The sequence below is a fragment of the Pseudomonas triticicola genome (assembly GCF_019145375.1).
GTDB classification, from domain to species: Bacteria; Pseudomonadota; Gammaproteobacteria; order Pseudomonadales; family Pseudomonadaceae; genus Aquipseudomonas; species Aquipseudomonas triticicola.
The window spans coordinates 1445197-2367942 of sequence record NZ_JAHSTX010000001.1; the positions used below are offsets into that span (position 1 = coordinate 1445197).

At 60.1% G+C, this 922746-nt stretch carries 796 protein-coding genes, 6 tRNA genes, 16 pseudogenes and 2 riboswitches (2 of these 820 cut by a window edge); of the genes and pseudogenes, 422 read left to right on the plus strand and 396 right to left on the minus strand.

Annotated elements, in window-relative coordinates; genetic code table 11:
* The 4 genes from fdhE to KVG85_RS06535 form a co-directional block, all read left to right on the plus strand.
* Positions 1-213, plus strand: partial view of a formate dehydrogenase accessory protein FdhE gene (gene fdhE, locus KVG85_RS06520; RefSeq protein ID WP_217863327.1) — the final stretch only. The gene continues 714 nt to the left of window position 1, outside the view; only the last 213 of its 927 coding nucleotides appear in the window; its start codon lies beyond the left edge, outside the window; its stop codon occupies positions 211-213.
* Between the two features lie 247 nt (positions 214-460).
* A complete protein-coding gene (gene selA / locus KVG85_RS06525; protein WP_217863328.1) occupies positions 461-1873 on the plus strand; it encodes an L-seryl-tRNA(Sec) selenium transferase in 1413 nt (470 codons plus the stop codon).
* On the plus strand, positions 1870-3777 hold the full coding sequence (gene selB, locus KVG85_RS06530; RefSeq protein ID WP_217864943.1) for a selenocysteine-specific translation elongation factor: 1908 nt from the start codon (positions 1870-1872) through the stop codon (positions 3775-3777). The genes selA and selB overlap by 4 nt, the downstream gene beginning before the upstream one ends.
* A 14-nt stretch (positions 3778-3791) precedes the next feature.
* Positions 3792-3887, plus strand: a tRNA-Sec gene (locus KVG85_RS06535).
* Positions 3888-3987: 100 nt separating this feature from the next.
* Here KVG85_RS06535 and KVG85_RS06540 read toward each other — a convergent pair.
* The 8 genes from KVG85_RS06540 to KVG85_RS06580 all read right to left on the minus strand — a co-directional run bounded on the left by KVG85_RS06540 (position 3988) and on the right by KVG85_RS06580 (position 10878).
* Positions 3988-4278, minus strand: coding sequence for a type II toxin-antitoxin system RelE/ParE family toxin (locus KVG85_RS06540; RefSeq protein WP_073476220.1), 291 nt, complete (start codon positions 4276-4278; stop codon positions 3988-3990).
* Complete coding sequence (locus tag KVG85_RS06545; protein WP_016770738.1) at positions 4271-4516, minus strand: type II toxin-antitoxin system ParD family antitoxin; 246 nt, start codon at positions 4514-4516, stop codon at positions 4271-4273. The genes KVG85_RS06540 and KVG85_RS06545 overlap by 8 nt, the downstream gene beginning before the upstream one ends.
* A gap of 340 nt (positions 4517-4856) precedes the next feature.
* Complete coding sequence (locus KVG85_RS06550; protein WP_042607541.1) at positions 4857-5216, minus strand: DUF6124 family protein; 360 nt, start codon at positions 5214-5216, stop codon at positions 4857-4859.
* Between the two features lie 464 nt (positions 5217-5680).
* The gene (locus tag KVG85_RS06560; protein WP_016774812.1) at positions 5681-6190 is read right to left on the minus strand and encodes a hypothetical protein; all 510 of its coding nucleotides are present in this window, start codon (positions 6188-6190) and stop codon (positions 5681-5683) included.
* A gap of 8 nt (positions 6191-6198) precedes the next feature.
* Positions 6199-6714: a hypothetical protein gene (locus tag KVG85_RS06565; RefSeq protein WP_024013038.1), complete on the minus strand. Its 516-nt coding sequence runs from the start codon at positions 6712-6714 to the stop codon at positions 6199-6201.
* On the minus strand, positions 6711-7418 hold the full coding sequence (locus tag KVG85_RS06570) for a hypothetical protein (protein ID WP_225926639.1): 708 nt from the start codon (positions 7416-7418) through the stop codon (positions 6711-6713). Before KVG85_RS06570 ends, KVG85_RS06565 begins: the two co-directional genes overlap by 4 nt.
* Before the next feature lie 172 nt (positions 7419-7590).
* Positions 7591-8886: an OprD family porin gene (locus KVG85_RS06575; RefSeq protein WP_217863329.1), complete on the minus strand. Its 1296-nt coding sequence runs from the start codon at positions 8884-8886 to the stop codon at positions 7591-7593.
* 288 nt (positions 8887-9174) lie between these two features.
* Positions 9175-10878 carry an amidase gene (locus KVG85_RS06580; protein WP_217863330.1) on the minus strand — a complete coding sequence of 568 codons (1704 nt, stop codon included), beginning with the start codon at positions 10876-10878 and terminating at the stop codon, positions 9175-9177.
* Positions 10879-11187: 309 nt separating this feature from the next.
* On the opposite strand from KVG85_RS06580, the gene KVG85_RS06585 reads away from it, so the two are divergent.
* Positions 11188-12303: an AI-2E family transporter gene (locus KVG85_RS06585; protein WP_110600494.1), complete on the plus strand. Its 1116-nt coding sequence runs from the start codon at positions 11188-11190 to the stop codon at positions 12301-12303.
* Positions 12304-12313: 10 nt separating this feature from the next.
* Positions 12314-13927: a mechanosensitive ion channel family protein gene (locus tag KVG85_RS06590; protein ID WP_071172514.1), complete on the plus strand. Its 1614-nt coding sequence runs from the start codon at positions 12314-12316 to the stop codon at positions 13925-13927.
* Between the two features lie 3 nt (positions 13928-13930).
* On the opposite strand, the gene KVG85_RS06595 is transcribed toward KVG85_RS06590, so the two are convergent.
* The 6 genes from KVG85_RS06595 to KVG85_RS06620 all read right to left on the minus strand — a co-directional run bounded on the left by KVG85_RS06595 (position 13931) and on the right by KVG85_RS06620 (position 23393).
* Complete coding sequence (locus KVG85_RS06595; RefSeq protein ID WP_217863331.1) at positions 13931-15208, minus strand: OmpP1/FadL family transporter; 1278 nt, start codon at positions 15206-15208, stop codon at positions 13931-13933.
* An 86-nt stretch (positions 15209-15294) separates the two neighbouring features.
* The gene (proP, locus tag KVG85_RS06600; protein ID WP_024013032.1) at positions 15295-16797 is read right to left on the minus strand and encodes a glycine betaine/L-proline transporter ProP; all 1503 of its coding nucleotides are present in this window, start codon (positions 16795-16797) and stop codon (positions 15295-15297) included.
* Between the two features lie 378 nt (positions 16798-17175).
* A complete protein-coding gene (locus KVG85_RS06605; protein WP_217863332.1) occupies positions 17176-18474 on the minus strand; it encodes a carbohydrate porin in 1299 nt (432 codons plus the stop codon).
* Positions 18475-18571: 97 nt separating this feature from the next.
* Positions 18572-20977: a glucose/quinate/shikimate family membrane-bound PQQ-dependent dehydrogenase gene (locus KVG85_RS06610; RefSeq protein WP_217863333.1), complete on the minus strand. Its 2406-nt coding sequence runs from the start codon at positions 20975-20977 to the stop codon at positions 18572-18574.
* 555 nt (positions 20978-21532) lie between these two features.
* Positions 21533-22549, minus strand: a complete 1017-nt coding sequence (locus tag KVG85_RS06615) for an NADP-dependent oxidoreductase (RefSeq protein WP_217863334.1) — start codon at positions 22547-22549, stop codon at positions 21533-21535.
* Between the two features lie 55 nt (positions 22550-22604).
* Positions 22605-23393, minus strand: a complete 789-nt coding sequence (locus tag KVG85_RS06620; protein WP_217863335.1) for an SDR family NAD(P)-dependent oxidoreductase — start codon at positions 23391-23393, stop codon at positions 22605-22607.
* Positions 23394-23532: 139 nt separating this feature from the next.
* On the opposite strand from KVG85_RS06620, the gene KVG85_RS06625 reads away from it, so the two are divergent.
* Positions 23533-24135 carry a TetR/AcrR family transcriptional regulator gene (locus KVG85_RS06625; protein ID WP_217863336.1) on the plus strand — a complete coding sequence of 201 codons (603 nt, stop codon included), beginning with the start codon at positions 23533-23535 and terminating at the stop codon, positions 24133-24135.
* Between the two features lie 5 nt (positions 24136-24140).
* Here the strand turns inward: KVG85_RS06625 and KVG85_RS06630 are convergent, their stop codons facing one another.
* Both KVG85_RS06630 and KVG85_RS06635 read right to left on the minus strand, forming a co-directional pair.
* Positions 24141-24542 carry a response regulator transcription factor gene (locus tag KVG85_RS06630; protein ID WP_282387137.1) on the minus strand — a complete coding sequence of 134 codons (402 nt, stop codon included), beginning with the start codon at positions 24540-24542 and terminating at the stop codon, positions 24141-24143.
* Positions 24539-25528 (minus strand): response regulator, encoded by a 990-nt coding sequence (locus tag KVG85_RS06635; RefSeq protein ID WP_217863337.1) that lies wholly within the window; start codon positions 25526-25528, stop codon positions 24539-24541. Before KVG85_RS06635 ends, KVG85_RS06630 begins: the two co-directional genes overlap by 4 nt.
* A 262-nt stretch (positions 25529-25790) precedes the next feature.
* On the opposite strand from KVG85_RS06635, the gene KVG85_RS06640 reads away from it, so the two are divergent.
* A complete protein-coding gene (locus tag KVG85_RS06640; RefSeq protein ID WP_225926640.1) occupies positions 25791-31040 on the plus strand; it encodes a trifunctional serine/threonine-protein kinase/ATP-binding protein/sensor histidine kinase in 5250 nt (1749 codons plus the stop codon).
* 244 nt (positions 31041-31284) lie between these two features.
* On the opposite strand, the gene KVG85_RS06645 is transcribed toward KVG85_RS06640, so the two are convergent.
* The 5 genes from KVG85_RS06645 to KVG85_RS06665 form a co-directional block, all read right to left on the minus strand.
* On the minus strand, positions 31285-31761 hold the full coding sequence (locus KVG85_RS06645) for a helix-turn-helix domain-containing protein (protein WP_016774798.1): 477 nt from the start codon (positions 31759-31761) through the stop codon (positions 31285-31287).
* 88 nt (positions 31762-31849) lie between these two features.
* Positions 31850-32962: an alkene reductase gene (locus KVG85_RS06650; protein ID WP_217863338.1), complete on the minus strand. Its 1113-nt coding sequence runs from the start codon at positions 32960-32962 to the stop codon at positions 31850-31852.
* Positions 32963-33134: 172 nt separating this feature from the next.
* Positions 33135-35369 (minus strand): xanthine dehydrogenase family protein molybdopterin-binding subunit, encoded by a 2235-nt coding sequence (locus tag KVG85_RS06655; RefSeq protein ID WP_217863339.1) that lies wholly within the window; start codon positions 35367-35369, stop codon positions 33135-33137.
* The gene (locus KVG85_RS06660; RefSeq protein ID WP_122659972.1) at positions 35366-35839 is read right to left on the minus strand and encodes a (2Fe-2S)-binding protein; all 474 of its coding nucleotides are present in this window, start codon (positions 35837-35839) and stop codon (positions 35366-35368) included. Before KVG85_RS06660 ends, KVG85_RS06655 begins: the two co-directional genes overlap by 4 nt.
* Entirely contained in the window at positions 35836-37389 is a 1554-nt protein-coding gene (locus KVG85_RS06665; protein ID WP_367615308.1) for a c-type cytochrome, read from the minus strand. Before KVG85_RS06665 ends, KVG85_RS06660 begins: the two co-directional genes overlap by 4 nt.
* A 12-nt stretch (positions 37390-37401) precedes the next feature.
* Between KVG85_RS06665 and KVG85_RS06670 the strand changes: the two genes are divergently transcribed.
* The 3 genes from KVG85_RS06670 (at position 37402) to KVG85_RS06680 (ending at position 41234) form a co-directional block, all read left to right on the plus strand.
* Entirely contained in the window at positions 37402-38601 is a 1200-nt protein-coding gene (locus KVG85_RS06670; protein ID WP_122505585.1) for an MFS transporter, read from the plus strand.
* A 94-nt stretch (positions 38602-38695) separates the two neighbouring features.
* The gene (locus KVG85_RS06675) at positions 38696-39601 is read left to right on the plus strand and encodes a LysR family transcriptional regulator (protein WP_122692536.1); all 906 of its coding nucleotides are present in this window, start codon (positions 38696-38698) and stop codon (positions 39599-39601) included.
* Between the two features lie 130 nt (positions 39602-39731).
* Positions 39732-41234 (plus strand): sensor domain-containing diguanylate cyclase, encoded by a 1503-nt coding sequence (locus KVG85_RS06680; protein ID WP_217863340.1) that lies wholly within the window; start codon positions 39732-39734, stop codon positions 41232-41234.
* A 6-nt stretch (positions 41235-41240) separates the two neighbouring features.
* On the opposite strand, the gene KVG85_RS06685 is transcribed toward KVG85_RS06680, so the two are convergent.
* From KVG85_RS06685 to KVG85_RS06695, 3 genes are all read right to left on the minus strand, one after another.
* Complete coding sequence (locus KVG85_RS06685) at positions 41241-42779, minus strand: cryptochrome/photolyase family protein (protein ID WP_217863341.1); 1539 nt, start codon at positions 42777-42779, stop codon at positions 41241-41243.
* Positions 42780-42974: 195 nt separating this feature from the next.
* Entirely contained in the window at positions 42975-44096 is a 1122-nt protein-coding gene (locus KVG85_RS06690; RefSeq protein ID WP_217863342.1) for an alkene reductase, read from the minus strand.
* A 102-nt stretch (positions 44097-44198) separates the two neighbouring features.
* Positions 44199-44876 (minus strand): type 1 glutamine amidotransferase domain-containing protein, encoded by a 678-nt coding sequence (locus KVG85_RS06695; RefSeq protein WP_073476243.1) that lies wholly within the window; start codon positions 44874-44876, stop codon positions 44199-44201.
* 211 nt (positions 44877-45087) lie between these two features.
* On the opposite strand from KVG85_RS06695, the gene curR reads away from it, so the two are divergent.
* Positions 45088-45672: a TetR family transcriptional repressor CurR gene (gene curR / locus KVG85_RS06700; protein ID WP_217863343.1), complete on the plus strand. Its 585-nt coding sequence runs from the start codon at positions 45088-45090 to the stop codon at positions 45670-45672.
* A gap of 734 nt (positions 45673-46406) precedes the next feature.
* Here curR and KVG85_RS06705 read toward each other — a convergent pair.
* Both KVG85_RS06705 and paoC read right to left on the minus strand, forming a co-directional pair.
* Positions 46407-46724 carry a hypothetical protein gene (locus tag KVG85_RS06705; protein ID WP_217863344.1) on the minus strand — a complete coding sequence of 106 codons (318 nt, stop codon included), beginning with the start codon at positions 46722-46724 and terminating at the stop codon, positions 46407-46409.
* A 25-nt stretch (positions 46725-46749) separates the two neighbouring features.
* Positions 46750-48960: an aldehyde oxidoreductase molybdenum-binding subunit PaoC gene (paoC, locus tag KVG85_RS06710; protein ID WP_217863345.1), complete on the minus strand. Its 2211-nt coding sequence runs from the start codon at positions 48958-48960 to the stop codon at positions 46750-46752.
* 266 nt (positions 48961-49226) lie between these two features.
* Here paoC and KVG85_RS06715 point away from each other — a divergent pair, with 266 nt between their 5' ends.
* Both KVG85_RS06715 and gabP read left to right on the plus strand, forming a co-directional pair.
* Entirely contained in the window at positions 49227-51353 is a 2127-nt protein-coding gene (locus KVG85_RS06715) for a TonB-dependent siderophore receptor (RefSeq protein WP_217863346.1), read from the plus strand.
* A gap of 235 nt (positions 51354-51588) precedes the next feature.
* Positions 51589-52995, plus strand: coding sequence for a GABA permease (gene gabP / locus KVG85_RS06720; RefSeq protein ID WP_217863347.1), 1407 nt, complete (start codon positions 51589-51591; stop codon positions 52993-52995).
* Here gabP and KVG85_RS06725 read toward each other — a convergent pair.
* Together KVG85_RS06725 and KVG85_RS06730 are read right to left on the minus strand one after the other, a co-directional pair.
* On the minus strand, positions 52992-53204 hold the full coding sequence (locus KVG85_RS06725) for a hypothetical protein (protein ID WP_217863348.1): 213 nt from the start codon (positions 53202-53204) through the stop codon (positions 52992-52994). The genes gabP and KVG85_RS06725 overlap by 4 nt on opposite strands.
* Positions 53205-53222: 18 nt before the next feature.
* Positions 53223-55274: a 2Fe-2S iron-sulfur cluster-binding protein gene (locus KVG85_RS06730; protein ID WP_217863349.1), complete on the minus strand. Its 2052-nt coding sequence runs from the start codon at positions 55272-55274 to the stop codon at positions 53223-53225.
* A 285-nt stretch (positions 55275-55559) separates the two neighbouring features.
* Between KVG85_RS06730 and KVG85_RS06735 the strand changes: the two genes are divergently transcribed.
* Together KVG85_RS06735 and KVG85_RS06740 are read left to right on the plus strand one after the other, a co-directional pair.
* Positions 55560-56189, plus strand: a complete 630-nt coding sequence (locus tag KVG85_RS06735; protein ID WP_110600537.1) for a glutathione S-transferase family protein — start codon at positions 55560-55562, stop codon at positions 56187-56189.
* Positions 56190-56342: 153 nt separating this feature from the next.
* Positions 56343-57263, plus strand: coding sequence for a LysR family transcriptional regulator (locus KVG85_RS06740; protein WP_217863350.1), 921 nt, complete (start codon positions 56343-56345; stop codon positions 57261-57263).
* A 27-nt stretch (positions 57264-57290) separates the two neighbouring features.
* On the opposite strand, the gene KVG85_RS06745 is transcribed toward KVG85_RS06740, so the two are convergent.
* Entirely contained in the window at positions 57291-58067 is a 777-nt protein-coding gene (locus KVG85_RS06745) for an alpha/beta fold hydrolase (RefSeq protein WP_024013008.1), read from the minus strand.
* 155 nt (positions 58068-58222) lie between these two features.
* Complete coding sequence (locus KVG85_RS06750) at positions 58223-59128, minus strand: AraC family transcriptional regulator (RefSeq protein ID WP_122507416.1); 906 nt, start codon at positions 59126-59128, stop codon at positions 58223-58225.
* A 125-nt stretch (positions 59129-59253) separates the two neighbouring features.
* Here KVG85_RS06750 and rclC point away from each other — a divergent pair, with 125 nt between their 5' ends.
* Both rclC and KVG85_RS06760 read left to right on the plus strand, forming a co-directional pair.
* Positions 59254-59829, plus strand: coding sequence for a reactive chlorine resistance membrane protein RclC (rclC, locus tag KVG85_RS06755; protein ID WP_122507415.1), 576 nt, complete (start codon positions 59254-59256; stop codon positions 59827-59829).
* Positions 59830-59859: 30 nt separating this feature from the next.
* Positions 59860-60087, plus strand: coding sequence for a DUF2790 domain-containing protein (locus KVG85_RS06760; protein WP_122603320.1), 228 nt, complete (start codon positions 59860-59862; stop codon positions 60085-60087).
* A 1-nt stretch (position 60088) separates the two neighbouring features.
* Here the strand turns inward: KVG85_RS06760 and KVG85_RS06765 are convergent, their stop codons facing one another.
* A complete protein-coding gene (locus KVG85_RS06765) occupies positions 60089-61330 on the minus strand; it encodes an MFS transporter (RefSeq protein WP_217863351.1) in 1242 nt (413 codons plus the stop codon).
* Positions 61331-61448: 118 nt separating this feature from the next.
* Positions 61449-62582, minus strand: a complete 1134-nt coding sequence (locus KVG85_RS06770; RefSeq protein ID WP_217863352.1) for a lactonase family protein — start codon at positions 62580-62582, stop codon at positions 61449-61451.
* Positions 62583-62855: 273 nt separating this feature from the next.
* Between KVG85_RS06770 and KVG85_RS06775 the strand changes: the two genes are divergently transcribed.
* Entirely contained in the window at positions 62856-64148 is a 1293-nt protein-coding gene (locus KVG85_RS06775; protein WP_225926759.1) for an Nramp family divalent metal transporter, read from the plus strand.
* A gap of 42 nt (positions 64149-64190) precedes the next feature.
* Here KVG85_RS06775 and KVG85_RS06780 read toward each other — a convergent pair whose 3' ends face one another.
* From KVG85_RS06780 to folE, 5 genes are all read right to left on the minus strand, one after another.
* Positions 64191-64994: a DUF1206 domain-containing protein gene (locus tag KVG85_RS06780; RefSeq protein ID WP_217863354.1), complete on the minus strand. Its 804-nt coding sequence runs from the start codon at positions 64992-64994 to the stop codon at positions 64191-64193.
* Positions 64995-65119: 125 nt separating this feature from the next.
* Entirely contained in the window at positions 65120-65425 is a 306-nt protein-coding gene (locus KVG85_RS06785) for a DUF6482 family protein (protein ID WP_016774774.1), read from the minus strand.
* Between the two features lie 14 nt (positions 65426-65439).
* Positions 65440-66150 carry an SDR family oxidoreductase gene (locus KVG85_RS06790; protein ID WP_217863355.1) on the minus strand — a complete coding sequence of 237 codons (711 nt, stop codon included), beginning with the start codon at positions 66148-66150 and terminating at the stop codon, positions 65440-65442.
* Positions 66147-66689, minus strand: a complete 543-nt coding sequence (locus KVG85_RS06795) for a DUF3833 domain-containing protein (RefSeq protein ID WP_076562880.1) — start codon at positions 66687-66689, stop codon at positions 66147-66149. The genes KVG85_RS06790 and KVG85_RS06795 overlap by 4 nt, the downstream gene beginning before the upstream one ends.
* Before the next feature lie 45 nt (positions 66690-66734).
* Positions 66735-67292, minus strand: coding sequence for a GTP cyclohydrolase I FolE (folE, locus tag KVG85_RS06800; RefSeq protein WP_016774771.1), 558 nt, complete (start codon positions 67290-67292; stop codon positions 66735-66737).
* 355 nt (positions 67293-67647) lie between these two features.
* Here folE and KVG85_RS06805 point away from each other — a divergent pair, with 355 nt between their 5' ends.
* Positions 67648-67959, plus strand: coding sequence for a hypothetical protein (locus KVG85_RS06805; RefSeq protein WP_130901248.1), 312 nt, complete (start codon positions 67648-67650; stop codon positions 67957-67959).
* A gap of 205 nt (positions 67960-68164) precedes the next feature.
* Here KVG85_RS06805 and KVG85_RS06810 read toward each other — a convergent pair whose 3' ends face one another.
* Entirely contained in the window at positions 68165-69088 is a 924-nt protein-coding gene (locus KVG85_RS06810; protein ID WP_217863356.1) for a LysR family transcriptional regulator, read from the minus strand.
* Positions 69089-69177: 89 nt separating this feature from the next.
* Here KVG85_RS06810 and KVG85_RS06815 point away from each other — a divergent pair, with 89 nt between their 5' ends.
* The 3 genes from KVG85_RS06815 to KVG85_RS06825 all read left to right on the plus strand — a co-directional run bounded on the left by KVG85_RS06815 (position 69178) and on the right by KVG85_RS06825 (position 72022).
* On the plus strand, positions 69178-69996 hold the full coding sequence (locus KVG85_RS06815; RefSeq protein ID WP_217863357.1) for an NAD(P)H-dependent oxidoreductase: 819 nt from the start codon (positions 69178-69180) through the stop codon (positions 69994-69996).
* Complete coding sequence (locus KVG85_RS06820) at positions 69993-70283, plus strand: hypothetical protein (protein ID WP_110600557.1); 291 nt, start codon at positions 69993-69995, stop codon at positions 70281-70283. The genes KVG85_RS06815 and KVG85_RS06820 overlap by 4 nt, the downstream gene beginning before the upstream one ends.
* A 284-nt stretch (positions 70284-70567) precedes the next feature.
* Entirely contained in the window at positions 70568-72022 is a 1455-nt protein-coding gene (locus tag KVG85_RS06825) for a TrkH family potassium uptake protein (protein ID WP_217863358.1), read from the plus strand.
* A gap of 59 nt (positions 72023-72081) precedes the next feature.
* Here the strand turns inward: KVG85_RS06825 and KVG85_RS06830 are convergent, their stop codons facing one another.
* The 7 genes from KVG85_RS06830 to KVG85_RS06860 all read right to left on the minus strand — a co-directional run bounded on the left by KVG85_RS06830 (position 72082) and on the right by KVG85_RS06860 (position 79822).
* Positions 72082-72567 carry a DUF6130 family protein gene (locus tag KVG85_RS06830; protein WP_217863359.1) on the minus strand — a complete coding sequence of 162 codons (486 nt, stop codon included), beginning with the start codon at positions 72565-72567 and terminating at the stop codon, positions 72082-72084.
* Positions 72568-72689: 122 nt separating this feature from the next.
* Positions 72690-75080, minus strand: a complete 2391-nt coding sequence (locus tag KVG85_RS06835) for a TonB-dependent siderophore receptor (RefSeq protein ID WP_217863360.1) — start codon at positions 75078-75080, stop codon at positions 72690-72692.
* A gap of 121 nt (positions 75081-75201) precedes the next feature.
* Positions 75202-76182, minus strand: coding sequence for a FecR domain-containing protein (locus KVG85_RS06840; RefSeq protein ID WP_217863361.1), 981 nt, complete (start codon positions 76180-76182; stop codon positions 75202-75204).
* Positions 76169-76687 carry a sigma-70 family RNA polymerase sigma factor gene (locus tag KVG85_RS06845; RefSeq protein WP_038862146.1) on the minus strand — a complete coding sequence of 173 codons (519 nt, stop codon included), beginning with the start codon at positions 76685-76687 and terminating at the stop codon, positions 76169-76171. The genes KVG85_RS06840 and KVG85_RS06845 overlap by 14 nt, the downstream gene beginning before the upstream one ends.
* A 185-nt stretch (positions 76688-76872) precedes the next feature.
* Positions 76873-77766: a LysR family transcriptional regulator gene (locus tag KVG85_RS06850; protein WP_016774761.1), complete on the minus strand. Its 894-nt coding sequence runs from the start codon at positions 77764-77766 to the stop codon at positions 76873-76875.
* Positions 77767-77861: 95 nt separating this feature from the next.
* Positions 77862-78602 (minus strand): SDR family NAD(P)-dependent oxidoreductase, encoded by a 741-nt coding sequence (locus tag KVG85_RS06855; protein WP_122692570.1) that lies wholly within the window; start codon positions 78600-78602, stop codon positions 77862-77864.
* A gap of 323 nt (positions 78603-78925) precedes the next feature.
* Positions 78926-79822, minus strand: a complete 897-nt coding sequence (locus KVG85_RS06860) for a LysR family transcriptional regulator (RefSeq protein ID WP_016774759.1) — start codon at positions 79820-79822, stop codon at positions 78926-78928.
* Between the two features lie 503 nt (positions 79823-80325).
* Between KVG85_RS06860 and KVG85_RS06865 the strand changes: the two genes are divergently transcribed.
* The 5 genes from KVG85_RS06865 (at position 80326) to KVG85_RS06885 (ending at position 87069) form a co-directional block, all read left to right on the plus strand.
* Positions 80326-80976 carry a hydrolase gene (locus tag KVG85_RS06865; RefSeq protein ID WP_217863362.1) on the plus strand — a complete coding sequence of 217 codons (651 nt, stop codon included), beginning with the start codon at positions 80326-80328 and terminating at the stop codon, positions 80974-80976.
* Between the two features lie 382 nt (positions 80977-81358).
* Complete coding sequence (locus KVG85_RS06870; protein ID WP_217863363.1) at positions 81359-83071, plus strand: sigma-54-dependent Fis family transcriptional regulator; 1713 nt, start codon at positions 81359-81361, stop codon at positions 83069-83071.
* A 298-nt stretch (positions 83072-83369) separates the two neighbouring features.
* The gene (locus KVG85_RS06875; RefSeq protein ID WP_225926641.1) at positions 83370-83948 is read left to right on the plus strand and encodes a nuclear transport factor 2 family protein; all 579 of its coding nucleotides are present in this window, start codon (positions 83370-83372) and stop codon (positions 83946-83948) included.
* A 233-nt stretch (positions 83949-84181) separates the two neighbouring features.
* The gene (locus KVG85_RS06880; RefSeq protein WP_122507374.1) at positions 84182-84874 is read left to right on the plus strand and encodes a hydrolase; all 693 of its coding nucleotides are present in this window, start codon (positions 84182-84184) and stop codon (positions 84872-84874) included.
* 194 nt (positions 84875-85068) lie between these two features.
* The gene (locus KVG85_RS06885) at positions 85069-87069 is read left to right on the plus strand and encodes an amidohydrolase (RefSeq protein ID WP_123442461.1); all 2001 of its coding nucleotides are present in this window, start codon (positions 85069-85071) and stop codon (positions 87067-87069) included.
* A gap of 46 nt (positions 87070-87115) precedes the next feature.
* Here the strand turns inward: KVG85_RS06885 and KVG85_RS25930 are convergent.
* Positions 87116-87256 (minus strand): annotated as a pseudogene (locus KVG85_RS25930) (cysteine hydrolase); the annotation flags it as partial.
* A gap of 45 nt (positions 87257-87301) precedes the next feature.
* Positions 87302-88303 (minus strand): zinc-dependent alcohol dehydrogenase family protein, encoded by a 1002-nt coding sequence (locus KVG85_RS06890; protein ID WP_217863364.1) that lies wholly within the window; start codon positions 88301-88303, stop codon positions 87302-87304.
* 108 nt (positions 88304-88411) lie between these two features.
* On the opposite strand from KVG85_RS06890, the gene KVG85_RS06895 reads away from it, so the two are divergent.
* Positions 88412-89293: a LysR family transcriptional regulator gene (locus KVG85_RS06895; protein ID WP_217863365.1), complete on the plus strand. Its 882-nt coding sequence runs from the start codon at positions 88412-88414 to the stop codon at positions 89291-89293.
* A 154-nt stretch (positions 89294-89447) separates the two neighbouring features.
* Here the strand turns inward: KVG85_RS06895 and KVG85_RS06900 are convergent, their stop codons facing one another.
* From KVG85_RS06900 to KVG85_RS06920, 5 genes are all read right to left on the minus strand, one after another.
* Positions 89448-90878, minus strand: a complete 1431-nt coding sequence (locus KVG85_RS06900; RefSeq protein WP_217863366.1) for an amidohydrolase family protein — start codon at positions 90876-90878, stop codon at positions 89448-89450.
* A 40-nt stretch (positions 90879-90918) separates the two neighbouring features.
* Complete coding sequence (locus KVG85_RS06905) at positions 90919-91722, minus strand: ABC transporter permease (protein WP_217863367.1); 804 nt, start codon at positions 91720-91722, stop codon at positions 90919-90921.
* A gap of 19 nt (positions 91723-91741) precedes the next feature.
* Complete coding sequence (locus KVG85_RS06910) at positions 91742-92584, minus strand: ABC transporter ATP-binding protein (RefSeq protein WP_217863368.1); 843 nt, start codon at positions 92582-92584, stop codon at positions 91742-91744.
* A gap of 60 nt (positions 92585-92644) precedes the next feature.
* On the minus strand, positions 92645-93670 hold the full coding sequence (locus tag KVG85_RS06915) for an aromatic ring-hydroxylating dioxygenase subunit alpha (protein WP_217863369.1): 1026 nt from the start codon (positions 93668-93670) through the stop codon (positions 92645-92647).
* Between the two features lie 75 nt (positions 93671-93745).
* Entirely contained in the window at positions 93746-94768 is a 1023-nt protein-coding gene (locus KVG85_RS06920; RefSeq protein ID WP_217863370.1) for an ABC transporter substrate-binding protein, read from the minus strand.
* A gap of 667 nt (positions 94769-95435) precedes the next feature.
* Here KVG85_RS06920 and KVG85_RS06925 point away from each other — a divergent pair.
* Entirely contained in the window at positions 95436-96257 is an 822-nt protein-coding gene (locus tag KVG85_RS06925; RefSeq protein WP_217863371.1) for an outer membrane protein OmpK, read from the plus strand.
* Positions 96258-96334: 77 nt separating this feature from the next.
* Here KVG85_RS06925 and KVG85_RS06930 read toward each other — a convergent pair whose 3' ends face one another.
* The 9 genes from KVG85_RS06930 to KVG85_RS06970 form a co-directional block, all read right to left on the minus strand.
* The gene (locus tag KVG85_RS06930; RefSeq protein WP_217863372.1) at positions 96335-96964 is read right to left on the minus strand and encodes a cysteine hydrolase family protein; all 630 of its coding nucleotides are present in this window, start codon (positions 96962-96964) and stop codon (positions 96335-96337) included.
* 74 nt (positions 96965-97038) lie between these two features.
* Positions 97039-97695, minus strand: a complete 657-nt coding sequence (locus tag KVG85_RS06935; protein WP_217863373.1) for a DsbA family oxidoreductase — start codon at positions 97693-97695, stop codon at positions 97039-97041.
* Positions 97692-97907, minus strand: coding sequence for a tautomerase family protein (locus tag KVG85_RS06940; protein WP_016774741.1), 216 nt, complete (start codon positions 97905-97907; stop codon positions 97692-97694). The genes KVG85_RS06935 and KVG85_RS06940 overlap by 4 nt, the downstream gene beginning before the upstream one ends.
* 204 nt (positions 97908-98111) lie before the next feature.
* On the minus strand, positions 98112-98579 hold the full coding sequence (locus KVG85_RS06945) for an HvfA family oxazolone/thioamide-modified RiPP metallophore (protein WP_217863374.1): 468 nt from the start codon (positions 98577-98579) through the stop codon (positions 98112-98114).
* 252 nt (positions 98580-98831) lie between these two features.
* Positions 98832-99623, minus strand: a complete 792-nt coding sequence (locus KVG85_RS06950; RefSeq protein WP_217863375.1) for an HvfC family RiPP maturation protein — start codon at positions 99621-99623, stop codon at positions 98832-98834.
* Positions 99616-100497 (minus strand): HvfB family MNIO-type RiPP peptide maturase, encoded by an 882-nt coding sequence (locus KVG85_RS06955; RefSeq protein ID WP_217863376.1) that lies wholly within the window; start codon positions 100495-100497, stop codon positions 99616-99618. Before KVG85_RS06955 ends, KVG85_RS06950 begins: the two co-directional genes overlap by 8 nt.
* 112 nt (positions 100498-100609) lie before the next feature.
* The gene (locus KVG85_RS06960) at positions 100610-101029 is read right to left on the minus strand and encodes an organic hydroperoxide resistance protein (RefSeq protein WP_073476308.1); all 420 of its coding nucleotides are present in this window, start codon (positions 101027-101029) and stop codon (positions 100610-100612) included.
* 61 nt (positions 101030-101090) lie between these two features.
* Positions 101091-101606, minus strand: a complete 516-nt coding sequence (locus tag KVG85_RS06965) for an HvfX family Cu-binding RiPP maturation protein (protein ID WP_217863377.1) — start codon at positions 101604-101606, stop codon at positions 101091-101093.
* 379 nt (positions 101607-101985) lie between these two features.
* Entirely contained in the window at positions 101986-103047 is a 1062-nt protein-coding gene (locus tag KVG85_RS06970; protein WP_217863378.1) for an SDR family oxidoreductase, read from the minus strand.
* Positions 103048-103151: 104 nt separating this feature from the next.
* On the opposite strand from KVG85_RS06970, the gene KVG85_RS06975 reads away from it, so the two are divergent.
* Entirely contained in the window at positions 103152-103796 is a 645-nt protein-coding gene (locus KVG85_RS06975) for a dTMP kinase (RefSeq protein ID WP_217863379.1), read from the plus strand.
* Positions 103797-103938: 142 nt separating this feature from the next.
* On the opposite strand, the pseudogene KVG85_RS06980 reads toward KVG85_RS06975, so the two are convergent.
* From KVG85_RS06980 to KVG85_RS07020, 9 genes and pseudogenes are all read right to left on the minus strand, one after another.
* Positions 103939-104405: pseudogene (locus KVG85_RS06980) on the minus strand (metallophosphoesterase family protein).
* A 79-nt stretch (positions 104406-104484) separates the two neighbouring features.
* Complete coding sequence (locus KVG85_RS06985) at positions 104485-104784, minus strand: MafI family immunity protein (RefSeq protein ID WP_217863380.1); 300 nt, start codon at positions 104782-104784, stop codon at positions 104485-104487.
* 118 nt (positions 104785-104902) lie between these two features.
* The gene (locus KVG85_RS06990; RefSeq protein ID WP_225926643.1) at positions 104903-105364 is read right to left on the minus strand and encodes a hypothetical protein; all 462 of its coding nucleotides are present in this window, start codon (positions 105362-105364) and stop codon (positions 104903-104905) included.
* Between the two features lie 25 nt (positions 105365-105389).
* Positions 105390-105782, minus strand: a pseudogene (locus tag KVG85_RS06995) (DinB/UmuC family translesion DNA polymerase); the annotation flags it as partial.
* 302 nt (positions 105783-106084) lie between these two features.
* Positions 106085-106264: a hypothetical protein gene (locus KVG85_RS07000; RefSeq protein WP_217863382.1), complete on the minus strand. Its 180-nt coding sequence runs from the start codon at positions 106262-106264 to the stop codon at positions 106085-106087.
* A gap of 263 nt (positions 106265-106527) precedes the next feature.
* Positions 106528-108930 (minus strand): TonB-dependent receptor, encoded by a 2403-nt coding sequence (locus KVG85_RS07005; protein ID WP_217863383.1) that lies wholly within the window; start codon positions 108928-108930, stop codon positions 106528-106530.
* A gap of 67 nt (positions 108931-108997) precedes the next feature.
* Positions 108998-109948 (minus strand): FecR domain-containing protein, encoded by a 951-nt coding sequence (locus KVG85_RS07010; RefSeq protein WP_217863384.1) that lies wholly within the window; start codon positions 109946-109948, stop codon positions 108998-109000.
* Positions 109948-110457 carry a sigma-70 family RNA polymerase sigma factor gene (locus KVG85_RS07015; RefSeq protein ID WP_217863385.1) on the minus strand — a complete coding sequence of 170 codons (510 nt, stop codon included), beginning with the start codon at positions 110455-110457 and terminating at the stop codon, positions 109948-109950. The genes KVG85_RS07010 and KVG85_RS07015 overlap by 1 nt, the downstream gene beginning before the upstream one ends.
* 81 nt (positions 110458-110538) lie before the next feature.
* A complete protein-coding gene (locus KVG85_RS07020) occupies positions 110539-111435 on the minus strand; it encodes a helix-turn-helix domain-containing protein (RefSeq protein WP_217863386.1) in 897 nt (298 codons plus the stop codon).
* 162 nt (positions 111436-111597) lie between these two features.
* On the opposite strand from KVG85_RS07020, the gene KVG85_RS07025 reads away from it, so the two are divergent.
* From KVG85_RS07025 to KVG85_RS07045, 5 genes are all read left to right on the plus strand, one after another.
* Positions 111598-112956, plus strand: coding sequence for a glutamine synthetase family protein (locus tag KVG85_RS07025; protein WP_122507351.1), 1359 nt, complete (start codon positions 111598-111600; stop codon positions 112954-112956).
* A 191-nt stretch (positions 112957-113147) separates the two neighbouring features.
* The gene (locus KVG85_RS07030) at positions 113148-114236 is read left to right on the plus strand and encodes a polyamine ABC transporter substrate-binding protein (RefSeq protein ID WP_122692592.1); all 1089 of its coding nucleotides are present in this window, start codon (positions 113148-113150) and stop codon (positions 114234-114236) included.
* Positions 114233-115534 carry an NAD(P)/FAD-dependent oxidoreductase gene (locus KVG85_RS07035; RefSeq protein ID WP_217863387.1) on the plus strand — a complete coding sequence of 434 codons (1302 nt, stop codon included), beginning with the start codon at positions 114233-114235 and terminating at the stop codon, positions 115532-115534. Before KVG85_RS07030 ends, KVG85_RS07035 begins: the two co-directional genes overlap by 4 nt.
* Positions 115535-115659: 125 nt before the next feature.
* Positions 115660-117315: a PqiB family protein gene (locus KVG85_RS07040; protein ID WP_122507348.1), complete on the plus strand. Its 1656-nt coding sequence runs from the start codon at positions 115660-115662 to the stop codon at positions 117313-117315.
* 17 nt (positions 117316-117332) lie between these two features.
* A complete protein-coding gene (locus KVG85_RS07045; RefSeq protein WP_217863388.1) occupies positions 117333-117884 on the plus strand; it encodes a PqiC family protein in 552 nt (183 codons plus the stop codon).
* 5 nt (positions 117885-117889) lie between these two features.
* On the opposite strand, the gene KVG85_RS07050 is transcribed toward KVG85_RS07045, so the two are convergent.
* Positions 117890-118828, minus strand: a complete 939-nt coding sequence (locus tag KVG85_RS07050; protein WP_307845070.1) for a site-specific integrase — start codon at positions 118826-118828, stop codon at positions 117890-117892.
* 243 nt (positions 118829-119071) lie between these two features.
* On the opposite strand from KVG85_RS07050, the gene KVG85_RS07055 reads away from it, so the two are divergent.
* The 6 genes and pseudogenes from KVG85_RS07055 (at position 119072) to KVG85_RS07080 (ending at position 126484) form a co-directional block, all read left to right on the plus strand.
* On the plus strand, positions 119072-120451 hold the full coding sequence (locus tag KVG85_RS07055; protein ID WP_217863389.1) for a UDP-glucose dehydrogenase family protein: 1380 nt from the start codon (positions 119072-119074) through the stop codon (positions 120449-120451).
* Between the two features lie 242 nt (positions 120452-120693).
* Complete coding sequence (locus tag KVG85_RS07060; protein WP_217863390.1) at positions 120694-121872, plus strand: MFS transporter; 1179 nt, start codon at positions 120694-120696, stop codon at positions 121870-121872.
* A gap of 156 nt (positions 121873-122028) precedes the next feature.
* Entirely contained in the window at positions 122029-122715 is a 687-nt protein-coding gene (locus KVG85_RS07065) for an HPP family protein (RefSeq protein ID WP_217863391.1), read from the plus strand.
* A 240-nt stretch (positions 122716-122955) separates the two neighbouring features.
* Positions 122956-124062, plus strand: a complete 1107-nt coding sequence (locus tag KVG85_RS07070) for an enoyl-CoA hydratase/isomerase family protein (RefSeq protein ID WP_217863392.1) — start codon at positions 122956-122958, stop codon at positions 124060-124062.
* A 3-nt stretch (positions 124063-124065) separates the two neighbouring features.
* A complete protein-coding gene (locus tag KVG85_RS07075) occupies positions 124066-125217 on the plus strand; it encodes an acyl-CoA dehydrogenase family protein (protein ID WP_110600603.1) in 1152 nt (383 codons plus the stop codon).
* Between the two features lie 125 nt (positions 125218-125342).
* Positions 125343-126484, plus strand: a pseudogene (locus KVG85_RS07080) (IS3 family transposase).
* 169 nt (positions 126485-126653) lie between these two features.
* Here KVG85_RS07080 and KVG85_RS07085 read toward each other — a convergent pair.
* The 7 genes from KVG85_RS07085 to KVG85_RS07115 form a co-directional block, all read right to left on the minus strand.
* Positions 126654-127529 (minus strand): NAD(P)-dependent oxidoreductase, encoded by an 876-nt coding sequence (locus KVG85_RS07085; RefSeq protein WP_217863393.1) that lies wholly within the window; start codon positions 127527-127529, stop codon positions 126654-126656.
* Positions 127530-127682: 153 nt separating this feature from the next.
* On the minus strand, positions 127683-128456 hold the full coding sequence (locus KVG85_RS07090; protein ID WP_217863394.1) for an enoyl-CoA hydratase: 774 nt from the start codon (positions 128454-128456) through the stop codon (positions 127683-127685).
* A 15-nt stretch (positions 128457-128471) separates the two neighbouring features.
* Complete coding sequence (locus KVG85_RS07095; protein ID WP_016774717.1) at positions 128472-129599, minus strand: acyl-CoA dehydrogenase; 1128 nt, start codon at positions 129597-129599, stop codon at positions 128472-128474.
* Positions 129600-129741: 142 nt separating this feature from the next.
* A complete protein-coding gene (locus KVG85_RS07100) occupies positions 129742-130935 on the minus strand; it encodes an acetyl-CoA C-acyltransferase (protein WP_217863395.1) in 1194 nt (397 codons plus the stop codon).
* A gap of 12 nt (positions 130936-130947) precedes the next feature.
* Entirely contained in the window at positions 130948-131709 is a 762-nt protein-coding gene (locus tag KVG85_RS07105) for an SDR family NAD(P)-dependent oxidoreductase (RefSeq protein WP_217863396.1), read from the minus strand.
* 18 nt (positions 131710-131727) lie between these two features.
* Positions 131728-133392, minus strand: coding sequence for an AMP-binding protein (locus KVG85_RS07110; protein ID WP_217863397.1), 1665 nt, complete (start codon positions 133390-133392; stop codon positions 131728-131730).
* Positions 133393-133576: 184 nt separating this feature from the next.
* Positions 133577-134593, minus strand: coding sequence for an AraC family transcriptional regulator (locus KVG85_RS07115; protein WP_217863398.1), 1017 nt, complete (start codon positions 134591-134593; stop codon positions 133577-133579).
* A gap of 273 nt (positions 134594-134866) precedes the next feature.
* On the opposite strand from KVG85_RS07115, the gene efeU reads away from it, so the two are divergent.
* From efeU to efeO (KVG85_RS07135), 4 genes are read left to right on the plus strand one after another with little or no spacing between them, the layout of a single operon-like run.
* Entirely contained in the window at positions 134867-135706 is an 840-nt protein-coding gene (gene efeU / locus KVG85_RS07120; protein ID WP_217863399.1) for an iron uptake transporter permease EfeU, read from the plus strand.
* A gap of 8 nt (positions 135707-135714) precedes the next feature.
* Positions 135715-136899: an iron uptake system protein EfeO gene (efeO, locus tag KVG85_RS07125; protein WP_217863400.1), complete on the plus strand. Its 1185-nt coding sequence runs from the start codon at positions 135715-135717 to the stop codon at positions 136897-136899.
* 17 nt (positions 136900-136916) lie between these two features.
* Positions 136917-138215, plus strand: a complete 1299-nt coding sequence (gene efeB / locus KVG85_RS07130; RefSeq protein WP_217863401.1) for an iron uptake transporter deferrochelatase/peroxidase subunit — start codon at positions 136917-136919, stop codon at positions 138213-138215.
* A 26-nt stretch (positions 138216-138241) separates the two neighbouring features.
* The gene (gene efeO, locus KVG85_RS07135) at positions 138242-139066 is read left to right on the plus strand and encodes an iron uptake system protein EfeO (RefSeq protein ID WP_217863402.1); all 825 of its coding nucleotides are present in this window, start codon (positions 138242-138244) and stop codon (positions 139064-139066) included.
* A 104-nt stretch (positions 139067-139170) separates the two neighbouring features.
* Here the strand turns inward: efeO (KVG85_RS07135) and pssA are convergent, their stop codons facing one another.
* Complete coding sequence (gene pssA / locus KVG85_RS07140; RefSeq protein WP_217863403.1) at positions 139171-140514, minus strand: CDP-diacylglycerol--serine O-phosphatidyltransferase; 1344 nt, start codon at positions 140512-140514, stop codon at positions 139171-139173.
* 215 nt (positions 140515-140729) lie between these two features.
* Here pssA and KVG85_RS07145 point away from each other — a divergent pair, with 215 nt between their 5' ends.
* The 3 genes from KVG85_RS07145 (at position 140730) to KVG85_RS07155 (ending at position 142838) form a co-directional block, all read left to right on the plus strand.
* A complete protein-coding gene (locus tag KVG85_RS07145) occupies positions 140730-141293 on the plus strand; it encodes a TetR/AcrR family transcriptional regulator (RefSeq protein WP_217863404.1) in 564 nt (187 codons plus the stop codon).
* A 54-nt stretch (positions 141294-141347) separates the two neighbouring features.
* Complete coding sequence (locus tag KVG85_RS07150) at positions 141348-141827, plus strand: nuclear transport factor 2 family protein (protein WP_016774707.1); 480 nt, start codon at positions 141348-141350, stop codon at positions 141825-141827.
* A 231-nt stretch (positions 141828-142058) separates the two neighbouring features.
* On the plus strand, positions 142059-142838 hold the full coding sequence (locus KVG85_RS07155) for a TSUP family transporter (RefSeq protein WP_217863405.1): 780 nt from the start codon (positions 142059-142061) through the stop codon (positions 142836-142838).
* Here the strand turns inward: KVG85_RS07155 and nudC are convergent.
* The 4 genes from nudC to KVG85_RS07175 all read right to left on the minus strand — a co-directional run bounded on the left by nudC (position 142806) and on the right by KVG85_RS07175 (position 146178).
* Complete coding sequence (nudC, locus tag KVG85_RS07160) at positions 142806-143636, minus strand: NAD(+) diphosphatase (RefSeq protein WP_217863406.1); 831 nt, start codon at positions 143634-143636, stop codon at positions 142806-142808. The two genes, KVG85_RS07155 and nudC, sit on opposite strands and share 33 nt — an antisense overlap.
* Positions 143637-143643: 7 nt before the next feature.
* Positions 143644-144456 (minus strand): crotonase/enoyl-CoA hydratase family protein, encoded by an 813-nt coding sequence (locus tag KVG85_RS07165; RefSeq protein ID WP_217863407.1) that lies wholly within the window; start codon positions 144454-144456, stop codon positions 143644-143646.
* Positions 144457-144659: 203 nt separating this feature from the next.
* Positions 144660-145805: a PQQ-dependent sugar dehydrogenase gene (locus KVG85_RS07170; RefSeq protein ID WP_217863408.1), complete on the minus strand. Its 1146-nt coding sequence runs from the start codon at positions 145803-145805 to the stop codon at positions 144660-144662.
* A 52-nt stretch (positions 145806-145857) separates the two neighbouring features.
* Positions 145858-146178, minus strand: coding sequence for a hypothetical protein (locus KVG85_RS07175; protein ID WP_217863409.1), 321 nt, complete (start codon positions 146176-146178; stop codon positions 145858-145860).
* Positions 146179-146367: 189 nt separating this feature from the next.
* Here KVG85_RS07175 and ku point away from each other — a divergent pair, with 189 nt between their 5' ends.
* Positions 146368-147234 carry a non-homologous end joining protein Ku gene (gene ku, locus KVG85_RS07180; RefSeq protein ID WP_217863410.1) on the plus strand — a complete coding sequence of 289 codons (867 nt, stop codon included), beginning with the start codon at positions 146368-146370 and terminating at the stop codon, positions 147232-147234.
* A gap of 157 nt (positions 147235-147391) precedes the next feature.
* Here ku and lpxO read toward each other — a convergent pair whose 3' ends face one another.
* Positions 147392-148291: a lipid A hydroxylase LpxO gene (gene lpxO, locus KVG85_RS07185; RefSeq protein WP_039764006.1), complete on the minus strand. Its 900-nt coding sequence runs from the start codon at positions 148289-148291 to the stop codon at positions 147392-147394.
* Between the two features lie 309 nt (positions 148292-148600).
* On the opposite strand from lpxO, the gene KVG85_RS07190 reads away from it, so the two are divergent.
* Positions 148601-149035, plus strand: a complete 435-nt coding sequence (locus KVG85_RS07190; protein ID WP_217863411.1) for a short chain dehydrogenase — start codon at positions 148601-148603, stop codon at positions 149033-149035.
* 33 nt (positions 149036-149068) lie between these two features.
* Here the strand turns inward: KVG85_RS07190 and KVG85_RS07195 are convergent, their stop codons facing one another.
* The 4 genes from KVG85_RS07195 to KVG85_RS07210 form a co-directional block, all read right to left on the minus strand.
* Positions 149069-150013, minus strand: a complete 945-nt coding sequence (locus KVG85_RS07195) for a methyltransferase (RefSeq protein WP_217863412.1) — start codon at positions 150011-150013, stop codon at positions 149069-149071.
* A gap of 14 nt (positions 150014-150027) precedes the next feature.
* Entirely contained in the window at positions 150028-151395 is a 1368-nt protein-coding gene (locus tag KVG85_RS07200) for an iron-containing redox enzyme family protein (RefSeq protein ID WP_217863413.1), read from the minus strand.
* 110 nt (positions 151396-151505) lie between these two features.
* Positions 151506-152435: a ZIP family metal transporter gene (locus tag KVG85_RS07205; protein WP_217863414.1), complete on the minus strand. Its 930-nt coding sequence runs from the start codon at positions 152433-152435 to the stop codon at positions 151506-151508.
* Between the two features lie 15 nt (positions 152436-152450).
* On the minus strand, positions 152451-153677 hold the full coding sequence (locus tag KVG85_RS07210) for a zinc-dependent alcohol dehydrogenase (RefSeq protein WP_133337831.1): 1227 nt from the start codon (positions 153675-153677) through the stop codon (positions 152451-152453).
* Between the two features lie 375 nt (positions 153678-154052).
* Here KVG85_RS07210 and KVG85_RS07215 point away from each other — a divergent pair, with 375 nt between their 5' ends.
* Together KVG85_RS07215 and KVG85_RS07220 are read left to right on the plus strand one after the other, a co-directional pair.
* Complete coding sequence (locus KVG85_RS07215; protein ID WP_016774693.1) at positions 154053-155639, plus strand: ABC-F family ATPase; 1587 nt, start codon at positions 154053-154055, stop codon at positions 155637-155639.
* A gap of 282 nt (positions 155640-155921) precedes the next feature.
* On the plus strand, positions 155922-157109 hold the full coding sequence (locus tag KVG85_RS07220; RefSeq protein ID WP_217863415.1) for an MFS transporter: 1188 nt from the start codon (positions 155922-155924) through the stop codon (positions 157107-157109).
* Between the two features lie 130 nt (positions 157110-157239).
* On the opposite strand, the gene KVG85_RS07225 is transcribed toward KVG85_RS07220, so the two are convergent.
* Together KVG85_RS07225 and KVG85_RS07230 are read right to left on the minus strand one after the other, a co-directional pair.
* On the minus strand, positions 157240-158277 hold the full coding sequence (locus KVG85_RS07225; RefSeq protein ID WP_217863416.1) for an alpha/beta hydrolase family protein: 1038 nt from the start codon (positions 158275-158277) through the stop codon (positions 157240-157242).
* A 167-nt stretch (positions 158278-158444) separates the two neighbouring features.
* Positions 158445-159056, minus strand: a complete 612-nt coding sequence (locus KVG85_RS07230) for an FMN-dependent NADH-azoreductase (RefSeq protein ID WP_016774691.1) — start codon at positions 159054-159056, stop codon at positions 158445-158447.
* Between the two features lie 126 nt (positions 159057-159182).
* Here KVG85_RS07230 and KVG85_RS07235 point away from each other — a divergent pair, with 126 nt between their 5' ends.
* Positions 159183-160091, plus strand: a complete 909-nt coding sequence (locus KVG85_RS07235) for a LysR substrate-binding domain-containing protein (RefSeq protein ID WP_071172406.1) — start codon at positions 159183-159185, stop codon at positions 160089-160091.
* Positions 160088-160447, plus strand: a complete 360-nt coding sequence (locus KVG85_RS07240) for an MmcQ/YjbR family DNA-binding protein (RefSeq protein WP_217863417.1) — start codon at positions 160088-160090, stop codon at positions 160445-160447. The genes KVG85_RS07235 and KVG85_RS07240 overlap by 4 nt, the downstream gene beginning before the upstream one ends.
* Before the next feature lie 119 nt (positions 160448-160566).
* Here the strand turns inward: KVG85_RS07240 and KVG85_RS07245 are convergent, their stop codons facing one another.
* Both KVG85_RS07245 and KVG85_RS07250 read right to left on the minus strand, forming a co-directional pair.
* The gene (locus KVG85_RS07245) at positions 160567-160995 is read right to left on the minus strand and encodes a DUF1294 domain-containing protein (RefSeq protein ID WP_217863418.1); all 429 of its coding nucleotides are present in this window, start codon (positions 160993-160995) and stop codon (positions 160567-160569) included.
* Positions 160992-161822 (minus strand): undecaprenyl-diphosphate phosphatase, encoded by an 831-nt coding sequence (locus KVG85_RS07250; protein ID WP_217863419.1) that lies wholly within the window; start codon positions 161820-161822, stop codon positions 160992-160994. The genes KVG85_RS07245 and KVG85_RS07250 overlap by 4 nt, the downstream gene beginning before the upstream one ends.
* Before the next feature lie 304 nt (positions 161823-162126).
* Between KVG85_RS07250 and KVG85_RS07255 the strand changes: the two genes are divergently transcribed.
* The 10 genes from KVG85_RS07255 (at position 162127) to KVG85_RS07300 (ending at position 174158) form a co-directional block, all read left to right on the plus strand.
* Entirely contained in the window at positions 162127-163761 is a 1635-nt protein-coding gene (locus KVG85_RS07255; protein WP_217863420.1) for a methyl-accepting chemotaxis protein, read from the plus strand.
* A gap of 1596 nt (positions 163762-165357) precedes the next feature.
* The gene (pnuC, locus tag KVG85_RS07260) at positions 165358-165921 is read left to right on the plus strand and encodes a nicotinamide riboside transporter PnuC (protein ID WP_123442516.1); all 564 of its coding nucleotides are present in this window, start codon (positions 165358-165360) and stop codon (positions 165919-165921) included.
* Positions 165918-166442, plus strand: coding sequence for an AAA family ATPase (locus KVG85_RS07265; RefSeq protein WP_217863421.1), 525 nt, complete (start codon positions 165918-165920; stop codon positions 166440-166442). The genes pnuC and KVG85_RS07265 overlap by 4 nt, the downstream gene beginning before the upstream one ends.
* Before the next feature lie 322 nt (positions 166443-166764).
* On the plus strand, positions 166765-167214 hold the full coding sequence (gene fapA / locus KVG85_RS07270) for a functional amyloid chaperone FapA (protein ID WP_217863422.1): 450 nt from the start codon (positions 166765-166767) through the stop codon (positions 167212-167214).
* Between the two features lies 1 nt (position 167215).
* Entirely contained in the window at positions 167216-167788 is a 573-nt protein-coding gene (fapB, locus tag KVG85_RS07275; protein ID WP_041479691.1) for a fibril amyloid subunit FapB, read from the plus strand.
* 73 nt (positions 167789-167861) lie between these two features.
* A complete protein-coding gene (fapC, locus tag KVG85_RS07280) occupies positions 167862-168845 on the plus strand; it encodes an amyloid-like fimbrin subunit FapC (protein ID WP_133337851.1) in 984 nt (327 codons plus the stop codon).
* Positions 168846-168911: 66 nt separating this feature from the next.
* Positions 168912-169592, plus strand: coding sequence for a fibril amyloid maturation endopeptidase FapD (gene fapD, locus KVG85_RS07285; protein WP_024012915.1), 681 nt, complete (start codon positions 168912-168914; stop codon positions 169590-169592).
* A gap of 43 nt (positions 169593-169635) precedes the next feature.
* Positions 169636-170382, plus strand: a complete 747-nt coding sequence (gene fapE, locus KVG85_RS07290; protein WP_073474520.1) for a fibril amyloid subunit FapE — start codon at positions 169636-169638, stop codon at positions 170380-170382.
* Positions 170383-170427: 45 nt separating this feature from the next.
* The gene (fapF, locus tag KVG85_RS07295; RefSeq protein ID WP_217863423.1) at positions 170428-171741 is read left to right on the plus strand and encodes a fibril amyloid transporter FapF; all 1314 of its coding nucleotides are present in this window, start codon (positions 170428-170430) and stop codon (positions 171739-171741) included.
* A gap of 227 nt (positions 171742-171968) precedes the next feature.
* A complete protein-coding gene (locus tag KVG85_RS07300) occupies positions 171969-174158 on the plus strand; it encodes a flagellar hook assembly protein FlgD (protein WP_217863424.1) in 2190 nt (729 codons plus the stop codon).
* 162 nt (positions 174159-174320) lie between these two features.
* On the opposite strand, the gene KVG85_RS07305 is transcribed toward KVG85_RS07300, so the two are convergent.
* Entirely contained in the window at positions 174321-175646 is a 1326-nt protein-coding gene (locus KVG85_RS07305; RefSeq protein WP_016774678.1) for a sigma-54 dependent transcriptional regulator, read from the minus strand.
* A 523-nt stretch (positions 175647-176169) separates the two neighbouring features.
* Between KVG85_RS07305 and KVG85_RS07310 the strand changes: the two genes are divergently transcribed.
* The 3 genes from KVG85_RS07310 (at position 176170) to nhaB (ending at position 179581) form a co-directional block, all read left to right on the plus strand.
* Positions 176170-176436: a hypothetical protein gene (locus tag KVG85_RS07310; protein ID WP_016774677.1), complete on the plus strand. Its 267-nt coding sequence runs from the start codon at positions 176170-176172 to the stop codon at positions 176434-176436.
* Between the two features lie 264 nt (positions 176437-176700).
* Positions 176701-177990, plus strand: a complete 1290-nt coding sequence (locus tag KVG85_RS07315) for an NHL repeat-containing protein (protein ID WP_217863425.1) — start codon at positions 176701-176703, stop codon at positions 177988-177990.
* Positions 177991-178078: 88 nt separating this feature from the next.
* Positions 178079-179581 (plus strand): sodium/proton antiporter NhaB, encoded by a 1503-nt coding sequence (nhaB, locus tag KVG85_RS07320; protein WP_217863426.1) that lies wholly within the window; start codon positions 178079-178081, stop codon positions 179579-179581.
* A 394-nt stretch (positions 179582-179975) separates the two neighbouring features.
* On the opposite strand, the gene KVG85_RS07325 is transcribed toward nhaB, so the two are convergent.
* Genes KVG85_RS07325 through gnd form a run of 3 tightly spaced genes read right to left on the minus strand, consistent with a single transcriptional unit; the run spans position 179976 to position 183294 of the window.
* Positions 179976-180797, minus strand: a complete 822-nt coding sequence (locus KVG85_RS07325; RefSeq protein ID WP_217863427.1) for an HAD family hydrolase — start codon at positions 180795-180797, stop codon at positions 179976-179978.
* Positions 180794-182317: a glucose-6-phosphate dehydrogenase gene (zwf, locus tag KVG85_RS07330; protein ID WP_217863428.1), complete on the minus strand. Its 1524-nt coding sequence runs from the start codon at positions 182315-182317 to the stop codon at positions 180794-180796. Before zwf ends, KVG85_RS07325 begins: the two co-directional genes overlap by 4 nt.
* On the minus strand, positions 182314-183294 hold the full coding sequence (gene gnd / locus KVG85_RS07335; RefSeq protein WP_064362242.1) for a phosphogluconate dehydrogenase (NAD(+)-dependent, decarboxylating): 981 nt from the start codon (positions 183292-183294) through the stop codon (positions 182314-182316). The genes zwf and gnd overlap by 4 nt, the downstream gene beginning before the upstream one ends.
* Positions 183295-183569: 275 nt before the next feature.
* Between gnd and KVG85_RS07340 the strand changes: the two genes are divergently transcribed.
* From KVG85_RS07340 to KVG85_RS07350, 3 genes are all read left to right on the plus strand, one after another.
* A complete protein-coding gene (locus KVG85_RS07340; protein ID WP_016774671.1) occupies positions 183570-183752 on the plus strand; it encodes a DUF6026 family protein in 183 nt (60 codons plus the stop codon).
* Between the two features lie 209 nt (positions 183753-183961).
* Positions 183962-185704, plus strand: a complete 1743-nt coding sequence (locus KVG85_RS07345; protein WP_217863429.1) for a phosphoethanolamine transferase CptA — start codon at positions 183962-183964, stop codon at positions 185702-185704.
* Positions 185705-185897: 193 nt separating this feature from the next.
* Positions 185898-186107, plus strand: coding sequence for a hypothetical protein (locus tag KVG85_RS07350; protein WP_217863430.1), 210 nt, complete (start codon positions 185898-185900; stop codon positions 186105-186107).
* 286 nt (positions 186108-186393) lie between these two features.
* Here KVG85_RS07350 and KVG85_RS07355 read toward each other — a convergent pair whose 3' ends face one another.
* The 3 genes and pseudogenes from KVG85_RS07355 to zapE all read right to left on the minus strand — a co-directional run bounded on the left by KVG85_RS07355 (position 186394) and on the right by zapE (position 188804).
* The gene (locus KVG85_RS07355) at positions 186394-186891 is read right to left on the minus strand and encodes a GNAT family N-acetyltransferase (protein ID WP_217863431.1); all 498 of its coding nucleotides are present in this window, start codon (positions 186889-186891) and stop codon (positions 186394-186396) included.
* A gap of 197 nt (positions 186892-187088) precedes the next feature.
* Positions 187089-187668 (minus strand): annotated as a pseudogene (locus KVG85_RS07360) (DinB family protein).
* A gap of 17 nt (positions 187669-187685) precedes the next feature.
* A complete protein-coding gene (gene zapE / locus KVG85_RS07365; RefSeq protein WP_217863432.1) occupies positions 187686-188804 on the minus strand; it encodes a cell division protein ZapE in 1119 nt (372 codons plus the stop codon).
* Between the two features lie 262 nt (positions 188805-189066).
* Between zapE and KVG85_RS07370 the strand changes: the two genes are divergently transcribed.
* Positions 189067-190533 carry a nucleobase:cation symporter-2 family protein gene (locus tag KVG85_RS07370; protein WP_110603344.1) on the plus strand — a complete coding sequence of 489 codons (1467 nt, stop codon included), beginning with the start codon at positions 189067-189069 and terminating at the stop codon, positions 190531-190533.
* Between the two features lie 65 nt (positions 190534-190598).
* On the plus strand, positions 190599-191072 hold the full coding sequence (locus KVG85_RS07375; protein WP_024012900.1) for an LEA/WHy family protein: 474 nt from the start codon (positions 190599-190601) through the stop codon (positions 191070-191072).
* Between the two features lie 147 nt (positions 191073-191219).
* On the opposite strand, the gene KVG85_RS07380 is transcribed toward KVG85_RS07375, so the two are convergent.
* Entirely contained in the window at positions 191220-192143 is a 924-nt protein-coding gene (locus KVG85_RS07380; protein ID WP_217863433.1) for a carbon-nitrogen hydrolase family protein, read from the minus strand.
* An 84-nt stretch (positions 192144-192227) separates the two neighbouring features.
* Here KVG85_RS07380 and KVG85_RS07385 point away from each other — a divergent pair, with 84 nt between their 5' ends.
* Positions 192228-193142 (plus strand): LysR family transcriptional regulator, encoded by a 915-nt coding sequence (locus KVG85_RS07385; protein ID WP_217863434.1) that lies wholly within the window; start codon positions 192228-192230, stop codon positions 193140-193142.
* 6 nt (positions 193143-193148) lie between these two features.
* Here KVG85_RS07385 and KVG85_RS07390 read toward each other — a convergent pair whose 3' ends face one another.
* A complete protein-coding gene (locus KVG85_RS07390) occupies positions 193149-193403 on the minus strand; it encodes a hypothetical protein (protein WP_003224595.1) in 255 nt (84 codons plus the stop codon).
* A gap of 154 nt (positions 193404-193557) precedes the next feature.
* Between KVG85_RS07390 and KVG85_RS07395 the strand changes: the two genes are divergently transcribed.
* Positions 193558-193875 carry an ElaB/YgaM/YqjD family protein gene (locus tag KVG85_RS07395; RefSeq protein WP_016774661.1) on the plus strand — a complete coding sequence of 106 codons (318 nt, stop codon included), beginning with the start codon at positions 193558-193560 and terminating at the stop codon, positions 193873-193875.
* Positions 193876-194076: 201 nt separating this feature from the next.
* On the opposite strand, the gene KVG85_RS07400 is transcribed toward KVG85_RS07395, so the two are convergent.
* The gene (locus KVG85_RS07400; protein WP_217863435.1) at positions 194077-195105 is read right to left on the minus strand and encodes an Ldh family oxidoreductase; all 1029 of its coding nucleotides are present in this window, start codon (positions 195103-195105) and stop codon (positions 194077-194079) included.
* A gap of 233 nt (positions 195106-195338) precedes the next feature.
* Between KVG85_RS07400 and KVG85_RS07405 the strand changes: the two genes are divergently transcribed.
* Positions 195339-200189: a dermonecrotic toxin domain-containing protein gene (locus KVG85_RS07405; protein WP_225926644.1), complete on the plus strand. Its 4851-nt coding sequence runs from the start codon at positions 195339-195341 to the stop codon at positions 200187-200189.
* A 70-nt stretch (positions 200190-200259) separates the two neighbouring features.
* Here KVG85_RS07405 and KVG85_RS07410 read toward each other — a convergent pair whose 3' ends face one another.
* Positions 200260-200529, minus strand: a complete 270-nt coding sequence (locus KVG85_RS07410; RefSeq protein ID WP_071172382.1) for a PepSY domain-containing protein — start codon at positions 200527-200529, stop codon at positions 200260-200262.
* Positions 200530-200682: 153 nt separating this feature from the next.
* Here KVG85_RS07410 and KVG85_RS07415 point away from each other — a divergent pair, with 153 nt between their 5' ends.
* A complete protein-coding gene (locus tag KVG85_RS07415; RefSeq protein WP_217863436.1) occupies positions 200683-201684 on the plus strand; it encodes a FecR family protein in 1002 nt (333 codons plus the stop codon).
* A gap of 52 nt (positions 201685-201736) precedes the next feature.
* Here the strand turns inward: KVG85_RS07415 and pvdQ are convergent, their stop codons facing one another.
* Entirely contained in the window at positions 201737-204076 is a 2340-nt protein-coding gene (gene pvdQ / locus KVG85_RS07420; RefSeq protein ID WP_217863437.1) for a bifunctional acylase PvdQ, read from the minus strand.
* 243 nt (positions 204077-204319) lie between these two features.
* Here pvdQ and KVG85_RS07425 point away from each other — a divergent pair, with 243 nt between their 5' ends.
* A complete protein-coding gene (locus tag KVG85_RS07425) occupies positions 204320-204697 on the plus strand; it encodes a fe2+ zn2+ uptake regulation protein (protein ID WP_217863438.1) in 378 nt (125 codons plus the stop codon).
* Positions 204698-204715: 18 nt separating this feature from the next.
* On the opposite strand, the gene KVG85_RS07430 is transcribed toward KVG85_RS07425, so the two are convergent.
* Positions 204716-204904: a hypothetical protein gene (locus KVG85_RS07430; RefSeq protein ID WP_041480969.1), complete on the minus strand. Its 189-nt coding sequence runs from the start codon at positions 204902-204904 to the stop codon at positions 204716-204718.
* Positions 204905-205213: 309 nt separating this feature from the next.
* Between KVG85_RS07430 and KVG85_RS07435 the strand changes: the two genes are divergently transcribed.
* The 5 genes from KVG85_RS07435 to KVG85_RS07455 are packed head-to-tail and all read left to right on the plus strand — an operon-like array spanning position 205214 to position 212263.
* Positions 205214-206461 carry an MFS transporter gene (locus KVG85_RS07435; RefSeq protein ID WP_217863439.1) on the plus strand — a complete coding sequence of 416 codons (1248 nt, stop codon included), beginning with the start codon at positions 205214-205216 and terminating at the stop codon, positions 206459-206461.
* A gap of 9 nt (positions 206462-206470) precedes the next feature.
* The gene (locus KVG85_RS07440) at positions 206471-207601 is read left to right on the plus strand and encodes a LuxE/PaaK family acyltransferase (RefSeq protein WP_217863440.1); all 1131 of its coding nucleotides are present in this window, start codon (positions 206471-206473) and stop codon (positions 207599-207601) included.
* 1 nt (position 207602) lies between these two features.
* Positions 207603-210005, plus strand: a complete 2403-nt coding sequence (locus KVG85_RS07445; RefSeq protein ID WP_217863441.1) for an acyl-CoA reductase — start codon at positions 207603-207605, stop codon at positions 210003-210005.
* A 43-nt stretch (positions 210006-210048) separates the two neighbouring features.
* Positions 210049-211359 (plus strand): phenylacetate--CoA ligase family protein, encoded by a 1311-nt coding sequence (locus tag KVG85_RS07450; RefSeq protein ID WP_217863442.1) that lies wholly within the window; start codon positions 210049-210051, stop codon positions 211357-211359.
* Positions 211328-212263, plus strand: coding sequence for a GNAT family N-acetyltransferase (locus KVG85_RS07455; RefSeq protein WP_217863443.1), 936 nt, complete (start codon positions 211328-211330; stop codon positions 212261-212263). The genes KVG85_RS07450 and KVG85_RS07455 overlap by 32 nt, the downstream gene beginning before the upstream one ends.
* 45 nt (positions 212264-212308) lie before the next feature.
* Here the strand turns inward: KVG85_RS07455 and KVG85_RS07460 are convergent, their stop codons facing one another.
* A complete protein-coding gene (locus KVG85_RS07460) occupies positions 212309-212836 on the minus strand; it encodes a hypothetical protein (RefSeq protein ID WP_024012886.1) in 528 nt (175 codons plus the stop codon).
* Positions 212837-213190: 354 nt separating this feature from the next.
* Here KVG85_RS07460 and KVG85_RS07465 point away from each other — a divergent pair, with 354 nt between their 5' ends.
* The 18 genes from KVG85_RS07465 (at position 213191) to KVG85_RS07550 (ending at position 236360) form a co-directional block, all read left to right on the plus strand.
* The gene (locus KVG85_RS07465) at positions 213191-215182 is read left to right on the plus strand and encodes a methyl-accepting chemotaxis protein (protein WP_217863444.1); all 1992 of its coding nucleotides are present in this window, start codon (positions 213191-213193) and stop codon (positions 215180-215182) included.
* 240 nt (positions 215183-215422) lie between these two features.
* Positions 215423-215869: a DUF411 domain-containing protein gene (locus KVG85_RS07470; protein WP_217863445.1), complete on the plus strand. Its 447-nt coding sequence runs from the start codon at positions 215423-215425 to the stop codon at positions 215867-215869.
* Entirely contained in the window at positions 215869-216303 is a 435-nt protein-coding gene (locus KVG85_RS07475) for a YqaA family protein (RefSeq protein WP_016774648.1), read from the plus strand. Before KVG85_RS07470 ends, KVG85_RS07475 begins: the two co-directional genes overlap by 1 nt.
* An 86-nt stretch (positions 216304-216389) precedes the next feature.
* Positions 216390-217436, plus strand: coding sequence for an alpha/beta fold hydrolase (locus tag KVG85_RS07480; protein WP_217863446.1), 1047 nt, complete (start codon positions 216390-216392; stop codon positions 217434-217436).
* Positions 217437-217448: 12 nt separating this feature from the next.
* Positions 217449-218402 (plus strand): D-2-hydroxyacid dehydrogenase family protein, encoded by a 954-nt coding sequence (locus KVG85_RS07485; protein WP_217863447.1) that lies wholly within the window; start codon positions 217449-217451, stop codon positions 218400-218402.
* Between the two features lie 589 nt (positions 218403-218991).
* Entirely contained in the window at positions 218992-220578 is a 1587-nt protein-coding gene (gene glgA, locus KVG85_RS07490; protein WP_016774645.1) for a glycogen synthase GlgA, read from the plus strand.
* Between the two features lie 17 nt (positions 220579-220595).
* Positions 220596-222398, plus strand: a complete 1803-nt coding sequence (gene treZ / locus KVG85_RS07495; RefSeq protein WP_130929882.1) for a malto-oligosyltrehalose trehalohydrolase — start codon at positions 220596-220598, stop codon at positions 222396-222398.
* On the plus strand, positions 222395-224473 hold the full coding sequence (gene malQ, locus KVG85_RS07500) for a 4-alpha-glucanotransferase (RefSeq protein WP_217863448.1): 2079 nt from the start codon (positions 222395-222397) through the stop codon (positions 224471-224473). Before treZ ends, malQ begins: the two co-directional genes overlap by 4 nt.
* Positions 224470-227244, plus strand: coding sequence for a malto-oligosyltrehalose synthase (locus KVG85_RS07505; RefSeq protein ID WP_217863449.1), 2775 nt, complete (start codon positions 224470-224472; stop codon positions 227242-227244). The genes malQ and KVG85_RS07505 overlap by 4 nt, the downstream gene beginning before the upstream one ends.
* Positions 227245-227265: 21 nt before the next feature.
* The gene (locus tag KVG85_RS07510; RefSeq protein WP_123442544.1) at positions 227266-227604 is read left to right on the plus strand and encodes a DUF2934 domain-containing protein; all 339 of its coding nucleotides are present in this window, start codon (positions 227266-227268) and stop codon (positions 227602-227604) included.
* 239 nt (positions 227605-227843) lie between these two features.
* A complete protein-coding gene (gene glgX, locus KVG85_RS07515; protein WP_041480983.1) occupies positions 227844-230003 on the plus strand; it encodes a glycogen debranching protein GlgX in 2160 nt (719 codons plus the stop codon).
* A gap of 1 nt (position 230004) precedes the next feature.
* A complete protein-coding gene (locus tag KVG85_RS07520) occupies positions 230005-231003 on the plus strand; it encodes an acyl-CoA dehydrogenase family protein (RefSeq protein ID WP_206420325.1) in 999 nt (332 codons plus the stop codon).
* Positions 231000-231758, plus strand: a complete 759-nt coding sequence (locus KVG85_RS07525; RefSeq protein ID WP_130929879.1) for a PIG-L deacetylase family protein — start codon at positions 231000-231002, stop codon at positions 231756-231758. Before KVG85_RS07520 ends, KVG85_RS07525 begins: the two co-directional genes overlap by 4 nt.
* Positions 231755-232354: an SAM-dependent methyltransferase gene (locus KVG85_RS07530; protein ID WP_217863450.1), complete on the plus strand. Its 600-nt coding sequence runs from the start codon at positions 231755-231757 to the stop codon at positions 232352-232354. Before KVG85_RS07525 ends, KVG85_RS07530 begins: the two co-directional genes overlap by 4 nt.
* Positions 232351-233010 (plus strand): glycosyltransferase family 2 protein, encoded by a 660-nt coding sequence (locus KVG85_RS07535; protein WP_217863451.1) that lies wholly within the window; start codon positions 232351-232353, stop codon positions 233008-233010. Before KVG85_RS07530 ends, KVG85_RS07535 begins: the two co-directional genes overlap by 4 nt.
* 178 nt (positions 233011-233188) lie before the next feature.
* Positions 233189-233947: a PIG-L deacetylase family protein gene (locus KVG85_RS07540; RefSeq protein ID WP_016774638.1), complete on the plus strand. Its 759-nt coding sequence runs from the start codon at positions 233189-233191 to the stop codon at positions 233945-233947.
* Positions 233948-234145: 198 nt separating this feature from the next.
* On the plus strand, positions 234146-234928 hold the full coding sequence (locus tag KVG85_RS07545) for an endonuclease/exonuclease/phosphatase family protein (protein ID WP_056786852.1): 783 nt from the start codon (positions 234146-234148) through the stop codon (positions 234926-234928).
* Between the two features lie 379 nt (positions 234929-235307).
* Positions 235308-236360, plus strand: coding sequence for an autotransporter outer membrane beta-barrel domain-containing protein (locus KVG85_RS07550; protein WP_217863452.1), 1053 nt, complete (start codon positions 235308-235310; stop codon positions 236358-236360).
* Positions 236361-236475: 115 nt separating this feature from the next.
* Here the strand turns inward: KVG85_RS07550 and glgB are convergent, their stop codons facing one another.
* The 3 genes from glgB to KVG85_RS07565 form a co-directional block, all read right to left on the minus strand.
* Positions 236476-238707: a 1,4-alpha-glucan branching protein GlgB gene (gene glgB / locus KVG85_RS07555; RefSeq protein ID WP_206420328.1), complete on the minus strand. Its 2232-nt coding sequence runs from the start codon at positions 238705-238707 to the stop codon at positions 236476-236478.
* A 2-nt stretch (positions 238708-238709) separates the two neighbouring features.
* Positions 238710-242051, minus strand: coding sequence for a maltose alpha-D-glucosyltransferase (gene treS, locus KVG85_RS07560; RefSeq protein ID WP_217863453.1), 3342 nt, complete (start codon positions 242049-242051; stop codon positions 238710-238712).
* A gap of 146 nt (positions 242052-242197) precedes the next feature.
* Entirely contained in the window at positions 242198-244195 is a 1998-nt protein-coding gene (locus KVG85_RS07565) for an alpha-1,4-glucan--maltose-1-phosphate maltosyltransferase (protein WP_217863454.1), read from the minus strand.
* A gap of 217 nt (positions 244196-244412) precedes the next feature.
* Here KVG85_RS07565 and KVG85_RS07570 point away from each other — a divergent pair, with 217 nt between their 5' ends.
* Positions 244413-244571, plus strand: coding sequence for a hypothetical protein (locus KVG85_RS07570; RefSeq protein WP_217863455.1), 159 nt, complete (start codon positions 244413-244415; stop codon positions 244569-244571).
* Positions 244572-244721: 150 nt separating this feature from the next.
* On the opposite strand, the gene KVG85_RS07575 is transcribed toward KVG85_RS07570, so the two are convergent.
* Positions 244722-245234 (minus strand): MgtC/SapB family protein, encoded by a 513-nt coding sequence (locus tag KVG85_RS07575; protein ID WP_016774631.1) that lies wholly within the window; start codon positions 245232-245234, stop codon positions 244722-244724.
* Positions 245235-245357: 123 nt separating this feature from the next.
* On the opposite strand from KVG85_RS07575, the gene KVG85_RS07580 reads away from it, so the two are divergent.
* The 3 genes from KVG85_RS07580 to mapR all read left to right on the plus strand — a co-directional run bounded on the left by KVG85_RS07580 (position 245358) and on the right by mapR (position 248772).
* Entirely contained in the window at positions 245358-245606 is a 249-nt protein-coding gene (locus tag KVG85_RS07580) for a DUF3203 family protein (protein WP_016774630.1), read from the plus strand.
* A gap of 195 nt (positions 245607-245801) precedes the next feature.
* The gene (ccoG, locus tag KVG85_RS07585; RefSeq protein ID WP_217863456.1) at positions 245802-247232 is read left to right on the plus strand and encodes a cytochrome c oxidase accessory protein CcoG; all 1431 of its coding nucleotides are present in this window, start codon (positions 245802-245804) and stop codon (positions 247230-247232) included.
* Positions 247233-247362: 130 nt separating this feature from the next.
* Complete coding sequence (gene mapR, locus KVG85_RS07590; protein WP_071172353.1) at positions 247363-248772, plus strand: GntR family transcriptional regulator MpaR; 1410 nt, start codon at positions 247363-247365, stop codon at positions 248770-248772.
* A 131-nt stretch (positions 248773-248903) separates the two neighbouring features.
* Here the strand turns inward: mapR and KVG85_RS07595 are convergent, their stop codons facing one another.
* The 7 genes from KVG85_RS07595 to tpx all read right to left on the minus strand — a co-directional run bounded on the left by KVG85_RS07595 (position 248904) and on the right by tpx (position 261926).
* Entirely contained in the window at positions 248904-249650 is a 747-nt protein-coding gene (locus KVG85_RS07595; protein ID WP_024012870.1) for an SDR family oxidoreductase, read from the minus strand.
* A 138-nt stretch (positions 249651-249788) separates the two neighbouring features.
* Positions 249789-251870 (minus strand): putative bifunctional diguanylate cyclase/phosphodiesterase, encoded by a 2082-nt coding sequence (locus tag KVG85_RS07600; protein ID WP_217863457.1) that lies wholly within the window; start codon positions 251868-251870, stop codon positions 249789-249791.
* Positions 251871-252171: 301 nt separating this feature from the next.
* Positions 252172-253641, minus strand: a complete 1470-nt coding sequence (locus KVG85_RS07605) for an efflux transporter outer membrane subunit (RefSeq protein ID WP_122507276.1) — start codon at positions 253639-253641, stop codon at positions 252172-252174.
* Entirely contained in the window at positions 253638-256745 is a 3108-nt protein-coding gene (locus tag KVG85_RS07610; RefSeq protein WP_041480999.1) for an efflux RND transporter permease subunit, read from the minus strand. The genes KVG85_RS07605 and KVG85_RS07610 overlap by 4 nt, the downstream gene beginning before the upstream one ends.
* Before the next feature lie 112 nt (positions 256746-256857).
* Complete coding sequence (locus KVG85_RS07615) at positions 256858-259950, minus strand: MdtB/MuxB family multidrug efflux RND transporter permease subunit (RefSeq protein ID WP_041481000.1); 3093 nt, start codon at positions 259948-259950, stop codon at positions 256858-256860.
* The gene (locus KVG85_RS07620) at positions 259947-261251 is read right to left on the minus strand and encodes an MdtA/MuxA family multidrug efflux RND transporter periplasmic adaptor subunit (protein ID WP_217863458.1); all 1305 of its coding nucleotides are present in this window, start codon (positions 261249-261251) and stop codon (positions 259947-259949) included. The genes KVG85_RS07615 and KVG85_RS07620 overlap by 4 nt, the downstream gene beginning before the upstream one ends.
* A gap of 174 nt (positions 261252-261425) precedes the next feature.
* A complete protein-coding gene (gene tpx / locus KVG85_RS07625) occupies positions 261426-261926 on the minus strand; it encodes a thiol peroxidase (protein ID WP_071172346.1) in 501 nt (166 codons plus the stop codon).
* 514 nt (positions 261927-262440) lie between these two features.
* On the opposite strand from tpx, the gene KVG85_RS07630 reads away from it, so the two are divergent.
* The 10 genes from KVG85_RS07630 to KVG85_RS07675 all read left to right on the plus strand — a co-directional run bounded on the left by KVG85_RS07630 (position 262441) and on the right by KVG85_RS07675 (position 275250).
* Positions 262441-263391, plus strand: coding sequence for a SphA family protein (locus KVG85_RS07630; protein WP_217864946.1), 951 nt, complete (start codon positions 262441-262443; stop codon positions 263389-263391).
* A 22-nt stretch (positions 263392-263413) separates the two neighbouring features.
* Positions 263414-264394 (plus strand): AAA family ATPase, encoded by a 981-nt coding sequence (locus KVG85_RS07635; protein WP_217863459.1) that lies wholly within the window; start codon positions 263414-263416, stop codon positions 264392-264394.
* Positions 264391-265326, plus strand: coding sequence for a DUF58 domain-containing protein (locus KVG85_RS07640; protein WP_217863460.1), 936 nt, complete (start codon positions 264391-264393; stop codon positions 265324-265326). Before KVG85_RS07635 ends, KVG85_RS07640 begins: the two co-directional genes overlap by 4 nt.
* On the plus strand, positions 265323-265922 hold the full coding sequence (locus tag KVG85_RS07645) for a DUF4381 domain-containing protein (RefSeq protein WP_217863461.1): 600 nt from the start codon (positions 265323-265325) through the stop codon (positions 265920-265922). Before KVG85_RS07640 ends, KVG85_RS07645 begins: the two co-directional genes overlap by 4 nt.
* Positions 265909-266901 (plus strand): vWA domain-containing protein, encoded by a 993-nt coding sequence (locus tag KVG85_RS07650; protein ID WP_217863462.1) that lies wholly within the window; start codon positions 265909-265911, stop codon positions 266899-266901. Before KVG85_RS07645 ends, KVG85_RS07650 begins: the two co-directional genes overlap by 14 nt.
* Before the next feature lies 1 nt (position 266902).
* On the plus strand, positions 266903-268483 hold the full coding sequence (locus tag KVG85_RS07655) for a VWA domain-containing protein (protein ID WP_217863463.1): 1581 nt from the start codon (positions 266903-266905) through the stop codon (positions 268481-268483).
* Complete coding sequence (locus KVG85_RS07660) at positions 268480-269886, plus strand: BatD family protein (RefSeq protein ID WP_217863464.1); 1407 nt, start codon at positions 268480-268482, stop codon at positions 269884-269886. Before KVG85_RS07655 ends, KVG85_RS07660 begins: the two co-directional genes overlap by 4 nt.
* Positions 269883-270905 (plus strand): HAD family hydrolase, encoded by a 1023-nt coding sequence (locus KVG85_RS07665; RefSeq protein ID WP_217863465.1) that lies wholly within the window; start codon positions 269883-269885, stop codon positions 270903-270905. The genes KVG85_RS07660 and KVG85_RS07665 overlap by 4 nt, the downstream gene beginning before the upstream one ends.
* Before the next feature lie 72 nt (positions 270906-270977).
* A complete protein-coding gene (locus KVG85_RS07670) occupies positions 270978-272552 on the plus strand; it encodes an arylsulfatase (protein WP_016774612.1) in 1575 nt (524 codons plus the stop codon).
* 193 nt (positions 272553-272745) lie between these two features.
* Positions 272746-275250: a fused MFS/spermidine synthase gene (locus KVG85_RS07675; RefSeq protein ID WP_217863466.1), complete on the plus strand. Its 2505-nt coding sequence runs from the start codon at positions 272746-272748 to the stop codon at positions 275248-275250.
* 684 nt (positions 275251-275934) lie between these two features.
* On the opposite strand, the gene KVG85_RS07680 is transcribed toward KVG85_RS07675, so the two are convergent.
* Positions 275935-276612, minus strand: coding sequence for a DUF3313 domain-containing protein (locus tag KVG85_RS07680; protein ID WP_217863467.1), 678 nt, complete (start codon positions 276610-276612; stop codon positions 275935-275937).
* A gap of 211 nt (positions 276613-276823) precedes the next feature.
* Here KVG85_RS07680 and KVG85_RS07685 point away from each other — a divergent pair, with 211 nt between their 5' ends.
* A complete protein-coding gene (locus tag KVG85_RS07685) occupies positions 276824-279190 on the plus strand; it encodes a tetratricopeptide repeat protein (RefSeq protein WP_217863468.1) in 2367 nt (788 codons plus the stop codon).
* A gap of 134 nt (positions 279191-279324) precedes the next feature.
* Here KVG85_RS07685 and KVG85_RS07690 read toward each other — a convergent pair whose 3' ends face one another.
* On the minus strand, positions 279325-280299 hold the full coding sequence (locus tag KVG85_RS07690) for a hypothetical protein (RefSeq protein ID WP_217863469.1): 975 nt from the start codon (positions 280297-280299) through the stop codon (positions 279325-279327).
* Positions 280300-280706: 407 nt separating this feature from the next.
* The gene (locus KVG85_RS07695) at positions 280707-281198 is read right to left on the minus strand and encodes a hypothetical protein (RefSeq protein WP_217863470.1); all 492 of its coding nucleotides are present in this window, start codon (positions 281196-281198) and stop codon (positions 280707-280709) included.
* 197 nt (positions 281199-281395) lie between these two features.
* Between KVG85_RS07695 and KVG85_RS07700 the strand changes: the two genes are divergently transcribed.
* Positions 281396-282088, plus strand: coding sequence for an aspartate/glutamate racemase family protein (locus tag KVG85_RS07700; protein WP_217863471.1), 693 nt, complete (start codon positions 281396-281398; stop codon positions 282086-282088).
* Position 282089: 1 nt separating this feature from the next.
* Here KVG85_RS07700 and KVG85_RS07705 read toward each other — a convergent pair whose 3' ends face one another.
* The gene (locus tag KVG85_RS07705; protein WP_217863472.1) at positions 282090-282608 is read right to left on the minus strand and encodes a GNAT family N-acetyltransferase; all 519 of its coding nucleotides are present in this window, start codon (positions 282606-282608) and stop codon (positions 282090-282092) included.
* Positions 282609-283232: 624 nt separating this feature from the next.
* On the opposite strand from KVG85_RS07705, the gene KVG85_RS07710 reads away from it, so the two are divergent.
* From KVG85_RS07710 to KVG85_RS07720, 3 genes are all read left to right on the plus strand, one after another.
* Positions 283233-283592 (plus strand): DUF6124 family protein, encoded by a 360-nt coding sequence (locus tag KVG85_RS07710; RefSeq protein ID WP_217863473.1) that lies wholly within the window; start codon positions 283233-283235, stop codon positions 283590-283592.
* A 391-nt stretch (positions 283593-283983) separates the two neighbouring features.
* Complete coding sequence (locus KVG85_RS07715; protein WP_217863474.1) at positions 283984-286326, plus strand: immunoglobulin-like domain-containing protein; 2343 nt, start codon at positions 283984-283986, stop codon at positions 286324-286326.
* A gap of 409 nt (positions 286327-286735) precedes the next feature.
* Positions 286736-287095: a DUF6124 family protein gene (locus KVG85_RS07720; RefSeq protein WP_217863475.1), complete on the plus strand. Its 360-nt coding sequence runs from the start codon at positions 286736-286738 to the stop codon at positions 287093-287095.
* Positions 287096-287332: 237 nt separating this feature from the next.
* Here the strand turns inward: KVG85_RS07720 and KVG85_RS07725 are convergent, their stop codons facing one another.
* The 10 genes from KVG85_RS07725 to KVG85_RS07770 all read right to left on the minus strand — a co-directional run bounded on the left by KVG85_RS07725 (position 287333) and on the right by KVG85_RS07770 (position 297518).
* Entirely contained in the window at positions 287333-288313 is a 981-nt protein-coding gene (locus KVG85_RS07725; RefSeq protein WP_217863476.1) for a LysR family transcriptional regulator, read from the minus strand.
* A gap of 167 nt (positions 288314-288480) precedes the next feature.
* A complete protein-coding gene (locus tag KVG85_RS07730) occupies positions 288481-289428 on the minus strand; it encodes a peptidylprolyl isomerase (RefSeq protein ID WP_217863477.1) in 948 nt (315 codons plus the stop codon).
* Entirely contained in the window at positions 289425-289895 is a 471-nt protein-coding gene (locus tag KVG85_RS07735) for a YbjN domain-containing protein (RefSeq protein WP_217863478.1), read from the minus strand. Before KVG85_RS07735 ends, KVG85_RS07730 begins: the two co-directional genes overlap by 4 nt.
* 17 nt (positions 289896-289912) lie before the next feature.
* Positions 289913-290542, minus strand: coding sequence for a DNA repair protein (locus KVG85_RS07740; protein ID WP_217863479.1), 630 nt, complete (start codon positions 290540-290542; stop codon positions 289913-289915).
* 17 nt (positions 290543-290559) lie between these two features.
* On the minus strand, positions 290560-292257 hold the full coding sequence (locus KVG85_RS07745) for a putative porin (RefSeq protein WP_217863480.1): 1698 nt from the start codon (positions 292255-292257) through the stop codon (positions 290560-290562).
* 39 nt (positions 292258-292296) lie between these two features.
* On the minus strand, positions 292297-293001 hold the full coding sequence (locus tag KVG85_RS07750; protein WP_024012851.1) for an energy transducer TonB family protein: 705 nt from the start codon (positions 292999-293001) through the stop codon (positions 292297-292299).
* A 3-nt stretch (positions 293002-293004) separates the two neighbouring features.
* Entirely contained in the window at positions 293005-293430 is a 426-nt protein-coding gene (locus KVG85_RS07755) for an ExbD/TolR family protein (protein WP_003201710.1), read from the minus strand.
* A gap of 11 nt (positions 293431-293441) precedes the next feature.
* Positions 293442-295241 carry a DUF2341 domain-containing protein gene (locus tag KVG85_RS07760; protein WP_217863481.1) on the minus strand — a complete coding sequence of 600 codons (1800 nt, stop codon included), beginning with the start codon at positions 295239-295241 and terminating at the stop codon, positions 293442-293444.
* 12 nt (positions 295242-295253) lie between these two features.
* Complete coding sequence (locus tag KVG85_RS07765; RefSeq protein ID WP_122704462.1) at positions 295254-296852, minus strand: ShlB/FhaC/HecB family hemolysin secretion/activation protein; 1599 nt, start codon at positions 296850-296852, stop codon at positions 295254-295256.
* A gap of 54 nt (positions 296853-296906) precedes the next feature.
* Positions 296907-297518, minus strand: a complete 612-nt coding sequence (locus KVG85_RS07770) for a transposase (RefSeq protein ID WP_217863482.1) — start codon at positions 297516-297518, stop codon at positions 296907-296909.
* Between the two features lie 376 nt (positions 297519-297894).
* On the opposite strand from KVG85_RS07770, the gene KVG85_RS07775 reads away from it, so the two are divergent.
* From KVG85_RS07775 to KVG85_RS07790, 4 genes are all read left to right on the plus strand, one after another.
* Complete coding sequence (locus KVG85_RS07775) at positions 297895-299520, plus strand: NADP-dependent glyceraldehyde-3-phosphate dehydrogenase (RefSeq protein WP_217863483.1); 1626 nt, start codon at positions 297895-297897, stop codon at positions 299518-299520.
* 102 nt (positions 299521-299622) lie between these two features.
* Positions 299623-299979 carry a DUF3302 domain-containing protein gene (locus tag KVG85_RS07780; protein ID WP_217863484.1) on the plus strand — a complete coding sequence of 119 codons (357 nt, stop codon included), beginning with the start codon at positions 299623-299625 and terminating at the stop codon, positions 299977-299979.
* Between the two features lie 2 nt (positions 299980-299981).
* Positions 299982-300941: an HlyD family secretion protein gene (locus KVG85_RS07785; RefSeq protein ID WP_123442577.1), complete on the plus strand. Its 960-nt coding sequence runs from the start codon at positions 299982-299984 to the stop codon at positions 300939-300941.
* A 56-nt stretch (positions 300942-300997) separates the two neighbouring features.
* Entirely contained in the window at positions 300998-302038 is a 1041-nt protein-coding gene (locus tag KVG85_RS07790) for an FUSC family protein (RefSeq protein WP_217864947.1), read from the plus strand.
* A gap of 3 nt (positions 302039-302041) precedes the next feature.
* On the opposite strand, the gene KVG85_RS07795 is transcribed toward KVG85_RS07790, so the two are convergent.
* Positions 302042-302935, minus strand: a complete 894-nt coding sequence (locus KVG85_RS07795; protein ID WP_095179890.1) for a DMT family transporter — start codon at positions 302933-302935, stop codon at positions 302042-302044.
* A 148-nt stretch (positions 302936-303083) separates the two neighbouring features.
* Between KVG85_RS07795 and KVG85_RS07800 the strand changes: the two genes are divergently transcribed.
* Entirely contained in the window at positions 303084-303521 is a 438-nt protein-coding gene (locus tag KVG85_RS07800; RefSeq protein ID WP_056785725.1) for an Lrp/AsnC family transcriptional regulator, read from the plus strand.
* Between the two features lie 58 nt (positions 303522-303579).
* Complete coding sequence (locus KVG85_RS07805) at positions 303580-303909, plus strand: YceK/YidQ family lipoprotein (protein ID WP_217863485.1); 330 nt, start codon at positions 303580-303582, stop codon at positions 303907-303909.
* A gap of 65 nt (positions 303910-303974) precedes the next feature.
* Here the strand turns inward: KVG85_RS07805 and KVG85_RS07810 are convergent, their stop codons facing one another.
* The gene (locus KVG85_RS07810) at positions 303975-304646 is read right to left on the minus strand and encodes a Bax inhibitor-1/YccA family protein (RefSeq protein WP_008006561.1); all 672 of its coding nucleotides are present in this window, start codon (positions 304644-304646) and stop codon (positions 303975-303977) included.
* Between the two features lie 123 nt (positions 304647-304769).
* Between KVG85_RS07810 and KVG85_RS07815 the strand changes: the two genes are divergently transcribed.
* Positions 304770-304857, plus strand: a tRNA-Ser gene (locus KVG85_RS07815).
* 138 nt (positions 304858-304995) lie between these two features.
* Here the strand turns inward: KVG85_RS07815 and KVG85_RS07820 are convergent.
* The 6 genes from KVG85_RS07820 to pstS form a co-directional block, all read right to left on the minus strand.
* On the minus strand, positions 304996-305637 hold the full coding sequence (locus tag KVG85_RS07820) for a hypothetical protein (protein ID WP_225926646.1): 642 nt from the start codon (positions 305635-305637) through the stop codon (positions 304996-304998).
* The gene (locus KVG85_RS07825; RefSeq protein WP_130902496.1) at positions 305637-306335 is read right to left on the minus strand and encodes a hypothetical protein; all 699 of its coding nucleotides are present in this window, start codon (positions 306333-306335) and stop codon (positions 305637-305639) included. Before KVG85_RS07825 ends, KVG85_RS07820 begins: the two co-directional genes overlap by 1 nt.
* Positions 306336-306428: 93 nt before the next feature.
* Entirely contained in the window at positions 306429-307190 is a 762-nt protein-coding gene (gene pstB, locus KVG85_RS07830; RefSeq protein WP_016774591.1) for a phosphate ABC transporter ATP-binding protein PstB, read from the minus strand.
* Positions 307191-307265: 75 nt separating this feature from the next.
* Positions 307266-308177, minus strand: a complete 912-nt coding sequence (gene pstA, locus KVG85_RS07835; RefSeq protein WP_217863486.1) for a phosphate ABC transporter permease PstA — start codon at positions 308175-308177, stop codon at positions 307266-307268.
* On the minus strand, positions 308177-309142 hold the full coding sequence (gene pstC, locus KVG85_RS07840; RefSeq protein WP_024012838.1) for a phosphate ABC transporter permease subunit PstC: 966 nt from the start codon (positions 309140-309142) through the stop codon (positions 308177-308179). Before pstC ends, pstA begins: the two co-directional genes overlap by 1 nt.
* Before the next feature lie 74 nt (positions 309143-309216).
* On the minus strand, positions 309217-310248 hold the full coding sequence (pstS, locus tag KVG85_RS07845; protein WP_051600442.1) for a phosphate ABC transporter substrate-binding protein PstS: 1032 nt from the start codon (positions 310246-310248) through the stop codon (positions 309217-309219).
* A 313-nt stretch (positions 310249-310561) separates the two neighbouring features.
* On the opposite strand from pstS, the gene KVG85_RS07850 reads away from it, so the two are divergent.
* Together KVG85_RS07850 and KVG85_RS07855 are read left to right on the plus strand one after the other, a co-directional pair.
* Positions 310562-312001, plus strand: a complete 1440-nt coding sequence (locus tag KVG85_RS07850) for an ATPase domain-containing protein (protein ID WP_217864948.1) — start codon at positions 310562-310564, stop codon at positions 311999-312001.
* A 23-nt stretch (positions 312002-312024) separates the two neighbouring features.
* Positions 312025-312384, plus strand: coding sequence for a response regulator (locus KVG85_RS07855; RefSeq protein ID WP_016774585.1), 360 nt, complete (start codon positions 312025-312027; stop codon positions 312382-312384).
* Here KVG85_RS07855 and KVG85_RS07860 read toward each other — a convergent pair.
* Positions 312379-313335, minus strand: a complete 957-nt coding sequence (locus KVG85_RS07860) for a fimbrial protein (protein ID WP_056785684.1) — start codon at positions 313333-313335, stop codon at positions 312379-312381. The genes KVG85_RS07855 and KVG85_RS07860 overlap by 6 nt on opposite strands.
* Positions 313336-313665: 330 nt before the next feature.
* Here KVG85_RS07860 and KVG85_RS07865 point away from each other — a divergent pair, with 330 nt between their 5' ends.
* Entirely contained in the window at positions 313666-314250 is a 585-nt protein-coding gene (locus tag KVG85_RS07865) for a hypothetical protein (protein WP_056785683.1), read from the plus strand.
* A gap of 38 nt (positions 314251-314288) precedes the next feature.
* On the opposite strand, the gene KVG85_RS07870 is transcribed toward KVG85_RS07865, so the two are convergent.
* From KVG85_RS07870 to KVG85_RS07895, 6 genes are all read right to left on the minus strand, one after another.
* A complete protein-coding gene (locus KVG85_RS07870; protein ID WP_073474635.1) occupies positions 314289-315917 on the minus strand; it encodes a methyl-accepting chemotaxis protein in 1629 nt (542 codons plus the stop codon).
* Between the two features lie 114 nt (positions 315918-316031).
* Positions 316032-316493, minus strand: coding sequence for a hypothetical protein (locus KVG85_RS07875; protein ID WP_217863487.1), 462 nt, complete (start codon positions 316491-316493; stop codon positions 316032-316034).
* Between the two features lie 308 nt (positions 316494-316801).
* Positions 316802-317179: a type 1 fimbrial protein gene (locus KVG85_RS07880; RefSeq protein WP_217863488.1), complete on the minus strand. Its 378-nt coding sequence runs from the start codon at positions 317177-317179 to the stop codon at positions 316802-316804.
* 102 nt (positions 317180-317281) lie between these two features.
* On the minus strand, positions 317282-320914 hold the full coding sequence (locus KVG85_RS07885) for a transporter substrate-binding domain-containing protein (protein WP_217863489.1): 3633 nt from the start codon (positions 320912-320914) through the stop codon (positions 317282-317284).
* A gap of 7 nt (positions 320915-320921) precedes the next feature.
* The gene (locus KVG85_RS07890) at positions 320922-321629 is read right to left on the minus strand and encodes a response regulator transcription factor (RefSeq protein ID WP_217864949.1); all 708 of its coding nucleotides are present in this window, start codon (positions 321627-321629) and stop codon (positions 320922-320924) included.
* A 174-nt stretch (positions 321630-321803) separates the two neighbouring features.
* On the minus strand, positions 321804-323024 hold the full coding sequence (locus tag KVG85_RS07895) for an EAL domain-containing response regulator (protein WP_024012832.1): 1221 nt from the start codon (positions 323022-323024) through the stop codon (positions 321804-321806).
* Between the two features lie 325 nt (positions 323025-323349).
* Between KVG85_RS07895 and KVG85_RS07900 the strand changes: the two genes are divergently transcribed.
* From KVG85_RS07900 to KVG85_RS07910, 3 genes are all read left to right on the plus strand, one after another.
* Positions 323350-323952 carry a fimbrial protein gene (locus KVG85_RS07900; protein ID WP_129998636.1) on the plus strand — a complete coding sequence of 201 codons (603 nt, stop codon included), beginning with the start codon at positions 323350-323352 and terminating at the stop codon, positions 323950-323952.
* A 68-nt stretch (positions 323953-324020) separates the two neighbouring features.
* Positions 324021-324770 carry a fimbrial biogenesis chaperone gene (locus KVG85_RS07905; RefSeq protein WP_130899379.1) on the plus strand — a complete coding sequence of 250 codons (750 nt, stop codon included), beginning with the start codon at positions 324021-324023 and terminating at the stop codon, positions 324768-324770.
* A 197-nt stretch (positions 324771-324967) separates the two neighbouring features.
* Positions 324968-327427: a fimbria/pilus outer membrane usher protein gene (locus tag KVG85_RS07910; RefSeq protein WP_225926648.1), complete on the plus strand. Its 2460-nt coding sequence runs from the start codon at positions 324968-324970 to the stop codon at positions 327425-327427.
* A 140-nt stretch (positions 327428-327567) separates the two neighbouring features.
* Here the strand turns inward: KVG85_RS07910 and KVG85_RS07915 are convergent, their stop codons facing one another.
* Complete coding sequence (locus tag KVG85_RS07915; RefSeq protein WP_217863491.1) at positions 327568-328473, minus strand: LysR family transcriptional regulator; 906 nt, start codon at positions 328471-328473, stop codon at positions 327568-327570.
* A 110-nt stretch (positions 328474-328583) separates the two neighbouring features.
* Between KVG85_RS07915 and KVG85_RS07920 the strand changes: the two genes are divergently transcribed.
* Complete coding sequence (locus KVG85_RS07920; RefSeq protein ID WP_217863492.1) at positions 328584-329510, plus strand: alpha/beta hydrolase; 927 nt, start codon at positions 328584-328586, stop codon at positions 329508-329510.
* A gap of 94 nt (positions 329511-329604) precedes the next feature.
* The gene (locus KVG85_RS07925; RefSeq protein WP_217863493.1) at positions 329605-329814 is read left to right on the plus strand and encodes a hypothetical protein; all 210 of its coding nucleotides are present in this window, start codon (positions 329605-329607) and stop codon (positions 329812-329814) included.
* Between the two features lies 1 nt (position 329815).
* On the opposite strand, the gene KVG85_RS07930 is transcribed toward KVG85_RS07925, so the two are convergent.
* Entirely contained in the window at positions 329816-330790 is a 975-nt protein-coding gene (locus KVG85_RS07930; RefSeq protein ID WP_217863494.1) for an NAD-dependent epimerase, read from the minus strand.
* Between the two features lie 682 nt (positions 330791-331472).
* Between KVG85_RS07930 and rfaH the strand changes: the two genes are divergently transcribed.
* The 14 genes from rfaH to KVG85_RS08000 all read left to right on the plus strand — a co-directional run bounded on the left by rfaH (position 331473) and on the right by KVG85_RS08000 (position 348086).
* Complete coding sequence (gene rfaH, locus KVG85_RS07935; RefSeq protein ID WP_217863495.1) at positions 331473-331991, plus strand: transcription/translation regulatory transformer protein RfaH; 519 nt, start codon at positions 331473-331475, stop codon at positions 331989-331991.
* 51 nt (positions 331992-332042) lie between these two features.
* A complete protein-coding gene (locus KVG85_RS07940) occupies positions 332043-333203 on the plus strand; it encodes an outer membrane beta-barrel protein (RefSeq protein ID WP_217863496.1) in 1161 nt (386 codons plus the stop codon).
* Positions 333204-333215: 12 nt separating this feature from the next.
* On the plus strand, positions 333216-333749 hold the full coding sequence (locus tag KVG85_RS07945) for a polysaccharide biosynthesis/export family protein (RefSeq protein WP_217863497.1): 534 nt from the start codon (positions 333216-333218) through the stop codon (positions 333747-333749).
* A gap of 2 nt (positions 333750-333751) precedes the next feature.
* Positions 333752-336061, plus strand: coding sequence for a GumC family protein (locus KVG85_RS07950; protein ID WP_217863498.1), 2310 nt, complete (start codon positions 333752-333754; stop codon positions 336059-336061).
* Between the two features lie 66 nt (positions 336062-336127).
* Positions 336128-337519, plus strand: coding sequence for an undecaprenyl-phosphate glucose phosphotransferase (locus KVG85_RS07955; protein WP_217863499.1), 1392 nt, complete (start codon positions 336128-336130; stop codon positions 337517-337519).
* Between the two features lie 46 nt (positions 337520-337565).
* The gene (locus tag KVG85_RS07960; protein ID WP_217863500.1) at positions 337566-338924 is read left to right on the plus strand and encodes a UDP-glucose dehydrogenase family protein; all 1359 of its coding nucleotides are present in this window, start codon (positions 337566-337568) and stop codon (positions 338922-338924) included.
* Positions 338921-339628 (plus strand): WecB/TagA/CpsF family glycosyltransferase, encoded by a 708-nt coding sequence (locus KVG85_RS07965; protein ID WP_217863501.1) that lies wholly within the window; start codon positions 338921-338923, stop codon positions 339626-339628. The genes KVG85_RS07960 and KVG85_RS07965 overlap by 4 nt, the downstream gene beginning before the upstream one ends.
* A gap of 11 nt (positions 339629-339639) precedes the next feature.
* The gene (locus KVG85_RS07970; protein ID WP_217863502.1) at positions 339640-340719 is read left to right on the plus strand and encodes a glycosyltransferase; all 1080 of its coding nucleotides are present in this window, start codon (positions 339640-339642) and stop codon (positions 340717-340719) included.
* The gene (locus KVG85_RS07975) at positions 340716-341822 is read left to right on the plus strand and encodes a glycosyltransferase (protein WP_217863503.1); all 1107 of its coding nucleotides are present in this window, start codon (positions 340716-340718) and stop codon (positions 341820-341822) included. Before KVG85_RS07970 ends, KVG85_RS07975 begins: the two co-directional genes overlap by 4 nt.
* A 1-nt stretch (position 341823) precedes the next feature.
* On the plus strand, positions 341824-343131 hold the full coding sequence (locus KVG85_RS07980) for an O-antigen ligase family protein (protein WP_217863504.1): 1308 nt from the start codon (positions 341824-341826) through the stop codon (positions 343129-343131).
* Positions 343125-344054, plus strand: a complete 930-nt coding sequence (locus KVG85_RS07985; protein ID WP_217863505.1) for a glycosyltransferase family 2 protein — start codon at positions 343125-343127, stop codon at positions 344052-344054. The genes KVG85_RS07980 and KVG85_RS07985 overlap by 7 nt, the downstream gene beginning before the upstream one ends.
* Positions 344055-344071: 17 nt before the next feature.
* Positions 344072-345490 (plus strand): oligosaccharide flippase family protein, encoded by a 1419-nt coding sequence (locus KVG85_RS07990; RefSeq protein WP_217863506.1) that lies wholly within the window; start codon positions 344072-344074, stop codon positions 345488-345490.
* 31 nt (positions 345491-345521) lie between these two features.
* Entirely contained in the window at positions 345522-346577 is a 1056-nt protein-coding gene (galE, locus tag KVG85_RS07995) for a UDP-glucose 4-epimerase GalE (protein WP_217863507.1), read from the plus strand.
* A 30-nt stretch (positions 346578-346607) separates the two neighbouring features.
* Positions 346608-348086: a family 16 glycosylhydrolase gene (locus KVG85_RS08000; protein WP_217863508.1), complete on the plus strand. Its 1479-nt coding sequence runs from the start codon at positions 346608-346610 to the stop codon at positions 348084-348086.
* A 185-nt stretch (positions 348087-348271) separates the two neighbouring features.
* On the opposite strand, the gene KVG85_RS08005 is transcribed toward KVG85_RS08000, so the two are convergent.
* Entirely contained in the window at positions 348272-348586 is a 315-nt protein-coding gene (locus KVG85_RS08005; RefSeq protein ID WP_016774554.1) for a hypothetical protein, read from the minus strand.
* Between the two features lie 320 nt (positions 348587-348906).
* Here KVG85_RS08005 and cyoA point away from each other — a divergent pair, with 320 nt between their 5' ends.
* From cyoA to KVG85_RS08045, 8 genes are read left to right on the plus strand one after another with little or no spacing between them, the layout of a single operon-like run.
* Positions 348907-349836, plus strand: a complete 930-nt coding sequence (gene cyoA / locus KVG85_RS08010; protein ID WP_217863509.1) for a ubiquinol oxidase subunit II — start codon at positions 348907-348909, stop codon at positions 349834-349836.
* Positions 349837-349839: 3 nt separating this feature from the next.
* Entirely contained in the window at positions 349840-351813 is a 1974-nt protein-coding gene (cyoB, locus tag KVG85_RS08015) for a cytochrome o ubiquinol oxidase subunit I (protein ID WP_039760284.1), read from the plus strand.
* Positions 351814-351815: 2 nt separating this feature from the next.
* Positions 351816-352430, plus strand: a complete 615-nt coding sequence (locus KVG85_RS08020) for a cytochrome o ubiquinol oxidase subunit III (protein WP_039760281.1) — start codon at positions 351816-351818, stop codon at positions 352428-352430.
* A gap of 1 nt (position 352431) precedes the next feature.
* Positions 352432-352770 (plus strand): cytochrome o ubiquinol oxidase subunit IV, encoded by a 339-nt coding sequence (gene cyoD, locus KVG85_RS08025; RefSeq protein ID WP_016774550.1) that lies wholly within the window; start codon positions 352432-352434, stop codon positions 352768-352770.
* Positions 352728-353753, plus strand: a complete 1026-nt coding sequence (cyoE, locus tag KVG85_RS08030) for a heme o synthase (protein WP_217863510.1) — start codon at positions 352728-352730, stop codon at positions 353751-353753. The genes cyoD and cyoE overlap by 43 nt, the downstream gene beginning before the upstream one ends.
* Positions 353746-354006, plus strand: coding sequence for a metallothionein (locus KVG85_RS08035; RefSeq protein ID WP_166554697.1), 261 nt, complete (start codon positions 353746-353748; stop codon positions 354004-354006). The genes cyoE and KVG85_RS08035 overlap by 8 nt, the downstream gene beginning before the upstream one ends.
* Positions 354003-355187 carry an MFS transporter gene (locus tag KVG85_RS08040; RefSeq protein WP_217863511.1) on the plus strand — a complete coding sequence of 395 codons (1185 nt, stop codon included), beginning with the start codon at positions 354003-354005 and terminating at the stop codon, positions 355185-355187. Before KVG85_RS08035 ends, KVG85_RS08040 begins: the two co-directional genes overlap by 4 nt.
* Before the next feature lie 27 nt (positions 355188-355214).
* On the plus strand, positions 355215-355889 hold the full coding sequence (locus KVG85_RS08045) for a polysaccharide lyase family 7 protein (protein ID WP_217863512.1): 675 nt from the start codon (positions 355215-355217) through the stop codon (positions 355887-355889).
* A 67-nt stretch (positions 355890-355956) separates the two neighbouring features.
* Here the strand turns inward: KVG85_RS08045 and KVG85_RS08050 are convergent, their stop codons facing one another.
* From KVG85_RS08050 to KVG85_RS08080, 7 genes are all read right to left on the minus strand, one after another.
* Entirely contained in the window at positions 355957-357447 is a 1491-nt protein-coding gene (locus KVG85_RS08050; protein ID WP_217863513.1) for an aldehyde dehydrogenase, read from the minus strand.
* A gap of 1 nt (position 357448) precedes the next feature.
* On the minus strand, positions 357449-358351 hold the full coding sequence (locus KVG85_RS08055) for a dihydrodipicolinate synthase family protein (RefSeq protein ID WP_122610468.1): 903 nt from the start codon (positions 358349-358351) through the stop codon (positions 357449-357451).
* A gap of 48 nt (positions 358352-358399) precedes the next feature.
* Positions 358400-359716: an NAD(P)/FAD-dependent oxidoreductase gene (locus KVG85_RS08060; protein WP_122602013.1), complete on the minus strand. Its 1317-nt coding sequence runs from the start codon at positions 359714-359716 to the stop codon at positions 358400-358402.
* A gap of 124 nt (positions 359717-359840) precedes the next feature.
* On the minus strand, positions 359841-360902 hold the full coding sequence (locus tag KVG85_RS08065) for a GlxA family transcriptional regulator (RefSeq protein ID WP_217863514.1): 1062 nt from the start codon (positions 360900-360902) through the stop codon (positions 359841-359843).
* Positions 360903-360989: 87 nt separating this feature from the next.
* Entirely contained in the window at positions 360990-361970 is a 981-nt protein-coding gene (gene proX, locus KVG85_RS08070; RefSeq protein WP_437182196.1) for a glycine betaine/L-proline ABC transporter substrate-binding protein ProX, read from the minus strand.
* A gap of 72 nt (positions 361971-362042) precedes the next feature.
* Positions 362043-362996 carry a glycine betaine/L-proline ABC transporter permease ProW gene (proW, locus tag KVG85_RS08075; RefSeq protein ID WP_122602016.1) on the minus strand — a complete coding sequence of 318 codons (954 nt, stop codon included), beginning with the start codon at positions 362994-362996 and terminating at the stop codon, positions 362043-362045.
* Between the two features lie 51 nt (positions 362997-363047).
* Positions 363048-364082 (minus strand): quaternary amine ABC transporter ATP-binding protein, encoded by a 1035-nt coding sequence (locus KVG85_RS08080; protein ID WP_122602017.1) that lies wholly within the window; start codon positions 364080-364082, stop codon positions 363048-363050.
* 369 nt (positions 364083-364451) lie between these two features.
* On the opposite strand from KVG85_RS08080, the gene KVG85_RS08085 reads away from it, so the two are divergent.
* From KVG85_RS08085 to KVG85_RS08105, 5 genes are all read left to right on the plus strand, one after another.
* Positions 364452-365411, plus strand: a complete 960-nt coding sequence (locus KVG85_RS08085; RefSeq protein WP_217863516.1) for a LysR family transcriptional regulator — start codon at positions 364452-364454, stop codon at positions 365409-365411.
* Positions 365412-365552: 141 nt separating this feature from the next.
* Positions 365553-366899 (plus strand): MmgE/PrpD family protein, encoded by a 1347-nt coding sequence (locus tag KVG85_RS08090; protein WP_217863517.1) that lies wholly within the window; start codon positions 365553-365555, stop codon positions 366897-366899.
* Positions 366900-367054: 155 nt separating this feature from the next.
* Positions 367055-368290 (plus strand): aromatic ring-hydroxylating oxygenase subunit alpha, encoded by a 1236-nt coding sequence (locus KVG85_RS08095; protein WP_217863518.1) that lies wholly within the window; start codon positions 367055-367057, stop codon positions 368288-368290.
* Between the two features lie 15 nt (positions 368291-368305).
* Positions 368306-369457 (plus strand): MFS transporter, encoded by a 1152-nt coding sequence (locus KVG85_RS08100; protein WP_217863519.1) that lies wholly within the window; start codon positions 368306-368308, stop codon positions 369455-369457.
* 252 nt (positions 369458-369709) lie between these two features.
* Positions 369710-371002, plus strand: a complete 1293-nt coding sequence (locus tag KVG85_RS08105; RefSeq protein WP_024012798.1) for an MFS transporter — start codon at positions 369710-369712, stop codon at positions 371000-371002.
* Between the two features lie 7 nt (positions 371003-371009).
* On the opposite strand, the gene KVG85_RS26045 is transcribed toward KVG85_RS08105, so the two are convergent.
* Entirely contained in the window at positions 371010-371138 is a 129-nt protein-coding gene (locus tag KVG85_RS26045) for a hypothetical protein (RefSeq protein ID WP_263471612.1), read from the minus strand.
* Positions 371139-371270: 132 nt separating this feature from the next.
* Positions 371271-371822 (minus strand): cytochrome b, encoded by a 552-nt coding sequence (locus KVG85_RS08110; protein ID WP_217863520.1) that lies wholly within the window; start codon positions 371820-371822, stop codon positions 371271-371273.
* Positions 371823-371997: 175 nt separating this feature from the next.
* Between KVG85_RS08110 and KVG85_RS08115 the strand changes: the two genes are divergently transcribed.
* The 9 genes from KVG85_RS08115 to KVG85_RS08155 all read left to right on the plus strand — a co-directional run bounded on the left by KVG85_RS08115 (position 371998) and on the right by KVG85_RS08155 (position 379061).
* Positions 371998-372675, plus strand: coding sequence for a thermostable hemolysin (locus KVG85_RS08115; protein WP_217863521.1), 678 nt, complete (start codon positions 371998-372000; stop codon positions 372673-372675).
* The gene (locus KVG85_RS08120; RefSeq protein WP_217863522.1) at positions 372665-374143 is read left to right on the plus strand and encodes an AMP-binding protein; all 1479 of its coding nucleotides are present in this window, start codon (positions 372665-372667) and stop codon (positions 374141-374143) included. Before KVG85_RS08115 ends, KVG85_RS08120 begins: the two co-directional genes overlap by 11 nt.
* A complete protein-coding gene (locus KVG85_RS08125; protein ID WP_217863523.1) occupies positions 374143-374817 on the plus strand; it encodes an iron-containing redox enzyme family protein in 675 nt (224 codons plus the stop codon). Before KVG85_RS08120 ends, KVG85_RS08125 begins: the two co-directional genes overlap by 1 nt.
* Positions 374804-375613 (plus strand): SDR family oxidoreductase, encoded by an 810-nt coding sequence (locus tag KVG85_RS08130; RefSeq protein WP_217863524.1) that lies wholly within the window; start codon positions 374804-374806, stop codon positions 375611-375613. The genes KVG85_RS08125 and KVG85_RS08130 overlap by 14 nt, the downstream gene beginning before the upstream one ends.
* Positions 375610-376254 carry a tetratricopeptide repeat protein gene (locus tag KVG85_RS08135; RefSeq protein WP_217863525.1) on the plus strand — a complete coding sequence of 215 codons (645 nt, stop codon included), beginning with the start codon at positions 375610-375612 and terminating at the stop codon, positions 376252-376254. The genes KVG85_RS08130 and KVG85_RS08135 overlap by 4 nt, the downstream gene beginning before the upstream one ends.
* 11 nt (positions 376255-376265) lie before the next feature.
* Positions 376266-376928, plus strand: coding sequence for a response regulator (locus tag KVG85_RS08140; RefSeq protein WP_217863526.1), 663 nt, complete (start codon positions 376266-376268; stop codon positions 376926-376928).
* Positions 376925-378295: an ATP-binding protein gene (locus KVG85_RS08145; protein WP_217863527.1), complete on the plus strand. Its 1371-nt coding sequence runs from the start codon at positions 376925-376927 to the stop codon at positions 378293-378295. Before KVG85_RS08140 ends, KVG85_RS08145 begins: the two co-directional genes overlap by 4 nt.
* Before the next feature lie 8 nt (positions 378296-378303).
* Positions 378304-378528, plus strand: a complete 225-nt coding sequence (locus KVG85_RS08150; RefSeq protein WP_225926649.1) for a hypothetical protein — start codon at positions 378304-378306, stop codon at positions 378526-378528.
* A gap of 299 nt (positions 378529-378827) precedes the next feature.
* A complete protein-coding gene (locus KVG85_RS08155) occupies positions 378828-379061 on the plus strand; it encodes a hypothetical protein (protein WP_217863528.1) in 234 nt (77 codons plus the stop codon).
* Positions 379062-379105: 44 nt separating this feature from the next.
* Here KVG85_RS08155 and KVG85_RS08160 read toward each other — a convergent pair whose 3' ends face one another.
* Positions 379106-380026, minus strand: a complete 921-nt coding sequence (locus tag KVG85_RS08160; RefSeq protein ID WP_217863529.1) for a universal stress protein — start codon at positions 380024-380026, stop codon at positions 379106-379108.
* Positions 380027-380259: 233 nt separating this feature from the next.
* On the opposite strand from KVG85_RS08160, the pseudogene KVG85_RS08165 reads away from it, so the two are divergent.
* Positions 380260-380820: pseudogene (locus tag KVG85_RS08165) on the plus strand (cyclic nucleotide-binding domain-containing protein); the annotation flags it as partial.
* On the opposite strand, the pseudogene KVG85_RS08170 reads toward KVG85_RS08165, so the two are convergent.
* The 4 genes and pseudogenes from KVG85_RS08170 to KVG85_RS08185 all read right to left on the minus strand — a co-directional run.
* A pseudogene (locus KVG85_RS08170) lies at positions 380810-381394 on the minus strand (response regulator); the annotation flags it as partial. The pseudogenes KVG85_RS08165 and KVG85_RS08170 overlap by 11 nt on opposite strands.
* A gap of 918 nt (positions 381395-382312) precedes the next feature.
* The gene (locus KVG85_RS08175; protein ID WP_217863530.1) at positions 382313-383083 is read right to left on the minus strand and encodes a molybdopterin-dependent oxidoreductase; all 771 of its coding nucleotides are present in this window, start codon (positions 383081-383083) and stop codon (positions 382313-382315) included.
* Positions 383080-383700 (minus strand): cytochrome b/b6 domain-containing protein, encoded by a 621-nt coding sequence (locus KVG85_RS08180; RefSeq protein ID WP_217864950.1) that lies wholly within the window; start codon positions 383698-383700, stop codon positions 383080-383082. The genes KVG85_RS08175 and KVG85_RS08180 overlap by 4 nt, the downstream gene beginning before the upstream one ends.
* A gap of 71 nt (positions 383701-383771) precedes the next feature.
* Positions 383772-384380, minus strand: coding sequence for a hypothetical protein (locus KVG85_RS08185; RefSeq protein WP_217863531.1), 609 nt, complete (start codon positions 384378-384380; stop codon positions 383772-383774).
* A gap of 215 nt (positions 384381-384595) precedes the next feature.
* Here KVG85_RS08185 and KVG85_RS08190 point away from each other — a divergent pair, with 215 nt between their 5' ends.
* Positions 384596-385291, plus strand: a complete 696-nt coding sequence (locus KVG85_RS08190; protein WP_039760267.1) for a heavy metal response regulator transcription factor — start codon at positions 384596-384598, stop codon at positions 385289-385291.
* Positions 385264-386652 (plus strand): heavy metal sensor histidine kinase, encoded by a 1389-nt coding sequence (locus KVG85_RS08195; protein WP_039760264.1) that lies wholly within the window; start codon positions 385264-385266, stop codon positions 386650-386652. The genes KVG85_RS08190 and KVG85_RS08195 overlap by 28 nt, the downstream gene beginning before the upstream one ends.
* Here KVG85_RS08195 and KVG85_RS08200 read toward each other — a convergent pair.
* The gene (locus tag KVG85_RS08200) at positions 386624-387130 is read right to left on the minus strand and encodes a nuclear transport factor 2 family protein (RefSeq protein ID WP_042609814.1); all 507 of its coding nucleotides are present in this window, start codon (positions 387128-387130) and stop codon (positions 386624-386626) included. The genes KVG85_RS08195 and KVG85_RS08200 overlap by 29 nt on opposite strands.
* A 79-nt stretch (positions 387131-387209) precedes the next feature.
* Positions 387210-387968, minus strand: a complete 759-nt coding sequence (locus KVG85_RS08205; protein ID WP_130926593.1) for an SDR family oxidoreductase — start codon at positions 387966-387968, stop codon at positions 387210-387212.
* 168 nt (positions 387969-388136) lie between these two features.
* On the opposite strand from KVG85_RS08205, the gene KVG85_RS08210 reads away from it, so the two are divergent.
* A complete protein-coding gene (locus tag KVG85_RS08210; RefSeq protein WP_223631549.1) occupies positions 388137-389648 on the plus strand; it encodes an MFS transporter in 1512 nt (503 codons plus the stop codon).
* 1 nt (position 389649) lies between these two features.
* Here the strand turns inward: KVG85_RS08210 and KVG85_RS08215 are convergent, their stop codons facing one another.
* Positions 389650-390510, minus strand: a complete 861-nt coding sequence (locus KVG85_RS08215) for a LysR family transcriptional regulator (protein WP_122704478.1) — start codon at positions 390508-390510, stop codon at positions 389650-389652.
* A 118-nt stretch (positions 390511-390628) separates the two neighbouring features.
* On the opposite strand from KVG85_RS08215, the gene KVG85_RS08220 reads away from it, so the two are divergent.
* The 4 genes from KVG85_RS08220 to KVG85_RS08235 all read left to right on the plus strand — a co-directional run bounded on the left by KVG85_RS08220 (position 390629) and on the right by KVG85_RS08235 (position 393172).
* Entirely contained in the window at positions 390629-391480 is an 852-nt protein-coding gene (locus KVG85_RS08220) for an NAD(P)-dependent oxidoreductase (protein ID WP_042609811.1), read from the plus strand.
* A gap of 34 nt (positions 391481-391514) precedes the next feature.
* Complete coding sequence (locus tag KVG85_RS08225) at positions 391515-391847, plus strand: chorismate mutase (protein WP_217863532.1); 333 nt, start codon at positions 391515-391517, stop codon at positions 391845-391847.
* A 46-nt stretch (positions 391848-391893) separates the two neighbouring features.
* Positions 391894-392547 (plus strand): hypothetical protein, encoded by a 654-nt coding sequence (locus tag KVG85_RS08230; RefSeq protein WP_110599395.1) that lies wholly within the window; start codon positions 391894-391896, stop codon positions 392545-392547.
* Between the two features lie 232 nt (positions 392548-392779).
* Positions 392780-393172, plus strand: coding sequence for a RidA family protein (locus KVG85_RS08235; protein WP_217863533.1), 393 nt, complete (start codon positions 392780-392782; stop codon positions 393170-393172).
* Between the two features lie 191 nt (positions 393173-393363).
* Here the strand turns inward: KVG85_RS08235 and KVG85_RS08240 are convergent.
* Positions 393364-393965: pseudogene (locus tag KVG85_RS08240) on the minus strand (terminase small subunit).
* Between KVG85_RS08240 and KVG85_RS08245 the strand changes: the two are divergent.
* Positions 393965-394450, plus strand: a pseudogene (locus KVG85_RS08245) (tyrosine-type recombinase/integrase); the annotation flags it as partial. The pseudogenes KVG85_RS08240 and KVG85_RS08245 overlap by 1 nt on opposite strands.
* A gap of 93 nt (positions 394451-394543) precedes the next feature.
* Here the strand turns inward: KVG85_RS08245 and KVG85_RS08250 are convergent.
* A tRNA-Leu gene (locus KVG85_RS08250) sits at positions 394544-394630 on the minus strand.
* 494 nt (positions 394631-395124) lie between these two features.
* On the opposite strand from KVG85_RS08250, the gene KVG85_RS08255 reads away from it, so the two are divergent.
* Entirely contained in the window at positions 395125-395658 is a 534-nt protein-coding gene (locus KVG85_RS08255) for a GAF domain-containing protein (protein ID WP_217864952.1), read from the plus strand.
* A gap of 85 nt (positions 395659-395743) precedes the next feature.
* Here KVG85_RS08255 and KVG85_RS08260 read toward each other — a convergent pair.
* The 6 genes from KVG85_RS08260 to KVG85_RS08285 form a co-directional block, all read right to left on the minus strand.
* Positions 395744-395817: transfer RNA gene (locus tag KVG85_RS08260), tRNA-Cys, on the minus strand.
* Positions 395818-395863: 46 nt separating this feature from the next.
* Positions 395864-395939, minus strand: a tRNA-Gly gene (locus KVG85_RS08265).
* 60 nt (positions 395940-395999) lie between these two features.
* Positions 396000-396560, minus strand: a complete 561-nt coding sequence (pgsA, locus tag KVG85_RS08270) for a CDP-diacylglycerol--glycerol-3-phosphate 3-phosphatidyltransferase (protein WP_217863534.1) — start codon at positions 396558-396560, stop codon at positions 396000-396002.
* A gap of 32 nt (positions 396561-396592) precedes the next feature.
* Positions 396593-398416 carry an excinuclease ABC subunit UvrC gene (uvrC, locus tag KVG85_RS08275; RefSeq protein WP_217863535.1) on the minus strand — a complete coding sequence of 608 codons (1824 nt, stop codon included), beginning with the start codon at positions 398414-398416 and terminating at the stop codon, positions 396593-396595.
* Between the two features lie 2 nt (positions 398417-398418).
* Positions 398419-399060, minus strand: a complete 642-nt coding sequence (gene gacA / locus KVG85_RS08280) for a response regulator transcription factor GacA (protein WP_217863536.1) — start codon at positions 399058-399060, stop codon at positions 398419-398421.
* 127 nt (positions 399061-399187) lie between these two features.
* Complete coding sequence (locus KVG85_RS08285; protein WP_217863537.1) at positions 399188-399631, minus strand: GNAT family N-acetyltransferase; 444 nt, start codon at positions 399629-399631, stop codon at positions 399188-399190.
* Between the two features lie 606 nt (positions 399632-400237).
* Between KVG85_RS08285 and KVG85_RS08290 the strand changes: the two genes are divergently transcribed.
* Positions 400238-401311: a 3-deoxy-7-phosphoheptulonate synthase gene (locus KVG85_RS08290; RefSeq protein WP_217863538.1), complete on the plus strand. Its 1074-nt coding sequence runs from the start codon at positions 400238-400240 to the stop codon at positions 401309-401311.
* A gap of 52 nt (positions 401312-401363) precedes the next feature.
* On the opposite strand, the gene KVG85_RS08295 is transcribed toward KVG85_RS08290, so the two are convergent.
* Positions 401364-402443 carry a hypothetical protein gene (locus tag KVG85_RS08295; protein WP_217863539.1) on the minus strand — a complete coding sequence of 360 codons (1080 nt, stop codon included), beginning with the start codon at positions 402441-402443 and terminating at the stop codon, positions 401364-401366.
* A gap of 334 nt (positions 402444-402777) precedes the next feature.
* On the opposite strand from KVG85_RS08295, the gene KVG85_RS08300 reads away from it, so the two are divergent.
* From KVG85_RS08300 to KVG85_RS08345, 10 genes are all read left to right on the plus strand, one after another.
* Entirely contained in the window at positions 402778-403647 is an 870-nt protein-coding gene (locus KVG85_RS08300; protein ID WP_217864953.1) for a lipase family alpha/beta hydrolase, read from the plus strand.
* A 95-nt stretch (positions 403648-403742) separates the two neighbouring features.
* Positions 403743-404024: a peptidylprolyl isomerase gene (locus KVG85_RS08305; protein ID WP_039758565.1), complete on the plus strand. Its 282-nt coding sequence runs from the start codon at positions 403743-403745 to the stop codon at positions 404022-404024.
* A 130-nt stretch (positions 404025-404154) separates the two neighbouring features.
* Entirely contained in the window at positions 404155-406023 is a 1869-nt protein-coding gene (locus tag KVG85_RS08310; protein WP_217863540.1) for an extracellular solute-binding protein, read from the plus strand.
* Positions 406023-407084: a microcin C ABC transporter permease YejB gene (locus KVG85_RS08315; protein WP_071172270.1), complete on the plus strand. Its 1062-nt coding sequence runs from the start codon at positions 406023-406025 to the stop codon at positions 407082-407084. The genes KVG85_RS08310 and KVG85_RS08315 overlap by 1 nt, the downstream gene beginning before the upstream one ends.
* Complete coding sequence (locus KVG85_RS08320; RefSeq protein WP_217863541.1) at positions 407084-408106, plus strand: ABC transporter permease; 1023 nt, start codon at positions 407084-407086, stop codon at positions 408104-408106. The genes KVG85_RS08315 and KVG85_RS08320 overlap by 1 nt, the downstream gene beginning before the upstream one ends.
* A gap of 9 nt (positions 408107-408115) precedes the next feature.
* A complete protein-coding gene (locus KVG85_RS08325) occupies positions 408116-409690 on the plus strand; it encodes an ABC transporter ATP-binding protein (RefSeq protein WP_076563184.1) in 1575 nt (524 codons plus the stop codon).
* Between the two features lie 131 nt (positions 409691-409821).
* Entirely contained in the window at positions 409822-411237 is a 1416-nt protein-coding gene (locus tag KVG85_RS08330) for a sigma-54 interaction domain-containing protein (protein WP_122692719.1), read from the plus strand.
* 275 nt (positions 411238-411512) lie between these two features.
* Positions 411513-412904, plus strand: a complete 1392-nt coding sequence (locus KVG85_RS08335; protein ID WP_016774505.1) for a GntP family permease — start codon at positions 411513-411515, stop codon at positions 412902-412904.
* 7 nt (positions 412905-412911) lie between these two features.
* Entirely contained in the window at positions 412912-413685 is a 774-nt protein-coding gene (gene hbdH / locus KVG85_RS08340; RefSeq protein ID WP_122692720.1) for a 3-hydroxybutyrate dehydrogenase, read from the plus strand.
* A gap of 58 nt (positions 413686-413743) precedes the next feature.
* Positions 413744-415699: an acetoacetate--CoA ligase gene (locus KVG85_RS08345; RefSeq protein WP_217863542.1), complete on the plus strand. Its 1956-nt coding sequence runs from the start codon at positions 413744-413746 to the stop codon at positions 415697-415699.
* Positions 415700-415747: 48 nt separating this feature from the next.
* Here the strand turns inward: KVG85_RS08345 and KVG85_RS08350 are convergent, their stop codons facing one another.
* Together KVG85_RS08350 and KVG85_RS08355 are read right to left on the minus strand one after the other, a co-directional pair.
* Complete coding sequence (locus tag KVG85_RS08350) at positions 415748-419503, minus strand: hypothetical protein (RefSeq protein ID WP_217863543.1); 3756 nt, start codon at positions 419501-419503, stop codon at positions 415748-415750.
* 134 nt (positions 419504-419637) lie between these two features.
* Positions 419638-420744, minus strand: coding sequence for a PilT/PilU family type 4a pilus ATPase (locus KVG85_RS08355; protein ID WP_217863544.1), 1107 nt, complete (start codon positions 420742-420744; stop codon positions 419638-419640).
* A 109-nt stretch (positions 420745-420853) separates the two neighbouring features.
* Here KVG85_RS08355 and KVG85_RS08360 point away from each other — a divergent pair, with 109 nt between their 5' ends.
* Both KVG85_RS08360 and KVG85_RS08365 read left to right on the plus strand, forming a co-directional pair.
* Positions 420854-423403: a PAS domain-containing hybrid sensor histidine kinase/response regulator gene (locus KVG85_RS08360; RefSeq protein ID WP_217863545.1), complete on the plus strand. Its 2550-nt coding sequence runs from the start codon at positions 420854-420856 to the stop codon at positions 423401-423403.
* Positions 423404-423443: 40 nt separating this feature from the next.
* Positions 423444-423719, plus strand: a complete 276-nt coding sequence (locus tag KVG85_RS08365) for a peptidylprolyl isomerase (protein ID WP_007912322.1) — start codon at positions 423444-423446, stop codon at positions 423717-423719.
* A gap of 116 nt (positions 423720-423835) precedes the next feature.
* Here KVG85_RS08365 and KVG85_RS08370 read toward each other — a convergent pair whose 3' ends face one another.
* The 10 genes from KVG85_RS08370 to KVG85_RS08415 form a co-directional block, all read right to left on the minus strand.
* Positions 423836-424756 carry a sugar kinase gene (locus tag KVG85_RS08370; protein ID WP_217863546.1) on the minus strand — a complete coding sequence of 307 codons (921 nt, stop codon included), beginning with the start codon at positions 424754-424756 and terminating at the stop codon, positions 423836-423838.
* A gap of 131 nt (positions 424757-424887) precedes the next feature.
* Entirely contained in the window at positions 424888-426102 is a 1215-nt protein-coding gene (locus KVG85_RS08375; protein ID WP_217863547.1) for an amino acid deaminase, read from the minus strand.
* A gap of 38 nt (positions 426103-426140) precedes the next feature.
* Entirely contained in the window at positions 426141-426905 is a 765-nt protein-coding gene (locus tag KVG85_RS08380; protein ID WP_016774498.1) for an IclR family transcriptional regulator, read from the minus strand.
* Positions 426906-427130: 225 nt separating this feature from the next.
* Positions 427131-427520 carry a RidA family protein gene (locus tag KVG85_RS08385; RefSeq protein ID WP_217863548.1) on the minus strand — a complete coding sequence of 130 codons (390 nt, stop codon included), beginning with the start codon at positions 427518-427520 and terminating at the stop codon, positions 427131-427133.
* 31 nt (positions 427521-427551) lie between these two features.
* A complete protein-coding gene (locus tag KVG85_RS08390) occupies positions 427552-428343 on the minus strand; it encodes an amino acid ABC transporter ATP-binding protein (protein WP_073474746.1) in 792 nt (263 codons plus the stop codon).
* Positions 428340-429002 (minus strand): amino acid ABC transporter permease, encoded by a 663-nt coding sequence (locus tag KVG85_RS08395; RefSeq protein WP_122507098.1) that lies wholly within the window; start codon positions 429000-429002, stop codon positions 428340-428342. Before KVG85_RS08395 ends, KVG85_RS08390 begins: the two co-directional genes overlap by 4 nt.
* A gap of 9 nt (positions 429003-429011) precedes the next feature.
* A complete protein-coding gene (locus KVG85_RS08400) occupies positions 429012-429674 on the minus strand; it encodes an amino acid ABC transporter permease (RefSeq protein ID WP_024012746.1) in 663 nt (220 codons plus the stop codon).
* A 51-nt stretch (positions 429675-429725) separates the two neighbouring features.
* Positions 429726-430574: a transporter substrate-binding protein gene (locus KVG85_RS08405; RefSeq protein WP_122507097.1), complete on the minus strand. Its 849-nt coding sequence runs from the start codon at positions 430572-430574 to the stop codon at positions 429726-429728.
* Positions 430575-430854: 280 nt separating this feature from the next.
* A complete protein-coding gene (locus KVG85_RS08410) occupies positions 430855-431136 on the minus strand; it encodes a type II toxin-antitoxin system RelE family toxin (RefSeq protein ID WP_217863549.1) in 282 nt (93 codons plus the stop codon).
* On the minus strand, positions 431126-431374 hold the full coding sequence (locus KVG85_RS08415) for a type II toxin-antitoxin system Phd/YefM family antitoxin (RefSeq protein WP_122603194.1): 249 nt from the start codon (positions 431372-431374) through the stop codon (positions 431126-431128). Before KVG85_RS08415 ends, KVG85_RS08410 begins: the two co-directional genes overlap by 11 nt.
* Positions 431375-431622: 248 nt before the next feature.
* Between KVG85_RS08415 and KVG85_RS08420 the strand changes: the two genes are divergently transcribed.
* The gene (locus KVG85_RS08420) at positions 431623-432054 is read left to right on the plus strand and encodes a thioredoxin family protein (protein ID WP_217863550.1); all 432 of its coding nucleotides are present in this window, start codon (positions 431623-431625) and stop codon (positions 432052-432054) included.
* Positions 432055-432168: 114 nt separating this feature from the next.
* Positions 432169-433245 (plus strand): GGDEF domain-containing protein, encoded by a 1077-nt coding sequence (locus tag KVG85_RS08425; protein WP_217863551.1) that lies wholly within the window; start codon positions 432169-432171, stop codon positions 433243-433245.
* A gap of 35 nt (positions 433246-433280) precedes the next feature.
* Here the strand turns inward: KVG85_RS08425 and KVG85_RS08430 are convergent, their stop codons facing one another.
* The 5 genes from KVG85_RS08430 to cobW form a co-directional block, all read right to left on the minus strand.
* Positions 433281-434840: a TerC family protein gene (locus tag KVG85_RS08430; RefSeq protein ID WP_122507093.1), complete on the minus strand. Its 1560-nt coding sequence runs from the start codon at positions 434838-434840 to the stop codon at positions 433281-433283.
* Between the two features lie 357 nt (positions 434841-435197).
* Positions 435198-435890 (minus strand): vWA domain-containing protein, encoded by a 693-nt coding sequence (locus KVG85_RS08435; protein ID WP_225926775.1) that lies wholly within the window; start codon positions 435888-435890, stop codon positions 435198-435200.
* The gene (locus KVG85_RS08440; protein ID WP_122507092.1) at positions 435863-436873 is read right to left on the minus strand and encodes a magnesium chelatase ATPase subunit I; all 1011 of its coding nucleotides are present in this window, start codon (positions 436871-436873) and stop codon (positions 435863-435865) included. Before KVG85_RS08440 ends, KVG85_RS08435 begins: the two co-directional genes overlap by 28 nt.
* Before the next feature lie 224 nt (positions 436874-437097).
* Positions 437098-440946, minus strand: coding sequence for a cobaltochelatase subunit CobN (gene cobN / locus KVG85_RS08445; protein WP_217863553.1), 3849 nt, complete (start codon positions 440944-440946; stop codon positions 437098-437100).
* A gap of 3 nt (positions 440947-440949) precedes the next feature.
* Complete coding sequence (cobW, locus tag KVG85_RS08450; RefSeq protein WP_024012737.1) at positions 440950-442014, minus strand: cobalamin biosynthesis protein CobW; 1065 nt, start codon at positions 442012-442014, stop codon at positions 440950-440952.
* A 99-nt stretch (positions 442015-442113) separates the two neighbouring features.
* Positions 442114-442325, minus strand: a riboswitch (cobalamin riboswitch).
* An 859-nt stretch (positions 442326-443184) separates the two neighbouring features.
* A riboswitch (cobalamin riboswitch) is annotated at positions 443185-443403 on the plus strand.
* Between the two features lie 123 nt (positions 443404-443526).
* Here cobW and KVG85_RS08455 point away from each other — a divergent pair.
* The 4 genes from KVG85_RS08455 (at position 443527) to cobM (ending at position 445672) form a co-directional block, all read left to right on the plus strand.
* The gene (locus KVG85_RS08455; protein ID WP_016774486.1) at positions 443527-443724 is read left to right on the plus strand and encodes a CbtB domain-containing protein; all 198 of its coding nucleotides are present in this window, start codon (positions 443527-443529) and stop codon (positions 443722-443724) included.
* Between the two features lie 11 nt (positions 443725-443735).
* Positions 443736-444437 (plus strand): CbtA family protein, encoded by a 702-nt coding sequence (locus KVG85_RS08460; protein WP_056785224.1) that lies wholly within the window; start codon positions 443736-443738, stop codon positions 444435-444437.
* Positions 444434-444847: a cobalamin biosynthesis protein gene (locus KVG85_RS08465; RefSeq protein WP_122507089.1), complete on the plus strand. Its 414-nt coding sequence runs from the start codon at positions 444434-444436 to the stop codon at positions 444845-444847. The genes KVG85_RS08460 and KVG85_RS08465 overlap by 4 nt, the downstream gene beginning before the upstream one ends.
* A gap of 78 nt (positions 444848-444925) precedes the next feature.
* Positions 444926-445672: a precorrin-4 C(11)-methyltransferase gene (gene cobM / locus KVG85_RS08470; protein WP_217863554.1), complete on the plus strand. Its 747-nt coding sequence runs from the start codon at positions 444926-444928 to the stop codon at positions 445670-445672.
* A gap of 141 nt (positions 445673-445813) precedes the next feature.
* Here cobM and nfuA read toward each other — a convergent pair whose 3' ends face one another.
* Together nfuA and KVG85_RS08480 are read right to left on the minus strand one after the other, a co-directional pair.
* Positions 445814-446398: a Fe-S biogenesis protein NfuA gene (nfuA, locus tag KVG85_RS08475; RefSeq protein WP_003225494.1), complete on the minus strand. Its 585-nt coding sequence runs from the start codon at positions 446396-446398 to the stop codon at positions 445814-445816.
* Positions 446399-446501: 103 nt separating this feature from the next.
* Complete coding sequence (locus KVG85_RS08480) at positions 446502-448796, minus strand: fatty acid cis/trans isomerase (protein ID WP_217863555.1); 2295 nt, start codon at positions 448794-448796, stop codon at positions 446502-446504.
* Positions 448797-448951: 155 nt separating this feature from the next.
* Here KVG85_RS08480 and metH point away from each other — a divergent pair, with 155 nt between their 5' ends.
* Positions 448952-452662: a methionine synthase gene (gene metH, locus KVG85_RS08485; protein ID WP_217863556.1), complete on the plus strand. Its 3711-nt coding sequence runs from the start codon at positions 448952-448954 to the stop codon at positions 452660-452662.
* A 49-nt stretch (positions 452663-452711) separates the two neighbouring features.
* On the opposite strand, the gene KVG85_RS08490 is transcribed toward metH, so the two are convergent.
* Both KVG85_RS08490 and KVG85_RS08495 read right to left on the minus strand, forming a co-directional pair.
* Positions 452712-460073 carry an NEL-type E3 ubiquitin ligase domain-containing protein gene (locus tag KVG85_RS08490; RefSeq protein ID WP_217863557.1) on the minus strand — a complete coding sequence of 2454 codons (7362 nt, stop codon included), beginning with the start codon at positions 460071-460073 and terminating at the stop codon, positions 452712-452714.
* Positions 460074-460206: 133 nt separating this feature from the next.
* Entirely contained in the window at positions 460207-467373 is a 7167-nt protein-coding gene (locus KVG85_RS08495) for an NEL-type E3 ubiquitin ligase domain-containing protein (protein WP_217863558.1), read from the minus strand.
* Positions 467374-467525: 152 nt separating this feature from the next.
* Here KVG85_RS08495 and KVG85_RS08500 point away from each other — a divergent pair, with 152 nt between their 5' ends.
* From KVG85_RS08500 to KVG85_RS08510, 3 genes are all read left to right on the plus strand, one after another.
* Positions 467526-467744: a DUF2970 domain-containing protein gene (locus KVG85_RS08500; RefSeq protein WP_217863559.1), complete on the plus strand. Its 219-nt coding sequence runs from the start codon at positions 467526-467528 to the stop codon at positions 467742-467744.
* A 470-nt stretch (positions 467745-468214) separates the two neighbouring features.
* On the plus strand, positions 468215-469873 hold the full coding sequence (locus KVG85_RS08505) for a nitrite/sulfite reductase (RefSeq protein WP_217863560.1): 1659 nt from the start codon (positions 468215-468217) through the stop codon (positions 469871-469873).
* Complete coding sequence (locus KVG85_RS08510) at positions 469857-470351, plus strand: DUF934 domain-containing protein (protein WP_110599338.1); 495 nt, start codon at positions 469857-469859, stop codon at positions 470349-470351. Before KVG85_RS08505 ends, KVG85_RS08510 begins: the two co-directional genes overlap by 17 nt.
* Before the next feature lie 67 nt (positions 470352-470418).
* Here KVG85_RS08510 and sohB read toward each other — a convergent pair whose 3' ends face one another.
* The gene (sohB, locus tag KVG85_RS08515) at positions 470419-471450 is read right to left on the minus strand and encodes a protease SohB (protein ID WP_016774479.1); all 1032 of its coding nucleotides are present in this window, start codon (positions 471448-471450) and stop codon (positions 470419-470421) included.
* Positions 471451-471654: 204 nt separating this feature from the next.
* Here sohB and KVG85_RS08520 point away from each other — a divergent pair, with 204 nt between their 5' ends.
* Together KVG85_RS08520 and KVG85_RS08525 are read left to right on the plus strand one after the other, a co-directional pair.
* Entirely contained in the window at positions 471655-472365 is a 711-nt protein-coding gene (locus KVG85_RS08520) for a histidine phosphatase family protein (protein ID WP_217863561.1), read from the plus strand.
* Positions 472366-472428: 63 nt separating this feature from the next.
* A complete protein-coding gene (locus KVG85_RS08525; RefSeq protein WP_016774477.1) occupies positions 472429-472746 on the plus strand; it encodes an SCP2 sterol-binding domain-containing protein in 318 nt (105 codons plus the stop codon).
* A 104-nt stretch (positions 472747-472850) separates the two neighbouring features.
* Here the strand turns inward: KVG85_RS08525 and KVG85_RS08530 are convergent, their stop codons facing one another.
* Both KVG85_RS08530 and KVG85_RS08535 read right to left on the minus strand, forming a co-directional pair.
* A complete protein-coding gene (locus KVG85_RS08530; protein WP_016774476.1) occupies positions 472851-473345 on the minus strand; it encodes an RES family NAD+ phosphorylase in 495 nt (164 codons plus the stop codon).
* A complete protein-coding gene (locus tag KVG85_RS08535; protein ID WP_217863562.1) occupies positions 473342-473818 on the minus strand; it encodes an MbcA/ParS/Xre antitoxin family protein in 477 nt (158 codons plus the stop codon). The genes KVG85_RS08530 and KVG85_RS08535 overlap by 4 nt, the downstream gene beginning before the upstream one ends.
* Before the next feature lie 350 nt (positions 473819-474168).
* Between KVG85_RS08535 and KVG85_RS08540 the strand changes: the two genes are divergently transcribed.
* The 3 genes from KVG85_RS08540 to KVG85_RS08550 all read left to right on the plus strand — a co-directional run bounded on the left by KVG85_RS08540 (position 474169) and on the right by KVG85_RS08550 (position 477362).
* Positions 474169-475032 carry a LysR family transcriptional regulator gene (locus tag KVG85_RS08540; RefSeq protein WP_024012724.1) on the plus strand — a complete coding sequence of 288 codons (864 nt, stop codon included), beginning with the start codon at positions 474169-474171 and terminating at the stop codon, positions 475030-475032.
* Between the two features lie 111 nt (positions 475033-475143).
* The gene (locus KVG85_RS08545; protein ID WP_217863563.1) at positions 475144-476289 is read left to right on the plus strand and encodes a sterol desaturase/SRPBCC family protein; all 1146 of its coding nucleotides are present in this window, start codon (positions 475144-475146) and stop codon (positions 476287-476289) included.
* Complete coding sequence (locus KVG85_RS08550; protein WP_217863564.1) at positions 476286-477362, plus strand: SMP-30/gluconolactonase/LRE family protein; 1077 nt, start codon at positions 476286-476288, stop codon at positions 477360-477362. The genes KVG85_RS08545 and KVG85_RS08550 overlap by 4 nt, the downstream gene beginning before the upstream one ends.
* Positions 477363-477470: 108 nt before the next feature.
* On the opposite strand, the gene KVG85_RS08555 is transcribed toward KVG85_RS08550, so the two are convergent.
* Together KVG85_RS08555 and KVG85_RS08560 are read right to left on the minus strand one after the other, a co-directional pair.
* Positions 477471-477635 (minus strand): hypothetical protein, encoded by a 165-nt coding sequence (locus KVG85_RS08555; protein WP_217863565.1) that lies wholly within the window; start codon positions 477633-477635, stop codon positions 477471-477473.
* A gap of 99 nt (positions 477636-477734) precedes the next feature.
* Positions 477735-477989: a DUF465 domain-containing protein gene (locus KVG85_RS08560; RefSeq protein WP_130909934.1), complete on the minus strand. Its 255-nt coding sequence runs from the start codon at positions 477987-477989 to the stop codon at positions 477735-477737.
* 204 nt (positions 477990-478193) lie between these two features.
* Here KVG85_RS08560 and KVG85_RS08565 point away from each other — a divergent pair, with 204 nt between their 5' ends.
* Complete coding sequence (locus KVG85_RS08565; protein WP_016774469.1) at positions 478194-478715, plus strand: DUF4142 domain-containing protein; 522 nt, start codon at positions 478194-478196, stop codon at positions 478713-478715.
* 56 nt (positions 478716-478771) lie between these two features.
* On the opposite strand, the gene KVG85_RS08570 is transcribed toward KVG85_RS08565, so the two are convergent.
* The gene (locus KVG85_RS08570) at positions 478772-479035 is read right to left on the minus strand and encodes a hypothetical protein (protein WP_041478793.1); all 264 of its coding nucleotides are present in this window, start codon (positions 479033-479035) and stop codon (positions 478772-478774) included.
* Between the two features lie 260 nt (positions 479036-479295).
* Here KVG85_RS08570 and KVG85_RS08575 point away from each other — a divergent pair, with 260 nt between their 5' ends.
* The 6 genes from KVG85_RS08575 to KVG85_RS08600 are packed head-to-tail and all read left to right on the plus strand — an operon-like array spanning position 479296 to position 484724.
* Positions 479296-480147, plus strand: coding sequence for an STAS domain-containing protein (locus KVG85_RS08575; RefSeq protein WP_137213425.1), 852 nt, complete (start codon positions 479296-479298; stop codon positions 480145-480147).
* A gap of 2 nt (positions 480148-480149) precedes the next feature.
* The gene (locus KVG85_RS08580; protein ID WP_217863566.1) at positions 480150-480512 is read left to right on the plus strand and encodes an STAS domain-containing protein; all 363 of its coding nucleotides are present in this window, start codon (positions 480150-480152) and stop codon (positions 480510-480512) included.
* Entirely contained in the window at positions 480509-480913 is a 405-nt protein-coding gene (locus KVG85_RS08585; RefSeq protein ID WP_016774465.1) for an anti-sigma regulatory factor, read from the plus strand. The genes KVG85_RS08580 and KVG85_RS08585 overlap by 4 nt, the downstream gene beginning before the upstream one ends.
* Positions 480910-481923, plus strand: coding sequence for an ATP-binding protein (locus KVG85_RS08590; RefSeq protein WP_217863567.1), 1014 nt, complete (start codon positions 480910-480912; stop codon positions 481921-481923). Before KVG85_RS08585 ends, KVG85_RS08590 begins: the two co-directional genes overlap by 4 nt.
* On the plus strand, positions 481916-482791 hold the full coding sequence (locus KVG85_RS08595) for a sensor histidine kinase (RefSeq protein WP_024012718.1): 876 nt from the start codon (positions 481916-481918) through the stop codon (positions 482789-482791). The genes KVG85_RS08590 and KVG85_RS08595 overlap by 8 nt, the downstream gene beginning before the upstream one ends.
* Positions 482781-484724 (plus strand): PAS domain-containing hybrid sensor histidine kinase/response regulator, encoded by a 1944-nt coding sequence (locus KVG85_RS08600; protein ID WP_130926613.1) that lies wholly within the window; start codon positions 482781-482783, stop codon positions 484722-484724. The genes KVG85_RS08595 and KVG85_RS08600 overlap by 11 nt, the downstream gene beginning before the upstream one ends.
* Before the next feature lie 654 nt (positions 484725-485378).
* On the opposite strand, the gene KVG85_RS08605 is transcribed toward KVG85_RS08600, so the two are convergent.
* The 19 genes from KVG85_RS08605 to KVG85_RS08695 all read right to left on the minus strand — a co-directional run bounded on the left by KVG85_RS08605 (position 485379) and on the right by KVG85_RS08695 (position 510263).
* A complete protein-coding gene (locus KVG85_RS08605) occupies positions 485379-488012 on the minus strand; it encodes an excinuclease ABC subunit UvrA (RefSeq protein ID WP_217863568.1) in 2634 nt (877 codons plus the stop codon).
* A 38-nt stretch (positions 488013-488050) separates the two neighbouring features.
* Positions 488051-490162, minus strand: a complete 2112-nt coding sequence (locus KVG85_RS08610; protein WP_217863569.1) for an ATP-binding protein — start codon at positions 490160-490162, stop codon at positions 488051-488053.
* Positions 490163-490297: 135 nt separating this feature from the next.
* Positions 490298-490987, minus strand: coding sequence for a GntR family transcriptional regulator (locus KVG85_RS08615; protein ID WP_217863570.1), 690 nt, complete (start codon positions 490985-490987; stop codon positions 490298-490300).
* A 1188-nt stretch (positions 490988-492175) separates the two neighbouring features.
* The gene (locus tag KVG85_RS08620; protein WP_217863571.1) at positions 492176-495253 is read right to left on the minus strand and encodes an error-prone DNA polymerase; all 3078 of its coding nucleotides are present in this window, start codon (positions 495251-495253) and stop codon (positions 492176-492178) included.
* A complete protein-coding gene (locus KVG85_RS08625; protein ID WP_110645671.1) occupies positions 495250-496665 on the minus strand; it encodes a Y-family DNA polymerase in 1416 nt (471 codons plus the stop codon). Before KVG85_RS08625 ends, KVG85_RS08620 begins: the two co-directional genes overlap by 4 nt.
* 5 nt (positions 496666-496670) lie before the next feature.
* Complete coding sequence (gene imuA / locus KVG85_RS08630) at positions 496671-497288, minus strand: translesion DNA synthesis-associated protein ImuA (RefSeq protein ID WP_024012713.1); 618 nt, start codon at positions 497286-497288, stop codon at positions 496671-496673.
* Entirely contained in the window at positions 497288-497905 is a 618-nt protein-coding gene (lexA, locus tag KVG85_RS08635; protein WP_076563218.1) for a transcriptional repressor LexA, read from the minus strand. The genes imuA and lexA overlap by 1 nt, the downstream gene beginning before the upstream one ends.
* A gap of 194 nt (positions 497906-498099) precedes the next feature.
* Positions 498100-498378: a DUF971 domain-containing protein gene (locus KVG85_RS08640; RefSeq protein WP_217863572.1), complete on the minus strand. Its 279-nt coding sequence runs from the start codon at positions 498376-498378 to the stop codon at positions 498100-498102.
* Positions 498375-499337: a HEAT repeat domain-containing protein gene (locus tag KVG85_RS08645; protein WP_217863573.1), complete on the minus strand. Its 963-nt coding sequence runs from the start codon at positions 499335-499337 to the stop codon at positions 498375-498377. The genes KVG85_RS08640 and KVG85_RS08645 overlap by 4 nt, the downstream gene beginning before the upstream one ends.
* On the minus strand, positions 499334-500182 hold the full coding sequence (locus KVG85_RS08650) for an ABC transporter ATP-binding protein (RefSeq protein WP_217863574.1): 849 nt from the start codon (positions 500180-500182) through the stop codon (positions 499334-499336). Before KVG85_RS08650 ends, KVG85_RS08645 begins: the two co-directional genes overlap by 4 nt.
* Positions 500182-500961 carry an ABC transporter permease gene (locus KVG85_RS08655; protein ID WP_217863575.1) on the minus strand — a complete coding sequence of 260 codons (780 nt, stop codon included), beginning with the start codon at positions 500959-500961 and terminating at the stop codon, positions 500182-500184. Before KVG85_RS08655 ends, KVG85_RS08650 begins: the two co-directional genes overlap by 1 nt.
* A 215-nt stretch (positions 500962-501176) precedes the next feature.
* Complete coding sequence (locus KVG85_RS08660; protein ID WP_217864954.1) at positions 501177-502601, minus strand: ABC transporter substrate-binding protein; 1425 nt, start codon at positions 502599-502601, stop codon at positions 501177-501179.
* Between the two features lie 210 nt (positions 502602-502811).
* Positions 502812-503057 carry a 4Fe-4S dicluster domain-containing protein gene (locus KVG85_RS08665; protein WP_003225615.1) on the minus strand — a complete coding sequence of 82 codons (246 nt, stop codon included), beginning with the start codon at positions 503055-503057 and terminating at the stop codon, positions 502812-502814.
* 27 nt (positions 503058-503084) lie between these two features.
* Positions 503085-504815: a fumarate reductase/succinate dehydrogenase flavoprotein subunit gene (locus KVG85_RS08670; protein ID WP_217863576.1), complete on the minus strand. Its 1731-nt coding sequence runs from the start codon at positions 504813-504815 to the stop codon at positions 503085-503087.
* The gene (locus KVG85_RS08675; protein WP_217863577.1) at positions 504812-505564 is read right to left on the minus strand and encodes a GntR family transcriptional regulator; all 753 of its coding nucleotides are present in this window, start codon (positions 505562-505564) and stop codon (positions 504812-504814) included. Before KVG85_RS08675 ends, KVG85_RS08670 begins: the two co-directional genes overlap by 4 nt.
* A 226-nt stretch (positions 505565-505790) precedes the next feature.
* Positions 505791-506756: a Gfo/Idh/MocA family protein gene (locus KVG85_RS08680; protein WP_217863578.1), complete on the minus strand. Its 966-nt coding sequence runs from the start codon at positions 506754-506756 to the stop codon at positions 505791-505793.
* A 9-nt stretch (positions 506757-506765) separates the two neighbouring features.
* A complete protein-coding gene (locus KVG85_RS08685) occupies positions 506766-507653 on the minus strand; it encodes a Dyp-type peroxidase (protein ID WP_217863579.1) in 888 nt (295 codons plus the stop codon).
* Between the two features lie 74 nt (positions 507654-507727).
* Complete coding sequence (locus KVG85_RS08690; protein WP_217863580.1) at positions 507728-508465, minus strand: DUF72 domain-containing protein; 738 nt, start codon at positions 508463-508465, stop codon at positions 507728-507730.
* A gap of 10 nt (positions 508466-508475) precedes the next feature.
* Positions 508476-510263: a thiamine pyrophosphate-requiring protein gene (locus tag KVG85_RS08695; protein ID WP_217863581.1), complete on the minus strand. Its 1788-nt coding sequence runs from the start codon at positions 510261-510263 to the stop codon at positions 508476-508478.
* Positions 510264-510444: 181 nt separating this feature from the next.
* Between KVG85_RS08695 and KVG85_RS08700 the strand changes: the two genes are divergently transcribed.
* The 4 genes from KVG85_RS08700 (at position 510445) to KVG85_RS08715 (ending at position 515778) form a co-directional block, all read left to right on the plus strand.
* Entirely contained in the window at positions 510445-510948 is a 504-nt protein-coding gene (locus tag KVG85_RS08700; RefSeq protein WP_217863582.1) for a cupin, read from the plus strand.
* 230 nt (positions 510949-511178) lie between these two features.
* Positions 511179-512018: a glutathione-dependent disulfide-bond oxidoreductase gene (gene yghU, locus KVG85_RS08705; protein ID WP_217863583.1), complete on the plus strand. Its 840-nt coding sequence runs from the start codon at positions 511179-511181 to the stop codon at positions 512016-512018.
* Positions 512019-512288: 270 nt separating this feature from the next.
* The gene (locus KVG85_RS08710; protein WP_217863584.1) at positions 512289-514457 is read left to right on the plus strand and encodes a TonB-dependent siderophore receptor; all 2169 of its coding nucleotides are present in this window, start codon (positions 512289-512291) and stop codon (positions 514455-514457) included.
* Between the two features lie 127 nt (positions 514458-514584).
* Positions 514585-515778: a GAF domain-containing sensor histidine kinase gene (locus tag KVG85_RS08715; protein ID WP_225926653.1), complete on the plus strand. Its 1194-nt coding sequence runs from the start codon at positions 514585-514587 to the stop codon at positions 515776-515778.
* 8 nt (positions 515779-515786) lie between these two features.
* Here the strand turns inward: KVG85_RS08715 and KVG85_RS08720 are convergent, their stop codons facing one another.
* Complete coding sequence (locus tag KVG85_RS08720; protein ID WP_130887979.1) at positions 515787-516719, minus strand: helix-turn-helix transcriptional regulator; 933 nt, start codon at positions 516717-516719, stop codon at positions 515787-515789.
* Between the two features lie 541 nt (positions 516720-517260).
* Here KVG85_RS08720 and KVG85_RS08725 point away from each other — a divergent pair.
* The 4 genes from KVG85_RS08725 to KVG85_RS08740 all read left to right on the plus strand — a co-directional run bounded on the left by KVG85_RS08725 (position 517261) and on the right by KVG85_RS08740 (position 521182).
* Complete coding sequence (locus KVG85_RS08725; protein ID WP_056785134.1) at positions 517261-518610, plus strand: MFS transporter; 1350 nt, start codon at positions 517261-517263, stop codon at positions 518608-518610.
* 99 nt (positions 518611-518709) lie between these two features.
* Positions 518710-519402: a fumarylacetoacetate hydrolase family protein gene (locus KVG85_RS08730; protein WP_217863585.1), complete on the plus strand. Its 693-nt coding sequence runs from the start codon at positions 518710-518712 to the stop codon at positions 519400-519402.
* Between the two features lie 33 nt (positions 519403-519435).
* Complete coding sequence (locus tag KVG85_RS08735; RefSeq protein ID WP_217863586.1) at positions 519436-520194, plus strand: SDR family oxidoreductase; 759 nt, start codon at positions 519436-519438, stop codon at positions 520192-520194.
* 31 nt (positions 520195-520225) lie between these two features.
* Positions 520226-521182, plus strand: coding sequence for a 2-hydroxyacid dehydrogenase (locus KVG85_RS08740; protein ID WP_217863587.1), 957 nt, complete (start codon positions 520226-520228; stop codon positions 521180-521182).
* Positions 521183-521982: 800 nt separating this feature from the next.
* Here KVG85_RS08740 and KVG85_RS08745 read toward each other — a convergent pair.
* A complete protein-coding gene (locus KVG85_RS08745; protein WP_217863588.1) occupies positions 521983-522324 on the minus strand; it encodes a YajG family lipoprotein in 342 nt (113 codons plus the stop codon).
* An 86-nt stretch (positions 522325-522410) separates the two neighbouring features.
* Positions 522411-523052: a class II glutamine amidotransferase gene (locus KVG85_RS08750; protein ID WP_051600691.1), complete on the minus strand. Its 642-nt coding sequence runs from the start codon at positions 523050-523052 to the stop codon at positions 522411-522413.
* Positions 523053-523219: 167 nt separating this feature from the next.
* Between KVG85_RS08750 and KVG85_RS08755 the strand changes: the two genes are divergently transcribed.
* The 3 genes from KVG85_RS08755 to KVG85_RS08765 all read left to right on the plus strand — a co-directional run bounded on the left by KVG85_RS08755 (position 523220) and on the right by KVG85_RS08765 (position 525255).
* Positions 523220-523468 carry a hypothetical protein gene (locus KVG85_RS08755; RefSeq protein ID WP_217863589.1) on the plus strand — a complete coding sequence of 83 codons (249 nt, stop codon included), beginning with the start codon at positions 523220-523222 and terminating at the stop codon, positions 523466-523468.
* Between the two features lie 105 nt (positions 523469-523573).
* Positions 523574-524731: a GGDEF domain-containing protein gene (locus tag KVG85_RS08760; protein WP_073474876.1), complete on the plus strand. Its 1158-nt coding sequence runs from the start codon at positions 523574-523576 to the stop codon at positions 524729-524731.
* Between the two features lie 8 nt (positions 524732-524739).
* A complete protein-coding gene (locus KVG85_RS08765; RefSeq protein ID WP_217863590.1) occupies positions 524740-525255 on the plus strand; it encodes a PaaI family thioesterase in 516 nt (171 codons plus the stop codon).
* A 406-nt stretch (positions 525256-525661) separates the two neighbouring features.
* On the opposite strand, the gene KVG85_RS08770 is transcribed toward KVG85_RS08765, so the two are convergent.
* The gene (locus KVG85_RS08770; protein WP_217863591.1) at positions 525662-527866 is read right to left on the minus strand and encodes an OsmC domain/YcaO domain-containing protein; all 2205 of its coding nucleotides are present in this window, start codon (positions 527864-527866) and stop codon (positions 525662-525664) included.
* Positions 527867-528086: 220 nt separating this feature from the next.
* Between KVG85_RS08770 and KVG85_RS08775 the strand changes: the two genes are divergently transcribed.
* A complete protein-coding gene (locus KVG85_RS08775) occupies positions 528087-530696 on the plus strand; it encodes a bifunctional diguanylate cyclase/phosphodiesterase (RefSeq protein WP_217863592.1) in 2610 nt (869 codons plus the stop codon).
* 3 nt (positions 530697-530699) lie between these two features.
* On the opposite strand, the gene cydB is transcribed toward KVG85_RS08775, so the two are convergent.
* The 12 genes from cydB to KVG85_RS08835 form a co-directional block, all read right to left on the minus strand.
* Positions 530700-531701, minus strand: coding sequence for a cytochrome d ubiquinol oxidase subunit II (gene cydB / locus KVG85_RS08780; protein ID WP_217863593.1), 1002 nt, complete (start codon positions 531699-531701; stop codon positions 530700-530702).
* Positions 531702-531713: 12 nt separating this feature from the next.
* Positions 531714-533087: a cytochrome ubiquinol oxidase subunit I gene (locus KVG85_RS08785; RefSeq protein ID WP_217863594.1), complete on the minus strand. Its 1374-nt coding sequence runs from the start codon at positions 533085-533087 to the stop codon at positions 531714-531716.
* Positions 533088-533090: 3 nt separating this feature from the next.
* Positions 533091-533480, minus strand: coding sequence for a VOC family protein (locus KVG85_RS08790; protein ID WP_217863595.1), 390 nt, complete (start codon positions 533478-533480; stop codon positions 533091-533093).
* A 23-nt stretch (positions 533481-533503) separates the two neighbouring features.
* On the minus strand, positions 533504-533719 hold the full coding sequence (locus KVG85_RS08795; protein WP_217863596.1) for a hypothetical protein: 216 nt from the start codon (positions 533717-533719) through the stop codon (positions 533504-533506).
* Positions 533720-533858: 139 nt separating this feature from the next.
* Positions 533859-535382, minus strand: a complete 1524-nt coding sequence (locus tag KVG85_RS08800; RefSeq protein ID WP_217863597.1) for an FAD/NAD(P)-binding protein — start codon at positions 535380-535382, stop codon at positions 533859-533861.
* A 50-nt stretch (positions 535383-535432) separates the two neighbouring features.
* On the minus strand, positions 535433-536620 hold the full coding sequence (locus KVG85_RS08805) for an aminotransferase class I/II-fold pyridoxal phosphate-dependent enzyme (RefSeq protein WP_217863598.1): 1188 nt from the start codon (positions 536618-536620) through the stop codon (positions 535433-535435).
* Between the two features lie 17 nt (positions 536621-536637).
* Positions 536638-537516, minus strand: coding sequence for an acetaldehyde dehydrogenase (acetylating) (locus KVG85_RS08810; RefSeq protein ID WP_217863599.1), 879 nt, complete (start codon positions 537514-537516; stop codon positions 536638-536640).
* Positions 537517-537530: 14 nt separating this feature from the next.
* A complete protein-coding gene (gene dmpG, locus KVG85_RS08815) occupies positions 537531-538538 on the minus strand; it encodes a 4-hydroxy-2-oxovalerate aldolase (protein WP_217863600.1) in 1008 nt (335 codons plus the stop codon).
* A gap of 38 nt (positions 538539-538576) precedes the next feature.
* Positions 538577-539629, minus strand: coding sequence for an AbrB family transcriptional regulator (locus KVG85_RS08820; protein ID WP_217863601.1), 1053 nt, complete (start codon positions 539627-539629; stop codon positions 538577-538579).
* A gap of 86 nt (positions 539630-539715) precedes the next feature.
* Positions 539716-540957 carry an ATP-grasp domain-containing protein gene (locus KVG85_RS08825; protein WP_217863602.1) on the minus strand — a complete coding sequence of 414 codons (1242 nt, stop codon included), beginning with the start codon at positions 540955-540957 and terminating at the stop codon, positions 539716-539718.
* A gap of 111 nt (positions 540958-541068) precedes the next feature.
* Positions 541069-541932, minus strand: a complete 864-nt coding sequence (locus tag KVG85_RS08830; protein ID WP_367615319.1) for a hypothetical protein — start codon at positions 541930-541932, stop codon at positions 541069-541071.
* A 2-nt stretch (positions 541933-541934) separates the two neighbouring features.
* On the minus strand, positions 541935-543158 hold the full coding sequence (locus tag KVG85_RS08835; protein WP_217863604.1) for an MFS transporter: 1224 nt from the start codon (positions 543156-543158) through the stop codon (positions 541935-541937).
* Positions 543159-543253: 95 nt separating this feature from the next.
* Between KVG85_RS08835 and KVG85_RS08840 the strand changes: the two genes are divergently transcribed.
* Positions 543254-544153, plus strand: a complete 900-nt coding sequence (locus tag KVG85_RS08840; protein WP_217863605.1) for a LysR family transcriptional regulator — start codon at positions 543254-543256, stop codon at positions 544151-544153.
* Positions 544154-544196: 43 nt separating this feature from the next.
* On the opposite strand, the gene ppk2 is transcribed toward KVG85_RS08840, so the two are convergent.
* Positions 544197-545012: a polyphosphate kinase 2 gene (ppk2, locus tag KVG85_RS08845; RefSeq protein ID WP_217863606.1), complete on the minus strand. Its 816-nt coding sequence runs from the start codon at positions 545010-545012 to the stop codon at positions 544197-544199.
* A 189-nt stretch (positions 545013-545201) separates the two neighbouring features.
* Between ppk2 and KVG85_RS08850 the strand changes: the two genes are divergently transcribed.
* From KVG85_RS08850 to msrA, 3 genes are all read left to right on the plus strand, one after another.
* On the plus strand, positions 545202-547328 hold the full coding sequence (locus KVG85_RS08850) for a TonB-dependent receptor family protein (RefSeq protein WP_217863607.1): 2127 nt from the start codon (positions 545202-545204) through the stop codon (positions 547326-547328).
* A gap of 236 nt (positions 547329-547564) precedes the next feature.
* Positions 547565-548350 carry an enhanced serine sensitivity protein SseB gene (sseB, locus tag KVG85_RS08855; protein ID WP_225926654.1) on the plus strand — a complete coding sequence of 262 codons (786 nt, stop codon included), beginning with the start codon at positions 547565-547567 and terminating at the stop codon, positions 548348-548350.
* 125 nt (positions 548351-548475) lie between these two features.
* A complete protein-coding gene (gene msrA, locus KVG85_RS08860) occupies positions 548476-548982 on the plus strand; it encodes a peptide-methionine (S)-S-oxide reductase MsrA (protein ID WP_217863608.1) in 507 nt (168 codons plus the stop codon).
* 54 nt (positions 548983-549036) lie between these two features.
* On the opposite strand, the gene KVG85_RS08865 is transcribed toward msrA, so the two are convergent.
* Positions 549037-550260, minus strand: coding sequence for an MFS transporter (locus KVG85_RS08865; RefSeq protein ID WP_217863609.1), 1224 nt, complete (start codon positions 550258-550260; stop codon positions 549037-549039).
* Between the two features lie 98 nt (positions 550261-550358).
* Here KVG85_RS08865 and KVG85_RS08870 point away from each other — a divergent pair, with 98 nt between their 5' ends.
* Both KVG85_RS08870 and KVG85_RS08875 read left to right on the plus strand, forming a co-directional pair.
* Positions 550359-551315 (plus strand): AraC family transcriptional regulator, encoded by a 957-nt coding sequence (locus KVG85_RS08870; protein ID WP_225926655.1) that lies wholly within the window; start codon positions 550359-550361, stop codon positions 551313-551315.
* A gap of 360 nt (positions 551316-551675) precedes the next feature.
* A complete protein-coding gene (locus tag KVG85_RS08875) occupies positions 551676-552434 on the plus strand; it encodes an NYN domain-containing protein (RefSeq protein ID WP_217863610.1) in 759 nt (252 codons plus the stop codon).
* A gap of 23 nt (positions 552435-552457) precedes the next feature.
* On the opposite strand, the gene KVG85_RS08880 is transcribed toward KVG85_RS08875, so the two are convergent.
* From KVG85_RS08880 to KVG85_RS08890, 3 genes are all read right to left on the minus strand, one after another.
* Positions 552458-553090 carry a carboxymuconolactone decarboxylase family protein gene (locus KVG85_RS08880; protein WP_225926656.1) on the minus strand — a complete coding sequence of 211 codons (633 nt, stop codon included), beginning with the start codon at positions 553088-553090 and terminating at the stop codon, positions 552458-552460.
* Between the two features lie 141 nt (positions 553091-553231).
* Positions 553232-553669, minus strand: a complete 438-nt coding sequence (locus tag KVG85_RS08885) for a cyclophilin-like fold protein (RefSeq protein WP_225926657.1) — start codon at positions 553667-553669, stop codon at positions 553232-553234.
* Between the two features lie 24 nt (positions 553670-553693).
* On the minus strand, positions 553694-554722 hold the full coding sequence (locus KVG85_RS08890; RefSeq protein ID WP_217863612.1) for an alpha/beta hydrolase: 1029 nt from the start codon (positions 554720-554722) through the stop codon (positions 553694-553696).
* Positions 554723-554857: 135 nt separating this feature from the next.
* Here KVG85_RS08890 and KVG85_RS08895 point away from each other — a divergent pair, with 135 nt between their 5' ends.
* On the plus strand, positions 554858-555766 hold the full coding sequence (locus KVG85_RS08895; protein ID WP_217863613.1) for a LysR family transcriptional regulator: 909 nt from the start codon (positions 554858-554860) through the stop codon (positions 555764-555766).
* A gap of 604 nt (positions 555767-556370) precedes the next feature.
* Here the strand turns inward: KVG85_RS08895 and KVG85_RS08900 are convergent.
* Genes KVG85_RS08900 through KVG85_RS08910 form a run of 3 tightly spaced genes read right to left on the minus strand, consistent with a single transcriptional unit; the run spans position 556371 to position 557417 of the window.
* Complete coding sequence (locus KVG85_RS08900) at positions 556371-556616, minus strand: hypothetical protein (RefSeq protein ID WP_225926658.1); 246 nt, start codon at positions 556614-556616, stop codon at positions 556371-556373.
* Positions 556613-557143, minus strand: a complete 531-nt coding sequence (locus KVG85_RS08905; RefSeq protein WP_217863614.1) for a hypothetical protein — start codon at positions 557141-557143, stop codon at positions 556613-556615. The genes KVG85_RS08900 and KVG85_RS08905 overlap by 4 nt, the downstream gene beginning before the upstream one ends.
* Positions 557144-557192: 49 nt before the next feature.
* Positions 557193-557417, minus strand: coding sequence for a DUF2188 domain-containing protein (locus KVG85_RS08910; protein WP_016774410.1), 225 nt, complete (start codon positions 557415-557417; stop codon positions 557193-557195).
* A 572-nt stretch (positions 557418-557989) separates the two neighbouring features.
* On the opposite strand from KVG85_RS08910, the gene KVG85_RS08915 reads away from it, so the two are divergent.
* The 4 genes from KVG85_RS08915 to KVG85_RS08930 are packed head-to-tail and all read left to right on the plus strand — an operon-like array spanning position 557990 to position 574548.
* Positions 557990-569716 (plus strand): BapA/Bap/LapF family large adhesin, encoded by an 11727-nt coding sequence (locus KVG85_RS08915; RefSeq protein WP_217863615.1) that lies wholly within the window; start codon positions 557990-557992, stop codon positions 569714-569716.
* A 43-nt stretch (positions 569717-569759) separates the two neighbouring features.
* A complete protein-coding gene (locus KVG85_RS08920; RefSeq protein WP_217863616.1) occupies positions 569760-571196 on the plus strand; it encodes a TolC family outer membrane protein in 1437 nt (478 codons plus the stop codon).
* A complete protein-coding gene (locus KVG85_RS08925) occupies positions 571193-573355 on the plus strand; it encodes a type I secretion system permease/ATPase (RefSeq protein WP_110645708.1) in 2163 nt (720 codons plus the stop codon). Before KVG85_RS08920 ends, KVG85_RS08925 begins: the two co-directional genes overlap by 4 nt.
* A 5-nt stretch (positions 573356-573360) precedes the next feature.
* A complete protein-coding gene (locus KVG85_RS08930) occupies positions 573361-574548 on the plus strand; it encodes an HlyD family type I secretion periplasmic adaptor subunit (protein ID WP_437182197.1) in 1188 nt (395 codons plus the stop codon).
* Here the strand turns inward: KVG85_RS08930 and KVG85_RS08935 are convergent, their stop codons facing one another.
* Complete coding sequence (locus KVG85_RS08935; RefSeq protein WP_024012659.1) at positions 574549-575145, minus strand: trypsin-like peptidase domain-containing protein; 597 nt, start codon at positions 575143-575145, stop codon at positions 574549-574551. It lies immediately after the preceding gene.
* A 238-nt stretch (positions 575146-575383) separates the two neighbouring features.
* Positions 575384-577273 (minus strand): sigma-54-dependent Fis family transcriptional regulator, encoded by a 1890-nt coding sequence (locus KVG85_RS08940; protein WP_217863617.1) that lies wholly within the window; start codon positions 577271-577273, stop codon positions 575384-575386.
* A 246-nt stretch (positions 577274-577519) separates the two neighbouring features.
* On the opposite strand from KVG85_RS08940, the gene KVG85_RS08945 reads away from it, so the two are divergent.
* The 5 genes from KVG85_RS08945 to KVG85_RS08965 all read left to right on the plus strand — a co-directional run bounded on the left by KVG85_RS08945 (position 577520) and on the right by KVG85_RS08965 (position 582799).
* The gene (locus tag KVG85_RS08945) at positions 577520-579343 is read left to right on the plus strand and encodes an NAD(P)/FAD-dependent oxidoreductase (protein ID WP_217863618.1); all 1824 of its coding nucleotides are present in this window, start codon (positions 577520-577522) and stop codon (positions 579341-579343) included.
* A 114-nt stretch (positions 579344-579457) separates the two neighbouring features.
* Positions 579458-580462 carry an NAD(P)-dependent oxidoreductase gene (locus KVG85_RS08950; RefSeq protein ID WP_217863619.1) on the plus strand — a complete coding sequence of 335 codons (1005 nt, stop codon included), beginning with the start codon at positions 579458-579460 and terminating at the stop codon, positions 580460-580462.
* Between the two features lie 86 nt (positions 580463-580548).
* Positions 580549-581115: a GNAT family N-acetyltransferase gene (locus KVG85_RS08955; RefSeq protein ID WP_217863620.1), complete on the plus strand. Its 567-nt coding sequence runs from the start codon at positions 580549-580551 to the stop codon at positions 581113-581115.
* An 84-nt stretch (positions 581116-581199) separates the two neighbouring features.
* On the plus strand, positions 581200-582105 hold the full coding sequence (locus KVG85_RS08960) for a LysR family transcriptional regulator (RefSeq protein ID WP_024012654.1): 906 nt from the start codon (positions 581200-581202) through the stop codon (positions 582103-582105).
* Positions 582106-582241: 136 nt separating this feature from the next.
* A complete protein-coding gene (locus tag KVG85_RS08965; RefSeq protein ID WP_056785061.1) occupies positions 582242-582799 on the plus strand; it encodes a flavin reductase family protein in 558 nt (185 codons plus the stop codon).
* 45 nt (positions 582800-582844) lie between these two features.
* On the opposite strand, the gene KVG85_RS08970 is transcribed toward KVG85_RS08965, so the two are convergent.
* Together KVG85_RS08970 and KVG85_RS08975 are read right to left on the minus strand one after the other, a co-directional pair.
* On the minus strand, positions 582845-583060 hold the full coding sequence (locus tag KVG85_RS08970) for an Atu4866 domain-containing protein (protein WP_050977888.1): 216 nt from the start codon (positions 583058-583060) through the stop codon (positions 582845-582847).
* A gap of 304 nt (positions 583061-583364) precedes the next feature.
* Complete coding sequence (locus tag KVG85_RS08975) at positions 583365-584198, minus strand: oxidoreductase (protein ID WP_217863621.1); 834 nt, start codon at positions 584196-584198, stop codon at positions 583365-583367.
* 295 nt (positions 584199-584493) lie between these two features.
* Here KVG85_RS08975 and KVG85_RS08980 point away from each other — a divergent pair, with 295 nt between their 5' ends.
* The gene (locus KVG85_RS08980) at positions 584494-584925 is read left to right on the plus strand and encodes a DoxX family protein (protein WP_122601593.1); all 432 of its coding nucleotides are present in this window, start codon (positions 584494-584496) and stop codon (positions 584923-584925) included.
* A gap of 60 nt (positions 584926-584985) precedes the next feature.
* Positions 584986-585921, plus strand: a complete 936-nt coding sequence (locus KVG85_RS08985; protein ID WP_122610076.1) for an NADP-dependent oxidoreductase — start codon at positions 584986-584988, stop codon at positions 585919-585921.
* Here KVG85_RS08985 and KVG85_RS08990 read toward each other — a convergent pair.
* The 4 genes from KVG85_RS08990 to KVG85_RS09005 all read right to left on the minus strand — a co-directional run bounded on the left by KVG85_RS08990 (position 585899) and on the right by KVG85_RS09005 (position 592558).
* Positions 585899-588958: an efflux RND transporter permease subunit gene (locus KVG85_RS08990; protein WP_217863622.1), complete on the minus strand. Its 3060-nt coding sequence runs from the start codon at positions 588956-588958 to the stop codon at positions 585899-585901. The two genes, KVG85_RS08985 and KVG85_RS08990, sit on opposite strands and share 23 nt — an antisense overlap.
* A complete protein-coding gene (locus KVG85_RS08995; RefSeq protein WP_217863623.1) occupies positions 588955-590064 on the minus strand; it encodes an efflux RND transporter periplasmic adaptor subunit in 1110 nt (369 codons plus the stop codon). Before KVG85_RS08995 ends, KVG85_RS08990 begins: the two co-directional genes overlap by 4 nt.
* Positions 590065-590474: 410 nt before the next feature.
* Positions 590475-591101, minus strand: coding sequence for a TetR/AcrR family transcriptional regulator (locus KVG85_RS09000; RefSeq protein WP_016774383.1), 627 nt, complete (start codon positions 591099-591101; stop codon positions 590475-590477).
* A gap of 134 nt (positions 591102-591235) precedes the next feature.
* Entirely contained in the window at positions 591236-592558 is a 1323-nt protein-coding gene (locus tag KVG85_RS09005; protein ID WP_225926659.1) for an APC family permease, read from the minus strand.
* Positions 592559-593104: 546 nt separating this feature from the next.
* Between KVG85_RS09005 and KVG85_RS09010 the strand changes: the two genes are divergently transcribed.
* On the plus strand, positions 593105-593467 hold the full coding sequence (locus KVG85_RS09010; RefSeq protein ID WP_136493562.1) for a DUF6124 family protein: 363 nt from the start codon (positions 593105-593107) through the stop codon (positions 593465-593467).
* A gap of 129 nt (positions 593468-593596) precedes the next feature.
* On the opposite strand, the gene KVG85_RS26135 is transcribed toward KVG85_RS09010, so the two are convergent.
* The 4 genes from KVG85_RS26135 to KVG85_RS09030 form a co-directional block, all read right to left on the minus strand.
* The gene (locus tag KVG85_RS26135; RefSeq protein ID WP_367615309.1) at positions 593597-593806 is read right to left on the minus strand and encodes a YHYH domain-containing protein; all 210 of its coding nucleotides are present in this window, start codon (positions 593804-593806) and stop codon (positions 593597-593599) included.
* Positions 593807-593966: 160 nt separating this feature from the next.
* Positions 593967-595103, minus strand: a complete 1137-nt coding sequence (locus tag KVG85_RS09020) for a nickel/cobalt efflux protein RcnA (protein WP_217863624.1) — start codon at positions 595101-595103, stop codon at positions 593967-593969.
* Between the two features lie 7 nt (positions 595104-595110).
* Positions 595111-595410, minus strand: coding sequence for a metal-sensing transcriptional repressor (locus tag KVG85_RS09025; protein WP_122601586.1), 300 nt, complete (start codon positions 595408-595410; stop codon positions 595111-595113).
* Between the two features lie 373 nt (positions 595411-595783).
* Positions 595784-596677, minus strand: coding sequence for an AraC family transcriptional regulator (locus KVG85_RS09030; protein ID WP_217863625.1), 894 nt, complete (start codon positions 596675-596677; stop codon positions 595784-595786).
* A 272-nt stretch (positions 596678-596949) separates the two neighbouring features.
* On the opposite strand from KVG85_RS09030, the gene KVG85_RS09035 reads away from it, so the two are divergent.
* The gene (locus tag KVG85_RS09035; protein WP_217863626.1) at positions 596950-597462 is read left to right on the plus strand and encodes a nuclear transport factor 2 family protein; all 513 of its coding nucleotides are present in this window, start codon (positions 596950-596952) and stop codon (positions 597460-597462) included.
* A gap of 267 nt (positions 597463-597729) precedes the next feature.
* On the opposite strand, the gene KVG85_RS09040 is transcribed toward KVG85_RS09035, so the two are convergent.
* On the minus strand, positions 597730-600279 hold the full coding sequence (locus KVG85_RS09040) for an AAA family ATPase (RefSeq protein WP_217863627.1): 2550 nt from the start codon (positions 600277-600279) through the stop codon (positions 597730-597732).
* A gap of 441 nt (positions 600280-600720) precedes the next feature.
* Here KVG85_RS09040 and KVG85_RS09045 point away from each other — a divergent pair, with 441 nt between their 5' ends.
* Positions 600721-602049 (plus strand): TIR domain-containing protein, encoded by a 1329-nt coding sequence (locus tag KVG85_RS09045; protein ID WP_217863628.1) that lies wholly within the window; start codon positions 600721-600723, stop codon positions 602047-602049.
* A gap of 109 nt (positions 602050-602158) precedes the next feature.
* On the opposite strand, the gene KVG85_RS09050 is transcribed toward KVG85_RS09045, so the two are convergent.
* Positions 602159-603076, minus strand: a complete 918-nt coding sequence (locus KVG85_RS09050) for a LysR family transcriptional regulator (protein ID WP_217863629.1) — start codon at positions 603074-603076, stop codon at positions 602159-602161.
* 146 nt (positions 603077-603222) lie between these two features.
* Between KVG85_RS09050 and KVG85_RS09055 the strand changes: the two genes are divergently transcribed.
* The 3 genes from KVG85_RS09055 (at position 603223) to KVG85_RS09065 (ending at position 606704) form a co-directional block, all read left to right on the plus strand.
* The gene (locus tag KVG85_RS09055; protein ID WP_217863630.1) at positions 603223-604269 is read left to right on the plus strand and encodes an SDR family oxidoreductase; all 1047 of its coding nucleotides are present in this window, start codon (positions 603223-603225) and stop codon (positions 604267-604269) included.
* A gap of 57 nt (positions 604270-604326) precedes the next feature.
* Complete coding sequence (locus KVG85_RS09060) at positions 604327-605637, plus strand: NTP/NDP exchange transporter (protein ID WP_217863631.1); 1311 nt, start codon at positions 604327-604329, stop codon at positions 605635-605637.
* 164 nt (positions 605638-605801) lie between these two features.
* The gene (locus KVG85_RS09065; RefSeq protein WP_024012629.1) at positions 605802-606704 is read left to right on the plus strand and encodes a bestrophin family protein; all 903 of its coding nucleotides are present in this window, start codon (positions 605802-605804) and stop codon (positions 606702-606704) included.
* Between the two features lie 43 nt (positions 606705-606747).
* On the opposite strand, the gene KVG85_RS09070 is transcribed toward KVG85_RS09065, so the two are convergent.
* Positions 606748-607047, minus strand: a complete 300-nt coding sequence (locus KVG85_RS09070; RefSeq protein WP_217863632.1) for a hypothetical protein — start codon at positions 607045-607047, stop codon at positions 606748-606750.
* A gap of 110 nt (positions 607048-607157) precedes the next feature.
* On the opposite strand from KVG85_RS09070, the gene KVG85_RS09075 reads away from it, so the two are divergent.
* Entirely contained in the window at positions 607158-607769 is a 612-nt protein-coding gene (locus KVG85_RS09075; RefSeq protein WP_217863633.1) for an LbetaH domain-containing protein, read from the plus strand.
* A gap of 287 nt (positions 607770-608056) precedes the next feature.
* Complete coding sequence (locus KVG85_RS09080) at positions 608057-609064, plus strand: LysR family transcriptional regulator (protein WP_125926186.1); 1008 nt, start codon at positions 608057-608059, stop codon at positions 609062-609064.
* Here the strand turns inward: KVG85_RS09080 and KVG85_RS09085 are convergent.
* Complete coding sequence (locus KVG85_RS09085) at positions 609061-609522, minus strand: Rid family hydrolase (RefSeq protein ID WP_039759017.1); 462 nt, start codon at positions 609520-609522, stop codon at positions 609061-609063. The genes KVG85_RS09080 and KVG85_RS09085 overlap by 4 nt on opposite strands.
* Before the next feature lie 214 nt (positions 609523-609736).
* Here KVG85_RS09085 and KVG85_RS09090 point away from each other — a divergent pair, with 214 nt between their 5' ends.
* Positions 609737-610129, plus strand: coding sequence for a helix-turn-helix domain-containing protein (locus KVG85_RS09090; RefSeq protein WP_039758866.1), 393 nt, complete (start codon positions 609737-609739; stop codon positions 610127-610129).
* 319 nt (positions 610130-610448) lie between these two features.
* Here KVG85_RS09090 and KVG85_RS09095 read toward each other — a convergent pair whose 3' ends face one another.
* Both KVG85_RS09095 and KVG85_RS09100 read right to left on the minus strand, forming a co-directional pair.
* Positions 610449-610835 carry a cupin domain-containing protein gene (locus KVG85_RS09095; RefSeq protein WP_217863634.1) on the minus strand — a complete coding sequence of 129 codons (387 nt, stop codon included), beginning with the start codon at positions 610833-610835 and terminating at the stop codon, positions 610449-610451.
* A gap of 71 nt (positions 610836-610906) precedes the next feature.
* Positions 610907-611731, minus strand: a complete 825-nt coding sequence (locus KVG85_RS09100; protein WP_217863635.1) for an AraC family transcriptional regulator — start codon at positions 611729-611731, stop codon at positions 610907-610909.
* Between the two features lie 186 nt (positions 611732-611917).
* Between KVG85_RS09100 and KVG85_RS09105 the strand changes: the two genes are divergently transcribed.
* Positions 611918-612901 carry a helix-turn-helix transcriptional regulator gene (locus KVG85_RS09105; protein ID WP_217863636.1) on the plus strand — a complete coding sequence of 328 codons (984 nt, stop codon included), beginning with the start codon at positions 611918-611920 and terminating at the stop codon, positions 612899-612901.
* A gap of 93 nt (positions 612902-612994) precedes the next feature.
* A complete protein-coding gene (locus tag KVG85_RS09110) occupies positions 612995-614122 on the plus strand; it encodes a mechanosensitive ion channel family protein (protein WP_016774365.1) in 1128 nt (375 codons plus the stop codon).
* 36 nt (positions 614123-614158) lie between these two features.
* On the opposite strand, the gene KVG85_RS09115 is transcribed toward KVG85_RS09110, so the two are convergent.
* Positions 614159-616078 carry a tyrosine-protein phosphatase gene (locus tag KVG85_RS09115; RefSeq protein ID WP_217863637.1) on the minus strand — a complete coding sequence of 640 codons (1920 nt, stop codon included), beginning with the start codon at positions 616076-616078 and terminating at the stop codon, positions 614159-614161.
* 338 nt (positions 616079-616416) lie between these two features.
* Between KVG85_RS09115 and KVG85_RS09120 the strand changes: the two genes are divergently transcribed.
* The 4 genes from KVG85_RS09120 to KVG85_RS09135 all read left to right on the plus strand — a co-directional run bounded on the left by KVG85_RS09120 (position 616417) and on the right by KVG85_RS09135 (position 619625).
* The gene (locus KVG85_RS09120; RefSeq protein ID WP_217863638.1) at positions 616417-617955 is read left to right on the plus strand and encodes a methyltransferase regulatory domain-containing protein; all 1539 of its coding nucleotides are present in this window, start codon (positions 616417-616419) and stop codon (positions 617953-617955) included.
* Between the two features lie 280 nt (positions 617956-618235).
* A complete protein-coding gene (locus KVG85_RS09125; RefSeq protein WP_217863639.1) occupies positions 618236-619117 on the plus strand; it encodes a manganese catalase family protein in 882 nt (293 codons plus the stop codon).
* On the plus strand, positions 619110-619472 hold the full coding sequence (locus tag KVG85_RS09130) for a hypothetical protein (protein ID WP_217863640.1): 363 nt from the start codon (positions 619110-619112) through the stop codon (positions 619470-619472). The genes KVG85_RS09125 and KVG85_RS09130 overlap by 8 nt, the downstream gene beginning before the upstream one ends.
* A 12-nt stretch (positions 619473-619484) precedes the next feature.
* Positions 619485-619625 carry a hypothetical protein gene (locus KVG85_RS09135; RefSeq protein ID WP_217863641.1) on the plus strand — a complete coding sequence of 47 codons (141 nt, stop codon included), beginning with the start codon at positions 619485-619487 and terminating at the stop codon, positions 619623-619625.
* Between the two features lie 22 nt (positions 619626-619647).
* On the opposite strand, the gene KVG85_RS09140 is transcribed toward KVG85_RS09135, so the two are convergent.
* Positions 619648-620079 (minus strand): HhH-GDP family DNA glycosylase, encoded by a 432-nt coding sequence (locus KVG85_RS09140; protein ID WP_217863642.1) that lies wholly within the window; start codon positions 620077-620079, stop codon positions 619648-619650.
* Positions 620080-620239: 160 nt separating this feature from the next.
* Here KVG85_RS09140 and KVG85_RS09145 point away from each other — a divergent pair, with 160 nt between their 5' ends.
* The gene (locus tag KVG85_RS09145) at positions 620240-621811 is read left to right on the plus strand and encodes a sensor domain-containing diguanylate cyclase (protein WP_217864961.1); all 1572 of its coding nucleotides are present in this window, start codon (positions 620240-620242) and stop codon (positions 621809-621811) included.
* A 10-nt stretch (positions 621812-621821) separates the two neighbouring features.
* Here KVG85_RS09145 and KVG85_RS09150 read toward each other — a convergent pair whose 3' ends face one another.
* Positions 621822-622916, minus strand: a complete 1095-nt coding sequence (locus KVG85_RS09150) for a GNAT family N-acetyltransferase/peptidase C39 family protein (protein ID WP_217863643.1) — start codon at positions 622914-622916, stop codon at positions 621822-621824.
* A 94-nt stretch (positions 622917-623010) separates the two neighbouring features.
* Here KVG85_RS09150 and KVG85_RS09155 point away from each other — a divergent pair, with 94 nt between their 5' ends.
* Complete coding sequence (locus tag KVG85_RS09155; RefSeq protein WP_217863644.1) at positions 623011-624591, plus strand: RimK family ATP-grasp domain-containing protein; 1581 nt, start codon at positions 623011-623013, stop codon at positions 624589-624591.
* 3 nt (positions 624592-624594) lie between these two features.
* Complete coding sequence (locus tag KVG85_RS09160; protein ID WP_217863645.1) at positions 624595-625506, plus strand: magnesium transporter CorA family protein; 912 nt, start codon at positions 624595-624597, stop codon at positions 625504-625506.
* Positions 625507-625548: 42 nt separating this feature from the next.
* Here the strand turns inward: KVG85_RS09160 and KVG85_RS09165 are convergent, their stop codons facing one another.
* Entirely contained in the window at positions 625549-625785 is a 237-nt protein-coding gene (locus KVG85_RS09165; protein ID WP_185757840.1) for a DUF6555 family protein, read from the minus strand.
* Positions 625786-625948: 163 nt separating this feature from the next.
* Here KVG85_RS09165 and tspO point away from each other — a divergent pair, with 163 nt between their 5' ends.
* The 3 genes from tspO (at position 625949) to KVG85_RS09180 (ending at position 627844) form a co-directional block, all read left to right on the plus strand.
* A complete protein-coding gene (gene tspO, locus KVG85_RS09170) occupies positions 625949-626392 on the plus strand; it encodes a tryptophan-rich sensory protein TspO (protein ID WP_039758892.1) in 444 nt (147 codons plus the stop codon).
* A gap of 71 nt (positions 626393-626463) precedes the next feature.
* Positions 626464-627372, plus strand: a complete 909-nt coding sequence (locus KVG85_RS09175; protein WP_225926781.1) for an alpha/beta hydrolase fold domain-containing protein — start codon at positions 626464-626466, stop codon at positions 627370-627372.
* A 220-nt stretch (positions 627373-627592) separates the two neighbouring features.
* Positions 627593-627844 (plus strand): DUF2790 domain-containing protein, encoded by a 252-nt coding sequence (locus KVG85_RS09180; RefSeq protein ID WP_039758903.1) that lies wholly within the window; start codon positions 627593-627595, stop codon positions 627842-627844.
* Between the two features lie 70 nt (positions 627845-627914).
* Here the strand turns inward: KVG85_RS09180 and KVG85_RS09185 are convergent, their stop codons facing one another.
* Positions 627915-628841: a LysR family transcriptional regulator gene (locus tag KVG85_RS09185; protein WP_122506987.1), complete on the minus strand. Its 927-nt coding sequence runs from the start codon at positions 628839-628841 to the stop codon at positions 627915-627917.
* Positions 628842-629052: 211 nt separating this feature from the next.
* On the opposite strand from KVG85_RS09185, the gene KVG85_RS09190 reads away from it, so the two are divergent.
* The 3 genes from KVG85_RS09190 to KVG85_RS09200 are packed head-to-tail and all read left to right on the plus strand — an operon-like array spanning position 629053 to position 631835.
* Complete coding sequence (locus KVG85_RS09190; protein ID WP_217863647.1) at positions 629053-630489, plus strand: NAD-dependent succinate-semialdehyde dehydrogenase; 1437 nt, start codon at positions 629053-629055, stop codon at positions 630487-630489.
* Positions 630490-630499: 10 nt separating this feature from the next.
* Positions 630500-630832 carry a carboxymuconolactone decarboxylase family protein gene (locus KVG85_RS09195; RefSeq protein ID WP_024012615.1) on the plus strand — a complete coding sequence of 111 codons (333 nt, stop codon included), beginning with the start codon at positions 630500-630502 and terminating at the stop codon, positions 630830-630832.
* Position 630833: 1 nt separating this feature from the next.
* A complete protein-coding gene (locus KVG85_RS09200; RefSeq protein ID WP_217863648.1) occupies positions 630834-631835 on the plus strand; it encodes an NAD(P)H-quinone oxidoreductase in 1002 nt (333 codons plus the stop codon).
* 59 nt (positions 631836-631894) lie between these two features.
* On the opposite strand, the gene KVG85_RS09205 is transcribed toward KVG85_RS09200, so the two are convergent.
* Both KVG85_RS09205 and KVG85_RS09210 read right to left on the minus strand, forming a co-directional pair.
* A complete protein-coding gene (locus KVG85_RS09205; protein WP_371857522.1) occupies positions 631895-632287 on the minus strand; it encodes a carboxymuconolactone decarboxylase family protein in 393 nt (130 codons plus the stop codon).
* Between the two features lie 70 nt (positions 632288-632357).
* Entirely contained in the window at positions 632358-632744 is a 387-nt protein-coding gene (locus KVG85_RS09210; RefSeq protein ID WP_016774345.1) for a MerR family transcriptional regulator, read from the minus strand.
* Between the two features lie 209 nt (positions 632745-632953).
* Here KVG85_RS09210 and KVG85_RS09215 point away from each other — a divergent pair, with 209 nt between their 5' ends.
* From KVG85_RS09215 to KVG85_RS09230, 4 genes are all read left to right on the plus strand, one after another.
* Positions 632954-633286, plus strand: a complete 333-nt coding sequence (locus KVG85_RS09215; protein WP_217863649.1) for a hypothetical protein — start codon at positions 632954-632956, stop codon at positions 633284-633286.
* A gap of 189 nt (positions 633287-633475) precedes the next feature.
* The gene (locus KVG85_RS09220) at positions 633476-634300 is read left to right on the plus strand and encodes an oxidoreductase (RefSeq protein ID WP_217863650.1); all 825 of its coding nucleotides are present in this window, start codon (positions 633476-633478) and stop codon (positions 634298-634300) included.
* Between the two features lie 230 nt (positions 634301-634530).
* Positions 634531-635472 carry an AraC family transcriptional regulator gene (locus KVG85_RS09225; RefSeq protein WP_217863651.1) on the plus strand — a complete coding sequence of 314 codons (942 nt, stop codon included), beginning with the start codon at positions 634531-634533 and terminating at the stop codon, positions 635470-635472.
* A gap of 119 nt (positions 635473-635591) precedes the next feature.
* Complete coding sequence (locus tag KVG85_RS09230) at positions 635592-636005, plus strand: PaaI family thioesterase (RefSeq protein WP_217863652.1); 414 nt, start codon at positions 635592-635594, stop codon at positions 636003-636005.
* An 11-nt stretch (positions 636006-636016) separates the two neighbouring features.
* On the opposite strand, the gene KVG85_RS09235 is transcribed toward KVG85_RS09230, so the two are convergent.
* Positions 636017-636475 carry a winged helix-turn-helix transcriptional regulator gene (locus tag KVG85_RS09235; protein WP_130911018.1) on the minus strand — a complete coding sequence of 153 codons (459 nt, stop codon included), beginning with the start codon at positions 636473-636475 and terminating at the stop codon, positions 636017-636019.
* A gap of 93 nt (positions 636476-636568) precedes the next feature.
* Between KVG85_RS09235 and KVG85_RS09240 the strand changes: the two genes are divergently transcribed.
* Together KVG85_RS09240 and KVG85_RS09245 are read left to right on the plus strand one after the other, a co-directional pair.
* Entirely contained in the window at positions 636569-637519 is a 951-nt protein-coding gene (locus tag KVG85_RS09240; RefSeq protein ID WP_217863653.1) for an aromatic alcohol reductase, read from the plus strand.
* 73 nt (positions 637520-637592) lie between these two features.
* Complete coding sequence (locus KVG85_RS09245; RefSeq protein ID WP_039759025.1) at positions 637593-638108, plus strand: hypothetical protein; 516 nt, start codon at positions 637593-637595, stop codon at positions 638106-638108.
* A gap of 112 nt (positions 638109-638220) precedes the next feature.
* Here KVG85_RS09245 and KVG85_RS09250 read toward each other — a convergent pair whose 3' ends face one another.
* Together KVG85_RS09250 and KVG85_RS09255 are read right to left on the minus strand one after the other, a co-directional pair.
* Entirely contained in the window at positions 638221-638610 is a 390-nt protein-coding gene (locus tag KVG85_RS09250) for a hypothetical protein (protein ID WP_136493598.1), read from the minus strand.
* A 103-nt stretch (positions 638611-638713) separates the two neighbouring features.
* On the minus strand, positions 638714-639607 hold the full coding sequence (locus tag KVG85_RS09255) for a LysR family transcriptional regulator (RefSeq protein WP_217863654.1): 894 nt from the start codon (positions 639605-639607) through the stop codon (positions 638714-638716).
* A 95-nt stretch (positions 639608-639702) separates the two neighbouring features.
* On the opposite strand from KVG85_RS09255, the gene KVG85_RS09260 reads away from it, so the two are divergent.
* Positions 639703-640869: an MFS transporter gene (locus tag KVG85_RS09260; RefSeq protein ID WP_056784905.1), complete on the plus strand. Its 1167-nt coding sequence runs from the start codon at positions 639703-639705 to the stop codon at positions 640867-640869.
* Positions 640870-640882: 13 nt separating this feature from the next.
* Here KVG85_RS09260 and KVG85_RS09265 read toward each other — a convergent pair whose 3' ends face one another.
* Positions 640883-642058, minus strand: coding sequence for a XylR family transcriptional regulator (locus KVG85_RS09265; RefSeq protein ID WP_217863655.1), 1176 nt, complete (start codon positions 642056-642058; stop codon positions 640883-640885).
* Between the two features lie 289 nt (positions 642059-642347).
* Between KVG85_RS09265 and xylA the strand changes: the two genes are divergently transcribed.
* The 6 genes from xylA to KVG85_RS09295 all read left to right on the plus strand — a co-directional run bounded on the left by xylA (position 642348) and on the right by KVG85_RS09295 (position 650238).
* Positions 642348-643664 (plus strand): xylose isomerase, encoded by a 1317-nt coding sequence (gene xylA / locus KVG85_RS09270; protein ID WP_041480538.1) that lies wholly within the window; start codon positions 642348-642350, stop codon positions 643662-643664.
* Between the two features lie 147 nt (positions 643665-643811).
* Positions 643812-644813 (plus strand): D-xylose ABC transporter substrate-binding protein, encoded by a 1002-nt coding sequence (xylF, locus tag KVG85_RS09275; protein WP_217863656.1) that lies wholly within the window; start codon positions 643812-643814, stop codon positions 644811-644813.
* 157 nt (positions 644814-644970) lie between these two features.
* Complete coding sequence (xylG, locus tag KVG85_RS09280; RefSeq protein ID WP_217863657.1) at positions 644971-646527, plus strand: D-xylose ABC transporter ATP-binding protein; 1557 nt, start codon at positions 644971-644973, stop codon at positions 646525-646527.
* The gene (locus KVG85_RS09285) at positions 646528-647664 is read left to right on the plus strand and encodes a sugar ABC transporter permease (RefSeq protein WP_024012594.1); all 1137 of its coding nucleotides are present in this window, start codon (positions 646528-646530) and stop codon (positions 647662-647664) included.
* A 524-nt stretch (positions 647665-648188) separates the two neighbouring features.
* Positions 648189-648863, plus strand: coding sequence for a cysteine hydrolase family protein (locus KVG85_RS09290; RefSeq protein ID WP_217863658.1), 675 nt, complete (start codon positions 648189-648191; stop codon positions 648861-648863).
* A gap of 13 nt (positions 648864-648876) precedes the next feature.
* Positions 648877-650238: a purine-cytosine permease family protein gene (locus KVG85_RS09295; protein ID WP_217863659.1), complete on the plus strand. Its 1362-nt coding sequence runs from the start codon at positions 648877-648879 to the stop codon at positions 650236-650238.
* Between the two features lie 272 nt (positions 650239-650510).
* Here the strand turns inward: KVG85_RS09295 and KVG85_RS09300 are convergent, their stop codons facing one another.
* Entirely contained in the window at positions 650511-650729 is a 219-nt protein-coding gene (locus tag KVG85_RS09300) for a hypothetical protein (RefSeq protein WP_110599145.1), read from the minus strand.
* 292 nt (positions 650730-651021) lie between these two features.
* Between KVG85_RS09300 and dctP the strand changes: the two genes are divergently transcribed.
* The 6 genes from dctP to KVG85_RS09330 all read left to right on the plus strand — a co-directional run bounded on the left by dctP (position 651022) and on the right by KVG85_RS09330 (position 657532).
* Positions 651022-652017, plus strand: a complete 996-nt coding sequence (gene dctP, locus KVG85_RS09305; protein ID WP_110599143.1) for a C4-dicarboxylate TRAP substrate-binding protein DctP — start codon at positions 651022-651024, stop codon at positions 652015-652017.
* 62 nt (positions 652018-652079) lie between these two features.
* Positions 652080-652712: a TRAP transporter small permease gene (locus tag KVG85_RS09310; RefSeq protein WP_217863660.1), complete on the plus strand. Its 633-nt coding sequence runs from the start codon at positions 652080-652082 to the stop codon at positions 652710-652712.
* Complete coding sequence (gene dctM / locus KVG85_RS09315) at positions 652709-653992, plus strand: C4-dicarboxylate TRAP transporter large permease protein DctM (RefSeq protein ID WP_041480541.1); 1284 nt, start codon at positions 652709-652711, stop codon at positions 653990-653992. Before KVG85_RS09310 ends, dctM begins: the two co-directional genes overlap by 4 nt.
* An 83-nt stretch (positions 653993-654075) precedes the next feature.
* The gene (locus KVG85_RS09320; protein WP_122881889.1) at positions 654076-655026 is read left to right on the plus strand and encodes a TAXI family TRAP transporter solute-binding subunit; all 951 of its coding nucleotides are present in this window, start codon (positions 654076-654078) and stop codon (positions 655024-655026) included.
* Positions 655027-655097: 71 nt separating this feature from the next.
* The gene (locus KVG85_RS09325) at positions 655098-657125 is read left to right on the plus strand and encodes a TRAP transporter permease (protein WP_217863661.1); all 2028 of its coding nucleotides are present in this window, start codon (positions 655098-655100) and stop codon (positions 657123-657125) included.
* Positions 657122-657532, plus strand: coding sequence for a DUF1850 domain-containing protein (locus KVG85_RS09330; RefSeq protein WP_160768911.1), 411 nt, complete (start codon positions 657122-657124; stop codon positions 657530-657532). Before KVG85_RS09325 ends, KVG85_RS09330 begins: the two co-directional genes overlap by 4 nt.
* Positions 657533-657579: 47 nt before the next feature.
* Here the strand turns inward: KVG85_RS09330 and dctA are convergent, their stop codons facing one another.
* Both dctA and KVG85_RS09340 read right to left on the minus strand, forming a co-directional pair.
* Positions 657580-658887, minus strand: a complete 1308-nt coding sequence (gene dctA, locus KVG85_RS09335; protein WP_110599133.1) for a C4-dicarboxylate transporter DctA — start codon at positions 658885-658887, stop codon at positions 657580-657582.
* Positions 658888-658989: 102 nt separating this feature from the next.
* Complete coding sequence (locus KVG85_RS09340; RefSeq protein WP_024012582.1) at positions 658990-660159, minus strand: mandelate racemase/muconate lactonizing enzyme family protein; 1170 nt, start codon at positions 660157-660159, stop codon at positions 658990-658992.
* Between the two features lie 98 nt (positions 660160-660257).
* On the opposite strand from KVG85_RS09340, the gene KVG85_RS09345 reads away from it, so the two are divergent.
* Entirely contained in the window at positions 660258-661133 is an 876-nt protein-coding gene (locus KVG85_RS09345) for a LysR family transcriptional regulator (RefSeq protein WP_024012581.1), read from the plus strand.
* 409 nt (positions 661134-661542) lie between these two features.
* Here KVG85_RS09345 and KVG85_RS09350 read toward each other — a convergent pair whose 3' ends face one another.
* A complete protein-coding gene (locus KVG85_RS09350; RefSeq protein ID WP_217863662.1) occupies positions 661543-662511 on the minus strand; it encodes an oxidoreductase in 969 nt (322 codons plus the stop codon).
* A gap of 87 nt (positions 662512-662598) precedes the next feature.
* On the opposite strand from KVG85_RS09350, the gene KVG85_RS26140 reads away from it, so the two are divergent.
* Positions 662599-663519 (plus strand): AraC family transcriptional regulator, encoded by a 921-nt coding sequence (locus KVG85_RS26140; RefSeq protein WP_367615310.1) that lies wholly within the window; start codon positions 662599-662601, stop codon positions 663517-663519.
* A 51-nt stretch (positions 663520-663570) separates the two neighbouring features.
* Positions 663571-664023, plus strand: coding sequence for a thiol-disulfide oxidoreductase DCC family protein (locus KVG85_RS09360; RefSeq protein ID WP_217863663.1), 453 nt, complete (start codon positions 663571-663573; stop codon positions 664021-664023).
* On the opposite strand, the gene KVG85_RS09365 is transcribed toward KVG85_RS09360, so the two are convergent.
* Together KVG85_RS09365 and KVG85_RS09370 are read right to left on the minus strand one after the other, a co-directional pair.
* A complete protein-coding gene (locus tag KVG85_RS09365; RefSeq protein ID WP_197890376.1) occupies positions 664006-664503 on the minus strand; it encodes a DUF2269 family protein in 498 nt (165 codons plus the stop codon). The genes KVG85_RS09360 and KVG85_RS09365 overlap by 18 nt on opposite strands.
* Position 664504: 1 nt before the next feature.
* On the minus strand, positions 664505-665632 hold the full coding sequence (locus KVG85_RS09370) for a saccharopine dehydrogenase family protein (RefSeq protein WP_217863664.1): 1128 nt from the start codon (positions 665630-665632) through the stop codon (positions 664505-664507).
* A 171-nt stretch (positions 665633-665803) separates the two neighbouring features.
* On the opposite strand from KVG85_RS09370, the gene KVG85_RS09375 reads away from it, so the two are divergent.
* Both KVG85_RS09375 and KVG85_RS09380 read left to right on the plus strand, forming a co-directional pair.
* The gene (locus KVG85_RS09375; protein WP_016774306.1) at positions 665804-666019 is read left to right on the plus strand and encodes a PLD nuclease N-terminal domain-containing protein; all 216 of its coding nucleotides are present in this window, start codon (positions 665804-665806) and stop codon (positions 666017-666019) included.
* 255 nt (positions 666020-666274) lie between these two features.
* Positions 666275-666751 carry a PA2171 family ribosome-binding persister protein gene (locus tag KVG85_RS09380; RefSeq protein ID WP_136493610.1) on the plus strand — a complete coding sequence of 159 codons (477 nt, stop codon included), beginning with the start codon at positions 666275-666277 and terminating at the stop codon, positions 666749-666751.
* 371 nt (positions 666752-667122) lie between these two features.
* Here KVG85_RS09380 and KVG85_RS09385 read toward each other — a convergent pair whose 3' ends face one another.
* From KVG85_RS09385 to KVG85_RS09395, 3 genes are all read right to left on the minus strand, one after another.
* The gene (locus tag KVG85_RS09385) at positions 667123-668049 is read right to left on the minus strand and encodes a LysR family transcriptional regulator (protein ID WP_217863665.1); all 927 of its coding nucleotides are present in this window, start codon (positions 668047-668049) and stop codon (positions 667123-667125) included.
* Complete coding sequence (locus KVG85_RS09390; RefSeq protein WP_217863666.1) at positions 668046-669020, minus strand: quinone oxidoreductase family protein; 975 nt, start codon at positions 669018-669020, stop codon at positions 668046-668048. Before KVG85_RS09390 ends, KVG85_RS09385 begins: the two co-directional genes overlap by 4 nt.
* A gap of 152 nt (positions 669021-669172) precedes the next feature.
* Entirely contained in the window at positions 669173-669673 is a 501-nt protein-coding gene (locus KVG85_RS09395; protein WP_217863667.1) for an anti-virulence regulator CigR family protein, read from the minus strand.
* Positions 669674-669800: 127 nt separating this feature from the next.
* On the opposite strand from KVG85_RS09395, the gene KVG85_RS09400 reads away from it, so the two are divergent.
* Positions 669801-669959 carry a DUF2986 domain-containing protein gene (locus KVG85_RS09400; protein ID WP_024012572.1) on the plus strand — a complete coding sequence of 53 codons (159 nt, stop codon included), beginning with the start codon at positions 669801-669803 and terminating at the stop codon, positions 669957-669959.
* A gap of 1 nt (position 669960) precedes the next feature.
* On the opposite strand, the gene KVG85_RS09405 is transcribed toward KVG85_RS09400, so the two are convergent.
* Positions 669961-671172, minus strand: a complete 1212-nt coding sequence (locus KVG85_RS09405; RefSeq protein WP_217863668.1) for an MFS transporter — start codon at positions 671170-671172, stop codon at positions 669961-669963.
* 130 nt (positions 671173-671302) lie between these two features.
* Here KVG85_RS09405 and KVG85_RS09410 point away from each other — a divergent pair, with 130 nt between their 5' ends.
* Together KVG85_RS09410 and KVG85_RS09415 are read left to right on the plus strand one after the other, a co-directional pair.
* Complete coding sequence (locus KVG85_RS09410; protein ID WP_217863669.1) at positions 671303-672196, plus strand: LysR family transcriptional regulator; 894 nt, start codon at positions 671303-671305, stop codon at positions 672194-672196.
* 708 nt (positions 672197-672904) lie between these two features.
* On the plus strand, positions 672905-673939 hold the full coding sequence (locus KVG85_RS09415) for a M28 family peptidase (protein WP_225926660.1): 1035 nt from the start codon (positions 672905-672907) through the stop codon (positions 673937-673939).
* A gap of 54 nt (positions 673940-673993) precedes the next feature.
* Here KVG85_RS09415 and KVG85_RS09420 read toward each other — a convergent pair whose 3' ends face one another.
* From KVG85_RS09420 to KVG85_RS09430, 3 genes are read right to left on the minus strand one after another with little or no spacing between them, the layout of a single operon-like run.
* The gene (locus tag KVG85_RS09420) at positions 673994-674806 is read right to left on the minus strand and encodes a DUF3618 domain-containing protein (protein WP_217863671.1); all 813 of its coding nucleotides are present in this window, start codon (positions 674804-674806) and stop codon (positions 673994-673996) included.
* A complete protein-coding gene (locus KVG85_RS09425; protein WP_024012566.1) occupies positions 674803-675231 on the minus strand; it encodes a phage holin family protein in 429 nt (142 codons plus the stop codon). Before KVG85_RS09425 ends, KVG85_RS09420 begins: the two co-directional genes overlap by 4 nt.
* A complete protein-coding gene (locus KVG85_RS09430; RefSeq protein ID WP_217863672.1) occupies positions 675231-675881 on the minus strand; it encodes a hypothetical protein in 651 nt (216 codons plus the stop codon). Before KVG85_RS09430 ends, KVG85_RS09425 begins: the two co-directional genes overlap by 1 nt.
* A gap of 299 nt (positions 675882-676180) precedes the next feature.
* Between KVG85_RS09430 and KVG85_RS09435 the strand changes: the two genes are divergently transcribed.
* Complete coding sequence (locus KVG85_RS09435) at positions 676181-678037, plus strand: ABC transporter ATP-binding protein (protein ID WP_217863673.1); 1857 nt, start codon at positions 676181-676183, stop codon at positions 678035-678037.
* Positions 678038-678076: 39 nt separating this feature from the next.
* On the opposite strand, the gene KVG85_RS09440 is transcribed toward KVG85_RS09435, so the two are convergent.
* The 9 genes from KVG85_RS09440 to KVG85_RS09480 form a co-directional block, all read right to left on the minus strand.
* Positions 678077-679222 carry a sensor histidine kinase gene (locus KVG85_RS09440; RefSeq protein WP_217863674.1) on the minus strand — a complete coding sequence of 382 codons (1146 nt, stop codon included), beginning with the start codon at positions 679220-679222 and terminating at the stop codon, positions 678077-678079.
* A 169-nt stretch (positions 679223-679391) separates the two neighbouring features.
* Complete coding sequence (locus KVG85_RS09445; RefSeq protein WP_217863675.1) at positions 679392-679826, minus strand: bleomycin resistance protein; 435 nt, start codon at positions 679824-679826, stop codon at positions 679392-679394.
* 42 nt (positions 679827-679868) lie between these two features.
* Complete coding sequence (locus KVG85_RS09450) at positions 679869-680570, minus strand: DUF695 domain-containing protein (RefSeq protein WP_217863676.1); 702 nt, start codon at positions 680568-680570, stop codon at positions 679869-679871.
* A gap of 164 nt (positions 680571-680734) precedes the next feature.
* Positions 680735-681076 carry an antibiotic biosynthesis monooxygenase family protein gene (locus KVG85_RS09455; RefSeq protein ID WP_217863677.1) on the minus strand — a complete coding sequence of 114 codons (342 nt, stop codon included), beginning with the start codon at positions 681074-681076 and terminating at the stop codon, positions 680735-680737.
* 28 nt (positions 681077-681104) lie between these two features.
* A complete protein-coding gene (locus tag KVG85_RS09460; RefSeq protein ID WP_041480565.1) occupies positions 681105-682079 on the minus strand; it encodes a zinc-dependent alcohol dehydrogenase family protein in 975 nt (324 codons plus the stop codon).
* A gap of 63 nt (positions 682080-682142) precedes the next feature.
* A complete protein-coding gene (locus KVG85_RS09465; protein WP_024012559.1) occupies positions 682143-682445 on the minus strand; it encodes an ArsR/SmtB family transcription factor in 303 nt (100 codons plus the stop codon).
* Between the two features lie 107 nt (positions 682446-682552).
* On the minus strand, positions 682553-682951 hold the full coding sequence (locus tag KVG85_RS09470; RefSeq protein ID WP_217863678.1) for a nuclear transport factor 2 family protein: 399 nt from the start codon (positions 682949-682951) through the stop codon (positions 682553-682555).
* A gap of 49 nt (positions 682952-683000) precedes the next feature.
* The gene (locus KVG85_RS09475; RefSeq protein ID WP_217864963.1) at positions 683001-683597 is read right to left on the minus strand and encodes an NADPH-dependent F420 reductase; all 597 of its coding nucleotides are present in this window, start codon (positions 683595-683597) and stop codon (positions 683001-683003) included.
* Positions 683598-683604: 7 nt separating this feature from the next.
* On the minus strand, positions 683605-684357 hold the full coding sequence (locus tag KVG85_RS09480; protein ID WP_217863679.1) for a 3-oxoacyl-ACP reductase family protein: 753 nt from the start codon (positions 684355-684357) through the stop codon (positions 683605-683607).
* Positions 684358-684469: 112 nt separating this feature from the next.
* Here KVG85_RS09480 and KVG85_RS09485 point away from each other — a divergent pair, with 112 nt between their 5' ends.
* Together KVG85_RS09485 and KVG85_RS09490 are read left to right on the plus strand one after the other, a co-directional pair.
* A complete protein-coding gene (locus KVG85_RS09485) occupies positions 684470-685396 on the plus strand; it encodes a LysR family transcriptional regulator (RefSeq protein WP_217863680.1) in 927 nt (308 codons plus the stop codon).
* Between the two features lie 168 nt (positions 685397-685564).
* On the plus strand, positions 685565-686524 hold the full coding sequence (locus KVG85_RS09490; protein WP_217863681.1) for an EamA family transporter: 960 nt from the start codon (positions 685565-685567) through the stop codon (positions 686522-686524).
* Positions 686525-686734: 210 nt separating this feature from the next.
* Here the strand turns inward: KVG85_RS09490 and KVG85_RS26280 are convergent.
* The 3 genes and pseudogenes from KVG85_RS26280 to KVG85_RS09500 all read right to left on the minus strand — a co-directional run.
* A pseudogene (locus tag KVG85_RS26280) lies at positions 686735-686901 on the minus strand (DUF2931 family protein); the annotation flags it as partial.
* A gap of 186 nt (positions 686902-687087) precedes the next feature.
* Positions 687088-687447, minus strand: coding sequence for a DUF6124 family protein (locus KVG85_RS09495; RefSeq protein WP_186569274.1), 360 nt, complete (start codon positions 687445-687447; stop codon positions 687088-687090).
* Between the two features lie 438 nt (positions 687448-687885).
* Positions 687886-688830 carry a GlxA family transcriptional regulator gene (locus KVG85_RS09500; protein ID WP_217863682.1) on the minus strand — a complete coding sequence of 315 codons (945 nt, stop codon included), beginning with the start codon at positions 688828-688830 and terminating at the stop codon, positions 687886-687888.
* A gap of 116 nt (positions 688831-688946) precedes the next feature.
* On the opposite strand from KVG85_RS09500, the gene KVG85_RS09505 reads away from it, so the two are divergent.
* Positions 688947-689711 carry an SDR family oxidoreductase gene (locus KVG85_RS09505; RefSeq protein ID WP_076563347.1) on the plus strand — a complete coding sequence of 255 codons (765 nt, stop codon included), beginning with the start codon at positions 688947-688949 and terminating at the stop codon, positions 689709-689711.
* Positions 689712-689768: 57 nt separating this feature from the next.
* On the opposite strand, the gene KVG85_RS09510 is transcribed toward KVG85_RS09505, so the two are convergent.
* Together KVG85_RS09510 and KVG85_RS09515 are read right to left on the minus strand one after the other, a co-directional pair.
* On the minus strand, positions 689769-695231 hold the full coding sequence (locus KVG85_RS09510; RefSeq protein WP_217863683.1) for a trifunctional serine/threonine-protein kinase/ATP-binding protein/sensor histidine kinase: 5463 nt from the start codon (positions 695229-695231) through the stop codon (positions 689769-689771).
* A gap of 56 nt (positions 695232-695287) precedes the next feature.
* Positions 695288-695959 (minus strand): response regulator transcription factor, encoded by a 672-nt coding sequence (locus KVG85_RS09515; protein ID WP_016774275.1) that lies wholly within the window; start codon positions 695957-695959, stop codon positions 695288-695290.
* 199 nt (positions 695960-696158) lie between these two features.
* Between KVG85_RS09515 and KVG85_RS09520 the strand changes: the two genes are divergently transcribed.
* The 8 genes from KVG85_RS09520 (at position 696159) to KVG85_RS09555 (ending at position 702237) form a co-directional block, all read left to right on the plus strand.
* Positions 696159-697163: a GlxA family transcriptional regulator gene (locus KVG85_RS09520; protein WP_217863684.1), complete on the plus strand. Its 1005-nt coding sequence runs from the start codon at positions 696159-696161 to the stop codon at positions 697161-697163.
* Positions 697164-697259: 96 nt separating this feature from the next.
* Complete coding sequence (locus KVG85_RS09525) at positions 697260-697646, plus strand: response regulator transcription factor (protein WP_217863685.1); 387 nt, start codon at positions 697260-697262, stop codon at positions 697644-697646.
* 553 nt (positions 697647-698199) lie between these two features.
* Positions 698200-698565, plus strand: a complete 366-nt coding sequence (locus tag KVG85_RS09530) for a DUF6124 family protein (protein ID WP_217863686.1) — start codon at positions 698200-698202, stop codon at positions 698563-698565.
* Between the two features lie 115 nt (positions 698566-698680).
* Positions 698681-699040: a DUF6124 family protein gene (locus KVG85_RS09535; RefSeq protein WP_217863687.1), complete on the plus strand. Its 360-nt coding sequence runs from the start codon at positions 698681-698683 to the stop codon at positions 699038-699040.
* 302 nt (positions 699041-699342) lie between these two features.
* Positions 699343-700545: an NAD(P)/FAD-dependent oxidoreductase gene (locus tag KVG85_RS09540; protein ID WP_217863688.1), complete on the plus strand. Its 1203-nt coding sequence runs from the start codon at positions 699343-699345 to the stop codon at positions 700543-700545.
* 41 nt (positions 700546-700586) lie between these two features.
* Positions 700587-701519 carry an MBL fold metallo-hydrolase gene (locus KVG85_RS09545; RefSeq protein ID WP_217863689.1) on the plus strand — a complete coding sequence of 311 codons (933 nt, stop codon included), beginning with the start codon at positions 700587-700589 and terminating at the stop codon, positions 701517-701519.
* Between the two features lie 178 nt (positions 701520-701697).
* Positions 701698-701904, plus strand: a complete 207-nt coding sequence (locus tag KVG85_RS09550; protein WP_071172028.1) for a hypothetical protein — start codon at positions 701698-701700, stop codon at positions 701902-701904.
* 84 nt (positions 701905-701988) lie between these two features.
* Positions 701989-702237: a DUF6555 family protein gene (locus KVG85_RS09555; protein WP_016774267.1), complete on the plus strand. Its 249-nt coding sequence runs from the start codon at positions 701989-701991 to the stop codon at positions 702235-702237.
* Here the strand turns inward: KVG85_RS09555 and KVG85_RS09560 are convergent.
* From KVG85_RS09560 to KVG85_RS09570, 3 genes are all read right to left on the minus strand, one after another.
* The gene (locus tag KVG85_RS09560) at positions 702234-702968 is read right to left on the minus strand and encodes a class I SAM-dependent methyltransferase (protein ID WP_217863690.1); all 735 of its coding nucleotides are present in this window, start codon (positions 702966-702968) and stop codon (positions 702234-702236) included. The genes KVG85_RS09555 and KVG85_RS09560 overlap by 4 nt on opposite strands.
* Positions 702969-703146: 178 nt before the next feature.
* Positions 703147-703656 carry a nucleoside deaminase gene (locus KVG85_RS09565; RefSeq protein ID WP_041480581.1) on the minus strand — a complete coding sequence of 170 codons (510 nt, stop codon included), beginning with the start codon at positions 703654-703656 and terminating at the stop codon, positions 703147-703149.
* Between the two features lie 33 nt (positions 703657-703689).
* Positions 703690-705030 (minus strand): nucleobase:cation symporter-2 family protein, encoded by a 1341-nt coding sequence (locus KVG85_RS09570; RefSeq protein WP_160768886.1) that lies wholly within the window; start codon positions 705028-705030, stop codon positions 703690-703692.
* A 202-nt stretch (positions 705031-705232) separates the two neighbouring features.
* Here KVG85_RS09570 and KVG85_RS09575 point away from each other — a divergent pair, with 202 nt between their 5' ends.
* Positions 705233-706147 (plus strand): LysR family transcriptional regulator, encoded by a 915-nt coding sequence (locus KVG85_RS09575; RefSeq protein ID WP_217863691.1) that lies wholly within the window; start codon positions 705233-705235, stop codon positions 706145-706147.
* Here KVG85_RS09575 and KVG85_RS09580 read toward each other — a convergent pair whose 3' ends face one another.
* A complete protein-coding gene (locus KVG85_RS09580; RefSeq protein WP_217863692.1) occupies positions 706148-706573 on the minus strand; it encodes a VOC family protein in 426 nt (141 codons plus the stop codon).
* 158 nt (positions 706574-706731) lie between these two features.
* A complete protein-coding gene (locus KVG85_RS09585; protein ID WP_130888629.1) occupies positions 706732-707187 on the minus strand; it encodes a winged helix-turn-helix transcriptional regulator in 456 nt (151 codons plus the stop codon).
* Between the two features lie 105 nt (positions 707188-707292).
* Between KVG85_RS09585 and KVG85_RS09590 the strand changes: the two genes are divergently transcribed.
* Complete coding sequence (locus KVG85_RS09590) at positions 707293-708516, plus strand: MFS transporter (protein WP_217863693.1); 1224 nt, start codon at positions 707293-707295, stop codon at positions 708514-708516.
* Positions 708517-708628: 112 nt separating this feature from the next.
* Here KVG85_RS09590 and KVG85_RS09595 read toward each other — a convergent pair whose 3' ends face one another.
* The 6 genes from KVG85_RS09595 to KVG85_RS09620 all read right to left on the minus strand — a co-directional run bounded on the left by KVG85_RS09595 (position 708629) and on the right by KVG85_RS09620 (position 711784).
* Positions 708629-708775 (minus strand): hypothetical protein, encoded by a 147-nt coding sequence (locus KVG85_RS09595; protein WP_016774259.1) that lies wholly within the window; start codon positions 708773-708775, stop codon positions 708629-708631.
* Positions 708772-709941, minus strand: coding sequence for a zinc-dependent alcohol dehydrogenase (locus KVG85_RS09600; RefSeq protein WP_073475215.1), 1170 nt, complete (start codon positions 709939-709941; stop codon positions 708772-708774). Before KVG85_RS09600 ends, KVG85_RS09595 begins: the two co-directional genes overlap by 4 nt.
* Positions 709942-709982: 41 nt before the next feature.
* Positions 709983-710210: a PLD nuclease N-terminal domain-containing protein gene (locus KVG85_RS09605; protein WP_024012535.1), complete on the minus strand. Its 228-nt coding sequence runs from the start codon at positions 710208-710210 to the stop codon at positions 709983-709985.
* 86 nt (positions 710211-710296) lie between these two features.
* Positions 710297-710752 carry a DUF421 domain-containing protein gene (locus tag KVG85_RS09610; RefSeq protein ID WP_217863694.1) on the minus strand — a complete coding sequence of 152 codons (456 nt, stop codon included), beginning with the start codon at positions 710750-710752 and terminating at the stop codon, positions 710297-710299.
* A gap of 7 nt (positions 710753-710759) precedes the next feature.
* On the minus strand, positions 710760-711278 hold the full coding sequence (locus tag KVG85_RS09615) for a hypothetical protein (protein WP_137213261.1): 519 nt from the start codon (positions 711276-711278) through the stop codon (positions 710760-710762).
* Positions 711275-711784 (minus strand): CinA family protein, encoded by a 510-nt coding sequence (locus KVG85_RS09620; RefSeq protein ID WP_217863695.1) that lies wholly within the window; start codon positions 711782-711784, stop codon positions 711275-711277. Before KVG85_RS09620 ends, KVG85_RS09615 begins: the two co-directional genes overlap by 4 nt.
* A 165-nt stretch (positions 711785-711949) precedes the next feature.
* Here KVG85_RS09620 and KVG85_RS09625 point away from each other — a divergent pair, with 165 nt between their 5' ends.
* On the plus strand, positions 711950-714331 hold the full coding sequence (locus tag KVG85_RS09625; protein WP_217863696.1) for a DUF3772 domain-containing protein: 2382 nt from the start codon (positions 711950-711952) through the stop codon (positions 714329-714331).
* A 5-nt stretch (positions 714332-714336) separates the two neighbouring features.
* Here the strand turns inward: KVG85_RS09625 and KVG85_RS09630 are convergent, their stop codons facing one another.
* Positions 714337-715350 carry a LacI family DNA-binding transcriptional regulator gene (locus tag KVG85_RS09630; protein WP_217863697.1) on the minus strand — a complete coding sequence of 338 codons (1014 nt, stop codon included), beginning with the start codon at positions 715348-715350 and terminating at the stop codon, positions 714337-714339.
* Positions 715351-715553: 203 nt separating this feature from the next.
* On the opposite strand from KVG85_RS09630, the gene KVG85_RS09635 reads away from it, so the two are divergent.
* Genes KVG85_RS09635 through KVG85_RS09645 form a run of 3 tightly spaced genes read left to right on the plus strand, consistent with a single transcriptional unit; the run spans position 715554 to position 719070 of the window.
* Positions 715554-716717: a Gfo/Idh/MocA family protein gene (locus KVG85_RS09635; RefSeq protein WP_217863698.1), complete on the plus strand. Its 1164-nt coding sequence runs from the start codon at positions 715554-715556 to the stop codon at positions 716715-716717.
* The gene (locus KVG85_RS09640; RefSeq protein WP_217863699.1) at positions 716707-717789 is read left to right on the plus strand and encodes a sugar phosphate isomerase/epimerase family protein; all 1083 of its coding nucleotides are present in this window, start codon (positions 716707-716709) and stop codon (positions 717787-717789) included. The genes KVG85_RS09635 and KVG85_RS09640 overlap by 11 nt, the downstream gene beginning before the upstream one ends.
* A 42-nt stretch (positions 717790-717831) precedes the next feature.
* Complete coding sequence (locus tag KVG85_RS09645) at positions 717832-719070, plus strand: nucleoside permease (protein ID WP_217863700.1); 1239 nt, start codon at positions 717832-717834, stop codon at positions 719068-719070.
* Between the two features lie 79 nt (positions 719071-719149).
* Here the strand turns inward: KVG85_RS09645 and KVG85_RS09650 are convergent, their stop codons facing one another.
* Positions 719150-719449 (minus strand): hypothetical protein, encoded by a 300-nt coding sequence (locus KVG85_RS09650; protein WP_039763483.1) that lies wholly within the window; start codon positions 719447-719449, stop codon positions 719150-719152.
* A gap of 1029 nt (positions 719450-720478) precedes the next feature.
* Between KVG85_RS09650 and KVG85_RS09655 the strand changes: the two genes are divergently transcribed.
* Positions 720479-721315, plus strand: coding sequence for an AraC family transcriptional regulator (locus tag KVG85_RS09655; RefSeq protein WP_016774246.1), 837 nt, complete (start codon positions 720479-720481; stop codon positions 721313-721315).
* A 54-nt stretch (positions 721316-721369) separates the two neighbouring features.
* Positions 721370-721966: a LysE family translocator gene (locus KVG85_RS09660; RefSeq protein ID WP_217863701.1), complete on the plus strand. Its 597-nt coding sequence runs from the start codon at positions 721370-721372 to the stop codon at positions 721964-721966.
* Here KVG85_RS09660 and KVG85_RS09665 read toward each other — a convergent pair.
* On the minus strand, positions 721963-722733 hold the full coding sequence (locus tag KVG85_RS09665) for an AraC family transcriptional regulator (RefSeq protein WP_217863702.1): 771 nt from the start codon (positions 722731-722733) through the stop codon (positions 721963-721965). The genes KVG85_RS09660 and KVG85_RS09665 overlap by 4 nt on opposite strands.
* Before the next feature lie 221 nt (positions 722734-722954).
* On the opposite strand from KVG85_RS09665, the gene KVG85_RS09670 reads away from it, so the two are divergent.
* The 5 genes from KVG85_RS09670 to KVG85_RS09690 all read left to right on the plus strand — a co-directional run bounded on the left by KVG85_RS09670 (position 722955) and on the right by KVG85_RS09690 (position 729430).
* On the plus strand, positions 722955-724580 hold the full coding sequence (locus tag KVG85_RS09670) for an APC family permease (protein WP_217863703.1): 1626 nt from the start codon (positions 722955-722957) through the stop codon (positions 724578-724580).
* A gap of 22 nt (positions 724581-724602) precedes the next feature.
* Positions 724603-725529, plus strand: coding sequence for a 4-hydroxyproline epimerase (locus tag KVG85_RS09675; RefSeq protein ID WP_217863704.1), 927 nt, complete (start codon positions 724603-724605; stop codon positions 725527-725529).
* Between the two features lie 54 nt (positions 725530-725583).
* Positions 725584-726531, plus strand: coding sequence for a dihydrodipicolinate synthase family protein (locus tag KVG85_RS09680; protein ID WP_217863705.1), 948 nt, complete (start codon positions 725584-725586; stop codon positions 726529-726531).
* Positions 726532-726594: 63 nt separating this feature from the next.
* Complete coding sequence (locus tag KVG85_RS09685; RefSeq protein ID WP_217863706.1) at positions 726595-728187, plus strand: aldehyde dehydrogenase (NADP(+)); 1593 nt, start codon at positions 726595-726597, stop codon at positions 728185-728187.
* A complete protein-coding gene (locus KVG85_RS09690) occupies positions 728177-729430 on the plus strand; it encodes an NAD(P)/FAD-dependent oxidoreductase (protein ID WP_217863707.1) in 1254 nt (417 codons plus the stop codon). Before KVG85_RS09685 ends, KVG85_RS09690 begins: the two co-directional genes overlap by 11 nt.
* Here KVG85_RS09690 and KVG85_RS09695 read toward each other — a convergent pair.
* Positions 729427-729636 carry a hypervirulence associated TUDOR domain-containing protein gene (locus KVG85_RS09695; RefSeq protein WP_051600414.1) on the minus strand — a complete coding sequence of 70 codons (210 nt, stop codon included), beginning with the start codon at positions 729634-729636 and terminating at the stop codon, positions 729427-729429. The two genes, KVG85_RS09690 and KVG85_RS09695, sit on opposite strands and share 4 nt — an antisense overlap.
* 165 nt (positions 729637-729801) lie before the next feature.
* Between KVG85_RS09695 and KVG85_RS09700 the strand changes: the two genes are divergently transcribed.
* The 3 genes from KVG85_RS09700 to KVG85_RS09710 all read left to right on the plus strand — a co-directional run bounded on the left by KVG85_RS09700 (position 729802) and on the right by KVG85_RS09710 (position 732052).
* Positions 729802-730029, plus strand: a complete 228-nt coding sequence (locus KVG85_RS09700; RefSeq protein ID WP_110645810.1) for a hypothetical protein — start codon at positions 729802-729804, stop codon at positions 730027-730029.
* Between the two features lie 145 nt (positions 730030-730174).
* Positions 730175-731224 carry an NAD(P)-dependent alcohol dehydrogenase gene (locus KVG85_RS09705; protein ID WP_217863708.1) on the plus strand — a complete coding sequence of 350 codons (1050 nt, stop codon included), beginning with the start codon at positions 730175-730177 and terminating at the stop codon, positions 731222-731224.
* Between the two features lie 129 nt (positions 731225-731353).
* Entirely contained in the window at positions 731354-732052 is a 699-nt protein-coding gene (locus KVG85_RS09710) for a tRNA (adenine(22)-N(1))-methyltransferase (protein ID WP_302471455.1), read from the plus strand.
* 193 nt (positions 732053-732245) lie between these two features.
* Here KVG85_RS09710 and ycaC (KVG85_RS09715) read toward each other — a convergent pair whose 3' ends face one another.
* Complete coding sequence (gene ycaC, locus KVG85_RS09715; protein ID WP_016774235.1) at positions 732246-732875, minus strand: isochorismate family cysteine hydrolase YcaC; 630 nt, start codon at positions 732873-732875, stop codon at positions 732246-732248.
* 265 nt (positions 732876-733140) lie between these two features.
* On the opposite strand from ycaC (KVG85_RS09715), the gene KVG85_RS09720 reads away from it, so the two are divergent.
* Together KVG85_RS09720 and KVG85_RS09725 are read left to right on the plus strand one after the other, a co-directional pair.
* On the plus strand, positions 733141-733851 hold the full coding sequence (locus KVG85_RS09720; protein WP_041480604.1) for an SDR family NAD(P)-dependent oxidoreductase: 711 nt from the start codon (positions 733141-733143) through the stop codon (positions 733849-733851).
* 94 nt (positions 733852-733945) lie between these two features.
* Positions 733946-734875: a LysR family transcriptional regulator gene (locus KVG85_RS09725; RefSeq protein WP_217863710.1), complete on the plus strand. Its 930-nt coding sequence runs from the start codon at positions 733946-733948 to the stop codon at positions 734873-734875.
* Here KVG85_RS09725 and KVG85_RS09730 read toward each other — a convergent pair whose 3' ends face one another.
* Both KVG85_RS09730 and KVG85_RS09735 read right to left on the minus strand, forming a co-directional pair.
* Entirely contained in the window at positions 734876-735793 is a 918-nt protein-coding gene (locus tag KVG85_RS09730) for an AraC family transcriptional regulator (protein WP_217863711.1), read from the minus strand.
* 174 nt (positions 735794-735967) lie between these two features.
* On the minus strand, positions 735968-736732 hold the full coding sequence (locus KVG85_RS09735) for an SDR family NAD(P)-dependent oxidoreductase (RefSeq protein ID WP_056784713.1): 765 nt from the start codon (positions 736730-736732) through the stop codon (positions 735968-735970).
* Between the two features lie 258 nt (positions 736733-736990).
* Between KVG85_RS09735 and KVG85_RS09740 the strand changes: the two genes are divergently transcribed.
* Together KVG85_RS09740 and KVG85_RS09745 are read left to right on the plus strand one after the other, a co-directional pair.
* On the plus strand, positions 736991-737872 hold the full coding sequence (locus KVG85_RS09740) for a helix-turn-helix domain-containing protein (RefSeq protein WP_217864964.1): 882 nt from the start codon (positions 736991-736993) through the stop codon (positions 737870-737872).
* A gap of 126 nt (positions 737873-737998) precedes the next feature.
* Entirely contained in the window at positions 737999-738736 is a 738-nt protein-coding gene (locus KVG85_RS09745) for an SDR family oxidoreductase (protein WP_024012510.1), read from the plus strand.
* A gap of 684 nt (positions 738737-739420) precedes the next feature.
* On the opposite strand, the gene KVG85_RS09750 is transcribed toward KVG85_RS09745, so the two are convergent.
* Positions 739421-740116: a B3/B4 domain-containing protein gene (locus KVG85_RS09750; RefSeq protein WP_122506924.1), complete on the minus strand. Its 696-nt coding sequence runs from the start codon at positions 740114-740116 to the stop codon at positions 739421-739423.
* Positions 740117-740162: 46 nt separating this feature from the next.
* Between KVG85_RS09750 and KVG85_RS09755 the strand changes: the two genes are divergently transcribed.
* Positions 740163-740789 (plus strand): helix-turn-helix domain-containing protein, encoded by a 627-nt coding sequence (locus KVG85_RS09755; protein ID WP_217863712.1) that lies wholly within the window; start codon positions 740163-740165, stop codon positions 740787-740789.
* Positions 740790-740859: 70 nt separating this feature from the next.
* Here the strand turns inward: KVG85_RS09755 and KVG85_RS09760 are convergent, their stop codons facing one another.
* From KVG85_RS09760 to KVG85_RS09770, 3 genes are all read right to left on the minus strand, one after another.
* A complete protein-coding gene (locus KVG85_RS09760; RefSeq protein WP_016774226.1) occupies positions 740860-741060 on the minus strand; it encodes a hypothetical protein in 201 nt (66 codons plus the stop codon).
* A 144-nt stretch (positions 741061-741204) separates the two neighbouring features.
* On the minus strand, positions 741205-741834 hold the full coding sequence (ycaC, locus tag KVG85_RS09765) for an isochorismate family cysteine hydrolase YcaC (RefSeq protein WP_217863713.1): 630 nt from the start codon (positions 741832-741834) through the stop codon (positions 741205-741207).
* Between the two features lie 129 nt (positions 741835-741963).
* Entirely contained in the window at positions 741964-742890 is a 927-nt protein-coding gene (locus KVG85_RS09770; protein WP_217863714.1) for a Gfo/Idh/MocA family protein, read from the minus strand.
* A gap of 264 nt (positions 742891-743154) precedes the next feature.
* Between KVG85_RS09770 and KVG85_RS09775 the strand changes: the two genes are divergently transcribed.
* Both KVG85_RS09775 and KVG85_RS09780 read left to right on the plus strand, forming a co-directional pair.
* Positions 743155-743760 carry an SCO family protein gene (locus tag KVG85_RS09775; RefSeq protein ID WP_016774221.1) on the plus strand — a complete coding sequence of 202 codons (606 nt, stop codon included), beginning with the start codon at positions 743155-743157 and terminating at the stop codon, positions 743758-743760.
* Positions 743760-744239: a copper chaperone PCu(A)C gene (locus tag KVG85_RS09780; RefSeq protein WP_056784698.1), complete on the plus strand. Its 480-nt coding sequence runs from the start codon at positions 743760-743762 to the stop codon at positions 744237-744239. The genes KVG85_RS09775 and KVG85_RS09780 overlap by 1 nt, the downstream gene beginning before the upstream one ends.
* An 88-nt stretch (positions 744240-744327) precedes the next feature.
* Here KVG85_RS09780 and KVG85_RS09785 read toward each other — a convergent pair whose 3' ends face one another.
* Positions 744328-744819 (minus strand): hypothetical protein, encoded by a 492-nt coding sequence (locus KVG85_RS09785; protein WP_071171860.1) that lies wholly within the window; start codon positions 744817-744819, stop codon positions 744328-744330.
* Positions 744820-745038: 219 nt separating this feature from the next.
* Between KVG85_RS09785 and KVG85_RS09790 the strand changes: the two genes are divergently transcribed.
* Entirely contained in the window at positions 745039-745413 is a 375-nt protein-coding gene (locus tag KVG85_RS09790) for a hypothetical protein (RefSeq protein WP_122750651.1), read from the plus strand.
* On the plus strand, positions 745410-745607 hold the full coding sequence (locus KVG85_RS09795) for a helix-turn-helix transcriptional regulator (RefSeq protein ID WP_101159038.1): 198 nt from the start codon (positions 745410-745412) through the stop codon (positions 745605-745607). Before KVG85_RS09790 ends, KVG85_RS09795 begins: the two co-directional genes overlap by 4 nt.
* 36 nt (positions 745608-745643) lie before the next feature.
* Here KVG85_RS09795 and KVG85_RS09800 read toward each other — a convergent pair whose 3' ends face one another.
* Positions 745644-746660 carry an ABC transporter substrate-binding protein gene (locus tag KVG85_RS09800; RefSeq protein ID WP_217863715.1) on the minus strand — a complete coding sequence of 339 codons (1017 nt, stop codon included), beginning with the start codon at positions 746658-746660 and terminating at the stop codon, positions 745644-745646.
* Positions 746661-746987: 327 nt separating this feature from the next.
* Between KVG85_RS09800 and KVG85_RS09805 the strand changes: the two genes are divergently transcribed.
* Positions 746988-749198, plus strand: coding sequence for an LTA synthase family protein (locus KVG85_RS09805; protein WP_217863716.1), 2211 nt, complete (start codon positions 746988-746990; stop codon positions 749196-749198).
* A 77-nt stretch (positions 749199-749275) separates the two neighbouring features.
* Here KVG85_RS09805 and KVG85_RS09810 read toward each other — a convergent pair whose 3' ends face one another.
* On the minus strand, positions 749276-749707 hold the full coding sequence (locus KVG85_RS09810; RefSeq protein WP_217863717.1) for a hypothetical protein: 432 nt from the start codon (positions 749705-749707) through the stop codon (positions 749276-749278).
* Between the two features lie 257 nt (positions 749708-749964).
* Between KVG85_RS09810 and katG the strand changes: the two genes are divergently transcribed.
* Positions 749965-752241, plus strand: coding sequence for a catalase/peroxidase HPI (gene katG / locus KVG85_RS09815; protein WP_217863718.1), 2277 nt, complete (start codon positions 749965-749967; stop codon positions 752239-752241).
* Between the two features lie 328 nt (positions 752242-752569).
* Here katG and pepN read toward each other — a convergent pair whose 3' ends face one another.
* The 6 genes from pepN to KVG85_RS09845 are packed head-to-tail and all read right to left on the minus strand — an operon-like array spanning position 752570 to position 759087.
* A complete protein-coding gene (gene pepN / locus KVG85_RS09820) occupies positions 752570-755227 on the minus strand; it encodes an aminopeptidase N (RefSeq protein WP_217863719.1) in 2658 nt (885 codons plus the stop codon).
* A gap of 10 nt (positions 755228-755237) precedes the next feature.
* Complete coding sequence (locus tag KVG85_RS09825; protein ID WP_016774216.1) at positions 755238-756068, minus strand: DUF2797 domain-containing protein; 831 nt, start codon at positions 756066-756068, stop codon at positions 755238-755240.
* On the minus strand, positions 756065-756325 hold the full coding sequence (locus tag KVG85_RS09830; RefSeq protein WP_042609561.1) for a YeaC family protein: 261 nt from the start codon (positions 756323-756325) through the stop codon (positions 756065-756067). Before KVG85_RS09830 ends, KVG85_RS09825 begins: the two co-directional genes overlap by 4 nt.
* Before the next feature lie 34 nt (positions 756326-756359).
* Complete coding sequence (locus KVG85_RS09835; protein ID WP_073475289.1) at positions 756360-757229, minus strand: rhomboid family intramembrane serine protease; 870 nt, start codon at positions 757227-757229, stop codon at positions 756360-756362.
* A complete protein-coding gene (locus tag KVG85_RS09840; protein ID WP_016774213.1) occupies positions 757226-758197 on the minus strand; it encodes a metallophosphoesterase in 972 nt (323 codons plus the stop codon). Before KVG85_RS09840 ends, KVG85_RS09835 begins: the two co-directional genes overlap by 4 nt.
* On the minus strand, positions 758197-759087 hold the full coding sequence (locus tag KVG85_RS09845) for an NAD(+) kinase (RefSeq protein WP_016774212.1): 891 nt from the start codon (positions 759085-759087) through the stop codon (positions 758197-758199). The genes KVG85_RS09840 and KVG85_RS09845 overlap by 1 nt, the downstream gene beginning before the upstream one ends.
* Before the next feature lie 114 nt (positions 759088-759201).
* Here KVG85_RS09845 and KVG85_RS09850 point away from each other — a divergent pair, with 114 nt between their 5' ends.
* Positions 759202-760152: a DUF1853 family protein gene (locus tag KVG85_RS09850; protein WP_217863720.1), complete on the plus strand. Its 951-nt coding sequence runs from the start codon at positions 759202-759204 to the stop codon at positions 760150-760152.
* Positions 760153-760267: 115 nt separating this feature from the next.
* Here the strand turns inward: KVG85_RS09850 and KVG85_RS09855 are convergent, their stop codons facing one another.
* A complete protein-coding gene (locus KVG85_RS09855) occupies positions 760268-761551 on the minus strand; it encodes an arsenic transporter (protein ID WP_016774211.1) in 1284 nt (427 codons plus the stop codon).
* Positions 761552-761700: 149 nt separating this feature from the next.
* Positions 761701-762258: an NADPH-dependent FMN reductase gene (locus KVG85_RS09860; RefSeq protein WP_039763234.1), complete on the minus strand. Its 558-nt coding sequence runs from the start codon at positions 762256-762258 to the stop codon at positions 761701-761703.
* Positions 762259-762441: 183 nt separating this feature from the next.
* On the opposite strand from KVG85_RS09860, the gene KVG85_RS09865 reads away from it, so the two are divergent.
* The gene (locus KVG85_RS09865; protein ID WP_016774209.1) at positions 762442-762672 is read left to right on the plus strand and encodes a hypothetical protein; all 231 of its coding nucleotides are present in this window, start codon (positions 762442-762444) and stop codon (positions 762670-762672) included.
* An 85-nt stretch (positions 762673-762757) separates the two neighbouring features.
* Complete coding sequence (locus KVG85_RS09870; protein ID WP_217863721.1) at positions 762758-763651, plus strand: LysR substrate-binding domain-containing protein; 894 nt, start codon at positions 762758-762760, stop codon at positions 763649-763651.
* On the opposite strand, the gene KVG85_RS09875 is transcribed toward KVG85_RS09870, so the two are convergent.
* The 5 genes from KVG85_RS09875 to KVG85_RS09895 form a co-directional block, all read right to left on the minus strand.
* On the minus strand, positions 763617-764231 hold the full coding sequence (locus KVG85_RS09875) for a GNAT family N-acetyltransferase (protein ID WP_217863722.1): 615 nt from the start codon (positions 764229-764231) through the stop codon (positions 763617-763619). The two genes, KVG85_RS09870 and KVG85_RS09875, sit on opposite strands and share 35 nt — an antisense overlap.
* Before the next feature lie 14 nt (positions 764232-764245).
* Positions 764246-764413: a hypothetical protein gene (locus tag KVG85_RS09880; RefSeq protein ID WP_217863723.1), complete on the minus strand. Its 168-nt coding sequence runs from the start codon at positions 764411-764413 to the stop codon at positions 764246-764248.
* Positions 764414-764528: 115 nt separating this feature from the next.
* A complete protein-coding gene (dnaQ, locus tag KVG85_RS09885; protein ID WP_041480624.1) occupies positions 764529-765287 on the minus strand; it encodes a DNA polymerase III subunit epsilon in 759 nt (252 codons plus the stop codon).
* A 203-nt stretch (positions 765288-765490) separates the two neighbouring features.
* Positions 765491-765961, minus strand: a complete 471-nt coding sequence (gene rnhA / locus KVG85_RS09890) for a ribonuclease HI (RefSeq protein WP_007910572.1) — start codon at positions 765959-765961, stop codon at positions 765491-765493.
* 90 nt (positions 765962-766051) lie between these two features.
* Positions 766052-766810: a class I SAM-dependent methyltransferase gene (locus KVG85_RS09895; RefSeq protein ID WP_041480625.1), complete on the minus strand. Its 759-nt coding sequence runs from the start codon at positions 766808-766810 to the stop codon at positions 766052-766054.
* A 66-nt stretch (positions 766811-766876) separates the two neighbouring features.
* Here KVG85_RS09895 and gloB point away from each other — a divergent pair, with 66 nt between their 5' ends.
* The 9 genes from gloB (at position 766877) to KVG85_RS09940 (ending at position 781010) form a co-directional block, all read left to right on the plus strand.
* Positions 766877-767644, plus strand: coding sequence for a hydroxyacylglutathione hydrolase (gene gloB / locus KVG85_RS09900; protein WP_038862030.1), 768 nt, complete (start codon positions 766877-766879; stop codon positions 767642-767644).
* A gap of 99 nt (positions 767645-767743) precedes the next feature.
* Entirely contained in the window at positions 767744-769207 is a 1464-nt protein-coding gene (locus KVG85_RS09905; protein ID WP_041480626.1) for a transglycosylase SLT domain-containing protein, read from the plus strand.
* A 334-nt stretch (positions 769208-769541) separates the two neighbouring features.
* Entirely contained in the window at positions 769542-771374 is a 1833-nt protein-coding gene (locus KVG85_RS09910) for an extracellular solute-binding protein (RefSeq protein ID WP_217863724.1), read from the plus strand.
* A complete protein-coding gene (locus KVG85_RS09915) occupies positions 771371-773212 on the plus strand; it encodes an extracellular solute-binding protein (RefSeq protein ID WP_217863725.1) in 1842 nt (613 codons plus the stop codon). Before KVG85_RS09910 ends, KVG85_RS09915 begins: the two co-directional genes overlap by 4 nt.
* Positions 773213-773216: 4 nt before the next feature.
* Positions 773217-774290: a microcin C ABC transporter permease YejB gene (locus tag KVG85_RS09920; RefSeq protein ID WP_016774154.1), complete on the plus strand. Its 1074-nt coding sequence runs from the start codon at positions 773217-773219 to the stop codon at positions 774288-774290.
* A gap of 1 nt (position 774291) precedes the next feature.
* A complete protein-coding gene (locus KVG85_RS09925) occupies positions 774292-775311 on the plus strand; it encodes an ABC transporter permease (RefSeq protein ID WP_016774153.1) in 1020 nt (339 codons plus the stop codon).
* Position 775312: 1 nt separating this feature from the next.
* Complete coding sequence (locus KVG85_RS09930; RefSeq protein WP_056784662.1) at positions 775313-776923, plus strand: ABC transporter ATP-binding protein; 1611 nt, start codon at positions 775313-775315, stop codon at positions 776921-776923.
* A gap of 19 nt (positions 776924-776942) precedes the next feature.
* Positions 776943-777737, plus strand: coding sequence for an enoyl-ACP reductase FabI (fabI, locus tag KVG85_RS09935; RefSeq protein ID WP_003202751.1), 795 nt, complete (start codon positions 776943-776945; stop codon positions 777735-777737).
* Positions 777738-777887: 150 nt separating this feature from the next.
* A complete protein-coding gene (locus tag KVG85_RS09940) occupies positions 777888-781010 on the plus strand; it encodes a hypothetical protein (protein WP_217863726.1) in 3123 nt (1040 codons plus the stop codon).
* A gap of 238 nt (positions 781011-781248) precedes the next feature.
* Here the strand turns inward: KVG85_RS09940 and KVG85_RS09945 are convergent, their stop codons facing one another.
* Genes KVG85_RS09945 through KVG85_RS09960 form a run of 4 tightly spaced genes read right to left on the minus strand, consistent with a single transcriptional unit; the run spans position 781249 to position 785486 of the window.
* Positions 781249-782211 (minus strand): sensor domain-containing diguanylate cyclase, encoded by a 963-nt coding sequence (locus tag KVG85_RS09945; protein WP_217863727.1) that lies wholly within the window; start codon positions 782209-782211, stop codon positions 781249-781251.
* A 54-nt stretch (positions 782212-782265) separates the two neighbouring features.
* Positions 782266-782844: a hypothetical protein gene (locus tag KVG85_RS09950; protein ID WP_217863728.1), complete on the minus strand. Its 579-nt coding sequence runs from the start codon at positions 782842-782844 to the stop codon at positions 782266-782268.
* A gap of 1 nt (position 782845) precedes the next feature.
* Positions 782846-785008, minus strand: a complete 2163-nt coding sequence (locus KVG85_RS09955) for a xanthine dehydrogenase family protein molybdopterin-binding subunit (RefSeq protein WP_217863729.1) — start codon at positions 785006-785008, stop codon at positions 782846-782848.
* 22 nt (positions 785009-785030) lie between these two features.
* On the minus strand, positions 785031-785486 hold the full coding sequence (locus KVG85_RS09960; protein ID WP_007937751.1) for a (2Fe-2S)-binding protein: 456 nt from the start codon (positions 785484-785486) through the stop codon (positions 785031-785033).
* A gap of 248 nt (positions 785487-785734) precedes the next feature.
* Here KVG85_RS09960 and KVG85_RS09965 point away from each other — a divergent pair, with 248 nt between their 5' ends.
* Positions 785735-786565, plus strand: a complete 831-nt coding sequence (locus KVG85_RS09965; protein ID WP_217863730.1) for an alpha/beta fold hydrolase — start codon at positions 785735-785737, stop codon at positions 786563-786565.
* A gap of 310 nt (positions 786566-786875) precedes the next feature.
* On the opposite strand, the gene KVG85_RS09970 is transcribed toward KVG85_RS09965, so the two are convergent.
* Entirely contained in the window at positions 786876-787268 is a 393-nt protein-coding gene (locus KVG85_RS09970; RefSeq protein ID WP_016774146.1) for a GFA family protein, read from the minus strand.
* A 55-nt stretch (positions 787269-787323) separates the two neighbouring features.
* Between KVG85_RS09970 and KVG85_RS09975 the strand changes: the two are divergent.
* Both KVG85_RS09975 and KVG85_RS09980 read left to right on the plus strand, forming a co-directional pair.
* Positions 787324-787401, plus strand: a pseudogene (locus KVG85_RS09975) (VOC family protein); the annotation flags it as partial.
* A 34-nt stretch (positions 787402-787435) separates the two neighbouring features.
* A complete protein-coding gene (locus KVG85_RS09980) occupies positions 787436-788269 on the plus strand; it encodes an AraC family transcriptional regulator (protein WP_217863731.1) in 834 nt (277 codons plus the stop codon).
* Positions 788270-788409: 140 nt separating this feature from the next.
* Here KVG85_RS09980 and KVG85_RS09985 read toward each other — a convergent pair whose 3' ends face one another.
* From KVG85_RS09985 to KVG85_RS10000, 4 genes are all read right to left on the minus strand, one after another.
* Positions 788410-788997, minus strand: a complete 588-nt coding sequence (locus KVG85_RS09985; protein WP_217863732.1) for a LysE family translocator — start codon at positions 788995-788997, stop codon at positions 788410-788412.
* Between the two features lie 301 nt (positions 788998-789298).
* A complete protein-coding gene (locus tag KVG85_RS09990) occupies positions 789299-791536 on the minus strand; it encodes an ATP-binding protein (RefSeq protein ID WP_217863733.1) in 2238 nt (745 codons plus the stop codon).
* Positions 791533-792138 carry a biliverdin-producing heme oxygenase gene (locus KVG85_RS09995; RefSeq protein ID WP_217863734.1) on the minus strand — a complete coding sequence of 202 codons (606 nt, stop codon included), beginning with the start codon at positions 792136-792138 and terminating at the stop codon, positions 791533-791535. The genes KVG85_RS09990 and KVG85_RS09995 overlap by 4 nt, the downstream gene beginning before the upstream one ends.
* A 194-nt stretch (positions 792139-792332) precedes the next feature.
* A complete protein-coding gene (locus KVG85_RS10000) occupies positions 792333-792608 on the minus strand; it encodes a hypothetical protein (RefSeq protein ID WP_217865014.1) in 276 nt (91 codons plus the stop codon).
* A gap of 161 nt (positions 792609-792769) precedes the next feature.
* Here KVG85_RS10000 and KVG85_RS10005 point away from each other — a divergent pair, with 161 nt between their 5' ends.
* Entirely contained in the window at positions 792770-793888 is a 1119-nt protein-coding gene (locus KVG85_RS10005; protein WP_217863735.1) for a carboxylate-amine ligase, read from the plus strand.
* Here the strand turns inward: KVG85_RS10005 and KVG85_RS10010 are convergent.
* Positions 793870-794301 (minus strand): VOC family protein, encoded by a 432-nt coding sequence (locus tag KVG85_RS10010; RefSeq protein WP_217863736.1) that lies wholly within the window; start codon positions 794299-794301, stop codon positions 793870-793872. The two genes, KVG85_RS10005 and KVG85_RS10010, sit on opposite strands and share 19 nt — an antisense overlap.
* A gap of 109 nt (positions 794302-794410) precedes the next feature.
* Here KVG85_RS10010 and KVG85_RS10015 point away from each other — a divergent pair, with 109 nt between their 5' ends.
* Positions 794411-795493, plus strand: a complete 1083-nt coding sequence (locus tag KVG85_RS10015) for a bifunctional transcriptional activator/DNA repair enzyme AdaA (protein ID WP_217863737.1) — start codon at positions 794411-794413, stop codon at positions 795491-795493.
* A 58-nt stretch (positions 795494-795551) separates the two neighbouring features.
* Positions 795552-796169, plus strand: coding sequence for a DNA-3-methyladenine glycosylase family protein (locus KVG85_RS10020; RefSeq protein WP_217863738.1), 618 nt, complete (start codon positions 795552-795554; stop codon positions 796167-796169).
* A 76-nt stretch (positions 796170-796245) separates the two neighbouring features.
* Here the strand turns inward: KVG85_RS10020 and KVG85_RS10025 are convergent, their stop codons facing one another.
* Positions 796246-797196 (minus strand): LysR family transcriptional regulator, encoded by a 951-nt coding sequence (locus KVG85_RS10025; protein ID WP_130911631.1) that lies wholly within the window; start codon positions 797194-797196, stop codon positions 796246-796248.
* 289 nt (positions 797197-797485) lie between these two features.
* On the opposite strand from KVG85_RS10025, the gene KVG85_RS10030 reads away from it, so the two are divergent.
* The 3 genes from KVG85_RS10030 to KVG85_RS10040 are packed head-to-tail and all read left to right on the plus strand — an operon-like array spanning position 797486 to position 800067.
* On the plus strand, positions 797486-798184 hold the full coding sequence (locus KVG85_RS10030; protein ID WP_016774135.1) for a CoA transferase subunit A: 699 nt from the start codon (positions 797486-797488) through the stop codon (positions 798182-798184).
* 24 nt (positions 798185-798208) lie between these two features.
* Positions 798209-798874, plus strand: coding sequence for a CoA transferase subunit B (locus tag KVG85_RS10035; protein WP_217863739.1), 666 nt, complete (start codon positions 798209-798211; stop codon positions 798872-798874).
* Positions 798875-798885: 11 nt separating this feature from the next.
* Positions 798886-800067 (plus strand): acetyl-CoA C-acetyltransferase, encoded by a 1182-nt coding sequence (locus KVG85_RS10040; protein WP_217863740.1) that lies wholly within the window; start codon positions 798886-798888, stop codon positions 800065-800067.
* A 366-nt stretch (positions 800068-800433) separates the two neighbouring features.
* Here KVG85_RS10040 and cobF read toward each other — a convergent pair whose 3' ends face one another.
* Together cobF and KVG85_RS10050 are read right to left on the minus strand one after the other, a co-directional pair.
* The gene (gene cobF / locus KVG85_RS10045) at positions 800434-801189 is read right to left on the minus strand and encodes a precorrin-6A synthase (deacetylating) (RefSeq protein ID WP_217863741.1); all 756 of its coding nucleotides are present in this window, start codon (positions 801187-801189) and stop codon (positions 800434-800436) included.
* Positions 801189-801818, minus strand: coding sequence for a histidine phosphatase family protein (locus KVG85_RS10050; RefSeq protein WP_225926662.1), 630 nt, complete (start codon positions 801816-801818; stop codon positions 801189-801191). The genes cobF and KVG85_RS10050 overlap by 1 nt, the downstream gene beginning before the upstream one ends.
* A gap of 258 nt (positions 801819-802076) precedes the next feature.
* On the opposite strand from KVG85_RS10050, the gene KVG85_RS10055 reads away from it, so the two are divergent.
* The 8 genes from KVG85_RS10055 (at position 802077) to KVG85_RS10090 (ending at position 810288) form a co-directional block, all read left to right on the plus strand.
* Positions 802077-802931 carry a MurR/RpiR family transcriptional regulator gene (locus tag KVG85_RS10055; RefSeq protein ID WP_016774129.1) on the plus strand — a complete coding sequence of 285 codons (855 nt, stop codon included), beginning with the start codon at positions 802077-802079 and terminating at the stop codon, positions 802929-802931.
* Between the two features lie 2 nt (positions 802932-802933).
* Positions 802934-803578, plus strand: coding sequence for a cysteine hydrolase family protein (locus tag KVG85_RS10060; protein WP_217863743.1), 645 nt, complete (start codon positions 802934-802936; stop codon positions 803576-803578).
* Complete coding sequence (locus tag KVG85_RS10065) at positions 803575-804906, plus strand: type I glutamate--ammonia ligase (RefSeq protein ID WP_217863744.1); 1332 nt, start codon at positions 803575-803577, stop codon at positions 804904-804906. Before KVG85_RS10060 ends, KVG85_RS10065 begins: the two co-directional genes overlap by 4 nt.
* Positions 804890-805642 carry an N-formylglutamate amidohydrolase gene (locus tag KVG85_RS10070; protein WP_206422201.1) on the plus strand — a complete coding sequence of 251 codons (753 nt, stop codon included), beginning with the start codon at positions 804890-804892 and terminating at the stop codon, positions 805640-805642. Before KVG85_RS10065 ends, KVG85_RS10070 begins: the two co-directional genes overlap by 17 nt.
* A gap of 54 nt (positions 805643-805696) precedes the next feature.
* Positions 805697-807046, plus strand: a complete 1350-nt coding sequence (locus tag KVG85_RS10075; RefSeq protein WP_217863745.1) for an APC family permease — start codon at positions 805697-805699, stop codon at positions 807044-807046.
* 117 nt (positions 807047-807163) lie between these two features.
* A complete protein-coding gene (locus KVG85_RS10080; RefSeq protein ID WP_217863746.1) occupies positions 807164-808180 on the plus strand; it encodes an arginine N-succinyltransferase in 1017 nt (338 codons plus the stop codon).
* A gap of 49 nt (positions 808181-808229) precedes the next feature.
* Positions 808230-809264 (plus strand): arginine N-succinyltransferase, encoded by a 1035-nt coding sequence (gene astA, locus KVG85_RS10085; RefSeq protein ID WP_217863747.1) that lies wholly within the window; start codon positions 808230-808232, stop codon positions 809262-809264.
* Between the two features lie 154 nt (positions 809265-809418).
* Entirely contained in the window at positions 809419-810288 is an 870-nt protein-coding gene (locus KVG85_RS10090) for an isocitrate lyase/PEP mutase family protein (RefSeq protein ID WP_016774123.1), read from the plus strand.
* 105 nt (positions 810289-810393) lie between these two features.
* Here the strand turns inward: KVG85_RS10090 and KVG85_RS10095 are convergent, their stop codons facing one another.
* The 3 genes from KVG85_RS10095 to KVG85_RS10105 form a co-directional block, all read right to left on the minus strand.
* Complete coding sequence (locus KVG85_RS10095; protein WP_217863748.1) at positions 810394-810696, minus strand: hypothetical protein; 303 nt, start codon at positions 810694-810696, stop codon at positions 810394-810396.
* Between the two features lie 401 nt (positions 810697-811097).
* Positions 811098-812336: a M20/M25/M40 family metallo-hydrolase gene (locus KVG85_RS10100; protein WP_217863749.1), complete on the minus strand. Its 1239-nt coding sequence runs from the start codon at positions 812334-812336 to the stop codon at positions 811098-811100.
* 208 nt (positions 812337-812544) lie between these two features.
* On the minus strand, positions 812545-813618 hold the full coding sequence (locus KVG85_RS10105) for a diguanylate cyclase (RefSeq protein ID WP_217863750.1): 1074 nt from the start codon (positions 813616-813618) through the stop codon (positions 812545-812547).
* 188 nt (positions 813619-813806) lie between these two features.
* Here KVG85_RS10105 and KVG85_RS10110 point away from each other — a divergent pair, with 188 nt between their 5' ends.
* The 21 genes and pseudogenes from KVG85_RS10110 (at position 813807) to KVG85_RS10220 (ending at position 844300) form a co-directional block, all read left to right on the plus strand.
* On the plus strand, positions 813807-815261 hold the full coding sequence (locus KVG85_RS10110; RefSeq protein WP_217863751.1) for a flavin-containing monooxygenase: 1455 nt from the start codon (positions 813807-813809) through the stop codon (positions 815259-815261).
* Positions 815262-815282: 21 nt separating this feature from the next.
* Positions 815283-816209 (plus strand): alpha/beta fold hydrolase, encoded by a 927-nt coding sequence (locus KVG85_RS10115; protein ID WP_217863752.1) that lies wholly within the window; start codon positions 815283-815285, stop codon positions 816207-816209.
* 163 nt (positions 816210-816372) lie between these two features.
* Complete coding sequence (glcD, locus tag KVG85_RS10120) at positions 816373-817872, plus strand: glycolate oxidase subunit GlcD (RefSeq protein ID WP_217863753.1); 1500 nt, start codon at positions 816373-816375, stop codon at positions 817870-817872.
* The gene (glcE, locus tag KVG85_RS10125) at positions 817872-818921 is read left to right on the plus strand and encodes a glycolate oxidase subunit GlcE (protein WP_217863754.1); all 1050 of its coding nucleotides are present in this window, start codon (positions 817872-817874) and stop codon (positions 818919-818921) included. Before glcD ends, glcE begins: the two co-directional genes overlap by 1 nt.
* A 2-nt stretch (positions 818922-818923) precedes the next feature.
* Complete coding sequence (gene glcF, locus KVG85_RS10130) at positions 818924-820144, plus strand: glycolate oxidase subunit GlcF (RefSeq protein WP_217863755.1); 1221 nt, start codon at positions 818924-818926, stop codon at positions 820142-820144.
* An 88-nt stretch (positions 820145-820232) separates the two neighbouring features.
* On the plus strand, positions 820233-821621 hold the full coding sequence (gene hglS / locus KVG85_RS10135) for a 2-oxoadipate dioxygenase/decarboxylase HglS (protein WP_217863756.1): 1389 nt from the start codon (positions 820233-820235) through the stop codon (positions 821619-821621).
* 165 nt (positions 821622-821786) lie between these two features.
* Positions 821787-825026, plus strand: a complete 3240-nt coding sequence (locus tag KVG85_RS10140; protein WP_217863757.1) for a DEAD/DEAH box helicase — start codon at positions 821787-821789, stop codon at positions 825024-825026.
* A 333-nt stretch (positions 825027-825359) separates the two neighbouring features.
* Complete coding sequence (locus KVG85_RS10145) at positions 825360-825875, plus strand: Hcp family type VI secretion system effector (protein WP_007949952.1); 516 nt, start codon at positions 825360-825362, stop codon at positions 825873-825875.
* Positions 825876-826010: 135 nt separating this feature from the next.
* A complete protein-coding gene (locus tag KVG85_RS10150) occupies positions 826011-828053 on the plus strand; it encodes a type VI secretion system Vgr family protein (RefSeq protein WP_217863758.1) in 2043 nt (680 codons plus the stop codon).
* Complete coding sequence (locus KVG85_RS10155; RefSeq protein WP_217863759.1) at positions 828043-828780, plus strand: DUF4123 domain-containing protein; 738 nt, start codon at positions 828043-828045, stop codon at positions 828778-828780. The genes KVG85_RS10150 and KVG85_RS10155 overlap by 11 nt, the downstream gene beginning before the upstream one ends.
* Positions 828780-833435, plus strand: a complete 4656-nt coding sequence (locus KVG85_RS10160) for an RHS repeat-associated core domain-containing protein (RefSeq protein ID WP_217863760.1) — start codon at positions 828780-828782, stop codon at positions 833433-833435. Before KVG85_RS10155 ends, KVG85_RS10160 begins: the two co-directional genes overlap by 1 nt.
* A gap of 3 nt (positions 833436-833438) precedes the next feature.
* Positions 833439-833741, plus strand: coding sequence for a hypothetical protein (locus KVG85_RS10165; RefSeq protein ID WP_217863761.1), 303 nt, complete (start codon positions 833439-833441; stop codon positions 833739-833741).
* Between the two features lie 22 nt (positions 833742-833763).
* Positions 833764-835433: pseudogene (locus tag KVG85_RS10170) on the plus strand (RHS repeat domain-containing protein); the annotation flags it as partial.
* A 453-nt stretch (positions 835434-835886) separates the two neighbouring features.
* Positions 835887-837350 (plus strand): annotated as a pseudogene (locus KVG85_RS10175) (RHS repeat domain-containing protein); the annotation flags it as partial.
* Between the two features lie 3 nt (positions 837351-837353).
* Positions 837354-837686 (plus strand): hypothetical protein, encoded by a 333-nt coding sequence (locus KVG85_RS10180; protein WP_039759068.1) that lies wholly within the window; start codon positions 837354-837356, stop codon positions 837684-837686.
* A gap of 22 nt (positions 837687-837708) precedes the next feature.
* A pseudogene (locus tag KVG85_RS26285) lies at positions 837709-838051 on the plus strand (RHS repeat-associated core domain-containing protein); the annotation flags it as partial.
* A 424-nt stretch (positions 838052-838475) separates the two neighbouring features.
* Positions 838476-838820 carry a hypothetical protein gene (locus KVG85_RS10190; RefSeq protein WP_217863762.1) on the plus strand — a complete coding sequence of 115 codons (345 nt, stop codon included), beginning with the start codon at positions 838476-838478 and terminating at the stop codon, positions 838818-838820.
* Positions 838821-838885: 65 nt separating this feature from the next.
* Positions 838886-841012: pseudogene (locus KVG85_RS25955) on the plus strand (RHS repeat-associated core domain-containing protein); the annotation flags it as partial.
* A 902-nt stretch (positions 841013-841914) separates the two neighbouring features.
* Positions 841915-842753, plus strand: a pseudogene (locus KVG85_RS10210) (RHS repeat domain-containing protein); the annotation flags it as partial.
* A 65-nt stretch (positions 842754-842818) separates the two neighbouring features.
* Entirely contained in the window at positions 842819-843316 is a 498-nt protein-coding gene (locus KVG85_RS10215) for a hypothetical protein (RefSeq protein ID WP_217863765.1), read from the plus strand.
* Between the two features lie 156 nt (positions 843317-843472).
* Positions 843473-844300: a glycosyltransferase family 2 protein gene (locus tag KVG85_RS10220; RefSeq protein WP_217864966.1), complete on the plus strand. Its 828-nt coding sequence runs from the start codon at positions 843473-843475 to the stop codon at positions 844298-844300.
* 323 nt (positions 844301-844623) lie between these two features.
* Here KVG85_RS10220 and KVG85_RS10225 read toward each other — a convergent pair whose 3' ends face one another.
* The 6 genes from KVG85_RS10225 to KVG85_RS10250 all read right to left on the minus strand — a co-directional run bounded on the left by KVG85_RS10225 (position 844624) and on the right by KVG85_RS10250 (position 850062).
* A complete protein-coding gene (locus KVG85_RS10225) occupies positions 844624-845208 on the minus strand; it encodes a hypothetical protein (RefSeq protein ID WP_217863766.1) in 585 nt (194 codons plus the stop codon).
* A gap of 86 nt (positions 845209-845294) precedes the next feature.
* Complete coding sequence (locus tag KVG85_RS10230) at positions 845295-845495, minus strand: hypothetical protein (protein WP_217863767.1); 201 nt, start codon at positions 845493-845495, stop codon at positions 845295-845297.
* 11 nt (positions 845496-845506) lie between these two features.
* Positions 845507-845749 (minus strand): hypothetical protein, encoded by a 243-nt coding sequence (locus KVG85_RS10235; protein WP_016774112.1) that lies wholly within the window; start codon positions 845747-845749, stop codon positions 845507-845509.
* Positions 845750-845883: 134 nt separating this feature from the next.
* The gene (locus KVG85_RS10240; RefSeq protein ID WP_217863769.1) at positions 845884-846951 is read right to left on the minus strand and encodes a lipocalin-like domain-containing protein; all 1068 of its coding nucleotides are present in this window, start codon (positions 846949-846951) and stop codon (positions 845884-845886) included.
* On the minus strand, positions 846941-849409 hold the full coding sequence (locus KVG85_RS10245) for an ABC transporter permease (RefSeq protein WP_437182180.1): 2469 nt from the start codon (positions 849407-849409) through the stop codon (positions 846941-846943). Before KVG85_RS10245 ends, KVG85_RS10240 begins: the two co-directional genes overlap by 11 nt.
* Positions 849409-850062 (minus strand): ABC transporter ATP-binding protein, encoded by a 654-nt coding sequence (locus tag KVG85_RS10250; RefSeq protein ID WP_016774109.1) that lies wholly within the window; start codon positions 850060-850062, stop codon positions 849409-849411. The genes KVG85_RS10245 and KVG85_RS10250 overlap by 1 nt, the downstream gene beginning before the upstream one ends.
* 138 nt (positions 850063-850200) lie before the next feature.
* Between KVG85_RS10250 and KVG85_RS10255 the strand changes: the two genes are divergently transcribed.
* Positions 850201-852174 (plus strand): alkyl/aryl-sulfatase, encoded by a 1974-nt coding sequence (locus KVG85_RS10255; RefSeq protein WP_217863770.1) that lies wholly within the window; start codon positions 850201-850203, stop codon positions 852172-852174.
* Between the two features lie 335 nt (positions 852175-852509).
* On the opposite strand, the gene KVG85_RS10260 is transcribed toward KVG85_RS10255, so the two are convergent.
* Entirely contained in the window at positions 852510-853361 is an 852-nt protein-coding gene (locus KVG85_RS10260; RefSeq protein WP_217863771.1) for a helix-turn-helix domain-containing protein, read from the minus strand.
* A 97-nt stretch (positions 853362-853458) separates the two neighbouring features.
* On the opposite strand from KVG85_RS10260, the gene KVG85_RS10265 reads away from it, so the two are divergent.
* Together KVG85_RS10265 and KVG85_RS10270 are read left to right on the plus strand one after the other, a co-directional pair.
* Positions 853459-854403 (plus strand): LysR family transcriptional regulator, encoded by a 945-nt coding sequence (locus KVG85_RS10265; protein ID WP_217863772.1) that lies wholly within the window; start codon positions 853459-853461, stop codon positions 854401-854403.
* Complete coding sequence (locus KVG85_RS10270) at positions 854400-855419, plus strand: AraC family transcriptional regulator (protein WP_217863773.1); 1020 nt, start codon at positions 854400-854402, stop codon at positions 855417-855419. Before KVG85_RS10265 ends, KVG85_RS10270 begins: the two co-directional genes overlap by 4 nt.
* A 114-nt stretch (positions 855420-855533) precedes the next feature.
* On the opposite strand, the gene KVG85_RS10275 is transcribed toward KVG85_RS10270, so the two are convergent.
* Positions 855534-857231, minus strand: a complete 1698-nt coding sequence (locus tag KVG85_RS10275) for a sulfatase-like hydrolase/transferase (protein ID WP_217863774.1) — start codon at positions 857229-857231, stop codon at positions 855534-855536.
* A 389-nt stretch (positions 857232-857620) separates the two neighbouring features.
* Here KVG85_RS10275 and KVG85_RS10280 point away from each other — a divergent pair, with 389 nt between their 5' ends.
* From KVG85_RS10280 to KVG85_RS10360, 17 genes are all read left to right on the plus strand, one after another.
* Positions 857621-858973, plus strand: a complete 1353-nt coding sequence (locus KVG85_RS10280) for a UDP-glucose dehydrogenase family protein (RefSeq protein WP_016774103.1) — start codon at positions 857621-857623, stop codon at positions 858971-858973.
* Positions 858970-860004, plus strand: coding sequence for an NAD-dependent epimerase (locus KVG85_RS10285; protein WP_217863776.1), 1035 nt, complete (start codon positions 858970-858972; stop codon positions 860002-860004). The genes KVG85_RS10280 and KVG85_RS10285 overlap by 4 nt, the downstream gene beginning before the upstream one ends.
* Before the next feature lie 14 nt (positions 860005-860018).
* Positions 860019-860765 carry a sugar transferase gene (locus KVG85_RS10290; protein WP_110646483.1) on the plus strand — a complete coding sequence of 249 codons (747 nt, stop codon included), beginning with the start codon at positions 860019-860021 and terminating at the stop codon, positions 860763-860765.
* Complete coding sequence (locus KVG85_RS10295; RefSeq protein WP_217863777.1) at positions 860765-861412, plus strand: CpsD/CapB family tyrosine-protein kinase; 648 nt, start codon at positions 860765-860767, stop codon at positions 861410-861412. The genes KVG85_RS10290 and KVG85_RS10295 overlap by 1 nt, the downstream gene beginning before the upstream one ends.
* 21 nt (positions 861413-861433) lie before the next feature.
* Positions 861434-862456: a polysaccharide biosynthesis/export family protein gene (locus tag KVG85_RS10300; protein WP_129999083.1), complete on the plus strand. Its 1023-nt coding sequence runs from the start codon at positions 861434-861436 to the stop codon at positions 862454-862456.
* 16 nt (positions 862457-862472) lie between these two features.
* Positions 862473-864065, plus strand: a complete 1593-nt coding sequence (locus tag KVG85_RS10305) for a GumC family protein (protein ID WP_039762801.1) — start codon at positions 862473-862475, stop codon at positions 864063-864065.
* The gene (locus KVG85_RS10310; RefSeq protein ID WP_217863778.1) at positions 864062-865153 is read left to right on the plus strand and encodes a glycosyltransferase family 4 protein; all 1092 of its coding nucleotides are present in this window, start codon (positions 864062-864064) and stop codon (positions 865151-865153) included. Before KVG85_RS10305 ends, KVG85_RS10310 begins: the two co-directional genes overlap by 4 nt.
* On the plus strand, positions 865150-866520 hold the full coding sequence (locus tag KVG85_RS10315; protein WP_217863779.1) for an O-antigen ligase family protein: 1371 nt from the start codon (positions 865150-865152) through the stop codon (positions 866518-866520). The genes KVG85_RS10310 and KVG85_RS10315 overlap by 4 nt, the downstream gene beginning before the upstream one ends.
* Positions 866517-867485, plus strand: a complete 969-nt coding sequence (locus KVG85_RS10320; protein WP_217863780.1) for a glycosyltransferase family 2 protein — start codon at positions 866517-866519, stop codon at positions 867483-867485. The genes KVG85_RS10315 and KVG85_RS10320 overlap by 4 nt, the downstream gene beginning before the upstream one ends.
* Complete coding sequence (locus KVG85_RS10325) at positions 867478-868614, plus strand: glycosyltransferase family 2 protein (RefSeq protein WP_217863781.1); 1137 nt, start codon at positions 867478-867480, stop codon at positions 868612-868614. Before KVG85_RS10320 ends, KVG85_RS10325 begins: the two co-directional genes overlap by 8 nt.
* A gap of 13 nt (positions 868615-868627) precedes the next feature.
* Complete coding sequence (locus KVG85_RS10330) at positions 868628-869629, plus strand: polysaccharide deacetylase family protein (protein ID WP_217863782.1); 1002 nt, start codon at positions 868628-868630, stop codon at positions 869627-869629.
* Positions 869626-870930: an oligosaccharide flippase family protein gene (locus tag KVG85_RS10335; protein WP_217863783.1), complete on the plus strand. Its 1305-nt coding sequence runs from the start codon at positions 869626-869628 to the stop codon at positions 870928-870930. Before KVG85_RS10330 ends, KVG85_RS10335 begins: the two co-directional genes overlap by 4 nt.
* The gene (locus tag KVG85_RS10340) at positions 870927-872846 is read left to right on the plus strand and encodes a hypothetical protein (protein ID WP_217863785.1); all 1920 of its coding nucleotides are present in this window, start codon (positions 870927-870929) and stop codon (positions 872844-872846) included. Before KVG85_RS10335 ends, KVG85_RS10340 begins: the two co-directional genes overlap by 4 nt.
* A gap of 68 nt (positions 872847-872914) precedes the next feature.
* On the plus strand, positions 872915-873604 hold the full coding sequence (locus KVG85_RS10345) for a GNAT family N-acetyltransferase (protein ID WP_064363960.1): 690 nt from the start codon (positions 872915-872917) through the stop codon (positions 873602-873604).
* 4 nt (positions 873605-873608) lie between these two features.
* Entirely contained in the window at positions 873609-874796 is a 1188-nt protein-coding gene (locus KVG85_RS10350) for a GNAT family N-acetyltransferase (protein WP_122700565.1), read from the plus strand.
* Entirely contained in the window at positions 874768-875559 is a 792-nt protein-coding gene (locus tag KVG85_RS10355; RefSeq protein WP_217863786.1) for a ChbG/HpnK family deacetylase, read from the plus strand. Before KVG85_RS10350 ends, KVG85_RS10355 begins: the two co-directional genes overlap by 29 nt.
* 57 nt (positions 875560-875616) lie before the next feature.
* A complete protein-coding gene (locus tag KVG85_RS10360) occupies positions 875617-876309 on the plus strand; it encodes a GNAT family N-acetyltransferase (protein WP_217863787.1) in 693 nt (230 codons plus the stop codon).
* Between the two features lie 137 nt (positions 876310-876446).
* Here the strand turns inward: KVG85_RS10360 and KVG85_RS10365 are convergent, their stop codons facing one another.
* On the minus strand, positions 876447-877244 hold the full coding sequence (locus KVG85_RS10365) for a class I SAM-dependent methyltransferase (RefSeq protein WP_217863788.1): 798 nt from the start codon (positions 877242-877244) through the stop codon (positions 876447-876449).
* A 308-nt stretch (positions 877245-877552) separates the two neighbouring features.
* Between KVG85_RS10365 and relB the strand changes: the two genes are divergently transcribed.
* Together relB and KVG85_RS10375 are read left to right on the plus strand one after the other, a co-directional pair.
* Positions 877553-877744 carry a type II toxin-antitoxin system RelB family antitoxin gene (gene relB / locus KVG85_RS10370; RefSeq protein WP_038862015.1) on the plus strand — a complete coding sequence of 64 codons (192 nt, stop codon included), beginning with the start codon at positions 877553-877555 and terminating at the stop codon, positions 877742-877744.
* Positions 877734-878003, plus strand: a complete 270-nt coding sequence (locus KVG85_RS10375) for a type II toxin-antitoxin system RelE/ParE family toxin (protein WP_217863789.1) — start codon at positions 877734-877736, stop codon at positions 878001-878003. Before relB ends, KVG85_RS10375 begins: the two co-directional genes overlap by 11 nt.
* Positions 878004-878079: 76 nt before the next feature.
* Here KVG85_RS10375 and KVG85_RS10380 read toward each other — a convergent pair whose 3' ends face one another.
* Complete coding sequence (locus KVG85_RS10380; RefSeq protein WP_024012435.1) at positions 878080-878979, minus strand: LysR family transcriptional regulator; 900 nt, start codon at positions 878977-878979, stop codon at positions 878080-878082.
* A gap of 235 nt (positions 878980-879214) precedes the next feature.
* Between KVG85_RS10380 and KVG85_RS10385 the strand changes: the two genes are divergently transcribed.
* Both KVG85_RS10385 and KVG85_RS10390 read left to right on the plus strand, forming a co-directional pair.
* Entirely contained in the window at positions 879215-880234 is a 1020-nt protein-coding gene (locus tag KVG85_RS10385) for an alpha/beta hydrolase (protein WP_217863790.1), read from the plus strand.
* A gap of 93 nt (positions 880235-880327) precedes the next feature.
* Positions 880328-881755, plus strand: a complete 1428-nt coding sequence (locus KVG85_RS10390; RefSeq protein ID WP_024012433.1) for a mechanosensitive ion channel family protein — start codon at positions 880328-880330, stop codon at positions 881753-881755.
* Between the two features lie 208 nt (positions 881756-881963).
* Here the strand turns inward: KVG85_RS10390 and ycaC (KVG85_RS10395) are convergent, their stop codons facing one another.
* The 6 genes from ycaC (KVG85_RS10395) to KVG85_RS10420 all read right to left on the minus strand — a co-directional run bounded on the left by ycaC (KVG85_RS10395) (position 881964) and on the right by KVG85_RS10420 (position 888554).
* Positions 881964-882587 carry an isochorismate family cysteine hydrolase YcaC gene (ycaC, locus tag KVG85_RS10395; protein WP_016774080.1) on the minus strand — a complete coding sequence of 208 codons (624 nt, stop codon included), beginning with the start codon at positions 882585-882587 and terminating at the stop codon, positions 881964-881966.
* 68 nt (positions 882588-882655) lie between these two features.
* Complete coding sequence (locus tag KVG85_RS10400; RefSeq protein ID WP_042609477.1) at positions 882656-884494, minus strand: amidohydrolase; 1839 nt, start codon at positions 884492-884494, stop codon at positions 882656-882658.
* A 40-nt stretch (positions 884495-884534) separates the two neighbouring features.
* Positions 884535-885161 carry an antibiotic biosynthesis monooxygenase gene (locus KVG85_RS10405; protein ID WP_073474273.1) on the minus strand — a complete coding sequence of 209 codons (627 nt, stop codon included), beginning with the start codon at positions 885159-885161 and terminating at the stop codon, positions 884535-884537.
* Complete coding sequence (locus KVG85_RS10410) at positions 885154-885567, minus strand: DoxX family protein (protein ID WP_024012430.1); 414 nt, start codon at positions 885565-885567, stop codon at positions 885154-885156. The genes KVG85_RS10405 and KVG85_RS10410 overlap by 8 nt, the downstream gene beginning before the upstream one ends.
* Before the next feature lie 1037 nt (positions 885568-886604).
* On the minus strand, positions 886605-887528 hold the full coding sequence (locus KVG85_RS10415; protein ID WP_217863792.1) for a LysR family transcriptional regulator: 924 nt from the start codon (positions 887526-887528) through the stop codon (positions 886605-886607).
* A gap of 54 nt (positions 887529-887582) precedes the next feature.
* On the minus strand, positions 887583-888554 hold the full coding sequence (locus KVG85_RS10420; RefSeq protein ID WP_225926663.1) for an MBL fold metallo-hydrolase: 972 nt from the start codon (positions 888552-888554) through the stop codon (positions 887583-887585).
* Positions 888555-888802: 248 nt separating this feature from the next.
* On the opposite strand from KVG85_RS10420, the gene KVG85_RS10425 reads away from it, so the two are divergent.
* Both KVG85_RS10425 and KVG85_RS10430 read left to right on the plus strand, forming a co-directional pair.
* Entirely contained in the window at positions 888803-889234 is a 432-nt protein-coding gene (locus KVG85_RS10425) for a helix-turn-helix domain-containing protein (protein ID WP_038861491.1), read from the plus strand.
* A gap of 134 nt (positions 889235-889368) precedes the next feature.
* On the plus strand, positions 889369-892293 hold the full coding sequence (locus tag KVG85_RS10430) for an ATP-binding protein (RefSeq protein ID WP_217863794.1): 2925 nt from the start codon (positions 889369-889371) through the stop codon (positions 892291-892293).
* Here the strand turns inward: KVG85_RS10430 and KVG85_RS10435 are convergent.
* The gene (locus KVG85_RS10435) at positions 892258-893730 is read right to left on the minus strand and encodes an ATP-binding protein (RefSeq protein WP_217863795.1); all 1473 of its coding nucleotides are present in this window, start codon (positions 893728-893730) and stop codon (positions 892258-892260) included. The two genes, KVG85_RS10430 and KVG85_RS10435, sit on opposite strands and share 36 nt — an antisense overlap.
* Positions 893731-893820: 90 nt before the next feature.
* Positions 893821-894771 (minus strand): GlxA family transcriptional regulator, encoded by a 951-nt coding sequence (locus KVG85_RS10440; protein WP_217863796.1) that lies wholly within the window; start codon positions 894769-894771, stop codon positions 893821-893823.
* A 218-nt stretch (positions 894772-894989) separates the two neighbouring features.
* On the opposite strand from KVG85_RS10440, the gene KVG85_RS10445 reads away from it, so the two are divergent.
* Complete coding sequence (locus tag KVG85_RS10445) at positions 894990-895712, plus strand: pirin family protein (RefSeq protein ID WP_217863797.1); 723 nt, start codon at positions 894990-894992, stop codon at positions 895710-895712.
* 41 nt (positions 895713-895753) lie between these two features.
* Here KVG85_RS10445 and KVG85_RS10450 read toward each other — a convergent pair whose 3' ends face one another.
* On the minus strand, positions 895754-896170 hold the full coding sequence (locus KVG85_RS10450; protein WP_217863799.1) for a hypothetical protein: 417 nt from the start codon (positions 896168-896170) through the stop codon (positions 895754-895756).
* 249 nt (positions 896171-896419) lie between these two features.
* Positions 896420-897295, minus strand: a complete 876-nt coding sequence (locus KVG85_RS10455) for a LysR family transcriptional regulator (protein WP_217863800.1) — start codon at positions 897293-897295, stop codon at positions 896420-896422.
* 111 nt (positions 897296-897406) lie between these two features.
* Between KVG85_RS10455 and KVG85_RS10460 the strand changes: the two genes are divergently transcribed.
* The 3 genes from KVG85_RS10460 (at position 897407) to KVG85_RS10470 (ending at position 900724) form a co-directional block, all read left to right on the plus strand.
* Positions 897407-898606 (plus strand): YbfB/YjiJ family MFS transporter, encoded by a 1200-nt coding sequence (locus tag KVG85_RS10460; protein WP_217863801.1) that lies wholly within the window; start codon positions 897407-897409, stop codon positions 898604-898606.
* Positions 898607-898667: 61 nt separating this feature from the next.
* Positions 898668-899666 carry an NAD(P)H-quinone oxidoreductase gene (locus KVG85_RS10465; protein ID WP_217863803.1) on the plus strand — a complete coding sequence of 333 codons (999 nt, stop codon included), beginning with the start codon at positions 898668-898670 and terminating at the stop codon, positions 899664-899666.
* 113 nt (positions 899667-899779) lie between these two features.
* Positions 899780-900724, plus strand: coding sequence for an alpha/beta hydrolase (locus KVG85_RS10470; RefSeq protein ID WP_217863804.1), 945 nt, complete (start codon positions 899780-899782; stop codon positions 900722-900724).
* 29 nt (positions 900725-900753) lie between these two features.
* Here the strand turns inward: KVG85_RS10470 and KVG85_RS10475 are convergent, their stop codons facing one another.
* On the minus strand, positions 900754-901083 hold the full coding sequence (locus KVG85_RS10475) for a hypothetical protein (RefSeq protein WP_024012417.1): 330 nt from the start codon (positions 901081-901083) through the stop codon (positions 900754-900756).
* A 186-nt stretch (positions 901084-901269) separates the two neighbouring features.
* Between KVG85_RS10475 and KVG85_RS10480 the strand changes: the two genes are divergently transcribed.
* Both KVG85_RS10480 and KVG85_RS10485 read left to right on the plus strand, forming a co-directional pair.
* On the plus strand, positions 901270-901545 hold the full coding sequence (locus KVG85_RS10480) for a hypothetical protein (protein WP_024012416.1): 276 nt from the start codon (positions 901270-901272) through the stop codon (positions 901543-901545).
* A 127-nt stretch (positions 901546-901672) separates the two neighbouring features.
* On the plus strand, positions 901673-901888 hold the full coding sequence (locus KVG85_RS10485; protein ID WP_016774063.1) for a hypothetical protein: 216 nt from the start codon (positions 901673-901675) through the stop codon (positions 901886-901888).
* 81 nt (positions 901889-901969) lie between these two features.
* On the opposite strand, the gene KVG85_RS10490 is transcribed toward KVG85_RS10485, so the two are convergent.
* From KVG85_RS10490 to KVG85_RS10500, 3 genes are all read right to left on the minus strand, one after another.
* Entirely contained in the window at positions 901970-902257 is a 288-nt protein-coding gene (locus tag KVG85_RS10490) for a hypothetical protein (RefSeq protein ID WP_217863805.1), read from the minus strand.
* A gap of 173 nt (positions 902258-902430) precedes the next feature.
* The gene (gene rtcA, locus KVG85_RS10495) at positions 902431-903456 is read right to left on the minus strand and encodes an RNA 3'-terminal phosphate cyclase (RefSeq protein WP_217863806.1); all 1026 of its coding nucleotides are present in this window, start codon (positions 903454-903456) and stop codon (positions 902431-902433) included.
* A 161-nt stretch (positions 903457-903617) separates the two neighbouring features.
* A complete protein-coding gene (locus KVG85_RS10500; protein ID WP_217863807.1) occupies positions 903618-904844 on the minus strand; it encodes an RtcB family protein in 1227 nt (408 codons plus the stop codon).
* A 194-nt stretch (positions 904845-905038) separates the two neighbouring features.
* Between KVG85_RS10500 and rtcR the strand changes: the two genes are divergently transcribed.
* Complete coding sequence (gene rtcR, locus KVG85_RS10505; protein WP_217864968.1) at positions 905039-906643, plus strand: RNA repair transcriptional activator RtcR; 1605 nt, start codon at positions 905039-905041, stop codon at positions 906641-906643.
* Between the two features lie 846 nt (positions 906644-907489).
* Here the strand turns inward: rtcR and KVG85_RS10510 are convergent.
* The 9 genes from KVG85_RS10510 to thrS all read right to left on the minus strand — a co-directional run bounded on the left by KVG85_RS10510 (position 907490) and on the right by thrS (position 914942).
* Positions 907490-907566 (minus strand) — tRNA-Pro (locus KVG85_RS10510).
* Positions 907567-907655: 89 nt separating this feature from the next.
* Positions 907656-908012, minus strand: coding sequence for a MerR family transcriptional regulator (locus tag KVG85_RS10515; RefSeq protein WP_003179985.1), 357 nt, complete (start codon positions 908010-908012; stop codon positions 907656-907658).
* The gene (gene ihfA / locus KVG85_RS10520; RefSeq protein WP_002553164.1) at positions 907993-908295 is read right to left on the minus strand and encodes an integration host factor subunit alpha; all 303 of its coding nucleotides are present in this window, start codon (positions 908293-908295) and stop codon (positions 907993-907995) included. Before ihfA ends, KVG85_RS10515 begins: the two co-directional genes overlap by 20 nt.
* Positions 908296-908298: 3 nt before the next feature.
* Complete coding sequence (pheT, locus tag KVG85_RS10525) at positions 908299-910677, minus strand: phenylalanine--tRNA ligase subunit beta (protein WP_217863808.1); 2379 nt, start codon at positions 910675-910677, stop codon at positions 908299-908301.
* 26 nt (positions 910678-910703) lie between these two features.
* Positions 910704-911720 carry a phenylalanine--tRNA ligase subunit alpha gene (pheS, locus tag KVG85_RS10530; RefSeq protein WP_003226365.1) on the minus strand — a complete coding sequence of 339 codons (1017 nt, stop codon included), beginning with the start codon at positions 911718-911720 and terminating at the stop codon, positions 910704-910706.
* Between the two features lie 109 nt (positions 911721-911829).
* Positions 911830-912186, minus strand: coding sequence for a 50S ribosomal protein L20 (gene rplT, locus KVG85_RS10535; RefSeq protein ID WP_002553161.1), 357 nt, complete (start codon positions 912184-912186; stop codon positions 911830-911832).
* A gap of 27 nt (positions 912187-912213) precedes the next feature.
* On the minus strand, positions 912214-912408 hold the full coding sequence (gene rpmI / locus KVG85_RS10540; RefSeq protein WP_002553160.1) for a 50S ribosomal protein L35: 195 nt from the start codon (positions 912406-912408) through the stop codon (positions 912214-912216).
* Between the two features lie 60 nt (positions 912409-912468).
* Complete coding sequence (infC, locus tag KVG85_RS10545) at positions 912469-913020, minus strand: translation initiation factor IF-3 (RefSeq protein ID WP_169432615.1); 552 nt, start codon at positions 913018-913020, stop codon at positions 912469-912471.
* Complete coding sequence (gene thrS, locus KVG85_RS10550) at positions 913020-914942, minus strand: threonine--tRNA ligase (protein ID WP_024012407.1); 1923 nt, start codon at positions 914940-914942, stop codon at positions 913020-913022. Before thrS ends, infC begins: the two co-directional genes overlap by 1 nt.
* 370 nt (positions 914943-915312) lie before the next feature.
* On the opposite strand from thrS, the gene KVG85_RS10555 reads away from it, so the two are divergent.
* Both KVG85_RS10555 and KVG85_RS10560 read left to right on the plus strand, forming a co-directional pair.
* Positions 915313-915615, plus strand: coding sequence for a hypothetical protein (locus tag KVG85_RS10555; protein WP_016774048.1), 303 nt, complete (start codon positions 915313-915315; stop codon positions 915613-915615).
* A 290-nt stretch (positions 915616-915905) separates the two neighbouring features.
* Entirely contained in the window at positions 915906-916118 is a 213-nt protein-coding gene (locus KVG85_RS10560; protein ID WP_003179963.1) for a cold-shock protein, read from the plus strand.
* 64 nt (positions 916119-916182) lie between these two features.
* Here the strand turns inward: KVG85_RS10560 and KVG85_RS10565 are convergent, their stop codons facing one another.
* Entirely contained in the window at positions 916183-916500 is a 318-nt protein-coding gene (locus KVG85_RS10565; RefSeq protein WP_217863809.1) for an I78 family peptidase inhibitor, read from the minus strand.
* 167 nt (positions 916501-916667) lie between these two features.
* Positions 916668-916970 (minus strand): hypothetical protein, encoded by a 303-nt coding sequence (locus KVG85_RS10570; RefSeq protein WP_217863810.1) that lies wholly within the window; start codon positions 916968-916970, stop codon positions 916668-916670.
* 130 nt (positions 916971-917100) lie between these two features.
* Between KVG85_RS10570 and KVG85_RS10575 the strand changes: the two genes are divergently transcribed.
* Entirely contained in the window at positions 917101-917301 is a 201-nt protein-coding gene (locus tag KVG85_RS10575; protein WP_217863811.1) for a hypothetical protein, read from the plus strand.
* Positions 917302-917334: 33 nt separating this feature from the next.
* Here the strand turns inward: KVG85_RS10575 and KVG85_RS10580 are convergent, their stop codons facing one another.
* The 6 genes in view from KVG85_RS10580 to KVG85_RS10605 are tightly spaced (at most 31 nt apart) and all read right to left on the minus strand, a layout consistent with a single transcriptional unit that may run on beyond the window.
* Positions 917335-918363, minus strand: a complete 1029-nt coding sequence (locus KVG85_RS10580) for a nucleoside hydrolase (protein WP_122506433.1) — start codon at positions 918361-918363, stop codon at positions 917335-917337.
* 31 nt (positions 918364-918394) lie between these two features.
* Positions 918395-918799, minus strand: a complete 405-nt coding sequence (rbsD, locus tag KVG85_RS10585; protein ID WP_122506434.1) for a D-ribose pyranase — start codon at positions 918797-918799, stop codon at positions 918395-918397.
* On the minus strand, positions 918796-919713 hold the full coding sequence (gene rbsK / locus KVG85_RS10590; RefSeq protein WP_217863812.1) for a ribokinase: 918 nt from the start codon (positions 919711-919713) through the stop codon (positions 918796-918798). Before rbsK ends, rbsD begins: the two co-directional genes overlap by 4 nt.
* Positions 919714-919737: 24 nt before the next feature.
* Positions 919738-920757: a LacI family DNA-binding transcriptional regulator gene (locus KVG85_RS10595; protein ID WP_160768807.1), complete on the minus strand. Its 1020-nt coding sequence runs from the start codon at positions 920755-920757 to the stop codon at positions 919738-919740.
* Between the two features lie 3 nt (positions 920758-920760).
* Complete coding sequence (locus KVG85_RS10600) at positions 920761-921738, minus strand: ABC transporter permease (protein WP_016774040.1); 978 nt, start codon at positions 921736-921738, stop codon at positions 920761-920763.
* Positions 921735-922746, minus strand: partial view of a sugar ABC transporter ATP-binding protein gene (locus KVG85_RS10605; RefSeq protein WP_217863813.1) — the 3' portion only. Its footprint extends 542 nt past the window's final position; the window shows 1012 of its 1554 coding nt (coding positions 543-1554); its start codon lies off the right edge, out of view — the gene reads right to left on this strand; its stop codon occupies positions 921735-921737. The genes KVG85_RS10600 and KVG85_RS10605 overlap by 4 nt, the downstream gene beginning before the upstream one ends.

The following is a 922746-nucleotide window of genomic DNA, read 5'->3' on the forward strand; positions in this document are numbered from 1 at the left end:
GAAGACGACCGCCACAGCGCCGAGCAGGCACCGCTGCGCGCCGAAGTCTGCCCGAGCTGCAACAGTTACCTGAAATTGCTCTATCTGGAGAACGACGCCGAAGCCGAAGCGTTGTCGGCAGATCTCGGCAGTTTGCTGCTGGACATGCGCCTGGCCCAGGACGGCTATCAGCGCCTTGCGCCCAATCTGCTGCTGGCGCCGGGAGACGACTGACCAGAGCAAAATTGTGGGAGGGGGTGTGCTCCCACAGGTTTTTGTGGTGACCAACCATGTTCATTCCACCCGAATTCCTGTGGGAGCGAGCCTGCTCGCGAAGGCGGCGGGTCAGCGACAACCACACTAACTGATACACCGCTTTCGCGAGCAAGCTAGCTCCGGCAGTGCGTCTACACTTCTGAAACCCTTTTGGGAGCAAGCTTGCTCCCAAAAGGGATTGTTTCAGTGAAATCAGGAGTGGCTGATGTCTTCCAGCGTTGCCCTGCGGTTGCCGTCCATTGATGGCTTGTTGCGTCACCCGGCGTGCGCGCCGTTGGCCGAGCGTTACGGCCGGGATTCGTTGCTGACGGGCCTGCGTCAGTTGCTCGATGAGCTAAGGCCCGGCGTGTTGAGCGGGCAATTGGCAGCTGTGGAAATCGGCCCCGAAGTGCTCGCCGGCCGCGTCGGCGAACGCTTGGCGCAACAGCAGCGCAGCCAGGTGCGCCGGGTATTCAATCTGACCGGCACGGTGCTGCATACCAATCTCGGTCGCGCCTTGCTGCCCGAGGAAGCCATCGAAGCGGTGCAAATGGCTGCACGTTATCCGCTCAATCTCGAGTTCGATCTGGCCAGCGGCAAGCGCGGCGATCGCGACGATCTGATCGAAGGCCTGATCCGCGAACTGACCGGCGCTGAAGCGGTGACCGTGGTCAACAACAATGCCGCTGCCGTGTTGCTGACCCTCAACAGCCTCGGCGCGCGCAAGGAAGGCATCATTTCCCGTGGTGAGCTGATCGAAATCGGCGGCGCTTTCCGCATCCCCGACATCATGGCCCGGGCCGGCGTGCGTCTGCACGAAGTCGGCACCACCAACCGCACCCATGCCCGCGATTACCAAGCGGCGATCAGTCCGCGCAGCGGGTTGATCATGCGCGTGCATGCCAGCAACTACAGCATCGAAGGCTTCACCGCGCGGGTGCCGACTGCGGAGCTTGCCGAGTTGGCACACGCTCATGGCTTGCCGTTGCTGGAAGATCTGGGCAGCGGCAGTCTGCTGGACCTGACGCGCTGGGGCCTGCCGGCGGAACCGACGGTGCGGCAGGCCTTGCTCGATGGCGCTGACATCGTCACCTTCAGCGGCGACAAATTGCTCGGCGGGCCGCAGGCCGGGTTGATCGTCGGGCGCAAAGAGCTGATTGCGAAAATCAAGAAGAATCCGCTGAAACGCGCGCTGCGGGTCGACAAGTTGACCCTGGCCGCGCTGGAAGCGGTGCTCAGTCTGTATCGCGACCCTGATCGCCTCGCCGAGCGTCTGCCGAGTCTGCGTCTGCTGACCCGTCCGCAAGCCGAAATTCATGCTCAGGCTGTGCGTTTGCAACCGTTGCTCGCCGATGTGCTGGGCGAGCTCTGGCAGGTCAGTGCAGTCGAGGCGTTGGGCATGATCGGCAGCGGCAGCCAACCGGTGGCGCGTCTGCCGAGCGCGGCGCTGTGTTGTCGCCCGCAAGTGTCCAAGCGCTGGCGCGGGCGTTATCTGCTCAATCTCGAAGCGGCGTTGCGCGGTTTGCCGATCCCGGTGCTCGGGCGAATCGGCGACGATGCGCTGTGGCTGGATCTACGCCAGCTCGACGATGAGCCAGCGTGGCTGGCGCAGTTGCCGCGATTGCAGGTCGACCGGTGATCGTCGGCACAGCGGGGCACATCGACCACGGCAAGACTTCGCTGTTGCAAGCGCTGACCGGGCAAACCGGCGACCGCCGCCCGCAGGAGCGCGAACGCGGCATGACCATCGACCTCGGTTATCTCTACGCCGAACTCGCAGCGGGGGCCGGGCTGACAGGCTTCATCGACGTCCCGGGGCACGAAAAATTTACCCACAACATGCTCGCTGGTGCGCAGGGCATCGATCTGGTGTTGCTGGTGGTCGCGGCCGACGATGGCGTGATGCTGCAGACCCGCGAGCATCTGGCAATCGTCGAACTGCTCGGCATCCCCCGCGCGCTGGTGGCGATCAGCAAATGCGACCGGGCGGGAGCGGGCAGGGTGGAAGAGGTGCAGCGCCAAGTGCTGGATCTGCTCGCGCCCGGGCCATTCGCCGATGCGCCGATTTTTACCGTGTCGAGCTTGAACGGGCAGGGCGTCGATGAGTTGCGCGCGGCATTATTGCAGGCGCACAACGAGGTGCAGGCGCGCGGTTGTGAGGGCGGCTTTCGTCTGGCGATCGATCGGGCGTTCAGCGTCGCGGGTGCTGGGATTGTGGTCACGGGCACGGCGTTGTCGGGCACGGTTGCGGTGGGCGACAAGCTTGTCTTGGGGCCTGCGGGCAAATCGGTGCGTATCCGTGGCCTGCACGCGCAAAACCAGGCCGCCGAACAGGCGTTCGCTGGCCAACGCGTGGCATTGAACCTCAGCGGCGATCGTCTGGAACTGGCGCAGATCCACCGAGGCCAATGGCTGCTGGCGGATTGGCTGCACGCCCCGACCCAGCGCATCGACATCGACTTTCAGCTGTTGCCCGGCGAGCGCACCTTTGAACACTTTCACCCGGTGCATCTGCACCTTGGCACGCAAGATGTCATCGCCCGCGTCGCCTTGCTGCAAGGCCCGCGCCTGAGTCCCGGCGAGCGCATGTTCGCGCAACTGCTGATCAACGCGCCGGTGCACGCAGTGAAAGGCGATCGATTGATCCTGCGCGACTCCAGCGCCCAGCGCACCCTCGGCGGCGGCACGGTCCTCGACCCGTTCGCCCCGGCGCGCCAACGCCGCAGCCCGGAACGCCTCGCGCAACTGCAAACCCTCGCGCTCAGCGTCAGCCTCGAACAGGCCCTGCCGGCACTGCTCAACCACAGCCCCGGCGGCCTCGACCCGCAACGCCTCGAACGCCAGTTCAACCGCCCGCGCCCGCAGTGGTCGCTGGCAGAAAACATCCGCCTGATCGATACCCGCCAAGGTCCACTGCTGTTCAACGTGCAGCGCTGGGGTCAGTTGAAATTCACCTTGCTCGAACAACTGGCGCGATTCCACGAACAAGAACCCGACCAGATGGGCCCGGACCGCGATCGTCTGCGCCGCTTCAGCGCGCTGGCGCTGGAACGCTCGACCTTCATCAGCCTGCTCGACGAACTGCTCAACGCCGGCTCCATCCTCGCCAGCGGCCCCTGGCTGCACCTGCCCGATCATCAGGTGCGCCTGAATGCCGACGACGAAATCCTCTGGCAGCAATTACAGCCGTTGTTCGAACAGGCCGGTTTCGACCCGCCCTGGGTGCGCGACGCCGCGAAAATGCTCGGCGAAGACGACGCCAGCGTCCGCCTGCTGCTGCGCAAACTCGCCCGGCTGGGCCTGATGCACCAGGTGGTGCGCGACCTGTTTATCAGCGACATCGTCCTGCGGCAAATGGCGGCGCTGCTGCTGAAACTCGCCGAAGAAAATCCGTCGATTCAAGTGACAACCTTCCGTGATGCGCTAGGCTTGGGACGCAAACGCTGTATTCAGTATCTGGAGTATTTCGACCGACTCGGCCTGACCCGCCGCCTCGGCGAATCCCGCCAGATCCGCCCCGACAACGCGCTGGCCAACGCCTGAGCACCCTGAGTTCAGGAAGACAATCGCGCCCGGTGGCGCGGCCGGGCTTCAAACCCGGTTGGGGACGGCATCCGTTCCCGGGCAGGTTCGACTCCGGCTGTCTTCCGCCAGTCTCCTAAAAGCAAAGATCGCAGCCTTCGTCAGCTCCTACATCGATTTGTAGGAGCTGACGAAGGCTGCGATCTTTTGATTTTCGGTGATACGAGAAGGTCAGAGATTACGCTGCGCTTCCATCCGGTCATGCAAGATTCTGATTATCGCGATCCCATAGGCGGTGATTCGAAAATAAATCATGTGACTCTCCACGCTGCAGCGTCGGTAACCGGGGCGGATAGCGTCGCATGCGGGTGCTGTTTTGGGACGATCAGCCAACTGCTCGAAAGACGCAGTCAGGATGTCGATGTAGCGATTGGCCTGATCCAAACCCCATTGTTGAGCTGTATACGTCCAGATAGCCTCAAGATCCGCTTCGGCGGCGGGGGTAAGTCGGTATTCAGCCATGCGCCCTCAACATTCTCTTTTTGAAAGCATCAGCATCGAAAGGCCGGGGGGCACCACTGGATTCTCCTTCTCGAAGGGCTGCGCGGACGGTTTCCAGTTCAGCGTTTCGCTCTTGCTCTCGACGGATCAAATCGCGGATATATTCGCTGTCGTTGGTGTAATGTCCCGCTTCTATTTGAGCTTTGATCCAATGGTCTTGCTGGTCAGTCACGGTTATGGTTTTTCGTACGGTAGCCATGGTCGGGCCTTTTGCGGGTGGGGAATTTTGCGCAAATTATCATACTAATGGTGCGCTAACGAGTACGAGCCTAGCCGTTATAAGAACGAATCACAGCCTTCGGCACCTCATGCATATATCGCTCGAACTGCCGCAGGCTGCATTTTCAGACCCGCAACCGAATATGCTGCCCGAGCACATCCATCGGGTTAAATAATCCGTCCCTTTGTGATCGCGAGCAGGCTCGCTACCCCAAGTTCCTTCAGTGGTCGCAAAGTTTGCATCCGACCAGGATCAATGTGGGAGCGAGCCTGCTCGCGAAGAGGCCGGCACGGGCATCGCATAACTCAGCCGGCCCGCATTACCCCGGCAATTCCAGATTATCCAGCACCCGATTCACCGCCAACTCTCCGAGCATGATCAGCTGCGCGATCCCCATCAGCGTTCGGCGCTGCGACGGTTTCACCAGCCCGGCGAATTCCTGGGCGATGGTTTTGGCCGAGGCGAGGGTTTCGCAGGCGTTGGCCAGCAGGTCTTCATTTTTGGTGTCGGCGGTGACGGCGTACATGGCGCGGGGGCTAAACGGCGGTGGGGTTGAGCCGGGAGGGCAGAGGTAGTGGTCGAGGGCGCGGTCGGCGGCTTGGTGGAGTTTTTTGGAGTCGAGGGATTCGTAGGGGGAGGTGGGATCGGTTTCGGGTGGGTTGGGTGTTGGTTTGATCATGGTGAGACTCCGTGGTTGATTTAGCCGCCACGGCTCATCGCTAAACAAGTAAAGGTGGCGGCTGTACGCAGGTTAGCGATCCGGGTCACAGAAACCCCGGGTAGACCCGAAGGTCTCCCACGCACAGCCACCATGACATCAAGTGCAGATCGAAAAATGCAATTGAGACTGGGCATTGGTGCGTCTGTAATGAGTCGGATCGCTAAACCCGATCGCTGATTCGTCAGCGACCGCACCACAATAGAACCCGCCCTCAAGGTGCACAAGCCGGCGGATTCTGGCGTAGCTGTAGGCAACGGCGCAAGGATTTGTAGCCTTGAGACCGTATCCGCAGGTGTCTTTTAAACAGCTTCGTTTAAATCAAAGAATTGCGCCGTACCTGATGGCCTCTTCGCGAGCAGGCTCGCTCACACATTGCAATTCATTGCGCCGCAGTCCACCGCACCAGCCCCCATCACCCAACCTTATGGTTGATACGGAATCACCTTGTCCCGGTCCATTTCCACCAACAACTGGTCGAGCATCTGCCGTTTGTTCTCGACCCCGGGAATCGGCACATACCACGTCATCACGCTCCAGCCTTCGCGGGAGTAGTTGTAGGTTTTGAGCAGTTGGCCATCCTTGAAGACCGAGCCGCGCAGGTTGTCCTGGTAGTGGTAGGGCATCGGGAAGGTGAACAGGGTGAAAACGTTGACCAGCGCCAGCCAGTTGACCTTGCCGTCGCTGGGTTCGGTGATCAACAGGCTGTAGCCGTTGCGAGTGTAACCGCCGTCGAGCATCGAGAACGCGCCGGTCTTTTTCAGGACGCTGACGGTTTCGCGCTGATGCTGCTCGTCGATGCGCGTATACGCCGGCCCCATGCCGAGCGTGACCGGCACGTAGGCCTGATCGGCATGGTAATCGAGCGGTTGCAAGGTGTTGGCGCAGCCGCCCAGCATCAGTGAGGCACAGAGCAGGCCGGCGACTTTTATCATCGCGCTGTTCATTGCGCGACTGCCGGGATCAGCCGGTCCTGCTGCACATCCTGCGCGAAGGCGCGGGCGATGCGGCCGAGGTTCTGTTCGCGCATCTCGCCGCCCTGATCCAATAGCCAGACGTATTTTTGAGTGATGTTGCGATAGGTGTATTGCTTCAGTCGCTTGTCACCCTGGTACACGGTGAATTCGGTTTGCGTATCGAATTCGTTCGACAGCGGCAGCAAGAACAACGTCGCGGTGCTCAGCAGAATCACCGGAAACGGCGGCAGGTGACGTTCCACATTGAGTTTGACCTGCACGTTGTACTCGTCAGCTTTACCGCTGCCGGTTTCGATGGTGCGGAACACACCGGTCTGACGCAGGTGGTTGCGCAGGCTGGAGCCGTTTTCCGGGTCATCGACCATAACGTGAATCGGCTGCAGATAATCCTGAGCGTCCGTAAGCGTACGCTCGGGCAAGGTGTTGGTCGCCGCGCAACCGGTCAACAGAGCGGCGGCGGTGAGGGCGATGATTTTTTTCATGGTTTGGCGTCCACGGCAATACCCGGGATGGGGCCGGTGAAGATGTAGGGCTGAGCACTGTTCAGGTCGAGTTTCAGCGGTTGCAGCGTTGGCAATCCTGGCGCCAGACGTTGCGCAATCAGCGCATCGCGGGCGTTCTGATCACTCCAGCGGAACGCGCAGAAACCGGCTGTCAGGCAGAACGAGCGGAACTCGCCGATGTAATAGGCCTTGCCGGGTTCCAGGCGCATCGGCAGGTTGAATTTCTCCCGCGCCTCTCTCGAGGTGAAAACAGTGCCTAGCCCAGGTTGATAACGTGCGGAAAAGAACTGGAAATCATAGAACTCGTAATCGCCCGGCTTCAGGGGAAGCACGAATACGCTCGCTGCGCCGACACCGTCCTGAACATCCTGCGGCGTGGAGTAAGCGCCGGCCATTTTCCAGACGCCGGCCGCACCGTATTCGGAACCGCGTTTGCGGAAAAAGATTCGCTGGTTGTCAGCGGCTGATTGCTTGAGTGATTGCGGCCCGATTGAGCCAACGAGATAACTGACTGGCTCGCTTGCCTTGGGTTGCAAGGGTTCGCTGACCCAGGAAGCGCTTTCGGTAATGCAGCCGCTGAGCGTCGCGGCGAGCACGACGGCCGCTCCGAGTTTGAATAGCTGAAACATGTACATCCCTGAATCTGCTTGCGTTGATTGACTACAAACAGGAAGGTCAATCAATGCCTTCCTGGCTTGGCTTTTTATGCGGGGTCGCAGAATAAACGAGGTGATGGCACTTGGCTAGCTTCTGGGGGCGCTGCGGTACGCTGAAATCATTTGATTTTGATCTCAAGGAGCAAACTCAGGGTTTGTGGCCGACGCAGGAACCTGTGGGCGGGTTGATCGTGTTACCTCAAAAACCCAGCGGGTACTGAATGACCACGTAAATCCGGTCAATGTCATCCCCGGCCTGCGCTTCGTTGGCGCGGTGGGTTACGTGCGACAGTTGCACCGACAGATCCTTCGCGGCGCCGGACTGCACTACATACTTCAGGTCGATATCGCGTTCCCAGTGTTTGCCGCCGCTGCCTTGTTGCGGTTGATAGTCGCCGCTGTCGGTGTCGAACGGGTTGTAGGCGCCGCCCCTCGGCGCGTGCGTTCCGTCGATGTGGCTGCCGCTGACGTAGCGGGTCATGAAGTTCAGGCCGGGGATGCCGAAGGCGCCGAGGTCGAGGTCGTAGCGGGCTTGCCAGGAGCGTTCGTTGGCGCCGTTGAAGTCGGCGTATTTGATCGAGTTGGCGAGGTAGATCGAGTCGCCACCGACGAAATCGAACGGCGTGTCGCCATTGATCCGCTGCCAGCCGAGCATCACCGCGTGCGCGCCGACGCTGTATTTGCCGGAGAGGCTGAAGGCGGTGTTGTCGATCTCGCCGGCCAGGGCGCGGCCGGTGTCGCGGGTGTGGTAGAGGTTGGCGTCGAGCAGCACGCCGGACTGTTTGAAGTGCAGGTTGCCGTAGTACTGGTGCCAGGTGTCGCTCAGTTCTGAGGCGTAGAGTGCGCCGCCGACCGGGCTGGAGCTGAACAGATCGGCACCGACGAAGCTGATGCCACCCGCTTCGGTGTTGGCGCCGTAACCGTTGAAGTTGCCCTGGTCGGAAGAGCTGTCCTGGTTCTTGAACGCGGTGAAATGCCCGGCGACCAGATTGACGTTGTCGAACTCGGCGCTGTTGAGCAAAAAGCCTGTGGCGTATTCCGGTTGCAGGCGTTTGTCGGAGGTGTCGAAGACCGGGGTTTCTACGGTCATTTCGCCGAAGGCGACGGTGGTTCGCGAGACCTTCAGCTTGAACGCACCGCCGGCGCTGGAATAGTTGTTTTCGCTGCGACCATCGCTGTCGACCGGTAACAGGCCGGTGCCGGAATGGCCCTTGCCGCCGTCGAGTTTCAGGCCGGCGAAGGCGTGGGCATCGATACCGAAACCGACTGTGCCCTCGGTGAAACCGGATGAGAAGTTGCCGATAAAGCCCTGTGCCCATTCCTGTTTGTAGTTTTTTCCGGAGGGCGTGGGCGAGCGGTAGTCGTTGCTGAGGTAGAAGTTGCGCAGCAGGACATCGCTTTTGGCGTCGTCGAAAAAGCCGCTGGCATGGGCGGTGCCGGTCAGACCGCAGAGCATGGCGAGCAGGGTGAGGCGGGAGGGGGCGCGGTTGATCATGGTCAGGGCCGGTGGTCATCAGGATGGCGCTGATGATCGGCGGATTGGCCTGGAAAGGATTGGGCCGGTGTGCTGAGTTCGTAGCCTTCACACCAAACCCTGTGGGAGCGAGCCTGCTCGCGAATGCGGAGTGTCAGTTAACAAAAATGCTGACTGACACAGCGCTTTCGCGAGCAGGCTCGCTCCCACAGCTTGAGTCGGGGTAGTCAGGTGGAAATGTGGCGGCTGTCAGGCCGCCATCGCTGGCAAGCAAGCTCCCACAGGGTGTGTGGGAGCTGACACAGTGCATTAAGCCAGCGGCGGTGTACGCGGTGGGATCTGGCGTTTGCTGCCGGTGGATTCGAAGGCGGCGGCCAAGCGCAGCAGGTTCGAGTCGTCGTACGCGCGGCCGGCGAAGGTCAGGCCGACGGGCATGCCGATGTCGGCCATCACGCCCATGGGCACGGTGACGGTTGGCACACCGAGGTGGCGGATCGCGAGGTTGCCGTTGGCCACCCAGACGCCGTTGCTCCAGGCGATATCCGCCGAGGTCGGGTTCACATCCGCATCCGCCGGGCCGACGTCGGCGACGGTGGGGAACAGCACTGCGTCGAGGCCGAGGCTGTCCATCCAGTCTTCGAGGTCGATGCGTCGGGTCTGCTCCAGACCACGCAAGCCATCAGGCACGGTTGGGATTTCATTCCACGGCGTGATGCCGCGCTCGGCCATGCGCACGTATTCGTCCATGCCGGCGGCCAGATCGCCTTCGCGGTTGGGCAGGGTGCCCGGGTCGTGCGGGAAGATCTTCGGCCCGTCGACGTCAACCAGACGATTGAGTTTCGGGTCGCCATTGGCTTGCAGGAAGTCGTCGAATGCCCAGGCAGTCAGATCCCACAGTTCATGGTGGAGGAATTCTTTCGACACCAGCCCACGGGTGAACACGGTTGGCGCGCCAGGGCGGTCGCCTTCGCAGTTGGAGACTAGCGGAAAGTCGGTTTCGACGACTTCAGCGCCAGCGGCTTCCAAGGCCTGACGCGCCTGTTTCCACAAATCGATCACGGACGCGCGGGTGTTGATGCGCTGACCGGTCGGGCCGCCAATGCCGGGGGCTTCGCTGGTGCCGGCGTCCGGGTCGGCGTTGATGTACATGCGCGGGATGGCGAAGCGTTTGCCGGCCAGGGCTTTGGCATCGGCGGCCAGTTCGCTGTAGGCAGCCGGGCGCACTTCGCTGACGCGCGGGATCGGCACCCACGGCTGCAAGCGCCAGAGGTCGCCACGGGTGTCCGGGTCTTCGGCGACGACCACGTCGAGCACTTCGAGCAGGTCGGCCATGGTTCGCGCGAACGGCACGACGACGTCCATAGTCGGGGTCAACGGCCAGTTGCCGCGCACCGAGATTACGCCGCGCGACGGGGTGTAGGCGCACAGGCCGTTGTTCGACGCAGGGCCGCGACCGCTCGACCACGTTTCCTCGGCCAGACCGAACGCAGCGAAACTCGCAGCGGTCGCGGTGCCGGCGCCGTTGGACGAGCCGGAGGCGAACGGGGCGGTGAGGTAAGCGGCATTGTACGGGCTTTCAGCGCGGCCATAGACGCCGCGTTGCATGCCACCATTGGCCATCGGCGGCATGTTGGTCTTGCCCAGGCAGATCGCCCCGGCAGCGCGCAGGCGCTCGATGGTGAAGGCGTCGCGATGGGCGACCAGATCGGCGAACGCCGGACTGCCGGAAGCGGCGGTCAGGCCCTTGACCAGATAGCTGTCTTTGGCGGTGTAGGGGATGCCATCGAGCGGGCCGAGGGTCTCACCTTTGGCACGGCGGGCATCGGAGGCGCGGGCTTCGTTCAGTGCTTCGGGGTTGCGCACGACGACGGCGTTGAGTGCCGTCGGGGTGTCGGCGCCATCGTAGGCATCAATGCGTGCCAGATAGGCCTGCACCAGCTCCACGGCAGTGGTCTGGCCGGATTCGAGGGCGGCGCGCAGTTGGGCGATGGAGACTTCGGTGACTTCGATCATGGGGTCACCTGTTGAGCGTGGATGTTCTGGGCAGGGGTTTTCATAGCGGTTCTCGTGGCACGGCTTGAAGCGACAAGGTCGGGACTGGCGCCTATTTAACACCATGCGGCGGGCGGAGTAATCGGTGGGGTGATGGTTTTGTTGGTAGATGGCCTGAGCATCCGTGCTGCCTGACCTTGCGCTTTCGCGAGCAGGCTCGCTCCCACACCGTGTTGCGTAAAGCGATAATGCCGCGCCCCGCAGGAAGACCGGCCGAACATGTTCTAGGCTCAGCGCATCCCGAATGCTGCACCGCTCAGGAATGTTGCCATGGAAGAAAAGCCGCTGATTGCCTTCAACAGTTCCAAAGCCTTGCTAGACGTACTGATCCGCGCCGGGTTGATCGCGACCCTGGTGCTGTTCTGCTACGACATTTTCCATCCGTTTCTCAATGTGATGCTGTGGGCGCTGATCCTCGCGGTCACGCTGTACCCGCTGAACCAGAAACTCGGCGCAAAACTCGGCAACCGCTACGGTTGGGCGGCGATTGTGCTGGTGTTGCTGGGGCTGGTGATCCTGATGGTGCCGCTGAGCCTGCTCGGCGCATCCGTGGCCGATTCGGTGAAGGTGGGCATGCAAACCGTGGAAGCGGGGCAGTTCGAGATTCCGCCGCCGCCCGCCAATGTCGCCGACTGGCCGCTGATCGGCGCGCCGTTGTATGGCATCTGGATGCACGCTTCGCAGGACCTGAGCTGGGTGTTCAAGGAACTGGCGCCGCACCTGACCAGTTGGGGGCGGGTGCTGTTGCATCAGGCCGCCGGCGTCGGCGCAGGCATCGTGGTGTTTGTCGTTGCACTGATTGTCGCTGGACTGATCATGACCCACGGCGAACGCGGCCATCGCACAGCGGTGGCGATCACCACGCGGATTTCCGGCCCGGTGCGTGGCCCGCAGATCGCGCAGTTGTGCACCTCGACCATTCGCGCGGTGGCGCAGGGCGTGGTCGGTATCGCCTTTATCCAGATGATCCTGATCGGTGTGGCACTGGTGATCATGGGCGTGCCCGCTGCCGGCGTGCTGGCGTTGATGGTGTTGCTGCTGGGCATCATGCAACTGCCGGTGCTGTTGGTTACCGTGCCGGTGGTGGTGTTCGTTTTTGCCCATGACGGCGTCGGTGCCGGCACGATCATTTTCGCCGTGTGGATGGTGATCGCCGGGCTTTCCGACAACGTGCTCAAACCGATGTTGCTCGGCCGTGGCGTTGCCGTGCCGATGCCGGTGGTGCTGATCGGCGCGCTGGGCGGCATGGTCACCAGCGGCATCATCGGCCTGTTCACCGGGCCGGTGATCCTGGCGGTCGGTTATGAATTGTTCATCGGCTGGGTTTATCAACCGGCCGACGTCAGCGAAGTGCTGGACGAAACCTCTCACGACAATCAGCCATAAGGAACGGCGCATGCGTAACAGGCTGATGGTGCTGGCGATGCTGCTGGCTGCAACACTGTGGTCCGGGCTCGGCCAGGCACTGGAAGACACCACGACAGCAACGGACGAAGCGGTAGAACTGAAAGTGGCCAACCGCAGCATCATGCTGTTTCGCGCGACCATCCTCGGCGAGGCGCCGGCCTCACGGGTGAAGCGGGCGAAGCGGGTGATCAGTGAAGCGCTGGAGGAAGACCCTGAGCTGAAAATCAGCACTGATTCGATCCAGAACAGTTACATGGTGCTGATCGGCAATACCCGTGCGTTTATCGTTGCACCGAAAGACGTCGACAGCCTGGCCTATTCCTCGGTGCAGGAAGCCGCCGAAGGCGCAGCGGAAAAACTGCGCCAGGTGGTCAACGAGACCCGTGAGGCGCGTAACGTGCAGATGATTGTGCGTTCGCTGGCGCTGGCGGCGGTGGCCACGCTGATCTATCTGGCGCTGCTCTGGTGCCTGTCATGGCTGCGCCACAAGCTGTTGGCGAAACTGCCGGCGCTGATGGATCGCCACACCAAGGCGCTGAAGGTCGGGCGGGTGCAACTGATCGATTCGAATTTTCTCTACCCGTTGGTCAGCCGCTGTCTGTTGTTCCTGCGCTGGTTGCTGATCCTGCTGCTGTCCTACGAATGGCTGGGCTTTGTCCTGTCACGCTTCCCGTATACGCGGCCGTGGGGCGAAAGCCTCAACAACTATTTGGTGGAACTGGCCGGTTATCTGTTACAGGGCATCGTCGATGCGATACCGGGGCTGGGCGTGGCGCTGGCGATTTTCTTTATCGCCCGGGGCGTGACCGCATTTACCCGACGCATCCTGCGCCGGATGGCCGCGCCGGGGACGTTCAGCTGGCTCAACCATGAAACCCTGCAACCGACGCAACGCCTGACGGCACTGGCAGTCTGGCTGTTTGCGCTGGCGATGGCTTATCCCTATCTGCCCGGCGCCGGGACCGATGCGTTCAAAGGCTTGTCGGTGCTGATCGGCCTGATGATTTCCCTTGGCGCCACCAGCGTCGTCGGGCAAGCGGCGGCCGGATTGATCCTGACCTACACGCGGACTTTGCGCCCCGGCGAGTTTGTCAGGATCGGCGAGTACGAAGGCACCGTCACCGAGCTGGGCATGTTCACCACGCGGATTCGCACCGGCCTCGGTGAAGTGCTGACGCTGCCCAACTCGATGATCACCGGCACCGTGACCAAGAACTACTCGCGTACCGTGCAAGGCCCGGGCTACGTGGTCGACACGGTGGTGACCATCGGCTACGACACGCCATGGCGCCAGGTCGAAGCGATGCTGCTGGAGGCGGCCAAACGCACGCCGGGCGTGCTCGAAGACCCGCCGGCGCAGGTGTTCCAGACCGCGCTGTCGGACTTCTATCCCGAGTATCGCCTGGTGGCCCAGGCCATCCCCAGCCAGCCACGTCCGCGCGCGGTGTTGCTGAGCATGCTCCACGCCAATATTCAGGACGTGTTCAACGAATATGGCGTGCAGATCATGTCGCCGCATTACCTGGGCGATCCGCAGCAGGAAAAACGCGTGCCGCCGGAGCAGTGGTTCACCGCACCGGCGCAGGCACCGAAGGATGAGTGATCCCTAGAAACGCCAGACCACGCCGCCGCCCAGCACATGCAGGGCGGCGTTTTTGTATTCGCCGGAGACCGAGCCGCCGGAGCGTGCTTTGGTCTGTTGCACGTCCATGTCACCGAGGTAGATCAGCGTGTAGCTCATGTGCACGTCGACATCGTCCTGCAATGCATAGCTGACCCCGGTCGCCAGGCGCCACGCTTCGTTCATCGGGTTGTCGACGGTGCGATCCTTGTCATCCACTGCCGAGGAGTCGTAACCGAGGCCGACGTTCCAGCGCAGTTTCGGGTCGATCTGGTGCTGCGCGCCGATCGAGGCATGCCAAGTGTCCTTGTATTGCCGCTGCGCCGTTCTGGCAGTCGAGCCCAGGCCGGTATCGACTTCCACGCCGACCTTGCCGAAATCGCTCCAGTCCTGCCAGCCGAGGCTGCCGAGCAGCGTCCACTGCGGATCGAGCTGGTAGGACACGCTGGTGGTGACGGTCTGCGGCACGTTCATGTCGACGTTCAGATGATCGGCGTCGAGACGGTTGAGCGCCAGACGCAGCAGCGGATTGGTGATTTTCTTCAGCTCGGGTTTGTCTTCGAATTTGAGCTTGATCTTGCTGGTCCAGGCCAGCCCGAGCTTTGTGCGCTCGTTGAGGTTGTAGAGCACGCCGACGTTGGCGCCCGTGCCCCAGTCGGTGTCCTTGTAACGCAACTGACCATCCTCGGCGTTGCCCAGACCGAGCACGTTATTGTTGACCGCCACTTCGGTGCGGAAGTAGCCAAGCATGAAGCGCGGGCCGAGGCCGACGGACAGGTCGTCAGTGATCTTGTAGGCATAGGTGGGCTGGAACGACACACCGATAATGGCCGACTCCTGAGCGAAATAGCGCCCGGCCCAGTCATCGTCGTAGTCCAGCGCCAGACCGAAATTGCCGTACATGCCGAAGCCGATCGAGGAGCGCTCATCGAGTTGATGGCTGATGAAGAAGCTGGAGCCGGGCAGGTACTTCAAGGCGTTGCCACCTTCGTTGCCGCCGAAGGTATTGGCGTTGTCGCGGGAGAAGCTGACGTCGCCGAGGATCAACTGCGCGTTGAAGTTGATCTGCGTGCCGGCCAGTTGGCTGATGCCCGCCGGGTTGGTCATCAGAATGCTCGGGTCGCTGGCCATGACCGCAGAGCCGGCGTTGGCCAGCCCGGTGCCTTCGTGGCCGGCCTCGTAAATCATGATGCCGCCGGCTTCGGCCTGGAGGCTGGCGAAGAGCAATCCGCCAGCGACCGAACTTTTCATCAGCTTGAACATGTGAACTCCTTGAATGGCATGCAATCCGGTTTCAAGGCTAGCTCAAGCTCAGCGCGGCGTCGGACCGATTGCCGACGCCGCACTGATCAATCGATGCGCGGATGCTGGAGCGCCAGTTCCTTGCGCTTGGCTTCCAGCGCGGCGATTTCGGCATCGATGTCTTCGATTTTCTGCTCGATGTTGTCGTGGTGTTCTTGCAACAGCTCCTTGGCCTCTTCGAGGTCGGAAGCCGCCGGGGCCGCGCCGCGCAAGGGCTTGTTGGCGGTTTCCTTCATGGTCACGCCAGTGACCAGACCGACCACGGCGATGACCATCAGGTAATACGCAGGCATGTACAGATCGTTGGTGCTTTCCACCAGCCAGGCCACGGCAGTCGGGGTCAGACCGGCGATCAGCACCGAAACGTTGAAGGCGCTGGCCAGCGCGCTGTAGCGGATGTGCGTGGGGAACATCGCCGGCAGGGTCGAGGCCATCACGCCGATGAAGAAGTTGAGCAGCACCGCGAGGATCAGCAGGCCGGAGAAGATCAGGCCGATGCTGCCGCTGTTGATCAGCATGAACGCCGGAATGGCGAAGATGAACAGGCCAATGCTGCCGACGACGATGAAGGGTTTGCGGCCGATCTTGTCGCTGATGAAACCGATCAGCGGCTGCACGAAGAGCATGCCGACCATGATCGCGATGATGATCAGCACACCGTGGTTTTCGCTGTAGTGCAGGTTGTGCGTCAGGTAACTCGGCATGTAGGTGAGCAGCATGTAATAGGTGACGTTGGTCGCCGCTACCACGCCGATGCAGGTCATCAGGCTGCGCCAGTGTTTGGTTGCGACTTCCTTGAACGACACTTTCGGGCCGCCGGCGAGGCCTTCGCGGTCGCCTTGTTCGAGTTTTTCCACGTGCTGCTGGAACGCCGGGGTTTCTTCCAGGGCGTGGCGCAGATACAGGCCGATCATGCCCAGCGGCAGGGCGAGGAAGAACGGAATCCGCCAGCCCCATTCTTCGAAGCGCTGTTCACCAAGAATGGTTGAAATCAGCACCACGACGCCGGCGCCGAAGACGAAACCGGCGATCGAGCCGAAATCCAGCCAACTACCGAGGAAGCCGCGCTTACGGTCGGGCGCGTATTCAGCGACGAAGATCGAGGCGCCGGTGTATTCGCCACCGACCGAGAAACCTTGGGCCATTTTCGCCAGCAACAGCAGGATCGGCGCCCAGATGCCGATCGAGGCATAGGACGGAATCAGGCCGATGGCGAAGGTGCTCAGGGACATGATGACGATGGTCGCGGCGAGGACTTTCTGCCGTCCGTATTTGTCGCCCAGCGCACCGAAAAACAAACCGCCAAGCGGACGGATGAGGAAGGGCACGGAGAAGGTCGCCAGCGCGGCGATCATTTGCACGCCGGGATCGGCGCCGGGGAAGAAGACCTTGCCGAGCACATAGGCGACAAAGCCGTAGACGCCGAAGTCGAACCATTCCATGGCGTTGCCCAGTGCGGCGGCGGTGATCGCCTTGCGCATCTTGGCGTCGTCGACAATGGTGATGTCTTTCAAACCGATCGGTTTGACGGTGTTCTTGCGTGATTTCATTGCGCTGTTCCCGCTCGCTGATCCAGATTACCGCTGCGATGCCATCTCCATGATGGCGCCGGCTCTTCTGGCTCAGATACATGCGGACACGAAATAATTCACCGGTGGGCTGGAATTAATTTCCTGCCCGCCGCAAATCCTCTGTATCCCGCTACGGCAGCGGCGAATCCAACTCTCCGACCTGACCCAAACCCCCTGTGGGAGCGAGCCTGCTCGCGAAGGCGGCGCTACATTCAACATCGCAGTCGCCTGACCCGGCGCTTTCGCGAGCAGGCTCGCTCCCACAGTGGTTTTGTGTTTTGCAGGGATTTTGCGCACGCCGCCAATCCTGTAGGAGTGAGCCTGCTCGCGATGACGGCAGCCCTTTCACCACAAGGCTTAAAGCGCAGCCTTCACCTGCAAACCCACCACCAGCGCATTATCGATGTCCTGCCCGGAAAACGCCCCCGGTTCGATGATGTATTGCAGGTTCGGGCGCAGGGTCAGCCATGGGGTGGCCTGATAGCCATAGCCCAACTCAATCAACTGTTCGGCACTGTCGAGATTCGGGAACGCAGCACCATCGGCCAGCGCGGCATCCTGCTGCACATCGCGGCTGCGCGGGTTCGGCACGGCGCGGCCATAGCCCAGCGCCACGGTGTCACGCGGGCGGCCTTCGAACGGTTTGTACAAAACCACGCCGGTGCCGTACCACTTGCTGAACGGCGAGGCGGCTTCACTGGCCGCCGAATACTGACCGAAAGCATGCAGGCTGCGGCCCTCGGAGGTCGGCGAACGCCATACGGCCTGATCGATCAGCAAATAATGCCCGCCACGCCCGGACACCTCGTCGTCGCTGCCAATGCGTTTGACGTCGGAGCTGTCGTAGTAATAGCCGAGCTTGTACTCACCCGGCAGCTCGCCGGCGTGCTTGTACACCAACTCGATCGGCACGACGGTGCCGGTGGTGTGCTTCGGCCCCAGATGCCAGGCGCGGCTGGAATTGCCGTTGCTCTCGGGGTCGACGTTGAACGCTGCCACACGCAGCTGCCAGGACGGCGACAGGTTGTATTTGACCCGCACGCCCAGACGAGCGTTGGGGTAGTTGGTCCAGCCGCTGCCGCCGGACATGTTCAGCGGGTGACCGCAGAAACCGGCGTTCATGAAGTTGCACAGAATGCCGCTGTCGAGGCCGCCGAGGTCGTTGCCCATGGCCATGTAGCCGAGCTTCACGTTCAGCGCCGGGGTGAACAGGCTGCGCTCATAACTCAGTTCAGTCAGGCGCGTGTACAGGCCGCCGTAGTTTTCCTGAATCGGCAGGCGGTTGCCGACCAGATCTTCCGAAGCGCTGTTGCCGCGCCGGTCGTTGATGGTCAGTTGCACTTTGCCGGCGTTGTCGACGCCGTAGAGTTTGCTCAGATCAAACTGCACGCCGAGCTTGATGTTCTGCGAGTAGCGCGCCGAACGGTGCAGGCCGCCGTCGGCGTTGTAAGCGGTTTCGCCGCTGTAATCGCCAGTGAACTTGATGCCGTCTTCATCGAGTTGATGACGCAAGCCGCCCCAGTCACCGGTCAAGGTGCTGCGGGTCAGCAGATCGGAATCGCTGGCGGCCAGCGCGGGGAGGGCAGTGGCGCAGCTCAGGCCCAGCAACAGGCCAGTGGAAAGCTTGGTACGAGAAAAGCGAACAGCCGATGACATGTGAATCCTTCCTGCTGAAATCTTTAACGCAATAAAACGGCGACGCGGTGCTTTGGGGCACCGCGCGCTGGGGGGAGGTTGGTTGTGCGGCAGAGAGTTACGGCAGGGCGTAAGCCATCACGTAATCGCCACGATCGGTCGACTGGCGTGCGCCGCCAGCGGTGACGACGATGTACTGCTTGCCGGTCTTCGGCGAAACGTACGTCATCGGGCCGCCCTGGCTGCCGACCGGCAGACGGGCTTTCCAGACTTCTTCGCCGTTGCCGCTGTTGAAGGCGCGCAGGTAGAAGTCCTGGGTGCCGGCAATGAAGATCAGGCCGCCCTGGGTCGACAGGGTGCCGCCGAGGGTTGGCAGACCGATCTTGATCGGCAGGTGCATGCGGATGCCCAGGGGACCGGTGTCTTCAACGGTGCCGACCGGAACCTGCCATGCGACTTTCTGGGTCTTCATGTCGATCGCGGTCAAAGTGCCGAACGGCGGCGCCTGGCACGGAATGCCGGCCACCGACAGGAAGCGGTTCTTGTTCACCGCGTACGGCGTGCCTTTGAGCGGCACAGCGCCCATGCCGGTGTTCAGCGCTTCGCCACCGCCAGCGGCCTGGCCTTTGTTCTGCGACGGGATCATCTGGATCCACAGACCCAGGCGCATGTCGTTGACGAAGATGAAACCGTGCACCGGGTCAGTGGAGATGCTGCCCCAGTTCATGCCGCCCAGCGAACCCGGGAAGCTCAGCGATTTGTCAGTACCCGGTGCGGTGTACAGGCCGTCGTAGCGCATGCTCTTGAAGTCGATGCGGCAGAGCAACTGGTCGTACGGCGTGGCGCCCCACATGTCCGATTCGGTCAGGTGCTGCGCGCCGATCTGGGGCATGCCCACGGATTTCGGCTGAGTTGGCGAGTACGGCTCGTTGGGGATGTTCGCGGCTTTCACCGGTACTTCCTTGACCTCGGTCAGCGGCTTGCCGGTGGCGCGGTCGAGCACATAGATCTGCCCGGCCTTGGTACCGATGACCAGCGCCGGAACGCTTTGGCCGTCCTTGTCGAAGTCGATCAGGCTCGGCTGCATCGGCAGGTCGAAGTCCCACAGATCGTTGTGCACGGTCTGGAACACCCAGCGTTCTTCACCGGTGCTGGCGTCCAGCGCGAGGATCGAGGCGCCGTACTTGTGGTCCAGTTCGCTGCGCTCGACACCATAGATGTCGGTGGACGAGCTGCCCATCGGCAGGAATACGGTGTTGGTCGCCGCGTCGTAGGACATCGGCGCCCAGCTGTTCGGCGTGCTGCGCACGTAGGTTTTGCCGTCGGCCGGCGCGTTGCGATCCTGCGGGTTGCCTGGATCGAACGCCCAGCGCATGGCGCCGGTGATCACGTCAAAACCACGGATCACACCGCCCGGCATGTCGCTTTGCACGTTGTCGGCAACACGACCGCCAACCACCACGGTGGTGCCGGCCATCAACGGCGCGGACGACAACTGATAGTAACTGTCCGGAACATCACCCAGACCGGCCTTCAGATCGACCTGGCCGTTGTTGCCGAAACCCTGGCAGAACTCGCCAGTGTCAGCATCGACCGCGATCAGGCGGGCATCGATGGTGTTGGTCAGCAGACGACGCTGGCAGTTGGCAGCCGGCGCCGGTTTGGCTTCGATGATCGAAGAGTTGCTCGGCTGAGCGATGGTGACGGTGGCATCGAAATAGGCCATGCCACGGCAGCGCTGCCAGACTTTCGATTGCGCGTTGATCGCGTTCTTCCACAGCTCTTTGCCGGTGTCGGCATCGAGGGCGATCAGGTTGTTGTGCGGGGTGCAGATGAAGACTTTGTTGCCGACCTGCAGCGGGGTGAGCTGGTCTTCGGCGCCGTTGCCATCGCTCTCGGCGACGTCACCGGTGTGGTAGGTCCACGCAACTTTCAACTGGTCGACGTTGTTGCGGTTGATCTGATCGAGCGCGGCGAAGCGGCTGCCACCTTCGGTGTTGCCGTAGTGCGCCCAGTCTTTCTGCGCCTTGGCCGGCTCGACCGGAGTCAGGCCCGGGCCAGCGCCAGTCGCGGCAACCGTCGGGTGGGCGACGAACATGTTGCCCGCCGCAACGGCCACACCGACCGCGAGCACAGCGGCCACGGCATACGCGCCACGACCGGCCACGCGGCCATTGGCGCGCGCCAGCAGCGGGTAGACCAGAGCGACGACCACGCCGATTGCGCTGAACATGAACAGCCGCGAGAACACCGGCCAGAACACCAGCCCGGCGTCAGCCACGGCCCAGATCGCGGTGGCTACAAGAAACGCGGCGAACAGCCAGGCGCCTGCGGTTTTCTTCAGTGCGATCAGCACCCCGGAAACGGTCATCGCCAGGCCGCCGACCAGGAAGTACCAGGAACCGCCCAGGCTGACCAGCTTCACACCGCCGGCCGCGAGCGCCAGACCCAGCAGGGCGATGATCACGCCAAGGCCGACCAGAATGAACGTTGAAACGCCTGAGACGCGTTGACTGTGGTTCACATTGAAAGTCCCGTTTGAATGAAGCGCGGGATTATAGCGGTAACTAACCATTCAGTTAACCGCAGTTTTGCCATGAAAACGTGCACTTCTGTGAATCAAGCGTGGTGCAGGATGGGCAAAATGCAAGGCGAGAGGGGTTTCTCGACGTTTCAGCGGGGATGGCGAGTCGCGCTTGCAGTTGTAACGCGCATGCCCGAACACCGCAGTGAATTCACCCCTCACCCCAGCCCTCTCCCCTAGGAGAGGGAGCTGATTTGTTAGCTTTTTGAGACCTGTGTTCGCCTCGGTATCTCAGGTCGGTGTAACTCGCGCATTCAGCTCGGTCAGTCCTCTCTCCCTCTGGGAGAGGGAGCCGATTTGTGAGCTTTTTGAGACCTGTGTTCGCCTCGGTATTTCAGGTCGGTGTAACTCGCGCATTCAACTCGGTCAGTTCCATCTCCCTCCGCGAGAGGGAGCTGATTCGTGCGCATTTCGGGCTTGTGTTCGCCTCGGTATCTCAGGTCGGCGTAATTCGCGCATTCAACTCGGTCAGTTCCCTCTCCCTCTGGGAGAGGGTTAGGGTGAGGGGCTTTTGAGGTTGGCCGCGATGGCAACCTTGCCCTTGGCCCGACCTTGTTCGACGTAGTGCAAGGCGTCAGCTATCTGATCGAACGGAAAAGTACGATCAACCACCGGTTTGATCACCCCGGCCTCAATCAACGCAGTGATTTTTTGCAACTGAACGCCATCGGCGCGCATGAACAGAAACGAATAACCCACCCCACGCTTGCGCGCCTTGCGCCGAATGCCACTGCTGAGCAGACGCATGACCAGCCCCAGCAGCCAGGACAAACCCTGCTCCCGAGCGAACTGCGCAGTCGGCGGCCCTGACAGGGAAATCAGCTGCCCGCCCGGTTTCAACACCTTCAACGATTTCTCCAGGACATCGCCGCCGAGGCTGTTGAGCACGACGTCGTAGTCGCGCAGCTCAATGGCGAAATCCTGCTGCTTGTAATCGATCACCACATCAGCGCCCAGCGCCTTGACCCACGCGACATTCGCCGTGCTGGTAGTGGTCGCAACAAAAGCGCCGAGGTGTTTGGCCAGTTGAATGGCGACCGTGCCAACGCCACCGGAGCCGGCGTGAATCAGCACCTTCTGGCCTTTTTGCACGTTGGCGACTTCGACCAGTGCCTGCCACGCCGTCAACGCCACCAGCGGCATGCAAGCCGCCTCGGTCATGGCGAGATTGGCGGGTTTCAACGCGATCGCTGTTTCATCGACAGCGATGCGTTCGGCAAACGTGCCAATCCTGTTATCAGGCGCACGCGCATAAACCTCATCGCCCGGCTTGAAACGCTTGACCGCCGCACCGGTGCTGAGCACCACGCCGGCGACATCGTTGCCCAATATCAAAGGCATTTGATAGGGCAGGATCATCTTGAATTCGCCGCTGCGAATCTTCAGATCCAGGGGGTTGACGCTACTCGCGCGCACTTCGATCAGCACGTCGTGAGCGCCAACCAGCGGTTCGGGCAGGTCGCCAATCCGGCCGTTCTGCTTGCCGTAGCGCTCGATGAAAAATGCCTTCATTGCGGATGCTCTTGTCGGTAGGAACCCGACGCACTTGCGCCGGGTTTGGGTAAGGTCAGGCTTGCGTCAGATAACGCTGCGCCACCGCCGACTGGCGAATCTGCCCCAACAGCCCCTGACGCGCCGCTTGCAAGGCATCCCAGCGCTCGCCTTCGTGCAGCGGCGGGATGGTCACGGCTTCGCGACGGTCGAAACCGACCAGCGCGGCGTCGACCATATCGCCGACTTCCATGATGTCGGTGAGGGTGTTGATGTCGATACCCGCGCGGTCCCAGATTTCCGTGCGAGTGGCCGCAGGCAATACGGCTTGCACGTACACGCCTTGTGGCGACAGTTCCAGGCTCAGGCCCTGGGAGAGGAACAGCACGAACGCCTTGGTCGCGCCATACACCGACATGCCGAACTCCGGCGCCAGGCCCACCACCGAGCCGATGTTGATGATCGCGCCGTCGCCGGCCTTGGCCAGACGTGGGGCGATCGCACTGGCCAAACGCACCAGCGCCGTGGTGTTGAGCGCGACCAGTTGCGCCACGCTGTCGGTGCTCTGCTCGATGAAGGTACCGGACTGCGCCGCGCCGGCATTGTTGACGAGAATGCCGATGCGCGCGTCGTCACGCAGACGCGCCTCGACGGTTTGCAGATCGCTGAGTCGGGTCAGATCGGCTTGCAGCACTTCGACATTGACGTTGTGTTCAGCGCGCAAACCGGCAGCAAGGGTGTCCAGGCGCGACTGGTCACGGGCGACCAGCACCAGATCGTGTCCGCGTTGGGCGAAACGTGCGGCGTAGACGGCGCCGATGCCGGTGGAGGCGCCAGTGATCAGAACAGTAGGGCGAGTAGTCATGGTGTTGGCTCTTTGTCAGTTGAAGACTGATTGCGGGCCTTTAGGATGATGATCCAAATCTAAACTGTCAACGGTTTTGATTATGGCCAACATCTATGTATCATCTGCGCATGATTTTTCAGCGCCGGAGGTATTCAATATGCGCGTATCCAAAGCCCAGGCTCAGGCCAATCGCGAGCACATTGTCGAAACGGCATCAGTGATGTTCCGCGAGCGCGGTTATGACGGGGTCGGCGTGGCTGACCTGATGGCAGCCGCCGGTTTTACTCACGGCGGTTTCTACAAACACTTCGGCTCCAAGGCCGACCTGATGGCCGAAGCGTCGGCCAACAGCCTGGCGCAGTCCACGGCCGCCGCCGAAAGCATGAGCGTGCAGGATTTCATCGACGTGTACGTGTCGCGCGAGCATCGTGACGGCCGTTCCACCGGTTGCACCATGGCAGCGTTGTGCGGCGATGCGGCGCGGCAGTCCGGGGACGTGAACGCGGCGTTCGCTGAAGGCATCGAGCGCACGTTGCAGACGCTCGGCGAGAGATACCCGACGGCAGCGGATGCACCGCAAGGTGAGGGCAGGACCCGGATGATCGACCTGCTGGCCCGCGCCGTCGGGGCGATCATGCTGTCGCGCGCCTGCCCGGATGACTCGGCGCTGGCCGATGAGATTCTGGCGGTGTGTCACGCTTCGATGACTGAGTCGCTGCCCGCGATCGAAACTGCGGAACAAGACACGCAGGACAGCTGAAGCGATCAGTGCTGGCGGTGCAGGGCCTTGTCGAGTGCCGCCAGCAAAACCTCTTCTTCGAAGGGTTTGCACAGGCATTCAAACGCCTGATAATGCCCGGACTCAGCCAGCGCCGCCTCGTCCCAATGGGCGGACATGCAGATCACCGGAAACTGTCGCGACAGCTGGCGCATCACGTCGATGCCGGACAGGCCGGGCATGCGCAGATCCAGCAGCAGGCAGGCGATTTCGGCGAAGTCGGCTTCGGCGAGAAACGCTTCGCCACTGGCATAAACCTGCGCGCGATAACCGACCGAACGCAGCAGATTCGACAGGCTTTTGCGCACCGACGCGTCGTCATCGACGATGCAGACAATCGTCGGTCGGGTGTTCTCGATCGCCGTCGGGCGACCCGCCGGGCCGCTCACGACAGGCTCGATGGGCCAGGCGAAGGCGCAGCGCTGATCAGTCCGTAGAGTTCGACGAGGTTGACCAGCGAGCGGGTCTGCATCTTCGCCATGATGTGTTTGCGATGAACCTTGGCGGTCACTTCGCTGGTGCCCAACTGGTTGGCGATCTGCTTGTTCGACAGGCCACCGACAATCAGCGGCAGCACCTCGCGCTCACGCGGTGTCAGTTGCGCCGCCAGCTGCCGCACGTGCTGAACCCGTTGCCATTGATTGAACGCCGTCGCGGCGTGTTGACGGGTGCTGCGCAGAATGCCGAGCAGTTCATCGTCATTGAATGGCTTGGTCAGGAACTCCACCGCGCCGGCCTTCATCGCCTGCACCGACATCGGAATCGTGCCGTGGCCGGTCATGAAGATCACCGGCCACGGCAATCCGCGCTCGTTCAGCGCTGCCTGCAATTGCAGGCCTGTGGTTTCGGGCAGGCTGACGTCGAGCAGCAGGCACGCCGGGCCATTGGCGATGTCGGCCTCGAGCAGTTCTTCGGCGGACTGGAAAATCCGGTGTTCAATGTCTTCGGCGCGCAACAAGCGGCTCAATGCGCTGCGCACGCAGGCCTCATCGTCAACGATGAACACCGGCACCGATTGCGTATCGACCAACGGCGGCTGCGCCACCATCGGCGCCGAGGCCAGGGCGTTGAACACGGGCAGTTTGGGTTCGCGGTCTTTCAATAATCGGTAACCTCGACGGGCAACCGTCTGGATGATTTCTTTTTCCCCGAGCAGTTTGCGCAGCGAGGAAATCTGCACTTGCAGATTGTTCTCTTCGACGACGATGTCCGGCCACACCTGATTGATCAGCTCGTCCTTGCTGACGATGCGCCCATCGGCCTGCATCAGTACCGAAAGTATTTCGAACGCCCGCCCGCCCATGCGCAAGGGCCGGCCATCGAGAAAGGCTTCGCGCCGTTCCAAAGAAATCGTGGCTTGGCCGAGTCGGATCATGCGGGCCTCTGCGTTGCGGTGAGAAGGACAGGGCGCGGGCGCCGGGTTATCAGGTTCGTACGCTAGGGGACGGCTTGGCATAAAGCAATTATCCCGAGGGATAAGACGTGCGCTTGTATAGCGCAAGAAACAGCCGCGCAAGGCTCTGGACGGCCATCTTGAGGCTGCAGACGGACATCAGCGCAGCGGCTGGCCCTCTGGCAAAAAAACGCTGGGTATACTTCGCCACCAGCCTGAATCCCATTTCCAGCGGTGAATGCGTATGCCCGGCCAGCCATCTTCATCTGCAATTTCCCGCGCGGCCGATGCGCCGATGCTCGATGAAGCATGGCTGGAGAACTGTCGGTTCAGTCTGCTGCGCCGTGACCATGAACTGACCTGGTTCAGCCTTCAAGACAGCCACTCGGGCCAGAGCTGGTTCGCCGTGCGTGCGCCGATCCAGCGTCCGGCGCTGTGCCAGCGGCTGGAGCGCGATTTCCATTTGCAGTTGCCTTCGCAGTGGGCGCTCAACCCGCTCGCGCTGATTCGCTCGGCGGACGGGCCGGTGTTGGTCTACCCGCAATGGGGCGCGCCGCTGGCTCGACTGATCGACGCCGCCGGCTTACCACTCGGACGGGTGCTGAATATCGCCGTCGCCGCTGCCAATGCGCTGGTCCACTCTCGCCATCCGGAAACAGCGCAAAACCCTGTGGGCGCGAGCCTGCTCGCGAAAGCGTCAGTCCAGCCGACATCACCCTTGACTGACCCACCGCTTTCGCGAGCAGGCTCGCTCCCACAGGGTTCTTTATTGCCTTGGCATCTGCTGATCGATGCTGACGACAGCGTCAGGCTGATGGGCTTCCACACCCACGCGCAGGAAACGCCGGCGACCGAACTGCCGAGCCTGGAACACTGGCCTTATCTGGCGCCGGAACAGCTGCAGCGCGACAGTGTCGATTCCGATGAGCGCAGCGACGTCTATGCGCTGTCGGCAATCATCTACGAGGCGCTGACCGGGCGCCCGCCGCTGATCGCTCGCGACGCCTCGCAATGGTTGCATGTGCACGCCGCCGTCCAGCCTGTGTCGCCAGGGCAATACCAACCCGACCTGCCGCAAGGCATTTGCCATGTGCTGCTCAAAGGCCTGGCCAAGGAGCCGGACGCGCGCTATCAAAGCATCGAATCGCTGGCCGCTGATCTGACCTGGTGCCTGCGCCAATGGCAGAAAAAAGGCCAGATCGAAGCGTTCCGCCTCGGTGCATTCGATGCTCGCGCAACGGCCACGCGCGGCGATGTGCTGTTTGGTCGTGATAACGAACGTCAGCAACTGCTTGAACAGATCCAGCGCGTGCGCAGCGACGGCATCGCTCGCGTGCTGCTGGTTGTCGGCGCACCGGGAGCGGGGAAGTCGACGCTGATCCAGCAAGTCCTGCGTAGCCAGGCACCCGGTTATTGGGCCAGCGGCAAGATCGAACTGCTGAACAATGACCGGCCCTTTGCGCCGCTGGCGCAGATTTTTCAGTCTCTGATCAGCCAAGTGTTGACCAAGCCCACGCTGGCCTTGCAGGCCTTGGCCGAGCAACTGCGCGAAACCCTCAAGGGCCGTGGCCGTTTGCTGCTGGACCTGGCGCCGGAAGCCGAACTGCTGATTGGCGCCACCGCCGAACTGCCGAACATGCCGGCGCGCCACGCCCTCGACCGGGTCAATCGGACGCTGCTCGATGCGCTCGAAGTCTTTGCGCAACCGGGGCATCCGCTGCTGCTGTTTATCGACGACTTGCAGTGGGCTGACGACTCGACGCAGGCGTTTCTCAAAGCCTTTATCGCCCGACCGACGCGGCATCTGCTGCTGGTTCTGGCGTATCGCGAGGGCGAGTTGACGGAGCATCCGGGCGGCTGGCTCGATGAGATGCGCAGAGCACCCGCGCTGCCAGTCAGTGACCTTCGACTAGGGCCGCTGTCGGTGCAGGCCGTTGCGCAACTGATGGCGGTCGAACTCGATGCTGACGTCGACAACCTCGATGCGCTGGCCCGCGTCGTGCACTTCAAAACCGCCGGCAATCCGTTGTTCGTCAGCCAGGTCGCGCGTGCTCTGGTGGACGAGCGTCTGCTGCGTTTCGACGCGACGACGCGGCGCTGGGTGTGGAATCTGGCCGAAGTGAACGGCTATCGCTACGCCGACAACGTGGCCGAATTGATGGTGCAACGCTTGCTGCGTCTGCCGGCCAGTGCCCGTGAAGTGTTGCGCACCGCGGGTTACGTCGGTGGCCGCTGTGACGAAACGCTGTTGGGCGATTTGCTGGGCGACGATCCGGCGCAATTGCTGCGTGACGTGGATTATCTGGTCAGCGCCGGGTTTCTCCTGCGCGAGCCTGGCCAACTGGTGTTTCCCCACGATCGAGTGTTGGAAGCCGCTGCTGCGCTGACCGCGCCGGCCGGGCGTTCGGCTGAGCATGCGCGCATCGCCGCCGCCATGCTCGATCAATGCGGCGAGCAGCGGCAGGCGCGGGTCTTCGACATCGCCAGTCAGATTCAGCGCAGCGCCGGCAATGCGCTGCAAGCGCCTCGACGCGCTGAATTCATCCAGTTATTGCTCGAAGCTGCCGAGCGCGCCCGCGATAGCGCCGCTGTCGAGCAGGCCGTGGATTATCTGCGCAGCGCCGAGGTATTACTTGGCGACAACGGCTGGACGCAGCTCTACCCGCAAGCCTTCGCGGCGCGCTGGCTGGCAGCCGACTGCGCGATGTTGCTGGCGGATCTGCCCGGCGCGCAACAGCGTCTCGACGACTGTCTGGAACACGCTGCCACCGTGCTGGACCGGGCGAAAACCTACCGCCTGCGCGCCAGCCTGCGCACCTTGCATTCCGATTACCACGGCGCAATCGGCGAAGCGCTGGCCGGTCTTGCCTTGCTCGACATCGACCTGCAGCGACACCCATCGAAGGCGCAACTGGGCGAAGCGTTCGAACGGGTTCGGCAATTGGTCGGTGCGCGACGGATCGCTGAGTTGACGGCGTTGCCCAAAGCCAACGAGCCGCGAATCGAAGTGGCCATGGAACTGCTGAGCACGCTGATCGCCTCGTTCTTCGTGCAGGACGACATTGCTTTTTTGCACCTGGCGAAGATGGTCGAACTGACTTTGCTCCATGGCACCACGCCGAGCAGCGGCTACGGTTTTGCCTGGTACGGCGTGATGATCGCCGACCGTTATGGCGAATATCTGGACGGTGTTGCTTTCGCCGAACTGGCGCTGGAACTGACTGATCTGCACGGCTATGAGGCGGGGCGCACCGGCACGCTGGTGGCGCTGGATCAGGTCAGCGCGTGGACCCGGCCGATGGCTTACGCGCGGCAGAAGGCTTTCGCCGCGTTTGAGTGCGGTCAGGCCGGCGGCGATCTGGGCATGTCGTGTTACGCCTGCAACCACATCGGCTCCGATCTGCTGTTCATGGGCGAGCCGCTGCCAAACGTGTTGAACGAGCTGGACGTCGGCCTGAGTTGGGTGCGGCAGTTTCACTACATCGACATCGAGCGCATTCTGCTGGCGCAACAGGCGTTTGCCAGCGATTTGCGCAATGGGCCTGAGCCTCGTTCGATCGCAATGCTGGAGGCTTTGGAACATGACCGCTTCGGCCCGCTGCATCGCGACCGCGTTTCACAGCCGACGCTGTTGTGGATGTGGTTGTATTCGGGCATGTCGGCGTTCTATTTCGGTGAAGTGCGTTACGCGTTGCGCCGTTTCGAAGACGCCGAGGCGTTGACCTGGTCGCTGCCGGCGCACATTGATCTGGCGCATTACTACCTGTTCTACAGCTTGGCACTGGCCAGTCCCGAGGCGCCGGGCTCTGTTGCCGAAAAACTGCAGAAACTGGAGCAGCAACGGCAGCGTTTTCTGCCATGGGTCGAGCTCAATCCTTCGACCTTCAGCAACAAACTGCTGCTGATCGAAGGCGCGATGGCCCGCGTGCGCGGCGAAGGGCTGGCCGCCATTCGCTACTTCGACCAAGCGCAAATCGCGGCGGCCGCTGCCGGGTTTATCCATGAGCAAGCACTGGCACATGAACAACTGGCCGAGGTCTGTCTGGCCAACGGCCTGGTCTCCGGCACGCATCATCACCTGCGTGTTGCGCGCGACTGCTATGTGCTGTGGGGCGCTGAAGCCAAGGCGCGCCAGCTCGAAGCGCAGCATCCGTTTCTCGCCCACGAGCATTCCCTGGAAGCGGGAACGCCGGTGACGCGGGTGCGCCTTGACCTGGAAGTCGGCATTGAAGCGGCACGCGCGGTCTCGCAAGAGGTGTTGCTCGATCGGCTGGTGGAGACCTTGATGAATCACTTGATGATTCAGGCCGGTGCCGATCGCGGCGCGCTGCTGTTGGTCGCCGAGGGTGAGTTGCAATTGGCCGCTGCCGCGCATATCGAGGCGGGCAACGTGCGGGTCAGTCAGGACAACGATCGCTCGCTGGAGCAGATCGCGCCGGTTTCAGTGCTCAATTCGACCATGCGCACGCGCACGCCGCTAGTGCTTGACGATGCCCGCGCCGACTGCCCGCAAGCCTACAGCGCTGATCTGCAGCAACGGCAGACGCGCTCGCTGATGTGCCTGCCGTTGCTCAAGCAGGGCGCGCTGATCGGTCTGGTGTATCTGGAAAACAGCCTGGTACCGAAGCTGTTCAGCGCCGAACGCCTGACCATGCTGGAAATTCTCGCCTCGCAGGCAGCGGTGTCGCTGCAGACCGCGCGGCTGTATGCGCAACTGGTCGAAGACAACCGATTGCGCGCGCAGATGGAAGCCGACTTGCGCAGCTCGCGGGCGGAACTGGCGCGCAACTCGCACCTGAAAATGATGGGCGAACTGTCGGCCTCGATCGCCCACGAAATCAGCCAGCCGCTGCTGGGCATTTCATCGAACGCCTCGGCCAGTCTGCGCTGGCTCAAGCGCGACACGCCTGATCTCGGCGAGGCTATTCAGGGACTGGAAGACATCCGCTCCGACAGCGCCCGTGCCACCGAGATCGTCCAGGCCCTGCGCGCATTGGCCAGGCAGGCGCCGTTGCAACGATTGCCGGTGTCGATTGACGCGTTGATCGGTGAGGTCGTGCAGCTGACGGCCAGCGATGTGCACAATCGCGGGGTGAGCTTGCACACGCAACTCAACGCTGCTGACCCGGTACTGGGGGATCGGGTGCAGATCCAGCAGGTGATCTACAACCTGATCGTCAACGCGCTGGAAGCAATGGCTGGGCAGGGCGTGACTGACGGGCGCCTGGTGATTGAGTCGACGCTGTCCGATGGGCAGGTCTGCGTGGCTTTTCAAGACAACGGGCCGGGGATCGCCGAGCATCAGCGTGAAGAAATTTTCGATGCGTTCTTCACCACCAAGGGCAGCGGCATGGGCATGGGCCTGGCGATTTGCCGAACGGTGATAGGCGCCCATGGCGGGACGTTGCGCGTGGAAGACAGCGAAGAGGGCGCGCGGATCTGCTTCAGACTGCCGCTTGCGCCGGACGCCAGGATCAAAAGCCCCTCACCCTAACCCTCTCCCGGAGGGAGAGGGGACTGACCGAGGTGTTTGGTCGAGCTATGCCGACCTGGGATATCTAGCCGAACTCCGGTTTTGGAAAGCCCACAAATCGGCTCCCTCTCCCTAGGGAGAGGGCTGGGGTGAGGGGGGAGTTCACCGCCGTACCAACGCCGACCACCAGCGCTCTACCGCAAAAAAAAGCCGCGAAAAATCGCGGCCAAAAGGGAGGAGTGAACAAAACCCTTTGAAATCCGACTCAGGGCCGCAGTTCCGTCAAGCGCTGGCCCATCGTCGAATTCAGCAACCCATCGCTGAGCCGCCAGACATCCGCATCCACCAGCGCCACCCGCGCTCCGCACATCAGTTGGCGCCAGACCTTCGGCGGCATGCCCACCATGCGCCCGAACGTGCGGGTGAAGTGCGAGTGATCGGAAAATCCGCATTCATAAACAATCTCGGTAATCGCCATCGAGGTCAGCAACAGCCCTTTGGCCTTGTCGATCTTCATCTTCAGCATCCATTCCTGAGGCGAGCAGCCGGTGACGATCTTGAACGCCCGGGAAAAGTGGCTGCGTGACAGATTGCAATGTTCGGCGATCTCGCTGACGCGCAGGCTGCGGCTCAGATCGTGCAGCATGTAGGCCTTGGCGCGGCGTTCCTGCCAGCCGGACAGTGCGCCCAGTGGGCGAGCCAGGTGGCAGGAAGGGTCTGACTTCACCGATTGCGGGTTCATGGCGGCTCTCCTGATCGATGGGCAAAGTCTGGCCGCAGGCTTTATTTAAAGTCCTTAAACAAACCTTAAAAGTTATGAAGCCCAAGCCTCAGGCGTGAAACGGATAATCGACGTAACCACGCTGATCGCCGCCGAAGAAACTGCTCGGATCCGGCGCGTTCAGTTCAAGCCCGTCGTGCAGCCGACGCGGCAGATCCGGGTTGGCCAAAAATGGCCGGCCAAAGGCAATGATGTCGGCGCGATCGGCGTTCAGCGCCTGTTCGGCGGACTCGGCGTCGTAACCGCCAGCGAGGATCAGCACGCCGTTCCAGGTCTGGCGCAACTGGGCGATGATCGCGTCCCAGCGCGGGTCGAAGTTTTCGTCCTTGACCGTGCCGACCATGGCCGGCTCGACCAGGTGCAGGTAGGCCAGATTCCACTGGTTGAGCGCCTCGACCAGATAACCGAAGGTCGCTTCAGGCGTGTCATCGCCCATGCCCATGAAGCGGCCCATTGGCGTCAGCCGCACGCCAACGCGCTCGGCACCGACTTCATCAGCGACGGCGGCGACCACTTCGAGCAGAAACCGCGCACGGTTTTCCACACTGCCGCCATAGGCGTCATCACGCTGGTTGCTATTGCTATTGAGGAATTGATCGAGCAGATAACCGTTGCCGGCATGGATCTCCACGCCGTCCATGCCAGCGTTCAACGCGTTGCGCGCAGCGCGGCGATAGTCTTCGACGATGTCGGCGATCTCCGCCGTTTCGAGGGCGCGCGGCACTGGCACATCACCCCACACGCCATTGCCTTGTTCATCGACGATAAAGGTCTTGCCCGGCACTGGCAGGGCGCTTGGCGCCACCGGCAAACCGGCGTCAGGCTGGAAACTCGGGTGGGAAACCCGGCCGACGTGCCACAGCTGCATGAAGATCAGACCGTCGGCCTCTTGCACCGCGGTGCTGACTTCGCGCCAGGCCTGCACTTGCGCATCGGTGTAGATCCCCGGCGTCCACGCATAGCCCTGGCCTTGCTGAGAAATCTGCGTGGCCTCGGTAATGATCAGCGCAGCACTGGCGCGTTGGCGGTAGTACTCGGCGTTCATTGCGGTCGGCACGTCGCCCGGCTGGCCAGCGCGCGAGCGGGTCAGGGGCGCCATCGCCACGCGATGGGCAAGGGTGTAAGGGCCGAGTGCGATGGGTTGAAACAGGCGACGGGTCATGGGTAGCTCCGGATTTTCGATGAGTAGGGTTCCAGCGCGGCAGTCAGGTGCCGCGCGCTGTGCAGGTAACTTAACCGGGGGTGGCGGGGCTGATAATCCGTGGCCGGCGCTACGCAGTTTTGCGCGCAACGCAACGGCGCCCGCGCTCATCGCTGATGAGCGCGGGCGTGGTTCAGGCCGGTTGGCTCGAGCGAGTCAGCGGCAGATTCAGCCAGCGCCGGCCAGTGGCATTGCTGACCGCGTTGCCGAGCGCAGCAGCCATTGGCCCTTGGACAATTTCGGCAGCACCGAGGAAAGGTTCGCCCGGTTGATCGAGCAGGTGCACATCGACTTTTTTCGGCAATTGCGTAAAGCGCAGAATCGGATAACCACTCCAGTCGTAGCTGCGAATGCCGCCAGCGTCGTAGGCGACTTTTTCGTAGAGCGTCCAGCTGGCCGACTGGACGATGCCGCCCTCGACCTGATTGCGCAGGCCATCTGGGCTGACGATCTGGCCAACATCGACCGCTGTCACCACATGATCGACACGGATTTCGCCGGTCTGCGGATGCACCCGCAGTTTCACCGCGAGGGCGCAGTAACCCATGATGTTCTTGTAGCGGGCGAAGGCAAAACCGATTCCCGCGCCGGGTTCGCTGCTCTTGTGGGGCCAGCCGATTTCGTCACGCACGCGCTTAATCACAGCCTGGGCACGTGGGTCGCGCAGATGCGCCAGGCGCAACGCCAGCGGATCGAGCCCGGCCTTGATCGCCAACTCATCGATACCCGCCTCGATGGCGAAGATGTTGATGTGCGCACCCAGCGAGCGCATGGCCGAAGTGCGGAACGGCATGGTGGTGACGAAATTCATATTGATCCGCGTCGCGCCCAGCTCGTACAGCGGCACCGCGTTGCGATCGCCATCACCTTCGGGTTGGGCGATCGGCACCGACGGCGCCGAGGCGAAGGGTTTCGCCAACAGGCGTGCCGGCAGCAGGCGCCCGGCATTGACGATGCGTTCGTTATGCGGCGTGGTCCACAGCTCGTAGTTCCAGTCCTGCAAACGGCCCTGACTGAGGCCGGCATCGATTTCGGTGACCATCGCCGAACTGTACGGCTCCCAGAGATTTTCCTGCTCGCGCATCCATTGCACCCTGACCGGCGTGCCCGGCAGGCGCATAGCGATCAGCGCGGCATCGGCGGCGGCATCATCGGCGCCGTTGTGGCCATAGCAGCCCGAGCCTTCGGTATGAATGCAGCGCACACGCTCCGGCGGCAGACCCAGCATCTCGGCGATACCGGCGCGCAATGGATAGACACCCTGGGTGTGGGTCCACACCGTGAGCACGCCATTGTTGAACCAGGCCACCGCACAGGACGGGCCGATCGAACCATGCATCAGATACTGCTTGGTCACCCGCGCTTTGAATCGAGTCTCGGTTGCGTCGCCGGGATTGCCGTTATTACTGATCGGATAGCGCTTAGACGGCAGTTGCTTGAGCAAATCATGAATCCCGGCGGCTTCGGGAATCGCCTCGCCACCACTCCACTTGGCACTCTCAATCCCGCTGCGCATGGCCTTGATCGCTTGCCACTCATCACGGGCGACCACCGCCAGATAGTTGCCGTCGCGAATCACTTTGACCACGCCGTTCAACGCCTCGATGGACGCGGCATCGAACGCCTGAAGCGTGCAGCCGGGACGCGGCGGGCGGATGACACGCGCGTGCAGCATGCCCGGCAGGCGCATGTCCTGCACAAATGCCGCGCCGCCGCTGACCTTGGCCGGAATGTCCAGGCGCGGCAGGTTGTGGCCGATCAGTTTGAAATCGGCCGCCGCCATCGCCGGTGATTGCGCCTTGGCGTACTGGTGCACATCGACATGCTTGACCGCGTCGGCATATGCCATGCGCTGACCATTCGGCCCTTCGATGATGCCATCGCGAGTGCTCAGTTGCGCAGCATCGACTTGCCAACTGCGCGCGGCGGCATCGACGAGCATTTCCCGCACTTGCGCGGCGGCGTTGTACAGCGCGGTGCCGCTGTCGAAAATGCTATGGCTGCCGGCGGTGTAGCCTTCGTTGGGCGTCAGCGCGGTGTCGGCGGTGAGCAAGTTGATCGCGCTGGCCGGCACCTGCAAACGCTCGGCAGCGATTTGCAGCAACGCGGTTTTCACCCCGGTGCCCAGTTCGACCTTGCCGGTGTACACGGTGATGCCGTCGGCGCCGATGCGAATCCACGCGTCGAGGTATGGGTTGGTGCGCAAGCTGCCGGGCAGATCGGGGGCCAGCACCACAGTGCCAAGGGTGTCGACTTCGGTGTCGGCCAAGGCACGCCGCGCTACCGGCATCAGCGTAAAAGCCATGAGCAACGCGCCGCCACGCAGGAAGGCCCGGCGGCTGGGGTCCAAGCCGTTAGCTGCGCTCATGTCCGGCTCCCGTTGTGCCCGGCCACCTGCTTGATCGCCTCGATGATGCGCAAGTGCGTGCCGCAACGGCACAGATTGCCGGCCATGTGTTCGCGGATGGTTTGTTCGTCCGGGTGCGGGTCACGTTCGAGTAACGTTTGCGCGCGCATCAGCATGCCGGCGATGCAGTAACCGCATTGCGCGGCCTGCTTGTCGATGAATGCCGCTTGCAACGGGCCGGGTTTCTCTGCGCTGCCGAGGCTTTCCACGGTGCGGATCTTTTTCCCCTCAAGGCCTGCGCAAGGCGTGAGGCAGGCGAACACCGGCTGGTCGTCGACGATTACCGTGCACGCGCCGCACTGGCCCAGGCCGCATCCGTACTTGGCGCCGTTGAGGTTCAAGTGATTGCGCAGCGCATACAGCAGCGGCATGTCCGGTTCCAGCTCCAGCGCTTGGGCGGTTCCATTGACGGTGAGAGTGATCTGGCTCATTTCGTCTCCTGACGTAACGCTTCAATAGTGGAAGAGAGGTCGGCCCATGGCTCATCGGGTTTGGCTTGTTCGCGCAGATACGCGGCGAGTGCGCCGAGTTGGGCGTTGTCGAGACTGGCGGCGAACGGCGGCATCACCGGGCCGGGGGCGCCGGGAATGGCGGGCACGCCTTCGAGCACGGTCTTGAGAAAGTTGCGCGAGCTGGCGGCTTGCAGCGCCGAAGTGCTTTGCAGGCCTGGGCGGCCGTCGATTTCACGCATCGGCGCGGCGGGTGCGTGACATCCGGCGCAGACGCTGCTGAAGAGCAGGGCGCCGGTTGTGTGATCCGCTGGAATAACTGGCTGCTTTTTCGCCGTGGTTTCGCTCACCGCGTGCGGGTTTTGCAGGCTCAGCAGGTAGTCGGCAATCGCCTCGGCTTCACTGGCCGGCAAGCGCGCCAGACTCAGGCTGACCGGGCGCATCGGGCCGGCGGGCGTGCCGTGGCCATCGACCACATCGGCGCGCAGGTAGCCGACCAATTGCTCGCGACTCCACGGATTGGCGCGCTGCCCGAGGCCGACCAGGGCCGGCGCTTCCCAGCCATCGACGCTGCCGCCCTGCAGATATTGCGAGGATTTCTCCGCGCCAATCAGGTTCAGCGGCGAATGGCAGCCGGCGCAGTGGCCCGGGCCGTCGACCAGATAGCGTCCGCGATTCCATGCCGCGCTGTGTTCGGCCAGCGGCGTGAGCGGCTCGCCATGCAGAAACAGCAGATTCCAGAACGACACCAGCGGGCGGATGTTCATCGGGAAGTTCATCTGGTTCTGCCGCGCCGGGGCGTGTACGGCGGGGCCGCTCATCAAGTAGGCATAGGCGTCGGCGATGTCTTCGGAGCTCATGCGCCGGTAGTGCACGTAGGGAAAGGCCGGGTAGAGAAAGTGGCCGTCGCGGGCAATGCCTTCGCGCATCGCCCGCTCGAAGGCCGGCAGTGACCATTCGCCGATGCCGGTCTGCGCATCCGGGGTGATGTTGGTGCTGTACAGCGTGCCGAACGGCGTCACCAGCGGCAGCCCGCCAGCCAGGTATTCGCCGCCGGGGCGGGTGTGACACACCGCGCAGTCGCCGGCCTCGACCACCCGTGCGCCGCGTTGCAACTGCGCAGTATTGAATGACGTCGGCCGTTTGATTGGTGCGATCGCCGGGCGCCACATCAGCGCGACGGCGACGATCAGGCCGATCACCGCGAGCACGCCGACGCTGATCCACAGGGTTCTGGATTTGAGCAAATGGCTGTTCATGGTCGGCAGAAAAACGCGGCGGACAGTGGCAGGACGAGTGCAGTGCGGGTCATGGAAGCGCTCCTTGTAGCAGCCGGGGAAGGGCGCCGATGCGGACGTCAGCGCCAGGGCCAAAGCGTAGAGAAGACCCTTGCAGCGGAGAATCACCGGCCCGCGCAACAGCGCGTTGCGCCACAAGCAACGTTGCGCGCCACGCATCAGTGCGTTGCCAGTGGCACGGATTCTCGCCCCCGCCGGCTGACCGTAGCCTTGGCACAACTTTCCCGAACTCAACGAGGTGTCACCATGCTTACGGGCAACCCTGCCGTTGCGGCCCCGGCCGAACAGCCTGCTTCACTCTCCGGCCTGATGGTCGCGTTTCTGGCATTTTGCTGCGGCGCGGTCGTCGCCAACCTGTATTACGCGCAGCCCATCGTCGAACTGATCGCGCCGCAGATCGGCCTGTCCAGCGCCAATGCCAGCCTGATCGTGTCGCTGACGCAGTTCGGTTACGCGCTGGGCTTGTTGCTGCTGGTGCCGCTGGCCGACCTGATGGAGAACCGTCGTCTGGTAGTCGGTTTCACCCTCGCTGCGAGTGTCACGCTGCTGTGTGCTGGCCTGACTCATTCGCCGTCGCTGTTCCTGCTGCTCTCTTTGCTGATCGGCCTGACCTCGGTGGCGGTGCAGATTCTCGTGCCGCTGGCCGCGCACCTGGCGCCGGAAGCCAGCCGGGGGCGCGTGGTCGGCAATATCATGAGCGGCCTGCTCTTGGGGATTCTGCTGTCGCGGCCACTGTCGAGTCTGTTGGTTGAAGTGTTCGGCTGGCGCGGGGTGTTTTACAGCGCGGCGGCACTGATGGCGGTGATCGCGCTGATTACCGCTGTGGCATTGCCGCGCCGGGTGCCGACGCACAAGGCCACTTATGTCGCGTTGATCGGTTCGGTGTTTGCCCTGGCCCGGCGCTTTCCTGTGTTGCGCCAGCGTTCGCTGTATCAGGGTTTGCTGTTCGCCAGTTTCAGCCTGTTCTGGACCCTCGCGCCAATTGAGCTGATGCGTCATCACGGCTTCAGCCAGGCGCAAGTGGCGATCTTTGCCCTGGTCGGCGCGGTAGGTGCGATTGCCGCGCCGATTGCCGGGCGTCTGGCCGATGCCGGGCACGGTCGTCGCGGTACCTTGGTGGCGTTGCTGCTGGCGCCGCTGTCACTGTTGATCGCCGCGTTGCCGGGCAGTGGTTACGTATGGCTGGTGGTGTGTGCGGTGCTGCTGGACTTTGCCGTGCAATTGAACATGGTCCTCGGCCAGCGTGAGGTCTACGCCCTCGACCCGCACAGCCGCGCCCGCCTGAATGCGGTGTACATGACCAGCATCTTCGTTGGCGGCGCCCTCGGCTCACTGGTCGCCAGCCCGCTGTACGAACACTTCGGCTGGAACCTCTCGGCCGTTGCCGTGGCGGTGTTGCCGGCGTTAGCGCTGGCATTGTTCCTGAGTCGCAAGGCTGATGTCTGAGGTCGCGATGAGGCCCGGCAAGCACGACGATACAAGACGTGTGGCGGGCGCTGATGCACAATCAGCGGCGTTCCCTCACCACCGGACCCCGCTTATGGACAAGTTGCTGGCATTGAAGATGTTTGTTGAAACCGTGCGCTGCGGCGGCTATTCCTCGGCGGCGCGCAAGCTTGGGATTTCGACGTCTTCGGTGACAAGGCAAGTGGCGGGCCTGGAAAACGAGTTGGGCGCCAGCCTGCTCAATCGCACCACGCGCAATACCAGCGTGACCGTCGCCGGCCAGACCTATTTCGAGAAGGCCGTGGCCATTCTCGATGCCATCGACGAAGCCGATGCGGTGGTCGCCGATCGTGGCAGTGATGCCCAGGGCCGCTTGCGCATCAGTGTGCCGGTGGAGTTTGGCCGGCGACTGATTGCGCCGCACCTGAGCCGCTTGCTTGAACGCCATCCCGGGCTGGAGATCAGTCTGTCGCTGAGCGATCAGGTCAGCGATTTGCTCAGCGAGCAGATCGACGTTTCAGTGCGGCTCGGCTCGACGGTCGTCAGTGAGGACATCGTCAGCAAACGCGTCGGCCACTTTCAGCGTTGGATTGTCGCCAGCCCGGATTATCTGGCGCGCAGCGGCGTGCTGGAGCATCCGCGGGATCTGCTCGAGCACCAGTGCCTGCGCTTCGACTACGGCGGCAGCCATCACCACTGGACCTTTCAGGGCGACGAAGAGCCGATTCAGCTCAACGTCCAGGGTCGCCTGCAAAGCAACAACGCCGACATCCTGCGCGAAGCGGCGATTGGCGGTGGCGGTGTGGCGCTGCTCGCCGACTGGCTGGTGCGTGACGACGTCACCGCCGGGCGCCTGACGCGCTTGCTTGAGCACTACGAGGTCAATCCCGGCAGCGCCAGCAGTTGCATCAACGCGTTGTACCTGCCCAACCACCGTGGTTCGAGCCGGATCAACGTGTTCATCGATTTTCTCGTGGAAATCCTCAAACCCGCTGCTTAGCACTGCACACTCTGTTGCTGCAGCCGCTGCACACTGCTTGTATGCTTGCGCCCCGGAACACGTGGCCGCCGTGAGTGCCGACGTTCGAATGATGGCTGGAATGGATACCGGACTTCCTTAAGGTACTGACGTGAAGCGTGATACTCGCCTTGTAATGCTCCTGCTGCTGGTGATCGGTTGTTCCCTGACTTCGCTGACGATCTGGAAAGTCTGGTCTTCGCGCGAGCGTGCGCTGGCGGAAGTCGACGTGCATGGCCTGAACCTGACCCAGGCGCTCAACACCTACACCGAAGGCATCGTCCGGCAAAGCTCGCTGCTCTTGCTCGGGCTGGTCGAACGTCTGGAAACCGAGGGCAACGGCCCGGCGCAGATTCAGCGCATCCAGAGCCTGATCGACCGCCAGCAGGCGCTGATGCCACAGCTCAGCGGCATCATCATCTATGACCGGAACGGACATTGGCTGATGTCCTCCAACCGGCCGATTCCAGAGGGCGCCAACAGCAGCGACCGCGCCTATTTCATTCATCACAGTGAGAGCCCGAGCCGCGAGCCGTTCATTGGCCCGCCGATCCAGAGCCGTGCCAATCACGAATGGGTGGTGACTATCAGTCGGCGCTTCAACGACGATGGCGGGCAGTTCGCTGGCGTGGTAGCGGTGACGCTGGGGGTGGAGAACTTCCTGCGCGTGTTCGGCAAACTCGACGTTGGCCAGGACGGCGCGATCGGTCTGTCGTACACCGATGGCACGCTGCTGGTGCGCTACCCGTTCCGCGAGCAGGACATGGGGCGCAACTTCTCCAGTTCGCCGATCTACGCCAAATACCTCGTCGACCGCTCGGTCGGCACTGCCTCCTACACCTCCAGCCTCGACGGTGTCGAGCGGCTGTACGCATTCCGTAAAAGCGAAACGCTGCCGCTGATTACCACCGTGGCCCTGGGCAAGGATGAAGCGCTAGCGGCGTGGCGTATCGAAGCGGCGCTGTCGGCGGTGGTAGTGATCGGGCTGTTGGGGCTGACCGGGTTGATCGGCTGGTTCCTGATTCTGGATATTCGCCGACGCACCGAGGCTGAAGAGGCGTTGCGCGATGCCCAGCAGCAGTTGCTCGCCTCCAATCGACAGCTGGAATTGCTGGCAATGAAAGATGCGCTGACCGGCCTGGCCAACCGCCGCTGCTTCGATGAAACCCTGGCGGTGGAAGCGCGACGGGCGCAGCGTGACGGGACGTCGCTGGCCTTGCTGATGATCGATATCGACCACTTCAAATTGTTCAACGATGCCGTGGGCCACGTCGCCGGTGATGTCTGCCTGCAAGCGGTCAGCAAGATTCTTGAAGGCTGCGTGCGCCGCCCCTCGGATCTGGTCGCGCGCTACGGTGGCGAGGAAATGGCGGTGATCATGCCGGCCACTGATAGCGCCGGGGCGACGGTGGTGGCGCAACTGATGCTCGAGCGTTTGCAGCAAGCGAACATTGCCCACCCGGGCAGTCCGTTTGCTCGGATTACGGTGAGTATCGGTATGGCGGTGGGGACGGGCGCTCAGCTGGATTCGCTGCCGGCGTTGATCCAGACCGCCGATCAGGCGCTGTACCGCGCGAAAGCGGCGGGGCGTAACGGGATGGCCGGGCCGGCCTGAGGCGCACTAGATAGCTTCGCCGCCATCCAGTTTCGCCAACAGCATTTGTCCGCGTTGCCACAGTGCATCCTGCTTGGCCAGCGGCATGCGGTCGAGGTTCTTGTACATCATGCCCATGCGCTGATTGCCGCGCAGGATATCGCCGTGGCGCATGAGGAAATGCCAGTACAGCGCATTGAACGGGCAGGCATCGTCCGCGCTGCTTTCCTTGACCTTGTAGGCGCAGTCGCCGCAGTAATCCGACATCCGATTGATGTACTGGCCGCTGGCACAGTAAGGCTTGGAGCCGAGATAACCGCCGTCGGCGTGCATGACCATGCCAAGGGTGTTGGGCAGTTCGACCCAGTCGAAGGCGTCCATGTAGATCGCCAGATACCATTCGCAAATCTCTTTCGGCGCAATCCCGGCGAGCAAGGCAAAGTTACCGGTGACCATCAGGCGCTGAATGTGGTGGGCGTAGGCATGTTGCAGGCTTTGGCCGATGGCCTGGCGCATGCAGTTCATCTGTGTCTGCCCGGTCCAGTAGAACTCCGGCAGCGGACGCGAGTTGCCAAACACGTTGCCCTCGGCGTAGTCCGGCATCTTCAGCCAGTACACGCCGCGCACGTATTCGCGCCAGCCGATCAGCTGCCGGATGAAGCCTTCGGCCGCGTTAAGGCCGATGCTCCCCGACCAGTACGCCGCCTCGACATCGCTGCACAGCTGGCGCAGATCGAGCAGGCCGATGTTCAGCGCCGCGCTGATCCGCGCGTGAAACAGGAACGGCTCGTCGCTGGCCATGGCGTCCTGGTAATCACCGAAGCCGGCCAACGCATAGTCGAGAAAGTATTGCCACAGGGCCTGGGCATCGGCGTGGGTCACCGGGTAATTGAAGTCATCCAGCGTGCCGTAATGGCTGGCGAAGCGCTCGGCGACCAATAACAGCACCTCTTGGGTGATTGCGTCATTGGCGAAACGTGCCGGGTAGGGCGGTTTGGCGTGTTTGGGCAGGGCCTTGCGATTCTCCGCATCGAAATTCCACGCACCGCCGACCGGCGTGCCGTCGCCATTGAGCAGCAGCCGACTCTTGCGCCGCATCTCACGGTAGAAAAACTCCATGCGCAGCTGTTTCTTGCCGCTGGCCCAATTGGAGAACTCTTCGCGGGAGCAGAGGAAGCGGCTGTCTGAATGCCAGTGCACGGGCAAGCCCGAATCTTTGATTGACTGCTCAAGACGCCAGTCGCCGCATTCGGTGATATGAATCTCTTCGGCGCCGGTGAGGGTTCGCCAGCGCTGTAGTTCGCCGGGAATTGAGCCGCTGTTGTCCGGGTCGTCGAGGCTGACGTACTGGACGCGGAAGCCTTTATCGCGCAACGCCTCGGCAAAGTGGCGCATGGCGCTGAAGATCAGGGCGATTTTTTGCGGATGATGAGCGACGTGGGTCGCTTCCTCCATGACCTCGACCATCAGCAGCAGGTCTTGCTGGGGATCGAGTGGCTGCAGGGAGGCCAGGTCGAAAGACAGCTGGTCGCCGAGGATCAGGAGCAAGCGGTGGGCAGGGGGCATGGAGCGAAGTCCGGTTAGAGATTCGAACTCCAATAGTTATACAGATTGTTTGTTATGTATAGGTTTTAGCGGCCACTGACATCCGGTAGTGGGAGCGAGCCTGCTCGCGAAAGCGTCCTGTCAGTCAATACAAATGCTGACTGACCCACCGCCTTCGCGAGCAGGCTCGCTCCCACAGGGATTTGGGTGGGGTTCTTAAGCGGGGTAGGTCGGGTAATCGATATAACCCTCGGCACCGCCGCCATACACCGTCGCCGGATTCAACTGATTCAACGGCCAGTCATTGGCAATCCGCGCCGGCAGGTCCGGGTTGGCCATGAACGGTCGGCCAAACGCGACGAGATCGGCCAGCCCCGACTCAAGCAATTGCGCCCCGGTTTTGGCGGTGTAGCGACCGGCATAAATGATCGCGCCGCTGAACGTGTCGCGCACGGCCTGGCGAAAGGTCTGCGGCATCGCTGGCGCGTTGTCCCAGTCGGCTTCGGCGATCGACAGGTAGGCGATGCCCACGTCTTGGAGAATCTTGATCGCCGCAATGTAAGTTGTGTGCGGATCTTCCTCGACCAGGCCCAGGTATGTCCGCGCTTCATCGGTGGTAGTGAACAACGGCGCGAAACGCACACCGACCTTGTCCCTGCCGATGCATTCGGCAACACCGGCCACCACTTCGCGCAAGAAGCGCAAGCGATTATCCAGTGAGCCGCCGTACTGGTCGGTGCGCAGGTTGCTGTGGGCGGAGATGAATTGGTTGACCAGATAACCGTTGGCGCAATGCAGTTCGATGCCGTCGAAACCCGCATCCATCGCGTTGCGCGCGGCCTGGATGTACAGCTGAATCAGTTCCTGCACTTCATCGGTGCTCAACGCGCGCGGTGCGGACGGCGGCACCAGTTCACCGACACCGGGCGCGGTTTCGATGAACACGCTGACGCGATCCGTGGCGACCGCAGAGGCTGACAGCGGCGCATCGCCGTTGGGCTGCAACGCCGTGTGCGAGACCCGACCGACATGCCAGAGCTGGGCGAAGATCACCCCATCCACGGCGTGCACCGCCTCGGTGACTTTGCGCCAACCGGCGATCTGCTCCGGCGTGTGAATGCCCGGCGTCCACGCATAACCTTGGCCACGCGGTTCGATCTGCGTGCCTTCGGTGACCAGCAAACCGGCACCGGCGCGCTGCTGGTAATACTCGGCCATCAACTCGTTGGCGACATTGCCCGGTTGTGTGCTGCGCTGGCGGGTGAGAGGCGGCAGAACGATGCGGTTTTTCAGGGTGTGGGCGCCGAATTTGGCAGGCGTGAAGAAAGCGTTATTCATGGGGTAAGCCTTGAATCTGATTAGACCAGTCGACTAGTGACTGGGCAAAAAAACAACGCCGGGCGGTACGCACGCGGCGTTGATCGGGTTGGAGCGAGGAATTCAGCCGAGCATCTTCAACAGCTTTTCGGCAACGGCGGCAGAGCTGGCCGGGTTCTGGCCGGTGACCAATTGCCCGTCAGCGACCACATGCACCTGCCAGTCGGCAACTTTCGAATAGCGCCCGCCCAGACGCTGGAACTCGTCTTCGATGAGGAACGGCACCACGTCAGTCAGGCCGACTGCAGCCTCTTCGGCATTGGTGAAGCCGGTGACATCACGGCCCTTGACGATTGGCTGGCCGTCAGCACGCACCACATGACGCAACACGCCGGGTGCGTGGCAGACAAAACCGTGAGGTTTGTTGGCGCGGTCGAAGGCTTCGATCAGTGCAATAGAGGCCTTGTCTTCGGCCAGATCCCACAGCGGGCCGTGGCCACCTGGGTAGAACACTGCGTCGAAATCTTCGGCCTTCACATCAGCCAGACGGCCAGTAGTGGCCAGTGCTTGTTGCGCGGCCGGATCGGCGCGGAAGCGATCGGTTTCGGCAGTCTGCGCGCTTGGCTCATCGCTTTTCGGATCGAGCGGAGGCTGGCCGCCGGCAGGCGATACCAGGGTGACGTCGGCGCCGGCGTCCTTGAAGGCAAAGTAGGGCGCGGCGAACTCTTCCAGCCAGAAACCGGTTTTCTTGCCAGTGTTGCCGAGTTGATCGTGGGAAGTCAGAACCATCAAGATTTTCATAGAGCACCCTTGGGTTGGTCTGGCATCGGCAGAAGGCGAGGGATTCGCTTGTTGTCGGTGCCGCATGAATTTGTGTGTCGGGGCGCAGCATAGTTTCCAATTAGACCAGTCGTCTAGTAATTTTTCAGAAAATGTTTTTGCCCGTCGGTTATGGCAAACTCCCGGTCCTGAAAAGTATACGACTGGTCTATTGTCTGGAATTTTGCGCACCATGAAGCCGACCTTTGACGACACCCGCCAACACTTGCTCGACACCGGCCACCGGATGATGGCCGAGAAGGGCTTCACCAGCGTCGGCCTCAACGAGATCCTGCAGACCGCCGGCGTGCCCAAGGGCTCGTTCTATCACTACTTCAAATCCAAGGAGTTGTACGGCCAGGCGCTGCTCGAGGATTACTTCGTCGACTACCTCGCCGACATGGAGCGCCGCCTGACATTGCCTGGGCTGACGGCCTTCGAGCGTTTGATGGATTACTGGCAGGGCTGGCAGAACCGCTGCTCCCTCGAAGGCCACGGCGATGAATGCCTGGTGGTGAAACTCAGCGCCGAAGTCGCCGACCTGTCCGAATCAATGCGCCTGACCCTGCGCGACGGCGCCGAACGCATCGTCGCGCGGATCACCGAATGCATCGAACAAGGCCAGACCGACAAAAGCCTGCCCGAGGGCGATGCGCGCAAGTTGGCAGAGACGCTGTATCAGCTCTGGCTCGGCGCCAGCCTGCTGAACAAATTGCAGCGCACCGGACAGTCGCTGGAAACCTCGATGGCGATGACCCGGCAGTTGTTGCAAGTCTGAGCCTCGCCGCAGATCCCTGTGGGAGCGAGCCTGCTCGCGAAGACGGCGGCACATCCAACATTTTCATCGCCTGATCCAACGCATTCGCGAGCAGGCTCGCTCCCACAGGTTTTTGCGGCATGTGCCAAATCCCGGCAACACGCAAAACCCAGTGTGGGAGCGAGCCTGCTCGCGAAGACTGCGGCACATCCAACATCTTCTTTAACTGACCCAATGCATTCGCGAGCAGGCTCGCTCCCACAGGTTTTCGCGGCGAGTGCAAAACCCCAGCAACCCACAAAAATCCATGTGGGAGCGAGCCTGCTCGCGAAGGCGGCGGCACATTCAACATCGTCATAGCCTGACCGAATGCATTCGCGAGCAGGCTCGCTCCCACAGGTTTTCGCGGCGAGTGCAAAACCCCGGCAACCCACAAAACCCATGTGGGAGCGAGCCTGCTCGCGAAGGCGGCGGCACATTCAACATCGTCATAGCCTGACCGAATGCATTCGCGAGCAGGCTCGCTCCCACAGGTTTTCGCGGCGTGTGCCAAATCCCGGCGACACGCAAAATCCAGTGTGGGAGCGAGCCTGCTCGCGAAGACGGCGGCACATTCAACATCTTCATTGCCTGACCCAATGCATTCGCGAGCAGGCTCGCTCCCACAGGTTTTCGCGGCGTGTGCAAAACCTCGGCAACCCACAAAACCCACAGGGGACCTGCGTTGATTGTGGGATTGGGGATCAGCAGGGCAGTCAACACTCAGGCAGTTGGGCAAACCACTGCGCATACGGTGTATTGCTCACTTTGAATCGGTTGTAATCCGGGCTGCCGTCATCCCACCACACCGGCCCGCGCTCACCCAGCGCGACTTTGGCGTCGTTGACGCGAGCTCTCGCCGACTTCAACGCCTGTGCATCCTCCGCACGCTTCGCCTCTTTGACCGCACGTCGCGCTGACATGAGTTCGGCTACAAACGCTTCACGCTCGGCGGCTGGCAGCGCTGGATTGCTGCAACGCCATAGCTGTTGCTTGACCACAAAATAGCGGCCATCGGGGGTGGTGGGGTACATGGGCGATATCCTGCGTGATCCAGTCTCAGACCGGGTAGGACAACTCGCCGATGAGTTTATCCAGCGTAATCGGATAATCGCGCACCCGTACGCCACAGGCGTTATAGATCGCGTTGGCGATGGCCGCCGCCGCGCCGCTGATACCCAACTCGCCAACGCCTTTGGCTTTCAACGGGGTGGCATACGGGTCGACTTCATCGAGAAAGATGACTTCCTGATGGGGAATGTCGGCGTGCACCGGCACCTCGTATCCGGCCAGATCGTGATTGACGAAAAAGCCGATTCGATGATCCACCGCCAGCTCTTCCATCAATGCCGCGCCGGCGCCCATGGTCATGCCGCCGATGATCTGGCTGCGCGCGGTTTTCGGGTTGAGGATGCGCCCGGCGGCGCACACGGCCAGTTGCCGACGCAGGCGAATTTCGCCGGTCGCCGCATTGACCGCGACCTCGGCGAAATGCGCGCCGAAGGTCTGCTGGGCGAAGCGCTGGGCAAGGTCGCCGTATTCCATGCGGTCCTCGCCCGTCAGCTCGCCATTGGCTGCGGCCTGAGCCAAGCCAACCTGCTGCGAGCCTGCGCGAATTTGCCCGTCGACAAACTCCGCTTGCTGCGGGTCAATCCCGACGGCGTGAGCGGCGGCCTCACGCAGTTTCACGCACGCGGCATACACCCCGGCAGTGGAGGAGGCGGCGCCCCACTGGCCGCCGGAGCCCGACGATTCCGGAAACCGCGAATCGCCCAAGTGCACCACGACACGGTCCAGCGGCACGCCCATCATTTCGGCAGCGGTCTGGGCGATGATGGTGTAACTGCCGGTGCCGATGTCGGTCATGTCGGTTTCCACGGTGATGACGCCTTGACGATCGAGACGCACCCGCGCCGCCGAAGCGGTCGTCGGTGCGCCGCGAATCGCCGAGGCCAGCCCGATGCCGATCAGCCAACCGCCCTCACGGCGCTGACCGGGTTGAGGGTTGCGCTGACGCCAGCCAAAGCGTTCGGCCCCAGTGTTCAGGCATTCCACCAACTGCCGTTTGGAGAACGGCCGCGCCGGTTGCTCCGGATCGACCTGCGAATCGTTGAGGATGCGCAGCTGCAGCGGATCCATCTGCAGCTTTTCCGCCAGTTCATCCATGGCGATTTCCAGCGCCATCATCCCCGGTGCCTCGCCCGGCGCGCGCATCGCCGAACCCTCGGCGAGATCGAGCACGGCCAGGTTCAAACGGGTCATGCGATTGGCCCCGGCGTAAAGCAATCGGGTTGACGCGGTAGCCGCTTCGGCGCGTCCGCCGCGCAGATTGCCCGACCAGCTCTCGTGGCCGATCGCGGTGATCACGCCGTCACGGTTGGCACCGATGCGCAGGCGCTGAAGCGTCGCCGGACGATGGGTCAGGTTGTTGAACATCAGCGGCCGCGGCAGCGCGACTTTCACCGGTCGCCCGGCATGTCGAGCGGCCAGGGATGCCAACACTGCGTCGCAAAGAATCGTGCCCTTACCGCCGAAACCACCGCCGATATACGGCGAGATCAGGCGCACATCTTCCTTGGCGATGCCGAGGGTTTTCGCCAGATCGCGCACGCCCCAGTTGATCTGTTGGATCGATGTCCACAAGGTCAACTGCGTGCCACTCCAGCGGGCAATGGTTGCGTGCGGTTCCATCATCGCGTGGGCCTGGTCAGGCGTGCTGTAGTGCTGATCGATTTGCACGGGCGCAGCGTTGAAGGCGCCTTCGAAGTCACCGACGCTGGTCTGCGGCGGCGGGCCGAAACCGGCCGGTGGCGGTGGGGTTGCGGAGTCTTTCGCCGCCGCCAGATCGAATGAACCTGGTTCGGCCAGGTAGCGGATGTCGAGCAAGCCGGCGGCCGCGCGGGCCTGTTCAAAAGTGTCCGCGACGACAATCGCCACGGCCTGGTGATAGTGATCGACCTGCGGCCCGGCCAAGGCCCTGGCTACGTAAAACTCGCCTTTGGCCAATGGCCCGGCGTTTTCGTAAGTGACGATGGCAATCACCCCGGACGCTTCCCGCGCTTGCGTCGAATCGATCGAGGCAATGCGCCCCTTGCCAATCCCGGCGCCGACGATATAGCCATAGGCGGCGTCCGGCACCGCTGCGTTTTGCTCGTAGGCGTAGGGAGCGGTGCCGGTGGTTTTCAGCTTGCCGTCGATGCGGTCAGCAGGTTGGCCGATGACGTTCAGCTGGTCGATCGGATTGGAGCCGGCCGGGGTGTCGAATTTCATCTGCAAATTCCTTTCAGACAGGCTGGCGGCGCCCACGTAGCGCGGCGCAGCCATCGATTGACGTCGGATCCCTACGAGCCTAGGCCATCGACGCGCTGCTGATAATGCGCGGTTCCAGGATGGAATGATGAATCCCGCTCACCAATCCTGATCAACATGACAAATAAGAATACGTTTCAATTACTAATGCGACCGTATACCATGCGCGACGTTTTCAATGGCGGTTTTGCCCTTCGTTCTGGCCTATTCGTAAAGGTTTTCACCTCATGCGTCGAACTCTGCTTTCCATCTGTGTGCTGCAGGCGTTGTCTTCTTCCTCGTGGGCTGAGTCAGCCGAATCGACTTCTTCAACGCTTGAGCTGGAAGCCACCGACGTGGTCGGCACAGCGGATTACGAACGGGCAGACGGCCCGGTGCAGGGCTATCGCGCGACGCGTTCGGCCAGCGCCACGCGCACCGACACTTCGATTCATGAAACCCCGCAGTCAATCAGTGTGGTCACCAAGGATGTCGTCGAAGACCTCGGCGCCACGCGTTTGCAGGATGCGCTGGATTACGCCGGTGGCGTCGGTCGCGCGAACAACTTCGGGGGGCAGGGCCTGACCACCTTCACCGTGCGCGGTTTTACCACCGGTGAGTTCTACCGCAACGGTTTCCCGATCAACCGTGGCTACCCGAACATGCCCGACGCCAATACCATCGAACGTCTGGAAGTGCTTCGCGGCCCGGCGACCATGCTCTATGGTCGTGGCGATCCCGGCGGTACCTTCAACGTGGTGTCGAAACAGCCGTTGCCCGAGCGCACCGTAACGTTAGGCAGCCAGTTGAACGACCAAGGCATGAAGCGCGGCACCCTCGACGCATCCGGCCCACTCGATGAAGAAGGGCGTCTGGCCTATCGCTTGAATGTGGTGGGCGAGGGCGGTGACACCTTCCGCGATCATGTCGAGACCGAGCGCTACGGCATCACGCCGGTGCTGACCTGGCAGGCCACCGACGCGACCAAGCTGATTTTCGAAGGCGATTTCATGCGCAACAACGCGCCGCTTGATCGTGGCGTGACGCGCTACCCGGCGCAGATCGGCACTGCCTCGCGCGATACCTTCTTTGGCGAGAAGGACGTCGGCAAGCTGCACAACGACAACAACACGGCGCAGTTGCGTTTCGAACACATGCTCAACGACGACTGGACCCTGGGCGGTGGTTTCCAGTGGCTCGACGGCTCGCTCAAGGGCGATGCGATCGAGGCCAACGGCATTGCCGCTGACGGCCGCACGCTGGGGCGCAACTTCAACTACCGCAAGCTGGAATGGACCGACAAGGACACCCAGCTCAACCTCACCGGGCATTTCGACACTGGCGGTCTGCAGCACACCTTGCTCACCGGCATCGAGTACGAAGATTACGATTACAAGTCGATCATCCAGCGCTCCAGCGGCGCGGTCAGTGCCTACCCGATCGACATCTTCAATCCGGTTTACGGCCAGCCACGCCCGGCGCTGACCCGCACACCGACTCACGACAAGGAAAACCTCAAGACCTACGCGGCATTCGTGCAGGATCAGGTAGCCCTGACCGACAAACTGAAGGTCCTGGCCGGCGCGCGTTTCGAGCGCTTCGAGCACGATTACGAAACCTACGTGCCGGGCGGCAAGAGCTGGCAGGCCAGCGACAACGCCGTCACCCCGCGTATCGGCGTCACCTACGATTTGACCGATACCCTGGCGGTCTACGCCAACACCGCGCGCTCGTTCAAGCCCAACACCGGCGCCAGTCGCGAAGGCGGCGGCTTCGCTCCAGAGAAAGGCAAGTCCTACGAGATGGGCGTGAAGTGGGAAGCGCTGGATCAGCAGTTGAGCGTCGACGCGGCGATCTACCAGATCGAAAAACGCAACGTGCTGACCACCGACCCTGTGGATTCGACCTTCAGCGTCGCCGCTGGTGAAGTACGCAGCCGTGGTTTCGACGTCAACGTCACCGGCAATCTCACCCCAGAGTGGCGAGTGGTCGGCGGATACGCCTACGTCGACGCCGAAGTGACCAAGGACAACACGCTGCGCTCCGGCACGCGCCTGCTGAACATCCCGAAGAACAGCTTCAGCCTGCTCAACATGTACGAGTTCCAGGACGGCACGCTCAAAGGTCTTGGCCTTGGCACTGGCCTGAAATACGTCGACGAGCGCGCCGGGCAGACGTCCAACACCGCGTTTTCCATGGGCAGTTACACCGTGGTCGACCTGCTGAGCTTCTACAAGGTCAACGACAAGGTGCGCCTCAATCTCGATGTGAAAAACATCTTCGATCGCGACTACGAAGAAGGCGCCTTCGGCAACGTTTACGCCTACCCGGGCGCGCCGCGAACCGTACAGGTGGGGATTTCCTACACGCTGTAAATTGCCGCAGCGGTTGCCGCCGACCCATGCTGGCCTGAGAGTGGCATGTCGAAATCAGACATCGGCATGCCGCACTCAGGCTAGTTGCGCGGCGGTCGGGCCACGTAAGGTGAAGCATCATTTCGTCGGCAAAGCGTCTGCGTCGCAGCTTTCGCCTGATGCCGACACCGGAAATGATGATCGCCTGACGCTCAGTCAGTGGCCCAAACGTCGATCATGAGAACAATAAGAACCCATGACTAGCCTGAACCCCAAGGACTCCAACGGTCAGTTGGCGCAAGGTTTCAAACCGCGTCACGTCACCATGCTTTCGATTGCCGGCATCATCGGCGCAGGACTTTTCGTTGGCTCAGGCCACGCCATCGCCGCCGCAGGACCTGCGGTGCTGCTCGCTTATCTGTTCTCCGGTCTGCTGGTCGTGCTGGTGATGCGCATGCTCGGCGAAATGGCCGTGGCGCACCCCGACACCGGCTCGTTTTCCACCTACGCCGATCAAGCCATTGGCCACTGGGCCGGCTTCACCATCGGCTGGCTCTACTGGTGGTTCTGGGTGCTGGTGATTCCCATCGAAGCACTGGCCGCCGGGCATGTGCTCAATCAGTGGTTTCCCCAGGTCGATGCCTGGTTGTTCGCCTTGCTGTCGATCGTGCTGCTGGTGATTACCAACCTGTTCAGCGTGTCGAAATACGGCGAGTTCGAATTCTGGTTCGCCATGGCCAAGGTCATCGCGATCATCGGTTTCATCGGCTTGGGCTTTGCGGTGCTGATGGGTTGGATTCCCGAGCGTGAAGCCAGTGGCTTGAGCACTCTGATGGCCGAGCACGGCGGCTTTGCGCCCAACGGCATGTCGGCGGTGGTCGGCGCGTTCATCACCATCATGTTCAGTTTCATCGGCACTGAAGCGGTGACCATCGCCGCTGCGGAATCGAACAATCCGGCGCAGAACATCGCCAAGGCCACGCGCTCGGTGATCTGGCGTATCGGCATTTTCTATCTGCTGTCGATCTTCGTGGTGATTTCCGTGGTGCCGTGGAACGACCCGCAACTTGCCTCGGTCGGTTCCTACCAGCGCGCACTGGAACTGATGAACATCCCCAACGCTAAATTCCTCGTCGACGTGGTCGTATTGATCGCGGTGGCCAGTTGCATGAACTCGTCGATCTACATTTCCTCGCGCATGCTCTATTCGCTGGGCCGACGCGGCGACGCGCCGCCGGCATTGAAGGTGACTTCGGCGGCCGGCGTGCCACGCGCGGCGGTGATCGCCAGCACGGTGATTGGCGCGGGTGTGACGTTACTCAGCTATTTCATGCCGGCCGGGCTGTTCCAGTTCCTGCTCGCCAGCTCCGGCGCGATTGCCTTGCTGGTGTATCTGGTGATCGCCATTTCGCAGTTGCGCATGCGCCGCCGACTGGAACGGGAAAAGGTCGAAATGACCTTGCGCATGTGGCTGTTTCCCTGGCTCACCTGGCTAGTCATCGCCTTTATCTGCGCGGCGTTGGCAGTGATGATGATCACCCCTGAACATCGCCTGGAAGTGACTTCGACCATTGGCCTGGCGTTGCTGATCTCGTTCATTGGCCTGGTCACCAGCCGCCAGCACCGACCGGCGGGCAGGGTGGCGGCTGTTAGCAAAGCCTAAGCAAACAATGCCTTGAGCCCACGGGAAAACCAGCCGTTCGGGCTCGAAGGCAGATGCTCACGTTGATTGAATGAGCCCGTCAACGCGCAGGTTTCACTGGCGAGTGAACCCATCAATTGCGGCAGCAAAAAGCTGCGTTCGCATTCACTGGCGGACAGTCCGGTGTTCTCTTGCGGCCAAACCACGTTGGTTTCGGCAAACGGCTTCATGGCGCACCTCCTCATGATTCAAACGTCCAGCACCAGGGTTTCGCTGCCCTGCGCCGGGGCGGCGCAGCAGATCAGCACTTCGTCGTCCGCCAGGCGCATGGCCGGCGGGGTGAGGTAGTGCACCTGGCCGCTGGTAAGGCGGGTTTTGCAGGTGCCGCAGGAACCGCCGCGACAGCTGAACTCCGGATTCAAGCCTCGTGCCTCGGCCAGTTCCAGCAAGGTGCCGCTGCCCGGTTCCCAACGTGCTTCCTTGCCGGACGTGGCGAACAATACCTTGACCGGCTCTTCCGCGACCGGCACTTGCGGCGGCGCCGGGGTGCTGATTTCGACATCGCGGATCAGCGTCGACGGGCCGAAGGTTTCGGCGTGGATGCGATCGTCGGGAATACGCATTTTGCGCAGGCCGTCGTACAGCGCCTGGGTAAAACTGCCCGGGCCGCACAGGTAGAAATCGTAGTCATCCAGCGGCAGCAGGCTCTTCAGCAAGGCAATGTCGATGCGCCCGGCATGATCGTAACCTTGCGCTGTTGCTTCCAGCGGCGGCTGGCTGACCACGCGCAGCACCTTGACCTTGTCACCGGCGCGCGCAGCCAAGGCATCGATTTCTTCGCGAAAGGCCAGATCCTCGACGGTGCGACTGCTTTGCACCACCCAGGTCGGGCGCATGCGGCTGATGCGTTTGCCCTGATAGACCACCTCGCGCAGCATCGACAGCAACGGCGTCACCCCAACGCCAGCGGCCAACAGCACCAGTGGCCGGCGTTCGGTGGCGTCGACGGTGAAGTCGCCTTGCGGGGCGCGGGCTTCGATCAAGTCCAATGCCTGGACCCGATCATGCAGATGCGAAGACACCGAGCCATCGCGTTTGACGCTGATGCGCAGGAACTCGTCCGACGGCGCGCTGGACACGCTGTAGGTGCGGATCGACGCGGCATCCTGACCGTCGAGCAAGACCTTGATCGGCAAGTGCTGGCCCGGTTCGAAGCGCGGCAGGCCAAAGCCATCGTTGGCTTGCAGGTAAAAGGAGCGGATCTGCGGACTCTCATCGACCACCCGCGTGACGTGCAGCGCGCGCCATTGATTGCGCAGCGCCTCGGCCTGCAAACGCTCGCGGGTCTGTTCCCAGCTGCCGGTCATTTGCGAGTTGGGCGAATCGCCTTCCGGCTGCTCGGCCCAGCGCAGTGGCAGCGCGGCCTGACGGTAAACGATGCGCTGCGGCTTGAAGCGCCACAGGCGCTCGGCGCCCTGGAACGCGGCGATTTGCGGATCGTCGAGCAGCACGTCTGCGCTGCCGGTCATCTGCAACAGATCGCCGCTTTCGAAATCGATAAAGGTCAGCCCGGCGCGCGGGTTGAGCAGGATGTTGCCCAAGGTGTTGAAGAACAGATTGCCGGAGAAATCCGGGATGGTCAGGGTGCCGTCTTCGTCCATATGGACGAAACCGGATTTGCCGCCGCGATGGGACACATCGACTTGGCGCTCACCGTCGCGCACCACGTAAGTGGCCACGTAGAACGAGTCAGCGGCGGTGATCATGTCGCGCACCAAGGGTTCGCTGACCGACAAGTCGAGCGCGTTGTCGGTGGTCTCATCGACGAACGCGTAGTGGCGCAGATTGATGTAGCGCGGGCAGTTGCCGTAAGCCTGGGTGACGCCGATCTCAAGAATGTTGTCATCGCGGCGGCTGATATTGCCGTTCATGCGATTGCGCCGACGGGTGTGCAGCTCGATGCCGAGCATGCCGATCGCATCGCCGGGTTGCAGGCCTTGATTGGCCGGGTCATTGGGCTGCGCATCGAGTTTGATCTTCAGCACCTGCGGCGACGGCGAATCCATGAAGCCCGGTTGACCGGTGCGAAGTGTCGCCCACGGATCGCCCTGGCTGTCGACGGCGCCGAGCACGACGAAGGGCAGTTGCGCATAGAACTCGCGGTGCTGGTCCGGCATCCAGTCGCGGGCCAGTTGCCGCTGGCCGACACCGACCATCATCTCCACCGCGCCGACGGCACGTTGCAGGGTCAGCTCACCTTCATGCCAGGGCGAGGGCTGCGGTTTCGACGCTGTGTCCATTTCGATTCTCCTCGGGTGCAAACGGGCCGGTGAGCCGCCAGGGGCTGAAGCTCAAGTGGGCTCATGTTCGCCCTCGGCCGGTTGCGAGGGAATGGCCAGAAACTGCAATCCACTGTTTCACTCGGTGAAATGATCCCTGCGCGCGGCTAAGGAGGCGGGTGATTATTTCACTGGCTGAAATGCTCGATTGTATTTGCTGAGGATTCCGCGATTTGCGGCAGGGGAGCAGGATGAGCCCCATCGACACGATCAGCGGGTCGACCTCAAATAATCCAGGAGCACGTCATGTCCCAGTCAGCCGTCAAACTGTACCGCCATCCGTTGTCCGGCCACTCGCACCGCGTCGAGTTGATGTTGTCCCTGCTGGATGTGCCGACCGAACTGGTGTTCGTCGACCTGATGAAGGGCGCACACAAAACCCCTGAATTCCTCGCCCTCAACCGTTTCGGCCAAGTGCCGGTGATTGATGACAACGGTACGGTGCTCGCTGATTCCAACGGCATTCTGGTTTATCTGGCGAGCAAATACGGCAACGGCCAGTGGCTGCCGAGTGATCCGGTCGAGCAAGCCAAGGTGCAACGCTGGTTATCGGTGGCCGCCGGGCAGATCAGCTCCGGCCCGGCCACAGCGCGCTTGATCACGGTGTTCGGCGCCGGTTACGACGCGGCTGATGCGATCAAGCGTTCCCACGCTTTATTGCAAGTGATGGAAGACGAGTTGGCCAACAGCGCATTCCTTGCCGGCGACAAGGCAACCGTTGCCGATGTGGCCGCCTACACTTACGTCGCCCACGCGCCGGAAGGCAATGTCTCGCTGGATGAATATCCGAATGTGCGGGCGTGGCTAGCGCGGGTCGAGGCGCTGCCGAAATTCGTCGGCATGCAGCGCACAGCGGTGGGCCTGCAAACAGCTTGACTCACAACGATGCACATCCCCTGTGGGAGCGAGCCTGCTCGCGAAAGCGGTGTGTCATTCACCGGTGATGTTGACTGACAGAATGCCTTCGCGAGCAGGCTCGCTCCCACATGATTTCACTGTGTTTTCGAGGTTTTTTACAGGTTCCCGTCTATGGATCGTTTTCAGGAAATGCGCATGTTCCTGGCCGTGGCCGAGGAGGGTGGCTTTGCGGCGGCGGCCCGGCGTTTGAACACCTCGCCCCCCAGCGTCACCCGCGCCATTGCCGCGCTGGAGCAACGCATCGGCACGCGTCTGTTGTCGCGCACCACGCGCAGCCTGCACCTGACCGAAGCCGGGCACCGTTATCTGGACGATTGCCGAAGAATTCTGTGCGACGTCGACGAAGCCGAAGAGGCCGCTGCCGGCAGTTATCGGGTGCCTTGCGGGCACTTGAGCGTGACCGCGTCGGTGTTGTTTGGCGAGCTGTTCATCGCGCCGATGCTGGCGCAATACGTCGACGCGTTTCCTTCAGTGCATCTGAAGGCGTTGCTGGTCGATCGTGTGGTGAACATGGCGGAAGAGGGTATCGATGTCGCCGTGCGCATCGGCCATCTGCACGAGAACAATCAGCATGCGATCAAGGTCGGCGAGGTCCGTCAGGTGATTTGCGGCACCCCCGATTACTTCGCCCGCTATGGCCGACCGCAACATCCGAACGAGTTGAGCCGCGCCAATATCGTCATGTCGTCCGCCAGTCATTTGCTCAGCGATTGGCAATTCGCCCATGCGGATGGCCCGTTGAGTTTTCGCTTCGAACCGCGTCTGGTGGTCACCGCGAATCAGGCGGCGATCAACATCGCCAGCTCCGGTTGGGGCATTACCCGGGTGCTGTCCTATCAAGTGGCCAGCCAGGTTGCGGCCGGTGAACTGGAATTGGTGTTGCAGGCCTTTGAGCCGCCGGCGTTACCGGTGCAACTGGTCTATCTGAAACATCCGCGCGTACCGGCGAAGGTGCGCACGTTCGTGGACTTTCTCAGCGAGCGGCTGCAACACCACCCAGCGCTGAAAGCCGTGAACAGGGTTCACGGCTAAGGCTTCAAGTTTCAATTCAGCGATGAATCACTTCGCGGCCGCAGCGGTTTCGATCAGGCTGGCAACGGCTTTCGGGTTGGACACCATCACCACGTGCGACGCGCCTTTGACCACGACGGTCTGCTTGGAGTGCGCGCGCTCGGCCATAAACGCCAGGGCTTGCGCCGGGATGTTCTTGTCCTGGTCACCGTAGACGAAGTACGACGGAACGGTTTTCCATGCAGGCTCGGTGGCGGCTTCGTTGAGCGCGGCGACGGTCACCGGGCGCTGGGTCGCGGCCATCAACTTCGCATCAGCAGGGGAAACATCGGCTGCGAACTGCTCATGGAATTTGTCCTGCTGGATGTACAAATCCTTGCCACCATCGGCCAGTTCAACCGGGGCCGACAGGGTCGGGCCAAGGGTGCTGCCAGGGAAGCGGCCGGACAATTCGGCTGCGGTTTCACCCTTTTCCGGGGCGAACGCGGCGACGTACACCAGCGCTTTGACATTGGCATTGCCGTAAGCGGCTTCGCTGATCACCGGGCCACCGTAAGAGTGGCCGACCAGCACCACCGGGGTTTTCACGCTGGCCAGCACATCCGCCACCGATTGCGCATCACCCTTGACCGAGCGCAGCGGGTTGGCCGCAGCGATCACCGGATAGCCATCCTTCTCGAGAATCTTGACCACGCCGTTCCAGCTGCTCGAATCGGCAAAGGCACCGTGCACCAGCACCACGGTAGGTTTGACCGGCGCGGCGAACGCTGCGGTGGCGCCAAACATGGCGGCGGTAAGGGCGAGGGTAGCGAAGACTTTGTTCATGGTGATGTCCTGTCGATTGATTAAGGTAGGAATGGAAGCGGCAGTGGTATTTAGCGCGCTAAATGTGTCAGTTGTGTGTGCGCACGGCCGAACTTCGCATGCGTATGTATCTGTGTCGGCGAAAGCTACACGCTGATACAAAGCGATCCATTCAATCAGATCGCGCGGCGGACTTTGCCCGGGGCCTCGCCGTAGATTTCCTTGAATTTCTTGCTGAAGGCAGCCTGCGACTGATAGCCGACCTGTACGGCAATGTCGTTCAGGCCCAGATGCGAATGGCTCAGCAGACTGAACGCCAGCTCCATGCGCAACTGGGTCAGCAGCACCCACGGCGATACGCCAGCGACCCGGGCGAAGGTGCGCATGAAAGTCGCGCGGGACATGTTCGCGGTGTCGGCCATGGCTTCGATGGTCCATTCGTGCGCCGGGTCGGCCAGTATCGCCTGACAGGTCCGGCCGAGGCGCTGGTCGCCGAGCAGCGCCAGGGTGCTCTTGTCCTGCTCCGCACGGGCCAGATGCGCACGCAGAATCAAGGTGAACAAGGCTTGGGACAGTGAATCGAGGAGAAAGCGCGCGCCCGGCTGTTCGCTGTCGGCTTCGCTGCGCAACAGCGCAATCAGGGCGGTCAGTGGCGCATCAATCGGCAAGCCATCGTTGGCAATCAACAGGTAATCGGGGAGGGCGGCGAACAGCATCGACGCGCGATTGTAATGAAAACCACCGCAGAGCATGTCCAGATCGGCGCTCGCGCCACCCAGCCGATAGATCGGCAACACCCCGCCGGGAACCAGCGTTGGCGACATCGGCGCTACATTTTTGCCGGCACTGTGCAGCACATGCGGCGTACCCCGTGGCAACAGCAGAATATCGCCAGCGCGCATCGCCAGGCGTTGCCCGCTGGCCAGTTCCACCCGGCATTCACCTTTAAGCACGATGTGATAGGGCGCCTTGCCCAAGGCTTCCTGTTGATGATCGCGCGCCCAGTCGCCTTGAAACTGGCAACGCAGATCGAGGCTGCCGCGCACGTTGGCCAGGCTGATGAGCTTATCGAGCGAGTTCATTGGCACCCATCACGAAGAAATCCGCAAAGTTGAGACGATTGAGCAAGACGTTGAGCATGACCGACAAAAGCGCGATTCGGTAGCAGCGCAGACTGACTCCACTTTCATTGATCTGGAGAAGTCGCATGTTCACCTCAATCAACGCCGGACTACAACAGCTCGGCAAACTCGATCGCCTCGGTATCCCGCTGATGCGCGTGGCCATCGCCATCGTATTCCTGTGGATCGGCGCGCTGAAATTCGTCCCGTACGAAGCCGACAGCATCACGCCCTTCGTCGCCAACAGCCCGGTGATGTCGTTCTTCTACGAACACCCGCAGGACTACAAGGCGCACCTGACCCATGAGGGCGAGCTGAACGCCGACAAGCGCACCTGGCAGACCGCGAACAACACCTACGGCTTTTCCACCGGGCTTGGCGTGGTGGAAATCCTCATCGGTCTGCTGGTCCTGTCCAACCCGCTTTCCCGCCGCACCGGCCTGCTCGGTGGCGCGCTGGCGTTCGCTACGCCGCTGGTGACCCTGAGTTTTCTGGTCACCACGCCTGAAGCCTGGGTCGCTGCGCTGGGCGATGGTCAGCATGGCTTTCCCTATCTGTCCGGTGCCGGACGCCTGGTGCTCAAAGACGTCCTGATGCTCGCCGGAGCGCTGCCGGTCATGGCCGATTCCGCGCGCCAATTGCTGACCGAACGTCAGGCCTGAATTCCTTCCCCTTTATAGAGAGATCGCACGATGAAAACGTTTATTGCTTTGACCCTGACCATCTTCGCCGGCAACGTGTTCGCCGCCACCGAACCTGCACAAACCGGCGTGCCACTGGATATCGCCAAAACCATCAGCATCACCGACACCAGCGCCGCCTGCGGAATTGTTCCGGTGGAGGTCGTCTATGAAGACAGTCACGGTCAGCGGCATGTCGCCACTTACAGCGTTTTAGGCGATGGCTGCGGTGGCGATTAGCTCAGGTTTGGCCCATAACTGCAGCGGACTCGAATTGCTCAGTCCGCTGCAGCGTTTCCGGAACAGCGATCAACAGCAGCAGGAATGCAGCCGCTGCGATGGTGGCGAGAGTCAGGAATGCCGCGCTGTAACCGGCGGCCTCGACGACGAATCCGGCCAGTCCATTGCTCAGCGCCGCGCCCAGGCCAAACGCTGTGGTCAGCGCGCCGAGGCTGACATTGAAATGCCCGGAGCCGAGGGTCAGATCCTTGACCATCACCGGGAACAGCGCGCCGAACAGCCCAGCGCCGACGCCGTCGAGCAACTGCACGGCGACCAGCCAGTACGAATCATCCGAGAAGGTGTAGAGCAAGCCACGCAGCGGCAGGATCAGAAAACCCGCCAGCAATAACGGTTTGCGCCCCCAGACATCGGCTTTCGCACCGGCCAGCAGCGCCATCGGCACCATCACCAGTTGGGCTGCGACGATGCACGCCGACGTCAGCGGCGTGGCCATGTGCAAGTTGGCTTGGGCGAGTTTCTGGCTCACCAGCGGCAGCATCGCCGCGTTGGCCAAGTGAAATAGCGCGCAGCACAGGGCAAACATCAGCAACGGGCGATTGCTCAGCAGTACCTTGAACCCGGACGGCTGATGGCTTTGATCGCCAGGCTGCAAGCCGCGCGCGACGTCATGATCAATCGCCTCGGCCGAGACGAACAGAACGGCAATCACGCTGGCCAGCGCCATGACCGCCATCAGATAAAACACCGCCACCGGACCGAACAGATACGCAAACAAACCGGCCAACAACGCCGCGCACGCGTTGCCGGCATGGTTGAACGTCTCGTTGCGACCGGTACGCCGGGTGAATGCTCGCGGGCCGGTGATGCCCAGGGTGATCGCGGAAATGGCCGGGGCGAAAATTGACGCTGCCGCCGCACTCAAGGCTTGAGTCAACGCCACCAGACTGAATGACGAAATGAACGGCAGCAGCAGACAACTCACCGTCACCAACAGCGCGGCGATGATGACCAGCGCACGTTTCGCCTGGCTGCTGTCAACCAGCGCACCAGCGGGCGTCTGCGTGACCAGCGCGGCGATACCGGCGAGAGTCATGACCACACCGATGCTGGCCGGGTCCCAGTGGTGCACGGCGAGCAAGTAGATGGCGAGGTACGGCCCGAGGCCGTCGCGGACATCGGCGAGAAAGAAATTCAGACTGTCCAGCGAGCGGTTGTTGCGGCGATCGAGATGGCTGATCACGGTGGGCAGTCTCTTGAAAGTGAGGTCTGCGTAAATGTATCAACCTCGGCAAACCTAATGACCGAAGCGGCGGGGGATTAGTTGCAGGACGGCGGAGCAGTTGCTGCTCCGCAGATATTCATGCATCAGGCGTTTGCAGTACTTCGATCCATAACGCGCCTTTGCCGGAGGCCGCTTCACCGACACGCTTCAGCGCGCCATCCTTGCTCACCGCGTACGTACCGACCTTGGCGCTTTTCTCGCCCGTCACCAGCAGCCAGCGGCCATCGGGGGAGAAGGCGATATTGCGTGGTTGTTGTTCCTGCACTGAGTAGTTATCGAGGAACTTCAGTCCTCCGGTTGCCGGATCCACGGTAAATGCCGAAACGCTGCTGCTGGTGCGCTCACTCATCAGCAGCAGTTTTCCATCCGGCGACATGCGCAGGTCAGCGGCCCAGATGCGCGGGGTCGGATCGTCTTTCAAGTCGTTGTTGCGCGCATCCCGAACTTCGCCGTGAGCCAGTTGCAAACGTTCGGGAATGCCATTGGCTTCAGCGATGCGGGTCAACGCGCCGCTGGCGTCGTCAATTGAAAACGCAGTCACGGTGCCGCTCATTTCGCCGACGACGTAAAGGAATTTGCCGTTCGGCGAGAACGCCAGGTGCCGGGGGCCGGTTTTATCCGGAACACTGACCGAGCCGCTGCCGATCGGGCTGAGCTCGCCAGTCTTGGCGTCCAGGCGATATTGCAGCACCTTGTCGGTGCCCAGGTTGCCGGCGTAGGCAAAGCGATTGCTCGGCTCGGTACGAATCGAATGGGCATGCAGGCCGGTCGGATAACGCAGGATGTTGGCGGAAGGTTGATCATCCTCGCCGATCTTCTGAACGCTGAGGGTATCGGCGCCGTAGGACGCAGCGAGCAGGTAGCGACCTTTTCGATCGGTCGACAGGTAAGCCATGCTCTCTGCCAGAGGCGCCTGGGTAAACTTTGTCAGGTGCCCGCTTTTGGAGTCGATCTGATAGCCCAAAACCTGGAAAGGCTTGACCCGCAACGCTGCAAACAGCACTTTGCCGTCCGGGGTGAGGGCCATGGGATTGACCTGGTCGCCGGCCTGGATCTGCTCAACGAGGGTGAGTGCGCCGTTGTTCTGATCAAAGCGATATTGCGAGATCAGACCGTCGCCGGGGCTTGAGATGTAGGCGTAGGTAGCGGCGTTAGCCGTCACGCTCAACGTGGAAGCGAGCGCAGCGATCAAGAGGGTTCCTTTCATCATTCCAGCCTTATTTTTGTTGTGATCAGTCATCCTATGAGTGATTGGCTGGGCCATCAATGGCTATTTCATGGGCCTGTAACGTCGCTACGCTTATTTCACATACCTGTTCTAGATGATTTTGATCAGCAGAAATGATCGGGAAGGGCCGTCGTCATTGAGGTTTGACACATTTTTACATACTCTCCCGTTAGCGTTGTTGTACGACATCCTACCTAATGTGCGCAGTGCAACAACTCTCACAAAAACAATAACGGAGATACCCCTATGACGAGCATGGCTCCACTCGATCATCAGGCCGCCGCAAAATCGCAAAACCTTTTCCTGCGTACGCTGAAACTGCTCGGCCCCGGCATTATCGCCGTGCTGTCGTGGCTCGGTGCGGGCGATCTCATCACGTCTTCAGTGGCCGGTGCGAATTACGGCTACGCGATGATGTGGGTGCTGGCGGTCTCTTTGCTGTTGAGATACCTGATCGTCAACATCATTGCCCGTTTCCAGCTGTGCAATAACCAGGGCATGACCATTCTGCAGGGCTACGCCCAGCTCAACCCGGTGTTTGCCTGGTTCATGCTGGTTTATGCCTTGTTGATGGGGCACTTGATGAACGCCTACATGATCAAGGGGGCAGGGGAGTCGCTGGCGATGCTGTTCAAGATCGATCAGCCATTGCTTTGCTCGGTGGCGGTGGTGCTGGCGGTGTGGATGCTGGTCGGGCGCAACATCTACACGATGATCGAAGGCGTGATGAAGCTGCTGCTGGCGATCATGACCCTGGCGTTCATCGCCCTGGCGGTGATGTCCGGCCCGGATGTCAGCGGCATCATCAAAGGCACCATCGGCTTCAGCATTCCGCCGGACGAAGGCGTGCATGGCGCCTTGCTGGTGGCGGTCTCGGTGATCGGCGCGGTCGCCGGCTCGATCGCCAACTTCGTGCACCCGTATGTCATGCGCCAGAAAGGCTGGACCGGGCCGCAGCACAAGCGCATTCAACGTAACGATCTGCTGTTTGCGGTGTTCGTCGGGATCATCATCAACCTGGCGATCTGGATTGTTGGCGCGGAAATCCTGCGGCCCAACGGTATCGAGGTGAAAACCTTGGGCGATCTGGGCAAGGCGCTGGAAATCTTCTTCGGCCCGATCGGCTGGTACGTGTTCTTCATCGGTGTGTTCGCGACGCTGTTCGCCAGTATTTCAGGCAAGACCACGGCGTTTCCGATGCTGATCACCGATGCCTTCCAGCATGTTCGTCCTGAGCGTCGCGAGAAGTACGGTAAAGAGTTCCATCACGACCCGATGCACAAGTGGTTCATGCTGTTCATCCTGGTCACGCCGCTGATCTGGTCGATGCCGGGCATGCCGGATTTCGTCACCCTGACCATTGGTGTCAGCGCATTGAACATCATTGGTTTGCCGGTGATTTCCCTGGGCTTGCTGATCATGTCCAACCAGAAATCGCTGCTGGACAAGAAGTACCGCAACAACCTGTTTGAAAACATCGCGCTGCTTTTCGCTACCGGGCTGGCGCTCTGGGTAGCGTTTCAGTTGGGCGTTGATCTGTTCGCTTGATGACGAAAAGTCGAGGGGGCACACGCCCCCTCGAATCGCCGCTTACAACGGCACATCCATTTCGATCCGGCGCCAGGCCGCTTCGGAAAAGCTGTACACCGAAAATGCGATCAGCCCCAACGCCATCAGCATCAACAGCACGCCGCCTGCCGGCAGATTCTGCAAAGCATCCAGCGCTTCCTTCATGCCGGGTGGATTGGTCGCTTGGTAAACCGAGCCGCTGACCGCCATCAACACTGCAATCTCGATAAACACCACGCCTCGGGCGATCAAGCCAAAGCGCGACACCGGGCGCACGTAGCGCATCACTTCGTCATCCGCTTCGAGGTATTTCTCGAACGTGGCCTTCCAGCCTTTGATGATGTGGGCGATACCGACACCCAGCGGGATCAGCGCGATCAGGTAGATCAACAGGTTCGAATGCTCGAATGACAACAGCTGCGCGAGCAGATCCTTGGTCTTGCCATCGCCGGAACCACCTGAACTCCTGAGGCCACTCACCAACAGGCCCAAGGCGAAGAAGGCCAGCGCCGCGTTGACCAGACCGCCGGCGAGCAGACCTGTGCGAATGACCAGGCCTTTGAACTCGCTGCCGTGGTGGTCGACATCGCGGATCGCTTGCAGCGCACGCCAGGCGGCGAAGGCCAGCAGGCCGGCGACCACAACACCGATCAGCACGTAGCCGAAGGGCTGGCTGAGCAATGCTTCAAGGCTCTTGTGGCTGTCTTTCGGTTTGGTGGAGTCGTGCGCTGCCAACAGCGCGAAGATGCCGATTATCAGATACAGAACGCCGCGCGCGGCGTATCCGCCTCGGGCAAGCAGGACAAGCGTGTGTTGAGTGGACATGGGTTTACTTCCAGGGAATCGATGTGAAGCAGACCCGTGGACGGGGCAGGGGTTCGATAAATGCGTTGCCGGTGGGCGACGCGCGCCTTATCAGCCTGCCATGCAGCGCTTGCCTCGCTTCGGCGTCATAACGGCGTGGTCAGCGAAAATGGAATGCGCAGCTCTTCGACCGGCCCTGAATCCCGGCCACACATTTCGTCGTGCACGCATTGCTGCACCAGCACGCAGGGAAACGCCGGCACGGTTTGCAGCAAGTCGCGCAGGTGGGTGATCGAACGCAGGTGCATTGGCTTGGCCGCGTCATCGAGCAAGGTGAACTGGCCTTGATCCACGCGAATTCTCGCCAGATAAAATCCACCTTCAAGTGACAGCAGCTCCAGTTCGCGAACTTCACTGTTGGCCGCACGTTCGGTGAGGGTTTGCAGATTCATGCTTCACTCCTTGCCTACCAGGGCAGGCGTTCTCCATCGTAGGCGAAGAAATGGCCGCTATCGGCCGGCGTCAGCGTGTCAATCAGACTCAGTAATTGCGCAGCGGCAATGTCTGCCGGGCGGGCGCTCGAGGCTCCGCGAAAAGGTTGCGACAACGGCGAGACCACCGTGCCTGGGTGCAGACTGAGCAAGCGGCTCTGCGGTCGCGTGCGCGAAAGCTCGATGGCGGCGGTCTTGATCAGCATGTTCAGCGCAGCCTTGGAGGCGCGATAGGCGTACCAGCCGCCCAAACGGTTGTCGCCGATGCTGCCGACTTTTGCCGACAGCATCGCCATCGCGCCTTGAGGCGCAAGCAATGGCAGAAAGTCGCGCAGCAGCAATGCCGGCCCCAGCGTGTTGACTTGAAACACGGCCTGCAGCGACTCGGCTTCGATCGCGCTGTAACTTTTTTCCGGCTTGATTTGGTCGCGATGGAGCAGGCCGGCCGCGTGAATGATCAGGTGATAGGGCGCTTCGGCTGCCAGTTCGGCGGCCGCGCTGGCGATCGTTTCGGGCTGCTCGAGGTCGAGCTTCGGCACAGTTTTGCGTCCCAGCGTACGGACGCTGGCGCAGCGTGGATCCTGGTTCAAATGTTGGCAGAACGCCGTGCTGAGGGCGCCACTGGCGCCGATCACCAGAGCGCGATAACCGTCGCCGAACGAGGCCAGGGTCAACCCACTGCTCATGGGTTCGCTCCAGCGTTCTGGCGCCGGAAGAACACCGTCACCTGACCGACTTCGAAACCCCACTTGGACATACGGGTGCGGTTGATCAACGTGTCTTCGTCGACCAGATACATCCAGTCGTCCATGCTCATCTCGTAGGTCGAGTCGTCGACCGGCAGATTCAGGCGATAACGCCAGTGGAAGGTGTTGCCTGCGATCTGGCCCTGCGCAACCCCGACCACATCGTGCGCGCGACCGCTCCACTGACCATTGCCCCCGGGAGTGAGGGTCCAGACCCGACGCTCACGGGTGCCGTCGCTGTAACGGAAGCGCTCGTCGAGGATCAGGTTTTCACCTTCACGACGGCTGGCAATATCGACCTCGAAACGCTTGACCACTTCGCCGTTGCGCTTCTGAAACATCCCCCAGGCTTTGACGGGCTGACTGAAAAACTGCTCCAGATTCAAAGCCGGTTGCTGATCCGCATAACGAGCGACATCGACACTGCCGCAACTTGCAATGCTGAGCGCCAGTCCTAACAGCAGCAGAAATCGGGTCATCTTCCTACTCCTTGAGCTTGTACAGTTAACAGGCTGTGTATAGGCCTAGCGCCGGCCGATCAGCTGGAGAAATTCCTGCCGCGTAGTCGAGCTGTCGCGAAAGGCACCGAGCATGACCGAGGAGGTCATGATCGAATTCTGCTTCTCGACGCCGCGCATCATCATGCACATGTGCCTGGCTTCAATAACCACCGCGACACCGGCAGCATCGGTGATCTGCTGGATCGCCTGAGCAATCTGCCGAGTAAGGTTTTCCTGGATCTGCAGACGCCGCGCGAACATGTCGACCACCCGTGCCACCTTGGACAGCCCCAGCACCCGGCCAGTGGGGATGTACGCCACATGCGCCTTGCCGATAAACGGCAGCATATGGTGCTCACACAGCGAATAGAGCTCGATGTCGCTGACGATCACCATCTCATCGCTCTGCGACTCGAACAGCGCACCGTTGGTGACGTCTTCCAGGCTCATCGCGTAACCGTTGCACAGGTATTGCATCGCCTTGGCGGCGCGCTGGGGCGTGTCCAGCAAACCCTCGCGTTCCGGGTTCTCACCGACGCCAACGAGGATTTCACGGTAATGGCTGGCTAGTAGTGGGCTCATTCGGGTTACTCGTGGCGGTGCGGGTTAGGGATACTGTCGGGCGAAAAGGTTGTACGCATACAGGTTGGCTGTATAGGTTTTATTGAAGATAGGCTGAAAAGGATCAACTGACAACGCATCGGTGGTTTTTTTGTGCGGGTTTGGGAGTTTAGACACGACAAACCTGGGGCCAGGTTTGGTGAGTGGCTTGCTTGGGCCAGATGTACGGGCATCTCGGCTGATAGCTGCCGGTGGCGGATGGCAGCTATCGACCAAAAGCGGATGCCCAACGCACTTTTTTCCAACCCACAGCGGTCATCATCATGTTCAAGTATTATTGTGCCGATGCTCGGACTGTTCAGAGGTAGGTTGATGCATGGCCAGAAGCGTTAGGCTTCAACAGAAACTTCATTCAAAGTATCTCGTTGAGGTAGCGGGAGAGGTGGTGTTTGATGACTGCCTTGTTGAAAAGCTATGGGCGCTCAACAGAGGTGACCGGTTTGAGTTGAATTCACGCTCCTTCGGTTTTGGACCTGTTCAAAAATACCGCTTGGAATACGTGATAACGAGAGGCCCCATTCCTGGGCATTGGCTCTACAAAGAATTTGACCCAAAGGAACTGACATTATTTTTTACGGCAAAAGACTTTGCCGGCATTTGCCATGGCTGGACCTTGTTTGACGAGTGACCATTCACGGTTCGCTGCGTGGGAGGCAGCTTCCGGCCAAAAACAGTCATTCAGGTATGCCGATAAAACCATAATCGGCCATACGTAGATGGATGTAGGTTTATTGCCTCAACGAGCTTGCGAGAGCGAGCCAACCAGCGAGCCTTTGACCTATCGAGTACTCGACACGCTAGCTTGTCTGGACGGGTTTCGAGGTTGTCAGAGTTCATGGGTTGCCATAATCGGATGCACGAGAATCGGCCACGAGAGTGATGAACTCACGTGCCCATTTGAAGCCGGCATGCCCATCCGACCGCTCATGCCAGAACAAGCCAATCGCAAAACCTTCCACCGGCAAGGGAGGGGCTACGCACAGCAGTTGCTCGCTGCGACCTTCTACAAGACGACTTGGAACCAGGGCCACACAATCCGACTGCGCAACCAACTCCGGTACTGGAAGGAATGACGACGCTGAATGAACGACGTTACGCCGCAGCCCGCGCGCTACCAAGGCGTGATCCACCGAGGTAGAGAAGCCTCCGCCGCGCAGTGACACCACGACATGTTCCAGCTGCGCGAACTCATCCACGGTCAGGTCCGCGCGCAGGCTTGGATGCCCACGACGCCCGATCAGCACGTAACTCTCATCATAGAGGTGTTGCGAGTGCAGTGCGGGCGGAACCCCGTTCATGTTTATCACGGCCAGATCCACCTCGCCGCGGGTCATCTGCAGCTCCAGCTGTGGTACATCCAGTATGCGCAGTGCGATGCGGACACCCGGCGCTTCGCGTCGCATGGCGACAACGAGATGTTTGATCAAAACCGCCTGCACGTAATCCGTGCAGGCGATTGATACCGTCAGGCTCGCCGTCGCGGGCTCGAAATTCAGGTGAGTAGTGACGGTCGCCCTTACCTGGTCAAGTGCCTGGCGAAGCGGCACGAGCAGCTCCAAGGCTTTGACGGTGGGCGTCATTCCACGCTGCGCGGGGATCAGAAGAGGGTCGTTGAAGACGTCGCGCAGACGGCTCAACTGAGCGCTGACTGCTGGCTGGCTCAAATGCAGACGGGCGGCAGCCCGGGTCACGTTCTGCTCAATGAGAAGGGCCTCCAACGTCACAAGCAGATTTAGATCAAGGCGTCTGGTATCCATCGATCTTATGTTAGCAGCAAAATTTTGCGATTTCACAGATGGCCCGAGCCCCGCGACACTCCTTCGAAATCACAGCGGAGCCGTCCTTCATGTCGAAAAAAGTACTGATCATCTATGCCCATCCCGAGCCTTCGTCGCTAACGCGGCAACTGGTGGATGTGTCTGTTGAATGCTTGACTGCGCAAGGACACGAGGTCCTGCAATCCGATCTATACGCCATGGGCTGGAAAGCGATATTTGACGAGAACGACTTTCCTCAGCGGGCCAACCCTCAGCGACTGTCGTTCGGAGCAGAGTCCGCCCACGCCTATCGTCATCGCCGCCAAAGTCCTGACGTGGCGGCGGAGCAAGACAAGGTTCTAGCGGCAGACGTTGTCATCTTCCAGTTTCCGCTTTGGTGGTACGGCATGCCGGCCATCATGAAGGGATGGATAGATCGCGTCTGGGCAGCCGGACTCGCCCACGGCTACAAGGACGCTGGCAACGCCTACCGCTATGGTGACGGCGCCTTCAAGGGCAAGCGGGCCATGTTGTCAGTCGCTGTCGGCGGCCCCGCAGAAGACTACTCGCTGCGCGGCATCAACGGACCACTCGAGCAATTGCTGTTTCCGATCACGCACGGCTCGCTCTACTTTCCTGGGTTCGATGTGCTGCCGACGTTCGCCATATACGGCACTGGCAACTTGACCGCCGCAGATGCCGTCGCAGCCAAAGAGGCTTGGCGCACCCGGCTCGAGAATTTGTTCACAGATGCGCCAATACCTTTCCGGCCCCAAAACGGTGGGGACTACACTCCCCGCAATGAGCTTAAACCGCATGTGGCCGTGGGCCAGAGCGGCATAATGGCGCACGTCGCGTATGGTGAAACAACCCAGCGCAAGCAGCTGAAAACGGAGGAGGTGTCATGAAAACCTTCGTGATTCTGACTCGCCGTGCTGATGGAGCGGCAGAAGACTTCAAGCGGCTGGCGAAACCGGAGGTAGTGCACGTTTGGCAAGGCTTCGCTGGCGGTATCGTGCGCGCAGTTCATGGGCTGGCCGATGGTCCCGGTGCCGCGTTTGAACTGGAATCCGCCACCTTCGAAGAGGCGCGTGATTACATCGAGGCGCTGCCTTACGTCAAAGGGAATCTGCTGCACGTGCAGTACTGCGCGCTCAAGCCCTTCTCTGATTACGAGAAACTCGTTTCCTCCTGATGAGCGATCAGCGCAGATCAACTTCCGTTTGCACGGCGCTGCATGCTGCAGCCAGATTTTACGCGCAGCATGCAGCGTCAGGCCGGCACTCGTTTCATGCGAAGAGGGCCGGCACTGGCGGCTTCTGCCGTTTCCGGCCTGTTGCGAAGGCTTGTAATTGACTCATAGCCACGCTTTGACTCCCGCAGCCTGACTGATTGCAGGTAAAAATTTTACGGAGAATTTACGCAGTCTTTATTGAGGGCATCCGATACTGCGCGGCGCTAATTTGGAACGCTATCGTGATGTCCCTCGCAGCAATTCGGCTTATCGGCTTTATCTTGGGTATTTTTTTGATCACCCTGGCGGTAAGCATGGCTATACCCATGATGACGCTGGTGATCTATGAGCATAGCGACGAACTGTCGGCCTTTCTCTGGTCGAGTCTGATTACCTTCATCTGTGGCCTGCTGTTGATCATGCGAGGGCGTCCGGAGACTGGCAATCTTCGGCCCAGGGACATGTACCTGTTGACTACCGCGAGCTGGGTTGTTGTGTGCGCCTTCGCAGCGTTACCCATGGTTTTCATCAGCGATATCAGCTACACCGATGCGTTCTTTGAAACGATGTCGGGCATCACAACCACTGGCTCGACGGTACTCGCCGGTCTGGATAGCGCCTCTCCCGGCTTGTTGATCTGGCGTTCCATGCTGCACTGGCTAGGCGGCATCGGTTTTATCGGCATGGCTGTCGCGATTCTTCCGCTCTTGCGAGTCGGCGGCATGCGTCTTTTCCAGACCGAGTCCTCGGACTGGTCGGAGAAAGTGACACCACGTTCTCATGTCGCAGCCAAGTACATTCTTTTGCTCTATCTGGGCCTGACGGGTGTCGGCACATTGGCGCTCTGGCTCGCAGGAATGACCCCATTCGAAGCGATCAACCACGCAATGTCGTTGATCTCTACCGGCGGGTTCTCGACGTCGGACTCCTCCCTCGGGCACTGGGAGCAGCCAGCAATTCACTGGGTGGCGGTAGTCATCATGATCCTGGGCAGCCTGCCATTCACCTTGTACGTCGCCACATGTCGAGGCAATCGGCGTGCGCTGATCAGGGATCACCAGGTGCGCGGGTTTATTGGATTTTTGCTCGTCACGTCACTGGCTGTAGGTACCTGGCTGTATTTTCACAGCGACTACGGATGGTGGGATGCGTTTCGTATCGTGGCGGTCAATGTGACCTCGGTCGTCACGACCACCGGAATTGCAGTTGGCGACTACACCTTGTGGGGCAGCTTCGCTGTGTTGCTGTTTTTCTATCTGACCTTCGTCGGTGGCTGTTCCGGCTCAACGGCAGGCGGGCTGAAAATTTTCCGTTTTCAGGTGGCTGCCGCGCTTCTGGTCAGTAGCTTGAAGCAGTTGATCCATCCCCGAGCCGTGATTCAGAAAAAATACAACGGCCATCCCATCGACGAGGAAATCGTCCGTTCGCTGCTGACCTTCTCGTTTTTTTTCACCATCACGATTGCCGCCATCGCTTTGGGCCTGGCGCTGATCGGGCTTGATTGGATTACCGCCCTGAGCGGCGCCGCTACGGCGGTGTGTAACGTCGGCCCCGGCCTGGGCACAATCATCGGCCCGGCAGGTAATTTCTCGTCACTGCCCGATGCGGCCAAATGGCTACTCACCGTTGGCATGCTGCTGGGCAGGTTAGAGATCCTGACGGTGTTGGTGCTCGTGACCCCGGTTTTCTGGAGATATTGAACCGGGTAGTCGCTGACAGAGACGCCGATCGTTGCCTGTTTCGGTGAATAGCACGGCAGTCATGGTTTTACCGCGTGATCATCGTCAGTACGGGGAGCGTCCATCGGTTTCTTCTCCGGTACTGTAAAACTCACTGTCGTACTGGTGATGATCTGGTGCGTCGGATCGGCCACTTCCAAGAGAACCTTGTGAGGACCGGGCGTTAGCCCGACCAGGATAATCGGGTCTTCACTGGTGTGCGCCCACGTACCTTTCCAGTCATCGACGGTCACGTGAAGGTGACCTAAGCGTGGTGATACCTCAGCAGCCACTTTGCCAAATACCGGCATGATCCTGGCGTGCTCTGTTCGAAACTGGATGATGACCACTCCACGGGCGAGCGGCTCGGCAAGCGGCGGGTAGGCAATGAGTCTCGGCGCACTCTCGGATGCCAAGGGCAGTATCGCCGGTGGAGAATCGCTGTCTGCTGCCCCTTGTCCGAGCACGGATGTGCAAAAGCAGACACCCAAAGCCAGGGCCAATAGACTTACGGGAGCGAGGGACATGATCTGTTTCTCCGCGTGATTTCATTCAAGCGTAGATCAAGCTGGGTATTGCCCGTAGTTAACGGTGCTCGCGGTAACGCGGGCACCGTTTTCTTTATGGGGAAAAATGCTTACCCGTCTGCTTACCAGTTGTAGCTCAGCTTGGCGGTAATCTCGCGGCCCGGGTTATAGAAGTTCGCAGTGCCGGAGCCGACCACGTGCTGCTCGTCCAGCAGGTTGCTGACATTCACCGCCAGGTCGGTGCCCTTGGCAATTTTGTAGTTGAACGCGGCGTCGAACAGGGTAGTGCCATCGCTTTTGCCGGAGTTGGCTGCATCGAAGTAATAAGCGCCGACGTAGCGCGCACCCAGGCCCACGCTGACATCAGTGGCGGGTACGTCGTAGTAACTCCAGAGCGAAGCTGAATGTTTGGGTGCCGTGGCAAACTCGTTACCTTTCAGGGAACTGCCGTCGTACAACGAACCGCGCAGTACCTCGGACTCCATGTAGGAATAACCACCGATCAGGCTCAGGTTTTGCGTCACCTGCGCCTTGGCCTCCAGGTCGAGGCCACGCGCCCGCGATTCGCCCACTGTCTGCTGCTCGATGATGCCGCTCGGCAGCACCACGGCGATGGTGACGTTTTCCTGGGTCAGGTCATACACGGCGGCGGAGAACAGTGCGTCCATCCCCATCGGCGCATACTTCACGCCCACTTCGTACTGCCTGCCTGTCTGCGGTGTCACGCCAACCTGCGGCGGCGAGACGGATTCGACCATGCTCACGTAGGTGGACACCTCATCGTTGACGATATAGGTCAACGCACCTCGGTAGGAGGTTTCGGAGAAGTTGTCTTTCTCGGTGGATTGCAAGCCTTTGCTGGTCAGGTCCATCGAGTCGTTGCGCACACCTCCGGTGACGATGAAACGCTCGTAGAACGACAGGTTCTGCTGAAGGAAGACGGCCTTGGTGGTCGCGTCTCGCTTGTTGACGGCATACGGCGCGATTGAGCGTGGAACGCCAGTAAACACAGGGTTGGCAATGTCGATCGGGGTCGTCAGGGCGTAGACCGAGCTTTCCTTGGTGGTCGAATCGAGATACTCCACGCCCACCAGGCTGCTGCTGTCGATGTTCTCGAAGCGGGCATCGTATTGCAGCATCAGATTGCCGTTGAACTGATCGGCTTCAGTGTCGGTTCCGAACAGGTATCGATCGACGGTGGTACCGACACGTGCGGCGCTGTCGCTGAGGTACACGTAGCCGAAATCATCGGTCAACTTGCTGTAACGCAGATTGCTGCGCAGCACGAAACCGTTGTCGAAATCATGGGTGACGTTACCGCTGAGGCTGGTGCGCTCGACATCGTGGAAGTTGTAGCTGGGCTCGCCATAAAACTTGCTGCGGTCGTATTCCCGATCCAGTGGATAGCCGCCGCTGTTGGGCGAACTCTCGGTTTTCAGGTAGTCCAGAATCATCGTGGCCGACGTGTAATCCGTCGGTGCCCAGGTGAGGCCACCCATAAACAACTGGTTGTCGTCCTGCGAGTGATCGTACTCGCGGTCGCTGTTCTGGCCTTTGGCAGTAAAGCGGCCGGCCAGGGTTTTCTCGTCGTTCAGCGCATCGCCGACATCGATGCCTGTCTCGACATGGTCAAACGAACCGTAGGTGACATAGCCTTGGCCAAACTGCTCGAAGCGCGGCTGTTTGGTCACGAAATTTACCGAACCGCCCGGGTCCGCAGGGCCAAACAGGGTGGAGTTGGCGCCACGCAGAATCTCGATGCGCTCATAGGCGAATGGGTCTTCGCGTACGCCGCGCATCGAGCTGAGGGTCAAGCCGTCACGGTAGGTGGTGGCCTGGAAGCCGCGGATCTGGAAATAGTCGTTGCGATCATCAGTACCATAAAAGTCACTGACCACGCCCGGCGTGTATTGCAGCGCTTCTTCCGTGGTGCTGACGCTGCGCTGCTGCATTTCCTTGTTCGTCACCACCGACACTGATGCCGGTGTATTGAGAATGCTGGTGGCCACCTTGCCGCCCACCCAGAGCTCCTTGGCAACCACCGAGTTGGCGTCGTCGTCGGCACTGACCCGAACCTTGGCATTGATGATGAGCGGGGCGAGGCGGTAGTCCTCAACAGCCGTTGCGTCGAGCTCCAGCGGGCCGGCGGTTTTTGCTTGAGGGGTCAGCAGGTAAGCATTTGGGCCTTGCTGTTCGATCTGCAATTCGCTGCCCTGGAGCAGGGATGACAGCGCTGCCGATGTATCGAGCGAGCCATTCACCCCAGCCGTGGTGCGGTTCGCCACACTCGAGGCGTCGAAGGAAAGACTGATGCCAGCCTCGCGCGCAAAGCGGTCAAGCGCTGGCGCCAGTGGCCCGGGGGCGATATTCCACTGTTTGACTTGAGTGCTGTGATCAGCGCCCGAGGTTTGCGCCAGCGATGGCAATGCGTAGCTGCTCACGATCAAACCCAAAATCGCACCGTGCATGGCACGACTTAATGGATGGCGCTGTGAAACCGGGGACGAACTCATTTTCTCGCTCCAAGAATGGACATCGGCAGACTGGCCTGTATTCCGGCCTTCCTTAGAGGTCGAACGAGAATGAGAAACCACCTCATTATTTTTCAGGTAGCGAAAAAATATTCGGGTGGAGTCAGGTGGCAGCGGTTACGGTGACCCAGTAACGGGTTCGGTAATCAATGTGCAGGCGCAGTGACTGCGCGATCAATGCCAGGACCCGATCGTTGTCGGCGAGCTGGAAGGTGCCGGAAACGCGTCGATCAGCGACCTCTTCGGCGCAGCGCAGGACTCCTGGGCGATAACGCGACAACTCTGCGATGAAGTCACCAAGGCGCATATGGTTCGCACTGATCACACCGTCACCCCAACCCCATAGATCAAGGCCGTTGTCCCTGAACGTTCGGGCGTCACGTGAGGTGAACAGCAGTTGATTTCCTGCCAGGACGTTGCGGCTCGCAGACGCTTGACCGGAACCGGGGAAAACCGTGACTGATCCTTCCTGAGCGGCGACCAGAGTGCCGTCGTCACGCTCGCGGACCAGAAAGCGCGAGCTATGGGCTCGCATGATCCCGTCGCGTGATTGCACCCACAACGGTCGCGCTTGCGGCGAGTGTTGATCCGCACCGACATTCACGATGATTTCACCACGGCGCAGGATGATCAGGCGCCGCTGGGTGTCGAAATCGCTGTCGACGGCGCTATCGCTATTGAGCTGGATAAGGCTGCCATCATCGAGTTGGAAACGTCGTTGCTCGCCGGTGCTGCTGCGCTGCTGTGCAAGCATGGAGTTCAGGGGGGTGTAGTCGCGGCCGAGCCAGGCTGCCGTGCCGACCGTCGCCAATACGCCCAGTAGCTTCAGGCTTTCCCGCCGGCGCATTCCCTGCTGGGCACCCTTAAGGGTTTGTCGAGCCAGTTGAGCTGGCACGCCTTCGAATTCATCGCCAAGCGCTTCCACACGCTGCCACGCCAACGCATGCTCCGGGCGCTGCTGCAGCCAGTGCTCAAACGTGCGCTGTGTCTGTTCATCGGCTTGATTGAAGCGAAGGCGCACCAGCCATTGGATCGCCTGCTCGACAATGGCCGGATCCAGCGCCTCGGGCTCAGGCCTCGACATAACGCAAGCGATAGCAGTGTTGCAGGGCCGTGGCCAGGTCGCGCTCCACCGTCGCGCGGGAAACACCGAGCTTTTCGGCGATTTGTGCGCAGGTCAGACCGTCGAGTCGGGCAAATAAAAACGCCTGGCGTACTCTTGGTTTAAGCGAGTCGAGCAGACGGTCTATGCGCTCGAGCGCATCGAGAATCATCAGCCGGCTTTCTTCCGATGGAACCTCGTGTTGCGGCAGCAAGGTGATGCTTTCCAGGTAGGCACGTTCGAGTTCGCGACGACGATACTGATCAATCATCAGACCGCGGGCAATGCTGCTCAAATAAGCACGTGGCTCGCGCAGGGCGCCGGACTGATGGCGGTGTTTGAGCACACGGACGAAAGTGTCCTGCGCCAGATCTGCGGCGTTGTCGCGACAGCCAATGCGTCGGACCAGCCAGCCCTGTAACCACGAGAAGTGGGTGCGATAGAGCAGCCCTGGATCTGCAGTACCTAGTGTTTCGTCGCTACGCATCGGCATCCCGGGACATACATGATTGATAATGAATCGCATTCTACTCAGGCGATTGATCTTAGGCAAACATGCGCAGCTCAGCGCCTGCATGCAGGCGAATGGCATGGCTGTGCAGGAACTACGAGTGGAAGATGCGTCCGGCAATTGGATCGATTGAACGCTCGCCGTCCCGAGTGGCTTGCCTTCTAAAGGGAGTGGACGTTGACCGGGCTCACATCTGCAAACCAATCGACCAGGATGTCCGTCAGCACCCGTATCTTTCGCGCAGGGTGCTGGCTTTGGGGGCGAACAATGTAAATACCCGCCGGAACAGGGGGATATCTGTGCATGACGGACACCAATGCGCCAGATTTGATGTGCTCGTCGATGACGCTGTCAGAAAGGTACCCAAGGCCCAGACCTGCAACGGCTGCCGCGGCGAGCGCGACAGGATTGTCAGCCTTGAAGCGCCCTTGGGGATTAACCATGATGGACTTTTGGCCATCCATAAACCGCCAGGTTTCCGCACCTTGCATAAGAGATTCATGCGCAAGAATCTCGTGGGGAGCCTCTGGCGCTCCATGTGTACTCACATAGCCTGGGCTTGCCACGAGTTTGCCGTGAATGCTGCCCACACGCTTTGCGATGAAATTGGAGCTCTGTAAATGGCCGACCCGAATAGCACAATCGAAGCCCTCGCCAATCAGATCGACGATACGATCGCTGTAACTTGCATGAATGTGCAGGAGAGGGTGGCGTCGCCCCATTTCAGCAAGCACGGGGGCAATATGTGTCGGGCCGTACGAGATCGGTGCTGCGATCCGGAAGCGGCCTCGAAGGTCTCCATCTGGAACAATGGCGTCCCTGGCCGCGTCAAACTCAGCGACGATCCGCGCCGCATACTCTCGCAAGGCGGCTCCCGCTTCGGTGACAGCAGCACCACGGGTTGTCCTGGCCAATAGCTGCACACCCAGTTGGGTTTCCAGCTTCAGAAGCCTGCGGCTTATTATCGATTTCGCAACACCCAGTCGCCGGGCCGCCGACGAAACACCACCCGCGTCGGCTACCTCGACGAAGGTTCGAAGATCATCAATATCCAATGCTTCCTGCCTCTGCAAATGGCCATTAGTGCGTTTCAACCCCTGACCAACAGTCCATGGCAGGCGTCCACTGCGGACAGCTGCCTGAGCGTTAGTCAAGCGATCGCACCGCCGTCCACGGTCAGGATGGCGCCAGTGATCAGGCTCGCGGCAGGACTGGCCAGATAGACCACCGCACTCGCAACCTCGCGAGGCTCGCCAAAACGTCCCAAGGACGACAGGCTCCGCTGAAAGTCGCCGGCGGGGCCGTCGGCTGGATTTGCGTCGGTGTCGACCGATCCCGGCTGAACAAGATTAACGGTTATGCCGGTGGGGCCGAGTTCACGCGACAAACCCCGGGTGAATGCGAGCAACGCCGACTTGGACATTGCATAGGCTGTTACACCCGCAAAGGGCACCCGCTCTGCCAGTCCCGAGCCAATTGAGATGATTCTTCCGCCAGCGGGCAGATGTGGGATGACCGCCTTTGCGAACAGGACGGGGCCTCGCACGTTGATATCCATCAGTGCTTGATAGTCGTCTACATCAATGTCGGCGATCATTCCGTTCAAGCCGATAGCCGCGCTATTGACGAGAATATCGAGGCCGCCCAGCGTCGAGATGGCCTGCGCGACTGCGCATTCAATGGCTTGCGGGTTGGCACTGTCGGCTTGAATTGCGATAGCACGACGCCCTTTATCAGCGATGAATTTGGCCACTGCCTCAGCTTTTTCCGTCGACTGCTGGTAGGTGAACGCAACATCGGCGCCATTCTCTGCCAGTGCCACTGCGATAGCGGCGCCGATCCCGCGAGCTCCTCCCGTCACCAACGCACGTTTTCCTTCCAAATCGATCATTACTCACCTGTCTGGCATGCAGTTATTTGGCCGCGCGCATTCACCAGGGATGGTGCAAGCGTGCCGATACGGGGGCGGATATTAGGGATCCAGTTCCTTGGTTTGTAGTCTCGTGGGTTGTATTACTGTGTCGCACAAATCGGAACATCCAACCGGGTGTTGGCGTTATTCGCGAGTGAGGAATGAAACTTTGGAGAAATATTCGGGTGCGCTGATCAGGACTCGACGTATTAGCCGCGATAGCTCTGATGGATCAATAAGTAAGCTTGGTATCCATACTTTGCTTTCAGGACTCACTCTAAGGGAGCTTGCAATCGGGTCTTTCAGCTCTGTGGCGACTCAGGAATATGTGCCGCTTGGTCGCAGTATTCAAGCAGCAATTCGGTGAGCACTCTTATCTTTCGCGCAGGGTGCTGGCCTGGCGGTCGAACTACATAAGCGCCTGCTGGAGGCGGCGGATAATCCGTCATGATCGCTACAAGTGCGCCGCTCGCCAAATGCTCATGCGTGACCCAGTCAGGTAACCAGGCAATGCCGATGCCGGCCAAAGCTGCGGCCAGCAATGCGGTGCCATTGTCGGCTTTGAACGTTCCCTGCGGGCGCACCGTAACCATCGTGTCACCATCCATGAATGACCACGATTCATTGCCTTGCATCAGTGCTTGGTGGCTGACGACTTCGTCGGGTGTTTCGGGCGCTCCATGCGCCTTGATATAGACGGGGCTTGCCACCAATTGGCCAAAGATCGGTCCGATACACCGGGCGATCATGTTGGAATCGGGCAGGTAGCCCACCCGTATCGCGCAGTCATACCCCTCGGCGATGAGGTCAACGAAACGATCGGTGTAGTTCGTTTGCACATGAAGCTGTGGGTGACGCCTGGCCATTTCCGCGAGGATCGGCGCGAAATGTATTGGCCCCAAAGTCAGGGGCGCGGCGATCCGCAGGCGGCCACAAAGCTCGCCGGAAGGCAAGATCGCATCGCGTGCCGACTCGGCCTCAGCGCATATTCTGGCGGCGTAGTCGCGGAATGTCGCCCCAGCTTCGGTAAGGGCCGCACCGCGGGTGGTACGCGCCATCAGTTGCACGCCCAGCTCTGCTTCCAGGCGGGCAAGCCGGCGACTGACGATAGATTTCGACGTGCCCAGGCGCGTTGCCGCACGGGAAATGCCGCCGGCATCGGCCACTTCTACAAAGGTTTCAAGCTCTTCTATATCCATTTCCACGTTCCTTTTTTTGCCACGCAGCTACGCACGGAATGCGACTACCAGAACGTACATCTGAACTGCACATTACGGAGTTCGCGCCTTGGCGCCAATAGCGGTTCCCGGGGACGTCCTGATCTGTGCGTACATGGGGCCGCTTTTCGAGCGGCCGGCAGTGCGTGCGAGTGTCGACAAGCTGCTACAGGATGTATTGCGGGAGCGTATACGGGTTGTCATTGAACGGGCCTTTACCCTATCGCAGGCTGCTGCGCATGACTTCGCGGAGCGAAGCAAACCGCTGGGGCGCGTCGTCATGAAGCCGTGAAGCCATCGCCAGAGAATGGCAGCAAAAACCGTGGCGTTCCTCATTGCGCGACACAGTTAGTCATTCGCTGCTACTACCCGAAGGTTTGAGGGCGCTGCACAGTGCATGAGGCATCGCCGCTCATAAGGCGCGCTGCACGGAAACTGATCCCGCAAATAAACGTGCCAACCCACGGCAACAAGAGGATGGATTAATGGCTTTTCGTAACGGTCTTGCTTCGCTTCTTCGTCCAGAAGACTCCGTACTTGTGTTGATCGACCACCAGCCTTTTCAACTCACCAATCTCAATAGCCACGATCCGCACGCAGCGGTCAACTGTGCGACAGCATTGGCGAAGGCTGCGAAGGCGTTTAACGTCCCGACCATTCTGACCAGTGTGATTGCCGAGCGTGGCGGTTGGATCTTTCCGCAAATCACCGACGTTTTCCCCGGTCAGGAGGTGATTGACCGAACGCTCATCAATACTTGGGAAGACAAGAAAGTAGTGGACGCGGTCAAGGCAACAGGCCGCAAGCAATTGGTCTTCGCTGGCCTGTGGACTGAGGTCTGCGTCGCCATGCCAGCGATTCAAGCACTAGGCGAGGGCTGGGACGTTACCGTGGTCACCGACGCGTGCGGTGGCGTTTCGGTCGAAGCCCATCAAGTCGCCATCCAACGCATGGTCGGCGCCGGGGCAAATGTCATGACCTGGTTGGCAGTCATGGCTGAATGGCAACGCGACTGGGCGCGCCTCGATACGGCAGGCGCTGTAACCGATGTGCTTCTCCAGCATGCTGCAGGTAGCGGCATTGCTTATCTGTGGGAGCAGCAATTGCTCGACACGCCGGTACCCGCTGAAGGTTGATCAGCACGGGAGTGAGGGGCCAGTGAAGTACCGCTTTGCCGGGGAGGCGCCCCATTCCCGCGTTCATCGACGGCCGATACTGAAGGCGTGCATTCGCAATCTGCCGGGATATTGCGAATGACCAATGCCTAGTCCAACACAGCACATGGCCGGCTCGGGCCAGATCACCAACATTAAGCCTGGCTGTGACTTTGGCGCTTGGTAACTGCCTTCATCTGCCCGCGAAGCCCGTGCACCGTCATGTCTTTGCATCGGGAGCCCCGCTGGCTCTGCGTAGCAATGCACTAAAATCCCTTCATATCGCGATCGATTGTTTGGGTGCTTTCACTCGGCGCCACAGCTTGATCAAGACCGCTCAAAACAATAATCGAGGTCTCTCTCAATGGCTGTCAGTTACAACTCTGAGCTCCACTATTCCGGCTTTCACGACCTGAGCGACCAGGTTCGTTTTCAAAGCACGGAAGGCAAGATCTGGTTTGGCGAGCAGCGCATGTTGTTGATGCAGGTATCGGCGATGGCTAATTTTCGCCGTGAACTCATCAATAGCCTCGGCGTCGACCGCGCCAAGGGGTTCTTCTTGCGCCTTGGCTACCAGTCTGGACTCAAGGATGCGGAAATGGCCCGCAAGCTCAGACCAGACAGTCCGCAGTTGCAGATGTTTCTGGTCGGCCCGCAACTGCATTCCCTCAAAGGTATGGTCAATGCGAAACCCATTCAGTTAGAGCTGGATCAGGAGAGCGGCCATTTTTATTGCGAGCTCGAATGGATTGACTCCTTTGAGGTCGAGACTTGCCTGACTGAAGTCGGCCTGATGGAGGAACCAGTTTGTTGGTCTTTGTTGGGCTACGCCTGTGCTTACAGTTCTTCATTCATGAAACGCGAAATCATCATCCAAGAAACGACCTGTCGCGGATGCGGGGATGAGCGCTGCATCATTATTGGTAAACCTGCCGAGGAATGGGAGAACGCCGGAGAATTCAGACAGTACTTTCAAGCCGATCCAATCATCGAGGAGCTGTATGAACTGCAATCACAGATCAGCTCTCTGCGTAGAAGCCTGGAGAAGCAGGAAGCTCAATTCTATGGAGTAGGGCGCTCGCCTGCCTATTTGAAGGTATGCCGGATGATCGACAAGGCTGCCAAAGGAAAAATTTCCGTCCTGCTGCTCGGAGAAACTGGCGTCGGCAAGGAGGTCATCGCACGGAGCGTGCATCTGCGCAGTGATCGCGCCGAGCAAGCGTTTGTCGCAGTGAACTGCGCTGCCATTCCTCAGGACCTGATTGAAGCCGAATTGTTTGGTGTTGAGAAAGGCGCTTTTACCGGCGCCAATCAAACCCGCCCAGGACGCTTTGAACGGGCCAACGGAGGGACGATTTTTCTAGACGAGGTGGTGGAGCTGACGCCCAGAGCGCAGGCGACATTACTTCGGGTACTTCAAGAGGGTGAACTGGAACGGGTAGGCGATTCCCGAACCCGCAAGATCAATGTGCGAGTCATCGCTGCTACCAATGAAAGCCTCGCCGACGCCGTCGAAGCGGGCCGGTTTCGCGCCGATCTTTATTACCGCTTGAATGTGTTTCCGGTGCAGATTCCCCCACTGCGCGAGCGACTTGAAGATCTGCCACTGCTGGCCGAGCACTTTATAAGCAAGTTTCACTTGCAATATCACAAGCGAACGCTGGGTTTATCAGACAAAGCTCTTGAATTGTGTCGCCGCTACGCCTGGCCGGGGAATATTCGCGAATTGGAAAATACGATTGAGCGTGGCGTCATCCTGACCGACAGCAACGAGACCATAGGCCAGGATGCACTCTTTGCAGTCTTCCCAAAAACAGACGATTCGCACGGTGATCGTCTCAACTCTGATGGCGCGTTGGTTCAGGCTGGCGGTGAAGAACCTTGTCCCGATTGGGTTACGCAGATCTTTGATAAAAACATCAGCCTGGATGCTGTGGAAGAACGGCTGATGCGCCGCGCCATGGAGCTTTCACACCAAAACGTCTCGCAAGCCGCTCGCATGCTCGGCTTGACCCGGCCGGCACTGGCCTATCGCCTGAAGAAAAGCGGCTTGTTGCATGACGAGAGTCTTGAGTGACTTTGCGTGGCCGCCTGGCGGTTCACCGTGGACCACGCTCGAGCTGGATTGATCAAATCAACAAAACCTCGCCGAGACTTCATCAAATGATCAAACAAGCCCTTCGATAAACTCCGAGCCCGATACTCGCGACATCACATTAAGTTATATGTCATTGATAAATATCGATTTATATAAGTTTTATAAAATTGGCATAGCCCTTGCTCCAGTACCAATTGTCGCTTTTCGACACGTAGCAATTTGCAACATGGGTTGGATGACCGCGAATCGCAAAATCGTACTCATAAATGGAGAGTTCATGAATACTCGAAGCATCAAATTGATCACTGCAGCAATGGCGCTCGCCTCATGGTTAGTAACAATCACTCCAGCGTCGGCGCAGTCAGCTACTGAAGCGCAATCTGCTGCTTCACTAGCGGTTGTCGTGGAATTCCTGGCCAATACCGCACCCGATAAAGTCGAAGCCGCGGCAATGAGGTTGGCAGCTCCAGACGCCACCTATGTTTCTCTAAACTTTGACAATCCAGAACTCAGAAAAATCATGCCGTGGACCGGCACAAACAAAGGTCCCAAAGCCTTTAGCTCTTTGTTTTTGCAGGTCTCAAACTACTGGAAAATCGAAGACTTTACGATTACTACCAAAATCGCTTCCGGCGAAGATGTCGCGATTTTCGGTAAGTTCACCTACCGCTCCGTGGCGGTCGGACATCTGTTCACATCACCGTTTTCCATCCATGCGAAAGTTCAGGATGGAAAGATGACCTATTTCCAGTTCATGGAAGATACCTACGCGTCTGCCAGTTCGTTCCGGCAGTCCGGTTCATGGATCGTGAAGACATCCAAAGATGCACTTCCCTTCAAGGTGGGAGCGAATTAGCCGCAGATGATGTGCACTTGCAAAAGCAGCTTGGCAAGCGTTTTTCGGGCATTTAACTGAACCCCGCGAACGCGGCTGAACAATGCTGCATTCGTAAATTCACGGGGCTTTTCGGCACCCCTGAACTCGTCCGGAAAGTGGCTTTTAACCCTACCAGGACGGGTAGCGTTCTGCTTGCGCAGCCACGCATAACGCCGCTTTCGTATTGCTCTACTTACCAAAGGAAATGCGCCATGTCCAACAAGTACTTAGAAATACTGACCCCGCAAAACAGCCAAGTGATTTTCATCGACCACCAGCCCCAAATGGCCTTTGGTGTGCAGTCGATAGATCGGCAGGTGCTGAAAAATAATGTCGTGGGGTTGGCCAAGGCTGCCAAAGCGTTCGGCATACCTACCACCATCACGACTGTGGAAACCGAGGGTTTCTCTGGCAATACATACCCTGAGTTGCTAGCGGTATATCCGCAGAACAAAATCCTCGAACGTACTTCAATGAACTCTTGGGATGACCAAAACGTTCGTGATGCCTTGGCAGAGTCCGCCATTGCCGGCCGTAAGAAGATCGTCGTATCCGGCCTGTGGACCGAGGTCTGCAACACGACCTTCGCACTGTCCTGCCTACGCGATACAGACTATGAAATCTATATGGTTGCCGACGCCTCGGGTGGCACCTCGGTCGACGCGCACAACTACGCCATGGACCGCATGATTCAGGCCGGTATCGTACCGGTTACCTGGCAACAGGTGCTGCTCGAATGGCAGCGGGATTGGGCGCGCAAGGAGACCTATGAAGCCGTGATGGGGATCGTGCAGGAACATTCCGGCGCCTACGGGATGGGTGTGGATTATGCCTACACCATGGTGCATAAGGCGCCTGAGCGGGTGCAACATGGCGAGCACATCGGTCCAAACCCTGCTAAATGAATCCGTTATGCAAGAGCTGTCGCGCAGGGCTGACGCGATAGCTCCACCCATCGGCGTTATTGTCCAAAACACGAGGTGGAGCATGAGGATGTATGCAGTTTAAAAGTCCAGTCAGACGTGAGTAACCGGTTCGCAAGGTTCGCTATTCCCTGAAGGCCCTGGAAACGGGCTTTATATCTGTGAGGCCTCTACCTATGACATCGCGCCGAAAACTTCTCCAGGCCGCCTCCACCTTAGCGTTAGGGGGTGTCTTTGGACGCAGCGCTTTTTCCGAAACGCTAAGTAGGGAAGGGCCCAATATGACCGATTCAATTCCGGACATCATTTTCCACAATGGCGAGATCACTACACTGGATCGCGCCAACCCAGTCGCCCACGCCGTTGCAATCAAAGACGGCAAGTTTCTGGCTGTAGGGTCAGACCAGGAAGTCATGGCGCTGGCTGGCTCAGCCACAAAAGTTGTCGACCTCAAGCGCCGTTGTGTGCTCCCTGGCTTAGTCGATAACCATACCCACATGGTCCGCGGCGGCCTTAACTACAATCTGGAATTGCGCTGGGACGGTGTGCGTTCACTGGCTGACGCCATGGACATGCTCAAGCGCCAAGTGGCTAACACACCAGCACCGCAGTGGGTTCGCGTGGTAGGTGGCTTCACTGAACACCAGTTCGCTGAAAAGCGTTTGCCAACCATAGCCGAGATCAATGCGATCGCGCCCGATACACCTGTATTTCTTCTGCATCTCTATGACCGGGCCTTGCTCAATGGTGCGGCCTTGCGCGCGGTCGGCTACACCCGAGATACCCCCGAGCCACCAGGCGGGAAAATTTACCGCGATGCCAATGGTGCGCCTACGGGCCTGCTGTTGGCCACGCCCAACGCGACGATCCTTTACGCCACGTTGGCCAAGGGACCGAAGTTGCCCTTCGACTATCAGGTCAACTCCACTCGCCATTTCATGCGCGAGCTCAATCGCTTGGGTGTGACAGGGGTTATTGATGCGGGCGGCGGTTTCCAAAACTATCCCGACGATTACGCAGTGATCCAGAAGTTGGACAACGATGGGCAAATGACGGTCAGGTTGGCTTACAACCTGTTCACTCAGAAACCCAAGGAAGAGAAGGAGGATTTCCTCAAGTGGACCTCCAGCGTTAAGTACAAGCAAGGAAACGACTACTTCCGTCACAACGGCGCGGGCGAAATGTTGGTGTTTTCCGCTGCCGACTTCGAAGATTTTCGCCAGCCGCGACCGGACCTGCAGCCCGAGATGGAGGGAGAACTGGAGGAAGTTGTGCGCATCCTCGCAGAGAACCGATGGCCGTGGCGGTTGCATGCCACCTACGACGAAACCATTACCCGAGCGCTGGATGTATTTGAGAAGGTCAACGAGGACATCCCCCTCGCTGGCATCAATTGGTTCTTTGATCATGCCGAAACCATCTCGGACAAATCAATCGACCGTATCGCCGCGCTCGGCGGTGGCATCGCTGTACAACATCGTATGGCTTATCAGGGGGAGTACTTCGTCGAGCGCTACGGCGCCCGTGCGGCGCAAGCGACCCCGCCCGTAGCGCGCATACTGGAAAAAGGGGTGAAAGTGTCTGCAGGCACCGATGCCACCCGGGTTGCCTCCTACAACCCCTGGGTTTCGCTATCCTGGATGGTAACCGGTAAAACGGTGGGCGGTCTGAATCTGTACCCTCAACGAAACCTGCTTGATCGCGAAGCGGCGTTGCGGATGTGGACAGAGAATGTCGCCTGGTTTTCTAACGAAGAGGGCAAACGTGGTCGCATCCAGACCGGTCACTTTGCTGACCTGATTGTGCCAAGTAAGGACTACTTCTCTGTGCCTGAAGAGGAGATTTCATTTCTTACCGCCGATATGACCGTGGTTGGCGGGCGCGTGGTTTACGGGGCCGGCCAATTCGCCAGGTTTGACGACAACCCGCTACCGCCCGCCATGCCTGACTGGTCGCCGACGCGTACCTTTAAAGGTTATGGCGCCTGGGGAGACCCAGACGGAGCAGGCAGAAACTCGCTGGCTCCGCTGCGCGCCCAAGTCGCGGCCTCGTGCGGCTGCGCAAGCTTTTGCGGCCTGCACGGTCACGATCATGCCGGTGCATGGGGATCCAATGCTCCAGTATCGGACCCTCGAAGTTTTTTTGGTGCCTTGGGCTGCTCCTGTTGGGCCGTGTAAAAATGGGCCGGTGATCGATCAGCTATCCTATGAGGGTCATCGGCCATTACTCCTGCACTGCCAGCGCCTCAATCAATTCTTGGGTGGTCACGATTGAATGAGCGAAGGTCGGCCCGTTCAACTCGTGGGGTGCTACGTGTTTGACGCTTTTGGCTGGGAGAATGGCGGCGAGGACGTTGCGGACCATTGCGCACGCTTTTGGCCGAGTGCGCTCTAAAGAGATTACAAGCAACTATGCAGCCACAATCTCGATCACCGTCTTGCCCTTGCCGCGGCCTTCGGCGACTTGGCGAAACGCCTCGTTGACCTCTTGCAGTGCAAAGTGCTGTTGATCCACGCGGATCGTCAGTTGACCCGCGTTGGCCAGCGCAGCGGCCTCGCGCAGGATAGCGCCGTGGTGTTCGCGTCCTTTGCCGGTGAGCAGTGGCGCCAGGGTGAAGACGCCCGAGTAGGTGGCACTTTTGAAAGATAACGGTGCCAGGCTGTGCTGGCCCCAGCCCAGGCAGCTCAGCACGTGCCCGGTATAGGCTTTCACGGCTTTGAATGATGCATCCAGCGTGCTGCCGCCGACGGTGTCGTAGACAATGTCGAACCCTTCGCCGGCGGTGTAGTGCTCGACATAATCCTCAACGCTCTGTGCCTGATAGTCGATCGCCGTGGCCCCCAGCGAGCGTATGAAGTCGAGACTGCCCGCCGAACCGGTGGCATAGACATCGGCACCGCGTGCCTTGGCCAGTTGCACAGCCACTTGGCCGACCCCACCCGCGCCCCCATGAATCAGGACACGCTGACCAGAGCGGACATTGGCGTGATCGACCAGACCTTCCCACGCGGTGATGAATACCAAAGGCAATGCAGCCGCCTCACGCATGCTGAGGGTGTGTGGCTTGACCGCGATCAGGCGGGAATCCACGGCAATGTACTCGGCCATGGTGCCTTGGGCACCGCCGATCCCGCCGGGCATGCCGAAGACTTCCTGGCCCGGGGTGAACCCCTCGACCGCTTCGCCCACTTCGACCACCGTACCGGCAAGATCAAGGCCGAGCACCGCCGGCAGCGTTTGGCGGGCGTGAGCCCCTGCGCCGGCGGCAATTTTGGTATCGAGCGGATTGACCCCTGCGGCGTGAACCTTGACCAGTACTTGCCCCTTACCGGGAACAGGGCGGTCGATGTGACGGATGGCCAGAGGGGATTGAGCGGACTCGGCGATGGCGGCAAGCATGGAATGTTTCATGACGGGAACCTGTGTTGGGATGGACGCTTACAGATTGCCGCGCTTTAATCATTCCGATAAGAAACCCAATTTGCATATGACTTATTCCCCAAAGAGAACCAATCGCCGATGGATCTGTTCGACAGCATGCATGTCTTTGTTCGCGTCGTGGAGCGCGGGTCTTTCTCGGCGGTCGCCCGTGAACTGAACATGGGGCAGCCGGCGGTGAGTAAACAAGTGCGCGCGCTGGAGCAGTACCTGGGTGGGCCATTGTTCGCACGCAGCACTCGGCACCTGGCCCTGACCGACCAAGGTCAACGTTTCTACGACCACTGCCAGGAAATCCTCGGCCACGTCGAAACTGCCACGCGAAGCTTCACCAGTGGCCAGGAGCAGATCGCCGGCCCTTTACGAGTCGCCGCCCCGGTCAGTTATGGAAGGTTATGCATCGCACCGCTCATAGGGATTTTCCTGCAACGCCATCCTGATGTGCGGATTGACCTGCGGCTGAGTGACCACAATGAAGACCTGCTCAAGGAAAACATCGATCTGGCGATCCGCATTGGCGTAGTGAAGAGCGAGGGATTGGTGGCACTACCACTGGGCAATAGCCGACGGCGTGTCTATGCGGCGCCCGGTTACCTGGCTCTGCACGGCGTTCCACGTGAGCCCAGCGAACTGTCAGGACACAACTGCATCGGCTTCACGTTGCTGGAGCATTACGACCGTTGGCACTTTACGCACCTCGGCCAGGCGTTCGATGTAGGTATTCAGGGCAACGTCACCAGCAACAGCAGCGAGGCCATCCGCGAAATGGTGCTCTCCGGCTTGGGTATTTCCCTCTCACCGCAATGGCTGTTCACAGCTGACGTCGAGCAGGGCAGGGTGAGTACCGTACTCGACAACTATCAGACCAGCGCGCTGCCTGTCAGCGCCGTACTCAGCCGCGAGCGACGACGTTCAGCGCGGACGATGGCGTTCGTCGATTTTCTACGCGAGCAATTGTTGTAGCAGCGCCTTGTGATACGCCGTCCGCTGCTTTCTTCTCCGGGACCCTGAAACTATCTGATGACAGTCCCAAGTCGATTACTGGCGTATTTTTCCATCTGCCAGACATTTAATGCGGCCGAGTATTGGCACGGCAGCACGTGCCGGGGAGATCAGCTCATGAGCGTACGCCTGCGGCCTGCTGCAACCGCCGTACCGCGTCTCGGGCCTGGGCGCCGAGTTCGGCCAGGTCGAAGTCAGGCAACTGGTCGTCGTGTACGGTCAACCGGCCACCGACCAGCAAGGCGCGCAAGGTCGGGCGTCCTCCGCCCACCACCGGCCCGATCGCCGGGTCATGCAGGCCGAAGTATCGCGGCTGGTCCAGGCGGTAGATCGCCAGGTCGGCCGCCATGCCCACTTGCACGCTGCCCACAGCGTCCAGCCCCAGCACCCGAGCCCCGCCAGACGTACCCCAGCGCACCACGTCTTCCACCGTGGCCGCGCTGGCACCGCCTTCCTCGTCACCGCCGGCATAACGCGGGCGGGCCCGTTCGCCAAGTCTGGCCCGTTGCATCAGCCAGGCGGCGTGGGTTTCGCTGATCATGTCGCAGGCCTCGTTGGAGGCGGCGCCATCCACGCCAATCGACACCGGCATTCCCGCAGCCTCCATGGCCACCACATCGGCAAAGCCACTGCCCAGGCGGCCATTGCTTTGCGGGCAATGCGCAATGCCCGTACCGCTGGTCCCGAGCATGCGGATTTCCTCGGCGTCGAGTTTCACCAAATGCGCGAACCACACGTCCGGGCCGAGCCACTCGTGTTCGGCACAGAACGTCACTGGCGACATGCCGTGGCGTTGCTGCACCTCATTTTGATATTCGACGGTTTCGCTCAGATGGCTGTGCAGGCGAATGCCCAGTCGCCGGGCGACCCGGGCGGTTTCGCGCAGGTGTTCGGCAGGCATGGAGTAGGGCGGGCTGGTGGGCGCCATCACCACCCGCCGCCAGGCATCGGCGGCCGGGTCGTGGTAGCGCCGCACCAGACGCTCGACGTCGTCCAGGTATTGCTCCAGGGTCTCTGGCCCAGCCACTGACTTGCCTTCGGCTTGCCGTGCTTGCGTGGCGCCGCCACGGCAGAGGACAAACCGCAGCCCCAGCCGTTCGGCTTCCTCGAACAACACCTCGGCACTGTCAAAGTCCATGCCCGGCAAGTACAGGTAATGATGGTCTGCGACGGTGGCGCAGCCGGATCGTGCCAATTCGACCAGGCCAATGCGCGCGGCGAGGCGAAAGCTTTGCTCGTCAAACGCGCCGCGATAGCGATAGGGCACGGCACCCAGCCAGGCTCCCAAGCTCTGGTCGATACCTGCGGGAATGCCTTTGAGCAGCGACTGAAACAGGTGATGGTGGGTATTGACCCACGCCGGGTAGACCACGCAATCGGTGGCATCCAGCACTCGCTCGCCGGGCTGGGGTTGCAGGGCGCCGATGGCGCTGATGCGGCCGTCGATGATGCGAATATCAGGCCCGGCATGGCGCGCCGCCGCGCCGGACAAACCAGTGAGGATGGCGCTGGCGTTACGTACCAGCCAGCTGTTTTCAAGCTTCATATGAGGCTCCATACGCCGCGCCTGCGGCGAATTCAAAGGGTCAGCCGAGTTCGCTTTCGTGCCAGTTGCGCAGGCTAAACCGGGCCAGCACGGCCATCAGGCTGAATAACGCGACACCGGTCAAGGCGATCAGCAGCAGAGCAGCGAACAGCCTTGGAATATTCAGTTGAAAGCCGGCCTGGAGGATCTGATACGCCAGCCCTGCACCGGTGCCCCCGGTGCCGGCAACGAACTCCGCCACCACCGCGCCGATCAACGCCAGCCCGCTGGCAATGCGCAGCCCGGCAAAAAAACACGGCAGGGCGCTGGGAATGCGCAGGCGCAGCAGCACCTGCCAGCGGCTGGCGCGGTTCAGGCGGAACAGATTGAGCAGGCCGGGGTTGACGCTGCGCAAGCCGAGTACGGTGTTGGCGATGATCGGGAAAATCGCCACAAGAGTCGCGCAAATAACCAACGCCAGCGTGGTGTTGCTGCACCAGATGATGATCAGCGGTGCCACGGCCACCACCGGCGTCACCTGCAACAGGATGGCGTAGGGAAACAGGCTGGCTTCCAGCACGCGGCTCTGCACAAACACAAAGGCCGCCAGGGTGCCGATAAGCACCGCCAGGGCAAACGAGAAAAAGGTGATCTTCAAGGTCATCCACAATGCACCGAACAGCATCGGGCCATCGCTGATCAGGGTACGGCCGATATCGACCGGGGAGGGCACCAGATACACCGGCACCTTCCAGGCCACACATGCCAATTGCCACAGACCCAGCAATACCGCGCCGAGCAGCAGCGGCGAGACGATGCGCAACACCGTGGGGTGACGTAACCAGGGAGTAAAGGACGGGTTCATGAGCGGGCTCTCAATAAAGTCAGCAAGGATCGCCATTGGCCTGGGCCAGGAGCTGGGACAGGCGTGCGCACTGCGCGATAAAGGCCGGGGAGGTGCGGTAGGCCTCGTCTCGTTCCAACGGGCCGTCGATTTCGATGTCGGCGATTACTCGGCCCGGGCGCGCACCCATCACCACCACCCGCGATGACAGGTAGACGGCCTCGAAAATGCTGTGGGTGACGAACACCACGGTCAGGTCGCGGCTAGCCCACAGCTGACGCAGGTCGCTGTCGAGCTTGTTGCGGGTGAACTCATCCAGGGCGCCGAAGGGCTCGTCCATCAGCAGCAGATTGGGCTCGGTGGCCAAGGCCCGGGCGATGGACGCGCGCATTTGCATGCCGCCGGACAGTTCCCGCGGGTACACCTGGCTGAAGCGGTCCAAGCCGACAAGGGCAAGGGCGGCGTCGACCTTTGGCTGGCTCCGGGTTTTGGGCACATTGGCCAGATCCAGCGGCAGGCGCACGTTGTCGCTGACCTTGGCCCAAGGCATCAGGGTCGCCTCCTGGAACACCATCGCCAGGCTTTGCCCTTGGGTCGGGCTGGCCGGGCTGTCTTTGCCCCACCAGCGCACGTGGCCGGCGGAGGGTTTTTCGAGGCCGGCGAACATTTTCAGCAGGGTGCTCTTGCCGCAGCCCGAAGGGCCGAGCAATGAAACGAACTCGCCGCGCTGAATGGCCAGCTTCACCCGGCTCAAGGCCTGGGTGCCGTTGCTGTAGGTTTTTTCCACCTGATTGGCGAACAGCGGTGTTTGCACGCCGACACTGTCGCCCCGTGGCAACGCCTGTGGCAGGGCGTTGGCCCCAGTTATGGTTTGCATCAACATAGCGCTCTCCCCTTGGGTCATGAGCGTCCGGTAAAGCCCCGGCACACCGGGGCGCTGACTTCAATGGCTGAGAAACACTTCACTTTCACCGTGAGCTTCGAGCAGGCCCAGCAATTGCCGGCGAATCACCAGGCCAGGCTTGTCCGACGGCATGTGCAGTTCCACTCGCCGGCGAGTATCGACACAGGCGTCGTAATCGGTGGCTTCGAGGATGTCGCGGTCTTCGGCGGTGATCGCTGCGTCCCAGTCGATCAGTTCCTGGGTCGAGCATTGCTCTTCACCGTCATTGCGATACAACCACTGGACCAGCATCAGGCGCCCGTCTTCCATGGGCGTCGCGCAGTTGTAGATGATGTGGTGGATGCCGCTGTCCGGATACATGCAGCCAAAGCGCCGGGAGAACGGCAGGTAATAGCGGTTGATCAGGTGGCGCTGGGTAATCGGCTCGCGGGTGCCGGTGATGCGATAGCTTTCCTCAGGATTGCGGATCGGCACCCGAGTCTCCGCCTCGAAGCCGTAGTGGGTTTCGCGAAACTCGTAGCCGGCCGGCGCGGGCTGGTCGAAAAGGCCGAAATTGGCTTTGTGGACGAAGGAAAAATGCGAGTTGTCAAAGGAGTTTTCCATGACCCGCAGCGGGCTGGTTTTCCACTCTTCGTAAAACTGGAAGATGCGCCGGTAGCCCGGGGCGCCATCCTCGGGAAACTCAGGGATTGGTTGCAGAGGATCGTCGAGGGCAACCCAGGCGTAGCCGTATTTTTCCTGGCAGTGAAAGGCCTGGACCGAGGCGCCCGGCGGAATCATGCCAGCGGGGTTTTGCGGGATCTTCACGCAGGTGCCGGTGCAGTCGTATTCCCAGCCGTGATAGCCGCAGGCGATGTTGCCGTCCTCGCTGACAAAACCTTTCGAGAGCTTGGCGGTGCGGTGGCAGCAACGGTCGCGCATGGCCACCGGGGTGCCGTCGGGGCGCTTCCACAGCACCAGCGCCTCACCGAGTAAAGTGAAGGGCTGCGGGCCGGCATCCAGCGCGGTCATGGGCAGCAGGGCATACCAGAAGCGGCGCAATACAGGTTGTTTGGTGACCAACATAACAAGTGTCCTCACGGTAATCGTTCAGCCGGCTCTTGGGCTCGGGCTCTGGGTTCAGCAGTCTTGCAATCAGGCTCAGCGGCTGGCGGACTGTTCGGCGCCAGGCAGTACCTTCAAGTCCTGCACGAAGCGCGTGGTGTAGGCCTTCTGCCAAGGCGCATCGGCACCGAGCAGGCCGGCGTCGACCATGAAATTGCGCGTGGCCTGCCAGCGCGCATCGCTCATCACGCCGATGCCTTGGGTGGCGGCATCACCGCCGGTGACCAGGCGATATTGCTTGAGCGTCGACAAGCCCCAGGCGAGCAATTCATCGCTCATGTTCGGGTTGTCGGCCTTGATCAGGTGGTTGGCGCTCGGGTTGTCGAGGTAGCGCTTCCAGCCCTCCATCGAGGCGCGAACAAAGCGCTGGACTCGCTCAGGATGCTGATCGATCACGTCCTGGCGAGTGGCCAGGGTCGAGCCGTAGGGCGGGTAACCGGCGTCGGCAAACAGGAAGAAGTTGGCTTTCTCCCCGGCCTTCAACGCCTGGAACAACTCGGAGCTGGCATAGGCCTGCTGCGTGGTGTTGGCGTTCGCGAGGAAGGGTTGCAGGTTGAAGGTGTAGGGGCGCGCCTGGCTGTCCTTGAGCTGATATTTTTCCTTGAGCCAAGGCCACCACGTTTGCTGGCCCGAGGTGGACACCAGCACCTGTTTGTTCTGCAACGCATCCAGGCCGCTCACATCGGCATGGGTCAGCAGACCCTGAGGATCACCTTGAAAGGGCGCGGCCACGGCCACCACCGGCAGGCCTTGCTCCACACTTTTGAGAATCTGCAAGTCGTAGTTGACGATGAAATCGGCCTGCTTGTTGAGCAGCAGCTGCATGCCATTGACCTGCGGCCCACCCATGCGGATGGTCACGTCCAGGCCTTCTTTTTCATACAGTCCATCCGCCAGGGCCTGGTAGAAACCGCCCTGTTCAGCTTGGGCATACCAGGAAGTGAGCAGCACCACCTTGTCATTGGCCAAAGCCAGTGGAGACGCGATCAGGGCGGCGGGCGCAAGCGCCATGGCCAGTAGCGAGCGAAGCGGTTGACCCAAGGCAAAGCGAATTTTCATGATGTGTTCTCCACAACGATTCGAAAACCGCCGCGCGCCAATCGGCACGCCAGCGCGGGTCCGATTGGAGAGAACAAGGGGAGGAGAGAGGGCGCGTATGCGTAGTTACACGGCTGACACTTCTCTCTTGCCCGGGGCGCTGGCGCCGCGTTCAAGCATCCAATCGGACGTACGCCCACAGGGGAGGGCGCAAGAGCAATGCCCGGTGCCATTGCTGGCACTGACCGCTTCTACTCGAAAGCAGTCTTAGCCAAAAGTGTGCCAAGCCGTCGCAGGCCCGCCTTCACGGGATCCGGCGGGCGAGGCAATCACCAGGAGGTGGGCAGGCGAATCGCAACAGTGCGAATTCAAGTGGGCGCGCCTCAATCTGGTGCGCAACCGATGGCCGCAAAGTATTCAGTTTCACGCATCGATTGTGCTGAATGAGGGCTGAAGATTGTATTCGCTCAGTTGGCACAACCCCTGCTTAGTCCTCAATCGAGTAGAAGCGGTCAGCACAGAGGGCTCTCAACAGAACCCGAGGTGCAGGGCATTGCTCTGGCGGCATTACGCCGCGCACCCGGCAAGGGTCGCCCCTCGTTAATTTGAGGGCCAGAGCAGCTGCTTGATCCGCAGCTCGGGCATGCCTTGCCGGTGATATCCGCCAATCACCTGACAAGGGCAGCCCATGAACGCATCGCGTATTCCATTACTTGCACCTTCACTGCTGCGTCGCAGCCTGCCGCCGCTGTTAGCTCTGGCCAGCGCCGGCGCCGAAGCTGGCCCTCTGTTGTGGAACGACAACAGCTTGAGCTACCTCTACGGCCAGCATTTCAAAGTCGACGGCACTGGCGACGATACTCAGCACACGCTGAGCTTCGAACACGCCAGCGGCTGGACGTGGGGCGATATCTTCATGTTCGTCGACAACAAATGGTCCAGCGGACTCTCGGGTGCCGACGGCCATTCCTACTACGGTGAATTCTCCCCACGGCTGTCGCTGGGCAAAATCAGTGACCGCTCCCTGAGCTATGGCATCGTCAAGGACGTCCTCATCGCCGCCACCTACGAGCGCGGTGAAAACCGCAATCGCAAATACCTGCTGGGTCCTGCTGTCGACCTCATGCTTCCAGGCTTCGATCGCTTTTCCCTGAATACCTACTACCGCAAACCCGACGGCATCACCGGTAAGGCCTCAGGTCAATGGCAGATCAACCCGACCTGGTCCATGACCCTCCCGGTGGGTCGCTCCGATATTCTTTTCGACGGCTATCTGGAGTGGTACGTCAACGACGTCGGCAACAAAGGCACCTCCAACTGTGTGGCCAGGAGCTTTCACTTCAACCCACAAGTCAAATACGACGTGGGCAAGGCGCTGGGGCAACAGCAAAAACGTTTTTATGCGGGACTTGAGTGGGATTACTGGTCGAATAAATACGGGATTGAAGACACGAGCGGATTCCCTACCGACCAGAACGCGTTGAGTCTCTTGCTCAAGGTGCATTTTTGACGGGGCCGATCGCCCATTGCAGAAAGCGGCCTTGACGCACCACCTCGGCAAACTGGCGAAATCGGTGTTCATCGCCGCTACTCCTGCACTGCCAGCGCCTCAATCAGTTCCTGGGTGGTGACGATTGAATGAGCGAAAGTCGGCCCGTTCAACTCGTGGGCGGCGTGCATCATTTCCGCGCGGAAAGCGGCGGTCGCATCACGCACCAGCGTGACGTGGTAGCCCAATTCCGAGGCGTAGCGGGCGGTCGCTTCGATGCAGGTGTTGGCGAGCAGACCGACGATGATCACGTGGGTGATGCCTTTCTGCTTCAGGCGAAAATCAAGGTCGGTATTGGCAAAGCCGCTGGAGCCCCAATGTTCCTGCACGATAATGTCGCCGTCCTTCGGCGCGAAATCGGGATGCCATTCGCCGCCCCATTCACCACGTGCGAAGTGGTGCATGTGCATGATTTTGCACTGGGTCGGTGTTGGATGATCCCAGCCCTCGTAGTCGCCATGTTCCCAGCGGTGATGCGGCACGATGACCACCGGAATGGTCTGGGCTCGTACGGCGCGATCGAGGGCTCGCAGGTTGTCGAGCAGCCCGACCTGCTCGGCAATCGGCTTGATCAAGGGGAAGACCTTGCCGTTTTCCGAGAGAAAATCGTTGTACGGATCGACCAGCAGATAAGCGGTGCGGTTCAGCGGATAAGGGGCTTTCGACATGAGGATGTACTCCACGCAAGTTGAGTGACCGATGCCGTGGGCTCGCCCGGGCATCGTGCTGGTAAATCGTGTTGTCAGGCTACGGCGGACTCTCGTGCCACTTGCCTGAGAATTTGTTCGTACTCCTTGACGGATAGCGATCCGGACACCAACTGGCGACCGTTCAGCACCATGGCCGGGACCGAGTTAATTCCGCGCTCAAGGTAAAAACTCTCAAGTTCACGGACCTCGAGAGCGAACGCCTCGCTAGTCAAAATCTCTCGGGCGCGGGTGGTTGAAAGTCCCGCTTCACCGGCCAGGCGCACCAATGTTTCGTGGTCGCTGGGGTTCTCGCCATTGGTGAAATAAGCCTCGATCAGGATTTTCTTCAGCGCGACCTGGCGACCTTCCTGCACGGCCCAGAGCAGAAGGCGATGGGCATCGAAGGTGTTGTAGAAATGGCTGCGCTTGTCCAGGTCGAACTGAAAACCGATGGCTTTGCCACGCGCGACGATCATTTCATTGCGCGAGGCGACTTCTTCGGCGCTGCGCCCGTATTTGCGCATCATGTGCTTGATGGCGTGCTCGCCCTCGGCCGGCATGTCCGGGTTCAGTTCGAAGGGCTTGAAGGTCAGTTCCACGGCAACCTCGCCGGCGACATTGGCGATGGCTTGTTCCAGCGCTGTGGCGCCGAGTGCGCACCAGGGGCACACGACATCCGACACAAAGTCGATACTGACGGGGAAAGTCATTTCTTCGACTCCGTCAGTTGTTGGCGGTACTCGGTGGTGGTAATTCCCGCATAGCCCCAGTTGTCGGTATCGACCTCTTCAATAACGATGTGGGTGAGGTGCGGGTCCTTGTTGAGGACGGTTTGCATGGTTTTGGTGATCTCGGCGATGACTTGAGATTTCTGTTCTTTGGTAACGCCGTCGCGAGTGATACGAACGCTGATGAAAGGCATGGGATAAGTCTCCAGTAGGCGCCCCATCGACATGATGAGGGGAGCGGTGGGATGGACTTTAGAGTGTTGCGTTCAGGGGATAAATCAGGGGCGGAGAACATCACTTATAACGCGGTGTAATCAATACAACTGGGGGCTTTGCAGAAGGTAAATCGCCCTCCCTGGCTGCAGGCGCGGGGAGGGCGAATGCTACGGCGGGAGGAATCAGTCCTGCGCTTTGCTCATGCGGGTAAATAGCTCGGTGGGTACTTTCTTGCCGTTGGAAATGTACTGGTTGGTTCTGAACTTGTAGACCTCACCTTCCGAAAGAAAACCATCGTGGTTGGTGTCCATCGCTTTGAATTCTTCACCGCCCTGAGGTGCCACAGCCAGCAGTTCTTTAAGAGAGACGAGGCCATCATGGTCGGTGTCTGTGCGAGCGAAAGAGTCGTCCCCGCATTTGCCTTCACCGCACTTGCCTTCGGCAGTAGCGGACTTGTCGCTGGCTTCGCTGGCCCCGCATTTGCCTTCGCCACACTTGCCTTCGCCGGTTTTATCGGCCGATGCCAGTTGGTAGCCTTGGGGCAGTGGCTCAACAGCAAAAGCCGCAGACGATGCCAGGCTCATGCCACCGGCTAAGGCAATTGCGGCCAGGCCAAGACTGGTTTTGTTCGACATTGGTTTACGGTACATAGTGCTTCTCCAGATGCTTTGCGCGGCCAGGCCGCGGTTCATGCCACAGGGCGGATAGACCCTCAAGGAAGCTCGAGGCGAAGGGCGCAAGCGTCGTCCACTTCGACAGAGCGGCCTTGTTCGGGCAGGCCTATTTAGCGGGAGTCATGTATCGGCGATGTATCGGCGAGCGGAGCATTTGTAAGCCAATCCCAGGAGTTAGCGTTTGGGTACATAGAGATACAAAAACCGACCTCAGCCTTTGCTCGTCAGTCAGGACAACAGCTTTAAAACGGGTGTCGCGGCTACGCCGACGGCAGCTTGCGCATGCAGCTGGCGCAGCAGCACCAGTGCGTCAGCGACGAAGCCGGTCACATCTGATGCACCAGCCTCCGCAGCCAAAGCGTGCAACTGCGCTCGACCATCCATGTCAGGGAACTGCTCGATCCGCTGCAACAAACGGAACGCGAGAGGGCTGACCTGGGAGAATTGCACTTGGCCACTCGGCACACGGCTGATCAGCAGCAACGTCGGTTGTTCTGGCGGTTCAGAAGGCAAGTGGCCTGGCGCGAGACGATGTACGGCCCAAATGTAAGCCAGCGGCCAGACGAGCGGGGAGAGCCTGAGGGGACGGTCGAGTAAATGCGCCGCATCACTGGCCTTTAACGGCGCAGCGTCCAACTGTTGCAGCGCCATTTCCACCCACTCGTAATGAGCCAATTCAGGCAAGAACGGGTACAAGGGGTGTTCGTGATCGGGCGAGTCTTCCAGGCTCGCTACGAAGTCTACAAACTCACGAGCAATTTCTCCGAAGCGTGGTGTCTGCGCGCGGTAGTCACGCAAAAAACGTCGTACCAGCGCACGCCAACCGGCATCACCCAGCACGGCAACCAGCACCGGAAACGTTCCACCCAGCAACCCCAACAGATTGTTCAACACCAGGTTGAGATAGACCTGCGCTCTCTCGGGATTCATCTGCGCAGGCGGCGCATAACTGTCCGGGTCACGCAGGTACCGGGTCAGCGCGAGCTGCTGACTGTGCAGACTTGAAGTGGAGTCAGCCATCGACAGTCACCCGCACCAAAGCATCCGCGTCGCGCTGCAAGCGCCTGATGGTGTTCAGCTCAGCGACCAGTTCGTCGTAGGACGGAAAGTTGAAATCGCGCTCCAGCAGGGTTGGCTTCACACCGAAAAGGTCATAAGCCTGGCCCAGCAATGACCAGACTACCGGTTTGACCGAAGCACCATGGGTGTCGATGATCAGGTCATCAGCTTCGTCGTAATGGCCAGCCACATGCATGGCGACTACGCGTTCTGGTTCCAGGCCGGCGAGGAAAACCGCTGGATCGAAGCGGTGGTTCACTGAGTTGACGTACACATTGTTAACGTCGAGCAACAGGTCGCAATCGGCCTCGCGGAGCACTGCATTGGTAAAAGTGAGTTCGTCCATGTCCTGATGAGCAGCGGCGTAGTAGGAGACGTTCTCTACAGCAAGACGACGACCGAGAATGTCCTGTGCACGACGGATGCGCGCCGCAACGTGATGAACGGCCTCTTCAGTGAATGGCAACGGCAGCAGGTCGTAGAGATGGCCATCGTCACTGCAGTAACTCAGGTGTTCGCTATAAAACGGCACGTTGAAGCGATCAAGAAACCCGCGGACTTGCTCAAGAAAAGATTCGTCCAGCGGCGCACTGCCACCCAGCGATAGTGACAGGCCATGGCATGACAGCGGGTAGCGTTCAGCCAGCAATCGCATGGCTTCACCATGAGCGCCGCCGATGCCGATCCAGTTCTCTGGAGCAACCTCTAGAAAATCGAAATCACCGACTGGAGCGTCACGAAGCGTGTTGAGCAGCGCACGGCGCAATCCCAGCCCGACGGTCGCCTCAGGAAGCTGTGGATCTAGATGTGCAGGTGACGAAATGTTCGTTTGCATGAGCTCAATACTCCGATTCGACGTCTGGAACCCCCGACCCACAGCACCTCCACGGCTACCGCTGGCAGCCGGGGGTTGTGAATCGGGTGATTGAAACCCGCCACGGTTCTGCTCAAACGAGGTTGATTACCACGTTGATGTTGTTCCGCGTCGCTTTGGAGTACGGGCATGTCTGGTGTGCGGTGTCGATCAGCTCTTGAGCGACGTTGCGATCCAGCCCGGGAAGGAAGACGTTGAGGCGAGCCTGGAGGAAATACGCACCATCGGTTGTGCCTAGATCGACTTCGGCGTCGACCGCAAGGTCAACCGGGAGGGTGACTTTCAGCTTGCTCGCCGCTAGTCCCATTGCACCGATAAAACAAGCCGACCAACCTGCGGCGAACAACTGCTCTGGGTTGGTACCGGCGCCAGAAGTGCCAGGCGACGACAGCTTTATATCCAGTCGGCCGTCGTCACTGAGGGCGGTGCCATTACGACCACCCGAGGAGGTATGGACTTTGCCGGTGTACAGCACTTTATCAATATGGGTCATGGTGAAACTCCTGATTAACTAGCGGGGGTTGAGAGCGATAACCTTGGTGACGCAATAACACTCAGCGTGCATTCAAGCGCTTGAGATACCGATCGATGAATGCATCCAGGCTCAGCTTGCCGGCGCCTGTGAATACCAGTGGCAGAAGTGCGACGAGATAGATCAACGGCAGCTTGAAATTGCCGTAGCCTTTGTTGCTGATGGAGTACCCCATAGCCAGTTCGCTCAACGTCGACCACTCTGCTGGCCAGTGAACTGCGGCAGTTGCCACGACGGTGACTACTATGAGGATCAGTGCCGAAAGACGTGTTCCCAGGCCTACAAGCAAAGCAATGGAACAGAGCAGCTCTGCCCACATGGATAACTGCCAATTGAACGTAGCCGGCAGATGATTGAAGGGAAAAGGGAAGGCACCCTGGATGCTTGGGAACCAGTTCTCACCGTTCCACTTTTCCCATCCCGCTTCAAAAAACTCCCAGGCCAGAAACACGCGCAGGCTTAACGGTGCGATCCAGTCTCCAGCACGATCGAGGTTAAGTTGCAGGCGATTCAAGACCGATAACGCGTTTGTTTGCATTGGTTTAATCCTCCGACTCGTCGTCAAGAAAGTGGAAGCCTTTCAGGTGCTCCCAGTGAGAGGTATCAGGCACAGGAGCACCTGCGCTGGCCGTGAGCGCAGTTCATCGTGCTGGTGTATCTCGCTTGTGTCTGGGGGCGTGGGAAGATCAATGTTGTGTAACGTGTTTGCGTCCGTACACACTTGGATACAGAGCGATACCTGTTGAAGGCGCTATTTTGGAGTTGGGATATATGATCGGCTGCGTTCTGCCGGTGACTGGCGGGAGGATTTCGCAGGACAAACGAACGTCGCAGATGAGGGGAGGGGCGAGGGCGTGGAAAGTACTGTTGAATGAGGGGGGGCACGCCAGGTGCCCACCTTGTCTGTCTGGAACCGCCTAAGGTATCAAGCGCATCTCCCGCAGCCTGTCGAACACGTCAAAAAATGCCTGATCGCTCGCTTGGTAGGCAGTGAAGCCCATCAGGCGGCTTTTCGACATGTCCGTGACCACTTCGATGGGCCGGCCAAGGTCGGCATCGGTATGCCATGGAGAAATCAGGCGACTGATATCGGATTCTTTCAAATCGTGTTCGGCGACTATTTGCGCCCAAACGGCTTGATCGTCCGCCATCTGCTTCTCTAGAGGCGAAGGTGACGCAGGATAGTCAGCAGCAGGCAGGTCGAAGTATTCGGCAATTCGGCTCCACATCCATTTCCAGCGGAATACATCGCCATTGGTGATATTGAATGCCTGATTTGCCGCAGCCGGCGTGGTGGCCGCCCACAGTTGCTGTTTCGCCAATTGCCGCGCATCGGTCATGTCGGTGAGGCTGTCCCACTGCACCTTGGATCCGGGAAACACAAACGGACGATTGGTTTTTTTGCAAATCGAGGCATAGACGGCGAGGGTGGTCGCCATGTTCATCGCATTGCCCACGGCCACCCCCGTGACGGTATGCGGGCGATGCACGCTCCAGGTGAAACCGTCCTTTTCCGCAGCGGCGAAGAGTTCGTCTTCCTGAGCGTAATAGAAATTCTCGACATCGAGACGACCCTGTTCTTCGCGAAACGGCGTCTGCGGCAAGCTGCCCTTACCATAGGCTTCGAACGGGCCGAGGTAGTGCTTCAGGCCAGTAACCAGCGCTACGTGTTTGACGCTTTTCGCTGGGCGAATGGCGGCGAGGACGTTGCGTACCATGGCCGCATTGACGCGAATGTTCTCGGCCTCCGTGGCTTGCCGCGACCATGTGGTAATGAACACATGAGTGGGTTTCACATCCCTCAGCGCCTGTTCCAGTGAAGTAGGATCCTGAAGATCTGCCGCGACAGGGATCACGCCTTGCGCTGGTGATGGATGCCTCGACAGCGCGGCGACTTGCCACTGGTTGTCGATGAGTAACTGGGTGATGGCGCTGCCGACAATGCCGCTGGCGCCCACGACTAGAGCTGTCTGGGTCATAGGTTTCTCCTGGATTTGAGTTTGGGAGTCCGTCTGAGCAACAGAGGTTCAACCTGAAAATCCGTTAGAGTGCGCGCTACTCCCCGTTAAAGCCTGTGAGAAAAATGACTCGTCCGCTGTTTGTCGCTCTGGATGGCCCCAAAGGCGTCGGCAAAACCTCGCTGTTGGAGGCCATCACTGAAGTCCTGAGGGCAGACAACCAGAAAGTCATCCGACTGTGCGAGAAAAAAAGCGACCCGTTCAGGGGCGAAACAATGCATCTGGTGAACCGACTCGTCCGACATCCTGACCGGGATCTGGAACTGGAAGTTTGCCAACGCCTGGCTGACAGCCGCAGTTGGATTTCCCGGCACGTGCTGACCAAACAGCCTGCCGACAGCATCATCCTGATCGATCGCTGGTACCCGTCCGATGCGGCGTTTCGCCGGATAGTCCCGTTTGCTGAAATCCTGCAATTGAACATTGACCGCAACGTACAGGTGCCCGACCTGCATGTTGGGGTGGTGACGACGGCGGAGATTTCGTGGGCGAGGGCAGGGGCACGACGGCGCGGCTTGAGCAGCACTGTGCTTCGCGGTCTGGAGGAGCATGTCGCTTGTACTGAGGCGTTTGAGGTGGCCGCTGCAGATCAGGGTTGGTTTTTGTGTCGGAATGAGGGGGCGATCGAGGAGGCGACGGCGCGGGTGGTAGGGGAGATTAATCGGGTGATTAGACGCCTCCATGTGGGAAGTGTCAGTCCGCCATGCTGAGCGGCGCGGATCGGATCTAAACCCGCTGTCCTGTCACTTGATCGCGCGCTCGGCGGCGTTGAGGATCGGTTCGCCGCGAGATAGGTCGGGCCTGGTAGGAGGTGGCGCTTCCTGGTCCTGGATCGCAGTATCCGTAGCGATTTCAGGCGGGGGGATCCAGCAGGGAAATCAGGCGCGGCTCGATGCTGTCGGGTTGTATCTCGAGAATTGCCAGCGTGACCGGCAATTTGAAACGCCGAGGGCCGGGCTACCAGGGTTCACGTATAGACGATCGCCGCGCCATTCTATGCGCGGTTTGTGGGAATGGCCGGTGATGATGAGCTTTATGTCTGGATCTAGATCGGCGGGGACGTCGGCGATGTCGTGGATAAGGAGAGTGTGCCAGCCGTTGAGAGTGCAGGTCAGAAAGTCGGGGAGGTCTTTGGCCCATGGGCTGCTGAGATCATTGTTGCCGCGCACGGCGTGGACGGGAGCAATTTTGGACAATTGGGCAAGGATGTCCGGGTTGCCGATGTCGCCGGCGTGGATGATCAGGTCACAGCCTTGGAGCGCGCTGATGGCTTCGGCGCGTAGGAGATTGTGAGTATCGGATATCACGGCGGTTTTCATGGGCCAATTCTCCGTGGATGTTTCGGGTGGGAGTGACTGTTTTCGACCCAAAGCTGACCTTCAGATGGGTAAATTTTTTTCATCTCGTGAATGGCATCTTCAAGGACTTTGCGATCCGAGCTAAAATTTTTATGCATTTTTCAGAAACAACGAGCGGTGGTTCGTTAATCATGTAAAGTAAGTGTTCGAACGCTACTCCAGCCTCGTTGTGATCGACATAATCCAGAACTATTTCACCACCATTCTCTAAACCTGCCTGAGCTAATGCATGGTTTTCCGGTACAGGGCCGAGCTGTTCGTATGCAATGGACATCAGCGTCGAAATCTCCTCAAGTGCCTCAACGAAATCGGCCCTCAAGTCGTTGTTAAGGTGACTCATAACAAACATCCCTTCGATTATGTTGACCTGCGTTCCGTTCCCGTCTTGTCGATTGTTGCCAAAGACCTGATCTTTGCGCACGCGCTTGGGAAGCTAAGGTCGACCGTCCGCTCTGGGGTCAAGCTTTACCCATTTCCTCGTACGAAGCATCGACGAATATGATGTGCTCATCCCAAGCAGCTTCAGCTAGATCCCGGATAATTTCGGCGAGCGTCTCAACATCTGCCCCCTGAGCTTCGATGCAGGCCAAGCGTCCGGGCGACCAGTCGATGATGGAACACTGTGGATACGTCCTTAGCAGTGCGGACAGCACTTCCTGAGGAGGCTCTCTGTGGATATACATGAAGTCAAAGTACGGGGCACTGGCATTCTGAAGCGGGTACACCAGAGCCCATGCATTTGATTGGCCGGGAAAGCAAATTCGGACATTACGATGCGCCCATTCCGGCCCACTGTGTTGGATGTGGCGAAGTACTTCGATGATCGAATGACAATCGGCTATTCGGATCATGCGATAAGGGTCAAACGTCCAGCCACGCCCAGGCTGGGTCCCTGCGTTACTGGTCTGAGGGGCAGTCATTCTTGTTTTTCTCTTCATCGCATTACCTTAAGCCCGATCGGAAGAGGCGATTGACCACTTCGGTCGCAGCCTTCGTCATCAGCCGGGCGTCGTTGGTCGGGTACGGCAATTCCACTAAGCCGCCATTCGCATATTTCGCTTCCTCGGGATTGAACATGCCGGTGCGAATGGTGACGCGGATTTTCTTGCATAGCGAGTTTTGCGCTTGGAGTTTCTCCGCTGCGCGCTGGGTGTAGGTGGCGACGGCTTCTTCACGAGCAGTCTTCTCGATCATCACGCTGAATTTCTGGCGAAGCATCCATGGATCGGCTTTCGCCAAGTCCATGGCGGTCTTGATGCCCATTGTTTCCAGATGAGCCTTCATGCGCTTGCCAATGCCCCAGACTTCGCCGACATCGGTGTTGCGCAGCGTCCAGTCGTAGCGATTGCCGCATTAGGAGTGGTGGATCTGATATCTAAAGCCTGAGGCTATTCGCATCCATGATTTAACATAATATACATTACACGTAACAAGATGTTACGGACTTCGTATGGTTGTCGTGGTTGTCGTGGTTGTCACGCGTAATCGAAATCCACTGCCACGATAAACACTGCCAAATCTCTACCTCCGGTATTGCCGCAGATTTCCCCATCCGATCATTCAACTGAAAAAAATCCCGCTACTTACCGTAACGGGATTTCTGAGCTGGTTGAAACGTCTCGACTACACTTCTGGAAAATTTACTCGTCACTCACCGGGTTTATAGGCTCGGTCGTTTGCGCATTAATAATCTTCGTAACAGCACGCTGATCCACCGGTTCGTTGATTAAATTGTTTCGGCGTGCCAGTTGCGCGGGTGTTAATTGTTTCAATTGCTCTGGAGTCAGGTTCAAGAGCTGGTCATCGCTGAACGTTGTCATGGCGTTTGCTCCTTGGAGGAATGTGCTCATTACGCAGCGACTATCCTTTGCGCCTCAGAGCAATTTTAAAACTGTAAGAAATAACAGTTTTTTAGGCCTGTTCGCGTTATTGCTCATAACGAAAACCCATGTTGAGATGCGACTGGTTGGGCTAAGACATTACCTCGGCCGCTATCGCGACCAATTTTCGTTAGCTCAACTAAACGGTCATTTAGTGTAGTTAACGTATTTACGAAGACAATCGACGCATTTACCCTGCTCCATTAGAAGTCTACCGTCGCCGACAGCAGATACGTTCGCGGCGTAGAAAGCGTCAACCCCGGCTCACTATCATCCGATGCACCCGCCGAACTCCAATAGCGTTTATCCAGCACGTTTTCGACATTGGCGCGCAAGGTGATCGTCTTCTCGTCCAGCTTGAAAGCATAGCGTGTGCCGACGTCGAACCGCTCCCAGGAGTCGATTCCCTTATCATTCGCTTGGTCCAGATACTGCGAACTTGAGTAAATACCGCGACTGGTTAACGTCAAACCCTGCACAGTCGGCACGTCCCACTCCGCGCCGAGGTTGACGTTATATTTCGGTGTCGCCGGTGCCCGATTGCCGTCGAATTTGCCGTTGGTGGTGTGGGTCAGTTCGCTGTCAATAAACATCACACCGCCGAGCAACCGGAAGCCTTTGAGCGGTTCGCCGAACACGCTCAGTTCTACGCCGTTGTTCTCACGCTTGCCGTTCGGGCCGAAGACTCGTGTGGTGGCGTTGGTTTCGTAGGCAGGCTGTTTGATGCGGAACACCGCTGCTGTCAGCGCGTATGAGCCCGCGTCGTATTTGGCGCCGACTTCAATCTGGCGGCTGATGAATGGCGGGAAGATTTCGTCTTCGTTGATAGATGTCGATGGCGCGATCTTGCCTTGGCTCAGACCTTCCATGTAGTTGGCGTACAGCGAAAGTTTGTCCGTCGCCTTGAACAGAATCCCGCCCGATGGCGAGACTTTTTCCTCATCGTAAGCCGTGTCGCCCTTGATGCCGTCGCTCCAGTCATCGACTTTGACTCGCTGCCAGCGCGCCCCCAAAGTCAGCAACAGGCGATCGTCAAAGAAGCCGAGCGTGTCGGACAAGGCCACGCCGCTGAAGCGGTTCTCAGTGTAGACCTTGGCGTCATTGCGAGTCGGCGTGCCGGGTCTGGCGATTTCCACCGGATCGTAGAGATTGCTGCGCCCGGCCGCGTAACGGGCGCCGCCGTTTTCGAAGTCCATATAAAAGTAGTTGGCCGCCAGGTTTACTTCATGGCTGACCGGCCCAGTCTGGAACCAGTTTCGCACCCCGGCGGTGGCCGTGCGCACGTTTTCGTCGCGAGTGAAGTCGCGCGGCTGAACGCTGAAATCGCCGGCGTCGTTGCTCACCGAAACTGCATGGCGCAAGAAGTCATGATTGCTTTTGCGTGCGCCGACGCCGCCATACAGCATGACCGAATCGCTGACATCGAACTCGCCGTTCACCGTGCCGAAAGTGTCTTTAGTGCGCGCCCGGCTCCAGGGTTGCGCATAGTTATCGCGCACATCATTGGCGTTCGGCACCTTGGCATTGGCGGCGACTTGCACGCGTTCCTGCGGTGCGTCGGTGTCGCGTTCGGTGTGGCCGATATCAGTGGAAAGTCGCAAGCGTTCACCACGAAAGTCCAGACCGAGCACCGCCATGTCGCGATCGACGCTCTGGTGATCCCATTCGGTATCACCGGACTGTTTGACCCCGTTGAAGCGCAGACCGAATTGGTTTTCGTCACCAAAACGCCTTCCGACATCCACCGCGCCGCCGGCTTGGTTGTTCGAGGCGTAATTGGCTGTCAGCGAGGTGATCGGCTTGTCGGTCGCGCGTTTCGGCACGACGTTGATCCCCCCTCCTACACTGCCCCGTGGCGAAATCCCGTTGATCAATTGGCTCGGGCCTTTGAGGATGTCGACGCGATCGGCCATTTCCATGTCGATGGTGTAAGTCGGCAACACACCGTAGAGGCCGTTGTAGGCAACATCACTGTTGAACAGACTGAAACCACGGATGGTGAATTGCTCATAGCGCCCACCAGCCGGGTTGGTTGCGCGTACCGAAGGGTCGCTGCCGATCAGGTCGCCGAGGGTGCGCGCCTGTTGGTTTTTCACCGTTTCGCTGGTGTAGGTGGTCATGCTGAACGGGGTTTCCATGAAATCCCTGGAGCCCAACAGCCCTTGCGAACCCCGCCGCGCGACCTGACCGCCGGCGAATACATCGGCATCCGCTGAACCGCTCGCGCCGAGAATCGATGTCGGTGCCAGCTGCAAGGTGCTGCCTTGCACTGCGGGCACCAGCGTATAAGCCTGATCACCGACAGGTTGCAGCTGCAAACCGGAACCCAGCAACAACCGACTAAACCCCTCCTCCACACCGAATTCGCCGGACAACCCACTGCTGTTGCGGCCGCTGACCAGCGCCGGATCCATCGAAAGATTGACTCCAGCGAGACCGGCGAAGCGCGTCAGCGCTGTACTCAGACTACCGGCCGGCACCTGATAACTGCGGCGGCTGCCATCGTCTGCCCAGCTCGATTGGATCAACACGGGGCTGGCACTCAGGCTCAGCAAAAGGCTCAACTGCAACAACGGACGCAAACGACCTGGGAATACTGCGGGCATTGGAAGAAGCTCTCGATTTTGTTCACTTGCCTGGAATGACCAGCGAGGCGAAAAAAAGGGACAGACTTCAGCCAGTTTTTTCTGCACGCGGTACCAGTGACACCCAAAATCGCGTTCGCGCATGCACGTCGACGGGCAAACTGGCTGCCAGCAGTGCCAGCACTTGATCGGTATCGTCGAGGCGGAAACTGCCGGTGATGCGCAGCGATTCCAGCGCCGGATCCCAACGCAGCACGCCCGAGCGGTAGCGACTCAGCTCGCGAAGGAAATCACCCAGCGGCTGGTTTTGCGCCATGAGCACACCGTCGCGCCAACCGGGCATCAACGCATCGAATGCCGTCACCGCCCCCGCGCCCGAAGCTTGCAGGCTGACTTGCTGGCCCTGCTGCAATACCAGCGCCGGGCCGTGCAGTGGCTGCAATTGCACCGAACCGTGCAGCACGCAGACCTGGCAATCGCGTGCATTGAGGCGCACCGAGATGTCGCTGTGATTGACGATCATCCGCCCATAAGGCGCGTTGACGATAAAGGCTGAATCGCCCGCCACGTTGAGCGCCATCTCGCCACGAATCAGTGTCAGCTGACGTGCAGGCAGATCGACATTCACCGCGCTGTCGGTGTTGAGCTGCAATGAAGAATCCTGCGCTAATTGCACTTTGCGCCGCTCGCCGGTGCTGGTGTGCAAATCGGCACGCCAGACCTCCAGCGGCAGCTCCCGACTGATCAACCACGCCGCCGGCACCAGCGCCGCTGCGCCCAGGGCACGCTTGAGTGCCGCGCGCCGCGCCGGATCCGGCCGATCCAGCGTGGCCATGGCCAGTGTCGGCGGCAAACCTGCGAAACGCTGGCGAAGCTGTTGGATTTTCTTCCAAGCGTTTTCGTGGCGACTGTCACTGGCGCGCCAATGCTGCAACCGTGCGTGATCTTCATCACTGGCACCACCGGACTCGAGCAGTGCCAGCCATTGCGCCGCTGCCCGCGCCACTTCCCGCGTTTCCTCGCTGGGGGCAACGCGCATCACAGATCCACCAGCAAGCAATGCTCGTACGCTTGGGCCATGTAACGTTTCACCGTGCGCTCGGAAACCTGCAAGCGTTCGGCAATCTCGCGGTAGCCAAGGCCCTCGAGTTGGCTCCAAAGCAATGCTCGGCGCACCGGGCGCGGCAAGCCATCGAGCAATTCATCCAGCGCCTGCAAGGTTTCCAGCAGCAACCAGCGCTGTTCCGGCGACGGTGCGCACGCTTGCGGCAATTGCGCCAAGGCGTCGAGGTAGGCTTTTTCCAGATGGCGCCGCGTGTAGAAATTGCTCAGCAGCCGTTTGCCGACGGTGAGCAAATACGCGCGCGGCTCGCGCAACTCGGCCAGTGGCGGCGCGTTGCACAGGACGCGCAGAAAGGTGTCCTGACTGAGGTCCGCCGCATCCCACGCATTGCCCATGCGCCGGCGCAGCCAGGTTTCCAGCCAGCCGCGGTGCTCGCGATACAACTGCTGCAGGCTCTGCTCCGACGGTGACGTAGCTTCAATCATCTCAAGAGACCCTGCGCGAAGGTAGATTCAAATGAGACTGATTCTATTTAACTTCTCGAAGGACACAAAGCCTTTTTCTGCTCAGCGCTTGAGCGTTTCGCTCGGCAGCTCCTTGAACAGCGCGCGGTAACTGCTGGAAAACCGCCCCAGATGCCAGAACGACCAGCGCATCGCCACTTCCGCAACGGTGGTTTCCGTGGGCCTGCGCTTGAGCAATTCACGGTGCGCACTGTTCAGCCGCCGCAGGCGTAACCAGTGACTCGGGGTCATTCCGGTGTAGGCCTTGAAAGCCTGTTGCAACTGGCGCAACTGTACGCCGGCAACGTGAGAAAGTTCGAGCAGATTGACCGTGTCTTCCGGCGAATCAGCCGCCCACTCCCCTACTCTTTTGATGATTTGGCGTTCGTTGTTGCGGCGCTGCAATCCGCTGCGATCGAGGCTGGTGTGAGCGTTATCAAGGATGAACAGGCAGTCCTCGAGCAACTGTTGAGTCAGGCGATCTTTATCAAGTGGATCAGCAGCTTGCGACAACTTCGTGAGAATCGAGCTTAACCAGCCACTGAACAAAGCGTTCTGTCCGCAGTTCAGTGGCGCCATGAACAACCCTTCGAGTTTCGCCACTTGCAAACCGTGCTCGCGGACAAAGTCCGGACCGAATACCACGGCGATTTCCCGGTAGTTCTCCGGGGTGATCCAGATGTTGCGGCTCTCTTCGTTGAGCAGGTACAGCGCGTTGTCGCTGCGATCAAAGCAGAAAGCCAGAGCCCCGGATGGCGCACTGAAATTCTGCTCGACCCGAGTGTTCATCTGTTCTTCGTAAACCTCGACGCCCTGCAGATCGAGATAGCGAATCTGCCCGGCGAAATGTCCCGGCGACATCTGCTGGTAGTGCTGGACCCAGCCCGGTGTGGCGCGGATTTGCTCGGCCACGTCGGCGGTATTGAACGCTTGTACCTGGAGCGGATTGCACGTTGTCATGGGGTGACCTTGCGCACTCTTTTGGTGCGCTTTGGTGCTGCTGAAAGTGGATAGATGGAATCGCAAGCCGCGCCCAAGATAGTCGCCAACGCGCCACAGGGGAAGGGGCGGAAGATGAAACCCGCCCTCCCCGGCGTCTACAAAACCAATAACGAGGTCTTTATGAACGCCCCTTTCGATCAGCTGTTCACCTGGCTGAAAGATCACAAGATTACCGAAGTCGAATGCGTGGTCAGCGACCTGACCGGCATCGCCCGCGGCAAGATTGCACCGACCAACAAGTTTCTGCATGAGCGCGGCATGCGCCTGCCGGAAAGCGTGCTGCTGCAAACGGTAACCGGGGATTTTGTCGACGACGACATCTACTACGACCTGCTTGACCCGGCCGACATCGACATGGTTTGCAAACCGGTTTCCGACGCCGTGTACGTTATTCCGTGGGCCATCGAGCCGACCGCCATCGTCATCCACGACACCTTCGACAAGTTTGGCAATCCGATCGAACTGTCGCCGCGCAACGTGCTGAAGAAAGTTCTGCAGCTCTACACCGACAAGGGCTGGAAGCCGATTGTCGCGCCGGAAATGGAGTTCTACCTGACCCAGCGCTGTGAAGATCCCGACCTGCCGCTCAAGGCACCGCTGGGTCGTTCGGGCCGTGCGGAAAGCGGGCGCCAGTCATTCTCGATCGATGCCGCCAACGAATTCGATCCGTTGTTCGAAGACGTCTACGACTGGTGCGAACTGCAAGGCCTGGATCTCGACACGCTGATCCACGAAGACGGCCCGGCGCAGATGGAAATCAACTTCCGCCATGGCGATGCATTGGATCTGGCCGACCAGATCACCGTGTTCAAGCGCACCCTGCGCGAGGCGGCGCTCAAGCACAACGTCACCGCGACGTTCATGGCCAAGCCGATCGGCGACGAGCCGGGCAGCGCCATGCACCTGCACCAGAGCGTGGTCGAGATCGCTACGAGTCAGCCGATCTTCGCCGATGCCGAGGGCAACATGAGCGAGCTGTTCCGTCATCACATCGGTGGCTTGCAGAAATACATCCCGAAAGTCCTGCCGATGTTCGCGCCGAACGTCAATTCGTTCCGCCGCTTCCTGCCGGACACTTCGGCGCCGGTCAACGTCGAATGGGGCGAAGAGAACCGCACGGTTGGCCTGCGTGTGCCGACTTCGGGGCCGGAATCGATGCGCGTGGAGAACCGCTTGCCCGGCGCCGACGCCAACCCGTACCTGGCGATTGCCGCAAGCCTGCTGTGCGGCTACATCGGCATGGTCGAGAAGATCGAGCCGAGCGCGGCGGTCGAAGGCCGGGCCTACGAGCGCCGCAATCTGCGCCTGCCCATCACCATCGAAGAAGCCCTGACGCAGATGGAAGAGTGCCCGAAGGTCGCGGAGTACCTGGGCAGCAAATTCGTCCGCGGCTACGTCGCGGTCAAACGCGCCGAGCATGAAAACTTCAAACGCGTGATCAGCTCGTGGGAGCGTGAGTTCCTGCTGCTCAGCGTCTGACCCCGCCCCGTTACTGTGGGAGCGAGCCTGCTCGCGAAGACGTCGGCACACTCACCATAGATGTCGACTGAAACACCGCTTTCGCGAGCAGGCTCGCTCCCACATTGAATCTGTGATGTACCCAAGAAGTGATAACCCCACAGAAGAATGTGCAGCGCCTGAGAATTCCAATAAATCCAAGAGGTGTCGATATGCGTCTATTGAAATCCGTACTCCCGATCGCAATGAGCGTGCTGTTCAGTGCCGTAGCCCACGCCGAGCCCCAAGTCAGCGTCTACAACTGGACCGACTACATCGGCGAAACCACCCTCGCCGACTTCCAGAGCAAGACCGGGATCAAGGTGATCTACGACGTCTTCGACTCCAACGAAACCCTTGAAGGCAAACTCCTCGCCGGTCGCACCGGATACGACGTGGTGGTGCCGTCCAACCACTTCCTCGCCCGTCAGGTAAAGGCCGGCGCGTTCATGAAGCTCGATCGTTCACAGTTACCAAACTGGAAGAACTTGGACCCAAAACTGCTTGAATTGCTGGAGAAAAATGATCCCGGCAATGCGCACTCGGTGCCTTACCTGTGGGGCACCAACGGCATCGGTTATAACGTCGACAAGGTCAAGCAAGTGCTCGGTATCGACCACATCGATTCCTGGGCCGTGCTGTTCGAACCCGAGAATCTGAAGAAGCTGAGCCAGTGCGGTGTGTCGATGATGGACTCCGCTGACGAAGTCTTCCCGGCCATCCTCAACTACATGGGCATGGACCCGCGCAGTGAAAACCCTGAAGACTACAAAAAGGCCGAAGCCAAGCTGCTGAGCATCCGTCCGTACATCACCTATTTCCATTCTTCCAAATACGTGTCGGACCTGGCCAATGGCGACATCTGCGTCGCGTTCGGTTACTCCGGCGATGTGTTCCAGGCGGCCAACCGCGCCAAGGAAGCCAAGAACGGTGTGAATATCGCTTACGCCATCCCCAAGGAAGGCGCCAACCTGTGGTTCGATCTGCTGGCGATCCCAGCCGACGCGAGCAACGCCAAAGAGGCGCACGCCTTCATCAACTACCTGCTAGATCCGCAAGTGATCGCCAAAGTCAGCGCCACCGTCGGCTACGCCAATCCGAACCCGGCGGCCAAGCCGTTCATGGATCAGGAACTGGTCAACAACCCTGAGGTTTACCCGCCGCAGTCGGTGCTCGACAAACTCTACATTTCCTCGACCCCGCCCCAGGCGATCATGCGTCTGATGACCCGGTCGTGGAGCAAAGTGAAGTCGAACAAATGAATCAGCACAGCGCACAACACGCCCGCTCCTGGTACGCAGCTTCTGCACGGACGAGCACGCCCTACCCTGCGCTGGATGGTGATTTGCTTGCCGACGTCTGCGTAATCGGTGGCGGCTTCACTGGCGTCAACACCGCGATTGAGCTGGCCCAGCGCGGTCTGTCGGTGGTGTTGCTCGAGGCGCGACGTATCGGCTGGGGCGCCAGCGGGCGCAACGGTGGTCAGCTGATTCGCGGTATCGGCCATGAAGTCGAGGGTTTCGCCCGTTACGTTGGCCAGGACGGCGTGCGCTATCTGCAGCGCGCCGGCATCGATTCGGTGGATCTGGTGCGCCAGCGCATCACTGAAAACGCCATCGACTGTGATCTGCGCTGGGGCTTTTGCGAACTGGCCAACACCGCCGCGCAATTCGCCGCGTTCAAGCAGGAACAGGCCAGTCTCGCCGAACTCGACTATGCCCACGAAACCAGGCTGGTCGGGCCGGAGCAGATCCGTCAGCAAGTGGTCGACGCCGGAGTGTACGCCGGCGGATTGATCGACATGGGTTCGGGCCATTTGCATCCGCTGGATCTGGTCCAGGGCGAAGCGCATCTCGCGGCATCGCTGGGCGCGCGTATCTTTGAGCAAAGTCCGGTGCTGGAAATTCTCCATGGCCCGACCGTCGAGGTGCGCTGCGCCACGGGTTCCGTGCGCGCCGGCAGCCTGGTGCTCGGCTGCAACGCGCATCTGGATGAACTGGAACCCAAACTCAGCGGCAAAGTGCTGCCCGCCGGCAGTTACATCATCGCCACCGAGCCGTTGGACGAAAGCCGCGCCGCCCAGTTGATTCCGCAGAACCTGGCGCTGTGCGATCAAAAGGTCGGACTCGATTATTACCGACTCTCGGCTGATCGACGGCTGCTGTTCGGCGGCGCTTGTCATTATTCCGGGCGCGATCCGGCGGACATTGCCGCCTATATGCGCCCGAAAATGCTCAAGGTGTTCCCGCAACTGGCCGACGTGCACATCGACTACCAATGGGGCGGCAAGATCGGCATTACCGCCAATCGCTTCCCCCAGGTTGGCCGACTCAAACAGCACCCGAACGTGTTTTACGCGCAGGGTTATTCCGGTCATGGCCTCAACGTCACGCACTGGTGCGCGAAGCTGTTGGGCGAAGCCATTCATGCCGGGCACAGTCAGGGCATGGACGTGTTCAGCGGCGTGCCGCACATGACCTTCCCCGGCGGCCCGGCCTTGCGTTCGCCGCTGCTGGCGCTGGGCATGTTCTGGTATCGCTTGCGCGAAATGCTCGGTTAACAGGCGCTTACACATTCCTGAAGTTAAAACGGCTTCTGATTTGCTCTATCGCAAGGCACTTCTATATTGATGAAGTGCTTTTGCGTTCCTGACGCTCAGTGCCCGATAAATTGAGGAGGACATGGATGAAGTCGTCAGCCAGCGATGAGCCGCTAGCACCCGGTCAAGCGCCGATCAAAACCCGCCGTTTCGCTATTTCACTGGTATGGATCGTGCCGATTGTCGCGGTGCTGGTCGGCATTTCGCTGGTGATTCACAACATCCTTCAGGAAGGCCCGGTCATCACCGTCACCTTCAAGACCGGCGATGGCCTGACCGCGAACAAGACCGAAGTCCGGTACCGCAACGTGGTCATCGGCCATGTCTCCGACGTCGAACTGGCCAACGACCATAAACACGTCAACGCCACGATCAAACTCGCCAAGCAAGCCGAAGCCTTCACCCGCGAGGACTCGCAATTCTGGGTGGTGCGTCCACGCATCGGCGCCGGCGGGGTCTCGGGCATCGATACGCTGCTGTCGGGCGACTATATCGGCGCCGACATTGGTCAGGCCAATACCCGCTCAAAAAACTTCAAAGGTCTGGAGAACCCGCCGCCGATCACCTACGGCGAACCGGGCAAACGCTTTACGCTGCACACCGCAGACCTTGGCTCGCTGGACATCGGCTCCCCCGTTTATTACCGCAAGATTCCGGTTGGCCAGGTTGTGTCCTACGCGCTGGACCCGGACGGCAAAGGCGTCAACATCGAAGTCTTCGTGCATTCGCCCAACGATGCCTACGTCACCGAAAACACCCGCTTCTGGAACGCCAGTGGCATCGATATCAACGTCGGCGCCAACGGCTTCGCGGTGAAAACCGAATCGCTGTCGACCCTGCTGGTCGGCGGCATCGCTTTCCGCGCCCCGGATTACAGTCCCGACGATAAACCGGCCAGCGACGACAAGAGTTTCGAGCTGTTTGCCAATCAGACCGCCGCCCTCGCCCCGCCCGACGGCAAGGCGCAATATCTGGCGCTGCGGTTTGATCAGGCCTTGCGCGGCCTCAAGGTGGATGCGCCCGTAGAGTTTCTCGGTATCGAAATCGGCCGGGTGGTGGCGGTCAATCTCGACTTCGACGAGGTCAAGCGCACCTTTCCGGTGAATGTCGGCATTGTCATTTATCCGCAGCGACTCGGCCGTGCCCACGCGAAGATTCTCAAGACCTACCATGGCGACGAAAACGATGAGGCCACCGGCGCGCGTCTGATCGGCACGTTCATTGAAAATGGCCTGCGCGCCCAGGCCCGCAATGGCAACCTGCTCACCGGTCAGTTGTATATCTCGCTGGATTTCTATCCCAAAGCGCCGAAAGTCGCGTTCGACCCCAAGGCACGGCCGGTCACCATTCCGACCGTTCCCGGCAGCCTCGAACAATTGCAGGAAAAACTCGAGGCGATGGTGAACAAGATCAACGCGCTGCCGGTGGAACGCATCGCCAGCAACCTCGACGGCAATCTGGTCGAGCTGCGCAAGGGCCTGAAGCAGTTCAACGCCAGGACTCTGCCGGGTGTACAGAGCACCCTCGCCGATGTCAGCAAGACGTTGCAGTCCGCCAATGCGACCCTCGCCGAGGATTCACCGCAACGCGAGCAACTCACCGAGACCCTCGACGAGCTCGGGCGCATGTCGCGCTCGTTGCGAGAACTGTCGGATTACCTCGGTCGCCACCCTGAGTCGCTGATTCGCGGACGCCCCGACAACGCCGCGCCGCTGGACCTCAAAGGACCGCCACGCAATTGAGCACAGGAGCTGCATCCATGGCTTTACCGTTGAAGATCACCGTGCTCGCTGCCTTCGTGCTGCTGACTGCGTGCCGTAGCGACCCGATCAGCTTCCATACGCTGACCCCGGCGCAACCGGGTGCCAGCCGCAACGGCGCCGACATCGCCATCGAAAGCATCAGCGTGCCGCCACAGGTCGATCGCGCGCAGATTGTGATTCGCCAAGGCAACAGCGGCGTGGCGATTCTGGAAACCGATTGGTGGAGCGCCACCCTTGCTGATGAGCTGCGCGGTGCGCTGACCGATCAATTGAGCAGTGGCGTTGGTCAGCAACGCGCCTCCGTGCGCGTCGACGTGCAGCGCTTCGATTCGATTCCCGGCCAGTACGCCTTGATCGACGTGAAATGGCGAGTGCGCCCGCTGGGTGCGGCGGACGCGGCGCTACTGACCTGTCGCTCGGTGTTGCAGACGCCTTCAGGGCCAAGCATCGAAGAGCTGGTGACTGCGCAACAGAACAACGTCAAACGTCTTGCTGCACAAATCACTCAGGCGTCAATGCACGCGCGCAATTGCCCTTCATCGGGCTAATCGCTTTATAAATCGAAGCGATCCACCGCCCGCCGCCGCTCGTTGTCATCGCGCACATCGTAGTTGGCGGTCGTCTGGATATTGCTGTGATGCGCCAGTTTCTGCGCGATCGACAGGTCGTGCTCTTCGATCACCCGGGTGATGAATGAACGCCGAAAATCGTGGGGCATGATTTTCACCCCGACCTGCGTACCGCGCTGGCGGGCGATGTAGTAAATCGCGTGTTTGGTGATGCGCTCGCGGGTGATGTGGCTGCCCCGGCGTATGCGATTGAACAGGAATGCATCGTCGCTTTCGCCTTCCTTGAGCTGTGAACGACGCAGTTCCAGCCAGGCATCGAGCTTGGCGAAGGCCCAGGCCGGCGCGTACTTGATCAGCTGTTTGTTGCCCTTGCCGGTGACGGTCAGGCTGCGCTCTTTGAAGTCGACCTGACTCAGATCCAGATCCACCGATTCCGACTTGCGCATGCCGGTGCCATACAGCAACGCAATCACCGCCGCATCACGCAAGCCCTGCGGGCGCGGGTCGGCAGCGCAGACTTCCATCAGTTCATGAATCAGCGTGCGCTTGAGGTTGCGCCCCTGGGACAGCCGTGTGCCGGCTATGCCCTTGACCGAACGCATCTTCAGCAGGTGATCCTGGCTGATCAGGCTCATGCGCCACGCCTCGTTCATCACCCCGCGCACGGCATTGACGTACAGCGACGAGGTGTTCGGTGCATAACCGTCGGCACGCAAAGCGGCGACCAGCGCCACCACGTCTTCCGGTTGCAGACCGTGCCACGGGATTTCTTCGATATCGACGTCCTCGAAACCGAGACGGTCAGCGGCATCTTGCAGCACATAGCGCATGGTCAACTGGCTGGAAGGTGCCAGTCGCGCCAGGTAAACGGTCAGCGGATTGCTGGTGGACGGTGCAGGTTGGGTACTCGACAAATCACTCAAACGAAACGGCCTTGAAATAAAAAACGATTCAACAAAAACAATAAATGCATGAAATGAAACGCAAAAAAACGGCGTGACTCAATGACAGGGGTTGCCGCGAAAGGCCGACAACCTGCCGTTCGAGGCCATAAAAGTCAATCGGGCATTCCCCGAACGGTCTGTTTGCGGCTTTATCTGCACGGTAGGCGAACTGAAACATCGCGCTCTTATGTTCAATGCAGGGACTGCGAACAGGAGTGCGGCATGAAGATCACGGTGTTTGGCAGTGGTTACGTCGGTCTGGTGCAAGCGGCGGTGCTGGCCGAGGTCGGTCACGACGTTGTGTGCATGGATGTCGACGCGCAGAAAATCGAGCAGTTACGCCAGGGCCACGTCAGTATTTTCGAGCCGGGGCTGGCCAGCTTGGTGCGTGAAGGCCTGGAATCGAAACGCCTGCAATTCACCACAGATGAGCGACTCGCGGTGTTGCATGGGCGGGTGGCGTTCATTGCGGTGGGCACGCCGTCACGCGAGGACGGTTCGGCGGACCTGCGCTACGTGATGTCAGTCGGCGACGCGATTGCCCGGCATCGCCAACAGCCTTTGATCGTGGTGGAAAAATCCACGGTGCCGGTGGGCACGGGCGACGCTTTGCGCAGCCACATCGAAAAAGCCCTGATCAAGATTGGCCGCCTGCTGCAGTTCGATATTGTCTCCAATCCGGAATTTCTCAAGGAAGGTTCAGCGGTGGCCGATTGCCGGCGGCCGGATCGGATCGTCATCGGTTGCGAAGGCGCTGAAGTACGCGATGTGATGCGTGATCTGTACGCGCCGTTCAACCGCAACCATGACCGCATCATGTTCATGGACCTGCGCAGCGCCGAGCTGACCAAATACGCCGCCAACTGCATGCTCGCGACCAAGATCAGTTTCATCAACCAGATCGCCGAACTCGCCGAGCACCTCGGCGCAGATATCGAATCAGTGCGCCAGGGCATCGGTGCCGATACGCGGATTGGCTATCACTTTATCTATCCGGGTTGCGGCTACGGCGGTTCGTGTTTTCCCAAAGACATGCGCGCGTTGATTCACAGTGCTGAACAGGCGCATTGCTCCAGTGATCTGCTACAAGCGGTAGAAGCGATCAACCAGCGGCAGAAGCACAAGCTGTTTGAACGCATCAACGCGTTCTACCGGGGCGATTTGCGCGGCAAGGCCTTTGCCTTGTGGGGCCTGGCGTTCAAGCCCAACACCGACGACATGCGCGACGCGCCGAGCCGGGTTCTGCTCGAAGATTTATGGGCTGCCGGGGCCAGCGTGCGCGCGTTTGATCCAGAGGCCATGGTGGAAACCCAGAGTCTCTATCCAAACGAATCGAAATTGATGCTGATGGGCACGCCGGAAGCGGTACTGGCCGGCGCCGATGCGTTGATCATCTGCACCGAATGGCAACAGTTCAAGGCCCCGGATTTCGAGCTGATCAAACAGCGCCTCACTAGTCCGGTAATCTTCGACGGCCGCAACTTGTACGACGCCGAGCGTCTGGCGCGCAATGGTTTCCAGTATTTCCCGATGGGGCGCGGTGAATCGTGCAAGTTGCCGATCACCTTGCGGCAGAGGCCGGCGGCTTCGGATGTGGCTTGAACTGGCCCTGTGGGAGTCATTGCAAATTGTGAGCTACACAGACCCTGTGGGAGCGAGCCTGCTCGCGAATACGGTATGTCAGCGACATCGCAGGTGACTGATCCGCCGCCTTCGCGAGCAGGCTCGCTCCCACAGGGAAGTCATGTGCGCCGAAGGACGCTGGTGTATCAGCTTGACCGGTGGCGGCTGCCCAGAGAGGATGGCGTTCGCCCAGGCTTCCCGAATAAGGACATTCCCCTTCCGTGGCCATGTACTCGCCGTTCATTCGCCGATTGATGATCAGCTCGCTGACCGTGGTCATCAGCCGCGCCCTGGTCAGTCCGTTGCTGACGCTGTTCCTCAGCAACAAGCTTGGACTCAATCCGCAGGATGTCGGCTTGCTGCTCGGCATCGCCGTGTTCAGCGCCACGCTGCTGTCGCTGTACGGCGGCTACATCATCGACAAGCTGGACAAGCGCCAGTTGCTGATTGTGGCCATGCTCTCCAGCGGTATCGGCCTGATCCTGCTGACCTTCGCGCAGAACCTGTATCTGGTCACCCTGGTGCTGATCATCAGCGAAACCGCGTCGGCGCTGTTCCTCATCGGCTCCAAGGCGATCCTCAGTGAAAACCTGCCGGTGGGCCAGCGGGTCAAGGCGTTTTCCCTGAATTACACGCTGACCAATATCGGCTACGCCGTCGGCCCGATGATTGGCGTGGTGATTGCCGGGGTGCAGCCGTCCGCGCCGTTCATCGTTGCCGGCGCGATCGCCATTGGCAGTATTTTTCTGCTGCTCGGCGCGACCAGGGATACCAGTCCGATAACTTCCGGCAGTGCGCCGCAAAGTTTCCTCAACACGCTGATGATCCTGAAAAACGACCGCACCATGGTGCTGTTCACCCTTGGCTGCCTGCTCAGCACGTTGGTGCACGGACGCTTCACCCTGTACCTGTCGCAATACCTGCTGGTCACCCACACCCAGCAACAGACCCTGGACACCATGGCCGCCCTGCTCGCCTGCAACGCAATCACAGTGATCCTGCTGCAATACCAGGTCGGTCGCTGGCTCAGCCGCGAACACCTGCGTCACTGGATTGCCGGCGGCACTGCACTGTTCATCGTCGGGTTGATTGGCTTCAGTGTGGCGGACAGCCTGCTCGGCTGGTGCGTGGCGATGTTCATCTTCACCTTGGGCGAAATGATCATTTACCCGGCAGACTTCCTCTTCGTCGATACCCTCGCCCCGGAGGCACTGCGCGGCAGTTACTACGGCGCGCAGAACCTAGCGGCACTCGGCGGTGGGGCGAGCCCGGTGCTGTGCGGGTTTCTGCTGATGCACACGCCGGCGCCGAGCATGTTCTACGCCCTGAGCGGCTTGGCGGCGCTGGGTGGCTATCTATGCTTCGTCAGCGCGCGGCGCACCAGTTCAATGCAAAAATAGTGCACTAAAACTGCATTTATATGAATTTGTCAGCATCGAGTTTGATCGGCAAACTACGCGCGTTCCTCCCCCAATGTTGGAACGCTTCGAGGGCTTTCCGGATATGCCGGACAAGTCCTTTTTTTTGCCCCGGATTTTGTAAAGGATCAGTTCTACATGCTTGCTCGCTGGTTGCCCGCTGCCATCAACACCCGCCCCACTGAATGGAGCCGTGCCGCGATCGGCATGGCCCTGGGCACGCTGTTCAGCGTATGGATGTGCGCGCAGGTGTTCGGCCATGACGTTGCGTTTCACCTGATCGGCCCGCTCGGCGCTTCGGCGGTGCTGCTGTTCGCCGTGTCCTCGGGCGCCCTCGCCCAGCCATGGTCGATTCTCGGCGGCTACCTGTGTGCTGGCGTGGTCGCCCTGCTGGTCGCTCACGTGCTCGGCCGAACACTGGGCAGCGCCTGCCTTGCCGCCGGCATGGCGGTGATTCTGATGTGCTGGCTGCGTTGCCTGCACCCACCGGCCGGCGCCCTGGCGCTGACGCTGGTACTGGCCGACCCTGCGACCATCGCCATGGACTGGAAAGCCATGGAGCCGGTGATGCTCGGCGCTATCTGCATGCTCGTCAGCGCGCTGGCCTATAACAACCTGACCCGCATCCGCTATCCGAAACGCGCTGCCGACCCGGCACCGCCAGTGGTCCCGGTCGACCGCCAGGCGATTACCGCCGAAGACTTGAAACTGGCGCTGGCCGACATGGAAGCCTTCATCGACGTCACCCCCGAAGACCTCGAACGCCTGATCCACGCCAGCGAACTGCACGCCAAGCGCCGCAGCATTACCGAAACGTTCAGATGATCCCTTTGTAGGAGCTGACGAGTGCAACGAGGCTGCGATCTTTTGATCTTGTTTTTTGAAATCAACAGATCGCAGCCTCGTTGCACTCGTCAGCTCCTACACGGACAGCGGCGCTAAGATAAAAACGCAGATTCCCCCTGCACATATCCCCGTTGTACACGACAAATTTGCACTGTTACGATCCGCTAACGCCCGCGCGCGGGCTTTTCGAATAAAGACAATAAAAGCAGGGAGTTACAGATGACAGCTCAGGCTTCATCCCGGCGGACCCCGTCCATGGATGCCATACCAAACGACGTGCTGGCCGAGGTGCGCAATCATATCGGCCACCTGACCCTCAACCGCCCTGCGGGCCTTAATGCAATCACTCTGGACATGGTGCGTCTGCTGCAACAGCAGCTCGATGCCTGGGCGTCTGACGCCGATGTGCACGCAGTGATATTGCGCGGCGCTGGTGAAAAGGCTTTCTGCGCCGGCGGTGATATTCGTTCGCTGTACGACAGCTACAAGAGCGGCGACACGCTGCACGAAGATTTCTTCGTCGAGGAATACGCCCTCGACCTGACGATTCATCACTACCGCAAACCGGTGCTGGCCCTGATGGACGGTTTTGTCCTCGGCGGCGGCATGGGCCTGGTGCAAGGCGCCGATCTGCGCGTGGTCACCGAGAAGAGCCGTCTGGCGATGCCGGAAGTGGCCATCGGTTATTTCCCGGACGTCGGCGGCAGTTACTTCCTGCCACGCATTCCCGGTGAACTGGGGATTTATCTGGGGGTCAGCGGCGTGCAGATTCGCGCGGCCGATGCGCTGTACTGCGGCCTCGCCGACTGGTATCTGGACAGCAGCAAACTGGCCCTGCTCGACGAAAAACTCGATCAGATGGAGTGGCAGGACACGCCGCTGAAGTCGCTGCAGAACCTGCTGGCCAAGCACGCCGTGCAAACCCTGCCCGATGCGCCCCTCCAAGCGTTGCGCCCGGCCATCGACCACTTCTTCGCCCTGCCCGACGTGCCGAGCATGATCGAGCAATTGCGCGCCGTCACTGTCGCCGACAGCCACGAATGGGCGGTCACCACGGCGGATCTGCTGGAAACCCGCTCGCCGCTGGCCATGGCCGTAACCCTGGAAATGCTCCGTCGCGGCAGACATTTGAGTCTGGAGAATTGCTTTGCGCTGGAGCTGCATCTGGACCGCCAGTGGTTTGCCCGTGGCGACCTGATCGAAGGCGTGCGCGCCCTGTTGATCGACAAGGACAAGTCACCGCGCTGGAACCCGCCGACCGTCGCTGAGCTGGACGCTGCGCAGGTTGCGAGCTTCTTCCATGGTTTTGATGAGAGCGGGAGCTGAGTCATGCACGATCTCGAACTGACTGAAGAACAAGTGATGATCCGCGACATGGCCCGGGATTTTGCCCGTGGCGAAATCGCGCCCCACGCCCAGGCCTGGGAAAAGGCTGGCTGGATCGACGACGCCCTGGTGGCGAAGATGGGCGAGCTGGGCCTGCTCGGCATGGTCGTGCCCGAGGAATGGGGCGGCACCTACGTCGATTACGTCGCCTATGCCCTGGCGGTTGAGGAAATTTCCGCCGGCGATGGCGCGACCGGCGCGTTCATGAGCATCCACAACTCGGTCGGCTGCGGCCCGGTGCTCAACTACGGCAGCGCCGAACAGAAGCAAACCTGGCTGGCCGATCTGGCCAGTGGGCAGACCATCGGTTGCTTCTGCCTGACTGAACCCCAGGCCGGTTCAGAAGCGCACAACCTGCGCACCCGTGCCGAATTGCGCGACGGCCAGTGGGTGATCAACGGCGCCAAGCAATTTGTCAGCAATGGCAAACGGGCAAAACTGGCGATCGTCTTTGCGGTGACCGACCCGGAGCTGGGCAAGAAAGGACTTTCGGCGTTTCTGGTGCCGACCGACACGCCGGGTTTCATCGTCGATCGCACCGAACACAAGATGGGCATCCGTGCTTCCGACACCTGCGCGGTGACGCTGAACAACTGCAGCATCCCCGAGGCCAATCTGCTCGGCGAGCGTGGCAAAGGCCTGGCGATTGCCCTGTCCAACCTTGAAGGCGGACGCATCGGCATCGCCGCGCAGGCATTGGGTATCGCCCGGGCAGCGTTTGAAGCGGCGCTGGCCTATTCGAAGGATCGCGTGCAATTCGACAAGCCGATCATCGAGCACCAGAGCATTGCCAATCTGCTGGCTGACATGCACATGCAGATCAACGCCGCACGGTTGCTGATCCTCCATGCAGCGCGGCTGCGCACGGCGGGCAAACCATGCTTGTCCGAGGCTTCGCAGGCCAAGCTGTTTGCTTCGGAAATGGCCGAGAAGGTCTGTTCGTCGGCGATCCAGATCCATGGCGGCTATGGCTATCTGGAGGATTACCCGGTCGAGAAGTACTACCGCGACGCGCGGATTACCCAGATCTATGAAGGGTCGAGCGAGATACAGCGGATGGTGATTGCGCGGGATTTGAAGAACTATCAACTGTAATGGCGTTGGCCCTTCCCCTCACCCCAGCCCTCTCCCCAGGGAGAGGGAGCCGACCGAGTGATCTGGCTTAATGATTCTGGACACCTCTAAAGGGCGGTAATCTACGCCCAGCTACGAGGTGTGATATGACCAGACGATATTTTTCGACAGATTTCAAACGGGATGCGGCTTGCCTGGTTTTGGATAAAGACTATTCGGTGAGTGAAGCCTGCGAAGCAATGGGTGTGGGCCCTACAGCTCTACGCCGCTGGGTTGAGCAGTTGCGCGCGGAGCGCAGCGGCAAGACGCCTGAGAAGTCCAAAGCCATGACCGTTGACCAACAACGCATCCAGGAACTGGAAGCAACAATTCGACGGATTGAGCGTGAGAAGGAAATTTTAAAAAAGGCTACAGCTCTCTTGATGTCGGATTCCCTCGATCGGTAAGGCTGGTCGAGGAGTTAAGCGAGCAATATTCAAGATCCGAGTTGTGCGTTGTATTTGGAATCAACCGCAGCAGTTATTACGAGCGTCTGAAACAGCGGACAAACGTGGATGTCGAGCGCGATCGCCTTAAGATCAAGGCTGCTGAATTACATGAGCAAAGTCGTGGATCAATGGGCGCGCGCAGCTTGGCAAAGGCGTTGTGTAACGAAAAAGAGTCGGTGGGTCGTTACATGGCTCGTAGCCTGATGCGCGAGCTCGGGTTGAAGAGCCAGCAACGGCGCAGGCATCGTTACAAACCCAGCGGTGCGGAGGCGCAATACGCCCCCAATCATTTGGAGCGTAAATTCAATGTCGAGGCCCCCAATCGAGTGTGGTGTGGCGACGTGACTTACATTTGGGCCGGTACTTAATGGGTTTATCTGGCTGCTGTACTTGATCTGCATGCCCGGCGCATCGTCGGCTGGGCGATGTCCAGAAGTCCGGATTCAGCTCTGACCTGTCGAGCGTTAAAGATGGCTTTCGAGTCGCGAGGACGCCCTGAAAACCTAATGTTCCATTCGGATCAGGGCTGTCATTACAGCAGTAAAGTATTTCGTCAAATGCTGGCGGACATGCGCATAAAACAAAGCATGAGTCGACGAGGAAACTGCTGGGATAACGCCCCGATGGAGCGTTTCTTTGGCAGTTTGAAATCTGAATGGATACCCAAGGCTGGCTACCGAAACGAAGATGAGGCTAGTACCGATGTGTTGCGCTACCTGACCCATTATTACAATCGGATCAGGCTGCACAGTCACAACGGATATCGGACTCCGGTAGCAATGGAAGCCTTGGCAGCATGAGAAATGACCTAAACCCTAAAACCGTGTCCAGTATCGTTTGACCAGATCAGAGTCGGTTACGGATTCAGCGGCAACCTTTCAGGTCGGCGTAATTCGCCCATATCACGCGGTCAGTCCCCTCTCCCTCCGGGAGAGGGCTAGGGTGAGGGGCTTTTGACGGCTTCACACCCTATTCCTGCCCCGAACGCCGGATCGCCCTCACCCCCAACGCCGCCAGATCACTTTCGCCCTCACCCAATGCCACCGCATCCAGCAAGTTGTCGCGCAACACACTGGCCACCGGCAACGACACATGATTCGGCTCGCCGGCCTTCAACGCTAGGCCAACATCCTTCAACCCCAGGCGCAAGGTAAACCCCGCCCCCTCCGTCTCCCGCGCGGCAATCTTCGGCCCGTAAACCTTATAGGCCGGCGCCGCGAACAGGGTGTTGGTGATGAACTCGACAAAATCGCTATTGCCCACGCCATAACTCTGAGTCAACGCCATCGCTTCGCCGGTGGCTTCGATGGCGCTGATCAGCATCATGTTGGTGGCGATCTTGAGGATGGCGGCGTTGACTGGGTCTTCACCCATCGGCCAGGTTTTCTGGCCCATCACATCCAGCAGCGGCTGGACCCGGGCAATCGCGGTGGCCGGGCCGCCGACGGCGATGTTGAGCTTGCCGGCCTCGGCCAGATCGTTGCGTCCGAATACCGGGGCGGCAATCAGTTGGGCGCCGACGCTTTCATGCAGCACTGCCAGTTCCTCGATGAACTCGACCGACAGGGTGGCCATGCTCAGGTGAATCAGCCCCGGTTTGCTTGAGGCCAACGCGCCGCTGTCGATCAGCACGGCGCGGGTCACCGCGTCGTCGGCGAGCATGCTGATCAGCACTTCGGCATCGAAGGCTTCGCCGGGATCGCCGGCCGCCGTCGCGCCCTGCCTGACCAGTTGTTCGACGGCAGGCAGGCTGCGGTTCCACACCCGCACTTCATGGCCGGCCCTGAGCAGATTGGCAGCCATGCCCTTGCCCATGGAACCCAGCCCGATAAATCCGATACGCATGTTGACCTCCGCTCTTGATGTGCAAAGGTCAACAGACTAGCGCCAGTGGCTGGGCCTTTAAAAGCTTCGCGAGCAGGCTCGCTCCCACAGTGGACGGTGGAGATCCCTGTGGGAGCGAGCCTGCTCGCGAAAGCGTCAGCTGAGGCACCGCATCTATTTGCCTTGGAATTCAGCCTCACGCTTGGCAATAAACGCCGCCATCCCTTCCTTCTGATCCTGCGTCGCAAACGCCGCATGAAACACTCGACGCTCGAAACGCACGCCTTCGGTCAGGTTGACCTCGAACGCGCGGTTGACACTCTCCTTGATCATCATCGCAATCGGCAGTGACTTGCCAGCGATCACCGCTGCAACTTTCAGCGCCTCATCCAGCAATTCATCGCTTGGCACGATGCGCGCGACGATGCCGCAGCGCTCGGCTTCCACCGCGTCGATCATGCGCCCGCTCAGGCACATTTCCATGGCCTTGGCTTTGCCCACCGCGCGGGTCAGGCGCTGGGTGCCACCCATGCCCGGCAGCACGCCGAGGTTGATTTCCGGCTGGCCGAATCTGGCGTTGTCGCCCGCCAGGATGAAGTCGCACATCAGCGCCAGTTCACAGCCGCCGCCGAGGGCGAAACCATTGACCGCCGCAATGATCGGCTTGCGCCGGTTGGCGACGCGATCGCTGTCGTTGAACAGATCATCCATGTAGATCTGCGGATAGGTCAGCTCAGCCATTTCCTTGATGTCGGCGCCGGCGGCGAAAGCTTTTTTCGAACCGGTGAGGACGACGCAGCCAATGTGCGCATCGGCTTCCAGCGTATCGAGGGCGTGGTTCACTTCGCTGACCAGTTGCGCATTGAGCGCGTTTAGTGCCTGCGGCCGGTTGAGGGTGATCAGGCCAACGCGGTCGCGGGTTTCCAGCAGAATCGTTTCGTAAGTCATGAATAAAATTCCTTGTCAGAGATTGCGCGAAATGACCATGCGCTGAATGTCGCTGGTGCCTTCGTAGATCTGGCAGACGCGCACGTCGCGGTAGATGCGTTCCAGCGGGAAGTCGTTGAGGTAACCGTAACCACCGAGGGTTTGCAAGGCCATGGAACAGACCTTCTCGGCCATTTCCGAAGCGAACAGCTTGGCCATCGACGCCTCGACCAGCGCCGGTTGGCCGCTGTCGCGCAAGGCTGCGGCGTAATGCACCATTTGCCGGGCGACGGCAATTTGCGTGGCCATGTCCGCCAGGCGGAACGCCACGGCCTGATGCTCGATGATCGGCTTGCCGAAGGTGTCACGCTCGCGGGCGTAATCACGCGCGGCCTCGAACGCGGCGCGGGCCATGCCGACGGCTTGTGAGGCGATACCGACGCGGCCGCCTTCGAGGTTGGCCAAGGCGATCTTGTAGCCCTCGCCCTCCTCGCCCAGCCGATTGGCCACCGGCACTTTCACATCTTCGAAGAGGATCTGGCAGGTGTCGGAGGCGTGCTGGCCGAGTTTGTCTTCGACCCGCGCGACTTTGTAGCCAGGCGAGTCGGTCGGCACGATAAAGGCGCTGATCCCGCGCTTGCCGGCGCTCGGGTCAGTCACGGCAAACACGATCACGATGCCGGCGTTCTGCCCGGAGGTGATGAACTGTTTGCAGCCGTTGAGCACGTAGTGATCGCCTTCCAGCCGCGCGCGGGTTTTCAGGCTGCTGGCATCGGAACCGGCTTGCGGTTCGGTCAGCGCGAAGGCGCCGAGCATGGCGCCGCTGGCCAACGGTTTGAGGAAGCGTTCACGCTGATCGTCATTGCCGAACTTGAGAATCGGCACGCAGCCGACCGAGTTGTGCACGCTCATGATCGTCGAACAGGCACCGTCGCCGGCGGCGATTTCTTCCAGGGCCATGGCGTACGCGAGGTAGCCGGTGTCACATCCGCCCCACTGCTCCGGCACGAGCATGCCGAAGAAGCCCAGCTCAGCCATCTCGGCGATGGCTTCCTTGGGGAAACGGTGCTCGCGATCCCACGCGGCAGCGAACGGCTTGAGCCGCTCCTCGGCAAACTGCCGGGCCATGTCGCGGATCTGGGTTTGGTCTTCGTTGGGGATCATGGTGATTCCTTGAAATCTGAGTACGACATTGAACCCTGTGGGAGCGAGCCTGCTCGCGAAGGCGGTGTGTCAGTCACGGATGTGCCGGCCGAAACGACGTCTTCGCGAGCAGGCTCGCTCCCACAGTTGATCGGGGATGCCTTCAGTAAACGCATTCCACAGCCATCGCCGTGGCCTCTCCGCCGCCAATGCAGATCGCTGCAATGCCGCGCTTGAGTTGTTTCTGCCGCAGCGCCGCGAGCAATGTCACCAGAATCCGCGCCCCCGACGCACCGATCGGATGGCCCAGCGCGCAGGCGCCGCCGTGCACGTTGAGCTTGTCGTGGGGAATCTCCAGGTGCGTCATCGCCGCCATGCCGACCACGGCAAACGCTTCGTTCACTTCAAACAGATCCACTTGATCCAGCGCCCAACCGGTCTTCTTCACCAGTTTGTGGATCGCGCCAATCGGTGCGGTGGGAAACAGCCCAGGGGTATCAGCGAACGCAGCGTGGCCATGAATCACCGCCAGCGGCTTGAGGCCCAGTTGCTGCGCGTGGGACTGGCGCATCAGCACCAACGCCGCCGCGCCGTCGGAAATCGAGCTGGAGTTGGCCGCGGTGACCGTGCCGCCCTCGCGGAACGCCGGTTTCAGCGAGGCAACCTTGTCGAGTTTGGCTTTTGGCGGCTGTTCATCGTTGCTGATCACCACCTGCTCTTTGCCGACGGTCACCGTCAGCGGGACGATTTCGTCCTTGAAGCTGCCATCCTTGATCGCCTGTTGCGCGCGGGTGGTCGAGGCAATGGCGAAAGCGTCCTGCGCCTCGCGGCTGAAGCCGTTGGCCTCGGCGCAATCCTCGGCGAAGGTGCCCATCAGGCGGCCCTTGTCGTAAGCATCTTCGAGGCCGTCGAGGAACATCGAATCGAGCACGCGGCCATGGCCCATGCGATAGCCGGCGCGGGCTCGATCGAGCAGGTACGGCGAGTTGGACATGCTTTCCATGCCGCCGGCAATCACCACATCGGCACTGCCGGCAAGCAGCATGTCGTGGGCCATGATGGTGGTCTGCATGCCCGAGCCGCACATCTTGTTGACCGTGGTGCAGCGTGTCGATTTATCCAGCCCGGCACCCAGCGCAGCCTGACGTGCCGGCGCCTGGCCAAGGCCGGCGGGCAATACGCAACCGAACAGCACTTCATCAACCGCGTCGCTGGCGACACCGGCGCGTTCGACCGCAGCCTTGATCGCCGCCGCGCCGAGTTGCGGTGCGGTGAGGCTTTTCAGTTCACCTTGAAAACCGCCCATCGGTGTGCGGACGGCGCTGACGATAACAATCGGATCATTGGACATAGTCATGACTAATCCTCCTTACTTGGCGGCCATGCGCAAGGCGCCGTCGAGACGGATCACCTCGCCGTTGAGCATGCTGTTTTCGATGATGTGGCGCACCAGCGCGGCGTATTCGGCGGGCTTGCCCAGCCGTGGCGGGAACGGCACGCCGGCGGCCAGTGAGTCGCGCACTTCCGGGGTCATGCCGGCCATCATCGGCGTTTCGAAAATGCCCGGTGCGATGGTCATCACGCGGATGCCGAAGCGCGCCAGTTCGCGGGCGGCAGGCAGGGTCAGGCTGGCGATCGCGCCTTTGGATGCCGAGTACGCAGCCTGGCCAATCTGGCCGTCGAACGCTGCGACCGACGCTGTGTTGATGATCACACCACGCTCGCCATCAGCATTAGCTTCGCTCTCGGCAATCGCCGCAGCGGCCAGACGCAGCATGTTGAAACTGCCGATCAGGTTAACGTTGATCACTTGCGCAAAGCTGCTGAGCGCGTGAGGGCCGTTCTTGCCGAGGATCTTCTCGCCACGGACGATGCCGGCACAATTGACCAGGCCATTGACGCTGCCAAACGCAGCGATCGTCGCTTGCACCGCCGCTTCGGCAGCCGCCTCATTGCTGATGTCGGCAACCACGCTTTGCGCACCGAGGCGCTGGGCCTGCGCGGCGACGGCGTCGGCGTTCATGTCGACCAGCATGACTTTGGCGCCGGCACTGACCAGCAATTCAGCGCTGGCGGCACCGAGGCCGGAGGCGCCGCCGGTGACGATAAAAACCTTGTTCTCGATCTGCATGACGGTGTTTCCTTGGATTCAAGCTGAAACGTTGTGCGCCGCGGCCTCTTGAGCCTTGGCGATTTCCTGGTTGCGCAAGATAAAGCGCTGCAATTTGCCACTCGGGGTTTTGGGCAACTCGCTGACAAATTCGATTTCACGCGGGTACGAATGCGCGGCCAGACGCTTGCGCACGTGTTGGCGCAGTTCTTCGGCCAACTCCGGCGCGGCGCGGTACTGCGCGCTCAGCACGACAAAGGCTTTGACCAGTTCGGTGCGTTCCGGGTCGGGTTTGCCGACGACCGCCGCCTCGACCACGGCCGGGTGTTCGATCAGCGCGCTTTCCACGTCGAACGGGCCGACGCGGTAGCCCGAAGTGGTAATCACGTCATCACTGCGGCCGACGAAGCTGATGCTGCCGTCCGGGTTCCACTCCACGGTGTCGCCGCTCAGGTAGTAGTTGCCGACGAAGGCCTTGGTCGGCGCGCCTTCGTAGCCACCGAACCAGCACATCGGCGACTGCGGGCGGTCGATGGCAAGAATGCCCGGCTGACCGACGCCGAGTTCGTTGTACTGCTCATCGAGCACGACGATGCGATGCCCCGGCGAAGCGAAACCGGCGGCGCCGACATGCACCGGATGCTCGAGGCCGTGGTGGTTGCACAGCACCATGCCCAGTTCGGTCTGGCCGTAATGATCGTGAATGACCACCTCGAGGTTGTCTGCGAACCAGCGGATCACTTCCGGGTTCAGCGGCTCACCGGCGCTGCTGACGATGCGCAGTTTGCCCTTGATCGATCTGGCGAACTCCTCTCCCCCGGCTATCAGCAAGCGATAGGCAGTGGGCGAACCGGTGAGATTGGTGATGCCATATTTGTTGATCACCCGGCAGGTGCTTTCGAGGGTGAACGGGCCATCGTAGAAGGTAATCGGGTGGCCCAGCGCCAACGGCCCGGTCACGCCGAAATAGATGCCATAGGCCCAGCCCGGATCGGCGACGTTCCAGAACGCGTCTTCGGGGCGCAGGTCCACCGCATCACGGGTGTAGCTCTGGAAAGCGACGATGGCTTTGAGCGGTACTGACAGCGCTTTCGCCGGCCCCGTGGTGCCCGAGGTGAACATTAGCAGGAACGGGTCTTCGCCGGTCAGTAACACCGGTTCGCAAACATTGGAATGGTTGGCCAGCTCAGCCCAGAAACTGAAATCACCACGAACGATGCCCTGACCTTTGGCGCCACCAACGGTGACGATGGACGGGCATGCGCTGACTTCATTGAGCTTGGGGCGATTGACCGCGTCGGTGACCACGACTTTCGCCCCGGAACTGTTCAGGCGATGTTCGAGGGCTTTCGGCCCGAATGCAGTGAATAGCGGCTGATACACCGCGCCGATGCGCCAGGTGGCGAGCACGGTGATGAGTAATTCGACGTTGCGCGGCAGCAGGCCGGCGACCTTGTCGCCCTTTTGCACGCCCTGGGCGAGGAGGAAATTGGCGAAACGCGCGGCTTTGTCTTGCAGATCAGTGAAGGTGTAAGTCGCACTTGAGCCGTCGCGACCTTCCCAGAACAACGCAATACGCCCGGGCAAGGCATGGCGGTCGCAACATTCGACGCAGGCGTTGACTGCTGCCAGCGTGCCGCTGAGCGACGCATCGACGGTGTGCTGATAGTTGAACTGTTCGGTGGCAGACAAGTAATCGCGCATTGCCAGAATCCCTCGGTGTTTTTATTAGGCTGGGAACCGTAAACAACACAGGGATAGTCGCGCCGCGCGGGGCCTGGGGCAATGGTCAAAGTAATCAAAGTGGCTGACTGGTTTGGCCAAGCCTTTTAAGGGGAATGGTCACGCGGCCCTGGGTGGGAGCGAGCTTGCTCGCGAAGGTGTTGGGTCAGACCACCTCATTGAGGATCAGTGTGCGGTAATGCCCCGGGTTCGACCCGGACCACTTGCGAAACGCCTTGTAGAACGAACTGGCATCCGCAAAACCCAGCCGTGCAGCGATCTCGACGAAACTGATCGAGGGCTCTGCCAGCCAGGTGATTGCCAGCTCCTTGCGCACGCTGTCCTTGAGGCCCTGATAGGTCTGCCCTTCCTCGGCCAGACGGCGGCGTAATGTCGACGCGGACATGCACAGTTGCTGAGCCAGCGCCTCGGTTTCCGGCCAATGCGCCGCGGGCACTTGCCGCAGATCGTGCTTGATCCGGCTGGCCAGGCTGTCGGGGTCGCGGTACTTGACCAGAATGTTCGCCGGCGCCTGGGCCAGGAAGCGCTTGAGTTCTTCAGCGCTGCGCTTGATCGGCAGATCAAGACAATCGGCGGAAAAGATCATTCGTGTTCGCGGACGTTCGAAACGCAGGTTTTCCGAAAACATCACCCGATAGTCATCAGTGAAATCCGGTTCGGCGCAGCGCAGTTCAATCGCCAGAATCGGAATCCGCCGCCCGGCCAGCCAGCACGCCACGCCGTGCACGATCATCCAGTAAGTGAAATAGGTAAAGGCGCGGCGCGGTTCGGCGTCGTCTTCGAGCAGGACGATTTCCGCCAGGCTCTGCTGATGCACCAGTTGCGCCGGCAGTTTTTCCAGCATCAGCGACAGGAACGTCAGACCGGTATCCAGCGCCGCCGCCAGCGTCGGTTGCGCCATTGCGCTGCGACACAAAAATGCCAGGCTGCCGGACTTGAGCGGGCGCGGGTCCATGCCGAAGAACTCGTCATCACCGCGTCGTGCCAGCAGGCGCCAGAGTCTGGCGTATTGCGAGGCCGGCACCCTGCCCTCATCGGCCGCTAACAAAGCCGGATCGATGCCGACCTTGGTCAACGCCTCATCCGTCGCCGCGCCCGGGGCGCAACTTTGCAGCAGCGCTTCGCGCACCAGTTGAATGGCAATGGTGTCTTTTTCCGCCATGGAGCGAGGTGAGCCTTGTTGTTTTTTGGGTGGTGGGCATCTTAACCCAGCTCCTGATTACACCGCAGGACCAATGTGGGAGCGAGCCTGCTCGCGAACGCGGTGTGTCAGATAAACAAATGTCACAGGCATACCGCATTCGCGAGCAGGCTCACTCCCACAAGAATCACAGTTGTTCAGCTAAGGTTCAGCTAAATGTCAATGAATGCCATTTGGGAATGAGTGTCATTATGTTACAACTTAGCCTCCTATCTAAATCGCTGTGGCTCGCCAATGCTCGTTCCCTTTTTGATCATGTTGCGCGAAGGCATCGAGGCCGCGCTTATCGTCGGCATCATTGCCAGTTATTTGCAGCAGACCGGCCGTGGCCAATGGATGCCGACCGTATGGATCGGCGTCTTCCTCGCCGCCGCCCTTGCCCTGCTGGTCGGCGGTGGCCTGGAACTGGTCAGTGCTGAATTCCCGCAAAAGCAGCAGGAGCTGTTCGAAGGAGTGGTCGGTCTGGTCGCGGTGGGCATTCTCAGTTCGATGGTGTTCTGGATGCGCAAGGTCGCGCGGTCTATCAAGCACTCGCTGCAAGCCTCGATGGATCAGGCGCTGACGCAATCCAGGCATCAGGTGATTGCATTGATCGCCATGGTCTTCTTCGCCGTCGCTCGCGAAGGCCTGGAGACGGTGTTCTTCCTGCTCGCGGTGTTCCAGCAGAGCGAAGGCCCGGGCGCGCCGATCGGTGCCCTGCTCGGCCTGATCCTGGCGGTGATCGTCGGTTTCCTGATCTACAGCGGCAGCATGCGCCTCAATCTTTCGGCGTTCTTCAAGTGGACCGGATTGTTCATCCTCGTGGTCGCCGCCGGGATTCTCGCCAACTCGGTGCAGGCGCTGCATGAAGCCGGGCTGTGGAATCACCTGCAAACGGTGCTGTTCGACTTCAGCGCGACGCTGCCGATGGACGGCCCGCTGGGCTCGGTGCTGGCCGGCATGTTCGGTTATCAGGATGCGCCGACCGTCAGCACCTTGGGCGCGTACCTGATTTATCTGCTGCTGGCACTGGTGATGTTCTTCATGCCCGCGCCTCGCCAGGCGACGCCAACCACTTCCGTTTCCAGCCAATAAGGCCCTTCATGTCTACTACCCAAACCCCTCCGGCCCTGCGTTGGGCGCTGGCCGGCTCGGTGCTGCTGATGGTCGCCGCCGGCGGGCTGTTCTGGTACGCCTCGAACATGGCCGCCGCCAAGCGTCAGCACAACCACGACGAAATCGTCGTCAACATCCATCCACACAGTTGCGAGCCGAATGCCCTGACGGTGCCGGCCGGCCGCGCCAGTTTCCGCATCGTCAACCGCTCCGAGCGTGCGGTCGAGTGGGAAATTCTCGACGGTGTGCTGGTGGTCGAAGAGCGGGAAAACATCGCGCCGGGCCTGAGCCAGGTGATCAACGCCAACCTGCAACCGGGCGACTATGCGATCACTTGCGGCTTGCTCAGCAACCCGCGCGGCACTTTGCACGTCACACCGACGGCCGCTTCCGATGCCGCCGCCAAGGCCAAGCCGTCGATGGTGGCTTTCGTCGGGCCGCTGTCGGAATTTCGCGTGTATCTGGCCGTTCAGGGCAGCGCGTTGATCAAAGCGGCGACGGCGCTGAATCAGGCGATCGCCAGTGGCGATCTGGCGCAGGCGCAAGCGTTGTACCTGCCGGCGCGTGCCGCTTATCAGCGTCTGGCGCCGGCGGCGCAGCGCCTGGCCGAGCTGGACAATCAGATCAATGCCCGCGCCGATTATTTCGAAAAGCGCGAGCAGGATCCGGCCTTTGTCGGTTTCCATCGCCTCGAATACGCGCTGTTCCAGCAGCGCAATCTCGACGATGTCATGCCTATTGCCCAGCGCTTGCTCGCAGATGTCACCACCCTCAAGCAACAGTTGCTCGCGCAGTCACTGCCGCCGGAGCAACTGGTGGGCATCGTCGTGCGCAACCTCAACAGCCTCGCCGAGGTGCGCGCCGGCAGCGGCGAGGAAGAACGCTACAGCCACAGCGATCTCAACGGTTTCGCCGCCAACGCGCAGACCGCGCGCAAGGTCGTCGACCTGTTGCGCCCGATGCTGAGCAAATCCTCCGCTGACGTGTTGGCGAATGTCGACCAGGCCATGAGTGACTTCGACAACCAGCTCAACGCGTTCAAATCCGCCGATGGCTACGTCAGTTACGACGCCGTGACCGCTGCGCAACGCCAGCAGATCGCCACCAAAGCCAAGGCTCTGGCCGCGGCAATGGATGGCATCGACCCCGCCCTGGGCCTTTCCGGCCTGTAAGCAGAAGACCACGACAGATGAACGATTCAGAACCTCTCAACCTGCAACGACGTCGCGTGCTGATGGGCATGGGCGCCGCCGGTGTCGCCCTTGCCGGATCGGCGCTGAGCTGCCCGGCCATGGCCGCGCAGCCTGCGCAAGTCACCGAAGCGCCGAGCAGCGACAAGACCGAAGACCGCCACGACTTCCACGGTGTGCACCAGACCGGCATCGTCACACCGCGCCCGGCCTCCGGGATGCTGGTGGCGTTTGATGTGTTGGCCTCTGATCGCGAAGATCTCGAGCGGCTGTTCCGCACCCTCAACGAACGCATCGCGTTTTTGATGAAGGGCGGCCCGGTCGCGCAGGTTGACCCGAAACTGCCACCGCTGGACTCCGGCATCCTCGGCCCGGTGGTCACCCCGGACAACCTGACCATCACCGTCTCTGTCGGCGATTCGCTGTTCGACGAGCGCTTCGGTCTGGCGGCGGCAAAGCCCAAGCGTCTGCAACGCATGGTCGGCTTTCCCAACGATGCGCTGGACGCCGACTGCTGCCATGGCGATCTGAGTCTGCAGTTCTGCGCCAACACCGCCGACACCAACATTCACGCCCTGCGCGACATCGTCAAGAACCTGCCCGACCTGCTGCTGGTGCGCTGGAAACAGGAAGGCAGCGTCCCGCCGCAAGCGCCGGCCAAACCCGGTGTGCCGGCGCAGTCGGCGCGCAACTTTCTCGGTTTTCGCGATGGCTCGGCCAACCCCGATTCCAACGACGCCAAGGCCATGGAGCGGATTGTCTGGGTACAACCGGACAGTGACGAACCGGCCTGGGCTGCCCACGGTAGTTATCAAGCGGTGCGCATCATCCGCAACTTCGTCGAGCGCTGGGATCGCACGCCGTTGCAGGAGCAGGAAAGCATTCTCGGCCGGGTCAAGAGCAGCGGCGCGCCCATCGGCGGCCACAAGGAAAACGAAGTGCCGGATTACAGCAAGGACCCCGCCGGCAAACTGACCAGGCTCGATGCGCACATTCGTCTGGCCAACCCGCGCACGGCCGCGACCCAGGCCAATCTGATCCTGCGTCGGCCGTTCAACTACTCCAACGGCGTCAACAAAAACGGCCAGCTCGACATGGGCCTGCTGTTCATCTGTTACCAGGCTGACCTGGAACAAGGCTTTATCACCGTGCAAACCCGACTCAATGGCGAGCCGCTTGAGGAATATCTCAAACCGGTCGGCGGCGGTTACTTCTTCACCCTGCCCGGCGCTACCGGCGATGACGATTTCATCGGTCGCTCGTTACTGGCTGCCACCTCCCAGAACAAAACCGCATGACACCCAACCGACACTGGAGCCGCCCCATGAAAAAGACGCCACTCGCGTTATTGCTGACCCTTGGTTTGCTCAACACACCGCTGGCGGCGTTCGCCGCGACCGCACCGCTGGATCTGGTGGGACCGGTGTCGGATTACAAGATTTACGTCACCGAAAAGCTCGATGAACTGGCCAGCCACACCCAGCAGTTCACCGACGCGGTGAAGAAAGGCGATCTCGCCACCGCGCAGAAGCTCTACGCGCCGACGCGGGTGTATTACGAGTCGATCGAGCCGATCGCCGAGCTGTTCAGCGATCTCGATGCGTCCATCGACTCGCGCGTCGACGACCACGAAAAAGGCGTAAAGGCTGAAGACTTCACTGGCTTTCACCGGATCGAATATTCGTTGTTCGCGGAGAAATCCACCAAAGGCCTGGATGCATTGGCCGACGGTTTGAACAAAGACGTGCAGGATCTGCAAACCCGTGTGGCCGGCCTGACCTTCCCGCCGGAGAAAGTCGTTGGCGGCGCTGCTGCGCTGTTGGAAGAAGTGGCGGCGACGAAGATTTCCGGCGAGGAAGACCGCTACAGCCACACTGACCTGTATGACTTCCAGGGCAATATCGACGGCGCCAAGAAAATCGTCGATCTGTTCCGTCCGCAGATCGAACAGCAGGACAAGGCGTTCGTAGCGAAAGTCGACAAGAACTTCGCCACGGTCGACAGGATACTGGCCAAGTACAAGACCGCGGATGGCGGGTTTGAGACCTATGACAAGGTCAAGGACAACGACCGCAAAGCGCTGGTCGGGCCGGTGAATACCTTGGCAGAGGATTTGTCGATGATGCGCGGGCAGTTGGGGCTGAACTGATTTTTAGCCTCTGGTCTGGCCCCTTCGCGAGCAGGCTCGCTCCCACAGTTGGAATGCATTTCCCTGTGGGAGCGAGCCTGCTCGCGAAAGCAATTCAGGCCGCGCTAGAGAATCCGGTAGAGCAACCGCTCAATCCTCACCCGACTCACCCGCTTGAGAAACTTCGCCACCCCTGCCGGGTAATCCGGCAGTGTCTCCAGGGTCTGGAAACTGTCGATCCGCGTGGTATGGCGGAAGATGTTTTCCAGCTCTTTCGCCCGTGGCTCCAGCCATTCGCCTTTCGGATCGTCAATCAGCAGCGCGTTTTCCAGATCCAGGCGGAACGCCCGTGGGTTGAGGTTGTTGCCGGTCAGCAAGGTGTAGCGCTGATCGATCCACATGCCCTTGAGGTGATAGGTGTTGTCGCCGTCGCGCCACAGGTGCAGGTTCAACTGGCCACTGTCGATGCTGTGCTGATGGCGTTTGGCGAAGCGGCGCAGGCTGATTTCGTACAGATACGGCAGCGCGGCGATCACCTTGAATGGCTCGCTCGGCGGAATGTAGAAGTCATTGGCTGTCTTGTCGCCGACCACGATATCGATCTTCACGCCACGGGCCAGCGCGCGGTTGATCTCACGAATCACGCCCAGTGGCAGGTTGAAGTACGGCGTGCAAATGGTCAGCTGCTTTTGCGCGCTGGCAATCAGTTCGAGAATCGCCCGGTTCAGCGGGTTGTTCTTGCCGACGCCGAGCAGTGGCGTGACCGACAGCCCTTCACGGCTGGTGCTGCCGGCGCCGGTGTCGTAAGTCGCGTATTTGAGACGGCTGCGCAGGTCGCCGATGTCGTTGCGCAGGCTGCGGGTAGTCGGCAGGTTGGGCAGGTCGAGGCGGTGCACGGCTCTTGATTCGATCAGGCCGTGCTTGACCAGGTGATGCATCGAATCCGCCAGCTCGCGACTGTGCAGCACGTGGTAACGGTCGAAGCGGTACTTGTCGAGTTTGTGCAGGTAGACGTTGTTCAGGCTCGCGCCGCTGTAGACCACCTTGTCGTCGATCACGAAGCCTTTAAGGTGCAACACGCCGAACAGCTCGCGGGTCTGCACCGGCACGCCGTAGATCGGCACTTCGCTCTGGTGCGTGCGGGTCATGTCCTGATACCAGGCGGCGTTGCCCGGCTGCTTACCGGCGCCAATCAAACCGCGCTGGGCGCGCAACCAGTCGACCACCACGGCGATTTCCAGCTCGGGCCGCTTGAGCTTGGCCGCGTGCAGGGCATCGAGGATTTCCTGACCGGCTTCGTCCTGCTGCAAATACAGCGCGACGATGTAGATGCGCTGGGTCGCTGCGGCGATTTGCTCGAGCAGGCAGCGTCGGAATTCGGCAGCACTGGACAGAATGCTCACCGCCTCGGCGGTCAGCGCGAAGCTGCGCAGTTTAGGCAGCAGAGAACGTTTGAAAAGCAACGGCATAAGGCTCGCAAGGTTCGATTCCGAAGAGTTTGCGAGCTTACACCATCGTCTGCGCCGGGTCTTGTCAGTGTCCGTAATGGCCCCTTCGCGAGCAGGCTCGCTCCCACCGTTGAAATGCATTCCCCTGTGGGAGCGGGCGTGCTCGCGAAAGCGTTTTCACACACGCTGAAGAAATTCGCTTGACCAAGGAGAACACTCGTTCTACTGTTCGCCACATGAACGAATCAATCAGCAATGACACACGCGACATAATTCTGGATGTCACCGAAAAGTTGATCTACAAAAGTGGCATCGCTGCCACCAGCATGGATCTTCTGGTGAAGACCGCCGGCGTCTCCAGAAAAAGCATCTACCGTTACTTTGCCGACAAGGACGAGCTGGTGGTCGCGGCCCTTCAGCGGCGCGATGTTTGCTGGATGCACTGGTTCACGCATGCTGTCGATCAGGCCGAAACCCCGACCGATCGCCTGCTCAACCTGTTTACCGTGCTCAAGGGCTGGTTCGACTCGGAAGGCTTTCGCGGCTGTGCCTTTATCAACACGAGTGGCGAAACCGGTGATCCGCAGGATCCAGTGCGGCTGGTGGCCAAAGAACATAAACAGAAGCTGCTCGACTACGTGAGCAAGCTGTGTACCGAATATGGTGCCGAGGAACCGCAACTATTGGCCAGACAGTTGCTGATCCTGATTGAAGGCGCCATTACCGTAGCGCTTGTGATGGGTGATCACAGTGCCGCCGATAATGCGCAATGCATGGCGCGAAAGTTATTGGGCCTGTAACTCTTAATAAGCCGGACTTGTTGTTCATACATTAAATGAATCAGGAGATTGAACATGTCGACTGCAGCCCAGGTACGTCCGCCATTACCGCCATTCAACCATGCGTCAGCCATCGAGAAGGTGCGTCTGGCCGAGGATGGCTGGAACAGCCGTGATCCGGAAAAGGTTTCGCTCGCTTACACCCTCGATACCAAGTGGCGCAATCGCGCCGAGTTCGCCAACAACCGCGAAGAGGCCAAGGCGTTTCTGACGCGCAAATGGGCGAAGGAACTGGATTATCGCTTGATCAAAGAACTCTGGGCCTACTCCGATACGCGTATCGCCGTGCGTTATGCCTATGAATGGCACGACGATTCGGGCAACTGGTTCCGCTCGTACGGCAACGAGAACTGGGAGTTCGACGACAACGGCCTGATGTTCCAGCGCTATGCCTGCATCAACGACATGCCGATCAAGGAAAGCGAGCGCAAATTCCACTGGCCGCTGGGCCGCCGGCCGGATGATCATCCTGGACTGAGTGAACTCGGTCTCTAAAGCCAACCCACCCCTGTGTAGGAGCTGCCGAAGGCTGCGATCTTTTGATCTTGATTTGATCGTTCCCACGCGCCCCAGAAGATCGCAGCCTTCGGCAGCTCCTACACAGGAACGTATTCCAGACTGTAATTGAGGACGGCATGCTCTGGCTCGCCGCAACACTTCGATACAGGTAACATAACCGCCCTCCCCGCAGCCCACGTTCTGCGCCTTGCCGAATAAGCCGACTCCATGCCTTTCGAACTCAGCGTTGACCTCACCACCCTGGCCATTCTGGCTGCTGTTGCTTTCCTTGCCGGTTTCATCGATGCCATTGCTGGTGGTGGTGGTCTGTTGACCACGCCGGCGCTGCTGACCGCTGGTTTACCGCCGCATCTGGTGCTGGGCACCAACAAGCTGAGCTCGACGTTCGGTTCGGCGACCGCCAGCTTCACCTTCTACAAGCGCAAACTGTTCCACCCACGTCAGTGGACCCACGCGATTGTCGGCACCCTGGTCGGCGCGCTGACTGGCGCGGTGGTTGCGCATTACCTGCCGGCCGAGTGGCTGAACAAAATGCTACCGGTGATCGTTTTCGCCTGTGGCCTGTATTTGCTGTTTGGCGGCACGCCGAAAGCGCCGCTGGACAGCGACGCGCCGATCAAAAAGAAATGGCAATCGACCCAGGGCTTCAGCCTCGGCTTCTACGATGGCGTGGCCGGCCCCGGCACGGGCGCGTTCTGGACCGTGAGCAGTCTGCTGCTGTACCCGATCGACCTGGTCAAGGCCAGCGGCGTGGCGCGGAGCATGAACTTTGTCAGCAACATTGCGGCGCTATCGGTGTTCATCTTCTCCGGACAAGTCGACTGGATCATTGGCTTATGCATGGGCCTGTCGGTGATGATCGGGGCTTTCTTTGGCGCGCGCACCGCGATCAGCGGCGGCGCCAAATTCATTCGTCCGGTGTTCATCACCGTCGTGCTCGGCTTGACTGTGCGCTTAGCCTGGCAGCACTGGTTCAGCGTGGCCTAAGCGCCGCGCCACATAGACGTCGATCAGGTAACGGGCAATCGAACGCGACGCTGGCAACGGCGGCAACTCGTGCACGTTGAACCACTGGGCGTCTTCGATCTCGTCTTCCTGACAGACAATCTCGCCACCGGCATATTCGGCATGGAAGCCGAGCATCATCGAATGCGGGAACGGCCAGCACTGGCTGCCGATGTACTGGATGTTCTTCACTTCGATCTGCACTTCCTCGCGAACTTCGCGAATCAGGCAATCCTCGGCTGATTCCCCCGGCTCGGCGAAGCCGGCCAGCGTGCTGTAAACCCCGGTGACGAAACGCGGCGAGCGCGCCAGAAGGATTTCGTCGCCACGGGTGATCAGCACGATCATGCTCGGTGAAATGCGCGGATAACTGCGCAGCTCGCACGGCTGGCAATACATCGCCCGTTCGCGCGGGACTTGCGTCATCGGCTGGCCGCAGTTGCCGCAGAAGCGATGCTCACGCGCCCAAGTGCCAATCTGAGCGGCATAGCCGAGCACTTTGTACAGCGTGTGATCGCCTTCGAGCATGAACGCTCGCAGGCCTTTCCAGCCGCAACCGGGCACATCGCTGACGCTGCGCAACTCGAGCAGATAGACCGGTTCGCCATCGAGATGACCAATCCCATGCTCAGCGAGGACCGACAGGTCCTGGCGCTTGAGCCACTCGCGCGGGAACAGTGCGCCGTTGTCATCGAACAGAAAGCCTTCCGGGCTGCGCGCTACGGCCCAGCCGCCGGGTTGATCGGTGTCGAGTACTGCAGTGGTCCAGCGAGAGGTCATGGTTAACTCAATCCAGAAATTCGGGTTTCTGTTTGCTCATGTGGGCGGCCATGGCCACGCGCAGATCGGTGGATTGCAACATGGCGGCGTTCCAGGTGGCAACGTATTCGAGACCATCGTCGATGCGATGGTCGCGCATGTAGCTGATCATTTCCTTGGTGCCGGTCACGGCAATCGGCGACTTCGCAGCGATGTCACGGGCAATGCCGAACACGCCTTCCAGCAGTGTGTCCTTGTCGCCGTAGACGCGATTGACCAGGCCCATGCTGCGTGCTTCCTCGGCGCCAAAGGTGCGACCGGTGTAAGCCAGTTCACGCAGCATGCCGTCTCCGATGATTCGCGGCAACCGTTGCAGCGTACCGACGTCAGCGGTCATGCCGATGTCAATTTCCTTGATGGAAAATTGCGCGTCCTCGGCGGCATAACGCATATCACAAGCCGAGATCAGATCGATCGCCCCGCCCAGGCAGTAGCCCTGAATCGCAGCAAGCACCGGTTTGCGGCAGTTGTCGACGGCGTTGAACGAGGCTTGCAGATTGAGGATCTTGCGCCGCAACAGGCGCGCATTGCGGCCCACGTCCTTGCCCAGTTCATTGGCGACACCGGCAAGCATCATCAGGTCAATGCCGGAGGAAAAATGCTTGCCGTTGCCGCTGAGGACTACCACGCGGACTTCGTCGGTATCGTCGATCCATTGGAAGATCTCGACAATCTCGCTCCAGAACGCCGCGTTCATTGCGTTGATCTTTTCCGGTCGATTGATCTGCACATGCGCGATGTTGTCGGCCAGTTCGACGCTGAAGGCGGAGTATTGAGTCATGGCAGTGATCCTTTACCGGGCTGGGAAATAAGGCCCGAACTATAACAAGGCAACGGGGCGGCGGTTCGGCCAAATGCGGGACTGCTCGGAGCCTGCGCAAGATGCGCGGGCCTCTTCGCGAGCAGGCTCGCTCCCACAGGGAGACTGCATTTCTGTGGGAGCGAGCCTGCTCGCGAAGGCGTCGGATCATTCACCGCACGCAATCATTTCAGCCCCAGCCTGTACAGCGAGCCATTCTCTTCATCCGTCAGCACATACAGATAGCCGTCCGGCCCTTGGCGTACGTCACGGATACGCTGATTCAACTCACCCAGCAAACGCTCCTCATGGACGACTTTGTCGCCATCGAACTGCAGGCGAATCAGTTCCTGACTCACCAGTGCGCCGATAAACGCGTTGTGCTGCCACGGGGTGAAGCGATCGGCGTCGTAGAACGCCATGCCGGTAACCCCGGGGGATTTTTCCCAGACATGATGTGGCGCCACGGTGCCTTCAGCAGTTTTGCCCTTGGCCTCCGGAATCGGCTGCATCGAGTAATTGATGCCATGGGTCGCCAACGGCCAGCCATAGTTTTTGCCGCGCTCGATGATGTTCACTTCATCGCCACCACGTGGCCCGTGCTCGTTCTCCCACAGCGTGCCAGTCCACGGATTGAGCGCCGCGCCCTGCGGGTTGCGCAGACCATAGGACCAGATTTCAGGCCGGACACCGGATTGGCCGACGAAAGGGTTATCGTCCGGCACCTTGCCATCCGGGAAGATGCGCACGACCTTGCCTTGCAACTTGTCGAGGTCCTGCGCAGTCGGCCGATCATTGTTTTCGCCGAGGGTGATGAACAGATACCCGTCGCGATCGAACACCAGCCGCGAGCCGAAGTGGTTGCTCACCGATAATTTCGGTTCCTGACGGAAGATCACATTGAAGTCCTTCAGCGTCTTCAGGTCCTCGGAAAGTCGTCCGCGCCCTACCGCCGTGCCAGCCTTGCCGCCCTCACCGCCGCCTTCGGCATACGACAGATAGACCATGCGGTCCTGCTTGAAGTCCGGCGACAGCACCACATCGAGCAAGCCGCCCTGGCCCTTGGCCCATACTTGTGGCACACCACTGATCGGCTCTGACAATTTGCCGTCCTTGCTCACGACCCGCAGATGCCCCGGGCGTTCGGTCACCAGCATGCCCTTCTGATCAGGCAGAAACGCCAGCGCCCACGGATGTTCCAGACCTTGGGCAACGGTGGTGACTTCAAGAATGCCCTGCTCGCTTTTCAGCTCCTTGGGCGCGGCGGCGAAGGCCGGGGCACTGATCAGCGCGGCGGCGCAGCAGGTGGCTAGGAGAGTTTTACGCAACATGCACGATTCCTTTTGTTCGTGTGAAAGGCTGACAGAACATCAGTCCTGCCGTTCAACGGTTGCTGCCGGTGCCCCGTGGGGGCGGGTTGGGAATGAAGGTTGGCGGATTGCTCGGCACCGAGCGAATTGGCTGGCCATTGCCGATACCGCGATTTTCAAAGGTTGGCTGACGTGGCACGGGAACGGTGTTCGGCCCGCGAAGGGGCGGAGCGCTGGGCTGGGTGCCCTGCATGCTGTTGGGATTGGCCCGGCGGATCGGGCTGTTGTAGGGATTGTTGCTGTTGCCCGTGGGACTTTGCGCCAGCACGACATCGGCATGAACCAGACCGCCACTTAGGGCAAGGACGGCGATGCCAAGCAGAAACCGGTTCATGGGAAATACCTCTCGATGTGCGTGGACTAGAGCCTTGGAGCCCACGCTACGCCGTGGGTTCGGATTTGTTAACCCTCGTGCCTTAAACAACATGTAACACGGCTTGACCGTACCGTTGGAGGCCGCGCAATCACTGGAAACTTTCTCGCCGCGCCACGGGTCACCTGATCATCACTCGGAGGACAGGTCATGGCTCGGGCAATCTGGAAAGGCGCAATCAGTTTTGGACTGGTACACATCCCCGTGGCGCTGGTTTCAGCGACATCGTCCCAAGGCGTGGACTTCGATTGGCTCGACAGCCGCAGCATGGACCCGGTGGGCTATAAACGCATCAACAAGGTCACCGGCAAGGAAGTCACCAAAGAAAACATCGTCAAAGGCGTGGCCTACGAAAAGGGCCGATATGTGGTGCTCAGCGAGGAAGAAATCCGCTCGGCGCACCCGGTTTCCACGCAGACCATCGATATTTTCTCGTTTGTCGACGCCGAGCAGATTCCGCTGCAGAACATCGATACGCCCTACTACCTGGCACCGGACAAACGCGGCGGCAAGGTCTACGCGTTGCTGCGCGAAACCCTGAGCAAAACCAACAAGGTCGCCCTCGCCCGCGTTGTCCTGCATACCCGTCAATACCTCGCCGCGTTGATGCCGCTGGAGTCGGCGCTGGTTCTGGTCAAACTGCGCTGGCCACAGGAAGTGCGCAGCCTCGATGAGCTGGCGCTGGGCAGCGAAGTGACCAAACCGCAACTGGCCAAGGGCGAGCTGGACATGGCCAAACGTCTGGTCGAAGACATGACCTCGGAATGGACGCCTGAGGACTACAAGGACGAGTTCGAAGACAAGATCATGGCGCTGGTCGAGAAGAAAGCCCATGAAGGCAAGATCGAGGACGTCGAGACCGCCACTGGCGAGGAAGAGCGCAAGACTGCCGATGTTATCGACTTGACCGAGCTGCTTAAACGCAGCCTCGGCGGCAAGGCACCGGCCAAGTCCAAAGCCAAATCAACCAGCAAGGCGGCGCCGGCGAAGAAGACCAGGAAGGCGTCTGGGGAATAGGAAGTCAATCAGGAAGATACTTGTTTAATGTCAGGACGCTTTCGCGAGCAAGCTCGCTCCCACAGGATTTGGAGTCGGACGCAATATTTGCATTCACCCAAATCAAATGTGGGAGCGAGCTTGCTCGCGAAGAGGCCGTTACTGACACCGTAAATCTTCAGATCAGAATAAAGATCGCCAGCAACGCCGCAAAAATCGCCCACTTCTCCAGGTAATACCGCGTCCGGTTGCGCTTCTTCAGCTCTTTGCCGCGCAAACGGATCTTGTAGATCTTGGTAAACAAGCGGTTGATACCACCGGTCTTGTCCCCCGCATCATTCGGCGCGCCTGCCGCTGACATCACTGTGCGGCTGAACCAGCGGTTGAACGCCGCCGCCCAGCGGTACTTCAACGGCCGCTCGATATCACAGAACAGAATGATGCGATTCTGATCCGTGGTGTTTTCGGCGTAATGAATAAACGTCTCGTCGAACATCACCGCTTCGCCGTCGCGCCAGTGATAGTTCTCACCGTCGACGTTGATGTAGCAACCGGGATCATTCGGCGTATCCAGGCCCAGGTGATAACGGTAGGAACCCGCGTACGGATCGCGATGGCGCACCAGCTTCGAGCCCGGTGGCAGCTCGGCAAACATCGCCGCTTTGATCGACCCGATGCTCTGCACCAGTTCGGTGGTGCGCGGGCACAGTTTCATCGCCGATGGATGGCTGTCGCCGTACCACTTGAGGTAGAAGCGCTTCCAGCCGGTCTTGAAGAAGGAGTTGAAGCCGACATCGTCATACTGATTCGAGCGCTTGATTTCGCCGGCACGCAACAGATTCTGGCCTTCCTCGCGAATCTCTTCCCAGTGCGCCTGCAACGGGCTCAGATCGGGAAAGTCTGCCGGGTTCAGATACGGCTTGTTCGGCATCCTGGAAAACAGATAGAGGAAGCAGTTGATCGGCGCGAGGAACGTCGAGTGGTCACTCAATTGCCGCCCCAGTTTGTGGCGCACGCGTCCACGCAAGTGAACGTAAGCAATGGAGATGACATAAACAGCGGCAATGATGAGTTTCACGGAAAAGAGTCACACGTCAAAAGTGAACAAACTGCGCGCGTGGCGACCTGAGGCCCAGCGTCTTATGCAGCGGTCTTGATGCACAGGGCGCGTCCTTGGCCCGCGCCGTTTCCGGGCGCTCGGTGAAAGGGTGGCATTTTAGCCACAGTTCGTAACCGATAGTGAACCCTCAACTGTGAAAAACTGTCTTGCGCGTTTGCGTGTAAAGCTCCAGCACACTTGAATCCATACAAACGCCCGTTGCTCATTTCGATGGAACCACGCTTGGCACGCGCTCCTCTATCGCTTACCAATAACGGAGGAACCCCCATGATCGCCCCAGAAACCGGTATGAAACCAGGTCAGCGCTATCGAATTGAAAGCGTCGAGCGCGCGCCGCAATTCTCTGGCTTTTTTCTCGATGGAAAGTATTACCTGGGACCTGAGTTGCAGACGGCCATCGGCTGGCTTGAAGGGCAAATATTCTTCTACGACCAGCTCGACCCGACCGGTGAGCCGGTTTATCCGGGCAGAATTGCCGGCACGATCGAAGGGCTGACGCTGGTAATGCCGGACGGCTTACGCCTGGAGATCGAAGAAGCGCCTTATCTGGCGGAACCTGCTGCGCCAGTGCGCGCTTCCGTCACCGGGCGCATCGAGCGTATCTCGCGGCAACCAATTCGCCCTTCACCGCTTCTGGTGGCCGGTGCTGCGATGTTGGTAGGGGTTTGCCTGCTGACGATCTCGCGCATCAGAAATCGCTGAAGGCCACCGCGCGAGCAGTGGCCCAACTATCGGTCACTGCTCGCGGGTTACCGTCAGTGCGACCACGGCGATTCGCTCGGCGCGCTCATATTCCGGCTTGAGCAGTTCCTCGCTGAACACATCCGGATCAAGCTCACGATAAGTCCAGCCAAAACGCTCGCCCTTGAGCAGAGGCGCCACAGCCTCGCGGAACGGATCCTGCGCGGCGACGATCGCCACGCCGGTGTACACCAGCAACGTGCCGCCGACTTCCAGGCGCGGTAACGCCTCACGCACGATCCGCACCGACAAACCCTCGCCCAGCGCCCCGCCGCCGTGGCGATAGGCGCGCTGTTGTTCGTCGTTCATGTACGGCGGATTGGCGATGATCAAATCGAACTGCCCTTCGACACTGGCGAGCAGATCGCTGTGATACACCGACACATTGTTTGCGCCCGCCAGCTCGGCGTTAACCGCGCTCATGCGCAGCGCCCGCGGATTGATGTCGACCGCCAGCACGTCGGCATCAGGACGTGCCTTGGCCATGACCACCGCACCGGCGCCGCTTCCGCAGCCGATGTCCACCGCGCGTCTGATCGGCGAAAAGCGTTGCTGCAATTGCGCTTCGATGGCCTGGGCGAAGCGATAAGTGTCAGGGCCGAAAAACACCGCATCACTCGCCGTCGTCGGGAACGCCGAGTGGGCGAACAACCGGTCATTCAGCGTCGACCAGCGCACATGGCTGCGCCATACCGCGCCATCGCGTTCGACTACGCCGGCCTGCTCCAGCGTGGCCAGTTCCTCTGCGCGAAATAGCTCTGAAGGAAACGGCATCGACCAACCAAACACATCGCGCAGATCCTTGGCCAACGGCGTGGCAAAGCGCTGCAGAAATCGTTCGTGGGTCAACGGCGTTGGGGTGATGAAGTGATAACCGTTGTCGAGCAGACGCTTGCCCAGCTCGAGCAGCGCTCTGTCCGATGTTTCTTGTGCCGACATGAAGCCTCCTTGTTTCAGCGCAAGCGGGCGCGCAGTTGGATGAAGCGACGCGTCGCGAAAAGTCCGGCCGGGCGCCAGTGTCGCTGCGGTTGCAGCCATGGCATCAACAACGCCATTTGCTCGGCGGCAGGTTTGTCAGCCAGTGCCGCTTCCAGATTGAGCAGATCGGCATCATCGTCAAAGGTTTCCTCTACCGCAGCTTCGCGGCGCACATAAGGCCGAGGCCGGGATGCCGGGCAATCCTGAGTGATCCAGTCGCGCAGCAGCTGTTTTTCGTAGCCGTTGAACACACCGAACATCGCCGCGTCGCTGCCGTCAATCAAACGCCAGAAACGACTTTCTTCCACCGCCTCGCCGCGCTTGATCCAGCTCTTGCGCTCCAGCGCCGAAAGAAACTCGCCCATTTGCCCCGGCGTGGCCAGCCACTGATTGATGGTGCGGTTTTCGATGCGGCAATAATCGGAATGCATGTGCCGGCCAAACACAGCCTTGCGCTCAAGCATGGCGATGACTTCGTGGTCCAGATCGAACTCTGTAATCACGGCGGTTGTGCCTTTGCCGACATCATTGAGGCGATAACCGACGGCCATGCGCCGATAGAACTCATCGCGCTCTTCGCCCAGCGGCATCAGTTCGAGCATTGATTGCACAGCCTTGCGCGCGTGCCCGGTACTGGCGTTGTCGATGGTCACATGCAGACGGAAATAGTGCGGATCGATGCCCAGCTCTGCCAATTCATAAGCACTGATCAGCAGATGCAGCGGCAGTTGTTCGTAGCCAAGATTGAAACCGATAACTTCAGGCAGAAACTGCCCGCCGAAACGTCCCAGTGCCAACTGCACCGCGCCTTGCAGAAAATACTCGTCGGCAAGACCGCTCAGATCAGAGCAGTCATGCTCAGCGAGCAGCTTGCGATAGATCACCACATGATTCTGCCGTGGCACGCCCTCGCCCAGCTCTTCAAGATAGGTATCGAGTAAATCGTCGAAACGCGGGTCCTGCCACTGCGGTAGTAACCCGGCCAGCCAGGCGCCATCGACCTCTTTGGTCGGTGCCACATGCAGAATGAAATACAACGCGTGGGATTTGTTGCGGAAATAGCGGCGCGGCGCGCCCTGCTGACGTTGCTCGAGGTAATCGGCGTACTCGGCCGCCACGCTGGCGCAGCGGGTTTCCGACCATTGCAGCAGTTCTTCAGCGCTGGCCGGCAAATCATCAGACAGCGCAGCCGCCTTGCTCAGTTGCCGGCGCAGGAAGTCCAGTGCCGCGCGATCAACCGTGGAGTCTTCCGCCAGCAATCGGTCATAGAGCCGGCGCTCGGTATCCGCCGGCATGGATGTTTTACCCGAAGACTTCCTGGTCGGGATTTCGATCAGCGACATGACTCATTCCCCTGCGTTATTGGCATTGCCTATAAACAAAAGAGTGATTGGCGCTGAAAAAAATTCCTTTTTTGTGCGGGGCGATGCGCTCAGTGGTGTGCGTCGGGTGGCTAACCCAAAGCCGTGTCGAGAAACATCATCACGCCGAAGCCAAGCATCAGCCCGAGCGTGGCCGGTGTTTCGTGGCCGTTGCGGTGAGTTTCCGGAATGACCTCGTGGGACACCACGAAGATCATCGCACCGGCGGCCAGGCCCATCGCCACCGGGAAGCCCAGCGCGAAGCTGTTGGTGATGCCCAAACCGATGATCGCGCCCAACGGTTCCATCAATCCTGACGCAGCGGCAATCAACGCTGCGCGCCCTGCGGAAATGCCCGTCACGCGCAGCGCCAACGCCACAGCGAGACCTTCGGGGATGTCCTGAATGGCGATCGCAGTGGTCAGCGGCAAGCCGATTTTCATGTCGCCGGTGGCGAAGCTGACGCCGATCGCCATGCCTTCCGGCAGGTTGTGCAGGGTGATCGCCAGCACGAACAGCCAGACCCGATTGAAGCGCTTGGCTTCAGGCCCGCGCCGGCCGCTCTTTTCATGTTCGTGGGGGACGAAACGGTCGAGGCCGACCATCAACGCCACGCCTAACGCCATACCGGCCACAACGACGGCAGCGGCAAGCATGGGGCTGCTCACCGCCTCCTTCGCCGCCGCAATGCCCGGCAGGATCAGTGAAAAGGAACTGGCAGCCAGCATCATCCCCGCCGCGAAACCGAGCATGGTGTCCTGGGTTCGCGAAGTAATCGCCCGCAGCGCCAGGGCCAGCAACGCACCGATTGCCGTGGCGGCAAAACCCGACAGTCCGCCAAGTGTGGCGAGGCGCAAGGTGTCGCGGCCCGTACTGACCAAACCGGTGTAGCCACTGATCAACAGCAACACGGTTACACCGACCAAGATCAGCCAGAAAATGCGCCCTCCCCAGCCCGTCCGCGAAAGATTCACGAACCATGCGCGTACGGGAGCTGCGAATGAAGATGACGGTAGCGCCATGAAAACTCCTCGGTTTCAGGTGGCCGGTGCGAACGGCGTGGTTTCATCCAACTGCGCCAGCGGAACATCGCTGCCACCCGGGGTAAGAATCACCTTGCGGCATTCTTCCTGTTTTTTATTGAAGATCTTGTAGCCCTCGGCGGCCTGCTCCAGCGACAGCCTGTGGGTGATGATCGCTTCGGGCTGCAACTTGCCGGTTTCGATGTGGCCAAGCAGTTCCGGCAGAAAACGCTGAACATGAGTCTGGCCCATTTTGAAGGTCAGGCCCTTGTCAAAAGCATCGCCGAACATAAAACCATGGATGAACCCGGCATATACGCCCGGAACGCTGACCACACCACCGCGCCGGACGGCGGCGATGCACTGGCGCAAGGCCTTGCCGCTACTGCCTTCAAGCTTGAGTGTAGCCATGACCGTTTCGGTGGTGCTGCCCTTGGCTTCAAGGCCCACGGCATCGACCACGGCATCGACGCCGCGATGGCCGGGAGTCTGGCCGGTAATAGTGTCGGCCGGGTCATCGTCTTCATCGAAGTTGATCGGAATCACGCCGTAGGTGCGCTGGGCGTAATCGAGGCGGTACTGGTGATGGTCGACCATGAAGATCAGCTCAGCACCGAGCATTCTCGCGCAGGCTGCGGTGAGCAAACCGACCGGCCCGGCGCCGTAGATGGCCAGACTCGAACCCTGCTTTACCCCGGCGTTGATCACCGCTTGCCAGGCAGTCGGCAGGATGTCAGAGAGAAACAGTACTTTCTCGTCCGACAGCGTGCCCGGCACCTTGAACGGCCCGGTATTGGCTTTCGGCACGCGCACCAGCTCCGCCTGGCCACCGGGAATTCCGCCATACAGTCGGCTGTAGCCGAACAGCGCTGCTGGCGGCGGAATCATTTTCTTGTTGAGCGCCGCGCCGGGACCTTCATTGGTGGTCTCGCAGGCGGCGTAAAGCTCTTGCTGGCAGAAGAAGCAATCGCCGCAGGCGATCACGAACGGAATCACCACGCGGTCGCCGCGCTGCACGGCCGTGACGGCTGGCCCGGTTTCTTCGACGATGCCCATGAACTCATGGCCAAAGATATCGCCGTGCTCGACGGTGGGTATTTTGCCTCGGTACAGGTGCAGGTCCGATCCGCAGATGGCGGTAGCGGTGACGCGCAGGATGATGTCGTCGGCGGCTTCAAGTTTCGGGTCCGGTACGGTTTCGACGCGCACGTCATGGGCGCCGTGATAGGTCATTGCTCGCATGGCTTGGTCCTCACTCGTTTGAACAAAATGGCTGCTGCTCCACTTTCCGAAGTGAAAATGGTCGAGTGAGTTCATTCGGGTTTTCGAGATTTTGATCAGCGGATATCGGGGACTTCTCGGACGAGCCGATGTGTACGCCCGTTTGCCTGCCATATAACTGCCGTCTGAGTTATGCGACAATGCGCGCCAATGTCCAACAAGAACCCCGTACTCGTCGCTCAGCAGCTTGCCTTCAACGGCCCCAGTTGCGGACGGCTTATGCGCGTTGGCTCAACTCAAGCACAGACTGGGGGGAGCTGGAAAAGCTCCAGATTGGTACTCAAGTCCGGTACCAAGCACCACAGACCAGCTCTAACCCATTGATAGGTAAGGTAATTGATCTCCACAGCTAACATCACGATGCAGTTTGGCGCCAAGCCGCTGTTCGAAAACGTTTCGGTCAAATTCGGCGCAGGCAATCGCTACGGCCTGATCGGTGCCAACGGTTGCGGCAAGTCGACCTTCATGAAAATCCTCGGCGGCGATCTCGATCCGTCCGGTGGCCAGGTCATGCTCGAGCCGAACGTGCGTCTGGGTAAGCTGCGCCAGGATCAGTTCGCCTACGAAGAATTCACCGTGATCGACACCGTGATCATGGGTCACGAAGAGCTGTGGAAGGTCAAGGCCGAGCGCGATCGCATCTATTCGCTGGCGGAAATGTCCGAAGAAGACGGCATGGCCGTCGCCGAGCTGGAAACCGAATTCGCCGAGATGGACGGCTACACCGCCGAATCCCGCGCCGGCGAACTGTTGTTGGGTCTGGGCATTCCGCTGGAACAGCATTTCGGCCCGATGAGCGAAGTTTCGCCAGGCTGGAAACTGCGCGTGTTGCTGGCGCAGGCACTGTTCTCCGATCCGGAAGTGCTGTTGCTCGACGAACCGACCAACCACTTGGACATCAACACCATTCGCTGGCTGGAAAACATCCTCACCCAGCGTAACAGCCTGATGATCATCATCTCCCACGACCGTCACTTCCTGAACAGCGTGTGCACGCACATGGCTGACCTGGATTACGGCGAGCTGCGTCTGTTCCCGGGCAACTACGACGAATACATGACGGTGGCGACCCAGTCCCGCGAGCAGTTGCTGTCGGACAACGCCAAGAAGAAAGCGCAGATCTCCGAGCTGCAGTCGTTCGTCAGCCGCTTCTCGGCCAACGCCTCGAAAGCCAAGCAGGCCACCTCCCGCGCCAAGGCGATCGACAAGATCCAGCTGGCCGAGGTCAAGCCTTCCAGCCGCGTCAGCCCGTTCATTCGTTTCGAACAGAACAAAAAGCTGCACCGTCAGGCGGTCATGGTCGAGAAAATGGCCAAGGGTTTCGATGGCAAGCCACTGTTCAAGGACTTCAGCTTCCAGGTTGAAGCCGGCGAGCGCGTTGCGATCATCGGCCCGAACGGTATCGGCAAGACCACCCTGCTGCGCACCCTGGTCAACGAACTGACCCCGGATGCCGGTAGCGTGAAATGGACCGACGCCGCCGAGTTGGGCTACTACGCTCAGGACCACGCTCACGACTTCGAAGACGACGTCACCCTGTTCGACTGGATGGGTCAGTGGACCCAGGGCGAGCAGATGATTCGCGGTACTTTGGGCCGGATGCTGTTCTCCAACGACGAGATCCTCAAGTCGGTCAAGGTTATCTCCGGTGGTGAGCAAGGCCGCATGCTGTTCGGCAAGCTGATCCTGCAAAAGCCGAACGTGCTGATCATGGACGAACCGACCAACCACCTGGACATGGAATCGATCGAGGCGCTGAACCTGGCGCTGGAAAACTACCCGGGCACGCTGATCTTCGTCAGCCACGACCGTGAGTTCGTATCGTCCCTGGCCACGCGCATCATCGAGCTGAGCCCGAACGGCGTGACCGACTTCAGCGGCACTTATGACGACTACCTGCGTAGCCAGGGTGTCGTTTTCTAAGAGCAGCTTTTGGTTTCAAGCGGCAAGTTGCAAGTTGAAAGCCCTGTCCATGTGACGGGGCTTTTTGCATTCGGCGTTTGGGAATGGTGGGTGCACAGACATTCGCGAGCAGGCTCGCTCCCACATTTGAAATGCATTCCCCTGTGGGAGCGAGCCTGCTCGCGAAGGGGCCGTCAGCAGCCCCATCAATCCCAAGGGAAAGTAGTTAGCCTGCTTTCTTTTATCCCAGCCCCGCGCCATGATGTCGGCAACTCTCCCACCGCCGCCCGCGAACGAGTGCTCATGTCTGCGCAGCCACTGCCACCGCAAAGCTCCCTGGCGATCACCCTGCAGATCGTCTCCATCGTTTTCTACACCTTCATTGCCTTTCTCTGCATCGGTTTGCCGATTGCGGTATTGCCCGGTTACGTCCATGAGCAACTGGGTTTCAGCGCGATCATTGCCGGTCTGGTGATCGGTTCGCAGTACCTCGCCACACTGCTCAGCCGGCCAATGGCCGGGCGCATGTCGGACACGCTCGGCACCAAGCGGGCGATCATTTATGGCTTGTGGGGGATCGTGCTCAGTGGCGCGCTGACGTTGCTGTCGACCTTGCTGCAAAGCTTCCCGCTGACCAGCCTGTTGATCTTGATTGCCGGGCGCTTGCTGCTTGGTATTGCCCAAGGCCTGATCGGCGTCGGCACCATCAGTTGGTGCATGGGCCAGGTCGGTGTCGAGCACACCGCGAAATCCATCGGCTGGAACGGCATCGCCTCTTACGGCGCGATTGCCATTGGCGCGCCGTTGGGCGTGGTAATGGTTGCCGAATATGGTTTTGTCAGCCTTGGCATCGCGCTGTCGGCGTTGGCGGCCGGTGCGCTGTGGTTGATCCGCAACAAGCCTTCGGTGCCGGTGATTCGTGGTGAGCGCCTGTCGTTCTGGGCGGTGTTCGGCAAGATTGCGCCGTACGGCACCAGCCTGACGCTGGCCTCGATCGGCTACGGCACGCTGACCACGTTCATCACCCTTTATTACCTCAACCGAGGCTGGACCGGCGCGGCGTACTGCCTGACCGTGTTTGGCGTGTGCTTCATTCTCTCGCGGCTATTGTTCATCTCGGCCATCGCCCGGTTTGGCGGGTTTGCCTCGGCCATCGTTTGCATGTCGGTTGAAACTGTCGGGCTGGTGATGTTGTGGCTGGCGCCCTCCACTGCGTATGCGTTGATTGGCGCAGGGCTGGCCGGGTTCGGGCTGTCACTGGTGTACCCGGCGCTGGGGGTTGAAGCGATCAAACAGGTGCCGGGTTCCAGTCGTGGTTCGGGGTTGGGGGCTTATGCGGTGTTCTTTGATCTGGCACTGGCGATTGCCGGGCCGCTGATGGGCGCGGTGGCGTTGAATCTGGGCTATTCGTGGATTTTCTTCAGCGCGGCGTTGTTGTCGGTGACCGGGTTGGGCCTGACCCTGCTACTCAAGCGTCGCGCGACCTCATGAAGCACCGATCCCCTTGTAGGAGCTGACGAGTGCAACGAGGCTGCGATCTTTTGATTTTGCTTTGAAGATCAAGAGATCGCAGCCTCGTTGCACTCGTCAGCTCCTACAGGAATTGGTGGCGGTGATGAAGTTATTGATCCGCCGTCTGCATCCCGGCCCGTGTCGATCTGCCCAGTGCATGAGCAAAAAACCGTCCGGCCTCTGAGATCAGGTTGCGGTGAATATCCTCGCGATCCACCCCGTCGGCATCGGTGCACAACGCCGGCATGGCGCGGATCTGCTCTTCGGTGCACGGCGCCATGAACACGAAGTGCCCCGCTCCGGCCAGCAGTTTGAAGTCCGGTGCAGTGGGCAGTTTGCGCGCCAAAGCCGCAGCGTTTTTATCGAAGGCCACCAGTTTGTCGCCGTCGCCGCTGTAGAGCAACACCGGTACGTGCACATCGGCGAGGGTATGGCGGCCGAATTTCAGGCTCAGCGGTGCCATCAGCAATAACGCGTGAACCCGTGGATCGGCCACTGGCTGCAAGTCATCGCGATCAACAATCAGCTTGCCCTGGGTGTTGCAGGCGTCGTGATCGTCCGGACGTTCCAGGCAATAGCGGCGCAGACGATCCAGATCCGGTTGCGCCCCGGAAAGAATCAACGCGGTCTCGCCACCGGCCGAATAACCGATCACACCAACCTGTTCAGCATTGACGAACGGCGCCAGCATGTTGTCGGCGAGGGTGGCGGTGATCGCTTGGGAAATCTGGATTGGCCGCCCGTAGAGATTGCTCAAAGTGCCAAGTCGGCTATGGTCGCGCCAGTTGTCGCCGGGATGAATCACCGCCACCACGACAAAGCCTTTGCGCGCCAGTGAAGTGGCCAGATCATGCAGGGCCAGCGGCGTACCGGTGTTGCCGTGGGACAGCATCAACATGGGAAAGCGGCCGATCGCGACCTTGGTGTCTTCTCCAGCCTCGACCGAGTAACCCTCAAGCAAACTCATGTGCTCGCGGTCACTGGACGGGTAAAAAGCGATGGCGCGCATCGGTTGCAGATCGAGCGGGTCGAGAAAGGTCATCTCGTGATAACCGACGCTCCAGACAGGGTGGCGCCCCGGTGCGGCCTGCACTGAATTCAGGCTGGCCAGCAGGCAAATCAGCAACAGTGCACAAAGATGCCTCATGAATGCCCTACCCTGTCGGACCACATCGTCGGATGTGCTGAAACTGCATAACCCGGGCCAGATTATGTAACAGCCAGAAACAAAAAACTCCGTATTCGGCCCTTGCGGAACCAGAATACAGAGTTTTTGGGGGATTACCTGAACATCGGCTGTTCTTTACGCAAGCCTTATGCGGCGGCGAACAGTTGCTCGCTGATCTTCGCTTGCGCAGCGCTCATGGCGTTGTTGCGCACTTCTTCGCCATAGGCCAGACCTTCAGCGCGGACGATTTCGATATCGGTGATGCCGAGGAAGCCCAGTACCAGCTTCAGATATTCTTCGTGAGCGATGCCGCTGGCCTGACCGGCGTGGATGCCACCGGAAGTCGACACGATCACCACTTTTTTGCCACCGCAGAGGCCTTCAGGGCCGGCTTCGGTGTAGCGGAACGTCTGGCCGGCGACGGCAACGCGGTCGATCCACGCTTTAAGCTGGGTTGGAACGGTGAAGTTGTACATCGGCGCGGCAATCACCACGGCGTCGGCAGCGATGAACTCGGCCAGGGTCGAAGCGCTCAGCTCGGCTTCGTGCTGTTGCGCAGCGTCGCGCAGTTCGGCGGTGGTGCCGGCGGCAACCAGGGTGGTCGACGAGAAGTGGCTGATCGCGTCGGCGGCCAGGTCGCGGTAGGTGACCACGGCGCTCGGCTCGGCAGCTTGCCAGGCGTCGACGACTTGACGGCTCAACTGACGGGAAGCCGAGTTGTCGCCGAGAATGCTCGAATCGATGTGCAACAGTTTCATGTGGGTTCTCCTGAAAGAATCGCCGGCGGCGACGGAAAGGAGACAATCCTACGCAACAAACCAATAGCTGATTAGTCGCCGACAATGCGATAGTTCGTCCCATTGATAGAACGACTGGAAACGCGCATGCAGGACCTCAACGATCTCTACTATTTCGCCAAAGTGGTCGAAGCCGGCGGATTTGCCGCCGCCGGGCGGTTGCTCGGCATTCCCAAGTCACGGCTTTCGAGAAGGATCGCCGAGCTGGAAGAGCGCCTCGGCGCGCGTCTGCTGCAACGCACCACCCGCCAACTGAATCTCACTGCCGTCGGTGAACGCTATTTGCGCCACTGTCAGGCGATGTTGCTGGAAGCGGAGATGGCTGACGAAGCGGTGGCCAGCATGTCCAGCGAACCGCGCGGGCGCTTGCGGGTGTCGTGCCCTACCGGACTTGCCCATGAAATGTTGCCGACGGTGATCAGCGACTTTCTCGGCAAGTTTCCGCAGGTGCAGCTGGAGGTCGTGCTGCTCAATCGCCGGGTCGATCTGGTCACCGAAGGCATCGATGTTGCTTTGCGTGTGCGCGATCACGGCGATGAAGATCCGTTGCTGGTCACCCGCCGCTTGCGTCAGGCGCAAGCGGTGGTGATCGCCAGCCCGGCGTTCATGCAAGGCAAGACCATCAATCATCCGCAGGATCTGAAAACCCTGCCGGTACTGGGCGCGCTGGAAGCCGATCGCATGGTGCATGTGCGCCTGCTCGATCAGCAAGGCAAGAGCGTCGATCTGAGCATGGAAGCGCGACTGGGCATCGATGATTTCGTGGTGCGCAAGGCCTGCGTCCTGGCCGGTCAGGGCTTTACTGTGCTGCCGATGATGTTCTGCGAAACCGAATTGCGTAACGGCACCCTGGTGCAAGTGCTACCGGAATGGTCATTGCCTGGCGGCTGGTTGCAAGCGGTGTATCCGCACCGGCGCGGGGTAATGCCGGCGGTGCGCGCATGGATCGATCACTTGGTCGAATCGTTCAATGCCTGCGGGGACAGATTTCTATGAAACAAGGAAGAATGAGCGAAGCCGAGGTCGCCGAGTTTTGTCTGGCCCTGCCCGGCGCGCGGGAAGATTACAAATGGAGCGGCGTGCGGGTGTTCTCGATTGCCGGCAACAAGATGTTTGCCTTGCAGGGATTACGTGGTGATTCGCTAGCATTCAAGGTCGACAAGGACCTGTTTCTCGGCCATTGCGACCGCCCGGGGATTCATCCAGCGCCGTATCTGGCACGGGCGCAGTGGATCATCATGCACCCGCCCTACCCGCTGAGTGCCGAGGAATTGCAGGGTTTGTTGCAGCGATCGCATCAACTGGTGGTGAGCAAGTTGCCTAAGAAGACTCAAATCGGCCTGCTTTTGTAAGCACGCAAATCCTGTGGGAGCGAGCCTGCTCGCGAAGGCGGTTTCTCAGGCGACTCATCAGCGAGGATGAGATTGCTTTCGCGAGCAGGCTCGCTCCCACAGGGGATTTTCGGTGGACGTTAAATCAGCGACAGCAAGTTCGATCCGAGGAAAATCTGGTCAATCCAGAACACCTGATGCAACAACACGATCGCCCAGAACAGAATCTGAAACGATACCTTGCGCGTCTTGTGCCGAAACACTTGCTGCGCGATCAAAGCACCCGGCCAGCCGCCCGCCAGTTCTACCGCATGCAGGATGTTTTCCGGGGTGCGCCAGGCATCGGTGCGGGCCTTGCGTTTGTCGGCCCAGTACAGAAAGAACGCCAGCACACTGACAATCCCGTACGCCGCCAGCGGCACCCGCGAGATGCCGCTGAGCCACATCGACAGCGAGCCGAACAGCGGCAGTGCGCAGATGATCACCAACACCGCAAGCTTCAATTTCAGATGCTGAACGCGCCCGCCTGAAGGTCGCCCCTCAGGGCGGCGCGTGCGGGAATCGTTCATGCCTTGGCCGCCGACCAGTCCACCCAGCCGAACTGCCAGGTGGCCAGAATGAACAGGCCGAACGCAATCCGGTACCAGGCAAATGCTGCATAACTGTGGCTGCCAATGAACTTGAGCAGGCCGCGTACAGCGATCATGGCGAAGATGAACGCCGTGACAAAACCAATGGCGAACACCGGGAAATCCGCCGGCACAAACAGATCGCGGTATTTGTAGCCCGAATACACCGCCGCACCGACCATGGTCGGCATGGCGAGGAAGAACGAAAATTCGGTGGCGGTCTTGCGTGACAGGCCGAACAGCAAGCCGCCAATGATCGTCGAGCCGGAACGCGAGGTGCCGGGAATCATCGCCAGGCACTGCGCGAAGCCGATTTTCAGCGCGTCGGTCCAGCGGATTTCATCGACGGTTTCGGCATGCACTTCATGCTGGCGCTGTTCGGCCCACAGCATGATGATCCCGCCGATGACCAGCGCCGCCGCCACGGTGATCGGGTTGAACAGGTATTCGTGGATCAGATCGGCAAAAATTACGCCGAGCACCACCGCTGGCAGGAAAGCGATCAGCAGGTTGGCGGTGAAACGCCGGGCGCTCGGCTGGATCGGCAGGCCGATCACCACGTCGAGGATCTTGCGGCGAAATTCCCAGACCACCGCGAGGATCGCGCCGAGCTGGATGATGATGTTGAACGCCATGGCCCGTTCGCCGCCGAAATTCAGCAAGTCGGCGACGATGATCTGGTGTCCGGTACTCGAAATGGGCAAAAACTCCGTCAGCCCTTCTACAACTCCTAGAATCAGTGCCTGCAAGGCGGTCCAAAGATCCATCAATCCCCCAGAGAGCGATGCGCGCGGGCATGCCCCGATAGTATTTTTTCGTTCACTGCGTCCAGCGTAGCCGGTAAAAGCTGTAGCGATTGCGCGCGCACAGGATCCACACGAAACGGTAAAAATTCCGTGAAATATCAAAACCGGATTCAGGTTTTCGCGCGCGGGGCCGAAATCCTAACAGACAAGCCTTAATAGCGCTCCCCGCGTTAGGCGGCTCAAGTCGCGCAATCGCGAGCCCACAGCGGTGGCTGGATGCTGGCGATCGTTTATTACAAGAACAAGAATCCGGAGTGACAGCGTTATGAACAGCTTGCGCAGTGTGTCGATCAGCCGACGCTTGTGGCTCATCTTGATCGTGGCGGTGGTCATGTTGCTGACCTTGGGCGTGCTGATGCTCAAGCAGATCCACGACGACCTCTACCACGCCAAAGCGCAGAAAACCCAGCATGTGGTGCAGACCGCCAGTGGCCTGCTGACCTATTACCAAGGGCTGGAGACCGCCGGCACCCTGACCAGAGATGCCGCGCAAAAGCAGGCGCTGACCGCGATCCGTGGCCTGCGCTATGACCAGAGCGACTACTTCTGGATCAACGACCTCACGCCCGTGATGGTCATGCACCCGACCAATCCCAAGCTCGAAGGCCAGAATCTTTCGGCGATCCGCGACCCGGACGGCTTTGCGGTGTTCAACGAGATGGTCGCCATTGCCAAGGCCAAAGGCGCGGGCATGGTCAATTATCGCTGGCCGAAACCGGGGGCGACCGATCCTGTCGCCAAGACCTCGTATGTGAAGCTGTTTGAGCCGTGGGGCTGGGTGATCGGTTCCGGTGTTTACGTCGACGATGTTCAGGCGGAATTTCAGGGACAAATGATCAAGGCGTCGGCGATCGGCCTGGCGATTGCGCTGATCATGGCGCTGCTGGTGATCCTGATCGCACGCAGCATCGTCCGTCCGTTGCAGGAGACCGTGAATGCGATGGCCAACATCGCCAGCGGCGAAAGCGACCTGACCCGCAGCCTCGATACCCATGGCAAGGATGAAGTCACTGAACTCGCCCATCACTTCAATGCCTTCACCACCAAGTTGCGTCGGGTGATTGGTGACTTGCAGGTGTCGGCCAGCGCTCTGGGGCAGTCTTCCAGCGAACTGGGCAACGATGCCTCGCAAGCGCAGCAGCGCAGTCAGCAGCAATCGCAGCAGATGGAATTGGTGGCCACGGCGATCAACGAAGTCACCTACGGCGTGCAGGACGTGGCGAAAAACGCCGAACACGCCGCCGCCGAAATGCGTGATGCCGAAGCGCAGGCGCAACAGGGGCAGATCAATATTGACGGCAGCTTGGAACAGATCGACAAGCTCTCGGGCACGATTGATCAGGCGGTGGAAGTGATCCGCACCCTGGCGGCGGAGAGCACGCAGATTGGCAGCGTGCTGGAAGTGATTCGCTCGATTGCCGAACAGACCAATCTGCTGGCCTTGAACGCGGCGATTGAAGCGGCGCGTGCGGGTGAACAGGGTCGCGGGTTCGCCGTAGTCGCCGATGAGGTGCGCTTGCTGGCCCAGCGTACGCAGAAATCGACGGCGGAGATTCAGTCAATGATCGAGCGTCTGCAGAATCATTCGGAGGCGGCTGTGAAGGTCATTGGTGACAGCAGCAAGGCATCGCAACTGACCATTGAACAGGCGGGACTGGCCGGAGCGAGCCTTAATGCGATTGGCCAGGCGTTGCGTAATCTCAACGGCCTGAATGCGTCGATTGCCAGCGCCACGTTGCAACAGGCGCACGTGGTTGAGGACATCAACCAGAACGTTACCCAGGCGGCCGGGCTTTCCCATAGCACCGCGTTGGCGGCTGAACAATCCAGTGCAGCCAGCCTGCGGCTTGGGCAACTGAGCGAACAGCTCAACGGGTTGCTGCGCCAGTTCCGCGTCTGACCGATCACCGAGGTGAGCCCACCCCTCACCCCAGCCCTCTCCCCGAGGAGAGGGAGCAGATCACTGGGCTTTTCATGATCTGCGTTCGACGCGATATTCCAGGTCGGCGTACCTCGACCAAACAACGTGATCAGTTCCCTCTCCTTCCGGGAGAGGGTTAGGGTGAGGGGCTTTTGATCGCAGATCACTGGGCTTCTCAAGATTTGCGTTCGACGCGTTATTCCAGGTCGGCGTACCTCGACCAAACAACGCGGTCAGTTCCCTCTCGCTCCGAGAGAGGGTTAGGGTGAGGGGCTTTTGATCGCAGATCACTGCGCTTTTCATGATCTGCGTTCGACGCGAATTCCAGGTCGGCGTACCTCGACCAAAACAACGTGGTCAGTTCCCTCTCCCTCCGGGAGAGGGTCAGAGTGAGGGGCTTTTGATCGCAGATCACTGGGCATTTCATGATCTGCGTCCGACGCGTTATTCCAGGTCGGCGTACCTCGACCAAACAACGCGATCAGATCCCTCTCCCTCCGGGAGAGGCTTAGGGTGAGGGGCTTTTGATCGCAGATCACTCTGCTTTTCATGATCTGCGTTTGACGCGATATTCCAGGTCGGCGTACCTCGACCAAAACAACGTGGTCAGTTCCCTCTCCCTCCGGGAGAGGCTTAGGGTGAGGGGCTTTTGATCGCAGATCACTGCGCTTTTCATGATCTGCGTCCGACGCGATATTCCAGGTCGGCGTACCTCGACCAAACAACGCGATCAGTTCCCTCTCGCTCCGAGAGAGGGTTAGGGTGAGGGGCTTTTGATCGCAGATCACTGCGCTTTTCATGATCTGCGTTCGACGCGATATTCCAGGTCGGCGTACCTCGACCAAAACAACGTGGTCAGTTCCCTCTCCCTCCGGGAGAGGCTTAGGGTGAGGGGCTTTTGATCGCAGATCACTGCGCTTTTCATGATCTGCGTCCGACGCGATATTCCAGGTCGGCGTACCTCGACCAAACAACGCGGTCAGTTCCCTCTCCCTCCGGGAGAGGGTTAGGGTGAGGGGCTTTTGATCGCAGATCACTGCGCTTTTCATGATCTGCGTCCGACGCGATATTCCAGGTCGGCGTACCTCGACCAACCAACGCGGTCAGTTCCCTCTCGCTCCGAGAGAGGGTTAGGGTGAGGGGCTTTTGATCGCAGATCACTGGGCGTTTCATGATCTGCGTCCGACGCGATATTCCAGGTCGGCGTACCTCGACCAACCAACGCGGTCAGTTCCCTCTCCCTCCGGGAGAGGGTTAGGGTGAGGGGCTTTTGATCGCAGATCACTGGGCATTTCATGATCTGCGTTCGACGCGTTATTCCAGGTCGGCGTACCTCGACCAAACAACGCGGTCAGTTCCCTCTCCCTCCGGGAGAGGGTTAGGGTGAGGGGCTTTTGATCGCAGATCACTGCGCTTTTCATGATCTGCGTCCGACGCGATATTCCAGGTCGGCGTACCTCGACCAACCAACGCGGTCAGTTCCCTCTCCCTCCGGGAGAGGGTTAGGGTGAGGGGCTTTTGACCTGACTAATGCAGTACAATCCGCCCCCTTCTCAACTCCCCCAAGGATCACTCATGTCCGGGCTTGAACTGTTTGCCGCTGCCCTCGGTGTCATCGCCGTGTGGCTGACGGTCAAGCAGAATCCGTGGTGCTGGCCGATCGGGCTGGTCATGGTGTTGCTCTACAGCTGGATCTTCTTTGAGGTGAAGCTGTATTCGGACATGTTGCTGCAGGTCATCTACGCCGCGCTGCAAATCTATGGCTGGTGGCAATGGACCCGCGCCGGGACGATGCATGACGGTCGCCAGGTTACCCGCCTCGATGCACGCTCGATTCTGCTCGGCCTTGGCATTGGAGCGATCGGCAGCCTGTCGCTGGGCGCGGCGATGGCGCACTGGACCGACGCCGCACAGCCGTGGCTGGATGCCGCGCTCACCGGTTTCAGTCTGGTCGCGCAACTGTGGATGGCGCAAAAACGCCTGCAATGCTGGGCGTTGTGGTTCGTCCTCGATGTGATCTTTGTCGGCCTGTTCATCTATAAAGGCCTGTACCTGACCGCCGCCCTTTACGCGCTATTTACCCTGCTCGCCGTGCAAGGCTGGCGGGAATGGCGTGCCGATCCGGCGTTGCGCACATGAAAGTCGTTGTTCTCACCGGCCCGGAATCCACCGGCAAGAGTTGGCTGGCGGCAGGCCTGGAGCAGCGTTTCGGCGGCGTGCGCGTTGATGAATATGTGCGTCGGTTCATTGAGGAAAATCCCCGCGACACCTGTTGGGCGGATATTCCTGATATCGCCCGGGGTCAGTTGCGCTGGGAAGATCAGGCACGGGCGAAGCAGCCCGCGCTGTTGATCCTCGATACGCATTTGCTGAGCAACATCCTCTGGAGTCAGACCCTGTTCGGCGACTGCCCAGACTGGCTGGAAGCGGAATTGCTTGCGCGTCATTACGACCTGCACCTTCTGCTGTCACCGCATCAGGTCGACTGGGCCGAAGACGGCCAGCGCTGCCAACCGGATCTTGCGGATCGCATGGCATTTTTCGAAGCCACGCGCGCCTGGTTGATTGAGCATCAACAGCCATTGCAAGTTATCGTGGGCAATTGGGCCGAACGCCAAGCGCAAGCCTTTGCGGCGGTCGAGCTTCTGCTGTCCAGCTGAGCCGCCCTGGGACGAAACTGTCCGTTTTTGAAACACTCCTAACCGCGCAAAGCCCCCATCCAAACGCTGTTCATCACTCCGTCACGTCACCTGTTACGCCGATGAAACACATCGGCGCAAACCCTTGTTCCAGAGCTTTCCAACGTCAAGCACCGCTCAAGCCCCCCTGCATGTGTCTCAGCGCTGAAACAGTACCCGCTTCAAGCATTCCTCGAAAACACCCAACCCGTTGAAATAACGGGACAATTCAAAACCGGCACAGCTTTCGCTCTCTCCTTCACAACGCTGAATAACCCAGCCCACTGAAGAAGGAATTGCAGCCGTGGGGAATTTCAATAAACGCCTGACCTGCCTCCTGCTGATCGGATCAGCCGCCAGCGCATTGATCAGTGCCAGCGCCCAGGCCGAAGGCAATGGAGTGATCGTCCTCAACCGCGACGTTCAGCCAATCCCGATCGGGCGCAACGGCGGCAAAGACCCCTATCCGACCACGGTCAACGCCAATCCTTCGGCGCGGATCAACCAGACCCTCAGCAGTACCGAACTCACTGACGGTGATTTCGCCAGTGTCGCCAGCGGCTCATCGATTCGCGGCAACATGACCACGCCCAGTTCCAACCTGCCCGGCATGAACACCCTGACCAATCAGAACGGCCTGCCCGGTATGCGCACGGGTAGCGGCGGCGGTTCCGGTGCCTCGATCTCAAACACGGTCAACCGGGCGATGAGCACCGGCCTGGCGCCTTTGACTCGCATGGCCGGAGGCCAATGACATGAATCGCACCCTGCTGCTTCTCGCCCTGCTCGGCTGCACCAGCGCCATGGCCGATTCGGCTTCAGTCAACAAAGCAAATATCCAGGATTCCGGCGCTCAGTATCGCGGCAACTTCAACGTCAACCAGGCCGCCGGTGACCAGATGCAACAAGCCAACACCAAGGCGATTGCCATCGGCACCGAAGCCCATGCCACCACCAGCGTCAGGCAAACCATCGACACGCCCGCCAGCCGCGCCATCGACGCGAGCGCCAATATCGGCGGCAACTCTTTCAGCAATGGCAACGGCATCCTCGGTGTGAACCAGGGCGCCGGTGCCAACAATCAAATGGCCAACGTCACGCGCGTCAGCATCAGTGCCGGCCCGCAGAGCGTTGACGACAGCGCCCTTTCACAACAGAACGTGGCGTTTTTACCGAGCTCAGGAGCAACTGGTACCTCGATCGGCAGTCGCCAGGTCACGACAAGTGATCAGGCCTTCACCGGCAGCCGCGGGGTAATCCAGGTGAACCAGAGTGCCGGGGTGGGGAACCGCATGGCTAACACCCTGAGCATCCGGGTCGCAGACTGACCCAAACAAAAAGCAGTGCAATTAGAAAAGTCCCAACACTTAACCAACTAATAAGCACGACGGAGAAACAACCATGAAACCTACAATGGCTCTCAAACCACTGGTTTTCGCACTCGCAGCAGTGATGGCAATGGCAGCACAGGCCGACGGTCGTGGTAACGGGCATGGCAATGGACACGGCAACGGTCACGGCCAGCCACAAGGTCCGAATCTTGAACAACTGCTGCAGATCACCGCTGGCGCCGGCGCCGCTGTACTCGACGCACAAAACAGCGACGGCAACGTGGTGAAAAACCAGGGCACCCTGAACAACGCCAATGCCAGCGACTCGCTCAACGGCTCCAACGGCAACATGGGCGCCAACGTCGCCGCCGGCGACGGCAACCAGCAGGACAACGCTGCTGCACTGGCCACCGCTGACGAAAGCTTCATCTTCGGCAATGCTGTTGCCGCCTCGAGCGCGACTCAGGTGAACAACAACAACTACGTGAAAAACTCGTCCACCTTCAACAACGCCACGCTCAACAATGCAGGCAACAATGGTTCCGGCAACATCGGCATCAACGTGAGCTCGGGCAACTTCAACCAACAGAAAAACAACCTCGCCATCGCCGTTTCCGGTGGTCGTGTAGCGCAGGCCGCTGCCTCTGCCAACCAGTCCTCGACTGGCCTGGTTGTGGAAAACAAAGGCGTGCAGGCTTACAAAACCGACACCCTCACCGGTACTTATGCAGCCGCTGGCGCGTTCAAAGCCAAAGGCACCGCGACCATCGAAGACGACAACCACGGCGGTTGGGGCAACCGTGGCGGCGGCCATGGCGGCAACGATGATCAGAAAGCCAAGTTCGAAGCCGTGGGTACTTTTGGCCTCGCTGGCGTCACCACCCAACAAGTGCTGACCAAAGATGGCTGGAAAACTCCAGTCGTCAACAACGCCAACATGACCAACTCGATGAACAACTTCTCCGGCAACGGCGGAGCCAACGTCTCGGCGGGTGTGGGCAACCAACAAAGCAACTCGCTGTCCATCGCCGCAGGTTGCAAAGCCTGCATGTAATCGCGATCAAAACGAAAGCCCCGGCAACGGGGCTTTTTTCCCAGGTTCCACAAGGCGTATTCGATCATGCGGACTCCTGCCCTCCTCGCTCTGCTTTGTCTGTGCGGCCTGACTCAGGCAGCCCAGATGCCGGTCGCTGCCCTGCCGGGTGGCGTGCTGGTCTACAAGGACGTGCAAAGCATTCGTGAGCGCAAGTTTGCCGACATCGTTGAACAGAAAACCGATTTCAGCTGCGGCGCTGCTGCACTGGCAACGGTTCTGCGCCAGGCCTATTGGCTCGACGTCGATGAGGAGCACATCATCAAAGGCATGCTGGTCAACGCTGACCAGGACCTGGTACGAACCCAGGGTTTCTCCATGCTCGACATGAAGCGCTACGTAGAAAGCATCGGCATGCGTGCCCGTGGCTACCGGATCCCGCCCGAGAAACTCGAAGCGGTGACCATTCCGGTGGTGGTCCTGATGGACATTCGTGGCTACAAGCATTTCGTCGTCCTGCAGCGTTCGGACAAGGATTGGGTCTACATCGGTGACCCGGTTCTCGGCCACAAGCGCTACAAACACGATGACTTTGTCAAAGGTTGGAACGGCATTGTCTTCGCCATCGTCGGCCCCGGTTACGACAAGGCCAACGCCTTGCGCAGCCCTCCCGTGCCGCTGACGGCGAAGAACTCGCTGGACAGTTTCAACCCGGTCAAAGATGCGGAATTGATGGATTTCGGGTTCATTCAGAGCGACTTCTTTTAATCGCCGAGTTAGAGAATGGGACTGGATGTCCCGGGAGCAGCAGATGAAAAGCTCATACTGGCTGGCCGCCGCCTGCCTGGCAGCGAGTGCGTCAGGTTTAGCCCATGCCGGATTCAAACCCATCGAAATCAAGGACCAGGAGCTCGCCGAGCTGCGCGGTCGTTACGTCATGCCGGGGCGGATCATCAGCTTCGGCATTGTCATGAGCAGCACCTGGCGCAACGCCAGTGGCGACTTGATCGGGGCCGCGACCTCGATGCAGATCCAGGCCGCAACCGTCAAACCGGAATTCTATGTCTCGACCATCAAGGAGTCGGGCAACGGCAGCACCCCTACCCTCGGCACCGGCACTGTCATCGGCGGCGCCGGCCTCAATAGCAGCCAGGGTGTAACGCAAAGCGTACGCGCCGCCGGCGATGGCAACACCGCCAACAACAACGTCGCGATCAACGTCAGCGAAGCCAGCCAGGCCCCGGCACTGGTGCCGTCGCAGGGCCAGGCGCTCATCGCCGGGCAGACCATCAGCGGCAGCAACGGCGCCGGCAGCGTCGCGGTTTCGGCCAATGGCGGTGGCGTGCAAATGGCCATTCAGGCCAGCGGCAATCAAGGCACCGCGCTGCAACAGGTCGCCCAGGGCGGGCTGCTGCAGAACACCCGATTGCTGGGCAGCGCCAACGTGGTCAACAACCTTACGCAACTCAACGTCGTACTTAACAATAACGGCAGAAGCGCCGGTGCACTGGATTGCAACCTGACCCAACTCGGCGCCCTACGCAATATCGGATATTGAACTACGCTGAGTCTCGATCATTGGGCTTAAAGGGACGGCTTATTCATGTATCGATCAGTATCACTGCGTGCTGCAGTGTGTTTGAGTACCCTTCTCCCGGCGGCAATGCTGCAAGCAGCACCCGACGCCGATGTAGAAGCCCTGAAACGGGAACTTCTGGAACTGAGACAACGATACGAACAACAACAACAAGCGCTGGCGGTACTTGAACAACGGGTCCGCCAGGTAGAAGAAACACCCGCCGCCCCACCGCCAAAACGGCTGGCCAAATCGCCGTCCGACATGAAAGGCAATCGCGTCGCCGGAGCCGCCACAGGCACCGGTGCGGCCGCTGCATCGGGAGGCGCCGCCGGGGGCAGTGGCGCATCCTACGGTCAATCACTGGCCGATGATTCACAACCGGCACAGAGCGTTTCCAACCTGTATGACGAAGCCAGCGGTTTCTTTGGCGGCGGCAAGTTCAGCGTGGAAACCGGCCTGACCTATTCGCGCTACGACACCCGTCAGTTGATCCTGAACGGGTTCCTTGCGCTGGATTCGATCTTTCTGGGCAACATCAACCTCGACCGGATCAAGGCCGACACCTGGACCCTGGACCTCACCGGCCGCTACAACTTCGACAATCGCTGGCAGTTCGACCTGAACGTGCCGGTGATCTATCGCGAGTCGACGTATCAATCCGGCGGCGGCAACGAGGGCGCGGCTGGCGTAACAACCGAAGAAACCGTGACCAAGGATCCAACCATAGGCGACGTCAACTTCGGTATCGCCTACAAGTTCCTCGACGAATCGGTCAACACCCCGGACGCAGTCGTTACCCTGCGCGTCAAGGCGCCGACCGGCAAAGACCCGTTCGGCATCAAACTGCGCCAGACCGACGCCAACTCCAACCTGTTCGTCCCCGACACCCTGCCCACCGGCAACGGCGTCTGGTCGATCACGCCGGGTATCTCGCTGGTCAAGACGTTTGACCCGGCGGTGCTGTTCGGCAGCCTCTCCTACACCCACAACCTCGAGGAGTCGTTTGACGACATCAGCTCCACGGTCAACCAGAAAACCCCGGGCAAAGTGCGCATCGGCGACAGCTTCCAGATCGGCGCCGGCATCGCCTTCGCGCTCAACGAGAAGATGAGTATGTCGTTCTCGGTCTCCGACCTGGTGCAGCGCAAGAGCAAGCTGAAACAGGACGGTGGTGATTGGGAGTCGGTGGTATCCAGTGATGCCAACGCCGGTTACTTCAACGTCGGCATGACCATTGCGGCCACCGACAACCTGACGATCGTGCCGAACCTGTCGATCGGCATGACCGATGATGCACCGGACTTTTCGTTCAGCCTGAAATTCCCGTATTACTTCTAAAAGCAAAAGATCGCAGCCTTCGGCAGCTCCTACAGTCTGGATTGAGTGAATCCATGTAGGAGCCGCCGAAGGCTGCGATCTTTTGATCTTCAGGCTTTTGCTCGTGACCACTCATCGGAAACACGCCCGCACCTGTCAGATCTGACAGGTGCGCTTTTCGCATAAATAACTTCTGATAGCTCCAGCGTCTGGTCGCCCGTGGCCAGCCCATATTCAGGAGCATCGCCATGGATCTTCTTACCGCCGCCAATTTATATCCGCCCACCATTCCCTCGGCCACCACGCTCGAAACGACGGAGCACTATGCTGGGGGTATCGCCATTAATTCCATCAAAGGTGGAACATTGAAAGTCGTCGTGGACGCCTGGTTGAACATGGCGCTTGATGACAAATGTGAGCTGTATTGGGATGACGATGAAAACCCGGTGGAGTTTACTGTAATCGATGATCTCAACACTCAAAAAGTTGAGTTTTACGTCCCCGTCGGATTCATCACCAATGGCTCCGCCAAAGTGTTTTATCGAGTCACTCGTTTTCCTCAGGAACCGGTCAAATCCACTGAGCTACTGATGTGGGTGAAGCTCACCCGGCCCGCTGATGTTGACACCGACAGCGAACCGGGGCACTCCGGCCTCAGCTATACCTTGGTCCCGGATCCGTCGAAGGGAGTCGATAGCGAGATGGCCGAGGGAGGGATTCGAATGTACATCGATCACTACCGATACATCGCCACGTACGATCGCATCATTTGTAAGTGGGAGGACAAAGATGTGTCTTTCTACCCGATAACGCAGGCACAGATTGATGACCCGGATAACAACCCGATTTTCGTGACGTTTACCGAGGACGTCATCAGAGGACAAGGTAACGGCCCTGACAAACGGGTGTCCTTCCGGGTAGTTGACCGTGTAGGGAATACCACTGACCCTTCGGACCCCTCGTCGAAAATCACTTACGTCTCGGTGGACCTGAGGTTGCCGGCGCCAACAATCTGGGTCAACAACCAGAACGTCACTACCATCGACCTGAAGGTACTGGGCACGAGCGATGCCGCCGCCCGGGTTTACTTCGCAGGCGCGGACTACCAGGCCGGTGACAAGGTTGTCCTGACCTGGGCCGGCACGACGTCTGGAGGACAGCCCGTGATCGTCGGCCCGCTGGAAAAAACCGTCGACAGCGTGCCCAGCCATCACGATTTCCCGATCCCGAACGCCAAGATCACAGCGATCGTCAACGGTTCGGCCAAGGTCGGCTATCAGCTGCTACGCGCCAACGTGCCCGCACGCCCATCCAGTAACGCTGTCATCACGGTCACCGGCGAAGTCAGTCAGTTGAAACCGCCAACGGTTGTCGAGGCGCCGGATTACAAACTTGACCCGAACCGGCATCAGAATGGATTTACCGTGGTGTTTGACACCGCCGCGTTTGGCGCAAATCACGAGGTAAAACTGGAAATCGCCGGCAGACCGGGCGCCGGCTCAGTACCTCCCCAGCAAAAACCGGTGGCGGGACAGTCGAAAGTGCAGTTCGACATTGATTTCTCCGTCACCGGGGCAAATCTGCAGCGCAGTGTGGAGCTGATATACAGCCTGATTGTCGATGGACAGCCGACGCCGGCGCAGAGTGTGACGCTGGTGATTGGCGAGTTGCTGCAATCGAGCATGCCGATGCCGAATCTTGAGGGTTTTGATGGTGAGGTGCTGGATGTTGAGTTGGTCAAGGATGAGACGAAGGTGCTGTGTGGGGCTTGGCCGTTTCAGCGGATAGGGTTACCGATTTGGTTGGAGTATGTGGAGACGCTTGCGGATGGTGGGGAGCGGGTCAAGGAACAGTTTGTGGGGGTTGCGCATGATCAGGGGGTGGGGCTTAGTTATTTGGCTGAGGTGGAGTGGTTGCGGGGGTGTAAAGCGGATTCGACCGTGACTATTGCTCTATGGCTTGGTTTGTTTGAGAACGCTTCAAAAAGCGAAGCGATTCAATGCAGAGATCGTGTTTATCTAGTTAGTCTAGGTCTTGACGATCGAACTACTTTCACGGGGTCTAATTGGAACGGCTGGCTTCCGTTCCTTTTCGAATTCCCCCCTAGATTAGTCACCGATGAAAACGACTACTTCCTTCAGAGCGTCCTACTTCCCTCGGGAGTCCATGCCATCATCATTCATAAGTATTTTGAAAGAATTCTATCGGGGGAAAACTATAGCGTTAGCTTTGATTATCGCTGTGCAAAACCGAAATTATTAGAGCTTGTAGAGGGAACCACTTTGCGGTACAGGGCTCGCATCCCTAGCACAGCTGGTTGGCAACCATATAGTTTCCCCTACACAGCAAAAGTTAGCGGTGCCAAATTGAAATTCTCTCTACGTGATAACAATTTGGTTGTGCAATTGGATAACATCCGCATCAGAAGGATCACATAAAAACGATGCGCTTATATGTTAAATATTGCGCTGCATTTATGATTTCTCGCCTTTTCAATCGAATGGCTTTTTTCTCTTTCAAGAAAGAAGAAGCCGTTCATTAGTCATATGTGAACGAAATAATATTTCATGGTGAAGACGTTAATCAAATTGGCTGTGCGATTACCTAATTTGATGCTTATGCAACAACCGATAAAAAGTAGGCCGCGAAACCCCTAAAACTTTCGCGGCCACACTCAAATTATCACTATGCCGATTCAATACATCACACAACGCCTGCCGTTCCGCCCGGGTTTTGTAATCCTCCAGCGTGCCCATCGGCGTGGCAATCGAATGCTGGCTGATCAACCCCAAATCCCTAGCCTCAATCTGCCTCCCCTCCGCCAACACCAACCCGCGCCTGACCCGGTTAGCCAGCTCGCGCACATTGCCCGGCCAGTCGTGCTTGCCCATGGCAATCAACGCATCCTCGCTGAAGCTTCTTGGTCGACGCCCGGTTTCGTGGCTGTAGAAGTGCGAAAAATGGTTGGCCAGCATCGACAGATCGCCATGGCGCTCGCGTAGCGGTGCGGTGACCACTTGCAGAACGTTGAGCCGGTAATACAGGTCTTCACGGAAGCGCTTCTTCTCGATGGCTGCTTCCAGGTCAACGTGGGTTGCCGCGAGCACTCGCACATCTACGGGTATCGGCTGACTGCCGCCTACCCGCTCGATGTGTTTTTCCTGCAGGAAGCGCAGGAGATTGGCCTGCAATTCCAGCGGCAGGTCGCCGATTTCGTCGAGGAACAACGTGCCGCCATTGGCCGCTTCGATGCGTCCGACCTTGCGCTGATGAGCGCCAGTGAACGCGCCTTTCTCGTGACCAAACAGTTCGGATTGAATCAAATGCTCTGGAATTGCCCCGCAGTTGATCGCTACAAATGGTTTGTTGTGGCGCTGGGATTGTCGGTGCAGGGTGCGCGCGACCAGTTCCTTGCCGGTGCCGCTTTCGCCGCGAATCAGCACGGGCGATTCGGTCGGGGCCAGTTTGCTCAGCAGTTTGCGCAGTTCGCGGATCGGTTTGCTGTCGCCGAGCAGTTCGTGCTCCGGCTGATCAACATGAATCGTGCCCTGCCCGCGCAGGCGCGCCATGCCGAAGGCGCGGCCGAGGGTGACCTGTACGCGGGAGACATCGAAGGGCAAGGTGTGGAAGTCGAAGAACCACTCACATACGAAATCACCGACGTTCTGTAAGCGCAGGACTTCCTGATTGAGCACGGCAATCCATTCGGTGCCGCTGCGGCTGATCAGTTCTTTGACCGCTTCTGGACGTTCCAAGTGGTAAGGCTGCAAGCGCAGCAGGCCGACGTCACAGGCGCGGGATGCGGCGTTCTCCAGATTACAGCTGTCGACATCCCAACCGACGGCGCGCAATCCCGGCAACAGGCGATGACAGTCGTCGCAGGGATCGACCACCAGTAAACGTCTCGACGCAGGCGCTTCGCTCATGACTGTTCCTTGGCGCCAAATTTGATAAATGATCGAAAAAACAGTCATTTGGCAGACCCGGTTGTAACACTAGCAAGATTTTGACGGGGGCTTGTATCGATTGCTTATAGGGTGGTTGTTAAAAGAGTTATAAGAAAGCTGGTTGTTAGTTAGCTATCGACTATTTGGGTTGTGTCAGAGAGCGGCCCCTCACCCTAGCCCTCTCCCGAGGGAGAGGGGACTGACCGTGGTGTTAGTTCGAGTTACACCGACCTGAATTAGCGAGTGGAACTCTAGTTTGAGAAATCCACGAATCGGCTCCCTCTCCTCAGGGAGAGGGCTGGGGTGAGGGGTGAATTCAGCGCGGTGTCCTGACATGTGCAGAACTACCGAAGCGAACGGACATTATGTAAAGAACCTGAAATTTCTTTGTTTCACTTGTGACCCGCCCCCCGGTTGCGTGCATCAGTACAAGTAACCAGCCGCACGGTAAGCCCAACCGACGGCACATCACTTGATTGGGCGCCAATAGAGAGAAGACCCCATGACTGCCCCGCTCCGTATCAACGAAGCTCTTCTGATTGCCAACCACGCGTTCAAGCCATTTCAGTGCGTGGCCTGGGCGCCACAAGACGGCAATGGTGAATTGAGCCTGACCGTCGTCGACCGTACCAACTCCCACATCGGTCGCAAACAGATCCCGAGCAGCGCCTATTCTGACCCGGCGCAACTCGAACAACTGCTGCAGCAGGCCCGCGCCGAGCTGAGCGAAGACGGCCACAAGTTGCAATCCTGGTCGATGCCACACTGATAACCGATCAAGGGCGGATGACGTTAAAGTCATCCGCCCTTGTTGTATGCGTAGTCGAATAAGCACGTTACTTACTGCGCTGTTTAATCCAAATTGCTTGGCTCGCTTGCGACTGGTTCAACAAGACACTGTTCTGGCACAGTGCGACCGTCGTTCTGGTGATTCGTCCAGTTGTACTTCTCGCGGTTCAGGGATTGAATGTTTCGCTCGTGCAGTCAGCCTCCCAATCACTGGGATATCGGCTACTCGCAAGGAGACGCGTGCATGTCGACCCTGAACACTTATGCGCTGCCCACGGTATGGAACAACCCCGGTTCGCTGGACTCGACCTTCGCCATTGGCGGTGTTGCGCAGGTGTACTTTGCCGGTAGCCTGTCCAGCCAGACACAACATGTCGCGCTCGATCCGCAGGGTCGGATTCTGGTCGCCGCCAAGGTCGGTACATCCAAGGGAAGTCGTTTTGGCCTGGCGCGGCTGCTGGGCGATGGTTCGGCGGATTTGTCGTTCGGTATTCAGGGCAGCGTGATCGGCAGTTTCGTCGAAGGATTCGAAGCCAAGGCCGGCAAGGTTCAGGTGCTAGCCGACGGCAAGATTCTGCTGGCCGGCCTGCATTATGAAGACACCCATCGCACCCTCCCCGCCCTCGCCCTGTTCGATGCCGACGGCCGGCCAGATCGGACTTTCGGTGATGACGGCTTCCAGATCGTGCGCCTGCCCGGCGAGCTGTCCTTGGGCACCCGCGACAACTGGCTGCCGCCGGGTGTGCCTGGTGTTGAAGCCTGTGACTTCGCGGTGCAGGAAGACGGTCGCATTCTGCTGATCGCCAACCATCATTTCAGCCTCGCCGACCACGCCGGGATGCTGATTCGCCTCTGCCCCGATGGAAGCCTCGACGAATCGTTCAACGGGCGCGGATTTGTCATGGTTCGCCACTTGCTGCTCAACACCTGGCTGAGCACCCTGCTGCTGAAGGCGGATGGGCGAATTGTCGTCGCAGGTTCCATCGACTTTCCGCAGCAAGGGTTACTGGCGGTTTACCAGTCCGATGGGCGTCTGGACGAGCGTTTTGCCGTGGACGGTTTCATGGCGTTCAGGGCCCACGGCAACAGCGCTCAGATCAGCCAGATCATCGAGTCCGCCGACAGGCTCTACTGCTTCGGCAGCAGCCGCGATCCAATCCGCTGCCTGACGTTTGTCCTGCACGCCAACGGTCGACCGGACCTGCACTGTCATCATGGCCAGCCACAGGTGGTGGACATCGGTCCCAGCGGATGCCAATGGAACGCCGCCCGGTTGATGAGCGACGGCCGCATCATTGCCGTAGGCGCGACCATTGGCGGGGTTGAAGCCGACTTCATGGTCGCCCGTTATCAAGCTGACGGCAGCCTCGATCCAGCGTTCGGTCAGGGCCACGGTTGGTTGCGCACGCGACTGGGGCGAAGTCTGGACACAGCCAATTCTCTGGCCGTACAAACTGACGGGGCTATCGTGGTGGGGGGCTATTCACTGGACGGCAACTATCGGGCAATGGTTGCGCGTTATCTGAATCCATAGAGCATTGAACAGGATCGAGGTTATCGGCGACTTGATCTTCCTTGAAACATCCGGCAACTTTCGCGCTTCTAAATAAAAGGAGCAGCCGATGTCCGGTTCAATCGCCCAGGCGTTCGCGCACAACTTCCTCGGGCAATCGCCACGCTGGTACAAGGCGACCATCGTCGGTTTTCTCATTCTCAATGCCGTGGTGCTGTTCACCATCGGCCCGGTCGCCGCTGGCTGGTTGCTGGTGATCGAATTCATCTTCACCCTGGCCATGGCGCTCAAGTGTTATCCGTTGATGCCCGGCGGCCTGCTGTTGATTGAAGCGTTGCTGTTGAAGATGACCACGCCGCAAGCGCTTTACGATGAGTTGCTGCACAACTTTCCGGTGATCCTGCTGCTGATGTTCATGGTCGCTGGCATTTACTTCATGAAAGATCTGCTGCTGTTTCTGTTTTCACGGCTGCTGTTGGGCGTGCGTTCAAAAGCCATTCTGGCGCTGATGTTCTGCTTCTTGTCGGCATTTCTTTCGGCGTTTCTTGATGCGTTGACCGTGACGGCGGTGATCATCAGTGCGGCTGTCGGCTTTTACTCGGTATATCACCGGGTCGCGTCGGGCAACGATCCACGTAAGGACAGCGAATTCGCTGACGATGAGCATTTGCCGTCGCGACACCATGAGGACTTGAATCAATTCCGCGCTTTTCTGCGCAGCCTGTTGATGCACGGAGCGGTCGGCACGGCGCTCGGTGGCGTCTGCACTTTGGTCGGTGAGCCGCAGAACCTGTTGATCGGCCATGAGATGGGCTGGCATTTCGGCGAGTTCTTCCAGAAGGTTGCCCCGGTTTCGCTGCCGGTACTGGTGGCGGGTCTGATTACTTGCGTGCTGCTGGAGAAGCTGCGCTGGTTCGGATACGGCACGCTGCTGCCGGACAACGTCCGCGCTGTGTTGGCTGACTACGCTGCCGAGGACAACGCCAAACGCACGCCTCGTCAGACGGCGGCGCTGCTGGTGCAAGGCGCGGCGGCACTGATTCTGATTGGTTGCCTGGCGTTTCACCTGGCTGAAGTCGGCCTGATCGGATTGATGGTGATTGTGTTGATCACTGCGTTTACCGGGATCACCGACGAGCATCGCCTGGGCAGCGCGTTCAAGGACGCCATGCCGTTTACCGCGCTTCTGGTGGTGTTTTTTGCCGTGGTGGCAGTCATTCACGATCAGCATCTGTTCGTCCCACTGATCGAGTGGGTCTTGGCGTTGCCGATGGATCAACAGCCGGGCATGTTGTTCATCGCCAACGGCTTGCTCTCGGCGATCAGTGACAACGTGTTCGTTGCGACCATTTACATCACCGAAGTGAAACAGGCTTTTCTGGCCGGGCACATGACTCGCGAGCACTTCGAAACGTTGGCGATTGCGATCAACACCGGCACCAACCTGCCGAGCGTGGCGACCCCTAATGGTCAGGCAGCGTTTCTGTTCCTGCTGACCTCGGCGATTGCACCGCTGGTGCGGTTGTCGTACGGGCGCATGGTGTGGATGGCGGTGCCGTATACCGTGGTGATGGGACTGCTGGGCTGGTATGCGGTGAGCTATTGGCTCTAAGCAACACTGAATAAACCTGTGGGAGCGAGCCTGCTCGCGAATGCGTTGGGTCAGGCAATGAAGGTGTTGAATGTGCCGACACCTTCGCGAGCAGGCTCGCTCCCACATTGGGTTTCGTGGGCTACCGGGGTTTTGCACACGCCGCGAAAACCTGTGGGAGCGAGCCTGCTCGCGAATGCGTTGGGTCAGGCAATGAAGGTGTTGAATGTGTCGACACCTTCGCGAGCAGGCTCGCTCCCACATTGGGTTTCGTGGGCTACCGGGGTTCTGCACACGCCGCGAAAACCTGTGGGAGCGAGCCTGCTCGCGAATGAGTTGGGTCAGGCAATGAAGGTGTTGAATGTGCCGCCGTCTTCCCGAGCAGGCTCGCTCCCACATTGGTTTTGGTGTTGGGTCAGTGCGGGAGGATGTATTTCTCGATCGCCAGGACCACGCCGTCTTCGGTGTTTGACGCTGTAACGACATCGGCCTGACGCTTCACCGCCTCTTCCGCCTGCCCCATGGCAATCGACAAACCTGCGCATTTGAACATCGCCGGGTCGTTGCCGCCGTCGCCGATGACAGCGGTTTGCTCAAGCGGCACACCGAGGTATTCGGCAATCGTTGTCAACGCGGTGCCTTTGTTGGCCTCAAGCGCAGTGACGTCCAGATACACCGGCTGCGAGCGCGACACTTGCGCCATACCGTTGACCTTGGGCAACAGCTGCGCCTCCAGCTCAATCAACAAATCTGTGTTGTTGCTGGTGGCGACGATCTTGTCGATGCGCTCCAGATACGGTTCAAAACTCTCGACCACCACCGGCGGATAGCCGAGGCCGCTCTGTTCACGCGGGACCATCGGCCCGTGCGGGTCCTTGAGCAGCCAGTCGCCGCCACTGAACACCCAGATTTCCACCTCCGGTTGATCGGCAAACAGTGCCAGAGCAATCAACGCCGTGGCCGCCGGCAGATAATGCGCGGCTAACAATGTGCCGTCCGGTTTGACGATGGTGCCGCCATTGAACGCCGCTGTCGGCAGATCAACGCCTAGCGCCTCGATCTGCTGCAACATGGCCTTCGGCGGGCGGCCGCTGGCGAGGCTGAACAGCACGCCGGCCTCGCGCAACGAGCGAACGGCGTCGACGGTGCGTTGATTCAGTGTGTGATCCGGCAATAACAGCGTGCCGTCCATGTCGCTGAGCAGAAAACGTATCGGTTGCTTTGCCAAATCACTCATCCCAGGCTGTGCCAGACGCGACCATCGCGAGTCAGGAGATCTTCGGCTGCTTGCGGGCCATCTTCGCCGGCCGCATACGTCTCGACGCTGGCATCCTGCTGCCAGGCATCAAGGAAAGGCTGCACGGCTCGCCAGCCGTTTTCGATGTTGTCGGCACGCTGGAACAGCGTCTGATCGCCGGTCAGGCAGTCGTAGATCAATGTTTCGTAGCCAGTCGACGGCTGCATCTCGAAAAAATCCTTGTAGGCAAAGCCCAGTTCGATGTTGGCCATGTTCAGCGCCGGCCCCGGGCGCTTGGCCAGCAGGTCGAACCACATGCCTTCATTTGGCTGGATCTGGATACGCAGATAAGTCGGTTGCAACTCGTCGACCTCGGTGTCGCGGAACTGTGCGTACGGCGCCGGTTTGAAACAGATGACGATTTCCGTGTCGCGTACGCTCATGCGTTTGCCCGTGCGCAGGTAGAACGGCACGCCGACCCAGCGCCAGTTGTCGATCATCACCTTCAGCGCCACATAGGTTTCGGTGGTGCTGTCGGGCGAGACATTGGCTTCTTCGCGATAACCGTTAAGCGGTTTGCCGTCGCGCTCGCCCGCCGTGTACTGGCCGCGCACCGAGTTCGCCCGCGCTTCCTCCGTCGACCAGGGACGAATCGCCCCGACCACTTTGGCTTTCTCGCCGCGTACCGCGTCAGCCCCGAAAGCAGCCGGCGGTTCCATGGCGACCATGGCCAGCAACTGGAACAGGTGATTGGGCACCATGTCGCGCAGTGCGCCGGTGTGCTCGTAAAAGCTGCCACGGGTTTCCACACCGACGGTTTCCGCCGCAGTGATCTGCACGTGGTCGATGTAATGGTTGTTCCAGAAGGCTTCGAACAGGCTGTTGGAGAATCGGCTGACCAGGATGTTCTGCACGGTTTCCTTGCCCAGGTAATGGTCGATCCGGTAGATCTGCTTCTCGCTCATGACCTTGAGCAGGCAAGCGTTCAAGGCTTCGGCGGTGTGCAGATCGGAGCCGAACGGCTTCTCGATCACCACCCTTCTGAACGCTTCCGGGGTTTCTTCAAGCAAACCGGCGCTGCCGAGACGGCGCACCACTTCGCTGAAGAAGCGTGGCGCGGTGGCCAGGTAGAACACCGCATTGCCGGTGCCGCTGTCGGCGATTTTCGCCGCCAGGGCTGAATAAGTGCTGTCGTCGAGGAAATCGCCCTGGACGTAGCTGATGCCTTTGGCGAGCTTGGCCCACAAGGCCGGATCAAGCATCTGATCGCCCTTGCCGACCTTCGCCGCCACTTCGGTACGGATGAAGTCTTCGAGCTTCTGCGCAAAGGCCTCATCGGTAATGGCGTTGTGATCAACGCCGACGATCCGCAGATTCTCGTCGAGCAGGCCGTCGCGACTGAGGTTGTACAGCGCCGGCATGAGCAGGCGCTTGACCAGGTCGCCGTGGGCACCGAACAGGAACAGCGTGGTCGGTGGTGCGGGTTCTGCCTTGGATTTTCTGCGGATCGTATGGGTCATTTTTTCGCGGTCTCCACGTGGCCGCCGAAGCCGAAGCGTTGTGCCGACAGGATCTTGTCACCAAAGGTGCCCTGCCCGCGCGAGCGGTAACGGGAGAACAGCGAGTTGGACAGCACCGGTACTGGCACTGCTTGCTCCATGGCCGCTTCGATGGTCCATTGACCCTCGCCACTGTCGGCGACCGAGCCGGAGAAACCGTCGAGCTTCGGGTCGCTGGCCAGCGCATCGGCAGTCAGGTCCAGCAGCCACGACGAAACCACGCTGCCACGACGCCAGACCTCAGCGATATCGGCCACGTTCAAATCAAAACGCTGATCTTCCGGCAAACGTTCGCTGGATTTGGTCTTGAGGATGTCGAAGCCCTCGGCGAACGCGGCCATCATGCCGTACTCGATGCCGTTGTGGATCATCTTCACGAAGTGCCCGGCGCCTGCGGGACCGGCGTGGATGTAGCCGTGCTCGGCACGGTGGTCATCGGACTTGCGATCCTTGGTGCGCGGGATGTCGCCCATGCCGGGCGCCAGTGCGGCAAACAGCGGGTCGAGACGCTGCACGGTTTCGGCGTCGCCACCGATCATCATGCAATAGCCGCGTTCCAGGCCCCAGACGCCGCCGGAGGTGCCGACGTCGATGTAGTGCAGGCCCTTCTCGTTCAGCGTCTTGGCGCGACGAATGTCGTCCTTGTAGTTGGTGTTGCCGCCGTCGATGATCGTATCGCCGGGTTCAAGCAGTTCGCTCAGGGTGTTGATGGTGTCTTCGGTCGGTGCGCCCGCCGGCAGCATGACCCAGACCGCGCGCGGCTTGTCGAGGCCGGCGACCAGTGCCGGCAAGTCGGCGACGCCAGTGGAGCCCTCGGCGACCAGGTTATCGATGAAAGCGGTATTGCGGTCGTAAACAACGGTGGTGTGCCCGTTGAGCATCAGACGTCGCGCAATATTGCCGCCCATGCGGCCCAGTCCAATAATCCCGAGTTGCATGTGCTGATGCTCCTTACTACAAATAAATGTGTGTCATTGGTTATAGCCCAACGCGACTGATGGAGGTTAGTCCAGAGCGTTGCGATGAAGTTTCCGGGCATTGTGCCCGATCCAGAGTGATAACGCCCCGAATCCTGCCGAAGACACACCGACCATGAAAAATAAAAAAGTTCCCTTCCAGGGCAAAAGAAATCAAAATTGGCGCCGATAGTAAGTCAAGCGCCTCGGAACGAGGAGTGACTTACAGTTGATGCACGCCATTTGCGAGGTGAGCAATGGGCACAGTACACACAGCAATGCCGCCACAAACCCTCTACGTTACGATCCGTCGCGATGAATTGCGCCAGTTGAAAGACGAGCGCGACCAGTTGAAGCACGAATTGGCGCAATTGCGCGCATTGACCCAAGGCTCGCAGCCGCAACCGCGTCCGGTTGTGCAGCGCGCGCCCCACGCCTGATCCCGCCTGCTTCGGGAACGGCCCTCGTCGTTCCCGACACGTTGTACCTCTGACCGCTTGATGCCAGATAAAAGCGGCGCTTAACAAATCTTTCACATGCCCTTGGGGATACTCCGCCCCATTCTGGCCGTACCTGTGCGTACGGCCTCTGTTCGTCGGTGTCATGGAAGCGTTCCGGCGTGGGTTTGATGATTGAGCTGGAGCGCTGAATGGCATTGTTCAAACGCAGCAAAACGACTGCGAATGGTTTCGACTGGGCTGGATTTATCTGGCTGTTCGTCTTCTTCTGGTATTTCTCGGGTATCACCCAACTGCTGATCCAGCTGACCGGCACATCCGGCTTCACCGGATTCCGCCAGGCCTTCGTGATGAGCGCGCTATGGCTGGCGCCGATGCTGCTGTTCCCCAAACAGACCCGCCTGCTCGCCGCCATCATCGGCGTGGTGCTGTGGGCCTGCTCGATGGCCAGCCTTGGCTACTTCTTCATTTATCAGCAGGAATTCTCGCAGAGCGTCATCTTCATCATGTTCGAATCGAACGTGTCGGAAGCCGGCGAGTACATGACGCAGTATTTCGCCTGGTGGATGATTCCGGCGTTCCTCGCCCATACCGCGTTCGCCTACTTCCTGTGGACACGCCTGCGCCCGGTGTACATGCCGCGTGGTCGCGCGCTGGTAGCGGCGACGGCAATTGTCGTCGCCGTGGTCGGCTATCCGCTGGTCAAGCAAACCATGCGCATGGGCACCTTCGCCCAAGGCTTCGAGAAATTCGAAACCCGTATCGAGCCCGCCGTGCCCTGGCAGATGGCTGTGGCCTATCACCGCTATCAGGAAACCCTCGCCGACATGCAGGGCATGCTCGACAGTGCGAGCAAAATCCCGCCGCTGAAAAACCTCAAGGACGCATCGGCCGGGCAACCGGCGACTCTGGTGCTGGTCATCGGTGAATCGACCAACCGTCAGCGCATGAGCCTCTACGGTTACCCGCGCAACACCACGCCGGAACTGGACAAGCTCAAGGATCAACTGGCGATCTTCGACAACGTCATCACTCCGCGCCCCTACACCATCGAAGCGTTGCAGCAAGTGCTGACCTTCGCCGATGAGCAGAACCCGGATCTTTACCTGTCGACGCCGTCGCTGGTCAGCGTGATGAAACAGGCCGGTTACAAGACCTTCTGGATCACCAACCAGCAGACCATGACCAAGCGCAACACCATGCTCACGACCTTCTCCGAACAGGCTGACGAGCAGGTGTACCTGAACAACAACCGCAACCAGAACGCCGCGCAGTACGACGGTGACGTTATCGAGCCGTTCAACAAGGCTCTGACTGACCCGGCTGAACGCAAACTGATTGTCGTGCATCTGCTCGGCACGCACATGAGCTACCAGTACCGTTATCCGCCGAGCTTCGACAAGTTTCAGGATCGCCAGGGCATACCGGCCGGGGTGCGCGACGATCAGGTTCCGACCTACAACAGCTACGACAACGCGGTGCTGTACAACGACTTCGTGGTTTCAAGCCTGATCAAGGACTACGCCAAATCCGACCCGAACGGCTTTTTGCTGTATCTGTCCGACCACGGCGAAGATGTTTTCGACTCGGCCGGCCACAGCACTCTCGGCCGCAACGAAAACAAACCGACCGCGCCGATGTACACCATCCCGTTCATGGCCTGGGCCTCGCCGAAGTGGAAGCAAAACCATGACTGGAGCTTCGCTGGCGACCTCAGCCGCCCGTACAGTAGCTCGCAGTTCATCCACACCTGGGCGGATCTGGTCGGATTGAGCTCGGATGAACTGGATCGCAGCAAGAGTCTGGTCAGCGACAGCTTTGTGCCGCGCAAACTGCTGATTGGTGATCCGTATCAGACGGCGAAACGCTCACTCATCGATTTCAGCTTGATGAAACCCAAGCAGCCTGCCCCGGCAGAGGTGGCGCAGAAGTAAAACGACAAAGGGCCTGCGAGGGCCCTTTTTTGTGCGTGCTGATTGGTGTGCTGCTGCGGTAATCCGTCCTGAAATACCCAGCAATAGTTGCCCTGAACCAGCGTTAACCCATTGTTAATGGCGGCGACACAGACTCTTTTCTGCGGTCTGCTTCACGGACGAACCGACTCCCACTTGTTCAGTAGGAGGCAACATGAAAACCACCACCCTCATCCTCACCACCCTGCTCGCCCTCGGCTCCACCAGCGCCTTTGCTGAAGGCGGCGCCGAGCGCATGCGTTATTACTACGACAATTTCCCGATCCAGCACGCGCAAAGCGAGCAAAAGGCCGACGCCAGCGCGAAAGAAATCCGCGTCCCTGCTGACCAGACGGCGCAGGTGACCGAGTCTTATCGCGACTGAGTTCTACCGAGCAACCGATGAACCTTCCGTGGCTCCGCTCTGGCCCGGGAGATGACAGTTGAGGCGCCCTGATTGGGGCGCCTTTTTTTATGGCCGGGCTAATTAGGACCGGCTTTTCATTTGCGGTGAATTCCCCCCTCACCCCAGCCCTCTCCCCGAGGAGAGGGAGCCGATTTGTGGGCTTCTCAGAACCTGAGTTCGGCTCGATATTTCAGGTCGGCGTATCTGGATCAGTCACTGCGGTCAGTCCCCTCTCCCTCCGGGAGAGGGTTAGGGTGAGGGGCTTTCAGGCCTGTAAAGCCTTTATCCAGAACAGCATCCGCCCGTGATCCGGATTGAACATCCCCGGTGCAAAGCCGAATTTGCGATACGAACCCTGCGCCACCGCATTGCCTTCCAGCACTTCCAGGGTGATCTTGCAGCAGCCACGCTGACGAGCGATTTCTTCAACTTTCTGCAGCATTTTCTGACTGAGCCCCTGGCCGCGAAATTTGCCGACCACGGCGACGTCGTGAACGTTGACCAGCGGTTTGCAAGCGAAGGTCGAGAAGCCTTCAAAGCAGTTGACCAGCCCGGCCGGTTCGCCGCCGACGAAGGCCAGCACGCTGAAGGCATGCGGGCGGCGGGCGAGTTCTTCGGGCAAGCGTTGCAGCAGTTCGGGCGCGATCGGGTGACCACCGCCCATGGGATCTTCGGCGTAGTGGTTGAGCACGATGCCGATGGCTTCGGCGTGCACCGGATTGGTGTAGCTGGCCTGAAGTACAAGTATTTCTGCGGAATCCATTTCCATCCCCGATAAACAAAAAGCCCCGGCACGCAAGGTGCTTGCTGGAAGGCCTGGGGACATTAGCTTGAGTGTGCCGGAGAGGGCAACTTGAAAAGCTGAAGATCAAAAGATCGCAGCCTCGTTGCACTCGTCAGCTCCTACGGTCCGATATGTGTAGGAGTTGACGAGTGCGACGAGGCTGCGATCTTTCGCGGTCAGTGGCCCCAGATGAGCTCTTCGGTCCAGCCCAGCTCGGCGAAGTCTTCAGCACGCAATGCGCTTTCGCCGACACAGAAAAATTCATCCAGTTGCGGTGGCTTGACCGTCGTGCCGCTGAGCATGGCGTGCACTTGGCCGCGATGATGGATCTGGTGTTCGAACAGGTGCGAGAGCATGCGCAGTCGACTTTCATGCTGCGGTGTGTCGCGGGCGATAGTGACGATTCTCGGCAGATCGGCATCGCGCAGTTGCTCGCAATAAGCGATCAGCCGGCGATCAACGCGGGCCTGTTCTGCACGCAGCGTTGCGGCATCGGTAAACGGCTCGTCCTGATTAAAGAATACGTAGCAATCCGGGTGCGGCTCGTCCCCGCGCAATTCGCTCCAGCGCGTCGACGTAGAACCAGTCGCAAGTGAGGATGTGGTTGAGCGTCAGGCGGATGTTGGGGAAGAAGCTCACCCGTGGCGCCGCCAGCTCAGCGGCCTCAAGCCGGGTCCAGGCCTTGGCCAGGCGGTGATTGGCCCAGGCATTCTGATAGGCCATGGTCAGCAAATGATGGGACAGCGGTTGACTCATGTCGGCGCCCTCTTCTTTCAAGCTTCAGCGAAGCGCTGCAATTGCATCTCCTGCAAACGGCTGAGGGTGCGGCGGAACGGGAATTCCAGATAGCCCTCGGTGTACAAGGCCTCCATCGGTACAGCCGCCTCTACGTACAGCGGCACCTTACGGTCGTAGCATTCGTCGACCAGCGCGATAAAACGGCGCACGCCGTCATCATGCACCGACAACTGTGGCAGTTCCCGGTCGCCGGCGACCACGCGCTCAGCGCCGTCTTCGGTACCGCGCGCAATGCGTCCCTCGCGCTTCTGTGCGCTGAGGTTCGGTACTTCGCTCAACAGAATAGCCCGGTAGCGATCGCACAGGGCAATGAAGTCCATGGCGGCGAAAGGTTGTTCGCACAGATCGCTGTAGCGGCACCACAGCACGGATTCGCTGGCTTGCACCACGTTGAGTGTGCGGTGGCCCACGGCGACTGGCTCCTCGCTGACAGTCTCATCTGCAGCCAGCGATTTGAACACGGCCTCCAGTGCGCTCGGTAAATCATCCGCGCGAACAAAATAACGCTGCTCGATCGTCCCCGGATGCAAGCGATGGTCTTCGGCGCCATTCACCGCGACCACGGTCATGTGCGCCTTGATCGCCGCAATCGCCGGAGTGAAACGGTCACGGTTGAAGCCGTCGGCGTATAGATCATCGGGCGGCAGATTGGAGGTGCAGACGATCACCATGCCTTCATCGAACATCACCTGAAACAGCCGGCCGAGAATGATCGCGTCGCCGATGTCATTGACGAACAGTTCATCGAAGCACAGCACGCGCACTTCGCCGGCCAGCTCTTTGGCCAAGGCGCGCAACGGATCGGCGATGCCACTGAGTTGGAACGAACGCTGATGCACCCAGCCCATGAAGTGATGAAAGTGTTGACGCCGCGCTGGCACCCGCAGGCTCTGATAGAACTGATCCATCAGCCAGGTCTTGCCGCGCCCGACCGGCCCCCACAGGTACACGCCGCCGACCGAACGGGCACCAGCGTGCAAGGCTTCATGGCACTTTTGCAAGGCCCAGACCGCGTGTTCCTGGGCTTCATCCTGGATGAAACCCTTGTGGTCGACCGCGTATTGCCAGGCACTGAGGGGGGAGTCGAAAGTCATGCGCGGGAGTATGCCACGGGCGCTTGGCCATTGTTGATTAACGCGCGTGGACGATCATTGTGGGAGCGAGCCTGCTCGCGAAGGCGGCTCGTCAGTGACCGAGATGCAGACTGAGCCGCCGCTTTCGCGAGCAGGCTCGCTCCCACAGAGCCCAAAAACCTGACCTTTCAGGCAGTTATTGCTCGTTGCCCTCGCCGCCCTCTTCCGGCATTCTGCGCACCCATTTTCTGACCCGGCCCCGCCTTGCGGCGCGCACATCACCATGACCGCCTCTGACAAAACCCCGCGCAACAACGACCTGATCTACGGCCTCAACGACCGTCCGCACCTGACCGCCACGGTGTTCGCCGCGCTGCAACACGTGCTGGCGAGTTTCGTCGGCATCATCACCCCGACCCTGATCATGGGCGGCGCCCTCGGTCTGCACAGTGAAATCCCCTACCTGATCAGCATGGCGCTGTTCGTCTCCGGCCTCGGCACCTTTGTCCAGGCCAAGCGATTCGGCCCGGTGGGTTCCGGTCTGCTGTGTCTGCAAGGCACCAGTTTTTCCTTTATCAGCGTGATTCTCAGCGCCGGCTTCATGGTCAAGGCGCGTGGCGGTGGCACTGACGAAATCCTCTCGACGATCTTCGGCGTGTGCTTCTTCGCTGCGTTCATCGAAGTGGTGCTCAGCCAGTTCATCGGCAAACTGCGCATGCTGATCACGCCGGTGGTGACCGGCACGATCATCACGCTGATGGGCTTGTCGCTGATCAAAGTGGCGATGACCGACATCGCCGGCGGCTTCGGTGCGCCAGATCTTGGCGCGGCCAGCCATGTGTTTCTCGCGGCACTGGTGATCGGCACCATCGTTGTGCTGAACCGTGTCGACGTGCCGTTTCTGCGCCTGGGCGCGATTGTCATCGGCCTGACCCTCGGCTACGTAGTGGCATGGCTGATGGGCACGGTGGATTTCGCTTCGATGCCCGAGGTGCCGTTGGTCAGCGTGCCGGTGCCGTTCAAGTACGGTTTCAACTTCGATTGGGTGGCGTTCGTGCCGGTGGCGGTGATCTTCCTCGTGTCGCCACTGGAAGCGGCCGGTGACCTGACCGCCAACTCGATGATCTCGCGGCAACCGGTGAAAGGCCCGCTGTACATCCGTCGCATCAAATCCGGCCTGCTCGCCGATGGCCTGAACTCGGCCATGGCGGCAGTGTTCAACAGCATGCCGATGGTGACCTTTGCGCAAAACAATGGCGTGATCCAGTTGACTGGCGTGGCCAGCCGCTACGTGGCGTTTTTCATCGCCGGGCTGCTGGTGTTGCTCGGTTTGTTCCCGATGATCGGCGCGGTGCTGCAATTGATGCCGAAACCGGTGCTTGGTGGCGCAGAATTGGTGATGTTCGGCACTGTCGCCGTGGCCGGGATCAAGATCCTCGCCGAGGCCGGCCTGCATCGACGCAACATGCTGATCGTGGCGATTTCGCTGGGCATGGGCCTGGGTATCGCGGCGGTGCCGGAAGTCTTGCGCGAACTGCCGCAGGCGCTGCGCAACATCTTCGAATCGCCGATCACCGTCGGCGCGTTGTGCGCTATCGTGCTGAACATCTTCCTGCCCGAGGAATTCATCGAGCTGGAAGAAGACGATTTCGACCCGGAAGCTTCGATTCTGCAAGTCATGGAAAACCCCGACGTCACTGGCAAAGGTGAACCCGGCCAAGCGGCGGCTGTCGCACAGTTGAACCGCTGACGTCGCGCCTCGAAAAAAAGGGCTGCACCGGCAACGGTTCAGCCCTTTTTTGTCGAGAGATTCTTATGCGCCGCGTCCACGCCGTCATCCTGTCGCTTCTGCTGTTGTCGCTCAGTGCCTGCGCATTGTTTCCCAATCGCGACCCGGTGAACATCAATGTGGTCGGCCTCGAACCGTTGCCCAGTCAGGAACTGGAAGTACGTTTCGCGATCAAGCTGCGCGTGCAGAACCCCAATGAAACGGCGATCGATTACAACGGCATCGCCCTGGATCTGGAGGTCAATGGTCATTCGCTGGCTTCGGGTGTGAGCGATCAGAGCGGCTCGATCCCGCGCTTCTCTGAAGCCATTGTCACAGTGCCGGTCAGCGTCTCGGCGTTCTCGGTGCTGCGCCAGACGTTGGGCCTGAGCCAGACGCAAAGCCTCGACAACCTCCCCTACGTACTGCGCGGCAAACTGGCGGGCGGGTTGTTCGGCACTATGCGCTTTACCGACAGCGGCAAGTTGAGCCTGCCCAAGGCGAGCGCGGCGACCTGGTAGTCAGCGGTCTCAATCGGCAGAACAACACACAACCCCTGTGGGAGCGAGCCTGCTCGCGAAGGCGGTGGTTCAGGCAACTGCGATATTCATGGTGCCTACGTCTTCGCGAGCAGGCTCGCTCTCACAGGTTCTCTACAAGTTTCAAGGTCAGGAGTTGAACCGCACCCCCGGCTTCGCACGCTCATCAACGCTCAACTCGAAGACATCCGGCCGCGCGTAGTGGCCGACCACATCGTAGTCATACCGCGCGCGTACCAGTTCCTCCGTGTCGATCTCCGCTGTCAGCAATCCCGCCTCGCCACGCAACGGTCCAGCCAGCACATCGCCCATGGGTCCGACGATCACGCTGCCACCGGCAATCAGCGGCCTGTCACTCGGCCAATTGGCAATCTCCACCCCCAACGCATTCGGCGAGGCCTGCACCTGACAGGCGCTGACCACAAAGCAGCGGCCTTCATGGGCGATGTGGCGCATGCTGACCTGCCACATCTCGCGCTCGTCCACGGTCGGCGCGCACCAGACCTCAACGCCCTTGGCATACATCGCCGTGCGCAGCAGCGGCATCATGTTTTCCCAGCACACCACCGCGCCAAGCTTGCCGACCTGGGTGTCGAACACCGGCAGCGTCGAGCCATCACCCTTGCCCCAGATCAGCCGCTCGGTACCGGTGGGCATGAGCTTGCGGTGTTTGCCGAGCAGCCCGGCCTGCGGATCGAAATACAGCACCGTGCAATACAACGTGCTGCCAGCGCGCTCGATCACGCCGATCACCAGATTGGCCCCGGTGCGCGCTGACAATCCGGCCAGTGCGTCGGTTTCGGCGCCGGGCACATCAATGGCGTTGGCAAAGTACCGCGCAAAGGCCTCACGCCCCTCGGGCAATCGATAACCCAACTGGGTGCCGAAACCCTCGCCTTTCGGGTAACCACCGAGCAAGGCTTCCGGCATCACCACCAGCGCCGCGCCGGATTCGCGAATCGCGTCTTCCCAGCTGAGAATCTGGTCGAGGGTTTCGCCTTTGCCCCCGGGCAAGGCACCAATCTGCAACGCCGCCACTATGGATTTGGCCATCATGTTTACTCCATCAGGTTCAGGTGTTGCTGATTCTCCAGCGTCACGCGATCATGAATAAAGCCCTACCCACTGCTGAATGATATGAGTCAAATGAATATCGCCGACATCGACCTCAACCTGCTGAAAGTCTTCGAAGCACTGCACGATGAATCCAGCGCCAGCCGCGCCGCTTTGCGCCTGGGCGTAACGCAATCGGCAGTCAGCGCGGCATTGCGCCGCTTGCGTGAGGTGTATGGCGATCAGTTGTTCGTGCGCACCGGCCGCGGTCTGGCGCCGACGCTGCAAGCCAATCAGCTGAAACCGGTGATCAGCGATGCCCTGAACAAATGCCGGCAAAGCCTGGCCATGCTTGATCCTGCGGCCAATCAATACGACGGCCGCTCGGTGGCGATCGGTCTGTCAGATGATTTTGAAATTGCCTACGGGCGCCGCTTGATCGAGCAAATCGCCCGTCTCGCGCCGAAACTGCGACTGATCTTTCGCCAGACCCATAGCCAGATCGTCGCCCGCGCGCTGATGGAGCGCAGCATCGACCTGGCGATCACTGCTGGCGGCTTTTCCGAGCGCCTGCTCAGCCGTCAGGTATTGGGGGAAGGCGGATATGCGTGCCTGGTCGACCCGAGCAGTCTCGCGCCAGGCCAGCAGCAGATCGAGTTGCAGGAGTTCGTTGAACGCGAGCACATTCTGGTGTCGTCGGGGGGCTTTATCGGCATCACCGATGAGGGATTGGCGGCAGTGGGCTTGAGCCGCCGGGTCTGCGCGTCGACTACGCATTTCGCCGCGCTGCCCTTTCTGCTCAAGGGCAGTCAGGCGGTGGCGACCATCCCGGCCCATGCCGCCGCAAGCATCGCGACGCTGAGCGGGCTGGCGCTGCTGCCCTGCCCTCTGGCTTTGCCGCGCTATCCGGTGGAACTGGGCTGGCGCACCAGCACGCAGATCGATCCGGTGCTGGTCAAGGTTCGCGAGGCGATTGCCGCCACGTTCAGCCAGGTGTGAAACAGATTATTTGTTCGCCGCCATCAGGCGATTGACTTCACTGCGCACCATGTTGGCGAACTCCGGCGGCGACATGCCGTCCAGCTCGGCGCGAACCCACTCGGCCCATTTGCCCTTGCGCTTGGAACGCTCCCCAAACAAGCGCGCGGCTTCGCCTTTGGCTTTGCCCAGATTGTTCTGCCAGAGTTCGAACAGACGGGATTTCTCGTCTTCCAGCGCTGCGCGCTCTGCGAGGGATTTGTCGGCCAGATTGAAACTCATGGGGATTTATCCTGCTGCGTAAAATGGCGACATCTTACACGCTCGACACAAATCTCCGGTGCAGGTTTTTCCCTTGTCCGCGAATGACATGCAACTTTTCGCCTGCCGCTACACTCCATTGGTCACTGTCCATTCACCTGCAAGGAGTCACCCAATGGCCCGTAAAACCGCCTCGCAAGCTGCCGAAGAGCAAATCAAGGATCAAGCTTTCAGCGAGCTTCAGGCTCTGATCGAAGAATCGGACAAACTGCTCAAGAGCAGCGCTTCACTGGTAGGCGAAGAAGCAGAAACGCTGCGCGCACAAATCGCCCAGAAGCTGCAGCTGGCACTGGATTCGGTGTCCAGCGTGCGCGACCGCACCAAACCCGCCGTTGAAGCCACGGAGAACTACATCGGTGGCCATCCTTGGCAAACCGTGGCGATTTCCGCCGGTTTCGGCCTGGTAGTGGGCCTGCTGCTCGGCCGCCGCTGAGTCAGGCGCACAGAAAAAGGCGAACCTCAGGGTTCGCTTTTTTTATGCCCACCGCTTTGCTTTTCCATTACTGAATTCACCTCGGTATCCCAAGTCGGCGTACCTTGCCCAAACCACGCGGTCAGTCCCCTCTCCCCCCGGGAGAGGGCTAGGGTGAGGGACTTTTGACCTTGTCACTGCAATGTCAGAACAACAAAAGACTCACTCCCCCGCCAACTCCCGCAACTGACCCAACGTCTGTTCATCCAGCGCGATCCCTTGCGCCATCGACCGACTGCGCTGCAAATGCCGCCGATCCCCCGGCAAACGCTTGAGCCCGACTCCGTGCATTTGCCGCACCAGTTCCTCGCTGCGCTGGGCGAAGTTCTGCCCCGCCGCTTTGCTCGGATCGATGACGATCAACAGCTGGCCGGTCCACGGAGTTTTCGCGCCGGGATGGTTGGACCAGTCAAACTCGAATGAGAAATTGCCGCCGGTCAATGCTGCCGCCAGCAACTCGACCATCATCGACAGCGCCGAGCCTTTGTGCCCGCCGAACGGCAACAAGGCGCCGCCTTCAAGAATCGCCTTGGGGTCCTGGGTCAGCTGTCCCAGGCTGTCGACCCCCATGCCGACCGGGAGTTTTTCACCTTTGCGCGCGGCGATCTGCACATCGCCATGGGCGATGGCGCTGGTGGCAAGGTCGAACACAATCGGCGCAGCGTTGGCCCTTGGTGCGGCGAAGGCAATCGGATTGGTGCCGAACAATGGCCGATCAGCGCCATGGGGCACCACGCAGGTCATGCTGTTGACCACGCTCAGCGCCACCAGGCCTTCGTCAGCGAATGGCTCGACATCCGGCCACAATGCAGCGAAATGATGCGAGTTGCGAATCGCCAGCACTGCGATCCCGGCATGACGCGCCTTCTCGATCAGCAGTGGTCGGGCCGCTGCCAACGCTGGCTGGGCAAAACCGTTGCCCGCATCAACCCGGACAAACCCCGGCGCGACGTCTTCAACCTGGGGCACCGCATGGCCATTGACCCAACCGCTTTTCAGCGTCGAGACATAACCGGGTATGCGAAACACACCATGACTGTGAGCGCCGTCGCGTTCGGCGTTGGCGCAGTTGGCGGCCAGCACCCGGGCGACTTCGCTGGACGTGCCGTGGCGCAGAAAAATCGTTTCAAGCAGTTGCGTCAGTGCCTCGAGGGACACTGTGGACGAAGCATGATCGTGTGGCGCAGACATCTGAAGCTCCAGAATGATTATTGGAGGGAACAACAGCGTAGGGTCGATTTTGCCCACCGATTAACCGCGCCCGAGCTGCCAGCTGTCAACCCTTCGATTGATGGGCATCGGTTGGCGCACCCTCATGCACATTTCGCTCTCGGTGCGTGCGGTAACTGTCTACCGCAAGTGCTCCAGCCTGCGCATCTACAGTTGAGTTCCAGCCCAATGGCGCCCCGTTCAGAGTTGCAATAATGTCCACCCCGACTGCCCCGCTGTTGTTTCCAGTGATATTTGATTCACCCGGCCTGCATGCTGCCCTAGGTCCGGCACACGGTTTCAACAGCAAAGATCTCGACTGGCTTGCCCATGCGCAACTGGCGACGCAATCACTGCGCAACAAGCAAACCCCGCCAATGCTGGCCGAACGCATCCTGCTCAACGCCGACAAGCAACTGGCCGTACCGCTGGCAGGCAGTTTCATACTCAGCGCAGGGCCGGATGACAACGGCGTGTTTCTCTATACGCCCTACGATGGCCTGAAGAAATTCTCCGATCGGCAAGCACTGACGGACGCCCTGCAGACGCGTCTCGACAATGCCGGGGAAACTGATGATCTGCTGGCTTTCCTCTCGGTCTCGCTGCGCAAGGAACTGGTGGAAAAGCGCGGTATCACCCTGACCTTCGAAACCATCGAAGGTGATGTGTTCGAGGACCAGCAAGCGGCAATCGGCGAATCCCTGGACAGGTGCGCCCGTGACCTGCTGGACGAGCTCAAACGCCTGCCATCGCTTGCAACGTTGCTGGAAAAAATTCTCGATGAACTGCTCGAAGCGCATTTCGGCCAGGTGCAGCAGTCACTTACTCGCGTCGGTTTCTACTCGGCGACTTCTTCGGACGTGAAACAGTGGGTCGACTCACTGTCGCTGACTCAAGCGCTGCTGGTGTACTTTCACCGTCAGGGCTGGCCCCACGGTCAGTCCGTGGAATTTACCCATCCCGCCCGTTCTGTACGCGAAGACGATCAGTCTGCCTGGACCCATGCGATCGAGTCCGCATCGGGAAAACTGACCATGCTGTTGTTTCGGCAGCTTGAGGTGTTTTGGAACGGCGCGTCATTCGAGGGCTCGCCCAGACGTACTTTCTTCAGCCAGACGCTACAGGATCAAGCGCGAGCGGATCTGATGATCAAGCGCGAAACGCAGATCCTCACCGCCAGCGAGTTCGACGCCCTGCACAGCCTGGTACGTGAGCCAACCGTTGCGGTACGGCGGCCAACGTTCGAAACCGTGTGCCTGAGCGAAGAGACTGCCTGTGTCGAGCTGGCCGGCTCGCTGATGATCAATCATGACAAGGCTTATCTCTATACGCCCAGCCAGGGCCTGCAGGTACTCACCAACTACGCCGACCTCAAACAGACACTGACCGCCAAGCTGAGGGCTGCCGGGCACGAAGATGAACTCTACGGGCTGATGAATCTGCAAGAGCGCAATCGTTACCTCGGCTTCGCTAATGCCCAGGTATCTGGCGAAAACATCGGCGGTGAGATCATGACGACGCTGTTCGAGGCGATCCTCACCAAGCAACGTCAGAACATTGAATTCGTTCTGCAACGTTTTCGCCAGAGCGCGCGCAGCACCGACGTCCATGCGCTCTTCGACAAGGCGTTGGATATCCGCTCGATGATTCATGAACGGTTGCTCAAGCTCGACGTCAATCAGCGCTGGAGCACGCGGCCGCTATTTACCAGTACGCCGCCATCGTCACTCGTGCAGGCGGACAAGGCTGCGCAGCAGGCGACTCGTCTGGGGCGAACGCTGGATAATCTGACCAGCCACTTCAAAGATCAGCCGACCGGGAACGGCGCCGAACAGCGCGCTTTTCTCGAAGGCATTCTGTGGAAACTGGCGCAGGCGTTCGAAGATGGTCTGCGTGGTGAGGCGTACATGCGCAGTCTCAGCGGCTCATGGCTGGAGGCGGAACGCAAGATCGTCGACACCGTGTTCGATTCCAGGCATCCCACACGCAGGGACCGCCAGTCACTCAATGGTTTTCGCCCCGATGCCTGGTCACTCACCCTCAATGGTGCCAAGTTCAAAGGTGCGCTGCCGCTCGCTCACTGCGTGCTGCTGACCGAGCGCGGTGGCATGGACGTGAAACATTCAGGGCGCGCCATCCTGTGGACACCGGCCATGGGGCTGGAACTGTTCGACGATATCGACAATGTGCAAAAGCAACTGCAACAAAGGCTGGACGACAATAACCAGAGTTACGCGCTGCTGGAAAATCTGCCAAAGGCGCAACATCGATTCGACCAGCAATACACCTTGGGCGAGTTTCAATTGCTTGATGGCAGTGTCTCCCGAGACCGCATGCAATCGGCCATTGAGCAGTTCCTCGCTGAATGTGCAGTGCTGCGAGTGTGTATCAAGGAACCGAAGACATTGGCGACGCTTCTTGGTGAAATGAAAAATGCTGTCATCGATACCAATCTGCAACGCGCGATTGATCTTGCACGAGCCCTTTCGCGTCATCTGGACTATCCCGACTGGCTACGCATGGCCGCGGCGACGGAGCAACGCACGCAACTCGCTCTGCTGGATGAACTGCGCCACGCGTTCATCGATGGCAAGGATTTCCTCGATGACGTCCCGGCGCTGGCCACTCATATCGAGCAGAGACTCAAAACCCTGCTCGACGCGCGATTTCCAGGCAACGGGCTCAAGCCACAGGACATCCGGATCACCCCCAACCTGACACTGGCGGGCCCTGCCTGCAACCTGCTGGAGTTTGCCTTGCATCACTACAACGTCGTGCAGGGCACCGGTTTCAAAGTCGCATCGACAACAGCCACAGCATTACCAAAGGATTTTGCCCAGTCCGCGGTACGGCAATTACTGCAATCTCTTGACGTCACCACCACCTACACGGAGAAAGTGACCGAAGCGCTGTCCGCCGACAGCGCGTCCGCACGTGCCAGCAAAAAGCGTTTTTTACGCCAATTACCCTGGCAATTGATGCAACACGCCCACTCGATGAAATTGCAACAGCAGCTCTCGGATACCGGTTATGACTACATTTGCCAGGTCCTCGACATGCCGGACGGGATAGCGCGGGCTATGGTCGAGGGTGCTGATGCCATCGCTTGTCCACTATCGTTGATCAAGACTGCAGGCGCTGATTGCGTTGACGCGCTCGGATTGTATGTCCTCGGTCCGGGCGCAGGGCGAACAGGCCCCCGGGTTATCTATGCGCCTTACTCCAGGTATGTATTTCGCGAGTTCGAAAACGAAGCGCAGTTGATCGAAGCACTGAATACCCCCGGGCACTTTCAGGATTTGATCATCCGGCGTCTGCCTGAGGCCCAGCAGGCGGTCTTCAAGAGTCTGTTGAAAACAACGATTGGCAAAAAAAGTGAGATCACCCTTCATGACACGCCCATCAATGACAACCTGCTTGAACGGTTTCACCAGGATACTCTGAGCCTTCTGCCGCAACTGCTGCGTAGCCAGCCACAGATCAACGCCCAAGCGGATTGGGAAGCGGTGAAGTCTCTGTTCAGTCACGGCGTGCGTCTGGTGCCACATTTGCTACCGGGCAAACTCGCATCCGTTTTTTTCCTCTGGCGAAGCTACCAGGACTTCAAGGCGTCCGCCGAAGGCCTTCAGGATCACCACTGGGCAAACGCCCTGAAAAGCTTCATCGCAGGGGCAATTACACTCTTCAGCCTGGGACGTCTGTCCTGGGAAAGCGAGGCAGAAACGGCCAGTTCCGAATTCGCCGCAGAGGCGCACGCACCAGCCTCTACAGCCACGACGGTGCAAGTAGCCTCTCGCTGGGCAAAAGTGCCACCCGTCACCCCCGCTCGTATCGATTTGCAAACCTTTGAAACCAGCACTGCGCTGCAAAGCCTCAAGCTCGATGCCAATAAGCTGGTCTACGGAGATTCTTCGACGACGCAGAAATACGCCGCCATTGCCGGCAAGGTGTATCCGGCGGTCCAGATCGAAAAAGCCTGGTATTTGCGCAAAAAAGACGGCAGCCAGGGGCCGTCACTCGAAGAGAAGAATTCCCGTCTGGTCGTTGCGAGCACCAGCCAGCCGGTTTATCGCTGCCGATCAAAACAACGTGACGCCGCTCAACACGAAGTAGAGGAAAACCGTTCAATCGAGATGTACGTTCAAGCGAGAGGCATGACCCAGATCAACCGTCGCTATCCCGCCAGAGCGTTTGTGATACAGCAGGCCGTAAATCGTGCCAGGGAATACGCAGTCAATTGTCTGCATAACTACGTTACACAGCGCGACAACTTCGAGGGCAAACGATTAGAGACGGTATTAAAGAGTTTCTTCGAGGTGACTGACATAACGCCCTCGCTGCTCAGCAAGCTCGAGAAAGTGATAATTCCTGTTTGCCAGGAACTGACGAACCCTAAAGATGATTTGCTCTACACCGAACGCTTTTTGGCGGGTCTGAACGCGAAAGGTCGGGCGAATGTCGTTGCATTCGTTTTCAAACAGGACAAACAAAAAATAATTCATCTCACTGAGGTATTTTTCAATCCCGGAATGGACAAATACACCGCCCATTTGCCTCCTCGGTTCAATGTCGATTCTCACGCACGTGCTGTAACGCTTATCCATGAGCTCTCGCATCTGGTTTGCGACAGCGATGATCTTGAGGTCGTGCAAGCCATGGCGCCTTATCTGGACCTCATCGATACGACGACGGACGCGGGCAAACATGCCAAGAAATCCCTTGAGCGTCATCGCAGCTTGTTGTCGCGCTACGGCCAGCACTTGTTTGCAGTGAAGACCGGCCCTCAGGTCTGGACCGACCTGGATCAAATGCCGACGCATGCAGGGAATTACAACAAAATACTCAGCCTTACCAAAACCACAAACCTTGCCGATGCACGACTGGCGTTTCGCAGCTCTCAGTCTGCGGATGCGCGGATTGACGTGATGCTCGCCAACGCCGACTCGATCGCGTTGCTTATCAGCGAAATGGGCCGCCAGCTCGACCTGCTTCCCGCCCTTTCATCATCGGATGACGGTTCGGGTGCGGGTTCGGGTCAGGCAGGATCCTCGCAAGCGCTGCCGTGAAGACAAAAAATGCGCTGGCGTCGCGCCAGCGCATTGCTCAACACAAGAATCAGTGAGTGCTTGAGGTGGGTTAGTCCTTCTGGTCGCGCAGCACATTGCCGGAAGCGCCATCAATGCGGAATTCATAAACACTGCCGTCAGCCTTGCGCCCCTCACCTTCCCAATAACCGTCATTGTCGGCACCGATCTCATAGACCTCGACATAACCGGCCTTGGTCTTGGCGACCTCGATGGCTTTTTCGATGGTGATCCAGCCTGCGCCCGGCTTGTCCGCCAGAGCGGCACCGGCGCTGAGCAAACCAGCAGTGGCGATCAGGGCTGCGAATGTCTTTTTGATCATTTTTTCACTCCATTTATGGATAGTAGGCAGTTGCTTCCTGTTTTTTTGGGCGCCACAGGGAAAAATAAGTTCCACGTTGATGGGTAAATGCCATGACGGATGTTCTCGGCAGCCTGCCGGCGAGGTTAGAATGAGCGAAATCAGGACGAGTCAATGACCCAAGACACTCTCTCGGAAGCCGAATACGATGCGATCACCGATGCCGCCGCGCACTGGTGCATGCGTTTGCACGCCGCTGACTGCACGGACGAGGAGCGTCGCGCATTTGAATTCTGGCACGCTGCGCATCCTTTGCACGCTTTCGAATACGAAGCCATGCAGGAGATCTGGGAGGTCGCCGGAGATTTGCCTCGAACCGAGCCCGAAGCACTCGCGGCGCAGCGCAAGCCCTCGCGTTCGTGGCGCAAGTTCGCAGTCATTGCCGGTGCCTGCGCCCTCGCCTTGCCGCTCGCGGCTTACAGCGGCTGGAGTCTGGGCTGGGTGCCCAACAGTTATCAGCATTACGCCGCCACCGACACTGTGCGTCATATAACGTTGAGTGACGGCAGTCAGCTGGAACTCAACCTGAACACCGACCTGACTTTCAGCAATTACAAACATGAACGTCGCGTAACCCTGAACAAGGGCGAGGCGTTTTTTAATGTCAGCCATGACGCGTCTCACCCGTTTGTGGTTCGCGCCGGCGACGGCAAAATCCGCGTGACCGGTACGCGGTTCAATGTGTGGATGTACGAGGACCAGGTGCGGGTCAATCTGGTCGAAGGTTCGGTGCTGGTCAGCAGCAATCGCGATCTGCCGGGCGACGGCCTGCGTCTGAGTCCATCGATGCAGGCACGCTACCGGCAGGGCGATTATACGCCGCAAATCAGTCAGACCTACCCTGGTGACACCTCGCTGGCGTGGCGCAGCGGCAGATTGATACTGGACAACCTTGCGCTGCACGACGCCCTGCCGCTGATCAACCGTTACCTCGACAAGCCGTTGATGCTGGCCGACACCAGTACCGGCGCGATCCGCGTGGGCGGTGTCTACAATATCAAAGAGATGAACAACCTCGCCAACAGCCTGCCCAAAGTGCTGCCGGTCTACCTGACCCGGAACAAGGAAGGCAACCCGGTGATCAATTCGATGCCGCAACGCCCGCCGAAAAGCTGAAGGCCGCGTCCCTTGCGGGAAGCGGCCTTCGTTTGTTTCAGGCGGTGACTGTTTACTGCGCTGCCACCTTCCCTGCCTGATCCTGCTTGATGGTCTGCACCTGATATTGCGGATCCGCCTGGATCTGCTGTTCGGTGAACGGCAGGACACTCCACTGCTTCTTCGAAAATGCAGCAGTCTGATCCCGCGAGTATTTCGACATCGGATCACTGGATAACGAGAACGCCAGAAGCCCTTGGGCGTGCGGGCCTTTTTCGTCAAAGCTCACCACTTGCAGATAGCTGGTGCCGCTGACCACTTCAAGTTTGCCATCCTCACGGGGCACGCTCTGCATCGCGTTGTAAATGCCCAGCGTCCCCGGCCCGCCATGAATCGGCGTTTGCTGCCCGCCACTGCTGACTACCTGGATGTCCCCCCAGCGCGTGTCGGGTTTCAGGCCCATTTTGCCGACCCGCTCGACCGACGCCAGCATCGCTTCACGCAGTGCTTTGGCGACGGCAGGCTGCTCGACTGCCAGCCCGCGAGGAGTGTTTTGCGCATCTGCCGGATCGAATGCAACACGCCAGATATCGGCTGATTCAAGCAGCGCCTGCATGATGTTCTGAAAATGCACCAGACCGAGCCCGGAATCCAGATTGGCGCGGCCGTCCCAGGCTTTGAGGCTGGAGCAGGCCGGCTTCAGCGTGGCCGCATCGCTGCCCAGATCGGATCCGCAGAACTTCAGCAGATCCGGCATGACCTGCGCGGCCAGATAGACCTGATCGTCCATGACCATGTGCTGTAGATCCTTGATTGCCAACGGGCCTTTTTTGCTCAGCTCAGCCAAACGATCAAGCGCAAATCGCGAGCGCAGGCCCAGCGGTTGTCCGTCCTGACTGATCAGCGGTGAATAGCCGGTGAGCGGTTGCGCCGGGTTGGCCAGCCACGCTGAATCGTTGGAGTGCTGAACGAAATCCTTGCGCAGCAATTGCGGCAACTGGCTGGACGCAAAAATGCCCTGCTGCGCCGCTTGCGGATCGACATCCCAGGCACAGCCGCTGTTGGCACCGTCCAGGACAATCATGCGCAGACCGAGGCGTGGGTCGCTGCACTTGGCCAGTTTTTCCGCGCTGACATTCGGCACCACCGACAGGTTCATGTACAGCGTCTGGCCCTTGTCATCCACCGCCAGAGTATTGACCCACGGGATGCCCTGGATCTTGTGCACGGCATCTTGCAGGTCCTTGAGATTGCTGGCCTGGTTCATCGCGTACCACTGCTTGAGCACGCGATCGTTGTCGAGGTTGGCATCGCGCAAGCTGTAGGCATATTGCTTGTCCCAGTCGAGCTTGCCCGGCCATTGCACGATCGGGCCGAACTGCGAGCTATAAATGTCGCGCTTCACCGGTACGAGCTGGCCGTCAGCCTGCTTGACCTGCACGGTAACCGTCTGTTTGTTCAGCGGCAGCGACTTGCCGTCGAGCAAATACCGGGTCGGATCCTTTGGATCGAGTTGCAGGCGATACAACGTGAAGTGCTTCGACGAATCGACGGTGTGGGTCCAGGCCAGATGCTGGTTGAAACCGATGTTGATCATCGGCAATCCCGGCAACGCGGCGCCCATGACATCAAGCTTGCCGGGGATAGTCAGGTGCATCTGATAAAAGCGCATCCCCCCGACCCACGGGAAATGCGGGTTGGCCAGCAACATGCCACGGCCGTTGAATGAACGCTCGCTGCCGACGGCCACGGCATTGCTGCCGCGATCCAGGGCGAAACGTTGCTGACGGGCGTCGGCCAACTGGAACGCCTCGGTATCGTGCTTGACCTGCGCGGTCGCTTGCGGCGGAGTGGCGCCGGCCAGAGCCTCGGCGAACTGCCCGACCCCGCCTTCCACCAACAGGCGCCGCGTCAGTTTGACCAGATCCTCGGCACTGATATCACGTACCCACTCGCCCTGGCATTGCTGCGGCAGTCCTTGCTGACGGCGTTCAGCCAGATAGCGGTTGTAACCGGCGGCATAACCCTCGACCAGGTCGCGGACCTGCGTCGGTTGCGCCTGCCAGAAGGTTTCGACCGCTTCTGGAGTATTGAGCCAGGTGAAGAACACATCACTGACGCGGTTTTCCCGTTGTTCGACAGTGAACTGTTCCGGGCCGAAGTAGCGTGAGCGCTCGCCGTTGACCGTGACAATCTCGTTGGCCAGCAAACACAGGTTGTCCTGGGCATAGGCGTAACCGATGCCGAAGCCCAGCCCGCGTTCGTTCTCGGCACGAATGTGCGGCACGCCGAAACTGGTGCGGCGAATATCGGCGCTGGTTTGTGCAGCCGGGCTCAGTGCATGGGCCGACAGGCTCAGTCCGAACAAGGTGCTGGCGAGGGCCAGCCCGGTGAGTTGCCTGGAAATAATCACGCTTGCTCCTGATCGAAAGGTCGATTGCCCCTGCGTCCACGCGCAATGAGCCTGACGAAGAAACGAAGCTGAGGAAAAAAATTTAGCGGGCAATCCTTCGGGACGAGGCCGGCATCACAAGGCCGAGACGAATTTGCGACGAAATTTCTACATCTTTTCTTTCATGATTTGTCGTGCTGAAACGTCTTGTTTAGAGAGCGCAACAAAACCTTTCCCGATCTGGCTCTGAAAAGGAGTAATCGCATGTACAACTCGCAACTACCAACGGACGGTAGCCAGACGCCACAGGGCGTTTCCATGGGTTCGCACACCGGCAATTTCACCCAGCGCGGCGAGCGTCCGGGCAATGAGCGTATTCGCCTGCTATTGAAGAGTTTCGGCCTGCGCACCAGCCTGATTCGCCTGAAAGTCATCGACGCCCTGCTGGTGGCGGCACAAAGCAATCGCCGCCTGGGCGTACGTGGCGTGCACAGCCAGTTGCTCGATCTGGACGTGCCGTTGTCGTTTCTCAGCGTGCGCGAAGTACTGAAACGCTTGTGCGCCGAAGGCGTGATTACCTTCAACGCCGACAAGAGTTACAGCCTGCATCCACAGGCTGCGGCGGTCCTCAACCACGAATGAGGCACCGGGTGCTCGCCGTTACGGCTTGACCTTGCGGCGCATCACGCCGTTGATGATGACCACCACGACCGCCACGCCGATTGCCACGTACTGGAAAGTCTTCTCGGTGATCATGCCGGCGTTTTGCAGCCAGGACAGGCCCAGCATGATCGCCAGTACCGACAGAGCGATCAGAATCGAATAAATCAAGCGTTGCTTCTGGGTCATTGCGGTTTCCTGAAACGTTGGAATGTATGCGTTTGCAAGCCATACGCTTGCCGAATTAGGGGACGTGCCGGGGCAACGGGTGCTCATGTTACCGCCCCTGAAGACTTTTGGCTGCAAGGTCAGCCGACCTTGAGGCATGGCCCGCCCTCCCTGCTCTGGCGCAAACAAGTAAACAGCTTTCGCGCCGCGCCAATCCTTTAAACATGTCGTAAGTTTTTGAAATCTGCTGACGCAGCAAACGGCTAGGTCGGCTGTGCGTCTGCGCCTAGGCTCTGCGAACTTCCTACCACTCATAAAACAGGGATGTTCATGCAGAGAACACTTATAAATATCGGCCCCAGACAGGTTGCGGGTTTCTGTCTGGCGCTGACCGCTTTCGAACTGCTCACTTACATGGCCAGCGACGTGATCATGCCAGCGATGCTGGACGTCACCACCGACCTCGAAGCGGACGCGCGGCATGTTCCCCATGCATTCAATCTTTATCTGTTGGGTGGTGTTTGCCTGCAATGGTTGCTCGGCCCGTTGTCCGATCAATACGGCCGACGGCCATTGTTATTGTCGGGTAGCGCACTGTTCGGGTTGGCGTGCGCGGCAGTTTTTTTCGCTGGCAGTATTGAAGCGTTCAACCTGTTGCGTCTGTTGCAGGGCATGGGGCTGGGATTCGTCGTCGCCGTGAGCTACCCGGCATTGCAGGAGGTTTTTTGCGAAGCCGACGCCGTCAGGCTGATGGCGTTGCTAGGCAATGTTGCGTTGTTATCGCCGTTGCTCGGGCCGCTGCTTGGCATCCTGCTGCTGGAATGGCTGAGCTGGCGGGAAATTTTTCTGCTGCTGGGATGCACAGCAGCGCTGGTCTGGCTCGGCCTGTTGCTGTGGATGCCGGAAACCGTAGGCGTCGAGCGCCGCGATGGTCATCAAACTCGCCGAATACCCTTCTCCTGGCGCATCACTTGTCGGCGCTACGGTGCGCTGTTGGGCAATCCGCGTTTCCTCTGTGCCAGCCTGGCGCTCGGCCTGATGAGTCTGCCGCTGATCGCCTGGATAGGCCTGGCGCCATTGCTGCTGGTGCGGGTGCTGGAACTGCCGCCGCTGGAGTATGGCCTGTGGCAGATACCGGTGTTCTCGGCAGTCATCGCCGGCAATCTGATTCTCGACCGCTTGCTGCAGACTCATTCGCTGACGCAATTGATTCAACTGGCGCTCTGGCCGTTCTGTCTGGGCCTGCTGCTATTGGCGGCATGCGCCCTGATCGGTGCGGGGCTTGGGCCAGTAGTCGCCAGCCTGGCGCTATACGCCGTCGGGCTGGGCATGAGCAACGCGGCGGTGTATCGCCTGGCGCTGTTTTCCAGTGACGACAGCAAAGGCCTGGTGTCGGCGCTGACCGGCATGATCTCGATCGCCGTCATGGGCCTTGGCGGTTCGCTGATTGCTGCCATCGGTGGCGGCAGCCGTCTTGAATACTTCGCTCTCTGGGCCGCATTCGGCGGGCTGATGTGCCTGCCCATGGTTTACCGGCTCCTGCAAACCACCACCGCTGATGTGGCCTCGCCTCAGTAAGGAACACTGATGACTCACCTACCCTATGCCGACGCGCTGTGCGCGTTGACGCAACCCTATTGCGCGGATTCAGCCGCGCCTGATCTGTTTGATCGGGCGATGACTGAAATCAGCCGCTTTCACTGCGATCACACTCCGGGTTACGCCCATTGGCTCACCGCCCACGGACTGACGCCGCAGGACCTCGACAGCCTTGATGACTGGTCGCGTCTGCCGCCGATCTTTGCCAGTTTCTTCAAGCAACACCTTTTGCTCAGCAGCACGGGAACGAACGCCCTTGAACTGACTTCGTCGGGCACCAGCGGGCAGAAAAGCCGGATGCGTTACGACGAACGCAGCCTGGCGCGGGCGCAGTTCATGGTTGCGCAGATCTTCCGCCATTACGCCTGGGACACTCCCGATAGTCCGTGCAACTACCTGCTGTTGAGCTACGAACCCGAAGGACGCATCACCTTGGGCACCTCGTTTACCGACCAGTTTCTCTGTCGGTTCGCCCCGGTCAATCGCGTGGTCTACGCCTTGCGTAACACTGGTCGCGGCCATCAGTTCGATGTATTCGGCGTGATCGCCGCCTTGCAGTCATTCGCTGAAGAAGGCTTGCCGGTACGGATTTTCGGCTTCCCGGCGTTTCTCTGGCAGACCCTGCAACGCATGCAGGCTACCGCTGTGCAGGATGTGCAATTGCCCGCCGGTTCGCTGGCCTTTTTTGGCGGTGGCTGGAAAACCCAGGCTGCGCAGGAAATTCCCAAACAACAGTTTTACGCCCATATCCATCGGCAACTGGGCATCGAACCGGCCCGCTGCCGCGATGGTTACGGTGCTGTCGAGCACGCGGTGCCTTACATCGAATGCGCCCGTCACCGCTTTCATGTGCCGGTGTATTCGCGAGTGCTGATTCGCGATCCGGCGGATTTTTCCCTGCTGCCCTATGGCCAACAAGGCCTGCTCGGCTTCGTCTCGCCTTACATCTCCTCCAGCCCGGCCCACGCCGTGGTCATGAGCGACCTTGCCACGCTGCACCCGGGCGCAAGTTGCGGCTGTGGATTGACAAGCGACTGGTTCGAACTGCACGGCCGCGCCGGCACCACAGCGGGTAGAAGCTGCGCTATGGCCGCCGCCGAATTACTGGGAAGTCACTGATATGTATTTGATCGATGGACAACTGCACGACATCTATAACCTCGACCAAGCATTGCAAGATCTGCAACAGGCGTTGCCGCAACACTTGGCGAGGGCACTCGACAGCCGCACAGTCATCGATGCAGTCGCGGGATTTGCCCGGCGACTGCATGACGCGCACTCGGATCTGCCCCTCGACAACGAGCAGCGGCAGGCCCTGATCGATTTCTGCCAACCCGAAGCGTTGATGTACAAACACCAGCGCGAACTCGGCGCCGAGGCCGATTCCCTGCGTCGTTTCGATTATCGCCAGCCACGCTTCGAAGCCTGGCGTCCGCTCGGGCTGGTGGTGCACATCACTCCGGCCAACGCGCCGCTGCTCGCGTTCTGCGCGGTGGTGGAAAGTCTGCTCGCCGGCAACGTCAACTGGTTGCGCCCCAGCCGCAGCGATCAAGGCCTGACGGCGCAACTGTTGCGCGCGTTGGTGGACTGCGATGCAAGCGGACAACTGGCCGGACATGTGGCGGTGATTCCAGCGAGCACCGAGCAGATGGGCAAGCTGTGCAAACCCGCCAACGGGGTTGCAGCGTGGGGTGGCGAAGCGGCCCTGCAAGCGATTCGGCAACAGTTGGTGCCGGGTTGTCGCTGGATCGATTGGGGGCACCGCATCAGCTTTGTGTATCTCACCCCGGAATCGGCTACGCCAGGGGCGCTTGATGCCGTCGCCGACGAAGTCTGCCGACTGGATCAACAGGCCTGCTCCAGCCCGCAATGGCTGCTGGTGGACAGCGATGATCCGCAGGTTTTGTGCGATATCGGTCAACGCCTGGCGCAGGCCCTGCAACGACGCGCCACGCAATGGCCGGCCCTGGTGCCGACACGCCAGGAAGCTGCGCAAATTACCACGCACACGCAGATGGCCCGCCTCGGCCAGAGTTTTGCCGGTCATACCGGGCAAGTGTGGAGCGGCCCGGGCTGGCGGGTGATCTGGAGCCATGATCGGCAACTCGCGCCTTCACCGCTGTTTCGCAGCGTACTGCTGCACCCGCTGCCGCAAGCGCTGCTGACCGCCACCCTGTTGCCGTGGCGCAACGTCCTGCAAAGCTGTGCGCTGGTATGCGCACAACCGCAAACTGTCGAGCTTACCCATGCGTTGATCGCTGCCGGGGTCACGCGGATCGCACCGATCGGCAGCATTCACGACGGTTACGCAGGCGAACCCCATGACGGCGTCTATGCGCTGCAACGCTTGAGTCGACGGGTATCGGTGAGTCTGGCGGCCACACAGCTGCCGAATCAGGCCAGTCTCGATTCACCGCCACTCGCGGCGAAGTCGTGCGCTGCAATCATGAACAAAGAGGCGTTCGTCGCTCAGCCCATCAACGATCAGGCGCAGTTGTATTTCCGCTCCGGAGGCAGCAGCGGCATTCCTGCTCTGGCCGGCTACAGCTATCGCGATTTCGATCGGCAGATGCGCGCAACCGCTGACGGTCTGTTCGCCGCTGGTCTTGATCCGGCGCGGGATCGGGTCATGAACCTGTTCTTCTGTGGCGGGCTGTACGGCGGTTTTCTCAGTTTCAGCAAAGCGCTGGAATTGCTCGAGGTGACGCACCTGCCCATGGCCGCCCCTACCGATGACGACTACCGCGAGATTGCCCAACTGATCATCGACCAACGGGTCAACGTGCTGGTGGGAATGCCCGCCACACTGCATCGCCTGTTTTTGAATGAGCAGCAGCGGCTGCGCGCTTATGGCGGGGTTGAAAAAGTCTTTCTGGGTGGCGAGCACCTGAGCGAGCAGAACCGTGCGTTGCTGCGCAGTTGTGGCGTCTCGAGCATTCGCTCGGCGATCTACGGCAGCGTCGATGCCGGCCCGCTAGGCCATGCCTGCAAGGCTTCGGCGGATGGGGTTTTCCATCTGATGAACGCGATCCAGCACTTGGAAATCGTCGCATTTGATGAGGATGTGCCGGTGATCGACGATCAAGTGGGTCGGCTGCTGGTGACCTCGCTCGCCCGTGAAGGGGGCCAGCGCGTGCAGCGTTATGAGATTGGCGACACCGGGCGCTGGCTGCCGGGCGTCTGCGCCTGCGGGCTGACGTCGCCACGCTTCGAGCTGTTGCAACGCCACGGCAAGCTGTTGCGCATCGGCACTGACTTCATCTCCCTGAGCGAATTGGCGTCGCGGCTACAAGTGCCGTTTCAGTTGCAGCTGGACCACAGCGCTGACGGCGTCGAGCGCATGCAACTGCACTGTGAACTTGCAGCCAACAAGGTGCGAAACCGCCTCGCCGATTACCTGACCCTGACGACCGTCATCGACAGCGGATTGCTGGTGCTGCAGATCGAACAATGCCCGCCCGAGCATTTCGTTCAAAACAAACACAGCGGCAAGACGCCGCTGGTCATTGACTCCCGCCGCTGACGCTTGCCGTGAGCTGGCTCATTCGAATCAAGAAGAACACACCGTGAAAACAACCGACCCGATTAGCGAATTGACGCGTTTCGCCCGTGAGCATTCGCCCTACTACAAGAACAGCCTCGCCGATATTCCCGAGGCAATAAGCTCGCTGCGCGAACTGCCACTACTTGATCCGGCAGATTTCTGGAAAGACAGCGCGGATCTGGCGCAATGGCCGGTCCTGACGGCCCCGCTGGGCCACGCCCTGGTCTTCAAGACCGGTGGCTCAACCGGCGGCGGCAGGCTCTCCGTATACGCCCGCACGGAATGGCAACGCACAGTGCAAGCTTTCGGCCGCAGTCTGAGCGAGCAATTCAGCTCCGGCGACCGTGTCGCCAACCTGTTCTTCGCTGGCGACCTCTATGCCAGTTTTCTGTTTATCCACGATTCACTGGCCCATGTGGAAACGCCTGTCACCGAGTTTCCGTTTACCGGCGAAGTCGACCCGCCAATGCTGGCCGATGCCATCGTGCAACACCGGATCAACGTGTTGGCTGGCGTGCCTGCGCAACTTTTGACCTTCGCCAGTTGGCTCCAACACCGCGGCCTTGCGCTGCCCTTGGTTGATACCGTGCTTTATGGCGGGGAGAGCCTGTTTGCCTCGCAACGCCAGCTCCTTGAGCAAGTGCTGCCAAACGCGCGCATTGCCTCGATCGGCTACGCCAGCGTCGACGGTGGATTTATCGGTGCCAGTCATCGTGACTGCATCGAAGGAGAACATCGCACACCCGACGGTCACGTGCTGTTGGAGATTGTCGATCAGCACAGCGGCGCAACGATCGAGGCCTGCGATCAAACCGGACTGCTCGTACTGACCAACCTGAACCGGCGCTTGATGCCGCTGATCCGCTATCCCGTCGGTGACCTGGCATGCTGGCGCGAACCGCCGGGCACTGCGCGACGCAAATTCGCCCTGAGGGGACGCAGCGGCAATAGCCAGCGTGTGCGGGTCGGCATTCTGTCGCTGATGACCGACGAAATCAGCGAAAGCGTGCGGAGCATCACTGGCAGCAACGATTGGCAGTTATTGATCGAGCACGACGACGGCAGGGATCTATTGACGGTGAAATACGTAGTCAACGAAGGATCGACCCGCATCGAGGACAGACTCGAGGCCCGCTTGATCGAACTGTATCCGCAGATACCGCAACTGCGTGGCTCGGGGTTATTGCAGCTGCGCATCCAGAGTTGCCGGTTCGAGGACCTTGCGCGCCACCCTCGCGCAGGGAAAAGCCTGCGGATCGTCGATTTACGCTGCTACGACCGACATGACAGGGAGGTGCGTGATGGAAGCGTTGATCCTGCGCAATTACCGTGACACCGACGCTACAGCCGTCAGCCAATTGTTTCGCGAGGTCTATGGCGATCATTACGTGCAAACCGACGTTTACATGCCCTGCCTGATCAACCAGAACCACGCCGACAAACGCTGGCACTCACTGGTTGCAGTGGAGGGAGAGCGGATTCTTGGTCATGCCACTTTGTATCGGCAAAGCGAAAACTCGCACGATGCCGAACTGGCCTTGAGCGCCGTGCATCCCGATACTCGCGGAAAAAACATTGCCACGCGGCTGGGCGGGCAACTGTTGACTCATGCACAGGCGCTGGGTTGTCGCAGCGTGTCGATCAAACAGGTCACCCATCACCCTTACACTCAACGCATGGCGATCAGTCTCGGTTTTCACAACACTGGATTGCTGCCGGACTTTGTCCGTTCGCCCTTTGGCTGCAAAAAACCGGAGTCGATCGTATTGGGTGTGCACGCTATCGATGGTTATCAACGGCCATTGCCAGAACAGGCATGGCCAACCAGTTGCCGCCCCTTGATGGAGCGTCTGAGCGCTGTGTTTGGCGTCGGGGCTGGTGCAGGACGCTGGCGCGGAGCTTCGGTTCAGGTCCAGCAGCACGGCAATCGCCATGAAATGTGGCTGGAAAAACTCAATCCGGAACTGCTCGACCAGTTGCGATCGCTGCCCGGGCATTGGCTGATTTCGATTCGGCTACAGCTGTCGCGACACTTTGCCGTGGACCTGCACAGCCTCAACGGCATCGGTTTCGTCTTCACCGGCCTGGCGCCTGCACAAGACAATCGAGGGGGATGGCTGGCACTGTTTCATCGTGGATACCGCACGCGCAGGCTGACATTGCACTGTCCGCACATGCAGCAGTTGCATGACCAGGCACAACGCCACATCACTCGGCTAGCCGTGCCGGCGACGTAAACAGCATGAGCCCGCACAAGGATGAGCGGGCATCATCAGCAGATCTTACGCCTTTGCCTTCAGGCCTTTGTCGGAAGGAACTGCCGCATTGCCTTCGCCATAGGTCTTGAGATTCTGCAGAACGTAAATGGCTTTCTTGAATTCGGGAATCAGGCTCTTGCCGTAGTAATTGCCATTGAGACTGTTGGTCTGGATGGCATCGAGCTGCGTGGCGAAATATTCCAGCGCGTTGAACTTCGCCTCCGGGTCTTTCTGCACGCCGAAGCGGTCGAATTTGTCGCCGGCATTGAGCAAGGTGATCGAGGTGATCTCGGAAATCAGGCCGCGCCCGCGCAGGAATTCGCTGAGGTTGCCCAACTGCTTGACGGAAACGTTGGCCGGGTCGAAGCCCTTGATCTGCTTGCGCAGCCCCTGCTTATCCATCTCAGCGACGTTCAACGCGTTCGGATCATTGCCGACCAGCGTCAGCATCTGCTGCACCTTGACGCTCTGCGAAACCTGTTTCTTCGCCCCGGTATCACGGACCATTACGCCCGCCTTGCTTTCCCAGGCGCCGGTATAGCCGATCGTCATGCGAGGATTCCTTGTGCAATGAGCATGAAATGTCCTTGTTCCAACAAACTGAATGGGCGCAAGTATCGGCCGCTTCGCCTGATCCAACCAACCCCTTTGTGCGCTATTTTACAAATCTCGTACATTCATGACACCGAGCTCAAGGCCCGCAAACATTGCTTCAGAGCCGTCATCATGATGTAACAACTGTGGCGATTGCTGCAGATGTACCAATCCCGATACCAACCGGTCATCGCCCAGGGTTCTTTCGGCACGCAAGTACCTAAAGCTTCCGCCCGTAACGACGATACGCTGTGATACCCGCCCTGTTTTATTCCTGCCCTCCAACAAAAAAGCCGCTCAAGGATCAGTTCCATGCCCGCACTGCGCACTATTCAGGCTCGCTACACGCTGTTTCTGATTCTGTTCATCCTGTTGTTGTCCGTGCTGACCGTGGTCGGCATCAGCCAACTGGTCGCACCAACCCTGCGCGATACCGAAGAGAAGGTCGTGCTCAACCGCATCGCCGAAGTCGCCGTGCAGATTCAGGGCGAACTGAACAAGGTGCAGGCGCAGCAACGCAGCATCACCCAGACCATCCCCCTGCTCGACAGCGCCGCCATCGACGTGGTGCTGCCAGGGCTGGTGGATCAGTACGGCGAACTGAAAGTCTTTGGCGGCGGTATCTGGCCATTGCCCGGCCAGCGCGAAGCCGGGCGCAACAAGTTCAGCACCTTCTGGCACCGGGATGCCTCGGGTCAGCTCAAGGTCAATACGTTCTGGAACAGCGACGCCGCACCGAACTACTACGACCAGAGCTGGCACAAGGGCGGCATGGCCACCCCGCGAGGTCAGTGCGCGTGGGCCGCTGCCTATAAGGACGACGCCAGTGCCGAGCCGCGCACCAACTGCGCCATGGCCATCTACAAGAACGGCAGTGCCTGGGGCGTTTCGACCATCGACGTGACCCTGGGCTTCTTCAACGACCTGGTGGCGCGCAAGGAAAAAGACCTCAACGCCGAAATGCTCATCGTTGAGGCTGACGGCAAGATCATCAGTAACAGCTCGCGCATCAGCGGTCCGATCGTGCTGAAGAACATCAGCGAACTGGCGGCCAGCTCGACCTTCATCAATCAGATCAAGACCGGCCTGCAGAACCGCGATAAAGCGCAACGCGTCGAGTTCGACAACAACGGTGAAGACGCTACATTCTTCATGCGGCCTATCGAGGGCACACCGTGGTTCCTCGCCACTGCCCTGCCGACCAAGATGCTCACCGCCCAGCGTGACGATGTGCTCCACAGCCTTAGCCTGATCCAGATTCCGCTGGTGATCCTGCTGGTGCTGTTGCAGGTTTACGCGATTCGCAAACTGGTACAGCGCATGAAGGCTCTGAAAGCCAACATTGATTCACTGTCCAGCGGTGACGCCGACCTGACCCGCCGCATCACCATTCGCGCTGAGGACGAACTGGGCGCCATCGGCCATTCGGTCAACACCTTCATCGTCTATTTGCAGAACATGATCGGCGAAGTCACCCAGGCCACCGGTGCCATGGCGTCCAGCCTCGATAATCTGCAACGCACTTCCGCGCACACCAGCCAGATTCTGCTGCGTCACGCCTCGGAAACCGACCAGACCGTCACCGCCATTACCGAAATGAGCTCCACCGCTGAAAGCGTGGCGCAGAATGCCGCTGAAACCGCTGCGTTCACCCAGCGCGCCAATGAAAACGCCGATCGCTCGCGCGTCGTGGTGGGTGAAGCGACCAACAGCGTGGTCGCGCTGATCGACGAAGTGGCCAGCGCTACACACAAAGTTGAAAACATGCAGCAGGACGCTCAGCGCATCACCGAGATCCTCGGCGTGATCGGGGCGATTGCCGGGCAGACCAACCTGCTCGCCCTCAACGCGGCGATTGAGGCGGCGCGTGCCGGTGAACAGGGTCGCGGCTTTGCGGTGGTGGCGGATGAAGTCCGCGCCCTCGCCGCCCGCACTCAGGCCAGCACTTCGGAAATCAACGAAATGTTGACCCGTCTGACCCAAGGCGTGAGCTCCTCGGTCAGTGCCATGGAAAACACCCAGGCCAGTTGCCAGTCCGCCGCTGACGCCACCGCCCGAGTCAACTCGGGGCTGGACGAAATGGCCGGTTCGGTCAGCCACATCAACAGCCTCAGCACGCAGATCGCCACCGCCGCCGAACAGCAAAGCGCAGTGACCGAAGAGATCAACCGCAGCATGGTGCAGATCCGCCACATGGTCGATGAACTGGTGCAGAGCGGCCAGGCCAGCGAGCTCAATACCCGCCAGTTGCTCGAAGCCAACAGCCGCGTGAGCGCGATCATGGGGCGGTTCAAGGTTGTTTGAGCCAACCGCGACCACGGGGATTTTGGCCTTTACACCAATCCCCTGTGGGAGCGAGCCTGCTCGCGTAAGCGATTTTTCAGTCACTGTGTCTGCGGCTGGTCAACCGCACTCGCGAGCAGACTCACTCCTACAATGGTTCGGGTATTTTGTAGCAACTGGAAACACTCAGTTGATGTAGGAGCGGGAAAACAGGTCAAAATGCGTTCTTGCTGACCTTCACCGAGTCGAGAGCCCATTCCCATGCGAAGCCAACTGCGTCTGCTCGCCCTGAGCGCCCTGTTCACCTCCTCCCTGGCGCAAGCCGCCGATTTGATCCCGATCGAAGTGCACCGCGATGCCAATTGCGGCTGCTGCAAGAAGTGGATCAGCCATCTCGAAGCCAATGGCTTCAAAGTCGAAGATCACGTCGAAAGCGACATGAGCAGCTTTAAACAGCAGCACGGCGTACCACCGCGTCTGGCGTCCTGCCACACGGCGATCATCAATGGCAAATTCGTTGAAGGTCACGTGCCGGCCGATCAGGTGCTCGCGTTGAGCAAGCGTGACGATCTGCTGGGTGTGGCTGCACCGGGCATGCCTATGGGCTCGCCGGGCATGGAAATGGACGGCATGAGCGATGCGTACCAAGTGATCGGCCTGAAGAAGGACGGCGCTGACGTGGTAGTGGCGGAATACCCGGCCCGTTGATGGGGGCAGCCTACTTCGGCCTGTTCTTTGCTGCGTTTGGTGCGGCAACTTTGTTGCCACTGCAATCCGAGGCGCTGCTGGTCGGCCTGATCGTCAGCGAGCGTTACTGGCTGTGGGGTTTGCTCGCGGTAGCGACGCTGGGCAACGTGCTCGGCTCGCTGGTCAACTGGTGGCTGGGCCGTGGCATCGAGCGGTTTCAGGATCGACGCTGGTTCCCGGTCAGCCCTGAGCACATGGCCAAGGCGCGCAAGCACTACGAGCGCTATGGGCATTGGTCGCTGCTGCTCAGTTGGCTGCCGGTGATTGGCGATCCGCTGACCTTGATTGCCGGCGTCATGCGCGAACCGCTCGGGCGCTTTCTGTTGATCGTGACGCTGGCCAAAGGCGCACGCTATGGCGTGCTGGCCTTGCTGACCCTCGGCTGGCTCGGTTGAACCAACCTTCGCTGCGATTGCCTTTGTTTAACGTCGGCGTAATCCCGACCTTCCAGAGTCGGCCAATTTTCAAGGAGTTAGTGCTTATGTCCGTCACGCTTTCCCGCTGGCTGCCCGGCCTCGTCCTCAGCGCTGCCCTGCCATTAATGGCGCAAGCGGCCACTGAAACCGCCCCCGCCGAAGGGCCTGCCTATGGCCCGGAGCTGCAAGGCTTCCAATATCCCTACACGCTTAAACACTTCGCCTTCGAATCCCAGGGTCAGAAGCTGCAAATGGGTTACATGGACGTCGCCGCCAATGGCAAGGCCAACGGCCGCACCGTGGTGCTGATGCACGGCAAGAATTTCTGCGCGGCGACCTGGGACAGTTCGATCAAGGCCTTGAGCGATGCCGGCTACCGCGTGATTGCGCCGGATCAGATCGGCTTCTGCACCTCCAGCAAACCTGCGCACTATCAATACAGCTTCCAGCAACTGGCGACCAACACCCAGCAATTGCTCAAGGCGTTGGGCATTCAGAAAGCCACTGTGCTCGGCCACTCCACCGGCGGCATGCTCGCCACCCGTTATGCGCTGCTGTTCCCGGAGCAGGTCGATCAATTGGCGATGGTCAACCCGATCGGTCTGGAAGACTGGAAAGCCCTCGGCGTTCCGTATCGCACCGTCGATCAGTGGTATCAGCGTGAGTTGAAGGTCACGGCCAAGGGCATTCGCGACTATGAGCGCACCACCTATTACGATGGCCGCTGGAAGCCCGAATTCGATCGCTGGGTCGACATGCTCGCCGGTCTGAGCAAAGGTCCGGGCAAGACCCAGGTCGCGTGGAACTCGGCGCTGATCTACGACATGATCTTCACCCAGCCGGTCTACTACGAGTTCAAGGATCTGAAAATGCCGACCCTGCTGCTGATCGGCACCTCCGACACCACTGCCATCGGCAAAGACCTCGCACCGCCGGAAGTGAAAGCGAAAATCGGCCACTACGAGGTGCTCGGCAAACAGGTCGCCAAGCTGATTCCGCAGTCGACGCTGATTGAATTCCCGGGCATGGGTCATGCGCCGCAAATGGAAGAACCGGCAAAATTCCATCAGGCGCTGCTCGGCTGGCTGGGCAAGACTCCTTCCGCTCCTTGATGAGGTAAGCCAATGACGGTGCAGATTGCAGTGATCGATGACTGGCAGGACGTGGCTCGCGACGTGGTCGACTGGTCCGTGCTGGAGAGCATCGGTGAAGTGACCTTCGTGCATGATTACCCGGCCGACAACGCGACACTGGCCGAGCGCCTCGGCCAGTACGAGGTGATCTGCGTCATGCGCGAACGCACGCGTTTCGACGCCGACTTGCTCGGACGCTTGCCCAATTTGAAGTTGCTGGTCACCGGCGGCATGCGCAATGCGGCGCTGGACATGCCGGCCGCTGCAGCGCTGGGCATCAAGGTCTGCGGCACCGACAGTTACAAACACGCCGCGCCGGAACTGACCTGGGCGCTGATCATGGCGGCCACCCGTGATCTGGTGAAGGAAGCCAATGCCCTGCGCGCCGGCCAGTGGCAACAGGGCCTCTGCGGCGACCTGCATGGCAAGACCCTGGGTATTCTCGGTTTGGGCAGCATCGGCCAGCGGGTCGCGCAGTTCGGCCAGGTGTTCGGCATGCGGGTAATCGCCTGGAGCGAAAACCTCACCGCCGAACGCGCGGAACAGGCCGGCGTGACGTATGTCAGCAAGCAGCAATTGTTCGAACAGGCCGACGTGCTGTCGGTGCATCTGGTGCTCAGCGAACGCAGTCGCGGTCTGGTCGATGCCCAGGCGCTGGAGTGGATGAAACCGAGCGCGCTGCTGGTCAACACTGCTCGCGGTCCGATCGTCGATGAAGCGGCGCTGATCAAGGCGCTACAGAAACGGCGCATTGCTGGGGCGGCGCTGGACGTGTTCGAGCAAGAGCCTTTGCCGGCCCTGCACCCGTTTCGCACGCTCGACAATGTCCTGGCTACCCCCCATGTGGGCTATGTCAGTCGGCAGAATTACGAACAGTTCTTCCGGCAGATGATCGAGGATATTCAGGGTTGGGCAGCTGGGGAGCCGGTGCGTCTGTTGAATTGATTCCATCACTTTAAAGTTGAGTTGCTGCAACCGCCCTCTTCGCGAGCAGGCTCGCTCCCACAGGTTGTACACGTTCCAATGTGGGAGCGAGCCTGCTCGCGAAGGGTCATTTCAGGTACCACGCTGAAATACCCTCGCACCACAACGGTGCAACCCGCCCATCCCCTAGCACAAAACCGTGACTACCCAGTCACCGTTTTAGCCCACTCCGACCGAAAAACATGCCCTTCGTCGGAGCGTTTCCCCTCCTGAACCCTCGCTAACATTCCGACACAACCGATTGTCGAACAATTTACCCATTTGCCCCGACCCGCTCTAGGATCTGGCCTAGACTCATTTTTCAGTGGCCAAACCACTCGGTCATACCGACGAAAAAAAGTCGAAACTTTTGCTTCACGCCACAGGTCATCAGAACAACTGGGCGAAAGCGACTGGTGTAATCCTTGCAACGGCCTCACCACCCATTCTGCTTGCGCGTGTTGGGTCAGCATTTGCTCACCGATGCGTGGCGCCTTTGCGCCCGGCCACAGGACTTGGCCACGAAACAGCTTGTTCGAGACAAGAATCAGATCACACACGGGAGATACATATGATCAGTGCGGCATTGGATATTCAGGGAGAGCGTGCTCACCAGTCGCTTGGAGAATCGAGCACCATCAGTGTTCCCGGCAGCCGACAGATCAACGTACCCGGCACCAAGACGCTTGCTCCGGTAGCAAGCCAGAATCCCAACAAGAAAAAAGTGTTGTTTGTGACTTCGGAAATCGCCGATCTGGTCAAGACCGGCGGCCTCGGTGACGTCTCCGCCGCCCTGCCCCGGGCCATGGCCCATCTGCATGATGTGCGGGTGCTGATCCCCGGTTATCCGCAAGTGGTGCACAGCGAAAACCCGATTCACATCATCGGCGAGCTGGGTGGCCACGCTGCGCTGCCACCTTGCAAGATCGGACGCATGGACATGCCCGATGGCCTGGTGATCTACGTGTTGATCTGCCCTGAACTCTACGAGCGTGAAGGTGGCCCTTACGGCGCCAACAACGGTCGCGATTGGCCGGACAACCATATCCGCTTCGCCCGTCTCGGCCTGGCCGCTGCCGACATCGCCGCCAACCTTGCGCAAATCCACTGGCGCCCGGATCTGGTGCACGCCCATGACTGGCCGGCTGGCCTCGCGCCCGCTTACATGCACTGGCGCGGGCAGCGCACGCCAACCCTGTTCACCATTCACAACCTTGCCTACCAGGGCGTGACCAGCCTCGGTTCCTGCCCGGAGCTGGGGATTCCCACCCATGCCCTGCAACAGGAAGGCATGGAGTTCTACGGCAAGATGTCGTTCCTCAAGGCCGGCATGGCCTATTCGAGCCACATCACCACGGTCAGCGCGACGTATGCGCAAGAAATCACCACCCCGGACTTCGGCTGTGGCCTCGACGGTTTCCTTGCCGCCAAGACCCAGCAAGGCCTGCTCAGCGGCATCCCGAACGGCATCGACGAAAGCTGGGATTCGGCGACCGACCCGCACCTGTTTGCCCCGTTCGCCATCGGCGACTGGGAAGGCAAAGCGGTCAACGCCGCCCACGTCCGTGAGCTGTTCGGCCTGAATGACTCTACCGGCCCACTGTTCGCCGTGGTTTCGCGCCTGGTCTATCAGAAAGGGCTCGACCTCACCGAAGCGGTGTCCGAGTTCATCGTGCAGAACGGTGGCCAGATCGCGATCATCGGTCGCGGCGAGCCGGAAGAAGAGCAAGCCATGCGTGAACTGGCCCTGCGCTTTCCTGGCCAGATCGGCGTGCGCATCGGCTTCAACGAAACCGATGCCCGACGCATGTTCGCCGGCAGCGATTTCCTCTTGATGCCTTCGCGTTACGAGCCTTGCGGCTTGAGCCAGATGTACGCCCAGCGTTTCGGCTCGCTGCCGGTCGCGCGCAACACCGGCGGTCTGGCCGACACCATCGAAAACGGCGTCACCGGTTTCCTCTTCGATGAGTCCACCGTTGATAGCTATAAAGAAGCCCTGAGCCGCGCGTTCAAAGTCTTCGCCTTCCCGGAATTGCTCAACGCCATGCGTTGCCGCGCCATGGCTGCACCGTTCAACTGGAGCAAAGCGGTTGAACCGTACGCCGAACTTTACGAACAACTGGTCGCCAAGGCGTTGGGTAAAGCCAGCCACAAATAACCAGGGAGTTGCAGAAAATGCCGTCAAGGACCCAAGAAACCTGGCCCCACGGCGCGATCATGCTGGATGCCGAGCACACGCAATTTGCGTTGTGGGCGCCTGACGCGTTCTACGTCAGTGTGGAACTGGAAGATGGAAAATCGTTGCCCATGCTGCCTCAGGGCGACGGTTGGTTTGTAATCAAGGCCAATTGCCCGGCGGGCAGTCGCTACCGTTACTGCATCGATGGCGAACTGGAGGTGCCGGACCCGGCCTCCAGAGCGCAGGATGGTGACCTCGACCGCCACAGTGTGGTGGTCGATCCCCATGCCTATCAATGGCGGCACACGACCTGGAATGGTCGGCCGTGGAGCGAAGCGGTAATTTACGAGCTGCACGTCGGTGCGCTCGGTGGTTTTGCCGAAGTCGAACAGCATCTGGCGCGGCTGGTGGCGCTGGGCATTACCGCTATCGAACTGATGCCGCTGGCGCAATTCCCCGGTGATCGCAACTGGGGCTACGACGGGGTGCTGCCCTATGCACCGCAAGCCTCCTACGGCACACCGGAACAACTCAAACACCTGATCGACACCGCCCACGGCCATGGCCTGGCGGTGATTCTCGACGTCGTCTACAACCACTTCGGTCCCGACGGCAACTATCTGCATCGTTACGCCAAGGGCTTTTTCCGCGAGGACAAGCACACGCCATGGGGCGCGGCGATCGACTTCCGTCGCCCGGAAGTGCGCGAGTTCTTCATTGAAAACGCACTGATGTGGCTGCTTGAATACCGTTTCGACGGCCTGCGTCTGGATGCGGTGCACGCGATTGAAGATCCCGACTTCCTCAGCGATCTGGCCCGACGCATTCGCCAGCAGATCGACCCGACCCGGCACGTCTGGCTGACCGTCGAGAACGAGCTGAACCAGTCGAGCCTGCTAGAAAACGATTACGACGCGCAATGGAACGATGACGGTCATAACGCCCTGCACGTGCTGCTGACCGGCGAAACCGACGCCTATTACGCTGACTATGCTGCGCAGCCCACCGAGCAACTGGTGCGCTGCCTGAGTCAGGGCTTCGTGTTTCAGGGCCACATCACTCGCCATGGCGAACCTCGCGGCGAGCCGAGCGAACATCTGCCCTCCACCGCTTTCGTGCTGTTCCTGCAGAACCATGACCAGATCGGCAACCGTGCCTTTGGCGAACGTCTGCATCAGCTTGCCGACCCGCGTGCGGTGCAGGCGGCGACGGTGTTGTTGCTGCTGTCGCCGATGATTCCGCTGATGTTCATGGGCGACGAGTTTGCCGCCGAGCAACCGTTCCTGTTTTTCACCAGTCACCACGGTGAACTGGCGGAACTGGTGCGTGAAGGTCGGCGCAACGAGTTCGCCGCATTCAGTGCCTTTACCGATCCGCACAAGCGCGAACAGATCCCCGATCCGAATGCCGAAAGCACCTTCCACGCTTCGCAGCCGCGATTGTCCGGCAGCGGCACGCCATTGCAACAGCAGACCCAAGAGCTGTATCGGCAACTGCTCAAGTTGCGGCACCAATACATCATTCCCAACCTCTCCGGGACCCAGGCTCTGGGCGCGCAGATGCTCGGCCATGGCGCGGTCAGCGCACGCTGGCGGCTGGGCAACGGCAGTGAGCTGCGAATTGACCTGAACCTCAGTGACACGCCAGTGGTCAACCCTGCACAGACCGATACCGAGTGGTTGTTTCAACAGCCAGCCGCGATCGAACTGTCGGACCCGAACCAACTGCCGGCGTACACCGCGCTCGTCAGCCTCACGGCCGCACCCGTTATGCACCCCCTGGATGGAGAGCGCCTATGAGCGATGCGCAACTGGAAATACTCGCCAGTCGAGCCGGCCTTGCCGTCGACTGGATCGACGCCAACGGGCGTCAGCAAAAAGTCGCTCCTGCTGTGTTGCGCAATGTCCTGATCGGACTCGGCCACCCCGCGAGCACCGCGCAAGAAATCGATGCCAGCCTGCTGGAATTGCAAGAAGTCCAGCAAGACCGCCATTTGCCACCCCTGCTGACCTGCGACGTGGGCGTCGCCCTCGACCTGAGTCGCTATTTCTCACCGGAAACCCCCTGCGAAATCCATCTTGAAGACGGCTCGGAGATGAACCTGAAGCTGGACAACGAAGCCATGTTGCCCGGCTTGATTCCGGTCGGTTACCAGCAAGTGCATATCGCCGATCAGTATTTCACGCTCGCCGTGGCGCCTGAACGCTGCTTCAGCGTCGCCGATGCGGTCGATAGCCCGATCCCGCGGGCCTGGGGCCTGAGCGCCCAGTTGTATTCGCTGCGCCGTCCGGGTGACGGTGGTTTTGGCGACACCCAGGCGCTGGAGGAACTGGTTCGTGTAGCGGGCGAACGTGGCGCCGATGCGCTGGCCATCAGTCCGATGCACGCGATGTTCAGCGCCGACAATGGCCGCTACAGCCCTTATTCGCCGTCCAGTCGTTTGTTTCTCAATTCACTGTACGCAGCACCGGGCGCGATTCTTGGCGAACGCGCGTTGCGTGATGCAATTGATGCCAGTGGCCTGGCCGCGCAGTTCGAGCAGCTGGAAAATCTCAAGCTGATCGACTGGCCGACTGCCGCCGAAGCCAAGCAGAAACTGTTGCAAGCTTTATATGACGGCTTCGTTGCTGGTGAGCATCCGCTGCACGCCGACTTCGCCAGTTTCCGCCATGCCGGTGGCGAAGCGCTGGAAAACCATTGCCGCTTCGAAGCGATTCAGGAAATGCGCGCCGCCCGTGGCGAAAGCCTCGACTGGCGCGAATGGCCAGAGCACTGGCACGACCCGCGCGGCGCGGCGCTCGGCGCGTTTGCCGAGGAATACGCCGAGCGCATCGGCTATTTCGCCTTCTGCCAATGGCTGATCCATCGCTGCCTCGAGCGCGCGCAAGCTGCCGCGCGCAGTGCCGGCATGGGCATCGGTCTGATCGCCGACCTCGCCGTCGGTGCTGACGGTGCCGGCAGTCAGGCCTGGAGTTTTCAGGATGAATTGCTCGCCTCGCTGACCGTCGGCGCGCCGCCGGACATCCTCAATCGCAGCGGCCAGGGCTGGGGAATTTCCGCGTTCTCGCCGGAAGGGCTGATCCGCAACGGTTTCCGCGCCTTCATCGACATGCTGCGCGCCAACTTCGCCCACGCCGGTGGCTTGCGTATCGACCATGTCATGGGCCTGCAACGCCTGTGGGTGATTCCCAACGGCGCCGCCCCGGCCGATGGCGCCTATCTGTATTACCCGTTCGACGACATGCTGCGCCTGCTGACCCTGGAATCCCATCGGCATCAGGCCATCGTGCTCGGCGAAGACCTCGGCACGGTACCGGAAGGCCTGCGGGAAAAACTCGCCGCGCGGTCAATCCTGGGCATGCGCGTGCTGTTGTTCGAACAGGACAACACTCGTTTCAAACCGATTCTCGACTGGCCGGATGATGCCCTGGCGACCACCAGCACCCATGACCTGCCGACACTCAATGGCTGGTGGCATGGTCGTGACATCGACTGGAATGCACGCCTCGGCCTGGTCGATGCCAACGGCGAAATCGACTGGCGTCGGCATCGTGAGCGTGAACGCGAAGGCCTGCGCGATGCGCTGCGCCAAGATCCGCAGAATTTCCGCGAAGAGTCCCACGAAGCCGATCAAGTGGTCGATGCCAGTGTGCGTTTCCTCGGCCACACCCGCGCGCCGCTGGTGCTGCTGCCGCTGGAAGATGCCTTGGGTATCGATGAACAGCCGAATCTGCCTGGCACCACCGATTCACATCCGAACTGGTCGCGACGTTTGCCCGGTCCCAGCGAAGCGTTGCTGGACGGCCCCGATGCCGCCCGCCGCCTGGAACTGCTGGCCTGCGCGCGCCTTCAAGCCTCTGAGCGTGACCAATGAATCAACAGCAAATCCAGCCACTGCGCGCCACCTTGCGCCTGCAATTTCATAAAGGTTTTACCCTCGAACAAGCGGTGCCACTGGTGCCGTACTTTGCCCGACTCGGCATCAGCCATATCTACGCCTCGCCATTGCTGGCGGCGCGCGCCGGTTCCATGCATGGCTACGACGTGGTCGACCCGACCCAGGTCAATCCGGAGCTGGGCGGCGAGCCGGCATTGCGCCAACTGGTCAGCACCCTGCGTGAACACAACATGGGGCTGATTCTCGACATCGTTTCCAACCACATGGCCGTGGGCGGCAATGACAACCCGTGGTGGCTCGACCTGCTGGAATGGGGACGCCTGAGTCCGTATGGCGAATTCTTCGACATTCAGTGGCACTCGCCGGACCCGTTGATGGAAGGCCAGTTGCTGCTGCCGTTCCTTGGCAGTGATTACGGCGTGGCGTTGCAGGAAGGCACGCTGAAGCTCAAATTCAACGCGCAGACCGGGACTTTTTACGTCGAGCATTACGACCACCACTTCCCGATCTGCCCGAACAACTATGGCGAGCTGCTCAAGTCCGACGACACGCTGAAGTCTCTGGCAGATCGCTTCAGCACACTCAGCTACCAGACCGACGCACATTCGCTGGCGATCCCGCTCAAGCAGGAGCTGCGCGAGCTGGCCAGCGATCCGCGTCTTGTGGCGACTATCGAAGGCAACCTCGCACAGTACGATTCCACCACCGAGGAAGGCTTTCACAAGCTCCACGAACTGCTGGAACGGCAAAGCTATCGCCTGGCCAGTTGGCGCACGGCGGCGGACGACATCAACTGGCGGCGCTTCTTCGACATCAACGAGCTTGGCGGCCTGCGCGTCGAGCGTCCGGCGGTGTTCGAAGCGACCCACGGCAAAATCTTCCAATTGGTCGAAGAAGGTCTGGTCGACGGCTTGCGCATCGACCACATCGACGGCCTCGCCGACCCGCGTGGCTACTGCCGCAAATTGCGCCGTCGCCTTGATCACTTGGCGCCGGGGCGTCTTCTGCCGATCTATGTCGAGAAGATCCTCGGCGAGGGCGAAACCCTGCGCCGCGACTGGAGCGTCGACGGCACCACCGGTTACGAGTTCATGAACCAGCTGTCGTTGCTGCAACACGACCCGGACGGCGAACATGTGCTCGGCGAACTCTGGCAGCGCCGCACCGAGCGCCCGGCTGCGTTCATGGAAGAAGCGCAACTGGCCCGCCAGCAGATCCTCAACGGCTCGCTGGCCAGCGACTTTGAAAGTGTCGCGCAGGCCCTGCATCAAGTCGCGCGGGATGACCTGATGACCCGCGACCTGACCTTGGGCGCCATTCGCCGCGTGCTCCACGCGTTGATCGTGCACTTCCCGGTTTATCGCACTTACATCAGCGCGATGGGCCGGTCCGAGCAGGACGAAGCGATTTTCCAGCACGCCATGGACGGTGCGCGGCAAACCCTCAGCGAAGCCGACTGGCCAGTGCTCGACTCGGTCGCCAGTTGGCTCGGCGGCACGCCTTGGCGCCGCAAGCCACGGGGGCGCTCGCGCAAGATCCTCAAGCATGCCTGCGTGCGTTTCCAGCAACTGACCTCGCCGGCAGCTGCTAAAGCCGTGGAAGACACCGCGCTGTATCGCTCGGCGGTGCTGCTGTCGCGCAATGATGTCGGTTACAACACCGAGCAATTCAGCGCGCCGGTCAGCGAGTTCCACGAAGTCAATCAACAGCGCATGGCCGAGTTTCCTGACAACCTGCTCGCGACTGCCACCCATGACCACAAGCGCGGCGAAGACACCCGCGCCCGGCTGGCCGTGCTGAGCGAACGCAGCCATTGGTACGCCGATCAGGTCGAACTGTGGCGCGCCCTCGCCCGCCCCGTGCGCATCGAAGATGACGCGCCTTCCGCTGGCGACGAACTGATCCTCTATCAGGCATTGCTTGGCAGTTGGCCGCTGGACCTGCAGGACGATGACCAGGCCGGTTTCGCCGAGTACGCCAAGCGCATCTGGCAATGGCAGCAGAAGGCCCTGCGCGAAGCCAAGCTGCAAAGCAGCTGGAGCGCGCCGAACGAAGCCTATGAAAACGCAGCACAGGCTTTCACCGAAAAGCTGCTGACCGGTGAAGAAGGCGAGTTGCTGCGTGCGGCGCTGAGCAAGACCGTCAACAGCATCGCCGCTGCCGGCGCGCTCAACGGGCTGGCGCAAACCTTGCTGCGCATGACTGTGCCGGGTGTGCCGGATCTTTACCAGGGCAACGAGTACTGGGACTTCAGTCTGGTCGACCCGGACAACCGCCGCCCGGTGGATTACGCCGCGCGCGAGCAAGCGTTGCAGGCGTCCGTGCCGGGTACCGAACTGCTCAAGGATTGGCGTGACGGGCGCATCAAACAGGCGCTGATCAGTGAGGTGTTGAACCTGCGCAAGGAACACAGCGAGCTGTTCCGTCGTGGCGATTACCAGCCATTGGAAGTGCTGGGCAGTCAGGCGCACAACGTCTTGGCATTCGCGCGTGAACACGAAGGCGTACGGGCGATTGTGGTGGTGCCGGTGCGTTGCGCGACGTTGCTGGAAAACAGTGCCATCCCGCAGGTCGATGCGCTGCGCTGGGGCGATACGCGGGTGGTTTTACCGTCTGCCGCTTCGGATGCAAACCTGAAGGGACTTTTTGCAAGCAGCGTAGTCACACAAAACAGGGAGCTGAATGTCAGCGAAGCGCTGGGGGATGTCCCGGTCAATCTCTTTATCCAACACTTAACACAAGCATGAGTTCAGTTCAGGAGCATTGCGATGAGCACCGACGATAAACGCATTCGCGAATTCGCCTATCAGATCTGGGAGTCGGAAGGGAAACCTGAAGGCCACGAAGAACGTCATTGGGAAATGGCGCGCAAGCTGGCCGAGGCCGAAGCGCTGGCACCCAAGAAGCCACCGAAAGCGGCGGGTAGCAAAGTGGCTGGCAAGACTACAGCCGCAGCAGCGAAAAGCACCGACGGCAAGACTCCGGCAACCGCCAAAGCCAAACCGGCAGCGAAAGCCAAGCCGGCGGCCACGCCCAAAGTAGTCCCGCCGGGCGAAAAGGCTACCGAGAAAAAGCCGCGAGCAGCGAAGAAGCCTCCGGCGAACTGACCCGATCCATTTTTGAACTGAATGACTGTGTGGCGAGCGTGCTCGCCACAAGGGGTTCTTGCGCCCCGAAGAAAGTCCCTTATTGGGAAAAACACACAACCCTGTGGGAGCGAGCCTGCTCGCGAAAGCGCCAGGTCAGCTGGTGAAAATGTCGAATGTACCGACGCTTTCGCGAGCAGGCTCGCTCCGACCAGGAAATCTCATTGCCTGAACTGTCCCGTTTTTTTGCAGGAGCAATCATGACCCGTCCAAAGAAAGCCGAACCCGCTGCGCACGCCGAGCCGTCGAGAATCCGTGAAGGCCTGCCCTTCCCGCTCGGTGCGACCTGGGATGGTCTGGGGGTGAACTTTGCTCTGTTTTCCGCCAATGCCACCAAGGTCGAGCTGTGCATTTTCGACGATGCCGGCGAGGTCGAGCTCGAACGCATCGAGCTGCCGGAATACACCGATGAGATCTACCACGGCTACCTGCCGGATGCGCATCCTGGCTTGATCTACGGCTACCGCGTTTATGGTCCTTATGACCCGGCCAATGGTCACCGCTTCAACCACAACAAACTGCTGATCGACCCGTACGCCAAGCAATTGGTCGGCGAGCTGAAATGGTCGGAGGCGCTGTTCGGCTACACCATCGGCCACCCTGACGCCGACCTCAGTTTCGACGAACGCGACAGCGCACCTTTCGTGCCCAAGTGCAAGGTCATCGACCCGGCCCACACCTGGGGCAACGACCATCGCGTCAGCGTGCCGTGGGACAAGACCATCATCTATGAAACCCACGTGCGCGGCATCAGCATGCGTCACCCGTCGGTGCCGGAAAACCTGCGTGGCACCTTCGGCGGTCTGATGGTCGACGACGTGCTCGAGCACATTCGCAAGCTCGGTGTTTCGTCTGTCGAATTGCTGCCGATCCATGCTTTCGTCAACGATCAGCATCTGCTGCAAAAGGGCATGACCAACTACTGGGGCTACAACAGCATCGCGTTCTTCGCCCCGGACCCGCGTTATCTGGCCAGTGGCAAGATTGCCGAATTCAAGGAAATGGTCGCGCACCTGCACGATGCCAACCTCGAAGTCATTCTCGACGTGGTCTACAACCACACCGCCGAGGGCAACGAGCAAGGCCCGACCCTGTCGATGCGCGGTATCGACAACGCCTCCTACTACCGCTTGATGCCCGACGACAAGCGCTACTACATCAACGATTCCGGCACCGGTAACACCCTGGACCTGAGCCACCCGTGCGTGCTGCAAATGGTCACTGACTCCCTGCGTTACTGGGCCAGTGAGATGCACGTCGATGGCTTCCGCTTCGACCTGGCAACCATTCTTGGCCGCTACCACGATGGTTTCGACGAGCGCCACAGCTTCCTCGTCGCCTGCCGTCAGGACCCGGTGCTGCGTCAGGTGAAAATGATCGCCGAACCTTGGGACTGCGGCCCCGGCGGCTATCAAGTCGGCAACTTTCCGCCGGGCTGGGTCGAATGGAACGACAAGTTCCGCGACACCGTGCGCGCGTTCTGGAAAGGCGACGACGCTCAGCTTGCCGATTTCGCCAGCCGCATGACTGCTTCCGGTGAGATGTTCAACCAGCGCGGGCGCCGGCCGTATTCGTCGGTGAACTTCATCACCGCCCACGATGGTTTCACTCTCAACGATCTGGTGTCGTACAACGACAAGCACAACGAAGCCAACGACGAGAACAATCAGGACGGCAGTAACAACAACCTGTCGTGGAATCACGGCGTCGAAGGTCCGACCGACGATCCGGAAATCAACGCTTTGCGCCATCGGCAGATGCGCAACTTCTTCGCCACCCTGCTGCTGGCCCAAGGCACACCGATGATCGTTGCCGGTGACGAATTCGCCCGCACCCAGGACGGCAACAACAACGCCTATTGTCAGGACAGCGAGATTGGTTGGGTCAACTGGGACCTGAGCGAGGACGGCAAGGCCCTGCTCAAGTTCGTCAAACGCCTGATCAAGCTGCGCCTGACTTATCCGATCCTGCGTCGCGGACGCTTCCTGGTCGGCGAATACAACGAAGACATCGGCGTCAAGGACGTGACCTGGCTGGCACCGGACGCTACCGAGATGACCACCGAGCACTGGCATGACGCGCACAACCGCTGCCTCGGCATGCTCCTCGATGGCCGCGCGCAGGAAACCGGCATCCGCCGCAAAGGTGCCGACGCGACCCTGCTGCTGGTGGTCAACGCCCATCACGACATCGTCAACTTCACCCTGCCGGAAGTGCCGGATGGCGGCTTCTGGACCTGCATGATCGACACCAATCAGCCGTCGATTCGCGGCCAGGAGCGCTTTGAATTCGGCCATGAATATTCGGTGACCGGGCGTTCGTTGCTGTTGTTCGAACTGCAACGTGACGAAGAAGATTGATATGGACTTTCAACATTATCTGGCCCGCCGTCCGCCAGATTACGCCGACACCAATGCCCTCGGCCGTTGCCTGCGGGCAATGGTCGAGGCCGGCCTCGACCGCTTGCCGTTGCCCGGCAGCGGTCACACGCTGGAGCGCTTTCAGCGTCTCTCGGAAGTCGGTGGACACGATTTAGGCCTGTGCAAACTCTATGAAGGCCACACGGATGCGCTGGCGATCATCGAGCAATTGGGCGGTACGCCAACCCCGGGCAGCACGTGGGGCATGTGGGCCGCCGAACCGCCGCAGGCACGGGTGAAAGTCACGCCGGCCGGGCATATGGTGTCGCTGAACGGGCGCAAGGCCTGGTGCTCTGGCGCTGCGGTGCTCAGCCACGCCTTGCTCACCGCATGGGACGCGGACGGTCAACAGCAACTGGTTGCAGTCGCGCTCGATCAACCTGGCGTGACCATCACCGATCAAGGCTGGCAAGCGGTGGGCATGGCGGCCACCGGCAGCGTTGAAGTGCTGTTCGACAACGCTGAAGCGCAGGCCATTGGCAACCCCGGTGATTACCTGCAACGACCGGGGTTCTGGCAGGGCGGGATCGGTATCGCCGCTTGCTGGTATGGCGCTTCACGGCGGATTGCCGAAGGGCTGCGTCAGCATTGCGCGCAACGCGATGAACCGCACGCCCTCGCCCATCTCGGTGCGACTGACACAGCACTGCAAGCGGCAGCCGATGTGTTGCGCTTCAGCGCGCTGCAAATCGATGCGCAGCCCGAGGCCGACGCTGAATTGCTCGCCCGCCGCGCCCGCGCCGTGGTTGAACAGTCTGCTGAACAGGTGATGCGTGAAGTCGGTCGTGCGTTGGGTGCCGGGCCGTTTTGTCAGGATCGGCATTTCGCCCGGTTGAGTGCCGACCTGCCGGTGTTTCTGCGCCAGAGTCACGCTGAACGCGACCTTGCTGCACTGGGCCAGCAGATTGCTGGTCAGTCCTGCGAGGTCTGGGCGTTATGAAGGACAACCCGATCGTTGGCCAGGGCACTTCATTGCAGCAATGGCAGGCTTCGCGGCGTCTGGCCGAGCTGCCGGCCATCGACATTCTTGACTTGGTACCGCTGGGTTCGCGAGCGGTGATCATCGCACCGCACCCGGACGACGAAGTGCTCGGTTGCGGCGGCATCATGCAGTTGCTGGCGGCAGCCGGACGGCCGTTGCAGTTGATCTCGGTTACCGATGGCAGCGCCAGTCACCCCGGCTCGCAGCGCTGGACAGTCGAGCGTTTGAGCGTGGTGCGCCCGCAGGAGTCTGCCGAAGCCTTGCGTCGTCTCGGTCTGCCGATGCATAGCCTGAAATGGCTGCGCGGAGGTTTTACCGATACGCAAGTGGCGGCGCAGGAAACCGAGTTGAGCGAATTCATCGCCGGTTATCTGCATGCCAGTGACGTGGTTTTCACTACCTGGCGCCAGGACGGTCACAGCGATCACGAGGCCGTCGGCCGCGCCAGTGTCGAGGCGGCGCGACGCGTTGGTGCGACCTGCCATGAACTTCCGGTCTGGACCTGGCACTGGGCAACCCCGGAAGACGCCACGGTGCCATGGGAGCGGGCGCGCAAGATCCTCCTTTCACCGACGCACATCGCACGAAAACGCCACGCAGCGCACGCGTTCGCCAGCCAGTTGGAAGGCGACCGCGACGTCGGCCTCGGGCCGGTGCTCGCGCCCTATGTGCTCGATCGTTTGCTGCAACCTTTTGAAGTGGTGTTCCTGTGAGCGTCGATGACCGCTATTTCGACGGCCTGTTCGCGGGCAATGACGACCCATGGGCGTTTCGCCAGCGCTGGTACGAACAGCGCAAGCGCGCGATCACCCTCGCCGCCCTGCCCCGTCCGCGCTACAGGTCGGTGTTCGAGCCGGGTTGCGCCAACGGCGAACTGAGTGCAGAACTGGCCCCGCGCTGCGACCGCCTGTTGTGTTGTGACACGGCGAGCGCGGCGGTGAAGCTGGCGCGCACTCGCTTAAGCCTTTTCGAGCATGCCGAAGTCCGTCAGGGCCGCCTTCCGGCCGACTGGCCGAAGGAAAAATTCGACCTGATTGTATTCAGCGAAATCGGCTACTACCTCGACGAAAAAGATCTGACAGAAATGATCCGCCGTATCAGTGAGTCACTGACCGCCGACGGACAATTGCTGGCCTGCCACTGGCGCCCGCCGATCGAGGGCTGCCCGCTGAATGCACGTCAGGTCCACGATCAGATCCACGATCAGTTGGCTTTGCCGCGTCTTGTGCTGCATCAGGAAGCGGATTTCATTCTCGAACTGTGGAGCCGCGAGCCACGCTCGGTGGCGGCCCTGGAGGGCTTGCGTTGATCGGTATTGTGATTCCGGCGCACAACGAAGAGGCGCTGCTTGATGAATGCCTGCGCGCAGCGTTGCGCGCCAGCCAGCATGCACAACTGGCCGGCGAGCCGGTGGAAACACTGGTGGTGCTAGACAGTTGCAGCGATGGCTCGGCGCAGATCGTCAGCGCTTATCCGGTGCTGAGCCTGCAGATCGACGCACGCAACGTCGGCGAAGCCCGAGCCGCCGGTGCGCGCCTGCTGCTCGAGCGCGGTGCCCGCTGGATCGCCTGCACCGACGCTGACAGCCGCGTCGCCGATGACTGGCTGGCGGCGCAACTGGGGCTGGAGGCTGACGCAGTGTGCGGCACGGTAACGGTCGAACACTGGCACGAATCGATCGATGAGGCGGCACAGATTCGCTATCACCGCCACTACCAGGCCCGTGATGGCCATCGACACATTCACGGCGCCAACCTCGGTGTCAGTGCCGAGGCTTATCGTCTGGCCGGCGGTTTCAAACCGCTGACCTGTGACGAGGATGTGCAACTGGTGCGTGCACTGGAGCGCAGCGGCGCCAATATCGCCTGGAGTCACCGTCCGCAAGTGCACACCAGCGCCCGTCTCGACAGTCGGGCCAAGGGCGGGTTCGGTGACTTTCTGCGCAATCTGGCACAGCTGGAATAAAAAATTACGGATCAGATTGATCTGTGACGCGACGAATCCGCTGTCTTGAGCAATACTCTGCCTCGCAGTAATCCAAGGGTTGGAGCACTGCACCGTTGCTATTCATTTGCCTTCACGGGCCGCGATCAGCGTTGGCTGCTCACGACTGAGGGCGAGATACCACAAGGACGTCGCACTCATGAAATCGTCATTGCTCAACGAACACGGCCTGCCGGCACAGATCTGGAACAGCGCGCCGCAACTCGACAATATTCCCGTCATCAACACCCACAGTCTGGTACCCGCCGGCGCCCGCGCCGTGGTCATCGCCCCGCATCCGGGCGATGAAGTGGTCACTTGCGGCGGTCTGCTGCAATTGCTCTCCAGCCTTGGCCATCCCCTGCAATTGCTCTCGATTACCGACGGTAGCGCCAGCCACCCCGGCTCGCGGCAGTGGTCGGAACAACGTCTGAGCGTATTCCGTCCGCAGGAAAGCGTCGAAGCCCTGCGCCGCCTCGGCCTGCCCATGCACAGCCTGAAGTGGGTGCGCGGCGGCTTTACCGACAACGCACTGAGTGATCAACAAAGCCAGCTCACCGAGTTCATCGGCCGTTACCTGCGACCGGGCGACGTAGTGTTCAGTACCTGGCGCAAGGATGGCCCGCCGGATCATGAAGTGGTTGGCCGCGCCAGTTTCGACGCGGCGCAGAAGGCCGGGGCGACCTATCACGATGTGCCGGTGTGGGCTTGGCACTGGCCGGAGCGCGAGCAGCAAATGATTCCCTGGGAACGCGCGCGCAAGCTGCGTCTCGACACCTGGACAGTCGCGCGCAAGAGCCACGCCACCCACGCCTATGCCAGCCAGCTCAAGGGCGAACCGGCCATCGGCATCGCCCCGCTGCTGCCACCGGTGCTGCTGGAGCGGATGCGCCTGCCGTATGAAATCGTCTTCTTCTGAACGGCGGAAGCTCAACATACCTGTGGGAGCGAGCCTGCTCGCGAAAGCGGTGTGTCATGTGTCAGATGTATTGAATGTGATGAAGTCTTCGCGAGCAGGCTCGCTCCCACAATAGCCCAGCAGTGAATCATCGGAAGGAACTGCCACCCCCTCAAACCAGTCGCATGAACAGGCATGGCCCAATTCAGAGGAGTGAACGTGTCCAGCGATCCCAAGCGTCAAGTGGTCGACGCGCCAGTCATTCATCGCCTGCGGGTACTCACGGTCAACACCCACAAGGGCTTCACCGCGCTGAATCGGCGGTTCGTTCTACCGGAGCTGCGCGAAGCGATGCGCAGTACCTCGGCCGATCTGGTGTTTCTGCAGGAAGTGGTGGGTGAGCACGAACGCCATTCCAGTCGCTACAACGACTGGCCGCAGACGTCGCAGTACGAATTCCTCGCCGACAGCATGTGGAGCGATTTTGCCTACGGGCGCAACGCCGTTTACCCCGACGGCCACCACGGCAACGCGCTGCTGTCGAAATACCCGATCCGCGAATACCGCAACCTCGACGTGTCGATCACCGGGCCTGAACGGCGCGGGCTGTTGCACTGCATCCTTGATGTGCCCGGGCATGCCGAGGTGCATGCAATCTGTGTGCATTTGAGCCTGCTGGAAAGTCATCGGCAATTGCAGTTGCAGCTGCTTTGTCAGTTGCTTGAATCACTGCCGGACGATGCGCCGGTGATCATTGCAGGGGATTTCAATGACTGGCAGTTACAAGGCAACGCAGCCCTCGCCCGTCGCGATTATCTGCATGAAGCCTTTGAGCGCCATCATGGGCGCCCGGCGAAAACCTATCCCGCGCGGTTTCCCTTGCTGAGGCTTGACCGGATTTATCTGCGCAATGCCAGCAGCCATGACCCACGCATTCTTGGCAACAAGCCGTGGACGCATCTTTCCGATCACTTGCCGTTAGCAGTTGAAGTACACCTGTAGCTGCGTTTTTGACAGCAATTAAATGACATGCCTTCCCGGCAACTACCGCTAGGAAGGACCTTTCGTCGGCGGCAAAAAACCGTCAGCCGCCTGCTTCGCAAGCGTTTTTCCATGCAAACAAACACTTAGTTATGTGCAGAAAAACAAACGCTTGCGAAGGCCGATTTAAGTGCACCATTCATCGTGCATTTTCTTGACGCGCAGGCGTCACTCTTCTTATCTCTACCTTACTACCCCCGGAATCACTACTGGGGCTGACCTTCCGGCACTCGCGAAATCGAGCAGCCGCGGTTCGCCCCGCTCTATTCGGTCGCCCCTCGTTCGGGGTAGGAGAGACGCCAAACACGAGATGACGCATGCGCTTGCAAGGTAGACCTCCATGAAAACTTCACTGACCCCAAACGAACTGAAAATCACCCTTTGCACAGTGTCAGGTTCGCTGTTGCTGTGCTCGTCCATGGAGGCGCATGCGGGATCTGCGGCGGATGAGCCCGCGTGGTACCGCGCCGACGTACCGGTGCTGACCTTGCCGGTGACGGTGATAACACCCGGACCGCTGCCATTGAGTCAGCAGAGTTCGCGCCTGATCACTGAGGATCTCGCGCCCTCCGCATGGGATGAGCTGTACGGCAGGAGCGCTCGGCAAGCACAGACCGACGCACTTTCTTCCGGTTATGCGATGGCCGCTGGCGAGTTCAAAGGTCCGGCCGTGGTCACGTTGAAAAGCGCTAACGGGACCACTCAGACCCTTGGTCTTATAGGTGGCGACAATCAGGTCCAGCTGAATGCCGATGGTGCGCTGACCCGCCGTGCCCTCGCCGACCGCAACACTGACAGCCTCAACCTGCAAGGCCAGAGCCTCGGCGCCTATTACAGTCTGGTGGGTGCGCAAGGCTGGCACGTCGACCTGTCGGCCAGCGGCGGTCGAGTCAGCGGTTTCAGTCGCACTGCGCAAGGTAATCGGCAAGCCACCGAAGGCAATGCGATGACCTTTTCCGTCGAAGGCGGTTACCCGATCGGCTTGAGTGAAAACTGGGTGGTCGAGCCGCAGGCACAACTGATCAACCAGCGCATCAGTCTCGACGCTCCGTACGCCGGCTCGGGCAATGCCTCTTCCACCGACCTGACCGCGTGGAGTGGCCGCGTCGGTGCGCGGTTGAAAGGCAGTTATGACTTGAACGGGTTGCCTGTCGAACCCTACGTGCGCACCAACCTTTGGCACACCGTTTACACCGGCAGCACGGTGACGCTCGATCAGGTCGACAAGATCAGCAGCAGCCGCAAGTCTTCAACAGTGGAATTGGGTTTGGGACTGGTGGCGCGGGTCACACCGGCGGTAAGCCTGTACATGAGCGCCGATTACAGCAGCGATGTGGATGACAATGACCTGAACGGCATTATCGGCAGCCTCGGCGTGCGGATGCGCTGGTGATCTGCTGAACGCTGAAGAACCTTGTGGGAGCGAGCCTGCTCGCGAAGCGGTGCCACCTTCAACATCATTGTTGACTGACATGGCGCCTTCGCGAGCAGGCTCGCTCCCACAGCTGCTAGCCCTGCGGCTTGAGAATCAACACCGCCAACGGCGGAAGATTCAGTTCCAGCGACAATGATTGACCATGACTCGGTACTTCATCGGTCAATGCCCCGCCACCATTGCCATAGTTGGAGCCGGCGTAAATGTCGGCGTCACTGTTGAACAGCTCGGTCCAGCGCCCGGCAAACGGCACGCCGACCCGATACGACTGGCGCGGTACCGGTGTGAAGTTGGCAACCACCAGCACTGGCGAGCCGTCCTTGCTCCAGCGTAGCCATGCGTAAACGCTGTTGATCGCATCATCGCCAATCAACCACTGGAAGCCTTGCGGCGCGTCGTCCTGATCGTGCAGCGCCGGCTCTTCGCGATACAGCCGATTGAGATCGCCCACCAGTTTCTGCACGCCTTTGTGCTCGGAATACTGCAGCAGGTACCAGTCCAGCTGCTGATCGTGGTTCCACTCGCGCCACTGGCCAAACTCGCAGCCCATGAACAGCAATTTCTTGCCCGGGTGCGTCCACATGAAGCTCAGATAAGCGCGCAGGTTGGCGAACTTCTGCCAGCGGTCCCCGGGCATCTTGTCGATCAGCGAGTGCTTGCCGTGCACCACTTCGTCGTGGGAAATCGGCAGGATGAAACGCTCGGACCAGGCGTAGACCAGACCAAAGCTCAACTCGTTGTGGTGATGGGCGCGGTACACCGGGTCCTGCTGGATGTAGTGCAGCGAATCGTGCATCCAGCCCATGTTCCATTTGTAGGAAAAGCCCAGGCCGCCCTGCTGGGTGCTCTGGCTGACGCCCGGCCATGCGGTGGATTCTTCGGCAATCACCAGCGCACCCGGCGCTTCCAGTTCAACCACGTCGTTCAAATGACGCAGGAAGTCGATGGCCTCCAGGTTCTCGCGACCACCGTGACGATTCGGTACCCACTCGCCCGCTTTACGCGAATAGTCGCGATACAGCATCGACGCCACCGCATCGACACGCAGGCCGTCGATATGGAAGTGTTTCAGCCAATGCAGCGCCGAAGCCAGCATGTAGCCGTGCACTTCAGTGCGACCGAGGTTGTAGATCAGCGTGTCCCAATCCTGATGGAAGCCTTCCAGCGGATTGCCGTATTCGTACAGCGCGGTGCCGTCGAACTGCGCCAGACCATGGGTATCGGTGGGGAAATGCGCCGGTACCCAGTCGAGGATCACGCCAATGTCGGCCTGATGGCAGGCGTTGACGAACGCGGCGAACTGATCCGGGGTGCCGTAACGCGCACTCGGCGCGAACTGCGAAAGCAATTGATAGCCCCACGAACCACCGAACGGGTGCTCCATGATCGGCATCAATTCGATGTGGGTGAATCCCAGCTCTTTCACATAAGGAATCAGCCGCTCGGCCAGCTCCGGCCAGGTGTACTGACGCGCGACCTCGCCGAGATCATCCAGCTCGCACTGCCAGGAACCGGCGTGCAACTCGTAGATCGACAGAGGTTTGGAGCGCTGCTGGCGATCCTGACGGGAATTCATCCAGTCGTGATCCTGCCAGTCGATCTGCAGGGGCGAGGCAACTTTCGAGGCGGTGTCCGGTGGCAGGCTGGTGGCCAGCGCCATCGGGTCGGCCTTGAGCGGCAAAATGCCGTGGGCACCAAGAATTTCGTACTTGTACAACTCCCCCGCTTGCAAACGCGGAATGAACAACTCCCAGACGCCCGAAGGATGGCGCAGGCGCATCGGGTGACGACGACCGTCCCAGACGTTGAAATCGCCGACCACCGAGACACGGCGGGCATTCGGCGCCCACACGGCAAAGCGCACGCCGTCAACGCCATCAACGGTTTTCAGCTGTGCACCGAGGCAAGCGCTGAGGTCACGGTGATTGCCTTCGGCGAACAGATACAAATCCATTTCGCCGAGCAACTGACCGAAGCTGTACGGATCTTCGGCGACCTGTTCGCCACCGGCCCAGCGCGTGCGCAACAGGTACGGTCGCGCCTGATCGAAATGGCCGACAAACAACCCCGGCGTCTCGGTCATCTCCAGCGGGCCAAGCTCTTCGCCGCTGTCCTTGTCCAGCACCGCCACACTCAGCGCACCGGGCAGATAAGCGCGGATGAATTGCCCGCCGGCGCCATCGCCGTGCGGGCCGAGTATGGAAAACGGGTCCTGATGTTCGGCGCGTACCAAGGCATCAATGTCGCGTGCCGAGGGTAACAATGCTTCCTTTACCACACCCTGTTCCTTGTTCGAGAAACTCATGACTACTCTCCACCAAGATCGGAAAAGGGTTTAAGCCCTGTCAATAATCCATACAAGCCGTGCAATGGCACGGGCAGCCACGTTGGGCGGTTTTCCGCCTCGTATGCCACTTCATAAGCGGCTTTTTCCAGGCCGAACAACGCCAGCGCGGCGTCGGCACCTTCAGGATCCTGCCAGGCATGCTCAAGACTAGCTGCTGCCTCGCGGTATGCCTGGACAAATGCCTCGCGTGCTTCGCGCAGATAACGCTCGGCGACCCGTTTGCGCGCCGCTTCGGCTTCGACGCTGTTGTCGACGTTGTGTACATTGATGGTCATCGCCGCTGCGTAATCGAACGAACGCAGTACGCCGCTGACATCCTTGTACGGGCTGTGCTTGCCGCGACGCTCGCTCAACGGCCGCGCCGGTTCGCCCTCGAAGTCAATCAAGTAGGCATCGCCCTTGATCACCAGCACCTGACCCAAATGCAAGTCGCCATGCACCCGGATGCGCAAGCCGCCAGTGGCTTTCTTCGCCAGATCCTGCACATGGGCAAGAATGGTTTTTTTCTCGTCGAGCAGACGCTTGACCAGTTTCTGGTCCGCCGCGTTCAACTCGCCTTGATGCTGCTTGAGCAGTTTCAAGGCATATTCGACCTGGGCGGTGACATCCTTGGCCGTCGCGGCCATGTCCTTGCTCGACGACACTTGCGGCGCAAAGTCGGCGTTGTCGGTTGGCGCAGCGAGCACCTGATGCATCTCGCCCAGACGCTGGCCGAGCATGCCGGCGAAGTCCTTCAGCTCGCCGAGCGCGTTGTAATGCTGCTCCTGCTCGGACATGGCGTCGGCCAGTTCATCGCGCAGCGCCCGTTCGAGGTTGTTCTGCGTCCATTCCCATGCATCGCCCTGATTGCTCAGATAACCCTGGGCGATCATCAGGAGATTGTCTTCACCCTGCGCGTCGCGGCGAATCACCGAACCCAGCAGTGGCGAGATATTGGCAAACCCGGCCTCGGTCAGGTAAGCGCTCATCTCCAGTTCCGGGTGTACGCCAGAAGCCACTTTGCGTATCAGCTTAAGCACCAGACTGTTGCCGACAACCACGGAGCTGTTCGATTGCTCGGCCGACAGGTAGCGCACATCCGACTCGGCGCCGAGGCCGAGTTTTTCCAGATGATCTGTCTGTTCGAAGCGGATTTCGCCTTCGATCGACTCCAGGACGGTGTTGTTCTGCATGCCTTGCAGAACGGCGCGGACGAAGGTTTCCAGACTGAATGCATCGGTAATCAAGCCGACCTGACGCACACGGCGTACACGCGATAGCGCCAATTGCTGCGGCAACGGCGGGCCGACATGGTCTTCGCCAATGAAGCCGAACGGCAGTTGATAACGGTTGGTCTGGCCACCGCTGATGACTTCGATTTCGCTGAGCAGCACCGGATGCTGGGCATCGCCGAAGCGCACGCCATAAGCCAGATTGACCTTCTCGATCGCCGCGTCCTTGCCGGCGAACCAGCGACGGTTCTGCAGCCAGCTCGGCAGAATGCTTTGCTCCAGCGTCGTACGCGACGGCGCTTCGAGCAGCTCTTCCATGCGTTTTTTCAGTACCAGCGTGGTGAAGTCCGGCAGGCTCTGCGCCGGTTCGACGTGCCAGCTCGGCATCTGGTTTTCTGCCGCCAGTGCAAACCAATAGAAACCGTACGGCGCCAGGGTCAGAAGGAAATTTAACTGACCGATCGGCGGGAACGCGTTACCGCCGAGCATTTCCACCGGCACCATGCCGACATACGCCGACAGGTCCAGCTCGACCGCTTGCGCACTGCGCGAGACGTTGGCCACGCACAGAATGATTTCGTGCTTGCCGTCGGCATCGGTGTATTCGCGGGTGTAAGCCAGCACGCGACGGTTGGCCGGCGAGAGCATTTTCAACGTGCCACGGCCGAAGGCTTTCGATTGCTTGCGCACGGCCAGCAGACGGCGCGTCCAGTTCAACAGCGAATGCGGATCGCCGGACTGGGTTTCGACGTTGACCGACTGATAGCCATACTGCGGATCCATGATCGGCGGCAGTACCAGACTGGCCGGATCGGCGCGGGAGAAACCGCCGTTGCGGTCGATCGACCACTGCATCGGCGTACGCACGCCGTCGCGGTCGCCGAGGTAGATATTGTCGCCCATGCCGATTTCGTCGCCGTAATACAGGGTCGGCGTGCCGGGCATCGACAGCAGCAGGCTGTTGAGCAGTTCGATGCGGCGACGGTCGCGCTCCATCAACGGTGCGAGACGACGGCGAATACCGAGGTTGATCCGCGCGCGACGGTCAGCCGCGTAGTAGTTCCACAGGTAATCGCGCTCGCGGTCGGTGACCATTTCCAGGGTCAGCTCATCGTGGTTGCGCAGAAAAATTGCCCACTGGCAATTCGCCGGAATTTCCGGGGTCTGCCTGAGAATATCGGTAATCGGGAAGCGGTCTTCCTGCGCCAGCGCCATGTACATGCGCGGCATCAGCGGGAAGTGGAAGGCCATGTGGCATTCGTCGCCATTGACGCCAGCGGCATCGGTGTCACCGAAATACAGCTGAGTGTCTTCCGGCCACTGATTGGCCTCGGCCAGCAGCATGCGGTCGGGGTAGTTGGCGTCGATCTCGGCACGGATCTGCTTGAGGACGTCGTGGGTCTCGGGCAGGTTTTCGTTGTTGGTGCCGTCGCGCTCGATCAGGTACGGAATCGCGTCGAGACGCAGGCCGTCGATGCCCATGTCCAGCCAGTAGCGCATCACCGACAACACGGCTTTCATCACTTGCGGGTTATCGAAGTTCAGATCCGGCTGGTGCGAGTAGAAGCGGTGCCAGAAGTACTGACCGGCGACCGGGTCCCAGGTCCAGTTGGACTTCTCGGTGTCGAGGAAGATGATCCGCGTGCCGTCGTATTTCTGGTCGTCATCGGACCAGACGTAGAAATCCCGCGCCGCCGAACCCGGCTTGGCTTTACGCGCACGCTGGAACCACGGGTGCTGGTCGGAGGTGTGGTTGATGACCAGCTCGGTGATCACCCTCAGACCGCGCTTGTGCGCTTCGGCAATGAAGCGCTTGGCGTCGGCCATGGTCCCGTAGTCGCTGTGCACGCCACGGTATTCGGCGATGTCGTAACCGTCGTCGCGACGTGGCGAGGGATAGAACGGCAGCAGCCAGATGGTGTTGACGCCGAGGTCGGCAATGTAATCGAGTTTGGCGATAAGCCCGGGAAAGTCGCCGATCCCGTCATTGTTGGAGTCGAAAAACGATTTGACGTGAACCTGATAGATCACCGCGTCCTTGTACCAGAGCGGGTCTTTGATGAAGGCGGCTGCCTTGGGTTTCTTCGCCATGTGGAACTCCTGTTGAATACTTTATGGGCGTCCCACGACGATCGTTCCCACGCTCTGCGTGGGAATGCCGCCATGGACGCTCTGCGTCCGCTTTGGGACGCGGAGCGTCCCGGGATGCATTCCCACGCAGAGCGTAGGAACGATCATTACGTGGCGCTGATCCGCCAAATCCCGAACGGCTGATACGCCGGGTCAATGCGCATGAACTGATATTTGCCGTGCCAGTCCCAGCGATGGCCGTTCATCAAATCTTCGCCATGGGTGGTGGCATCATCCGGCAGGCCCATTTCCCAAAGCGGCAGTTCGAAATTCGCTTCCTGCACGTTATGCGGATCGAGGCTGACCGCGACCAGAATGAAATTGCTGCCATCGGCGCTGCGCTTGCCGAAGTACAGAATGTTGTCGTTCCAGGCGTTGTAGATTTTCAGCCCCAGATGCGTGTGCAGCGCCGGATTCTGCCGACGGATGCGGTTGAGCTGAGCGATTTCGGCAATGATGTTGCCGGGTGCAGTGAAATCACGGACGCGGATCTCGTATTTCTCCGAATCCAGGTATTCCTCTTTGCCCGGCACCGGCGCCGATTCGCACAATTCGAAACCGGAATACATGCCCCACAACCCCGAGCCCATAGTCGCCAGCGCCGCGCGAATGAGGAAACCGGGACGCCCCGACTCATGCAAAAACGCCGGGTTGATGTCCGGGGTATTGACGAAGAAATTCGGCCGGTAGCATTCGCGCCACGGCGACTGATTGAGTTCGGTGAAATATTCCGCCAGCTCGGCCTTGGTATTGCGCCAGGTGAAATAGGTGTAGCTCTGCGAATACCCGACCTTGCCCAGACGCGCCATCATCGCCGGCGTGGTGAAGGCCTCGGCGAGGAAGATCACTTCCGGATACAGGGTGCGCACATCGGCGATCAGCCATTGCCAGAACGGCAGCGGTTTGGTGTGCGGGTTGTCGACGCGGAAGATTTTCACGCCTTCCTTGACCCAGCCGACGACGATGTCGCGCAACTCGACCCACAGGCTCGGAATCGCATCCGGCGCATAGAAGTCGACGTTGACGATGTCCTGATACTTTTTAGGCGGGTTTTCGGCGTATTTGATCGTGCCGTCCGGGCGCCAGTTGAACCAGCCCGGATGCTCCTTGAGCCACGGGTGATCCTGGGAACACTGGATGGCGAAATCGAGAGCGATTTCCAGGCCATGGTCGGCGGCGGCAGCCACCAGGCGGCGGAAATCTTCACGGGTGCCGAGTTGCGAGTGAATCGCTTCGTGGCCACCCTCCTCGCTGCCGATCGCGTACGGGCTGCCGGGATCGTCCGGGCCAGCGGTCAGGGAATTGTTGCGGCCCTTGCGGTGGGCGCGGCCGATCGGGTGAATCGGCGTGAAGTACAACACGTCGAACCCCATGTCCTGAATCATCGGCAGACGCGAGTGCACATCGTTGAAAGTGCCGTGACGCTGGGGATCGTCGGTGATCGAGCGTGGAAACAGCTCATACCAACTGGCGAACTCGGCCAGTTCGCGCTCGACGTCCATGGGGAATTCGTCGCTGATGCTCAGATAGGCACGGTGATCGGCCTGAGCCATCAGCTCTGCACTGCGCGAGTGCAGAAACAGCGCAACCTGCTCGGTTTCGAGCAGGCCGGACAATTCATGATGCAGCGCGGCGAGCTGCTCGCTGAGCTGGCCTTCGCTGCGTTCGGCGGCCTGTTGCACCATCGTGCGGCCTTCCTGCAGCTCCAGAGAAACCGGCACCGCCGCGCTGTGCTTCTTTTCCAGTTCGTACTGGAAGCTGGCGAAATGGTCGATCCACGCTTCGATGCAATACAGGTAGCGGCCCTGCTCCTCAGGGCGGAACTGACCTTGCCAGGTGTTGTTGCCCTGATCGGACATGACCTCGGTCTGCCAGGTTTCCTGGCCTTCCTCGCGCCAGCGGATACGCACGGCGAGCTTGTCATGGCCGTCGGCAAACACTTTGCTGGTCACCACCACTTCGCGCCCGGCAATCGATTTGGCGGCGAACTGGCCGCCGTCGAGGGTCGGCATGGTGTTTTCGATGACGATACGTGGCAGCAGCAACGCCTGCGACAGCGGCATGTGCGGGTTGTAACTCAGCTCTGAAGGTCTTTCAGCAGTCATTGAGCATCTCTCCTTAACGCCCCAAGGACGCTCTTGTGCCGGAACAGTATTCGCGACAAAGCGCCGGCCCTGTCATGAACTCACTTAGGTTCCGAGCAACCGGCGCGGGGAAAAGTTCAGATGAAATTAACAAGACAAACCTGCGGATCGAATTTGTCGTGGCCGGGTCAACTCACTTAAGCACGTCCCACGCCATGTGCCATACGGAGGTCACCTGATGAGCATCCCGATCCCGGCGGAAACGCCCGATCCGAACATCGACAAACCCACCCTGCCGGACACCGAACCGCCACCGGTGCCCGAGCAAGAGCCGCCAGGCACCACGCCACCACCGAAAGAAGAGCCACCGAGCACGATGCCGCCGGTGGTCGTCTGACCCCTAACCCCTGATCGTTCCCATGCTCCGCGTGGGAATGCAGCCCGGGACGCTCTGCGTCCCATCCAGAGCCGAACGCGGAACGTCCGTTGAGGCATTCCCACGCAGAGCGTGGGAACGATCGGGCAACGATCATCAGCCGGCGGGGAGTCAGAGGTGGTCGTTCTTGTCGACATCCTTTTCGAACACTCTCACCACGTACGGCATCACGCTGAAGATCGCCAGTGCCAGAATGGTACTGAGCAATGCCGTCGCTTCCTTGCCCAGCCCCGCCGCCACGCCGATCGCTGCCGTCATCCATAAACCCGCCGCCGTGGTCAGGCCCTTGACATGGGCTTCGTCGCCCTGCTGATTTTTCAGTATGGTGCCGGCGCCGAGAAAGCCGATCCCGGCAATCACGCCCTGCAAGACCCGACTCATCGCATCGGATTCTGCGCCCGAGGTCTGCGGCACCAATACGAACAGCGCAGCACCCAGCGCCACCAGCATGTGCGTGCGCACGCCGGCTGCCTTGCCTTTATGCTCGCGCTCGAAACCGAGTATCCCGCCGAGAATCGCCGCCATCACCAGACGTACGGTGATCCGGGTCATTTGCGAGGCATCACCGATATCGGCGAACTCGGCTTGCATCGTGGCCCACACTTCATCCCACCAGTCTTCCATCGTGCCTCCCTTGTTATTGGCTTGATAAGCGATGGACAACAGCGACCATTAATCGGTTGCGCAGAACGATCGGCGCGCTGCGCTTCCTAATATGCAGACCTCACTGGAACAAGGACTGCCGCCATGCCCGTTCGAATCGATGAATCCAACCCCGAGCAGAAAGTGTGTTTTTTTACCGTCGAGCATGGTGAGGAAATTCGCATCTGCGACACCCTCGAAGTCCTGACCGATAGCGACAAAGCCATGTCGTTCGTGGAAATCGAAGGCAAACGCACCTACATCACCGAAGCAGAAGCCGATGCCTTGACCGTCGCCGGGGCCAAGGATGGGCGCAAACATCTGAAGGCCGATGACAGTGATTCGGTGGTTTGATTGACCTCGATCAACATCCGCCGCAGACGCCTGCACCAGGCGTTTGCGCCGCGCCTGGCAGGTTGCTTCAAGTTGTCGCAGGCACTGCGCCAAACCTCATCTGATCCGCTTTTTATTGCCAAACCTGAGTCTGTTCTGCAAACAGATCGGCGCTCATAGTGCATCGGCCTGATGGAGGCTGATGAGCGAACGAACATGAGCGAGCAAATCCCCGTCCGAACCGTAGAAGCATCGCCAACGATAAAAAGCGTACCCGCGCGCCCACTGAAGGCGACTGCCGGCTCCACCGACAAGCAGATCCACACTCGCAGTTTCACCGGCCTGTTCCGCAACCTGCGTATGAGCGGTGCCGGACTTCTGTTTGTGCTGTTCTTCGGCACCGTGTGGCTGAACTGGGGCGGTCGGCAGGCCGTACTTTGGGATCTGGCGGAAAGCAAATTCCACATCTTTGGCGCGACGTTCTGGCCGCAGGATTTCATTCTGCTCTCGGCCCTGCTGATCATTGCTGCGTTCGGACTCTTCGCCATCACCGTGTTTGCCGGTCGCGTCTGGTGCGGTTACACCTGCCCGCAGAGTTCGTGGACGTGGATCTTCATGTGGTGCGAGAAGATCACCGAAGGCGAGCGCAACCAGCGCATCAAACTGCAAGCGGCGCCATGGAGCCTGAACAAACTGGCGCGGCGTGCCGCCAAACACACGTTGTGGCTGGCAATTAGCGTGATGACCGGCCTGACCTTCGTCGGCTATTTCACCCCGATCCGGCCGCTGGCCGAAGAGCTGCTGACCCTGCAGATCGGTGGCGTCAGTCTGTTCTGGGTGCTGTTCTTCGCCGCCGCCACCTACATCAACGCCGGTTGGCTGCGTGAGGCGGTGTGCATGCACATGTGCCCGTATGCGCGGTTCCAGAGTGTGATGTTCGACAAGGACACGCTGACCATTGCCTACGACGCCGCACGCGGCGAAAACCGGGGTCCGCGCAGGCGTGACGTGCGCCCGGTCGAAGCCGGCCTGGGTGATTGCATCGACTGCCAGTTGTGCGTGCAGGTCTGCCCGACCGGCATCGACATCCGCGATGGCTTGCAAATGGAATGCATCGGCTGCGCAGCATGCATCGACGCCTGCGATTCGATCATGGACAAAATGCATTACCCGCGCGGCCTGATCCGCTACAGTTCCGAGCGCGAATTGCAGGGCGGCAAGACTCATCTGCTGCGTCCGCGTTTGATTGGCTATACAGCGGTGCTGTTGCTGATGATTGGAGCGTTAGCATTGGCATTGATCGAGCGGCCGATGGTGTCGCTGGACGTGACCAAGGATCGCGGGTTGTTCCGTGAGAACGCTCAGGGGCAGATCGAGAATATTTATTCGCTGAAAGTGATCAACAAGACTCAGCAACGGCAGGATTACCGCTTGAGTCTGGTTGATGGCGACGGGTTTGAGTTGCAGGGCAAAACGGCATTGAGCCTGGCGCCCGGGGAGATTGTCGATGTGCCGGTGTCGGTGGCGATGACCACCGAGCGCCCGGCGAGCAGTTCGCAGACATTGAGTTTCAGGATTGAAGACAGTGACGAGCCGCAGGTATACAGCGTGGCGAAGAGCCGGTTTGTGGCGCCGATGAATCGTTGATTGCCCTTAGACTGCGGTGCTTTCATTCGCGAGCAGGCTCGCTCCCACAGGAAATCGCGGTCGTTGTGGGAGCGAGCCTGCTCGCGAATGGAGGCGACGCGATTCCTTATAGACCCCATTCGGATCCACCATGAAACGCTACGAAAAATTCGCCGACGACATCGCTGAACTGATCCGCTCCGGCGTCCTCGGCCCTGGCCAGCGGGTACCGTCGGTGCGCTATGCCAGCCAGGCTTACGGGGTCAGCCCGTCGACCGTGTTCCAGGCCTATTACCTGCTCGAACGCCGTGGCCTGATCCGCGCCCGGCCGCGCTCCGGTTACTTCGTCAACGCCCATACACCGAGCACATTTTCCGAGCCGGTGATTAGCAGTCAGGTCAACGAATCCACCGAAGTCGACGTCAGCGAACTGGTGTTCTCGGTACTCGATTCGATCAAAGACCCCAACACCGTGCCCTTCGGCTCGGCCTTCCCCAGCCCGACGCTGTTTCCGCTGCAACGCCTGTCGCGCTCCCTGGCCAGCGCCGCGCGGGAGATGGATCCGCGCATGGTCGTCACCGACATGTCGCCGGGCAACCCGCAACTGCGCCGACAGATTGCCCTGCGCTACATGGTCGGCGGGCTGATGCTGCCGATGGAAGAGCTACTCATCACCAACGGCGCTCTCGAAGCGCTGAACCTGTGCCTGCAAGCGGTGACCGAGCCCGGCGATCTGGTGGCCATCGAGGCCCCGGCGTTTTATGCCTGCCTGCAAGTGCTGGAGCGCCTGAAGCTCAAAGCCGTGGAAATCCCCGTGCACCCGCGTGACGGCATCGACCTCGGCGTGCTCGCGCAGACTCTGGAACGCCATCCGATCAAGGCCTGCTGGTGCATGACCAGTTTCCAGAACCCGATGGGCGCGACCGTGCCCGAGGCGAAGAAACAGGAACTGGTCGAACTGCTGCGTCAGCATCAGGTGCCGCTGATCGAGGACGACGTCTACGCCGAGCTTTATTACGGGCAACAGGCGCCAAAACCGGCCAAGGCTTTTGATACCGAAGGATTGGTCATGCATTGCGGCTCGTTCGCCAAAAGCCTCGCGCCCGGTTATCGCATCGGCTGGGTGGCGGCCGGGCGTTTCGCGCAGAAGATCGAGCGACTGAAGCTGATGACCTCGCTGTGCGCTTCGATGCCGGCGCAAGCGGCAATTGCCGATTATCTGCAACACGGCGGCTACGATCGGCATCTGCGCAAACTGCGTTATGCCCTGGAAGAACAGCAGAGCGCGATGCTCGCGGCGATTGCTAGGTATTTTCCGGCGCAGACCCGCGTCAGCCAGCCGGCGGGCGGCTACTTTCTGTGGCTGGAATTGCCGGAGCAGATGGATTCGCTGAAGCTGTTCCAGATGGCCCTGGCACAAGGCATCAGCATCGCGCCGGGGCCGATATTCTCGCCGACCCAGCGTTTCAGAAATTGCATTCGCTTGAATTACGGCAGCCCGTGGACCGAAGAATCGGAAAAGGCCATGGAGACGTTGGGGCGGATTGTGCGGTCGTTCTGAGGGATAGATGTTGTCTGGACTGGCCCCTTCGCGAGCAGGCTCGCTCCCACATGGGGTCTGCATTCACAAATCAACTGTGGGAGCGAGCCTGCTCGCGAAGAGGCCGGCATTAACACTGCAACTCCACCGGTTTACCGCCCACCCCCCAAATCCACAAACGTCCCGGTCGCATACGAAGCCTTGTCCGACAGCAACCAGACAATCGCCTCCGCCACTTCATCCGGCCGCCCGCCCCGGGCCATCGGGATGGCCGATTCGAGTTTACTGACACGATCCGGATCGCCGCTCAAGGCATGGAAGTCGGTGTAGATGTAGCCCGGACGCACGGCATTGACGCGAATGCCCTCGCCCGCCACTTCTTTCGACAGACCGATGGTAAAAGTGTCGAGCGCGCCTTTGGATGCGGCGTAATCAACGTACTCGTTCGGCGAACCGAGGCGTGCCGCGACCGAGGAGACGTTGACGATGCTGCCGCCCTGCCCGCCGTGTTTGGGCGACATGCGCAGGATCGCGTGCTTGGCGCAAAGGATCGGCGCCAGCACGTTGGTTTTCATGATTTTGAGGATGCGGAATTCGGACATTTCATCGACTCGCGACTTCTGCCCGACGGTGCCGGCGTTGTTGACCAGCGCGGTAACCCGGCCCAGTTCGGCGTCGACGCGCTGAAACATCGCGATCACTTCGTCTTCGATGCTGACATCGGCGCGAACCGCGATGGCCTGGGCGCCCAAGGCGCGAACCTGCTCGAGCACGCTGTGTGCGGCCTGTTCATCCGACTGGTAGTTGATGCAGATCCGGTAGCCCTGTTCGGCTGCCAGCAATGCCGTAGCTGCGCCGATTCCGCGCCCGCCACCGGTGATGACAATGACTTTATCCATGCTGGCCTTCCCCCACGTGCACACGTAACAGTCGGGGCCAAGAATAACTGCCATTCATGGCTTTTGCATGGGTTCTATGGTGTTGCCGCCACCCCCTGTGGGAGCGAGCCTGCTCGCGAAGAACGATGACCCGGTCTTTCAGACCACCGCCAGCCGTTGCCCACGCAAGATGTCCTGCATGAAGCGCTCCGCCGGCATCGGGTGGCCAAGCAGATAGCCCTGCAGCGAATCACAGCCTAGTTTGGTCAGGAAATCCTGTTGCGCGCCGGTCTCGACACCCTCGGCGACAATCCGCAAGTCCAGCGCCTGCCCCAGCGCGACAATCGCCGAGACGATCGCCGCATCATCGCTGTCGTGCTCCAGATCACGGACGAAACCGCGATCAATCTTCAGCTCATTGGCCGGCAATCGCTTGAGGTACATCAGGCTGGAATAACCGGTGCCGAAGTCGTCGATCGACAGGTCGACGCCCATGTCCGACAACTCTTGCAGGACGGTCATGCTCGCGTCAGCGTCGCTCATCGCTGTGGTTTCAGTGATTTCCAGGGTCAGGCTGTTGGCCGGCAAATGGTGGGTCGCCAGCGCCTTGGCCACGCTTTGCACCAGCCCGGCATGGCAGAACTGCAAGGCCGAGAGGTTCACGGCGATGCGCCAGTCGGTGTAACCGAGCACGTACCATTCGCGCATCTGCCGGCAGGCTTCGTTGAGCACCCATTCGCCCATCGGAATGATCAGCCCGGTTTTCTCCGCGAGATCGATGAACTTGTCCGGCATCAACATGCCGTGCAGCGGATGCTTCCAACGCAGCAGCGCTTCGGCACCGACCGGACGGCCATTGGCGGCGTCGAATTTGGGCTGGTAATGCAGGCAGAACTGGTTGTGCTCGATGGCCGCGCGCAGGTCCTGCAACAGTTGCAGTTGTTTGCGCGCGTTGGTGTTCATCGACGCATCGAAGAAGCTGTAGCCGTTCTTGCCGCCACCCTTGGCGTGGTACATCGCGGCGTCGGCGTTCATCAGCAGTTCCTGGGCGTTGGCGCCGTTGCCCGGGTACAGGGCGATGCCAACGCTGGCGGAAATCTGCAGATCATGTTCAGCGACGCGGAACGTGCGACCGATCAGGCTGACCTGACGCGCAGCCAGGCTCAAGGCGTCATTGGGCTCGCTCAAACGCACCAGCAGAACGAACTCATCGCCACCGATTCGCGCCAGAGTGTCCTGGCTGCGCAAGTCTTCACGCAGACGCGCGCCGACCTCACGCAGCAATTGGTCACCCATGTGATGGCCGAATGCGTCGTTGACCGGTTTGAAGCCGTCGAGGTCGATGAACATCAAGGCGAAGCAGCCGCCCTGCTCTTCAACTTTTCTGATCGCCTGATTGATGCGGTCGTCGAGCAACATGCGATTGGGCAGACTGGTCAGCGGATCGTGCAAGGCCAGTTGAGTGAGTTCGCGGTTGGCCACGGTCAGCGAGTGCGCCAGATCAGCGGTGCGCGCTTCGAGGCGGGCATCGAGAATCGAGGTCAACAGGGCAATCGACAGCACCGCCAGCGTGGTGACCACGACCAGACTGTCGAGGCCATTGCCCTTCAAGCCATTGAGCGTCGCGCCGCAGAAACTGCCGTCAGGAAATTGCGCCGCCGCCATGCCGGTGTAGTGCATGCCGACAATCGCCACACCCATGATCACCGCCGCGCCGGCACGAATCAGCCGCACATAGGGCGAATGCTGGCGCAGGCGAAAGGCAATCCACAACGCCGCTGCCGAGGCGCCGACGGCAATCAGCAAGGAGGCACTGAACAATGTCGGGTCGTAATCGATGCCCGGGGTCATGCGCAGCGCAGCCATGCCGGTGTAATGCATGGCGCTGATGCCCGCCCCCATGATCAGCGCACCGAAGGCCAGTTGCGCCAGTGGCAGTTTCGGTTGGCTGACCAGCCATAACGCAAAGCCGCAGGACAGCACCGCGATCAATAGCGACAGCGCAGTGAGGGCGAAGTCGTAGCCCAGGTCGATCGGCAATTGGAAGGCGAGCATGCCGATGAAATGCATCGACCAGACGCCAACGCCCATCGCCAACGCCCCGCCCGCCGTCCAGAAATGCACGGCCCGGCCTTTCGCCGTGGCGATGCGCCCAGTCAGGTCGAGCGCCGTGTAGGAAGCCAGAATGGCCACGCACAGCGAGATGAAAACCAAAGTGAAGGAATAGCTGCCGATGAGCATGGACGTTCTCGTGACAAGCCGAAACCGTACTGCTTCCATTCTCGGTCGGGCAAATGCGGCGATTGTACTGATTGCGCGGAAGAACGCACTGACAAAGTAACCAAATTGCCATCAAGCCGATGAAACGCTTGTTCGATCGTCCTACAACGCTCTGCAGTGGGCTTTAAGCACACCTTGTAGAAGCGATCTCACGCCATACACTAATCCCCGTGGGAGCGAGCCTGCTCGCGAAGGCGTCGGCACTTTCAACATCTCGCTCGACTGCCCCCCCGCTTTCGCGAGCAGGCTCGCTCCCACAGGTTCAGCGGTTGTCGCTGACGTCGAGTTGGCCGTCCCAACCGCCGCCCAGTGCGGCGATCAGTTGTACGCTGGCGATCAGTCGGCTCTGCAGAATATTCAGCACACTGCGTTCGTTACTCAGCGCCGTGGCCTGCACCACTACCACGTCGATATAAGCAATCAGCCCGGCCTTGTACTGGTTTTCCGTCAGGCGCAGGGAATCGCGGGCGGCATCCAGCGCTTCCTGGCGCACTGCTGCTTCGTCTTCATACACCTTGAGCTGGACCAGGTAGTTTTCCACTTCGCGGAAACCGTCGAGCACAGTCTGGCGGTAGCGCGCGACGGTTTCGTCATAGGCTGCCTCGCTGCGGTCAACCTCGGCCGAACGAATGCCACCATCGAAAAGAGGTAACGACAGCTGCGGGCCGACCGACCAGAAACGGTTCGGCAGGCTGATCAGGTTTTTCGAGGTACTGCTGCTGTAGCCGCCGCTCAGGCTCAGGGTCAGGTCCGGGTAATACGCGGCTTTCGCCACGCCGATGTTGGCGTTTGCGGCAATCACCGAGCGTTCGGCCGAAGCGATGTCAGGACGGCGTTCCAGCAGTTGTGAAGGCAAGCTCAGCGGTACCTGCGGCAGATTCGGGATGCTCTGGCTTTCGGCAATGCTGAAGTTGGCCGGTGCTTCGCCGGTCAGTACGGCAATAGCGTTTTCAAACTGTGCGCGCTGCCAGATCAGATCGACCAGATCGGCCTGGGTGCTTTTCAACTGGGTTTGCGCCTGCGCCACCGCATCACGCCCGGAAACCCCGGCGCGGTATTGGTTCTGAGTCATTTTCAGCGAGCGTTCATAAGCGGCAACGGTGGCCTCGAGCAGACGCTTCTGCTGATCGATGACGCGCAGCTGCAGGTAGTTCTGCACCAGTTCCGATTGCTGACTCAGACGCATCGCTGCCAGATCGGCAAAGCTCGCCTGGGCGTTGGCCTCGTCGGCCTCCAGCCCACGGCGCAGTTTGCCCCAGACATCGGCTTCCCAACTGACGCCCAGTTGCGCGTTGTAGGTGTCGCGGATGCCGCTTGAGGAACTGCTCAGGCTCGAACTGCTGCTACCGGTGCCCTGACTCGAGCGGGTCTTGCCCAGACTCAGGTCGACGCTCGGGTAAAACGCCCCGCGTGCACTGCGCACCAAGGCCTGCGCCTGACGAAACTGCGCTTCAGACTGGGCGACGGTCTGGTTGGAGCTGTTGAGTTTTTCGATCAAGGCGTTGAGCTGTTGGTCGCCGTACAACTCCCACCAGGCGCCACGGGCCAGCGAGTCGCTGGGATTGGCCTGACGCCAGCCTTCGGCTTCCTTGAACTGAGCGATTTCGGCGGTTTGCGGGCGCTGGTAGTCCGGGCCGACCGCGCAAGCGCTGAGCAGCGCCACGCACAGCGACAGGCTCAACAGGCGCGAGCCGCGAACGGTGGCCAATTGGAGAAGCGAACGGTCAGTCATAGCGGAGTTTCCAGAGCGGCATCAGTGCGCACGCCACGCCATTTGTTGAAGCGATGGCGCAGCTTGTCGAGATAAAGGTAAACCACCGGGGTGGTGTAAAGGGTCAGGACCTGGCTGAACACCAGACCGCCAATGATGGTCAGGCCCAGCGGCTGGCGCATTTCCGCACCCTCGGCACGGCCGAGCAGCAATGGCAAGGCGCCGAGGATCGCCGCCAGCGTGGTCATCAGAATCGGTCGCAGGCGTTGCAGGCAGGCGCTGCGGATCGACTCCAGCGGCGACAGGCCCTCATGCCGCTCCAATTGCAGCGCAAGGTCGATCATCAGGATGGCGTTTTTCTTCACCACGCCGATCAGCAGGAATATCCCCAGCAGGGAAATCAGGCTGAACTCGCCGCCCAGTGCATAGATCGACAGCAACGCGCCAACCCCGGCCGAGGGCAAGGTCGAGAGAATGGTCAGCGGGTGGATGTAGCTTTCATACAGCACACCGAGCACCAGGTACACGGCCAGCAACGCACCGAGGATCATGAACGGCTGGCTCTTCTGTGTGGCCGCGAAAGCATCAGCGGTGCCGGCCATTTTCGCAATCACATCCTCCGGCAGGCCGACCTTGGCAATCGCCCGTTCGATGGCGGCGCTGCCCTGCTCCACGGTCACGCCTTCGGCCATGTCAAAGGAAATGCTTTCGGACGCGAACTGGCCTTCATGGCTGACCCGGTCGTTTTCCAGGCTGTTTTCGTAATGGGCGAACGTCGACAGCGGCACCCGCGCACCGTCAGCGGTTATCACCTCGACCTGCTTGAGCGTCACCGGATCCTGGGCGTATTTCGGATTGACCTCCATCACCACCTGGTACTGGTTGAGGCTGTCGTAGATCGTCGAAATCTGCCGCTGGCTGTAGGCGTTATTGAGCACGGCGGTGACCATGTTCATGTCGACCCCCAGGCGTTTCGCCTGATCACGATCGACAATCAGCGTCACCTGCTGCGCCCCGGCACCTTCGCGGGCATCGATGGCGGTCAGCTCGGGCAAGGCACGCAACGCGGTAACCACTTTCGGGAACCACTTGCGCAGCTCGGCGAGGTCGCCGCTTTGCAGGATGTAGGTGTATTGCGAACTGGTCTGCTCGCGGCCGCCACCAAACTGCAGATCCTGGTCGGCCATCAGCATCAACTGCGCCCCGGGCACCTTGGGCATTTCCTTGCGCAGGCGTTCGATGACTTTCTGCGCCGACAGCTGGCGTTCCTTGATCGGCTTCAGGCGCACGATCATGAAGGCGTTGTTGGTGCCGTTGTTGCCGCCGATGAACCCGGCCACGCTTTCCACCGCTTCATCCTTGAGCACGGCGCGGCGGAAGGTTTCCATTTTTGGCTGCATGACGTTGAAGGACAGACCATCGTCGCCTCGCACGAAACCGATCAACTGGCCGGTGTCCTGCTGCGGCAGGAAGGTTTTCGGCACCACCACATAAAGCGCAATGTTGACGCCAACGGTGAGCAGCAGGCTGAACAAGGTCAGACGTCGATGACGCAATACCCAGTCGAGGCTGGTGGCGTATTTGCCGACCATCCAGTCGTTGGTCTTGTGGCTCCAGCGTTGCAAGCGGTTTTCCTGGCCCGGGGTGTGCGGCTTGAGCCAGCGCGCGCAGAGCATCGGTGTCAGCGTCAGGGAAACCACCAGCGACACCACGATTGCCGCCGCCAGGGTGATGGAAAATTCGCGGAACAGGCTTTCGACCAACCCGCCCATGAACAGGATCGACAGGAACACCGCCACCAGCGAGACGTTCATCGACAGCAGGGTAAAGCCGACCTCCTTGGCCCCGAGGTACGCGGCCTGCATCGGCTTGACTCCCTCGTCGATGTGCCGGGAGATGTTTTCCAACACTACAATCGCGTCGTCCACCACCAGACCCGTGGCGAGAATCAGCGCCATCAGCGACAGGTTGTTCAGCGAGAACCCGTACAGATACATCACCGCGAAAGTACCGACCAGCGACACCGGCACCGCCAGGGTCGGGATCAGCGAGGCGCGGAAGTTACCGAGAAACAGGTAAACCACCAACACCACCAGGGCGACGGCGATCAGCAAGGTCATCTCGGCTTCGTGCAGCGTGGCCTTGATCACCGGCGAGCGATCCATGGCCAGATTGAGTTTGACGCTGGCCGGCAGCACCGCTTGCAGCGCGGGCAACTGCGCCTTGATCTCGTTGACCGTCTCGATGATGTTGGCGCCGGCCTGACGGTTGATCACCAGCAATACCGCCGCGTCGTCGTTGAAGAAACCGCTGTTGTAACGGTCTTCGACGCCATCGCTGACTTTCGCCACATCCTTGAGACGCAATGCGGCGCCGTCGGCGTAGTGAATGATCAGCGACTCGTAATCCTTGGCTTTCTCCAACTGGTCGTTGGCCTGGATCTGCCACAGGCGCTCGCCGTCCTCGACCGAGCCCTTGGGCCGGCGCACGTTAGCGTCGGCAATGGTCTTGCGCACATCGTCGAGGGCCACGCCGTACTGGTTCAGCGCCTGCGGCTCGAGTTCGATGCGCACCGCCGGCAGCGAACTGCCACCGATCTGCACTTCACCGACGCCCTGCACTTGCGACAGGCTTTGCGAGAGGATGGTCGAGGCCAAGTCGTAGAGCTGGCCTTTTTCCAGCACATCCGAAGTCAGCGACAGCACCATGATCGGCGCCTGCGACGGGTTGACCTTTTTATAGGTCGGCATGCTGCGCATCCCGCTCGGCAGCAGATTGCGCGAGGCGTTGATCGCCGCCTGCACTTCCCGCGCCGCGCCGTTGATGTCGCGGTCGAGGTCAAATTGCAGAATCACCCGCGTCGAACCCTGACTGGAGCGGCTGCTCATGGTGTTGACGCCGGCAATCGCACCGAACGAACGCTCCAGCGGCGTCGCCACCGTTGAAGCCATCACCTCGGGACTGGCGCCCGGCAGACTGGCCTGGACGACGATCACCGGGAAATCCATCTGCGGCAGCGGCGATACCGGCAATAGACCGAAGCTGACCCCGCCGAGCAACATGATGGCCAGCGAGAGCAGCATGGTTGCCACGGGGCGTTTGATGAAAGGTCCGGAGAGGTTCATAGCGTCGAGCTCCAAGCTGCATGCTGCGAGCTACAAGCTGTTCCTGCGCGCGCAGGCTGCTGTTTTCTTGCAGCTTGAAGCTTGCAGCTTGAAGCTGCATTCACCACGCCGCTCACACCACCTCTCCCGCGACAGGCTTGGTCCAACGCCGCCCCAACCGATCAAAAGCCAGGTAAATCACCGGCGTGGTGAACAGCGTCAACACCTGGCTCACCAGCAAACCGCCGACCATCACCAGACCCAACGGCTGACGCAATTCAGCACCAGACCCCGTGGCCAGCATCAGCGGCACCGCGCCGAACAACGCCGCCAGCGTGGTCATCAGAATCGGCCGGAAGCGCAGCAACGCCGCTTGATAGATCGCCTCCGCCGGGGCCATGCCCTGGGTGCGTTCGGCGTCGAGGGCGAAGTCGATCATCATGATCGCGTTCTTCTTGACGATACCGATCAGCAGGATGATGCCGATGATCGCGATCATGCCCAAATCGTTGCCACTGAGCAGCAACGCCAGCAAGGCGCCGACTGCTGCCGACGGCAAGGTCGAAAGAATGGTGATCGGGTGGATGTAGCTCTCGTAGAGCACGCCCAGCACGATGTACATGGTCACCACCGCCGCCAGAATCAGCAGCAAGGTACTCGACAGCGAAGCCTGGAACGCTTGCGCCGCGCCCTGGAACTGAGTCTGCACGCCGACCGGCATGCCGATGTCCTGCTGCACTTGCTCGATGATGTCCACGGCATGCCCCAACGCCACGCCCGGCGCGAGGTTGAACGACATCATCACCGCCGGGAACTGTCCGATGTGGGTGATCGCCAATTGCGCCTGACGTTCTTCGACATGCGCCAGACTCGACAGGCGTACCTGCGCACCGTCGGTGGTCTTGACGTGAATCTGATCCAGCGCCTGCGGGCCGATCTTCTCCCCGGCCTGGGCTTGCAGCACCACGCGGTACTGACTGGCCTGGGTGTAAATGGTCGAAATCTGCCGCTGGCCGAACGCGTCGTACAGCGCATCGGTGATATTCGCCACCGACACGCCAAGGCGCGATGCGGCGTCGCGGTCGATCACCAGATAGACCTGCAAGCCTTTGTCCTGCAGATCACTGGCCACGTCGGTCAACTCCGGACGCTGCGCCAGGGCTTCGACCAGACGGCCGCTCCACTGGCTGAGCAATTCGGAGTCCGGCGAAGACATGCTGAACTGATACTGGGTGCGACTGACCCGATCCTCGATGGTCAGATCCTGCACCGGCTGCATGAACAAACGAATGCCGACCAGTTTGTCCAGTTGCGGTTGCAGGCGCGCGATCACTTCGCTGGCCGTCAGATCGCGCTCGCCGTGGGGCTTGAGGTTGATCAGCAAGCGGCCGCTGTTGAGAGTGGCGTTGTCGCCGTCGACGCCAATGTAGGACGACAGGCTCTGCACCGCCGGATCTTCGAGAATGATCTTCGCCAGTTGCTGCTGCCGCTCGCCCATCGCCGCGAAGGAGATCGACTGCGGCGCTTCGGAAATGCCCTGAATGACGCCGGTGTCCTGCACCGGAAAGAAACCCTTCGGCACGATCACGTACAGGAACACGGTCAACGCCAGTGTGCCGATGGCGACCAGCAAGGTCAGCGGCTGATGCTTGAGCACCCAGCGCAGCATCCGCCCGTATTCCTTGATCATCCAGTCGATGAACGCACCGCTGGCGCGGTAGAAACGGCCTTGCTCGTGCTCCTGCGGTTCACGCTTGAGCAGGCGCGCGCACATCATCGGCGTCAGGGTCAGCGACACCACCAGGGAAATCAGGATCGCCACCGCCAGGGTGATGGCGAACTCGCGGAACAGGCGCCCTACCACGTCGGCCATGAACAGCAGCGGAATCAGTACGGCGATCAGCGACAGGGTCAGGGAAATCAGGGTGAAGCCGATCTGCTTCGCGCCCTTGAGCGCGGCCTGCATCGGGCTGTCACCCTCTTCGATGAAGCGTGAAATGTTCTCGAGCATGACGATGGCATCGTCGACCACGAAGCCGGTGGCAATGGTCAGCGCCATCAACGTCAGGTTGTTCACCGAGAAACCGGCGAGGTACATCACGCCAAAGGTGCCGATCAACGACAGCGGCACGGCCACCGAGGGAATGATCGTCGCACTGGCGCGGCGCAGAAACAGGAACGTGACCATGACCACCAGCGCGATAGCGATCAGCAGTTCGTGTTGCACGTCGGTGACCGAGGCGCGGATGGTCTGCGTGCGATCCGTCAGCACCGTGACGTCGAGGCCGGCCGGAAGGTTGTCGGTAATGCTCGGCAGCAAGGCCTTGATGCGGTCGACCACTTCGATAACGTTGGCGCCTGGCTGACGCTGGATGTTCAGCAACACCGCCTGATTCTGGTTGGCCCACGCGGCGAGACGCTCGTTCTCGGCGCCATCGACGATTTCCGCGACGTCCTTGAGCCGCAACGGCGCGCCGTTCTTGTAGGTCAGGATGAGGTTGGCGTAGTCCTCGGGCGAGGTCAGTTGGTCGTTGGCATCGAGCATCGATACCCGGGTCGGGCCATCGAAGTTGCCTTTCGGCTGGTTGACGTTGGAGGCGCCGATGAGCGTGCGCACGTCCGACAGGTTGAGACTGTTGGCCGCGAGCGCTTCGGGGTTGACCTTGATTCGTACCGCCTGACGCTGGCCACCAGCGATGCTGACCATGCCGACGCCGCTGATCTGGGCGATCTTCTGCGCCATGCGCGTATCGACCAAGTCATTGAGCTTGGGCAGCAGCATGGTTTTCGAAGTGATGGCCAGGGTCAGCACCGGGGTGTCCGCCGGGTTGACCTTGTTGTACACCGGCGGCGCCGGCAGGTCGGTCGGCAGCAGGTTGGTCGCGGCGTTGATCGCGGCTTGCACCTGCTGCTCGGCGACGTCCATGTTGATGTCGAGGCTGAAACGCAGGGTCAGCACCGAAGCGCCGCCGGAGCTGGTCGAAGCCATTTGCGTCAGGCCCGGCATCTGCCCGAACTGGCGTTCAAGCGGCGCGGTGACGGCGCTGGTCATTACGTCCGGACTGGCGCCGGGGTACAGGGTCATGACGCGGATGGTCGGGTAATCGACCTGCGGCAGGGCCGAAACCGGCAGCAGGCGATAAGCGATCAGGCCGGCCAGGACAATGGCCAGCATGCTGAGAGTGGTAGCTACCGGACGGAGGATGAACAGCCGCGAAATGTTCATGCGCCCTTCTTGGCCTTGTCAGCGGGGGTCGCATCGGGATTGGCGGCGGATTTACCTTGCAGATGCTCGGTCGGCGAGGTCGGCACTTCGCTGCTGTCATTGACCACTTCGACTTCGCTGCCCTCCTTCAGGCGATCGGTGCCTTCAAGCACAACGCGATCACCCGCGGCGAGGCCTTCGGTGACCACGGTATTGTCACCGTCGCTGGCACCGATTTTCAGTTGGCGAATGGTGACTTTCTTGTCGCCGTCCAGCGCATAGACGAAGGTGCCGTTGGTACCGAACTGGATCGCTGCCGACGGTGCCAGCACTACACCTTTGAGCGTGTCGGCCAGCAAATGGACGTTGACGAACTGGTTGGGAAACAGGGACTGGTCGCGATTGTCGTAGCGGGCCTTGAACTTGAGGGTGCCGGTGGCCACGTCGATCTGGTTGTCGAGGCTTTGCAGCACGCCGGTGGCTTGCAGCTTGGTGTCGCCGCGATCCCACGCTTCGGCAGGCAACTTGGCGCCACTGCGGTAACGGGCCAGCACGGTGTCGAGGCTGTTCTCCGGCAAGGTGAAGGCCACGCTGATCGGTTGCGTCTGGGTGATCACCGCGAGGAACGTGGTGTCGTTGGCGGCGACGAGGTTGCCGACGTCGACCTGACGCAGACCGACGCGACCGGCAATCGGCGCGCGGATCTTGGTGAATTCGAGATTGAGCTTGGCATCGTTGACCGCTGCCTGATTGGTCTTGACCGTGCCCAAGTATTGGCCGACCAGCGCTTCGGCGGTGTCGAGGGTCTGTTTGGCGATGCTGTCTTCTTTATACAGCCCACGATAACGCTCGACGTCGACCTGAGCGTTTTTCAGTTGCGCCTGATTCTGCAGCAACGTGCCTTCGGCCTGGAGCAAAGCATTCTGGTAAGGACGCGGATCGATCTCGGCCAGCAGGTCGCCCGCCTTGACCATCTGCCCTTCTTCGAAATGAATCTTCACCAGTTCGCCGCCTACCCGGCTGCGCACGTTGATGGTATTGAGCGCGGTGACCGTGCCCAGTGCCTTGTAATACAGCGGGAAGTCGCCCTTCACCGCCGGCGCCACACGCACCGGAATCGGCCCGGTACCGCCGCCGAAGCCCGGCCGCATCATCCCCGAGCGCCCGGTATGCCCGGCGGCCGCTTTGTCGCCGCCCGCCTTGTCAGCAGAGCCGGCGGGCCAGAATTTCCAGCACAGGACGGCGATGACCAACAGGACCAGCAGGCTGATCAGCCAGCGACGGGATTTGCGGGGGGACGATTGCATGGAGTTATTGACCATTGGGCGCGTGGGCTTCTATTACGGGAGGCTGAACGATAAGCACTGAGTGGATTTAAGCAAAGCAGCTTTACCGGCAATTTACCTTCCACTTACGTTTCAAGGTGTGAGGCAAAACCCTGATACACAAATGAAAACGGCCTGGACAGGGCCAGGCCGTTAACAATTGTAAAAGCCTTACTTGAGAACGGACAGTGCCGCTTCGTAGTTAGGCTCTTCGGCGATTTCCTTGACCAGTTCGCTGTGCAGAACGTTGTCGTTTTCGTCCAGCACCACAACAGCGCGCGCGGTCAGGCCTTTCAATGGGCCGTCAGCAATGGCCACGCCGTAGTTTTCGATGAACTCGCTGCCGCGCAGGGTCGACAGGTTCTGTACGTTTTCCAGGCCTTCAGCGCCGCAGAAGCGCGCCTGGGCGAATGGCAGGTCAGCGGAGATGCACAGCACCACGGTGTTGCTGATGTCGTTGGCCTGGGCGTTGAACTTGCGCACGGAGGTGGCGCAGGTCGGGGTATCGACGCTTGGGAAGATGTTGAGGACTTTGCGCTTGCCGGCGAAGTCTTTCAGGGTGACGTCGGACAGATTGCCGGCTACCAGGGAAAAGGCTGGCGCCTTGGAACCGGCTTGTGGCAACTGGCCGTTGACTTGAACCGGATTGCCTTTGAGGGTGACTTGAGCCATGACTTGAGTCCTTCTGTTTTTGATTGGAAAGCATGCAAGAGGCGGAAGTTAACCACGAAATCGGCTGACGACCTATGCCCCGTTGGAAATTGTTGGGCGCTCGACTGCGAGATTGTATACAACCTCCCTGTGCGAGCGAGCCTGCTCGCGAAATCAGGTATCGATATCAGAAACGTGTGTCAACTGGGCTACCGCTTTCGCGAGTAGGCTCGCTTCCACGGAAGTTTGCAGTGCCGCCACAACCACCTTCGATTAAGCCCGGCTCCGACGATTAGAGGTGTGATATGTGCACCGCGTCCCCCGCACCAACGAATTAATTCCTTCGACTGGCTAACTCCCGATTAGCTGCTAGTTTCAGAAGGACGTGTCCTACAGGCTTGATAAGCAAAGGGATAACGCAGTAGCGGCGCGACGGTGCTCAGTTGTCCGGAAAAACACCATGGAATCGGGAATGATCTGCAGTCGAGCCGGGAATAGAGGATTTCTGCCGGGGCCGGGTGGCGCGGCGTTCGCCATGCTCAAGCCACGGAGCGGGCGTCTCCTCATCTTGCTGTGCCTGGGCGTCAGTCCATCGCTGTTCGCCGCGGAAGGTGGCGTCGGCCGGCCGATCACGGGCCAGCAAGTATTCGCCAATGCTGGCATCGTGCCGCCGGAGCCGGGCTGGGTAATGTCGTTGACCAGCATCTGGTACGACGGCTCGCTCAAGGGCAGCGACGGCGCACCGATTTCCGGCGCGATCAGTGGCGGGATCGACGTGAAAGTCTCCTACACCATGGCCAACTTCACCCATGTCTGGAACACCGGCAAGGGCCGCTGGAATTTCGCCTCGGCAATGGGCCTGCCGGTGCAATACACCGACATCAAGGCGAGCATCACCGGCCCGCGCGGGCGCACTTTGGGTGACAGCGATTCCGGCACGCAGTTTGCCGATGCGCTGATCACCCCGATCGCCGCTGGTTATCACTTCGACGAACTCAATCATCTCTCGCTGTCGCTACCGATCTACGTGCCGACCGGCGCCTATAACAAGGATCGCCTGGCCAACCCCGGACAGAATAACTACACATTCATGCCAACCGTGGCCTTTACCCACCTCGACGGCAAGGGCGGCGAGTTCACTTGGTCCAGCGGGCTGGAGTTCTACACCGAGAACGACGCTACCGACTATCGCAACGGCAACATCTTCACCCTCGACGCCCTCTGGACTCACGGCTTGGGCAATGGCTGGAACGCCGGACTTGCCGCCGGCTACGTGCAGCAACTGACCGACGACAAAGGCCAGACCGCCGATGTCTTCAATGGCTATCGCGGCCGTTCGGTCGGCGCCGGCCCGGTGGTTGGCTGGGCCGGAAAGTTCGCCGATGCCCAGGCCAATATCAGCGCGCGCTGGGTGCCGGAGTTCGACACCAAGAACCGCCCCGAAGGCAATGGTTTCAGCGTCAATCTGACCCTGGCGTTTTTCTAGACCCGGACACAAAGGACTGCCCATGACAGCGCTCACCGACCTCAACGCCCTGCAAGCCAGCATCGCCGAAGCGGTGCTCGGCCAGGATCAAGTCATCCGGCAGATTCTGCTCGGGCTGTTGGCCAACGGTCATTTGCTTCTGGAAAGTCTGCCCGGGCTGGCCAAGACACGCACGGTCAAGGCACTGGCCAAACACCTTGACGCCAAGATGAGCCGCATCCAGTTCACCCCCGACCTGTTGCCTTCGGACATCACTGGCGCCGAGGTGCTGCACCAGGTCGAGGGCAAAAACGAGATCCGATTCCAGCCCGGCCCGCTGTTCGGCAATCTGATCCTGGCCGACGAAATCAACCGCGCCCCGGCCAAGGTCCAGGCGGCGCTGCTCGAAGCCATGGAGGAGCGCCAGATCACGGTGGCCGGCAACAGCCATGCGCTACCGGAGCTGTTCATCGTGGTGGCGACGCAGAACCCGATCGAGCAGGAAGGCACCTACCCACTGCCGGAAGCGCAGATGGACCGTTTTCTGATGAAGGTGCTGCTTGATTACCCCAGCGCCGAAAACGAAAGCCAGGTGCTGCGCCTGCTGCGCAACGAAGAGTTTGCCCAAGGTGCGAGCACCACGCTGGTGAAGAATTTCACTTTGCCGCAAGAGGTGATTTTTGCTGCGCGCAAGGAAGTCAGCGCGGTGCACGTTTCACCGGCCATCGACACTTACCTGATTGACCTGATCAACGCCACCCGCCACCCCGCCGACTACGACGAAGACCTCGCACGCTGGATCGCCATTGGTGCCAGTCCCCGTGGCGGCATTGGCCTGGACCGCTGCGCCCGCGCCGATGCGTGGCTGCAGGGGCAGGATTTCGTTTCGCCGGACAACGTCCGCGCCGTGGTCCATCCGGTGTTGCGCCATCGTTTGCAGCTGAGTTACGACGCGGTTGCCGATGGCGTCAGCGCCGATCAGGTGCTCGACCGGATTCTCGACAAAGTGGCGATTCCCGCATGAACGACGAAGGTCTGGTCTACGTCTCTCTCGCGCAACTGATGGCGCTGGAGTTCAAGGCCCGTGACCTGAGTTTTCTTGCCCGCCAGCCGCAGGGCAGCATACTCGCCGGCAACCACGCCTCACGGCTGCGCGGACGCGGGCTGAACTTCGACGAGTTGCGCCGCTATCAACCGGGCGACGACCTGCGCCACCTCGACTGGCGCGCTTCGTTGCGTACCGGCAAACCGGTGGTGCGCACTTTCACCGAAGAACGCGACCGCCCGGCCCTGATCGTGGTCGACCAGCGCATGTCGATGTTCTTCGGCTCGCAGCGCAGCTTCAAATCGGCAGTCGCCGCCGAACTCGCCGCGCTGGCGGCGTGGATGGTTTTTCACGCTGGGGATCGGGTTGGCGGTCTGGTCTTCAACGACCAGCGTATCGACAGCATCGCGCCGTTGCGCAGTCGCAAGCGTGTCGAAGCGCTGCTCAGCCGCGTAGTGCAGCAAAACCGCGCGCTGAACGCCGGTAATCCCGACGCCGAAGATGAGGACCAAATGGACAAAGCCTTGCAGCGCTGCCTCGGTGTGGCCGGGCACGACCACTTGATCTGCATCGTCAGCGACTTTGCCGGTGCCGGTGACCGCACCTTGCAATTGATGCGGCAGCTGTCGGCGCACAACGATGTGATTGCCTTGCAGGTCTATGATCCGCTGGCACTGAAACTGCCGAACAACGGTCGACTGCTGGTCACCCAGGGTGAGTTGCAGGTCGAACTGGCGATCGAGAAACGTAACGTGCAGCAGCCGCTGGGGGATTTTCTCAGCGGGCGGCTCAAGGACGTCGCCACCCTGCTGCGCCGCAGTCAGGTGCCGCTGATGATGATCAGCACCGCCGAGGACGCCCATGGGCAACTGCGCGCCGAACTCGGCAAAAGCGCCGGGGGCGCGCGATGAACCGGAATATCCCCAGCATCGATCAGCTCAAGGAGCTGGCCCTGCCCGCGCCCGTCAGCTATGCGCCGCAAACCTGGGGCTGGTGGCTGTTGCTGGCGGTGCTGATATTCGCCGCGCTGTTGCTAGGCCTGCGCAGATACTGGCAATGGCGCCGCGACCGCTATCGCCGTGAAGCCCTTGCCCGACTCGCACAGTTGCGCGGCCGCAGTGACGATCTCAATGCCCTGCGCGAATTGCCAGAGCTGCTCAAACGCACGGCCCTCTCCATGCCCACTCGATCGCGGCGCTGGAGTGCATTCCCTGTGGGAGCGAGCCTGCTCGCGAAGACGTCAGCGCATGCAATACCTCAATCCACTGACACAGCGCTTTCGCCAGCAGGCTCGCTCTCACAAGGGCCGGCGGCGCTTGGCAAAGATGACTGGCAGGAATTTCTGCAACGGCATTGCAAAAACAGAATGCCCGCCGACTTCAGCACTCAACTGGCCCAACTCGCCTACGCGCCGGACCCCGTATTGCGCGCCCTCCCCGCAGCGCAACGGCAAATGCTCTTCGACAGCTGCCAATACTGGGTGGAGCATCACCATGTGGCAGCTTGATTACCCTTGGCTGTTGCTCCTGCTGCCGCTGCCCTGGCTGGCTTACCGCTTTTTGCCCGCTTACAACGAAGCCCGCAGTGCCGTGCGCGTACCGTTTTTCAGCGCGATGAGCCGCGCGGTCGGCGAAGCGCCGGGCACTGCGGGCAGTCGACGCAATCGCTGGCAACTGCTGCTGAATGTGCTGGTGTGGGCGCTGATCCTGCTGGCCGTGTCGCGCCCGGTGTACGTCGAAAAGCCGATCGAACGCCAGCAACCGGTGCGCGATCTGATGCTCGCCATCGACCTGTCGCAGTCGATGGAAACCGAGGATTTCACCAATGCTCAGGGCGAAAAAATCAATCGCCTGGCGGCGGTCAAAGGCGTGGTGCAAGGCTTTATCGACAAACGCAAGGACGACCGCATCGGCCTGATCGTATTTGGCAGCGGTGCCTACCCACAGGCTCCACTGACCCTCGATCACGCCAGCCTGTCGTTGTTGCTGGCCGATACCGGGATCGGCATGGCCGGCGCCAACACAGCGATCGGCGATGCGATCGGGCTCAGCCTGAAATTGCTCGACAAGGCCCATGAGCAGGAAAAAGTCCTGATTCTGCTGACCGATGGCAACGACACCAGCAGCGCGATCACCCCGGATCACGCCGCCGAAATGGCGGCCAACAAAGGCGTGGTCATTCATACCATCGGCATCGGCGACCCCGACGCTTCCGGCGAAGCGAAGGTCAATCTGCAAGGTCTCGAACAGATCGCCAACACCACCGGCGGCCGCTTCTTTCGCGCCGAAGACCGCGCGGCACTGGATCAGGTCTACAACACCCTCGACCAGCTCACTCCGCATCAGGTGAAAACCCTCAGTCATCAGCCGCAACGGGAATTGTTCTACTGGCCGCTGAGTGCAGCATTGCTGTTGTTGGCGCTGTATCAGCTCGGCGCCCTGTTACGGCCGAACCTGACGGTTGCGCGGCAGCGGCAGGAGGCCTGAAATGGAGATCAACCTGAGCGATTTGCACTTTCTGCGCCCGCTGTGGCTGTTGCTAGCGCTGTTCGGCGCAATGCTGCCACTGATCTGGCGTCGTAGCCGCGACCTGCAAAAACGCCTGCGCGGCAATATCGCCGAACACTTGCTGCCGCACTTGTTGATCACCCCGCAGGATCACCAGCGCTGGCGCCCGGTGCACCTGCTCTGTGCGCTGCTGATCCTCGGCGCACTCGCCGCGGCCGGGCCAACGTGGGAACAGGATCGCCCGGACTTTCTCGAGAACCGCGCACCGTTGATCGTTGCCGTCGACCTTTCGCCGTCGATGGACGCCAACGATGTGCAGCCGACGCGGCTGGAGGCGGTCAAGCACAAGCTGCATGATCTGCTGCAACGTCGCGCCGCTGCGCGGACCGCACTGATCGCCTATGCCGGCAGCGCGCATCTGGTGTTGCCACCGACCGACGATCCGGCGCTGCTCGACAGTTTCATCCAGGCCCTGGGCACGGGCTTGATCGACAAACCGGGCAAGAACGTCGCCGCCGTGATCGATCAAGCGAAACGCTTGCTCAGCGCCGAGAACACCCCGGGCAGTCTGCTGCTGATGACTGATGGGGCCGATACCACGCAACTCGATGATCTGCAAAAACACCTCGACGGCAGTGCCTTGCAGGTTCTGGTTCTGGCGGTGGGCAGCGAAGACGCGGGCGTCATTACTACCGCCAGCGGCCAGCCGAAAATCGACAGCAGCGGACGACCAGTGCTCGGCAGTTTCGATCAAGCGGCCCTCAAGCAATTGGCCTCGGCCGTCGACGCGCCGCTCGGCAGCCTGACCCTCAATAACGATGATCTGGAGTGGATCGAGTTGCACGCCCGCCAACACTTCCAGAGCGCCAGCGCCGAACAGCGCGAATTGCACTGGAAGGACGCCGGTTACTGGCTCTGCTGGCCGTTGCTGTTACTGGCGCTGTTCAGCGTACGCAAAGGCTGGAGCGTCAACTGGATGCCGGCGCTGTTTTTGGCCGTAGGGTTGGGCTGGCCTGGGGCGCCGGCGCAGGCCAACGCCCTCACCGATGCGTTTTTTACCCGCGACCAACAAGGCCGCTGGGCGTTTGAGCATGATCGTTTGCCCGAAGCCGCAGCGCTGTCCGTCGACCCGTACTGGAAAGGCGTCGCGGCCTATCACGCTGCCGATTACGACTTGGCAATGGCGACCTTTGCCCGTTTGGACACGCCGCAGGCGTACTTTTACCTGGGCAACATTTACGTGCGCCGCTTCAAGTTCGATCAGGCGATTGCTGCCTACAGCCAGGCGTTGAAACTGCAGCCGCAATTTCCCGAAGCGAGCGCCAATCTGGCCTTGGCTCAGGCACTGCTCAAGGACACCGAAAGCGCAGAGAAAAACGCTCCGCAAACCAAACCCGATGAAGTCAAATTCGACAAGGCACCCGGTAAAGGTCAGAGCAAAAAGGTCGAGACCCAGCAAGCGGCGTCCGACGCGCTGTGGCTGGAGAACCTGACCACCTCGCCGGCGAAGTTTCTAAGGCAGAAGTTCAGCTTGCAGGATCAGCAGGGAGATCGGCCATGAACCGTATCGCGGCCTTCGCGAGCATGCTCGCTCTCACAGGAAAACCGTGGACTCCAAGTGGGAGGGAGCCTGCTCGCGAAGAGGCCCGGACGCTCAGCGCAAAGCTCAGCGCCCTGCTGCTAACCAGCCTGCTCTCTCTGAATGTTTCTGCAGCCCCAGCGCAACTGAAGGTCCAGGCTCACCTCAACCCCGGCGAAGGCGCGATGGTCGGCGGTCTGGTCGAACTGCAACTCGACGTGCTCACCGACACCTGGTTCACCAGCGCCGCCGCCCTGCCCGATCTGCAACTCGACGGTGCGCTGGTAATGCCGCCGAACGGCCAGGCGCAGCATCTGAACCAGACCATCGATGGCCAATCGTTCAATGGCTTGCGCTATAGCTATCTGATCACGCCCAACGTCGCGCGCAGTTTCGATATCCCGGCGCTGACCGTACGCGCCACACTGGGCCAGGCCACTGAAGAAATCAGCGCACAAAGCCAGCCGCTGAGTTTCAGTGCAGCCCAGCCGCCCGGTTTCGCGCCCGGGGAGACGCCTCTGGTCGCCAGTGGGTTGCGCTTGAAACAGATCGTTACCAATTCGGCCACACCGCTGAAAGTCGGCGACAGCATCACCCGTGAGCTCACCCTGCAAGCCGATGGCGCGCTGGCGATGGCCCTGCCGATTCCGACCTTCAGTGATGTCGACGGCTTGAGTCGCTACGCGAAGACGCCACAAGTCACTGCGCTGGATGATGGTCGCGGCAATATCCTCGGCGGCCAACGTGTCGACAGGGCCAGCTATCGCATCGACAGTGCCGGTACTTACACGCTGCCGGCGATCCGCGTGAAATGGTGGGACGCCTCTGCGAAGCAGATACGTAGCGCTGAGGTGCCGGCCGTGAGCTTCGAGGCCGCAGCCAACAACGCCTATAAACCGGTGTTTTCGCTCGCCGAAGACCTCAGGCAACTGCAACAGAATCACTTGCACTTCTCCAGCCGCTGGCTGCTCTGGCTGGCGCTGGCGGTCGGCCTCGCCGTCGGTGTGTACTTGCTGCGGCCCGTCGCCGTTCGCGCCCATCAACGCTGGCTCGCACATAAACGGGCGAAGCAATTGGCCTGGCAGCATTCGCCCGCTTTCGCCTGGCAACAGATCGCCCCGCAACTGCAAGCCAGGCCGGCGCAACTGACCGCGCTGTACTTGTGGCTACGGCGCAGTCGTCTGGGCTTGAAACTCACGGGCGCCGGGCCACGTTTGCAGGGTTTGTTACGCGGGCTTTACGGCCGTCAGTCTGCCGCCGATCAAACACTTGTTCAGCTTCGCCAATCGTTGTCTACGCTTCACAGTCAGGTCGCCCGCCAACAGGCGAAACCCGCACCGGCCCTGCGCCCGCTCAACCCTGTGCATGAGAAGGATTTCACATGATCAACCCGTTGCTGCGTCGCCAACGTTTCGGTCTTGCCCTGCTGCTGACACTGGTTCTGCCCCTGCTGGCACAGGCGAATGAACCGCTGCCGTCGTGGAATGACGGCCCGGCCAAAAAGAGCATTATCGAGTTCGTCCAGGCCGTGACCGACCAGAGCAGCAAGGACTTCGTCAAACCGGCCGATCGCATCGCTGTGTTCGACAATGACGGCACCTTGTGGAGCGAACAACCGGCGTACTTCGAATTGCTGTTTGCCTTCGACGAGGTCAAGCGCACCGCCGCACAACACCCCGAATGGAAAACCACCCAGCCGTTCAAGGCGGTGCTGGAAAATGATCACAAAGCCCTTGCCGCGTCGGGCATGGAGGGTTTGCTGAAGATCGTCGGCGCAACCCACAGCGGCATGACCACCGAAGCCTTCGATGACTACGCGAAAACCTGGTTCAGCCAGGCGCGCCACCCGAAAACCGGCAAGCCCTACACGGAAATGATCTTCCAGCCGATGCTGGAAATGCTCGACTACCTGCGCAGCCAGAACTTCAAGACCTACATCGTTTCCGGCGGCGATACCGGCTTCATGCGCGCCTTCGCCGAGAAGGTCTACGGCATCCCGCCGGAACAGGTGATCGGTACCACGTTCGTCACTTCTTACCAGTTCAAGGACGGCAAAGCGTCGATCGTGCGCACGCCGAAAGTTGCGCACAACGACGACGGTCCGGGCAAACCGGTCAGCATCGATGCGGTCATCGGTCGGCGGCCGATCCTCGCCTTTGGCAACTCCGACGGCGACCTGCAAATGCTGCAGTGGACCGCCGCCGGGCCGGGCAAGCGCCTGATGGGGCTGGTGCACCACACCGATGCCAAGCGCGAGTGGGCTTATGACCGGCAATCGAATATCGGCCGACTCGACAAGGCCCTCGATGAAGCGAATTCCCGTGGCTGGACGGTGGTGGACATGGCGTCGGAATGGCGCCGGATCTATCCGTTCGATCCGCCGGCAACTGAGCAGGTGCAATAAGAAAGCGTAATGCAGGAGAGCAGTAAACGTTTGTCGCAAAAAAACGACCCCCGTGCAAAAGGAGCAAGTCAGATGACTCGCATACGCAAGTGGCTACCGAAACTCGCCCTGGTGGCAACCTCGGTGATGGCGCTGTCGGCAACCGCCACAGCGGCTGAAAAACCCAACATTCTCGTGATCTTCGGCGACGACATCGGCCAGACCAACATCAGTGCCTATTCCATGGGCGTGGTCGGATACAAGACGCCGAATATCGACCGTATCGCCAAAGAAGGCATGATCTTCACCGATTACTATGCCGAAAACAGTTGCACGGCCGGACGCTCGTCGTTCATCACCGGGCAGACGCCATTGCGTACCGGCTTGTCCAAGGTCGGCATGCCCGGGGTACCGGTGGGCTTGCAGCCACGCGATGTGACCATTGCCCAAGCGCTGAAAGCCCAAGGCTATGCCACGGGTCAATTCGGCAAGAACCACTTGGGCGACAAAGACGAATATCTGCCGACCAATCATGGTTTCGACGAGTTTTTCGGCAACCTGTATCACCTCAACGCCGAAGAGGAGCCGGAGCGTCCCTACTGGCCCAAGGATGATGCCGAGTTCGTCAAGGCCGCCTCGCCTCGTGGCGTGATCCACAGTTTTGCCGACGGCAAGATTGAAGATACTGGCGCGCTGACCAAGAAACGCATGGAGACCATCGACGACGAAACCACTGCGGCAGCGCAAGCGTTCATCGAGAAACAGGCCAAGGCGGACAAACCGTTCTTTGTCTGGATGAACACCACACGCATGCATGCCTTCACTCACGTGCGCGAATCCATGCAAGGCCAAAGCGGCATGGTCGGCAACGAATATGCCGATGGCATGCTCGAGCATGACGGCGACGTCGGCAAGCTGCTCAAGACACTGGATGATTTGAAGCTGACCGAGAACACCATCGTCGTCTACACCACCGACAACGGCCCGAACCAATGGTCGTGGCCCGACGCTGCAACGACGCCGTTCCGCAACGAGAAAAACTCGAACTGGGAAGGCGCCTACCGGGTACCGGCGATGATTCGCTGGCCGGGCAAAGTCAAGGCAGGCGAAGTCTCCACACAAATGTTCTCCGGTCTGGACTGGTTCCCGACGCTGCTGGCCGCCGTGGGCGACACCGACATCAAGGACCGCTTGCTCAAGGGCGCCGACATCGGCGGCAAAAACTTCAAAGTGCACCTGGACGGCTATAACCAGCTGGACTACCTGACGGGTAAAACCGACAAGAGCGCGCGCAAGGAGTTCTACTACTTCAACGATGACGGTGCGTTGGTCAGCATGCGTTTCAACGATTGGAAACTGGTGTTCTGTGAGCAGCGCGCACCCGGCGGACTGCAGGTGTGGAGCGAACCGTTCACCTGCCTGCGTGTGCCGAAAATGTTCAACCTGCGCATGGACCCGTACGAACGCGCCGATGTCGTGTCTGACCAGTACTATGACTGGCTGACGAAAAACGACTATCTGATTTTCGACGGTACCCGCCGTGCGGCGAAGTTCCTGCAAACCTTCGTCGACTATCCACCTAGCCAGCGTCCGGCGAGCTTCAGCATCGACCAGATCCGCGAGGACGTGGATCGCCGTATCGAAGAAAAAATGAAGAAAGCCCAGTAATAGCGCTGTATCGCCGCCCGCCTTCATCGGCGGGCGGCCCTGTTTTCAACAAGCGACCGGGTCGGTTTCGTTCGCGAGCAGGCTCGCTCCCACAAGGGGTTTGTGGTGTATATAAGTCCAATGTGGGAGCGAGCCTGCTCGCGAAGAGGTCGGCACAGTCAACCTGTTTTTGAACTGAAACAAGGCTCACCGCATGTCCTCACGTATCGCCAGCAAGCCGTCGGCCATACCCGTTCCGCAAGCCGCGTCCACCACCTCAATGATCCCTGCCCTGCTGCTATGCGTCTCCGGCGCGGCAGCGTTGGTCTATCAGGTGTTGTGGATCAAACAGCTATCGCTGGTGGTCGGCGTCGAGGTCTACGCAATCACCACCGGCATCAGCGCGTTTTTCGCCGGGCTCGCCCTCGGCGGCTGGCTGTTCGGGCGCTGGGCCGATCGCTTGCAACAGCCGGTTCTGCTGTATGCCGGGCTGGAAGTACTGGTGGCGATTCTCGGTGTTGGCGCGACAGTGGCGATGAGTCTGGCGGCCGGTGCGTTTGCCTGGTTGCAAGGTCATGTCGGCGTGCTTGCGTGGTTGCTGCCGTTTGCGCTGGTAGGCATTCCTGCGGTGTTGATGGGCGGGACGCTGCCGGTGCTGGTGCGCTCACTGGCGGCTGAGCCGGGCAAGGCCGGCGGCCAGTTGTATGCGGCGAATACGCTGGGCGCGATCGTTGGCACTTTGCTCGCCGCGTTCGTACTGATCGCCAGCCTCGGCGTGCGCGGCAGTGCGCTGTTCGCCGCGATGCTTAACCTGCTCGCCGCGGCCGGTGCGCTGTGGTTGCAGCGCCAGCAGCCAGTGGCGCTGGCCGCGCCGGTCAAACACGGCAACGCCAAAGCACCCGACCGCACTGCGCTGTGGCTCTACGCAGTCGCCGGGGGCGTGGCGTTGGGTTATGAGGTGGTCTGGTCGCAATCGATCGTGCAGTTCATGAGCACGCGCACCTATGCGTTCGCCGTGGTGCTGGCGACCTACCTGACCGGGCTGTTTATCGGCAGCGCCCTGCTCGCCCGTCGCGTCGAGCGCATTCGCGACCCATGGGGCGTATTCGGCTTGTTGATTGCCGGTGCAGGTTTGATTGCGCTGCTGGAAATCGCCGTGCTCGGCCGCTGGCTGGTGCTCGCGCAGAGCCATGCGGAAACCTGGCTGCTGAGTCTGGGCGTCAGCGAGCTGGCCGGCATGAGCGCACGCTTTGCCGTGGCGGCGCTGAGCATCGTGTTTGTGCCGACCCTGCTGCTCGGCGCGGCGTTTCCTCTGGCGTTGCGCCTGAGTGTCGGCAGCGAACGTGTGGGCCGCGATGTCGGCGCCGTTGTCGCGTTCAACACCCTGGGCGGGATCATCGGTGTGATGCTTTGCGGCTTCGTATTGATTCCCTTGCTGGGACTTGTGCGCACCCTCGGTCTACTGGCGCTCGTCGCAGCGACAATCGGTTATCTGGCGGTGCGCAAGGGCCATGGCGTGGCGAAAGGTCGGCGCCAGGCCGTGGTCGCACGAGGTCTGGTTTGCGTTGCAGTGGCGGTACTGACGCCCGTCGACAAACTGGCCAGCCTGTTGCCCGGCGCACGCAACGGCACGCTGGCCTTCTACGAGGAAGGACGCGGCGGCACGGTCGCGGTGGTCACTCAGGGACGTGGCGAAAACAGCTTCCACCGTTTGTACATCCAGGGCGTGTCGAACACCGGCGATGCCATGCCGTCGCTGCGCTACATGCGCATTCAGGCGCTGCTGCCGCTGCTGATCCACAACGGTGAACCGCGCTCGACCCTGGTGATCGGCTTCGGCACCGGCATCACCGCAGGCGCCATGCTGCGCTATCCGGGGCTGGAACATCGCGTGGTTGCCGAGTTGCTGCCATCGGTGGTGAAAGCAGCGCCGTTGTTCAAGGGCAACTTCAATGCCGCCAGCGATCCCGGCGTCGACGTTCGCCTGCGCGACGGTCGCCAGGAACTGCTGCGCAGTGCACAGACCTACGACGTGATCACCCTGGAACCGCCACCGCCCTCCGCCGCTGGCGTGGTCAATCTGTATTCGCGGGACTTCTACCAGCTGGCCGCCAGTCGCTTGCAGGACCAGGGCATCGTTGCCCAGTGGCTGCCACTGCCGACGCAGAATATCGACGACTCGCGCTCACTGGTGCGCAGCTTCCTCGATGTCTTCCCTCATGCCTCGCTGTGGACCAGCGAGTTCCACGAAATGCTGCTGGTTGGTTCGATGACACCGATGCAACTGGACGCCGCGAAAATCACCGCGCGCTTCCAGCAGGACAGCGTACGCAACACCTTGCAGGACGTCGGCATCGGCTCGGCGGCCGCGCTGCTGGCCACCTGGGTCACCGATCGCGCCGGCCTCGAGCGCTTCGCCGCCGATGCGCCGGCGGTGACTGATGACCAGCCGCGCATCGAATACGCGCCGTGGGTACGCAGCAAGGAAATCACCCGCGTGCTACCGGCGTTGCTGGACTTGTATCAGCCACCGACACTGGTCAATGCCGATGCTGGGTTCAGTGAACGGATGGAAACGCATCGGCAGCGGTTGATGCAGTTTTATCGGGCAAGCCTGCACGCCTACGACGGCGATCGGGACGCCTGGGGGCGGGATATCCGGGAAGTGATGCAAGGGGATCGGGCGAACCCATATTTCCGCTGGTTTGTCGGGCAGTAACGCGGGGACTGACAGAATGCCTTCGCGAGCAGGCTCGCTCCCACAGTATGACCGAGTACCACCGGTGATTTGGGTTGACTGTCAGGCCGTCATCGCGAGCAGGCTCACTCCTGCAATGGGGATCGTGGCATCCGCGAGAATCAGGTCGGCTGTCAGGCCGCCTTCGCGAGCAGGCTCGCTCCCACAGAACAGCAAAGCAGCGCAGCTGCCGCGGCGCAGCCGCCCCACTCAACAATGAGCGTTAGCTCGAGTGCTCTTGATCTTGATCTTGATCTTGATCTTGATCTTGATCTTGATCTTGATCTTGATCTTGATCTTGATCTTGATCCACCGGCGACGTCGGAAGGCTGAGTGGAGGGATTGATCCGGGCGTGGAAGCGCAGCGACCGTCTGGCGCAGCCAGACACAGCGGAAGGAGGTGCAGCGAAGCAAACCGTAGCCGCTGCGCCCGGATCAGTCCCGGAGCGAAGGAACCCGAGCCTGCGAGGGCCGAACGTAGGAGCAAGCCTTTTGGGTTACCTTTTTGGCGTTTGAAAAAGGTGACCCGCCGTAAGGGCGGAACCCTAAGCCGACGTTACCGCAGCAACGGATATGTACCCCAAAACCCCAAGCAGACAAGCCCCCAAACCAAACTGCAATCAATGGGAGCGAGTCTGCTTACGAAAAGGCCCGAGCCTCACGACATCACTTGGCCTCGGACTTCAGCTTCAGATACGTCTGATGCATATCACTCGCCCAACCATCAATCACCGCCTTGACGTCAGTGGCCTTCATTACCTGCGAGGAATTTTCCAGCGGCTGACCGGTACCCTTGCGCACCACTTGAGCCACCACCATGTTACTGCTGCCATCAAGGAACACCGCCTCAGTGGCCAACGTGGTTTCCTGATCGCGAATACCGGTGGCCGTACTCACCGCAGCAGCAACCAGCGCAATCGGAATCACCTCATACACATGCAGGCCTTCGGTCTTGCTGCTCACCGCAGTGATCGCCGGCCGGATCACGATGACGCCAGGCCCCGGACCGGTGGCCAGCGGCAGCGACTTGCTCAGCTCACGCTTGAGCGCCTGATCGTAATAACTGGTGATGCCATTGAGGGTCTGCTGGGGGATTTTTTCCGTCGCTTGCGGCTTCGGATACAACTGGCTCGGCTCGACGTAGACGCTGCTGAATTTGTTGATATCGAGTTTCGGGTCCATCCAGCGCATCACCTCGGCACCCGACGGTGATTTGGTCTCCTTCAGTTGACTGTAATCCTTGAGAAAACCGGAGTACTGGTCTGGCTCGACGGTTTTGCTGGAACAACCCACCACACCCAGGGTGGCGATGCACAGCGTGCCCATCATTACGGCTAGCTTCATGCTGTAACTCCTGTCAGAAGGCCAAATCGTTTGCATAGGGGGAGTTACAGGTATAGCTAAAACCGCAGCAATTGCGATTGCAAATTACAAAATTCACACGGCGCTGCGCAGCAAGTCACAGCGCTTATTTGACAGACGCGCTGCATGCGGCAAAGCTGCATCCAGATGTATGCACGCCAGAAGGCCAACGCACCGGACTACGGAAGTCGCAATGCCCAAGCACAAAAACAAAGCGGTGCAACCTGAACCTGACGCATCACCCTCCTCTTTTTCACGTTACCTGTTTCCAATCACCATCGGTGTGCTGCTGGCGGCCGTGGCGGGCATTGGCTGGTTCCTGTTCAGCCCGGCGCCGGCCCCCGTCAAACCCGCAGCGATCAGCACGCCTGTAGCACCGCCAGCCAAGCCGCAACCGACTGTGGCAAGCAAACCGGCCAGCATGGTCGATGAGCAGCAATGCCAGGGCTGCCACAGTGAACAGGTCAAGGACTGGCAAGGCTCGCATCACCAATTGGCCATGCAGCCGGCGACCGCCGAAACCACCCTCGGCGACTTCAACAACGTGACCTTCAAGGCCGAGAACGAGACCACAAAGTTCACCCGCAAGGGCGATGAATTCTGGGTCAATGCGCCCGGCATCGACGGCAAGAATGCCGACTTCAAAGTGGCCTACACCTTCGGCATCGCGCCGCTGCAGCAATTTCTGATCGAGGTCGGTCAGGGGCGTCTGCAAGCCCTCGGCGTGGCGTGGGATACCGAGAAAAATCGCTGGTTTCATCTGTACGCCGGCCAGGGCGTGAATTTCAAGAATCCGCTGCACTGGAGCAAACCGAGCCAGAACGCCAATTTCATGTGCGTCGAATGCCACACCACCGGTTTCAAGCGCAATTTCGATGCGGCCAGCAACAGCTTCAACAGTCAATGGAACAGCCTCGGAGTCGGCTGTCAGGCCTGTCATGGCCCGGCGTCGAATCACCTGGAGTGGGCGCAGAAAAAAGACGATTTGATCCATAAGGGCTTCGACGTCGATCTCAAGGACAGGAACGCCACGGTAGAAATCGAAACCTGCGCGCGCTGCCATTCCCGCCGCGCGCCGCTGGGCGATGGCTTCACCGTCGGCAAGCGGCTGATGGACGATTACCTGCCCAGCGCCCTGACCCGCGAACTCTATGCGCTGGACGGCAAGATCAAGGACGAAGTGTTCGAACACGGCTCGTTCCTGCAAAGCAAGATGTTCGACAAGGGCGTGCGCTGCAGCAATTGCCATAACCCGCACAGCAACGAGCTGAAGGCACCGGGCAACGCCGTGTGTCTGCAATGCCACAACACGGCGGGCAAGACCTCGGTCGCCGGCGTCGACGGCAAGGGTCTGCAAGCGAAGAATTACGACTCCATCGAACACACCCGCCACGCCATGGGCCAGCCCGGCTCGCAGTGCGTCGATTGCCACATGCCTGGCAAGTTCTACATGGGCAATGACTTTCGGCACGACCACAGTTTCAGCATTCCCAACCCGGAGCGTGCGCAGAAACTCGGCACGCCAGACGCCTGCCTGACCTGTCACCAGGGCAAGGCCGGCGACAAGGTCACCGCGCAGTTCAAATTGTGGAACGCCTCCGCCTCCCCGGCTCAGCAGGCGCCACGCTATGACGAAAGCCTGTGGCTGATCCGCAATGGCCAGCCCGGCGCCGCCGACGCGCTGTACCAGCAATTGCAGCGCAGCAACCTGCCGGCGATCCAGCGCGCAACGTTGCTGGCGGAATTGCCGCTGTACCCGAGCGAACAGGCGCTGAAACTGGCCACTCAGGATCTCAAACATCCAGAGCCACAGGTGCGTGACAGCGCGGTGCGGGCGATCAGCGCTTTCCTGCCGCCGCCCGAGCGTGCGCCGTTATTGGCGCCGTTGCTCAATGATCCAGTGAAAGCCGTGCGCATCGTCGCCGCGCGGGATCTGCTCGGTGTCTCGCGCAACAATGGCCTGGGTGCGGCGCAAGCCAGCTGGAATGCGGCGATCGGCGAATATGAAGCCGTGCAGAAAAGCCTGCTGGAGCGTGCCGAAGCCAATCTGAACCTGGCGATGCTCTATCAGGCCAGCGGGCGCAGTGCCGAGGTCGAACCGCTGTTGCGCAGTGCCCTGCAACGTGACCCGGACTTCTACCCGGCGCTGGTCACGCTGGCACAGTGGCTGGAAGCGAATGGTCGCGCCACCGAAGCCCAGAAGCTGTTGGATGACAGCCTCAAGCAGCATCCGGATGCGGCGCTGTTACAGCACACGCGCGGGTTGTCGCTGATCCGTGCCGGCCAGTCCGCCGACGCCATGTCGTACCTGCGCAAAGCCGCGCAACTGGAACCGGAGAATGCGCAATACGGCTATGTACTGGCGGTGGCGCTGCATGAGAGCGGCAAGGTTGATGAGGCGTGCGCGATTCTGGAAAGTTTGCTCAACGTACAACCGGCCAACCGCAACGCGCGGCTGTCGCTGATTCAGTATTACCTCGATAGCGGCCAGGAACCCAAGGCGCAGGTGCTGTTGCAGGGCTGGAAGAAAATGAATATGGGGGATCCGGCGCTCAAGTGATCGATGGGATGCCCCCCCGATCACCTGTGGGAGCGAGCCTGCTCGCGAATGCAATCTGTCAGTGACATCGCAGTCGGCTGACGTAGCGTTTTCGCGAGCAGGCTCGCTCCCACAGGGCTACCACCGCGCTTGCTTCACCAGGACGATGTTTCGCCACTGCGCAAAGCCATCTCCCGCCGGCTATTGGCGCGCATCGCCTTGATCAGCGACACCGTCCCCACCAGCAAAATCGCCGCACCAAACAAAAAGTCGATGTTGTACAGCTGGAAATCTTCCACCGGCCCGATCAGCAATGTGCGCACCACTGCAATCCCCACCAGCGTCGCGAGAAAGTCGATCCCCGGCTCATCGCGGTAAAACACCAGCATCAGCGGCAGGCACAGCACCAGCAGAAGCAACAGCACCACCACCTTGAACGAGCCTTTGCGCTCGACGCTGAACGCACATTCATGCGCCCCGTACGGCTTGTAGTCCTCATCGCGAATCATCGAGTTTTTCTCGTTGATGTAGTCGGCGCGGTTGTACTTCTGGATCGGCGTGAAGGTGTTGGACATCTCCATCAGCGTGGTGATGTTCTTGAAGCGCAAGTCGATGCGCTCGCTGCCCTTGAGGTAATACAGCACCGGTTTGTAGCCGTAGCGATAGGTATCGAAGGGGAACGCGGCAGTCTGAGCGTGCACGCCGATTGCGCGAGGCTCAAGTTCGGCGAAGGCGCTTTTGTTGGTCGACGAGAGGTTGCGGCTCAGCGGCTGCACCTTGACCTGCTCGAGGAAGATCGGCGTCACGCCGAAAGACCACTGCAACGGTTCCAGACGCAGGCGCAGTTCGTTGCGGCCCAGGTCGTAGCGGTTGAAGGTACGTTCGGCAACCACCAGCGAACCGCCGACCATGAACTCGCCGCGCAGGTTGTTGGTGACGCGCAAGGTCAGTTGATCCTTGCCCAGCAACGCCGCTTCCGTGGTCGGTGGCGTGCCGCACCACGCGGTGCTCTCGCCGACACCGCCAAGCTGGCCGTCGCGGTTTTCCTTGAATACGTAAAAGTAACTGGCCCACAGCGTCAGCAGCAAAAGCGACGCCGTGAGACCGAGGATTTTTTTGCCCGGACTCACTGATCAGACTCCCTTCTTCGGTTCCATCGTCCAGCCGAAAACCCGCTGGCGACGGCGACTCTACCAAAAGGCCATCAGTGACCCAAGGGAAAATGCCGGATCGGTAGCGAACCTAAGGGTTTCCCCGGTATTCGCGTCAACCCGTGTAGGAGTGAGCCTGCTCGCGAAAGCGGTGCCGGAGGAAGTGAAGCCGGGGTGGGTGAATACGGATATGTGAGGTGTGTCAGTGGACTGCCCTCACCCTAGCCCTCTCCCAGAGGGAGAGGGGACTGACCCGGGTGTTTGTTCGAATTACATCGACCTGGAATATCGCGTCGAACTCTGGTTTTGAAGAGCACTCGGTCTGCCCCCTTTCCCCCTCGCCCCCTTGGGGGAGAGGGCTGGGGTGAGGGGGTAAGCTTTTGATCTTAACCGCGATCTCGAGGAATCAGGCTTTGCAGTTGCTGCGCGAGAAAATTCGCATCAAACGCAAACGTATCCGGATCCTTCAAACCATTGGTCTTTCGCCACTGCCATGCGCCATCCGCCAGGCCAACCAGGGAAATGCTCCCGTACCGCGCCGCCGTCAGCCCCATCACCGCCAGGGAAATCTGCCCGCCGCTGCCCATCACATCCGGCACAAACTCCACCGGTTTGCCGGCAATCACAATGCTCAATTTTTTCGTCTTGAACGTCGAGGTCTCCACCGGCACGCTCGGCCCGGACGCGACGTACGCTTCGCGACTCACCTCCAGTAGATTGGGCGCCTTGACCGGTTCAAGCCATTGCTCGATCTGGTCGAACAGCGCGCCAATCCGTGTTGCCCATTCAGCTGATTGCGTAGTGAACAGTTGTTTCTTGTGCGCTTCGCTTTCGGCATAGTGGCGCAGCATCTCGCCCAGTTGCTGTACGTCGTTCATTGCGGTGTTCCTCGGAAAGGACCTGCGAACGGTGATAGTGGCAGATCCCCGGCGCGGCGTACGTTTAGTTCTTACAGATGCACAGTTGCGGGAAAGATCGGCGGTACAGTCAGTCGGTACTGGCGTCGCGTCTCGAACAGAAGGTAACTTCGGGCAGACCTTAATGCTCGACACTGACATTTGCTTGAGGAAAACCAATGCGCACCATCGGCCTTATCGGCGGCATGAGCTGGGAGTCCAGCGCCGAATACTATCGCCTGATCAACCAACAGGTTCGCGAGCGCCTCGGCCCTTTGCGTTCGGCGCAGTTGCTGATGTACAGCGTCGATTTCGGTCCGGTCGAACAGGCCCAGCACGCCGGGCGCTGGGACGATGCGGCGGCGATTCTGGTGGATGCCGCGCGCCGGCTCGAAGCTGGCGGCGCCGAGTGTGTGGTGCTGTGTACCAACACCATGCACAAGGTCGCCGAGCAGATTCAGGCGGCGATCAGCATTCCATTCCTGCACATCGCCGAACCCGCCGCCCAAGCTGCATTGGAAATCGACGCGCGCACGGTCGGGTTGCTCGGCACCGCGTTCACCATGGAGCAGGACTTCCTCAAGCAGCGTCTGATCGACCAAGGCCTGACCGTACTGGTGCCGGATGATGCCGAGCGCAAAGAGGTGCACCGGATCATCTACGACGAACTCTGCGTGGGTGTGATCAGCGAACAATCGCGAGAAATCTACCAAGGCGTCATCGAATCTCTGACCGCCCGTGGCGCCCAGGCGATCATCCTCGGCTGCACCGAAATCGGCCTGCTGATCAAACCCGAACACAGCGCCCTGCCCCTGCTCGACACCACCGAGCTGCATGCACAGTCGGCGGTGGCCTTCGCACTGGGCGACTGACTCAGGGTTTCGGGCTATTGCGTAGACGGGCCATGCTCAGGGTGTCGACCCACTGCCCGTCGCGCACCGCGTAATCACGCAACAGCCCTTCGGCCTCGAAACCGAACTTGCGATAAAGCCCGATGGCTGCCTCGTTATCGGCGTACACCGTGAGTTCGACGCGGTGCAGATTCATCCAGTTGTCGGCAACGTCCAGCGCCCCAGCCAACAACATCGATCCCACGCCTTTGCCCTGCCAGGCTACCGCGACTGCCATGCCGAAACTGCCGGCGTGGGCGCGGCGCATTCTTGAATAGGCCTCCAGGCCAAGATTGCCGATTACAACACCCTGGTGCAGCGCCACCAGTTTCAGCGCGCGCTCGTTTTCGGCCTGCAATCGCTGCCGCCAGACTTCGGTGGACTGGAACGGCATCTGCAGCACCTGCCGTGCGACGGCAGGGTCGTTGTAAAGCGCAGTGATGCCTTCGAGGTGGAATTCGTTGGAGAGTTCGAGATGGATCGCGGGGGTTGGCTCTGACATGGGATCGGTCCGTGATCAGCGTGTGGCTGGTCACTCTAAACCGCTGATCTGGAATCTGGCGAGATGTAATTTTGGGAGCAAGCCTGCTCGCGAAAGCGTTGGCTCAGATTGAAGCGTCGACTGGCAGATTGCATTCGCGAGCAGGCTCGCTCCCACATTTTGATCCAGCCCGGACACAACCCCTGTGAGCACTGAAGATTCCTGTGGGAGCGAGCCTGCTCGCGAAAGCGACCTCACAGCCAACACCTGCTTCCCGGCAAAAACGTCTACCGTGCTGTCGCCAGTTTTTTGCCTTTAAACGCCGCTGTTTAAATGACACCTGCTGACACGCCTTCCAGGCTACAAATACTTGCGTCGTTGCCTACAGCCAAGCCAGAATCCGCCGGCTTGTGCGCCTTGGGGGCGGGTTCTATTGTAGTGCGGTCGCTGACGAATCAGCGATCGGGTCTCGCAGCCCGTCGATCTCTGGACGCACAACACCCGCTGTTCTTATGGCGGCTGTACGTGGGAGACCTTCGGGTCTGCCGGTTCTAGAGTCCCGGTCTGCGACCCGCGTATAGCTGCCTCCAACCATTTCGTATCGCAGCGAAAGTTGGCAGCTCCGTCGACTCTAGGAGCATCACCATGATCAAACCCACACCCAACCCACCTGAAACCGATCCCACCTCCCCCTACGAATCCCTCGATTCAAAAAAACTCCACGAAGCCGCCGACCGCGCCCTCGACCACTACCTCTGCCCACCCGGCTCGACCCCACCGCCGTTCAGTCCCCGCGCCATGTACGCCGTCACCGCCGACACCAAAAACGAAGACCTGCTGGCCAACGCCTGCGAAACCCTCGCTTCCGCCAAAACCATCGCCCAGGAATTTGCCGGGCTGGTGAAACCGTCGCAGCGCCGAACGTTAATGGGCATTGCGCAGTTGATCATGCTCGGCGAACTGGCGGTAAATCGGGTGCTGGATAATCTGGAGTTGCCGCAGTAGCGGGCCTTTGATGATCGTTCCCACGCTCTGCGTGGGAATGCCTCAAGGGACCCTCCGCGTTCCAGCTCTGGCGGGACGCAGAGCGTCCCGGGCTGCATTCCCACGCGGAGCGTGGGAACGATCAACGCGTAAGCAATGAAGATCCCTGTGGGAGCGAGCCTGCTCGCGAATGCGTCGGAGCAGTCAGCATTGCAACCGAACATTACGACAAATTCGCAAGCAGGCTCGCTTCCGCAACTGCCGCGCGGACAAGATCCGGCAAGACCGTTCGTCTGAATCCGTCTGCACCTGTCAGATCTGACAGGTGTGCTTTTTTTCAAACTGGAGTGAGATGGATCCCATTCAAGGCACGGCACGGCACGGCACGGCAAAATTCTCAGGGAGCGCTTCCATGGATATCCAGTCTTCGATTTTCAACGAGCTGTTTGTGTTGTATCCAGTCATCATCCAAGGCTGGGTCACACCGGTGAAGCCGGAAGGCATTGCCCAGGGCGGGATTCCCAAGGCGCTTTATGATGGCGAGACGCATGGCCTGGAATGTCTGATAGATCCGTGGACGGAAATGCAGCTCGCTTCCTGGACCATGGCTGCTTATGACCGCGTCGATCTGTACGTCAACGACAACCCGACTTTCGCAACGGGCAAGACCGTTGCCCCGGGCGAAGAACAACAGCGGGTGCGCTTGTACTTGCCCCACGGTTGGCTCAACCAGGGCGTCAACCGCCTGTATTACAAGGTCACGCGCGTAGGAGGTAACGAGGAATCGTCTCGGGACATGCTAGCCCTCTACCATTTGCGTCTCCCGGAATCTCTGGATCTGATCATTCCGTCGGATGTAGAAGGTGAGGGCGTGGGGCCGGAGCTCGCCGCACGAGGTGTGACATTTGCGTTTACTTACAGCAACCGACGCCACTCCGACTCCATCGTGTTTGCGCTCGGCGATACCACCGTGCGCTTCGATGTGCCCGACGCGCCGGCCCCTATCAACCTGACGCTGTACACCGATACCTTCCAGCGCGCCGGTGACAACCCGAATGCTGTTGCGGAATTCAGAGTATTTGACCAATTGGGCAATGCTGTCATGTCAGGTGAAAAGCGCGTGGACATTCACCTTGGTCGCCTTTCTCTGCCGGCACCCACTGTCCGTGGCATGAACGGCAACCAGTTCAGCCCGACCACTCCGGAAATCAGAGTTCTCGTACCGCAGGGTTCGTTACTGCCCACCGACACGTTGTGGGTGAACTGGCAAGGCGCGACGGCTGTCCCTGAAGGCTCCTACCCAAGCCCGCCTCGGCTGGTCAGTGCCGGCCTGGAGATTGCTGTGCCGCGCTCGGTGCTCGCCTACAGCCTGAGCCAAAGGGTTTCAGTCAGTTATTTTATCGAGCGCGACGGCAAAACCGTGGAGTCGGCTGTGTTGCTGCTGGACATTCTGCCGCTGCCGGCGACCGCTTTGATCGCACCGAAAATTGTCGAGGCGGATGCCAATAATTTCCTCGATGTCACGGCGCTTGACACTAAAAACGCAACCATTCATGCGCTGCTGCATACCTTGATTGAAGCCGAACAGCCCTGCTGGCTGCGGCTGGAGGGCAAGAAGGCTGACGGCACTGCACATGACTTGACTCTCTGGGCTGGGTTGCCAGCTAGAGTCAACAGCACTTGGATCAACCAGGGTTTCTGGCCACAGACACTGGCAAACAGTTATCTCGTTCAATTGGGGCATGGCACGACGCTGACGCTTAAATACCTGGTGGCGCTGGACAAGAGCAATATCGAAACGAACGCAGTGAAATTTCCCGATCGGGTTTACACGGTCAAGGCTGTGGAATTGGTTGTGCCTACACTCGACGAGGTGTTGGACTCGAATGGAGACAAAGTGCCACAGGACAGCTGGACGGTCAGTACTGAGTTGACGCTGTCAGGCAAAGCCAGCAACGGGCTGGAAGTTGAAATTTTCGATGATGACGGTTCGATGATCGTCTCCAAAGGGCCGGCGGCGGCTGACCCTGTCTCGGGTCGCTGGACTCATAAGATTTCGGTTGATGAAGGGCAGCATCGGTTGTTTGCGAGGTCGTTGTATCACAGTGGAGAGGTGGATTCTGGGGATTGGAGTTTAACGATTGTTGCCGAAATGATCGTCGACATAACGCCGGCAGCTCTCTCGGGACGCAATTTTACAATTGATTTAGAAACAATTAAATGGGAATTAACTGGCAAAGATCTTTCAGGAACAGCTCTCCAAAGAAGCGCCATGGGAGGACTGCCTCCGTATACTTACACCTCAAACAATATCACAGTCGCTTCAGTTGATGGAGACGGAACTATTCGCAGTCAAGGAAATGGTGCAGCTATGATATCCGTATCAGACCAATCTGGTCAGACTAAACAAATCGCAGTGCATGTTTCCAATGTGCGGCAATTGGTTTGCTCAGCTAGTGTGATGACAACTGACCAAGCGAATATCTGGATGAAAGACATCAATGGTTCCCCATGTCCTGCTACATATGGCGACGATGATCTTGTTCAAAGACTGAATCTAAAATACCATGTCAAGCCGACTAGCGAATCTGGAACCCCTCATCGCCATTTTTTGCCGGGATTTATAGTGATGACATCCCCGTACACTTCCTATATTTATTTAACATCACCGCCTGACGGGCATTTTAATGCACCATTGAGATACAACCCCGTACCGTCAACCACAATTGGCTATCCACTTTGTTTTAAGGACTAATATCAAAATCGAGATCATAAAATTCAAATATGGCTCAGACATACAGAGAGACAAAGTGACAATGGGGACAGATCTATTTAATCTTTTAAACGCCGCTGTTTAAAAGACACCTCCAGACACGCCTTCCAGGCTACAAATTCTTGCGCCATTGCCTACAGCTACGCCAGAATCCGCCGGCTTGTGCGCCTTGGGGGCGGGTTCTATTGTGGTGCGGTCGCTGAATGTTCAGTGATCGGGTTTAGCAGCCCGGGTTATCTCTAGACGCACAAGGTCTTGCCGTTATGGCGGCTTTGCGTGGGGCACTTCGGTGCGCCGGGTTCTAGAGTCCTGGTCTGCTAACCCGCGTACAGCCGCCACCTCTTTCGTTAGCAGCGAACGGTGGTAGCTTCACCACTCTAGAGGCTTCACCATGATCAAACCAACACCCAACCCACCCGAAACCGACCCCACCTCCCCCTACGAATCCCTCGACTCAAAAAAACTTCACCAAGCCGCCGACCGCGCCCTCGACCACTACCTCTGCCCTCCCGGCTCAACCCCACCGCCGTTCAGCCCCCGCGCCATGTACGCGGTCACTGCCGACACCAGAAACGAAGACCTGCTGGCCAACGCCTGCGAAACCCTCGCCTCGGCCAAAACCATCGCCCAGGAGTTCGCCGGGCTGGTGAAGCCCTCGCAACGCCGGACGCTGATGGGGATTGCGCAGTTGATCATGCTTGGGGAACTGGCGGTGAATCGGGTGCTGGATAATCTGGAGTTGCCGCAGTAGCGGGCCTTTGATGATCGTTCCCACGCTCTGCGTGGGAATGCCTCAAGGGACGCTCCGCGTTCCAGCTCTGGGGGGACGCAGAGCGTCCCGGGCTGCATTCCCACGCGGAGCGTGGGAATGCCTCAAGGGACGCTCCGCGTTCCAGCTCTGGGGGACGCTCTGCGTCCCGGGCTGCATTCCCACGCGGAGCGTGGGAACGATCAACGCGTAAGCAATGAAGATTCCTGTCGGACCGCGTCAAGGCTGGAACCATTCGTGGCGTTCGTTGAAGGTTTGCTGGATGAGCTCGGTTAGGGCTTGGATTTCCGGTGTGTGTTGCGATTCAGCGTTGATCGCGAGCCAGGCGTGTAGCTGCATCGGTTCGGCGAATAATCCGGGCAATGCGATGAGGCCTCGGTCGAAGCGGCTCATGTATGCCGGCAGCAAACCGATGCATGCGCTGCAGCGAATCATCTCGAGCATGAGTTCATAAGATTGCATCTGCACGACTCCGGCCAACCGCTGCTCGACCAATTCATTCCACGGGCGAAAACTCTGAACCTGTCGATCATGCTGCCACTGCACCAGCATGAAATCCGCCAGATCATCCGGCGTTTCCGGGCGCGCCGTCACCCGTGAATAGCGCTTGGCAATGTGCGGCAGATATTCAATTCGCGCGAGGTGTTGCGGTTCGCTGGTGGCGAAGGTGGGACCAGGGTTTGAAGCATCGCTGGGCGCCAGCCAGAGGACAATGTCGGCGCTGACCGCACGCAATGACAGTTCGCTATCCAGGGCGATAATTTCCAGACGCAGGCTGGCGTTGCGCCGCAGCAATGCGATGAGGTCGCGGCCGAGGATGTCGTGGAGGATGGATTCGGCGATGGCGAGGCGGATCAGGGGTTGTTCGATGACCGGGAGTTTGCGTTGGTGGGCCAGGGTGCTGAGTCGGGCCTGCAACTGTTGGCCTTCGCGGGTGAGCGTTAGGGCGCTGCCCTGGAAGCTGAACAGGCTGTGTTGCAGTTGTTGTTCGAGTTGCGCGAGTTGTTTGCGCAGCAGCGTCGAGCGCACATTGAGGCTACGCGCGGCTTGCATGAAGCAGCCGCAGCGGGCGCTGACGAGGAAGTATTGGGCGACTTCGCTGTCGATGGTCGCGGCCTGGTTGAGCCAGGGTTCGGGGCTGGTTTGGGGCGTTTGGTAATCAGCGGCGCCCGGGCGTCCTGCGGGTTCGGTGAATGACATTGATGACTCCCTGTCGATCTAATGTGGTTGCTCTGAATACACCGGATCTCATTGTGGGAGCGAGCCTGCTCGCGAAAACGTTGGCACATTCAACATCTTCGCTGACTGACCCACCGCATTCGCGAGCAGGCTCGCTCCCACAGGGGTGAATGGTGTTCTGGCTGACTTCAGTATTTTCCCTCGAGGATTTTGTTCAGTTCGGCGCCATCGATGCTCAGGGTGGCGGTGTTGAGCATGCCGTCCAGATACGCTTGGGCGATCTGTTCCTGGCGTTGTGCACGCAGGGCCTGGGTCAGTTGGTCGCGCAGCTCCTCCAGCGTCGCGGTGCGGGCCGGTTGTTGTTCGGTGAGTTTGATCACGTGAAATCCGGCGGCGCTCTGCACGGGATCGGAAACCGCGCCTACCTTGAGCCGCGCCACGGCGCCACGTACTTCCGGCACCAGTTGCTGCAACGGTTGCAGGCCGGTATCACCACCCCGCTCTGCCGTCACGCGATCCTGCGAATATTGCGTAGCGAGCGCCGCAAAATCAGCGGGTGCCGACTGCGCCTTCTTGCTCAATTCAGCGGCCTGTTTACGCACGGTTTCCAACGAAGCGGAATCATTGACAGCAAGGAAAATCTGACTGACCCGATACAACGCCGGCGTCTGCCAGTTGGCCTTCCCCGCGTCATACGCCTGCTGCAACTCAGCCGCGCTCGGATACTCCGCCGGCACCTGACTCACCGAGCGCAAATAATCACGGAACACGATCTGCTCAGTCGCCGCGCGAGTCTGCCGGGCGATGTCTGGCCGCTGCGCCCAACCCTGCGCATCGGCCTGTTCCAGAACGGCTTTTTCCGCCAGTCGCGTACGAATCCAGCGCTCCAGCGCCTCACGGTTGCCGCGCAGTTGTTCGCGGGTTTGCGCCGGGACAGTGGCCAGCAGCGCCTGCAATTCCTCTGGCGAAACCTGCTGATTGCCCAACCGCGCGACCGCTGGCCCGGCTGCAACCGCCATCACCGGCGACGGCTGCTGGGCGGCGACCGGGTCACTGCCCGGTCGCAGCACCAGCGCCACGGCCACCACCAACAACGCCAGCGCTCCGGCGCCGATCACCATGGCAGGCTTTTTCACAGTGCGACTTCCTCTTGTTCGGCAACAGCGGATTTGGCGGTTTGCGAAGCAGCGGTCTGGCTGAAGTCGCGCAGGTAAACGATGAATTCCTGCAACAGGCGATCCCAAAGTTCCAGGTTGCCGCGCAGATGCTCGTTGCTCACGCCTGCAGCCACGACCACGTCCATCTCCATGACCAGAAACTCACCCTGCAACGACAACCGCGCAAACCGTCGTGTCGCGTTCCACTGCTCGGCCACGCCCTGGGGCAAATCACCTTGCACGCGCAGGGCACAGCTGAAAGTGAAATCGACAAAGCTGCCCTGCTCCAGCGCCGGGTTGCCGAAACGCACGGCGTAGCCGATGCCCTGACTGGCGCTGAGCAATTGGACGATGCCGTTCTGTTCGCTCTGGTTAACGCGATAACCGGCTGCTTGCAGGACGTCGGTCAGCGATTGCGGGGAAACGTGGGTGATCAGTTGAGTCATGACTTTCTTCCTTGTTATCAGTGAGCGATCGCCGCTTGCGGCGCGTCGAATTGGGTTTTGTACAGCTCGTCGCCGAAGCCTTGCGCCAATTCATCGAACTTGACCCGGGCGCTGCCGGAGAAGGGCTGGCGGATCTTCATCACTTCGGCGACGTCGATGTTTTCGTAAGCCGTGAGGATCTGTTTGGCGACGCCGTACATTTGCTGATTCTTGGCTGAACATTGCTGCACTTGTGTGTCACGTTCCGCCAGCTGCGCTTGCAGCTTCGCGCGTTCGGCTTCTTTGCCGCGAGCGAGGACCAGCAATTCGTCATAGGCTTTTTTGAACTTGCCGGTCTGCTCGGCACTGGCCGCGACTTGCGCCTGAGCCTGGCTGTGCAGGCTCTGCTGTTGCCCGGCCAGTTGCTCGGCGAGGCCTTTGGCTTTGGCCAGTTCGGCAGTCAGCTGCTTGATCTGCGCTTGCGCTGCCTTGGCTTCGTTCTGCGCCGCCAGTTGCGCGGCGCTGGCCTGGGCCTGTTGGCTTTGCAGGGCCTGCAATTGCTGGGTGGTGCTGCGCAATTGCGTGCGCAAGCGCTCTTCCATGCCTTCGCCGTTCGCCCCGGTGGCGATCAGCAACCCCAGGCCCAGCGCGAGAAAACGCGTGTTCATAAAGCTCTCCCGGCGCTTTAGAAGCGCGTGTTGATCTCAAGCTGCAAGACGTCGATGTCGAACGGCGCGCCGTACACCGCTTCGGTGCTCATCCAGCGGCCGGTGGCGGAAACGTTCTTCGCCAGGCCGTAGTTGCCGCCCATGAAATAGCCCTTGGCGTTGGTGCCGCCGAGGTGGAACGACGAGTCGTTGAAGCCGTCGGGCAAGGCGTCCGGCTGGATGTACTTGTAGCCGGCGAACAGGTTCCAGTCGCCCTTGCGCTTGAGGTCCAGCGCGTTGCCGAGGGTGAACTGCACCATCCATGCATTGGCGCCGCTTTCGATCTCGCCGTTGCTGTCGAGGTTGTTGACGATCTGCCCGGCGGAACGCTTGCGCATGTCGCCTTCGTCGTAGCTGAGGTTGTGGATGTAGTTGCCCTGGCTGCGCAGTTTGAAGTCCTGCGGCAGGTCGGCATCCCAGACCACGTTGAGATCGAGCAGGTTGAACTCGGAGGCGAGACCGACGAATTGCGGCTGCGGCGTAGCGCTCGGGTTGAGCGGGTTCGGCGTGATGTCACGCAGCAGGAACACGCTGTTGCCCTTCTGCATGAACGCCGCGCGGGTGCCGTCGCTGTCGCAGCCCGGCGCGCCGGCCCACGGTTCGCAAGGGCTGGAGCGCTGGCCCTGAATATCGTCGAAGCGGTAATAGGCCAGCGCCCCCTTGAGGCGGTTGTTGCTGTTGATCGCCCATTTCGCGCCGAGCTGCGCGCCGTACAGCCATTTGTTGTCGCTCTCTTCCTTATCGAAACCGTTGCTGCTGGAAGTGTCGTTGGTGTAGTCCACCGGGAACGCGCCGACGGTGCCGAACACACCCCAATCGCGGTTGAGCTTGTGATCGAAAATCGCCGCCACACCGTCGAAATTCAGGTCGTTGGAATAGAGCATGTCGGTGGACATGAACGGGTTGGCGAAGCGCCCGCCGGTCAGGGTCAATTCGTCCATTGGCTTCCAGGTCAGGTAGCCCTGATCGAGCCAGATGTCCTTCTTGGCAAAGCCGCCGCCGAGGCTCTGCGTGGTCGATACCGGGTTGTTGTCCGAACCGGTGCCGATGCGAATGCCGGCGGTCCATTCCTCGGAGATCACCGCTTTCATGCCCAGGCGTGCGCGCAGGCGAAAGAGGTTTTCGCGGTCTTCGCGGGTGTTGAGCAACGGCGGCAGGCTGGTGCTGCTGTTGGGATTTACGTCGTACGGGCCATTGTTGTTGAGCTTGGCGAAGTCGACGATTTCGTTGCTGTTGTTGCCCGAGTAGTACCGCGACTCGTCTCGCAGGCGAATGTCACCGTCGAAGCTGATGCGCGAGGCCCAATCCGGAAAGGTATTCGGCGCTGCCCAGTTTTCCTGTTTGGCGGTGGCCATGACCTCGGCTTTGACCTGATCGCGGATCTGGTCACGCACCGCTGCCGGCACGTACTGCACGCGCACATCGCCCGGCGCGGCGACCGGCCCGGCCGCGACTGCGGTGGACGCGGCAGCCTGTTTCGCCTGCGCCGCTTCGTTCTGCGCCTGGGCGATCAGCGCGTCAGCCTTGTCCTGTTTCAGAATGCCCTGCTCGACCAGCAAGCGGATCAGATTGATCGTGGCGTTCTCCGACGGCGCAGGCGCTGCCACGGCCTGACCGACCAGGGTCGCAATGACCATGCCGACCGCCAGGGACAATCGATTCACGTTGGAAATCATTTGCACACAACTCCTTTTGCCGAAGCTTGAATAAGTGAATTAACCCGGACGCCGCCCTTGCAGGGACAGGCGCACGGGCAAAGTGATGGAGGCCGGAGGCCGTTCGCTGAGGGCTGGCGCACCGCGTAAAGCGGCCAGCACCTGGGTATCGATTTGCGGGTTGCCGCTGGACTTGATCAGCTCGACACGGGTGATCTCGCCGACGCTGCTCAGCCAGACGTCGGCCTGTAGCGAGAACGCGAGGTTGCGCAGCTCGGGGTTCTCGCGCAGCAAACGCTGGAAGGTGAACGCGAGAAACTGGCTGTACGTGCCCGTGCCCAAACGCCCGCCGCCAGCACCGGCCATGCCGCCGCCCTTGCCCGCGCCGATGTTGAAAGCGTCGCTGCCGGCCTGCGCGTCGCCGTCCATTTGCATCGGATTGGCCAGATCGTCCGCCGGCGATGGCGGCGCCTCTTCTTCAGGCTTGACCTCCTCCGGCTCCGGCGTTGGCTCGGGCTCGACGACTTTTTCTTCCACCGGCGTTTCCGGCTCTGGCGGTTTTTCCGGCGGCGGTGGTGGCGGTGGCGGCAACGGAATGATCGTCGGCACCTTCGGCGCTTCGCGACGCACGCCGGCCATGTCGTTGGCCCACTGCCAGAGGAACCACGCGGCGAGCGCGGCGACCAGCAATCCGGCGCCCCACTTCACATAGCGCAACGGCGACTTTTTCACGGGCGGCGGTTCGATCGGGAGTTGTGCTGTCATGACTCAGCCCTGACTCGGTTTGCCGGTGACGAGACCGACCTGGGACAGTTCGAGCCGGCGCAGCAGATCCAGCACTTCGATGACTTTCTGGTACTGCACCGTCGCATCGCCACGCACGATCACCGGGAAATCCGGGCTCTGCGCTTTCTCGATGCGCAGGCGCTCTTCCAACTCGGCCAAAGTGACCGGATAGGCATCGAGGAACACCTGGCCGCCGTCGTTGACCGAGATCGCCTTGGTCTTGGCTTCCGACAGCGACACCGACGCGCTGGCCTTGGGCAGGTTGATCTGGATCCCGGAGACCTGCGCGGTGGCGGTGAGGATGAACATCACCAGCACCACCATCAGCACATCGACCAGTGGGGTGATGTTGATGCTGTCGACGGCGGCATCGTCATCATCGTCGTGGGAGGCATTTACGGACGCCATGTCAATGCTCCTCAGGCCGGTACGGAGTGGTTGGCGTGATGGCCGCGCTGGTGCGACGCCTCACTGAACTGGCTCTCGCCGTGCATTTCCGCCAGCCGGGTGATGAACTCGTCGACGAATACGCGCATGTCGGCGCTGACTTCCTTGTTGCGGGTGATCAGGCGGTTGTAGCCAAACAGCGCGGGGATCGCGACGAACAGGCCCATCGCCGTGGCCAACAGCGCGGCGGCCATACCGGGAGCGATGGCGTTGATGTTGACGTCGCCGGCCATTGCCGTGCCGAGGAACACCACCATGATCCCCAGCACCGTACCGAGCAGGCCGATATACGGACCGCCGGCGATGGCGTTGGACAGGGTCGAAAGTTTCGAACTCAGCTGCTGGTTCTCGCGGGTGCGCACGCCGTCCATCGAGCAGCGGATGGCTTCGATGGTCGCCGCTGAAACCGAGGAGGTATCGGCGCCCTGCTCGCGACGGGTACGGATCTCTTTGACCGCCACCAGGTACAGGCGCCACAGCGACGAATGCTGTAGGCGTTGGGCCAGTTGCGCGTCGTCGGCGAACATCTCCAGACGCGTGCCGACCTTGGCGAATTGCGCGCGGAAATCTTCGTTGGCAGCCGTCACGCGGCTGAGGCTGCGGCTCTTGCGCAGCATGATGATCCACGACTGGAACATCATCAGCACCAGCACGGCGATGATCACCCAGGCGTCGACTGGCACCGCGTTGAGCAGGAAGCCGAGGCTGCCGAACCCGAAGCCGGACTGTTCCTCATCGACGCCGTAAGCGACCAGTTTCGACTCGGCGCCTTGCGAGGTGGCATCGGCCAGCAACAGCGCAGCAGGTCGGGCGACTTTCGACAGGCGCAGCTCATCAATAGCGCCAGCGAATGGCTGGAACGCGCCTTCCTGCAGATCGGCACCGATGGCCATGACCGAGTTGAACGCCGGCATCGCCTGGGCCAACGCAGCGCTTTCGCGACCGTTGATGTACAGGGTGACTTTCGAACCCTCGGCGGTCAGCGCAACGTGTTGCCATTGCGCCGGAGTCAGTGCCTGTGTCGCAGCGGCGCGCTGGCCGTCGATTTCCACGAATGGCAGACCCTGGCTTACGCCGACCAACAGACTTTGCGTGCCTTCGCGTCGAGCGAGAATCAGTTGCTCGCCACTCGCCTGATCCAGACGCAGCCAGGCACTGAAAGTGAACGCACTGCCCGCGTTGTGTTGCAGCGACGGACTGGCTGGCAGCAACAACGGCTGGCCGCTGAACTGCAAGGCACGCCCGACGACGCCATCAATCGCTGTGCCGGTCGCGCTTTGCGCGGTGTTGCCGTACGCCGTAGTGTCTTTCGCCGGGGTGCCAGTGGCGCCGTCGAAGTGATACAGCGCGGTGTAATTCGGATCGAAGGTGAGTTGCCCGTTGCCGGTGGCCGGGGCTTTCTGGTTGCCGTAGTACATCCAGATGTCCTGACGCTGACCGCCCTCTACATTCGGCACATCGACCCAGATCAGCGCCATGCCCATCAGCGCGTCGAAACTTTCGATCTGGTGGTTGAGCACGGTTTTGTCATCGGCGGCGACGAAGCGTAGATCGGAGCCGTCCTCTTTCACGCCGTCGAAGGTGAAGTTGCCGGTGTGCAGGCGCACCAGCAGCGCGGTGCGGCCGAGGACCTGATTGATCGCCGCGCCTTGTGGCGTGGTGTCGACGGCGATCTGTTTGCGGTAATGCCAGTCGTCCTGCCACCAGGCCTGAGCCGTGGCCGGGAGCACGAAGCCCAGGCAGATCAACAACGAAAGGAAGAGGCGTTGCATGGACGTGCTCCGTTAGAAAGTGGCTTGAAGGTTGAAGTGCAGGCGCGATTCCTGCTTTGAGGTGTTCGGCCCTTCCAGTAGCGGGTAGCCCCAGTCGAGGCTGCCGGACAGCCATTTACTGAGGCTGGCGCGGGTGCCGAGGCCGACGCTGGCCAGGGCGTAATTGGCGTCCTGATCCGGCAGTTCGTCGCGCAAGTACAACTGCGCGCCTTCGGCGAAGGCATAGAAGCGCCAGTCCTGCATCCACGTGCCGGCAAACTTCGCCAGCGACGGTGTGCGCAATTCCTGGCTGAGCAGGTAGCCGTCATCGGCGGTGCGCTCGGCAGCGAGATAGCCGCGCACCGAAGTGGCACCGCCGGCGGAGAATTGTTCGTTGGAAACCAGCGGCCCCGAGGCGAGTTGGAATGCGGCTTTGCTTGCGCTCTGCCAGTCGCTGTCGAAGGTCCAGGTGTAGTTGGTGTCGCCCTTGAGCACGGCGAAACTCGGTTTGGCGCGATAACGTTTGTAGTCGAAGTCTTCGTCGTCGCTGCCGTAGCCGAACACGCTGCGGGTCGCGGCAACCAGACTCAGGCCGAGGCCGAGCTGGCTCTTTTCGCTGTAGCGATAGCCGTTGTAGGCGAAGGTGAACGGCGCGTATTTCAGCGGTACCTTGTCGCTTTCGCCGGACAGGCTCAGGCGCTCGTCGAAGTCCTTGAAGTCGATGCCGGCCGACAACGAGTTCGACCAATTGCCACTCGAGGGCAACGTGTAAATCGCCGCGACGCCGTAGCTGTGACCCTTGCCGAGCACGTTGCTGCCGCCGATGGTGGCGACGTTGCTGTCGGACTGGTAACCGGAGAACTGCACGCTCCAGCGCTCGCTCAGCGGCGCGGTGTAGGACCCGGACCAGACCTTGGCGTTGTCGGTTTCCTGCGGCGCGGTGAAGAACGTCAGGTTGACGCTGTGGCCGAGCTGCCAGAGGTTGTTGTAACCGAGGCTGGTGACGCTGCGCAGCTTTTCGGTGTCGGCGCTGTAGTCGTTATTGAGGCCCACGCTGGCCGTCCACGGGTTCTGGTCCTCGACCTGCAAGTCGACATCCATGGTGCCGGGGCGCTGACCTTCGCGCACCAGCGGCATGACCTGGCGACCGGGGGTCTTGTTGAGCTGCGCGAGTTCGCCCTGGACCTTGGCAAAGTCCGGCACCTCGCCCTCTTTCAGCGCCGGGACGTTGTCGCGAATGTCCAGCGGCGAATAGTGTTTGGCGCCGACCACGCGCACCCGGCCGACCTTGGTTTCGCTGACTTGCAGATAGACGATGCCATCGGCCACCGCCTGCTCGGGCAGCTCGACAAACACCGATTGATAGCCGCGTTCCTGGTAGGCCTTCTGCAACGCATCGCGGGCGCCTTCGATGTCGCTCAAGGCTTTCTGCGGGCCGAGAAACGGGTACACCGCTTCTTCGATCGCCCGGGCATCGAGCACGGTATTGCCGCGCACGAAGTATTCGTTGACGTCGACCAGTCGCTGCGCGGCGGGCGCTTCTGTGCCCTCCTCGGCCAGCGCCGGCTGCGCGCCCGCCGTCACCAGCAGCCAGCCCCACAGCGCCAGCCGTGACGTGAAAATCCGTTCCACATTACCCCCTGAAATTCGCGATGACCTGTGGGCGTTAGCGCCCGGTGTGCTGCGTCAATTGCTGATCGTTGTGGCGCAGGCGTGCTTGCCCAGCCAGGTGTGCAACAGCGCAAAGTTCAGCGAGAACTCGGGCATTTGCAGCAAGGCACCGCAGAACACTTCGCCGATGATTTTCTGAATCAGCAGCACCGCGCGCGGCTCGTTGAGCAGCGTGGCGATGTCACGGCTGAGGGCGGTGAAACTCCAGACTTTCTGGTTCAGGCCGAGGCCGACAAACCAGCGGAACAGCAGGTTGTAGTTCAGCTGTTCATAGAGCTGCTGTTCACTGGGCACCGAATACAGCAATTGCAGGAGCAGGATGTGCATCACCGTCTGCGCGGGAATGAGCATGCCGGGCACGGCATTGAGGTCGCGCAGCAGGTCCTGGTGGGCGTCGAGCAGATCGTCGATCTGCGGGCGCAGCAACACCAGCGAATGGCCCGGCGGAATGTAGCTGGACACTTCTTTCAGAGCGCCCTGCCAGTCCTCCTGCGAGACGATCCAGACCCACGGCGCGCCGTAGCGATACACCGAAACCGGCTTCTTGCGCGCGGCTTCGACAATCTTCGACAGGCGTTGATCGAGCTCCTGCATGCCCACTTTCGAATAGCGTTCCATAGTCCCCATTGCCTCACTCCCGGCGTCCCGCCCCGACTCGCAAAGTGCGCCCCGAAAGGCTCCTCAAGCGCGTTACACAGGCATGACCGGACTGGCAAAGGGCTACCGAACTTTTGTCATAAAAGCTTCATTACCGAAGACGGATTGACGGATGTACATGATCGACCGTGGGAGCGAGCCTGCTCGCGAAAGCGCTGTGTCAGGCAATGAGGATGCTGGATGTGCCGCCGCCTTCGCGAGCAGGCTCGCTCCCACAGGGTGGACTGCGGTTGCACGGGTGCGTGACATTCGCGTGACATTCACAGGGTTAAATCCCGGCCCGTTCAGGCGTATAACCTTCACAAGACTTTCAATCGGCACGCCGACTTCAACACAGGGTAGTGACATGACCACAGCAAACATCCTTGGCAACCTGTTCCCTTCGGTCAGCGACATCCCGGAAAAATATCGCCTCGACGCTCAGGTCGAGCAGCGTGAATATCTGGTCGATGGTCAATTGCGCCGCTGGGACGGCCCGCTCGCGCAGGTGCGCAGTCCGGTTTATCTGAAAAGCGAAAACGGCGAAGAACAGGTGATCCTCGGCAGCACCCCGCTGCTCGATGCCGACACCGCCCTCACCGCCCTCGACGCTGCCGTTCGCGCTTACGATAGAGGTCAGGGCCTGTGGCCGACGATGCGCGTTGCCGAGCGCATCCAGCATGTCGAAGCTTTCCTGGGCCGCATGCGCGAGCAGCGCGAGGCGGTGGTCAAGCTGCTGATGTGGGAGATCGGCAAGAACCTCAAGGACTCGGAAAAAGAGTTCGATCGCACCTGCGATTACATCGTCGACACCATCAACGCGTTGAAAGAACTCGACCGCCGTTCCAGCCGCTTTGAGCTGGAGCAGGACACCCTCGGCCAGATCCGCCGCGTGCCGCTCGGCGTCGCCTTGTGCATGGGGCCTTACAACTACCCGCTGAACGAAACCTTCACCACGCTGATTCCGGCACTGATCATGGGCAACACCGTGGTGTTCAAACCGGCCAAGCTCGGCGTGCTGCTGATTCGGCCGTTGCTCGAAGCCTTCCGCGACAGCTTCCCGAGCGGCGTGATCAACGTCATCTACGGCAGCGGCCGCGAGACCGTCAGCGCTCTGATGGCCAGCGGCAAGATCGACATCTTCGCCTTCATCGGCACCAACAAGGCTGCCAGCGACCTGAAGAAGCTGCACCCGAAACCACACCGCTTGCGCGCGGCTCTGGGTCTGGACGCCAAGAACCCGGGTATCATCCTGCCCGAAGTCGATCTCGACAACGCTGTGAGCGAAGCGGTCACCGGTTCGCTGTCGTTCAACGGCCAGCGCTGCACCGCACTGAAAATCCTCTTCGTGCATGAAGACGTGGTCGACAGCTTCATCGAGAAATTCAACGCCAGACTGGCCACGCTGAAACCGGGCATGCCGTGGGACAGCGGCGTGGCGCTGACGCCACTGCCGGAGTCGGGCAAGGTCGATTATCTGCACGGTCTGGTCGCGGATGCGCAAAGCAAAGGCGCCCAGGTGGTCAACCCGAATGGTGGCGAGTCCCACGCCTCGTTCTTCTACCCGGCAGTGCTCTATCCGGTGAACCCGCAAATGCGCGTGTATCAGGAAGAACAGTTCGGCCCGGTCGTGCCCATCGTGCCGTACCGCCACCTCGATACCGTGATCGACTACGTGCTGGAATCCGATTTCGGCCAGCAGTTGAGCATCTTCGGCACCAACCCGGTGGCGGTCGGCCGGCTGGTCGACACTTTCGCCAACCAGGTCGGGCGGATCAACCTCAACGCCCAGTGTCAGCGCGGCCCGGACACTTACCCGTTCAACGGTCGCAAAAACTCCGCCGAAGGCACGCTGTCGGTTCACGATGCCTTGCGGGTGTTTTCGATCCGCACGCTGGTGGCGACCAAATTCCAGGAGAGCAACAAGGACCTGATCAGCGAGATCATTCGCGGGCGTGATTCGAGTTTCCTGACCACCGATTACATCTTTTGACGGGTGATCGGCAGGATTGAATGATCCTGCCGATCCGTCAGCCCCCCGGCGATTCAGTGACTACACTCAGCCCAGCATTGCTGGATGCCCGGGAGGCTGACCATGCTCGATTACTTCGCATTGGGTCTGTTGGTTTTTGTCGGTCTCGTGCTGTTTTACGGGATCATCGTGCTGCATGACATTCCGTACGAGATCGCCGTCCACCGCAACCACCCGCATCAGGACGCGATCCATGCCACGGGCTGGGTCAGCCTGTTTACCCTGCATGCGCTGTGGCCGTTTCTGTGGATCTGGGCGATGGCCTATCGCGAGGATCGCGGTTGGGGTTTCGGCGATGGCAAACCGGTGCAGAACCATGTCATCCGGCTGGAGCAGCAGGTCGTCGAGCTGCAAGCCCGGATCGAGCGGCTCGAAGCGCAGTCGCCGGTTGCGCCTCACTCTGACAGCCAGGGGAACTGAGCATGGATCTGTTGCTCATCCTCACGTACGCCGCACTCTGCGTCGCCATCTTCAAGATCTTCCGCATTCCGCTGAACAAATGGACGGTGCCCACCGCTGTCCTGGGTGGCGTGCTGATCATCGGCGCGCTGATTTTCACCATGAACTACAACCATCCCTATTCCGAGGTGGCGCGCTCCTACTTTGTCTCGGTGCCGGTCATTCCGATCATCAGTGGCCAGGTGATCGACGTGCCGGTAAAGGGCAACGAACCCCTGGAAAAGGGCGACGTGCTGTTCCGCATCGATCCCACGCCTTTCCAGAACCGCCTGAAATCGCTCAAGGCGCAACTGGTTGCAGCGAAGGGCGACCGCTACCGCATCACCGAACTGATTCGCCGCAACTTCGGCACCCAGCGAGAACTGGACGCGGCCATTGCCCGCACCGACGATCTGCAGGCGCAACTCGACAATGCGCAGTTCGAGTTGGACAACACTGTGGTTCGAGCGCCGAGCAAAGGCTTCGTCACCCACGTTTCGCTGCGCCCGGGAATGATGGCGAGCAAGCTGCCGCTGCGCCCGTCGATGGTGTTTATTCCGCAGGAAGGTCAGTACTTCGCCGCTTGGATGCGTCAGAACAGCCTGCTGCGTCTGACCGTGGGCGACGAGGCCGAAGTCGCCTTCGATGGCATTCCCGGCAAGGTCTTCGCGGGGCGAGTCAAAAGCGTTATCGGCGTCATTGCCGAGGGCCAGGTGCAACCTTCCGGCACGCTGATCAGCTACACCGGTTCGCCACCGGCCGGACGGGTGCCGGTGATCATTGAAATCACTGACCCGGCGTTCGCCGAATACAGCACGCTCATGCCGGGCGGCGCCTACGGGCAAGCGGCGCTTTACAGTCAGCACTTTCATCACATCGGCGCGATGCGCAAAATCCTGCTGCGCATGTCCGCCTGGATGAATTACATTTTCCCCTTCCATTGATTTGATTGACCACGAGGTTCGCACTGACTACTTACAGCACCCACCGCCTGCCACCGCTGTTGCGCCGTATCCTGCGTCCGCTGCTGGACCCGTATCGGCGCTACCGTCACGCCCGCCTGATCCATTCCGTGCGGGTGGCGTTGGGTTTGCTGGCGACGATTCTGCTGACCACCGGCATCAACCTGCCCCACGGCGAATGGGCGTCAGTGACCATGCTGGTGGTGATCGGCGGTTTGCAGCACCACGGCAACATCGGCAAAAAAGCCGCCGAGCGCGCCATCGGTACCTTGATCGGTGCAGGGGTCGGGTTGGCACTGGTGGCGCAACATGCGTGGCTGGGAATGCCGTGGCTGACCTACTTTTCCATGGCTGTGGTCTGTGGGTTCTTCTCCTATCACGCGATCGGCAAGGGCGGCTACACCGCCCTGCTCTCGGCGATCACCGTGTTCATCGTTGCCGGGCATGGCGACAACCCGATAACCGATGGTCTGTGGCGCGGCGTCGACATCCTGATCGGCATCGCCCTCGCCCTGGCGTTTTCCTTCGCCCTGCCGCTGTACGCGGTCTACTCGTGGCGCTACAACCTCGCCGACGCCTTGCGCGATTGCGCCACGGTATACGGGCGCATCATCAACGGTGAAGCGGTCAGCGCCGACGAGCATGTACGACTGATGAGCAAGGTGGGTACGGTGATGGTGCAGTTGCGCTCGCTGATGCCGTCGGTGTCCAAAGAAGTGAAAATCTCCATGACCGAACTCGACGCGATTCAGCGCAACCTGCGCATGTGCATCAGCACGCTGGAGATCCTCGGCAATATCCGTCCCAATGCCAGCGACCCGCAGGCCAAGGCACATCTGCAAACGGCGCTGAAGGCTGAGCACCGGCAGATTCGTGTGCAGCTGATCGGCATGGCTCGCGCGTTGAAAACCGGGGCCTCGCAACGGCTGGAGCGACCGATGGAGCTGCCAGCAGCGGACCTCGACGCGCTAGTTGCCAACACGCTCGACGGCTACCGGATGCTGACCCGACAACTCGCTGCCAATATCAGCGAGATGCGCCAGCGCCTGGCAGCAACCGCACCGCGCTGGAACATCTGATCCTTATTGCGCCGCCAGCCGCCGGGCTTTCCAGCCCCAACCTTGTTGCATGCCGGCGGCGGCCAGCAGGATCGCCGCGACGCCTATCCATTGCAGCAATTCGAGGCGATGGCCGAAGGCGAACCAGTCAACGAAGATCGCAGCGATCGGATAGATAAAGGACAGCGCGCCGGTCAATGCCGTCGGCAATTTTTGTATCGCGCCGTACAGCAAAACGTACATCAGACCGGTGTGCACGATCCCGAGAGTCAGCAGACTGGCCCAGGCATCTACGCCTTGCGGCAACGCATCGAAATGCGCAAAAGGCGCGAGCAACAACACCCCGGTGCAGACTTGAATCAGCGCGATCAGATGTGGCGGCGTGCCGGTCAGGCGCTTGATGATCAGTGCAGCGATCGCATACAGAAACGCCGCGCCCAACGCCAGGGCAATTCCCATCAAGTAATCGTTACCCTCCTCGCCTTGCGTGCCATGGGCACTGACGATTGCCAGCATGCCCATGAACGAAATCGCCAGCCAGAACAGCTTCTGCAGGGTAATTTTCTCGCCGAGAAACAGTGCCGCCAGACCGACCAGCATGAATGGCTGCACGTTATAGACTGCGGTGCCGATGGCAATCGAGGCGCGGGAATAGGACGCGAACAGCAGCACCCAATTACCGACAATCGCCATGCCACTGAGCACCGCCAGCAGAAACGTTGTGCGGGTCAGAATCCCCGGGCGCAGGAAGCCGAACGCGGCGCAGACCAACAGCAAGGTCCCGGCGCCGAACACGCAGCGCCAGAACACAACGTCCAGCACCGGCTGCCCGGACACCAGCACAAACCAGCCGATCGTCCCGGATATCAGCATGGCGGCGGTCATTTCCAGCGAGCCGCGGCGGATTGCGTTGTCCATCATTTCTCTCCAGAGACTGTCGCTAAAGGATGGAGAAATTATGTCAATCACAGGGCTGGCTGCTCCAGCGCATAAAGCAGGCTAAACTCGGTTTTTACCTTTTTTATCGAGGGTAATTTGCGCCCTTTGCCTAATTCGGAGTTTGCCTGTGACTGACGATATCGATCAGATCCTTATCAGCGCGCTGATGGAAGACTCGCGGCGCTCGCTCAAAGCGCTGGCGCAGATCAGCGGCCTGTCATCGCCCAGCGTGGCCGAGCGGTTGCGGCGGCTGGAAGAACGCGGCGTGCTCAAGGGCTACACGGTGGAGATCGATCCGAAATGCTTCGGCTATCAGTTGCAGGCGATCGTCCGTGTGCGGCCGCTGCCAGGGCAATTGCAGGAGGTTGAGCGGCAGATCATGTCGATTCCGGAGTTCACCGAATGCGACAAGGTCACCGGTGACGACTGCTTCATCGCCCGCCTGCACGTGCGCTCGATGGAACAGCTCGATACCTTGCTCGACCGACTGAATACGTTGGCTGAAACCAACACCGCGATCGTCAAGAAGACCCCGGTCAAGCGACGCCTGCCACCGATGGCGTAGATGCCTTTTGCCTTTGATCGGCGTAGATTGTGGTTTTTCGCGGCTAAGGAATGGCGCTATGAAAATTCAGGCAATGCTGCTGGCCGGCATGCTGCTCGGCGGCTGTGGCACGATTCAGACGGTGGCGCGCGACGACCAGGCTGCCATTGACGGGCTCAAGCAGCAGAAAAGCTATTGCGGCGCGGTACCGAGAATCTACAGCGGCCTCGCTTATGACTTCTGTTCTTTGAATGCGCCGCTGGCCTCGGGTGTCGATGCCGATAATCATCGCAACACTGCGATCCCGGGGCTGTTGGTTGATGCAGTGGTCTCCGGTGCCCTCGATACGCTGCTGCTGCCGTACACGATCTACCGTCAGCAAGTGGACGGCAGCATCGTCATCAATTGAGCAGACACTTTTCTCCAGACGATAAAAAACCCGCCGAAGCGGGTTTTTTATTGCAGCCATTACGATCAGTCGTCGCGGCTCATGATGCCGAACAGTTGCAGCAGGCTGACGAACAGGTTGTAGATCGATACATACAGGCTGATGGTCGCCATGATGTAGTTGCGCTCGCCGCCGTGGATGATCGCGCTGGTCTGGAACAGAATGCACACCGACGAGAACAGCACGAAGCCGGCGCTGATCGCCAGTTGCAGGCCGCTGATCTGGAAGAAGAAGCTCGCCAGTGTAGCGCCCAGCAGGACAAAGAAACCGGCGGTGATGAAGCCACCGAGGAAGCTCATGTCCTTGCGGGTGATCAGCACGTAGGCCGACAGACCACCGAACACCAGTGCGGTCATGGCGAAAGCCGAGCTGACCACTTCAGCGCCGCCCTGCATGCCCAGGTAACGGTTGAGGATCGGGCCGAGCAGGAAACCCATGAAACCGGTCAACGCGAAGGCGGACACCAGGCCCCACGCGGAATCACGAAGTTTGTTGGTGAGGAAGAACAGCCCGTAGAAGCCGATCAGCACCACGAAAATGTTCGGGTAGCCGACACGCATCTGCTGGGCTACGAAGGCCATCACGCCGCTGAATGCGAGGGTCAGAGCCAAGAGACCATAAGTGTTGCGCAGGACGCGGCTAACCTCTAGCTGCTCAGCCTGCACGCTGTTATTAACTGCGTAATCCTGTTCGCGCATGGCGACACTCCTGTTGGTTTGAAACGTTCAGTCGCAAAGATCATAACAGACGCTCTGTAACAAGCCATGCAGAGAGTTTGACAGTGTGTTTCATTCAGGTATTATGGCGCCCGCAACGCAAACGGAGGTGTGGCCGAGTGGTTTAAGGCAACGGTCTTGAAAACCGTCGACTGTAACAGGTCCATGAGTTCGAATCCCATCGCCTCCGCCATCTTTATACGACAAAGCCCTGATTATTCAGGGCTTTGTCGTTTCTGCAAGACATGTTTTGCGCAGCAGCGTTTGCGCATCTATTGAGTCATTTCTCAGCAGTGCCTCGTATACCTGAGGCGCTCCAGTGCGTACTCCCTCAGCCAAGCGACTCAAAGACAGCCTCCGCACGCTGTTGCACCGGCGCCTGAGGTCTGAGCATTTGCTGCCAGGCGAGCTGCGCCTGGACCTTGGCCACCGAATCCAGCACTTTCTGCGCCCAGCGATCATCCTCGGGATGCACCACGACCACCCGGAAGCCATGATCCTTGCCTTCAATCTGCACGCCCTCCGAATCATCGACATGCAAGTCGATATCGAACGCTGGCGGATACTTGGAAGGCGCATTCGACATCCCGTGCGCCGTCAACGCACGGTTGTGCAGCACGCTGTTGACCACGCCGTCGACGCGGATACCGTACAGCGCCAACCAGCGCCTGATATAGGACGGCGTGCGCCCGGATGAGGTGTAGACCCAGACACTGCAATCCTGGCGACGCAGCTCGCGGATCAGCGAGCGCGTGCCCATACGCAACGGCTCACCCAACCAGCGATGGATACAGGCCGGTAGTCGACTGTTCTCGACTGCGCAGTGGTGGAGCTGGCAAGCGAGCGTGTCATCGATATCGAACGAAATCCGTATGCGCTGACGTTCGAACAACTGCGGCAAAGCGCAGCGGATAGCCTGCCCTGCCCGGCTGCCGAAGGTTCTCAATCTGGCAAATGCTGGTGCCCAGTTCATCAATGGCCACCTTGAGAGAGAGGCAAAGGCTTGCCTTTGAGAAAGAACTTCATTGGATCGGGCGCCTGTTCTTCTAAGAATGCTGCATATTTTTTCTTGATCTTGGGCAATTCGTACAACGCCTTGACGCCATGCTTGGCGGAGTTGCGGATGACCGAAGACGGGTTGAAATAGCCCTCGGCGTTTTCCAGCGTCAGCACGAACGGAGGCAGCCCCGCCCGCATGAGCAGGTAGCTGACAATCAGCGAGCCACTGCGGTTGTTGCCTTCGATAAACAGCTGCGGCTTGCTCAGAATGCGCACATAGACACCCGCTGCACGCTTCCAGACTGACTCACTGCGATAAGCGCAATACCAGTTGTACAAGTCCTTGATGCCGCCCTCGACGTTGTTGAAGAAATGCGCCTCGGTGGCTGCCAGGTGCTGGGCGTATTCCAGCCGGCGCGCCGGATCCCGGCCACAAAGCACCGTGGCATTGATCTCCAGCATCAGGTTCAGTTGCTGCAGATCGAACAGGTCGACGCCGCAGGCAACATATTCGTCAACCAACGCATAGCCTTCAAGCACATTGTGCAGAACTTCGTCAGTGAACGGGTCCCGAGGCTCGGTGAAGTGCCGGCTGAGCTCGGCGAAACGGCTCTGCACTTTCCGCAGTGCGCGTTCAATCGCAGGCAAATCAAGGCGATGCGTGGCAGGCATTGGAGCTCCTTGGAAACGCTTGGTAAATGTCCACCGATGCCCGCCAAATCCATTTGGCTTGTGCAGGTAGGCGGCCGCGACCGGTGTTGAGGCTTAGCTGAACTTGCCGCTTATGTAATCGCCGGTCATCTGTTCACGGGGGTTGTCGAAGATCTGCGCGGTCGGGCCCATCTCGACCAGATAACCGGTGCGTGTGCCCTGGGAAATATCCACCGAGAAAAACGCCGTGGTGTCAGCAACACGGATGGCTTGCTGCATGTTGTGGGTCACCAGTGCGATGGTGTAGTCCTTCTTCAACTCGACCATCAATTCTTCGACGCGTCGGGTGGCGATCGGATCCAGTGCCGAACAAGGCTCATCCAGCAGCAGGACTTCCGGCTCAGTGGCGATTGCCCGGGCGATACACAGGCGTTGTTGCTGGCCACCGGAGAGCGACAGGCCGCTGACCTTGAGCTTGTCCTTGACTTCGTCCCACAGCGCGGCGCCTTGCAGCGCATGCTTGACGCGGTCGCCGATATCGCCCTTGTAGCGATTGAGGCGAAGGCCAAACGCGACGTTGTCGAAGATGCTCATCGAGAACGGGTTAGGCTGTTGAAACACCATGCCGATGTAGCGGCGCACGACCACCGGATCGACGCCCTTGCCGTAGACGTCCTGCCCGAGGAAATGCACATGGCCCTCGAAACGAAAGCCCTTCACCAGATCGTTCATCCGGTTGAGGCTGCGCAGCACGGTGCTTTTGCCGCAGCCTGAGGGACCGATGAATCCGGTGATCTTGTTTTTCTCGATGGGCACGTGGCTGTCACGTACTGCCATGAAGTTGCCGTAGAAAATCTTGTCCAGTTTGCAGTCCATGACTACAGGCGCCTGGGTGACAAAAGGAGCGGCAATTTGCGCAGTGGATACGTTCAAAATCAGATGCTCCCGTTCTTAATACTTGGGCTTGCCGAAAATCCGGCTGATGATGTTCACGAACAGCACGATCATCACCAGCACCAACGAGGCCGCCCATGCGAGCTCGAGCTGATTATCGAAAGGCATGCCGGAGAAGTTGTAGATCAGCACCGCCAGCGAGGCAGTCGGGTTCATGACATCGAGATTGCCCTGGTGGTAGATCCAATAGTTGCTGAACAGCGCGGTGAACAACAGCGGTGCCGTCTCGCCTGCGGCACGCGCCACGGCGAGCATCACACCAGTCAGGATCGCCGGCATGCCGGTCGGCAAGATGATTTTCCAGATGACCTGCGAGCGGGTGCAGCCCATGCCATATGCAGCATCTTTCATGATCTTGGGCACCATCCGCATCGATTCTTCTGCGGTGAGTACCACGATAGGCAGCATCAGGACGGCGAGCGCCACGCCACCTGCCGGTGCCGAATACGTGCCGGTGGTCATTACTACCAAAGCGTAGGCAAATACCCCCGCCAGGATCGACGGCAGGCCCGTGAGCATCTTGGCGGCAAAACGCGCGGCGTTCCCCAGCTTGCTATCCGGCCCCAGTTCAGCCAGGAAAATGGCCGCCATGATCCCGACCGGCACCGCGATCGCTGCCGCGATACCGACCATCACAAAGGTACCCGCCATCGCATTGCCGAAACCGCCACCCATCTCGAAGCCGGTCGGCGGCAGTTCGGTGAAGACTTCCAGGTTCAGACGCGCGCCACCGCGGGTGATCAGCATGTAGAGCACGGAAATCAGCGGCACGCTGGCCAGCAAAGCACCTGTCCAGACCAGGGTGGTCAGGATCAGGCTGCGCAGCGCGCGGCCTTCGAACCTGCGTTGCAAACTGGGCATCGCACCGGTTGGCGCCGTCAGGTCTGTTGCTGCGGTCAGATCAGTCATCACTTGTTACCCCGTTGGGCGTACATCATGATCATCGAGCCGAAAATGTTGACGATCAGCGTAATCAACATCAGCACGAGCGCGGCATACATCAACACCTCGATCTCGTTCGGCCCGGCTTCGGGGAAGTTCAGCGCCAGCAGAGCGGCAAGCGTGTTGGCCGGTGCAAACAGCGAGAGGGAAATGTTGTTGGCATTGCCGACCAGCATGGCCAGCGCCATCGTTTCACCCAGCGCGCGGCCCAGGCCCAGCACCAGAGAGCCGAAAATGCCGGTGGCGGCCGAAGGCACCATCACTTTGAGAATCGCTTCCCAATGGGTTGTGCCCATGCCGTACGCGGCTTGTTTGGTTTTCATTGGCACAGCCGTCAGCGCGTCCTGCGACACGGCGGCAATGGTCGGCAGAATCATGATCGCGAGCACCAGCGCTGCGGGCAGCAGGCCCGGACCGCTCAGGGACGTGCCGAAAAAAGGTATCCAGCCCAGTTCGCTGTTCAACCAGGTCGTCAGCGGCCGAATCGCCGGGATCACCACATAGATCCCCCACAGGCCATAGACCACGCTGGGAATGGCTGCGAGCAGTTCGACGATGGTGCGAAACAGCGCAGCGAGCTTGGTTGGCAGGAAATCCTGGGTCAGGAAAATCGCCATGCTCACCCCAAAAACACCGGCGATCAGCAACGCGATGAAGGCGCTGTAGAGCGTGCCCCAGATGGCTGGCAGAATGCCGTATTTGCCTTGGTTGACGTCCCATACGCTGCCCAGAAGCACATCGAAGCCGTGCTTCTCCATACCGGGAAGTGCCTTGCGTCCGACTTCGAACACCAGTGCAAATACCAGCGCCAGAATCAGTACCACACCGATGCGTGCGAGCGCGCGGAAGGTGCGATCAACCAGAAAATCCTTCGTCGAAGGTGGCTGGCAGGCAGAGTCGGGATTAACCGGTACGACAAAAGGTTTGTTCATGGGCTAAGTCCGGAACAGGGGGAAAACTCCCCCGGCGTGGCGCAGACGCACATGCCGAGAGAGACCTCACGGCGTTACTGAATGTTGGCGGACGCTTTGCGGACCTGTTCGACGACCGATTGCGGCAACGGGATGTAACCCATCGAATCGGCAATCTTCTGCCCCTCGGTCAGGCTGTATTCGACCATTTCACGCATGGCCTTGGCCTTGGCCGGGTTGCCATTGTCCTTGCGGAAAATCATCCAGGTATAAGAGGTGATCGGATAGGACTTGGCACCGTCCGGATCAGGCAGCCAGGCCACCAGGTTTTCCGGCATCTTCACCGCCGCCAGGGCCTCGGCACCGCTTTCGGCGTTTGGCACGACGTAATTGCCAGCCTTGTTCTGCAACTGCGCAAAGTCGACCTTGGCCAGCTTGGCGAAGCCATATTCGATGTAACCAATCGCACCAGGGGTCTGGCGTACGGTAGCGGTTACGCCATCGTTTTTCGGCGATTTGATGAACTTGTCACTGGCCGGCCAGTTGACGGTGTTGCCCTCACCCAACGCCTGCTTGAACTCGGCGTTGACGGTTGCCAGGTGCTTAGTGAATACCGCGGTCGTACCGCTGGAATCTGCACGCACGACAACGGTGATCGGCGTATCGGAGAGTTTCAGGTCCGGGTTGGCTGCGACGATCTGCGGATCGTTCCAGCGCGTGATCTTGCCCAGGAAAATGTTGGAATAGACGTCGCGTGGCAGCTTCAGGCCCTTGGGATTGCCCGGCAGGTTATAGGCAAGCACGATTTCCCCGGCGGTCATTGGCAGCAACTGCACGCCTTCGGCGACCTTGGCGATATCTTCGTCTTTCATTGCCGAGTCACTGGCAGCGAAATCCACGGTTTTGTTCAAGAAGTCCTGTACGCCCGCGCCACTGCCCTTGGATTGGTAATCGACAGTGACGCCATCGGATTTCTTGCTGAAATCCTTGAACCAGGTCAGATAGATCGGCGCCGGGAAACTTGCTCCGGACCCCGTCAGGCGAACATTTTCTGCTGCAAAGGAGGCCGAGGTGGCACAAAGAGATACCGCAATGGCGAGCGCAGCAGACTTCATCAAACTTTTCATTAAATGACACCTAGTGATTACGGGCTCCCGAACTCTGCAGCAGTTTTGTGACGATTTCATGAAAGCAAAGTGGCAACCGTTACCCTCATGGTCCGCAGCAGCGCCTATGGACGTAATCGGCTTCCGGGTTTCAAAAAATCGAATCTTCTCGTGCCGGGCTTGTCACTACCCCCTGATCCCGAGCAGTCGCGTGCCAGGTTCACATTGCAAAAACGCTACTTTTCCCCAGCCTTTATGGCCGTCAACCGGAAATGGCGTTAGCATTTCACTCATTCGGCTGAACAAGCCTGTTTATCCAGATCAGGGTCGCATTGTGGAAAAGCTAAAACGCCTTCAAAGCGGGATCGAAGGGCTCGACGCGCTGCTTCAGGGGGGCTTTGTCGCCGGCGCTTCATACATCATTCAAGGGCGCCCGGGCTCCGGCAAGACCATCCTTGCCAACCAGCTAGGGTTTCACCATGCCCGCAACGGCGGCCGTGTGCTGGTCGCCACGTTGCTGGCCGAGTCGCACGACCGGTTGTTCCAGTTTCTGTCGACCATGAGTTTTTTCGACGCCTCGCGAGTCGGCGCCGAAATTCAGTTTGTCAGCGCATTCGATACGCTGGAAAACGAGGGCCTCGATGAAGTCGTGAAGCTGCTGCGACGCGAAATCACTCGGCAGAAGGCGACCGTCATGGTCGTCGACGGCCTGCTCAATGCACGCTCCAAAGCCGACTCGCCGATCGACACGAAAAAATTCATCTCTGAACTGCAAGGCCATGCCGCATTTGCCGGTTGCACCGTGCTGTTCCTGACCAGCTCGCGCCTGGACGACGGCAGCCCCGAGCATACGATGGTCGACGGCGTCATCGAAATGGGTGAAGAGCTGTTCGGTACCCGTTCGGTACGGCGCATTCATTTGCGCAAGACTCGCGGCAGCGGCGCGTTGACCGGTCTTCACGAATGCGAAATCACCGATAACGGCCTGGTCGTCTACCCGCGCCTCGAAAGTCTCTACAAGCGCCCTTCCGCCCCTGACAGCGCGGACATGACTCGCATTCCAAGCGGCATTGCGTCGCTCGACAAGATCTTCGGTGGCGGCTTGCACAGCTCCAGCGTCACGCTGGTCATGGGTCCTTCCGGCATCGGCAAAACCACGCTGGGCCTGAAGTTTCTCGCGCAATCTACGGCCGAAACGCCTGGCCTGCATTTCGGTTTCTATGAAAGCCCGCAGCGCCTGCGCCTGAAAGGCCGTTCGCTGGGCATTGATATCGAACACATGGAACACAGCGGCGCATTGAGCATTGCCTGGCAGCCAACAACGGAGGGTTTGCTCGATGGCCTCGGCGCACGCCTGCTGAGCCTGGTCGATGAGAGAGGCATCAAGCGCCTGTTCATCGATAGCCTGAGCGGCATGACACGGGTGTCAACCACACCGGAACGCATCACCGACTTTTTCAGTGCACTGATGAACGAACTGCGGTCCAGAGGCGTGACGGTCTTTGCCTCCTGGGAAATGCGCGATTTGTTCGGCTCCGAGGTCAGCGCACCGAACTCTGACCTGTCCAGTATTGTCGACAACCTGATCCTCATGCGGTTCTTTGAAAATCACGCTGAACTTCGCAGGACGCTTTCCATTCTTAAGGTACGCGATAGCTCCTACAACCCGTCGCGGTTCGAGGTGGTTATCCGTGATCAAGATGTGTTCCTGGAAAAGGCTTTGAAAAATGAACCTTCAGTCACAGCTGAGTCATTGCCTGGTTCAATTTCGTAAGTCTGCAAGCGGGTTGAAATAACATGACCACCATCCTGGTAGTCGACGACGAGTATCTGATTGCTGACATTCTTGGCTTTGCGCTTGAGGATGAGGGCTTCATGACTGTGACCGCGAGCAACGGCAAGAAAGCGCTCGAAGTGCTGGAAAGAGAACGTCCGGCGCTGGTTATTACCGACTTCATGATGCCAGTCATGGACGGCCTCGAATTCGCCGAAGCCGTGCGTGCCCAGCCGTCCGTCAAACACTTGCCGATCATTCTCATGAGTGGCGCGCAAGCGCACATCGGCATGCAGCGTTCGGATCTGTTTGATGTGGTGGTGCCCAAGCCGTTTGATATTGCGGTGATTGTGGCTGAGGTAAAGAGGCTGTTGGGCTCATAGATACTCGACGACAAAGGCAATTTCGGCATTGGCATCGCCCGCTCGCATTTGCGCATTGGAAGGCTCGATGCGCACGAAGCGGGCTTGCAAGGAAACGGATGCATTACCGCCGCTCGATGTTGGCGCTTTCATTATGTAATTCTGGTTCAGCTTGAGTATCGTCCTGTCACTGAAGCGCATTTGCAATGCCAGCCCTTTGGCAGTGGAATTACTGTTGAGGTGTACCACGCCGGTATCAGCGCTCCATGCAGGGCTGCCCGCAGTGGGCGAAAAGGAGTACCTGAAGTTATTGATTCCGGGAGGACAGTTTTTCATATCAAGAAAGAAGTATTTCTCCTTCGCATAATCACCGTTCTGCAAAAAATCGCTCATGGTGTAGCTGCCCATATCCACTTTCACATCAGGTGTTTCACAAGACTGCGAGACGATCCGCGTGCCATTTGTATTCATTGCCAGAGGCTCGATCTCTGCAGCGACGAAGGTCCCAAGTTGGCCTGAGGGTATCGTCGCACTGCCGGAAATAGTTCCCGTCTTTACAAAACGCAAGATGTGCTCAGAACCATTCCAACCCCAACCGCCAGCAGTGTCGGTAGTTCCTGGAAAGCCTTTCCACGCTTTCCCCGATGGCGGTCGGACCCATTGCCAGCCGATTCCGGTATTTCCGATAGGAAAAATCTCCGCGCCCGGCTGAGTAACGCCGACAGTATTGCGTACACCTTCGTTGTGTACCGCAGAGCACCTGAATGAGCTGGGTATGGCGCCCAGGGTCACGATCGGGCTTTCATAGATAACCGTGCCGTTGGGCGTGTCACGAGGCACCGAGATCGTGGCTGGAAGAACCACCCTGACACTGCCCTTGGAATGGTCGGGATAAAATTCGCAAACTGCAGCCATTGCGTTAAATGGCAGTAAATACAAAAAACCGACAATTAAAACATGGGAAAACTTCATAGCAATCTCTCTGAACTCGCCGTGTTTGCAAACATTTGAATGGCGGACGATTGCGTGAACTATCAGCAGTAAACGCCACCAAAGCGGCAGCAGACGATAATGAAAAAAAGGAGCTTGAGCAAAAAGTTTATTTATTCGCAAACAAGACAATTCTCATGGACCCACAAGAAACTTTAGATAGTCGGTTTAAACAAGAAGCCTTCTGCGAATTCGTTAACAAATGTTAGCCGTTATCGACATACGCAAATAGAGCACAATTTAAGACTCGTCTTAAAGGCCCAGCGAATCGAGGTTATTACACTGTCTACTCTTGATAGGAGAAACGATTCCGTGAGAGCCCTCGATACCCTCAATAGCTCAAAACCCCAGAGCAACGCCGCCATCTACTGCCTGACCATTCTTGCGCTGGCACTGATCGCCATGACTGTGGTCGCCGGCTACCAACTCAATGAACTGTTTCCACTGAAGGCTGTGGTGCAACAACAGGAGGTCCAACTCACCCAGCGCGCCGATGCAATCCAGTCGATGAGCGCAGAACTGAAGCGCCTGGCGGAACAGAAACAGGTTTTGGAAGCCGACCTGCTTAGCGCAAAGGAACAGGCGAAGGCCGCTGAGCACGCAAAAACCGAACTCGAAAACAATCGACAGGCAGCCCTGACCAGCGCGGCGTTAGAGGATGAAGATTCACTGTGCGCGATCATCGAGCAAAACATCCGACTTGTTGCGGACCAACTCAATCGCGACGATTTCTTCCGCCTGCGTGATGAGCGCGAAGCTGAAGCCGAAGCGGTACTTGAAAGCTATGAAAAACAACTCGCCAGCTGCATTGAGCAGTTGACAGCACAAACCGCATCGCCAGCACAAACTGACTCTGCACCCCATGCGCAAGACTTTGCTGCGCCGATCGAGCGCTGATCAAAAAGCCCTGGTAGCCAGGGCTTTACGTTTACTGATTAAAGTTTGAATTCCTTGGTCAGTTTGTTCAGCGACGCGGCCAATTGCGACAGCTCCGCCGATGCGACTGCGGTCTGTTTCGATCCCTCAGCGGTTTCACACGAAAGGTCGCGAATGCTGATCAGGCTGCGATCCACTTCACGCGCAACCTGAGCCTGCTCTTCTGCAGCGGTTGCCATCAGCAGGTTTCGCTCGTTGATGAGATTCAGCGAGCCAGTGATGTCGGTCAGCACTTCGCCGGCGATATTGGCCATTTCGAGCGTTCTCTCGGCCTGAGCGCGGGTGTGGCTCATGGAGGAAACTGCGCGGCTGGTGCCCGACTGAATGGAGCTGACCATGGACTCGATGTCCTCGGTCGACTTCTGAGTACGCTGCGCCAGCCCTCTCACCTCATCGGCAACCACGGCAAAACCGCGACCCGCCTCCCCCGCCCGTGCTGCTTCGATCGCTGCGTTCAAGGCAAGCAGATTGGTTTGTTCGGCAACCTCTCGGATAACGTCCAGCACGCTGCTGATATCGCTCGCCATGGTCGATAGCGCCTGCACCTCAGCCGAGGTGCTGTGCACGCTGGACACCATCAGGTTGATTGCGGCGACCGTGTCGCTGACCTGACTTCGACCGGCAATGGCTGCCGCACTTGATTCCGACGTCAGCTGCGAGGTCGATGCGGCGTTGTCTGCAACCTGCTCCACCGCTGCACTCATTTCAGTGACGGCGGTGGCGGCCATTTCGATTTCATGGCTCTGACGCTGAGTGATACGCGAGATATCTTCAGTGACGCCGTGCATGACCTCCGAGGTCTCGGCCAACTGCGTGGACGAATCACGGATCATGATCAAGGCATCTCGCAGACTGGTTTGCATCGCCGCCAATGACGACAGCATTTGCGCCGCCTCATCGGAGCCATCCAGCGCAATGGTTTCGCTCAGATCATTGGCGGCGATGCATTCCGCCACCCTTAGCGAGCCTGCAATGGGTACCGTCAGGCTGCGGGTATACAACACGGCCAGGGCCAACGAAGCACCGATCGCGATGAGAATGAACACACTGACGATCAACAGCGTGTGCTCATAGACATTGTCGGCCTGCTTGCCCGCCTCATAAGCTTCTATCTCGTTGAGAGCAATCAACTTCTTGAGCGCGACCTGTACGCCATCCGACGCCGCACGCATCTGATTCCTGGACAGCGCAATGGCCGCTTCAAGCTGCCCGTTCGCCACTGTTTCAAGGTATTGATCTTGCGCCTGATCGTTGACCTTCTGTGCTTTGGCAAACTCCTCGAACGCCTCGCGCCCGGCGTCAGTCGCCAGCAGGTCAATGAGCGCACGCTGATGATTTTTGATCATCTGACGCGACTGCTGGATGTCAATCAGGGCCTGCGCTTTGCGCTCACTCGTTTCAATGGGATTGCGCAAGCGAGCGTTGTTGCCCTTGATTTCGACGAACTCTCGATCGAGTTGGCCGAGCAGCTTGATACTCGGCACGATCGTCGTCTCGACGTACGTTTCTGCCTTGTTGAGCAAGTCGACTTGCTGCAGAGCGATCAATCCGATCGCGATAATCATGAGACAGAACAAGCCGAAACACAGCGCCGAACGCGGCGCGAGATTGAGTTTACGAAGCAGCATGATGCCTTACCTTAGAGTGTATTCAAGACAATGGGGTAAACGAGTGGGCAGCAGAGCGGCGCTGCGGTATAGCGCCTCGGCGCATACCTGGATCAACGCGGGAAGGTGCGGTAGCTAGCGGTTGGCGCACGGAGAGAGTGTGGAGTTGGTCGAGGCCGGCTCCGCAATTTCCTTGAGCGCCGGGTCGGCCAGCATCAGAAAATCTGCCAGTCGCGGCAGATTGATTTTCGAGACCAGGCGCATCCAGCGTTGCGGATGCGGGTTGAAGAAGGTCTTCGACCACTGGTGATCATCGTTGGGATTGAAAATCAGCAGATGACGAATCAGCGGGTTTTCCCCGAAAAAGTCGAGCGGATCCATCGCCATTTCGCTGAGCAAGTCAGCATTGACGACGACCAGGCTCAACCGTTGAGGGCAGTAATACGTCAGTATTTTCAGGTCACGATAAGTGCAAACGTTCAAGACGCTGAGACAGCCCAGCTTGTTGAACTGCTGTTCGATTGACTGACCTCTGCGCACATCGCTATCGGCGATCAGGATCCGCAAGGATCTACTGCGGTTATTTTCAAGAAACATCGGACACCTTTGGCAGCTCCATTCTTCCTTTCAAGAAAATAACCAAGGGCCAACCTGCCTGATATGAGACTTGTCTCAAAAATGAACGCAGGGATAGCTGATAAAAAGCCACACCTTGACGACAGCCCACGCGATCGGCGCATGGTCTGGCTCAGAAAGTGTTGAAGGAGGGATTTTGCAACGCAGGGGAGTCGCGACAAGCCAGAAGCGCGGGACGGTTCTGTGCGAACCAGACAATTCTCATTAGTGACGCCCCTTTTTGTCAGTAACCTTGAAACAAGGGGCGCAGATTCATTCTTTCCAAGCCATCAAGGCAGCGTCATCGTCACGACGTAGTTACCGGTCGTTATCTGGTGGCCCTTGTTGTCCGTCAGCAGCAGACGCTGGTCGTAGTATTTTTCCTGTTCATGGGTATCGGCAATCATTTTCACGAACACCTGCTGGCGCGGCTGACCACGCCCTGCCGCACTGACGTTTTTTACCGTGAAAATCTGCCCGGTGCTTGCTTGCGGGCAGTCAAGCAGATCGACAGAAAAATGGCTGCTGCCACTCGCCATGCAACTCGTCTCGACAATCTGTCCGCTGAAGCGAATCACTCCGCTGACCGGCGCAGACTGGGCTGCGCTGACGGTGTCAAAACCGAGCAGGCAAAGGCAGGCAATCAATAAAGGACGTCGAATGATCATCGCGAAACTCCATGGTTATTAACCAAGGTATCGCCCGCTGCAAAATGATCTTTAACGTCAGCTTCAATGCAAGGCCAGTCGGATAGTCATGAGCCGATACGTTTACAGCTCGATCCGTTTGATTTTCTTGATCAGATCAGCCTGTGCATGTTCCAGCTTCGCTGCGCTGCGATTGAGATCCAGAGCATCGATGACCGGCGCTTCGCATTCGGCCTCAAGCTCGTTACACGCCTCGATGACCTGATGCTCGGCAACAATGCGCGCCGCCCCCTTGATCCGGTGCGCCAGGTCAGCCAACAGCCCAGGATCGCTTTCGGGTATCAGCGAATGCAACTCCTCCAGATCCTTTTCACAACTCGACAGTGCCTCACGCAGGAGTTCTTTCATCATGTCGAGGTCGCCCCCGGTGAGCTCGTCAAGACGCTCGCGAATCGAACCCAGCTCCTTGATAGTCGCCGCAGGCGGGCTTTCAAATGGCTGGGTTTCAACATTTTTTTCCCAGCCTGCAAGCATGATCGACAAGGTGCCGAGACTGATCGGTTTGAACAGGCAATCATCCATCCCGGCCTCCCGGCATTTCACTTTTTCTTCCGGCTGCGCGTTGGCCGTGAAGCCCAGTACGATGCACGGCGATCCACCACTTTCGCGTTCGTCCTGGCGAATGGTGCGGGCCAGCTCATAGCCGTTCATGACCGGCATGTTGCAGTCCGTGATCACAATGTCGAACGGTTCCGAGCGCCACAGCGCCAATGCCTGGGCACCGTCGGCGGCATCACGCACCGCCTGGCCAAGGAAACTCAGTTGCTGCGTCAACAGCAGGCGGTTGGCGCTCTGGTCATCGACTACGAGAATCCTGAGTGTCGGTACCGGTTTGTCCTGAACAACCGAAACAGGCAGCACTTTGCCGCCAAGCGGGCTGAGAATATTGAAGAACAGCGACACTTCCAGGCAGGTGCCTTTGCCAAGCGTACTGGTAATGTTCAGCCGCCCGCCCATCAATTCGCACAATGAACGGGAGATCGCCAGTCCCAGACCGGTGCCGCCTCTGCTGGAGGGACCATGATTGGCTTGGGAAAACGGCTGGAACAGATTCTGCAGATCGGCGCTGGAAATGCCGATGCCGGTGTCCTCGACCTTGAGGTCGACCTGTAAGCGTTCGTCAGCGAGACGTTGGCCGCGAATCGAGACGCTGACATGACCGGTGTCGGTAAACTTGATCGCGTTGCCCACCAGGTTCGAGAGCACCTGCTGGAAGCGCATCGGATCAACCAATACGTCACAGCCGACAGTGGCGTCGATGTCGAGCTTCAGCACCAGACTCTTCTGCCTGGCCAAGCCGTCGAACACCCGCGCCACGGATTCGACCAATTCGCGCAGGTTGGCACGTTTCGGCGAAAGGCTGACATGGCCCGATTCGATGCGTACCACATCGAGGATATCGCCGATCAGTTCCAGCAGACCTTTTGCCGAGTCGTATGCCACTTCAATCGCCGGCCGATCGAAGTGTCCCTGCTCGGCACGCTTGAGGGTAAGTTCGAGCATGCCGATCACGGCGCTCATCGGCGTACGGATTTCGTGGCTCATGGTCGCCAGGAACGTGGTTTTGGCGCGGCTCGACTCGTCAGCCAGCTCTTTCGCCGAACGCAACTCCTCGATCAGTTCACGGCGTTCGCTGATATCGATCCAGCCGCAGATCACGCCTCTGACTTCACCCGCCGTGTCGTGATACGGCTGGATCCAGTGGTAAATGATCAGCCGCGTATCACCGACATGCAGCGTGCGATCCACCTCGTAAGGTTCGTCCTGCTCGATGACGCGCAGGTAGTCGTCGTGAAATTGCAACGCCTCCTGACGATTGCGCTTGCCGCTTTCGAGCACGGTCTTGCCGATCACGTCCTTTTCCAGCAGGCCAAATGTTTGCAGATAATTATTATTGCAGGTGACAAGCCGACCTTCCCGATCACGTACGTAGATGGGATGCGGCGTGCCGTTGATCAACGCGCCCATGAACTTCAACTGATCGCCCAGCAAGCGCTCTGCCCGGCTGCGTTCGCGGATCTGCCGGCGAATATAGAAATTCCACGCCAGCGATCCCAGGATAATCAGGAACGCGCCAGCGCTGATCTGGTAGATCAGCGCCTTGTAATCGCGCCACGACAAACCCGAAAACGCTGCAATGGGACGCCACCTGTTGAGAATTACGTCCAGCTCATCCGGCGGAATGCTCAGCAGCGCCTTGTTCAGAATGCTGACCAGTTCGGTATCGGCACGCCGAGCGGCGAAAGCGAGGAAGCCTTTGTTCATGCCGACGATGTTGGAGATACGCAAGCTGTCGCTGTAGATGTGGGCGATGTAGTAGCGCGCACTGTGCAACGTGGTAATCATCGCGTCCGCTCGACCGTCCTTCACGTCAGCCAAGGCGCCCAGAACTGTTTCGTTATCAACGATCTCGATGTCGGGGTAGTCCTTGAGCAGCTCACGCTCAGCCGAACTTTCGGGCACTGCGACGCGCTTGCCGCGCAGCTCCTGCAGGCTTGAAGGCGCGCCTGCGTCCTTGGTGGTGACGATCACAAAGGGGCTGGCAAGGAACGGATGAGTGAAACGCATGCCGACTTCCCGCGAGACCGTTGGTGTCAGCAGAGAAATATCCGCGCTGCCATCCAGCAGACGCGTGCTCAGACTGGAAAAGCTGTCGGTGCGCTCGACATTGATCTGCAAGCCGGTACGCCGCTGGATGAGCTCGAGCAGATCAGCGCCGATCCCGCCAAAGTTGCCGTCACCATCAAAGAATGCAAACGGTGCCTGATCGTCATTGATCACGAACCGCGCGACCGGATGCAGCTCAAGCCAACGTGCTTCGCCGGGTGTCAGGTCAATGCGTTTGGGCGTCAGCGCCCCGCCGCCGCCCGACCAGCGCTTGGTAATTTCGGCAATCTTCGCATCACCCAGCGACTCGAGGGTCGAATCGATCAGACGCAGCAATTGGTCGTTGCCCCGGCGCAAGGCAAAGCTGAAACCGCTGGTTTGGGTTTTGACGAAAGAGTGCAGCCGCACATAGTTGAAGTAGTTGAGGTTGATCAGGTAATTGCTCGACACCGTATCGCCGAGAAACAGGTCGACCTTGCCAAAAGCCAGCGCAGCCAGTGCCAACTCGTTCGATGGAAAAAGCACGAATTCGGCGTTGGGGTATAACGCGTGTAATTGACTGGAAGGCAGGTAATCGTCGGCAACCGCAATACGCAAACCGGCCAGATTGGCCGGCATCGGTCGTCGATCATCGCCGCGCATGAACATCGCCGGCACGTCTTCGACATAAGGTTTGCTGAGCGTGACGAGGCCATCGATCAATTCGAAACTGTTGGAACTGCCCAACATGTCAATGTCACCGCGCTCAAGTGCGGCCATGGCGTCACGCCGGTCAGGGTAAGCCTTGACGGTAATCTCAACATGCAGTGCCTGACCGATAATGCACGCGATATCGGCGGCAATCCCCTCATAGCGCGTACCGCTGGCGGTCATGACATAAGGCGGGAAATCCGGAAGCGCAGAACCCAATATCAGGCTGCGCTTTTGCCGCAGCCAACTCCAGTCTTCATTGGCCAGATCGACTTGCAGCTCCTTGCAGTCCGAGCGACCGAACACCTGCAAGGTGCGCGGCTCTGCTGCCAATAACACACCACTACTGAATACGGAAAGCACACTGATTAGCAAAACACCGCGCAACAGATGAAACATAAGCGTGTTATCCCTGGTTGTCGGCTGTCAGGCTGTGCTGCAACTTGAACAGCTCTGCGTCACCACGAATGCCAAGCTTTTTGAAAGCGGCCTGTTTTTGCCCACTGATGGTTTTGCGACTGCGCGAGAACTTCAAGGCAATCTGCGTCACCCCCATCCCCTCGAGACAACAGCGCAAGACTTCTTTCTCTTTAGGTGACAGCAGAGGATTACTGAGGAAATCGTCGCTGTGCGCCGCGCTCTCGTCTTTGGCACCGGCGGGCTCTTCGATCGATGCTGGCAACACGTCAAGCTCAAAGGCCATGGTTGGAGACAGGTACAACTGGCCGGACGCTGCACAGCGAATGGCAGTAATCAGGTCATCGACCGACTGTGACTTGCCGAAGAATCCACTGACGCCCGCCCCGACCGCCATGTTCACAACTGCCGGGCGCTCTTCTGAGGAAGAGACGAGGATGCGCATGCCCGGATATTGCTTGCGCAGCAGGCGGATCAGATTGAGCCCGTCCAGCTCCCCATCGTGCAGCTTGTAGTCGAGGATCAGCAGGTCGATGTCGACCTCGCGCAACCCGGCGAGCAACTGCGCGCTGCTGCCGTACACGCCCACCACACTGAACTCGGCTTCACGCGTCAGCCGTGATTTCATCGCCAGACGTATGAGCGAATGATCATCAAGGATGGCAACGCGTAACGGATTCACGACTGACCAATGCATGAACAGCTCCATGATGAGGAGGGTTGGAGGACCATCAGCACTTGGCAACCGCAGCAAATCCCGGGCATCACCGAAGCATTCAGGTGCATCTGATTGATTTCTCGGCACATGATGAGTGTTTTAAAGGCGTGACGAAATAGGGCTTTGTCCCAAAAGTCAGAATGCCCGCTCACATCAGCGGTCGGATGTGCCTATTGCGCGGCGCCAGGACGACTTCTGGCCTTCGAAACGCCAGTCGACCAAATGCGCCCAATTCATCGGGCGAGCATAGAAGAAGCCCTGCCCCCACTGACAACCAAGCCGCGCCAGATGCTGAACCTGATCTGCGGTTTCAATACCCTCTGCCACCACGCGCATGTCCAATTCCCGCGCCAGGGCCAACGCCCCGTGGATGACCGCGCTGTACCGAGCCTGATGGAAATTCTGCACGAAGCCGGCGTCAAGTTTGATTTCGTTGAACGGCATCTGGCACAGCCGCTCAAGTGAAGAATAGCCGACACCGAAATCATCGATTGCCAGACTGAAGCCGAGCATGCGCAGACGCACCATGTTTTCCATGCTGATCTCGGGCATCTGCAGCAGGCCGGTTTCCGTGAGCTCGAAAATGAGCCCAGCTGGCGAGGCGCCATGGATGCGCAACAGCGCCTTGATCCGGTCGACAAGATTCGGATTGGCCATCTGCGTCACGTCGAGATTGAACGCCAGCTTGAACGGCTTGCCGTGAGACTGGACGAAGCGCTGCAGACTCAAGCCTTGCGTGAGCAGGCTGAAAAACATCTCATCGAGCAGACCGCAACGCTCGATCGTCGGCAAGAACATGCCTGGCGAGAGCAAGCCGCGACTGGGGCTCTGCCATCGCACCAGCACCTCGGCGCCATCCACCTCACCACTGCGCAGATGAAACTTGGGCTGGAAATAGGCGCGAAATTCCTGACGGCGTATCGCTTCGAGCACTTCGTTCTCCGAAGGCTGATCGAGATGACTTTCCACCACTTTGGCATCGCCGGGAGTGTGCGGCCGATAACGAGCCAACAATGGCCCCAGCACATCGACCATCAGCGGCTTGCCGACACTGCCAAGCAATTCCAGCCCCTGCAACGTGACAATCCGGTCAACCGTGCGCAACAAGTCTTCAGGCAGTGAACTGCAGATGATCACTGCACGAATCAAACCGGCCTCTCTCGCCAGGCGCAAGAACGTCAAACCATCCATCCCGGCCATGCTCAAATCACACAACGCAACGTCCACGCCCCCTGCCTGGGAGATCACAGCCAGCGCATCCTTGCCGTCAGCCGCCTGAAAGATATTTTTGTACCCCAGACTATTAAGCGCACTGACCGCTGCCGTGCGCTGGAAGGCGTGATCTTCCAATACCAATATACGAAGCGTGTTCACTAACCGAGAACCTCTTTCTATCAGCCATTAATAGTGGAAAGTCTGGATCAACTATCAAGCAGGACGCTCGCTCACAAACTTTGCATTGACTGAGAATTTCTGCATCAGCGAATAGTACCCAGTGCACGGCTGCGCAACCTTGAGAATTGTCTCAATTGGTTCTCCACAATAACTAATAAGAAAATAGAGTTACGCGTTAAGCGATATTGCTGGCGTGATCGCATTTGCCACGCTTTAAGACAAATCCCAAAGACCTACCACCACCGCCGACCTAACATGGCCTGGCATTTCAATGCAGCACTTCACAATAACTTCGGATATAAACATGAAAAAGTTCGCTTTCGCAGTACTCACTCTTTCCGTACTGGCTGCCTCCACTGGCGCAGTGGCTGAAGAAGCCGCCAAAGCTGTCAAGGGCGGCAGCGGTCAAATCAGCTTCACCGGCGTTATCAATAACGACGCCTGCTCGGTAGACGGCGCTTCGGGTAACGACAAGATGATTGCCGTGGACATGGGCAGCGTTTCGATCAAGGACATGGGCACCGACTCTGCCCCGGGCGCCGGTCGTGTGGCTGCCAACGATTTCAACCTGAAAGTGAACTGCAACGCCGGCACCAAGGTTTCGATGCTGTTCAAACCAACCGTCAATGGCGGTTCGGGCCTGGTTGATGGCAAGAAAGTTCTCAAGCTGCAGGGTGCAGACGCGGCCAAAGGCGTTGGTATCGCCCTGCTGGACAGCAATGGCCAGTTGATCGACCTGAGCTCCGAAGCCACTGCCAAAGTGCAGACCAACCTGACTGGCGACGCAACCACTGGCGGCGACGGCACCCTGTCGTTCGCAGCCGCTTACGTCACCACCGGCGACAAGACCACCGCTACTGCAGGTACTGGTAACGCCACTCTGCCGTTCGTTCTCGAATACGAATAAGCAGCCCGCAATACCTGGACGGGGCCGCTGTGCCTCGTCCTTCCCGACCAGATTAATCGGTGAAATCTATGTTAAGTCGCTACTTTCCGCTTTGCCTGGGGCTTGCCGGGGTGTTGATGACGCACTCGGCATTCGCCAGCATCTCCTTGAGCTCCACCCGGGTTATCTTCGATGGCGCGCACAAAGAGGCGAATGTCACCGTGCGCAACGGCGGACAAACCATTCTGGCGCAATCGTGGCTGGATGCCGGCGACACGGCTGGCAGCGCACCGCCTTTCGCAGTTACTCCACCACTGGCCAAACTTGAGCCCAATCAACAGCAATTACTGAGGATTCTTTATGAAGGCCGCGGCATGCCTGCGGACAAGGAGTCGGTGGTATGGCTGAACGTGCAGGAAATCCCCCAGGCCAGTGCTGCCGATGTCAACACGCTGCAATTGGCGGTACGTCAGCGTATCAAGGTCTTCTTCCGCCCGGACGGACTCACCGGTGATGCCGCAAAGGCACCGGAGCAACTTGCATGGCAATTGGTCACTCAGGCTGGCAAGTCGGTGCTGAAAGTAAAAAACCAAAGCAACTACCACGTGTCGCTGGCGGATCTGAAAGTCGTTGCAGGGAAAAAAGCGGAATTGGTAATTGATTCGACAATGATCGTTCCGGGGGAAGTTCGCTCATTCAATCTGAAAGATCTGCCAGCTGGTACTTCGCATTTGAGTTTTTCAGCAATTAACGATTACGGCGCACAACAACGATTCGATGCACCACTAAGCGTTGCCGAAAGCCATGCCGAGCGCGTGAAAGATGCCTCTGCCCAGTAAATCCCCCGCCCCACCCTGCCAACTTACAAGCTATTCACAAGTTCCGGACTCCGGTTGAAGCAACACGGACTGATAAGGCAAATTGCATGTTTTCCTCCCAACACCACACATCTGAAAGTTGTGTTAAGCATCATGTTGCGCGCCAGAAAAACAAAGCGGCGTTGGGCTGCCTGCATCCATTGTGCTTTGCTATCAACATGGCCATTTGCGGATTCGCCGTGGGCGCCGAAGCCCCGGCCGCAGTGGCGAGTGAATCTTTCAATACGCTGTTCCTTGAAGGTTCATCGGCGGTCGATCTGCAACCGTTGCTGAATGCCAACAGCGTCTTGCCAGGCCAATACCGCGTCGACGTGTTCAGCAACGGCACGCTGGTCGGGCGTCGCGATATCGATTTCGCGGCCAACCCGGTCAACGGCAAAGTCGAGCCACGCATCACCCTGGAACTGTTGCAGCAGCTGGGTGTGGACATGCGCAAACTGCGTGAGCAGGGTCTGGTTGACGAGCAACACCCTGCCGATCACTACGACCTGCCTGCAATGATCGAGCAAGCGAGTCTCAATTTCGATGCCAACCGCCTGCGCCTCAATATCAGTGTGCCGCAGGTCGCCATGGCGCGTGGCATGCGCGGCTATGTAGATCCGGAGCTTTGGGACCAAGGCGTGGCCGCCGGTTTCATCAACTACCAGCTGAGCAGCACCCGCAGCAAAACCGATTACACCACGCAAATCTCCAATAACCTGGGGCTGCGCAACGGCATCAACTTTGGTGCCTGGCGTCTGCGCAACGAATCCAACCTGAGCAGCTCCACCGGCCGGCCCAATCGTTTTGTCAGCAACCGCACGTTCATCCAGCGCGACCTCACGGCGATCAAGGGGCAACTGAGCGCGGGTGAAATCTTTTCCGACTCGGATCTGTTCGACAGCGTGCGCTACCAAGGCGTCAAGATCGCTTCTGATGAAGGCATGCGTGCAGACAGTGAGCGCGGTTATGCACCGATCATTCGTGGCGTGGCGGAAACCAATGCGAAGATCGAGGTCCGCCAGGACAACTACATTCTCTACACCACCAATGTACCGCCGGGTCCGTTCGAGATCAGTGATATCTACCCATCGGGCTCCAACGGTGACCTGGAGATCACCATTGTCGAAGCGGATGGTCGGCGCAAGGTAACCCGGCAGGCGTTCTCCGCCCTGCCGACGATGGTGCGTGAGGGGCAACTGAAGTACAGCCTGTCGAGCGGCAAGTTCAACAACAACAGCGAGGGCTATGACAAACCGGCTTTCCTTGGGGGCACTTTCGCCTACGGCTTGACCAGCAATCTGACGGGCATTGCCGGCATTCAGGCGAGCAACGGCTTCAAGGCGCTGTCCATCGGTGCGGCGAAGAACACCTCGATTGGCGCGATGTCCCTGGACGTTACGCAATCGTCCAGCAAGGCATTCGGCAAAACCACCCAGGGCAGCAGTGTCCGCGCGCTCTATGCAAAGACCTTCACCGGTACCGATACCAGCTTCACCCTCGCCGCCTATCGTTATTCGACCGAGGGTTACCGCACGCTGACCGACCATGTGCAGGACACCAGCGCCGGCGCTACGCGGCGCGCGGGCAATGCCAAAACCCGTACCGACCTCACGGTCAACCAGACCCTTGGCGAAGCGCGCCAGTTCGGCTCGCTGTATTTGAATGCCAGTGACCAGCGCTATTGGGATCGCGGTGGCTCGCGCAGCTTTTCCGCCGGCTACAACAACAATTGGCGCGACCTGAACTACAACATCAGCCTGAGCAAAACCCAGGAATTCGGCGCACGCGGTGACACCAGCAACGACACGCAATTAAGCGTTTCAATTTCGTTCCCGCTCGGATCGACACCACGCGCACCGCGTGCCTACGTCTCCAGTAACCATCAGAACGCCGGTACCAGCACGCAAGCCGGGATCAATGGTTATCTGACCGAGGACAGCGACACCTACTATTCCGTGCAGACCGGGCGCAGCGTCCAGGGCGAGCGCTCTGGCTCGCTCAGTTTGAGTACCCGTACGTCGATGGGCGATCTGGGCTTTGGCTACAACCGAGGCAGCGGCTATGAGTCGCAGAACCTGAGTGCGGCCGGATCGCTGGTGGCTCATGCCGGCGGCATCAATATGGGCCAGACCGTCGGTGAAACGTTCGGCCTGGTGGAAGTCCCCGGCATGTCGGGCGTCGAAGTCAGCAGCTATTCGGGTGTGAAAACCGGCCTGAACGGCTATGCGGTTCTGCCTAACGCGCAACCGTACCGCGTGAACTGGGTAACGCTGGACACGCGTAACCTGGGCGGTGAGATCGAGCTGGACAATGCCACCCAGCAACTGGTGCCAAGACGAGGTTCGGTGGTTCTTGCACGCTTCGAAGGCAGCAAAGGCAGACGCGTCCAGTTTGAACTGTACGATGCCAACGGCCAGCCGATTCCATTCGGCGCGGTGCTGTTGGATAGCGACGGCAAACAACTGGCATTGTCAGATCCGACGGGCAAGGCCCTGGCGCTGGTGACCAAAGATCACGGTGTCATCACCATCAAGTGGCAGGGCAAAAGCTGCCCCGTGCCATACAAGCTGCCGGAAAAGGTCGAAGGTTTGAACTACGAGCAATATCGGTTGGCCTGCTCTTCGAGCGCGAAGTAGACCGACCGCGAGTTTGTCACTCTACGCCCCCTCAGCCAGAACACAGCCCTGATGATTCAGGGCTTTTCAATGCGCACAGTTTGGACATTGCCGTCATCAATAACATCGGAGTTTGCAAAACAGCTGCAATGACCAGGCAATCACTCCCAAGGCGCCGGTGACCACGCTTCCACCAGCCTGTCGATAAACAGCCGAATCTTCGGCGACAGGTGTCGCTTGCTCGGATAAATCACCCGGATCGGCTCGGCAGCCTCGGCGTACTCTGCGAGCAACTGCACGAGCTTGCCACTGCGCAGGTCATCGTTGACCACATAGGATGGCAATGTCGCGATACCGAGGCCGGCCGCAGTCGCCTGATGCAAGGCTTCGGCGCTGTCCATTTGCAGCCGTCCGGCATGAATGACCGGCACAGGCTGACCATTGACGCGAAAATTCCACGGCAGCAATCGGCCGCCGCTGACGAAGTGCAGGCACGCATGCCCGGCGAGATCTTCGGGTGTCTGCGGTGCCGGATGTTCATTCAGATAATCGGGCGAGGCACAGGTGATCATTTGCTGGTAAGCCACCGTGCGCGTGAGTAGTCCGGAGTCTTCCTTGGGCGGACCGATGCGAATCGCCAGATCGAAACCCTCGTCGATCAGGTCGACGAGCCGATCGGAAAACGTCGCGTCGATGGCGAGCGACGGCCAGTCTCTCAAGCAGCGCTCGATGTGCTGCACAACGTGCAGCCGGCCCAGTGCTACCGGCAGGCTCATGCGCAAGCGGCCGCTGGGCGTCGAACGGCGGAACGCCAAAGCCTCTTCGACCTCGTCCAGATCCTGCAAGATGCCCACACATCGCTCATACAGCACCCGACCATCGTCGGTCAGGCTCAGGCTGCGGGTGGTGCGGTTGAGCAGGCGGACCTGCAAACGCGATTCAAGCCGCACGATCGATTTACCAACGGCCGAGCGGGTCAGCCCGAGTTGCCTGGCAGCCGCCGTAAAACTTCCGGTATCCACCGAGGCGACGAAGGCGGCGATGTCGTTCAGGTTATGCAGTTCCATGAGGCCTCCGGGTTTGGCATTCAAGCGGCTTGGCACCGGTTATGGGGAACCCTATTCCCCAATCATGAGCATAACATCTCGATTAGTTAAGCCATCACTAACGAGGTCATATGAACACTGAAGTAAAAGCAGCCGTGCAAACCTGGGCCAACAGCCTCAGCGATCTGGTGCCCGTGCTGAAGGGTATCGATACCACCACTAAGATGAGCGACATCCGCGATGCCTACGCAAAAATGCTCGGGCAGAATCAACCACCGGCTGGCGTGAGATTTGAAGCAGTCGACATGGGCGGCGTGCCCGCTACGCTGGTGACTCCGGATGAACTCAAGACCGACGCGGTGCTGATGTACATCCACGGCGGTGCCTACATCGTCGGTCGACCTGACGGCTACCACGGCATCGGCGGCAACTACGCAAAAATGCTCGGCGCGCGGGTGTACATGCCGGATTACCGCCTCGCACCCGAGCATCAGTTCCCCGCCTCCATCGATGACACTTTGCGCGCCTATGAGTGGTTGCTTGAGCAGAACATCGCCGCCAGCAAGATTGCCTTCGCAGGCGAGTCGGCGGGTGGCGCGATGGTGGTCAGCGTGATGGTCGCGGCAAAATCCAAAGGCTTGCCCTTGCCCGCAGTGGGTTCGTCCATCTCGCCATGGGCCAACCTCGAACACACCGGCGTCTCCATGAGCAATCGTGAAGGCCTTGATCCGCTGAACTCCAAGCCCGTGCTGGATATCCTCGCGCGAGCCTTTCTCGGCGGCACCTTGGCCAACCATCCGCTGGCGTCGCCGGTGTTCGCCGACGTCACCGGACTGCCACCGATTCTGGTACAGATCGGCGAAAACGAACTGATGCTCAGTGACGCCATGCGTCTGGCCAATCACCTGGCGGACAACCGCGTCCGGGTCAATCTCGAAGTGTGGCCCGGCATGTTTCACGCCTGGCATTTCTACGCAGGCATGCTGGCCGAGGGGCAGCAGGCGCTGGAGAGTTCGGTGCGGTTTATCGAGGCGGGGTTGATTGGGGCGGCTTGCTGATCAGACAGCATTCGCTGCTGATCGGCGACACTTCTGGCTGTATAGCTCGGCGCCTTGGCGGTATGGTGGTTTGCCGACCGCCGAGGAACCCTTAATGCCGAAAAAACCACCACCCCCTGACAGCAACCCCAGCGCAGCCGACATCGAACGCACCATTCTGGCCTTGAACAAAATGGCCGAACGCCTGTGGGGTGACGGGCGTGAAGCCGAGGCCAAGGCGTTGCTCGATGCGCTGGATGCGTTGAACCGCGCCCTCGACCGGATCCGCATTGGTGAAAGTCGCAGGGCCGTCACCCTGCACTGAATCAGACCTGATAAAACTCGCGATACCACTGCACGAACGCTTGCACGCCCTGCTCGATCGGCGCCTGCGGGCTGAAGTCGATGCAGCGTGCCAGCGCCGACACGTCGGCCCAGGTCTTCAGCACGTCGCCCTCCTGCATCGGCAGATACCGGCGCTGCGCCTTCATACCCAGTGCCTGCTCCAGGCATTCGACAAAGCTCATCAGCGCTACTGGACTGCCGCGACCGATATTGAGCAGGCGATTGGTGCCGCGCTCGGCGCTGAGTGCGGGCGGTTTGTCGAGCAAGCGCAAAATCGCTTCGACGATGTTGTCGACATAGGTGAAATCACGCGCCATCTCGCCCTGGTTGTAGAGGTCGATGGCGCGCCCGTGCAGCATGGCTTCGGTGAATTTGAACAACGCCATGTCCGGTCGACCCCACGGGCCGTACACGGTGAAAAAGCGCAGGCCGGTAGCCTGTAATCCGTAGAGATGGCAGTAGCTGTGCGCGAGCAATTCGTTGGCGCGTTTGCTCGCGGCGTATAACGAAACCGGCTGGTCGACCGGGTCATCTTCAGCAAACGGCATCTTGGTATTGGCGCCGTATACCGAACTGCTCGAGGCGTAGATCAAGTGCTCTGGAGGGTGACGACGGCACGCTTCCAGAACGTTGAGAAACCCGACCAGATTCGACTGCGCATAGGCATCAGGATTGTCCAGCGAGTAGCGCACTCCGGCCTGCGCAGCGAGGTGAATGACCTGTTTGTAGTGGCCATGTTCGAACAACGCGGTCAAAGCGCTCTGATCGACAATGTCCAGCCGCTGGAACGTGAAATTGGCCAGCGTCTGCAATCTCTGCAAACGCGCCTGTTTGAGTGTGACGTCGTAATAAGGATTGAGATTGTCGATACCCACAACCTCGAGCCCTTCGCGACATAAACGCATGACCGTGTGATAACCGATAAAACCTGCGGCACCCGTTACCAGAACACTCATGATTGCCTCGGCTCACCGGTTTGACTTCAAGGAATATGCAGCACGAACATTTACCTGCGAACGACCGTAACTATTCATAGACGACCTTAGTTGTCCGGGCCAGCAGCATCCGACGCGAGGCATCTAAAATCAAAACTTCTTACGAACCGAAAGATGTAAGATTGAAACTAATTTGCTATCACACGCGCTATTTAACCTGCGCGACTTCAACAACTTCGAAAAGTTTAAAAAACCCGACGAATAAAATTCACCATTGCCAATCAACGACTTACGTTAGATTGCCATCATCAGCGGATGAAAGGTAATGTTTTTGACTGTTAGCAATTGACAGCTTGCAAAGACTGGCCGATAACTAATCACTGCCCGACGAGCTCGCGCCGACGCGCACTTTTTTGCTCTCCGGCTATTTATGTAATTGGATCCTGAAGGTCGCAACTGCGAACCGTGCGGTAGCTTTGCTTAAACAAAAGCGCGGAGTCGTTATAGCCAAGACGGCCACGGATATAACAATAACCCAGCCAAGTTGATTCATTTTTGAAACACTTCTTCTGCCAATAAACATTGATGCATCTGGCTCGGCACTTTGCCTTGATCAGCCTACTACCTACTAGCAAGCATGACGGCTCGTCCCACGCTATCGGCCGCCCTGCTTAAACGATCGCTATGTATGGAGTACTCCAGCATGCTAACGGTTTGCCGCAACGGTTCTAACTGGTATTTATTGCAGTGCAAGCCCCGCCAGGATGAACGGGCACAACTCAATCTGCAGCAACAGAATTATTCAACCTTTCGGCCGCAGCTGATGAGCGAGCGAAGTATTCGTGGCAAACGCCAACGAACACTGGAATCGCTGTTCCCCGGCTACGTGTTCATTCAACTGAGCCGCGACGACAACTGGGCGCCGATTCGCTCGACCCGCGGTGTCAGCCGCATCGTCGAATTCAACCATGTGCCGGCCCGGGTCGATGAAGACGTGATCGCGCAATTGCGTGAACGCAGCCAGGAGTCGCTCGGTTTTCCTGCCGAACCGACACTCAAGCCCGGCGAACCTCTGCAAATCGTTCAGGGCCCACTGTCCCCGCTCGAAGGTGTGTTCCTGTCCATGCACGGCGATGAGCGCGTGATGATCCTGCTCAATTTCCTCAACCGCCAACAGCACGTCAGCGTCCCGCTGAGTTACCTCGAACGCCAGCGACAATAGTCCGGAGCCGCTTCGCCCTGACCCCGACCCCCTTAATCAGGAGCGTGATCCATGGCTCTGAAGCCTCGCTGTTCCCTGGTTTTAGTCGTCGCCTGCTGCACACCCGAAGCTGCCTGGAGCGTTGAGCCGCAAGCGATCAATGTCTACGGCTTCGATTTCACCCCGACTTTCGCCCTGTCGGAAAGCTACGACGACAACTTTCGTGAAGTCGAACACGACGTCGAGTCCACCATGGTCACCCGCCTGGCGCCGGCCTTCGAGCTCAAAGCAGAGGACCGCAACAGCGCCACGCGGGTGATCTGGGAGCCGACCCGCTACATCTATCACAGTGCCTCGGACGCTTCGAACACCGCCCAGCGTCTGCGCGCCGACAGCATCATGGAGTTCACCGACCGGCATCGGCTGAAACTCGAAGCCGAGGCGCGTAAATACGAGCGCACCACCTCGACCGCCGTCGACGGCATCAACGACAAGATCGAGAGCAAGCGCGTCGGCGGCGTCTACACCTTCGGTGCGCGCAGTGCGCTGAACCAGATCGACCTCGGCGCCAGCTACGCACAGCTGCGCTACGACAACTCCGATGGCATCAACGATGACAAGGAGCGCAACACCAGCAATCTGACCAGCACCTGGTATCACCGCCTCGGCAGCAAAAGCCGTGGCTTGCTCGAATACGACCACACCCGCTTCGACTACCTGCAATCGAACAGCCCGCGCAGCAGCCGCTCCGACGCAGTGCTGGCCGGTGCCGAGTGGGACATGACGGCGAAAACCACCGGCAAATTGCGCGTCGGTTACGAGCGCAAGAATTTCGACCAGAGTGGTTCCGACGACCTGAGCAACCCTACCTGGCAAGTGGATCTGGCGTGGAAACCGCGCACCTACTCGACTTTCACCTTTCTTGCCCGCCAGGCCATGGCCGAAGGCGACGATGGCTCCGACGCGGTGAAAGCCACCTTCACCCAGATCGGTTGGCGTCACGGCTGGACCGAACGCATCACCAGCGTTGCCGAAGTCGGCATGGGCCATTACGTCTACGAAGGCCAGGACCGTAGCGACGATTTGCAGGACTACAAACTCGGCGTGAATTACGCAATGCGCCGCTGGCTGGACGTCGAAGTCGCCTACCGCCACCGCGATAACGACTCCGATGCCGACAACGAAAGCTTCACCCGCAATGTTTTCCAGATCACGTTCGACGTCAGTCTGTAGGAGGGTTGGGCCATGCATACGCGCCTGATTTTATTGTTGTTGCTGCTCTGGACAGTGCCCACGGTCGAGGCGGCGGACAACGCCAATGATTACCGCCTGGCCGCCGGCGATGTCTTGCGCATCATCGTGTTCGGCGAGCCGGAACTGAGCTTCAAGAAGATCCGCCTCAACGATGCCGGCACCTTCTCCTACCCGTTTCTCGGCGAAATCGTCGCCAAGGGCCTGACGCCCAATCAGGTCGAACAGAAGATCGTCGACGGCCTCAAGCAAGGCTATCTGGTCGATCCGAAAGTCAGCCTCAGCCAGATCGAATACCGCCCGTTCTACATCAACGGCGAAGTGCAGAAGCCCGGCAGTTATCCGTTTCAGCCCGGCCTGACCCTGGAAAAAGCCATCGCCCTGGGTGGCGGCCTGACCGAACGCGCCTCAATGAAACGAGTGACGATTCTGCGCGGCAGTGGTGGCCCGCCGGTCACCGAGAACATCTCGCGCACCACCGTCATCGCCCCCGGCGACACCATTTCCATTGCACAAGGCTTTTTCTGATCATGGACAACAGCCCAAGCACCTACCTCGAACGTCCGCTCCAGGCCCACTCGCAAACGCAAGCGGGCGATGAGTCGGACACCCTTGATTTGCTGCACCTGTGGCGGGTGATCTGGTCGGCGAAGTGGAACATCGCCTGGCTGGTGCTGCTCAGTTGCGCGCTGGCCGTGGCGGCGCTGTCGTTTATCACGCCGCAGTACGTCGGCAGTGCGACGTTGCTGATCAAGGACAAGACGCCGCCGGTGTTGAGTTTCCAGCAAGCCGCCGAATCCGGCGGCGCCACCACCACTGATTACTTGCAGACTCAGCAGGCGTTGCTGCAATCGCGGGAACTGGCCGAGCGCGCCGTGCGCAAACTTGGCCTGACTACCAACCCGATCACCGATCCACGCCAGCAGGCGCAGAGCTGGTTCACCCCGCGCCAATGGCTGGCCGACCTCAATCGTGACCAGTGGCTGCCATGGCTGGACCTGTTGCCGCCGCCCAAACCGCCAGCGACCGAAGAACAGGTGTTCAACGACGTTACGCAAAACCTGATGCTGCACACCAGCGTCAAGTTTGTCGGCAAGAGTCAGTTGCTGGAAATCGACGTCGAACTGCCTGACCCGGCCCTCGCTGCGGCGGTGGCCAACGCCCTCGCCCAAGGCTTTATCGACAGCCAGCAAGACACCAGCCTCAAGTCTTCGCAAAACAACACCAGTTGGATGAACACCCGCCTGGTCGAGTTGCGCGACAACCTGCGCGTTGCCGAAAACAAGTTGCAGGCCTATCGCGAAGAACAGGGTCTGGTCGATGTCGACGGCGTCGCCACCATCAGTGCCAACGAACTGCAGATGACCGGTAACCGCATGATCGATGCGCGCCGCGACCGTGCTGAAGCGGAGAGCCAGTTCCGTCAGGCGCAAGCCTTGAGCAACGGCGACATCAGCCGTTTGTCCAGCGTGCCGGCAGTGTTGAGCAATCCGCTGATTCAGCAGTTCCAGGCTGATCTCGCCAAGGCTCAGGCCAAAGTCGAAGAGTTGTCGGGCCGCTACGGGCCGAAACACCCGGCGCTGATATCCGCCCGTTCCGAACAGCGCACCGCCGCCAACAGTCTGCGCCTGCAAGTGCAGCAAGTGGTTGCCGGTATCGAGCGCCAGTATCAACTGGCAGTAGCCAGCGAAGACGCGTTGCGCAAATCCTTCAACAGCAACAAGGCGCAGATTCAGGACATTTCGCGCAAGGAATTCCAGTTGCGCGAATTCCAGCGTGAAGTCGACAGCACCCGCGCGCTCTACGAAACCTTCGTCACCCGCCTCAAGGAAACCGCCGCCACCTCGGACATGGACTCAGCCAAGGCGCGCATCGTCGACCCGGCGATCGCGCCGCTGGAAGCGAGCAAACCGCGCAAGAATCTGATCCTCGCCATTGTCGCGCTGGTGGCTGCGGTCGTCGGCGTCGCCCTCGCCTTTCTCTTCGACACGCTGAGCAACACCTTCAAGACTGACGACACCGTCGAGAGCCTGCTCAATGTGCCGCTGCTCAGCGTCGTGCCGCTGGTGATGAAAAAGAGCCGGCGGCAGTTGGCGCGGCTGTTCGAGGACAACGACCACCCGCGCTTCTGCGAAACCATCCGTAACCTGCGCACCTGGCTGATGCTGCAAAGCAACGAACGCCCGGCGCAGGTGGTGCTGGTCACGTCTTCGGTGTCCGGCGAAGGCAAAAGCACCATCGCCAACAACCTCGCTTCATCGCTGGCGCCGCTGGAACGGGTGCTGCTGATCGATGCCGACATGCGTCAGCCGACGCTGTCGCTGAACTTCGATTTCCCGCCCCAGAGCCCCGGCCTCGCCAACCTCATGGCCGGTACAGCGCGGCTGGAAGACTGCATCCGCAGCGTCGGCAATCTCGACATGCTCCCAGCCGGCTGCCTGTCGCCATCGGCGCTGGACCCGTTCGAGGCACCGCGTTTGAAAGCCTCGAGCAGTTCGAGCAATGCCGTGGCCCCCGCGCAGGACTTGCTCAGTTCACCGCGCCTCGGTCGGCTGTTGCAGATTCTCAAGTCGCGCTACCGGCACATCATCATCGATTCGCCGCCGGCAGAAATCGTCAGCGACGCACTGTTGCTGGCCCAGCACTCCGACGCAGTGATCTACGTGGTCAAGGCGCAGAGCACGCCGGTCGGCCAGGTGCGCAAAAGCATCGCCGTGTTGCAGCAGAGCCAGGCGCCGGTATTCGGCGTGGTGCTCAATCAGGTCGATCTGCGCAAGGCGCGCAAGTACGGCCATGGCCATTCCCGTTCCTTCTACGACTACGACTTCGCCCCGCGCTGATCCTTCGGGCCGTGCCGCCCGGCAACAGCAAATCCTTCCCTGTTCGACGAATCGGAGATCGCGCCGATGACCTCGCAATATTCCGCGCAAATGGCACACCGTCGCGGCCTCACCTTCTGGGTGCAATGGCTGTGCGCAATGACCCTGGTCAACCTGTTGCTGATCGTGCTGGTGCACTGGCGCATCGGCGAGTTGCCCAGTGAGTACCGCTTGCTGATCATCCTCACCGTGCTTGGCTCAATGCCGGTCTACGGCCTGGTGCAGGTCTACCACAAGCGCCATGGTCTGCTGGTCGGACTGGGGCGGTTGCTGGCCGGCTGGCTGATTCTGCTCGGGCTGCTGATGAGCATCGCCTTCGTCACCCAGACCAGCGCGTTGTTCTCGCGGCAAGTGGTGATTGTCTGGGCCGTGGTCGGTTTTCTCGCCCAGGCGGCGACGTTTCTGCCGCTGCATCTGTTCGTGCGCATGTACACCAAAATGATTTGCAACGAGCGCCGCGCGGTAATCATCGGCACCTGCCCGACCGCCCATGAACTGGCGCGCAAACTGCTCGACCCGGATCGTGCGCTGCTGCTCGGTTTTGTCGCGGCGAAAGCCAACAGCGGCCCGGCGCCGAGCATCCTGCCGCTGCTCGGTGAGGTCGAGGACATTCGCGAAATCATCACCCGCTTGCAGGCGCGGCGCGTGTACATCGTGCTGCCGATGGCCGAGGCAGCGACCATCGAAGCGCTGTACATCAACCTCCTCGACATGAACGTCGACGTGGTGTGGATTCCGGATCTGGGCAGCATGGTCCTGCTCAATCATTCGATCTCCGAGATCGAGCGGATGCCGGCGATCTATCTCAACGAAAGCCTGCTCACCTCGCACCCCGGCAGCCTGTTCTGCAAGGACCTGTTCGAACGCAGCGTCGCCGCGGTGGCGCTGATTCTGCTCAGCCCGCTGCTGCTCGGCGTGGCCATCGCGGTCAAGCTGAGCTCGCCGGGGCCGGTGCTGTTCAAGCAGAACCGCCATGGCTGCGACGGCGAAGTGATCCGCGTGTGGAAATTCCGCTCGATGCGCGTGCACGACGATCAGCAAGTGCGTCAGGCCACCCGCGACGACGACCGCGTCACGCCGCTGGGGCGCTTTCTGCGACGCAGCTCGATCGATGAGCTGCCGCAACTGTTCAACGTGCTGTTCGGCCACATGGCGCTGGTCGGCCCGCGCCCGCACGCAGTCACCCACAACATCTATTACACCGGCAAGGTGCGCGCCTACATGGCGCGGCATCGGCTCAAGCCTGGCATCACCGGGCTGGCACAGATCACCGGGCATCGCGGCGAAACCGAGACCGTGGAAAAGATGCAGCGCCGGGTCGCCCAGGACCTCAATTACATCAATCAATGGTCTCTGTGGCTGGACATCAAGATCCTCCTGAAGACGCCCTTCACCCTGTTCTCGAAAAACATCTACTGACAGCGGCCAGCGCTCTGGCCCACCCCGCCACGCATGAGGTTTTCCCATGAATGTGAGTGTATTCGGTATCGGTTATGTCGGACTGGTCCAGGGCGCCGCGCTGGCCGAGGTCGGCCACAACGTGCTGTGTGTGGATGTCGACGCGGCCAAGGTGCAGGCCTTGAATGACGGCAGCCTGCCCATCTACGAGCCGGGTCTGAAAAGCCTGGTACGGGACAATCATCACAGCGGTCGCCTGCAATTCGGCAGCGATCTGGCCGCCGCCGTAAGGCACGGCGATGTGTTGCTGATCGCGGTCGGCACGCCGCCGGACGAGGACGGCTCGGCGGATCTTAAACATGTGCTCAGCGTCGCCCGCACCATCGGCGAGCACCTGCGCGGCGAGCAGATCATCGTCGACAAATCCACGGTGCCGGTGGGCACAGCGGACCGGGTGCGCGAATGCATCAGCGCCATCCTCGGCGAAAGTGGCCGTGGTGCACTGACCTTCGATGTGGTTTCCAATCCGGAATTTCTCAAGGAAGGTTGCGCGGTCGACGACTGCATGCGCCCCGACCGGATCATCATCGGCACCGACAGCCCGCGCGCTGAAGCCGTGATGCGCGAGCTGTACGAACCGTTCAATCGCAACCGCGAAAAAATCATCGTCATGGATGTGCGCAGCGCCGAGCTGACCAAGTACGCGGCCAACTGCATGCTCGCGACCAAGATCAGCTTCATGAACGAAATGGCCGGGCTCGCGGAAAAGCTCGGAGCCGACATCGAAATGGTCCGCCATGGCATCGGCTCGGATCCGCGCATCGGCTACCAGTTCATCTACCCCGGCATCGGTTATGGCGGTTCGTGTTTTCCCAAGGATGTGCGGGCGTTGATCCATGCTGCCCACGGCGTCGACATCGATGCGCGCCTGCTTCGCGCAGTCGAGTCACGTAACAACGAGCAGAAAAGCACGCTGTTCCACAAGATCGCCGAGCACTTCAACGGCGCGCTGGAAGGCAAAACCTTCGCGCTGTGGGGCCTGAGCTTCAAGCCCAACACCGACGACATGCGCGAAGCCCCCAGCCGCGTGCTGATGGAGGCGTTATGGCGAGCCGGCGCCAATGTGCAGGCATTCGACCCGAAAGCCATGGAACAGGCGCAGCAGCTTTACGGCCCGCGCGATGACCTGACGCTGGCCGGGACCAAAGAGGCGGCGCTGAAAAATGCCGACGCGCTGGTGATCGTCACCGAGTGGCAATCGTTTCGCGCGCCGGACTTCGAACTGCTCGCCCGCCAGTTGAAAAATCCGCTGATCTTCGATGGCCGCAATCTGTTCGATCCGCAACGCCTCAGCGCACGCGGCTTCACCTACATCAGCGTTGGTCGCCCGACCTGCGCCGCCGAAGCACAGGATCTCGCGTCATGATCCGCCTGGAATTGCTCGACCGTTATTCGCCAGCCCTGCTGGACTCCAACCGGGCCTTCTCCTTTCTCAACTTCGCCTCGATCGGCAGTTTCATCCGCCAGCCGCCGCCGTCGCTGGCGTATTTCTGCGACGGCATGCTGATGTCCGGGTTCATGTCGCGCATCACCGGGCGCGCGGTGCAGCGGGTCAGTTTCGATTTCACCTCGATTGCCGACCCGGTGTTGCGTGAATCCGAGCAGCGCGGCAAACGCGTCTATGTGGTCGGTGCGCGGCAAGCGGAGCTTGATCGTTTCGTTGACAAGCTCGGCACGCAATACCCGCGCCTGCAATTGGTCGGCGCGCACAACGGTTACTTCGACGCCGAACAAGGTGCGGCAATTCAAGCTGACATCCGCCGACAGCGGACCAACCTGCTGCTGGTCGGCCTCGGCGCCGGTCTGCAGGAGCGCTTTGTCCTCGAAGCGCTGCGCGGCGGTTTTAGCGGCGTGGCGTTCACCTGCGGCGGTTTCATTCGTCAGGAGGCCAATGCCAGCGAGCGTTACTACCCCGACGCGATCAATCGCCTGCACTTGCGCGCCTTCTACCGCATGTATCGCGAGCCGCACACGATCAAGCGTTACTTGCTCGACTACCCGAGCAATGCCCTGCGCCTGACCGAACTGATTCTGCGCCAGCAAGTGGCAATCAATGTCACTGCCCCATGAGGATTGTGCCGATGCATATTCTGTTCACGCTCAAGGATTACCAGACTGGCGGCGGCGTCGAGTGCGTGCAGCAACGCCTCGCCGAGCAGTTTCTGGCGGACGGTCGGCGGGTGAGTTTTTTCGTCATGAACGGCGACTCGCCCAACGTTGACGGCGCGCCGAGCATGGCCGGTGGCGGTGGCGGCCTCGCTGGCTGGCTGAAGTCGATCGTGCTGCTGCGCCGGCTGATTCGCCGTGAGGGAGTGACGCATCTGATTGGCGCCAAGGAGCAGGCCAATCTGTGCACCTGGTTCGCCACCCTGGGCAGTCCCTGCAAAGTCATCTACACCCGCCACGCCGCGCTGGATTGTGCCGAGCAGAACACCGGGCGCGCCAGCCTGCGGCTGTTGTACGCGCTGTACCTGTGCGGCAGCGGCAAGGTGGTCGCGGTGTCCCAGGGGTTGCGCCAGTCGCTTGCCGGGTTGACGCCGTGGGGGCGACCGCGCATTCGTTATTGCCCGAACGCAGTGATCAGCGAACAACTGATGCGTGCGGCACAAGCGCCGTTGCCCGGTGGTGTGCCCCATCATTACTGGCTGGGGATCGGCCGATTGGTGCAGACCAAGGGCTTCGATTTGCTGCTCGACGCCTACGCGCTGGCGGCGCAACAACGCCCGCTGCCGTATCTGGTGATTGCCGGCGACGGCCCGTTACGCGAAGAGCTTGAGGCGCAGGCGCAACGGCTGGACATCGAACGCTTGGTGCATTTCACCGGGCATCTGCGTAATCCCTATCCGCTGATCCGCCATGCGCAGTTGTTGGTGCTCAGCTCATTGCACGAAGGTTTGCCGACGGTACTGGTCGAGGCGCTGGCGCTGGGTACGCCGGTGATTTCCACCGATTGCGACAGCGGGCCGCGCGAGTTGCTCGATGATGGACGCCTCGGGCGTTTGGTCCGTGTCAATGATGTGCCGGCCCTGGCCGAGGCAATGCTCGACAGTCTGGCCAACCGCAAACCGGCAGCTCCAGCCCGACATTCAGTCAGCGAAGCGATCCTGCCCTATACCAGCCAATACGCCGCCCAGGCCTATTACCAAGTGTGGAACCGATGAAAAAGCTGCTGATCATCCTCCAGGACCTCGGCGCCGGTGGCGCGGAGAAAATGATGGTGCGCCTCGCCGGTGCCTTGGTCGAGGCCGGCAACGAAGTGACGCTGCTGATGCTCACCGGTGCCGGCATCAATCAACCGGCGCTCGACCCACGGGTCAGGCAAGTGTTGCTCGACAGCCCGCGCAGTGCCGCCGCCGTGCCCGCGCTGATGCGCTTTTTGCGCAGCAATCGCTACGACGCGCAACTGGCGGTGCTCACTCATGTCAACGTCGTGGCGATTGCCGCCGCCGCGCTGTCCGGGACGCTGGCGCGGCTGCACGTCAGCGAGCGCAATGCCTTTTCGCGGGACAAGCACGTCAACCCGGCCCTGTCGGTCAAGCTCGCCTACTGGCTGGCGCCTTGGCTGTATCGGCTGATTCCCAACCCGGTGATCTGCGTGTCGCAAGGCGTCGCCGAAGACCTGGTCGACACCACTATCGCCCGCCCGCGCGATGTGACCACCGCTGACAACCCGGTGCTCGACAACGATTTTCGCGACAAGCCTGCCGCCGCGCCCAGCCATCCCTGGCTGAAGAATAAAACCACACCGGTGATCGTCGCCGTGGGTCGCCTGGCGCAGCAAAAGGGCTTCGACACTCTGATCGACGCCTTCGCCCGTCTGCCACAAGGCGATGCGCGGCTGATCATCTTCGGCGAAGGCGCCTTGCGCGGCGAACTGCTGGCCCAGGCGACAGCGCTCGGCGTCGCAGAGCGTTGTGATCTGCCGGGGTATGCCAGCGACCCCATCGCCGAAATCGCTCGGGCCGATTGCTTTGTTTTGTCGTCACGCTTCGAAGGCAGCCCCAACGCCCTGGTCGAAGCCCTGTCGACCGGCACGCCGGTGGTAGCGACCCGCTGCCCGTATGGCCCGCAGGAAATTCTCGCCGATGGTGCCGTCGCGCCCTTGGTCGAGGTGGACGATCCGGCCGCCCTCGCCGCCGCGATCAGTGCGCAAATGGCCACGCCGCGAGCCGTGCATCGCCAGCGCCGCATTGATGCTGCCGCGCGCTTTGTCAATGCTCGCGCGGTGCAGACCTACCTCAAGGCGTTACTCGGGAGGCGCTGAGATGAACCGCCTGCAAGTGCGTTATTCGACGCTGGCCGATGCCTTCACCCTGTTCGGTGTGCTGTTTTATACGCAGGTGATCGGCTTCTTTCTACGCTTGGGCAACGTCAGTACGCTGGACGACGCCCAGCAGGATCTGGAAGGCAATCTGGCCAATCAGGTCTGTGGCTTGCTGACCTTGCTGGTGCCGCTGTTCTTCTTCATCCGCCACAAGGTTTTCCTTAGCAAGACCTTCTACCGGCAGAACCTGTTTCTGCTGCTATTTCTCGGCTGCGTGGCGGCGTCGATCAGTTGGTCGAGCGAGCCGATGCTCAGCTTCAAGCGTTTCGTTGCGCTGCTCAGCGTAGTGTTCTTTGCCGGTTTCATCGCCTGGCGCTACAGCCTGGAACGCATTGCGTTTCTGTTCGGCTGTGTGATCGGTGCGGCGGCGTTGGTCGGGTTGATCTTTGCCGTGATTCGCCCGGACATTGCCTTTATTTCCGGCGGCATCCGTGACGGTGCCTTTCGCGGGGTGTTCGCGGAAAAAAATGCCGGCGCACGCCTGAACGCAATTGCGATCCTGTTGCTGCTGCCGATGATCCGCCAGCGCAACCCGCTGGCCATGCTCTACGGCCTATTCGCGCTGATTGCCATTGGCCTGGCGCAGTCGGCCACGGCGATTGCGCTGATCGTCGCCGGCACCGCCAGTTACGCCTACTTCATCACCCTGATCCGGCTGCGTATCAACCGCTCACTGTTGGCCTTCACCGCCGCTACGCTGGTGTTCTTCCTCTTGTGTGGGGTGCTTTACGCCAACTACGCGATGCTGCTGGAACTGGTCGGCCGCGACCCGTCACTCACTGACCGCACGCTGATCTGGGAGCTGTTGCAGCCGCTGATTGACGACCAGTTCCTCAAGGGCTACGGCTTCGGTGCGTTCTGGGCGAGTGCCGATGCCGATGCGTTCATAACCCGCTGGGGCTACATCGGCAATGCCCACAGCGGCTACGTCGAAACCCTGCTCAACGGCGGTTTGATCCAGTTGATCGCCCTGCTGCTGATGTTTGCCCAGACCCTGAGCAAGCGCTACCGGGCAATCACCGCCGATCAGTCGGCGCGCTATCAGGCCTGTGCGCTGGTGGTCATCGGCCTGTTTGTGGTTACCAATTACGTCGCCTACGTGATCCCCAACTATCGCTCGGGCGAGTTCCTGATTTTCTGCGTGCTCAGCCTGACCTTCCGCCACCACCTCGTCGCCCGTCCGCAGCCGCTGCCAGCGGCGAATGCTCGGCCGATGCGCGCCACTTTCCGGGAGCAACGCCCATGCTGAATGATCCCTACGCCGTCACCGTGTGCGTGGTGATTCCGCTGTACAACGCCGCCGCCAGCATTCAGCGCACACTGGATTCGGTGTCTGCACAGACTCGCCTGCCGGACAAAGTCATTGTCGTCGATGACGGTTCCAGCGATGCCGGACCAGAGATCGTCAAGCACTACGCCGCGCCTTTCCCCATCGTGCTGTTGCCGCAGCCCAATCAAGGCCCGGCGAGTGCGCGCAATCGCGGCGTGTTCAGTGCCGAAGAAACCTTCATCGCCTTCCTCGATGCCGATGACCGCTGGCATCCGGAAAAACTGCAAAAACAACTGGCGCTGCACGCGGAGTTGACCCGACAGGGACGCAAAGTCGGTTTGATCGATTGCTTTCAGATGAGCGAATTCAGCGACGGCAAACGGCAACTGGAGGATCGCTGCAAACACGGCGAGCACTTTGCCGATTTCATGCGCGAGAACATCATCAACGGCACCTCCGGCGTACTCGCCCTGCGCGAGATCATCGTCGCCATTGGCGGCTTCGATCAGAGCCTGCGCTTTGCCGAGGATCGCCTGCTGTGGACGCGCATCGCCGAAATCAGCGAGATCCACAGCGTGCCGCAGATTTTGCACTGGCGCGCCGTCAACGCGGCCAATATCACTGCGCAACCGCACAAGTATTACTCGCACAAGCTGCGCTTCATTCAGCTGTACCTGGCGCGTTACGGCACGCGGCTGAACAAGCAGCAGCGGATCTATTTCGTCCTCGCCAACCACGCGGAATTTCTCAATGCGTTTTCCCGGCGCGGCGATCACCCACGGGTCATCGAGGTGTTCCGGCAGATGCTCGGACATTCGTGGCAGACGCTGTTTTTCTCCCAGGGCAAACCGACCCTGCGCTACCTCTATGCCTGCTTGAAAAGCCTGGGCAACAGCCGCTGAATTTCAGGGATCGCGCCATGGCCAACCGCCGCCTGATGACACTTGTATGGATTTTCACCGAGAAGTTCGGCCTGATTTTCCTGTCGATGATTACCTTTGTCGTCTACGCGCATCTGCTGACGCCGACGGAGCTGGGCATTGGCACGCTGATCATCGCCGTGGTCGAAGTGGTCGGCATTCTCTTCTCGTCGATGCTGGAAGACCCGCTGGTGCGCCTGCAACGTGTCGAGGACAAACACATCAGCAGCGTGTTCTGGTTTGCCGTGCTGGTCAGTCTGCTGTCGATTGCGTTGATTTCGCTGGCGGTGGTGCTGTATACGCCGTCCACCGCGCTGCGCTGGATGACCGCCGTGGCCTCGGTGAAAATCCTTTTCACCCTGATGGCGCGGGTGTATGTGGCGCAGATGCGCCGCAGCGGCAATTTCAAGTTGCTGGCCTCGCGTACCTTGCTCGGCAAAGTCGCGGGCGGGGTTGGCGGTGTGGCCGTGGCGATGCTGGGTTTCGGCCCGTGGGCGGTGGTTGCTCAGGCGCTGATCATGGACGGCATCTCCACACTGGTACTGATGCGCAGCGAGCGTCGGCGCATTCCGTTTCTTATCGACCGCCAGGTGCTGGGCGAATTGCTGCGCGCCGGTCTCCCGGTCTGTGTCAACGTGATGAGTTCGCAAACCCTGCAACGTGGCGTCAACCTGATTCTCGGCCTGACTGCCGGGGCCCACGCGGTGGGCATGTTCAACCTGGCGATGCGCATCATCGACCTGCCGCGCTCGGCGATATACAACGGCTTGATGAGTTACGCCCTGCCGGTGTTCGCTCGACGGAGTGGCGAACCGGCGCGGCTGATCGGGGTAATTGGCGATTCCACGGCGATCAGCGGTTTCGTGCTGACACCGCTGTTCTTCGGTATCGCCCTGACCGCCGAAGACATCATCCTGCTGATCTTCGGCGCGAAATGGGCCGATGCGATTCCCTTGCTGCAAGTGCTCGCCTGCACGGCGGCGCTGGGCAATCTGGCGCTGTATGCAACCACTGCGCTGGTGGCGGTCAATCGCACGCACCTGACGCTCAAGGCCGAAGTTGCCACCACCCTGCTCGCGCTGGCGCTGGTGTATCTGCTCGGCGCGACCTACGGCGGCATGGCGGCGGCGCTGGCTTTGCTGCTGCGCATGCTGCTGATCACGCCGTTGCAGGTACGCGGCCTGCACGTCGCCATCGGTTATGACTGGCGCAGCTTCTTCCAGTCCAGTTACCGCAGCCTGTTCGCCTCGTTGCTGATGGTCGTCGTGGTGATGTGGTCGTCGCGGCAAATCGGCCTGTCCGGCTACGCCCACCTGGCCGGCGATATTGCCATCGGCGCGCTGACCTACGCCTTGGCCTACAGCCTGCTGCACCCGCGCTGGCCGCAAGAATTCAAGTTGGTGTTTACCGCCCGCTGAGCTGCATTTCCTCGCAATGGAGCACGTCGTCATGCGCAAAACCACGTTGATCACGGGCGGTGCCGGCTACATCGGTTCGCACACGGCATTGCAACTGATCGAATCCGGACACTCGGTACTGATCCTCGACAACCTGTGCAACAGCAGCCGCGAGGCAATCGCCCGGCTGCAGCTGTTGAGTCATTCGAGCATCGATTTCATCGAAGGTGATATCCGCGATGCTGCGTTGCTGGAAGAGATTTTCAGCACCTACGCGATCGACGCGGTGCTGCATTTCGCCGGGCTCAAAGCCGTTGCGCAGAGCGTGCGGCGGCCAATGGATTACTACGCCAACAATGTAGTCGGCACGCTGAATCTGTGTCAGGCCATGGCCCGCGCCCATGTGTTCAATCTGGTGTTTAGCTCATCAGCCACCGTGTACGGTGAGCCGGCCAGCATGCCCATCGTCGAAGACCACGGCACCGGCAAACCGGCCAATCCCTACGGGCGTTCCAAGCTGATGATCGAAGAACTGCTCAGCGACCTCGCCGCCGCCGACGCGCGCTGGAACATGGCCGTGCTGCGCTACTTCAATCCTATAGGCGCGCACCAAAGCGGATTGATCGGTGAAGCGCCCAATGGTCGACCTAACAATCTGCTGCCGTGCCTGACCGAGGTTGCCAGCGGCCAGCGCGCTGCGTTGACCGTGTATGGCAACGACTATCCAACCGTCGACGGCACCTGTATTCGCGACTACATCCATGTGCTGGATCTGGCCGAAGGTCATCTCAAGGCGCTACAGGTTTTGCACGGTGATGAGCATGGCCTGCACGTGTGGAATCTCGGCACCGGCAGCGGCTATAGCGTGTTGCAGATCATCAGCGCTTTCGAAGACGTCACCGGCCTGCGCATTCCTTACCGCTTCGCCCCACGCCGCGCTGGTGATGTCGCCGAGTGCCGCGCCGATGTGAGCAAGGCCGGGCGCGAACTGGGCTGGCGCGCACAACGCGAGCTGACGCAAATGCTCATCGACAGCTGGCGCTGGCAGACCCACAACCCTTGGGGCTACCGCCCGCAACCAGTGCCGCTGCTGGCGGTGGGCACTTGAACCGGGGTAAATCCACGTTAGGGACGACTCATGAACAGATCACGCTGCTTGCTGTTGGTTTTGCTGCTGCTGAGCGCTGGCGTCAGCGCCAATATTCCGCGACCGGTGGCTGACGGACTGGTGCTGTGGCTGGACGGCAATGATCCGGCCTCGATGACACTGGAGGGGCAAAACCAGGTCGTGCGCTGGCTGGATAAATCCGGCAAGGGCAATGACGTGGTCGTCGACAATCGCGCGGCGACGACATTGCCCACGCGCGTCGACAACGCCCTCAACGGCCACGGCGTAGTGCGTTTCAGCGGCACGGCGGCGTTCATGGGCCAGGCGATTCGCACAAGCAAAGGCCCGGTGACGGTGTTCGTCGTCTCGAGGCGCTTGCCCGAGCAGGCAGGCGGCAAGGCTTGGCAGCGACTGTTCAGCTCACGGCCGCAACTGGCGGATAACGATAACGTCGCGCCGAATTTCGGCATCAGTGTGCAGCAGACCACAGCCTATGAACCGGCGCTGGCCTTGCTGGAAACCACTGACGTACCGATCGGCCCGTTCGCGGTGGCGCGCAATGTGGTGGGCACCTCGGAAATCCTCCGCGGTGACATCGCCGAAGTACTGGTTTATGACCGCCCATTCAGCAACCAGGACGAACGCCGTAACGTGTTCGAGTATCTGGCGCAGAAATGGGCGGTCGCCATTCCGCAGCAGGCCGATGCCTGGACTCGCGTCGGCCCATTAGGCCCGACCCCGACGCACGTTACGCCCGACCTGCCGTTATCGGACCAGGCCAATGCCGGCGGCTGGAAACTCGATACGCGGCTGTCCGACGAATTCAACGGCAGCGCCCTCGATGCCGAACGCTGGCACGTCAACAACGCCACCGGCACCGATTCCCTCGGGCGCAAACCGGCGCTGTTTTTGCCGGAGAACGCCAAGCTCGGCAACGGCAATCTGAACATCACTTTCCGCAAGCAGACCTTGCCGGAAAAATACGTCGCACTGGGCTATAAGGATTACAGCTCGGCGATGGTGCGCACCAACGAACGGGGGATGTACGGCTATTACGAAGCCCGGGCGAAACCGATGAACTCTGCCGGTTCCAGTGCCTTCTGGCTGGCCTGGACGGGGCTGCCGGACAACGCCACGGAAATCGATATCTTCGAAATCGGCGGCAAGACCCGCAACGAAGCCTTTGATCGCCGGTACAACATGAACGCGCATGTCTGGGCCAGACCGCAGAATGATCAACACCTCAGCTCCGGCAGCACCTGGATCGCACCCTGGCGGCTGGCCAATACCTTTCATGTCTACGGCTTTGACTGGCAACCCGAGACTTTGCGCTGGTACGTCGACGGCGTACTGGTGCGAGAGGCGAAAAACAGCTACTGGCATTTCCCGATGCAAATCGTCTTCGACAGCGAAGCGATGTGGGACTGGTTCGGCGTGGTCGACGATGCTGATCTGCCGTCGGTGTTTCGCATCGATTACGTCAGGGTCTGGACGCGCTCAGAGCAATAAGGCAGCGCTCAGCGGTTACAGACCAGCGCCTGCATCTCCCCCCTGGCCTGCGTGCAGCTCCTGCGGCGTGCCGCCCCGCACGATCTCGCCTTCCTCCAGCGCCATCCCTCCCCCTCGATACCCGCAACCCCCGAAACCGCTCGGAAAGGTTGAAGCGCGCCAAGCCACCTGAGCGTTGCACACGGTCACTCATTCTCGTGACCGTGCGCATCGGCACAGGACAATCGTCCGGACTCGCCGCCGGCAATTCGTTCTGCCTGATCGATGCCACGTTTGAGCGCGTCCTCGACTTCCCATTCCACGCCGGGCAATTTCCTGATGCGTTCGTAAGCGCATTCGCCGGTCGCGGTGTAAACGCTGATGAACATTTCGACGTCGCCATCATCGGCTTCCCGTGCCCGTACCTCGATATGACAGCCGTTTTCAACCTCTTCGGTATGGCACTTTTCCGCCTTTTCCGTCGCCTTCCATTTGTTGTAGGTTTCGCCGCGTTTGAACATGTCGTACTCCTGAACTCAACTCGCTCACGTCAAAGATCTTTCCTTTGGCGGAATAATTCCACGGATTGCCAAGAGGCATTTTCAGCATAGCGCGTTGATTCGCGCCCGCCGTTTCGCTAGTTCAACCGTTCGTCAGCTTGCGTAACATTCTGTAAAACCAACGCCGGAATGCTCATTCAAAAAGTTCGAGGCCCAGGCGAGCTCAAGTACAACTCGTTATTCAGCCCAGCGTGATTAGCCGGTACAGAAACAGGGTTTTCTGTCCATGGCCAACTGTTGCCCGAAGAAAACAAGGATCGATATAAAGAACAGGAGCATGTATGAAGCGAACAATCAGCTATTGCCTGGTCTATCTCGCTACCAGCGTTCTGCTCGCCGGTTGCAATCTGGTGGTGTTCAACCCCAAGGGCGATGTTGCCCGAGATGAACGCGACCTGATCATTCTCGCCACGGGCCTGATGCTGTTGGTGGTGATCCCGGTCATCGTCATGACCTTCCTGTTCGCCTATCGCTACCGCGCGACCAACAAGAAGGCCCGTTATTCGCCGCGTTGGGCCAGTTCGCACAAGATCGAAGCGGTGGTCTGGGGCGTGCCGTTCCTGATTATTTGCGTACTCGGCTGGGTGACCTCGGAAACCACCCACGCACTCGATCCCTATCGCCCGCTGGATTCCGACGTGCCGCACCTCAATGTGCAAGTGGTGGCAACGGACTGGAAATGGCTGTTCATTTATCCCGATCTGGGCATTGCCTCGGTCAATGAACTGGCGATACCGGTGAATACGCCGGTAAGTTTTACCGTCACTTCCGACGCGGCCATGACTTCATTCTTTATTCCGGCACTCGGTGGGCAGATATATGCCATGGCCGGCATGCAGACCAAGTTGCATTTGATCGCCAATGAAATCGGCCAGTATCGCGGGATTGCTGCTAACTATAACGGCCACGGTTTTTCCGACATGCACTTCAGCACCCTGGCACTCAGTGGCGCTGATTACGAGGCGTGGGTCAACAAAGTCAAAGCGGCGCCCGGGCAACTTGATCAAGCCAGTTATGCCGAGTTGGCCAAGCCTTCAGTGGCGCACAAGATCACTTATTACTCGGCTGTGCAGGAGCGACTGTTTCTCGACATCGTCGACAAGTACGAAGGAATGAACAAAGCACCGCGCAAAAAGGAAACCCAGGTGCAACGCAACAGCGACGATGTGCGCGTCAATCAACAACCAAGTCTGCTGGCCGAGGAGCGTTAAATCATGTTCGGGAAACTTTCATGGGACGCGGTTCCATTGCACGAGCCGATTGTCATGTACACCCTGGCTATCGTCGGCCTGATGGGTTTTGCCCTGGTCGGTACCGTCACCTGGAAGCGCAAGTGGGGCTACCTGTGGCGCGAGTGGTTCACTTCGGTGGATCACAAGAAAATCGGCTGCATGTACATCATCGTCGCGCTGGTCATGCTGCTGCGCGGTTTCTCCGACGCGATCATGATGCGTACCCAACAGGCGATGGCATCCAGTGGCGGGCCGGGTTATCTGCCGCCGGAACACTACGACCAAATCTTCACTGCCCACGGCGTGATCATGATTTTCTTCATGGCCATGCCGTTCGTGGTCGGCCTGATGAACATCGTCGTGCCTCTGCAGATCGGCGCCCGCGACGTCGCCTACCCGTTCCTCAACGCGCTGAGTTTCTGGCTGTTCGTGGTTGGCGCGGCACTGGTGAACATCTCGCTGGGCGTTGGTGAGTTTGCCCGCACCGGTTGGGTCGCTTACCCGCCCCTGTCCGAGCTTGGCTACAGCCCCGGGGTCGGGGTGGATTACTACATCTGGTCATTACAGATATCCGGCATAGGGACGCTGTTAACCGGGGTTAACTTCTTCGTGACCATCCTCAAGATGCGCACCGAAGGCATGACCCTCTTCAAGATGCCGGTGTTCACCTGGAACGCACTGTGCACCTCGATCCTGATTCTCGCTGCGTTCCCGATCCTTACCGCCACCCTGTTGATGCTGACCCTCGATCGTTATCTGGGCATGCACTTCTTCACCAACGAGGCCGGCGGCAACCCGATGATGTACGTCAACCTCATCTGGGCGTGGGGCCATCCGGAGGTGTACATCCTGATCCTGCCGGCGTTCGGGATCTTCTCGGAGATCGCCGCGACCTTCAGCAGCAAGCGCCTGTTCGGCTATGTCTCGCTGGTGTGGGCGACGATTGCGATCACGATCCTGTCGTTCATCGTCTGGCTGCACCACTTCTTCACCATGGGCGCGGGGGCCAACGTCAACGCGTTCTTCGGCATCATGACGATGATCATTGCAGTGCCGACCGGGGTGAAGATCTTCACCTGGCTGTTCACCATGTATCGCGGCCGCGTGCGCTTCGAAACGCCGATGCTGTGGACGCTGGGCTTTATCGTCACGTTCAGTATCGGCGGCATGACCGGCGTGCTGCTGGCGGTGCCCGGGGCCGACTTCCTGCTGCACAACAGCCTGTTCCTGATCGCGCACTTCCATAACGTGATCATCGGTGGCGCGGTGTTCGGCTACATGGCCGGGCTGACCTACTGGTTCCCCAAGGCGTTCGGCTTCCGCCTCAACGACCGCCTTGGGCGCATCGCGTTCTGGTGCTGGCTGGTCGGTTTCTACTTCGCGTTCATGCCGTCTTACGTGCTGGGTTTCATGGGCATGACCCGGCGCCTGAACCATTTCGACAACCCGGCCTGGCAACCGTGGCTGCTGCTGGAACTGTTTGGCGTCGGCATTATTCTCTGCGGTGTGTCCGCGCAGGCGTTGCAGCTCTACGTGAGTATCCGCAACCGCGCGAAACTGCGCGACCTCACCGGCGACCCGTGGGACGGCCGTACGCTGGAATGGGCCACGGCCTCGCCGCCACCGTTCTATAACTTCGCCGAGCAACCGAAAGTCAACGACCTCGACGCCTATTGGGGCATGAAGGAGCGCGGCGTCAGCACCCTCAGCCACACCGACTACCGCGCCATCCATATGCCGCGCAACACCTCCGCCGGCCTGGTGATCAGTGTCTTCGCGCTGATCTGCAGCTTCGCCCTGGTGTGGCATATCTGGTGGCTGGCGATCTTCGGCCTGGTCGCTTCGGTGGTGGCAATGATCGTGCGCAGCTATGACGAAGACATCGACTATTTCGTCCCGGCGCAGGAAGTGGCGCGGATTGAAAAAGCGCGTCTCAAAGACTTGGCGGAGGCTTGAACATGTCCAATATCGTTCTGGATAAAGACATCGCGCACAGCCATGAGCATGGCCATGAAGACGCGGGCTCGATGCGCATTTTCGGTTTCTGGATCTACCTGATGACCGACTGCATCCTGTTTGCGACGCTGTTCGCAGGCTATGCGGTACTGCGTGACAGCGTGGCTGGCGGGCCCTCGACCGTCGACATTTTCGAACTGCCCTACGTCCTTGCCGAAACCGCGTTGCTGCTGCTCAGCAGCATCACTTACGGCTACGCGATGCTGGCGATGAACCGCAATGACAAAGCCCATGTGCTGCGCTGGCTCGGCGTCACCTTCGTGCTGGGTTGCGGCTTCATCGCCATGGAAATCAATGAATTCCATCATCTGATCGCAGAAGGCTACGGGCCGGATCGCAGCGGTTTCCTCACCGCGTTCTTCACTCTCGTCGGCACCCACGGCGCGCACGTGCTCAGTGGTCTGGTGTGGATGGCGGTGTTGATGCTGCAAGTGCGCAGCCGGGGCCTGACCAATACCAACACCACGCGCCTGAGTTGCCTGAGTCTGTTCTGGCACTTTCTCGATGTGGTGTGGATCTGCGTATTTACCGTGGTTTATCTGCTGGGGGTGGTGTGACATGTATAACCAGAGCCCGATTCATAGCAGTGCCGGCACCAGCCATGGCACCAGTCGTTCATACATGGTCGGTTTCATCATTTCGGTGATTCTGACGGTGATTCCCTTTGGCCTGGTCATGTACCCGACGTTGCCACGCAGCGTCACCGCGTGGGTGGTGGTCGCACTTGGCGTAGTGCAGGTCTTCGCCCACCTGAAATATTTCCTGCATCTGGACACCGCCAAGGAGCAACGCTGGAACCTCAGAGCGCTGATCTTCTCGGTGGTGATCATTCTTCTGCTGGTTGGGCTTTCGCTATGGATCATGGACAGCATTCACCACAACATGCTGGCGCACTGAAGCAATGGCGGCTGTCGCTGAATGTCGGGCTGGAACTGACCAAGCCCGGCATCATCGTCGGCAATCTGGCTTCGGTGTTCGGCGGCTATCTGCTTGCCGCCGGTGGCCGCCCGGTGTCCCTGGCGCATTTATTGGCCGCCCTGCTCGGCACCGCGCTGGTCATCGCTTGCGGTTGCGTGATCAACAACTGCGTCGACCGCGATATCGACCGGCGCATGGTGCGCACCTGTCATCGGGCGCTGGCCGTTCGCGCTGTGTCGTTGCCCAGTGCGTTTTGCTACGCGACGGTGCTGGGTGTGATCGGCTTCGGTTTGCTGTGGCTCGGCACCACAGCACTGGCCTGCGCCATGGCGGCAGTCGGTCTGATCGTTTATGCGGGCGTTTATACCTGCCTGATGAAACGCCGTTCGCACTGGGGCACGCTGGTCGGCAGCCTGTCCGGGGCCATGCCGCCGGTGGTCGGTTATTGCGCCGTGACCGGCAGCTTCGATGCCACGGCGCTGATGCTCATCGTGGTGTTTTGCTGCTGGCAGATGCCCCACTCCCACGCGATCACCGTCATGCGCCATGAAGACTTTCGTGCCGCCGGATTGCCAACCTTGACGCTCAGACAGGCACGACGCGAGATCAACCTGTACATGGTCGCGTTCCTGATCAGCGCGGCGATATTGGGCTGGGTTGCGGCTATCAATGTTTCTTATCCGCTGGTGGTACTTGGCCTGGGCGGCTACTGGTTTTATCTGACGTTGCGACCGGTGCGAACCACCAATGCGAAAGTCTGGGCGCGGCGCATTTTCAGCGTATCGATCCTGCTGATCCTGGCGCTGAATCTTTCCCTCGCGTTGAACGCCGTACTGCCCTCGCCCTCTGCGCTCTACCACTCATCGGGCGTGGGGGAAAATCATCAAACGCAGGTGCGGGGCGGGTTATCAGAATCGGTAACGACTGCCTTTACAGACCACCTGGAGGAAACCCATGGCTAACGATCCTTCAACAATTGATTGCGCCTGCCCGGGCTGCACCTGCAAATGCAGCGGCGAGCAAACCTTCGAGCGTGACGGCAAGCAGTTTTGCAGTCAGGCCTGCGCGGATCTTCACCCGAAGGGCCAACCGTGCCCTTCCTCGGCCTGCCATTGCGAGCAGAACCTTGGGGCCGATGAGCGCAATGTCAGTGACTCGAAACTGGATCAGGCGGTCGAGGAAACCTTTCCCGCCAGCGATCCGATTTCCCCGTGAGTCTTGACCGGCGCAGCCTCAATCTGGTCGCGGCAGCCTTCGCGCTGACGGCTTTGTCCTATGGCCTCGCGCGCTTCGCCTATGGACTGCTGCTGCCACAGATCCGTCAGGATCTGGCGCTCAGCGTGACCGCTGCCGGATGGATCGGAGGCAGCGCTTTTGCCGCTTACTGTGTGGGCATCATTGCGACGTTTATCTGCAACGGCAAGGTTAGTCCGCGCGGGTTAGTGGTAATGGCCGGTGCAGCGGCGACGCTGGGCATGGGACTGGTGGTTGTCGCTTCGTCGGGGCTGACGTTGGGCTGCGGTGTGGCGCTGGCGGGATTGAGCACGGGCCTGACTTCGCCGCCATTGGCCAGTGCGGTGGCAGCGCGTCTTGATGATGCGGATCGCCCACGGGCCAATGGTTTTATCAATGCCGGGACAGCGGCGGGCATCGTTTTTTCCGGTTTGGCGGCGATATTGGCGGCCGGGCAATGGCGCCAGCTGTATGCCCTGTTTGCTTTGATCGGCATCGGCGTCACGATCTGGCTCTGGTTTGCGGTACCGCGCCGGGTCGAGCGTGACGTCGCGCAGAACTTCTCGCTGGCAATGCTGCGTCGACCCGGCGTACTGCCTTTGTGCGCCAGCGCTTTCCTGATGGGGTTGGCGAGCACGGCGATCTGGACATTCGGTGCCGATATCCTGCGCAGCGAGGCCGGATTCTCAGATCAGTCGATAGCATGGGCGTGGATAGTCCTGGGTGCGGCGGGAATCAGCGGATGCATGACGGGCGTGTTCACCGGCCGATTCGGTGTCGTGCGTATTCAGCATCTGGCACTGGCTGGGATCGCCCTCGGGACATTGGGCCTGTCGGCCGCCTCGATATCAGCCGGGTCTGGCCTCGTCGCAATGTGCCTGTTTGGCGCGGCCTATATCGTTTCTTCAGGCGTTTATCTGCTGCAAGGCATCCGCCTGTTTCCGGATCGTCCGGACTTGGGGCTGGGCATACCGTTTCTGCTCCTGGCACTCGGCCAAACCGCCGGCACGCCGATTTTCGGCGCAGTGCTGGAGGCAACGGGCGTGACCTTTGCCCTGTGTGTTTTCGCGGCGGCCGCTTGCGCCGCCATGGTGCTGTGCCCAAGAGATGGTGAAAGTCCGCGCGGACAGATGTGCCAATCCACCGAAGGCTTGGGTCGCTAATGATTTTTATCGTCAGGAGTACAAACCATGGCCGTAAACATCAGCAATCTCACCCTGTCCACCCCGGTGGCCGTTTCGGCAACCAATCCGGTCGCACTTGAGCTCAACGGCGCCGAGGCCATTGCGCAGTTCCCCAGCATCGTCACGGTGTTGCCGGATGGATCGCTGCAACTGTCCGCGCCGACCAAAGGCGCTTCGAGCAAAAGCACCCACCGCACGCGCTGTGAATGGAAAGAATCCTTCTATTGGCCGCTGGCCAGTGCCGCTGACCACCTCAACTATCAGGAAATGACCGTGACCAAGGTCAACTCTGCGCAGAAAGTCGTTATCTCGCAGATGCATGTGAAAAACGACGACAGCCCGGCCATCAAGGTGTTCTGGCAGAAAGGCAACATCACCATGGGCTTCCGCCAGAGCTTCAACCAGCCCACCCCGGTCAACACCACGGTGCTCAAGGGCGTACCGTTGGGGGCGAAGTTCAAGATCACCATTCGCGCCAACTCTGCCGGCGTGGCTCGAGTCACTGTCGACTACAACGGCGTGGTCGGCACATCAGGTGACTTGCAGCTCGACTCAACCTGGAATTCGCAGGTATTCAATTTCCACGGCGGGGTCTACAACCAGATCGACTACACCGACGCCACGCCGCCGGAGGATGGCTCGATCTGCATCATCAGTGATCTGTTGATTTCGCATACTTAGGCGCTGAAACGAGCAAGGGCCTGCGTCAGCTTTCGCTGGCAGGCCCTTGTGCAGGTCCAGACGCCAACTACGACGCGTCGATCCAGATGGTTTTCAGTTCAGTGTATTGGTCGTGCGCCCAGATCGACTTGTCACGTCCACCGAATCCCGATTCCTTGTAACCGCCGAACGGCGTCGAGGCATCGCCTTCGCCGAAGCAGTTGACCGTGACGATCCCCGCGCGAATGCCGCGTGACAACTTCAGCGCGTTGCGCAGGTTGCCGGTGTAGGCCGAAGCGGCCAGGCCATAGGCGGTGTCGTTGGCCAGAGCGATGGCTTCATCGACTGTCTGGAAGGTCGTGACGCTCAGCACCGGGCCAAAGATTTCCTCCTGGAACAGGCGACTATTGCGGCTGACCCCATCGACGATGGTCGGCTCGACGAAGATATCGTTGCGGGTCTGACCGCCCACCAACACACTCAGGTTTTCATCTCGAGCGAGATCAAGATACGAACGCACCTTGTCGAAATGTGCCTTGCTGATCATCGAGCCCAAACGGTTCTCCGGGTCCAGCGGGTCACCCATTTTCCAGTCGCCGAGGTGCGCCTGAACGCGCTGCAAGAGTTCGTCCTTGATGTCGGCGTGGACGATCAGGCGCGATGAGGCCGAGCAGTTCTCGCCCATGTTCCAGAACGCGCCATTGACCACATGCTGCGCGACCACATCGATGTCTTCGACATCGTTCATGACCACCGCCGGGTTCTTGCCGCCGCACTCGAGCACGATGCGTTTCAGGTTGGATTCGCTGGAGTATTTGAGGAACAGCCGGCCGGTGTCGGTCGAGCCGGTGAAGCTGACCATTGCCACATCGGGATGACGCCCCAGCGGCTCGCCCGCCTCCTTGCCGCCGCCGGGCACGACATTGAACACACCGGCAGGAATACCCGCCTGATGCGCCAGTTCGGCGACACGCAAGGTGCTCAGCGTGGTTTCCTTGGCCGGTTTGACCACGATCGAACAGCCTGCGGCCAGTGACGGGCCGATCTTCCAGGCGAGCATCAGCAGCGGGAAATTCCATGGCAACACCAGCCCGACCACGCCGATCGGCTCGCGCACGACCATGGTCACCGCGCCGGAACCGACCGGCGCCGTGGCGTCGTAAATCTTGTCGATCAGCTCGGCGTGCCAGCGCAGGGTATGGATGGTTTCCGGCACGTCGATGGTCTGGCACTCACGAATTGGCTTGCCACTGTCCAGGCTTTCCAGCACCGCCAGTTCATGAGCGTTGTCTTCCAGCAATTGGGCAAAGCGCAGCAACACCGACTTGCGCGCCGACGGTGCGAGTGACTGCCAGCGGCCGTCATCAAACGCTGCTTTCGCTGCTGCAACGGCCTGATCGATATCGTCGGCATCACACGCGGTAATCTCGGTCAGCACCTGCTCGGTGGCCGGATTGGTCGTGGTGAACGTCTTGCCGGACTTTGCCGGGCAAAAACGCCCATTGATAAAAGCCTGATGGCGAAATTCCAGCTGCCCCGCCAGTTCACGGTATTGCTCTTTACTCAGCAGATCTGCCATTTCAAGCCTCCTCGACAATGCGCGCGACGTTCTTCTGCAGGGTTTCGATGACGTTTTTCAGTTGCTCTTTCTCGGCGGGCTCCAGCGCTTGCAATGGTGCGCGTACACCGCCGGCACGCAGGCCGCTGAGTTCGCTGCCATGCTTGATCGACTGCACGAACTTGCCGCTCTCGAGGACGTCCATCAGCGGCAACATCGCCGACATGATCCGCCGGCCCTTGTCGAAGTTCTTCTCCAGTACGCAGGCTTCGTACAGCGCAATGTGTTCACGCGGGATGAAGTTGGAACCAGCGCAGACCCAGCTGCGTGCGCCCCAGGCAAAGAACTCCAGCGCCTGATCATCCCAGCCGCAGGACAACTGGATCTGCGGGTGCGAGTGAGCCAGACGATGCAGCCGGGCGGTCTCGCCCGAACTTTCCTTGATCGCGGCGATGTTCTTGCAATCGGCAATGGCAGCGAAGAATTCATCGCCCATCGCTACGCCCATCCGCGACGGATAGTTGTAAAGCATGATCGGCAGACCGGCGGCCTTGTCCACAGCGAGCACGTGGGCGGCGATCTCTTTCTGCGTCGGCAAGGCATACGGCGGCGAGCCGACCAGAATCGCGTCTGCTTGCAGTGCCTTGGCCTTCTCGGCGAAGTACACCGAATCTTCGGTACGAATGCCGCCAGTGCCAACCACCAGTGGCAAGCGCCCGCGAATGACCTCTTTCGCGCGCTGGGCCACGGCGACCCGCTCCTCTGCGGTGTGCGCGTAATACTCGCCGGTCGAACCGCCGATCACGATGCCGTGCACCCCGGACTCGATCAGGTATTCGATTACTTCGGAGAACGCCGCATAGTCGATCTGGCCATCGGCGGACAACGGGGTAATGGCCGGGGTAAAGATTCCATCAAAGTTCATCGGGTTTTCTCCAGGGTTCAATATTCAGGATTTCGGGCTTCAGGTAATTCAGCTTTCTCTGCCGGCGCGGTACTGCCCCCACTTGAGGTTCATGTTCACCCCCAGCGATAGGAACGGTTCTGGCGGGTTGCTGTTGGGACCGGGGGTTTGCAGGAGGAAATCGATCAGCCCGTCGCGTTGCCCGGCCAGCCAGTCGGCCAGCAACTTGCCAGTGACAGTGCCGCGAGTGACACCGAGGCCGTTGCAGCCCAGCGCGCCGTAGACGTTGGGCGCCAGCTCACCGAAAAAGCCGTTGTGATTGCGCGACATCGCCAGCGCGCCGCCCCAGGTGTAGTCGAACGTGACGTTGGGCAGCATCGGGAAACGCTGGTCGAACGACGCCTTGTGCCGGCGCACGAAACGCTCGTTGTATTTGCGGTTGCTGCGACCATCGGGGTTAAAGGTGAAGCTGTTGCGGATCAGCAAGCGGTTGTCTGGCGTGCGGCGCACCGTGGTGCCGAACGGATCAGCGGGAATGGCGCCCCAGAACGGTTTGCCACCGAGGCGCGCCTGCTCTTCATCGGTCAGCGGCCGGGTGATGCTGGCGTAGGTGTAGATCGGCAACATGCGCCCTTGGAGGAAACCGAAACGCATGCCGAAGGAATTGTTCGCCAGAATCAGTTTGTCGGCCGTGATGCTGCCGTGGGCATGTTTAAGAACCGTCTTGGCGCCGTACTCGACTTCGAGAATCGGCGTGCGCTCATACAGCGTGACGTTGGCAGGCAGATTGTCGGCCAGGCCTTTGACCAGCCCGGATGGCTGCAGCAACACCGCGCCCGGCGTGAACAATGCCTTGCGGTAGAAATGCGTGCCCAGATGTTCAGGCAACTCATCGGCGTCGATCATTTGAAACGGCTGATCGAGTTTCTCCAGACCGCGACGATAGGCATCGAGCACGGCGATACCGCGATTCTCCACGGCAGCCTGATATTTGCCGCACGCCTTCATCTGACAGTCGATGCGGTACTGATCGACCAGATCACGCAGGATCGACTGACCGGCCAGATTGAGTTTCAGACTGGTGCGCGCCAGTGCAATGTCACCGATGTAATCGTCGGCGCCGATATCGTGCGGCAGGTCAATCGCGAAACCGGCATTGCGCCCCGAAGGCCCTAATCCAACCTCCTGTGCTTCGACCAGTACTACTTCGTCATCGGGAAAATTCAACGCCAGTTGCCGCGCACAGGCGAGTCCGGTGAAACCGGCGCCGATGATCACCCACCGCGCCGAGCGCTGCCCACGGTGCGCAGGCTCGGGGCTACGCGGTTTGCTCAGATGAAACCAGCCACAACTGTCATCATCGGCGGGTAATGAACTGACTTTCATAGTGTTGAACCGTTAATCGTTGAAGTTGCAAAACGCACGCGGCACAAAGCGAACGCACGCAGTGGCGTTGATCCGAAACTGGTAAAACCGTGACTGGCGCAAACAGTCAGTTCGCGCGGCTGATTCAGTAGCTGGCGGCTAAGGCATAGCGCCCGTTGCTGGCAGAGTCGCTGGCGTAGTGGTAATCCCTGAACGTCATCGGCGGTAAGCCGAACAGATCCTTGAAGCGCTTGTAGAAGTGCGGATAACTGACAAATCCGGTCGCCAGTGCCACGTCTGTCATCGAGCGATCACTTTGCACGATCAATTGCCGTGCGCGGGTCAGGCGCAACTCCAGGTAATAGCGATTGGGCGCAGCGTTCAGATAGCGCGCGAACCGGCGTTCCAATTGTCGGCGCGACACTCCGACGTGACTGGCGATGGCATCGATTTCCATCGGTTCCTCGATGTTGTTTTCCATCAGGTCGATGGCGATGTTCAGCGGCTTGGGAATCGCTGCAGGCCGAACACCGTCGGCAGCTCCCGCAGGTTTGCCATGTGCCGGCTGATGGACCCGTTTGATTTCATCGAGCAGCGCCGCATCGTTGTGCGAACCCAGTTCTTGCATGATCGCCAGGGTCATATCCAGTGCCGCATGAGCGTTGGCACAAGTGGCTCGGCGCTGAGCGACGATGAATTCACGGCTGGAGGCTTTCAACTGCGGGAAGTATTCGCTGAGCAAACCGCAGCTGTCGCGGTGACAGGCGAATTCCTCAGCGCCGAGCAAACCTGCATCAGCCAGATGGAACGCCGCATTCCAGCAGCCGGCAACGATGCCCTTGCCAGCGGTTTTCTTCAGCACCCGGCGCAACAGCGGTTGCGGCGCCAGGCGGACGCGCTGACCGCCCATCACAATCAGCGCGTCATGGTTGAAGCCCTCTGCGACCAGTCGTTGCGAATCGACAGGCACGCCAATATCGCTTTCGACACGTCCGCCCTTGAGCGACCAGATCGAGACGGTGTACAGCGTTTCGCCGTTGATGAGGTTGCCGGTAGCCAGCGCGTCCATTGCCGTGGACAGGGTCGTCAGGGAGAAATGCTCGAGCAGCACGAAGGCCACTCGCACCACCCGGGCCTGTCCGGCCACCGACGCGGACTGGCGAAAGCCGATGTTCTGCTGCTTCAACGGACTCTGAAAGGTTTCCATCTTCGCCTCACTCACTTGCCGTTCACTGACACCTGCGACCGCAACGTTGGCGACGGGCTGAGCCGTCGCCAAGTGCACTCGAACCGATTACTTCGCCGCCGCGCGTGCGTCGCTCAACCAACCGTCATAAGCCTGCTGATTGGCCTTGATCCATTCAGCGGCGTGACGCTTGATGTCGGCGAGGGATTTTTCACCCTTTTGCATGCGCAGGTTCTGTTCGCTTTCCGCGCTGGTCGGAATGCTGACCTCGGAGAGGAATTTGCGCGCCACCGGGTTCTTCTCGGCGAATTCCTTGTTCATCACGGCATTGACTGTGTCTACCGGGAAACCAAGGTTCTTGCCGTCATGGAAGGTGTCTTTGCTTTCCTTGCCATCTGGCAGCGAGGTGAACGGCACTGGCAACCAGACCACATCGCGTCCTTCCACCAGCACGCCGGCAATCCACTGCGGTACCCAAGTGAAGAACAGCACTGGTTTACCCTGTTGAAAGCGCGTGATGGTGTCGGCCATCAAGGCGAAATACGAGCCGCGGTTATCCACCACGGTCGGACCGAGACCATAGGCCTTCATGTGATGTTCGATCATGATTTCGCAGCCCCAGCCCGGGTTGCAGCCGGTCAGGTCGGCCTTGCCATCGCCGTTGCTGTCGAACAGTTTGGCGATCTCTGGCTTTTTCAGATCGGACAGGTCCTTGATCTGGTAAGCCTCGGCGGTTTTCTTGTCGATCATGTAGCCTTGCAGCACGCCTTTCATGACCTGCCCGACCTTGACCATCACGTCGTCGCCACCGGCCTTTTCATAAAACGCCTGGTGCAGCATTTCCCATTCATGCACGGTGAAATCCGCATCGCCGTAGGACAGCGCGAGAAACATCGCCGGGTAGTCGACCTCTTTTGGCGCTTTCACGTCGTAGCCCAATTCCTTGAGACCGGCGATCACCACTTCACCGCGAAAACGCTCTTCGGCGATGCTCGGGAAAATCGGCGTGATCGACACACCGGCGCCCGGTTTGTTGGCATCGGCTGCGTAGACTGTCGAGCACAACAGAGTGCCGAACAACGAAGCCATCAGGCCTTTCTTGAAAGTTGTCAGTTTCATGTTTCACCACGCTTGAAAGTGTTTATGGGTGAGCAGGCAAATTCAGTTGGTCACGGGACGTGCAACGGTTTTCTTTTTTTTCAGTTTCATCAGCAGCCCTACCGGGCCGGTGTCATACCAGCGCTGACCGGTAGCCAGATCGCTGCTGCGTTCGCCCATGGCCTGGGTCAATCGGTCGAGAAACACCGCCAGCAACACCAGACCGGCGCCGCCGACACTGGCCAGGCCCATGTCGAGGCGGCCGATGCCGCTCAACACCATCAGACCGAGACCACCCACCGAGATCATCGAGGCAACCACTACCATCGACAGCGACAACATCAAGGTCTGATTGAGCCCGGCCATCATCGTTGGCGCTGCCAGCGGCAATTGCACCTTCAGCAGCATCTGCGTGGCCGTGCAGCCGAACGCCCGCGCCGCCTCGACCTTGTCGGCGGGCACCTGACGGATGCCGAGGTTGGTCAGCCGCACCAGCGGCGCGACGGAAAAGATGATGGTGACGATCACCCCGGGTACGTTGCCGATGCCGAAGAGCATGACGACCGGCACCAGATAGACAAACGCTGGCAGCGTCTGCATGGCGTCCAGCACCGGGCGGATGATCATTTCCGTGCGGTCACTGCGCGCACAGAAGATGCCCAGCGGGATGCCGATGACCGCGCAGAACAATAGCGACGTCAGCACCAGAGCCAGGGTGACCATCGCGTCGTTCCACACGCCGATCAGGCCGAGGCCGGTGAGCGTGGCGACACTGAAAATGGCGATGCGTCTACCGCCGATCTGCCAACTGATCAGACCGGCAATGATGATGAAGACGGTGGGAGGTACCGACAGCAGGCTCCACTGCACGCCATCCAGGACCTGGTCGACCGGCCAGCGAATCGAGCGGAACACTTCACGGAAGTTGCTGACCAGATATTTGAGCGCGGTTTCGACCCACGAACCCAAAGGAATGTTGATGCTCTGGAAAGGATCCAGGATATTGAAATCTGACATGGTGCTACCTCGCCCGCAGAAACTGCTTTATCAATTCTGACTGTTCGGAGTTCAGCTGTTACTTAGGCAGCTCAGTAAGTGTCCTTGGGAAATCGAACCTTTATAAAGTCCAACTTCATCGACCACCGGCATTGGAGTTGCCGACGCGGCAACAATATGAAAGATGTCTCGTAATGAGGCCTCAGCCTTGATCGTTACTTGACTGCCCGGCAGATAAACAACATTCGAATCCTGCTGGGCGATATCCCCGGCCTTCAATATTCGACTGGTGTCGAAACCATTGAAGAAGTCGCGCACATATTTATTCACCGGGTTGCACAGCAGTTCACGCGGCGTGCCGATCTGAACCACGCGCCCGCCTTCCATGATCGCGATGCGATGGCCGATGCGTACCGCTTCTTCAATGTCGTGGGAGATGAAAATGATCGTGCGATCCTGCTCGGCCTGAAGTTTGATCAGCTCGCCTTGCATCTCGCTGCGGATCATCGGGTCGAGTGCGGAGAAAGCTTCGTCCATCAGCAGAATGGCGGGGTCGTTGGCCAGGGCGCGGGCAAGCCCAACGCGCTGCTGCATGCCGCCGGAGAGTTGATGCGGGAAGCTGAATTCCTGGCCGGAAAGTCCGACCTGCTCGAGGGCGCCCATGGCGCGGCAGTAGCGTTCTTTCTCGCTGACACCGCTGATTTCCAGACCGAAGCTGACGTTGTCGATGACGCTCATGTGCGGCATCAGGGCGAACGACTGGAAGACCATGCCCATGTCCTTGCGCCGCACTTGCAACAGATCCTTGTCGCCCAGACCGGTGATTTCCTTGCCGTTGAGAAAGATCTTGCCGGAGGTCGGTTCGATCAACCGGTTGAACAAGCGGACCATGGTCGATTTGCCGGAGCCGGACAAACCCATGATCACAAAGATTTCGCCTCGGCGAACGGAAAAGTTGGCATCGAATACACCAATCGCCTGACCGGTCTTTTTGAATACTTCAGCTTTCGAGGCGCCCTCTTCAATCATCTTCATGGCCAGCGCTGGCTGGCTGCCGAAGACTTTGAAAACATTCTTTACGCAGATGATCTCGTCGGAACTTGTCATACCATGCCTCCTTCGTGTTGCACTTCGATCGCTTTAAACAACAAGCAATCGAGCGAAACTGTTTTTGAACGGCAGCGGTAATCAATGAATGTTTTCACGACGGGTTTCCTTTTATTATTTTTGGGTGCCCAGGAAAGAGGGGATGTTGCAAATCTATTAGCATCACCGCACTTAATCCAACTACATTTACAGGGACAATTTGATAACGTCGGGTTATCGGTTGCGGGCTCGGGCATGGCTGACCGTTCGCCTTCGCACCATGAGCGACCGGGTCTATTCCCAAAGCGACGCTGGCGTGGCCCTGCGAGGAGCGTTCCGTTACCCTCCACGCGCTTCGTTGGGGAGCTGTATCGTTAGGAGAGTGTACGAATGAGCAAGCATGTCGACCCTGACACCATCCTGCTGAAAATGCCGTCCTTGAGGGCTGTGAAGGCATTTGTCGCCGCCGCCAAATACGAAAGTTTCACCCGTGCCGCCGAGGCGTTGTGCGTTTCGCAAGCGGCGATCAGCCGGCAGATCCGCGAGCTGGAAAGCTACCTGGGCGCACAACTGTTTACCCGGGTGGGTCGTGCGGTAGAACTGACCGCCGCCGGTGCGGTGTTCTTTGATGCCGCGCAACTGTCTTTCGTCAACATCGCCCAGGCCGCCGAACGCATTCGCAACAGCCAGTCGAGCAAGAAAGTACTGACCGTCTGCTGCTCCCCGGCCTTTTCCGCGCTGTGGTTATCAGATCACCTGCAGGAGTTCTTCGCTCAGTGTCCTGACATTGAACTGAACCTGATCACCACGCAGAACTTTCTGACCATGGAACCCGGCGTGCAGCCGGATATCTTCATCACCAAGATTTCGCGCATCCGCGAAGGCTATAGAAGCTATCCGCTTTGCCACGACGTGATCTACCCGGTGTGCACGCCGCAGTATCTGCAGCAGCATCCGGAAATTTCCACGATTGAAGGGGTGCGCGATTCTGCGTTGCTCAACCTCAGCCCTTACGGCCGCTCGCAAGTCGCCGAACACGTCGACTGGGGCGTGTGGCTGGCGTTTCAGGCAATCGATATCGACGACCGCCCGGCCAACAGTCCACAGATTTTCAACGCCAACGACTACAACCTGCTGATCAGCATGGTGCTGACTCATCAAGGCATCGCTCTGGGCTGGAATCACCTGGTCACGTCGCTGGTGCAGCGAGGCTTGCTGGTGCGACCGATCGAGCAGCAGGTACAGCTGCGCAACAGTTGGCACTACTTGAGCTGCCGCGAAAATTCGGACAATGAAGACGAATTGCAGCGCTTTCGTGAATGGATTCTGGGGAAGTTTCCCCGCCGTTGATCTGCTCTGCGTCAGCGTCGGTCGTTTTGGTTATCAATAGCCCGACGAAAATGTCGCTGGAGCAGCTCGCCGTCCCTGACCCATTGTTGAGCGACGCCGACCAAGCACGGTCGCGCTCAACACACAGGAAGGGCTTGTTGCATGTCACTCTTCGAATTTTCTCGCGATTTTGATTTTCTCGATGCTCCGCAGAAAACCCGCGCGATCGTACAAAACGGTCTGCTGGACATTATCGGTGTCATGGCCGGCGCGGCGAGCAACGACACCAGTGTCGCGATGCGCCGGTTTGCCGAACGGCACTATCCGGCCGGTCTCTACAGCAGTCGCCTGATTTTCTCCGGGCAACGCGTCAACGTGCTCGGCGCAGCGTGGGCCGGCGGCTTCAGCGCCGACAGCCTCGACGCCCATGAAGGCCATTTCAAATCCAAGGGCCACGCGGGGGCGACCGTGGTACCCGCCGTGCTCGCCCTCGCCGATGCACTGCATCATCAGGGCCAGTCCATTAGCGGGCATGATCTGCTGAGCGCTTTATGCATTGGTTACGAAACCGCGTTGCGCGCAGGTTCGGCATTGATGGCGACCTCACCTACGTATCACGCTTCCGGTGGCTTTTCAGCCCTGGGCGTGGTCTGCGCTGGCGCGCGATTGTTACGTCTGGATGAGACAACGTTCCGCCACGCCTTGGGCATTGCCGAATACTTCAGCGCGCGCTGCCCGATGATGCGCGTGGTGCAAGCGCCGACGATGCTGCGTGATGCTCATGGTGCGGGTGCATTCACCGGTCTGAACGCTTTGTTCATGGCCTTGGAAGGCATTACCGGCGCGCCAGCGGAAACAGTCGAAGACATCGCCGTTTCAGAGCATTGGTGCGACCTCGGTCAGCGTTGGGAAATCGACAGTCAGTACTTCAAACCCTGGCCCGTCTGCCGCTGGGCGCAACCGGCGCTGACCGCAATGCTTGAGCTGCAACGACAACATCCGTTGCTCGCTGCCGATTCGATCCAAACCATACGTGTGGAAACGTTCTATGAGTCGATGTGCCTGCAGGGACATTCACCGAAGGACGCCGATCAAGCGCAATACGCCTTGGCGTTTCCACTCGCAGCGCTGCTTGTCAGGGGCAAGGTCGGGCCAGAGGAAGTCACCGGTATGGCGATTACTGCGCCGGATATCCTGGCCCTCAGCGCCCGCATCGAAATCGTCGAAGCCGCCGATATCTCGGCCAGATTCCCCGAGGAAATCCTCTCCCGATTGAGCATTACTCTGAAGAGTGGCGAAGTACTGGTGAGCCCGATCACCGCCGCGCGCGGCGATCCGCAGACGCCTCTGAGCCTTGAAGAGCTGGAGCAAAAGTTCGATCTGTTCGCTCAGGGTCTCGGCCTTGAACGCAGTACAGCTGTGAAGATGGCAATCAGAAACATCGCTCAGGCCGACTGCGCCATCACTGCACTGCAAGCGGTTTTTCAACGGGTGCCGGCCTCGCCGTGAACCGGCCATCGATAACCGCAAATCATTAATTGCCCGCAGCAAATGTCGGTTGTGACGTTTGTTCTGTGCCGGATAGGCTGGGGCTTATCGTTCGCTTATTTAGAAAGTCACGGTTAAAGGTGACCGCTCAAGATCGAAGTCCTGGGAGGATAACAATGAACAACAAGCAAAGCGTTTATGACCTGATCGCACAACGCAAACCGTGGCATTCGCTGCCGGGCGCGCTTTATCGCAGTGAGGACGTATACCGTCAGGATCTTGAGCAGATCTGGCACAAGGACTGGATCTTCGCCGGCCACACCTTTGAAATCACCAAGCCGGGGCAATATTTCACGCTGCAGATTGGCGACTACCCGGTGGCTGTCGTTCGCGGCAAGGATGGTGAGGTTCGGGCCTTCCACAATGCGTGCCGGCACCGTGGCGCGAAAATCTGCGATGCTGACCATGGCAAAGTGGCGAAGATGGTCTGCCCGTATCACAAGTGGACTTATGAGCTGGACGGCAACCTGTTGTTCGCCGGCAACATGGGCCAGGATTTCGACAAATCGCAATACAACCTGAAAAGCGTGCACTGCGAGATCGTCGATACCTACATTTATGTCTGCGTGGCTGCCAAGGCGCCGGACTTTGAGGGTTTCCGCAAGGCTGTCAGCCCGTTCATCGCGCCGCATTTTCTTGAAGACTGCAAAGTCGCGTTCGAGTCGAACATCGTCGAGAAAGGCAATTGGAAACTGGTCTTCGAAAACAATCGCGAGTGCTACCACTGCGACGGCTCACACCCGGAACTGCTGCATTCGTTTGTCGATAACCTTTCAGTCGGTGGCGTCAGCGGCGAAGACGATCCCGAGCTATCGGCATACTGGGCCAAATGCGAAAAGGCCGGATTGCCCAGCCGCCTGGTGATGGACATCAATGGCCAGTTCCGCATGACCCGCATCCCGCTTTCATCAGGCGCCGTCAGCTACACCATGGACGGCAAGCCAGCCGTCAACGGCCGCCTCGACAAAACTTCCGAAGCGGACATCGGCGCGCTGTTGTACTTCCACTACCCGTCCACCTGGAACCACTTCCTCGGCGACCATGCGCTGAGTTTCCGCGTGCTGCCGATCAGCGCTACCGAAACACTGGTGACCACCAAATGGCTGGTGCCCAACACAGCAGTGGAAAGCGTGGATTACGACATCGAGCGCTTGACCAAAGTGTGGATTGCCACCAATGATCAGGACCGCACGCTGGTTGAAGGCACCCAACGCGGTGTGACTTCGCCGTCCTACGAGCCCGGCCCGTATTCGGAAACCGCCGAGACCGGCGTCTGTCAGTTCGATGACTGGTATTGCGCGACGATGATGGATCGGCTCAAAGGACCGATTCCGTTGAAGTCGGTTGGTTGATAGGTACTTCTGTCCATGACCGGTTGCACATCATCATTGACGATTCGGGAAAACTACGGCGAACGCGCATCCACCCGGATCATTTTCCTGATCACCGGCATTGTCATGTCGGCCTGGGCGCCGCTGGTTCCGCTGGTGAAAGCGCGCACCGGGCTGGACGAAGGTGGCCTGGGCCTGTTGTTGCTGGGCTTTGGCATCGGCTCGATCGTGGCCATGCCGTTCGCCGGATACCTGACCGCACGTTTTGGCTGCCGCCCGGTGATCATCGCCTCAACTCTGGTCCTGTGTGCGATGCTGCCGATGTTGAGCCATTTGACGTGGCTGCCCGGGCTCGCCCTCACGGTGCTGTTGTTCGGCGCCAGCATGGGCATGCTCGATTGCGCGATCAATATCCAGTCGATCATCGTCGAAAAGAATAGCGGCGAAACCCTGCAATCGGGTTTCCACGGGCTCTATAGCGTGGGCGGGATCGCCGGTGCCGGGGCGATGACGGCGATGCTCAGTCTTGGGCTCGAACCGCTGCCATCGGTGCTGTGTCTGGTGGCGATCATTCTCGCCTCGCTATATAAGGCTGCACCTAACCTCTTGCCTTACGGCACCGAGCGCGACGGCCCGATCTTCGCGGTTCCGCGCGGAATCGTCCTGTTGCTGGGTGTCCTCTGCTTCATCGTGTTCCTGACCGAAGGCGCAATGCTGGACTGGAGCGCGGTGTTTCTTGCCTCGCAACGCGATATGCCATCGAGCTACGCAGGATTGGGCTACGCCTGTTTCGCCGCAGCCATGACGCTTGGACGGCTGACCGGCGACGCGCTTGTCAGCCGACTGGGCGGCATTCGTGTAGTGACGCTCGGCGGTATCTGCGCGGCAGTCGGCATGCTGATTTCGCTGGTGTTCGATGGCTGGCCGGCGTCATTGCTGGGCTATGCGCTGGTCGGCGCCGGATGTTCGAACATCGTTCCGGTGTTGTTCAGCGCCGCAGGTCGGCAACAGCGCATGCCGCAGCGCACCGCTATTCCAGCTATCATTTCCATGGGCTATGCCGGGATTCTGATGGGGCCGGCGTTCATAGGCATGATCGCCCATTTCAGCTCGTTGACGATCGCTTTGGGTGGCGTGGTCGTGCTGTTGCTGTTTGTCAGCTGTGCCGCGAGGTTGCTCAAAGCCTGAACGCGGCCAACGCTAAAGGGCCTGCGTCCTAACGTCGCAGCCTTCAGCTATTGGCAAATCCTGAGCAGGCCGTAGAATCCCGCGCGCTCTTGCAAGCGCGCGTCTGGTCATAGACGCGCACTTGCAGGGCTGGCCATGTCGGCCGACGCCACCGCCCTGCCCGATCGGCAGACATTTGCACAACACCTGTTCCAGCCTGGCAACCGCATGCGCAAAGGCGCACGTTGCGCTGTACGATTTCCTGAGGTTTTTATGTCTCCGCGTTTGCTGGCCATGGCGCTGGCGCCCCTGCTCGGGCTGTTCATTATTGCTCTGGGCAACGGTTTTCTGTCTTCCCTGACCACCCTTCGCCTGGACGCCGCCGGCGCCTCGGCGACGATGATCGGAATTGTTTCGTCGGCCTACTTCATCGGCCTGACGCTGGGCGCGGTGTTCAACGACCGGCTGATTCTACGCATCGGCCATATACGCGCCTACGGCAGCTTCGCCTCGCTGATTGCGGTGACGATTCTGTTGCAGGGGCTGTTCTACGACACCTGGGGCTGGCTGGTCCTGCGCCTGATCAACGGCTGGGCCACGGTCGGTGTGTTTCTGGTGATCGAGAGCTGGCTGCTGCTGGCCGGTGACGAGAAGATTCGCGGGCGCTTGCTCGCGCTGTACATGATCGTCCTTTATGGCGCTGGCGTTTTGGGCCAGGCGACGCTGGGAACCATCACCGGCATGAGCGACAGCGCGCCGTTCATGGTCGCCGGCATGCTCGCTGCGTTGTCGGTGCTGCCGATCGTGATCCTGCCGCGCGTGTCGCCGCTGCTCGATCAGGTCGAGCCGCTCAAGCCCCGGCAACTGCTGGGCGTGACGCCGACCGGGCTGGTCGGCTGTTTCGGTTCGGGCGTGACCATCGCGGCGATCTACACCTTGTTGCCGCTGTATCTGCAACGCAGAGGTCTGGACGTCGGTGAAGTCGGCAGCATGATGGCCTGGACGATTCTCGGCGCGATGTTGCTGCAGTATCCGGTCGGACGCTGGTCCGACCGCACCGATCGCTTGCAGGTGCTGACCCTGCTGACGGTGGCGTGCACCGCGTTATCACTGGTGATTGTGCTGCTGCCGCTGTCTTCGACAATGCTCGCGGCGATGCTGTTTCTGCTCGGTGGCGGCGTCTTCGCGCTGTACCCGGTGGCCGTCAGCCACGCGGCCGACCGCGCCCCGGCCGAAGCGCTGGTGCCGATGATTCAGGGCTTGCTGCTGATCAACTCGCTGGGCTCGGCCATCAGCCCGATGATGATCTCGCCGGTGATGAACTCGTTCGGCGCCAACGGTCTGTTCTGGGTCTTCGCAGTGGTCAATTTGAGCATGGTCAGCTTTTTCTTCTGGCGCCGCGGCAAGCGTCCGGTGCCGGCCAACCCCGCACCGTTCACGGCGGCAGCCACCTATTCGCCGACGGGTGCGGAGTTGCGGGTCACCGAGGATTTGCGCGTCGCCGCTGAGGAGCATCCGGCGATGATGGATGCGATCAGCGGAGAATTGGTGACGCAGCCACGGTGACCGCTGATCAGCAACTGCCCGGCGGGATACCGTCCTTGTTGAAGTCCTTCAAGCGCTCGCGTTCCTCTTCAGTGGAATGCGCTGGGGTCGGTTGATCGGGTACTTCTTGCGGCACTTCAGTTTTTTCATCAGTCATGGTTCTGCCCTCGTTGTCGATGCTATTTCGGCATCGGCGAGGGCTGGCAGTTCCGGATTTTCAGCTCCACCGCAGCCATGCGCTTGAGTTGCGGCGAACATTCCCTTCGACGAACAGCGCAAGATGCCTGCCTCAAGAGCGGGCACGCTCAATCAACATCCTCTGCAACGTGTTGTCCTTGACCCAGTAATGGTGGAACAGCCCCGCCAGCGCGTGCAGGCCGATCAGCCAGTAGCCGGCACTGCCAATCCATTCGTGCCAGTACTTGAGTTGTTTGGCCAGGTCCGGATCAATAGCCACCGGCGCCGGCACATGGAAACCGAAGTACGGAAACGGTTTATCGCCCGCCGCGAGCATCAGCCACGCGAGGAGCGGTGTGACAATCATCAATCCATACAGCGCCAGGTGTGTCAGGTGCGCAATTGCGGTCTGCCACGCCGGCGGCCTGGGGATGATCGGCGGACGCGGGGTCAGGCGGCCGATCAGGCGAATCCACACCAAGGCGAAGATGCTGGCGCCAAACAGGCCATGCAGGCCCATCAGCACGCCGCGCCCCTCACTGCCCTTGGGCAGATAGCCCTTGATTTCGACGCACGCATACACCCCGACGAATAACGCCAGCATCAGCCAGTGCAGGATGATTGAGAGTTTTCCATAACGGGTTACAGCGGTGTCGCGGATCATAGGAAACGCCTCGTGATTGTTGTGGAACGACGAACTTTTCGCTGGCCTACCGTGCTCGCCCAGCCTTAAGACAGTCTGAAGATTGGCGCTGCGGTTAACGGTTTTTCATCTTCAGACTTCGTTAAGAAATGGCTTGGATACTGCGCTCAAACCCATTGAGGGAGGCGCTCTGCCCATGCCCGAATTCGACTGGAACATCCCGCTGCCCTTGCACTTCGGCCAGGCCGAATCGATGCTGATGACGCTGAGAAACGCGTTGCCGGAGGACGAGCTGCGCGCGCCCTTCGAAGCCTTTATCCAGCAGCGTTTTCGCACGGCTCACGGTGCCGAAATCCGCCATTTCATGCCCGAGCTGTTCGGCATGCACAACAGCGATGGCCAGTTGTGTGCCGTGGCCGGGGTCCGTCGAGCGCATCTGCAGGCACTGTTTCTTGAGCGCTATCTGGATGAACCGATCCAGTCGTTGATCAGTGCCGCTGCCGGTCGTGCAGTAGATCGCACGGTCATCGTCGAAGTCGGCAACCTCGCCGCCAGCGATACCGGCAGTGCGCGCCTGAGCATCATCGCCATCACCTATCTGCTAGCCATGGGCGGCCTGGAATGGGTGACCTTCACCGGCAACATCGGGCTGGTCAACAGCTTCCATCGCCTCGGTTTGAAGCCCGTGACATTGTGCGCCGCTGATCCACAGCGACTGGGTGACGAGCGTCAACACTGGGGCAGTTATTACGAAAGCAAACCCTGGGTGCACGTCGGCAACATTCGCGCGGGATTTTTTCATCTGCGCAATATTGGTCTGTTCACTCGCCTGGGTTTGCCGACTTCCGTTGAAGGAGCCTGCCATGTCGCTTGAATTGCAGCGCTTCCAGGAAACCCTGCGCGACCATGCCCGGCGCAATGACAACGCCTCAGCCCTGTGGGGCGACACGCTGAGAATAGATTACGCCACGCTGTATGCCGAGGTGTTGTATCGCCAGGAGCGCCTGCACGATGAGCAGGTGCAGGTGATCGCGCTGGCGCTGGACAATGGCGTCGACGCGATGCTTTGGGATCTGGCTGTGTTGTTTGAAGGCTTGACCTGCGTAACGCTGCCGCCGTTTTTCAGCGCCGCGCAGCGCGCCCATTGTCTGGAGCAGAGCCAGGCCGAACGGGTGATCGCCGAGCCGCAACTGCAAGCCGAGCTGCTGGCGGCGGGATATCAACAACGGGGTGAGTTCTGGTGTCGCTCGTTCAATGGCCCCAGTCGCATGCCGCCGGGCACCGCGAAACTCACGTTTACCTCCGGGACCACCGGCACGCCGAAAGGGGTGTGCCTGAGCGCCGACAGCTTCTTGCGAGTTGCCCGGGAGCTTGATCAGGCAAGCGCAGCTACTGGGCCGGAGCACCATCTGGCGCTGTTGCCTTTGGCGATCCTGCTGGAGAACCTGGGCTGTTATGCCGCGCTGTACGCCGGTGCGGTGTTGAGCCTGCCAAGCCAGGCAACCCTCGGCATTCAAGGTGCCAGCGGCATCGATGTTGCGCGCCTGCTCGGTTATCTGGCCAAGCGTGCGCCGGAGAGTCTGATACTCGTGCCAGAGCTGCTGCAAGTTCTGGTCAGCGCCGCTGAACAGAAGGCTTTCGATCCGCAAACCTTGCGCTTCGCCGCGGTCGGTGGCGCGCGGGTGTCAGTGGATCTGCTGCACCGCGCGCAACGGGTCGGGTTAGCGGTTTACGAGGGATACGGCTTGTCCGAATGCGCCTCGGTCGTATGCCTCAATCGCCCCGGCGCGCGCCGTCCGGGCAGCGTCGGGCGCCCTCTGCCCCACCTCGAGGTGCGGTTGGCCGAGGACGGTGAAGTGCTGATCAAGGGTTCGGTGTTGCTCGGCTATCTGGGGGAGCCGGCGTATACCGATCAATGGTGGCCGAGTGGCGATCTGGGCGAGTTCGATCCGGAAGGTTTTCTTTATCTCAAGGGCCGCAAAAAACACCAATTCGTCACCAGCTACGGGCGAAACGTCAACCCGGAATGGGTCGAGTCGGAACTGACCCAGCGCCGCCACATCGCTCAAGCGTTCGTCTATGGCGAGGCGATGCCGCACAACCACGCCCTGCTCTGGCCGCATCGTCCGAACTGCACCGATGCCGAGCTGGCCGCAGCCGTCGCCGAAGCGAACGAGGCGTTGCCCGATTACGCACAGGTGCATCAGTGGACGCGCCTGTCGCAGCCCTTCACTGCGGCCAACGGCCTGCTCACCGCCAATGGCCGGCCGCGCCGCGACGCCATCATCGCGCAGTACCACTCGCAATTGACCGAGTCCGCCACCTCCGAGGAATCCGCATAATGAGTTTTTTCGACACCCTGCAAGAAGCCACGCAACGGGAACGCCACGAGCTGTTCAACCTGCCGATCATCGTCGATGCGTTGCAAGGCAAGGTCAGCCTCGACAGCTATCGGGCGTTTCTTGCCCAGGCTTACTACCACGTGCGCCACACCGTGCCGCTGATGATGGCTTGCGGTGCACGCCTGCCGACGCGTCTGGAATGGCTGCGCAAAGCGGTGTGTGAATACATTGAGGATGAATACGGCCACGAACAATGGGTGCTCAACGACATTGCCGCCTGTGGCGGTGATCGCGACGCCGTGCGCGATGGTCAGCCGTCATTGTCAATCGAGCTGATGGTCAGTTTTCTCTACGATCTGATCGCCCGGGGCAATCCGGTGGGTCTGTTCGGCATGGTAAACGTGCTCGAAGGCACCAGCATTGCCTTGGCGACCCACGCGGCGGGGAGCATCCGCGATCGCCTGGCGCTGCCGGAAACGGCATTCAGCTATCTGAGCTCCCACGGTTCGCTCGACATCGAGCACATGCAGACCTATCGGCGGTTGATGAATCAGCTGCAAGACCCTGACGATCAAGCGGCGGTGATTCATGCCTCGAAAGTCGTCTATCGCCTTTACACCGACATGTTCCGTGGTCTGCCGCGCGACGCTGAGGCTCAACATGCAGCTGCATGAAGCCCGCGTGGTGCTGACCGGTGCCAGTGGCGGCATCGGCCTGGCCATCGCCAGTGCCTTGTGCGCCGCCGGTGCCAGGGTATTGGCCGTGGCGCGGCATCAGGAGGCGCTGTGGCCGCTGCTTGAGCGGTATCCGCAGAACCTGTGCTGGGTCGCCGCCGATCTGACCTTCCTCAGCGATCGGCGCAAAGTGTTGGCCGCCGCCGACGCCATCGGCGGCATCAACCTGCTGATCAACGCCGCCGGGGTCAATCACTTCGCCATGCTCGAACAGCTAGATGACAGTGACATCAACGCGATGCTGGCGGTGAACATCAGTGCGCCAATCTGCCTGACCAAAATGCTGTTGCCGCAGCTCAAGCAGGCTGACAGCGCGATGGTGGTCAACGTCGGCTCGACCTATGGCTCGATCGGTTACCCCGGTTACGCCAGTTATTGCGCGAGCAAATTTGCCCTGCGCGGATTCTCCGAGGCGTTGCGCCGCGAGCTGGCCGACACGCGGGTCAGCGTGTTGTATGTCGCGCCCCGGGCCACCCGCACCTCGATGAACAGCGCCGCTGCGCAAGCCTTGAACGATGCCCTCAAGGCCAGCGTTGACGATCCGCAGACCGTGGCGTCGGCAGTGATCCATGCGATTGCCGGCGACCGTCGTGATCTGTACCTAGGCTGGCCGGAGCGATTTTTCGTCCGTTTGAACAGCTTACTTCCGCATCTGGTGGATCGCGGCCTGCGCAAGCAATTGCCACTGATCCGCCGTCTCAGTGAAAAACCTGACAACGAGGCTTCAAAGCCATGAAAAAACTTTCCACTTGCCTGCTGTTTGTCGCCCTCAGTCAAAGTGTCTGGGCGCTTGAGCCGGCTGATCAGCAACGTCTCACTGGCATCCAGCAGAACTGGGCGCACATTCAATACGAGGTCGCGGAAAAACAGCGCGCCGCGGCGTTCGAGCAATTGGCCAGCGAAGCCAACGCGTTCACCACGCAACGCCCGAATGTGGCCGAAGCCTGGATCTGGAAAGGCATCGTTACCAGCAGTTGGGCCGGTGCCGAGGGCGGGCTCGGTGCCCTGGGCAAAGCCAAGGACGCCAAGGCGGACCTGGAAAAATCCCTGACGCTTGACCCCAAGGCCCTGCAAGGCTCGGCATACACCAGCCTCGCTGCATTGTACGACCGGGTACCGGGCTGGCCGATCGGCTTCGGCGACAGCGACAAGGCCGAGCAATTGCTCAAACAAGCCCTGCAGCTCAACCCCGATGGCATCGACAGTCTGTACTTCTGGGGCGACCATCTCTACCGTCAGAAGCGCTACGCTGAAGCCAAGGCAGCGCTGATCAAGGCCAGACAGGCCGCACCCCGTGCGGGCCGCGAAAGTGCCGATGCCGGGCGTCGTAAAGAGATCGACGCCTTGCTGGTGGACGTGAACAAGAAACTCGACTGAAAGGAGTGCGCGTGCGTTTATTACTGATCGAGGACGACGTAGCGCTGGGTGAAGGCATTTACCAGGCGCTGGGTCGCGAGGGTTACACGGTCGACTGGCTCAAGGACGGCAGCAGCGCCTTGCATGCACTGCTCAGCGAAACATTTGACGTCGCCGTGCTGGACCTCGGCCTGCCACGCCTGGATGGCCTCGAAGTGTTGCGTCGTCTGCGTGACAGCGGTTCGAATCTGCCGGTATTGATTCTCACCGCGCGCGATGCCACCGAAGACCGCATTGCCGGACTCGACGCCGGTGCTGACGATTATCTGGTCAAGCCCTTCGACCTCGCCGAACTCAAAGCCCGCCTGCGTGCCCTTTTGCGCCGCAGTGCCGGGCGCGCCCAGGCGCTGATCGAGCACGCCGGTATCAGCCTCAACCCCGGCACCCAGCAGGTCAGCTATCAAGGCCAACCAGTCGCGCTCACCCCCAAGGAATATCAGCTGCTGCACGAACTGCTGTCGCCGCCGGGCCGGGTGATGACTCGCGATCAATTGATCCAGTTGCTCTACGGCTGGAATGAAGAAGCGGAAAGCAACACCCTCGAAGTGCACATTCATCACCTGCGCAAAAAGTTCTCCACCGACCTGATCCGCACCATCCGAGGCGTGGGTTATCTGGTGGAGGAACGTCGATGACCTCGATCCGCCGGCGCACGCTGACCCTGATCATCGGCCTGTTACTGGCCGGTCTGGCGGTACTCAGCCTCTTCAACGTGCATGACAGCAACCACGAAATCGCCGAGGTCTACGACGCGCAATTGGCGCAGAACGCACGCCTGCTGCAGGGCGTGATGCGTATGCCGATGGCGAGTACCGAGCACGCGCAGTTGTATCAGGCGTTCAATCAGGCTCTCGGCGAAGCCAAGCCACGGGTTGATGGACATCCTTACGAAAGCAAAATCGCTTTCCAGGTGTGGAACCCGCAAGGCGAGGTGCTGGTACACACCGCCAGTGCGCCCTCCTTCACTGCGCCGCCGACGGGAACGGGGTTCAGCGACGTGGTCGATCTGAAAGGTCGGCAATGGCGAGCGTTCATGCTGGAAGACAGGCAGAACGGCCTGCGCATCTGGGTCGGCGAGCGCGACGACGTGCGCACCGACCTGGTCGACCGCATCGTGCGCCACACGCTGTGGCCAAACATGCTCGGCAGCCTGATCCTCGCCGCGATGATCTGGCTGGCCATAGGCTGGGGGCTCAAGCCCTTGGCAGACATGGCGGCGACTCTGCGCGCCCGTCACAGTGGTTCACTTGAGCCGCTGCAACTGATGCCCCTGCCCAGCGAGCTGGAGCCCATGCAGGCAGCGCTCAATCGCATGCTCGCGCAGATTCAGGAGGTGCTCGGCCGGGAGCGTCGCTTTATCGCCGATGCCGCGCACGAAATGCGCACGCCGCTGGCGGTGCTGCGGGTGCATGCGCAAAATCTGCAGGAGGCGGGTACCGAAGAGGAGCGCCGTGAGTCACTTGAGTTTCTGATCTCCGGAGTCGATCGCACCAGCCGGCTGGTCAACCAGCTGCTGACCATGGCGCGCCTTGAACCCAAACCCGACCCGCCGCCACTGCAACGCATTGATCTCAGCGAAACCGTACGCAACAGCCTGGTGCAATTGACACCGTGGTTGCTGAGCAAACACCTTGAGTTGATCTTCGAGGTCAGCGACCAACCGTTTCATGTCCTCGCCGACCCCGCCGCCATCGATATCGCGCTGAATAACCTGATCACCAACGCGGCGAATTTCTCCCCCGAACACGGTGCGATCACCGTGCACCTGAGCAAGTCCGATGGCTTCTGTCATTTGATGGTCGACGATCAAGGACCGGGAATCGATGAATCAGCCCGAGCGCGAGTGTTCGAGCGTTTCTACAGCCGCGGCACGGCGCATGGCGCCGGGTTGGGGTTGACCATTGTCAACACCATCGCGGTGCGACTGAACGGACGGATTGAACTGACAAACCGCGCAGAGGGCGGTTTGAGGGCGACGTTATCGATTCCGGCAGGGGAATAATCATCCGATTGATTCAGCTGTATGCCGCCGGCCCCAAATACCTGCTGTTCAGCGCTCTGCTCTACGCGCCTGGCTCGTTGATTTACCTGGGCACGTTGAAAATGCGCCAGGGCCAGCCGCTCAGCGGTCCGGAAACGGGTGTGTTGATCATTATCTGGGCCGCCGCGATTTACGCTGGCCGGATGTTGTGGGCCGGAACGCTGACTTTGAAGGTGCACCAGCGTTTGCGCTAGACCGCCAGTACGCTGCAGGGAACCTGGTACAGTGAAAAACCTGAATATCGAGGCTTGTCCACCACCCTTGCGCAAGCGCCTGGAAAACCGACAAAGGGGCGATGAAACCGGCGAGCGACATTGATCTGGATCAATCGCTGCGACGACAAACTGGATCGAAATAGGGTCATGATTCGGCGGCGCCCGCATCTCGGATCAGGGACAGTCACAAGCTGCTCGAACGCGTGAAAGTTATAGATGCGGCCACAGGGTGACAGGTCCGCAACCCACCCTCATTCTTGCTTTGCGAGGTTCACGATATGGTCATCAATGATCCAGCCATGACAACCGCCAATGTCCGCGACGCAATCGGTGACAGTGGCGCACTGTTTCAGGAAGCCGATCGGCTCAGCGAACGGGCCTATGCCGTCCTTGAAGAGCCGTTTTCTCCAGACACCATGCACAAGTTCACTGAAGCGAGGAAACGTGCGGATGAGAAATATCGGCACGCCTGGCAACAATGGCAATACGCACATGGTGGGCGCAGTCACTGATTGATTACCCCCAACCGATTACCATCAACTGCTGCGATGACCGGTCAGGCTGTGGCAGGCATTGCCTTGACCATCAACAAGCTGCAAGGAGCCCGGTTCATCAGGCATTCGGCCGTGCCGCCGATGAAGCCGTCCAGCGCTTGATGGTGACAGATGCCGAGCACCAGCAGGTCGAACGCGTTCTGCCGGGCGAAGTCTTCGATCACCCGGTACGGGACACCTGAGAGCAGGTGGCTATGTTCTTCATCGAGACCATAGCGCTCGGCCAGCGTATCGAACGCTTCTTGCTGAGTGTCGTTGATCGCATCGCACAAGCTGTGGTCCAGGCTCAAGTTCGGCACGCTCATCGCCGCATCACCCACCACTGACCAATTGCTCACGTTCAACAAGTGCAGCGACGCATTGCATTTAGCTGCCAATGTCGATGCAACGCGAAGTATCCGGTCATTGAGCCCTTGGGTCAGATCCTCGAGATGCGACAGGTCAATGGCCGCCAGTATCTTCAAGGGTTTCGGATGTGCGGCCTCGGTGACCAGATGCAGGCAGGCGGGACAATCTCGTATTAATAGCCAGTCCAACGGCTGGTGAAACGTTTGATTGAGCGCTGAAACATGGTGAGCATCCTTGATCACCAGATCGACATGAAAGTCATTGATGTACTCAAGCACATGCGCCGGCGTGGCCTTGGCCCAGACCACTTCGGTGCTGACTTGCACGCCGGCGCCACGTTGAAACCGGACCTGCTGTTCCAGCCACTGGCGATGCATCTGCAGGTAACCTTCACGCGCTTGCGCCATGGCGTCGTGGTCGATCAGGCCGGCCAACGCCAGGGACTGGACATGATCGAACGCCACGATGTGCAGCAACGCGCCACTGGCCCGAGCCAGCGCCTGGGCGCGATCAAACGCCGGGGTGCGGGTCATTTCGGCAGGTGCGATCAACAGAATGCGTTTGAGCCTGAACATCACGTGTATTTCCAGTCAGCGCCATTGGACGATTCGGCAACTCTGCCAACCGCCACGCTTGATATGCATCAAGTCTCCCCATCAACCCTGCGACACAAGAGCGGCGCAGAGGCCGTTGCCTTTGTGATTCCCCTCCTCGCCGTTCGTCCGTAATCACGCTGACAAACCAAACGAAAGGCACGTGCGCTGCGAAGACTTCTATGCTTATCACACTCATTGAAGGCTGCTTATCCATGCTTGAAGCCCACTCGCCCCCGCCGATTCTCAAAACTGCCTGTTCCAACTGCAGTGTGGTCGAGTTATGCCTGCCGCTTGGCCTGACGGGCGCGGAGGTCGATCGGCTCGACACGCTGATCGTGCAACGATACAAGGTGAAGAAAGGTGCCGCGCTCTACCGGACCGGGGATCCGCTGCGCTCGCTGTACGCTGTTCGGATAGGCTCGTTCAAGACCAGCGTGGTCTCCGTCGATGGCCGCGAGCAAGTGACCGGTTTCCATATTCCTGGCGAAATGCTCGGGCTGGACGCCATCAGCATCGATCAACAGGCGTGTACTGCGTATGCACTGGAAGACAGCGAAGTCTGTCCGATTCACTTCGCACAGCTGGAAAAACTCGCGCAAAGCCTGCCATCGCTGCAGCACAACCTCAACAAGTTGCTGAGCCGGGAAATCGTGCGCGACCACAGCATGTTGATGCTCATGGGCAACATGAACTCCGACGAGCGCCTGGCGGCTTTCCTGCTCAACCTCTCACAACGCCTCAGCTCCCGTGGCTATTCCTCGAAAGAGTTCGTGCCAGGCGTTTGATGTAGTGCTGGGTGCGGCGAATGTGGTTGCCGGTTTCGTTATCACGGGTTTCGGCCAGCGAAGCCATGGCGTGGATCGTGACATCCTGGATGGCGATCACCTCGCGGGTACGCCGTTGCACTTCCTGCTCCAGGAAATCGTTTTGATTGCGCAGGAAATCGGCAACGGCTTTGAGCTTGATCTGAGTGTCGACCCTGGCCATTAGAACCGGGGGAATGATCGGCTTGGTGATGTAATCCGCAGCGCCCAGGCTCAAGCCGCGAATCTCGTCCTCCGTAGCGGTCATGGAGGTCAGGAAAATGATCGGTATATGGCGAATACGAGCGTCAAGCTTGAGCTGCTCGGCAACGTCATAACCGGACAGGCCCGGCATCATGATGTCAAGCAGGATCAGGTCGGGAAGCGGGTCTGCCTGTAGCAGGCGCAGGGCCTTTTCGCCGCTGTTGGCAGCCTTGACCCGATATTTGTCCTTGAGCATCTCGGCGATCAGCATCAGGTTATCGGGGGTATCGTCGACCACCAGAACGGTAGCTGATGGGTAAACGTCCTGCATGCTATCCATGTATGTTGGCTCCCGTGTGCGCAATTCAAGAGCAGGCGCACTTACGCCAATCTCTTGCTAGCAAGCGTAGCTAGAAAAGCTGCAATCGCTAGGTGAAGATCGGCAGGTTGGTTCGAAGAGTCACTAAATCGAATGTCTGCTACTGGCCGAAAGCGGCCGTTCACGAACGACTACCTTCGGCCAAAAGTAGCCCTGATGGCGGGCTATAATTCTCTGATGCTCAGAATAAACGGGGGATGACAGCGGGGTGGAAAAATAGGCTGTAAGTCGACGCTGCCTCATAACACCACCTTCGCCACGGTAGAGAAGCCATCGGGCTTTCTACTTCAGGCGAACGAAAGACCATTCAACGCTACAGGTGAGAATTGGCGGTATGTGCTTCTCCCTTAATAATACTGGCCTACGGCGAGCAAGCTCTCGAGACACGTCTAATCATAACCCCTATCCTCCGAGCTTGACCGGTTGAGGAAGGAGCTCTCGGCTGAAGAGGGATTGCGACGGCGAAAAGTCCGTATCCCAGGCGAACGCAGTGGCGCTCGAACAATCTCGGTCGGTACCCAGGTGACGGTTAGCGGCGAAAGAGCCACTGCAATGGCGAACGCATTCAGTCCCCCTGTGCCGATAACATCAGAGCAGATAGCCCTTTTTTCGCCATTGAAGGTACATGCGGCAAGATTATCAAAGAGCATCCGAGTGCGAGCTTTATCTGACTGTTGTAAAGGTGGCCTGGACTGAGCCTGCAAGAGAGATTGGAAATCTGCTCCATCACTCGTTGCCCGCATCCTGGGTTCTGATGTTGGCCAGTCGGATGGTGCTGGCGGTACTGCAGAAATACCGGTCATTGGCATGCCTCATATCACGCTTGGTGTCATGAATCTCGCCAGTGTTCCTGGCGTGACAGTTCCGTTCTTTGCTTCATCAGATCCCGCTGAACCAGTTGTAGCCCTGGTCTTCCCAATACCCGCCCGGGTTGTCGTTGCTGACGAAAATCTCGACAACATGCTTGGGGTTTTTGAATCCCAGTTTGGTGGGGACCCGAACCCTCAGCGGATAGCCGTACTCGGGCGGCAGCGCCACGTCAGCGTAATCCAGTGCCAACAGCGTCTGCGGGTGCAAGGCAGTCGGCATGTCCAGACTGGAGTAGTAACGATCGGCACATTTGAAACCGACAAATTTCGCTGTGGTGTCGGCGCCGATGTGTTCCAGGAAGGTTTTCAGCGGTACACCTCCCCATTGACCGATCGCGCTCCAGCCCTCAACACAGATCAGCCGAGTGATATCGCTGCGTTGCGGCAGCTTGCGCAAGCTTTCGAGTGTCCACGGCGCCTTGTCCCTGATCCGGCCGGAGACGGCGAGCGAGTAACTGGTCAGGTCTACTTCAGGGATATCGTCCTGACCATAGAAAGCGTTGAACGGAAACGGCCAGGTGATCTGCGCGCGGGCGAAGGTCGGCGCCAGTTTCCGTCCACTGAACAGCCACGCCTGGACCCGGTCGTTCCAACGCGACATGGCCCAAAGCACTTTGTCGACCTGATCGCCGTCCTGCAGGTTGCAACCGGTCAGCATCGACATCGCGCCAACCGTCAGGCCGGCCCGAAGAAAATGCCGGCGCTGAATGTTTTCCAGTTCAAGCTGTTGCGCAGGTTCAATCCTGACGCGCTGACGCGTTGTTATTTTAAATTCAGTCATGACCCATTTTTCTCGTTATTAGGCGTCCGCACTCCACCCGTGATCATTGGCACCAGGGTTTTTGGTACCAGAATCACCAAGACCAGGTGAATCACTACAAACGCTGCAATCATCGCCATGGCCGCAAAATGTACGTAACGAGCAACGTCATAGCCGCCCAGTAACGCGACCAGCTCTTGAAGTTGAACCGGTTTCCAGATCGCTACACCCGAGATCACGATCAGTACACCTGCCGCCAGCACGATCCAGTACATCAGGCGCTGTACTGCGTTATAGACACCCTTTTCATGCACCAGCCGAAAGCGCAAGGCATCGGTCAGATCATGCTTCAATGCGGCAATGCCGATGGGCAGCAGCTCACGTTTGAAATGACGACTGGCCAACCCGCACAGCACATAGATTGCGCCGTTGATCAGCAGCAGCCACATGAACGCAAAATGCCAGGCAAGTGCCCCGCCCAGCCAACCGCCCACGGTCAATGACACCGGAAACCTGAAACTGAACAGTGGCGAGGCGTTGTAGATAGCCCAACCGCTCATGAACATGCAGACCATGCAGGCCGCATTGAGCCAATGGGTGAGGCGAACCGGCCAGGGATGCAGTTTCTTCTGTCTCACGTGGTTCCCCTTGCAAGCCTTCCGTGTAGCGGAGCGTTGCCAGACGGCAACGCTCAAGCTTTCTCAGATGATTACATCGGTGGCTGGAAGCCATCCTTGCCGACTGCAATGCCGCGTGCGGTGCCATCTGCAGCGGGGAACACGACGATTTTCGTTCCTTTGACCAGCTCATCGGCTTTGCCTGGCTCGACGTAGGCGATAGGCACGTCATCCGGCACGACGATTTGTTTCTCACCGCCCTGGTAGTTGACGGTCAACGTGCGGCCGTCGGTTTTGGACAGTTTGCCAACGGTGCCGTTGGTCATGGTGCCAGTGCTGCCGTCCGCGTTCTGCCAGCCGTAATGACCTTCGCCGCTGCCCTTGAGCCTGGCGTCGAATACCGTGACCTCAAGCGCCCTCAAGGTTCCGTTGGCCTGCGGGATGGCCGCCGAGCCGATGAAACTGTCGGATTTGATCGAGTCGATATTGGCCTTCGATACCCGGCTGATACCGGTCTTGTCAGTCAGTCCGATCGTCTGCTGGGCGCCAGAGCGGACAGTGAAGGTCAGCGTGTTGTTGCTGACGCTTTCCACCGTACCGCGCAGTGGTTTGATGACCGGCATGTCGGCGGCGGTGGCAATGACGGCAGCGCTGAGCATCACCAAACCGAACGTGGTAGACAGGGCGTTTTTGAGTTGCATGGCGACGATTCCTCATGGGTTGATGTGTCGCCATCCTCGACCGCAGACCGGGACGTCACGATGACCGTCGAATGACATTTTTGTCATTCGCCAACCCTGACCATGTATGACAGAAATGTAACCGACTGCGCCCGCTCATCCCGTTACACTGCACAGCCGAGATACCGATGTCGCGGACTTAACCCCGTCATGAAGAAACCCGAGCGCGCCTGACGATGCATATCCTGCTGATCGAAGATGACACCAAAACAGGTGAGTACCTGAAAAAGGGGCTCGGTGAGTCCGGTTACAACGTCGACTGGACCCAGCATGGCGCTGACGGCCTGCACATGGCCTTGCATACGACCTATGACCTGATCGTGCTGGACGTGATGTTGCCCGGGATTGACGGGTTTCAGATCATCGAGCTGTTGCGCGCCAGACAAGACGTACCCGTGCTGTTCCTTACCGCGCGCGACCAGTTGCAAGACCGCATTCGCGGTCTGGAACTGGGCGCCGATGATTACCTGATCAAACCTTTTTCATTTACCGAACTGCTGTTGCGCATCCGCACTATTCTGCGCCGCGGTGTCGTGCGCGAAGCCGACCATTTCCACCTTGCCGATCTCGAACTGGATCTGGTCCGGCGCCGCGTGACCCGCCAACAACAGGTGATCGTGCTGACCAACAAGGAGTTCGCGCTGCTCCATCTGTTTCTCCGTCGAGCCGGCGATGTGTTGTCCAGGACACAAATCGCTTCGGAAGTCTGGGACATGAATTTCGACAGCGATACCAACGTGGTGGACGTCGCTGTCAAGCGCCTGCGCAACAAGGTCGACCAGCCCTACCCGATCAAGCTGATCCATACCATTCGCGGTATCGGCTATGTCTGCGAGGTGAGGCCATGCGGTCCCGACGCCAACCCTCGCTGACACTGCGATCGACCGTGGCGTTTGCCATGGTCGCGATGCTGGCCGTGGCCGGCGCGGGCTTCTATCTGTATCAGACGATGAAGGCCTCGGTATTGGTCTACAGCGATCACGCGGTGATGGGCCGTCTGGAGCATTTTCGCAAGCTCCTGCATTACGAACTCGCCATCGAAAAGCTGCGCGACAGCCCGCAGATTTTCAAGAACATGCTCGACAGCGAAGACGACATCTTCATCATTGAAGAGCCGGGGCAGCCACCGGTCATCCAGGTCAATCCACTCAACGTCACGTTGCCTGAACTGCCGGTGATCGGCCAGGACACAAAGCTGAGCGTCAGTGATCTGCGCAGCGGCGTGACCGACTCGGGAACAAGGCTGCGCGCCGCCTCCGTAGTCACGACGTCGGGTGGCCGTGTAGTCCGATTGACGGCCGCCCACCTTATGGGCAAGGAAATGGCGATGCTTGCAGCGTATCGCGAGCGCATCTACCTGGCCGTGGCCCTTGCCTTTCTGGCAACCGCGTTGCTGGGTTATCTGTTATTGCGTCGCGGGCTGCGTCCGCTGCGCAAAATGGCCGCCCATGCCGCAGCCATAACGCCTGAGCGTCTGCACAGCCGTATGGACAGCGCCGATACGCCGGTTGAATTGCAACAGCTGAGTGACGCCTATAACGCGATGCTTGATCGTCTTGCTCAGGGTTATCAGCGACTGACGCAATTTTCCGCCGACCTTGCCCATGAAATCCGCACGCCGGTCGGGTCGTTGATGGGACATTGTCAGGTTGCCCTTCGCCAACGCCGTAGCGAGGACGAATATCAGGCGCTGATCGCTTCGAACCTTGAAGAACTCGAACGGATCTCGCGCATCGTCGAAAGCATTCTATTTCTGGCGCGCGCCGATGAAGCGCAAGCCGTAGTGGAGCGCCAGCAACTGTCGCTGCATGACGAATCACAGCGCATCGCTGAGTATTTTGAGGGCTTGGCTGAAGAGCGGCGAATGAGCTTCCAAATAACGGGCGATGGTATCGTGCTCGCTGACCCCTTGCTGCTGCGCAGAGCGTTGAGCAACCTGGTGGCGAACGCTGTTCGCTACGCTTACGAGGGCACCGAGATTCTGATACGGGTATTGGAAACCCACGGAGGTGCCCGGATTGAGGTGGAGAACCAAGGGCCGGTGCTGGGCGACGAAACCCTGGGCAAACTCTTCGACCGCTTTTACCGTGGCGATGCGTCTCGGCACCAGAATTCCGACTCCTACGGGCTTGGCCTCGCCATTGTCGTGGCCATCATGCAACTGCATGACGGCCACGTGGGTGTCGAACAGCCAAGGGCCGGGACTATTCGTTTTTCGCTGTCGTTCCCTTGAGCTGCTCGAACGGTGCAAACTGTTCTTCGCCCGCTGCGGGTACCCAATCTTTTAACGGCGTCAGGAAATGCATTTCAAAACGACGTGACAGGAACGCCCACTTTCCGTCCCGACGTTCAAACCTGTCGTGGTAAAGACCGCTGACTTGCACCGGGCCTTTTTCAATGTCATGAAACAGGCAATCCGCAGCTACCGTGCCCACTGCGCTGTCACCCTCGATTTCAATCAGCGGGTTGGCCATCCAGTGGTGCATATGGGGCATCTGGCGCCAGCTGTTTTGCGCCATCGCCAGGATTTCGTCACGGTTTCCAGCCTGGCCAAAACCCGGTAGATCCAGTGTCGACTCTTCGTGCCAGATTGAGCTAAGAAGCGAGGCGTCGATGCGGTCGAAAGCATTGGCGTAGGCGCTGATCAGCGACTCGATGGCGGCGCGACTTTCCAGGGCGTCCAGTCGGGCTGTCAGTTGTTCATTGTTCATGATGAGGTTTCCTGCAGGGGCTGCGCATAAGCGAGGAAGGCAGCCCTGCGCGAGGGCTGCGCTACGGTTGAGCACGTGGTCAGATCTGCGACAGGCCGCCGTCGACCATCAACTCCACACCGTTGACATATTTCGCATCGGCAGACGCAAGAAACAGCGCCGACGAGGCGATTTCCTCAGGCTCGGCCATGTACCCCAATGGCGTGATCTGCTCGACGTGCTGACGCAGCGCGGCGACGTCGCTTTCGCTCATCTTCAAGCCGTTATCCATCAGCGGTGTGCGGGTGAAGCCAGGGCTCAGGACATTCGCTCTGATCTTGCGACCTTTGAGTTCGTTGGCCCACGTCCTGGCAAAGGAACGTACCGCGGCTTTGGAGGCGTTGTAGAGGCTCAGTCCTTCCATGCCATTGCTGGAACAGATAGAGGCCGTCAGCACGATCGAAGCGCCATTTTTCAACAATGGCATCAACGTCTGTACAGTAAAAAAGACTCCCTTTACGTTGATGTCGAACATGTTGAAATAGGCGGCCTCGGTGGTCTCGCCCAGCGGGTTCTTTTCACAAATACCCGCATTGGCAAACACTGAGTCCAGTTGATCGCCGTGCGCCTCAATCGTCGCCTTGAGCTCGTCCAGATCAACCTGGCGCGCGACATCGGAAATGACCGCGACCGCCCTGTCGCCAAGCTTGGCCACCGCAGCCTCCAGCGTGGCTGCAGAACGCCCGGTGATGTAAACGCGCCTGGCGCCCTCGGCAATCAAACCCTGTGCAATCGCAAATCCGATCCCGGTGGACGCGCCGGTGACGACTGCGACCTGATCAGCGAATTTACCTGACATAACTGACTCCTCGATTTCGGTTGTGTGGCTCGACTGGAACCACAGTGCGGCCATTTTGCGAGGAGGCAGGGGCGCAGCGGCACTGCCATAAATGAACATTGGCCGTTCATTTATGTGAGGCGTCAGCCAGGGTTTGATCGTTTAGATTGAAGTCAGCTTATTCAAAGCATGACTCGCAATCGAAAATATTCTGGAGCCGAAGGGTTTCAGAAAGGAGACCTTATGCCTGAGAAAATAGTAGCCCTTCCGGAACAGCGGCGCTGGCTGATGTTCGCCATCCTGTTGGTCGGTGCATTCTTGCCGCCGCTGGATTTCTTCATCGTGAACGTAGCGCTGCCTTCGATTCAGCAATCGCTGGGCACGGCCTCCTCTGCCGAACAGTTGATCATCTCTTCTTACGCGGCGCTGTATGCCGTGACACTGATCACCGGCGGAAGGCTTGGCGACATCTTTGGCCGCATGAGAATGTTCTTCGTTGGCCTGATTGGCTTTGCCGTCGCCTCACTGATCTGCGGTGTCGCCGAGTCACCCTGGGTGTTGATCGCCGGACGCTCGCTGCAAGGCGTGACGGCCGCTGTCATGGCGCCGCAGGCACTCGCTTCAGTGCAGGCGATATTCCCTGAGTCGGAAAAACCCTTGGCGTTGAGCCTGTACGGTGCGGTGTTTGGTTTGGCGTCGGTAGTCGGCCAGGCACTTGGCGGGATTCTGATCTCGCTCAACCTGATGAACCTGGGCTGGCGGTCGATATTTCTGGTGAATCTACCGATTGCGTTGCTGGTCATTCTGATCGCCATCCCCGTGGTCAAGGAAACCCGCGCACCCCAGACCAGCAAGCTGGATCTGGGTGGAACGCTGTTGTCGATGGTGACGCTTGCGGCGCTGATCGTTCCACTGATCGAGGGACGTGAAGCGGGCTGGCCGTGGTGGGCCTGGCTGTCGCTGGCGGCGGTGCCACTGCTGGCCTGGCTGTTCTGGCGCTACGAAGCCCGCTTGTATCAAGCGCAAGGCGCGCCGTTGCTGAACCCTGCTGCACTGCGTGCGCCCGGGCTGGGCCGGGCATTGCTGGTGGCGCTGACTTTTTACGCGATCGGCGTGTTCTTCCTGCTGTTTTCCATCTATTTACAGGGAGCGCTGCATACGAGCCCGCTCAGTGCAGGTCTGGTCTTTCTGCCATTCGGCGCTGGTTTCTTGCTGGGGCCGCTCGCCACCCATCTATTCCGGCGTTTGCTGGGGTCTTATGTGAATCCCTTCGGAATGGCACTCGAAGTGCTGGGGTTCGTGCTATTGGCCTGGCTCGTGGCGCACACGCCAACCGCCGTCACGCCCTCTGCGCTGTCCCTTGCCGTGATTCTCTTTCTGATCGGTTTCGGACAAGGACTGGCCCTTCCGACATTGATGCGCATGATCACTGGACGCGTGGCACCGGCGTATTCCGGCATGATTGCGGGCATCACCAGTTCCACACTGCAAATCAGCACGGCACTGAGCGTAGCGATCATCGGTGGCATTTTTTACACGCTTCTGGGCAAGGACACGGACGCGGCGGCCATCACCCACGCCTTCACCGTCGCCATACTGTGCATCGCTGCGTGTCTGGTGGTAGGCGCAGGACTGAGTCTGAGTCTGGCGCGCCAATCTGCTGCAGAGCTGCAAACGGCGGCCATGCAGCCGGCAGAGTGAATCAACCGCCTGCCTGAGTGCCAATCATGACGGAGGCCAGGTCGGCAAGCGCGCGCAGACTGTCCATCTGGCGCATGTCCTGGTGGTAGCCCATCCAAATGTCGCGGCCTGGTGGCGGTTCATCTGAATCGATCAGACGCAGCGCCGTCAACTGGTCGCCCAAAGCGCGGGGCAATACCGCGACGCCCTGCCCCTGCGCACACATTTGCGCCTGGACTGTGCGGCTGCTACTGGTAAACACGGTACGCGCCAGAGGGTAACGCTGCTGCAGCCACTGCACATCGGGATAATGAGACTGGGCAACACTCATGGTGATCAGACCCAGCCCGGCGCCCTGTGGCTCAGGGTCAGCAGATCCAACGGCTGCGTATAACCCGTAAGTCAGGGAGATCAGCTTGCGGTGCACGATATCGGGTTCGGTGAACGGAACGATTCGAAACGCGATGTCGGCGTCGCGGCGAGCCAGATCAAACAATCGATGCCCGGCAATGACCTCGGGCACGATCAATGGATAACGCCGGCCCAGTTCACTCAGCACCGGGGCCAGCACATAACAGGCGAACCAGTCAGCGCAGGAAATGCGCAGCACACCTTCGGGCTGTGCGCTGTCCCCCGCGAGGCGCCTTTCGATGGCCAACGCACTTTGCTCCATTTCCTGCGCGAGGCTGAGGAGCTTCTCGCCGCTGTCGGTCAACACGAGACCTTGGTTGGTACGCAGGAAAACGGGTTGGCCACTGAACTGTTCCAGCACCTGCAAGCGCCGCCCCACGGTCGGATGGCTGACCCCCAACAGCTTGGCGGCAGCCCCTAATGACCCGCTGCGGGCAATCGCGAGAAAGACCCGCACATCACTCCAGTCCATGCTCCGCCCCCGTACAAAAATGAACAGTGAGAGTGCAGCAATGGCAGTGCCGTAGCAATCCCGTGCCCGACATACTTGTCTGCATTCACCGTCGTCGAATACCAACCGGAGACTGCAAATGAAGATTGGTTTTATCGGAGTGGGATGCATGGGCAGAGCCATTATTCCACTGCTCGTCCGCGCTGGCCATCACGTCTCGGCATGGAACCGCAGTCAGGCGGCGATCAAGGATCTCGAAGGCATCAGCGTTATCGAAACGCCGGCCTCGGCGTTCCAGCAAGAGGTAGTCATCACTCTTCTGGCCGATGATGCCGCCGTCAGGCAAGTGCTGCTCTCCAGCGCTGTTCTGGAAACTGCAGACAAAGCTTGCGTGCATGTCGTGATGTCGACCTTGTCGCCTTCGCTGATGTTGGAGTTGCAGCGCGAACATGAAGCCGTCGGCATGCCATTGATCGCGGCGCCGGTCTTCGGCGTGCCCGCCGTGGCGGCCAAGGGCGAGTTGAATATCCTGGCGGCCGGATCGCAGGCCGCTGTCTCGACCGTCCAACCGCTGTTCGACCTGCTCGGGAAAAAAACCTGGTATCTGGGCGACCAACCTGAACAGGCCTGTATCGCGAAAATCGCCGGCAACATGATGATCACCCAAGCCATCCAGTCGCTGGGCGAAGCCAGCGGACTCGTTCAACGCCACGGACTGAGCCCTTCGATTTTCATCAAGCTCATGACCCAGACCCTGTTCGCCTGCCCCAGTTATCAACGTTATGGGCAGAACATCGTCAGCAGCAATTTTGAACCGGGATTCAAACTGTCGCTTGGCCTCAAGGATATGAATCTGGCGATCGATGCGGGTCGTCTCAAGGGGCTGGAGTTGCCAGCGGCGGATGCCGTGCGATTGAAAATGACGTCGGCGGTAGCCAGGGGAGATGGCGACAAGGACTGGTCGGTTTTTGCTCAGCAGACGAATCATTGAGAAGCTCTTTCGAACACCTGTCACGAGGTCATTCATGGAAAACTCCGACATCGCGCGTCAACTCTCAACATTCAGGAAAACCATCGACAATATCGACGCCGCCCTCATCCACCTGCTCGCGGAACGGTTTCGCTGTACCGATGAGGTCGGATTGCTCAAGGCCCGATATCAGTTGCCTGCGGTAGACGAGGCCAGAGAGCAGCAGCAATACCAGCGTCTGGCAGCACTTGCTCAGGAGGCCGAGCTGGATACGGCCATCGTGCAGAGGCTGATGCAGTTGGTCATTGGCGAAGTGGTCGAGCGCCACAAGCAGATCGCCGCCAGGCATGCCCCGGCACCCGCCAATAACCCTGACCCTCGGGCCTGACCCCGGCGCCACTTATCGAAGCAATCAGACAAACGAGCAGAACCGCATGAAATGGCCAACGATCGAGCAAATTCGCAGCTTCACCGATTTACCCTATGGCTACAGTTGGGATTACCTGAAACGTGAGGAGATCAATGTCGCGACAGATTTTTTCCGGACATGGTTTCCCTCCATTTCGGTGGGGTTGGCAAGCCCGTTTCTGGACCAGCAGTTCTACGCAGACAACGTGGTGCTCGAAGACGATCCGGATCGAGGCATATTCGCTACCGTCGTCCGCCAGAACGATGAGATTGTCGCTATCGCCACGTGGGAAAAAATTGACGGTGCTGACGTTATTTTCGGGCGGGTCGGCGCGGTAGCCAAACCGCACAGACAAGCCAGACTGGCCGTTGCGGCCCAGGACCTGGGAGAAAAAATCGGCACGTTCATGGGCGCGGGGCTGATCTATGGCATGGCAACAACCCGCACGCCGTATATGCAACAAGCACTGGAGCAAGCCGGTTACAAAGCGGTAGGGATAATGCCTGGCTTGGACCGGGAAGAAACAGCACCTGGAATCGTGCGCAGGGTTTACGAAGTCATCTACGTAAAACGGCTCGCACCACACGCCGACTTTCTCATTCCTGCCGGTCATAACCTTACCCCTACAGTCGCGCGACTTTACGCAGATATATTTCAAGGTGATGACGACACGAACTGACGAGCCAGCCTAGCAGCGAACCAACCATCGAAATGCTTCTGATCAGTAACGCTACCGGCTCGCGCCTTTTGCATCGATCGAGGTAGCCACATTAGGTAATGAGTTCAAAAAGACTCAGCAGCGGCTAAAAGCACCTGTGGGGTTGATTAATAGATGAGAAGTGAACTGAGTGGACGCGGCTCTGGCCCCTGAGTTAGCTTTCGTAACCGTTCTAACTTGGGGCTCCGCAATCATGACTGACCGTCAGATCATTGTTCCAGATGGCATGAGATTGATCTACGAGCGCGCGGGTTATGCACCAGCAGTAAAGGTAGGAAAAACTCTCTACTGCGCGGGTCAGGTAGGCAGGACGCCGGAATTATCCGTCATTGAAGAACCTGAGCAGCAGTTTTTAGCTGCATGGGACAATCTCCGGATCGTCTTGGAGGCAGGTGGCTGTAAATTTGAAGATGTCGTAGAAATGACAACTTACCACGTCGACATGCACCGTCACATGCCAATTTTCAGACGCGTAAAGGATAAAGTATTTCCGAGAAACACTTGTGCATGGACCTGCATTGGTGTCAGTGAATTAGCTCGACCTGGACTTCTCGTGGAGATCAAGTGCGTCGCAGTAGAGCGATAACCCTCTGACAAGAACCTGCATATCCAGGTCTTAAAATGGGTGACTACGCATGCGGTGGTAGATTCAAAATTACACTTGCCTGCTGCATCGGTAGGCGCGTGATAACACTTTACGCCGACGGCTAATACTGACTGGAAGCAGGCGCCAATCAATTCCGATGCGAGCAGAAAAATGCCTATCAGCGGATATCCTTAGCACTCGCTAAACGCAAATCCAAAGTCATCGCTTGACACTTGTGCCGCTTCGTTAAGTCGTTGGCGCAGCGCAGCCGTTAGCTGCCTCTCCACCACCCACGGATCCGACAGCGCGGCGAGTTGTGGCTCCAATTGCGGCGACAGGCTCATTAGCGAATGATTAAGCGATCGCGCCGTTTCAAAAGCGGCTTTCTGCACAAAGCTGATTTCCACCAGCTCCCCCTGCGCCTTGCGAAACTCCATCTCAGCCATCCGCGCCAAGTAGTGCTCGCGATGTGCACGCGCTTTCTGAAAGTCCGGGGACTGCCCTTGCGCGGGATCAACGGGCGGCGGCGCAGCCATGTTGGTCGGTTCGGATTGTGTAGCGACGTGGCTGTACACATTACGCTGAAGCCGCTCCTGTTGGTGGCGAGCAGCGACGGCAGCCTTGCTCGGGTCAGCGGTATCGCGGATCAATGCTTCGGTGGCCAGAACGTCGACCTGCTTGCCATTGGGGACAGGACCAGTCGACCGTTTTCCTTCAGCCAGGTGATGTAACTCGGTGAGCGGCCGATGTGTGCGGCGAAGGCGCTCTTGGATAGGTACGTGGCTGCGGTCATACCAGCATGCCGATCAACCATTAAGAGATACTTTGGACCTGTTCTATCTAACAGGTCAGAGGGTCGCTGACACATTGAAGATGGATGAGCGCGACATAAAGGACGGAAAGCTCTCCGTCCAGCAAGGCAAAACTGGGGCTAAACGAAGGATCGAAATCATTGGTGAGCTCAAAGTCGTAATAGATCGAATCATGGCGCGAAAGGCCGGACAGAAAATCAGATCAACACGCCTGGTAGTAATCGACTCTGGGCAGCCGATGACGACCAGCATGCTCAGAAAAAGGTTCGATGACGCCAGGGAAGCAGCCGGGATTCCAAAAGCAGAATTTCAGATGCGCGACCTACGAGCAAAAGCGGCCACGGATAAAGAGGAGTCAACGGGGAGCATCAGAGAAGCTCGGGACCAACTTGGGCACACCACCGTAGGGATGACAGAACAGTACATCCGTATGCGAAAGGGCATGAAGGTCACCCCTACGAGGTGACTAACGGTCACGAATTGCGGAAAAGATTTTTTGATTGCGGAAAAAAGAATTAAGGGCTTGCATGAGGTATGTCATGCAAGCCCTTGATATTCATGGTGCCCGAAGCCGGAATCGAACCGGCACGCCCTTACGAGCGGGGGATTTTAAGTCCCATGCGTCTACCAGTTTCGCCATTCGGGCGGTAGCGCGGTGTTGCTTTGTCAGCCTTGCGGTTGCGATCCTGAAAGGATGACTGCCTGAAAAGCCGAGCGGGGAATATATACATCACGTCCCGGTGAAGCAAGTTTGAAGTGCGCGATTTGAGAACTAAATATCGCTGACCGCGAAAAATCAAAAAGCCTCAGAAATCAGGGAGCTACGGAGTTTGCTTGAAGTAGACGCCGAGGTTACTGGCAAATCGCAGCAACCCTACTGGAAATTGGGACGATAAACTCAAAAGATTCAGATGCTCACCATCACCTTAGCTGCACGGGTGACAGATGTTTCATCGATTGAGATTATGAGCAGGCAACCCAAGACTGGACGGGATGTCTACGCTAAAGGATGGCGGCGAAATCAATAATCAAAGGGTAGTCAGCACGCCCCCCCCCTTCAACCACGATCACGCCTCACAGAACGTCACCAGAGCAGAGCTCAGGGATGTACAAGCAATCAGGAGATTTGATTCCATGCAAATGAGTGACACCGTTCTAAAAGCGTCTTTAAGCCAAGAGGAGCGCTCGGCGATTGCCGAGATCGAAGCAACTACCAACATCCTGCAGCTTGTCACCCGTCTGACCGGTACACGCTTTGCCGGAATCGCAAAATTCACTGAAACAGAGTGGATCGTTTGTTCGGCGTACGATCCAATTGAACTGGGAATAAATGTCGGCGATACGCTGGATCTGGAAACCACCCTTTGCAGTGAGTTTCGACGAAATCCCCAAGCCCTCTTCCTTCCACAAATCAGCAAGGATGGACGACTGTCGTCACGCCCTGTGGTGAAGCAGTATTCAATTGAGAGCTACGCAGGCGCGCCTGTTTTCCTGCCGGACGGGAGACTCTGGGGTGCCCTATGCGCTTTGGATTCAAGGTCTGTGCTGTTTGATAACCCGGATATGGCAGAAACATTGACATTGTTCGCACGGCTTATCGGCTGCATATTTTTCTCGAATCTGACGGTGGAGGGTGCCAGCCATATCAAGACCGGATCGTGCCTGACCGAATAACGTGCTCAAAAAGTTGCGGAACACCCCACTTTTTCAAAGGCAACAAAAAACCCCGTAGATCATTGATCTACGGGGTTTTTGATAGTGGAGGCCGAGGTCGGAATCGAACCGGCGTAGGTGGATTTGCAATCCACTGCATAACCATTTTGCTACTCGGCCTCAAAGCATTCGCTGTCAGTAGCACAACAACAAACACTGTACAAATTGGAGCGGGAAACGAGACTCGAACTCGCGACCCCGACCTTGGCAAGGTCGTGCTCTACCAACTGAGCTATTCCCGCTTGGTGTGGCGCATTCTATAGAATTAAGAAGCCCCGTCAACCCCTTGATTCAAAAAACTTTTATTTCTTTTCGACATCGGTCTTCAGGTGCGGCCAGGCGGCGCGAAGGTATTGAACCATCGACCACAGGGTCAGCCCTGCCGATACGATCAGCAGCGTATAACCGAGCACGACCCAGAAGCTGAATGCCTTTGGATGAGCCAGCAGAATCACCAGCGCGAGCATTTGCGCAGCGGTTTTCCATTTGCCGAGATTGGAAACCGCCACTTGTGCCCGGGCGCCGAGTTCGGCCATCCATTCGCGCAGCGCCGAAATTACGATCTCGCGACCAATGATGACTGCTGCTGGCAGCGTCAGCCAGAGATTGCCGTGCTCCTGCACCAGCAAGACCAGGGCAACAGCGACCATCAGCTTGTCGGCGACCGGATCGAGAAACGCCCCGAACGGTGTGCTCTGCTCCAGTCGGCGCGCCAGATAACCATCGAGCCAGTCGGTTGCAGCCGCGAAGGCGAACACCGAAGCGGAGGCCATGTAACTCCAATCGTAGGGCAGATAGAACAGCAAAATAAAGATCGGGATGAGCAGGACGCGTAGAACGGTAATCAGATTAGGGATATTCATCGGCACAACTGGCTACGAGGTGAAGGGGCATTCTACTCACTATGCAGGCTCGCATAAATCGACTCAGCGAGCTTTTTACTGATCCCCGGGGCTTTGGCGATCTCTTCGATGCTTGCACGAGACAGCTCCTGCAATCCACCAAAATGTTTCAACAGGTCACGGCGGCGTGTCGGCCCTACCCCTGCCACGCCTTCCAGCGTTGAGGTTCGGCGGGTCTTGCCGCGACGAGCGCGATGCCCCGTAATTGCGAAGCGGTGGGCCTCATCGCGGATCTGCTGAATCAGGTGCAAAGCGGGCGAATCGCCGCGCAAGGTGAACTCGTGCGCTGCATCATTCAGATACAACGTTTCGAAACCGGCCTTGCGGGTAGCACCTTTGGCGACGCCCAACAGGATCAGATCCGGTACGGCCAGTTCGTTGAGCACATCCCGGGCCATCGACAATTGGCCTTTGCCACCGTCGACCAGCAGGATGTCCGGCAGCTTGCCTTCGCCGTCCTTGAGTTTGCTGAAGCGGCGAGTCAGCGCCTGGTGCATGGCCGCGTAGTCGTCGCCGGCGGTGACGCCTTCGATGTTGTAGCGGCGGTAATCCGACTTGATCGCGCCTTCCGGCCCGAACACCACGCAGGAGGCCACAGTGGCTTCGCCGCTGGAATGACTGATGTCATAGCATTCCAGGCGTTGCGGCGGTTCATCCAGATTCAGCACTTCGGCCAGCGCGTCGAATCGCGCGGCGGTGTGCTGACGGTTGGCCAGACGCGCGCCCAACGCTTGCTCAGCGTTGGTCACGGCCAGTTGCTGCCAGCGCGCACGGGTACCGCGCACCCGATGACTGATGGCCAATTCGCGGCCGCGCAAGGTATGAATCCCTTCGATCAACGCTGGGAAATCTTCGTGAACCACGTTGACGATCAGTTCGCTCGGCAAATCGCGTTCGGGGCTGCTGATGTAATACTGGCCAAGAAACGCCGCCATGACTTCGGAAACGTCTTCCTCAATGCCGACCTGCGGGAAGAAATTCTTGCTGCCCAGCACGCGCCCACCGCGCACGCTGATCAGGTGGACACAGGCGCCGCCGGGGTTGACGAATGCGGCAATAACGTCGATATCGCCGGTGCCGCCTTCCATGCTTTGCTGATCCTGCACGCGGCGCAGCAAGGCAATCTGGTCGCGCAATTCGGCGGCACGTTCGAATTCGAGATTGATCGCTGCCTCTTCCATCGCGGTGGACAGCTCGTTGGTCAGCGCGTGGCTGCGACCTTCGAGGAACATCACCGAGTGGCGCACGTCTTCGGCGTAGACGTCAGGTTCGACCAGGCCCACGCATGGGGCCTTACAACGTTTGATCTGGTATTGCAGGCACGGACGGGTGCGATTCTTGTAATAGCTGTCTTCGCACTGGCGGACGAAAAAGGTTTTTTGCAGGATGCTCAGGCTTTCACGTATGGCGCCGGCACTGGGATAGGGCCCGAAATACTTGCCCTTGGCTTTTTTGGCGCCGCGATGGATGCTCAGGCGCGGAAACTGTCCGTCGGAGAGAAATACATACGGATAGGATTTATCGTCGCGCAACAGAATGTTGTACGGCGGGCGCCACTCCTTGATCAGCGTCTGTTCCAGCAGCAGCGCTTCGGTTTCGTTGGCGGTGATGGTTGTCTCGACCTGAGCGATACGCCCGACCAGTGCAGCGGTCTTCGGCGCCAGCCCGGTCTTGCGAAAGTAGCTCGCCAGGCGTTTCTTCAGGTTTTTGGCTTTGCCGACATACAGCAGGCGCGCCTCGCTGTCGAACATGCGATAGACGCCGGGCCGACCGCTGACGGTCGACAGGAAAGCACTGGAATCGAATGTCTCGGTCATGGTCAGGCGCTGGCATCCACCTTGCCGTGACGCACCGCGAGCAGTGTCAACTCGACGTCGCTGCTGATCGAAAGTTTCTCGAAAATGCGGTAGCGGTAGGTGTTCACGGTTTTCGGCGACAGGCACAACTTGTCGGAAATGATCTGGACCTTCTGGCAGCCGACAATCATCAAGGCAATCTGGATTTCCCGTTCCGACAAGGCATCGAACGGCGAATCATTGGTTGGCTGGAATGATTTGATCGCCAACTGCTGAGCGATCTGCGGACTGATGTAACGCTGCCCGGCGAAAACCAGCCGAATGGCCTGAACCATTTCCGGCAGACCCGCACCCTTGGTCAGGTAACCGGCGGCGCCGGCCTGCAGCAAACGGGTCGGGAAAGGATCTTCCTCGCACACCGTAACGGCAACCACCTTGATATCCGGATGGCTGCGCAGCAGTTTGCGTGTGGCTTCGAGGCCGCCGATGCCGGGCATCTTGACGTCCATGAGCACTACGTCAGGCTTCAACTCACGGGCCTTGATCAGGGACTCTTCACCTGACTCGGCCTGACCCACCACCTGCAGGCCGTCGATATCGGCCAGCATTCGTGTAATGCCTGTGCGAACGAGATCATGGTCGTCGACCACTAGCACCCTAATCAAGCAGACACCTCGCGATATGGTCTTATTGGGATGCCCGACACCTTAGCAAAAAGTGCCCGACAGACCTAGCGGAAAGCCGCATTTAAAAAGTTTCAATTCATCATTCAGGGCTTGCCGGCCGTGGGTTTCAGAGCACAGCTGTACTTAAATCGAGCTGCATCCTGAGGAAACACTCATCCCTGCCCACGATGCGCAGTCCCTTGCGTGCATACAGTTTCTGCGCCGGGTTGTTATCGAACACGGTCAGCCGTAGTGCCGCTCGTCTTGCCTGACGAGCCATGTCGATAACCTGATCAATGGCCCAGGAACCCGCGCCCTGCCCTTGCCTGGCATGATCAATCTGCAATTCGCGCATATAGAGCGCTCGCGAATCCTGGCTCAGACTGAAAAAGCCGATCGGCGTTTCATCCTCCAGAATCATCCAGTTGTCACGATACCGCCAGCCGGCGTCGAACGCCTCGTCCTGCCACAACAGATCGTGGTCAATGTAATAGCGCAGCATGTTGCGACAGGTCAGGTCCCGTGCAAAAGCAAGATCATGATCGGTGGCATGCCGAATTCGGTAACTCATTCAGCTCTTCTCTAAGCGCAAGAAAATGTACTTTAACCGGATCGTTTGCCAGTGATAGCCGTTTCGCTCGACACGCAATAGCATTTTCTGATTGCTGACGCGTATCAGCGTCGAGTAAGCTCGGCGCATTCATCGGAGACAGACCATGTTCAACGCCCCTTCACAGTCTTGCATCGCCAGCGCCTCGCGCTCGATTGCGGCTGCGTGGGTGAACGACGCCTGCGCTCCAGACAACTTTTATTTTGGGTATTGGTTTAGCCACTGGCGCGCCTGATACCCAAACGGCGCCCATGATAACGGGTCGCCTACCAGAGATTTCTCAACCCCCGGTCGGCTTCCCGACCGGGGGTTTTGTTTTTTCAGGCCCATCACTTTCAGCGACACACCACATTTCGAGGATTCCACCATGAACTACGCCACTTATTACCGTTACGACAGCTTTAGCGCCTGGCGATTTACCAGCCTCCGCTCGGGACAGCCTGCCGCCTCCGATCGGTCACCTACAGGTGGCAAACACACACGCCGAGCCAGTACGGCCATTTGTCGAACACCCCAATAGGGCCGAGTGCGCGGGAAAAACCCGCCATCCGCCCAGGAAGACCGAACATGAACTCTTCAGTTTCCGCTTTGCCGCTGTCCACCCTCGATTCTGCCAACGAAGCGCTGACCCTGCGCCTGCCCAGCTCGTTGCAGCTCAAACAGCAATTACCGCTCAGCCACTCCCTGCATCAGCAGGTCAATGCCCATCGCCAGGCGGTGCGCGCCATCCTCGACGGTGAAGACCCGCGCCTGCTGGTCATCGTCGGCCCCTGCTCCATCCATGATCCGCAATCGGCGATCGAATATGCCGGCAAACTCGCTCGCCTGGCCGAGGATGTCAGCAGTGAAATGCTGCTGGTCATGCGCGCCTACGTCGAAAAGCCGCGTACGACGGTCGGCTGGAAAGGGCTGGCCTACGATCCACACCTGGATGGCACTGACGACATGGCCGCCGGCCTGACGCTGTCGCGCGAACTGATGCTGGAAATGATCCGGCTCGGACTACCAATCGCCACCGAACTGCTACAACCCATGGCTGCCAATTACTTCGATGACCTGCTGAGCTGGGTGGCCATTGGTGCCCGCACCACCGAATCGCAGATTCACCGAGAAATGGCCAGCGGCCTGAACATGCCGGTGGGCTTCAAGAACGGCACCGATGGCGGCGCCGCCATCGCTGTCGACGCCATGCGCTCGGCAGCCCATCCGCATCGGCACTTCGGCGTAGACAGCCAAGGGCATCCGGCGATCGTGCAGACAGCTGGCAACGCTGATACCCACATCGTGCTACGCGGCGGCCATCAAGGGCCGAACTACGATGGAAACAGCGTGGCCAACATCAGCGCCGAACTCAGCCGACTGAAGATCCCCAATCGGATCATGGTCGATTGCAGCCATGCCAACAGCGGCAAGGATCCACTGCGTCAGCCAGCCGTGTTCAGCGATGTGCTTGAACAACGCCTTCGTGGGAACCAGTCGCTGATCGGCATGATGCTGGAGTCTAACCTGTTCGAAGGCTGCCAGCCGCTGAGCACCTCTCTGCGCTACGGCGTATCGGTCACCGATGGATGCCTCGGATTCGCCGCAACGGAACAATTGCTGACCGACGCTGCGCAGCGCCTCGCACAAGCCAGAGCCTGATATCAGATCGCCCTCCCTCTCCGTACAGAGTGCGGAGGGCCGACCGCCCAGGCTATGCCACTACGCTGATCCGCCTGACGGCAGATTGCTGACTGACGTCGTCCAGACGTTCGATGGTGTACGCAATCTCGACCGTCGTGCCGTGATGCTCGCGCCAGAACCGATGGGGAACAATGAAGCTCACCGGTTGCCCGGCCGTCTCCCGGGTGATATCCAGGTCATCGCGATGACTGAAAAACTCACCGTCACACTTGAGATAGACCAATTCATCCTCCTGCACCTGCGCCTCTTCCATGCGAATGGAAACGCCGTCGACCGAATCCTTCAGTGACAACACGTTTTCAACCGCCCCGACGACCTCCGGCGCAGTCAGTTGCGCACGCACCGCAGGTCCGAGGAAAACCGTCGCAGGCTCCGACGTTCGAATCGTTCCACAGCGCTGTTCGACATGGTAGGTGGCAACCACCTCGCCGCCACGATGCGCTTCGATGTAGCTGCCCGGCACCCAGAACGACAGGCTTTGCGCGACGGCGTAGGTCTCCACGTTCAACGAGTCGGTGAAGATCTCGGGCGAAGTATCTCCGTGCCAGGACAACATCACCCGGTCGCCCGCCGACATTCTTGCGTAAGGCTGCAGAGTCACCAGGGTGCCCTCGGCCACTCGCGACGGCTCCAGCGTTCCGTTTACCGAGCCTTCTATCTGCGGCGCCAACAGTTGCGTACGAACGTCGCCCACGGACAGTTGCAGGCGAGCAGATTCCATTGCCTTGGGTGCGGACGTCGTTCGAAGTGTCCAGTAAACCTCCAGCGAACCTCCATCCAGAGCAGCCACATGCATGCCCTTGATGACAAAGATTACGTCTTTGCCCGTCTGGGCCTGGCTGACGAATCGAACGCTCTCGTATTGATAGGCAAAGCCTTCGATATCCAGCCCCTCCCAGTACAGCACCAGCTGATCGCCACAGCTCATGTTGGCATAAGGAGAAATGCGCACGATGGCCCTGACCAGCGAAGGCTCGAGCACGCTGCCCTCAAGCCCGTCAATGGTCGGCGCGATCAGAGGTTCGATAGACACATCGGCAACCGCGGACGGACGCATCCGCCAGCAAAACTCGACTTCATGGCTATTCATTTTCGTCTCCACTCCCTGGAAAACGTGCCGTCCCGGATGACGACACTGGCACCTACATTGAGGACTTATTTGCAGGTTCTGAATGTCAGCCGAATACACCGCGACCTCGGCGTAACCGCTACTCACAAGGTAGGCAACTGGGACGTTCGCGCTGTTATGACGACAAACGACCCTATGAACTTCCGATTCGGATTTCACAGCTCTCCGAAATTTCGTACGCCTCATAGTCCATTTTCAAACGCAACGTGAAGCCTCTTCGTACTTCTTCAGCGGGATGAGTGTTTTAGAGTGGCTCGGTGATTTCCCGATGAACTTCTACGAAAAAGGTAAGAACATGCAACGGAATGCTACAACTCGTTATCCAATCCTGTTGGTCCACGGTCTGTTCGGGTTCGAGCGTATCGGTCATTTCGAGCTGTTCCATGACGTCAAATCCGTGCTGAAAGCGGCCGGCTGTCGATTGTTTGTTCCACACCTTTCGACCACCCACGACAATGAAATCAGGGGCGAGCAACTGCTTTCACAGATTGCTTGCGTGCTGCGAGGCACAGGCGCGAAGAAAGTCAACCTCATAGGACACAGTCAGGGCGCACTCGCTGCGCGCTATGCGGCGGCACTTGCACCAGACGTCGTCGCGTCAGTCACTTCCGTCAGTGGCCCGAACCATGGCTCGGAGCTCGCCGACTTCCTGCGCAAGGCGCTGATTCCAGGCAAGCTTCCGGAAGCCGTCGCACAGAACGTGGCGACACAATTTGCCGACTTGCTGTCGCTACTGAGCGGCAGCGTGACATTGCCGTCCAATGCGTTAGCCGCACTCAACGCACTGACCACCGTCGGCGTCGGTCAATTCAATGACAAATTCCCACAAGGACTGCCGCAAACCTGGGGCGGGCACGGTGCTGAGCAAGTCAACGGCGTGCGCTATTACTCGTGGAGCGGGGTTGTTGCGCAATCCAGGCTGTCGGCGCTGGATCCGATTCAAGCAACCTGCCGGGTCCTGTCGCAGTATTTCACCACCGAACCCCAGCAGAATGACGGTTTCGTCGGACGCTTCAGTAGCCATCTCGGCCAAGTGATCCGCTCTGATTATCCAATGGATCATCTGGCGAGCTTGCGGCGTAGCGCGGGCACAAACGCGACTTCACCGGATCCGATCGAGCTGTATTTCGAGCATGCCCGGCGCCTGCGTGCGGCGGATCTTTGAGCGGAGTCAGGCAAGTAGAATGGAACTTTGCCGAGAATTCGCCGACTGATTCCGGTACGCTCCACCTTTTATTGAAACAGTTCGGAGAATTTCCCATGGCTAAAGCCACTGCCCGCCACATCCTGGTTTCCAGCGAAGACAAGTGCAACGAACTCAAGGCCCAGATCGAAGGCGGCGCCGATTTTGCTGAAGTCGCCAAAGCCAACTCGAGCTGCCCATCCAGCCGTCAAGGCGGTGACCTGGGTTCGTTCGGTCCTGGCCAGATGGTCAAGGAATTCGACACCGTGGTGTTCAGCGCGCCGATCAACGTCGTGCAAGGCCCGGTGAAGACCCAGTTCGGTTATCACTTGCTGGAAGTCACCAGCCGTCAGGACTGATTCGTCGTCCTGTTGCTGACAACGGCCCACCTTTGGTGGGCCGTTGTGTTTCGGTTACATATACGGCTGGCGAGTGGCGCGCCGCTCGCGTACAACTTGCGCTTATCGATTTTGCGTTCCAAGGCTGACGATGCGACTGGTTTTTCCCACACTGATGCTCACCGCCCTCGCCCTGCTCACGGGTGCCGCCGGTGTGACTGCTGCCCCGCAACACGCATTGACCGTTTACGGCGAACCGGCCAAATACCCCGCCGGCTTCGGCCATTTCGACTACACCAATCCGCAGGCGCCGAAGGGTGGGACGATGCGTCGCTCGGCCATCGAAATCGGTCACTTCGATCACCTGCTGCCTTATATAGACAAAGGCATCGGCGTGACGCAGATCGACGGCCTGCTGTATTCGCCACTGGCCCAGCGCTCGCTGGATGAGCCCTACACGGTGTACGGTCTGGTGGCGGAGAAAATGGAACGCTCGGAAGACGGTCTGTCGCTGCGTTTCTTCATAAACTCGAAGGCGCGCTTCGCCGATGGCAAACCGATTACCGCCGAAGACGTTCGCTACACCTACAACTTGCTGATGACCCAGGGCAGCCTGCGTTATCGCACCCAGTTTGCCGACGTCAAAGGCGTCGAAATCGAGGCGCCGCTGACCGTGCGTTTCGACTTCAAAAGCAACGAAAACCGCACCCTGCCGCTGGATATCGCGACCCTGCCGGTGTTCCCCGAACACTGGTGGAAGAGTCGCGATTTCGCCGGCGGCGGTGGTTATGAACCGCCGCTGGGCAGCGGGCCGTACCGTGTTGGCAAGGTCGACTCCGGGCGCAGCATCACTTTCGAACGCAATGGCGACTGGTGGGGCAAGGACCTGCCGGTCAGCCGCGGCCTGTACAACTTCGATCATTTCAGCATCGAGTACTTCGGCGACACCGACGTCGCCCGCCAGGTACTGCGCGGCGGCGCCTATGACTACAACCGCGAGTTCTCCGCGACCGGCTATTCGATCGGCTACGACAGTCCCGCCCTCAGCGATGGCCGTTTACAGAAGGCCCACCTCGCCACTGAAGCGCCGCAATCGGCCCAGGGTTTTGTATTCAACCTGCAAAAGCCGATGTTCCAGGACCGCCGGGTACGCCAGGCACTGGCGATGCTCTGGGATTTCGAATGGAGCAACCGGCAGATGATGCGCAACGTTTATATCCGCCAGCAAAGTTACTTTTCCAACACCGATCTCGCTGCCCGGCAGTTGCCCGATGCGAAAGAGTTGGAAATCCTTGAACCGCTGCGCGGTCAGGTACCTGAGGAAGTGTTCAGCAAAGTCTTCGAGGCGCCGAAGACCGACGGCAGCGGCATCATCCGTGACAAGCAGTTGCAAGCCCTGCAACTGCTCGAGCAGGCCGGCTGGAAACCGGATGGCGACCAGTTGGTCAACAGCGCCGGCGAGCCGCTGAGCTTCACTTTTCTGGTCAGCCAGAACGGCATGGACCGCCTGCTGTTGCCCTACAAGCGCACGCTGAAGCAGATCGGCATCGAGCTGAATATCCGTCGCATCGACGCCTCGCAATACGTCAATCGCCTGATGAGTCGCGACTACGACATGATCGTCACCGGCTACCCCGTTACCACTTCTCCGGGCGGTGAGTTGCTCAACTATTTCGGCTCGGCAGCGGCCAACGATCCCGGCGCGAACAATTACATGGTGCTCAAAAACCCGGCGGTCGATACCTTGATCAACGGCCTGATCCGCGCTTCGACCCAATCGGACATGTTGCACTACGCCCATGCGCTGGACCGGGTGCTGCAATGGAATTACTACTGGATTCCCAACTATTACCCGCCGGGCACCTCGACCGTGTGGTGGAACCGCTTCGGCATTCCCACGGTGCAGGCGAGCAATGACGAAGCCATCGAGAGCTGGTGGGAAATCAGCCGCACGCCACTGACCAATCAGCAGATGACCGCCGAGAAAATCAGTCGCGGCAGACCCGGAGGACCGCACTGATGTGGGGTTACATACTGCGGCGCCTGCTGCTGATCATTCCGACGCTGGTGATCATCCTGCTGGTCAATTTCGTCATCATCCAAGCCGCGCCCGGCGGACCAGTGGAACAAGCCATCGCCCATTTGCAAGGCATTGGCGGCGCCAGTGTCGGCGGTGGTGCCGGCGAGACATCGAGCAACGCTTCGCGCGCCAGCCGTGGCCTCGATCCGCAATTGATCAAGGACATTGAAAAACAGTACGGCTTCGACAAACCGGCCCACGAGCGCCTGTGGCTGATGCTGAAGAATTACGCGCAACTGGACTTCGGCAAGAGCTTCTTCCGTGGTGCAACAGTCACCGACCTGATTCTGGAAAAGATGCCGGTGACCATTTCGCTCGGGCTGTGGGCGACGCTGATCACCTATCTCGTGTCGATCCCGCTGGGCATCCGCAAGGCTGTGCACCACGGTAGTCATTTCGATATCTGGAGCAGCACGGCGATCATCATCGGTTACGCCATGCCGGCGTTCCTGTTTGCGATGTTCCTGATCGTGGTATTTGCCGGCGGTACTTCGCTGAACTGGTTTCCAGTGCGCGGGCTGGTTTCGGACAACTTCGAATCGCTATCGACGCTGGGAAAGATCGCCGATTACTTCTGGCATCTGGTGCTGCCGGTCACCGCGCTGGTGATCGGTGGATTCGCGACCTTGACGATTCTTACAAAAAACTCGTTCCTCAATGAAATCACCCGACAGTACGTAGTAACGGCCCGCGCCAAAGGCTTGAGCGAACGCCGCGTGCTGTACGGACACGTGTTTCGCAACGCCATGCTGTTGGTGGTCTCGGGCATACCTCAGGCGTTCATCAGCGTGTTCTTTGCTGGCTCACTGCTGATCGAAGTGATCTTCTCCCTCGATGGCCTTGGGCGCATGAGTTACGAAGCAGCGGTATCGCGGGACTATCCGGTGGTGTTCGGTTCGCTGTTCATCTTCACCCTGTTCGGCCTGCTGATAAAACTGATCGGCGACCTCTGCTACACCCTGGTCGACCCGCGTATCGACTTTGCCGCGAGGAATGCCTGATGTTCAAGCTCTCGCCATTGGGTCGTCGCCGTTTCGAACGTTTCAAGAAAAACCGTCGTGGCTGGTGGTCGCTGTGGCTGTTCATCGGCCTCTTCCTGCTGACGTTGGGTGGCGAATTGATCGCCAACGACAAACCGTTGATGGTCAGTTATCAGGGCCAATGGTACTTCCCGGTGTTCAAGCGCCACACCGAACAGGAGTTCGGCGGGCAACTGCCGTTCCAGGCCGATTACCGCAGCGAGTACGTGCAGAATCTGATTCGCAAGGACGGCGGCTGGTTGCTGTTCCCGGCGATTCCGTTCAGCGATGACACGCCCAACTATGACCTGAACAAACCGGCGCCGAGCCCACCAACTTCGGTGAACTGGCTGGGCACCGACGATCAGGCGCGCGATGTGCTGGCGCGGGTCATCTTTGGTGCTCGAGTGTCGATTCTGTTTGCCCTGATGCTGACCTTTGTCAGCGCGCTGATCGGTATCGCCGCCGGCGCGTTGCAGGGCTATTACGGCGGCTGGGTCGACTTGCTCGGACAGCGCGTGCTGGAAGTCTGGTCGGGGCTGCCGGTGTTGTATCTGCTGATCATCCTTTCCGGGTTCGTCGAGCCGAATTTCTGGTGGCTGCTGGGGATCATGGCGCTGTTTTCCTGGTTGGCGCTGGTGGACGTGGTGCGCGCCGAGTTCCTGCGCGGGCGCAATCTGGAATACGTCAAGGCAGCGCGTGCCCTGGGCCTGACTGACCGCAAGGTGATCTTCCGGCACATCCTGCCCAACGCAATGAACGCGACGCTCAGTTATCTGCCGTTCATTCTGACCGGGGCGATTTCAACGCTGACCGCGCTGGATTTTCTCGGCTTCGGCATGCCGGCCGGCAGTGCCTCGCTGGGCGAACTGATCGGTCAGGGCAAGCAGAACCTGCAAGCGCCATGGCTCGGATTGACCGCGTTCTTTACCCTGGCGCTGATCCTCTCCTTGCTGGTATTCATCGGCGAAGCGTTACGTGACGCTTTTGACCCTCGATCCTGAAGCGTGACCATGACAGAAAACCTGATTGAAATCCGCAACCTCAATGTCGCCTTCCATGGCCAGACCGTGGTGCGCGACCTGTGCCTGGATATCCGCCCCGGTGAGTGCCTGGCACTGGTCGGCGAATCGGGCTCGGGGAAATCGGTGACCGCGCATTCGATCCTGCAACTGCTGCCCGAGAGTGAGGCGCAAACCCGTGGCAGCATCCGCTATCGCGGGCAGGAACTGCTCGGTGCTGATCCGAAGGTCTTGCGCGAGCTGCGCGGCAATCGCATCGCCATGATCTTTCAGGAGCCAATGACCTCGCTCAATCCATTGCACACCATTGAAAAGCAGATCGGCGAAACCCTGTTGCTGCACCGCGGCCTCGGCGGCAAGCAAGCGCAGCAGCGCATTCTCGAATTGCTCGGACTGGTCGGCATTCAAAAGCCCAAGGAACGGTTGAAAGCCTATCCGCATCAGCTCTCTGGCGGGCAACGGCAACGGGTGATGATCGCCATGGCCCTGGCCTGCGAACCGGAGTTGTTGATTGCCGACGAGCCGACCACGGCGCTGGATGTCACCGTGCAGCGCAAGATTCTCTTGCTGCTCAAGTCCCTGCAACAGCGGCTCGGCATGTCGCTGCTGCTGATCAGTCACGATCTCAACCTGGTTCGCAGCATCGCGCAGCGGGTGTGCGTGATGAAGGCTGGCGAGATCGTCGAGCAGGCGCCCTGTGAAACCCTGTTTACCGAACCCAAACACCCTTACAGCTGCGTGCTGTTGAACGCAGAGCCGGAAGGTGAAGCCCTGCCCCGTGACGAACGCGAAAATGTGCTGGAAGTCGCTGACCTGCGCGTCGATTTCCAGGTCGGCGGCGGGCTGTTCAGGCGCAAGCAGTATCTGCGCGCTGTCGATGGCATCAGTCTGAATATTCAGCGCGGCAAGACCTTGGGCATAGTTGGCGAATCCGGTTCAGGCAAGTCGACGCTGGGCCAGGCGATCCTGCGTTTGCTGGATTCCGAGGGCAGCATTCGCTTTCAGGGCGAAGCGCTGGATGGCCTCAATCAAAAGCAATTGCGGCCGTGGCGGCGGCAGATGCAGGTGGTGTTTCAGGACCCGTTCGGCAGCCTCAGCCCGCGCATGTCGGTGGCACAGATCATCAGCGAAGGTCTCGAAGTGCATTGCGAGTCGACGGCCAATGAGTGCGATGAGCAAGTGATTCGCGTGCTCAGGGAAGTGGGCCTCGACCCGGAAAGCCGCCATCGCTACCCGCATGAATTTTCCGGCGGCCAACGCCAGCGCATCGCCATCGCCCGGGCTCTGGTGCTCAAACCCGCGCTGATCCTGCTCGATGAACCGACCTCGGCCCTCGATCGCACCGTACAGAAACAAGTGGTCGCCCTGCTCCGTGATTTGCAGGAAAAATACGGTTTGACCTACCTGTTTATCAGCCATGATCTGGCGGTGGTGCGCGCGTTGGCCCACGACATGATCGTGATCAAGGACGGTCAGGTGGTCGAGCGTGGTGCCAGTCACGACGTGTTTGACAACCCGCAGCATCCCTACACCAAAGAGCTGTTGGCGGCGGCGCATCCAGGGTAGGTTTTTTCTGCTTATTCTCGGCGCGGCATTCGCGAGCAGGCTCGCTCCCACATTGGAATGCAGTCCCCTGTGGGAGCTAGCCTGCTCGCGAACGGGCCGGTACCGGCAACAAACAATCAGGATCAGCCTCCATGAACACCACCGAAAGCCTCAAGGACTACCAACGGGTGCGCACCCTGGCGATCCGTTCGCTGTTCGAGATCATCGAGCAATCCAGTGAGGGAACGGTGATTGTTGACCGCGATGCGAATATCGTCTGGATGAACGAACGCTACGCCCGGCGCTTCGGTCTCGATTCAGCGGCAGGCGCTATCGGCAAACCCTGCGAAAGCGTGATCCCCGGCAGCCTGCTGCGCGAGGTGGTACGCACCGGTCGGCCGATTCTGCTGGACATGCAGGACACGCCGAAGGAACCGCTGGTGGTGATGCGCCTGCCGATCCACGACGATGCCGGCAGCGTGATCGGCGCCATCGGTTTTGCCCTGTTCGACGAGTTGCGTACGCTGTCGCCGATGCTCAAGCGTTACCTGAGCATGCAGGAAGAACTCGCCTCGACGCGTTCGCTGCTGCGTGCGCGGCAGACCAAATACAACTTTGCCCACTTCATCGGTACCAGCGCTGCCAGCCTTGAAGTCAAACGCCGTGCGCGCCGCAGTGCCAGCGCTGATTCGCCCGTGTTGCTGCTGGGAGAAACCGGCACCGGCAAGGAGTTGCTGGCCCAAGCGATTCACAGCGCCTCACCACGCGCGCACAAAGCCTTCGTCAGCATCAACAGCGCGGCAATTCCCGAGGCGCTGCTGGAAGCCGAATTCTTTGGCACGGCACCCGGCGCCTTTACCGGCGCTGACCGCAAGGGCCGCACCGGTAAATTACAAATCGCTCAGGGCGGCACGCTGTTTCTCGATGAGATCGGCGATATGCCGCTGCCGCTGCAAAGCAAACTGCTGCGCGTGTTGCAGGAAAAGGAGTTCGAGCCGGTCGGCTCCAATGAAGTGATTCAGAGCGATGTGCGGGTAATCGCCGCGACGTCGACGGATTTGCAGGCGGCGATCAAGCGCGGCGAATTTCGCGCCGATTTGTACTACCGCCTCAATGTCCTGCCGATCCAGGTGCCGCCGCTGCGTGAACGTCTCGATGATCTGCCGGCGCTGAGCGAGGCGATTCTCGAAGAACTGCGCAGCCAGCATGAACTGCACCGCGATGCGCTGGCATTGCTCGGCCAGCATGCCTGGCCGGGCAACATCCGTGAGTTGCGCAATGTGCTGGAGCGGGCGGCGTTGCTCAGTGATGATCTGATGCTGACCGAGCAGGATATTCGCGGGGCGATTGGCACCTTTACTCCGGTTGAGCGGACGGCCGAGCCGAGCATGCAAGCCTCCGCTGGGGAGACATTTGCACAGGCGCGGGCGCGGTTTGATCGGCAGTTGATCGAGTCGACCCTGGCGCAATGCGCGGGAAAAGTGCCAGAGGCGGCGGTTCGGCTGGGGCTGGGGCGTTCGACGCTGTACAAAAAAATGGCTGCGCTGGGAATCGCCGAGTCTACTTAAAGAGATACCGAGTCTCTGCATGAAGACAAAACAGAAGCTTCGCGAGCAGGCTCGCTCCCACAGGGAAATCCATGTCAAATGTCGGAGCGAGCCTGCTCGCGAAGGCGTCAGCCCATTCAAAAAAAATCTCAACTAAGAGACAAAAACAGCTCCCAGAACGCGACCCTGATCTAATCTCCTTATATTTCAAACAGTTAGAAGATTGGCACAAATCTCGCTAACCCCTCTCCGCACCCGTTCCACCCACAAAAATAACAATCCTGGAGATACACACCATGAGTGTGATCATTGCCTTGGCAGCCCTGACGCTGCTGATGCTCGCCGCCTACCGTGGCTACAGCGTCATCCTCTTTGCCCCGATCGCCGCCCTCGGCGCGGTCCTGCTCACCGATCCGTCCGCCGTTGCCCCTGCGTTCACTGGGGTGTTCATGGACAAGATGGTCGGTTTCATCAAGCTCTATTTCCCGGTATTCCTGCTCGGCGCGGTGTTCGGCAAGCTCATCGAACTGTCCGGCTTCTCACGCTCGATCGTCGCCGCTGCGATTCGCTTGCTCGGGACTAAGCAAGCGATGCTGGTTATCGTGCTGGTCTGCGCCCTGCTGACTTATGGCGGCGTGTCGTTGTTCGTCGTTGTCTTCGCTGTTTACCCGTTTGCAGCGGAGATGTTCCGCCAGAGCAATATTCCCAAACGTCTGATCCCGGCGACCATTGCCCTCGGTGCATTCTCGTTCACCATGGACGCCCTGCCCGGCACGCCGCAGATCCAGAACATCATTCCCAGCACCTTCTTCAACACCACCGCATGGGCGGCGCCGTGGCTGGGGGTGATCGGCACGATTTTCGTGTTCTGCGCCGGCATGCTGTTTCTGCAGCGCCAACGCAACAAGGCGCAACGTGCCGGCGAAGGTTACGGCACTGAACTGCGCAACGAACCGGAAACCGCCGAAGACCTGAAGCTGCCCAACCCGTGGATTGCGCTGTCACCTTTGCTGGCGGTGGGCATCATGAACCTGCTGTTCACCCAATGGATTCCGCAGTGGTACGGCAAGACCCACAGCCTCGCGCTGCCGGGCATGGCCGCGCCGGTCACTACCGAAATCGCCAAGCTCACGGCGATCTGGGCGGTGCAGGCGGCGTTACTGGTCGGCATCCTCATGGTCCTGGCGTTCGGCTTCAAGGCGATCAAAAGCAAGCTCGCCGAAGGCAGCAAAAGCGCGGTCAGCGGTGCGTTGCTCGCAGCCATGAACACCGCGTCTGAATACGGCTTTGGTGCGGTAATCGCTTCGCTGCCGGGCTTTTTGGTGCTGGCCGACTGGCTCAAGCAGATTCCCAATCCGTTGGTCAACGAAGCGATCACCGTGACGCTGCTCGCCGGCATTACCGGATCGGCGTCGGGCGGCATGAGCATCGCGCTGGCGGCGATGTCCGAGCAGTTCATCAGTGCGGCGCACGCGGCGAATATTCCGCTGGAAGTGCTGCACCGCGTGGCCGCGATGGCCAGCGGCGGCATGGACACCCTGCCGCACAACGGCGCGGTAATCACGTTGCTGGCGGTGACCGGACTGACCCACCGCGAAGCCTACAAAGACATTTTCTGTATTACGCTGATCAAGACCCTCGCGGTTTTCGTGGTGATCGGCACTTTCTACGCCACTGGCATTGTGTGAGGTATTCATGACCACTCTTTCCGGCAAGACAGCGTTGGTAACCGGCTCCACCAGCGGCATCGGCCTGGGCATCGCGCTGACTCTCGCGAAAGCGGGCGCCAACCTGATTCTCAATGGCTTCGGCGACGCCTCGAAGGTGATCGCCGACGTCGCTCAGTACGGCGGCAAGGTCGGCCATCATCCCGCCGATGTCAGCGACCCGGCGCAGATTGCCGACATGGTCGCCTACGCCGAGCGCGAGTTTGGCGGCGTTGACATCCTGGTCAACAACGCCGGCATTCAGCACGTTGCGGCCGTAGAAGAGTTTCCTGTTGAGCGCTGGGATTCGATCATCGCGATCAACCTGTCATCGGTATTCCACAGCACGCGGCTGAGCCTGCCGGGCATGCGCCGCAAGAACTGGGGGCGCATCATCAATATCGCCTCGGTGCACGGCCAGGTCGGCTCCACCGGCAAAGCCGCGTACGTCGCCGCCAAGCATGGAGTGATCGGTCTGACCAAAGTGGTCGGGCTGGAAACCGCGACCAGCAACGTCACCTGCAATGCGATCTGTCCGGGCTGGGTGTTGACGCCGCTGGTGCAGAAGCAGATCGATGATCGCGCGGCCAAGGGTATTGATCCGCAGCAGGCGCAGCATGATCTGCTGGCGGAAAAACAGCCGTCGCTGGAGTTCGTCACACCCCAGCATCTGGGTGAGCTGGTGCTGTTCTTGTGCAGTGATGCCGGCAGCCAGGTGCGCGGCGCGGCGTGGAATATTGATGGTGGGTGGTTGGCGCAATAAACACCTGGCCATTGTGAGAGCGAGCCCGCTCGCGAATCAGATAAGAAGAGGCAACCCCATGTCCGACATCCTCTGGCAACCCGACGCCCAGCGTATCGCCGGTTCGCGTATGGACGTTTTCCGGCGCGAAATCAATCAGCGGCATTCGCTTAAGCTTGACGGCTACCCTGCCCTGCACCAATGGAGCATCGATCAGCGTCCGGCGTTCTGGCAGGCGATCGTCGATTTCTTCGACATCCGCTTCCACACTCAGCCAGACGCCGTCTTGCGTGAAGGTGCAGAAATGCCCAGCGCCGAGTGGTTCCCCGGCGCGACGCTGAACTTCGCTGAACACCTGCTGCGCCGCCGCGACGATGCCGTTGCGGTGGTTGCTGTGGCGGAAAACGGCCAGCGCGAACAACTGACCTGGGCCGAACTGGCCGAACAGGTCGCCGGTTTTCAGGCGAGCCTGCGCGCGGCGGGCGTTGGCCGGGGTGATCGCGTGGCGGCGTGCATGCCCAACACCTGGCAAACCCTGGTGGCGATGTTGGCCACCACCAGCCTCGGCGCGATCTGGTCCTGCTCGTCGCCGGACTTCGGCACCCACGGCGTGATCGATCGCTTTGGCCAGATCGAACCGAAAGTGCTGCTCACCTGTGCCGGCTATCAATACGCCGGAAAAATCCTGGATCAGACCGCCAAGCTCAACGAAATCCTGGCACAACTGCCGTCACTGCAGCAGTTGATCATCGTGCCGTACGCCCGTCCGCAAGCGCGCATCGAGGATTATCAAACCCACGCTGATGTCTGCTTCTGGGAAGACTTCTATCAATCCGGCGGTGAACCGGATTTCACCCCGGTGCCGTTCAATCATCCGCTCTACGTGCTGTACTCCAGCGGTACCACTGGCGTGCCGAAATGCATCGTCCACAGCACCGGCGGTGTGCTGCTGCAACACGTCAAGGAACACGGTTTGCACTGCGACCTCGGTCCCGGTGACCGCTTGTTCTACTACACGACCTGCGGCTGGATGATGTGGAACTGGCTGGTTTCAGCGCTCGCGGTGGGCAGCGCCGTGGTGCTCTACGACGGCTCGCCGTTTCATCTGGACCATCAGCGCTTGCTCGATCTGATCGACGATGAACGCATCAGTGTGTTTGGCACCAGTCCGAAATTCCTTGCCACATTGGAAAGCAGCGGCGCCAGGCCCCGCGAAAGTCATGACTTGAGCAGTTTGAAAACCCTGCTGTGCACAGGCTCGGCTTTGTCACCGCAAAGCTACGATTTCGTTTATCGCGACTTCAAAACCGAGGTGTGTCTGGCCTCGATGTCCGGTGGCACCGACATCGTTTCGTGCTTCGTCAATGGCAACCCGCTGTCAGCGGTACGTCGCGGAGAAATCATGGGCAAGAGCCTGGGCATGGCTGTCGAGGTGTGGAACGACGCTGGCCAGCCGGTGATCGGTGAGAAAGGTGAACTGGTCTGCACGCGGCACTTCCCGGCGATGCCGATCGGCTTGTGGAATGACCCCGACGGCACAAAACTGCACCAGTCTTATTTCAGCCAGTTTCCCGGCGTCTGGGCACAGGGTGATTACGCCGAGCAAATGCGCGATGGAGCGATGATGATCCATGGCCGCTCGGATGCGGTGTTGAACCCGGGTGGCGTGCGCATCGGCACGGCGGAAATCTATCGGCAGGTCGAGAAAATCCCTGAGGTACTGGATAGCGTCGCCATCGGCCAGCAATGGCAGGAGGATGTGCGAGTCGTATTGTTCGTGCGTTTGCGCGACGGCGTCGAGCTGGATAAAGGGCTTGAACAGCGAATCCGCGACGTGATCCGCGCCAATACCACACCCAGGCATGTCCCCGCACGCATCGTCGCAGTAACCGATATACCGCGCACCATCAGCGGCAAAGTCGTGGAGCTGGCGGTGCGCGATGTCGTACATGGAAGGCCGGTAAAAAACACCGATGCACTGGCCAATCCCGAAGCGCTCGAGGAGTTTCGGGATCGGCGCGAACTGGCCGGGTGAAGCAGGCACTGGCGTTTTCACCTGACAGGGTGACGCCAGTGCATGGGGTCAGCGAGGTTTGTTCAAAGTGATGACGACCGGCTCGCCAATGGCTTTGCCAGCACTGGCCTCCAGTGCGCCGCGAAGTACCGTCATGTTTTCATCGAAGGTGGCTTTGTCGGTGGTCAACTGACTCAGCAACGAGGTTGCCAGCGCGAGCGAATCAGCGTTTTCAAAGGCCCTGGACGGCGCATGACAGTCAGCGCCGGCCTCCGATTTCGCCAGGCAACCGGCGCCCAGATTGAGCAGTTCGCTCACATCCAGCCGCTGCCCGCCTTCACTGGCATGCACGGCGTCGCTGGCATAGCCGACATCGTCGGTCTGCGCGCTGGCGTGGAACAGCTCATGAATCAGGTCGTCGGCGACCACGTCGTGGTTGAAACCCATACTGACGAAATGCCTGTTGAGGTTTCGCGTGTAGATTTCGACGAAGGCGATTTCAGACTTGTCGCCCGCATCGGCATCTTTCCAGCGCTGGTAGTTGTCGGCATCGAACGAGGCGAGCGTGTCGTTGATTTTCAGGCCATCCAGAATCATGTTACTCATCGAAAAGCCCGCAAAGTCGAAGCGGATCAAACGCAGATAGTTGACGAGGCGATCAGTGGAAACCTCAGAGGCACTGCCAAACACAATCTTCATCAGCGACTCGCGATCGCGCTTGAAGTCATGTCGCTGGAACACCTCGAGAGCATTATCGATCTTGGTCCGCGCACGGGGCAGACTGTGTTCGATGAACTGGCGTGTATAGCTCGTCGGCAATGTTCGCGGTGAATACGGCAGTTGCACCGGCGCCTGAAAGGCGAAACCGTCCAGTGCCTTGCCCCACAGGTTGCCACGACGATTCAACGCATACCATTTGTCGCCAGTACGGGCTGCCAATACATTGATGGCGTCGCCAGCGACCCCGCGTGGTCGCCAACTGCCCATCCCCAATTGGGCAGAAGAAGCGTCGAGCAGATCATAGGATTGCCGGCGACCAGTGAGTTTGTGCAACTGGCTGCTCGCCCTGGCAATCAGGTCGTGGCTGTTTTTGTTAAAACGCAACAAACCCTTGTGTACCAGTTTCCCGCCACTCTGCAGGCCAGAGGGTACACCGTCGAAGGGGTTGAAAAGCGAGATGGCTGAAGTAAACGCCAACCGGGTACAACGCGCAGCCTTGGCGGTAGTGGAAACGGCCTTGGCGGAAATACTCAACACTTTCGAACTGGCGCCAGCGACAGTTCCCACCAGCCCGATGCCATCCATCAGACAACCGTAGAACCCGTCCACCATCTTGTTGTGTTCGCCAGAGACGATGTCCTCGATGCACTTCTTGAACGGCACGATCAGGTCGATGAAATAAGTCAGCAACCGTTCGCCTTCATCTTTTGAGAGTTCCAGCGGTGTCGGTATACGCACGAGTTCTCTGAGCTCACTCTTGTTCAGGAATGGTCGGTTATCGGCGAGAAACCCGGCGATGCGCGCGACGTTCGGCGCATTGAATTTTTGATAGAAGCCGCGCTGCGATTGTGAAGATTGCGCTGATGCTGGCAGCGCGCCGAAGTAATCGATGATCGCCATGCTACTGGTAATCGAAGCGTCCTCGGCTGTGGCATGGGTATAGCGCTTGATGTCCAGCGGAACGCTCTGAGTTGCAGTATTGCTCAGGGGCAGCGTCATATTGGCACTCGCACTCATTCTTGTGCGTTGCTGGAGCTTTCGTTCCCGTTTGATGAACGCACCAAGCGCATCATTCTTTCGGGTTTCTGCGCGCGAGGTAAATAGCTCATAACAAAGATCGGCATCTTCATGGGACGCATACATCACAATACCGAAGCGTCCCGTGGCAGCATCTCTGCTTTGTTGTGTTTCTTGTTCGAGCCCCACACTCAGAGGGCCGCCGGCCCGACGGGTAGTGACATAGGATGCAGATCCGCGCACGGTGAAAAAATGTATGTCGGCATTCATGAATACTTGCAGATCTGCTTCCGGCATGTGCGCCAACGCCAGTTTGACGGCAGTCAGCATGCCGCTGTTCAGCTCTTTGAAATGCGCCGCCAGTTGACGCTCCATTTCCTCTTCACAGGATTCAAGCGTCAGCAGATGCGGATAACGCTGGTAAAGACTGACACCAGAAGGGTTGTAGTTGATGGCGGGTTGCGGCAATCCGTTGACGATCAGTCGCACAGTGCGTCTGTCCCACTGGCCAGTAACCATGTCGCCCGATTGATGCAGATCGACCATGGACATGATCTGCTGCCCGCCTGGTTCGGACAGAGCCTTTTCGTCCAGTGTGTCGCAGCCCGGCGCAGCCTTTCTCAATTGAGTCCGGGCAATTTCGGCGCGATTGGGCAAGGGTGTCGAAAAAGCGCGAGCTGTTTGGGCGAATTGCTCTGCGTGCTGCTCAAACGCCTCAATCGCCAGCTTTGTACAAGCCTCTTCCGCCTGCTCGAGCTCGGCTCTTGTGAAAATCCGGTTGAGCAGCGCCCACTCGACGATCGGGTCGATCAGCGCCAGATCACGCATGTGTTTCTGCGCTTCGCTCACGGGCTCCAACTCGCCGTAAGCAATGATCTGCGCATAGGTCAGTTCCCGCGAAGCTCCGGTTTTTGCAGCCTCGACCAATACCACTGCACGACAGAAATTGATCCACGCAATCGATCCGAGTCTGACCTCAGCCGGAATTTTTCTGACCAGCAATTCAGGCGCGATGCGTGCCAGCAGAAGATGAGCCACCAGCGGCGCCAATACTGGATTCACCCAACTTTTACTGCGCACGAATGCGGTGTACTCGTCGAGTATTTCTGTTGAATGACGTTCTATGTTGTCAGGCGAATAAAGGTCTCGTCGATTGATCAAGTGGCGATGGCCGATTGATGGATCGAGATCAAGCAATATTGCGGTCATCAGCAATTGGCTAAGAATATTTTCGGAAACCGTTTGCCCTTCACTCACTCCGTACCAGTTCAGCTCTTTGATATAGCTTCTGGCAAGATTCAACGAAACTGGATAGGTGACGAATTCAATCAGGCGCTGCGCTGCCGTCTCGTGAGTTAACTCAGGCTGGCCTGTGATGTTATACAGAGCCAACAGCAGCCTGGGCCTCGGGATCAACTTGGCGGTAGCACCACGAATATCGGAAAGTTGCTCTTCAGATAACCCATTCAGGCTCTGATCATTCGTTTGAAAATGCTCCCAATAGTTGACCGGCTCCTTGACCTGCGGTGAAAACCTGAACAAACCGATCAAGTTAGTCATCCTGGCCCTGGTATCCGGCAGATCGATTTCATGAAACTTGAACCACTGATCCAGGGTTATATCAACATCAGGCCAGATATAACCGCCGGCTACCGCAGCGATATCCGCTATCAGACTTACCGTCGAGCGTGTCGGCTGACTGAATTCAAAATGTTGCGCCGCAACCAGATCGACCCAACCCCTGACGGCACGGACTTCCATCTTGCCTTCCGGCGTTATCCGCACCAAACCGTTGTGCTCGCTTGCACCTTCCCGCGCAAGTGCACCGATGACTGGCCCGGTACTCAGTAACTGGTCAAGCAGAAGTCTGCCAGGATTATAGATTTCATACAGCGAGGATCCAGGCCGCAGCTCTATCTCATGCGCGTACCAGTTGATCTTCTCATTATCGCCGTACTTGGTTAACGCTTCTTCCAGCTGCCGAAGAACCATGTCACGCTCGGCACCATCCGCTTCAGATCGAAACTTCCATTCAGCCAATGAAACTTTCGACGGCCTGAATACTTTATTTCTCTTTAGTTCGCTCACGGTAAAACCTCATCAAAAAAAACCAGCTGACCATTCAGCTGATGATGTTTTACCCAAACACATATAAGCGCACTACGAATTAATTATTAAGCACTGTTGCAGCCGAGACGCTTGATGCATTCAAATACATCGACTCAGTCCATTAAACCCCACTCGCCAGGTGTATTGTTAACGCCAGCCTGATCGTGCTGAAGTTTGATTCGCAATTTCAAGTTATTCACCGAATCGGCATTCTTCAATGCTTCCTGCTCGCTGATGGCACCTTCTGCGACCAGCGCAAACAGTGCCGCGTCAAAGGTTTGCATACCGAGTTCGGATGATTTTTCCATCATCGGTTTGAGTTCCTCGAACTGACCGCGGCGGATCAGATCGGCGATGGTCGGCGTGCCCAGAAGAATCTCGACTGCCGCGCGCCTTTGCCCGTCGACAGTGCGGACCAGACGCTGCGAGACACAGGCTTTGAGGTTGTTGCCCAATGTCTGCAACAGCTGCTCGCGCTTCTCCTCGGGAAACATATTGATTATCCGATCCAGCGCCTGATTGGCATTGGTCGCATGCAGCGTCGACAACACCAGATGTCCGGTATCGGCGAACGACAAGGCATGCTCCATGGTTTCGCGATCGCGTATTTCGCCAATCAACACCACATCCGGTGCCTGACGCAGAGTGTTCTTCAGTGCAGCATGAAAGCTGCGCGTGTCGACACCGACCTCGCGCTGATTGATGATCGAGCGCTTGTGCCGATGGATATATTCGATCGGGTCTTCGATGGTCACGATGTGCCCGGCACTGTGACGGTTGCGGTGATCGATGAGTGCCGCCAGTGAAGTCGACTTGCCTGAACTGGTCGCGCCAACGAAGAGAATCAGGCCTCGTTTGAGCATCACCGTTTCCAGCAGCACCGGCGGCAGCTTCAGGTCTTCGAATCGCGGGATGTCGACCTTGACGTTGCGGATGACGATCGAAACGTCGTTGCGCTGCTTGAAAATGTTCACCCGGAACCGCCCGACGCCCGTTCGGGAGATTGCCAGGTTCATTTCCAGATCCCGGTCGAACTCCCGGCGCTGCTCGGCGTCCATCAGGGAGGTGGCGATGGCTGCGGTTTCGCCGGGTTTGAATGGCTGATCGCTGAGCGCCGTCAGCACGCCATCAATGCGCGCACTCGGCGCTGCGCCGGTAGAGAGGAACAGATCCGAGCCGTTTTTTTGCGACAATATTGACAACAGTGCATCGATTTCCATGGCTGAAAGCACCCGCGAAGCATTGAATGAGCAGATTTGGCCGACGCTTGGCGCGGCTCCTGCAACAATGATAGACCCCGTCTCACCGAACCACGCTCAGGATTGAAACATGAATGCTGTATCCACCACCGATGACGCTCAGGCCCTGATTGCCCGCACCGACTGGAGCCGCAGCCCGCTGGGCGCCGCCGGCACCTGGCCGCAGAGCCTGCGCACGGCGGTGGACATCGTGATTCATTCGCCGATGCCGATGCTGCTGTTATGGGGTCCGCAACTCACGCAGATCTACAACAATGGCTTTGCCCTGCTCGCTGGCAGCAAACATCCCGAAGCCTTCGGCCAGCCGACGCATGAGGTCTGGCCAGAGGTGCGGGATTTTGCCGAGCCGATCTACCAAGCGGTGCTGCAGGGCCAGGTGCGCAGCTTCAGCGAGCAACGGTTCAGCGTGCAGCGGGACGGCAAAAAAACCGATTTCTGGCTGGATCTGACCTACAGCCCGATTCGCGATGAAACCGCACAGGTGGCCGGGATTCTGATCACTGCCATCGAAACCAACGAGCGCCGACGCATTGCCCTGGAATTGCAGCGTCGCTCCGAAGAAAGCCTCAAGGCCCAGCGCCAGTCCGAGGAGCGTCTGCAACTGGCCCTCGCCGCCACCGACGCCGTCGGCACCTGGGATTGGGACATTGGCGAAGACCGTTTCATCGCCGATGCGCACTTCGCCGAACTGCATGGCGTCGATCCGGCCCGGGCCGGGCAGTTGCCGATCAGCGAATACATGCATGGGGTGCACCCCGAAGACCGTGCCATGGTCGCGCGCGGCATCAAGTACTGCATCACCCATGGCACCGAGTACGCCGAGGAATATCGCCTGTTGCAGGCCGATGGCACGCTGCGCTGGGTCTTCGCGCGCGGGCGTTGCTACAAGGATCATCATGGGCGGCCGATGCGCTTTCTCGGCGCGGCGCTGGACCTGACCGAACGCAAACATACGGAACAGGCGCTGCGTCAGAGCCAGACCGAATTGCAGTTGATCATCAACGCCATGCCGATCCTGATCAGCTACGTCGACGCCGAAGAGCGTTTTCGCCTCAACAACGCAGCCTATCTGGACTGGTACGGCCTGACGCCGCAGGAGTTGTATGGGCGCACGATCCGCGAAGTCATCGGCGAAGAGGCGTATTTCCTGCGTGCGCCGTACATCGCCGAAGCACTGGCCGGCCGCTCCTGCTCCTTCAGTTTCTACACGCCGCACCGCGACGGCAGCACCCGTCATGCCCTCATGAATTATCTGCCGCGACATGGCGCGGACGGCGCAGTGAATGGCTTCTACATCTTTGTCATCGACGAAACCGAGCGCAAGAAAACCGAGGAAGCCCTGCGCAATCTCAACGAGACCCTCGAAGAGCGGGTCAGCGCACGCACCGAGCAACTGGCTCAGGCCAACGAGCGTTTGCAGAACGAGATGTTCGAACGCGAGCGCGCCGAAGACGCCTTGCGCCACGCGCAGAAGATGGAAGCTGTCGGCCAGCTCACCGGCGGCATCGCCCATGACTTCAACAACATGCTCACCGGCATCATCGGCAGCCTGGATCTGATGCAGCGCTACATCGCCAACGGTCGCGCCGATGAGATTGGTCGCTTCACCGAGGCGGCCGTGTCGTCGGCCAACCGTGCGGCCGCGCTGACGCATCGCTTGCTGGCATTCTCGCGGCGCCAGTCGCTGGACCGCAAGCAACTGCACGTCAACGAACTGGTGCATTCACTGGAAGACCTGATCCGCCGCACCAAGGGCGATGCCATCGAGCTGCAACTGCGCTTGCCAGAAGACTTGTGGCCGGTGAGTACGGACGTCAGCCAACTGGAAAATGCCTTGCTCAATCTGGTGATCAATGCCCGCGACGCAATGCCCGAAGGCGGCACGCTGCTGATCCAGACCGCGAACGTGTATCTCGACAGCAGCGACATCACCATTCTCGAGCCCGTGAAGGCCGGGGAATACGTGATGCTCGCGGTCAGCGATAACGGCACCGGCATGACGCCGTCAATCCGTTCCAAGGCGTTCGATCCGTTCTTTACCACCAAACCGATCGGCCAAGGCACCGGGCTTGGGCTGTCGATGATTTACGGATTCGCCCAGCAGTCCGGCGGACATGTCAGCCTCGACAGTGTGCCGGGGCAAGGTACTTGCGTACGTCTGTACTTGCCGCGTTTGCTTGAGCCAGCGCCCGAATCCTCGTCTGTGGAGAAAGCCGAACCGATTGCCGCTTCATCTTCAGGCGAGACCGCGATCGTCGTCGAAGATGATCCGGCAGTGCGCATGCTGGTGCTCGATCTGCTCAAGGAACTGGGCTACACAACCTTCGAAGCGGAAAACGCCACGAACGCCCTGCCCGTGCTCGAGTCCGTGCAACGCGTCGATCTGCTGGTTACCGATGTCGGGCTGCCGGGCATGAACGGGCGCCAGTTGGCGGAGATTGCTCGCCAGCATCGTCCGGGGCTTAAAGTGCTGTTCATGACCGGTTACGCGCAGATTGCTGCCGAGCGTCAGGGCTTTCTTGAAGAGGGCATGGACATGGTCGCCAAGCCCTTTGTCCTTGAAGTGCTGGCGAGCAAGATTCGCAAGTTGAGCAACCCGACCCCGCGACTTGAGGCATAATCGCGCGCCCCGCTGTCACCCCGTTATCAGGTATTGCACGATGAAAGCCCAAGCCCGCCACATTCTGGTGAAAACCGCCGAAGAGGCCGAACAACTCAAACAGCGCATTGCCAAGGGCGAAGCATTCGATGTGCTGGCGAAGAAATTTTCCACCTGCCCGTCCGGCAAACGCGGCGGCGATCTGGGCGAAGTACGCCCAGGGCAGATGGTCGGCGCGATTGATGCGGTGATTTTCAAGAAGCCGCTGCGCACCGTGCATGGGCCGATCAAGAGCAAGTTTGGCTATCACCTGGTGCAGGTGTTTTATCGGGATTGATCGGCTGGCTGCCGGGCTCCTTCGCGAGCAGGCTCGCTCCCACATTTCGACCGGGTTTTCATTGTGGGAGCGAGCCTGCTCGCGAACCGATTGCGCAGCAAGCGGCCATTCTCTGATTACCTGGAGATCAGCGCCCCTGGCACCTGTATCACCCGGCTGGCCAATTCATGCCCCGCCTGCGCCGCCTCTGCCGGACTGCCGCCGAGCAAGCGCCTGGCCAGATACGCCGCACTGAACGAATCCCCCGCCGCTGTGGTGTCGACGACCTTGTCGACCTTCTGAGCCGGCACTTCGAACGCCTCACCATCGCAGCGAATCAGACACGCCTCGGCGCCACGCTTGAGCACCACTTCTGGCGTGCCAATCTGCGCATACGTCGCAAACACCTCAGCGCAATCGGCAAACCCGAACAACGCCTGTTCGTCATCCACGGTGAGTAACGCCAGATCCACATATGGCAAGACGCTGCGATATGCCGCGCGCGCCTCTTCCACCGACGCCCACAGGCGCGGGCGGTAGTTGTTGTCGAAAACGATGCGTGCGCTGCGCTGTCTGGCTTCAATCAGGGTCTTGATCAGTCGGGCGCGGCCTTGCATTCCGAGTACAGCGAGGGTGATCCCGCTGAAATACAGCACGTCGTAGTCCGGCAACGCCGCGAGGATCGGCTCTGCCGCAGGGGTGGTGAAGCAATCGCGTACTGCCGCTTCGTTGCGCCAGTACAGGAAACGCCGCTCGCCGTTGGCGTCGGTCTGGATGCAATACAAACCAGGCAGCCGACCGGGCAGGCGCTGCACCAAATCGAGGCCGATGCCTTCGCTGCGCCAGATCTGGCACATGGCGTCACTGAAACTGTCATCGCCCAGCGCGGTGACGTAGTCGACCTGCGCCTTGTCGCCCAGCGCACGGGACAGATACACCGCCGTGTTGAGGGTGTCGCCACCGAAGCTTTGCTGCAGACTGCCGTCGGCGCGTTGCTGCAGTTCGATCATGCATTCGCCGATCAGGGCGATGCGCGGGGTGTTGCTGAGGATTTTCATCGGGTGGGATCTCGGGTGGTTCAGTGGTGGCTGTCCGGCGCTTTCGCGAGCAGGCTCGCTCCCACATTCAAATGCGTCCTCTGTGGGAGCGAGCCTGCTCGCGAATAGCCGCCGCAACGCAATCTCAAGCCTTAGAAACAAGTCTCCATGGTCTCGATGACCGCCATCTGCTCATCCACCAGCAACCCTACCCGCCACTTGTCAAAAGTCAGGCATGGATGCGAAGTACCAAAGGAAATGATGTCGCCGACCCGCAGTTCTACACCCGGCGCCACGGTCATGAACGCATGCTGATCCATCACCGCCGTGACCTTGCACGCGCCGACATCCTCCCCCGCCGCCGGCACCACGCCGGCCTTGTAGCGCAACAACGGCACCGGCAAACCGGCATCGAAGGCGACGTCGCGCTTGCCCAGAGCAATCACCGCAAAACCCGGTTCCGGCAGCGACTGCACATGAGCCCAGACTTCCAGCGCCGGGCGCAGGCCTTCGTGCAGGTCGCTGCGACGGTCGAGCACGCAGCACTGCGCCTCTTTGTAGATGCCATGGTCGTGCGCGACATAACTGCCCGGGCGCAACACGCTGAGGAAACGGCCAGCGGCGTTCTGGGTTTCGAAAGATTCGGCGATCAGGTCGTACCAGGCCGAACCCGACGCAGTGATGATCGGTCTGGCGATGGCAAAGGCGCCGCTGTCCTGTAGCTGCACCGCGAGGCGAACCAGCGACGCGGCGAATTCGCGAATGCCACGGACAGCATGATCGCCATGAATCACGCCTTCGTAACCTTCAATACCGGTCAGGGCCAGTGCCGGTTGCGCATCGATGGCCTTGGCCAATTCGATGACTTCCTGCTCGCTGCGGCAACCGCAACGGCCGCCGACCACGCCATATTCGATCATTACGTTGAGCTTGACCCCACGGGAAGCGAAGTAAGCCCCGAGGTCGGCGACGTTGTCCGGGTGGTCGACCATACAATGGAAATCGAACGTCGGATCGGCGAGCAGGTCGGCAATCAGCGCCATGTTCGGCGTGCCGACCAGTTGATTGGCCATCAACACGCGACGCACGCCGTGGGCATAAGCCGCGCGGGTCTGGGTGGCGCTGGCGAGGGTGATGCCCCAGGCGCCGGCGTCGAGCTGTCGTTTGAACAGTGCCGGGGTCATGCTGGTTTTGCCGTGGGGCGCGAGTTCCGCGCCGCTGTCGCTGACAAATTTCTGCATCCAGCGAATATTGTGCTCCAGCGCCTCGCGGTGCAGCACCAGCGCCGGCAGGCTGACGTCGCGGGTCAGTTGCGCACCGATGGCGGCGTCGCCTTTTTCTACGGCAGAGTTGATGGCAGTGGTCATGGTCCAATCCTCACAGGCGCGGCCGCAGGCAGCCGCGGTTATTCGTTGATCCGCCGGGCGAGGCTGTTGGCGCTCTCGATCAGCACCCGGCGATAGTCGTTGTAATTGTTTTTCGCATCGGCGCGCGGGGCGACGATGCACAACGTGCAAATGGCCACGCCCTGCGGGTCTTTGACCGGCGCGGCGAAGCAATGGGTGAAGGTGTCGGCGACGCTGTCGAAGGAAAAGAAGCCATCGCTGCCGGCCTGACGAATCTCCGCCAGAAAACGGTCCAGTGGCAGGCGTTCGCCGTCGGGCAGGATGTAGTCGTCTTCGTCGATCAGGTCGATGATCTGTTGATCGCTCAAATGCGCGAGCAGCAGGCGTCCGGACGCTGTCCATGGGATCGGCGCGTTTTCGCCGATGTCGGAGGAAATGCGGAAATGCCGCTCGCCCTCCTTCATCAATGCAACGGTGTATTTGCGCCCGTTGAGCAGGCACATCTGCGCAGTTTCGCGGGTCTGGCTGACGATCTCCTGCAAAGCGTGATCGGCCTCGCGGCTGAGGTCGAAATGCCGCAGATGCGCCTGGCCAAGGAAGTACAACTGGCGGCCAAGGTAGACGTGGCCATCCTTGCCCACCGGCTCCAGAATCCGTCGCTCCAGCAAGGACGCGACCAGTTCGTAGACTGTCGACTTCGGACTGCCGATGCCATTGGCGATGTCGTTGGGGCGCAGCGGCTGCCCGATTTCCTTGAGAAAATCAAGGATATCGAACGCCCGGTCCAGACCGCGTGCCCGGCGCTTGATGGTGTCTTCGGTCATTTCAGTGGTTTCCATTCAAAGTCGCCGGATGGTAACTGGCCCTTGGTTCCGTGTCAGTGACATTGCCGCCCTCACCCCCCGCCCTCTCCCAGAGGGAGAGGGAGCCTGACCGTATCGATGTAAATGTAAGCGTCATACGCAAAATCCGCATCGATACAGATCAGTCCCCTCTCCCTTGGGAGAGGGTTAGGGTGAGGGGCTGCGGCCTAAGCAACGCAGCAATTTTCAAGCCTTCTTCTTGTACGCGATGCAGTCGATCTCGACCTTGCAATCAACCATCATGCTCGCCTGCACACAGGCCCGCGCCGGGGCGTGTTCGGGTTTGAAATACTCGGCGAAGACTTTGTTGAAACTGCTGAAATCCCGTGGATCGTCCAGCCATACGCCAGCGCGGACCACGTCTTCAATGCCATAACCAGCCTCTTCGAGAATGGCGATCAGGTTTTTCATGGTCTGGTGGGTCTGTTCGACGATGCCGCCAACGATAATCTCGCCATCCACCGCCGGTACCTGGCCGGACACATGCAGCCAGCCATCCGCTTCAACTGCGCGGGCGAATGGACGAGGCTGGCCGCCGGCGGCGGTGCTGCCGGTGCCGTAACGCGTAATGCTCATGGGTGTTTCTCCTGATTGCAAAAGTACAGATTCAAAACCGCGTGCTTTTGAGAAATTCCGCCAGACGCGGCGATTGCGGGCGTTCGAACAGTTCCTTGGGAGGCCCCTGTTCTTCGATTCGCCCTTGATTCATGAAAACGATCTTGTCCGAGACCTCAAAGGCGAAACGCATTTCGTGTGTCACCAGCAACATGGTCATGCCGTCCTCGGCCAGCCCCTTGATCACGTTGAGCACCTCACCGACCAGTTCCGGGTCGAGGGCCGAGGTGACTTCGTCAAAGAGCATCAGGCTCGGGTTCATCGCAATCGCTCGGGCAATCGCCACCCGCTGTTGCTGGCCGCCGGACAACTGACCGGGAAAGTGGTTTCGCCGCTCGAGCAGGCCGACGCGCTCCAGCCATTTTTCGGCAAGCACCACGGCTTCGTCCTTGTGCATCTTCTTCACCTTGAGCAGGCCCAGGGTGACGTTCTGCAGCGCGGTCAGGTGCGGGAAGAGGTTGAATTGCTGGAAGGCCATGCCGGTCATCGCACGATGGCGGGCAATGACCTTTTCCGCATGGCGCACGCGTTTGCCGTTGACCTCGTCGTAGCCGATGGACTCGCCGTCGAGCAGGATCTGCCCGCCCTGGAATTCTTCGAGCATGTTCACGCAACGCAGCAGCGTGGTTTTGCCCGAACCGCTGGAGCCGATCAGCGTGACGACGTTGCCGCGCTGCATGCTCAGGTCGACACCCTTGAGCACTTCCACCGCGCCGTACTGTTTGTGCAGGCCGCGAATGTCCAGCAGTGCCTGATCCTGTGAAGCAACTTGAGCTTGAGTCATGGCAAGGCCACCCGCTTTTCAATGTGCCGGCCGAGTAATTCGATGCCGTAGTTGATGACGAAGAACAGAAAACCGGCGAACAGGTAGAACTCCAGGGTCATGAAGTTCCGGGCGATGATCTGTTGCGTACTGAGCAGCAATTCAGCAACGCCGATCACCGAGAGCAAGGTCGACGCCTTGACGATTTCGGTGGATGAGTTGACCCAGGTCGGCAGGATCTGCCGCAATGCCTGAGGCAACAGGACGTAGCCGAGGGACTGGTAGAACGTCAGGCCGATGGCTTTCCCCGCCTCCATCTGCCCGCGCGGCAAGGCTTGCAGCGCACCACGGACAATCTCGGCGACGTGCGAGCCGCAAAACAGCGTCAGGCCCAGGGCTCCGGCCTGAAACGCACTGATCTGCCAACCGAGCGCCGGCGCCATATAAAAGCAGGCCAGCACCAATACAAACACTGGCGTGCCGCGAATCAGATCGACGTACAGCCGAAACGGCGCGCGCATCCAGAATCTGCCGTAAGTCAGGACCAGGCCGGCAACCACGCCGAGCATGGTGCCCAACACAATGGCCAGCGCCGAGACCTGCACACTGGTCAGAAAGCCCTGCCACAACGGCTCGCGCGCGACCCACAATTCATGCAACCAACTGGGAGATTGGTACATCGCAGCCTCCTATCGGCGGATCGCCAGACGCTGCTCGAGGTAACGCAGCAGCATGGCAATGAGGTAACAGGCCGCGACATACAACGCCGTGGTCACCAGCCAGGTTTCGATCACCCGGTAGCTTTCGACGTTGATCTTGCGCGCGTAATAGGTCAGCTCCGGTACCGCAATCGCAGCGGCAAGCGAGGTGTCCTTGAACAGCGAAATGAAGTTGTTCGACAGCGCCGGCAACACGTTGCGCAGCATCACCGGCACGGTGACGTAAGCCTTGACCTGCCATTCACCGAGACCGATTGCCAGCCCGGCTTCGCGCTGGCCTTTGGGAATGCTCAGCAAGCCGCCACGGAAGACTTCGGTCAGGTACGCGCCGGCATACAGCGACAGCGTGATGATGAACGAAGGAATCTTGTCCAGACGAATGCCAAGGCTGGGCAGTGCAAAGTAGATCAACAGAATCAACACCAGGATCGGCGTGTTACGCACTACCGTGACGTACACCGACGCCAGCACCCGCAAGGCGCGATGCTTCGACAGCAAAGCGAACGCCATCAGCAGGCCGATCACGCAGCCGATGGCGATCGACACCAGCGCCAGCTGCAAGCCCAGACCGAGCCCCGCCAGCAAGGTGTCGAAATCGCGCCACACGGCGGCAAAGTTCAACTGATAGTTCATGGTCAGCAGTACCTTGAGCGGGGCGACGGTCATCGCCCCACCCTCACGGGATCATTTGAATTCGACTGGGAAACCGATAGCTGGAGACGGAAGATCAACACCGAACCATTGTTTGAACGAGGCGGCGTAGGTCGGGAACTCAACACCGGTCATGGCTTCATGCAGCGCGGTGTTGACGAAGTTCAGCCAGTCCTGATCGCCACGTTTGACGGCGCAGGCGTAAGTCTGCGGGCTCCAGGCATAGCTCGGGCTGCGGTAGCGGCCAGGATTCTGCACCATCAGGTATTTCACAGAGGACTGATCGGTTGCGGCGGCATCGGCGCGGCCGGAGTTCACCGCCTGATACATCAGGTCGACGCTGTCGTACTGGTCGACCTTGGCCTTGGGCAATGCCTGATGCACCAATTCTTCGGCGTAGACGTTCTGCAGCACCGCAACGGTAACGTCATCGCCCGCCGCTTGCAGGTCTTCGATTTCCTTGTACTTGCTGTTGTTCGGCAACAGCAGGCCAACACCTTCGCGGTAGTACGGCAGGGTGAACGCGACTTGCTGTGCGCGGCTGGCGGTAACGGTGATGAACTGGCAGCTCATGTCGACCTTGTCGGTGAGCAGATTGGGAATCCGCGCATCGGACGACTGCACCACGAACTCGACCTTGCTCGGGTCGTTGAACAGTCCTTTGGCCACGATCCTGGCGATGTCGATATCAAAACCCTGCAACTTGCCGTCCGCGCCTTGAAAGTGCCACGGCGCATTGGTGCTGCCAGTGCCCACGATCAACTTGCCACGGGCGAGAACACTGTCGAGCTTGCTCTCGGCAGCCTGGGCCAGGCCCATGACCGAGGAAGAAGCCGCAAGAACAAAAACACACGCTTTGAACAACGAAGGACGGCGATGCATGGCAAGCACTCCAGAATTGTGTTTATTCCGCTATACCGGAACACGGTTTGTTACTACGGAATAGACAGCAGAAAGTGTGCCACAGGAATCTCGCAAAATCTGTAACTGCTTTGAACGCTATTGGAATCAACAAGATATGGTTCGTGGACCAAAGGGTTTGGCCCGACTTAGAACGAAGGAAAGACCTGACACAGCCATTAAAGGGGTAATGCGTTCCCAACTTGGGTCAGATCGCGCCGTTGTGGTGCGAATCAGGGTGACAGTTGAACAAGACCCTGTATCAGCGCTTTAGCGCCTGCCTGTAGACATCACCACCCTGCCGTTTCCCGACGGCTATCACCGTCACGACCAGTACCTCGTCCCTGACCCGATAGACCAACCGATATCCAGCGCTTCGAAACTTGATTTTATAGGCGTTACTCAATCCTTTCAGACGAGCCGCCGGAACGTGGGGATTTGCCAGCCTTTCAACAAGTTTATTTTTGAACTGCTCTCTGAGCTCCGACCCAAGCTTTCGCCACTCCTTCCAAGCCTTTTCAGAAAATTCCAGTTCATAGGTCATCAATGGATACCTTGATGGTCGGATCGTTTTCTCGCTCCTTGCAAAGGGCGATCAGTTCCAGATCCTCCAAGCGCTCCATCATTGCTTCATATTCCTTGGCAGGAACACAGTAGAAGGCCGGCTCGTTTCGATTAAGGATCGCCACAGACCGGCCTCCACCAGCTGCCACTGTACCCATAGGGTTTTTTTTCAATTCGGAAATACTCGCTACGACGTGAGAAAGAACAACGTGCGTCATGAACTGTGCCTCTTGGAGTGCTCTGATTAGTGCTCAAAATAGCACTCCAAGTGATGCTCGGCGCAATGCATTGAGGTTACCACGCGGTTTCATGTGAGGTTCCCGCATTGGTTGTCAGGTCTATCTGGCGTTCTTGTGGGATTAATCTCGTGGTTACGCACCCCACCTGTAATTTCTGACAGTAGACCGCGACGCCCCTACTCCTTTAACGTCGAGGAGCCTACCCGCTCGTTGAAAAGGCCCCTTCGATGAACGCCACAAACATAACCTCCACGCTGGCCCCGGTTTACCGCAAAGCCCTGAAAACCTGGCGCCCGGTCATTCTGTATTTCGCCAATGATCACTGCCCCGCCTGCGAATGGGCCGGGCCGATCTTTCGGCAGATTGCCGAGCCTTACCGACTGCGCGCCAACATCTATATGCTCAACACCAGCCAATCGCCCAAGCACCCGAATGTCACGGGCACGCCAACAGTGCTGTTCTATAAAAACGGCAGGCTGCTGAAAAAGCTCAAAGGTATCGGTACCGAGGAAACCCTGGCGAGGGATATGGCCCGGCATGTCGGCAGGACAAAGGCTCCCGCAGCGCCACGCAAAGATCACCATGATCTGGCCTGGCTGCGGCGCACGCTCAGGTCGTTGCGCACCGTCACTCGTTCGCGCCACCGGCTTCTGCGCTGAACCCGACCGGGATTGGACAACCCGTTGTCTGCCTGCTTTGCTGTTGAGCGAACACATTGCGCGCCGCCAGCCGGTTCGGGTGGTTGCCAGATTTGCGCAGACAGCAGGATAAGCATGTTCGAAACCATTGAAGCGCAAGCATTGAAGGAAACCGCGTCTAACGAGTTGAGGGACGAGTTTCTCCAGCGCGAGTTCGAACGGCTCAAACCGTTCAGCCTGTTGATCTACGTGGTCAGTGTGTTCATGTGGCTGCTGTTTGATCTGATCGTCAGTTTTCTCGGCGGCCAGGGTTTCACGTGGCGCTCGATGGCGTTTCTCGCTGGTTTCGCGCTGTTGACGGTGGTACTCGGCTTTACGCGCAAAGCCAGTCATTTCGATGTGCTCACCTTGCTGCTGGTTCTGGGATTGACCGTCGGTGTGCGAATGATCGTCGACGGCCTCGCGCCTGATTCGCACAGCTTGTGGCTGGTGCTGGCCGCAGCGAGCATGTTGTACAGCGTGTCAGTACTGCCGCTGCGGCGCTGGGCGTTCTTCGCCGTGCAAGGTGTGATCTGGGTGATCCTCAACCCGTTTCTCGCCACCACTACCGAAATCACTGAACTGCGCGGCGTTCTGACTGCCTGCTACAGCGTGTTCCTCTGCGCACTCACGGTGTACACCTTTTTGAAGTTCCGTGAGGCCAAGCTGAACAACTACCTCATGTCGCGGTTGCTGCTGGATCAGGCCTACAACGATCCGCTGACGCAGATTCCCAACCGACGCTCGTTCATGACCCATGCAGGGCAACGGCTGCTGGCAAGCCCGCGCGAGCGCGATCATTACCTGATGATGATCGACATCGACAACTTCAAGAAGGTCAACGATACCTACGGGCATGACATCGGTGATGAGGTGCTCATTCGCGTCGCCGCCGATATCAAGGCAGTGATGATTGCGTTTGACTACGCGCGTATGGGCGGTGAGGAGTTCGCGATCTATCTGGCGGGGGTTCGGCGCGAGGATGTAGAAAGCCTTGCCACGCAACTGTGCCAGTCAGTGCGTGAACAGCCCACCCAGCACCCGGTCACCATCAGCATCGGCATTACCCGGGTGGCTGAGGGTGACTCGTTGAATCAGGCGCTGATCAAGGCGGATGCGGCGTTGTACGCATCAAAACATACGGGCAAGGACCGCTTTACGTTTCATCAGTAACAAGCGCAGCGACCGCTGCGCCATTCCGCGAATGCTCAGGCCACCTCGCGCTCCAGCAACACCCGCGTCACCCGCCGCTCTTCAACTGCTTTGACGGTCAGTTGCCAGCCCTCGTACTCCAGTCGATCCCCGGTCATCGGCAACCGATCCAGGAGGCTCATGACCAACCCGGCCATGGTCTGATAATCCTCGGTCGGCTCGGCATCGAAGCCGGTACGCTGGCGAACGCGAGCCAAGGGCAGCGCGCCGCTGACCAGAAACCCGCCGCGCTCTTCGACCACATCAGGGCCTTCGATTTCACTGGCATCGGGCAACTCACCGGCGATCGATTCGAGGATGTCGGTCATGGTCAATATGCCGACGAAATCGCCAAACTCATTGACCACGAAGGCGATGTGCGTCGATGCCGCGCGCATCTGCTCCAGGGCATTGAGGATTGAGTAACTGTCGAGCAGATTGACGGTCTTGCGTGCCAGATACTCCAGGTTCGGCTCGTTGCCGGCCAGATACTCCTTGAGCAATTCCTTCTTGTGTACGAAGCCCAGCGGCTCGTCCACCGCGCCATCGCGAATCAACGGCAAGCGCGAGTACGACGAATGCATCAACTTCGTGCGAATGGTTTCGGCATCATCGGCAAGGTCGATCAGGTCAACGTCGGCGCGCACCGTCATCAGGTTGCGAATCGGCCGCTCCGCCAGTTGCAGCACACCGCTGATCATCACCCGTTCACGACGATCGAACAGCTCGGCCACCGGCGCTTCACCGTTGTCCAGCAGGTCGGAGATTTCCTCGCCGACCTCCTCCGCCGCCAGTTTGCGGCCACCGAGCAGACGCATCACCGCATGGGCCGTGCGCTCACGCATCGGGCGTACACCCTGCATCGAACGCTTGCGCCGAGCCCGGGCGATCTGGTTGAACACCTCGATGAGGATCGAGAAACCGATCGCGGCGTACAGGTAACCTTTCGGGATATGGAAGCCCAGACCTTCTGCGGTCAGGGCAAAACCGATCATCATCAGGAAGCCCAGACACAGCATGATCACGGTCGGATGTGCGTTGACGAAGCGGGTCAGCGGCTTGCTGGCGACGATCATCAGGCCGATGGAAATGATCACGGCGATCATCATCACCGCCAGTTCATCGACCATGCCCACAGCGGTAATCACCGCGTCGAGGGAGAACACAGCGTCGAGCACCACAATCTGCGCCACGATTGGCCAGAACAATGCGTAGGTCGTGTTGGTCGAGCGCTCGCCGACATGGCCTTCGAGCCGTTCATGCAGCTCCATCGTCGCCTTGAACAACAGGAACACGCCACCGAACAGCATGATCAGATCACGACCGGAGAAGCTCTTGTCGAACACCTCGAACAACGGCTGCGTGAGCGTAACCAGCCAGGAAATGCTCGCCAACAGGCCCAGGCGCATGATCAACGCCAACGACAGGCCGATGATCCGCGCGCGATCGCGCTGATGCGGCGGCAGTTTGTCGGCAAGAATTGCGATGAACACCAGGTTGTCGATACCCAGCACCAGTTCCAGCACGATCAGAGTCAACAGGCCTAACCAGGCTGTGGGATCCGCTAACCATTCCATAAAACGTCTCGATCTCTCTTCAGTGAATTCAGGCGGCCGGAAACGGCGAAGTGCAACGCGAAGGCTCAAGAGCCGCGTTATCAACCATAGTCGGAAGTCGGAAGACGGGATGCTGCGAAAGGATCAAGACCGCGCGAAGGCGTGCTGGAGAGTGCTGACTGGGAGGCTCCGAGAGGGTGTTCATGTAAATCCTGAATGAAAAATGGCCTTGGAGCGTACAGGGTCGACCGACCTGCTCCACAGCGGTAAATCATTTCAAAATCTGTATGAATGACCTTGATCGGAGACTTTCAGCGTTGCTGAAGAAGCCTTCGCGAGCAGGCTCGCTCCCACAGGGTGCGAGCGGCGCGGCGGATTTCAGCGCAAATCCAGCTCATCGATATGCTGATACTGCGCTTGCAGCGCGGTCGCCAGATCCTTCGCCCGGCCCAGTCGAATCGGCCCGCGCTCGATGTCGATCAGCAATCCCGGACACGCCAGCACCGGCAACGCCGACAGTTCTTTCACGCGACCATCGGTCACGATCAGGCAACGCTGCTGTTCGGCTGGAAAGCGCTTGCGCCGCAGCGTCAGCCATTGCTGCGCCTGCTCCAGTGCCGCGAGCAACGGCGTGCCGCCACCGGCGCCCAGACCGTCGAGCCAGACGCTCAGGCCGCTTGAGGCCTTCAAGCCTTGCACCTGCCATTTCGGCGCAGAACCACTGGCGGTCAGCAACGCCAGCCGCGCCCGCTGGTGGTAAGCATCGTCGAACAGCTGCGCGAGCAGGCCCTTGGCATCGCTCAAGGCCTGATGGCGACGGGTCGAGGCCGACGCGTCGACGATCACCAGCCAGATTTCATGGGGCGAGCGGGTGCGCTGTTGAAACAGCAGATCGGCGCGGCGCTGAGGCCGGCCATTGAGCAGCGTGCCCGGCCAGTTCACCGATCCGCTACCGGCCGCATGCCGCTGGCCCTGGCGGCCATTGTCGAGTTGGCCGGCACGGGGTCTGGCATTCGCCCCCGCGTCAGACCGGGGGCGAATGCCTAGGGCTTTTTTGCCAGTGGCGGCCAGCTCGGAACTTCGCGGCGGGCACCGGTGGCTTGCGCCGTTGCCGGCATCTCGCCCCACTGGCCCTGCCCTTCACCGGATTTGCTGTCTGCGCCTGACGGAGATTGCGCTTGTGGCTCCGCGCCGGCCAAGGGCTGCTCGCGACGGCGATGGCGCAGGGCAAATTCGGCCACCGCGTCGATGTCCTCTTCAGCAATCGCATCCGCCCCACGCCACGCGGCATGGGCGCGGGCCGCGCGCAACCAGACCAGATCGGCGCGCAAGCCATCGACGCCAGCAGCGAAGCAACGCTCGGTAATCAACGCCAATGCCGCGTCATCCAGTGGGATGGCTGCCAAGCGCTCGCGGGCGCTTTCACAGCGCGAACGCAGGATGTGTTGCTCGCTCGCCCACTGCGCGCAAAACCCTTGTGGATCGCTGTCGAAATCCAGCCGCCGGCGAATGATCTGCCCGCGTTCGGCGGGCGCGGTCTTGCCGCTGAGGGCAACGTTCAAGCCGAAACGGTCAAGCAGTTGCGGCCGCAGTTCGCCCTCTTCCGGGTTCATGGTGCCGATCAGGACGAATTTGGCCGAATGTCGATGGGAGATGCCGTCGCGCTCGATCAGGTTGATACCGCTGGCGGCGACATCGAGCAGCAGATCGACCAAGTGATCGGGCAGCAGATTGACCTCATCGACATAGAGCACGCCACCGTCAGCCTTGGCCAGAACACCGGGCGAAAACTGCGCGCGACCGTCGCTCAGGGCAGCGTCGAGATCGAGGGTGCCGACCAGCCGCTCTTCGGTAGCGCCCAACGGCAACGTGACAAACTGGCCGCTGGCGAGCAGGTCCGCCAGGCCCCGGGCCAGCGTCGACTTGGCCATGCCGCGCGGACCTTCGATGAGTACGCCGCCGATTTTCGGGTCGATGGCGGTCAGGCACAGGGCGAGCTTCAAGTCATCGGCGCCGACCACGGCGGAGAGTGGGAAATGCGGGGTGTCGGTCATTTGGGTTTTCCCTTTCGTGGTCTTTGGTGTGCTTGAGTTTTAGTGGGGTGTCAGTTGGGTGGCCCTCACCCTAACCCTCTCCCAGAGGGAGAGGGAACTGATCCGGGTGTTCTTGAAAGTTGCGCCGACCTGAATTATCGATTTGAACTCAGGCCTCAAAACCACCACAAATCGGCCCCCTCTCCCTCCGGAAGAGGGCTGGGGTGAGGGTAGCTTTTTAGCGGCTACATATCTTCCTCGATATCCAACAGCAAATTCTCCAGCGCTTCTTTATAAGCCCCAGGCTCCAGCCACATCCCGCGCTGCTGCGCTTCGAGCATGCGTTCGGTCATGTCGCGCAACGCGTGGGGATTATGCTCACGAACAAAATCCCGGGTCGCCGGATCGAGCAAATATGCCTCCGCCAGCAACGCGTACTGATGGTCATCGATCAACTGCGTCGTTGCATCGAAGGCGAACAGATTATCAACCGTCGCCGCCAGTTCGAACGCGCCTTTGTAGCCGTGACGCTTGACCCCGTCGATCCACTTCGGATTCGCCGCGCGCGAGCGCACCACACGGTTCAACTCTTCCTTCAGGGTACGAATCTTCGGCAGATCCGGCTGGCTGTGATCGCCGTGATAACTGGCCGCCGCTTCGCCACGCAGCGTCTCCACCGCAGCGAGCATGCCGCCCTGAAACTGGTAGTAGTCGTTGGAATCAAGCAAGTCATGCTCGCGGTTGTCCTGGTTTTGCAGAACTGCCTGCACCTGGCTCAGACGCTGACTGAACTGCTCGCGGGCAGCCGTGCCCTCGTCGGCGCCGCCGTAAGCGTAGGCGCCCCAGTTCAGGTAGACCTCGGAGAGGTCTTCGCGGCTCTGCCACAGACGCCCATCGATCGCGCCTTGCACCCCGGCGCCATACGCCCCCGGTTTCGCGCCGAAGATGCGCCACCCGGCCTGACGCCGCGCCGTGTCCTCGTCGAGGCCTGATTGCAACAGCGCCTGGCGTTCGGCGCGCACCTTGGCGGCCAATGGGTTCAAGTCATCCGGCTCATCCAGCGCCGCCACCGCTTGCACGGCGGCGTCGAACAGGCGGATGAGATTGGCAAATGCATCACGGAAAAAGCCCGAGACGCGCAGCGTCACGTCGACCCTGGGGCGATCAAGCAGACTCAGCGGCAGAATCTCGAAATCATCCACGCGCTGACTGCCCGTGGCCCAGACCGGACGCACGCCCATCAACGCCATGGCCTGAGCGATGTCGTCGCCGCCGGTGCGCATGGTTGCGGTGCCCCACACGGACAGGCCGAGCTGGCGCAAGTGATCGCCGTGATCCTGCAAGTGTCGTTCGAGAATCAGCGTTGCCGACTGGAATCCGATGCGCCACGCGGTAGTCGTGGGCAGATTGCGCACGTCGACCGAGTAAAAGTTGCGCCCGGTGGGCAACACGTCGAGGCGGCCACGGCTCGGAGCACCGCTGGGGCCGGCGGGGACGAAACGACCGCTGAGGGCGTCAAGCAGACCGCGCATTTCGGCCGGGCCGCAAGCATCGAGGCGCGGGGCGACGACTTCGCGCAGATGCTCAATTATCGAATTAACCTCAGCCCAACCCGCCCCTTGTGGGAGCGAGCCTGCTCGCGAAGGCGTCGGGTCAAACAACTGGTCTTTTACTGACACACCGCTTTCGCGAGCAGGCTCGCTCGCACAGGGTACATTCAGTGTTTGGGAGATCAGGTCTGCGGCAAACAATTCGAGGCGTTCGCGGGTGTCGCCGGCGGTGCGCCAGACTTCTTCGCTGATGGTCTGCAACTCGGTCGGACGCGGACCGTTCCAAGGATCGGCCAAGACGCAATCCAGCGGATCAAAACCGAGATCAAACGCTTTGGCGAGTGCTCGCAGCAGACTCGACTGCGCGCCCTTGCCGTCACCGCGCGGGATGCGCAGCAACGCCAGCAACGTGTCAATGCGCAAGCGCCCGCTCGGCGATTCGCCAAAGATGTGCAAACCATCGCGAATCTGCGATTCCTTCAGGTCGCACAGATAAGTGTCCAAACGCGGCAACCAGATCGCCGCATCGGCGTCGCTGTCCAGCGCAGCATCCAGTTGCAGTTCACGGTCAATCTGCGTGTCACGCACCAATTGCAGAATGTCGCGCTGCAACTCGCGGGCACGGCGCGGATCGAGCAGTTGCGCCTCGTAATATTCGTCGGCCAGCAACTCCAGATTGCGCAGCGGCCCATAGGTTTCGGCGCGGGTCAGCGGCGGCATCAGGTGGTCGATGATCACCGCTTGCGTGCGCCGTTTGGCCTGGGCGCCCTCGCCCGGATCGTTGACGATAAACGGATAGATATTTGGCAGCGGGCCGAGCAGCGCGTCGGGCCAGCAGTTTTCCGAAAGGCCAACGCCTTTGCCCGGCAGCCATTCGAGGTTGCCGTGCTTGCCGACGTGGATGACACCGTGAGCGCCGTAGGTGTTGCGCAACCAGAAATAGAACGCCAGATAACCGTGCGGCGGAACCAGATCCGGGTCGTGATACACCGCGCTCGGATCGACCTGATAACCCCGGGCTGGCTGGATGCCGACAAAGGTCAGACCGAAACGCAGACCGGCGATCATCAGGCGACCGTCGCGGCACATCGGATCGTTTTGCGGCGCCCCCCAACGCTCGACTACCGCCGCGCGATTCGCTTCCGGCAACGCATTGAACATTGAAAGGTAATCGTCCATCGCCAGGCTCTGCTGGCACGGGCGCAGGTCGAGACTATCGAGGTCGTTGCTGACACCGCCGAGCAGTTGCTGGATCAGTTCGGTGCCGCTGTCGGGCAACTCGGCCGTGATCGGATAACCCTCTTCGCGCAATGCCCGCAGAATGTTCAGCGCCGCCGCCGGCGTATCGAGGCCGACGCCGTTGCCGATGCGGCCGTCGCGGGTCGGGTAGTTGGCGAGGATCAACGCGATGCGTTTTTCGCCGTTCGGCACGCGCGCCAGATCAACCCAGCGCCGCGCCAGTTCGGCGACGAAATCCATGCGCTCGGGCTGGGCACGGTAGCAGACCACATCGGACTGACTGCGCTCGCTGCGCCAGGCCAGATCCTTGAAGCTGATCGGTCGGCTGATGATGCGCCCGTCGAGTTCCGGCAAAGCAATGTGCATCGCCAGATCACGCGGCCCGAGGCCCTGCTCGCTGTCGCGCCAGCCGGGCTCATTGTCCTGAGCGCAGATCGCTTGAATCACCGGGATGTTGCGGCGAAACGGGCGCAGATGCGGCGCCTCGGGACTCGATTGGGCAAAACCGGTGGTGTTGAGAATCACCCCCGCCTCGACTTCATCCAGCCAGTCCTCGACCACAGACAGGCAACCGGGTTCTTTCAGACTGGCCACCGCGATCGGCAGCGGATTGAGTCCGGCTGCCTGCAAACGCTGACAGAACACATTGATGAACGCCGTGTTCGCCGCCTGCAAATGCGAGCGATAAAACAACAGCGCCGCCACCGGTTGACCGGGCAGCCATTCGGCTTGCCAGTCGCTCAGGGCAGCGCTGTTTTTCTGTGGGTGATAAATCGCCGTGCGCGGCAGGGTTTGCGGCTCGCTCCACGGGTAATCGCGGGCGAACCATTGGTGGGCCAGGCAACGGAAGAAAGCCAGTGCATTGCCCATGCCGCCCTGACGCAGAAATTGCCAGAGTCTATCGCGCACTTCGGCGCTGACCGTGCTCAAGTCACTGAGCTCGGGGTCCGGGCGGTCATCGCCGGGCACCAGAATCAGTTGCACGCCGCGTTCGGACAACTCGACCAGCCGCTCGACGCCGTAGCGCCAATAGGCAATGCCGCCATGCAGGGAGATCAGAATGACCTTGGCGTGGCGCAGCACTTCGTCGACATACAGATCGACCGAGGCATGATTCTGCACCTGCATCGGGTTGGCCAGACGCAGGCTCGGGTAGTCATCGGGCAATTGCTGCGCAGCCTCGGCAAGCAGCGCCAGGCTGGAATCGCCGCTGCACAGGATCACCAGCTCGGCGGGGGTTTGGCCAAGGTCGGCAATGTTGTCATCCGAGACGAAACCGCCGGGCTGGGTCCTGAGCAGGTGCATGGCTTAAACGCTGAGCGCAGCGCGCAATTGCGCTTCGAGTTGTGCGGCATCGAGTTCCTGACCGATCAGCACCAGACGCGTGACGCGCGCTTCTTCGGCGCCCCACTGACGGTCGAAATGCTTGTCGAAACGCGTGCCCACACCCTGGATCAACAGGCGCATCGGCTTGTTCGGAATCGCCGCGAAGCCTTTCACGCGCAGAATGCCGTGCTGCACCACCAATTGCGTCAGCGCGTCGAGCAGCAGGCTTTCGTCGGCTTGCGGCAGTTCGATGGAGATCGAATCGAAGGCGTCGTGATCGTGGTCGTCGTCATCACCGTCGTGATGGTGATCGTGGTGACTGTGGCGGCTGTCGATGTGCTCCTCGGAGCCGGCACCGAGACCGATCAGCACGTCGAGCGGCAGGCGGCCGTTGCTGGCTTCGATGATTTTGACTGCTGGCGGCAGCTCTTCGGCGACTTCTGCGCGCACCCGAGCCAGATCTTCCGCGCTGGTCTGGTCGGCTTTGTTGAGGATGACCAGGTCAGCACTGGCCAGTTGATCTGCGAACAACTCGTGCAGCGGCGACTCGTGATCAAGGTTCGGATCGAGTTTGCGCTGGGCATCGACCTGATCCGGGAACGCTGCGAAGGTGCCAGCAGCGACGGCCGGGCTGTCGACCACGGTGATCACCGCGTCAACGGTACAGGCGCTACGGATTTCCGGCCACTGGAAGGCTTGCACCAGCGGTTTTGGCAGGGCCAGGCCGGAGGTTTCGATAAGGATGTGATCAAGGTCACCGCGACGGGCCACCAGTTCGCGCATCACCGGAAAGAACTCTTCCTGCACCGTGCAGCACAGGCAGCCGTTGGCCAGCTCATATACGCGGCCGCTGGCCTCTTCTTCGGTGCAGCCGATGGTGCATTGCTTGAGGATTTCACCGTCGATGCCGAGCTCGCCAAACTCATTGACGATCACCGCAATGCGCCGGCCCTGAGCGTTATCGAGCATGTGCCGCAGCAGCGTGGTTTTGCCTGAACCGAGGAAACCGGTGACGATGGTGACGGGGAGTTTGGCCAGTGTTTTCATCGGTATGCCCTTTGGCAAGCGGCGGGCATACGGGACGAGAACCGGCAGCGCGCATGCACGCCGGAAGCATTCGCCACCGGATCACCCCGCCCGGTTGTAGTGAGAATCTGTGACGAGGCAGGTCTCCTGGCTGACGGCGTTCAGGCGCTGGGCCTGGCGTTCATTGCGCCTTCCCGCTGGCTCATCGGTTGAGCTGGCAGTGGCGTGGCAACGAACATCACCGTTCACAGTTGCGGGGGCAGCCGCGGCTTTGACCGCGTTCCCTTCTTAGCTTCGGCGAGTGCCGAAGAACCTCGAAAGCGCAAGGCTACGCATGGTGTGGGGATGGGTCAATGGGCGCAGGTGTTGAGCCTTGCGGTTGGGGGCATATCCGTTGCTTCGGGTGCTGCCGCTGGCGGTTTCGCTCTTACAGCGACTCACTTTTTCAAACACCGGAATGCCGGCCCAGCAAAAAGTAAGCAAAAGGCTTTGCCCCGGCGTACGGCCCGCTCGCTGGGGCTCGGGGTACCTTCGTTACGGGACCGATCCCGTAACGAAGCCTGCCGAAGGGGCAAAAGATCAAGAGCCAGAGCAAAAGCCCCTCACCCTAGCCCTCTCCCGGAGGGAGAGGGGACTGACCGAGGTGTTCAGGCGAAATACGCCGACTTGCGATATCGAGTCGAATGCAGATTCTGAAAAGCCCGCAAATCGGCTCCCTCTCCCTCGGGAGAGGGCTGGGCGGGCGGCGTTCCGATGAGGGGCGAATCCAACACAGATCCAAAGCAGACCACACGCTTTTCACCACTCAACAATGAGCGCAAGCTCGAGTGCTCTTGATCTTGATCCACCGGCGACGTCGGAAGGCTGAGTGGAGGGATTGATCCGGGCGTGGGAGCGCAGCGACCGTCTGGCGCAGCCAGACACAGCGCAAGGAGGTGCAGCGAAGCAAACCGGAGCCGCTGCGCCCGGATCAGTCCCGCAGCGAAGGAACCCGAGCCTGCGAAGGCCGAACGTAGGAGCAAGCCTTTTTGGGTACTTTTCGGCGTTTGGAAAAAGTGCCTCGCCGTAAGGGCGAAACCGTAATCAGCAACACCCGCAGCAACGGATATACACACAAAAACATCAGAAAAATCCCCCACCGCAGCACCGAAAACTCCCCGGAAATTGACTAAAAACCCAAACCCATGTTCTCCTGCCCACCTTGTTACGGGTGCCCTTCACAGGGTGAAACGGGAAACCGGTGAATCATGTGCTTTACTCAAAGCCATGTCAGTCCGGTGCTGCCCCCGCAACGGTAAGCGAGCGAAGCGTCAGATCCACTGTGCCCCGGCATGGGAAGGTGACGCTTGCAGGTCGGCGACAAGCCAGCCCCTCGCAAGCCCGGAGACCGGCCCGCAACACCCAGCGCGCGCAAGCGTCGCTGACCACAAACAAACCCGCGGTGGGCGGGCGCTGTTCGAAATCCCTGCGTGCCCGGCTCGCAGGGATTTTCGTGCGCTCTGTTTACCCGCTGACATTTCAGAGGGAAGCGCTATGTCGATCATCAGCAATACCGTCAGCCACACTGACCACATCTCCAGCAGCACCACACTCGGCCAACGCGTGGCCGCCGCCCTCTTCGCCTCGATCCTCGGTGCCAGCCTGGTCTGGTTCGCCGGTTTCTCGCACATCGAGGCGGTGCACAACGCCGCCCACGATACCCGCCACAGCGCCGCGTTCCCGTGCCACTGAGGCTTGCCGAGATGATCAAGCGTATCGCGCAAACCGCAGGCTTCACCGGCTTGCTGGCCGCCCTGCTGCTGACCCTGCTGCAGAGTTTCTGGGTTTCGCCACTGATTCTGCAGGCCGAAACCTTCGAGAAATCCGAACCGGTCGCGCAAGTTCACGAACACGCCGCCGGCACCGCCGCCCACAGCCATGATGGCGAAGCCTGGGAGCCGGAAGACGGCTGGCAGCGCGTGGTCTCGACTACTGGCGGCAATCTGGTGGTGGCGGTGGGTTTCGCCCTCATGCTCGCCGGCCTGTACACCTTGCGCGCGCCAACCAAAACCTCGCAAGGGCTGCTCTGGGGTCTGGCCGGTTACGCGACGTTCGTTCTCGCGCCGACCTTGGGCCTGCCACCTGAATTGCCGGGCACTGCGGCTGCCGATCTGGCTTCGCGGCAGATCTGGTGGATCGGCACTGCCGCTTCGACCGCCGTCGGCCTGGCACTGATCGCCTTCAGCCGCCACTGGCTGATGAAGCTTCTCGGTGTGGCGATTCTCGCCGTGCCGCATGTGATCGGCGCGCCGCAACCGCAGGTGCATTCGATGCTTGCCCCAGAGGCACTGGAAACCCAGTTCAAAATCGCTTCGCAGCTGACCAACGTCGCGTTCTGGCTGGCCTTGGGCCTGATCAGTGCATGGTTGTTCCGCCGCAAAAGCGCAGGCCCATATCAGGCATGACCGATGACCGCGCAGCGCCGACCCTGGTGGTCGGCCTCGGCTGCCAGCGGGGCTGCCCGGCCAGTACGTTGCGTGCGTTACTCGATCAAGCGTTGCAGGCGCACCGCATCGAGCTGCGAGCGGTCAAGGCTTTGGCGAGTATCGACCTCAAGCGCGACGAACCGGGGTTGCTGGAACTGGCCACACAATTGAACCTGCCGCTGCAGTATTTCAACAGTGCCGAACTGGCGCCCTATCAGCAGCGCCTCAGCCATCAATCGCAGATCGCCTTTGAGCGCACCGGCTGCTACGGCGTGGCGGAAAGCGCCGCGCTGGCTCTCGCCGAGCAACTGATTCAGGCGCCGGCGAAACTGCTGATCCACCGGCAGAAATATGCGCAGGCCACGCTGGCATTGGCCGGCGCTGCATAAAATCCCGATAATCCCCGCCATCGATCATGAGCACGCTTCATCTGCAGTGTGCCTGCGCCTCTTCACAAGGATTCAACGATGACCGTCTACTTCATCGGCGCCGGCCCCGGCGACCCGGAACTCATCACCGTCAAAGGCCAACGGCTGATTCGCAGCTGCCCGGTGATCATTTATGCCGGTTCGCTGGTACCCGCAGCGGTGCTGGAAGGTCATCAGGCCGACACCGTGGTCAACAGCGCTGAACTGCATCTGGAACAGATCATCGATCTGATCAGGACTGCCCATGCCCAAGGCCAGGATGTGGCCCGTGTGCATTCCGGAGACCCAAGTCTGTACGGCGCGATCGGTGAGCAGATCCGCTACTTGCGTGAGCTGAACATTCCTTTCGAGATCATTCCGGGCGTAACCGCGACGGCGGCATGCGCAGCGCTGCTGGGCGCCGAGTTGACCCTGCCGGACATTTCGCAAAGCGTGATCCTGACCCGTTACGCCGACAAGACCGCGATGCCCGCCGGCGAAGAACTGGCGAGCCTGGCGCAGCACGGCGCGACCATGGCCATTCATCTGGGGGTCAATCATCTGGAAAAGATACTGGTTGAACTGCTGCCGCATTACGGCGCGGACTGCCCGATTGCCGTTATTCACCGCGCGACATGGCCGGATCAGGACTGGGTGGTAGGTACATTGGCGGACATTGCCGCAAAGGTCGAGGCCAAAGGCTTTCGGCGTACGGCGCTGATTCTGGTCGGGCGGGTGCTGGGCAGCGAGGTGTTCAGCGAGTCGTCGTTGTATCGCGCCGGGCATGCGCATCTTTATCGCCCTTGAAGACGCTTTCGCGAGCAGGTCGCTCCCACAGGTGATTGCATTTCATTGTGGGAGCGAGCCTGCTCGCGAATGGGCGGTGAAAGTGGCCCATAAAAAAACGGCGCTCACGGGGCGCCGTTTTTCATGTTCGCAGCGAACGCCTTAGTAGTAGGCGTTTTCTTTCTGCGTGTGGTCGGTCACGTCGCGAACGCCTTTGAGCTCCGGGATGCGCTCGAGCAGAGTGCGCTCGATGCCTTCCTTCAAGGTCACGTCAGCCTGGCCGCAGCCCTGGCAACCGCCACCAAACTGCAAAACAGCGATGCCGTCCTCGACCACATCGATCAGGCTGACCTGACCGCCGTGGCTGGCCAGCCCCGGGTTGATTTCGGTTTGCAGGTAGTAGTTGATGCGCTCGTTGACCGGGCTGTCGGCATTGACCATCGGCACTTTGGCATTTGGCGCCTTGATGGTCAGCTGGCCGCCCATACGGTCGGTGGCATAGTCGACAACGGCGTCGTCAAGAAACGCTTCGCTGAAGGAATCGATGTAAGCGGTGAAGCTTTTCAGCCCCAGCGCGGTATCTTCAGGTTTCTCTTCGCCCGGCTTGCAGTAGGCAATGCAGGTTTCGGCGTACTGGGTACCAGGCTGGGTAATGAAGACACGGATGCCGATGCCCGGGGTGTTCTGCTTGGAGAGCAGATCAGCCAGGTAATCATGGGCGGCGTCGGTAATGGTAATAGCGGTCATAAAAACTCCTCGCAGGCTTGGGCGCAGTTTACGCCAATCGGCGCGGCTGACAAAGTCCTAGTATTTTTGTCGGGAAAGAAACCCGGCATATGCCTGCGAATGCTCAAAGGTTCTCGTACCGGTTCATATCCAGCACACCCTCTTCCACCGGATCGGTTTCATGGATGTACTGGCTCAGATCGTGGAAATACAGCCAGAACTGCGGATGACTGCGACGAATGCCCCAGCGTTCGACGATCTTGTCGAACCGATTGGCATCCTTGGCATTCTCCATCGCATCGACGAACGCCGGCACCTGCTCGGCCGGTACGTTGAAGATGAAGTTCGGGTAACTGGTGAGTACGCCCGGATAGATCGTCAATGTGTCGAGGCCCGGTTGATAGCGCAGCGACTCACCGAGCAAAAACGCCACGTTGCTGTGGGCGCGGTTGCGCAGCACGCTGTAGACCTCGCGCTTGCCGCTGGCGGTTTCGACGCGCAGCAAGGTCGCTTCGGGCAACTGGTCGATGACTTTCAACCCTGCGGCCGGTCGCGAGGCCAGACGGCTCAGGGCCTGCTCGGCGTTCTGCAACGCCGGATCGATATTCGGTCGCGAGCAATAAGCGCCGTCGCAGCGATTGATCGGGTCCGGCCGCGCGTTCAGATCACCGTAGCGCGCCAGCAACTGCATGGCGAAATCGTGTTTCGGGTCTTTTTCGTCGAGTTTGAGCGCGGTCGGTTTGTCGTCATCGATGGCCTCGTAATCGAGCCACATCTTGAACTGGCCGCCGTCCTGGTACCAATCGTTGAGGTAATCCTCGCGCGAGTCAGCGGGCATCAGGCGCAGGAAGTTCTGCTCGGCGCCGTTACGGATCAGGTCGAAATACAGACGGGTCTGCGCCTGATGGGAGACGTTGCCGAACACGTCGAAATTGACCGCGAGCTGGTAATAGGTGCGCTCCAGCAGCGGATAATCGAACAGCCACATGGTTTGCGGCACCTCACCGATCAGCCCCTTGGTCACCGAAGCACTGTCGAAATGGCGGAAAATGCTCAGCAAGGCGTTGTCGTTGCCGGCCCACAGCGTCGACCAGCTCGGCGCCGGCAGATCGGCATAGCTGTCGCGGCGCAGTGCCTCGTATTCGTTGCGCTTGTCGCGGTAGTTGCGCCACAGGCTCAGCACGCTGCCGACATCGTCGTTCTGCCCCGGCATCGCCAGCAGCGGCGTAGCCTGGCCACGGTAGTTCGGGTCGGTGATGTAGAGATCATGTTCCGGCGCCTGGAACAGCGCCCAGAAGTTGTCGCGGATCACGTCGGTCGCGATCTGCCCACGGCACACCGGCCCGCGAATGAAGGTGCGGACGAAGTATTCAGCGTTATCGAGCATGAACTGATAGCGCGCCTGCGCCGGAATCGCTTCGAAAGTGGCAAACGGATTGGCACGGCTTTGCGGGCCGTACCCCGGCAGCGCATTGACCTGCCAGTTGCCGTTGTAGAACAGGCTCTTGATCCGCGCCATTTTGGCTGCGCTCAGCGGATAAGTGATGTGCGTCTTGTGCACGATCACCCCCTGCACCGGCCACAAGCGGTAATACACCTGCGTGCCCGGGTCGTCGTTGGGGCGGCGCGTGGCGATCAGGTCGATCGGCTGGCCGCTCGGCGTCCGCGAACGTACCCACTGGAAATAATGCCCCGGCTCACCATCCTTGAAATAGATGTGCGCCAGATACCAGTGCTCGAACAACCAGCGCCCGACCAGACTCTGCCGCGCACCGGGGGCGTTGAGCAGGTTTTCCCACTGCAGGATCTGCATGGCCTCTTTGGCACTCGGCGCCAGGCTCTGCTCGTCAATCGGCGCGCCAGACGCCAGCCAGCGCTGCAGAGTCTGGTATTGCTGGTCGGTCAGGCCAGTGACCGCCAGCGGCATGCCCTCTTTCGGGTGCGCGCCGGCATATCCGTCGAACTCCGCAGGCATTGCGCATAGATTGTTGCGATTGAGCCCTAGAACAATGTCTTCCGGCAGTTTGGCGTTCGGCGTCAGCGGCGTCTTGTGGCCGAGTTCAAGCATGCGTGCCATCAGCGCGGCCTGACTGCCCTGGGCATCGAGCACCGAATAGAAGTCTTTCTGCTGCCAGGCGCGCTTGCCGAACGCGTCGTAAAACAAGCGCGTGGTCGGTGCCGCCTGGGTGCGTTCGCCGTCGTACACCGGCATCTTGCTCGCACCACGGGCGGCGCCTTCGCCACTGCCGAGATTGAGCTGACAGGCCGAGTCATAGCACGCATGGCAGGCTACGCACTTCTCGGTGAAGATCGGTTGGATATCCCGGGTGTAGGAGATGGAAGAAGAAATGGCGGAATCTTGCGCCGCAACGCTCCCGCTCAGGACCAGCAACCATAAACTGATGAAGCGGTGCGGCATGCTGCTGATCTCGATGGTAAAAAAAGGCTGCGATTCTACCGTTTTGACGCTCGTACCAACATGAGCGATATTCATGCAAAAGCTGCACATGCTCCAAAAGCGCACAGGTTTGCTATGATCGCGCTCCTTCGTAATGGCCTTTCCGAGTAGTCCACATGTCCGATCGCAGCGTCCGCCTTCAAGCTCTCAAGCAAGCCCTCAAAGAGCGCATCCTGATTCTCGACGGCGGGATGGGCACGATGATCCAGAGCTACAAGCTCGAAGAGCAGGATTATCGCGGCAAACGCTTCGCGGACTGGCCGAGCGACGTCAAGGGCAACAACGACCTGCTGGTGATCACCCGTCCGGACGTGATCGGCGGCATCGAAAAAGCCTACCTGGACGCCGGCGCCGACATTCTCGAAACCAACACTTTCAACGCCACGCGCATTTCCATGGCCGATTACGGCATGGAAGAGCTGGCGTACGAGTTAAACGTAGAAGGCGCACGTCTGGCGCGCAAGATTGCCGACGCCAAGACCGCCGAAAACCCGGCCAAGCCGCGCTTCGTTGCCGGCGTGCTCGGCCCGACCAGCCGCACCTGCTCGCTGTCGCCCGACGTCAACAACCCCGGCTACCGCAACGTCACCTTCGATGAGCTGGTGGAAAACTACACCGAAGCCACCAAAGGTCTGATCGAGGGCGGCGCCGATCTGATCCTGATCGAAACCATCTTCGACACCCTCAACGCCAAAGCGGCGATCTTCGCCGTGCAGGGCGTGTTCGAGGAGCTGCACATCGAACTACCGATCATGATTTCCGGGACCATCACCGATGCCTCCGGCCGGACCCTGTCGGGCCAGACCACCGAGGCGTTCTGGAACTCCGTGGCCCACGCCAAGCCGATCTCCGTGGGTTTGAACTGCGCCCTCGGCGCCAGCGAACTGCGCCCGTACCTGGAAGAGCTGTCGAACAAGGCCAGCACCCACGTATCCGCGCACCCAAACGCCGGCCTGCCGAACGAATTCGGCGAGTACGACGAACTGCCGTCGCAAACCGCGAAAGTCATCGAAGAGTTCGCCCAGAGCGGTTTCCTCAACATCGTCGGCGGTTGCTGCGGCACCACGCCGGGCCACATCGAAGCCATCGCCAAAGCCGTGGCCGGTTACGCGCCGCGGCAGATTCCGGACATTCCCAAGGCCTGCCGCCTCTCCGGTCTGGAGCCGTTCACCATCGATCGCAGCTCGCTGTTCGTCAACGTCGGCGAGCGCACCAACATCACCGGTTCGGCAAAATTCGCCCGCCTGATCCGTGAAGACAACTACACCGAAGCCCTCGAAGTCGCGCTGCAGCAGGTCGAGGCCGGCGCGCAGATCATCGACATCAACATGGACGAGGGCATGCTCGATTCGAAGAAGGCCATGGTCACCTTCCTCAATCTGATCGCCGGCGAACCGGATATCTCGCGCGTGCCGATCATGATCGACTCGTCGAAATGGGAAGTCATCGAAGCCGGCCTCAAGTGCATTCAGGGCAAGGGCATCGTCAACTCGATCAGCATGAAAGAAGGCGTCGAGCAGTTCATCCATCACGCCAAGCTGTGCAAGCGCTACGGTGCTGCGGTGGTAGTGATGGCCTTCGACGAAGCCGGCCAGGCCGACACCGAAGCGCGCAAGAAAGAGATCTGCAAACGCTCCTACGACATTCTGGTCAACGAAGTCGGCTTCCCGCCGGAAGACATCATCTTCGACCCGAACATCTTCGCCGTCGCCACCGGCATCGAAGAGCACAACAACTACGCCGTCGACTTCATCAATGCCTGCGCCTACATCCGCGATGAGCTGCCGTATGCGCTGAGCTCCGGCGGTGTGTCCAACGTGTCGTTCTCGTTCCGTGGCAACAACCCGGTGCGTGAGGCGATTCACTCGGTGTTCCTGCTCTACGCGATCCGCGCCGGGCTGACCATGGGCATCGTCAACGCCGGCCAGCTGGAAATCTACGATCAGATCCCGGTCGAGCTGCGCGACGCGGTCGAAGACGTGATCCTCAACCGCACCCCGGACGGCACCGACGCCCTCCTCGCCATCGCCGACAAGTACAAGGGCGACGGCAGCGTCAAGGAAGCCGAGACCGAAGAGTGGCGTAACTGGGACGTCAACAAACGTCTGGAACACGCACTGGTCAAGGGCATCACCACGCACATCGTTGAAGACACCGAAGAATCCCGACAGTCGTTCGCGCGCCCGATCGAAGTGATCGAAGGCCCGTTGATGTCCGGCATGAACATCGTCGGCGACCTGTTCGGCGCCGGCAAAATGTTCCTCCCGCAGGTGGTGAAATCCGCCCGCGTGATGAAGCAGGCCGTAGCGCACTTGATTCCGTTCATCGAACTGGAGAAAGGCGACAAGCCGGAAGCCAAGGGCAAGATCCTCATGGCTACGGTGAAAGGCGATGTGCACGACATCGGCAAGAACATCGTCGGCGTCGTGCTCGGCTGCAACGGCTATGACATCGTCGATCTCGGGGTGATGGTCCCGGCGGAGAAAATCCTCCAGGTCGCCAAAGAAGAAAAGTGCGACATCATCGGCCTTTCCGGCCTGATCACCCCGTCGCTGGACGAGATGGTTCACGTTGCCCGTGAAATGCAGCGTCAGGATTTCCATCTACCGCTGATGATCGGTGGCGCAACCACCTCCAAAGCGCATACGGCGGTGAAGATCGAGCCCAAGTACAGCAACGACGCAGTGGTCTACGTGACCGACGCCTCGCGCGCCGTGGGTGTGGCGACACAGTTGTTGTCCAAGGAATTGAAAGCCGGCTTCGTCGAGAAGACCCGCCTTGAATACATCGACGTGCGCGAGCGCACTTCCAACCGCAGCGCCCGCACCGAACGTCTGAGCTACGCCGCCGCGATCGCGAAGAAGCCGCAATTCGACTGGGCCAATTATCAGCCAGTGAAACCGACCTTCACCGGCAGCAAGGTGCTCGACAATATCGATCTGAAAGTGCTGGCCGAATACATCGACTGGACACCGTTCTTCATTTCCTGGGACCTGGCCGGCAAGTTCCCGCGCATCCTCGAAGACGAAGTGGTCGGTGAAGCCGCCACTGCGCTGTACAAGGACGCGCAGGAAATGCTCGCCAAGCTGATCGACGAAAAACTGATCAGCGCCCGTGCGGTGTTCGGTTTCTGGCCGGCCAATCAGGTCAACGAAGACGACATCGAGCTGTACGACGATAATGGCAAGCCGTTGGCCAAGCTGCATCACCTGCGTCAGCAGATCATCAAGACCGACGGCAAACCGAACTTCTGCCTCGCCGACTTCGTTGCGCCGAAAGACAGCGAAGTGACCGATTACGTCGGTGGTTTCATCACCACCGCTGGCATCGGCGCCGAAGAAGTGGCCAAGGCCTATCAGGACGCGGGCGACGATTACAACTCGATCATGGTCAAGGCCCTCGCCGACCGCCTGGCCGAAGCCTGCGCCGAATGGCTGCACCAGCAAGTGCGCAAAGAGCACTGGGGTTATGCCAAGGATGAAACGCTCGACAACGAAGCGCTGATCAAAGAGCAATATCGCGGCATCCGCCCGGCGCCCGGCTATCCAGCCTGCCCGGATCACACCGAGAAGGCTGCGCTGTTCACCCTGCTCGATCCTCAAGCAGCCGAAATGCGCGCCGGGCGCAGCGGCGTGTTCCTCACCGAGCACTACGCGATGTTCCCCGCCGCTGCGGTCAGTGGCTGGTACTTCGCCCATCCGCAGGCGCAATACTTTGCCGTGGGCAAGATCGACAAGGATCAGGTGCAGAGCTACACCGCGCGCAAAGGCCAGGATCTGAGCGTAACCGAGCGCTGGCTGGCGCCGAATCTGGGTTATGACAGCTGAGTTGGACCTCAGACCTGGGAGCGCCCTGCCCCCAGGTCAGCTCGATCAATCAGTCGCGGCGCCACGAAGGCCCGGGTTTCGGTGAAGAGGGGGCCGGTGGCGACGCTCGCTCATCCTGCGACGCCAGGCTCTCCAGTTCTGTGCGGGTCAAAGCCTTGAGTTTCTCGGTGCGCGCCTCCGCCAGTTCGATTTCAAGCACCCTCATTGCGTCCAGATAATCGCTGTTTTCTTTATCGGGGTAGGCATCCTCGACCGCTTCGTGCCGTCGGGTGGCGTCGCGCTCAAGTGCCTCGAACGCCTCGATGTGGCGATCCTGCAGATAGCGGATCCAGTAGTCCCGCGCAATCAGGTCTTCCAGAAACATGGGGGATGCCTCGTCCGCGAGAACCGAGGCTCGCGCGTCGAGCAATCGCCGCCCGCGAATCGGTGAGTCGTACAACATGTGTTCGGGTTGCGCCGGCAGCTCGAGGTCGTCCGGCCAGCCGCGTGTCAGGCCGATGCGGTATTTCAGGCGGACTTCCGCGCGATCCTTGTTCCTGGCGGCGGCTTCGGCCAGTCGATCCACCCTTTCCAGGCGGAACAGTCGTCGAGTCAGATCAAGCAACGCTCTGCCGCGTTGCAGCGGGCGATGCCGTGGAATGTCGCGCAGGGCGTTGTACTCGTACACGCGGGTTTCCAGTTCGCTGAAAGACAGGATTCGGCCATCGGGGCACGTGCCGTGGGTTTCGGCGTTGAGGAACAACAACTCGCGCAGTTCAGCGTTTTCCGTGGCGGCCTGGATCACCTGCCAGACCCGATGGGTCAGATCGGCGCCGGCAAACCTGAATTCCAGGGTGTCGGGCAAGGTCGAGAGCAAATGAAAGAACGCCTCATGATTGGCCTGTCGTGCCAGTTGCAGCCATAGAGCTTGCCGCGCAGCACGCGCATCTGCATGGGTATAGGTCATCCAGGTTTCCATCGCCGGCGCCGCCACGTTCTGCGCCGGATTGGCAATCACCTCCGCTGCTTCCACAGCGGCATGCGTATCCACGGACCTGCTACCGCCACCACCGCCGCCACGCGGATCATCGTCGTTGTCGCTGTCGGAGCCTGAGCCTGAGCCTGAGCCTGAGCCCGAATCCGATTCGGAACCGATATCGCTTTCCGAGTCGCTCATACGCTCGGCGATCAAGCGCTGCAAGGTCTCCGGCGTGTAGCCCAGCACATCACCGCCGCCATGCGCAACGCTGTAGGCCCTGATCTGCTCCAATGCGTTAAGCGACAGCGAGTTCTCCGAAAGGTCGGTGCCCGCCACGAGAGCCTCGTGATTGCCGCCCAACAGTCGGTCCGGGAACATCATGATGTTGTTGCCCGACAGGTCCAGCCTTTGCAGATGCGCCAGTTCAAGCACGCCTTCAGGCCAGAAATCCAGACCGTTCTGGCCGAGGTTGAGGGTTTCCAGGCCGCTGAAGGTTCCGGCGTTGAATTCTTCCAGCTGATTGTGACTGAGGTCGAGCCAGCGTAGCCGCGCCCCGCTCGCGTACTGATACACCGATTGCGCCACGGCCAGGCGATTACCGCTCAATTCCAGCCGCTCGAGCTGGCTCAGGCTGCCGACAGCTTCCGGCAGGCGTGCCAGTCCATTGCCATTGAGCATCAGAGTGGTCAACTCAGGGAACGCCAGGCAAAAGAGGTTGAAACTCTCGATGGAAAACTTTGCCCCGGTCAGGTCCAGTGTTCGCACATGGGAAAACACGTTTGACAGCGCGGGCAAATCACCCATGCCGCCTGCTGAAAGGCTCAGCGTCCGGCCGGCGGATTCGGTATGGCCAGTTAGACCGTCCCGCCAGCAAGCGCGGATCCTGGTCGCATCGAAGAACCTTGTTGATGGCGACGCCCGTTCACCAGCCCCCTGCGCCGGGTTGAAGATCCAGCCGTTCAACTCACGCGTCAGCGCCTCGTTACTTGCTCGCCACTGGGTCAGTCTGCCCACCATTTGCTCAGGGGACAGACCTTCATCGCGTAAACGCTCAACGCTGGCCTGGGCATTTTCAAGCGAAAGCGACGGAAAGATTTCCAGCACTATCCGACTCATGTCGGTACCTGGCGTAATGGCCGTGGCAGGTGGCAGCGGCAACAGATGGGCGGCGCGATTCAGTGCCGTGTCAGACGTGGCACCGCTAAAACTGGCGAGTAACGATGGCGATTGCGATTCGAACCGTTGCAGCGCCCCTTCGGGCAAACCCAAGGTCATTTCGATACGTCGCTGCGCCGCCTTTATGCTCGCTTCGCCGTCGGGCTTGAAGAGGTTGTTCAACAGGCGGGTCTTGAGCAGCACAGCGTCGTTGGCGAGCACGTGTTCGGGGAGCGAACCGATGGTGTTATGACGCAAATCCAGTGCCTGCAAATGCCTCAGGTTCTCCGCCCCCTTCGGCCATTGATTGAGCCCGCTTGAGCTGAGGTTCAGTGTCTTTAGCCCGGTCAGGCGAGAAACGTCCAGTGTGTCCAGGCGATTGAGCCGGGCATTGAGATGTTCCAGACTGCTCAGCGCGTCGAATTGGCCTTGAACCTCAGGAGTCACGACAATACGGTTGTAAGACAGGTCCAGCTGTGCGAGCTGCGGCAAATCGGCGGGCCGGACCGGCACTTCGGTCAATCCGCAGGAGGTGATTTCCAGGGTGGTGGCGCCACTGAATGCCTGGAGAAAGCCGCGAATCTGTTCGATCGGCACAGTCAACCGGTCCAGCCGAACGTTCTGCACATGGGCAAACGTACCGGCCGGCAACTGCGGCAGCTCGCTGACCGACTCCGCGCCCTGCGCCCAGGCGGTGTCCACCAGTTCAAACATGCTGGCGTCGTCGAGATCGCTGCCGGATGTCCAGTCCATGGCATTGAAGGGATGAACATCGTCGTTCAAGCGATAACGCCTGCGGATGGCCGCGCGCCAGTTTTTTTCCAGGGCACGAACCACGCGGGCATTGGGTGGCGTTTGCCAGCGTGCTGCTGGCGTCGCATTACGCAATCCTCCGGATGCGGTAGCCTCGTAGAATTGGCGGAAAATTGCGCTGTGTTCCAAGCGCAGAATCTCCACGGCATTGAGCCGGGTTTCCGGGGTGTTCCACAGGCTCATGATGCGCTGAGGTAATGGATTGAGACGGCCGGCCTCGCCGGTGAGGAACTGCAGTTCCCCAGCGCAGTATTGGCGGACCATGAAGTCCAGATCAACCAGATGTCCCCACTCCCCCATGTAGCTTTTCACATAGTCGTAAGCAGGTTTGAACGCTTCATGGGAGAACTTCGACCAGTCCAGGGACAAACCGGCCCAGAGTTTCTCGCGCCCGACATACAGGGTCTGTGGAAGGGAGGCGATGGCGGTCTGTGTCAGATCCAGGCGTTCCAGCTCCGGCAGTCGTTCCACATAAGACGGCCACTGCGTCAGGCCCGGCGCTTCAACCTTGAGTTTCTTCAGTCGTGCAAGGGGGGCCAGATCAAGGTCAGGCGCGCTGCCTGCGCCTCCGGCAAAATCGAGATGAAGCTCCTCAACGGCCGTCAAGCTACGCAATCTTGTCGACAGATCGGCAGCCATCACTCTGGCTGGCGTCCGGAACTTGAGCTTTTTCAAGGCAGACATGCGAGTCACGGTCAGGGGCAAGGTCGTCAATGACTGCTCACGCTCCATGTAGGTGCCAAACAGACTGCCCCGCTCTCCCAGCGACAACTTTTCGACATTGGCAAATCGCGCCAGGAAGGCGTCAGCATTGGCATCGGTCAAGCCACCGCCGCCAATCGAAAGCTCACGCACATGAGCAAAATCAGCGGTCAGCTCTGGCAAAGGGTCGTAGGTGAGAATCGAGAGCTGATCGGCACCCGCGAGCCCAGTGGACAACGCGTTGCGCCAGCAGGCTTTCAGCGCTTGCGCGGTGCGAAACTTGTAATTTGTCCCGGAACGTTCCCACGGCGGCGGCGTCGCGGTCCCTGACCATTCATCCAGCGTCAAATTCAGCTGTTCCCACTCACGCCGACGTGATTGCAACAGCTCGAAAATGCCGCGGTCGTCTTTTCCTGCCCGATATTGGTCAAGGAGGAAGCCGCGAGCCTGTTCCTCGGTCAGCTGCGGGTAGATATCCTGCACATGACCCAGCAGGTTCGGTGCCCATCCCGCGCCGCGTCCACTGGCGGGATAACCGATCAACGTGCCGTTCACTCGCACCGGCGGTTTCATCCACTTGGCCTGGGGCGCCAGCAGCGCGTGGGCATCAGCCTGATGCTGGTCGGCGTAATCGATGATCTTTGCTTGCAACTCGGCAGACTGCCCGACCTCAGGCACACCGAGGCTGCGGCGCGCATGATCCGGCAGGGCATGCATGATCGACGGGTAAAAGTTGTCGCCGGTGCGAGGCAGGCTGTTGAGTGCTTCACCGCGTTCGTTGAATGCTTGAAACTGAACGCCTTTTTTAATCAGGTATTTTTTCTCGCCGGCTGTTTCAGTGCCGATGCTGTCAAGCAGCATGCCGGCGTCATGGCCCTCGCGAACTTCAATGCGAATACTGTCGGGCCAACCGGCCAATTGCGCCAGCGTGTGCAACGCCAGGCGCCTGCTGTCCGCAGAGGCGACGTTTTCGCTGCGCAGACCGGCATATGCCGCTACCTGGCGACTTTGACGCGCGTACCAGCGGGCCTCTTCCAGCAGGCGCAGCGGTACTCGTTGCCCTGAGCCAAGTCGTTCAAGATCATCGGGGCGACCATGTGCCAGCACCGTACGCGCCGCCGGTTCGCTAAGTTCGGGGCAGGCCTTCTGCAAACGTGCAACCTGCGGATCGACGGGGTCGGTCCCCAAGTAAATGCTGTCGTAGATCGCCGGCTGGCGGGTGTTGGCGTAGTCGGCGATCTGCTTGCCGAACTCTGCCGGCCGGGCATCGCGTACGCGTGCACCCTGCTCGCCGAGAAGCCGAGTGATTTCAGACTCGTCCAGCGCCGCGAGGATATGTGCTGGCAGTTCACCGCTGAAAATATCGGCCCGCGATATCTGAATCGGTGCCTTGACGCCGACGTCGCGAAACCGCCGTGCGGAGCCATACCTGACGAACTTGCCGGATAATTGCTCGCCGTCGAAGACTTCCAGCACGCGGTTCTCCGGCCAGCGCGGCATTTCGGTGATCAGCGGCAACGCATAGAGGTAGTGTTCGTCGATCGGTTTTGTCCCGCGCAACTGCTCAACGACCAATGCCGCGTTGCCGTCTGCCTGCATCATGCGCATGGCCTGGGTCAGTTCCGGTGGCGGTAGCGCAGAATCGATGTGCATCTTGCGCAGGACGGCATCGCTGACACCACTGACATCGGCAGCCTTGATCAACTGTTCATCGGAGAAAGCTTCGGTTGCATGGCCGATACGCCGCAGCAGGGTCAGACGATCCCAATCCTGTGGACGCTCCAGCGTATGCCGCCAGGCACCGCTTCCATTGCTGTCGAGCACCGGCTGCCATGCATTGATGTCGGTCGGATGGCTGATCCGCCATTTACCGATCGATTCATCGAAAAACTGCTCGTAGACCTTGCCGCTCTGGCGAATATAGGTTTTGCCGTCAAGCACATGCTGGCCGGCACTGTTCGGACCGGGACTGGCTGGAAGTGCGACAGCGGACTCGTAAGCGCTGAGGTCGGGTTTCCACAATCGGGTTTCGCCGTTGGGCAACTTCACCGGATGCAGACTTTCAATGACCGGCACGGCTCTGGCGCTTGAAATTTTCCTTACCGCGGCGCCCACACCAGCCATCAGCGCGATCTGCGCAAGGTTTTCTGCCACATCGATCAAATGATCCTTGGCCGCACGACGGTCGCCTTCGGACCATTCAATTGCGCCCTCAAGAGTTTCATAGAGCAGCTGGCCGGCCATCACCACCATCATCACTTCGCCCAACACAGGCACGAACATCGAGACCATGTTCAGACCAAGCATGCCGAGCTGCATCAGATGGGCCAGTTTGGCATCTCGTGCTTTCGCATCGACGTCCGCAGTGGGTACCGCGTGACTTTTCGCGTCGGCCAACACCTTGGCGCGATTCTGCGCATAAAGGTATTGCCACAAATCCTCGTTGGGCGCCCAGACTCCCCGCCCCTTGCGTCCAACGGTTGACGGCGCGATGTAAGGATCCGCCACTGGTTCCCATTTGACCTGGCGTTCGGGGGGTACCTGCTGGATACGCGTGAAGGCTGAACCGCCGGTGAAGCCCTGTAATACCGCCAGCCATGGCGAGCGCAGTAGATTCCAGGCATCTACCGGTGAGTCGGCTGCCTCTTTCCTGAACTGACTGAAATAGTACGGGCGCTGGTCATAAGGCAGGAACTGGCTGAGAAAGCGCTGGTAGGCCGTGGGCTCTGCGCTTGTCTGCTGCGAAGCGTCACGTGCGGTGAGCAAGCGCTTGAGCTCGTCGCGCATTTGCTCGAACGTATAGCGCTTGAGCGGATGTTCCGGGTCGTTGGGGATGTAAAGGATCAGTTCATCGGTGTAACGGTATTTCTCGCAGATAACGAACGCGACGCAGCCAGTCAGTCTTTTTTTCATCAGACCGAGGTCCTGGAACCAGACTTGCTTTTTACCCATTGACGGGTGCATTTCGCCGTCGATGACCGACAGGATCATCGAGTGATCTGCCGCCTCGATGTCATTGCGCAATAGCGCCTGTTCGGCTGCAGCGCGCATCGCGGCCTTCTGGCTGGCGATGAAGCGTTCGCTGAGCACTGCCTCTGCCACCGCTTCGCCCGGATGGAAAAATTCCTGCAGGTATGTCTGGTATTGCTTGCCTATATCCAGATTGCGGCAAAGGCTCAGAAACTGGCTGACCGTGAGCCCTGTGTCCACATGATTGAACGTGTCCGCAGCAGGCGTCGCCACAACGAAACCGGAGCTCGAATGATAAGTCCCCTCACATTCGTCAGCTTCGAAGTTATGCAGCGAGGCTTCCAGCAGCGTGATCTTGAGAACCTCGAACGAGGCCAAAACGGTTCCCTGAATACCCATTTCGACCGGGCGCCGCAGACACAACAGCGTCTTGTCTACATCGATTTCTCGCGCGTAGTTGTCCTTCAAGGCTTTGATCAATAACGGTCTGGCGAACGTTTCGACATCCACGAACTTCGCCATGCTCTGGTCGAGACTGTTCTGGGCAGTGACACTGGCCTTGAAAGTGTCGTCGAGGGCTTTACGCTGGGCTGGCGTCGCATTCTGATACCAGGCCGGCAACGCGGTCGGAACCGCCTTGAGCGCTTCGCGCCGTTGCGGCGAAGCGTTGGTCAGCCATTGCGGGGCCGATGCCTCGAGAAATTCGCCGTGCAGGCTTTGCGTCGCATAGCGCTTGACTGAACGACTGGCGTCTGCCGGCTGAGCGGTCGACGCAGGCTGCGTCGACACTGGTTTTGGGGGGATAACGTCCATGGTCACTCCTTGTTGATGGAGGAGTCAGCAAACCATGTCGCGTTGTCGCTTCTGCGTTATCCGGGTATCGCGCAATCATCAGTGGTAAGCGGATGTAACTTGCCATGCCTCGGTCCGCTACACCGTGGCGGTCTCAGGAACCGGATGCTGGTGAAAGGCGCCCGGGTTGTTCGGATTCAGCGGCGAAATTCTGCAGCTCGTTGATCACCCGGCGTGTCAGCTCAGCGCGTTTCTGTGTGCGCAACACGTCCATGGCCTTGCCCAACCTGTTCAGCTCAAGGTTGTATTGCGCAGTATTCAGTTCATTGCGGGCAAAACGCTGATTGAGCTGGTCCCATAGTTGCTGGCGTCGCTCATCAACCGCAGCCTCCAGCGCGGCCATCTCCTGTGGATGGAGATCTTGCAGGTAAGTGATCCAGTAGTCGCGCTCCGCCATGCTCAATGACAGCGCATCTGTGGCCTCTGCCTCAAGAATCGAGGCGCGGGTGTACTCCAGCAGTTCATCACTCAGCGGGACGTCATAGGTCATGGACGCGGGTTGGCCTGGTAGATCCACACCGTCACCCCATCCGCTGGTCAAGCCGATGCGATATTTAAGGCGCACTTCTGCACGATCCATACCCAGCGCCGCGGCTTCAGCGAGCGTTTCGACGCGATCCAGACGAAACAGTTGCCGCGACAGACGCAACAGCGCCCGCCCCCTGGGGGCCATTCGATTCAACGGAATGTCACGTAACTGGTGATATACCGCGACCCGCACCTCCATATCACTGAAAGTCAGAATCCGCCCGTCAGGGCAGGTACCGTGGGTCTCGGCGCCCTCAAACAACAGTTGCCGCAGTTCGGTATTTTCGGCAGCGGCTTGCATGACACGCCAGACTCTTTCCCTCAGCTCGCCTCGCACCTGCAAGTAGTCTTGCGTGTCGAGCAACAAGCGCAGCAACTGGAAAAACCGCTCATGATTGGGCTCTTGCGCCAATTGCGCCCAGAGCTCGGTTCTTTGCGCAACCCGCTGCGGATCGCTGTCGGCAAGCCATGGGTCGCGCGAGCGTGGCGCGACATCGTTGGCTGGATCGAAGACGTCCTCGGCAGGAAATACTTGCGCATGGGGGTCGTGAACAACGCTGCCAGCGTTGTCAATTGCAACACCGCTTTCGGGAATTCCCAAAAGATCACCAAACACCAGACGTTCGATCATTGCCTCAATCTGGCCGCGCGTCATGCCCAGCACATACGGTGCCGAGTGTTCGCGGCTGTAGCGCCTGAGGTCCTGGAGTGCCGAGAGCGACAAACGGCGATTCTCTGACAAATCCGAGCCCGCTATCAGACCGGAATGATCATCCGCGAAAAGCGCCCTGGGGATGTCCGTGATTTCGTTACCGCACAGGTTCAATTCCCGCAATCCGGGTGCTCTCAATACTCCGTCAGGCCATTCGCTCAGTTGGTTGTAGCGCAGATCCAGAGACTCGATCACACCATAGTCGGGCGGATTGAATACGCGAAGTTCGTTGTAACTCAAATCAAGCGTGCGCAGCTGCGCATTGCCCAGCAAAGGGTAAACACTCGTCGCACTGCGCAAACTGCAATACTGCATTTCCAGTCGCGTCAAATGGCGCATTCGCAGTACCGGAGCAGGTACTGCACCTAGTTCGTTACCACCCAGGAACAACGTATCGAGGTCGGGAAAACCGGCGAGAAAACCCGCGCTTCCCCGCGCTGTGATCCCGGCACCGCTCAGATCCAGTGTCGTCACGCCCGGAAACTGCACTACAAGCGCCGGCAGTTCTCCGGTCTGCAGCCCTGACAACTGGAGTTCAAGACCGGCGCTGCCAGGGCGCTCCGTCAGTGTGTCCAGCCATGTCTCGCTGATCCGCCGGGCCACCAGCGAACGAACTTGCGCACTGATCAGGAGCGTGTTCGTACTTACTTCCCTCGTATAGAGCCAGTCGTTCAACTGACGGGTCAGCGCCTCGCAGCTCAGGTGCCACTCGCTGATCTGCGCATCGATCTGAGCGTCATTCAAGGCCCGTGCCTGCAGCACCAGCAGACTACGTTGCGCCCGATCGCGGTTCAGGATCACCGTCAATCGCTGCAAATGCCCTGAAGCGCCTGAACTGCCGGGAGTAATGGGCGCCGGCTGCGGGAGAGGCAAGAGCAGATCATTGAACGATCCGCCGGTTTCCAAAGGCGGAAAATGCTCAGGCACCGGCTCTGCGGCGAAGCGCGCCAACGTTCCCTCACCCAATCCCCTCTGCTGCTCGATGCGCTGCAGCGCCGCGTGAAACGCTGCTTCACCTTCAGCACTGAAGGCGTTTCCCGACAGATTCGTCCTCATCAATGCGTCAGGATGCGCCAGCGCTTGTGGCGATAGGGACGCGATCCGGTTGTCTCGCAAATCGAGCCATGACAGCCGTGGCAGGCTTTCCGCTCCCGTGGGCCAGGCCTGCAAATCCGTCGATCTCAAATTTAACGCCTGGAGCCCGCTCAAGGCCGTGGCATCGAGATGCCCCACGGGGTTATGACTCAGATTCAGTCGTACCAGATGTGGCAGGGCATCGAGTTGGCGCTGGACCGTCGCCGTCACCGTGATTCTGTTACCGGACACATCGAGCCGACGCAGCGCGGGCAATTCCTGCGCTGCAAAAGGTAGCTCGGTGAAGGTACTTCCCCCGAGTTCAAGCGTTTCGATATGACTGAAGGCGCGAACAAAACTGCGCGCCTGGCCGGAAGACACGTTCAGAACCCCCAGACGCAGTGTGCGCACATGGGCGAAACTACCAGCCGGCAACGACGGAAGCTCGACCCGGGTGGTGGCGTCAGGCAACTCGACGAAGGCGAAGCGCTCAACGTTGGCTGCCAGGCCGTAGCGCTGGCGAATCGAACCGTGCCAGCTGCTTTTCAGCGCTTGTAATATGTCCGCGTTCGCCCCTGTAGACCAGCGCCGCGCAGGCGCTGCATAGCGTGATCCCTGCCGCAGGGATGGTGGGTAAAACGCGGCGAAGATAGCTTCATGTTCGGCCCGAAGCTGCTCGATCGCCGCCAGCCTTCCTGACGGTGTTGACCAGGCCGCGTTGAATGCCTGCGGCAAAGGGTCGGCACTATCCGGCACGAAGGCCATGGTATCTAGTTCGGCCCGGCAATATTCACTGACCATCTGATGCACATCGAGCAGGCGACCGCGCGGGCCGGAGTAACGGCTGACGTATTCGTAGGCTCGGCGGAACGTCGCTGGGGTGACACGTGACCAATCCAGCGAAAGCCCGGCCCAGAGTCGTTCATTGCCGTTGTAGAGCGAGTCGGGCAAGGTTTCAATCAAGGTGTGTGTCAGGTCAAGGCGTCTGAGCTGTTGAAGCCGTTCAACGTATGCTGGCCATCGCCACAACGCGTGGGGCGCATCGATGCGTAATCTGCGCAGTCGTGTCAATGACTCCAGGTCAAGACCATGCAAGGTGGTGGAGTCGAATCCGGAATAGTCGATGCGCAGTTCCTCCAGCGAAGTCAGTGCGCCAAGCCTTCGTGCAAAGCTTTCCGCCAGCAATGGCGCATCGGTAGAGAAACGCAGACGTCTCAGACCAGGCAGTCGCACGACGGTCTGCGGCAATGTCGTGAGCGGTCGGGCGACGGGGGTCTGACCATAGCGCCGCAATTCACCAATACGTAAATCGGTGACATTCGGGAACGCCGCGAGAAACCCGTCCGCATGGGCGTCGGTCATGCCGATGCCGGTGATGGACAGTTCGCGCACGTGGGGAAAGCTTGTGCCCAGTTCGGGCAGTGTCGTGTCGCAATGGATGGTCAGGCGAGCCGCCTGCGCCACCTGCCCCTCCAGCGGACCATTACGCCATGCCTCTCGGAGTGTCTGTGCCAGTTGCGCCCTGTGCGTTGCAGTGCGGCTATCACTCGGCGCTGCCTGCCATCTCTCAAGTGCAACATTCAGTGCTTCCCATTCCTGCCGGCGAGATTCCAGTTCGATCTGAATCTGCGCTTCACTCCGGCCCCGTTGCCGGGCGAGGAATGCCCGCGCCTGGCGCGAGTCCGGGTATAGATGCGCGATGCGTGATTCGAGGGATGGATTGAGACCGGTTCCACGGCCGCTGGCGTAATAGCCCTGCAATCGCGACCCGACGCGAACCGGCGGTTTGAACCACTTTTCACGTGGTGACAGCAATCGCGCAGCTTCGCCTCGATGAAGGTGGGCCGATTCGATGATTTTCTGTTGCAGCTCACCATGGGCGCTGCCGCCAGACAATCCGATTGAGGAACGTGTGTCCTCAGGCAACGCGTGCATGAGCGAACTGTAAAAGCTGTCCTGGACCCTCGAGACCCTGCTCAATGCTTCGGCGTGATCATTGAACGCTTGATAGAAAGGTCCGTTTTTCACCAGATAGCGTCTAACCGGTGCCATCGGCTCGCCGATGCTGTCGAGCAACGTGCCGGTTACGCTCCCCTCGCGAATTTCCAGACGCAGCGAGTGCGGCCAGCCAGGCAATTGCTCCAGAGCGTGCAAGGCCAGGCGCCGACTGTCCGCCGACGCCAGGTTTTCGCTGTGCAAACCGGCGAATGCGCGGGTCTGGCGACCATGGCGAGCATGCCAGCGAGCCTCTTCAAGCATTCTCAAAGGGGAGCGCCCGGCCGCATCCATTCGCGCCAGCTCCTGCGCAGAAGCATGCTCGATCACATCCTGAGCAGCTTCATCGCTGAGGCCAGGACATTCACGCTGCAAAACGCGCATGGGAGCAGTCAACGATTCGCTCCCCCGATAAAGGCTGTCAAATATCGCCGGCTGGCGCGTATAGGCGTACTCGGCGAGTTGTTTGCTGAACTCATCGGGCCGCGCCGGGCGCAATTGCGCAGCCTTTCGTCCCAGCAGATAGTTGATCTCCTGTTCGTCCAATGCAGCCAGAATCCGCGTCGGCATTTCCCCGTTCAACACTTGCGTACGTGTCAGGCGGATAGCAGGCTTGGGGCTGAAGCCGGGCAGAGTAATCTGCGCACCATAGCGGATGGGCGCCCCTTCTCCGTATGGATCAGCTGTCATCTCCAGAACCCGATCGGACGGCCACCGGGGCATCTCGGTGATCAGGGGGACCGCATACAGATAGTGCTCGTCAATGGGCCTGGCTCCGCGCAATTGCTCGACCATTTGCCTCGCCTGCGCATCGGCATCGAACAGGCGCATGGCATCTCGCAGTTCAGGGGGCGGTGGCAACTGATCCATATGCATCTTGCGCAGAGCGTCATCGCTGATACCGCTGATATCGGCCAGCGTCAGCAGTGTGTCATCGGAGTAACCATCGGTGAGGTGTCCGATGCGTCGCAGCAGCGTCAAGCGATCCCACGCCATGGGCTGCTCCAGGCTCAGACGCCAGGCTCCATGACCGTTATGGCTGAGAAAGGGTTGGTAAGCGAGAGAATCGGTGGGATGTTTCAACCGCCATTGGCCGGTCGAGCGGTCGAACATCTGCTCATATAGCTTGTCGCCTTGGCGCATCCAGGTTTTACCGTCGACTCGGAACTGCCCCAGCTTATCGGGCTGCGGCAAATTGCCCGGCATGACCTCTTGCTCATAGCCGTTGAAGGTCGGCTTCCACAGGCGCCTCTCGCCATTGGGCAGAGTCACGGGATGCAGATCTTCAAGCACTGGCTCCGGTTTAACGGCTGTCACACGGCTGAAAACTGCGCCTGCGGCTGCCATCACGCCGATCTGCGCAAGGTTTTCAGCAACATCCACGAGATGCGCTCTCGCTGCGTGCTTGTCCCCCTCGCTCCACTCGATAACGCCTTCAACAGTTTCGTAGAGCAACTGGGCCGTCATGACAACCAGCATGATTTCGCCCAGTACCGGAACGAACATGGACGCCATGTTCAGCGCCAACAGGCCGAATTGCAGCAGCCCTGACAGCTTGGCATCGCGCGCCTTGGCATCGACGTCGGCGGTGGGCACCGCGTGCCTGCGAGCGTCGTTGACTACCTTGTCACGGTGTTTTTCGTACAAGTATGCCCATAGATCGTTATTCCTCGCCCATGGATATACCTGTAGGTGCGGCATCAACGAAACAGCCACGTAAGGGTCGGTATCCGGCACCATTTTCTCGTTTTTAGGTGAAGTCTTCCAGATCTCCACAAAAATCAACGTCGTCTGCAGAATCTTGCGCCACGGTGAGGACAGCCAATCCGATGCGCCGTCTGCTGATTTTACAAACTGACTGAAATAATACGGACGCTTCTCATAAGGAAAAAACTGACTGAAGAACCGCTGGTAGGACGTGGGTGTCGTGCTATTCGTCTGTTGCGTATCGCGAGCGCTCAGCAGGCGCTTGAAGGTGTCCTGCATTTGCGTCCCGGTATAGCGTTTGAGCGGGTGTTCCGGGTCATTGGGTACGTACAGAATCACCGCGTCCGGCGAGCGATACTTTTGCGCGATCTTGAACACCACACAACCGACCAGCCTGTGCCGCATCAAGCCCAGATCCTGAAACCACACCTGCTTGTCGCCGATTCGCGGGTGCCTTTCGCCGTTTATCACCGAGAGGATCATCGCGTGATCTTCAGGTTGAATATCTTTGGTCAATAATGCGCGTTCGGCTGCCGCGCGCATGGCCGTTTTCTGACTGACAATGAAGTGCCGGCGCAACTTCGCTTCCGCTGCCTGATCGACCGGATGGAAAAACGTTGTCAGATAAGCCTGGTATTTGGCACCGATGTCCAGCTCCCGGCACAGGTTGAGGTAGTTCCTGACCGACACATTCACCGGAACAGCCTTGAAGGCACCCTTTACGGCGGTTTCGGTTGCGAAGCCAGAGCTGCTGTGAAAAGCACCGTAAGCACACTCATCACTTTCGAAATTGTGCAAAGCGGCCTGGAGCATCGGCAGCGTCAATGCCTCGAATGAGCCGATTTCCTCGCCGAGCATGCCAGCGCGTATCGGACGCCTGAGGCACAACAGGGTGTTATCAAGATCCACGGTGACCTGATAGCGGTGTTTCAGCGCCTGCGCCAGTAGAGGCCGGGCAAATGTCTCGATGTCCTTGAAAGTGGACATGGATCGATCCAGCCTCGCCTGAGCAATAAAACTCATCCTGTAGCTGGTATTCACCACCTGACGCTGGGCTGGCGTCGCTTTCGTGTACCAGTGCGGGAATACGGTCTGCGCCTGCTTGAGCTCAATCTTCCTGCGCACCGGCGCCTGGATCAGCCAGTGCGGCATCACTGCCTCAAGCCAAGGTGCGTGGAGGCTCTCGGAAGCGGCTGGTTTGAGGGGGCCATCGGAAATGGTCGAAACGTCTGAATCGGCGGACATACATCGCTCCTGTAAGTGGAGCGACAGCACATCACTGACGGCGCGGTGTCCGGCGGTACATGGATATATCCGTCGTGCAAAAGTTGTAACGTGGCATTCGGGACCACACTGATTGACTATGCTTCGGAGGACGATTTTTCGCGGAGGGATTTATGGACGATCCAGTCGACAACAAACCGCCGAGCTTATGGCAGATGCTGCAAAGCGTCATGGCAGCAGCGTTCGGCGTGCAAAGCGGCAAGAACCGGGAAAGGGATTTTACCCACGGCAAACCCGGCCACTTTGTGATTCTGGGGGTTTTGTTCACGGCCGTGTTCGGCCTGACATTGTTCGCCATCGTCAAACTGGTGTTGTATCTGGCCGGGGTGTGATGGCACCAGGCAAGGCGCCAACTCAAGCTATCCGGGCCCTGAAAGAAAGGCCCGGAACGCTGATTTACTGATGGCTGACCCAGAAGACCGCTGTCCCTACAACGAGAATGATCAGGAACAAAATGGCCCACGCGTCGACGCTACTGTCGCTTTTCCTGGCTTTGGTCGGGTTGCTCATTGCATCGCCTCTTGTCGGTTTTATCGGTGATTGCACAAAGACTCGATCACAGTTAAGACGATGATTGTCCGCACGACAAATGTGGATTAGATGACCGGCATTCGCGTTAGGCGATTTGGTTCTTTACATATACTCAAACATCACTTTTGCGCATAACTGCAAACGGGTATATTGCCCCGGCTCCGTGACGGAGTGCGCGGCCGTGCGCGCAGAATTGCAGAGGCAACATCGGACTCCAGCAAGCGAAAACGCAGCGTTTTCCGAGTAGCCCAAGCCTGAGAACAGGACTTATATGTACGTATACGACGAGTACGATCAGCGGATCATCGAGGACCGCGTCAAGCAGTTCCGTGATCAGACCCGACGCTATCTGGCAGGTGAGCTGAGCGAAGAAGAATTCCGCCCCCTGCGCCTGCAAAATGGCCTGTACATCCAGCGTTTCGCGCCGATGCTGCGCGTGGCCGTGCCTTACGGTCAGCTGACTTCGCGTCAGGTGCGCATGATGGCGAAGATCGCCCGCGACTACGATAAGGGCTACGCCCACATCAGTACGCGGCAGAACGTGCAGTTCAACTGGCCGGCGGTCGAAGACATCCCGGACATCCTCGCCGAACTCGCGACCGTGCAGATGCACGCCATCCAGACCAGCGGCAACTGCCTGCGCAACGTCACCACCGACCAGTTTGCCGGCGTCGCCGCCGATGAAGTGATTGATCCGCGCCCATGGTGCGAGATCGTCCGTCAGTGGACCACGTTCCACCCGGAATTCGCCTACCTGCCGCGCAAATTCAAGATCGCCGTCAACGGCTCGACCAGTGACCGTGCTGCCATCGAAGTCCACGACATCGGTCTGGAGCCTGTCCATAACGCTGCTGGCGAGCTGGGCTTCCGCGTGCTGGTTGGCGGTGGCCTCGGTCGTACGCCAGTGGTAGGCGCATTCATCAATGAATTCCTGCCTTGGCAAGACCTGCTGAGCTATCTCGACGCCATCCTGCGGGTATACAACCGCTACGGCCGTCGCGACAACAAATACAAGGCGCGGATCAAGATCCTCGTCAAGGCGCTCACGCCAGAAGTGTTCGCGCAGAAAGTCGATGCGGAAATGGAGCACCTGCGGGGTGGCCAGACCACGCTGACCGAGGCCGAACTGCATCGCGTCGCCAAGCATTTCGTCGACCCGGACTACAAAACCCTCGACAACCAGACTACGCAACTGGCCGATCTGGACCAGGAGCATCCGGGTTTCGCCCGCTGGCGCAGCCGCAACACCCTGGCGCACAAGAAGCCGGGCTATGTGGCTGTGACGCTGTCGTTGAAACCGACCGGTGTTGCCCCTGGCGACATCACCGACAAGCAACTCGACGCCGTCGCCGATCTGGCCGACCTCTACAGCTTCGGTCAACTGCGCACTTCCCACGAGCAGAACATCATTCTTGCCGATGTCGAGCAGAGCCAGTTGTTCACCCTGTGGGGCGAGTTGCGTGAAGGCGGTTTCGCCACGCCGAACATCGGCCTGCTGACCGACATCATCTGCTGCCCGGGCGGTGACTTCTGCTCGCTGGCCAACGCCAAGTCGATCCCGATTGCCGAATCGATCCAGCGTCGTTTCGATGATCTGGATTACCTGTTCGACATCGGCGAACTGGACCTGAACATCTCCGGCTGCATGAACGCCTGCGGTCACCACCACGTTGGCCACATCGGCATCCTCGGTGTGGACAAGAAAGGCGAAGAGTTCTATCAGGTCTCCCTCGGCGGCAGCGCCAGCCGTGATGCGAGCCTGGGCAAGATCCTCGGCCCGTCCTTCGCACAGGAAGCCATGCCTGACGTGATCTCGAAGCTGATCGACGTGTACGTTGAACAACGTACCGAAGACGAGCGCTTCATCGACACCTATCAGCGTATTGGCATCGACCTCTTCAAGGAACGCGTCTATGCAGCGAATCATTAAGAACAACGAAGTCGTCGACGAGACCTGGCACCTGCTGCCGAAGGATTTCAACATCGATGAAATCAGCAACTGCGACGACTTGATCGTGCCGCTGCAGCTGTGGCGCGAACACAGCCGCATGCTCCTGGCCCGCGATGGTGGCCTGGGTGTATGGCTGGATGCTGATGAAGAGGCCGAGGAAATCGGTGAGGACGTCGCCAGGTTTCAGGTGATCGCCTTGAACTTCCCGGCGTTTACCGACGGCCGTAACTACTCCAATGCCCGCCTGCTGCGTGACCGCTATGGTTTCAAAGGAGAGCTGCGGGCGATTGGCGATGTACTGCGGGACCAATTGTTCTACATGCATCGCTGCGGTTTCGACGCCTTTGCCATTCGCGCGGATAAAGACCCGTACGAAGCACTGGAAGGCCTCAAGGACTTCTCGGTGACTTACCAGGCTGCCGCTGACGAACCACTGCCGCTGTTCCGTCGCCGCTAAGCGTCGGATATTTGTTGCGGACACAAAAACGCCGGTCATGTGACCGGCGTTTTTTTATGCCTGCGGTTTACCAGAAGCGTTGCTGGGTAAGACGGCTCCACCAGCTCAACAGCACGCGGTCCACCGAACCGCTGGCGGCCATGCCGATGCGTTCCTGCAGGCTTTTGCGCTCGGCGTAGTGCAGGTGATAGACCTCGGCCTGTTTGGCCTTCTGTGCCAGGTATTCATCGCTGGTCTTCAGTTCGTCCACCAGTTGGTTTTCCAGCGCAGCGATTCCGAGCCACACCTCACCGGTAGCCACCTCGTCGATCGCCAGTTGCGGGCGATAACGGGCGACGAAGTTTTTGAACAAGCGATGGGTGATGTCGAGGTCTTCCTGGAATTTTTCGCGGCCCTTTTCGGTGTTTTCGCCAAACACGGTCAGGGTGCGCTTGTACTCACCGGCGGTCAGCACTTCGAAATCGATATCGTGCTTCTTCAAAAGGCGATTGACGTTGGGCAATTGCGCGACCACGCCGATCGAACCGAGGATGGCGAACGGAGCGCTGATGATCTTGTCGCCGATGCACGCCATCATGTAGCCGCCACTGGCTGCGACCTTGTCGATGCACACGGTCAGTGGCACCCCGGCGTCGCGAATGCGCGCCAATTGTGACGACGCCAGACCATAGCTGTGCACCATGCCGCCGCCACTTTCCAGACGCAGAACCACTTCGTCTTTCGGCGTGGCCAGGGTCAGCAGCGCGGTGATCTCGTGGCGCAGGCTTTCCGTGGCGGAAGCCTTGATATCGCCGTCGAAGTCGAGCACGAACACCCGGGATTTGGTCTCAGGCTTGTTCTTCTGTTTCTTCGCGCTTTTTTCTGTTTTCGCTTCTCCCTTGCGCAATGCCTTGAGCTGATCCTTGTCGAGCAGGGTCTGCTCCAGGCGTTCACGCAGGCCCTTGTAGAAATCGTTGAGCTTGCTGACCTGCAACTGGCCCGCCGATTTGCGCCGGCCCTTGCTGCGCAATGCAGCAAAACTGGCCAGCACCACCAGAATGGCGATCACCAGCGTGACGGTCTTGGCCAGGAAGCTGGCGTATTCGGTGAAAAAATCCACAGAGACTCCTCAAAGCAATGCGTGACGGTGTATTACACGCGGAATGGCTCCAGCATACCCATGCGCCGGCTCGTCGGCCAGCCGTGAAACCTCTGGCAACACGCCTGTAACGGGCATTTCAAACAAGCGTATGTTTTTTCATTGACAGCCTTACGCCATCCTCATAACCTCGCCTGACCTTCAACGTACCGGGACGACGCGGACGTGGGCAGCATCTATTTGATACGACATGGCCAGGCCTCCTTTGGTGCAGACGATTACGACGTCCTGTCGCCGACCGGTGTGCGCCAGGCAGAAATCCTCGGCCAGCACCTCGCCGACCTCGGTATCAGCTTCGATCGTTGCCTTGCCGGTGATCTGCGCCGCCAACAGCACACCGCCACCAGTGCACTGGAGCAATTCAGCGCCAGAGGCCTGCCGGTTCCAGCCCTCGAAACCGATTCCGCTTTCAACGAATTTGACGCCGACGCGGTGATCCGCGCCCTGCTCCCGGCCATGCTGCCGGAAGAGCCGGAAGCCCTCGACATCCTGCGCAACGCCGCGCAGAACCGCGGTGAATTCCAGCGCATCTTCGCCCTGATCGTCGAGCGCTGGCTTGCTGGCACCTACGACACACCCGGACTGGAAAGCTGGCTGGGTTTCGTCGAACGGGTTCAGGCCGGGCTGCACCGCATCCTCGACCTGGCGGAAAAGAACCAGAAAATCGCCGTGTTTACCTCCGGCGGCACCATCACTGCCCTGCTCCATCTGATTACGCAAATGCCTGCCAGACAGGCCTTTGAATTGAACTGGCAAATCGTCAACACCTCGCTCAACCAACTGAAGTTTCGCGGTCGCGAGGTGGCTCTGGCTTCCTTCAACAGTCACGCACACCTGCAACTGCTGAAGGCCCCGGAACTCATCACTTTTCGCTGAGTCCGGCTTACTGTGACCCTGGCTGTAACCACCCAGCTCCCATGACCAAGAAAGGATCGAACCATGACCTCCGTAGCTGATGCCGTAAAAGCAATGCAAGCCAAGTTCAACCCAGCCGCCGCTGCCGGTCTGGACCTGGTCTTCGGTTTCAACATCACCGACGAAGACAAGCAATACGCACTGATCGTCAAAGACGGCACCTGCGACATTCAGGAAGGTGAAAACCCGGACGCCAACTGCACGCTGGTGCTGGACAGCCAGACCCTGAAAGACATCGTCAGCGGCGAAACCGACGGCATGCAGGCCTTCATGGGCGGCAAGCTGCGCGTTGAAGGCGACATGATGCTGTCGATGAAACTGTCCGAGCTGTTCCCTTCGTAAGAAGCAGCCTGGTTCAAACAAATCCCGCCCTTTGGCGGGATTTGTCGTTCATGCAAGGGGATCAGCGCAGGGCTCGGCTTCGCGCTCCGCTCACGGAGGTACGATCAACCCTCCTGCAACAACCGCGTATCCAGCCCAAACCGCTCTTGCGAAACCATCCTGAACTGCCCCTCCGCCAGATCGCAACTCACCAGCAAATTCCACGAGTGTCGGGTGGCAACCGAAGGCACTAGAACAAATGGATGTTCAGCCAACAGTGCATCGGCAAACTTTCGCTGGTTGGGCGAGGTTTTGATCGGGGTAAGCCAATGCGGGTTGGGCACATCTTCCGGTTGCACGATTCTGACGCTGGCGTCGTGGGTGATTTCAAAACAGGTCAACACATAGGGTTCCTGATCAAGCGCATCGAAGCTGCCATGGGCGGCCACCTCCAGTATCGCCGTGGAGGGGTCGACCGACGCATAAACGACTCTGCGGCCGGGCGTATTCCAGCGGCCGCCGTCCCGTTTCGATCCGAGGCCGCTGTCCCAGGTCTCGCTGTACACCTCGCGATCCAGCCGCCAGGCGTACCAGCGATCATCCCAGGGCAAGGGGTTCATTGATGAACCCCGTATTTGATCTGGTTCAGATACTCCTCCACCATCCTGAAGCCCAGCGCATGTCCAACCAGATCGAGCGGCACATAACCGTAGAAGTAAGTGGCGCGTTGCTCCAGCCATGATTCGGCCTTGGCCTGTCGCCCGAACACCTCGATGGCCAGTTCCAGCGCAGCGGCATATTGGTAGGCGATCACGCTCTGCGGCGTGTCCAGGCGCACCGGCGCGCCTTCCTTGAGCAGGCGTCGCACGGTTCTCACGGATTTGCCGGTGATACGTTTGACCATCTCTCCCTGTTGGTACAGCTCGGAGGTTGCGATCATGTTGACCACATCGAGCAGCTCAAATCCTTCGCTTGTGCAGCGCAGGATCAGCATCGGATCGTCGCCGGTATCCTGCCCGCGCAACAGCAACTCCAGAGGCTTGCCCTCGAGCTTCTTCAAGCCCGTGAGCCGGGGCACTTTGGCGCTCGGCATGGCAACGTCCTCCGAGGGACACCTAGCGCGATCGTCGCGCCAATAATGGCGAGGCGAGTAAGCAGGCGTATGGCTTTCAATCAGTGGGATTCGCATAGTCCATCCTTTGTCCGGGTCCAGAGCGATCTGTGCGCTCGATGACTTCAATGTCAGGACTGATGCTATAGACCCGGCGTCCGACGACCAACCTGAAAACGTCGTCAGAAATATCCGCGAATCTGATCAAAACGCTCCTGTTTCCGTAGGACTCAAACGCAATTTTCAGCGGTTCAATCCGTCGTTGCTTTCAAGTTGGGGAGATGGACTTTTGACTTACAATGCGCCCCACATCCAGACATCGGCCCTGCCCCATGGACATCGACCTCGCCCGCACCTTCCTCGAAATCGTCCGCCACGGCAGTCTCGCCGCCGCCGCGCAGAAGCTGTTCGTCACACAAACCGCGATCACCGCGCGGGTGCAGAAACTCGAGAGCCAGTTGGGCAGTACGCTGTTTGTGCGCAATCGTGCCGGGGCGAAGTTGACGGCCAATGGCGAAGCGTTTGTGATCTACGCCAATCAACTGGTGCAGACCTGGGAAGCCGCGCGCCGCGACTTGCCGCTGCCGGAGGGTTATCACAACGTTCTGCACATCGGTGGCGAGGTCAGCCTGTGCAATCCGCTGATGCTCAGTTGGGCGGCGGAACTGCGCGAGAAAATACCCGGGCACGCATTGCGCATGGAGATTCGCGATGGCGAAAACCTGTTGCGTCAGCTCGAACTCGGTGTGCTCGATGCCGCGCTGGTCTATCAACCGGAATACTGGCCGGGTTTGCAGGTCGAGCAAGTGCTGGAGGAAAAACTGATTCTGGTGCGCGCGCCCGAGCGTCCGGAGCCTTACGTCTACATCGACTGGGGCCCGGATTTCCGCCGTCAGCACGACGCCGCCCTGCCGGAAAAAGCCAAAGCCGCGCTGAGCTTCAACCTTGGCCCGCTGGCGCTGCAATACATCCTCGAACATGGCGGCAGCGGCTATTTCCGCACTCGCGTTGTGCGCACTTACCTGGAGACCGGTGCCCTGGAAGCCGTCACCAAAGCGCCGGAATTCGGTTATCCGACCTATCTGGTGTATTCCCGTGATCGCGACTCGGCAGTGCTGCAACAGGCTTTCGATTTGTTGCGCGAGGTGATCCGCACCGATGACGACTGGTCACAGCGCTGGAATCCGTTGAGCTGACGGACAGCTTCAGTCCAGAGCATGGCGCTTGTGACCTCAAGGTTCGCCCTGCACAAATCAGCGGATCGGCTAATCTGCCGGGTATAACAACAATACCCGCAGGTGAAAGCGTTGAGGCAGACCACCGAGGCATTTCGCAGCCGCTACCGCGCGGCCATTCATCCTTTGTACAACCCGTGGTTGCATGGCGCGTTCGTGTTGCTGTTCGGCATTTTCGCCGTCGCTGCCTTCTGGCGCACGGTGCATTCGGTGAGCTGGCTGGAGTGGCTGACCGTGCCGCTGAGCCTGCTGTGGTTCAATTTCGGCGTGTATATGGTCCATCGCCATTTGGGCCATCACAAAAAATCCTTCGCAAAGATGTTCTATGCACGGCATGCCGGCGACCATCACAGCTTTTTCACCCCCGGCTACATGACCTACGACAGCGCGCGGGACTGGCGAGTGATCCTGTTTCCAGCCTGGCTGATCGTCATTCATACGCTGCTGATCACCCTGCCTCTGTGGTGGCTGCTCGCACAGGTCAACACCAATGTCGCCGGGCTTTTCGGCGGGTGCATGGTGCTCGGTTATCTGCTCTATGAGGTGTTCCATGCCTGTGAGCATCTGCCCCCGCAAAATCCGTTGGCCCGTTTGCCGTGGATTCGCCAGATGCGCCGTCTGCATGAACTGCATCACCGCCGCGAGCGCATGCAGGAGCGCAATTTCAACATCGTTCTGCCCTTGATGGACTACCTGTTCGGCACGCTGTACCGCGAGCCGGAATCCGCCCCTTTGAGTCATTCGAAAATGCCCATGACGCGCATGCAGCACCAGATCGATATCGCCGGCGAACCGGTCGCTGTGCTGGCCTATGCCGCCAGCGTCAGTCACTGGCCGGACTGGCATCCCTCCTCATTGAAGATTGACGGTCCGCAAGGTCCACTGCATGCCGGTGCGCGTTTCGAAGAGGACATCCATGCCGGCGGACGTGCCGGTCACTTGCGCTGGGAAGTCACTGAATACCTGCCGGGCCGGCGCTGGTGCGCACGCGCGCAAAGTGATCAGGGTCTGTCCCTGCGTTTGACTTACGAGTCCTCGGCGGAGGCTGGCGGCACGCGTTTCGTGCGTACGCTGGAATATCGCTTTGACGGCTTGTTTATGCGTCTGGCCAATCGCCTGTTGCTCAAGCGGCGTATCGAGCGCGAGTCTGCCGCGTCCATGCTTGCCCTGCGCGACACTACCGCGCAGTACATCGGCGCGGCGAGGGCCAGCGCGTGAAATTACGTTATGTGGTGTGCCTGCTGATCGCTCTGGTCATCGCCTTCTTGTTGTTGCTGCCGACCAAGGTCGAACCGGTCGCCTGGACGCCGCCACCGGCGCCCTCGCTGAAGGAAGGCATCTACGCGGACAACCAGCGCCTCAAAGCTGTGGTGAAGGTCGGGCCGAGCGACATCGAAGGGCCTGAGGCGCTGCTGCTGGAAGACGAATTTCTCATCACCGGATTGCATGACGGCCGGCTGATCCGCAGCAGCCTCGACGGCTCGCAGCGCAAGGTCCTGGCCGACACCGGTGGCCGTCCCTTGGGCCTCGCCCGTCATCCGAACGGCATGCTGGTGATCGCCGATGCGGTCAAAGGCTTGCTGTCGCTGGATGCACAAGGCCGCGTGATCCCCTTGACCACCGAGGCCAACGGCGTGCCATTTGGATTTACCGATGATGTAGCGGTCGACAAGTCAGGCCACTACGCCTACTTCAGCGATGCCTCGAGCCGCTGGGGCTACGGCCAGGACGGTGAGGCAATCATCGAACATGGCGCCGACGGACGCTTGCTGCGCTACGACTTTCAGACCGGCAAGACCAGCGTGCTGCTCGACAAACTGCAGTTCGCCAACGGCGTCGCTCTTGGTCCGGACGAAGCCTATGTGCTGGTCAATGAAACCGGCGCTTACCGCATCAGCCGCTACTGGCTGAGCGGGCCGAAGGCAGGCACCAATGACGTGTTCATCGACAACATGCCGGGGCTGCCGGACAACCTCTCGTTCAATGGCAGCAATCGCTTTTGGGTAGCGTTGTACGCGCCGCGCAACGCGTTACTCGATGGCACCGCGCAGCACCCGTTCGTACGCAAGATGATCGTGCGGGCGTTGACGGTTTTGCCCAAGCCTGTCGAGAAGCGTGGGTTTGTGCTGGGACTGGATCTGGACGGCAAGGTGATTGCCAATCTGCAGGACGCGAGCGAAGGCAATTATTCGCCGATTACCACGGTGCGCGAGTATGGGCAGTGGTTGTATTTCGGATCGTTGAAGGCGAGGCATATGGGGCGGATGGGGTTGGATGCGGCGCTTAAGTGAGCCAGCGGGATTTGTATGTAATGGACTGACGCCTTCGCGAGCAGGCTCGCTCCCACAGGGGAAACGAATTCCAAATGTGGGAGCGAGCCTGCTTGTGAAGGCGGTCTGTCAGTTGCTGGACCGGTCGAACTTCTCCGGATCTTCATCCGCCGGCAGTTCTTTCACGGTTTTTTCCGGATGCGCTGTGGTATGCGCGGGGCTGTTGGGTTCAGGGCGGGTCGGAATCGGGTCGAAGCCGCCCTGCTCTTCACTGGGGAATTTGGGGTCGTTCATAAGGCACCTCACAACGAGTCGATGGTTTGCAGACTCTGCACATTGGAGGTGCCGTTGGCCGTTGCCGTTCCCTTCACAGGGTGACCACGGGTCGGACAATTACTGTCCCGTCAGCGGCTGCCCGGCCAGTTGGGCGACGATCTGTTCCTTGACGATCACACGCTTCTCTTTGAGCTTTTTCAGCTCGTCGTCAGTGGGGGCATCGGACTGGGCGTTCTCGGCCTCGACGACCGCTTTATCGACATCGAAATACTTGTTGAGCAGCGAATCCAGCTTCGCGTCCTCGGAGCGTTTTTGCTCGATCTCTTCCTTTTTGCAGCCCAGGTCCTGATACAGATCATGTGAAACCGGCATGAAACACCTCCATCAAATTGATCGACAACCAGCGCGACCGATGCGCTGACTCGTTATCAGCATGGCCTTGCGCAATGGCTTCTGTCGACACCCTGTCAGACCAGCGGTTGCCGTTCGTCGCCCTGTCGTAAATGCGATAAAACCTTTGGCGTTTGCGTTCGCTCCATTGGATAACGCTCACAAAAACCTGCGTGGAGATACCCAATGGACGGATTCAACCTGCGTCATCTCGCTCTGGCTGTTGCACTGTCTGCCGGCATGGGCAGCGCCTTTGCCGCGACCGACAATGACTTTGTCGATAACGCCGCCGCCGGCGGCATCGCTGAAATCGAAACCAGCCGCCTGGCGCTGGAAAAAAGCCAGTCAGCTGACATCAAAGCCTTTGCCAATCAGATGATCACCGATCACAGCAAAGCCAACGATGAGCTGGCAGCAATTGCCAAGGCCAACGACATCGAAGTCCCGGACACCACCACCCTGGTCAAACAGGCCAAGGAAAAGATTCTCGACATGCGCGATGAATCCTTCGATGCTGCCTACGCCAACAACCAGGTCAAGGCTCACGAAGAAACCATCGAGCTGTTCAAGAAACAGGCTAACACCGTGACCGATGACAAGGCCAAAGGCGCCACTGAACTGAAAGCGTTCGCGCAGAAGATGCTGCCAGCGCTGGAAAAACACCTGGCCCACGCCAAAGAGCTGCAAGCCAAACATCCGAGCAAGTAACCGCCCGGCAATAAAAAGGCCGCATCCTTCGATGCGGCCTTTTTGCGTTTCAGCGATCAACCGCCATCGGTGTCGATATCGGCGTCGGTGCTTTCGCCCGGTTCAGGACGGTCCGGGTCAGGCTTGAAGCCGGGGCTGAAGTCGTTGCTGTTGTCGTTGTGATGCTGCTTCTGATCGACCTCGGCAGCCGCGCTGTCCGCTTGTCCTTCTTCAGCCGGCGCGGGGGTATTTTGTCCCGGTGTCTGCGGGTCGATGGCCGGGTCGTTGCGGTTAATTGACTCTGAGGACTGATTTTGCTGTTGCGGCGCTTGCTCGTTCATATCCACCTCATTCATAGTCCTGCCTCCTTCTTCCAGCACGACTGGAAAACGTCGGGCATGCAGATTCGAAGCCTGACGCCGCAGATTCGTTCAAAACATCGTTGCCTGCTGCCACGCCGACTAGAGTTAGCGGGGCGTTCGACGCGGCAGGCAGAAAAATTCGCCGCTGGGTGAACAACTATTTCAAGCGGCAAATGTCAGTCAATTCGCGCCGGTCATTTCGCTGAGCCGGCCCCTATACGTAACGGAGCGACACGCACATGGCAGCACTGCAGAACAGCACAGTTGAAGCAATCAGGAACAACCAGGCTCATCTGCTGAGCGAATGGACCAAACGCCTCGAAGCCAGCGGCGCCACGCGCAATCTCAAAGAACACGACCTCGCTCAGCAAACCCGCGACTTGCTCTCCCTGCTGCTGGCCGGTCTGGAAAACGGCAACGGCAGCAAGATTGCCGCCGCAGGTTGGGAAGATACCCGTCAGTTCCTTGAAAAACTGTCGCAGAGCCGCGCCCTGCTCGGCCAGGATTCCCAGCAAACCGCCAACTTCATCTTCGCGTTGAAAGGTCCGCTGTTCGCCCTGCTGCAAAACCATTATCAGGACCAGCCGGCACTGCTCGCCGAGCAACTGCTGGAAGTTTCCGAACTGCTCGATACGGTCGGCATGCACACCATCGGCACCTTCCAGAAATCCCGCGAAGCGGTGATCAAGCGTCAGCAGGAAGAGCTGCTGGAACTGTCGACTCCGGTGGTCAAGCTGTGGGACGGCGTACTCGCCCTGCCAATGATCGGCACCCTCGATTCGCAGCGCACGCAAGTGGTGATGGAATCGCTGCTGCAACGCATCGTCGACACCGGTTCGGAAATCGCCATCATCGACATCACCGGCGTGCCGACAGTCGACACTCTGGTCGCCCAGCACCTGCTGAAAACCGTGACCGCGATTCGCCTGATGGGCGCTGATTGCATCATCAGCGGCGTGCGTCCGCAGATCGCCCAGACCATCGTGCACCTCGGTCTGGATCTGCAAGGCGTCGTGACCAAGGCCAACCTGGCCGACGCCTTGAAACTGGCCCTGACCCGCTTGGGTGTCAGCCTCGTCAAGACGGCTTGACCATGGAACGTATTCCGATTCTTCAAATGGGCGATTTCTTGCTGGTGACCATTCAGGTCGACATGCATGATCAACTTGCGATGACCCTGCAGGACGATCTGTCCGAGCGCATCAGCAAGACCTCGGCCCGCGGGGTGTTGATCGACATTTCGGCGCTGGACATGGTCGATTCGTTCATCGGGCGCATGATCGGCACGATTTCCGGTCTATCTAAAATCATGGACGCCGAAACCGTGCTGGTCGGCATGCAACCGGCGGTGGCGATCACCCTGGTTGAGCTGGGCATGACGTTGCCGGGTGTCAGCACCGCGCTCAACGTCGAACGCGGAATGAAACTGCTGCGGGAACGAGTACTTGCACAATGACCGTGCGCAGCAGCGGTACTCAACCCATCCTGATCGAACAGGACGTGGTACTGGCTCGCCAGACCACGCGCAAGCTCGCCACCGAATGTGGCATGCGCCTCATCGACCTGACCAAACTGGTTACCGCCGTCAGCGAGCTGGCGCGCAATACCATGGTCTATGGCGGCGGCGGCGACATGGATTGGCAGATCCTCGAGGAAAACGGCCGGGTCGGTTTGCGCATCACCTTCCGCGACGAAGGCCCGGGCATCCCCGACATCAAACTGGCAATGACCGACGGCTGGACTTCCGGCAGCGGACTAGGCCTCGGCCTGACCGGCGCCAAGCGCCTGGTCAATGAATTCGAACTCGACACTGAGCCCGGCAAAGGCACGCGCATTACGATCACACGATGGACATGAATATCACCGGGTCGTTGACCCAGGTTCTGCCGATCGAGGACAGCAGCCAGATCGGCCACGCCCGGCGCACCGCGCAGAAACTCGCCGAGCAGCATGGCTTCGACGAAAACGATGCCGGACGCGTGGCGCTGGTCGCGACGGAACTGGCAAGCAACGTGCTCAAGCATGCCCAGCGCGGTGAATTTCACCTGCGTGTGCTGGCGCGACCAGGCAACGGCTTCGGCATCGAGATGCAGACTGTGGATCGCGCGCAGGGCTTTGATCTGGATGCCTGTCTGGCGGACGGTTTTTCCACTGGCGGCACGCAAGGCATCGGCCTCGGCGCCGTATCGCGGCAGACCAATGTCTTCGATGTCTACGCAGACCACCGTGGCGCGGTGTTGCTGGCGCGAATTTTTCCGCGCAGCGATCGTCAGGCCGATATCCGCTTCGGCGTCAGCCAGCATTCGCTGCATGCCGATCCAGCCTGCGGCGATGTCTGGCATCTGACGTATGAAGGCTCGCGGATCAGCGCGCTGGTGGTCGATGGCCTCGGTCATGGCGAAGACGCCGAGCGCGCAGGCCTGGCCGGGGCGCAGGCATTCGCCCGGGCGCCGTTTGCCGATCCAGTGGTATTGATGGAAGACCTGCATCAGGAAATGCTCGGCACCCGCGGCGGCGCGGTCGCTTTCGCGCAGTTCGACAGCCAGCGCGATGGCCTGACGTTCGCCGGTGTCGGTAACATTGGCGCCAGTCTGCTCGAGGCTGGCAAATCCCGTGGCCTGGCCTCGCACCCCGGCATCGTTGGCGGCCAGTACCGTAAAGCCAAACCCTTTGACTATGCTCACGTGAACGGACATTTATTGATCATGTACAGCGACGGCTTACAGTCCCGTTGGAATCTTGCAGACTACCCCGGCCTGGTGCATCGCCATCCGTCCGTGATAGCCAGCGTCCTGCACCGCGACTTCTGTCGTGGTCGCGATGACGTGACGGTACTGGTCGTTGCTCTGGAGGCCGCCCATGGCTGAATCGACTACCTTGAGCCATGCCGAACAGGCGGCGCTCATCGCTCAGTTGCAGCGCGAAACCACTGCCCTGCGCGAAGAGCTCGATGAAACCAACCAGGGCGTGCTGGCGCTGTACGCCGAGCTCGACACTCAGGCTGAAGAACTGCGTCAGGCATCGGATCTCAAGAGCCGCTTCCTGTCATACATGAGCCATGAATTCCGTACACCGCTGGGTTCGATTCTGAGCATCAACAGTCTGCTCGCTGACGAACTCGACGGTCCGCTCAGCCCTGAACAGCACAAGCAGGTGGCCTTCGTCAGCACCGCTGCCCGCGAGCTCAGCGACATGGTTGATGACCTGCTCGATCTGGCGAAGATCGAAGCCGGGCGCATCAGCATCTCGCCGGCCTGGTTCGACATGTTCGACCTGTTTTCGGCCCTGCGGGGGATGTTCCGGCCAATCGTCGACGCCTCGGCGGTGGATCTGATCTTCGAAGAGCCGCTGGGCCTGCCGCGCCTGTATACCGATGACAAGAAGCTCGGGCAGATCCTGCGCAACTTCATTTCCAACTCGCTGAAATTCACCACCCGTGGCGAAGTGCGCGTGTCGGCGCGACTGGAAGGTGAAGACAAGGTGCGCTTTGCCGTCAGCGACACCGGCATCGGCATCGCGGCCGAGTTGCATGACACGCTGTTCGAAGACTTCTCCCAAGTCGATTCGCCATTGCAGAAACGTCTGCGCGGCACCGGTCTGGGTCTGTCACTATGCAAGCGTTTCGCCGCCCTGCTCGGCGGTGAAGTCGGGGTAGACAGTACGCCGGGCGTGGGCTCGACGTTCTTTGTCATCATCCCGCTGGCAATCGCTCTGGAGAACGTCGATGAATCGTGACATCCGCCTGTTGATTGTCGATGACAACGTCGCCACCCGTTACGCCCTGCGTCGGCGCCTGGAGCGCCACGGCTACACGGTGCTCGAAGCCGGCACCGGCAGCGACGGCCTGGCCCTGATCGAGAGCGAAGCCCTCGATGCGTTGATCCTCGACGTCAACCTGCCGGACATGAGCGGTTTCGACATCGTCCGCCTGTTGCGCGCCGACCCGCGCACCGCGCTGCTGCCGGTGATTCATGTGTCAGCGGCGTCGATCCAGACCGGCGACATCATCACCGGCCTCAACGCGGGCGCCGATGCTTATCTGATTCACCCGGTCGACCCCGATGTGCTCTTGGCGACGCTGCGTACCCTGCTGCGGGTGCGCGACACGGAAAATGCCCTGCGCGAAAGCGAGGCGCGTTTCCGCGAGATCTTCGCCAACGTCTCGGCGCCGATCGCGGTGCTCGATGCCAATCTGAAAGTGCATGAGTGCAATCACGCATTCGCCCAATTGATCGTCGATAACCGCGATCCGCAGGCGCTGCGTGAATGCTTTGCCGAAGATCAATGCTCGATCCTCGATGAACTGCGTCTGCGTCTGGTCGACGGCGAGCGCTGGAAAGGCACGCTGAACATGCGCGTGCAGGGCGAGATTCGCGAGACGCAATGGCAGATTTCGCCGTATCGCACGCCAGAGCTGAGCCTGGTGTTCGTCGAGGACGTCACCGAACACCGTCACCGCGAGCGCTCGCATCTGGCGCGACTGGATGACACCACCACGCAGCTGGCCAAAGAAGTCGCCGAGCGCGTGCACGCCGAAGCGCAATTGCTGCAAGTGCAGAAAATGGATGCGCTGGGCAAGCTCACCGGCGGTATCGCCCACGACTTCAACAACCTGCTCACCGGGATCATCACCAGCCTGGAACTGATCCAGAAACGCGTGGCCGATGAGCGTCTGGACAAGGTGCAGTTCTACACCGAAGCAGCGCTGAACTCAGCGATGAGCGCGGCCTCGCTGACCCATCGTCTGCTGGCATTTGCCCGGCAGCAGCCGCTCGATACACGGCCGGTGGACATCAACGAGCATGTCCGCTCGCTGGAAGAATTGCTGGTGCGCACCATCGGCGAGCGCATCACCCTCAAGCTGGAACTGACCAACAAACCGGCGATTGCGCTGGTCGACCCGGTGCAGCTGGAAAGCGCGGTGCTCAACCTGGTGATCAACGCCCGCGATGCCCTGCCCTCCGGCGGCAATATCTGGGTCAATACTTACGCCGCGTATTCCCACGGCGATCCGAATCTGGCCGATGGCGCGTACGTGGCGTTGTCGGTACGCGACGACGGCACCGGCATCGAACACAACGTGATCGACAAGGTGTTCGAGCCGTTTTTCACTACCAAGCCGTTGGGCCAGGGCACCGGGCTTGGTCTGTCAACGATTTACGGCTTTGCCCGTCAGTCCGGCGGTGACGCGCACATTCGTAGCGTCGCCCGGCGTGGCACCGAAGTGACGATCATGCTGCCGGGCACCAACGACCCGACCGGGGCCGACGCGCCTGTGCCCGTGCCTGACGCCAAAGGCAGTGGCGAGCATGTGCTGATCGTCGAGGACATGGCCACGGTGCGCTTGTTCGTCACCGAAGTGCTGGAAGATGCCGGCTACCGCTGCACGCAAGCGGCGGATATCGAATCGGCGCTGGAGCGCTTGCAGAACGACCCATCCATTAACCTGCTGCTGACCGACGTCGGCTTGCCGCGCATGAGCGGCCGCGAACTGGCGGATGTTGCCCGTGGCTGGCACGAGGGGTTGCCGATCCTGTTCATGACCGGCTACGCCGAAACCGCGCTTAACCGCCAGGTCTTCCTCGGCACCGGCATGGACATGCTGGTCAAACCGTTCCAGATCAGCGAACTGCTCGACAAGGTCCGCCGCACGCTGGATGGCGCCTGAACTGACACACATCCCCGTGTAGGAGCGAGCCTGCTCGCGAAGGCGTCCGTCCAGTCAATTCATCTGCGACTGACACTCCGCTTTCGCGAGCAAGCTCGCTCCCACAAGGGGATCCGGGGATGGCCACCTTGGGTACACCATTCAAAACTGTGGGAACGAGCCTGCTCGCGAAGGCGTCCGTTCACTCAGCTCATCTGCGACTGACACTCCGCTTTAGCGAGCAGGCTCGCTCCCACAAGGGGATCCGGGGATGGCCACCTTGGGTACACCATTCAAAACTGTGGGAACGAGCCTGCTCGCGAAGGCGTCCGTCCAGTCAGCTCATCTGCGACTGACATTCTGCTTTCGCGAGCAGGCTCGCTCCCACAGGGGTATCCGGGGATGGCCACCTTTCTGGGTACACCATTCAAAACTGTGGGAGCGAGCCTGCTCGCGAAGGCGTCCGTCCAGTCAGCTCATCTGCGACTGACATTCCGCTTTAGCGAGCAAGCTCGCGAAGGCGTTCGTTCAGTCAGCTGATCTGCGACTGACATTCCGCTTTCGCGAGCAGGCTCGCTCCCACAGGGGATCTGGTGTGTGACGATCTGTCCGGGTACACCATTCAAAACTGTGGGAGCGAGCCTGCTCGCGAAGGCGTCTGGCGGGGCGCCGCCATTATCGGCTCAAAGCCCGAGCCAGAAACGGCGCAGTCTTGCTCTTCTTGCTCGCCGCGACTTTCTGTGGTGTGCCGGCGGCGACGATCCTGCCGCCCTGATCGCCGGCCCCTGGGCCGATGTCGATCACCCAGTCGCTCTGCGCGACCACGCGCATTTCGTGTTCGACCACAATCACCGTGTGCCCCGCCGTCACCAGCGTATCGAGCTGTTCCAGCAAGCGATCGACATCCCTCGGGTGCAATCCCGTAGTCGGCTCATCCAGCACATACAAGGTCGCGCCACGCTGGCTGCGCTGCAACTCGGTCGCCAGTTTGATCCGTTGCGCCTCACCACCGGACAGTTCCGTGGCCGGTTGCCCGAGGCGCAAGTAACCCAGACCGATATCGCGCAGCACCTCCAGCGAACGACGAATCCCTGCCTGCTCGGCAAACACCGACACCGCCTCATCGACAGTCAGTTGCAGCACCTGAGCGATGCTCAAGCCCTGCCAGAGAATCGCCAATGTCTGCGGGTTGTAGCGCGCTCCGTGGCAGGTCGGGCATGGCGCATACACGCTGGGCATGAACAGCAATTCCACACTGACGAACCCCTCACCCTCGCAAGTAGCGCAACGGCCCTTGGCGACGTTGAAAGAAAACTGCCCTGCGTCATAGCCCACCGCTTGCGCTTCGGGAGTCGCGGCGAACAGCTTGCGCACGTTGTCGAACAACCCGGTGTAAGTCGCCAGATTGGAGCGCGGCGTGCGTCCGATGGGTTTCTGATCAACCTGCACCAGGCGTTTGATCGACTCCAGGCCGGCGCTGATCTGCCCGGTGCTGGGCGGCGGCGTGTCATCTTCCAGACTCGGTTCTTCTGACTCTGCCTCGGCCACCGGACGGCCCAGCTGCGCGCCGACCAGTTCCAGCAAGGCCTGACTGACCAGACTCGATTTGCCAGAACCCGATACGCCGGTCACCGAGGTGAAACAGCCCAAGGGGAATTCGGCGCTGAGATTATTCAGGTTGTTGCGGGTGACGCCGTCCAGCTTCAGCCACCCGCTGGGCTTGCGCGGGGCGCGATCAGGGCGATGCTTTTCGGCAAACAGATAAGCGCGAGTCTGTGAATCTGCAACATCAGCAAGTCCCGCAGGCGGACCGCTGTACAGCACGCGCCCGCCCTTTTCGCCCGCTGCCGGACCGACGTCGATCAGCCAGTCGGCCCGGCGCATGGTCTCGACATCGTGCTCGACCACAAACAGCGTGTTGCCATCAGCCTTCAAGCGCTGCAACGCTTCGAACAGCGCCTCGCCATCCGCCGGATGCAGGCCGGCAGACGGTTCATCCAGCACATAGATGACTCCGAACAGCTGCGAGCCCAATTGCGTGGCCAGGCGCAAACGCTGCAACTCGCCCGACGACAACGTCGGCGTACCGCGTTCCAGCGCCAGATAACCCAGGCCGAGATCGGTCAGGGTGCTGACCCGCTCCAGCAAATCCTCAGCGATGCGTTGCGCCGCCAAGCGTTTCTCCAGCGACAGGTTTGGCGTGTGGCGCACGTCCGGCGCGCTGGCGTGACCGCTCGCGCCATGGGCGACACGCTGCTGACGGGCCTCGCGGGTTTGCGCATGGCTGAGGGTGTCGCCGCTCTCCTCGGCCTGTTCCAGATAATTTGCCGCTGCTACAGGCCGCAGCACTTCGGCCACTTGCAGCAACGGCATCTGCGACAGCTCACCGATGTCGTAGCCGGCGAAGGTTACCGACAACGCCTCGCGCTTGAGCCGTTTGCCCTCGCACAACGGGCACGGGCTGCCGCGCATGAACTGCGAAACACGCTTCTTCATCAGCGCACTTTGCGAGTGAGTGAAGGTGTGCAGGATGTAGCGCCGCGCGCCGGTGAAGGTGCCCTGATAACTCGGTTCCATTTTGCGCTTGAGCGCGACGCGGGTTTCTTCCGGGGTCAGCCCGGCGTACACCGGCACCGTCGGCGTCTCTTCAGTGAAGAGAATCCAGTCGCGCTGCTTTTTCGGCAGTTTTTTCCACGGAATGTCGACATCGATGCCCATGGTCACCAGGATGTCGCGCAGGTTCTGCCCCTGCCACGCCAAGGGCCAGGACGCCACTGCACGCTGGCGGATGGTCAGGTTCGGGTCCGGCACCATCAGCGCTTCGGTCACTTCATAGACGCGACCAAGTCCATGACACTCCGGGCAGGCGCCCTGCGGTGTGTTCGGTGAAAAGTCTTCGGCATACAACATCGGCTGCCCCGGCGGATAACGGCCGGCGCGGGAATAGAGCATGCGGATCAGGCTCGACAACGTCGTCACGCTGCCCACCGACGAACGCGCGCTCGGCGTGCCGCGCTGCTGTTGCAAAGCGACGGCGGGTGGCAGTCCTTCGATGGAATCGACATCCGGCACGCCGACCTGATCGATCAGCCGCCGCGCGTACGGCGCCACCGATTCGAAATAACGCCGCTGGGCCTCGGCATACAGCGTGGAAAACGCCAGCGACGACTTGCCCGAACCGGAGACGCCGGTGAACACCACCAGCGCATCGCGCGGAATATCGACATCAACGTTCTTCAGGTTATGTTCGCGGGCGCCGCGCACGCGAACCATGCCGGCGGGTGCTTTGGAATTGCGCTTGGAAATCATCGGCCTGCCTTGATTGAAAAACTGGGCAGCGCTCGGCATCAGGTGCCGAGCACCTCGCAAATCATCTGCAGTAAAGCTTGCGGGCTGTAGGGTTTGCCGAGCAGATGGGTATCGGGGCTGAGTTGGTGGTCGCGGGAAATGATGTCGCGGGTATGCCCGGAAGTGAACAGCACTGGCACCGGCGGTGTCTGCACCTTGGCCCAAGCAGCGAGATCGGAGCTCTTGATCAGGCCGGGCATGACCACGTCGGTGAAGATCAGATCGATCTCGATGCCTTCCAGCAACATCTGCATGGCCACGTCGCCATTGCACGCGGTCATCACCCGATAGCCTTCCTCGCGCAGCAACTCCACCGCCGAAGCGCGCACCGCGTCATTGTCTTCCACCACCAGAATGGTTTCGTGGCCGCCGCTCTTGCGTTCGCCGACACTGGCGGTCTCTTCGCGAACCGGACGCAGACTGCGCGGGAAATACAACTGCACCCGCGTGCCTTCGCCGAGCTTGCTGTCGATCTCGACGTGGCCGCCACTCTGTTTGACGAAGCCGAAAACCATGCTCAGACCGAGCCCGGTGCCCTGGCCGTCGGCCTTGGTGGTGAAGAACGGTTCGAAAACCTGTTCCAGCATTTGTGGGGCAATACCCACGCCGGTGTCGGTGACCGCCACGCGAACATACTCACCGGCCGCTATGCCCTTGCCGGCGCAATATTCGCTGTCCAGGCAGACATTGGCGGCACTGAGGCCGATGACGCCCTCGCCCTTCATCGCGTCGCGGGCGTTGATGGCCAGATTGAGAATCGCGTTTTCCAGTTGGTTGCGGTCGACGTTGATATGCCACGGCTGCGGCGGCAGTTGCATGTCGATCTGAATGGTTTCGCCCAAGGCGCGTTGCAGCAACTCGCCAACGCCTTCGAAAATCTGTTCTGGGTTGCACACGGCCGGTGACAGCGGTTGCCGGCGGGCAAATGCGAGCAATTGCGAAGACAGTTTGGCCCCGCGCTCGACCGCAGCCAGCGAAGCCCCGACCCGGCGCTGCACGTTGGCATTGTTGGGCTCATGCCGAGCGAGCAGATGCAGGTTGCCGGCGATCACTTGCAGCAGATTGTTGAAGTCATGGGCAACACCACCGGTCAGGCCGCCGATGGCTTCGAGTTTCTGCGACTGGCGAAGTTGTTCCTCAGCCGCCAGCCGCGCATTCACCTCGGCGGCCACGCGCTGTTCGAGGTTGCGGGTGAATTTGAGCAGTGATTCTTCGGCATTCTTGCGCTCATGGATGTCGATCAGCACACCGGGGAAGCGAAACGGCCTTCCGTCTTCATCGAACTCGCAGGCACCACTGGCCAGCACCCACAGATATTGGCCATCGCCGCGCTGCACACGGTATTCGGCGTTATAGGGTTCGCCAGTGCGCACAGAGTGGGCGACCCGCTCCTGGACCCATGGGTGGTCGTCAGGGTGAATGCGCGATTCGGCGATGTCCTGTTGCAGATCGCTCAGGTCCTGATCCGGCGGATAGGAAAAGGTGCGGGCGAAACGTTCGTCAGCGGAGAAGCGATTGTTCTTGATGTCCCAGACAAACGAGCCAAGCAGTGCGCCGGCATTCAGCGCCAGACGCACGCGCTCGTTGTCGGCGCGATAGGCATCTTCGGCCGCCTGACGCAGGCGCTCGGAATGCACCAGTTCGGTGGTTTCGACCACCATCGCCATGACGCCGCCGGGCACGCCTTCGTCGTTGGCCACCGGGCTGTAATACAAATCCATCCAGACGTCTTCGGGCACGCCGTCGCGCAGCAATACCAGCTCTTTGTTGCGATAGGACAAGGTGCCACCGGCTAGGCAGGTGTCAACGACGTGACGGTTGAACTCGGCGACTTCCGGCCAGCCCAGCTCAACCGGAACCCCGAGCAGATAGGGATGGCGGCCACCGGCAAATTCGGAATAAGCGTCGTTGTAGATCATGTAGCCGGCGTGCCCCCACAGCATCACCATCGGCAACGGCGAAGCCAGCATCAGTTGCACGGTGTTGCACAGGCTGGCCGGCCATTCGGCGAGCGCGCCAAGTTCGGTGTGGCTCCAGTCGAACGCACGGATGCGTTCGGCCATTTCGCCTTTCCAGCCTTCACAGCCGTGGCTTTCGGATAAAAACTGCATCGCCTGACTCAGTGTCCTTTTTTGCGGTTTTCCGATCTATCGCAACGCTACAACGACGCGACGCCCGTGTGTTTCGAGGCTGTGAAAACGCATTGGTTTCATCGCAGGTATAGCCGATTTGCGACGCAGAGCCATTCAGACGCCAATCAAGTGCTTGAGTGGGTGATAGCCGGTTTTCATTTTCGCCGCGACGTCGAGGATCGCCTTCTCGATTCCATTGAGGTGCGTGCAGGTCAGTTCGATCGCGGCGCTCTGATTACCGGCTTCGATGTACTCAAGCAAACGCAGGTGTTCATCGTCGCGGCAAGCCTGGTGGCTGTCGTCATCGAGCGCGGCGGCATACAGCGAGGCCCGCGAGATCAGCTTCTGGAACCAGTCAAGCAGCACCGGATTGTTCAGGCTGCGCGCCAGTTTGAGGTGGAATTCGCCGAGGAGATGGATCAACCGTTCATGGTCGCCGGCCGCATGGGCGGCGTCTTCCAGTAACAAGTGCTCACGCAGATCCTGCATGGCAACGCTGTCTCTACGCCGGCACAGTTCGGTGACGATGCCGATCTCGATCAGACGCCGGGTTTCGAACAAGGAACGCAGCTCTGCGTCACTGGGCAGCGACACCGATGCACCTTTGTTGGGCTCGGTGGTGACCAGACCATCGGCTTCCAACTGCTTGAGCGCAGCACGCACCGAGGTGCGGCTGACATTGAACAGCTCGGCCAGCGAGGCCTCGCCCAGCTTCATGCCCGGGCGCAACGAACGCTTGCTGATCGCCGCGTAAACCCCTTGGTAGACGCGATCGACCGTGGTTTCCAGCTTCTTTTCGCTCATTCGAACACTCCTTTGGCGTCGGGCAATTCATCCTGGCAGTGGCTGGCCATGGAGATTGATCGGGTTCCCGTACCAGTGTGAAGCGCAGAATATCTGCCTTCGGCCCAAAGGTGCAGCCTTTTGATTTATCTCGATTTTGAATAAACAGCCAAAACCTGTGGGAGCGAGCCTGCTCGCGAAGGCGCTGGCACAGTCAACATCGTCATTGCCTGACAGTCCGCTTTCGCGAGCAGGCTCGCTCCCACATTGATACGGGGCAGATCGACCATCGCCAGCGCAACCAAAATCCCTGTGGGAGCGAGCCTGCTCGCGAAGGCGCCGGCACAGTCAACATCGTCATCGCCTGACACTGCGCTTTCGCGAGCAAGCTCGCTCCCACACTGATACGGGGCAGATCGACCATCTTCATCGCAACCAAAATCCCTGTGGGAGCGAGCTTGCTCGCGAAGGCGGCGGCACATTCAACATCGTCATTGCCTGACACTGCGCTTTCGCGAGCAGGCTCGCTCCCACACTGATACGGGGTAGATCGACCATCTCCAGAGCAACCAAAGTCCCTGTGGGAGCGAGCCTGCTCGCGAAGGCGCCGGCACAGTCAACATCGTCATCGCCTGACACTGCGCTTTCGCGAGCAGGCTCGCTCCCACACTGATCCGGGGCAGATCGACCATCTTCATCGCAACCAAAATCCCTGTGGGAGCGAGCCTGCTCGCGAAGGCGCCGGCACAGTCAACATCGTCATCGCCTGACACTGCGCTTTCGCGAGCAGGCTCGCTCCCACACTGATCCGGGGCAGATCGACCATCTTCATCGCAACCAAAATCCCTGTGGGAGCGAGCCTGCTCGCGAAGGCGGCGGCACAGTCAACATCGTCATCGCCTGACAGTCCGCTTTCGCGAGCAAGCTCGCTCCCACACTGATCCGGGGCAGATCGACCATCTTCATCGCAACCAAAATCCCTGTGGGAGCGAGCCTGCTCGCGAAGGCGCCGGCACATTCAACATCGTCATTGCCTGACACTGCGCTTTCGCGAGCAGGCTCGCTGCCACACTGATACGGGGCAGATCGACTATCTTCGTTGCAACCAAAGTCCCTGTGGGAGCGAGCCTGCTCGCGAAGGCGGCGGCACAGTCAACATTGTCATCGCCTGACGCTGCGCTTTCGCGAGCAGGCTCGCTGCCACAAAGGTCAGTGGAAATCGCGGCTCTGCACGTGAATGCCGTTGAGCAGCGGGCTCAGGTCGCTCATGCGCCCGGCGATCAGGTGGCGCACATCGCCTTCGCGTTCCCAGCGGCCGTCGACCTTGAGCAATTGCGACCCCACCAGCACTTGGCGCTGACGCTCGGCCAGGTCACGCCAGACCACCACGTTGACGTTGCCGAACTCGTCTTCCAGGGTCACGAACGTCACCCCGCTGGCCGTACCGGGTCGCTGTCGGCCGGTAACCAGGCCGGCCACGCTCACGGGCCGGCCATGTTCAACATCCATCAATTCCCGCGAGCTGCGGCAGCGCCGGGCCTGCAACTCGCCACGCAGCAATGCCAACGGGTGCGGCCCCAGCGTCGTCCCCACCGTGGCGTAATCAGCATGCAGGTCTTCGCCAACGCTGGGTTTGGGCAGGACGATTTTGACTTCTTCCTCGTTGGGCAGGCCGGCGAACAGGCCTAGCTGTTTCTGCACCCCGGCCACTTCCCAGCGCGCGCGATGGCGATGCCCGGCCAGGCCACGCAAAGCGCCGGAGTCTGCCAGCAAGGCCTGCGCACGACTGTCGAGAGCGGCGCGCTCGCCCAAATCGGCAACATCGGCAAACGCCCCGTGGCGGCGCGCGGCTTCGATGCGCCGGGCATCTTCTTCGCGAAAGCCCTTGATCATGCGCAGGCCCATGCGAATCGCCGGTTGCCCGGCACTCAGCGGTTCGAGGCTGCAATCCCACTCGCTGGCGCGCACGTCCACCGGACGGATCTGCAATTGGTGCCGACGCGCATCCTGCAGAATCTGGTCCGGGCTGTAAAAGCCCATCGGCCAACTGTTGATCAATGCGCAGGCGAACGCTGCCGGCTCGTGACACTTGAGCCAGCAACTGGCGTAGGTCAGCAAGGCAAAACTGGCGGCGTGGGATTCGGGGAAGCCGTAACTGCCGAAGCCTTTGATCTGCTCGAAGATCTGCGCAGCGAATTCCGGTGTGTAGCCGTTCTTTTTCATGCCGGCGGCGAGGCGTTCCTTGTGCGGCTCCAGTCCGCCATGGCGTTTCCAAGCTGCCATCGAGCGGCGCAACTGATCGGCGTCGCCGGGGCTATAGTCGGCAGCAACGATGGCGATCTGCATGACCTGTTCCTGGAACAACGGCACGCCAAGGGTTCTTTTGAGTACGACTTCGAGCGCCGGCGACGGATAGGTTTCCGCCTCTTCGTTATTACGTCGGCGCAGATACGGATGAACCATGCCGCCCTGAATCGGCCCGGGCCGGACGATCGCCACTTCAATCACCAGATCGTAGAAGGTCTTAGGCTTCAGGCGCGGCAGCATCGACATCTGCGCCCGCGACTCGATCTGGAACACGCCGACGGTATCGGCGCGGCTGATCATTGCGTAGGTCGGTTTGTCTTCGGCGGGGATCGTCGCGAGCGTCAGGTTCAGATCACGATGCCGGCGCAGCAGGTCGAAGCAGCGGCGAATCGCGCTGAGCATGCCCAAGGCGAGGATATCCACCTTGAGCAGGCCGACCGCATCGAGGTCGTCCTTGTCCCACTGAATGATGGTGCGGTCGGCCATTGCCGCGTTTTCGACCGGCACCAAGGTGTCCAGCGGCTGCTCGGAAATCACAAAACCGCCGGGATGCTGCGACAGATGCCGGGGGAAGCCGATCAGTTGCCCGGTCAGGCTCAGCACCCGGCGCAGCACCGGACTCTCCGGGTCGAAGCCGCCTTCACGCAAACGTTCCAGCGGCGGCGTCTCATCGCTCCAGCGCCCGCAGCAGTCGGCCAGCGCGTTGATCTGATCCGGCGGCAGGCCGAGGGCCTTGGCCACATCGCGCACGGCACCGGTGGCGTGATAGGTGCTGACCACCGCCGTCAGCGCCGCACGACGCCGGCCGTAACGGTTGAACACGTATTGCAGGACTTCTTCGCGGCGCTCGTGCTCGAAATCGACATCGATGTCCGGCGGCTCGTTGCGCTCTTTGGACATGAAACGTTCGAACAATAGGGTGGTGCGCTCCGGGTCGATTTCGGTGATGCCCAAGGCATAACACACCGCCGAGTTGGCTGCCGAACCACGGCCCTGACAGAGGATTTTCTGTGTGCGGGCAAAGCGCACCACGTCGTGCACGGTGAGGAAATAGCTTTCGTAGCCGAGCTCGGCGATCAATTGCAGCTCGTCATCGATCTGCTTGAGCACCTTGGCCTGAGGCCCTTTCGGCCAGCGCCAGGCAATGCCCTCCTCGGTCAGATGGCGCAACCAGGAACTGGCACTGTGGCCCTCGGGCACCAGCTCTTTCGGGTACTGATAGCGCAGCTCGCTCAGATCGAAGGTGCAGCGTCTGGCCAGTTTTAGCGACGCTTCGAGCAAGTCCGGCGGATACAGGGCGCGCAGCTCATCGAGGCAACGCAAATGCCGCTCGCCATTGGGGTGCAGGCGCAGACCCGCTTCGGCCACGGGGACGTGATGACGGATCGCGGTCATGGTGTCCTGCAAGGCACGGCGCCCCCGGGCGTGCATGTGCACATCGCCGCTGGCCACGGCTGGAATCTGCAACTCAGCCGCCAGAGCCAACAATGCCGATAGTCGCTGCTGATCGTTCTGCCCGCGATGCAGTTGCACCGTGAGCCACAGGCGGTCGCCGAAGGTTTGTTTCAGCCAGCGCCCTTCTTCCCGGTCATCCACTGAATCCGGCACCCACAACACCAGCAAACCCGGCAGCGCTTCGGCGAAGTCTTCCCGCTGCACCTGATACTGGCCTTTCTGCGTACGCCGCCGAGCCTGGGTGATCAAGCCGCACAAGGCCTGATAACCGGCAAGGTTTTCCACCAGCAGCACCAGTTTCGGGCCGTTGTCGATGCGTATCTCGCTGCCGATGATTAGCGGCAACTCAACGGACTTCGCCGCTTGCCACGCACGAACGATGCCGGCCAGGGTACATTCGTCGGTGATCGCCAGCGCCTGATAGCCGTGCTTTTTCGCCCGCTGAAACAGTTCCAGCGCGCTCGAGGCTCCGCGCTGGAAACTGAAGTTCGACAGGCAATGCAGTTCGGCGTAATCGGCACTCATGCGAACCAGCCTTGCAGCCACAGCGGACCGCCCTCACCCACCGCCCGCCAGGCCCAGCCCTGCTGACCGGCGCGGTTCTGGATCAGGTAGTAATCACGCCGCACGTCGCCACCGTCCCACCAACCGGATTCGATGCGCTCCGGCCCCATGAGAATCCGCGCCGAACCTTCCGGCACGCTTTGCGGTTCGTTGAGCAGCCAGCCCGGACGCTGCACGCTGGGCAACCCCGTGCAAGGCTGCTTGTCGACGGCGCTCTGCCACGCGCACTCAGGGCGATGATCGGCCTGAAAGCGCAGCCCCTGCACCGCGTCATCACCCAGCCGTGCGCGCAGGCGTTCGCGCAATTGCTCCCAGGGCAAGGTCTGCTGCGGGCGGTCGTCGAACAGCTCCTGATACTGCGGAACGAAACTCGGCAGGTCTTCGGCGCGCAAGCGAAAACCACGCACCGGTGCTTCGACCTGGACTTGCTCCAGCCGGCCACGGGCCAGTTCGAAGAGCATCGCCGCGTCACGCTCGGCGCTGAGCAGGCCGACCTTGATCACTGTGTCCGGCAGCCCGGCGTGTTCCAGATGCAGGTCAAAACGCTGCACGCCACTGTCGCGCCCGCAGAGGAACGCCGACAAATCGCCGGTCAAGCGCCGTAACGGGAACAGCAAGGCTTGATGGGATTGCACGTCGAAATTCAGTTCGATGCGGATATCGAAACGGTCGGGCGGCAGATAGAACGCCAGCGCCAGAGGGCGTGCGCCGAACAGCGTGTCGAGGTGCTTGAGCATCTGCGCTTCGAAACGCCGGGCCAGTGCCTGGCGTGGCAGGCTTTGCACCTGACTGAGATTGCGCAGGCCCATGCGCGACAACGCCGTGGCGACATTCGGCTCCAGCCCCACACGATCAACAGGCAACTGCCCGAGATGATGCTGCAAAGCCTCACCGTCCGGCACCACCAAGCCATCGTAGGCATTGGCCAGCACTCGCGCCGCCACCGGGTTCGGCGCGGCGACGATGCGATGGCGAAAGCCCAGATCTTTCAATTCCTGGCGCAGGCGAGCTTCAAATTGCGGCCAGGTACCGAACAGTCCCAGGCTGGATTCGATCTCGAACACCACGGTACGCGGGTAATGCACGCTGACCTGCGCGCTGAAGCGATAGGCCCAAGCGGCGAGAAACTGCTGCCAGTGCTCGACCTCGGCCACCTCGTAATCGGCGGTGGCAAAGCCTTTGCTCATGGCTTGCGCGGCGGTCATCGACATGCCAGGACGCAGGCCGAGTTTGCGTGCCGCCGGATTAACCGCTTGCAGCACCCGCCGCTGGGCCGGGCCGCTGAGCAGGACCAGCGGCTCTTCAGGGTCGGGCCGCTGACGCAGCACGGCGTCGAGAGCCAATTGCGGAAACAGGATACATACCCAGCGCATGACAATCAGTGCCCCACGGCAAAGGCAATCGGCGTAGCACGCGCCAGGCCGCCACGGCACTTGAGCACACGTAGCTGCGCCGGTTTGGCATCGATGGCTATGCGTAACGCTGCCGGTGACGGATTGACCGCTTCGCTCAACGGGCGCCAGGCAAAGGCCAGGGTCTGGCCGGTTTCCGCCGCCACCTGCAAGCGTCGCAAGGCTCGGTCATCGGCCTTGTTCGGCCAGCACAGCACCGCGCCGCAACTGCCCGAGCGCAGGCATTGCTCCGCCGCCCACAAGGCATCGCGCTCGCTGGCCTGAATCACCGACAACTGGCGCAGATCGACTCCGGCATTGGCCCAGGCCTGCGGGTACGGCACGAACGGCGGCGCCACCAGCACGATGCGCTCACCGGCCGCGGACAATCGCGCCAGGGTTGGCCAGACCAGCTGCAGCTCGCCGACACCGGGGCCGGCGAGAAGGATTTCACTCAGCGCCGCTTCCGGCCAGCCGCCGCTGGGCAGAGCTGCGTCCAGTCCCGCATGCCCGGTCGGCTGCGGACTCGCCGCCGGTGGCGCAGGCCTGCCGCGCCAGACCTGGCCGCCATTGAACAGCGTATCCAACGCAACGACGGCGCCCATCAGCCTTGCCTCACCAGACCACAGAACACGCCTTCGATTGCCAGATCCTGATCGTTACGCACAACGATGGGCTGATAGGCCGGGTTGCGCGGCAGCAGGCGCACTTCATCCCCGACCCGTTCGAAGCGTTTGATGGTGACTTCACCGTCCAGACGCGCAACGACGATCTGGCCGTTCAGCGCCTCGGGATTACGCCGCACACCGACCAGATCGCCATCGAGAATGCCGTCTTCGATCATCGAGTCGCCCTGCACCCGCAGCATGTAATCCGGGGTGCGGGAGAACAGCGCCGGGTCGAGCAGCAAACGGTTATGGATATCGGCATCGGCGCCAATCGGCGCACCGGCGGCAACGCGACCGAGTACGGGGATCTCCAGCAATTCCGGACGCGGTGGCTGACCGAGCAGGCGAATGCCCCGGGCCTGATGCGGATTGACTTCGATAAAACCGGCTTCGGTGAGCGCCAGCACATGCTTGCGCGCCACGCTGCGCGAGGCAAAACCAAAAGCCTCGCTGATTTCAGCGAGGCTTGGGGGCTGACCGTGCTCGGCGATGCGATCGCGGATAAAGGTCAGAATGGCGGTACGGCGGGGAGTGAGGTTCGTCATGGAGTACATTTGTACTCCTGTGGGAAATGCCTGACAAGAACCGCCAGTCGGCGCAAGCCGACGCAGCTGCAATCAGATCAATCTGTGAACACACTCCCTGTGGGAGCGAGCCTGCTCGCGAAGGCGTCGGCACATTCATTATCATCGTCGCCTGACACTACGCTTTCGCGAGCAGGCTCGCTCCCACAGGGGGCCAGGAAAAGTCAAGAATCCAGTTGCGCCAAGTACTCCCACGGGTAAATCCCGCGTTGATGGCCATCGCTGAACACCAGTTGCACGCCATAACCCTGTGGATTGACCTCGATCAGGCGCACGCGATCATCAACCAGCGGCGTGACGCCGCGCAGGCGAAATGCGCGGCATTGCGAGCACGGGCATTGCCGGCGCAGATCGGCATGCCTGAGCAGCGATTCGCGCCCGTCCGGCCAGCTCAGGCGCAACGTGCGAGCACTCTGCGAGTTGCCCACCGCCAGCGGATTCATTGCAACTGACTCAGAGCGATGCGCACGGCTTTGCGCACTTCCGGGTCGCCGTCGTCCTGCGCTGCCTGTAACGCGGCCACGGCGCCGCGATCGTTCAATTCACCGAGGGCCAGCGCGGCCTCCTTGCGCAGATTGCTGATGCGGTGGCCGAGGGTGTCGACCAGCGCGTCCAGCGCCGGGACGAAGCGCAAGCGGCCGAGGCTGCGAGTGGCGCGCAGACGCACTTGCCAATAATCATCGCTCAGCGCTTCGACCAAGGCCGGGCCGGCGTCGCTGTGGCCAACCTTGCCCAGCGTGGTCGCAGCTTCTTCGCGCACTTGCCAGGCAGGGTCGCGCAAAGCCTGGCGCAACGCTGGCAATACTTCGGCGTCGCTCGCCAGACCCAGCGCACCCGTCGCGGCGCGGCGCACTTCGGTGTCCGGATCGTCGCTGGCCAGGCGGGCCAAGGCTGGCAGCGCGTCGAGCAGTTTGAGCCAGCCGAGCACACCCACCGCTTCGCGACGGACATTGGCATCGGTGTCCTCCAACGCGGCGACGGCAGCCGGCGCGGCCTCGGCGAAGCGCAGTTCGCGTAACGCCCGAAAGGCGGCGATGCGCACACTGACATCGGCATGTGCGGTCCACGGCAGAATCACCCGCCCCGCTTGCGCAGTCTTGAGCAGACTCAGACTTTGCGCCGCCGCCGATTGCACGGCGGGCGACGGATCCGTCAGTGCTTCGCACAAGGCTTGCACGACCGCCTCATCCTCCCACGCTTCGAGCAATCGTGCGGCTTCAGCGCGAACGTCCTCGGCAGGATCCTGCCGGAGTCGATCAACCAGCCAGAGCAAACCATCCGGTTCCTCCAGATCGGCCAGATCAATCAGGGCAATGCGCCGCACGCCAGCGTCTTCAGCCGTCAGGCGCGGTTGCAGGGCGAGGATGTCTTCGTTGTCGGTCACAGCAAAAATAGAGGTCATAGGGCAAATCGCGGCAAAGGGTTTTCAGGAGGCAGGCCGAGCGGGTTGAGGCGCGGCAGCGGTCGGTCGTTGTCGTGGCGCAGCAGGTCGAGGCAATGGCGTTTCAGGCGAGCGAACTCGGGGCTGGTCACCAGTTCACTGGTACGCGGGCGTGGAAAGTCCAGACGCAGGTCTTCGATGGTTTGCCCGGGCCGGGCGCTCATTACCAGCAAGCGATCGGCTAGAAACAGCGCCTCTTCGATGTCATGGGTGACGAAAACCACCGTGGTGCGGATGCGCGTCCAGATGTCCAGCAGCAGTTCCTGCATGTTCAAGCGGGTCAGCGCATCCAGCGCGCCGAACGGCTCGTCCATCAGCAACAGGCGCGGGCGATTGACCAGCACCCGGGCGATCTCCACCCGCTGCTGCATGCCTCCGGAGAGCTGATCAGGCCAGCGCTCGGCAAAGCCTTCGAGGCCGACCAGTTTGAGGATGTCGTCAGCGGCGCGACGGCGCTCAGTCTTGCCGACGCCGCGCATCTTCAGGCCGAAGGCGACGTTGTCGCGCACCGTACGCCACGGGAACAGCGTGTGATGCTGGAACACCATGCCGCGTTGCGGCGACGGGCCGTTTACCGCGCTGCCGTCGACTTTCAAGCTGCCGGTACTGCCATTCAAGTGTCCGGCCAGGGCGCCGAGCAAGGTCGATTTGCCGCAACCGGACGGGCCGAGAATGCACACGAACTGGCCGGGTTCGATCTGGCAATCGAGGCCCTGCACCGCTTCGAAGGCTTCGCGGCCCTGGCCGAGGACGATGGACAACTGGCGAATGTCGATCCGCCCTTCCGGGGTTTGCATGACGCTCATCAGGCTTTGCCTCGCGGTCGATGCCAAGGCGTGAACAAGCCGCCCAAGCGTTTGATCAGCCAACTGCTGCCCATGCCCAACACGCCGATCAGGAGCATGCCGACAACAATGTCGGCGTAGTTCTGAATGGTGTAGGACTCCCATGTGTAGTAACCGATACCGAACTGCCCGGAGATCATTTCCGCCGTCACCAGGCAGAACCACGAAGTGCCCATGCCGATCGCCAGGCCGGTAATGATGCTCGGCGCAGCGCCCGGCAGGATTACTTCCAGCAGAATCGCCCGGCGCCCTGCTCCGAGGCTTTTTGCCGAGGCGATCAGGCGTGGATCGACGCCTTCGACGCCGTGCACGGTGTTGAGCAGGATCGGGAACAGCGCGCCGGTGAAGGTGATAAAGACCATCGACAATTCCGAGGACGGAAACATCAGGATCGCCAGCGGAATCCAGGCCACGGCGGGGATCGGGCGCAGGACTTCCAGTGGTGGCAGCAGAATGTCTTCGGCCCATTTCGACCGGCCGATGGCCAGGCCCAGGGCGATGCCGAGGATCAACGCCGCCACGTAACCGGCGAAGACGCGGCCGAGGCTGCTGCTCAGGTGCTGCCAGAGTTTGCCGGAGTCGCCCAGGCCCAGCGCGGCTTCGATTACCGCCAGTGGCGTCGGCACGTTGGCAAAGGTGACCAGGCCGAGGTTCCAGTGGTGGCTGGCGGCGAGTTGCCAGAAGAGCAGGCAGAGCAGCAGTGAGGCGGCTCTTGATGTCCAGCGCAACGGTGTTTTCATAGTCCGGTTTCCAGTTCGGGTTCTGTGTGATGGCTGTGATTTACCCCCTCACCCCAGCCCTCTCCCCCAGGGGGGCGAGGGGGAAAGGGAGCCGATTTGCGTGCTTTTCACGACCTGAGTTCGACTCGGTACTTCACGCCGGCGTATCTCTCACCAACAACTCGGTCAGTCCCCTCTCCCTTTGGGAGAGGGTTAGGGTGAGGGGCTTTTGATCTTCAGCGCGCGGCAACGGCTTGCGCAGTCGCATCGCTGAAATCGAATACCTTGCCACCCTGCGCCGCAGCGTATTGCTGCGCTTGGCCCTTGAGCAGAAATGCGCTGAGACGGCCCTTGGCATCGCTGGCAAACCACGCCTGTTCAGCGAGCAACTTGATCCCGCTGTCACTGGCCTGCGCATAAACCGCACGAATGTTCTGGCCCTCCTGCTTCAACCCCGCCAGCGCGGTGAACGCCGCTTCAGCCGAGCCATAACGGCGGACTTTTTCCTCGCCACGCACCCAGATTTCCGCGACATGGCTGACGTCGGTGATGGCTTTGCCCGTAGTCGCATCCACACCCGGCAATGGCGTCTGCGCGTAGTTGGCCAGTTGCGCGGTGTAATCGAGGTTCGCAGCCTTGAACGCGGCGCGGATGTACTGGTCGTCGATGAAGCTGTTCAGGTCGAGCCCGCGATCGGCTTTCTTCAGCAGCTTCAGGGTATCGATGGCGGTACCGACGGCCTGGCGATATTCAGGCTTCCAGCTCAGGTCGCGAGTCTGCACGCCCAACGGGCCATGGAACAGGTAGTTGACCTCGGCATCGACGCCGGTGACCTTGGCGATCAGTTCGCTGTACTTCTCCGGTTCGGCGGCGAGCATTTGGTTGGCTTCGATGCTCGCACGCAGGTAGGCGACGACGATTTCCGGATACTTTTTGGCGTAGGCCTGATCCACCAGTGCGCCATGGAAGGTCGGCGCGTTGGCCTGGGCGCCGTCGTAGATCTTGCGGGCGAAACCACGGCTCGGGAACAGCTCGGCGAAGGGCACGAAATCGGCGTGAGCGTCGATCTTGCCGGCCTGCAATGCCGAGCCGGCGACTTCCGGTGGCTGGGCGATGATGTTGACATCCTTGAGCGGGTCCCAGCCCTGCTCTGCCACGGCGCGCAGCAACATACCGTGAGCCGTCGAGGCGAACGGCACCGAAATGGTCTTGCCCTTGAGTTCGCTGAGGCTCTGCACCGACGAAGCGCTCGGCACGACGATGCCGTTGCCGCTGCCCTTGATGCTGCCCGACAGCACGCTGATGAACAGGCTGTGCTTGCCCGCCGTTTCGAACGCCACGCCATTGAACGCACCGGGGAAATCGGCCATGGCGCCGAAGTCGAGCTTGCCGGCGACCATCTCATTGGTCAGCGGTGCGCCACTGGTGAAGTTTTTCCACTGCACGTCGTACTTCGCGTCTTTGTAGGCGCCATCGTGGGGCAGGTATTTTTCCAGCAGACCGAGTTCACGGATCAACAGGCCGCCGGCGGCGCAGTTGATGGTGGTGTCCTGAGTGCCGATGGCGATGCGGATGGTTTCGGCCGAGGCCGACAAGGTGAATGAGGCCAGGACCAGCCCAGCAAGTGCTGCACGCAACATGAGTGTTTCCCCTCGAATCATTTGTTTGAAGTTCGTCTCCGCCGCGATCGGGGCGCGGTGGGAAACGAGGGGTGTTTGCATTCAGCGTCCGGGGTTCACCGGATGGCTATTGGATAATCACAATTGCAATGTGGGAGCGAGCCTGCTCGCGAAGGCGGCGGGTCAGTCACCGTCATTGTTGAATGAGTGATTGCTTTCGCGAGCAGGCTCGCTCCCACAATGGATTTGGGGTCAACGCAATAAATAGGGGATGTCGACCTTCACCGCCCCAGTCGGGCAATCCTTCTCGCACGGCATGCAGTACCAGCATTCATCGAACGCCATGTAGGCCTTTTGCGTGGCCGGGTTGATCGCCAGCAGGTCCATCGGGCAGACGTCGACGCACACGGTGCAGCCCTTTTCCGCGATGCATTTGTCCTCGTCGACGGTGACCGGCGCGTTGGAGCGGAAGAAGATTTCCTGAGCTTGATAAGCCATGGTTCGGACTCTCTGAAAAATGATGTCTCAAGCGGCGAAGGCGCCGACCCGCAGGCGGTCGTAAGCCTGCATTTCCTCAGCATCGAGCGGGATGATGTAAGGCTCGACGGCTTTCTTGAAACTGGTCATGCGCCCGTCCTCGCCCTTCTTCAGATGGCAGTGGCAGAACCAATCGGCGTCGTTGCGTTGCGGATGATCGACGCGATAGTGGTACAGGCCCCAGCGGCTTTCGGCGCGGAACAACGAAGCGCGGGCGGCCATTTCGGCACAGTCGCGGATCACGCTGGTTTCCATCGCTCGCATCAGTTCGTGAGCGTTGTTGGCTTTCATCTGCTCAAGATCGCGCTCGATGTCACTGAAGCGCTGCAGGCCGATCTGCATCTTCTTGGTCACTTTCGGCGGTTGCAGGTAGTCGTTGACGAAGCGCCGCAGCTTGTATTCGACCTGCGCCGGCGGCAGACCTTCCTGGCGATCGAGCGGCGCGTAGACCCGGGCTTTCTCCTTGGCGATCTGCTCGCTGTCCAGTGCGGAAAACTCGCGACCGGCGACAAACTCCGCCGCGTTGTGCCCGGCGAACCAGCCATAAGTGAACGCGCCAAGCATGTAATTGTGCGGCACCGCAGCCATGTCGCCCGCCGAGTACAAGCCTTTGACTGAAGTCTCGGCACGCTCGTTGACCCACACGCCGGACGCCGAGTGGCCGCTGCAAAAACCGATTTCCGAAATGTGCATTTCGACCATCTGCGTGCGGTAGTCAGTGCCGCGATTGGCGTGGAACTGGCCACGGCTCGGACGCTCGTTGCTGTGCAGGATTTCCTCGATGTTCTGGATGGTTTCCTCGGCCAGATGGTCGAGCTTGAGGAACACCGGACCGTTGCCGCTTTCCAGTTCCTGATGGAACTCCCACATCATCTGTCCGCTCCAGTAATCGCACTCGATGAAGCGTTCGCCCTTGTTGTTGGCGGTGTAGCCACCCAGCGGGCCGGTGACGTAGGCGCAGGCCGGGCCGTTGTAATCCTTGATCAGCGGGTTGATCTGAAAGCACTCAAGATTGGCCAGTTCGGCGCCTGCGTGATAGGCCATCGCGTAGCCGTCGCCCGCATTGGTCGGGTTCTCGTAGGTGCCCATCAAGTAGCCAGACGATGGCAGACCGAGGCGCCCGGCCGCGCCGCAGGCGAGAATCACCGCTTTGGCCTTGATCACATGGAAGTCGGCGGTGCGGCAATCGAAGCCCATCACACCGTTGACCGCGCCCTCCTCGTCGGTCAGCAAACGCGTGCAGACCAGGCGATTGGTGATGCTTACCCGCGCGCGTTTCAACTGCCGATACAGGACTTTCTTGATGTCGTGCCCTTCCGGCATCGGCAGCACATAGGCGCCCATGTGGTGGACCTTTTTTACCGCGTAGTCACCGGTCTCGTCTTTCTCGAACTTCACGCCCCAGCGGTCGAGTTGTTCGATGGTTTCAAAACTGTGCGTCGCATAGGCGTAGACCGCCGCCTGATTGACGATGCCGTCATTGGCGATGGTGATTTCCTTGGTGTACTGCTCCGGTGTCGAGTGGCCGGGAATGATGGCGTTGTTCAGGCCGTCCATGCCCATGCTGATCGCGCCGCTGCGCTTGACGTTGGCCTTGTCTACCAGCAAAACGCGCAAATCGCGGTTCTTCTCTTTGGCCTTGATCGCCGCCATCGGCCCGGCCGTACCGCCGCCAATCACGACGATGTCGTATTCCTGCTCTAGAACGTTGCGGGTCATGCCTGCTCCCCTTTTTGCCGGTCGATCCGCAGGCGGTACTGGAACGCATCGCCACGGTAATAAAGGTGTTCGAAGTCCAGCGGCTGGCCGTGGGCATCGTGGGTCAGGCGCTCGATGCGCATGATCGGCGAGCCCGCCTCGACGTTGAGTGCCTGGGTCAGGTCGCTGTCGGCCAGCACTGCGTCGATGGCCAGATCGGCGTGGCCAAGGGCGATGCCGCAGTCGTTTTCGAGGATCAGAAAGATGTCGCGGGTGACCAGATCCGCCTTCTCCAGTCGCTCGCCGACCGCTTTGGGCAGGTAGGTGATTTCCAGCGAGATCGGCTCGCGGTTGATCAGGCGCACGCGTTTGATCTGCGCGACGATCTCACCTTCGGCCACCTGCAGACGCTCGGCGACACGCTTGTCGGCCGGAATGAATTTGAAACTGCGCAGGCGGTTGATCACCTCGTAGCCGCGCCCGGTCATCGACTCGGCGAGGCCTTGCAGGCTGCTGACGTTCTGAAAGGTTTTCGGCTTGGCGACAAAGGTGCCCTTGCCATGGATCTTGAAGATCAGACCTTCCTTTTGCAGATCACCCAAGGCTTGGCGCACGGTGATGCGGCTGATTTTGAACAGCGCACCGAGTTCGCTTTCGGAAGGCATCTGACTGTCTTGCGGGTATTCACCGTCGAGAATCCGCGCACGCAGGACGTCGCGCAGTTGGGTGTGCAGCGGAACGCTACTGAGGGAGAGAACGTTATCGGTCATCGTCGGATCACTTGTCATAACGAGTTATGACGTGATCTTAGAGATGTGATGACGAGGTTGAGAAATATTGTTTGGGCATAACCTTAGATGCGCGTTGCGCCGGCAAAATCTGTGGGAGACCTGTGGGAGCGAGCCTGCTCGCGAAAGTGGTGTGTCAGTCACCAAAATACTGACTGACAGGATGCTTTCGCGAGCAGGCTCGCTCCCACAGGAGATCGTGAGCTATTCAGCGTTTGAGGATCTCGTCCATTACCCAATCGGTCTTGACGGCTTGCTCGGCCACGGCGGGATGCTGTGAATCACCACGAATATGCGCATTCATCCCCAGCACGTGATGCCACTGAATATGCTCGTGATGAGCAATCTCCAGGCTGAGCTGCTCGTCGGCGAACAGCTGCACCGGATGCTCGTCAAACACCGAAAACCCGATCCGCCCTTTGCTGCCGATGATCTCGACCCGATCTTCACGCCGGTCCGCAACAAAGTTCCAGCAGCCCATGCCCAGCGCTCCGGAAGCGAACCGCCAGGTGGCGCTGACCGCATCTTCCGCCGCGTACAGACCCGCCTGACGCGCGGTGAAACCGGCGACTTCAACGATGTCGCCAAGCAGATACTGAAACAGGTCCAGGCCATGGCTCGCCAGGTCGGCAAAGTAGCCGCCGCCAGCCACCGCCGGATCGGTGCGCCAATTCTCCCGACCTTCAAGATCAGCCGGCGACGGTGCTTTGGTCAGTGTCCAGCTCAGATGGCGGACATCGCCGATGCGCCCCTCCTCCAGCCATTGCCGCACCTGAGCGAAGCGCGGCAGCGAGCGGCGGTAATAGGAGACGAACAAGTGCAGACCGGCAGCGGCAAACGCTTGCTGCATCTCGCGGCTTTGCCCGGCGTTGAGCGCCATGGGCTTTTCCACGCAGCAATGCTTGCCGGCGGCGGCGACTTTCAGGCTGTAGGCATGGTGGCTGTCGGGTGGTGTGGCGATGTACACCGCGTCGACTTCGGGGTCGTTGATCAGCGCATCGACATCGGTATAGACGCGGCTGATACCGTGGCGCGAAGCGTAATCGGTGACGGCTTCGAGGCGTCGACCCATCACCGCGACCAGTGCCGAACCGGGTGCCTTGTAAAAGGCCGGCCCGCTCTTGCGTTCAGCGACACTGCCACAACCGATCATGCCCCAGCGCACCACGCTCATCTTCAGTCCTCAGCCGATGCGCAACGCGCGCAGATCAAGGCGTCCGTCCTTGAGCGGCGGGCACCAGTAGTAGCCGCCGGTGATCGGCCGACTGATCTGGTACAAGCCATCGGCAATACCGTCCTCCAGACCGCTCATGCGCCGCAGCTGTGCTTCGAAGGCATCCAGCGAGAAACCGAAAGCGAGGAACATCAAACCGGCGCGATCGCCTTCAATCCATGGCATCGAGCGGCGCACGACGAACGCTTCCGGCGCGAAGCTCTCTTGCGCGGTGCGTTTGACGTGGGCGGAGATCGGCGCGTCGTCGATTTCTTCGTTATCGCTCAAGCGCCGTCCCATGATGTCGTCCTTGGCGCCGGCAGACAGGCGATGAAAACCCTTGAGATCGTGCTGCCATTGCTGGATCGCGGCGAAGCTGCCACCGACCAGCCCGTCAGCGCCGGAGCTCAGCAGCGCGGCGGCGACAGCGGCGTCATCGTGGGGGTTTTCCGTGCCGTCTTCGTAACCGGTGAGGTCGTGGCCGTCCATGTGGCGGAAGGCTTCCTGCATCTCTACCAGACGCAAGGCCGGGGCCAGCGCGGCCTCGATAGCGTTGCAGCGGTTGAGCAGTTCACCACGGTCGACACCGTGCAGCCAGATCCACAGGGCATGCTGGGTCGACGGGTTGTTCACGCCAAAGCCGGTCAGCGCCGGGAAGCTGCGCAGGCCGGCGATTTCGACATTCAGCGCCTTGGTCAACGACTCACCAAAGCCAACCACCGCCGACTTGCCATCCACCAGCATCAGCAGGCTGTCGATCGCTTGCGGCAAGGCTTCAACCGACGCCAGGGCGAAAAACAGATGACGTGCTTGCGCAGGAACAGGGGTAGCGAGAATGCCCGGCTGGTAGTAACTCATGTGAACTCCTTGAAAAAGTGCGCGGAGTTTACCTGTAGCCGGATCGTTTGTGTGGGTGGCGAGAGCGTCGTCGTTCAGCGTTCACCGCCTTCGATCAACGCCCTCAAAGTCAGCGCATCGGCCGTGGCGGCACCGCTGGCGGTGTTGTCGAAGATACACCAGATGTCTTTGCCGTCGGCCTTCGCGCGCCGCAGGTTCTGAGCAAGCTGGTGCAGATAGGCCGCTTCATAAGCGCTGTGATAAATCCGTGGCGAGCCGTGCAGGCGCCAATACTGCAGGCCTTGCCAGCCACCCGGCGCGGTGTCGCTGCTGATCCGCGAGGGATCGACCACCGCCTGGGCAATCTGCAAATCCACCAGCATTGCCTCAGCCTCAGTCCACGATTCGTGTCGCGGCTCCAGCACTACACTGCCCTTGAACCGCTCGCGCAGGGCATGAAAAAACGCCTCGGCCACCGGCGCATCGAAGGCAAGTTTCGGTGGCAGTTGCACCAGCAGGCAGCCGAGTCGATCACCCAAGCCCTGGCACTGTCCGAGAAACCCATCGAGCGCGGCCGCGCTGTCCGCCAGCCGCTGTTCATGGGTGATGAGCTTCGGCACTTTCACGGCGAAGCGAAAGTCCGGCGCTACCGAGTCGGCCCAGCGTTCGTAGGTCTGATGCCGATGCGGGCGGTAGAACGAGCTGTTGATTTCCACACAGTTGAAGCGCGCGGCGTAGCGTTGCAGGTGCGTGCCTTCGGCGGGGAATGCCGGCCAGTGCTCGCGCCCGAGACTCCAGCCGGCGCAACCGATGTAGATGGTTGACTCGTTCAAGCGCACACCGTCATTTCTTCCCGGGCAACACGGCGCCCAACACCTGCTTGGCGGTCTGCACGATCACCCCGGCTTCGTCCGGATCGCCCTTGAGCAGGGTCGTGGCGAATTTCTTCGCTTGCTCAAGCTTGATGTGCGGCGGCAACGGCGGCACGTTCGGGTCGGTCTTGAACTCGATCAGCACCGGCACTTCCGAGGCGAGTGCCTGTTCCCACGCAGCGGCGACCTCTTCCTCGCGATCAACGAAAATGCACTTGAGGCCGATGGAAATCGCGAACAGGTGATACGGCACATCAGGAATGCTCTGCGACGCTTCGAATTTGGGATCACCCTCCATTACCCGCTGCTCCCAGGTGACCTGGTTGAGGTCTTCATTGTTGAACACCGCGCAGATCCATTTCGGGCTCTGCCATTGCCGCCAGTATTTGGCGACAGTGATCAGCTCGGCCATGTTGTTCATCTGCATCGCGCCGTCGCCGACCAGGGCAATGACCGGGCGTTCCGGGAAGGCGAACTTGGCCGCGATCGCATAGGGCACCGCCGCGCCCATCGAGGCCAGGCCACCGGACAACGAGCATTTCATGCCGCGACGGATTTTCAGATCGCGGGCGAACCAGTTGGCGCAAGAGCCAGAGTCGCTGGTGATAATCGCCTGCTCGGGCAAACGCGGCGACAACTCGTAGACCACCCGTTGCGGATTGACTGGATCGGCTTTGGCCATGGCGCGTTTTTCCAGGGTTTTCTCCCAGCTGCTGCGCCAGCCTTCGATCTTCTTGCGCCACTTGTTCGAGGTTTTCTGTTCCAGCAAGGGCAGCAATGCGGCAAGGGTTTCCGCTGAATCACCGACCAGATTGACCTCCATCGGATAACGCAGGCTGAGCATGTCCGGCTGCAAGTCGATCTGCACGCCGCGCGCCTGGCCTTCCTTGGGCAGAAACTCGGAATACGGGAAGCCCGACCCGATCATCAGCAAGGTGTCGCACTCGCTCATCAGCTTGTAGCTGGGCTCGGTGCCGAGCAGGCCGATGCTGCCGGTGACCCACTGCAAATCGTCTGGCAACGCTGCTTTGCCCAACAGCGCCTTGGCGACGCCCGCGCCGAGCTTTTCCGCCACGGCGACGACCAGATCGGTCGCCTCCAGCGCGCCGGCACCCACCAGAATCGCGACTTTCTCGCCACTGTTCAGTACCTCGGCGGCGCGTTGCAGATCGGCTGCATAAGGAACGACTTTCGGCTTGCTGTAGCCGACGCCGGAATGCGCGGTGCCATGGGCGCGCGCGGGTTGTTCGTAAGGCAGATCCTGCAAGTCATTGGGCAGAATCAGCGCGGTGACGCGGCGCTCGCCGACCGCAGTGCGCACCGCGCGATCAAGCAGATGGCGCACTTGCGACGGCGCCGAAGCCTGCTGCACAAACGCACCGGCGACATCCTTGAACATCGACACCAGATCCAGTTCCTGCTGGTAGTGACTGCCCAGCGCCGTGCGCGCCTGCTGACCGACGATGGCCAGCACCGGCATGTGGTCCATGCGCGCATCGTAGAGACCGGTGATCAGGTGCGAAGCGCCGGGGCCGGAAGTAGCGATGCACACGCCCAGCTCGCCGGTAAACTTGGCGTGGGCCGAGGCCATGAACGCGGCCATTTCTTCATGCCGCGCCTGGACAAATTCGATTTTGCCTTTGGCCCGGCTCATGGCGCCGAAAACGCCATTGATGCCATCCCCCGGATAACCAAAAATTCGCGTGACGCCCCATTCGCTGAGCCGCTCAACCAGAAAATCACCTACTGTCATCGTCATCTTGACCCTCGCCATTTACCGCTGCATGGACATGTAAGGGTCTGGACAGCCCGCTGCGCGATGAAGTTTCGCTGGATTGCACGGGCATGGGCTCAGGCACCGTGTTTGCGCGGGAATGTTTTTTTGAGGCATGCGCCCTGCTCTGTGGTCGACTGATAAATCGAGCGAAGGAGGATTGGCCATGACTGAAATACAAACCCTGCTGCTTCAACGCAATGACTGGGTGCCGAACAATCCGCGTCTGCCAGTGCTGATCTACCGCAGCGCGATTGCCGTTGAAGGCGACGATCCGGCGGCGCGCTTCGAGCAGACGTTCGGCGCCAATGGCTGGCCGGCGCAGTGGCGCTACGGCATTTATGACTATCACCACTATCACACTGAAGGCCACGAAGTGCTTGGCGTGGCGGCCGGGCAGGCGCGGTTGATGTTGGGCGGGCCTGATGGGCAAGTCGTCGACGTCAGCGCCGGTGATGTGCTGTTGCTGCCGGCCGGGACCGGGCACTGCAATCTGGGCTCGAGCGAGGACTTTCTGGTGGTGGGTGCTTATCCGCCGGGGCAGCAGGCGGATATTTGCCGGGCCGCGCCGAGTGATGCGCAGTTGGCGCGGATTGCGGGGCTGGCGTTTCCTGAGACAGATCCGGTGCAGGGACTCGGGGGTGCGGTTGGGCGGTATTGGAGCCATTAGGCGCGGCGACCCTGCCGACGCTTTCGCGAGCAGGCTCGCTCCCACAATGAATACGGGTGAACCCTGTTTCTCTGTCCAATACATACCCCTGTGGGAGCGAGCCTGCTCGCGAAGGCGGCAGATCGGTTTGCATCATTCAATATGAATAACCGCACTCACCGCTGGCACCCGCCGGAAATTTTCCCTACGGTGTCTACCTGTTCTCTCCCAGCATCGACGAGGTCCGTTTCATGAGCAATGCGTCTTACGTTCCGCCCAAGGTCTGGAAACACGAAGCTCCTTCCGGCGGCCACTTCGCCAGCATCAACCGGCCGATCGCCGGGCCGACCCACGACAAGGAACTGCCGGTCGGCAAGCATCCGTTGCAGCTGTATTCGCTGGCCACGCCCAACGGCGTCAAGGTCACCATCATGCTCGAAGAGTTGCTCGCACTCGGCCACAGCGAGGCCGAATACGACGCCTGGCTGATCCGCATTGGCGAGGGCGATCAGTTCTCCAGCGGTTTTGTCGAGGTCAACCCGAATTCGAAAATCCCGGCGCTGCTGGATCGCAGCGTCGAGCCCCCGATCCGGGTGTTCGAGTCCGGCTCGATCCTGCTGTATCTCGCGGAAAAGTTCGGCGCCTTGCTGCCCAAGGATCCGGCCGGTCGCACCGAAACCCTCAACTGGCTGTTCTGGCAAATGGGCTCGGCACCGTATCTGGGCGGGGGTTTCGGGCATTTCTACGCGTATGCGCCGGAGAAGCTCGAATACCCGATCAACCGCTTCACCATGGAAGCCAAACGGCAACTGGATGTGCTCAATCGCCGCCTCGCCGACAACGCCTATCTGGCCGGCGAGGATTACACCATTGCCGACATCGCCGTTTGGCCGTGGTACGGGCAGTTGGTGCGCAACAACGTCTACTCGGCGGCGGAATTTCTCGCCGCTCATGAGTACAGCCATGTGCAGCGCTGGGCCGAAGAAATCGCCAAGCGGCCAGCGATCATCCGTGGGCAGCGAGTGAATCGCACCTGGGGTGATGAAGACAGTCAGGTGCCGGAGCGGCATGGGGCGAAGGATCTGGACTGATTTCAGAAAAAACGCATCACCCTGTGGGAGCGAGCCTGCTCGCGAAAGCGGAGTATCAGACAACGAATCTGTTGAATGACCCACCGCCTTCGCGAGCAGGCTCGCTCCCACATTTGCGTCCGAAGGCCATCGAATCCAATTGTGAAAAAATCATTAACTAACTGACTCGTAGGGGTTTATTCCCCCGGAAACTTCCGACATACTAATGCGAATAATTCTTACATGCACTCGCATTAGTTTCGTTTGGGTAAATCTTGGGGAAGCAGATAGATGTCGTTTCACACCATTCACCGCCGTTCGAACCTTTCACCTAACCTCCTCGCAATCGCCATCGGCATGGCCAGCATCGCTCCTGCGTTGGCTGAAGAAACCGCAGCCACTGCGCCCGCCAACGGCCCGCTGGAACTGCAAGCGACCGAAATCGGCGCCACGCAGATGAGCAGCACCACCGAAGACACGCAGTCCTACACCACCGGCCCGATGCAGACCGCGACCAAGCTGTCGCTGACCATGCGCGAAACGCCCCAGGCGGTGACGGTGATCACTCGCCAGCGCATGGACGATCAGAACATGACCAGCGTCAACGACGTGGTGCGTGGCACGCCGGGGCTGTTCCTCAGCGAGGCCAGCGGTCCGGGGCGGCAGACTTACAAGGCGCGCGGTTTCGACATCGACAACATCATGTACGACGGCCTGCCCAGCTCGTATTCGCCGTTCACTTTGGCAGTGCAACCGAACCTGGCGATGTTCGACCGGGTGGAAATCGTCCGTGGCGCGACCGGCCTGGTCACCGGTGCCGGCAACCCGTCGGCGGCGATCAACATGGTGCGCAAACGCCCGACCGCTGATCAGCGCGTGACCCTCACCGGCGCCGCCGGCAGCTGGGATGACTACCGTGGCGAGGTCGACGCCTCCAGCCCGCTGAACGACAGCGGCACCCTGCGTGGCCGGGTGGTGACGTCGTATCAGGGCGCCGACAGTTTTCGCGACAAGGAAGAAAACGATCACGGCCTGTTCTACGCCATCGGTGAAGCCGACCTGAGCGACAGCACCACGGCGACCCTCGGTTTCTCCCGGCAGAACGATCAGACCAACTATTTCTGGGGCGGCCTGCCGATCGGCGAAGACGGCCACCACCTCGACCTGCCCCGCTCCACCTATCCGGGCACCGACTGGGAAAACCGCAAGTTGCAAGTCGACACCGTATTCGGTGAAGTCGAACACCGTTTCGACAACGACTGGAAACTGCATGTTGGCGGTTCCACTTCGACAACCGAAGGCGAATTCTCCGGGACGTATTTGTCGCGCTACGACGGCCCGCTGGAAACCACCGCCTATCAATCGCACCACACCGACAAGCAACGCGCCTTCGACGGTTTCGCCAGCGGCCCGTTCGAAGCGTTCGGCCGTACCCACGAGTTGGTAGTCGGCGCGAGCAATCGCGTGTACGACGCCACCACCAAGGAATACGCGCCCTACGACACCGGCCTGCCGATCGCCGCGCCCAAGCCGGACTTCGTCCGTAGCGGCAAGTCGCGCAACGTCACCACCCAGGACGCGGTTTACCTGACCACGCGCTTGAGCCTGGCCGACCCGCTGACGCTGATCCTCGGCAGTCGTCTGGACTGGTATGACTACGACGATCGCAGTGCCGACGGTGACTTCAAGGTCACGCGCAACCTGACCCGTTACGCTGGCCTGATCTACAAACTCGATGACCATCACTCGGTCTACGCCAGCTACACCGACATCTTCACCCCGCAAACCCAGAAGGACCTCGGCGGCAAAGTGCTTGAGCCGATCGTCGGTGAAAACTACGAAGTCGGTATCAAGGGCGAATATTTCGACGGCGCGCTGAACGGCAGCGTGGCGGTGTTCCAGATGGACCAGACCAACCGCGCCACCCAGGCAGCGACCCAACTCGGCTGCCCGGAACTGACCTGCTACGAAACCTCCGGCAAAGTCCGCGCCCAAGGCGTGGACATGGAACTGCAAGGTGCGCTGACCGAGCAATGGCAAGTCGGCGCCGGCTACACCTACACCCGCGCCCACTACATCAAGGACGAAAACCCGGCCAACAATAACCAGAAATTCGACACCGACATGCCCGAGCACCTGTTCAAGGTCTCCACCGTGTATCGTTTCAAAGGCCCGCTGGAAAAACTGCGCGTGGGCGGCAACGTGTACTGGCAGAGCCGCATGTACAACGACATCGCTCTGGCCAACGGCGGCAGCTATCGCCTCGAACAGGGCGGCTACGCGGTCACCGACCTGATGGCCGGTTACGAGGTCAACAAGCACCTCGACCTGCAGGTCAACGCCAACAACATTTTCGACCGCAAGTACTATTCCTCCATCGCCACCGACGTGACCTGGGGCTCGACCGATAACTACGGCACCCCGCGCAGCTACATGATGACGGCCAAGTACAAGTTCTGAGGCGATAGCGCTCAGCAAGCACCACACAGGGCGCCGGGAGTTTTCCCGGTGCCCTTTTTTGCAGGTTCATTAGGCAAGGCCGGCAATTACCGATAGTCTCTGGCGACACTTTCGCGAAGCACCGGCCATGCCCCAGACAGATTTCTCCTCCGACCTCCAGGCCATCGGCAGCATTGACGCTGTGCCGGTGATCCTGAGCATGGTCAAGCACATCACCGGTATGCGCTTCGCCGCCGTAGCGCGGGTCACCGAGAGCAAGTGGATCGCCTGCGCCGTGGATGATTCGATTGACTTCGGCCTGTTGCCCGGCGGCGAACTGGTGCTGGAATCGACGATTTGTCATGAGATCCGTCAGCACCATCAGCCGGTGATCTTCGGCCATGCCAGCCAGCACCCGCTGTTCTCCACGCACCACACGCCGAAAACCTACGGTCTGGAAAGCTACATCTCCATTCCGATCATCAAGGCCGATGGCGAATTCTTCGGCACGCTGTGCGCCATTGATTCGGTGCCGGCGAACCTTGACGACCCGGCCATCGAAAAGACCCTCACCCTCTTCGCCCAACTGATTGCGATGAGCCTGGATACCCAAGGCCATTTGCACGCGACCAAAACCGCGCTGGCCGATGCCAACGAAATGGGCCGTCTGCGCGAGCAGTTCATCGCCGTTCTGGGCCATGACTTGCGCACGCCACTCAGTGCCATCCGCATGAGTGCCGATCTGCTGGACAGCAAAGTCGAGGACAAGCGCTCGCGCACGCTGCTGTCGGCGATTCGCACCAGCTCGGTGCGCATGGGCGTGCTGATCGAAAACATCCTCGACTTCGCCCGGGGCCGGCTCGGCAGTGGCATCCCGGTACAGCGCAAACTGGTCGATGACTTGCAGCAAACGCTGCGCCAGACCCTTGAAGAAATCCAGGTGGCGTACCCGCAGGCGAAGTTTATCGATTCGCTGGAGGTACCGGCCGGGGTCTATTGCGACCCGTTGCGGATCAGCCAGTTGTTGTCGAATCTGCTGGGCAACGCCGTGACCCACGGTTCCACGGCCGAACCGATCTTGCTCAAGGCGTTTGCCGAGGGCGACGAGATCGTCATTTCGCTGACCAACCAGGGCACGCCGATCCCGCCTGCGCTGATGCCGCTGCTGTTCGAACCGTTTTCCCGTTCCGAAGCAGGCCAGCGTCATGAAGGGTTGGGACTGGGCTTGTACATTGCCGGGCAGATTGCCAATGCGCACAACGGCACCTTGAGCGTGACATCCGACCGTGAAACCGGCACCTGTTTTGTCGCGCGCTTCCCTGCCCACTTCAAGTGGGTCTGAGCGCCGCTCTAAGTATTCAGTGGCGTCTGCGGCGTGTCCGGGTTGAGCTGGCGGCGGCGGAACTGGCCCGGTGGCTGGCCATGAATCTGGCGAAACCGCCGGGAGAAATAGGCCTCATCGGCGAACCCGCACAACCGCGCCACCTCGCCCACCGAGCGCGTACTGTTGAGCAGGAAGTTGCGCGCCGCGTGCATGCGCCGCTCCAGCACCAGCTCGGTGAAGGTCTTGCCGATCTCTTTGCGCAGCCAGTGCGTCAGGTAGGTCGGTGACAGATAGGTCGCAGCGGCGACTTTGATCAGGTTGAGATCAGGATCGGCGATGTTCTTCCGCAAATACTCGAACATGCGGCTCAAGGCGTCGCGACGACTGTTCTCGGCGGCATTCTCTTCCGCCAGACGCTTGAGCGGCTCGGCGTAGAGAAAACACACGCTACCGATCATCTGCAGCAACAAGCCCTTGAGCATTTCCCGCGTGCCGAACTGACGGTTCTCATCGAGTGCGCGCATCTGTTCGATCAGGCCGCAGACCTGAGCGAAATCCTCATCGTTCAAAATGAAATCCAGATGTTCCTGAAAGCGGAACGGCGACAGCTCAGGCGCGAGCAGGATCGACACCTCTTCCAGATCCATCGGGTCGCATTGCAGATGCGGCAAGAGAAACGTCTGGGAAAAATTGATGACGATGAAATTGCTGTCTGCGGGATGCGGAATCACGTGCACGCGGTGCGGCAGGATGAACGCCAGAGTGTTGCGCGGGAATGGCCGCTGCACGCTGCCGATGTGCTGCACGGTGTCGCCACCGAGGTTGATCTGGATCTGGAAGTACTCGTGCCGGTGAGGCGCGGTTTCGGCGCGCCGCCCCTTTTTGTCGCGAATGTAGAAATCGGTCAATTCGCTGCGTTGCTGCATGACGTAGGTCGGGATACGGCTGGGTGAAGACATGGGCAGAAGGTCCTCCGGGCAGTGAGGTAGCGCCTGTCATCTTGCAGGGTTGGGCGGTGGCCGGCAATGAGTCATACGATGACGTTGGCTTTTTTGAAAGAAGCCTCGCCATGTGCCTGTCCAAAAACCGCATTATTATAAAAATACAATTAGTCGTTATTTTTCATACGCTTGGGATTTGAATCTGATCTTTATTCTCAAGACAAATCGTATTTATCTTTTTGGACACGTTCGCCAAACCCACTTTTTTCAAGAAAAAACGTTCTAACCCATCGGTTGATTTAGAACCGTTGTACGACCACTGTAATGACCAACGCAGCCCAACCTCTTTCAAAAACAATCAAAGGTGCGCACGTCATGATCCTGCTATTTCCCCTCGCCGCCCCGCCCGATCTCCCCTGGAAATCAATCGCACAAAGACTTTCCTGAACGTCTGAACGCCGCGCTGCAACCCGTTCGCTTGCCTTGCCCCACACGTTGCGGGCAACGGCATCGGCTGCTCGAAAAATCTCGACTCTTCTAACAATAACGAGGTCTCCGCATGTCCAACTCCCATTCTTCCAGTGCCACGGTGCCGCCGGTGATTGCCGGTGCACGCGATGCCGTTTCGGCGCAGCGTCTGCCTACCCGGCGGCGCTGGTTCATGCTGTCGTTGCTGCTGATCGCGACGATCATCAATTACATCGACCGGGTGAACATCTCGATCGCCGCGCCGTTCATGGCCAAGGACCTGGGCCTGGACAAGATCGAGATGGGCCTGATCTTTTCCGCGTTCGCCTGGACCTATGCCTTGGCGCTGGTGCCGGCCGGGTTCATCGCTGACCGGTTTGGCTCGCGCTTCACCTACGGCGTTTCGCTGATCAGTTGGTCGACCGTCACCGTTTGCCAGGGTTTCGCCACGGGGTTTGCCTCGCTGTTCGGCCTGCGCCTGGCGGTCGGCGCCATGGAAGCCCCGGCTTTTCCGGCCAACAGCCGCGCGGTGACGGTGTGGTTCCCGGCGCGGGAACGCGGGATGGCCAGCAGCATTTACGTGTGCGGCCAGTACCTCGGCACGGCGCTGTTCACCGGCGCGCTGCTGTGGCTGGCGACCACCTTTGACTGGCGCCACGTGTTCTACAGCACCGGCGCACTCGGCATCGTCTTCGGTGTGCTGTGGCTGTACCTGTATCGCGATCCGCTGAACTGCAAGAAGGTCAGCCAGGAAGAATTGAAGTACATCGAAACCGGCGGCGGTCTGGTCAAGAGCAGCCAGGAGCGCACCCGCTTCAACTGGCGGCAGATTGCCGAGCTGTTCAGCTATCGGCAGATCTGGGCGATCTGCATCGGCAAGTTCGCCAGCACCTCGGCGCTGTACTTCTTCCTCACCTGGTTCCCGACCTACCTGATCGAAGAACGCAAACTGACCATGATCAAGGCCGGGATCTTCGCCGTGCTGCCCTTCGTCGGTGCGACCGTGGGAATCCTGCTGGCCGGCATCGTTTCCGACTTGCTTATCCGTCGCGGCTATTCGATGTCGTTTGCGCGCAAGTTGCCGCTGGTGGTCGGTTCGATGCTGGGCATGTCGATCGTGCTGGTGAATTTCACCGATTCCAACCTGATCTGCATCGCCGTGTTGACCATCGCGTTCTTCGCCCAAGGCATCGCGTCCTCGTCGTGGGCGGCGGTATCGGAAGTGGCGCCAAAAGAGCTGATCGGCCTCACCGGCGGCATTACCAGCCTGGCGGCGAACATCGGCGGCATCGTCACGCCGATCGTGATCGGCGCCATCGTCCACGCCACCGGCACCTTCGCCTATGCCTTCTGGTTTATCGGCGGCGTGGCTCTGATCGGCACCCTCTCCTATTCGTTACTGCTCGGACGCCTGTATCGCATCGAGCTGAAGGTGCGCTGAGGCGAAATACCCGGATTTGTCCAAACGCAGGCGGCTTTCGTCCAACTTCGCCGACGCCAGCCGCCGTACGCTGCCCTTTCAAACAGGATGACCCGCAGGATGAACATGACTGAATACGTCTTTACCCCGGATCTGCCGGTGACCTTGCCGGTCCTCGGCACCGAGCAGCGCTTCCCGGTCGGCCGGGTGTTCTGTGTCGGCCGCAACTACCCGTGGCCGGACACTCAAGGCCAGTCGCGCCAGCCGCCAGTGTTTTTCATGAAACCGGCAAGCTGCGTGGTCGATGCCGTCGGCGACGTCGCCTTCCCCTCAGTGTGCGAGGACTTCGTTCACGAAATCGAACTGGTCGTCGCCATCGGTGAAGGCGGCGCCAATATCCCCGAGGATCAAGCGCTCGCCTACGTCTGGGGCTACGCCGCCGGCCTCGACCTGACTCGCCGCGATGTGCAACGCGCAGCCAAGAGCAACGGCCTGCCGTGGGAAGGCGCCAAGGTGTTCGACGGCGCCGCGCCGATGACTGCCGTCGTCCCGGTGAGCCGCAGCGGCCATCCCGAGGGCGAGTTGTGGCTGAACGTCAACGGCGAAGAACGCCAGCGCGACAACCTCGACAGCCAGATCTGGTCGGTCAGCGAAGTAATCGCGCGCATCTCGCAATCCGTGGCCCTGCGCGCCGGCGACCTGATCATGACCGGCAGCCCCGCCGGCGTTGACAGTCTGCAACCCGGCGACGTGATCAACGCCGGCATCGACGGCATCGGCGAATTGGAAATGCGCGTCGGCCCACGGCCCTGATTCCAGCGGATTGAGAAAAAGGACAACAACAATATGACGACCCCTTTGAAAGTCGCGCTGGTCACCGGCGCCGGCAGTGGCATCGGCCGCGCCGTGGCGCTGGGCCTGATGGCCGACGGCTTCACCCTCGTGCTCGCCGGTCGCCGGCCCGAGCCCTTGCAAGCGCTGGCCGAACTGGCGCAGAGCCAGGGTCACCAAGCACTGGCGGTACCCACCGACGTGCGTGATCCGGCCAGTGTCGACGTGCTGTTCGCGACCATTGCCGAGGTCTACGGGCGCCTCGATGTGGTCTTCAACAACGCCGGCGTCAACGCCCCCGCCGTGCCGCTGGATGAACTGACCTTTGAGCAGTGGCGCAATGTGATCGACACCAACCTCAACGGTGTCTTTCTCTGCGCTCGCGGCGCGTTCGGGCTGATGCGCAGACAACAGCCGCAGGGCGGACGAATCATCAACAACGGCTCGATTTCCGCACACACACCGCGCCCGTTCAGCAGCGCCTACACCGCGAGCAAACACGCCGTGCTCGGCCTGACCAAATCCCTGGCGCTGGACGGCCGCGAATTCAACATCGCCTGCAGCCAGATCGACATCGGCAATGCCCTCACGGAAATGTCGGTGCGCATGACCAAAGGCGTACGCCAGGCCAACGGCAGCATCGCCGTCGAGCCGATGGTCGACGTCAAACACGTCGCCGATGCGGTGCGCTACATCGCCGGCCTGCCGCTGTCGGCCAACGTCCTGAACATGACCGTCATGGCCAGCGCCATGCCGTTTGCCGGCCGCGGTTGAGCCGGCCTTTTTATTGCGTAACGAGGTAGCCATGAAGCCAGAAATCCTGCAACTGAGCCCGATCCTGATCCCGCAAATCAACGCGCGTCTGGACCAACTGTTCACCGTACGCCGCTACTACCAGCAAGCGGACAAACCCGCCTACATAAACCAACACGGCGCCAGCATTCGCGGCGTCATCACTGGCGGCCACACCGGCATCAGCCAGGCGCTGATGGCGCAACTGCCGAACCTGGAAGTCGTCGCGGTCAACGGCGTCGGCACCGACGCCGTTGACCTGGCCTACGCCCGCGACCGCGGCATCCGCGTCACCGCCACCATCGGCGCCCTCACCGAAGACGTTGCCGACCTCGCCATCGGCCTGCTCATCTCGGTCTGTCGCGGCCTGTGCACCAGCGACCGCTACGTGCGCTCAGGCCAATGGCCACAAAGCCCGACCCCACTCGCCCCGCTGCCCTTGGCCCGACAAGTCTCCGGCATGCGCATCGGCATCGTCGGCATGGGCCGCGTCGGCCGCGCCATCGCCACCCGCGCCGCCGCCTTCGGCTGCCCGATCAGCTACACCGACCTGCAACCGATGAGCGACGTCCCCCACACCTTCGTCGCCGACCTCAAACAACTGGCCCGCGACAGCGACGCCCTGATCCTCGCCGCCGCGGCGGACAAGGGCGAAGCGATCATTGACGCGCAAGTGCTGCAAGCGCTGGGCAAGGACGGTTATCTGATCAACGTCGCCCGGGGCAAACTGGTGAATGAGACGGATCTGGTTGCCGCGCTTTCGGCTGGGGAAATCGCCGGGGCTGGGCTGGATGTGTTTGTCGATGAACCGAATGTGCCTGAAGCGTTGTTTGGTAATGAACAAGTGGTGCTGCAACCGCATCGGGCCAGCGCCACCTTGCAGACTCGCACGCGGATGGGGGAAATGGTGGTGGCGAGTCTGGTTGATACGTTTGCGGGGAAAGTGCCGGTTGGGTGTGTGACGGGGTGAATGGTTGTTTGGGATAGGCTGCAGATTGCGTTGAGTCAGTGAAATCCAGCCCCCTCACCCCAGCCCTCTCCCCCCAGGGGGCGAGGGGGAAAGGGAGCAGATCTTCGTTGAATCCAAGAACGAGCTCGACGCAGAGTCTCAGGTCGGCGCATCTTCAACAAACACCTAGACCAAGTCCCCTCTCCCTCTGGGAGAGGGTTAGGGTGAGGGCCGTCCCTGGAGAAACCGGATCGCAAGACAAAAGAACACTCCCCAATCATCGTGTTGCCTGATACACAGCCTTCGCGAGCAGGCTCGCTTCCACAGAAAAGCAAAAGCAAAAGCAAAAGATCGCAGCCTTCGGCAGCTCCTACACACGATGAGCGTTAGCTCGAGTAAAGCTTTTGATCCTGGAGCCCGTCGGCAGGCTGAGCGGAGGGATTGATCCGGGGGTGGGAGCGCAGCGAACGTCTGGCGCAGCCAGACACAGCGGAAGGAGGTGCAGCGGAGCAAACCGGAGCCGCTGCGCCCGGATCGATCCCGGAGCGAAGGAACCCCGAGCCCCAGCGAGCGGGCCGAACGTCAGGGCGCAGCCTTTTGGTTACTTTTTGGCGTTTGAAAAAGTGACCCGCTGTAAGAGCGGAACCGTAATCAGCCACACCCGCAGAAACGGATATACACCCAAACCCGAAGAGCATGGTCGGCCCAAAGGCCGCCAAGTCCAAAAAAAAACCCCACAACCGAAAACCAGTGTGGGGCAAAAAAAATGGTTGGTTGCGGCCAACCAAAGGAGCTCTGTCAAAACCATTCAAGCGCTCAGATCAAATACACTCCTGAGCCGCCCGCTCAAAACTCGAAGGCAACAAATTCGACGCCAGCAAATGCCGTTCATAAATGAACACCTTGCCGCCCTTCCCCGCCTTGTACGCCTCCAGCACGTTATCCGCCGACACCTTGCTCGGCACCACAATCCGATAACTGCGCTGACTCTGCGAAACCGTCGGATTCAACGCACTGCCCTGCAACTTCGGCACCACGCACTCGGCGTACTGCGCCGGCGTCTTGCTGGTCTGCAAGGTCAGGGTCGGATCGTTCGGCGCCGAAGCGCAACCGGCGAGCAACAGGGAAACAAAAGCCATGGCTGGCACGAATAAAGGACGCATCTGGGTAAATCCTGAAAATAAAGGTTCGGTTCAACCGGCAACGGTTAGACTTCACGGCGCCGCCGTTGCCATTTACGTTTTAAGAATCAGCTCGACGCCACCAGGGCCTTGAGCGACACATCGAACTGCTTCAGCGCATTGAGTTGCAGGTCACGCTGCTGATTGATCTGCGCGGCGATCTGCGGCGCCGCCTGGTTGTGCACCCACACCGAAGGCAACTCTTGCTCGATCGCCCCCTCGGCCTTGCCGATGTACTGCAGATCGGCGTCGTAGAACCGTGCAGAGAAGCGCGCCTCGACCAAACTGTTACGCTGAGTCAGCAAGCGGTTGAAGGTGTCGAGCTTGACCACCACGTCCGGATGGGCCTGAACCAGCGCATCGAGGTTGTCGTAGACGGTCACCGAGACGAACTGCTGTTGCAGCGAACTCACCAGCCAGTCGAGGGCCAGTTCCGGGTCGGAGCTGCCGACAAAGGCGTCGCGGATTCGCGAGTCCAGTGCGTCTTTCGCGCCGTTCAGCGCCATGTCGTGGTAACGCTCCAGATACTGCAGGTTCTGCAACGTGTTCTCGCTCAACAACACACCCACGGTCTGCGTGTGCTGCAACGCCGAGGCGCTGGCGGCGATGGGTTGCAGGTGACACGACCGGGCGTCGTCTGCGTAAGCCGGTGCAGTAACCACCCCGCCCATCAGCAGGGCGATCATTGCCAGTCGAGTCAGAATGTTCATCGCGCAATTTCCTTGAGCTGCGTCTTCGATGGAGGCGATTTTCCGCCGATCGCCGGCAAAGCAGAACTTGCGTTTCTTGATGGTCACTATTACTTCCAGCAATAGTTGCGCGTCGCGCAGACTGATGCACACTGAGCACATTCAAGAAAAATGATGAGGGTCTCGCCTTGAGAACGTTTGATCTGATCCGTGACGCCGTGCTGCCCGAATATCGCGATCGCGTAGCCGAATACCTGATGCAGTACGAAAGCGTCCTGCTGGACAAAAACACCCGCGATGCGCAATTGATCCGCGACACTGCCCAGCAACTGCGCGGTTATCTGCGCGGGCTAAACACCACGCGGGTGCTGGGCATGGCCTATTGGGAAGAGCTCGATCGCCGCGTGGTAGACACCTGGCTAAGCCCGCAAGAGTGACCGCTGGAGCGCCGGTGGTCCGCCCGGCAACGCGCCCCCTGCGAAAAACCTGACCAAACGCTTACAATCGCAGGCCTATTGCCATACAGACAGGCCTGCCCGGAAATGCCGCTCGACCCGCCAACGATGCTGACCATCACGATCGCCCTCGCAGCCGCTGCCGCGCTGTACCTGGCAGTCGAGTGGCGCAGCATCCGTGAGCCTTCGCTACTGTTCTGGAGCGCCGGTTTCGCCACCATCACCATCGGTTCCACCCTCGCGCTGCTGCGCAGCAGCGGTTTTCTGCTGCTCGGCATCTGGTTCGCCAACGGCTTGCTGGTGACCGCGCATTTCTTTTTCCTGCTCGGCGTGGCGCGCTTCACCCAGACCCGACTGTCGCCGGCGTGGTACCTGATTTTCGCGACGTGGCTGATCATGTTGATGTTGCCGGACGGCCCGCTGTGGTCCAAGGCCATGCTGGTGGCCAACTCGCTGCTGGTGGCGATCCCGACACTCAAGGCCAGTTCGCTGCTGCGCCCGCACGGCAAGTCGTTGAGCGTTGGTGCGGTGCAATTGCGCTATGTGCTGCTCGGTCACGGTATCTTTTATGTGGCCAAGGCCCTGACCGTAGTGATCCCCGGCACCCTTATCGATCTGGCGGCGTTTCGTGGCGAGATCATTCAGATCTCGCTGGTCGAAGGCGCGATGGCGATCATGTTGATCGCCCTGTCGATGACCGGCACCGAGCGTTATCGCCGGGAAAAGCAGATCGCCCGCCTCGCCGAGCGCGATCCGCTCACGGCCCTCTACAACCGCCGCGCCCTGGAAAAGCGCACGCCTCGCCTGCTGGCCGGCGTATCCGCGCAAAGGCCGGGTGCATTGTTGTTGATCGATATCGACAACTTCAAACTGGTCAACGACCAGTACGGGCATATCGCCGGTGATCGCTTGCTGATTGCCCTGAGCGAGATGATCCGCGCCCAGCTGCCGCCCCATGCGCTGACGGCGCGGCTGGGTGGCGATGAGTTTCTGATGCTGCTCAACAACGCCTCAGCCGAAGCCATCCTTGAACTGGGCAATGCCTTGCGCGAACAGTTTCTGGCCTTGGCGTCGCACACCTATCCCACGTCCGCTGCGGTGACTTTGAGCATCGGCGCCACCCTGTTCGACAAACCGCCGGCCAGTCTGGCGGCGCTGATCGAACTTGGCGACGCCGCGCTCTACGAGTCCAAACGCGGCGGCCGCAACCGCTTGCGCCTGTCCGGCCTCGCCACTCCAGGATGACCCACGCCATGTCCAGACATGACACCCCGCTGCAAGACCTCGCCGCCCCCGAAGGCGTTTGTTACGGCTGCGGCGGCCGCAATCCGCAAGGCCTGCACGTAAAAAGTCGTTGGGATGAGGACGGCAGCCACGTCATCGCCGAGCATATGCCCGAAGCCCAATACTGCGGCTGGCCGGATCTGGTTTACGGCGGGCTGATCGCCATGCTGGTCGACTGTCACTCCAACTGGACCGCCATGGCCTGGCACTACCGCGCAGAAAACCGCGAAGCCGGCAGCCTGCCGCGCATCGACTGCGTCACCGGTAACCTTGGGATCAAGTTCATCAAGCCAACGCCGATGGGCGTACCGCTGCTCTTGCGCGCACGGGTCGAAGGTGAAGTCGGGCGCAAGACCCGGGTGATTTGCGAAGTGTATGCGGGGGAAGTGCTGACGGCAGTGGGTGATTCGGTGTTTGTGCGGGTGGATACGGGGCAGTTGGCGGATGCAGCGCATGGCCGCGAAAGCCAAAGCCCCTCACCCTAGCCCTAGCCCTCTCCCAAAGGGAGAGGGAACTGACCGAGGTGCTTGGTGCAGATACATCGACCTGGGAAACCGAGTCGAACTCAAATCTTGAAAAGCCCCTCACCCTAGCCCTCTCCCAGAGGCAGAGGGAACTGACCGCGGTGTTTGGTGCAGATACGCCGACCCGGGAAACCGAGTCGAACTCAAATCCTGAAAAGCCCCTCACCCTAGCCCTCTCCCGGAGGGAGAGGGAACTGACCGAGTTGTACATGCGAAGTACGCCGACCCGAGATACCGAGTCGAATGCAGGTTTTGAACACCACACAAATCGGCTCCCTCTCCCTCGGGAGAGGGCTGGGGTGAGGGGCTGCGGGTCAAGCCACGCAGCCACACTCAAGCCGAAAGCGAAACGTTCTGAGCCAGCTCTTCAACGCGACAAAGCCGCCACACCCGCCCGCGCCGCATGCAGCTTTTTATAGCTTTCGATCAAGCGCAAATGCCGGTCCAGCCCTTCCAGCTTCATGCTCGTTGGCGTCAAACCGTAAAAGCGCACACTGCCATTCACCGAACCAATCGCCGCATCCATACGCTCGTCACCAAACATCCGGCGGAAGTTAGCCTCGTAGTCTTCCAGCTCGAGATCCTCGTCCAGCTCCATCTCCAGCACCACATTCACAGCCTGATAGAACAAGCCGCGCTCAACAGTGTTGTCGTTGTATTGCAGGAACGCCTCAACCAGATCCTTCGCCTCGTCAAACTTCTGCAGTGCGAGGTAGATCAGCAGGCGCAGTTCCAGAATCGTCAGCTTGCCCCATGGTGTGTTGTCATCGAACTCGATGCCGATCAGCGTGGTGATATCGGTGTAGTCGTCCTGCTCGCTGCGTTCCAACCCCTGAACGAGGTTGCGCAGGCCAACCTTACTGAGGTTGTGCAGATTGAGGATGTCGGCGCGGAATTGCAGGGCTTTGTTGGTGTTGTCCCAGATCAGGTCTTCGACCGGGTAGATCTCCGAGTAATCCGGCACGAGGATGCGGCAGGCGTTGGCGCCGATGTGCTCGTAGACCGCCATGTAGACTTCCTTGCCCATGTCTTCGAGGATGCCGAACAGGGTCGCGGCTTCTTCGGCGTTGGAGTTTTCGCCTTGGCCCGAGAAGTCCCACTCGACAAATTCGAAGTCTGGCTTGGCACTGAAGAAGCGCCACGACACCACACCGCTGGAATCGATGAAGTGCTCGACGAAGTTGTTCGGTTCGGTCACTGCCTGTCCCGAGAACGTCGGCTGCGGCAAGTCGTTGAGGCCTTCGAAACTGCGGCCCTGGAGCAGTTCGGTCAGGCTGCGTTCCAGCGCGACTTCCAGGCTCGGGTGCGCGCCGAACGAGGCGAAGACGCCGCCAGTGCGCGGGTTCATCAGGGTCACGCACATCACCGGGAATTCACCGCCCAGCGAGGCGTCCTTGACCAGCACCGGGAAGCCCTGCTCTTCCAGGCCCTTGATGCCGGCGAGGATGCTCGGGTATTTCTCCAGTACCTCTTGCGGTACGTCCGGCAGGGCCATTTCGCCTTCGAGAATTTCGCGTTTGACTGCGCGCTCGAAAATTTCCGACAGGCACTGCACCTGCGCTTCGGCCAAGGTGTTGCCAGCGCTCATGCCGTTGCTCAGGTAGAGGTTTTCGATCAGGTTGGACGGGAAGTACACCACTTCACCGTCCGACTGACGCACGAACGGCAGCGAGCAGATGCCGCGCTGGGTGTTGCCGGAGTTGGTGTCGTACAGGTGCGAACCGCGCAGCTCGCCGTCGCGGTTGTAAATGCCGAGGGTGTATTCGTCGAGGATTTCGCTCGGTAACTCGTCTTTCGGCCCCGGCTTGAACCACTGCTCATCCGGGTAATGGACGAATTCTGCATTGGCGATGTCTTCGCCCCAGAACTGATCGTTGTAGAAGAAGTTGCAGTTCAGGCGCTCGATGAACTCGCCCAGTGCCGAAGCCAGCGCGCCTTCCTTGGTCGCGCCCTTGCCGTTGGTGAAGCACATCGGCGAATGCGCATCGCGAATGTGCAGCGACCAGACGTTGGGCACGATGTTGCGCCACGAAGCGATTTCGATCTTCATGCCGAGGTCGGCAAGGATCTTCGACATGTTGGCGATGGTCTGTTCCAGCGGCAGGTCCTTGCCGGCAATGTAAGTGCCCGCCTGGGAATCGGACTGCGGCATCAACAAGGCCTGGGCATCGGCGTCGAGGTTGTCGACTTCTTCGATGATGAACTCGGGGCCGGTCTGCACCACTTTCTTCACGGTGCAGCGGTCGATGGAACGCAGGATGCCCTGGCGATCCTTGTCCGAGATATCGGCGGGCAATTCGACCTGAATCTTGAAGATCTGGTTGTAGCGGTTTTCCGGGTCGACGATGTTGTTCTGCGACAGGCGAATGTTCTCTGTCGGGATGTTGCGCGTGTCGCAGTACAGCTTGACGAAGTAAGCCGCGCACAAGGCCGACGACGCCAGGAAGTAGTCGAACGGCCCCGGTGCCGAGCCATCGCCCTTGTAGCGAATGGGCTGATCGGCGATCACCGTGAAGTCGTCGAACTTGGCTTCAAGTCGAAGGTTGTCGAGAAAGTTGACCTTGATTTCCATGCGGGATTACCAGAATACGGCTAAACGAATGGTGGCCATTATCCGGTTTTTGTGCGGGAAGTCTCGCCCTTTCGGGATTCGCCGCTGGCCGGCGGTTCTGGAAATTCCAACGGATTCGCTACACTTTGAAAAAATCCAGGCGATACCAATAACAACAATCTGAACATTGTGCGCTCGCCATTGTTCTAGATTCAGAAGACACCGGATCAAGGACGAGCACATGGCCGTTACTCTCCCTGCGCAGCCAATCCCCACCCCGCAACGCGCCGTGACCCGGCGCCTGGCCATCGCCGTTGGCGCACTGTTCATTGCGGGTGTCATCGCCGCGATCAGCACCTTGCTTGGCATTGCCAATACCCTTGACGCGAAGGATCTGGAACAGAACCAGTTCTATTCCGTGCGCGCCGTGGAAAACCGCATCACCGCGTCGAAAAGCTACATCACCAGTTATGCCTACTGGACCCGCGCCTATGAGGCCTTGAGCGGGCCGATCGACGTCAACTGGGCCTACACCGAACAGAACATGGGCAAGACACTGTTCACCAGCGACGGCTACGACGGCGTGTTCGTCCTTGATCGCAATCGCACCAAGTACGCGGTGATTCGCGGGCAGATGGTCGAAACCGACGTGGCCACGGTGCTGCAAGCGCCCGCCTCGGCGCTGGTCGAGCAAGTGCTGAGCCAGCCTGATCTGACCAAGCCGATCAGCAGTTATTCATTGTTCGAAGGCTGGCCGGCGTTGATCACCGCTGCCGCGATCATTCCCAACGACGAGCGCCCGCTGGATGAACTGAGAAACACCTCGGTGCTGGTGTTCGTCGACAAGCTGACCCCGACCAAACTGCGCAAGATCGGCAGCGGTTATGGCCTGACGAACCTGACCCTGGCCCCGGATGACACCATTGAAAAAGGCCATCCAAGCGTGCCGCTCGACAGCACCGGCTACAGCCTGGTCGCCGACCTGCAACGGCCCGGTCAGCAATTGTTGTGGACGCTGGTGCCGCCGCTCGGCGCGACGTTTCTGGTGCTGATGCTGCTGACGGCATACTTTTTCCGCCACGCCCTGCGCTCTTCGCAATACGTCGACAACAGTATCCATGCGATGCAGGCGTCGAATCAGGCCCTTGAAGCCGCCAATCATGCGCTAGAAGCCAGTGAAGAACGCTTTCGCGCCGTGGCCGAAGCGGCTTCGGACTGGATCTGGGAAGTTGATGATCAGTTGGCGCTGACCTATCTGTCGGCGCGCTTCAGCGAAGTCACCGGCTACCCGCAAGCCCTGTGGCTGGGCCAGGACATCGGCGAATTACTGACTTGCGACACCACGCCACTGGAGCTGTGGCTGCGCAAACTCAGCGAAGAAAACAGCGCCGGCGATTTGCGCTGCACTTATCGCGATCACTCCGGGCAGCCACGCCACTGCCGGCTCTCGGCGCGGCCGATTTTCGACAAGGACAGCGTCGTCGGCTATCGCGGTACTGCCAGCGATATCACCGACGAAGTCGCCGCCCATGCGCAGATCCAGCACCTGTCGATGCATGACGCCCTGACCGGTCTGCCCAACCGCAACAAACTGGCGCGTTATCTGGATGAAGTGCTGATATTGAAAGAACACTCGCCACCGCTGTCGCTGCTGATGATCGATCTGGACAACTTCAAACCGATCAACGATTCCCTCGGCCATCCTGCCGGTGACGCGGTTCTCCAGGAAGTCGCCACGCGTCTGCGCGAATGCACCCGCGAGCACGACCTCGTCGCCCGCCTCGGTGGTGATGAATTCGTCGTGGTGCTCAATGGCATGGACAGCCATAACGAGATCGACAAATTCTGCACACGGCTGATCGGCAGCCTGCATCAGCCGATCCTCTACGAACATCATCCGCTGCATATCGGCGCCAGTGTCGGCATCGCCCTGAGTCGCCGGCACGGTTTCGTCGCCAGCGATCTGATCCGCTATGCCGACATCGCGCTGTATCAGGCCAAATCCGACGGCAAGAACACCTGGTGCTATTTCGAAGCGCACATGAGCGACCAGATCCAGACGCGCCGGCAAATGGAAGATGACCTGCGCCATGCGCTCAAACACAACGAATTCGTCTTGCACTATCAGCCGCGCTACAAGGTCGATGGCAAGCACATCGTCTCGGTGGAGGCGCTGGTGCGCTGGCAGCATCCGACCCAGGGCTTGCTCGGGCCGGACGTGTTCATTCCGCTGGCCGAGCAGACCGACCTGATCGTACCCCTGGGCCGCTGGGTGTTGCGCGAAGCCTGCGAGACTGCGCTGGAATGGCCCCATGACATTCTGCTGTCGGTCAACCTCTCGCCTGCGCAGTTCGCCCTCAGCGATGTCGTCGAGGATGTTCGCGAAGTGCTGGTGGCTACGCGTTTCCCCGCAAGCCGTCTGGAGCTGGAGATCACTGAAAACGTGATGCTCAACGACACCGATGGCGCGCTGACCACCATGAACCAGCTCAAGGAGCTCGGCGTACGCCTGAACATGGACGACTTCGGCACCGGTTATTCGTCGCTCGGTTATCTGCGCGCTTATCCGTTCGACGGGATCAAGATCGACAAACGCTTTATCGCCTCGATCAGCAGCGGCACCAACGACCGTGCCGTGGTGCAGGCGATCATTGGCTTGGGCAAGGCCATGGGGCTGACGGTGACCGCCGAAGGCGTCGAGACCGAGGAGCAACTGGCAATTCTCGGTAAAGATCAATGCAACGAGGTGCAGGGTTATTTCATGAGTCGGCCGATCGACAAGGCGGCTTTTGCTGATCTGCTACGCGCTTCGCGACTGTCGCTGGTGAGCAAAAAAGGTCGGGTGACGTGAATCTCAACCATCGCTGGCAACGCGCACTTTGCCGCTGAACACGCGGAAACCGAAGGTGTTGTAGGCCAGCGTGATGGGGATCAGCACGGCGAATCCGACCAGCATGAAGATCTGGCTGGTCGGGCTTGAGGCTGCTTCGCTCAAGGTCAGATCCGGCGGAATGATGAAAGGAAATAGCGCGACCAGCATCACCGCAAAAGCCAAGACGAAAATGCCCAGTGCGGCGAACAGCGGGATGAAGTCGAAGCGGCTGTGAAAGCCTTTGCTGAATACCCATCCTAGAGCACCAAGGATGAGCCCTGCCGGCAACCACAGCCGAATATCGGCAAGCCGCCGGGCGTATTGCGGCTGCAACGTCGCCGTCCATGCGATCAGCACCAGCAATAACGCCACAACGACCAGCGACAGCACGCGGGCCTCGCGCGCCGAGTGCTGCTGCAGTTCATCACGGGTGCGCCAGTACAACCAGCACGTCCCCAGCCAGACGTAACCGAGCACCAGCACAAAACCACAGGACACCGGGAACGGATTCAGCCAGTCGCGGCCATCGCCGTGGTACTGACCGCCCTGATGCGCAACGCCCTGCACCAACGTGCCAAGCACCATGCCTTGAACCAATCCGCTCACCAGCGACGCAACTGACAACACGCCGTCGACCATGCGCTTGCCCTGTCCGTTTGGCGCATAGTCCCGAAACTCCAAGGCCATGGCGCGCGCAATCAATGCCAAAAACATCACGATAAAAGGAACGTACAGCGCCGGCAGCAGAATCGCGTATGCCAGCGGAAACAACGCAAGCAAACCACCACCGCCGAGCACCAGCCAGGTTTCGTTGGCGTCCCACACCGGCAGAATCGTCACCGCCATGGTCCGGCGCTGCTGGCTGCAGGAAGTCAGCCCCATAAGCATGCCGACGCCCAGATCGGTGCCGTCGAGCACCACGTAGTTCATCACCGAGAACGCCAGCGCGGCGGCGCACAACAGAGTCAGCCAGTCCGTGTCCATGTCTGCGCCTCCTCAGTGCCCGGTTTCGTCGGCCAGGGTTGGCTGCGGCCCCGGTTGATCCTGCTGCGGCGGTTCGCGCAACAGACGCAGCAATACCCAAAGGCCAATGGCGAAAATCAGCAGATAGAACAGCAGAATCAGCCACGTCGACCCGACCACTTGAGCCCTGGACACTGATGACAGACTGTCCGCCGTGCGCATCAATCCGTAAACCGTAAACGGCTGTCGCCCCACTTCGGTGACGACCCAGCCGCTGAGCATCGCCAGGAACCCGGCCGGCGCCAGCAGCACGCACGCGCCCAGCCAGCGACGCGCCGTGTACAGGCGATTACGTCGGCGCAGGATCAGGCTGACCACACCCTGCCCAAGCATCAACAGCCCCAGCCCGACCATCAGTCGGAACGCGAAAAACACCGGCGGCACGGGCGGGATGTCCTCAGGCGGGAACTCATCAAGCGCGGCGATGGTGCTGGTCAGGTCATGCTGCAGGTACAGGGAACCAATGCGCGGAATCGCCACTTCCCAGTGGTTGCGGCGCTCTTGCATATCCGGCCATGCGAACAGCCGCAGTGGCTCCCCCGCGCCTTCTGGCGGGCGCGTCCATGAGCCTTCGATGGCCGCCACTTTCTGCGGCTGGGCGTGCAAACTGTGCCGGCCATGCAGATCGCCGACAACAATCTGCACCGGCATCAGCAGCGCAATCACCCACAGCGCCATGGAAAATTGCAGGCGAGCGCGCGGGTTTTCCCGGGCCTGGCGCAATTGCCAGGCGCTGATCCCGGCAATCAGCGTCGCGCTGCCGATGAACACGGCGAGCAACATATGCGCCAAGCGATAGGGAAACGAGGGATTGAAGATGATCGCCCACCAATCCTCGGCGAGGAAACGCCCGTCGGCGCCAATCGAATAGCCGGCGGGGGTCTGCATCCACGAGTTGGCAGAAAGAATCCAGAACGCGCTGATCAGCGAGCCCACCGCCACCGCGCAAGTGGCGAAAAAATGCAGGCGCGGACCGACCTTTTTCAGACCGAAGAGCATGATGCCGAGAAAACCCGCTTCGATGAAAAACGCTGCCATCACCTCATAGAACATCAACGGGCCGAGGACATCACCGGCCTGCACCGACAGCCGCGACCAGTTCAGGCCGAACTGATACTCCAGAATCAACCCCGACGCCGTGCCCACCGCGACATTGAGAGCAAACACCTTGAGCCAGTAGCGATAGACATCCAGATAAACCTGACGCCCGGTCCTCAACCACGACGCTTCCAGCACCATGAGGAAATGCGCCAGACCGATGCTGAACGCCGCCAGCACGATGTGAAAGCTGATCGTGATCGCGAACTGGGCGCGGGCCGCCATCAGGGCGGAATCAACAGGCTCCATCCATCAGCCGCTGTAGAACACAGCAAGCTTGTTGCCTTCGGGATCGCGCAGATAGGCCACGTAAAAGTCCGGCGTATAGGCCTCGCGAGTGCCAGGCGCGCCTTCGTCGCTACCGCCATGGTCGAGCCCGGCCTTGTGCACCTGATCAACCTTGTGCCGCGAGTCGGCGCGGAACGCCGGCATCATGCCGTTGCCCGGAGTTGCCGGCTGGTCATTGAAAGGCTTTGAAATGTGCACACTGCCGGGGCCGTTGGACTTGTCGGCGCAATCGGGCAGGTAAAAACAATAGTGTTCCTCGCGATCATGCCGGTAGCCAAGCGGTGTCAGGATCGCCTTGTAGAAAACCGCCGAACGCTCGACATCGTTGGCGCCGATAAACAGATAACTGAGCATGGGATGTCCTCCGATGGCAGCTGTCAGCGCTGTGGCTGTTCCTCGTTCAGGGTGAAAACGTTGCCGGCGTCACGCACCAACTGGCGCCATTCGGCACTGGTGATCAGGCCTTGCTCCTCCATCAGATCTGCAGCTTTGAGCAGTTCGTCGTACTGCTGTTCGGGATCCAGATCGGCCTCGGTCTGCTCCGCCATTTTGCGCCATGCCGCCAGTGATGCCTTTTTTTGCTGATCGAACATACGGGTATCTCCTGAGGACTTACCCGGTAGAAAAATCAGCGCGACAGAGGTTCAGGTCAGACGACGGATGGAGTTGTCCTCACCGGAACGGCATGTCGACATCAGCGCATGCGTCAGCGGCAAGGGTCGGTTGGCGCCGTCACACATGCTCCTCGACGCGCTCGGTGCGCTGCGCATGTTCTGCCCATTCAATCGCATCCGCGCAGCAGAACGCATGTCGACCATTGATTTCCAGCGCTGAGGTGAAGAAAAACTGCCCGACCGTGAGTTCGCCCACGGCATGGATCTGTCGGGCAGCGCCGGTACGGCCGATCAGGCAGTAGTTGTCAGGGTCAACGCAGATCCCGCCCATCGGATGAGGTGTGGCCGCACCGCTGCCGATCAGCGACGTCAGCAAGGCTGAATCCAGCCTGTGCGCATCCCTGGGAAAACCCGTGGCATGGATCAGCCGATCGTAGGCATGTTCCCAGCCTGCCCCACGCAGAATCAGCCCTTGGGAGTCAACCGGTTGGGGCGCGGCGAACGCTCCGCTGACAAACTCCAGTTGGCCGCTGCGTAGATAAGCGAGGATCTTGCGCGCGTTTTCCGTCGGGATGGAAACCCGATACGCCATGAAAAAGCTGAAGTACTCGCTCATGAAGCGGGCTTGTGCAGTGTCGTCCAGCGCCTGCCAGAGATGCTCGACGAAGCCGTTGGTGGCGTAGAGGATCGCCTGCCACAGCCGCGGCGCCTGCGAAACCTGGATCTCGTGCTCGATAAAACTGACGATATCCGTCGGCGGCGCTGGCAAAGGGATCACCGCGCTGCTCGACGCCGGATCATGGGCGGCCAGTTCCTTGCGAAACAGCGCGACCAGATCACTGATCTGCAATGGCCCGTGTTGCGCAACCAGCGCGCGCACGCCCTCACGCGTCAGGTGCCTGAGTTCGACACGCTCCTGGGTGCCTCGCACCACTGGAAAATAGCCGCTGCGCGAATGCATGCGAATCGGCCCGCGATGACCGCCCTCGATCAAGGCAATGACCGTATCGATAGCGCTGAGCCGCGCACCGATCACAGCCACGCGCTCGTGGGGAGCAATCGTTTCGAGCAAACGGGAGACCGGATAAGGCGTTGTCAGCACACGCTCGTCGCAACGCTCCGGGTCCTTTTTCCCGCCCAGAGGGCCACAGAACAGAAAGACCTTCTGCGTAGCGATGCTGACGCCACAACGGGTGCGCACGGTTTCACTGCCGTCGATGAAATCGATGGCGCAGACCTCGGCATTGATCAGCACAATCTGACAGCCCAATGACGCGCCGCGCAGGACGAGCTTGCGTACCTGGTCTTTCAGGTACAGGCCAAACAAGGCACGGGGCGCAAAACTGTCCGCTTCTGGTTCGAAGCCGGCAAAGGCCGGGCGCCAGGCGGCGGGATATGCCAGCAGCCATTGCAGGAAATGCCCCGGCAGGTGCGGATACGGCGAGATGTACGCAGTTTTGGTATTGAGGATATTGCTCGGCAGGTCCGCCTCGTAAGCGGCGCCATGACCGAACGCTTCGCGTTTCTCGAAAAGGTACACCGTCCCCGCTGGCGCGCTGCGTTCGGCCACGCGATCGAGATGACGCTGCAGGAAGGCGATAGCCGTCGCGCCGCAGCCGACGATTGCAAAAGCATGCTTCATCAAGATATTTCCTTGTCTGGAACCGCATCCTTACGTTGCAGCCAAGCGCTTCAAGCGATGGCTGTGAGGCATTCCTTGAGGCGCAATGCCCCGGTTTTCACCTGCTCGGTATCGCCGGAGTACGACAGTCGCACGTGCCCCGCAGCGCCGAAGAAACTGCCGGGGATCAGCGCCACGCCGTACTCCTCCAGCAACAGCGTACAGAACGTTTCGTCATCGCTGATCAGCTTGCCGCGCAGCGACTTGCCCAGCGCCGGGCGGATGTCCATGAACAGATAGAACGCTCCCGCCGGCACGCAAAAGTTCAGATGCGGCGTGCCTTGCAAAATCGTCAGCAGTGTCTGCCGCTGCTGCGCCAGCCGCTCTCTTGCCGCCAGGGAAAAAGCCTGGTCGCCGTTGAACGCCGCCGCCGCGGCCGCTGCTGGAATCGGTGGCAGGTTGGAAATCGAATTCGAGTTGAGGGTGGTCACGGCCGCCGCAACCCGTTCATCCGCCGCCATCAAACCGACGCGCCAGCCGGGCATGCCATACATTTTCGAAACACTGTCGATCTTGATGATCCGGTCCCTCAAGTCCGGAGCGACCGACAGCAGGCTCGGGCACGTCGGCATGTCATAGACGAAGCGCTGATAAACATCGTCGGAGATGATCCAGACGTCTTTCTCACGCAGCACTTCGGCCAGCGCGCCCAACTCCTGCGCCGTATACACCGCGCCGGTCGGGTTGCCCGGCGAGTTGAGCAGCACCACGCGCACCGAGTCCGACAGCGCTTCTTCGAGGACTTGCGCGGTCATCTTGAAGCCGGTCTGCGCGGTGCAGGCCACATCGACCACGCCGGCGCCGACCAGCTCGGCAATGTCGAAATAGGTCGGCCAGCAAGGGCTGGCGACGAGGATATGGTCGCCGGGACAAATGATCGCGCGCAACACACTGAACAGCAGATGCTTGGCACCGAGGCCGGCGACCAGGTTGGTCTCAGCGTAAAAGTCAAAACCCTGCCGGTGCAAATAGCCCTTGTACGCCGCGAGCAATGCCGCATCGCCCTGGCTCGAACCGTATCCGCCGCTGTGTTCGCCGGCGGCTTTGACGGCCGCCTCGATGATATGCGCCGCGGGCAGAAAACCCGGTACGCCGACGCCCAGGTCGATGACCGGCCGTGACATCTCGCGAACTTTTTGCACCACCCCGAGGATCGGGCAAAACCGTGCGAACTCCAGATCTGGTGAAAGACCGGGCATGGACAGATCTCCTTGGGTCAGGCTGCGCATTCGGCCACACGGCCACGCGCCATGAGCACAGCCATATGCGTGGCCGTCGCCGTAATGATGTCGAGGTTGCCGGCACTTGGATCGAGGAAATCCCCTGCCCCTTCGACCCGCACCATGGTGAACAGACGCCCTTCGCTGTAATGCAGATCGACAATTACCTGGTAACCCGGTACAGCCGATTGCACCTGCGCCACCGCACGCTCGATCTCTCGCCGGGTGGCGGGCAGATCGACGTGTTCGATCAACGCCGACACAGCGGTCTGCATGTAGACGTTGGGCTTGGCCGGGTTGATATTGAGGATCGCTTTGACGCTGTTGCACCCGGTGAAATGGCTCAGAGCGTTTTCCGTGGTGGTGATGTAGTTGCTCAGGTTGCGCCGCGTGGCAGGTCCGGCACTTTGCGCACTGATCGAGGACACCACCTCGATATAGCGCACACCCGGATTGGCCCGGGCAATCGCGGCGGCGAGCGGAATCGAAGCCTGGCCGCCGCAGGTGATCATGTTGATGTTGTTGGCGTCGGCCAGCGCTACGCCATTGAGTGACGGCACGCAGAGTACGCCCAGAGACGCCGGGGTCAGATTGATGATCGCTTTGCCGGCCTCGATCAGGCGCGGCGCATGTGCTTCATGGTCCGCGGCCGAAGTCGCATCGAACACCACGTCGAAATCGTTGATGCGCGCAAACAGTCCGTCGATGCCGTCCGCCGTGGTCGACACACCGCGTTCGCGGGCGAAGGCCAGGCCTGAAGAGCTCAACGAGCGGCCGGCGACCACCGTGCACTCCAGTTCCGGATGGGCCAGTACCTTGCAGAGAATGTCGCAGCCGATATTGCCGCTGCCGATGATGGCGATTTTCAAAGTCATTTGGAGCTCCGGATTCAGGCGACGACGGATTGAGACAGACGGCTGGCGACCGAGATGATCAGATCTTCCTGGCCGGCCACGGCGTTGCAGCGAGCCAGTTCCTCATAGATCCGGCGCGGCTCGACCTGGAACTCGGACGCTGCCCGCGCCACGTGTTTTTCAAAACCACTGCAGACGCCATAAAGCCCGCTGATGAGGTTGGCCGTTTTGACCACGGTCGGAGTTTTCACCGGAGTGAAATCTGCGAGATCGTCAACCGCCCGACACAAGTCGAAGACATTCACACCCGTGTCGAACTGATAGCGTTCGAGCACTGCGCAGAGCACTTCCAGCTGAGTGTTGCCGGCGCCCGCACCGAAGCCGCGCATGCAGCCATCAATGATCGTCGCGCCGGCCTGCGCCGCCGCCAGCGAGTTGGCGATGGCCAGCCCGAGGTTGTTGTGGCCGTGAAAGCCCACGGGAATGTCGAGCTCGCGGACCAGCAGAGCGATTTTCTCGCGGGTGCTGTCGGGGTCGAAATGTCCGGCCGAGTCCATCAGCACCAAGGCATTGGCGCCGTAGCGTTGCTGTTTCAAAGCCTCTTCGAGCAAGGTCGACGCGCTGGCCATGTGGGTCATCATCAACACCCCATGGACGAACGCACCTTTACTGCGCGCGTGCTCGATATAACTCTCGGTGACGCTCGCCTCGGTGCAGTGCGAGGCAATGCGCAACACCTCGACGCCGATGCTCAGCGCGGTGTCGATGTCGCTCAGCCGCGAAAACCCCGGAATCATGTGCACGCCCAGCCGAGTGTGCGTGAGGTTGGCGCGCGCGGTTTCCAGCATCTGCACGTCGCTGTGGCGCGCCAGTCCCAGTTGCAGCGAGGATGCGCCGAGGCCGTTGCCATGGCCGACTTCGACCACGCTCAGGCCGCAGCCATCGACCGCGCGACAGTAAGCGGCGATGTCTTCCAGGCTCAACGAATGGGAGACCGCGTGATTTCCGTCGCGCAGCGTTGGGTCGTGAATGGCAATACTCATCGAGATCAAATCCTTGTGTATTCGAAGGGTGGTGGCGATTACGGCTCGGTCTGAGGCTGGGGCAAAGGCGCGGGCTGTTCCTGGAACAGGCGCTTGGGCAGAAACACCGGCGAAACGTGGATGATCGACATGCGCACCACGTGGTTGAGCATCACGAACGCCGGGTCGAGCTTGAGCAGCAATGCGGCTGCGGTCATCACCTCGACGCCGCCCGGCACCCATGACATGAACAGGGTCAGAAACGGTTTGCCGGTCAGTTTGCTCATCACGAACGCGACCAGCAGCGTGGTGCAGAAGGTCAGCGCAGTGACCACCAGCCCGGCGCGGATATAACGCACGACATCTTTGAAAGTGATGTCCTTGAGGCGAATACCGATCAGCCCGCCCAGCAGGATCAGCGCGATCACCGCGAACGGATCGGGCACATGCAGATTGGCCTCGGGAAAACCGACATTGACAGCGGCGGTGCACAGCAAGCCGGTCAGCATGTACGGCGCCGGGACATCGAAACGTTCCAGCAGATAGCCGGCGAGCACCGCGGCAATGGCCGGCGGTATCACGCTCAGCCAGTTATCCAGTGTGCCCAGCGCCGGTGCCACGCTATCGGCATGGCCACCGGCAATGATCGTGACCACGGCCAGCAGCGCAAGCAGGCGCACGATGTGCACAAAAGCGATGCGTCCCGAGGCGGGCCCCTGCTCGCCCGACACCGTCATCACCGCCGCCATTGCGCCAGGAATCGAGCCCAGCAGGCTTTCGATGTGCCCCCACTTTTCCATGCGCCGCAGCCAGTTGTAGCCGACGAAGATCTGCGTGGTCATGCAAATCAGCAGGCCGACCAGAATGCTGAAGTCGGTCAACTCCCGCATCATCGACGCGGTGACAATCGAACCGACACTGATCCCCAGCAGCAGTTGCACAGTGGCCACGAAGGGATACGGCATGCGCATGCGCACCCCCAGCTTGCTCAGCGCAGTGACTGCGCAAATGGCGCCGATCAGGTCGCCGAGCGGAAACCCGGTCAGGTAACCGAGCCAGGCGCCGAACGCTGCCACCGGAATCGGAATAAGGCTTTCAATCAGCTTGTTCATGGGCTATCCACTTTTCTGAAGGCGTGAGCATCCCGTCCAGCGACGGAAGTCAACGCTGTTTGATGTCGTCAGGACATGGGCAAGAGCTAGTGCGCCGCAGCGGTCTCGATGGCGGCCCAGTCACAACTGTCGTGGAACCACTGCTCGACCTGATACAGCATGTCGCGCAACTCGGCCTCGTTCTGGCCCGCCACAATGGCGTTGAGGATTTCGGAATTGGTGAATTTCATGTTGCTGTAGGAGGTCATTTTTTCCGCCGAGATGCGGTATTCCAGCACGCCTCCAAGCGGGCAATCCCGGGGCACATCGCGCAGCAGACCGACACGCGGCGGAATGCTGATATGCCCGACCATGCGCAGCGGCTCGGTCATCGGTTCAGGCCGGTAGGCCGGATCGTGGAGCGCGCGCAGAAAAGCCATGCGCGGGTCGATGCCCCAGGCGTGGGTGATCTCCTGATTGAAAAACACTCCGCCCAGGCGCGAGGCGATTTCGCAGAGCACGATCTCGTCGTTTTCATCGACGAACAGCTCCAGGTGAAACAGCATCGTCGGTTCGGATGGCAGAACCCGTTCAACCAGCGCACGCGCATAGTCGACCAGGCGATCACGCATCGGATTGTGCGCATCGAGCATGTGCAAGTCATGGGATTTGCCGCCGAGAAAATCCAGCGCCGAGGTCATCACACGTACCGGCGACACCAGAATCGGCCGGCCCTCGATGTACAGGCCATTGACGATGTAATGACTGCCGCGCACGTACTTTTCAATCATCAGATTGTGGAACGTGGTCGAGGTCTGGCCGAGCAGCCAATCGCGCATTCGCGCCATGTCGCGTAACACCACGACGCCGTTGGAACCGCGCCCGTCGCGCGGTTTGATCACCACCGGAAAACCGTGCAGATCGCTGAACCGTACCGCCTCGGTGGCGTTGCTGATGGTGGCCATTTCGGCGATGGCAAAGCCGCACTCGCGGGTGCGCTGTTTCATCAGGAATTTGTCCCGGTAGAACATCGCACGCTCTTGCGCACCGACGCTGATCCCGAGCCGGTCATTGATACGCGCTACGCGCAATACATCAATTTCCGCCAGCGCCACGCACAACGGTGCGTGCAGTTCGCGGGCGATTTCATAGACGTCGATTTCGACCAGCGCGTTGTCATTGAAGTTGTCGAACAGCTGATAGCGCACTGTGTCGCCCAGATGCGCCGCGATTTCCTGCGCGCGAGAGGCACAACTCAACAGGACGCCTTCACGGCCAAGCGCAACCGACCAGTCTTCGGCGCGGTGCTGGAGAATAATTTTCGGCGGGCAAAACACGATGAGCTGCATACGGGCTTCCTTGCGATCTTGCATGGTTCATAGAGCGCCTGCCCCACCGTGGCGGGACAGGTGCAAAGCTGGGTTATCTTGAACAGAAGCGGTGATTCTGGCCAATACCGATTACGTCCTTATTGATACCTGTTCCATGCTGTTGGTCGCCTGATCGAGGATTTTCTCGCATTCACGCATGACCTCAGCCTTGCGCTGAAGGTACTCGACGAAAATTTCCTGCGCGGCGGACTCCACAACGCTGATGCCCATCGCTTCGACAAAGGCTTCAACCGCGGCGACCGCGTGAGCAAAGTGATTACTTTCGGTGCCGCCGGTGTGCACGGTGACCCAGGCGACCGTCGATCTGACCTTGGCGGCCGGCACGCCCATGTCACGCTCGAACCACTGCGTGAACAACGGGTGAATGAATTCCACCTCGCCATGGGTGTACACCTCATGCACCAGAGTCGTGAGCAAACCTTGCAGCAGATCTCGGTCACGCAGGCGCCGGGCGTCGGTCCAGTCTTTGAAGGACTGCGCCGAAGGCAGGCAGTTCTCTTTCAACAGCCATTGGTCATCACCACAGATCGGTGTGGCCATGTTGTAGAACAGCTCGGAGTGCAGGGTGTTGCCCAACGCGCCGAGATCCTCGTCGGTGATGCGTTGCAGGCTGCCGCACACGCGGTACAGACGATCCGCCGCTTCGCTGTGCTGTTCCGAGCGCGCCAGCAAAGTGATGCGACTGGCGAGGCCAGACACGCTGGCGGCCGAGTTGTTGGTTTTCGACCAACTGCCGAAGAACGTGCGCAGCGGGGCAGCAGCATGGTGGCGCGAAGTCAGGGTCTGGAAGGAGCGCTCGATGTCGACCAGCTCTGCCTCCTGACTGCGAAACGCCTCTACCAACGCTTGCTGCAGAACACCGGTGGGCATGTCGCCGAGCACGGGTTCAATGACGGACAATAACGGGCTTTGCAGCGTCAGCAGGTTACTCACGGTCATCTGACATTTTCCTTGTTGGATGATGAATCAAGCGCTTTGAGCGCAGAAGCGCCGGCCATGACCGGCAATGCAGGAACCTTCCAGCCGCGACGAATCACCAGCAGCGGCAAAATCTGGAACGTCATGATCAGTGCAATGCACGCTGGCCAGCCGCCAATCTCCCAGAGCGTGCCCGGCACAAAAGCACCAAAACTGCCGCCCAGGTAATAGCTGGTCAGATACAGGCCCACGGCGCCGGCCTTGTCCAAGCGAGCATGGGCGGTGATAAATGCGTTGGCGGCGGCCTGAGCAAGGAACACTCCGGTAGAACTCAGCGCCAGGCCGGCAATGATCAGCCACAGCGGGGACGTCAATGTCAGCAGTGAGCCGGTGATTCCCAGGCACGCTGCGGCTGTGATCAATTCGCTGCGCGGCCGCGCCTTGCCCAGACGCCCGGCAATCGGCACCACCACCAGCGCCAGCAGGAACACCGAATAAATCGCCCCGAGGGCGCCGGTGCTCAGGGAAAACGGCGCGCGACTCAGGTGCAGGCCGACGTAGGTGAATGTCGCAATCTGCGCAAACAGCACACAAAACCCCACGGCATAGGCGGCCAGCAACGGTGTGCTGAAACGTTCGGCATGCCAACCCCGACGGTCCGCCGGCAACTGAACCGTGGCGCGCGGATTGCGCGGCAAAAACCAGGCAATGGCCAGCCCGAGAATCAGGCTCAGACTTGCCAGCATCGCCAGCGCGAGGCGCCAGTCGGCAAACTCGGTGACCCATCCGGTGAGAAACCGCCCGCAGAATCCGCCGAGCACGGTGCCGGCCACGTAGACACTGGTCACTTCGGTCACTGCGCCGTCTCTCCAGCGCACGCCGATGTAGGCAATGCTGGTGGCAAACACGACGGGTATCAGCAGGCCCTGAACCGCCCGCCAGAGCAGAAATTCAGCAAAACTGCTCGCCCACGCCGCCAGTAACGCTGGCAGCGCCAACGAGATCGCGGCCAGCGCGATGACCCGGTGCTGCTCGGCTCGCACGGTGAGCCGGCCGACAAACAACGCGGCAACGGCCACCGCCAGCGTGGTGACGGTGATGCTCCAACTGGCCTGCCGGGCAGACACGTCGAACGCCGAGGCAAGCGGATCAAGCAGCCCCTGCGTTGCATAAAGGTTGATAAAGGCCGCGCATCCCGCCAGAAACAGGGCGACCCGAGGACAAAACAGGCGAAGGCTCATAAGAAATGTTCGTAATAATTTCAAACACTTTTATAAGATGGGCTGTCTGAAGGATCCAATACCGATTTCTGACCGATTGATACCCAGGGATGAACATGATCGATCTGCGCCGTTTGCGTTATTTTCTCGTCGTCAGCGACGAATTGCATTTCGGCCGCGCCGCGGTGCGTCTGCACATCGCCCAGCCGCCGCTGACCCGGCAGATTTCAGCGCTGGAAACAGAACTGGGCTTTCGCTTGTTCGACCGCAGCACGCGCAACGTCACGCTGACGTCCGAGGGTCGACACTTTCTGCCGTATGCGCGGGCCGTGCTGGAGCAAGTCGACCTGACAGCAGCCATCACCAGCAAACTGGCATCCGGCTCGGCCGGGCATCTGGCCGTGGGTTATGCCAGTTCGATCGCACTTTCGGATATTTTCAGCCAGACCATCCAGACCTTTTGCTCGTCGTATCCCGACGTGCAGTTGACCGTGGAAGAAGGCGCTTCGAGCACGCAATGCGCGCAAATCGTTGAAGGGCGCCTGGACATTGGCATGAGCCGCATGCGCCCGGCGGATGCGAACCCGGACATTCAGGTCATCTGCCTGGACAACGAGCCATTGATGGCCGCCGTACCCAGTGACAGTGCCCTCGCCGAGCTGAGCCATGTAACTCTGGCCGAGTTGAGCGCCTTTCCTTTGATCGCCTTCCCGACCGACTACGGCTCAGCCTTGAACGACATCATCGCCGCGCTGTACCGGCGCAACGATCTGGTGCCGCGATCGGGGCCGAGTGGCAAACAGATCACCTCGATCATTGCACTGGTCGCCGCTGGCCGGGGCGTTGCGGTTGTGCCGCAATGCACACAGGCCCTGGTCAAACGCGGCGTGACTTATCGACCGCTGGCCGAACCCAGCGCCACGGCGCCGTTACTGGTATTGACGCGAAAACGCGAGCGCAGCCCGCTGGTCAAGGCATTTGTCGACGTGATCGAGCAGACCTTGCGCACCAACTGAATAACGCCTGCGCCTGCGCGGTGGAAGGTCTGCACAGCAATCCTCAGAATTTTTCCGCGACACGCTTGTACGGATAATCCGGTTCTTTGTACTTGCCCGGCTTCTGTCGTTTCGGCAACTCGACCTTGTCGCGCTTGACCTCTTCATAGGGAATGCGACTGAGCAAGTCCGTGATGATGTTCAGCCGCGCGCGACGTTTGTCATTGGAGTCGGCGACCCTCCACGGCGCCCAATCGGTATCGGTATGCCTGAACATCTCGTCCCGCGCCCGTGAGTAGTCATACCAGCGACTGTAGGATTTCAGATCCATTGGTGTCAGTTTCCAGATCTTGCGCCCGTCATTGATTCGCGCTTCGAGCCGGCGGGTCTGTTCCTCTGGACTGACCTCAAGCCAGTACTTGAGCAGGATCACCCCCGAATCGACGATGGCGTTCTCCACCCAAGGGATCGACTTGAGAAACTTGTCGGCCTGTTCTTCCGTGCAGAAGCCCATGACCCGTTCGACGCCGGCGCGGTTGTACCAACTGCGGTCGAAAATCACCACCTCACCGCCTGCCGGCAGATGCGGTAGGTAGCGCTGCACATGCATCTGGCTCTTTTCGCGATCGGTTGGCGCTGGCAATGCCATCACCCGGAACACCCGTGGGCTGACGCGCTCCGTGATCGCCTTGATCACCCCGCCCTTGCCCGCACCGTCGCGCCCTTCGAAAACAATACACACCTTGACACCTTTGGCGATGACCCACTCCTGCAGCTTGACCAGCTCAACGTGGAGCTTGCGCAGCTGTTCGAGATAGTCCTTGTTTTTCAAGCGCGGACGTTCAATTGCCTTTGCAGGTTTCTTCTTGTCTTTCGCCATGAACCTGTCCTCGCGCTTCAACAGCCCGCTGAAATTGTTTATTGACCCGATGGCCCTGATCCGTGAGGTTAGTTCACGCCCGATTGTTTGCCATTGCCGGGCAAAAAAGCCGGATCGCCATGTGTTTCCTGCGTTTGTTCCGACGTCGCACTGTTCATTGCCCGATCCCCTGTTTGCTGGAGTTTTTCGATGCCGTCGCCCAAATCATTGCCCACTGCCCTGCTCGGTCTGGCCCTGGCCTGCCCGGCAATGGCCGAGACCCAGGGACTGGAGCTGGGGCAAGTGCTGATTTCGGCGGACGAGCGCAGCGGCACCGATGCAGCGGTGGAAGAGGCCGGAACACGCCTCGAACAGGTGCCCGGCGGCACCAACGTGGTCGACCTGCGCCAGCCGTTGCAGGGCCGCGTTGCTAGCAATCAGGATGTGCTCGCCTATCAGCCGGGGGTGTATGCCCAGTCGGCGGGCAACGAAGGCGTAAAGATTTCCATCCGTGGTTCAGGCATCAACCGCGCACCCGGTGCCCACGCCTCGGGGCTGTACACGATGCTGGATGGCCTGCCACTGACCGGCCCGGGCGGCACACCATATGAATTGCTCGAGCCGCTGTGGGTCGACCATGTCGAAGTGCTGCGCGGCGCCAATGGCTTTGATCGCGGCGCGCTGGCGCTGGGCGGCGCTATCGATTACGTCAGCCACACCGGTTACACCGCGCCAAAGCTGCAAGTGCGCTACGCCACTGGCAGCCATGGCTATCAGCAGCGCCAGGTCAGCTCCGGGCAAGTCCTGGGAGATTTCGATTACTACGTGTCCCTGACCGGTGCCAATGCCGACGGCTATCAGGACCACACCGCCAGCGAGAGCAAAGGCCTGATCGCCAACTTCGGCTATCGCTTCAACCCGAATCTGGAAACCCGCTTCTACTTCCGCTATCGCGAAACCGAAAACGACCTCGCCGGTCGCGTGACCAAGCATTCCATCGAACACAGCCCACGGGCAGCCAACCCGGCGTATGTGGCTCGCGATGACAGCCGCAAGCAGCCCGGCAGTACCTTCATCGGCAACAAGACCACGTTCTATCTCGATGACGATTCGAGCATCCAGACCGGCCTCGCCTACCACGACTACCCGATGGATTTGCGCGAAGGCCCGAACCGGCTGAAGGTGGCATACACCGACGTCAGCGGCACCTTCGACTACAAGCGCCGCGACACCCTGTTCGGCATGGAAAGCCGCAGCAATGTCGGCCTGCGCGTGACCAAGCACCTGCCCAACGACGGCGCCAGCGAGTTCGTGCGCATCCCGAGTGGCAACACCGCCAGCTATGCCCCGGGCACGCGGATGCGCAATTTCACTTATCAGGGTTCGGACACCGTGCTGCATTTCGGCAATGACCTGGAAATTGCCGACGACCTCTGGCTGACCACCGGCCTTGCCGCCATCTACACCCGCCGCGAAAGCGCCGTGACCTATCCGCAGGGTGGCGGCAAGACCAGCCTCAGTGATTGGGACTATGCTCCGCGCATCGGCCTGCGCTACCAGATCACCCCAGACGTGCAAGTGTTCGGCAACCTCAGCCGCTCCGTCGAAGCGCCGCACCCGTGGTCGCTGATCTACAGCTCCAACGTGCGCTTCCCTGCCGGCAATGGCGCCGCCACCGGCACCCAGCGCGACCCGGTCGAACTGCAAAACCAGACCGCAACCACTCTGGAACTTGGCGGCCGTGGCGACAGCCATTTGGGCGAATGGAGCCTGGCCTGGTACTACGCGCAAGTTCGTCACGAACTGCTCTCGGTGCTGCCGGACGCCAACGCCGTCACGCCCTACGAACTCAACGCCAGCCCGACCGTGCACCAGGGCATCGAGGCCAGCCTCAACAGCAAACTCTGGACCGCCGCCGACGGCCGCCAGCTGAGCTTGCGCCAGGCCTACACCTTCAGCGACTTCCACTACCGCGACGACGAACGCTTCGGCGACAACCGCCTGCCGGGCCTGCCGATGCATTATTACCAGGGCGAACTGCGTTACGACTGGCCGCAGGGTTTCTTCGCCGCCGTGAACACACAATTGGTGTCCAAAGTTGCCGTGGACTACGCCAACAGCTACTACGCCGACCCTTACGCCCTGTTCGGCGCCACGCTGGGCTACAACGCGCCGAAGGGCGACTGGCAAGGCTGGGTCGACATGCGCAACCTGACCGGCAAGCGTTATGCGGCAACGGTCACGCCGGGGTATGACGACAAAGGTCTGGATGCTGCGCGGTCGACTCCGGGTGAAGGGATGGGGGTTTATGTTGGGGTTTCGTGGAGTTTGCTATAAGACCCAACGCGAGATTCAAATGTGGGAGCGAGCCTGCTCGCGAAAACGGTGTACCAGTCGTGAATTATTCGACTGACACGACGCCTTCGCGAGCAGGCTCGCTCCCACAGTTGGCTTTGTGGTGCTGGTTAGAAGGGCGCAGGATTCAAATCTCTGGACGAGAATCATCGTGACAGCACGTCTCCTCGACTGATCAGACAACCATCATTCTCCATAGAAAATAACGGATTAGTCTCATGGATACTTCCCAAGAAAACCCATTGGAAACATCACTCCGGCTGGCCGCGGACGAACCCGCGCATCGCCCTGAGTTCTATCGAACCCTACTGGACTCGACCGTCTACATCCTCGGCACCGCCGGTGCGGCGCAAGGCCATGTCAATCTCGAAGCCGGCAGCAACATCAGCATCGCCCATTGGCAGAAGCCCGATGGCACGCCGGTCATTCCGTTCTTCTCCTCACTGCCGACGCTGCAACAATCCATCGACAGCGAACAGAGCTATGTGGAGATACCGGCCCGATCATTGTTCGAAATCACGCTGGGCGCGCTGCTCTTTCTGAATCCGAAGTCGCCGTACGGCAAGGAATTTCTTCCGGATGAAGTGCAACGCCTGCTCTCAGGCGAAATCGGCCGGCCCGCCACGCAGCGTACCGTCGAAAAAGAAACCAACGTCTTGCTTGGACAGCCTTCGGACTACCCATCGACGATGGTCCATTCGCTCTCGCAATTGCTGGCCAAACACGCCAATGTGAAACGCGCGTTCCTGGCGCTGATGCACGACGCCTCGGTTGATGAAAAGCCGCACCTGATCGTGGGCATCGAAGCGGATGGCGATATCGAACAGGTCATGCGCGAAGCCGGCAATGTCGCTGGGGACACAGCCCCCGATGGCGGACCAGTTGATTTTTGCCGCGTGCTGACGGGACAAGCCGGGCTGAGTGATTACTTCCTCAAGGAAACCAAGCCATTCTACGAACGCAAGGCACCGAGCAAGCTGCGTTCGTTCTTTGGCTTTGGTTGACAGTCGCCTGCAGGCCGCTTGATCAGCAGGCCAGTGATCGATTCTGATGAGCGTAACCTTGGATTCTCTCAACCCGCCCTCATAACAGTGGTATCCCCACATCGTCTCGAGAGGAAGCACACACCATGACCACTGAAACCGAAACTGCCATTCTCGCCGGCGGCTGCTTCTGGGGCATGCAGGATTTATTGCGCCGCTATCCGGGTGTGCTGAAAACCCGCGTCGGCTATACCGGCGGCGATGTGCCGAATGCGACCTATCGCAACCACGGCAACCACGCCGAAGCCATCGAGATCGAGTTTGATCCGGCCGTGATCAGCTACCGGCAGATCCTTGAGTTCTTCTTCCAGATCCACGACCCGAGCACGCCTAACCGTCAGGGCAACGATCTTGGCCCGAGCTACCGCTCGGCGATCTACTACCTGAACGACGAGCAGCGCGCCGTCGCTGAGGACACCGCCGCCGATGTCGACGCATCGAAATTGTGGCCGGGCCGAGTGGTTACGGAAATCGAACCGGCGGGGCCGTTCTGGGAAGCGGAACCCGAGCATCAGGATTACTTGGAGCGGATTCCGAACGGCTACACCTGCCACTTCATCCGACCGAACTGGAAATTGCCGAAGCGCGGTTGAAGAGACGGAATCGGCGGGGCTTCAGTGCTTCGCCACCGCCCCGCCCTGATCAACTCACAAATGCACTGGCAAAGCCGCTGAGCCCGGCTCCGGCACATCGACATTGACCTTCAGTGCAATCAGCAGCGCGGCCAGCAACATCAGAATTCCAGCCGCTACAAACACGCCATTGATACCGCTGAAACTGAACACCGAACCGCCAGCGGCGGCGCCTGCGGCAATCGCTGACTGCACCGATGCGACCACCATGCCGCCTGCGCTTTCGGCCTGATCGGGTATCGAGCGCGCCACCCAGTTCGACCATGCGACCGGCACGCCACCAAAGGCCATCCCCCACAGCGCCAAGAGCAACGCCTGCCCGGTGACCGACGCCGGTAACCCGACCAACGCCAGAGCAGCAACGCCCACCAACACTGGCATCAGCACCAGTGTTGCGCGTGGATTGCGCTGCAACAGCCAGCCGGCGAACAGCGTGCCGGCAAAGTTCGCCACGCCGAAACCAAGGAGCATCAGTGCCAGCATCTGCGGGCCGACGCCGGTGGTGCTTTCCAGAAATGGCCTGATATAGGTGAACAACGCGAAATGGCCGGTATGCACCAATACACAGCCGAACATGCCGACGGCAATGCCCGGTCGCAGCAACACCTCAAGCACCGTACGCAGGCGTGACGGACGATGCGGCGCCAGACTGGGTAGCGTGAACATCTGAAAGACCAGCGTCACCACGCCCACCGCTGCTGCTGCGAAAAACGCACTGCGCCAGCCAAACTGGCCGCCGAGATAGCTGCCCAACGGCACCGCGACCACGGTCCCCACGGCGATCCCGCTGAAGATGATCGACAGCGCCCGTGGCAGCAGCGCCGCCGGCACCAGGCGCATCGCCACGGCCGCCGCCATGCTCCAGAATCCGCCCAGAGCTATGCCCAAAAGGATGCGCATGATCAGCAACACTGCGAGGCTGGACGACAGCGCCACCAGCAGATTCGAAGCAATCATCAATGCCGAAAAGCCGAGTAATACCAGCCGCCGATCAAGGCTGCGCGTCAACCCTGGCACCAGCAATCCGGCAAACAGCGCCACCACTGCGGTCACCGTCACCGCTTGCCCTGCCAGCGCTTCGCTGACGCCGAGATCGAGCGCCATCGGTGTCAGCAGGCTGGCCGGCAGATATTCCGCCGTGAGCAGACCAAACACACCCATCGCCAGTGAAAACACCGCCATCCACGCAGGCACCAGCGGCTCCTCGTCAGTTCGCCCATCACCTACACGTTCATTCATTTCAAGACTCCCTCGGACATTTCGAGAGCGCAGTCTATTGGCGGCAAACCGGATGATCTATGATGCACAGCCTTGAACTTTTGATCGAAACCCCGAACATGAGCAGCATAGATTCCTTCTCCGTGTCCTCAGACCTCATCACCGAGTTGCTGCGCAGCATGCGTCTGCGTGGCGTGCAATATCGGCGGATCCACGCTGGTCCGCCGTATGGCCTGGGTTTCAGCGACAAGCCCGGCCATGCGTATTTCCACTTCGTTGCCGCTGGATCGACGGTGTTGCGACTGGAGGACAGCAGCCTGTACGAGTTGTCAGCAGGCAATGCGGTGTTCATCGCCCACGGTGCCGCGCACCAATTGCTGTCACACCCAAACGCCGAAGTGCAGGACATTGACAGCGCCGTCGCCGCACCGCTCGGCGACACGGTCTGCGCGGTGCAGGTCGGACACAGCGCCGATTCGCCCGACAGCGCCCTGCTCTTCAGTGGCTGCATGGAGTTCGAGCTCGGCAGCCTGCAAGGCCTCGGTCGGCTGATGCCGGGACTGATGCTGATCGACGCCGGCGGCCAGCGTTATCCGGGACTCATGCCGATCCTCGCGACCATGGAACGCGAAGTCAGCGCCGCGCGCATTGGCTTCGCCGGCATTCTCGCGCGCCTTGCCGACGTAGTGGCGGCAATGATTGTTCGCGGCTGGGTCGAATGCGCTTGCGGCAATGCCTCCGGTCTCGTCGCCGCCCTGCGCGACCCTCGCCTGGCGCAGGCCTTGCTGGCCCTGCACCAACAACCGGGGCGCGACTGGAGCGTCGCCGAACTCGCAACGCTGTGCAACACCTCACGCTCGGTCTTCGCCGAACGCTTCCAGACCACCCTCGGCACCCCGCCGCTGCGCTACGCCACCGAACTGCGCATGCGCCTGGCCAGTCAGTGGCTTACCCTGGAAAGACTGCCGATCGACGAAGTGGCGCAGCGCTTGGGCTACACCTCCCAAGCGGCGTTCAGTCGTGCATTCAAGCGGATAACGGGAAGCTCACCGGGAGCGAGTCGGCGCCAGCGCTGAAGACGAGAATCGCCGTAACAGAGCCGCTCTCATTATGTGCCCCCCCCCGGATTCTGCCCAACACCGCGCTCGCCCGCTCACGGATAACCGAGCCTACGAGACACAGCGCTTTTGCCTACAAATCTTACGGAAGTCGCTGTCTTGCCCGCTTACCCTCCGCAATTTATCGTTTCCCCGTCGCCACCTGAGAGTTGAAAGCGCTGGGCACATTCGACTTTGTGCAAACAGGTCAGACGAAAAAGGTGTTGTTGACGTATCCGTCACTCCTACCTAATCTGCTCCCATCCCGCCCAAGGCAGTACGCCGTTCTAATCATCCAGAACGTGCCAAACCCTTGGGCGTTTTTTTTAGGTAAAAAACATGCCCACTGCGGTGTTAGTCGATGGCGCCTTTTTCATCAAACGTTTTCGACGAATCGAACCTCAAAACGCCTGCAACGCTGAACGCGCGGCCGATCTGGTCCATCGATGGGCAACCGCCCACCTCCTCAATAAAACCTTGACCCGTCCAACGGGCCCCATTCGAGAGCTACGACAACGAGCCAGGAAAGAGCTTTACCGTATCTTCTTTTATGATTGCCCCCCACTGGACACCAAACAGCACAACCCAATAAGCAAAAAAGCTGTGGATTTTTCCAGGTCCAGGGAGGCGGCATTTCGCAAAGAGCTGCACTCCAGACTGCGAAGTAAACGTAAGCTGGCGTTACGACTTGGACATCTGTCGAAGGATGTCAGATGGACCATCAAACCCGCAAAAATCGCTGAGCTGTTGAAAGGCAAAATCCAGATGACTGACCTTATGGAAAATGACGTCAGTATTGAGACCCGTCAAAAAGGTGTCGATATGCGGATCGGCATTGATGTCGCGTCGCTGTCCTTTAAACAGCAGGTCGATCAGATAGTGTTGATAGCAGGCGACGCAGACTTTGTTCCAGCCGCAAAAATGGCAAGGCGAGAAGGTGTGGACTTCATTCTCGATCCGATGTGGCAGAGCATTCCCGATAGCTTGATGGAGCACATAGACGGTTTGCGCTCAACATGCCCCAAGCCGCCGCTTCGTGAAAATAAGGCGGCGATCTTGGAGATGCAGCAACCAGGTTCAGTCATTGGTGAGAAATAATGGTACTGGTATCCCCGTCTACTTCAGCCCCCCAATTTCCCCAGCCCCGCGCCCACCCGCTCAGCAGCCTGAAAATCCCCACGCGCCTCCAACTCCTGCGCCACTCGCCGCAACTGCTCAACCGTCAATCCCACATTCAGACTGATCTTCAAATGCGACTCCAGCTGTGATTCCACCCCAGCCATTGCCGCCAGCGCGCCAACCGTCGCCAATTCCCGATCCGTCCATGCCAAGTTGTCGCGGGCGAAGATGTCGCCAAACAGATGCACCTTCAAAAACTGATCGATCGCCGGGGCGAATTCGAACAGTGGGCCGGACACTGGCGCACCGACCAGACGAGTCTGATTGTCGGTGCCGAGTTCAGTGAGCGCATATCCCGACGGAACCGGACCCGGCTCGCGTCCCGGCACGTCTTCGATGCCCCGCGCGGCGCGTTCCTGCAAAACCTTCATCAGCAATGACAAGGCGTTGAGGCTGCGCGGGAATCCGGCGTAGGCGTACAGCTGCACCAGAATTTCCTTGGTCTCGCTGATGCTCAGCCCGGCATCAAGACCACGATTGAGTGCGTCGTGCAAACGCGGCATGTCGCCGATTGCAGCGTTGGCGGCAATCGGGGCGATGGCCAGTTGCTTAGGGGTCAGAGGCTGTTCTTTCATGATCGGTTTCTCCGGTGATCGGGAAGGATTGGCGCAGAGAGGATTGACGCAGGCTGCACTGGCGAGGACCGCGCAGCCGAGGGCCACAATGCGCAAAAGGCGCCCTTGATTTAACGATTTCTGGTTCATCAATGACTCTCCTCACTCATGCAGAGTGAACGTCACCCGCACATCGCCGCGCCCCAAGACTTCGGCCAAGTCCTGCGGGCGTTCGATGCGGCCAAGACGCGAATAGCGGTAGGACGAATCGAAGGTCTTGTAGAAGACCACCAACGTATCGTCGCCATACAAAAGGAAATCGCCGTTGTGGATCGTGCCCGGCCGGTAGGGCTGGGTGGGCAATGGCGGCTGCACGGTGGCGTATTTTTCATTGCCGTGCAGGTCGGTCATGTCCAGGCTCAGCGGCAATCGCGTGAGCAATTGCCGCGTACTCAGGTTGTCATCCAGAGCAATGGCAAAACGCTGTTTTCCGACGGTCATCCACATCGTGCTGGCCTCCATAGCGGTCGGTGCAGACAGAGCAACGGGCAGCCATGCCATCAGTACGAATCCCTTCCAGCCGTTGGCAAAAAACCGCATCGCTTTGCTCCGTCGCGTTGAAAGTTACTTCAGGTTGCTCTTGAAGAACTGCGTCAGCTTGGCAAAAGGAATCAGCTCGACCCGGTCGTACAGATCGACATGACCGGCATTCGGCACGATCACCAGTTCTTTCGGCTGCCCCGCCAACCGGAACGCCTCTTCGCTGAACTCACGGGAGTGCGCGTCTGCACCGGCAATAAACAACATCGGGCGCGGCGAGATGCTCTCGATATCGACGAACGGATAGAAGTTCATGAACTTGGTGTTGCTGCTCAGCGTCGGCCGCGTGGTCTGTTGCGGCGTCGAGCTGGCCGGGGTGAATTCGCCGCGCGGGGTGCGGTAGAAATCGAAGAATTCACGCTGGATCGGATGGGTGTCGGCTTTCAGTTCCAGCACCGTGCCGCCGGTGTATTCGACCTTGCCACCGGTGAACTCGGCGTAACGCTGCTCGGCCGCTTGCGCAATGATCTGCTTGCGCTGCTCAAGGCTTTGCGAATGCTTTAGGCCGTCACGGTTGGCGGCGCCCATGTCATACATGCTGACCGTGGCGATGGCTTTCATGCGCGGGTCGATTTTCGCCGCGCTGATCACGAAGCTGCCGCTACCGCAGATGCCCAACACGCCGATGCGCTCGCGGTCGATGAATGGCCGTGTGCCGAGGTAATCGACGGCCGCGCTGAAGTCTTCGGCATACATGTCCGGCAACACCGCGTTGCGCGGCGCGCCCTCGCTTTCGCCCCAGAACGACAGATCCAGCGATAGGGTGACAAAGCCCTGCTCCGCCAGTTTCTGCGCATACAGATTGGCGCTCTGCTCCTTTACCGCGCCCATCGGATGGCCAACGATAATCGCCGCGCTACGCGCTGCCGGGTCGAGTCCTTTAGGCACAAACAGGTTGCCCGCCACGGTGAGTTGATATTGGTTTTTGAAACTGACCTTCTGCACGGTCACCTTGTCGCTCTTGAAGAAATTGTCGGCACCGTGGGACATGTCAGCTCCGAATGCAGTAAATGAACTCAGGAGAAACCCGAGCAGTATGAACAGTCGTTTCATGGGGGGCGTCCTTGATCGAGAAACCAGGCGAGGCCGGGATGGAGGTATTGTTGCGCAGGCTCGAGGCTTTGATTAGCTAATGAGTGCTTACTGCGGTTATAAACACTGCTAATCAATAAACCTGAGCATTGCGCCATGGCCAAACCCAACTTCAATGACCTGCTCGCCTTCGTCACGGTTGCCCGCAGCGGCAGCTTCACCCGCGCGGCGGTGCAACTGGGCGTGACGCAATCGGCGGTGAGCCAGGTAGTCTCGGCGCTGGAAGCGCGTCTGAAAATTCGCCTGCTGACCCGCACCACACGTAGCGTGTCACTGACGGCGGCCGGCGAACGTTTGCTGCACACCGTGGGTCATCGTTTCGATGAAATCGAAGCCGAGCTGGACGCGCTGACCGAGTTGCGCGACAAGCCTGCCGGTACGGTGCGCATCACCTGCGGCGACAACATCATCAAGACCACCCTGCTGCCCAAGCTGACGCCGTTGCTGCTGCAGTACCCGGACATCAAGCTCGAGTTCGATATCAACTACGGTTTCCGCGACATCGTTGCCGACCGCTTCGATGCCGGCGTGCGTTTCAGCGATACCGTCGCCCAGGACATGATCGCCGTACCGATCGGCCCGCCGCTGCGCATGGCCGTCGTCGCCTCGCCCGACTACTTTGCCCGGCACCCCGCCCCGCAACATCCGCGCGAGCTGGCGGCGCACCGCTGCATCGACATTCGATTTCCGACCTACGACGGTGTCGATGCCTGGGAATTCGAGCGTCAGGGCAAAAAGCTGAAAGTGCGGGTCGACGGCCAACTGGTGTTCAATTCCACCGTGCACATCGCCGACGCGGCCGTGAACGGGCTGGGGATTGCCTACCTGCCTGAAGACGAGTTCGGTGCGCATCTGGCCGAAGGGCGTTTGGTCAGAGTACTGGAAGACTGGTGCGAACCGTTCGGTGGCTTCCACCTCTACTACCCCAGCCGCCGTCAACCGTCGCCGGCGTTTTCACTGGTGGTGGACGCGTTGCGCGTGGTGAGAGATCCAGCCCCGTTGTAGGAGCGAGGCAGCTCGCGATAGCGTCGGCACATCCAACAGAGTAAGTGCCAGACCCACCGCTTTCGCGAGCAGGCTCGCTCCCACAGGGATTTGCGTCAGCCCCCGGAAATCAATCGATTCCCAAGTCCAATGTGGGAGCGAGCCTGCTCGCGAAGGCGTCAGGTCAGTGAATTGATGGCAAGGCTGACCCAGCGCTTTCGCGAGCAGGCTCGCTCCCACAGGTTTTTGCGTCAGACCCCGGAAATCAATCGATTCACAAGTCCAATGTGGGAGCGAGCCTGCTCGCGAAGGCGTCAGGTCAGTGAGTTGATGGCCAGGCTGACCCAGCGCTTTCGCGAGCAGGCTCACTCCCACAGAGATTTGCGTCAGACCCCGCAAATCAATCGTTTCACAAGTGCACTGTGAGCGAGCTTGCTCGCGAAGGCGTCAGGTCAGCGAATTGATGGCCAGGCTGTCCCAGCGCTTTCGCGAGCAGGCTCGCTCCCACAGGGTTTTGCGTCAGATCCCGAAATCAATCGATTCACAAATCCATTGTGGGAGCGAGCCTGCTCGCGAAGGCGCCAGACCAGCCACATCATCTCTGTATCCCAGCCCCGCGGCACCCTCACAACTTCGGCACGTCCCCGGTCGCCTCGGCAATCGTCGCCAAGGTTTCCTCCATGCTGGCGATGTCTTCTTGCAGCTTTTGAAACACCAGATCCAGCGACTCGGGAGCGTCCACGGTCTGATGGCCACGCAGCGACTCGACGCTGGCGCTCTCCACGTGCTGGAGAATGTCGACACTTTCTCGCAGTGCCAACAGCTGATCGAAGATCGCCGCAATCTGCGCCTGGCTGCGGGTGCTCATCATTTCCACCCAAGCCTGGCAATGATCTCGCGCCGGTACGGCGTGTCAATCTGCGCCGGCACCTGTTCGATATAGTCGCGCGCTTGTTCGTGCGCTGCGCCGCTCAACCCGGCCAGATAAGAAACTGCGTCGTCGACATTCGGCACCAGGCCTTCAATGTTCTTGAATCTGGCGGGCAGCGCCGTCCAGATCACCGCATCGAGTTGCCGAGGAATTGCCCATTCGGCGAGCATGCCCATCGGCGAGGTACCGACGGTGAAACTGCCGATGCCATCCTCCCTGCCCTCCGGCACGCCTTCTCGAATACGCAGGAGTTCGCGGGCCTGATCGAGATCGGTCACGTCGAGGACCGACCACAGCACTTTGCACGGCGGCGCGTTCGCGCTTATGGCTGTAGTCAACTCGCCAGTGTCACTGACGCGAACGAAGTCGATCGGTACCTGCGGCCCGTCGGCAAACCACTCGCTGGCCAGCGGCAAGCCGTCCGGTTTCCAGATCAGTGAGCCCCATCCCAGACATGCAATGACCATAAATCAGACCCTTCTGAAGAAACGATGAACACAGAAAAGAACAGCCTGCTCAGCCTTTGGTTTTTCGCGGGTCGGCTGCGCGCGGAAAGGTGCGTTCTTCCTGGATCGTCCCGTCCTCTTTATGGATTTTCAGCGAGGCGGTTTTGTCCTGCAGATAGTCGCTGGCGATTTGGGTGATCTCGGCTTTGGTCGCAGCCGTTTTCGACGCACGCTGCGCGCCCTCTTTGACCAGTTCCCAGCGCTGCTGGTTTTTGTTGATGTGGTAGTTATCCATTCCTTCACCTTTGACGTGAATATGTGACCGGTAATGGATTGACCTTGGCCGGTTCAGAGAGTTTGAAAGAAATAGCGATGCGCTCTGTGCCACGTAATCACCAGCGGCATTCCGTTCTCTATCACTTCGACGATCGATAGCTAGCGCATGAAGTGCTGTGGAGGTGAAAAATCCGCTGAAACGAAAAAGCGCAAATACTTATACAAAGCTTGTCGCCCTTCCTGCGCTTATTGATTAATACCTTCGCCAATGGACGACTGCGCAATGCATTAACGGCTTTTAAAAATTTCAATACTGATTAGCCATCATCGTCACGGTTGCGGTTCTGCTTTTTCTTCGGCCTCTATTGCCAATGTTGAAAAAGACACATTTTGTTTCATCCAATCAATCGATGGATCCAACGCTCCGACAAACGGTAGCCTTGTAGAAGTCCTTTAATTTCAAATGGATGATCATTGGCACAGTGCCATTTCGGTTACTCGCCAAAAATCAGGCAGCCTTATTTCAAACTCCCTATCTATGGTTTTAAAACCATCCGTGGACGTCCGCCCAGCCATATACAGGGAGTAGTAATGGACAACATCGTCATCGCCGACAAAGCCAATTCTCAGCTCACCGCCCAGAACTGGGGCAATGTTCAGCTCAGTCAGCCTTCAGTTGTACAAATGCCGGTTAGGCCCGATCAATTGGCGTCGACCAGTCGCAGCGGTCAGGACTTGATCGTCAATCTGAAGTCTGGCGAGCAAATCAAAATCTCCAATTTCTTTGTCACCAGCCCTGACGGCGTGCCCAATGACATTGTCTTTCAGGGTGACGACGCGACGCTGTGGCAGGCGCGCTACAGCGCCGAGCCGTTCAATGGCTTTACCTTTGACGAAATCAATTCGCTGGACGAGCTGATCGCTGGCGTCGGTGTGGTGGATGGCGCAACGCCGGCCTGGGCGATTGCCGGGCTTGGCCTGTTGGGCGCGGGTGGTGCGGCGGCCGCTGCGGGCGGAAGTGGCGGCGGCGGCGGAGGTGGTGGCGGTGGCGGTGGCGACGCGACGCCTCCTGCGCCCGCGACCGGATTAACCTTGTCGGCCGATGGCCGGGTGCTGAGTGGTTTTGGCGAAGCTGGCAGTGTCGTTCAGGTACGCGATGCAGCCGGCAACATTTTGGGTTCCGGAACCGTTGGCGCCGATGGCAGTTTCCAGGTCGACCTGGGTACGCCACAGAACAATGGCCAGCCGCTCGACGTCACGCTCACCGACCCTGCGGGCAACGTTTCGACGCCGGGTACGGTCACTGCGCCGGATACCACCGCGCCCACCGCGCCAGGCAATCTCAGCGTGAGCGCCGATGGCACGCAACTCGGCGGCACCGGTGAAGTCGGCTCGACCATCCAGGTGCGCGCCGCCGATGGCAGCCTGCTCGGCAGCGCCGTGGTTGCAGCCGATGGCACCTTCAGCGTCGCCCTCAGCCCCGCGCAAACCGGCGGTCAGCCGCTGACAGTGAATGCCACCGATGCCGCAGGCAACACCTCGACCGGCGCAACGATCAGCGCGCCGGAGATCGTCGAACCGACGACGCCAGGCAATCTTGGTTTGAGCAGCGACGGCAGCCAACTGACCGGCACCGCCCGGGCTGGCACCACGATCGAAGTCCGTGCCGCCAACGGCGAATTGCTCGGGCGCGCGGCGGTGGCCGCTGACGGTACTTTCCTGCTGACGCTGATTCGTGCGCAGGCCAACGGTGAAACCTTCAGTGTCGTGGCGGTCAACAGCGCCGGTGCACAATCGCCGGCCGTTACCTTCAATGCGCCGGACATCACCGGCCCCGGTACTGCGACGGATCTGGCGGTGAGCAGCGATGGCCTCTCGGTGACCGGCCGTGGCGAACCCGGTAGCACAGTCAGCGTCACCAATGCGCAAGGCACGCTGCTCGGCACGGCTTTGGTCGCCGCCGATGGCTCGTTCACCGTGCAACTCAACGCCGCGCAAGTCGATGGTGAGGCGCTGAGCGTGCTGGTCACCGACGCCGCCGGCAACCCTTCGCCAGCAGCGACCGTTATCGCCATTGATCTCGATGGCCTGACCCAGCCGAGCGACGTTGCCCTGAGCGTGGATGGCCTGCAGATGAAAGGGCGCGGCCAGGCCGGATCAACGATCACGGTACGCGACGCCAACGGCAACATACTCGGCTCGGCAGTGGTCGCTGCGGATGGCACGTTCACGGTGCAATTGAGCAGCCCGCAGAACAATGGTGAGACGTTGCAGATCAGTGCCAGCGACGCCGCTGGCAACACCTCCGCCCCATTGACCTATGTAACGCCTGACACCCAAGGGCCGACGCCGCTGACGGGCGTTACGCTCGACGCCCAAGGGCAGACGCTGACCGGCAAAGGCGAAGTCGGCGCTTCGATTACCGTGCGCGATCCGGCCGGCAATATCATCGGCACCGGCACCGTGGGTGGCGACGGCAATTTCACGGTAAACCTCTCGACCCCACAGACCGATGCGCAACAGCTGCAAGTGATCCAGACCGACGCGGACGGCAATCCTTCGGCGCCGGTCAACGTGATCGCACCCGATCTGACCACGCCGGTTGCCGTGACCGATGTAAGCATTTCCGCCAATGGCGCCGTGGTCTCCGGCGCGGGTCAGATCGGCGCCACCGTTACTGTCACTGACACCAACGGGACCGTGCTGGGAACAGCTTTGGTCGGCAGCAACGGCCGGTTCGAAGTCACCCTGTCCTCGCCACAAACCAATGGCCAGAACCTCAGCGTTGTGCAGAGCGATGGCTCGCCTTCAGGCTCGCCGGCAGTTCCAGTTGAAGCGCCGGATATCCAGGCTCCAACGGCTCCTTCGGATCTGACGCTGAATGCAGGTGGCACTGAACTGAGTGGCACCGGCGAGCCCGGTGCCACGGTGTCGGTCAAGGATTCGGCCGGCAATGTGTTGGGCACCGCGATCGTCGACGGCAGCGGCGCCTTTACAGTGCCGCTGAACAGCCCGCAGATCGAAGGCCAGCAACTGCAAGTCAGCCAATCGGATGGCGTAAATGTTTCGCCCAGCACACCACTGACGGCGACGGACAGCACCGCGCCGCTGGCGCCTGACAATGTCGTGCTCGCCAGTAACGGCGTGACCTTGACCGGCACCGGGCAAGCGGGCAGCACCGTAACCGTCATCGCGCCCGACGGTACGGTGCTTGGCACTACGGTGGTCGCCAGCGACGGCAATTTCAGCGTCAACCTGAGTCCGGCTCAGCTCGACGGTCAGGTGCTGAACGTGATCCAGACCGACGCGAGCGCCCTGCCCTCGCCGGCCACGCCGGTCACCGCACCGGACATCACCGCGCCGCCTGCACCGACCGGGCTGGCCGTCGATCCTTCAGGTGCCACGGTCACCGGTACCACGCAGCCCAATAACACGGTGCAAGTGCTGGATGCCGACGGCAACGTCATCGGCACTGCGACCGCTGACGGCACGGGCGCCTTCACGGTCAACCTCGACACGGCACAGACCAATGGCGAAGCCTTGCAAGTCGTGGTGTCGGATGGCGCCAACAGTTCGCTTCCCGGCAGCGTCACCGCGCCGGACAGCACCCCGCCGGCAGCGGTCAGCGATCTCGCGCTCAACCCGGCCGGCACGCAGGTCTCTGGCCTTGCCGAACCGGGCACCACGGTCACCGTCAGCATTGCCGGCGGTGGCGCTGTGCTGGGCACCGCGACGGCCGATGCGGATGGCCGCTTTGTCGTGACCCTCAGCCCACCGGCCGAGCCTGGCGGCAATCTGGAAGTCATCAGCACGGATAGCGGCGGCAATGATTCGCCCGTCGTGCCGCTGGCAGGTCTGGACGGTAGCCAGGTCGCGACCCCGACCGATCTGGCCTTGAGTGCCGATGGTTTCACCCTGACCGGCGCCGGTACGCCCGGTTGCACCGTGACGGTGACCAGCAGCAGCGGCGCTGTGCTCGGCTCCGGGCTGATCAACAGCTTCGGCCGCTTCACCCTGTTGCTCAATAGCAAACAGATCAACGCGCAAGTTCTCCAGGTGACGGCCACCAGTCCCGACGGTGACGTGTCGATTCCGGGCACGGTGACGGCGATCGATGGCACGGCGCCGGACGCTGTGACCGATCTGGCGCTGAATGCCAACGGCACGACACTCACTGGACGCGGAGAGGCCGGGGCGACGGTCACTGTCACCGACGCCACAGGTACGGTGCTCGGTACTGCACTGGTCGCCAGCAATGGCACGTTCAGCCTGACGCTGACGCCGGCACAACTTAATGGTCAGGCGCTTACCGCGATCCAGAGCGACGCCGCCGGCAACCTGTCGCAACCCGCCGGCATCATTGCCACCGATCTGCAACCGCCAGCCGCAGCGACTGGCGTTACGATCAATGACGTCGGCACCGTGGTCAAAGGCCAAGGCGAAGCCGGCAGCACCGTGACCGTGCGCGATGCCGCCGGTAACGTGTTGGCGACCGGCGTAGTCGATCAGAGCGGCAACTTCCAGGTCTCCCTGCCCAACGCGCAGAACACCGGCGAAACCCTGCAGGTCACTCTGACCGACGCAAATGGCAACGCCTCGACTTCCACTGGCGTGATCACCGTTGACGGCACCCCGCCGGCCGCTGTGCAGAATCCGCTGATCAGCGCCGATGGCAGCACCCTCAGCGGCACGGGTGAGGCTGGCGCAACAGTCAATGTCACCACCGCCAACGGCGCCCTGCTGGGCAGCGCCGTGGTTGGCGCGGATGGTTCGTTCACTGTGACCCTGGCGCCAGCGCCGAGCAATGGCGAGGCATTGGCGATCAGCCAGACCGACCCTGCCGGCAATGTCTCGCCGTCGACCAGTGTCAACGCACCCGATATCAGCCCACCAGCTGCACTGACCCAAGTCGCGGTGAATGCTGACGGCGTCACCGTCACTGGTCATGGCGAACCGGGCGCAACGGTGTCCGTGCGCAGCGCCGACGGCACCTTGCTCGGCACCGCGCAGGTCGGCAGTGGCGGCGCGTTCACTGTCACGCTGAACGCAGCACAACTGAATGCCGAAGTGCTGACCGTCACTCAGGAAGACCCGCCGGGCAACGTTTCGACGGCGGTTGAAGTCATCGCCGCGGATTTGACCGCGCCGGCGATTCCGAGCGCATTGACCCTCAATGCTGCCGGCGTGCAACTGGCCGGTAACGCCGAGGCCGGCAGCACGGTGACCGTGCGCGACAGCCAGGGCAATCTTCTCGGGACCACCACGGCGGCCGCAAACGGCACTTTCCAGATTACCCTCAACAGTCCGCAAACCAATGGCCAGTCGCTGAACGTGACGGCCACCGATGCGGCAGGCAATCCGTCGGCCCCGGCAATCGTCAATGCGGTCGATAGCACGGCGCCGTTGGTAGCGAGCGATCTGGCGGTGAGCGCCAATGGTGCCACCCTGACCGGCATCGGTGAGGTCGGCGCCAGCGTGGAAGTTCGTGATGCCGGCGGTGTTTTGCTGGGTACTGCGACCGTTGCCAGCAATGGCAATTTCAGCGTCACGTTGTCCCCGGCGGCGGTGGCTGGATCGAATCTTTCCGTGGTGCAGATCGATGCAGCCGGCAACACCGGACCGGCGGCGCCGGTGACTGCACCGGGCAATCTGGCGGAAAGTGCACCGACCAACCTGGCCCTCAGCGCCGACGGTCTGACCCTCACCGGCTCGGCCACCGCCGGCAGCACCGTGAGCATTCGCAATGCCTCGGGCGTGTTGCTCGGCAGCGCGCTGGTGGCGGCCAATGGCACTTTCAGCGTCACCCTCAACGCCGCGCAACTCAACGGCGAACAGCTGTCTGCCGTGGCGACGTCGAGCACCGGTATCAACTCGTCGCCGACCGATTACACCGCTGCCGATATCGCCGCGCCAACGCCGCTCAGCGAACTGAGTCTGGCACCGAACGGCACGGCCCTGACCGGGCGCGGTGAAGCCGGCGCCACAGTGACCGTGCTCGGCACCGGCGGAGTGGTTCTCGGCAGCGCGGTGGTGGCGGCCAACGGCACATTCAGCGTCACCCTCAGCCCGGCACAAACCTCTGGCCAGACTTTGAGCCTGAGCCAGGCCGACACCGCCGGCAACGAATCCAACAGCGTCAACCTGATCGCCCCGGACCTGCTCGCGCCCAATCCGCCGGCGGCGCTGGTGGCAAGCACTGACGGCACCTTGCTGTCGGGTACCGGTGAGGCCGGCACCACGGTCAACGTGTACAACGCCGCCGGAGCGCTGGTCGGGACCGGCACCGTGAGCATCGACGGCACGTTTGCGATCACCCTGGCCACGCCGCAAGCCAATGGCCAGGCGCTGACCGTGTCGCTGACGGATGCGGCGGGCAACACCTCGGCAGCCACGCCGTTCACTTCGGTCGACAGCACACCGCCAGCGGCCGTTTCGCAACTGAGCATCGGCGGCGACGGCGCAAGCCTGACCGGGCGCGGCGAACCGGGCGCGCAGGTGCGCGTCATCGACAGCGACGGCAACGTGCTTGGCACCGCCGTGGTCAGCGCGACCGGTACCTTCACCCTGCCACTGAACCCGGCGTTGACCAACGCCGAAGTGATCACCGTGGTCCAGGCCGACGCAGCGGGCAACGACTCGCCGGCAGTGAACCTGACCACGCCGGACTTCACCCCGCCTGATCCACTGGACAACGTCGATATCAACTCGTCCGGCGCGCTGGTCATCGGTACTGGCGAACCCGGCGCGACCGTGACCGTGCGCGATGCCAACGGCACTTTGCTCGGCACCAGCGTGGTGCTCGGCGACGGCACCTTCAGCGTCACCCTCAATCCGCCGCAGATCAATGAACAGATCCTCAGCGTGCAGCAGGCCGATCCACCCGGCAACGTCAGCGCCCCGGTGACGGTCACCGCACCGGATCTGACCCCGCCAGCGACGCCGGCCGATCTGCAGCTGAATGCCGATGGCGACACCCTCACCGGGACCGGCGAAGTCGGCGCCATTGTCCGCGTGACATCCGCAGACGGTACCGAACTGGGCACCGGCACCGTGGGCAGCGATGGCCGTTTCCAGATCACCGTGACTCCGGTGCAAACCAATGGCCAAGCGCTGTTCGTGGTGTTGGCGGATGCGGCCGGCAATGCCTCGCCTGCCGGCACCCTGACGGCGCCTGACAGCACACCTCCTGCAGCACTGACCGATGTCGAGATCGACGCCAGCGGCAGCCTCATCACCGGCTCCGGTGCGACGGGCTCGCAGGTAGTCGTCACCAACGCGGTGGGCACCATCGTTGGCACCGGCACCGTGGCGGCCGATGGCAGTTTCAGCGTGACGCTCGACCAGCCGCTGCTCAACGGTGAAGCCTTGTCGGTGATCCAGCGTGATGCGGCTGGCAACCCTTCGCCGATCGTGTCCGTCACTGCGCCGGACATCACCCTGCCCGCTGCGCCCACCGGCCTCGTTCTTACGTCCGACGGCGTGACACTGACCGGTACCGGGGAAGCCGGCGCCACGGTGCGCGTGCTCAGCGCGACTGGCACGGTACTGGGCTCGGCAACCGTGACCGGCAATGGCTCGTTCAGCGTGACTCTCAACCCGCCGCAGGTGAATGGCGAGCTGTTGAGCGTCAATCAGACTGATCCGGCTTCAAACGTTTCACCCACAGCACCTCTGCAAGCAGGCGACAGCACTGATCCACTGGAAGTGGCCGACCTCAACGTCAGCCAGGACGGCTTGACCGTCACCGGTACCGGCGAGCCCGGCGCAACCGTCACCGTGCTTGACGGCGCGGTGGTGCTCGGCACAGCGACGGTGGCGGCAGATGGCAGCTTCAGCGTCACGTTGTCGGCTGCGCAACTCGATGGCCGCGCACTGTCGGTCGTGCAGGCCGACGCACAAAACAACCAGTCCGAGCCCGTTCTGGTCGACGCGCCGGACAGCACTGCACCGATCGCACCAACGGTGACATCGCTGACCGGCGCCGGCACCTTGCTCACCGGGACCGCCGAAGCCGGCAGCACCGTGACTGTGCTGTCCGCCACCGGCACCGTGCTCGGCACAGCGGTGGCATTGGGCGACGGCACCTACACAGTCACGCTGAATCCGGCTCAGGCCAATGGTCAGTTGTTGTCGGTGATCGCGACGGACGAGGCGCAAAACGCATCGCCAGTGCTGCTCTACCCGGCGGCAGATACCACGGCTCCGGATGCCGTCACCGGTCTGACCATCAGCGGCGATCTGAGCCAGCTCGCCGGTCGTGGCGAAGCCGGCGCGAGTGTCGAGGTGACCGATGCGCTGGGCAATGTTGTCGGCACCGGCACGGTCGCGGCCAACGGCACATTCCTGATCGATCTGGATCCGGGCATCACTGCCGGCCAGGTGCTGACAGTAAATCAAACAGACGTCGCGACTAACGTGTCCGCAGACGCCGACCTGACTGTTCCGGCAGTGCCAGCGCCGGCTGCGCCGGACAATCTTGTGCTGACAGCAGACGGCGTGACGCTGACCGGCACGGCGGCGATCGGCACCACCATCAATGTCTACGCGCCGGACAACAGCCTGATCGGCACCGGCGTCACCGGCGGGGATGGCACGTTCAGCGTGGTGCTGACGCCTGCGCAAACCAACGGCCAAAGCCTCGAAGTCACCGCCAACACTCCGCTGGGGGGTGCCTCGCTGCCGACTGAAATCACCGCAGGTGACACCTCGGCGCCGGCGCCGCTCAGCGATCTGGCGGTCAATGCCAGCGGCACATTGGTCACCGGTCGCGGCGAAGTCGGCGCGTCGGTGACCATCACCGGCACTGGCGGCGTGGTGTTGGGCAATGCGACGGTTGGCGCCAATGGCACCTTCAGCGCACAGCTCAATACGCCGCAGGTCAACGGTCAGGTGCTCAATGCGACACAGACCGATGCGTCCAACAACAGCTCATCCGGGCTTAACGTAACTGCGCCCGATATCACTCCCCCGGCCGCTCCGACGGCGTTGGTACTCAGCGGTGCCGGTCTGGTCCTCGGCGGGCTCGGTGAAGCCGGCGCCACCGTCACTGTTCGCGGTGCAGGTGGCACGGTGCTGGGCACTGCGACGGTGGCGGGCAATGGCTCGTTCTCGGTGACCTTGTCCTCCGCCCAACTCAACGGCCAGCAACTGAGCGTCACGCAGAGCGATGCGGCGGGCAACGTTTCGCCGGTTACCAACCTCAGCGTCGCCGATACCACCGCGCCGGCGCCGCTGAGCAATGTCAGCCTGAACGGCACCGGCCTGGCGGTCAGCGGCACGGGTGAAGCCGGCGCGACCGTCAGCGTGACCAACGCAGCCGGTACCGTCCTCGGCACCGCCGTGGTCAATGCCGGCGGCACCTTCACCGTACAACTGTCCAGCGCGCAACTGAACGGCCAACAACTCAACGTCCAACAAGCCGACCCGACGGGCAATCTGTCGCAGGTCTTCAACCTGACGGCCCCTGACGTACAGGCGCCGATCGCGGCCAGCGGTCTGACGCTCGCTGCCAACGGTCTGACGTTGAGCGGTACGGGTGAAGCCGGTGCGACGGTCAACGTCTACGGCCCGGGCGGCGCGCTGATTGGCACTACTACCGTGGGCAGTGGCGGCACGTTCAGCTTCAACCTGAACACCGCGCAACTCGACGGGCAGCTGTTGACCGTGCGTCTGGTCGACCCGGCCGGCAATCTGTCGCCCAATGCCAGCCTGACAGCGCCGGACATTACCGCACCCGGCGCGCCGACTGGCGTCAGCGTCAATGGCAGCGGCACCGTGCTCACGGGCGTCGGCGTGCCCGGTTCGACCATCAGCGTGCTCGGCGTCGGTGGTGTGGTGCTCGGCACCGCCACCGTCGCTGCAAACGGCAGCTTCTCCGTGGCACTGGCCTCGGCGCAGATCAACAGCCAGGTACTCAGCGTCACCCAGGCGGATCCGAGCGGCAACGTATCGGCTGCGGCGACCGCGACGGCGCCAGACCTGACGCCTCCAGCGGCGGCCACGGCGCTGCTGGTCGGTGCCGATGGCATGACTGTCACCGGTACCGGCGAAGCCGGCGCAACCGTGACCATCAAGTCGGCCAGCGGCGCCGTTCTCGGCACCGCCACGGTCAACAACCTCGGCGTGTTTACCGTCACCCTGAACAGCGCGCAGATCAACGGTGAGAACCTCACCATCAACCTCAGCGACGCACGCGGCAACGTTTCGGTGGCAGCCAACGTCATTGCGCCGGACGTCGACGTCAACGCGCCAGTGATCGCCAGCGATAACCTCGCCGTCGGCACCGTCACCCTGGCCCCGGTCACCGCCTCGCAGACCTTCAACGACTCGTTCACCACGCTGCTGGCCGGATTCTCGAAAACCTTCACCTTCACCGTGGCCGGCGGCACGCGTCTTGATCCAACCCTGACGCTGACCACCAGCAGTCTGATTTCGCTGATCGATGGCGTCGTCTATACCCTGCAAGTCAAGGATGCCAGCGGCAACTGGGTGACTCTGGATGTCAACGGCAGCGGCGGCCTGCTTGACCTGATCGCGCTCGCCGGCCAGGGCGTACGGGTCGACATCGGTAACCTGCTGTCAGGCGATTATCGACTGACGGTTTCGAGCACCGGCATCGGCGTGCTGACCACGGTCAATACCCAGCTGCAACTGGATGTCAGCAGCCTGACCCAGTTCAACGGCATTGCCGGGCCAGCGGTGACTGGCAACGTCATCACCAACGTTGGCGTCGATGGCACGGCCGATCAGACCGGCCCGGACAACGGCGCGCAGTTGCAGATCTTCAAGAACGGCGCCTGGGTCAGCGCCGGCGCCGGCACCACGGTGCAAGGGTTGTACGGCACGCTGACCATCGACGCCAACGGCAACTACAGCTACAAACCGAACGGCAGTGTCGGCAGCGTCGGCAAGGTCGACGTGTTCAACTACCAACTGGTGCACCCGAACGGCTTGAGCGACACCGCCAATCTGTACGTGCGCATCGACAGCCCGCAAGCCAGCGAAGTGTGGAATGACGCCAACCTTGGCAGCCCGGCACTGGTGGTGGATGCCACAGCGGACATCGCCTCGACTGACGTCACCCTGATCAACCGTGAAGTCACCACCAACTCTGCCCTTGGCACGTTCAATGTGCTGCTGGGCGGCGGCAGCGGTAACTACAACACGGTGGTCGCGGCCGATACCGTCAGTGACCTGACCGTGGTGGTCAATTCGAGCAACCTGTTGGCGCTGCTCGGTTCGATGACGGTGGGCCTGTACAAACTCAATACGGCGACCAACCAGTACGTGCTGGTGAAAAGCTACGGCGGCAATGCCTTGCTCAATCTCGGCGGCGGCAACTACGGGATCAAGTTCGACGACCAGACCGCCGGCAGTTATCAGGTACGGGTGGCAGTGGGCGGCCTCGGCCTGCTGACCAGCGTCAACACCAGCCTGATCAACGTCGCGACCTACAACAATCAGTTCGTGGTCGGCAGCTACACGCCCGTGTCAGGCAATCTGCTCACCGACACCGCTGGCGGCGGCGCCGATGTGTTGGGCTCGGTCTACACCTTGCTCAGCGTGTTGGTCGCCGGCAGTTACGTGGCGCCGGGTCACAACGGCGTCTCGCTGGTCGGCAACTACGGCACCCTGCTGGTCCAGGCCAACGGCAGCTACACCTACACGCTCAAGGCCGGGCTGACCGATGCGGTGATCGGCCAGGAAGACACCTTCACCTACCAACTCACCCACCCCAACGGCACCGTGGATACCGCGACGCTGACCATCGACCTGGACAAGGCCGGCGCTTTCGCCAGCACCGCGTTCTCGGCCCTGGCCAGCGATGACCTCGGTCTGGCCCATGTCGCTGGCAGCGAACTGATCCAGGGCTCCGAAGGCAACGACACCCTCGACGGCTCGCACGGTGGCGCCGTCACGCTGCAAGGTGGCGGCGGCGACGACACGCTGATCGTCGCCGACCAGCAGTTCGCTTCCGTCGATGGCGGCAGCGGTACCGACACCCTGCTCTGGGCCGGTGGCGACGTGTCGATCAACCTCGGCGATCTGCAGAGCAAGATCCACAACGTCGAAATCCTCGATCTCAACCATTCCAGTGCGGTCGCGCTGACACTGAATCTCAGCGATCTGCTGGCGATTACCTCTTCGGACAACAACACCCTGCTGATCAAGGGTGACGACAGGGACAGCGTGCACATGACCGATGGCTGGGTCGCCGATGGCACGCAACAGGCCGACGGCATCGACTATGTTCAATACACGGCGCAGGAGGATCCGAGCCACCACTTGTGGGTACAGAACGGCATTCAAGTGGTTTGAAACAAGACATCGAACGTTGGTCTCTCAACAGTAAGGGAAGTCTGTGGAGTCAGTTTTTCGCCAGAAATGGCCGGTGGTCCTGTTGACCATCGGCCTCTACCCCGCTTTCACCGCCGGCGTTCGCGCCGACGACAACCTCGACAGCAGCTTGCGCAGCATCAGCCCGTCGCAACTGCAACAACCGGCAGGCAATGAAAGCCGTCAGCGCCCTGCCCCTGCTTTAAAAGCGTCTGCCGATGCGGACGCTTTGGGACTGGAACAAGCGGTCAGGCTGGCCGTGGACTGGCACCCACGCATCGGCGAAGCCATCGGCACCCTGTTCCAGCAAGGCGAAGGGATCAACGTTGCCGAATCCGGCTATTACCCGCAGGTCACCGGCGGCATCAAGGGTGGCTACACCAGCGGTTACGGCAGCGATGCCGGCAGCCAGTCGGTGAACATTTCCCTCAAGCAGATGCTGTATGACTTCGGCAAGGTTTCCAGTTCGGTCGACGCCGCCCGCGCCCGGGTGGCGCGCAGTCAGGCCGGAATTCTGCTGGCGATCGACGACATTGCCCGCGACACCGCCAGGGCCTACATCGAGGTGCAGCGTTATCAGCGTCTGCTCGAGGTTGCGCGCGAGCAGATTCAGGGCATCGGCGGCATCGTTGACCTGGCCAAACAGCGCAGCGACATGGGCGCCAGCACCCGTTCCGATATGGTCCAGGCGCAGTCCCGGGCCGAAGGCGCGACGGCCACATTGCAGGAATTCAAGGCGCAATACGCACGCTGGCAAGCGACCCTGACCAGTCTGCTCGGACGGCGCACCCCGCCGGCAGTCAGCGACGCCGCCGCGCCGACGCTGACTCAGGCCTGCGACGCCTCGCAGATCTCCGACACCCTGCCCGCCGTTCTCCAAGCGGCTGCGCAACGCACCCAGGCCCAGGCCGAGTTGGCCCAGGCCAAAGCCGAGGCCTACCCGACCCTGTCGCTGCAACCGTCGGTCAACCAATACCTGGACGACCACTACGACGATCAGAACTCGCGCGCCGATCGCACTCAAGTGGGGATCTTCCTCAACCTCGAAGTGCCGATCTACCAGGGCGGTGCGATCAGTGCGCGCAGCCGCGCAGCCGGGCATGCGCTGACCGCAGCGGATTCGGCCGAAGACTTCGCCCGGCTGCAAGCGCGCCAGGGTCTGGCTGAAGCCCAGGCGCAAACCTCGGGCCTGAACCGGCGGCTGCGCTCGCTGGAATTTCGCCAGACCAGCATCACCGAGGCGCGCATGTTGTATGGCCGCCAGTACCTGGAACTGGGCACGCGGCCGCTGCTCGACCTGCTCAACGCCGAGCAGGAAATCCATCAGTCGCGCTTCGATCTGGTCAACACCCAGGCTGATCTGCAACGCCTGCAGATCGACTGCTTCTACAACAGCGGTGCGATTCGCCGGGTCTTCGGCATCGACCACAGCGCCATCCAGAATGTCGAGATCCTGCCATGACCGATGCCAGCATCACTGTTCCCGAACCCGCTGCTGCCGAAGCTCGCGAGGATTATTCACCGTGGCTGGAAGCGGTGCTGAAGGTCGCCCGTCACTATCGCCTCGACGTCTCGCCGGAAAGCGTGCGCCTGGCCTCGGTGCACAGCGAAGGCCGCGTCGAAGAAGTGGTTCGGCACATGGCGCGTCAGGCCGGTTTGAGCGTGAAATTCGCGGTATTCGATAACAAGAGCCTGAGTCGCTGGCGCACGCCGCTGGTGGTGCAACTGCGCGACGGTCAGGTCGGCGTGCTCGAAAGCATCGGCGAAACCGGCGAGCTGGGCATCTGCTTCAGTGGCGACCAGGGTTTGCAGAGTCGCATGGAGGCTGGCGCGCTCGCCGAGCAGGCATTGCGCACGGTGATTCTGCGTCCGACGCAACCGGTGGCCGACGTGCGCACCAACGATTACATCAAGCCCTACGACGAGCACTGGTTCCGGCGCATCGTCCTCACCGATCTGCGGCCCTACAGCCAAGTGATGATCGCCTCACTGGTGGCCAACCTGCTGGGCATGGCCGGGGTGCTGTTTTCCATGCAGGTGTACGACCGGGTGATTCCGGCCGAGTCGCTGCCGACCCTGTACGTGTTGTTCGGCGGGGTGATGCTGGCGCTGCTGTTCGATTTCGTCATGCGCATTCTACGTCTGCGCATCACTGATGTGCTGGGCAAACGCGCCGACTTGCGCGTCTCCGATCTGGTCTTCGGCCATGCCTTGCGTCTGCGTAATTCGGCGCGGCCGAAATCCACCGGTTCGTTCATTTCGCAGTTGCGCGAGCTGGAGCAGATCCGCGATCTGATCACCTCCAGCACTGCCACGGCACTGGCGGACATGCCGTTTTTCCTGCTGTTCCTGCTGGTGTTCTATTTGATCGGCGGGCCACTGGTGCTGATTCCACTGGTGGCGCTGGTGTTCATGTTGCTGCCCGGGATCATCGCGCAACCGCGTCTGGCGCGACTGGCCAATGCCTCGATGCGTGAAGCGGCGCTGCGCAACGCCATGCTGGTAGAAAGCATTCAGGGCCTCGACGACATCAAGGCATTGCAGGCCGAGCAGCGTTTCCAGCAACAGTGGAACCAGTACAACGCCGCCTCGGCGGACAGCAGCCTGCGCCTGCGCACCTTGACCAACAGCCTGGTGGCGTGGACGCAGAACGTGCAAGGCGGAGTGTTTGCGGTGGTAATTGTGTTCGGCGCGCCGATGGTGATTGCCGGTGACTTGACCACCGGCAGTCTGGTCGCGGCGTCGATTCTGTCGTCGCGGATGATGGGGCCGATGGCGCAACTGACCCACGTACTCACGCGATGGCAGCAGGCCAAGGTCGCGCTCGAAGGCTTGAACCGGATCATGCAGATGCCGGTGGATCATCCCGAAGGCAGTCAGCGCGTGCACCTGCCGGCGATTCGTGGCGACTACCGCATGCGTCAGGCCAGCTTCCGCTACAGCGAGGAATCGACCCCGGCGCTCAACAACATCGACCTGAGCATTCGGCCCGGCGAGCGCATCGCCCTGCTCGGCCGCAACGGCGCTGGCAAGTCGACGTTGCTGCAAGCACTGGGCGGCGCGATGGATCTGAGCAGCGGTGAAACCACCCTGGACGGCATCGCCCTCGCGCATCTGGATCCGGCCGACCTGCGCCGCGACGTCGGCCTGCTGTCGCAACAGGCGCGGCTGTTTCATGGCACCTTGCGCGACAACATCACCCTCGGCGCCGGTCAGGCCAGCGATCAGGAAATCATCGCCGCGCTGACTGTCACTGGCGCGCTGGATTTCGTTCGGCAGCTGCCCAAAGGCATGGATCATTTAGTGCTTGAAGGTGGCTTGGGCCTGTCGGGCGGTCAGCGTCAGAGCCTGTTGCTGTCGCGCTTGTTGATCCGTCAGCCACAAGTGCTGTTGCTCGACGAACCGACGGCCGCGCTCGATGACGTCACCGAGCGTTTGCTGCTGGAAAAACTCGCGACCTGGACCCAGGGCCGAACGCTGGTGGTCGCCACGCACCGGGTCAGTGTGTTGCAACTGGTCGAGCGGATCATCGTTCTCGACAACGGGCGTATCGTCATTGACGACCACCGCGACGCGGCATTGGCGCGGCTGCGCGCACCGGGCAAAGGAGTGGCGGTATGAAGCCGATGATGACCGATGTGCCGGACCCGATGTCCTACCTCGACGGCCGCGATGAGCGCGCTCTTGCCGGTGGCGCAAAGGTGATCTGGGGTTGCGCGCTGATGCTTGCCTGCTTCATTGCTTGGGCCGCGTGGTTCGAGATCGTCGAAGTCTCGACCGGCACCGGCAAAGTGGTGCCCAGCTCGCGCGAACAGGTGATTCAGTCGATGGAGGGCGGCATTCTTGAGCAGCTCAACGTCAGCGAAGGCGCTTTGGTCGAGCGCGGCCAGATCCTCGCGCAATTGGACCCGGTGAAGAACCAGTCCAACGTCGGCGAAAGCGCGGCCAAGTACCGCGCGGCGCTGGCCAGCGTCAACCGCTTGCAGGCCGAAGTCAGCGAAAAGCCGCTGACCTTCGACGCATCGCTGCAGGAATTCCCCGATCTGATCCGCGCCGAAACCGAGCTCTACCAGACCCGGCGCAAAGGTCTGGCGGAAACCCTCGACGGTATTCAGAGCTCGCTGAAACTGGTGCGCAGCGAACTCGCGATCACTGAAAATCTGGCGAAGATCGGCGCCTCGAGCCGGGTCGAAGTGCTGCGCCTGACCCGTCAGCGCTCGGAGCTGGAATTGAAGGCCACCGAAGCCCGCTCCGATTACATGGTCCGCGCCCGCGAAGACCTGGCCAAGGCCAACGCCGAAGCGCAGATACTCGAAGCGGTGATCCGTGGGCGCACCGATTCACTATCGCGCCTGACACTGCGCTCGCCGGTGCGCGGCATCGTCAAGGACATCGAGGTCAGCACGATTGGCGGCGTCATTGCGCCCAACGGCCAGGTCATGCAGATCGTGCCGCTCGATGAACAACTGCTGATCGAGACGCGCATCTCGCCGCGCGACATCGCCTTCATTCATCCGGGCCAGGCGGCGAAAGTGAAAATCACCGCCTATGACTATTCGATCTACGGCAGCCTCGACGGCGAAGTGGTGACGATCTCGCCGGACACGATTCAGGACGAAGCCAAGCCGGAAATCTTCTACTACCGCGTGTTCATCCGTACCGCGTCGGATGAACTGCGCAACAAGGCCGGCAAACGCTTCGCCATCGTGCCCGGGATGATCGCCACGGTGGACATCCGTACCGGCGAAAAAACCGTGCTGGATTACCTGATCAAACCGCTCAACCGCGCCCGCGAAGCGTTGCGCGAACGTTGATCAGCGGCTGGCCAGTTTGGTCGCTGGTGGCGTCGTCGGAGTGATGCTGGCCTGATAGCGCGACCACTCGCGATTGATCTCCGCGTACGGCAAAAAGATGCTCACGCGCGGTTGATCGAGCAAGTCTTTGCGCTTGAGGCGGCTGACGTCGTCACGGGTGAGGAACGCCACGTTGATGCCAACCACTTTGCCGTCGGCGGAAAACACCGGCCCGCCGGACATGCCTTTGGCCAGCGCGCCATTATGGGTGCCGTAAAGCACGTTGCCCTCTTTGACGTCGAGGCGAACCATGGCCGGCAACGCCTGGCCGGTGCCCTTGACCGACATGTACAGCGAATTGAAGCCCACCGAAGTCAGCTCCTCGCCCGGCTTGTAGCCGCGCCACGCCGGCACGCTATTGGCCTTGTGGCGGAAGAACTGCACGTCTGCCTGCCCTTGGAAAACCGTGCCCGACAAGTAAGGAATGTGCTTCACCGTCACGGCGAAGTCTTCGTTCCATTGCACAGCCGAACCCATCAGCACGTAAGGCAAAGGCGCGCCGGAGTGAACGACAAAGGCTTGGTCTAAAACAGGATCCTGAACAAAAGCGACTGGCATTCCATTGCACCCGCTGAGCAGCAACGACGCTGCAACAAGTGACTTGAGGGGGCGCATTTTCGGTACATCTTGAGGTGAGGAGAGGTGCTGCAATATGTCATTGCGCCATCACTTTTAGCAATAGGCTCAGCCTACCGCTTGTCGGCGTGCGATATAGTGAGTTAATGATTGGATCCAAGCAATTTCCCGGCAATGCACGCAATCAACAGCGAATTAACGCAAATGATCGCGATTGTCTTCAACCAGGTCGGGTGATCCCATGCTGACGAAGCTTGCGGTACAGCGTATTGCGGCTGATCCCCAGACGACGGGCAACTCGCGCGACATGCCAGTGTTCAGCTTCGATCATGCTGAGCAGAGTTTGCCGTTCGGATACGCCCAGTGGATCGTCAACAGGTTGGTCGTCACTTGCGGGCAGTAACTCGTGCACGTCCTCCAGCGTGACCCGGCCGTCCACCGCCAACGCCACCAGCGTACGCAAACAGGTGCGCAGTTGCCGGACGTTGCCCGGCCAGGGCTGAGCCAGCAAGCGCTCTCGAACTCCCGCTTGCAGCCGCACAGTGGCGCCCGCCGCTTCTTCGCGCAGCAGCAGGTCGAGCAGACGGCCCTTGTCGGAACGCTCGCGCAGCGGTGGCAGTTCCACGGCGAAACCGCCAACGCGATAGAACAGGTCCTCGCGCAGGCGTCCGTCGGCCACGCAGGCTTGCAGATTCTGGTGGCTGGCGCTGATCAGGCGTACATCGAGCGGTCGCGGCGTTGCGCTGCCCAACGGCACGACCTGACGCTCTTCGAGCACGCGCAGCAGACGGGTCTGTAGCGCGAGGGGCATGTCGCCAATTTCGTCGAGAAACAGAATGCCGCCATGGGCCTGCTCAAGCTTGCCGACCATGCCGTCCTTGCGCGCGCCGGTGAAGCTGCCGCCGCGATAGCCGAACAGCTCGCTTTCGATCAACGTCTCGGGGATCGCCGCGCAGTTGATCGCGACAAACGGCTGGCCGGCGCGGGAGCTGGCGCGATGCAGCGCTGCCGCAAAGGCCTCCTTGCCGGTGCCGGTTTCACCTTGCAGAAACACCGGCACGTCACGCTCCAGTACACGCAACGCGCGAGCGAATCCGCGTTGCAGGCGCGGGTCTTCCAGGCACACGCGCTCATCCTTGATTGGCGGGACAGGCGCAAGGGTCAACGGCGCGGAGCGGATCGGTTCGCGCAACTGGCCGTAGAACAGGCGTCCATCTATCAACCGCATCGGCCAGCAGACGTGCGCCTGGGCACTGGCCTGATTGAGCAACTGCTCCATCGGCGTTTCCAGCAGCATCGTCAACGACTGCCCGACCATCTGCTCGCGGCTCAGGCCCAACAGATCCAGCGCCGCCGCATTCACCGAACAGATCCGCGCACTCTCGTCGAAGCTGAGCAGGCCTTCACCCAGCAGCCCGACAAACCCGGCGTCGGGATGAAACCGCAGCAAATAGCGCTGCGGATCGTGGCCAAGGAAAAAACAGCTCTCGATCAACCTGGCCGACAGATTGGTCAGGGCCATGGCCTTGAAGCGTTGCTCAAGGCTGCTTTCCTCGCGCACGGAGGAAAGGTTGAGCACGGCAAGCAACTCACCGCTGGCGTCGAATATCGGACTGGCCGAACAGGTCAGGCCGACGTGCTGGCCACGGAAATGCTCGTCGCGGCGAATGGTCACGTGCTGGCGCTCGACCAGGCAGGTGCCGACGCCGTTGGTGCCCTCGTGCTCCTCGCTCCAGACCGAGCCGAGCCACAGCCCGGAGCGCTGGAACTCGCCGCGTTCGGCTTCGTTGAACACGCTGTCGATCGCCACGCCGCGCGCATCGGTGAGCAGCACGACATGGCCGTCACGTCCCAGTTGCTGGTGCAGGCTGTTCATCTGCCAGTGCGCAACGGAAATGATGTGTTCCAGCGGCGCACGGTGTTCGCGCAAACGCGCCTGTTCGAGCACATCCGGCGCGCGGCGGCTGGCCGGATCGAGCTGGTATTGATCCAGGCAGCGCCGCCACGAACGGGTGATCGCCAGGTCTGCCGCCGCGCTGTGGCTGGCAACAGAGCCCTGCACGGCTTGCAGTACCTGGCGCGCGTGGGCATTGATCGAGGCCGGTTTCATTGTTGTTGTTCTCCGCTTCGGTGAAGACACGGGTGTGTCCGCAGCTTAGATGAAAAGCTCGTTGCGGGGGAATTTCGCGCCGAGTGACACAGTGTCATCCGCGATTCTCGAATTTGTGACATGTCGCCTGTGCCAAGCCTTGTCGGCCTTTGCATCAAACGCTCTGGCCCGCGTCTTTCAAGGAGATGGCCCAAGCCTTGCTCTGATGCCATGGCTTACCAAAACAACAAGATCGGGAGTGGCCCCATGAACATCGCTATTGAAACCCCTTTGCAATCGCCAACAGCGCAACTCGCCGCTTGGGTCGAACGCCTCGGCGAACGTCTGGCGCAACGAGATGTGGACGGCACGCTGGAGCTGTTTGCCGAAGAATGTCACTGGCGTGACTTGCTGCTGTTCAGCTGGAACCTCGTCACCCTGGAAGGCAAACCGGCGATTCGCGACATGCTGGAAACACGCCTTGAGCAGACCCGGCCCGAACGCTGGCAACTCGAAGGTGAAGCCACGCTTAGCGATGGCGTGCTTGAAGGCTGGATGAGCCTGGAAACCGACTCGGCGCGCGGCAAAGGCTACGTGCGCCTGAAGGACGGTTTGTGCTGGACGCTGCTGACCACCATGCGCGAACTCAAGGGTTACGAAGAACCCAGCGGCCGCCGCCGGCCCATGGGGGCGAGCCACGGCCATGCCCACGCTGACAAGCGCAACTGGCTGGAGCGCCGCCGCGATGAAGAAGCGGCGCTGGGCATCACCACGCAACCGTACTGCCTGATCGTCGGCGGCGGTCAGGGCGGGCTCGGCCTCGGCGCAAGGCTCAAACGCATGGGCGTACCGACGCTGATCATCGACAAAGCCGAACGCCCCGGCGATCAATGGCGCGGCCGCTACAAGTCTTTGTGCCTGCACGACCCGGTCTGGTACGACCACATGCCCTACCTGCCCTTCCCCGACCACTGGCCGGTGTTCACCCCGAAAGACCAGATCGGCGACTGGCTGGAGATGTACACCAAAGTCATGGAACTCAACTACTGGCCGCGCACTGAATGCCTCGGCGCTACGTTCGATGAACAGACTGATCGCTGGACCGTGGAGGTCCTGCGCAACGGCGAGCCCGTCACCCTGCAACCGACGCAACTGATCCTCGCCACCGGCATGTCTGGCGTACCGAATGTGCCGGTGTATCCCGGCGCCGAAGACTTCCAGGGCCAGCAACATCACTCCAGCCGTCACCCCGGCGGCGATGCGTGGAAAGGCAAGCGCGCAGTGGTCATCGGCGCGAACAATTCAGCCCACGACATCTGCGCCGATCTGGTGGAAAACGGCGCCGAGGTGACCATGGTGCAACGTTCGAGCACGCACATCGTGCGTTCGGACAGCCTGATGGAACTGGTTTTCGGCGGGCTTTATTCCGAAGAGGCGCTCGAGTCGGGGCTGACCACGGATAAGGCCGACCTGCTGTTCGCCTCGATTCCGTACAAGGTCATGCCACAGTTTCATCGGCCGATCTTCGACGCGATCAAGGAGCGCGACAAGGACTTCTATGAACGCCTGAGCCGGGCGGGTTTCATGCTCGATTTCGGCGATGACGAATCGGGTTTGTTCATGAAATACGTACGCCGTGGCTCGGGTTACTACATCGACGTCGGCGCCTCGGAACTGATCGCCAACGGCACGATCAAGCTCAAGAGCGCGCCGGGCCTCGGTGTCGAACGCATCGAAGCGGATGCGGTGGTGCTCACCGATGGCAGCCGCTTGCCGGCCGATCTCATCGTTTATGCGACAGGTTATGGCTCGATGAACGGCTGGGCCGCGAAGCTGATTTCCCAGCAAGTCGCCGACAAGGTGGGGCGCTGCTGGGGCCTGGGTTCCGGCACCACCAACGACCCCGGCCCGTATGAAGGTGAACTGCGCAACATGTGGAAGCCGACCCAGCAGCAAAACCTCTGGTTCCACGGCGGCAACCTGCATCAGTCACGGCACTATTCGCTGTATCTGGCGTTGCAGTTGAAAGCCCGTTTCGAAGGCCTTGACACCGATGTTTATCGCCTTGCAGAGCGCCATCATCTGGGCTGATTCCTCAAGTGGTCGTTCGTCGGTGCGCAGACCAAGCGCACCGGCGAACTGGAAAGTGCGTGCTAGGGTGTCTAGCCCAAGCACGTTTCAATCCAGGAAAAATGAGGAGGATTCATGCCACTTCATCCCATTCTGTTCATGGGCGGCTCCGGCGCCATCGGCCATCAGACGGCCCGCGCATTGCGCGTGGCGCATCCCGACGTCCCCTTGCTGATCGGCGGACGCGACCTCGCCAAGGCTGAGCAAACCGCCGAGCAAATCGGCAATGCCCAGGGTGTGGTCATCGATGCTCGCGCAGATGATCTGGGGCTGGGTGATCGCCCGGTCAGCGCCATCGCCCTGTTCTACATGGACCATGCCCTCGCCGGGCTGCGCTTTGCGCAAAAGCGCAAGGTGCCGCACCTGAGCATCTCTTCCGGGGTGTTCGAAATCGCCCCGCAAATCGCCAGTTTCATTCACACCCCCGACGCGTCGCCCATTGTCCTCGGCTACGAATGGATGGTCGGCGCCACCACCGTCGCAACGCTGCACATCGCCAAGGCATTCGCCCGCGTGCACGACATCCGCATTCATGCCCTGGTCGACGAACAGGACGGCGGCGGCCCGACCGTAGCCGTCGATTTCGAGCACCTGAACAAAATGCTGCCCGCCGCGCTGACCCGCCGTGACGGCGAATTCATCTGGCGTGAAGGCGACGATGCCAAGGTCAGCTTCCGCGCCGTCGACGGCACGACCCTGCAGGGCGCCGGCTTCTCCTCCATCGACGTGACAGGCCTGGCCGCCGCCACCGACGCCCCGAACGTCGAGTTCAACCTCGCCAGCGGCGTCAGCTCGACCCGGCGTCAGGGCCAGCCGATGTCGACGGAAATACTCATCGAACTTGAAGGCACGGATCACGATGGCCAGCCATTGCGCACCCGCCACGCCGTGGTTCACCGATCAGGCGCAGCGGCGTTGACCGGGCTCAGTGTGGCCATGTTGCTGGAGCGGCTGGTTGGGCTGGATGGGCAAGCGCCGGTAAGGCCGGGGCTGTATTTTCCGTATCAATTGCTGGAGGCGCAGGTGTTTTTGCAGCGGTTGAAAGAGGACGGTGGGGAGCTGATCGAACTAGTTGAGTGAGACCGCGCACAGGTCGCTCGACACTTGAACTGCTCGTTTGAGAGAGTACCGGTCCTGCCCGCCACTGCTCGCAAGGATTGATTGCCATGGATTGCATCCCCACGCTTTACACCCGCCGCCTGATCCTCACGCCGCTGCAACTGAGTGATGCAGCGGCGGTGCAACAATTGTTTCCGCAATGGGAGGTCGTGCGCTATCTCGACAGCCGCGTTCCGTGGCCGTATCCGGACGACGGCGCGCTTGTTTACGTCCGCGATGTCGCGCTGCCCGCGATGGCTGCCGCAAAGGAATGGCACTGGATGATCCGCACCCGCGTTCAGCCCGAGAGCTGCATCGGCAGTATCAGCCTGTTTGATCAACCGGGTAACCATCGAGGCTTCTGGCTCGCCCCTCAGTTTCAGGGCAACGGCTACATGCGCGGGGCCTGCAAGGTGATCAATGCCTACTGGTTCGATACGTTGATGCGCCCATTGATGCAGGTGCCCAAGGCCGCCGCCAACCACGCCTCGCGCAAGATTTCCGAAGATGAAGGCATGCGGATGGTTGACAGACGGGACGGCCAGTTTGTGTCGGGGCCGATGCCTGTGGAGGTGTGGGAGATCACGCGCAGCGAATGGCTTGCCGAAGAAACAAACCGGTCAATTGATTGTTAGAGCCGATCAAGTGCTCGATCTTGCGTATATGCTGCTGTCTGCAAAATCAGGACAAGTACTCCCCAAACGTTCGAGACAGTAGAAATGATCTCCGATCCAGGAACACCAACGCTTGATCAACTGAAAGTATTTCTGACGGTTGTAGAAGTGGGCAGTTTTGCCGCTGCGGCCAGAAAACTGCATCGCGCGACATCGGTGGTGAGTTACTCCATTTCCAATCTGGAGATGCAGCTCGGGGTTTCACTGTTTGACCGCAAAACCACGCGCAAACCGCAACTGACGGAGGCAGGTCGAACCGTCCTGGCTGAAGCACGCACTATTACCAACGGCGTAAATGGGCTGCGCGCAAAAGTCTCCGGTTTGCTGCATGGGCTTGAAGCAGAAGTTCACCTCGCGCTCGATGTAATGCTCCCTGCCGAGCGAGTAGTCGATGCGTTAAGGACCTTCAGGGAAGAATTTCCTACCGTCACTTTGCACTTGCACATGGAAGCCTTGGGGGCAGTGACTCAACTGGTGATGGAGAAGAAAGCTGGAGTCGGCATCAGCGGTCCGCTGGACATTGGCCTGGACGGCATCGAGCGCATCGGCGTGGGCAGTGTTCAATTGATACCGGTCGCCGCGCCTGCACACCCGCTTGCAACCGAGTGTTCCAAATCCCCTGGCGCTGCCAGAGAGTTTGTTCAATTGGTGCTATCGGATCGTTCAACGCTTACGGGTGACAAGGACTTTGCCGTCGTGAGCACTCGCACTTGGCGACTGGCGGATCTGGGCGCCAAACACATGCTTCTCAAAGAGGGCATCGGATGGGGGAATATGCCGGTGCCCATGGTTCAGTCTGACCTGGACGAAGGACGCCTGGTCGAGCTTGATATGCCCGACTGTAAAGGCGGCACCTATGCCTTCGATGCGATTTATCGAACCGACTCGCCGCCCGGTCCGGCTGGGCAGTGGCTGATCAAGCGGTTCGGCGAACAGCTCTTGCCGACGTAAGCAATTCAGGGAAAGAGCAAAAATCCGACAGCCTGAGCAAGGCTGCCGGAGAGATGCATGTCAAAAAGCAGGAAAGTTGAATTGTCGAAAGCGACTGACAACAACTGTTTATCCTCTTTTGATCCCCGGAGGCGCCATGACCGCATTTCGAAAATCCGACTTCCCTTTGAGCGAGGTTCGCCAGCATCTGGAAACCGGCCCCATCGTCCTGGTGACCTCCGCCTGGCAAGGTGAAACCAACATTATGACCATGGGTTGGCACATGATGATGCAGTTCTCCCCCGCCCTGTTTGGCTGCTACATCTGGAGTGCAAACCACAGCTACGAGCTGATCCACAACAGCCAGCAGTGCGTCATCAACGTGCCCACCGTCGAATTGGTGGACCAGGTTGTTGCCGTCGGCAACAGCAGCGGTGGCGCCATCGACAAGTTTGCCCAATTTGACCTCACAGCCGCCCCCGCAGAACGGGTAAAGGCCCCGTTGATCAAAGAGTGCTACGCCAATTTCGAGTGCAAGCTGTTCGACTCCAATCTTATCGGCGAGTACGGTCTGTTCGTGTGGGAAGTGGTCAAGGCGCATGTGGCTACGTCGGTGAAAAATCCCAAAACCCTGCATTACCGCGGGCAGGGGAAATTTATGGTGGCGGGCGAAACCCTGGATTTGCGCGATCAATTCCGCCCACAGAATCTGTAATACGACACTAATAAAAAAGCCGGAATGTTCATTCCGGCTTATGCGTCAGCGCTCGGGATATAACACCATGCCCGCGTGGTACAGCACGTTATCTCGAAACTCTCCGTCTGCGGTGAAGCCAGTATCGTCCACATACTCGATGTGGTCGCCTTCCAGCCAGTAGTGCCCTTGATAAGCGCTTTTTTGCCGGCCGCGAGCCTCGTCATATCGCCCTCTTGGCAGCAACTCATGGCGAATATGACCGTCGGCTGTCACCCACATGCCAACGTACTTGCCCTGATCGTCGGCTGGATTTGCCGTGGCGTGTTCTTGCGCATCAGGGGTTACGCGAATTTCGACATCGGACATTTTAGAACTCCTGTTTTCAGATCAGAGTTTCCTGCCGTTCAGCAGGACTTGAAGCAAGAGTAAAAAGTCGCGACGCGGTGCCGTTATGCAATTCCTGCGCAGGTTTTACCCAATGCTCCAGGCGCTCGCAGAAACGTCTAGGCAGAGGACTAAGCGAACTAGGCCAATGGCTGCAGGCAATAGACAGCGTCCATGCCATCAGTGCGGGCTTCGCCTGTCAGGCCGTCGGGAAGTCCGCGCCACGGGCGGTAGATTCCCATGCGCTGAACTCGCGGCCCATGGCGGCAAGCTTCGCCTGCGCTGCCTCATAGGCTTCATTGCCCAACAGCAGGCGCGCCGGCGGCGCTGCGCAGGTAACCGCGGCGTAGATTGCCGCTGCCGCCCTGGCTGGGTCGCCAGCTTGATTGCCAACAGATTGCTGGTATGCGCGCATCGCAGCGCCGGCGGTTGCCTGGTAATCCTCGGCCACCGTTTGCGCGGCGCCCGAAGACCCCGCCCATTGGGTTCTGAAGGCGCTGGGCTGAACGGTCATCACGCCGATACCCAGTGGCGCAACTTCGGCGCGCAGACTTTCCGACAGACCCTCCACGGCGAACTTCGTCGCGCAGTAATGGCCGACCGCTTCGAACCCGACCAGACCGCCTACCGATGTGAGGTTGACGATCATGCCGGTGCGCCGCTTGCGCATGCCTGGCAGTACTGCGCGAATCATATTGGCCGTGCCGAAGTAGTTGACCTCGAACATCCGCCGAACAGCTTCATCGTCGCTGTCTTCTACCGATGAGAAATAGCCAACGCCGGCGTTATTGATCAGCACGTCCACGCGCCCGAAGCGATGCTCGGCCGCCTGTACGACCTGCATCGCCTGCGCCGGATCGGTCACGTCCAGAGGCAGAATCAAAGCGTCGCCGAGGGCGGCCAGATCCTCGATCTGCTGTGTGTTGCGCGCCGTGCCCACCACACGCTCACCCTCATTCAGCAGCGCCGTGGCAATGTGGCGACCGAACCCGGTGGAACAGCCTGTAACCAACCAAACCTTAGTCTCGTTCATTGCAGTACTCCTCTTGATAGCGGCGGTTCAGGATTCGGCTGAACCGCGTTCGAGACCAACGTACCGAATCCGCCCCGCCGCTGTTATCCGATTAGTCCGCGACATTTGCCTGATCCTGCTCACCAACACACGTCGCTGACCACAGTGGAAGGTCCACTTCGATTTCTGCTGCATTTCTATTTTTTCGAACCTGATCATCGAAACTTGTCGGCTATTGCGCAAAGCTGCGCGGTGACATCATCTGCTCCACAACGGCGCTTCATGGTGAAGCGCTGAAATCAGCGGAATCCACGTCATGTCCCACGCAGCCACAATTTCCAGCGTCACTGCTTCAACGTCTTCCAACCTCAACAGCAGCGTTTCCTTGATCGGGCGGATTCTTCTGAGCGCGATCTTCATTCTTTCGGGCCTGTCGAAAATCGCGGCACCGGCCATGATGATTGGCTACATCGGCTCTGTCGGGTTGCCTTTTCCCGCACTGGCGTTGGGCGTAGCGATTGCTGTCGAGGTTCTCGGCGGCGTAGCGTTGATCGCCGGTTATCGCACACGTACCACCGCAGCGCTGTTGGCGATTTTCAGCGTACTGACCGCACTGATTTTCCATAACGCCCTGGCGGACCAGAATCAGTTCATTCACTTCTTCAAGAATATCGCCATGGCCGGTGGGCTCTTGCAGATCGTTTCTTTCGGCGCAGGGCGTTTCAGCCTCGACGCACGTCGCCACTAATCGAATCGCCGGCGCGTCCATTTCTTCCGACGAGCCTTGACCATCACAACGGAGAGAATCATGAAAGCGATCCAAGTCGCGCAGTACGGCCAGGCAGAAGCGCTGGAGCTCAAAGAACTTGCGGATCTGAAACCCAATGACGATCAGGTGTTAATCAATGTTGCCGGTAGTGGGATCAATCCAATCGATTGGAAAATCCTCTCCGGTGCCATGCAGCAATTCATTCCTCTGCCACTGCCCTACACGCCTGGCGTGGAAGTCTCAGGCACAGTCGCCGCGGTGGGCAGGAATGTCAGAGACTTTGTCGTTGGCGACAAGGTGTTCGGGTTTATCGGGATTACCGGCGGATATGCGACCCAGGCCCTCTCAACGCCAGATCGTCTGGCCCTCACGCCGACAACACTATCGTTGCAAGAAGCCGGCGGCGTGCCGGCGGCAGCACTGACTGCTTGGCAAGCCTTGCATGAACACGCCGGGATTCAGGCAGGTCAAAAAGTCCTCATTCACGGCGGCTCAGGTGGCGTGGGCAGCTTCGCAATCCAGCTCGCCCGCCTTGCCGGTGCATATGTGATCGCGACCAGCTCTGCGAAGAACCACGACTATCTGCGTTCACTTGGCGCCGATGAGGTGATTGACTACACCACGGCTAAATTCGAAGACAGCGTTGCTGACCTCGATGCGGTCATTGATCTGGTCGGCGGCGAAACTCAGAACCGCTCATGGAGTGTGATCAAGCGCGGGGGCGTTCTGGTTTCCCCCGTAAGCGCACCCTCTGCACAGAAGGCAAGCGAGCACGGTGTGAGTGGCAAAAATTTCGCCACCCGCTCCGATGGCAGCCAATTGGCCGAGATTGCCGCGCTGTTCACATCCGGCAAGCTCAGCCTTGAGGCTCAAGTGGTACCGCTGACAGGAGTTGTCGACGCGGTTAAACAAAGCTGGGCCGGACACACCCGGGGAAAAATCGTGCTCGATGTCAGCGCTCAGGCCGAATCCTGAACCAGATCGCATACATCGCCGGCAGAAACACCAGCGTGATGATGGTGCCAACAAACGTGCCGCCGATCAGCGTGTACGCCAGCGTGCCCCAGAACACCGAGTGGGTCAGCGGAATGAACGCGAGAATCGCCGCCAGCGCGGTCAACAACACTGGCCGCGCCCGTTGCACTGTCGCTTCAACCACGGCATGGAACGGCGCCAGCCCTTCCTGCTCGTTGTGATGAATCTGCCCGATCAGAATCAGCGTGTTGCGCATCAGAATCCCGGACAGCGCAATCAGCCCGACCAGCGCATTGATGCCGAATGGCTGGTTGAAGATCAGCAGCGTCGGCACCACACCGATCAAGCCTAACGGCGAGGTGAGGAATACCATGATCATCGCTGAGATCGAGCGTACCTGGACGATGATGATCAGCAAGGTCATGGCGATCATGATCGGCAGCAACGGCAGAATCGCTTTGCCGGCCTTGCCGGATTCTTCGATGGCGCCCGCCTGCTCAATCCGGTAGCCGGAAGGCAGGTTTTCGATGATCGGCTGCAACTGCTGGATGATCGCGCCGGAAACGTCAGGTGGCTGCAAACCTTCGGCGATGTCGCCACGGACGGTGATGGTCGGCGTGCGATCGCGGCGGCGCAGGATCGGGTCTTCCATGCGCACTTCGACCTGGCCGATCTGCGACAGCGGGATGCGCTGCCCCGCCGCACCGACCAAGGTGAAGCCTTCGATCTGCGCCGGGTCCAGGCGGATATTGCCCGCCGCACGGCCAACGACCTGCACGGAACGGATGTCTTCGCGCACCGCCGTGATCGGCACGCCGCTGAGCAGAAACTGCAACTGCTGGGCGACCGCGCTGGACGTAAGCCCCACTGCCTGCAAGCGATCCTGATTCAGGTTGAAATGCAGCGTCGGCGTCAGCGGCCCCCAGTCAGTGTTGACGGTTCTCATCATCGGGCTGTTCTGCATCACCGCCCTGACCTGCTCGGCGATGTCGCGCAATTTCGCCGTATCAGGCCCCATCACCCGGTAGGCCACCGGAAATGGCGAATACGGGCCGAATACGATCTGCGTCGCCCGAACCCGCGCCTCTGGAGCAAGCCCTTCGGCGACCGCTTCGCGCAAACGCAACTTCAGAGTTTCACGGGCGTCCTGGCTGTCGGTCAGCACGACGATTTTGGCGAACGATGGGTCCGGCAATTCCGGCGCCATTGCCAGGAAAAACCGTGGCGCACCCTGGCCGATATAGGCGGTGACGATTTTTGCTTCATCCTGCTTGTGCAGCCAGGCTTCGACTTTGGCCGCCGCGGCGCTGGTCTGCTCGATGGACGTGCCGTAGGGCATCTGCACTTCGATCATCACTTCAGGGCGGTCAGAGGTCGGAAAGAACTGCTTCTTCACCAGCCCCATGCCCGGAATCGCAACGGCAAACAGCGCGACCACCGCACCGGCCACCAGCCATTTGCGCGTGATCACCCACGCCAGAACGCGCCGGAAACGGTTATAGCGCGGCGTGTCGTAGATTGCCGCGTGCCCGCCTTCGACTTTCTTGATGTCCGGCAACAACTTCACGCCCAGATACGGCGTGAAAGCTACGGCGACGACCCACGAAGCAATGAGCGCGATGCCAACAATCCAGAACATGTTGCTGGTGTATTCGCCCGCCGTTGATTGCGCGAAGCCGTTGGGCAGAAAGCCAATCGCCGTCACCAGCGTACCGGCCAGCATTGGCGCTGCCGTGTGGCTCCAGGCATAAGCGGAGGCCTTGATGCGGTCGTAGCCCTCCTCCATCTTCACCACCATCATTTCGATGGCGATGATCGCGTCATCGACCAGCAGCCCGAGCGCCAGAATCAGCGAACCCAAGGTGATCCGGTCAAAGTTCTTGCCGGTGGCCGCCATCACCACAAACACGATCGCCAGGGTCAACGGCACCGCCGCTGCGACCACCACGCCGACACGCCAGCCCATGCTAAGAAAGCACACCAGCATAACCACCAGCAGCGCGACAAAGAACTTGACCATGAACTCGCCAACGGCCGAGTCGATATTCACTGCCTGATCGGTGACTTTCGAGAGGGTCATGCCCAAGGGCATTTCTTCGTTGATCGTGACTGTCTCGGCATCCAGCGCCTTGCCCAGATCGAGACCGTTCCACCCCTCGCGCATGATCACGCCGAGCAATAACGCTTCTTCGCCGTTGTTGCGCACCAGGAAGGTTGCCGGGTCTTCGTAGCCGCGCTCGACCGTGGCCACGTCAGACAGCTTGAGTGTTCGGCCCTGAGCGACAACAGGCGTGTCGCGGATTTTCTGCAACGTATCGAACGCGCCATCGACGCGCAAAAACACCTCCGGCCCTTTGGTTTCGACCGACCCGGCGGGCGTCAATACGTTCTGATTGTTCAGCGCGGCGAAGATGTCCTGCGGCGACAAGCCCAGCGTCGCCAAGCGATCATGGGAAAACGAAACGAATATCCGCTCGGCCTGCTCGCCGATGATGTTGACCTTTTTCACCCCCGGCACGTGCAACAGGCGCTGGCGTAACGTCTCCGCATCGCGTACCAGCAAGCGCTGCGGCTCGCCCCTGGCTTTCAAGGCGAACAGCGCGAAGGTCACGTCGGAGAACTCGTCGTTGACCATCGGCCCGATGACACCCGCCGGCAGCTTGATTGCTTCGTCGTCGAGCTTTTTCCGTGCCTGATAAAACTCTTCCTGCACTTGCGACGGCGGTGTGCTGTCGAGCAACGAGACCATGGTGAATGCCAGTCCCGGGCGCGTGTAGGTTTCCGAGCGGTCGTACCACTTCAGCTCCTGCAAGCGTTTTTCGAGGGGTTCGGCGACCTGATCCTGCATCTCCTGCGCGGTCGCCCCTGGCCACGCCGTAATCACCGTGAGCTGCTTGACCGTGAACGGCGGATCTTCCGCCCGGCCCAATTTGAAGAACGACAGGACGCCGGCAACGGCGATCAGAAAAATTAGAAACACCGTGATCGCGCGCTGGCGCACGGCGATGGCGGAAAGGTTGAACCGGCCCTCGCTCATGGACGACTCCCGGCAATCTGGCCATCGTCGCGGTCAAGCAAGCGCACTTCTTCGCCATCGCGCAGCAGATGCGCGCCCAGCGCGACAATCGGCTCACCGACGTTGAGCTGGCCAGCGACACGGGCCGAATCATCGCTCAAGCCCAGCACCTCGACCGGGCGCCAGCTCACTGTCGCCGGTGTGCCGGCGATGACCCACACGCCGGGGCCTTTGCCCGGGTCGTAGATCGCGGCGACGGGCACTTTCAGCGCCTGATGTGGCGAAGAACCCTGAGCAATTTCGACGGTGACCGTCGAGCCGATTGGCGCATTGGCCAAACTGCCTTCGAGCACATAGCGAGCCTCGAAAGTACGAGTTGTGCTGTCGGCCGAATCGGAAAGCAGACGAAGTTTTGCGCTCACCGCAGCCGACGTATCGCCATACAGTTTTGCCTGAGCGGTTGAGCCCGGCGCGGGGCGCAAGGTCTCGGGCAGATGGACGATGGCCTCCCGCTGACCGGCCCGCGCTAGCCGCACCACCGGTTGTCCCGGACTGACGACTTGCCCGGGTTCGGCGAGGGTTTCCACCACCACGCCATCAGCGTCCGCCAGCAAAACCGCGTAACCCGAGGCGTTGCGCGCTACGTCCGCTTGCGCCACAGCGGCATTGAGCTGGGCCCTGGCGGTGTCAGCGGCGGCTTTGAACTGATCGTAGGCCGATGCCGAAATAGCGCCGGCGGCGACGAGTTTGCGATTGCGCGCTTCGTCACCGGCAGTTTGTATGGCTCGGGCGCGAGCGGCGCTCACCGCTTCTTGCTGGGCTCGCGCCTGCAGGCCGAGGTCGATCGGGTCGAGGCGCATCAGTGGCTGGCCGCGCTTGACCGTCTGCCCGGTATCAACCAGACGCTCGAGCACCTTGCCCGAAACGCGAAAGCCCAGATCGCCCTGGGTGCGCGCAGCGACGACGCCGGTGAATGATCGAGACCCATTTTCTGCCGGTTGCACCGTTGCCGATCTGACAATCGGCGCCAAGGTACGTGGATCTTTTGCGCTGGAGGAATCCCCGCACGCCGTCAGGGCCAAGGGCAACAAACATACCGCGAGGGGGAAAGGTCGGAGCCGGCGCATGGAATTCCTTTACTGAAAATAGGATGATCATCATATTCTCAGTCTTGTGACCAGTATCGTCAACAGTCACAGAGTCACCGGCCCGATTTTCAGCGTTAAATCAGAATCGATAGCTGACAGACGTACTGAGCTAGCTGGCGCTGTTCTTGTATTTCGCGCTGTACGAACCTTTGCCAGTCGAGTTTTCGTTGATCTCGACGCTGAATACGCGGCCCGCGATTGGTGTTGTTCGCGGGAGGCTGATCAACCGAGAACCCAGTAAGCAGCACTGAAATAACCAAACTGCGGCGGCCATGCTGCCCTAGTGACCATACCAGTCAACAGTCACAATCAGAACAGCGGAAATGTCGTTGCGTCAGGAACAGGATGGGGTTGGGGCGACTGATCCGAGTATTCGGATCAGCAGAGGGTCAAGGCATCAAGCTGCGCAAAATGAGGTTCGAAGTCAGCGTCGGCGCCACTTCGATGAAATCCAGATTGTGTTGCAGCATCAGTGGATTGACGAAGGGCCGCAGCGCTAGGTGGATCGATTCGACGGTCTCGTCCAGCGGCGTCCTGCGCTCGAACTCACCGGCCTCGCGCCCTTCACGGACAATGTCGGTGATAAAGCGTTTGATCTGCGCATCGTAACGCTGCGCACTTGGCCAGTTCTCACCCGCTGCAAACGCGGCAATGTCGTAGAGTTTGCGATCGTTGAAGAACAGATTCACACCCGTGGCGATCACGGTTTTTACCAGCCGACGGAAACGCTCGGTGGGCGTCAGGTCTTCTTCGTTGATCGCTTGCTCGACCGCCGCAACGATCTGCCCCAGACAGTTCGCGCAGATGGCTTCGCCAATCGCCTGTTTGGAATCGAAGAATTTGTAGATGTATGCCTTGGAGAAACCGATGGCCTTGGCCAGATCAGACACTGTGGTCTTGGCGTAGCCGTACTGGCTGAAATGCTCGTTGGCCGCCGCGACAATCTGATCACGAATGTCGTGGTCGACGGGACCACGCGGGCCGGGGAAGGATGGGGAAACTGAGGACTGATTCATGTCGGCAGCTTACTCACCCGCCCGCCGACTGACAACGTGTGACTCATTCTGAAAAACACCACCCATCCACTGTGGGAGCGAGCCTGCTCGCGAATACGCCCGCCCAAACAACACCAATTCCCCAAGCTGCTGCACTACCCGGCCTTACTGATCGCGGAAAAATTGATACGAGAAAAGCCATGCAGCAACATCCCGACAATGATCAACGCCCCCGCGCGCAACCACGTTTCCCACCCCTGCTGACTGAGCAGAACCAGACACGACACGATCGCAAGCACCGGAACGAAGGTCGGCACGCGAAAGTGGTCCTCCTCTACCCTGTCACGACGAAGAACCAGCACCGCCACATTGGTACTCAGAAAAACGAACAGCAACAGCAACACCACCGTCTCTGCCAGCGTTGCCAGCGTCCCTGTAAGTGTCAGGGCAATGGCGACCAAGGTCGTTGCGACAATGGCAGCCCAAGGGGTTTTTCGTTCAGGCAGCACCGCACCCAAAACACCCGGCAACAGCCCCAGATTGGCCATGCCATAGGTCAATCGACTGGCCATGATCATGGTTAACAGCGCACCGTTGGCGACAGCGATCAGCGCAATGAAGGAGAAGAGTGTCGGTGGAATTTGGAGGGTCGATGCGCGGACAACTTCGAGCAAAGGCGCCGACGTGGCGACCAACTTCTCGGTAGGCAACACCGAAGAAGCTGCCACACCCACCGCCATGTAAACCACACCAGCGGTGAGCAAAGCGGCGAACAAGGCGCGCGGGTAGACCTTACGCACGTCCTTGATTTCCTCCGCCAGATTCGCCGAGGTTTCGAAGCCTACGAAAGAATAGAAGGCCAACAACGCCGCCCCCAGCACCGCCAGCACGGGACTGACGCCCGGCTTGAACGTGAGCGTCCGCCCCAGATCCGCATCGCCTGTGCGGAAATACCAGACCGCAGCCACGATCACCAGAATCAACCCGGACAGCTCAATCACAGTCATCACCAGGTTTGCCCCAAGCGACTCCTTGATCCCCCGCGCGTTGAGCAGGCCGATCGCCAGGAGAAACACCAGCGCTGCAATCTGCGGCGATACGTCGACGAAGGCGTTCAAGTAATCACCGGCAAACGCCAGCGACAAACCCGCAGCGCTGGTGACCGCAGCCGCCAGCATGCAGAAACCGACCAGGAAGGAAATGAGCGGTGACTTGAACGCCTTTTCCGCGAACACCGAAGCCGCGCCGGCGTGGGGATATTTGGTCACCAGCTCCGCGTAGGAACCTGCCGTCAACATGGCGAAGAACAATGCGATCAGCAGCGGCACCCAAATCGCGCCGCCCACCTCCCCCGCGATCGTTCCGGCGAGTGCGTAAACACCCGCGCCGAGTACATCGCCGAGAATAAACAGAAACAGCATCGGGAAAGTGATAGCCCGGCGCAGAGAAGTTTTATCAGTGTGAGCCGTCACGGTCATTCCTTGGTTCAGGTGTGGAGGAGCTGGAGGGTTGTCACCTCAAACAATGGAAATGGCGCCGAAAGCAAAGTTCAAAATCTGTGATGGGGCTTGTCGGCACGACGCTATAAACATTGCCAACTCGACACCTGTGGGAGCGAGCCTGCTCGCGAAGACCCCAGCCCGATCAACACAAAACCTCAGCCAAAACCAATTCCCTAAACACCTCGTTTAAAACCGATATCCAGACTGCTCCAGCAAACTACAACGCCTTGCGCCATTGCCTACGACTACGCCAGAATCCGCCGGCTTGTGCGCCTCGGGCCGGGGTTCTATCGTTGGCCGGTCACTGAAAACAGTGATCGGGTTTGGTAGCCCGCTTTCCACATGGCGCATAACGTCATCCTATGCAGATGCTTTCGCATCGGTTTTATGGTGGCCATGCGCAGGGCGTTTTCGAGCGCGCCGGTTTTTCCATGTGGGCCGGTCTACCAACCTTCGTATGGCCACCACCCTTCGTTTGGTAGCGAGAGTGATGGCTCCCTTGGTCACATATGGAGCTTCACCATGTTCAAAGTCACGCCCAACCCGCCACAGTCAGACGCAACCTCCCCCTACGAATCCCTCGATTCAAAAAAACTCCACAAAGCCGCCGACCGCGCCCTCGACCACTACCTCAAACCCACCGACACCCTCAAAACCACGCCCTACCAGACCAGCAGCATGTTCCTCGCCAACCCGAAAACCGCCACCGAAGAATTGCTGGTCAACGCCAGCGAATCGCTAGGCTCCGCCTCGGTGATGTTGAGTGATGTGATCGGGATGGTTGAAGGATCTGCGCGCAAGACACTGCAAGGTATCGCGCAAGTGGTAATGCTCGGCGAACTGGCGGTCAATCAGGCGTTGGATAACGTCGTGCCGGTGGAGTAAACGAAAATGCCCTGTTACCGGTGAGGTGCAGAGTTTCAAATACAAGCGATGAAGGTCGGGCGTGCGCTTATGTCCCGCCCCCCACCGCGCTCATCACAAGAGCCCAGCCTTGCGCTGGGCTCTTGCCGTTTAGTGGCAGTGGTAGTCGTTGGTCTTGTGGTTGCGATGGCAACCCTTCGAGTCAGTGCCACCGCTGTGCGCAAAGGCAGCAACGGATGTAATCGATAATATTGCGGCAATCAGAATGGCGGACAGTTTCATCAGGGCTTGCTCCATGCTCGTGTTGTTATTCTTTGTGAGATGTCTCACGCGGAGCAGCGTATGGCCAGGTGCCTTCATTGAGCAAGCGACTTCTCCGAGGATTCGATCAAAGGTCGATTGCTTGCGATGGCTGGATCACTGGGCGCGAACATCAGCCACACGGCGTCGTTTGTCGGGCTGGTTATGGTGGCAGGTGGCGGCACTGAGTGCCGCAACGAAAAGCACCAACACTCCCGCCTTATGCGCTCAGGCCGATCCAGCCATGAAAGCCGACATACAGGCCGACGCCAATGATCAGCACGCTGGACAGATAAGGAGCGCGGCGCGCCACGGTTCCCAGCCACGGCCAGCGATTGGAAGCCTGCCTGGCACCGATGGCCGCAGCGGCACCGACAGTGACCAAAGTCAGCGCGAGGCCGATGCTGAAACACAGAACGAGCATGCCGCCGAGCGCGACCTCTTTGACTTGCAAGCACAGCAACAGGACAGTGATGGCAGCCGGACAGGGAATCAGGCCGCCAGTCAGTCCGAACATGACGATCTGACCCGTGGTCACTTCGCGGTTGGTGAAGCGTTTACGGATGTCGTTGGCATGAGCACGTTCGTGCGCATCCTGATAGCCATCAATCGACAGCTCCAGGCCTTCGAGTTCGGAATGCGCATGCCCGTGATCATGCTCCTGGAACGTCAGGTCGTAATCATGCGAATGCCCGGCATGTCCAAGGCTCAAGCGAGCGCTGAACTCTTGCGGTTCCGGAATATCCACCGTCGACTGCAGAAAGCCTTCACGCTCGACGAACGCGAACGATTGGCTGCTGCCGTCCGGACGCGTCGTGGTCAGGCGAACATCCGAGGCTGCCCAGGCGTGTCCGCTCAAGGTCTTCAGGCGCCAGTGCGGTGGCATGCCTTCCTCGAAGATCGACAGTTCAACACGACCATGGCCGGTATCTATTCGGTGCGTTTCATCATGATGACCATGGTCGTGTTCGCCGTGATGGTGATCATCGCTTTGCTCGAACTTGAACATCTGCTCACCGCGCCAGGTACGCCACAGCATCCACAGGGCAATCGCGATGATCAGTGCAGAGGAAGCAAGCTGGAAATACGGCTCAGTGGTTTGCGCATCCAGGCCTTTGCCCAGGTACATGCCGCCGATGGCGACCAGCCACACCACGGCGGTGTGCGAAAGCGTTGCGGCCAACCCCAACAAAACAGCCTGTTTGACCGAGCCACGGATGGCCACGATGAAGGCTGCCATCATGGTTTTCGAATGACCTGGTTCAAGCCCATGCAAGGCACCGAGCAGAATCGCGCTCGGGAAATACAGCCAGGCGTGAGCCCCGCCTTGCTGCAACAGTTCAGCGAAATCGGGCATGTCAGACCTAAAGGTACTTGGTGATTTGTTTGAAAGCTTCCAGCGGTGCGCGCTCGCCATTGCCTAGCGCCGAAAGGGTATCTTCGAGGCAGTGGTCGATGTGATCCTGGATGAGCGTGCGTTTGGCCTGGCAGATCGCTTTCTCGACCGCATGAAGCTGCTGGGCGATATCCACGCACTGACGCCCTTCTTCGATCATGGTGATGATGCCGCGCAAATGCCCGTCCGCCCGTTTGAGGCGTTTGATGATCGCCTCATGACTTTGGTGGGTGTGGGGATGGCTGTGGTCGTGTTCGTGTTCACTCATGAGTTGAGTCTCAGGGCTCGATGAATCGCTGGCATCCTATCCCCCCAGGGGGGATTAGGCAAATCGCTTGAGCGCCCTGTCGACGAGTTGAAACCTTTAACACCATGTACAGCAAAACATTGACAACCATAGTAGTAATCGCGCTTGCTTCCGCCATGTTCATGGCCTGGGCCGGGCATACCTATTCGTTGTCAGTCACCTCGGGGCAGCCAGTCTGGCAGATCGCTGAGAACGTCCATCGTTCTCACGGCGACGAGTCGTCATCCAGCCACGACCGGCGATTACCTGAGCGTCAAACAGTAGTCCGGAACACATTGAAAACGAGGCCGCAAATGCGGCCTCGTTTTTTTCTGCGCGACGAAAAGCGCTGGATTCAAATTCCACAAATGTCCGTGCGCAGCCGCCAGGCGTCTTTCGCTGGTGGCATGCCGAACAGACGGGCGTAGTCCCGACTGAACTGCGAAGGACTTTCGTAACCGACTGCATATCCCGCCTCTGCGGCGTCGACCGCTTCGGTGACCATCAGCCGACGTGCTTCCTGTAGCCGCAACTGGTTGCGAAACTCCAGCGGGCTCATCGAGGTGATCGCCTTGAAATGCGTGTGAAACGAAGAACGGCTCATGCCGGCGATTTCGACGAGTTCATCTATTCGACACGCTTCGTTGTAGTGGCTGCGCAGCCAGGCAATGGCCTTGGCAATCTGGTTCAAACGGCTGTCTGCCTGTGCCATCTGCCTGATGAGGCTGTTGCCGTTTTCGGTAAGAAGGCGATAAAGCATTTCGCGAATCACCAGCGGAGCGAGCGCTTCGATATCCCGAGGCCTGTCGAGCAACCCCGCCAGCCGAACCGCAGCATCCAGCAGTTCTGGAGTCGTATCGTTGAGCGTAATGCCTGCCGGCGGTGCACTGACGCTCTCTTCTATTAACGGATGGCGCAGCGCAAGTTCACTCAACACAGTGGTATCGAGATCCAGCGCCAGGCACAGATAGGGAACAGCCTCACTCGCCTCGATGACCGAGCCCATCACCGGAAGGTCTACCGATGCAATCAGGTATTTGGCCGGATCGTAAACATAGGCGGTAGTACCCAGCATCGCTTGTTTACGTCCTTGGGCGACAAGGCAGAGCGTTGGCTCATACACCACCGGCATAGGCATCGTGGGCGTAGCCGAGCGAATCAGGCTGATACCCGGGATCGCGGTGCTGTGAATGCCGTCATCCCGGACGTGACGACCAATGATATCGACAAGCTTTGAAAGGGAATTCAAACACAACTCCATAACGTGGGAATGCGGCGGTTAGACATCTGGTATCGGATGATCAAGCAAGAAATCAGGACGATCCTGCAACAGCCCTCCTCCGCTCATAAGTCACACTTCAGATAAGGCCCAGAGATACTGCCGTCCACACCCGCGCCCGATTCTTTGCCAATGCCTCATATAGAACAACGGCGTGTGGGAACGCAACTAGCGGCTTACAGATAACAACAACGGCCCACCCAACTCGACGGGCTCATCCGACAGATTAAGGAGCACAGGAAATGACGCTTGTTCAACGCCTCTCTACAGCGCTAGCACTGGTCCTCACTACACTCATCGCAGGGCCGGCGCCCGCCGTGGCCAGCGAACCGACTACGGAACGCAATCGACAATTCATCGCGCAAGCGTTCAACCAGTGGGCTCAGGGCGGCCGGACGTTCTTCACAGATGTCCTGTCTCCCGATGTGATCTGGACAATCAAGGGGACGAGCCCTTCGGCGGGAACTTATCGCGGCCGAGATGACTTTCTGAAACGCGCAGTCCAACCCTTCGCAAAACGGCTCGCCTCGCCCGTTCGCCCGACGGTGACGGATATCTGGGCTGAAGGCGATGACGTCGTCGTGCACTGGGACGGCACCGCCACCGCAGCTGACGGCGTGCCTTATCGCAACAGCTACGTATGGATCATGCGCATGCGAAATTTGCAGGCAGTTGAGGTCACTGCCTTTCTGGACCTGGTGCCTTATGACGACGTTATCAGGCGAATTCCGCTTGAAGCGGGCGATGGTGAATGAATAAGCCCACCAAGATGGACTGAAGGATCTGCTTGCGAGAGGCTGCAAGATATTACGCCAGTAGAGTGTCGGCTTTGGGCCATTAGCGGACATCCGTCAATGACCTGATCACTTCTATGCCCAAGCGCCCAGCACGCTAAGTTCAGTTCGCCCCCACAACCGTGCAAGCTAGCTCTGGGTACTAATTCCTCTTGGCCGCGCCCTTTCTGATGCGGGTGACTGTCCAATAGATAACGCCGCATTGCCCTTTGCTAAAGGTGTAGCGTGTTAGTTGCGCCGTTCCTCAACTGCACTCTTTATCGATTTAATCTCATCGTACCAAGTGCCAAATTGGTAGATGGATTTGGTGGAGTAATAGTTGCGCACATCATCATGCTCAAGCGGGCTCAGATTAGCGTATAAATCCTTGAGTCTGTCCGCCTCTGCCGGAAGCAATGGCACCAACTTCACGAAGTCCTTAAAGTTGGAAACCTGCAACGTTCTGATTTTGTACTGGTGACGTTGCTCATTGAATACATAGGAGTTCGTTAACCTCTCCACCAAGCGTCTTAGCAGAGCAGAAAGCTTGGATTTTTCATCAGGACTGACCTCGACTTGTGGGTCAATGTAGCTATCAATTTGCCCACATAACTCCTCCCATTTCTCTACGTACTCAGATACCGTCGCACAGTCTTCCAGCACCTGCACGGAGAAGGCGCCACTCAGGCCTGAACCATTTAACGTATTCTGGAGGTTCGCAAAGAAGTCCCAATTGTGTGTCAATACGATCAGTTGTGACTGTGCATTATCCTTCGCGTAGTCACGCAGGCGCTCACAAAAATTAGAGATATAGTTGTAGTCAAAGCTGGTGACTGGATCATCCAGTATCAGGACTTGGTGCGGTGCGACGCTCGCCTCACACATGAACAGGGCAAGTGCGTGAACCTTAAGCTCGCCTTCGCTCAGCACGCGATGCACCAGCTCATCTCCGATTTTCGGAAGAACTATCGCATCAGCTCCTTGGTTGGCCAAGCGGACACCAACTTGCTCCAGCGAGGCACCACATAGACGGCGATACTCTCCATCCAAATATGGTACAAACGAACCTAGAACGAGCGCTGTGTGCGCATCCTTCTTTCGCGCGGTCAGTGCGGACAGGCGTGATGTGAAGTTGTAGGACTCCACCACATTGGCGACGCCAGCAAAAGAAATCGCGTTTTGGCAAATCGCCTCGATTTGAGGGCGCACGGAAGATGCGGTTTCATCGATGCTCAGTACACCAATTTCTGTTGTGAGCTTTGAAATCTCCTCGTTCAGCGCTTGCAACCCATTCGACGCTAACGTCAAAGCTGAGTCAGCCTTGTTATACTCTGTATTAACCGCTTCGATATAAGCATTCAGCTCGGCGTAACGAGAGTAAGCATCAAGCGTAGCCTGATCAATTAGAGGTACCTGCAATGAGGCTTTGACTGAGGTGATCAGATCCGAGGCTGCACGCAAGAAATCGGCATTCAATACATTCGAATATTGTGAGTAATTTATCTCTGCGAAGCCCTCGATCAATCTTTTCCTAGAGTGCTCAGCCTGCTGTTTAGCATTTAGAGCGTTTAGCTCCGTTTGAACCGTTGAAATCAAGTGATTATGGAAGGCTAGAAAGAGTGCCTTAGCATCATCCTCTAATGTCTGACGGCACAGCGGGCAGTTTTCGGCAGGAACAAATGGCCGCAACGCAGCAGCTGCGGAGAGAAGCTTCTGCTGGCCTGCCACATCCAGGTCGTTGGAAAATACAGCACCTGCAAGCTCAATGCTTGCAGCCTGCTTTTGCTGGATTGAAAGCAGAATCTGAGTGTAGGCAGAGTATGAAAAACCTCCGCACTGCTGAACGAAGTTTGCCAATGACTGTTTAACTTGGCCTAGCAGGCTTTTCCTCAGAGCGAGGGCTTGTTGCCCCTCCGCGCTCGTCGCACCCTTAAGCTGCTCTACCCGCGCCTGCTTGTCTGCCTTTTGCAGGCGCTTTTCTTCACCAAAGCTCACCATCCCTATCCAAGAAAGCATTGGTTCGCAATTGGTTGCACTCCAATCCTTAAATACCCCAGCATTTGTATCTATAACTGCATGAGCGGCCAGCTTAATTTCGGCAATCTTCCTATCGGCATCCTGCCGGTACTCCGCAATTTTAGATCCGCCGTAAGCCTGAAACTGCTTTAAATACTCACGTGCATAATCGAAGCACTCTAATCGGAACGCACTTAACTCTACGACAGCTTCTGGTGAGATAGAGCTATTGACGTGTTTGTATGCAACTGCGGAGTCAAAATATTTCAGAGCCTGAGCCTGGCCACCAAAACCGTCCAGCTCTGTCCAATTTTGTACAGAACCGCCCCGTAGCTTATAGCTAAAGGACGGCAGAACCTTGCTAGAAGAACGAACATTATTCAGGGGCTCTTTCGGTTTCTCAGGATTTGCCAGGATTTTAAATGCCTGGCATATGCTCGATTTCCCGGCGCCATTCCGCCCAAACACTAGTGTTATACGCTTCGATAGATCCAACCTTAGCATCCCGCCTAATTTCTTAAATCCAGAGAAGTCCGACAGACTCTCCAGATGAAACGGTTGGATTGCGTCGCGTGCATTTGCTTTCAGCACTGGGGGAGTAGCTGCCGCAGGTGCAAAGGTTTCTCGCCCGCAAAACAGCCTCCAGAGGCGCTCAAGCTCGTCTGGAGATAGGTTGCCTCCGTCTGAGTTGATTGCAGCTTCACACACCGCGTGAAACCACTCCTCTTTCACCGAATCTCGGTGAGCCAAAAGATAACCTGTTGCATCACTATGCGCGGCCATTTTGACCTCCCTTTCCGGATGACTCAGTCACTATAGAGCACATTGCCATTAGCGCTATTATTCAATGTGAAGTGGTCTGATGCAGACCGGCTTCCATTAAGCGAAAACCCTCTCCATATAACCGTTTTGAAGTGACCAGATGAATCACTGCAAAGGGTCGGACGCGGCCCTTCGCGACGGGCGAAAACCGGCCAAGAGCAATCTCTGACGTAGTGCATTTGAGCCATAGCCCCGCGAGTTGAGGTCAACCTGAGATAACCGGACTTACCCATGATTCGCTGTAGACATATCGATGATCGCCTCGTAACCTCCGCCCTGTCTCACCTCTTCTCATCCTTCATCGATGGCACCTTGCTGAATGGCTTACAGAGGGGGCACGGAAAAAGTACATATTCGACGCATCCCTAAATGTGTCTCCCACTCACGCGAGCCGGTATGTGCATGCGAATATTTGTAAGCTATAGCCACCAAGACAAGCCCACGGTCGACGCCATTGTCGACAGGTTGAAGCTCGCAGGACATGAGATATGGATCGATCACCTCAGGCTTAGGCCTGGCGACAACATCTCTCGAAAGATCGAGGAAGGAATTGAAACTTCTGATGCGGTATTGGTAGTCGTCAGTGCTAATTCTCTCAGCTCCAAGTGGGTTCAGCAGGAATTTTCATCACTTGCTCTGAGCGAAATATCAAAACGTGCATCAAGAGTTATTCCAATCCTCATCGACTCTAGCTCGGTTCCGAGCTATCTATCAAAATATCTCTATATTGATTTAACAAAAGATCTAGAGGCTGGCCTCACCTCGCTTGTACAATCTTTAGATGTCGTTAAACGCAAAGATATTGCGCAGCCACGTCGGTCGCCCCAAAAGCGTAATGACACTCACACTTCGCAGATTGCTAACTTAGGAGCAGCTTTGAAGTCTGGCCGCTTGACACTTGTTTGTGGCGCAGGAACTTCGGTTGAAGCGGGAATACCGGTTTGGAGTGAGCTTCTTTTGAGCCTCCTCAAATCTATGATCGAACGCCTTTCAAAAAATCATTCGCTGAATTTGGGCTTCAATGCAGCAGAGGAATTCAACAAGCGCCACGGTGCTTCATCGCTGATACTTGGAAAGTATCTTAAAAACAACCTGGGTAATGATTTTGGCAAACAGGTTCGGGATGCTCTCTATCGGAAAAACCCAACCACGTGCGATCTAATCGACGCGATCGTTGATGTTTCTCGACCACAGCGTGACGGCAAGCCACTCGACTCCATCATTACATTTAACTTTGACGCGCTGATCGAGGAAAGTCTTTCCGCCGCGAATGTAAAAAGCCGTGCGATCTATACTGAAGCAATCAAACATGATCCCAACGAGCTACCCGTTTATCACGTTCATGGGTATCTTCCTAGGACCGGGAAGATCCCCAGCGATAATGACATCGTTTTTAGCGAAGATGCCTACCACGGTCAGTTTATCGATCCATTCAGTTGGTCGAATCTGATTCAATTAAATAAACTCACTCACAATACGTGCCTGTTCGTTGGAATTAGCCTCACCGATCCAAATATGCGCCGTCTGCTGGATGTAGCTTGGAGAAAAAATCCGGACAAGTCTGTTACCCACTACATCCTCAAAAAGGTCCCTCGATTCGGATCCGCTGATGATGTGCTTGACGATCTTGCACGCCTATTGGAGGAGCAGGACGCGAATGCATTGGGTATAAACGTGATCTGGGTTGATAGCTACGATCAAATTCCAACAATTATTCGATCCCTCAGATAGAAAGGGGGGCTTTCGTCTGTCGTTTTGGAGCGGCAGCTATTGGCCGATTGCTACCATCGCCATGGGCGCCTTGCTAGCAGACCATGCATTGACCTCACGAAACAGCGCTTCAAACACCTGAACTCTCCGCAATCCGCCCTTCCCCCCGCAAAAAATCCACAAACGCCCTCAGCGGCGAAGGCATGTGGCGGCGGCCGTGGTAGTAAAGAAACGGGCCGTCGAAAGCCTGCCACCAGTCCTCGAGAATCGGCACCAGTCGACCATCGGAGAGCGGCTCGCGCAGGAAGTCCTCGAAGGTATAGACGATGCCCAGCCCGTTGATGGCCGAGCGAATTTTCAGATCGTGCGACGACGTCAGCAGTTGCCCCTGAGGCGGGATACGTACGATACGGCCGTCTCGATGGAACTCGAATACGCCGACTTTGCCACTCTCGAACCGATGGCCAAGCAGGTCATGGCCCGGCAGTTCTTCGGGGTGAGTGGGCGTACCGCGTTCAGCCAGATAGCGCGGGGCGGCGGCTGCAACGAAGCGTTGGCGACGCGGGCCGATGGGCACGGCGATCATGTCTTTGGCCAGGCTCTCTTCATAGCGCACGCCGGCGTCATATCCGCCAGCGTTGACGTCGACAAAGGCGTTGTCCATCACGACTTCGACACTGACCCCTGGATAAAGGCGCAGAAAACGCGCCAGCAGGTCGGGCAACAGAAAGCGTGCCACCGGCACTGGCACATTGAGCTTTAGCGTGCCGACCGGGCGCTGAGCGTCATCGTCCAGATCGTTGAAAGCGGCGTCGATTTCTTGCAAGGCCGGGCGCAGGCGCTCGAGCAATCGCTCGCCGGCGGCCGTCGGCGTGACGCTGCGCGTGGTTCGGTTGAGCAGGCGCACGCCCAGGTCGCTTTCCAGCCGGCGCATGCAATCGCTCAGCGACGAGGCGGACAGCCCGCGCTTTTGCGCGGCAGCACGGAATCCCCCCGCCTCGACCACCGCAGCAAATATCGACACATCGGTAAGGTTGGGTTTACGCATGAATGCTTCCTCCGCAGGCGGCTGACTGTACGCCATAGCGTACGGGCCATCCACCAATGCCCGACTTATCCTCGCGCATTCGTACACCGATACTGCTCACTCGCCCCCGCCAACCGGGAACCTGTCACGCGAATGAGATTTCTCCGATGAGCCATTCACCCGCTACGCCGAGCAATACTGCGACCCAACGCCTTCTCAAGGCCGCCCGAATGCTGTTCGCCATTTCTGCGATGGCCGGCACACTGGCTGCGCAGGCGACTTCCCGAACGGAGCCGAAGCCGGACTGGTCAACCCACGATATGCCCAGCCAGAAAGGCCGCATCGTGCTGGTGACCGGGGGAACCAGCGGCATGGGCTATGAAGACGCGCTGGCCCTGACGCGCGCCGGTGCCGAGGTGATCATCGCCGCGCGCAACGCCGAGCGCGGCCGCGAAGCGATCGCAAACATCAAGCAAGCCGTGCCCAAGGCGCGCGTGCAATTCGAAACGCTGGACCTTGCCAATCTGCAATCGGTGCGCGACCTCGCCAACCGTCTGCGAGGGCGCCTGCCGAGGCTCGACGTGCTGATTAACAATGCTGCGATCATGTCGCCGCCTGTTCGAGGCGTTTCCGCCGATGGCTACGAGATGCAACTGGCGACCAATTACCTGGGGCATTTCGCCTTGACCGGCCTGCTGATGCCCCTGCTACGCAAAAGCGACGATGGTCGGGTGGTCAGCCTGTCGAGCATCGCCGCCGGGCGCGCAAGCCTGAACTTCGATGACCTGCAGGCTGAGCGCAGTTACGACCCTTTCGCCAGCTACAGCCAATCGAAACTGGCGGTTCTGAAGTGGAGTATTGAGCTGCAGCAGCGCAGCGATGCCGCCGGTTGGGGGATACGCAGCATCGCCGCGCACCCCGGCGTTGCCGTGACCGAACTGATCGCCCGTGGGCCTGGCCTGGACAGTGAATTCGGCAAACAATGGGCAGTAGAGCGGGACAGGTATCATTCCGCAGCGCAGGGCGCGCTGCCCACCTTATATGCGGCGACGGCGCTGGAGGCGGTTGGCGGCGCCTACTACGGCCCTACCGGTGATAACGAAAAGCGCGGGCCGCTGGGCTTCGCCAAGATGCCGCCGGCCGCTGCCGATCGCTCGAATTCGGCCACACTGTGGCAACTCTCCGAGCGACTGACCGGCGTCACCTACCGCTGACCGCCCAGCACGGGCAGGCCCCGTGCCATTGCCCCGCCACTCCCACAGGAGCGCAACATGGATACGTCTCTTCTCGCCCACCGCGCCGGCGCCATCATCAATGCCGAGGCTGACGAGCTGCGCCCTGCGCTCAACGGTTTTCTGCTGTTCGTTTGCCTGTTCGCCGGCTATTTCATGCTCCGTCCGATCCGCGAATCGATGGGCATCTCTGCCGGCGTCGAGAACTTGCAGTGGCTGTTCACCGCGACCTTCCTGGTCATGCTGGCGGCCGTTCCGCTGTTCGCCTGGCTCAGCGCACACGTACCGCGCCTGCATTTCGTGGACTGGGTATACGGATTCTTCTGCACCAATCTGCTGTTGTTCGCCGCCTTGTTCCTGGGCGAGGAAAGCCCGTGGCTGGCGCGCGTGTTTTACGTGTGGATATCGGTCTACAACCTGTTTGTCGTATCGGTCGCCTGGAGCCTGATGGCCGATGTATTCGACAGTGCCCAGGCCAAACGTCTGTTCGCGTTCATCGCGGCGGGCGCCAGCGTCGGCGGCCTGAGTGGCCCTGCGCTGAGCGCCTTGCTGATCGGTCCGCTGGGCGAGTCCGGCCTGATGCTGCTGGCCGCTGTTCTGCTCGGCGCTGCGATGTGGTTCAAGCGCCAGCTGATGCGCTGGCGTGAACGGGGTGGCGCAGGACGCCCCGATGCCGCGCCGAGCGAAAGCCCTCGCAGGCCGTTGCCGGGCAATCCGTTCAGCGGTATGACGGCCGTTTTGAAATCACCCTATCTGCTCGGCATCTGCGGTTTTGTGGTGCTACTGGCGACAGTCTCCACCTTCCTTTACTTCGAGCAGGCACGCGTCGTCGCCGAACACTTCCCGGACCGCGAGGCGCAGGTGCGCGTGTTCGGCATCATCGACTTTGTCGTGCAGGCGGGCGCCCTGCTCTGTCAGCTGTTCATCACTGGGCGCCTAGCGCAAAGGCTCGGCGTCGGCGTGCTGTTGGCCATGGTGCCGCTGGTGATGTGCGCGGGGTTTATCGGGGTGATCTTCGCGCCCAGCTTTGGCCTGATCGCCGCGCTGATGATCGTGCGCCGCATCGGTGAGTACGCCTTCGTGCGCCCAGGCCGAGAGATGCTGTTTGCCCCGCTCGATGCCGAAAGCAAGTACAAGGCGAAGAACTTCATCGACACAGTGGTCTACCGCGCCGGCGATGCCATCAGTGCCTGGGCGAAAAGCGCGCTGGACGCCCTCAGCCAAGGTGCAGGCATGGCAGCGCTGGTCGGCGCGTTGTGTGCACTGCTGTGGGGGCTGCTGGGATGGCGACTCGGCGAGCGGGCGGACCGCCGAGCCAGTTTGTCGGCGGCGCGGCAAAACCCAGCGTAGCGCGGTCCATTCGAGAGACGAGGATTTTCCCGAAAGCATTCGCCATGCACAGGGCCAGACTTTACAGACTGACTGACGGCTGACCGCTCCACCAGGGAACTGCCGGTGCCAGGCATCGTCCGAGCTTAAGCGTTTAAGCAAACTGCTCGCCACGAGGTTTCCGTTTGAAAGCTGCCATCGTCAAAAAATACCGTCTGATCATCAAGACCCTCGGCTACGTGGGCTGGTCTTTGTTCTGGTTGCTGCTCTGGGACATCGCCGTCACCGTCGACTTCATGCTGTTTCTCAACGCCAAGCTGAACCTGCCGTTGATGCCGCTGACCTTGCTCGGTTCGGCGTTGATCGTGTTGATCAGTTTTCGCAACAGCAGCGCTTACAACCGCTGGTGGGAAGCGCGGACGCTGTGGGGGTCGATGATCAACAATTCCCGCAGCTTTGCCCGGCAGGTGCTGACGCTGCTGGACGACGCAGGTGGCGAGGTGAACCCGGTCAAATCGACGCTGTTGCGCCGCCACGTCGCTTACGTGAATTGCCTTGCCGCGCATCTGCAAGGCCAGCCTTGTCCCGACGAGGTACGGGCCTTTATTCCCGCCGAAGAGTTCGCCCGCAGTGGCACAACCAATAACTTTGCCAACGATATCCTCACCGGCTCGGCGACGCTGCTCGCTCGCGAATACAAGGCCGGGCACCTGGACAGTATTCGCCTGGCGCGGCTTGAGTCGACCCTGGTGGACTTGTCCAACAGCCAAGGCGGCATGGAGCGAATCGCCAATACACCGCTGCCCTACCCTTATGTGTATTTCCCACGGTTGTTCATTTCGCTGTTCTGCCTGATCGTCCCGATAGGTCTAGTGGAATCCCTCGGCTGGTTCACGCCGCTGGCGTCGACCGTGGTCGGGTTCATGCTGCTGGCCATCGAACGCATCGGCACCGATCTGCAAAGCCCGTTTCGCCACAGCGAACACCAGATTCAAATGGAAGCGCTGTGCGAAACCATCGAAAAGAATTTGCAATCGATGCAGCGTGATTCGTTGGGGGATGTGCGCAGGGTTGAAGAGCCCGCTTGAGGCGCTGCTTTAGCAGCAGCGCTTTTCATCAGATGCGCAGTAACTATTGACGAGTGTCCGCCGCCTCGGCCGGGTAAAACTCTCCCTGCTTGCCCATTTCTTCGAGTCGTTCGCGCGCTACCGCCTCAACACGGGCCACTGCGTCTCGATCGTCAGGGTCAACCAACTGCAAGCACAGGCGTCGAACATTTTGGTCATGGGTCCCCTCACTGAGCATTTCGTGGGTGAAGACTTGTTCAGCACGCCATAGGCATAACTGGGTATGGGTCCCGCCGAGCCATATCTCGTTGATTGATCCAAGATCAGTGGTTGTCAGTTGATCCACGGTGATTGTCTTATCCATTGCGCCGTACCTTGAAAATGCTTGTACAGGTACGACTGGCAGGCATAGCGAGTCGTTCAAGTCGTCGACAGTCCACCCACGCCCCACTCTCACTTATTCGGGAGACTCTTATGAAATCGCCAAAAATCGAAGATTACATCGCTCAATGGCCATTACTGGGCGTGGACTCCGCTGCCCCTTGGGCGGTGGTTCAGGGTTGCGAGAGCCGGATTCTGAAATTGCTTGAAACGCTCGGCCCGGGATACCGGCGCCACGACTATTGTGCGATCCATGAAACCGCCATCGTTGAGCAAGGCGCCGTTCTCAAAGGCGCAATCTTCATCGGCGAGGGCTGTTTCGTGGCGGCGGGCGCTTATCTTCGCGGTGGTGTGTATCTCGGCAGAAACTGCATCGTTGGCCCCAGCTGTGAGCTGAAAAGTACCTTCATGCTCGATGGCAGCAAGCTTGCCCACTTCAACTTCGTCGGCGACTCATTGATTGGCGAAGCGGTAAATATTGAAGCCGGCGCGATCATCGCCAACTACCGTAACGAACTGGACGGAGCCGATATCAAGATCCGCCACGAAGATCAGGTGATCGAAACAGGCGTCAGCAAGTTTGGAGCGCTGGTGGGTGACGGCTGCAAGATTGGCGCAAACGCTGTGATTGCTCCTGGCGCTTTGTTGCGGCCCGATACACGTGTTCCTCGTCTGGGGTTGATTGATCAGTTTGCTTATGAGTGAAACCAATTTTGGCGAGAGTACGTCTTCGGCCAATGGCATCCATCTTCATAGGCGCGTCCGTTATGCCCGCTTTCATAACATCGATTTTTCCTGGCCCAGATCCCAAACACCTCTTGCACAAAGGATGACCGCTTTGGGCCGAAATCGGCCAATAGCAAAAATCCGACCTTCGCCACCCCACCGACTGACACCTTGTTCAATCAGAATGCTTGGGCAAAGTCTGCTTGTGCACGCGATTTCTTGGTTCACCTCCAGCCATTTCGTATGATGAGCAATCTAAGTTTGGGATGCTTGGCGTGAAACCGTCATCAAAAAAAGCTTCAACCACTCCGCCCGTACCAACCGGCGTCACCCAGAATTTAAGCGATGCTGTAAGTCAGCTTTCTTGGGACGACTTGCGAATCATCAAAACGCTAAGCGAATGCGGTAATAGAGCCACGACAGCGAAACGGTTGGGGATCAATGTATCCACCGTATCGCGTCGCGTGGCTCAAGTGGAAAAGACACTTGGGGTCGCCCTATTTGACCACCGTCGCTCTGGGTACATGCTCACGCCAGAAGGCATCGAGTTAAGGGCGCTCGCCGAACGCGTCGAGCTTGATATCGTCAGCGTTACACGTCGGGTTTCTCGGGCAGGTCAAGGGCCACAGGGAAAGCTTCGGATCACTACCAGCGACTCCCTGCTTTTGTATTTCCTCACACCGATCATCGCCGACTTCAAGGCGCTTAATGAAGGAATTGCCATCGAGGTGCTGGTCGGCAACGAGACGTTAAGTCTCGCCCGCGATGAATCTGACGTAGCGGTAAGAGCGACCAAAAAACCTGCCGAAAGTCTCGTCGGGCGCAAGCTCGCTTCGATCGCATGGGCGCCTTATGGCAGCATAAAACACGCGACTACTACCCCCTTCGCAGAAGGCCAGCGATGGGTGTCGTATTCCGCAGGATTATGTGGACTGAAGGCCAAAAGCTACGTCGAAGACAGAATCGGCGCCGACTGTATTTCTTATCGTACGGACTCCGTCGCGGCCGCGAGCGTCGCCATTGCGGCAGGACTTGGTTACGGCTTTCTTCCGTGCATGCTGGGAGACATTACGCCTGGGTTAACACGCGTAGGGCCAGTTGTGCGCGAACTACAGGACGAGCTCTGGCTGCTTACGCATCAGGACATTCGAAAGTCATGGAGAGTCAAAGCATTCATGACTTTTTGTGCAGCAGCCGTAGCGCATCAAAAGCCTTTGATCGAAGGGCAATTGGATCTCCCGGTTGCGCAGGGCGAAACCGGGAGCGTCTCTTAGTCGGCGCGAGATCCGATGACAGCTTTGCAGACAATTTCAATCAGCTGTGAACGTTGAGCCAACCTGGATACACCGATGATATTGCTCGCGCACTGTGGCCGCTCAGTGCGATATGCGGCTTTGCGCACATCACCTACGACGGCGAATGCCGCGTCCATATCCAATACGTACAGCGTTTCTTCGACGACATCATCAAGGGTTGCTCCATAGAGCGCGAGCAGCTTGGCGATATTGTCGTAGGAGGCGCGCATTTGCTCTCCTATCGACGAGAAATCGCTGGGTTTACCCTCGCTATTCAGGGGCGCGGGAGCAACGAGATTACCCTCCTCATCGTGGTTGAACTGACCCGAGATATAGATCTCGTTTCCGACTTTTCTGGCCTGGGGATAGCCGTAGCCCTCCTCCCATGAGACTCCCCAGTAAGCGGTGTTTTTGCCGTGCGGTTGTGAGGCAGCCATTGCTTTCTCCTTGCAGATGACGAATCGAATGATGTCGATTCGAGTTGTCGGGAGGCAAAGGCTAGCATCGGGAACGCGACTGGGAATGTGCATTTTTGCGCCTCCAGTAGCGCAAAATTGCGCCCCCATCCCGTCGCGCCTTCCGTTAGATTTTTCCCATCGACTGACCGCTGGATTGAGCTGATCAACCGGCTAATGGGAAAAAGGAATCAGGATGAACAAGGAAACATGCGCGTCCTCACAAAAGGATCCGGCTAAACAAACCGGACAATTGAAACCCTGGCAGATCCAGCGCGCCAAGCAGCTGATGCTCGATAACCTGGACGCACATATCTCCGTGGCAGCTATCGCACAGGCGTGTGCGCTGTCGCGCAGCCATTTCACTCGTCAGTTCAAAAAAAGCACTCTCGTCTCACCCAAAGAATGGATGCGAGAGCAAAGGATTCTACGGGGCAAGCAGCTGCTTCAGACGTCAAGATTGTTGGTTGCAGAGATCGCACTAGAATGTGGTTTCTTTGATCAGTCTCACTTCAGTCGAACATTTGTGCAAACCGAAGGTGTGACTCCCAGGGCTTGGAAACAGAACAGTCAATCGCCTGCGCTGTGATTTGATGAGCTGCATAACGGGGCTAATTCGTACTTGCAGATTTAACCCCAGAATGCTGCGAATGGAGATAACAGAATCAGTCCGCCGACGACAACTGCCCAACCCCATGCTAAACCACTCTCTACCTTGAAACGGCCGTCATTCATTAAGTCCAACACGAACACGCCAATCCGATGACCTATCAAATCGATAATCAAGTCCATGGTCCTTTCTCATAACAATCTTTGCATGAGAAGTCAGAATCCGCTTTTAACTCATAGCTGCTGGTCAGGTCAGCAATTGCAACTCTGCGCAGACATTGCACAGGATGTGCGTTGGATTATATCCAGACGTCGTTCAAAGCCGTTCTTTCGCCATCTTCATGCCCCGTGTTCAAGATGCCTCGCGGCTCGATCATCATCAGCTTGGCTTCACCTTGGGCAGCCGTGCGATGTTCCACGCCGCGGGGTACCACATAGAGTTCACCTGGATTCACATAGACGCAGCCTTCCAGCAGATCAATGCGCAAGGTGCCTTCCAAAACAAGAAATGCTTCATCGGTCTCAGGATGCGAGTGCCAGATGAATTCGCCTTCGATTCGCACAACCTTGAACTGGTAGTCATTCATCTCTGCCACAACCCTGGGACTCCAATGTTGTTCGATCAGCGAAGCCTTATGTGCCAGGTTTACAGGAACTGATGAATATTGATGACGGAGCTCTGCCATGACAAATCCTCTGTGGTTGAAGTCGCCAGCCTATCGAGCAGGGAACAGGGTCTCTTGTACGATCCTGCAACTCAGCGTGCGGCGCGCAATCGTTCCAGCCAGCGCATGGGCGGGATGCCGTAGCAGCGGGTGAAATGTCGCGTCATATGACTTTGATCGTGAAACCCCGCGACGAGCGCTGCATCGACCAGGGTGAAACCTTCAACCACCAATGAGCGGAACCGGTCCAGGCGGCGCAGGGTGACAAATCGGTAAGGACTCGTACCGTAAAGCGTTCTGAAGTCGCGTGACAGGCTCCAGCGTTCGCGCCCGCTGGCACACTCGAGCATCTCCAGCGTGATGCATGAATCCAAGTGTTCCAGGATGAACGCTCTGGCAAGCTCGGCTGCGCGGTAATCCAGGCGCTTGCGCCCGCGCGGCTTGCCCGCGACGGCACGCAACGCCATTGCCAAGTCATACAGCGCGTCCTGTTGCTCCAATGCTTCCAGCGGATGATCCACTGCTTGCACAAATGTTTCACTGGCATGGAACAGCCGTGGGTCGTTTGAAAGCCCCCCCGTGATAAAAGGCAAGGGCTCGCCACCCAGGATGTTTTGAATCATTGCCGGATCAATGTAAGCCATCCGATAACGAAAGCCTGCATCAGTCCCGGCCATACCATCGTGAAGTTCGTCTGGATGAAGCACGAGCGTATTGCCGGGGATACCGTGGCGCAACGAGCCTACATAGTGAAAGCTCTGGACGCCCGCCAACGTGCGGCCGATGGAGTAGGTGTCATGTCGATGAGGATCGTAGCCGTGGCTGCCGAACCACGCTTCAATACGCTCGATTCCTCCTGGTTGAACACTGCGGATGACCCAGTCAGTGCTGTCTGGTTGGCCTTTTTTCCTATCCATGAATGCGTACGTTCCCGAGTCTGTTCGGTCGTGGTGATCCGTCTGCCGAGAATATACAAGTGCAAGTATTGGCTGTCTGCTTTTGCCTGAAAGCAGTCCATGGTTCCAGTCCTGTCACTGAACCGTCACGCCTGTTCCCTAGGCTCTACCAGTCTCTGCCATCGCCTCAAGAGCCCGCATTCCAAAATGCCGCCCATCGCAACTGCATCCCCACCCCGCCAAAAGATCATCCTGCGCTCCGACAACCTCACCTCTTCCGACTTCGGCGCCCTGTTCTCCAGGCTCTTCGGCAACCGCTACGCCGATACTCCGCCGCCACCTTCCAACATCATCATCGGCGGGGTCTACGGGCGGCACGACGGGGTGAGTTTTCGGCGTATGCATTACCACGGCGACTTCAGCGTCGCCCTCCCCGATCCGCAGAACGAAATCACTTTCGTCATTCCCACCGCCGGCAAGATCGTTTTCAACCACGTCACTGAATCCATTGGCATGGCGCGCATCGGTCTGGCGATCGACAAGGCGGATATCCGTTCGATGCGCTTTGTTGATGATCACGCGCACCACGGGATTTCGATCAATCGTCAGCAACTCACCGAGCGGTTGTCGGCGCTGCTGGAGAAACCGGTCGTGCAGAAGATCGTGTTTGAGCCAAGCGTGGATCTGAATACCCCGGCATTTCAGGGCCTCAAGGCGTTGATCGATCTGGCCACGGGCACTGAGTTCGATGCCTTGATCAACAGCGGCACGTTGATGCCGTCACGGTTGCGCGAGATGTTGATCGATGCGGTGCTGGAGGCGTGGCCGCACAATTTCACTGAGGCTTTACGAGGCCCGGCGCCGTGTGTGGCGCCGCGACATGTGAAGGTGGCGATGGAGTTTATTCAGGCGCATCCGCAGCAGTTGGTCAGTGGCGTGGATCTGGCGCGGTTGAGCCATGTCAGCCAGCGCGCGTTGCAGGAAGGTTTTCGGCGTTTTGTCGGGATGTCGATCGTCGCTTATCAGCGGCAGGTGCGTTTGCAGCGCGCCTATGAGGCGTTGGTGCGCGGGCATGCAAGCTCTGTGACGGAGGTGGCGTTGCGTTTCGGCTTCAGCAATGTCGGGCGCTTTTGTCAGTATTTTCAAAGCGCTTACGGCGTAAGCCCAGCGGAGTTGAAGGCCAGGCGTTGACCATTCGGTCCGGCGAAACCTGCATTTGATTGAACAGCAGGAATCTCAGGGCGACTAACCCCAGACAGGCCACTTGGCGAAAAGGGGGTTTCCATGACCGAGGATTTCATCGGCTTTTTCACGGCTCACACGATTTTAGGAATTTCACTGGCGAACTGGGTGCTGGCGTTCCTCGCCGCGACACTCAGTTATCTGCTGACCACCACGGCGATCCGTTTCGTGTTCCGCAAGGTGCAGGCGCGGGCCAGCGCCGGCAATGGGCATCTGACGTACATGGCCAGCGAAGTGCTGGCGGCGACCAGCACCACGTTGCTGCTGTTGGCATCGATTCTGGTCGGCATCGGTTTGCTGGATTTGCCGGAACGCTGGCTCGGGCGGGTCAGCAGTTTATGGTTCGTGGTGGCGGCGTTGCAGGTCGGCCTGTGGACCAACCGCGCGCTGGCGCTGGGGTTGCATCGGTATTTCTCGCGGCATAACGCGACCGGCACTTTTCAGGCGAGCGCCCTGGCGACCTTGAGCCTGTGGGGCGTCAAGGTATTGCTGTGGGCGGTGATTCTGCTGGCGATGCTGTCGAATCTGGGCGTCAACATCACTGCGTTCGTCGCCAGCCTGGGTGTCGGCGGTATCGCGGTGGCGCTGGCGGTGCAGAACATTCTCGGCGACGTGTTCGCCTCGCTGTCGATTGCCGTCGACAAGCCGTTTGAGGTGGGCGATTTCATCGTCGTCGGCACGCTGGCCGGTACGGTCGAGCACGTCGGCCTGAAGACCACGCGCATCCGCAGTCTCGGCGGTGAGCAGATTGTCATGGCCAACGCCGACATGATCGGCAGCACCATTCAGAACTACAAACGCTTGCAGGAACGTCGAGTGGTGTTCGAGTTTCGTCTGACTTACGAGTGCACCAGCGAACAGATCCGCCAGATCACTCAACGCGTTGAAAGCATCATCAAGAACGAAAAACAGGCACGCTTCGACCGTTGCCATTTCCGCAGTTTTGGTGAGAGCGCGCTGGAATTCGAGACGGTGTATATCGTTCTGGACGCCAGCTACAACGTCTACATGGACGTGCAGCAACGCATCAATCTGGCAATCATGGAAGCGGTGGCCGAGCTGGACGCGACGTTCGCCTTCCCGGCGCGCACCGTGCATGTCGCCTCCCTGCCCGAACCCAGCGCGCAGCCGGCACGCACACAGCAACCTTCGCGTGCGCAGCATGCTTGAGCGCAAGAGCCCGGCAATTTGCCGGGCTCGCTGTGTTCAAAACGCGTAACTGGCCTTCAGTCCGCCATTGAAACCGTGGCTGTCACCGCCACCGTTGGCGCCGACCTCAGCGCCTACACTCAGGGCGCCGAGGTTGGCCATCAGATTAACGCCGCCGCTGAACTGGTCTCGATTGTCGAACGCCGCGCGCTGCTCGATATCCAGCCCCAGCAGGTGGCCTTCACTGTCGACTTGCTGATCGCCGAGCGCACGTTCATAGCCCACGCGAACACCCGGGACCAACTGCCACGCACCCATGGCCACTGGGGCAAATGACACGTCGAGATTGGCTACCGCGCTGCGGCGGGTCTGCTCGATGCCATCGACGTCGAGCGCCAGCTCACTGCCCTTCTCTTTGAAACCTTGCAAGTCGAGATGACTGACGCGAAAGCCCAGGCTCGGTTCGACAATCACGCTGCTCAGCGGCAGGCGATAACCCAACGCCACGGTCGCGCCAGTGAGATTGCCGTGAGTGTCGCCCTTGGCAGTGCCGAGACCACCACCGAGCTCGCGTTTGCTGTCGTAGTCGACGTAACCGGCGCTGGCGTTGGCATCGATAAACATGCCCCGCTCAAGGCTGGTGAGGCCGTAACGCACACCGAGGTTGAGGAAGGTGAAGTCAGTATCGGCCTCGCCACCCGCGCCGCCCACGCTGCCCTTGCTGTAGCCAAAGCCGCCGCGCGCGCTGAGTTGTTCGCTGAAGCGCTGGGTGATGCCGAGCATCAGGCCCTGGCTGTGTTCGTTGCTGCTCTCGGCATGGGCCGAGCCGTCGGTGCCGAGGTAGCTGGCGAGCGCGGTGCTCCAGAGGCGGTATTGGCCGACCTTCAAATCGCTGCCGCTGGCGAACGGTGCGGCGGCTTGTTCGATCATCGCGTTCTGCCGCAGCAGGTAGCTGGCCGCATCGGCGTGAACCTGACCGCCAACTTGAGATTCGACACCGCCCAGGCTGCCGGCGTCGATCGCCGATTGCAGGTAGTAGTTGTAGGCGCTGTAGGTGCCGGACAGCTCGGAGTTCTGCAACTGCCGCAGCAATTCGGCACCAGCGGCGGCGTTGCCGACCAGCCCGGCCTGCCCCGGCAAGCTGTTGTACTCGACCAGTTTGCCGCGCAGCACGTAAATGGTTTCCTGGGACAGACCGAGGCCCTGCTTGAGGTAGTTGTCCATGCTGCCGTACTCGGCGGCGACCTGGTCGAGACCGGCCTGCAAGTAACTGGCCTGCACGCCGAGCAGCGGCTCGTAGACAGCGGCCATGCTCGGCGGCAGCGCTTTCAAGGTCGCGGCGACACGGGCGGCGGTGTAGTCGTTGGTCGCCAGATAATTGGCCATGATCGTCGCCTCATCGACGCCAGCGATGCTCTGCAACACGGCGGCGGTCCAGCCGGTGCGGTCCTTGCCGGCGGTGCAGTGGAACAGCTGCGCGGCGTCGACACTGGCCAGCTCATTGAACAACTGGCCGAACTGCCCACGCATGCCGGCATCGCTGACGAAAGCGCGGTTGGTGTCCTCCATCATCGCCACGGCCTCGGCGGCGCTGTGGAACGAGATATTGGTGATGTCCGCACCCGAGGTGGTGCTGCCGATGATATCGATATTGCGGTAGGCCGCGCCCGTGATCATCGTGTCGGGCGTGGCGGCAATTTCGCTGGGCGTGCGCAAGTCGTAAATGGCTTTGATGCCGAGGCCATTGAGTGTCGCCAGATCCGCCGCCGACGGCGTCAGCGCATTGGAGCGGTAGAACACGCCGTTGCGCATAACGCCGTCGTGGGCGGTGGAGTACGCGGTGGCGATGCCGGCGATGTCGCGAAAGTTGTCGATGCCGGACAAGCGCGGCGTGTCGAGGGTGACAGGCTCGGCCGCGTGGGCAGCGGCGATGGAAAGGCTCAGAACGGACAGCGAACACAGAAGACGTTGGAACACAGTGCAGCCTCATGGAATCAGCGTTGGGCTGGTCACTATGGGCAGGCGAGTGAGAGGGAATATGACAGTTTCGGCTGGCGACAAAATGCCTGCGCAAATGGGCCGTGGGGTGCGTGATCGGTCCATCAATCCTGCTTGAATGTGTTGAAGATCCCTGTGGCAGCGAGCCTGCTCATGAAAGCGGCGTGTCAGCCGATTATATTCAAACTGAAAAAAAGCTTTCGCGAGCAGGCTCGCTCCCACAGGGTTTGGGGAAGTATCCGTTTTTTCAATTTGTCGCGCGCAATGCCAACCCCTTATAAGACTGCCATCACTTTCAAGAACAAGAGGCTGTACCCATGAGCAACGCCTGGAACGAAGGTTATTTCACCGACGAAGGCTACACCTACAGCTATAGCCGGGAGATCAATCCGGTGTTCCTGCGTTACTGCCTGTTGTTGCGCGGGTTCGCCACGCTGGAAAGCAACGACGGCGTGCACTGCGAACTGGGCTTCGGTCAGGGCGTGTCGATCAACATCCACGCCACCGCCAACCCGGGCTCGTTTGTCGGTACGGACTTTCACCCGGGTATGGCGGCCCATGCCATCGACCTCGCGACTGCCGCCAACAATGGCGCCCGTCTGTACGACGACAGTTTCGAACAGCTGCTGGCGCGCAATGATCTGCCGCAGTTCGACAGCATCAGCCTGCATGGCATCTGGACCTGGGTCAGCCGCGACAATCAGAAGCTGATCGTCGAATTCGCCCGCCGTCACCTGAAACCGGGCGGCATGCTCTACGTCAGCTACAACTGCTTCCCCGGCTGGTCGCCATCGGCGCCGCTGCGCAATCTGTTCAGCCTGCATGACCGCTTCGCCAACGCCTCGGCGCGCTCCGATCAGCGCATCGACGCCGCGCTGGAGTTTTCCGAAGCGCTGCTCGCGGCCAATCCGAAGTATGCCGCGGCGGCGCCGAGCCTCGGCGCGCGGCTGCAGAGCATCAAGGGCCAGGATCGTCACTACGTCGCCCACGAATATTTCAACCGCGACTGGAACTGCATGTACTTCGCCGACATGGTCGACGCGCTGGCCCCGGCCAAACTCGACTACGCCACCACGGCAGTGCCGCTGGACTCGGTCGACCCGCTCAACCTGAGCGCCGAAGGCATGGACTTTCTGGAAACCATTGAACACCCGATCATGCGCGAGCAAGCGCGGGACTATTTCGTCAACCAGCACTTCCGCCGCGATCTGTACGTGCGTGGCGCGACGCGCCTGTCCGCTGCCGAACGCCGGGCGAGGATGCTGCACAGCCGTTTCGCGTTGCTGCAACCCTGGGAAACTGTCGCGGATTCGGTCACCGGTCCTGCCGGCGAAGCGACCCTGCAACCGGAAATCTACGGCCCGGTGCTCGATGCCTTGGCGGCGCAGAACTATGCGGCAAAATCGATGCGCCAATTGCTCTCCGAGACTGCAATGGCTTACGACGACCTTGAACAAGCCCTGGCCGTGCTGATCGGTATGGGCGCGGTCGCTCCGTGCCAGAGCGAGGCCGCCGAGTCGCAGGTCAGCGGTCGCTGCGCCGCGCTCAATCTGCAACTGTGCAAACGCTCGCTGTACGGCGCCAACATCCAGACCCTGGCCAGCCCGGTCACGGGTGGTGGGGTGACGGTCAGCCGCTTCCAGCAGCTGTTCCTGATATCGATCAAGCAAGGCAAACAGCAGCCGGCCGAATGGGCGCAACTGGCGTGGGGGGTGATCAGCGAACAAGGTGAAGTACTGGTCGACAATGGCCAACCGCTGCTCACCGCTGAAGCCAATATCGCCGCGCTGACCGCACAGGCGCAGGTGTTCGCCGAGCAGACGCTGCCTGTGCTGAGGGCGCTTAAAATCGCTTGATTGCAAACGAACCAAGGTGGGAGCGAGCCTGCTCGCGAAAGCGCTGGATCAGCCGCCAAATCGGTGACTGACGTACCGCATTCGCGAGCAGGCTCGCTCCCACATTGGTCGAGGAACGTGGCTAAGCCAACCGTCCTGTTTGCGGAACTTTCCCCGCTCTGCCGCCCGTCCTGCCACTCGGCAAAAAACGAAATTTCTGCTGCGCGCCCTCCTCACAACTATGCATGCGCCAACGCCCACAAGGGTCGAGGCGCGATAGCCTGGTCTGAGGAAAATTTGAATGTTCATACATAACAAGCGACTTCAGTACACCGTTCGTGTTGCCGAGCCCAATCCGGGTCTGGCTAATCTGCTGCTGGAACAATTCGGGGGCGCCAATGGCGAACTGGCCGCGGCAGCGCGCTATTTCACCCAAGCCTTGGCTGAAGAAGATCCGGGGCGCAAAGACCTTCTGCTGGACATCGCCACCGAAGAGTTGAGTCACCTGGAGGTCGTCGGCTCGATCATCGTCATGCTCAACAAAGGCGCCAAAGGGCAACTCGCCGAAGGCGTTCAGGAGGAAGGTGAGCTGTATCGCGCGCTGAATGGCGCCGGCAATGACTCGCACATCACCAGCCTGCTTTATGGTGCCGGCGCGCCTCTGGTCAATTCGGCTGGTGTGCCGTGGACGGCGGCCTACGTTGACTCGATCACCGAGCCGACCGCTGACTTCCGCTCCAATATCGCAGCCGAAGCGCGGGCGAAAATTCTCTACGAACGCTTGATCAACATCACCGAAGATCCGGGCGTCAAAGAGGCGCTGGGCTTCTTGATGACGCGGGAAATCGCCCATCAACAGTCCTTCGAAAAAGCCCTGCATTCGATCCAGCCGAACTTCCCGCAGGGCAAACTGCCGGGCATGCCGGAGTTCACCAACAAGTACTTCAACATGTCTGGCGAGCCCAACGTTCGTGGTCCGTGGAACGAGGGCGGCGCGTGGGAATATGTGGAAACTCCAGAGCCGGCAGTTGACGGCGGTGACGGTCTGGCGACGGTCAGCCTCCCTGCTGACGACGCAGAGGTCCTGGAAGCCATGAAGATTCGCACGGCGTCTGACCCGCTCAGCGAGCCGGTGACCGGTGCTGATCTGGGCTCCGGTTACGTGCAAGGCAAAGATGTCTGAACCCCGTCCGGCGGCCCCGGATCGGGGTCGCCACTTGCTCAAGGTGATCAACATGAAAAACAGCAAAGTCCTGGCGCTGACCTCTGAACATTTTCAACGTTTGATGGAGCACGCGTACGCCGGTTTTGAGCTGGACTGCAAACAGGCCTGTCGAGGATTGAAAGTCAGCATGGCGGTGAATGTATTTGGCCTGGGCACCCTGCTGCCGAATAATTTCGCTGAGGAGACTGCCGTCCCGCCAGCAGACGAACATCCAGCCGTCGACGACGCCTTGCCCACCATGCCGGTGGTGGCCAAGCGCGTATTGGCGCAGCGCAACCGTTCCATCGACGGGGCTGAAAGTTTTCATCGGTAACAGGAGCGCGACATGAGAACTCATAAAAACCTGAGTTTCCCCTCAAGCCTGAGCGTCGCCCCGGGACTCCAGTTTCTGCTGGGCTGTGCGATATTCGCCGGCGGAACGCTGATCCTGATGAGCGAACTGGCGGGAACCTTCTTTGCGATGTGAGCCTGGTTTCGCTATCGGGCATTCAAAACAGCACCGGCGCCGCTTCCCTCATGAAGATCTCAACGGTCTTCGGCCCTATCCCCTCGAACTCGGACAGGCGCTTCTCCAGCGCCTTACGGTCCGCGCTCGCCGCCACGATGTTACTCACTTTACCGGCGTACTCGCTGTTGAGCTTGTTGGCCAGCGCGAGCAGTCGCGACGCCGTGCTTTCATCGTAACGAACGTAACGCGCCTGCCCCAGCATCGACACCAATTGACGGTGTGTGCACTGCGCGAGCTTTTGCGGGGTGTCGTTGTGATGCTGCTCTACTATGACCTGATACGCCTTGGCGGCGATGGCGCCCTGAATCCTTTTGCCCATCAGAAAACTCGCCAGCAGCCATTTGAACAGGCCGGTTTCGTTGGCATTGTGCAGGTCGATGTTCAAGTCACCGGCGGTGATGATTTCGCTCACAAGTCTCACCTCAAGGCGCGCTTCAATTACAGATGTTGACCCGGCACGGCTTGGAACGATTCAATCGCGACCGCCTGGCCAAGGCAGTAAATTGAATTCCAGGTGGAAAAGGATGGTCATCTTTCAAGAGATGAGAGATGACAAGCATAAGGACCTTCAAATGCTCGGTCGTAAGATGCCCAAAACCAAGGGGCATGACGCCGCACAAACCGCTCCCATCAAAGCTGCCAGCGAGATCGCCGCTTTCCGCCTGACAGTCATCTTCATGCTGACGGTCATTCTGGCGTTTCTCGGCGTGGAAGGATGGCGAACCTGGCGTGACTATCATGCGGCCTTCTCGTCGGCGCGTGATTCGGTCACCAACCTCGCGCGGGCAACCGCGCAACATGCCGAAGACGCCATCCGCCAAGTCGATGTGCTGACCGCCGCCCTGGGCGAGCGCGTCGAAGGTGATGGCTTGCAAAACATTGACGTGCCGCGCATCCACAACTTGCTGGTGCAGCAGGCCAAATTGATGCCGCAGTTGCATGGACTGTTTATCTACGGCCCGGACGGCAAATGGATCGTCACCGACAAGGAAATGATCCCGGACCCTGCGAACAACGCCGACCGCGACTACTTCCAATATCACCGCGCCAACACTGATCGAAACGTGCGTATCGGTGATGTCGTCAAAAGCAAATCCACCGACGACCTGATCATTCCCATTTCCCGCCGCTTGAATAACCCGGACGGCTCCTTCGCCGGCGTGCTGCTGGGGACGATCAAGGTCAGTTATTTCGTCGACTATTACGGCGATTTCAAGATCGACGACAAGGGTGCCCTGGTGCTGGCGCTGCGCAACGGCACCATTCTCGTGCGACGCCCCTTCATCGCTTCAGTAATCGGTCAGAGCCTCGCCGACAGTGAGGTGTTCAAGAACTACCTGCCCTTTTCCAGTCAAGGGATCGCCGAGGTCCGAGCCGTCGTCGACGGCACCCAGCGTCTTTACGGTTACAGAGCTTTGAGCACCTATCCGTTGGTGGTCGAAACCGGCCTTTCCCGCGAATCGATCATTGCGCCGTGGCGCTGGGACCTTATCAAAACCGGTTTCGTGTTGATGTCGGTGATTACCGCGTTCACGATCTTCGGATTGATCGTCTTGAGGCAACTGCGTCAACGGATGGTGATGGAAAAGGACTTGCGGCGTGCACATCAGGCCATGAAGGACATGGCCTTGACCGACAGCCTGACCGGGCTGGCCAACCGTCGCCGACTGGACACTGCCTTGATTGACGAAATTCGCCTGGCCAGACGCCAGGGTTCGTCGATCTCACTGATCATGATCGATGTCGATCACTTCAAGCTCTACAACGACAGCTACGGGCACGCGGCGGGTGACGATTGCCTGAGCGCCGTCGGCCAGGCGATTGCGCAAGCAGTAAAGCGACCGGGTGATCTTGCCGTGCGTTATGGTGGCGAGGAGTTTTCAGTGCTGCTGCCCAACACCGATATTCGCGGGGCGGCGCTTGTGGCGCAGGAAATTCTTGAGGCCATTCGATCCTTGCGGATGGAGCACAAAGCCCATCCGCTGGGTCACGTCACCGCCAGCGCAGGTATTGCGGTTGGCAAACCGGCCGAACAAGAAGTGAGCCCCGCCACTCTTATCGAGTCGGCTGACAAACTGCTTTATGCCGCGAAGCAGAAAGGCAGGGATCGCTACTGTATCGGCGAGGAAGTGCTCGGCGCCTAGCCACCGTTCCTCAACGGGAGCGCAGCATCACGGCAGCGCGAACCCGCTGCACGCCAAACACCGTCATGCGCAGAAATTCCTGGTGACTGACCGGCAAGTGTTGGCAGTCCAGGCCACGCTTGAGTTTGCTGTGGTCGACATCAGGATCGTGCAAGTAGACGAAGTCCTCGTCGCACCCGGTAATGATGACCCAATGCGGCGCTTTCAAGCGGGTGAATCGGTAGCTACTGATCAGCACCAGCGGTTTGTATCCGGCCGCCAACGCAGCGCCGATCTGCAGATAATCACCCAGAACCTGCTCGACTTGCGTGGCAGCCAGTTCCTGGGCAAACCCATCCTCGACCAGTTTCATGATCGACTTCTTTTCCGTGCTGCGTACGCCGTGAAGAAAAAGCGAGCCCGCGTGACTGACCTCAAGGCGCACATCGAAACCGCGCCGCCAGGCCGCCAGTGCAAGGCCCTGAGGACTGCAGCCACCGTGCCCCGCCGTCATGAAAATGGTGGTTGCCTCGCGCCACAACTGGATTTCCTCCGCTCGGGTCATGGCACGGTTCGCATCGATGGCGGACATGGCCATCAGCAGGCACGCTGCGCCGCAGGTGAACTCGGTGGTCTGCTGGTAATACGGCACTTGCCGGGCGGGGGCAGGTGTTTCGCGCAGGATGCGTTTCTCGTAGCGCAACGCCTCGCAGTGGTCCTCGTAGTAGTCCTCGACGCTGGCAAAGCGCTGATAGCCGTTGGCTTCGTAGAGGCGAATGGCAGCGCTGTTGTCAGCGCGCACCTCCAGACGCAGCCATGCGCAGTTGCGCGCCAATGCGCAGGCCTGGGCCTGTTCCAGCAGACGCTGGCCAAGCTCATGTCCGCGCCACGCTGGGCTGACCGCAATCGAATACAGGCGTCCAAGTGAGGTGCCTCGGTGAAAAAGCACCAGTGCATAACCGCAGAGGATTGCGCCCGAGGTAACGACAATCAACGCGGCGTTCGCTCGACTGAGCATCCAGCTGAAGTTGCGCTGATTCAACCGGTCGAGGGTAAAACACACCCGCTCCAATTCGACCAGATCGTCGATATCGTCCGTGGATGCAAAGCGAAAATCAAAAGACATGACCGCACCGTAAAGTTTGAGTAACGAACCGGGACAGACCGAAAGGCCCGTGATTTATTGAAGCGGCGTCTTCTTCAACAGGGATTCATTACTCATGTCAGCGGTGCAAGCCAACGTGAACGAAGTATTAGACAAAACCGAGCATTCGACAATCTCCCTGAGCGAGGAACCTCCCAGTCTCAAACCCTCGGGAAGTCGATTGCTCATACTGGTCGAACGCAAGGATGACTGGGCTGATTACCTGCCCAGCGAGAGCCTGATGCTGGCTCAGGATTACCTTGAACACAGCGATGATTTTCCTCATCGCACCCAGGTCATCAACCTCTGCCGCAATTACAAATACCTCGGTCAGGGCTATTACTGCTCATTGCTCGCCGAGGCGCGTGGGCACAAGGTTTTTCCCTCGGTGCGCACCGTCAGCGAGCTGGCGCGCAAAGCGCTTTATGGGGTCGGGCTGAATGATCTGCAACGCACCCTGGAGCGGGCGCTGGCCAACCACCCGTACGGCGAAACCGAGGCCTTCACGCTATCGCTGTACTTCGGCAAGGCCTCGATCGAGCCGCTGCAAGAGATCGGCCGTCAACTGTTCGAGGCGTTCCCCTGCCCTATCCTGCTGGTGGAATTCCGCCGTGGTGAGAGCTGGCAGATCGCAGGCATCAAAGCCGGTGCACTGCACAAACTTCGCGACGAACAGCAGCATATTTTCGCTGATGCACTGGACGCGTTCAATCGCAGAACGTGGCGTCAGCCCGCCTCCAAACGTGTGGCCCGCTACGACCTGGCCATCCTTCATGATCCTGACGAAGCCCTGCCGCCGTCTAACCCCGAGGCATTGCAGCGCTTCATCGCTGCGGGCGAGCAGCTGGGTATCGATGTCGAATTGATCGAGAAAAAGGACTACGCGCGTCTCGCCGAATTCGACGCGCTGTTCATCCGCGAAACCACGCGAGTGGATGATCACACCTATCGGTTTGCCAAGAAGGCTGAAAGCGAAGGCCTTGTGGTGATTGACGATCCGTCGTCGATCCTGCGCTGCACCAACAAGGTCTATCTGGCCGACCTGCTCAAGCGTCGCGGGCTGGGCATGCCGGCAACGGAAATCCTCTATAAGGATCGTCCGCAGGAACTCGAAAACGCAGGGCGTCGCCTAGGTTTCCCGTTGGTACTGAAAATCCCCGATGGCTGCTTTTCACGGGGTGTGATCAAGGTCGCCGATGCGCAAGCGCTGGCCACTGCCGCGCAGGAGTTATTCGAACACTCGGTGCTGCTGCTGGCGCAGGAGTACTGCTACACCGAGTACGACTGGCGCGTCGGCGTGCTCAATGGCGAGGCGCTTTATGCCTGTAGATACTTCATGTCCAAGGGGCATTGGCAGATTTACAACCACAAGGCGCTGCCCGGCGAGATCAACGGGATGTGCGAGGCGGTGCCCGTCGAGCAAGCCCCGCCCGCAGTCGTGCAACTCGCCGTCCAGACGGCTCGGCTGATCGGCGACGGCCTCTACGGCGTCGACCTCAAGCAGGCGGGCGATCGGGTCCTGGTCATCGAAGTGAACGACAACCCCAACCTCGATGCGGGTATCGAAGACGCGGTGCTGGGCGACGAACTTTATCGGCGCGTGCTGCAAGCGTTCACGCAAAGGCTCGAGCTCAAACACCGTGGCCAAGCGTGGTGAGCAATGATTGAAGGCTATTGCATTGATTGCGGCGCCCTGCACAGGACATCGGGGGACCAGGCGACTGTCTGGCTGTGTGTCGCCCCCGACGCAGCCGAGCAACTGGATTTGCACAGACGCCTGGGCATTGGCCCACAAGCGATAGAGTCGTCGCTGGACCCTGACGAAGTGGCCCGCATCGAGGTCAAGCCTGATCACCTGTTTATGATCTGGAAGCGCCCGGAAAGCTTCGACGGGCGCGCATTCAACGTTTCGTCCTTCGGAGTGGTGCTGAGCGAAAAACGCCTGGTGGTCATTTGCGCCAGCAACTCGTTGCTTTCGGGGCTGGAGCACGATGCGCAAATGACCGGGCCGCTGGACGTGCTGATGGCGTTACTCGCTGAAAGCGTTCATCACTATCTCGGGCATTTGCGCGTGGTCAAACAGATCGCGCGGGAGATTCAGCAGCAATTCACCCGGGCGATGGACAATCAGCAATTGGCGCAGATGTACAACCTGAGCGAAAGCCTCGTGTACTACGTCAACGCGATTCAAAGTAACGGAGCGGTGCTGACGCTGCTGCGCAACCACGGTCAGCGTCAGGGCTTCAGCGACGGTCAACTGGCTGCGCTGAACGATCTGATCGTGGAAAACGAACAAAGCTTTCAGCAGGCCAGAATTCACGCCAAGGTGTTCGCCAACCTCATCGAATCCCACGGCAATCTTGCCAACAACAGCATGAACCGGGCTCTGCGCAAGCTGACGCTGATCAATGTCGTATTCCTTCCCTTGAACCTGATCGCCGGCATCGGTGGCATGTCGGAGTTCAGCATGATGACATCCGGCGTTCCGTGGTGGATGTCTTTTCCCGTGCTGATCGCCTGCATGGGCCTCGTGGGCGCGGGGATGGTGCTGGTATTGCGGCGCATGGCCTGAATTCAGAGCACATTCTACCAACGCCTGCGCCGCATTCGAGCCTCAGTTAGTCCGGCTTACCACCCGGATATCCGTAATCCCTACCCGCTCAGCCTGCTCAAGAATCTGCTCTGGCGTCGAATCCGCCGTGGGCATGACCAGGCTGTTTTCGGCATCGCCCAGATGCAGTTCCAGCAGATGCATCGCCGCGTCGTGCTCGGCCAGTTGCGCTTCCTTGAGTTCGAGCAGATAAGTACGAGGCTCGCCGTTGAAACGGTATTCGATGTGATAGGTGTACATGATGTCGTCCGCGTCGGTGGGAAAAGGCAGTGTTTATCCTGACGCGACGGTCAGCTTTTAGTTCAACCTGACTGCCATTTTGCGTTTGCGAACAAACTTTTTGCGCAGCGAAGCGTCCTCTTCTTAACTCTCCATAACAGCTGATCACAGCTAAGGACTGGCAATGACCTTTTTCATCTTCCTTCTGGCCTGCGCGGCGGCGGCAACCACTGGCGTGATGTTCAAACCCGGCCCGTGGTATGAATCGCTGACCAAACCCTCTTTCACCCCGCCCAACTGGGCCTTTCCGGTAGCGTGGACGATCATCTACCTGCTGCTGGCCTGGGCCGGTTATCGCTTGAGCTTGATCCCCGGCAGCCAAACGGTGCTGGCCTTGTGGGCCGCGCAAATCGCCCTGAACACGCTGTGGACACCGGTGTTCTTCGGCGCGCATCAGGTGCTGGCGGCGCTGGTGATTCTGGCGGTGCTGTGGGTGGTGGTCGCGGTGATGGTCGTGCTCGCCCTGCAACTGGACGTGGTCACCGGGCTGATTCTGTTCCCGTATCTGGCGTGGCTGTGCGTCGCGCTGGCGCTGAACTGCTCGATCCTGATGAAGAATCGCCTGTGAGCGACTTCCCATGGCCGCAAGACGAGCGCGAGCTGGCGCAGGTTCGCGCGTTTAACAAAAAGCTCGCCTGGATGCCGCGTTTCAAGATTCGCAATCGCCTTACCCCGAGGTTGATTCAGGCGTTGCTGCGGGCGGGTCAGCTCGGCGGCGACGGCAAGCTGCGCCAGCATGGGCTGAGCGCCGAACGGAAGATCATCGACACGGTGCCCGTGCGCATCATTCGCCCCAAGGGCAAAGCCAGAGGCGTAGTGCTGGATTTCCATGGTGGCGGCTGGGTGATCGGCAATGCGCAGATGAACGACAACTTCAACATCGCCATCGTCAACACCTGCGACGTGGCGGTGGTGTCGGTTGATTATCGGCTGGCCGTGTCGACGCCAATCGAGGGCTTGCTGGAAGACTGTCTGCGCGCCACTCACGGCATCTTGAACGATGGCGAATTTGCCGGATTGCCCGTAGTCGTCGTCGGTGAATCGGCCGGCGGGCATTTGGCAGCCGCCACCCTGCTCGCGCTCAAATCTTCGCCGCAACTGCTACAACGGATCTGCGGCGCGCTGCTGTATTACGGCGTCTACGACCTGACCGGCACGCCCAGCGTGCGCAGTGCGCCAGCCGATACTCTGGTGCTCGACGGCCCCGGCATGGTCGAAGCGTTGCGCCTGCTCACGCCGGACATCAGCGACGAACAACGACGCCAGCCACCGCTGTCGCCGCTGTATGGTGATTTCAGCGGACTGCCACCAGCGCTGCTGTTTGCCGGCGACCTCGATCCGCTGCTGGATGACACCCGGCTCATCGCCGAGCGCTGGCAGCACGCGGCGCCGGTGGAGATGTACGTGCTGCCGGAGTGTCCGCATGGCTTCATCCACTTCCCCACCGCCACTGCTGACCATGTGCTGGGTTACAGCCGCAAATGGATTTCGGCGCGAGTGGCAAGCTACTCGGTGAAATCCGCCGAGATCAGCCCGGCGCTTTCGTAGCTGACGATTGCATGGCGAGCCGTAAAAAACCGAGACAAACAAAAGGCGCCCTCACCGGCGCCTTTTTTGTTTGCGCTGAACCCTGCGCGATCGTTCACCCAATGCCGATTGTGGCTCAAACCGTAAACAGTCTTTACCCAATCCGCGCCTATTTCCCCCGCCAGCCGCCGCATAGAGTTTGTTCCAGCAGCACACTCAACTTCAGCAAAGGAAAATACCCATGAAAGTCTCAATGCTCGTCCTCGCACTCTTCGGCTTCAGCTCGGTGGTCATGGCTCAGGACTCGACTACCACGCCTCCCGTCGAGCAATACACCTACGCCAGTCACCTCGACGTCGCCAAAATCATCTCGGAAGATCCCGTGCCGGATGTCTGCGCCGTAGTGCCGGTGCACATGACTTATCAGGATTCCCAAGGCAAACAGCACATCCTGCAATACGAGGTCATGGGCAGCGGCTGCAGCAACGGTTGATCGGGCCAATACCTCGCACACCCATTGCGTCTCAGAGTTGGCTCGCTGAGACGCAAATGCCTTTACCGCTTCAATCGATCAGCGCCTGAGCAGTGCTCGCCAACTGCGCGCCGACCCGGGCTTTCAAGGTATCGATGAATCGCGTGATCTTCGCATCGACAAACTGGCGAGACGTGTAGACCGCGTAAACATTGCGCTCGTAGGTGTGGTAATCGGGCAGCACCCGCACCAGCCTGCCGGTACGCAAATCGTCGATCGCCGTGAAGCCTGCCAACAGACCAATCCCCGCCCCTTCGCGAATGGCCACGGCCATTGCGTCCATATCGTTCACGCTGAAACTCGGCCCGCTCGGGATGAACGTCGCATCGCCCGCCTTGCTTTTGAGCTGCCATTCATCGCGCACGTAATCCACGGTACCGAGCAGCAGGCATTGATGATCGCAAAGCTGCTCCGGCGTTTTCGGTGCGCCATGCCGCGCCAGGTATTCCGGGGAGGCCACCAGTACACAGTGACTGACGCCGATCTTCTGGCTGACATACGCCGAATCCGGCAGCGTTCGCGCGATCAGAATGGACACGTCCAACTGATCCTCAAGCAGATTGGGCATGCGTTGGGAGAGCATCAAATCGACGGTCACTTCGGGAAACGCCTGGCGATATTCCAGCACCGCGCCGGTCACCAGTTGCCGCGCCAGTCCGGGCACGCAGTGCACCCGTAACGTCCCTCGTGGTTGCAAGGCGGCATTGCTCGCCTCGGCTTCGGCGCTTTCCAGGTCAGCGAGAATCTTCACGCAGCGTTCATAAAACCGCCGGCCCGCATCGGTCACCGAGAGACGCCGGGTCGAGCGCTGCAACAGCCGAGTGTCGAGCACGTTTTCCAACGCCGAGACCGCACGCGATACGTTACCGACGGTGGAGTCGAGATGGTTGGCCACGGCAGTGAAACTGCCCATCTCGACTACCTTGATGTACACCGACATGTTTGAAAGTTTGTCCATCATGATCGTCCTGTAGACCTGCCACTCACTGCGGATAACGTCGGATCCTACACGCTCGCTCCTGTGCTCGATATTACCTTCTGGGACAACAATGATTCCCTCGTGGCCGGCTAAATCAAACGGCACGCCTTCCATAGACTGGATTCCACGGGACGCCTGAACCGCTGCGTACAAGGCGCCGAATGAATCCTCAACCATGAAGGCGACATCCATGAACACTCCTTACGATCCGCTCTATCTCTTCATCGGTGGTCAATGGCTCACCGCCCAAGACCGCGCGACCGCCGCCGTGGTCAACCCGGCAACCGGCGAGGAACTCGGCCAGGTGCCACTGGCCACCGCCGAAGACCTGGATCACGCCCTCGAAGTGGCCCGACTGAGCTTCGACCAATGGCGCCAGACCGTGCCGGACCAGCGCGCAAAAATCCTCAAGCGCGCCGCCGACCTGATCCTCGAACGCGCCCCGCACATCGCTGCGCAAATGACGCTGGAAGAAGGCAAGCCACTGCGCGAAAGCCTCGATGAAGTGACCCGTGCGGCGGAATATTTCGAGTGGTTCGCCGAAAGCGCACGACGCATCGACGGCCGTGTCGTACCGGCCAATCGTCCGGGTGTACTGCAACTGGTCAAACGCCAGGCAATCGGCCCTGTGGCAGCGTTCACACCGTGGAATTTCCCGGCCATCACCCCGGCGCGCAAGCTCTCGGCAGCGCTGGCCGCCGGTTGCAGTGTGGTGCTCAAGCCCGGCGAGGAAAGCCCTTCCACCGCGCTGGCCCTGGCCCGGGCGCTGGACGATGCCGGTTTGCCCAAAGGCGTCCTGCAAGTGGTGTTCGGTGTGCCGGATCAAGTTTCCAGCCATTTGATTGCCTCACCGATCATTCGCAAAGTGACCTTCACCGGTTCGGTGCCGATCGGTCGGCTGCTCTCGGCCCGCGCTGCCGAAGGCGTCAAGCCGATCACTCTGGAACTGGGCGGCCACGGCCCGGTGCTGGTGTTTGCCGACGCCGACATCGAAAAGGCTGCTGTGGAAGGCGTCGCCAATCGCTTTCGCGGCACCGGTCAGGTGTGCATTTCCTCGACTCGTTTTCTTATCCAGCGTGAGGCCTACGCCGAGTTTGTCGAGCACTTCGTCGCAGCCACCCAAGCGTTGAAAATCGGCGATGGCATGGATCCGCAAACCCAGGTCGGCCCTCTGGCCAACCCACGGCAACTGGCGAAGATGGAGCAACTGATCGCCGACGCCGTCGAGAAAGGCGCGCGGGTGCTGGCCGGTGGCGAAGCGTTGCCGGGCGCAGGCTTCTTCTTTCAGCCCACCGTATTGGCCGATGTGCCGATGAGTGCGCGAATCATGCACGAAGAACCCTTTGGCCCCATCGCGATACTGATGCCTTTCGATGAGTTGAGCGACGGCCTGCAAGAAGCCAACCGCCTGCCCTACGGCCTCTCGGCCTACGCGTTCACTTCCAATGCGCGCACCGCGATCGACGTCGCCGATGGCCTGGAAGCCGGAATGATCGGCATCAACCAGTACCGCATCGTCGCCACCGAACTGCCGTTCGGCGGCATGAAGGAAAGCGGCCACGGTTCCGAAGGCGGCATCGAAGGCATCGAGCACTATCTCACCAACAAATTCATCAGCCAGGTTTAAGGGGATTTCCATGTCGACTATCGATTTCAGCAGCCCACGCGAAGCCGCCCGCGCCTTCACCCCGAAACTGGCGCAATTCGTGGACTCTACGCTGTACCCGCAGATCTGGAGTGACCCCGCCTTGTCACCCCGCGACCGCAGTCTGATCACTGTCGCTGCGCTGATTGCCGGCGGCCACTGTGAAGAATTACCCGCGCACCTGCGCCGCGCTGTCAGCAATGGCGTGAGCCATGAAGAGTTGTCGGCGGCGATCACTCACCTGGCCTTTTACGTCGGTTTCCCGGGCGCCATCACTGCCTCGGCCATCGCCAATGCCACCCTTGCCGACACGGAGCAACGCTGAGATGAAAGCCATCAACCTGAAAGCATTCGGTTCGGCAGAAGTGCTGCAACTTGGCGAAGCGCCCAACCCTGAAGTGCGCCCGACCGACCTGCTGGTGCGGGTCTATGCGGCCGGCGTGAACCGTGCCGACCTGACCCACCGAACCGGCGGCTACGGCCATGCGAACTTCGGCGACTCGTTGATCATCGGTCTGGAGATTGCCGGGGAAGTGCTGGAGACCGGCAGCGAGGTGAGCGGATTCGCCGTCGGCGACCGGGTAATGGGCGTGGTCGGCGGCGGCGCCTACGCCGAACTGGCGCGCATCGACTACCGCATGGCCATGCCGATTCCGGCACAGCTCGACTATGTGCACGCAGCGGCGATTCCCGAAGTGTTCGTCACCGCCCACGAAGCGATGCTGCACCTGGCCCGACTCAAGTCAGGCGACTCGGTGCTGATCCATGCCGCCGCCGGCGGCGTTGGTTCCGCTGCCGTGCAACTGGCCTACGCCACAGGCGCCACGGTGTACGCGACCACCGAAGGCAGCAAATTGTCGCGCGTCGAACATCTGGGCGCCGACGTGGCCATCGACTACAAGACCGAGGATTTCGCCGCAGTCATCGCCGACAAAACCCAAGGGCGCGGCGTCGATGTGATCATTGATTTTATCGGCGCGCCCTACTTCGCCCGCAACATCGCCTCGCTGGCCCACGGTGGTCGCCTGGTGCAGGTCGGCATTCTTGGCGGCGGCGGCAAGGTCGACGTGGAGCTGGAGCACATCCTCTACCGGCACCTGCAAATCATCGGCACGGTGATGAAGTCGCGCACCCAGCCGGAGAAGCACGCGATGATCCAGCGCTTTCGCGACCACTGGCTGAAACGCTTCGCTGGCGCTGCGAGTCTGGAACCGGTGGTGGACAGCACCTTTCCGTTGTCCCGCGCAGCCGATGCCCATCGGCGGATGGAATCCTCGCAGAATGTCGGGAAGATTATCCTGACGATGCAGCCGGAGGATTTGCGCTAAGGCAGGTCGATCAAATCTGGCCTTGCACCGTCCTGTTGCAAGGTCAGCGGCCAGCGCACTCAAGACTTAACACTGATCCCGCGAGCAGCAAAGACTTCACGCGCAGCCGTTATACCGTTCAAGGCACTGGGAAACCCTGCGTATACGGTCATTTGCAAGATCACATCGACCACCGCCTCCGGTGTGCACCCGACGTTCAGGGCTCCGCCGATATGCACTTTCAGTTGTGGCTGGGCATTGCCCAGTGCGGTCAATGCCGCAACGGTTGCCAGCTCACGAGTGCAGTGATCGAGCCCGGGGCGGGCGAAGACATCGCCGTAGGCAAAACTCAGAATCCAGTCCGCAAGCTCTGGAGCAGTATCCTTCAATGAATCAACCACTGCCTGACCAGGTCCGCCAGTAATCTGCGTCAGAGCGGCTTCTCCGCGCTCTCGACGATCAGTCATCTCCACCGGCGCTGCGACACCGGTCACGCTTGCGCCAATCAGTGTGGCGGACAGCAAGCGGTTGAAGCCGGGAAGTTTACGGATCATGGTGATGCTCCTTTTGCTCGAGTTGGTGGTAGATCTGAATCTTGTTATCCAGAACCTCCAGGGACTGGCTCAACTGGCTGATCTGCGCTTGCACGTCCCGGCGATGCTGCTCGAGAAGTTCGCGGCGTTCTGCCAGGGTCGAGTCGCCTGAACGGCGCAGTTCGGCATACCGCAGCATTTGCTGGATCGGCATTCCGGTCGCCTTCAGCCGGAGCAGAAACTCGGCCCACAGCACATCCTTCTCGGCGTACACCCGGTGGCCATTGCCACCGCGCCCAACCGGATCGAACAGCCCGATGCGCTCGTAATAGCGGATCGTGTGAGCGCTCAAATCAAGGCGCTTGGCCAACTTTGAAATTGTCAGTTCTGGATTCATGTCATCACCGTAAAGGTTTGAGCGCGCTCTAAGTCAATGGCTATTTTCCATCAAGCAGAATCAGGCAAATCGCCGACAGTATCCGCTTAACGCCGACACCGCCCTGCCCCCTAATCTGAACCCATGCAGAACACACCACTGCAACGGGTTAACCAGAGACTGATCTGAACGACCCGGACCTCAATCGAAATTTGACCGGAGTCACCGCCATGAAAACTGTAAGCCAACTGATCGCCGTCGCCACCTTCGCCCTCAGCGCCAGCGCATTCGCCGTACCGAGCAGTCAGGAAGATCGTTTGTTCACCCAGGTCAGCGAACCACAGCAGACTGTTGCTGCCGATGGCTCGCAGCGTACGCCCCAAGGCCAGGCTCTGGCTGAAAACGGCCGCACCCGCCTCGAGGAACAAGGCCTGGTTGAAGACGGTTATGACAAGACCCCACAAGGCCAGGCCATCGCTGCCGACGGCTCAGACCGCACCCCACTGGGTGAGGCCCTCGCTGCTGATGGATCGGACCGTACACCGGGCCGTCGCGCAGCATAAGCGCGTGATGCCGAGACAGGAAAAGTCCTGCGGGTTTCAGACCTGCAGGACTTTTCCGTTTTTTTAGGCAAGACCTGATCGAACACTCTATTGATAGGAACAGGCAATACTTCGATCCGATTCGGCATCGTCCGCCAGCGTTATCCGCCCTAGCATGGCCTCTCCCATCGCCTGCTGGAGTACAGATCCATGAAGACTCTTTTCATCACCGGTGTCAGCAGCGGCTTCGGCCAGGCGCTGGCCAAGGAAGCGCTCGCTCAAGGTCACAGGATTATCGGCACAGTGCGCAGTGAGTCCGCTCTGGCAGCCTTCGAAGCGCTGTCGCCCGAGCGCGCGCATGGAGTGGTTTTGGACGTTACCGAGTTCGATGCCATCGATGGGGTGGTTGCGGCAGTGGAGGATCGCCACGGCCCGGTGGACGTGCTGGTCAACAACGCAGGTTATGGCCATGAGGGGATTTTTGAAGAGTCATCGCTGCAAGAAATGCGCCGCCAGTTCGACGTCAACGTGTTCGGCGCGGTGGCGGTGACCAAGGCTTTCGTCGCGTATTTCCGCCAGCGCCGCGCGGGGCATATCCTCAACATCACCTCCATGGGTGGCTACATCACCATGCCGGGGATCGCCTATTACTGCGGCAGCAAGTTCGCTCTGGAGGGCATCTCCGACACCTTGAGCAAGGAGCTTGCGCCCTTCAATATTTTTGTCACCGCTGTGGCGCCGGGGTCATTTCGCACCGACTGGGCAGGCCGCTCGATGCAACGCACGCCGCGTAGCATCAGTGACTACGACGCAAGCTTCGATCCGGTGCGCAAGGCCCGGGAGGAGAAAAGTGGCCATCAACTGGGCGATCCGCAGAAAGCTGCACGGGTTATGCTGACGATCATCGACAGTCCAAACCCGCCGGCGCACCTGCTATTGGGCAGTGATGCGCTGGCGCTGGTGCGTGACAAGTTGCAGCAGACGGCGGAGAGTATTGAGCAATGGGCAGCGCTTAGCCGCTCGACGGATGGCTGAAAGATCAAAAGCACCCTCACCCCAGCCCTCTCCCGGAGGGAGAGGGAGCCGATCCGGGTGGATTCAACCCCCGCGTTCGGCACGATATTACAGGTCGGCGTAGTACCAGAAAGCACCACGGTCAGTCCCCTCTCCCTCTGGGAGAGGGCTAGGGTGAGGGCTCTGTCTGACACCCCGCCAATCAGCCAGACAGGTTCAAACCCGCCTTTTCACAAGGAAACCCACAGCCCATGCCGAAACCGAAAGACCCGCTCACAACGCGCATGGTCCAGCTAATGAGCCAGCTCGCCCCGCTGGAAGGTTACAACCTGAGCCCGCTGGACGATGTTCGTTTCCTGCGTTCCAACCGACCGCTGACCCGCACGCCGGTGTTGTACGAACCGGGCATCGTCATCCTTTGTCAGGGGCGTAAACGCGGTTATCTCGGCGATGAAGTCTACGTCTACGACGCTCAGCATTATCTGGTGGTGTCGGTGCCGGTACCCTTCACCATGGAAACCGACGCCAGCGAAGCCGAGCCGATGCTCGCGGTGTACGTGCGTCTGGATTTCGCCTTGGCCGGCGAGCTGATTCAGCAAGTGGATGAGCGGTGGGATTTCCCTACAGCGCAGCCGATGGGCATGTACGCCTCGCCGCTCGACGAACCGCTACGCCGGTCAACCCTGCGTTTTCTTGAAGTGATGAGCGACGATGCCGACGCGCAAATCCTCGGCCCGGCGATGCTGCGCGAGCTCTACTACCGTATTCTCACCGGCGAACAAGGTGGCACCCTGCGCGCCGCCATCGCCCAGCAAGGTCAGTTCGGCAAAGTGACCCGCGCCATCCGCAAGATCCACAGTTGCTATCACCAGCATCTCGACGTAGAAACCCTGGCCGAGGAAGCGCAGATGAGCGTGCCGAATTTTCATTTGCACTTTCGCAAGGTCACCGATTCCTCGCCGATGCAGTACCTGAAATCGACGCGGCTGCACCAGGCGCGATTGCTGATGCTGCGCAACGACCTGACCGCGGCAAAATCTGCGTTTCTGGTGGGCTACGAAAGCGCCTCGCAATTCAGCCGCGACTTCAAACGCCTCTTCGGCCGCACACCGCTGGCGGAAGTGGCGTGGATGAAACAAGCCTATGCGCTGCCGGCACCGACGAGTGCTTCGCCGTTTGTGTCGTCGCACTGATTTTCAGTGCCACGCTCCGCGCACTTATCGCAGCAAATTCCCCATCCGCATAGTGCTTGCCCCTTCCTGTGTTTCCTCGCCCAATCACACAGGTCAGCCACCTGCATCAGGATGGGATCATGAACACCACGGCCATTCCCGAAGGTTTCACTCCATTCACCCGCAGCAGTCCGTTGCTGGATCTGCTCGGCCCGATCTACGCCAGGGGTCAGGGGCTGCACTTGGAATTGGGTTTACTGACCGACTCCCGCCATGCCAATGGTCGCGGCACTTTGCATGGCGGTGTATTGGCGACATTGGCGGATGTGGGGATGGGCTACGCCATGGCCTTCTCCAGCGATCCGCCGCAGCCGTTGATCACGGCGAGCATGACCCTGGATTATCTCGGTGCGGTGCAAATCAACGAGTGGCTCGAAGTGCGTCTTGAACACTCCAGAAAAGGTCGCCAATTGGCGTTTGCTGGCGTCAGTCTGCACGTCGGTGAACGAACGGTCGCGCGCGCGAGTGCCGTGTTCGCGGTGCCGCTGAGCTGAAGCGCGAAACCTCAGTCTGACGCTTCAGAATCATCCCGCGCTGGAACAGGAATTTGCCATGAGGGTTTCTTGCCGATCTGGCTATCGAACGTGCGTCGCGCTTGGCGGAAACCCTCGACGTTTTCCACCACCCAAGTCCAGATCGGCGACATCCGCACCAGCAAGCCCATGCCCAATGGCGTCAGCTCGTACTCGACGTGCGGCGGCACCTGGTCGAGCTCGCGCCGGGTCAGCAGGCCGTCGCGTTCCAGCGCACGCAGGGTTTTGGTCAACATGCGCTGAGTCACGCCGGTCATCTGCCGTTTGATCTCAGCGTGACGCATCGTGCCGTACACCCCCAAGGCATGCAGGATGCCCAAAGACCAGCGACTGCCGGCGTGCGCGAGCACTTCGCGGCGCACGCCATCATCGTCTCGTCTGAGCGTCTGGCAGATTGCTTCTGCCTCACTGAGCGCTTGCTGATCAGTCATTTCTTCACTTGGTATCACGCGTGTGCCTTCTTCTGAGTGCTGCCCGATCGTGCCAGCATTTGCCGATCTTACATGCAGATCTCAGGAGACATCATGACCGAATCGAACCACCCTTCCCCGCAATCCATTCTTGTCCTGGGCGCAGGCGAACTCGGCCTGCCGGTTTTGCGCAACCTTGCGCGAGTGGCAAAGCGCTCGCCCGGCAGCACGATCAGCGTCCTGCTCAGGGCCTCGACGATCGACAGTCAGTTGCCGGCAAAGAAAGCCGAAATCGATGAACTGCGCAGTCTCGGCGTGCAGATGGTGGCGGCAGATCTGGTCAACGATTCGATCGACCAACTGGCCGAAGTCTTCGCTCCTTTCGATACCGTAATCGGCTGCGCCGGCATGGTCGCTGGTCGTGAGACGCCGATGAAGCTGGCGACCGCTGCGCTCAAGTCGGGCATCAAACGCTACTTTCCCTGGCAGTTTGGCGTGGACTTCGAAGTGATCGGCCGGGGCAGTCCGCAGGATCTGTTCGATGCTCAGCTCGACGTGCGCGAACTGCTGCGCGCGCAGGACAAAACCGAATGGGTGATCATCTCGACCGGCATGTTTACCAGTTTCCTCTTCGAGCCGGTGTTTGAAGTCGTTGATTTCGACAACGACACCGTTAACGCCCTGGGCAGCCTGGACACCAGCGTGACGCTGACGACCCCGGACGACATCGGCAAGCTGACCGCAGAAATCGTTTTCTTCGAACCGCGTTTTCGCAACGAGATCGTGTATCTGTCGGGCGACACGCTGACCTATGATCAGGTCGCGGGCCTTCTCGAACGCGTGCTCGGACGGCCCTTCAAGCGTAACGTCTGGACGGTGCCGCACCTGATGCAGGAACTGGAAAAAGACCCCACTCACCACATCAAAAAATACCGCGCGGTGTTTGCCCAAGGTCGAGGTGTGGCGTGGCCGAAAGCGGGCACGTTCAATGAGCAGCGGGCGATACAGGTCACGACGGCCGAGCAGTGGGCGCGGGAAAATCTTGGGCTGTCTGAAACCTCGTAAAGCTTAGTAGCATGTGGCCACTTTTCGGTATCATCTGCTTTTGAAAAAGTCCGATGGTATCCAGGAGCAGTACATGTACGGGAATGGCAGATTTGGCTTGACGCTTTTGGCTGGAGCATTGGCACTGAGCGGTTGTACTTCACTGTTTCAGGGTAAACAGTATCAATTTCCCCGGCAGGATGAACCCTCGGCGACGGTCAGGCTTAAATATGAAAGCGGCACTAACCTCGATGCGATGACCTTCAACGAATCGGGATGTTACGCAGGCTTCACGCCTTTGCCCTATACCGAGGGTTTTATCCAATCGCCGGTAGCTGTCGACAAAGAGCTGGTTTTGACTTACCGGCAAACAGTTGGTGGAAAGTTTTGCCAGATACCCTTCTCTTTCACCCCTCAGGCTGGGGCCAGCTATACGTTGAAGTCGGGCTACTGGACTGAACCCAAGGCTGGCCTTCTCCCGATCTTCACCTTCAATCAACAATACTGCGGCCTGGGGGTAGTCAAAAAAATCGGATCTCAGGAAAGCATCGAACCCATCAAGCAACTGCGTATCAAAACCGCTTTTGCATGCCTCAGATTCGTCGAGTGAAAACAACAACCTGTCTCGCTCGGCGCCCAGTAAAGAACATCCTGGTCCATCATTCTGCGGTGGCCCTTTGTAACTGGGAGCCGACACTCGACAATACTTCGCTGGCGACCGTTTACTGGCTGGAAACACCCTGGCGCTTGGCATATTCCTGCGCGAGGCTCTGGGCGGTTTGTTGAGCATATTCAATACAGGGTTCAATTCTGCTTCGCACCCCAATCTCCTCGATAGCGGCTATATACGCACTCTCGGTCAGGCACTTTTCAACCAGGGCGCTCGCAAGCGGCAAAGACACTGCTGGCAACGCCGGAATAAATTCCCGGACAAAATCGGCAGCACTGGCAAGCCGGTTGGCATCGGTTGCAAAGGCCCATTCGCGCAGACTCACGTCATGCAGGTTGCCGCCTTCATCCCAGCCGTCGGCAAAACGGTCTGTTTTTCCGCAAGCGCCCAGCACGCCGCAAACCAATAAGACAAGCAACCCATTCAGCGTTTTCACGAACATCGATACTCACTGTATTCAGACTGAAAAATGAAGAGCTGCAAATGATAGCAATATGATTGCATTTGCGTGCACAGAATCAGATCCGATGAAAAGACGCCACCTCTTACATCCGATGCTGCTCCAGCAAAAAATCCACAAACAAGCGCACCCGCACCGGCATCGCCGCGCCGCCGACGAACACCGCATGAATCGGTTCCTCATCGCCCGGGTTAAACGCTTGGAGCAGCGGGATCAGCGCGCCGCGCTGCAAGTCTTCCCTGACGGTGAACTCGCCAATCCGCGCAATTCCGGCGCCGAGTCTGGCGAACTGGGCCAGTGCTTCGCCGCTGCTGCATTCGATGTTGCCGCTGACTTTCAGCGAGAACTCCTTGCCGTCGCGGATAAACGGCCAGTTGGCTTCGGCGCGGCGGAAGTTGAAGCGCAGGCAGTTGTGCTTGAGCAGGTCTTCCGGTTCGAGAGGTGTGCCGTGACGTTTCAGATAGTCGGACGATGCGACCACGACTTGGCCGGTGTGGCCGAGTCGGCGTGCGGTCAACGGGCTGTCGGGCAGATGGCCGAAGCGTATGGCGACGTCCGCCTGGCCGGCGAGGATGTCGACTACTTCGTCGCCGAGGCTGAGGTCGACGACGATGTTCGGGTAACGGGCGGTGAAAGCTGCGACCAGCGGCACAATGGTCAGCCGTCCATGGCCAAGGGCGGCACTGACACGCAAGCGGCCCTTGGGTACGCCTTGGTCGGTAATGGCCCCTTCCACTTCGTCCATGTCGGCGAGAATTCGCCGGGCACCGCGCAGGAAGGCCTCGCCCTCGACGGTAAACGTCAGCGCGCGGGTCGTGCGCAGCAACAGACGAGTGCCGAGTCGTTGTTCGGCGCGGGCGATGATCCGACTGACCGCCGAAGGCGTCAGCCCCAACGCACGCGCAGCCGCTGAGAGGCTGCCCTCCTGCGCCACGGTGACGAACACGCTCATTTCCCCTGACCTGCCGTTGAAGTCCATTCGTGCCTCTTACGCAAAGGTGATTGCCAAAATCGCCATCTACCGCCGGAAAACGATGGATCGTAGCATTGGCGGCATAGATGAGGAGACTTTCCATGCGTATCAATCCACCACTTGTTGCACTCGCTGTCGGCGCCTTTGGCATCGGCGTCACCGAGTTCGCGCCGATGGGCATGTTGCCCGGCATCGCTGCCGATCTCGGCGTTTCCATTCCCGCTGCGGGGTTGTTGGTCAGTGCCTACGCCTTGGGCGTGCTGCTCGGCGCGCCGCTGATGACCCTGACCACTGGCAAGATCCCGCGGCGCTATCTGCTGATCGGGCTGATGGCGATTTTCACCCTGGGTAACCTGATGTCGGCGCTGGCCACCGATTACTCCAGCCTGATGGTCGCCAGGGTGATCACCTCGCTCAATCACGGCGCATTCTTTGGGGTCGGTTCTGTGGTCGCCGCCAGTGTGGTCGCGCCGGAAAAACGTGCCGGCGCCGTGGCGGCGATGTTCATGGGCCTGACGTTGGCGACCATCGGCGGTGTGCCGCTGGCGGCGTGGTTTGGTGAGCTATTCGGCTGGCGCACGGCGTTCTGGGGCATTACCGGTCTCGGCGTGCTGACCATGATCGCCTTGTGGTTCGCCCTGCCCAATCTGAAAGCAGAGCAAGGCGCGGGTGCGCTGGCGGAAATACGTGTATTGGGCCGCGGTCCGGTGTTGGCCGCGCTGGCCCTGACCGTGGTCGGCTCGAGTGCGATGTTCACCGTGTTCACCTACATCGCGCCGATTCTCAGCAGCGAGACCCACGCCTCCGCCGCGTTCATCACCGCCATGCTGGTGTTGTTCGGAATCGGTTTGACGCTGGGCAACATGTGGGGTGGCAAGGCTGCCGACCGTTCGATCGACCGCACCCTGATCGTGTCGCTGAGCGCATTGATTGTGGTGTTGCTGGCGTTCACGGTGCTGATGCGCTGGCCGCTGCCGGCCGCCGTGGCCATTCTGATCTGGGGTATCGCCAGCTTCGCCCTGGTGCCGCCGCTGCAGATGCGCGTGATGGAAGCCGCCAAAGACGCGCCGAATCTAGCTTCGGCGGTGAACATCGGTGCGTTCAATTTTGGCAATGCGATCGGCGCGGCGCTGGGCGGCGCGGTGATCAATGCCGGGCTGGGTTATCCGGCGATTTCCCTGGCCGGCGCGGCGATGGCCGGTCTGGGGTTGCTGATGGTGCTGACGTTTGCCTGGCGTTCCAGAGCCAATGCTGCTGCGCTGGCGTGAGCCATGCGCAGCGCTACGCCCCGCCCTGCTGATACTCACGCGGCGTGCAGCCGAACTCGCGACGGAACACCGTGTGCAGGTACTGCGCCGATTTGAAGCCGCACGCCTGGGCAATATCGGCAATCGCCGCATCGGTGTTCTTCAAACCGCTGGTAGCCGCCGCCAGTTTGAAACGCAGAATCTCGTCATGCACGCTGCAACCGCGCTCAGCGCGGAAATGCGCTTCCAGCGATGAACGCGACACGCCGACATAGGCCGCCACCTGCGCGGTCTTGATGCCTTGGCAGGCATATTGGCGGATGAACAGCAGCGCTTGCATGACGTAGGGATTGCCCAGCGGTTGGTGCAGGCTCGACACCTGCACGTTGACCGCGTCCGGCGGAATCAGGATTTGCGTGCCGGTGGACGGCATGCCGTGGAGCATCTGGTGCAGCAATTGCGCGGCGGTGCGGCCCATGGTTTCGGTGCCCTGAATCACCGAACTCAGCGGTACGCGAGTCAGGCTGCGGGTCAGCGGGTCATTGTCGATGCCGATCAGCGCGACCTGCTCCGGCACGGCGATGCCGGCGGTCAGACAGGCTTGCAGCAACTGCCGGGCACGGGCGTCGCTGACGGCGATGATGCCGATCGGTTTGGGCAGGCTGTGCAGCCAGGCGATCAGTTGTTCGACGGCGCTGTCCCACAGCGGTGCGCTGGTGCCCATGCCGCGATAGATCTCGGCATGCAGGCCGTCGCGCTGCATCAGTTTGCGAAAGGCTTTTTCCCGCTCCTGCGCCCAGCGATTGGCCTGCGCCTCCGGCAGACTGAAACAGGCAAAGCGCTGCAACCCCGCCTCGACCAGATGCGAGTAAGCCAGAGTGATCAATGCGTTGTTATCGGTGGCGACATAGGGAATCGCTTTCGGATAGGCGCGAGGATCCTCGTAGGAACCGCCCACCGCCACCACCGGCAAATGAATGTCGGCCAGCGCCTCGCCAATCAGCGGATCATCGAAGTCGGCAATGATCCCGTCACCCTGCCAGCGCTCGATGCCTTTCAAGCGGCAGAGAAAGTCCTCTTCCAGAAACAGGTCCCAGGAAGCGCGAGTGCTGCTCAGGTAGTTGCCGATGCCGCTGATGATTCCACGGTCGTAGATCTTGCTGCCGTTGAACAACAGGGCGATGCGGTGCACGGGCGGTAGGCTCTTCATTCAGTATCCGGATTTTGCGTCAAGCCATTCGCGAGCAGGCTCGCTCCCACACAGTTTTGTGAACGACACGAATCAAATGTGGGAGCGAGCCTGCTCGCGAAAGCGGCCTCAAATTGTTTTTGTACTGTTCCAGGCCGCCATGTCACGGCAACGATGGACACAGACTAGGCCTGCGAGCGCTGAAGCTCAATACGCAAAATCGCACTCGCAGTTGAGGCTTTTCATAATCAGCGGGCACGGGGCCGTTGCTAGTATCGAGACACCGCCAAGAACAACAAGGACAAGGTCCATGCAGTATTTTCCCAATATCGAGCCGGTTCGCTACGAAGGCCCGAACAGTGATTCGCCCCTCGCTTTCCGCCACTACGACGCCGACAAGCTGATCCTCGGCAAACCCATGCGTGAACACCTGCGCATGGCCGCCTGCTACTGGCACACCTTCGTCTGGCCGGGCTCCGATGTGTTCGGTGCCGGCACCTTCAAACGCCCGTGGCAACGCAGTGGCGAACCGATGGAACTGGCTATCGGCAAGGCTCAAGCCGCATTCGAGTTCTTCAGCAAACTGGGCATCGATTACTACTGCTTTCACGATACGGACGTCGCCCCGGAAGGCAACTCGCTGAAGGAGTACCGCGAACACTTCGCGCAAATGGTCGACCGCCTTGAGCAACATCAGGAACAGAGCGGTATCAAGTTGCTCTGGGGCACCGCCAACTGCTTCAGCAATCCTCGTTTTGCCGCCGGTGCCGCGAGCAATCCCGATCCGGAAGTGTTCGCCTGCGCCGCCGCGCAAGTGTTCAGCGCGATGAACGCCACCCATCGGCTCAAAGGTTCCAACTACGTGTTGTGGGGTGGCCGTGAAGGCTACGAAACCCTGCTCAACACCGATCTGAAACGCGAGCGCGAACAACTCGGGCGCTTCATGCGCATGGTGGTCGAGCACAAGCACAAGATCGGTTTCACCGGCGACCTGCTGATCGAGCCCAAGCCGCAGGAGCCGACCAAGCACCAATACGATTACGACAGCGCCACGGTGTTCGGCTTCCTCCAGCAGTACGGCCTGGAGAAGGAAATCAAGGTCAACATCGAGGCCAACCACGCGACACTGGCCGGCCACAGCTTTCATCACGAAATCGCCACCGCCGCCTCGCTGGGAATTTTCGGCAGCATCGACGCCAACCGTGGCGATCCGCAGAACGGCTGGGACACCGACCAGTTCCCCAACAGCGTCGAAGAAATGACCCTGGCGACCTATGAAATCCTCAAGGCCGGCGGTTTCAAGAATGGCGGTTTCAACTTCGACTCCAAGGTGCGCCGGCAGAGCCTCGACGAGATCGACCTGTTCCACGGCCACGTCGGCGCCATGGATGTTCTTGCCCTGTCGCTGGAACGTGCCGCCGCGATGGTCGAGAACGATCAATTGCAAACCCTCAAGGACCAACGCTACGCCGGCTGGCGTCAGCCGTTCGGGCAAGCGGTGATGGCAGGAGACTTCAATCTTGAGTCACTGGCAGAGCACGCGTTTACCAACGAGTTGAACCCGCAAGCCGTCAGCGGCCGCCAGGAAATGCTCGAAAACATCGTCAACCGTTACCTGTATCGCTGATCGCCAAGGGAGGCTGCCGACGCAACGACGCTGTGACAATTGCACGACAATTCTGTGCCTGCTGCGTCGGCAGATTCTCTACAGTTCTACCAGCCCGATTCATCGTCAGGCCGTGTCTTTCCAACAAAAATAAAAGGACGCACCACCATGAAGAACTTGAAACGTACGCTGTTGGCCAGTGCCCTGGCGTTCTTGGCCCTGCCGGTAATGGCCGACGCCACCCACCCAAAAATCGGTTTCTCCATTGACGATCTGCGTCTGGAACGCTGGTCGCGCGACCGCGATTACTTCGTCGCGGCGGCGGAAAAAATGGACGCCAAAGTCTTCGTGCAATCGGCGGACGCCAACGAGCAGAAGCAGATTTCGCAGATCGAAAACCTCATCTCTCGCGGCGTCGATGTGATCGTCATCGTGCCTTTCAACGCGACAGTGCTGACCAACGCCGTGGCCGAGGCGAAGAAAGCCGGGATTAAAGTGGTGTCTTACGACCGGCTGATTCTCAACGCCGATGTCGACGCCTATATCTCCTTCGATAACGAAAAAGTCGGCGAGATGCAGGCCGGCGGCGTGCTGAAAGCAGCGCCCAAGGGCAATTACTTCTTGCTGGGTGGCGCGCCGACCGACAACAACGCCAAGATCCTCCGTGAAGGCCAGATGAAGGTGCTGCAACCGGCCATCGACAAGGGCGATATCAAGATCGTCGGCCAGCAGTGGGTCAAGGAATGGAACCCGACCGAAGCGCTGAGCATTGTCGAAAACGCCCTGACACGTAACAACAACAAAATCGACGGCATCGTCGCCTCCAACGACGCCACCGCTGGCGGCGCCATCCAGGCACTGGCCGCGCAGCAACTGGCCGGCAAGGTGCCGATTTCCGGTCAGGACGCCGACCTCGCAGCGGTCAAACGCGTGATCGCCGGCACGCAAACCATGACCGTGTACAAACCGCTGAAACTCATCGCCTCCGAAGCGGCCAAGCTCTCGGTGCAACTGGCACGCAACGAAAAACCGGCCTACACCTCGCAGTACGACAACGGCAGCAAAAAGGTCGACACCATCCTGCTCACGCCAACGCCGTTGACCAAGGACAACATCGACTTGCTCGAACAGGACGGCTTCTACACCAAGGCGCAGATTGCCGGGCAGTGATCCGGTCGTAAATCTTGATCAGACCTGTGGGAGCGAGCCTGCTCGCGAAAGCGGAGTGTCAGTCAGTAAAGCTCTGTCTGAAAAGGCGCCTTCGCGAGCAGGCTCGCTCCCACACAGGTTCAGTGGTGTTTGAGTCCCTGGTATACGAGCCTTTTCCATGTCCGACTATCTGCTGCAAATGAACGGCATCGTCAAAACCTTCGGCGGTGTCAAAGCGCTCAACGGCATCGACATCAAGGTCAGGCCCGGTGAATGCGTGGGCCTGTGCGGCGAGAATGGCGCCGGCAAGTCGACACTGATGAAGATCCTTTCGGCGGTCTATCCCCATGGCACCTGGGACGGCGAAATTCTCTGGGACGGGCAACCGCTCAGGGCGCAGTCGATCAGCGAAACCGAGGGCGCCGGCATCGTCATCATCCATCAGGAACTGACCCTGGTTCCGGATCTGTCGGTGGCGGAAAACATCTTCATGGGCCATGAGCTGACGCTGCCCGGCGGGCGCATGAACTACCCGGCGATGATCCACCGTGCCGAAGCCTTGATGCGTGAATTGAAAGTGCCGGACATGAACGTTTCGCTGCCGGTTTCGCAGTACGGCGGCGGCTACCAGCAACTGGTGGAAATCGCCAAGGCCCTGAACAAACAGGCGCGTCTGCTGATTCTCGACGAACCCTCCTCGGCCCTGAGCCGCTCGGAAATCGAAGTGCTGCTGGACATCATCCGTGACCTCAAAGCCAAGGGCGTCGCCTGCGTCTACATCTCGCACAAACTCGATGAAGTCGCCGCCGTGTGCGACACCATTTCGGTGATCCGCGACGGCAAACACATCGCCACCACCGCCATGGCCGACATGGACATTCCACAGATCATCACGCAGATGGTCGGGCGCGAAATGAGCAACCTCTACCCCAGCGAGCCGCATGCAATTGGCGAGGTGATTTTCGAGGCGCGCCACATCACTTGCTACGACGTCGACAACCCCAAGCGCAAACGGGTCGACGACATTTCCTTCAGCCTCAAACGCGGCGAGATTCTTGGCATTGCCGGGCTGGTCGGGGCCGGGCGCACCGAGCTGGTCACCGCACTGTTCGGCGCTTACCCCGGCCGCCATGAAGGCGAAGTCTGGCTGGACGGCCAGCCAATCGACACGCGCACGCCGCTGAAAGCGATTCGCGCCGGCCTGTGCCTGGTGCCCGAAGATCGCAAGCGCCAGGGCATCATTCCGGATCTCGGTGTCGGTCAGAACATCACCCTCGCCGTGCTCGAGAGCTATTCGAAAATGACCCGCATCGATGCCGAAGCCGAGCTGGGCTGCATCGACCGGGAAATCTCCCGTCTGCATCTGAAAACCGCAAGTCCGTCCCTGCCAATCACCAGCCTGTCGGGCGGTAACCAGCAGAAAGCCGTGCTGGCGAAAATGCTGTTGGCCAAACCGCGCGTGCTGATTCTCGACGAGCCGACCCGAGGCGTGGACGTCGGCGCCAAGTACGAGATCTACAAGTTGATGGGCGCGCTGGCCGCCGAGGGGGTGTCGATCATCATGGTTTCATCGGAACTGGCCGAAGTACTCGGCGTCTCCGACCGCGTATTGGTGATCGGCGAAGGCCAGTTGCGCGGCGATTTCGTCAACCATGAACTGACCCAGGAACAGGTACTCGCCGCCGCCCTCAGTCAGCCGGGCAGCCATAACAATAATGATCGGAAAACCGCGTAAATGAATCAGGTCAAACAACTGTTCACTCGCTACAAAATGCTCGCGCTGGTATTCGCCGTGGTGCTGATCTGGCTGTTCTTCAGCTGGCAGACCGAGGGCGGCTTCCTTACCCCGCGCAACCTTTCCAACCTGCTGCGGCAGATGTCGATCACCGGAATTCTGGCCTGCGGCATGGTGCTGGTGATCATCAGCGGCGAGATCGATTTGTCGGTGGGTTCATTGCTCGGCCTGCTCGGCGGCCTCGCGGCGATACTCGACGTGGTCTATCACATTCCACTGCTGGCGAATCTCAGTCTGGTTGCCCTGTGCGGCCTGATGATCGGTCTCGCCAACGGCTACATGGCGGCGTACTTGCGCATCCCGTCATTTATCGTCGGCCTGGGCGGCATGTTGGCGTTTCGCGGCATTTTGCTGGGGATCACCGGCGGCACCACCATCGCCCCGGTATCGCCGGAGCTGGTCTATGTCGGCCAAGGTTATCTGCCCCACGCGATCGGCACTGGCCTGGGTGTGCTGCTGTTTGCGCTGACAGTGTTCCTGACCTGGAAACAACGACGCAATCGCGCCCTGCATGGCCTGGCGGCGCATTCACTGGTGCGTGATGTTGTGCGCGTGCTGGTGATCGGCGCGGTGCTGGCCGGTTTCGTCCAGACCCTCAACAGCTATGACGGCATTCCGGTGCCGGTGCTGCTGTTGTTGATTCTGCTCGGCGTGTTCAGCTACGTCACCAGCCAGACCGTGTTCGGCCGCCGGGTCTATTCGGTCGGCAGCAACATGGAAGCGACGCGCCTGTCCGGCATCAATGTGCAAGCGGTCAAGCTGTGGATCTTCGGCATCATGGGCGTGATGTGCGCCCTCGCCGGCGTGGTCAACACCGCACGCCTCGCCGCCGGCTCACCGTCCGCCGGCAGCATGGGCGAACTCGACGCCATCGCCGCCTGCTTCATCGGCGGCACCTCCATGCGCGGCGGCTCCGGCACCGTCTACGGCGCCCTCCTCGGCGCGCTGGTGATCACCAGTCTGGACAACGGCATGTCCATGCTCGACGTGGATAGTTACTGGCAGATGATCGTCAAGGGCAGCATTCTGGTGTTGGCGGTCTGGGTGGATGTGAGTACGCGCACGGCGCGGCGTTGATCGCGGCAAACCTGGAGGGATCTGCTTCAAAAGGGAGCAAGAACGCAAGCCGCTGCTACGCTACGTAACACAATATTATGGAATACCAGATACCACAAAACATTGCTTTGAACGCTTGGTCCGCTCTGGCTCAATGGCTTCGAAGGCCTTGCACAGCTTGGCCCGTATCTTGCTCCTCCAGTGCATATCGCGCTCAAGGTCTATGGCCATGCCTGCATCCTCCGCAAATTTCGGCGACGCTCACACCCGCTCTTCAAGCGCGGTGTGTGCGTTGCCGTGCGCAGCCATGGCGCGTTATCTCCGTCGATTTCGCTCTTCGTCCTCCATCGTGCTGCCGCAGCTGCCATCCTGCGTGAGCGCGAAGCAAAACGGTTTCTGGCAGATAGTCAGGTAACACCTCCCCACGAGAGTCTCTCTCGATCTCTCGCAGTTTCCGCCTTGGCGGATCGCTGCGCACCGTCATTACCGAGTTTCCTGGTGAGTCCCTCCGGCTCGCCCGACGCTCTGCATCCGGAACAAACCTGATGAACCAAAACACCGCCTTGCTTGTGATCGATATGCAAAAGGAAGATGGCTTCCCGCTCGAACGCTTCGATCAAGTGGTCGATAACGCCGCATCCCTGATCGATCGCGCTCGCCAGTTGCACATCCCGATTTTCTACACCCGCCATGTCAACGACGCTCCGGGCCGCGATCTGGCGCTGGGCGAACCGGTAGACGACCAAGGCAGGCCAACGACTTACCGCGCCGGCACATTTGCGATCGAGATCATTGACGCCCTGGCGCCTCGAGACGCTGACGTCGTCATCGATAAACGCCGCTACAGCGCCTTCCACGGCACCCGTTTGGCTCAGATGCTCAACCGCCGAGGCATCAAACACCTGGTGGTCATCGGCGTGCTGACGGATGTGTGTGTCATGAGCAGTCTGTTCGACGCCTATCAGCACGACTTCCAGGTCAGCCTTGTCGCTGACGCCTGTAGTGCGACTACAGAGGGAGCGCATTACTCGGCACTGTTCATCCTTTCCAACTGGCTGTACGGGCTGGAGCTCTTTACCACCGAGCAGTTGTCGAGACGCTGGAACAACGAGCCGGCAACATCGCTTCGAACCGCCGAACCCGATCACCTCGCCTTCCAGCCAGATGAATTCCCACACGTCGTAGCGCGCTTTCAACGCCGCCTCGTCGACGCCTGCTGAACGGAGAACAGACATGAAAGTTGAAAAACGCAGCATCGACTTTATCCCAGAGAGCGAGCGTCACGGTCGGCCCCGTTCTCTGTTCTTCGTCTGGTTTGGTGCCAACGCCAACATCACCACGGTAGCGGCTGGAGTGTTGCCCATCAGCCTGGGACTCAATCTTTTCTGGAGTGCGCTATCGATCCTTATCGGTTCGCTGATTGGTGCAATCTTCATGGCTTCGCACTCCGCGCAGGGACCGAGACTGGGTATTCCGCAGATGATCCAGAGCCGGGCACAATTCGGGGTTTTCGGCGCTATCGTCCCGCTGCTGTTCGTCATGCTTATCTACTTGGGCTTTTTCGTCAGCAACACGCTGTTGGCTGCTCAGGCGGTGAGCGACCTGAGCCCGTTGAGCACCGCTGGCAACATCGCTCTGCTGGGCGCGGCATGCTTCCTGGTCGCGCTGTTCGGCTACCAACTGATTCATCGCGTGCAGAAGCTGCTTTCGCTGATTTCGATTGCGGTGTTCGGCATCGCCACCCTGCTCGCCCTCGCGCTGCCGATAGAGGCCGGCCAATGGACCGCGCAGGGTTTCAATCTGGTCAGCTTCCTCGCCTCCGTCAGCATCGCGGTCACTTGGCAACTGTCCTACGCACCTTACGTGGCGGATTACTCTCGCTATTTGCCGAGCGCCACATCCACCCGCCAAGTGTTTTGGTACAGCTATGCCGGTACCGTGATCGGCGGAAGCTGGATGATGTTGTTAGGCGCCGTACTGGCCAAGGGCATGGTGGGGTTCTCCGATAATGTCGGGCTGCATCTGATAGGCCTGCTCGGAGGAGGCACCCTGCTGATGGTGGCATTCGTGCTTTACGGCCAGATCGCCATCAACGTGTTCAACCTGTATGGCGCTTTCATGTCGACGGTCACGATGATCGAGCCTTTCTCTGCGCTCAAAATCACCCCGTCTGTACGTGCGGGATTCCTGCTGATCATCTGCACGACCGCTACCGGTTTATGCACTCTGGCGCAGGACGACTTTCTGCAGTTCTTCCTGAATTTCATTTTTTTCATGAGCTACTTTCTGATCCCCTGGACGGCGATCAATCTTGTCGACTATTACGCGCTGCGCAAAGGCGTTTACCGGATTGCCGACATCTTCGATCCGGCAGGCATCTACGGTCGGGTGAACTGGACAGCAATCGCAGTATTCCTTTGCACCATTGCTCTGGAGATTCCGTTCATGAATACCTCCATGTACGTCGGGCCTGTTGCCACCAGCCTGCAAGGCGTAGACCTGGCGTGGGCCGTTGGCTTGCTGTTCCCTGCGTACGCTTATTACGCCCTCATGCGCCGGCGCGGTTCGCTGTTGATCAAGGCATCGCAAGTTTGATGCTCGCAGGCTAAGAGCGTTTGTGCTCTTTTATCAGAACAGTACTGAGGCCCGTATTCACGGGCCTCTTACTTCCTGTGCAAGTTTGTGTAACATCCGGGCAACTGGACGATTCGATTTATACGTAAGTCAAAAAAATTACTGGCAGTGATTTATTGTCAGGGACATGATCAACGGCCCAACCCAACTCTCTGCAGTTGTACAAGCGCAGCGGTAATCGTTGAGCCTTGCTGAATTTCATCAGCCGCCTCGTCTGCGAGCTGAAGCGAACATCAGCGTTTCGCTGATGGCTTGAACTGACGATCAATGTCCAACATCTTCGCGGCACACAAGGCCAGGCGCTGACTGATCACCCGCTCCTGCTCGTTTTTGAGACATTTCTCACAAAGCCCGGCATGTCCGGCACTTGCCTTGTGACGCTCCGCTTGCGGCGAGGTTTTGTACAGCTTATTGCACTTTGTACAAGTGTGGCGCAGCTCGTCGTTTTCCATGGAGGACTTGGCGATATGAGAATCCCGCGCCGCCAACCTGGGGCCTATCTGCCCGGCTCACCTTCAGCAGCGGGCACTTGAAATTCAAACACCACTCATTGCCGGGTAATCCCCATACCGTTCACGGCCCTGACGGAACCACGTACTCAGTTCACTCGCCACTGTTTTGCGGCTTTCTGGTCAATTCCCCGGCAAATCAGAGATTTCTGCCTAGACTTGAACATGTCTCGGCACTTGAACGCGTTCAGCGCGTCGAGCGGTCATCAAAATAAAAACAAGAGGAATCACCCAGATGCTCAGATCTCTGTTCAGCGCACTTGCCTGCGCTTTGGCGGTAAGCAGCATGAACCCGGCCATGGCGGCAGACCCGGTGATCATCAAGTTCTCGCATGTGGTCGCTGACCAGACGCCCAAGGGGCAAGGTGCGTTGCTGTTCAAGAAACTGGTCGAGGAACGCTTGCCGGGCAAGGTCAAGGTCGAGGTGTATCCCAACTCCTCGCTCTTTGGTGACGGCAAGGAGATGGAAGCGCTGTTGCTCGGCGATGTGCAAATGATTGCGCCGTCGCTGGCCAAGTTCGAGCAGTACACCAAGTCAGTGCAGCTGTTCGACCTGCCCTTCCTCTTCAATGACATCAACGCTGTCGACCGCTTTCAACTGAGCCCGCAGGGTCAGGGCCTGCTCAAATCCATGGAAAGCAAAAACATCACCGGCCTGGCTTATTGGCATAACGGCATGAAACAACTGTCGGCCAACAAGCCACTGCGTGTACCGGCGGATGCGCGCGGCCTGAAGTTCCGGGTGCAGGCCTCGGCCGTACTGGAGGAGCAGTTCAAGGCGGTGCGCGCCAATCCGCGCAAGATGAGTTTTGCCGAGGTGTATCAAGGCCTGCAGACCGGTGTGGTCAACGGGGCGGAGAATCCTTACTCGAACATCTACAGCCAGAAGATGCATGAAGTGCAGAAATACATCACCGAATCCAACCACGGTGTACTGGACTACATGCTGATCACCAACACCAAGTTCTGGAACGGCCTGCCACCCGACGTGCGCAGCGAACTGGACAAGATCGTCGTGGAAGTCACCACCCACGTGAACAAGGAAGCCCAGCAACTGAACGAGGGTGACAAACAGCGCATCCTTGCCGCCAAAACCACGGAAATCATCACGCTTACGCCAGAAGAACGTGGGCAATGGCGCGATGCGATGAAACCGGTGTGGAAGAAGTTCGAAGGCGAAATCGGCGCTGAGCTGATCTCTGCCGCCGAAGCCGCAAACCAGGCGCAATAATCCCAAGGCAGGCGCCGCTGCGTCGGCGCCTGCCCGTCTTCACTCGACGTGAGATGCCATCCATGAAAGCGCTTCGGCGAATCTGGGAACACTTCGAGGAAGGCTTTATCGTCTTCCTTCTGGCGGCCATGACCCTCGTCACGTTTGTCTACGTGATCCTCAATAACTTCTACAGCCTGTTTTACTGGCTCGCCGATCATTGGCCGGCAGCGAGTGTCCCGCTGTTCGCCGTTGGCGATCAGATCATGGGCATGGCGCAGGCCATGACCTGGAGCACCGCCCTGACCAAAGCGCTGTTTGGCTGGCTGATTTTTTTCGGCCTGGCGTATGGCGTGCGCACCGCCGGGCACATCGGTGTCGACGCACTGGTCAAACTGGCGCGCAGATCGGTACAGCGCTACATCGGCATTTTGGCCTGCCTGTGCTGTCTGGCCTACGCGGGGCTGCTCGCCGTCGCCAGCTTCGAATGGATCGAAACCTTGATGAACGCCGGTATCGGTGCCGAGGATCTCGGCCATTTCGGCGTCATGCAGTGGCATATCGGGTTGATCGTGCCGCTGGGCTTCGCGCTGGTGTTAATCCGCTTCGCTGAAATTCTCCTGCGCATCCTGCTCAACCGTCAGACCGGCCTCGGCCTGGCCGATGAAGCGGCCGACGCGCTGAAACTTGCCGAACACGAGGAAGACAAGCCATGACCATTGCCTTCCTGTTCGTGGCCCTGTTCGCCTTGATGTTCATCGGCGTGCCGATCGCCATTTCGCTAGGGCTGGCCGGCTCCCTGACGATCATTTTCTTCAGTCCCGACTCGGTGCGCTCGCTGGCGATCAAACTGTTCGAGACCTCGGAACACTACACGCTGCTGGCCATTCCTTTCTTCCTGCTGGCCGGGGCCTTCATGACCACAGGTGGCGTCGCCCGCCGGCTGATCGACTTCGCCAACGCCTGTGTCGGGCACATTCGCGGCGGCCTGGCCATCGCGGCGGTGCTGGCCTGCATGCTGTTTGCCGCCCTCTCCGGTTCAAGTCCCGCCACGGTCGCTGCGGTGGGCTCGATTGCGATTGCCGGGATGGTCCGTTCCGGCTACCCGCAGGCGTTCGGCGCAGGGATCATCTGCAACGCCGGTACGCTGGGTATCCTTATCCCGCCGTCGATTGTGATGGTGGTTTACGCCGCCGCTACAGAAACCTCCGTGGGCAAGCTGTTCATGGCCGGCGTGGTGCCTGGCCTGCTGCTGGGCACGGCGTTGATGGTGGCGATCTACATCGTCGCGGTGAAGAAAAATCTCCCCGCCTTGCCGCGTGCGACGCTTCGCGAGTTTCTGAGTACGGCACGCCAGGCAATATGGGGCCTGTTGCTGATGGTGATCATCCTCGGCGGCATCTATTCGGGCATGTTCACCCCGACCGAAGCTGCCGCAGTGGCAGCCGTCTATTCGGCCTTCATCGCTTTGTTCGTCTACAAGGATCTGACCTTTCGCGAGACCCCCAAGGTTCTGCTCGACTCGGCCAAGCTGAGCATCATGCTGATGTTCATCATTGCCAACGCCATGCTGTTCGCCCACGTGCTGACCACCGAACAGTTACCTCAACAAATCACCGCCTGGGTGATCGACGCCGGCCTGACGCCGGTGACGTTCCTGCTGGTGGTCAACATTGTGCTGCTGATTGCCGGCGCGTTCATGGAACCGTCAGCGATCATCCTGATCCTGGCGCCCATCCTTTTTCCTATCGCGATGAAACTGGGCATCGATCCGATTCACCTCGGCATCATCATGGTGGTCAACCTTGAGATCGGCCTGATCACGCCACCGGTGGGCCTGAACCTGTTCGTGACCTCGGCGGTGACCGGCATGTCCTTGCCCGCCACAGTCAAAGCCGCGATGCCGTGGTTGTCGATTTTGCTGTTGTTCCTGATCCTGATTACTTACGTGCCATGGATCTCACTGGTGCTGCCGAACTGGCTGGGGATGAACTGACGTCGTGACGATCACGTTCAGCCGGGACCGGCTAGAGTGCAATCACTCTGCTTAAAACCATAACAAGACGGAGAAGTGCCCCCATGCGAGTCAAAACACGCTTTGCCCTGCTGGCCGCCGCCACGCTGACCCTTAGCAGTGCTGCGCAGGCCGCGCCCGTGTTCATCAATATCCTCACCGGCGGAACCAGTGGGGTTTACTACCCGATCGGGGTCGGTCTGTCGCAAATCTACAGCGACGGTATTGCCGGCTCGAAGACATCGGTGCAGGCCACCAAAGCGTCGGTAGAAAACCTCAACCTGCTACAGGCCGGTCGCGGCGAATTGGCCCTGGCTTTGGGCGACTCCGTGGCCGACGCCAAAAACGGCGTGGAGGACGCCGGTTTCAAAGCACCACTGACCAAATTGCGCGCCTTGGGCGGCGCCTATCCCAATTACATTCAAATCGTCGCCAGCAAAGAGTCGGGGATCAAAACCCTCGCCGATCTCAAGGGCAAGACCATCTCGGTCGGCGCCCCTAAATCCGGCACCGAATTGAATGCGCGGGCGATATTCAAAGCGGCTGGCCTGACCTACGAGGACATGGGCAAAGTGCAATATCTGCCGTTTGCCGAATCGGTGGAATTGATCAAGAACCGGCAACTGGACGCCACCCTGCAATCGTCGGGACTGGGCATGGCCGCCATTCGCGACCTGTCGTCGGTAATGCCGCTGAACTACGTCGCCATTCCGAGCGAGGTGGTGACAAAAATCGGCAATCCGGCCTATCAGAGCGCAATGATCCCGGCCAACACCTACGACGGCCAGGCCGAAGCCGTGCCTACCGTGGCAATCACCAATATTCTGGTGACCCGCGCCGACCTGCCGGATGACGTCGTCTATGACATGACCCGCCTGCTATTCGACAACCTGGGGCGCTTGGGTAACTCCCATTCGGCGGCCAAGGACATCAAGCTGGAAGCGGCTGCGAAAAATCTGCCGATCGCGCTGCACCCCGGCGCCGAGCGCTACTACAAGGAAAAAGGCGCTTTGTAAGCGCTTGTGCGCAGTGGCGTGACGGCCGCTGTAGCGTCGATTCCTTTGCGTGGTCATGAGGAAGGCAGCCAATGAGTGACGAGCATCACGGTATTTCCGCGAACCCGCGAGACTGGCCGAAAACCCTGTTTTACGTAGCGTTGCTGTTCTCGATTTTCCAGATCGTCACCGCAGCCTTCTCTCCTCTCTCCAGCCAGGTGCTGCGTGCGGTGCACGTCGGTTTCCTGCTGTGGGTGGTGTTTCTCAGTTATCCCGCACGCGGCACAGACCGTCCGTGGCAACCGCTGGCGTGGCTGCTGAGCCTGGCCGCTATCGCTACCGCGCTGTACCAATGGGTGTTCGAGGCAGATCTGATCCAGCGCTCCGGTGACCTCACCTCGGCCGACCTGATGATCGGCATCGTATTGATTGCCCTGGTCTTCGAAGCTGCGCGACGGGTCATGGGCATCGCGCTGCCGGTGATTTGCGGGTTGTTCCTGGCGTACGGCCTGTTCGGGGAATACCTGCCCGGCGAACTGGCCCATCGCGGCTACGGTTTCGACCAGATCATCAATCAACTGTCGTTCGGCACCGAAGGGCTGTACGGCACGCCGACGTATGTGTCGGCGACCTACATTTTCCTGTTCATCCTGTTCGGCGCATTCCTCGAGCAGGCCGGCATGATCAAATTGTTTACCGACTTCGCCATGGGCTTGTTCGGGCACAAGCTGGGAGGCCCGGCAAAAGTGGCCGTGGCCTCGTCGGCGCTGATGGGGACGATCACCGGCTCCGGGATCGCCAACGTCGTCACGACCGGGCAATTCACCATTCCGCTGATGAAGCGCTTTGGCTATCGCGCCGCGTTCGCCGGCGGCGTGGAAGCCACCTCCAGCATGGGCAGCCAGATCATGCCTCCGGTGATGGGCGCGGTCGCCTTCATCATGGCTGAAACCATCAATGTGCCCTTCGTCGAAATCGCCAAGGCGGCGCTGATACCCGCCCTGCTGTATTTCGGTTCGGTGTTCTGGATGGTCCATCTGGAAGCCAAGCGCTCCAACCTCAAGGGCCTGCCCAAAGACCAGTGCCCCAGCGCATGGGGCGCGGTGAAAACCAGTTGGTACTTGCTGATTCCTCTGCTGGTTCTGGTGTACCTGTTGTTTTCCGGGCGCACACCGCTGTTCTCCGGCATGGTCGGCCTGGCATTGACTGCCATCGTGATTCTCGGCTCGGCGATCATTTTCCGGGTGCACAGCTTTGGCCTGCGCTGCGCGTTCTGGATTGCCCTGGGCGTGCTCTGCACAGGTTTTTTCCAGCTTGGCATCGCGGTGATTTTCGCGGTCATTGCCGTCCTGGTGCTGGTCTGCGCTTTCATCAAGGGCGGTCGCGAAACGCTGCTGATCTGCCTGCACGCGCTGGTCGAGGGCGCCCGCCACGCGGTACCGGTGGGCATCGCCTGCGCACTGGTCGGCGTCATTATCGGCATCGTTTCACTCACTGGCGTCGCTTCGACGTTCGCTGGCTACATTCTCGCCATCGGCCGCGACAACCTGCTGCTGTCGCTGATCCTGACGATGATCACCTGCCTGGTACTGGGGATGGGCATTCCGACCATTCCCAACTACATCATCACCAGCTCGATCGCCGCGCCTGCCCTGCTGGAACTGGGCGTGCCACTGATCGTGTCGCACATGTTCGTGTTCTACTTCGGCATCCTCGCCGACCTGACCCCGCCGGTGGCCCTCGCCTGTTTTGCCGCCGCACCGATCGCCAAGGAAAGCGGCTTCAAGATCAGCTTGTGGGCCGTGCGCATTGCGCTGGCCGGTTTCGTCATCCCGTTCATGGCGGTCTACAACCCGGCGCTGATGCTGCAAGGCGATGATTTGGCGGCGAGCGCTTACATGCTGGTGAAAACGGTTCTCGCGGTCGGTCTGTGGGGCATGGCGTCGACCGGTTTTCTGCAACAGAAAATGCTGATCTGGGAACGGGCGCTCAGTCTCGGCGCCGGCGCCCTGCTGATCGTGGCACTGCCGGTGACCGATGAAATCGGCTTCGCACTCGCGATTCTGGTCATCGTGCAACACCTCTGGCGCTCGCGGCGCGCCGCCGCGGCCAATGAATGATCGGTTTGTGCCTGGGTCTGGCCGGCAGCATTTGGGCACAATTGCCGGTAGCGAACTTCACGCTGGCATGGAACCACAGCATCGAAAAGATCCGTTGGGAGGAAGACTACCGCGTCACGGCCCAAGGGCTGGTTCTAGAGCAGGCCAGGGTTCGCGGCAACGGCGCTGGCATGGAGATACCCGACGACGCCCGGCTGGAAAACGGCAGTTGGCATTACCGACGCCACTTGCCGCCGCTGCAACCACTGCAATTGGGCAGAACCCCGCAGGCCGGCGATTACCAGTTATGCATGGACGGCAAGTGCGAATTGGTCAGCCGATGGGTTGGGCCGGCTAGTATCAGCCAGCCGTTTTTGCAGTTGTGGAGTTGCGAAATGACTTCGCTATCGCCGTCGCATGATGGTTAGCCAGGAAACCGTGGCGAGCTGTCGCCAACATCGCCACGTTGCGCGGATTACTTGTGCGCCAGCATCGATTTACGTTCGGCCTTGGCGTGTTTCATGGCAGCGATTTCCCGCTCGCACGCTTCGACATCGAAGGAGTTGTCCCACTTGGCAATGGCAATGGTGCCGATGCCGTTGCCGATCAGGTTGGTCACCGCTCGCGCCTCGTTGAGGAAGCGGTCGATGCCCAACAGCAACACCAGGCCCACCAGAGGTATCGAGTGAATGGTGGTGAGCGTGGCCGCCAAGGTCACGAACCCTGCTCCCGCCACACCGGCCGAGCCCTTGGAGGTCAGCAGGAACACGCCGAGCAGAATCATCTGATCCATGAAGGTCAGCGGCGTGTTGGTCGCCTGGGCGATGAAGATCGCCGCCATGGTCAGGTAAATGCAGGTGCCGTCTGCATTGAAGGTGTAGCCCGTCGGCAGGACCATGCCGACTACAGATTTCTTGCAGCCGAGCTTTTCCAGTTTGACCATCATTCGCGGCAATACCGCTTCGGTCGAACAGGTGCCCAGGGTGATCAGGATTTCATCCTTGAAATAGCGCAGAAACTGCATCAGCGGCATGCCCGACCATCGCGCCACCGCGCCCAGTACAACGACGATGAAAATCAGCGTGGTGATGTACAGCGCGACCAGCAACTGCCCCAGCGACAGGAGAGTGCCGATGCCGTATTTGCCGATGGTGAATGCCATGCCAGCCCCCGCGCCCAACGGCGCCAGACGCATGACCATCGCGACGATTTTGAACAGACCTTGCAGGAACAGATCGATGGTGTTGATCAGCGGTTTGCTGGTTTCGCCCATTTGCACCAAGGCGACGCCCATCAGCACCGACAACAGAATCACCTGCAGCATCACGCCGTTGGAGAAGGCGCCGAGGAAGGTATGCGGGATGATATTGAGGAAGAATTCGACGAGGCCGCCCTGCTCGCTTGCCGCCTGGCTGTATTTGTTGACAGCGCTGCCATCGAGGGTGCCGGCGTTGATATTCATGCCGGCGCCGGGCTTGACCACGTTGACTACGATCAGGCCGACCACCAGTGCGATGGTGGAAAGAATCTCGAAGTAGATCAGCGCTTTCACACCGATGCGGCCGACCTCCTTGATACTGCCCATCTTGGCGATACCGACCACTACCGTGCCGAAAATGATCGGCGCCAGGAGCATCTTGATCAGCTTGATGAAACCGTCAGCGAACGGCTGTAGCTTGGCGCCGATGTCCGGCACGAAGTAACCGATGGCAGCGCCGATGACGATGCCGATCAGCACTTGCACATAGAGCTGGCTGTACCAGCGCGATTTTGAAGTTTCCACGGAAGCACCTCATTTTATTGTTGTGGTGGGCATGTGGCTTTGGCGTCGAGGATGACGCCTGAAGGTGCGGCCTCGGAAATCGAGGCCGCAGATAAAACCGAATCAGCCCTCGCCCAGTTCACGCATGACGGCATACAGCGCAGATTTGGCTTCGAAGCCGACACCCGGAATATCCGGCAGTCCGACGTAGCCGTTCTCCACGCGGATACCATCGGCAAAACCGCCGAATGGCTGGAACACGTCCGGGTACGATTCGTTGCCGCCCAGGTGCAGACCGGCAGCGATGTTCAGCGACATCTGGTGACCACCATGCGGCACCACGCGGCGCGAAGACCAACCCAGCTCTTCCATCACTTTCAGGGTGCGCATGTACTCGACGAGCCCGTAGGACAACGCGCAGTCGAATTGCAGGTAGTCACGGTCAGGGCGCATGCCGCCGTGGCGCAACAGGTTGCGGGCGTCCTGGTGAGAGAAGAGGTTTTCGCCGGTGGCCATCGGCAGTTCGTAGTGATTCGCCAGCTCGGCCTGGAGCGCATAATCCAGCGGGTCGCCGACTTCTTCGTACCAGAACAGGTTGTACTTCTTGATCGCTTCGGCGTAGGCGATACCGGTCTGCAGATCGAAGCGGCCGTTGGCGTCGACCGCCAGGCGCTGGCCGTCGCCCACCACCTCCAGCACCGCCTCAATGCGACGGATATCTTCGTCCAGCGGCACCGCGCCAATCTTCATCTTGACTACGTCGTAGCCACGATCCAGGTAGCTCTGCATTTCGGCCTTGAGCTTGCTCTGGTCCTTGCCCGGGTAGTAATAACCACCCGCCGCATACACCCAGACTTTGTCATCGGCAACGCCGTTGCGATAACGATCGGCAAGCAGGCGATACAGCGGCTTGCCTTCGATCTTCGCCACCGCATCCCACACCGCCATATCGATGGTGCCGACCGCTACCGAACGCTCGCCATGCCCGCCCGGTTTTTCGTTGGTCATCAGGGTTTTCCAGATGGCGAACGGATCGAGGTTATTGTTCTCGTGATCGATCAGGGTTTCCGGGTCGGCTTCAGTGATCCGCGCCAGAAAACGATCGCGCATCAACGCGCCCTGGCCGTAGCGACCGTTGGAGTTGAAGCCGTAACCGATGACCGGTTTGCCGTCGCGGATCACGTCGGTAATGACCGCGACGACCGAGCAGGTCATCTTCGAAAAATCGATGTAGGCATTGGCGATCGGGGAAGCAATGGAGACGGTTTTCTCACGGATATCGACGATACGCATGACGGGTTCCTCTTGTTGTGGTGACCCAACGTTATGCGTTGCGACGACACCCGCCCAATGCTATTAATGCCGCGCCCTATGCACAGGAGGCATTGCCCTTGGAACTGGTTTGGCTTGAGGATTTTTCAGCACTGGCCGAGTACGGCAGCTTTGTCCGGGCCGCCGAAGCGCGCCATGTGACGCAGCCGGCGTTCAGTCGCCGAGTGCGCTCGCTGGAGAACTGGATGGGTGTCGAACTGTTCGTGCGCACCCCGCAAGGCGCGACGTTGACCGAGGCCGGCCGACAGATTTTGCCCAGCGCCCAGGAAGCAGCCAGACGCCTTTACCGCATGCGCTCCGAGGCCCAGGAAGTGGCTGGCATGGCGGCGAAAACCTTGCAGTTTGCTGCCACTCACTCGCTGTCATTCACCTTCTTCCCACGCTGGTTGCGCAGCGCCGAAAGTGGCGCGCCGATCGATGCGGTTCGCCTGCATTCCGACAGCATGGCCGTGTGCGAACAGATGCTGATTCATGGCCAGGTGCAGTTCCTGCTGTGCCACCGCCACCCCGACGTTCCGCCATTACTGGCGCCGGATCAGTTCATTGGCAAGAAGGTTGGCGAGGATGTACTTGTGCCGCTGGCGAGTGCTTCAGCCCAGTTCGGCACGTCGCCTGAAACCCTGCCCTATCTGGCCTACACCCACGAATCCGGCCTGGGCCGAATCGTCGCCCACAGGTTACATGGCAAGGCTGATTATCTGCACCTGAAACCGCTGTTCAGCAGCCACTTGGCCGCAGTGCTGATGTCGATGGCGCTGGAAAGCAAAGGCGTGGCCTGGCTGCCGAAAAGCCTGACCGAACAGGAAATGGCTGACGGGCGTCTGGTCAGGGCACTGGATGAAAGTTGGGATATTCCCCTGGAAATACACCTGACTCGCCCGACGGCACCGATCAGCCCTTCAGCGGAGGAATTCTGGGCGAAGCTGGGGGAGTAATCTGACCGGGCTGCAGCGCGATGGCGGTGCACAGGCGTGACGAGCGTAGGCGAAATGTTGTGTCTGGGTACGACTTGATTACGGCGGCGCGGCAGCCCCTCACCCCAGCCCTCTCCCGGGGGAGAGGGAGCCGATTCGGGTGCTGTTCAAATCCTGCGTTCGGCTCGGTTGCAAAGGGTCGGCGTGTTTCGGTCATTTATTGTGGTTCGGCTTGAATGAAGTGCTGAGATTGAAGCCAAAGCCCCTCACCCCGGCCTCTCCCGGGGGAGAGGGAGCCGATTTGGGTGCTGTTCAAAACCTGAGTTCGACCCGGTATTTCAGGTCGGCGAATTTCTCCTAAACACCTCGGTCAGTCCCCTCTCCCTCCGGGAGAGGGTTAGGGTGAGGGGCTTTTGGCCTTTGACTCGATTTATGCGACCGTGAGCCCCGTCCATAGCTCCGACAACCCCCAAAGTCGCTCAGCCAGCTCAGCATCCGCCGCCCATTTCGCAACACCCTTGCGGCCTGCTTCCGGTTCATTGATCGGCGCAACATTGCAGTCTTCGCAATACACGCCGCCCAAATCCGCAAGCAATGCACTGGTCGCGCACCACAACCCCGTTGCGGCGCCCTGCTCCAGCGTTTTCAGCCCATTCTGCGCATCGAGCCGTGGCCGGCCCTGCTCATCCAGCGCATCGAATGCGGCAAGTTCCGCTGTGCTCAGGTGCCGTGCCAGATCCGTCAGAATCTGCCCGGGATGCAATGAGAAAGCGCGGACGCCATGGCTACGTCCACGCTGATCCAGTGCAATCGCGAACAAGGCATTGGCCGTTTTCGACTGGCCATAGGCGAGCCATTTGTCATACGGCCGTTGCAGAAAATCCATGTCGTCAAAGTCGATCCCGGCAATCTGGTGCCCGCGCGAGGACACTGACAACACCCGCGCCTGCCCAGCCTTGACCAGCGCGGGCCAGAGGCCGCAGGTCAGGCGGTAATGACCGAGATGGTTGGTCGCGAACTGGCTTTCATGGCCATCGGCATCGCGCAGCAACGGCGCGGCCATGATTCCGGCGCAGTTGATCAGCAATGACACTGGCTGACCCGCGCTGACCACGCTGTGGCTGAACGCCGCCACCGACTCGGCCTGCATGAGGTCCATGGGCATCACGCGGACACCGTCCACTCCAGCCAATGCAGCCTCAGCTCGCGCGGTATCTCTGGCCGGCACGATAATTTGCGCCCCTGCCGCCGCGAGGCTTTTTACCGTCAGCAGACCGAGGCCGGAATAGCCGCCGGTCACCACAACGAGTTGCCCGCGCAGATCAATGCCGGCCATGACTTCAGCCGCTGTGCTGGCGGCGTTGAACGGTGATTGCACAGGTTGTTGAAGCGTGGCCATGGGCGTAATCCTGAGTGAGCTATCGAAGGCCTTCATTCTTGGCTAAGCTTTCGGGACGAACCAGTCTGATAAATCCAGGTTTCTGTCGTGATCATCCAAAATCCTGCTGGCGACCCACTCTCTGCGGTATTGGCGCTCTCGGAACTGCGCGCAGCCTGCTCGGTTCGCTTGCAAGCGGGAGGCGTCTGGGCGCTGCGTTTCCAACCCATCGAACTGAAATTCAACGTGGTGCGACGAGGCGAATGCTGGCTGCGGATGCAAGGCGTGCCGGCGCGCCTGTTGCAGGCCGGCGACTGTTTTGTGGTGTCGCGCACGCCGTTCATTCTGGCCAGCGGCCCCGACATCGAGGCGGTGAATGCAGCGGATGTTTTCGCCCATGACGGAGCCTCAGCGACCTTTGGCGTCGGCGAGGAAGTCGAGTTGCTGGGCGGCAGCGTGTCGCTATCCGGCCCCGGCGCAACCGAACTGCTCGACGTGCTGCCAACCTCGCTGATCATTCGTGCCGAAACCGCAGGCGCCTCGTCGTTCGGCTGGCTGCTGGATGAACTGGGCCGCGAGTGGCCGTCGCATCAGCCTGGCTCGCAGGCGATGTGCAACGACCTGCTGCGGCTGATCTTCATCCATGCGCTGCGCCATCACATCAACAGCGCGGATGCCGAACAACTGGCCTGGCTGGGCGGACTGCGGGAACCGGCGATTGCCGGCGTGTTGCGCGCCATTCACGCTGCTCCGCAGAAGCCTTGGCAACTGACGCAAATGGCCGAGATTGCCTGCATGTCGCGATCGGGTTTCGCCGCGCTGTTCAAAACTTGCATGGGTGTAGCGCCGGTCGAATATGCCACGCGCTGGCGGATGCGCGTGGCCGCGTTCCGCTTGCGCAATGGTCGGGACAATGTCGCCACTGTCGCCGCGTCACTGGGCTATCTGTCCGACGCGGCGTTTGGCGCTGCATTCCGCCGCGTGCACGGAATATCGCCGGGGCAATACCGTCGCGATCCACTCTTATAGTCCGGTGATCAAGGTTATGATCGCAACAACCGCCGCCAAGGACATCCGCCGATGCCTGCCATGAAAACCCGCCCCACCTCCGCGCCATTGCTCAAGCCCGGCGAAACCGTGGTGCTGTTCGACGGCGTGTGCAAACTGTGCAACGGCTGGGCGCGCTTTCTGATTCGGTATGACCGTCAGCGCCGCGTGCGGCTGGCGACCGTGCAATCGCCCGAGGGCCAGGCCTTGCTGGCGTGGGCCGGTATGCCGCTGGACGAGTTCGACACCATGGCGGTGATCCGCGACCGCAATTATTGGGAACGATCAGATGCATTTCTTGAAGTGGTCGGGCAACTGCCAATGCGCTGGCAGCCGCTGAAACTGCTGCGGATCTTCCCGCGTCGTCTGCGCGACTGGGCTTACGATCGCATCGCGCTGAACCGCTATCGGCTGTTCGGCAAGTACGACACTTGCCTGCTGCCGACTGCGGATCACGAAAGCCGTTTTCTAAAAGCCCACGGCTGACCCGATCAGTTGCAGCGGCGTCATCTTCGTCACCATCATCAGCACGATGACAAACATCCCGGCGAACCCGGCGACGCCCATCCAGAACCACCAACGGTACGTGCTCGCGTAGCGATCATCCAGAGGCAGGCTACCTTCGCCCGCGCTCAGCGCCATGCTCTGCAAACGCTTTTGCAATACCAGCACCGGCAGCCACAACGCGCCGACACAGAAGAAAATGATCAGCGAAGTCAGCAGCCATTCGGTGCTCATCGAAAGCCCGGAAAGCCGCATCAGCAGATAGCCAGTGATGACCTGCACAATCCCGGCCGGCGTGGTGATCCACGTATCAAAGCGCACCACCATTCGTGCGACATGGGCGATCACTTGCGGGTTGCCGCTGCGGCTGGCGGCGATCAGGTAGAGGTAGGAGCCCATGCCGAAACCAAAGAGGAAAATCGCCGCAATGACGTGCAGGTACTTCAGGCAGAGATAGAGCATCTCAACGCTGCCCTTCGGCGAACTGAACCGACAGGCTCAGATTGGCCGGATCGTTGATCGCCGCCAGATATTCATCGACGCTGATTTCGCCAACACACGGCCGCGCGCCAGGTTGCGGTGCATAACCCCGGGCCATTTTGCTGGCGAGAGCGACGGCGGCGCAGCTGGGGATTTCCGGGCCTTTGTCATTCAGTGCGGTGAGTTGCACGGTCATGCTCAGCGGCTGGTCGTCAACTCCGATGCCTTGAACATCGATGTACATCGCGCTTTTGCCGTCACCGAAGCGTTCGAACCGCGTTCCCAGTCGATGCAGGCGCGCCGCCCAGCGCACATGATCGCGCACCAGACCGAAGCGCAAGGCTTGCGCCAGCAAGGCGTTGGCGACACCGCCGAGCTTCAGGCCGGCGCCAGCCTTGAAGCGCAGCGTCTGTGCGCCATAGCGGCGAGCGAAAATATCCATGTCCGGCACATCGACATTGGCCAGCACCCGCGTGCCCAGTTGCGGCATCGTGCGCAAAGTCAGATCGAGCCAGCCCAATACTTCGTGAACCTGGCCGTTTTTCAATTGTTTGATCGGTTTGCCTGCGTAGGCGAGCACGCCTTCGACCGTGGACAGCCCCGGCATTTTTGCCGAGGAAGAAATGCCATGCTCAATCGAATCGATTCGCGCAAAACGCGAGCGCTGCTGGTCAATGATTGCCGAAGACAAGGTCGGCACTGAACTGCAACCGCTGAGCAGCGCCACACCAGCCTCCCTGGCGCGGGCGTCGAGCACAGCAATGCCGTTGACGAAGGTGCGGCAGTCAGCCAGATCGCAGTAATTGACCCCGGCGCCGATGTAGCTCTCAGCAACCGCGTAGGACTGCCCCTGAAACGGCCCGCCGGTGTGCACCACCAACTGAATATTCAACTCTCGCAACGCCGCTTGAAAACCTGCGCCCATCGCATCACCGCACCAGCCTTCGCAAGCTCGGCCCGACTGCGCTTGCAGCTCAGCGACCTTGCGCTGCAACTTGCGCGCATCGCGGCCCGACAGCAGCAGTTCAATCTCTGACATCTGTGCCAGATGCCGACAAACGATACTGCCGAAATTGCCGTAACCACCGACGACCATCACCCTGAATGCCATTGCCCTGTCCCTGTTCCAGCCTAAACGTGTGGCGCAGAGGATATAGGGCGCAGCGGCGACCAGACATTTATTTTGCAACCGGGTATCACCGCGTCCGCTTGTCCCAGGCAAAAAGAATGAACCCAACGCCCCTCTCGTCGCCTAACGCACAGACCATCAGGAGTTAAGCCTATGCAAATCGAAACCGTGTGGATCGTATTGGCGGTCATTCTCGTGCTGATCGAGCTTTGGGCCATCAACCGGGTGCGTAAAAGCGAGGGGAAATCGAGCAATAAAGGCGTGTGGATCGTGCTGATCGTGTTCGTGCCGCTGTTCGGCCTGATCGCCTGGGCGCTGGCGGGGCCCAAGCATATCGGTCGCGGCTCGCCTTCCCAGGCCAGCCGCTAAGCAAGGACGCGGCCCCGTCTCAAGCATCACTCACAGCCCGGCTTTTGCCGGGCTTGTTATATGCAATGTCTGCTGCGCGGATATCTTGCAGGCTGCACGAAAGCATTGTGCCTGCTTCGATGCCAGCCCTTGATTTAGAAGGGTTGCGCTTGATCGGCGAGTTGGCATGAGTCCTGCGATAGCCTCTTCCTGAATACACAGCAGCGCGAAAAAGAACGCTGTGTTCAATCCGTGAAAAGCAGAGGCCTTAAAAAAATGAATGCCATCGACCTTCTCAAAGCCGACCATGAAAAAGTCAAAGCCATCCTCAGCCAACTGAGTGAGTCCACCGACCGCGCACTGAAAAAACGCGTGGAGTTGCTGGGCAAACTGGAAATGGAAATCACCATCCACACCCGCCTCGAGGAAGAGATTCTCTATCCTGCGTTCAAGGAAGCCGGCAGCAAGGAAGAAGACATCATGTACTACGAAGCCAAGGAAGAGCACCGCACCGTGGACTCACTGGTACTGCCTGATCTGAAAGAAACCGATCCAGGCACCCCGGAATTTGCCGGTCGGGTCAAAGTGGTCAAGGAACTGTTGGAGCACCACATCGAGGAGGAAGAAGAAGAAATGTTCCCGAAAGCGCAAAAGCTTCTGGGCAAGGCAAAACTCGAGGAATTGGGCGCACAGATGGAAGCCATGAAGGCCAGCCACAAAAAGGAAATGGCAGCCAACAAGATCGCCGCGTAAAGCGTTGAAGACTCCAAAGCCCGGCAGCGATGCCGGGCTTTTTTGTGCGCTCAAACTGGGCCTCGCTCCCACATTCGCTATACGTATGTTCGGCAATTCCCGAGCAAACCACGAAACCTGTGGGAGCGAGCCTGCTCGCGAAGGCGCCAGGTCAGCCACATCATCTTGACTGACACTCCGCTTTCGCGAGCAGGCTCGCTCCCACATTGGATATACGTGTGTTCGGCAATTCCTGAGCAAGCCACGAAACCTGTGGGAGCGAGCCTGCTCGCGAAGGCGTCAGGTCAGCCAGACCCTCTATGACTGACACTCCGCTTTCGCGAGCAGGCTCGCTCCCACAGGGCCAGTGTCGGATTTGATGCAGGTTGTGATCAAACCGCCCAAGGTGGCCCGGTCTCGAATTTCGCTTCGATCCACTCCTTGAACGCCACCACCGCCGCCGCCGGAAATCGCGATGACGGCCTGACCAGATAAACGCCGCCCGCCGAATCCAGATGCCAGTCGGGCAGCACGCGAATCAGCCGACCTGCCTTCAGATCGCGGCTCATCAGCCAGTCACCGGCACCGAGTATGCCGGCGTCGGCGCGGGCGGCGGCGAGCAGGGATTCACTGTCGCTGGCGGTCAGGTTGCCGTGTGGCGTAATGGTCTGCACTTCGTTGCCGCGATGCAGGCGCCACAGCGGAAACGACGTCAACCCGCTGAAGCGCAGGCAATTGTGCTGCAGCAGGTCCTGCGGGGTTTGCGGCATGCCGTGGGCCTCGATGTAGCCCGGTGACGCGCAGAGAATCCGACGATGGTCACTGAGCTTTTTTGCAATCAGGCGATTGTCGTCCAGTTCGCCGATGCGAATAGCCGCGTCGAAGCCCTGCTCGATGATGTCGACGAGGCCTTCGCTGTAATCGGCCACCAGAGAAACCTGCGGATGGGCCTTGAGAAATTCCGGCAGCAGCGGCCCCAGCCATAACCGCCCCATTGCCGCCGGCAAGGCCAGGCGCAGGGTGCCGCGTACTTCGCTGGCGCCCTGCACCGCTTGCTGCTGCGCTTCGTTCATCAACTCGACGGCTGCGCGCAGGCGCTGTTCGAGTTGCAGGCCAGCCTCGGTGATACGCACGTGTCGCGTCGAGCGCTCCACCAGCCGCACGCCCAGTCGCTTTTCCATCGCCGCAAGGCGCTTGGAAACGATGGTCGGATGGCGCTGCAACAAACGGCCTGCCGCGACGAACGAGCCCTGCGCGGCGACGGCCAGGAACGCAGCGATTTCATCGCTGTGCGGGTTGCTCAGAACATCCAGATTCATGGTTTTAAAATGATCGCCCCTGATGATCGGCCCGATTCAAGATCGGCGTGCGCTTGTGCCGCGTCGGCCAGTGCATAGCGCGCGCGAATCTGCGGCGTGATGATACAGGCAGCAACAGCGGCCAGCACATCTTGCGCGCGCTCCTGATATTCGGCTGTCGTGGCGGTGTGGGCGGCCAGCGACGGACGGGTCAGGAACAGCGAGCCCTTGGCGTTCAGCGTGGCCATTTCCACCGCCGCCGGCGCGCCGGTCTGCGCCCCGAACGAGACCATCAATCCGCGTGGGCGCAAGCTGTCCAGCGAGGCCTGAAAAGACACCCGACCAATCGGGTCATACACCACATCGACCTTGCGCCCCTCGGTGATACGCACCACATCGGCGGCGAGAGTCTCGGCATCGAACACCAGCACTTCGTCACAACCGGACGCGCGAGCCTTGTCGACACTGGCCTGCTTCGACACCACACCGATCACCGTTGCGCCAAGGTGTTTGGCCCACGGCACCATGATTTCCCCCAGACCTCCCGCGACGCCGTAAAGCAGCATCGTCGTGCCCGGCCCGACGGGATAAGTCGCCTTCAGCAGATACTGCGCGGTGATGCCTTTGAACAACACCGCCGCCGCATCTTCGAACGACAACTCATCGGGAATCTTCACCAGCCGCTCTGCCGGAAACAGCCGCGCCGAGGCGTAACCGCCCAAGGGGCCAGTGGCGTAAGCGACCCGATCACCGACGCGCACATTGCTCACACCGGCACCGACCGCCGCCACCCGACCCGCGCCTTCCAGCCCCAGCCCCGACGGCAACGCCACCGGCACCGCACCTTTACGCTGGCTGGCATCCAGGTAATTGACGCCCACCGCCTCTTGCTCCAGCCAGACCTCGCCGGACCCGGGGGCCTGTTCGCTGACAGTGTGCAATTGCAAAACGTCCGGTGCGCCCGTTGCGGTGAAGCGGATTGCGTTGGCCATGGTCATCTCCATTCATTCGTTAAGTGTTAGCTCAGTCTGAAAGCTCAGCACTCAACGAACAACCCAGCCTGAATGCAGTTCATTGCTGCAAACGCTGCAGCAATACACACATAAAAAAGGAGCGGCACATGCTGCCGCTCCTCTTTCAACAATCAATCAAACGCGCCGTTGAGCACCTCGTAGATCAGCCCGGTGGCCAGCGCGACAAGGATCAGGTCGGTGCCCACCTGTTGCCATTCGTAGCCGTCATAGTGCGGCAAATGGCCGAGCATGCGCCCGTCCAGCTTCTTGGCGATACCCGGCGGCAGCGGTTTGCCCCGCGCCAGATTCTTTTGAATACCTGGCGGCAGCGGCGGCCCCGGATTCCAGTATTCGCCGCGATAACCATCGATGATGCCGAGAATATTGCCGCGATCAACGCTCGGACCACCGCCGCGATTGCCAGAGGATTGCTGGCCCTTGTTGCCATTGCCTAGGCCGCCCCCGCCCTGTTTGCCGTGATCCTGCATGTTTTGCGGTTTGCCCTTGCCGTTGCCCTGGCCGCCCTGACCACCCTGCCCCTTGCCATTGCCGGGGTCAGCCAGTGCCGTCGTGCTGCCGATTACCAGCGCGAGGCAAGACAACGCGGTAATCAATCTGCGAGCTTTTCTCATGTGCGATTCCTTCGGTTGGGGATGCTCTTGAGTATGGGCGAATGTGCTCAGCTTAGTGGATTTCTTCTTGCTGACCACTCGGCCTTGCGTCAGGATTCCCACCCTCTCTACCCCCGATCGAAAAATCATGAATCGCCAAAAGAAGCTGCAGCAGTTGTTCAAGGAAAAGGCCAAGAAGGCCAATGCCAAACTGGCGCCGAAAAAGCCCAAATACATCTGCAAGGCCGACCGCCTGAAGCTGGAAGCCGAAGCTGCGCAGGCGGCGGCCGAAAACAGCGAAAGTTGATTCAGGCCGCCTGCCGCGACGTCAGCCAGGTCATCAGCGCCGCCAGCACCAGCAATGCCGCGCTGGCGAAAAACGTCAGCCGGTAACCGCTGCCGTCGAACAGCAGACCACCGATGGTAGAACCCGAGGCAATCGACAACTGCACCACCGCCACCATCAGCCCACCGCCGGCTTCGGCATCGTCGGGCAGCGTGCGCGCCAGCCACGACCACCAGCCCACCGGCGCGGCAGTGGCGATCAATCCCCACAAGCCCAGCAACACGAATGTCGCGACCACTGAACTGCCCATTCCTATGAGCGCCACCGCGATGATCGCCATCAACAGCGGGATGGCGGTCACTACTCTGTACAGACCTGACTTCAGCACCGACCCGATGATCACCGTGCCGATAAACCCGGCCACACCAATGACCAGCAAAATCATCGACAGCACCGAAACGTCGACCCGGGTCACGGTCTCCAGAAACGGTCGCAGGTAGGTGAACAGAACAAACTGGCCCATGAAGAACAGACCTGCGCCGAGCATGCCCAACGCCACCCGGCGGCTTTTGAACAACGCAAAAACATTGGCTGCGCTGGCTTTGCGTGGCGCGGCCGGGAGCGCGGGCAAGCTGATCCATTGCCAGAGCAGCGCAATCAGCGCCACGGGTATCAGGCAGAAAAACGCCCCGCGCCAGCCAATCACGCTGCCCAGATAACTGCCCAGCGGCGCCGCCACGACGGTCGCCAATGCGTTGCCGCCATTAAAAATCGCCAGTGCCTTGGGCACGCTGGCGGAGGGCACCAGACGCATGGCCAACGCTGCCGACATCGACCAGAAGCCGCCGATTACCACGCCGATCAATGCGCGACCGATCATGTACACCGTGTAATTGGGCGCCAGGCCCACCACCAGCCCTGACGCGCACATCAGCGCCGTCAACAGCAGCAACAGGCGCTTGCGATCCATCGAGCCGGCGAGCCTGCTGATCGTCAGGCTGGTCAGCACCGCGAACGCGCCAGAGATGGCAATGCCGTAGCCGGCCAGGCCTTCACTGATGTGCAAGTCCGTAGCCATTGGCGTGAGCAGACTGACCGGCATGAACTCGGAGGCGATCAGCGCGAAAACACACAAGGTCATCGCGAACACACCGCTCCAGTACGCCGGTTGTTCGCCGTCAGTGGACGCTTCCATGGGCTGGGCTGTCGGGGTATCGATTACTTGAGCCGTCATGCGAAAACCTGTCTTGAAGAAAAAATCATCGAGGCCTTCTGCCCCGCTACTCAGGCTGCAAAGCTTGACGGATCGGGCTTAACTTGATTAGTAGCGGTAATCTTCATGTGCTTTTGAGAAAAATTCAGCAATGAGCAATGCCAAAGTCAACGACCTGCAGGCCTTTCTGGCGGTGGCACAGGAGCAAAGCTTCACCAAGGCTGCCGCCCGCCTCGGCGTCACGCCGTCTGCGCTGAGTCATACGGTGCGCGCGCTTGAGCAGCGTCTGGGTATCCGCTTGCTCGCTCGTACGACGCGCAATGTCTCGCCGACCGAGGCGGGCGAACGCTTGATGCACTCAATTGCGCCGCTGTTCGAGCAGATCAGCGCCGAGCTCGAAGCCCTCGGTGAACTGCGCGACAAGCCCAGCGGCACGATCCGCGTTTCCTGCACGGACGATCAGATCGAATTGTGCATCCGGCCGATGCTCGCGAAGTTTTTGCAGGACTATCCGGACATCACCTTGGAGTTTTACGTCGATTACGGATTCACCAATGTGGTCAAGGAACGCTTCGATGCCGGCATTCGTTTGGGCGAGTCGATCAGCAAAGACATGATTGCCGTGCGCATCGGCCCGGACTGGCGCCTGGCCGTGGTGGCCTCGCCAGGTTACTTCGCTCGCCACCCGGCACCCGCCACGCCGCATCAGTTGACGGAGCACACTTGCATCAACATCCGCCACCAACCGGCCGGCGCGATTTACGCCTGGGAGTTTGCGCACAAGGGTCAGGACTTCTGCGTGAAGGTCGATGGGCAGTTGGTGTTCAACAGCATCATGCATGTGCTCAACGCCGCCGTGGATGGCATCGGCGTGGCGTACGTGCCCGAACAATTGGTCGCCCCGTATCTGGCCGACGGGCGACTCGTGGAAGTGCTGGAAGAGTGGTGCCCGACGTTTCAGGGCTATCACCTCTATTACCCCAACAGGCGCCAGAGCTCGGCAGCGTTTGCAGCGTTTGTCGAAGCGCTGAAATACAACCGCTGACAAACGCAACTCTTCAATCCAACTCAAATCCCTGTGGGAGCGAGCCTGCTCGCGAAGGCGTCGGCACGTTCAACCTCATCATCGCCTGACCCAGCGCTATCGCGAGCAAGCTCGCTCCCACAGTGATCCGGGGCAGATCCACGATCTTTGTCGCACCCCAAATCCCCTGTGGGAGCGGGCTTGCCCGCGAAGGCGTCGGCACGTTCAACATCATCATCGCCTGACCCAGCGCTTTCGCGAGCAAGCTCGCTCCCACAATGGTCCGGGGCAAGGCCACAATCTTCAGCGCAACCCAAATCCCTGTGGGAGCGAGCCTGCCCGCGAAGGCGTCGGCACGTTCAACATCATCATCGCCTGACCCAGCGCTTTCGCGAGCAGGCTCGCTCCCACAATGGTCCGGGGCAGATCAGCAATCTTTGTCGCACCCAAATCTTTGTGGGAGCGGGCTTGCCCGCGAAGGCGCCGGTACATTCAACCTCATCATCGCCTGACCCAGCGCTATCGCGAGCAGGCTCGCTGCCACAGGGGATGCAGGTGAATCAGAAGGCCTCAACCCATCTGAATTTTCCCGCCAATCTGCCCCCTAAATTCTGAGCGGTCGATACACGTCCGCCGATGCAAGGAGGGTCAGCATGCATGTCGGATAACCAAAAGCCTTTGCCGCGCAACACAGAGGAATCCACCCAAACACTATTGAGCCGTTTGCTCATGGCACGCGGGCCCGGCGGTCAGGAGGACGAGGTCCGGGCGATCTGCCTGGAAGAACTGCGGCGCCATTGCGACGAGGTCTGGACCGATCGGGCCGGCAATGTCATCGGCCTGCTCAAGGGCCGCGAACCCGATCCGGACGGCGAGCACGCCGTGCGCATCATGGGCCACATGGACGAGATCGCCATGCTGGTCAAACGCGTCGAGCCCGACGGTACGTTGCGGGTGGTTGCCCTCGGCGGTGCGAACCCGGTGAATTTCGGTGTGTGTCCGGTGGATATTCTCGGCGACGCGCAAACCCTGCCCGGCGTGCTCTCATTCGGCTCGATGCACGCCACCACAGGTTCGCCGCAGGGCCAGGATGTGATGAGCGGCGCGGTGGAGTGGAAAGACGTGCACATCATCACCCGCCACGACCCGCAAACCTTGCAAGACATGGGCGTGCGTCCCGGCACCCGCGTCGTGCTCAGCCAGCACTGGCGTACGCCGTTCCGGGTCGGCGATGCCACCGCTGCGCATTTTCTCGATGACCGCGCACCCGTCGTCGCCATGCTCCAGGCCGCCGAGCAACTCAAGCGCAGCCCGACCGAATTGGCGCACGACACCTACTTTGTCTTCACCACCCTCGAGGAAGAAAGCAACGCCGGCGCAATGTACGCCGCTGCGCACCTGCCCGGCGACACCACAATCGCGGTGGAAGTCGGCCCGGTGATGAGCGAGTACGCAACACGATTGGGCGTCGACCCGATCATCGATACCGGCGACCAGAAAGGCTATTACTCGCGCGGCGTGGTCATGGCCTTGGCCGACGCAGCCAAGCGTTGCGGCTTCGATCCACAGTTCGCCCTGCTGGTGGATTTCGCCTCCGACGCCAGCGCGGTGATGAGCTCCGGCATCAGCGCCCAGGCCGGCTGCATCGCAATCCCGACCGAGAATACCCACGGGTTCGAACTGGTCGTGGATGGCGCGATTGAAGCGTGCGCGCAGACGTTGGTCGAATATTTGAAAGGCTTGCAGAATGAGGTATCGACCTGACCCGCAGCCGAATAAAAAGGGAGGCCCATAACAGGCCTCCCTTGCTTCTCACCTTCAAGACGTACCCAGACCCTGTGACAAATCCGAAGACGACGGCCGTGCTGGATCCGGCTTGGTCTCAACCTCGGTTTGTTCAGTGGTTCGAGTCACCGTGTCACGCACGGCCTCGTACCCTTCCTGAGCTTTCTGCTTGGCCTTGTCGACCATGCCCGCGCTGGTACGGCCCATGTAGCGCTGTTCAGTGGACGTAGTCGGCAGCGCCGCGCCGAGCAATGCACCGAGCGCAACCCCAGCGGCAGCCACCATCAGCGGTTGCTCCTTGAGCAGGTGACTGAACTGCTGGCCGAGCACTTGCGAATTACGCGACAGTCGATCACTGGCGTCATGCATCGCATGGCTCAGATTTTCCTTCGCCGCACCGACGTTTTCCCCTAGGTGGCTGGCCTTGCCTTTCAACGACTGGTAGCCGTCCTTCAGCGAGTCAGTAGTCGAGTGCAAATGCGCGCGGGCGCTGTCGATGCCGTCGGCCAAACCATCGGCCCATTCGCCAGCCTTGTCCTGATCCGGCCCGCTGCGATAGGTCGGTTGCGGCACGGGCGGGCGATTCTGGCTCATCATCAGCCAGAGCAGCCCCACGGAAGTCAGCACCGCTGGCACCGGGTTATTGCGCACGCTGGTGCCGAGGTTGGTGAAGAACGTCGAGCCGTTGCTCTGCATCATTCCCCAGGCCTGATCGATCATTTGCCCGGGAGTGAATTTGCTCTCGAGTTGATCGACGATGTTGCCGATGCTGGCGCGTTGCGCATCGATTTCGCGTTCGATCTGCTCCGGGCTTTTTTCCGCTTCGATATCCAGTTCGCTTTTCATGAGACTTTCCTCCGCAGCGCTTCCTGATCCTTGTTCAAGGCGTCGAGAGTGCGATCAGGTTTGAAGTGAGATGGCTCGAATTGTTTCTTCCCGGATTGCAGCATGGCGAAGCCGATGATCATCACCACCACGCCGACGATCAGCGCGGCCAGCCATGGCGCCATGAACATGCTCAGGCCGTACACCGCCGACATCAGCAGAATGATGAAGCCGGCGAGAAACACGATCGCACCACCGGCCACCGCGCCGATGCCCGCCTTCAGCGTGCTGAGGCTGTTCTGCAGTTCGGCTTTGGCCAGTGCCAGTTCCTTGGTGAACAACGCTGGCACTTCACGGGACAGTTGTCGCAACAGACCGACCACCGAAGCGTCATCCGTTTGGCCGAGGGGCCTTGCCCCGCTCAGATCAGATTCATCTCTGTTCATCACAGTTCTCCTTTGGCGTCGGGTGCGTGCGGTACGGAAGCCGCGGCAAAATCAGAGGGGTGATCGCTGTCACTGGGTGAGGTCGGAGTGATGCCGGTGGCCAGTCCCGGATTGGCGTGGCCCGATGGCGGCACTGACGATTCATAGGGTCGCTGCGCACCGTAGTCGGCTGGCGGTGGCGTCGACGTCGTGCCCGCCGCCGGATCATGTTCGGCGCTGACCGTCGCTGCTGCGGCCGTGCCGGCTTTGAGAAACCGCGACAGTCCGAAACCGATGGCAATGCTGCCGGCGATGAACAGGCCCGGATTGCTGCGCGCCAGATCCGCCGCATCGTGCAGCAACTGCTCGGCACTCTTGCCGCGCAAGTTGCCCGCCAGCCCGGTCATGGAATCCGCCATGTCGGTCAGGTAATCGGACATGCCCAGCGTGTCCTTGTCCTGCAACTCCGAGACGAAGCTCTTTGCGCCTTGGGCCAATGCTTCTATCTGTTCGGCCGCAGTGTCGCGGTACTGTCCGAATTGCGCGTCGGCCTGATGCCGCGCGCCGCCAATTGCTTCATTGACGTCGTCCTTCAAATGTTCAAAAGCCTGTCCAGGCTTGCTGTTCGGATCACCTGATTCAAAGCCTGCCCTGCTGTCTTGAGTATTCATGTGGCCCCTCGCGTTCTGACTTGAAAACGGAAAAACGGGACTACACGGCAACATTGCCTCGAGCCCCCACATAGAAGATGACGGAGCAGCTTGCGCGAGAGTTCAAAGAGGTTGATGAGCGTGCGACATCGAGTCTGGTTCAGCGACGAAAGGTTGCGCTTGGCACGATTGCGTTGAGCTTCTGCGCCTGGCTGCGGTCAAGACAAGGCACAAGCATTTATCTGCAACACGACGCTGAAACCCGCAACAACGCCGATAGATGGCAGAATCCCCACACCCTGATCACTTCGGAGACCGCAATGCTTCGCCTGTTTGAAGAAAGGCTCGACCCCTTCCCGCCCGACGAGGCGCCGCCACCGCCAGTCGGCCTGATGCGATTTCTGTGGGCCTGCACCCGGGGTGCGCGCGGCTATATTCTGGCCTTCGCCCTGCTCAGCGCCAGTGTGTCGATCTATGAGGCATGGCTGTTTTCTTTCCTTGGGCAAGTGGTGGATCTGCTCTCGACCTGGCAATCCGGCGGCGCCGCCGGTGATGAGGAAAGCCGCGTGTTGTGGGGCATCGGCATCGTGCTGGTGGTCAGCATCGGCCTGGTGGCGCTGCGCACGATGGTCCAGCACCAGATCCTTGCGATCAATCTGCCGCTGCGCCTGCGCTGGGACTTTCACCGGTTGATGCTGCGGCAAAGTCTGTCGTTCTTCTCCGACGAGTTCTCCGGCCGGGTCACGACCAAGGTCATGCAGACCGCGTTGTCGGTGCGCGAGGTGCTGTTCACCCTGATCGAAATCCTCCCCGGCATTGGCGTGTACTTCATTGCGATCATCGCGCTGGCCGGTGGCTTTGCGCTGAAGCTGATGCTGCCGTTTCTGGCGTGGATCGTTTTGTTCGGGCTGGCGATGGTGTATTTCGTCCCGCGTCTGGGCAAGGTCGGCCAGGAACAGGCCGATGCGCGCTCGTCGATGACCGGGCGGATTGCCGATGCTTACACCAACATCACCACGGTTAAACTGTTCTCGCACTCCAAGCGTGAAGCGCACTTTGCCCGTGCGGCAATGGAAGATTTCAAGCTCACCGGATTCCGCCAGATGCGGCTGGTCAGCCAGTTCGAAATCGTCAATCAGGCGCTGGTGGTGGCGTTGATTCTCGGCGCTGGCGGTTATGCATTGTGGCTGTGGCATCAGGGCGAAGTCGGCACCGGCGCCGTCGCGGCGATCACCGCCATGGCGTTGCGCATCAATGGCATGTCGCACTGGATCATGTGGCAGATGACGTCGCTGTTCGAGAACATCGGTACCGTGCAGGACGGCATGGCCACCCTGACCAGCGGCCCGAAAGTCCAGGACGCGCCGGATGCCAAAGTGCTGGAGCCGGCCGGCGGCGAAGTGGTTTTCGACAATGTCAGCTTCAACTACAACGGCGAACGCCAGGTGCTCGACGGCTTGACCCTGCACATACGCCCCGGCGAAAAAATCGGCCTGGTCGGCCGCTCCGGTGCGGGCAAGTCGACGCTGATCAACCTGCTGCTGCGCTTCTATGACGTTGATCGCGGCGAGATCCGCATCGATGGGCAGAACATCGCCGAGGTCACCCAGGACAGCCTGCGCAGCGTGATTGGCATGGTCACCCAGGACACGTCGCTGTTGCACCGCTCGATCCGCGACAACATCGCCTACGGTCGCCCGGACGCCACCGACGAGGACATCCACCGCGCGGCGGTGAACGCTCAGGCCGATGGTTTTATCAGCCAGTTGAGCGACAAGCAGGGCCACAGCGGCTACGACACGCTGGTCGGCGAACGCGGCATCAAGCTCTCCGGCGGCCAGCGCCAACGCATCGCCATCGCCCGGGTGATGCTGAAGAACGCACCGATCCTGCTGCTCGACGAAGCCACCAGCGCACTGGACTCCGAAGTCGAGGTGGCGATCCAGGAAAGCCTCGATGAAATGATGCAGGGTAAAACCGTGATCGCCATCGCCCACCGCTTGTCGACCATTGCGGCAATGGACCGGCTGATCGTCATGGACGATGGCCGCATCATCGAACAAGGCACCCACGCGCAATTGCTCGAGAAGAACGGTACCTACGCGCGGCTGTGGCAACACCAGAGCGGCGGCTTTCTGGGTGAGGATCGCGGTTTGGTTGAGGTGATGGAGGAGTGATCAGGCTGGAGGGCCGGGGCCGGCCCTCCATCGGTTGGTCTAGATGGTGACGGGGCTTTCGGCATCAATCGGAAGCTTTACGCGAAACACGGTTCCGCCTTCCAGGTCAGAGCTGACTTCGATGGAGCCGGCATGTGAGGCGACGATTTCCGAAGCGATAAACAGGCCCAGACCCAGCCCGGCAACGGGCCCGTGATCAACCACGGAGCGCTGCGAGAACCGCCCCATCGGGTTGAAGATGAACGGCAACACATCTTCCGGAATCGGCTCCCCGCCGTTGTGCACCGTGAACACCGCGCAATCCTCGCGAACGTTCAACTCGACCGTTACCGGAAAATTATTGTCGCCGTGGGTCACCGCATTGCTGATGATGTTGGAAAACACCTGTTCCATCCTGGCGCCATCGAACGCTCCCATCACCGCTTCCGTCGCATCGAACCGCACGTTGGCCTGCGGATGAAAGGCGCGGATTTCCTCGATCACCCGCTCGCACACAGGGCTGAGATCGATCAGGGATTTTTTCACCGGAATCCCCGGCCCCATCTGGCAACGCGTCAGATCCAGCAGGTCGCCCACGATCTGGCTGGCGCGCTGCACGCTGGCGTAGATCTGCCTGGCCACTTTGCCGGTGCGCGGGTCGGTGGCTTCGGTACGACGCAACATATCCGCACCGAGCAGAATCGCCCCCAGCGGCGTGCGCAAGTCATGGCCGAGAATCCCCAGAAACACGTTGCGCGACGCCTCGACGGCGCGCGAGTAGCTGGCAATCGACTCGGCCAGCGCCTGATCGATGGCTTCGTGGAAGCGCGTCATGTCGTCGACATTCACTGATTTGCCATCCTTGACCTGACACAGCCACTGGCTCAGCACACTGGTGCGCAGCGCGCGGTATTCCGACACCATCTGATCGATGGTAAAACCGGCCATCAGCCGCGTCACCGCGTGGGTTTCCGCAGCTGTTTCTTCATCGTCGCGCGGCGCTTGGCCCTGGGCTTTGGCGATTTGTTCGCTCATGGTCTGCTTGGTCCGCAGATCGATGACGATGGCGCGCAACATCTGCTCGGCGTGATCGCGCAGCGCGACGTTATCGAGCTCCACCCCCGGCGTCTCGATGGTGCGGGCGAAATCTTCCCAGGCCTGCAGGATCGGCTCTAGGTTTTCGAGAATGAAATCTGGCAGGCGCATGGCTGTAGTCCGCAGGGGAATCCATCTGCGCCAACAACTGATGCGGCGCAGATTTCGGAAAGGGCAATTCAGGAGTACAGAACGTACGGCTGACGTTATGCAGCCTACCACCAAAGCGCTGGGCTAACGTTGGAGGAAAATCGAGGGGCTGAAGTGTCGCGGGGCTTGCCTACTCCGCGGCCCGGACCGGCCGCTCACCTAATCGCTCAACCAGCCTGACGAGATAACCGTCCGGGTCCTGCACAATGAATTCCCGCTGCCCTGTTTCGACAGTATCTGCCCGATACCAAGTATCGCGGCAGTTGCGAAAGAGAGGAAAACCGGCTTGTTCGAGTCTTTCGAGGACAGCCGCGACCGCGACTACATCTATTTGCAGGTTGATGCCTCGCCCAAAAGGTGTGCTCAGGGGCGCGGTGAGCCACTGGCCAGCCTGCGGGTCGAACTGCTCCAGCATCACCTGCGCGCCGTTCAGATCCAGGTAAGCGAAACCGTCTTCGAGGCGCTGATAGGCCACTTCAAAGCCCAGACAGTTCACCCAGAATGCCAAGCTCTTCGACAGCTCGGTGACCATCAGTTCAGGAACCAGTTTGTTTCGTTCAAGCATGGCGAGAAATCCGTTTCAGAAGCTTATGCAGCGAGGGTTGTTTCACTCCAGACATCGCTTGGGTGTCAATCGAGTTTGCTCGGCATTCTGCACCTCAGCACTGACATCTGCCTGTTTACGGCTGCTGAATTCAATCGGATAAGGCCCGGTCTGCGCCAGAGCTGCCTGCACACGGCTGACAAAGGCCGCGTCGTCCAAGGTGTAGAAAACCCACACCTGACGCTTTCCGCCGGTGACCGTGCACCCCCACTTTGCGAACCCATCCGCCGTTACGGCCGCCTTAATCAGGCGGTCCACCTGCATCATCCGCGTGTACTCCTTTGAACTCGGCAGGAAGCGATCCGACACGTATTTCCAGCTGATGCGAGACTTGTAAGGAAACGCCTGGGTACCCTTGAGATTCAGGTCGGAAGGCATGCGAAAACTCGCTGGCATTGGCTCGTCAGGAAAATCTGACGGTTGGAAATCGCTGTCGCCTGGCACGGCCACTTGTCGTTGCGGATTGTCAGCAGGATCATCACTGAGCAGTATTCTGAGCGCTTCAGCTTGGCGCTCTTTCCGCTCGCTCACGCATTTGGAGTAGGCCGTTGTATGCGCTGGACCGGCATCCAGACAAGGATCGCGCTCTACCGGTTTTGGAGAATGGGAGCGCGTGCAGCCGGTCGTGATCAGGCTTGCCAGCACCAATAAAACAATGGCTGGCCAGATTTCAGGGCGCAGGGAAGCGTGGGGAGTGACTTTCAAGTGGCCTTCCTTGGATGAGCTGCAGTACGAGACATATGGAAAACGGCGCATTTTGCCTGCCACCCCTGCCCCATGAACAGGCCGAAGCGGAATTAATGTGGCAATTCATCACAAGCAGTGCTCGACCAGCCACAGCCGCTTGTGACGAACAGCCATATGCTCCCTCAAATGCCTACGCTGGCACCGTTGTCCGGCATGCCAAAGTCGCTACTCGGAAAAGCACCACCCTCAATGTGGTAGACCTTCGGTTCTGCCGAAAAATAACCCTCCAGCCCGTGCATGAACCGCTGGTGGTCTTCGCTTTCTTCAAACCCCGGCGAGTGATCCTCAAGCGACTGCCAGCGCACGATCAAATTGAATTGCTCGGGGGTTTCAATACCTTGCGCCAGCAAGTGGCCGCCGTATCCCTTGGCGCGGGTCAGCAACGGTTCGACTTCGGCAAATGCGCGTCGAAAGGCTTCAGTCTGTTGCGGGTGAACGGGCAGCACAGCGATCTCGTAAACCATGATGTTTCTCCAAAATCAGTGAGCGGATTCAGACGATGAGCGAAGGCTCAACGGCGATGGCGATTTTTCCCAGCAGACCGTTGTTGGCGCTCTCCAGTCGGGCGTGGGCGAGCGGGATGTCGGCGAGGGAATAGACCGCGCCAACGTGGGGCCGCAACTGGCCGCGCTCGACCAACGCGCTCAATTCATCGAGCTTGCCGCGATTCTGCCGGGTGAAGACGAAGTGGTAGCTGGCGTTCTTGCCCCAGGCCTGGACGAGGTTTTGTGGCTGCGCGATGTCGACGATCGAGACGACGCGGCCAAGCTGGGCGAGCGCGTCGGCACTGCGAGACAGGGTATCGCCGCCGATGGTGTCGAACACCACATCAACGCCATGCCCGGCGGTTTCGCGCATGATCGCTTCGACGTAGTCCTCTTGGGTGTAATCGATCACCACGTCGGCGCCCAGGCTGCGGACGAAGTCGGCGTTGGCCTCGCGCACGGTGGTGAACACTCTGGCGCCCATGGCTTTGGCCACCTGAATCGCCACATGGCCGACCCCGCCGGCGCCGCCGTGGATCAGGATGCTTTCGCCAACGCGAAGCACGGCGCGCACGGTCAGCGCTTCCCAAACCGTACCGCCGACCAGACTCAGACTGGCCGCCTCAAGGTGGCTCAGAGAAGCAGGCTTCCTGGCGATGATGCTTTCGGCTGCGACGTGGTACTCGGCATAACTGCCCTGCCCGTCGAATATCTGCGGGGTGTACCAGACCTCGTCGCCCGGCGCGAAAGCGCTGACGCCCGGCCCGATGGCTTCAACCACGCCCGACACGTCGTGACCGGTAATGGCTGGCAGCGGCACCAGATCGGGATAGTCACCGCGCCGAACCTGATAATCCAGCGGATTGATGGAAGTAGCGTGCACTCGGACCAGCACTTGACCCGCTTGCGGAACCGGTTTTGGAACGTCGCTGAGTTCGAACGAATCAGGACCGCCGAAGGATTTCAAAATCATCGCTTTCATGGCAAAACCTCGTATCGATAAAGAGGGATATCGAGAATTCTCGATATTCTAGAGTAAAAAAATTTACAGCTCTTTCCCTATGATCTCTGCAAGCGCGCTGATAGCAGCCTCATTGCGTTTGTAGTAGGTCCATTGACCGATGCGCCGCACCTCAACCAGCCCCACCCGCTGCAACGTGGCCAGGTAACTCGACACCGTCGACTGCGACAAGCCGATACCTTCCTGGATGCTGCTGACGCAGACACCCTCGACGAGAACGTCACCCTCATCCTGCGGGGGGAAGTTCTTGACGGGATCCTTCAGGCCTTCAAGGATCTTGAGGCGCGTCGGGTTCGAGAGGGCTTTGAAGATTTCGATCAGTTCCATGCGCCGAGGATATCGAGATTTATCGATATGTCAATGCGCGATATTAATCTGATCGGCAGTCGGCGACAGGTGGCAACGGGATCCGATTTGCCACCCTGCCGTGCGGCTCAGCCTTGGGGCGCATCCAGCAACACCCACAACCGCACGATTTTCCCCGCTTTGATTTCTGCCACGTCGACGCCACTGACGACTACCGGCCCAGCGCTCGGGCCCGCATGCCAGCGCAGGTAACCCAAGCCATGATGCCCAACCGCCGGCCCCTCGGGAACAAAAGCGAAGTCCGCCCCGAACTGATCCAGCAACGCACCGGCCACCTCTGAAATCGCCGCCCGCCCGGTGACGATGCCAGCCGGTTCGTACATCGTCGGTGTGCCTGCAAAAAGCTCATGCACCGCCGCAATGCGCTTCTGTGCATCGCGCTCGTTGAACACGCGCTGCAGGTTGGCCCGCAGCAAGGCGTCGTAGTTTTCCACCTCATTGATATTTCGCGAATCTGAGCCAGACATTTTTGAATCCTCGATTGGTATGTGAAACCCGGTTGCCCGGGCTCAGCGGTCAACCATGTTTGACCAGGTTCAAGGCTGGCAGCGGTCCGCCCGGGAACTGTGCAAGCATTCCCTGCTGCACACCGCCCAGGTCGATGCCGTAAAAACCCAGTTGAGTAATCAGCTCTGCAACTTTGGTTTTGCTCGCGGCATCTTCACCGGAATAAAACAGCACACGCCTGCCGCCCTCGGCGGAGGGATCGCTCAGCAGAGCCGCGAGCAGGTGGTTGAAGGCCTTGACCACGTGCGCACCGGGCAGCATCTGCGCCACCACTTGCGAAGACGGCTGGCCGCCCAGATCGAACGGCTTGAACAGTGGTGCCTCGATCGGGTTGTTGGCGTCGATCACGATGCGCCCATCCCAAGGCCCGAGATCGCGTACCGCGTCGGGGATTTTCGACCAGTTCACCGCCAGAAAAACAATGTCCGCCTGACTGGCTTGCTGAGTCGTCACCGCTTGTGCGAGTGGACCCAATTCGTCGACCAAACCGGCAAGGCTCTGCGGCCCACGGCTGTTGGCCAGACTGACCGGCAGGCCTGCGTTGACGAGCAACCGAGCGATGGCGGTGCCGATGGAGCCTGTACCAATGATGCTGATAGTCATGATGCTCTCCTTACGCTGTGAAGCCGCCGTCGACGATTAATTCTGCGCCGGTGACAAACCCTGCCTCTGCACTGGCCAGGTACGCCACCGCGCTGGCAACATCCTTGCCCTCGCCGTACCGCCCCATGGCGATGTTCGGGCGTAGGAAATCCGCAATAGGCCCGTCGGCCGGGTTCATGTCGCTGTCGGTCGGGCCGGGATGGACGGTGTTCACAGTGATGCCGCGCGGCCCAAGATCGCGCACCAGTCCACGACTGAAACCGGTCAGCGCACCTTTGCTCAGGGTGTAGACGGAGGCGGTAGCGAACGCAGCGAATTGCACCATCGAGCTGCCGATGTGAATGATGCGACCGCCCTGCCCCATGTGTTTGAGCGCTTGCTGAGTGGCGACGAAGACGCCGGTCACGTTCACCGCAAGGATGCGTTGAAAGTCCTCGAAGGCGATGTCCTCGGGGGCCCCGAGCAGGCTGATACCAGCGTTGTTGACCAGAATGTCGATCTTGCCAAAACGCTGTGCAACCTCGGCAATCGCTGCACGTACAGCCTCGGGATTGCCCGCATCGGCCGCCAGCGCCACAGCCTGGCCGCCCGCCGCAACGATTTCCTGCACGACCGCTTCGGCGCGATCTGGCGATGCGTTGTAGGTGATAGCGACGGTGGCGCCATCTGCCGCGAGCCGCTTGGCGATTGCTGCGCCGATGCTGCGTGAGCCACCGGTCACGATGGCGATTTTGCCGGTCAGTGGAAGCGTGGAAGTGTTCATGGTCGAGCCTATGGGTGGTTGGAGTTGATGAGGCTATGAGACGCCTTTTGATCTTTCACCAGTAGTGGAAGCCACCTAGAATCACTTTCAATCATTCGTTGAAGGTTCGCAGATGGAAACCTTAGGAAATTTGCTCTCATTCGTGCGCAGCGCCGAGGCGGGAAGCTTCTCTGCCGCCGCGCGGCGTCTGGGCCTGACACCCGCGGCGGTCAGTCGCAATGTCGCGCAACTGGAAGCCAACCTCGGCGTACGCTTGTTTCAGCGCAGCACACGCAAACTCACGCTGACCGAAGCGGGAGAACGCTTTCTGGCCAACGTCGGTTCGGGACTGGAGAGTGTTCAAGCGGCGATTGCCGACGTGGCCGGCAATGCCGGAGAGCCTTCAGGGCTTTTGCGTCTGAGCGCAGCACCCGGTTTCGCCAGGGATTTTCTGTTGCCGCTGATGCCCGAGTTTCTCAAGCAATACCCCGCCGTGACCCCTGAATGGCACGTCGACAATCGCCAGGTCGATCTCATCGCGGACGGGTTTGATGCGGCCATCGGCGGCGGCATCGAACTCGCGCAAGGTGTGGTCGCCAGAGCCATCGCCCCGGCGCATCTGATTCTGGTGGCCTCGCGGGAGTATCTGTCGGGGCGCTTGCGCGTCCAGCGCATTGAAGAGCTGGCGACGCTGGATCATCTGGCCATGCGCTCGGTGCAGACCGGCAAGGTGCGCAGCTGGATGCTGCAAGGGCCCGACGGGCAACGAGCGCCCCTGGAGTTGACGCCGCGCCTGTTGGTCAACGACCCGCAAGCGCTGTGTCAGTGCGCGCGCTTGGGATTAGGGGTTGCGCTGTTGGCGGTTCCGGACGTGCTGCCGTATCTGCAGGACGGCACGCTGGAGAGGGTTCTGCCGGGCTGGCATGTCGATGCGGGGCAGATTTATTTGTACTTTTCCAGCCAGAAACTGTTGCCGGCAAAGACCCGGGCTTTTGTGGATTTTCTGGTCGGTCAGGCTCGACAGGATGGGTGGGCGACTCGACTCGATGCTCGAGCTTAGCCAGCAAGTTATACGACCTCTGAAACTCAAGCAGCATCATGCCCAAGCGGATTATCCAGCCTTTCAAGCTTGCCGCCCCTGCTCGATTACGGTACAAATCGAACAGTTGTACGACAACATAATAAAAACCTGAGCCACCCCGAGTGGCTATCATTTTTGAGATCTGCCATGTCCCGTCCTGAGTTTGCGCCAACCGTCCCCCCGCCCTTCCCCCGTTATCTCGCCGTGATCATTCTGTTGTGCATGGGTTGTGCGTTCGCCGGCAACCACGTCGCGGCACGGGTCGCTTTTGATGATGGCGCAGGCGTGCTGCTGGCAATTCTGATGCGCTCGGGCGGGACCTTGCTGGTGCTGGCCATTCTCGTCCTGTGGCAGCGGCAAAGCCTGCGTCTGCCGACGGGCGCGTGGCGTTGGCAACTGTTGTTGGGCCTGCTGATTACTGCGCAGAGCCTGTGTCTGTACTCCGCTGTCGCGCGGGTCCCGGTCGCTTTGGCGCTGCTGGTGGCCAACGTGTTTCCGATCCTGCTGGCCTTGCTGACCTGGGCGCTGGGCGGCCCACGACCAAGCGCACGCACCGCGATGTTGATGGGCTTGATTCTCGTGGGATTGGTGTTCGTACTGGACGTCCCCGGACGTCTGTCAGACAGCGCGAGCGTCGGCCCGGAATGGCTACTGGGCGTCGCACTCGCCTTCTGCGCCGCGAGCGTATTCGCCTGCGCGCTGTGGATCACCGATCACAAGCTGTCGCAAGTGCGCGGCTCGGTGCGCAGCCTGCTGACCATCTTCATCGTGTTCAGCAGCGTCAACCTGGCCGGCCTGACCGGCGCCCTCCCCGGCGGACTCAACCTCCCCGCCACTTCAACCGGCTGGCTGGCCCTTGCCACGCTTGTCGTGCTCTATGGGACCGGCTTCATTGTGTTGTTCATTTCCGTGCCCCGACTGGACATGCCACGCAACGCCCCGGTGATGAATATCGAACCACTGGCGACGTTGTTGATGGGCTGGATTGTGCTGGATCAAATGCTCAGCAGAGGGCAGATCGTGGGTGGAGTGATTGTGGTGAGCGGGATTGTTTTGCTGACGTATCGCATAGCGCCGGTGAGGGTTGGGGTGAAGGCTGAGGTTTGAGGGGGTGTGGTGGCGGGACTCTTGGTTGGCGAGTCCTGCTTATCGCCCCCGGCTCGATACCGGATCAGCAGAATTGCAGGCTCTCAAGGTCTACCTGGGCATAGCTTCCTATTTCACCCTTGTAGAGATAAATCGCAGTTACCTCCAGCTCCGTTCGTAAAAATTCCGCCAGCGTTCTGAGTCTGGTGCTTGTGGTCATGGCAGGGCGTACATAGATTGCCAGCGTACGAAAATTCGCTTGGGCAGATCTGCGCCAATAACCGGTTTCCCCGTACCTCCCAACCTACCCAACCTACCCAACCGCGCGCGGATTCTTTGTCGTCATTTGGTTCAGCGCCGCTGGCGTTCCCTCCCCCGGCTCGCAGAAACGTTCGACCTTGTTCGTAGCGGTAGTTTTTCGGCGGGTTTGGAACGTAACCACTCAATCCTTGATTCCTTGTTCTGATCCTTGAAGAACGGCCCGAAGGGTGACAGTCGAGGCCGGGTGGTGCAAGCCGTGGCGGTGTGCCAGTCATGGCACAACCGTGGGATGCGACGAGGTTTTGCGCTCGTCGCGTTGCGGGTTATTTGGCTATTTCGACTTTATCCAAAGCCTGATTTACCGCGATTTCGCCGAGCATGACGACCTGGGCGATGCCCAGCAGGGTTTTACGGCGCGGGTTGTCGAGCAGCGCGGCGAAGTCGTAGAGCATGGTGGTGGCCGAGCCGAGGGATTCGCTGGCGTTGGCCAGCAGGGACTCGGTGTCGTATTTCGGGTTGGCGAGGAACATCTGTTCCGGAGTGTTGGTGCTGGCCAGAATTTCGGCGGGGCCGAGGTAGTGATCGAGGGCGCGTTCGGCGGCTTCGTGAAGCTTTTTCGAGGCGCTGGATTCGTAGGGCGATGCGGGGTCGGTGGTTGGGGGATTGGGTGTGACTTTGAACATGGTGAAACTCCTGATTATTCGTCTGGAGCTGCCAACATCACTTGCAGATGATGGGTGGCAGCTGTGTGCGGGTCTGCAAGACCGGGAAATCAGGAACCCGGCAGACCCGAGGGTCTCCCGCACAAAGCCGCCATTGAGCGGACACGAACAAGTGTCCTTTTGGCAGGGCTATGCGACTGATTTCCGACGGGCTTGCAGACCCGATCACTGATGAGCAGTGACAGGAATCAAGTTACGGAGGGAACGGCAGACGCACAAGCCGGCGGATTCTGGCGTAGTCGTAGGGAATGGCGCAAGGCGTTGTAGCCGTTTGCTTGAGGCTGGAGTTACTGTTTAAACGGGCTGAGGGTTTTCTGTTTATGTGGCTGTGAATGGGCTGGCGTCATCGCGAGCAGGCTCGCTCCTTGGTATTGGGACGTTGGTTAACCAACACGAGCCTCACACCATCCGCCGCGAATCCCGCCGCACCGCCTGCGGCGGCACGCCAAAGCCGCGCATGAACACCTCGCGCATGTGCCGGCGGTCACGAAACCCGGTTTCTCTTGCAACCACATCCAGACTGTGACTGCTTTGCTCGATCAGCAAACGCGCTGCTTCCAGCCTTAGGCTCTCTATCGCCTTGGCTGGTGACTGGCCGGTTTCGGCGGTGAACACGCGGGTGAATTGCCGCGGACTCAGGTGCACCACTTCGGCCAGTTCTTCGACGCTCAGCGGGCGATTGAGGTGCTTGCGCGCGTAGTCCAGCGCACTCTGAATGCGGTCGGATTTGGGCGACAGCGAGAGCAGTTCCGAATGCTGCGACTGCCCTCCGGACCTACGCTGATGCATCACCAGTCGATGGGCGACCGAGCGGGCGATTTCGCTGCCCAGATCCTTCTCGACCATACCCAGCGCCATGTCGACACCAGCGGTCATGCCCGCCGATGTCCACACCGGGCCGTCGATGATGAAGATGCGGTCGTCCTCGACATTCACCGAGGGATGCATCCTGCGCAGCGCCGGGGCGAACGCCCAGTGCGTGGTCACGCGGCGGTTATCCAGCACACCGGCCTGCGCCAATACGAACGAGCCGGTGCAGATGCCGGCCACGCGGCGTGCGCCGTCGACGAGCCCGCGCACGCTGTGCAGCACGTCAGCATCGGGCGGTGTCAGCGGTGTCAGCGTGCCAGCCACCAGCCAACTGTCGGCCAGCCCCGCCTGCGTCAGTGGCAACGTATCGACGTGCAAGCCCAGCGAGGAGCTGACGATGCCGCCGGCCTGGGAAAAGTTCTGCACCTTGTACACGGCTTTGCCGGTGACGATGTTGGCGAACTCGAACACCGACTGGGTCGCCAGCGCCATGACCTGAAAACCTTCAGTGAGCAGATAGCCGACTCGATGCATGGTCGCGCTCCGTTTGTTGAATGTCCTGAAACACTACCACATACGTCATTCAGGTCGGAGCAGGTTTTCTCCATCATGGCTCACATACCAATCAATCCACTTGCGGGACGCAGCTCATGAAACTTGAAGCCAACACGATCTTCATCACCGGCGGCACTTCCGGCATCGGCCGCGCACTGGCCGAGGCCCTGCATCAGCGCGGCAATAAGGTCATCATCGCTGGTCGTCGCCAGACCCTGCTGGCAGAGATTGCCCAGGCGAATCCGGGCATCGACACCGTGCAGCTGGACATCAACGATGCGCAGCAGATCAAGGACGTCGCCGCCGAAGTCATCCGCCGCCATCCGTCGTTGAACGTGATCATCAACAACGCCGGAATCATGCCCTTCGACAACGCGGGTTCCGGCGACTACAACGATGAACAGGCCGTCGGTCTGTTGCAGACCAACCTGCTCGGCCCAGTGCGCGTCAGCGCGGCGTTCGTCGAACACCTCAAGCGCCAGCCCGAGGCCTACATCATCAACAACAGCTCGGTGCTGGCCTACCTGCCGCTGGCGACCACGGCGCTATATTCGGCGACCAAAGCGGCGATCCATTCCTACTCGCTGTCGCAGCGTTTCATGCTGCGCGACACCAGCGTCAAGGTCCTGGAAATCGCGCCACCTTGGGTTGATACCGACCTGATTCACAAGAGCGGCGACGAGCGCGCCATGCCGCTGGGCGAGTTTATCGAGGAAACCCTGATCAAGCTGGAAACCGCCACCACCGAAGTGCTGGTTGACCGAGTCTTGCCGCTGCGAGCCAACCAGGGCGCGAACGAGCACGGGTTGATCGAGCAGTTCAACCTGTCGCTGCTGGAAAATCCTATTCCGGTGGCCTGAACTCACCGACAGAAACACCCGGGCTCAATGCCCGGGTAGCCTGGCTGTTGATCATGTTCATTCACAACGCGGCAAGCCAAACACCACCCGCGCCCCGCTCGGCTCATTGCGCTCGGCCCACAAGCGTCCGCCGTGACTTTCAATGATCGTGCGGCAGATCGACAGGCCCATGCCCAGCCCGGTGGATTTGGTGGTGTAGAACGCCGTGAACACTTGCTCTGCCTGTTCGCAGGCGAAGCCCGGACCTGAATCGCTCACGCTGATTTGCACGCTGTCGCCTGACGCTTCACTGCGAATCAGCAGGCGCCGCTGCCCTACCTCCATGTTCGCCATGGCTTCGAGGCTATTGATGATCAGGTTGAGCAACACCTGTTGCAGTTCGACCCGGTCCGCCACTACGAAAGGCAAATCTGCCGCCAGCTCAACGCTGACTTCGGCGCCGTGCTTGAGCGCTTCGCCACGGCTGAAATCGACCATTTGCTCAATCAGCAGATTGAGGCTGACAGGCTGGCGCTGCGGTGGAGTTTTGTGAATCAGCGCGCGGATGCGCCCGAGTACGTCGGCTGCGCGATTGCCGTCGACAATGATATGCCGCAGGCCCTGCTCCACCTCGTCGAGGTTCGGTGGCCGCGCACCGAGCCAGCGTAGCGCGGCATTGGCATTGGTTACCGTGGCGGCTATTGGCTGATTGACTTCGTGAGCGATCGACGCGGCCAACTGGCCCATGGTCGCTACGCGATTGGCGTGGGCCAGTTCCGTTTGCACCTGGCGATAACGGCGCTCGCCTTCGCGCACGTGTTCTTCGGCGAGCTTGCGTTCGCTGATATCCAGCACGAAGGCCAAACCCTGCTGCTGACTCGCCTCGAATGCGGCCAGACCGACAATCACCGGCAGCCGACTGCCATCCTTGCGGATGTATTCCTTTTCGAATGGCTGGGCGCGGCCGGTGCGGATGGCGGTTGCCAATGCGGCGTCGCTGCTGGCGCGCATTGACGGCGGGGTCATGTCGCGCCAATGCACGAGACCCGATAGCAGCTCATCCCGGGCGTAACCGACCATGCGCAGGAACGCGTCGTTGGCCTCGATGATCTTCCCCTCCACGCTCCACACGACGATGCCAATGATGTTCGCATCGACCAGCCGACGGATTTTCGCTTCGCGCTCGGCGAGGTCGCGGTACAGGCGCGCGTTGTCCAGCGAGATCGCAGCCTGCGACGCCACCAGCCGCAGCACGGCCAGACGCGCCGGGCTGAACACGCCGGCGGACAGGTTGTTTTCCAGATACAACGCCCCGACCACCCGTGCCTGATTCATCAGCGCCAGGCACAGGATTGAGCGCGCGCCACGCTGCTGAACGTATGGATCTGCAGCGAATAGCTGATCCGCGACGGCATCGTCCAGGCACAGGTTTTCGCCGGTGCGCAGCGTCTGGTAGAGCACCGACTCAGCCAGCGCCACCGCCTGCAGCGGCGCGTTGCACAGCTGCGTGGCACCGTCGCCGATACGGGTTCGCGCAGCGACATAGGGAACGTCGGCGTTCAACAAAATAAGCAGGCCATGCTCGGCCCCGGCCTGTTCGATCGCGGTGCGCATCACCGTTTCGATCAAACGGTCCAGGACGATCTCGCCGGAGACTGCTTGAGAGACCTTGAGCACCGTCGCCAGGTCGAGATGTTCAACTGGCGTAATGAGCGTGGTGACCGGATTCGGTTGCGCCTCTTCGGCACGCAGAAAACGATGACGTCGCTCCAGCTCCCGCACCTTGCCAGCAGCCCCCCAACGCAGATAGGCGTAGCGTGCGTCGCGCAGGTAACCCCGGGATATCCTGGCCAGCCCGCGAGCGCTGTAGAACCGTGCGGCCAGTTCGTTGGCCAGCGCTTGGATATGTAGCAAACCATTGTCCTGAGCCAATTGAATGGCTTGCTCGTACTGCAATTCGGCTTCGAGCAACTGCCCGGTGACGCGCGCCATTTCCGCGCCGACCAGCGCCACCTGACTGGCGAAGGTCTCTGCACACAAGCGCGCCCACGTCTGCAACTGTTCATGATGTTGACCCAGACGCTGCAAAGCACCCGCGTCAGTTTCGCCGTGGGCCGCCAAGGTCAACGCCGCGTAGAAATGGTATTCGGCCTCCTCGAAAAACGCCGAAACCACCCACAAAAGTCCCTGCGCCTGGGCCGCGCACTCAGCGGCCGCCGCGTAATCCCCGGCCAGATAGCGCGCCTGCAACTTGCGTACCCAGTACTTGCCGCGCGCCAGCGCCAGATCCGCCGAACCGGCCAGATGCGCTTCGACAGCTGTTTCATCGAACCCCTCATCGTCGAAACAGCCGAACGTCGGCGTCTGCCCGCGCAGCATGCGGATCAGCGTCAACTGGCAGCGCATGAAATCCGCCACCAGACCGAAACCGACCTTTTGTGCATAGACCAGCCCTGATTCCGCTTGCGCCTGCACCTCGGCCAGCGGCTCGCCGATAAACAACAGATCGGAAATCAGGCTGTTTCCAGCGAACGCTGCATACGGCAGATCGCCGCTGCGATGGGCCGCGTTGAGCGCACGGCGCAACAGTTCGCGGCACTCGCGCACTGGCCGCATCCAGCGCACCACGAAGATCGAGAAGCACAACCAAGTGCTCGCTTCATAACGCGTGAGCCCGCGCCGATCAACCAGATCGCAGCCCAGACGGCCAAATCGATAACCAGCGGCATAGTCGCCAAAACGCGGCCCCGACACGCGCCCGAAGTTGGCATAGAGCAGGCAGGAGGCGTCGCAGTTGCCATATTGCAGGCTCAGGCTGATCGCTTTGCAAATGGTCAGGCTGGCGAGGTTCAGATCCGACTGCACCGCCGGCGCGAAGAGTTTGCCTAGCGCATCGAGGGTGGCCCGCGCGGCAGGATCCTCCATCAGCGGCAAGTCGATCATCTGCTCGATACTGCGCCCGCGCAGGCTGGTCCAGACCTGCTGGTATTCGTCGCGCACCTGAATATCGTCCGGACGCGCTGGCCAATCGATGCCGACCTGACGCAGAAAGGCCAGACACACCGTCACCGCCCGGTCACTGCGATCAAGCAGCAAGTAGACATCCATCTGCAGGCACGCCACCGCCGCGCGCTCGACGGTGGTCAGGGCGCGCTCGGCCAATGTCGCCAGGTGCGAGTCGGCAAGCTGCAGTTGGCCGGTGAGAAATTCGCACTCGGCACGGTCCAGCTCCAGAGCGAAACCCAGTTCATGCCGACTGTCATAACCCTGCTCGCCCAACAGTTCTGCGCCGGCCCCCAGATAGGTCAGTGCTGAGGTATAAGCGGTCGAGGCCTTCGCTCGCTGGCCGGCGAGCAGGTTGAACTCGGCCAGCTGCTCGCGCTCGGCACGCAGGCTGATCAGATGCGCACCGCGATTGAGCTGGCCGACAATCTCGAAGATCGCCTCCTCGCGCCGCTCCCCCTGGGTTTGCAGTGCCAGCAGCCGGCCGATGCGCAGGTGCATTTGCGCCCGTTCGGTTTCAGCGATCAGCGAATACGCCGCCTCATGGATGCGATCATGCACAAACCTGTAGGCACCGTCCTGACGCTCGACCAACTCCAGCCGCACCGCCGGCCACAATGCGGAGTGAGCGTGAGGCACCGGCACATCAAGGACTGTGGCCAGCGTGTCGAGACGTGCGACGTTGCCCAGGCAGGCCAGTTGTTGCAGCGCCTGGCAAGTTTCTTGGGGCAGCCGCGCCAGTTTGCCGACCATCAAATCGACGACATTGTCGGTGTAGCCCTTGCCGTTGATCAGGTGCACATCCCAACGCCAGCGCTGGCGCGCAGGCTCGTATCTCAGCAGCTTCTCCTCGGCCAGGGCGTGCAGAAACTGGATGACGAAGAACGGATTGCCAGCGGTCTTGTCCAGCACCAGCCGCGCCAGCCCGACAATGCTCGCCGGCGGGCAACGCAGTGATTCGCTGATCAGTTGTTCGATGTGCGCGCCAGCCAGTGGCGCCAGACGAATTTCGTCAATGTGTACGCCGGCGTGATGCAGGGTCTTGAGTGTGCGGCTGAGTGGGTGATCGCCATCTACCTCGTTGTCGCGATAAGCACCGACCAGCAGCAGATGAGGGGTCTCTGCGCGACTGAGCAAATCTTCGAGCAGATCAACGGTGGCCGCGTCGAGCCATTGCAGGTCGTCAAGGAACAGCGCCAACGGATGCTCGGCCTGAGCGAACACGCCGATAAAACGCTGCAAGACCTGAAGGAACCGCTGCTGCGCCTGTTGCGGCTCCAACTCAGGCACGGGCGGCGGCTCGCCGATGATCAGCTTGAGTTCGGGGATCAGATCGGTGATCAACCGCGCATTCGCTTCCAGTGCCCGCAACAGTGCTTCGCGCCAGCCCGCCAGTACGTCGGTGCGCTTGCCCAATAGCGTCCGCACCAGCCCCTGAAAGGCCTGAACCAGGGTCGAATAAGGCACGTCGCGCTGGTACTGGTCGAACTTGCCGGCGGCGAACAAGCCACGCGACGGCACCAGCACCTTGTGCAGTTCACTGACCACCGACGATTTGCCGATGCCGGAATAGCCGGATACCAGCACCAGTGTCGGCGCGCCTGTCTGCACCACATTGGCGAAGGCATCGATCAACGTTTGCACTTCGTGTTCGCGGCCGTAGAGTTTTTCCGGAATCAGCAAGCGTTCGCAGGCGCCCTGCTCGTCCAACGTGAACGTCTCGATCTGGCGCATACGGCGCCAGTCATCGAGGCAACGGCGCAAGTCATGCTCGACACCGACTGCGCTCTGATAGCGTTCCTCGGCCGTTTTCGCCAGCAGTTTCATGACCACTCGCGAGAACATCGGCGGCACCGTCGCCACCCGTTCACACACGGGCATTGGCAGCCGCGCGATATGGCAATGCACCCACTCCGTCGGGTCATTGGCACTGAACGGCAGCGAGCCGGTGAGCATCTGGTAAAGCGTCACGCCAAAGGCATACAGATCACTACGCGAATCGATCGAACGATTCATCCGCCCGGTTTGCTCCGGCGCCATGTAAGCCAGCGTCCCGGCGATAGATTCCGGTGGCGTGGGCGCTTGCCGCTCCCGTGGCAAGCGCGTGGCCAGGCCGAAGCCGGTCAGCCGCGCCTGCCCATCATGACAATGGACAAAAACATGCTGCGGTTTCATGTCTTTGTGCACCAGACCACGCTGATGCATATGGCCCAGTGCCTTGGCGATGTTCATGGCCAATTCCAGACAGGTTTCGATATCCAGCGGGGCGACCAGCAACCGCGACAACGGCTCGCCGCCCGGATCGTCGAACAGCAGACGAACTCGGGTGCCCGTACGCTCGAAAGCTGTCGGCTGCAACGCCCAGGCAGAATTGAGGTCGTCCCTGAGGCTGTATTCATGCGCAAGTCGCTCCAGGGTGCTCGGCAATGGCTGGCCCAGCGCCGGACGCACCGCCAGTAGGCTGCCATCATTCGAACCGCGCTCACGGGACAGCACCCGCTCGCCGTCGTCCCACAAAATCTGTTTTCTGCTGGCCATCTGCGTCGACACTGCTCAGGTTTTTTGCCGCACGGTGAGTTGCACGTCGCCAGCGTTCAGGGGTTGCGCTGGACAGGCTCGATGCCCAGCGCTTCTGCGATACGCACCAGATCGGCCACTGAACGTGCGGCCATTTTGCGCATGACCTGGCCACGGTGGACCTTGACCGTGACCTCGCTGAGGTTGAGCTGTCCGGCAATCTGTTTGTTCATCAGCCCGGCAATGACGAAGCCGAGCACTTCGCGCTCACGTGCGGTCAGGGTTTGGTAAGCCCGACACAAAACGGCGCCGGAGTGTTCGGCTGCTAGCCGCGCACGGTCGCGAGCCAACGCACTGGCCACGGCGTCGAGCATGTCCTGATCACGGAACGGCTTGGCCAGAAAATCCACCGCGCCGGCCTTCATCGCCTTGACGCTCATGGCGATGTCGCCGTGGCCGGTCATGAACACCACGGGGATGCGCAAGCCGTTTTTTTCCATCTGTTCCTGAAACGTCAGGCCACTTTCGCCGCGCAGGCGCACGTCGAGCACCAGGCAACCGGGTACCTCACGTTGCGCTTGCGCGAGAAAATCTCCGGCGCTGTCGAAGGTTTGCACCTGCAGGCCGATCGAGCGCAGCAAGCTGTCGAGCGCCTGGCGCATCGAGGCATCGTCATCGACCACGTACACCACTGGCTCGCCGAGCACGCCGGGACTCTGCGCAGGGCTGGAATGCGACCACAAGGTCATTGTGTCTCCTCGGCGAGATCGCAGCACGCATTGGGCTGGTCAATAAATCTAGTTCAGGATGGCCACCGCAGCCAGACACCGGCCGGACGGTCAGCAATCAGGCTAACAGTCAGCGCCATTGCCGGCCGGCCAGAAACCCCTGAAAATCGGCCAGGCTGAGGCAGTCCCGCCTTTAGCGCTGCAAACAGGCAGGCCCGCGATGTCCACTCATCCCGCTTTTACAACGGCTCCGCGCGACGTAGTGTTCATCGCCTACCCACGCCTGAGCCTGCTCGATCTCAGCGGTGCGCAAACCGTGTTCTGGGCCGCGAGCAAAGCCTTGGCCGAGCGCGGACAGCCCGGTTATCAACTGCACACCGCCAGCCTCAGCGGCGGCTTGATCCAGACCGTCGAAGGGCTGGCCATCGACTCCCAAGCGTTAACCACGCTCGACACCGCCGCGCTGGACACGCTGGTCGTGCCCGGCGCCCCTGACATCTGCCAGACCCTTGAGAAGCACCGCGAACTGAGCGACTGGCTGCAGGACCATGCTCACCTCGCCCGCCGCGTGGTCTCGGTGTGCAGTGGTGCGTTTCTGCTGGCTCAGGCCGGATTGCTCGACGCCCGCCGCGCTGCCACTCACTGGGCGATGTGCGACGCTTTGCGCGATCGCTTTCCAGCGGTCGAGGTAGATGCCGACGCGATCTTCATTCAGCAAGGCAAGGTCTGGACCTCGGCCGGAGTCACCGCCGGGATCGATCTGGCGCTGGCGCTGGTCGAGGCCGATTGCGGCCGTGAAGTGACGTTGCAAGTCGCGCGGGAACTGGTGGTGTACATCAAACGCCCCGGCGGCCAGGCGCAATACAGCACGCTGCTGCAATCGCAGGCGCAGGACGCTGCGATGTTCGATGATCTGCACCTTTGGCTCATGGAGCGCCTCGGCGATCCGAATCTGACGGTGGAGCGCCTCGCCGAGCAAGCCGCAATGAGCCTGCGCAACTTCACGCGGGTCTATAAAGCGCGCACCGGGCGCACACCGTCGAAAGCGCTCGAGCTGTTCCGACTCGAAGCGGCCAAACGCCTACTGGAAAACTCCCCGCACAAAATCGAACGAATCGCCCGCCTCTGCGGCTTCAACGATGAAGAACGCCTGCGCGCCTGCTTCCAGCGCCACCTGTCGATCTCCCCGCGCGACTACCGCAGTCGCTTCAGCCGCGATGGCTGAACCGCTATACCTACGTATAGTTTTGCCCGCTGGCCATCAGCGTATGGTGCAAGAACGACAGGAGTCACCAGCTCGGCCACCCGGCCCGGGAGCGTTATGCACAAGACGCATGTCATTGCAGTAGTGGACGACGACGAGGCCATGCGCACGTCGCTGAGCAGCCTGCTGCGAGCGTCGGGTTATCGAGTGCTCGGCTATGCGGCGCCGGCGGATTATCTTGAATCGGATGGGCCGGCGCAGACTGATTGTCTGATTTCCGATATGCAGATGCCGGGCATGAGTGGTTCGCAGATGCTGGATGCTCTGCGGGCGCAAGGCTGGAGGATGCCGGTGATTTTCGTGTCGGCGCATCACGGAGATTTGCCTTGCGACAAGTCCCGAGCGACTGATGTCGTTGCCTGCCTGCGTAAACCCTTTGCGGCGGACGAGTTAGTTGCCTGGGTCGAGGTTGCACTGCGTACGCTCCAAGCTAGCGGAATCTAAAAAACTGACCCACCGCAGTTACCCTTGTGGGAGCGAGCTTGCTCGCGAAAGCGATCGCTTGATCAACGCCTCCCTTTGGCCATATTCCTCTTTCCACGGCGCAACGGCCTTGAAATCGGCTTAAACCAGATTTGGGTCTCCTACATCCTGAAAGAGGTGAGATGAGCAGGCACGTACAGCGCATAAACACGACTTGGCAATCACGTTTAAATTACACCTACTTTTACCGCAAAAAGCCTACAACGCCTTGCGCCGCTGCCTACCGGTACTTCAGAATCCGCCGGCTTACACAGCTATCGGTTGGGCTATATCGTTTCCCTGTCACTGCAAAACAGTGATCGGGTTTGGTAGCCCGTTTCTTGATAGTTGTACGGCTTCCCCATATGCGGCCTCTATTTCGAGGCTCAGCTCTCTATGGTGGCCATGCGTGGGGCTCATTCGTGAGCGCCGGGGTTAACTATCTTGACCGGTCTACCAACCCGCGTGTGGCCGCCACCCATCGTTTGGTAGCGATAGTGACGGCTCTTCATTCCTTCAAGGTAGAGAGTCATTTATGTTCAAAGTAACGCCCAACCCGCCAGAAGCCGATTCGATCCCGTACGACCCCGCTCTGGAACCACAGCGAATAAAAGACACAGCCGCTCGTGCCATCAACTTTTACCTCGACCCTCAGACGCTCAAAACCACCAAGCCCAAGCGCCAGCCGGGCAGGATCTTTCTCATCGATCCCACGGTGGACGAGGAAACGTTGCTCGTCGAAGCCTGTGAATCGCTGGCCGCCGCCAATGACATGGCCCGCGAAATCGGTGGCGTGATCGACCATCCACAGCGTCGATCGCTGCTGATGTTGCAGCAGGTGATCATGTTGAGTGAGCTGATCGTCAATCGCGTGCTCGACAGCCGACGCGTGTCGAGCTAGCCGGCAACCCAGGCAGGAGGGGGCATGCTTCCTCACTGCCAGCGGACGCGCCACAGCCGTGGCGCGGCATTCCCATACTCAGACGCTCAAGCGGCTCTCATCGGAGTTTCAGCTGATGTCACAGACACCGTCCCATCCGCCGGTCACCGACCCGGTATCGCCTTACGAATCCTTTAATTCAAAAAAACTGCACGACGCCGCCGAGCGCGCGCTCGACCATTACCTCGCGCCGACCAAGATCAACGCCACGCCCTACAGTCCCAACACCCTGTTTATGGTCAACCCGGAATCAGACACCGAATCCCTGCTGGTCAACGCCTGCGAATCCCTGGCCTCGGCCACGGTGATGCTCGGTGATTTCGCCGGAATGCTGGAAGGCTCAAGGCGCAATACCCTGTTGGGCATCGCGCAGGTGGTCATGCTAGGAGAATTGGCCGTCAACAAAGCGTTGGATAACGTAGTGCCCACCGACTGAACAACGGCATCGGCCGTGCAGGCGTGCTGGCACCCTGCGCGGCGATGTTCGTTTCGAACAACACCTGGCCGATATTCCCACCTCGCCCCCCATACCTTCGTATACCCCTCTTCCACCCATGCGTACCCCCCGCACACCGATGGACAACTGCGCACGCAGCCTCCGCGCCCTAGCATGACTCTCGACGGCGAACGATTGAGCGCCAGGCAGTACGGCAAGCAGTTGCGGCGGCCAGTGATCGTCACGCCAGAGTCCGCGTCGGGCTCGGGTGTCATCCATCCATCAGCGTCAGGGAGCACATTATGAAACAGCAATTATTGGTCATCGGTGCAGGGTTCGGCGGGCTGTGGAGTGCGCTGAGCGCTGCGCGTTTGCTGGATATGCATGCCCGTCAGGATGTCGATATCACCCTGCTCGCCCCGCAAGCCGAGCTGCGCATTCGCCCGCGTTTCTACGAGCCGGACGTGCACAGCATGTACGCGCCGCTCGACGCGTTGCTCGATGCAGTGGGCGTGCGTTTCGTCAAAGGTACCGCTGACAGCATCGACGCCGAGGCGCGCCGAATCGGTTACCGCGACGAGGCCGGGCGTCCGGGTCAACTGAGCTACGACCGGCTGGTTCTCGCCAGTGGCAGCCAGCTCGCACGGCCGCCGGTTCCAGGGCTCAAGGAGCATGCGTTCGATGTCGATCAGATCGAATCCTCGGCGCGTCTGGAACGTCATCTCATCGCCCTCGCCGACCAACCGGCCAGCGTTGCCCGCAACACCGTGGTGGTCGCCGGTGGCGGTTTCACCGGGATCGAAACCGCGACGGAAATGCCGGCGCGCCTGCGCGCGATTCTCGGTGAGGATCAAGACCTGCGCGTGATCATTGTCGATCGCAGCAAGGACATCGCCGCGACCATGGGCGATGGCATTCGCCCATCGATCATCGAGGCGTCCAATGAATTGGGTATCGAATGGATCGTCGACGCCAGCGTTGCCGCTGTGGATGCCAACGGCGTCACGCTTGCCGATGGCCGCCACATTGAAAGCCACACCGTCATCTGGACCGTGGGTTTCCGCGCCAGCCCGCTCACTGAACAGCTCGACGCCGAACGCGATGGCCAGGGTCGCCTGCATGTCGACGGCAATCTCAAGGTGCAAGGCATCGATCACGTCTTTGCCGCCGGTGATGTCGCTCGCGCCGCTACAGACGACCTCGGCAACTATGCCGCGATGTCTTGCCAGCACGCGATCAGCCTGGGTCGCTACGCCGGCAACAACGCCGCCGCCGATCTGCTCGGCGTCGCTCCGACGATTTACCGCCAGCCGAAATACGTGACGTGCCTGGATCTCGGCGCCTGGGGCGCGGTGTACACCGAGGGCTGGGATCGACAGCTGAAACTGGTCGGAGCCGAAGCCAAAGAGCTGAAGACGCAAATCAACACTGTGTGGATCTATCCGCCGGCCGCCGATCGTCGCACCGCCCTCGCGGCTGCCGACCCACTGATCCCGGTGGCTTGATTCCGCCCCTGCCCTTTTGCCCTGAGAACAAGGAGAACACCATGACCCTGCATCTGGATTCCTTCACCGCCAACCGTGCCGTGACCCTGCAAACCCCGAGCGAAGAACTGGTGCCGTCGCGCTACGCCCTGCGCCTGGGCGACATCGATGTGATGGTGATCAGCGATGGCGTGCTGCCGTTGCCGACCCAGACCATGTCGACCAACGCCGATCCCACCGACCGAGCCGCCTGGTTCAAGGAAATGTACCTGGGCCCCGATGCGTTCGACTGGGCGCTCAACGTGCTGGTGGTGCGCAGCGGCGAGCAAGTCATCCTCGTCGACGCCGGTCTCGGTGGCCAGTTCCCCGGTTTCCCGCGCGCCGGGCAGTTTCCCAAGCGCCTGGCCGCTGCCGGGGTGGACCTCGCTGATATCACCGATATCGTCATCACCCACATGCACATGGACCACATCGGCGGCCTGCTGGTCGACTCAGTGAAAAGTCGTCTGCGTGAAGACGTGCGCATCCACGTCACCGCCGCCGAAGTGAATTTCTGGACCACACCAGACTTCACCTACACCGACATGCCGGCGCCAGTGCCGGACGTCCTGCGCAGCACTGCCAACGCGTTCATCGATCACTATGAAAGCAAGCTGCAGATCTTCGAAGACGAATGTCAGGTCGCCCCCGGTGTGGTCGCCAAACTTACCGGCGGGCATACGCCAGGGCACTGCGTGGTCTATGTCAACTCCGGCGGCGAGCGCCTGACCTTCGCCGGTGATGCGCTGTTCCCGGTGGCGTTCGATCATCCTGATTGGCACAACGGTTTCGAACACGATCCGGCGAAATCGGTGGAAGTCCGAGTGCGCATGCTCAAGGAAGCCGCCGCCAGCGGCGAGCTGTTCGTCGCCACGCATCTGGCCTTCCCTTCGGTGGGTAGGGTCGCGATCAATGGTGCTGCTTTCCGTTGGATACCTGCGATTTGGGATTACTGATTGCGCGCCAGAAATCTTCGCCCGGCTTCTGCCGGGCGAAACCTTTTTCACCGCCATTGCTACGCAGAGCCGCGCGGGCGGTGACCATCCTTCGGTTGCTGTGTACCCTTTCTGCATCAAACAAATCTGTGCAGAGAACAGAGCGTTGGCATATCTGGATTGGGTGCAATGGCCGGCGATGCTGGTCACCGTTCTGGCCGCGTGGCTGATCGGTTCGCAACAACCGCAACGGCGCATGAGCGGCTTCGTTTGTTTCAGTCTGAGCAATTTGCTGTGGGTGATCTGGGGCGTCCATGCCGGGGCTTACGCGCTGATCGTTCTGCAGCTTTGCCTGTTCCTGATGAACCTGCGCGGCTTCATGAAGAACCGCGTTTTAGAGCGCTGAGCGACGCTGATCATCCGGCGAGAAAATCCTTTGAATTTTTCTTGTCGGACAAAATCATTTACGTATGAGCGTAAGGAGGAACTCATGCGTAGCACCGATATTTTCGTCATCGAATACAAACATCACGACCAGCCAAAATCATTCGTCATCCGCGCCAAGAGTATGCGCAACGCCGACGCTTGGCATTGGGCGAGCTGTGACGCCGGTATTGCGCCGATTCCGAAACCGGGTAAACCACCGTTGAAAGTGGTTTCCAAACCCCAGGCCGAGCGCTATGGGATCACCGACGTGAAATGGCGCGAGACGGCAGCGCTGGACTGGACGGAGGCTTAGGCAAATCGGGTCGCCTGGCTGAGCTTGCACGTCAGCCAGGCGCCCCAGAACAAACTGCTGAAAAACCGTGTTGCATCGCCGAACCCGGCACCATGTAACAAGGCCTGCACCGCCGCCTCCGAGTGCGGCGGATCAGCGCCCTGCAAAATCTTCCCGAGTTTCGCCTGCACCTCGTCAGCGGTTGCGCCCTGCTGTCGCCAGCGCTGGCTCCAGGCTTGCAGCAGCAACGGTTGACTGGCGTAAGCGTAATGATTGCCGGCCACGATCAATGGCGCGCCGGGTTTGAGGCGGGCCTGAATGGAGCGCAGTATTTGTTGCTTGGCCTCGTCACCGCCCAGGTGATGGAGTACACCGATCAGGGTGGCGGCATCGAAAGATGCGTCGGCCGGCAAGTCTTCGACATGACCGAGATGTATCTGGACTCTGTGCAATAGATCAGTGGCGCGCAGATGTTCGGCCGCAGCATCGAGCATCGGCCTGGAAGGATCAACCGCAGTGAAGTGCCAATCCGGCTCCAGCGCGGCCATCGCGATAATTTCCTGCGCAGTGCCCCCCGCGCCCACCACCAGCACGTTTGCCGGACGCGACTGCCCAAGGCTGGCGGCGAGCATGCAGGCCGACAGGTCGTGACAGGCATCGTAGCCAGCCAGGGCAATGCGGCTTTGCCGGGCATATTCGTTGGCGCGGGAGGTGTCGAATTTGCCGGCGGCGTCAGTGGCGGGTTGGGTCATGGCGGTTCTCCTTGTCTTTGCGACACGCTACGCGGTGAGCGTGGAGAAGAAAAATCCAATGATTTCATGGGGGGCATTCCGCTGGGGAATGTGTGGATGTCATTTCGGCGAAGTAGAAGTGATGCAGAGCGTCAGCGGATGCGTCCCCACGCAGGAGCGTGGGAACGACCCATAACAACTAAGACCAGAACCCTTTATGCGGTTCAGCCGCCTCTTCCTCCAGCATCGGCCCGAAAACGCTCACCGTGCGCTGCCCTCTGGCAAACACTTCGCGACACGGCAACGAGAACGTCGGGTTCTCCGGATGATCGCCGGTCAGCCCGAGCAAAGCATGTTCCGACAGCGCATACACCACTCGCCCGACTCCGGTCCAATACACCGCGCCCGCGCACATGCAGCAAGGTTCGGCGCTGGTGTACAGCGTGCACGCCTCCAGCTCCGTGGGTGACAACCGCTTCGCCGCCGCAGCGACCGCGACCAGTTCGGCATGCTGGGTGGGATCACCTTCCGGCGGCATCGAATTGTTGCCCGCTTCGGCAATGACCTTGCCGTCGCGGTCCGCCACCAGCGCCGCAAACGGGTGCCGGCCACGTTGTTTCGACGCCTGCGACAGGGCAATGGTCTGGCGCAGCAATGCCAGGTCCAGATCGCTGACGCCGGCCGGAACAAGCTGAGTGAATTGATTCATGGGTAACTCCTGGGCAGTGGGAAAAGACAAAGGTCAGTCAGCCAGTTCGGCCGTGGAAGCGCCGACGGCGTCGGTCGATGGTTTTTGTTTGTTGAGCAGTACGTTGAGCAGAATGGCGGTGATCGCACCGAGAAAAATGCCGCTATCGAGCACCAGTTTCAGCGTCGGGCCGACGTGTTCGAACAGGGCCGGAAACGACATTGGCAAGACGCCGACGCTGACCGACACCGCAACAATGATGGCGTTGCGTGTGCCCTCGAACTGCACCCGTGACAATTCCTGAATGCCCGCCACTGTGGTCATGCCGAACATGACGATCGCGCAGCCGCCCAGCACTGGAGTGGGCACCGCCGCAATCAGCGCGCCGAGCTTGGGGAACAAGCCCATCAACACCATGATTGCGCCAGCGGCCGCGACGACGAAGCGGCTCTTGATGCTTGAAAGCGCAATCAGGCCGGTGTTTTGCGTGAAGGCGTTGTAGGGAAAACTGTTGAACAGACCACCGAGCATGGTCGACAAGCCGTCGGCGCGGAACGCGTTGCCGAGGGTTTGCTGGGTGGTGGGTTTGCCGACCAGTTTGCCAATGGCCAGGCAGTTACCAGTGGTCTCGGCCATGATCACCAGCATCGCCAGGGTCATGATCAGAATCGGTACCAGAGAAAATTCCGGCGGACCGAACGCCATTGGCGCGCTCAACTCGAACCACGCCGCCTCGCTGACCCGATTGAAGTGCGTCATGCCGCAGGCGGCAGCGATCAGGCTGCCGACAAACAGGCCGATGAGCACGCTGAGGTTGCCGATGAAACCGCTGAATTTCGCATAAATCACCAGCGTCACACTGACCGTGGCCAGGCCCAGCAGCAGATTGGCCGGGCGACCGAAGTCAGGCGAATCGGGATTACCGCCACCCAGCCAGATTGCCGCCGCCGGCATCAGTGAAATACCGATGATGGTGATCAGGCTGCCAATCACCACGGGTGGAAAGAATCGCAGCAAGCGGCTGAACACCGGCGCCAGTGCGATGGTCAGGAAGCCGGCGGCGATCACCGCCCCAAAGATCTGGCTGAGGCCGAACTCCTTGCCGATCATGATCATCGGCGCCAGCGCAATGAACGAGCAGCCCTGAATCAACGGTAACCGCGCGCCGAACTTCCAGAAGCCGAGGGTCTGAATCAACGTCGCCACACCGGACGTCAGCAGGTTGGCGTTGATCAGTAAAACCACCTGAGCCGACGTCAGCCCCATCGCACTGCCCAGAATCAGCGGCACCGCCACCGCTCCCGCATACATCACCAGAACATGCTGCAGGCCGAAGGTGACCAACTGCCGCAGGGGCAACACCTCATCGACCGGGTGAACGCGTTGTGTAGTCATGGCACAAGCTCCTGAAGGGGCAGCGTTGGTTGTAATCGCGGGCGCTCAGTGATAGATGCACAGAAAGAATCGGCCCCGGCGTTCGAAGACGCGGGGTCATCCTTGAATGTTTTTAACGATGAAACAAATTGGCAACCATCGCTTTTTTCGATGGCAAAGACGCGGCACAATCGCCGTCTCGCTCAACCTCGGAGTACACCGCGTGCGCTTTTCACTCGATCAGTTGCTGATGTTCGTCCAGGTGGTGAAAAGCGGCTCGTTCTCCGCCGCCGGGCGCAAGTTGGGCAAGACGCAATCGACCATCAGCGCAGCGATCGCCAATCTGGAAACCGACCTTGGCGTCGAGCTGTTCGACCGCCGCAATCGCAGCCCTGCCCTCACCGCCAGCGGGCATAAATTGCTGGTGCAGGCAGAGGCGGTACTGGAGCGCTGCATGACCTTCGAGGCCCACGCCGATTGCCTCTCGGACAGCGTCGAACCGAGCCTGACCCTGGCGATTGAAACGCCATACGGCCCGATCATGCCGGTGCTGCAAGCGTTCGAGCAGGCCTTCCCGTTTGTCGATCTGATCATTCGTCACCCGGTCTACGGCGATGTCAGCGAACTGGTCAGCAGTGGCGAGGCGGTGCTGGGCGTGGCGTTTTCGCAGCCGGGCTATCCTCGGGAACTGGCGTTCCAGCAACTGGGCAAACTGATCATGCTGCACGTCTGCCATCCCGATCATCCGTTGGCGAAACTGGACAACGTCACCTTCGACGATTTGCATGTGCACCGGCGCCTGGCGTTCAGTGCGCACGCCAGCAAACTGCCGAGCAGTGAATACCTGCGTTCGACGCAACTGTGGCAAGCGGAAAGCTATCTGGCCCTGCTGGAAATGGTCCGCGCCGGCCTCGGCTGGGCGACTCTGCCGCGACAACTGATCCAGCGTGAATTGGGCAATGGCGACCTGGTCGAGTTGCAGCTGTCGGCCTACCCGCATACCGACTGGCAAATCGGCGTCGACCTGTTATGGGCGCGCCAACGGCCCTTGGGCACGGCCGAGCGCTGGCTGAAGGAAAAGCTGCAGGCCAACAAGGTTTACGAGCGCGATCGCAACGGCCAGATCACTACGCTGTGATCATTTGGCAAACACCTGACTCATGTCCTTGAATGCCTTGAATTCCAGCGCATTGCCGCAGGGATCGAGTAGAAACATGGTCGCCTGCTCGCCGACCTGACCCTTGAATCGAATGTAGGGCTCGATCACGAATTGCGTGCCGAATGACTTCAGTCGCTCGGCCAGTGCCTCCCATTGCTCCCACTCTAAAATGATGCCGAAGTGCGGGACCGGTACGTCGTGACCGTCTACCGGGTTGCTATTAATGCTTTGCTGGGCAGCCGTTTTCGGCTGTTCGTGGATCACCAATTGGTGGCCGTAGAAGTTGAAATCGACCCATTGCGCGCTGGACCGGCCCTCCTCCAGGCCGAACACTTCACCGTAAAAACGCCGGCAAGCGGCAAGATCGTAGACCGGGATGGCGAGGTGGAAAGGTGAAAGGCTCATCAGGCACTCCGGTAGTCGCGTTGCTGGAAATATGGCAACGGCGTACCGCTGCTGATCGAGGATCGAAAACAGCCTAGATCAAAAACCCGCCAGACGCCGACCCGACATGTCACGAGAAGGCGCGGCTATCGATACGCGCCACGGCTATCCGCCCGGTTTCACTGCCCGCGCCTGACAACCTGTCGGTGACAATCCTCCGGGCTCAGCACGGCACCGGCTCTGGAGCGTACGACAATGGTTTCAACGGGCTCGGCCCGTTCGTTGTCGAGCAGAATCGAGTGCTCCTCGCCTTCCGCGAACAGGAAGCGCTCGCCCCACTGCCGCAGGCTGACGACGATGGGGAACACCGCGCGGCCCATGTCGGTGAGCACGTATTCCTTGTATGCACTGCCATCGGACGCGGGCTGAATCTGCAGCACGCCGAGCTCAACGAGCATTTTCAGTTTGACCGTGAGGATGTTCTTGGCCAGGCCCAGACGTTTCTGGAATTCGCTGAACCGGCGCACGTCATCGAACGCATCGCGAATGATCATCAAGGCCCAGCGATCGCCAATGGCTTCGAGGGTTCGGGCCACCGGGCATTCGCTCTGTGCCAATGTTTGTTGTCGGGCCATGTGATTCCTTGGATCGGCTATTGAATGTGGTTGCATTTAACAACCCGAATGAATAAAGATCAACGTATCGGTTTCAATTCAAAACCACACTACGAGGAAGCAAGGATGCCGTGTCAGACGCAAAACCTGGTCAGTGCGCAAGCCGCAGCTGACAGCGCAACGACCGGGCTGAGTCGTTTGCAGACTTTTCTCTTTGCAATCACCTGCGCCATGGCGGTGGCCAATGTTTACTTCGCGCAGCCATTGCTGGAATCGATGGCCGCCAGCCTCGGGGTTACACCCGGTGCAATCGGCGTTGTGGTCACGGCCACGCAAGCCGGGTATGCGGTCGGGCTGCTGTTCATTGTGCCGCTGGGTGATCTGCTCGATCGCAAGAAACTCATCGTCAGCCAACTGCTGTTGTCTGCAACGGCGCTGTGTGCCGTGGGCCTGTCCGAGAGCTGGGGAGTGCTGCTCGGCGCCATGATGTTGGTGGGTCTGCTGGCGGTGGTGGTGCAAGTGGTGGTCGCCTGCACCGCCAGCCTTGCTCGCCCGCAGCAGCGCGGCGCCGCCGTGGGCACCGTCACCGGTGGCGTGGTGCTGGGCATTTTGCTAGCGCGTTTCGTTTCCGGCGTAGTGGCTGATCTGGCCGGTTGGCGCGGCGTGTATTTTGTCTCGGCAGTCATGATGATCGGCTTGGCCCTGCTGTTATGGCGCACCCTGCCCGCCTCGGCAAAACCGCCCGCACAGGGCAGTTACTGGCGACTGCTGCGCTCGGTATTGGAATTGTTTTTGACTGAGCGGGTACTGCGCGTCCGCGGCATCTTCGCCCTGCTGATCTTCGCCGCCTTCAGTGTGTTGTGGACGTCGATGGTGCTGCCGCTCAGCGCCCCGCCCCTGTCGTTGTCCCACACGCAGATCGGCCTGTTCGGACTGGCCGGAGTGGCGGGCGCGCTCGCCGCCACACGGGCTGGGCGCCTGGCCGATCGCGGCTTGGGCAATCGCACCACCGGCATCGCCCTGGCGCTGCTGACGCTGTCCTGGCTGCCCATCGCATTTGTCGACAGTTCGCTGCTGGCGATGGCCGTCGGGGTGATCCTGCTCGACTTCGCCGTGCAAGCAGTGCACGTGACCAATCAAAGCCTGATCTTCGCCGCACGGCCCGATGCGCAGAGCCGACTGGTCGGTGCGTATATGTGCTTTTACTCGATGGGCAGTGGTTTGGGCGCTATCGCGGCGACGTATACCTATGCGCACTCTGGCTGGGTGGCGGTGTGTTTTCTCGGAGGCGGGATCAGTGCTGTGGCTTTACTGTATTGGGCATGGCTGGAATACCGCTACTCGAACTGAACCAGTGTGGGAGCGAGCCTGCTCGCGAAGACGGAGCATCAGTCAGCACAGAGTTGTCTGACCTGACGCCTTCGCGAGCAGGCTCGCTCCCACAGGTTGTTGCCAAGTGGAGCTACTTGCCCTCCTCAGGCTTCTCGGTCTGCATCTGCACCGACGGCTTGCTCTTGTCACCGTCCTTGTTGGGTGCATCGTTGGAATCGAAGCAGCCGCTCAACAGAAACATCGAGCAGAACCCCAGACATACGCAGATTTTTTTCATGACGATCTCCTGTCAGCAGTGGTATCGCTACCCGGTTCAAGCTTGACCTTGATCCAGCCGGATTGATGTTGATCAAACGCCTTGAACGCCGAAATCGCGTCAGTCAAAGGCTCGTCCTGAGTCAGCACTTTCGCTGGATCGACGCGCCCGGCGAGGGTCATTTCGATCAGCTTGGGAATGTATTTGCGGTGATGACAGTTGCCCATGTTGATGCGCACGTTCTTGTTCATTGCCTCACCGATCGGGAAGCTGTCGAACCCGGCAGGATAGACGCCGATGATGGAAATCGTGCCGGCCTTGGCCACAGCCTTGACCGCCCACTCCAGCGCTTGCGAAGGCGCATCGCCCGGTTGCCACTGCGCAGGATGATGATGGCCGTGATGGGAATGGTTGGCGTCGATGCCCACGGCTTCGATCACCCGATCGACGCCAATTTCAGCAGTCAGGCGCGCAATGGTTTCAACTGGATCTTCTTTCTCGAAGTTGATGCACTCGGCACCCAAAGCCTGCGCGCGAGCGAGGCGATCTTCCAGGCCATCAATGGCGAACACCCGGCCGGCGCCCATCAGTTTCGCGCTGATAATCGCAAACAGTCCGACCGGCCCGCAGCCGAACACCGCCACCGTGTCGCCGTCCTTGATCCGCGCCATGTCGGCGCCGAACCAGGCAGTGGGAAAGATATCCGACATGGCAATCGCCTGATCGTCGGTGATGGCGTCCGGCAGCTTGATCAGACCAATGTTGGCGAACGGGATTCGCGCTTTCTCGGCTTGCAGGCCATCGAACGGTCCGGTGGTTTTCGGCCCGCCAAAAAATGACGTGCCAGCGGTTTTACCGTTGGGGTTGGCCACGTCGCACTGGGCGAAATAACCGGCGCGGCAGTACGAGCAGTTGCCGCAGGCAATGGTCGAGGGAATCAGCACGCGATCGCCAACCTTGAGGTTGCGCACGTCTTCACCGAGCGCTTCGACAATCCCCACGCCCTCGTGCCCAAGGATCGTGCCGGGCTGCATGTCCGGCGCACTGCCGCGAATGAAATGCAGATCGGTGCCGCAAATGGCCGACGCGGTCAGCCTGACAATGGCATCGGTCGGCGCTTGAATGGTTGGCTCGGGAACATCGTCCAGGCGGATGTCCCCGACGCCATGAAATACAACAGCTTTCATCGTTCACCTCCCATTTTCCGGATGTGCGCAAATCAGGGTTCTTAACCCTTACTGTGCTCCGGCGACGAAGGCCCTTCCTTGACGCCGCGCGGGCCGGCGATGCCCCACACGATCAGGCCGAGCACCGGGAATACGATCAGACCGATCGCCCAGGCGGCTTTGACGCCGACGCTTTTGTTGCTGCGAAACACACTGACAATCGCCCACAGATCGACCAGCAGAATGATCACCGCCACGGCGATGGAAAAATAACTGGCTGCCTCGTTCATTTCGCAATCCTCCGATGACTTGTAAGCATTGGGCTGTGAGGCGTTTTCAGCGTTCAAAAAAAATGCAATCGCGCGGCACTAAAGGCTCAGCCGCCTTCCGGATCCTGGCGGATCACCGAGATCTTGCCGTTGCGCTCGATGATCGCGAATTTGATCTGCTCGATGGTTTCTATGCCCTGACTGGAGCGCGCCGCCTCCATGACATCCGCCTCGACCAGCCGCGCATGGCGCAGTCGGCGGTGCAACAGCTTGCCGTTCTCGACAATGATCGTCGGCTCGCCATCGATCAGCCGCGAGACCCAGCTCGAACGTTGCTTGAGCAGGGAAAAACCGACATCCACGGCAATCAGCGTGATGATCACCAGAAACGCATTGGTCAGGGAAAAATCATCGCCCAGCAACGCTTGCTGGGTGGCTTCGCCGATGATCATCAGCAAGACGAAATCAAATGTCGTCAGCTCCGCCAGCGAACGCCGGCCGGCAATTTTGAACAGCACCATCAGTGCCAGATACATCGCGAGTGCGCGCAACACCGAGTCCATGGGTCACCTATGGATAAATGAATTGAGTGAGCTTCACTTCGCTCGAGCCCGGCACGCGGATATGGCTGCGAAACAGGCCCAATCCGTCACCGCGCAGCGTCACATAGAGCGTCGCCTGGCCTTGGGCATCCGCCTGCAACCACAAGCGCATGCCCTGTTTTGAGCTGCGCATACGCACCGGGGCCGGTTGCATGGTTTCGACGCTGAAGCCATCGAGCATCTCGCCACCGATGTCGAGTTCGACAGTGGCTTCAGGCGCCGTGTGCACGCTGAGTTTCAGCGGGTTGGTCGAGCCGTTGCGATGGAACATCTCGTATTCGACCTGGACTTTGCCATCGGCGCTGCGGGCGTCCTGCGAACTGAGCACGCCACGGGAAAACAACCCCAACAGGCCCAGCAGCATGCACAGCACCAACAGGTACCAACCGATATGCTCGAAGCGCCAGACCTTCAACTGATAGGCCATGTCCTCCTGCACCGGGAACTGTCGGCTTTGCAGATCGGGATGGTCGGGGTCAGGCTTCATCGGCGCCACCCTCCTTCGCCGCGCAAGGCGCGACGGTGATAGTCCGGCAACTGCTGCAGGGCGAATTCAGAAGCGAGGGTCTGCACTTCACTGCGCGATCCGGCAAACCATTGTTGGGTGCTGAACAGAAAATGTCGGTCATCGAACTGAAACGCCCAGGCGAAACACACCGTGCCGGCCTTGATGCCGTCCATATCATCGGGTCCGAGAATGCCGGTGGTGGCAACGGCAATGTTGGCGGTGCTGTCGCGCAACGCACCGATGGCCATTTCACTGGCCACTTCCACGCTGGTCAGATTGAAGGTGTCCATGGTCGCCGGGCTGACGTGCAGCAGGCGCTGCTTGGCTTGCGGCGAATAGACCACATAGCCGCACTCGATCAGCTCGCCGCTGCCGGTGACTTCCGACAGCAACATGACGATTTCCCCGGCCGTGCAGGATTCGGCGGTGGTGATGATCAATGAATGTTGGCGCAGGTATTCAATCGTTTCCTTGGCAATGGACATGGCATGCTCTCGAAGCTGTTATTGCCGGTTGACCGCTCGCTGCGCGGTTCATTCCGCCGGATTGGATGAGCGTGTAAGCGACTCTTGCAGAGAAAGTTTTCCGCCCCGTTCGGCGCGATCACCTACCCTCATAGACTGTGTGATCTACTCGAGCCCGCCGCCCCCATGCGCTGTTCATTCAAGTCGTTGTTTTTCATTCTGTTCCTACTGCTCATGCCGGGCAGCGCTGCACTGTGGGCGGCGGACCTTGGCGCGCCGGCAAACACAGGCGCAGCGCCGCTGCCAGTGATTTCGCAAAGCGATCTGCAAGCCCTGCAACAACGCCTCGACGGCCTCAAGCAGCAGATTTCGGCGGCAAACAATTACAACCAGCTCGAAGGCCCGCAGGATCGGGTGCAGGCGTTTATTCTCGATGTCGATCGATTGTCGGCAGCGCTGTTGCCGCAACAGGCGCAACTGGCGGTGCAACTGGGCGTGCTCGGCACGGCGCCAGACGCCGAGGTGGCCGCCGAGCAAGCCGATATCGTCGCGCAGCGGGCGACGCTGGCGGAGCAGAAAAGCAAGGTCGATGGCACCCTGAAAAGCCTCGCCGCACTGAAACAGAACGCCGCCGATCTGATCACGCAAATCGCCGGCATCCGCCGCACCCTGCTGGAAAGCGAACTGACCCTGAGCACGCGCAGCGTATTGAGCCCGTATTTCTGGACACCGCTGGTCAATCCAAGCGAAGACGACCGCCAGCGCCTGCGACTGTTCGTCGAGCAGGTGGCTGACGTATGGGCCACGGTCTGGGCGCCGGGCGAGCGGTTTTACACCTGCGTACTGGTGCTGTTGGCGCTGCTGATCTGGACCTTCGGCCGACGTCTGGCTGAGCGCGGGCTGACCTGGTTCTGCATCCATCGCGTGGCAGAGGGCCGACTGCGCCGCAGTGCCTTGGCCTTCGCCTCAGCCATAGCGACCTTCATCACCACCGCCATCGCCCTGAAGCTGCTGTTTTACGCCTGCACCCGCCACGACGCGCTGCCACCGGTGCTGGAAACCTTCTCCGAAGAGTTCGAGAAAGTCGTCTATGCCTGCGTGCTGATCACCGGGCTCAGCCGCGCATTGCTCTCCACCGCGCACCCGTCCTGGCGCCTGCCGTCGATTGCCGATCCAGTGGCGCTGGCCCTCAAGCCTTATCCGCGAATCCTCGCCTGCTCGTTGCTGGTGTTGGTGACGCTGGTGCAAGTCGCCAATGCCACAGGCATGAGCAGCCACATCGTGATGGCCGGGCGCGGCGTGATTTCCATTGTGGTGTTGGCGATCATCGGCACGATGCTGTTGCGCGTCGGCAAAGTGCGCAAGGCTTTGGTCGCAGCCAATGACGCGTCGGCTACGAATAGCGTGTTCGCCGGGCTGATCTACAGCGTCGCCAGTCTCTCGATGTTGGTGACGGCTATTGCGCTGCTGGCCGGCTATGTTTCGCTGGCACGGTTCATCAGTTATGAGCTGGTGTGGGGCTATGTCGTGCTGTCGGGCTTCTACTTGCTGATTCAGCTGGTCAAGGACGCCTGTGAGCACCTGTTTTCGCCGAAACACGCGAGCGGCCAGGCGCTCAAGCAATTGCTCGGCGTCAGCGACCGGCGCCTCGAGCAGACGTCGATCCTGTTGTCCGGCGTCAGCCGCGCCGGACTGATGCTGATGGCGCTGATTTCGTTGTTTGTCGGGGGCATCGGCACCACGCTCGGCCAACTGGTCACCAACATCATGTCGATCCTTGGCGGCGCCGGTTTGCGCAAGCTGAATATTGTCCCGGCGCATCTGCTCAACGCACTGCTGGCACTGCTGATTGGCATCTGGCTGATCCGTGCATTAAGCCGCTGGCTCGACAACGAATTCCTGCCCAAGACCGACATGGACCCGGGCATGTGCGCGTCACTGAGCACGCTGTTTTCCAACATCGGCTACGCCTTTGTAATTCTGCTGACGCTGTCGTCGTTGGGCGTGCAGTGGACCAATCTGGCGTGGATCGTCAGTGCGCTATCCGTAGGTATCGGCTTTGGCTTGCAGGAGATCGTCAAGAACTTCGTCTCCGGCCTGATCCTGCTCACCGAGCGCCCGGTGAAAGTCGGCGACCTGATCAGCATCAGCGGCGTCGAGGGCGACATCCGCCGGATCAACGTGCGTGCCACGGAAATCCAGCTCAGCGACCGCTCGATCGTGATCGTGCCCAACTCGCAACTGATCTCGCAGAACCTGCGCAACGTCACCCTTGGCGGCAGCGCTCAGGGCGTGGCGTCGCTGGAGCTGGTTTTCCCGCTGGATATTGATCCTGAAGAGGTCAAACAACTGCTGCTGGATGCGTATCACGAGAACGAAACCATCCTCGATAAACCGGCGCCGTTCGTGCGTTTCAGCAAATTGTCGCCGGACGGCATAACCCTCACGGTCACCGGCTATGTCGGCAGCCCGAGGATTGTCGGGCTGACCAAGAGCGATTTGTTGTTTGAGGTGTTGAAGCGGTTGGGCGTAGCGGGGATTGCGCTGGCGAAGCCGCCAGCGGCGTGATTCGGTTAGCGCTTGCCCGTGTTGTCGATGCGGGCCGTGCTGCTGCGTGGCGTCAGCTCGAACGGCAGGACGACATGCCGCTCTGTCAGCGGCTGTTTTTCGATCAGCGCAATCAACATCTCGACCGCCTTGGCCCCGAAGGCCTCGGCCGGTTGCGAGATGGTGGTCAGCGGCGGATCGCAGTACGCAGCCATGGGAATGTCATCGAAACCCACCACTGAAATATCCTCGGGCACACGCAGCCCGGCCTGACGGATGCGCTTGAGCGCTCCAATGGCCATTTCATCGTTTTCGCAGAACAGCGCGCTCGGCCGCTCGGCCAAGCCGAGCATCTTTTGCGCGCCGGCAAAACCGGCCTCGAGGCTGAAATTGCCATGGCAGATCAGTGCTTCATCGAAGGCAATCCCGGCCTCGCGCAATGCCGCTTCGTAACCTGCCAGTCGATCCAGGGTCAGCGGGCTGTTTTTTGAGCCTTTGATCAGGCCGATGCGTCGATGTCCCAAGGCGATCAGGTGTTCGGTCATGGCTTTGGCGGCGGCGACGTTGTCCAGGCTGATGGTTGGATAACGCCCGGGCTTGAGCACTTCGCAGGCGTTCACGATCGGCGGCACATCGGCGTCGGCCGGAGTGTTTTCGAAAGGATCGTAAGCGCGCAACTGGATCACCCCGTCGGCCTGATAGGCGTACACCAGCTCGGCGAATTGTCGCTCCAGTTCTTCCCGGCCCTGGGTGTCGCACAGCAGCAGGCGATAACCGGCCGCCTGCGCCGCTTGCTGCGCGCCGCTGATGACCCGGGCGAAAAAGGTGTTGGCGATGGTCGGCACCAGAATCACCAGATTGCCAGTGCGCCGCGAACGAAACTGCACGGCCATCAGGTTCGGCCGATAGCCGGCCTGCTCCACGGCCGCCATGACGCGCTCACGGGTTGGCGCGAGCACGCGCTCGGGCGATTTCAAAGTCCTCGAAACCGTCGCCACGGAAACCCCGGCCAGCCGAGCCACTTCGCGAATATTGGACAAAAACACCTCGTTGATTCATGCCGATCAGGCGCGGAGCTTACCGCAGGCGACGAGCGATCGAAACGCTGTCGATCATCCGCTGGCATTTGACACTCGGCTAATTCAAGCCTAGATTTCGCCCGTGATGTAACCGGTTACATCGCTCATCAACATTGCATCCAGCTACCGAGACGACTGCCATGTACGCTGCCGCAAAAATAAGAATGGGTTTTGTTGGAGGCGGTGAAGGTTCATTCATTGCCCGTGCCCACCGGCAAGCCGCCGGCCTCGACGGACGCTTCGAACTGGTCTGCGGCGCATTCAGCCGCGACTCGGAGAATAATCAGCGCACCGCCGCGGCGTTGGGTGTCGCGGCCGAGCGTTGTTACGACGACTGGCAAACCCTGCTCGCCCGCGAGGCCGCCCTGCCCGCTGGGCAGCGCATGCAACTGCTGGTCATCGTCACCCCCAATCATTTGCACGCCCCGATTGCCCGCGAAGCATTGAGCGCCGGTTTTCACGTGTTCAGCGAGAAACCCGCGGCGCTGAACCTCGCCGAGGTGCAGGCGCTGCGCTCGGTGGTCATCAACAGCCAGCGAATTTACGGGCTGGCGCACACCTACCTCGGTTACGCGATGGTCTGGCAGGCCCGCGAAATGGTCGCCAGCGGCGTGCTCGGGCGCGTGCGCAAAGTCCTCGTCGAGTACCCGCAAGGCTGGCTCAGCACCGATGTCGCCGGGCAAGGCAACAAGCAGGCCGGCTGGCGCGACGACCCGACGCAATCCGGGATCGGCGGCTGCATCGGCGACATCGGCACCCATGCGTTTTCCCTCGCCGAGTTCGTCACCGGCCAGTCGATTCAATTCATCAGCGCGATGCTCGGCGCCCATGTCGAGGGTCGGCAACTGGATGACGATGTGGCGATGCTGTTCAAAATGCGCGACGGCGCCAGTGGCGTATTGCTCGCCAGTCAGGTCTGCGCCGGTGAAGAAAACCCGCTGAAGATCCGCGTCTACGGGGACAAGGGCGGCCTGGAATGGCGCCAAGAGCAACCGGCCAGCCTGATTCATCGACCGTTGAACGAGCCGATGCGCGTTCTGCGCTCCGGGGTCGGTCAGCCGTGGCTGTGTGCCGCCGCAACCCGACGCATGCGCCTGCCTGCAGGGCATCCCGAAGGTTATCTGGAAGCCATGGCCAACCTGTACGGCGATCTCGCCGAAGCGATTGTGCATGGCGCCGAGGGCCATCAGGCACCGGGCGTACCGGGCATCGAGACCGGCTTGCGCGGCATGGCCTTCATTGAAACCGCCATCGCCAACCACCTCGGCAATGAAAAGTGGAGCGAGATCCCCGGCCCACTGACAGGAGCCCAGCACAATGCACAGTGATCAGCAAAATTCGACTGGCCTGAAAGGTCCGGGGATTTTCCTCGCGCAATTCATCGCCGACGAAGCGCCTTTCGACTCCCTCGCCAACATTGCCGAGTGGGCCGCTTCGCAAGGCTACAAAGCCATTCAGGTACCGACCCTCGGCACGCGGTTCATCGATTTGCAGCGCGCCGCTGAGAGCCAGGATTACTGCGACGAACTCATCGGCGTCTGCGCCCGCGCCGGTGTGGTGATCAGCGAGTTGTCGACGCACCTGCAAGGGCAATTGGTCGCTGTGCATCCGGCGTTCGACAGCCTGTTCGACGACTTCGCCCCGCCAGCGTTGCGCGGCAAGCCGCAGGAGCGCACCGAGTGGGCCATTGAGCAGTTGAAACTGGCCGCCCGTGCCAGCAAGCGTTTGGGACTTACAGCCCATGCGACCTTCTCCGGCGCCCTCCTCTGGCCTTACGTCTATCCGTGGCCACAGCGTCCGGCCGGTTTGGTCGAGCAAGGTTTCGCCGAACTGGGCAAGCGCTGGCTGCCGATCCTCGACTGCTTCGAAGAGGCTGGCGTTGATCTGTGCTACGAAATCCATCCCGGCGAAGACTTGCATGACGGCGCTTCGTTCGAGCAGTTTCTTGAAGCGGTGAATCATCACCCTCGCGCCGCAATCCTCTACGACCCGAGCCACCTGCTGCTGCAGCAAATGGACTACCTCGGCTTCATCGACCGTTACCACCAACGCATCCGCATGTTCCACGTCAAGGATGCCGAGTTCCGCCCCGATGCGCGCTCCGGCGTCTACGGCGGGTATCAGGGTTGGGTCGAGCGTCCCGGGCGCTTTCGCTCGCTGGGCGACGGCCAGATCGATTTCAAATCGATCTTCAGCAAATTGTGCCAATACGACTTCAACGGCTGGGCCGTGCTGGAGTGGGAGTGCTGCCTGAAAGACTCCGCACAAGGCGCGGCGGAAGGAGCGGCGTTCATCGAGCGACACATGATCCGCAAGACCGCCAAGGCCTTCGACGATTTCGCCGGGGTCAGCGCCGATGCCGCTTCCAACCGGCGCCTGCTCGGCCTGACTGACGACTGATTCATCCGCGTTACCGACATAAAAACAATACGGTGATCTGAAATGAACGTAATGAATGCGCGACTCAGCGTGATGATGTTTTTGCAGTTCTTTATCTGGGGCGGCTGGTTCGTCACCCTCGGCACTTTTCTGGCGACAACGCTGGCCGCCAGCGGGGGTCAGGTCGGCATGGCCTTCGCCACGCAATCCTGGGGCGCGATTCTGGCGCCGTTTGTCATTGGCTTGATTGCCGACCGATTCTTCAACGCCGAACGCATTCTGGCAGTGCTGCATCTGCTTGGCGCAGTGTTGCTTTATCAGCTCTATCGCGCGGCAGACTTCAGCGCGTTTTATCCCTATGTGCTCGCCTACATGATGGTCTACATGCCGACATTGGCACTGGTGAATGCCGTGGCGTTCCGCCAGATCAAAGACCCGGCGCTGGAGTTCTCGCGCATTCGCGTGTGGGGCACGGTGGGCTGGATCGTTGCCGGCGTGGTGATCAGCTTCGTGTTCGCCTGGGACTCGCAGCAAAGCATCGCGGCCGGAGGCTTGCGCAATACGTTCCTGATGTCCGCCGTCGCGTCGGTGTTGCTGGGGCTTTACAGCTTCAGTCTGCCGAACACTGCGCCGTTGAAAAGCGCAGCGGGCACATCAAGCCTCAAGCAGATGCTCGGCGTCGATGCGTTGGGTTTGCTCAAGGATCGCAGCTATCTGGTGTTCTTCCTCGCCTCGATCCTGATCTGCATTCCGCTGGCGTTCTATTACCAGAATGCCAATCCGTTTCTGGCCGAGATAGGCGTGACCAACCCGACAGCGAAGATGGCCATCGGTCAGGTGTCGGAAGTGCTGTTCATGTTGCTGTTGCCGCTGTTCATCCATCGCTTCGGCATCAAGATCGCCCTGCTGGTCGGCATGGCTGCCTGGGCGTTGCGCTACGTGCTGTTTGCGTTCGGCAATAACGACGATCAGGCATTCATGCTGCTGATCGGCATCGCCCTGCACGGTGTGTGCTATGACTTCTTCTTCGTGTCCGGGCAGATCTACACCGATGCAAAAGCACCGGAACGCTTCCGCAGTTCGGCGCAAGGTCTGATCACCTTGGCTACGTACGGATTGGGCATGTTGATTGGCTTCTGGATTGCGGGACGGATTACCGACCACTTCACATCAAGCGCAGGGCATGACTGGAGAAGCATCTGGCTGTTCCCCGCCGGTTTTTCCGTGGCGGTGTTGCTGTGTTTCTGGGCTACATTCAAGAGCCGCGATCGCGACAAGGCTGTGCTGCCGAGTACGGTTTAGAGCAGCGTTGTAATGCATGAATAGAACGAATGCCGCCTGTGGTTGAGGCGGCATTCGTTATCGATGTTCATCGTTGCGCTCAAGCGGTGCGACGTTCGAGCAGACGGTCAGCGCCACCTTCGGCGACCCGATTGCCTTGCAGATGATCGGAGCCATCAGAGGCTACTGCGTCGCTGAACAGCGGGTCAGTTTCGGTTGCGGCCACTGCATCGCTGAACAGCGGGTCGGTTTCGGTGGCGGCTACTGCGTCGCTGAACAAGCGGTCTGTTTGAGTGGCGGCGGCGACCGCATCACTGAACAGCGGGTCGGTTTCGGTGGCGGCGAAGGCATTCAGTGCAAAAACCGAGAAAGCGATACCGAGGATAGTCTGGCGTTTCATGATGATGTGCTCCGAGTTGCAGTGGTTGGGTATGGAGCTGATCTTACGCCGCACCATGGATATGAGAACTTCATTGACTTAATGGTTGTTATTGACGCAATCAATAGCTGGTCGAGCATGAGCCGCTGTTGGATCGATCTTCATGCTGTTGCTTACGTCATTAAGAGAAACGCCTTACAAAGTCGAAAGCATAAAACCGATAATCTCGTTTTTGACAGTTTTTTGCACACAAAAAAAGACCCGTATCAGTCGAAACCGAAACGGGTCTTCCCCACTTAGACGACCTTATTTCAAGTCGTCAAAGTGGTCTCGCAGGAACTCGTAAAAGCGCAAGGCTTTCAACAATCTCCATACAAGGCTCAGCGTACGCAGCAGAAGCTTCATACGTTTTGGCCTCCAGGGCTGGCGGCCAAACCTCCAGCAAACTTACCGGACCATGCGTGCCTTCAGCCTACATGTTGGTGTAGCTAGTGAGGCGGCCGGTTGAAATCCCTCCGAGACATCATTCCGGCGCGGGTGCGAATCCGCGTCAGAGGGCGTGAAACCTTTTGCGCCCCCAGCCAAACCTCACAGCTCTACCAACAAGATGAGCGCAGGCATCTTAACGCAGAAATCAGAAGAGAAAACCCGAGTAGCCAAGGTTATCCTGCGGCTACGCCTGAACCTTTGTAAAACCGTATTTCTGACAATGTTTATTGACAAACCTGAATTTAGTTACATGCGTTGGAGGTTCCGAAAAAACCTCGCACATCACGCTAAACCTTCGTTGCACTGACGGGAGAAACTCAATACCATGCGCGGACATGTTGGTGTGGCTAGTGATGCACACGGCCTCGGCTCCAAACCGAGGCATGAAAAACCGCCCCGCGAAGGCGGTTTTTTTTCGTCTGCGTTTTCTGGTCCCCTCCCATCCAAGGCACGTTGCCTGACGCGATCCCCCTGCGCACCTGCACAAATCTTCTAAACACTCTCCTCCCCCACGCGGTATTTTAGAAACGCCCCTGCTCAACCGCCCTATGGAGTCCTCCCATGGACAAACGCAACTGGATCTCTCTCTCCCAGGATGTCGATACCGGGATCGAGTCGATTCGTGCACATTTCCGTGGGCATGCCTACGATCCGCACTGGCATGACAGTTTTCTCGTCGGCGTTACCGAGCAAGGCGTCCAGCAATTCAACTGCCGCCGTGTGCGTCATCGCAGTACGCCGGGGCATGTGTTTCTGCTTGAGCCGGGTGAAATCCACGATGGCCATGCGCCGACCGAGGATGGCTTCACCTACTCGATGCTGTATCTGGATCCGCACTGGCTGGAGCGCGAGCTGCACGCGCTGTTCGAAGAGGCACCGGCCGACAGCCAGCCAGGATTTGCCGACACACTGAGCCACGATCCGCGCCTGTCGACGGCGATCGTGCAAGCCTTCCACGCGTTACATGACGGCGATCTGCGCATCGTCCGGCAGACTGCGCTGGATGGCCTGCTGGCGTCCCTCACCCGCCATCTCGACTGGCGCAAGCGTCAGGACTTCGATCCGCGCCTGCCACTGGTTGCGCAGGTTGCGCGCGACTATCTGCATGCCCACACCTACGAAGACATCGGCCTCGACGACCTAGCGCAAGCCTGTGGTGTCGATCGTTTTCGCCTGACCCGCGCGTTCAAGGCCGCTTTCGGTCTGGCACCCCACGCCTACCTGATCCAACTGCGCCTGGCCAAGGCGCGGCAATTGCTCGCTCGCGGCGAGACGCCAGCGCAGGTGGCCAGCGTGCTTGGTTTTGCCGACCAGAGTCACCTTGGTCGCTGGTTCCGCCGCGCCTATCAACTGACCCCGGCGGACTACCGCAGACGCTGCTCAAATCTTCCAGACTGAGGCCCGCCCGCTGACGATCATGGTGTCCTGTTTCGACTCTCAGGAATCTCCACCATGGCTTCTTTACTGCCCTTTCTGCTGTTTGCTTTCGTCGCCTCGATCACTCCGGGGCCGACCAATATTCTGGTGCTGAGCCACAGTTCGCGGCGCGGATTGATTGCCACGTTGCCGATCATTTTTGGCGCCTGTGCGGCGGCGGCGCTGATTGTGCTGGTGGTCGGTCTCGGTGTCGGCGAAACCCTGTTGCGCTTTCCGCGCGTGCAGCAAGCCATGGCTTGGGCTGGCGTGCTCTGGTTGAGCTGGCTGGCGTGGCAGATCTTTCGCAGCCCGCCGCCATCGCTGGACCCGAAATCTGCGCAGGAACAAGGCTTGAGCGTCTTCGGCGCGGCGCTGCTGCAACTGGTCAATCCGAAGGTGTGGATGATGGCTGTGGCGGTGGTCAGCGTATTCGTTGGCGGCGGCGACAAGACCCTGCGCCTGCTGGTGTTGTCGCTGGCATTTCTGCTGGTGTCGCTGCCGTGCATGACGCTCTGGGCATTGCTCGGCGTTGGCAGCGCACGGTTGCTCAGCTCACCGCAAGCGTTCAAGCGCATGAACGCGGCACTGGCCCTTCTTCTGCTGCTCTCGGCCTGGCTGGCCGTGTTGGTCTAATGCCCGGTGGCTTGCCGGTATTCGCGTGGTGTAAACCCGGTCGATGCCTTGAACTGACGGGTGAAAGCGCTGTGATCGGTGTAGCCGCATTGCAGCGCCACCTCGGTGATCGGCAAGTCGCTGTGCAGCAATCGATGCGCGTGTTCCAGGCGGACTTTCTGAATCATCTGCCGTGGTGTCAGGTGGAAAACGCGTTTGCAGTAGCGTTCCAGTTGCGCCACGGAAATCCCGGCGATCCGCGTCAGTTCACCCAGCGTCACCCGCCGGTTGAAGTTGCCGCGGATGTATTCATCGACCGCCGCCAGGCGCTCGAACGCCGGGTGGGTTTCGCTGGCTGACTGCAGATCCACCGAGATCCCCACCAGGCCGATGATCGTCCCGTCACGGTTGTAGATCGGCCTCTTGTGGGTCAGGCACCAGCCCGGCTCGCGACTGCCATACAGGTGCAGTTCGAGCTGATCCTCCAACACGAAACCTTCCTCCAGCACCTTGCGATCCTGCTCGGTGTAACCCGGGCCCAACTGCGCCGGGAACACCTGCGCACTGGTTTTGCCGAGCAACGGGCGCAGGTCCATCAAGCCACAACGCTGCACCAGCGTACGGTTGGCCAGCACATAGCGCGCTTGCAGATCCTTGATGAAGATCGCCGCATTGGGGATCACATCGAGTATCGGCAACAGCTGCGCCGCACTGGCGACCATCTCTTCGAGGGTCTGCGCACGCAAGCCGTCAGTGCCCTGGCACAGGATCGAAAACGCTGACTGCATCAAAGACTTCCTCTCGAGCTGAACCACCGCAAATGTCACTCGCCAGCAGATTGCAGCAACGTCGCGGCCCTGTCGAGGCCGCGCATTCATCGGCGCCATTGTGCTGAATTCGTCATCGATCCCGGCATAAAACATCAATCGCCGCCGCCGTCGACCGGTGCAAAGTCTGGCCGTCCACGTGACACAACTGCCTATCCAATAACTCACAAGAAGGCGATGCCATGTCAGGCCAAGGCAAGTTCAAAAAACAGCTTTCATTGATCGACCTCACCTTTATCGGACTCGGCGCGATCTTCGGCTCCGGCTGGTTGTTCGCCGCCAGCCATGTCTCGGCGATTGCCGGACCGGCGGGGATTTTTTCCTGGTTGCTGGGCGGTTTCGCCGTGTTGCTGCTGGGCATCGTCTACTGCGAACTGGGCGCGGCATTGCCCCGCGCTGGCGGCGTGGTGCGCTACCCGGTTTATTCCCACGGCCCGTTGCTCGGCTATCTGATGGGCTTCATCACGCTGATCGCGTTTTCCAGTCTGGTAGCGATCGAAGTGGTCGCCTCGCGCCAATACGCGGCGGCATGGTTTCCCGGCCTGACCAAGGCTGGCAGTGGCGATCCGACGATCCTCGGCTGGCTAGTGCAGTTCGGCCTGCTCTGCGTGTTTTTCCTGCTCAACTACCGCAGCGTGAAGACCTTCGCCAAGGCCAACAATCTGGTCAGCGTGTTCAAGTTCATCGTGCCGCTGCTGGTGATCGGCGTCCTGTTCACCTTCTTCAAGCCAGAGAATTTCCAGGTTCAGGGATTCGCTCCATTCGGACTGTCCGGCGTGGAGATGGCCGTCTCCGCTGGCGGGATCATCTTTGCCTATCTGGGCCTGACGCCGATCATTTCCGTGGCCAGCGAAGTGAAAAATCCACAGCGCACCATTCCCATCGCGCTGATTCTTTCGGTACTGCTGTCGACCCTGATTTACGTGCTGCTGCAAATGGCCTTTCTCGGCAGCATCCCGACTGAGATGCTCGCCAACGGCTGGGCCGGTATCAGCAAGGAATTCGCCCTGCCCTATCGCGACATCGCCCTGGCGCTTGGTGTCGGCTGGCTGGCGTATCTGGTGGTCGCCGATGCGGTGATCTCGCCGAGCGGCTGCGGCAACATCTACATGAACGCCACGCCGCGAGTGATCTACGGCTGGGCGCAGACCGGCACCTTCTTCAAGGTCTTCACCCACATCGATGAAAAGTCCGGCATCCCGCGTCCGGCGCTGTGGCTGACCTTCGCCCTGTCGGTGTTCTGGACCCTGCCGTTTCCATCGTGGGAGGCGCTGATCAACGTGGTCTCCGCTGCGCTGGTGTTGAGCTATGCGGTGGCGCCCGTATCGGTTGCGGCGCTGCGGCGCAATGCGCCGGACATGCCGCGCCCGTTCCGGGTCAAGAGCATGGGCCTGCTCGGGCCGGTGTCGTTCATCATCGCCGCGCTGATCGTCTACTGGTCGGGCTGGAACACCGTGTCGTGGCTGCTCGGCCTGCAAATCCTGATGTTTGTCATCTACCTGTTCTGCGGTCGTTTCGTGCCCACCGCCCATCTGAGTCTGGCGCGTCAGGTGCGCTCATCGGCGTGGCTGATCGCCTTCTACGCGGTGACCATCGTGCTGTCGAAACTCGGCACCTTCGGTGGCCTGGGCATCCTCGCTCATCCGTTCGACACCCTTGTCGTCGCCGCTTGCGCCACCGGTATTTACTACTGGGGCGCCGCGACCGGCGTGCCTGCCCATCTGCTGCGCCTGGACGACGAGGACGCAGAAAGCGAAAGCCTTGCGCACTCGCCCACCGTCACCGCCCGCCCTGCCGGCGCCTATTGAAATCATCCAACGGGATCTCTTCATGAAACGAGTACACGTCATTGATTCCCACACCGGCGGCGAACCGACGCGACTGGTGATGAGCGGCTTCCCCGATCTGTCCGGCAACAGCATGGTCGAGAAACGCGATGCCCTGCGCAGCGAGTACGACCAATGGCGCCGCGCCTGTCTGCTCGAGCCGCGTGGCAACGATGTGCTGGTCGGCGCGCTGTATTGCCCGCCGGTGTCGCCTGATGCCACCTGCGGGGTGATCTTCTTCAACAACGCCGGATACCTCGGCATGTGCGGCCACGGCACCATCGGCCTGATCAATTCGTTGCAGCATCTGGGGAAAATCCAGCCGGGCGTGCACAGGATCGACACACCGGTGGGGCAAGTCAGCGCGACGCTGCACGACGATGGCTCGGTCACTCTGGGCAACGTGCCCGCTTACCGTTATCGCAAACAGGTACCAGTGGACGTGCCCGGTGTTGGTCGCGTAGTCGGTGATATCGCCTACGGCGGCAACTGGTTTTTTCTGGTTTCCGAGCATGGCCAGACCCTGACCATGGACAACGTCGAACACCTGACTGCGTACACCTGGACGATGCTCAAGGCGCTGGAAGACCAAGGCATTTGTGGCGAAGACGGCGCGGTCATCGACCACATCGAACTGTTCGCCGATGACGATCAGGCCGACAGCCGCAACTTCGTCATGTGTCCCGGCAAAGCCTACGACCGCTCACCGTGCGGCACCGGCACCAGCGCCAAACTTGCCTGCCTGGCCGCCGACGACAAGTTGCAAGCGGGCGCGCCATGGATCCAGGCGAGCATTACCGGCAGCCAGTTCGAAGGGCGCTTCGAATGGGAGGGCGAACGCATTCGCCCGTTCATCACCGGCCGCGCCTACATGACCGCCGACAGCACCTTGCTGATCGACGAAACCGACCCGTTCGCGTGGGGCATCTGAGCCGCCACGCCGATTTTTTCCCTCGAATAAAACGAAATGCCAAGGAGTTGAATCATGAGCGACAACATCTTCACTGGTTGCATGCCGGCCCTGATGACCCCGTGCACCGCCGAGCGCAAACCGGACTTCGATGCGCTGGTGGCCAAGGGACGCGAGCTGATCGATGTCGGCATGAGCGCCGTGGTCTACTGCGGCTCGATGGGCGACTGGCCATTGCTGACTGAAGCCGAGCGTCAGGAAGGCGTGGCGCGGCTGGTCGCTGCCGGGGTGCCGACCATCGTCGGCACTGGTGCAGTGAATACCCGTGAAGCGGTTTCCCACGCAGCGCATGCGGCGAAAGTCGGCGCGCAAGGCTTGATGGTCATCCCGCGCGTGCTGTCCCGTGGCGCTTCGGCGACGGCGCAAAAAGCCCACTTCGCCGCGATCCTGCAAGCCGCACCGAACTTGCCGGCGGTGATCTACAACAGCCCTTACTACGGCTTCGCCACCCGCGCCGATCTGTTTTTCGAACTGCGCCGTGAATACCCAAACCTGATCGGCTTCAAGGAATTCGGCGGCGGCGCGGACCTGCGCTACGCGGCCGAGAACATCACCTCCAAGGATGACGACGTGACACTGATGGTCGGCGTCGACACGCAAGTGGTGCACGGCTTCGTCAACTGCAACGCCACCGGCGCCATCACCGGTATCGGCAACGCCCTGCCCCGCGAAGTGCTGCAACTGGTGGCGCTGAGCAAGCAGGCCGCGCAAGGCGATGCCAAGGCCCGGCGCCAGGCGCGGGAGCTGGAGTCGGCGCTGGCGGTGCTGTCATCGTTCGACGAAGGTTGCGATCTGGTGCTGTATTACAAGCACCTGATGGTGCTCAACGGCGACAAGGAATACACCCTGCACTTCAATGAAACCGATGTGCTGAGCGACTCGCAACGGCGCTATGCCGAGAAGCAGTATTCGCTGTTCCGTCACTGGTACGAAAACTGGTCCGCCGAGCAAAACTTCGCCTGACTACTACCTGCCGCGAGTCAAAACGATTCGCGGCAGGCCTCGCTCATTTCACAGGAAGACACCATGACTCTGACGGGCAACATGCTGATCGGCCAACAAGCCGTGACCGGTAATCGTCCAGCCTTTCGCGGGATTGATCCGGCGACCAACCAGGCACTTGAACCGCAGTATGCCGGGGCGTCAGCCGAACAGGTGGAACAGGCCTGCGCCCTGGCCTGGGCGGCGCAAGACGCGTACCGCGAAACCAGCCTGAGCACCCGTGCGGCATTTCTCGAAAGCATTGCCGAACACATCGAAAACCTTGGCGATGAACTGATCGAACGCGCCCACGCCGAAACCGGTCTGCCGCGTGCACGCCTCCAGGGCGAACGTGGCCGCACCTGCTCGCAATTGCGCCTGTTCGCCCGTACCGTGCGCGCCGGTGAATGGCTGGACGTGCGCGTCGACAATGCGCAACCGCAACGCCAGCCACTGCCGCGCTCCGACCTGCGCCAGCGGCAGATTGCCTTGGGGCCGGTCGCGGTGTTCGGCGCGAGCAACTTTCCGCTGGCATTTTCCGTGGCCGGTGGCGACACCGCTGCGGCGTTGGCGGCTGGTTGCCCGGTGATCGTCAAGGCGCACAGCGCGCATCCCGGCACCAGCGAACTGGTCGGCCGCGCAGTGGCGCAAGCGGTCAGGGCCTGCGCTCTGCCCGAAGGCGTGTTTTCCTTGTTGTTCGATTCGGGGTACGAAGTGGGTATCGCACTGGTCAGCGACTGGCGCATCAAAGCCGCTGGTTTCACCGGCTCGCGGGCTGGTGGACTGGCCTTGATGAAAGCTGCACAAGCGCGGCCCGAGCCGATCCCGGTGTATGCGGAAATGAGCTCGATCAACCCGGTTTTGCTGTTTCCCGCCGCGCTGGAAAATCGCGCGCAGGCGCTGGCCGAAGGGTTTGTCGCGTCGCTGACACTGGGCGCCGGGCAGTTCTGCACCAACCCGGGATTGCTGATTGCCCGCAAAGGCCCGGCGCTCGACGGGTTTCTCGGCGCGATAGCGGAACTGATCCCGCGCAGTGCGGCGCAAACCATGCTCACGCCCGGCATCTTCGGCGCCTATCAAGCAGGCGTGACGGCTCTGCAAGGCAATCCCCGTGCACGCGCGATAGCGGTTGGCCAAGTCGGCAGCGGCCCGAATCAGTGTCAGACGCATGTCTTCAGCACCGATGCAGCGGATTTTCTTGCCGATCAAAGCTTGCAAGCCGAGGTCTTCGGCGCGACAGCGCTGATCGTGCAATGCAGCAGTGACGAAGAAATCCGTCAGGTCTGCGCCCATCTCGAAGGTCAACTGACCGCGACCCTGCACATGGACGACGCCGACCTTGCACTGGCGCGCACGTTGCTGCCAACCCTGGAGCGCAAGGCCGGGCGCTTGCTGGTCAATGGCTGGCCGACCGGCGTGGAAGTCTGCGATGCGATGGTGCATGGCGGGCCTTACCCGGCGACCTCGGATGCGCGCAGCACCTCGGTGGGCACTGCGGCGATCCTGCGTTTCCTGCGGCCGGTGTGCTATCAGGATTTCCCCGACAGCTTACTGCCGACGGCGCTGCAACAGGCCAATCCGCTCAACCTTCGGCGCTTGCTCGATGGCCAGCGGGAAGCGAAACACCATGGCGAATAATCCTTCGCACGACATCGCCGTGGTCGGCGCCGGAATCATCGGCGTGGCTTGCGCACTACGTCTGGCACGTCAGGGTCTGCGCGTGGTGGTCATCGATCAGCAGGAACCGGGGCACGGCGCTTCGTTCGGTAATGCCGGACATCTGGCCACCGAGCAAGTGTTTCCGATCGCTGATGTTTCGATCCTCAAGCGCTTGCCAGCCATGCTGATGGACCCGATGGGGCCGCTGCGCCTGGACTGGAAATACCTGCCGCGCGCCCTGCCGTGGTTCACCCGCTTGCTGCTGAATCTGCGGCCTGAGCCATTTCAGAAAACCGTCGCCGGCTTGCGCGCGCTCAATGAAAGCAGCCTGGATGCGTGGCAGCGCTTGCTCAGCGATATCCAGCGCACGGATCTGCTCAAGGTTGACGGCTCGTTACTGGTCTTCGAAAAACCTCAATCGCGGCAACCCCTCGAAGCCTTGCAGGCACGACTGCATCAGCAGCAGGTGCCGGTGGACTATTGGCAAGCGGGGGCGATCCGCGAAACGGCGCCGCAGCTCAGCGAGCAAATTCAGGGCGGGCTGTTTTTCCCGCGAACCGGGCATTTCCTTGATCCCTATCGGGTGGTCTGCGCACTGGTCGAAGCGGCTCGCAGCAGCGGTGTGAGTTTTCTCCAGCAGCAGGTTCAGGGCGGCTACGTGCAGGAGAACGGTGTTTTATTAGTGACCGGTAATGGCGGGGTAACGGCCAGACGCGTGTTACTGGCCTGCGGTGCGCATTCGGCGAAACTGACTGCCGCGCTGACTGGCAAGCAGGTACCGTTGGACACCGAACGTGGCTATCACCTGATGCTGCCGCACGAGCATGATCGCCTGCCCTTCCCCGTCACCTCGCTGGAACGCAAATTCATCATGACGCCGATGCGCGAAGGCCTGCGCCTGGCCGGCACGGTCGAATTCGCCGGGCTGGAGCGGCCGGCGAACATGGCACGCGCCTGGCAGTTGCAGCGCCTGAGCCAAGGCCTGTTTCGCAAGGATCTGAACGCTGATGGCGCCACACCGTGGATGGGCTTTCGCCCGTCGCTGCCGGATTCGCTGCCAGTGATCGATCAGGTTTGCGCCGGCAAGGTCTTGCTTGCCTTCGGTCATCAGCATCTGGGCCTGACTCAAGCGGCGCTGACGGCGGAATTGATCGGGCAGATGGTCTCAGGCGCGGCTCTCGCGCTGCCGAGTGTCGACGCCTACCGACTGGCACGTTTCTAAGCGTGCTTCAGCGCGTCGCCGTGATGCATGGCCAGGTGGCCGGTCTTGTCGCTCTTGACCTCGTACTGCGGCGCGTCTTTCGAGGCCGGGCGGTGGCGGCCCATGAACTCGGTGTCGCGGGTGTGCACCTTGACCACTTTGCCGTGGATCTCGCCGGCCTCGGAATTCCAGCGCACCGCATCGCCGACCTTGAATGAGCTGCTCATTATTGCGTCCTCGCCTCTGGCTTGTTGGTTTATGGAGCCGCGCGCATGACAGAAATTCCGCTTTTTTGCGAGGCGACCGAAGGCAGGCAAAAAAATCGAACGGCGAAAATCGCCCGCACCTCCAACTTGCACAAGCCATAGAAAACGGCCATGACGAGGTGTGAGATGAATAACGATCAAGGCAAGCAAGGCGACGATCCGCTCCCAACCACGCCCGACCCGCTGAGTCCGGGGCGTACCGAGGTCGATCCGATGAAGGAGCGCGGCATCGACGAACTGCCCGACAACGAAGGCGAAATCCCGCTGGATGATGACGATACCGGTCTGGATCCGGAGCGCGTACGTCAGGAAACCGATAACGCCGAGATGGACGACCAGCCCAATCCGCGTTGAGCCTTGAAAGGCAGCCGTCCCTGCGGTTGCCTTGCGCTTTGCAGCCAACGGCAGAATCAGGCAAGCATTTCACAGAAATGCACTACCTCGCGCTCCGACCCAGGCGCAACAATGGGCGTCCGACAACCCCATGGAGGATGCTCACATGCTCGTACAAGCCTACGGCGCCCACGCTGGCGACAAACCCCTTGAGCCCATGCAGATCAAACGCCGTGCGCCAGCCGCGCACGACGTGCAGATCGATATCGCCTTCTGCGGCATCTGCCATTCCGACCTGCACCAGGTGCGCGCGGAATGGGCCGGCACGCAATTCCCTTGCGTCCCCGGCCATGAAATCGTCGGCCGCGTCTCGGCGGTCGGCGATCACGTCAAAAACTACAAGGTCGGCGATCTGGTCGGTGTCGGTTGCATCGTCGACAGCTGCCAGCACTGCGATGACTGCGAGTCCGGTTTGGAAAACTACTGTGACGGCATGATCGGCACCTACAACTTCCCGACCCCGGACGCACCGGGCTGGACCCTCGGCGGCTATTCGCAAAACATCGTCGTGCACGAGCGCTATGTGTTGCGCATCCGTCATCCCGAGGCGCAGCTGGCTGCTGTCGCGCCGCTGCTCTGCGCTGGCATTACCACCTACTCGCCGCTGCGCCACTGGAACGCTGGCCCCGGCAAGAAAGTCGGCGTGGTCGGCATCGGTGGCCTCGGCCACATGGGCATCAAACTGGCCCACGCCATGGGCGCCCATGTCGTCGCCTTCACCACTTCCGAATCCAAGCGTGAAGCGGCCAAGGCACTGGGCGCGGACGAAGTGGTGGTGTCACGCAATGCCGAGGAAATGGCGGCACACACCAAGAGTTTCGACTTCATCCTCAATACCGTCGCAGCGCCGCACGATCTCGACGCCTTCCTCGTGCTGCTCAAGCGCGATGGCGCGTTGACCCTGGTCGGAGCGCCCGCATCGCCGCATCCGTCGCCGAACGTGTTCAACCTGATCACCAAGCGCCGCACCATTGCCGGTTCAATGATCGGCGGCATTCCCGAGACTCAGGAAATGCTGGATTTCTGCGCCGAGCACGGCATCGTTTCCGACATCGAGTTGATCCGCGGCGACCAGATCAACGAGTCCTACGAGCGCATGCTCAAGGGCGACGTGAAATACCGCTTCGTCATCGACAACGCAACGCTCGCCGGCTAAGCGAAAGCGCCCATCGGCAGCGCAATGCTGCCGATGGTTGGAGTAATTCCATCGCGTAATTGACAGCGCCAGCGTTGCTCGCCAGAGTCGCACCCCTTTTTTCCACCGCAGGGTGAACAGGGGTTTGCGTTGAACCAACAGACATTGTCCATGCGTCTTGAGCGCGTCGCCGCCCATGTGCCGCTTGGCGCGAGACTGGCCGATATCGGCTCCGATCACGCTTACCTGCCGGTGGCCTTGCTGCGCCGGGGCCTGATAACAGCAGCGGTCGCTGGCGAGGTCGCGTTGACGCCATTCCACGCGGCGCAACGCATCGTCAATTACAACGATCTGCAAGGCCAGATCAGCGTGCGTCTGGCCGATGGTCTGGCGGCGATCAGGCCTGACGACGGCATCAGCGCCATCACCCTGTGCGGTATGGGCGGCGAAACCATTCGCGATATTTTCGACAGTGGCAAGGCCCATCTCAGCGGCCACGAACGCTTGATCCTGCAACCCAACGGCGGCGAGCAAACGCTGCGCCAATGGTTGATGGACAACGGCTACCGCATCGTCTGTGAAGAGGTGCTGCATGAGAACCGCTTCGACTACGAAATTATCGTTGCCGAGCGGGCCTCTGATCCGGTGACTTACGATGCCAGGGAACTGTTTTTCGGTCCGCTGCACCTGCAGGCACGCTGCCCGGCATTTCTGCACAAATGGCAACGCAGGCTGAGTCAGCGGCAGAAGACGTTGGGGCAGTTTACGCGAGCGCAACAGGCGTTGCCGGAGGACAAAATTCTTGCGCTGAAGCAAGAGATGCAGTGGATCAGCGAATTGCTTGGGTGACTGTGCCGCCTTATTCGCGAGCAGGCTCGCTCCCACAGGAAATTGCGTTTCTCCTGAGCGAACACAGTCAACTGTGGGAGCGAGCCTGCTCGCGAAAGCGGTGGGTCAAGCTACAGAGCAACCAAGTTGGCCGCAGCCGTCGGAAAAACAAAAAGCCTGCTGTTAAAAGCAGGCTTTTTCGTGGGTCGTGAACTTACTTCTGCTGCGTCAGCGCCGAGTAGCTGTTCATCAGGTTGCGATAGTTGGGGATACGCTGCGACAGCAGGTTACCCAGGCCTTCAATGTCGTTGCGCCAGTCGCGGTGCAGCTCACAGGCCACCGAGAACCAGTTCATCATCTGCGCGCCAGCCTGAGTCATGCGGCTCCATGCGGCTTGCTGCACGGTGGTGTTGAAGGTGCCGGACGCATCGGTGACCACAAACACATCAAACCCTTCTGCCAGCGCCGACAGGGTCGGGAACGCTACGCACACATCCGTTACCACACCGGCAATGATGATCTGCTTGCGCCCGGTGGCTTTGATCGCCTTGACGAAGTCTTCATTGTCCCAAGCGTTGATCTGACCTGGGCGAGCGATGTACGGCGCGTCCGGGAACATCTCTTTCAGCTCTGGTACCAGCGGGCCGTTCGGGCCTTGTTCGAAGCTGGTGGTGAGGATGGTTGGCAGGTCGAAGAACTTGGCCAGATCCGCCAGCGCCAGCACGTTGTTCTTGAACTCGTTCGGCGAGAAGTCCTGCACCAGCGAGATCAGACCGGTCTGGTGGTCAACCAGCAGCACGATAGCGTCGTCTTTGTTCAGGCGGTTGTAGGTTGGAGTGGTCATGGTGTGCGTCCCTTTTCAAGTTTGAAGTTTTGTTGTTGCGTTCAAGTTGGGTACAGATTACTGACGCACAGCAAAGGGATAAATCGGCTGAAAAGCGTTTCACCGTCCACTCAAACGGGACAATCACTCGAGGCCCGCTCTGATTAGATACACCACAGTACAAATGATGTACCTCAGCCCCCATTTATCAACTCCGCGCAAATTCCTAAAGTCTTCTCCAACAGCCACCCGCCATCCCGACGGGCCAGCGACAGAGGAAATCATCATGAGCACATCGAAAAAAGTAGTTGTCATCACCGGCGCCTCGCAAGGCATTGGTGCAGGTCTGGTCGAAGGCTTTCGCGCCCTTGGCCATCAAGTGGTCGCTACCTCGCGCTCGATCAAAGAGTCGAGCGACCCGGATGTCCTGACCGTCGCCGGCGACATTGCCGATCCGCAAACCGCCGAGCGCGTGATTCGCGCCGCTGTCGCCCGCTTCGGTCGCGTCGATACGCTGGTCAACAATGCCGGGATCTTTCTGGCCAAGCCGTTCACCGCTTACAGCCAGGCAGACTATGCCCAGGTCGTGGCGACCAACATGAGCGGCTTCTTTTACATCTCGCAACTGGCCATCGCCGAGATGGAAAAACACGGCAACGGCCACGTCGTCAGCGTGACCACCAGCCTTGTCGATCATGCAATCGATGGCGTGCCTTCGGTATTGGCGTCGCTGACCAAGGGTGGCATCAACGCCGCGACCAAATCCCTGGCCATCGAGTACGCCAAGCGCGGGATTCGGGTCAACGCCGTGTCGCCGGGCATCATCAAAACGCCGATGCACGCCGAGGAAACCCATCAGGCGCTGGGCAGCCTGCACCCGGTCGGCCACATGGGCGAAATCGACGACATCGTGCAAGCGATCCTCTACCTCGACGGGGCAAATTTCGTCACTGGCGAGATCCTGCATGTCGACGGTGGCCAGAGCGCCGGCCATTGATCGAAACCCTGCAACGCCGCCGGTGGATACCGGCGGCGTCGTTGGTTGTGGTACACAGAGGATGAACGTCCGTCGATCCTCGGTGCGAGCCACAATGAAACGCCATTTTGAAGATTTGCAGTTAGGCAGTATCGAACTGTTCTGCCTGGCCGCCGAAGCCGGCAGCTTCACCGCCGCCGCGCAACTGGCCGGGGTCACGCCCGCTGCGGTGAGCCGGTCGATTCTGCGTCTTGAGCAACGCCTGGGTTCGCGACTGTTTGCCCGCACCACGCGCAGCATTCGCCTCACCGACGCCGGACGGAGCTTCTTCGAACAATGCAGCCAGGCGCTGACGCAACTGGTTGAAGCGCAGCAGGAAGTCATGGGCGCGCAGACTTCGCCATCGGGTCGACTGCGCATCAGCCTGCCAACCACCTACGGGCATCACCGCATCCTGCCGCTGCTGCCGAAATTTCGCGCGTTGTACCCCGAGGTCACGGTCGATGTGCACTTGGGCAATCGCAATATCGACTTCGTTGAAGAGGGCTACGACCTGGCGATACGCGTGCGCGCGCAACCGGACTCGACGCTGATCGCGCGCTTGCTGGAGGACGCCGCCCTGGTGGTGGTCGCCGCCCCCGAATATCTGCATAGAGCCGGTACGCCGCAGACGCTGGACGATCTCATCGCACATGAGTGCATCCAGTTCGAATTGCCCAGCAGCGGGCGGCGGATTTCCTGGCTGTTTCAGGAAAACGACCGGGACCTGGAAGTGATTTCCGACGGTGGCTATTCCTGTTCCGACGATGTGCTCGGCGGTGTGACGCTGGCCAAGCACGGCGCCGGGCTGTTTCAGACTTACCGTTTCATCGTCGAGCAGGAACTCGCCGATGGTCGTCTGATGGAAGTGCTGCAACCGTACGCCGGACGTTCGCGCCCCTACACCCTGCTCTACCCGCACGGCCGCTATGTGCCGCAACGGGTGCGGGCGTTTGTGGATTTTCTGCTGGGGTTTCGTGAGGAATGGGCAGGACCCGCGCGGTAATCAACCGGTCTGACGCAGGCGGCTAAGTTCCTTGGACGGCGGGCAGCCGAACTGGCGGTTGTATTCGCGGCTGAACTGCGAAGCGCTTTCGTAGCCGACGCGGTAACAGGCGCTGGACACGTCCAGCCCTTCATTGATGATCAGCCGCCGCGCCTCTTGCAGGCGCAGCTGTTTTTGATATTGCAGCGGGCTCATGGCGGTGACGGCTTTGAAGCGGTGATGCAGCGCCGAATTGCTCAGGTTGGCCACCTGCGCCAGCGCGTCGATGCGCAGCGGCTCGGTGAAATTCTTGTTCAGCCAGTCGATGGCCCGCGTGACCCGGTGGGTCTGCGAATCGCTGACGGCGATTTCATACAGCAGATGCCCGTGCTGGGCGCGCAGCAGACGGTAATACAGCTCGCGCAACGCCATCGGCGCGAGCATGCCGATGTCGCGTGGATTATCCAGCAGGCGCACCAGACGCAGCACGATGTCGAGCAATGTCACATCGATCTTGTCGAGAAACATCCCGCGCCCGGCGTCCTGTGGCATGCCGGTCAGCGGCGATTCGGCTATCAGTTGCGTCAGTTGCGCCGGATCGAAATCCAGCCGTATGCAAAAGTACGGCGCTTCGGGCGAGGCTTCGATCACCCGTCCCGACACCGGCAACGTCACTGACACCACCAGATAATTCAGCGGGTCGTAGAGGAAGCGTTCCTCACCCAGCCCGACTTCCTTGCGCCCCTGCACGATCAGGCACAGCGCCGGCCGGTGCACGACATGGATCAGCTCGGACGGCCCATCAAGACGGATTACGTGCAGCGGCGCAATCGCGGTTTCGTAGGTGCCCGGCGCATCGAAGCGCTGGGTCAGCAGGCGCACCAGCTCGGCGCGATACACCGCTGTGTCGTGAAGGATGGAAGCGTCGTGGTTATCCATGCAAAGGGCCTCGAAAGCAGACGAAGGTGGGTCAACTGCGGAGGAAGATTAGCCAGTTTTACTCAGCGGCGACTAGTTCAAAGATGCTGCAGATTTGCCTGATTCTGCGTGCTCGTGTTACTGGCAAAGCCATGGGCGCGTTATCACACGCGCCCATGGCTTCTCACCCGATTATCAACCCGCCGTTACCGTCATGCCGCCATCGGCCATGACCACCGAGCCAACCATGAAACTGGCGCGGTCGGAAGCCAGAAAGGTGACGATTTCGGCGATCTCTTCCGGCTGCGCCGCCCGACCGATCGGCGCCGCTTCGCCGTGCTGCGCGAGGAAGCCAGGGCCGTCCTCGACCACGTCATTGAGGATATTAGTCACCACATCGCCGACGCCGATGGCATTGACGCGAATGCCGTGCTCGATGACTTCCAGGGCCAGCGTGCGGGTCAACTGTGCCAGCGCGCCTTTGGAAGCGGTGTAGGCGGCAATGGTCGGAAAGGCAAAGTACGACGCATAGGAAGCGATATTGACGATCGCGCCGGACTTGTTCGGGATCATAGCCTTGACCGCTTCGCGGCAGTGCAGGAAGGCGGCCGTGGCATTCACTGCCTGGATCTTTTCCCAGTCGTCGCGGCTCATGTCGATCACGGCTTTGTTGATAATGATCCCGGCGTTGTTGACCAGAATATCCAGGCGCCCGAACTGCTCGACGGCAAGGCCTACTGCACGTTCGGCGGCGCCGTCCTCAGTGATGTCCGCCACCAGCGGCACCAGATCGGGACGAGCCAGTGCTTCGACAGCCGGGTTGAGGTCTTCGGCAATCACCTTGGCGCCGCGAGCGTGCAGCATCAGCGCAATCGCCTTGCCGATGCCACTGGCCGCGCCAGTGACCAGTGCAACTTTACCGGCGACTTCTTGTGGCAGGGTGTGGTTGAAATCAGTCATGGTTTTAACTCCTCGATAGCGAATCGGTGTTGCGCCTGATGGCGCGGTCGTGAACACGGCTTCACTGTCGCGCACTGTCCGCCGCCGGGCTTTCGGGCGATTGCCGGGACTGTCGGAGTTTTGCGCTGGAGTTTCTCGTTCGCCCGCCCTAACCTTCAAAATCATTCGCAGCCGAAGCTTTTCATGGAGCGTCCTGTGCCCTCTGCCAGCCCCGCTACACCGACAATCAGCCAGCCCGCGCGCATCGCCGCCGAAGCCATGCCGGAGCATCTGCCCGGTGTTGCGGAAACGACCACGCCGCGGCCGCAGATCAAGGATGCGGTGGTGCAGCTGTTCCGCCATCAAACCCTGCTTGAGCCGATCCGCGTGCCGTGCGTGGCCGAACCGCTGCTGGTGCTGGTATTGGCCGGCACTGCCCGGGTCGAAGAACGTTCGTTGGGCGGAGAATGGCAGGCGAGCCAGGTCACGGCGGGCGACTTCTTCCTGACCAACACCCGCGAACCTTATGAAATGCGCTGGCAAACCGAAGGTTGCGAGGTCTTCGAAGTCATGCACCTTTACCTAGGTCTGGGCCTGATCGAACAAGCGGCGCGCGAAGCGTTCGGCGAACAGGCCGGTGCAGTGACGTTTGTCGATGTGTCCGGTGCGCGTGACGAGCAGGTCAGCTTCATCCTTGAGCAACTGCGCATCGAACTCACACAACTGCGCCAGCCCAGCGCACTGCTGGTGCACAGCCTTGCTCAGGCGTTGGCGATCCATTTGCTGCGGCACTATCTCGACCCGGACAGCAACCCGCGCCGCGACAACGCCCTGCCCGCCTACAAACTGCGCCGGGTGATCGAAGCCATGAATGCGAATCTGGCGGAGGATTTCAGCCTCGGTGATCTGGCCGCAGTCGCTGAGCTGAGCGACTACCACTTCAGCCGCACCTTCAAGCGCGCCACCGGTTTATCGCCCTCGCAATACTTCATCCGCCTGCGCATGAGCCGCGCGCGTCATCTGTTGCTGGAAACCGCCCACAGCGTGATCGACATCGGCCTGGAGGTTGGCTATTCCAGCCCCAGCCACTTTTCCCAGGTGTTCCGCCGTGAAGTCGGCGTCACCCCGAGCGCCTACCGCGATGCGCCACGCGGGGCCTGAAACCTGTCGAAAAGCGACGCAGCAGAATTGGGCAAATCCCGTGGAGGAATCGATTAATAGCCAATGCGCCCCCGCACTTAATCTTCTTCCAAGCCCACTCACGGGCACACAGAAGAGGACGACATCATGCTGAACATTCAAGACAAAGTGATCGTGATTACCGGCGCCAGCAGCGGCATCGGAGAAGCCACCGCACGCCTGCTCGCCGAACGTGGCGCCAAAGTGGTGTTGGGTGCACGGCGCACCGAGCGTCTGGCCGTGATTGCCGAAGAGATCAACGGCGCGGGTGGCCACGCGCAGTTCCGCGCACTGGACGTCACCGATCAGCAGGATGTGCAGCGCTTCGTCGATTTTGCCGTGGAGCATTACGGCCGTGTCGATGTGCTGGTCAACAACGCCGGGGTCATGCCGTTGTCGCGGCTGGACGCGCTGAAGGTCGATGAGTGGAACCGCATGATCGACGTCAACATCCGTGGCGTACTCCACGGCATCGCCGCCAGCCTGCCGTTGATGCAGCGCCAGCGCGCCGGGCAGATCATCAACATCGCCTCGATCGGCGCTTACGCGGTCAGCCCCACCGCAGCGGTGTACTGCGCGACCAAATACGCCGTACGGGCGATTTCCGAAGGCTTGCGTCAGGAGGTGGGCGGCGATATCCGCGTCACCGTCATCGCACCGGGCGTGACCGAATCGGAACTGGCCGAGAGCATTTCCGATGAAGGCGGCCGCGAAGAGATGAAGTCATTCCGCAAGATCGCCATCCCCGCCGAAGCCATCGCCCGCGCGATTGCGTATGCCGTCGAACAACCGGCGGACGTGGACGTCAGCGAACTGATCGTGCGTCCAACCGCGAGCCCTTATTGAGACCAGGAGTCAATCTGTGGCAGCGAGCCTGCTCGCGAAAGCGCTGGGTCAGGCGAATAGGATGTTGAATGTGCCGCCGTCTTCGCGAGCAAGCTCGCTCCCACAGGGGATTTGTGGCACCACCGAATCAATGGCCAACACCGAACATTGTGGGAGCGAGCCTGCTCGCGAAAGCGGTGGACCAGCCGGCAAAGATGTTGAATGTGCCGCCGTCTTCGCGAGCAGGCTCGCTCCCACAGGGGGTTTGTGGCACCACTGAATCAATGGTCAACACGGAACATTGTGGGAGCGAGCCTGCTCGCGAAAGCGCTGGGTCAGGCGAACATGATGTTGAATATGCCGCCGTCTTCGCGAGCAGGCTCGCTCCCATTGAGGATTTGTGGCGCCACCAAATCAATGGTCAACACGGAACATTGTGGGAGCGAGCTTGCTCGCGAAAGCGGTGGATCAGTCGGCAAAGATGTTGAATGTGCCGCCGCATTCGCGAGCAGGCTCGCTCCCACAGGGGATTTGTGGCACCACCAAATCATTGGTCAACACGGAACATTGTGGGAGCGAGCTTGCTCGCGAAAGCGGTGGATCAGCCGGCAAAGAGGTTGAATGTGCCGCCGTCTTCGCGAGCAGGCTCGCTCCCACAGGGAATCGCGGTGCTGCTGACGAAACGGGCTGGCACTCATATCTAGCCTAACGCGCTCCCGGCCCGATCAACATGCTTTCGATCTCGGCGCCGGGCATCATTTGCTGCAGGCCTTCGATGAGCTTGTCGCCGGCCTCGGTCAGCGCTTCCAGCGGCATCGCCGGCAGGCTTTCGAGGATGAACCACATGTGCTGCGCTTGCGCATCGAGGCGGGTTCGCACGCCTTGGCGCCAGTTCCAGCGCCGGCAGGTCACGCCTTGGTCATCGCGCCAGACCACTTCGCCGGCGTCCGGGAATTCATGCGCGGGCTGGCCTTCTTTCATCGTGTCGAACGGTTCGCTGCCATCGGCGACGACCAGACGCGGTGAGCCTATGTAGGCTTGCGCATTCTCCCCGCCGACCGGAATCGCGTACTCGAGGCTGATGGCGTTGTACAGATCAACCACCGGATCGATGCTCGGCAACTCGCCGTCGCGCAACACCCGTTTGCGCAGAGCCTCGGCCGAGCACGGCGTGCGCTGCGGCTTGGCACCGAACTGGCGAAACACGTCCGCCCAAGCCTGCAAGTGCGCGGGCGCCCATGCCGGGCCACCGTTGGCGACGATCTGGCAGGCTTTGGCCAGTGCTTCACCGGCCACGTGTGCATGAATAATCGGCGCCGCTTGCACGACAATACTCAGCGCTCTGAAGCCCGGCGCGAGTTGCGCAACAGCCGGATCGATTGACGGCACGACAGACAGCATCCCAGAATCCCCCTCATACCCGAATTTCAAACGATGCTAGCGATCAATGACCAATAAAGTCAATATACCGACCGAAGCCGGCGCCGACGTCGAGACCGTCAGCGCGGCGGTGTCGCGCACGCTCAAACAGGCGCGCAAACAACAGGGCATCACCCTGGATGAACTGTCCAGACGCTCCGGCGTGAGCAAAGGCATGGTGGTCGAGATCGAGAAGGGTTCGGCCAACCCAAGCATCGCGACATTGTGCAAAATCGCCGCGGCGCTGGGCTTGTCCGTGGCGGACTTCGTCAATGTCGCCGCCACCCCGGCGGCGCATCTGATCGACAGTGAGGACATCCCCACGTTATGGGCCGGTGAGCTGGGTGGATCAGCGCGCCTGCTGGCCGGCACCAGCGGCCCGAACATGCTTGAGTTGTGGCGCTGGGAGTTGTTTCCTGGCGAGTCGTTTTCTTCAGCCGGTCACCCGAATGGCACCACCGAGTTGTTTCATGTCGAGAAAGGCACGTTGCATTTGCACGTTGGCGATGCCGAGCTGATTGTCGGGCCTGGGTGTTCGGCGGTGGCGCGGACCGATGTGGCGCATGGGTATGCCAACCATGGGCGAGCGAAACTGGTTTTCACGATGTCAGTGACTGAACTGCATCAGGGTGCCAGGGAAAGCCCCTCACCCTAGCCCTCTCCCCGAGGAGAGGGAACTGTCCGGGTTGACCATCATAGGGAGCGTTCCCCTTCAAACAGCACGGTCAGCGTGACGGCGGATGCTCCGTCGAAACCGAATTGGCCGCATCCACATCCGACATGTCTTCTTCCACAGGTGCCTCGTCGTCCGGCGGCAAAGGCACCTCGGGGTTTTCGCGCTTGGGATCGTGCCCGGTCTCGTTGTCGGTGGTGCGCGTCACGGCCTGTTGCGACTGGTTGCCCGGTGCGTTTTCATCAATGTCCATGTCGTTCTCCGAGGTGTTCAGTGATAGGTACCTGAACGTGTGAAATGCCCTTGCGTGACAAGTGCCCGACAATGGACGAACGGCGTTCTGTAGAAAACGCAAAAAGCCTGCTTTCGAGGCAGGCTTTCGCTTTGGATTTAACGCTTACTTCTGCTGCGTCAGCGCCGAGTAGCTGTTCATCAGGTTGCGGTAGTTGGGAATGCGCTGCGACAACAGATTGCCCAGGCCTTCAATGTCGTTGCGCCAGTCGCGGTGCAGCTCACAGGCCACCGAGAACCAGTTCATCATCTGCGCGCCGGCCTGAGTCATGCGGCTCCACGCGGCTTGCTGCACGGTGGTGTTGAAGGTGCCGGACGCGTCAGTCACCACAAACACATCAAAACCTTCCGCCAGTGCCGACAGGGTCGGGAACGCTACACAGACATCCGTTACGACACCGGCGATGATGATCTGCTTGCGCCCGGTGGCTTTGATCGCCTTGACGAAGTCTTCGTTGTCCCAGGCGTTGATTTGACCTGGGCGAGCGATGTACGGCGCGTCCGGGAACATCTCTTTCAGCTCTGGTACCAGCGGGCCGTTCGGGCCTTGTTCGAAGCTGGTGGTGAGGATGGTTGGCAGCTCGAAGAACTTGGCCAGATCCGCCAGCGCCAGCACGTTGTTCTTGAACTCGTTCGGCGAGAAGTCCTGCACCAGCGAGATCAGACCGGTCTGGTGGTCAACCAGCAGCACGATAGCGTCATCTTTGTTCAGGCGGTTGTAGGTTGGAGTGGTCATGGTGTGCGTCCCTTTTCAAGTTTTGAGTTTTGTTGTTGCGTTCAAGTTGGGTACAGATTACTGACGCACAGCAAAGGGATAAATCGCTTGAAAAGGGTTACACCGTCCACTCAAACCGGACAATCCACTTCAATCGTAGAACGGCTCAACCAACGCCCGACTACCAACAAAGAAACTGTCCGCCACCAGGCGCAACGGTTGCAGGTCGAGGTCGCTTTCCCTGTCGCTGATCAATTGCTGGAAGTGGCGGTAGACCGCTGCGTACTCGCCCTCCTCCGAGACGCTTTGGCGGACGCCATCGATGCTCAGCACGGCGCCGCCATTGTCCAGACGCAGGACGCCTTCGACGCAGCGAATTTCGATGCTCCACAGTTCGTCGTGGCCATGGTCGAAATCGAACTCGGCGCGTACGTCGAGCTGATGTGCATCAGACATTTTGATCGAGGCGGCAATCGGCGACTGGCAGTTGCTCGGCACGCGCAGTTCGGCGGCTTCGACAAACAGCGGCAGCGCCAGCAGGTGGGTGATGATCGACAAGGCGTTGATGCCCGGATCGAACACACCCAGGCCACCCGGTTGCCAGATCCATGCCTGACCCGGATGCCACTTGCGCACGTCTTCCTTCCAGTCGATCTGCACGCTTTGCAGGGTGCGGCTGGCAAGCCAGTCGCGGGCGGCGGCGACGCCCGGTGCGTAGCGCGAGTGCCAGGCGAACAAAGCGCTGACGCCTTGTTCGGCGACCTGATCGACCAGGGCCATGGCCTCGCCCAATGTCGCACAGGGCGGTTTTTCCACCAGCACGTGCTTGCCGGCCGCCAACGCCTGTTGCACCAGCGCGAAGCGCCCCTGTGGCGGCGTGCAGAACGCAATTGCGTCGACAGTCGGGCCGTTTTCGAGCAGTTCGCCCAGCGACTGGAAGTTCTCCACTACGGCGCAAGGTTTGCCCTGGGTAGCGACCGCCACCAACTTGAACGCCGGGTTGGCGAGGATGGCGGGAACGTGTTGATCCTGGGCGATCTTGCCGTAGCCCACCAGGCCGAGACGAATCGGTTGCATTACAGACTCCTGTTGTTGTTTTGGTCTTTGCAGCGCAGCGGCAAGAGTACGTGTTTCTGCGCTCGCCTCCAATCGTCATACTATTTAAATCAAGTTTAGACGTAAGGCTTATTCGTCATTTCTTCTTACACCTTTTGTCGCCCGATCCGGCACCGCGCGGCGATCGGCGGCCGGCGATCAGCCTCAGTTTGCTATCATGCGGCGCTTTTACGGTTAACCCCCCGCCAGTCCTGCCGACTTGCGGGCTGCAAAAGGCGGTATTAGATGACGGCTTTGTTGACTCGCCGCAAGGTACTTGCGGGAATGGGCGTGCTCGGGCTCGGCCTGCTCGCCGGTTGCGATACCCGTGGCCAACTGTCGTACAAGTACGGCAAGGATCTGAGCGACAAGATCCTCGGACGCACCTTCAAGCTGAAGAATCCCGAAGGCGAAACCATGTCGCTGTCGAGCTTTCGCGGGATGATGCCGATGATCTTCTTCGGCTTCACCCAGTGCCCGGCCGTTTGCCCCACCACCCTGGCGCGCGCCGCGCAGATCAAGAAACTGATGGGCCGCGACGGCGACCGTTTGCAAGTGGTGTTCATCACCCTCGACCCTGAGCGCGACACGCCGCAGATCCTCGACGCTTATGTCAAAGCCTTCGACCCGAGCTTCGTCGCGCTGTACGGCACGCTTGAGGAAACCAAGGCCACCGCCAAGGAGTTCGACGTGTTCTACGAGAAAGTCCCGGCCGGCGACACCTACACCATCTCCCATACGTCCACCAGCTACGTCTACGACTCGCGTGGTGAGTTGCGCCTGGGCCTGTCCACATCACTGACAGCCCAAGAGTGCACGGAAGATTTGCTTACTGTTATGGAGGTCTGCTGATGCATCCCGTTCTGAATCACCTCAAACGCACCGTATGTGCACTGTCCCTGCTCGGCCTGGCCTTTCAGGCGTCGGCGCAGACCAAAGTCGACGACGCCTGGGTCCGTGCCACCGTGCCGACCCAGTCCGCCAGCGGCGCATTCATGACCGTCACTGCCGACAGCGACAGCAAACTGCTCAGCGTTGCCTCGCCAGTGGCCAAGGACGTTCAGATTCATGAAATGAGCATGAAGAACGATGTGATGACCATGGGCCCGGTGAAGTCGGTTGAGTTGCCTGCCGGCAAAGCCGTGAGCTTCGACCCGAACGGCTACCACGTCATGCTGATGGGCCTGACCGGTCAGTTGAAGGAAGGTGAAAACGTGCCGCTGACCCTGACCGTGGAAAACGCCAAGGGCGAGAAAGAAACCATTGAAGTCAAGGCACCGGTCCGCGCGCTGACCAACATGGGCGGCCACGATCACAGCAAGATGCATTGATCGCTGACGGAAAGACTGTTCGCCTGACAGAAAATCGGGGCGGCCTGATCGATGATCAGGCCGCCCCTTTTTTTTGATGTGTGCAGAATCAACGCTTGCGGGCCAATGCGTTGCGCACGCTTTCCGGTGACATCCCTGAGCTGGAACGGGTCATGGGTTCAACGACGGTCGCCTTGGCCAACTGTTCCTTGCGCTTCGTTACCTGACGCCAGTGGTAAGCGAAATATCCGACTGCTACCACGATCCCCAACCAACCGAACACCGAACTCACGAAGAACCACAGCGCCAGTGTGACCCACACGGTTTTCGAATTGAACAACTTCAAACTGTCGTCGGCAGGCACCGGTTCGACCGGCGTCTGTGGCGCCTCCGGTACTTTCTGCATCCCCTGCAGATCAAAGCGCAGCGCGAAGTCCGCCCCGGGCACAGGCACCTCGATCTGATTGCCTTCAGCACGATGCACGCGAATTTCGCCATCGACGAGCGAGACGGAGCTGAAACTGATCTGGGTGTCACAGCGAATCTCGCCGTTGACCAGGGTCACGACCGTTCGTTGTGAGTCAGCGGGAGTGTCGCGCATGTCGATTCCTTGAGCGTTCCACGCCGGACGACGTGCGAAGGGAAAATCCGTTGGAGGCAAATGCTACTGAGTGGCTAATACGCTGTCCAGAAGCGTGAACCCGGCTGCAAGTTATCCGGCTCGAGCGTGTTCGAAGTAACCAGCCTGATGGAAAGCGTGCTTTACATCTGAAACAACATCAGCAACCATGTAAAGGGTCTTTTACATAGGAAGTGAAGAATGAACCGGTACCACCTCGAATTGGGCGCAGCATTAATCCTCTACATGCTGGTGCTGACAGCATCATTGATTGCCTCGCAATACCTGATGGATGCGCACCTCGTGCTGCGCTCGGCCGTCGCACTGACGCCGATCATTCCGGCGGCCCTGATGTGCTGGGCCATCATGCGGAACATGCGGCGCATGGACGAAATGCATCTGCGCATCCAGTTCGAAGCCTTGGGGTTCGCCTTTGCCGCCTCGGCATTGGTGACCTTCAGCTACGGTTTTCTGGAAAACGTCGGCGCCCCGCATATCCCGTGGACGTGTGTGTGGCCGGTAATGGGGCTGATGTGGATTGTCGGCCTGCACATTGCGCGACGCCGCTACCAATGAAAAACCGTCTCAAGGAATTGCGCGCCGAGCGCAAGTGGTCGCAGGTCGATCTGGCCGAACGCCTGAACGTGTCGCGCCAGACGATCAACGCCATCGAAAACGAACGCTACGATCCGAGCCTGCCATTGGCGTTTCAGATTGCCCGGGCGTTTGAGCTGCCGATTGAGAGCATTTTTGATGATGGCGAATCTTGAATGGCAAAAGGGGCAACACACGTTGCCCCTGTTCGATCAACTTCCCGCACCACCATGCGCCTCTTCAAAAAAGTAATCCTTCCAGCTCGCCGCCTTGTTTTTCAACACACCCAGTTCCTGCAATTTCTCGGCGTAGATGAACGTGCGTTGCGGTACGACGGTGAAGTCGATCTCCGGGTCTTTGACGATTTGCTCGACCAGGGCCAGCGGCAGTTTCGATTGCTCTACACGGATGTAGGCCTGGGCGGCGGCGGGTTTGTCGGCTTTGATGATGTTCTCCGCTTCCGCCAGTGCGTCGTAGAACGCCTTGTAGGTTTTCGGGTTTTCGTCGTGGAATTTTTCTGTGGTGTAGAGCACGTTGAACGTCGCCGGGCCGCCGAGGATGTCGTAGGAGCTCAGCACTTTATGCACGTTGGGGTTTTGCAGCGCCTGGTACTGGAACGGTGGGCTGGAGAAATGCGAGTTGATTTCCGAGCCACCGGCAATCAGCGCGGCGGTGGCGTCCGGATGCGGCAGGCTGACCGAAATGTTGTCGAACTTCTTGAACTGGTCGTCGCCGAACTCCTTGGCGGTTTCGATCTGTAACGTGCGCGACTGGAAGCCTACGCCTGCGGCCGGCACGGCGATACGGTCCTTGTCGCTGAAGTCCTTGAGGGTTTTAATGTTCGGGTTGTTGGTCAGCAGGTAATTGGGCATCGACCCCAGCGCGGCGATGGCTTTGACGTTCTGCTTGCCCTTGGTGCGATCCCACACGGTGAGCATCGGCGGCACGCCGGCCGAGACGACGTCCAGCGCTCCGGTGAGCAGCGCCTCATTCATGGCCGTAGCGCCGGAAATGCTGTTCCAGTCGACCTTGATCTCCAGGCCCTGGGCCTTGCCGTGTTTCTCGATCAGCTGTTGATCGCGCACGACATCGAGGATTAGATAACCGATACCGAATTGCTGGGCGATGCTGATTTTGCCCTCGGCCCGGGCGCCGCTGCTGAACAGCGCGCCCGCTGCCAGAGTTGCGGCCAACAGAGTCAGCGCAGAACGTTTGAACGGTGTGGCCATGACAACCTCGCAGCATGGGGGTGGGCTGAAAGGCCTGACTTTATAGCTATAAAAAATAGAAATTAAATATCTTTATCGCATATCGATAGCACTGCGCGATTTAGCGTCTGCTGCTGAAATTCAGGAGCAGTGGATGGACCTACAACAGTCTGAAACAAAAAACTGCCCCTCCGAAAAACAGCCATACGTCCCACAACCCACGCCCGCTATGGGCACGCGCCGTTTCAGCGATCGCCAGCCGCAGGTTTAAAAAGCCGATCAGCCTTCCTGCCCTTGGTATCATCACCCACACTTTTTTGACCCTTTGATGACAAGCAGGCCTTTTTTGTGAGCGCTCTTTTCAACTGGCTGCGGCGGCCGAATGCCCGCCTTTTTTCTCTCATCGTTCTGGTATTGATCGTGCCGGTGTGCCTGCGTGCAGCGTTGGGCTGGTCGACACCGCTGGGCTGTTTGTCGGATCTGGCCGTGGGCAGTTTGCTGGTGGTAACGCTGCATCGCCGCGCATGGTGGCTGACCTTGCCGGTGCTGGTGTTTTGGGCGCTGCTGGCGATCGCCACGGCAGAATTGGTCAGCGCCGTCGGCCGCCTGCCGACGCCTTCGGATATTCACTATCTGATCGACCCGCAATTCGTCGAAAACTCCACTGGCGGCGGACTTGCGCACCCTGCGCTGGCCATGGCTTTGCTGGGTGCCCTGGTTTTCTGGCTGCTGACTCAGTTTGTTGGTCGCGGCTTGTCTCGCCCTGCTCTGCCTCGCTCCGTCTGGGCCGCGCCTATTGTGTTGTTCGCCGCACATTGGGGCGTGCAAAACCTGTGGCCGAATGACGGCGACGCCTGGCGCCTGTACAACCTGCCGCATCAGTTGCTCGCCAGCGAAGTCGCCGACCTGCAGATCCAGGCCGAGGAATGGCTCGACGGCGACGTCGAAGAACCTACACCGGCGATGGCCGGGCTCACCGACGTCGACCTCAATGGCCAGAAGCTGCTCGCCGCGCCCGGGCAGGCGCGCAACGTATTGATCATCGCATTGGAAGGCATTCCCGGCGCCTACATCCGTGCCAACCGTGAGGCGATCGGCAGTCACTATCAGGAAGACCTGATGCCCAACCTCAGCCGCTGGGCCGAGCGCGGCATGAACACCCCGGATTACGTGCTGCACACCCATCAGACCATTCGCGGGCTGTATGCCATGCTTTGCGGTGACTACGACAAGCTCAACAATGGCACGCCCAAAGGCGTGGAAATGCTCACCCTCAACGAGCGCAATCAGGCCTGCCTGCCGGCGCAGCTGCGCGAACACGGCTTCCGCACTCATTATTTGCAGGGCGCCGGCCTGCGCTTCATGGCCAAAGACAAGATCATGCCGCACATCGGTTTTGATGCGACCCACGGCCTGGAATGGTTCAGCAACAGCAACTACCTGGAATTCCCCTGGGGCAAGGATGACAAGGCGTTTTTTGAAGGTGCGCTGGATTACGTCGGCCAACTGAAGAAGCAAAAACAGCCATGGATGCTCACGCTACTGACGGTCGGCACCCATCAGCCCTACTCCGCACCGGAGGATTATCTGCAGCGTTATGAGACGCCCAAGCAGGCTGCCGTCGGTTATCTCGACGATGCGCTGGATCAGTTTCTTGCCGGACTTGAGCGCCAGGGCGTTCTCAAGGACACGCTGGTAGTGATCACCTCGGATGAATCCCACGGCATCGACGGCGTGCGGCTGGCCTCCTCGTGGGGTTTCAACCTGACGCTGGCACCGGAGCAAGCGCAACTGCCGCGCTTGAATGCCGGGGTCTACGGCCACGTCGATCTGAGCACCTCGATCCTCGACTATTTTGACCTGCCGGTGCCGTCTGCGCTGAGCGGCCGGTCGCTGTTTCGCGACTACGATTCCGGGCGAGAAATCATGTCGTTCACCAACGGCAAGCTGCGCTACCACGACGGCCAGGGCATCTTCTCCGAGTGCGACCTGCCGCGCCGCTGCCGCTATTACCAAAGCACCGGCTTCATCGCCGAAAGCGCCACCTACAAAGGCACCTACAGCGGCCATCCGGCCCGGCAGATCGCCGCGCGCGCCGATGCCCTCGACTTGTCCCTGTTGCGCACACCACTCAATCATCGCTACCAGTTCGGCAGCAACAACATCATTGCTCTACAAGCGCAGATCAATGATGACTGGGCCGACAACCTGATCGGCGCGCAATACCTGGAAATGCCCAAAGGCTCGCACACCCGCGTGCGCCTGACCGTGCGCTCGGTCGATCCGCAGCAGGCGGCGTACATTCAGCTCAAGGCCAAGCAATTCGAACAGGACGTGCAACTGGGCCTGCCGGCAGAAATGGTCGCCACGGCGGACCAGCCACTGGAGCTGGATTTCAGTTTCGACAACCCGCAGCCGCGCAAAGCCTTCTCGTTTCATTTGTTGGGGTATGGCAATGGCGCGGTTGAAGTATCGGACTTCAGCGTGATCACCGAGCTGCCGGGGCAGGATGACATACTTGATGACGTGCCTGATGACGACACCGCCCAATCGAGTTGACGTCTTTATTCAAGCGGCTGCCAATTTTGGAGCTACCAGGCAGCCCCGACTCTCGGCAGCTCCAACGAAAAGATCTTTCATTCATAAAGGCTGCACTCGCCTGTCACTTCGCCCTGGGTACCGAGTGCAAGATTGAAAGTGCCTGTCACTTTCCTGGTTTTTCCCAGATCCAGAGCAAAAGTGCCTGTTACGTTTTTGCGAAAATTGGCAAAGGTGACGATGAGTTCACCCTCAACAATGGGCTCGTTAAAACCATTGATCATAACCCTCCAATGCCGCCCCGTGGTTGGAAACGTCACTGTGTGAGGCCCATCTGCTTCCAGTGAATTGGGAACAGACAAATCGACCGTGTGTTTAAAATCGTCAGTTCCGATGATGATAAATTCCGTCTCAGTCTCTGCATAAACACATAACTTGCTCTCCAAAAATTTATCGTCATCGAGAAACGCGACAAAGCTACCGGTAGCATTTCGTTTGTTCATAAGGTCACTTGTTTTGTCCTGAGACATGTCGATATTCCCTTGATGTAAAGGTGACGTTGCGTTGACCCCAACGTATTAGGATTGCGCGCTATCAGCCACTGTCAAAGCTGACAGTTTTTAAGATCGCTTCGAAATATCGCAGCTGTTATCACGATATCGAGTGGCAAAAGAGCCTGCCTATCGCCAGCAAAGACTGCGGCTATTAGCTGACTTGCCAACTCGGGTCTAGCCTTACCAGTCCGAAGTCGGCACGAGCCGGCCGCAGACCTGATAGGGATCCGAACATGGCAAACGAATCGAAATGCCCGTTCAACCACGCCGCTGGTGGAGGTACGACGAACCGTGACTGGTGGCCAAATCAACTCAATCTGAAAATCCTCAGCCAGCATTCACCCAAGTCCGATCCGCTGGGCCAGGACTTCGACTACGCCAAAGCCTTCAAAAGCCTCGATTTTCAGGCGTTGAAACAAGACATCAAAGCGCTGATGACTGACTCTCAGGACTGGTGGCCGGCCGACTTCGGCCATTACGGCCCGTTGTTCGTGCGCATGGCCTGGCACAGCGCCGGGACCTATCGCACCGCCGATGGCCGTGGTGGCGCCGGCTCCGGGCAGCAACGCTTCGCCCCGCTCAACAGTTGGCCGGACAACGTCAGCCTCGACAAGGCCCGCCGCCTGCTGTGGCCGATCAAGCAAAAATACGGGCGCAATATTTCCTGGGCTGACTTGATCGTGCTTACCGGCAACGTCGCGCTGGAATCCATGGGCTTCAAGACCTTCGGTTTTTCCGGGGGCCGCGCCGATGTCTGGGAACCGGATGAAGACGTGTACTGGGGTTCGGAAACCGAATGGCTGGGTGGCGATAACCGTTACGGCAAGAGCAATGGCCCGGTGCAAGAGCCCGGCGACGGCACGCTGGTGGCTGAGCCCGATTTGCATGGCCGTGAAGAAAGCCGTACCGATCAGGGCGAACGCAATCTGGAAAATCCCCTCGCCGCCGTGCAGATGGGCCTGATCTACGTCAACCCGGAAGGCCCGGAAGGCAACCCGGACCCGGTGGCCTCGGCCAAGGACATTCGCGAAACCTTCGGCCGCATGGCCATGAACGACGAAGAAACCGTGGCGCTGATCGCCGGCGGCCACGCGTTCGGCAAGACCCACGGCGCCGGCCCGGCCGACAATGTCGGCCCAGAGCCGGAAGCGGCCGGTCTGGAGCAACAGGGTCTGGGCTGGAAAAACGCCTTCGGCACCGGTAAAGGCGCCGACACCATCACCAGTGGTCTGGAAGTGACCTGGACCACCACACCAACGCAGTGGAGCAACAACTATCTGGAAAACCTGTTCGGCTTCGAGTGGGAGCTGACCAAAAGCCCGGCGGGCGCCAATCAGTGGCAACCGAAAAACGGCGCCGGTGCAGGCACCGTTCCCCACGCTCACGATCCGAACAAGAAGCTCTCGCCGACCATGCTCACCTCCGATCTGGCGTTGCGCTTCGATGCTGCCTACGAACAAATCTCGCGGCGCTTTCTGGCCAATCCCGATCAGCTCGCCGACGCGTTCGCCCGCGCCTGGTACAAGCTGATCCATCGCGACATGGGTCCGCTCTCCCGCTACCTCGGCCCGGAAATGCCACAAGAGGAATTGCTATGGCAAGACCCGCTGCCCGACGTGACGCACCCGCTGATCGATGACAGCGACGCCACTGCGCTGAAAAACAAGGTGCTGGCTTCAGGGTTGTCAGTGTCGCAACTGGTTTCGACCGCGTGGGCTGCAGCATCGACCTTTCGCGGTTCGGACAAGCGCGGTGGCGCCAACGGCGGACGCTTGCGTCTGGCCCCGCAGAAGTTCTGGCAGGCCAACCAGCCCGAGCAATTGGACAAGGTGCTGAGCACCTTGGAAGGCATTCAGAACGAGTTCAACGGTTCTGCTGCCAATGGCAAGAAGATCTCGCTGGCGGACCTGATCGTCCTGGCCGGTAATGCCGGAGTGGAAAAAGCCGCGCAAAACGCCGGGCATTCGGTGTCGGTGCCGTTTTCACCGGGCCGCGTCGATGCTTCGCAGGAGCAGACCGATGTCGAATCGTTCGGCTTCCTCGAACCGATCGCCGATGGCTTCCGCAATTACAGCAAAGGCAAATACACGGTTGCGGCGGAAACCCTGCTGATCGACAAGGCGCAATTGCTTACCCTCACGGCACCGGAAATGACCGTGCTGCTGGGTGGCTTGCGGGTATTGAACACCAACGTCGGCCAGACGCGACATGGCGTCTTCACCGATAAAACCGAAGCGCTGAGCAATGACTTCTTCACCCACCTGCTGGACATGGGAGTTGAGTGGACCCCAACGTCACGGGATGCCGATGAGTTTGAAGGCCGTGACCGCAAGACCGGGGCGCCAAAGTGGACGGCGACTCGAGTGGATCTGGTGTTCGGCTCGAATGCGCAATTGCGCGCGTTGGCCGAGGTGTACGCCAGTTCCGACGCGAAGGCGCAGTTCGTCAACGATTTCGTCAAGGCATGGACGAAGGTGATGAATCTGGATCGGTTTGACCTGCGTAAATAGTTGTTTCTTGTGCAAATGAAAATGCCGCTCGTTGAGCGGCATTTTTTTACTTGGGATTATGTGGTGCTGAAGATAACCAGCCCCTCACCCCAGCCCTCTCCCAATGGGAGAGGGGGAAAGGGAGCCGATCTCTGTTGGTTTCAAGACCTTAGTTCAATGCCAGAATTTCAGGTCGGTGTAACTCGAATATTCACCTCGGTCAGTCCCCTCTCCCTCTGGGAGAGGGTTAGGGTGAGGGGCGGTCTGAAGCTGGAATACGGACCTTTATGATCATCAAAATCAAAAGATCGCAGCCTCGTTCCACTCGACAGCTCCTACAGGATCGGCGTTACGCCAGGCTTTTGCTCACCACTTCATACACATCGCTGGACAGCGACCCGGACGCCAGAATGCGTTCCAGCTCAGCCTTCATCAACGCCTGACGGGCGCTGTCGTATTTGCGCCAGCGAGTCAGCGGGGCCAGTTGGCGCGAGGCGATCTGCGGGTTGAAGCCGTTCAGTTCGATCACCAGATCGGCAAGGAAGCGATAACCGGAACCGTCCGCCGCGTGGAAGTTGATCAGGTTCTGCCCGGCGAACGCGCCGATCAATGCCCGCACCTTGTTCGGGTTCTTGATGTTGAACGCCGGGTGCTGCATCAACGCCTTCACCCGCTCCAAACCGCCCGGCAAGGTGCTGCCGGCCTGCACGCTGAACCACTGATCCATGACCAGCGGATTGTCCTTGAAGTGCTCGGCGAAGCTGGCCAAAGCCAAATCCTTCTGCTCTTCGAACGGCGAATTGACCAGCACCGCCAGCGCAGTCAGGCGCTCGGTCATGTTGTCGGCGGTCTCGAATTGCTCCAGCGCCGCCGCCAGCACTTCCGGCTTGCCGCTGAGCATCAAGTACGACAGGGCGATATTCTGCAATGCGCGACGGGCGAAGTGCTCGGCCTCGGCCACGTATGGAGTCTTCTTCGAGAGGTCGCGGTTGGCCTGATAACGCAGCCACAGCGCTTCGAACAAGCCTTCGGCGAGTTGCTTGCGAGCAAATTCGCGCGCGACATGAATCGCCTCGACGTCAGCCACTTCGCTGATCTCGGTGAGATAGGCCTCACCCGGCAGCGAGAGCATTTCGGCAACCATCGCCTGATCCAGCGACTCGTCGGACAGCACCGTGCGCAGCGCCGATACCAAACGCGGATCGAGCTTCAGGCTCTCACCTTTCTGATGCTGGCCGATCAACTCTTGAAGCACTTGCACCGAAAGTTGCTGACCGGCATCCCAGCGATTGAAGCCGTCGCTGTCGTGCTGCATCAGGAACATCAGTTGGTCGCGGTTGTACGGGAAGCTCAATTTCACTGGCGCCGAGAAGCCGCGCAGCAGCGACGGCAACGGCTGTGCGTTGATGTCGACGAAAGTGAAGGTCTGCTCGGCTTCGGTCACCGAGATCACCCGAGTGGTGCCTTGTGCCGAGGCTTCGCCAGCCAGACGCAGAGCGATTTCATTGCCCTGGCTGTCGAGCAGGCCGAGCTCGACCGGGATCACGAACGGCAGTTTTTCCACCTTGTCCGGGGTCGGCGGGCAGCTCTGGCGGAAGGTCAGGCTGTAGGTTTTCGCCGCTGCGTCGTAGGACTCGCTGACGGCCAGACGCGGTGTGCCGGCCTGGCTGTACCAGCGTTTGAACTGGCTGAGATCAACGCCATTGGCATCTTCCATGGCCTTGACGAAGTCGTCGCAGGTCACGGCCTGACCGTCGTGGCGTTCGAAATACAGATCGCTGCCCTTACGGAAGCCTTCGGCACCGAGCAGGGTGTGGATCATGCCGACCACTTCCGAGCCTTTTTCGTACACGGTCAGAGTGTAGAAGTTGGAAATCTCGATGAAGCTATCCGGGCGCACGGCGTGGGCCATCGGCCCGGCATCTTCGGCGAACTGGTGGGTACGCAGGTACGCCACGTCCTGAATGCGCTTTACCGTCGCCGAGTTCATGTCCGAGGAGAAACCGGCATCGCGGAACACCGTGAAACCTTCCTTGAGCGACAGCTGGAACCAGTCGCGGCAGGTCACGCGGTTGCCCGACCAGTTGTGGAAGTATTCATGGGCGACGATCGCCTCGACCCGCTGGTGCGCGGCGTCGGTGGCGGTTTCGGCGCGGGCCAGCACGGCGCTGGAGTTGAAGATGTTGAGGCCCTTGTTCTCCATCGCGCCCATGTTGAAATCGTTGACCGCGACGATCATGAAGATGTCCAGATCGTACTCGCGACCGTAGACCTCTTCGTCCCAGCGCATGGATTTCTTCAGGCTGTTCATCGCGTGCTGGCACTTGTCGATGTTTTCCGGCTCGACGTAAATGCGCAGCGCGACGTTGCGCTGGCTCATGGTGGTGAAGGTGTCTTCGACGCACCACAGATCACCGGCGACCAGCGCAAACAGATACGCCGGTTTCTTGAACGGATCTTCCCAGGTCGCCCAGTGGCGGCCGTCTTCGCCGGGGCCGGAAGCGATCGGGTTACCGTTGGAGAGCAACACCGGGTAGCTGTGCTGTTCGGCCACGACGGTGGTGGTGAACTTGCTCATCACGTCCGGGCGGTCGAGGTAATAGGTGATCTTGCGGAAGCCTTCGGCCTCGCACTGGGTGCAGAACATCGTGCCGGACTTGTACAGGCCTTCCAGCGCGGTATTGGTTTCCGGATGGATGCGCACGCTGGTGTCGAGAGTGAAGGTTTCACTGGTCGGTTGCAGGGTCAGGTGGCTGTCGGAGACTTGATAGTCAGCGGCGCTCAGCTCCTGATCCGCCAGCGTTACCGAGAGCAGCTCGAGTTGCTGGCCGTCGAGCACCAGCGGCGGCAGGTCGGCGCCGCGCTCCGGGTTGCGGCGCATCACCAGTTGCGCGTGAACCAGGCTGTGGTCCTCGAACAACTCGAAGGTCAGGTGCGTTTCGTCAATCAGGTACTCGGGCGCCTGATAGTCCTTGAGATAGATCATCTTCGGTTGTTCGGTGCGCATGCTGGAATCCTTATTGATGCACGGCGAGCTGGTACGCCGTGTATTTACGAATGTTGATCACGCCGGTGTCGAAGATCAGGTACTGACCCTTGATCCCCAGCAGCGTGCCTTCGGCAATCGGGTTCTTGTCCAGGTTGAAGCTGACGATTTTCGCCGGGTATTGCTCGACGGGATAGCGGATTTCCAGCGGTTCGACATCGGCAATCGTCTGAATCGCCTGTAGGCCGAATCGCTCCTGCAACCCTTGCAGGCCTTCGGCGCAGCTTTCGAACAACTGATCGCGCACCTGCGCCAGATCCACCGCCGCCGCATCACCTTTGAGCAGCGCGCGCCAGTTGGTCTTGTCCGCTACCTGGCTGCGGAACAGGTCCTCGACAAACCCCGATTGCTGGCGTGTCGATACACGCATGATCGGCAACGCCTGACTCGCACCCTGATCCAGCCAGCGGGTCGGCAACTGCGTGGCACGGGTGATGCCAACCTTGATCCCCGACGAGTTGGCCAGATAAACCACATGATCGGTCATGCAGAACTGCTGGCCCCACACCGGGTCACGGCAGGTGCCGGCGTCGAAGTGGCAACGCTCCGGACTCATGATGCACAGGTCGCACTGCGCCAGTTTGGTCATGCACGGGTAGCAATAACCCTGACTGAAACTGGTCTTGGTCTTGCGCCCGCAATGGGTGCAGTGGATCGCCCCCAGGAATTCCAGACGCAACGTGCTGCCGATCAACGGATTGACCGGCACCTCGACGTCATCCAGACGAAACGCGTATTGCACGTTCGACCCGTCCAGGCGCGCCGACATTTTGCTGATTGCACCGCGGCCAATCTCGATCAATGGATGGCATCCGACTTGAACAGGATGTTCGGCACTTCGATCGACTTCGACGCACATTCTTGCGGGCCCATGTAGCCAGTGCGCTGGTCTTCCGGCAGGTTCTGGATTTCCCAGGCAATCATCGCCTGCAACGACAGCTCGCGCTGTTCGGCGGTGAGTTTGTTACCGTCGGACCACTTGCCGATTTCCACGGCCAGTTTCAGGCTTTCGTAGATGTCCGGGGTGATGTTGCTGATCATGTCGTTGAAAGAGGACATCAGGGTCTCCGTGCTCTTTGCTGAACCAAAAATTTTAGACGGCCAGTTTACGGCGGTTATACAAACCGCCCAACAAACCGGTGAAGCATCCGATGAGTAACCCGCTCAGGTGCGCGGCGTTGGCGATCTGGCCGAAACCGATCAGCGAGATCAGCCCGGACATGCACACCACCAGCCACACCAGCATCATCACCAGCACGCCGCGCGGCAGGCGATAGGCCGGGTTCGGCGCCAGCAGCTGGAAGATCCAGCAATGCCCGAGCAAGCCGTAAAGCACGCCGGACAGCCCGCCAAACAGGCTCGGGCCGCTCCAGACAAACTGGGCGTAGTTGGACACCAGGCTGAACAGCAGCGTCAGACCGATCAGGTTGATGCTGCCCTGGCGCGACTCGATGCGCCGCCCCAGCTCCCAGTACCACATGCCGTTCATGGCCAGATGAAGGATGCCGAAGTGGATCAGCATCGGCGTGACCAGCCGCCACCACTGCCCTGCCGCCAGACTGTCGGCCAGTGGCGTGAAGTGGATGTACTCGCCGATCACGCGAAAATCGAGGAAGGTCAGCCAGCGCAGGGTCTCAAGGTTTTCGCCGAGGAAAGTCAGACCGCCAACGATCAGGCTCAACAGCAGAATCAATCCCGTGGCCCTGGCGTGTTTCAGCTGTTCGGCGAAACCTGGTCGTTTAAAGGTCTGGCCCACGGGAATGTCCAGTTGCTGATCCGGGTCGCCGGCCGGGAAGCGCTCGTACAGCGAACGCACGTCCTCGCTGATTTCCTCCGGCGCCCACAACACCTGCTCGCCCGCCTCTTCGCTGACCCGATGCGGGACCTGCATGCGTTGCAGCAGTTTGACAAAACCGCTCAAATCCACCGCCAACGGCAGGCGCAATACCGCTACCGCACTCATTGCAGCACCTCCGGCCGCTCGACATCGACCCAGACGAATTTTTGCGGATCCAGGCGCGTTTCCTGGTCCAGACGATAGGCCACCAGTTTGCCGTAGAGCACGGCGCTGTAATCCAGGCACGCGAGGTTCGGCCGGATCGGCGCCGGTTTGCCGCTGCGCCAGTAGTGGCCGACGAACAGCAACGGCTCGTCGACGCCGTAGCGCAGCAGGGAATTCTTTTCAGTGGACGTCAGCGGCGTCTGCGCGACAGGTTCCGGCAGTGCATCGGGCTGGAAGACGATGTCGCCGTAGGTTTTCGGGTCGTCTTCCCAGAACTTGGTGCGGAAGAACGAACGCACCAGACCGTCGCCACTGGTCATGGTCAGGCCGCCCGGCAGACGCATGTCGGTGCCGCGCAGCAGGCGGTCGAACACGGTGCAGGCGAAGCTGCCGGGCACCGCCGAGGCCTGGAGGAAATGCTCATCGACGCAGCCATTGGGGAACAACGCCCGCAGCGGCTCGATCAGACCGGCGTCCCAGCACGCATGGACGACGCGGAAGCGCCCGGCATCGACGAACAGCGGCAGCTCGTAGAACCACTGCTGGAAGTCATGCCAGTCACCCGGATGGTTTTCGAATTGAGTCAGGGTTTCCTGCAACAGCCGCGCATGGCGCTTGGTGTGTTCGCGTACGAACTGCTTGCCGCTGCCCGGTGGCGCCGGGGTGACCCAGCCGAGCGCGTTGAATTCATGGTTGCCCATGATGCACAGCGCCTGCCCTGCTTCGACCATGTCGTGGACGATGTGCAGCGCCTCGCGAATGCGCGGGCCACGGTCGATGATGTCGCCGACGAACACCGCCATACGTGACGGATGCCGCCAGACCCCGCCCTGCTTGTGATAACCGAGACGGTCCAGCAAGTGTTCGAGGGTCATGGCGCATCCGTGCACGTCACCGATCAGGTCGTAACTGCGCGCGGGATCGAGCATCAGTCGCCTCCGCCCCCCAGCTTGCTGCCCCAGCCAAGCTTGGTGCGGCACACCTCGTAGTAATTGTGATCGAGCGGATGAATCAGGCGCAGCTTCTGTGCCTTTTTGCTCACGGTGATGGTGTCGCCCGGTGCGCAGGTGAAATGGTTCTGGCCGTCGCAGGAGACCTGCGGATAGATCTGCATATCTTTGGACACGACGATTTTCAGCTCACTGTTGCCATCGACCACGATCGGCCGTCCCGACAAGGTATGGGGGTACATCGGCACAATCACAATAGCGTCGAGCTTGGGATGCATGATCGGCCCGCCGGCAGACAAGGCGTAGGCAGTGGAGCCGGTGGGCGTGGCGACGATCAGGCCGTCGGCCTTCTGGCTGCAGACGAACTGGCCGTCGATGTACAGCTCGAATTCGATCATCCGCGTCGATTTGCCCGGGTGCAGCACCACGTCGTTGAGCGCATCGCCCTGGCCGATGGCCTCGCCATGGCGACGCACTTCGGCTTGCAGCAGGAAGCGGTTTTCCACCAGATAGTGGCCGTCGAGCACTTCGGCGACCTTGATTTCCAGCTCGTCCGGACGAATATCGGTGAGGAAGCCGAGGCTCCCGCGGTTGATGCCGAGCACCGGAATATTGTGTTTGGCCAGCGCCCGCGCAGCGCCGAGCAGGCTGCCGTCACCGCCGACGACGATGACCATGTCGCAGACTTCGCCGAGCATCTTGCGCGACGAGGTTTGCAGGCCGTGGCCGGGCAGGACTTCAGCGATAGTGTCTTCGAGGATCACATGCAGGTGACGGTCGAGCAAAAAGCGTTTCAGTCGGCGGACGGTATCCAGCACCTGGGAACTGCCCAGGCGACCGATGATGCCGATATTACGAAATTGCTCCATGGGACCTCTGCGGACAAACGAAAACGCGAAAACCCGATTATGGTCGAAAGCGCCAGATAGACAAAATCCTTTCAGCCTCAAGGGTGCGCTCAGGTTTAAGGCTATGCTCGCAAGATGATCCTGTTTCCCGATTTGTTGCAGTTGCCCCATCAGTTACGCCATCCCGAAGTGCGGGACCTGGCGTGGGTGATCCTCGCCCCGCCGATGCTCGCCGCCACGCCATGGCCGCAGCGCCATCCGCTCGCCGGCAGCGACTGGGTACAAGACTCGCAGCGCCTGGAACACTGGCTGCGCCAGCTCGACCACGACAGTTACGGCCTGCTGCAATGGCTGGCGCAGGCGCGCACCCGGCGTCTGGGTCTGTATTACGAGCGCCTGTGGCAGTTCGCCGTCTCGCATGCGCCGGGCATCGAACTGATCGCCGCCAACCTGCCAATCCGCCGCGCCGGGCACACCCTCGGCGAGCTGGACATGCTGCTGCGTGACCGCGACGGCGTGCACCATCTGGAACTGGCGATCAAGCTCTACCTTGGCCCGCAGGATGGCGATGGCCGCGATCCCGCGCAGTGGCTGGGGCCGGGTTGTCATGACCGGCTGGATCGCAAACTGGCGCATCTGGCCGAGCATCAATTGCCGATCTCGGCGCGCCCGGAAAGCCGCGAAGTGCTCGCGGCGCTGGATATCGAAACCTTCAGCGCGCAGCTGTGGCTGGGCGGTTATCTGCTGTATCCGTGGCCCGGGCAGGCCGACTCACCGCACGGCGCGCATCCGCAACATCTGCGTGGCAGTTGGCTGCATCAGAAGGACTGGCCGGCGTTTGTCGCCCAACGCCCGTCGGGCCGCTGGCAACCCCTGCCCCGCCACGCCTGGCTGGCGCCGGCGCATTACCCGGCGGATCAGGTCTGGACAGATGAGCATCTGCGCTTGTGGCTCGAAGACCTGCCAGCACTGGCCCCGGCGCAGTTGATGGTGCGCCTGACCGAGAATGCCCAGGGCGAATGGGAAGAGGCGGAGCGGTTGTTTCTGGTGGCGGATCTTTGGCCGAATGTCCCCGGTCAAACCTGAGATTTGTGGTGTCTGACCCAATTCGCGAGCAGGCTCGCTCCCACAGAGAATGCATTTCAAATGTGGAATGCGATCCCTGTGGGAGCGAGCCTGCTCGCGAAAAGAGCAACTCGGTCTATAGGGATAACCGCACCGCCAACGCCGCCAACGTCACCAGCAACACCGGCACCGTCAGCACAATCCCGACGCGGAAGTAATAGCCCCAGCCGATGTGGATGCCCTTGCGCTCCAGCACATGCAACCACAACAAGGTCGCCAGACTGCCGATCGGAGTGATCTTCGGCCCCAGGTCGCTGCCGATCACGTTGGCGTAGATCATCGCTTCCTTGATCACGCCGCTGGCCTGACTGGCGTCAATCGACAGCAAGCCGATCAGTACGGTTGGCAAGTTGTTCATGATCGACGACAGCAGCGCCGTCAGCACCCCGGTGCCCATGGCCGCGCCCCACACGCCGTGGCCGGCGAACACGTCCAGCCATCCGGCGAGGTAACCGGTGAGCCCGGCGTTGCGCAGGCCGTACACCACCAGGTACATGCCCAGCGAGAAAATCACGATCTGCCACGGCGCCTCTTTCATCACTTTGCGCGTGGAGATTTTGTGGCCCCGCGCGGCGATGCCCAGCAGCAGCGCGGCGCACACGGCGGAAATCGCGCTGATTGGTATGCCCAGCGGTTCGAGGGCGAAGCAGCCAATCAACAGGATCACCAGCACCGCCCAACCGGCATAGAACGTGGCCTTGTCGTGGATCGCGGTTTGCGGGTTTTCCAGTTGTGCAGGATCGTACGCCGCCGGGATGTCGCGGCGGAAAAACCACAGCAACATGCCCAGCGTCGCCGCCACGCTGACGAAGTTCACCGGCACCATCACCGCTGCATAGCGGTTGAAGCCGATGTGGAAGAAGTCCGCCGAAACGATGTTGACCAGGTTCGATACCACCAGCGGCAGGCTCGCCGTGTCGGCAATGAACCCGGCGCCCATGACGAAAGCCAGCGTCGCCGCCGGTGAAAAGCGCAGTGCCAGCAGCATCGAAATCACGATCGGCGTGAGAATCAGCGCCGCGCCGTCATTGGCGAACAGCGCCGAGACCAGCGCGCCGAGCAGCACCATGAAGGCAAACAGTTTGCGCCCACTGCCCCGCCCCCAACGCGCCACGTGCAGCGCTGCCCAATTGAAAAAGCCAGCCTCGTCGAGCAACAGGCTGATGATGATCAGCGCGACGAAGGTGCCGGTCGCATTCCAGATGATCTGCCAGACCAGTGGGATGTCCGTGAGGTGAACGACGCCAAAAATCAATGCCAGCACGGCGCCTAGCGTTGCACTCCAGCCGACGCCGAGCCCCTTGGGTTGCCAGATGACGAGGGTGATGGTCAGCAGGAAAATCAGTGACGCAGCGAGCATTCGCAGAAGCCTTCAAATAGCGAAACGGGTGGAAATCGAACAAATGTGGGAGCGAGCCTGCTCGCGAAATCGGACTGTCAGACGTGAAATTGTTATCTGACAGTCCGCCTTCGCGAGCAGGCTCGCTCCCACAGTAAGTTTCGGTGAGTTTATTTCTTGTGTTGCTCGACGAACTGGCCGTACGCATCGATGAATTTCTGCAGGAACGGTTTCACCGAGTCGCTCAGCTTGCCCGCTTCATCAAACGCGTTGCCCGCACCGCCCAGATACGCTTCCGGCTGTTGCAGGCAATGGATATCGAGGAAAACAAAGGTCTGGCGCAGGTGCTGGTTGGCGCCGAAGCCACCGATGGCGCCTGGCGATACGCTGATCACCGCACCGGGTTTGCCGCTCCAAGCGCTCTGGCCATAGGGGCGGGAGCCGACGTCGATGGCGTTCTTCAACGGTGCCGGAATCGAGCGGTTGTACTCGGGGGTAACAAACAGCACCGCGTCGGATGACGCCACTTTCTGACGGAAAGTGCTGTAGGCTGCGGGCGGTGAATCGCCGTCGATGTCTTCGTTGTACAGCGGCAGTTCACCGATTTCGACAATCTCCAGCTTGAGATTGGCCGGTGCCAGTTCGGCGAGGGCCAGTGCGACTTTGCGATTGATCGAAGCTTTGCGCAGGCTACCGACCACTACGGCGACGTTGTAGACATTGCTCATGGAAGACTCTCGATGGTCCGTGGGAAGAGTCGCTAGTTATAGATGATCCAGTGACGCTTTCACCAGTGGTCAGTGGTTTTTCCTGCGTGAGGAATATTTTTTTCCCGTAAGAAAACTTACCGAGCTTGGTGACGGTCTACAAAGCCGCAAATCAAGCGTTTTATCTCCAGAGGTTCTAAGCAGATGGCAGCAGTACTCGTCGGTCAGTTTCATGCAAGAGATGCGGAAGGCCGCGTTTATTCCGTGCATGAATTCCAGGAATCGAACCCGTCTGCAGACGGATCCACTGGCTCGGAGCCCATTTACCGACTGGCCATTGGCGATCGGGTCAACAAGGTCAGTGACAGCGAATTTCTCCTGGTTCAATCAGGCATTACCCTGATCCGCGAACCCGAGCCAACCGTCGCTCAATAACCCTGCGTTATGAGCAGAAGTCATGCGTGCAGACTTGGGGTAGGATTCAGCGTCTGACCCCACCTGCTGAACATGGACTTCACGCATGCGTTTACGCCACATCGAAGTGATTCAGGCGCTCTTGCAGACCGGTCACCTGGGCACCGCCGCCGAATGGCTGCAACTGCCGGTGACCGAAGTCGAAGAGCGTTTGCGCGAAGCCGAGAGTCAACTGGGGTTCATGCTGTTCGCCAGCGTTCGCGGGCGCCTGCAATCGACCCCTGAAGCGCGCGCCCTGCAGGTGGAAATCGCGCACGTCTATGAAGCGCTTGAGCCAGTGCAGCGTCTGGCCAGCAGTCTCAAACAATACCTCGCCCTGCCCTTGCGCATCATCGGTACCGCGCCGCTGGCCCAACACCTGTTGCCGCAAAGCCTGGCAGCCCTGCGCCGCCGTTTGCCGGATGCACCTTGCAGCCTGCTCAGCGCACCGACTCGCGACATCGTCCGCAGCCTGTTACTACGCGAAAGCGATCTGGGCCTGAGCCTGCACGATCCCGAACATCCCGATATCCACTGCCAGCCGCTGGCCCAGGGCAAGCTGCAATTGCTCGCGCCGCACGGCTGGCTGCAACCGAAACAGAAATACATTTCCGTGGCAGATCTTGCCGGTCAGGCCATGGTCGGTCTCGAAGGTCAGGATCCGCTGAGCCCGGCACTGGAAAACAAACTTCAGGCCTTGCGCCCGGCACCGAGCATTCAGACCCGCGTGCAGACCCATCAGATGATGCGCAGCATGGTCGAGGCCGGCGAAGGCCTGGCCATCGTCGACCCCTTCACCGCTTTGGGCGCGCGCACCAGTGGGCTGGATGTGTGCCCACTATCACCGGCGATACCGATCAGCCTCTACGCCCTGGCCTTCAAGCACGCCGCACCGCCAGCGGCGATTCAAGCGCTGCTGGCGATCATCACGGAACAAGCCGAGGCGATGTTGTCGAGCTGATTGGTTTTTCCAGCGGATTATCAAACAGGCGATACCAGAACAACGCGACTTCGGCGGTATGCGGATCGATGCCGCGATAGCGCAGGTGATCGATGCCGCCAATCACGTAACCGCAGCGCTCATACAGCCGACAGGCGCCGAGGTTGTTGTTCTGGGTTTCGAGCATGATGCCCGGCAGCTTTTTCTTGCGACTCCAGAACTGCGCAACATCGAGCAACGCTTTGGCCACGCCGTGGCGGCGGGCCGGGGCATGCACCGCCAGTTCATCGATGTGGGCAAAGCCGTTCCAGTTGGTGCTGATCACCAGGTGACCGACCGGCTCGTCGTCCAGGTACGCCATGAAAATCGCACTGTCGGGGGCATTGTGAAAGGCGCTGAATTCTTCCGGGTCGATGCCGTAGCACTTGCGGTACGGCACGATCGGCGTCACCGGCCATTGCTCGACAGGTTTGCCGATCACGGCAGCACCGTAGGCGGCGACCTCGAAACTGAAGTCACTGCCCCAGATATACGGCGCAAAGCCTTCGTCGGCGACTCGCACCGACAACCCTGGGTATTTCGGATTCATGACCGGTTGCATACTGGGAAAAGTCCTCATTCCTTGACGCAGCCGACGCTGTCGACCTTGCTGTCGCGATGGATGATTGCCAGCGCAAATTTCAACTCTTTGTACATGGGGCTCAGTGTCCTGAGGCGGCAGATTTGCACCTGACCAGTGCACTCAGGGTAGAGGGTTGCGACGAATGTGGCGAGAGTGGCCACTTGGCTCCATGTCGCCAAACGCAAAAAATCGCTGCCTTCCTGGTCCCTACTATGGAATGCAATCCTGTAGGAGCTGCCGAAGGCTGCGATCTTTTAATCTTGATTTTTAGACCTTTCAGACCTGCGCATCAGCCTCGGCAATCTGCGTCCACAACGCCGGCGCACCCGCCGATTTGGCGATGATTTCCAGCCGCACCAGATGCGCCGCCAGCTCTTCTTCGGTCGCCCGGATGATGCGTGCTGGCTGACGATCGACCGGCAGGCGGCGGATTTCGGTAGCCGAGTTGTCGGCACCCTCGCCCGTGCCATTGCCGTCGGAGGCGTTGCCGGCCAGCGACAGGCTGGTCTGGCCGCCGGTCATGGTCAGATAGACGTCGGCGAGAATCTCCGAGTCGAGCAAAGCGCCGTGCAGCTCACGGCCGGAGTTGTCGACGCCGTAACGTTTGCACAACGCGTCGAGGCTGTTGCGCTGCCCCGGGTGACGTTCCCGGGCCATCATCAGGGTGTCGAGGATCGTGCAATGCTGGGTGATGTCAGCGCGATCGTGCTGGCCCATCAAGGCGAATTCGTTGTTGATGAAGCCAACGTCGAACGCCGCGTTGTGGATGATCAGCTGCGCGCCCTGGATGAACTCGAAGAACTCGTCGGCGACTTCGGCAAAGCGCGGTTTGCCGACGAGGAATTCGTTGGTGATGCCGTGCACACCGATCGCACCTTCGTCGCTTTCGCGATCCGGTTGCAGGTAAACGTGGAAATGCCGGCCCGTCAGGCGCCGACCGATCAGTTCGACGCAACCGATTTCAATGATCCGGTGACCATCGGTCACCGGCATGCCGGTGGTTTCGGTATCGAGTACAACGGATCTGGTGGCCATCAGTGCTCAGCTCTCAACGGGTCAATCGGGCAAAGGCGCGGATGTTAACACGCTCGGCCGGGTGTTTCAGTCAGACCGTGGCGAGCCCTTCGCGAGCAGGCTCGCTCCCACATTGGAATGCATTCCAATTCAAGGCCTGGAATACATTTCCCTGTGGGAGCGAGCCTGCTCGCGAATGGCCACGCCACGGTTAGAAAGCGAAATCAGCTCTGCTTGTAACCGCGAACTTCATCCACTCCACGGTTGGCCAGTTGGTCAGCCCGCTCGTTACCGTGATGGCCAATGTGCCCGCGCACCCATTTCCAGGTGACTTTGTGGCGGTTGACCTGCTCGTCCAGCTCTTTCCACAGGTCGGCATTCTTCACCGGCTCTTTCGCGGCGGTTTTCCAGCCGCGCTTCTTCCAGTTGGCCATCCACTCGTTGATGCCTTTCATCACGTATTGCGAGTCGGTGACCAGCAGCACTTCGCAGGGACGCTTGAGCGCTTCGAGGCCGCGGATCGCGCCGAGCAGCTCCATGCGGTTGTTGGTGGTGTTGGCCTCGCCGCCCCACAGTTCCTTTTCGACGCCCTTGCACACCAGCAGCGCGCCCCAGCCGCCGGGGCCGGGGTTGCCCTTGCAGGCACCGTCGGTGAACAGTTCTACGGTGTCGACGCTTTCCACGCTTTCGCTCATGCCAGTCTTTCCAGAAAAATGCCTGTCCTGCCAATCACGGATCGACAATGACCGCGGCCGGGACAAGCCCGGCCACAAATAAAAGAAGATTTACGGTTCGATGCGGCGGCGGTTGACCTTGGCCATCGGCAGCGGAATCAGCTTGCCCATCGGCTCGCGGCGTTCCTGGCGCAACGGCCTGAGCCCCACCACGATCTTGCGCGCCACCAGCAGATAGAAGCCACCGCCGGACAGCTGCCAGTCACCGGCCTTGCGTTCCCAGCCGGCCAGACGGTTCTGCCACTTGGGCGACGCGAGCGGCGGACGATAGCACCCGAAGCGGCGTTTCTCCAGCGCAAAGCCCAGCAGATTGAGCCAGTCGGCGACCCGCGACGGGGAGATGCAGCGCGCCTTGCGCAGGGCATCATTGGCGAAGAAATGCCGCAGCCCCCAAGTGCTCCAGGGGTTGATGCCGATGATCAGCAGATGCCCGCCGGGGCGCACGCTGCTCGCCGCTTCACGCAGCAAACCGTGGGGCGACAGGCAGAAATCCAGGCCATGCTGCATCACCACCACGTCGGCGGCGTGCTCGCTCAACGGCCAGGCCTGCTCTTCGCAAACGATCTCGACCCCGGGCAACGGCGCGCCGAGACGCACGTTGCGCTGCACTTGCGGCGCGGCCGGCGGGGTTTCGGCGGACGGGCCGTAATGCACCAGATAACCGCCAAAGAAGCGCCCGAGCTCGTCGTCGAGCATGCGCCGCTCTTCATCCAGCAGAAATTGCCCGAGCGGCCCCGACAGCCATTCGCGGGCGGCGCTGATCAATGCCAGCCAGTCGGGATCGGCCTGAGCGAACGCTTTATCGGTCATGTCATTCTCCAACGCGCCAGGAACTACTAAGATGCGCCAATGTTTTCCGCTTGGCGAATTCCGACGATGATACAGATCAGTGCCCTGCCCGCGTTCACCGACAACTACATCTGGTTGTTACAGGATCACCAGACCCAGCGCTGTGCGGTGGTCGATCCGGGCGACGCCGCCCCGGTGCAGGCGTGGCTCGATGCGCATCCGGGCTGGGTGCTCAGCGATATTCTGATCACCCACCATCACCACGACCACGTCGGCGGTGTCGAGCGCCTGAAAGCCGCGACCGGCGCCAAGGTCTACGGCCCGGCCAGTGAAAGCATTCCGGCGCGTGACGTAGCGCTCAAGGACAACGACAGCGTCAGCGTGCTCGGCTGGGACTTCGACGTCTACGCGGTGCCCGGTCACACCCTGGGGCACATCGCCTATTACCACCATGGCCTGCTGTTCTGCGGCGACACCCTGTTCGCCGCCGGTTGCGGCCGGTTGTTCGAAGGCACACCCGAGCAGATGTACCACTCGCTCAGCCGTCTTGCGGCCCTGCCGGAAGATACGCTGGTTTACTGCACCCACGAATACACCTTGAGCAATCTGAAATTTGCCGCCGCCGTCGAGCCGGGCAATCCGGAAGTCGCCGCCCGTCTGGAAAAGGTCACGCAGCAACGGCAGAACGGCGTGATGACATTGCCGTCGACTCTGGCCCTGGAAAAGCTTACCAATCCGTTTTTACGCACTTCTGAAACATTGGTTACACAAAAAGTGGACGAACGGGAAGGCGCTCAAAACCGGGAGCCGAGCGAGGTATTTGCGGCTCTGCGGGCATGGAAAGACAAGTTCTGACAAGCGCGCCGGCCGGGACAAAAATTCTCAATGGTTGACCGCAGGGGGTGTGCTTTCTAGAATCGCCCGACATTTTTGCCCGGAACTTACTTCCAGCCAATGTCGTCATCCATACGTAAGTCCGTCAATTCAGATGCTTTGACCCGCCTGGCGCAAGCCATCGCGGTGGCTGTGTCCGCCACGCTGGCGGGTTGCTCCAGCCACGCTCCGCAGACTGAAGCGACGCACACGCCGAACATTGCTGCGCGAGCCAAGCAGAAGCCGATCTGGCTGACCGAGAAGCCCACTCCCGTGGCGCCCCAGGACATCTGGGAACGCATGCGCCAGGGCTTCCAGTTGCAGGAAGGCCTTGGCGTCAATCCGCGCATCGAGCAACAACGCCTGTGGTTCGCCAGTAATCCCTCTTTTCTCGAGAATGCCGGCGAACGCGGCAGCCTCTACATTCATTACATCGTCGAACGCCTCGAAGAGCGCAATATGCCGCTGGAACTGGCCCTGCTGCCGGTGATCGAGAGCGCCTACAACCCGATGGCCTACTCCCGCGCCGATGCGGTGGGCCTGTGGCAATTCATTCCGTCCACCGGGCGCTACTTCAACCTGCGCCAGACGCGTTTCTACGACGGCCGTCGCGACATCACCGCTTCGACCACGGCAGCGATGGATTACCTGACCCGCCTGCACGACATGTTCAACGGCGACTGGCTGCTGGCTCTGGCGGCCTACAACGCCGGTGAAGGTACGGTCAGCCGCGCGATCGAACGCAACGAAAAGCTTGGCCTGCCCACCGACTACTGGAACCTGCCGCTGCCGGCGGAAACCCAGGCCTATGTGCCGAAGTTGCTGGCGCTGTCGCAAGTGGTACTGGCGCCGGAAGCCTACGGCGTCAACCTCAATCCGATCGCCAACGAACCGTACTTCCAGGTCGTCGAAATCAACCAGCGCATGGACCTGTCCAAGGTCGCTGCAGTGGCCAACATCGACGAAGACGAACTGTTCCAGCTCAACCCGGCGTTCAAACAGCGCACCACCATCGACGGCCCGCAGCATCTGCTGGTGCCGACATCCAAGGCGCAACTGCTGACCGCGAGTCTGCAGACCATGCGCCCGGACGAACTGATCAGCCCGCGCTCGCTGAAACCAGTGTTCGAAGGCGCCGATCCGTCGGAAGTGGCGCAGCTCAAACGTGCTTATCGGGTCAAGCGTGGCGACAACCTCGGCTCCATCGCCAAGGCCAACAAGGTCGAAGTCAAGGATCTGCAGCGCTGGAACAAGCTGACCGGCAAGAACCTCAAGGTCGGCCAGACCCTGGTCATGCAGGACAACACCAAGCGTGCCCCGGCGCGCAAGTCCGGCCGGGTCAACACCGTGGTCGCGGCGAATACCAAGACCAAAGGCAAGGACGAGAGCAAGCAGCAGACCCAGTACAAGGTCAAGCGTGGCGACACCCTGTATGTAGTGGCCAAGCGCTTCAACGTCGAGATGCAACATCTCAAGCGCTGGAACCCGGGTGCGGGCAAGGCACTCAAGCCTGGGCAGATGCTCACGGTCTATCAGCCGCACTGACAGAAGGGCCCCTGATGTTTCAGGGGCTTTTTTTGGATGAAGTTTTTGTGGTGTGCTTTAGATCCATCCCCCTCACCCCAGCCCTCTCCCCCAAGGGGGAGAGGGAGAAAGGGAGCCGATCGGGGGCTTTTCAGAAACTGACTTCGACTCGGTATCGCACGTCGGTGCAATTCGCCCAGACACCACGATCAGCCCCCTCTCCCTCCGGGAGAGGGTTAGGGTGAGGGGCTCTTCGCGCAAACGATTAACCCGGCATTAACCCGCATCTTTTTCCTGTCCAGACAAGCTGTTACTGTACGGCCCACAAAGCCCAAGCCGCTGGATCGGATCTGACTTGAAGCGTGCCCTCTCCCTGCTCCTGATCAGCCTGGCCTTGAGCTCACCCGCAAGCGCGACGATTACCGAAAGTCATGGTTATGCGCAGTTCGGCACGCTCAAGTACCCGGCCAGATTTACCCACTTCGACTGGGTCAACCCGCAAGCGCCCAAGGGCGGTACGTTGCGGGTGATGGCGTTCGGCACCTTCGATACGGTCAATCCGTATACCTTCAAGGGCACCAGCCCGGTCACCACCGCCAATTTTCTCCAGTACGGCATCAACGAGCTCAACGAGCCGCTGATGGTCGGTACCGGGCAGTATTCGCCGTCCGGCGACGAACCCGCGTCCAGTTACGGGTTGATCGCACAATCGGTGGAGTACAGCGAAGATCGCAGCTGGGTCGTCTTCAATTTGCGCCCCGAAGCGCGCTTTCACGACGGCGCGCCGATGACCGCCTACGACGTGGCATTCTCCTATCGAACGCTGCTCAAGGACGGTCATCCGCTGTATCGCACGGCCCTGCAGGAAGTGCTGCGGGTCGACATCCTCAACAAGCAGCGCATTCGTTTCGTGTTCAAGCGCTCGGGCAATCCGCTGCTGATCCTGCGCCTGGGCGAATTGCCGGTACTGCCGCAGCATTACTGGAAAGACCGCGACTTCAAAGCCACCACCTTCGAACCGCCGCTGGGCAGCGGGCCGTACCGCATCACCTCGGTCACGCCGGGTCGGCAGCTGATTTTCGAGCGGGTCAAGGATTATTGGGGCAAGGACCTGCCGGTCAATCGCGGCAAGTACAATTTCGATCGCATGGAAGTCGAGTTCTACCGCGACAGCGATGTCGCCTTCGAAGCGTTCAAGGCCGGTGAGTTCGACATCTACATCGAGCATCAGGCGAAGAACTGGGTCAACGGTTACAACTTCCCTGCTGTACGTCGTGGCGAAGTGATCAAGGTGCAGATCCCGCATCAGATCCCGACCCAGACTCAGGGCCTGTTCATGAACAGCCGCCGCGCGACCTTCGCCGATGTCAGGACGCGCGAAGCGTTGGGCCTGATGTTCGATTTCGAGTGGACCAACCGTGCGCTGTTCAGCGATGCCTATAAGCGCACGAGCAGTTACTACCCCAACAGCGAATTCACTGCGTCCGGCCTGCCGGTCGGCCATGAATGGCTGATGCTCAAGCCTTACAAGGAGCAGTTGCCAGCCCGGCTGTTCACCGAGCCGTTCACCCTGCCGAAAACCGACGGCCGTGGCATCCCGCGCGAGACCATGCGTAAAGCCCTCGCCCTGCTCGCCGAGGCCGGTTGGAAGCTCCATGGCCAGCGCCTGCAAGACAAAGACGGCCAGCCGCTGCGTTTCGAATTGCTGCTGGTCAATCCGAGCCTGGAGCGGCTTTATCAGCCGTACATCGAGAATCTCAACAGCATCGGCATCGACGCGCGCCTGCGTACCGTCGATCGCGCCCAGTACAAACAGCGCCTCGACCAATTCGATTTCGACATGATCTCGATGACCCTCGGCCAGACCCTGAGCCCGGGCCTTGAGCAGTGGCAGTACTTCCACTCCAGCCAGGTAAACGTCAAGGGCAGCAAGAATTACGCGGGCATCGCCAACCCGGTGGTCGATCACCTGCTCGAACAATTGCTCGCCGCGCGCACCCGCGACGAGCAGGTCGCCGCCGGCAAGGCGCTCGACCGCGTGCTGCTCTGGCAGCACTACAGCATTCCCAACTGGTATCTCAATTATCACCGTCTGGCCTACCGCAACCGGTTGGCCTTTGTCACCACGCCGCCCTACACCCTGGGCCTGAGCGCATGGTGGCTGAAGTCTTCGGAGAAAGATCGATGAACGCTGTTCGCACCCTGCTTGTGCAGGCCAGCGGCTTGCTGTTCGCCGGGCTGGCCTGGGCCGCCCCGCAACACGCCGTGACCCTGTACAACGAGCCACCGAAATACCCGGCTGATTTCAAGCATTTCGACTACGTGAACCCTGATGCGCCCAAGGGCGGCGTGTTTCGTCAGGCCGGCTTCGGTGGCTTCGACAGCCTCAACCCGTTCATCAACAAAGGCGTGCCCGCCGATGACATCGGGCAGATCTACGACACCCTGACCAAACACAGCCTCGACGAGCCGTTCACCGAGTACGGCCTGATTGCCAGCAAGATCGAGAAAGCCGACGACAACAGTTGGGTACGCTTCTACCTGCGCCCGGAAGCGCGCTTCCACGACGGCCACCCGGTGCGCGCCGAAGACGTGGTGTTCAGCTTCGAGACGTTGACCAAGGAAGGCTCGCCGATGTTTCGCGGCTACTACAACGACGTCGCCGAAGCCATCGCCGAAGACCCGCTGAAAGTGCTGTTCAAGTTCAAGCACAGCAACAACCGCGAGCTGCCGCTGATCCTCGGCCAGTTGCCGGTCCTGCCGAAACACTGGTGGGCCAGTCGCGACTTCAACAAGGGCAATCTGGAAATCCCGCTGGGCAGCGGCCCGTACAAGGTCACCCAAGTGAAGGCCGGCCGTTCGGTACGTTACGAGCGGGTCAAGGATTACTGGGGCAAGGACTTGCCGGTCAACCGTGGCTTCTACAACTTCGACACGATGACCACCGACTATTACCGCGACAACACCGTCGCCCTCGAAGCGCTGAAGGCCGGGCAGTTCGATTATTGGCTGGAAATGACCGCGAAGAACTGGGCCAGCGCCTATAACGTTCCGGCGGTCACCGAGGGCCGTTTGATCAAGGAACTGATCCCCAACAGCAACCCGACCGGCATGCAGGGCTTCGTCTTCAACCTGCGCCGCCCGGTGTTCCAGGATGTGCGCGTGCGTCAGGCTCTCGGGCTGCTGTTCGACTTCGAATGGACCAACAAGCAATTGTTCAACGGCGCCTACGTGCGCACTCGCAGCTACTTCGAAAACTCTGAAATGGCCGCCACCGGCCTGCCCGACGCCGAGCAACGGAAGATCCTCGAACCATTCCGCAGCAAACTGCCGGCTCAGGTATTCAGCGAAGCCTTCGAAAATCCCAAGACCGACGCCAGCGGCATGATCCGCACCCAGCAGCGCGAGGCCTATCAACTGCTGCAAGAGGCTGGCTGGAAGATTGTCGACGACAAAATGGTCGACGCCACCGGCAAACCAGTGGTGATCGAATTCCTCCTCGCCCAGACCGAATTCGAACGGGTGCTGCTGCCGTTCAAGCGCAACCTCAGCGACCTCGGCATCGATCTGGTGATCCGCCGCGTCGACGTCTCGCAGTACATCAACCGCGTGCGCTCGCGGGATTTCGACATGATGGTCGGCAGCTTTCCCCAGTCCAATTCGCCGGGCAACGAGCAGCGCGAATACTGGATGAGCGCCGCCGCCGACAAACCGAGCAGCCGCAACAGCATGGGCCTGAAAGACCCGACCGTTGACCAACTGGTGGAGAGCCTGATCAACGCCGACTCGCGCAAAAGTCTGGTGGCCCACGCCCGCGCGCTGGATCGCGTACTGCAATGGGGCTACTACGTGGTGCCCAACTGGCACATCAAGAGCTGGCGCGTGGCCTACTGGAACCACATCGGCCACCCGAAAACCTCGCCCAAGTACGACATCGGCATCAACACCTGGTGGGTCAAGCCTGACACCAAGCCTGCCGTAGAAGTCGAAACCCAACTGCAAGCCGACCCTGCGGGCACGGAGTAATCAGATGCTGGCGTATATCTTTCGGCGACTGCTGCTGATCATCCCGACCCTGTTCGGCATCCTGCTGATCAACTTCGTGATCATCCAGGCCGCGCCCGGCGGGCCGGTCGAGCAGATGATCGCCAAGCTCGAAGGTTTCGAAGGCGCCACCAGCCGGATTGCCGGCGGCGGTGCCGAAGTGGCGGTGGCCGGTTCGTCCTACCGTGGTGCGCAGGGGCTGGACCCGGCGCTGATCAAGGAAATCGAGCACATGTACGGGTTCGACAAATCGGCCCCGGAACGTCTGTGGATCATGGTCAAGAACTACGCGCAGCTGGATTTCGGCGACAGTTTCTTCCGCGACGCCAAGGTCATCGACCTGATCAAGGAAAAGATGCCGGTGTCGATCTCGCTGGGGCTGTGGAGCACGCTGATCATGTACCTGGTGTCGATCCCGCTGGGCATCGCCAAGGCCACGCGGCACGGCAGCCACTTCGATGTCTGGACCAGTTCGGCGATCATCGTCGGCTATGCGATCCCGGCGTTCCTGTTTGCGATCCTGCTGATCGTGGTATTTGCCGGCGGCAGTTATCTGGACTGGTTCCCCCTGCGCGGGCTGACTTCGAACAACTTTGATGAGCTGAGCCTGGGCGGCAAGATCCTCGATTACTTCTGGCACCTGGCATTGCCAGTGACGGCGCTGGTGATCGGCAACTTCGCGACCATGACTCTGCTGACAAAAAACAGCTTTCTCGACGAGATCAACAAACAGTACGTGGTCACCGCCAAAGCCAAGGGCCTGACCCGCCATCGCGTGCTCTACGGGCATGTATTCCGCAATGCCATGCTGCTGGTGATTGCCGGTTTTCCTTCGGCGTTCATCGGCATTTTCTTCACCGGTTCCCTGCTGGTGGAAGTGATTTTCTCCCTCGACGGCCTCGGTCTGATGAGTTTCGAAGCGGCGATCAACCGCGATTACCCGGTGGTGTTCGGCACCTTGTTCATCTTCACCCTGCTCGGGCTGGTGGTGAAACTGATCGGCGACCTGACCTACACCTTTGTCGATCCGCGTATCGACTTCGCCAGCCGGGAGCATTGAGATGAACCTGTCCCCTCTCAACCGCCGGCGCTTCGAACTGTTCAAGGCCAACAAGCGTGGCTGGTGGTCGCTGTGGCTGTTTCTGATTCTGTTCGGCCTCAGCCTGGGCGCCGAGCTGATTGCCAACGACAAGCCACTGGTCGTGCATTACGACAACAACTGGTATTTCCCGGCGATCAAGCGCTACCCGGAAACCGCGTTCGGCGGCGAATTCCCGCTGGAAGCCAACTACAAGAGTCCGTACATCCGTGAGCTGCTCAAGGCCAAGGACGCGTGGATTCTGTGGGCGCCGATCCCCTACAGCTACCAGAGCATCAACTACGACCTGAAAGTCCCGGCCCCGGCGCCACCCTCGGCGGACAACCTGCTGGGCACCGACGATCAGGGCCGCGACGTGTTGGCGCGGGTGATCTACGGTTTCCGCATTTCCGTGTTGTTTGCGCTGACGCTGACCGTGCTGAGCTCGATCATCGGCGTGATTGCCGGGGCGCTGCAGGGCTTTTATGGCGGCTGGGTCGATCTGGCCGGGCAGCGTTTTCTCGAGATCTGGTCGGGGCTGCCGGTGCTGTATCTGTTGATCATCCTCGCCAGTTTCGTCCAGCCGAATTTCTGGTGGCTGCTGGGCATCATGCTGCTGTTCTCGTGGATGAGCCTGGTCGATGTGGTGCGCGCCGAGTTCCTGCGCGGGCGCAATCTGGAATACGTGCGCGCCGCCCGCGCGCTGGGCATGCAGAACGGCGCGATCATGTTCCGCCACATCCTGCCCAACGCCATGGTCTCGACCATGACCTTCATGCCGTTCATCCTCACCGGCGCCATCGGCACCCTGACCGCGCTGGACTTCCTCGGCTTCGGCTTGCCGGCCGGCAGTCCGTCGCTGGGCGAACTGGTTGCCCAAGGCAAATCCAACCTGCAGGCGCCATGGCTGGGCATGAGCGCGTTTGCCGTGCTGGCGCTGATGTTGAGCCTGCTGGTGTTTATCGGCGAGTCCGCTCGCGATGCCTTCGACCCGAGGAAGTGAAATGAATCAGGACAATCTGATCGAAGTGCGTGACCTCGCCGTCGAATTCGGTTTCGGCGAGCGCGTGCACCGCGTGGTCGAGGGCGTGAGCTTCGACATCAAGCGCGGCGAAACCCTGGCGCTGGTCGGTGAATCGGGCTCGGGCAAATCGGTGACGGCGCATTCAATCCTGCGCCTTCTGCCCTACCCCATGGCACGGCATCCGGCCGGCAGCATCAATTACGCCGGGCAGAACCTGCTGGATTTGAGCGAGAAGACCATCCGTCACATCCGTGGCAACCGCATCGCGATGATCTTTCAGGAGCCGATGACCTCGCTCAATCCGCTGCATTCGATCGAGAAGCAGATCAACGAAGTGCTCGGCATCCACAAGGGCCTGAGCGGCAAAGTCGCGACCAAGCGCACTTTGGAGCTGCTGGAGATGGTCGGCATCCCCGAGCCGCACAAGCGTCTCAAGGCCCTGCCCCATGAATTGTCCGGCGGCCAGCGCCAGCGGGTGATGATTGCCATGGCCCTGGCCAACGAGCCGGAATTGCTGATTGCCGACGAACCGACCACCGCGCTGGACGTGACCGTTCAGCTGAAAATCCTCGATTTGCTCAAGGATCTTCAGGCTCGATTGGGCATGTCGCTGTTACTGATCAGTCACGATTTGAACCTGGTGCGAAGAATTGCGCATCGCGTATGTGTCATGCAGCGCGGTTGCATCGTCGAACAGGCATCGTGCGCAGAGCTGTTCCGTTCGCCGCAGCATCCGTACACTCGGGAATTGCTCGGCGCGGAGCCCAGCGGCGGCCCGGCGAGCAATGAAATCGGCGCGCCGCTGCTCGAAGTCGAGGACCTCAAAGTCTGGTTCCCGATCAAGAAAGGCCTGCTCAAGCGCACGGTGGATTACGTCAAGGCAGTGGACGGCATCAATTTCAGCCTGCCGCAGGGTCAGACCCTGGGGATCGTCGGCGAAAGCGGTTCCGGCAAATCCACCCTCGGTCTGGCGATTTTGCGGCTGATCGGCAGCAAAGGCGCGATCCGCTTTGAAGGCAAGCAGCTAGACTGCCTGACGCAGAGCGAGGTTCGCCCGTTGCGGCGGGAGATGCAGGTGGTGTTTCAGGACCCGTTTGGCAGCCTGAGCCCGCGCATGTGCGTCAATGACATCGTTGGCGAAGGCCTGCGCATACACAAGATGGGCACCGCAGCCGAACAGGAAGCGGCGATCATTGCGGCATTGAAGGAGGTAGGTCTGGATCCGGAAACCCGGCACCGCTATCCCCACGAATTTTCCGGTGGGCAACGGCAGCGAATCGCCATTGCCCGGGCCCTGGTGCTGAAACCGGCGCTGATCCTGCTGGACGAGCCGACTTCGGCGCTCGACCGCACGGTGCAGCGGCAAGTAGTGGAGCTGTTGCGTTCACTGCAAGCCAAGTACAACCTGACGTATTTGTTCATCAGCCATGACCTGGCTGTCGTCAAAGCGCTGAGCCACCAGCTGATGGTGGTCAAGCATGGCCAAGTGGTCGAACAGGGAGACGCGCAAAGTATTTTTGCCGCCCCCCAACATCCGTATACACAGCAGTTGCTGGAAGCCGCTTTTCTGGCACCAGCCACTGCGCAATAACCTGAAAGAGGAGCAACACATGGGTTTTCTCGCCGGTAAGCGCGTACTGATCGTCGGTGTCGCCAGCAAGCTGTCCATCGCATCCGGCATCGCCGCCGCCATGCATCGCGAGGGCGCTGAGCTTGCCTTCACTTATCAGAACGACAAACTCAAGGGTCGCGTCGAAGAGTTCGCACAGGGCTGGGGTTCGAGCCCTGAGCTGTGCTTCCCGTGCGACGTGGCCAGCGATGAAGAAATCGCCAAGGTCTTCGAAGAACTGAGCAAGAAGTGGGACGGTCTGGACTGCATTGTGCACTCCGTCGGCTTCGCCCCGGGCGACCAACTGGACGGCGACTTCACCGAAGCCACTACCCGTGAAGGTTTCCGCATCGCTCACGACATCAGCGCCTACAGCTTCGTGGCCCTGGCCAAGGCCGGTCGCGAGATGATGAAAGGCCGCAACGGCAGCCTGCTGACCCTGTCGTACCTGGGCGCCGAGCGCACCATGCCGAACTACAACGTGATGGGCATGGCCAAGGCTTCGCTGGAAGCCGGCGTCCGTTACCTGGCCGGTTCCCTCGGTCCGGACGGTACCCGCGTCAACTGCGTATCGGCTGGCCCGATCCGCACCCTGGCCGCTTCCGGCATCAAGAACTTCCGCAAGATGCTGGCTGCCAACGAAGCGCAGACTCCGCTGCGCCGCAACGTCACCATCGAAGAAGTCGGCAACGCCGGCGCCTTCCTGTGCTCCGACCTGGCGTCGGGCATCAGCGGTGAAATCATGTACGTCGACGGCGGCTTCAACACCACCGCGATGGGCAACATCGAAGAGTGATCTTCCTGTAGCCAATAGAAAAACCCGCCGGATCCGGCGGGTTTTTTTATGCCTGCAGAACGGTTGCCGCACTACATATGTACCGCCACCTACCCTGCCCTGCCTTTGATACTCGGCGCTCGATGCTTATCAGCCGCCAGGGAGGCGCAGATGAACGACACACCGGTACATGAACAGACATTGATCCAGAACCTCATCGCGGAATTGACTGCCGTACCGGTGGTCAGCGCCGCCGGACCGGCGCGTACGCTGGAGGTGCCCCGTCCGTGCCTGCTGCGCGAATGGATGGAGCTTTACTGGACTGCCCTCGAGCGCCCCGAATTTCTCGACTGGGCCAGCCGTTTTCACATCGATCTGGACACCTTGCAGATCAAGGGCGACACCCTGCAAGCGCAGATTCCGTCGAACGGCACCACTGGCATTCGCCTCTTCACGCTGGAAGATGATTCAGGCTGGTGGCAGATGGCACCGATGCTGCTGTCGATCTCCCAGCGCATCGACCCCGCCGGGTCAGGCCTGCCCTATATCGGCGGTAAATCCGCCAACCCGCTGTATCGCTTTCCCCGGCAAGCGGTGCTGGCGTTCTACGGTTACCCGGAACCGCAAAACCAGATTCAGGCGCGAGTCATCGTCGCCGAGTTGAAGAAAACCGGTCTGGCTGCCATCGATGAAAACGGCCATAGCACTTCGGCGGTGGTGAAGGAACGCAACGCGCAACTGGAAGACTTTCGGGCGATCGCCGATCGAATCGATGAGCTCTTGCTGGCGAGCGATCCCTTCGAGCAGCGAGGCTTTCTGGACTCGCCGGTAACGCTCACTTCGTCCTCTGTTTCGGCACCGGTCAGAGGGCCGCGGCTCAAACTGGGCGAACTTCTGGGCCGTTATGAATTCGCGTTGCCGCTGGATGCTCGCGAGGCCAAGGCACTTGCGCAACGCCTGCGCCGGCAAAGCTGGCCTGAGCTGCCCTACGTCAGCGATTACGTACAAACCGGCGAACCCATCCGCAGTTATCGTGAAGAGTTTGGCGGTCTGGAAGATATCCGGCACATCGTGCGACGCCTTGAAGCGCTGAGCTGGAACAAGGCGCCCAAGGCCAAAATCGATTACGAGGAAATCAGCGATCCCCATCCGGATTCTGCGCTGGCGGGACGGATGAAGCATGGCCAGCGTCAACTGCAGACACTCAGCGCCGATGAGGATTTCCAAGCCATTCTGCGCCAGCACGGTCTGCCCGCCGACAGTCAATTGCTCATCACCGAATCCGGCCATGTCGGTACCGCCAGCGCAAAAGGCTGGGTCACCCTGACAGCGCAAGTGGAAAAACAGGCTGATCTGAAACTTTTTCGCGACCAGGTCAAGGCCAAGGCACGCAAAGCTGGCGGGGCACTGCGCTCGAGCGGCAAAGTCACGCTTGGGCAAATGTTGCGCTTCTACAAACTGCTCTTGCCGAACACTGTCGAGCAAGCCATCACGCTGGCGAAATGGTTCAGGATCAATCTGCACACTCGCGCCGGGCATATGAATCACTGGTATCTGCTAGGTCAGCCCTGGACACAAACCGTGCGGTTCACGGCGCAACAGCGTCAAAGCATCATCGACACCACCCAGACCTTTTTACCCGAAGGCTCGCCGCCGTTGATCGACTACCTGAGTGAAGGAGTCGATACCGATCTGCCGCTCAAAACGCTCAAGGCAAAAGCCGACTACCTGATCAGCCGTATCCTGATCACACCGCGCGCGCAAACGCTGGGCAATCTGCTGGTGAAGAACCTGGGAGCTCCGGCCAAGGAGAAACGCCTGCTGAGCACCAATCGCGACCGCCTGTTGCTCGCTGCACTGATTCTCGGTTTGGAGCCGAACGCGGGTGAGGATTTGAACCGTATTGTCGAGCAACGTCTGGAGGGTCGTGATTTTTGGGGCGACAGCTATGACGAGGTACGCCGCTTCATCGATCGGCAGCCCGCTCTTGCATCGGTAAAAAACAAGACGTTGGCAACCCATCTGTTGTTGTCCGGTATAGCGCCGGAGTTTCTGACCCGGCATATTCCGCCATCACTGTGTTACATGAGTTGTTCGCGCTGGGTAAAGCTGAAGCAGGTTGTGCTGTATATGGAAAGCCTGTTGCCCGGTGTGGCACGCCTGTTGAGCTATGAGCAACTGAGCCAACTGACAAAAGGCCCGGCCCCCATGGACTTCTACAAATTCCTGCGCGAGGATTCGTGTGCCTCACTGGTCGTCGACTGGGCGGTTGCAAGAGGGCTGATCCAGCGCAACGCCGAATTCCCGGTGACGGTTTATGACGCCGCCACGCTGAAGCAGGCCGATGTCCTGTTCCGCAATCACAATCGCCTGTTGAACGATTTTTCTCGCCGGGCGTTCTTCTCGGCACCGCCCACTCCCGTCACAGTCGCCCTGGCCGATCTGCGCACGGTGTTCAGCGATTCCCCCTACCTCACGGAAAAGGCGCTGTTTATCGCAGACGCCAACGCGCAGACCCCAGCAGCGCATTACTCGCTGAGCGATCTGCATGTCGCCGGCAAGCTGACAGGAAACCTGGCGGGATGGCAATCGAGCAATGCGCAGTTGCAACTGGCACCCATGCTTGCCTCGTTGCCCAGACTGCACAATGTGGCGACCTGCTTCCAAGCGGCACTGAGCGCACGCCTGCGGCAAATGAAGGACGCACATATCGCATTGCTCAAGGACGCGTTCTGTCGCTTGCCGTTCGCGCAACGAATCGACCTCGAAGACCACAAACTGGAACTGCTCGCCCTGCGGCCAGTATCGGCAGCCACGGACAAACTGGCGGACGCCAGCACTGCGCCATTCGGCATATTGGCGCTGCTGCGTGGGCGGCCAGCCAGAGTCTTCGAGATTTTCACCAGCAGGAATGAAGTGGTGCTGCGTCGCGATATCGACCTTGCATTGCTCAAACCATCGGCGGCGAAAGAAGGGGCGAAAACGCTGCCCCTCGATGCCGAAGCTTATAGGCACGGCTCCCAGCCTCGCTTGAACGCCACCTGCAAGGCGTTCATTACTCGCCTCGATATTGAGGGCGTTCCCCTGGCGCAACAGGAGCGCGCCGCCGTGCCCGATACTTTCGCCTCCAACACAGTCAACGCCATTGCCAGCACCGCTGTCCGGCATCTGTTCGATGCTTGTGAAGCGAAAGCGCTGCAAGACGCATTGCGCGCGCCCGAACTCGAGGATGCCGCTGCCAGTCATGAGAAATGGCTGGCGTTTTACCAGAAGCTGAGCCCGCCCAAGCGCTGAGCACTGACGAATCCGGCGATGAATCGGCTGACGCCTTCGCGAGCAGGCTCGCTCCCACAGAGATGGTGCTGAACTGAAAAATCCTCCGCGCCATCGAAACCTGTGGGAGCGAGTCTGCTCGCGAACACATTGGATCAGCCAGCATCAATTGCCTGACCCACCGCCATCGCGGGCAAGCCCGCTCCCACGGTATTCAAGGGAGTCTGTGGGAACTGGCTCGCCAACGATGATGCCGGTGCTAGCAGCCTTTCAACGCCTGCTTGTGCGCATACATCGCGCCATCCGCATCGGCGAGCAGCCGATCAACGGTTTCGTGGCGTGTGGGGTCGTATTCAATCTGGCCGACGCTGAACCGAATGGCGTAGCCGCGGTGCAGCGTGGCGTTGCGCTCTTCGAGGATTTCTTTCATGCGCGCCATGATCGTCGTGGTTTCGACATGGCTGGAGCCGGTCAGCAGCGCGACGAATTCATCGCCGCCCAGACGCCCGACCACGTCGCTTTCGCGAAAGGCAATACGCAACACATCGGCGAAGGTCTTCAGCGCACTGTCGCCTTCGGCATGGCCGTACAGATCGTTGATTTGCTTGAAGTCGTTGAGGTCAAAAAACAGCAGCGTCGCCGGCCGGTTCAGACGCGCGCAGGCATCCAGTGCATGCTGGGCCAGTTGCTTGAAACCACGGCGATTGGACAGCAGCGTCAACTCATCCATGCTCGCCATCTGCACCGCCATCAACTCTTGCTCGGCCATCTCCGCGAGGTCACGCAGCAGCGCGCGCTCTTCGTCATCGAGATGGCGAGGTTTGGTATCAATCAGGCACAAGGTGCCCATTTTGTTACCGTCCGGCACGGTCAGTGGGTACCCGGCGTAAAAGCGAATATTCGGCGCGCCGGTGACCAGCGGATTGTCATGGAAGCGCAGATCTTCCAGCGCATCGGGCACCAGCATCAACTCGTTTTGCAGAATCGCGTGGCCGCAGAACGAGACATCGCGGGACGTCTCGGTGGCATCCAGCCCCACACAGGACTTGAACCATTGGCGATCCTTGTCGACCAGCGTGACCAGAGCGATCGGCACGTTGAACAAACGCTTGGCCAGGCGCGTCAGGCGATCGAAGCGCTCTTCGGGGGCCGAGTCGAGATTGAGGCCGTGCAAGGCGTCGATTCGTGCAGCTTCATTGGCAGGTTTTCCGGGCACCAGCATGCGCACACTCCGTAGACAGTCATGCGTTCAGCGTAGCGCTAAATAGCCGAGGCTTCACATTTGCGCCACCGGACACGGCCCGCCGGCATCGGCCCACAGCTTGAACTGCGCAACGAAAATGTCGTGCGGCACTGGTACGGGCGCGCGCCCTGCCCCGGGATTCCAGCCCCACAGCACCAGTTTGTCTTCGCTGACGTGTTTTAACAGAGCGGCGAAATCGCGATCGCCGTTGCTCGCGCGGTCCTTGATCATCGCGCAGAGTTTGTCCGGGGGCAGGCCGATCCAGGCCATTTTGTGCGCCGCCGGCGGCAGGCTCCAGTGTGGCGCGCCCGGCGGCGCGTGGGGGCCATAACTGGCCGGCGGATTGCTTTCGGCGTGGCAGGTGGCGCAGGGCAAACCGGCGGCACCCTTGCCGTCCATGCCGCGCACCACATTCATCGCGTGGGGGATGCCGGCGTCGAACTGCAACGGCGAATCGCCGGGAATGTGGCAGTTCTGGCAGCGCGGGCTCTGAAAGACTTTCTGCATCGTGCCAAAGGCTTTCAGAGCTTCCTGATCTTCGGCAAACAGGTCCGAGGCATAGCCGCTGAGACCGAGCAAAACGACGGTGCCCAGCACAAGATGTCGTTTCATTTCACACCCCCGACAGTTGCAGTGGCAGTTCGCGCAGGCGTTGCCCGGTCAAGGCGAACACTGCGTTGGCCACGGCCGGCGCGGTCGGTGGCACGCCGGGCTCGCCAATGCCGCCGGGTTTTTCACTGCTGGGGACGATGTGCACTTCCACCACCGGCATTTCGTTGAGCCGCAGCACCTGATAATCGTGATAGTTGGACTGCACGACGCCGCCGTCCTTGACGGTGAGTTTGCTGTGCAACGCCATGCCGAGACCGAAGGTGATGCACGATTCCATCTGCGCGGCGATGCTCTGCGGATTCACCGCAATGCCGCAGTCCACTGCGCAGACCACCCGATGTACACGTATTGCCAGATTGTCCTGCGACACCTCCGCCACTTGCGCCACGTAGCTGCCGAACGACTCGTGCACCGCCACACCGAGGGCATGCCCGTCCGGCAACGGTGCGCCCCAGTTGGCCTTCTCCACCGCCAGATTGAGCACGCCGAGATGGCGCGGGTGCGCCTTGAGCAACGTGCGTCGGTATTCCACCGGATCCTTACCCACCGCCGTCGCCAGTTCATCGATCAGCGATTCCATGACAAAACCCGTGTGGGTGTGGCCCACCGAACGCAACCACAACACATTGATGCCGGTCTGCGGCGAATGCAGCTCGACCTGATGATGAGGCAGATCCTTGATATACGGACTGTCGGCCACACCCTCGACCGAGGTGGCATCGATGCCGTTCTTGACCATCGCTGCCTCGAGCATCGTCCCGGCCATGATCGACTGGCCGACCAGCACATGCTGCCAGCTCATCGGCAAACCATCAGCACCCAGTCCGACCTGCGCCTTGTGCAGATACATCGAGCGGTAGTAGCCGCCGCGAATGTCATCTTCGCGCGCCCACACGGTTTTCACCGGCAGGCCCGCCGCTTTCGCCACTTGCACGGCTTCGGCGACGAAATCCGAAGTCGGATTGGCGCGGCGACCGAAACCACCGCCGAGGAATTCGGTGTGAATTTCGACCTGCACGGGCGTGAGCCCGGTGATCTTGCTGGCGACCATTTGGTCCAGCGTCTGAAATTGCGTACCAGTCCAGATCTCGCATTTGCCGGCGCTGATTTTCACCGTGCAATTGAGCGGTTCCATCGGCGCGTGGGCCAGATACGGCACGCTGTATTCGACCTCGATTTTCTTCGCGGCTTTGCCGAAATTGGCCTTGGCGTCCCCCGCCTGCGTGGCGGAAGTGCCCGGCGTCGCCGCCAGTTTGCGGAAACTCTCCAGCAGTTTTTCACTGCTCATGTCGGCCAGCGCCCCGAGATCCCAGTCAACCTTGAGCGCATCACGGCCCAGCTTCGCCGCCCAGAAATGCTCGGCTACCACCGCCACGCCGCTGGGCACCTGCACCACCTTGTGCACGCCGGGAATCGCCAGCGCTGCGGCGCCTTCGAAGGATTTCACCGTGGCACCGAACACCGGGGCGCGGGCGACCATCGCGGTCATCAGGCCCTCGAACTGCACGTCCATGCCGAACCTGGCGCGGCCGGTAATTTTCTCCGGGGTGTCGAGGCGCTTGGTCGGTTTGCCGATGACTTTCCAGTCCTTGGCTTCCTTGAAGGTAATGGTTTTCGGATCCGGCACCGGCAGTTGCCCGGCGGCATCGGCCAGTTCGCCGTAGGTCGCACGTTGGTCCCCGGCGATGACCACGCCGGACTCAGTGCGAATCGTCGACGGCGCGACGTCGAAGCGTTTCGCTGCGGCTTCCACCAGCATCTGCCGCGCCGTCGCCCCGGCCAGTCGATAACGGTCGAATTCCATCCAGGTCGACGTCGAGCCGCCGGTGATCTGCATGCCGCCAAACGCCGGCAAGCCGTAATCCGCCGCCGAGGCTGGCGAGTGCTCAACGCGGATTTTCGACCAGTCGGCGTCCAGTTCTTCGGCGATCAGCATGGTCAGGCCGGTCCAGATGCCCTGGCCCATTTCCGAATGGCCGAGCAGCACGGTGACGCTGTTGTCCGCCGCGATGCGCAGGAACGCGTTGGGCGCGAAGGTCTTGTTCTGATTTTCTGCCGCCCGGGCAAAGCGATTGGCCCCGGGCACCACAAACGCCACCATCAAGCCGCCGCTTAACAGTGCGCTGCCCTTGAGAAACCCGCGACGCGATACGGGACTGTTCATCGTTCATCTCCCAGAGAATGACTCAGCCGATTTCGGCGGCGCGTTTGACCGCTGCACGAATGCGCGGATAGGTACCGCAGCGGCAGATATTGCCGGAGAGCGCTTGATCGATATCGCTGTCGGTGGGCTTGGGAATTTTCGCCAGCAATGCGGCGGCGGACATGATCTGCCCGGACTGGCAGTAACCGCACTGCACCACGTCCAGCTCGGCCCAGGCCTGCTGCACCGGGTGCGAGCCATCACTGGACAAGCCCTCGATGGTGAGGATTTTCTGCCCGTGGGCGACGGCAGTGGCCGGAGTGATACAGGAACGTAATGGCGCGCCGTCGACGTGCACGGTGCAGGCACCGCACTGGGCCATGCCGCAACCGAACTTGGTCCCGGTCAGGTGCGCGACATCGCGCAGAACCCAGAGCAGCGGCATGTCGGCGGGGACATCGAGCTCCTGATCCTTGCCATTGATATTAAGGGTCAGCATCGGCGGATTTCCTCAGGCTCACGGTGGTGCGAAGGGGCGTCGCTGTGGTCGCAAAAACCTACGGACGCCCGCGCTTATCCCTTTCAGCAAAGCCTAAATTGCGCTTGAAGCCAGACGTTGTGACCAGCGGTCATGCAGACCCCGGCATTGCTCCTACAGTTGATAACGGCTCGCAGTGAGTCGTCGTACCTCTGCGCAAACGGTCCGCGTACATCGCGGTTGTCCATCACAGGTCAGGAGTAACGAATATGGGCTTTGTCACCACTCAAGACGGCGTCGATATCTTCTACAAGGACTGGGGCCCGCGCGACGCGCCGGTGATCCACTTCCACCACGGCTGGCCACTGAGTTCGGATGACTGGGATGCGCAGATGCTGTTTTTCCTGGCACAGGGCTTTCGGGTGGTTGCCCATGATCGACGCGGGCACGGGCGCTCCAGCCAGGTCTGGGACGGCCACGACATGGATCACTACGCCGACGATGTGCTGGCCGTGGTCAATCATCTGGGTACGAGCAACGTGGTGCATGTCGGCCATTCCACCGGCGGCGGCGAAGTGATCCATTACATCGCCCGGCATGGCCAGGACAAGGTCAGCAAAGCAGTATTGATCAGCGCCGTACCACCGCTGATGGTGCAGACCGAAAGCAACCCGGGCGGTTTGCCGAAATCGGTGTTCGATGGCTTTCAAGCGCAGTTGGCGGCGAATCGCGCGCAGTTTTATCGCGATGTGCCGAGCGGGCCTTTTTATGGCTATAACCGTCCCGGCGCCGAACCGTCGGAAGGCATCATCGCTAATTGGTGGCGCCAAGGCATGATCGGCGGCGCCAAGGCTCATTACGACGGCATCGTCGCGTTTTCGCAGACTGACTTCACCGAGGACCTGAAAAAGGTCAGCGTGCCGGTGCTGGTAATGCATGGCGAGGACGACCAGATCGTGCCCTACGCCAATTCCGCGCCACTGTCGGCGAAACTGCTGCCCAACGGCACACTGAAATCGTATCCGGGCTTCCCCCATGGCATGCCAACGACGCAGGCTGAAACCATCAATGCGGATTTGTTGGCGTTTATTCGCGAGTAACGGAACTGAGGGTGTACCCATAGCAGCGGATACCACAAAACAAATTGTGGGAGCGAGCCTGCTCGCGAAAGCGTTCGTTCAGCCACTTACGTATTGACTGACCCAACGCCTTCGCGAGCAGGCTCGCTCCCACAGTTGAAATTGGGTATACCCGTCAGAGACTGGTCGGCTGGAAGGCCGCCATCGCTGGCAAGCCAGCTCCCACAGGGATCAGGGTAGATCCGCTGTACACTCGTATCTCTGAGATAGCTATCGCGAGCAGGTTCGCCCCCACAGAAATCACAGGCGTGCTGAAAGTTGAATCGATCCCCTACCCCTCTGCCCGCCCTTTGCCTTCACGATCACCACGGTAATGCCTGGCCAGCGGAAAATCCGGCAGCCACGATTCACGCCGCACAATCCAGCTCTCATAGGTCGGCTTCAACTGATCCGGCGCATCGAGCGCGCCGAGGTTCACCTCGACCTCATCAGCACTGCGGTTGAACACCGACGAACCACAGCGCGGACAAAAGTGCCGCCCCTGGAACTCATGGGTTTCGCCGCTGATGGTCACCGCGTCCTCAGGAAATATCGCCGAAGCATGAAACAGCGCACCATGGACCTTGCGACAGTCCAGGCAATGGCACAGCCCGACCCGGTAAGGCTCGCCAGAGGCTTGAAAACGCACATCGCCGCACAGGCATCCGCCGGTGAATGCAGTCATGGTTCAGCTCCATCGCGCTCGTGGTGTCACGCCCCCAGAGCCTATAACAGTCGGCGCTGCAATGCAGGCGATGTTTCAGATGAAAAAGCTTGATGTGGCGACACTGCAACGGGCATTCGCCGGCCAGAGCTAATACACTCAGACGCTGACCTGCCGGGACGATCACGATGAAACACGCCGCTGCGAAAAACCCCGAGAAAGCCCCGCGTTTCTGGCGCGACGACGCCCTGCCCTTCATCGAAGCGCGGGCGATCGCGGATGGGCGTGAAGTCTGCTATGCGCGGCATTCCCATGCGCATTTTTCCATCGGCGCGATCACCGCCGGGCGCAGCACCTATGTGCATGAGCAGGCGCAGTATGAGGTGGCGGCCGGCACCGTGGTGCTGATGAATCCCGGCGATGTGCATGCCTGCAATCCGATCGATGATCAGCCTTGGTCGTACGTGATGTTGTATGTCGAAACGCCGTGGCTGACGGATTTGCAGCATCAACTGGGGTTTGCCGGGGAGCTGGAATTTCGACGGTTCTCCGACACGCATCTGACCGATGCCGAGCTGTTTGGCAAATTGATGGGGTTGTATGAGGTTTTGCTCGACGACCAAATGGAGGCGCTGGCGAAACACAGCGCGGCGGTTGAGTTTTTCAGTGATTTGCAGGGGCGCCTGAACCCGGCGGACGAGCCCGTTGCCGAGCCGAATTTCAAGCTGGAGCGCGCCGCTGATTTCATCCGTGGACATTGCACCGAAGTGCTGAGCCTCGAGGCAATTTGCGCGGCGGCGCAACTATCGCCGTCATACCTGATTCGTGCGTTCAGGCAGCGTTACGGGATGACGCCCCATGCCTTCCTGGTCAACCAGCGCATCCAGTTCGCCCGCGAGCGTTTGCGCAGCGGCCAGTTGATTGCCGATGTCGCGCTAGAGGCTGGATTCGCCGATCAGGCGCATTTTCAGCGAGCATTCAAACAGCATCTGGCGGCGACGCCGGGGCAGTATCGCGGCTGACTTCATACTCGAAGTTGAACTCTGAACCCTTGTGGGAGCGAGCCTGCTCGCGAAAGCGGTGTGTCATTCAACACTTCACTGACTGATCCACCGCATTCGCGAGCAGGCTCGCTCCCACAGGGGTTTGGTGGGCCTGTGAATCAAGTGAACAGCAAATAAAGCGCACTCACCGCCAGCAACAACGCCATCAATCGATTGAACCAGCGCATCCCCGCCGCATGGCTCAGATATCCGCGCAAGAACGTCCCCGCATACGCCCAGCAGCCCACCGACAGATAGCAGATCACCAGATACACCGCCGCAAACTGCCAGACCAGCCGCGCCTCGCCGTCGGCGACAAACGCGCCCATGCCGGCTACGCACGCGAGCCAGGCCTTGGGGTTGAGCCATTGCATGACTGCGCCGTAGAGCATAGACGGCGCGCGGGCGGAGTCGCTGGCGTTCAACTGGCCGTCATCGCTGGCCAGTTTCCAGGCCATGAACAACAGAAACGCCACCCCGGCCCATTGCACCACCCGGGTCATGAATGGCCACAACTGCAGAACTTCATGCAGGCCCAGGCCCATCAGCACCAGCAACAGCACAAACCCCAGCGTCGCCCCGGCCACGTGCCGCTGGCTGGCACGAAAACCGTACTGCGCGCCTGAACTCAAGGCGACGATATTGACCGGCCCGGGGGTGATGGATGCGGCGAGGGCAAACGCCGCCATGGAAAGAATCAGACTCATTGCACACCTGCTCAAACAAGGAACGAGGTGGCTACGGTAGCGAGCGGGGGATTTGCGGTATTGAAGAAAATGACCCTGAGGCTGCGAATCTTCTGAGGGAGCGGTGGGTCAGTCAGCCCAGTGTTGGCTGAGCTGACGTCTTCGCGAGCAGGCTCGCTCCCACAGGGTTTTGCGTGAGACTCAAATCTCGCCCCCCCACAAGACCTGTGTTGGGGAGCCTGCTCGCGAAAGCGTTCGGTCAGTCACAACAGATTTGTCAGGACTGAAGCCATCGCGAGCAAACTCCCCCTACAGCGGCCACTCAGGCCAAGCGCGGCACGGTGAAGCGGAATTCGCTGCCCTGCCCCGGCTCGCTCTCGGCGACGATCTGTCCGCCATGGGCTTCGACGATGCCTTGGGTGATGTACAAACCCAGGCCCGTTCCGGTCGGGTTGCCTTCCTTCACCGTCCAGTAACGATCGAACACATGCGGCAAGTGCTCCTTGGGAATGCCTTCGCCACTGTCACGCACGATAAATACAATCTCATCGCCCACCGATCTGGCGTGCACGCCGACGGTGCCCATGCGCGGGGTGAACTTGATGGCGTTGCCCACCAGGTTCGACAGCACCTGAAACAGCCGCTCAGGGTCGGCGTGGATGCGCAGGTCAGGATCGGCCTGGAAGGAAATGCTGATGTCCTTGTCATGGGCCAGAGGCGACAGCAACGCTTGGGCCTCTTCAAAGATATGCCCGACCTCCAGCGCCTGCGGGGTGATCGAGTAGCGCCCGGCGTCGATTTTCGAGGTATCGAGCAAGTCTTCCAGCAGCGTGTTCATCCGCGCCGTGGCCTGTTGCATGGTGTCAATTGCAGTGGAGATACGCCGCGAAGTGTGCGCGCCTTCCGAGCTGAAGGCTTTCTGCATCATGCCGCAGAGCATGGAAATCACCGTCATCGGGTTGCGCAGGTCGTGGGAAACCACCGCCACCAGATCATCGCGCGCCTGCACAGCCGCCTGCTCGCGACGTACCTGACGGGCCAGATCGTTTTCCAGCGCCGAACGGCGCAGGTCATTGGCGGCGAACCGGTCACCGTGGCTCCACTTGGTGGAGATCCCGGCCATCTCGACCTTCCACATCTCGAACGAGGTACGCGGACGCAAGCGCATCCCAGCGTCGGAGTTTTCCAGATCCAGCGGCTTGCGCGGGTCGCCGCTCCAGTTGATGTTTTCCTTCACTTCCGGACGGAACCACAGCACGCCGTTTTCCACCGGTTTGGGCAGGCTCATGGCGAGCACACCACTGGCCACCGACTGATACTGCGCCGCCGGCGGGTAAACGCTGGACAGGTAATGGCTGGCAAACACCGGCTCGCCGCGCGCCTGCAACCATTTGTGCAGCGCGCGAATCTCTTCCGGTTCAGGGCAGTTGCCGTAACGGTGCAATTGCTTGTCTTCGATGATCGCGATGCCGCCGGCATTGACCAGCGCCATCAGTGTTGCAGGCTGCTGGGCGAGGCCGTCGAAGACGTTCTGCGGCGAATCGACCATCGCCTGATTGAGCCGCGCGAGCGCCTCGACCTTCTCTTCACGCTGGCGGGTCAGTTCAAGGGTTTCCATGGCACTGATCTGCAACGACAGGACCTGGCCGATGGTCTGGCAAGCCATGCGCAATTCATGCGGCACGTGCAGCGGCTGGCGGTTGCCGCAGCTGATCAGGCCCCAGAGCTTGTCGCCCTTGAGCAGGGAAATGCTCATCGACGACAGCACGCCCATGTTCTTCATGTACTGGCAGTGAATCGGCGAAACGCTGCGCAGCGTGGCGAAACTGAGGTCGAGCGGCGTCTGCGTGTCCGGGCGCAGCTTCGGCACCAGTGGCACCGGCTGATAATCGGCGTTGGGGATGATCCGCAGCCAATTGGTGCGATACAGCTCGCGCGCCTGCTCGGGAATGTCTGAAGCCGGGAAGAACAGGCCGTTGAACACTTCCATCGACGGATCGGACGCTTCGGCGATGACCTGACCGTGGCCCTCCTCCTCGAAGCGATAGATCAGCACCCGGTCGTAACCGGTCATCGCCTGGATTTCCTTGACGCTGATGTCGTACAGGGCCTGCAGCGTGGTTGCCGCTTGCAGGCGCTGGAGCATGCGGCCCAGGTGGGTATTGACCCCGGCGACGTTGCGCGGCTGGAAATTCTTCACGTGAATTTCCAGTTCGAGAATCAGCACGCCCTGATGGCGGTGCAGCAAACCTTCGAATTCAGTGCCGTTAAGCTCGAAACGCAGGGGCGCCGCCTCGGAGAACGTCGCCTGTTGCAAGGCTTGCAGCACTTGCGCGGTGTGTTCGGCGCCGATCAGGCTGTGCAGCGGCTGGCCGATCAAGGATTCGGGCGCGCGGGCCAGCAGGGTTTCGACGTTGGCGCTGACCTGGATGATCTGCAGCGCAGGCTCGGTCAGGGTCAGCAGCAGGCCATGGGGCTGGATCGCGCCGGGAAAGCGGATCGGCTCGTCGGCACAGTTGGCCAGCAGTTCTTCAAAGGCTTGTTGGTCTTGCGGGTTCATGCCAGTACCTCCTGGCGCTCGAGCCACTGCTCGAAACAGCTGAATGTGGTTTGTGCTGCGCTGACCACGGCCGCGCGTTCGCTGGCCGCCATGGGCCGGTTGCTCAGGTATTCGATGAACTCGCGCCAGCGCCGCCCGGTGGCCGCGCCGTAGACATCGAGGAAGGCAGCGCCATTGTCGGCGTCCAGATTCAGCCGCGCGGCGATCTCGCGACGCAGGATCTGCCCGCCGAGAGTCGCGCCTTCGAGCACGTACAAAACGCCGAGACTGGCGGCGCTGGAGTCAATGACTGGCAGATCTTCACACAGCGGCAAATCATCAGTGGTTGCCCCCAGTGCGCGCAGGTCGGCGCGCAGGGTGTCAGCCTTCAGACGAGGCAGCAGATTGAAATCGTCCGGGATCGCGCCACTGGCGAGCAACGCCTGTTCGAGCGGCTGATAGAACCCGTAATAGGCCTGCATCAAGCGCTCGAAAGCGGGGGTATCGAGGGTGTCGGAGAAAAAAGGAAGGCGTTTTTCCAGTGCGATGTGCAGTTCGGCTGTGCCGGCCCGCAGATCTTGCAGCACCGGTGGCACATAAACCTCACGGGCCTTTGCTTGCATGTAGATCGCTCTTGGTGGGACCCGGCAGGGGCCATTCTGGGTGGGCTCGACGTGGGGGGAATTTATCACGCCACGCAGCTTTTTCTGCCTGCCGAAGCGTTTTTTCTGTCGAACTGCGACCCTATGACAGGTTCAGAGTGGCGCCGGATCAGAAAAGTTCGACCGACGCCACTATCCCGCCACTGCTGACCACCTCAATCAGCGCCGTCGTTCTGCACCGATGGGTCGCCGTTGGCCGGTACGCTGCTGTCGGCAGCGGGTTTCGAAGGATTGTTTTTTTCGGCGCCGGGATAACCGGGCAGACCGCGAGTATCGTCCGGCGTCATGACATCTTCGTTGTCACGGCTGACATCCCAGTCGGTGGTGGCGTTGGGGTCTTCATCGCGCCCGGCCGTGCCAATGGCGAAGCCGTCGTCGTTGGGATTGACGGTTTGGTTAAGCGCTTTGTCGTTGCTGGATGGGTTGCTCATGTCTGCCTCCAGAACACGTTGATCGGACTTGTTTGGAAACGCCTTGGCCGCTCAAGTGCAATGGACAAGACCAACGGTGCATTCGCGGGGCACCGGTCGCCTGGCGTGAACCACCGCAACGGCGCACGGTTCTCAAGAGAAACACTTGCTCGAGCACTGTCATGAGCCATCCGCGATTCGGCATTGAGGAAGAGTACTTTCTCACTGACCTGCAGAGCCTGCGCATGATCGGCAGTCCGCCGCCACAGGCCATCGAGGCTTGCCGGGCGGCGCTGGGTGTGTGGTTTGCCACGGAGATGTTTCAGGGCCAGATCGAAGTGGCTTCGCCGGTATTCAGCGATTTCGAGCACGCCAGTGATTTTCTGCGAGGCAGCCGTCAGGCCTTGCGCACGGCCCTGGAGCCATTTGCTCTGGGCATGCTCAGCGCCGGCAGTCATCCGCTGGCCGACTGGCGCGAGCAGGTTCCGACCGACGAGGAACATTTTCATCTTCTGTTCGAGCGCTACGGCCATGTTGCCCGGCGCAGCGTGTTGTCGGGGCTGCATGTGCACGTCGAGGTGGTCGAGCCGCTGGATCGCGTTGCGGTGATGAATGAAGTGCTGCCATGGACGCCGCTGCTGTTGGCGCTGAGTTGTTCGTCGCCGATCTGGGATGGCGCCGCCAGCGGTTTCATGAGCTATCGGCAGACCGCGTGTGACGAGTGGCCCCGCATGGGCATCCCGCCGCTGTTTGCCGATCAGCGCCATTACGACGAGCACTTGGCGTTTCTCACGCGCATCGGCGCCATCACTCAGCCAGGCGAATGCTGGTGGGGCGTGCGCCCCGCCGCGCGTTTTCCGACCCTGGAACTGCGCATGACCGACGCTTGCCCTCGGGTCGACGATGCGCTGACCCTGGCAGCGTTTTTCCGCGTATTGGTGGCCCATGCCAGTGCACAGCGACGGCCCGGATTGCTGTACGACCAGACCGCGCGTTCGATGCTGGAGGAAAATCGCTGGCGCGCCAAACATCAGGGGATTCATGCACGCTTTCTGGTCGAGGGCATCGACGGTGATTGTTCGATCACGCAGTGGCTGGAGCTGGCCGCGCAGCGTTTTGCCGATACTGCGCAGGTATTGGGCGCGGCGCAGTTGTTCGAGCGTGCCCGGGCGATCATCGACAGCGGCACCAGCGCCGATCGGCAACTGGCGCTGTTCAATCTGGCGTCTGAACAAGCGCAAAACGGCCGCTCGGCCCTCGGTCAAGTGGCCGAGCAGCTGCTTCAGGAAACCGCTGGCTGATCGCTCTCGGACGGGCCTTTGAGTTCGACCTGATTGCCGTCCGGGTCAAAGCAATACAGCGACAAGCCGTAACCCTCGGCGCCAAAACGCCTGGCCGCTTGTTCAACGGTCAGCCCGAACGATTGCAGGTGAGCGATGAGCGCGGCTTCGTCGAACGGTTCGATGCGCAGGCAGAAGTGGTCGACATTGCGTCGCTGCGCCTGCGCCGCGCCACCGCCCTTGCGCCCGAGTTCGCCGTGCAAGTCGACCAGATCGATCATCGACGTGCCAGCGCGCAAATGCACCAGCCCCAGCGGCTGGTTATGCCTGACCACTTCGGCGCCGAACACCCTGGCGTAGAAATCGATGCTGCGTTGCAGGTCGGCGACGCGCAGGACGATATGATCGATGTGCTGAATGGAAAACGGCTGCATGGTTTGGCTTCCTCGAAAGCGGCGACCCGCTCATTGTGCTGCACAAGGGAAAAAATTCACTGTCGATTTTTCGGTGGAGCCATCGACAAAGCGGATTTACTCTCACGTCATGAACATACCAGCCGCTGTCCTGCCGCCCCACGCCGAAATGGTTCGCGCCATGCTCGAGCGCGACACTGCCTATGAAGGCGTGTTCTTCACCGCCGTGAAAACCACCGGGATCTTTTGCCGCCCCAGTTGCACGGCGCGCAAACCGAAACCGGAAAACGTCGAATTCTTCGCCCACGCCGACGAATGCCTGTGCGCCGGTTATCGCGCCTGCCTGCGCTGCAAACCGCTGGACGCGGCAGCCATCGCCCCGGACTGGGTGCAGCGCCTGCTCAATGCGGTGGACGCCGATCCCGAACGACGCTGGAGCGATGCGCAATTGCTCGCCGAGGGCATCGAACCGCTGAAACTGCGGCGCTGGTTCAAGCAGCACTTCGGTATGACTTTCCACGCCTGGCTGCGCACACGGCGCCTCGGCATGGCTCTGGGCGGAATCAGGCAAGGCACGTCGATCGATCACGCCGCGTTCGACTCCGGCTATGAATCGCTCAGTGGTTTTCGCGATGCGTTTCAGAAGTCCTTCCACATCACCCCGGGCCGCGCGGCCAATAGTGAACCGTTGCTATTCACTCGCCTGACCACGCCGCTGGGGCCGATGATCGCCATGGCCGAGCGCCGTGGGCTGGTGTTGTTGGAGTTTCTCGATCGCCCGGCGCTGACCCGTGAAGTCGAAGCGCTGCAGAACCGTTATGGCTACGCGGTTGCGCCGGGTCACAACGCCCACTTGCAGCAGATCGAGGTGCAACTGGCGGATTACTTTGCCGGCAAACTCACTCAGTTCAGCGTGCCGCTGCACCTGCCCGGCAGCGCTTTTGCCCGTGAGGTGTGGGCGGCGCTGCTGCAAATTCCCTACGGCCACACCAGCACGTACGGCGCCATCGCTGCGGGCCTGGGCAAACCCGGCGCCAGCCGTGCCGTCGGCCTGGCCAACGGGCACAATCGCCTGTCGATCGTGGTCCCGTGCCACCGAGTGATCGGCGCAGACGGCTCGCTGACCGGCTATGGTGGCGGACAACCGCGCAAGGCGTTCCTGCTCAGGCTGGAAAACGCCGCACTACAAATGACTCAACAATTGGCTTTTTGAGCCATGCAATCCAACACGCAAGTAGGGATTTCGATCGGTATGTCCGAATCACCGCAACATGGCTGACATGTATGAGATGGCCAGCGCTTTTCTGGCCGCGATAGACACTGACTGGCAGCGCCATGTCAGCGCCGTCGGCCCGTGCCTGCATCAACCACATCCAGCGCGCGATCCCTATGAATCGCTGGTCCGGGCGATTGCCTATCAGCAACTGCACGCCAAGGCCGGCGATGCGATCCTTGGGCGTTTAGTGGGGCTGTTTCCCGGTCAGGTGTTTCCACGCCCGGAGCAGATTCTGGCTACCGAGGTCGAGCGCCTGCGTGCTTGTGGTTTCTCGGCGAGCAAGATTGCGACGATTCAAGGGATAGCCCAGGCGACGCTGGACGGCGTGGTGCCGGATTACCCGACTGCGTGGGCGATGGACGATGAAACCCTGATCGAACGCCTGACCAGCCTGCGCGGCATCGGGCGCTGGACCGTAGAGATGTTGCTGATCTACAGCCTCGAACGCATGGATATCCTGCCGGCGGATGATTTTGGCGTACGTGAGGGATATCGGCGCTTGAAGGGACTGGAGGTGCAGCCGACGCGCAAACAGATGATCGAGATTGGCCAGGCGTGGAAGCCTTATCGGACGGTCGCGGCCTGGTATCTGTGGCGCGTGGCCAAGGTTTAGACCGCGTTATCGTTGTTCGCGAGCAGGCTCGCTCCCACATTGATTGGAGGCGGCAGGTAGAACCCGGGAGTTGAAACTAAACGCGGTCGGCTCCCTTTCCCCCTCTCCCTGGGGAGAGGGCTGGGGTGAGGGGGAAATCGAACTGCCGCTGCAAATTTTCCGCCCTGAGAATCTCGAACAGCGCCTGCGCCGCCGCCGACAGTTCATTGCCCGGCTCGGTCAACACGCCAATCGCCCGCTCCACAGAATCATTCAAGGTCAGGCAATGCGCGCCCAGCTCGCGCATTTGCCCCGCGCACAATGCCGGCACCGCGCTGACCCCAAGCCCGCTGGCAACCATTCGGCCAACCGTCGCCAATTGATGGCTCTCGAACTCCACCGGCAACTTCATTCCGCGCGCCTGCAAATGCTCTTCGAGCATGACCCGCACGGTCGATGGCCGCTGCAGGGTGATGAACGGTTGCTCCAGCAAAGTCTGCCAATCGATGTCGGCGCGACCGGCCAGCGCTGAATCGGCCGGCACCACGGCGACAAAGCGATCGACATACAGCGGTGTGAATGTCATCGACGTGCTCTGCATCGGCGCGAACGCCACACCGAGTTCGACCTGACGATCGCGGACCATTTCCAGCACTTGCTCGTTGATCACGTCGTTGACGGTGACGTTGACGTTCGGATAACGCGCGCGGAAGCTCTTGAGAATCGGCGGCAGCAGATTGCCGGCAAACGACGGCATCGCCGCCAGCGTCACGCGTCCGCGTTGCAGGCTGAAACGCTGACGCATCTCGTCTTCGGCGTTGTCCCAATCGGCGATCAAGCGGCGCGCCAGCGGCAGCAGGGACTCGCCTTCCGGGGTCAGCGCGACATTGCGCGTGTTGCGGCTGAACAAGCGCCCGCCCAGGCCCTCTTCCAGCGCTTTGATGGTCAGGCTCAGCGCTGACTGCGACAGGTGCAGACGCTCGCAGGCCACGGCGAAGCTCAGGCTATGGGCCACGGCGAGAAAGGCACGGATCTGTTTGATGGTCATGGTCGCTTTGCTCCAGTTGCAAGCTGCAAGCCGTGATGCGATGGCCCTGATCGTTGATCGTTCCCACGCTCCGCGTGGGAATGCCTCTAGGGACGCTCCGCGTTCCAGTGACGCGGAGCGTCACGGGCTGCATTCCCACGCAGGAGCGTGGGAACGATCATCCGGGTGCTCAACTGTTGAGCTTTATCAATCAATCAACCGCAAAAATCAACTTAACAAATATATTCCACAGAGAGACACTCCAGTCATTCGGCTAGCCAGCCGCCCGCAAATAATAAAAGAGGTGCCTATGGCAGGTTTCGACAAGCGTGTGTATTCCTACGAGGAAGCGATGGCCGGGCTGGAAGACGGCATGACCGTCATCGCCGGCGGCTTTGGCCTGTGCGGCATCCCGGAAAACCTGATCGCCGAGATCAAGCGCAAGGGCACCCGTGACCTCACCGTGGTTTCCAACAACTGCGGCGTTGATGGTTTCGGCCTTGGCGTGCTGCTCACCGACCGCCAGATCAGCAAGGTCATCGCTTCCTACGTCGGCGAGAACAAGTTGTTCGAAGAACAACTGCTCAAGGGCGAGATCGAAGTCATCCTTACCCCGCAAGGCACGCTCGCCGAAAAAATGCGCGCGGGCGGCGCCGGCATTCCGGCGTTCTTCACCGCCACTGGCGTTGGCACCCCGGTTGCTGAAGGCAAGGAAGTGCGGGAATTCAAGGGTCGCAAGTACCTGATGGAAGAATCCATCACCGGCGACTTCGCCATCGTCAAAGGCTGGAAGGCCGACCATTTCGGTAACGTCGTTTACCGACACACCGCGCAGAATTTCAACCCGCTGGCCGCGACCGCCGGCAAGATCACGGTGGTCGAAGTCGAAGAAATCGTCGAGCCCGGCGAACTCGACCCGACGCAGATCCACACCCCGGGCATCTACGTCGACCGGGTCATTTGCGGCACGTTCGAAAAACGCATCGAACAGCGCACCATCCGCAAATAATTCAGGCCTACGGAGAACAACAACATGGCACTTACCCGCGAACAAATGGCTCAACGCGTCGCCCGCGAAATGCAGGACGGCTACTACGTCAACCTCGGCATCGGCATTCCGACCCTGGTTGCCAACTACATCCCCGAAGGCATGGAGGTCATGCTGCAGTCGGAAAACGGCCTGCTCGGCATGGGCCCGTTCCCGACCGAAGAAACCATCGATGCCGACATGATCAACGCCGGTAAACAAACGGTGACGGCACGGATCGGCGCGTCGATCTTCAATTCCGCCGAGTCCTTCGCAATGATCCGTGGCGGCCACGTCGACCTGACCGTCCTTGGTGCATTTGAAGTCGACGTTGAAGGCAGCATCGCTTCGTGGATGATCCCCGGCAAACTGGTCAAGGGCATGGGCGGCGCGATGGATCTGGTGGCCGGCGCCGACAACATCATTGTCATCATGACCCACGCGTCCAAGGACGGTGAGTCCAAGCTGCTGGCCAAGTGCAGCCTGCCGCTGACCGGTGCCGGCTGCATCAAGCGCGTGCTGACCGACCTCGCCTATCTGGAAATCGAAAATGGCGCTTTTGTCCTCAAGGAACGCGCACCTGGCGTCAGCGTCGAGGAAATCGTCGCCAAAACCGCTGGTAAACTGATCGTCCCGGATCACGTACCGGAAATGCAGTTCGCTGCCGAGTGAGGAATTCGAAAATGCAAGACGTCGTCATTGTTGCCGCCACGCGTACCGCGATCGGCAGTTTTCAGGGCTCCCTGGCCAATGTATCCGCTGTAGACCTGGGCGCGGCGGTGATCCGCCAGTTGCTCGAGCAGACCGGTCTGGACGGGGCGCAGGTCGATGAAGTGATCATGGGCCAGGTGCTCACCGCTGGCGCCGGGCAGAACCCGGCACGTCAGGCCGCGATCAAGGCTGGCCTGCCCCATGCCGTACCGGCCATGACCCTGAACAAGGTTTGCGGTTCGGGCCTCAAGGCTCTGCACCTGGGCGCGCAAGCGATCCGTTGCGGCGACGCCGAGGTTGTCATCGCCGGCGGTCAGGAGAACATGAGCCTGTCCAACTACATCATGCCGGGCGCGCGCACCGGTCTGCGCATGGGCCACGCGCAAATCGTCGACACCATGATCAGCGATGGCCTGTGGGATGCGTTCAACGATTACCACATGGGCATCACTGCCGAGAATCTGGTCGACAAGTACGAGATCAGCCGCGAACAGCAGGACGCCTTTGCTGCCGCGTCTCAGCAGAAAGCCGCCGCCGCGATCGAGGCCGGGCGCTTCGTGGATGAAATCACGCCGATCCTGATCCCGCAGCGCAAAGGCGATCCGGTGGCGTTCAAGGTCGACGAGCAGCCACGCGGCGATACCAGCGCAGAATCTCTGGCAAAACTGCGTCCGGCCTTCAAAAAGGACGGCAGCGTCACCGCTGGCAACGCCTCGTCGCTGAACGACGGTGCCGCCGCTGTGATTCTGATGAGTGCCGAGAAAGCCAAGTCGCTGGGCCTGCCGGTTCTGGCAAAAATTGCTGCATACGCCAACGCCGGCGTCGACCCGGCGATCATGGGCATCGGCCCGGTATCGGCGACCCGCCGCTGTCTGGACAAGGCCGGCTGGAACATCGACCAGCTCGACCTGATCGAAGCCAACGAAGCGTTCGCTGCGCAATCGCTGGCCGTGGCCAAGGACCTGCAATGGGATCTGGACAAGGTCAACGTCAACGGCGGCGCCATTGCCCTCGGCCACCCGATCGGCGCATCAGGCTGCCGCGTGCTGGTGACGCTGCTGCATGAAATGCTCAAACGCGATGCGAAAAAAGGTCTGGCGACCTTATGCATCGGTGGCGGTCAGGGTGTCGCGCTGGCGCTGGAACGCGTTTAACCACGACATCCGCGTTAGCCTGCTCAAAAGCCCCTCACCCTAGCCCTCTCCCAGAGGGAGAGGGAACTGATCGGGGAATGCGCAGGAGTGATGTCGGCTTGAACGAGCAGAGTTGAATCCATAATCGACTCGGTCATCCAGGTCGATGTCTGACGCAAGACACCTCGGTCGGCTCCCTCTCCCCCCGGGAGAGGGCTGGGGTGAGGGGAACTGGTGACTGCGTTGCATCGAGTTTCTTTTTGCATGGTCAGAGTCTGTAGTGAATGTTCTGGCCCCTTCGCGAGCAGGCTCGCTCCCACATTTTGCAATGCATTTCCCTGTGGGAGCGAGCCTGCTCGCGAAAGCGATTGTTCAGGCGCCAACCATTCAAGGCTTGCGCAAAAGATAGGTATCCATGATCCACCCATGCTCCGCCCGCGCCGCCTTGCGCACCCGTTCGATCTCATCGGCGACATCCGCCAGCCGGCCACTGATCAGTACCTCGTCCGGTGTGCCCAGGTAAGCGCCCCAGAAAATCTCGGTCTGCCGGTCCGCCACCCGCTGGTAGGAATCCTCGGCATCGAGCATCACCACCAGACTGTCCGCTTCACTCACCTGCCCTGCCGCCAATCGCCGGCCTGTGGTGATTTCTACCGAGCGACCAATCGAGTTCAAGGGTATTTTGTGCTGCGCAGCCAGGGCCTGAACGCTGGTGATCCCCGGTATCACTTCGTATTCAAACTGACAGCGGCCTGATGCCTGAATCGCCTGAAGAATCCGCAGTGTGCTGTCGTATAACGCCGGATCGCCCCATATCAGAAATCCGCCGCACTGGCCGTCGGACAATTCTTCATTGATCAGCTGTTCGAATGTCTGCTGCTTGGCGCGATTCAGTGCATCGACGCTCGCCGTGTAGTCGACATCGCCGCGCTCGCGCTCCGGACTGCTGGCTTCGACAAAGCGATAAGCGTGGTCGGTGATGTAGCGCTCGCAGATCTCCCGGCGCAGGTCGATCAGCGTCTGCTTGCTCTGGCCTTTATCCAGCAGAAAGAACACATCGACCCGATTCAGCGCTTTCACCGCCTGCATGGTGATGTAGTCCGGATTGCCGGCGCCAATGCCGATGACCAGCAGCTGTTTCATCAGAATTCCTCGTCAAGGGCCATGCCCGGCAAGCGTAGCCGCCAGATGCCATTGAAGCGCAAGTCGATCATCGCCAGCGGTTCGATGTCGATTGCGTGGAACGCCGCGCCTTGCAGCACCTGCATCAGCGCCGCGCGCATGACGAACGGATGGGTGACTGCCACTACATGTCCTGGGGTTTCGGCGATGGAGTCCAGCCACATTGAGACCCGCTGCGTCAGTTGCCTGACTGATTCGCCGCCATGGGGTGCCGCTTCAGGATCGGCCAGCCAGGCTTGCAAAGCCTGGTTTTCGTTGGCTTGCAGATCCTTGATCGACTGGCCGTGCCAGCGTCCCCAATCGCAATCGCGCAGGGCTTGATCAATCTGCGCATCGACGCCAAACCATGCCGCCGTTTGCTGAGTTCTCAACTCCGGGGCACACACCAGCCGCCGTGTTACCGCCAATCGCGCCCTCAACGCGTCGGACGGAACAGCCAGATTTTCAACAGGCTCGTCCGTAGGAAAACGCGCTAGTTTCTGTGCGACGGTTCGCGCATGGCAAATCAGTGTCAAACGGCTACTTGGCACAAGCAGGTTCTCGGTCGAAAGATAAAACAAACAATGGCACACAGCCGATACGCGTCGCATTGTGCCGTAAAACCTCGGCGTTCAGGGTTGTCACCGGCCCGTCGCTGAGCTTGGGATAGGTAATGTCTGACACAGCAATCGGCAAAGGACTACAACAGCGCGCTACTTCGACGTAGCCCTTATTACACGGGCACCTTGCACACTTTTGGTGCTCGAAAAACCTGTACAAAAATTAGCTAGACATGTAACACCCATTACATAAATACTCGTTTAACGGATTGTGAAACGAATTCGACACCCCATCCAGCAGGAGCCCGGATGCCCCCTCTCAGAGACCTGATCACCGACCCCGGCCTGGACCTGACGCCATCGGAGCGCAAAGTCGTTCGCGCCCTGCTCGATCAGTATCCACGCAACGGTCTCGGGCCTATGGCGCGACTGGCCGAACATGCCGGCGTCAGCGATCCGACCATCGTGCGCCTGGTGAAAAAGCTCGGTTTCGGCGGTTATGCCGAATTCCAGGAAGCCCTGCTCAGCGACATGGACCATCGCCTGCGTTCACCGCGCACCTTGTTGCAGCCGCGCTCGCAGCAGAACAAGGACGATGCCTGGGCGCATTACCTGGCCGACAGCCAGCGTTTACTGGTCGACACTCAAGCCCTGACCCAGCCTGAAGACGTGCGCATCCTCGTGGAATGGCTGCTCGACAGCCGCCATCAGGTCTACTGTTTCGGTGGCCGCTTCAGCATTCTGCTGGCCAATTACCTGCTCAACCACTTGCGCCTGCTGCGTCCCGGCTGCTTCGCCCTGGAAGACAACGCCCTGCTGCCCGACCGTTTATACGATCTGCAACGTCAGGACGTGGTGCTGGTGTTCGACTACCGGCGCTACCAGACCCAAGCTTTGCGCGTTGCGCAGGCGGCGAAAAACAACAACGCGCGGGTGGTGCTGTTCACCGATGTCTACGCCTCGCCGCTGCGCGAGTTGGCCGACCTGATCATCAGCGCGCCGGTGGAATCGGCGTCGCCGTTCGACACCATGGTGCCGGCGCTGGCGCAGGTCGAGGCGTTGATCGCCTGCCTGACCTTGCGCGTGCCGGACCCGGCCGATCGCCTGGAAGGCATCGATGCCCTGCGCAACGACTTTGCGACTCACCTGCTGGAGGACAAATAAGGATGTTCAGCCTTCCCCACCGCTCGCCTCGGGACCTGCCGTTTGCGACCGACCACACCGTGTTATTGCTGGTGGACATGCAGCGCGCCTGGCTCGAACCGCAATTCGACCCGCACCTGAGCGAGCCGGATGCCGAGTATTTTCTCCAGCGCACGCGCAAGCAAGTGGTGCCCAATCAGCAACGGCTACTTGGCGCCTTTCGCCAGGCGCAGCAGAACGTGCTGCACACGATTATCGAAAGCCTGACCGCCGACGGTCGCGACCGCTCGCTGGATCACAAACTGTCTGACATGCACTTGCCCAAGGGCAGCGTGCAGGCTCAGGTCATCGCTGAGCTGACCCCGACCGAAAACGAAATCGTGCTGCCGAAGACCTCCTCCGGGGTGTTCAATTCAACCAATATTGATTACGTGTTGCGCAATCTGCAGACCCGCCATCTGATCATTGCCGGTATTGTCACCGACCAATGCGTCGACATGGCTGTGCGCGACGCCGCCGACCGTGGCTATCTGGTCACGCTGGTGGAGGATGCCTGCGCCACTTATACAGCTGAACGCCATCACGCCTGCCTCAACGCGATCAAGGGTTATTGCTGGATCACCGACACCGACACTGTGCTCGGGCGTTTGCAGGAGATGCGGCCATGAGCCCGCGCCTGACGCCGTTGCCGATGACCACGCTGGTGACAACCGACCTGATCGGCATCACCCGTGGCCGCTCGTTTCCCAGCGATGAGCTGGAGCATTACCAGGCGGCGGGTTGCGGTTGGGTACCGGCCAACAGTGCGTTGACGCCGCAGGACATCATCGCTTTGAGCAATCCGTGGGGTGCGTATGGCGACCTGCGGCTGATTCCCGATCTGAGCAGCCGCGTCACTGTCGGCAGCGGCCCGGACGCCAATGCGCCGGTGCTGGATTTCATTCACGCCGACATTCGCGAGACCGACGGCCAGGCATGGGGCGCCTGCCCGCGCACATTGCTGCGCGATGAAATCGAGCGCTATCGCGATGAACTGGGTTTGCAGGTCAACGCCGCCTTCGAACATGAGTTCAACCTGCACGCAGGCGTTGCCGAGCACGCGGCGTTCTCTCTCGAAGCGCAGCGTCAGGGCGCCGAATTCGGCGGCTGGCTGCTCAGCGCCCTGCGCGCCGGCGGCGTCGAGCCGGAAATGTTCCTGCCGGAATACGGCAAGCACCAATACGAAATCACCTGCCGCCCGACGCTTGGCGTGGCGGCGGCGGATCGCGCGGTCAACGTGCGGGAAATCACCCGGGAAATCGCCCGGCAAATGCGGCTCGACCTGAGTTTCGCGCCGAAGACTGCCGCCGAGGCGGTGTGCAACGGTGTGCACCTGCACGTCAGCCTGCTCGACCTGAGCGGCCAGCCGATGTTGTACGACGCCGGCACCAGCAACGGCCTGTCGAGCATCGGTCAGCACTGGGCTGCCGGAGTCCTGCATTTTCTACCGGCGCTGTGCGCATTCACCGCGCCGACGCCGCTGTCCTACCAGCGTTTGCAGCCGCACCACTGGAGCGCGTCGTATGCGTGTCTGGGGCAGCAGAACCGTGAAGCGGCGCTGCGCATCTGCCCGACTGTGACCTTGGGCGGCAAGTCTGCCGCGCAGCAGTTCAACCTGGAATTCCGCGCCATGGACGCCACTGCCTCGCCGCATCTGGCCATGGCTGCGCTGCTGATTGCCGGGCGGCTGGGCATCGAACAGCGTCTGGCGCTGAACGCGGTTACCGATGAAATTCCCGATTCACTCAACGACGAGCAACGCAAGGCCCGGGGCATCGTCGCCCTGCCCGCCTCGCTGGCCCAGGCGCTGGATTGCCTGCGTGACAGTGCAGCCTTCAACGAATGGCTGCCCAAGCCGTTGCTCGACACTTATTACGCCCTGAAAACCGAGGAGCTGGCGCTGACGGAACAGCTCTCGCCCGCTGACCTGTGTGAGCACTATGCACGCCTGTACTGAATCCGCCGAGCTTGGGTTGTACACCCGCCCGGTCTACAACCTGAGCCGCGAGGACTCGACGAACCCGTTGATCCTCGTGTGCGAACACGCCAGTCGCTACATCCCCGACGCCCTGAACAATCTGGGCCTGGACGAGGCGGCCGCGCGCGAACATATCGCTTGGGACATCGGCGCGCTGCAACTGGCCGAACAGTTATCGGAACAGCTCGGCGCCACGTTGCTCAGCGCCAATTACTCACGGCTGCTGATCGACCTCAACCGCCCGCGCCATGCGCCGGACAGCATCCCGCTGCAGAGCGAGATCTACCCGATACCGGGCAATCGCGAGCTGGATGAGGCGACCCGCGAGTACCGGCGCCAGACGTTGTTCAAACCGTTTCACGCGCGCTTGCAGACCTTGATCGACGAGCGCATTGCCAAAGGTCTGCCGGTGCGGGTGGTCGGTGTTCACAGTTTCACCCCGGTGTATTACGGCCAGCCGCGACCACTGGAAGTCGGCGTGTTGTTCGGCCAGGCCCAGGACTATGCTCAGCGCCTGCTCGACGGGTTGCAAGCGCACCCGCTGAAAGTCGCGGGCAACCAGCCGTACAAAATTGATCCCTTGGGCGACATGACCGTGCCCGTGCACGGTGATGCCAGGGGCCTTGAGGCGGTGCTGATCGAGGTGCGCAATGATCTGCTGCGCAGTCCCGAAGCGGTTTCGCGCTGGGCAGGTTACCTCGCACCTTTGCTGTAAACGAAGGACCGATAAAACATAAACCGACCGATGGCTGACAAGGAGTTGCGCTTCATGGAAATTGAAGAATTCGGCTACAAGCAAGAGTTGAAACGTAGCCTGACGCTGACCGATCTGGTGGTGTACGGGATGATCTTCATGATTCCCATCGCCCCGTTCGGTGTGTATGGCTACGTCAACGCCGAAGCACCGGGGATGGTGCCGCTGGCGTACATCATCGGCATGGTCGCAATGCTGTTTACTGCATTGAGTTACGGCAGCATGGCCAAGGCCTTTCCGGTTGCCGGTTCCGTATATTCCTACGCGCAACGCGGGCTTAATCAACACGTCGGTTTCATCGCTGGCTGGCTGATGCTGCTCGATTACCTGCTGATTCCGCCGCTGCTGTATCTGTATTCAGCGATGGCGCTCAACCATTTGTACCCGGACATTCCCAAGGTCGGCTTCATCCTGGCGTTTCTGGTCAGCGCGACGTTCGTCAACCTGCGCGGCATCACCTTCACCGCGCGGATGAACATGCTGTTCCTGCTGGCACAACTGGTCGTGCTGGGCATCTTCCTGTTCTACGCCTGGAACGCCCTGCACAACGGTGGCGGTAACGGTGAGATGACGCTGGCGCCGCTGTATCACCCGCAAACCTTCAACTTCGCCCTGCTGATGCAAGCGGTGTCGATCGCCGTGCTGTCGTTCCTCGGCTTCGACGCGATCTCCACCCTCGCCGAAGAAATCAAGGAAGATCCGGGCCGCAGCGTCGGCAAGGCAGCGCTGATCACTCTGGCAGTAATGGGCACGATTTTCGTCGTACAAACGTGGATCGCCACCGATCTGGCAGCGGGCATGGGCTTCAAATCCGCCGACACCGCGTTTTATGAAATTGCCGAAATCGCCGCTGGCAGCTGGCTCGCGACCCTGACCGCCGTCGCCACGGCGCTGGCCTGGGGCGTTGCTGTAGCGATCACCTCGCAGGCCGCCGTCTCGCGCCTGCTGTTCGGCATGGCCCGCGACGGCAAGCTGCCGAAGGTGCTGGCCAAGGTCCACCCGAAACACAACACGCCGTACCTGAGTATTTATCTGGTGGCGGTATTGTCACTGCTGATCTGCTACCTGTTCATCGACGCGGTGGACATCCTCACCTCGCTGATCAACTTCGGCGCCCTCAGCGGTTTCATGCTGCTGCACCTGACGGTGATCAACCACTACTGGCGTCGGCAGAAGTCGGGGCAGTTTGTGCGCCATCTACTCTGCCCGGTGATCGGCTTCATCATCGTCGCCGCCATCATGTACAACATGGGCGTCGATGCGCAGAAACTAGGCCTGATCTGGATTGCCCTGGGCCTGGTGTACCTGTTCTTCCTCAACAAGCTCGGCGCCAGCACTGCGCTGCCCGATCCGAGCAAAGGCTGACAAGAAAAAGAGCGGCGTCTGACAACAAATCAGGCGACCGCCGATTCAATGCGTGGAAACCGACAGTGATAGTCAGGTTCGGCGAATGGGCCGACCTTTTGATACAGGAGTACATCCATGCTGGTCTTACGCCCAGTCGAGCAGAATGATCTGCCCCAGCTACAGCGCCTGGCCCGCGAGAGCCTGATCGGCGTGACCTCGCTGCCGGATGACAGCGAACACCTGCGCGAAAAAATCGCCGCGTCATGCGCGTCCTTCGATAGCGCCGCCCAGGCGCAGGGGCCGGAGAACTACTTCTTCGTGCTGGAAGATCTCGAACGCCGGCAATTGGTCGGCTGCTCGGAAATCCTTGCCACCGCCGGCTTCAAGGAGCCGTTCTACAGTCTGCGCAACCGCCACTTCACCAGCGCTTCGCGGGAATTGAACATCGAGCATGGCGTGCCGGCGTTGTCGCTGTGCCATGACCTCAGCGGGCATACCTTGCTACGAGGTTTCCACATTGACGCCACGCTGGTGCGTACGCCGTTTTCCGAACTGCTGTCGCGGGCGCGCCTGCTGTTCATTGCTGCGCATGCACAGCGGTTCTCCGAGGCGGTGATCACCGAAATCGTCGGCTATAGCGACGAGCAGGGTCATTCGCCATTCTGGGATGCGCTGGGCAAGCACTTCTTCGACCTGCCCTACGCCGAAGCCGAGCGTCTGTGCGGGTTGCAGAGCCGCACGTTCCTCGCCGAACTGATGCCGCAATATCCGATCTACGTGCCGATGCTGCCGCCTGCGGCGCAGGACTGCATCGGCCGCGTGCACCCGGACGGCCAGGAAGCCTTCGACATCCTCGCGCGGGAAGGCTTCGAAACCAACAGCTACATCGACCTGTTCGACGCCGGCCCGACCCTGTATGCGCGCACCGCGAACATTCGCTCGATCGCCGACAGCCAGACCGCCATTGTTCGCCAACAATTATCGACCGACGCCTGTGGCCGTTACCTGCTGAGCAACGACGCCCTGCATGACTACCGCGCGATCGTCACCGAACTCGACTATCACCCCGGTCAACCGCTGCCCCTGACACCCACCATCTGCGCGGCGCTGAAGGTCAGCGATGGCAGCTCGATACGGCTGGTCGCTCTGTGAGCCGCGTTAGCGATCCGCGCCTGAATCGGTCCGCCAAAGGAGTTGGAGCATGATTGTCCGTCCGGTAAAAGTCAGTGATCTTCCTGCCTTGATGACCCTCGTCGAACAGGCAGGGCCAGGTTTTACCACCCTTCCCGCCAATGAGGACCGCCTCGCACATCGAGTGCGTTGGGCACAGCGCGCATTCGCCGAACAGGTGGAGCGCGCCGATGCCGATTACCTGTTTGTCCTCGAGGATGATGAGCAGCGCGTGGTCGGTGTCAGCGCGATGGCCGGCGCCGTTGGCTTGCGCGAGCCCTGGTACAACTACCGGCTCGGCGTGACCGTCAGTTCGGCGCCGGACCTGGGCATTCAGCGGCAGATCCCGACATTGTTCCTCAACAACGAACTGACCGGCCAATCGGAGCTGTGCTCGCTGTTCCTGCGCCATGACCAGCGCAACGGCAGCAATGGCCGCCTGTTGTCGCTGGGTCGTCTGTTGTTCGTTGCCGAATTTCCGCACCTGTTTGGCGAGAAGATGATCGCCGAACTGCGCGGCAGTGCCGATGAAAACGGTTGCTCGCCGTTCTGGGACAGCCTCGGCCGGCACTTCTTCCAGATGGATTTCACCCATGCCGATCACTTGTCCGGCCTGGGCAACAAAGCCTTTATCGCCGAACTGATGCCGCGCCAGCCACTGTACACCTGCCTGCTCACCGAACAGGCGCAGGCGGCGATCGGCCAGACCCATCCAAACACCCAGCCGGCGTTGAAGATCCTTCAGGCCGAAGGTTTTACGCACAAAGGTTACATCGACATTTTCGACGGTGGCCCGGTTATCGAAGCGCCGATCCGCAGCATCCGCACGGTGCGCGACAGTCTCGAACTGACCCTGAGCCTCGGCACCCCCGACGAGCAGGCGCCGCTGTGGCTGATTCACAACCGCCGGCTGGAAAACTGCCGCATCACCGCGGCCCACGGTCGACTGGTGGGCAACAGCCTGGTGGTTGATCGTCTCACCGCCAAGCGCCTGCAACTTCAGCCGGGAAATTCGGTGCGCGCGGTGCTCCTGCCCCATCAACAGCAACATGCCGTGGCGGCCTGATATTTCCGGCACGGGAGATTAAACCTTTCAGCCGCCAGTCCTGCCGCGCAAATTCGTCATGATTCTTGACCCATTCGCGTGATAGCCTTTTCATTCTTCGGCGTTGACACCTTTGCTCAAGCCTTTCCATTCCTTATGTATTGGTGGAACTCGTATGACCAGGCTTTCCCATCAAGATTTGCGCCGCAATTTCCGTCAGCTGCTGGCCTCCGACACCTGCTACCACACGGCTTCGGTGTTCGACCCGATGTCGGCCCGTATCGCCGCTGACCTGGGTTTTGAAGTAGGTATCCTCGGCGGTTCCGTGGCCTCCCTGCAGGTGCTCGGCGCACCGGACTTCGCCCTGATCACCCTCAGCGAATTCGCCGAACAGGCCACGCGCATCGGTCGCGTCGCCCAATTGCCAGTGATCGCCGACGCCGATCACGGCTACGGCAATGCCCTCAACGTGATGCGCACCATCGTCGAACTGGAACGCGCCGGCGTCGCTGCACTGACCATCGAAGACACCCTGCTGCCCGCGCAATTCGGACGCAAATCCACCGACCTGATCACCGTAGCCGAAGGCGTCGGCAAGATCCGTGCGGCGCTGGAAGCCCGGGTCGACACCGAGATGGCGATCATCGCCCGCACCAATGCCGGCATTCTGCCGAACCAGGAAATCATCAGCCGCACCCGTCAATATCAGGCGGCGGGCGCTGACGGTATCTGCATGGTCGGCGTGCAGGACTTCGATCAGCTGGAACAAATCGCCGAGCACCTGACCGTGCCGCTGATGCTGGTCACCTACGGCAACCCGGCCCTGCGCGACGACAAACGCCTCGCCGAACTGGGCGTGCGCGTGACCATCGACGGCCACGGCGCCTACTTCGCCGCGATCAAGGCAACCTACGACAGCCTGCGCGAACAGCGGCAGATCTTCACGCAGGCCTCCGACCTGAGCGCGACCGAATTGACGCACACTTATACCCAACCGGAGGAATACATCCTCTGGGCCAAGGAGTACATGAGCGTCAAGGAGTGACGCAAACGCAGCTCCGGCCCCTTCGCGAGCAGGCTCGCTCCCACAGTTGAAATGCGATCCCCTGTGGGAGCGAGCCTGCTCGCGAAAGCGCTTTGCGCTATGCCGCTAAACCGCTGTCTTGTACCCCTCCTCCCGCTGCGCCGCCCGCGCCTGAATCACATTCAGAATCGCGCAGCCCTCGCGCATCAGCAGATGAACCGCGCTGGTCACCCGCGTCAGATCACAATCGGAAATGCCCTTGAGGTTGAGGCTGGCGAAAGTGTCAGCCAGATCACGCACGACCACAAACCGGTGCATCGCACAGGCGGCCATGTCGCTGAGTTCAGTGTGGGTATTGATGAAGAGCACCGGGGATTCGGCGTCGTAGGTGTCGATGGGGAGATAGCGCGGCATTACTTGGTCGGTCATAGAGTTCACTCCAAAAAGGTCAGGTTCTGTATTCGACCGGCCAAGATCGTCGCAGAGTTATCTGCGAACCGAGACTATAAGAGCCGCGCCCGACGGCCGCAACGAGAGCTTCTGTCGGACTTTTCGGTATTTTTTGTGCGCCGTCCTCGACTGCCACTTTTCCCACAAAAGCCCCTCACCCTAGCCCTCTCCCGGAGGGAGAAGGAACCGATTGGGGGATGCTCAGGATCTACGCCGACGTGAGAGATCGCGTTGAATGCGAATTTGAATTCAACTTGATCTGGCGGTTGCCACATGGACCACAAACAACGCGGTCAGTCCCCTCTCCCTCCGGGAGAGGGTTAGGGTGAGGGGCCGATTTCTCTGGCACCCCGCCCGGCCTCGTCACACCGCAAACCCCATCACCGCGGCTTCGCCAACTCCATGATCATCCGCGACAACAGATAAATTCGCGGCGCCACACTCGCCACTTCGGCATATTCCCCAGGCGTATGAATATTGCCGCCGACAATCCCGAAGCCATCCAGCGTCGGCGTCCCTACGCCTGCGGACAGACTGGCATCCGCCGCGCCACCACTGCCCTCCTCGGTCAGCTTGCGGCCAATCTCACCGTAAATCCCTTGGGCCATGGCCATCAGGCGATCCGACTCGGCCGTTTGTGGCATCGGCGGCAAACCGCGCTGCAAGGACGTTTTCACTTCGGTCTCGGCAATCAACTTGTCCTGCGACACCCGCGCCAGATCCTTCTCGATGCGATCAAATTCCTCCGGCACTGCCGCACGCACATCCGCCTTGGCCGTGGCCTGATCAGGAATCACGTTGGTGCGATCGCCGGCCTTGAGCACGGTGAAGTTGATGGTGGTTTTCTTCGCCTCATCGCCGAGCTTGCCCAGTTGCAGAATCTGGTGTGCCGCTTCCATCGCCGCGTTCCGTCCCAACTCTGGCGCGACGCCAGCGTGGGCGGCCTTGCCTTTGACTTCGACCAGCGCCGTCGCACTGCCCTTGCGCCACACCACCAGGCCATCGGCCGGGCGCCCCGGTTCGAGGTTGAGGGTGACGTCGTGTTGTTTGGCGGTTTTCTTGATCAGGTCGGTGGCGACATCCGAGCCGGTTTCTTCGCTAGCGTCCAGCAGGAAAGTGATCTGCGCGTAGTCTTTGAAGTCGAGGTTCTTCAGCACTTTAAGCGCGTAGATGCCGGCGACGATGCCGCCCTTGTCGTCCATCACCCCCGGCCCGTAGGCGCGGCCGTCCTTGATGTGGAATGGCCGTTCGGCGGCGGAGCCTTCCTTGAACACCGTGTCCATGTGCGCCATCAGGAGGATTTTCGCCTTGCCGGTGCCTTTGAGCGTGGCCAGCACGTGGTTGGATTTTTCCGGGGTGTTCGGCACCAGTTCGATAGTTGCGCCGATTTTTTTCAGCTCATCGATGGCGATGTCGCTGACCTGTTTCAGGCCCGGTTCATAACCTGAACCGGAGTCGATATTGACCAGCCGTTCCAGTAACTTCAGGGCTTCGGGCTGGTACTGCTCGGCATCGGCGAGCACTTGTTTATGCGGTTCGGCGCAAGCGTTTACGGCCGTGAGCGCGAGGGACAGACCGAGACTGGCGGCCAGCAGAGAGCGGGGAAATGAGAACGTCATGAAGCAGTCCTTGTTTCGTGTCGGGGGACTTCAACCGTAACCGACATCGGCGCGAGGCTCTATAGCGGATGCGACACTGATCTAACCGACAACACATACCCCGGTGGGAGCGAGCCTGCTCGCGAAGGCGTCGTGGCAAACCATATTGATACCGCCTGACCCAGCGCTTTCGCGAGCAGGCTCGCTCCCACAGGTATCAGCTCGCCCGTCAAACCGAATCCAGCAGCGCCTGCCTCGGCTTGTTGTCGCTGTTGCAGATCACCCGGTTGCGCCCACTGGCCTTGGCTTCGTACAACGCCTGATCGGCCTCATCCAGCCAACGCGTGGCGTCGGCATGGCTTGGGTCGTAGGCGGCCAGGCCAATGCTCAGACTGACCTTCAACGCCGGGTTCTGCTCGTAGCCCATCACCGCGAAACGCTCGCGCAAGGCTTCCATGGCCTGAGCCGCGTTGAAGAGTGGCAGTTCCGGCAGGATCACGCAGAACTCATCGCCGCCATAGCGACCGGCCACGTCCGTGGCGCGCAGATTTTGCTTGAGCAGTTTGCTCAACTGGCGCAGGACGATATCGCCAGCGACGTGGCCATAGGTGTCATTGATCGCCTTGAAGTGATCGATGTCGATCAAGGCTATTGCCGTGCCCTGCTGCTGGCGTTTGCAGCGCTGGAACGCGAGGTTCAGTTGATCCTTCCACGCGCCGTGATTGAGCAGGCCGGTCAGGCTGTCGGTGCGACTCAACGCCAACAGCTCGCGTTTGTGCCGACCGAGGGTCGAAGCCTGACGAAAGCAGATCCAGCCCAGCGCCAGCGGATACAGCAACAGCAATGGCAAACAGGCGTAGAGCTGCAGCGGCGTTGTTGGCGGAATGAACGCCGGCGCAAACACCACCAGCCCGACGCCGATGCCCAATAGCTGCGCCGCCGTGCCCGCCAGCAAAAACCGCCCGCCACCGATGGCGACGTTGTTCATCGCCATCATTGAAACCGTGGTAGCGCTGGGCAAGGGATTGAACTGCATGGCGGCGACCCAGAAGCCGCCCATGAATGCGTCGATCAGCAAATTGCGGTGTTCGGCGCGGTATGGAGTGTTCGAGCTTCGCGCCCATAGAAAGGCCAGATGCGGCCAGACCAGGCCATTGAACAGCATCAGGCCCCACACCCACAGCGGCGGATCGAGGGCATACATCGCCACGCTGACACACATCAGCCCGAGCAGCAGCCCGAACACCCGCGATCTGTAAAGCCTCCTGGCCAGTGAAAGTCCCTTTCCCCGCGTATTTCCCATAAGGGCCTCGACCGCGCGATGCATGGTTACATCCCGACAAGGATGTGTCCGGAGTCTATCAGGGCGCCGTTAAATAGCCATCACCGGCCAGCGGCCTGAATAGAGCGCTATCAGCACCGCACACGCGGCCCAGAGTTGGCTATAAATGAAAGAGGGGAAATGGAAAAACAACTATAAAAAGGGGGCACATGCATACCTACGCTGTGTTGATCATCGGCAGCGGTTTCGGCGGCCAGTGCGCGGCGGTCAACCTGCTCAAGGCCGGAATCGACGACTTTCGCATTCTCGAGCGACGCGACTTCTTCGGCGGCACCTGGTGCCAGAACACCTACCCCGGCGCAGCGGTAGACGTGCCGTCGCCGCTGTATTCGCTGTCATTTGCGCCCTACCGCTGGTCGCAGATGTTCGCCGAACAGGCGGAACTGCGTCGCTACACCGAACAGCTGATCGAGCAGTTCGGTTTACGCGAGCGCGTGGAACTGGGGGCCGATGTCGAGCGCGTCGAGTGGGACGAGGCGGAAAAACACTGGACGGTGCACACCCGCGCCAAAGGCATCTTTCACACGCAGTTTTTGATCAACGCCTCCGGGCCATTGAGTCAGCCGGTCATCCCCAACTTTCCTGGGATGGATCGCTTTCAAGGCAAGACTTTTCACACAAACAATTGGGATCACAGCTACGACTATCGCGGTAAACGCGTGGCGATCGTCGGCAGCGGTGCCAGCGCCGCCCAGGTGATTCCGGCGATTGCGCCACAAGTCGAACACCTGCATGTGTTCCAGCGCACGCCGCATTGGGTGCTGCCGCGTGCCGATCGCAAATTCGGCCGTTTCCAGCGCTGGCTGCTTGGCCTGAAACCGGCGTACAAGCTGCTGCGCTGGCTGATTTACTGGCAATTCGAAACCCGGGTGATCGCTTTCAAATACTCGAAACCGGCGATTCACCTGGTCCAGCAACATGCGCTGCGTTTTCTCAAACGTCAGGTTCCGGACCCGCTGCTGCGGCAGAAACTCACCCCGGACTTCACCATCGGCTGCAAACGCGTTTTGGTGTCCAGCACGTACTACCCGGCGCTGAGCCGCGCCAACGTCACGTTGCACAGTCGCGAGCACGGCATCGCTTCGATCGATGAAAGCGGGATCAACACCGTGGACGGCGAGCATCTCGATGTTGATCTGATCGTCTGGTCCACCGGTTACGACGCCACCGATGGGGTGATTTCCTACCCGGTCAGCGGCAAAAACGCGGTGCAACTCAGAGATGTCTGGGCCGAATACCCGCGCGCCTACCTCGGCACCAGCCTGCCGGATTTCCCCAATCTGTTTATTGTCACCGGGCCGAACACCGGCATTGGCCACACCTCGGCGCTGTTCATCATCGAATCGCAGATGAACTACATCCTCGACTGCATCTGCACCGTGCAGGCCAAAGGCCTGCGCAGCATCGAAGTACGTCATGACGCGGAACGTACCTACACTGCAATGATCCACCGGGAAATGCAGCGCACGGTGTGGAAGTCCGGCGGCTGTCACAGTTGGTACCAGAGCAAGAGCGGTCATGTGATCGCGATGTTTCCCGGCTTCAGTTTCAGCTATCACCTGCTGACCCGGGCGCTGAAACCGGCCGACCATATTTTGTCCTGAACACGTAAAAGGAAGACGTCGATGCTTTTGCTGTTTGTCGCACTTGCGGTTTTCGTGGCCTGGAGCTGGTTGAGTTACCCGGCGGTCGGCCATTGGCTGTACAACCTGGCCATGGCCAGCGAGGCCAAGTTGTACAAATTGCACAAGATCGAAGTGCCGATCGCCGAGATGACCGTGTCGACCTGGCAAGGCGGGCCGTACGAGGCGTCCAGCGCGATCCTCATGCTGCACGGCTTCAGCGCCGACAAAAACCTCTGGCTGCGCTGCGCCCGGCATTTCGTCCGTCAGTATCGGGTGATCATTCCGGATCTGGCCGGCCACGGTGAGACGGGCTTCAAGGCTGGCGGCGGTTACGACATTGCGGTTCAGGCCAAACGCATGATTCAACTGCTCGACGTCTGCGGCGTGGAGAAAGTCGACGTCATCGGCAACTCCATGGGCGGCTACATTGCCGCGTGGCTGGCGGCGACCTATCCGGAGCGAATCGCCTCGCTGGCGCTGATCGACCCGGCCGGCGTCACCGCACCGGAGCCCAGCGACATGGAGCGCCACCTGGCACGCGGGCACAATCCGTTCCTGATCAACTCCCGCGAAGAATTCCAGCGCTTCTACGCGATGACCATGGAGTCGCCGCCGTGGGTACCGAAGCTGGTGCTGGACGCCGTCGCCCAGCGCTATGAGCAACAACGTGACGAGCTCGAAGAAATCTTCCGCGACTTCCGCGCCAGCCCGCCGATGGAGCCGAAACTGGCCGAGATCAAATGTCCGGCGCTGCTGCTATGGGGGCGCAAGGATCGCCTGATCGACGTCAGCAGCGTGCCGGTGTGGAGCAAAGGCATCGCCAATCTCGAAGTGGATGTGTGGGATCACGTCGGGCACATGCCGATGGTCGAACAGCCGGGAAATACCGCGCGGCTGTACGGGGAATTTCTGGAACGACAGCGATGAACCTGGATATTCGCAATGCCCAAGGTTGCGCAACTGATCGTTCCCATGCTCTGCGTGGGAATGCCTCAGGGGACGCTCTGCGTCCAGTGACGCAGAGCGTCACGGGCTACATTCCCACGCAGAGCGTGGGAACGACCAGCGGAGACAGAAGGTTGGCGTTCCCATGAACATCCTCTACGACGAACGCCTCGACGGTCCGTTGCCCGAGGTGAACAAGGGCGAATTGCTCAAGGCCCTGCAACAAGCCCTGCCGGACCTGGACATCCTCTGGCGCGAAGATGAACTCAAACCCTACGAATGCGACGGCCTCTCCGCCTACCGCACCACGCCGATGCTGGTCGCCCTGCCCCGGCGTCTGGAGCAAGTGCAAAGCCTGCTGAAACTCTGCCATCAGAACAACGTGCCCGTGGTCGCGCGTGGTGCCGGTACGGGATTGTCCGGCGGTGCCCTGCCGCTGGAAAAAGGCCTGTTGCTGGTGATGGCGCGCTTCAACAGCATCCTGCACATCGACCCCGCTGCGCGTACCGCGCGGGTTCAGCCGGGGGTGCGCAATCTCGCCATCTCCCAAGCGGCGGCCCCGTTCGGCTTGTATTACGCACCGGATCCGTCATCGCAGATCGCCTGTTCGATCGGCGGCAACGTCGCGGAAAACGCTGGTGGCGTGCATTGCCTCAAGTACGGCCTGACCGTGCACAACGTGCTGAAAATCGAAGTGCTGACCATCGAGGGTGAACGCCTGACGCTGGGCTCCGAGGCGCTCGATTCAGCCGGTTTTGACCTGCTCGCCTTGTTCACCGGCTCCGAAGGTCTGCTGGGGATCATCACCGAAGTCACGGTGAAACTGCTGCCCAAACCGCAAGTCGCCAAGGTCCTGCTCGGCAGTTTCGATTCCGTGGGAAAGGCCGGTCGCGCCGTCGCCGAGATCATCGCCGCCGGGATCATTCCGGGTGGTCTGGAAATGATGGACAACCTGGCCATTCGCGCCGCCGAAGACTTTATCCACGCCGGTTACCCGGTCGACGCCGAGGCGATTCTGCTGTGCGAACTCGACGGCGTCGAAGCCGACGTGCACGACGATTGCCAGCGCGTACGGGAAGTCATGACAGCGGCCGGCGCCACCGAGGTGCGCCAGGCCCAGGACGAAGCCGAGCGCGTGCGTTTCTGGGCCGGGCGCAAAAACGCGTTTCCGGCGATCGGCCGGTTGTCGCCGGATTATTACTGCATGGACGGCACCATCCCGCGCCGCGAATTGCCCGCTGTGCTGCAAGGCATTTCGGGTCTTGGCGAAGAATATGGCTTGCGCGTGGCCAACGTATTCCATGCCGGCGACGGCAACATGCATCCGCTGATTCTGTTCGACGCCAACCAGCCAGGCGAACTGCATCGGGCCGAGGCACTGGGCGGCAAGATCCTCGAATTGTGCGTGAAAGTCGGCGGCAGCATCACCGGCGAGCACGGCGTCGGTCGCGAGAAAATCAATCAGATGTGCGCGCAGTTCAACAGCGACGAGTTACTGCTGTTTCATGCGGTGAAAGCCGCGTTCGATCCGCAGGGCTTGCTCAATCCTGGCAAGAACATTCCGACCCTGCACCGTTGCGCCGAATTTGGAGCGATGCACATTCACGCCGGGCAACTGCCCTTCCCCGACCTGGAGCGATTCTGATGGCTGATTTCGATGCCGCCAACGTCCTGCTCGATCAGGTCAACGCCGCGCGGGCGAATGCCACGCCGCTGAAGATTCAGGGCGGCAACAGCAAGGCCTTTCTCGGCCGCGAGGTGGCCGGCGAAGTGCTCGACACCCGCGCCCATCGCGGCATCGTCCAGTACGACCCGACCGAACTGGTGGTCACCGCACGTGCCGGCACGCCGTTGTCCGAGCTGCTCGCGGCGCTGGATGACGCCGGGCAAATGTTGCCCTGCGAACCGCCATCCTTTGCCGACAGCGCCACGGTCGGCGGCATGGTCGCCACGGGACTGTCCGGACCTCGCCGGCCGTGGTCCGGCTCGGTACGCGACTTCGTTCTCGGCACGCGGGTGATCACCGGCCTCGGTCAGCATCTGCGCTTCGGTGGCGAAGTGATGAAAAACGTCGCCGGTTATGACCTGTCGCGGCTAATGGCCGGCAGTTTCGGTTGCCTCGGCGTGCTCACCGAAGTGTCGCTGAAAGTCCTGCCGAAACCACGCCAGTGCCTGAGCATTCGCCTCGATATCGACTGCGCTCGGGCCTTGAGCAGACTTGCCGAATGGGGCCAGCAACCGCTGCCGATCAGCGCCGCGTGCCACGATGGCCGGAGCCTGTACCTGCGTCTGGAAGGTGGCGAAGGTTCGGTGACGGCGGCGCATCAACGCCTCGGCGGCGAGCCGCTGGATTCGGTTTTCTGGCGCGACCTCAACGAACAGCGCCTGAGTTTTTTCGACGAAGGCTTGCCGCTGTGGCGCCTGTCATTGCCGAACAATCTCGGCCCGCTCGAGTTGCCCGGCGAGCAACTGATCGATTGGGCCGGTGCGCAACGCTGGGTGAAATCCGAAAGCCCTCAGATTCACGCACTCGCCCATTCCTTGGGCGGCCATGCAACGTGCTTTACCCACGGTGCCACCGACTCGCCGTTTCAACCCTTGGCGCCAACCCTGCTGCGCTACCACCGGCAACTCAAGGCGCAACTCGACCCGCAAGGGCTGTTCAACCCCGGGCGAATGTACGCGGAGGTCTAGCCATGCAAACCACCCTCAGCGAGCAATCGCGGCAACTGCCCCGCGCCGCCGAAGCGGAAAAGATCCTGCGCACCTGCGTACATTGCGGTTTCTGCAACGCGACGTGTCCGACGTATCAATTGCTCGGCGATGAACTCGATGGCCCGCGCGGGCGCATTTACCTGATCAAGCAAGTGCTGGAAGGCGCACCGGCAACCGAGCAGACGCAACTGCATCTGGATCGTTGCCTGTCGTGCCGCAACTGCGAAACCACCTGCCCATCCGGGGTCGATTATCACAACCTGCTCGACATCGGCCGTGCGGTGGTCGACAGCGCGGTGCCACGCCCCGCCGCCCAGCGCTTGCTGCGGGAAGGCTTGCGCGCGTTGGCGCCCAATCCCGGGTTGTTCAAAGGCTTGCTGCGCATGGGCGCGACCTTTCGGCCACTGCTGCCGCGCCTGCTGGAAAGCAAACTGCCGCAGCGCTTGGGTGTTATGGGGTCGCGCCCTGCTCCTCGGCATGCGCGCCGGATGTTGTTGCTCGAAGGCTGCGTGCAACCGGGCCTGTCGCCGAACACCAATGACGCGACGGCGCGAGTGCTCGATCGCTTGGGCATCAGCGTCACCCCGGTGAGCGAGGCCGGTTGCTGCGGCGCTCTCGACTATCACCTCGACGCTCAGGGCAAAGGTCTCGACCGCGCTCGACAGAACATCGACGCCTGGTGGCCGCATCTGCAGAACGGCGCCGAAGCCATCGTGCAGACGGCCAGCGGTTGTGGCGCCTTCATCAAGGATTACGGGCATTTGCTTGCGGACGATCCGATCTACGCCTCGAAAGCCCGGCGGATCAGCGAAATGACTCGGGATCTGGTGCAAATCATCGCCGAGGAACCGCTGGAGCAAGTGTGCGCCGCCAGCGAACGACGCATCGCCGTGCATTGCCCGTGCACTTTGCAGCACGCACTGAAACTCGGCGGCGCCGTGGAAACAGTGCTGACCCGACTTGGCTTCAACCTCACACCAGTGCCGGACGGCCATTTGTGCTGCGGCTCGGCGGGCACTTACTCGCTGACCCAACCGGTGCTGGCGCGGCAACTGCGCGATCAGCGCCTCAACGCCCTGGAAAGCGGCCGACCGGAGTTGATCGTCACTTCCAATGTGGGCTGTCAGAGCCATCTGGCCAGCGCCGGGCGCACGCCGGTCAGACACTGGATCGAACTGGTGGATCAGTCGTTGGCAGAATGAAGTTCGTAGGATTCTTCGTTTGCCCGCGTGGGCGAAGGCTGCGATCTTTTCCGGCATCCATTTCGTCACCGTGGCAGGAATTTTTTTCATGACCGTGCAGCCGTTCGTCAGCCCCGACCTGATCCGCCAACGCTTCTCCCGAGCGATGTCCGACATGTACCGCGAAGAGGTGCCGCTGTACGGCGCGTTGATGGAACTGGTGGAAAAAACCAATCGCGAAGTGCTGGCACGTCAGCCTGACATTCTCGTACAGCTCAAGCGCACCGGCGAAATCGAACGCCTGGACATGGAACGCCACGGCGCCATTCGCGTCGGCACCGCGAGCGAACTGGCCACCCTCGCCCGCCTGTTCGCGGTGATGGGCATGCAACCGGTGGGTTATTACGACCTGACCCCGGCCGGTGTGCCGGTGCATTCAACGGCGTTTCGCGCGGTGCATGAAGAGGCGCTGCAGGTCAGCCCGTTTCGCGTGTTTACCTCGTTGCTGCGCCTGGAGCTGATTGAAGATCCTGAATTGCGTTCGTTTGCCGAGTCGGTACTGGCCCGTCGTTCGATTTTTACTGAAGAGGCGTTGCGCCTGATTGAACAGGCGGAAACGGCGGGCGGACTGAATGAAGCGGAGGCCGTGGAATTCGTCCGACAGGCACTGGAGACTTTTCGCTGGCACCACAGCGCTACCGTCAGCGCTGCGCAATACCAGAAACTCAGCGCTCAGCACCGCTTGGTCGCCGACGTCGTCGCATTCAAAGGCCCGCACATCAACCACCTGACGCCACGTACGCTGGACATCGACACCGTGCAGCAACAGATGCCTGCCCATGGCATCACACCAAAAGCGGTAATCGAAGGCCCACCGCGCCGCAACTGCCCGATCCTGCTGCGCCAGACCAGTTTCAAGGCGCTGGACGAGCCGATCGCCTTCACCGATCAGCCCGAAACCCGTGGCAGCCACAGCGCGCGTTTCGGCGAAATCGAACAGCGTGGCGCCGCCCTCACGCCCAAGGGTCGCGCGCTGTATGACCGCTTGTTGAATGCCGCTCGCGATGAATTGGGCGACTTCCCTAACGAAGCCAATGCCGCACGCTACGACGCGCTGATGACTCAGCACTTTGCCGAATTTCCTGACAGCATCGAGGGCATGCGCGAACAGGGGCTGGCGTACTTTCGTTATTTCGCTACGGAAAAGGGCTTGGCCGCTGAAGGACTTGGTGAGTCGTCCCTGGAGGACTTGCTGCGCGATGGCTATGTGAAAGCGGAGCCGCTGGTGTACGAAGATTTCCTGCCGGTGAGCGCAGCGGGGATTTTTCAGTCGAACCTTGGCGATTCTGCGCAGACGCATTACGCCGAACATTCCAATCGCCAGGCTTTCGAACAGGCGCTGGGGCGTTCGACTATTGATGAGTTGGGGTTGTACGCGGAGACGCAACGGCGGTCGATTGCGGAATGTGTCGAGGTGCTACGGATCAAACGGCTCTGACGATTCGGCCTTGGAAACAAGGCGGCTTTTGAAACTGGAAACCGTGGGCGGACAGCATGCGGGTCAATGAACTGCAACGTTTTCGTGTCAATGACGAAGAAGTGATGGATGGCGCCTGATATCCTCTGCACCAGGATTCAAAGCCCAGCGCTTTCAAGGACGTTCATGACCATGCAGAATATCGTGCGTTACTGGCACGCCGTCGAGTTGCTGCAACCCCAGGCAGCGCCCCAGCTGAAGAAGCGCGAAAGCGATTATCAGCCTTACTACCAGGATATCCCTCTTACCGCCAAGGTTCTGCCGTGGATGCCGACGAATCCTCTGGCCAGGGAAAATCTTCCGGAAAAACGCGCATGGAGTCACACGCTCTACGCTCACCTCTACGACAATCTGGTTGTAACCCGCCGGCTGGCCGAGTTGTACGGCGCTGATCAAGGGTACAAAGAGCCGCAACGGCGCACGTCAGCGCTGTTCTCGCTCAAGTTCAATCAGGAAGGCATGATGCTGATCGACAGCCTTGTTCTGTCCAGTGAGGCATGGTTTGTCGGTTGCGCCATCAATCATCAGGACTGGACACGCGGCTTCGACGAAACTCAAAAGTTTCTCCGCGAACAGGCCAACAGCCACTTCAGTGGTGTAGCGCAGGCTGATGATCTTCGCAGCATGACTGACTATGTGCGCAAGGTGCTGGGGGTCGATGAATTCTTCTCCGATCAACCGCGCATGCATCGCTTCCGCTCAGCAGCGATCAATCCGAACAAACCCGAACAGGAAGACGATCCACTCAACAGCTTTTTGCTGGAGGATCTCTGCGACGTTGCCGATGCGCTGGCGCGTGGCAAAACCAGCGAGGCGTTGGCTCGTTACCTCAGCCATCACGCCCCGGAAGAGCGCCAGCATCTGGATCAGGCAGATGCTGATCCGGCTCTTATCAATCGCCTCGCGCCGTCACAATATGCCGCAGGATGCTGGCCTGCCGAACGACATCTAGGGCTGGTGCACTCCCAACAACTGGCAGTCAACAGCCTGTTGCACGAGCTCAGTTTCAAGGCCGGCATCATGGGGGTCAACGGTCCTCCCGGCACCGGAAAGACTACCTTGCTGCGTGATCTGATTGCCGCGGTGGTGACGCAGCGCGCCGACGTACTGGCGTCGTTCGACAGGGCTTCGCAGGCCTTTACCAAGGATGGACGCGAAGTTGCCAATGACGCTGGACATAATCGGTCTGCCTATACACTCGATGCGCGATTGCTCGGGTTCGAAATGGTCGTGGCCTCGTCCAATAACGGTGCCGTGGAAAACGTCACTCTCGAGTTGCCTCAGCAGGACAGGATCGATCCTTCGTGGCGGCCCGATGCGGATTACTTCAGCGAATTGGCCAGCCTGACAAGTGGCAAACCCGCCTGGGGCATGATCTCGGCAGCGCTGGGAAGCAAGGCTAAACGCACGCTGTTTGTTGATCGCTTTTATTACGGAAAACGTCCACCCAAAGATAAAACAGGCGCACCGCTGGAATCGTCAGAACAGCAAACGCCGGATTTGAACGAAGACGAAGCGTTGCACAGCGAAAATCCCTTGCTCGACAGCGCTGAGGTCGATGCCGCCGAAGCAAATGACAAGCCCTCTCCAAAGGGCATGCGCGACTGGTTGTTCGAACAGGCCGCGCACATGAAATCGCTTACATCAACTGAAAAAGCCGCTCTCTGGCGAGAATCTGTCCAGCAATATCAGAACGCGAAGAGCGCCGAACAGGCGTTGCGTGCGCAAGTCAGTGACATCACCTCGCATATCGAGGCTGTGAACAGCGCCAGAGCGCAGATCCTGAAATCCACCCAGCAACGTCATACCCATCTGGTTGAGCGCCGCCGCCTTGATGAGGAGCAGGCCTTGCTGGAAGTTCGCCAACTCACCCCGGCACGGGAACAGTTGCAGCTGCAACTGCAACGCCTTGAAACGCATCTGACACTGAAACCAGGTTTTCTCGCCAACCTGTTCAGCTTGTGGGGCGCGCAGCGCCAATGGTTAGCTCGACAACAGATGCTCGTCAGCGCTCACGCTCTGGCAAAGGATGCCTACGACAGCATTCAACGTCTGATGCAGCGAATCAGCAGTCAGCTCAGCGAACTCGACCTGCAACTGGCCGCTGATCAAGAGCAGGTCGACCAAGCCGAGCGTGACGCTCGCCATCAGGTGGAAAAGGCTCGCAGCGTTGCTCAGACCGGTAAAGCAAGGCATGTGCTAGCGTGGCTTGACCATGGCGCAATGGGTCGAGGCAGTGAGATCGAGCTGCTGGAACCCTGGATCGTCGAAGGCTGGCGTCAGGCCCGGAGCAAGGTGTTCATCGAAGCACTCAAGCTCCACCAGACCTTTTTCAGGATCGAGGCATCACGTCTGGGTGGCAATCTGGGTTTTATTACCAGTTTGCTGACTGGCAGTCGTTACGGCGGAGTGTCTCAAGCGGTCATGCGTTCGGCATGGGCGTCTTTGTTCATGGTAGTACCGGTGCTCAGCAGCACGTTTGCTTCGTTCGCTCGGTCTTTTGGCAGCCTTGGGTGCGGCGAGATCGGCTGGCTGTTGGTGGACGAAGCGGGTCAGGCTACTCCGCAAGCCGCAACAGGCGCACTGTGGCGCGCTCAGCGCGCCGTACTGGTCGGTGATCCGCTTCAGCTCGAACCTATCGTGACCGTTTCAGACGCGGTGCTCGAACATATGCGCACACGCTATCAGGTCGACGCTCACTGGCTACCCAATCGCCAGTCAGCTCAGACGCTTGCCGATCAAGCCACTCGATGGGGCCGGATGGCCGGTCCAAAAGGGCAAAAATGCTGGGTCGGCCTGCCATTGGTTGTGCACCGCCGTTGCGACAAACCCATGTTCGACCTGGCTAACCGCATCGCGTACGACGGGGCCATGATCTACGGCACTCTTGCTCCTGCTGCCGATAAGGAAACGCCAGCGCGCCTGCTGACCGGCTGGGTCCATGCAAGCGGTCAGTCAAGCGGCAACTGGGTCGACAATGAAGGACTGGAGCTCGATCGTTTGCTGGGCTTACTCGATGCCAGTGGAGTACCGTCGGACAGTATTGCCGTCATTACACCTTTTCAAGACGTGCGGAATCATCTCAAAGACCGTCTGCCTGGCAAAATTGTGCGAGGCACCATTCACACCATGCAGGGAAAAGAAGCTGCGGTAATCATTCTGGTTCTGGGTGGCAGCAGCGACAATCCAGGTGCCCGGGAATGGGCCGTTTCAAAACCCAATCTGCTTAACGTCGCCGTCACCCGCGCGAGACGACGCCTGTATGTAATCGGCGATCGTAATGACTGGCGACAGCGCAAATTGTTCTGCGATGTCATGGAGCTGTTGCCAGCTCTGCCTTCAATAACGAACGAGATGTTTGCCTGAGCAACAGGCTTGGCGATCATTGCCACCTCGATGCCCAACTGCGCAAGAAGTTGCGCAGTTGGTCGTAATATTTCACCGGGTAAATCCTCTGCAGCTCAAGCGGCGCAAGGCCTGCAGCCAAGTGCGCAAGAAGTTGCGCAGTACTGCGCAACTTCTTGCGCACTTTCTCCCGACTTTTCCGCTGAAACTCGCCCCGAATGGTCACCAACCAACGTGGCGCCCCCGCCGTCCGGGCACCGCGCAAAACCTGGCACGCTCCTTGATAACACTCAGTCACCCACCGGGCGATTTCGCCTCCGGGCACCCTAACTTTATCCGCAAGGAGAGCACCCCATGGCAACACCAGCGTACATGTCGGTTACCGGCGAAAAACAAGGCCTGATCACTGCCGGCGCTTTCACCGCCGACTCCGTTGGCAACACCTACCAGGAAGGCCACGAAGACCAGGTCATGGTTCAGGCTTTCACCCACGACGTGATCATCCCGCGTGACCCGCAATCCGGTCAGCCAACAGGTCAGCGCGTTCACAAGCCAGTTGTGATCACCAAGGTCTACGACAAGGCGTCGCCACTGCTGCAAGCAGCTCTGACTTCCGGCGAGCGCATGAGCGAAATCGTTATCCAGTGGTACCGCACTTCGGCTCAAGGCACCCAAGAGCACTACTACACCACCAAACTGGAAGACGCGATCATCGTCGCCATCAACAACAAAATGCACAACTGCCAGGATCCAGGCAACGCGCACTTCACCCACCTGGAAGAAGTGCAGTTCACCTACCGCAAAATCACCTGGACCCACGAAGTATCCGGTACTTCGGGTTCCGATGACTGGCGTGCTCCAGTCGTTTAATTACGGCTGACCGTTACACGCATCGGCCAGCTCTGCTGGTCGATGTTGTTTACGCCCCTCCAGAATTTCGCGTACGTTGAGCCGCTTTTTTTGCGGCCGTCGACGGGCGCCGCTGTACAGCACGAGGAACAAGGGATGTTCGCGCCGGCCAATGAAACCCACTTTGCCCTGACCATCGAAGGGCTTTCCGCCGACTTTCAGGTGTTTACCCTCACCGGCCGGGAAGCCATCAGCCAGCCTTTTGTCTTTGAGGTGGAGCTGGTCAGTGAGCAGCCGTCGCTGGACCTCGAAACCCTGCTGCACAAACCAGCCTTTCTGCAGCTGTCGCCTGACGGCAGCGGCATCCATGGCCAGATCTACCGCGCCGCGCAAGGCGATTCCGGCAAGCGCCTGACCCGTTATTCGGTGACCTTGCGCCCGCAACTGGCGTACTTGGCGCACCGCATCAACCAGCGCATCTTCCAGAACCTCAGCGTGCCGAAAATCATCGGCCAAGTGCTGGAAGAGCACGGCATCCAAGGCAACGCCTACGAATTCAAGACCGGCTCGATCTATCCCGAGCGCATCTACTGCGTGCAATACGACGAGTCGGATCTGCACTTCATCCAGCGCCTGTGCGAGGAAGAAGGCATTCACTTCCACTTCCAGCACAGCGCCAACGCGCACAAGTTGGTGTTCGGCGACGACCAGACGGTGTTCCCGAAACTCAAGCCTGTGCCCTATCAGCAAGACTCCGGCATGGTCGCCAGCAACCCGGTGATCAAGCGTTTCGACCTGCGCCTGGAAACCCGCACCAGCCGCACCACCCGCCGCGACTACGACTTCGAAAAACCGCGCCTGACCCTGGAAAGCGAAAACCGTGGCGACGCCCTGCCCGACCTCGAAGACTACGATTACCCGGGCCGTTTCATCGACCGCGAGCGCGGCAAGCACCTGGCCAACCGCGCCCTCGAACGCCATCGCAGCGACTTCCAATTGGCCGAAGGCAAGAGTGATCAGCCACTGCTGGTCAGCGGCCATTTCCTCGCCCTGACCGAACACCCGAAAGCCAAGTGGAACGACCTCTGGCTGCTCACCGAAGTCCTGCACGAAGGCAAACAGCCGCAAGTGCTCGAAGAGTCGGTGACCAGCGACACCACCGCGCTGAAAGACGATTTCCACCAGGGCTACCGCAACCGCTTCCAGGCCACGCCATGGGACGTGCCGAACCGGCCACCGCTGCGCCACCCGAAACCGCGCATCCTCGGCAGCCAGAGCGCGGTGGTCACCGGCCCGAAAGGCGAAGAAATCCACTGCGACGAATACGGCCGCGTCAAAGTCCAGTTCCACTGGGACCGCGAAGGCCAGGCCGACGACAAGACCAGCTGCTGGCTGCGCGTCTCCAGCGCCTGGGCCGGCGCCCAGTACGGCGGCATCGCCATCCCGCGCATCGGCATGGAAGTGCTGGTCACCTTCCTTGAAGGCGATACTGATCAACCGCTGATCAGCGGCTGCCTGTACCACAAGGAAAACACCGTCCCCTATCCACTGCCGGCGAACAAGACCCGCAGCACCTTCAAGACCCTGAGCTCCATGGGCGGTGGCGGCTACAACGAACTGCGCATCGAAGACAAAAAAGGTCAGGAACAGATCTACCTGCACGCCCAGCGCGACTGGGACGAAAATATCGAGCACGACCAGAAAATCCGCGTCGGCAACGAACGCCACGACACCGTCGAGCAAAACAGCTACAGCGAATTCAAGGCCGAAGAACACCACACCGTCTACGCCGACCGCAAAGTCGAGGCGCGCGCTAACGATCATCTCACCGTGGGCGTCAACCAGCACATCAAGATCGGCACCGGCCAGTTCATCGACGCCGGCCAGGAAATCCACCTGAGCAGCGGCATGAAAGTGGTGATGGAAGCCGGCGCCGAACTCACGCTGGTCGGCGGCGGCAGCTTCCTCAAGATCGATGCCGGCGGCGTAACCATGAGCGGGCCGGTGATCAACATGAACTCCGGTGGCAGCCCCGGCGTTGGCACGGGCGCCGCGCCATTGATGCCCGGCATCCTCAAACAGGCCGACGCCGACAAGGCCGGCCAGGTCCTGACCCCGGCACAGATCAACACCCTCAAACGTAACGCGCCGTTCTGCGAAGAATGCGAAAAATGCAAGGCAGGTGCCTGTGCCATCTGAACGAATCACCCCCAAGGACTGGCTGGCGCAACAGCCGCTGCAAAGCGGCGAGCGCCTGTACCTGATCGTCAGCGCGGCCAGCGATGCCGACGCCCTGAAAACCCTATACCTCACCGAACCCACTGCCCAACTCATCCCGATCTGGGGCGGCACGCCCTACTCCACCTGGCAACCGGTGATGCCCTACCTCACCGAACTCAAAGCCAACTCCGCTTTCCTGCCCTGGATCGCCGAAACCGACGCCCTCGACTGGGGCTGGCTGGGGGTGTCGCGTTCAGAGCCGAACGAAGTGTTTGAACATTTACGCAGCCTGACGCAGGTGAAAATGCCGGATGGCACCGAGGTGTTTTTCCGGTTTTGGGATGGGCGGCATATTTATCCGATTCTGCGGGGGCTTGGGGAGAAGGCTGGAGAAGTGCTGCCGGTGTTTGAGCGGTATCTGATTAATGGTCAGGCGCTGGAGGTGGGGTCGAGGGTGGTGCCGAAGGTGCGGGACTGGCCGTGGTGGGAGGTGCCGAAGGGGTTGTTGGAGGGGTTGAGCAAGGACAATCCGGCGACGCTGGTCAGCAACCTGATGCAGTGGCTGGAAGAAGACCGCCCGGACCTCTACACCGCATGGCCCGAGAACAATCTGAAGCTGAAAATCACCCGCTTCGTGCGCCGCCCGGATGCGCCGCAAAATCTTAAAGAAGCATTGATAAACCACCTGATTCTGGAGCAAGGCTGATGGATCGCGTTGCCTTTGTTGACAACCAACTGAACACCTTCAAGGACAGTCTGAAGCTGTATCAGGAACAAACAAAAACCTGGTACGCACAGGCTCTCGACAAGGGTAGCCGTGCCGCGGACATGCCGTCCTTGTTGGGCATGGAGCGTGTCATCAAGGCGGGCAACACCAGTAAAACGGTGAGCATGACCGACGGTAACTTCACCTCGAACGTGGCTCAATGTCCGCTCAAAGGTCCGTTGCTGATCGAGAGCAAATTCGAATCGGTTTACGACATTCCCGTCGGCGATATCGAAGTCGAAATCGTGGCCGTGGACGGTGGTGCTGTCAGCAAGGTCAAACTCGACGCCCAAGGCAAAGCCGCATGGACCGGCGGTGTGCCCGGCAAGTTCTACACGATTCGCGTCCATAACGAAGTGACCCCGGCGCAGATCGACGCCCTCTTCAGTTCTTACAGCGGCGTGACTGCGGAGCTCGAAGGTTTCCTGCGCAAGGAATGGGCCGGCTTCAAACCGCAATGGTCGAATCTTTCAACCTCCGGCACAGCCATGGCCATCGGCAACGGCATTCTTGAAGGTGGCTGGGAAGCGATCAAGGGTGTATGGGACGGTATCAGTCTCGTGCTCGATATCCTCCAGGACCCAGGAAAATTTGCGAAAGATCTCGGCGCTGGCGCAGACGAGCTGATCAAAGTCGCCAAAAGCTCGCCGGACATCATGAAAAAGGCCATGTTGCTGGCCAGTGACGAAGCGGCTTTGTTTTTGCTGGTGCGCAGTGCGGTGATCTGGCTGGCGGGCTTGCCGCCGATGAAGATGGCGGGCGATGTAGCGAAGATGACCACGGCCATTGTCGTAGGCATTGCGATCGACATCGTGATCGGCGTGGTATTGACCATCGCGGCCGAAGGTACCGGCGTCATCTACCTTGCGGCCCGACTGAAGAAGTACGGAGAGCTTGTCATCAAGGCCGTGATCGGCTTCGTGAAGTCGGTGTTCAAGATCATCAACGGCTTTATGGAGTATGTCGCCAAGTACACCGCAGTGGCGGCCCGAGGGGTGACGGCGAAGGTCAGGAACGGGATTTCCGAGTTGCGTTTTGATGGGAAGCGTGTGACCACCGTCGAAACCCCGAAAACCCGGCACGATGCCCCTGCACAATCCAAGACCCCAGATGAAAAAAGCGCAACTTGCGCAAAGAACACTTGCACTAACGGCTGCCCGGTCTCCATGGTCACTGGCGAAGAGCTACTGACGCTGACCGATGGAGAGCTCGGAGGGCCTGCACCCTTTAGCTGGACTCGTCTCTATCGGACCAGCGCAGCGGAAATCGATTGTGGGCTGGGTTTTGGCTGGAGCCACGCGTTAGCCCAACGGATAGAAATCAACGCCGATGAAGTGGTATGGACTGATCATGAAAACCGGGTGATCACCTTCCCACTTCCAAGCATCCAACGCCCGGCGATAACCAATAGCCTCTCGGAAGCAGCCATCTTCATCGGGGACGATCCTTCAGAACTTATTCTCACTCAGGCTGGCGAGCATGCTCAGTTCTATCACTTCCGCTACGATTGCAAAGGCGCAACACTGATAGCCATCAGTGACAAATACGACAACCGCCTTCATGTCACGCGCGATATTCACGGTCGGATCAAACGTATCGACAATGGTGCCGGTCGTGCCCTGCTGTTGCGCTACGACCGTAAACACATTGTGGCAGTCGACTATCAACAGTTCACACCCGCAGACAATCTGGAAGATGTATGGACCACTGTCCAGACGATCATCAGTTATGCCTACGATTCGCAACATCGCTTGATTGAAGCGAAAAACGCCGCCGGAGAAGCCGAGCGTTACGCCTATAACGATCAAAACGTCATTCTCGAGCGCCGTTTAGCCGGAGGTGCCAGGTTCTATTGGGAATGGGAAAAAGAGGGCAAATCTGCACGCTGTATTCATCACTGGGCGAACTTCTCGCAGATGGATACTCGCTATGTTTGGGATGATAAAGGAAGCGTTACTGTCACGAACGCAGACGGTAGCGAAGAGATATACACCCACGACGACCAGGCCCGACTGGTTGCTCAAATTGATCCGGACGGAGCCGAAAATCTCAAAGCATATGACGATAAGGGACGCTTGGTTGCAGAGCAAAATCCGCTCGGAGCTATCACCGAATACCGATACAACGAATCAGGGCATCTGGTCGCGGTCATACCTCCAGAAGACGAACCAACGGGCTATGAATATAGCCGTGGGTTCGTAAGTAAGGTCGTTCGCGGTAAAGCAGTCTGGAAATATCAGCGCAATAATCAAGGCGATATCACCCAGCAGACAGATCCGGACGGCAACACCACCTACTACAGCTATGACCGTCGGGGGCGTTTGCAGGAAATCGGCCTGCCCGATGGCAGCCGGCACCAGTTGGGCTGGAATAGTCTCGGCCAGCTACTGGAAGAGCGCCTGCCTGGTGGTAGTCAGCGCAAATACCGTTACGACGCACTCGGCCGGCAGATCACACGTCAGGACGAAAACGGTGCCATCACGCACTTCCAATGGGATGCCGCGAATCGCCTGGCACAAATTACTTTGCCCGGTGGAGCAACACGGGCATTTACATACAACGCATACGGTCGAGTCACCGCCGAACGCGACGAGCTCGGCCGTATCACCCGCTACGAATACGCTGACAACCTGCACCTCGTCAGCCGCCGCATCAACCCCGACGGCAGCCAACTGCGCTATCGCTACGACAACTCGCGCCTGCTGCTCACTGAAATCGAAAACGAGCGCGGCGAGCACTACCACCTTGATTACTACGCCAACGGTCTGATTCAACAAGAAACCGGTTTCGACGGCCGCCGCACCGCATACGAGTACGACCTCAACGGCCAACTGCTGAAGAAAACCGAGTTCGGTGACGACGGTAGTGAACTGGTCACCGAATACCAGCGTGATGCCGCAGGCCGCTTGCTGGTCAAGACGCTGCCCGATGGTGACGAGATTCATTACAGCTACGATGCGCTCGGTCGCCTTGTCAATGTCGATGACGGCCATTGGCCGCTCGCCTATAAATACGATTTGCAAGACCGACTCATCGAAGAACACCAGGGCTGGGGCACTCTGCGCTACGAATACGACTGCGTTGGCCAGCTCAAGTACTGCCGTTTGCCCGATGGCAGCAAACTCGATTACCGCTACCAACCTGGCGGGCAACTCAGCAGCATCGACCTCAACGGCTCGCGGCTGACCAGCCACCAATTCAGCGCTGGTCGCGAACAACAACGCCAACAAGGGTTGCTGCTCAGCCAATACCAATACGATGAACAGGGCCGCCTGCAAGCGCACAGCGTGAGCCAGCGGGACAAACACCTGTTCCAGCGCCGCTACCAATACGACGCCAACGGCAACCTCGCCGGCATCGACGACAGCCGCAAAGGCAATCGCAGCTATCACTACGACCCGCTGGATCGCCTGATCAGCGTCCGCGGCGCCATGCCTGAGAGCTTCGCCCATGACCCGGCAGGCAACCTCCTCGGACAAAATGAACTACCTGCGGCGAACCTCGCCAACGTCAAAGGCAACCGCCTGCTGATGCAAGGCGACCGCCATTACGATTACGACGCCTACGGCAACCTGATCCGCGAACGCCGTGGCACCGGCCAAAAGCTCGTCACTGAATACAATTACGACTGTCAGCACCGCCTGATCGGCGTCAGCCTGCCAGGCGGCAGCACAGCATCCTACAAATACGATGCCTTCGGCCGCCGCATCGAGAAAACCGTCGACGGCCACACCATTGAATTCCTCTGGCAAGGCGAGCGCCTCATCGCTGAAAGCGCAGAGAACCGCTATCGCAGCTACATCTACGAACCGGGCAGTTTCCGCCCTTTGGCCATGCTTGATGGAGAGGGCCCGCTTAGAGCGGCACCCTTCTACTACCAACTCGACCACCTCGGAACGCCGCAGGAACTAACCGACTACAGCGGCGAGATCATGTGGTCGGCGAAATACCGCGCCTACGGCAACCTCGCGGCGCTGGATGTGAGCGAAATCGATAATCCGCTGCGTTTTCAAGGGCAGTATTTCGACGCCGAGACAGGGTTACATTACAACCGCCACCGCTACTACAATCCGAGGACTGGCCGGTTCTTGACGCCGGATCCGATCAAGCTTGCGGGTGGGTTGAATAGCTACCAGTACGTGCCTAACCCTACGGGGTGGGTGGATCCCCTAGGGTTGAATACTTGTCCAGGCGGAGATAAATGCGTTCCGGGGCAAGGCGCTGAAATACCTGAAGGAAAAGCCAGGGTAAGCGATGGAGCCCCGCCTCCTCCCGACGTTCAATGGACAAATCATGGCAATAAACATGTGGCGCCTAAGGCTCCTTGGCCATCTGTTGTAAAATCGACCGCTAATGGAGGTGCAGCTAAATATCTACCCGGCACGGACATTGAAGCGTTAGAACGGCACGCGTTTGCAAATGGTCAAGATGTTAACAACGGAAAACCATGGAAAGTAATTGACATGGGAAAAACCATAGGCGCCAATGACGGAAAAGAAACTCAGTACATGAGAGTGGAGTTAAGTGCAAACACAATACATGGGCATCCAATATCAGAAGAATCGTTTAGAAAACTAACGAAAAAGAAGAAATGATTTATGAATCTTGAAAACATAAAAAAACTTGGTGGCAAGATAACTTTTGACGAAATATCCAGCCTAGTCGGATCGGATATTTCGCTCATTACAGATGAATTAAGGGAGGATCTTTTGCAAGCGCTACTCCCGCACGAGCAAACAATAGACATTGGTTGGTATCCCGAATTCAGTGAACAAGGCGCCTTCAGAATCTCATTAATCGCAAATCAAAATTGGGCATCGCCTATATACACCGAAACGGCCAAAACCTGGGCCGATCTTGAAAAAGCGTTAGATCATACATTGAATAAAGTAAAAATTTAATGGATCGACGAGCGCGCGTTGACTAGCCAGCGTCGACGACGGTCGTTAGCCTTTCGCCTATAAATATGACTTGCAGACCAACTCATCGAGGAACACCAAGTCTGGGGCTCCTTGCGCTACGAATACGACAGCGTCGGCCAACTTAGCCACTGCCGTCTGCCGGATGGCTGCACGCTCGATTACCGTCATTTGTCCGGTGGACGCCTGAGCAGCATCGACCTCAATGGCTCACGCCTGACCAGCCACCAATTCAATGCAGGCCGCGAGCAACAGCGCCAACAAGGCTTGCTGCTTAGCCAATACCAATACGATGAACAGGGCCGACTACAGGCCCACAGCGTCAGCCAACGGGACAAACACCTGTTCCAGCGTCGCTACAACTACGATGCCAACGGCAATCTCGCCGGCAACGAGGACAGTCGCAAAGGCAACCGCAGCTATCACTACGACCCGCTGGATCGCCTGATCAGCGTACGCGGTGCAATGCCTGAGAGCTTCGCTCACGACCCCGCAGGCAACCTGCTCAGCCAAAATGAACTGCCTGCGGCGAACCTCGCCAACGTCAAAGGCAATCGCCTGCTGATGCAAGGCGACCGCCACTACGACTATGACGCCCACGGAAATCTGATCCGCGAAAGTCGCGGCACCGGCCAGAAGCTTGTCACTGAGTACCGCTACGACTGCCAACACCGCCTGATCGGCGTCAGCCTGCCAGGCGGCAGCACCGCATCCTACAAATACGATGCCTTCGGCCGCCGCATCGAGAAAACTGTCGACGGCCACACCACTGAATTCCTCTGGCAAGGCGAACGCCTGATCGCCGAAAGCGCAGAAAATCGCTATCGCAGCTACATCTACGAACCGGGCAGCTTCCGCCCGTTGGCCATGCTCGATGGAGAGGGCCCGCTTAGAGCGGCACCCTTCTACTACCAACTCGACCACCTCGGCACGCCGCAGGAACTGACCGACTACAGCGGCGAAATCATGTGGTCGGCGAAGTACCGTGCCTACGGCAACCTCGCGGCACTGGATGTCAGCGAAATCGATAATCCACTGCGCTTCCAAGGTCAGTATTTCGACGCCGAGACAGGCTTATATTACAACCGTCACCGCTACTACAATCCGGGAACTGGACGGTTTTTGACGCCCGATCCGATCAAGCTTGCGGGTGGGTTGAATAGCTACCAGTACGTGACGAACCCTACGGGGTGGGTGGATCCGTTGGGGCTGAACGGGTGCCCGCCAGATGGAGATGGAAAAGGAAGTCCAACGACAACGACTGGAAATGCAAAGGTCGATACCAAAGAACCGCTTCCACCGGATGTGGACTGGTCAAGTCCTAGCGTCAAAAGAGCCTCTGCACAACTTGACCAAGGCGCTAAGGACGTTACGGTAAACAGTCGAGCGGAAGCTGAAGAATTGTTTAGAGAAAAATATGTAGGGCAAGGATATAGAAATGCTGAAGAATTTAACTCCGTAACAGCGAAGGATTACTTCCAAACACCTCAAGGAAAAGAATCCTATTACCACTGGGATGACACTCCAGTGTCTGATATTGAAACTCGGAAGGTTTACATGGCCAATCACAGCCCTACCGACCCACATGCTGCCATGCCACTTTTACAACTGCACCCTAAAGACGGAAAAGTAATTCGAATCTACTGGCCAAACTCATTTGCAGGTCAAAAATGACAGAACAAAAGAAAATTCCTCGGAGTGTATGGCATGGACTCGACGGAGCGAGCTACGACAACATTGCACAGGAACTCCCCTCAGAAGACCCATTGCTACGAAGATGGGCCTCAATATATGCAATTTACAAGTACAAATTTTCGAACGACCCATATCAATATTATGAATTTATTCACAAATCAAAAAATTCAAAATATGCATTAATAATATTCACTATACCTAGCGAGATAATCGATACAAACGATGGCATTGACGATCGCGACATCAACATTTCCGACCTACACACAATGAATTCTGAAGAGGAGATCTATACAACCCTAGGAAAACTAGGAATAGACTCAGAATCATTCACACCTCCATGGCGGTGCGAATACCCGCTTTAATAATGATCGATGGGCGGCATTGAATTAAATCTAGACTGCTTTTGGATTTTGATCGGTGACTGCCTATCGCGGGCAACTCAGCAGCGGCGACCTCAACGGCTCGCGCCTGACCAGCCAACAGTTCAGCGCCGGTCGCGAGCAACAACGCCAACAAGGCTTGCTGCTCAGCCAATACCAATACGATGAACAAGTACAACTGCATGCTCACAGCGTCAGTCAGCGGGACAAATACCTGTTCCAGCGTCGCTACAACTACGACGCCAACGGCAACCTCGCCGGTATTAACGACAGCCGCAAAGGCAGCCGCAGCTTTCACTACGATCCACTGGATCGGCTGATCAGCGTACGCGGCGCTATGCCGGAGAGCTTCGCCCATGACCCGGCAGGCAACCTCCTCGGCCAGAATGACCTGCCCGCAGCCAACCTCGCCGACGTATAAGGTAATCGCCTGCTGATGCAAGGCGACCGCCACTACGACTACCACGCCTACGGCAACCTGATCCGCGAACGTCGCGGCACCGGCCAAAGGCTCGTCACCGAATACCGCTACGATTGCCAACACCGCTTGATCGGCGTCAGCCTCCCAGGCGGCAGCACCGCAACCTACAAATACGACGCCTTTGGCCGCCGCATCGAGAAAACCGTCGACGGCCACACCACTGAATTCCTCTGGCAAGGCGAACGCCTGATCGCCGAAAGCGCTGAGAACCGCTACCGCAGCTACATTTACGAACCGGGCACCTTCCGCCCGTTGGCCATGCTCGACGGCGAAGGCCCTCTAAAAGCGGCGCCGTTCTACTACCAACTCGACCACCTAGGGACCCCGCAAGAACTGACCGACTACAGCGGCGAAATCATGTGGTCGGCGAAGTACCGCGCCTATGGCAACCTCGCCGCGCTGGACGTCAGCGAAATCGATAACCCGCTGCGCTTCCAGGGTCAGTATTTCGACGCAGAAACGGGGTTACATTACAACCGCCACCGCTACTACAATCCGGGAACTGGACGGTTCTTGACGCCGGATCCGATCAAGCTTGCGGGTGGGTTGAACAGCTACCAGTACGTGCCTAACCCTACGGGGTGGGTGGATCCTTTAGGGTTGAATACTTGTCCTGGAGGCGAAAACTGTACGCCTAGCATCGGCGCTGATGATTCCGCTATAAAACCAAAAGTAGATGAAGGCGACCAAAAAGCGCCCGAAACAGGGGGAGCTGCCCGCGCGGCTCTATATTCCGCGAATTGGCCTAAAGCAAACTTAAACAGTGCCGTTGAAAAATTCGCTGGAAGCAATCCAATAGTCAGCACTACGGACAAGGGCAAAAGAATATATAAAAACCCCCAAAACGGGATAGAAGTGGTTGAAGACATGAACGGAAATTATTTCAGAATTTATGATCCTTCCTTGCCTGGAAAGCGTAAGTATTTAAACCTTGAAGGAATTATTCCGAGCAATAAAACGCTTCCAAACGGTAAGCAAGCCGGAAGAACACAAAGCGAATATAACGAAGTCACGCACTTCAACAAGGAACCATAAAAAATGAAAACAATTTCAGTACCCTTATCTAGAGATGCAATGCATCGCTTGGACTTGGATGAATGCATACCCGGCGACTTAGAAGAGCTATCAGTCTCAGAAGAAGAATTTCTAGCCCTTTCAAAAACGGGGGTACTTGAGGAAATAAACTCGACGCTGAGCAAACTCATCGATGAATATGAAGACGAAAGCATACAAGGACAAACCGAATTAGAATCAGCTCTCAAGATATTTCAAAAATTATTCGCCACTACAAATTCCGACACACTAAGGAAGATCATACATCTCAACGAAATGGCGATGAAATACGATACAGGTATGTTTTTTTACTTCTAATCCTCATACTTGACGGTGAAAGCCAATTAAAGCTACGTCGTTCCACAACAAGCTCGGCTACCTAGCACGCCGCAGGAACTTCTCGACTACAATAGCGAATAATGTAGTCGGCGAAGTACCGCGCCTACGACAACCTCGCAGCGCTGGATGTCAGCGAAATCGATAATCCGCTGCGTTTTCAAGGGCAGTATTTCGACGCCGAGACAGGCTTACATTACAACCGCCACCGCTACTACAATCCGGGAACTGGACGGTTCTTGACGCCGGATCCGATCAAGCTTGCGGGTGGGTTGAATAGCTACCAGTACGTGCCTAACCCTACGGGGTGGGTGGATCCGTTGGGGCTGAACAGCACTAATTGCCCGAAAAAGATTGATACAAGCGAGTACCAAACGCGTAAAGATCTACGAACAGATATTTATGATGCGAAACGTCCAGAAGGTAGGCATGCGACAAAGCACACAAATGCACAATCGGCAGAACAAGCGAAATCGCTAAGTCTAGGCCAAGGCACCAGAGACGGAAAACCTGAGGCCTCCTATCTTCCCGATATCGCTAATAATGTGAGCGGATTTGAGAAACAAGCAGCGTACTCAGCAGTGCGCGATGGAAATGTATTTGATCACGGCGGCTCAAGATATATGTTCTATAGATCAGAAACTCCAGTCGGCTACAACAATGGAGAACTGACAAACTGGGTCAGGATAGAGCTATGCAAAGCCGGCGAGCCTGTCATCCATAGTTTCCAGCCGCCCCTGAACAGGTAAAAAAATATATGGGCAATGTGAAATGAGACCAAAACTAGAGCACAAGCTTCACCCTATACGCGTGCCAAGCGGTGGGACGATAACAATCAACAACCTATTTGAAGTCGAGCTTACACCTGATACAAGTGAATGGTTCTCCAGCTCGGTTTTGATTGGTGGAGTCCGCCGAAGCACTGGGCACTGTTTTGATTCTAGAGTGGAGCCGGAAGGTGATCCCGAAGGGTATTTTGTAATTGACTTTCTAACAATTGAATATGACCATAAAGGGAAACCGATAAAAAATTCAGAAATTTTCCTTGGAGAATTCAGAACCAAGAGCAAACTTGAATTTATCGAGAAAATCGAATCCTTTATGTTGGAAGTGTAAAAAACTTAGAAAAATGGAGGCAAATTTATTTTTTAAGCACTGAAATAAGTCTGTCCCCATTTGTCGTCCCAGTAAACAATGCCGATGGCAGCGAAGAAGTCTACACCCACGATGACAAGGCTCGACTCGTCGCCAAGGTCGATCCGGATGGATCCCTCCTGAGGGTGTTCCGACGCGTTACAACTACTTCAACGGTTAACTTATTGATGTGTAGCGCGGCAAGGCCCGCTGGAAATACGAACGCAACCGCCAAGGCGATATTACCCAACAAACCGATCCTGACGGCAACGAGACCTTCTACAGCTATGACCGTAAGGGACGCTTGCTGGAGATCCGTCACTCCGACGGCAGTCGTCATCAACTGGGCTGGAACAACCTCGGCCAGTTGTTGGAAAAGCGCCTGCCAGACGGCGGGCAACGAAAATACCGCTAAGATGCGCTCGGCCGGCAAATCACTCGCCAGGATGAATTCGGAGCGATCACCCAATACCAATGGGATGCCGTCGACCGCCTCACTCAGGTCACCCTGCCCGGCGGCGCCACACGTGCGTTTACCTACAACCCGTATAGCCGCGTCACTGCCGAACGCGACGAGCTCGGCCGTATCACCCGCTACGAATACGCCGACAACCTGCACCTCGTCAGCCGCCGCATCAATCCCGACGGCAGCCAACTGCGCTACCGCTACGACAATTCGCAACTCAACCTCACCGAGATCGAAAACGAGCGCGGCGAACGCTACCAACTAGATTACTACCCGAACGGCCTGATCCAGCAGGAAACCGGCTTCGACGGCCGCCGCACCGCGTACGAGTACGACCTGAACGGCCAACTGCTGAAGAAAACCGAGTTCGGCGACGACGGTAGCGAACTGGTTACCGAATACCAGCGCGATGCCGCAGGCCGTTTGCTGGTCAAGACGCTGCCCGATGGCGAAGAGATTCATTACAGCTACGACGCACTCGGTCGCCTGGTAAACGTCGACGACGGCCATTGGCCGCTCGCTTATGAATACGACGTGCAAGATCGCTTGATCACCGAACATCAGGGCTGGGGCACCACGCGTTACGCTTACGACAAAGTCGGTCAGCTCAGCCACTGCCGTCTGCCCGATGGCTGCACGCTCGATTACCGTCATTTGTCCGGTGGACGCCTGAGCAGCATCGACCTCAATGGCTCACGCCTGACCAGCCACCAATTCAATGCAGGCCGCGAGCAACAGCGCCAACAAGGCTTGCTGCTTAGCCAATACCAATACGATGAACAGGGCCGACTACAGGCCCACAGCGTCAGCCAACGGGACAAACACCTGTTCCAGCGTCGCTACAACTACGATGCCAACGGCAATCTCGCCGGCAACGAGGACAGTCGCAAAGGCAACCGCAGCTATCACTACGACCCGCTGGATCGCCTGATCAGCGTACGCGGTGCAATGCCTGAGAGCTTCGCTCACGACCCCGCAGGCAACCTGCTCAGCCAAAATGAACTGCCTGCGGCGAACCTCGCCAACGTCAAAGGCAATCGCCTGCTGATGCAAGGCGACCGCCACTACGACTATGACGCCCACGGAAATCTGATCCGCGAAAGTCGCGGCAACGGCCAAAAGCTCGTCACCGAATACCGCTACGACTGCCAACACCGCCTGATCGGCGTCAGCCTGCCGGGTGGCAGCACCGCAAGCTACAAATACGACGCCTTTGGCCGCCGCATCGAGAAAACCGTCGACGGCCATACCACTGAATTTCTATGGCAAGGCGAGCGATTGATCGCCGAAAGCGCAGAAAATCGTTATCGCAGCTATATCTACGAACCGGGCAGCTTCCGCCCGTTGGCCATGCTCGACGGCGAAGGCCCATTAAAAGCGGCTCCCTTCTACTACCAACTCGACCACCTCGGCACTCCGCAAGAGCTCACCGACTACAGCGGCGAAATCATGTGGTCCGCGAGGTACCGAGCGTACGGCAACCTCGCTGCGCTGGATGTCAGCGAAATCGATAATCCGCTGCGCTTCCAAGGTCAGTATTTCGACGCGGAGACAGGCTTACATTACAACCGTCACCGCTACTACAATCCGGGAACTGGACGGTTTTTGACGCCCGATCCGATCAAGCTTGCGGGTGGGTTGAATAGCTACCAGTACGTGACGAACCCTACGGGGTGGGTGGATCCGTTGGGGCTGAACGGGTGCCCGCCAGATGGAGATGGAAAAGGAAGTCCAACGACAACGACTGGAAATGCAAAGGTCGATACCAAAGAACCGCTTCCACCGGATGTGGACTGGTCAAGTCCTAGCGTCAAAAGAGCCTCTGCACAACTTGACCAAGGCGCTAAGGACGTTACGGTAAACAGTCGAGCGGAAGCTGAAGAATTGTTTAGAGAAAAATATGTAGGGCAAGGATATAGAAATGCTGAAGAATTTAACTCCGTAACAGCGAAGGATTACTTCCAAACACCTCAAGGAAAAGAATCCTATTACCACTGGGATGACACTCCAGTGTCTGATATTGAAACTCGGAAGGTTTACATGGCCAATCACAGCCCTACCGACCCACATGCTGCCATGCCACTTTTACAACTGCACCCTAAAGACGGAAAAGTAATTCGAATCTACTGGCCAAACTCATTTGCAGGTCAAAAATGACAGAACAAAAGAAAATTCCTCGGAGTGTATGGCATGGACTCGACGGAGCGAGCTACGACAACATTGCACAGGAACTCCCCTCAGAAGACCCATTGCTACGAAGATGGGCCTCAATATATGCAATTTACAAGTACAAATTTTCGAACGACCCATATCAATATTATGAATTTATTCACAAATCAAAAAATTCAAAATATGCATTAATAATATTCACTATACCTAGCGAGATAATCGATACAAACGATGGCATTGACGATCGCGACATCAACATTTCCGACCTACACACAATGAATTCTGAAGAGGAGATCTATACAACCCTAGGAAAACTAGGAATAGACTCAGAATCATTCACACCTCCATGGCGGTGCGAATACCCGCTTTAATAATGATCGATGGGCGGCATTGAATTAAATCTAGACTGCTTTTGGATTTTGATCGGTGACTGCCTATCGCGGGCAACTCAGCAGCGGCGACCTCAACGGCTCGCGCCTGACCAGCCAACAGTTCAGCGCCGGTCGCGAGCAACAACGCCAACAAGGCTTGCTGCTCAGCCAATACCAATACGATGAACAAGTACAACTGCATGCTCACAGCGTCAGTCAGCGGGACAAATACCTGTTCCAGCGTCGCTACAACTACGACGCCAACGGCAACCTCGCCGGTATTAACGACAGCCGCAAAGGCAGCCGCAGCTTTCACTACGATCCACTGGATCGGCTGATCAGCGTACGCGGCGCTATGCCGGAGAGCTTCGCCCATGACCCGGCAGGCAACCTCCTCGGCCAGAATGACCTGCCCGCAGCCAACCTCGCCGACGTATAAGGTAATCGCCTGCTGATGCAAGGCGACCGCCACTACGACTACCACGCCTACGGCAACCTGATCCGCGAACGTCGCGGCACCGGCCAAAGGCTCGTCACCGAATACCGCTACGATTGCCAACACCGCTTGATCGGCGTCAGCCTCCCAGGCGGCAGCACCGCAACCTACAAATACGACGCCTTTGGCCGCCGCATCGAGAAAACCGTCGACGGCCACACCACTGAATTCCTCTGGCAAAGCGAGCGCCTCATCGCTGAAATCGCAGAGAACCGCTATCGCAGCTACATCTACGAACCGGGCAGTTTCCGCCCTTTGGCAATGTTCGGACGGCGAAGGCCCGTTGAAAGCCGTCTCGTCTACTACCAACTCAAGCACCTCGTTTCCCCTCAAGGGCTTATCTGCTACACCGGCAAGATCATGTGGTCGTGAAGTACCCGGCCTACGATAATCTCACGACGCTGCACTCAGCGAACTCGCTAGCTCGGTAGCATCGCCAGAAGAAAATTAAACCAGGGAATTTGAGACTGAAGCCCAAATGAATACCCGTCAGATAACGCTTGCCAATCGATGGACCGCAACCTTTCACAACATCGGCGAGTTTCGCATGGGCGTCGAGGGCTGGAGCTTGCTTCTACAGGGGCCGGATAACCAGACGATCAAATACTTCGCAGATCAGATTGTTCTAGCGAACGACGAGGACGGCACCCAAGCCAACACCTGCATCCTGCTCTCGATCGATGGTGTTTACGGCTATTTGCGTACGGCCGTACACGGCGACTGGGTGATCGATTTTGCGCGAGGGATGATTGCCCCTCATCGAGTAACGATTCGCCATCATCACGACGCTTACGACGAAAGCCTTGCACTATACGAACAGCCGGCCTTCAAACGTGCGCGCCAGTACATCAGTGTTGTCGGAAAACACATCTATCTGACTTTTCCGCTAACCAGCGATGCGGATTTTCCCAAGGTATGGGACGCATACCTGGCAATCCGCAAACGCCAACTGGATGAGCTTTACTTCGGAACCTGACAAACGCATGGAGAGGTCCGGCAGTCATCTCTAACCATATACATCGTCATATTCCCGTAGGTTTAATCCTTCCAAATTAAGTTTCACCTAAGCTTCCCCCGCTAGCATCCCGGCTCATCAACCTGTCGTCTTGAGCCGTGGATGAGTCCCCCCGACATGAAAGCCTTTGATCTACCTATCCAACCGCATCCCAACTTCAGCCTCGTCCTGGTCAATTACAAAACCCCGGACATTACCCGCATGTGTCTGGAGCTGTTGCGCGAGCATGTACAGGCGCAGGGCATCGCAGTGTGGGTGGTGGACAACGATTCGGCGGATGCCAGCCTTGATTATTTGCGTTCGCTGGACTGGATCAATCTGATCGAGCGGCCGTCGCCGGGCAAGGAAATGGGGCATATTGCCCATGGCAAGGCGCTGGATCTGGCCTTGGCGAAAGTTGAGACCGATTACCTGTTTCTGCTGCACACCGACACCTTTGTCTACGACATGGAAGTGTTTGCGATGATGATGCGCGAATGCACGAAAAGTGCGGACATGGCGGCGGTCGGTTGTGTTGAGCAACTTGATCGTGGGTTACTGCGTGATACCTGGCGTTTAATTTCGCGATTCTGCAAACATCATGTTCGTCGGCTCAAAGTTCATCTTGGCCTGCGTTCGAAACCGCCACGCCCGTATAAAGAAACCCATTTGAAAAGTTTCTGCACGCTGTGGAATGCGCGTTTGATGAAGTCGCTCGGATTGCACTTCTGCATGGATGAGAAGGTGCCGGGTTACACGCTTCAGGATCGAATGGTCGGGTTGGGCTATGGCGTCAGGTTCCTCTCGCCGCGGACGATCTTCCGCTATCTGGATCACATCCAGGCCGGCACCGTCGCGGCGACAGGCACGTATGGCAAGGATCATCGCCGGACAAAAATGTACCAGCAGACCCTCAAACGCTTGCAGGGGCAGCGCGGCAAAGCCGGCATGCAAGTTTCGACTTGATCGAAAGCAAACAAAAAGGGCGACTGCAAAGTCGCCCTTTTTTGTTTGCAGATTCTGTATACAACTTTTGCAATTAGTGGAGTTCGCCCAGTGTAATGGCCTGGCAATCCATGCACCGGTAAAGAGCCCTGACACTGGGCGAACGCCGAGGATTTTAATTCAAACAAGTGGACATGTCGTCATGGGCAAACATGAAATTTTTGAACTGAAAAGTTAAAAACTGTGTTTTACCGATTTTCCCCGAGAATTGTCTTACAAAAACTTTATATGATTGCTCTCATACATAAAGTTGTACAAGAGCAATAAACCTGTAGAGCTAATACTCAACTATCGTGCTGGCTGGTCACTTTCAAGATATCGGTATAAGTGACAATAACGCTCTGCCCTATTTTCAGATCCTTCAACTTGGCCTGAATCTCCGGCTTCTTCACATCGAGCGTCTTCGATTGTCCGGATGGATTTTGGAGGGTGACCTGATTGGTCTTCAAATCGATTTTGCTGATTTTCAGCTGCACCTGAACCTGACGATAAGCCTCGCCGCCAGGGTTATCGCTGCCCGGGGCCTTGCGCAGTTCGCCGGTGCGCTCGGTGGTGCCTGGCAGACCTTTATCCACATCTGTATCGAGATAAGCGGCGACAGATCGCTGCACCTCGATCTTCACCAAGTCTCCCATTTTTAGGTTGGCGAGGTTTTTCGCTTTGTCGCTGAGCTGAACGTGGACCTGACGTCCCTCGGGGCCTTCCAGCACGACCTGGTGATTGGCCGGGTCGACGGCGAGCACTTTGGTGGTAACGGAATCGGCCTCAACGACGGCGGATAACGGAATGTCGGCAGCCAGAGCGCCGAAACTCGTGACAGAAAGCAGCGTTGCGAGGGTGATGGCCTTGGCCAGAGCGTCGAGCTTCATATGCATTACTTTCCCTGTGATGAAATGGCGTCGCCCGCTGCCGAATCGACTTCAGCGACGGGCGTGCCAGTGAGCATAGACGCTGTTCAAGGCTTGACTTGGGTTTGTGGCCCTCGGGTATGTGGCTTGGCGGTCTCCTGCGCAGTGGATTCGCCGCTTGGTGTGCCTTTGCCGCTGACCTGCCGCTGCTTGGGATCGGTTGGGCGCAGGGCATCGTTATCGCGTTCGGTTTCGCCGGCCGGGCGTGGTTCGTCGGGATTGTCGTTCTGGTTGATGGTGGTATTCATGGCAGAAGTCCTCAGGCTTCGGGATCGTCGAGTTCGCGGGCGACGTTGACCTCGGGTGACTGCTTGTGCAGATCGTCGGCTTTGGCGCGGAGCAACTGCCATTGCTCAAGATCGATCGCGCCTTGGCCGAGCAGGTCATCGGCGATGCGCTGCAGATCGAAATAGTGGGCGTCGGGCGATTGCTGCCAAAGCGTCTGATCGTCGAACAGGCGTTGCCAGGTATTGAGGTCTGGGAGTTGCACGTCGTCGCTCATGGGTGAGTCCGAAAATGGCGGGTTTCTGGGTAGAGCGGAGAGCGCTGGTGAGAGTTCCAGTCAGTTAACTCAGCGGTCACAGCGCTGACGCTTTCGCGAGCAGGCTCGCTCCCACAGGGAGCCTGCGTCTGCCGTCAATACCCGGTCATTTCCAGATAGCCTTGGCCAGGATGGCTGCCGTCAATCTTCACCGGACCTTCCCAATACGGAATACGCAAATCCATCCACGCATTGCGATTGAGCGCATCAACGCTGATATCGAGTTGCTTGTCGGGAATGCGGATCGACCATTTCACCGGCATCGGTCGATCAGCCACCTTGGCCGTATCCTGAGGAACGAGGCTGATCTGCTCGCTGTGCAATGTCTGAATCTGCCCGTCAGCGGCGATCCAGGTGCCGGTCAGATAAGGCGCGCCGTCCTTCTGCCGCATGCGGTAAAGCATCACATGTTCGCCACTGTCCAGATGCAGCGAGAACCAGTCCCAGCCAGTTTGATTGGCGGTGAGTGGCTGACTGCTCCACTCGCGATCGAGCCATGCCGGGCCGCTGACGGTGTAGGTCTGGCCGTCGATCTGCAGCGTACCGCTGGCCTGGAAAAACGGCTGGCTGTAGTAATACGAGGCCTGACCTTCTTCGGATTTCTGGCTGAAACCGTTGTCGCCTTGCAGCACCAGCGGGCGGCTGGAGGTGAGGCGCAGTTGATAAGCGAAATTCTTGTCACGAGCACTGAGTTGCATATCGCGCAACGGATCCTGCGCCTGACTGGCAAACATCCAGTCATCGATCCACGCTTCGAACGGCGCCAGGCGCACGCCGGCCTGGCCTACTCCGCCCCGGGCGTAGCGCTCGGCGGCGTGGTGCACCGAGCGCGAAGTGACTGCCGCATGGCCCAGCCAGATCGTTTGGTTGCCCCAACCGGCCTGCTCAGCGACGGGTTTCAGGGCGCTACGGAACAGCGTCCATTGTACGCCAAAATCATTGCCCTGCTGATCCTTGAGATTGGCGGTGACGTACCACCACTCGATGCGAAAACCATCATGCGCGCCATGATCGGCGGGGAAGCTGAACACCCGACCGGGCACCACCGGGGTGAAGGATTGCGCCTGATCGCCCATGCCGGCAAAGCCCTTTTCCTCAGGTGCAGGCTGATCGCAGCCACCGAGCAGCAGTGCAATCATCAGCACGAGCCAATTAGTCCTCATGGGCAAACGTCCTCAGCAAGTCCGCCGGTTGCGTGCGGTACAGCGAATACAGCGGCCATGCCGAAGCCAACAGAGTCGCCAGCAAGGCCAGGCCCATCAGTTGCAACAACTGCAACGGAAACACCCGCAACGGCAGGCGCCAGCCGAATGCCTGCACGTTGATCACCGCATCCAGGCACCATGCCAAAGCAATGCCCAGCGGCAGCGCCAACAGCAACGTCAATACGGCGAGCAGCCAGGTCTGGCCGAGGTTGAGCAGCATCAATTGTTTGCGCGTCACGCCCAGCGCCCACAGCGGTGCGAGTTGACTGAGACGACTCTGGCTCTGGGTCAGCAGACTGATGAACAGCGCCACCCCAGCCACGGCCAAGGTCAGGCTGTTCAACGCCGCCGTCGCGGCAAAGGTGCGTTCGAAGACTTGCACCGACCAGCCCTTGAGCCGCGCCTGATCGACGATGCGGTTGTCATCCAGCGCAAAACGCGCCTGCAAGGCGTTGAGCAGCGCCGGAGTCTGTGCTGGATCGATACGCAAATTGAAGCGGTTCGGCGTGAGTTGCGGCCAGCCGCGCAGCAGGTGCTCACTGCTGATCAGCACGTGCCCCTTCGGATTGCCGTAGTCGGCGTAGATGCCGACGATGCGCGGCGACCATGTGCCGTTCGGCGTGGGAATGTTCAGATGCTCGCCCGGCTTCAACTTCAGGCGACGCGCCAGTTGTTCGCTGAGCATCACCGCATCATCCGTGGCCAGTTTGCCCCACGGATCGCTGCCACTGTTGTCGAGCAACGGCCAGTGCTGGCGATAGTACGAGTGATCGATGATGCCGTAGACGTCGGCCGGCCAGCCTTGCAGCGTCACCGAGACTTGCCAGTTGGGCAGCACAGCAGTCACATTGGGCTGCTGCTTGAGCCAGCTGTGCATCTCGCGGGCTTGCGCCGGGTTGGCCGGGTTTATGTACAACTCGGCGCTCAGGCGTTGTTCGAGCCAGTCGTTGAAGGTCTGGCGAAAACCGGCGGTCATGCTGCCGGCGCCGATGTTGGCGGCGAGTGCCAACAGCAGCGCCATCAGCGCCAGACTCAGGGCTGGCAGTTGCTGGCGGCAGTCGGCGAGAAACCACTGGCCGAGCACCGAACGACTGCGCCCGAGCAACGGGTTCAATAACGCGCTGAGCAGCACCGGCAAGGCCAGCGCGGCACCGAGCAACAGCCCGGCCATCAGCACGAAACCGCTGCTCAGGCTGTCGCCCCAGACCAGCGCCGCCAGCGCAATCGTCAGCAGCGCCGCCGCCAGCCAACCCTGCCGACGCAACCAGCGCGAATACTGTTGATGCCACGCCTGCGGATCAGCCACCGCCAGCAACGGCAGGCGCGCCGCCCGCAGCAGACTGTTGGCCCCGGCCAGCAAGGCGCCAAGCAGGCTCAGGCCGATGCCGCTGAACCACCACCAGGGACTCAAACGCAACTGCCCCGCCACTTCCGCGCCATACAGACCGCGCAGGCTGGCGGCGACGTCCGGCAGCAGCACGCTGGCCAGCCAATAGCCGCTGATCACACCGAACAATCCACCGATCAGCGCCAGCACACCCAGTTCAACCACCAGACACGCGATCAGCATTCGTGCACTCACGCCACAGGCACGCAACGTGCGCAGCAAGCCTCGGCGCTGTTCCAGAGCGAGGCCGATGGCAGCGTGGACGATGAACAGGCCGACCAGAAACGAGAGAAATCCCAAAGCATCGAGATTGAGATGAAAGCTCTCGGTCAGCCGCGCGAGATTGTTTTCTTCACCGCTGCTTTTGAGCTGCAAGCGATCGGTGAAACTCGCTGGTAATTCCTGATGAAAATCCTTGGGCAACAGCAGCCGAGACAATTGCTCAGGCTGGTCGAGCAGTCTTTGCGCTACGCCGATGTCGACCAGTAACAGGCCCGGCGCCATGTCCTTCTGCGCGAGCAGCGGCGGCAGGGTCTGGCCGCTCGCGGTTTGCGCTGTATCACCTTCGCGCAAGCCGAGCATTCGCATCGTGTCCGGGGAAATCCAGGTGCTGCCCGGCGGGCTGAAAAATTCGACGATGCGCTCGATCGGCATCGCCTGCCCGGCTACTGCGGAATCCGACGGCAGCGACACCGGCTCGATGCCCATCACCTGAATGCGCTGATCTTCCTGGCCCTTGAGCGTCAGCCGCCCCTGCAACACCGGCGACACCGGCCAGCCCTGACGGCGCAATTCGATAAACCAGCGCTGGGGAAACAGTGCCCCATTTGGCGTGCTCAGGCTGGCCTGTGGTTCGCCGCCGATCATCTGGCTGGCCCGCGCGTAGCTGTCGCGCGCCTGACTGTTCAGCGCCTCGACGCCGGTGAGCAGACTGGTGGCCAGCCACAGCCCGGTCAGCACACTGAAGAACTGCACGGGATGGCGCCGCCAGTGGCTGAGCAGCGCGCGCAGGGTTTGCCGCCAGATCATCAGGCGACCCGCCCGTTCGACAACACCACACGCTGGGCCAATCGCGCCGCCACGCGCTGACTGTGGGTGACCATCAGCAGGGTCGTCGGCGTGTCATCGAGCAATTCCAGCAACAGCCGCAGCACTTCATCGCTGGTCGCTTCATCGAGGCTGCCGGTGGGTTCATCGGCCAACAGCAATTTCGGCTGCGAAGCCAATGCCCGGCCCAATGCGACTCGTTGCTGCTGGCCGCCAGAGAGTTGCTCGGGATACCGCGAGAGCAGATCGCCTAGACCCAGACGCTGCACCAGATGCGCCTGCCAGCGCGGCTCATGGCGCCCGGCCAGGCGCGCCTGAAAGGCAAGGTTGTCTTCCACGCGCAGGCTGCCGATCAGGTTGAACTGCTGAAACACCAGACCGATTTCCGTGCGCCGCCAGTTCGCCAGTTGCGCTTCGCTCATGGCTTCCAGGCGATGTTCGCCGCTGCGAATGCTGCCGCTGTCGACCTTGTCCAGCCCCGCCACCAGATGCAGCAGCGTGCTTTTGCCACTGCCCGATTCGCCCATCAGCGCGAGGCTGCCACCGGCCTCCAGCGTCAGGTCGACGCCTTGCAGCACCGGCAACAATCCCTGTGGCGTGGCATAGCTTTTGAAAACGTCGCGAACCTCAAGCATGGGCAAACCCGATCAGTGAACCTGGGCCTAGGATAGCGGCCCTGAATGGTTTTTGTCCGCTGATGATCATCGCCAACTCCGGGACGCGCCATACGCTGCTGGCTGTTCGGCCATAACGATAAAAAACCGGAGACACCCATGCCCCGTTTCATCCTGAGCCCGCGCGGCCTGCTGACCTGCCTGATCACTGCTTGCCTTAGCCAACCGTTGCTCGCTGCTGACAGTCCGGTTGCGCCGAGCATGCAAACCGCCGCAAGCAACGCTGCCGTGCTGCAAACCCTGCCTTTCAGCGACCGCACCGATTTCGAATCCGTCAGCAAAGGCCTGATCGCACCCTTCAAGGGTCAGATCAAGGACGCTGCCGGCAAAGTCATCTGGAACGTCAATGCCTATGATTTCCTCGCCAAAGACAAGGCGCCGGAATCGGTCAATCCAAGCCTGTGGCGACTGGCCCAGCTCAATGCCCACGCCGGTCTGTTCGAGGTCAGCCCCAAGCTGTATCAGGTGCGCGGCCTCGACCTGGCCAACATGACCATCATCGAAGGTGACGACGGGCTGATCATCATCGATCCGCTGACCATGGCCGAAACCGCCAGGACGGCGCTGGATCTGTACTACGCAAATCGCCCGCGCAAACCGGTCGTCGCGGTGATCTACAGCCACACCCATGTCGATCATTTCGGCGGCGTGCGCGGGGTGATCGACGAGGCAGATGTCAAGTCCGGCAAGGTCAAGGTCTACGCGCCGGTCGGCTTCATGGAACACGTGATGAGCGAGAACGTCATGGCCGGCAACGCCATGAGCCGCCGCGCGCAGTACCAGTTCGGCAGCCTGTTGCCGCGCAGTGAAAAAGGTCAGGTCGATGCCGGCCTCGGCAAGAGTGCGCCCAGCGGTGGCACGGTCACACTGATCGCGCCTACCGATCTGATTGCCGAGCCGTTGGAAACCCGCACCATCGCTGGCCTGCAGGTCGAATTCCAGCTGACACCGGGCACCGAAGCGCCAGCGGAAATGAACCTTTATCTACCGCAGTTGAAAGCCTTGTGCATGGCCGAAAACGCCACGCAGATGATGCACAACATCCTCACCCCGCGCGGCGCGCAAGTACGCGATGCCAAAGCCTGGTCGCAATACCTCGACGACAGCCTCATGCGCTACGGTGACAAGGCCGACGTGCTGTTCGCTCAGCACAACTGGCCGACCTGGGGTGGTGAGCGCATTCGTACTCTGCTCGCCGATCAGCGTGACATGTACGCCTTCATCAACGACCGCACCCTGCACTTGCTCAACCAGGGCCTGACGCCATTGGAAATCGCTGATGCGATCAAGAAGCTGCCCGGCTCGCTCGATCAGAAGTGGCACACCCGTGGCTATTACGGCTCGCTGAGTTTCAATACGCGCGCGGTGTATCAGCGCTACATGGGTTTCTACGACGGCAACCCGGCCAACCTCAATCCGCTGCCGCCGGTGGATGCGGCTAAACGCTCGGTCGAGGCCATGGGCGGTGCCGCGTCGGTGCTGGAGAAAATGCGCAGTGCGATGGCCAGCGCTGACTACCGCTGGGCCGCGCAGTTGGGCAACCAGTTGCTGTTCGCCGATCCGGACAACGCGGATGCATGCAAGGCTCAAGCCGAGACGCTGGAGCAGTTGGGTTATCAAAGCGAGAACGCCACCTGGCGCAACATGTACCTGACCGGTGCGATGGAACTGCGCAACGGCGTGCCGCCGCAGTCAGCCAATACCGTGTCAGTGGACATGGTCCGGGCGATGAGTCCGGAAATGTTCTTCGACTACCTCGCGGTACGCCTGGACAGCGACAAAGCCGTGGCCCATGACCTGACGCTGAACTGGACGTTCGACGATGTGCAAAGGGATTTCACCCTGACCTTGCGCAATGGCGTACTGACTCACCGCGCCGGCTTGAATCCGGCGGCGGATGCCAGTGTCAGCCTGAACCGCGATACGCTGGAGAAAATCAGCCTGAAGCAATTGGACTTCCCGACGGCGATGCAAAAAGGGCTGGTGAAGTTGCAGGGCAATGGTCAGAAATTCGGATTATTGATGGGCAGCCTGGATACGTTCGGGCCGCAGTTCAATATCGTCACGCCGTAAGTCAAAAGCCCCTCACCCTAGCCCTCTCCCGGAGGGAGAGGGGACCGACCGAGTTGCATGTACGAGATACGCCGACGTGGGATAACGAGTTGAATGCAATTTTGAATAACACGCACATCAGCTCCCATGATTCATAAGCCCCCTTCCCGGAGGGAGAGGGGACTGACCGTGTTGGATGTACGAGATACGCCGACGTGGGATACCGAGTTGAACTCAGATTCCGAACGCCCTGAAGATCGGCTCCCTTTCCCCCTCGCCCCCTTGGGGGAGAGGGCTGGGGTGAGGGGGTAAATCTTGCTGGCCGTCGATAACGATCAATCACCTCGATCCTGCTTTCAACAAACCTGCCCCGGATTCAACCGAAACTGCTTCGGCGTAATCCCGAACTGTTTGCGAAACGCGCGGATAAAGTTGCTCGGCTGGCGATAACCCAGCCGCTCGGCTATCCGTTCGATCGGTTGATCGCCCGCCGTCAGCCAGTGCCGCGCCATCGATAGATTGTCCTCACGCGCAGGTGCGCAAGTTGCAGCGTGCCAGTGACGCAGCATGCTCTGGTACAGAAACGGGTTGGCGCCCAGCAAGGCCTGATCGAGCCTGGAGCGCGGCAAGGTCAGGCACAGATATTCGCCCTGCTCCACCGCGATGCCCACTCCACGCAGCCAGCCACCGGCCATTTGCGCCGGGCGCAGGCTGACACTCACAAACAAATCTCCAGGCGCCCCGCCGAGTCGACGGGCAATGTTGCGCACCAGCGTTATCACTGCCGCATCCAGAGCGAAATGATGCAACTGCCCCTGCTGCGAACGCAGGCGCAAATGAGCAAAATCGCCCGCCTCGACCAATTCCACCGCAATGTAATTGATCACCCTTGGCAAGCACTCGATAAAGCACTTCAGACTGGCCCGCAAGGTCCCGGACGAGTCGAGCAGAATATTCAGTCCTTGCAGGCAATCGGTCGCCAGCCCGTCGGCCAGTTCACAGCCAAACGTCGGCGCTACCCCTGACCATTCACACTCACGCCACAACTGTTCAACCGCTTGTGCGGCGATCATTTGATGCTGCCCGGCGAGCACTGACGGGCAGATCCCCACGCGCGCCATCAAGCGTTGCGGGCACAGTCCGGACTGGCGAGCATGCGCGAGAATCGTGCGGGTAAACGCGCTGGAGGCGAACAGAGACTGAGACATGAAGGCGCGCCATCGAAGAACAGGCGTGTACTTATGCCAGCGGACGTGCTATCGATCCAATGCATTAAAAGTATCCGCAAAATGCAGGAGACGCATGATGGATCTTCGCCAGCTTCGCCACTTGGTCGCCCTCGCTGATTACCGCAACTTCGGTCGCGCCGCCGAGGCGATCAATTTGAGCCAACCGGCGTTCAGCCGCAGCATCCAGACGCTTGAGCGCGACCTTGACTGTGAGCTGGTCGAGCGCAGCAGCCGTGAGTTTCGCCTGACCGGGCAAGGCGAACTGGTGCTGCAACATGCGCGGCGCCTGCTCGCCGGCAGTCAGGCACTGCACAACGAATTGACGCAATACAACGGCCTCACCGGCGGTGAACTGCAATTTGGTTGCGGCCCGTATCCGGCGCAAGTGCTGGTGCCGGAAGCGCTGGCCGATTTCATTCAGGCGCACCCGGCAATTCGCACGCGCTTTCATCAGGGCGACTGGCAGCAATTGTCGCTGTGGTTGCGCGAGCAGCAGATTGAGTTTTTCGTCGCCGATGCGCGGCACTTCGTCAGCGATCCGCAGTATCAGGTGCACCTGCTGCGCACTCGTCCGGGACGGTTTTTCTGTCGCGCCGGCCATCCGCTCCTCGCGCAACGAGACCTGCGATTGCGCGCCCTGCTCGATTACCCGATCGTCGGCACGCGCATTCCACCGATGATCCGCAAGGTGCTCGCCGATATCCTCGGTGAGGCGGACTTCACCCCGAGCGTCGAGTGCGCACAATTTGACGCGATCCAGCGCGTAGTGCTGCGCTCCGACGCGGTGGGGCTGGCCACGCTTGAGGCCTTGCGTGAACAACTTGATCGCGGCCTGATCGAGCTGCTCGACTTTGTCGACGTCCCCCATGACGAGCCGGCGCTGCAACTGGGTTATGGCATCGTCAGCCGCGCCGGTTTTACCCTGACGCCAGCAGCGCGGGCGATGATCGAGGCGATCCTTAGCGTCGATCAGCGTTTGCTGGCGGCTAACGGAGCGACGGGAGACACGCGCGCAACATGAGCAAAATCCATCCGCTACCCGTCAACGCTTTTTACGCGCCGACCTTGCTGCCGGCCATTGAAGAGTTGCTCGCGCGCGGCATTAGCCAAGGCGCAATCGAAGCACAACTGCGCCGCAGCCTGTTCGATCTGCGCACGCCGTTCACGCGCATGCCGCTGCTGATGTCGCGGCGCTTCTGGGGGTTTGCCGTGGAACAGAGCGGCGATCCACTGATCGGTCTGGCGGCGGGTGAACGCTTCGTTTCGACGGCCACCAATGGACTGACCTATCTGTTCGATGTCGCCGTGTCGCTGGAACGTGCCTGTGAGTTTTTCGCCGAGTACTTTGCGTTTTTCAACGGACATTTCCGTGTGCATATCCTGCGTGAAAATGGCGGCGTGACACTGCGCCTGGTCGAAGCCGGCAGTCTTGATGCTCCGGCGGCGCTGACCGATTACATCCTCGTCAGCCTGTGCAGTCTGGTGCGGCGAAAGTTGCTCGCCAGCGGCGTGAATCGTGATCCGGTGCTGGGTGTGGCGCTGGTGTCGGCCAGCCGCGAGGAACATGTATCGGCATTGCGCACCCCGGTGAGCGCAGAGCAGTCATGCGCGGCGATTTATCTGGATCCTCAGCTGTTCGTGATGCCGTTGACACCGGGTAATCCGGGATTGGAAACAACGCTTGTCGATCTGCTGGAGCAGACCCGCCGCCTCAGTGAATCGACCTTGCTCGGACAGCTCAGCGATTATCTGATCGAAGATCTGGCTTCAGCGGATTGGCAGCAATTCTGTGCTACACAGCATGTGCTTGAGCGCACGGCGGCAAGGCGCTTGAAGGCGCTGGGCTGGACTTTCAGCGAACTGCTCGATGAGCATCGGCGCTATCGGGCCGAGGACCTGTTGCAGTCCGGGGCGCTGGAGCTGGTCGAAGTGGCGGATCGCTTGGGTTACAGCGATGTGCAGGGATTCAACCGGGCTTTCGCGCGCTGGCTGGGGTGCGCGCCTGGGGAATATCGGGCGCGGTTCAACAAGGGTTGAGACTGTCGCAGCCTGTCCCGACTTGTTCGCGAGCAGGCTCGCTCCCACCTTGGAATGCAATCCCCTGTGGGAGCGAGCCTGCTCGCGAAGAGGCCCGCCCGAGCAATCCAGAACTCACTGCCCCGAAGCCACACTCGCCGGCGCCCGCTCAGGCGTAACGATGCTGCCCAGATCAATATGCTTCCACTCAGGCTTGGCCCCCAAACGCGCATTGAAGCGGTAGTTGAAGGTGAACTCATCCGCCGTCGGCACGCTTAGCGGTTTGCCATACACCGCTTCGATTGCGCCCAAGTCGTAGCCCATCACCTGCAACAGCGTCGGGAAGATGTTGTAGTGGCTGGAGCGGTCCTTGTTTGCCGGCAGATTCGCTGCCCAGTCCGGCGCCTGCAATCCACGACCCTGGATCACCACCAGCGGCACCAGCCCCTCCTCTTCCACCGGGTCGCCGCCGCAATGAGTATTCAAGCCCGGGTTGCCGCGCTCGTGCAGATCCTGGCCATGATCGGAGGTGTAGATCAGCAGCGCGTTGTTCAGGTTGGCCTGGGCAAACACCCTGGCGAAGAACTCGCCGACGTTCCACAGCAGCGTGTTCTTGTAGGCGTTGCGATACAGCACCCAGTCATCCGGCTGGCCGTTGAAACCGTTGCGTTCGCCAGTGTCGGCGACTTCAGTGAACTGTCCGCGCGGCAGCGTCGGCCGGTAGGCCATGAACGCATCAGGGTATTTGTCATGCACCGGGAAATGCGCGCCGACCTTGTTGATCACGATCAGCTCGGGGCGATTGTCGTTGAGCAGTTCGATCAGCTTCGCCGCCGCCGCCATGTCGCGGTCGCGCACGCTGGTCTGGTCGAATTGCACGAAACTGTCGATGTCGTTTTTCTCAGCGGCGGTCATCAGGTTCTGCAGGTTGCCGGCGGTGCGCTGGGCGTCGATGTAGACCGTGCCGAGCCCGGCCTTTTTCGCGTACTGCCAGATCGACGGCAACGTGCTGTTGATGCGTCTGTAGTCGGCGCGGGTGCCGCCGTAGCGCAAGGTGACGTTGGTGTCGGCGCTGCAATTGGCAATGGAGGCGGCGTAGCCAAAGTTGAAGACATCGACCCCGGCCGGCGCTTGCTTGAGGTTGCTGTGCACGCCGAACGGCGCGTTGATGTCGAGGTAATTGCCGGAAATGCTTTCGTCGATGATCAGCACAATGTCATGGCCGACGGCGGGCGTGGCGCGCGCAAGCGTCACCGTTTCACGGGGGCCAACGGTATCGTGCAGCGCCTCGTAGGCAAACAGGTTGAGGTAGGCCAGCGGCGTGTACATGATCGGCAACCCACGTGCGCCCTCACCCGCTCGTAGAAACAACAATCCGCTGAGCATCAATACGCCGACGAGGGGCGCCGCGACCCGCAACGTGTTGGGTATGAACAGCGCATGACGCGGCTTGAGTCCGATGCCGAACAACAGCAGCAAGCCACTGAGCACCGCGCGCAGGATCGCATCGCGATACTGATAGGCCGCTTCCTGAATGAAGCCGCCGGAGTACACCAGCGAAACGAAATCGCTGTACCTCAGGTAATCCGCGGTAACCCGTGTGTAAACATCAAAAAAAACCGCTGCGGCAAACATCGTTAATGCGAATGCATGTCGAACGAGAGCCTGACGTATATAGGCAGTTAGATATAACGCGAAAGTAAGCGCCAAAAACATCGCGCCAAAAACAAGTACATTCAAACCCCACCCGATAGCATTTAACCGATCCAGGTAGTAGTCGGAAAAGAGCAATAGATAGGCAACTAAAAGCAGTTCCTTGGCGTATTTAAACATGGCGATACCGGCCGTCCGAAATGGGAGGTTGTCAAAGCTTTGTCGGTCAGAACCTGACACTAGCACCCGGCCATTAAAGCGCAAGAAATGACTGATAGCCGGGTAAAGCGTCAAAAAAACGGTGACTCAAATCTGACACACCTGCAGTGCTTAAAACCTTTAATTTCGGGGACTTAGACCGTCTGTCGGCTAAATTGAATCTGAACAAATCTGTAAAGAAACAACAAATTCAATCGCAGCAATGACTTGATGGCCAATCGCCAAAAACGCCTCAAGTGTTATACCCGTGCAACATGTCATTTTGCTGACACGCTTTTCAAACGCTGCGCTATACCCCTTTAACCAACTTCTTCCGAACTTCTTCTTTTCGTTTTATCGAGGGTGCGCAGATGGACGTGAGCGTATTTGGCACTGGCTATGTCGGACTTATACAAGCCGCTGCACTTGCCGATGTCGGCCATCGGGTTTTATGCATTGATATTGATCCGAACAAGATCAAACAACTGCAACAAGCGGTTCCGCCCATTAGTGAACCAGGCCTGTCCGCGACGCTTGAAGAAAACATCAAGGCCGGGCGCTTGTTGTTCAGCACTCAGGCCAGTGATGCGGTAACTCACGCCGAGCTGATTTTCATCGCCGTCGGCACCCCGGCGGACGAAGACGGCTCTGCCGACCTCAGCCATGTGCTCAACGTCGCCCGGCAGATCGCCGGCCTGATGGAGGCTGATCGCACGCTGATCATCAAATCCACGGTGCCGGTCGGGACTGCCGATCAAGTCCTGGCCACGGCCACCAGCGAATTGCTGTTGCGCGGCAAAACCGAGCTGCAGGTGCGCGTGGTATCCAACCCGGAATTTCTCAAGGAAGGCAGCGCCCTCGCCGACTGCATGCGCCCGGACCGGATCATCATCGGCACCCGCGATGACGCTGCCCGCGAGCAGATGAGCGAGCTGTACGCGCCGTTCTGTCGCAACCACGAAAAACTGATGTTCATGGACAACCGCAGCGCCGAGCTGACCAAGTACGCGGCCAACGCGATGCTCGCCACCCGCATCAGTTTCATGAACGAACTGGCCAATCTCACCGAACTGCTCGGCGCCGACATCGAAGCGGTGCGCAAAGGCATCGGCTCCGACCCGCGCATCGGCTACCACTTCATTTATCCGGGCTGCGGCTTCGGTGGCTCGTGCTTTCCCAAGGATCTGCGTGCCCTGCTGCACACCGCCGAACACAATGGCATGCCGCTGAAATTGCTGCGCAGCGTCACCGACGTCAATGACAGCCAACGGCACATCCTGTTCAGCAAATTGCGCGCGCAGTTTCCCCAGGGCCTGGCCGGCAAATCCATTGCGGTCTGGGGCCTGGCGTTCAAACCGAACACCGACGACATGCGCGAAGCCCCCAGCCGTTATCTGATGGATGCATTGTGGGCCGAAGGCGCCAGCGTGCAGGCCTACGATCCGGAAGCCATGTCCGAGTGCCGGCGCATCTACGGCTACCGCAACGACCTGCACCTGTGCGCGACCCGCGACGATACCCTCGAAGACGCCGATGCGCTGGTGATCTGCACCGAGTGGAAAAACTTCCGCGTGGTCGATTTCGAGCTGCTCGCCGAGAAGCTGCGTTCGAAGGTAATCATCGATGGGCGCAATCTCTACAACCCGGAACAAGTAGCCGCCGCCGGCCTGCATTACAGCGGCATCGGCCTGCGCCACATCGCCCCTGAAGGGCTGCGGCCATGAAGATTCTGGTGACCGGTGCCGCCGGTTTCATTGGTGCCCATTGCGTCCTGCGCTTGCTGCGCGACGGGCATTCAGTGGTCGGCCTGGACAATTTCAACCACTACTACGACCCGCAGCTCAAGCACGACCGCGTGCAGTGGGTGCGCGAGCAGGCTGGCGATTTCCCGCTCGCTACAGTGGATCTGGCCCACGCTTCGGCCATCGACGCATTGTTTGCCCGCGAGCAGCCGCAAGTGGTGATTCATCTCGCCGCGCAGGCCGGGGTGCGTTATTCGCTGGACAATCCACGGGCGTATCTGGACAGCAACCTCAACGGGTTCCTGAACATTCTCGAGAGCTGCCGGCATCACCCGGTCGAGCACTTGATCTACGCCTCGTCGAGTTCGGTGTACGGCGCCAACCAGCACACGCCTTACTCGGTCAAGGATGGCGTCAACCATCCGCTGTCGCTGTACGCCGCGACAAAAAAAGCCAATGAACTGATGGCGCACAGCTACAGCCATCTGTTCGGCATTCCCTGCACCGGCCTGCGCTTTTTCACCGTGTACGGGCCTTGGGGCCGGCCGGACATGTCGCCGATCCAGTTCGCCCGGGCGATCAGCGAAGGCGAGCCGCTGAAGCTGTTCAATCACGGCGAGCACCAGCGCGACTTCACCTACATCGACGACATCATCGAAAGCATCGCTCGCCTCATCGATCAGCCACCGCAAGCCAACCCGCAGTGGGATCGCGAACAGCCCGACCCCGCCAGCAGCATGGCGCCGTGGCGCCTGTTCAACATTGGCGGGCAGCAACCGGTCGCACTGAAAACCTACCTCGCGCTCATGGAAAAACACCTCGATCGCAAAGCCATTGTCGAGCTGCTGCCGCTGCAACCGGGCGACGTGCTCAACACCTGCGCCGAGGCCAGCGATCTGGCCCAGGCCACCGGATTCCAGCCCCGGATAGAACTGGATGAAGGACTGGGCCGCTTCATCGCCTGGTTCCGCAACTACTACCCCACTGCCCGTGCGCCGCTTGCGGCTGAATGAATGCGGAGGACGCCATGACTGGACATGAAAGAAGTGTGTCGATTGCACAGATGCGCCCTGACAAGCGCGTCGACCCAGAACATCGCATGCGCCTTGATGCGGCGATTCACCGGCAGGGTCGCGGCTGGCTGAGCGGCCGCGATGGTGGCCGCCCATGGCAGCTGTCGCGGACCAATCGCGTGGTCGCCTGCCTCGGCGCGCTGACGATTCTCGTGCTGATCTCGCCGGTGCTGCTGGGTCTGGCCCTGGCCATCAAGTTCACCAGCCCGGGGCCGGTGCTGTTCGTGCAGAAACGCACCGGTTATCGCGGGCGCAAGTTCGGCATGTTCAAGTTCCGCACCATGGTCAGCAACGCCGAAGAACTCAAAGAGTCGCTGCGCCACCTGAACAAGCACGGGGCGGACGCCATCGATTTCAAGATCGACAAGGACCCGCGCGTCACCGGCATCGGCAGCTTTCTGCGGCGCACCAGCCTCGACGAGCTGCCCAACCTGATCAACGTGGTGACCGGCGACATGCGCCTGGTCGGCCCTCGCCCGACCTCGTTCAACGCCTATCGCTACAAGGACAATCACCTCGCGCGTCTGGCGATCTACCCCGGCATGACCGGTCTGTGGCAGATCTCCGGACGCAGCAACATCGACTTCGACCAGCGCGTTGAGTTGGACCTCAGCTACATCGCCGAGCAGAGCCTTCTGCTTGATCTGAAGATTCTGTTGAAAACCCCCTTCAAAGTATTCAGCGGCCACGGAGCAAGCTAATGGACGGTTCAACCAATAAAAGCCTGAGCATCGCCAGCCCCAGCGAATCGAATCTGACCTCGACCGTGCTGGATCTCGACCTGCGCATTCTGTTTCTGACCGCCGCCAACCCCGGCGCCGGCACCACCACCAGCGCTGTGGCACTGGCCAGTCAACTGGCGCAGATGAGCAGCGGCCAGGTGCTGCTCGTCGATGGCAGCCAGTCGGCGAACAACCTTACCCAGCAGATGAACCTCGGCAAGGAGCGCGGCCTGCGCGACCTGCTGTTCAACCCGGACAACCCGCCGCTGTTGCAGGACTGCGTGGTGCAGGTTTCGAGCCTGCCCTTTCATGTGCTGCCCAACGGCCGGCCGATCCGCACGCTGGAACACCTGACCGCCGAGCGCCTGAGCCCGTTGCTCGACCAGTTGGGCAGCCAGTACCGCTTTGTGGTGATCGATGGCGACGCGGTGTATTCGGCCGCCGACACCCTGGTCATCAGCACTCAGGTCGACGGCGTGGTGTTTGTCGTGCGCGCCGAAGACACCCGCTGGGAAGTCGCCCAGGCCGCTGTGCAACGCCTGACCCAGGCCGGGGCGAAAGTGGTCGGCAGCGTGTTCAACCGGCGCAAGTACTACATGCCCAAATGGCTTTACAAAAACCTGTAAGCGAACGCAAAGGATGACGCCATGAACGCCAGAATGCTTGTCCTGCTGTTGCTGCCGCTTGCGGGCTGCTCCAGCAATTCCGACACCCAGAACATGCCGGTGAATATTCTCACCGCCTCCCCGGCCAACGCCCAGGCGACCGATATGCCGAAGATCGAGCAGACCCTGCGCCCGCAGGATGTGCTGGACGTGATCTTCCATATCAGCACCAGCGGCTCGGACGCCTACCGCGTGCAATCGGGCGACCAGATCGGCCTGAATTTCACCGCCGCCAGCCAGCTCAACGGCAACCAGCTGGTGCTGCCCGACGGCACCATCGAGCTACCGGGCGCCAACACCTCGGTGAAAATCGCCGGGTTGACCAGCGAAGAAGCGCGCCAGGAAATCCAGCGCGTCTATCAGCGCAAACAGCTGTTCCAGCCCAACCGCAACCAGCTCACCGTGCAGATCATCAGCCCGCTGAGCAATGAGCAGAACCTGAAAAGCGCGCTGAACCACCCGGCGACCGGCATGAGTCGCGAGATCACCGTCGGCACTGACGGCTACGCGAGTTTTCCGGAAATCGGCGCCGTGCCGCTGCAAGGCATGACCGTCAATCAACTGGAATCCTTCCTCAACAAAAAGTACGCGCAACTGCCGGGCCGCATGACCGTGGACGTGCTGCTCAAGTCCACCGCGGGCAACGAGATCTATGTGCTGGGTGAAGTCGCACAACCGGGCTCGTATCCGATCCGCCGGCCGGTGTCGGTGCTCGAGGCGCTGACCCTGGCGCGCGGCACCAACGTCAAGGCGCGGCTGGATTCGGTGGTGATCATGCGGCGCAACGGCAATCAGGTGAAAGCCGTGCGCTACGACGTCGAAAAAGCCCTGTCCGGCGATGCCCCGCAAATCGCTTACCTGCAACCGGACGACATGCTCTACGTGCCAAAAACCAAACTGGCCAGCGCCGGCGAACTCGCCCGCCAACTGGCTGATGTGGTGCTGTTCCAGGGCGTCGGTTTCAGCTTCGGCTACCGCGTCGACAACAAAGACAGTGACAACTAACTCACAGGTGACCGACATGAACCCAAAGGAAAACTACCTGCATGAGTTCTTCAGGATTTTCTTCGCCAACAAGCAACTGGTGAAGCGCGTCTTCCTGACTTTTGCAGTCATCGCCCTGCTCCTGCCACTCCTGCTCAAACAGAGCTTCGACATCACCGCGCAGGTCATCGTGCAGTCGAAAAAACTCTCTCAGGGCGACGCCACCACCTCGCTCACGGTGGACAACGCGACCTTCATTCCGCCGTCGCTGGCGGACATGGAAACCGAGAGCAACATCCTCCGCTCGCCAGCGCTGATCCGCCAGACCATCAGCGAACTGCGCGACAACGGTGAATACAGCCCGCCACCTGGGGTGTTCGCCAAATTGCTCGGCGAACCGTTCAAGCGCTATGTCTCGACACCGCTGCGCGAGTACGTGATCAACCCGTTGCGCAACGGGCTCGGCATGGAAACCGATCCGGTGCGTGACACCACCCTCGACGCCCTGACCCAGCAAGCCGTCGACAGCCTGAAAATCGAAACCCTGCCCGGCTCCAACGTGATCTCGATCACTTACAGCTTCCCGGATCCGCGCCAAGGCACGACATTCGTCAGCGCCCTGCTGCAGAACTATCTGGTCAGCCGTCAGGCGTTGCAATCGATCGATTTGCCGCAGTCGTTCTACGAGACCAAAAAGCACCAGTACCAAGTGCGTCTCGATGGCCTGGAAGGTAACCGCCAAGCACTGCTGGAAAATGTTGGCGCGGCGGATCCGAAGGAAGAAATCACCTTCCGTCTCAATGCAATCAACACTGAAGAACAGGCGCTGAACCTGTATCAGGATCGCCTGCTGCAAAGCCAGCGTTGGCTCGAGTATCTGAAAACTGCGCTGGCCGCCGCCAGCAGCAGCAAGCTCAACGACTACACCTTTCCCTACACCTTCACCACCACCGTCGACAACGTGGCGTTCGAGGATCGGGAAATCAAACAGATGGGCGAGCAACTGACCAGCCAGGTCAGCCGTTACATGAACGATCTGGCGGTATTCCAGCCCGGCAGCGAGCCGATGCTGTTGACTCGCGAACAGATCGCCCGCACCCGTCAGCAGTTTCTCAAAGTGGTGAGCAACCGCATCCAGGAACGCACCGCCGACCTGGCCGTGGTCAAGCAGGTGATCGAGCAGAAAACCGCGCGCATCGCCGAGTTCAAGAGCCGCATCCGTGACCTGCAGCAGACTCAGAGCAAACTGCGTCAGATGGACACCGAGATCGATGCGCTGCACGCAGCGTTTTCGACCTATGCCCAGCGCTTCGCCGAAAGCAGCACTACGCGCTCGCTCAACGATGACCTGTCCAACGCCCGGGTTCTCAGCCCACCGTTCGAACCGACCGAGGCGGCGTTCCCGAAACCGCTGCTGATCATTCCGTTCGGGCTGTTCACCGGCCTGCTGCTGGCGATCGCCTTCGTCTACGTTCGTGAATTCTTCGATCACCGCTTCAAGCATCCGGCGCAAATCAGCCATGAGCTGGGCCTGCCGGTGCTGTTGGTGCTCAACGAAGAAACGTCGCAGCCGGGCAATCCGCACAAGAACTGGACCATGCCGAGCCTGGTTCACTGGGTGCGCAATTGAACGCGGTGTCCACCCCAATCGTCGCCCTGCCGATCATTCATTTGCTCAGCAGCGGCGGCTTCTACGGGGCCGAGCGAATGTTGCTGGATCATTGCCTGGCCACGCCGGGGCAGCACCAGGTGCTGTTCCTCGACGCACCGCCAGAATTGATCGCGCGCTTTCGCGAAGCCGGGGCGGACGCTCGCGCTTGTGCCGGGCTCGGCGAATTGCTGCGGCACTTGCGTCAGCGCCACGGCGACAAGCCGTTGCTCAACACCCACAACTTCAAAGGGCTGCTGTTCGGCTGGGTCGGCGCCACGCTGTTGCGCCTGCCGCTGGTGATCACCCAGCACGGCTTCACGCCGCGCAGCCGCAAGCAGAAGTTCTACACCTGGCTGAGCCTGCAACTGTGCCGCACGGCGTCGGTGAAACGGGTGGTCTGCGTGGCGCAAAGCATCGCCACGCTGCACCTCAAGGCCAGCGTAAAAGCGGAGAAGTTGCAGGTGATTCCCAACGGTTTGCCAGCGGCGCCGACGATGCAACTGGTGGCAGATCGGCAACGCTGGCTGGTCGGGTACGTCGGTCGGTTGAGCAGTGAAAAAGGCCCGGACCTGTTTCTCGATGCGCTGATCGGCCTGTGTCATCAGCACCCGCAACTGGACGCGGTGATGCTCGGTGACGGCCCGGAACGCGAGGCCTTGCTGGCGCGCATCGATGCTGCCGGTTTGCAGCAGCGGATTCGCCTGCCGGGCTACCAGACGGCGATGCAAGTCTGGTGGCAGCAACTCGATGCGCTGGTGATCAGCTCGCGCACCGAGGGCACGCCGATGATTCTGCTCGAAGCGATGCAGGTCGGGGTGCCGGTGGTGGCGTTCGCGGTCGGCGGCATTCCCGATGTGTTGCAGGACCGTCACAACGGCCTGCTCGCCGCGCCGACGGATACCGCCGCCCTCGCCCGCCAGCTCGACACACTGCTGGCCGAACCGAAGCTGGCCGCGCAGCTGCGCGACAACGCCAGACGCACCCAACAGGAACACTACGACCTCAAGGCTTTGGCCGAACGCTGGTCGCAGCTGTACATCCACACGGCACGGGAGGCACGCACATGATTTTCCCGCTCTCGATCGTCAGTCTGTTTGCTCTGGTCAGCTTGGGTCTGCTGGCCAGTCCCTGGCCTTATCTGGCTCCGGGAGCGGTGATTGGCCTGGTCGGTTTCACCGTCCTGTACCGCAAGCCGACCTGGGGCCTGCTCGGCATTGCCGCGCTGGTGCCGTTCGAAGGGTTCTTCAAGGACAGTTCAGTGTCGGGGAGCAAGTTGCTCGGCGCCTCGCTGGCGGTAATCGTGATGCTGCAACTGGCTCTGCATCAGATTCCGTCGCAACGCCTGCGCAGCAACCTCTGGCATTGCCTGATCGGCTTCATGGTTCTGTATTTTCTCAGCCTGCTCAATACCGACGACATGGGCATGTCGCTGGGGCACCTGCGCGAACTCAGCGTCGGCCTCGTACTTTTTGCCATCACCCTGTTGATCGGCCGCGAACTGAACCTCGACCTGTTCGCCCGCCTGGTGACCCTTGCCGTCACCGCAACCTGCGCCATGGCAATGTTCTCGGCGAAGTTTCAGGATCAGGGGCGCGCCGCCGGCCTGCTCGAAGACCCCAACGCCTTCGCCATGCTCATCGCCTTCGCCATTCCTCTCGGACTGCTGCTGGTGATCCGCAGCCCGAACCTGCTGCACCGCTTGTTCTGGGGCGCTTGCTGCCTGTTGTTGCTGGGCGGCATGACCAAGACCGAATCGCGGTCCGGGCTGGTGGTATTGGCGTTGAGCCTGCTCATCGGCATCTGGCACTACCGCGCGCAACTGACCCACATCCGTCCACGGCACCTGGGTTTCGTCATGCTCGGTGCGGCCATCGTGATTCCGCTGGCGATCTACGCCATGCCCGCCGGTTACATGGCGCGGATCCAGTCATTGAGCATCCTCAGCGCCGGCTCCAAGGCGCAGGACGAATCCCTCGGCCGCCGTGCTTCCTACATCGTCGTCGGCAGCCAGATGATCCGCGAGCACCCGGTGCTCGGCTCCGGCCCTGGCACCTTTCCGCTGCATTACGCGACCACCGGTTATGCCAAGGCGTTTTCCGCCAACCGCAAGATCGGCGACCTGTACCGCCGCGCCCACAACACCTATCTGGAAATCTTCAGCGAACTGGGCGTGCCCGCCGGGCTGTTCTTCGTCGGCATGCTCGGGCTCGGTCTGTACAACCTGATCCGCGCGCGGGCGGCGTGGATGCTGCGCGGTGACGGATATCGGGCAGACATGATGACCCACCTGGGGGTGAGCTTTCTGTCGCTGACCCTGTTCCTGATGTTCCTCAGCGCGCCGAACCAGAAGTACGTGTGGATCATGCTGGCGCTGACCAGTGTGCTGCGCATCAAGGCCGAGCAGGCGCCACTGACTACGGAGACGCAGACATGAAGCGGATCAGCATCGTCATTCCGATGTACAACGAGGCGCGGCACATTGGCCGTACCCTGCTCGCCGCCCAAAAAGCTGCACACGCGGCCAACGTCGAGTGCGAGCTGATCGTGGTCGACAACGGCTCGAACGACCAGGGTCCGCACATTGCCCGGCAATTCGGCGCAACCGTGCTCAGTTTGCCGGGGCTGTTGATCGGCGCGCTGCGTAATCGCGGCACGGCGATCGCCAGCGGCGAATGGCTGGCCTTCATCGACGCCGACGTTGAAATGCCGGAAACCTGGTTGCAGCCGTTATTCGACATCGAAGCCAGTGGCCAGGCCGATGTGTTCGGCCTGGACCTGCACACCCCGGCCGAAGCGCCATGGTTCGCCACGGCCTGGCAACGCCGCTCTTCGCAGCCCTCGCACCGCGTCAGCCACAGCGTCGATTGGCTGCCCAGTTCCAACCTGCTGATGCGTCGCGACTGGTTCGATAAGGTCGGCGGTTTCAACGAAACCCTGCGCACCGGCGAAGACAAGGAATTCACCCTGCGCCTGCACGAACAGGGCGCGCGTCTGCTGTCGGTCAATGACAAGGTCGCGCTGCACTGGGGTTACGAAATGAACTGGCGCGAATGGATGGGCAAGGAAATGTGGCGCCAGGGCAGCCATCTGCAACTGCTGCGCACCCATGGCATGAGCCTGCGCCTGCTGCGCTTTCCAATGCTGTCGTTGTTCGTCTGGCTGCTGGACTTTCTGGCGATCTCGGCGCTGCTCGACGGTTTTCCGCACCACGCAGCGCTAATGGTGACGCTGACCCTGATGCCGGGGCTGGTACTGAGCGTTCGCCAGAGTCTCAAGCACCGTGATCCGCTCCTGACCCTGCAACTGTGGGGCCTGCACTGGCTGCGCCTGCATCTGGCCGGCGCGGCGTTCATTTTGAGTCTGTGTCAGTGGAACGCAAGGAGGCCTGCCCGTGGCTGAGTTCATTTTCTGGATGTGCCTGTTGCTGCCGGTATACGCCTACGTCGGTTACCCGCTGTTGCTGACCATTCTCGCGCCGCTGTTTCCGGCGTGGCGACACACGCCGGCGCCGCCGCTGGACGTCAGCATCGTCATCGCCGCGCACAACGAGGCGCGGCATATCGAGCACAAGTTGCGCACGCTGCTGGCGCAGGATTATCAACCGGCGACGCTGCAGATCATTCTCGCCAGCGACGGCTCGACCGATGACACCGTGGCCTGCGCGCACAAGGTGATTGATCCGCGCATCACCGTGCTCGACCTGCCGCGTCAAGGCAAAGCCGCCACGCTGAATGCCGGCGCGGCCCTGAGCAGCGGCGACATTCTGGTGTTCACCGATGCCGACAACCAATGGTCACGCGACACCCTCGGCCACTTGCTCGCGCCGCTGAGCGATCCACAGGTAGGCGCTTGCGCCGGGCACATGGTGATCCCGGTTACTGGTGGCGGCCTGAGCATCGGCGACAGCCTGTACCGGCATTACGAAGGCTGGCTGCGCCGGGTCGAGAACCGCACCGGCTGCATGGTCTCCGCTGACGGCGCCCTGCTAGCCCTGCGCCGCGAGTTGTTCCAGAACGTACCGGCCGAGGTCAACGACGATTTCTTCATCAGCACCTGCGCACCGGTGGCCGGCAAGCGCATCGTCTACGTGCCCGAAGCGCAGGTTATCGACCATGGCGTCGACGAGGCGGACAAACAGTTTCGCCGTCGTCAGCGCGTCACCGTCGGCGGCCTGCAAAGCCTGGCCCAGCGCCGCGAGCTGCTCAATCCGCTCAAGCATGGCCTGTATTCACTGGCGTTGATCAGCCACAAACTGATCCGCCGCCTGGCGCCGGTTCTTCTTCTGCCATTGCTGCTGAGCAATTGCTGGCTGTGGGACGAGCACGGCTTCTATCGCCTGAGCCTGATCGCGCAACTGTTCGGCTACAGCGTGGCAATTGCCGGCCTGCTGGATGGGCAACACCGCTTGCCGAAACCGTTCCGCCTCGCCGCGTTTCTGCTGGTCACCCTCGCCGGGATGAGTCTTGGCCTGTGGCAGTTCCTGCGCGGCCAGCGGTATGCCCAGTGGAATCCGGAACAGAACCGTTAAGAGGACCGAAGCCATGGCGATCAAACAACTGATAAAAAGCACCAGTGGCTGGCTCTATCTCAACTCGCCCGTGGGTCGTCAGCAGTTGCAAGGCGCGGGGGTGATTCTGATGCTGCACCGCGTGCTGTCCAACGACCGCGCCGCCGACCTGCCGCACCGCAATGAACTGTGCGTCGGACCGAAAGCGTTCGAGCACTTGCTGGTGTGGCTGCGCAAGCATTTCGACTGCGTGCCGCTGATGGAAATTCTCCAGCCCAACGCCCTGCGCAGCGAGCGCCCACGGGTGGCGCTGACTTTCGACGATGGCTGGCGTGACAACGCCGTCAACGCCTTCGCGCTGCTGCAAAAACATCAAGTGCCGGCGAGCATTTTCCTCTCTACCGATTTCATCGGCAGTCGCCAACGGTTCTGGTGGGAAAGCCTCGGCGAAACCCTCTGGGGCAGCCACGGTGAAAAGGCACGCATGCACCTGATCGAATGCCTGCATGCGCACAAACATCCGCTGCCAGTGCTGCTCGATGACATTGATGTCGAGCGCCGCAGTCTGGCGCTGCTGCATTACCTGCAAGGGTTGAAAAGCCTGGCGCCGCAGGAACTGGAAGAGCTCACCGACGAATGCCCGAAGGACTCGCTGCCACAGGCACTGGACTGGCATCAGGTGCGTGCGATGGAAGCTTCCGGGCTGGTGCGGTTCGGCCCGCACGGCGCCAGCCACGCGATCCTCACCGGCCTCGACGATGTACGCCTGAGCGAAGAAATCCGCCGCAGCCGCGACGCATTGAACAACGGCTGCAACCGACCTCTACCGGTGTATTGCTACCCCAACGGCGACAACGATGAACGCGTACGCCAGCAGGTCGCGGACCACGATTACCCATTTGCGCTGGGCACCGGCACCGGGATCTATCGCGGCGACGGCGACCCGTTGAACCTGCCGCGTTTTGGCGTCAGCCAGCGCACCGCGCGCCATCCGCAATTGCTGTCGTGGCGGATTTACCGGGGAGCGCGGCCATGAGCCGAGGCAACTACCTCAAGCATCTGGCGCTGAGCATGGGCACCAAACTGGCGATGATCGCCCTGCGTTTGCTGCGCAACGTGTTGCTCGCGCGGATTCTCGGCCCCAGCGAACGCGGCCTGTTCGCCCTGCTCAGCACCCTGCCTGACCTGATCAGTGCGGCCACCAGCGGCGGTCTGAACTCGGCGGTCGGTTATCAGGCGGCGAAGCAGCGGCCGATGGGTTTGTTGCTCAGCCAGGTGCTGGTATTCGGTTGTCTGCTGGCCGGTTTGCTGACTTTGCTGGTGGTGGCGCTGGTGCGCGAATTCGGCACGCAACTGGACGTGACCATGCAACTGGGCCTGCTCGCCTGGCTGTTGCTGCTGGCGGTGCCGTTGACCGTGTTGAAAAGCGGCCTGCTGACCCTGCACAACGCCTCGGGTGGCGTGGTAGCGTTCAACGTCTTGCGCCTGATCGAATCACTGGCGCCGCTGTTGCTGTTCGTCGCACTGTTCTGGATGTGGCAGAGCGCAGCGCTGGAAGCGGCGCTGATCAGTTGGCTGGCCGGGATCAGTCTGGTGGTGCTCGCCGGTTGGGTCTGGCTGAAGCGGACGCAGCCGTTGCAGCTGCAATGGGATCGCGCCAGCCAGAAGGAACTGCTGCGCTACAGCGCGCGCAGCCATCCAGATCTGCTGTTCCAGCAAGTAATTCTGCGCTCCGATTACCTGTTCATCGGCGCCCTGCTCGGCAGCACCGCGCTGGGCCATTACGCCATGGCCAGCGCTGCTGCCGAATTGCTGTTGATCGTCCCCGAAGCGGTGACCACACCACTGATGAAACGCCTGCTGCAACAGGATGAAGGCATGGACAAGGTCACTCCGCTGGCGCTGCGCCTGACCGCGACGGTGATGCTCGGCGCCTGCCTGAGCATGGCCGTGATCGGCGAGTGGTTGATCGTCACCCTGTTTGGCGCTGCCTACCAGCCGGCGTACCCGGCGCTGCTGGCGTTGCTGCCGGGGCTGTTGGGTCTGTGCTACGCGAGCATTCTACGCCTGGACTTGCTGGGCAAGAATCGCCCCGGCACGGTGTCGTTGTTGATGGGGTTGGGGGCGCTGCTCAATCTGGCGTTGAATCTGGTGCTGATTCCGGCCTACGGCATTGTTGGCGCCGCTGCCGCCTCATCGATCGCCTATCTGGCAGTCACCGTGGCCATGCTCGTGCTGTATTGCCGTTTGAGCGGCGTGCCGTTCTGGCAAACCCTGATCATCCTGCCCCGCGACGTGCTGCCGATGTGGTCGATGCTGCAGAGGAAGCCGGCATGAAAGGCTGGTACCTGCTGTTCGGTCTCGGCTTGTCGCTGGACGCTTTGGCGGCGTCGATGCGCTGGGGCGAGATTCGGGACGGCAGTCTGTTTCTGCAAACAGATCAGCCCGACAGCGTGACCGTGCGCTGGACCCCGGCGTGGCAAGCGGATGCCAACGAAGAGCAGTTGTACCTGCTCGACGGTCGCGGCAAATTGCTCGGCCAACGCTTGATCAAGGCCAGCGAAACCCGTGGCAGTCAGAGCTGGCCGCTGCTGCCCGGCGCGGCGAGTTATCGGCTGGAAATTCCTGGCTACAGCTTCCGCCACTACCGCATCGAACACGATGCGCGCACCGTCGCCCTGTTTGCCCCGGCCAAAGTGCACTTCAGTGCCGAAAGCAAAAATGGCGACGTGCTGTATTTCAAAGTTGCGGCCGGTGAGCACGCGGTGCTCGCCGGCAAATTCCATGGCGGCGTCACCGCATTGCAGGCGCAGCGGGTCGGCGACCACCAGGCACTGACCCTCGCATTGAAACCCTATCGCGCCTATTGGCAGTTCGATCAGATTGCATTGCCAGTCAGCCCCCGCGAGCAGGTCTGGCGCCTGCAATTGCAGGGCAGCGGCAAAGCGGCGTTCTGGCTCGACGGCACAGCCAATCTGTTTGCCCAGAATCCGCAGCAACTGCAACCGCTGCGTGAAGAGGTCGCAGAGGTGCGGCTGGTACTGCATGACAAAGTCCTCGGACGCACGCCGGATCTTGGCATCGCTCTGCCTTACGTGATGCCGCCAGCGGCCAGCCACGCGCTGCTCGATGCGCTGAAGCCGACGGCGGCGAGCTATTACAGTTTTGTCGACGTCACGGCGCAGAATCCACAGTTCGAGGACGCTTTCCGCCGGGTGTACCAGCAGCGTTTCGGCATCCGCAACGACATCACCCTGCTGGCCGGCAGTCAGCGCCAGGCCGATCTGCGCGCCGACGTGCAGAGCAACAGCGGCCTCGACGCCTGGCTGGCGAGCACCCGCGCCCTCGGCGGCAGCGGCACGCATTACATCGGCTTTGCCGACGAGCCCAATCTCAACTACTCCAGCTACGAGCAATATCAGGCGATTTTCACCAGCATGGCCCGTCAGGTGCGCAGCGACCCGGCGAATGCCCGCGCCGGTGTGCGCATCGCCATGCCGGCCAGCTCGCGACTGGTCAACGGCCCGTTCGCCGATAATGCGGCAGACAAGCGCGGAATCGATTGGGCACGGCGCCTGCTCAGCGAGTCAGCCGACCAGATCGATGCACTGGCCTGGCATGAATGGATGATTCGCGATCTGCTCGCCACCCGCGTCTACCGCGACAGCGTGCGCCGCGCCGCCGAACTGGTCGGCCTCGACGCCAATGGTCAGCCGCGCAAGGCCTTGCTGCTCGATCAGACCAACCTGTCCAGCGGCTCCAGCCTCAGCCCCTACGATCAGGAAACCCACTACACTTCGCTGTGGTGGGCGTCGGTGGTGATCAATGCCTCGCAGGACGGCTTGCTGAGCATGCTCAACTGGTTTCAGGCCGCCGATGAGCCGCATTACCCCAAAGGCATGTTGCGCATATTGGGCGAGGATCGCTTCGAGCTGAAACCGGTCGGTCTGGCCCAGCAATTCATCGCCCGCCACTGGCTGCGCCAAGTGCTGCAACTGGATAACGACGCCTTCGAGGTGGATGTGCTGGCGATGGCCGGCGACGAGCAGCGCACGTTGCTCGGAGTGAACAAAGGGACGCGCCTGCAACGCGTCGATCTGAGCGGCGCCAGGTGCCCGCTGAACCATGGCGCCCTGCGTTACTTCGGCGCCGACAATCGCAGCCGCGACGCACCGTTTGCCTGCGACAACGGGCGCGTGCGTTTCGAACTGCCGGGACAAACCCTGTTTGCCCTGAGCTGGAGCGCTTCATGAGCCGCCCTTCGATGCTCTGCCGCGCGGGCTTGATGCCGCGCATGGCACCCTCATCAGGAGAAGAGACCATGGATGTTTTGCAAAAACTCAGCGGACATATTCGTCGTAAAGGCCTGCGAGCGACCTTGGGCAAGATCCGCAAACTGTACATTTTTTCCCATCAGCAACTGCTGTGGATGGAGCGCGACCTGGTCAGCCCGGTGCCGCCGCACCGCCTCAAACCTTATCCGCCACTGCGCGTGGTCAGGATTACGGCGGACAACGCCAGCGCTTTCGCGCGTTACTTTGGTGACCGTGTCGGCACGATGGCCGAGCTGGCCAAAGAGGGCCACACCGGGCACATGCATGTCGACGAGCAAGGCGATGCCGTAGCGTTTATCTGGGGCACGCCGCGGGATTATTTCGACCGGCATTACTACGGCTGCCGGTTCCCGGTGAAACCCGGCGAGTTCTTCGAGTTCGGCGGCGAACTGGCCCGGGCCTACTGGGGTACAGAGCTGTCGGTGGACCTGCAATTGCGCCTGTGGGAAGCCATGGCCGCCCAGGGCTGCCGCAAAGTGGTCGATGTCTGTGAGTCGACCAACATACCGGCGCTCAAGCTGCACCTGCGCATGAGCTATACCGAACAACAGCGGATCATGAATATCTACACGCTGTTCGGTCGCTGGCGCTTCTATCGCGAAACCCGCTACAGCGGTTCGCGCTTGGCGGCGCTGGGTAAAACTTCCCGTCCACCTGTCAACGCAACGGCGGCCTGAACCTATGGTGATGCGATTCGAATGGCGCACGTCCCTGTGCGCCGCCGACTTCCCGGCAACCGCGTATGAAACGCTGCGCCTGGGCGTGAGCGACCATACGCCGTTCAACAATCTCGGCTGGTTGTGCGCGGCCGAACAGGCTTTGGCCGAGGATCAGCGCCTGCACATTCTGCTCGGTTGGGAAGCCGCAGAACTGCGTCTGTGCCTGCCGCTGGTGGCCAGCCGCGAGCGCTTCGCCGGCGTGCCGTTTCGGGTCTTGCATCACTTGGGTTATCCGCTGGCCGATCGTCTGGCTTTGCTGTCACTGCTCGGCGGCGAGGACATGCACGAGGCGCTGCTGTTGATTCGCCAGCGCCTGCCCCATGCACTGTTGCAACTCAATGAGCTGTCGGAACCTGCGGGTGAAGAAAGTGCCGTCACCGCATGGATGGCGCGCAGTTCCACTGCCGAACGGCGCCTGAGCTGCCGGGTGCCGGTGCATCTGATCAGCGAAGCCGACCATCAGGAAGTCTCCGGCGACCCGCGCTACAAACTGCGCCGGGCTCGCAAACGGATCGCCGCGTGCGGTGCGCAGATCCGCCGGATCACTCCAGATGCGCTGAGCATGGCTGCCTTGTTGCAGACCATCAGCGAAGTCGAGGCGGTGAGCTGGAAAGGCGATGAAGGCGTCGGTATTTTCGCCACACCGCGCAGCCGCCAATGGATCGAACGCGCCTTCACCGCCCTCGCCGGCCAAGGCCTGGTGCGCGTGGTGATGCTCGAGCTGAACGGCCGCTGCATCAGCTATCGTCTCGGCCTGCTCGAACAGGGCCGGCTCTACGATTACAACCTCGCCTTCCTGCCGCAGTACGCCGACCTGGGCAGTGGCCGGGTGTTGCTGGAGGAATGGATTCGCTGGGGCCTGGATGAGCACTGGCACTGGATCGATGCCTCGCGGGTCAGCCTGGAAAACTCCAGCCATCAACTGCACGAACGCATGACCGGGCAGCTGGAACACTGGCGCTGGAGTTTCTATTCGTGGCGCCCAAGTGGGCTGGCATTGGGTCTGGCGCTGCGCATCTGGTATCGCTGCAAGCCCGCCGTGCAACAGTGGCGGGCCCGCCGTGCAAACAAAAAACCTGCAGCGCTGGTTCAACCTGTCGCAATCACTCCGGAGGGCGGCCATGCCTCGCCAAGTCATAGTCAACGCTGATGACTTCGGTCTCAGCGCCAACGAAAACGCAGTGATCTTCGCTGCCTTCCAGGCCGGCCTGATCAGCTCAGCCACGGCCATGGCCAACATGCCGGCGTTTGAAGCCGCCTGCACCATGGCCCGCCATCCGACGCTGCATGGGCGGATCGGCCTGCACTTCAACCTGACCTACGGACGCCCGCTGAGCCAGGCGATCCTGGGGCGGCGGACCTTCTGCGATGGCAACGGCGTGTTCGACCTCAACCTGCCCCGCCACAGCCTGTGGCTGGGTCGCGCAGACCGTGACGCGGTGCGCGCCGAGTTGCAGGCGCAATGGCAACGCTGCGTCGATCACGACATGCGCCCGAGCCATATCGACTCGCACCAGCACGTACACAACATCTGGCCGATCGGCGAAATCGTCGCGAAGTTTGCCGCCGAGCAAGGCGTACCGATCCGGCTGGCGCGCAACCTCGGGCTCAACCTCACGCTGCCCAAGCGCCTATTCAAGGGTTTGCTCAATGGCCGTTTGCAGAGCCTGGCGCGGGTCACCGCCGACTACGTCTGCACCCCGGTGGACGTGCGCAATGCCAGCGTCCCCAGCGACGGCGTGCTGGAAATCGTCGCCCACCCGACCCGCCTCGGCGTCGATTTCGGTGATGCCTATCTCGACTCCGGCGAGTCGTTGAGCGAGGTACTCGAACAGGGTTTGAGGGGCGTCGCGCGAGTCTCGTATGCCGACCTCAACCGAGAAGAAACACAGGGTGCCACGGCGCTCGAATGAATCACCGCTGTAACGACACTCACCACAACATCCGGGCCAAGACCCTGGAGGGGCATCATGAGCATCATCACCAAAGTGCAAGATCGCATCAGACAAAAAGGCCTGAGCCGCACCGTCGGGACGTTGTGGAAACGCTACGTGTTCTTCCACTGGGAACTGCTGTGGATGGAGCGCGACCTGGTCAGCCCGGTGCCGCCGCACAAACTGCGCCCGTATGAAGGCCTGCGCAAAGTCGACATCACCGCGCAGAATGCCGTGGCGTTCAGCAAACACTTCGGCGACCGTGTCGGCACCATGGCGGAACTGGCAGCCGAGGGCCATACCGGGCACATGTACCTGGACGCCGATGGCCACGCCGTGGGCTTTATCTGGGGCAGCATTCGCGACTACCACGACCGCCACTATTACGGCTGCACCTTCCCGGTCAAACCCGGCGAGTTCTTCGAATTCGGCGGCGAAATGATCCGCGCCTACTTCGGCAGCAGCCTGTCGGTGGACGTGCAGGTTGCGCTGTGGCAAGCGATGGCGGCGCAGGGTTGCACCAAGGTCGTCGACGTCTGTGAAACCCATAACATTCCGGCGCTGAAACTGCATATCCGCATGGGTTATCAGGAACAGGGCCGGGTGACCCACGTCTACTGCCTGTTCGGCCGCTGGAAATTCTTCCGCGAAACCCGCTATGAAGGCTCACGCCTGGATCCGCTGCGCAAACCGGGTCGGCCGGTGGTGAGTGCAGCGGCGCAGGCTTGATCCGATCTTGTGACATGTGGCGGTCGCAAGGCCGCCATCGCGAGCAGGCTCGCTCCTACACTGGACAGTCGCCATACGCGAAACCAATGTGGGAGCGAGCCTGCTCGCGAAGAGGCCAGTCATCGCAATGAAGGTTCTCAGGCCTTGCGCGCCACCAGGCTAAAGCACATCGGCAGCTGCGCCTGCTGGTTCAGGTAGCAGTCATACACCTCTTCCCGGTTCGAATGCGCATATTCCTGAAAATCCACAATGCTCAGCCCCGCTCCAATGGCGCCGCTGAAGATCGCGCCCAGCGTATGCACGAACCAGTACGACTTCGCCGCCGGCTGCTCGACCTTGCCGACATACACAATCGGTTCTTCCTGCACAAACGGCTCGGCACGGAAATACGAGCTGTCGAGGCGGTAGGGATCTTCAGCCTGCGGATCAACCATCTCCAGAAACGGATGGGTTTCGTAGATCACCAGTTTGCCGCCCGGCTTCAGCACCTGCGCGACATGATGGAAGAATTCGCCGATGTCAGGCATCCAGTTGAGTACACCAATGGTAATCAGGGCTACGTCGAAGCGGTTATGCAGCGATGCGGGCAGATGGTGGATGTCGCTCTCGACGAATTCGGCAGTATGCGGCGAGCGGCTGTTGAGCTCGCGGGCCTGCTCAAGAAACGCTGCCGATTGATCGACGCCGACGACACTGCGCGCACCCAGCGCAAACAGCGACAGGCTTTCCCGACCGTTATTGCAGCCCAGTTGAATCACGTCCTTGCCATCGACTTCCAGCAAGCCGCGCAAAGTGTCATCAAGGCAGCAAAACTCCGCCTGCGCGACATCGTTGAGCAATGCCTGCCAGTCCGGTGAATCCTGATGATGACGGGCGGAATCGTTCCATGCCTGTCGATTGCTTTCGATGGCGGTTGTGGGGTTGGGCACTTCCATGGCGCTACTCCGGGTGAGGCTCGTGATTGAGCGGCGTGAGTGTAGAACAGACCCGGGGTGGCGGTTGTTCCAATGTTGTAATCACACTGCGCAGTCCTCTTCAGCGAGTCCTACAGAAAAAGGAAGGAACTCGGGATACCCCAACCGTTTTCCTACATCTTCCGTCGGTTGGCCGTCGGAAGCGCTCAGTCTAGGATTTGTCGAACTACAAGTACTCATGGAGCTCGACCCAGATGCAGTTCATCCAGACAACGACGACAGCAATCCCTGTACCGAATAGACTGCCAGGCATTGATCCCGGAGGCACTATGGACGGCAAAATCTTTCCCGACGATTCAGGGTTTGAAAACGACGAGCAGGCTGCCAGTCATGATCGCTGGTTGCGAGCCAAGGTGCAGGCGTCCAGAGATGATCCCCATCCGAGTCTCCCCCATGAGGACGTGATGGCGGACATGCATGCCTTGATCGAATCCATGCGAAAAAAGGCCGATGCAGATTGAGTGGCGGCCCGAAGCCAAGACCGATCTTTCGAACATCCTCAGATACATTGGCGAGAGAAACTTTGCAGCCGCAGTGAGTCTGTCGAAATCCATCGAAGAATCCACAACCTCACTCTCCGTTCATCCCCATCTCTACCGTAAAGGTCGATCTCCCGGCACCCGGGAAATCGTTGTACATCCTAACTACGTAGTGATTTATGAGGTGACGGATCGAATCGAGATACTTAGCGTTTTGCATACCCGGCAGGAATATCCATAAAGACATAGCAGGAAAAAACGGTGTGACGTTCGCCCGATCGATAACACGCCGTTTGTTTGCCCAATAGGCACCCCTATCAAAGATTCACATGACTCTGGTTAAGCCGCTCACGCAAAAACTCCACCAGCGCCTGTACCGGCCGCGAAGCCTGGCGATGCTGCGGATAAACGGCCGACAAGGTCAGTGGCTCCGGGCGCAGGTCATCCAGCACTGGCACCAGCCGCCCGTCCTTCAACGCAGCGCCGACGATGAAGGTCGGCAGATAAGTAATTCCCATCCCCTGCACCGCTGCGTCTCGCAGCAGTTCGCCGTTGTTGACGCGCATGCGCCCGGTGACGTTGATCAGCAGCGGTTTGCCCGGTGCTTCGTTGAAGCGCCATTGCACCGAGCGACCGTGGCCGTAAGGCAGGCAATCGTGGCTGTGCAGGTCTTCGGGTTTGAGTGGTGTGCCGCGTTCGGCGAGGTAGGCCGGGCTGGCGCAGTAGACCCGTTCGATACTGGCGATGCGCCGGGCGATCAGTGTCGAGTCCTCCAGTACGCCGATGCGCAGGGCCAGGTCGTAACCTTCGCCGAGCAGGTCGACCGGGCGATCGCTCAGATCCACCTCGACGGTGACTTCGCGATAACGCTGCAGGAACAACGGCAGCAGACAACCCAGATGCGCCACCGCGAACGACAGCGGCGCGCTGAGGCGAATCGTGCCGCGCGGCTCGGCGGTTTCACCGGCGATGCCCTGCTCGACCTGCTCGACTTCTCCGAGCAAACGCAACGCCGATTCGTAATAGCTCTGCCCCAGCGGGGTGACGTCGAGGCGGCGGGTCGAGCGATTCAACAAGCGCACACCGAGGCGCTCTTCCAGTTGCATCAAACGGCGGCTGACGAACTGCTTGGACAGGCCCAACTGATCGGCCGCAGCGGTGAAGCTGCCGGAGTCCATGACCTGGCAAAAAATACGCATGTCTTCGAACGGGTTCATTGTCACTCTCTGGTGGACAGTTAAACGCTTTATAGCCGCTTTTTCGCTTTTCAGCAGCCCATTAATCTGTGCTCACGGTTTGAAAACAACCCTGAACACATGGAGCTGCCGAAGGCAGCCATCTGATCGTTGGGACGCGGAGCGTCCCCGGCTGCATTCCCATGCAGAGCGTGGGAACGATCAGATCGCAGCCTTCGGCAGCTCCTACATCACACATTCAAAAATGGAATTGAACATGAGCATCAAGAAAACCCTCGCCGCGTCCCTCCTCGCCCTGTCCGTCAGCAGCGCATTTGCCGCAGGCAGCCCCGGCGTCGAACACAACACCCAAGCGTTCCTCGATGCCCTCGCCGCTGGCGGTGGTCGTCCGCTGGAGCAACTGAGCCCGAAGGACGCCCGTGCAGTGCTGACTGGTGCCCAAGCTTCGGTAAAGGTTGATCTGTCCGGCGTGGAAGTCAGCGACAAGGCGATCAAGGTCGATGGCCAGACCCTCAACCTGAAAGTGGTGCGCCCGGCCAAGGTCAAAGGCGAGTTGCCGGTGTTCATGTTCTTCCACGGTGGCGGCTGGGTACTGGGTGACTTTCCTACGCACCAGCGCCTGATTCGTGATCTGGTGGTCGGCTCGGGCGCCGTTGCGGTGTATGTCGATTACACGCCATCGCCGGAAGCGCAGTACCCGACCGCGATCAATCAGGCTTACGCTGCGACGAAATGGGTGGCCGAGCACGGCAAGGACATCGGTGTCGATGGCAAGCGTCTGGCGGTAGCCGGCAACAGCGTCGGCGGCAACATGGCGGCGGTCGTGGCGTTGATGGCCAAGGAGCAGAAAACCCCTGCCCTGCGCTTCCAGCTGTTGATGTGGCCGGTGACCAATGCGCAGTTCGACGACGGTTCGTACCAGCAATTTGCCGAAGGCCACTTCCTTACCAAGGGCATGATGCAGTGGTTCTGGGACAGCTATACCACCAAGCCGGCCGAGCGTGCGCAGATCCATGCCTCGCCGCTCAACGCCAGCAGCGAACAGCTCAAGGGCCTGCCCGCTGCCCTGGTGCAGACCGCCGAGTTCGACGTGCTGCGTGATGAAGGTGAAGGCTATGCGCGGCATCTGGATGCGGCCGGCGTGCCGGTGACCTCGGTGCGTTACAACGGGATGATTCATGACTTTGGTCTGCTCAATCCGCTGAGCCAGATTCCGGAAGTGAAGGCCGCGGTGCGTCAGGCGGCGGCTGAACTGAAGACTCATCTGAATCCATAAAAGCAAAAGATCGCAACCTGCGGCAGCGCCTACCCTGTAGGAGCCGCCACAGGCTGCGATCTTTTTTCTCACCAGCGTCGCGGAGTACCGGTCATGACTCTTTTCTACGCCCACCTGCTGTCCTGGAGCGCCGTCCTGCTCCTGCTCGACGCCGCGCTCTGGCATTTCTCGCCCTTCAGCCATCGCGCTCCGCGAGTCGGCGTACGTCTGGCACTGTTTCTGGCATTCAGCGCGCTGGTGATCAATGCCGGTGTCAGTCCCTTGCAGGCTCCGCTGTTCGCTGATGATCGCGTGGCACAACTGGGGGCGACGGCGCTGGGGATTCTCTGGTGGTTGTACGCAGCACGGGTGCTGACCGAAGTGATCGGCCTGGCGCTGATGCGCCGCATCGGCCACAGCGGTCGCTTGTTGCAGGATGTCATCGGCGCGCTGGTGTTTCTGGTCGCGATTGTCGCGGCAGCCGGTTACGTGCTGGAGCTGCCAGTCAAAGGTCTGCTGGCCACCTCCGGGGTGGTCGCCATCGTGGTCGGTCTGGCGCTGCAAAGCACCCTCGCCGACGTGTTTTCCGGCATCGTCCTCAACACCACCAAGCCGTATCAGGTAGACGACCTGGTGATGATCGACGGCGTCGAAGGCAAGGTTTTCGATATCGACTGGCGCGCCACGCACCTGTTGACCAGCGCCGGCACCATGGCCGTGGTGCCGAACTCGGTGGCGGCCAAGGCGAAGATCGTCAACCTCAGCCGACCGAACAACATGCACGGCGTGTCGATCAGTATCAAAGTGCCGAACCACATCCGCCCGCGTCGGGTATTGGATGCCCTTGATCGCACTTTGCAGGGCAGCAGTTCGCTGCTGCTCAGCCCGGCGCCGAAAGCCGTACTCAAAGAGGCCGGCGAAACCATGTCGGAATACGTTGCCAGCGGTTTCATCGCTGAGCTGGGCAAGAAGAGCGAAGTGCGCAATCAACTGTTCGACCTCGCCCACCGCCATCTCGAAGCGGCGGGTATTTCCCGGCATCCCGACGGCGTGATCGAACCGTCGAGCCGCGCTCGTGCGTTGCTGGACGAGGTGAAGATTTTCCGTTCGCTGAGCAGTGAAGAACGCGATCGCCTCGCTGAGTCGATGGTCGCGCAGCAGTACACGGCCGGTCAGGTGGTGCTGGATCTGGACGAGGTGCCGGACAGTCTGTTCGTGATCGCCACGGGCGTGGTCAGCGCGACGGTGCCGGACGGCAATGGCCAGACCGAGGCCGGGCGCATGGGGCCGAGCGAAGTCATGGGTGAGCAGAGCATTCTTGCCGATACACCGTCGCAGGCGACGTTCACAGCGCTGACGTCGAGCATCATTTATCGTCTCGACAAACAGTTGACCCGTGAGTGCATGGACAAGCGCAGCGAAGTCGGCCGGGCCCTGAACAAGTTGCAGGCGGTGCGTCAGCAGAACAGTCGCCTCGCGTTGATGGCCAAACCGGTGGCGGTGAAAAAAGGTGGTTTTTTGGGGTGGTTGCAGAAGCGTTGAAGCGCCAAAGTCAAGATCAAAAGCCTCCCCCTCACCCCAACCCTCTCCCCCAAGGGGGCGAGGGGGAAAGGGAGCCGATCTCCGGGCCTTTCAACACCGAAGTTCGGCTCTGTATTGCAGGTCGGCGTATCCCGAACAAGCCCCTCGGTTCAGTCCCCTCTCCCTCCGGGAGAGGGCTAGGGTGAGGGGCTTTTGACGTTCGACCAAATTACTTGGCAGTGAACTTGGTGTAGCTGTTGATCAGGTTGCGATAGTTAGGCAGACGCTCGGACAGCAGATGCGCCAGGCCTTCCATGTCGTTGCGCCAGTCGCCCTGCAGCTCGCAGGCCACAGCGAACCAGTTCATCAGATGTGCACCGGCGGCCGACATCCGCGCCCACGCCGCTTGTTGTACGGTGGTGTTGAAGGTACCCGACGAGTCGGTGACGACGAACACTTCGAAGCCTTCAGCGATCGCCGACAGGGTCGGGAAAGCTACGCAAACGTCGGTCACTACACCGGCGATGATCAGTTGCTTGCGGCCGGTGGCCTTGATCGCTTTGACGAAGTCTTCGTTGTCCCAGGCGTTGATCTGGCCTGGACGCTGAATGAACGGCGCGTCGGGGAATTGCTCGAGCAGCTCGGGCACGATCGGGCCGTTCGGACCTGCGTCGAAGCTGGTGGTCAGAATGGTCGGCAGCTTGAAGAACTTGGCGATGTCGCCCAGTGCCAGCACGTTGTTCTTGAACTCGTTCGGCGAGAAATCCTGCACCAGCGAGATCAGACCGGTCTGGTGGTCGACCAGCAGGACGACTGCATCATCTTTGTTCAGACGCTTGTAAGGAACGCTCATGGCAAAACTCCTGGATGGATGGTTGTTACGGGAGGCGCCGGCCCTGATGCCCGGCGCTTTTTTCAAACTCAGAACGCGAAGCAGGAACAGCCGAACGCGCCCCAGAAACCGGCGAAATCGCTGACCGGTGCATTCGACATCCGCGCTTTTTCATGGCTGTGGGTGTGCACGGCGCACGGCCCGCTGCACTGGTGAACCTGCGCTTGCAACGGCGAGTTCGGGCGCCAGTGGCCCGGGACTTTGACTACCGGCGACCAGTCCGGCAGCACCGGAATCGAGCGCGGGCCGAGGTCTTCGAAGTCGCCGGCGGCGTAGACGATCTTGCCGCCGACCACGGTCATCACCGACTCGATCCACTTGATCGCTTCTTCTTCAACGCTGAAGAAGTCCGCGCTCAGTGCCGCCAGGTCTGCCAGTTGGCCGACGCGGATCTGGCCCTTCTTGCCCTGCTCCGAAGAGAACCAGGCGCTGCCGTGGGTGAACAGTTCCAGCGCGGTGCTGCGTGGCAAACCTTCTTCGTACAACGCCAGACCGCCAACGGTACGGCCGCTGACCATCCAGTACAGCGAGGTCCACGGGTTGTAGCTGGACACGCGGGTGGCGTCGGTGCCAGCGCCAACCGGCACGCCTTCGGCGAGCATGCGCTTGATCGGTGGCGTGGCTTCGGCAGCTTGTTTGCCGTAGCGATCGACGAAGTATTCGCCCTGGAACGCCATGCGATCCTGAATCGCGATACCGCCGCCCAGCGCTTTCACGCGCTCGATGTTTTGCGGGGTGATGGTTTCAGCGTGGTCGAAGAACCACGGCAGACCGTTGAACGGAATGTCGCGATTGACCTTCTCGAACACATCGAGCATACGGCTGATCGATTCGTTGTACGTGGCGTGCAGACGGAACGGCCAGCGCTGCTCGACCAGGTGGCGCACCACCGGTTCCAGCTCCTGTTCCATGGTCTGCGGCAGGTCCGGACGCGGTTCGAGGAAGTCTTCGAAGTCGGCGGCGGAGAACACCAGCATTTCGCCGGCGCCGTTGTGGCGCAGGTAATCGTCGCCCTGATGCAGCTTGACGCTGCCGGTCCAGTTCTGGAAATCGGTCAGTTCTTCTTTCGGCTTCTGGGTGAACAGGTTGTAGGCGATGCGTACGGTCAACTGGTCGTCTTTGGCCAGTTGTTCGATCACCTGGTAATCGTCCGGATAGTTCTGGAAACCACCGCCGGCGTCGATCGCACTGGTCAGGCCGAGGCGATTGAGTTCGCGCATGAACTGGCGGGTCGAGTTGACCTGATATTCCAGCGGCAGCTTCGGCCCTTTGGCCAGGGTCGAGTAGAGAATCATCGCGTTCGGCCGCGCGACCAACATGCCGGTCGGGTTGCCGTTGCTGTCGCGCACGATCTCGCCGCCCGGCGGGTTCGGCGTGTCGCGGGTGTAGCCGGCCACGCGCAGGGCAGCGCGGTTGAGCAGCGCACGGTCGTAGAGGTGCAGGATGAACACCGGAGTATCCGGCGCGGCCTGGTTGATTTCTTCCAGGGTCGGCATGCGTTTTTCGGCGAACTGGAATTCGTTCCAGCCACCGACCACGCGCACCCACTGCGGGGTCGGCGTGCGATCAGCCTGGTCCTTGAGCATACGCAGCGCGTCGGCGAGCGATGGCACACCTTCCCAGCGCAGTTCGAGGTTGTAGTTCAGACCGCCGCGAATCAGGTGCAAGTGCGAGTCGTTGAGGCCAGGGATGACGCAGCGGCCCTTCATGTCGACCACTTGTGTGGCGCTGCCTTTGAGAGCCATGGCCTCGGCATCGTTACCGACGGCAACGAAGCGGCCGTCCTTGATCGCCACCGCACTGGCCAGTGGTTTTTCCCGGTCTACGGTATGAAACTGGCCATTGAATAAAATCAGATCGGCGCTCATCGCAGTTCCTCAAGCGAAAGTGAAAAGAAGCAAACCCCGCTCAACGCGGCGAGGTTTCTTGGGAATCGAGGTGTTCATGGGCCTGGCTGGCTTCCAGCCACGGGGTGAACAAACGGGTAACCGGCGGCATCACCACGTAGACCACCGAGAGGACGATGGTCAGGGTGATCAGGAACGTGGCGACCACGTAGTTGGACAGAAACGGATGCAGCGCCAGCAGCGGGCCCCAGATCAGCGGCACCAGCAGGGTGTGCGGCAGAATCACCAACAGGGTGACAACGGCCTGCTTCCAGCGCGGCGGTGGCGAGCCGGCTTCGGCCAGCGGTGTGAACCAGAATTCATTGACCGGCGCGACTTCGGTCTGATCGCCATCGGCCAGCATCGGTGCGGCTTCAGCCACCAGCGCCTGACGCTCGGAGGATTCCAGCCAGCCCTGCATCGCTTCGGTGGAGCTGAAGCGCAATACGCACGTGTAGAAATCCAGACGCCCGCGCTTGCCGCGCACCACGTCCACACCCAAATGCCCTTCGCGCTGGCCGGCGACGCGCACGATGTTGCGCAGCCATGCTTCATACGCCGATTCGAAACCGGTTTTGACCGAGTGCTTGATGATCAACGTGACGGTCTCATCGGCCCCCGGTGCTTGTGAATTGAGGACTTCAGGCATAACGCAGCACTCCGGGCAAACGAACAGGAATCGCCAGCCGTCCGGGCCCGGCGATCAATACGGTGGTGAAAAGAATCAACAGCAACCAGCCAAACTGCCCCTCAGCCACACTCCATTGCGGATGCACGACCAGCAGCGCCACGAGCAGTACAAAGAGAATAGGCAAGCAGGCCAAACGCGCCAGCACACCGGCGACGATCAGCAACGGGCAGAGGACTTCGGCGAAGATCGCCAGGATCAGCGTCAGATGGGCGCCAAGATGGAACGGGTCTTCGATCAGTTGCAGCTGCGCGGTGAAGTCCAGCAACTTCGGCAAGCCGTGCACCCACAACAGAAACAACCCGCCGCTGACCCGCAGGAACAGCAACCCGATGTCGCGCGCCTGTTCATCCCTCGTAGCAATCATGACCCGACCCTTTGAATGTCATTGACGAGAATCATGCCAAGGCCGGGGCGGAAGAAATTGGATGGGTGTGCTTAGTTGCTTTTCAGGTCACTGACGTTCTGCTGCCAGCCACAAACAATGTGGGAGCGAGCCTGCTCGCGAAGGCGTCAGGTCATTCACATCCATACTCACTGACACACCGCTTTCGCGAGCAGGCTCGCTCCCACAGGGATTGGCGGCGCGCATTCAATTTGCAGACCACCACAAAAACAAAGTGGGAGCGAGCCTGCTCGCGAATGCGTCAGGCCAGTCACATCCACACTAACTGACACACCGCTTTCGCGAGCAGGCTCGCTCCCGCAGGGATTGGCGGCGTGCATTCAATTTGCAGACGGCCACAAAATATTGTGGGAGCGAGCTTGCTCGCGAAGGCGTCAGGCCAGTCACATCCACACTAACTGACACACCGCTTTCGCGAGCAGGCTCGCTCCCACAGGGATTGGCGGCGCGCATTCAATTTGCAGACCACCACAAAAACAAAGTGGGAGCGAGCCTGCTCGCGAATGCGTCAGGCCAGTCACATCCACACTAACTGACACACCGCTATCGCGAGCAGGCTCGCTCCCACAGGGATTGGCGGCGTGCATTCAATTTGCAGACGGCCACAAAATATTGTGGGAGCGAGCCTGCTCGCGAAGGCGTCAGGCCAGTCACATCCACACGAACTGACCCACCGCTTTCGCGAGCAGGCTCGCTCCCACAGGGATTGGCGGCGTGCACTCAATTTGCAGACCGCCGCAAAAACAGTGTGGGAGCGAGCTTGCTCGCGAAGGCGTCAAGTCAGTCAAATCCACACTAACTGACACACCGTTTTCGCAAGCAAGCTCGCTCCCACAGGGATTGACGGCGTGCGCTCAATGTGTAGACCGCCACAAAAACAACGTGGGAGCGAGCTTGCTCGCGAAGGCGTCAGGCCAGTCACATCCACACTAACTGACACACCGCTATCGCGATCAGGCTCGCTCCCACATGAAAACTGCTCGTGTAATAGAGACCGGTTAAAGCGCCGGAATATTCAGCGGCGCCGCCATGAACTGGCTGATCCGCGAGCGCAGCCATTTCTCTGCCGGGTCGTTGTCGTGCACCCCGCTCCACGCCATCGACAATTGCGCGGCATCGATCGGGAATGGCGGGTCTTCGGCACGCAGGGCGCAGCCTTCGACCAAGGCACAGGCGGCGTAATCCGGCACCGTGGCGATCATCTCGGTACCGGCGAGCAAGGCGCGCAAGCCGCTGAACTGCGGCACACCAAGAACCACCCGGCGGCAGCGGCCGATCTTGGCCAGATCCAGGTCGATATTGCCGCTCAGATCACCGGAGAACGACACCATTGCATGCGGACGCGCGCAATATTCGTCCAGCGTCAGCGGCCCCGGACGGTCGTCGCCGCGCAGCACTTTGCAGGGAATATCACGCAGCTTCTTGCGCTTGGCATTGGCCGGCAGATCCGTGGTGTAGCTGACGCCCACGGAGATTTCGCCAGAGGCCAACAGCGCCGGCATCAACAGGTAGTTGGCGCGGCGTACCACCACGACAATCCCCGGCGCCTCCTGCTGAAGCTGGCGCAACAGCGGCGGAAACAGACCGAACTCGGCGTCGTCCGACAGTCCGATGCGAAACACATCACAACTGCTCGCCGGTTCGAATTCCTTGGCGCGGCTGACTGCGCCGGAAATCACGTCCATCGCCGGTTGCAGCTCCTTGAGGATCGCCAGCGCCCGCGCCGTCGGTTCCATACCGCGACCGTTGCGCAGCAGCAACGGATCGTCGAACAGATCACGCAAGCGCCCCAGCGCAGCACTGACCGCTGGCTGGCCCATGAACAGTTTTTCGGCAACGCGGGTCAGGTTCTTTTCGAACATCAACGCTTCGAAAATCACCAGCAGGTTCATGTCGACGCGGCGCAGATCGTTACGGTTCATGGGCGTGGTTTCCTTATCGGTGTCAGACGCTTTATGCCACTGGCGCTGGGCACTTTACTCGATCAACGGCACTTTCGCCGCGCGTTTGTAAGGGCCGTACTCCACCGGCACCCACTGGAAATGCTTGCCCTCGGCGGCGATGTGGCCGATGCCCGGGAACGGCAGATGCGCTGCCGTCACCCAGGTCTTGCTCGCGGCCGCAGCACTGAACACTGCCTGCCGACTGGCGATCGCTTGCTGACTGTTGACGTCGAAACCGATCGAGACTTCCGGGTGCAAGAACTGCACCGCGAGGTTGTGCACCAGATCGCCCATGAACACGATGCTCTGCTGCTGCGAGGTGAAGCGGTACGTGGTGCTGCCCGGCGTATGCCCGGCTTCGAGGGTTGCTTCGACCAGTCCCGGCAATGGCGACTGCCCGGCGGCGAACGTCTTGAAGCGGCCAGCGGCAACATAGGGCGCGGTGGAATCCTGGGCAATCTTGAAGAACTCTTTGGCTCCCGCCGGAGCCTTGGCCAGTGCTGCCGGATCAAGCCAGTAATCGGCCTCTGCCTTGGCCGCATAGACGGTGGCATTGGCGAACAGCGGCTTCTTCTCTGCATCGACCAGACCACAGACGTGATCGAGGTGCAGGTGGGTCAGCAAAATTGTGTCGACCTGCTCAGGCTTGTAACCGGCGGCCTGCATGTTGGCCGAGAGTTGGCCTGCGGTGGCGCCGATGCACTGCCCTGCGCCGGTGTCGACCAGAATCAGTTGCGTGCCGGTGTTGACCAGAAAGGCATTGAACGCCGTCTGCACGCCCGGGGTTTCAATCGAACGGCGTGCGAGCAGCGCGCGAATCTCACTCTGGCTCATGCCCTGCAACAACTTCGGCGACAAATCGTTGTAACCGTCGAACAACGCGGTGACTTCGTAATCGCCCACCGCCAAGCGGAAATAACCCGGCGCCTGAGTGCCCACCTGCGGCGCCTGCGCCATCGCGCCGGACATTGCCAGCATGACCGCCAGGGTCGTTGCTGCTTTCATCAAGCCTTTCATTGCATTCCCCTTTGAACCTGGCCAACGGCGGCCGTGCTTTGTCGACATCGTCGCGCAAAGCACCGGGCGCTGACTTGCAAGGATGTGCTGAGTTCCAGCCTGAGCGAGGAAATTAACAACGATTAACTCGTCAGCCTCACGCCCTCGCCCAACAATGAAGCCCTCTGCGCAGCGTTGCTTTTTTGACCTGAGGGAATGCGCCGACCGTGTATTCCCCACCGACACGGACCTTGGCCATGGCTTATCTACAGCAAACCGTCGCCCTCGCCCCTGCCTGCGAACCGCGGAAGAACACGACTGGCGGACTCAGTCCGCAGCGCGAACGCCAGATCAAACAGTTGATCCTCGATCGCTTGGGCGAAAGTCTCGAAGTGGCTGAACTGGCCCGCGCCTGCTCACTGTCACGCAGTCATTTCTCCCGTGCATTCAAATGCAGCACCGGCCTGTCGCCACAGGACTGGATCCGCGCCCAGCGCCTGGCCCGGGCCAAGTTGCTGATCCAGCACACCGACCTCAGCCTCACGCAAATCAGCCTGGAATGCGGCTTCTGCGATCAGGCGCACTTCTGCCACATGTTCACCCGCAGCGAGGGCATCAATCCCTTCGCCTGGCGCTGTCGAGTCATGGGCAAGCCGAAAAACACCGCAGCACAGCCTGCGGTGTTTTGACTGCTGCCGTTACGCCACCCGTTGCACTGATGCTCAAACCTGAGGATTATGCCCGGACACCCCGGATCAGACGGCCTGCGCATGCGCCAGGGACTGATTCGCCCTGTCCGCCGCATCACCGCAGGAGCGCGCTGTTGAGCTTTTCCCCGAATCAGGCCATTGCGTTTGGCCCCTATCGGATTCATCCCGGGCAACGATTGCTACTTGAAGGCCAACAGCCTCTGCGCCTGGGACGGCGGGCGATGGATATCCTCCTGATTTTGCTGGCCCACGCCGGTGAAGTGGTGAGCAAACAGCAATTGATGGCCGGCGTCTGGCCAGACAGCGTCGTCGAAGACATCAATCTGCGCGTGCACATGGCGGCCCTGCGCAAAGCGCTTGGCGACGGGCAGAACGGCCAGCGCTACATCGTCACCGTGGCGCAGCGCGGCTACAGTTTTGTCGCACCGATCGTGCTCGACAGCATCGAACAAAAACCGGCGATGCCCGTCGCCAGACACAACCTGCCGCTGCGTCGTACGCGAATGATTGGGCGCCAGCCCGTGATCGATCACCTGATCGCGCAACTGCCGCGCCGACGCTGCATCACGCTGGTCGGTCCCGGCGGCATCGGCAAGACCACCGTCGCCCTGCGCGTCGCCGAACAATTGCTCGACCAGTATCGCGACGGCATCCGCCTGGTGGACTTGGCGCCCATTGCCGATCCCGCGCTGATCGGCTCGCATCTGGCGACGCTGCTTGATCTGTCCGCGCCAGAAGGCGATGCGCAGGCTGGTCTGGTCGACGGCCTGCGAGAACGGCAAATATTGTTGGTGATCGACAACTGCGAGCACTTGATCGATGCGGTCGCCGCGCTCAGCGAGCAGATTCTGCGGGGGGCGCCAAAGGTGCATATCCTCGCCACCAGCCGCGAGAGCCTGCGCGCGGAGGGCGAATTCGTGCAGCGTCTGCAATCGCTCGAATGCCCGTCCATGTCGACGCCGATGGAGCCGGCCGAGGCGCTGGGCTTTGCTGCGCTGCAATTGTTTGTCGAGCGCGCGACCGCGGCGCGGGAAAGCTTTCAACTGAATCGCGCCGAGCTACCGCAGGCGATCGAAATCTGCCAGCGCCTGGACGGCATTCCGCTGGCGCTGGAACTGGCCGCCGCACAGGTCAGCGAATTGGGCATGGACGGATTGCTCAAGCAATTGCGCGAGGGTTTGCCGCCATTGTCGGCCGGACACCACAGCAGCGCCGAGCGCCACCTGACCCTGCGCGCAACGATGGACTGGAGCTTCAACCTGCTCAACGCCTGCGAGCAAACCTGTCTGCGGCGACTGGGAATTTTCCGCGGCAGCTTCACCCTCGCCTCGGCGGCAGCGGTGGTCATCGGCCAACAGATCGATCCCGGCGCGGTGTTCACCGCAGTCACGCAACTGGTGGCCAAATCCCTGCTGAGCGTCGAAGTGGGTGACGAAGATGTTTTCTACCGGTTGCTCGACACCACGCGCCACTACGCACTGGAAAAACTCGAACAGGCCAACGAGCTCAGCGCAACCCGCCAACGCCACGCCGAGCGCTGCCTGACACTGATGCAGCAGGCGCAGGCGGATTGGGACAATACTCCGACTGTATTGTGGATGGAGCGCTATGCCAGGGGGCTGGAGGATCTGCGCGCGGCGCTGGACTGGAGCCTCGACGGGCCGGGACCGGAGGAGCTGGGCGTGCAACTGGCAGCCGCGTCGGCACCGTTGTGGCAGGAGCTGTCGTTGCTGCGCGATTACAGCCGCTACGTGCGCCGGGCACTGAGTCTGCTGGAGGCTTCGCCAGCAGACTCGCTCCTGCCGCCCTGCCCTCGCCTGCAAATCGCCTTGAAACTGGCGCTCGGCAGCGCTAGCTATCACACCTGGGGCGGCACGCCACAAACCATCCAGGCCTTCGTCGACGCCTGCCGCTTAGCCGAAGAACACGGTGACTTGGCCGGGCAACTGCGTGCGATATCAGGGCATATGGCGGTCAATCTGAGTTGCGGGCATTACCGCGTGGCCTTGGCCCAGAGTGAGCAATTCGACCGCATCGGCGTGCACGGCGAGCCACTGCTGTCGCTGAGCACGCATCGCTTGCGCGTGCTGGCCCTGCATTACGCCGGCGACCAACCGCAGGCCCGCGTACATGCCGAGCAGGTGCTGCAACGCATGGCCCACAGCGGCCATCTCAATCGTTTCACCCATGGCTTTGGCGTGCAGTACGACCAGAGCGTCGCTTCACTGACGGTACTGGCCCGAGTGCTGTGGTTGCAGGGTTTGCCCGAGCAAGCCTGGCGCGCCGCACGACAGGCGCTGGATATTGCCGTGCAGATCGACCATGGCACATCGATCTGTTACACCCTGGCGCTGGCCAGTTGTCTGATCGCCCATTACAACGGCGACGCCGCCAACGCCCGCGCGCTGCTGCAGTTGCTGCTGGAACAATCGCAGAAGCACTCGGTGCAGCTGTTCAATAACTGGGGCCGGCAGTATGCGCAGGTGATCGATCCGGCTAATGCCGTGCCCGTACCAGTACAGAGCAGCGGTTTGATCCGGGAAGTGATGGTTACGCTGGATGAGCGCTTTGTCGATGATGCACTGGTGGAGCGGGCGCGCACCGGGGATGCGGGTTGGAGTGCAGCGGAAATACTGCGGGCGCGGGCGGTGGCATTAGTGAAGGGTCCAGAGTGGCCGATTCGCGAGCAGGCTCGCTCCCACAAGGGGTCGGTGTCGGGCGCAAATTCCGAGTTGTGCGCTGTTTCCTGTGGGAGCGAGCCTGCTCGCAAATCGGCCCGCTCAGACACCGCTGAAACCCGAGAAGCCGAACAAACCCTGCAACAAGCTCTGGCCATCGCCAGAAGCCAGGGCGCCCTCGCTTGGGAACTGCGCAGCGCCATGGACCTTGCTCAATTATGGCAACGCCAGTCCCGCTATCGCGAAGCTTTGGATTTGCTCAGCCCCCTCTACCGGCGCTTCACCGAAGGCTACGCCACCCCGGACTTGCGCAAGGTCCGCCTGCTACTCGACAGCCTGCGCGAGCAGTGTCCGGCCTGACGCATTGCGCGTGCGGCTGAGATAGCGCGCATGACGCTGTTGCAGTTCGAGCATGTCGTCGCTGCGCTCAAAGCGATCACGGGCATAGCGGCGTACGGTGTTGAGCATCCAATAGCGCGCCGTTGCTCGGTTGGGTTCTTGAATGAGCAACGACTTGCGCGCCAACCCTTCGATAATTTCGGTCAGCCTGGATCCCGCCAGATCCACGCTGCTGATCACGCTCAGTGCCGCCTCCAGGGTAAAGCCCGTGCTGAACACCGAAAGCCGCAGCAGCACCCGCTGTTCCATTTCCGTCAGGTACTGGAAGCTCCAATCGATCGCAGCGGCCATTGACTGATGGCGCGGCTCCGCGGTGCGCCGTCCTTGGCCAAGCAACTGCAGACCGTTTTCAACCTGGGCCTGTAAGCCGATCAAGCCCAGCGCATCGATCTGCGCAGCGGCGAGCTCGATCGCCAGCGGCAGACCGTCCAGTTGACGGCAGATCTCGCGCACGCCTGACAAATCCTGTTGACGCAAACTGAAGCCCTGTTGCCGCGCTCGCGCGCGATTGACGAATAGCTGCACCGCCGGATAGCCCATGGCTTCCTCGACGGAGTTCAATGTAGAGCGCTTGGGAATCGCCAGCAGCGGCACGTAATGAACGGCTTCCTGTGGAATGTGCAAGGCTTCGCGGCCGGTGACCAGAATCGACAGGCGAGGCGCGGCATGCAACAGGGTCTCGACCAGAGCCGCGCAGTTGTCGCGCTGGTGATCGCAGTTATCCAGCACCAACAAGGCCTGCCGCCCGGACAGTGTGAAGAAGTCTGTATTCAGGACGTGCAACAGGTGCTCGAGCAACGGCTTGTCATCTTTGAGGCCGGCAAGGTCGACCCACCAGGCGCCATCACGAAAGTATTGCAGCAGCAACTCCGCCACGCGCAGTGCCACAGTGGTTTTGCCGACACCCGGCGCACCGGTAATGGTCATCAAGCGGCATACCGGCATTTGTCGAACCAGACTACCGATCAGGGCGTCGCGCCCACTGACTGGCGTCAGTCGTGCCGGAAGATTGTGCAGTGGCGTGAGGGCGGCAGCGGGCATGTGCAGCGCATCACTTGTGCCCTGCTCCACCGGGGCGACAAAACTGTAGCCGCACTGCGCCACGTGAATGATGTAACGCTGGCCGTTGGTGCCGTCGCCCAGTGCGCGGCGCAACGCCGCGATGTGCACCCGCAGGTTGATCTCTTCAACGATCGATGTCGGCCACACACGAGCAATCAACTGCTCTTTGCTGACCACCTGCCCCGCGTGTTCAAGCAGCACCTGCAGAATATCCATGGCGCGCCCGCCCATGCGTAGCGGCTGCTCCCCTGCAAGGACCAGACGTTGGCGCACATGAAAGGCGTAGGGGCCAAAACGCAGCACCGAACCTTGGCTTGTGTCGTTGTGATTATTCATGCCAAACATCTTGGCACTGTTGCGTGACGATACAACCGCCGGAGCCGACGCAGCACGGACATCCGGCTGCGTCTGACGGACAGAACCGCTCTAGCTGAACTGTTCGCGGTACTGCAAAGGCGTAAGACCGAGCTTTTCGGCGAACAACGAGCGCATGTGCCGAACGCTGCCAAAGCCACTTTTATAAGCGATGGTTTTCAATGGCAGATCGCTGGTTTCCAACAGGTTTCGCGCGCAGTCAATGCGCGCACTCTGCAGAAACTCCATTGGAGTCATCTTGACGTCACGGGCGAACAGGCGAGCAAAGTGCCGTGCGCTCATATTCGCCAATCCGGCCATGCGCTCCACTGTGAAGGGCTCATCCAAGTGTTCAAGTACGTAATTCTGCGCGCGGGTGATGGGCGTTTCTTGCGGTGAGACTGCCGCCATCAACGGGCTGAACTGCGCTTGCCCGCCTTGGCGCTTCATGACCACCAACAACACCTTGGCGACGTCCTGGGCGATTTTCTTGCCGTGATCCCTGGCCACCACCGCCAGCGCCAGATCGATGCCAGCGGTTACGCCCCCCGAAGTGATGAGATTGCGATCCTCAACGTAGATCTGGTCGGTGGTCACCGTGGTTTTCGGAAAAGCCTTGATCAGACGCTCGGTGTAGTTCCAGTGCGTGGTGACGCGATAGCCGTCAAGCAGGCAGGCATGGCCGAGGATGAATGCGCCAGTGCAAATCGAACCGTAACGCTCCGCGCGCGGCACGGCTTTTTTCAACCAGCCAAACAGCTCGGGAAATCTCTGGTTATAGGCGCCGGGGCCGCCGGGCACCAATAACAGGTCATAGCGCTCGGCCGCCTCGTCGATGTGCAGATCAGCCTGAACCTGTACACCATTGGAAGCCTTGAGCAAGCCGCGCTCCGTCCCTAGTGTCGTCAGTTGATAGTGCAAATCAGGTTTCAGATAACGGTTGGCGACTGAAAACACTTCCAGCGGCCCGGCCATGTCGAGCATCAGAAAGTCGGGGAACAGCACCATTGCCACGGTTTTCATCGCAGGTTTCACACTTATACATGGGTCAAAACGCACTTCAGCCGGGGCATTATGGCCGACTGTGTCGTCATGAGCGTGTTCGAATGGGTGAACCATAACGCAAAACTGTCAACCTCAGCCGGACAGTCTTTCAATTTCCATCTACTTATTGCCTCACCGGGTAACCAGTAACCTTCTCCTCACTCGGACGAATTCACGTCCAGCCAGGAGATTTCATCATGCTGACTCTTCGCAAAGCCTCCGATCGCGGCCTCGCCAATCACGGCTGGTTGAAGTCGTTTCACACCTTTTCTTTCGCCAGCTACCGCAACCCGCGTGAACAGGGTTTCTCCGATCTGCTGGTGATCAACGATGACCGGGTCGCCGCCGGCAAAGGTTTTGGCCAGCACCCACACCGCGACATGGAGATCTTTTCCTATGTGCTCGAAGGCGCGCTGGAACACAAGGACACCCTCGGCACTGGCTCGGTGATCCGTCCCGGCGACGTGCAATTGATGAGTGCCGGCAGCGGCGTGGCGCACAGTGAGTTCAACCACTCGGCCACCAAGCCCGTGCACTTTCTGCAAATCTGGATCGTGCCGGACGTCAGCGGCGCCAAACCGCGTTATCAGCAGGAGCACTTCAGCGCGCAGAAAAAACGCGGTCGCCTGCAACTGATCATCTCCCCGGACGGTAGCAACGGTTCTCTGAAAGTCCGTCAGGATGCGCGGGTCTACGCCGGGTTATTCGACGGCAAGGAAAGTGCCACGCTGAAATTGCCGGCCGATCGTTACGCCTACGTGCACGTCGCGCGTGGCAGTGTCGAACTCAATGGCCAAGCCTTGCAGGAAGGCGACGGCGTGCGGGTTCGTGAAGAACAGCTGCTCACTTTGAGCAACGGTATCGATGCCGAAGTGCTGGTGTTCGACTTGCGCCCTCAGGAGTTGCCGGAAATGCCATGATCTGGCTCGATGCAGAACGGCCTTCCACTGAAGGCCGTTTTTTATTGCGGCGGCACTGTTGAGGGTTGTACGACCGGTTTGGGTGACGATACCTCTTTGCCAATCTGAATCGCGGCCAGCGTGGTTTGGATCGTGGTCAACACCGCCGCCTGATTGGCGAAATGTGCGCCAACCAGCAAGGAAGCCACGCCGAGAAAATGCACAGTGGTGGCCGCCCGGTAATTGGCCTTTACCGTCGATGCCTGCCTGATCGCTTCCCGCGATTCGTCGGCAATTTTCTGCACGCCCATCCACATCATGTCGTAACGCTTGTCCCGTTCCTGCAGTGCCTTGTCCCGCTCTGCCTGAGCAGCGAGGAACCCGCGAATGTCGGCGCGCATTTCTGCCACGCGGCCGTCCATCCTCGTCTCGATGGTCTCTATCCTGGCATCGAATTCTTCTCGACTTATGCTGCTCATCGTTTGCCTGTCCCGCCCTGCATTCGATCTGTCCGTGACCGCATATTGATTCACTTCCCTGATTTTCAATTCGGCACCTTTCCATGGCTACGCGGCCTTCCCTGGCTCTTCGTTTCGATGCGTAACTGAGGTCTGCATCGAGCTGCTGCCACGATAAAACTCGTCACTGCCTAAAACAAGCCGGCCCATTCTGCCTCGGACGTAGGCTGTTTCGTCAGACGTTGTAGCCTCGGCAAAGGCCTGAACTCTCTATTGGTTTTCCGGCGCAAACGCCTCCACGACCTGCTCGATCACGGCCCGTACCCGCGCGGTGTGGCGCAAGTCGGCGTGGGTGACCAGCCAGACTTCATACGGCTGCGGCCGGGTCCGCTCCGGCCAGAGCCTGACCAGGCCGTCGCGTTCGCCCATGTAAACAGGTATCTCGCCTACCCCGAGGCCAGCGGCAATCGAGCGGCGCACCAGAAGGCTGGAGCTGAGCGTGGCGACGATGCGTCCGCGGGTCAACGGTTCAGAGACCAGCGTGAGGTCTTTTTTGCTCTGTAAGTACGGCTGATAGACCACCAGATCATGGCCCTCGAAAGCGCTGCCGGGCTGCGGTTCTCCATGGCGATCGACATAGGCCTGCGCAGCGAAAAGTCCTACAGGCCAACGGGCGATTCGCCGAGCGATGAGATCGGGGTTATCCGGCCGGGTATTGCGCACCGCGATATCGGCCTCGCGCTTGGCCAGACTGAGGATTTGCGTCGACGCATCCAGCTGGATCTGCACATCTGGATGCTGATCATGCAGGCGCGCCATCGCCGGAATGATGAAGTCAATGGCCATCGAGTCGGTGGTGCTGACCCGTACGTTACCGGTCAGACGGTCATCCAGCCCGTGGATGTGCCGCTCCAGTTCCAGCGCCGAATGCTCCATTTTTTCCACACTTTGACGCGCCGCTTCACCAACGGCGGTCAGCGCATACCCGTCGGAGGTTCGCAGGAACAGCGTCGCGCTCAATGCCTTCTCCAGCGCAGTAATACGCCGTCCGACCGTGGCCTGATCGACGCCCAGAACACGCGCAGCCCCGCGCAATGTCGACTCGCGACAGACCGCCAGAAACACTCGCGCATCATCCCAATTCATGCTGATCCCCATCGAAGCATTTTTGCATCACTCTGCCGCTTAATCGCTGCATATGCGCAGCAACGATAGCCGATAAGCTGAGCGCCATACACCTCTTGTGAGATCGCGATCATGCGTACTGCAAACTCTACCGGCATCTGGCTGCCGATCTTCGCCGGACTTTGCGCCAGTCTGGTCAGCATTGGCCTGGCGCGTTTCGCCTACACGCCGCTGATCCCTTCGCTGATTCAGGCGCAGTGGTTTTCCGCCAATGATGTCGTCTATCTCGGCGCGGCCAATCTGGTCGGCTACTTGATCGGCGCCCTGCTCGGTCGGCCCATGGCCCATCGACTGGGTAACCGCAACGCCTTGCGCCTGATGATGCTCGCGGTCACGGGAGCCTTTCTTGCCTGTGCCTATCCGCTGTCGGTGAGTTGGTTCTTCGGCTGGCGTTTGCTGTCCGGCATTGCCGGTGGCGCGATCATGGTGCTGGTGGCGGCAACCGTGCTGCCTCACGTTCCGGCGGCGCGCAGAGGTTTGGCCAGTGGCGCAATCTTCCTGGGCATCGGCCTCGGAATCGCCGGCTCCGGGACCATCGTGCCGCCGCTGCTGAGCCTCGGCTTGCAGGCGACCTGGCTGGGACTGGGCGTACTGGCGTTGTTGCTGACCGCGTTGAGCTGGTTCGGCTGGCCTGCGGATACCGCGCACCCTGTGGCTGCGCACGCAACGTCGGCTGATGAGCCGACACCACCGGGCGTCTACCTGTTGTTTGCTCAATACGCGTTCATGGCCGCCGGGCTGGTGCCTGCCATGGTGTTTCTGGTGGATTACGTAGCGCGTGGATTGGGTGCCGGGGCGCATATCGGCGCGATGGTCTGGGTGATGTATGGCCTGGGAGCGATTGTCGGGCCGGTGACTTACGGCTTCCTGGCCGACCAGCTTGGCGCCCGCACTGGTATTCGACTGGTGTTGGTAGTGCAAGCCATCGCCCTCGGTTTGCTCGCCGTCTCCCATTCATTTCTGGCGCTGGCTTTACTGGCGGTGATTCTCGGCTCGTTCCCGCCGGGCATCGTTCCGCTGGCCTTGGCCCGGGTGCATGAGCTGGTGCCGTCGCATCACCGTCAGCAGATCGCCTGGAGCCGTGCCACCGTGTCGTTCGCCACCTTTCAGGCGCTGGCCGGGTTTGCCTATTCAGCATTGTTCAATGCCTCGGGCGGTCAGCACACGCTGCTTTTTGTGATCGCCGCTGGCGCGATCGTCGTCGCTCTACTGCTGGAGCAAGCCATGCGCTGGCTGCCCTCTACAACTGAAACCCGTTGCGCGGCGAACTGAAGGGAATCATTGCGCGCTGCCAGCGCTCCCATCTACACGACCTTTTTCACAGGAATCGACAATGTCACTGCCCAACGAAATGACCCGTATTGAAATCACCGAACCCGGCGGCCCTGAAGTATTGCAAGCCAAGCGTGTGCCTCTGCCAACCGTTGCCGAAGGCCAAGTGCTTATCCGCGTTCACGCTGCCGGCATCAATCGCCCGGATGCCTTGCAGCGCGCCGGCAAGTACCCGATGAAACCCGGCATGGACCCGATCCCCGGTCTGGAAGTGGCTGGCGAAGTGGTCGCGGTTGGCGCCGGAGTAACGCGTTTCGCGGTCGGCGATCGGGTCTGTGCACTGACCAATGGCGGTGGCTACGCCGAGTATTGCGCGGTGCCAGCCGGCCAGACTTTGCCTGTGCCGGATGGAGTCGATTGGGTCCAGGCCGCCGCAGTTCCAGAAACCTTTTTCACCGTCTGGGCCAACCTGTTTGGCCTCGGCGGTGCCAAGGCCGGCCAGCGCGTGCTGATTCACGGCGGCACCAGCGGTATCGGCACCACCGCGCTGATGCTCTGCCGTGAATTCGGTATCGAAGCGTTCGCCACCGCCGGCAGTCCTGAAAAATGCGCCGCAATCAGTAAACTTGGCGGGCAGCCGATCAACTATCGGGAAGAAGATTTTGCCAAGGTCATTGCCGAGAAGACCGCAGATCAAGGCGTGAACGTGATTCTCGACATCATGGGTGGCTCGTATCTGAACGGCAACATCAGCGCACTGGCGATGGACGGCAGACTGGTGATGCTCGGTTTCCTCGGCGGCGCCCGCGCCAACGACATGGATCTGCTGGCGATCCTCGGCAAACGCGCGGTGGTCACCGGTTCGCTGCTGCGCGCGCGTACCGCTGCGGAGAAAGCCGCCATCGCCGATCAACTGCAAGAACACGTTTGGCCTGCCCTCAGCGCCGGGCGCTGCCTGCCGATCATCGACAAGGTTTACCCGCTGGCTGACGCGGCTCAGGCCCATGCCCGCATGGAGGGCGGCGATCATATCGGCAAGATCGTCCTGCAAGTGGCGTGAGTGATTGCAGCATCTTGTAATCGTTGCACATGCACGGTGGTCGAAAATAATCACGCGCAGACCGAGGCATCTGGTAAAAAGCGTTCTTTGTCTGCGCCGTGGTGAAACGATTAATGTTCCTGTCCTTGCTGACTCGTCTGCGACGCCGCCGCTTGGCATTCGCCATGATGGCCGCGTTGATCATTGGCGTGCCGACGAGTTGTGCGGTGCTGGAACACACCGAGCGCAAACTGCTTTTTCGCATTGAGCCGGGCACTGCCGGCTGGTATCGCGGACTGCCCGGCAGCGTTCAGGAACTCGATCTGCAACCGAAGAGTTTCAAGGCCGGGCAGAACATCCATGCCTGGTGGTGGCCGGCGGAACGTGCCAATGCCCCGGCAATCCTTTACTTGCATGGCGTGCGCTGGAACCTCACCGGACAGTTGTTCCGCATAGAGCAACTACGCGCGGCGGGCTATTCGGTGCTGGCCATCGATTATCGAGGGTTCGGCCAAAGCAAGGGTGATCTACCATCCGAAAGCAGCGTTTATGAAGATGCCCGCGTGGCGTGGGAGCGCTTCCAGGTGCTGCAACCGGACCCGAACAAGCGCCTGATCTACGGCCACTCTCTCGGTGGCGCGGTGGCGATTGATCTGGCGGCCGAACTGGGGCAGAACGCAGCCCGCAACCACACACCTCTGCCGGTACGCGGTCTGGTCATTGAATCAACCTTCACTTCCCTGGCCGATGTCGCCGCCGCTGTGGCGAACACCTCGCTCCCGGTGCGCTGGTTGCTGTCGCAGAAATTCGATTCCATCGACAAGATCGCCGATATTCATATGCCGCTTTTGGTGGTGCATGGCCTGGCTGATGCCTTTGTGCCGCCGCGCTTCAGCGAGCAGCTGTTCAATGCCGCTGAGCAGCCCAAGCGCCTGTTGCTGGTGCCCGGAGCAACACACAACAACAGCATGGCGCTTGGCGGTCAGGGGTATCGCAAGGCACTGGATGCGTTGATGCAGACCAAAGCGGCCCCGCAGGTTGCCGGCCCGACAGTCGCCAAAGGCTCTCGAGACTCCTGAGTTGTCCGGTCAGCCTTGGTCAACCTGCCTCAACGCCGGGCCAATTCGTGGCGTACGCATTGTTCGTAATAGGTCTGCTTGACCGCTGCCGGTTTGAGCTTCGAACTGCTGTTGTAGGTCTGCTCGGTAATCCCCATTGCGGTCATGCGCATCCATGGCTGCTGGAACCGCCGAACCTGCAATTGCTTGCGCGCGCCATACAGTGAAACTCCTGACAACTTCGATCGCTGCGCCCCGGCAGCGATATCCGAGCCCCAAGTGCAGGCAAAGCGATGGCCCTTGCTTAACTCTTTTGCCTGCACTCCCGAGGCGATCAAAGCCAGGGAAAGCATCGCAACGGTGATGACAATCGTCCGCATATAGCCAGCCTAACCTTTTGAAAAGAGGCGATTTTGCCGGGGCGAAATGTCTCTGGGGGCCAGCAATTTGCCTGCTGTCAGGATTTTTTTCATCAGGGTGAAATTCGCCGCTCGTCCAGTACCGCGCACCTTTGCCAGACAGGCCTATCCAACGCTGTACATCCCACCGCGCAGAAGGCCCACGTTATGAACAAGAAAATTTTCGCCTTGTCGTTTTTCAGCCTTTGCCTGATCGGCCCGATTCACGCTTCGGCAGCCGAATCCACGGCGGGCGCAGCCACCCCTGCCACGGCCTTGCCCGGCGTCAATCATGCAGAAAGCTCTCGCGACCATGACGAGAAGGCAAACAAGAAAGGCGAAGAGTCCTCAGGCGCCAACGCGGGATCAGAGCCGCATGAGACAGAGAAGGATGCGGCGACGTCGAGCGATTCCGAAGACCTGGATAAAAAACCCGCTCAGTAAGAGTGGATTCGCTTTTAGTAACGAAAATCCGACACCGAAACTAGCGCAACACCGGGTGATATCAATATGATGCGCGCACTGGCCGCCATAGAGGGCGGCCAGAGGAAAATACATCCAAGGAATGCAAATGAAAGATTTCGTCATCGGCGTCAACAACATCGTTCTCTACATCGCACTGGCGGTCATCCTGATCGTTTCCCTCTTCATGATGAGCCAGAGCTTTCTCTCGGGTCTCGGTATGTTCGTAGGCGGCACCCTGGGCTGGTGCATCGTCTCCGGCTTCTGGTTCGTGCAATCGGCGACCTATGAAGAACTGCGCAAGCTGAACTCGAAAACCAACTGATCTGCGCCGAGTACTCGTTAAAGAGAAAAGGCCAATGTCATCGACATTGGCCTTTTTTTTAGCGGCGAAGAGACTGGTTCGTCATTGTTTGGTGCACTGAGCGCCAAGTCCCATGCCCATGGAACCCAGAGCTACCATCGGGCCGCTCGGCAGCTCGCACGTATATTCACCGCTTTCGGTTTGAGCGGTATAGAAAGTTGTATTGAAGTCACTGCGGATGTTGGAAACCTTGATCACGGGTTTGCCGATGGTGGTCTGTGCGCGATTCTTGAGATCACTCTCCCCGGGCTTTACGGTCTGGCATCCAGTGACCGCGAGGACCAGTGTTGCGATTAAAGCGAGAACCGGAATAGTCCTTGATAAGTTCATTGCAGATCGACCTTTTTGATTTTGTACCGGAAAAATTTGACAGTCAGCTGCCAAGCGACAGGACTTTAAGGTCGAGCCGGAACAGGGGCAATTAGGTCGGATGTGCTAATGGCTGAAGGCTAGTGGCGCTCTCAGTGAAGTTTTGCGACTGCCTTCGGGATCGCAGGTCGCTACTAATGAGTTGGTGAAACTGCTATCCGCAAGCGATCACTGCCCTCCTCCCGGCAATCGATACGGACCGGCAAAAACAGCTGGATGACTTCAATGTTGCTGCGCAAATGATCAGTCATGCGCGGCGTAGTGAACGATCCACCGCCGGCCAGCGCCATCGGTAACAGCAACTGATCGGCCAGATGCTCAGCCACCGCAGCACCACTACGCAGCCAGTCAGCAGCCTGATTGATCGCGGCATCCGCTACTTTCTCAGCGCGTAACGACACTTGGCCAAATGCGCTGAACACTTCAGTGACGTGTTCGAAAACGTACTCCAGCAATAATACATTGCCCGGGCCGCGCGCCGGATCAAGCGTCACCGCTTGCAGCGCCTCCGCAAGCCAGTTCAACCGCTTGGCCACTTGGCTCAGTTCTCGCTGAGCGACGGTAGGCGCAAGTCCGGCAGTCAGCGCCAGAGCCTGCCGTGAAATCGCCTCGCCGCGCTCACACACATCCAGTGGCGTCAGGCGCGACGGCTGCACCGTCACGGCAATCTCGCCACCGCCAGCCGGTACGAAACCATGACGCAACAACTCCAGCTCGACATTGCCGCCCATGCGTCGCAGCAGCGGCAGCCAACTGCGCGAGAGGAAATCCGTCGGCGGTGCCAGCGGATTGTGGGTGCCACCGGAGATCGTCACTCGACTGGCCTGCGGCGCCCGCAACAAGGCTGGCAACAGCGTCTGTAGCACCAGCGTGCAACTGCCCGCCGTGCCAATAGCGAACTGAAAGTTGCCTCCGCTAATCTCGCCCGGTTCGAAGCTCAGGGCTTGCGACCCCAGATGCGCACCAGATATCTCTGCACCACAAACCTCGGCCGCCGCCATCACGGCTGTCAGATGTTGACGCAGCAGTCCCGGACGGCTGCGTCTGGCGCGGATCTGTTTAATACGAAACGCCCGGCCTGTCACCATCGACAGGCTCAGCGCACTGCGCAACACCTGACCGCCACCAATGGCGCCGTCCAGTTCAATTATTTCTTTCATTGCAATTCCTTACGCGTACAGCCCGACAATGTCCCTGAGGTACCGTTTAGCCGTCGTGGGTCTTCCTGGGTTCTGACCAAAGCTCGACATTCGCGCTTCAGCTGAGCCGTGATGAACCGGCGCATTGACCGATGACGTGCTCTCGCCAGCGCCGCAGGTCCTTATCCTTTGACGCACACCACTTGACGCAGGGTGTGCAACACTTCCACCAGCTCACGCTGGGCGTGCATGACTTTGTCGATGTCCTTGTAGGCCATCGGAATTTCGTCAATCACCGCTTCGTCCTTGCGACACTCCACGTGGGCCGTGGCGCGAATCTGATCGGCGACGGTGAAGGTATTCTTGGCCTTCGTGCGGCTCATGGTGCGCCCGGCGCCATGGCTGCAGGAACTGAATGACTCTTCATTGCCCAGCCCGCGAACGATGAAGCTCTTGGCGCCCATCGAGCCCGGAATAATCCCCAGCTCGCCCTTCTTCGCTGACACCGCGCCTTTGCGGGTAATCAGCACGTCTTTACCGAAATGCCGTTCCTTCTGCACGTAGTTGTGATGGCAGTTGACCGCTTCGAGCGCGACCTCGAAAGGCTTGTGGATGAACTGCCGCGTCGCCTGAATCACTGCGCGCATCATCAGTTCACGGTTGTGTCTGGCGAAATCCTGCGCCCAGCCAACCGCCTCCACGTAATCATCAAAATGCTGGCTGCCCTCTTCGAAATAGGCCAGGTCACGGTCCGGCAAATTGGCAATGTGCTGACGCATATCGGCTTGGGCCATCTGGATGAACAGGTTGCCGATAGCGTTGCCGACGCCACGCGAACCGCTGTGCAACATGAACCAGACACGGTTGGCTTCATCGAGGCACACTTCGACGAAGTGGTTGCCACTGCCAAGCGTCCCCAAATGCGCCCGGTTGTTGGTGTTGGCCAATTTCGGATACTTGTCGGTGATCAGTTTGAAGCGCGGCTGCAACCCCGCCCAGGCCTGATCGGCTTGCTGCGGAACCTCGTCCCAGGCGCCTTTGTCTCGCCGCGAACGATTCGAACTGCGGCCGTGCGGCACCGCTTGTTCGATTGCAGTACGCAATCCATGCAGGTTGTCTGGCAGATCTGCAGCCGTCAGCGACGTACGCGCAGCGATCATGCCGCAACCGATGTCGACGCCCACCGCTGCCGGAATGATCGCGCCGACCGTTGGAATCACGCTGCCAATTGTCGAACCCTTGCCCAAGTGCACATCGGGCATGACCGCCAGATGCTTGAAGATGAACGGCATTTTTGCCGTGTTCATCAACTGTGCGCGGGCTTCGTTTTCAACCGGGACGCCTTCGGTCCAGAGTTTGATGGGCTTGCCGTTGCCGACTTCGAGAAGCTGGTAGGTTTGGTCTTTCATATCTTGGTGTCCATGTTCGTTTCCATCAGCATTGCAGCCGCTGTGCCAGCCTTGGATGCGGCTATGGTTTTTCTGCTATGTTTTTGATTTCAATAGCCTTTATCTCTGATGCGACGTATCTCGATAATCTATGGAAGACAAATCCGACCAGCAAAATTATCATTTCATATCGTCATTTATCTTATGAGATAAGCATGCCCAACAAACGCACGGTTGCCATCGGATTTATCGGAGCCACCCTGGATCGTGTCGGCAAAGGTGCCAGCCGGTGGAATTATTGGCGGCCAAGCGTAGGTCTGTGCCAACAAACAGACCTCCCTGTCCATCGGCTTGAATTGATTCACGGCCTCGACGCGCGCGACGTCAGCCTAGCCGAGCGTGTCCGAGCGGACATCCAGCAGATTTCTCCGAGCACCGAAGTGCGCCTGCATCCAATGTCGCTGCGCAATCCTTGGGATTTCGAAGAGGTGTACGGCGCACTGCACGACTTCACCACTGCGTACAATTTTGACACTGAGCACGAGGATTACCTCGTCCACATCACCACCGGCACCCACGTCGCACAGATCTGCTGGTTCCTGCTCACCGAGGCGCGCTATCTGCCGGCCCGACTGATCCAGACCTCCCCCGCCAAGCGCAAGAGCGAGAACGAGCCCGCCTGCGGCACTCATGCGCTGATCGATCTCGATCTGTCGCGCTATGATCGGATTGCTTCACGCTTCGCCAGCAAACGTCTCGAAGGCCTGGAATTTCTCAAGTCCGGCATCGCCACGCGCAACCCGGCCTTTAACCGCTCCATTGAACAGATCGAGCGCGTTGCGCTGCGCTCCAAAGCCCCCATGCTGCTGATCGGCCCGACCGGCGCCGGCAAATCCTTCCTGGCGCGGCGCATCTACGAACTCAAACGCAATCGCTATCAGATGCAGGGCCGCTTTGTCGAAGTCAACTGTGCAACCTTGCGTGGCGACGGCGCGATGTCGGCCTTGTTCGGCCACGTCAAAGGCGCCTTCACCGGTGCGCAAAACGCTCGCGATGGCCTGCTGCGCGCCGCAAACGGCGGCATGCTGTTTCTCGATGAAATCGGCGAGCTCGGCGCAGACGAACAAGCGATGCTGTTAAAAGCAATCGAAGAGGAACGCTTCTTCCCGCTGGGCTCGGACAAGGAAGTCGAGAGTGATTTTTTGATCATCGCTGGCACCCACCGCGACCTGCGCAGCCGGGTCGCCGAAGGCGCGTTTCGCGAGGACCTGTATGCGCGGATCAACCTTTGGACATTCGACCTGCCCGGCCTCGCAGGGCGCCGCGAAGATATCGAGCCAAACATCGATTTCGAACTGGAACGCCACGCGCGCGAACATGGGCAACGCGCGCGTTTCAATCTCGAAGCACGCCGACGCTACCTCGCCTTCGCCAGCTCACCTGCAGCAGCCTGGCTGGGCAACTTTCGCGAACTGTCCGCATCGATTACGCGGATGGCGACTTTGGCCGACAGCGGGCGCATCGATGAAGCGCAGGTAGATGATGAGATCGATCGATTGCGGTATGCGTGGGGGTTGGCGCAACCCTCTGCGCTATCGACCGAGTTTCCAGGAGATGGCGAGAGCATGGACTTGTTCGATCGCTTGCAGTTGAAGGCTGTCATTGAGGTGTGCCAGCAGGCGGACAGCCTGTCGGATGCCGGCCGACAGTTATTCGGGGTTTCCCGGCAGGCCAAGGCGCAACCTAATGATGCCGATCGCTTGAGGAAGTATCTGGGGCGGTTCGGGCTTGAGTGGGGCGGAGTAGTGGGCATGAAGTGACACGACATTCACGCTCACGGCGCCAATGACTGCTGTAGAAAAAATGAATTAGCCGCCTGATCCCTCGGTCAAGAATTATGAACGCAGTAAATCTGACGAGGTGACAGCAATGACTATCCAGGCAGAGACACTCGTACAACTGACCGAAGCGCTTCAAGAGCGCGGCATGAAGATGGTTTCAGACGTTCATTTCACACGCGCGCCGTACCGATACAACCACCGCTGGATCTGCATAGTCGAGTAAACACGCTTGTTGCCGGCGCCTGGATCGATCATTCAGGTGCCGGCGCCGCTCGGCTTCGCCCTTAAAACCCAGATAACCGTCTCCATCTACATCTCGGCTACGTTGTTAGCGGATTCGGTGGCAATAAAAAAACCCGGCGCGATGGCCGGGTCTCGTACACGATACGAATTCAATGCGTCTATTTCGCGCCGCCGTTGTCGCGACCGGTCTGGGCATCTTGATCAGAGCCAGGGTTCCCGGGTGGCGGATTCCAGTCTTCTGGTCGTTCGTCGGTACCTTGCTTTGGCTCAGAGTCAGCTTGCTCCAGGCCGGAGTCATGACCTTCGCCAGAATCAGGGGTTTGCTCGCTTGGTCCCGGGTATGGGGCTTCAGGGCCATTGTTGTCGTCGATCATCATTTTCTCCCGTCAGTGGCGCAGGGGCTGCGCGTAATAAGTGAGAGGAGATCGGCGCACAGAGAGTGCTGTTGGCTCGACGAGCGGACATTCTGACTAACCTGAGCACTTGGTGATGCGAGTCGCAGGCGTGATCGGTAGCCCTGCAAATCTCACACACATGAAAAAGGCCAATGCTGTGAACATTGGCCTAAGTCATTGAAAAATATGGTCGGGACGGAGTGATTCGAACACTCGACCCCTAGCACCCCATGCTAGTGCGCTACCGGACTGCGCTACGCCCCGACTGATGTTGCATCTCGCTCTTCACCTCGAAGAGCGCTCAAGAATATATCGCAAGCGTTTGAAAACTGGAAGTATTCAAACGCCGCTTTTTATTTCTTGAGCACCACCAGGACGTCTTCCAATTCGGCAATCATCTGCCGAATCATCTGTTTGTACTGGGTGGTATCGTCTTTGGCTTCGTCGCCGGACAGGCGCAGACGTGCGCCGCCGATGGTGAAACCCTGATCGTAAAGGAGCGCGCGGATCTGCCGGATCATCAGCACGTCCTGGCGCTGATAATACCGGCGGTTCCCGCGGCGTTTGACGGGGTTGAGCTGAGGAAACTCCTGCTCCCAGTAGCGCAGCACGTGTGGCTTTACGGCACACAGCTCGCTGACTTCACCAATGGTGAAGTAGCGTTTGCCCGGGATGACGGGTAGTTCGTCGTTATGACTTGGTTCCAGCATAAGCCTCAACTCGGGCCTTCAACTTCTGCCCTGGACGAAAGGTGACCACACGGCGAGCCGTGATCGGGATTTCTTCCCCCGTTTTCGGGTTGCGGCCAGGCCGCTGGCGTTTGTCCCGAAGGTCGAAATTGCCGAAACCGGACAATTTGACCTGCTCGTTGTCTTCAAGAGCGTGCCTGATTTCCTCGAAAAACAGTTCTACCAATTCCTTGGCTTCCCGCTTGTTCAGGCCCAGCTCTTCATACAGACGTTCCGCCATCTCAGCTTTCGTCAAAGCCCCCATACGTCACTTCCTTAACGTGGCGTTCAACCTTTGTTCGAGCGAGGTGAGGATATTTTGCGTCGTCGAATTCACCTCATCGTCATTAAGAGTGCGCGATGGATGCTGCCAGGTCAAGCCAACTGCAAGGCTTTTTCTATCAGGATCAATACCTTTACCCTGATACACGTCAAACAGCCTGAGCTCTGTGAGCCATTCGCCTGCATTTTCACGGATTACGTCCAGTACAGCCGAGGCCGCGACGTCTTTGTGCGCGATCAGTGCAAGGTCACGACGCACTTCAGGAAAGCGCGACAACTCGTGGAATTTTGGCATTTTACCGAGCGCCACTTCCGCCAGAACCAGCTCGAAGACGAACACCGGACGATCCAGGCCCAAGGCTTTCGACAATTCTGGGTGGATCGCACCAATGAAGCCTACTTCGCGACCTTCACGCTCAATGCGCGCGGTCTGACCCGGATGCAGCGCCGGGTGTTTCCCCGGAGCAAAGGTGAACGAATCCAGGGCACCAGCGAAACCCAGTACCGCTTCCACGTCAGCCTTTACGTCGAAGAAGTCGACGGTATCCCGACCCTGCGCCCAGCCTTCCGGCAAGCGACTCCCGCAAACAACCCCGGACAGCATAGGCTCTTGCTTCAAGCCCTCAAGCTGACCAACGAAGCGCAGGCCGCTCTCGAACAGACGCACGCGATCCTGCTGACGGTTGAGGTTGTGCTGCAACGCCTTGACCAGACCTGGCCACAACGACGAGCGCATGGCGGCCATATCGTTGGAGATCGGATTGGCCAGCAACAGCGGCTCGACACCTGGATTGAACAGCTCGAACTGACGCGGATCGATGAAGCTGTAAGTGATCGCTTCCTGATAACCACGAGCAACCAGCAGACGACGCAGCTCAGGCAGATCACTCCGCGCTTCGGCCTTGGCTTGTGGCGCCAGACGCGCTTGCGGATAGCGAACCGGCAGACGGTTGTAACCGTACAGACGAGCCAGCTCTTCGATCAGGTCGACTTCCAGGCTGATATCGAAGCGGTGGCTTGGCACTTCAACTCGCCATTGACCTTCGCCGTCAGCGGTAATGCTCAGGCCCAAGGCACTGAGCAGACGCTCGACCTGTGCCGAATCCATTTCCATGCCGAGCATCTGCGTGATGCGCTGCGCACGCAGAGTGATCGGTGCAATCGATGGCAGATGTTGCTCGCTGACGGCCTCGATGATCGGACCAGCTTCGCCGCCAGTGATTTCCAGCAGCAGGCCAGTGGCGCGCTCCATGGCTTCACGCGCCAGCTGCCAGTCAACGCCACGCTCGTAGCGATGCGAAGCGTCGGTATGCAAGCCGTAAGAACGTGCCTTGCCGGCAACCGCAATCTGATCAAAGAACGCAGATTCGAGGAACACATCACGGGTGGTCGCGGAAACACCGCTGTGCTCGCCACCCATGACGCCGGCGATCGCCAGTGCACGAGTGTGGTCAGCGATGACCAGCGTATCGCTACGCAGGCTGACTTCCTGACCATCGAGCAGAACCAGCTTCTCGCCCTCTTCAGCCATGCGCACACGAATGCCGCCATTGATTTCGGCGAGATCGAAAGCGTGCAGTGGCTGGCCGAGTTCGAGCATCACGTAGTTGGTGATGTCGACGGCAGCGTCGATGCTGCGCACGTCGGCGCGACGCAGACGTTCAACCATCCACAGCGGAGTTGGCTTCGACAGGTCGACGTTACGGATGACCCGGCCCAGATAACGCGGGCAGGCGGCTGGCGCCAGCACCTCGACCGAACGGACTTCGTCGTGTACCGCTGCAACCGCAGCCACCACAGGACGGGTTACCGGCACGGCGTACAGCGCGCCGACTTCACGGGCCAGACCGGCCAGGGACAGGCAGTCACCACGGTTCGGGGTCAGGTCAACCTCGATGCTGGCGTCTTCCAGATCCAGATACACGCGGAAATCTTCGCCCACCGGCGCATCAGCCGGCAACTCCATCAGACCGTCGTTGCCTTCACCAACCTGCAGCTCGGCCTGCGAGCACAGCATGCCGTTCGACTCGACGCCACGCAGCTTGGCTTTCTTGATTTTGAAGTCGCCCGGCAGTTCTGCGCCGATCATGGCGAACGGAATCTTCAGGCCCGGGCGCACATTTGGCGCTCCGCACACGACCTGGAAGGTTTCCGCGCCATTGCTGACCTGGCACACGCGCAACTTGTCGGCGTCTGGATGCTGCTCGGTGCTCAGCACCTCGCCCACAACCACGCCGCTGAATACACCGGCGGCCGGCGTAACGCTATCGACCTCAAGACCGGCCATCGACAGACGAGCAACCAGCTCATCGCGATCTACCTGCGGGCTAACCCAGCCACGCAGCCATTGTTCACTGAATTTCATCCTGCTCTCCTAAGAATTCGTTACGACTAGCGAAATTGCGCGAGAAACCGCAAGTCGTTGTCGAAGAACAGACGCAAGTCGTTCACGCCGTAACGGAGCATGGCCAGACGCTCGACACCCATGCCGAAGGCAAATCCGGAGAACTCTTCCGGATCGATGCCGGACATGCGCAGCACGTTCGGGTGAACCATGCCGCAGCCCATCACTTCCAGCCAGCCGGTCTGCTTGCAGACGCGGCAGCCTTTGCCGCTGCACATCACGCATTCCATATCGACTTCAGCGGATGGCTCGGTGAACGGGAAGTACGAAGGGCGAAAACGCACGGCCAGTTCTTTCTCGAAGAACACCCGCAGGAATTCTTCGATGGTGCCTTTGAGATCGGCAAAATTGATATCGCGATCGACCAGCAGGCCTTCGACCTGGTGGAACATCGGCGAATGGGTGATATCGGAGTCGCTGCGATACACGCGGCCCGGGCAGACGATGCGGATCGGCGGCTGCTTCGATTCCATGGTGCGGACCTGTACCGGCGAGGTATGGGTGCGCAGCAACATGTTGGCATTGAAATAGAAGGTGTCATGCATCGACCGGGCCGGGTGATGGCCTGGGATGTTGAGCGCTTCAAAGTTGTGGTAGTCGTCTTCGACCTCTGGGCCTTCGGCAATGCCGTAGCCAATGCGGGTGAAGAACTGCTCAACGCGCTCCAGAGTCCGGGTGACCGGATGCAGACCGCCAGAGGTCTGGCCACGGCCCGGCAATGTCACGTCGATGGATTCGGCAGACAGTTTGGCAGCCAGCTCGGCTTCTTCAAACAATGCCATGCGCGCATTGAGAACGCCTGTAACACGTTCCTTGGCAACGTTGATCAGCGCACCGACTTGCGGACGCTCCTCTGCCGGCAGATTCCCCAGGGTCTTCATCACCTGAGTCAATTCGCCCTTCTTGCCAAGGTATTGAACCCGGATTTGCTCCAGGGCATTGATATCTTCAGCGCTTTGCACAGCCTCTAGTGCTTGAGAGACCAGCGCATCCAGGTTTTCCATGTACAGACTCCAGATACAAAATAGGGGAAGAGCTTGAAGGCTCTTCCCCTATTTATGACGTTTAACACCTGACCCCACAGAGGTGAGGCCGGGTGACTGTCGGGGGTACTTAAGCCAAGGTGGCTTTAGCTTTCTCGACAATCGCAGCAAACGCCGCTTTTTCGTTCACTGCCAGATCAGCCAGAACCTTGCGGTCGATCTCGATGGACGCTTTTTTCAGGCCAGCGATGAAACGGCTGTAGGACAGACCGTTAACACGAGCACCAGCGTTGATACGAGCGATCCACAGAGCGCGGAACTGACGTTTTTTCTGACGACGGTCACGGTAGGCGTACTGGCCTGCCTTGATTACCGCTTGCTTGGCAACACGGAATACGCGGGAGCGTGCGCCGTAGTAGCCTTTAGCAAGTTTCAGAATTTTTTTGTGACGCTTACGGGCAATGACGCCACGCTTTACACGAGCCATGAGTTACTTCCTCTATTCTTGACTAAATTAACGAAGGCGCAGCATGCGCTCGACTTTTGCCACGTCAGACGGATGCAGCAAGCTGCTACCGCGCAGTTGACGCTTACGCTTGGTCGACATTTTAGTCAGGATGTGGCTCTTGAAAGCGTGCTTGTGCTTGATGCCGTTAGCAGTTTTCAGAAACCGCTTGGCAGCACCACTTTTGGTTTTCATTTTTGGCATGTTCGGATACTCCGCATTCAGTTGATAAACATAATCAGAAGGCCTGCCGTGCCCTGTTGATTACTTCTTCTTTTTCGGGGCGATGACCATGATCAGCTGGCGTCCTTCCATCTTAGGATGCTGTTCGACCGAACCGTACTCGAGCAGGTCTTGTTCAACCCGCTTGAGGAGTTCCATCCCCAGCTCCTGGTGGGCCATCTCACGGCCGCGGAATCGCAAGGATACCTTGGCCCTGTCCCCGTCACTCAGGAAACGTACCAGGTTGCGCAGTTTTACCTGGTAATCCCCTTCCTCCGTCCCTGGACGAAACTTGATTTCTTTAACCTGAATCTGCTTCTGGTTTTTCTTCGCCGCGGCAATCTGCTTCTTCTTCTCGAAGATCGATTTGCCGTAGTCCATCACCCGGCAAACAGGCGGGACTGCATCTGCGGAAATTTCCACCAGATCAAGCTTTGCTTCTTCAGCGATACGAAGCGCTTCATCAATCGAGACGATGCCAATCTGCTCGCCATCAGCGCCAATTAACCGAACCTCGCGTGCCGAGATATTCTCGTTGATCGGGGCTTTCGGTGCAGCTCGTTTATCTTGTCTCATTTCACGCTTAATAATAATTACTCCGAATCTGGGCGACCACGCCGGGAAACCGCTTGCGCGAGAAACTCAGCGAACTGGGCGACGGGCATCGAGCCCAGGTCAGCACCTTCACGAGTACGCACAGCGACAGTCTGCATCTCGACTTCCTTATCTCCGATAACCAAAAGATAGGGAACCTTGAGCAAAGTATGCTCGCGGATTTTAAAGCCGATCTTTTCATTTCTCAAGTCGGACTTGGCACGAAATCCGCTTTCGTTGAGAGTTTTTTCAACCTCTGCAACAAAATCTGCCTGTTTATCAGTGATATTCATGATCACCGCCTGGGTTGGCGCGAGCCACGCAGGGAAAGCACCTTCGTAGTGCTCGATCAGAATCCCGACGAAACGCTCGAACGAACCGAGGATCGCGCGGTGCAACATCACTGGGTGTTTGCGGCTGTTGTCTTCGGAGACGTATTCAGCGCCCAAACGGACAGGCAGGTTAAAATCGAGCTGCAAGGTACCACACTGCCAGACGCGACCGAGACAATCTTTCAGCGAGAACTCGATCTTCGGCCCGTAGAAAGCACCCTCGCCCGGCTGCAGATCGTACGGCAGGCCAGCAGAATCAAGGGCTGCAGCCAATGCTGCTTCAGCGCGATCCCACAGCTCATCGGAGCCGACGCGTTTTTCCGGACGAGTGGACAGCTTCATCTCGACTTCGGTAAAGCCGAAATCGCGATAGACGTCCATGGTCAGCTTGATGAACGCAGCGGACTCGGCCTGCATCTGCTCTTCGGTGCAGAAGATGTGCGCGTCGTCCTGAGTGAACGCTCGCACACGCATGATGCCGTGCAACGCACCCGACGGCTCGTTACGGTGGCAGGCACCGAACTCGGCCAGACGCATCGGCAACTCACGGTAGCTTTTCAGGCCCTGATTGAACACCTGCACGTGACACGGGCAGTTCATCGGCTTGATGGCGTAGTCGCGGTTTTCCGACTGAGTGGTGAACATGTTGTCGGCATAGTTGGCCCAGTGCCCGGATTTCTCCCACAGGCTGCGGTCGACGACTTGAGGAGTCTTGATCTCAAGGTAGCCGTTGTCGCGCTGGATCTTGCGCATGTACTGCTCGAGCACCTGGTACAGAGTCCAGCCATTCGGGTGCCAGAACACCATGCCCGGCGACTCTTCCTGAGTGTGAAACAGGCCCAGACGCTTGCCGATCTTGCGGTGATCGCGCTTCTCGGCTTCTTCGATGCGCTGGATGTACGCCGCCAGCTGTTTCTTGTCAGCCCAAGCGGTGCCGTAGACGCGCTGCAATTGCTCGTTCTTGGCGTCGCCACGCCAGTAGGCGCCCGACAGCTTGGTCAGCTTGAAGGATTTCAGGAAACGCGTGTTCGGCACGTGCGGACCACGGCACATGTCGACGTATTCTTCGTGATAGTACAGACCCATGGCCTGCTCGTTCGGCATGTCTTCGACCAGACGCAGCTTGTAGTCTTCGCCACGGGCCTTGAACACTTCGATCACTTCGGCGCGCGGAGTGACTTTCTTGATGACGTCGTAATCCTTCTCGATCAGCTGCTGCATGCGCTGTTCAATGGCCGCCATGTCTTCCGGCGTGAAAGGACGCTCGTAGGCGATGTCGTAATAGAAGCCTTCGTCGATGACCGGGCCGATGACCATCTTCGCGGTCGGGTACAGCTGCTTGACCGCGTGGCCAACCAGGTGCGCGCAAGAGTGGCGAATGATCTCCAGCCCCTCTTCATCCTTTGGCGTAATGATTTGCAGGGTCGCGTCGCTACTGATGATGTCGCTGGCGTCGACCAGTTGGCCATTGACCTTGCCGGCGAGCGTGGCCTTGGCCAGACCTGCACCAATGGATGCGGCAACCTCGGCTACGGAAACCGGGTGATCGAATGAACGTTGACTGCCGTCGGGAAGAGTAATAGTTGGCATGGCGCCTCCTCTCCTAGTGGTGACCCCTACCAAAGGTCACGTGGGTTGGGATGAGCCAGTACAAGATCCGATCCAGGCCATTCAATGACGAACGCCTGCCTTACAGCGGCAGGAGCCTTGCGGCCAACCGGAAAACCGAACCAGAGTGACTGGGATTCAAATCGGGAAAAATCGCACGCCGACCGCTTCGGGACTGAAGGTCATCCGAAGCCTGAGAACGCTTGAGCCCGGCATGCTAGCACAGATGAGCGGTCGCCTACGCCCTGATTTGGCAGAAGGCCAAATGTCCGTTTTTATGCCAGAGTGCTGAACTTGATAGGCCGTTGCGCCCTCAGATAACAAGACATTGACCCACAAGGAGCATCCTCGCATGCGTCTGAAAAGCTTATTCGCCGTCGTCGCCCCCGTCGTCCTGCTGCTGCCACTGAGCGCCCATGCCGACTGGCCGAAAGGCGAGCGCGAAAAGTACATGGCCCAGTGCACTCAGGCTGCCACGCAGCAAATCGGTGCTGCGGCAGCGAAATCCCACTGCGCTTGCGGAGCTGACGCCATCAAGTCCTATCCGGCCAGCGACATTCAGGCGCTGATGGACAACAAGGCGACTCCTGAATTGCAACAGAAAGCCCTTGGCCAGATCGCCAAATGCAAGGCAAATACCGCCCCGAAAAAATAAGAAAACCGGGTATTAACGTCGGCTGAAAGGCGGTAAAAAGTGCTGGAAATGAGCCTTTTCAGACGATTTATGCAGCTTTTACAGGTTTTTTTATCGTCTTTACGTTTCGCTGAAAGCCTTTCAAACCGGGGCTTTCAGCAGAAACGGGTGGTAAAGAAAACACGACTGATTGGCAAACAGCACGTCCGGGGGGCTCCCAAAGCGAACATTTCGACTATGATATCCCGGTGTGCCCAGTTGGCCTGAGCAGCACAGTACTACTGAAAATATATGTTTCTTGGAGATACACCATGTCTAATCGCCAAACCGGCACCGTTAAATGGTTCAACGATGAAAAAGGCTTCGGCTTCATCACTCCTCAAGGTGGCGGTGACGACCTGTTCGTACACTTCAAAGCTATCGAATCCGACGGTTTCAAAAGCCTGAAAGAAGGCCAGACCGTCTCTTTCGTGGCTGAGAAAGGCCAAAAGGGTATGCAAGCTGCACAGGTTCGCCCAGAGTAATTTCTCGGCGCACTAAAAAAACCCCGTCCAAGTGACGGGGTTTTTTATGTCTTGAACAAAGTGTTCAGCCGCAATTGACGCGGGTAACCACCAGGTTGTTGTCGGTGTTCAGATTCAGGCGATCGGAGCGGTATTCCAGGGTGATCATGTCGTTTGGCTTGAGGAAGCGCGCATTTTGCGCACCAGCCTTGGCACGCGCCTGATCCAGCAATTCAGGGGATGCCTTCTTGCCGATGGCGAATTGCGCTGCCGATGCTTCGCAGCGGCTGTTTCCGGATTCAGCCGCCACGGGTTCCTTTGCCGACTGGCTGGAGGTTGTGCTGCAACCAGCCAACAGCGCAGCGGCCATCAGTGCACCCAGTGTCGCGAACTTCAAAGGCATGAAGCCTCCTTGTTTTCAAATGTTTAAGCAGAGATCGTGCGACCGCCAATGTGGCGTTTGGTTTCAAGGCGCAAGCCATGCCCTGCCCCACGAGCGGAAAAATGCCGAGTGTGCCTGAGCGGCGCGCGGCGACTCAGCAAACAATCGTGACTGAATATTAACGACGCTCAATAAACGTCGATGTAGTCATACGGCGGATTCGGCCAGTTGTCCCTGAGCGCGTTGTAAATCTGCATCACCCAGACTTCATCGCTGGCTGCGACGTTCCCCACATAGCCGGAGCCCTTTGCCCAGGTTTCCAGGCGAAACAGCAGACCGTCGATATCCTGCCCACCGGTCACGGTGGACAGATAGGCGATGCCGTCTTTGGTCACGCGCAATTGGTTGTGTACGTCGTCACTGCCCGAGGCGAGCAATTGGCGCACTGCTTCGAGTGTGAGGCCGTCAGGGCTATTCAGATCGATCTGCACAACAGGGTCCTTGGTAAGCCGGAAAAGACCAAGTGTCGCATAGCGCTCCGCTCATGCCTAAGTCGCAGTGCCAAACGCCGCGCAAAATGGTTAACTCGAAAAACAGACATCCTGACCTTTCGAGCCTCCCATGACCAGTGTAAGCATCGACGCCGCCATCAACGCCAAATGGGCCGAAGGACACAGCTCTTACAGCCCAGGCACGACGGAAGAACTGGCGCTGATCGGCATCGATCTACTGGTCAAGGAGTTGGGGATAGAAGCGGCGCAGCATTTTATCAATCAGGTATTCGAGCGATACCCAATTGCTCAGGCCGAACAGGCGCAGTGAGAACCCGCAGGCAATCGCCTGCGGGTTGACGACTTATTTCAGACGCTTCAAGCGCTCGGTCAGCAGATCAAAGAACCCTTGGGCGTCGCCATTCTCTACCCAGAATGCATTCTTCGTTGCTTTCAGGCCGTCATACCAGTCAACGATGGTCTGGCCGAATGTCGGTCCTTCACGGCTATCCACCACGACGTTGACCGCCCGACCGGTAAACAACTCAGGCTTGAGCAGATACGCCACAACCGTCGCGTCATGCACCGGGCCACCGGGAATGCCGTAGTGCTCCATATCACCCTTGATGTATTCGTTGAGAATGTCGCCGACGATCTTGCTCGCATTGTTGTTCAGCGCGGCGATCTGCTTCAGGCGCGCGTCACTGGTCAAGATCTTGTGGGTCACGTCCAGCGGCAGATAGGTGAGTTTCACCCCGCTCTTGAGCACCACCTCGGCAGCCTGCGGATCGGCGAACAGGTTGAATTCAGCCACAGGGGTGATGTTGCCACCGTTGAAATGCGCCCCGCCCATGATCACCACTTCCTTGATGCCCTGAACGATTTCGGGTTCCTGGATCAATGCCAGAGCCAGGTTGGTCTGCGGACCGAGCATGGCAATGGTGATGCTGTGCGGTTTGGCCGATTTAAGAGTGTCGATCAGATAATTGACCGCATTTCCTTTCGCCAGGCCTTTCTTCGGTTCGTGAACCGTGACGCCTGACAAACCTTCCTTGCCATGAATGTTCTCGGCGTAGATCGGCGTGCGCATCAGTGGCTTCGGTGCGCCAGCGTAAACCGGCACGTCTTCGCGCCCTGCCCATTCGCGAGCCAGCCGCGCGTTACGCGAAGTCTTGTCCAGGCGCACGTTGCCGGCCACGGTAGTCAGCGCGCGGATATTCAGCTCATCCGGCGACGCGAGGGCAAAGAGCAAGGCGACCACGTCGTCAGCGCCTGGATCGGTGTCGATGATCAGATCGATCTTTTCCGCCGCCTGGGCGCCGGTCGCAGTTATCACGGACAAGAGCAGCAGACTCCGGATCAGTTGGTGAATTTTTTCAGCATAGCGTTGCATGGCGCATTCCTTGTGCAGGTGAAATCGGAAATCAGAATGTAACTCCGGCGACCAGAACGATGTTGCAGTACGGCTGACATTCTCCTGTACGAATGATCGCCCTGGCTTGTCGGCTCAGCACCTTGAACTGCTCATGGGTGAGAAGATCCCTACGGCCCAGCGCACCCTCTTCGTTCAACGCGTCCAGATCGGCCAGCGCCGTCGGTTGCTTGTCGAATATCTCCTTGGCCAGCACATGGCTTTCCACCTGCATTTCGCAGAGCACGACTTTCAGCGTGCTGACGAAATCAGGGACGCCATGGGTCAGCGCCAGATCAATCAATTCGACACCCGGCGGCACGGGCAAACCGGCATCGCCGATCACGACCATGTCACCGTGGCCAAGCGAAGCGATCAGTCGCGACAGCGCGACGTTAAGCAGAGGAGTCTTTTTCATGCGGGTTTGAACGCCTGTACTTCGGACATGGTTGGAATCGACGGTTGCGCACCGGCGCGGGTAACCGACAGTGCAGCGGCGATCTGACCGTAGCGGATCGCCTCGGCTTCGGATTTGCCATTGGCCAGCGCTGCGGCGAAGCCGCCGACAAAGGTGTCACCCGCCGCCGTAGTATCCAGCGCCTTCACGGTCGGCGCGGGGAAATGTTCGAAGCCGTTACCGTTGGCGAACAATGAGCCTTGCGCGCCTAACGTGACGATGACTTTGCCCGCGCCCATGGCAATCAACTGAGTGGCCGCCGTTTCTGCCGACTGCAGCGAGTCGACAGCGAGCCCGCTCAATGCGGCGGCTTCGCTCTCGTTGGGAATCAGGTAGTCGATCGAGGCAAACCAGTCTGCCGGCAAAGGGCGACTGGCTGGCGCCGGGTTGAGAATCACGGTTTTGCCCAGCTCACGTGCACGCTTGAGCGCATGTCCGACCGTTGCATCGGGAATCTCGAGCTGACAGATCACCACATCCGCGGCTTGCAGAACCGCATCAAAGCGGTCAATTACTGCCTCCGTCATTGCGCCGTTGGCACCGGCGACAATCACGATGGCGTTCTGGCTGTTGTCATCCACCACAATCAGCGCCACGCCACTTGAGTCCTCTACGACACTGACAGCCTGGCAGTCGATGTGCTCGGCGAGCAAGGCATCGCGCAATTGCACACCGTAGTCGTCATTTCCGACGCAACCGATCATCGCCACCTTAGCGCCCAAGCGCGCAGCGGCAACTGCCTGATTGGCGCCCTTGCCGCCAGACACCGTGGCAAAGGAATGACCGATCAGCGTTTCACCGCCGCGTGGCAGCCGTGGCGCCCGGGTGACCAGGTCCATGTTCAGGCTGCCTATTACCACTACATTTGCTGGCATACATCACTACTCATCAATTCGGTTTCAGCGATATTCGGTGAACACGCCGGACAGCGGCGCGGTCGATTCGCGCAGGACAATACTCGGGGTCACGATGCGTTGATCGGTGCCCGAGTCCGGCGCGGCAATTCTGCGCAACAGCACTTCAGCCGCCATCTCGCCCAGTTGCAGGATCGACTGGCCGACCGTGGTCAGCGCCGGATAGACATAACGACTCATCTGAATGTCATCGAAGCCGATCACCGACAGCTCGGCCGGCACTCGCACGTTACGTTCGGCCGCCGCACGCAGCACACCGATACCAATCATGTCGTTGCCGGCAAAAATCGCACTGGGCGGATGGCTTTCGAGCAGCCGGGCAGCGGCGTTGTAACCGCCGGTGCTGGTGAAGTCGCTTTCCAGCATGCGCTCTTCGCGTACCTCGATTCCCGCCTCTTGCAGCGCTCGGCAATAACCGGCCTGACGCATTTGCGCCACGCTGGTACTGGCCGGACCGCCGATGGTGGCGATGTCGCGATGCCCCAACTCGAGCAGGTGACGGGTTGCCAGATAAGCGCCGTATTCGTGGTCGATGCGCACCAGATCGGCATTTACACCTTCCAGCCCCCGGTCGACGATGACCATCGGCGTCTTCACGCCCGCCAGCCCTTGCGCCAGACCACTGTCACCGCCGGCGGAGGCGACGATCAAACCGTCGATGCGCTTTTCCAGCAACACACGCAAATAGCTGCGCTGCTTGTCCGGGTTGTCGTCGGAGTTACAGAGGATCACGCAATAGCCGTTGCGCTCGCAGTAATCCTCGATTCCGCGCGCCAGTTCGGCGAAGTACGGGTTGAGACTATTAGGTACCAGCAAACCGATGGTCGCGGTGGTCTTGGCTTTCAGCGAGCGCGCCACGGCACTGGGCACGTAGTCGAGACTCTTGATCGCCGCCTCGACTTTGCGCCGCACTTCCTGACTGACCGGGCGGGTATTGTTCACCACGTGCGACACGGTCGTGTAGGAAATGCCCGCGAGCGCCGCTACATCCTTGATCGTTGCCATGGTTCAGCCCCGGCGACTGGCGCGTTGACTGCGATAGGTGTCGAGCACCACAGCGATAACGATTACCGCACCGGTGATGATGCGCTTGGTCGGCTCCGTCGCACCAATCTGCGCGAGACCGGCCGCGAGTACGGAAATGATCAACACACCAAAGAAAGTACTGATCACCGAACCGCGCCCACCCATCAGGCTGGTGCCGCCGATAACCACCGCCGCGATCACTTGCAGTTCCAGGCCCGAACCTGCGTTCGGGTCAGCCGCCTCCAGACGCGAAATCTGAAACAGAGCGGCAATGCCCGCCAGCAGACCCATAAGGCTGAACACCAGAATCTTGTAGGGCTTGGGATTGATCCCGGCCAGCCGAACCGCCTCTTCGTTGGTGCCGATGCCGATCAGGTAGCGGCCGAAAACAGTGCGGGTCAAAACCGCCTGCGCGATGAAGATCACCAGCAAAGCGATGATGAACGACGGGGAAATGCCGAACGCAATCGGATTCGACAGCCAGGCGAACGCATCGCCAATATAGGCAGTGCGCGACCCGGTCATCTGATACGCCACACCGCGGGCCATCTCCAGCACGCCGAGGGAGACGATGAATGACGGAATCCGCCAGGCCACGGTGATCGAGCCAGTGATAGTGCCGGCCAGAGCCGCCACCGCCATGCCGAGCAGCGCCGCTGGCAAAACGCTCCAGCCCCAGCCGAGAATTGCAACGCTGACCGTCGATGCGGCCAGCGCGAGGACCGAGCCGACGGACAAATCGATGCCGCCGATGATCAGCACAAAGGTCATGCCCACCGCCAGCACCATGAGGTCGGGAATCTGGTTGGCCAGGGTGCTGAAGGTGTTGTACGAGAGGAAATGGCTGCTCAGAACCGAGAACAGCGCAATCATCGCCAGCAAGGCACCGGCCAGGCCCAGATAAGTACCCAGGCCAAAGAAATTGCCACTACGTTTACTGGCAGAAGATGCAGTTTTCATGGGAGATCCCTAGGCGCCGCTTCATTGAGCAACGCATCACGTTTCTGGTAGCCGGCGAAAGCGGCGGCAAGCAAATCATCCTGGGTCCAGCTGTCGCGCTCGAAGGTGTCGATCAGACGTCCCGCCGAGAGCACGCCGATCCGGTCGCAGATCAGCATCAACTCACGCAAGTCACTGGACACCACGACCAATGCCTTGCCCTGGCGGGTCAACTCACCGAGCAAACCGTAAATATCGAACTTGGCACCGACATCAATCCCGCGAGTCGGCTCGTCGAACAGCAGCACCGAACAGTCGCGCTCCAGCCAGCGGCCGATCACGACCTTCTGTTGATTGCCGCCGGACAACTCCGAAACCAATTGTGTCGGGCTCGAACTGCGGATGCGCATGGCCTCGATCTGACGCTGCGCCAAGGAGATTTCGTCGCCATTGTTGACGAAACCGCCGCTGGAGATTTCCGGCATATTGCCCAGGGCGATGTTGGCGCTGATCGACTGACTGAGCAGCAATCCTTCGCCCTTGCGGTCTTCGGTGATCAGCGCGATGCCGTTACGTACCGCATCGACTGGCGAGCGAACACTCACGACTTTGGCCGGCGAGCCGAGCGCGATGGTGCCTCTGTCGGCAGCATCGGCACCGAATATCAGCCGCAGCAATTCCGTACGCCCTGCCCCGATCAATCCGGAAATACCGAAGATCTCCCCGGCACGCACCTCGAAAGAGACGTCGCGGACTTTGTCCGAACGAGTCAGGCCTTTGACCGTCAACGCCGGAGCGCCGATCTTGCGCGGCCCCATGTCGATGTGTTCACCCAGTTCGCGACCGACCATCAAGGTGACCAGTTGCTCGCTGTTGTAGTTGGCCATCGGCTCGACGCAGACCAGATTGCCGTCACGCAGCACAGCAATACGCTGCGCCACCCGCGCCAGTTCTTCGAGACGATGAGAGATATAGATGATGGAAACGCCGCGAGCCTGCAATCGGGTGATCTGCTCGAAGAGCATTTCG

Coding starts and splice junctions, on each gene's coding strand:
- selA (WP_217863328.1), top strand. CDS start 461: ATGTCTTCCAGCGTTGCCCTGCGGTTGCCGTCCATTGATGGCTTGTTG.
- KVG85_RS06540 (WP_073476220.1), bottom strand. CDS start 4,278: ATGGCTGAATACCGACTTACCCCCGCCGCCGAAGCGGATCTTGAGGCT.
- KVG85_RS06545 (WP_016770738.1), bottom strand. CDS start 4,516: ATGGCTACCGTACGAAAAACCATAACCGTGACTGACCAGCAAGACCAT.
- KVG85_RS06550 (WP_042607541.1), bottom strand. CDS start 5,216: ATGATCAAACCAACACCCAACCCACCCGAAACCGATCCCACCTCCCCC.
- KVG85_RS06560 (WP_016774812.1), bottom strand. CDS start 6,190: ATGATAAAAGTCGCCGGCCTGCTCTGTGCCTCACTGATGCTGGGCGGC.
- KVG85_RS06565 (WP_024013038.1), bottom strand. CDS start 6,714: ATGAAAAAAATCATCGCCCTCACCGCCGCCGCTCTGTTGACCGGTTGC.
- KVG85_RS06575 (WP_217863329.1), bottom strand. CDS start 8,886: ATGATCAACCGCGCCCCCTCCCGCCTCACCCTGCTCGCCATGCTCTGC.
- KVG85_RS06580 (WP_217863330.1), bottom strand. CDS start 10,878: ATGATCGAAGTCACCGAAGTCTCCATCGCCCAACTGCGCGCCGCCCTC.
- KVG85_RS06585 (WP_110600494.1), top strand. CDS start 11,188: ATGGAAGAAAAGCCGCTGATTGCCTTCAACAGTTCCAAAGCCTTGCTA.
- KVG85_RS06590 (WP_071172514.1), top strand. CDS start 12,314: ATGCGTAACAGGCTGATGGTGCTGGCGATGCTGCTGGCTGCAACACTG.
- KVG85_RS06595 (WP_217863331.1), bottom strand. CDS start 15,208: ATGTTCAAGCTGATGAAAAGTTCGGTCGCTGGCGGATTGCTCTTCGCC.
- proP (WP_024013032.1), bottom strand. CDS start 16,797: ATGAAATCACGCAAGAACACCGTCAAACCGATCGGTTTGAAAGACATC.
- KVG85_RS06605 (WP_217863332.1), bottom strand. CDS start 18,474: ATGTCATCGGCTGTTCGCTTTTCTCGTACCAAGCTTTCCACTGGCCTG.
- KVG85_RS06615 (WP_217863334.1), bottom strand. CDS start 22,549: ATGAAGGCATTTTTCATCGAGCGCTACGGCAAGCAGAACGGCCGGATT.
- KVG85_RS06620 (WP_217863335.1), bottom strand. CDS start 23,393: ATGACTACTCGCCCTACTGTTCTGATCACTGGCGCCTCCACCGGCATC.
- KVG85_RS06625 (WP_217863336.1), top strand. CDS start 23,533: ATGCGCGTATCCAAAGCCCAGGCTCAGGCCAATCGCGAGCACATTGTC.
- KVG85_RS06635 (WP_217863337.1), bottom strand. CDS start 25,528: ATGATCCGACTCGGCCAAGCCACGATTTCTTTGGAACGGCGCGAAGCC.
- KVG85_RS06640 (WP_225926640.1), top strand. CDS start 25,791: ATGCCCGGCCAGCCATCTTCATCTGCAATTTCCCGCGCGGCCGATGCG.
- KVG85_RS06645 (WP_016774798.1), bottom strand. CDS start 31,761: ATGAACCCGCAATCGGTGAAGTCAGACCCTTCCTGCCACCTGGCTCGC.
- KVG85_RS06650 (WP_217863338.1), bottom strand. CDS start 32,962: ATGACCCGTCGCCTGTTTCAACCCATCGCACTCGGCCCTTACACCCTT.
- KVG85_RS06655 (WP_217863339.1), bottom strand. CDS start 35,369: ATGAGCGCAGCTAACGGCTTGGACCCCAGCCGCCGGGCCTTCCTGCGT.
- KVG85_RS06660 (WP_122659972.1), bottom strand. CDS start 35,839: ATGAGCCAGATCACTCTCACCGTCAATGGAACCGCCCAAGCGCTGGAG.
- KVG85_RS06670 (WP_122505585.1), top strand. CDS start 37,402: ATGCTTACGGGCAACCCTGCCGTTGCGGCCCCGGCCGAACAGCCTGCT.
- KVG85_RS06675 (WP_122692536.1), top strand. CDS start 38,696: ATGGACAAGTTGCTGGCATTGAAGATGTTTGTTGAAACCGTGCGCTGC.
- KVG85_RS06685 (WP_217863341.1), bottom strand. CDS start 42,779: ATGCCCCCTGCCCACCGCTTGCTCCTGATCCTCGGCGACCAGCTGTCT.
- KVG85_RS06690 (WP_217863342.1), bottom strand. CDS start 44,096: ATGAATAACGCTTTCTTCACGCCTGCCAAATTCGGCGCCCACACCCTG.
- KVG85_RS06695 (WP_073476243.1), bottom strand. CDS start 44,876: ATGAAAATCTTGATGGTTCTGACTTCCCACGATCAACTCGGCAACACT.
- curR (WP_217863343.1), top strand. CDS start 45,088: ATGAAGCCGACCTTTGACGACACCCGCCAACACTTGCTCGACACCGGC.
- KVG85_RS06705 (WP_217863344.1), bottom strand. CDS start 46,724: ATGTACCCCACCACCCCCGATGGCCGCTATTTTGTGGTCAAGCAACAG.
- paoC (WP_217863345.1), bottom strand. CDS start 48,960: ATGAAATTCGACACCCCGGCCGGCTCCAATCCGATCGACCAGCTGAAC.
- KVG85_RS06715 (WP_217863346.1), top strand. CDS start 49,227: ATGCGTCGAACTCTGCTTTCCATCTGTGTGCTGCAGGCGTTGTCTTCT.
- gabP (WP_217863347.1), top strand. CDS start 51,589: ATGACTAGCCTGAACCCCAAGGACTCCAACGGTCAGTTGGCGCAAGGT.
- KVG85_RS06725 (WP_217863348.1), bottom strand. CDS start 53,204: ATGAAGCCGTTTGCCGAAACCAACGTGGTTTGGCCGCAAGAGAACACC.
- KVG85_RS06730 (WP_217863349.1), bottom strand. CDS start 55,274: ATGGACACAGCGTCGAAACCGCAGCCCTCGCCCTGGCATGAAGGTGAG.
- KVG85_RS06735 (WP_110600537.1), top strand. CDS start 55,560: ATGTCCCAGTCAGCCGTCAAACTGTACCGCCATCCGTTGTCCGGCCAC.
- KVG85_RS06740 (WP_217863350.1), top strand. CDS start 56,343: ATGGATCGTTTTCAGGAAATGCGCATGTTCCTGGCCGTGGCCGAGGAG.
- KVG85_RS06745 (WP_024013008.1), bottom strand. CDS start 58,067: ATGAACAAAGTCTTCGCTACCCTCGCCCTTACCGCCGCCATGTTTGGC.
- KVG85_RS06750 (WP_122507416.1), bottom strand. CDS start 59,128: ATGAACTCGCTCGATAAGCTCATCAGCCTGGCCAACGTGCGCGGCAGC.
- rclC (WP_122507415.1), top strand. CDS start 59,254: ATGTTCACCTCAATCAACGCCGGACTACAACAGCTCGGCAAACTCGAT.
- KVG85_RS06760 (WP_122603320.1), top strand. CDS start 59,860: ATGAAAACGTTTATTGCTTTGACCCTGACCATCTTCGCCGGCAACGTG.
- KVG85_RS06770 (WP_217863352.1), bottom strand. CDS start 62,582: ATGATGAAAGGAACCCTCTTGATCGCTGCGCTCGCTTCCACGTTGAGC.
- KVG85_RS06775 (WP_225926759.1), top strand. CDS start 62,856: ATGGCTCCACTCGATCATCAGGCCGCCGCAAAATCGCAAAACCTTTTC.
- KVG85_RS06780 (WP_217863354.1), bottom strand. CDS start 64,994: ATGTCCACTCAACACACGCTTGTCCTGCTTGCCCGAGGCGGATACGCC.
- KVG85_RS06785 (WP_016774774.1), bottom strand. CDS start 65,425: ATGAATCTGCAAACCCTCACCGAACGTGCGGCCAACAGTGAAGTTCGC.
- KVG85_RS06790 (WP_217863355.1), bottom strand. CDS start 66,150: ATGAGCAGTGGGTTGACCCTGGCCTCGTTCGGCGACGGTTATCGCGCT.
- KVG85_RS06795 (WP_076562880.1), bottom strand. CDS start 66,689: ATGACCCGATTTCTGCTGCTGTTAGGACTGGCGCTCAGCATTGCAAGT.
- folE (WP_016774771.1), bottom strand. CDS start 67,292: ATGAGCCCACTACTAGCCAGCCATTACCGTGAAATCCTCGTTGGCGTC.
- KVG85_RS06805 (WP_130901248.1), top strand. CDS start 67,648: ATGGCCAGAAGCGTTAGGCTTCAACAGAAACTTCATTCAAAGTATCTC.
- KVG85_RS06810 (WP_217863356.1), bottom strand. CDS start 69,088: ATGGATACCAGACGCCTTGATCTAAATCTGCTTGTGACGTTGGAGGCC.
- KVG85_RS06815 (WP_217863357.1), top strand. CDS start 69,178: ATGTCGAAAAAAGTACTGATCATCTATGCCCATCCCGAGCCTTCGTCG.
- KVG85_RS06820 (WP_110600557.1), top strand. CDS start 69,993: ATGAAAACCTTCGTGATTCTGACTCGCCGTGCTGATGGAGCGGCAGAA.
- KVG85_RS06825 (WP_217863358.1), top strand. CDS start 70,568: ATGTCCCTCGCAGCAATTCGGCTTATCGGCTTTATCTTGGGTATTTTT.
- KVG85_RS06830 (WP_217863359.1), bottom strand. CDS start 72,567: ATGTCCCTCGCTCCCGTAAGTCTATTGGCCCTGGCTTTGGGTGTCTGC.
- KVG85_RS06835 (WP_217863360.1), bottom strand. CDS start 75,080: ATGAGTTCGTCCCCGGTTTCACAGCGCCATCCATTAAGTCGTGCCATG.
- KVG85_RS06840 (WP_217863361.1), bottom strand. CDS start 76,182: ATGTCGAGGCCTGAGCCCGAGGCGCTGGATCCGGCCATTGTCGAGCAG.
- KVG85_RS06845 (WP_038862146.1), bottom strand. CDS start 76,687: ATGCGTAGCGACGAAACACTAGGTACTGCAGATCCAGGGCTGCTCTAT.
- KVG85_RS06855 (WP_122692570.1), bottom strand. CDS start 78,602: ATGATCGATTTGGAAGGAAAACGTGCGTTGGTGACGGGAGGAGCTCGC.
- KVG85_RS06860 (WP_016774759.1), bottom strand. CDS start 79,822: ATGGATATAGAAGAGCTTGAAACCTTTGTAGAAGTGGCCGATGCCGGC.
- KVG85_RS06865 (WP_217863362.1), top strand. CDS start 80,326: ATGGCTTTTCGTAACGGTCTTGCTTCGCTTCTTCGTCCAGAAGACTCC.
- KVG85_RS06870 (WP_217863363.1), top strand. CDS start 81,359: ATGGCTGTCAGTTACAACTCTGAGCTCCACTATTCCGGCTTTCACGAC.
- KVG85_RS06875 (WP_225926641.1), top strand. CDS start 83,370: ATGAATACTCGAAGCATCAAATTGATCACTGCAGCAATGGCGCTCGCC.
- KVG85_RS06880 (WP_122507374.1), top strand. CDS start 84,182: ATGTCCAACAAGTACTTAGAAATACTGACCCCGCAAAACAGCCAAGTG.
- KVG85_RS06885 (WP_123442461.1), top strand. CDS start 85,069: ATGACATCGCGCCGAAAACTTCTCCAGGCCGCCTCCACCTTAGCGTTA.
- KVG85_RS06890 (WP_217863364.1), bottom strand. CDS start 88,303: ATGAAACATTCCATGCTTGCCGCCATCGCCGAGTCCGCTCAATCCCCT.
- KVG85_RS06895 (WP_217863365.1), top strand. CDS start 88,412: ATGGATCTGTTCGACAGCATGCATGTCTTTGTTCGCGTCGTGGAGCGC.
- KVG85_RS06900 (WP_217863366.1), bottom strand. CDS start 90,878: ATGAAGCTTGAAAACAGCTGGCTGGTACGTAACGCCAGCGCCATCCTC.
- KVG85_RS06905 (WP_217863367.1), bottom strand. CDS start 91,722: ATGAACCCGTCCTTTACTCCCTGGTTACGTCACCCCACGGTGTTGCGC.
- KVG85_RS06910 (WP_217863368.1), bottom strand. CDS start 92,584: ATGTTGATGCAAACCATAACTGGGGCCAACGCCCTGCCACAGGCGTTG.
- KVG85_RS06915 (WP_217863369.1), bottom strand. CDS start 93,670: ATGTTGGTCACCAAACAACCTGTATTGCGCCGCTTCTGGTATGCCCTG.
- KVG85_RS06920 (WP_217863370.1), bottom strand. CDS start 94,768: ATGAAAATTCGCTTTGCCTTGGGTCAACCGCTTCGCTCGCTACTGGCC.
- KVG85_RS06925 (WP_217863371.1), top strand. CDS start 95,436: ATGAACGCATCGCGTATTCCATTACTTGCACCTTCACTGCTGCGTCGC.
- KVG85_RS06930 (WP_217863372.1), bottom strand. CDS start 96,964: ATGTCGAAAGCCCCTTATCCGCTGAACCGCACCGCTTATCTGCTGGTC.
- KVG85_RS06935 (WP_217863373.1), bottom strand. CDS start 97,695: ATGACTTTCCCCGTCAGTATCGACTTTGTGTCGGATGTCGTGTGCCCC.
- KVG85_RS06940 (WP_016774741.1), bottom strand. CDS start 97,907: ATGCCTTTCATCAGCGTTCGTATCACTCGCGACGGCGTTACCAAAGAA.
- KVG85_RS06945 (WP_217863374.1), bottom strand. CDS start 98,579: ATGTACCGTAAACCAATGTCGAACAAAACCAGTCTTGGCCTGGCCGCA.
- KVG85_RS06950 (WP_217863375.1), bottom strand. CDS start 99,623: ATGGCTGACTCCACTTCAAGTCTGCACAGTCAGCAGCTCGCGCTGACC.
- KVG85_RS06955 (WP_217863376.1), bottom strand. CDS start 100,497: ATGCAAACGAACATTTCGTCACCTGCACATCTAGATCCACAGCTTCCT.
- KVG85_RS06960 (WP_073476308.1), bottom strand. CDS start 101,029: ATGACCCATATTGATAAAGTGCTGTACACCGGCAAAGTCCATACCTCC.
- KVG85_RS06965 (WP_217863377.1), bottom strand. CDS start 101,606: ATGCAAACAAACGCGTTATCGGTCTTGAATCGCCTGCAACTTAACCTC.
- KVG85_RS06970 (WP_217863378.1), bottom strand. CDS start 103,047: ATGACCCAGACAGCTCTAGTCGTGGGCGCCAGCGGCATTGTCGGCAGC.
- KVG85_RS06975 (WP_217863379.1), top strand. CDS start 103,152: ATGACTCGTCCGCTGTTTGTCGCTCTGGATGGCCCCAAAGGCGTCGGC.
- KVG85_RS06985 (WP_217863380.1), bottom strand. CDS start 104,784: ATGAGTCACCTTAACAACGACTTGAGGGCCGATTTCGTTGAGGCACTT.
- KVG85_RS06990 (WP_225926643.1), bottom strand. CDS start 105,364: ATGACTGCCCCTCAGACCAGTAACGCAGGGACCCAGCCTGGGCGTGGC.
- KVG85_RS07000 (WP_217863382.1), bottom strand. CDS start 106,264: ATGACAACGTTCAGCGATGACCAGCTCTTGAACCTGACTCCAGAGCAA.
- KVG85_RS07005 (WP_217863383.1), bottom strand. CDS start 108,930: ATGCCCGCAGTATTCCCAGGTCGTTTGCGTCCGTTGTTGCAGTTGAGC.
- KVG85_RS07010 (WP_217863384.1), bottom strand. CDS start 109,948: ATGCGCGTTGCCCCCAGCGAGGAAACGCGGGAAGTGGCGCGGGCAGCG.
- KVG85_RS07015 (WP_217863385.1), bottom strand. CDS start 110,457: ATGATTGAAGCTACGTCACCGTCGGAGCAGAGCCTGCAGCAGTTGTAT.
- KVG85_RS07020 (WP_217863386.1), bottom strand. CDS start 111,435: ATGACAACGTGCAATCCGCTCCAGGTACAAGCGTTCAATACCGCCGAC.
- KVG85_RS07025 (WP_122507351.1), top strand. CDS start 111,598: ATGAACGCCCCTTTCGATCAGCTGTTCACCTGGCTGAAAGATCACAAG.
- KVG85_RS07030 (WP_122692592.1), top strand. CDS start 113,148: ATGCGTCTATTGAAATCCGTACTCCCGATCGCAATGAGCGTGCTGTTC.
- KVG85_RS07035 (WP_217863387.1), top strand. CDS start 114,233: ATGAATCAGCACAGCGCACAACACGCCCGCTCCTGGTACGCAGCTTCT.
- KVG85_RS07040 (WP_122507348.1), top strand. CDS start 115,660: ATGAAGTCGTCAGCCAGCGATGAGCCGCTAGCACCCGGTCAAGCGCCG.
- KVG85_RS07045 (WP_217863388.1), top strand. CDS start 117,333: ATGGCTTTACCGTTGAAGATCACCGTGCTCGCTGCCTTCGTGCTGCTG.
- KVG85_RS07055 (WP_217863389.1), top strand. CDS start 119,072: ATGAAGATCACGGTGTTTGGCAGTGGTTACGTCGGTCTGGTGCAAGCG.
- KVG85_RS07065 (WP_217863391.1), top strand. CDS start 122,029: ATGCTTGCTCGCTGGTTGCCCGCTGCCATCAACACCCGCCCCACTGAA.
- KVG85_RS07070 (WP_217863392.1), top strand. CDS start 122,956: ATGACAGCTCAGGCTTCATCCCGGCGGACCCCGTCCATGGATGCCATA.
- KVG85_RS07075 (WP_110600603.1), top strand. CDS start 124,066: ATGCACGATCTCGAACTGACTGAAGAACAAGTGATGATCCGCGACATG.
- KVG85_RS07085 (WP_217863393.1), bottom strand. CDS start 127,529: ATGCGTATCGGATTTATCGGGCTGGGTTCCATGGGCAAGGGCATGGCT.
- KVG85_RS07090 (WP_217863394.1), bottom strand. CDS start 128,456: ATGACTTACGAAACGATTCTGCTGGAAACCCGCGACCGCGTTGGCCTG.
- KVG85_RS07095 (WP_016774717.1), bottom strand. CDS start 129,599: ATGATCCCCAACGAAGACCAAACCCAGATCCGCGACATGGCCCGGCAG.
- KVG85_RS07100 (WP_217863395.1), bottom strand. CDS start 130,935: ATGACTATGTCCAATGATCCGATTGTTATCGTCAGCGCCGTCCGCACA.
- KVG85_RS07105 (WP_217863396.1), bottom strand. CDS start 131,709: ATGCAGATCGAGAACAAGGTTTTTATCGTCACCGGCGGCGCCTCCGGC.
- KVG85_RS07110 (WP_217863397.1), bottom strand. CDS start 133,392: ATGCGCGATTACTTGTCTGCCACCGAACAGTTCAACTATCAGCACACC.
- KVG85_RS07115 (WP_217863398.1), bottom strand. CDS start 134,593: ATGGCGGAAAAAGACACCATTGCCATTCAACTGGTGCGCGAAGCGCTG.
- efeU (WP_217863399.1), top strand. CDS start 134,867: ATGCTCGTTCCCTTTTTGATCATGTTGCGCGAAGGCATCGAGGCCGCG.
- efeO (WP_217863400.1), top strand. CDS start 135,715: ATGTCTACTACCCAAACCCCTCCGGCCCTGCGTTGGGCGCTGGCCGGC.
- efeB (WP_217863401.1), top strand. CDS start 136,917: ATGAACGATTCAGAACCTCTCAACCTGCAACGACGTCGCGTGCTGATG.
- efeO (WP_217863402.1), top strand. CDS start 138,242: ATGAAAAAGACGCCACTCGCGTTATTGCTGACCCTTGGTTTGCTCAAC.
- pssA (WP_217863403.1), bottom strand. CDS start 140,514: ATGCCGTTGCTTTTCAAACGTTCTCTGCTGCCTAAACTGCGCAGCTTC.
- KVG85_RS07145 (WP_217863404.1), top strand. CDS start 140,730: ATGAACGAATCAATCAGCAATGACACACGCGACATAATTCTGGATGTC.
- KVG85_RS07150 (WP_016774707.1), top strand. CDS start 141,348: ATGTCGACTGCAGCCCAGGTACGTCCGCCATTACCGCCATTCAACCAT.
- KVG85_RS07155 (WP_217863405.1), top strand. CDS start 142,059: ATGCCTTTCGAACTCAGCGTTGACCTCACCACCCTGGCCATTCTGGCT.
- nudC (WP_217863406.1), bottom strand. CDS start 143,636: ATGACCTCTCGCTGGACCACTGCAGTACTCGACACCGATCAACCCGGC.
- KVG85_RS07165 (WP_217863407.1), bottom strand. CDS start 144,456: ATGACTCAATACTCCGCCTTCAGCGTCGAACTGGCCGACAACATCGCG.
- KVG85_RS07170 (WP_217863408.1), bottom strand. CDS start 145,805: ATGTTGCGTAAAACTCTCCTAGCCACCTGCTGCGCCGCCGCGCTGATC.
- KVG85_RS07175 (WP_217863409.1), bottom strand. CDS start 146,178: ATGAACCGGTTTCTGCTTGGCATCGCCGTCCTTGCCCTAAGTGGCGGT.
- ku (WP_217863410.1), top strand. CDS start 146,368: ATGGCTCGGGCAATCTGGAAAGGCGCAATCAGTTTTGGACTGGTACAC.
- KVG85_RS07190 (WP_217863411.1), top strand. CDS start 148,601: ATGATCGCCCCAGAAACCGGTATGAAACCAGGTCAGCGCTATCGAATT.
- KVG85_RS07195 (WP_217863412.1), bottom strand. CDS start 150,013: ATGTCGGCACAAGAAACATCGGACAGAGCGCTGCTCGAGCTGGGCAAG.
- KVG85_RS07200 (WP_217863413.1), bottom strand. CDS start 151,395: ATGTCGCTGATCGAAATCCCGACCAGGAAGTCTTCGGGTAAAACATCC.
- KVG85_RS07205 (WP_217863414.1), bottom strand. CDS start 152,435: ATGGCGCTACCGTCATCTTCATTCGCAGCTCCCGTACGCGCATGGTTC.
- KVG85_RS07210 (WP_133337831.1), bottom strand. CDS start 153,677: ATGCGAGCAATGACCTATCACGGCGCCCATGACGTGCGCGTCGAAACC.
- KVG85_RS07220 (WP_217863415.1), top strand. CDS start 155,922: ATGTCTGCGCAGCCACTGCCACCGCAAAGCTCCCTGGCGATCACCCTG.
- KVG85_RS07225 (WP_217863416.1), bottom strand. CDS start 158,277: ATGAGGCATCTTTGTGCACTGTTGCTGATTTGCCTGCTGGCCAGCCTG.
- KVG85_RS07230 (WP_016774691.1), bottom strand. CDS start 159,056: ATGAAACTGTTGCACATCGATTCGAGCATTCTCGGCGACAACTCGGCT.
- KVG85_RS07235 (WP_071172406.1), top strand. CDS start 159,183: ATGCAGGACCTCAACGATCTCTACTATTTCGCCAAAGTGGTCGAAGCC.
- KVG85_RS07240 (WP_217863417.1), top strand. CDS start 160,088: ATGAAACAAGGAAGAATGAGCGAAGCCGAGGTCGCCGAGTTTTGTCTG.
- KVG85_RS07245 (WP_217863418.1), bottom strand. CDS start 160,995: ATGAACGATTCCCGCACGCGCCGCCCTGAGGGGCGACCTTCAGGCGGG.
- KVG85_RS07250 (WP_217863419.1), bottom strand. CDS start 161,822: ATGGATCTTTGGACCGCCTTGCAGGCACTGATTCTAGGAGTTGTAGAA.
- KVG85_RS07255 (WP_217863420.1), top strand. CDS start 162,127: ATGAACAGCTTGCGCAGTGTGTCGATCAGCCGACGCTTGTGGCTCATC.
- pnuC (WP_123442516.1), top strand. CDS start 165,358: ATGTCCGGGCTTGAACTGTTTGCCGCTGCCCTCGGTGTCATCGCCGTG.
- KVG85_RS07265 (WP_217863421.1), top strand. CDS start 165,918: ATGAAAGTCGTTGTTCTCACCGGCCCGGAATCCACCGGCAAGAGTTGG.
- fapB (WP_041479691.1), top strand. CDS start 167,216: ATGAATCGCACCCTGCTGCTTCTCGCCCTGCTCGGCTGCACCAGCGCC.
- fapC (WP_133337851.1), top strand. CDS start 167,862: ATGAAACCTACAATGGCTCTCAAACCACTGGTTTTCGCACTCGCAGCA.
- fapD (WP_024012915.1), top strand. CDS start 168,912: ATGCGGACTCCTGCCCTCCTCGCTCTGCTTTGTCTGTGCGGCCTGACT.
- fapE (WP_073474520.1), top strand. CDS start 169,636: ATGAAAAGCTCATACTGGCTGGCCGCCGCCTGCCTGGCAGCGAGTGCG.
- fapF (WP_217863423.1), top strand. CDS start 170,428: ATGTATCGATCAGTATCACTGCGTGCTGCAGTGTGTTTGAGTACCCTT.
- KVG85_RS07300 (WP_217863424.1), top strand. CDS start 171,969: ATGGATCTTCTTACCGCCGCCAATTTATATCCGCCCACCATTCCCTCG.
- KVG85_RS07305 (WP_016774678.1), bottom strand. CDS start 175,646: ATGAGCGAAGCGCCTGCGTCGAGACGTTTACTGGTGGTCGATCCCTGC.
- KVG85_RS07310 (WP_016774677.1), top strand. CDS start 176,170: ATGACTGCCCCGCTCCGTATCAACGAAGCTCTTCTGATTGCCAACCAC.
- KVG85_RS07315 (WP_217863425.1), top strand. CDS start 176,701: ATGTCGACCCTGAACACTTATGCGCTGCCCACGGTATGGAACAACCCC.
- nhaB (WP_217863426.1), top strand. CDS start 178,079: ATGTCCGGTTCAATCGCCCAGGCGTTCGCGCACAACTTCCTCGGGCAA.
- KVG85_RS07325 (WP_217863427.1), bottom strand. CDS start 180,797: ATGAGTGATTTGGCAAAGCAACCGATACGTTTTCTGCTCAGCGACATG.
- zwf (WP_217863428.1), bottom strand. CDS start 182,317: ATGACCCATACGATCCGCAGAAAATCCAAGGCAGAACCCGCACCACCG.
- gnd (WP_064362242.1), bottom strand. CDS start 183,294: ATGCAACTCGGGATTATTGGACTGGGCCGCATGGGCGGCAATATTGCG.
- KVG85_RS07340 (WP_016774671.1), top strand. CDS start 183,570: ATGGGCACAGTACACACAGCAATGCCGCCACAAACCCTCTACGTTACG.
- KVG85_RS07345 (WP_217863429.1), top strand. CDS start 183,962: ATGGCATTGTTCAAACGCAGCAAAACGACTGCGAATGGTTTCGACTGG.
- KVG85_RS07350 (WP_217863430.1), top strand. CDS start 185,898: ATGAAAACCACCACCCTCATCCTCACCACCCTGCTCGCCCTCGGCTCC.
- KVG85_RS07355 (WP_217863431.1), bottom strand. CDS start 186,891: ATGGATTCCGCAGAAATACTTGTACTTCAGGCCAGCTACACCAATCCG.
- zapE (WP_217863432.1), bottom strand. CDS start 188,804: ATGACTTTCGACTCCCCCCTCAGTGCCTGGCAATACGCGGTCGACCAC.
- KVG85_RS07370 (WP_110603344.1), top strand. CDS start 189,067: ATGACCGCCTCTGACAAAACCCCGCGCAACAACGACCTGATCTACGGC.
- KVG85_RS07375 (WP_024012900.1), top strand. CDS start 190,599: ATGCGCCGCGTCCACGCCGTCATCCTGTCGCTTCTGCTGTTGTCGCTC.
- KVG85_RS07380 (WP_217863433.1), bottom strand. CDS start 192,143: ATGGCCAAATCCATAGTGGCGGCGTTGCAGATTGGTGCCTTGCCCGGG.
- KVG85_RS07385 (WP_217863434.1), top strand. CDS start 192,228: ATGAGTCAAATGAATATCGCCGACATCGACCTCAACCTGCTGAAAGTC.
- KVG85_RS07390 (WP_003224595.1), bottom strand. CDS start 193,403: ATGAGTTTCAATCTGGCCGACAAATCCCTCGCAGAGCGCGCAGCGCTG.
- KVG85_RS07395 (WP_016774661.1), top strand. CDS start 193,558: ATGGCCCGTAAAACCGCCTCGCAAGCTGCCGAAGAGCAAATCAAGGAT.
- KVG85_RS07400 (WP_217863435.1), bottom strand. CDS start 195,105: ATGTCTGCGCCACACGATCATGCTTCGTCCACAGTGTCCCTCGAGGCA.
- KVG85_RS07405 (WP_225926644.1), top strand. CDS start 195,339: ATGTCCACCCCGACTGCCCCGCTGTTGTTTCCAGTGATATTTGATTCA.
- KVG85_RS07410 (WP_071172382.1), bottom strand. CDS start 200,529: ATGATCAAAAAGACATTCGCAGCCCTGATCGCCACTGCTGGTTTGCTC.
- KVG85_RS07415 (WP_217863436.1), top strand. CDS start 200,683: ATGACCCAAGACACTCTCTCGGAAGCCGAATACGATGCGATCACCGAT.
- KVG85_RS07425 (WP_217863438.1), top strand. CDS start 204,320: ATGTACAACTCGCAACTACCAACGGACGGTAGCCAGACGCCACAGGGC.
- KVG85_RS07430 (WP_041480969.1), bottom strand. CDS start 204,904: ATGACCCAGAAGCAACGCTTGATTTATTCGATTCTGATCGCTCTGTCG.
- KVG85_RS07435 (WP_217863439.1), top strand. CDS start 205,214: ATGCAGAGAACACTTATAAATATCGGCCCCAGACAGGTTGCGGGTTTC.
- KVG85_RS07440 (WP_217863440.1), top strand. CDS start 206,471: ATGACTCACCTACCCTATGCCGACGCGCTGTGCGCGTTGACGCAACCC.
- KVG85_RS07445 (WP_217863441.1), top strand. CDS start 207,603: ATGTATTTGATCGATGGACAACTGCACGACATCTATAACCTCGACCAA.
- KVG85_RS07455 (WP_217863443.1), top strand. CDS start 211,328: ATGGAAGCGTTGATCCTGCGCAATTACCGTGACACCGACGCTACAGCC.
- KVG85_RS07460 (WP_024012886.1), bottom strand. CDS start 212,836: ATGACGATCGGCTATACCGGCGCCTGGGAAAGCAAGGCGGGCGTAATG.
- KVG85_RS07465 (WP_217863444.1), top strand. CDS start 213,191: ATGCCCGCACTGCGCACTATTCAGGCTCGCTACACGCTGTTTCTGATT.
- KVG85_RS07470 (WP_217863445.1), top strand. CDS start 215,423: ATGCGAAGCCAACTGCGTCTGCTCGCCCTGAGCGCCCTGTTCACCTCC.
- KVG85_RS07475 (WP_016774648.1), top strand. CDS start 215,869: ATGGGGGCAGCCTACTTCGGCCTGTTCTTTGCTGCGTTTGGTGCGGCA.
- KVG85_RS07480 (WP_217863446.1), top strand. CDS start 216,390: ATGTCCGTCACGCTTTCCCGCTGGCTGCCCGGCCTCGTCCTCAGCGCT.
- KVG85_RS07485 (WP_217863447.1), top strand. CDS start 217,449: ATGACGGTGCAGATTGCAGTGATCGATGACTGGCAGGACGTGGCTCGC.
- glgA (WP_016774645.1), top strand. CDS start 218,992: ATGATCAGTGCGGCATTGGATATTCAGGGAGAGCGTGCTCACCAGTCG.
- treZ (WP_130929882.1), top strand. CDS start 220,596: ATGCCGTCAAGGACCCAAGAAACCTGGCCCCACGGCGCGATCATGCTG.
- malQ (WP_217863448.1), top strand. CDS start 222,395: ATGAGCGATGCGCAACTGGAAATACTCGCCAGTCGAGCCGGCCTTGCC.
- KVG85_RS07505 (WP_217863449.1), top strand. CDS start 224,470: ATGAATCAACAGCAAATCCAGCCACTGCGCGCCACCTTGCGCCTGCAA.
- KVG85_RS07510 (WP_123442544.1), top strand. CDS start 227,266: ATGAGCACCGACGATAAACGCATTCGCGAATTCGCCTATCAGATCTGG.
- glgX (WP_041480983.1), top strand. CDS start 227,844: ATGACCCGTCCAAAGAAAGCCGAACCCGCTGCGCACGCCGAGCCGTCG.
- KVG85_RS07520 (WP_206420325.1), top strand. CDS start 230,005: ATGGACTTTCAACATTATCTGGCCCGCCGTCCGCCAGATTACGCCGAC.
- KVG85_RS07525 (WP_130929879.1), top strand. CDS start 231,000: ATGAAGGACAACCCGATCGTTGGCCAGGGCACTTCATTGCAGCAATGG.
- KVG85_RS07540 (WP_016774638.1), top strand. CDS start 233,189: ATGAAATCGTCATTGCTCAACGAACACGGCCTGCCGGCACAGATCTGG.
- KVG85_RS07550 (WP_217863452.1), top strand. CDS start 235,308: ATGAAAACTTCACTGACCCCAAACGAACTGAAAATCACCCTTTGCACA.
- glgB (WP_206420328.1), bottom strand. CDS start 238,707: ATGAGTTTCTCGAACAAGGAACAGGGTGTGGTAAAGGAAGCATTGTTA.
- treS (WP_217863453.1), bottom strand. CDS start 242,051: ATGGCGAAGAAACCCAAGGCAGCCGCCTTCATCAAAGACCCGCTCTGG.
- KVG85_RS07565 (WP_217863454.1), bottom strand. CDS start 244,195: ATGACTGCTGAAAGACCTTCAGAGCTGAGTTACAACCCGCACATGCCG.
- KVG85_RS07570 (WP_217863455.1), top strand. CDS start 244,413: ATGAGCATCCCGATCCCGGCGGAAACGCCCGATCCGAACATCGACAAA.
- KVG85_RS07575 (WP_016774631.1), bottom strand. CDS start 245,234: ATGGAAGACTGGTGGGATGAAGTGTGGGCCACGATGCAAGCCGAGTTC.
- KVG85_RS07580 (WP_016774630.1), top strand. CDS start 245,358: ATGCCCGTTCGAATCGATGAATCCAACCCCGAGCAGAAAGTGTGTTTT.
- ccoG (WP_217863456.1), top strand. CDS start 245,802: ATGAGCGAGCAAATCCCCGTCCGAACCGTAGAAGCATCGCCAACGATA.
- mapR (WP_071172353.1), top strand. CDS start 247,363: ATGAAACGCTACGAAAAATTCGCCGACGACATCGCTGAACTGATCCGC.
- KVG85_RS07595 (WP_024012870.1), bottom strand. CDS start 249,650: ATGGATAAAGTCATTGTCATCACCGGTGGCGGGCGCGGAATCGGCGCA.
- KVG85_RS07600 (WP_217863457.1), bottom strand. CDS start 251,870: ATGCTCATCGGCAGCTATTCCTTCACTTTGGTTTTCATCTCGCTGTGC.
- KVG85_RS07605 (WP_122507276.1), bottom strand. CDS start 253,641: ATGACTGACCGTTCGCTTCTCCAATTGGCCACCGTTCGCGGCTCGCGC.
- KVG85_RS07610 (WP_041480999.1), bottom strand. CDS start 256,745: ATGAACCTCTCCGGACCTTTCATCAAACGCCCCGTGGCAACCATGCTG.
- KVG85_RS07615 (WP_041481000.1), bottom strand. CDS start 259,950: ATGAACATTTCGCGGCTGTTCATCCTCCGTCCGGTAGCTACCACTCTC.
- KVG85_RS07620 (WP_217863458.1), bottom strand. CDS start 261,251: ATGGTCAATAACTCCATGCAATCGTCCCCCCGCAAATCCCGTCGCTGG.
- tpx (WP_071172346.1), bottom strand. CDS start 261,926: ATGGCTCAAGTCACCCTCAAAGGCAATCCGGTTCAAGTCAACGGCCAG.
- KVG85_RS07630 (WP_217864946.1), top strand. CDS start 262,441: ATGCTCAAGCCACGGAGCGGGCGTCTCCTCATCTTGCTGTGCCTGGGC.
- KVG85_RS07635 (WP_217863459.1), top strand. CDS start 263,414: ATGACAGCGCTCACCGACCTCAACGCCCTGCAAGCCAGCATCGCCGAA.
- KVG85_RS07640 (WP_217863460.1), top strand. CDS start 264,391: ATGAACGACGAAGGTCTGGTCTACGTCTCTCTCGCGCAACTGATGGCG.
- KVG85_RS07645 (WP_217863461.1), top strand. CDS start 265,323: ATGAACCGGAATATCCCCAGCATCGATCAGCTCAAGGAGCTGGCCCTG.
- KVG85_RS07650 (WP_217863462.1), top strand. CDS start 265,909: ATGTGGCAGCTTGATTACCCTTGGCTGTTGCTCCTGCTGCCGCTGCCC.
- KVG85_RS07655 (WP_217863463.1), top strand. CDS start 266,903: ATGGAGATCAACCTGAGCGATTTGCACTTTCTGCGCCCGCTGTGGCTG.
- KVG85_RS07660 (WP_217863464.1), top strand. CDS start 268,480: ATGAACCGTATCGCGGCCTTCGCGAGCATGCTCGCTCTCACAGGAAAA.
- KVG85_RS07665 (WP_217863465.1), top strand. CDS start 269,883: ATGATCAACCCGTTGCTGCGTCGCCAACGTTTCGGTCTTGCCCTGCTG.
- KVG85_RS07670 (WP_016774612.1), top strand. CDS start 270,978: ATGACTCGCATACGCAAGTGGCTACCGAAACTCGCCCTGGTGGCAACC.
- KVG85_RS07675 (WP_217863466.1), top strand. CDS start 272,746: ATGTCCTCACGTATCGCCAGCAAGCCGTCGGCCATACCCGTTCCGCAA.
- KVG85_RS07680 (WP_217863467.1), bottom strand. CDS start 276,612: ATGAAGCTAGCCGTAATGATGGGCACGCTGTGCATCGCCACCCTGGGT.
- KVG85_RS07685 (WP_217863468.1), top strand. CDS start 276,824: ATGCCCAAGCACAAAAACAAAGCGGTGCAACCTGAACCTGACGCATCA.
- KVG85_RS07695 (WP_217863470.1), bottom strand. CDS start 281,198: ATGAACGACGTACAGCAACTGGGCGAGATGCTGCGCCACTATGCCGAA.
- KVG85_RS07700 (WP_217863471.1), top strand. CDS start 281,396: ATGCGCACCATCGGCCTTATCGGCGGCATGAGCTGGGAGTCCAGCGCC.
- KVG85_RS07705 (WP_217863472.1), bottom strand. CDS start 282,608: ATGTCAGAGCCAACCCCCGCGATCCATCTCGAACTCTCCAACGAATTC.
- KVG85_RS07710 (WP_217863473.1), top strand. CDS start 283,233: ATGATCAAACCCACACCCAACCCACCTGAAACCGATCCCACCTCCCCC.
- KVG85_RS07715 (WP_217863474.1), top strand. CDS start 283,984: ATGGATATCCAGTCTTCGATTTTCAACGAGCTGTTTGTGTTGTATCCA.
- KVG85_RS07720 (WP_217863475.1), top strand. CDS start 286,736: ATGATCAAACCAACACCCAACCCACCCGAAACCGACCCCACCTCCCCC.
- KVG85_RS07725 (WP_217863476.1), bottom strand. CDS start 288,313: ATGTCATTCACCGAACCCGCAGGACGCCCGGGCGCCGCTGATTACCAA.
- KVG85_RS07735 (WP_217863478.1), bottom strand. CDS start 289,895: ATGACTCAACTGATCACCCACGTTTCCCCGCAATCGCTGACCGACGTC.
- KVG85_RS07740 (WP_217863479.1), bottom strand. CDS start 290,542: ATGAACACGCGTTTTCTCGCGCTGGGCCTGGGGTTGCTGATCGCCACC.
- KVG85_RS07745 (WP_217863480.1), bottom strand. CDS start 292,257: ATGATTTCCAACGTGAATCGATTGTCCCTGGCGGTCGGCATGGTCATT.
- KVG85_RS07750 (WP_024012851.1), bottom strand. CDS start 293,001: ATGACAGCACAACTCCCGATCGAACCGCCGCCCGTGAAAAAGTCGCCG.
- KVG85_RS07755 (WP_003201710.1), bottom strand. CDS start 293,430: ATGGCGTCCGTAAATGCCTCCCACGACGATGATGACGATGCCGCCGTC.
- KVG85_RS07760 (WP_217863481.1), bottom strand. CDS start 295,241: ATGCAACGCCTCTTCCTTTCGTTGTTGATCTGCCTGGGCTTCGTGCTC.
- KVG85_RS07770 (WP_217863482.1), bottom strand. CDS start 297,518: ATGGGGACTATGGAACGCTATTCGAAAGTGGGCATGCAGGAGCTCGAT.
- KVG85_RS07775 (WP_217863483.1), top strand. CDS start 297,895: ATGACCACAGCAAACATCCTTGGCAACCTGTTCCCTTCGGTCAGCGAC.
- KVG85_RS07780 (WP_217863484.1), top strand. CDS start 299,623: ATGCTCGATTACTTCGCATTGGGTCTGTTGGTTTTTGTCGGTCTCGTG.
- KVG85_RS07785 (WP_123442577.1), top strand. CDS start 299,982: ATGGATCTGTTGCTCATCCTCACGTACGCCGCACTCTGCGTCGCCATC.
- KVG85_RS07795 (WP_095179890.1), bottom strand. CDS start 302,935: ATGGACAACGCAATCCGCCGCGGCTCGCTGGAAATGACCGCCGCCATG.
- KVG85_RS07805 (WP_217863485.1), top strand. CDS start 303,580: ATGAAAATTCAGGCAATGCTGCTGGCCGGCATGCTGCTCGGCGGCTGT.
- KVG85_RS07810 (WP_008006561.1), bottom strand. CDS start 304,646: ATGCGCGAACAGGATTACGCAGTTAATAACAGCGTGCAGGCTGAGCAG.
- KVG85_RS07820 (WP_225926646.1), bottom strand. CDS start 305,637: ATGAACTGGGCACCAGCATTTGCCAGATTGAGAACCTTCGGCAGCCGG.
- KVG85_RS07825 (WP_130902496.1), bottom strand. CDS start 306,335: ATGCCTGCCACGCATCGCCTTGATTTGCCTGCGATTGAACGCGCACTG.
- pstB (WP_016774591.1), bottom strand. CDS start 307,190: ATGGACTGCAAACTGGACAAGATTTTCTACGGCAACTTCATGGCAGTA.
- pstA (WP_217863486.1), bottom strand. CDS start 308,177: ATGACTGATCTGACCGCAGCAACAGACCTGACGGCGCCAACCGGTGCG.
- pstC (WP_024012838.1), bottom strand. CDS start 309,142: ATGAACAAACCTTTTGTCGTACCGGTTAATCCCGACTCTGCCTGCCAG.
- pstS (WP_051600442.1), bottom strand. CDS start 310,248: ATGAAAAGTTTGATGAAGTCTGCTGCGCTCGCCATTGCGGTATCTCTT.
- KVG85_RS07855 (WP_016774585.1), top strand. CDS start 312,025: ATGACCACCATCCTGGTAGTCGACGACGAGTATCTGATTGCTGACATT.
- KVG85_RS07860 (WP_056785684.1), bottom strand. CDS start 313,335: ATGAAGTTTTCCCATGTTTTAATTGTCGGTTTTTTGTATTTACTGCCA.
- KVG85_RS07870 (WP_073474635.1), bottom strand. CDS start 315,917: ATGCTGCTTCGTAAACTCAATCTCGCGCCGCGTTCGGCGCTGTGTTTC.
- KVG85_RS07875 (WP_217863487.1), bottom strand. CDS start 316,493: ATGTTTCTTGAAAATAACCGCAGTAGATCCTTGCGGATCCTGATCGCC.
- KVG85_RS07880 (WP_217863488.1), bottom strand. CDS start 317,179: ATGATCATTCGACGTCCTTTATTGATTGCCTGCCTTTGCCTGCTCGGT.
- KVG85_RS07885 (WP_217863489.1), bottom strand. CDS start 320,914: ATGTTTCATCTGTTGCGCGGTGTTTTGCTAATCAGTGTGCTTTCCGTA.
- KVG85_RS07890 (WP_217864949.1), bottom strand. CDS start 321,629: ATGCATTGGTCAGTCGTGAATCCGTTACGCGTTGCCATCCTTGATGAT.
- KVG85_RS07900 (WP_129998636.1), top strand. CDS start 323,350: ATGAAAAAGTTCGCTTTCGCAGTACTCACTCTTTCCGTACTGGCTGCC.
- KVG85_RS07905 (WP_130899379.1), top strand. CDS start 324,021: ATGTTAAGTCGCTACTTTCCGCTTTGCCTGGGGCTTGCCGGGGTGTTG.
- KVG85_RS07910 (WP_225926648.1), top strand. CDS start 324,968: ATGGCCATTTGCGGATTCGCCGTGGGCGCCGAAGCCCCGGCCGCAGTG.
- KVG85_RS07915 (WP_217863491.1), bottom strand. CDS start 328,473: ATGGAACTGCATAACCTGAACGACATCGCCGCCTTCGTCGCCTCGGTG.
- KVG85_RS07920 (WP_217863492.1), top strand. CDS start 328,584: ATGAACACTGAAGTAAAAGCAGCCGTGCAAACCTGGGCCAACAGCCTC.
- KVG85_RS07925 (WP_217863493.1), top strand. CDS start 329,605: ATGCCGAAAAAACCACCACCCCCTGACAGCAACCCCAGCGCAGCCGAC.
- KVG85_RS07930 (WP_217863494.1), bottom strand. CDS start 330,790: ATGAGTGTTCTGGTAACGGGTGCCGCAGGTTTTATCGGTTATCACACG.
- rfaH (WP_217863495.1), top strand. CDS start 331,473: ATGCTAACGGTTTGCCGCAACGGTTCTAACTGGTATTTATTGCAGTGC.
- KVG85_RS07940 (WP_217863496.1), top strand. CDS start 332,043: ATGGCTCTGAAGCCTCGCTGTTCCCTGGTTTTAGTCGTCGCCTGCTGC.
- KVG85_RS07945 (WP_217863497.1), top strand. CDS start 333,216: ATGCATACGCGCCTGATTTTATTGTTGTTGCTGCTCTGGACAGTGCCC.
- KVG85_RS07950 (WP_217863498.1), top strand. CDS start 333,752: ATGGACAACAGCCCAAGCACCTACCTCGAACGTCCGCTCCAGGCCCAC.
- KVG85_RS07955 (WP_217863499.1), top strand. CDS start 336,128: ATGACCTCGCAATATTCCGCGCAAATGGCACACCGTCGCGGCCTCACC.
- KVG85_RS07960 (WP_217863500.1), top strand. CDS start 337,566: ATGAATGTGAGTGTATTCGGTATCGGTTATGTCGGACTGGTCCAGGGC.
- KVG85_RS07965 (WP_217863501.1), top strand. CDS start 338,921: ATGATCCGCCTGGAATTGCTCGACCGTTATTCGCCAGCCCTGCTGGAC.
- KVG85_RS07970 (WP_217863502.1), top strand. CDS start 339,640: ATGCATATTCTGTTCACGCTCAAGGATTACCAGACTGGCGGCGGCGTC.
- KVG85_RS07975 (WP_217863503.1), top strand. CDS start 340,716: ATGAAAAAGCTGCTGATCATCCTCCAGGACCTCGGCGCCGGTGGCGCG.
- KVG85_RS07980 (WP_217863504.1), top strand. CDS start 341,824: ATGAACCGCCTGCAAGTGCGTTATTCGACGCTGGCCGATGCCTTCACC.
- KVG85_RS07985 (WP_217863505.1), top strand. CDS start 343,125: ATGCTGAATGATCCCTACGCCGTCACCGTGTGCGTGGTGATTCCGCTG.
- KVG85_RS07990 (WP_217863506.1), top strand. CDS start 344,072: ATGGCCAACCGCCGCCTGATGACACTTGTATGGATTTTCACCGAGAAG.
- galE (WP_217863507.1), top strand. CDS start 345,522: ATGCGCAAAACCACGTTGATCACGGGCGGTGCCGGCTACATCGGTTCG.
- KVG85_RS08000 (WP_217863508.1), top strand. CDS start 346,608: ATGAACAGATCACGCTGCTTGCTGTTGGTTTTGCTGCTGCTGAGCGCT.
- KVG85_RS08005 (WP_016774554.1), bottom strand. CDS start 348,586: ATGTTCAAACGCGGCGAAACCTACAACAAATGGAAGGCGACGGAAAAG.
- cyoA (WP_217863509.1), top strand. CDS start 348,907: ATGAAGCGAACAATCAGCTATTGCCTGGTCTATCTCGCTACCAGCGTT.
- cyoB (WP_039760284.1), top strand. CDS start 349,840: ATGTTCGGGAAACTTTCATGGGACGCGGTTCCATTGCACGAGCCGATT.
- KVG85_RS08020 (WP_039760281.1), top strand. CDS start 351,816: ATGTCCAATATCGTTCTGGATAAAGACATCGCGCACAGCCATGAGCAT.
- cyoD (WP_016774550.1), top strand. CDS start 352,432: ATGTATAACCAGAGCCCGATTCATAGCAGTGCCGGCACCAGCCATGGC.
- cyoE (WP_217863510.1), top strand. CDS start 352,728: ATGGATCATGGACAGCATTCACCACAACATGCTGGCGCACTGAAGCAA.
- KVG85_RS08035 (WP_166554697.1), top strand. CDS start 353,746: ATGGCTAACGATCCTTCAACAATTGATTGCGCCTGCCCGGGCTGCACC.
- KVG85_RS08045 (WP_217863512.1), top strand. CDS start 355,215: ATGGCCGTAAACATCAGCAATCTCACCCTGTCCACCCCGGTGGCCGTT.
- KVG85_RS08050 (WP_217863513.1), bottom strand. CDS start 357,447: ATGGCAGATCTGCTGAGTAAAGAGCAATACCGTGAACTGGCGGGGCAG.
- KVG85_RS08055 (WP_122610468.1), bottom strand. CDS start 358,351: ATGAACTTTGATGGAATCTTTACCCCGGCCATTACCCCGTTGTCCGCC.
- KVG85_RS08060 (WP_122602013.1), bottom strand. CDS start 359,716: ATGAAAGTCAGTTCATTACCCGCCGATGATGACAGTTGTGGCTGGTTT.
- KVG85_RS08065 (WP_217863514.1), bottom strand. CDS start 360,902: ATGGAAACCTTTCAGAGTCCGTTGAAGCAGCAGAACATCGGCTTTCGC.
- proX (WP_437182196.1), bottom strand. CDS start 361,970: ATGGCTTCGTTGTTCGGCACTCTGTTGTGCTCGACAGTCTACGCAGCC.
- proW (WP_122602016.1), bottom strand. CDS start 362,996: ATGTCAGATTTCAATATCCTGGATCCTTTCCAGAGCATCAACATTCCT.
- KVG85_RS08080 (WP_122602017.1), bottom strand. CDS start 364,082: ATGACAAGTTCCGACGAGATCATCTGCGTAAAGAATGTTTTCAAAGTC.
- KVG85_RS08085 (WP_217863516.1), top strand. CDS start 364,452: ATGAGCAAGCATGTCGACCCTGACACCATCCTGCTGAAAATGCCGTCC.
- KVG85_RS08090 (WP_217863517.1), top strand. CDS start 365,553: ATGTCACTCTTCGAATTTTCTCGCGATTTTGATTTTCTCGATGCTCCG.
- KVG85_RS08095 (WP_217863518.1), top strand. CDS start 367,055: ATGAACAACAAGCAAAGCGTTTATGACCTGATCGCACAACGCAAACCG.
- KVG85_RS08100 (WP_217863519.1), top strand. CDS start 368,306: ATGACCGGTTGCACATCATCATTGACGATTCGGGAAAACTACGGCGAA.
- KVG85_RS08105 (WP_024012798.1), top strand. CDS start 369,710: ATGTCTCCGCGTTTGCTGGCCATGGCGCTGGCGCCCCTGCTCGGGCTG.
- KVG85_RS26045 (WP_263471612.1), bottom strand. CDS start 371,138: ATGACTGATGAAAAAACTGAAGTGCCGCAAGAAGTACCCGATCAACCG.
- KVG85_RS08110 (WP_217863520.1), bottom strand. CDS start 371,822: ATGATCCGCGACACCGCTGTAACCCGTTATGGAAAACTCTCAATCATC.
- KVG85_RS08115 (WP_217863521.1), top strand. CDS start 371,998: ATGCCCGAATTCGACTGGAACATCCCGCTGCCCTTGCACTTCGGCCAG.
- KVG85_RS08120 (WP_217863522.1), top strand. CDS start 372,665: ATGTCGCTTGAATTGCAGCGCTTCCAGGAAACCCTGCGCGACCATGCC.
- KVG85_RS08125 (WP_217863523.1), top strand. CDS start 374,143: ATGAGTTTTTTCGACACCCTGCAAGAAGCCACGCAACGGGAACGCCAC.
- KVG85_RS08130 (WP_217863524.1), top strand. CDS start 374,804: ATGCAGCTGCATGAAGCCCGCGTGGTGCTGACCGGTGCCAGTGGCGGC.
- KVG85_RS08135 (WP_217863525.1), top strand. CDS start 375,610: ATGAAAAAACTTTCCACTTGCCTGCTGTTTGTCGCCCTCAGTCAAAGT.
- KVG85_RS08145 (WP_217863527.1), top strand. CDS start 376,925: ATGACCTCGATCCGCCGGCGCACGCTGACCCTGATCATCGGCCTGTTA.
- KVG85_RS08155 (WP_217863528.1), top strand. CDS start 378,828: ATGGTCATCAATGATCCAGCCATGACAACCGCCAATGTCCGCGACGCA.
- KVG85_RS08160 (WP_217863529.1), bottom strand. CDS start 380,026: ATGTTCAGGCTCAAACGCATTCTGTTGATCGCACCTGCCGAAATGACC.
- KVG85_RS08175 (WP_217863530.1), bottom strand. CDS start 383,083: ATGACTGAATTTAAAATAACAACGCGTCAGCGCGTCAGGATTGAACCT.
- KVG85_RS08185 (WP_217863531.1), bottom strand. CDS start 384,380: ATGCAACTCAAAAACGCCCTGTCTACCACGTTCGGTTTGGTGATGCTC.
- KVG85_RS08190 (WP_039760267.1), top strand. CDS start 384,596: ATGCATATCCTGCTGATCGAAGATGACACCAAAACAGGTGAGTACCTG.
- KVG85_RS08195 (WP_039760264.1), top strand. CDS start 385,264: ATGCGGTCCCGACGCCAACCCTCGCTGACACTGCGATCGACCGTGGCG.
- KVG85_RS08200 (WP_042609814.1), bottom strand. CDS start 387,130: ATGAACAATGAACAACTGACAGCCCGACTGGACGCCCTGGAAAGTCGC.
- KVG85_RS08205 (WP_130926593.1), bottom strand. CDS start 387,968: ATGTCAGGTAAATTCGCTGATCAGGTCGCAGTCGTCACCGGCGCGTCC.
- KVG85_RS08210 (WP_223631549.1), top strand. CDS start 388,137: ATGACTCGCAATCGAAAATATTCTGGAGCCGAAGGGTTTCAGAAAGGA.
- KVG85_RS08215 (WP_122704478.1), bottom strand. CDS start 390,510: ATGGACTGGAGTGATGTGCGGGTCTTTCTCGCGATTGCCCGCAGCGGG.
- KVG85_RS08220 (WP_042609811.1), top strand. CDS start 390,629: ATGAAGATTGGTTTTATCGGAGTGGGATGCATGGGCAGAGCCATTATT.
- KVG85_RS08225 (WP_217863532.1), top strand. CDS start 391,515: ATGGAAAACTCCGACATCGCGCGTCAACTCTCAACATTCAGGAAAACC.
- KVG85_RS08230 (WP_110599395.1), top strand. CDS start 391,894: ATGAAATGGCCAACGATCGAGCAAATTCGCAGCTTCACCGATTTACCC.
- KVG85_RS08235 (WP_217863533.1), top strand. CDS start 392,780: ATGACTGACCGTCAGATCATTGTTCCAGATGGCATGAGATTGATCTAC.
- KVG85_RS08255 (WP_217864952.1), top strand. CDS start 395,125: ATGAGTGACACCGTTCTAAAAGCGTCTTTAAGCCAAGAGGAGCGCTCG.
- pgsA (WP_217863534.1), bottom strand. CDS start 396,560: ATGAATATCCCTAATCTGATTACCGTTCTACGCGTCCTGCTCATCCCG.
- uvrC (WP_217863535.1), bottom strand. CDS start 398,416: ATGACCGAGACATTCGATTCCAGTGCTTTCCTGTCGACCGTCAGCGGT.
- KVG85_RS08285 (WP_217863537.1), bottom strand. CDS start 399,631: ATGAGTTACCGAATTCGGCATGCCACCGATCATGATCTTGCTTTTGCA.
- KVG85_RS08290 (WP_217863538.1), top strand. CDS start 400,238: ATGAACTCTTCAGTTTCCGCTTTGCCGCTGTCCACCCTCGATTCTGCC.
- KVG85_RS08295 (WP_217863539.1), bottom strand. CDS start 402,443: ATGAATAGCCATGAAGTCGAGTTTTGCTGGCGGATGCGTCCGTCCGCG.
- KVG85_RS08300 (WP_217864953.1), top strand. CDS start 402,778: ATGCAACGGAATGCTACAACTCGTTATCCAATCCTGTTGGTCCACGGT.
- KVG85_RS08305 (WP_039758565.1), top strand. CDS start 403,743: ATGGCTAAAGCCACTGCCCGCCACATCCTGGTTTCCAGCGAAGACAAG.
- KVG85_RS08310 (WP_217863540.1), top strand. CDS start 404,155: ATGCGACTGGTTTTTCCCACACTGATGCTCACCGCCCTCGCCCTGCTC.
- KVG85_RS08315 (WP_071172270.1), top strand. CDS start 406,023: ATGTGGGGTTACATACTGCGGCGCCTGCTGCTGATCATTCCGACGCTG.
- KVG85_RS08320 (WP_217863541.1), top strand. CDS start 407,084: ATGTTCAAGCTCTCGCCATTGGGTCGTCGCCGTTTCGAACGTTTCAAG.
- KVG85_RS08325 (WP_076563184.1), top strand. CDS start 408,116: ATGACAGAAAACCTGATTGAAATCCGCAACCTCAATGTCGCCTTCCAT.
- KVG85_RS08330 (WP_122692719.1), top strand. CDS start 409,822: ATGAACACCACCGAAAGCCTCAAGGACTACCAACGGGTGCGCACCCTG.
- KVG85_RS08335 (WP_016774505.1), top strand. CDS start 411,513: ATGAGTGTGATCATTGCCTTGGCAGCCCTGACGCTGCTGATGCTCGCC.
- hbdH (WP_122692720.1), top strand. CDS start 412,912: ATGACCACTCTTTCCGGCAAGACAGCGTTGGTAACCGGCTCCACCAGC.
- KVG85_RS08345 (WP_217863542.1), top strand. CDS start 413,744: ATGTCCGACATCCTCTGGCAACCCGACGCCCAGCGTATCGCCGGTTCG.
- KVG85_RS08355 (WP_217863544.1), bottom strand. CDS start 420,744: ATGGAAATCGATGCACTGTTGTCAATATTGTCGCAAAAAAACGGCTCG.
- KVG85_RS08360 (WP_217863545.1), top strand. CDS start 420,854: ATGAATGCTGTATCCACCACCGATGACGCTCAGGCCCTGATTGCCCGC.
- KVG85_RS08365 (WP_007912322.1), top strand. CDS start 423,444: ATGAAAGCCCAAGCCCGCCACATTCTGGTGAAAACCGCCGAAGAGGCC.
- KVG85_RS08370 (WP_217863546.1), bottom strand. CDS start 424,756: ATGAAAATCCTCAGCAACACCCCGCGCATCGCCCTGATCGGCGAATGC.
- KVG85_RS08375 (WP_217863547.1), bottom strand. CDS start 426,102: ATGACCACTGCCATCAACTCTGCCGTAGAAAAAGGCGACGCCGCCATC.
- KVG85_RS08380 (WP_016774498.1), bottom strand. CDS start 426,905: ATGACCGAAGACACCATCAAGCGCCGGGCACGCGGTCTGGACCGGGCG.
- KVG85_RS08385 (WP_217863548.1), bottom strand. CDS start 427,520: ATGAGCATTACGCGTTACGGCACCGGCAGCACCGCCGCCGGCGGCCAG.
- KVG85_RS08390 (WP_073474746.1), bottom strand. CDS start 428,343: ATGACTCAAGCTCAAGTTGCTTCACAGGATCAGGCACTGCTGGACATT.
- KVG85_RS08395 (WP_122507098.1), bottom strand. CDS start 429,002: ATGTACCAATCTCCCAGTTGGTTGCATGAATTGTGGGTCGCGCGCGAG.
- KVG85_RS08400 (WP_024012746.1), bottom strand. CDS start 429,674: ATGAACTATCAGTTGAACTTTGCCGCCGTGTGGCGCGATTTCGACACC.
- KVG85_RS08405 (WP_122507097.1), bottom strand. CDS start 430,574: ATGCATCGCCGTCCTTCGTTGTTCAAAGCGTGTGTTTTTGTTCTTGCG.
- KVG85_RS08410 (WP_217863549.1), bottom strand. CDS start 431,136: ATGACCTATGAACTGGAATTTTCTGAAAAGGCTTGGAAGGAGTGGCGA.
- KVG85_RS08415 (WP_122603194.1), bottom strand. CDS start 431,374: ATGACGCACGTTGTTCTTTCTCACGTCGTAGCGAGTATTTCCGAATTG.
- KVG85_RS08420 (WP_217863550.1), top strand. CDS start 431,623: ATGAACGCCACAAACATAACCTCCACGCTGGCCCCGGTTTACCGCAAA.
- KVG85_RS08425 (WP_217863551.1), top strand. CDS start 432,169: ATGTTCGAAACCATTGAAGCGCAAGCATTGAAGGAAACCGCGTCTAAC.
- KVG85_RS08430 (WP_122507093.1), bottom strand. CDS start 434,840: ATGGAATGGTTAGCGGATCCCACAGCCTGGTTAGGCCTGTTGACTCTG.
- KVG85_RS08440 (WP_122507092.1), bottom strand. CDS start 436,873: ATGACCGACACCCCGCATTTCCCACTCTCCGCCGTGGTCGGCGCCGAT.
- cobN (WP_217863553.1), bottom strand. CDS start 440,946: ATGCACCTGCTCAGGACCCAGCCCGGCGGTTTCGTCTCGGATGACAAC.
- cobW (WP_024012737.1), bottom strand. CDS start 442,014: ATGAAAACACTGGCCAAACTCCCCGTCACCATCGTCACCGGTTTCCTC.
- KVG85_RS08455 (WP_016774486.1), top strand. CDS start 443,527: ATGTCGATCATCAGCAATACCGTCAGCCACACTGACCACATCTCCAGC.
- KVG85_RS08460 (WP_056785224.1), top strand. CDS start 443,736: ATGATCAAGCGTATCGCGCAAACCGCAGGCTTCACCGGCTTGCTGGCC.
- KVG85_RS08465 (WP_122507089.1), top strand. CDS start 444,434: ATGACCGATGACCGCGCAGCGCCGACCCTGGTGGTCGGCCTCGGCTGC.
- cobM (WP_217863554.1), top strand. CDS start 444,926: ATGACCGTCTACTTCATCGGCGCCGGCCCCGGCGACCCGGAACTCATC.
- nfuA (WP_003225494.1), bottom strand. CDS start 446,398: ATGACCGCTATTACCATTACCGACGCCGCCCATGATTACCTGGCTGAT.
- KVG85_RS08480 (WP_217863555.1), bottom strand. CDS start 448,796: ATGCCGCACCGCTTCATCAGTTTATGGTTGCTGGTCCTGAGCGGGAGC.
- metH (WP_217863556.1), top strand. CDS start 448,952: ATGTCCGATCGCAGCGTCCGCCTTCAAGCTCTCAAGCAAGCCCTCAAA.
- KVG85_RS08490 (WP_217863557.1), bottom strand. CDS start 460,073: ATGGACGTTATCCCCCCAAAACCAGTGTCGACGCAGCCTGCGTCGACC.
- KVG85_RS08495 (WP_217863558.1), bottom strand. CDS start 467,373: ATGTCCGCCGATTCAGACGTTTCGACCATTTCCGATGGCCCCCTCAAA.
- KVG85_RS08500 (WP_217863559.1), top strand. CDS start 467,526: ATGGACGATCCAGTCGACAACAAACCGCCGAGCTTATGGCAGATGCTG.
- KVG85_RS08505 (WP_217863560.1), top strand. CDS start 468,215: ATGTACGTATACGACGAGTACGATCAGCGGATCATCGAGGACCGCGTC.
- KVG85_RS08510 (WP_110599338.1), top strand. CDS start 469,857: ATGCAGCGAATCATTAAGAACAACGAAGTCGTCGACGAGACCTGGCAC.
- KVG85_RS08525 (WP_016774477.1), top strand. CDS start 472,429: ATGACCTCCGTAGCTGATGCCGTAAAAGCAATGCAAGCCAAGTTCAAC.
- KVG85_RS08530 (WP_016774476.1), bottom strand. CDS start 473,345: ATGAACCCCTTGCCCTGGGATGATCGCTGGTACGCCTGGCGGCTGGAT.
- KVG85_RS08535 (WP_217863562.1), bottom strand. CDS start 473,818: ATGCCGAGCGCCAAAGTGCCCCGGCTCACGGGCTTGAAGAAGCTCGAG.
- KVG85_RS08540 (WP_024012724.1), top strand. CDS start 474,169: ATGGACATCGACCTCGCCCGCACCTTCCTCGAAATCGTCCGCCACGGC.
- KVG85_RS08555 (WP_217863565.1), bottom strand. CDS start 477,635: ATGAACGACCCCAAATTCCCCAGTGAAGAGCAGGGCGGCTTCGACCCG.
- KVG85_RS08560 (WP_130909934.1), bottom strand. CDS start 477,989: ATGCCGGTTTCACATGATCTGTATCAGGACCTGGGCTGCAAAAAGGAA.
- KVG85_RS08565 (WP_016774469.1), top strand. CDS start 478,194: ATGGACGGATTCAACCTGCGTCATCTCGCTCTGGCTGTTGCACTGTCT.
- KVG85_RS08570 (WP_041478793.1), bottom strand. CDS start 479,035: ATGAACGAGCAAGCGCCGCAACAGCAAAATCAGTCCTCAGAGTCAATT.
- KVG85_RS08575 (WP_137213425.1), top strand. CDS start 479,296: ATGGCAGCACTGCAGAACAGCACAGTTGAAGCAATCAGGAACAACCAG.
- KVG85_RS08580 (WP_217863566.1), top strand. CDS start 480,150: ATGGAACGTATTCCGATTCTTCAAATGGGCGATTTCTTGCTGGTGACC.
- KVG85_RS08585 (WP_016774465.1), top strand. CDS start 480,509: ATGACCGTGCGCAGCAGCGGTACTCAACCCATCCTGATCGAACAGGAC.
- KVG85_RS08590 (WP_217863567.1), top strand. CDS start 480,910: ATGAATATCACCGGGTCGTTGACCCAGGTTCTGCCGATCGAGGACAGC.
- KVG85_RS08595 (WP_024012718.1), top strand. CDS start 481,916: ATGGCTGAATCGACTACCTTGAGCCATGCCGAACAGGCGGCGCTCATC.
- KVG85_RS08600 (WP_130926613.1), top strand. CDS start 482,781: ATGAATCGTGACATCCGCCTGTTGATTGTCGATGACAACGTCGCCACC.
- KVG85_RS08605 (WP_217863568.1), bottom strand. CDS start 488,012: ATGATTTCCAAGCGCAATTCCAAAGCACCCGCCGGCATGGTTCGCGTG.
- KVG85_RS08610 (WP_217863569.1), bottom strand. CDS start 490,162: ATGCAGTTTTTATCCGAAAGCCACGGCTGTGAAGGCTGGAAAGGCGAA.
- KVG85_RS08615 (WP_217863570.1), bottom strand. CDS start 490,987: ATGAGCGAAAAGAAGCTGGAAACCACGGTCGATCGCGTCTACCAAGGG.
- KVG85_RS08620 (WP_217863571.1), bottom strand. CDS start 495,253: ATGAGTGCCGATTACGCCGAACTGCATTGCCTGTCGAACTTCAGTTTC.
- KVG85_RS08625 (WP_110645671.1), bottom strand. CDS start 496,665: ATGCGCTGGGTATGTATCCTGTTTCCGCAATTGGCTCTCGACGCCGTG.
- imuA (WP_024012713.1), bottom strand. CDS start 497,288: ATGGGCGCCGTCGTTGCGTTGGATACGCTGTTCAATGGCGGCCAGGTC.
- lexA (WP_076563218.1), bottom strand. CDS start 497,905: ATGTACTCCATGACGAACCTCACTCCCCGCCGTACCGCCATTCTGACC.
- KVG85_RS08640 (WP_217863572.1), bottom strand. CDS start 498,378: ATGAATCCGCTGGCGGTGGGCAACTCGCAGAGTGCTCGCACGTTGCGC.
- KVG85_RS08645 (WP_217863573.1), bottom strand. CDS start 499,337: ATGACCTCTATTTTTGCTGTGACCGACAACGAAGACATCCTCGCCCTG.
- KVG85_RS08650 (WP_217863574.1), bottom strand. CDS start 500,182: ATGAGCGTCATGCAAACCCCGGAAGGGCGGATCGACATTCGCCAGTTG.
- KVG85_RS08655 (WP_217863575.1), bottom strand. CDS start 500,961: ATGAAAACACCGTTGCGCTGGACATCAAGAGCCGCCTCACTGCTGCTC.
- KVG85_RS08660 (WP_217864954.1), bottom strand. CDS start 502,601: ATGATTCGAGGGGAAACACTCATGTTGCGTGCAGCACTTGCTGGGCTG.
- KVG85_RS08665 (WP_003225615.1), bottom strand. CDS start 503,057: ATGGCTTATCAAGCTCAGGAAATCTTCTTCCGCTCCAACGCGCCGGTC.
- KVG85_RS08670 (WP_217863576.1), bottom strand. CDS start 504,815: ATGACCCGCAACGTTCTAGAGCAGGAATACGACATCGTCGTGATTGGC.
- KVG85_RS08675 (WP_217863577.1), bottom strand. CDS start 505,564: ATGACCGATAACGTTCTCTCCCTCAGTAGCGTTCCGCTGCACACCCAA.
- KVG85_RS08680 (WP_217863578.1), bottom strand. CDS start 506,756: ATGAGCGTGGTGCGCTGGGGCATGATCGGTTGTGGCAGTGTCGCTGAA.
- KVG85_RS08685 (WP_217863579.1), bottom strand. CDS start 507,653: ATGAGTTACTACCAGCCGGGCATTCTCGCTACCCCTGTTCCTGCGCAA.
- KVG85_RS08695 (WP_217863581.1), bottom strand. CDS start 510,263: ATGACGATGACAGTAGGTGATTTTCTGGTTGAGCGGCTCAGCGAATGG.
- KVG85_RS08700 (WP_217863582.1), top strand. CDS start 510,445: ATGACTGAAATACAAACCCTGCTGCTTCAACGCAATGACTGGGTGCCG.
- yghU (WP_217863583.1), top strand. CDS start 511,179: ATGAGCAATGCGTCTTACGTTCCGCCCAAGGTCTGGAAACACGAAGCT.
- KVG85_RS08710 (WP_217863584.1), top strand. CDS start 512,289: ATGTCGTTTCACACCATTCACCGCCGTTCGAACCTTTCACCTAACCTC.
- KVG85_RS08715 (WP_225926653.1), top strand. CDS start 514,585: ATGCCCCAGACAGATTTCTCCTCCGACCTCCAGGCCATCGGCAGCATT.
- KVG85_RS08720 (WP_130887979.1), bottom strand. CDS start 516,719: ATGTCTTCACCCAGCCGTATCCCGACCTACGTCATGCAGCAACGCAGC.
- KVG85_RS08725 (WP_056785134.1), top strand. CDS start 517,261: ATGTCCAACTCCCATTCTTCCAGTGCCACGGTGCCGCCGGTGATTGCC.
- KVG85_RS08730 (WP_217863585.1), top strand. CDS start 518,710: ATGAACATGACTGAATACGTCTTTACCCCGGATCTGCCGGTGACCTTG.
- KVG85_RS08735 (WP_217863586.1), top strand. CDS start 519,436: ATGACGACCCCTTTGAAAGTCGCGCTGGTCACCGGCGCCGGCAGTGGC.
- KVG85_RS08740 (WP_217863587.1), top strand. CDS start 520,226: ATGAAGCCAGAAATCCTGCAACTGAGCCCGATCCTGATCCCGCAAATC.
- KVG85_RS08745 (WP_217863588.1), bottom strand. CDS start 522,324: ATGCGTCCTTTATTCGTGCCAGCCATGGCTTTTGTTTCCCTGTTGCTC.
- KVG85_RS08750 (WP_051600691.1), bottom strand. CDS start 523,052: ATGAACATTCTGACTCGACTGGCAATGATCGCCCTGCTGATGGGCGGG.
- KVG85_RS08760 (WP_073474876.1), top strand. CDS start 523,574: ATGCCGCTCGACCCGCCAACGATGCTGACCATCACGATCGCCCTCGCA.
- KVG85_RS08765 (WP_217863590.1), top strand. CDS start 524,740: ATGTCCAGACATGACACCCCGCTGCAAGACCTCGCCGCCCCCGAAGGC.
- KVG85_RS08770 (WP_217863591.1), bottom strand. CDS start 527,866: ATGGAAATCAAGGTCAACTTTCTCGACAACCTTCGACTTGAAGCCAAG.
- KVG85_RS08775 (WP_217863592.1), top strand. CDS start 528,087: ATGGCCGTTACTCTCCCTGCGCAGCCAATCCCCACCCCGCAACGCGCC.
- cydB (WP_217863593.1), bottom strand. CDS start 531,701: ATGGACACGGACTGGCTGACTCTGTTGTGCGCCGCCGCGCTGGCGTTC.
- KVG85_RS08785 (WP_217863594.1), bottom strand. CDS start 533,087: ATGGAGCCTGTTGATTCCGCCCTGATGGCGGCCCGCGCCCAGTTCGCG.
- KVG85_RS08790 (WP_217863595.1), bottom strand. CDS start 533,480: ATGCTCAGTTATCTGTTTATCGGCGCCAACGATGTCGAGCGTTCGGCG.
- KVG85_RS08795 (WP_217863596.1), bottom strand. CDS start 533,719: ATGTTCGATCAGCAAAAAAAGGCATCACTGGCGGCATGGCGCAAAATG.
- KVG85_RS08800 (WP_217863597.1), bottom strand. CDS start 535,382: ATGAAGCATGCTTTTGCAATCGTCGGCTGCGGCGCGACGGCTATCGCC.
- KVG85_RS08805 (WP_217863598.1), bottom strand. CDS start 536,620: ATGCCCGGTCTTTCACCAGATCTGGAGTTCGCACGGTTTTGCCCGATC.
- KVG85_RS08810 (WP_217863599.1), bottom strand. CDS start 537,516: ATGACTTTGAAAATCGCCATCATCGGCAGCGGCAATATCGGCTGCGAC.
- dmpG (WP_217863600.1), bottom strand. CDS start 538,538: ATGAGTATTGCCATTCACGACCCAACGCTGCGCGACGGAAATCACGCG.
- KVG85_RS08820 (WP_217863601.1), bottom strand. CDS start 539,629: ATGAACAAGCTGATTGAAAGCCTTATTCCGATTCCGGTGGCAGCGTTC.
- KVG85_RS08825 (WP_217863602.1), bottom strand. CDS start 540,957: ATGCAGCTCATCGTGTTTTGCCCGCCGAAAATTATTCTCCAGCACCGC.
- KVG85_RS08835 (WP_217863604.1), bottom strand. CDS start 543,158: ATGAGCCTTCGCCTGTTTTGTCCTCGGGTCGCCCTGTTTCTGGCGGGA.
- KVG85_RS08840 (WP_217863605.1), top strand. CDS start 543,254: ATGATCGATCTGCGCCGTTTGCGTTATTTTCTCGTCGTCAGCGACGAA.
- ppk2 (WP_217863606.1), bottom strand. CDS start 545,012: ATGGCGAAAGACAAGAAGAAACCTGCAAAGGCAATTGAACGTCCGCGC.
- KVG85_RS08850 (WP_217863607.1), top strand. CDS start 545,202: ATGCCGTCGCCCAAATCATTGCCCACTGCCCTGCTCGGTCTGGCCCTG.
- sseB (WP_225926654.1), top strand. CDS start 547,565: ATGGATACTTCCCAAGAAAACCCATTGGAAACATCACTCCGGCTGGCC.
- msrA (WP_217863608.1), top strand. CDS start 548,476: ATGACCACTGAAACCGAAACTGCCATTCTCGCCGGCGGCTGCTTCTGG.
- KVG85_RS08865 (WP_217863609.1), bottom strand. CDS start 550,260: ATGAATGAACGTGTAGGTGATGGGCGAACTGACGAGGAGCCGCTGGTG.
- KVG85_RS08870 (WP_225926655.1), top strand. CDS start 550,359: ATGAGCAGCATAGATTCCTTCTCCGTGTCCTCAGACCTCATCACCGAG.
- KVG85_RS08875 (WP_217863610.1), top strand. CDS start 551,676: ATGCCCACTGCGGTGTTAGTCGATGGCGCCTTTTTCATCAAACGTTTT.
- KVG85_RS08880 (WP_225926656.1), bottom strand. CDS start 553,090: ATGAAAGAACAGCCTCTGACCCCTAAGCAACTGGCCATCGCCCCGATT.
- KVG85_RS08885 (WP_225926657.1), bottom strand. CDS start 553,669: ATGCGGTTTTTTGCCAACGGCTGGAAGGGATTCGTACTGATGGCATGG.
- KVG85_RS08890 (WP_217863612.1), bottom strand. CDS start 554,722: ATGAAACGACTGTTCATACTGCTCGGGTTTCTCCTGAGTTCATTTACT.
- KVG85_RS08895 (WP_217863613.1), top strand. CDS start 554,858: ATGGCCAAACCCAACTTCAATGACCTGCTCGCCTTCGTCACGGTTGCC.
- KVG85_RS08900 (WP_225926658.1), bottom strand. CDS start 556,616: ATGATGAGCACCCGCAGCCAGGCGCAGATTGCGGCGATCTTCGATCAG.
- KVG85_RS08905 (WP_217863614.1), bottom strand. CDS start 557,143: ATGGTCATTGCATGTCTGGGATGGGGCTCACTGATCTGGAAACCGGAC.
- KVG85_RS08910 (WP_016774410.1), bottom strand. CDS start 557,417: ATGGATAACTACCACATCAACAAAAACCAGCAGCGCTGGGAACTGGTC.
- KVG85_RS08915 (WP_217863615.1), top strand. CDS start 557,990: ATGGACAACATCGTCATCGCCGACAAAGCCAATTCTCAGCTCACCGCC.
- KVG85_RS08925 (WP_110645708.1), top strand. CDS start 571,193: ATGACCGATGCCAGCATCACTGTTCCCGAACCCGCTGCTGCCGAAGCT.
- KVG85_RS08930 (WP_437182197.1), top strand. CDS start 573,361: ATGATGACCGATGTGCCGGACCCGATGTCCTACCTCGACGGCCGCGAT.
- KVG85_RS08935 (WP_024012659.1), bottom strand. CDS start 575,145: ATGCCAGTCGCTTTTGTTCAGGATCCTGTTTTAGACCAAGCCTTTGTC.
- KVG85_RS08940 (WP_217863617.1), bottom strand. CDS start 577,273: ATGAAACCGGCCTCGATCAATGCCCACGCGCGCCAGGTACTGCAAGCC.
- KVG85_RS08945 (WP_217863618.1), top strand. CDS start 577,520: ATGAACATCGCTATTGAAACCCCTTTGCAATCGCCAACAGCGCAACTC.
- KVG85_RS08950 (WP_217863619.1), top strand. CDS start 579,458: ATGCCACTTCATCCCATTCTGTTCATGGGCGGCTCCGGCGCCATCGGC.
- KVG85_RS08955 (WP_217863620.1), top strand. CDS start 580,549: ATGGATTGCATCCCCACGCTTTACACCCGCCGCCTGATCCTCACGCCG.
- KVG85_RS08960 (WP_024012654.1), top strand. CDS start 581,200: ATGATCTCCGATCCAGGAACACCAACGCTTGATCAACTGAAAGTATTT.
- KVG85_RS08965 (WP_056785061.1), top strand. CDS start 582,242: ATGACCGCATTTCGAAAATCCGACTTCCCTTTGAGCGAGGTTCGCCAG.
- KVG85_RS08970 (WP_050977888.1), bottom strand. CDS start 583,060: ATGTGGGTGACAGCCGACGGTCATATTCGCCATGAGTTGCTGCCAAGA.
- KVG85_RS08975 (WP_217863621.1), bottom strand. CDS start 584,198: ATGAACGAGACTAAGGTTTGGTTGGTTACAGGCTGTTCCACCGGGTTC.
- KVG85_RS08980 (WP_122601593.1), top strand. CDS start 584,494: ATGTCCCACGCAGCCACAATTTCCAGCGTCACTGCTTCAACGTCTTCC.
- KVG85_RS08985 (WP_122610076.1), top strand. CDS start 584,986: ATGAAAGCGATCCAAGTCGCGCAGTACGGCCAGGCAGAAGCGCTGGAG.
- KVG85_RS08990 (WP_217863622.1), bottom strand. CDS start 588,958: ATGAGCGAGGGCCGGTTCAACCTTTCCGCCATCGCCGTGCGCCAGCGC.
- KVG85_RS08995 (WP_217863623.1), bottom strand. CDS start 590,064: ATGCGCCGGCTCCGACCTTTCCCCCTCGCGGTATGTTTGTTGCCCTTG.
- KVG85_RS09000 (WP_016774383.1), bottom strand. CDS start 591,101: ATGAATCAGTCCTCAGTTTCCCCATCCTTCCCCGGCCCGCGTGGTCCC.
- KVG85_RS09005 (WP_225926659.1), bottom strand. CDS start 592,558: ATGACCGTGACGGCTCACACTGATAAAACTTCTCTGCGCCGGGCTATC.
- KVG85_RS09010 (WP_136493562.1), top strand. CDS start 593,105: ATGTTCAAAGTCACGCCCAACCCGCCACAGTCAGACGCAACCTCCCCC.
- KVG85_RS26135 (WP_367615309.1), bottom strand. CDS start 593,806: ATGAAGGCACCTGGCCATACGCTGCTCCGCGTGAGACATCTCACAAAG.
- KVG85_RS09020 (WP_217863624.1), bottom strand. CDS start 595,103: ATGCCCGATTTCGCTGAACTGTTGCAGCAAGGCGGGGCTCACGCCTGG.
- KVG85_RS09025 (WP_122601586.1), bottom strand. CDS start 595,410: ATGAGTGAACACGAACACGACCACAGCCATCCCCACACCCACCAAAGT.
- KVG85_RS09035 (WP_217863626.1), top strand. CDS start 596,950: ATGACGCTTGTTCAACGCCTCTCTACAGCGCTAGCACTGGTCCTCACT.
- KVG85_RS09040 (WP_217863627.1), bottom strand. CDS start 600,279: ATGGCCGCGCATAGTGATGCAACAGGTTATCTTTTGGCTCACCGAGAT.
- KVG85_RS09045 (WP_217863628.1), top strand. CDS start 600,721: ATGCGAATATTTGTAAGCTATAGCCACCAAGACAAGCCCACGGTCGAC.
- KVG85_RS09050 (WP_217863629.1), bottom strand. CDS start 603,076: ATGCGTAAACCCAACCTTACCGATGTGTCGATATTTGCTGCGGTGGTC.
- KVG85_RS09055 (WP_217863630.1), top strand. CDS start 603,223: ATGAGCCATTCACCCGCTACGCCGAGCAATACTGCGACCCAACGCCTT.
- KVG85_RS09060 (WP_217863631.1), top strand. CDS start 604,327: ATGGATACGTCTCTTCTCGCCCACCGCGCCGGCGCCATCATCAATGCC.
- KVG85_RS09070 (WP_217863632.1), bottom strand. CDS start 607,047: ATGGATAAGACAATCACCGTGGATCAACTGACAACCACTGATCTTGGA.
- KVG85_RS09075 (WP_217863633.1), top strand. CDS start 607,158: ATGAAATCGCCAAAAATCGAAGATTACATCGCTCAATGGCCATTACTG.
- KVG85_RS09080 (WP_125926186.1), top strand. CDS start 608,057: ATGCTTGGCGTGAAACCGTCATCAAAAAAAGCTTCAACCACTCCGCCC.
- KVG85_RS09085 (WP_039759017.1), bottom strand. CDS start 609,522: ATGGCTGCCTCACAACCGCACGGCAAAAACACCGCTTACTGGGGAGTC.
- KVG85_RS09090 (WP_039758866.1), top strand. CDS start 609,737: ATGAACAAGGAAACATGCGCGTCCTCACAAAAGGATCCGGCTAAACAA.
- KVG85_RS09095 (WP_217863634.1), bottom strand. CDS start 610,835: ATGGCAGAGCTCCGTCATCAATATTCATCAGTTCCTGTAAACCTGGCA.
- KVG85_RS09100 (WP_217863635.1), bottom strand. CDS start 611,731: ATGGATAGGAAAAAAGGCCAACCAGACAGCACTGACTGGGTCATCCGC.
- KVG85_RS09105 (WP_217863636.1), top strand. CDS start 611,918: ATGCCGCCCATCGCAACTGCATCCCCACCCCGCCAAAAGATCATCCTG.
- KVG85_RS09110 (WP_016774365.1), top strand. CDS start 612,995: ATGACCGAGGATTTCATCGGCTTTTTCACGGCTCACACGATTTTAGGA.
- KVG85_RS09120 (WP_217863638.1), top strand. CDS start 616,417: ATGAGCAACGCCTGGAACGAAGGTTATTTCACCGACGAAGGCTACACC.
- KVG85_RS09125 (WP_217863639.1), top strand. CDS start 618,236: ATGTTCATACATAACAAGCGACTTCAGTACACCGTTCGTGTTGCCGAG.
- KVG85_RS09130 (WP_217863640.1), top strand. CDS start 619,110: ATGTCTGAACCCCGTCCGGCGGCCCCGGATCGGGGTCGCCACTTGCTC.
- KVG85_RS09135 (WP_217863641.1), top strand. CDS start 619,485: ATGAGAACTCATAAAAACCTGAGTTTCCCCTCAAGCCTGAGCGTCGCC.
- KVG85_RS09145 (WP_217864961.1), top strand. CDS start 620,240: ATGCTCGGTCGTAAGATGCCCAAAACCAAGGGGCATGACGCCGCACAA.
- KVG85_RS09150 (WP_217863643.1), bottom strand. CDS start 622,916: ATGTCTTTTGATTTTCGCTTTGCATCCACGGACGATATCGACGATCTG.
- KVG85_RS09155 (WP_217863644.1), top strand. CDS start 623,011: ATGTCAGCGGTGCAAGCCAACGTGAACGAAGTATTAGACAAAACCGAG.
- KVG85_RS09160 (WP_217863645.1), top strand. CDS start 624,595: ATGATTGAAGGCTATTGCATTGATTGCGGCGCCCTGCACAGGACATCG.
- KVG85_RS09165 (WP_185757840.1), bottom strand. CDS start 625,785: ATGTACACCTATCACATCGAATACCGTTTCAACGGCGAGCCTCGTACT.
- tspO (WP_039758892.1), top strand. CDS start 625,949: ATGACCTTTTTCATCTTCCTTCTGGCCTGCGCGGCGGCGGCAACCACT.
- KVG85_RS09175 (WP_225926781.1), top strand. CDS start 626,464: ATGCCGCGTTTCAAGATTCGCAATCGCCTTACCCCGAGGTTGATTCAG.
- KVG85_RS09180 (WP_039758903.1), top strand. CDS start 627,593: ATGAAAGTCTCAATGCTCGTCCTCGCACTCTTCGGCTTCAGCTCGGTG.
- KVG85_RS09185 (WP_122506987.1), bottom strand. CDS start 628,841: ATGGACAAACTTTCAAACATGTCGGTGTACATCAAGGTAGTCGAGATG.
- KVG85_RS09190 (WP_217863647.1), top strand. CDS start 629,053: ATGAACACTCCTTACGATCCGCTCTATCTCTTCATCGGTGGTCAATGG.
- KVG85_RS09195 (WP_024012615.1), top strand. CDS start 630,500: ATGTCGACTATCGATTTCAGCAGCCCACGCGAAGCCGCCCGCGCCTTC.
- KVG85_RS09200 (WP_217863648.1), top strand. CDS start 630,834: ATGAAAGCCATCAACCTGAAAGCATTCGGTTCGGCAGAAGTGCTGCAA.
- KVG85_RS09210 (WP_016774345.1), bottom strand. CDS start 632,744: ATGAATCCAGAACTGACAATTTCAAAGTTGGCCAAGCGCCTTGATTTG.
- KVG85_RS09215 (WP_217863649.1), top strand. CDS start 632,954: ATGAAAACTGTAAGCCAACTGATCGCCGTCGCCACCTTCGCCCTCAGC.
- KVG85_RS09220 (WP_217863650.1), top strand. CDS start 633,476: ATGAAGACTCTTTTCATCACCGGTGTCAGCAGCGGCTTCGGCCAGGCG.
- KVG85_RS09225 (WP_217863651.1), top strand. CDS start 634,531: ATGCCGAAACCGAAAGACCCGCTCACAACGCGCATGGTCCAGCTAATG.
- KVG85_RS09230 (WP_217863652.1), top strand. CDS start 635,592: ATGAACACCACGGCCATTCCCGAAGGTTTCACTCCATTCACCCGCAGC.
- KVG85_RS09235 (WP_130911018.1), bottom strand. CDS start 636,475: ATGACTGATCAGCAAGCGCTCAGTGAGGCAGAAGCAATCTGCCAGACG.
- KVG85_RS09240 (WP_217863653.1), top strand. CDS start 636,569: ATGACCGAATCGAACCACCCTTCCCCGCAATCCATTCTTGTCCTGGGC.
- KVG85_RS09245 (WP_039759025.1), top strand. CDS start 637,593: ATGTACGGGAATGGCAGATTTGGCTTGACGCTTTTGGCTGGAGCATTG.
- KVG85_RS09250 (WP_136493598.1), bottom strand. CDS start 638,610: ATGTTCGTGAAAACGCTGAATGGGTTGCTTGTCTTATTGGTTTGCGGC.
- KVG85_RS09255 (WP_217863654.1), bottom strand. CDS start 639,607: ATGGACTTCAACGGCAGGTCAGGGGAAATGAGCGTGTTCGTCACCGTG.
- KVG85_RS09260 (WP_056784905.1), top strand. CDS start 639,703: ATGCGTATCAATCCACCACTTGTTGCACTCGCTGTCGGCGCCTTTGGC.
- KVG85_RS09265 (WP_217863655.1), bottom strand. CDS start 642,058: ATGAAGAGCCTACCGCCCGTGCACCGCATCGCCCTGTTGTTCAACGGC.
- xylA (WP_041480538.1), top strand. CDS start 642,348: ATGCAGTATTTTCCCAATATCGAGCCGGTTCGCTACGAAGGCCCGAAC.
- xylF (WP_217863656.1), top strand. CDS start 643,812: ATGAAGAACTTGAAACGTACGCTGTTGGCCAGTGCCCTGGCGTTCTTG.
- xylG (WP_217863657.1), top strand. CDS start 644,971: ATGTCCGACTATCTGCTGCAAATGAACGGCATCGTCAAAACCTTCGGC.
- KVG85_RS09285 (WP_024012594.1), top strand. CDS start 646,528: ATGAATCAGGTCAAACAACTGTTCACTCGCTACAAAATGCTCGCGCTG.
- KVG85_RS09290 (WP_217863658.1), top strand. CDS start 648,189: ATGAACCAAAACACCGCCTTGCTTGTGATCGATATGCAAAAGGAAGAT.
- KVG85_RS09295 (WP_217863659.1), top strand. CDS start 648,877: ATGAAAGTTGAAAAACGCAGCATCGACTTTATCCCAGAGAGCGAGCGT.
- KVG85_RS09300 (WP_110599145.1), bottom strand. CDS start 650,729: ATGGAAAACGACGAGCTGCGCCACACTTGTACAAAGTGCAATAAGCTG.
- dctP (WP_110599143.1), top strand. CDS start 651,022: ATGCTCAGATCTCTGTTCAGCGCACTTGCCTGCGCTTTGGCGGTAAGC.
- KVG85_RS09310 (WP_217863660.1), top strand. CDS start 652,080: ATGAAAGCGCTTCGGCGAATCTGGGAACACTTCGAGGAAGGCTTTATC.
- dctM (WP_041480541.1), top strand. CDS start 652,709: ATGACCATTGCCTTCCTGTTCGTGGCCCTGTTCGCCTTGATGTTCATC.
- KVG85_RS09320 (WP_122881889.1), top strand. CDS start 654,076: ATGCGAGTCAAAACACGCTTTGCCCTGCTGGCCGCCGCCACGCTGACC.
- KVG85_RS09325 (WP_217863661.1), top strand. CDS start 655,098: ATGAGTGACGAGCATCACGGTATTTCCGCGAACCCGCGAGACTGGCCG.
- KVG85_RS09330 (WP_160768911.1), top strand. CDS start 657,122: ATGATCGGTTTGTGCCTGGGTCTGGCCGGCAGCATTTGGGCACAATTG.
- KVG85_RS09340 (WP_024012582.1), bottom strand. CDS start 660,159: ATGCGTATCGTCGATATCCGTGAGAAAACCGTCTCCATTGCTTCCCCG.
- KVG85_RS09350 (WP_217863662.1), bottom strand. CDS start 662,511: ATGGCCACGCTTCAACAACCTGTGCAATCACCGTTCAACGCCGCCAGC.
- KVG85_RS09360 (WP_217863663.1), top strand. CDS start 663,571: ATGCCTGCCATGAAAACCCGCCCCACCTCCGCGCCATTGCTCAAGCCC.
- KVG85_RS09365 (WP_197890376.1), bottom strand. CDS start 664,503: ATGCTCTATCTCTGCCTGAAGTACCTGCACGTCATTGCGGCGATTTTC.
- KVG85_RS09370 (WP_217863664.1), bottom strand. CDS start 665,632: ATGGCATTCAGGGTGATGGTCGTCGGTGGTTACGGCAATTTCGGCAGT.
- KVG85_RS09375 (WP_016774306.1), top strand. CDS start 665,804: ATGCAAATCGAAACCGTGTGGATCGTATTGGCGGTCATTCTCGTGCTG.
- KVG85_RS09380 (WP_136493610.1), top strand. CDS start 666,275: ATGAATGCCATCGACCTTCTCAAAGCCGACCATGAAAAAGTCAAAGCC.
- KVG85_RS09385 (WP_217863665.1), bottom strand. CDS start 668,049: ATGAATCTGGATGTTCTGAGCAACCCGCACAGCGATGAAATCGCTGCG.
- KVG85_RS09390 (WP_217863666.1), bottom strand. CDS start 669,020: ATGGCCAACGCAATCCGCTTCACCGCAACGGGCGCACCGGACGTTTTG.
- KVG85_RS09395 (WP_217863667.1), bottom strand. CDS start 669,673: ATGAGAAAAGCTCGCAGATTGATTACCGCGTTGTCTTGCCTCGCGCTG.
- KVG85_RS09400 (WP_024012572.1), top strand. CDS start 669,801: ATGAATCGCCAAAAGAAGCTGCAGCAGTTGTTCAAGGAAAAGGCCAAG.
- KVG85_RS09405 (WP_217863668.1), bottom strand. CDS start 671,172: ATGACGGCTCAAGTAATCGATACCCCGACAGCCCAGCCCATGGAAGCG.
- KVG85_RS09410 (WP_217863669.1), top strand. CDS start 671,303: ATGAGCAATGCCAAAGTCAACGACCTGCAGGCCTTTCTGGCGGTGGCA.
- KVG85_RS09415 (WP_225926660.1), top strand. CDS start 672,905: ATGGCACGCGGGCCCGGCGGTCAGGAGGACGAGGTCCGGGCGATCTGC.
- KVG85_RS09420 (WP_217863671.1), bottom strand. CDS start 674,806: ATGAAAAGCGAACTGGATATCGAAGCGGAAAAAAGCCCGGAGCAGATC.
- KVG85_RS09425 (WP_024012566.1), bottom strand. CDS start 675,231: ATGAACAGAGATGAATCTGATCTGAGCGGGGCAAGGCCCCTCGGCCAA.
- KVG85_RS09430 (WP_217863672.1), bottom strand. CDS start 675,881: ATGAATACTCAAGACAGCAGGGCAGGCTTTGAATCAGGTGATCCGAAC.
- KVG85_RS09435 (WP_217863673.1), top strand. CDS start 676,181: ATGCTTCGCCTGTTTGAAGAAAGGCTCGACCCCTTCCCGCCCGACGAG.
- KVG85_RS09440 (WP_217863674.1), bottom strand. CDS start 679,222: ATGCGCCTGCCAGATTTCATTCTCGAAAACCTAGAGCCGATCCTGCAG.
- KVG85_RS09445 (WP_217863675.1), bottom strand. CDS start 679,826: ATGCTTGAACGAAACAAACTGGTTCCTGAACTGATGGTCACCGAGCTG.
- KVG85_RS09455 (WP_217863677.1), bottom strand. CDS start 681,076: ATGGTTTACGAGATCGCTGTGCTGCCCGTTCACCCGCAACAGACTGAA.
- KVG85_RS09460 (WP_041480565.1), bottom strand. CDS start 682,079: ATGAAAGCGATGATTTTGAAATCCTTCGGCGGTCCTGATTCGTTCGAA.
- KVG85_RS09465 (WP_024012559.1), bottom strand. CDS start 682,445: ATGGAACTGATCGAAATCTTCAAAGCCCTCTCGAACCCGACGCGCCTC.
- KVG85_RS09470 (WP_217863678.1), bottom strand. CDS start 682,951: ATGTCTGGCTCAGATTCGCGAAATATCAATGAGGTGGAAAACTACGAC.
- KVG85_RS09480 (WP_217863679.1), bottom strand. CDS start 684,357: ATGAACACTTCCACGCTTCCACTGACCGGCAAAATCGCCATCGTGACC.
- KVG85_RS09485 (WP_217863680.1), top strand. CDS start 684,470: ATGGAAACCTTAGGAAATTTGCTCTCATTCGTGCGCAGCGCCGAGGCG.
- KVG85_RS09490 (WP_217863681.1), top strand. CDS start 685,565: ATGTCCCGTCCTGAGTTTGCGCCAACCGTCCCCCCGCCCTTCCCCCGT.
- KVG85_RS09495 (WP_186569274.1), bottom strand. CDS start 687,447: ATGTTCAAAGTCACACCCAATCCCCCAACCACCGACCCCGCATCGCCC.
- KVG85_RS09500 (WP_217863682.1), bottom strand. CDS start 688,830: ATGCATCGAGTCGGCTATCTGCTCACTGAAGGTTTTCAGGTCATGGCG.
- KVG85_RS09505 (WP_076563347.1), top strand. CDS start 688,947: ATGAAACTTGAAGCCAACACGATCTTCATCACCGGCGGCACTTCCGGC.
- KVG85_RS09510 (WP_217863683.1), bottom strand. CDS start 695,231: ATGGCCAGCAGAAAACAGATTTTGTGGGACGACGGCGAGCGGGTGCTG.
- KVG85_RS09515 (WP_016774275.1), bottom strand. CDS start 695,959: ATGACCTTGTGGTCGCATTCCAGCCCTGCGCAGAGTCCCGGCGTGCTC.
- KVG85_RS09520 (WP_217863684.1), top strand. CDS start 696,159: ATGTCCACTCATCCCGCTTTTACAACGGCTCCGCGCGACGTAGTGTTC.
- KVG85_RS09525 (WP_217863685.1), top strand. CDS start 697,260: ATGCACAAGACGCATGTCATTGCAGTAGTGGACGACGACGAGGCCATG.
- KVG85_RS09530 (WP_217863686.1), top strand. CDS start 698,200: ATGTTCAAAGTAACGCCCAACCCGCCAGAAGCCGATTCGATCCCGTAC.
- KVG85_RS09535 (WP_217863687.1), top strand. CDS start 698,681: ATGTCACAGACACCGTCCCATCCGCCGGTCACCGACCCGGTATCGCCT.
- KVG85_RS09540 (WP_217863688.1), top strand. CDS start 699,343: ATGAAACAGCAATTATTGGTCATCGGTGCAGGGTTCGGCGGGCTGTGG.
- KVG85_RS09545 (WP_217863689.1), top strand. CDS start 700,587: ATGACCCTGCATCTGGATTCCTTCACCGCCAACCGTGCCGTGACCCTG.
- KVG85_RS09550 (WP_071172028.1), top strand. CDS start 701,698: ATGCTGGTCACCGTTCTGGCCGCGTGGCTGATCGGTTCGCAACAACCG.
- KVG85_RS09555 (WP_016774267.1), top strand. CDS start 701,989: ATGCGTAGCACCGATATTTTCGTCATCGAATACAAACATCACGACCAG.
- KVG85_RS09560 (WP_217863690.1), bottom strand. CDS start 702,968: ATGACCCAACCCGCCACTGACGCCGCCGGCAAATTCGACACCTCCCGC.
- KVG85_RS09565 (WP_041480581.1), bottom strand. CDS start 703,656: ATGAATCAATTCACTCAGCTTGTTCCGGCCGGCGTCAGCGATCTGGAC.
- KVG85_RS09570 (WP_160768886.1), bottom strand. CDS start 705,030: ATGACTACACAACGCGTTCACCCGGTCGATGAGGTGTTGCCCCTGCGG.
- KVG85_RS09580 (WP_217863692.1), bottom strand. CDS start 706,573: ATGAGCCTTTCACCTTTCCACCTCGCCATCCCGGTCTACGATCTTGCC.
- KVG85_RS09585 (WP_130888629.1), bottom strand. CDS start 707,187: ATGGCCCGACAACAAACATTGGCACAGAGCGAATGCCCGGTGGCCCGA.
- KVG85_RS09590 (WP_217863693.1), top strand. CDS start 707,293: ATGCCGTGTCAGACGCAAAACCTGGTCAGTGCGCAAGCCGCAGCTGAC.
- KVG85_RS09595 (WP_016774259.1), bottom strand. CDS start 708,775: ATGAAAAAAATCTGCGTATGTCTGGGGTTCTGCTCGATGTTTCTGTTG.
- KVG85_RS09600 (WP_073475215.1), bottom strand. CDS start 709,941: ATGAAAGCTGTTGTATTTCATGGCGTCGGGGACATCCGCCTGGACGAT.
- KVG85_RS09605 (WP_024012535.1), bottom strand. CDS start 710,210: ATGAACGAGGCAGCCAGTTATTTTTCCATCGCCGTGGCGGTGATCATT.
- KVG85_RS09610 (WP_217863694.1), bottom strand. CDS start 710,752: ATGGACTCGGTGTTGCGCGCACTCGCGATGTATCTGGCACTGATGGTG.
- KVG85_RS09615 (WP_137213261.1), bottom strand. CDS start 711,278: ATGAAGCCTGACCCCGACCATCCCGATCTGCAAAGCCGACAGTTCCCG.
- KVG85_RS09620 (WP_217863695.1), bottom strand. CDS start 711,784: ATGTCCATTGCCAAGGAAACGATTGAATACCTGCGCCAACATTCATTG.
- KVG85_RS09625 (WP_217863696.1), top strand. CDS start 711,950: ATGCGCTGTTCATTCAAGTCGTTGTTTTTCATTCTGTTCCTACTGCTC.
- KVG85_RS09635 (WP_217863698.1), top strand. CDS start 715,554: ATGGGTTTTGTTGGAGGCGGTGAAGGTTCATTCATTGCCCGTGCCCAC.
- KVG85_RS09640 (WP_217863699.1), top strand. CDS start 716,707: ATGCACAGTGATCAGCAAAATTCGACTGGCCTGAAAGGTCCGGGGATT.
- KVG85_RS09645 (WP_217863700.1), top strand. CDS start 717,832: ATGAACGTAATGAATGCGCGACTCAGCGTGATGATGTTTTTGCAGTTC.
- KVG85_RS09650 (WP_039763483.1), bottom strand. CDS start 719,449: ATGAAACGCCAGACTATCCTCGGTATCGCTTTCTCGGTTTTTGCACTG.
- KVG85_RS09655 (WP_016774246.1), top strand. CDS start 720,479: ATGGACAAACGCAACTGGATCTCTCTCTCCCAGGATGTCGATACCGGG.
- KVG85_RS09660 (WP_217863701.1), top strand. CDS start 721,370: ATGGCTTCTTTACTGCCCTTTCTGCTGTTTGCTTTCGTCGCCTCGATC.
- KVG85_RS09665 (WP_217863702.1), bottom strand. CDS start 722,733: ATGCAGTCAGCGTTTTCGATCCTGTGCCAGGGCACTGACGGCTTGCGT.
- KVG85_RS09670 (WP_217863703.1), top strand. CDS start 722,955: ATGTCAGGCCAAGGCAAGTTCAAAAAACAGCTTTCATTGATCGACCTC.
- KVG85_RS09675 (WP_217863704.1), top strand. CDS start 724,603: ATGAAACGAGTACACGTCATTGATTCCCACACCGGCGGCGAACCGACG.
- KVG85_RS09680 (WP_217863705.1), top strand. CDS start 725,584: ATGAGCGACAACATCTTCACTGGTTGCATGCCGGCCCTGATGACCCCG.
- KVG85_RS09685 (WP_217863706.1), top strand. CDS start 726,595: ATGACTCTGACGGGCAACATGCTGATCGGCCAACAAGCCGTGACCGGT.
- KVG85_RS09690 (WP_217863707.1), top strand. CDS start 728,177: ATGGCGAATAATCCTTCGCACGACATCGCCGTGGTCGGCGCCGGAATC.
- KVG85_RS09695 (WP_051600414.1), bottom strand. CDS start 729,636: ATGAGCAGCTCATTCAAGGTCGGCGATGCGGTGCGCTGGAATTCCGAG.
- KVG85_RS09700 (WP_110645810.1), top strand. CDS start 729,802: ATGAATAACGATCAAGGCAAGCAAGGCGACGATCCGCTCCCAACCACG.
- KVG85_RS09705 (WP_217863708.1), top strand. CDS start 730,175: ATGCTCGTACAAGCCTACGGCGCCCACGCTGGCGACAAACCCCTTGAG.
- ycaC (WP_016774235.1), bottom strand. CDS start 732,875: ATGACCACTCCAACCTACAACCGCCTGAACAAAGACGACGCTATCGTG.
- KVG85_RS09720 (WP_041480604.1), top strand. CDS start 733,141: ATGAGCACATCGAAAAAAGTAGTTGTCATCACCGGCGCCTCGCAAGGC.
- KVG85_RS09725 (WP_217863710.1), top strand. CDS start 733,946: ATGAAACGCCATTTTGAAGATTTGCAGTTAGGCAGTATCGAACTGTTC.
- KVG85_RS09730 (WP_217863711.1), bottom strand. CDS start 735,793: ATGGATAACCACGACGCTTCCATCCTTCACGACACAGCGGTGTATCGC.
- KVG85_RS09735 (WP_056784713.1), bottom strand. CDS start 736,732: ATGACTGATTTCAACCACACCCTGCCACAAGAAGTCGCCGGTAAAGTT.
- KVG85_RS09740 (WP_217864964.1), top strand. CDS start 736,991: ATGCCGGAGCATCTGCCCGGTGTTGCGGAAACGACCACGCCGCGGCCG.
- KVG85_RS09745 (WP_024012510.1), top strand. CDS start 737,999: ATGCTGAACATTCAAGACAAAGTGATCGTGATTACCGGCGCCAGCAGC.
- KVG85_RS09750 (WP_122506924.1), bottom strand. CDS start 740,116: ATGCTGTCTGTCGTGCCGTCAATCGATCCGGCTGTTGCGCAACTCGCG.
- KVG85_RS09755 (WP_217863712.1), top strand. CDS start 740,163: ATGACCAATAAAGTCAATATACCGACCGAAGCCGGCGCCGACGTCGAG.
- KVG85_RS09760 (WP_016774226.1), bottom strand. CDS start 741,060: ATGGACATTGATGAAAACGCACCGGGCAACCAGTCGCAACAGGCCGTG.
- ycaC (WP_217863713.1), bottom strand. CDS start 741,834: ATGACCACTCCAACCTACAACCGCCTGAACAAAGATGACGCTATCGTG.
- KVG85_RS09770 (WP_217863714.1), bottom strand. CDS start 742,890: ATGCAACCGATTCGTCTCGGCCTGGTGGGCTACGGCAAGATCGCCCAG.
- KVG85_RS09775 (WP_016774221.1), top strand. CDS start 743,155: ATGACGGCTTTGTTGACTCGCCGCAAGGTACTTGCGGGAATGGGCGTG.
- KVG85_RS09780 (WP_056784698.1), top strand. CDS start 743,760: ATGCATCCCGTTCTGAATCACCTCAAACGCACCGTATGTGCACTGTCC.
- KVG85_RS09785 (WP_071171860.1), bottom strand. CDS start 744,819: ATGCGCGACACTCCCGCTGACTCACAACGAACGGTCGTGACCCTGGTC.
- KVG85_RS09790 (WP_122750651.1), top strand. CDS start 745,039: ATGAACCGGTACCACCTCGAATTGGGCGCAGCATTAATCCTCTACATG.
- KVG85_RS09795 (WP_101159038.1), top strand. CDS start 745,410: ATGAAAAACCGTCTCAAGGAATTGCGCGCCGAGCGCAAGTGGTCGCAG.
- KVG85_RS09800 (WP_217863715.1), bottom strand. CDS start 746,660: ATGGCCACACCGTTCAAACGTTCTGCGCTGACTCTGTTGGCCGCAACT.
- KVG85_RS09810 (WP_217863717.1), bottom strand. CDS start 749,707: ATGTCTCAGGACAAAACAAGTGACCTTATGAACAAACGAAATGCTACC.
- katG (WP_217863718.1), top strand. CDS start 749,965: ATGGCAAACGAATCGAAATGCCCGTTCAACCACGCCGCTGGTGGAGGT.
- pepN (WP_217863719.1), bottom strand. CDS start 755,227: ATGCGCACCGAACAACCGAAGATGATCTATCTCAAGGACTATCAGGCG.
- KVG85_RS09830 (WP_042609561.1), bottom strand. CDS start 756,325: ATGTCCTCTTTCAACGACATGATCAGCAACATCACCCCGGACATCTAC.
- KVG85_RS09835 (WP_073475289.1), bottom strand. CDS start 757,229: ATGAGTGCGGTAGCGGTATTGCGCCTGCCGTTGGCGGTGGATTTGAGC.
- KVG85_RS09840 (WP_016774213.1), bottom strand. CDS start 758,197: ATGCTCGATCCCGCGCGCAGTTACGACCTGATCGGTGACGTGCACGGA.
- KVG85_RS09845 (WP_016774212.1), bottom strand. CDS start 759,087: ATGGAGCAATTTCGTAATATCGGCATCATCGGTCGCCTGGGCAGTTCC.
- KVG85_RS09850 (WP_217863720.1), top strand. CDS start 759,202: ATGATCCTGTTTCCCGATTTGTTGCAGTTGCCCCATCAGTTACGCCAT.
- KVG85_RS09855 (WP_016774211.1), bottom strand. CDS start 761,551: ATGCTCGCTGCGTCACTGATTTTCCTGCTGACCATCACCCTCGTCATC.
- KVG85_RS09860 (WP_039763234.1), bottom strand. CDS start 762,258: ATGAGCAATGTCTACAACGTCGCCGTAGTGGTCGGTAGCCTGCGCAAA.
- KVG85_RS09865 (WP_016774209.1), top strand. CDS start 762,442: ATGGCAGCAGTACTCGTCGGTCAGTTTCATGCAAGAGATGCGGAAGGC.
- KVG85_RS09870 (WP_217863721.1), top strand. CDS start 762,758: ATGCGTTTACGCCACATCGAAGTGATTCAGGCGCTCTTGCAGACCGGT.
- KVG85_RS09875 (WP_217863722.1), bottom strand. CDS start 764,231: ATGCAACCGGTCATGAATCCGAAATACCCAGGGTTGTCGGTGCGAGTC.
- dnaQ (WP_041480624.1), bottom strand. CDS start 765,287: ATGGCCACCAGATCCGTTGTACTCGATACCGAAACCACCGGCATGCCG.
- rnhA (WP_007910572.1), bottom strand. CDS start 765,961: ATGAGCGAAAGCGTGGAAAGCGTCGACACCGTAGAACTGTTCACCGAC.
- KVG85_RS09895 (WP_041480625.1), bottom strand. CDS start 766,810: ATGACCGATAAAGCGTTCGCTCAGGCCGATCCCGACTGGCTGGCATTG.
- gloB (WP_038862030.1), top strand. CDS start 766,877: ATGATACAGATCAGTGCCCTGCCCGCGTTCACCGACAACTACATCTGG.
- KVG85_RS09905 (WP_041480626.1), top strand. CDS start 767,744: ATGTCGTCATCCATACGTAAGTCCGTCAATTCAGATGCTTTGACCCGC.
- KVG85_RS09915 (WP_217863725.1), top strand. CDS start 771,371: ATGAACGCTGTTCGCACCCTGCTTGTGCAGGCCAGCGGCTTGCTGTTC.
- KVG85_RS09920 (WP_016774154.1), top strand. CDS start 773,217: ATGCTGGCGTATATCTTTCGGCGACTGCTGCTGATCATCCCGACCCTG.
- KVG85_RS09925 (WP_016774153.1), top strand. CDS start 774,292: ATGAACCTGTCCCCTCTCAACCGCCGGCGCTTCGAACTGTTCAAGGCC.
- KVG85_RS09930 (WP_056784662.1), top strand. CDS start 775,313: ATGAATCAGGACAATCTGATCGAAGTGCGTGACCTCGCCGTCGAATTC.
- fabI (WP_003202751.1), top strand. CDS start 776,943: ATGGGTTTTCTCGCCGGTAAGCGCGTACTGATCGTCGGTGTCGCCAGC.
- KVG85_RS09940 (WP_217863726.1), top strand. CDS start 777,888: ATGAACGACACACCGGTACATGAACAGACATTGATCCAGAACCTCATC.
- KVG85_RS09945 (WP_217863727.1), bottom strand. CDS start 782,211: ATGCTGGTGCCCGGAAAACCTGCCAATGAAGCTGCACGAATCGACGCC.
- KVG85_RS09950 (WP_217863728.1), bottom strand. CDS start 782,844: ATGAAACGACATCTTGTGCTGGGCACCGTCGTTTTGCTCGGTCTCAGC.
- KVG85_RS09955 (WP_217863729.1), bottom strand. CDS start 785,008: ATGAACAGTCCCGTATCGCGTCGCGGGTTTCTCAAGGGCAGCGCACTG.
- KVG85_RS09960 (WP_007937751.1), bottom strand. CDS start 785,486: ATGCTGACCCTTAATATCAATGGCAAGGATCAGGAGCTCGATGTCCCC.
- KVG85_RS09965 (WP_217863730.1), top strand. CDS start 785,735: ATGGGCTTTGTCACCACTCAAGACGGCGTCGATATCTTCTACAAGGAC.
- KVG85_RS09970 (WP_016774146.1), bottom strand. CDS start 787,268: ATGACTGCATTCACCGGCGGATGCCTGTGCGGCGATGTGCGTTTTCAA.
- KVG85_RS09980 (WP_217863731.1), top strand. CDS start 787,436: ATGAAACACGCCGCTGCGAAAAACCCCGAGAAAGCCCCGCGTTTCTGG.
- KVG85_RS09985 (WP_217863732.1), bottom strand. CDS start 788,997: ATGAGTCTGATTCTTTCCATGGCGGCGTTTGCCCTCGCCGCATCCATC.
- KVG85_RS09990 (WP_217863733.1), bottom strand. CDS start 791,536: ATGAACCCGCAAGACCAACAAGCCTTTGAAGAACTGCTGGCCAACTGT.
- KVG85_RS09995 (WP_217863734.1), bottom strand. CDS start 792,138: ATGCAAGCAAAGGCCCGTGAGGTTTATGTGCCACCGGTGCTGCAAGAT.
- KVG85_RS10000 (WP_217865014.1), bottom strand. CDS start 792,608: ATGAGCAACCCATCCAGCAACGACAAAGCGCTTAACCAAACCGTCAAT.
- KVG85_RS10005 (WP_217863735.1), top strand. CDS start 792,770: ATGAGCCATCCGCGATTCGGCATTGAGGAAGAGTACTTTCTCACTGAC.
- KVG85_RS10010 (WP_217863736.1), bottom strand. CDS start 794,301: ATGCAGCCGTTTTCCATTCAGCACATCGATCATATCGTCCTGCGCGTC.
- KVG85_RS10015 (WP_217863737.1), top strand. CDS start 794,411: ATGAACATACCAGCCGCTGTCCTGCCGCCCCACGCCGAAATGGTTCGC.
- KVG85_RS10020 (WP_217863738.1), top strand. CDS start 795,552: ATGGCTGACATGTATGAGATGGCCAGCGCTTTTCTGGCCGCGATAGAC.
- KVG85_RS10025 (WP_130911631.1), bottom strand. CDS start 797,196: ATGACCATCAAACAGATCCGTGCCTTTCTCGCCGTGGCCCATAGCCTG.
- KVG85_RS10030 (WP_016774135.1), top strand. CDS start 797,486: ATGGCAGGTTTCGACAAGCGTGTGTATTCCTACGAGGAAGCGATGGCC.
- KVG85_RS10035 (WP_217863739.1), top strand. CDS start 798,209: ATGGCACTTACCCGCGAACAAATGGCTCAACGCGTCGCCCGCGAAATG.
- KVG85_RS10040 (WP_217863740.1), top strand. CDS start 798,886: ATGCAAGACGTCGTCATTGTTGCCGCCACGCGTACCGCGATCGGCAGT.
- cobF (WP_217863741.1), bottom strand. CDS start 801,189: ATGAAACAGCTGCTGGTCATCGGCATTGGCGCCGGCAATCCGGACTAC.
- KVG85_RS10050 (WP_225926662.1), bottom strand. CDS start 801,818: ATGCGACGCGTATCGGCTGTGTGCCATTGTTTGTTTTATCTTTCGACC.
- KVG85_RS10055 (WP_016774129.1), top strand. CDS start 802,077: ATGCCCCCTCTCAGAGACCTGATCACCGACCCCGGCCTGGACCTGACG.
- KVG85_RS10060 (WP_217863743.1), top strand. CDS start 802,934: ATGTTCAGCCTTCCCCACCGCTCGCCTCGGGACCTGCCGTTTGCGACC.
- KVG85_RS10065 (WP_217863744.1), top strand. CDS start 803,575: ATGAGCCCGCGCCTGACGCCGTTGCCGATGACCACGCTGGTGACAACC.
- KVG85_RS10070 (WP_206422201.1), top strand. CDS start 804,890: ATGCACGCCTGTACTGAATCCGCCGAGCTTGGGTTGTACACCCGCCCG.
- KVG85_RS10075 (WP_217863745.1), top strand. CDS start 805,697: ATGGAAATTGAAGAATTCGGCTACAAGCAAGAGTTGAAACGTAGCCTG.
- KVG85_RS10080 (WP_217863746.1), top strand. CDS start 807,164: ATGCTGGTCTTACGCCCAGTCGAGCAGAATGATCTGCCCCAGCTACAG.
- astA (WP_217863747.1), top strand. CDS start 808,230: ATGATTGTCCGTCCGGTAAAAGTCAGTGATCTTCCTGCCTTGATGACC.
- KVG85_RS10090 (WP_016774123.1), top strand. CDS start 809,419: ATGACCAGGCTTTCCCATCAAGATTTGCGCCGCAATTTCCGTCAGCTG.
- KVG85_RS10095 (WP_217863748.1), bottom strand. CDS start 810,696: ATGACCGACCAAGTAATGCCGCGCTATCTCCCCATCGACACCTACGAC.
- KVG85_RS10100 (WP_217863749.1), bottom strand. CDS start 812,336: ATGACGTTCTCATTTCCCCGCTCTCTGCTGGCCGCCAGTCTCGGTCTG.
- KVG85_RS10105 (WP_217863750.1), bottom strand. CDS start 813,618: ATGGGAAATACGCGGGGAAAGGGACTTTCACTGGCCAGGAGGCTTTAC.
- KVG85_RS10110 (WP_217863751.1), top strand. CDS start 813,807: ATGCATACCTACGCTGTGTTGATCATCGGCAGCGGTTTCGGCGGCCAG.
- KVG85_RS10115 (WP_217863752.1), top strand. CDS start 815,283: ATGCTTTTGCTGTTTGTCGCACTTGCGGTTTTCGTGGCCTGGAGCTGG.
- glcD (WP_217863753.1), top strand. CDS start 816,373: ATGAACATCCTCTACGACGAACGCCTCGACGGTCCGTTGCCCGAGGTG.
- glcE (WP_217863754.1), top strand. CDS start 817,872: ATGGCTGATTTCGATGCCGCCAACGTCCTGCTCGATCAGGTCAACGCC.
- glcF (WP_217863755.1), top strand. CDS start 818,924: ATGCAAACCACCCTCAGCGAGCAATCGCGGCAACTGCCCCGCGCCGCC.
- hglS (WP_217863756.1), top strand. CDS start 820,233: ATGACCGTGCAGCCGTTCGTCAGCCCCGACCTGATCCGCCAACGCTTC.
- KVG85_RS10140 (WP_217863757.1), top strand. CDS start 821,787: ATGACCATGCAGAATATCGTGCGTTACTGGCACGCCGTCGAGTTGCTG.
- KVG85_RS10145 (WP_007949952.1), top strand. CDS start 825,360: ATGGCAACACCAGCGTACATGTCGGTTACCGGCGAAAAACAAGGCCTG.
- KVG85_RS10150 (WP_217863758.1), top strand. CDS start 826,011: ATGTTCGCGCCGGCCAATGAAACCCACTTTGCCCTGACCATCGAAGGG.
- KVG85_RS10160 (WP_217863760.1), top strand. CDS start 828,780: ATGGATCGCGTTGCCTTTGTTGACAACCAACTGAACACCTTCAAGGAC.
- KVG85_RS10165 (WP_217863761.1), top strand. CDS start 833,439: ATGAATCTTGAAAACATAAAAAAACTTGGTGGCAAGATAACTTTTGAC.
- KVG85_RS10180 (WP_039759068.1), top strand. CDS start 837,354: ATGAAAACAATTTCAGTACCCTTATCTAGAGATGCAATGCATCGCTTG.
- KVG85_RS10190 (WP_217863762.1), top strand. CDS start 838,476: ATGAGACCAAAACTAGAGCACAAGCTTCACCCTATACGCGTGCCAAGC.
- KVG85_RS10215 (WP_217863765.1), top strand. CDS start 842,819: ATGAATACCCGTCAGATAACGCTTGCCAATCGATGGACCGCAACCTTT.
- KVG85_RS10220 (WP_217864966.1), top strand. CDS start 843,473: ATGAAAGCCTTTGATCTACCTATCCAACCGCATCCCAACTTCAGCCTC.
- KVG85_RS10225 (WP_217863766.1), bottom strand. CDS start 845,208: ATGAAGCTCGACGCTCTGGCCAAGGCCATCACCCTCGCAACGCTGCTT.
- KVG85_RS10230 (WP_217863767.1), bottom strand. CDS start 845,495: ATGAATACCACCATCAACCAGAACGACAATCCCGACGAACCACGCCCG.
- KVG85_RS10235 (WP_016774112.1), bottom strand. CDS start 845,749: ATGAGCGACGACGTGCAACTCCCAGACCTCAATACCTGGCAACGCCTG.
- KVG85_RS10240 (WP_217863769.1), bottom strand. CDS start 846,951: ATGAGGACTAATTGGCTCGTGCTGATGATTGCACTGCTGCTCGGTGGC.
- KVG85_RS10245 (WP_437182180.1), bottom strand. CDS start 849,409: ATGATCTGGCGGCAAACCCTGCGCGCGCTGCTCAGCCACTGGCGGCGC.
- KVG85_RS10250 (WP_016774109.1), bottom strand. CDS start 850,062: ATGCTTGAGGTTCGCGACGTTTTCAAAAGCTATGCCACGCCACAGGGA.
- KVG85_RS10255 (WP_217863770.1), top strand. CDS start 850,201: ATGCCCCGTTTCATCCTGAGCCCGCGCGGCCTGCTGACCTGCCTGATC.
- KVG85_RS10260 (WP_217863771.1), bottom strand. CDS start 853,361: ATGTCTCAGTCTCTGTTCGCCTCCAGCGCGTTTACCCGCACGATTCTC.
- KVG85_RS10265 (WP_217863772.1), top strand. CDS start 853,459: ATGGATCTTCGCCAGCTTCGCCACTTGGTCGCCCTCGCTGATTACCGC.
- KVG85_RS10270 (WP_217863773.1), top strand. CDS start 854,400: ATGAGCAAAATCCATCCGCTACCCGTCAACGCTTTTTACGCGCCGACC.
- KVG85_RS10275 (WP_217863774.1), bottom strand. CDS start 857,231: ATGTTTAAATACGCCAAGGAACTGCTTTTAGTTGCCTATCTATTGCTC.
- KVG85_RS10280 (WP_016774103.1), top strand. CDS start 857,621: ATGGACGTGAGCGTATTTGGCACTGGCTATGTCGGACTTATACAAGCC.
- KVG85_RS10285 (WP_217863776.1), top strand. CDS start 858,970: ATGAAGATTCTGGTGACCGGTGCCGCCGGTTTCATTGGTGCCCATTGC.
- KVG85_RS10290 (WP_110646483.1), top strand. CDS start 860,019: ATGACTGGACATGAAAGAAGTGTGTCGATTGCACAGATGCGCCCTGAC.
- KVG85_RS10295 (WP_217863777.1), top strand. CDS start 860,765: ATGGACGGTTCAACCAATAAAAGCCTGAGCATCGCCAGCCCCAGCGAA.
- KVG85_RS10300 (WP_129999083.1), top strand. CDS start 861,434: ATGAACGCCAGAATGCTTGTCCTGCTGTTGCTGCCGCTTGCGGGCTGC.
- KVG85_RS10305 (WP_039762801.1), top strand. CDS start 862,473: ATGAACCCAAAGGAAAACTACCTGCATGAGTTCTTCAGGATTTTCTTC.
- KVG85_RS10315 (WP_217863779.1), top strand. CDS start 865,150: ATGATTTTCCCGCTCTCGATCGTCAGTCTGTTTGCTCTGGTCAGCTTG.
- KVG85_RS10320 (WP_217863780.1), top strand. CDS start 866,517: ATGAAGCGGATCAGCATCGTCATTCCGATGTACAACGAGGCGCGGCAC.
- KVG85_RS10330 (WP_217863782.1), top strand. CDS start 868,628: ATGGCGATCAAACAACTGATAAAAAGCACCAGTGGCTGGCTCTATCTC.
- KVG85_RS10335 (WP_217863783.1), top strand. CDS start 869,626: ATGAGCCGAGGCAACTACCTCAAGCATCTGGCGCTGAGCATGGGCACC.
- KVG85_RS10340 (WP_217863785.1), top strand. CDS start 870,927: ATGAAAGGCTGGTACCTGCTGTTCGGTCTCGGCTTGTCGCTGGACGCT.
- KVG85_RS10345 (WP_064363960.1), top strand. CDS start 872,915: ATGGATGTTTTGCAAAAACTCAGCGGACATATTCGTCGTAAAGGCCTG.
- KVG85_RS10350 (WP_122700565.1), top strand. CDS start 873,609: ATGGTGATGCGATTCGAATGGCGCACGTCCCTGTGCGCCGCCGACTTC.
- KVG85_RS10355 (WP_217863786.1), top strand. CDS start 874,768: ATGCCTCGCCAAGTCATAGTCAACGCTGATGACTTCGGTCTCAGCGCC.
- KVG85_RS10360 (WP_217863787.1), top strand. CDS start 875,617: ATGAGCATCATCACCAAAGTGCAAGATCGCATCAGACAAAAAGGCCTG.
- KVG85_RS10365 (WP_217863788.1), bottom strand. CDS start 877,244: ATGGAAGTGCCCAACCCCACAACCGCCATCGAAAGCAATCGACAGGCA.
- relB (WP_038862015.1), top strand. CDS start 877,553: ATGGACGGCAAAATCTTTCCCGACGATTCAGGGTTTGAAAACGACGAG.
- KVG85_RS10375 (WP_217863789.1), top strand. CDS start 877,734: ATGCAGATTGAGTGGCGGCCCGAAGCCAAGACCGATCTTTCGAACATC.
- KVG85_RS10380 (WP_024012435.1), bottom strand. CDS start 878,979: ATGAACCCGTTCGAAGACATGCGTATTTTTTGCCAGGTCATGGACTCC.
- KVG85_RS10385 (WP_217863790.1), top strand. CDS start 879,215: ATGAGCATCAAGAAAACCCTCGCCGCGTCCCTCCTCGCCCTGTCCGTC.
- KVG85_RS10390 (WP_024012433.1), top strand. CDS start 880,328: ATGACTCTTTTCTACGCCCACCTGCTGTCCTGGAGCGCCGTCCTGCTC.
- ycaC (WP_016774080.1), bottom strand. CDS start 882,587: ATGAGCGTTCCTTACAAGCGTCTGAACAAAGATGATGCAGTCGTCCTG.
- KVG85_RS10400 (WP_042609477.1), bottom strand. CDS start 884,494: ATGAGCGCCGATCTGATTTTATTCAATGGCCAGTTTCATACCGTAGAC.
- KVG85_RS10405 (WP_073474273.1), bottom strand. CDS start 885,161: ATGCCTGAAGTCCTCAATTCACAAGCACCGGGGGCCGATGAGACCGTC.
- KVG85_RS10410 (WP_024012430.1), bottom strand. CDS start 885,567: ATGATTGCTACGAGGGATGAACAGGCGCGCGACATCGGGTTGCTGTTC.
- KVG85_RS10415 (WP_217863792.1), bottom strand. CDS start 887,528: ATGAACCGTAACGATCTGCGCCGCGTCGACATGAACCTGCTGGTGATT.
- KVG85_RS10420 (WP_225926663.1), bottom strand. CDS start 888,554: ATGAAAGCAGCAACGACCCTGGCGGTCATGCTGGCAATGTCCGGCGCG.
- KVG85_RS10425 (WP_038861491.1), top strand. CDS start 888,803: ATGGCTTATCTACAGCAAACCGTCGCCCTCGCCCCTGCCTGCGAACCG.
- KVG85_RS10435 (WP_217863795.1), bottom strand. CDS start 893,730: ATGAATAATCACAACGACACAAGCCAAGGTTCGGTGCTGCGTTTTGGC.
- KVG85_RS10440 (WP_217863796.1), bottom strand. CDS start 894,771: ATGAAAACCGTGGCAATGGTGCTGTTCCCCGACTTTCTGATGCTCGAC.
- KVG85_RS10445 (WP_217863797.1), top strand. CDS start 894,990: ATGCTGACTCTTCGCAAAGCCTCCGATCGCGGCCTCGCCAATCACGGC.
- KVG85_RS10450 (WP_217863799.1), bottom strand. CDS start 896,170: ATGAGCAGCATAAGTCGAGAAGAATTCGATGCCAGGATAGAGACCATC.
- KVG85_RS10455 (WP_217863800.1), bottom strand. CDS start 897,295: ATGAATTGGGATGATGCGCGAGTGTTTCTGGCGGTCTGTCGCGAGTCG.
- KVG85_RS10460 (WP_217863801.1), top strand. CDS start 897,407: ATGCGTACTGCAAACTCTACCGGCATCTGGCTGCCGATCTTCGCCGGA.
- KVG85_RS10465 (WP_217863803.1), top strand. CDS start 898,668: ATGTCACTGCCCAACGAAATGACCCGTATTGAAATCACCGAACCCGGC.
- KVG85_RS10470 (WP_217863804.1), top strand. CDS start 899,780: ATGTTCCTGTCCTTGCTGACTCGTCTGCGACGCCGCCGCTTGGCATTC.
- KVG85_RS10475 (WP_024012417.1), bottom strand. CDS start 901,083: ATGCGGACGATTGTCATCACCGTTGCGATGCTTTCCCTGGCTTTGATC.
- KVG85_RS10480 (WP_024012416.1), top strand. CDS start 901,270: ATGAACAAGAAAATTTTCGCCTTGTCGTTTTTCAGCCTTTGCCTGATC.
- KVG85_RS10485 (WP_016774063.1), top strand. CDS start 901,673: ATGAAAGATTTCGTCATCGGCGTCAACAACATCGTTCTCTACATCGCA.
- KVG85_RS10490 (WP_217863805.1), bottom strand. CDS start 902,257: ATGAACTTATCAAGGACTATTCCGGTTCTCGCTTTAATCGCAACACTG.
- rtcA (WP_217863806.1), bottom strand. CDS start 903,456: ATGAAAGAAATAATTGAACTGGACGGCGCCATTGGTGGCGGTCAGGTG.
- KVG85_RS10500 (WP_217863807.1), bottom strand. CDS start 904,844: ATGAAAGACCAAACCTACCAGCTTCTCGAAGTCGGCAACGGCAAGCCC.
- rtcR (WP_217864968.1), top strand. CDS start 905,039: ATGCCCAACAAACGCACGGTTGCCATCGGATTTATCGGAGCCACCCTG.
- KVG85_RS10515 (WP_003179985.1), bottom strand. CDS start 908,012: ATGCTGGAACCAAGTCATAACGACGAACTACCCGTCATCCCGGGCAAA.
- ihfA (WP_002553164.1), bottom strand. CDS start 908,295: ATGGGGGCTTTGACGAAAGCTGAGATGGCGGAACGTCTGTATGAAGAG.
- pheT (WP_217863808.1), bottom strand. CDS start 910,677: ATGAAATTCAGTGAACAATGGCTGCGTGGCTGGGTTAGCCCGCAGGTA.
- pheS (WP_003226365.1), bottom strand. CDS start 911,720: ATGGAAAACCTGGATGCGCTGGTCTCTCAAGCACTAGAGGCTGTGCAA.
- rplT (WP_002553161.1), bottom strand. CDS start 912,186: ATGGCTCGTGTAAAGCGTGGCGTCATTGCCCGTAAGCGTCACAAAAAA.
- rpmI (WP_002553160.1), bottom strand. CDS start 912,408: ATGCCAAAAATGAAAACCAAAAGTGGTGCTGCCAAGCGGTTTCTGAAA.
- thrS (WP_024012407.1), bottom strand. CDS start 914,942: ATGCCAACTATTACTCTTCCCGACGGCAGTCAACGTTCATTCGATCAC.
- KVG85_RS10555 (WP_016774048.1), top strand. CDS start 915,313: ATGCGTCTGAAAAGCTTATTCGCCGTCGTCGCCCCCGTCGTCCTGCTG.
- KVG85_RS10560 (WP_003179963.1), top strand. CDS start 915,906: ATGTCTAATCGCCAAACCGGCACCGTTAAATGGTTCAACGATGAAAAA.
- KVG85_RS10565 (WP_217863809.1), bottom strand. CDS start 916,500: ATGCCTTTGAAGTTCGCGACACTGGGTGCACTGATGGCCGCTGCGCTG.
- KVG85_RS10575 (WP_217863811.1), top strand. CDS start 917,101: ATGACCAGTGTAAGCATCGACGCCGCCATCAACGCCAAATGGGCCGAA.
- KVG85_RS10580 (WP_122506433.1), bottom strand. CDS start 918,363: ATGCAACGCTATGCTGAAAAAATTCACCAACTGATCCGGAGTCTGCTG.
- rbsD (WP_122506434.1), bottom strand. CDS start 918,799: ATGAAAAAGACTCCTCTGCTTAACGTCGCGCTGTCGCGACTGATCGCT.
- rbsK (WP_217863812.1), bottom strand. CDS start 919,713: ATGCCAGCAAATGTAGTGGTAATAGGCAGCCTGAACATGGACCTGGTC.
- KVG85_RS10595 (WP_160768807.1), bottom strand. CDS start 920,757: ATGGCAACGATCAAGGATGTAGCGGCGCTCGCGGGCATTTCCTACACG.
- KVG85_RS10600 (WP_016774040.1), bottom strand. CDS start 921,738: ATGAAAACTGCATCTTCTGCCAGTAAACGTAGTGGCAATTTCTTTGGC.